Source organism: Acidobacteriota bacterium, assembly GCA_016716905.1.
Taxonomy (GTDB): domain Bacteria; phylum Acidobacteriota; class Vicinamibacteria; order Vicinamibacterales; family SCN-69-37; genus SYFT01.
The window spans coordinates 172,312-1,095,057 of record JADJUS010000004.1; the positions used below are offsets into that span (position 1 = coordinate 172,312).

821 protein-coding genes, 12 tRNA genes, 3 other RNA genes, 9 pseudogenes and 2 riboswitches (2 of these 847 cut by a window edge) are annotated in these 922,746 nt (G+C 64.7%); of the genes and pseudogenes, 484 read left to right on the plus strand and 361 right to left on the minus strand.

Annotated features, from left to right (window positions below):
- A protein-coding gene (locus IPL75_04650) for a hypothetical protein (protein MBK9239551.1) crosses the window boundary here: on the minus strand, positions 1-1,804 show its 5' portion. The gene continues 197 nt to the left of window position 1, outside the view; 1,804 of the gene's 2,001 nt are visible here — the first part of the coding sequence; it begins with the start codon at positions 1,802-1,804; its stop codon lies beyond the left edge, outside the window.
- 37 nt (positions 1,805-1,841) lie between these two features.
- Between IPL75_04650 and IPL75_04655 the strand changes: the two genes are divergently transcribed.
- The 4 genes from IPL75_04655 (at position 1,842) to IPL75_04670 (ending at position 6,675) form a co-directional block, all read left to right on the plus strand.
- A complete protein-coding gene (locus IPL75_04655) occupies positions 1,842-2,990 on the plus strand; it encodes a cysteine desulfurase (GenBank protein ID MBK9239552.1) in 1,149 nt (382 codons plus the stop codon).
- Entirely contained in the window at positions 2,987-3,814 is an 828-nt protein-coding gene (locus IPL75_04660) for an ABC transporter substrate-binding protein (GenBank protein MBK9239553.1), read from the plus strand. The genes IPL75_04655 and IPL75_04660 overlap by 4 nt, the downstream gene beginning before the upstream one ends.
- A gap of 83 nt (positions 3,815-3,897) precedes the next feature.
- On the plus strand, positions 3,898-4,236 hold the full coding sequence (locus IPL75_04665) for a helix-turn-helix transcriptional regulator (GenBank protein ID MBK9239554.1): 339 nt from the start codon (positions 3,898-3,900) through the stop codon (positions 4,234-4,236).
- Positions 4,237-5,367: 1,131 nt separating this feature from the next.
- The gene (locus IPL75_04670; GenBank protein MBK9239555.1) at positions 5,368-6,675 is read left to right on the plus strand and encodes an FtsX-like permease family protein; all 1,308 of its coding nucleotides are present in this window, start codon (positions 5,368-5,370) and stop codon (positions 6,673-6,675) included.
- A 109-nt stretch (positions 6,676-6,784) separates the two neighbouring features.
- Here the strand turns inward: IPL75_04670 and IPL75_04675 are convergent, their stop codons facing one another.
- From IPL75_04675 to IPL75_04695, 5 genes are all read right to left on the minus strand, one after another.
- Positions 6,785-7,399 (minus strand): hypothetical protein, encoded by a 615-nt coding sequence (locus IPL75_04675; GenBank protein ID MBK9239556.1) that lies wholly within the window; start codon positions 7,397-7,399, stop codon positions 6,785-6,787.
- Between the two features lie 40 nt (positions 7,400-7,439).
- Positions 7,440-8,306, minus strand: coding sequence for an ABC transporter substrate-binding protein (locus tag IPL75_04680; GenBank protein MBK9239557.1), 867 nt, complete (start codon positions 8,304-8,306; stop codon positions 7,440-7,442).
- Positions 8,303-9,229, minus strand: coding sequence for an iron ABC transporter permease (locus IPL75_04685; GenBank protein MBK9239558.1), 927 nt, complete (start codon positions 9,227-9,229; stop codon positions 8,303-8,305). The genes IPL75_04680 and IPL75_04685 overlap by 4 nt, the downstream gene beginning before the upstream one ends.
- A 68-nt stretch (positions 9,230-9,297) precedes the next feature.
- The gene (locus IPL75_04690; protein ID MBK9239559.1) at positions 9,298-10,098 is read right to left on the minus strand and encodes an ABC transporter ATP-binding protein; all 801 of its coding nucleotides are present in this window, start codon (positions 10,096-10,098) and stop codon (positions 9,298-9,300) included.
- 1 nt (position 10,099) lies between these two features.
- Positions 10,100-12,226, minus strand: a complete 2,127-nt coding sequence (locus IPL75_04695) for a TonB-dependent receptor (protein MBK9239560.1) — start codon at positions 12,224-12,226, stop codon at positions 10,100-10,102.
- Between the two features lie 130 nt (positions 12,227-12,356).
- Positions 12,357-12,620, minus strand: a riboswitch (cobalamin riboswitch).
- A 58-nt stretch (positions 12,621-12,678) separates the two neighbouring features.
- Between IPL75_04695 and IPL75_04700 the strand changes: the two genes are divergently transcribed.
- The 5 genes from IPL75_04700 to IPL75_04720 all read left to right on the plus strand — a co-directional run bounded on the left by IPL75_04700 (position 12,679) and on the right by IPL75_04720 (position 16,810).
- Positions 12,679-13,179 (plus strand): YjbQ family protein, encoded by a 501-nt coding sequence (locus tag IPL75_04700; protein ID MBK9239561.1) that lies wholly within the window; start codon positions 12,679-12,681, stop codon positions 13,177-13,179.
- 11 nt (positions 13,180-13,190) lie between these two features.
- A complete protein-coding gene (gene mqnE / locus IPL75_04705) occupies positions 13,191-14,300 on the plus strand; it encodes an aminofutalosine synthase MqnE (GenBank protein ID MBK9239562.1) in 1,110 nt (369 codons plus the stop codon).
- A 66-nt stretch (positions 14,301-14,366) separates the two neighbouring features.
- On the plus strand, positions 14,367-14,963 hold the full coding sequence (locus IPL75_04710; protein MBK9239563.1) for a superoxide dismutase: 597 nt from the start codon (positions 14,367-14,369) through the stop codon (positions 14,961-14,963).
- Between the two features lie 57 nt (positions 14,964-15,020).
- Positions 15,021-15,458 (plus strand): cytochrome c nitrite reductase small subunit, encoded by a 438-nt coding sequence (gene nrfH, locus IPL75_04715; GenBank protein ID MBK9239564.1) that lies wholly within the window; start codon positions 15,021-15,023, stop codon positions 15,456-15,458.
- Positions 15,455-16,810: an ammonia-forming cytochrome c nitrite reductase subunit c552 gene (locus IPL75_04720; GenBank protein MBK9239565.1), complete on the plus strand. Its 1,356-nt coding sequence runs from the start codon at positions 15,455-15,457 to the stop codon at positions 16,808-16,810. The genes nrfH and IPL75_04720 overlap by 4 nt, the downstream gene beginning before the upstream one ends.
- Positions 16,811-16,836: 26 nt before the next feature.
- On the opposite strand, the gene IPL75_04725 is transcribed toward IPL75_04720, so the two are convergent.
- Complete coding sequence (locus IPL75_04725; protein MBK9239566.1) at positions 16,837-18,060, minus strand: molybdopterin molybdotransferase MoeA; 1,224 nt, start codon at positions 18,058-18,060, stop codon at positions 16,837-16,839.
- Between the two features lie 22 nt (positions 18,061-18,082).
- On the opposite strand from IPL75_04725, the gene IPL75_04730 reads away from it, so the two are divergent.
- From IPL75_04730 to IPL75_04750, 5 genes are all read left to right on the plus strand, one after another.
- Complete coding sequence (locus IPL75_04730; GenBank protein MBK9239567.1) at positions 18,083-18,586, plus strand: molybdenum cofactor biosynthesis protein MoaB; 504 nt, start codon at positions 18,083-18,085, stop codon at positions 18,584-18,586.
- Entirely contained in the window at positions 18,583-20,478 is a 1,896-nt protein-coding gene (locus IPL75_04735; GenBank protein MBK9239568.1) for a hypothetical protein, read from the plus strand. Before IPL75_04730 ends, IPL75_04735 begins: the two co-directional genes overlap by 4 nt.
- A 49-nt stretch (positions 20,479-20,527) precedes the next feature.
- A tRNA-Arg gene (locus IPL75_04740) sits at positions 20,528-20,604 on the plus strand.
- Positions 20,605-20,682: 78 nt separating this feature from the next.
- Positions 20,683-21,528 (plus strand): peptidase E, encoded by an 846-nt coding sequence (locus IPL75_04745; GenBank protein MBK9239569.1) that lies wholly within the window; start codon positions 20,683-20,685, stop codon positions 21,526-21,528.
- A complete protein-coding gene (locus tag IPL75_04750; GenBank protein MBK9239570.1) occupies positions 21,528-22,160 on the plus strand; it encodes a hypothetical protein in 633 nt (210 codons plus the stop codon). The genes IPL75_04745 and IPL75_04750 overlap by 1 nt, the downstream gene beginning before the upstream one ends.
- On the opposite strand, the gene IPL75_04755 is transcribed toward IPL75_04750, so the two are convergent.
- From IPL75_04755 to IPL75_04765, 3 genes are read right to left on the minus strand one after another with little or no spacing between them, the layout of a single operon-like run.
- Entirely contained in the window at positions 22,127-22,411 is a 285-nt protein-coding gene (locus IPL75_04755) for a hypothetical protein (GenBank protein MBK9239571.1), read from the minus strand. The genes IPL75_04750 and IPL75_04755 overlap by 34 nt on opposite strands.
- Positions 22,377-22,664, minus strand: a complete 288-nt coding sequence (locus IPL75_04760) for a hypothetical protein (protein ID MBK9239572.1) — start codon at positions 22,662-22,664, stop codon at positions 22,377-22,379. The genes IPL75_04755 and IPL75_04760 overlap by 35 nt, the downstream gene beginning before the upstream one ends.
- A gap of 10 nt (positions 22,665-22,674) precedes the next feature.
- Complete coding sequence (locus tag IPL75_04765) at positions 22,675-23,013, minus strand: winged helix-turn-helix transcriptional regulator (protein MBK9239573.1); 339 nt, start codon at positions 23,011-23,013, stop codon at positions 22,675-22,677.
- A 122-nt stretch (positions 23,014-23,135) separates the two neighbouring features.
- Between IPL75_04765 and IPL75_04770 the strand changes: the two genes are divergently transcribed.
- Genes IPL75_04770 through tadA form a run of 3 tightly spaced genes read left to right on the plus strand, consistent with a single transcriptional unit; the run spans position 23,136 to position 25,780 of the window.
- Positions 23,136-24,635 carry a S8 family serine peptidase gene (locus IPL75_04770; GenBank protein MBK9239574.1) on the plus strand — a complete coding sequence of 500 codons (1,500 nt, stop codon included), beginning with the start codon at positions 23,136-23,138 and terminating at the stop codon, positions 24,633-24,635.
- 2 nt (positions 24,636-24,637) lie between these two features.
- Positions 24,638-25,294, plus strand: coding sequence for a hypothetical protein (locus tag IPL75_04775; protein ID MBK9239575.1), 657 nt, complete (start codon positions 24,638-24,640; stop codon positions 25,292-25,294).
- 15 nt (positions 25,295-25,309) lie between these two features.
- Positions 25,310-25,780, plus strand: a complete 471-nt coding sequence (tadA, locus tag IPL75_04780) for a tRNA adenosine(34) deaminase TadA (protein ID MBK9239576.1) — start codon at positions 25,310-25,312, stop codon at positions 25,778-25,780.
- Here the strand turns inward: tadA and IPL75_04785 are convergent.
- A complete protein-coding gene (locus tag IPL75_04785) occupies positions 25,761-26,186 on the minus strand; it encodes a hypothetical protein (GenBank protein MBK9239577.1) in 426 nt (141 codons plus the stop codon). The genes tadA and IPL75_04785 overlap by 20 nt on opposite strands.
- 135 nt (positions 26,187-26,321) lie before the next feature.
- On the opposite strand from IPL75_04785, the gene IPL75_04790 reads away from it, so the two are divergent.
- The 7 genes from IPL75_04790 (at position 26,322) to IPL75_04820 (ending at position 31,471) form a co-directional block, all read left to right on the plus strand.
- A tRNA-Ser gene (locus IPL75_04790) sits at positions 26,322-26,412 on the plus strand.
- Positions 26,413-26,677: 265 nt separating this feature from the next.
- Positions 26,678-26,926: a GIY-YIG nuclease family protein gene (locus IPL75_04795; GenBank protein ID MBK9239578.1), complete on the plus strand. Its 249-nt coding sequence runs from the start codon at positions 26,678-26,680 to the stop codon at positions 26,924-26,926.
- Between the two features lie 77 nt (positions 26,927-27,003).
- A complete protein-coding gene (locus tag IPL75_04800; protein MBK9239579.1) occupies positions 27,004-27,261 on the plus strand; it encodes a hypothetical protein in 258 nt (85 codons plus the stop codon).
- A 469-nt stretch (positions 27,262-27,730) separates the two neighbouring features.
- The gene (locus IPL75_04805) at positions 27,731-28,036 is read left to right on the plus strand and encodes a helix-turn-helix domain-containing protein (protein MBK9239580.1); all 306 of its coding nucleotides are present in this window, start codon (positions 27,731-27,733) and stop codon (positions 28,034-28,036) included.
- Positions 28,037-28,213: 177 nt separating this feature from the next.
- Positions 28,214-28,903, plus strand: coding sequence for a thioredoxin domain-containing protein (locus tag IPL75_04810; GenBank protein ID MBK9239581.1), 690 nt, complete (start codon positions 28,214-28,216; stop codon positions 28,901-28,903).
- A gap of 797 nt (positions 28,904-29,700) precedes the next feature.
- Entirely contained in the window at positions 29,701-30,603 is a 903-nt protein-coding gene (locus tag IPL75_04815; protein MBK9239582.1) for a carboxypeptidase regulatory-like domain-containing protein, read from the plus strand.
- Positions 30,604-30,868: 265 nt separating this feature from the next.
- A complete protein-coding gene (locus IPL75_04820) occupies positions 30,869-31,471 on the plus strand; it encodes a hypothetical protein (protein ID MBK9239583.1) in 603 nt (200 codons plus the stop codon).
- A 282-nt stretch (positions 31,472-31,753) separates the two neighbouring features.
- On the opposite strand, the gene IPL75_04825 is transcribed toward IPL75_04820, so the two are convergent.
- The 11 genes from IPL75_04825 to IPL75_04875 form a co-directional block, all read right to left on the minus strand.
- A complete protein-coding gene (locus tag IPL75_04825) occupies positions 31,754-32,074 on the minus strand; it encodes an XRE family transcriptional regulator (protein ID MBK9239584.1) in 321 nt (106 codons plus the stop codon).
- The gene (locus IPL75_04830) at positions 32,074-32,436 is read right to left on the minus strand and encodes a type II toxin-antitoxin system RelE/ParE family toxin (GenBank protein MBK9239585.1); all 363 of its coding nucleotides are present in this window, start codon (positions 32,434-32,436) and stop codon (positions 32,074-32,076) included. Before IPL75_04830 ends, IPL75_04825 begins: the two co-directional genes overlap by 1 nt.
- Positions 32,437-32,709: 273 nt before the next feature.
- Positions 32,710-35,481 (minus strand): VWA domain-containing protein, encoded by a 2,772-nt coding sequence (locus tag IPL75_04835; protein MBK9239586.1) that lies wholly within the window; start codon positions 35,479-35,481, stop codon positions 32,710-32,712.
- Position 35,482: 1 nt separating this feature from the next.
- Entirely contained in the window at positions 35,483-37,318 is a 1,836-nt protein-coding gene (locus tag IPL75_04840; protein MBK9239587.1) for a BatA and WFA domain-containing protein, read from the minus strand.
- Positions 37,315-38,160, minus strand: a complete 846-nt coding sequence (locus tag IPL75_04845) for a DUF58 domain-containing protein (protein ID MBK9239588.1) — start codon at positions 38,158-38,160, stop codon at positions 37,315-37,317. Before IPL75_04845 ends, IPL75_04840 begins: the two co-directional genes overlap by 4 nt.
- A complete protein-coding gene (locus IPL75_04850) occupies positions 38,141-39,607 on the minus strand; it encodes a hypothetical protein (GenBank protein MBK9239589.1) in 1,467 nt (488 codons plus the stop codon). The genes IPL75_04845 and IPL75_04850 overlap by 20 nt, the downstream gene beginning before the upstream one ends.
- The gene (locus IPL75_04855) at positions 39,604-40,557 is read right to left on the minus strand and encodes an ABC transporter ATP-binding protein (GenBank protein MBK9239590.1); all 954 of its coding nucleotides are present in this window, start codon (positions 40,555-40,557) and stop codon (positions 39,604-39,606) included. The genes IPL75_04850 and IPL75_04855 overlap by 4 nt, the downstream gene beginning before the upstream one ends.
- Positions 40,554-42,362 carry a hypothetical protein gene (locus IPL75_04860; protein MBK9239591.1) on the minus strand — a complete coding sequence of 603 codons (1,809 nt, stop codon included), beginning with the start codon at positions 42,360-42,362 and terminating at the stop codon, positions 40,554-40,556. The genes IPL75_04855 and IPL75_04860 overlap by 4 nt, the downstream gene beginning before the upstream one ends.
- Before the next feature lie 3 nt (positions 42,363-42,365).
- Positions 42,366-43,397 carry an AAA family ATPase gene (locus tag IPL75_04865; GenBank protein ID MBK9239592.1) on the minus strand — a complete coding sequence of 344 codons (1,032 nt, stop codon included), beginning with the start codon at positions 43,395-43,397 and terminating at the stop codon, positions 42,366-42,368.
- Positions 43,394-44,743 carry a hypothetical protein gene (locus tag IPL75_04870; protein MBK9239593.1) on the minus strand — a complete coding sequence of 450 codons (1,350 nt, stop codon included), beginning with the start codon at positions 44,741-44,743 and terminating at the stop codon, positions 43,394-43,396. The genes IPL75_04865 and IPL75_04870 overlap by 4 nt, the downstream gene beginning before the upstream one ends.
- A 157-nt stretch (positions 44,744-44,900) precedes the next feature.
- A complete protein-coding gene (locus tag IPL75_04875; GenBank protein MBK9239594.1) occupies positions 44,901-46,088 on the minus strand; it encodes a hypothetical protein in 1,188 nt (395 codons plus the stop codon).
- An 83-nt stretch (positions 46,089-46,171) separates the two neighbouring features.
- Between IPL75_04875 and IPL75_04880 the strand changes: the two genes are divergently transcribed.
- The 4 genes and pseudogenes from IPL75_04880 to IPL75_04895 all read left to right on the plus strand — a co-directional run bounded on the left by IPL75_04880 (position 46,172) and on the right by IPL75_04895 (position 51,106).
- Complete coding sequence (locus tag IPL75_04880; protein ID MBK9239595.1) at positions 46,172-47,560, plus strand: DUF3179 domain-containing protein; 1,389 nt, start codon at positions 46,172-46,174, stop codon at positions 47,558-47,560.
- Positions 47,561-47,565: 5 nt separating this feature from the next.
- A pseudogene (locus tag IPL75_04885) lies at positions 47,566-48,014 on the plus strand (hypothetical protein).
- Between the two features lie 259 nt (positions 48,015-48,273).
- Positions 48,274-48,543, plus strand: a complete 270-nt coding sequence (locus tag IPL75_04890; protein MBK9239596.1) for a hypothetical protein — start codon at positions 48,274-48,276, stop codon at positions 48,541-48,543.
- 73 nt (positions 48,544-48,616) lie between these two features.
- Positions 48,617-51,106 carry an ABC transporter permease gene (locus tag IPL75_04895; GenBank protein ID MBK9239597.1) on the plus strand — a complete coding sequence of 830 codons (2,490 nt, stop codon included), beginning with the start codon at positions 48,617-48,619 and terminating at the stop codon, positions 51,104-51,106.
- A 173-nt stretch (positions 51,107-51,279) separates the two neighbouring features.
- On the opposite strand, the gene IPL75_04900 is transcribed toward IPL75_04895, so the two are convergent.
- Positions 51,280-52,134 carry a hypothetical protein gene (locus tag IPL75_04900; GenBank protein MBK9239598.1) on the minus strand — a complete coding sequence of 285 codons (855 nt, stop codon included), beginning with the start codon at positions 52,132-52,134 and terminating at the stop codon, positions 51,280-51,282.
- A gap of 68 nt (positions 52,135-52,202) precedes the next feature.
- Between IPL75_04900 and IPL75_04905 the strand changes: the two genes are divergently transcribed.
- The 7 genes from IPL75_04905 (at position 52,203) to IPL75_04935 (ending at position 60,388) form a co-directional block, all read left to right on the plus strand.
- On the plus strand, positions 52,203-53,441 hold the full coding sequence (locus IPL75_04905; protein MBK9239599.1) for an FAD-dependent oxidoreductase: 1,239 nt from the start codon (positions 52,203-52,205) through the stop codon (positions 53,439-53,441).
- Between the two features lie 9 nt (positions 53,442-53,450).
- A complete protein-coding gene (gene folB, locus IPL75_04910; protein MBK9239600.1) occupies positions 53,451-53,810 on the plus strand; it encodes a dihydroneopterin aldolase in 360 nt (119 codons plus the stop codon).
- The gene (locus IPL75_04915; GenBank protein MBK9239601.1) at positions 53,807-54,544 is read left to right on the plus strand and encodes an SDR family oxidoreductase; all 738 of its coding nucleotides are present in this window, start codon (positions 53,807-53,809) and stop codon (positions 54,542-54,544) included. Before folB ends, IPL75_04915 begins: the two co-directional genes overlap by 4 nt.
- Positions 54,545-54,558: 14 nt before the next feature.
- A complete protein-coding gene (locus IPL75_04920; protein MBK9239602.1) occupies positions 54,559-55,713 on the plus strand; it encodes a phosphatidylserine/phosphatidylglycerophosphate/cardiolipin synthase family protein in 1,155 nt (384 codons plus the stop codon).
- Positions 55,714-55,718: 5 nt separating this feature from the next.
- Complete coding sequence (locus IPL75_04925; GenBank protein ID MBK9239603.1) at positions 55,719-56,306, plus strand: hypothetical protein; 588 nt, start codon at positions 55,719-55,721, stop codon at positions 56,304-56,306.
- Entirely contained in the window at positions 56,303-58,213 is a 1,911-nt protein-coding gene (gene glgB / locus IPL75_04930; protein ID MBK9239604.1) for a 1,4-alpha-glucan branching protein GlgB, read from the plus strand. Before IPL75_04925 ends, glgB begins: the two co-directional genes overlap by 4 nt.
- Positions 58,214-58,327: 114 nt before the next feature.
- Entirely contained in the window at positions 58,328-60,388 is a 2,061-nt protein-coding gene (locus IPL75_04935; protein MBK9239605.1) for a S9 family peptidase, read from the plus strand.
- A gap of 138 nt (positions 60,389-60,526) precedes the next feature.
- On the opposite strand, the gene IPL75_04940 is transcribed toward IPL75_04935, so the two are convergent.
- The 3 genes from IPL75_04940 to IPL75_04950 are packed head-to-tail and all read right to left on the minus strand — an operon-like array spanning position 60,527 to position 64,867.
- On the minus strand, positions 60,527-61,498 hold the full coding sequence (locus IPL75_04940; protein ID MBK9239606.1) for a VWA domain-containing protein: 972 nt from the start codon (positions 61,496-61,498) through the stop codon (positions 60,527-60,529).
- Positions 61,495-62,403 (minus strand): VWA domain-containing protein, encoded by a 909-nt coding sequence (locus IPL75_04945; protein ID MBK9239607.1) that lies wholly within the window; start codon positions 62,401-62,403, stop codon positions 61,495-61,497. Before IPL75_04945 ends, IPL75_04940 begins: the two co-directional genes overlap by 4 nt.
- Before the next feature lie 10 nt (positions 62,404-62,413).
- Positions 62,414-64,867, minus strand: a complete 2,454-nt coding sequence (locus IPL75_04950) for an ABC transporter permease (protein ID MBK9239608.1) — start codon at positions 64,865-64,867, stop codon at positions 62,414-62,416.
- A gap of 133 nt (positions 64,868-65,000) precedes the next feature.
- Between IPL75_04950 and IPL75_04955 the strand changes: the two genes are divergently transcribed.
- The 4 genes and pseudogenes from IPL75_04955 (at position 65,001) to IPL75_04970 (ending at position 68,827) form a co-directional block, all read left to right on the plus strand.
- Positions 65,001-65,447, plus strand: coding sequence for a hypothetical protein (locus IPL75_04955; protein MBK9239609.1), 447 nt, complete (start codon positions 65,001-65,003; stop codon positions 65,445-65,447).
- A 20-nt stretch (positions 65,448-65,467) separates the two neighbouring features.
- A complete protein-coding gene (locus IPL75_04960) occupies positions 65,468-65,887 on the plus strand; it encodes a hypothetical protein (GenBank protein ID MBK9239610.1) in 420 nt (139 codons plus the stop codon).
- 29 nt (positions 65,888-65,916) lie between these two features.
- Complete coding sequence (locus tag IPL75_04965) at positions 65,917-66,351, plus strand: hypothetical protein (GenBank protein ID MBK9239611.1); 435 nt, start codon at positions 65,917-65,919, stop codon at positions 66,349-66,351.
- A gap of 121 nt (positions 66,352-66,472) precedes the next feature.
- Positions 66,473-68,827, plus strand: a pseudogene (locus tag IPL75_04970) (DPP IV N-terminal domain-containing protein).
- A gap of 292 nt (positions 68,828-69,119) precedes the next feature.
- Here IPL75_04970 and IPL75_04975 read toward each other — a convergent pair.
- The gene (locus tag IPL75_04975; GenBank protein MBK9239612.1) at positions 69,120-69,458 is read right to left on the minus strand and encodes an STAS domain-containing protein; all 339 of its coding nucleotides are present in this window, start codon (positions 69,456-69,458) and stop codon (positions 69,120-69,122) included.
- Between the two features lie 25 nt (positions 69,459-69,483).
- Complete coding sequence (locus tag IPL75_04980; GenBank protein MBK9239613.1) at positions 69,484-70,344, minus strand: response regulator; 861 nt, start codon at positions 70,342-70,344, stop codon at positions 69,484-69,486.
- A gap of 44 nt (positions 70,345-70,388) precedes the next feature.
- Between IPL75_04980 and IPL75_04985 the strand changes: the two genes are divergently transcribed.
- Positions 70,389-73,256 (plus strand): response regulator, encoded by a 2,868-nt coding sequence (locus tag IPL75_04985; GenBank protein ID MBK9239614.1) that lies wholly within the window; start codon positions 70,389-70,391, stop codon positions 73,254-73,256.
- 63 nt (positions 73,257-73,319) lie between these two features.
- Here the strand turns inward: IPL75_04985 and IPL75_04990 are convergent, their stop codons facing one another.
- Both IPL75_04990 and IPL75_04995 read right to left on the minus strand, forming a co-directional pair.
- On the minus strand, positions 73,320-74,264 hold the full coding sequence (locus IPL75_04990) for a metallophosphoesterase (protein ID MBK9239615.1): 945 nt from the start codon (positions 74,262-74,264) through the stop codon (positions 73,320-73,322).
- Positions 74,265-74,412: 148 nt separating this feature from the next.
- A tRNA-Ser gene (locus IPL75_04995) sits at positions 74,413-74,500 on the minus strand.
- A 112-nt stretch (positions 74,501-74,612) separates the two neighbouring features.
- Here IPL75_04995 and ffs point away from each other — a divergent pair.
- The 4 genes and pseudogenes from ffs to recR all read left to right on the plus strand — a co-directional run bounded on the left by ffs (position 74,613) and on the right by recR (position 77,295).
- Positions 74,613-74,711, plus strand: an RNA gene (gene ffs / locus IPL75_05000) — signal recognition particle sRNA small type.
- 29 nt (positions 74,712-74,740) lie between these two features.
- Entirely contained in the window at positions 74,741-76,393 is a 1,653-nt protein-coding gene (gene dnaX / locus IPL75_05005) for a DNA polymerase III subunit gamma/tau (protein ID MBK9239616.1), read from the plus strand.
- An 11-nt stretch (positions 76,394-76,404) separates the two neighbouring features.
- Positions 76,405-76,701 (plus strand): YbaB/EbfC family nucleoid-associated protein, encoded by a 297-nt coding sequence (locus IPL75_05010; protein MBK9239617.1) that lies wholly within the window; start codon positions 76,405-76,407, stop codon positions 76,699-76,701.
- Positions 76,701-77,295: pseudogene (gene recR, locus IPL75_05015) on the plus strand (recombination protein RecR). Before IPL75_05010 ends, recR begins: the two are co-directional and overlap by 1 nt.
- A gap of 111 nt (positions 77,296-77,406) precedes the next feature.
- Here the strand turns inward: recR and IPL75_05020 are convergent.
- The 3 genes from IPL75_05020 to IPL75_05030 are packed head-to-tail and all read right to left on the minus strand — an operon-like array spanning position 77,407 to position 78,760.
- Entirely contained in the window at positions 77,407-77,751 is a 345-nt protein-coding gene (locus IPL75_05020; protein ID MBK9239618.1) for a response regulator, read from the minus strand.
- 2 nt (positions 77,752-77,753) lie between these two features.
- A complete protein-coding gene (locus IPL75_05025) occupies positions 77,754-78,026 on the minus strand; it encodes a hypothetical protein (GenBank protein MBK9239619.1) in 273 nt (90 codons plus the stop codon).
- A complete protein-coding gene (locus tag IPL75_05030; GenBank protein MBK9239620.1) occupies positions 77,957-78,760 on the minus strand; it encodes a flippase-like domain-containing protein in 804 nt (267 codons plus the stop codon). The genes IPL75_05025 and IPL75_05030 overlap by 70 nt, the downstream gene beginning before the upstream one ends.
- Positions 78,761-78,863: 103 nt before the next feature.
- Between IPL75_05030 and IPL75_05035 the strand changes: the two genes are divergently transcribed.
- The 3 genes from IPL75_05035 (at position 78,864) to IPL75_05045 (ending at position 80,138) form a co-directional block, all read left to right on the plus strand.
- Positions 78,864-79,433 (plus strand): DUF4203 domain-containing protein, encoded by a 570-nt coding sequence (locus IPL75_05035; GenBank protein ID MBK9239621.1) that lies wholly within the window; start codon positions 78,864-78,866, stop codon positions 79,431-79,433.
- Positions 79,434-79,443: 10 nt separating this feature from the next.
- The gene (locus IPL75_05040) at positions 79,444-79,881 is read left to right on the plus strand and encodes an OsmC family peroxiredoxin (GenBank protein MBK9239622.1); all 438 of its coding nucleotides are present in this window, start codon (positions 79,444-79,446) and stop codon (positions 79,879-79,881) included.
- A gap of 182 nt (positions 79,882-80,063) precedes the next feature.
- Positions 80,064-80,138 (plus strand) — tRNA-Asn (locus IPL75_05045).
- 244 nt (positions 80,139-80,382) lie between these two features.
- Here IPL75_05045 and IPL75_05050 read toward each other — a convergent pair.
- On the minus strand, positions 80,383-80,913 hold the full coding sequence (locus IPL75_05050) for a dihydrofolate reductase family protein (GenBank protein MBK9239623.1): 531 nt from the start codon (positions 80,911-80,913) through the stop codon (positions 80,383-80,385).
- Between the two features lie 99 nt (positions 80,914-81,012).
- On the opposite strand from IPL75_05050, the gene IPL75_05055 reads away from it, so the two are divergent.
- Positions 81,013-81,882 (plus strand): tetratricopeptide repeat protein, encoded by an 870-nt coding sequence (locus IPL75_05055; protein MBK9239624.1) that lies wholly within the window; start codon positions 81,013-81,015, stop codon positions 81,880-81,882.
- Positions 81,883-81,993: 111 nt separating this feature from the next.
- Positions 81,994-83,490: a PQQ-binding-like beta-propeller repeat protein gene (locus tag IPL75_05060; protein MBK9239625.1), complete on the plus strand. Its 1,497-nt coding sequence runs from the start codon at positions 81,994-81,996 to the stop codon at positions 83,488-83,490.
- Between the two features lie 125 nt (positions 83,491-83,615).
- Here the strand turns inward: IPL75_05060 and IPL75_05065 are convergent, their stop codons facing one another.
- The 5 genes and pseudogenes from IPL75_05065 to IPL75_05085 all read right to left on the minus strand — a co-directional run bounded on the left by IPL75_05065 (position 83,616) and on the right by IPL75_05085 (position 89,699).
- Positions 83,616-84,635, minus strand: a complete 1,020-nt coding sequence (locus IPL75_05065) for an aminotransferase class I/II-fold pyridoxal phosphate-dependent enzyme (GenBank protein MBK9239626.1) — start codon at positions 84,633-84,635, stop codon at positions 83,616-83,618.
- A gap of 73 nt (positions 84,636-84,708) precedes the next feature.
- A pseudogene (locus IPL75_05070) lies at positions 84,709-85,748 on the minus strand (NAD(P)-dependent alcohol dehydrogenase).
- An 84-nt stretch (positions 85,749-85,832) separates the two neighbouring features.
- Positions 85,833-86,489 (minus strand): Crp/Fnr family transcriptional regulator, encoded by a 657-nt coding sequence (locus IPL75_05075; protein ID MBK9239627.1) that lies wholly within the window; start codon positions 86,487-86,489, stop codon positions 85,833-85,835.
- Positions 86,490-86,779: 290 nt separating this feature from the next.
- A complete protein-coding gene (locus tag IPL75_05080) occupies positions 86,780-88,351 on the minus strand; it encodes an SUMF1/EgtB/PvdO family nonheme iron enzyme (protein MBK9239628.1) in 1,572 nt (523 codons plus the stop codon).
- 19 nt (positions 88,352-88,370) lie between these two features.
- Positions 88,371-89,699, minus strand: a complete 1,329-nt coding sequence (locus IPL75_05085; protein MBK9239629.1) for a serine/threonine protein kinase — start codon at positions 89,697-89,699, stop codon at positions 88,371-88,373.
- 232 nt (positions 89,700-89,931) lie between these two features.
- On the opposite strand from IPL75_05085, the gene IPL75_05090 reads away from it, so the two are divergent.
- Both IPL75_05090 and IPL75_05095 read left to right on the plus strand, forming a co-directional pair.
- Complete coding sequence (locus IPL75_05090) at positions 89,932-90,570, plus strand: hypothetical protein (GenBank protein MBK9239630.1); 639 nt, start codon at positions 89,932-89,934, stop codon at positions 90,568-90,570.
- Positions 90,571-90,626: 56 nt separating this feature from the next.
- Positions 90,627-91,259 carry a hypothetical protein gene (locus tag IPL75_05095; GenBank protein ID MBK9239631.1) on the plus strand — a complete coding sequence of 211 codons (633 nt, stop codon included), beginning with the start codon at positions 90,627-90,629 and terminating at the stop codon, positions 91,257-91,259.
- Here IPL75_05095 and IPL75_05100 read toward each other — a convergent pair.
- Positions 91,237-91,770: a hypothetical protein gene (locus IPL75_05100; GenBank protein ID MBK9239632.1), complete on the minus strand. Its 534-nt coding sequence runs from the start codon at positions 91,768-91,770 to the stop codon at positions 91,237-91,239. The genes IPL75_05095 and IPL75_05100 overlap by 23 nt on opposite strands.
- Positions 91,670-93,670, minus strand: a complete 2,001-nt coding sequence (locus IPL75_05105; protein MBK9239633.1) for a hypothetical protein — start codon at positions 93,668-93,670, stop codon at positions 91,670-91,672. The genes IPL75_05100 and IPL75_05105 overlap by 101 nt, the downstream gene beginning before the upstream one ends.
- A gap of 87 nt (positions 93,671-93,757) precedes the next feature.
- Here IPL75_05105 and trxA point away from each other — a divergent pair, with 87 nt between their 5' ends.
- Positions 93,758-94,222 carry a thioredoxin gene (gene trxA, locus IPL75_05110; GenBank protein MBK9239634.1) on the plus strand — a complete coding sequence of 155 codons (465 nt, stop codon included), beginning with the start codon at positions 93,758-93,760 and terminating at the stop codon, positions 94,220-94,222.
- Here the strand turns inward: trxA and IPL75_05115 are convergent.
- The 3 genes from IPL75_05115 to IPL75_05125 are packed head-to-tail and all read right to left on the minus strand — an operon-like array spanning position 94,211 to position 98,411.
- On the minus strand, positions 94,211-96,514 hold the full coding sequence (locus IPL75_05115) for an ATP-dependent RNA helicase (protein ID MBK9239635.1): 2,304 nt from the start codon (positions 96,512-96,514) through the stop codon (positions 94,211-94,213). The genes trxA and IPL75_05115 overlap by 12 nt on opposite strands.
- Positions 96,515-96,519: 5 nt before the next feature.
- A complete protein-coding gene (locus tag IPL75_05120) occupies positions 96,520-97,164 on the minus strand; it encodes a response regulator transcription factor (GenBank protein ID MBK9239636.1) in 645 nt (214 codons plus the stop codon).
- Positions 97,155-98,411, minus strand: coding sequence for a sensor domain-containing protein (locus IPL75_05125; protein MBK9239637.1), 1,257 nt, complete (start codon positions 98,409-98,411; stop codon positions 97,155-97,157). Before IPL75_05125 ends, IPL75_05120 begins: the two co-directional genes overlap by 10 nt.
- 235 nt (positions 98,412-98,646) lie before the next feature.
- Between IPL75_05125 and IPL75_05130 the strand changes: the two genes are divergently transcribed.
- The 5 genes and pseudogenes from IPL75_05130 (at position 98,647) to IPL75_05150 (ending at position 103,586) form a co-directional block, all read left to right on the plus strand.
- The gene (locus tag IPL75_05130) at positions 98,647-100,068 is read left to right on the plus strand and encodes a hypothetical protein (GenBank protein ID MBK9239638.1); all 1,422 of its coding nucleotides are present in this window, start codon (positions 98,647-98,649) and stop codon (positions 100,066-100,068) included.
- A 1-nt stretch (position 100,069) separates the two neighbouring features.
- Positions 100,070-101,016: pseudogene (locus IPL75_05135) on the plus strand (chitosanase).
- Between the two features lies 1 nt (position 101,017).
- Complete coding sequence (locus IPL75_05140) at positions 101,018-101,692, plus strand: class I SAM-dependent methyltransferase (protein ID MBK9239639.1); 675 nt, start codon at positions 101,018-101,020, stop codon at positions 101,690-101,692.
- Positions 101,693-101,866: 174 nt separating this feature from the next.
- Positions 101,867-102,295, plus strand: a complete 429-nt coding sequence (locus tag IPL75_05145) for a hypothetical protein (GenBank protein ID MBK9239640.1) — start codon at positions 101,867-101,869, stop codon at positions 102,293-102,295.
- Positions 102,296-102,572: 277 nt separating this feature from the next.
- Entirely contained in the window at positions 102,573-103,586 is a 1,014-nt protein-coding gene (locus IPL75_05150; protein MBK9239641.1) for an IS30 family transposase, read from the plus strand.
- 58 nt (positions 103,587-103,644) lie between these two features.
- Here the strand turns inward: IPL75_05150 and IPL75_05155 are convergent, their stop codons facing one another.
- Entirely contained in the window at positions 103,645-104,439 is a 795-nt protein-coding gene (locus tag IPL75_05155; protein MBK9239642.1) for a hypothetical protein, read from the minus strand.
- A gap of 77 nt (positions 104,440-104,516) precedes the next feature.
- Between IPL75_05155 and IPL75_05160 the strand changes: the two genes are divergently transcribed.
- From IPL75_05160 to IPL75_05170, 3 genes are read left to right on the plus strand one after another with little or no spacing between them, the layout of a single operon-like run.
- A complete protein-coding gene (locus IPL75_05160; GenBank protein ID MBK9239643.1) occupies positions 104,517-104,906 on the plus strand; it encodes a cupin domain-containing protein in 390 nt (129 codons plus the stop codon).
- Between the two features lie 2 nt (positions 104,907-104,908).
- On the plus strand, positions 104,909-105,697 hold the full coding sequence (locus tag IPL75_05165) for an SDR family oxidoreductase (GenBank protein ID MBK9239644.1): 789 nt from the start codon (positions 104,909-104,911) through the stop codon (positions 105,695-105,697).
- A 27-nt stretch (positions 105,698-105,724) separates the two neighbouring features.
- A complete protein-coding gene (locus IPL75_05170; protein MBK9239645.1) occupies positions 105,725-106,789 on the plus strand; it encodes a hypothetical protein in 1,065 nt (354 codons plus the stop codon).
- A gap of 127 nt (positions 106,790-106,916) precedes the next feature.
- Here the strand turns inward: IPL75_05170 and IPL75_05175 are convergent, their stop codons facing one another.
- The 3 genes from IPL75_05175 to ppk1 are packed head-to-tail and all read right to left on the minus strand — an operon-like array spanning position 106,917 to position 113,883.
- Positions 106,917-108,707: a glycoside hydrolase family 15 protein gene (locus tag IPL75_05175; protein MBK9239646.1), complete on the minus strand. Its 1,791-nt coding sequence runs from the start codon at positions 108,705-108,707 to the stop codon at positions 106,917-106,919.
- A gap of 5 nt (positions 108,708-108,712) precedes the next feature.
- A complete protein-coding gene (otsB, locus tag IPL75_05180; protein ID MBK9239647.1) occupies positions 108,713-109,468 on the minus strand; it encodes a trehalose-phosphatase in 756 nt (251 codons plus the stop codon).
- The gene (ppk1, locus tag IPL75_05185) at positions 109,465-113,883 is read right to left on the minus strand and encodes a polyphosphate kinase 1 (GenBank protein ID MBK9239648.1); all 4,419 of its coding nucleotides are present in this window, start codon (positions 113,881-113,883) and stop codon (positions 109,465-109,467) included. The genes otsB and ppk1 overlap by 4 nt, the downstream gene beginning before the upstream one ends.
- A gap of 213 nt (positions 113,884-114,096) precedes the next feature.
- Between ppk1 and IPL75_05190 the strand changes: the two genes are divergently transcribed.
- The 12 genes from IPL75_05190 to IPL75_05245 all read left to right on the plus strand — a co-directional run bounded on the left by IPL75_05190 (position 114,097) and on the right by IPL75_05245 (position 126,360).
- Positions 114,097-115,437, plus strand: coding sequence for a Trk family potassium uptake protein (locus IPL75_05190; GenBank protein ID MBK9239649.1), 1,341 nt, complete (start codon positions 114,097-114,099; stop codon positions 115,435-115,437).
- A 7-nt stretch (positions 115,438-115,444) separates the two neighbouring features.
- Complete coding sequence (locus tag IPL75_05195) at positions 115,445-116,128, plus strand: TrkA family potassium uptake protein (protein ID MBK9239650.1); 684 nt, start codon at positions 115,445-115,447, stop codon at positions 116,126-116,128.
- Entirely contained in the window at positions 116,125-117,558 is a 1,434-nt protein-coding gene (locus IPL75_05200) for a DUF4118 domain-containing protein (protein MBK9239651.1), read from the plus strand. Before IPL75_05195 ends, IPL75_05200 begins: the two co-directional genes overlap by 4 nt.
- Complete coding sequence (locus tag IPL75_05205) at positions 117,555-118,262, plus strand: response regulator transcription factor (protein ID MBK9239652.1); 708 nt, start codon at positions 117,555-117,557, stop codon at positions 118,260-118,262. The genes IPL75_05200 and IPL75_05205 overlap by 4 nt, the downstream gene beginning before the upstream one ends.
- Before the next feature lie 118 nt (positions 118,263-118,380).
- Positions 118,381-119,565 (plus strand): porin, encoded by a 1,185-nt coding sequence (locus IPL75_05210; protein MBK9239653.1) that lies wholly within the window; start codon positions 118,381-118,383, stop codon positions 119,563-119,565.
- The gene (gene kdpF, locus IPL75_05215) at positions 119,535-119,654 is read left to right on the plus strand and encodes a K(+)-transporting ATPase subunit F (GenBank protein ID MBK9239654.1); all 120 of its coding nucleotides are present in this window, start codon (positions 119,535-119,537) and stop codon (positions 119,652-119,654) included. The genes IPL75_05210 and kdpF overlap by 31 nt, the downstream gene beginning before the upstream one ends.
- 7 nt (positions 119,655-119,661) lie before the next feature.
- Positions 119,662-121,368 (plus strand): potassium-transporting ATPase subunit KdpA, encoded by a 1,707-nt coding sequence (gene kdpA / locus IPL75_05220; GenBank protein ID MBK9239655.1) that lies wholly within the window; start codon positions 119,662-119,664, stop codon positions 121,366-121,368.
- Positions 121,369-121,383: 15 nt separating this feature from the next.
- Positions 121,384-121,995, plus strand: coding sequence for a potassium-transporting ATPase subunit KdpC (kdpC, locus tag IPL75_05225; GenBank protein ID MBK9239656.1), 612 nt, complete (start codon positions 121,384-121,386; stop codon positions 121,993-121,995).
- A 1-nt stretch (position 121,996) separates the two neighbouring features.
- Positions 121,997-124,039: a potassium-transporting ATPase subunit KdpB gene (kdpB, locus tag IPL75_05230; protein MBK9239657.1), complete on the plus strand. Its 2,043-nt coding sequence runs from the start codon at positions 121,997-121,999 to the stop codon at positions 124,037-124,039.
- Between the two features lie 11 nt (positions 124,040-124,050).
- Positions 124,051-125,193, plus strand: a complete 1,143-nt coding sequence (locus tag IPL75_05235) for a universal stress protein (protein MBK9239658.1) — start codon at positions 124,051-124,053, stop codon at positions 125,191-125,193.
- Between the two features lies 1 nt (position 125,194).
- Positions 125,195-126,055 (plus strand): hypothetical protein, encoded by an 861-nt coding sequence (locus IPL75_05240; protein ID MBK9239659.1) that lies wholly within the window; start codon positions 125,195-125,197, stop codon positions 126,053-126,055.
- A gap of 65 nt (positions 126,056-126,120) precedes the next feature.
- Entirely contained in the window at positions 126,121-126,360 is a 240-nt protein-coding gene (locus tag IPL75_05245; protein ID MBK9239660.1) for an SEC-C domain-containing protein, read from the plus strand.
- Here IPL75_05245 and IPL75_05250 read toward each other — a convergent pair.
- On the minus strand, positions 126,354-127,520 hold the full coding sequence (locus IPL75_05250) for a beta-lactamase family protein (GenBank protein ID MBK9239661.1): 1,167 nt from the start codon (positions 127,518-127,520) through the stop codon (positions 126,354-126,356). The two genes, IPL75_05245 and IPL75_05250, sit on opposite strands and share 7 nt — an antisense overlap.
- 92 nt (positions 127,521-127,612) lie before the next feature.
- Between IPL75_05250 and IPL75_05255 the strand changes: the two genes are divergently transcribed.
- Both IPL75_05255 and IPL75_05260 read left to right on the plus strand, forming a co-directional pair.
- Entirely contained in the window at positions 127,613-127,972 is a 360-nt protein-coding gene (locus IPL75_05255; protein ID MBK9239662.1) for a winged helix-turn-helix transcriptional regulator, read from the plus strand.
- Positions 127,947-128,447 (plus strand): SRPBCC family protein, encoded by a 501-nt coding sequence (locus IPL75_05260; protein MBK9239663.1) that lies wholly within the window; start codon positions 127,947-127,949, stop codon positions 128,445-128,447. Before IPL75_05255 ends, IPL75_05260 begins: the two co-directional genes overlap by 26 nt.
- A 225-nt stretch (positions 128,448-128,672) precedes the next feature.
- On the opposite strand, the gene IPL75_05265 is transcribed toward IPL75_05260, so the two are convergent.
- The gene (locus IPL75_05265) at positions 128,673-129,785 is read right to left on the minus strand and encodes a DNA alkylation repair protein (protein MBK9239664.1); all 1,113 of its coding nucleotides are present in this window, start codon (positions 129,783-129,785) and stop codon (positions 128,673-128,675) included.
- Positions 129,786-129,809: 24 nt separating this feature from the next.
- Complete coding sequence (argG, locus tag IPL75_05270; GenBank protein ID MBK9239665.1) at positions 129,810-131,159, minus strand: argininosuccinate synthase; 1,350 nt, start codon at positions 131,157-131,159, stop codon at positions 129,810-129,812.
- Positions 131,160-131,390: 231 nt separating this feature from the next.
- On the opposite strand from argG, the gene IPL75_05275 reads away from it, so the two are divergent.
- The 4 genes from IPL75_05275 to IPL75_05290 all read left to right on the plus strand — a co-directional run bounded on the left by IPL75_05275 (position 131,391) and on the right by IPL75_05290 (position 135,087).
- A complete protein-coding gene (locus IPL75_05275) occupies positions 131,391-131,870 on the plus strand; it encodes a cupredoxin domain-containing protein (protein MBK9239666.1) in 480 nt (159 codons plus the stop codon).
- Entirely contained in the window at positions 131,867-133,504 is a 1,638-nt protein-coding gene (locus IPL75_05280) for a cbb3-type cytochrome c oxidase subunit I (GenBank protein ID MBK9239667.1), read from the plus strand. Before IPL75_05275 ends, IPL75_05280 begins: the two co-directional genes overlap by 4 nt.
- Before the next feature lie 75 nt (positions 133,505-133,579).
- On the plus strand, positions 133,580-133,939 hold the full coding sequence (locus IPL75_05285; protein MBK9239668.1) for a hypothetical protein: 360 nt from the start codon (positions 133,580-133,582) through the stop codon (positions 133,937-133,939).
- A 122-nt stretch (positions 133,940-134,061) separates the two neighbouring features.
- Positions 134,062-135,087: a bifunctional transcriptional activator/DNA repair protein Ada gene (locus IPL75_05290; GenBank protein ID MBK9239669.1), complete on the plus strand. Its 1,026-nt coding sequence runs from the start codon at positions 134,062-134,064 to the stop codon at positions 135,085-135,087.
- Between the two features lie 63 nt (positions 135,088-135,150).
- Here the strand turns inward: IPL75_05290 and IPL75_05295 are convergent.
- Positions 135,151-135,734 (minus strand): annotated as a pseudogene (locus IPL75_05295) (cupin domain-containing protein).
- Positions 135,735-135,904: 170 nt separating this feature from the next.
- On the opposite strand from IPL75_05295, the gene IPL75_05300 reads away from it, so the two are divergent.
- The 12 genes from IPL75_05300 (at position 135,905) to IPL75_05355 (ending at position 148,402) form a co-directional block, all read left to right on the plus strand.
- A complete protein-coding gene (locus IPL75_05300) occupies positions 135,905-136,408 on the plus strand; it encodes a fasciclin domain-containing protein (GenBank protein MBK9239670.1) in 504 nt (167 codons plus the stop codon).
- Between the two features lie 105 nt (positions 136,409-136,513).
- The gene (locus IPL75_05305; protein MBK9239671.1) at positions 136,514-136,735 is read left to right on the plus strand and encodes a hypothetical protein; all 222 of its coding nucleotides are present in this window, start codon (positions 136,514-136,516) and stop codon (positions 136,733-136,735) included.
- Positions 136,735-137,226 carry a VOC family protein gene (locus tag IPL75_05310; GenBank protein ID MBK9239672.1) on the plus strand — a complete coding sequence of 164 codons (492 nt, stop codon included), beginning with the start codon at positions 136,735-136,737 and terminating at the stop codon, positions 137,224-137,226. Before IPL75_05305 ends, IPL75_05310 begins: the two co-directional genes overlap by 1 nt.
- Entirely contained in the window at positions 137,223-138,395 is a 1,173-nt protein-coding gene (locus IPL75_05315) for a hypothetical protein (protein ID MBK9239673.1), read from the plus strand. The genes IPL75_05310 and IPL75_05315 overlap by 4 nt, the downstream gene beginning before the upstream one ends.
- A gap of 142 nt (positions 138,396-138,537) precedes the next feature.
- Positions 138,538-138,639: riboswitch (SAM riboswitch) on the plus strand.
- 83 nt (positions 138,640-138,722) lie between these two features.
- Positions 138,723-139,985, plus strand: coding sequence for a homoserine dehydrogenase (locus IPL75_05320; protein ID MBK9239674.1), 1,263 nt, complete (start codon positions 138,723-138,725; stop codon positions 139,983-139,985).
- Positions 139,978-140,703, plus strand: a complete 726-nt coding sequence (locus IPL75_05325; GenBank protein MBK9239675.1) for a hypothetical protein — start codon at positions 139,978-139,980, stop codon at positions 140,701-140,703. Before IPL75_05320 ends, IPL75_05325 begins: the two co-directional genes overlap by 8 nt.
- A gap of 92 nt (positions 140,704-140,795) precedes the next feature.
- The gene (locus IPL75_05330; GenBank protein ID MBK9239676.1) at positions 140,796-141,971 is read left to right on the plus strand and encodes a PLP-dependent transferase; all 1,176 of its coding nucleotides are present in this window, start codon (positions 140,796-140,798) and stop codon (positions 141,969-141,971) included.
- 56 nt (positions 141,972-142,027) lie between these two features.
- Positions 142,028-143,590: a hypothetical protein gene (locus tag IPL75_05335; protein MBK9239677.1), complete on the plus strand. Its 1,563-nt coding sequence runs from the start codon at positions 142,028-142,030 to the stop codon at positions 143,588-143,590.
- Positions 143,591-143,596: 6 nt separating this feature from the next.
- Entirely contained in the window at positions 143,597-144,121 is a 525-nt protein-coding gene (locus IPL75_05340; protein MBK9239678.1) for a peptidylprolyl isomerase, read from the plus strand.
- Positions 144,122-144,188: 67 nt separating this feature from the next.
- Positions 144,189-144,575 carry a BlaI/MecI/CopY family transcriptional regulator gene (locus tag IPL75_05345; GenBank protein ID MBK9239679.1) on the plus strand — a complete coding sequence of 129 codons (387 nt, stop codon included), beginning with the start codon at positions 144,189-144,191 and terminating at the stop codon, positions 144,573-144,575.
- Entirely contained in the window at positions 144,572-146,449 is a 1,878-nt protein-coding gene (locus tag IPL75_05350) for a polysaccharide biosynthesis/export family protein (protein MBK9239680.1), read from the plus strand. Before IPL75_05345 ends, IPL75_05350 begins: the two co-directional genes overlap by 4 nt.
- 66 nt (positions 146,450-146,515) lie before the next feature.
- On the plus strand, positions 146,516-148,402 hold the full coding sequence (locus IPL75_05355) for a carboxypeptidase regulatory-like domain-containing protein (protein MBK9239681.1): 1,887 nt from the start codon (positions 146,516-146,518) through the stop codon (positions 148,400-148,402).
- A 73-nt stretch (positions 148,403-148,475) separates the two neighbouring features.
- Here the strand turns inward: IPL75_05355 and IPL75_05360 are convergent, their stop codons facing one another.
- On the minus strand, positions 148,476-150,245 hold the full coding sequence (locus IPL75_05360) for an amidase (GenBank protein ID MBK9239682.1): 1,770 nt from the start codon (positions 150,243-150,245) through the stop codon (positions 148,476-148,478).
- Positions 150,242-151,228: a hypothetical protein gene (locus tag IPL75_05365; GenBank protein ID MBK9239683.1), complete on the minus strand. Its 987-nt coding sequence runs from the start codon at positions 151,226-151,228 to the stop codon at positions 150,242-150,244. Before IPL75_05365 ends, IPL75_05360 begins: the two co-directional genes overlap by 4 nt.
- A 43-nt stretch (positions 151,229-151,271) precedes the next feature.
- Here IPL75_05365 and IPL75_05370 point away from each other — a divergent pair, with 43 nt between their 5' ends.
- The 4 genes from IPL75_05370 to IPL75_05385 are packed head-to-tail and all read left to right on the plus strand — an operon-like array spanning position 151,272 to position 156,164.
- Positions 151,272-152,450, plus strand: coding sequence for a hypothetical protein (locus tag IPL75_05370; protein ID MBK9239684.1), 1,179 nt, complete (start codon positions 151,272-151,274; stop codon positions 152,448-152,450).
- Positions 152,447-153,811 (plus strand): MATE family efflux transporter, encoded by a 1,365-nt coding sequence (locus IPL75_05375; GenBank protein MBK9239685.1) that lies wholly within the window; start codon positions 152,447-152,449, stop codon positions 153,809-153,811. Before IPL75_05370 ends, IPL75_05375 begins: the two co-directional genes overlap by 4 nt.
- Complete coding sequence (locus IPL75_05380) at positions 153,808-155,607, plus strand: M2 family metallopeptidase (protein MBK9239686.1); 1,800 nt, start codon at positions 153,808-153,810, stop codon at positions 155,605-155,607. Before IPL75_05375 ends, IPL75_05380 begins: the two co-directional genes overlap by 4 nt.
- A gap of 26 nt (positions 155,608-155,633) precedes the next feature.
- The gene (locus IPL75_05385; protein MBK9239687.1) at positions 155,634-156,164 is read left to right on the plus strand and encodes a putative metal-dependent hydrolase; all 531 of its coding nucleotides are present in this window, start codon (positions 155,634-155,636) and stop codon (positions 156,162-156,164) included.
- On the opposite strand, the gene IPL75_05390 is transcribed toward IPL75_05385, so the two are convergent.
- Positions 156,165-159,032 (minus strand): S9 family peptidase, encoded by a 2,868-nt coding sequence (locus IPL75_05390; GenBank protein ID MBK9239688.1) that lies wholly within the window; start codon positions 159,030-159,032, stop codon positions 156,165-156,167. It abuts the gene before it with no gap.
- A gap of 43 nt (positions 159,033-159,075) precedes the next feature.
- Entirely contained in the window at positions 159,076-160,305 is a 1,230-nt protein-coding gene (gene ispG / locus IPL75_05395) for a flavodoxin-dependent (E)-4-hydroxy-3-methylbut-2-enyl-diphosphate synthase (protein ID MBK9239689.1), read from the minus strand.
- A 106-nt stretch (positions 160,306-160,411) separates the two neighbouring features.
- Here ispG and IPL75_05400 point away from each other — a divergent pair, with 106 nt between their 5' ends.
- The 3 genes from IPL75_05400 (at position 160,412) to IPL75_05410 (ending at position 163,296) form a co-directional block, all read left to right on the plus strand.
- Positions 160,412-161,254, plus strand: coding sequence for a hypothetical protein (locus IPL75_05400; GenBank protein MBK9239690.1), 843 nt, complete (start codon positions 160,412-160,414; stop codon positions 161,252-161,254).
- Between the two features lie 9 nt (positions 161,255-161,263).
- The gene (locus IPL75_05405; protein ID MBK9239691.1) at positions 161,264-161,791 is read left to right on the plus strand and encodes a DinB family protein; all 528 of its coding nucleotides are present in this window, start codon (positions 161,264-161,266) and stop codon (positions 161,789-161,791) included.
- A 92-nt stretch (positions 161,792-161,883) separates the two neighbouring features.
- Positions 161,884-163,296 carry a dipeptidase gene (locus IPL75_05410; GenBank protein MBK9239692.1) on the plus strand — a complete coding sequence of 471 codons (1,413 nt, stop codon included), beginning with the start codon at positions 161,884-161,886 and terminating at the stop codon, positions 163,294-163,296.
- Positions 163,297-163,350: 54 nt separating this feature from the next.
- Here IPL75_05410 and IPL75_05415 read toward each other — a convergent pair whose 3' ends face one another.
- The 3 genes from IPL75_05415 to IPL75_05425 all read right to left on the minus strand — a co-directional run bounded on the left by IPL75_05415 (position 163,351) and on the right by IPL75_05425 (position 170,431).
- Positions 163,351-165,462: a sigma-54-dependent Fis family transcriptional regulator gene (locus tag IPL75_05415; protein MBK9239693.1), complete on the minus strand. Its 2,112-nt coding sequence runs from the start codon at positions 165,460-165,462 to the stop codon at positions 163,351-163,353.
- A 621-nt stretch (positions 165,463-166,083) separates the two neighbouring features.
- The gene (locus IPL75_05420) at positions 166,084-167,391 is read right to left on the minus strand and encodes an HD domain-containing protein (protein MBK9239694.1); all 1,308 of its coding nucleotides are present in this window, start codon (positions 167,389-167,391) and stop codon (positions 166,084-166,086) included.
- Positions 167,392-168,598: 1,207 nt separating this feature from the next.
- Complete coding sequence (locus tag IPL75_05425) at positions 168,599-170,431, minus strand: S8 family serine peptidase (protein ID MBK9239695.1); 1,833 nt, start codon at positions 170,429-170,431, stop codon at positions 168,599-168,601.
- 324 nt (positions 170,432-170,755) lie between these two features.
- Between IPL75_05425 and IPL75_05430 the strand changes: the two genes are divergently transcribed.
- The 7 genes from IPL75_05430 to mtgA are packed head-to-tail and all read left to right on the plus strand — an operon-like array spanning position 170,756 to position 178,555.
- A complete protein-coding gene (locus IPL75_05430) occupies positions 170,756-172,486 on the plus strand; it encodes an ABC transporter substrate-binding protein (protein ID MBK9239696.1) in 1,731 nt (576 codons plus the stop codon).
- Positions 172,483-173,403: an ABC transporter permease gene (locus IPL75_05435; protein ID MBK9239697.1), complete on the plus strand. Its 921-nt coding sequence runs from the start codon at positions 172,483-172,485 to the stop codon at positions 173,401-173,403. The genes IPL75_05430 and IPL75_05435 overlap by 4 nt, the downstream gene beginning before the upstream one ends.
- Positions 173,400-174,392 (plus strand): ABC transporter permease subunit, encoded by a 993-nt coding sequence (locus tag IPL75_05440; GenBank protein MBK9239698.1) that lies wholly within the window; start codon positions 173,400-173,402, stop codon positions 174,390-174,392. The genes IPL75_05435 and IPL75_05440 overlap by 4 nt, the downstream gene beginning before the upstream one ends.
- Positions 174,393-174,417: 25 nt before the next feature.
- On the plus strand, positions 174,418-175,302 hold the full coding sequence (locus IPL75_05445; protein ID MBK9239699.1) for a dihydrodipicolinate synthase family protein: 885 nt from the start codon (positions 174,418-174,420) through the stop codon (positions 175,300-175,302).
- 22 nt (positions 175,303-175,324) lie between these two features.
- Complete coding sequence (locus IPL75_05450; protein ID MBK9239700.1) at positions 175,325-176,440, plus strand: alanine--glyoxylate aminotransferase family protein; 1,116 nt, start codon at positions 175,325-175,327, stop codon at positions 176,438-176,440.
- Between the two features lie 4 nt (positions 176,441-176,444).
- A complete protein-coding gene (locus IPL75_05455; protein MBK9239701.1) occupies positions 176,445-177,872 on the plus strand; it encodes a M48 family metalloprotease in 1,428 nt (475 codons plus the stop codon).
- A complete protein-coding gene (gene mtgA / locus IPL75_05460; GenBank protein MBK9239702.1) occupies positions 177,872-178,555 on the plus strand; it encodes a monofunctional biosynthetic peptidoglycan transglycosylase in 684 nt (227 codons plus the stop codon). The genes IPL75_05455 and mtgA overlap by 1 nt, the downstream gene beginning before the upstream one ends.
- Here mtgA and IPL75_05465 read toward each other — a convergent pair.
- Positions 178,527-179,135, minus strand: coding sequence for a C40 family peptidase (locus IPL75_05465; protein MBK9239703.1), 609 nt, complete (start codon positions 179,133-179,135; stop codon positions 178,527-178,529). The two genes, mtgA and IPL75_05465, sit on opposite strands and share 29 nt — an antisense overlap.
- Positions 179,136-179,229: 94 nt before the next feature.
- On the opposite strand from IPL75_05465, the gene IPL75_05470 reads away from it, so the two are divergent.
- A complete protein-coding gene (locus IPL75_05470) occupies positions 179,230-179,763 on the plus strand; it encodes an HNH endonuclease (protein ID MBK9239704.1) in 534 nt (177 codons plus the stop codon).
- A gap of 9 nt (positions 179,764-179,772) precedes the next feature.
- A complete protein-coding gene (locus IPL75_05475) occupies positions 179,773-180,786 on the plus strand; it encodes a hypothetical protein (protein MBK9239705.1) in 1,014 nt (337 codons plus the stop codon).
- On the opposite strand, the gene nhaC is transcribed toward IPL75_05475, so the two are convergent.
- Positions 180,775-182,229, minus strand: coding sequence for a Na+/H+ antiporter NhaC (gene nhaC / locus IPL75_05480; GenBank protein ID MBK9239706.1), 1,455 nt, complete (start codon positions 182,227-182,229; stop codon positions 180,775-180,777). The two genes, IPL75_05475 and nhaC, sit on opposite strands and share 12 nt — an antisense overlap.
- Before the next feature lie 52 nt (positions 182,230-182,281).
- Here nhaC and IPL75_05485 point away from each other — a divergent pair, with 52 nt between their 5' ends.
- The 3 genes from IPL75_05485 to IPL75_05495 all read left to right on the plus strand — a co-directional run bounded on the left by IPL75_05485 (position 182,282) and on the right by IPL75_05495 (position 187,313).
- Positions 182,282-183,388 carry a CoA transferase gene (locus IPL75_05485; protein MBK9239707.1) on the plus strand — a complete coding sequence of 369 codons (1,107 nt, stop codon included), beginning with the start codon at positions 182,282-182,284 and terminating at the stop codon, positions 183,386-183,388.
- Positions 183,389-183,398: 10 nt separating this feature from the next.
- A complete protein-coding gene (gene uvrA, locus IPL75_05490) occupies positions 183,399-186,221 on the plus strand; it encodes an excinuclease ABC subunit UvrA (GenBank protein ID MBK9239708.1) in 2,823 nt (940 codons plus the stop codon).
- Between the two features lie 192 nt (positions 186,222-186,413).
- Positions 186,414-187,313 (plus strand): UDP-3-O-acyl-N-acetylglucosamine deacetylase, encoded by a 900-nt coding sequence (locus tag IPL75_05495; protein ID MBK9239709.1) that lies wholly within the window; start codon positions 186,414-186,416, stop codon positions 187,311-187,313.
- 20 nt (positions 187,314-187,333) lie between these two features.
- Here IPL75_05495 and IPL75_05500 read toward each other — a convergent pair whose 3' ends face one another.
- From IPL75_05500 to IPL75_05510, 3 genes are read right to left on the minus strand one after another with little or no spacing between them, the layout of a single operon-like run.
- Positions 187,334-187,612, minus strand: a complete 279-nt coding sequence (locus tag IPL75_05500; GenBank protein MBK9239710.1) for a hypothetical protein — start codon at positions 187,610-187,612, stop codon at positions 187,334-187,336.
- A 1-nt stretch (position 187,613) separates the two neighbouring features.
- Positions 187,614-187,955, minus strand: a complete 342-nt coding sequence (locus IPL75_05505) for an STAS domain-containing protein (GenBank protein ID MBK9239711.1) — start codon at positions 187,953-187,955, stop codon at positions 187,614-187,616.
- Positions 187,952-188,575: a sigma-70 family RNA polymerase sigma factor gene (locus IPL75_05510; GenBank protein MBK9239712.1), complete on the minus strand. Its 624-nt coding sequence runs from the start codon at positions 188,573-188,575 to the stop codon at positions 187,952-187,954. Before IPL75_05510 ends, IPL75_05505 begins: the two co-directional genes overlap by 4 nt.
- A gap of 123 nt (positions 188,576-188,698) precedes the next feature.
- Between IPL75_05510 and lysA the strand changes: the two genes are divergently transcribed.
- Positions 188,699-189,910 carry a diaminopimelate decarboxylase gene (gene lysA, locus IPL75_05515; GenBank protein ID MBK9239713.1) on the plus strand — a complete coding sequence of 404 codons (1,212 nt, stop codon included), beginning with the start codon at positions 188,699-188,701 and terminating at the stop codon, positions 189,908-189,910.
- Positions 189,910-190,491: a dTMP kinase gene (tmk, locus tag IPL75_05520; GenBank protein ID MBK9239714.1), complete on the plus strand. Its 582-nt coding sequence runs from the start codon at positions 189,910-189,912 to the stop codon at positions 190,489-190,491. The genes lysA and tmk overlap by 1 nt, the downstream gene beginning before the upstream one ends.
- Here the strand turns inward: tmk and IPL75_05525 are convergent.
- From IPL75_05525 to IPL75_05560, 8 genes are all read right to left on the minus strand, one after another.
- Positions 190,415-191,215, minus strand: coding sequence for a ComF family protein (locus IPL75_05525; protein ID MBK9239715.1), 801 nt, complete (start codon positions 191,213-191,215; stop codon positions 190,415-190,417). The two genes, tmk and IPL75_05525, sit on opposite strands and share 77 nt — an antisense overlap.
- Positions 191,216-191,323: 108 nt before the next feature.
- Positions 191,324-191,665: a ribosome silencing factor gene (rsfS, locus tag IPL75_05530; protein ID MBK9239716.1), complete on the minus strand. Its 342-nt coding sequence runs from the start codon at positions 191,663-191,665 to the stop codon at positions 191,324-191,326.
- Between the two features lie 221 nt (positions 191,666-191,886).
- Positions 191,887-192,534, minus strand: coding sequence for a nicotinate-nucleotide adenylyltransferase (gene nadD, locus IPL75_05535; GenBank protein MBK9239717.1), 648 nt, complete (start codon positions 192,532-192,534; stop codon positions 191,887-191,889).
- Positions 192,531-193,577, minus strand: coding sequence for a GTPase ObgE (obgE, locus tag IPL75_05540; protein MBK9239718.1), 1,047 nt, complete (start codon positions 193,575-193,577; stop codon positions 192,531-192,533). The genes nadD and obgE overlap by 4 nt, the downstream gene beginning before the upstream one ends.
- The gene (gene rpmA, locus IPL75_05545) at positions 193,578-193,856 is read right to left on the minus strand and encodes a 50S ribosomal protein L27 (protein MBK9239719.1); all 279 of its coding nucleotides are present in this window, start codon (positions 193,854-193,856) and stop codon (positions 193,578-193,580) included. It abuts the gene before it with no gap.
- Between the two features lie 33 nt (positions 193,857-193,889).
- Complete coding sequence (gene rplU, locus IPL75_05550) at positions 193,890-194,240, minus strand: 50S ribosomal protein L21 (GenBank protein ID MBK9239720.1); 351 nt, start codon at positions 194,238-194,240, stop codon at positions 193,890-193,892.
- A 96-nt stretch (positions 194,241-194,336) separates the two neighbouring features.
- A complete protein-coding gene (locus IPL75_05555) occupies positions 194,337-195,116 on the minus strand; it encodes a hypothetical protein (protein ID MBK9239721.1) in 780 nt (259 codons plus the stop codon).
- Positions 195,085-195,432: a tetratricopeptide repeat protein gene (locus IPL75_05560; GenBank protein MBK9239722.1), complete on the minus strand. Its 348-nt coding sequence runs from the start codon at positions 195,430-195,432 to the stop codon at positions 195,085-195,087. The genes IPL75_05555 and IPL75_05560 overlap by 32 nt, the downstream gene beginning before the upstream one ends.
- A 173-nt stretch (positions 195,433-195,605) precedes the next feature.
- On the opposite strand from IPL75_05560, the gene dprA reads away from it, so the two are divergent.
- From dprA to IPL75_05580, 4 genes are read left to right on the plus strand one after another with little or no spacing between them, the layout of a single operon-like run.
- Positions 195,606-196,688, plus strand: a complete 1,083-nt coding sequence (gene dprA / locus IPL75_05565) for a DNA-protecting protein DprA (protein ID MBK9239723.1) — start codon at positions 195,606-195,608, stop codon at positions 196,686-196,688.
- A gap of 4 nt (positions 196,689-196,692) precedes the next feature.
- Positions 196,693-199,137 (plus strand): type I DNA topoisomerase, encoded by a 2,445-nt coding sequence (gene topA / locus IPL75_05570; GenBank protein MBK9239724.1) that lies wholly within the window; start codon positions 196,693-196,695, stop codon positions 199,135-199,137.
- 8 nt (positions 199,138-199,145) lie between these two features.
- Positions 199,146-200,555, plus strand: a complete 1,410-nt coding sequence (gene trmFO / locus IPL75_05575) for a methylenetetrahydrofolate--tRNA-(uracil(54)-C(5))-methyltransferase (FADH(2)-oxidizing) TrmFO (protein MBK9239725.1) — start codon at positions 199,146-199,148, stop codon at positions 200,553-200,555.
- An 8-nt stretch (positions 200,556-200,563) separates the two neighbouring features.
- The gene (locus IPL75_05580) at positions 200,564-201,514 is read left to right on the plus strand and encodes a tyrosine recombinase XerC (protein ID MBK9239726.1); all 951 of its coding nucleotides are present in this window, start codon (positions 200,564-200,566) and stop codon (positions 201,512-201,514) included.
- Here the strand turns inward: IPL75_05580 and IPL75_05585 are convergent, their stop codons facing one another.
- From IPL75_05585 to IPL75_05600, 4 genes are all read right to left on the minus strand, one after another.
- The gene (locus IPL75_05585; GenBank protein ID MBK9239727.1) at positions 201,515-202,915 is read right to left on the minus strand and encodes a sigma-54-dependent Fis family transcriptional regulator; all 1,401 of its coding nucleotides are present in this window, start codon (positions 202,913-202,915) and stop codon (positions 201,515-201,517) included.
- Positions 202,893-204,161 carry a PAS domain-containing protein gene (locus IPL75_05590; GenBank protein MBK9239728.1) on the minus strand — a complete coding sequence of 423 codons (1,269 nt, stop codon included), beginning with the start codon at positions 204,159-204,161 and terminating at the stop codon, positions 202,893-202,895. Before IPL75_05590 ends, IPL75_05585 begins: the two co-directional genes overlap by 23 nt.
- Positions 204,162-204,322: 161 nt before the next feature.
- Positions 204,323-206,305 (minus strand): ABC-F family ATP-binding cassette domain-containing protein, encoded by a 1,983-nt coding sequence (locus tag IPL75_05595; protein ID MBK9239729.1) that lies wholly within the window; start codon positions 206,303-206,305, stop codon positions 204,323-204,325.
- An 8-nt stretch (positions 206,306-206,313) separates the two neighbouring features.
- Complete coding sequence (locus tag IPL75_05600; GenBank protein ID MBK9239730.1) at positions 206,314-206,904, minus strand: response regulator; 591 nt, start codon at positions 206,902-206,904, stop codon at positions 206,314-206,316.
- Positions 206,905-207,035: 131 nt separating this feature from the next.
- Between IPL75_05600 and IPL75_05605 the strand changes: the two genes are divergently transcribed.
- The 7 genes from IPL75_05605 (at position 207,036) to IPL75_05635 (ending at position 212,330) form a co-directional block, all read left to right on the plus strand.
- Positions 207,036-207,257, plus strand: coding sequence for a hypothetical protein (locus IPL75_05605; protein MBK9239731.1), 222 nt, complete (start codon positions 207,036-207,038; stop codon positions 207,255-207,257).
- A 170-nt stretch (positions 207,258-207,427) separates the two neighbouring features.
- Entirely contained in the window at positions 207,428-208,162 is a 735-nt protein-coding gene (locus tag IPL75_05610) for an outer membrane beta-barrel protein (GenBank protein MBK9239732.1), read from the plus strand.
- A 194-nt stretch (positions 208,163-208,356) separates the two neighbouring features.
- Positions 208,357-208,965: a sigma-70 family RNA polymerase sigma factor gene (locus tag IPL75_05615; GenBank protein MBK9239733.1), complete on the plus strand. Its 609-nt coding sequence runs from the start codon at positions 208,357-208,359 to the stop codon at positions 208,963-208,965.
- Positions 208,966-208,982: 17 nt separating this feature from the next.
- Positions 208,983-209,684, plus strand: coding sequence for a zf-HC2 domain-containing protein (locus IPL75_05620; protein MBK9239734.1), 702 nt, complete (start codon positions 208,983-208,985; stop codon positions 209,682-209,684).
- A complete protein-coding gene (locus tag IPL75_05625) occupies positions 209,684-210,418 on the plus strand; it encodes a hypothetical protein (protein ID MBK9239735.1) in 735 nt (244 codons plus the stop codon). Before IPL75_05620 ends, IPL75_05625 begins: the two co-directional genes overlap by 1 nt.
- Before the next feature lie 17 nt (positions 210,419-210,435).
- The gene (locus tag IPL75_05630; GenBank protein ID MBK9239736.1) at positions 210,436-210,936 is read left to right on the plus strand and encodes a hypothetical protein; all 501 of its coding nucleotides are present in this window, start codon (positions 210,436-210,438) and stop codon (positions 210,934-210,936) included.
- A complete protein-coding gene (locus IPL75_05635; protein MBK9239737.1) occupies positions 210,933-212,330 on the plus strand; it encodes an amino acid permease in 1,398 nt (465 codons plus the stop codon). Before IPL75_05630 ends, IPL75_05635 begins: the two co-directional genes overlap by 4 nt.
- Here the strand turns inward: IPL75_05635 and IPL75_05640 are convergent.
- Positions 212,295-212,696, minus strand: a complete 402-nt coding sequence (locus IPL75_05640) for a hypothetical protein (GenBank protein ID MBK9239738.1) — start codon at positions 212,694-212,696, stop codon at positions 212,295-212,297. The two genes, IPL75_05635 and IPL75_05640, sit on opposite strands and share 36 nt — an antisense overlap.
- A 2-nt stretch (positions 212,697-212,698) precedes the next feature.
- Entirely contained in the window at positions 212,699-213,316 is a 618-nt protein-coding gene (locus IPL75_05645; GenBank protein ID MBK9239739.1) for a PEGA domain-containing protein, read from the minus strand.
- 10 nt (positions 213,317-213,326) lie between these two features.
- On the opposite strand from IPL75_05645, the gene IPL75_05650 reads away from it, so the two are divergent.
- The 13 genes from IPL75_05650 (at position 213,327) to IPL75_05710 (ending at position 232,485) form a co-directional block, all read left to right on the plus strand.
- The gene (locus tag IPL75_05650) at positions 213,327-213,479 is read left to right on the plus strand and encodes a hypothetical protein (protein ID MBK9239740.1); all 153 of its coding nucleotides are present in this window, start codon (positions 213,327-213,329) and stop codon (positions 213,477-213,479) included.
- 405 nt (positions 213,480-213,884) lie between these two features.
- Complete coding sequence (gene hslV / locus IPL75_05655; GenBank protein MBK9239741.1) at positions 213,885-214,418, plus strand: ATP-dependent protease subunit HslV; 534 nt, start codon at positions 213,885-213,887, stop codon at positions 214,416-214,418.
- Between the two features lie 46 nt (positions 214,419-214,464).
- Complete coding sequence (hslU, locus tag IPL75_05660) at positions 214,465-215,814, plus strand: ATP-dependent protease ATPase subunit HslU (GenBank protein MBK9239742.1); 1,350 nt, start codon at positions 214,465-214,467, stop codon at positions 215,812-215,814.
- The gene (locus IPL75_05665) at positions 215,811-217,037 is read left to right on the plus strand and encodes a hypothetical protein (protein ID MBK9239743.1); all 1,227 of its coding nucleotides are present in this window, start codon (positions 215,811-215,813) and stop codon (positions 217,035-217,037) included. Before hslU ends, IPL75_05665 begins: the two co-directional genes overlap by 4 nt.
- Positions 217,038-217,064: 27 nt before the next feature.
- Positions 217,065-217,820: a fumarylacetoacetate hydrolase family protein gene (locus IPL75_05670; GenBank protein MBK9239744.1), complete on the plus strand. Its 756-nt coding sequence runs from the start codon at positions 217,065-217,067 to the stop codon at positions 217,818-217,820.
- Entirely contained in the window at positions 217,817-218,470 is a 654-nt protein-coding gene (fsa, locus tag IPL75_05675) for a fructose-6-phosphate aldolase (protein MBK9239745.1), read from the plus strand. Before IPL75_05670 ends, fsa begins: the two co-directional genes overlap by 4 nt.
- Complete coding sequence (locus IPL75_05680) at positions 218,470-220,011, plus strand: methylmalonyl-CoA carboxyltransferase (protein MBK9239746.1); 1,542 nt, start codon at positions 218,470-218,472, stop codon at positions 220,009-220,011. Before fsa ends, IPL75_05680 begins: the two co-directional genes overlap by 1 nt.
- Complete coding sequence (locus IPL75_05685; GenBank protein MBK9239747.1) at positions 220,011-221,534, plus strand: acetyl-CoA carboxylase biotin carboxylase subunit; 1,524 nt, start codon at positions 220,011-220,013, stop codon at positions 221,532-221,534. Before IPL75_05680 ends, IPL75_05685 begins: the two co-directional genes overlap by 1 nt.
- Positions 221,531-222,037 carry an acetyl-CoA carboxylase biotin carboxyl carrier protein subunit gene (locus tag IPL75_05690; GenBank protein MBK9239748.1) on the plus strand — a complete coding sequence of 169 codons (507 nt, stop codon included), beginning with the start codon at positions 221,531-221,533 and terminating at the stop codon, positions 222,035-222,037. The genes IPL75_05685 and IPL75_05690 overlap by 4 nt, the downstream gene beginning before the upstream one ends.
- 25 nt (positions 222,038-222,062) lie before the next feature.
- Entirely contained in the window at positions 222,063-226,259 is a 4,197-nt protein-coding gene (locus IPL75_05695) for a translocation/assembly module TamB domain-containing protein (protein ID MBK9239749.1), read from the plus strand.
- Positions 226,260-226,261: 2 nt separating this feature from the next.
- On the plus strand, positions 226,262-229,228 hold the full coding sequence (locus IPL75_05700; protein MBK9239750.1) for a BamA/TamA family outer membrane protein: 2,967 nt from the start codon (positions 226,262-226,264) through the stop codon (positions 229,226-229,228).
- A gap of 1 nt (position 229,229) precedes the next feature.
- Positions 229,230-231,569 carry a DUF2723 domain-containing protein gene (locus IPL75_05705; protein ID MBK9239751.1) on the plus strand — a complete coding sequence of 780 codons (2,340 nt, stop codon included), beginning with the start codon at positions 229,230-229,232 and terminating at the stop codon, positions 231,567-231,569.
- Positions 231,570-231,582: 13 nt separating this feature from the next.
- A complete protein-coding gene (locus IPL75_05710; GenBank protein ID MBK9239752.1) occupies positions 231,583-232,485 on the plus strand; it encodes a glycosyltransferase in 903 nt (300 codons plus the stop codon).
- Positions 232,486-232,505: 20 nt separating this feature from the next.
- On the opposite strand, the gene IPL75_05715 is transcribed toward IPL75_05710, so the two are convergent.
- The 8 genes from IPL75_05715 to IPL75_05750 are packed head-to-tail and all read right to left on the minus strand — an operon-like array spanning position 232,506 to position 241,744.
- On the minus strand, positions 232,506-233,633 hold the full coding sequence (locus tag IPL75_05715; GenBank protein ID MBK9239753.1) for a glycosyltransferase family 4 protein: 1,128 nt from the start codon (positions 233,631-233,633) through the stop codon (positions 232,506-232,508).
- 7 nt (positions 233,634-233,640) lie between these two features.
- Positions 233,641-234,912: a glycosyltransferase family 4 protein gene (locus tag IPL75_05720; GenBank protein MBK9239754.1), complete on the minus strand. Its 1,272-nt coding sequence runs from the start codon at positions 234,910-234,912 to the stop codon at positions 233,641-233,643.
- Positions 234,909-236,186 (minus strand): glycosyltransferase family 4 protein, encoded by a 1,278-nt coding sequence (locus IPL75_05725; protein ID MBK9239755.1) that lies wholly within the window; start codon positions 236,184-236,186, stop codon positions 234,909-234,911. The genes IPL75_05720 and IPL75_05725 overlap by 4 nt, the downstream gene beginning before the upstream one ends.
- Entirely contained in the window at positions 236,183-237,346 is a 1,164-nt protein-coding gene (locus IPL75_05730; GenBank protein ID MBK9239756.1) for a glycosyltransferase family 4 protein, read from the minus strand. The genes IPL75_05725 and IPL75_05730 overlap by 4 nt, the downstream gene beginning before the upstream one ends.
- Before the next feature lies 1 nt (position 237,347).
- On the minus strand, positions 237,348-238,397 hold the full coding sequence (locus tag IPL75_05735; protein MBK9239757.1) for a class I SAM-dependent methyltransferase: 1,050 nt from the start codon (positions 238,395-238,397) through the stop codon (positions 237,348-237,350).
- A complete protein-coding gene (locus tag IPL75_05740; protein MBK9239758.1) occupies positions 238,394-239,587 on the minus strand; it encodes a glycosyltransferase family 4 protein in 1,194 nt (397 codons plus the stop codon). Before IPL75_05740 ends, IPL75_05735 begins: the two co-directional genes overlap by 4 nt.
- Positions 239,584-240,957 carry a hypothetical protein gene (locus IPL75_05745; protein ID MBK9239759.1) on the minus strand — a complete coding sequence of 458 codons (1,374 nt, stop codon included), beginning with the start codon at positions 240,955-240,957 and terminating at the stop codon, positions 239,584-239,586. Before IPL75_05745 ends, IPL75_05740 begins: the two co-directional genes overlap by 4 nt.
- A gap of 4 nt (positions 240,958-240,961) precedes the next feature.
- The gene (locus IPL75_05750) at positions 240,962-241,744 is read right to left on the minus strand and encodes a CPBP family intramembrane metalloprotease (GenBank protein ID MBK9239760.1); all 783 of its coding nucleotides are present in this window, start codon (positions 241,742-241,744) and stop codon (positions 240,962-240,964) included.
- Between the two features lie 428 nt (positions 241,745-242,172).
- Here IPL75_05750 and IPL75_05755 point away from each other — a divergent pair, with 428 nt between their 5' ends.
- Positions 242,173-244,959, plus strand: a complete 2,787-nt coding sequence (locus tag IPL75_05755) for a vitamin B12-dependent ribonucleotide reductase (protein ID MBK9239761.1) — start codon at positions 242,173-242,175, stop codon at positions 244,957-244,959.
- Between the two features lie 88 nt (positions 244,960-245,047).
- Here the strand turns inward: IPL75_05755 and IPL75_05760 are convergent, their stop codons facing one another.
- A complete protein-coding gene (locus IPL75_05760) occupies positions 245,048-245,419 on the minus strand; it encodes a hypothetical protein (protein ID MBK9239762.1) in 372 nt (123 codons plus the stop codon).
- A gap of 28 nt (positions 245,420-245,447) precedes the next feature.
- Between IPL75_05760 and IPL75_05765 the strand changes: the two genes are divergently transcribed.
- Positions 245,448-246,806 (plus strand): twin-arginine translocation signal domain-containing protein, encoded by a 1,359-nt coding sequence (locus IPL75_05765; protein ID MBK9239763.1) that lies wholly within the window; start codon positions 245,448-245,450, stop codon positions 246,804-246,806.
- A 119-nt stretch (positions 246,807-246,925) separates the two neighbouring features.
- Here the strand turns inward: IPL75_05765 and IPL75_05770 are convergent, their stop codons facing one another.
- On the minus strand, positions 246,926-247,579 hold the full coding sequence (locus IPL75_05770; GenBank protein MBK9239764.1) for a hypothetical protein: 654 nt from the start codon (positions 247,577-247,579) through the stop codon (positions 246,926-246,928).
- 157 nt (positions 247,580-247,736) lie between these two features.
- On the opposite strand from IPL75_05770, the gene IPL75_05775 reads away from it, so the two are divergent.
- Entirely contained in the window at positions 247,737-248,129 is a 393-nt protein-coding gene (locus IPL75_05775; protein MBK9239765.1) for a BlaI/MecI/CopY family transcriptional regulator, read from the plus strand.
- Positions 248,126-249,841, plus strand: coding sequence for a carboxypeptidase regulatory-like domain-containing protein (locus IPL75_05780; GenBank protein MBK9239766.1), 1,716 nt, complete (start codon positions 248,126-248,128; stop codon positions 249,839-249,841). Before IPL75_05775 ends, IPL75_05780 begins: the two co-directional genes overlap by 4 nt.
- 3 nt (positions 249,842-249,844) lie before the next feature.
- Here the strand turns inward: IPL75_05780 and greB are convergent, their stop codons facing one another.
- Positions 249,845-250,441, minus strand: coding sequence for a transcription elongation factor GreB (gene greB, locus IPL75_05785; GenBank protein MBK9239767.1), 597 nt, complete (start codon positions 250,439-250,441; stop codon positions 249,845-249,847).
- A gap of 74 nt (positions 250,442-250,515) precedes the next feature.
- On the opposite strand from greB, the gene IPL75_05790 reads away from it, so the two are divergent.
- Entirely contained in the window at positions 250,516-251,523 is a 1,008-nt protein-coding gene (locus IPL75_05790) for an LLM class flavin-dependent oxidoreductase (GenBank protein MBK9239768.1), read from the plus strand.
- Here the strand turns inward: IPL75_05790 and IPL75_05795 are convergent.
- Positions 251,498-252,733 carry a cation:proton antiporter gene (locus tag IPL75_05795; GenBank protein ID MBK9239769.1) on the minus strand — a complete coding sequence of 412 codons (1,236 nt, stop codon included), beginning with the start codon at positions 252,731-252,733 and terminating at the stop codon, positions 251,498-251,500. The genes IPL75_05790 and IPL75_05795 overlap by 26 nt on opposite strands.
- A gap of 34 nt (positions 252,734-252,767) precedes the next feature.
- On the opposite strand from IPL75_05795, the gene IPL75_05800 reads away from it, so the two are divergent.
- Together IPL75_05800 and IPL75_05805 are read left to right on the plus strand one after the other, a co-directional pair.
- Positions 252,768-253,340 carry a sigma-70 family RNA polymerase sigma factor gene (locus tag IPL75_05800; GenBank protein MBK9239770.1) on the plus strand — a complete coding sequence of 191 codons (573 nt, stop codon included), beginning with the start codon at positions 252,768-252,770 and terminating at the stop codon, positions 253,338-253,340.
- A 55-nt stretch (positions 253,341-253,395) separates the two neighbouring features.
- Complete coding sequence (locus IPL75_05805; protein MBK9239771.1) at positions 253,396-257,514, plus strand: putative Ig domain-containing protein; 4,119 nt, start codon at positions 253,396-253,398, stop codon at positions 257,512-257,514.
- Here IPL75_05805 and IPL75_05810 read toward each other — a convergent pair.
- The 3 genes from IPL75_05810 to IPL75_05820 form a co-directional block, all read right to left on the minus strand.
- A complete protein-coding gene (locus IPL75_05810; protein ID MBK9239772.1) occupies positions 257,478-258,326 on the minus strand; it encodes an endonuclease/exonuclease/phosphatase family protein in 849 nt (282 codons plus the stop codon). The genes IPL75_05805 and IPL75_05810 overlap by 37 nt on opposite strands.
- Positions 258,327-258,437: 111 nt before the next feature.
- Entirely contained in the window at positions 258,438-260,576 is a 2,139-nt protein-coding gene (locus tag IPL75_05815) for a hypothetical protein (GenBank protein MBK9239773.1), read from the minus strand.
- A gap of 5 nt (positions 260,577-260,581) precedes the next feature.
- A complete protein-coding gene (locus IPL75_05820) occupies positions 260,582-261,259 on the minus strand; it encodes a DUF305 domain-containing protein (protein ID MBK9239774.1) in 678 nt (225 codons plus the stop codon).
- Positions 261,260-261,346: 87 nt separating this feature from the next.
- Here IPL75_05820 and IPL75_05825 point away from each other — a divergent pair, with 87 nt between their 5' ends.
- Positions 261,347-262,420, plus strand: a complete 1,074-nt coding sequence (locus IPL75_05825; GenBank protein ID MBK9239775.1) for a SurA N-terminal domain-containing protein — start codon at positions 261,347-261,349, stop codon at positions 262,418-262,420.
- Positions 262,421-262,647: 227 nt separating this feature from the next.
- Here the strand turns inward: IPL75_05825 and IPL75_05830 are convergent, their stop codons facing one another.
- Positions 262,648-263,826, minus strand: a complete 1,179-nt coding sequence (locus IPL75_05830) for a hypothetical protein (GenBank protein ID MBK9239776.1) — start codon at positions 263,824-263,826, stop codon at positions 262,648-262,650.
- Positions 263,827-263,931: 105 nt separating this feature from the next.
- On the opposite strand from IPL75_05830, the gene IPL75_05835 reads away from it, so the two are divergent.
- The gene (locus IPL75_05835) at positions 263,932-264,117 is read left to right on the plus strand and encodes a hypothetical protein (protein ID MBK9239777.1); all 186 of its coding nucleotides are present in this window, start codon (positions 263,932-263,934) and stop codon (positions 264,115-264,117) included.
- A 9-nt stretch (positions 264,118-264,126) separates the two neighbouring features.
- Here IPL75_05835 and IPL75_05840 read toward each other — a convergent pair whose 3' ends face one another.
- The 4 genes from IPL75_05840 to IPL75_05855 all read right to left on the minus strand — a co-directional run bounded on the left by IPL75_05840 (position 264,127) and on the right by IPL75_05855 (position 267,022).
- The gene (locus tag IPL75_05840) at positions 264,127-264,879 is read right to left on the minus strand and encodes a response regulator transcription factor (GenBank protein ID MBK9239778.1); all 753 of its coding nucleotides are present in this window, start codon (positions 264,877-264,879) and stop codon (positions 264,127-264,129) included.
- Positions 264,880-264,883: 4 nt separating this feature from the next.
- Complete coding sequence (locus IPL75_05845; protein ID MBK9239779.1) at positions 264,884-265,933, minus strand: histidine kinase; 1,050 nt, start codon at positions 265,931-265,933, stop codon at positions 264,884-264,886.
- 31 nt (positions 265,934-265,964) lie between these two features.
- The gene (locus IPL75_05850) at positions 265,965-266,378 is read right to left on the minus strand and encodes a hypothetical protein (GenBank protein ID MBK9239780.1); all 414 of its coding nucleotides are present in this window, start codon (positions 266,376-266,378) and stop codon (positions 265,965-265,967) included.
- A gap of 98 nt (positions 266,379-266,476) precedes the next feature.
- Positions 266,477-267,022, minus strand: a complete 546-nt coding sequence (locus IPL75_05855) for a winged helix-turn-helix domain-containing protein (GenBank protein ID MBK9239781.1) — start codon at positions 267,020-267,022, stop codon at positions 266,477-266,479.
- 90 nt (positions 267,023-267,112) lie between these two features.
- On the opposite strand from IPL75_05855, the gene IPL75_05860 reads away from it, so the two are divergent.
- The gene (locus IPL75_05860) at positions 267,113-268,585 is read left to right on the plus strand and encodes a hypothetical protein (protein ID MBK9239782.1); all 1,473 of its coding nucleotides are present in this window, start codon (positions 267,113-267,115) and stop codon (positions 268,583-268,585) included.
- Between the two features lie 6 nt (positions 268,586-268,591).
- Here the strand turns inward: IPL75_05860 and IPL75_05865 are convergent, their stop codons facing one another.
- Genes IPL75_05865 through IPL75_05875 form a run of 3 tightly spaced genes read right to left on the minus strand, consistent with a single transcriptional unit; the run spans position 268,592 to position 271,632 of the window.
- On the minus strand, positions 268,592-269,512 hold the full coding sequence (locus tag IPL75_05865; GenBank protein MBK9239783.1) for a TIM barrel protein: 921 nt from the start codon (positions 269,510-269,512) through the stop codon (positions 268,592-268,594).
- A gap of 4 nt (positions 269,513-269,516) precedes the next feature.
- Complete coding sequence (locus tag IPL75_05870) at positions 269,517-270,833, minus strand: Gfo/Idh/MocA family oxidoreductase (protein MBK9239784.1); 1,317 nt, start codon at positions 270,831-270,833, stop codon at positions 269,517-269,519.
- A 10-nt stretch (positions 270,834-270,843) separates the two neighbouring features.
- The gene (locus IPL75_05875; protein ID MBK9239785.1) at positions 270,844-271,632 is read right to left on the minus strand and encodes a formylglycine-generating enzyme family protein; all 789 of its coding nucleotides are present in this window, start codon (positions 271,630-271,632) and stop codon (positions 270,844-270,846) included.
- A gap of 169 nt (positions 271,633-271,801) precedes the next feature.
- On the opposite strand from IPL75_05875, the gene IPL75_05880 reads away from it, so the two are divergent.
- The 10 genes from IPL75_05880 to IPL75_05925 all read left to right on the plus strand — a co-directional run bounded on the left by IPL75_05880 (position 271,802) and on the right by IPL75_05925 (position 283,014).
- Complete coding sequence (locus IPL75_05880) at positions 271,802-272,689, plus strand: FAD:protein FMN transferase (protein ID MBK9239786.1); 888 nt, start codon at positions 271,802-271,804, stop codon at positions 272,687-272,689.
- A 10-nt stretch (positions 272,690-272,699) separates the two neighbouring features.
- On the plus strand, positions 272,700-273,566 hold the full coding sequence (locus tag IPL75_05885) for a DUF1080 domain-containing protein (GenBank protein ID MBK9239787.1): 867 nt from the start codon (positions 272,700-272,702) through the stop codon (positions 273,564-273,566).
- Between the two features lie 41 nt (positions 273,567-273,607).
- A complete protein-coding gene (locus IPL75_05890; GenBank protein ID MBK9239788.1) occupies positions 273,608-274,732 on the plus strand; it encodes a Gfo/Idh/MocA family oxidoreductase in 1,125 nt (374 codons plus the stop codon).
- 19 nt (positions 274,733-274,751) lie between these two features.
- The gene (locus tag IPL75_05895; protein ID MBK9239789.1) at positions 274,752-275,684 is read left to right on the plus strand and encodes a TIM barrel protein; all 933 of its coding nucleotides are present in this window, start codon (positions 274,752-274,754) and stop codon (positions 275,682-275,684) included.
- Positions 275,677-277,002, plus strand: a complete 1,326-nt coding sequence (locus IPL75_05900; GenBank protein MBK9239790.1) for a Gfo/Idh/MocA family oxidoreductase — start codon at positions 275,677-275,679, stop codon at positions 277,000-277,002. Before IPL75_05895 ends, IPL75_05900 begins: the two co-directional genes overlap by 8 nt.
- Before the next feature lie 32 nt (positions 277,003-277,034).
- The gene (locus IPL75_05905) at positions 277,035-277,811 is read left to right on the plus strand and encodes an FAD:protein FMN transferase (protein ID MBK9239791.1); all 777 of its coding nucleotides are present in this window, start codon (positions 277,035-277,037) and stop codon (positions 277,809-277,811) included.
- Positions 277,811-279,043 carry a Gfo/Idh/MocA family oxidoreductase gene (locus IPL75_05910; protein MBK9239792.1) on the plus strand — a complete coding sequence of 411 codons (1,233 nt, stop codon included), beginning with the start codon at positions 277,811-277,813 and terminating at the stop codon, positions 279,041-279,043. The genes IPL75_05905 and IPL75_05910 overlap by 1 nt, the downstream gene beginning before the upstream one ends.
- A 56-nt stretch (positions 279,044-279,099) precedes the next feature.
- Complete coding sequence (locus IPL75_05915; GenBank protein MBK9239793.1) at positions 279,100-279,441, plus strand: PadR family transcriptional regulator; 342 nt, start codon at positions 279,100-279,102, stop codon at positions 279,439-279,441.
- Entirely contained in the window at positions 279,438-282,068 is a 2,631-nt protein-coding gene (locus tag IPL75_05920) for an ABC transporter permease (protein ID MBK9239794.1), read from the plus strand. Before IPL75_05915 ends, IPL75_05920 begins: the two co-directional genes overlap by 4 nt.
- 103 nt (positions 282,069-282,171) lie before the next feature.
- Positions 282,172-283,014 (plus strand): neutral zinc metallopeptidase, encoded by an 843-nt coding sequence (locus IPL75_05925; GenBank protein ID MBK9239795.1) that lies wholly within the window; start codon positions 282,172-282,174, stop codon positions 283,012-283,014.
- 183 nt (positions 283,015-283,197) lie between these two features.
- Here the strand turns inward: IPL75_05925 and IPL75_05930 are convergent, their stop codons facing one another.
- The gene (locus IPL75_05930; protein ID MBK9239796.1) at positions 283,198-283,983 is read right to left on the minus strand and encodes a YwiC-like family protein; all 786 of its coding nucleotides are present in this window, start codon (positions 283,981-283,983) and stop codon (positions 283,198-283,200) included.
- Between the two features lie 74 nt (positions 283,984-284,057).
- Between IPL75_05930 and IPL75_05935 the strand changes: the two genes are divergently transcribed.
- The 3 genes from IPL75_05935 (at position 284,058) to IPL75_05945 (ending at position 287,655) form a co-directional block, all read left to right on the plus strand.
- Positions 284,058-284,399 carry a helix-turn-helix transcriptional regulator gene (locus IPL75_05935; GenBank protein MBK9239797.1) on the plus strand — a complete coding sequence of 114 codons (342 nt, stop codon included), beginning with the start codon at positions 284,058-284,060 and terminating at the stop codon, positions 284,397-284,399.
- A complete protein-coding gene (locus IPL75_05940) occupies positions 284,396-287,101 on the plus strand; it encodes an ABC transporter permease (protein ID MBK9239798.1) in 2,706 nt (901 codons plus the stop codon). The genes IPL75_05935 and IPL75_05940 overlap by 4 nt, the downstream gene beginning before the upstream one ends.
- 110 nt (positions 287,102-287,211) lie before the next feature.
- Complete coding sequence (locus tag IPL75_05945) at positions 287,212-287,655, plus strand: DinB family protein (protein ID MBK9239799.1); 444 nt, start codon at positions 287,212-287,214, stop codon at positions 287,653-287,655.
- An 89-nt stretch (positions 287,656-287,744) separates the two neighbouring features.
- On the opposite strand, the gene IPL75_05950 is transcribed toward IPL75_05945, so the two are convergent.
- On the minus strand, positions 287,745-288,407 hold the full coding sequence (locus IPL75_05950; GenBank protein MBK9239800.1) for a hypothetical protein: 663 nt from the start codon (positions 288,405-288,407) through the stop codon (positions 287,745-287,747).
- Between the two features lie 101 nt (positions 288,408-288,508).
- On the opposite strand from IPL75_05950, the gene IPL75_05955 reads away from it, so the two are divergent.
- Positions 288,509-289,636: a PilT/PilU family type 4a pilus ATPase gene (locus IPL75_05955; GenBank protein MBK9239801.1), complete on the plus strand. Its 1,128-nt coding sequence runs from the start codon at positions 288,509-288,511 to the stop codon at positions 289,634-289,636.
- Here the strand turns inward: IPL75_05955 and IPL75_05960 are convergent.
- Positions 289,629-290,051, minus strand: coding sequence for an FKBP-type peptidyl-prolyl cis-trans isomerase (locus IPL75_05960; GenBank protein ID MBK9239802.1), 423 nt, complete (start codon positions 290,049-290,051; stop codon positions 289,629-289,631). The genes IPL75_05955 and IPL75_05960 overlap by 8 nt on opposite strands.
- A gap of 23 nt (positions 290,052-290,074) precedes the next feature.
- On the opposite strand from IPL75_05960, the gene IPL75_05965 reads away from it, so the two are divergent.
- The 5 genes from IPL75_05965 to IPL75_05985 all read left to right on the plus strand — a co-directional run bounded on the left by IPL75_05965 (position 290,075) and on the right by IPL75_05985 (position 296,944).
- Positions 290,075-290,896 carry an alpha/beta fold hydrolase gene (locus IPL75_05965; GenBank protein ID MBK9239803.1) on the plus strand — a complete coding sequence of 274 codons (822 nt, stop codon included), beginning with the start codon at positions 290,075-290,077 and terminating at the stop codon, positions 290,894-290,896.
- Positions 290,897-290,903: 7 nt separating this feature from the next.
- A complete protein-coding gene (locus IPL75_05970) occupies positions 290,904-291,683 on the plus strand; it encodes an SDR family oxidoreductase (protein MBK9239804.1) in 780 nt (259 codons plus the stop codon).
- A gap of 12 nt (positions 291,684-291,695) precedes the next feature.
- Positions 291,696-293,063: a sodium:alanine symporter family protein gene (locus IPL75_05975; GenBank protein ID MBK9239805.1), complete on the plus strand. Its 1,368-nt coding sequence runs from the start codon at positions 291,696-291,698 to the stop codon at positions 293,061-293,063.
- Positions 293,064-293,183: 120 nt separating this feature from the next.
- Complete coding sequence (locus tag IPL75_05980) at positions 293,184-295,628, plus strand: DEAD/DEAH box helicase (protein MBK9239806.1); 2,445 nt, start codon at positions 293,184-293,186, stop codon at positions 295,626-295,628.
- Positions 295,625-296,944, plus strand: coding sequence for a ribonuclease H-like domain-containing protein (locus tag IPL75_05985; GenBank protein MBK9239807.1), 1,320 nt, complete (start codon positions 295,625-295,627; stop codon positions 296,942-296,944). Before IPL75_05980 ends, IPL75_05985 begins: the two co-directional genes overlap by 4 nt.
- 37 nt (positions 296,945-296,981) lie before the next feature.
- Here IPL75_05985 and rpmE read toward each other — a convergent pair whose 3' ends face one another.
- Positions 296,982-297,254, minus strand: a complete 273-nt coding sequence (gene rpmE / locus IPL75_05990) for a 50S ribosomal protein L31 (GenBank protein MBK9239808.1) — start codon at positions 297,252-297,254, stop codon at positions 296,982-296,984.
- 126 nt (positions 297,255-297,380) lie between these two features.
- On the minus strand, positions 297,381-298,349 hold the full coding sequence (locus tag IPL75_05995) for an aldo/keto reductase (protein MBK9239809.1): 969 nt from the start codon (positions 298,347-298,349) through the stop codon (positions 297,381-297,383).
- Positions 298,350-298,518: 169 nt separating this feature from the next.
- Between IPL75_05995 and IPL75_06000 the strand changes: the two genes are divergently transcribed.
- The 4 genes from IPL75_06000 to IPL75_06015 all read left to right on the plus strand — a co-directional run bounded on the left by IPL75_06000 (position 298,519) and on the right by IPL75_06015 (position 301,137).
- Complete coding sequence (locus IPL75_06000; GenBank protein ID MBK9239810.1) at positions 298,519-298,848, plus strand: helix-turn-helix transcriptional regulator; 330 nt, start codon at positions 298,519-298,521, stop codon at positions 298,846-298,848.
- Positions 298,849-298,857: 9 nt separating this feature from the next.
- Positions 298,858-299,448 (plus strand): hypothetical protein, encoded by a 591-nt coding sequence (locus tag IPL75_06005; protein ID MBK9239811.1) that lies wholly within the window; start codon positions 298,858-298,860, stop codon positions 299,446-299,448.
- Positions 299,449-299,516: 68 nt separating this feature from the next.
- The gene (locus tag IPL75_06010) at positions 299,517-300,191 is read left to right on the plus strand and encodes a hypothetical protein (protein MBK9239812.1); all 675 of its coding nucleotides are present in this window, start codon (positions 299,517-299,519) and stop codon (positions 300,189-300,191) included.
- Positions 300,115-301,137, plus strand: a complete 1,023-nt coding sequence (locus IPL75_06015; GenBank protein ID MBK9239813.1) for a M20/M25/M40 family metallo-hydrolase — start codon at positions 300,115-300,117, stop codon at positions 301,135-301,137. The genes IPL75_06010 and IPL75_06015 overlap by 77 nt, the downstream gene beginning before the upstream one ends.
- A gap of 89 nt (positions 301,138-301,226) precedes the next feature.
- Here IPL75_06015 and IPL75_06020 read toward each other — a convergent pair whose 3' ends face one another.
- Entirely contained in the window at positions 301,227-304,616 is a 3,390-nt protein-coding gene (locus tag IPL75_06020; GenBank protein MBK9239814.1) for an MFS transporter, read from the minus strand.
- A 147-nt stretch (positions 304,617-304,763) separates the two neighbouring features.
- On the opposite strand from IPL75_06020, the gene IPL75_06025 reads away from it, so the two are divergent.
- On the plus strand, positions 304,764-305,396 hold the full coding sequence (locus tag IPL75_06025; protein ID MBK9239815.1) for a transposase: 633 nt from the start codon (positions 304,764-304,766) through the stop codon (positions 305,394-305,396).
- 62 nt (positions 305,397-305,458) lie between these two features.
- On the opposite strand, the gene rho is transcribed toward IPL75_06025, so the two are convergent.
- From rho to IPL75_06055, 6 genes are all read right to left on the minus strand, one after another.
- The gene (rho, locus tag IPL75_06030; GenBank protein MBK9239816.1) at positions 305,459-306,682 is read right to left on the minus strand and encodes a transcription termination factor Rho; all 1,224 of its coding nucleotides are present in this window, start codon (positions 306,680-306,682) and stop codon (positions 305,459-305,461) included.
- A gap of 81 nt (positions 306,683-306,763) precedes the next feature.
- Positions 306,764-309,136, minus strand: coding sequence for an endopeptidase La (gene lon, locus IPL75_06035; protein MBK9239817.1), 2,373 nt, complete (start codon positions 309,134-309,136; stop codon positions 306,764-306,766).
- A gap of 11 nt (positions 309,137-309,147) precedes the next feature.
- Entirely contained in the window at positions 309,148-310,392 is a 1,245-nt protein-coding gene (gene clpX / locus IPL75_06040; GenBank protein MBK9239818.1) for an ATP-dependent Clp protease ATP-binding subunit ClpX, read from the minus strand.
- 30 nt (positions 310,393-310,422) lie between these two features.
- Complete coding sequence (clpP, locus tag IPL75_06045; GenBank protein ID MBK9239819.1) at positions 310,423-311,025, minus strand: ATP-dependent Clp endopeptidase proteolytic subunit ClpP; 603 nt, start codon at positions 311,023-311,025, stop codon at positions 310,423-310,425.
- A complete protein-coding gene (gene tig, locus IPL75_06050; GenBank protein ID MBK9239820.1) occupies positions 311,026-312,300 on the minus strand; it encodes a trigger factor in 1,275 nt (424 codons plus the stop codon).
- A gap of 42 nt (positions 312,301-312,342) precedes the next feature.
- Positions 312,343-312,429 (minus strand) — tRNA-Leu (locus tag IPL75_06055).
- A gap of 66 nt (positions 312,430-312,495) precedes the next feature.
- On the opposite strand from IPL75_06055, the gene IPL75_06060 reads away from it, so the two are divergent.
- Both IPL75_06060 and IPL75_06065 read left to right on the plus strand, forming a co-directional pair.
- Positions 312,496-312,828, plus strand: coding sequence for a helix-turn-helix transcriptional regulator (locus IPL75_06060; GenBank protein ID MBK9239821.1), 333 nt, complete (start codon positions 312,496-312,498; stop codon positions 312,826-312,828).
- Positions 312,821-315,508, plus strand: coding sequence for an ABC transporter permease (locus IPL75_06065; GenBank protein ID MBK9239822.1), 2,688 nt, complete (start codon positions 312,821-312,823; stop codon positions 315,506-315,508). Before IPL75_06060 ends, IPL75_06065 begins: the two co-directional genes overlap by 8 nt.
- A 64-nt stretch (positions 315,509-315,572) precedes the next feature.
- On the opposite strand, the gene IPL75_06070 is transcribed toward IPL75_06065, so the two are convergent.
- Complete coding sequence (locus IPL75_06070) at positions 315,573-318,134, minus strand: carbohydrate binding family 9 domain-containing protein (GenBank protein MBK9239823.1); 2,562 nt, start codon at positions 318,132-318,134, stop codon at positions 315,573-315,575.
- 88 nt (positions 318,135-318,222) lie between these two features.
- On the opposite strand from IPL75_06070, the gene IPL75_06075 reads away from it, so the two are divergent.
- Entirely contained in the window at positions 318,223-321,474 is a 3,252-nt protein-coding gene (locus tag IPL75_06075) for a PD40 domain-containing protein (protein ID MBK9239824.1), read from the plus strand.
- Positions 321,475-321,730: 256 nt separating this feature from the next.
- Here the strand turns inward: IPL75_06075 and IPL75_06080 are convergent, their stop codons facing one another.
- Entirely contained in the window at positions 321,731-322,711 is a 981-nt protein-coding gene (locus IPL75_06080; GenBank protein ID MBK9239825.1) for a transcriptional regulator, read from the minus strand.
- A 3-nt stretch (positions 322,712-322,714) separates the two neighbouring features.
- Positions 322,715-323,431: a DUF1211 domain-containing protein gene (locus IPL75_06085; protein MBK9239826.1), complete on the minus strand. Its 717-nt coding sequence runs from the start codon at positions 323,429-323,431 to the stop codon at positions 322,715-322,717.
- 71 nt (positions 323,432-323,502) lie between these two features.
- Here IPL75_06085 and IPL75_06090 point away from each other — a divergent pair, with 71 nt between their 5' ends.
- Positions 323,503-323,724: a hypothetical protein gene (locus IPL75_06090; protein ID MBK9239827.1), complete on the plus strand. Its 222-nt coding sequence runs from the start codon at positions 323,503-323,505 to the stop codon at positions 323,722-323,724.
- Positions 323,725-323,735: 11 nt separating this feature from the next.
- Here IPL75_06090 and IPL75_06095 read toward each other — a convergent pair whose 3' ends face one another.
- A complete protein-coding gene (locus IPL75_06095; protein ID MBK9239828.1) occupies positions 323,736-326,207 on the minus strand; it encodes an ABC transporter permease in 2,472 nt (823 codons plus the stop codon).
- Positions 326,208-326,242: 35 nt separating this feature from the next.
- Entirely contained in the window at positions 326,243-328,936 is a 2,694-nt protein-coding gene (locus IPL75_06100; GenBank protein MBK9239829.1) for an AMP-binding protein, read from the minus strand.
- A gap of 77 nt (positions 328,937-329,013) precedes the next feature.
- On the opposite strand from IPL75_06100, the gene IPL75_06105 reads away from it, so the two are divergent.
- The 3 genes from IPL75_06105 (at position 329,014) to IPL75_06115 (ending at position 330,906) form a co-directional block, all read left to right on the plus strand.
- Positions 329,014-329,544, plus strand: a complete 531-nt coding sequence (locus IPL75_06105; GenBank protein ID MBK9239830.1) for a redoxin domain-containing protein — start codon at positions 329,014-329,016, stop codon at positions 329,542-329,544.
- A gap of 1 nt (position 329,545) precedes the next feature.
- Positions 329,546-330,133, plus strand: a complete 588-nt coding sequence (pdxH, locus tag IPL75_06110; protein MBK9239831.1) for a pyridoxamine 5'-phosphate oxidase — start codon at positions 329,546-329,548, stop codon at positions 330,131-330,133.
- Between the two features lie 62 nt (positions 330,134-330,195).
- Positions 330,196-330,906 carry a TIGR00730 family Rossman fold protein gene (locus IPL75_06115; GenBank protein ID MBK9239832.1) on the plus strand — a complete coding sequence of 237 codons (711 nt, stop codon included), beginning with the start codon at positions 330,196-330,198 and terminating at the stop codon, positions 330,904-330,906.
- On the opposite strand, the gene IPL75_06120 is transcribed toward IPL75_06115, so the two are convergent.
- The gene (locus IPL75_06120; GenBank protein MBK9239833.1) at positions 330,852-331,697 is read right to left on the minus strand and encodes a universal stress protein; all 846 of its coding nucleotides are present in this window, start codon (positions 331,695-331,697) and stop codon (positions 330,852-330,854) included. The two genes, IPL75_06115 and IPL75_06120, sit on opposite strands and share 55 nt — an antisense overlap.
- Positions 331,698-331,750: 53 nt before the next feature.
- Here IPL75_06120 and IPL75_06125 point away from each other — a divergent pair, with 53 nt between their 5' ends.
- Complete coding sequence (locus IPL75_06125; GenBank protein MBK9239834.1) at positions 331,751-334,393, plus strand: GNAT family N-acetyltransferase; 2,643 nt, start codon at positions 331,751-331,753, stop codon at positions 334,391-334,393.
- Between the two features lie 102 nt (positions 334,394-334,495).
- Here the strand turns inward: IPL75_06125 and IPL75_06130 are convergent, their stop codons facing one another.
- The gene (locus IPL75_06130; protein ID MBK9239835.1) at positions 334,496-334,951 is read right to left on the minus strand and encodes a universal stress protein; all 456 of its coding nucleotides are present in this window, start codon (positions 334,949-334,951) and stop codon (positions 334,496-334,498) included.
- A 150-nt stretch (positions 334,952-335,101) separates the two neighbouring features.
- Positions 335,102-336,202: a PAS domain S-box protein gene (locus IPL75_06135; GenBank protein MBK9239836.1), complete on the minus strand. Its 1,101-nt coding sequence runs from the start codon at positions 336,200-336,202 to the stop codon at positions 335,102-335,104.
- Positions 336,203-336,303: 101 nt separating this feature from the next.
- On the opposite strand from IPL75_06135, the gene IPL75_06140 reads away from it, so the two are divergent.
- The 4 genes from IPL75_06140 to IPL75_06155 all read left to right on the plus strand — a co-directional run bounded on the left by IPL75_06140 (position 336,304) and on the right by IPL75_06155 (position 341,352).
- Positions 336,304-336,696, plus strand: coding sequence for a response regulator (locus IPL75_06140; protein MBK9239837.1), 393 nt, complete (start codon positions 336,304-336,306; stop codon positions 336,694-336,696).
- 18 nt (positions 336,697-336,714) lie between these two features.
- A complete protein-coding gene (locus tag IPL75_06145; GenBank protein ID MBK9239838.1) occupies positions 336,715-338,082 on the plus strand; it encodes a sigma-54-dependent Fis family transcriptional regulator in 1,368 nt (455 codons plus the stop codon).
- 123 nt (positions 338,083-338,205) lie between these two features.
- Complete coding sequence (locus IPL75_06150; protein MBK9239839.1) at positions 338,206-339,153, plus strand: DmsE family decaheme c-type cytochrome; 948 nt, start codon at positions 338,206-338,208, stop codon at positions 339,151-339,153.
- A gap of 12 nt (positions 339,154-339,165) precedes the next feature.
- Entirely contained in the window at positions 339,166-341,352 is a 2,187-nt protein-coding gene (locus tag IPL75_06155) for an MtrB/PioB family outer membrane beta-barrel protein (protein MBK9239840.1), read from the plus strand.
- A 92-nt stretch (positions 341,353-341,444) separates the two neighbouring features.
- Here IPL75_06155 and truA read toward each other — a convergent pair whose 3' ends face one another.
- Positions 341,445-342,176 (minus strand): tRNA pseudouridine(38-40) synthase TruA, encoded by a 732-nt coding sequence (truA, locus tag IPL75_06160; GenBank protein MBK9239841.1) that lies wholly within the window; start codon positions 342,174-342,176, stop codon positions 341,445-341,447.
- A gap of 17 nt (positions 342,177-342,193) precedes the next feature.
- On the opposite strand from truA, the gene IPL75_06165 reads away from it, so the two are divergent.
- The 5 genes from IPL75_06165 (at position 342,194) to IPL75_06185 (ending at position 344,479) form a co-directional block, all read left to right on the plus strand.
- Positions 342,194-343,621, plus strand: a complete 1,428-nt coding sequence (locus IPL75_06165; GenBank protein ID MBK9239842.1) for an MBL fold metallo-hydrolase — start codon at positions 342,194-342,196, stop codon at positions 343,619-343,621.
- Complete coding sequence (locus IPL75_06170) at positions 343,621-344,001, plus strand: hypothetical protein (protein ID MBK9239843.1); 381 nt, start codon at positions 343,621-343,623, stop codon at positions 343,999-344,001. The genes IPL75_06165 and IPL75_06170 overlap by 1 nt, the downstream gene beginning before the upstream one ends.
- Positions 344,002-344,017: 16 nt before the next feature.
- Positions 344,018-344,094, plus strand: a tRNA-Arg gene (locus tag IPL75_06175).
- 88 nt (positions 344,095-344,182) lie between these two features.
- Positions 344,183-344,259 (plus strand) — tRNA-Arg (locus IPL75_06180).
- A gap of 147 nt (positions 344,260-344,406) precedes the next feature.
- A tRNA-Lys gene (locus IPL75_06185) sits at positions 344,407-344,479 on the plus strand.
- A gap of 123 nt (positions 344,480-344,602) precedes the next feature.
- Here IPL75_06185 and IPL75_06190 read toward each other — a convergent pair.
- The 5 genes from IPL75_06190 to IPL75_06210 all read right to left on the minus strand — a co-directional run bounded on the left by IPL75_06190 (position 344,603) and on the right by IPL75_06210 (position 348,405).
- Positions 344,603-345,394: a site-specific integrase gene (locus IPL75_06190; GenBank protein MBK9239844.1), complete on the minus strand. Its 792-nt coding sequence runs from the start codon at positions 345,392-345,394 to the stop codon at positions 344,603-344,605.
- Positions 345,391-345,795, minus strand: coding sequence for a hypothetical protein (locus IPL75_06195; protein MBK9239845.1), 405 nt, complete (start codon positions 345,793-345,795; stop codon positions 345,391-345,393). Before IPL75_06195 ends, IPL75_06190 begins: the two co-directional genes overlap by 4 nt.
- Positions 345,796-345,841: 46 nt before the next feature.
- Entirely contained in the window at positions 345,842-346,081 is a 240-nt protein-coding gene (locus IPL75_06200; GenBank protein ID MBK9239846.1) for a helix-turn-helix domain-containing protein, read from the minus strand.
- A gap of 549 nt (positions 346,082-346,630) precedes the next feature.
- Positions 346,631-347,605: a hypothetical protein gene (locus tag IPL75_06205; GenBank protein MBK9239847.1), complete on the minus strand. Its 975-nt coding sequence runs from the start codon at positions 347,603-347,605 to the stop codon at positions 346,631-346,633.
- Positions 347,606-347,619: 14 nt separating this feature from the next.
- A complete protein-coding gene (locus IPL75_06210; protein ID MBK9239848.1) occupies positions 347,620-348,405 on the minus strand; it encodes a hypothetical protein in 786 nt (261 codons plus the stop codon).
- A 629-nt stretch (positions 348,406-349,034) separates the two neighbouring features.
- Here IPL75_06210 and IPL75_06215 point away from each other — a divergent pair.
- From IPL75_06215 to IPL75_06250, 8 genes are all read left to right on the plus strand, one after another.
- Positions 349,035-349,805: a Crp/Fnr family transcriptional regulator gene (locus tag IPL75_06215; GenBank protein ID MBK9239849.1), complete on the plus strand. Its 771-nt coding sequence runs from the start codon at positions 349,035-349,037 to the stop codon at positions 349,803-349,805.
- A 761-nt stretch (positions 349,806-350,566) separates the two neighbouring features.
- On the plus strand, positions 350,567-350,836 hold the full coding sequence (locus IPL75_06220) for a hypothetical protein (GenBank protein MBK9239850.1): 270 nt from the start codon (positions 350,567-350,569) through the stop codon (positions 350,834-350,836).
- 553 nt (positions 350,837-351,389) lie between these two features.
- Entirely contained in the window at positions 351,390-351,680 is a 291-nt protein-coding gene (locus IPL75_06225) for a hypothetical protein (GenBank protein ID MBK9239851.1), read from the plus strand.
- A gap of 486 nt (positions 351,681-352,166) precedes the next feature.
- Positions 352,167-352,841: a thioredoxin domain-containing protein gene (locus IPL75_06230; protein MBK9239852.1), complete on the plus strand. Its 675-nt coding sequence runs from the start codon at positions 352,167-352,169 to the stop codon at positions 352,839-352,841.
- 270 nt (positions 352,842-353,111) lie between these two features.
- Complete coding sequence (locus tag IPL75_06235) at positions 353,112-354,017, plus strand: hypothetical protein (protein ID MBK9239853.1); 906 nt, start codon at positions 353,112-353,114, stop codon at positions 354,015-354,017.
- A 433-nt stretch (positions 354,018-354,450) separates the two neighbouring features.
- Positions 354,451-354,954, plus strand: a complete 504-nt coding sequence (locus tag IPL75_06240) for an ABC transporter permease (protein ID MBK9239854.1) — start codon at positions 354,451-354,453, stop codon at positions 354,952-354,954.
- A gap of 1,018 nt (positions 354,955-355,972) precedes the next feature.
- Positions 355,973-356,617, plus strand: coding sequence for a hypothetical protein (locus tag IPL75_06245; GenBank protein ID MBK9239855.1), 645 nt, complete (start codon positions 355,973-355,975; stop codon positions 356,615-356,617).
- Between the two features lie 386 nt (positions 356,618-357,003).
- Positions 357,004-357,333, plus strand: coding sequence for a thioredoxin domain-containing protein (locus IPL75_06250; GenBank protein ID MBK9239856.1), 330 nt, complete (start codon positions 357,004-357,006; stop codon positions 357,331-357,333).
- 393 nt (positions 357,334-357,726) lie between these two features.
- On the opposite strand, the gene IPL75_06255 is transcribed toward IPL75_06250, so the two are convergent.
- The 3 genes from IPL75_06255 to IPL75_06265 form a co-directional block, all read right to left on the minus strand.
- A complete protein-coding gene (locus IPL75_06255; GenBank protein MBK9239857.1) occupies positions 357,727-357,954 on the minus strand; it encodes a hypothetical protein in 228 nt (75 codons plus the stop codon).
- A gap of 86 nt (positions 357,955-358,040) precedes the next feature.
- Positions 358,041-358,460 carry a type II toxin-antitoxin system VapC family toxin gene (locus IPL75_06260; GenBank protein MBK9239858.1) on the minus strand — a complete coding sequence of 140 codons (420 nt, stop codon included), beginning with the start codon at positions 358,458-358,460 and terminating at the stop codon, positions 358,041-358,043.
- Complete coding sequence (locus tag IPL75_06265) at positions 358,457-358,741, minus strand: prevent-host-death family protein (protein ID MBK9239859.1); 285 nt, start codon at positions 358,739-358,741, stop codon at positions 358,457-358,459. Before IPL75_06265 ends, IPL75_06260 begins: the two co-directional genes overlap by 4 nt.
- A gap of 49 nt (positions 358,742-358,790) precedes the next feature.
- On the opposite strand from IPL75_06265, the gene IPL75_06270 reads away from it, so the two are divergent.
- Positions 358,791-360,659, plus strand: a complete 1,869-nt coding sequence (locus IPL75_06270) for a PQQ-binding-like beta-propeller repeat protein (GenBank protein ID MBK9239860.1) — start codon at positions 358,791-358,793, stop codon at positions 360,657-360,659.
- Between the two features lie 4 nt (positions 360,660-360,663).
- Here the strand turns inward: IPL75_06270 and IPL75_06275 are convergent, their stop codons facing one another.
- A complete protein-coding gene (locus tag IPL75_06275) occupies positions 360,664-362,289 on the minus strand; it encodes a sigma-70 family RNA polymerase sigma factor (protein ID MBK9239861.1) in 1,626 nt (541 codons plus the stop codon).
- Positions 362,290-362,367: 78 nt separating this feature from the next.
- On the opposite strand from IPL75_06275, the gene IPL75_06280 reads away from it, so the two are divergent.
- Positions 362,368-363,540, plus strand: coding sequence for a hypothetical protein (locus IPL75_06280; protein ID MBK9239862.1), 1,173 nt, complete (start codon positions 362,368-362,370; stop codon positions 363,538-363,540).
- On the opposite strand, the gene IPL75_06285 is transcribed toward IPL75_06280, so the two are convergent.
- Together IPL75_06285 and IPL75_06290 are read right to left on the minus strand one after the other, a co-directional pair.
- A complete protein-coding gene (locus tag IPL75_06285) occupies positions 363,524-365,029 on the minus strand; it encodes a multicopper oxidase domain-containing protein (GenBank protein ID MBK9239863.1) in 1,506 nt (501 codons plus the stop codon). The genes IPL75_06280 and IPL75_06285 overlap by 17 nt on opposite strands.
- Before the next feature lie 5 nt (positions 365,030-365,034).
- Positions 365,035-365,385: a hypothetical protein gene (locus tag IPL75_06290; protein MBK9239864.1), complete on the minus strand. Its 351-nt coding sequence runs from the start codon at positions 365,383-365,385 to the stop codon at positions 365,035-365,037.
- Between the two features lie 8 nt (positions 365,386-365,393).
- Here IPL75_06290 and IPL75_06295 point away from each other — a divergent pair, with 8 nt between their 5' ends.
- The 6 genes from IPL75_06295 to IPL75_06320 all read left to right on the plus strand — a co-directional run bounded on the left by IPL75_06295 (position 365,394) and on the right by IPL75_06320 (position 370,319).
- Positions 365,394-366,035: an RNA polymerase sigma factor gene (locus IPL75_06295; GenBank protein ID MBK9239865.1), complete on the plus strand. Its 642-nt coding sequence runs from the start codon at positions 365,394-365,396 to the stop codon at positions 366,033-366,035.
- Positions 366,032-366,667 (plus strand): hypothetical protein, encoded by a 636-nt coding sequence (locus IPL75_06300; GenBank protein MBK9239866.1) that lies wholly within the window; start codon positions 366,032-366,034, stop codon positions 366,665-366,667. Before IPL75_06295 ends, IPL75_06300 begins: the two co-directional genes overlap by 4 nt.
- A gap of 5 nt (positions 366,668-366,672) precedes the next feature.
- Positions 366,673-367,239 carry a hypothetical protein gene (locus tag IPL75_06305; GenBank protein ID MBK9239867.1) on the plus strand — a complete coding sequence of 189 codons (567 nt, stop codon included), beginning with the start codon at positions 366,673-366,675 and terminating at the stop codon, positions 367,237-367,239.
- A 103-nt stretch (positions 367,240-367,342) separates the two neighbouring features.
- A complete protein-coding gene (locus IPL75_06310; protein ID MBK9239868.1) occupies positions 367,343-368,746 on the plus strand; it encodes a PQQ-binding-like beta-propeller repeat protein in 1,404 nt (467 codons plus the stop codon).
- A complete protein-coding gene (locus tag IPL75_06315) occupies positions 368,730-369,530 on the plus strand; it encodes an acid phosphatase (protein ID MBK9239869.1) in 801 nt (266 codons plus the stop codon). Before IPL75_06310 ends, IPL75_06315 begins: the two co-directional genes overlap by 17 nt.
- A 72-nt stretch (positions 369,531-369,602) precedes the next feature.
- Positions 369,603-370,319: a hypothetical protein gene (locus IPL75_06320; GenBank protein MBK9239870.1), complete on the plus strand. Its 717-nt coding sequence runs from the start codon at positions 369,603-369,605 to the stop codon at positions 370,317-370,319.
- A gap of 6 nt (positions 370,320-370,325) precedes the next feature.
- On the opposite strand, the gene IPL75_06325 is transcribed toward IPL75_06320, so the two are convergent.
- Positions 370,326-370,739 carry a hypothetical protein gene (locus tag IPL75_06325; protein ID MBK9239871.1) on the minus strand — a complete coding sequence of 138 codons (414 nt, stop codon included), beginning with the start codon at positions 370,737-370,739 and terminating at the stop codon, positions 370,326-370,328.
- 89 nt (positions 370,740-370,828) lie between these two features.
- A complete protein-coding gene (locus tag IPL75_06330; protein ID MBK9239872.1) occupies positions 370,829-372,028 on the minus strand; it encodes a hypothetical protein in 1,200 nt (399 codons plus the stop codon).
- Positions 372,029-372,101: 73 nt separating this feature from the next.
- Between IPL75_06330 and IPL75_06335 the strand changes: the two genes are divergently transcribed.
- Positions 372,102-372,710: a sigma-70 family RNA polymerase sigma factor gene (locus IPL75_06335; GenBank protein MBK9239873.1), complete on the plus strand. Its 609-nt coding sequence runs from the start codon at positions 372,102-372,104 to the stop codon at positions 372,708-372,710.
- Complete coding sequence (locus IPL75_06340; protein MBK9239874.1) at positions 372,707-375,430, plus strand: protein kinase; 2,724 nt, start codon at positions 372,707-372,709, stop codon at positions 375,428-375,430. Before IPL75_06335 ends, IPL75_06340 begins: the two co-directional genes overlap by 4 nt.
- A gap of 160 nt (positions 375,431-375,590) precedes the next feature.
- Here the strand turns inward: IPL75_06340 and IPL75_06345 are convergent, their stop codons facing one another.
- From IPL75_06345 to IPL75_06355, 3 genes are read right to left on the minus strand one after another with little or no spacing between them, the layout of a single operon-like run.
- Positions 375,591-375,776, minus strand: a complete 186-nt coding sequence (locus IPL75_06345; protein ID MBK9239875.1) for a hypothetical protein — start codon at positions 375,774-375,776, stop codon at positions 375,591-375,593.
- An 11-nt stretch (positions 375,777-375,787) separates the two neighbouring features.
- Positions 375,788-377,488: a HEAT repeat domain-containing protein gene (locus IPL75_06350; protein ID MBK9239876.1), complete on the minus strand. Its 1,701-nt coding sequence runs from the start codon at positions 377,486-377,488 to the stop codon at positions 375,788-375,790.
- Between the two features lie 4 nt (positions 377,489-377,492).
- Positions 377,493-377,684 (minus strand): hypothetical protein, encoded by a 192-nt coding sequence (locus IPL75_06355; GenBank protein MBK9239877.1) that lies wholly within the window; start codon positions 377,682-377,684, stop codon positions 377,493-377,495.
- A gap of 113 nt (positions 377,685-377,797) precedes the next feature.
- Here IPL75_06355 and IPL75_06360 point away from each other — a divergent pair, with 113 nt between their 5' ends.
- Entirely contained in the window at positions 377,798-378,337 is a 540-nt protein-coding gene (locus tag IPL75_06360; protein MBK9239878.1) for a hypothetical protein, read from the plus strand.
- 8 nt (positions 378,338-378,345) lie between these two features.
- On the plus strand, positions 378,346-379,224 hold the full coding sequence (locus IPL75_06365; GenBank protein ID MBK9239879.1) for a hypothetical protein: 879 nt from the start codon (positions 378,346-378,348) through the stop codon (positions 379,222-379,224).
- 93 nt (positions 379,225-379,317) lie between these two features.
- Here the strand turns inward: IPL75_06365 and IPL75_06370 are convergent, their stop codons facing one another.
- Positions 379,318-379,743, minus strand: a complete 426-nt coding sequence (locus IPL75_06370; GenBank protein ID MBK9239880.1) for a hypothetical protein — start codon at positions 379,741-379,743, stop codon at positions 379,318-379,320.
- Between IPL75_06370 and IPL75_06375 the strand changes: the two genes are divergently transcribed.
- Together IPL75_06375 and IPL75_06380 are read left to right on the plus strand one after the other, a co-directional pair.
- Positions 379,715-380,218: a M20/M25/M40 family metallo-hydrolase gene (locus IPL75_06375; GenBank protein MBK9239881.1), complete on the plus strand. Its 504-nt coding sequence runs from the start codon at positions 379,715-379,717 to the stop codon at positions 380,216-380,218. The genes IPL75_06370 and IPL75_06375 overlap by 29 nt on opposite strands.
- A 491-nt stretch (positions 380,219-380,709) precedes the next feature.
- Positions 380,710-383,628 carry a hypothetical protein gene (locus IPL75_06380; protein MBK9239882.1) on the plus strand — a complete coding sequence of 973 codons (2,919 nt, stop codon included), beginning with the start codon at positions 380,710-380,712 and terminating at the stop codon, positions 383,626-383,628.
- Between the two features lie 56 nt (positions 383,629-383,684).
- Here IPL75_06380 and IPL75_06385 read toward each other — a convergent pair whose 3' ends face one another.
- Positions 383,685-384,599: a VWA domain-containing protein gene (locus IPL75_06385; GenBank protein ID MBK9239883.1), complete on the minus strand. Its 915-nt coding sequence runs from the start codon at positions 384,597-384,599 to the stop codon at positions 383,685-383,687.
- A 59-nt stretch (positions 384,600-384,658) separates the two neighbouring features.
- On the opposite strand from IPL75_06385, the gene IPL75_06390 reads away from it, so the two are divergent.
- Positions 384,659-385,609 (plus strand): hypothetical protein, encoded by a 951-nt coding sequence (locus tag IPL75_06390; protein MBK9239884.1) that lies wholly within the window; start codon positions 384,659-384,661, stop codon positions 385,607-385,609.
- Here the strand turns inward: IPL75_06390 and IPL75_06395 are convergent.
- Positions 385,597-386,910, minus strand: a complete 1,314-nt coding sequence (locus IPL75_06395; protein ID MBK9239885.1) for an FAD-binding protein — start codon at positions 386,908-386,910, stop codon at positions 385,597-385,599. The genes IPL75_06390 and IPL75_06395 overlap by 13 nt on opposite strands.
- A gap of 162 nt (positions 386,911-387,072) precedes the next feature.
- On the opposite strand from IPL75_06395, the gene IPL75_06400 reads away from it, so the two are divergent.
- On the plus strand, positions 387,073-387,471 hold the full coding sequence (locus IPL75_06400) for a hypothetical protein (GenBank protein MBK9239886.1): 399 nt from the start codon (positions 387,073-387,075) through the stop codon (positions 387,469-387,471).
- Here IPL75_06400 and IPL75_06405 read toward each other — a convergent pair.
- Complete coding sequence (locus IPL75_06405) at positions 387,449-388,702, minus strand: efflux RND transporter periplasmic adaptor subunit (protein ID MBK9239887.1); 1,254 nt, start codon at positions 388,700-388,702, stop codon at positions 387,449-387,451. The genes IPL75_06400 and IPL75_06405 overlap by 23 nt on opposite strands.
- A gap of 19 nt (positions 388,703-388,721) precedes the next feature.
- Here IPL75_06405 and IPL75_06410 point away from each other — a divergent pair, with 19 nt between their 5' ends.
- The gene (locus IPL75_06410) at positions 388,722-389,978 is read left to right on the plus strand and encodes an ABC transporter permease (protein ID MBK9239888.1); all 1,257 of its coding nucleotides are present in this window, start codon (positions 388,722-388,724) and stop codon (positions 389,976-389,978) included.
- Entirely contained in the window at positions 389,968-391,257 is a 1,290-nt protein-coding gene (locus IPL75_06415; GenBank protein ID MBK9239889.1) for an ABC transporter permease, read from the plus strand. Before IPL75_06410 ends, IPL75_06415 begins: the two co-directional genes overlap by 11 nt.
- A 47-nt stretch (positions 391,258-391,304) precedes the next feature.
- Here IPL75_06415 and IPL75_06420 read toward each other — a convergent pair whose 3' ends face one another.
- Complete coding sequence (locus IPL75_06420; GenBank protein MBK9239890.1) at positions 391,305-393,953, minus strand: TonB-dependent receptor; 2,649 nt, start codon at positions 393,951-393,953, stop codon at positions 391,305-391,307.
- Between the two features lie 93 nt (positions 393,954-394,046).
- Positions 394,047-394,523: a hypothetical protein gene (locus IPL75_06425; protein ID MBK9239891.1), complete on the minus strand. Its 477-nt coding sequence runs from the start codon at positions 394,521-394,523 to the stop codon at positions 394,047-394,049.
- A gap of 153 nt (positions 394,524-394,676) precedes the next feature.
- On the opposite strand from IPL75_06425, the gene IPL75_06430 reads away from it, so the two are divergent.
- Together IPL75_06430 and IPL75_06435 are read left to right on the plus strand one after the other, a co-directional pair.
- Positions 394,677-397,616, plus strand: coding sequence for a protein kinase (locus tag IPL75_06430; GenBank protein ID MBK9239892.1), 2,940 nt, complete (start codon positions 394,677-394,679; stop codon positions 397,614-397,616).
- A gap of 11 nt (positions 397,617-397,627) precedes the next feature.
- Positions 397,628-398,098 carry a hypothetical protein gene (locus tag IPL75_06435; GenBank protein MBK9239893.1) on the plus strand — a complete coding sequence of 157 codons (471 nt, stop codon included), beginning with the start codon at positions 397,628-397,630 and terminating at the stop codon, positions 398,096-398,098.
- Positions 398,099-398,165: 67 nt separating this feature from the next.
- On the opposite strand, the gene IPL75_06440 is transcribed toward IPL75_06435, so the two are convergent.
- The 4 genes from IPL75_06440 to IPL75_06455 form a co-directional block, all read right to left on the minus strand.
- Complete coding sequence (locus tag IPL75_06440; protein MBK9239894.1) at positions 398,166-398,564, minus strand: hypothetical protein; 399 nt, start codon at positions 398,562-398,564, stop codon at positions 398,166-398,168.
- Positions 398,565-398,667: 103 nt separating this feature from the next.
- Complete coding sequence (locus IPL75_06445; GenBank protein ID MBK9239895.1) at positions 398,668-400,974, minus strand: glycoside hydrolase family 31 protein; 2,307 nt, start codon at positions 400,972-400,974, stop codon at positions 398,668-398,670.
- 204 nt (positions 400,975-401,178) lie between these two features.
- A complete protein-coding gene (locus IPL75_06450) occupies positions 401,179-401,988 on the minus strand; it encodes a glycoside hydrolase (protein ID MBK9239896.1) in 810 nt (269 codons plus the stop codon).
- Between the two features lie 123 nt (positions 401,989-402,111).
- A complete protein-coding gene (locus IPL75_06455) occupies positions 402,112-403,647 on the minus strand; it encodes an MBL fold metallo-hydrolase (GenBank protein MBK9239897.1) in 1,536 nt (511 codons plus the stop codon).
- Positions 403,648-403,673: 26 nt separating this feature from the next.
- Here IPL75_06455 and IPL75_06460 point away from each other — a divergent pair, with 26 nt between their 5' ends.
- Positions 403,674-404,810 carry a hypothetical protein gene (locus tag IPL75_06460; protein ID MBK9239898.1) on the plus strand — a complete coding sequence of 379 codons (1,137 nt, stop codon included), beginning with the start codon at positions 403,674-403,676 and terminating at the stop codon, positions 404,808-404,810.
- 17 nt (positions 404,811-404,827) lie between these two features.
- On the opposite strand, the gene IPL75_06465 is transcribed toward IPL75_06460, so the two are convergent.
- Together IPL75_06465 and IPL75_06470 are read right to left on the minus strand one after the other, a co-directional pair.
- On the minus strand, positions 404,828-405,232 hold the full coding sequence (locus IPL75_06465; GenBank protein ID MBK9239899.1) for a PIN domain-containing protein: 405 nt from the start codon (positions 405,230-405,232) through the stop codon (positions 404,828-404,830).
- Positions 405,225-405,551 carry a hypothetical protein gene (locus IPL75_06470; protein MBK9239900.1) on the minus strand — a complete coding sequence of 109 codons (327 nt, stop codon included), beginning with the start codon at positions 405,549-405,551 and terminating at the stop codon, positions 405,225-405,227. The genes IPL75_06465 and IPL75_06470 overlap by 8 nt, the downstream gene beginning before the upstream one ends.
- A 138-nt stretch (positions 405,552-405,689) precedes the next feature.
- Here IPL75_06470 and IPL75_06475 point away from each other — a divergent pair, with 138 nt between their 5' ends.
- Positions 405,690-406,010 (plus strand): cupin domain-containing protein, encoded by a 321-nt coding sequence (locus IPL75_06475; protein MBK9239901.1) that lies wholly within the window; start codon positions 405,690-405,692, stop codon positions 406,008-406,010.
- Between the two features lie 15 nt (positions 406,011-406,025).
- Here the strand turns inward: IPL75_06475 and IPL75_06480 are convergent, their stop codons facing one another.
- From IPL75_06480 to IPL75_06490, 3 genes are all read right to left on the minus strand, one after another.
- Entirely contained in the window at positions 406,026-406,451 is a 426-nt protein-coding gene (locus IPL75_06480; GenBank protein MBK9239902.1) for a hypothetical protein, read from the minus strand.
- A gap of 45 nt (positions 406,452-406,496) precedes the next feature.
- The gene (locus tag IPL75_06485) at positions 406,497-407,909 is read right to left on the minus strand and encodes a nitronate monooxygenase (GenBank protein ID MBK9239903.1); all 1,413 of its coding nucleotides are present in this window, start codon (positions 407,907-407,909) and stop codon (positions 406,497-406,499) included.
- A 231-nt stretch (positions 407,910-408,140) separates the two neighbouring features.
- Positions 408,141-408,851, minus strand: coding sequence for a methyltransferase domain-containing protein (locus IPL75_06490; GenBank protein MBK9239904.1), 711 nt, complete (start codon positions 408,849-408,851; stop codon positions 408,141-408,143).
- Positions 408,852-408,929: 78 nt separating this feature from the next.
- On the opposite strand from IPL75_06490, the gene IPL75_06495 reads away from it, so the two are divergent.
- The 12 genes and pseudogenes from IPL75_06495 to IPL75_06550 all read left to right on the plus strand — a co-directional run bounded on the left by IPL75_06495 (position 408,930) and on the right by IPL75_06550 (position 423,575).
- Positions 408,930-410,852 carry an FAD-dependent oxidoreductase gene (locus tag IPL75_06495; protein ID MBK9239905.1) on the plus strand — a complete coding sequence of 641 codons (1,923 nt, stop codon included), beginning with the start codon at positions 408,930-408,932 and terminating at the stop codon, positions 410,850-410,852.
- Positions 410,852-411,352, plus strand: a complete 501-nt coding sequence (locus IPL75_06500; GenBank protein MBK9239906.1) for a Rieske 2Fe-2S domain-containing protein — start codon at positions 410,852-410,854, stop codon at positions 411,350-411,352. Before IPL75_06495 ends, IPL75_06500 begins: the two co-directional genes overlap by 1 nt.
- Before the next feature lie 10 nt (positions 411,353-411,362).
- Positions 411,363-412,688 carry a cytochrome b N-terminal domain-containing protein gene (locus IPL75_06505; protein ID MBK9239907.1) on the plus strand — a complete coding sequence of 442 codons (1,326 nt, stop codon included), beginning with the start codon at positions 411,363-411,365 and terminating at the stop codon, positions 412,686-412,688.
- 2 nt (positions 412,689-412,690) lie between these two features.
- Entirely contained in the window at positions 412,691-413,905 is a 1,215-nt protein-coding gene (locus IPL75_06510; protein ID MBK9239908.1) for a c-type cytochrome, read from the plus strand.
- Positions 413,902-415,776 (plus strand): Sec-dependent nitrous-oxide reductase, encoded by a 1,875-nt coding sequence (nosZ, locus tag IPL75_06515; protein MBK9239909.1) that lies wholly within the window; start codon positions 413,902-413,904, stop codon positions 415,774-415,776. The genes IPL75_06510 and nosZ (IPL75_06515) overlap by 4 nt, the downstream gene beginning before the upstream one ends.
- A gap of 101 nt (positions 415,777-415,877) precedes the next feature.
- Positions 415,878-416,531 (plus strand): hypothetical protein, encoded by a 654-nt coding sequence (locus IPL75_06520; protein ID MBK9239910.1) that lies wholly within the window; start codon positions 415,878-415,880, stop codon positions 416,529-416,531.
- Positions 416,528-417,923: pseudogene (gene nosD, locus IPL75_06525) on the plus strand (nitrous oxide reductase family maturation protein NosD). The gene IPL75_06520 and the pseudogene nosD (IPL75_06525) overlap by 4 nt, the downstream one beginning before the upstream one ends.
- Positions 417,920-418,819 (plus strand): ABC transporter ATP-binding protein, encoded by a 900-nt coding sequence (locus IPL75_06530; protein ID MBK9239911.1) that lies wholly within the window; start codon positions 417,920-417,922, stop codon positions 418,817-418,819. The pseudogene nosD (IPL75_06525) and the gene IPL75_06530 overlap by 4 nt, the downstream one beginning before the upstream one ends.
- Positions 418,816-419,277 (plus strand): nitrous oxide reductase accessory protein NosL, encoded by a 462-nt coding sequence (locus tag IPL75_06535; protein MBK9239912.1) that lies wholly within the window; start codon positions 418,816-418,818, stop codon positions 419,275-419,277. The genes IPL75_06530 and IPL75_06535 overlap by 4 nt, the downstream gene beginning before the upstream one ends.
- Positions 419,277-420,131, plus strand: coding sequence for an ABC transporter permease subunit (locus IPL75_06540; GenBank protein ID MBK9239913.1), 855 nt, complete (start codon positions 419,277-419,279; stop codon positions 420,129-420,131). Before IPL75_06535 ends, IPL75_06540 begins: the two co-directional genes overlap by 1 nt.
- Before the next feature lie 147 nt (positions 420,132-420,278).
- Positions 420,279-420,632 (plus strand): hypothetical protein, encoded by a 354-nt coding sequence (locus tag IPL75_06545; GenBank protein ID MBK9239914.1) that lies wholly within the window; start codon positions 420,279-420,281, stop codon positions 420,630-420,632.
- A gap of 96 nt (positions 420,633-420,728) precedes the next feature.
- On the plus strand, positions 420,729-423,575 hold the full coding sequence (locus IPL75_06550) for a bifunctional transaldolase/phosoglucose isomerase (GenBank protein ID MBK9239915.1): 2,847 nt from the start codon (positions 420,729-420,731) through the stop codon (positions 423,573-423,575).
- Here the strand turns inward: IPL75_06550 and IPL75_06555 are convergent.
- The 3 genes from IPL75_06555 to IPL75_06565 are packed head-to-tail and all read right to left on the minus strand — an operon-like array spanning position 423,556 to position 426,062.
- Positions 423,556-424,740: a BACON domain-containing protein gene (locus IPL75_06555; protein MBK9239916.1), complete on the minus strand. Its 1,185-nt coding sequence runs from the start codon at positions 424,738-424,740 to the stop codon at positions 423,556-423,558. The genes IPL75_06550 and IPL75_06555 overlap by 20 nt on opposite strands.
- 53 nt (positions 424,741-424,793) lie before the next feature.
- On the minus strand, positions 424,794-425,489 hold the full coding sequence (locus IPL75_06560) for a Crp/Fnr family transcriptional regulator (protein ID MBK9239917.1): 696 nt from the start codon (positions 425,487-425,489) through the stop codon (positions 424,794-424,796).
- A 12-nt stretch (positions 425,490-425,501) separates the two neighbouring features.
- Positions 425,502-426,062 carry a hemerythrin domain-containing protein gene (locus tag IPL75_06565; GenBank protein MBK9239918.1) on the minus strand — a complete coding sequence of 187 codons (561 nt, stop codon included), beginning with the start codon at positions 426,060-426,062 and terminating at the stop codon, positions 425,502-425,504.
- A gap of 197 nt (positions 426,063-426,259) precedes the next feature.
- On the opposite strand from IPL75_06565, the gene IPL75_06570 reads away from it, so the two are divergent.
- The gene (locus IPL75_06570; GenBank protein MBK9239919.1) at positions 426,260-427,042 is read left to right on the plus strand and encodes a hypothetical protein; all 783 of its coding nucleotides are present in this window, start codon (positions 426,260-426,262) and stop codon (positions 427,040-427,042) included.
- Positions 427,032-427,823 carry a hypothetical protein gene (locus IPL75_06575; GenBank protein MBK9239920.1) on the plus strand — a complete coding sequence of 264 codons (792 nt, stop codon included), beginning with the start codon at positions 427,032-427,034 and terminating at the stop codon, positions 427,821-427,823. The genes IPL75_06570 and IPL75_06575 overlap by 11 nt, the downstream gene beginning before the upstream one ends.
- Before the next feature lie 4 nt (positions 427,824-427,827).
- On the opposite strand, the gene IPL75_06580 is transcribed toward IPL75_06575, so the two are convergent.
- On the minus strand, positions 427,828-428,256 hold the full coding sequence (locus IPL75_06580; protein ID MBK9239921.1) for an ester cyclase: 429 nt from the start codon (positions 428,254-428,256) through the stop codon (positions 427,828-427,830).
- 71 nt (positions 428,257-428,327) lie between these two features.
- On the opposite strand from IPL75_06580, the gene IPL75_06585 reads away from it, so the two are divergent.
- Positions 428,328-429,851, plus strand: a complete 1,524-nt coding sequence (locus IPL75_06585; protein ID MBK9239922.1) for a TolC family protein — start codon at positions 428,328-428,330, stop codon at positions 429,849-429,851.
- Between the two features lie 38 nt (positions 429,852-429,889).
- Here IPL75_06585 and IPL75_06590 read toward each other — a convergent pair whose 3' ends face one another.
- The 3 genes from IPL75_06590 to mscL are packed head-to-tail and all read right to left on the minus strand — an operon-like array spanning position 429,890 to position 432,404.
- A complete protein-coding gene (locus tag IPL75_06590; GenBank protein ID MBK9239923.1) occupies positions 429,890-431,209 on the minus strand; it encodes a YfcC family protein in 1,320 nt (439 codons plus the stop codon).
- A complete protein-coding gene (locus IPL75_06595; GenBank protein MBK9239924.1) occupies positions 431,209-431,976 on the minus strand; it encodes a DUF1295 domain-containing protein in 768 nt (255 codons plus the stop codon). Before IPL75_06595 ends, IPL75_06590 begins: the two co-directional genes overlap by 1 nt.
- A complete protein-coding gene (mscL, locus tag IPL75_06600; protein ID MBK9239925.1) occupies positions 431,976-432,404 on the minus strand; it encodes a large conductance mechanosensitive channel protein MscL in 429 nt (142 codons plus the stop codon). The genes IPL75_06595 and mscL overlap by 1 nt, the downstream gene beginning before the upstream one ends.
- A 62-nt stretch (positions 432,405-432,466) precedes the next feature.
- Between mscL and IPL75_06605 the strand changes: the two genes are divergently transcribed.
- The 10 genes from IPL75_06605 (at position 432,467) to IPL75_06650 (ending at position 442,856) form a co-directional block, all read left to right on the plus strand.
- Positions 432,467-433,069 carry a LemA family protein gene (locus tag IPL75_06605; GenBank protein MBK9239926.1) on the plus strand — a complete coding sequence of 201 codons (603 nt, stop codon included), beginning with the start codon at positions 432,467-432,469 and terminating at the stop codon, positions 433,067-433,069.
- Between the two features lie 9 nt (positions 433,070-433,078).
- A complete protein-coding gene (locus tag IPL75_06610) occupies positions 433,079-434,203 on the plus strand; it encodes a M48 family metallopeptidase (GenBank protein MBK9239927.1) in 1,125 nt (374 codons plus the stop codon).
- A gap of 46 nt (positions 434,204-434,249) precedes the next feature.
- A complete protein-coding gene (locus tag IPL75_06615) occupies positions 434,250-434,996 on the plus strand; it encodes a hypothetical protein (GenBank protein MBK9239928.1) in 747 nt (248 codons plus the stop codon).
- A gap of 33 nt (positions 434,997-435,029) precedes the next feature.
- Positions 435,030-436,226 (plus strand): acyl-CoA dehydrogenase, encoded by a 1,197-nt coding sequence (locus tag IPL75_06620; GenBank protein ID MBK9239929.1) that lies wholly within the window; start codon positions 435,030-435,032, stop codon positions 436,224-436,226.
- A 249-nt stretch (positions 436,227-436,475) separates the two neighbouring features.
- Positions 436,476-438,035 (plus strand): hypothetical protein, encoded by a 1,560-nt coding sequence (locus IPL75_06625; protein ID MBK9239930.1) that lies wholly within the window; start codon positions 436,476-436,478, stop codon positions 438,033-438,035.
- Positions 438,036-438,113: 78 nt separating this feature from the next.
- Positions 438,114-438,581 carry a CYTH domain-containing protein gene (locus IPL75_06630; protein ID MBK9239931.1) on the plus strand — a complete coding sequence of 156 codons (468 nt, stop codon included), beginning with the start codon at positions 438,114-438,116 and terminating at the stop codon, positions 438,579-438,581.
- 7 nt (positions 438,582-438,588) lie between these two features.
- A complete protein-coding gene (locus IPL75_06635; protein MBK9239932.1) occupies positions 438,589-440,166 on the plus strand; it encodes an anion permease in 1,578 nt (525 codons plus the stop codon).
- Positions 440,163-440,900, plus strand: a complete 738-nt coding sequence (locus tag IPL75_06640; GenBank protein MBK9239933.1) for a hypothetical protein — start codon at positions 440,163-440,165, stop codon at positions 440,898-440,900. The genes IPL75_06635 and IPL75_06640 overlap by 4 nt, the downstream gene beginning before the upstream one ends.
- 13 nt (positions 440,901-440,913) lie before the next feature.
- Positions 440,914-441,558, plus strand: coding sequence for a hypothetical protein (locus tag IPL75_06645; protein ID MBK9239934.1), 645 nt, complete (start codon positions 440,914-440,916; stop codon positions 441,556-441,558).
- Positions 441,555-442,856 carry a DUF4010 domain-containing protein gene (locus tag IPL75_06650; GenBank protein ID MBK9239935.1) on the plus strand — a complete coding sequence of 434 codons (1,302 nt, stop codon included), beginning with the start codon at positions 441,555-441,557 and terminating at the stop codon, positions 442,854-442,856. Before IPL75_06645 ends, IPL75_06650 begins: the two co-directional genes overlap by 4 nt.
- A 1-nt stretch (position 442,857) precedes the next feature.
- Here the strand turns inward: IPL75_06650 and IPL75_06655 are convergent, their stop codons facing one another.
- The 9 genes from IPL75_06655 to IPL75_06695 all read right to left on the minus strand — a co-directional run bounded on the left by IPL75_06655 (position 442,858) and on the right by IPL75_06695 (position 455,030).
- On the minus strand, positions 442,858-443,775 hold the full coding sequence (locus IPL75_06655) for a M55 family metallopeptidase (GenBank protein ID MBK9239936.1): 918 nt from the start codon (positions 443,773-443,775) through the stop codon (positions 442,858-442,860).
- A complete protein-coding gene (locus IPL75_06660) occupies positions 443,762-445,240 on the minus strand; it encodes an amino acid decarboxylase (GenBank protein ID MBK9239937.1) in 1,479 nt (492 codons plus the stop codon). The genes IPL75_06655 and IPL75_06660 overlap by 14 nt, the downstream gene beginning before the upstream one ends.
- Positions 445,241-445,260: 20 nt before the next feature.
- The gene (locus IPL75_06665) at positions 445,261-445,683 is read right to left on the minus strand and encodes an ester cyclase (protein MBK9239938.1); all 423 of its coding nucleotides are present in this window, start codon (positions 445,681-445,683) and stop codon (positions 445,261-445,263) included.
- Positions 445,680-446,591 (minus strand): tRNA glutamyl-Q(34) synthetase GluQRS, encoded by a 912-nt coding sequence (locus tag IPL75_06670; GenBank protein MBK9239939.1) that lies wholly within the window; start codon positions 446,589-446,591, stop codon positions 445,680-445,682. The genes IPL75_06665 and IPL75_06670 overlap by 4 nt, the downstream gene beginning before the upstream one ends.
- Before the next feature lie 87 nt (positions 446,592-446,678).
- On the minus strand, positions 446,679-448,673 hold the full coding sequence (gene ligD, locus IPL75_06675) for a DNA ligase D (GenBank protein ID MBK9239940.1): 1,995 nt from the start codon (positions 448,671-448,673) through the stop codon (positions 446,679-446,681).
- Positions 448,674-449,080: 407 nt separating this feature from the next.
- Entirely contained in the window at positions 449,081-449,515 is a 435-nt protein-coding gene (locus tag IPL75_06680; protein ID MBK9239941.1) for a hypothetical protein, read from the minus strand.
- Positions 449,512-451,977, minus strand: a complete 2,466-nt coding sequence (locus IPL75_06685) for a hypothetical protein (protein MBK9239942.1) — start codon at positions 451,975-451,977, stop codon at positions 449,512-449,514. Before IPL75_06685 ends, IPL75_06680 begins: the two co-directional genes overlap by 4 nt.
- A gap of 34 nt (positions 451,978-452,011) precedes the next feature.
- Complete coding sequence (locus IPL75_06690; protein MBK9239943.1) at positions 452,012-454,648, minus strand: ABC transporter permease; 2,637 nt, start codon at positions 454,646-454,648, stop codon at positions 452,012-452,014.
- Between the two features lie 19 nt (positions 454,649-454,667).
- Positions 454,668-455,030 carry a helix-turn-helix transcriptional regulator gene (locus IPL75_06695; GenBank protein ID MBK9239944.1) on the minus strand — a complete coding sequence of 121 codons (363 nt, stop codon included), beginning with the start codon at positions 455,028-455,030 and terminating at the stop codon, positions 454,668-454,670.
- A gap of 240 nt (positions 455,031-455,270) precedes the next feature.
- Here IPL75_06695 and IPL75_06700 point away from each other — a divergent pair, with 240 nt between their 5' ends.
- The gene (locus IPL75_06700) at positions 455,271-456,131 is read left to right on the plus strand and encodes a Ku protein (protein MBK9239945.1); all 861 of its coding nucleotides are present in this window, start codon (positions 455,271-455,273) and stop codon (positions 456,129-456,131) included.
- 4 nt (positions 456,132-456,135) lie between these two features.
- The gene (locus tag IPL75_06705) at positions 456,136-458,541 is read left to right on the plus strand and encodes an ATP-binding protein (GenBank protein ID MBK9239946.1); all 2,406 of its coding nucleotides are present in this window, start codon (positions 456,136-456,138) and stop codon (positions 458,539-458,541) included.
- An 88-nt stretch (positions 458,542-458,629) separates the two neighbouring features.
- Here IPL75_06705 and IPL75_06710 read toward each other — a convergent pair whose 3' ends face one another.
- The 8 genes from IPL75_06710 to IPL75_06745 form a co-directional block, all read right to left on the minus strand.
- Positions 458,630-459,856, minus strand: coding sequence for an AAA family ATPase (locus IPL75_06710; GenBank protein ID MBK9239947.1), 1,227 nt, complete (start codon positions 459,854-459,856; stop codon positions 458,630-458,632).
- A 29-nt stretch (positions 459,857-459,885) separates the two neighbouring features.
- Positions 459,886-459,960, minus strand: a tRNA-His gene (locus tag IPL75_06715).
- 108 nt (positions 459,961-460,068) lie between these two features.
- Entirely contained in the window at positions 460,069-460,560 is a 492-nt protein-coding gene (locus IPL75_06720) for a hypothetical protein (GenBank protein ID MBK9239948.1), read from the minus strand.
- Entirely contained in the window at positions 460,557-460,904 is a 348-nt protein-coding gene (locus IPL75_06725) for a hypothetical protein (protein MBK9239949.1), read from the minus strand. The genes IPL75_06720 and IPL75_06725 overlap by 4 nt, the downstream gene beginning before the upstream one ends.
- A complete protein-coding gene (locus tag IPL75_06730) occupies positions 460,841-461,044 on the minus strand; it encodes a zf-HC2 domain-containing protein (GenBank protein MBK9239950.1) in 204 nt (67 codons plus the stop codon). Before IPL75_06730 ends, IPL75_06725 begins: the two co-directional genes overlap by 64 nt.
- Positions 461,037-461,582 carry a sigma-70 family RNA polymerase sigma factor gene (locus IPL75_06735; GenBank protein MBK9239951.1) on the minus strand — a complete coding sequence of 182 codons (546 nt, stop codon included), beginning with the start codon at positions 461,580-461,582 and terminating at the stop codon, positions 461,037-461,039. The genes IPL75_06730 and IPL75_06735 overlap by 8 nt, the downstream gene beginning before the upstream one ends.
- Before the next feature lie 158 nt (positions 461,583-461,740).
- Entirely contained in the window at positions 461,741-463,243 is a 1,503-nt protein-coding gene (locus IPL75_06740; GenBank protein MBK9239952.1) for a hypothetical protein, read from the minus strand.
- The gene (locus IPL75_06745; GenBank protein MBK9239953.1) at positions 463,240-464,910 is read right to left on the minus strand and encodes a hypothetical protein; all 1,671 of its coding nucleotides are present in this window, start codon (positions 464,908-464,910) and stop codon (positions 463,240-463,242) included. Before IPL75_06745 ends, IPL75_06740 begins: the two co-directional genes overlap by 4 nt.
- Before the next feature lie 121 nt (positions 464,911-465,031).
- On the opposite strand from IPL75_06745, the gene IPL75_06750 reads away from it, so the two are divergent.
- From IPL75_06750 to IPL75_06785, 8 genes are all read left to right on the plus strand, one after another.
- The gene (locus IPL75_06750) at positions 465,032-466,123 is read left to right on the plus strand and encodes an MBL fold metallo-hydrolase (protein ID MBK9239954.1); all 1,092 of its coding nucleotides are present in this window, start codon (positions 465,032-465,034) and stop codon (positions 466,121-466,123) included.
- Positions 466,124-466,135: 12 nt separating this feature from the next.
- A tRNA-Arg gene (locus IPL75_06755) sits at positions 466,136-466,212 on the plus strand.
- 191 nt (positions 466,213-466,403) lie between these two features.
- The gene (locus IPL75_06760; protein ID MBK9239955.1) at positions 466,404-466,850 is read left to right on the plus strand and encodes a PqqD family protein; all 447 of its coding nucleotides are present in this window, start codon (positions 466,404-466,406) and stop codon (positions 466,848-466,850) included.
- 42 nt (positions 466,851-466,892) lie between these two features.
- Positions 466,893-467,651: a hypothetical protein gene (locus IPL75_06765; GenBank protein ID MBK9239956.1), complete on the plus strand. Its 759-nt coding sequence runs from the start codon at positions 466,893-466,895 to the stop codon at positions 467,649-467,651.
- Positions 467,648-467,923, plus strand: a complete 276-nt coding sequence (locus IPL75_06770; GenBank protein ID MBK9239957.1) for a PqqD family protein — start codon at positions 467,648-467,650, stop codon at positions 467,921-467,923. The genes IPL75_06765 and IPL75_06770 overlap by 4 nt, the downstream gene beginning before the upstream one ends.
- Complete coding sequence (locus tag IPL75_06775; protein MBK9239958.1) at positions 467,920-469,035, plus strand: nucleotidyltransferase family protein; 1,116 nt, start codon at positions 467,920-467,922, stop codon at positions 469,033-469,035. The genes IPL75_06770 and IPL75_06775 overlap by 4 nt, the downstream gene beginning before the upstream one ends.
- Before the next feature lie 136 nt (positions 469,036-469,171).
- Complete coding sequence (locus tag IPL75_06780) at positions 469,172-469,630, plus strand: hypothetical protein (GenBank protein ID MBK9239959.1); 459 nt, start codon at positions 469,172-469,174, stop codon at positions 469,628-469,630.
- 65 nt (positions 469,631-469,695) lie between these two features.
- Entirely contained in the window at positions 469,696-470,487 is a 792-nt protein-coding gene (locus tag IPL75_06785) for a hypothetical protein (GenBank protein ID MBK9239960.1), read from the plus strand.
- A 31-nt stretch (positions 470,488-470,518) separates the two neighbouring features.
- Here IPL75_06785 and IPL75_06790 read toward each other — a convergent pair whose 3' ends face one another.
- On the minus strand, positions 470,519-471,760 hold the full coding sequence (locus IPL75_06790; protein MBK9239961.1) for a nucleotidyltransferase family protein: 1,242 nt from the start codon (positions 471,758-471,760) through the stop codon (positions 470,519-470,521).
- 138 nt (positions 471,761-471,898) lie between these two features.
- Between IPL75_06790 and IPL75_06795 the strand changes: the two genes are divergently transcribed.
- A complete protein-coding gene (locus IPL75_06795) occupies positions 471,899-472,651 on the plus strand; it encodes a class I SAM-dependent methyltransferase (GenBank protein MBK9239962.1) in 753 nt (250 codons plus the stop codon).
- Here IPL75_06795 and IPL75_06800 read toward each other — a convergent pair.
- Positions 472,648-474,381, minus strand: coding sequence for a hypothetical protein (locus tag IPL75_06800; protein MBK9239963.1), 1,734 nt, complete (start codon positions 474,379-474,381; stop codon positions 472,648-472,650). The two genes, IPL75_06795 and IPL75_06800, sit on opposite strands and share 4 nt — an antisense overlap.
- Before the next feature lie 128 nt (positions 474,382-474,509).
- On the opposite strand from IPL75_06800, the gene IPL75_06805 reads away from it, so the two are divergent.
- Positions 474,510-475,757 carry a tetratricopeptide repeat protein gene (locus IPL75_06805; protein MBK9239964.1) on the plus strand — a complete coding sequence of 416 codons (1,248 nt, stop codon included), beginning with the start codon at positions 474,510-474,512 and terminating at the stop codon, positions 475,755-475,757.
- Here IPL75_06805 and IPL75_06810 read toward each other — a convergent pair.
- Positions 475,733-476,389, minus strand: coding sequence for a 2OG-Fe(II) oxygenase (locus IPL75_06810; GenBank protein ID MBK9239965.1), 657 nt, complete (start codon positions 476,387-476,389; stop codon positions 475,733-475,735). The two genes, IPL75_06805 and IPL75_06810, sit on opposite strands and share 25 nt — an antisense overlap.
- Positions 476,390-476,438: 49 nt before the next feature.
- Here IPL75_06810 and IPL75_06815 point away from each other — a divergent pair, with 49 nt between their 5' ends.
- A complete protein-coding gene (locus tag IPL75_06815) occupies positions 476,439-476,681 on the plus strand; it encodes a hypothetical protein (GenBank protein MBK9239966.1) in 243 nt (80 codons plus the stop codon).
- Positions 476,682-476,748: 67 nt separating this feature from the next.
- Here the strand turns inward: IPL75_06815 and IPL75_06820 are convergent, their stop codons facing one another.
- Positions 476,749-477,708 (minus strand): hypothetical protein, encoded by a 960-nt coding sequence (locus IPL75_06820; protein MBK9239967.1) that lies wholly within the window; start codon positions 477,706-477,708, stop codon positions 476,749-476,751.
- Positions 477,709-477,756: 48 nt separating this feature from the next.
- A complete protein-coding gene (locus tag IPL75_06825) occupies positions 477,757-478,158 on the minus strand; it encodes a lasso peptide biosynthesis B2 protein (protein MBK9239968.1) in 402 nt (133 codons plus the stop codon).
- A 446-nt stretch (positions 478,159-478,604) separates the two neighbouring features.
- Between IPL75_06825 and IPL75_06830 the strand changes: the two genes are divergently transcribed.
- Both IPL75_06830 and IPL75_06835 read left to right on the plus strand, forming a co-directional pair.
- Positions 478,605-479,159 carry a hypothetical protein gene (locus IPL75_06830; GenBank protein ID MBK9239969.1) on the plus strand — a complete coding sequence of 185 codons (555 nt, stop codon included), beginning with the start codon at positions 478,605-478,607 and terminating at the stop codon, positions 479,157-479,159.
- Positions 479,137-479,400 (plus strand): PqqD family protein, encoded by a 264-nt coding sequence (locus IPL75_06835; protein MBK9239970.1) that lies wholly within the window; start codon positions 479,137-479,139, stop codon positions 479,398-479,400. The genes IPL75_06830 and IPL75_06835 overlap by 23 nt, the downstream gene beginning before the upstream one ends.
- Positions 479,401-479,456: 56 nt before the next feature.
- Here IPL75_06835 and IPL75_06840 read toward each other — a convergent pair whose 3' ends face one another.
- Both IPL75_06840 and IPL75_06845 read right to left on the minus strand, forming a co-directional pair.
- Positions 479,457-480,233, minus strand: a complete 777-nt coding sequence (locus IPL75_06840; GenBank protein MBK9239971.1) for a class I SAM-dependent methyltransferase — start codon at positions 480,231-480,233, stop codon at positions 479,457-479,459.
- A gap of 6 nt (positions 480,234-480,239) precedes the next feature.
- Positions 480,240-480,416, minus strand: a complete 177-nt coding sequence (locus IPL75_06845; protein ID MBK9239972.1) for a hypothetical protein — start codon at positions 480,414-480,416, stop codon at positions 480,240-480,242.
- A gap of 134 nt (positions 480,417-480,550) precedes the next feature.
- Here IPL75_06845 and IPL75_06850 point away from each other — a divergent pair, with 134 nt between their 5' ends.
- The 5 genes from IPL75_06850 (at position 480,551) to IPL75_06870 (ending at position 486,494) form a co-directional block, all read left to right on the plus strand.
- Complete coding sequence (locus IPL75_06850) at positions 480,551-481,462, plus strand: hypothetical protein (protein MBK9239973.1); 912 nt, start codon at positions 480,551-480,553, stop codon at positions 481,460-481,462.
- 95 nt (positions 481,463-481,557) lie between these two features.
- Entirely contained in the window at positions 481,558-482,880 is a 1,323-nt protein-coding gene (locus IPL75_06855) for a glycosyltransferase family 39 protein (protein ID MBK9239974.1), read from the plus strand.
- A gap of 33 nt (positions 482,881-482,913) precedes the next feature.
- Positions 482,914-483,279 carry a helix-turn-helix transcriptional regulator gene (locus IPL75_06860; GenBank protein MBK9239975.1) on the plus strand — a complete coding sequence of 122 codons (366 nt, stop codon included), beginning with the start codon at positions 482,914-482,916 and terminating at the stop codon, positions 483,277-483,279.
- Positions 483,276-485,945: an ABC transporter permease gene (locus tag IPL75_06865; protein ID MBK9239976.1), complete on the plus strand. Its 2,670-nt coding sequence runs from the start codon at positions 483,276-483,278 to the stop codon at positions 485,943-485,945. The genes IPL75_06860 and IPL75_06865 overlap by 4 nt, the downstream gene beginning before the upstream one ends.
- Before the next feature lie 96 nt (positions 485,946-486,041).
- Complete coding sequence (locus IPL75_06870) at positions 486,042-486,494, plus strand: SRPBCC family protein (GenBank protein ID MBK9239977.1); 453 nt, start codon at positions 486,042-486,044, stop codon at positions 486,492-486,494.
- A gap of 344 nt (positions 486,495-486,838) precedes the next feature.
- Here the strand turns inward: IPL75_06870 and IPL75_06875 are convergent, their stop codons facing one another.
- On the minus strand, positions 486,839-487,399 hold the full coding sequence (locus IPL75_06875; protein ID MBK9239978.1) for a nitroreductase: 561 nt from the start codon (positions 487,397-487,399) through the stop codon (positions 486,839-486,841).
- Between the two features lie 148 nt (positions 487,400-487,547).
- Here IPL75_06875 and IPL75_06880 point away from each other — a divergent pair, with 148 nt between their 5' ends.
- From IPL75_06880 to IPL75_06905, 6 genes are read left to right on the plus strand one after another with little or no spacing between them, the layout of a single operon-like run.
- Positions 487,548-487,748, plus strand: a complete 201-nt coding sequence (locus IPL75_06880) for a hypothetical protein (protein ID MBK9239979.1) — start codon at positions 487,548-487,550, stop codon at positions 487,746-487,748.
- 13 nt (positions 487,749-487,761) lie between these two features.
- Positions 487,762-488,913 carry an FAD-dependent monooxygenase gene (locus tag IPL75_06885; GenBank protein MBK9239980.1) on the plus strand — a complete coding sequence of 384 codons (1,152 nt, stop codon included), beginning with the start codon at positions 487,762-487,764 and terminating at the stop codon, positions 488,911-488,913.
- Positions 488,910-489,782 (plus strand): DUF1080 domain-containing protein, encoded by an 873-nt coding sequence (locus IPL75_06890; GenBank protein MBK9239981.1) that lies wholly within the window; start codon positions 488,910-488,912, stop codon positions 489,780-489,782. Before IPL75_06885 ends, IPL75_06890 begins: the two co-directional genes overlap by 4 nt.
- A 33-nt stretch (positions 489,783-489,815) precedes the next feature.
- Positions 489,816-490,046, plus strand: a complete 231-nt coding sequence (locus IPL75_06895; GenBank protein ID MBK9239982.1) for an antitoxin — start codon at positions 489,816-489,818, stop codon at positions 490,044-490,046.
- A complete protein-coding gene (locus IPL75_06900) occupies positions 490,043-490,474 on the plus strand; it encodes a PIN domain-containing protein (protein ID MBK9239983.1) in 432 nt (143 codons plus the stop codon). Before IPL75_06895 ends, IPL75_06900 begins: the two co-directional genes overlap by 4 nt.
- Complete coding sequence (locus IPL75_06905; GenBank protein MBK9239984.1) at positions 490,474-491,067, plus strand: DUF4112 domain-containing protein; 594 nt, start codon at positions 490,474-490,476, stop codon at positions 491,065-491,067. Before IPL75_06900 ends, IPL75_06905 begins: the two co-directional genes overlap by 1 nt.
- A 93-nt stretch (positions 491,068-491,160) precedes the next feature.
- On the opposite strand, the gene IPL75_06910 is transcribed toward IPL75_06905, so the two are convergent.
- Genes IPL75_06910 through IPL75_06925 form a run of 4 tightly spaced genes read right to left on the minus strand, consistent with a single transcriptional unit; the run spans position 491,161 to position 496,341 of the window.
- Positions 491,161-492,936, minus strand: coding sequence for a carboxypeptidase regulatory-like domain-containing protein (locus IPL75_06910; GenBank protein ID MBK9239985.1), 1,776 nt, complete (start codon positions 492,934-492,936; stop codon positions 491,161-491,163).
- Positions 492,933-494,933, minus strand: a complete 2,001-nt coding sequence (locus IPL75_06915; GenBank protein MBK9239986.1) for a carboxypeptidase regulatory-like domain-containing protein — start codon at positions 494,931-494,933, stop codon at positions 492,933-492,935. The genes IPL75_06910 and IPL75_06915 overlap by 4 nt, the downstream gene beginning before the upstream one ends.
- Positions 494,888-495,466 (minus strand): GNAT family N-acetyltransferase, encoded by a 579-nt coding sequence (locus IPL75_06920; GenBank protein MBK9239987.1) that lies wholly within the window; start codon positions 495,464-495,466, stop codon positions 494,888-494,890. The genes IPL75_06915 and IPL75_06920 overlap by 46 nt, the downstream gene beginning before the upstream one ends.
- Positions 495,467-495,471: 5 nt before the next feature.
- Positions 495,472-496,341 (minus strand): YncE family protein, encoded by an 870-nt coding sequence (locus IPL75_06925; GenBank protein ID MBK9239988.1) that lies wholly within the window; start codon positions 496,339-496,341, stop codon positions 495,472-495,474.
- Between the two features lie 25 nt (positions 496,342-496,366).
- Between IPL75_06925 and IPL75_06930 the strand changes: the two genes are divergently transcribed.
- The 7 genes from IPL75_06930 to IPL75_06960 all read left to right on the plus strand — a co-directional run bounded on the left by IPL75_06930 (position 496,367) and on the right by IPL75_06960 (position 503,748).
- On the plus strand, positions 496,367-497,908 hold the full coding sequence (locus IPL75_06930) for a peptidase S10 (protein MBK9239989.1): 1,542 nt from the start codon (positions 496,367-496,369) through the stop codon (positions 497,906-497,908).
- Position 497,909: 1 nt separating this feature from the next.
- Complete coding sequence (gene nadC, locus IPL75_06935; protein ID MBK9239990.1) at positions 497,910-498,743, plus strand: carboxylating nicotinate-nucleotide diphosphorylase; 834 nt, start codon at positions 497,910-497,912, stop codon at positions 498,741-498,743.
- Positions 498,740-499,804 carry a quinolinate synthase NadA gene (gene nadA, locus IPL75_06940; protein ID MBK9239991.1) on the plus strand — a complete coding sequence of 355 codons (1,065 nt, stop codon included), beginning with the start codon at positions 498,740-498,742 and terminating at the stop codon, positions 499,802-499,804. The genes nadC and nadA overlap by 4 nt, the downstream gene beginning before the upstream one ends.
- A 7-nt stretch (positions 499,805-499,811) precedes the next feature.
- On the plus strand, positions 499,812-501,953 hold the full coding sequence (locus tag IPL75_06945; protein ID MBK9239992.1) for a DUF2785 domain-containing protein: 2,142 nt from the start codon (positions 499,812-499,814) through the stop codon (positions 501,951-501,953).
- 90 nt (positions 501,954-502,043) lie between these two features.
- Complete coding sequence (locus tag IPL75_06950) at positions 502,044-502,595, plus strand: hypothetical protein (GenBank protein ID MBK9239993.1); 552 nt, start codon at positions 502,044-502,046, stop codon at positions 502,593-502,595.
- A gap of 32 nt (positions 502,596-502,627) precedes the next feature.
- A complete protein-coding gene (locus IPL75_06955; protein ID MBK9239994.1) occupies positions 502,628-502,981 on the plus strand; it encodes a winged helix-turn-helix transcriptional regulator in 354 nt (117 codons plus the stop codon).
- Positions 502,978-503,748, plus strand: a complete 771-nt coding sequence (locus tag IPL75_06960; GenBank protein ID MBK9239995.1) for an SRPBCC domain-containing protein — start codon at positions 502,978-502,980, stop codon at positions 503,746-503,748. Before IPL75_06955 ends, IPL75_06960 begins: the two co-directional genes overlap by 4 nt.
- A 12-nt stretch (positions 503,749-503,760) precedes the next feature.
- On the opposite strand, the gene IPL75_06965 is transcribed toward IPL75_06960, so the two are convergent.
- The 9 genes from IPL75_06965 to IPL75_07005 all read right to left on the minus strand — a co-directional run bounded on the left by IPL75_06965 (position 503,761) and on the right by IPL75_07005 (position 515,729).
- On the minus strand, positions 503,761-504,441 hold the full coding sequence (locus IPL75_06965) for a hypothetical protein (protein MBK9239996.1): 681 nt from the start codon (positions 504,439-504,441) through the stop codon (positions 503,761-503,763).
- Between the two features lie 63 nt (positions 504,442-504,504).
- Positions 504,505-505,656, minus strand: a complete 1,152-nt coding sequence (locus IPL75_06970) for a hypothetical protein (protein MBK9239997.1) — start codon at positions 505,654-505,656, stop codon at positions 504,505-504,507.
- 1 nt (position 505,657) lies between these two features.
- Positions 505,658-506,050, minus strand: coding sequence for a hypothetical protein (locus tag IPL75_06975; protein ID MBK9239998.1), 393 nt, complete (start codon positions 506,048-506,050; stop codon positions 505,658-505,660).
- Between the two features lie 29 nt (positions 506,051-506,079).
- Positions 506,080-506,568, minus strand: coding sequence for an RNA polymerase sigma factor (locus IPL75_06980; GenBank protein ID MBK9239999.1), 489 nt, complete (start codon positions 506,566-506,568; stop codon positions 506,080-506,082).
- A gap of 49 nt (positions 506,569-506,617) precedes the next feature.
- Positions 506,618-508,405: a hypothetical protein gene (locus tag IPL75_06985; GenBank protein ID MBK9240000.1), complete on the minus strand. Its 1,788-nt coding sequence runs from the start codon at positions 508,403-508,405 to the stop codon at positions 506,618-506,620.
- A gap of 21 nt (positions 508,406-508,426) precedes the next feature.
- Complete coding sequence (locus tag IPL75_06990) at positions 508,427-509,998, minus strand: glycosyltransferase family 39 protein (GenBank protein ID MBK9240001.1); 1,572 nt, start codon at positions 509,996-509,998, stop codon at positions 508,427-508,429.
- A 5-nt stretch (positions 509,999-510,003) separates the two neighbouring features.
- On the minus strand, positions 510,004-511,686 hold the full coding sequence (locus IPL75_06995) for a tetratricopeptide repeat protein (GenBank protein MBK9240002.1): 1,683 nt from the start codon (positions 511,684-511,686) through the stop codon (positions 510,004-510,006).
- 157 nt (positions 511,687-511,843) lie between these two features.
- Positions 511,844-514,021, minus strand: a complete 2,178-nt coding sequence (locus tag IPL75_07000; protein ID MBK9240003.1) for a hypothetical protein — start codon at positions 514,019-514,021, stop codon at positions 511,844-511,846.
- Positions 513,963-515,729 (minus strand): carboxypeptidase regulatory-like domain-containing protein, encoded by a 1,767-nt coding sequence (locus IPL75_07005; GenBank protein MBK9240004.1) that lies wholly within the window; start codon positions 515,727-515,729, stop codon positions 513,963-513,965. The genes IPL75_07000 and IPL75_07005 overlap by 59 nt, the downstream gene beginning before the upstream one ends.
- A 175-nt stretch (positions 515,730-515,904) precedes the next feature.
- On the opposite strand from IPL75_07005, the gene IPL75_07010 reads away from it, so the two are divergent.
- The gene (locus IPL75_07010) at positions 515,905-518,316 is read left to right on the plus strand and encodes an ABC transporter permease (GenBank protein MBK9240005.1); all 2,412 of its coding nucleotides are present in this window, start codon (positions 515,905-515,907) and stop codon (positions 518,314-518,316) included.
- A gap of 75 nt (positions 518,317-518,391) precedes the next feature.
- Here the strand turns inward: IPL75_07010 and IPL75_07015 are convergent, their stop codons facing one another.
- Entirely contained in the window at positions 518,392-520,854 is a 2,463-nt protein-coding gene (locus IPL75_07015; protein ID MBK9240006.1) for an ABC transporter permease, read from the minus strand.
- A gap of 170 nt (positions 520,855-521,024) precedes the next feature.
- Here IPL75_07015 and IPL75_07020 point away from each other — a divergent pair, with 170 nt between their 5' ends.
- Positions 521,025-522,230, plus strand: a complete 1,206-nt coding sequence (locus IPL75_07020) for a DUF481 domain-containing protein (protein ID MBK9240007.1) — start codon at positions 521,025-521,027, stop codon at positions 522,228-522,230.
- Here IPL75_07020 and IPL75_07025 read toward each other — a convergent pair.
- Positions 522,189-523,685, minus strand: coding sequence for a deoxyribodipyrimidine photolyase (locus IPL75_07025; protein MBK9240008.1), 1,497 nt, complete (start codon positions 523,683-523,685; stop codon positions 522,189-522,191). The genes IPL75_07020 and IPL75_07025 overlap by 42 nt on opposite strands.
- Positions 523,686-523,767: 82 nt before the next feature.
- Between IPL75_07025 and IPL75_07030 the strand changes: the two genes are divergently transcribed.
- Complete coding sequence (locus IPL75_07030; GenBank protein ID MBK9240009.1) at positions 523,768-525,975, plus strand: DPP IV N-terminal domain-containing protein; 2,208 nt, start codon at positions 523,768-523,770, stop codon at positions 525,973-525,975.
- Positions 525,976-525,988: 13 nt separating this feature from the next.
- On the opposite strand, the gene IPL75_07035 is transcribed toward IPL75_07030, so the two are convergent.
- From IPL75_07035 to IPL75_07055, 5 genes are all read right to left on the minus strand, one after another.
- The gene (locus IPL75_07035; GenBank protein ID MBK9240010.1) at positions 525,989-527,491 is read right to left on the minus strand and encodes a hypothetical protein; all 1,503 of its coding nucleotides are present in this window, start codon (positions 527,489-527,491) and stop codon (positions 525,989-525,991) included.
- A 246-nt stretch (positions 527,492-527,737) separates the two neighbouring features.
- Complete coding sequence (locus IPL75_07040) at positions 527,738-528,487, minus strand: hypothetical protein (protein ID MBK9240011.1); 750 nt, start codon at positions 528,485-528,487, stop codon at positions 527,738-527,740.
- 20 nt (positions 528,488-528,507) lie between these two features.
- Positions 528,508-531,696, minus strand: a complete 3,189-nt coding sequence (locus tag IPL75_07045) for a CHAT domain-containing protein (GenBank protein ID MBK9240012.1) — start codon at positions 531,694-531,696, stop codon at positions 528,508-528,510.
- A gap of 25 nt (positions 531,697-531,721) precedes the next feature.
- The gene (locus IPL75_07050) at positions 531,722-532,582 is read right to left on the minus strand and encodes a sigma-70 family RNA polymerase sigma factor (GenBank protein MBK9240013.1); all 861 of its coding nucleotides are present in this window, start codon (positions 532,580-532,582) and stop codon (positions 531,722-531,724) included.
- A gap of 124 nt (positions 532,583-532,706) precedes the next feature.
- The gene (locus IPL75_07055; protein ID MBK9240014.1) at positions 532,707-533,180 is read right to left on the minus strand and encodes a hypothetical protein; all 474 of its coding nucleotides are present in this window, start codon (positions 533,178-533,180) and stop codon (positions 532,707-532,709) included.
- Positions 533,181-533,839: 659 nt separating this feature from the next.
- Here IPL75_07055 and IPL75_07060 point away from each other — a divergent pair.
- From IPL75_07060 to IPL75_07075, 4 genes are all read left to right on the plus strand, one after another.
- Positions 533,840-534,730 (plus strand): class I SAM-dependent methyltransferase, encoded by an 891-nt coding sequence (locus IPL75_07060; protein MBK9240015.1) that lies wholly within the window; start codon positions 533,840-533,842, stop codon positions 534,728-534,730.
- A 30-nt stretch (positions 534,731-534,760) separates the two neighbouring features.
- On the plus strand, positions 534,761-535,738 hold the full coding sequence (locus tag IPL75_07065) for an acyl-ACP desaturase (protein MBK9240016.1): 978 nt from the start codon (positions 534,761-534,763) through the stop codon (positions 535,736-535,738).
- Positions 535,735-536,451, plus strand: coding sequence for a hypothetical protein (locus IPL75_07070; protein MBK9240017.1), 717 nt, complete (start codon positions 535,735-535,737; stop codon positions 536,449-536,451). The genes IPL75_07065 and IPL75_07070 overlap by 4 nt, the downstream gene beginning before the upstream one ends.
- A 62-nt stretch (positions 536,452-536,513) precedes the next feature.
- Positions 536,514-536,684 carry a hypothetical protein gene (locus IPL75_07075; protein MBK9240018.1) on the plus strand — a complete coding sequence of 57 codons (171 nt, stop codon included), beginning with the start codon at positions 536,514-536,516 and terminating at the stop codon, positions 536,682-536,684.
- A gap of 50 nt (positions 536,685-536,734) precedes the next feature.
- Here the strand turns inward: IPL75_07075 and IPL75_07080 are convergent, their stop codons facing one another.
- Together IPL75_07080 and IPL75_07085 are read right to left on the minus strand one after the other, a co-directional pair.
- Positions 536,735-537,106 carry a translation initiation factor gene (locus IPL75_07080; GenBank protein MBK9240019.1) on the minus strand — a complete coding sequence of 124 codons (372 nt, stop codon included), beginning with the start codon at positions 537,104-537,106 and terminating at the stop codon, positions 536,735-536,737.
- A gap of 41 nt (positions 537,107-537,147) precedes the next feature.
- Positions 537,148-538,584 (minus strand): glutamine synthetase, encoded by a 1,437-nt coding sequence (locus tag IPL75_07085; protein MBK9240020.1) that lies wholly within the window; start codon positions 538,582-538,584, stop codon positions 537,148-537,150.
- Positions 538,585-538,728: 144 nt separating this feature from the next.
- On the opposite strand from IPL75_07085, the gene IPL75_07090 reads away from it, so the two are divergent.
- A complete protein-coding gene (locus IPL75_07090) occupies positions 538,729-539,019 on the plus strand; it encodes a hypothetical protein (protein ID MBK9240021.1) in 291 nt (96 codons plus the stop codon).
- On the plus strand, positions 539,004-539,522 hold the full coding sequence (locus IPL75_07095) for a hypothetical protein (protein ID MBK9240022.1): 519 nt from the start codon (positions 539,004-539,006) through the stop codon (positions 539,520-539,522). The genes IPL75_07090 and IPL75_07095 overlap by 16 nt, the downstream gene beginning before the upstream one ends.
- An 86-nt stretch (positions 539,523-539,608) precedes the next feature.
- Here IPL75_07095 and IPL75_07100 read toward each other — a convergent pair whose 3' ends face one another.
- Positions 539,609-540,856 carry a hypothetical protein gene (locus IPL75_07100; protein MBK9240023.1) on the minus strand — a complete coding sequence of 416 codons (1,248 nt, stop codon included), beginning with the start codon at positions 540,854-540,856 and terminating at the stop codon, positions 539,609-539,611.
- Positions 540,857-541,032: 176 nt separating this feature from the next.
- Here IPL75_07100 and IPL75_07105 point away from each other — a divergent pair, with 176 nt between their 5' ends.
- The gene (locus IPL75_07105) at positions 541,033-542,016 is read left to right on the plus strand and encodes a metalloregulator ArsR/SmtB family transcription factor (GenBank protein MBK9240024.1); all 984 of its coding nucleotides are present in this window, start codon (positions 541,033-541,035) and stop codon (positions 542,014-542,016) included.
- 89 nt (positions 542,017-542,105) lie between these two features.
- Entirely contained in the window at positions 542,106-543,593 is a 1,488-nt protein-coding gene (locus IPL75_07110) for an adenosylhomocysteinase (GenBank protein ID MBK9240025.1), read from the plus strand.
- Positions 543,594-543,703: 110 nt separating this feature from the next.
- On the opposite strand, the gene IPL75_07115 is transcribed toward IPL75_07110, so the two are convergent.
- A complete protein-coding gene (locus IPL75_07115) occupies positions 543,704-544,054 on the minus strand; it encodes a cytochrome c (protein ID MBK9240026.1) in 351 nt (116 codons plus the stop codon).
- 49 nt (positions 544,055-544,103) lie between these two features.
- On the opposite strand from IPL75_07115, the gene IPL75_07120 reads away from it, so the two are divergent.
- Together IPL75_07120 and IPL75_07125 are read left to right on the plus strand one after the other, a co-directional pair.
- Entirely contained in the window at positions 544,104-546,470 is a 2,367-nt protein-coding gene (locus IPL75_07120; GenBank protein ID MBK9240027.1) for a BACON domain-containing protein, read from the plus strand.
- On the plus strand, positions 546,461-548,983 hold the full coding sequence (locus tag IPL75_07125; protein ID MBK9240028.1) for a TonB-dependent receptor: 2,523 nt from the start codon (positions 546,461-546,463) through the stop codon (positions 548,981-548,983). Before IPL75_07120 ends, IPL75_07125 begins: the two co-directional genes overlap by 10 nt.
- 48 nt (positions 548,984-549,031) lie before the next feature.
- Here the strand turns inward: IPL75_07125 and IPL75_07130 are convergent, their stop codons facing one another.
- Positions 549,032-549,370 (minus strand): hypothetical protein, encoded by a 339-nt coding sequence (locus IPL75_07130; GenBank protein MBK9240029.1) that lies wholly within the window; start codon positions 549,368-549,370, stop codon positions 549,032-549,034.
- Between the two features lie 29 nt (positions 549,371-549,399).
- A complete protein-coding gene (locus IPL75_07135) occupies positions 549,400-552,234 on the minus strand; it encodes a protein kinase (protein ID MBK9240030.1) in 2,835 nt (944 codons plus the stop codon).
- A 90-nt stretch (positions 552,235-552,324) separates the two neighbouring features.
- On the opposite strand from IPL75_07135, the gene IPL75_07140 reads away from it, so the two are divergent.
- The 5 genes from IPL75_07140 to IPL75_07160 all read left to right on the plus strand — a co-directional run bounded on the left by IPL75_07140 (position 552,325) and on the right by IPL75_07160 (position 557,078).
- On the plus strand, positions 552,325-552,966 hold the full coding sequence (locus IPL75_07140; GenBank protein MBK9240031.1) for a cytidylate kinase-like family protein: 642 nt from the start codon (positions 552,325-552,327) through the stop codon (positions 552,964-552,966).
- A gap of 108 nt (positions 552,967-553,074) precedes the next feature.
- On the plus strand, positions 553,075-554,592 hold the full coding sequence (locus IPL75_07145) for a hypothetical protein (GenBank protein MBK9240032.1): 1,518 nt from the start codon (positions 553,075-553,077) through the stop codon (positions 554,590-554,592).
- Complete coding sequence (locus IPL75_07150) at positions 554,589-555,542, plus strand: ABC transporter substrate-binding protein (protein MBK9240033.1); 954 nt, start codon at positions 554,589-554,591, stop codon at positions 555,540-555,542. Before IPL75_07145 ends, IPL75_07150 begins: the two co-directional genes overlap by 4 nt.
- Positions 555,539-556,297, plus strand: a complete 759-nt coding sequence (locus IPL75_07155; GenBank protein MBK9240034.1) for an ABC transporter ATP-binding protein — start codon at positions 555,539-555,541, stop codon at positions 556,295-556,297. The genes IPL75_07150 and IPL75_07155 overlap by 4 nt, the downstream gene beginning before the upstream one ends.
- A gap of 31 nt (positions 556,298-556,328) precedes the next feature.
- Complete coding sequence (locus tag IPL75_07160; GenBank protein ID MBK9240035.1) at positions 556,329-557,078, plus strand: ABC transporter permease; 750 nt, start codon at positions 556,329-556,331, stop codon at positions 557,076-557,078.
- A gap of 30 nt (positions 557,079-557,108) precedes the next feature.
- On the opposite strand, the gene IPL75_07165 is transcribed toward IPL75_07160, so the two are convergent.
- Both IPL75_07165 and IPL75_07170 read right to left on the minus strand, forming a co-directional pair.
- A complete protein-coding gene (locus IPL75_07165; GenBank protein ID MBK9240036.1) occupies positions 557,109-558,272 on the minus strand; it encodes an FAD-binding oxidoreductase in 1,164 nt (387 codons plus the stop codon).
- An 11-nt stretch (positions 558,273-558,283) separates the two neighbouring features.
- The gene (locus IPL75_07170; GenBank protein MBK9240037.1) at positions 558,284-559,450 is read right to left on the minus strand and encodes a sterol desaturase family protein; all 1,167 of its coding nucleotides are present in this window, start codon (positions 559,448-559,450) and stop codon (positions 558,284-558,286) included.
- Between the two features lie 89 nt (positions 559,451-559,539).
- Here IPL75_07170 and IPL75_07175 point away from each other — a divergent pair, with 89 nt between their 5' ends.
- The 4 genes from IPL75_07175 to IPL75_07190 are packed head-to-tail and all read left to right on the plus strand — an operon-like array spanning position 559,540 to position 563,645.
- Positions 559,540-559,953 carry a hypothetical protein gene (locus IPL75_07175; protein MBK9240038.1) on the plus strand — a complete coding sequence of 138 codons (414 nt, stop codon included), beginning with the start codon at positions 559,540-559,542 and terminating at the stop codon, positions 559,951-559,953.
- A gap of 13 nt (positions 559,954-559,966) precedes the next feature.
- Positions 559,967-561,190 (plus strand): aminodeoxychorismate synthase component I, encoded by a 1,224-nt coding sequence (pabB, locus tag IPL75_07180; protein ID MBK9240039.1) that lies wholly within the window; start codon positions 559,967-559,969, stop codon positions 561,188-561,190.
- Entirely contained in the window at positions 561,181-561,708 is a 528-nt protein-coding gene (locus tag IPL75_07185) for an aminotransferase class IV (protein ID MBK9240040.1), read from the plus strand. The genes pabB and IPL75_07185 overlap by 10 nt, the downstream gene beginning before the upstream one ends.
- 11 nt (positions 561,709-561,719) lie before the next feature.
- Complete coding sequence (locus IPL75_07190; protein ID MBK9240041.1) at positions 561,720-563,645, plus strand: hypothetical protein; 1,926 nt, start codon at positions 561,720-561,722, stop codon at positions 563,643-563,645.
- Positions 563,646-563,701: 56 nt separating this feature from the next.
- Here the strand turns inward: IPL75_07190 and IPL75_07195 are convergent, their stop codons facing one another.
- Together IPL75_07195 and IPL75_07200 are read right to left on the minus strand one after the other, a co-directional pair.
- On the minus strand, positions 563,702-564,817 hold the full coding sequence (locus tag IPL75_07195) for a zinc ribbon domain-containing protein (GenBank protein ID MBK9240042.1): 1,116 nt from the start codon (positions 564,815-564,817) through the stop codon (positions 563,702-563,704).
- A gap of 3 nt (positions 564,818-564,820) precedes the next feature.
- The gene (locus tag IPL75_07200; protein MBK9240043.1) at positions 564,821-565,894 is read right to left on the minus strand and encodes an SPFH domain-containing protein; all 1,074 of its coding nucleotides are present in this window, start codon (positions 565,892-565,894) and stop codon (positions 564,821-564,823) included.
- Positions 565,895-566,079: 185 nt separating this feature from the next.
- On the opposite strand from IPL75_07200, the gene IPL75_07205 reads away from it, so the two are divergent.
- Positions 566,080-567,501 carry a PQQ-binding-like beta-propeller repeat protein gene (locus IPL75_07205; protein MBK9240044.1) on the plus strand — a complete coding sequence of 474 codons (1,422 nt, stop codon included), beginning with the start codon at positions 566,080-566,082 and terminating at the stop codon, positions 567,499-567,501.
- Positions 567,502-567,590: 89 nt separating this feature from the next.
- Here IPL75_07205 and IPL75_07210 read toward each other — a convergent pair whose 3' ends face one another.
- The 5 genes from IPL75_07210 to IPL75_07230 all read right to left on the minus strand — a co-directional run bounded on the left by IPL75_07210 (position 567,591) and on the right by IPL75_07230 (position 573,242).
- Entirely contained in the window at positions 567,591-568,805 is a 1,215-nt protein-coding gene (locus IPL75_07210) for a thioredoxin family protein (GenBank protein ID MBK9240045.1), read from the minus strand.
- A 66-nt stretch (positions 568,806-568,871) separates the two neighbouring features.
- Positions 568,872-569,576 (minus strand): response regulator transcription factor, encoded by a 705-nt coding sequence (locus IPL75_07215; protein MBK9240046.1) that lies wholly within the window; start codon positions 569,574-569,576, stop codon positions 568,872-568,874.
- Positions 569,577-569,582: 6 nt separating this feature from the next.
- On the minus strand, positions 569,583-570,500 hold the full coding sequence (locus IPL75_07220; GenBank protein MBK9240047.1) for a HAMP domain-containing histidine kinase: 918 nt from the start codon (positions 570,498-570,500) through the stop codon (positions 569,583-569,585).
- 55 nt (positions 570,501-570,555) lie between these two features.
- Positions 570,556-571,461 carry a fatty acid desaturase gene (locus IPL75_07225; GenBank protein ID MBK9240048.1) on the minus strand — a complete coding sequence of 302 codons (906 nt, stop codon included), beginning with the start codon at positions 571,459-571,461 and terminating at the stop codon, positions 570,556-570,558.
- Between the two features lie 59 nt (positions 571,462-571,520).
- Positions 571,521-573,242: a DNA mismatch repair protein MutS gene (locus IPL75_07230; protein MBK9240049.1), complete on the minus strand. Its 1,722-nt coding sequence runs from the start codon at positions 573,240-573,242 to the stop codon at positions 571,521-571,523.
- A gap of 112 nt (positions 573,243-573,354) precedes the next feature.
- Here IPL75_07230 and IPL75_07235 point away from each other — a divergent pair, with 112 nt between their 5' ends.
- Together IPL75_07235 and IPL75_07240 are read left to right on the plus strand one after the other, a co-directional pair.
- Complete coding sequence (locus IPL75_07235) at positions 573,355-574,287, plus strand: COX15/CtaA family protein (protein MBK9240050.1); 933 nt, start codon at positions 573,355-573,357, stop codon at positions 574,285-574,287.
- 18 nt (positions 574,288-574,305) lie between these two features.
- On the plus strand, positions 574,306-575,112 hold the full coding sequence (locus IPL75_07240; GenBank protein ID MBK9240051.1) for a hypothetical protein: 807 nt from the start codon (positions 574,306-574,308) through the stop codon (positions 575,110-575,112).
- A 232-nt stretch (positions 575,113-575,344) separates the two neighbouring features.
- On the opposite strand, the gene IPL75_07245 is transcribed toward IPL75_07240, so the two are convergent.
- Both IPL75_07245 and IPL75_07250 read right to left on the minus strand, forming a co-directional pair.
- Positions 575,345-576,349 carry a creatininase family protein gene (locus IPL75_07245; GenBank protein ID MBK9240052.1) on the minus strand — a complete coding sequence of 335 codons (1,005 nt, stop codon included), beginning with the start codon at positions 576,347-576,349 and terminating at the stop codon, positions 575,345-575,347.
- Between the two features lie 30 nt (positions 576,350-576,379).
- A complete protein-coding gene (locus IPL75_07250; protein ID MBK9240053.1) occupies positions 576,380-576,781 on the minus strand; it encodes a reactive intermediate/imine deaminase in 402 nt (133 codons plus the stop codon).
- Positions 576,782-576,840: 59 nt separating this feature from the next.
- Here IPL75_07250 and IPL75_07255 point away from each other — a divergent pair, with 59 nt between their 5' ends.
- Genes IPL75_07255 through IPL75_07275 form a run of 5 tightly spaced genes read left to right on the plus strand, consistent with a single transcriptional unit; the run spans position 576,841 to position 581,950 of the window.
- The gene (locus tag IPL75_07255; protein ID MBK9240054.1) at positions 576,841-577,221 is read left to right on the plus strand and encodes a YHS domain-containing protein; all 381 of its coding nucleotides are present in this window, start codon (positions 576,841-576,843) and stop codon (positions 577,219-577,221) included.
- Entirely contained in the window at positions 577,160-579,250 is a 2,091-nt protein-coding gene (locus IPL75_07260; protein ID MBK9240055.1) for a copper-translocating P-type ATPase, read from the plus strand. The genes IPL75_07255 and IPL75_07260 overlap by 62 nt, the downstream gene beginning before the upstream one ends.
- Positions 579,251-579,307: 57 nt before the next feature.
- Positions 579,308-579,754: a GntR family transcriptional regulator gene (locus IPL75_07265; protein MBK9240056.1), complete on the plus strand. Its 447-nt coding sequence runs from the start codon at positions 579,308-579,310 to the stop codon at positions 579,752-579,754.
- Positions 579,735-580,610 (plus strand): ABC transporter ATP-binding protein, encoded by an 876-nt coding sequence (locus tag IPL75_07270; GenBank protein MBK9240057.1) that lies wholly within the window; start codon positions 579,735-579,737, stop codon positions 580,608-580,610. The genes IPL75_07265 and IPL75_07270 overlap by 20 nt, the downstream gene beginning before the upstream one ends.
- On the plus strand, positions 580,607-581,950 hold the full coding sequence (locus tag IPL75_07275; GenBank protein ID MBK9240058.1) for a hypothetical protein: 1,344 nt from the start codon (positions 580,607-580,609) through the stop codon (positions 581,948-581,950). Before IPL75_07270 ends, IPL75_07275 begins: the two co-directional genes overlap by 4 nt.
- On the opposite strand, the gene IPL75_07280 is transcribed toward IPL75_07275, so the two are convergent.
- Positions 581,926-584,226 carry a DUF885 family protein gene (locus tag IPL75_07280; protein ID MBK9240059.1) on the minus strand — a complete coding sequence of 767 codons (2,301 nt, stop codon included), beginning with the start codon at positions 584,224-584,226 and terminating at the stop codon, positions 581,926-581,928. The two genes, IPL75_07275 and IPL75_07280, sit on opposite strands and share 25 nt — an antisense overlap.
- Positions 584,227-584,270: 44 nt before the next feature.
- On the opposite strand from IPL75_07280, the gene IPL75_07285 reads away from it, so the two are divergent.
- Genes IPL75_07285 through IPL75_07300 form a run of 4 tightly spaced genes read left to right on the plus strand, consistent with a single transcriptional unit; the run spans position 584,271 to position 588,906 of the window.
- Positions 584,271-586,166, plus strand: a complete 1,896-nt coding sequence (locus IPL75_07285) for an ABC transporter ATP-binding protein (GenBank protein ID MBK9240060.1) — start codon at positions 584,271-584,273, stop codon at positions 586,164-586,166.
- On the plus strand, positions 586,167-586,886 hold the full coding sequence (locus IPL75_07290; protein MBK9240061.1) for an LCP family protein: 720 nt from the start codon (positions 586,167-586,169) through the stop codon (positions 586,884-586,886).
- Positions 586,883-588,043, plus strand: a complete 1,161-nt coding sequence (locus IPL75_07295; protein ID MBK9240062.1) for a glycosyltransferase family 2 protein — start codon at positions 586,883-586,885, stop codon at positions 588,041-588,043. The genes IPL75_07290 and IPL75_07295 overlap by 4 nt, the downstream gene beginning before the upstream one ends.
- A complete protein-coding gene (locus IPL75_07300; protein ID MBK9240063.1) occupies positions 588,040-588,906 on the plus strand; it encodes a glycosyltransferase family 2 protein in 867 nt (288 codons plus the stop codon). The genes IPL75_07295 and IPL75_07300 overlap by 4 nt, the downstream gene beginning before the upstream one ends.
- Here IPL75_07300 and IPL75_07305 read toward each other — a convergent pair.
- Genes IPL75_07305 through IPL75_07315 form a run of 3 tightly spaced genes read right to left on the minus strand, consistent with a single transcriptional unit; the run spans position 588,888 to position 590,417 of the window.
- The gene (locus tag IPL75_07305) at positions 588,888-589,313 is read right to left on the minus strand and encodes a type II toxin-antitoxin system VapC family toxin (GenBank protein ID MBK9240064.1); all 426 of its coding nucleotides are present in this window, start codon (positions 589,311-589,313) and stop codon (positions 588,888-588,890) included. The genes IPL75_07300 and IPL75_07305 overlap by 19 nt on opposite strands.
- Positions 589,310-589,618, minus strand: a complete 309-nt coding sequence (locus IPL75_07310) for a type II toxin-antitoxin system Phd/YefM family antitoxin (GenBank protein MBK9240065.1) — start codon at positions 589,616-589,618, stop codon at positions 589,310-589,312. The genes IPL75_07305 and IPL75_07310 overlap by 4 nt, the downstream gene beginning before the upstream one ends.
- Before the next feature lie 49 nt (positions 589,619-589,667).
- A complete protein-coding gene (locus IPL75_07315) occupies positions 589,668-590,417 on the minus strand; it encodes a glycosyltransferase family 2 protein (protein MBK9240066.1) in 750 nt (249 codons plus the stop codon).
- 33 nt (positions 590,418-590,450) lie between these two features.
- Between IPL75_07315 and IPL75_07320 the strand changes: the two genes are divergently transcribed.
- Positions 590,451-591,077, plus strand: coding sequence for a hypothetical protein (locus tag IPL75_07320; protein ID MBK9240067.1), 627 nt, complete (start codon positions 590,451-590,453; stop codon positions 591,075-591,077).
- A gap of 6 nt (positions 591,078-591,083) precedes the next feature.
- On the opposite strand, the gene IPL75_07325 is transcribed toward IPL75_07320, so the two are convergent.
- A complete protein-coding gene (locus IPL75_07325; GenBank protein MBK9240068.1) occupies positions 591,084-592,046 on the minus strand; it encodes an MbtH family protein in 963 nt (320 codons plus the stop codon).
- Positions 592,047-592,150: 104 nt separating this feature from the next.
- Here IPL75_07325 and IPL75_07330 point away from each other — a divergent pair, with 104 nt between their 5' ends.
- The 7 genes from IPL75_07330 (at position 592,151) to IPL75_07360 (ending at position 601,818) form a co-directional block, all read left to right on the plus strand.
- Positions 592,151-592,537 carry a hypothetical protein gene (locus IPL75_07330; protein MBK9240069.1) on the plus strand — a complete coding sequence of 129 codons (387 nt, stop codon included), beginning with the start codon at positions 592,151-592,153 and terminating at the stop codon, positions 592,535-592,537.
- 101 nt (positions 592,538-592,638) lie between these two features.
- Entirely contained in the window at positions 592,639-596,283 is a 3,645-nt protein-coding gene (locus IPL75_07335) for a CusA/CzcA family heavy metal efflux RND transporter (protein MBK9240070.1), read from the plus strand.
- The gene (locus IPL75_07340) at positions 596,280-597,581 is read left to right on the plus strand and encodes a TolC family protein (protein MBK9240071.1); all 1,302 of its coding nucleotides are present in this window, start codon (positions 596,280-596,282) and stop codon (positions 597,579-597,581) included. The genes IPL75_07335 and IPL75_07340 overlap by 4 nt, the downstream gene beginning before the upstream one ends.
- Positions 597,578-599,104, plus strand: a complete 1,527-nt coding sequence (locus IPL75_07345) for an efflux RND transporter periplasmic adaptor subunit (GenBank protein MBK9240072.1) — start codon at positions 597,578-597,580, stop codon at positions 599,102-599,104. Before IPL75_07340 ends, IPL75_07345 begins: the two co-directional genes overlap by 4 nt.
- Positions 599,105-599,138: 34 nt before the next feature.
- Entirely contained in the window at positions 599,139-600,293 is a 1,155-nt protein-coding gene (locus IPL75_07350) for a hypothetical protein (protein MBK9240073.1), read from the plus strand.
- A complete protein-coding gene (locus tag IPL75_07355) occupies positions 600,293-600,625 on the plus strand; it encodes a cupredoxin domain-containing protein (GenBank protein ID MBK9240074.1) in 333 nt (110 codons plus the stop codon). Before IPL75_07350 ends, IPL75_07355 begins: the two co-directional genes overlap by 1 nt.
- Complete coding sequence (locus tag IPL75_07360; GenBank protein MBK9240075.1) at positions 600,622-601,818, plus strand: hypothetical protein; 1,197 nt, start codon at positions 600,622-600,624, stop codon at positions 601,816-601,818. Before IPL75_07355 ends, IPL75_07360 begins: the two co-directional genes overlap by 4 nt.
- Here the strand turns inward: IPL75_07360 and IPL75_07365 are convergent.
- From IPL75_07365 to IPL75_07390, 6 genes are read right to left on the minus strand one after another with little or no spacing between them, the layout of a single operon-like run.
- A complete protein-coding gene (locus IPL75_07365; GenBank protein ID MBK9240076.1) occupies positions 601,792-602,412 on the minus strand; it encodes a hypothetical protein in 621 nt (206 codons plus the stop codon). The two genes, IPL75_07360 and IPL75_07365, sit on opposite strands and share 27 nt — an antisense overlap.
- Positions 602,409-603,107, minus strand: coding sequence for a HupE/UreJ family protein (locus IPL75_07370; protein ID MBK9240077.1), 699 nt, complete (start codon positions 603,105-603,107; stop codon positions 602,409-602,411). The genes IPL75_07365 and IPL75_07370 overlap by 4 nt, the downstream gene beginning before the upstream one ends.
- Positions 603,108-603,111: 4 nt before the next feature.
- A complete protein-coding gene (locus IPL75_07375; GenBank protein ID MBK9240078.1) occupies positions 603,112-603,432 on the minus strand; it encodes a hypothetical protein in 321 nt (106 codons plus the stop codon).
- A gap of 43 nt (positions 603,433-603,475) precedes the next feature.
- Entirely contained in the window at positions 603,476-603,901 is a 426-nt protein-coding gene (locus IPL75_07380) for a cytochrome c (protein ID MBK9240079.1), read from the minus strand.
- Between the two features lie 5 nt (positions 603,902-603,906).
- Positions 603,907-606,168 (minus strand): xanthine dehydrogenase family protein molybdopterin-binding subunit, encoded by a 2,262-nt coding sequence (locus IPL75_07385; protein MBK9240080.1) that lies wholly within the window; start codon positions 606,166-606,168, stop codon positions 603,907-603,909.
- Positions 606,165-606,659, minus strand: coding sequence for a (2Fe-2S)-binding protein (locus tag IPL75_07390; GenBank protein MBK9240081.1), 495 nt, complete (start codon positions 606,657-606,659; stop codon positions 606,165-606,167). Before IPL75_07390 ends, IPL75_07385 begins: the two co-directional genes overlap by 4 nt.
- 216 nt (positions 606,660-606,875) lie before the next feature.
- Here IPL75_07390 and IPL75_07395 point away from each other — a divergent pair, with 216 nt between their 5' ends.
- Positions 606,876-607,349: an NUDIX domain-containing protein gene (locus tag IPL75_07395; GenBank protein MBK9240082.1), complete on the plus strand. Its 474-nt coding sequence runs from the start codon at positions 606,876-606,878 to the stop codon at positions 607,347-607,349.
- Between the two features lie 62 nt (positions 607,350-607,411).
- Here the strand turns inward: IPL75_07395 and IPL75_07400 are convergent, their stop codons facing one another.
- Genes IPL75_07400 through IPL75_07410 form a run of 3 tightly spaced genes read right to left on the minus strand, consistent with a single transcriptional unit; the run spans position 607,412 to position 611,075 of the window.
- Positions 607,412-609,319: an amino acid transporter gene (locus IPL75_07400; protein MBK9240083.1), complete on the minus strand. Its 1,908-nt coding sequence runs from the start codon at positions 609,317-609,319 to the stop codon at positions 607,412-607,414.
- Positions 609,320-609,877: a class I SAM-dependent methyltransferase gene (locus IPL75_07405; GenBank protein ID MBK9240084.1), complete on the minus strand. Its 558-nt coding sequence runs from the start codon at positions 609,875-609,877 to the stop codon at positions 609,320-609,322. It abuts the gene before it with no gap.
- A gap of 43 nt (positions 609,878-609,920) precedes the next feature.
- Positions 609,921-611,075 (minus strand): SpoIIE family protein phosphatase, encoded by a 1,155-nt coding sequence (locus IPL75_07410; GenBank protein ID MBK9240085.1) that lies wholly within the window; start codon positions 611,073-611,075, stop codon positions 609,921-609,923.
- A gap of 112 nt (positions 611,076-611,187) precedes the next feature.
- Between IPL75_07410 and IPL75_07415 the strand changes: the two genes are divergently transcribed.
- Together IPL75_07415 and IPL75_07420 are read left to right on the plus strand one after the other, a co-directional pair.
- The gene (locus IPL75_07415; GenBank protein MBK9240086.1) at positions 611,188-612,567 is read left to right on the plus strand and encodes a sigma-54-dependent Fis family transcriptional regulator; all 1,380 of its coding nucleotides are present in this window, start codon (positions 611,188-611,190) and stop codon (positions 612,565-612,567) included.
- Between the two features lie 8 nt (positions 612,568-612,575).
- Complete coding sequence (locus IPL75_07420) at positions 612,576-613,922, plus strand: PAS domain S-box protein (GenBank protein ID MBK9240087.1); 1,347 nt, start codon at positions 612,576-612,578, stop codon at positions 613,920-613,922.
- Between the two features lie 124 nt (positions 613,923-614,046).
- Here IPL75_07420 and IPL75_07425 read toward each other — a convergent pair whose 3' ends face one another.
- Positions 614,047-616,560: an efflux RND transporter periplasmic adaptor subunit gene (locus tag IPL75_07425; GenBank protein MBK9240088.1), complete on the minus strand. Its 2,514-nt coding sequence runs from the start codon at positions 616,558-616,560 to the stop codon at positions 614,047-614,049.
- A gap of 171 nt (positions 616,561-616,731) precedes the next feature.
- Between IPL75_07425 and IPL75_07430 the strand changes: the two genes are divergently transcribed.
- From IPL75_07430 to IPL75_07480, 11 genes are all read left to right on the plus strand, one after another.
- Positions 616,732-617,319: a sigma-70 family RNA polymerase sigma factor gene (locus IPL75_07430; GenBank protein ID MBK9240089.1), complete on the plus strand. Its 588-nt coding sequence runs from the start codon at positions 616,732-616,734 to the stop codon at positions 617,317-617,319.
- Complete coding sequence (locus IPL75_07435) at positions 617,316-617,771, plus strand: hypothetical protein (GenBank protein MBK9240090.1); 456 nt, start codon at positions 617,316-617,318, stop codon at positions 617,769-617,771. Before IPL75_07430 ends, IPL75_07435 begins: the two co-directional genes overlap by 4 nt.
- Positions 617,768-619,501, plus strand: a complete 1,734-nt coding sequence (locus IPL75_07440) for an RDD family protein (protein ID MBK9240091.1) — start codon at positions 617,768-617,770, stop codon at positions 619,499-619,501. The genes IPL75_07435 and IPL75_07440 overlap by 4 nt, the downstream gene beginning before the upstream one ends.
- 265 nt (positions 619,502-619,766) lie before the next feature.
- Positions 619,767-620,015 carry an Arc family DNA-binding protein gene (locus IPL75_07445; protein ID MBK9240092.1) on the plus strand — a complete coding sequence of 83 codons (249 nt, stop codon included), beginning with the start codon at positions 619,767-619,769 and terminating at the stop codon, positions 620,013-620,015.
- On the plus strand, positions 620,012-620,395 hold the full coding sequence (locus IPL75_07450) for a type II toxin-antitoxin system VapC family toxin (protein MBK9240093.1): 384 nt from the start codon (positions 620,012-620,014) through the stop codon (positions 620,393-620,395). Before IPL75_07445 ends, IPL75_07450 begins: the two co-directional genes overlap by 4 nt.
- On the plus strand, positions 620,395-622,029 hold the full coding sequence (locus IPL75_07455) for a hypothetical protein (GenBank protein MBK9240094.1): 1,635 nt from the start codon (positions 620,395-620,397) through the stop codon (positions 622,027-622,029). Before IPL75_07450 ends, IPL75_07455 begins: the two co-directional genes overlap by 1 nt.
- A 40-nt stretch (positions 622,030-622,069) precedes the next feature.
- A complete protein-coding gene (locus IPL75_07460; protein MBK9240095.1) occupies positions 622,070-622,546 on the plus strand; it encodes a (2Fe-2S)-binding protein in 477 nt (158 codons plus the stop codon).
- A 101-nt stretch (positions 622,547-622,647) separates the two neighbouring features.
- Entirely contained in the window at positions 622,648-625,035 is a 2,388-nt protein-coding gene (locus IPL75_07465; protein MBK9240096.1) for a molybdopterin-dependent oxidoreductase, read from the plus strand.
- On the plus strand, positions 625,032-626,063 hold the full coding sequence (locus tag IPL75_07470) for an FAD binding domain-containing protein (protein MBK9240097.1): 1,032 nt from the start codon (positions 625,032-625,034) through the stop codon (positions 626,061-626,063). Before IPL75_07465 ends, IPL75_07470 begins: the two co-directional genes overlap by 4 nt.
- A gap of 312 nt (positions 626,064-626,375) precedes the next feature.
- Positions 626,376-627,245: an endonuclease/exonuclease/phosphatase family protein gene (locus IPL75_07475; protein MBK9240098.1), complete on the plus strand. Its 870-nt coding sequence runs from the start codon at positions 626,376-626,378 to the stop codon at positions 627,243-627,245.
- A 12-nt stretch (positions 627,246-627,257) separates the two neighbouring features.
- Positions 627,258-628,235, plus strand: a complete 978-nt coding sequence (locus IPL75_07480; protein ID MBK9240099.1) for a hypothetical protein — start codon at positions 627,258-627,260, stop codon at positions 628,233-628,235.
- A 15-nt stretch (positions 628,236-628,250) separates the two neighbouring features.
- Here the strand turns inward: IPL75_07480 and IPL75_07485 are convergent, their stop codons facing one another.
- Complete coding sequence (locus IPL75_07485) at positions 628,251-631,175, minus strand: PQQ-dependent sugar dehydrogenase (GenBank protein MBK9240100.1); 2,925 nt, start codon at positions 631,173-631,175, stop codon at positions 628,251-628,253.
- A gap of 101 nt (positions 631,176-631,276) precedes the next feature.
- On the opposite strand from IPL75_07485, the gene IPL75_07490 reads away from it, so the two are divergent.
- Positions 631,277-632,080, plus strand: a complete 804-nt coding sequence (locus tag IPL75_07490; protein MBK9240101.1) for an alpha/beta hydrolase — start codon at positions 631,277-631,279, stop codon at positions 632,078-632,080.
- An 11-nt stretch (positions 632,081-632,091) separates the two neighbouring features.
- On the opposite strand, the gene IPL75_07495 is transcribed toward IPL75_07490, so the two are convergent.
- Together IPL75_07495 and IPL75_07500 are read right to left on the minus strand one after the other, a co-directional pair.
- Positions 632,092-633,123, minus strand: coding sequence for a cytochrome c (locus tag IPL75_07495; protein ID MBK9240102.1), 1,032 nt, complete (start codon positions 633,121-633,123; stop codon positions 632,092-632,094).
- A gap of 126 nt (positions 633,124-633,249) precedes the next feature.
- Positions 633,250-634,185, minus strand: a complete 936-nt coding sequence (locus tag IPL75_07500; protein MBK9240103.1) for a GGDEF domain-containing protein — start codon at positions 634,183-634,185, stop codon at positions 633,250-633,252.
- 70 nt (positions 634,186-634,255) lie between these two features.
- On the opposite strand from IPL75_07500, the gene IPL75_07505 reads away from it, so the two are divergent.
- The 7 genes from IPL75_07505 (at position 634,256) to IPL75_07535 (ending at position 643,731) form a co-directional block, all read left to right on the plus strand.
- The gene (locus IPL75_07505; GenBank protein ID MBK9240104.1) at positions 634,256-635,149 is read left to right on the plus strand and encodes a caspase family protein; all 894 of its coding nucleotides are present in this window, start codon (positions 634,256-634,258) and stop codon (positions 635,147-635,149) included.
- 41 nt (positions 635,150-635,190) lie between these two features.
- A complete protein-coding gene (locus IPL75_07510) occupies positions 635,191-636,621 on the plus strand; it encodes a hypothetical protein (GenBank protein MBK9240105.1) in 1,431 nt (476 codons plus the stop codon).
- A 1,451-nt stretch (positions 636,622-638,072) separates the two neighbouring features.
- Positions 638,073-638,948: a hypothetical protein gene (locus IPL75_07515; protein ID MBK9240106.1), complete on the plus strand. Its 876-nt coding sequence runs from the start codon at positions 638,073-638,075 to the stop codon at positions 638,946-638,948.
- 23 nt (positions 638,949-638,971) lie between these two features.
- A complete protein-coding gene (locus tag IPL75_07520) occupies positions 638,972-640,294 on the plus strand; it encodes a radical SAM protein (GenBank protein MBK9240107.1) in 1,323 nt (440 codons plus the stop codon).
- A gap of 6 nt (positions 640,295-640,300) precedes the next feature.
- Positions 640,301-641,722: a tryptophan 7-halogenase gene (locus IPL75_07525; protein MBK9240108.1), complete on the plus strand. Its 1,422-nt coding sequence runs from the start codon at positions 640,301-640,303 to the stop codon at positions 641,720-641,722.
- Positions 641,723-641,729: 7 nt separating this feature from the next.
- Entirely contained in the window at positions 641,730-642,428 is a 699-nt protein-coding gene (locus IPL75_07530; GenBank protein ID MBK9240109.1) for a metallophosphoesterase, read from the plus strand.
- A 7-nt stretch (positions 642,429-642,435) separates the two neighbouring features.
- A complete protein-coding gene (locus IPL75_07535; GenBank protein ID MBK9240110.1) occupies positions 642,436-643,731 on the plus strand; it encodes a protein kinase in 1,296 nt (431 codons plus the stop codon).
- Between the two features lie 36 nt (positions 643,732-643,767).
- Here the strand turns inward: IPL75_07535 and IPL75_07540 are convergent, their stop codons facing one another.
- Both IPL75_07540 and IPL75_07545 read right to left on the minus strand, forming a co-directional pair.
- Complete coding sequence (locus tag IPL75_07540; GenBank protein MBK9240111.1) at positions 643,768-644,208, minus strand: nuclear transport factor 2 family protein; 441 nt, start codon at positions 644,206-644,208, stop codon at positions 643,768-643,770.
- A gap of 68 nt (positions 644,209-644,276) precedes the next feature.
- Positions 644,277-647,639 carry an AAA family ATPase gene (locus tag IPL75_07545; protein ID MBK9240112.1) on the minus strand — a complete coding sequence of 1,121 codons (3,363 nt, stop codon included), beginning with the start codon at positions 647,637-647,639 and terminating at the stop codon, positions 644,277-644,279.
- 375 nt (positions 647,640-648,014) lie between these two features.
- On the opposite strand from IPL75_07545, the gene IPL75_07550 reads away from it, so the two are divergent.
- On the plus strand, positions 648,015-648,494 hold the full coding sequence (locus IPL75_07550; protein ID MBK9240113.1) for an energy transducer TonB: 480 nt from the start codon (positions 648,015-648,017) through the stop codon (positions 648,492-648,494).
- 501 nt (positions 648,495-648,995) lie between these two features.
- On the opposite strand, the pseudogene IPL75_07555 reads toward IPL75_07550, so the two are convergent.
- Positions 648,996-650,040, minus strand: a pseudogene (locus IPL75_07555) (IS110 family transposase).
- A 208-nt stretch (positions 650,041-650,248) separates the two neighbouring features.
- Between IPL75_07555 and IPL75_07560 the strand changes: the two are divergent.
- The 5 genes from IPL75_07560 (at position 650,249) to IPL75_07580 (ending at position 652,610) form a co-directional block, all read left to right on the plus strand.
- Positions 650,249-650,584, plus strand: a complete 336-nt coding sequence (locus IPL75_07560) for a hypothetical protein (protein ID MBK9240114.1) — start codon at positions 650,249-650,251, stop codon at positions 650,582-650,584.
- 123 nt (positions 650,585-650,707) lie between these two features.
- Entirely contained in the window at positions 650,708-651,139 is a 432-nt protein-coding gene (locus tag IPL75_07565; GenBank protein MBK9240115.1) for an SRPBCC domain-containing protein, read from the plus strand.
- Between the two features lie 158 nt (positions 651,140-651,297).
- Positions 651,298-651,603: a nucleotidyltransferase family protein gene (locus tag IPL75_07570; protein MBK9240116.1), complete on the plus strand. Its 306-nt coding sequence runs from the start codon at positions 651,298-651,300 to the stop codon at positions 651,601-651,603.
- Entirely contained in the window at positions 651,584-651,919 is a 336-nt protein-coding gene (locus IPL75_07575) for a DUF86 domain-containing protein (protein MBK9240117.1), read from the plus strand. Before IPL75_07570 ends, IPL75_07575 begins: the two co-directional genes overlap by 20 nt.
- A gap of 88 nt (positions 651,920-652,007) precedes the next feature.
- Complete coding sequence (locus IPL75_07580) at positions 652,008-652,610, plus strand: hypothetical protein (protein ID MBK9240118.1); 603 nt, start codon at positions 652,008-652,010, stop codon at positions 652,608-652,610.
- Between the two features lie 62 nt (positions 652,611-652,672).
- On the opposite strand, the gene IPL75_07585 is transcribed toward IPL75_07580, so the two are convergent.
- The gene (locus IPL75_07585) at positions 652,673-653,005 is read right to left on the minus strand and encodes a helix-turn-helix transcriptional regulator (GenBank protein ID MBK9240119.1); all 333 of its coding nucleotides are present in this window, start codon (positions 653,003-653,005) and stop codon (positions 652,673-652,675) included.
- Positions 652,995-653,351: a type II toxin-antitoxin system RelE/ParE family toxin gene (locus IPL75_07590; GenBank protein MBK9240120.1), complete on the minus strand. Its 357-nt coding sequence runs from the start codon at positions 653,349-653,351 to the stop codon at positions 652,995-652,997. Before IPL75_07590 ends, IPL75_07585 begins: the two co-directional genes overlap by 11 nt.
- A 170-nt stretch (positions 653,352-653,521) precedes the next feature.
- Between IPL75_07590 and IPL75_07595 the strand changes: the two genes are divergently transcribed.
- The 15 genes from IPL75_07595 (at position 653,522) to IPL75_07665 (ending at position 663,200) form a co-directional block, all read left to right on the plus strand.
- A complete protein-coding gene (locus IPL75_07595; GenBank protein MBK9240121.1) occupies positions 653,522-653,704 on the plus strand; it encodes a hypothetical protein in 183 nt (60 codons plus the stop codon).
- Positions 653,701-653,994 (plus strand): type II toxin-antitoxin system RelE/ParE family toxin, encoded by a 294-nt coding sequence (locus tag IPL75_07600; GenBank protein ID MBK9240122.1) that lies wholly within the window; start codon positions 653,701-653,703, stop codon positions 653,992-653,994. Before IPL75_07595 ends, IPL75_07600 begins: the two co-directional genes overlap by 4 nt.
- Positions 653,995-654,075: 81 nt before the next feature.
- A complete protein-coding gene (locus tag IPL75_07605) occupies positions 654,076-655,038 on the plus strand; it encodes a TIGR03067 domain-containing protein (protein ID MBK9240123.1) in 963 nt (320 codons plus the stop codon).
- 54 nt (positions 655,039-655,092) lie between these two features.
- Positions 655,093-655,548: a hypothetical protein gene (locus tag IPL75_07610; GenBank protein MBK9240124.1), complete on the plus strand. Its 456-nt coding sequence runs from the start codon at positions 655,093-655,095 to the stop codon at positions 655,546-655,548.
- 41 nt (positions 655,549-655,589) lie between these two features.
- A complete protein-coding gene (locus IPL75_07615) occupies positions 655,590-655,910 on the plus strand; it encodes an addiction module protein (GenBank protein ID MBK9240125.1) in 321 nt (106 codons plus the stop codon).
- Between the two features lie 272 nt (positions 655,911-656,182).
- The gene (locus tag IPL75_07620; protein ID MBK9240126.1) at positions 656,183-656,380 is read left to right on the plus strand and encodes a hypothetical protein; all 198 of its coding nucleotides are present in this window, start codon (positions 656,183-656,185) and stop codon (positions 656,378-656,380) included.
- Complete coding sequence (locus IPL75_07625; GenBank protein ID MBK9240127.1) at positions 656,356-656,676, plus strand: type II toxin-antitoxin system RelE/ParE family toxin; 321 nt, start codon at positions 656,356-656,358, stop codon at positions 656,674-656,676. Before IPL75_07620 ends, IPL75_07625 begins: the two co-directional genes overlap by 25 nt.
- A 778-nt stretch (positions 656,677-657,454) precedes the next feature.
- Positions 657,455-658,285: a hypothetical protein gene (locus IPL75_07630; GenBank protein MBK9240128.1), complete on the plus strand. Its 831-nt coding sequence runs from the start codon at positions 657,455-657,457 to the stop codon at positions 658,283-658,285.
- A gap of 354 nt (positions 658,286-658,639) precedes the next feature.
- Positions 658,640-658,873 (plus strand): hypothetical protein, encoded by a 234-nt coding sequence (locus IPL75_07635; GenBank protein ID MBK9240129.1) that lies wholly within the window; start codon positions 658,640-658,642, stop codon positions 658,871-658,873.
- Positions 658,874-658,894: 21 nt separating this feature from the next.
- Positions 658,895-659,380, plus strand: coding sequence for a GNAT family N-acetyltransferase (locus IPL75_07640; GenBank protein MBK9240130.1), 486 nt, complete (start codon positions 658,895-658,897; stop codon positions 659,378-659,380).
- 171 nt (positions 659,381-659,551) lie between these two features.
- On the plus strand, positions 659,552-660,175 hold the full coding sequence (locus IPL75_07645; protein MBK9240131.1) for a hypothetical protein: 624 nt from the start codon (positions 659,552-659,554) through the stop codon (positions 660,173-660,175).
- 67 nt (positions 660,176-660,242) lie between these two features.
- Entirely contained in the window at positions 660,243-660,488 is a 246-nt protein-coding gene (locus tag IPL75_07650; protein ID MBK9240132.1) for a hypothetical protein, read from the plus strand.
- Positions 660,485-660,853, plus strand: coding sequence for a glyoxalase (locus IPL75_07655; protein ID MBK9240133.1), 369 nt, complete (start codon positions 660,485-660,487; stop codon positions 660,851-660,853). Before IPL75_07650 ends, IPL75_07655 begins: the two co-directional genes overlap by 4 nt.
- Before the next feature lie 42 nt (positions 660,854-660,895).
- Positions 660,896-662,266, plus strand: coding sequence for a TrpB-like pyridoxal phosphate-dependent enzyme (locus IPL75_07660; GenBank protein MBK9240134.1), 1,371 nt, complete (start codon positions 660,896-660,898; stop codon positions 662,264-662,266).
- 10 nt (positions 662,267-662,276) lie between these two features.
- Complete coding sequence (locus IPL75_07665; GenBank protein MBK9240135.1) at positions 662,277-663,200, plus strand: universal stress protein; 924 nt, start codon at positions 662,277-662,279, stop codon at positions 663,198-663,200.
- Positions 663,201-663,204: 4 nt separating this feature from the next.
- On the opposite strand, the gene IPL75_07670 is transcribed toward IPL75_07665, so the two are convergent.
- Together IPL75_07670 and IPL75_07675 are read right to left on the minus strand one after the other, a co-directional pair.
- On the minus strand, positions 663,205-664,188 hold the full coding sequence (locus IPL75_07670) for a sodium:calcium antiporter (GenBank protein ID MBK9240136.1): 984 nt from the start codon (positions 664,186-664,188) through the stop codon (positions 663,205-663,207).
- A gap of 7 nt (positions 664,189-664,195) precedes the next feature.
- Positions 664,196-666,871 carry a cation-translocating P-type ATPase gene (locus tag IPL75_07675; protein MBK9240137.1) on the minus strand — a complete coding sequence of 892 codons (2,676 nt, stop codon included), beginning with the start codon at positions 666,869-666,871 and terminating at the stop codon, positions 664,196-664,198.
- Between the two features lie 67 nt (positions 666,872-666,938).
- Between IPL75_07675 and IPL75_07680 the strand changes: the two genes are divergently transcribed.
- The gene (locus tag IPL75_07680) at positions 666,939-668,768 is read left to right on the plus strand and encodes a tetratricopeptide repeat protein (GenBank protein MBK9240138.1); all 1,830 of its coding nucleotides are present in this window, start codon (positions 666,939-666,941) and stop codon (positions 668,766-668,768) included.
- A 22-nt stretch (positions 668,769-668,790) separates the two neighbouring features.
- On the opposite strand, the gene IPL75_07685 is transcribed toward IPL75_07680, so the two are convergent.
- On the minus strand, positions 668,791-669,267 hold the full coding sequence (locus tag IPL75_07685) for a hypothetical protein (GenBank protein MBK9240139.1): 477 nt from the start codon (positions 669,265-669,267) through the stop codon (positions 668,791-668,793).
- Between the two features lie 188 nt (positions 669,268-669,455).
- Between IPL75_07685 and IPL75_07690 the strand changes: the two genes are divergently transcribed.
- Entirely contained in the window at positions 669,456-672,725 is a 3,270-nt protein-coding gene (locus IPL75_07690) for a sialidase (protein ID MBK9240140.1), read from the plus strand.
- 10 nt (positions 672,726-672,735) lie between these two features.
- Here the strand turns inward: IPL75_07690 and IPL75_07695 are convergent, their stop codons facing one another.
- Positions 672,736-674,646 (minus strand): winged helix-turn-helix domain-containing protein, encoded by a 1,911-nt coding sequence (locus IPL75_07695; GenBank protein MBK9240141.1) that lies wholly within the window; start codon positions 674,644-674,646, stop codon positions 672,736-672,738.
- Positions 674,647-674,768: 122 nt separating this feature from the next.
- On the opposite strand from IPL75_07695, the gene IPL75_07700 reads away from it, so the two are divergent.
- From IPL75_07700 to IPL75_07750, 11 genes are all read left to right on the plus strand, one after another.
- On the plus strand, positions 674,769-675,185 hold the full coding sequence (locus tag IPL75_07700) for a hypothetical protein (GenBank protein ID MBK9240142.1): 417 nt from the start codon (positions 674,769-674,771) through the stop codon (positions 675,183-675,185).
- Positions 675,186-675,216: 31 nt separating this feature from the next.
- Entirely contained in the window at positions 675,217-677,160 is a 1,944-nt protein-coding gene (locus tag IPL75_07705) for a molybdopterin-dependent oxidoreductase (protein ID MBK9240143.1), read from the plus strand.
- A 1-nt stretch (position 677,161) separates the two neighbouring features.
- A complete protein-coding gene (locus IPL75_07710) occupies positions 677,162-678,964 on the plus strand; it encodes an NAD(P)H-dependent oxidoreductase subunit E (GenBank protein ID MBK9240144.1) in 1,803 nt (600 codons plus the stop codon).
- Complete coding sequence (locus IPL75_07715; protein ID MBK9240145.1) at positions 678,964-679,842, plus strand: (2Fe-2S)-binding protein; 879 nt, start codon at positions 678,964-678,966, stop codon at positions 679,840-679,842. The genes IPL75_07710 and IPL75_07715 overlap by 1 nt, the downstream gene beginning before the upstream one ends.
- A 101-nt stretch (positions 679,843-679,943) precedes the next feature.
- Positions 679,944-681,698: a formate--tetrahydrofolate ligase gene (locus tag IPL75_07720; protein ID MBK9240146.1), complete on the plus strand. Its 1,755-nt coding sequence runs from the start codon at positions 679,944-679,946 to the stop codon at positions 681,696-681,698.
- Positions 681,699-681,869: 171 nt separating this feature from the next.
- A complete protein-coding gene (locus IPL75_07725; GenBank protein MBK9240147.1) occupies positions 681,870-682,181 on the plus strand; it encodes a helix-turn-helix transcriptional regulator in 312 nt (103 codons plus the stop codon).
- Positions 682,178-684,835, plus strand: coding sequence for an ABC transporter permease (locus IPL75_07730; GenBank protein ID MBK9240148.1), 2,658 nt, complete (start codon positions 682,178-682,180; stop codon positions 684,833-684,835). The genes IPL75_07725 and IPL75_07730 overlap by 4 nt, the downstream gene beginning before the upstream one ends.
- 289 nt (positions 684,836-685,124) lie before the next feature.
- A complete protein-coding gene (locus tag IPL75_07735) occupies positions 685,125-685,652 on the plus strand; it encodes a TerB family tellurite resistance protein (protein MBK9240149.1) in 528 nt (175 codons plus the stop codon).
- A 46-nt stretch (positions 685,653-685,698) separates the two neighbouring features.
- Complete coding sequence (locus tag IPL75_07740) at positions 685,699-686,370, plus strand: RluA family pseudouridine synthase (GenBank protein MBK9240150.1); 672 nt, start codon at positions 685,699-685,701, stop codon at positions 686,368-686,370.
- Between the two features lie 40 nt (positions 686,371-686,410).
- Complete coding sequence (locus IPL75_07745; GenBank protein ID MBK9240151.1) at positions 686,411-687,250, plus strand: hypothetical protein; 840 nt, start codon at positions 686,411-686,413, stop codon at positions 687,248-687,250.
- A 2-nt stretch (positions 687,251-687,252) separates the two neighbouring features.
- On the plus strand, positions 687,253-688,899 hold the full coding sequence (locus IPL75_07750) for a HAMP domain-containing protein (GenBank protein ID MBK9240152.1): 1,647 nt from the start codon (positions 687,253-687,255) through the stop codon (positions 688,897-688,899).
- Here IPL75_07750 and IPL75_07755 read toward each other — a convergent pair.
- Both IPL75_07755 and IPL75_07760 read right to left on the minus strand, forming a co-directional pair.
- The gene (locus IPL75_07755) at positions 688,896-689,582 is read right to left on the minus strand and encodes a hypothetical protein (GenBank protein MBK9240153.1); all 687 of its coding nucleotides are present in this window, start codon (positions 689,580-689,582) and stop codon (positions 688,896-688,898) included. The genes IPL75_07750 and IPL75_07755 overlap by 4 nt on opposite strands.
- A gap of 2 nt (positions 689,583-689,584) precedes the next feature.
- A complete protein-coding gene (locus IPL75_07760) occupies positions 689,585-690,913 on the minus strand; it encodes a hypothetical protein (protein ID MBK9240154.1) in 1,329 nt (442 codons plus the stop codon).
- 120 nt (positions 690,914-691,033) lie between these two features.
- On the opposite strand from IPL75_07760, the gene IPL75_07765 reads away from it, so the two are divergent.
- Entirely contained in the window at positions 691,034-693,556 is a 2,523-nt protein-coding gene (locus IPL75_07765; GenBank protein MBK9240155.1) for an ABC transporter permease, read from the plus strand.
- A 42-nt stretch (positions 693,557-693,598) separates the two neighbouring features.
- Complete coding sequence (locus tag IPL75_07770) at positions 693,599-695,362, plus strand: DUF885 domain-containing protein (protein ID MBK9240156.1); 1,764 nt, start codon at positions 693,599-693,601, stop codon at positions 695,360-695,362.
- 3 nt (positions 695,363-695,365) lie between these two features.
- Here the strand turns inward: IPL75_07770 and IPL75_07775 are convergent, their stop codons facing one another.
- On the minus strand, positions 695,366-695,836 hold the full coding sequence (locus tag IPL75_07775; protein ID MBK9240157.1) for a hypothetical protein: 471 nt from the start codon (positions 695,834-695,836) through the stop codon (positions 695,366-695,368).
- A 78-nt stretch (positions 695,837-695,914) separates the two neighbouring features.
- On the opposite strand from IPL75_07775, the gene IPL75_07780 reads away from it, so the two are divergent.
- Positions 695,915-697,294 carry a hypothetical protein gene (locus tag IPL75_07780; protein ID MBK9240158.1) on the plus strand — a complete coding sequence of 460 codons (1,380 nt, stop codon included), beginning with the start codon at positions 695,915-695,917 and terminating at the stop codon, positions 697,292-697,294.
- A 3-nt stretch (positions 697,295-697,297) separates the two neighbouring features.
- Entirely contained in the window at positions 697,298-698,971 is a 1,674-nt protein-coding gene (locus IPL75_07785; GenBank protein ID MBK9240159.1) for a TldD/PmbA family protein, read from the plus strand.
- A gap of 10 nt (positions 698,972-698,981) precedes the next feature.
- On the opposite strand, the gene IPL75_07790 is transcribed toward IPL75_07785, so the two are convergent.
- Both IPL75_07790 and IPL75_07795 read right to left on the minus strand, forming a co-directional pair.
- Positions 698,982-701,627, minus strand: coding sequence for an ABC transporter permease (locus IPL75_07790; protein MBK9240160.1), 2,646 nt, complete (start codon positions 701,625-701,627; stop codon positions 698,982-698,984).
- Positions 701,624-701,980 (minus strand): helix-turn-helix transcriptional regulator, encoded by a 357-nt coding sequence (locus IPL75_07795; protein ID MBK9240161.1) that lies wholly within the window; start codon positions 701,978-701,980, stop codon positions 701,624-701,626. Before IPL75_07795 ends, IPL75_07790 begins: the two co-directional genes overlap by 4 nt.
- 232 nt (positions 701,981-702,212) lie before the next feature.
- Between IPL75_07795 and IPL75_07800 the strand changes: the two genes are divergently transcribed.
- The 7 genes from IPL75_07800 to IPL75_07830 all read left to right on the plus strand — a co-directional run bounded on the left by IPL75_07800 (position 702,213) and on the right by IPL75_07830 (position 709,545).
- Positions 702,213-703,136, plus strand: coding sequence for a hypothetical protein (locus IPL75_07800; GenBank protein ID MBK9240162.1), 924 nt, complete (start codon positions 702,213-702,215; stop codon positions 703,134-703,136).
- The gene (locus IPL75_07805; GenBank protein MBK9240163.1) at positions 703,133-705,217 is read left to right on the plus strand and encodes a hypothetical protein; all 2,085 of its coding nucleotides are present in this window, start codon (positions 703,133-703,135) and stop codon (positions 705,215-705,217) included. The genes IPL75_07800 and IPL75_07805 overlap by 4 nt, the downstream gene beginning before the upstream one ends.
- A 99-nt stretch (positions 705,218-705,316) precedes the next feature.
- Positions 705,317-705,496 carry a hypothetical protein gene (locus IPL75_07810; protein ID MBK9240164.1) on the plus strand — a complete coding sequence of 60 codons (180 nt, stop codon included), beginning with the start codon at positions 705,317-705,319 and terminating at the stop codon, positions 705,494-705,496.
- A 157-nt stretch (positions 705,497-705,653) separates the two neighbouring features.
- The gene (locus IPL75_07815; protein MBK9240165.1) at positions 705,654-707,840 is read left to right on the plus strand and encodes a S9 family peptidase; all 2,187 of its coding nucleotides are present in this window, start codon (positions 705,654-705,656) and stop codon (positions 707,838-707,840) included.
- Entirely contained in the window at positions 707,837-708,055 is a 219-nt protein-coding gene (locus tag IPL75_07820; protein MBK9240166.1) for a hypothetical protein, read from the plus strand. The genes IPL75_07815 and IPL75_07820 overlap by 4 nt, the downstream gene beginning before the upstream one ends.
- A 161-nt stretch (positions 708,056-708,216) precedes the next feature.
- Entirely contained in the window at positions 708,217-708,543 is a 327-nt protein-coding gene (locus IPL75_07825; GenBank protein ID MBK9240167.1) for a helix-turn-helix transcriptional regulator, read from the plus strand.
- A gap of 6 nt (positions 708,544-708,549) precedes the next feature.
- Entirely contained in the window at positions 708,550-709,545 is a 996-nt protein-coding gene (locus tag IPL75_07830) for an LLM class flavin-dependent oxidoreductase (GenBank protein ID MBK9240168.1), read from the plus strand.
- Position 709,546: 1 nt separating this feature from the next.
- On the opposite strand, the gene IPL75_07835 is transcribed toward IPL75_07830, so the two are convergent.
- Genes IPL75_07835 through IPL75_07845 form a run of 3 tightly spaced genes read right to left on the minus strand, consistent with a single transcriptional unit; the run spans position 709,547 to position 711,272 of the window.
- Positions 709,547-710,539, minus strand: coding sequence for a sugar phosphate isomerase/epimerase (locus IPL75_07835; GenBank protein ID MBK9240169.1), 993 nt, complete (start codon positions 710,537-710,539; stop codon positions 709,547-709,549).
- A gap of 46 nt (positions 710,540-710,585) precedes the next feature.
- Positions 710,586-711,002 carry a type II toxin-antitoxin system VapC family toxin gene (locus IPL75_07840; protein ID MBK9240170.1) on the minus strand — a complete coding sequence of 139 codons (417 nt, stop codon included), beginning with the start codon at positions 711,000-711,002 and terminating at the stop codon, positions 710,586-710,588.
- Between the two features lie 3 nt (positions 711,003-711,005).
- Complete coding sequence (locus IPL75_07845) at positions 711,006-711,272, minus strand: type II toxin-antitoxin system Phd/YefM family antitoxin (protein MBK9240171.1); 267 nt, start codon at positions 711,270-711,272, stop codon at positions 711,006-711,008.
- Positions 711,273-711,366: 94 nt separating this feature from the next.
- On the opposite strand from IPL75_07845, the gene IPL75_07850 reads away from it, so the two are divergent.
- The 3 genes from IPL75_07850 (at position 711,367) to IPL75_07860 (ending at position 714,260) form a co-directional block, all read left to right on the plus strand.
- Positions 711,367-711,756: a BlaI/MecI/CopY family transcriptional regulator gene (locus IPL75_07850; GenBank protein ID MBK9240172.1), complete on the plus strand. Its 390-nt coding sequence runs from the start codon at positions 711,367-711,369 to the stop codon at positions 711,754-711,756.
- 11 nt (positions 711,757-711,767) lie between these two features.
- Positions 711,768-712,829, plus strand: coding sequence for a M48 family metalloprotease (locus IPL75_07855; protein ID MBK9240173.1), 1,062 nt, complete (start codon positions 711,768-711,770; stop codon positions 712,827-712,829).
- 75 nt (positions 712,830-712,904) lie between these two features.
- Complete coding sequence (locus IPL75_07860) at positions 712,905-714,260, plus strand: serine hydrolase (protein ID MBK9240174.1); 1,356 nt, start codon at positions 712,905-712,907, stop codon at positions 714,258-714,260.
- Between the two features lie 12 nt (positions 714,261-714,272).
- Here IPL75_07860 and IPL75_07865 read toward each other — a convergent pair whose 3' ends face one another.
- From IPL75_07865 to IPL75_07900, 8 genes are all read right to left on the minus strand, one after another.
- Entirely contained in the window at positions 714,273-714,683 is a 411-nt protein-coding gene (locus IPL75_07865; GenBank protein ID MBK9240175.1) for an SPASM domain-containing protein, read from the minus strand.
- 68 nt (positions 714,684-714,751) lie between these two features.
- Entirely contained in the window at positions 714,752-715,528 is a 777-nt protein-coding gene (locus IPL75_07870; GenBank protein MBK9240176.1) for a radical SAM protein, read from the minus strand.
- Positions 715,529-715,736: 208 nt separating this feature from the next.
- Positions 715,737-715,813, minus strand: a tRNA-Pro gene (locus IPL75_07875).
- A 31-nt stretch (positions 715,814-715,844) separates the two neighbouring features.
- A complete protein-coding gene (gene mtnC / locus IPL75_07880; GenBank protein ID MBK9240177.1) occupies positions 715,845-716,519 on the minus strand; it encodes an acireductone synthase in 675 nt (224 codons plus the stop codon).
- A gap of 65 nt (positions 716,520-716,584) precedes the next feature.
- Complete coding sequence (locus IPL75_07885; protein ID MBK9240178.1) at positions 716,585-717,154, minus strand: cupin domain-containing protein; 570 nt, start codon at positions 717,152-717,154, stop codon at positions 716,585-716,587.
- Between the two features lie 11 nt (positions 717,155-717,165).
- Positions 717,166-717,780 (minus strand): methylthioribulose 1-phosphate dehydratase, encoded by a 615-nt coding sequence (gene mtnB / locus IPL75_07890; protein MBK9240179.1) that lies wholly within the window; start codon positions 717,778-717,780, stop codon positions 717,166-717,168.
- A gap of 12 nt (positions 717,781-717,792) precedes the next feature.
- On the minus strand, positions 717,793-720,186 hold the full coding sequence (locus IPL75_07895) for an ABC transporter permease (GenBank protein MBK9240180.1): 2,394 nt from the start codon (positions 720,184-720,186) through the stop codon (positions 717,793-717,795).
- 109 nt (positions 720,187-720,295) lie between these two features.
- Positions 720,296-720,955 (minus strand): hypothetical protein, encoded by a 660-nt coding sequence (locus IPL75_07900; GenBank protein ID MBK9240181.1) that lies wholly within the window; start codon positions 720,953-720,955, stop codon positions 720,296-720,298.
- Positions 720,956-721,013: 58 nt separating this feature from the next.
- Between IPL75_07900 and IPL75_07905 the strand changes: the two genes are divergently transcribed.
- On the plus strand, positions 721,014-723,023 hold the full coding sequence (locus tag IPL75_07905) for a VWA domain-containing protein (GenBank protein MBK9240182.1): 2,010 nt from the start codon (positions 721,014-721,016) through the stop codon (positions 723,021-723,023).
- 13 nt (positions 723,024-723,036) lie between these two features.
- Here IPL75_07905 and IPL75_07910 read toward each other — a convergent pair whose 3' ends face one another.
- The 5 genes from IPL75_07910 to IPL75_07930 all read right to left on the minus strand — a co-directional run bounded on the left by IPL75_07910 (position 723,037) and on the right by IPL75_07930 (position 727,697).
- The gene (locus tag IPL75_07910) at positions 723,037-724,419 is read right to left on the minus strand and encodes an aspartate aminotransferase family protein (GenBank protein MBK9240183.1); all 1,383 of its coding nucleotides are present in this window, start codon (positions 724,417-724,419) and stop codon (positions 723,037-723,039) included.
- A 68-nt stretch (positions 724,420-724,487) separates the two neighbouring features.
- Positions 724,488-726,158 carry a hypothetical protein gene (locus IPL75_07915; GenBank protein ID MBK9240184.1) on the minus strand — a complete coding sequence of 557 codons (1,671 nt, stop codon included), beginning with the start codon at positions 726,156-726,158 and terminating at the stop codon, positions 724,488-724,490.
- A 5-nt stretch (positions 726,159-726,163) separates the two neighbouring features.
- The gene (locus IPL75_07920; protein ID MBK9240185.1) at positions 726,164-726,928 is read right to left on the minus strand and encodes an ABC transporter ATP-binding protein; all 765 of its coding nucleotides are present in this window, start codon (positions 726,926-726,928) and stop codon (positions 726,164-726,166) included.
- Positions 726,907-727,350 (minus strand): hypothetical protein, encoded by a 444-nt coding sequence (locus tag IPL75_07925; protein MBK9240186.1) that lies wholly within the window; start codon positions 727,348-727,350, stop codon positions 726,907-726,909. The genes IPL75_07920 and IPL75_07925 overlap by 22 nt, the downstream gene beginning before the upstream one ends.
- Positions 727,347-727,697, minus strand: coding sequence for a helix-turn-helix transcriptional regulator (locus IPL75_07930; GenBank protein MBK9240187.1), 351 nt, complete (start codon positions 727,695-727,697; stop codon positions 727,347-727,349). Before IPL75_07930 ends, IPL75_07925 begins: the two co-directional genes overlap by 4 nt.
- A 32-nt stretch (positions 727,698-727,729) precedes the next feature.
- Here IPL75_07930 and IPL75_07935 point away from each other — a divergent pair, with 32 nt between their 5' ends.
- The 4 genes from IPL75_07935 to IPL75_07950 are packed head-to-tail and all read left to right on the plus strand — an operon-like array spanning position 727,730 to position 730,712.
- Positions 727,730-727,990 (plus strand): hypothetical protein, encoded by a 261-nt coding sequence (locus tag IPL75_07935; GenBank protein ID MBK9240188.1) that lies wholly within the window; start codon positions 727,730-727,732, stop codon positions 727,988-727,990.
- On the plus strand, positions 727,947-728,255 hold the full coding sequence (locus IPL75_07940) for a hypothetical protein (protein ID MBK9240189.1): 309 nt from the start codon (positions 727,947-727,949) through the stop codon (positions 728,253-728,255). The genes IPL75_07935 and IPL75_07940 overlap by 44 nt, the downstream gene beginning before the upstream one ends.
- 10 nt (positions 728,256-728,265) lie before the next feature.
- A complete protein-coding gene (locus IPL75_07945) occupies positions 728,266-728,931 on the plus strand; it encodes a DUF305 domain-containing protein (GenBank protein ID MBK9240190.1) in 666 nt (221 codons plus the stop codon).
- The gene (locus IPL75_07950; protein MBK9240191.1) at positions 728,928-730,712 is read left to right on the plus strand and encodes a hypothetical protein; all 1,785 of its coding nucleotides are present in this window, start codon (positions 728,928-728,930) and stop codon (positions 730,710-730,712) included. The genes IPL75_07945 and IPL75_07950 overlap by 4 nt, the downstream gene beginning before the upstream one ends.
- Before the next feature lie 138 nt (positions 730,713-730,850).
- Here IPL75_07950 and IPL75_07955 read toward each other — a convergent pair whose 3' ends face one another.
- The 4 genes from IPL75_07955 to IPL75_07970 are packed head-to-tail and all read right to left on the minus strand — an operon-like array spanning position 730,851 to position 736,561.
- Positions 730,851-731,735, minus strand: coding sequence for a polyphosphate kinase 2 family protein (locus IPL75_07955; protein MBK9240192.1), 885 nt, complete (start codon positions 731,733-731,735; stop codon positions 730,851-730,853).
- Between the two features lie 9 nt (positions 731,736-731,744).
- Positions 731,745-733,889, minus strand: coding sequence for a VWA domain-containing protein (locus IPL75_07960; GenBank protein MBK9240193.1), 2,145 nt, complete (start codon positions 733,887-733,889; stop codon positions 731,745-731,747).
- A 4-nt stretch (positions 733,890-733,893) separates the two neighbouring features.
- Positions 733,894-736,149 carry a VWA domain-containing protein gene (locus IPL75_07965; GenBank protein ID MBK9240194.1) on the minus strand — a complete coding sequence of 752 codons (2,256 nt, stop codon included), beginning with the start codon at positions 736,147-736,149 and terminating at the stop codon, positions 733,894-733,896.
- Between the two features lie 7 nt (positions 736,150-736,156).
- Complete coding sequence (locus tag IPL75_07970; protein ID MBK9240195.1) at positions 736,157-736,561, minus strand: DUF192 domain-containing protein; 405 nt, start codon at positions 736,559-736,561, stop codon at positions 736,157-736,159.
- Between the two features lie 186 nt (positions 736,562-736,747).
- On the opposite strand from IPL75_07970, the gene IPL75_07975 reads away from it, so the two are divergent.
- The 17 genes from IPL75_07975 to IPL75_08055 all read left to right on the plus strand — a co-directional run bounded on the left by IPL75_07975 (position 736,748) and on the right by IPL75_08055 (position 754,437).
- Positions 736,748-736,933, plus strand: coding sequence for a Flp family type IVb pilin (locus IPL75_07975; protein MBK9240196.1), 186 nt, complete (start codon positions 736,748-736,750; stop codon positions 736,931-736,933).
- Between the two features lie 79 nt (positions 736,934-737,012).
- Positions 737,013-737,207: a hypothetical protein gene (locus IPL75_07980; protein ID MBK9240197.1), complete on the plus strand. Its 195-nt coding sequence runs from the start codon at positions 737,013-737,015 to the stop codon at positions 737,205-737,207.
- A gap of 3 nt (positions 737,208-737,210) precedes the next feature.
- Positions 737,211-737,723, plus strand: coding sequence for a prepilin peptidase (locus IPL75_07985; GenBank protein MBK9240198.1), 513 nt, complete (start codon positions 737,211-737,213; stop codon positions 737,721-737,723).
- A gap of 11 nt (positions 737,724-737,734) precedes the next feature.
- The gene (locus IPL75_07990) at positions 737,735-738,169 is read left to right on the plus strand and encodes a pilus assembly protein (protein MBK9240199.1); all 435 of its coding nucleotides are present in this window, start codon (positions 737,735-737,737) and stop codon (positions 738,167-738,169) included.
- 24 nt (positions 738,170-738,193) lie between these two features.
- Entirely contained in the window at positions 738,194-739,042 is an 849-nt protein-coding gene (cpaB, locus tag IPL75_07995; GenBank protein ID MBK9240200.1) for a Flp pilus assembly protein CpaB, read from the plus strand.
- A gap of 22 nt (positions 739,043-739,064) precedes the next feature.
- Positions 739,065-740,519: a type II and III secretion system protein family protein gene (locus IPL75_08000; protein ID MBK9240201.1), complete on the plus strand. Its 1,455-nt coding sequence runs from the start codon at positions 739,065-739,067 to the stop codon at positions 740,517-740,519.
- Positions 740,520-740,528: 9 nt separating this feature from the next.
- Positions 740,529-741,719, plus strand: a complete 1,191-nt coding sequence (locus tag IPL75_08005) for a hypothetical protein (GenBank protein ID MBK9240202.1) — start codon at positions 740,529-740,531, stop codon at positions 741,717-741,719.
- A 7-nt stretch (positions 741,720-741,726) separates the two neighbouring features.
- Entirely contained in the window at positions 741,727-742,869 is a 1,143-nt protein-coding gene (locus IPL75_08010) for a hypothetical protein (protein MBK9240203.1), read from the plus strand.
- Positions 742,866-744,182 carry a CpaF family protein gene (locus tag IPL75_08015; GenBank protein ID MBK9240204.1) on the plus strand — a complete coding sequence of 439 codons (1,317 nt, stop codon included), beginning with the start codon at positions 742,866-742,868 and terminating at the stop codon, positions 744,180-744,182. The genes IPL75_08010 and IPL75_08015 overlap by 4 nt, the downstream gene beginning before the upstream one ends.
- 9 nt (positions 744,183-744,191) lie before the next feature.
- Positions 744,192-745,118, plus strand: a complete 927-nt coding sequence (locus tag IPL75_08020; protein MBK9240205.1) for a type II secretion system F family protein — start codon at positions 744,192-744,194, stop codon at positions 745,116-745,118.
- 3 nt (positions 745,119-745,121) lie between these two features.
- Positions 745,122-746,045, plus strand: coding sequence for a type II secretion system F family protein (locus IPL75_08025; protein ID MBK9240206.1), 924 nt, complete (start codon positions 745,122-745,124; stop codon positions 746,043-746,045).
- A 129-nt stretch (positions 746,046-746,174) separates the two neighbouring features.
- Positions 746,175-747,002, plus strand: coding sequence for a hypothetical protein (locus IPL75_08030; GenBank protein MBK9240207.1), 828 nt, complete (start codon positions 746,175-746,177; stop codon positions 747,000-747,002).
- The gene (locus IPL75_08035; protein MBK9240208.1) at positions 746,999-748,348 is read left to right on the plus strand and encodes an ATP-binding protein; all 1,350 of its coding nucleotides are present in this window, start codon (positions 746,999-747,001) and stop codon (positions 748,346-748,348) included. The genes IPL75_08030 and IPL75_08035 overlap by 4 nt, the downstream gene beginning before the upstream one ends.
- A 129-nt stretch (positions 748,349-748,477) precedes the next feature.
- Positions 748,478-751,192: a DPP IV N-terminal domain-containing protein gene (locus IPL75_08040; protein ID MBK9240209.1), complete on the plus strand. Its 2,715-nt coding sequence runs from the start codon at positions 748,478-748,480 to the stop codon at positions 751,190-751,192.
- A gap of 47 nt (positions 751,193-751,239) precedes the next feature.
- The gene (locus IPL75_08045; GenBank protein MBK9240210.1) at positions 751,240-752,175 is read left to right on the plus strand and encodes a PD40 domain-containing protein; all 936 of its coding nucleotides are present in this window, start codon (positions 751,240-751,242) and stop codon (positions 752,173-752,175) included.
- Positions 752,176-752,225: 50 nt separating this feature from the next.
- A complete protein-coding gene (locus IPL75_08050) occupies positions 752,226-752,480 on the plus strand; it encodes a ferrous iron transport protein A (protein ID MBK9240211.1) in 255 nt (84 codons plus the stop codon).
- A gap of 1 nt (position 752,481) precedes the next feature.
- Positions 752,482-754,437, plus strand: a complete 1,956-nt coding sequence (locus IPL75_08055) for a ferrous iron transporter B (protein MBK9240212.1) — start codon at positions 752,482-752,484, stop codon at positions 754,435-754,437.
- A 253-nt stretch (positions 754,438-754,690) separates the two neighbouring features.
- Here the strand turns inward: IPL75_08055 and IPL75_08060 are convergent, their stop codons facing one another.
- Both IPL75_08060 and IPL75_08065 read right to left on the minus strand, forming a co-directional pair.
- On the minus strand, positions 754,691-757,711 hold the full coding sequence (locus tag IPL75_08060; protein MBK9240213.1) for a hypothetical protein: 3,021 nt from the start codon (positions 757,709-757,711) through the stop codon (positions 754,691-754,693).
- Between the two features lie 99 nt (positions 757,712-757,810).
- Complete coding sequence (locus tag IPL75_08065) at positions 757,811-758,416, minus strand: non-canonical purine NTP pyrophosphatase (protein MBK9240214.1); 606 nt, start codon at positions 758,414-758,416, stop codon at positions 757,811-757,813.
- A 60-nt stretch (positions 758,417-758,476) separates the two neighbouring features.
- On the opposite strand from IPL75_08065, the gene IPL75_08070 reads away from it, so the two are divergent.
- Positions 758,477-761,059, plus strand: a complete 2,583-nt coding sequence (locus tag IPL75_08070) for a zinc-dependent metalloprotease (GenBank protein MBK9240215.1) — start codon at positions 758,477-758,479, stop codon at positions 761,057-761,059.
- Positions 761,060-761,194: 135 nt separating this feature from the next.
- Here the strand turns inward: IPL75_08070 and rph are convergent, their stop codons facing one another.
- The 3 genes from rph to IPL75_08085 are packed head-to-tail and all read right to left on the minus strand — an operon-like array spanning position 761,195 to position 764,028.
- Positions 761,195-761,923, minus strand: coding sequence for a ribonuclease PH (rph, locus tag IPL75_08075; GenBank protein ID MBK9240216.1), 729 nt, complete (start codon positions 761,921-761,923; stop codon positions 761,195-761,197).
- A gap of 24 nt (positions 761,924-761,947) precedes the next feature.
- Entirely contained in the window at positions 761,948-762,547 is a 600-nt protein-coding gene (locus tag IPL75_08080) for a GerMN domain-containing protein (GenBank protein ID MBK9240217.1), read from the minus strand.
- On the minus strand, positions 762,544-764,028 hold the full coding sequence (locus IPL75_08085) for an N-acetylmuramoyl-L-alanine amidase (protein ID MBK9240218.1): 1,485 nt from the start codon (positions 764,026-764,028) through the stop codon (positions 762,544-762,546). Before IPL75_08085 ends, IPL75_08080 begins: the two co-directional genes overlap by 4 nt.
- 66 nt (positions 764,029-764,094) lie before the next feature.
- Here IPL75_08085 and IPL75_08090 point away from each other — a divergent pair, with 66 nt between their 5' ends.
- From IPL75_08090 to IPL75_08130, 9 genes are all read left to right on the plus strand, one after another.
- Complete coding sequence (locus tag IPL75_08090; protein ID MBK9240219.1) at positions 764,095-766,434, plus strand: PAS domain S-box protein; 2,340 nt, start codon at positions 764,095-764,097, stop codon at positions 766,432-766,434.
- 29 nt (positions 766,435-766,463) lie between these two features.
- The gene (locus tag IPL75_08095) at positions 766,464-767,051 is read left to right on the plus strand and encodes a sigma-70 family RNA polymerase sigma factor (GenBank protein ID MBK9240220.1); all 588 of its coding nucleotides are present in this window, start codon (positions 766,464-766,466) and stop codon (positions 767,049-767,051) included.
- Positions 767,048-767,869, plus strand: coding sequence for an anti-sigma factor (locus IPL75_08100; GenBank protein ID MBK9240221.1), 822 nt, complete (start codon positions 767,048-767,050; stop codon positions 767,867-767,869). Before IPL75_08095 ends, IPL75_08100 begins: the two co-directional genes overlap by 4 nt.
- Positions 767,870-767,930: 61 nt before the next feature.
- Complete coding sequence (locus tag IPL75_08105; GenBank protein MBK9240222.1) at positions 767,931-769,082, plus strand: efflux RND transporter periplasmic adaptor subunit; 1,152 nt, start codon at positions 767,931-767,933, stop codon at positions 769,080-769,082.
- Positions 769,082-772,225, plus strand: a complete 3,144-nt coding sequence (locus tag IPL75_08110; GenBank protein ID MBK9240223.1) for a multidrug efflux RND transporter permease subunit — start codon at positions 769,082-769,084, stop codon at positions 772,223-772,225. Before IPL75_08105 ends, IPL75_08110 begins: the two co-directional genes overlap by 1 nt.
- Complete coding sequence (locus IPL75_08115; GenBank protein MBK9240224.1) at positions 772,212-773,516, plus strand: TolC family protein; 1,305 nt, start codon at positions 772,212-772,214, stop codon at positions 773,514-773,516. Before IPL75_08110 ends, IPL75_08115 begins: the two co-directional genes overlap by 14 nt.
- A gap of 133 nt (positions 773,517-773,649) precedes the next feature.
- Positions 773,650-775,347, plus strand: a complete 1,698-nt coding sequence (locus IPL75_08120) for a hypothetical protein (protein ID MBK9240225.1) — start codon at positions 773,650-773,652, stop codon at positions 775,345-775,347.
- A gap of 66 nt (positions 775,348-775,413) precedes the next feature.
- The gene (locus tag IPL75_08125) at positions 775,414-775,803 is read left to right on the plus strand and encodes a BlaI/MecI/CopY family transcriptional regulator (GenBank protein MBK9240226.1); all 390 of its coding nucleotides are present in this window, start codon (positions 775,414-775,416) and stop codon (positions 775,801-775,803) included.
- A complete protein-coding gene (locus tag IPL75_08130) occupies positions 775,800-777,509 on the plus strand; it encodes a M56 family metallopeptidase (protein MBK9240227.1) in 1,710 nt (569 codons plus the stop codon). Before IPL75_08125 ends, IPL75_08130 begins: the two co-directional genes overlap by 4 nt.
- Before the next feature lie 161 nt (positions 777,510-777,670).
- Here the strand turns inward: IPL75_08130 and IPL75_08135 are convergent, their stop codons facing one another.
- The 4 genes from IPL75_08135 to IPL75_08150 form a co-directional block, all read right to left on the minus strand.
- Positions 777,671-779,008, minus strand: coding sequence for a DUF1080 domain-containing protein (locus tag IPL75_08135; protein ID MBK9240228.1), 1,338 nt, complete (start codon positions 779,006-779,008; stop codon positions 777,671-777,673).
- 158 nt (positions 779,009-779,166) lie between these two features.
- The gene (gene rlmN / locus IPL75_08140) at positions 779,167-780,189 is read right to left on the minus strand and encodes a 23S rRNA (adenine(2503)-C(2))-methyltransferase RlmN (GenBank protein ID MBK9240229.1); all 1,023 of its coding nucleotides are present in this window, start codon (positions 780,187-780,189) and stop codon (positions 779,167-779,169) included.
- Between the two features lie 45 nt (positions 780,190-780,234).
- Positions 780,235-781,161, minus strand: coding sequence for a mechanosensitive ion channel (locus tag IPL75_08145; protein ID MBK9240230.1), 927 nt, complete (start codon positions 781,159-781,161; stop codon positions 780,235-780,237).
- Positions 781,162-781,191: 30 nt separating this feature from the next.
- Positions 781,192-782,304, minus strand: coding sequence for a nucleotidyltransferase family protein (locus tag IPL75_08150; GenBank protein ID MBK9240231.1), 1,113 nt, complete (start codon positions 782,302-782,304; stop codon positions 781,192-781,194).
- 49 nt (positions 782,305-782,353) lie between these two features.
- Here IPL75_08150 and IPL75_08155 point away from each other — a divergent pair, with 49 nt between their 5' ends.
- Positions 782,354-782,722 carry a hypothetical protein gene (locus IPL75_08155; protein ID MBK9240232.1) on the plus strand — a complete coding sequence of 123 codons (369 nt, stop codon included), beginning with the start codon at positions 782,354-782,356 and terminating at the stop codon, positions 782,720-782,722.
- Positions 782,723-782,726: 4 nt separating this feature from the next.
- Here IPL75_08155 and IPL75_08160 read toward each other — a convergent pair whose 3' ends face one another.
- From IPL75_08160 to IPL75_08180, 5 genes are read right to left on the minus strand one after another with little or no spacing between them, the layout of a single operon-like run.
- Positions 782,727-783,545 carry a hypothetical protein gene (locus IPL75_08160; protein ID MBK9240233.1) on the minus strand — a complete coding sequence of 273 codons (819 nt, stop codon included), beginning with the start codon at positions 783,543-783,545 and terminating at the stop codon, positions 782,727-782,729.
- 7 nt (positions 783,546-783,552) lie between these two features.
- Positions 783,553-785,277 carry a redoxin domain-containing protein gene (locus IPL75_08165; protein ID MBK9240234.1) on the minus strand — a complete coding sequence of 575 codons (1,725 nt, stop codon included), beginning with the start codon at positions 785,275-785,277 and terminating at the stop codon, positions 783,553-783,555.
- Positions 785,278-785,287: 10 nt separating this feature from the next.
- Positions 785,288-785,725 (minus strand): hypothetical protein, encoded by a 438-nt coding sequence (locus tag IPL75_08170; GenBank protein MBK9240235.1) that lies wholly within the window; start codon positions 785,723-785,725, stop codon positions 785,288-785,290.
- Between the two features lie 54 nt (positions 785,726-785,779).
- Positions 785,780-786,544 (minus strand): MFS transporter, encoded by a 765-nt coding sequence (locus IPL75_08175; protein MBK9240236.1) that lies wholly within the window; start codon positions 786,542-786,544, stop codon positions 785,780-785,782.
- Positions 786,545-786,564: 20 nt separating this feature from the next.
- On the minus strand, positions 786,565-788,766 hold the full coding sequence (locus tag IPL75_08180) for a carbohydrate binding family 9 domain-containing protein (protein MBK9240237.1): 2,202 nt from the start codon (positions 788,764-788,766) through the stop codon (positions 786,565-786,567).
- Between the two features lie 105 nt (positions 788,767-788,871).
- Between IPL75_08180 and IPL75_08185 the strand changes: the two genes are divergently transcribed.
- From IPL75_08185 to IPL75_08195, 3 genes are all read left to right on the plus strand, one after another.
- Positions 788,872-790,002 carry a sensor histidine kinase gene (locus IPL75_08185; GenBank protein ID MBK9240238.1) on the plus strand — a complete coding sequence of 377 codons (1,131 nt, stop codon included), beginning with the start codon at positions 788,872-788,874 and terminating at the stop codon, positions 790,000-790,002.
- A complete protein-coding gene (locus IPL75_08190) occupies positions 789,999-790,649 on the plus strand; it encodes a response regulator transcription factor (GenBank protein ID MBK9240239.1) in 651 nt (216 codons plus the stop codon). The genes IPL75_08185 and IPL75_08190 overlap by 4 nt, the downstream gene beginning before the upstream one ends.
- Before the next feature lie 175 nt (positions 790,650-790,824).
- Entirely contained in the window at positions 790,825-792,384 is a 1,560-nt protein-coding gene (locus IPL75_08195; protein MBK9240240.1) for a PQQ-binding-like beta-propeller repeat protein, read from the plus strand.
- A gap of 25 nt (positions 792,385-792,409) precedes the next feature.
- Here the strand turns inward: IPL75_08195 and IPL75_08200 are convergent, their stop codons facing one another.
- The 3 genes from IPL75_08200 to IPL75_08210 form a co-directional block, all read right to left on the minus strand.
- Positions 792,410-792,814 carry a PIN domain-containing protein gene (locus IPL75_08200; GenBank protein ID MBK9240241.1) on the minus strand — a complete coding sequence of 135 codons (405 nt, stop codon included), beginning with the start codon at positions 792,812-792,814 and terminating at the stop codon, positions 792,410-792,412.
- Positions 792,815-792,817: 3 nt separating this feature from the next.
- On the minus strand, positions 792,818-793,027 hold the full coding sequence (locus IPL75_08205) for a type II toxin-antitoxin system VapB family antitoxin (protein ID MBK9240242.1): 210 nt from the start codon (positions 793,025-793,027) through the stop codon (positions 792,818-792,820).
- Positions 793,028-793,160: 133 nt separating this feature from the next.
- Positions 793,161-793,391 (minus strand): zinc ribbon domain-containing protein, encoded by a 231-nt coding sequence (locus IPL75_08210; protein MBK9240243.1) that lies wholly within the window; start codon positions 793,389-793,391, stop codon positions 793,161-793,163.
- A gap of 266 nt (positions 793,392-793,657) precedes the next feature.
- Here IPL75_08210 and IPL75_08215 point away from each other — a divergent pair, with 266 nt between their 5' ends.
- Genes IPL75_08215 through IPL75_08225 form a run of 3 tightly spaced genes read left to right on the plus strand, consistent with a single transcriptional unit; the run spans position 793,658 to position 796,249 of the window.
- Positions 793,658-794,044, plus strand: a complete 387-nt coding sequence (locus IPL75_08215) for a BlaI/MecI/CopY family transcriptional regulator (protein MBK9240244.1) — start codon at positions 793,658-793,660, stop codon at positions 794,042-794,044.
- Position 794,045: 1 nt separating this feature from the next.
- A complete protein-coding gene (locus IPL75_08220; GenBank protein MBK9240245.1) occupies positions 794,046-794,297 on the plus strand; it encodes a hypothetical protein in 252 nt (83 codons plus the stop codon).
- Positions 794,294-796,249 (plus strand): hypothetical protein, encoded by a 1,956-nt coding sequence (locus IPL75_08225; protein ID MBK9240246.1) that lies wholly within the window; start codon positions 794,294-794,296, stop codon positions 796,247-796,249. The genes IPL75_08220 and IPL75_08225 overlap by 4 nt, the downstream gene beginning before the upstream one ends.
- A 360-nt stretch (positions 796,250-796,609) precedes the next feature.
- Here IPL75_08225 and IPL75_08230 read toward each other — a convergent pair whose 3' ends face one another.
- The 5 genes from IPL75_08230 to IPL75_08250 all read right to left on the minus strand — a co-directional run bounded on the left by IPL75_08230 (position 796,610) and on the right by IPL75_08250 (position 799,756).
- The gene (locus IPL75_08230) at positions 796,610-796,891 is read right to left on the minus strand and encodes a DUF2513 domain-containing protein (GenBank protein ID MBK9240247.1); all 282 of its coding nucleotides are present in this window, start codon (positions 796,889-796,891) and stop codon (positions 796,610-796,612) included.
- Positions 796,892-796,988: 97 nt separating this feature from the next.
- Entirely contained in the window at positions 796,989-797,198 is a 210-nt protein-coding gene (locus tag IPL75_08235) for a DUF2513 domain-containing protein (protein ID MBK9240248.1), read from the minus strand.
- On the minus strand, positions 797,131-797,328 hold the full coding sequence (locus IPL75_08240; GenBank protein MBK9240249.1) for a hypothetical protein: 198 nt from the start codon (positions 797,326-797,328) through the stop codon (positions 797,131-797,133). The genes IPL75_08235 and IPL75_08240 overlap by 68 nt, the downstream gene beginning before the upstream one ends.
- A 526-nt stretch (positions 797,329-797,854) precedes the next feature.
- Entirely contained in the window at positions 797,855-798,703 is an 849-nt protein-coding gene (locus tag IPL75_08245) for a hypothetical protein (protein MBK9240250.1), read from the minus strand.
- Positions 798,704-798,988: 285 nt separating this feature from the next.
- The gene (locus IPL75_08250) at positions 798,989-799,756 is read right to left on the minus strand and encodes a DUF3800 domain-containing protein (GenBank protein MBK9240251.1); all 768 of its coding nucleotides are present in this window, start codon (positions 799,754-799,756) and stop codon (positions 798,989-798,991) included.
- Positions 799,757-800,378: 622 nt separating this feature from the next.
- Between IPL75_08250 and IPL75_08255 the strand changes: the two genes are divergently transcribed.
- The 4 genes from IPL75_08255 to IPL75_08270 all read left to right on the plus strand — a co-directional run bounded on the left by IPL75_08255 (position 800,379) and on the right by IPL75_08270 (position 802,418).
- Positions 800,379-800,585, plus strand: a complete 207-nt coding sequence (locus tag IPL75_08255) for a hypothetical protein (protein MBK9240252.1) — start codon at positions 800,379-800,381, stop codon at positions 800,583-800,585.
- A gap of 88 nt (positions 800,586-800,673) precedes the next feature.
- Positions 800,674-801,345: a hypothetical protein gene (locus tag IPL75_08260; protein ID MBK9240253.1), complete on the plus strand. Its 672-nt coding sequence runs from the start codon at positions 800,674-800,676 to the stop codon at positions 801,343-801,345.
- Positions 801,346-801,359: 14 nt separating this feature from the next.
- Positions 801,360-801,710 (plus strand): hemerythrin domain-containing protein, encoded by a 351-nt coding sequence (locus IPL75_08265; protein ID MBK9240254.1) that lies wholly within the window; start codon positions 801,360-801,362, stop codon positions 801,708-801,710.
- A gap of 12 nt (positions 801,711-801,722) precedes the next feature.
- Positions 801,723-802,418: a Crp/Fnr family transcriptional regulator gene (locus IPL75_08270; protein MBK9240255.1), complete on the plus strand. Its 696-nt coding sequence runs from the start codon at positions 801,723-801,725 to the stop codon at positions 802,416-802,418.
- Position 802,419: 1 nt separating this feature from the next.
- Here the strand turns inward: IPL75_08270 and IPL75_08275 are convergent, their stop codons facing one another.
- The 10 genes and pseudogenes from IPL75_08275 to IPL75_08320 all read right to left on the minus strand — a co-directional run bounded on the left by IPL75_08275 (position 802,420) and on the right by IPL75_08320 (position 813,512).
- On the minus strand, positions 802,420-803,247 hold the full coding sequence (locus IPL75_08275) for an ABC transporter permease subunit (protein MBK9240256.1): 828 nt from the start codon (positions 803,245-803,247) through the stop codon (positions 802,420-802,422).
- Positions 803,247-803,726: a hypothetical protein gene (locus IPL75_08280; GenBank protein MBK9240257.1), complete on the minus strand. Its 480-nt coding sequence runs from the start codon at positions 803,724-803,726 to the stop codon at positions 803,247-803,249. The genes IPL75_08275 and IPL75_08280 overlap by 1 nt, the downstream gene beginning before the upstream one ends.
- A complete protein-coding gene (locus tag IPL75_08285) occupies positions 803,719-804,621 on the minus strand; it encodes an ABC transporter ATP-binding protein (GenBank protein ID MBK9240258.1) in 903 nt (300 codons plus the stop codon). The genes IPL75_08280 and IPL75_08285 overlap by 8 nt, the downstream gene beginning before the upstream one ends.
- Positions 804,618-805,982 (minus strand): nitrous oxide reductase family maturation protein NosD, encoded by a 1,365-nt coding sequence (gene nosD / locus IPL75_08290; GenBank protein ID MBK9240259.1) that lies wholly within the window; start codon positions 805,980-805,982, stop codon positions 804,618-804,620. Before nosD (IPL75_08290) ends, IPL75_08285 begins: the two co-directional genes overlap by 4 nt.
- Positions 805,979-806,611 carry a hypothetical protein gene (locus tag IPL75_08295; protein MBK9240260.1) on the minus strand — a complete coding sequence of 211 codons (633 nt, stop codon included), beginning with the start codon at positions 806,609-806,611 and terminating at the stop codon, positions 805,979-805,981. Before IPL75_08295 ends, nosD (IPL75_08290) begins: the two co-directional genes overlap by 4 nt.
- 57 nt (positions 806,612-806,668) lie before the next feature.
- Positions 806,669-808,543, minus strand: coding sequence for a Sec-dependent nitrous-oxide reductase (gene nosZ / locus IPL75_08300; GenBank protein MBK9240261.1), 1,875 nt, complete (start codon positions 808,541-808,543; stop codon positions 806,669-806,671).
- A complete protein-coding gene (locus IPL75_08305) occupies positions 808,540-809,751 on the minus strand; it encodes a c-type cytochrome (GenBank protein ID MBK9240262.1) in 1,212 nt (403 codons plus the stop codon). Before IPL75_08305 ends, nosZ (IPL75_08300) begins: the two co-directional genes overlap by 4 nt.
- Positions 809,752-809,754: 3 nt before the next feature.
- A complete protein-coding gene (locus IPL75_08310) occupies positions 809,755-811,089 on the minus strand; it encodes a cytochrome b N-terminal domain-containing protein (GenBank protein MBK9240263.1) in 1,335 nt (444 codons plus the stop codon).
- A gap of 3 nt (positions 811,090-811,092) precedes the next feature.
- A complete protein-coding gene (locus tag IPL75_08315) occupies positions 811,093-811,590 on the minus strand; it encodes a Rieske 2Fe-2S domain-containing protein (protein MBK9240264.1) in 498 nt (165 codons plus the stop codon).
- Positions 811,587-813,512: pseudogene (locus tag IPL75_08320) on the minus strand (FAD-dependent oxidoreductase). Before IPL75_08320 ends, IPL75_08315 begins: the two are co-directional and overlap by 4 nt.
- A 79-nt stretch (positions 813,513-813,591) precedes the next feature.
- Between IPL75_08320 and IPL75_08325 the strand changes: the two are divergent.
- Positions 813,592-814,206, plus strand: a complete 615-nt coding sequence (locus IPL75_08325) for a class I SAM-dependent methyltransferase (GenBank protein ID MBK9240265.1) — start codon at positions 813,592-813,594, stop codon at positions 814,204-814,206.
- A 201-nt stretch (positions 814,207-814,407) separates the two neighbouring features.
- On the opposite strand, the gene IPL75_08330 is transcribed toward IPL75_08325, so the two are convergent.
- From IPL75_08330 to IPL75_08340, 3 genes are all read right to left on the minus strand, one after another.
- Positions 814,408-815,316: a DUF1259 domain-containing protein gene (locus IPL75_08330; protein MBK9240266.1), complete on the minus strand. Its 909-nt coding sequence runs from the start codon at positions 815,314-815,316 to the stop codon at positions 814,408-814,410.
- Positions 815,313-816,830 (minus strand): CotH kinase family protein, encoded by a 1,518-nt coding sequence (locus IPL75_08335; GenBank protein MBK9240267.1) that lies wholly within the window; start codon positions 816,828-816,830, stop codon positions 815,313-815,315. Before IPL75_08335 ends, IPL75_08330 begins: the two co-directional genes overlap by 4 nt.
- A gap of 101 nt (positions 816,831-816,931) precedes the next feature.
- Positions 816,932-817,972 (minus strand): hypothetical protein, encoded by a 1,041-nt coding sequence (locus IPL75_08340; GenBank protein MBK9240268.1) that lies wholly within the window; start codon positions 817,970-817,972, stop codon positions 816,932-816,934.
- 98 nt (positions 817,973-818,070) lie between these two features.
- Between IPL75_08340 and IPL75_08345 the strand changes: the two genes are divergently transcribed.
- The 5 genes from IPL75_08345 to IPL75_08365 all read left to right on the plus strand — a co-directional run bounded on the left by IPL75_08345 (position 818,071) and on the right by IPL75_08365 (position 820,972).
- Positions 818,071-819,327: a hypothetical protein gene (locus IPL75_08345; protein MBK9240269.1), complete on the plus strand. Its 1,257-nt coding sequence runs from the start codon at positions 818,071-818,073 to the stop codon at positions 819,325-819,327.
- Positions 819,328-819,424: 97 nt separating this feature from the next.
- Complete coding sequence (locus tag IPL75_08350) at positions 819,425-819,586, plus strand: DUF3079 domain-containing protein (protein MBK9240270.1); 162 nt, start codon at positions 819,425-819,427, stop codon at positions 819,584-819,586.
- 2 nt (positions 819,587-819,588) lie between these two features.
- Positions 819,589-820,287, plus strand: a complete 699-nt coding sequence (gene ric, locus IPL75_08355) for an iron-sulfur cluster repair di-iron protein (protein ID MBK9240271.1) — start codon at positions 819,589-819,591, stop codon at positions 820,285-820,287.
- 2 nt (positions 820,288-820,289) lie between these two features.
- Positions 820,290-820,823 (plus strand): class I SAM-dependent methyltransferase, encoded by a 534-nt coding sequence (locus IPL75_08360; GenBank protein MBK9240272.1) that lies wholly within the window; start codon positions 820,290-820,292, stop codon positions 820,821-820,823.
- Between the two features lie 11 nt (positions 820,824-820,834).
- Positions 820,835-820,972 carry a hypothetical protein gene (locus IPL75_08365; GenBank protein ID MBK9240273.1) on the plus strand — a complete coding sequence of 46 codons (138 nt, stop codon included), beginning with the start codon at positions 820,835-820,837 and terminating at the stop codon, positions 820,970-820,972.
- Positions 820,973-820,986: 14 nt separating this feature from the next.
- Here the strand turns inward: IPL75_08365 and IPL75_08370 are convergent, their stop codons facing one another.
- The gene (locus tag IPL75_08370; protein ID MBK9240274.1) at positions 820,987-822,270 is read right to left on the minus strand and encodes a hypothetical protein; all 1,284 of its coding nucleotides are present in this window, start codon (positions 822,268-822,270) and stop codon (positions 820,987-820,989) included.
- A 78-nt stretch (positions 822,271-822,348) separates the two neighbouring features.
- Here IPL75_08370 and IPL75_08375 point away from each other — a divergent pair, with 78 nt between their 5' ends.
- Complete coding sequence (locus tag IPL75_08375) at positions 822,349-823,032, plus strand: Crp/Fnr family transcriptional regulator (GenBank protein ID MBK9240275.1); 684 nt, start codon at positions 822,349-822,351, stop codon at positions 823,030-823,032.
- Positions 823,033-823,041: 9 nt separating this feature from the next.
- Here the strand turns inward: IPL75_08375 and IPL75_08380 are convergent, their stop codons facing one another.
- From IPL75_08380 to IPL75_08405, 6 genes are read right to left on the minus strand one after another with little or no spacing between them, the layout of a single operon-like run.
- Positions 823,042-823,293, minus strand: coding sequence for a hypothetical protein (locus IPL75_08380; GenBank protein ID MBK9240276.1), 252 nt, complete (start codon positions 823,291-823,293; stop codon positions 823,042-823,044).
- Positions 823,294-823,295: 2 nt separating this feature from the next.
- Positions 823,296-823,823: a Rieske 2Fe-2S domain-containing protein gene (locus IPL75_08385; GenBank protein ID MBK9240277.1), complete on the minus strand. Its 528-nt coding sequence runs from the start codon at positions 823,821-823,823 to the stop codon at positions 823,296-823,298.
- Entirely contained in the window at positions 823,820-824,410 is a 591-nt protein-coding gene (locus tag IPL75_08390; protein MBK9240278.1) for a 4Fe-4S binding protein, read from the minus strand. Before IPL75_08390 ends, IPL75_08385 begins: the two co-directional genes overlap by 4 nt.
- Entirely contained in the window at positions 824,407-826,584 is a 2,178-nt protein-coding gene (locus tag IPL75_08395) for a molybdopterin oxidoreductase family protein (GenBank protein MBK9240279.1), read from the minus strand. The genes IPL75_08390 and IPL75_08395 overlap by 4 nt, the downstream gene beginning before the upstream one ends.
- Positions 826,577-828,844: an MFS transporter gene (locus tag IPL75_08400; protein MBK9240280.1), complete on the minus strand. Its 2,268-nt coding sequence runs from the start codon at positions 828,842-828,844 to the stop codon at positions 826,577-826,579. Before IPL75_08400 ends, IPL75_08395 begins: the two co-directional genes overlap by 8 nt.
- A gap of 16 nt (positions 828,845-828,860) precedes the next feature.
- A complete protein-coding gene (locus IPL75_08405) occupies positions 828,861-829,208 on the minus strand; it encodes a cupin domain-containing protein (protein MBK9240281.1) in 348 nt (115 codons plus the stop codon).
- Positions 829,209-829,287: 79 nt separating this feature from the next.
- On the opposite strand from IPL75_08405, the gene IPL75_08410 reads away from it, so the two are divergent.
- From IPL75_08410 to IPL75_08430, 5 genes are all read left to right on the plus strand, one after another.
- Positions 829,288-829,872 (plus strand): Crp/Fnr family transcriptional regulator, encoded by a 585-nt coding sequence (locus IPL75_08410; GenBank protein ID MBK9240282.1) that lies wholly within the window; start codon positions 829,288-829,290, stop codon positions 829,870-829,872.
- Between the two features lie 79 nt (positions 829,873-829,951).
- Positions 829,952-830,398 carry a hypothetical protein gene (locus IPL75_08415; GenBank protein MBK9240283.1) on the plus strand — a complete coding sequence of 149 codons (447 nt, stop codon included), beginning with the start codon at positions 829,952-829,954 and terminating at the stop codon, positions 830,396-830,398.
- Between the two features lie 10 nt (positions 830,399-830,408).
- Positions 830,409-831,599: an efflux RND transporter periplasmic adaptor subunit gene (locus IPL75_08420; protein ID MBK9240284.1), complete on the plus strand. Its 1,191-nt coding sequence runs from the start codon at positions 830,409-830,411 to the stop codon at positions 831,597-831,599.
- Positions 831,596-832,789, plus strand: a complete 1,194-nt coding sequence (locus tag IPL75_08425; GenBank protein MBK9240285.1) for an ABC transporter permease — start codon at positions 831,596-831,598, stop codon at positions 832,787-832,789. The genes IPL75_08420 and IPL75_08425 overlap by 4 nt, the downstream gene beginning before the upstream one ends.
- 1 nt (position 832,790) lies before the next feature.
- Positions 832,791-833,489, plus strand: coding sequence for an ABC transporter ATP-binding protein (locus IPL75_08430; protein MBK9240286.1), 699 nt, complete (start codon positions 832,791-832,793; stop codon positions 833,487-833,489).
- Here IPL75_08430 and IPL75_08435 read toward each other — a convergent pair.
- Complete coding sequence (locus IPL75_08435) at positions 833,434-834,279, minus strand: alkaline phosphatase family protein (protein MBK9240287.1); 846 nt, start codon at positions 834,277-834,279, stop codon at positions 833,434-833,436. The genes IPL75_08430 and IPL75_08435 overlap by 56 nt on opposite strands.
- Positions 834,280-834,301: 22 nt before the next feature.
- Here IPL75_08435 and IPL75_08440 point away from each other — a divergent pair, with 22 nt between their 5' ends.
- Together IPL75_08440 and IPL75_08445 are read left to right on the plus strand one after the other, a co-directional pair.
- Positions 834,302-834,496, plus strand: coding sequence for a hypothetical protein (locus tag IPL75_08440; GenBank protein ID MBK9240288.1), 195 nt, complete (start codon positions 834,302-834,304; stop codon positions 834,494-834,496).
- A 514-nt stretch (positions 834,497-835,010) separates the two neighbouring features.
- Positions 835,011-835,157: a hypothetical protein gene (locus IPL75_08445; GenBank protein MBK9240289.1), complete on the plus strand. Its 147-nt coding sequence runs from the start codon at positions 835,011-835,013 to the stop codon at positions 835,155-835,157.
- A 359-nt stretch (positions 835,158-835,516) separates the two neighbouring features.
- On the opposite strand, the gene IPL75_08450 is transcribed toward IPL75_08445, so the two are convergent.
- Both IPL75_08450 and IPL75_08455 read right to left on the minus strand, forming a co-directional pair.
- Positions 835,517-835,840, minus strand: a complete 324-nt coding sequence (locus IPL75_08450; GenBank protein ID MBK9240290.1) for a helix-turn-helix transcriptional regulator — start codon at positions 835,838-835,840, stop codon at positions 835,517-835,519.
- Positions 835,837-836,196 (minus strand): type II toxin-antitoxin system RelE/ParE family toxin, encoded by a 360-nt coding sequence (locus IPL75_08455; GenBank protein ID MBK9240291.1) that lies wholly within the window; start codon positions 836,194-836,196, stop codon positions 835,837-835,839. Before IPL75_08455 ends, IPL75_08450 begins: the two co-directional genes overlap by 4 nt.
- A gap of 27 nt (positions 836,197-836,223) precedes the next feature.
- On the opposite strand from IPL75_08455, the gene IPL75_08460 reads away from it, so the two are divergent.
- Both IPL75_08460 and IPL75_08465 read left to right on the plus strand, forming a co-directional pair.
- Positions 836,224-836,568 (plus strand): helix-turn-helix domain-containing protein, encoded by a 345-nt coding sequence (locus IPL75_08460; GenBank protein MBK9240292.1) that lies wholly within the window; start codon positions 836,224-836,226, stop codon positions 836,566-836,568.
- A 162-nt stretch (positions 836,569-836,730) separates the two neighbouring features.
- On the plus strand, positions 836,731-837,696 hold the full coding sequence (locus IPL75_08465) for a site-specific integrase (GenBank protein MBK9240293.1): 966 nt from the start codon (positions 836,731-836,733) through the stop codon (positions 837,694-837,696).
- 11 nt (positions 837,697-837,707) lie between these two features.
- Here the strand turns inward: IPL75_08465 and ssrA are convergent.
- Positions 837,708-838,059, minus strand: a transfer-messenger RNA (tmRNA) gene (gene ssrA / locus IPL75_08470).
- Between the two features lie 120 nt (positions 838,060-838,179).
- On the opposite strand from ssrA, the gene IPL75_08475 reads away from it, so the two are divergent.
- On the plus strand, positions 838,180-838,953 hold the full coding sequence (locus IPL75_08475) for a hypothetical protein (GenBank protein MBK9240294.1): 774 nt from the start codon (positions 838,180-838,182) through the stop codon (positions 838,951-838,953).
- A 1-nt stretch (position 838,954) separates the two neighbouring features.
- A complete protein-coding gene (locus IPL75_08480) occupies positions 838,955-841,042 on the plus strand; it encodes a transglycosylase SLT domain-containing protein (protein MBK9240295.1) in 2,088 nt (695 codons plus the stop codon).
- Between the two features lie 52 nt (positions 841,043-841,094).
- On the opposite strand, the gene IPL75_08485 is transcribed toward IPL75_08480, so the two are convergent.
- On the minus strand, positions 841,095-842,747 hold the full coding sequence (locus IPL75_08485) for a hypothetical protein (protein MBK9240296.1): 1,653 nt from the start codon (positions 842,745-842,747) through the stop codon (positions 841,095-841,097).
- A gap of 17 nt (positions 842,748-842,764) precedes the next feature.
- On the opposite strand from IPL75_08485, the gene IPL75_08490 reads away from it, so the two are divergent.
- Entirely contained in the window at positions 842,765-845,377 is a 2,613-nt protein-coding gene (locus IPL75_08490; GenBank protein ID MBK9240297.1) for a hypothetical protein, read from the plus strand.
- A 5-nt stretch (positions 845,378-845,382) separates the two neighbouring features.
- Here the strand turns inward: IPL75_08490 and IPL75_08495 are convergent, their stop codons facing one another.
- From IPL75_08495 to IPL75_08570, 16 genes are all read right to left on the minus strand, one after another.
- A complete protein-coding gene (locus IPL75_08495) occupies positions 845,383-846,192 on the minus strand; it encodes a hypothetical protein (protein ID MBK9240298.1) in 810 nt (269 codons plus the stop codon).
- 211 nt (positions 846,193-846,403) lie between these two features.
- Complete coding sequence (locus IPL75_08500; protein ID MBK9240299.1) at positions 846,404-846,862, minus strand: 3D domain-containing protein; 459 nt, start codon at positions 846,860-846,862, stop codon at positions 846,404-846,406.
- A gap of 29 nt (positions 846,863-846,891) precedes the next feature.
- Positions 846,892-847,893, minus strand: a complete 1,002-nt coding sequence (thiL, locus tag IPL75_08505; GenBank protein MBK9240300.1) for a thiamine-phosphate kinase — start codon at positions 847,891-847,893, stop codon at positions 846,892-846,894.
- Positions 847,894-847,910: 17 nt separating this feature from the next.
- Positions 847,911-848,094: non-coding RNA, 6S RNA (gene ssrS, locus IPL75_08510), on the minus strand.
- Positions 848,095-848,102: 8 nt separating this feature from the next.
- On the minus strand, positions 848,103-848,408 hold the full coding sequence (locus tag IPL75_08515; protein MBK9240301.1) for a cell division protein ZapA: 306 nt from the start codon (positions 848,406-848,408) through the stop codon (positions 848,103-848,105).
- Between the two features lie 10 nt (positions 848,409-848,418).
- Entirely contained in the window at positions 848,419-848,685 is a 267-nt protein-coding gene (locus IPL75_08520) for a hypothetical protein (protein ID MBK9240302.1), read from the minus strand.
- A gap of 14 nt (positions 848,686-848,699) precedes the next feature.
- On the minus strand, positions 848,700-850,793 hold the full coding sequence (gene pheT / locus IPL75_08525) for a phenylalanine--tRNA ligase subunit beta (protein MBK9240303.1): 2,094 nt from the start codon (positions 850,791-850,793) through the stop codon (positions 848,700-848,702).
- Entirely contained in the window at positions 850,790-851,839 is a 1,050-nt protein-coding gene (gene pheS / locus IPL75_08530) for a phenylalanine--tRNA ligase subunit alpha (GenBank protein MBK9240304.1), read from the minus strand. The genes pheT and pheS overlap by 4 nt, the downstream gene beginning before the upstream one ends.
- 168 nt (positions 851,840-852,007) lie before the next feature.
- Complete coding sequence (gene rplT / locus IPL75_08535) at positions 852,008-852,421, minus strand: 50S ribosomal protein L20 (GenBank protein ID MBK9240305.1); 414 nt, start codon at positions 852,419-852,421, stop codon at positions 852,008-852,010.
- 16 nt (positions 852,422-852,437) lie between these two features.
- The gene (gene rpmI / locus IPL75_08540; GenBank protein MBK9240306.1) at positions 852,438-852,635 is read right to left on the minus strand and encodes a 50S ribosomal protein L35; all 198 of its coding nucleotides are present in this window, start codon (positions 852,633-852,635) and stop codon (positions 852,438-852,440) included.
- A gap of 12 nt (positions 852,636-852,647) precedes the next feature.
- Entirely contained in the window at positions 852,648-853,289 is a 642-nt protein-coding gene (locus IPL75_08545) for a translation initiation factor IF-3 (protein MBK9240307.1), read from the minus strand.
- Positions 853,290-853,324: 35 nt separating this feature from the next.
- Positions 853,325-855,325, minus strand: a complete 2,001-nt coding sequence (thrS, locus tag IPL75_08550; GenBank protein MBK9240308.1) for a threonine--tRNA ligase — start codon at positions 855,323-855,325, stop codon at positions 853,325-853,327.
- Between the two features lie 64 nt (positions 855,326-855,389).
- Positions 855,390-855,466, minus strand: a tRNA-Val gene (locus tag IPL75_08555).
- Between the two features lie 22 nt (positions 855,467-855,488).
- Positions 855,489-855,761 (minus strand): HU family DNA-binding protein, encoded by a 273-nt coding sequence (locus tag IPL75_08560; protein ID MBK9240309.1) that lies wholly within the window; start codon positions 855,759-855,761, stop codon positions 855,489-855,491.
- Positions 855,762-855,825: 64 nt separating this feature from the next.
- Positions 855,826-857,028 (minus strand): PDZ domain-containing protein, encoded by a 1,203-nt coding sequence (locus IPL75_08565; protein ID MBK9240310.1) that lies wholly within the window; start codon positions 857,026-857,028, stop codon positions 855,826-855,828.
- 52 nt (positions 857,029-857,080) lie between these two features.
- Entirely contained in the window at positions 857,081-859,171 is a 2,091-nt protein-coding gene (locus IPL75_08570) for an alkaline phosphatase family protein (protein MBK9240311.1), read from the minus strand.
- A gap of 79 nt (positions 859,172-859,250) precedes the next feature.
- Here IPL75_08570 and ruvX point away from each other — a divergent pair, with 79 nt between their 5' ends.
- Both ruvX and mltG read left to right on the plus strand, forming a co-directional pair.
- Complete coding sequence (gene ruvX, locus IPL75_08575) at positions 859,251-859,712, plus strand: Holliday junction resolvase RuvX (protein MBK9240312.1); 462 nt, start codon at positions 859,251-859,253, stop codon at positions 859,710-859,712.
- On the plus strand, positions 859,709-860,740 hold the full coding sequence (gene mltG, locus IPL75_08580; protein MBK9240313.1) for an endolytic transglycosylase MltG: 1,032 nt from the start codon (positions 859,709-859,711) through the stop codon (positions 860,738-860,740). The genes ruvX and mltG overlap by 4 nt, the downstream gene beginning before the upstream one ends.
- Positions 860,741-860,751: 11 nt before the next feature.
- Here the strand turns inward: mltG and IPL75_08585 are convergent, their stop codons facing one another.
- The 7 genes from IPL75_08585 to IPL75_08615 are packed head-to-tail and all read right to left on the minus strand — an operon-like array spanning position 860,752 to position 866,228.
- The gene (locus IPL75_08585) at positions 860,752-861,627 is read right to left on the minus strand and encodes an NAD(+)/NADH kinase (GenBank protein MBK9240314.1); all 876 of its coding nucleotides are present in this window, start codon (positions 861,625-861,627) and stop codon (positions 860,752-860,754) included.
- Positions 861,603-862,355 (minus strand): TlyA family RNA methyltransferase, encoded by a 753-nt coding sequence (locus tag IPL75_08590; GenBank protein ID MBK9240315.1) that lies wholly within the window; start codon positions 862,353-862,355, stop codon positions 861,603-861,605. Before IPL75_08590 ends, IPL75_08585 begins: the two co-directional genes overlap by 25 nt.
- Positions 862,356-862,368: 13 nt before the next feature.
- A complete protein-coding gene (locus IPL75_08595) occupies positions 862,369-863,328 on the minus strand; it encodes a polyprenyl synthetase family protein (protein ID MBK9240316.1) in 960 nt (319 codons plus the stop codon).
- A gap of 2 nt (positions 863,329-863,330) precedes the next feature.
- Complete coding sequence (xseB, locus tag IPL75_08600; GenBank protein ID MBK9240317.1) at positions 863,331-863,573, minus strand: exodeoxyribonuclease VII small subunit; 243 nt, start codon at positions 863,571-863,573, stop codon at positions 863,331-863,333.
- On the minus strand, positions 863,570-864,961 hold the full coding sequence (xseA, locus tag IPL75_08605; protein ID MBK9240318.1) for an exodeoxyribonuclease VII large subunit: 1,392 nt from the start codon (positions 864,959-864,961) through the stop codon (positions 863,570-863,572). The genes xseB and xseA overlap by 4 nt, the downstream gene beginning before the upstream one ends.
- 2 nt (positions 864,962-864,963) lie before the next feature.
- On the minus strand, positions 864,964-865,788 hold the full coding sequence (locus tag IPL75_08610; GenBank protein ID MBK9240319.1) for a TIGR00282 family metallophosphoesterase: 825 nt from the start codon (positions 865,786-865,788) through the stop codon (positions 864,964-864,966).
- Positions 865,785-866,228 carry an Hsp20/alpha crystallin family protein gene (locus IPL75_08615; GenBank protein ID MBK9240320.1) on the minus strand — a complete coding sequence of 148 codons (444 nt, stop codon included), beginning with the start codon at positions 866,226-866,228 and terminating at the stop codon, positions 865,785-865,787. The genes IPL75_08610 and IPL75_08615 overlap by 4 nt, the downstream gene beginning before the upstream one ends.
- Positions 866,229-866,410: 182 nt before the next feature.
- On the opposite strand from IPL75_08615, the gene IPL75_08620 reads away from it, so the two are divergent.
- Both IPL75_08620 and IPL75_08625 read left to right on the plus strand, forming a co-directional pair.
- Positions 866,411-866,860 carry an Hsp20/alpha crystallin family protein gene (locus tag IPL75_08620; GenBank protein MBK9240321.1) on the plus strand — a complete coding sequence of 150 codons (450 nt, stop codon included), beginning with the start codon at positions 866,411-866,413 and terminating at the stop codon, positions 866,858-866,860.
- A gap of 124 nt (positions 866,861-866,984) precedes the next feature.
- Complete coding sequence (locus IPL75_08625) at positions 866,985-867,197, plus strand: hypothetical protein (protein ID MBK9240322.1); 213 nt, start codon at positions 866,985-866,987, stop codon at positions 867,195-867,197.
- Between the two features lie 124 nt (positions 867,198-867,321).
- Here the strand turns inward: IPL75_08625 and gatA are convergent, their stop codons facing one another.
- Positions 867,322-868,731 (minus strand): Asp-tRNA(Asn)/Glu-tRNA(Gln) amidotransferase subunit GatA, encoded by a 1,410-nt coding sequence (gene gatA / locus IPL75_08630; protein ID MBK9240323.1) that lies wholly within the window; start codon positions 868,729-868,731, stop codon positions 867,322-867,324.
- The gene (gatC, locus tag IPL75_08635) at positions 868,728-869,027 is read right to left on the minus strand and encodes an Asp-tRNA(Asn)/Glu-tRNA(Gln) amidotransferase subunit GatC (GenBank protein ID MBK9240324.1); all 300 of its coding nucleotides are present in this window, start codon (positions 869,025-869,027) and stop codon (positions 868,728-868,730) included. The genes gatA and gatC overlap by 4 nt, the downstream gene beginning before the upstream one ends.
- Before the next feature lie 22 nt (positions 869,028-869,049).
- Between gatC and IPL75_08640 the strand changes: the two genes are divergently transcribed.
- Positions 869,050-869,976: a hypothetical protein gene (locus IPL75_08640; GenBank protein MBK9240325.1), complete on the plus strand. Its 927-nt coding sequence runs from the start codon at positions 869,050-869,052 to the stop codon at positions 869,974-869,976.
- 4 nt (positions 869,977-869,980) lie between these two features.
- Here IPL75_08640 and IPL75_08645 read toward each other — a convergent pair whose 3' ends face one another.
- Positions 869,981-870,301 carry a hypothetical protein gene (locus IPL75_08645; protein MBK9240326.1) on the minus strand — a complete coding sequence of 107 codons (321 nt, stop codon included), beginning with the start codon at positions 870,299-870,301 and terminating at the stop codon, positions 869,981-869,983.
- Here IPL75_08645 and IPL75_08650 point away from each other — a divergent pair.
- The 14 genes from IPL75_08650 (at position 870,293) to IPL75_08715 (ending at position 885,798) form a co-directional block, all read left to right on the plus strand.
- Positions 870,293-870,721 (plus strand): hypothetical protein, encoded by a 429-nt coding sequence (locus IPL75_08650; GenBank protein MBK9240327.1) that lies wholly within the window; start codon positions 870,293-870,295, stop codon positions 870,719-870,721. The two genes, IPL75_08645 and IPL75_08650, sit on opposite strands and share 9 nt — an antisense overlap.
- Entirely contained in the window at positions 870,718-871,707 is a 990-nt protein-coding gene (gene lpxD, locus IPL75_08655) for a UDP-3-O-(3-hydroxymyristoyl)glucosamine N-acyltransferase (GenBank protein MBK9240328.1), read from the plus strand. Before IPL75_08650 ends, lpxD begins: the two co-directional genes overlap by 4 nt.
- A 9-nt stretch (positions 871,708-871,716) precedes the next feature.
- Positions 871,717-873,093: an insulinase family protein gene (locus IPL75_08660; protein ID MBK9240329.1), complete on the plus strand. Its 1,377-nt coding sequence runs from the start codon at positions 871,717-871,719 to the stop codon at positions 873,091-873,093.
- Positions 873,090-874,604, plus strand: coding sequence for an insulinase family protein (locus IPL75_08665; protein ID MBK9240330.1), 1,515 nt, complete (start codon positions 873,090-873,092; stop codon positions 874,602-874,604). Before IPL75_08660 ends, IPL75_08665 begins: the two co-directional genes overlap by 4 nt.
- On the plus strand, positions 874,597-875,760 hold the full coding sequence (gene lpxB, locus IPL75_08670; protein MBK9240331.1) for a lipid-A-disaccharide synthase: 1,164 nt from the start codon (positions 874,597-874,599) through the stop codon (positions 875,758-875,760). Before IPL75_08665 ends, lpxB begins: the two co-directional genes overlap by 8 nt.
- A 272-nt stretch (positions 875,761-876,032) precedes the next feature.
- Positions 876,033-876,437: a BlaI/MecI/CopY family transcriptional regulator gene (locus IPL75_08675; protein MBK9240332.1), complete on the plus strand. Its 405-nt coding sequence runs from the start codon at positions 876,033-876,035 to the stop codon at positions 876,435-876,437.
- Positions 876,434-878,251: a M56 family metallopeptidase gene (locus tag IPL75_08680; protein MBK9240333.1), complete on the plus strand. Its 1,818-nt coding sequence runs from the start codon at positions 876,434-876,436 to the stop codon at positions 878,249-878,251. The genes IPL75_08675 and IPL75_08680 overlap by 4 nt, the downstream gene beginning before the upstream one ends.
- Before the next feature lie 9 nt (positions 878,252-878,260).
- Complete coding sequence (locus IPL75_08685; protein ID MBK9240334.1) at positions 878,261-878,818, plus strand: hypothetical protein; 558 nt, start codon at positions 878,261-878,263, stop codon at positions 878,816-878,818.
- Positions 878,815-879,816, plus strand: a complete 1,002-nt coding sequence (locus IPL75_08690) for a carboxypeptidase regulatory-like domain-containing protein (protein ID MBK9240335.1) — start codon at positions 878,815-878,817, stop codon at positions 879,814-879,816. The genes IPL75_08685 and IPL75_08690 overlap by 4 nt, the downstream gene beginning before the upstream one ends.
- A complete protein-coding gene (locus IPL75_08695) occupies positions 879,813-880,466 on the plus strand; it encodes a hypothetical protein (protein ID MBK9240336.1) in 654 nt (217 codons plus the stop codon). Before IPL75_08690 ends, IPL75_08695 begins: the two co-directional genes overlap by 4 nt.
- A gap of 28 nt (positions 880,467-880,494) precedes the next feature.
- Entirely contained in the window at positions 880,495-883,188 is a 2,694-nt protein-coding gene (acnA, locus tag IPL75_08700; GenBank protein MBK9240337.1) for an aconitate hydratase AcnA, read from the plus strand.
- Between the two features lie 4 nt (positions 883,189-883,192).
- Positions 883,193-884,230 carry a tRNA epoxyqueuosine(34) reductase QueG gene (gene queG / locus IPL75_08705; protein MBK9240338.1) on the plus strand — a complete coding sequence of 346 codons (1,038 nt, stop codon included), beginning with the start codon at positions 883,193-883,195 and terminating at the stop codon, positions 884,228-884,230.
- A gap of 91 nt (positions 884,231-884,321) precedes the next feature.
- Positions 884,322-884,864, plus strand: a complete 543-nt coding sequence (locus IPL75_08710) for a YqgE/AlgH family protein (protein MBK9240339.1) — start codon at positions 884,322-884,324, stop codon at positions 884,862-884,864.
- A gap of 79 nt (positions 884,865-884,943) precedes the next feature.
- A complete protein-coding gene (locus tag IPL75_08715; GenBank protein ID MBK9240340.1) occupies positions 884,944-885,798 on the plus strand; it encodes a L,D-transpeptidase in 855 nt (284 codons plus the stop codon).
- Here the strand turns inward: IPL75_08715 and IPL75_08720 are convergent.
- Entirely contained in the window at positions 885,783-886,160 is a 378-nt protein-coding gene (locus tag IPL75_08720; protein MBK9240341.1) for a four helix bundle protein, read from the minus strand. The genes IPL75_08715 and IPL75_08720 overlap by 16 nt on opposite strands.
- Before the next feature lie 68 nt (positions 886,161-886,228).
- Here IPL75_08720 and IPL75_08725 point away from each other — a divergent pair, with 68 nt between their 5' ends.
- Positions 886,229-886,573: a hypothetical protein gene (locus IPL75_08725; protein ID MBK9240342.1), complete on the plus strand. Its 345-nt coding sequence runs from the start codon at positions 886,229-886,231 to the stop codon at positions 886,571-886,573.
- On the opposite strand, the gene IPL75_08730 is transcribed toward IPL75_08725, so the two are convergent.
- Positions 886,469-889,636, minus strand: a complete 3,168-nt coding sequence (locus IPL75_08730) for a glycosyl hydrolase (protein ID MBK9240343.1) — start codon at positions 889,634-889,636, stop codon at positions 886,469-886,471. The genes IPL75_08725 and IPL75_08730 overlap by 105 nt on opposite strands.
- A gap of 62 nt (positions 889,637-889,698) precedes the next feature.
- Between IPL75_08730 and IPL75_08735 the strand changes: the two genes are divergently transcribed.
- Genes IPL75_08735 through IPL75_08745 form a run of 3 tightly spaced genes read left to right on the plus strand, consistent with a single transcriptional unit; the run spans position 889,699 to position 894,373 of the window.
- A complete protein-coding gene (locus IPL75_08735; GenBank protein ID MBK9240344.1) occupies positions 889,699-892,413 on the plus strand; it encodes a protein kinase in 2,715 nt (904 codons plus the stop codon).
- Between the two features lie 39 nt (positions 892,414-892,452).
- Entirely contained in the window at positions 892,453-893,001 is a 549-nt protein-coding gene (locus IPL75_08740) for a DUF1566 domain-containing protein (protein ID MBK9240345.1), read from the plus strand.
- Positions 892,982-894,373 carry a hypothetical protein gene (locus tag IPL75_08745; protein MBK9240346.1) on the plus strand — a complete coding sequence of 464 codons (1,392 nt, stop codon included), beginning with the start codon at positions 892,982-892,984 and terminating at the stop codon, positions 894,371-894,373. The genes IPL75_08740 and IPL75_08745 overlap by 20 nt, the downstream gene beginning before the upstream one ends.
- On the opposite strand, the gene IPL75_08750 is transcribed toward IPL75_08745, so the two are convergent.
- The 5 genes from IPL75_08750 to IPL75_08770 all read right to left on the minus strand — a co-directional run bounded on the left by IPL75_08750 (position 894,363) and on the right by IPL75_08770 (position 899,006).
- A complete protein-coding gene (locus IPL75_08750; protein MBK9240347.1) occupies positions 894,363-895,079 on the minus strand; it encodes a HEAT repeat domain-containing protein in 717 nt (238 codons plus the stop codon). The genes IPL75_08745 and IPL75_08750 overlap by 11 nt on opposite strands.
- A 93-nt stretch (positions 895,080-895,172) precedes the next feature.
- On the minus strand, positions 895,173-896,612 hold the full coding sequence (locus IPL75_08755; protein MBK9240348.1) for a hypothetical protein: 1,440 nt from the start codon (positions 896,610-896,612) through the stop codon (positions 895,173-895,175).
- Positions 896,609-897,394, minus strand: coding sequence for a hypothetical protein (locus IPL75_08760; protein MBK9240349.1), 786 nt, complete (start codon positions 897,392-897,394; stop codon positions 896,609-896,611). Before IPL75_08760 ends, IPL75_08755 begins: the two co-directional genes overlap by 4 nt.
- A 10-nt stretch (positions 897,395-897,404) precedes the next feature.
- Positions 897,405-897,953 carry an RNA polymerase sigma factor gene (locus tag IPL75_08765; protein ID MBK9240350.1) on the minus strand — a complete coding sequence of 183 codons (549 nt, stop codon included), beginning with the start codon at positions 897,951-897,953 and terminating at the stop codon, positions 897,405-897,407.
- 90 nt (positions 897,954-898,043) lie between these two features.
- Positions 898,044-899,006 (minus strand): SDR family NAD(P)-dependent oxidoreductase, encoded by a 963-nt coding sequence (locus IPL75_08770; GenBank protein ID MBK9240351.1) that lies wholly within the window; start codon positions 899,004-899,006, stop codon positions 898,044-898,046.
- A gap of 81 nt (positions 899,007-899,087) precedes the next feature.
- On the opposite strand from IPL75_08770, the gene IPL75_08775 reads away from it, so the two are divergent.
- The 3 genes from IPL75_08775 to IPL75_08785 are packed head-to-tail and all read left to right on the plus strand — an operon-like array spanning position 899,088 to position 901,348.
- Positions 899,088-899,942, plus strand: coding sequence for a rhomboid family intramembrane serine protease (locus IPL75_08775; protein ID MBK9240352.1), 855 nt, complete (start codon positions 899,088-899,090; stop codon positions 899,940-899,942).
- Between the two features lie 3 nt (positions 899,943-899,945).
- Entirely contained in the window at positions 899,946-900,971 is a 1,026-nt protein-coding gene (locus IPL75_08780) for an NAD-dependent epimerase/dehydratase family protein (GenBank protein ID MBK9240353.1), read from the plus strand.
- Between the two features lie 41 nt (positions 900,972-901,012).
- On the plus strand, positions 901,013-901,348 hold the full coding sequence (locus IPL75_08785; protein ID MBK9240354.1) for a (2Fe-2S)-binding protein: 336 nt from the start codon (positions 901,013-901,015) through the stop codon (positions 901,346-901,348).
- A 12-nt stretch (positions 901,349-901,360) separates the two neighbouring features.
- Here IPL75_08785 and IPL75_08790 read toward each other — a convergent pair whose 3' ends face one another.
- On the minus strand, positions 901,361-903,049 hold the full coding sequence (locus tag IPL75_08790; protein ID MBK9240355.1) for an STAS domain-containing protein: 1,689 nt from the start codon (positions 903,047-903,049) through the stop codon (positions 901,361-901,363).
- Between the two features lie 14 nt (positions 903,050-903,063).
- On the opposite strand from IPL75_08790, the gene IPL75_08795 reads away from it, so the two are divergent.
- The gene (locus tag IPL75_08795; GenBank protein MBK9240356.1) at positions 903,064-903,672 is read left to right on the plus strand and encodes a leucyl/phenylalanyl-tRNA--protein transferase; all 609 of its coding nucleotides are present in this window, start codon (positions 903,064-903,066) and stop codon (positions 903,670-903,672) included.
- 19 nt (positions 903,673-903,691) lie between these two features.
- Complete coding sequence (locus tag IPL75_08800; GenBank protein MBK9240357.1) at positions 903,692-904,045, plus strand: hypothetical protein; 354 nt, start codon at positions 903,692-903,694, stop codon at positions 904,043-904,045.
- A 312-nt stretch (positions 904,046-904,357) separates the two neighbouring features.
- Here the strand turns inward: IPL75_08800 and apaG are convergent, their stop codons facing one another.
- Complete coding sequence (gene apaG, locus IPL75_08805; GenBank protein ID MBK9240358.1) at positions 904,358-904,747, minus strand: Co2+/Mg2+ efflux protein ApaG; 390 nt, start codon at positions 904,745-904,747, stop codon at positions 904,358-904,360.
- 205 nt (positions 904,748-904,952) lie between these two features.
- Between apaG and IPL75_08810 the strand changes: the two genes are divergently transcribed.
- From IPL75_08810 to IPL75_08830, 5 genes are read left to right on the plus strand one after another with little or no spacing between them, the layout of a single operon-like run.
- Positions 904,953-906,995 (plus strand): hypothetical protein, encoded by a 2,043-nt coding sequence (locus tag IPL75_08810; GenBank protein MBK9240359.1) that lies wholly within the window; start codon positions 904,953-904,955, stop codon positions 906,993-906,995.
- Positions 906,996-907,015: 20 nt separating this feature from the next.
- The gene (locus IPL75_08815; GenBank protein ID MBK9240360.1) at positions 907,016-907,291 is read left to right on the plus strand and encodes a type II toxin-antitoxin system Phd/YefM family antitoxin; all 276 of its coding nucleotides are present in this window, start codon (positions 907,016-907,018) and stop codon (positions 907,289-907,291) included.
- Positions 907,291-907,707: a type II toxin-antitoxin system VapC family toxin gene (locus IPL75_08820; protein ID MBK9240361.1), complete on the plus strand. Its 417-nt coding sequence runs from the start codon at positions 907,291-907,293 to the stop codon at positions 907,705-907,707. Before IPL75_08815 ends, IPL75_08820 begins: the two co-directional genes overlap by 1 nt.
- Before the next feature lie 4 nt (positions 907,708-907,711).
- Positions 907,712-909,868 (plus strand): right-handed parallel beta-helix repeat-containing protein, encoded by a 2,157-nt coding sequence (locus tag IPL75_08825; GenBank protein ID MBK9240362.1) that lies wholly within the window; start codon positions 907,712-907,714, stop codon positions 909,866-909,868.
- A gap of 26 nt (positions 909,869-909,894) precedes the next feature.
- Positions 909,895-910,638: a TerC family protein gene (locus IPL75_08830; protein MBK9240363.1), complete on the plus strand. Its 744-nt coding sequence runs from the start codon at positions 909,895-909,897 to the stop codon at positions 910,636-910,638.
- A gap of 158 nt (positions 910,639-910,796) precedes the next feature.
- Here the strand turns inward: IPL75_08830 and cysN are convergent, their stop codons facing one another.
- From cysN to IPL75_08845, 3 genes are read right to left on the minus strand one after another with little or no spacing between them, the layout of a single operon-like run.
- Entirely contained in the window at positions 910,797-912,626 is a 1,830-nt protein-coding gene (gene cysN, locus IPL75_08835; protein MBK9240364.1) for a sulfate adenylyltransferase subunit CysN, read from the minus strand.
- Positions 912,626-913,531 carry a sulfate adenylyltransferase subunit CysD gene (gene cysD, locus IPL75_08840; protein MBK9240365.1) on the minus strand — a complete coding sequence of 302 codons (906 nt, stop codon included), beginning with the start codon at positions 913,529-913,531 and terminating at the stop codon, positions 912,626-912,628. Before cysD ends, cysN begins: the two co-directional genes overlap by 1 nt.
- A complete protein-coding gene (locus IPL75_08845) occupies positions 913,532-915,790 on the minus strand; it encodes a sodium-translocating pyrophosphatase (protein MBK9240366.1) in 2,259 nt (752 codons plus the stop codon). It abuts the gene before it with no gap.
- Positions 915,791-915,883: 93 nt separating this feature from the next.
- Between IPL75_08845 and IPL75_08850 the strand changes: the two genes are divergently transcribed.
- Positions 915,884-916,768, plus strand: a complete 885-nt coding sequence (locus tag IPL75_08850; protein ID MBK9240367.1) for a ChaN family lipoprotein — start codon at positions 915,884-915,886, stop codon at positions 916,766-916,768.
- Positions 916,769-916,909: 141 nt separating this feature from the next.
- Here the strand turns inward: IPL75_08850 and IPL75_08855 are convergent, their stop codons facing one another.
- A complete protein-coding gene (locus IPL75_08855) occupies positions 916,910-918,283 on the minus strand; it encodes a M20/M25/M40 family metallo-hydrolase (protein MBK9240368.1) in 1,374 nt (457 codons plus the stop codon).
- Between the two features lie 297 nt (positions 918,284-918,580).
- Positions 918,581-919,573, minus strand: coding sequence for a putative zinc-binding metallopeptidase (locus tag IPL75_08860; protein MBK9240369.1), 993 nt, complete (start codon positions 919,571-919,573; stop codon positions 918,581-918,583).
- A 135-nt stretch (positions 919,574-919,708) separates the two neighbouring features.
- On the opposite strand from IPL75_08860, the gene IPL75_08865 reads away from it, so the two are divergent.
- Positions 919,709-921,958 (plus strand): TonB-dependent receptor, encoded by a 2,250-nt coding sequence (locus IPL75_08865; protein ID MBK9240370.1) that lies wholly within the window; start codon positions 919,709-919,711, stop codon positions 921,956-921,958.
- Between the two features lie 201 nt (positions 921,959-922,159).
- A protein-coding gene (locus IPL75_08870) for an ABC transporter ATP-binding protein (protein ID MBK9240371.1) crosses the window boundary here: on the plus strand, positions 922,160-922,746 show its beginning. The gene runs 1,159 nt beyond the window's last position; 587 of the gene's 1,746 nt are visible here — the first part of the coding sequence; it begins with the start codon at positions 922,160-922,162; its stop codon lies beyond the right edge, outside the window.

The window sequence follows — 922,746 nt, forward strand, 5'->3', positions numbered from 1 at the left end:
ACTGGTAGCCCGCATAGATGATCGTGTTGTCGTGCGGCGAGATGATGATCGGCGCCATCCACTGCGCGCGCAGTTCCGCGTCTGGCGGATTCTCAGGCTGAATGTTCGTCACCCGTTGCGGACCCTGAGGCGCAGGCGGCTGAGCGGGTGTGGCTGCACCGGCGCCACGACCTCGCCCTCGTGCGGCGGCAGCCACGCCGAGGTCCGTGCGGCTGAAGTTGCCGTAAAAGCCGTGGGTGTAGACGATGTTCGGGTTGGTCGGGTCGATGGAGTGGTTCGAGCCTTCACCGCCGGGCGCGCCTTCCCACGCCACGGCCGGGATGGCGCCGCGGCCTTTGGATACGTCAACGAGCCCGCGACGACTGCCATGGTCCTGAATCGAGCCGTAGGCCCACGACGAGGGACGCGTGGTGTCGAGCGACACGTTGTAGAACTGCGCGCCTGCGGCCGACACGGCAAACACCCAGGTCTTGCCGCCGTCGACCGAGTGATACACGCCGCCGTCGTTGGAGTTGTAGAGCTTGAGCGGATCCTTCGGATCGATCCAGAGACCGTGGTGGTCTCCGTGCACACCGCCCGTAGAACTGCCATCAACGTTGCTGACGGAGGCGCCGGTGGCGTTGCTGAACGTCTTTCCGCCATCGATCGACCGGTTCATGCCCAGCCCCAGCGTGTAGATGGTGTTCTCGTTGACGGGATCCACCCGAATCTGGCCAAACACCCATCCGTACGTGCCTGAGTGCTGAATCATGAAGTTGTTGTTTTCACTGACCTTACGCCAGGTCGCGCCCTTGTCGTCGGTGCGGTAGATCTCGGCGGCTTTGATCCGGCCGTTCGTGATCGCGCGTCCATAGGCATCGCGCTCGTTGGCCTGCGGTCCGCGGCCTTCTTCGTAGTTGTCCACGAAGGCATAAAGGACATTGGGGTTCGATCGCGCGATGTCGATGCCGATGCGGCCGCGGAACTGCGGCGCCGGCAGACCCTGGCTCATGTCCTGCCACGTCCGGCCACCGTCAGTGGACTTGACCACGCCGCCCTCGTTGTAGCCGGGCTCCACGCGCGGGTCACTCCACTTGCGACGGATGCGCTGCCACATGGCCGCGTACAACACGTTCGGGTCAGTCGGATCCATCACCAGATCGATCGCGCCCGTGCGCGGGCTCTTGTAGTGCACCTTGGTCCAGTTGCGTCCGCCGTCGGTGGTCTTGAATACACCGCGCATCGCGTTGTCAGTCAACTCGTGGCCTGACGCCGCCACGCACACGATGTCCGGATTGGTGGGATGCACGATGATGCGCGAAATGGTCTGCGTGTCGGCCAGCCCCATGTGCGTGAACGTCTTGCCGGCATCTGTGGACTTGTAGATGCCCACGCCAGCCATGGAGGCTCGGAAGATGTTGGCTTCGCCTGTGCCGACCCAGACGATGTTCGGGTTTGAGGGGGCGACTTCGACATCGCCGATGCTCGTGGACGCCTCATGTTCAAAGACGGCGCGCCACGATTTGCCGTGATCCTCGCTCTTCCAGACGCCGCTGGTGGCGTAGGCCGCGTAAATGTGCCGCTGGCCCGCGACGTCCACCACCGCCACGTCCGTGGAGCGGCCGCTGATGTTCGTGGGGCCCAGCGACTGCCAGGTGGCGCTCCGGTACGGGGAGGCCTGGCGCATCGACTGATAGGTGCCCCAGGCCTTCAGAAGACCGTCCGCATCCATACGCGCCGGGGCCTGAGCCCATGGCGTTGCGATTCCCGCCGCGGTGACGAACGCGGCTCCAGCCAGCACACTACCAATCAGAAAACGACGCATGGGTGTCCTCACCTAAATCTCGTAATATTACCGGGCGATGTCGCGCCCGCCCGTCTACCTTGACTATCACGCCACGACGCCCGTGGACCCGCGGGTCCTCGAGGTCATGCTGCCTTACTTTACCGAAGTCTTCGGTAATCCCGCATCTTCAAGCCACCAGTGGGGCTGGAAGGCCCAGGAGGCTGTGGAAGAGGCCCGGCGGCGTGTCGCGGCCCTCATCGGGGGCACCGCGCGCGAGATTACGTTCACGAGCGGCGCGACCGAATCCAATAATTTCGCCATCAAGGGCGTGGCGGCGTCGGCTCCGGAAGGCCGCCGGCACATGGTGTGTTCCGCCATCGAGCACAAGTCTGTGCTCGAGGGCTGCAAGAGCCTCGAGAAACAGGGCTGGACGTGCACCGTGGTGCCCGTGGGACCGGACGGACGGCTCGACCTGAATGCGCTGGCCGATGCCGTGACAGATGCCACCGCGCTCGTCAGTGTCATGGCTGCCAACAACGAAGTGGGCGTGTTGCAGCCCATGGCCGAGATCGCGGCCATCACCCACGCGAAGGGCGCGCTCTTCCACACGGACGCCGCGCAGGCCGTCGGGAAAGTGCCCGTGGATGTGCAGGCGGCTCAGGTGGACTTGCTCTCGCTCACCGGGCACAAGATGTACGGCCCGAAGGGCTGTGGCGCACTCTACATCCGTCGCCGCACCGAACTGGCGCCGCTCATCATCGGGGGCGGCCAGGAGCGCGGCATGCGGTCCGGCACCCTCAACGTCCCCGGCATCGTCGGCCTGGGGTATGCCTGCCTTATCGACAAGCGGGACATGCCGGTGGAAAGCGCGAGGCTCACCGGACTGCGCAACCGCCTGCTGGACGGTTTGCGCACACAGATTGGCGGGGTCACGGTGAGCGGGTCGATGGAACATCGCCTGCCGCACAACCTGCACGTCGGGTTTGAGGGCGTGGATGGGTCGTCGCTGATGATTGGCATCTCCGACATCGCAGTCTCTTCCGGCTCGGCCTGCAGCTCGGCCTCGGCCACCCCATCACACGTGCTGCTGGCGCTGTTTGGACCTGACCATGTGCCATCGGCTACGATCAGGTTTGGGCTCGGTCGCCACACGACCGACGCCGACATCGACTACGCCATCGAAAAATTCGCGGCTGTGGTCAGGCGCTTGCGCGAGGCTGAATGAAGATCACCGTTGCACACAGTCCGGATTCCGATGACGCGTTCATGTTTTTTGGTTTGGCCAGCGGCGCCGTGCAGGTGCCGGGCATCGAGGTAGACCAGGTTCTCTCGGACATCGAAACCTTGAACCGGGCCGCGTTCGAGGGCAAATACGAAGTGACCGCCGTGTCCTTCCATGCCTACGCGCACCTGCTCGACAAATACGCGCTCCTGCCGCACGGCTCAAGCATGGGCGACAACTACGGCCCCATCCTGGTCTCCACCAGGCCGCTGCCGTCGGATTCGCTGAAGGGCGTCAAGGTGGGCGTGCCTGGACTGCTGACCACGGCGTTCCTCGCCCTGAAAATGTACGACCCCGACTTCGACTATGAGGTCATTCCCTTCGATGAAATCCAGCAGGCCGTGCTCGAGGGCCGCGTGGACGCCGGGTTGCTCATCCATGAGGGCCAGCTCACGTATCAGGCCGAAGGGTTCCGGAAGATTGTGGATCTGGGCGAGTGGTGGTTTGAACGTACGGGCGGGTTGCCTCTGCCGCTTGGCGGCAACATCATCCGTCGCGACATGGGACCCGAATTGATGCGGACCGTGTCGACGATGCTGCACGACAGCATTGCGTATGCGCTCAACAATCGAGAGGCGGGCGTGGAGTACGCGCAGCAGTTCGGTCGCGGCCTTGACCAGAAAGACACCGACACGTTCGTGGGCATGTACGTCAACGCCCTCACGCTCGACTACGGCAGCAGGGGCCGCGCGGCCCTGGAACGCTTCTTCGACGAGGCGTTCGAAAAGGGACTGATCCCGAATCGCGTGCCGGTCGAGTTCGTCTGAATCTGCCGGGTCTGAAGACCCGGCCTCCGAACATCACACTTCTTGACGAGCCAACGGATCCTCCGTTGCCTCCGTCTATACATATGCTTCACAATGTGAACCATATGCTGGGTGAATTTGAACAAGCCGTCCTGTTTGCGTTGGTCCGCCTTGGGCCCGAGGCCTACGGCGCCACCATCCGGCGCGAGATTGAGCAGCGCACCGGCCGCGCGTTGTCCATCAGCGCCACTTACGTGACCCTTGAGCGCCTCGAAGCCAAGGGCTTCCTGCGTTCGTGGGTGGGGGAGCCGACCGCAGAGCGGGGCGGACGCCGGCGCAAACACTACGCGTTAAAACCTGCCGGGCGCAAGGCTCTGGCCCAGGCGTATCGCTCATTCAAGGTCCTCGTCGAGGGCCTCGAGGACCAGTTCGAGACCTCATGACACAGCCGCCGCCGGGCCCTCGTGTGCGGCCACCCCGCGTGGCGCGCTGGCTGGCGGGGCTGCGCGTGCCGCCGGCGGAACGGGAGTTCGCGCTCGGCGATCTCGAAGAGGAGTTTGCCGGGACGGCGCTCCAACACGGCAGCCACGCCGCACGGCGGCGCTACTGGCGCGCGGCGTTTCAATCGTCGGCCGCGGCCCCCCCCCCCCCCCCCCCCCCGGCGGGGGGGGGGGGGGGGGGCGGCGCGCGCCGGGGGGGGGCCGCCCCCGGGGGCGGGGGGGCGGGGGGGGGGGGGGGGGGGGGGGGGCGCCCCGGGGGGCACAATCGTTCGAGTCCATGGCGGCCTTCTACCAGCGCACCAGCCAGCTCAATCTGACCGGCTTCGGGAGGACCGAGCAGGTGTCGTTGGCGAGCGTGACACCGGAGTTCTTTGCGCTCCTCGGAATTCGCCCCGTTCTCGGGAGCCTGCAAGCGCCGGTAGGCACCACGGCCGGCAACGTCATTATCCTGAACGAACGAACCTGGCGCACGCGGTTCGGTTCCGATCCCGCGATCATCGGCCAGACGATGAGATTCGACGGGGTGCCGTATGAGGTGCTGGGCATCGCGCCCGCGTCCGCCGGGCTCGGCACTGTGGATGCCGATGGGTGGCAGTTGCGCACCATCGATACCAGCAATCGCATGCGCGGCGCATACTTCCTGGGGATCGTGGCGCGGCTGAAGCCGCACGTCACCCTTGAGCAGGCCAACCAGGAACTGGCGGCCATCATGGCTCGCGCCGCCATCGAGTTCCCGCAGTTCAACCGGACACTGAGCGCGCGGGCAGACCTCTACCGCGATGAAGTGGCGGGCCCGGTGCGGCCCAACATGATCCTGCTGTTGGCCAGCGCGGCCATGGTCCTGCTGATTGCCACCATCAACCTGACCGGACTCCAGCGCGCACGCGATCTCGAGCGCACGCGTGAGCAGGAGGTTCGCAGGGCGCTTGGCGCATCACGCTGGCACCTGGGTCGCCATGCGTTGGCCGAGGCGCTGACGCTTGCGGCCGTCGGTGGTGTGCTGGGACGTTTATTGCCGTGGGCATTGTGGCGGCTCTGGTGGCCGTGGCGCCGTCTTTTGGCTGGCAGCAACAGTTGCCCACATCAACGGGCGTGGTGGCCGCGTTTACCGTGTTGCTCACGTGCCTGGCCGGCGCGGCGATTGGCACGTGGCCTGCGTGGCAGGCCTCTCGCCACGCATCGGGTTCGATGTGGTCGGGCCGTACGATGACGCTGAATCGGGTGCAGGCGCGCATGCGGTCGGGCGTGGTCGCGACGCAAGTGGCGCTCACCGCCGTGCTGCTGGTGGTGGCGGCACTTGTCGCCGTCAGCCAGCGCAATGTCCTGGCGCTTGAGACGGGATTCGAGCCCGGGTTCACTCGGGTGGCCGACCTGAACGTGCCCACCGGCCGCTACGGCTCGGTGCGCGAGCTGACCCAGTTCTTCGACACGCTGACCACACGCTTCAAAGCCTTGCCCGGCGTCACCGATGCCTGCGTTGCCAACGAGATTCCGCTCGATCGTCCGCCCGGCAGCATGACGTATGTCGCGGAAGGCACCGAGCGGCTGGTCTCGGCCTGGCCCAACACCATTTCGCCCGCGTGTGTGGACGTGTTGCGCCTGCGGCTCCTGGCTGGTCGCCGCGTCACCAATGACGAACCCATCCCTTCGGTGATGGTCAGCGCGAGCATGGCCAACGCGCTGTTTCCCGATGGACGCAATCCCATTGGGCAGCGGGTGCATTTTGGTGTGCCCACCGCCTACCTCCTCACCATCGTCGGCGTGCTGGCGGATATTCGTGACGGATCCCTGGAGACGTCACACGGCCGGCAGGTGTGGATGCCACAGTCACTCGGCCACTTTCCACCTGCGCGCATCCTGGTGCGTTACGCCGCACCAGGCGCGGTGGATGACGCTGCTCTTCGTGCCGTTGTGAACGATCTGGCGCCCGATCTGGCGCTGGCCAGGCCGAGGGCGCTGGCTGATGTCGTGTTGCGCGCCACGGCGAACCGCCGATTCGTGTTGTTCCTGCTGTCTGGCTTTGCCGCAGTCGCGGTCTTGTTGTGCGCGATTGGCCTCTATGGCGTCCTGGCGCACTCGGTGGGCCAACGGACCCAGGAAATTGGGATCCGCATGGCCCTGGGCGCGAGGCCGGGCCAGGTGTTGCGTCTGGTGCTCGCGCAAGTGTCTGTGGCCGCAGGTGCGGGTCTGATCGTGGGTCTGCTCGGTGCGCGAGCGTTATCCGACACCGTGCGGTCGCTGCTGTACGGAATCGCCGTCACCGAGCCGCGGGTCTACGTGGGTGTCGGCGTCGCGGTACTGATGATGGCCGCGCTTGCGGCGTGGTCGCCCACCCGCCGCGCGGTCAGAATCGATCCCAAGACCGCGATGCGGGCCGACTAGCGGAGATGCCGGGTCTGAAGACCCGGCCTCCGAAGGGCTTCCCGAAGGAGGCCGCCATCCGGAAGGAGGCCGGGTCTTCAGACCCGGCTACACGCATGTCGAAACCGCTCTACTGAGTGCGGTCGTAGACGCGCTTGATCTCGACCTTGGCCATGCGCACCATGATGTTTGAGGTCTCGACCGTCACCACGAGCTGCTTGCCGTCGGCGCTGACGGTGTAGTCCTCAACGACCTTCAGTGATTCCTTCGTCTCCATCTCGCGGCGAAGCACCTTGCCGTTCCACTTCACCTTGATGTCCACGGGGCCCGCCGGGGTCGTCATCACGGACTTCTTGTTGTCCGTCATGTACTTGAACATCTGCCCCTTGGCCGGGTCCGGATCGTAGGCGAGTATCACATCTTTGGCCGTGGCCTGGATGCCCAGCAGGGGTGGCGCCGTACGGAACATCTTCAGGTGCGCGTTGAAGCGCTGCAGTTCTTCCGGACCCAAATCGCCGCCGGGCGCCGGACCCTGGCCGGGCGAAGCAAAGTTGCCGCCGCGGCCACCGCCACGACTGCCTCGGGCGCCTGCGCCGTCGGGACCATTCGGGTTGATGCTCTCGTCCATGTTCAGCTTCCATCCGCCCGAGAGTGCGGCGGCCGGATCGGCAGCCTGGGCAAACACTGACGTGTGGTGTGCGAGCAGCGATAACGCAAGGGCGGTGATGACAAGTTTCAAACGCATGATCTGACTCCCAAAACGCGATGCTACACCGAAAGGCCGCCTATTGCCGAATGGCGTTGGAGATCGTTTGCACGGCGTGCCCCACGCGGGGGCCAGGAATGGTCAGGGAGTCGTCGGTGAGGAATCGGACGCGGCCATTTCTGGCTGCGGGCACTCGCACCGCCTGCCACGTCGCCGCCTCTCGAGCCAGTCGTTCCGCCGACCAGCCTTCCGAGGCTCGCAGTTCGATCACCACCTCCGGCGCGCGCGACAGTAACTGTTCCAGTGAAAGCTGCAAGCCTTCGCGTTTCACGTCGGCCATCACGTTCACACCGCCGGCGGCTTCGAGCATGTCGTGCAGAAAGCCCACGCCTCCGCTGACGTAAAGGCCGCGCATCGACCCTTCCTCACGTCCAAAGACGAGCAACGTCTTCGGCCGTGCGTCGCTGCCTGCGCGCATTCGAACCGTCCGGATCTGGCCATCGATCTCATCCGCCAGGCGGTTGGCCTCGCTGGCATGTCCGGTGCGTTCACCGAGCTCACGGATGGTCCGTGTGATATCCGACAGGCCCCCATGGCGGTACCTGAACATCGGTACGCGCACGCGTTCGAGACGGCCGATCAGCTCGTCCTGAGAGCCGTATACGATCGCCAGGTCAGGCCGCAGTGTCAGGATGGCTTCGAAGTTCGGGTCAAACAGCCCTCCGACCTTCGTGCGCGTTGTTGCCTCCTTCGGAAACGTATCGAACGTTGACACGCCCACCACCTGCGGTCCGGCGCCGATCGCAAACAACATCTCGGTGACCGCAGGAATCAGGCTCACGATGCGCGCCGGCTTCGTCTGCGCTGACAAGGCGGCGACCAGCGTGATGACGAGCAGCACCACTGCCGGACCCTGGACCCTGGACCCTGGACCCTGGACCGTCATGTCTTCCTCCTGATGAGCATCCACAGAAAGAACGGCCCCCCGATGAGCGCCGTGATGATGCCCACGGGCAACTCGAGCGGAGCCATGACGATGCGTGACACGACGTCACACACCACAAGAAACGCGGCGCCGAAGAAGAACGATGCCGGCAGCACCAGGCGATGGTCGGCGCCTACGACGAGCCGCACGAGGTGCGGCACGATGATGCCGACAAAGCCGATGGGCCCGCCGATGGACACGGCTGCGCCCGTGGCGAGCGAGCCGGAAAAAAAGGCCACGCGCTGCGCCCGCCGAACGTCCACGCCACGCGTGGCCGCGGCATCAGCGCCAAGGCTCAGGAGGTTGAGCGGCCGCGCGAGCCACACGAATCCGCCGAGCGCAACCAGCACCAACGGAAGGGCGCCGAGGATGGGGCCGTAGCCCGCGACGTCGAGGTCGCCCATCAGCCACCGCAACGCACGAAACGTCTCGGTGAAGTCGCTCAGGTACTGGACAAACAGAATCAACGCGGAGAAGAACGAGTTCATCGTCACGCCGGCCAGCAGGAGCACTGTGGTGGACAGGCCCGAGTGACGCGCGGTGGCCAGGGCGTAGACCACCATCACGGCGAGGACGGCGCCGGCCAGGCTCGCGCCGGTCACACCAATCACCGGCAGCATGCTGCCGAACGTAATCGCCGTCATGGCGCCAAACGACGCGCCCGCGGAGATCCCCAGCGTGTAGGGCGTGGCGAGCGGATTGCGCAGCAGGCCCTGAAACACCACACCCGCGGCAGCCAGTGTGCCTCCGACAATCGCCGCGGCGAGGGATCGGGGCAGGCGGGCCAGAAAGAATATTTGCGCGTCGACGTTATCTGCGAACGGCAGCGACATCGAGAAGACGCGGCCAAATTGGAGCGGCGTCTGGCCAATGAACGGCGCAATCGCGACCGCTATGACAGCGGCACCCGCGCTGGCCAGCACCCAGGGCACGCCGCGGCGCAGGGGGGACGTCACGCATGCACCCGGGGAAGCAGCGGACCTGCCAACTCACGCGAAATGCCATAAACCGTCGAGAGCATTTCTACGGTCAGCACTTCCACCGGCGGCCCCTGCGCCACCACCCGGCCCTCAGACAGCAGCACGACGGTATCGCACAGCGTTGAGGCGAAGTGCAGGTCGTGCGTGGATAGCACGACCGTCAGTGGAATGCCGGCAGCCAGAGATGATGCGTGTAGCCGGCCCACGAGCGCCGCCACTTCCACTTGGTACCGAAGGTCGAGGGCCGCGGTCGGTTCATCGAGAAGCAACAGCGGAGACGTGCGGTCATCCGGCGAATTGCGGCGATCGAGCTGCGACAGGGCCGAAGCGATGATGACGCGCTGTTTTTCGCCGCCGCTCAGCGTCTCGTACGTGCGGTGCGCCAGATGCAACGTGCCCGTCGCCTCGAGCGCAGCCTCGGCGGCCGCCAGGTCGGCTGGCCCCTCCACCTCGAACGAACCAAGGTGTGGGAATCGGCCCATCAGTGCCACTTCCATCACCGTGTAGTCGAAGGCCAGGTGCGTGTCTTGCGGCACCACGGCCACCCGGCGCGCCACCGCGCGCCGATCCAGGCGCGAAATGTCTTGCTCGTCCAGGGTGACTCGTCCCGACTGCGGCTTCAGCGTCCCGGCCAGCACGCGCAGCAGCGTGGTCTTGCCAGATCCGTTCGGACCGAGCACCCCGACGAGCGCCCCTTGCGGCACATCGACCGACACGCGATCGAGGACGCGTTGCGCGCCGAAGGCGACGGTGAGGTCGGAGGCCCTGAGCATCTCAGAACCGCAGGCGGACGCCCGCGTGAATGGTCCGCCGCCAGGCTGGATACCCGAGCGGCTCCATGTATGCCGCGTCGGTCAAATTCTCCACTCGCACGTAGGCCGTCGCTTCGGAGGTGACGCGAAGGTGCGCCTGCGCCCGCCACAGCCAGAGCGCGTCTGCCGTGGTCATCGCGGGTACGAGCGCCGAAAAATCGCTGTCGCTCCGCTCGCCCAGGAACGTGCCGCTCAGGTCCAGCGACACGCGACCGCGATCCCAAAACGCCTGCACCTGACCGGCGTGCCGAGGCCGTCGAAGCGCCCAGTTGCCGGCGGCCAGCACCTCGCTGAATTCAGACGACGAGTCGATGATCTCCGAGTCGGTGAACGTGTGGCTGGCCAGGACCCGCAGCCCATCCATTGGCACAATCTCAGCGATCAGCTCGGTACCGCGCGCGCGCGTCCGGCCCATATTGAAGTACTGCGCCAGGTACGGAGAGAAGCTGAGCGTGCGGGTGGAGATTTGCCGGTCAAACCGGTTGTTGAACCAGACAGCCTCAAGTTTGACGCGGTCGCCAAAGAGCCGCTGCTCGACGCCGGCATCGATCGTCCGCGAGGTTTCGGCTTCCAGTTCCTGGTTGCCGAGATCGAACGGCGAGAGGCTGAATGACTGGCGCATGGTCGGCTCCTTCACGCCTCGGCCTGCGTTGCCTTTGAGCTTCGTGGCGCCGACCACACCGTTGCCGGTGCGAAGAAATATTGCAGCCGACACCCGTGGTGCCACGGCCGTGCCGAAGTGCCCGTTCCGCTCGACCCGCACGCCGGTAGTCAGCGCAAACCAGCGACTGATGTGCTGGTGCTGCACGGTGGCGCCCACGTTGTTGCGCCGCGGCGACAAACGGCTGCCTTCAAGGCGATCGGTCAGCGTTCCGCGCTCTCCATCCCAATCAATGGCCAGCGTCAGGAACTCTGAGCCCGCCAGCGCACCGGCGTGGGCGAACCGAAGGTCGGCTTGATAACCGGCCTGATGACGCGTGAATCTGGATGCCGTGTCGAACGTGAAATCGTAGAACTCAAACGGGGACACGCGGTCGCGATACGACGGTGTGTAAGGGGCATCAAACGAGAGGTTGGTTGACCCCTGCTCGGATTGCGCCAGCGCGTAGGTCAGGCGATGCGAAAACACGGGCGTGGCCTGATGTTCAAACGAAACGCCGCCCACCAGATGTGATTGCGTAAAAGACGCGTCCAGGTCAGGACGGCCAAACGCCGTCTGTCCTGGCGTGCCCACCCGGCTGTCTTCATAACGGCCGACCAGCCGCACCGCGACCCCCGCACCCACCGTCGTCCCGGCCGTCATCGAAATGGTGGTGGAGCCGAAGTGATTATTTGGCTCGCGATTGTCCGTTTCGGATCGGCCACCGTGGAGGGAGTAATCCCATCGCGCTGTGCCGCCCGAGAGCGTCGCCGACCCGCGCAGGGTGCCAAGGCTGCCGCCGCTGAACTCACCCGAAAGCGCCGGCCGACTGCCCAGGCGTCCGCGCGCCGATACCAGGTGCAGCACGCCGGCCATGGCGTCCGATCCGAAAAGTGCTGAGTGCGCCCCGCGCACGAATTCGACGCGGTCGAGGTGGCCCGTGGAGAGTCCGCCGAAGTTGAACGTGCCGCCAGGCTCGTTGAGGGCAATGCCGTCGAGCAGCACCTTGGTGTAGTTGTTCTCGCCGCCGCGTACAAAGAGCGACGCCAGATTTCCGCGGCCGCCGTTCTGTACGACCACCGCGCCGGGCGCCTGCCGCAGCAGGTCGCCGACAAGCGCATCGCCTCGCCGTTCGATCGCGTCGCGGTCGAAGACCGTCACGCTCGCCCCGACCTGGCTGGTTGGAACCGCGCTGCGCGTGGCGGTGACCACCACCGACTCGCGGATTGGCGCAAGCGAGAGCACCAACAGGGCGTTCGTGCCGGCCTCGAGCGCGACCGTGGCCGCATTAAAGCCGGCCAGCGATGTCGTGGCTCTGCAGTTCTGGCACGGCACCGCGAACACAAACACACCGGCCGCGTCGGTGAGCGTCGTGGCCATCGTGGTGTCGTCCGCGCGCACGAGCGACACGGGCACCCTGGCCAAAGCAGCGCCAGAGGCATCCGTCACCGTCCCGCGCAGTGGAATTTGAGCTAAGGCAAGGGTCGGCCAAAGCAAAAGACAGACGAATAGAAAACGGGCCACATGGTTCCTTCTCCGGCGTGATACGCGCCGGTCTGATGCGCACAATGCGCATCAGCAAAAGGACGAGCCCGTGACCAGGTATCCTGACTTGCGGATCATCACCAGCGTTCGCGTCTTCCCAGACCGTGCAGCGCATGCTGCACGTAGCTCGACCTGTTCTTCAAGGCCGAGGTTTCCAGTGACGGTCGAGGTTCCCGTGGTGAAACGACGGGCCCTCAATCAAATAGAACGCTGACTCCCCGCTGACAGTGGCGTCACCGTGTGGGATTTGCACCCACTTCCCAGTGGTCGCCGGGCAAGCGTCGGTTGTCGGTCTCGACTATACCATGCGAAAATAATCGCTTGGCTCCATGGGAAACACGATAAGCACGATAAGCATGATGCGCAGTTCAGTTGTGACCGTCCGCTCGGAACCCGTCGCCCAGATGACTTCGGTCTCGGGGCCTCTCCATGTGCGGGCGGAAATGTTGACGGTGGCCACCGACAAGACCCTGCAGGTGCTGGACCTGACAGACTCGATCAGCGCGCGCGTCAAGGCCCTGGGAGTGCGTGAGGGAACGGCCACACTCGTCTCGCTCCACACCACCTGTTCGGTGTTTACCAACGAGAGTCAGCAGGCGCTGCGCGAAGACATGGAGCAGTTCCTGCAACACGTGGTGGACCCAGCGACACCGTGGCTGCACAACGACCCTGAGCACTCCGACTGCGACCGGATGAACGCCGGCGCGCATTTGCGCGCCCTGTTGCTGGGCCATAGCGTGACCATGCAGATCAGCGGCGGCGAACTGGTGCTGGGGCAGTGGCAGCGCGTGTTGGTGGCAGAGCTCGACGGCCCACGCTCGCGGTCATTGCGGCTGCAGGTCATGGGCGTGGCCTAGTCACAAGGCACATGGTGCAGGCACGACTCTCCACATTGGGGTTGGCGGACATCGCCGCAAAGCTCGACAGCGGCGAGCGCTTGTCGCTTGACGACGGCGTGAGGCTGTTTGCGTGTCCCGATCTCCATGCGCTTGGCTGGCTGGCCAACCGCGAACGCGAGAAGCGTCACGGCGGGCACACGTTCTACAACTACAACCTGCGACTGGAAGCCACCAACGTGTGTGTGGCCACCTGCCTGTTCTGTTCATTCTCTCGGCTGAAGCCCGGCGACGCGCAGGCCTACACACTGACGCTCGATCAGGTGCTGGACAAATTGCGCCAGCGCGCTCATCAACCGCTGACCGAAGTGCATGTCGTCAACGGCCTGCACCCCGATCTGCCGTTTGAGTACTATCTCGACCTTCTCCGTGGTCTGAAGGCCATACGGCCCGGCATTCACCTGAAGTGTTTCACCGCCGTGGAGATCGCGTTTTTCTCGGAGCTCTACAAAATGAGCGATGAGGAAGTGCTTCGGCAGTTGATGGCGGCGGGCCTCGACTCACTGCCCGGTGGTGGCGCCGAAGTGTTCTCGGAGCGTGTGCGCCGCAAGATTTGTCACGACAAGGCCGACGCCGATCGCTATCTGTCCATCCATCGCATCGCCCACGGCCTGGGCATGCGCTCGAATGTGACGATGCTCTACGGGCATATTGAGACGATGGAGGAGCGCGTGGATCACATGTTGCGCGCGCGCGCCCTCCAGGACGAAACCGGTGGGTTCCAGGCGTTTATCCCCCTGGCATTTCACCCCGACAACAACCAGATGGAAAAACTGCCCGCGCCGTCCGCAAGCGACACGCTGCGCGTACACGCGGTCTCTCGGTTGATGCTCGACAACTTCCCGCACATCAAGGCGTTCTGGATTGCCACGGGTGTGGACGTGGCGCAAATTTCGCTGTGGTACGGCGTGGACGACCTGGACGGCACCGTGCAGGAAGAGAAGATTTACCACATGGCCGGTGCTCGCACGCCTGAGATTCTGACCACGCAGCGCATTCGTGCGCTCATTCGCAACGCCGGCCGGTTGCCGGTGGAGCGCGACACGCTCTACAACGTCGTCACCCCTCCGGATGCCGCGTAGTGCACACCGGCGCGGCCCCGTGCCTTGATAGAATCCGACCACACCACTCACGAAGGAGTTTGATACATGGCTCATGAACTGGCACCACTTCCGTATGCGTTCGACGCCCTTGAACCCCACATCGATGCGCAGACGATGCAGATTCACCACGGCAAGCATCACGCTGCGTACGTCACGAACCTGAACGCAGCCGTCGACAAGCACCCGGAGCTGGCGGGCAAGAGCGCCGACGATTTGATCAAAAACCTGGCTGCGGTCCCTGAGGACATTCGCACCGCGGTGCGCAACAACGGCGGCGGCCACGTCAACCACACGATGTTCTGGCAGATCATGGGCCCCGGCGCGGGTGGCGCGCCCACGGGCAAACTCGCGGACGCGATCAACGGCGCCTTCGGCAACTTCGATACGTTCAAGGACTTGATCCAGAAAGCCGGCGCCACACGGTTCGGCAGCGGCTGGGCCTGGCTCGTGGAAGCCAACGGCAAACTGGCCGTCGAGAGCACGGCGAACCAGGACAACCCGATGATGGACGGCAAACGCGCCATCATGGGTGTGGACGTGTGGGAACACGCCTACTACCTCAAGTACCAGAACCGCCGGCCCGACTACCTCGCCGCCTGGTGGAACGTCGTTAACTGGAACGAAGTGGCCAAGCGGCTCTGACGGCGTTCACATGGAGGCGTGAAGGCATGAAGGAACGTCTCGTGTGAGCTCATAAAAATGACGCGGTGGACAATCGTCATCGGCGTGCTCGCCGGTCTCCTGATGGGGATCGGCGGGTTCACGTTTGTGTACGCGAAGGGCAGCTCGTACCTGACCAACGATCCGGCCGCGTGTGCGAACTGTCACGTGATGAACGACTACTACGTGAGGTGGCAGCGCTCGAGTCACCGAAGTGTGGCGGTGTGTAATGACTGTCACACGCCCAAGGGGTTCATCCCCAAGTACGTCACGAAGGCCCGCAACGGCTTCTGGCATTCCTTCTACTTCACGACCGGGAATTTTCCAGACAACATCCAGATCACACCCGGCAATCACAAGGTGGCAGAGGCGTCTTGCCAGAAGTGTCATGCCGCGTTGACCCAGACCATGTCGCCCGGCCATGGTGAGCCCACCGGGTGCGTCAAGTGCCACGGCAAGATAGGACATCCCCAATGAAAGCTTCCAAGCTGGTCTTTGTGACGGCGGTCGCGGCCGCGTTGGCAGCTGCCGGCGCCACCGCACTTCTGGTGTCGGTTTTTGAGCGCAAGCAGGAAGGACGCGACCCGTTCTTCCGCGTGGTTGAACTGACCGATGAGATCGACGATCCGGCCGTGTGGGGCAAGAACTTTCCGTTCCAGTACGACGGCTACCTGCGCACCGTAGACCAGATCAGGACGCGCTTCGGCGGCAGCGAAGCCGTGCAGCGTACCCCCACACAAGCCGACCCCCGCTCCATCGTGGCCCAGTCCCGGCTGGAAGAAGATCCGCGGCTCAAGACCATGTGGAGTGGATACGCCTTTGCCACCGACTTCCGCGAAGAGCGGGGCCACGCGTTCATGCTGGACGACCAGACGTTTACCGAACGGCAGCAGGTGGTGACCCAGCCCGGCACCTGCATGCATTGCCACGCGTCCGTGTACTTGCCGTACAAGCGTCTGGGCAACGGCAATCTCATCGCCGGGTTCGAGGCCATGAACAAGATGCCGTACAAGGAGGCGCGCACCAAGGTGACGCATCCTGTGGCGTGTATCGACTGCCATGATCCAAAGACGATGCAGTTGCGGGTGACACGGCCGGGCTTCCTGGAAGGGATCAAGGCCTACAAGGCGTCGCAAGGCGTGGCCGACTACGACGTGAACGCGCAGGCCACACACCAGGAGATGCGATCGTTTGTGTGCGGCCAGTGCCACGTCGAGTACTACTTCAAGGGTAGCGAGAAGCGCCTGACGTATCCGTGGACCAAGGGGCTGAAGGCCGACGAGATTCTGTCGTACTACGAAGAGAACGGGTTCAAGGATTGGACACACGCCGAGACCGGTGCGCCCGTCCTCAAAGCGCAGCATCCCGAGTTTGAGATGTGGAACCAGGGCATCCACGCCCGGTCAGGTGTGGCCTGTGCCGACTGCCACATGCCGTATATGCGGCAGGGCGGCCTGAAGGTCAGCGACCATCACGTGCGCAGCCCGCTGCTCAATATCAACAACGCCTGCCAGGTGTGCCACAACTGGCCCGAAGACGAACTGCGCCAGCGCGTCGTCACGATTCAGGAGCGCACGTACGAGATGCGCAACGTGGCGATGGACGCGCTGGTGGAACTCATTGGCGACATCAGGCTGGCGCGATCGGGTGGCGCGGGCGCTGCGGTGATCACCAACGCCCAGGCGTCACAACGCCGCGCGCAGTTCCTGCTGGACTTCATCGAAGCCGAAAACTCGATGGGCTTCCATGCGCCGCAGGAATCCATGCGCATTCTCGGGCTTTCAATCAATCACACGCGACTCGGACAGCGCGCGCTGAAGACGCAATAAATTACACGAGGCATGAAGGGGGCCCTTCATGCCTCGTGTGAAGTTTCGTACAAACTGACGACGACATCTGCTCCGGCCTCCACGACGTCGGTGTCCCCGGCGATGGTGATGTAGCCGTCGGCGTTGGCCATTGACGTAATGTCGCCCGATGCTTTGAATGCAGGTTCAGCGCGGCCGTCAACGATGCGCACCATGTAGAACTGCAGGCGGCCCGGCGTGGAGGTGATGCGTCGCGCCAGAGGGAGCGTGAGCTGGCGCGGTTGCCATGGCGGCAGGCGCGCGGTGGCGCGCAGGAGCGGAATCAGGAACACATGGGCGTTCGAGAGACACGACGTCGGATAGCCCGAGAGTCCCAGGACCGGCGCGTTGCCGATGCGGCCGAACACGGTGGGTTTGCCCGGCTTGATCGCCACGCCGTGGAAGATGACCTCGCCGTGCTGGCGCAGCGCGTCGATGACCAGATCGCGTTCGCCCACTGAACTCCCGCCGGAAAACACCAGGATGTCGCAGCCGCCGGCCGCGCCAAGTGTTTGCGTCAACGCCTCGATCGAATCGCGCGATGTTGGCAGCACCACGGGCTCGCCGCCGTGGCGTCGCACCAGCGCCTCGAGGGTGAAACGGTTGACGTTGTAAAGCTGGCCCGGGCCCAGCGGTTGTCCCGGATCCACCACTTCGTCGCCGGTACAGAGAATCGCCACGCGCGGACGCGCGTACACCTCAACTTCCGTGCAGCCCAGCGCCGCCAGAACGCCGATTCGCGCCGGTGTGAGTACCACGCCGGCGTCCAGCACCACATGGCCCGCCGCGATGTCGCCGCCGCGCGGGCCCACGTGCTGACGCGTTGTCGCCGCGCGACGAATCTGCACGGCCCCATCACCCGTCGTCGTCTGTTCCACCATCACGACCGCATCGGCGCCGTCGGGCAGCGGCGCGCCGGTGGCGATCTCGACGCAGGTGCCCGCGGTGACGCGAACGGGGGAACCGTCGCCGGTGAACACACGGCCGACCAGGCGCAGTGTCACGGGCGCATCAGGTGCGGCGCCAGCCGTGTCGGCGGCAATTACGGCGTACCCGTCCATCGCCGCGCGGTGGAACGGCGGCACATCAAACGTGGCCAAAACCCCGGAAACCAGCGCCCGGCCGTCGGCTTCCGCCAGCGAAACGTGCTCGGTCCGGCCGATCGGCCGCGGGGCAGCCAGCACATGGCGCAGCGCCTCGTCGAACGGCAACGTGTGCACAAAGGGACGCATGGGTTCAAGTATCATCCAACTTATGTCCGCCAATGCCCATCGCGCAGCTTCACCCTCGTCTGTGCCGTGCCTGGTGCTGACCGTGAGCGATACCCGCACCCGCGAGACAGATACCAGTGGTCAAACCATCGCCAGCCTGCTTGAAGGCGCAGGCCACACGGTGGTGGCCCGCGAGTTGGTGCCCGACGATCCGATCAAGGTCGCCGAGGCCATCCGCGCGCACCTTGGACGCAAGAACGTCCGGGCCGTCATCACCACCGGAGGCACGGGCGTCACGTCGCGCGACACGACGTACGAAGCCGTGACGTCGATGTTTGACAAACAGCTTGATGGGTTTGGCGAACTCTTCCGCATGCTGAGTTATCAGCAGGTTGGCGCGGCCGCCATGTTGAGCCGTGCGTGTGCGGGCGTGGTCACCGGCTGTGTCGTGTTTGTGTTGCCCGGCTCCGAGCCCGCGGTGCGACTGGGCATGGAGAAACTCATCCTGCCGGAACTGGGCCACGTGGTCAGAGAGACATCACGATGAAATTGGCGCTGGTGCTGGTCGCCGGCGCCCTCTCGGCCGCGGTCGTCACTGCCGGACAGGCACAGGCGCCCGTGCGCCGGCCGGCGGCCGTTCAAAAACCCACGCCGCTTCCGGTTCCGGCGGCTGCGCTTCCGGCTGTCCTTGACCGGGTCGCTGTGCGCTGGGTGGACGACACATTCAAGAAGATGACCCTGGACGACAAGGTGGGCCAGGTGGTCATGTCGGGGATCGATTCGATGTACCTCTCGTCGGACACCGATCAGTTCGACGCGCTCCTCGAGAAGGTGACGAACCTGAAGCTCGGTGGCTTCGTGGTGTTCGGCGGTTCGGAACGTGCGCCCGGCGTGTTGCTCAACACGGCGTACGGCACGGTCACGCTGGGTCAACCGCTGGCCGCAGCATCCACACTCAATCGGTTGCAGGCCGCATCGGCCATTCCGCTGCTGGCGTCTGCGGACTTTGAGGCCGGCGCCGGCTTTCGCATTGCCGGCGCCACCACGTTTCCGCGCGCAATGGCGTTTGGCGCAGCGATGGACGAGGAACTGGTGCGTTCGGCCGCACGCATCACCGCGCAGGAAGGCCGCGCGATTGGTGTGCACATGAACTTTGCTCCCGTCGTTGACGTGAACAACAACGCGCGCAATCCGGTGATCAACACGCGTTCACTCGGCGAATCGCCCGCCGCGGTTGGCCGCCTCGCCGCGGCCTATGTGCAGGGCCTGCAGTCGGGCGGCATGCTCGCGACCCTGAAACACTTTCCGGGTCACGGCGACACGGACGTGGACTCACACATCGGTCTGCCGATCATCAGTCATCCCCGCGATCGACTTGACGCCGTGGAACTGCCGTCGTTCAAGGCCGGCATCGCCGCCGGCGCCGATGCGGTGATGACCGCCCACATCCAGCTTCCAGCGCTCGACCCGGCGGACTTTAGTCCCGCCACGTTGAGCCGCCCGATCGTCACGGGCCTGCTCCGTGGCGACCTCAAGTTCGAGGGGCTGATCGTGACCGATTCGATGGGCATGGATGCCGTCGCCCGGCGTCTCGCGCCCGGCGACGCAGCCGTGCGCGCGATTCTTGCAGGCAACGACATCGTCCTGCACTCGCCAGACGACGTGGCGGCTGTGATCGGGATCAAGACGGCCGTGGAGAAAGGCACCATTCCACTCGCGCTGCTCGACGCGTCCGTGCGGCGCATCCTGACTGCGAAAGCGCGGCTTGGCCTGCACACGAAGAAGCTGGTCTCGCTCGATGATCTGCCGTCACTGGTTGGCGGACGGCAACGCGCCCAGGTGGCGCGGGAGGCGAGTCAGCGGTCGATCACCCTTCTGAAAGACGACCGCAACCAGGTGCCGTTGCGCGCGCCGCGCGAGGCCGCGGTGCTGTACTTGTCGGTACTCGACTATCCGTCCGGCTGGCGCATCGCCGCGCCGAGCCGGACGGTGATCCCGGAGCTTCGGCGGCGCTGGCCGTCCGTCACAGCGATCGAACTCTCGGACCGGTCCACACCATCGGAAATTGATCTCGTCCGCGCCTCGGCCCTCCGCTTCGACGCCATCGTCGTCTCCGTCTTCGTCCGCGCGTCGTCGGGCAGCGGCCGAATGGACCTGGCGCCGCCTCTGACGAAGTTGCTCGGTGACCTGGCGCGCCTGACGGCGGGCACACCCAAGCCGTTTGTGACGATGTTTTTCGGCAATCCGTACGTGCCCACATTCCTGCCCGACCTGCCGGCGGTGTTGCTGACGTACGATTTTTATGATCTGGCAGAGGCCTCGGCCGTGGCGGCCCTGGCCGGGGATAACCCCATTGGGGGGCGCCTGCCCATTTCGATGCCCGGTTCGTTCGACGTCGGCTTCGGGCTGGTCCGAGACCGCCTTGTCCGCCGCCCCTGAGCGAGCACTTGGCCTGGGGCGAGTCGAAGGGGTATGATTAACAGCTTGTGCGCCCTTAGCTCAGCTGGATAGAGCGTCTGGCTACGAACCAGGAGGTCGCAGGTTCGAATCCTGCAGGGCGCACCATCACACCGCTTTTGTCCGCCGTAGCGACGGAGTCGCGAAGGCGGACAGGGCGCATCACACACCCCACGCAAGTTCCTCATGGAGTGCCCCATGGAGCGACGCGAGTTCATCAATACCACCGTGATCGGTGCCGCGGTCGTGGCCGCGAATATGGCGACCGAAGCGGTCGGGCCGTTCACGCGTGACCACCGCGATCCGCAGGTCAGTGCCGTTCGGGCGACACGGAAGATCCTGATTGCGGGCGGGGGCTTTGGCACGAGCTTCATCAGGTACATGGCTGAGCTGACCGGCAAGCCACGCCCGAAGCTCTGCTACCTGCCAACCGCGTCGGCCGACTCACCGGCCGGCATCATCAGCTGGTTTCGCAATTGCGCCCCGCTCAACGTCGAGCCTTCAGCTCAAGAGAGTTTTATCGCCAGCACCCAGCAGAGTCGCAGTTGGGAAGAGGTCCTCCTCTCTGTGGACGGCATCGTCGTCTCTGGCGGCAATACGCTGAATCAGCAGGCCATCTGGAAGGCCCAGGGCATCGACGTTGTGCTGAGGCAGGCGTGGGACCGCGGCATCGTGCTCGGCGGCGCCAGTGCGGGATCATTGTGCTGGTTCGAAGAAGGCACCACGGATTCCCGGCCGAAGGAGCTCTCCACCGTGTTGTGCCTTGGATTTCTGAAGGGGAGTCACAGCCCGCACTACGACAGGGAGCCCGGCCGCAGGCCGCTGTATCAGAAGCTTATCGGTTCTGGTGAAATGAAGCCTGGCTACGCCTGCGACAACGACGCGGGCATCTACTTCGAAGACAACGAGGTGGCGCGCGTGGTCTCAACCAGAGCCGAAGCCAAGGTGTACTACGTGAACCGTGTCGGCAATGGGGCGGTTGAACGCGTCCTGGAACCGGAACGGATCGCCGAAGCGCCAGACGCTGACTGATGCGGCTTGCCATGTGCGCGGTCGCGCTGTTTGGCGCGTCACTTGGAGCCGGTCAATCCGCCGCACGGGGCGGCGCTGGTTTTGGGTCGAGTTCGAGCACGATGCCGGCCTCGGCGGTCACGCTTGTGACGTGGGTGCTCCACAGCACTGAGCAGGGGGCAGATCCTGGTCTGTTGGTGATCTGGCGTGGTTCGCCCGGTTGGTTCTTTGCCAATGGCAGCCCGCAACGCTCTTCCGGTGGCGGGTCGCGAGATGGGTATTCCGCCACGATGAATTATGGCGGAGTGGACCTCTCGCTTGTGTTCAAGGCCCGCCCACGCTCGGTGACCATCCAGGACAAGATTGTTAATGTCGGCACAGACACTGTCGTGCTGGTCGATGACGTCGACGGCGTCGATGGCCCGCGCGTCGTTGGCACATTGCGAGTCGATCTCAGCGGCGTGAGTGGGCGCATCGAGATGGAGCAACTTGGCCGGGTGCTCAGCCAGTCACCAGAGGCCGCGGCCTTCCTCAAGTGCGACGTTCTGTGGAAGGGCAGTGGTCCCTACGCCACTCTTACTCCCGTGTGCCGGGCCATTGCCGGCCGGCAACGGCCCGCTCAACGCCCCAGTGCGATCTCGCGTTCGAACTGACGGAACTCGGTCGCCCGGCCTTCTTTGATGCTCCACGCTCGGATGGCCTCGATGTTGACCGGCCGGCGGTTCGCGATTGCGGCGGCCACACGGAGGCTCTGTAGATCGTTCCAGTGGTAAAAAGCTGACAGGCGATCGCGACAGGAGTCTGTGGCTGACAAGGTCAGCACCTTGACTGAGCCAACCCGAATCTCCACTGGTTCCACCAGGTCATCGTCACCGATGGCGACGGGGCCTTTGGGAAACTCCACAAAAACTCCACATCGGCATGCCGTGCTCTGCTCCCGCGCGAGTGAAGCCGACGGCGCGCATGGCCTGGTCCACCTGGTTGCGCGAGACGTTGTTCCGGATGATGTAGTCCAGGTCGTGCGAGAGGTAGTCGCCTTTTGAGTGCAGGCTGGCGCACGCACCACCCGTCAGGACGGCCTGCACCCGATGCCGGCGCAACGACGAGGAGACGGCCTGAATGACGTGGCGCAGTGTGGAATGGCGTGACAGGGCCACGGCTGGGCAATCAAAGGGCCTTGGTCGAGCGGCGCGGTCTGCGGCGCAGGGCTGCGATGGCGTCCTGGAGTCCGCGGTCTGCGGCCGCGAGTTTGTCGAGCAACGCGCGGAGTTCTGAGGCGGCGAAGAATCGCGGGTTCAGTTCAAACAGGCGTGTCCGCCCTGCGGACCGTCCCGCGATGAGCCCGTCGGCTTCGAGGCTGCGGATCGCGCCTTGCACAGCGCTGAGCGCCGTGCCCGTCAAGCGGCTGAGTTCCCGGGGGTAGGACGACCCCATCAGGCGCAAGGCGAGCAGCACGCGTGTCCGGGTGACCGAGCCAAACGGCGACGGTTGTCCTGCGACCAACATTAGTGGTCATTTGACACTAAAACAAGGTCATCAGTCAATTCCCCAGTTCCCCAGTTCCCGCCTTCGCTCCTCCGGAGCTACGGCGGACAAGCCCCAGTTTCCTATGTCATAGTCATTCCCCAATGACTGTTACCACTGCGCGATTTTCTCTGGCAGCCGGGGCCTGTGCGCTGGCTGGACTCCTTTCGATCCCAGGCGCGTCGGTGAACGCGCAACAAGACCCGGCGCCGCAGTTCCTGACGACCGCGACGCAACTGGCGGCCTACACGCAGGCCGCGACACGTGACCTCAACTATCTGCCCGGTGAAGTGATCGTGAAGTTCCGCGTGGGTGTGAGCGTCAATCAGCAGGCCCGGGCGCTTTCCTCGGTGCGGTCGCGGCCCTCCACGGACCGTCTGCAGTGGATTGCCGATCGGACGGCGCGCCTGATGGTGCCTGAAGATCCAGATTCGATCGCCGTCGCGGCCAACCTCATGCGCCAACCCGAAGTGGAGTATGCGCAGCCCAACTGGCTCCGGCAGCCGTCGTCGGTGCCCAACGACACGCAGTATGCCGCGCGGCAGTGGAACATGTCGCTGCTCGATATGCCGAGGGCCTGGGACATCAACACTACTGGTGGCGCCGGCGTGACGGTGGCCGTGATTGATACCGGCCTGACCAGCGTAAACGCCACCTACCCGCTCAAGACCTGGAACGGCACGGCGATCGTCACGGCGCAGGTGCCCGTGGGCATCAATCCGGACGTGGATGCGGCGCGGATCGTGGGCAATAGGGACTTTGTGTTCTGGACGGGGCCCGTGATCGACTTCAACGGACATGGGACGCACGTGTCCGGCACGGTGGCGCAGTCCACCAACAACAACCTGGGATACGCGGGCATCGCCTTCGGCGCCAAAATCATGCCCCTCAAGGTGTGCCTGAGCTTCTGGGATATCCAGATTCTGCAGGCGGAGAGCGGCGTGACCGGATATCCGCCCATCAATGTTGGCGGATGCCCGACGTCGGCGGTCATCGCGGCCGTGCGATATGCGGCTGACAACGGTGCCAAGGTCATCAACCTCAGCCTTGGCGGTACCGATGCCTCACCCGCCGATCAGGATGCGATGAACTATGCGCTGGCGCGTGGCGTGTTTGTGGCGATGTCAGCCGGTAACGAGTTCGAGGACGGCAATCCGGTGACTTATCCCGCATCCTACGGGAAGTTGGTGGCCGGTGCGATGGCCGTCGGGGCCGTTGGCCGCACGCAAGTGCGCTCGTATTATTCGACGACTGGTGACTTTGTGGAGATTGCGGCGCCCGGTGGTGACGCGCGCGAGGGTGGCTCGAACGGCGTGGTGTATCAGGCAGGGGTTCTCTTCAGCGACTACAACCCAGCCGTAGTGATTCTGCCGCGGTTCGATCGGTATTCGGACGTCGGCTTTCAGGGCACGTCCATGGCGTCGCCGCACGTGGCGGGGATTGCTGCGCTCATCATGAGCCAGGGCGTGACGTCGCCGGCGGCAGTCGAGGCGCTCATCACCGCGACCGCCAAAGACCTTGGCACTGCCGGGCGCGACAATCTCTATGGAGCGGGTTTGATTCAACCGCGCACGGCGCTGCGGGGATTCGGGGTGTTGAGGTGATCATGTCGCGTCGATTGAGTGTTCTGGTCTGCGCCGCAGTCTTGTGGTCGGCTGCGCCGGCATGGGCGCAAGCCCCTGCGGGTGGCTCGACGCCGAGGTTTGGCGTGCGCGCGTTCGGTCATTTCGAGTGGCAGACGATGGCCGCGAAAGAGACGTTTGATGCCGTCACTGGCAAGTCCACGTTGACCGGACTGGGCGGCGGCGTGGAGGTGCAACGCATCTGGCGCGGCATCTTCGCGCGAGCGGCGATCTCACGCATGTCGCAGTCAGGACAGCGAATCTTCGTGTTCGACAACACGGTGTTCCCGCTGGGCGTTCCCCTCGACATCACGATGACGCCGATCGAATTCGCTGCGGGCTGGCGCTTCAGTCCCATCGGGTCACGCGGGATCGTCGGTTACCTCGGTGCGGGCGGCATGTCCCTGAGCTACAACGAGTCATCCCCGAGCGACGCGGCGGGTGAAGAGGTCAGCGAGAAGGTGAGCGGCTTCCTGCTGTTCGGCGGTGTGGAGGTGCCAGTGTGGCGGTTCGTCACTGCTGGTGCCGAAGTCGGGTGGCGGAAGGCCGAAGTGCTGAACCCGGGTGGGGCCATGGGTGCCTTCGACGAGAACGATTTCGGCGGCGTCACCATGCGCGTGATGGTGTCGATTCGGCGATAAGAGCCCTTCGACTCGATGCCTCTAAGCCTCGCTCAGGGCAAGCACGATGAATGGATGCGCGAGGCCCTGGCGCTGGCGCGTGAAGCGGCAGCCGCAGGAGAAGTGCCCGTCGGCGCGGTTGTCGTGCGTGACGACGTGGTTATTGGCCGAGGTCGCAATGGCCCTGTCGGTTCGCACGATCCCACGGCCCATGCCGAGATCGTGGCGCTGCGCGACGCGGCCGCGCGCGTGGGCAACTATCGCCTTCCCGGCGTCACCCTGTATGTGACGCTCGAACCCTGCATGATGTGCGTGGGCGCCCTGATGCACGCGCGCGTGCAGGCGGTGGTGTACGGCGCCACGGAGCCCAAGGCCGGTGCCATGGAATCTACGCAACGGGCGCACGAACACGCGGCGTTGAATCATCAGATCACGGTCGTGTCCGGCGTGCTTGCGGCGGAGTGCCGCGAGGTCCTGCAGGCGTTCTTCAGGGAGAGACGCGCGTAAGGCCTGTAGGGCGGGTGAGGCTAGGGGTTCCCTTGGCGCGGCCGACAAAGTGGTCAGGCACGCGGCGATAACGCAGGCAGTGGCTCTCAGGGCTTAGGCACTCTATCGCACCGGGTTCGCCGGGCGCGTCCGTGGCGGTGAGCGCGATATCAGCGCGCTTCGCCTTGAGCATGCGGGAAAACACGTCGTTGAATGCGCTGAGGTTCCCCACGCGGGCGTCTGCGGCGGCGCCCACGAGGTAGTCGCGCGCCCAGCCCAGTCGGGCCTCCCAGGACACGACTCGCAGGGCGGGCACAGCGATTGTGGGCGCGCCCAATGACTGGTTCATCGACGTGGGCTGCATCGCGGGCACAGAGGTGAACGCGAAGGCACTGGCCAACGCGAGCGCGATACCGGGGTGCTTCATGAGTCTCCTGCGTAAACGGGGCTGACACCCGAAGCATGAAGGAACGGGCGGGGCATGGATGTTCCCTTTGAAACATGAGCGCAGTTGCCCATGTGGCGCCGGATATGCGATCCTGTTGAGCCGTCCACCCTCTGCGGAGAGGTACCGAAGTGGTCGTAACGGGATCGCCTCGAAAGCGATTTGTCGGGTAACCGGCACGTGGGTTCGAATCCCACCCTCTCCGCCAACCTTCGCTAAACGCTCGCTGCGCGAGCAGCTACGGTTGGCTTCGCCAACTGTAGGTGCGACGTGTGCGCCGGAGCCGCTCACGGAGTGAGCGTTTGCGAAGGCGCATCGCGAGCGCTGTGCGAAGGTTGCCCGCCGAAGCTGCTCGCGCAGCGAGCGTTTAGCGAAGGTGGGCAGACAGTGACCCATTCGCACGAACCCTCCGGTGCACCGCGCCTACAGTCTGGTCGAACTGCTCGGCTCGCGCTGTGCAATCGCATTCCCAAGTGCGAGAAAAGCGATTCGTCTACGTCATTCGCAGCGAAGTTTCCGGGCGGCGGTACTTCGGCTTGACCTCAGACTTCGAGAAGCGCCTGGCCGGCCACAACGCCGGTCAGAACATCTCGACAGCCGGGCAGAGACCGTGGCGCCCGGTGACGGTCACCGAATTCCAGTCGGGAGCGGCCGCGGTGCAGCTTGAGAAGTACCTGAAATCCGGCTCGGGTCGTGCGTTTGTCCGAACGCACTTTTGGTGAAGATCTTCACGATCGGGTCCTGCACTTGGCGTAAGAGCTGGACTTCTCTGATAGTCTCTGCGCCTTGCGGGGGGCCGATGGCATATGAGTTGGACCTGAAGCACTTGGCGCGGCTTGGCGCAATCGTGCGCCTGAACGAACTCCTTGAGGAGCGTGCTTGCATCTTCAAGGTCTTTCCGGACTTGAAGCGGTCGGTTCTGGCGCCACGCCAATCGCCAGTGGGGCGCCGCAAAAAGGGCCCCTCCTCACCGGAGGTCAGGGAGGCCATCAGCGACGGCATGCGGAGGTACTGGGCCCGCCGGAAGGCGAAGCCATCGCCTGCCGCGACGAAGTAGTCAGTTCGGCACATCCGATCTTCGGCGCAAGACCAGAGACCATTTCCAGGGTTGAGCGAGCGGCGGTGTGCAATCCGCTGCACGGCGTGCGCAAGAACTTGCCCAACACCCTCGGACTCCTGCGTCTGGCCACAATGTCATCTGGCCCTACCCAGTGGCACGCCATTTGCGCAGTCACCTGCGTCGTGAATCGCCCACTGGACCCTTTCTGGTATTTGCAGACCCGAGTGGCATTCGTGATCTCCGACGAGCTGCCATCAGTCAGGTGTGCCACTACCGACCCCCAGGCGACGTCACTCTGCAGCACAAACATCGGAGATCTCGCAAATCAGTGGGATCGATCGGTCGCGCTGAGTGAGATCGATCGATCCCACTCTTCCGTCACCCTCAAGAAAATGCGGCCGCCTTTGAATGGTCAGCAATCTGGCGCATGTCTTGCTCTGAACACTGACCGGACGCCTGGAGAGCCATGGCCTACAACCATCAGCAAGTCACCGAGGCTGTTCGACAAGCACTGCTTGAAGACCCGCGGACATCGCTGCGCGTCCTGTCGAATCGGCTGGGAATCGAACGGCATACGATTCGGCGAGCACTCCTGAACCAGTTGGGCGTCACTTTCCGGGATGTCCAGCGGCGGTCCCTCGTGGAACGTGCCACCGCCCTTCGTGCCGGTGACCGACCGCAATCTGTAAAAGAGACAGCCTACGCCCTTGGCTACAGATCGGCAACCTCGCTATCACGATTGATCAAGCGAGCGCGGGGACACCCCGCCTAATGTTCCAAGTTCGCCAGTAATGCACCAATCGGGCAGGCGTTTCTGCTTGCTGGGTCATCTAGTCGGGAGTAGCCTCCCAATACGCTGTAAGACGCTCAGTTGGAGGCTGTGATGGAGCAGGTTCCGTCGACCGGATTGCGCAGTGGGTGGGGAGTAGTTCGAAGCAGTCTGGACGTCGTGGCGACGATCATGGTCATTGCAGTCGCAGCGGCGATTCTGTATCGAGTCTTGGTCCCCCAAACGATTCCGGTGAGGGCGGAGGTCAAGGGCGCGGCTGCGCCTGTGCGCCCGCCCGTCCCGCTTCCATCGGAGCCGCTGCCCCTCGCGAACGCCGCCATCAAAGGCGACCGCAACGCCAGGGTCGCCATCATTGTGTATTCAGATTTCCAATGTCCCTACTGCGGTGTGTTCGCCCGCGAGACGTGGCCGGCCCTTCAGAAAGAGTTTGTGGACACGGGGAAGGTCCTCTTTGCGTTCCGACATCTGCCGCTCGATAGCATTCATCCGAAGGCCAGGCGTGTAGCCGAGGCCGCAGAATGCGCCAGGCAGCAGGGGAAATTTTGGGAGTTTCACGATGCACTGTTCGCGCAGCAGAAAGACCTTGCTGGGGCCGATATGGGTCAACAAGCACTTGCACTTGGCCTTGCACCGAAGCTCTTCGGTGCTTGCTTGAGCGGGCAGGCTGCGGATCGAGTTATGGCCGACAGCCGGGGTGCTGAGGAACTGGGAATCAACGGGACTCCAACTTTTTTTATCGGAAGGTTGGAGCCTGGAGGGATCGTTCGCGTGACCGACCGACTTGTCGGGGCACAGAAGCTCTCGGCTTTCGACAAGGCCATCGCGGCGGCGATTGGGTCGAAACCGTGACGAGAGGGATGGTGGTCTGGCTCGGTTGAAAGGAGTTGTTATGCGGAGAAAGTCACTTGGTGGGAGGTATTTGGCGTTCTTGGCGATAGTGTATTTCGGTGCGGAGGTGGGCGGAGTTTCACTGGCGGCCAGCACTCCTCCAATCTGCGAGGAGGTATGCTCGGAGTCAACGGCGTGTGAAGAGTCGTGCTACGAAAACATGATGGAGTTCGAGAACGGGAACGACATCACTTGTCTTGACTATGGTGTCTATGACACCGAGGCCACCTGCTGTGGTGATTCGGTTTGTGAAGCCACGAGGGGTGAAATGGGCTACTGCAATTTCGACTGTGGTCCCATCGTCGAGGGTTGTGGTGAGTGCGATCCATACGCACAAACAGGTTGTGGGAATGACGAGGTCTGCACCAACGATGAGTGCTGCCTGGCGCAGAACAATCCCCCTCCTCCACCCGCGCCGCAGTGTTTTATCGTCGCATGCTCCCAGTACGTGCCCTGCTGTGCGAATTTCTACTGTCTGATTGACCCTGGCTGGAGTCTTGGCACAGGCACATGCTACCCTGAGCATTAGACTGGCCAGGCGGGCTGCCTGGCCCGCCCCTGCTGATTGAATCGAAATGCTTCGGCGAGACCGACACTCGGTTTGGCGCGGACCATTGAACGCCATTGTTGTGGTCGGCTTGGTGGCCTGTGCGTGCTCCGTTGTGGTGACCAGTACTTCGTCTTGCGACAGTGTCCCGACTGCGCCATGGGCTTCATCCCCAGCGGCGCAGCCGGGACTGCTTTCATTGTCAGGGAGAGTGGTCGCCCATCACAGCCAGACTCCGGTGTTTGCCTCGATTGAAGCTGGCCAGTCAACCGCGTATTCCGTCCAAACAAGTTCTGATGGAAAGTTCACGATTAACAGTCTGTCTTCGGGGCTCGTGCAGTTGTCTATTGGTGCCCCTGGTTACAATACGTACCGCTCGCGAGCGGACCTAACGGAGAAACCCTCCGACTTAACGATCCAACTGATTCCGTCTTCCGATCCATTCGACTTAACTTTCTTTCGCGCTTTTGCGAGGGGGAGTCAAGATGGCCCGCTCCAGCCAACATTCAATTGGTCGGTCAACCCATCGTTCTATCTCCGTACTGTCACCGCTGATTCTGGGCAGCCGCTGCCCGTTGCCACTCTTGATGCGATTGAGGCGCTCTTCCGGCGTGCGGTACCTGAATTATCAGGGGGGCTCCTCCGGGTTGAAAGCGTTGCGCGCGGCTCGGCCATACCGATTCCACGACAGGGAAGCGTCTCGGTGCAGTTTTATGCCGGCCTAATCGACGCGGATCCGAACCGCGGCGGCGACGCGACCGTCGGAGGTAACCAGGGACGAATGAGACTTCGATACGATCCTGCCTTAGACGATGGCGTGGTTAATCAGAGACGGCAATGTGAGTCATTTTCGGTGCTTATGGCCGATCATGAAATCGTCCACATCATGGGCTACTACCATACGGACACCACTTATATCGACTTCGACTCAGGTACGGGCTGCCCTGGGGCAGGGCGTCCGGCTCGAGTTCGTTACCACGCGTCAGTCATGTATGCCCGGCCGCCAGGCAACACGGATATTGACAACGATCCCCCGAGCTTCGCGTATCCTCTGTCCGGTGTTGGTGCGGGGCAACGGATGATCGCGTGCGAGTTTTATCGTCTGGCAAAGTAGGCGGTGAGAGTTGGTTAGAAGGTCAATCGGGATACTTGGAGTTGTCCTCGCTCTGTCCAGCCTGCCGACGGCGAAAGCTGAGCCGGCCCGAGTCTATGTCGTTGTCGTCGATGGCAACGGGCAGCCAATCACGGGCCTTTCGTCCCGTCACTTTCTCCTGCGCGTGGATGGCGTTGAGCCACCGATTTTGGGTGTACGGCCGGCCACGGACCCGCCCGCCCTTGTTGTAATCGTCGACGGTTACACTGACTTCTACACGCTTCAGATGCGTCGTGCCCTTCGCGGGGTGTTGAATGTGCTTCGCGCCGTCGCACCCGAGGCGCACGTCGGGTTCATGATGTCCGAGGGATCGACGCCGCCTGCACTGAAGCATGTCACCCGGGACGCCGCCGCGCTCGACCGCGAAGCCGCGAGTTTCATTCAGCGTGGCGCGTCGGCGCCAATGCTCGAGTCTATCGGCGTCGCCGCCCGGGTCCTGAGCGAGGCCGGGCCTCGCCGGTTGATTCTGCTGCTCACGAGTCAACGTGACAGCATTGCCAGTTCCGGCAGTGCGGAAGTGACTGGCGAAGCCGTGCGCCGCTCCGGTGCATCGCTGTGGGCCCTTCAGTCGACGTTGCCAATGACTCAGTCTGGAGTGGTTGAGAACGAGAAAGTGCTGAAGACTGTCACACGCGCCAGCGGTGGACGGCGCGAGCAACGGTTGACATGGTTGATTGAAGAGCATGCCATCGCCATGACGCGACAGATGCTTTCCCAATATGAGGTGACTTTCGAATTGGCAGAGAACGGTGGGCCGGGGTACCTGCGTGTGGGAGTGGACCGCCAGGGCGTCGAGGTATTCGCACCGGGGTGGACGACCCTTCGCTAGTGTTGGGGATCTTCGGGTGGCTCACTCGCCTGCCATGCGGGCTCGTCGATACCGGCTTGCCCTCACACGCGAGAACAACGTCGACCTGAGGCTCGAGCCAGTCCTCAAGCTACTGTGACAGGAGCGACACCAACGGCCTTGGCGGCCCATTGAGATTGATTCGATCGTGTGGAGGGGTTAGCTACGCTGCCTGAATCTCCGTCGTCGCGGCGCGGCCGGCCGGACGCCGTATGCTTGGCGCCGGCCTACCGCCAAAGGACTACAAAGATCTTCTGGGTCGCTTCACGCCACCATCACACGCGCCAGGCGTCGTGACTTGGGCCGCGCCTTTACGACAATCTCGACGTCGCTGCCCAGGAGCACGAGGAACCGCACCAGCCGATCGAGCGAGAACCCGGCCAGTCGGCCTCGCGTCAGCGCCGAGATCTTCGGTTGATCCACACGAAGCAGGACCGCGGCCTCCGCCTGTGTGAGTTGTCGCAGCTCGATGATCTCGGCGATCTTGTTGGCCAGTACCGCTTTCGCAAGCGCTTCCTCCGGCTTGGCATGACCCAGATCCGCGAACACATTGCCGCTTCCGACTACATATCCTTTGTCGGCCATTATCTTGTCTCCCGCTTCCGATGGAGGTCCTGCGCGAGCTTCAGTCGAGCCTTCATGAGATCCAGTTCCCGCCTCGGAGTTGCAATACCTTTCGCCGACTTCTTTTGAAACGCGTGCAGTACGTACACTGTGCCGGCCAACCTTACCGTGTAGACCGCCCTGAATGTGTCGCCGCGATGATCGGCCACGACCTCGACCACGCCCGACCCGAATCCCTTCAACGGCTTGGCATCGATGTGCACTCGGCCAATCTGCGCGAGGTACAACGCGTAGCCCACTTCGTCCTGCGCCGCTGCTGGAAACTCGCGCAGGGCACCCAACGAATCACCCATCCAGATCACCGGCTTGGGTGGGCTCGCCATTGGTCCCCATTGTATGCCAGATACGGCATGATTCCTGTGGGGGCATTACGGGGGTCCAGGCGGTGATTTGAGTGATTTGGGAGGTTCTGGAGGTTTGAGCGAATCCGCGTATTTCCACTAAGTATTGCAATTGAAAGACTTGCGGCAATTGCCGCGATGCTCCGAATCCCGGGCCAACGAGCGCACCGCGAAGGTTGCCCGCCGTAGCTGCTCGCGCAGCGAGCGCCCAGCGAAGGTGGGCAGTCACATCTGCAGCGTGCAAGGGGCCGCGCCTCAGCCTCCCATCCGATCCCGCGCCTTGCCTTTCGCCCGCGTGAGAGCCGACGTTGCGGGTTTGGGCGTGGTCGGGCGCGTTGGCTCGGCGACGGTGCCCGCGGGTTCTCCGACCGTCGACGTCGTTGATGATCTGGCAGTGTCACTCACGCCGGCCCGCCGCCGCGACGGCCATCGCAACGTCGGCAGTGAGACGGTTCGCAGCCACGCCTGGGCGGCGGTAAACCAGTGCAACCGTCGTCCTCCGATCTCGGTTAAGTGCAGAACGAGCAGCAGCAGCGCGAGCGGCAACACGAGTTCGCGGATCTGCCGGTGGCGCAGCTGGCCAGCGAACGCGTCGTCCCACGCCGTGCGTTCGATGCCTCCAGTGACGCGCGCCGTTTGAAGGAGCGCCTTCCGGCCTCCTTCCGGATCGACACGTGGCTCGAACTCCGGCGAATACGGCAACGTGATCGGTGCAAGCGGCAGGACGTCGCCGGTGCCCAGGCGGACCGCGCCTAGATAGATGCCCGGCTTGTGGATGGGAAACCGTGCCTCGAGCGTGTCCGCTCCCACCCACGCGAGCTCCAGACGCTGCGACGGATCGGCCGGCGACGGCGACACGATGGTGGCCGCCGCCGTGCGCACTTCGTCAGCGGGCCCGCGCGCGCGCGCTGGATCCAGCTCGACCCGCACGATCCCCTGCCCGCCCTGACGGTCAAGTGTGGCCTGGGCGGAAACCGGCGGCTCGCCGCCGAGCAGCCAACGCGCCAAACCGGCGGAGAATGCCGGGAACCCGCTCCAGGCGTTCAGGCGGCGCGAGTACTCGCCGTCGACTTCGGCGGTCAACGACGCGACCCGGCCGAGGCCGCGATGCCAGAACGCGAGGATCGGCGCCTTGTAGTCGTCCATCGTCACCGCGCCCATGGTGGCGCCGGGCCGCAGGTAGGTGAGGTTGAAGCCATCGACGCTGGGAAACGGAGACGCCGGGAGGTCGCCGAGCAGCACCATGTCCGACAGCGATCGGGCCGGCGTGGCTTCCGTGATGAAGCTCGATCGCGCTACGGTGATGGCCTCCTGTGCGAACAGACGCGGCAGGTCGTCAGCCGATGCGGTGAACTGGATGCGCCCTTTCCCCCTCAGCGCGATGTCCTTGAGGAAGGCCGCGTCCACGTCCGTCTCGCTGCCCAGACCGATGACGCTCACAGTGATACCGAGCGGTGTGATCGTGTCGAGCAGGCGCACGTAGTCGCCCGGCTCCTCGGCGTCCGCCGCGTCGGCGAACAGCACGATGTGCCGCGTACCCTTCTTCGATTCCTGCACCATCGTGGCCGCGGTGACGAGCGCGGTGTAGGTGAAGATGCCCCCGCCCATGGACTGAATGCCGCGGACCTGTTCGCAGATGCGATCCTTCTCGCTCGCGGATGTCAGTGGCTGGATGACGTGCGCCGCGCTGTCGACCGCGATCACGCCCACCTCGTCGAACGGCCCGAGCGTCTCAATTGCGGCGCAGGTGCCCTGATTTGCCAGGTCCATTTTCGTCCGCCCGTCGCCCTCGGCCACGGCCATACTGCCCGAACGGTCCAGCACCACCGCCATCGCGAGTGAGAGATTGCGATGTTCGTTCTGGATCTCCATCGACACCGGCAGGTACGGATCGAGCGCCGATTTGAAGTAGCCGCCCACGCCGAACGACGCAGGGCCGCCCGTCAACAGCAGGCCGCCGCCCAGATCCGCGACGTAGTGGCCGAGCCCCTCGAGCACCTGCGGGCCGAGCTCTCCTGCGGGCACGCCTTCCAGAATCACGGCGCGATAGGCCAGCAGGCCGGCCAGATCCCGCGGCATGGCGGCCGGCGTTGTGGTCGTCACGCGCAGCCTGGCCGCCGACAACGCGCGGCTGAAATTGTCCGGCCCACCGCTGGCGTTGACGAGCAGCGTAGCCGCCGGCGCCTGCACGCGCAGCGCCCCTTCCCCAATGTTGTTCTCCGGTACGCGGTCGGCCGCCGCGGCAAGCTCCAGGCGATAGTGCGCCACACCAGGCCGATCAATGACGTCCCGGAACGTCAGTTGGGTCACGCCGGGCGGAAAAGTCCGTTTCGTCCTCGCCAGCTCCTGCCCGTCGCGAGTCAGCACGGCCTCGGTCTCGATGGTCCGATCGGTACGAACGGACGCGGTGAACTGAAACGGTTCACGCTCGTCCACCACGCCGGGCGGATTGACCGATTCGACGGCGATGTCGGCCAGATCGCCGCGAGTGAATAGTCGAAAGTCGATAGGCAAACCGCGCGACGCGGCGTCGTAGGCCGCCGCCTCCACCGCCGTGCCGTTCGACTCGCCGTCGGACAGCACGATCAGCCGGCCCGGCCGTCCGCGTGGAATGAGGCCGGCGGCCAGGGCGATCGCACCGCCCAAGTCGCTTCCGTCCCGATCGACTTCCTGCACAAACTCTGCGGTCTCGCCAAACTCCGCCGGCAGCCGCTCGATGCGTGGCTCCCGCCCGAATGTGACGATGCCGACGCGGTCACCGGTGGCGCGCCGCGCTTCGAGCAGCTTGACGATCTCGAGCGCCCTGACGCCGCTCTCGGCGGGCATCGAACGCGACCGATCGATCACGACGATCACGTCCACACCCTTGCCGCCGATCGGCGCCAGCGGCACGGCGGCGAGGATCGCGATCCCGGAGAGGACCGTGACGCGCACGATGCCGCCAATTCCCGGCGATCGCCCGCGCCACCAGTACACAACCAGCAGCGGCACGATCAGGAGCAGGAGCCCGGGGAACAGGAACTCCACGTCAGGCCTCTAAACCAAGTCGGCCGGGGCGCGCTCCTCGGCCGGGGGCGAACAAGCACCAGTTGACCAGCAGAGCCGTGGCGCCGATCACGAGGAGCACCCAGAACAATGGGTCCGACGCCGCGCCGCTTTCGGCGCGCAGGCCGGGAGCCGATGCGAGCTCCCCGGTGTCAGCGGTGGCCAAATCGCCCAGACGCGTTTCTTCTTCGTCGAGGAAGTTCACGCCGATCTCGAACAGCACACGCTCGCCTTCGAGAATCTCCAGCAGTCCTCCCGGCGATGGCGCGATGAACTCGATCTGCCGACTCGCAGGCAGCGCGCGCACCACCGCGCCGCTCCGGAACGAGAGCGGGCCGGTTGGCTCGCGGTCCAGGCGCGCACGCACCCACTCGCCGGTCCTGTAGTTCCACCGTTCAGGACCCGGCAGGGCCTGCCTCCGCATCTCGACGATGTTTGAAATGAGGATCGGCCAGTCGGGCGATCGAATCAGGTTTGTCCGATCCAGATCCAGATTCACGAGGATCGTCGTCGGCGTCCGGCCGTCGGGCGCGAACGGCATACCCACGAGCGATCGATCTCCGGTGGAGACGAGGGGCCGGATGAGTTCCGCCGAGAGCGGCCAGGCACCTGTCCACACAACTCCGTCGAAGGTTGCACCGAGTAGCAGCGGATGACGTTTCTCCAGGACGAACGGACCGATGTAGTCCTTTGGTTCGGTACTGGCCAGCCACGCGGCAGGCGCGCGTCCGAAGCCAACGCGCCAGACATCTGCCGCACCGGCCTGATCGATCGCACCCGCATCGCTGAACACCAGGTGACCCTGCTCGGCCGCGGTGACGCCGGAAAGCGCGTCCACCGCCTGGATGAGGGCCGATCTCCCGCGACCGTCAGGCAAACGGTTCTCGATCGCCACCGTTCGTGGCCGCGGCTCGGCCAGCACCACTTCGTCGTCTCGGCGGAGGGAGTCGTCTGACAGGCGCACGCGCACGGCAGGAAGCCCGGCCGGAATTGCGAACGTGAGTGAGGACGCGCCGGATGGAACGTCCAGGTCGCGAACGACCACGTCCTGATCGCGGGCCGAGACAGTCAATTGGCGCCGCACCGGTGCGCTGGCATTACTCACCAGTGAAAGCGACACCGTGCCGCCGGTGCCGTCGGGCGCCCGCGTGCGATCAGCGGCGGTGATGCCGACATTGGTGACCGGTTCGCCCACCGATACCCAAAGTCCGCCCGCGAAGTTCGGGACGCCGCGCGCCGCGGGACCAACGTCGCTGACGATCATGAGCGTGCCGGTCTCTCCCGCCAGCTCCTGGACCAGGCGAAGCGCGGGTGCCAGGGCGTGGTGCGCCCCGTCTGGACTCCAGGCCGCAAGCGCCGTCCGCGCTTCGAAGCCGAGCACGGCCGGGCCAGCCAGGATCGACGGGCGCTCGCCGCTCTGTACGAGCGTGACGCGTGCACCAGAGGAGCGGCGTTCCAGCTCATCGTTGACGCGCCGCACCGCGCGGTCGCGCGCGCTTTCGCCGGCGGTGTTGACGGCCGCCATCGACGCGGAGGTATCCAGCAGCACCACGAGATGGTGATTGATGCCGGCAGGAGAACATCGCGCGCCGGCCAAAACGAGCGCCAGCGCCAGCGCCGCCAGGCATTCCAGTAACAGGCTCGGCGTCACCGGCAGCTTGGCAATCCGGCCGCCGCCCTCCGGGGTCTTCCGCGCGATCTGCCACAGGAACAATCCGGCGACCGGACGAACCGGGAACCGCTGCCGGAACAGATGGATGGCCACGATCGCCGGGATGGCGGCGAGTGCGAGCAGCCCCAGCGGTGACGCAAAGATCATTTCGTCTCCACCACTCCAGCGGCCGCCAGCGCCCGCGCGACTTCGCGCAGCGGCGTCCCGGCGACGATGTAGATGAAGGGCGCGCCCACACGCCGCGCGGCTTTTGACAGGCCCAGCCGCAAGCGGGCGAACCGCGCGTGATAGTCGCGAACGGCCGCCTCGTCGATCACGAGATCGAGTTCGCCTCCACCCTCCACATCAACCAGGCGTCGGCCGCCCTCGGGCACGGGCTCCGCTTCCTCGGCGGCGACGAGTTGGACCACCGCGAGCCACGCGCAGTCGCGCGCCAGCCGTGCGATAAGCGCGTCGGCGTCGTGCGGAAACAGGAAATCGCTCACGACCAGGCGCACCGATCCGCGCCTCAAGGGCAGATGGCCGCCTTCGAGCGCGGACAGGCGGGCGTCACAGGCGAAGACGCGGTCGAGATCTTCGGGCACGTGGAGCGGCCTCGGCTCTGCGCCTGACGCCGTGATGACTCGCGTATCGGCGACTGTTGATGCGCACGCGAGCGCCAGCAACCCCGACAGTTCACCGTGGGCGCGAAATTTCCCGCCCGTCACAGTCATAGACCGGCTGTTGTCGATGAGCAGGTCGACGCGTGGTGCGACCTCGTCTCGGTAGAGGCGCACGGCGAGGACCTCGGTGCGCGCGTACGCAGCCCAGTCCACATGCCGCAGATCATCACCGGGTCCGTAGGGCCGATAGTCTTCGAACTCGAGCGACGCGCCCATTCCGGCCCCGAGCCGTTCGCCGGCGCGACCGCGCAGGGGCACGCGCGGCATGGCCAGCCGCACCTGGGCGGCCGCCCGGATCGAACCCCAATCAATCGGTGAGGTCGCCATCGCCGCGGGTTCCCTCCTGAATCAGCTTCATCCAGGACAGGACCCCGATGAGCCCGATGAATGCCGGCACCACGAGCCAGCCGTTCATCTCGATCACGCTCCAATTGGCGAGGGCCCTGAAAGGATTGATGAGGTGCCGCAGCGAAAACGCGACATTCAACACGTTGTCCTGCCACAGCGCGTAATCGATGATGTCGGGCAGCACCAGCGCCGCGGCCACGGTCAGCAACACCGCAACTCGCCGACGAATCTGCGTGTCGTGGGCGGGCGCAAGCTTCCTAAACAGCAGAATCGGCACGCCCGTGAAGAAGCAGATGTAGCCGCAGGCGGCCGCGACCCAGCGCAGATGCTCCGCCGGCGGCTCAAGCAACGCCAGGGCAGCCCCGAGCGCGCACATCTGCACGAGCACGTAGGCCGCCGCGCGCCCGCCGCCCGGGCCGAACGTCGCAAGCAGCCAGCGCCAGCGCGTTGCGACGTTCATCCGGCGCCAGATGCGGCGCGCCACGGCGAAATCCTCCGTCACCGCAAAATACGCCACGACGGCCAGGTGCACGGTGCCGGCGGACATGAGCGCCCGGCCGGTGCTCAATCTGATGGCCGACGAATCGCCGATGTAAGTCAGGGCCCATCCAACGATCAGCAGAAACTGCGCCAGCAGACCCTGGCGCAGCGGCGTCACGGCGTCCCCTGTCGGCGACGACAACCGGTTCTCGGCGAGCAGCACGAGATTCACGAGGCTGGCAAGCCAGAACGTGAACATGATCGCGACCATCCGCCAGGGCACCCCGACCGGGATCAAGGCGGCGCCCGGGACAAGCCCCCGGCTCATGGCGATGAGCAGACTTCGCACGAAGGGAATGCCGAACAGTGCAACGATCGCGACGGCGCCAAAGACCATCGCCGACACGGCGCGCGATTGCGACGTCGCGGACACCAACAGAAAGAAAGCACTGACCCAGACCGACGCCATGAAGAGGACGACGAGCGACACCAGGATGGTGGCCAGATCGATGCCGCCCAGCAGGAAGCTCATCATGATGAATGGTGCGATCGCCGCGAACAGGATCATCAGCTTCACGGCCTGCGCCAGGAGCTTGCCGATCACGATGCGGCGCGGCGTCAGCGAGGTCAGCGTGATGAGGTCCAGCGTCTGCTCGAGCCGCTCCTGTCGAAGGGTGCTGAACGCGCCCAGCGGCACCACGGCAAGCCCGAGCAGCGCCAGGCCGCCCATCAGCAGCGCGAACGTCCAGCGGCCCGACGTGCTGCTGCCGCTGAGCGCCGACGCGGCGCCGAACGCCGCCACCGTGAGGCCCACCAGCAGGCTCGATCCGAACGAGAGCAGGAATTCGCGCCCGCGTACCAGCTGGCGCGCTTCCTTGACCACGAGCGGACTCAGCCGGTCGCTCATGGCTTCGAGCCAGGGGAGAAGACGGGCCTCCGCGCTCATTGCACGCGGCCCTTCGTGATCTCGATGAACAGATCCTCCAGGCCGGCGCTGTGCGCGCCGATCTCGAGCACGGGGATCCCCGCGGCAACAAGACGGGCGACGAGCTGGACCTGCGCGTCGTCGCCGCCGTCGAATTCGAACTGAAGGCACCGGCCCGCTTCGTGGACGTTCGTGACGCCGGGTTGATCGAGCAGGAACCGCTCGAGCGCGTCAAGGGGTCCGGCCGGTCCGGCGGGTCCCGCGACGCGCACGGACAACAGGCGGCGTTTCCGGACGCTCTCGAGCACGTCCTGCACCGTCCCGTTGGCCAGGATTCGGCCCTTCTCGATGATCGTGATCACATCGCACATCTCGGAGAGCTCAGTCAGGATGTGCGAGCTCAGGAGGATCGTCTTTCCGTCGGAGGCCAGTTCGCGGATCAGGGCGCGAAACTCGATGCGCGCCCGCGGATCGAGGTTCGCCGCCGGTTCATCGAGGATGAGCACCTCGGGATCGTGGATGATGGCGCGGCCGAGCGCGATGCGCTGCTTGAGCCCTTTCGACAGGCTCTCGACGTGGCGGTCGCGCAGATCCCCGATGCCCATGAAGTCGATGATGTGGGCCACCGCCTTCCGGCGATCGTCGCCCCTGAGATCGTGCCCGCGCGCGAAGAAATCCAGGTACTCCTCGACCGTGGTATTCGCGTAGACGCCGGCGTAGTCGGGCATGAAGCCTGTGATCCGCCGCACTTCTTCCGGATCGTCCACCACCGAATAGCTGCCGATGCGCGCATCCCCTCCCTGCGGTGTGTCAAGCGTCGCCAGGATCCGCATCGTCGTTGTCTTGCCCGCGCCGTTGGGACCGATGAACCCGAGCACCTGTCCGCGGTCCACGTTGAACGACACGTTGTCCACGGCGTGCACGCCGCCGAAGTGGCGGACGAGCCCGTCGATCTGCAGCATCGCGCTCATCGCTGTGCCTCCGGCCACCCGAGCACGAGGTGGACGCTGCCGCGTTCGAGCACGCCGGACGCCCCAGGCTCCCAGAAGGGCGATCGATCGAGCAGCGCCAGATAGGAACCCGCCGGTTGATGCTCGAGGAGGGGCAGGAACTTCACCGGCAGCGGCAATTGTGCGGAAGGCCCATCGGCGGCGGCAATCCGCGTCATGGTCTGCTGGCCGCCTGACGGCAGCGGACCAGTCAACACGTACAGCGTGTCGCCGTCGCGATAACGCAGCGCGACCAGCGACGTGTCGAGTCCGTTCGTCACCGTCAGCCCTGCGGCGGTCCGGCTGAAGGTCAAGCGCTCGCGCGCCGGCCGAAAGACGGCTTGCTCGAAGTTCGTCGGGGCGCGGGTCTCGAGCAGGCCCTGCGTGAACGCCTGCGTGTCCGTCAGGTCGAGGGTCATCCGCCCGCGGGAGCCGCGGCCATCGGCACCAATCGGAAACACCGCGACGTCTCGTGAAAAACGGAGGCCGCCCGAGGGCGCCAGGCCCGGGGCATAGTAGGACACCGTGGCGCGCGTCGCGGACTGCTTCCTCACCTGGTCGAGCAGCGTGAAGGTCACCGCGCGGCCCTGCACGTGTATCCCCTCGTCGGCCAGCGCGAAGCCTGCGAGCAGGATGATCGACACCAGCGAAATCAGCGGCGTCGTGAGTACGAGCAACACGAGCTGGCCCTTGCGCCGCAGGAACCAGTAGCTGGCCGGACCGATCACCACGCTGAACACCAGGAGCATCACCAGGAACGCGCGCACCGGCACGCCATCGACACCGGGAATGCTCAGCCGGAAGCCGCGACCCTCGATGGCGCCCCAATCGGGGGCGGTGTTCGCCGGCAGCGCCCAGAGCGGGTCGCGATGCGTCTCGGTGTCTGTGAGCACACCGGCGAGGCCGACGGTGGCCAGGGACGTGGACGTCAGCACGTGAATACGGCCGAAGAAATGGCGTGCGACGATTCGATCGGAATCGGCCGCGGGATCGCCGGCCACGTCGGGCAGCAGCACGTTGAGGGCGCCGTCCACGAAGATCAGGTCGCCCCCTAACGCGGTCCATGTCAGCAGCGCGTTCTTCTGTCCATCGTTCAACTGCTGCCACTCGTCGCGCCCGATCGCCACGGCTCGCACGGACGTGTATGCGAGCCAGTTGGCGGGCAGTCGCGCAGGCTCCAGTAGCGCGTCCAGCGTGGGCATACGCAGGGGCGGGGTGGGTGCGGGGATCGTGCCACCCCGAGCAACCACAAACGGCGAACCCCCGCGCGTCATCGGCCTCGCAAGCGTGGCGGCGATGGCGCCGAACGGGGAGGCCGCATCGGCCACGAGCAGGACTGAAGCGCCGGCGAGCGCCACTCCACTCTGCACACCGGCGAAGGAGAACCGCTCGAGCCTGCGGGTGCCTTCGAGGATCTCGATCACGAAGTTCTCGTTGTCGGCGAACACCGGCACCGGCATCGTCAGCCGGACGCGAGCGCCGGCCTCGAGCCGCACGACCTGGCGAACGGTCGACTGTGCCTGGCCCATCGGGGACGTTCGGAAGAGTCGTGACCCTTGCAGGACGATGTCAATGACCCGGGCATCGCCGAGGTTGGTGATGTCGATTCGGAGCGGCAGGTAGCCTGGCGCCGCCCGCGTGACCCAGTCCGCATCGATGACCACGCGGAGCGACTCGACGTCGGCAGTCCGGTACTGTCGCGCTTCATTAACAACGGGCACCGTGGCTGCGCAGAGGACCAACGCAAGGCCACACCACCACCGCATGGTCGTGGAGTGGGTTCGCATGGACTACTTCGCCTGGAGCGTGCTCGGGAGGCCTCGTTCGACCTCCGGCACGGCCTCGAGCAGCGCTGTTACCACACGACGACCGTTCCACCCTTCGAGCCGGGCGGCGTAGTCGAGCACCAGCCGATGGGCCATCGCCGGGGCGGCCACGCGGCGAACTTCGTCGAAGCCCACGTTCGGCTTCCCATTGAGCAGGGCGAGGCTGCGGGCGGCGGCGCCGATCGCGATCGCGGCGCGAGGGGAGCTGCCGTACTTCACGAAGGTCCGCACCGGATCGGGCGCGTCGGCGGAGGTCGGGTGCGACGCGGCGACCACCCGCGCGATGTAGTTGGCGACGGCCCGCGGCAGGTGCACGTTGTCCACCAGCGAAAACAAGTCGCTCAGATCTGCGGCCGTCAGGACCGGCGCCAACGGTGGTGGTTCTCCGTGGACGCGAGTGAGGAGGATCTCCTCCAGCACCGCGCGTTCGACGCCGGCGATCTCGACCTTGAACATGAAGCGGTCGAGCTGCGCTTCGGGCAGCGGGTACGTGCCTTCGAGCTCGATCGGATTCTGCGTGGCCAGCACGAAGAAGGGTGACGGCAGCGGCCGCGTTTCACCAAACGTCGTCACCCTCCGCTCCTGCATCGCCTCGAGCAGCGCCGATTGTGTTTTGGGAGAAGCGCGATTAATCTCGTCGGCCAGGAGAAGGTTCGTGAAGATCGGTCCAGGATGAAAGACGAACTGCCGTTGACCCTCCCGCTCCTGCAGGATGTGGCTGCCGATGATGTCGGTCGGCAGCAGGTCCGGCGTGAACTGGATGCGACGGACCTCGAGCGAGAGCAGCCGCGACAGCGCTTTGACGAGCTCGGTCTTTCCCAGGCCTGGCAGGCCTTCGAGCAGCACATGTCCGCCCGCGAGCAGCGCCGTGACGACCTCGTCGATGACCTGATCCTTGCCGAGGATCACGCGGCGCAGCTCGGCGACGACCCGCGCGATCTTCCGCTGGCCGTCGGCAACAGGATCGGGAGAAAGGAGTGTGGGTGTCTCGTTCATTTTTTCACGGCGGCAGCGTCGAAATATTTCTTCACGGCACTTTGATGTCGAGGCGCGAGCGAACGGCGCCACGCGCCCTGGCCATATCCTGCCGAGTACTGTCGGGCAATCGACGATCCGCCCTGGACTGGTGCTTCTTGCGGCGCACCGGGAAGCGAGACGACTGGTGCCCAGTCGTCTCGCGTCCGCGCTGCACCCGGCGGCAACGGCTTTGACTTGAATCGGTCGAAGGAGGCCGTCTCCTTGCCCATCGTAAGGTCCGCATCCGCGCGTCCTCTATTGACGCCGCCGCGTCCGGGAAGGCCGTCGCCGTCTGCGCCGTCCGAGCCCAGTGGAAACTCCGCCGGATCGAATCGGCCGAACTCCTGGCCGAGTGCTGCGACCTGGCCGAAGCGCTGGTTCGCGTCGCCGAGGTATTTGGCCAGTGAGGCGCTCAGCTGTCGCAGGGCCGCGGCATCGGTGGGCAGCTTGCCGCCCTTGAGCAACCCGAGCAGTTCCGCCGGCGCGCCGGCGAGCAGCCCGTTCGCCGCAAGTTTCTCGAGCGCGCTCATTAATTCGGCGGACTGGGCCTCGGCGCTCGAGTCGCCGGTGCCGTCGGCCGATCCCGCCGCCGCGAAACGCGCCAGGCTTTCCTGCGCCCAGTTCACGGCCGCCTGCTTTTCGGACAGGCTGGCGACCATGCGTTCGCGCAGGGCATCGGACGCCTCCCACGCCGCCGCATCCACGCGGTCTTCGGCGCCGCGGCGGACACGTTCGATCTCTTCTTCGAGGCGCTGTTCTTCCTCGGGCGTAATCAACGCCTGCTGTTTCAATTCGACGACCGCAGCCGTCAGGTCCGCAGCGATCTGCTGGGCCAGGGCGGCGGTCGTCGCCGCAGGATCGGCGCGCTGCGGAAGCACCAGCGCCACGGCCAAGAACGCCGCCGCCGACATCAGCGCGGCCAGTGTCCTCCGCAGCTCGAATCGAGGAAGGACAAACGCCGCGGCGCGTTCCGCCAGCGGCGACTGCTGCCAGCCATCATCGTTGTTCGTCTCGAACAAGGTCAGCAGCATGCCGTGGCCACCGCCGAGCGAGTCGGCCAGCGCGACTATTTCAGCAGGTCGGTAGGCCCGTCGCCAGCAGACGATCAGGGCCGGGATGGCGGCAATGAGGGGAGCGAGCCAGAGCCAGGGGAGAAACGACGCGGCGCGGACCACGAACATCCGGCACACCACCGTGATGGTGCCGGCGACGAGCAAGCTGGCGATCGCCCATCGCGGCCAGATCTCCAGAAAGAGTCCAATGCGCAGGCGACGCCGCAGTCGGCCCAGATCGGGTCCCAGATCGGATCTTAGATACGCAGGCATGTTGTCGTCATAGAGACGCGGTATCTGGGTGTTGGTCGGGTCGGGCCCGATTATCTCAGAAGATCCCGGATGGTGGCAGATCGGGCGTGCCCTATTTTGGGCGACGACGCAACGCGTCTTGCATGGCCTTGTTGCCCGTTGCCTCGCGGTTGGCGTTTTAGGGTTCCTTGCGCGGATCGACGCCGGCGTCGATCAACAGGTTGACCACGTCGACCCGCCCTGCATTAATCGCCCGGCGCATGGCCGTCTGCCCGGACTTGTCGACGATGTTCAGTGGCACACCGGCGGCGATGAACACACGGATGGTCGCGATTGGGCACGTGGGCGCCCCTTCGACGAGCGCGGTCCTTCCGATTTCGTCCACGCCCGTCGGATCCGCCTTGGCGGCGATCAGCTGGTCGGCCAGCGACTGCGCCAGTTCCGGTTTCCCGCCGTGGCATTGCTCCGCGAGTTCGATCAGTGGCGTCGACTTCGTGTCGCTGAGTGCACGGACGTCCGCGCCAGCTTGCAGCGCCAGCGCCAGGCGTTGCGGCTGCTGGCGGCGAATGGCATCCCAGAAATGATCTTGAACGGTGGTGTCAGCGCCCGGGCGGGACAGGAGCCTGGCCGCTTCGGCTTTGCCGCGAGCGGGGTAAGGCCCCACAGACTCCCAGTCGATGGTGCCGGCCGATCGACTCGGTGGCGCTGCCGATGACGGTGCGGCCGCAGGCGGCTTGGCGGGGCCGCCGAGCAGGGTATCAAGGTTCGGCAAATATTTGAATTCCTTGACGAGTGACGCGCGCCATCGTTCCACGTCGAACCCAGCTCCACGGACCAGCCGAGTGGCCTCGTCGCGTGTTTCATCGGCGGCCAGCGCGTGGTGCATCAACGTGTAGCCCCGACCATCGACTGACGACAGATTGGGACGCTTCGCCAGCATCGCGCTGAGCACAGCGGGGCAATTCACCGATGCCATCAGCGGTGTTTCCTTGTTGCCGTCTGGCGCTTTCAGCGTCGGATCCGCGCCGGCCGCGATCAGCACCGCCGTGGTCGCTGCCGCCATCGAGTTGCCGACGCACGATCGAGTCACGAGCGTCAGGGGCGAGAGCTCGTCTCCTCCAGGGCCATTCACGGGGAGGCCCAACGCCACATACGCTCGCATGACGTCGGCGCTGGCGGGATCGTCTCCCATCAGGAACGTCAGCATCGATCCTGCGTTGGCGGTGATGCCCTTGGACTTGAGCCACGCCCGTGCCTCATTGGCCGAGCGAAACTGCTGGCCTGATGCCGCTTGTGCGACACACGTCTCAACACCAGCCAGGACTGCGAGCAGGGCCGACAGCACGATCACAAGTGGTTTGGGCATGGGCCGAGTCTAGCGCACTGGCGTCTTGTATAGGATCGCCCTGGTATGTCACCTCGCGCCCTCTTGGAACGAATCCATTCCTGATGACTCTCCGGCTGATCCTCGTCGTCACATTACTCGCCGTGGTGCCGGTGGCCGGCGCGGTTCAGCGGCCGCACCCTCCGATCCAGGTATTCCTCGATGCCGGTGGAGCCAACGCGGCGGTGGCCGAGAAGGCGCTGGCCACGCTCGGGGCAGCGTGGCGCGATGGCTACGCGTCCATGCTCATCGACATGGCTCGCCTCCTGACGCCGCGGCGCGTCAATGACGAGTTGGTCCCCAACCCGGCGCGCGTGCGGCTCACGCGTTTCCTCGAGCGGCAGACCCGCCAGCGTTTCGGAGACGATGTGGGGAGGTGGCGGGAGTGGACATGGAAATTGCCGTACGACCCCCACCCCGACTACGCTGCTTTCAAAGGCGCGGTCTACTCCGTGCTCGACCCGAAGATGGCGGAGTTCTTCCGCGCCTCCAAGGCCACGATCCGGCTGGACGAAGTGGACTGGGGTGGTGTGGCCGTCAACGGCATCCCGCCGCTGGACCACCCGCGCGTCGTCTCCGCATCGACGGCCGCCTACCTGCGTGACTCACACGTAGTCTTCGGCGTGGTGGTCAACGGCCAGGCCCGTGCCTACCCGAAACGCATCCTGGCCTGGCATGAAATGGCGCTCGACCGCCTGGGCAACGAAGAACTCACACTCGTGTACTGCACCTTGTGCGGAACCGTCATTCCCTACAAGAGCGTCGTCGGCGGTGTGAAGCGCACGTTCGGCACAAGCGGTCTGCTGTATCGATCGAACAAGCTGATGTTCGATCACGAAACGATGTCGCTCTGGTCCACGCTTGAAGGCCGGCCCGTGGTGGGGCGCCTTGCCGGTGAGCCCCTCACCCTCGACATGTGGCCGGTGGTGACCACGACGTGGGCCGAGTGGAAGGCGCAGCACCCCGCCACAACGGTGTTGTCGATTGAGACGGGCCACGATCGCGACTACAGCGAAGGCGCCGCCTATCGCGAGTATTTCGAGAGCGACCGATTGATGTTCAGAGTGCCGAAGCTCGATACCCGGTTGCCTAACAAGGCCGAAGTGCTCGGCGTGCTGGTACCCGCGGTGGGAGGCGGCCGTCAGGCCGTCGCGTTTTCGGCCGACTACCTCGCCAGGCAACGCGTCCACCATCAAACGGTCGAGGGGCGCACGTTCGTGGTGCTCACCACACGTCAGGGAGCGAACCGCGTCTACGAGGCCGGGTCTACGCGCGTGGACGCCTGGGCCAACGACGAGTTGGTCCGCGATGCGGCAGGCCTCCAGTGGAAGGTGACCGAAGACGCGTTGGTGCCATCGGGAGGCGCGGCCCAACCCCTGCGCCGCGTTGCCGCCTTCCGCGCGTTCTGGTTCGGGTGGTACGCCCAGTTTCCCGATACGATTTTGGTCAAGTAACCACCATGAGCCAGGCACTTTCACGACACGCCGCCGACAGCCATGATCTGATTCGCGTCCAGGGTGCGCGCGTCAACAACTTGAAGGATGTCAGCGTCGAGATCACCAAACGCCGTCTGACGGTGTTCACCGGCGTCGGCACAGCCACCGACGCAAACGCGATGCTGCGCGTGTTGTTCAGCCGCCTCGGCAAGCCGCACATCGGCTCGTCGAACGCGTATTCGTTCAACATCCCATCCGTGAAGGCCGTCGGTTCGATTACCGTGGACAAGGCCAACGCCAAGGCTGAAAAAGTCACCTACAACGTCACTGGCGGGATGTGCCCGCGTTGCGAAGGGATGGGCTCGGTCACCGATATCGACCTGACGGAAATCTACGACGACAGCAAGTCGCTACACGAGGGCGCACTCAAGGTGCCGGGGATTCGTCTGATGGCTGGCACATCCGCGCGTACGCTCACCGGCAAACACCTGGCAGCCTACGTCGGCTAGAACGTTGGCACGATCTTCTCGTTGGACTTCCGGGTTCAGACGATGACATCGTCGTCCATAGCCGGAAGTCAGGAGGTCGCGTTTGCAGAAACTGCGATCCGGTCAGAGCCGCAAGTTGGCAAAAACGTTAAGGCTCCAGGCCGAGGCACACGTTTTCGGGATGATTCCGGGTCACGGCCCTGCGGCACGACTCCTGCGGTGGAAGAGTGCCGGAGGTAGTTGATGTTGATGTCGATTGAAGAACGGATGGCGGTGGGGGAGGCACGCTCAACCGCACAGGAGGCCGCGATGGTCAGGACCGATCAGACGATCCGCGATGTGGTGGGAGAGTTCCGGACGTCAATGCAGGCACTGGAAGGGCGCATGGACCGGCGCTTTGAGGCCGTGGACCGTCGCTTTGACACCATGGATCGGAAGTTCCATTGGCTTCTGGCCGTGCAGGTCACCACCTTGGTGACGTTGGTTGCTGCCACGTTCAGTCTGATTCGTTGACAGGTCACAGGGATCTCACACACTGCTCACTGCTCCGTGACAACTCGATTTGGCCGTCCGCGTAAGCTCACGCATGGACACGGTGATGAGCATCTGGCGCGATCTGAAACTGGCCTGTAAATCGCTGGTGAAGGCTCGGGCATTCACATTTGTGTGCGTGCTCTCGCTGGGCCTTGGGATGACACCCGTCATCGCCGTCCCGTTCGCCACGCGGGTCTTCACGATGGTCCCCCCCGGGCTGAACACGGACGGCCTGATCGAACTGGTGACGACGGCCCAGGGGTCGCGCAGCGCCACGAGCCTGTGGTCGTATCCAGACTTTGTCGAGTTCCAGAATGCCAACGTCGGCGCAGCGCTGACCGCTTGGTCGCCGGCTGGGGCGGAAGTGGCCTTCGATCCCTCACAAGGAGGGAAGGTCACGGTGGACGCGATGTTCGTGTCGCCGAACTATTTCGCCGTGACCGGCATGACGCTTGCGCAGGGGCCCGGCTTCAGCGAGACCACCGATCCCATTGTTGTCGTGGGCCACACCTTCTGGCAGAGAGCGCTGGGCTCCGATCCCAACATCGTGGGCAGACCTATCACGGTGAACAAGGTTCCGCACACAGTCGTCGGCGTCGGACCGGCTTCGTTCGGCGGCCATCGAGGCGCCCAGACGTCCGAGCTCTTCCTTCCGCTCGGGCGGCACCCGAGCGTTCTGGCCGACGCCACGATTCGATTCGACCGCGCCAAAGAGTGGGTCAGCATCCTCGGCCGGCTGTCACCAGGCACCGACATGGTCCAGGTCCGAGGTGGTGTGGCGGCTGTCACCACACAGTTGGCGAAGGATCACTCCGCCACCAACGAATCCAAGCTTGGCACCGTCGAGCCTTACCACCCGATTGGCAGTCTCGATGCGGCAGATCTCACAATCATCCAGGCCTGGGCGCAGACCATTGCAACGCTGCCGCTCCTGGTGATCTGCCTGAACATCACCGGCATGGTGCAGGTGCGTGGCTCGATGCGCGAACGCGAGCTCTCCATCCGCCAGGCGATCGGCGCCAGCCGCAAACGCCTGATGCAGCAGATGCTCGCGGAGTCCGTGGTGCTCGCGGCACTGGGCGCGATGCTGGCGTCGCTGGTCCTCTTCAACATTCCTCCCTTGCTGGCGTGGTGGGTTGGCGAGCCGCTGCCGGAGCCCTTCGCAAACGCGTTGCGTCTTGACTTCAGGATGATCGCGATCGTGACCGGCATGTGCCTCGCGACAAGTCTCGTGTTCGGATGGCTGCCGGCTGCACGTTTCAGCCGGCCCGTGATTATCACCGTGCTGAAGGACGACGCCGGCACGGGCGGTGTGAGAGCAGGCCGCCTCCAGCGTGTGGCGACGGCCCTTCAGGTGGCGATTGCCACGCCGTTGCTGATTCTGAGCGGCATGACACTCGACCGCGTGCGGGCGACTGCGACTGACCACCTCGGATTCGAATCCGAACTCCTGTACTCCGCGCCGCTGCCGCTGGACGCGATTGAAGGCGCGAACGCGGCGTTCAAAGTGCGAAGCGCCCAGGAGACCCTGGCGCAAACCAGCGGAGTCGCGTCTGTCACGGTCGCGGACGGCCTGCCGCTGGACTTCCGGTACCGGATGACCAGGGTGGCGACCATCCCGGACGAAAACGCAGCGCCGAAAATAGTCGCCATCCATGTGACGCGGGTCGGCGACGGATACCTTGAGACACTGGGTATTCCGCTCATCCGAGGACGCGAATTCAGTCGTGACGATCGCGTGGGCGCCGCAGAGGTTGCCATTGTCGCCAAGCCGCTCGCTGAGCGGCTGTTCCCTGACGCGGACCCCATTGGTAAGCGCGTCACGTTCCGCCCCGGCGAAAAATCCGAGCGGACACTTACCATCGTGGGCGTCACGGCGGACTTTCCAACTTCACAAATGAGCACCGATCGCGCGCAGTTGCTGCTGCCGCTCGCGCAACACCCGGCTGTCCTCGAAGACGCTGTCGGTGTGGACGACGACTTCGGCGGAAGCGCCACCTTGATGCTGGTGGCACGCAGCACCCCAGGGGAACAGCCGAAGGCGATAACCGCGGCTCTGGAGCGAGTGCTCCGAGCCCTTGATCCCGAGTTTGAGCCCGCCAGCATCGTCACCGGCACCTGGCTGAGGGAGAAGAGTGTGAATGATTTCCTGACGCAGTCGGCGGTGGCAGGAGTGGTGGGTGGTGTGCTCCTGCTGCTGGCCGCGCTTGGCATCTACGGTGTTGTGGGCCTGATGGTGGCGACGCGAGTTCGCGAAATTGCCGTGCGAGTTGCCCTGGGCGCGTCGCGGCGCCGCGTGATGGGCATGGTGCTGTTCGACGTGGTGAAACTGGTGCTGCCTGGCGTTGGTGTGGGTGTGCTGATCGCCGTCGCCTTCGTCAAACTGAATGGCCGGGACTTCGGCATCCCGCTGAGCGATTTTGAACCGCTGGCGTATCTCGCCGGCTCGACGGTCACCCTGCTCATTGCCGTGCTGGCCAGCATCGCGCCGGCGCGCCGCGCGGCGTCCATTGCGCCGATGCTGGCTATGCGATCGGAATAAGACAGGCTCCAAAAACAAAAACGGCCCAACGACGCATACGGTCGTGGGGCCAGAGTCGACTTCGTGGTCCTTACTAGCGGCGGTATACCCACCGGGGCGCGGTCCATCAGGTCGATCCCTCACCGCGCACGCTGAGTGTATCACAACTCGGCTGCACCCGTGTCGAATGCGCTCTAACGCACGCGCAGGCCAATGGTGAACACCAGCGCGCCCGTCTGACTGAATACCGCTGGCTGCGTCGCAATGTGCTCCTGCACGCGGGTGAGCGGCACCTCGAAGATCTGCTGATCCGCGTTGAGGATCTCCGCGACGACCGAGGTCCTGGCAGGCGACGAGAGCCATCGGACGCCGGTCGTCAGCGCCACGTGCCGTCCCATCGCGATCGCGACGTCCACTCCGGCGTTGTAGCCGGCGCGCCACTCGTCTGAAAACCGCAAGCGCGCCAGCGCTTCCTCATAAAAGAGCGTTGAGTGGCCGCCCATCCGGAACTCCACGTAGGAGGCCTTGTCGAAATGTCCACTGAGATGTGAAAACAATAGTCCGCCGGTCAGCGTCAGGTCCACGCGTTCGCCGCCGAGTCTCAGTAGCCCGTTGGCGCCAAGGCGCCACAGCGTGAGGGTGCCCTCCGTGTCCGGCCAATCGAATGACCGCTGATAGGTGAACTCACGTTCGATGTAGTCCGGAGGTTGGCGCGTCAGATAGGTCAGTCGCACCTGATTGGGCGTATTGACGCCCCCGATCGCGTGCGATACCCGGCTCCCAAACAGTTGGACGCCCAGGCGCCGGCCAGGCACCCAGTTCACGCCGGCCACAAATCCCTTTGGTCTACCGCCCGCCAGTTGCAGGGTCTGGCCAGCCCGGCCTGTGGCAGTGCCTCCGTTGATGAGCAGCGGCTCGTAGTCAGAGGTAAATGTGCCCGTCACGACCTTGGCCGGGACTGCAAACGAACCGAACAGCTCCACCCGCGACTGCGCGGCAGCCGGCGCGGCCAGCAGAACCAGCGACAGAACCGCTGCGACCCGGGTCATCACCTTCGATTTTACGCGCCCTCCGGTCATTTGGCGTCCGCAGCGTGATTGAGGCACGATGAAGGGATATGCCGGACGTCGTCGTGATCGGCGGTGGAGTGGTGGGCGTGGCGTGCGCCCGGGAGTTGGCCCAGCGGGGCGCGAAGGTCACAGTGCTCGAGCGCGATCGCATCGGGCACGGGTGCTCGTATGGCAACGCCGGCTGGCTCACGCCGTCGCTGGCCTCGCCCCTGCCGAATCCAGCGATGCTGCCCAAGGCGATGCAGTGGATGTTCAATCCGGAGAGCCCGCTCTACATCCAGCCGCGCCCTGGATCCCTCATACCTGCGATGGCTGGCCGGGTTCTTGATGTCGGCGCGAAAGGCCAGAATGAGCGTGGCACCGAGGCACTCGTCGAATTGTGCCGCGTGAGCGTGGACCTCTGGGAGGAAGTGGCGAAGCGCGCGCCCGGCTCGTTTGGCTTCGAGCGTCATGGCCTGCTGGCCGTGTACGAAAAAGCCGAATCGTTTGAGGCCGCCCGATCGTCAGTGGACTTTGTCGCGAGCCGAGGCATTCGAGCGGAGCGCTGGACCTCGGATGAAGTCCGCGAACGCGAGCCCGCCGTCGTGGGCAAACAGGTAGGCGGTTACTTCTATCCCGACGATGCGCATTGCGAACCGTATCGAGCGGTGACGACGCTTGCGGCAGAAGCCAGGGCCGCGGGCGTGACGTTTGTCGAGGGCGCTGAAGTCTTCGGTATCTCCGGTAGCGGCTCAGGTCCGCGGATGTTGAAGACCACTCGGGGTGAGGTGAAGGCAGACCGCCTTGTGGTGGCCACGGGGCCGTGGTCAGAGCAACTCGGTTCGATGCTGGGTGTGCGCTTGCCGGTGCTGGGCGCAAAGGGATACTCGCTGCTTCTGCCGCGCGCCAATCCGCATCCCACGCGGTCGATCTATCTCATCGAACGCAAAGTGGCCGTCAATCCGCACGCTGATGCGCTGCGCATTGCCGGCACCCTTGAGTTGGTTCGAAACGATTTTTCGATCAATGCCCGTCGCGTGGATGTGATCCTGCGCGGCGCGAAGGCGATGCTCAACCTGGGCGATTCGCCAGTAGTGCGCGAAACCTGGCGCGGACTGCGGCCCTGCACACCCGACGGGATGCCGCTCATCGGTCGCGCGCGTGGTGGCGGTGAGGTGTGGCTGGCCACGGGCCACCAGATGACCGGGCTCAAGACCGCCACGGGTACAGGTCTGCTGCTCGCGCAGTTGATGTCTGGCGAGACGCCTCGCTTCGACCCCGAACCCTTCCGCGCAGATCGGTACTGAGGCCTGCAGATGATCGGCACCACCGGCCTCCACAATCTCCGCGTCGACGCCATCGTCGGCATCTATCCGCACGAGCGCGACAAGGCCCAGACGCTGTTCCTGGATATCGAACTCGACTACGACTTCGGCCCGGCGGCGGAGTCTGATGTCATCTCTGACGCCGTGGACTACGACGGCGTCGCGTCGTCGGTCACCGAGTTGATTCAGACCCGCCGTTTCCAACTTCTTGAGGCGATGGCAGAAGCGACGGCGGCGATGGTGCTTGAACGCGTCCCTGTCGTACAGGAAGTGCGACTGGAGATCCGGAAGCCCGCCGCTGTGCCCGCGGCCGCCAGTTCGTTTGTGCGTGTCACGCGGAGGCGTGCGTGAGGAAGCCGCGCACCGACGGGGCGCCAGTCGCCGTTGTGACCGGCGGTGCCCGGCGGCTGGGTCGTCATTTGTGCGCGACCCTGGCTGCTCGGGGTTACCGCGTTGTAGTCATCTACCGCGCGTCGGCGGATGATGCGGAGGCATTGGCGGCCGAGATTGGCGAAGGCGGCGGCACGGCAAGGGCGCTTCAGGCGGACATCGGCGTGGCGGCGCAGGTGCACGAGGCGTTCGACAACATTGCCGAGCACGAAGGCCGCGTCGACTTGCTGATCAACAACGTCGGGAACTACAACCCGCAGGACGTCACGCTGCTGGATCCGGCGGTATGGGACGCCACACTCGCCACCAACCTGTCGGGCGCGTACTACTGCTGCTTTCACGCCATCACCCTCATGCCGAATGGCGGACAGATCATCAGCATCGGCATGGCGGGCCTGGAGGGAATTCGCGCCAACCGGCGCGGCGCCGATTACTACGTCAGCAAGACGGGCCTGCTGGTGCTGACGCGTGCGCTCGCGTCCGGCTACGCCACCCGCCAGATTCGCGTGAACATGGTCTCGCCGGGCCAACTCGACAACTCAATCGATCTGCCGCCGCCCGACCTGATCGGCCTGGAAGTGCCGCTCGGCCGCGCCGGCACGGTCCAGGACATCAGCCAGGCGGTGGAGTACTTACTCGACGCCACCTATGTCACCGGCGCGAACATCGACGTCGCCGGCGGATACCGACTGTAACGACAGCCGTCGGCATGCGAACTACAACCTCGTCGTTCGTGCCGCTGTGGGACCGGCAGGCGGAGTGGCAGCGGCGCATGGACATGGTGCGGCAGGCGCGGGAGTTCCTCTACCTGTCGCTGTTCTACATCGAGTACGACGCCTACGGGCGCGAGATGCTGGATGCGCTGCTTGAGGCGCAACGGCGCGGCGTGCGCGTGCAGCTGATCATTGACGGTTTCGGCCAGCGACTGGGCGGTGTGTTGATGACTCGCGCCGACCGCGCCGCGCTGTCTGCGGCACTTGCCGCGTTGCGCGCCGCCGGTGCGGTGGTGACGATGTATCGGCCGCCGCGATTTGTGCAACGGCGACTGGCCGGCGGGCATCACGTGAAGATTCAGGTGTCGGAAGCCGGCGAAGCCATCCTCAGCAGCGGCAATGTCACCAAGTCGTCGTTTGACGGCTGGAACGAATACGCGATGGCCGTGCGCGGAGCCGTCGTGCCCGTACTGCTTGAGAGCTGCGCACTGATCGGCGGCGTTGTGTCACCGCAACACGTGGCCCAGCTGCAGGCGATAGCGGCGACCGAACCCGGAGACATCACCCTCGACTACTGGTTCTGCAACCCCAACCTGCATCAGGGTCCAACGGGCGCGTTGGGTTGGCGTGGGCCGAACGCGCTCACCGACCGCATGATCGAGATGGTGGACGCGTCGCAGCGGTCACTCCGCATGACCAGTTTTTACTTCAAGCCCACTGAGTCGCTCATGGCTGCAGTGTTGCGTGCCGCGCGTCGTGGCGTACACGTCGAGGTGCACCATTCCCATCGCGACGCGCTGCCGGCGACCGATCTGGCCTGGATCGCGGCGGCCGTCCGCTACCGCGATCTGTTTTCGGCCGGCGTCCACATCTATGAAAACCGGCACGGCGAACATTCCAAGATCGTCCTGGTAGACGACGAGTGGGTGGCGTGCGGCAGCTACAATTTCGAGGATGCGGCTCACGATCGGTTGGCTGAGGCGATGCTGGCGAGCCGAGACGAGCGGGTAGTGGCGCCGGCTCGAGCGATCTTCGACGGACTGCGGCGGGATCCGGACAACGAGCAGGTAACGCCCGGGGTGATGGACCAATGGCCGGCGTGGGTGTGGCGGCGCGTGGCGCGCTACGGCCGGTTCAAGCGGTGGATGTAACAGCGATGACCGGACTGCGATTCAAGGAAGTGGAACATAAGTTCGTGGTGGGCGACCACTTCGACCTGGCGGGTTTTCGGCAAGCGCTCACGGCGCTCGGGCCCGTCCGGCATGTGACGCTCCGCGCACGGGATCGCTATTTCATCACCGAGTCTGGGCGGGACCGCGGCTTCGTGATCCGCCATAGGTTCGACCGCGAACTGCATGAGCTGACGATCAAGTCCGTCGCCGCTGACGCGGAGGTACGCGACGAAATCAACCTCGGCCTCAAAGCCGGCGACCAGGATGCGCAGGTGGACGCCTTTGTCGGCGCCCAGGGCATCGTGTGGCAGGGGGCGTTGTGGAAGGACCTCGAGGTGTGGCATTTCGCCGATTGCGAGGTGGTGCACTACACCGCCACGGCCGGAGACCGGGTGGTGCGATGTGTGGAGTTTGAGGCCACCGACAAACCCACGCTGGAAGCAGCGCTGGCCGTGGTCAGCCGCTATGAGGCGGCCACCGGGTTCGCAGAAACCGAGCGCAATCCGGCGTCGTTGCTTGAGTTGATGTGGCCGCACGTTCTGCGATCGGGCAGGACTACACTTACAGAATGAACCGGGTTGTCACTGACTACGAAGCCTACCTGTTTGGCGAGGGCACGTGGCTGCGCGCCTGGGAGAAGCTGGGCGCCAGGCCTGCGGTGGTGGAAGACAAGGCCGGCTATACGTTTGCGGTCTGGGCACCCACCGCCAGCCGCGTATCCGTCGTCGGCAACTTCAATGGATGGGACGCCAGCGCGCATCCGATGCGCAACCTCGGCGTGAGCGGCCTGTGGGAGACCTTTATCCCCGGCGTGGCTGAAGGCGAGCCCTACAAATTCGAATTGCAGTCGGCGCTGGGTGGACCGTCGTTCACGAAGGCCGATCCATTTGCGTTGGCGGCGGAGCATCCGCCTCGCACGGCATCGGTGACCTCCACGCTGGGCCGCCACGAATGGCACGACCACTCGTGGATGGACGCGCGCACCCTGCGCGGCGTGGCCCTTGATGCGCCGATGTCGATTTACGAAGTGCACCCAGGGTCATGGCGGCGGAAGCCCGAGGAGGGCAACCGATCGCTGAACTGGAAGGAACTCAGCAACGAGCTGATTCCGTACGTGAAGCAGCTCGGCTTCACGCACATCGAGCTGATGCCGGTGATGGAACATCCGTATGAGCCGTCGTGGGGCTATCAGGTCACCGGCTACTTCGCTCCCACCAGCCGCTTCGGATCTCCCGATGACTTCCGCGCGTTCGTGGACACGTGTCACCTGAACGGCATCGGCGTGATTCTCGACTGGGTGCCCGGCCACTTTCCCAAGGATGCGCACGGGCTGGCGCGATTCGACGGCAGCGCGCTCTACGAACACGAAGACCCGCGGCAGGGCGAGCACCAGGACTGGGGCACGCTGATCTTCAACTACGGCCGCCATGAAATTCGCAACTTCCTGCTGACCAACGCGCTCTACTGGCTTGAGTCGTTCCATGTGGATGGCCTGCGCGTGGACGCCGTGGCATCGATGCTGTACCTGGACTACTCACGCGACGCCGGCCAGTGGATTCCCAATCGCCACGGCGGTCGCGAGAACCTGGACGCCATCGACTTCTTCCGCGAGTTGAATACGATCACGCACGAACAACATCCGGGCACCGCGATCATCGCCGAGGAGTCCACCGCGTTTCCCGCCGTGAGCCGTCCCACCTGGGTGGGCGGGCTGGGCTTCACCTACAAGTGGAACATGGGCTGGATGAACGACATCCTGACCTACGTGAGCAAAGATCCGGTGTTCCGCCGGTGGGAACATCAGCATCTGACGTTCTCGATGTTGTACGCGTGGAACGAGAACTTTGTCCTGCCGTTCTCACACGACGAGGTCGTGCACGGCAAGGGCTCGCTCATGACGCGCATTCCGGGCGACGAGTGGCAGCGCGCCGCCACGCTGCGGACGCTCTTTGCGTTCATGTATGTGCACCCGGGCAAGAAGCTGATGTTCATGGGCTCGGAGTTTGGCCAATGGCACGAATGGAGCCACGAGCGATCGCTCGACTGGCACCTGCTCGCCGGTCCGGTGCACTCTGGGCTCCAGCGTTTCGTCACCGATCTCAATCATCGCTATCTCGCGGAACCCTCGCTCTATCAGGTGGACTTCGCCGAAGCCGGATTCGAGTGGATCGACTGCAACGACCACGAAGCGAGTGTGATCTCGCTCATCAGGCGCGCGACCGATCCCACCGACTGGGTGGTGGCGGTGCTCAACTGGACTCCCATCGTCAGACACGACTACCGCATCGGCGTACCCGAGGCCGGCTTCTACGAAGAACTGCTGAACAGCGACGCGGAGGTGTACGGTGGCAGCAACGTCGGCAACGAAGGCGGCCGCCAGACAGAGGATGTGCCCCGACACGGACATCAGCAGTCACTCGTGCTGACGCTTCCGCCTATGGGGGCACTCATTCTGAAACTTAGGAACTTGGGAAGTTAGGAACTGGGGAACTGGGGAACTGGGAAACCGTACGTAGCGCGGCCTGGTTCTCAAGGCCGCGGTATCTCGCGCGCTTGAGGTTCAGCGCGCGTTACGAACTGCGGAAATTGGAGAGTGCCGAATTTGGAGAGTGTTGATCCGTTCCGCTGGTTAGAAGACCCAGATAGTCCGGACACCATCGCATGGGTTGCGGAACAGAACCGGCGCTCCGAGGCGTTTCTTTCGTCGATCCCCGCTCGAGATGTAATACGCGCCCGGCTGACTGCGCTCTGGAACTACGAGCGCTGTGGCCCGCCGGAACGATACGGCGACTGGTATATTTTCTCGAAAAACGACGGCCTGCAGCCGCAGGCGGTGCTCTACAAAACGCGCACGCTCGACGGACCGGCCGAGGTGCTGCTCGATCCGAACCTGCTCTCACCCGACGGCACCATCGCGCTCGCCGCCACCAGCGTGTCTGACGATGGGCGGTGGTTGGCGTATGCGTTGTCGGCGAGCGGGTCCGACTGGATGACGTGGCGCATTCGGGACATCGCCACCGGCGTGGACCTTGCAGACGAAGTGCCGTGGTCGAAATTTTCCACTGCTTCGTGGGCCCACGACGGCAGCGGCTTCTACTACGCCGGCTACGAGCCACCAGCCGACGGCAACCTCTTCACCACGGTGAACACTGGTCACACGCTGTACTTTCACAGGATCGGGGTCCTGGGGGCCCGGAGTCCCGGGGTCGAATCGGATCGCGTGGTTTTTGCTGCTCCTGCCCACCCCGACTGGCTCTTTGCGGCCGACGTGACCGACGATGGGCGGTGGTTGGTGATTACGCAGAGCCAGGGGACGAATCGCGAGAGCCGGATTCTTCTGCAGGACCTGTCGGGCTCCGTGGCGCAGGCGACTGACGCCCCGGTTGTCCCGTTCCTGGATCGCTTTGATGCGTCGTACCAGGTGGTCGCCAATGATGCGGACGTGTTTTATGTCCTGACCGATCACAATGCGCCGCGCGGGCGGCTGGTCGCGATTCGAACTGGCCACGTGGATCCGTCGGCGTGGACCACGGTGATCGCAGAAGCGCCAGGCACCGACGTGCTCGCGTCGGTCATCCGCGTCGGAGATGCCTGGGTGGCGGTGTGGCGCACCGACGCGCACGAGCGCATCGTGGTGCACGCACTTGATGGCGCACCACAAAGAGAGGTCCCGCTGCCTGTGAAGGGCGCCATTGTCTCGATGACCGGGCGTCGTCACCAGCCCGATGTGTTCTTTTCGTTCTCGTCGTTCACGTACCCCGGCACGGTCTTCCGCCACATCGTCTCTACCGGGGAGACGAGCGTGTGGCACGAGCCGAAGGTTGATTTCGATCCGAGCGCGTTCGAGACGACGCAGGTGTTTTATCCGTCGAAGGACGGCACGCGTATTCCGATGTTCATCGTGCACAAGCGGGGGCTGGTCCTCGACGGGAGCCACCGGACGTACCTGTACGGCTATGGCGGCTTCGACATCTCACTGACGCCGGCGTTCTCCGCGTCGATCGTCGCGTGGATGGAGCGCGGCGGCGTGTTCGCGCAGGCCAACCTGCGCGGGGGCGGGGAGTACGGCAAGGCCTGGCATGATGCCGGCCGTCTCAAGAACAAGCAGAACGTGTTCGACGACTTCATCGCTGCGGCTGAGTACCTGATCTCGAACGGTTACACGACATCAGCCCGGCTGGCGATTGGCGGCGGCAGCAACGGCGGCCTGCTCGTGGGCGCGTGTATGACGCAGCGCCCCGACCTGTTTGGTGCGGCCGTGCCGGCCGTCGGCGTGCTCGACATGCTGCGGTTTCACAAGTTCACGATCGGCTGGGCGTGGACCTCTGACTACGGCAATCCCGATGAGCCCGAAGACCGTGCGGTGTTGCTGAAGTATTCGCCACTGCACAACATCAAGCCCGGCACGCACTACCCGGCCACGCTTGTCATCACCGCGGACCACGACGACCGCGTGGCGCCGGCGCATAGTCACAAGTTCACGGCCACGCTCCAGGCCGCGCAGGCAGGCCCCGCGCCCATCCTCACGCGCATCGACGTCAAGGCAGGCCACGGCGCCGGGAAGCCCACCGCAAAAGTCATCGCCGAGAAGGCGGACGTGTGGGCGTTCCTGGAGGCGGTCCTGGGTTCAGGGTCCAGAGTCCAGGGTTCCTAGAATTTCGTAGCGCGGCCTGGGCTTGCCTCGCCATAGCGCGAAGCGCGGAGGCGGGTCCTCAAGGCCGCGGTGTTCGGCGCGCTTGAGACCCAGCGCGCCCTACGAAGGCATTTAGAATTTCGTAGCGCGGCCTGGGTCTCAAGGCCGCGATTGGGCAACCAGAAACGCCGCGCGAGCGCGGACCTGGTAGCTGGCGTCGCGCGTTCGGATCGACACGGTATGAAATCGCCCGTCGGCGGGGACAGTGGCGATTGAAATGCGGTAGGCCTGTTGGAGGGCGATCACACTTGCTGTCAGCGGGCTTGGCTGGCCGGGAGTCGGCGGCGCCTTCCGCATCTCGACGGCCAGGCCACCGGTGGTGACGGATAGCCGTTCCAGGGCCAGACCTGGCCTGACGAGCGCTATCTGATCTGACGTCTGCGAAAGAAGCATCGGGCCACCCACGCTGACCGTCGAAATCGGAATGCCGAGGGCGATGGCACGGTCAGCAACCTCGCTGAGGTTCTTGTGGTTCCCGGTGGACTTGCCGTCGGTGATGAGGATGACCGCCCGGCGGCCCGGCTCGGGTTCCAGCACAGTCAACGCAGCATCAAGCGCGTCCCAGATCGGCGACGGTCCGGTGCGTTCGTTCTCGCGCGGAGCGATGGCTTCAACCAGGCCCTGACGCGCGAGGCGCCGGTTGGTCGTAAAGGCGTTCGCCATGACTACTCGTCGGGCGAACGAGGCAAAACGAACGCGATCTTCATTCCTGAACTGCGCCAGCAGCTCGTCGTTCAACGCCCTCTCAACATCCCCGCCCCTCGACACCCCCGGCCACATCGTGCTTGCCGTGATGTCGATCATCACGACTACGGTGATGGGGCTGTCGTCAACCACGCATGCCTCGATCGGGACTTCGCGGTCGTCAACGGTCACGATGAAGTCGTCGCGGGTCAATCCACCCACAAATGCCAATCCACTCACAAACTTCCCACCCACAAACGAATCGCCGATCCGTTCGACCACCGCCTCGATATGGACCCTGGACTCTGAACGCTGGACCCTGGACTCTGGACCCTGGACGAAGAGGGCTCCCGCGATTGCCGCCATCGTCGCCAGCACGCGAATCATCGCGCGGCCCCAGCCACATAACTCCGCCTGGCCCGGACGTTGAGGTCGCGATTGCGCGTCACCACTTCGATCGATCGCGTTTTTCCATCGCTCGAGCCTTGCACGATGCCGATCAGGTATTGCCGCCGCAGCTCTTCTGCCACCCGGCCAAATGTGGTCTCCAGGTCATCGTCATTCGCCAACTCGAAGTGTCCGCCTCCCGTGCGGGCCACCAGCTGCACCATCTGCCCGTCCAGGGAAGAAGTCAGCACAGTGGCTGGAGTTTTGTTGCCGCCGGCTAGTCCGATGGCATAGATCATGAAGCCGCCGGCGAGTGTCCTGCGCTCCACTTCCTGGCGTCCGACGTCAAAGCCAGGCAGGCTGCCGGCGGCGACGCCGTCAGTCAGCGTCAGCACCACGCGCCGGCCTGTTTCGGACTCGAGCGATCGCACCGCTTCATTGAGGCCGCCCCACAGCGGCGTGGAGCCGCCAGGCCAGAGCTCCTCGCCCAGGATCCGCTCCAGTCGACCTTTGTCATTGGTGAGCCACGGGCTGATCGCAATCTCCTCGCCGAACGTTCCGATACGTGCGCGATCCTCCGGACGCAGGGCGCGAATAAAGTGCAGGGCGCCCTCTCGCACCCGCAGCAGCCGGTTCGCCATGCTGCCGCTCATGTCGAGCAGCACCACAACCGTGATCGGCTGTATCTCGTTGGAGAAGACGGTGATGGGAACGGGCTTGCCGGAGTCGAACACCTCGAAATCTTCGCGCGTCAGGTCAGGCACCAGGCGCCCGTTGCGATCCTGCACGGTGGCATAAATCGGCACCGTTTGTGTACCGGCGCGGAATGTCGGGGCTTGTTGTGCAGCACCCAGCATCGGCGCCGCGGCGGCGAACACAACCAGCGAGCGAAGGATGGCTCGCACTGGCAGCCTGCTAGTCGTGACGCAGCGACACGAGCGGGTCCACGCGCGAGGCGCGGCGCGCGGGCCATGCACTCGCGAGTGCGGCCACCACCAGGGGCAGCACGGCCATCAAGGCAAACGTCACGGGGTCCGTGGCATCGATGTCGAACAACATGTGGCGCACCGTGCCGGTCAGCCACCACGCGGCCATCAGTCCCACGCCCACGCCAATGGCCGTGATCGTCAACGCCTGGCGCAGCACCAGCGTGACGAGTGTCGAAGGCGTGGCGCCCAGCGCCAGCCGGATGCCCAGTTCGCGCGTGCCCTGCGCCACCAGATACGCCATCACGCCGCCGATGCCGATACTGGCCAGCACCACGGCCACGCCGGCGAACAACGACAGCAGCACCATCGCGAACCGCCGCCGCGCCAGCGACGCTTCCATCCGCTGCTCCATCGTCTGCATCCGGTACACCGGCACAGCAGGGTCAAGCGAGCGAACCACCTGTGTGGCTTGCGTCATGAGGGCGCTCGGGTCGGCATCGGTGTGCGCCACCACAAAGAGCGACCGCGCGCCGGTCTGTGTGAGCGGCCGATACAGCGCGATGCGCGAGTCAGCATCGAGCGCGTACTGCTTCACCGTGCCGACGACGCCGACGATGGTTTCCCAGGGGGAGGTGGAGGCGGCGTCGCCGAACTTGAGGCGTTTGCCGATGGGATCGGTGTCGGGGAAGAGATCGCGGGCGAGGCGCGCGTCGATGATGACGGCGCGCGGCTGATCCGGCGTGTCGGTCGCCGTGAAGAGACGACCGCGATGGAGCGGAATCTTCATCGCTTCGAAGTAGCGGCCGGCCACCGTGCGCATGTCGGCGTTGATGAAGACTTCGCCAGACGGAGGCACGCGGCCTTCAATGGTGATCGGGCCCCAGGCAAAGAAGTTGCTCATGGGCAGCGCGGTCACGCCGCCGGAGGCCGTCACTCCTGGGATGGTGTCGAGTTGCTCCCACAGTTTGCGATACGCCTCGCGAATCGCTTCGGCGTTGGGATAGCGCGGTCCCGTGAGCGTCAGCTCAAGTGTGAGCACACCGGCGGCGGAAAATCCGGGCGAGACCTGTTGCAGGCGCGCGTAGCTGCGTACGAGGAGTCCAGCACCGATGAGCACGAGTACCGCGAGCGCGACTTCGCCGATGACCAGGAGGCGCCGCAGGTGATGGCCACGGCCCCAGAGAGTGTGGGCGCCTGATCCGCGAACACCGTCGCGCAGCACTCCCTGGACGTCGAGCCGCTGCAGGCCCAGGACGGGCGCGAGGCCGAAGAGCAGCCCTGCGGCCATCGAGACGACGAGCGTGAAGAGCAGGACGGTGCCATTGATTCCGATGTCGCCCAGACGCGGCACGTTCTGCGGCTGCAGTTCCTGAATCCAGCGAATCCCCAGTTCCGCCAGCACGATGCCGAGCACGCCACCTGCGAGAGAGAGCAGCAGGCCCTCTGTCATCAGTTGCCGCGCAATCTGCGCGCGAGTGGCTCCGAGGGCCGTGCGCACGGCCATCTCCTTGCGGCGATCCAGCGCGCGCGAGAGCAGCAGGTTGGCGACGTTGGCGCAGGCAATGAGCAACACGCAGCCCACGGCGCCCGCCAGCAGCCAGAGCGTCGAGCGCGCATCGCCCACCACTTGTTCGTCGAGCGGCACCACGCTGAACGTCAGCCCGCCGTTGGGTGGATACACGTCCGGATACGTCTGGCGGAGGCTGGCTGTGATGGTGTCCATCTCAATCTGGGCCGCCTGGGCGGTCACGCCCGGCGCCAGCGTGCCCATGATGTTGTAGTCCTCCCTCGTGCGAATGGAGGCCGCGTCGGCGGCCATCGGAAGGGGCAGGTAGAGGTCGCCATCGGCCACCACGCCCAGCGTGGGCAGCACTTCCCGCGGCAGAGAGAACCCGCGCATCAGCACGCCGGCCACCGTCACGGGTTGGCCGTTGACCAGGATCGTGCGTCCCACCACAGCCGGGTCCGCGCCGTACCGCCGGCTCCACAATCCGTGGCTCAGCACGGCAGTTGGGGGCTGCCCGGGGGTGTCGTGTTGCGGGCCGAAAAGCTGACCGTGGAGCGCGCCCGCGCCCAGCATGGGCAACAGATTCGACGAGACGCGGATGGTGCCCACACGCTCGGGCTCGCTGTCACCGGTCAGGTTTGCATTGGCCCCGATGGCGATGGCGAGCTGTTCGAAACCGCGATGCCGGGTCTTGATGTCGAAGTACTGGGCGGTGGAAAACCAGTCTTCCGTAATGTTGAGGCCGGGGGACCGGTTCCAGAGGATGACCAACCGGTCGGCGTTCGCGTACGGAAGGGGCTTGAGGAGCAGGGCATGCACCACGCTGAAGATGGCGGTGTTGGCGCCGATGCCCAGCGCCAGTGAGAGCACGGCCACGGCGGCCACCGCCCGGGACGAGCCGAACGACCTGATGGCGGATTTCAGCAGCGACATGGTGGAGTGAGGCGGGATCGTAACACCTCCGGGGGCCCGCCCAAGCGCCGGACTCCGGCGTCCAAAGCCCCTGAGTGCCTGTCGTGGCTTGACTTCCGGGGGGGCGGTTGACAGCATTCATAGGGAAACTCTTGTGACACGTGTGTTTTGTTCAACTTCATTAGTGGTGGTGGCAGGGATGCTGGCCGGCCTGTCTTCCGCAGGGTGCTCGCCGTTAGGCCCGTCATCCAACCAGACCAGCCTGCCGAATGCGGCGATCTCGGTTGAGAACTTCAGCGGCACGCTCAAGGTGGAAGGCGTGGCGTTTTACTCGTTTACGGTCGTGGAAGGCGGCACCACGTATCTGAGCCTGCTGAGCCTCAAAGAGGCCGGTGTCGACTCGGACGTGCTCGTCACCATCGGCATCGGCATCCCGCGCGGCACCGCGTGTGTGGCGACCAATGTGCTTGCGGTGGCGGCCACGGGCGCCCTTCAACTGACCGGCACCACCAACCCCGGTGTGCACTGCGCCGTCATCTTCGACTCGGGCAACCTGACCAAGGACGCCACGTTCTCGCTCAACATCGCGCGTCCAAAATGAAGATGTTTCAAATTATCCGTGTGGGGGCAGCCCTCGTGGCCCTTTCTGTGACCGCCTCGGCCTGCAGCAGTACGACGGCGCCGACAGAAGCCGACAGCACGATCACACCCCTCGAATTTACGACCCTGACGTTCGCCGGCACGCTTGAGGCGAAGGGCAGCGGCTTCTACTCATTCGCGGTGAGCCAGGCCGGCCCCGTGGGCCTGACGCTGGCCGCGGTCCAGACACCCGGTGGCGCCGCGCTTTCGACCCCGCTGGGGATCGGCATCGGCGTGCCCAGCGGCACCGGTTGCGCCCGCACCATTTCCCAGAGCACCGTGCCTGGCCTGGCCGCCCAGATGACGGTAACCCTGAATCCGGGGACGTATTGCGCTGCGGTGTTCGACACCGGAACCCTGACGGCTGCCGTAAACTTCGCCATGCGGATCAGGCATCCCTGACCGCTGTGAGAGTGAGACCACACACCGCCATGAGAGCTGCATCCTTCTTCAAGACCACCTTGGCCGTCGTTGTCCTGGCTTCCTCGCTGACGCTGGCCGGCTGCGACGAAGACACGCCAACCACGCCAACGCCCGACCCGACCACCGCCTCGGTCACGTTCGCCAGCAACCTCGCGCTGGGCGGATCCTCCACGCGTTCGTTCGACGTCACGCGCGCCGGCAACGTCAGCGTGACGCTGCTGGCCGTCGGCGGCTCCTCCACGCTGAAAGTGGGCCTCGGCGTCGGTATTCCGCTGGCCGACGGGTCCGGGTGCGTGCTGAGCCGATCGGTTGAAGCCGTGGCGGGCACCACCGCGCAACTCGAACTCGCCGTCGACACCGGCAAGTACTGCGTGCAGATCTACGACCCCGGCACGCTCACCGCGGTCGTCGCCTTCTCGATCAATCTGATCTACCCCATCTAGTCGCCTCCTGAACGTAGCGCGGCCTGGGTCTCAAGGCCGCGGAACGCCCGCGCGCTTGAAAACCCGCGCGCGCTACGAAAACCACCCTCGAACGTGAGAAACTGCGCCCGGGAGAAGGCGCATGAAACTCAGATTCGTATTCCCTGTAGCCGTCACGTTCGCCGTGGTCGCGCAGTGGTCGTTTAGTACACAAGCGCAGGGGCAGGATATAGCGGCGGCCTACGAACGGTCTGCCAGCTTTGGACGGCGCACCGACGGGCTGGTCGTCAACGTGCTCCAGACTACGGCCGTGACGTTGCCGTTCACCACATTCACGTTTGCCAATGGCATGCAGGCGATTGAGTTTTCGATCGGCGGCGGCGCTGGTCGCGCAGGCGGCGGTGGTGGCGGCGGGCGGCAAGGTGGGGGCGCTGCCGTACCGCCAGTGCCGGCATGGCGCTGCACGCTGACCGACTACACCTGCACGCGTACGGCAGCCGCGGCGGCCCCACAGGCCGCGCAGGGTGCGGGCGGCGGCGGTGGAGGTGGCCGGGCCGGCGGCGCGGCCGGCGCGCAAGCCGAGGCCGTGCGCAATTCACCCGACGGCAAGTGGCAGGCGCTGATTCAGAACTTCAACATCTTTGTCCGGCCCATGGCCGCGCCCGGCGGGCAAGGTCAGGGCCAGGGTCAGGCGGGCAACCCGGCGCAGGCTGGCTTCATGCTCAGCACCGACGGGTCCGAGGGCAACGCGTACACGTTCAATTCACTGCGGTGGTCGCCTGATGGAAAGAAGATCGCGGTGTTTCGTCGGCGGCCCGGCTACGAACGACTCGTGCACTACGTCGAGTCGTCGCCTGCCGATCAGGTGCAGCCCAAACACTCGACGATGTTCTACCGAAAGCCGGGTGACGTTGTTGATTTCGATCACCCCGTGGTGTTCAACGTCGAGACCCGGCAGCAGATGTCAGGCGACCTGCAACTCTTTCCCAATCCGTACGCAAACTCACGCCTCGAATGGCGCGCCGACAGTCGTGCGGTGACCTTTGAAATACAACCAGCGTGGACATCAGATCTACCGCGTGGTTGAAATCGACGCGTCCACAGGCCGCGCGCGCACCATCATCGAAGAGGCGCCAAAGACCTTCGTCGATGCTCCGGCAAACGGTTCCGCGAGGACGTGGGCGACGGCAAGGAAATCATCTGGGCCTCGGAGCGAGATGGATGGAACCACCTCTACCTCTACGACGGCGTGACTGGTCAGGTGAAGAACCAGATTACGAAGGGCGAGTGGGTGGTTCGTGGCGTCACCACCGTGGACGCGGCAGCGCGCCAGATCTGGTTTACGGCCAGCGGCATGCAGGCGGGCAAGGATCCCTATCTCATTCACCACTACCGCGTGAACTTCGATGGCACAAGTCTGACGCCGCTGACTGACGCCGACGGCAACCACACGGTGACGTTCTCGGCCGACAAGCAGTTCTACGTGGACTCGTGGCAGCGGGTCGATTTGCCGCAGCAGTCCGTGCTCAGGCGCACGAGTGATCAGTCCGTAGTCATGGAATTGGAAAAGGGCGACGCGTCGGCCCTGCTCGCCACCGGCTGGCGGTATCCGGAGGTGTTCACCGCGAAGGCTCGCGATGGTGTGACTGACATCTGGGGCATCATCATCCGCCCAACCAACTTTGATCCGTCACGCAAGTACCCGGTGATCGAGAACATCTATGCAGGGCCCCAGGGGTCCTTTGTCCCCAAGACCTTCAGCACTCAGGCCGGCATGAACGCCATCGCCGAACTCGGGTTCATTGTGATCCAGGTGGACGGCATGGGCACGTCGAACCGATCAAAGGCCTTCCACGACATGGCCTGGCGAAATCTCGGTGACGCGGGGTTCCCGGACCGCATCCTGTGGCACAAGGCCGTGGCCGCGAAGTATCCGGCCAACTACGACCTCACGCGCGTGGGCATCTATGGCACGTCCGCCGGTGGGCAGAATGCCGCCGGTGCGGTGCTGTTCCATCCTGAGTTCTACCACGTGGCGTATTCCAACTCGGGCTGTCACGACAACCGCATGGACAAGATCTGGTGGAACGAGCAGTGGATGGGCTGGCCCATCGCCTCGCACTATGGCGCTTCGTCCAACGTTGACAACGCGCAGAACCTGAAGGGCCGGCTCATGTTGCTGGTGCCCGAGATGGACACAAACGTGGATCCCGCGTCGACGATGCAGGTGGCGAATGCGTTGATACGGGCGAACAAGACGTTTGAGCTCGTGGTGGTGCCGGGGGCCAATCACGGCGCGGGCGGCGCGTTCAGCACGCGCAAGCGCAACGACTGGTTTGTGAAGCACCTGCTCGGGATCGATCCGCCAAACTGGAACATCACGGACCTGCCGGCGCCGGGCAACGGCGATGCGCACGAGGATGAAATCGACTACTTCGAGCTCGAGCGCGCCCCCTTTTTCCCGGACATCGATTATCCCCGCGCGGGAGGCCGCTAGAGCGCGTCAGTGCGATTTTCACCATGAAGCTCCATGAAGGTCCATGAAGACATGCATGATCTCAAGGGGCTGTCAGAAAGCGCGGCGTGAAGGGCCCGGCTACGCCGGGGCCGCAGGAGTGGAGGGAAGGCGCAAACGAACGCAGCGGTCGTTTTGCTCTCGGCTGTGTTCGTTTGTGCCTTCCCTCCACTCCTGTGTGCCGCCGAAGGCGGCACTTCACGCCGCGCCTTCATGGAGCTTCATGTTCTTCATGGTGATCGCTCTGCCCATCACAGCGGCGACGGATCCAGCACTACCCGAAGCTGCGCAGCGCTTCGTCTTCGTCGTGAAAGATCTCGAAGATCGTCTCGAGCTTGGTGATGTGCATCAGGCGGCCGGTGCGGGCCGTCAGGTTCAGCAGGTGCATGGCACCGCCGCGCCTTTTGACCGTCATGAACTTGCCGGCGAGCATGCCGATGCCGGCGCTGTCCATGCGGGTCACGTCTTTCATGTCAATCAGCAGCTGCACCCGGCCTTCGGCCACCAGGCGGTTGACATGATCCCGCAGCATGACGTCGCCTTCATCGAGTTCGAGCCGGCCCTTGAGCCGGAGGATCGTCACATCAGCGACGCGTTGCTCCACGATTGTCATGGACGCTTCCACGATCCACCTCCCGTCAATCGAGATACTTGATGAGAATCACTTCATTCCGCGCTTCGTTGTAGATCAATTCGTCCACGAGGGACCGGGTCATGGCCAGACCGAACCCGCCAGGCCTGATGCCCTTTTCCTCGCGCTCGGCAAAGTGTTTGAGTGGATCGCCGTCGGGATTCGAGATGGCCGCGTGTTTCAGCCGATCGATGTCAAAGCCCTTGCCCGGATCCGAGATGCGATACAGGAGCATCCGTCTGGCGCGAACGCATGAAATCCTGACCGTCTTCGTGGTATCGAGTTTGCCGCCCCATTCAATGGCGTTCGTCAGCAACTCACGGAAGGCCTGGGCCACAGATTCCCGGATGGCTTCGGGAAGGTCGGCTTCCAGATGCATCACGAAGGACTGGATGCGGTCGGCCATTTCGAGCGAACACGGCGCGATGACTTCAAGCCACTCCGGCCGGGCCGACACCACTTCGATCGAGAGGGCCGCGTGTGGCGCCGTGGCCATGGCGCCGGCAATGATCGACACCACCTCGTTGGGCGCGAAGGGTTTGCGCAAATAGCGATACGCCTGCCGACGCACCGCTTCGAGCAGCGTGGCCGACGTGTCGTCGGCCGTCATCACGATCACGAGGGGCGGATTGGGCAGGGCGCGGGCGTGCGCCAGCATTTCCAGGCCGTTGATGCCGGGCAGCCCGAGATCGAGCAGGACGATATCGAAACCGCCTTGTTCGAGTTGGGCCAGGGCTTCAGGGCCATCGGCGGCTGACACCAGCGTATGTCCGACGTCGGTCAGGAGAGTGGAGAGCACGTGGCGCAACCCGCGGTCGTCATCGACGAGCAGGATGCGACGGCCGGTGGCAGGGGCGGTGACGGCCATGGTGTAGTTTAATGCTGACCTGCGACAACGCGTGAGGAGAGTGCATGGATCGCGACCCGGCAGGCGCTCAGCAACAGGTGCTCTACGCAACCGCGAGGGCCCTGGCTGAATCCGAGACCCTGGAGCAGGCGGCGCCCCGCATGCTCGGGGCGATCTGCGAGGCCCTGGGCTGGCAGTACGGCGCCATCTGGGAAGTGGACCGCTCCAGGAACGTCCTGAGAAGCGTGGCCGTCTGGCACCCTCCGACGCCGACGCTCCAGTCGTTCGCTGAAGCCACCATGCAGTCGCGGTTCGCACCAGGCATCGGCCTGCCGGGCCGCGTCTGGTCTGGCGCCGAGCCCGTCTGGATTCCGGACGTGACCCGAGACCCCAACTTCCCGCGCGCGCCATTCGCCGAACGGGCCGGGCTGCATGCCGCCTTTGCGTTACCGATCCTGCAAGGGACGAACGTGCTGGGCGTGATGGAGTTCTTCGGCCGCGACATCGTCCAGCCTTCGTCAAGCCTGTTGGCGATGATGACCACCGTCTGCAGTCAGATTGCGCTCTACGTGCAGCGAAAATGGGCAGGGGACGAACTCGATCGATTCTTCCGGTTGTCACTGGATCTGTTTTGCGTCGCCACCTTCGATGGGTTCTTCGTGAGGGTCAACCCCGCATGGCAGACCGTGCTCGGTTATTCGGAAAGTGAACTGCGCGCGTCTCCATTCATGGACTTCGTGCATCCCGACGACTGGGCGTCCACCACCGCGGTGATGTCGGGCCTGCTGACCGGCACGCAATTGATCGGCTTCGAAAACCGGTACCGCGCCAAGGACGGTTCGTACAAATGGCTGCAGTGGACGGCCGCACCATTCCAGACGCAGGGACTGATCTATGCGGTGGCGCGTGATGTGACCGACCGGAAGACCGCCGAAGATCGGATGGCGCAGCTGGTGGAGGATCTGAAGGTGGCGCGGGTCAGGGCGGAACAGGCCACCGTCGCCAAGAGCGAGTTCCTGGCCAACATGAGCCATGAGATCCGCACGCCGATGAACGCCATCATCGGCATGACCGACCTGACCCTGCAATCAAAACTGACTCCCGAGCAGCGCGGGTTCCTGCGCACCACGCGGGAGTCTGCAGAGGCGTTGCTCACCATCATCAACGACATTCTCGATGTGTCGAAGATTGAAGCGCGCCGGCTGACCCTGGAACAGACGCCGTTCCGCCTCCGCGATGCGGTTGAAGACGGCGTCCGGCTTCTGGCGTCTCGAGCCAGCGAAAACGGATTGGAACTGGCATGTCGCATCGCGCCGGAAGTGCCGGATGCAGTGATTGGTGACGCCGGGCGTCTTCGCCAGGTCATCCTCAACCTGGTGGGCAACGCGATCAAGTTCACCGATCACGGTGAGGTGGTGGTGGAGGTCGTCTTAGAGCATCAGACGGAAGACCGCGTGCGGTTGCGGTTTACCGTGCGGGACACGGGCATCGGCATCGCGCACGACAAACAGTGGGAGATCTTCGGCGCCTTCGTGCAGGGCGACGCGTCCACCACGCGCCGGTACGGTGGAACAGGGCTGGGGCTGACGATTTCTGCGCAGCTCGTGGAACTGATGGAAGGCCGGCTGTGGCTCGACAGCGAGCCGGGCAAAGGCAGCCAGTTTCATTTCGTCGCGCAGTTCGGCATTCATCACGGCGCAGCCGAGGACGTGGCATTGCCGGCGGGAACCCTTCGCGACATCCGCACGCTTATCGTTGACGACAACGCCACCAACCGGCTCATCCTCACCGAGATTCTCGGGGGGTGGCAGATGCCGGTGTCTGCGGCCGAGGGCGCGGCGAGCGCGCTGGACGCGCTGCGCACCGCTGCTGATAACGGGAGGCCCTTTCACCTTGTGATCACCGACGGCCTGATGCCCGGTGTGGACGGCTTCAAACTCGCGCAGCAGATTGGCCGCGATGCGCGGCTCAGCGGCATGAAGGTGATTCTGCTGACATCAGCTGGCGCGCAGGCATCCCGCCGGTCGGGAGGCGCGGCGTTTGTCGCGAGGCTCTCGAAACCTGTCAAACATTCCGACCTGCTCGACGCCATCGTCACCGCGTTTTCCGGGCCGGTGCCGAAGCGGCGCCGGCGATCGGACCAGGCATCAGCCGAAAAGACATCCCGTCCGCTGCGGGTGCTGGTGGCCGAAGACAATGTCACCAATCAGAAACTCATCACGGCGCTGCTCAGGCAACGGGGCCACCGTGTGTCGATGGTGGCCGACGGGGCACTCGCCGTGGCGCGCGCCGGGAAGCAGCGGTTCGACATCATCCTCATGGACGTGCAGATGCCCGGGATGAGCGGGCTGGAGGCGACGGCGGCGATTCGCGAGCACGAACGGACCACCGGCCGGCGCACGCCCATTGTGGCGCTCACGGCCAGTGCCATGGCCGGCGACCGTGAGGCCTGCCTGGCCGCCGGCATGGACGCGTACGTCGCAAAGCCTCTGCGGCCCGACGATCTGTTCTCCACCATTGACGCGTTGTGCGCACCCACAGACGGGGCCAAACCCCCACCCCCGACGCCCGCACCTGAGGCGCAGATGGTTCCCATGGTCAACCTCAAGACGCTTCTGGCCGGCTTCGGGGGCAACCGGCGTCTTGTGCAGGAAGTGGTGGACGTATTTCTGGAGGACGCGCCGGCGATGCTCACGCGTCTCCGCGACGCCGCTCGCGCCAACGATGGTGCCGCCATCGCGGCCGCCGCCCACGCCATCAAGGGCTCGGCCGGACTTTTCTCACAGGGCGCCGCCTACGAAAGCGCCCGTCGCGTAGAGCAACTCGCGCGCTCGGGTGAGCTGGCGAAGGCGGAAGCCGCCTGCGCGGACATCGAAGCCGACGTATCGCAGCTCATGGCCGAACTGCGCCACCTCGATCTACACGAGGCATGAAGGACTGAAGGGCCTGGTCCTCGTAGGGCGGCCTGGGTCTCAAGGCCGCCTGGGGCGCTCTTCTCAGCGTGCGCTGATCACTTTAATCACCCTATCGTCGAGGATCTCCAGCACCTGCAACTCGCCGCCGTAGTAGCGCGAGATGCCGACGTCGATCGGCCAGACCTGCTCCTGGCATCGCGGCACGATCGTCGGGCGCACCGTGTGCGCCACCACCATGCGTCTGGCGCCGAGGATCGACAGCGATTCCTTCAGCATCGCGCAGGCCTCGTCTTCGGGGAAGGCCACGAAGTGACGACTCCACATCACCCCATCATCCGCACTCCCATCGTCGAGTCCCTGGGTGGCGAGGGGTTCGTCGGTGCGGCCCGACAGCCACGCGCGGACGTCGTCGTTGATCGCCGCGATGCCGTAGCGGGCCCACTGAGGAGTGACGCCGCCGTGCGCGAAGATGGTGTCTCCGATGCGCAGCACCGCCGGAAACGCGGAGATCTGAATGGCGTACGGGCCGCCCGGCATGAAGGCCGCGCTTCGTGCACGTTCGTTGGCCGGGATGCGCGCCAGTCGCGGGTGGCGCAGGTTGAGGCCAGGAACAGCGTCGAAGGCCGCGAACGCGTCCGGGTTCACCCAGCGGTGGTCCGGCCGCACGGCGAAGACTTCGTGATTGCCGAGCAGGACGTGCACGACGCCGCCCGCGGCCTTGGCCTTGGCGCGCACGTCGAGGACAAAGTTCAGCACGGCGAGGTCGTCACTGCCGCGCCCGATCACATCGCCCATCTGGACGACGGTGAGGTCACCGCCGATCCAGGTGCCCGCCGCATCGGTGGCGCCGGCGAGTTGGAAGGCCTTCCGCGCAGCATCGATGTCGGCATGCAGGTCGCCGATGGCCACGAGCCTGCGCACCCGCGGTGCCTGCGCACTGGTATCCGCAGGCCAAAGCGCGCCCAGCGCGACGCTGAGCGAACACGCGATGACCAGCCATCCAGGGCGTCGCCGAACGTGGAACATGCGGTGGAGGGTGATGAAGGCGATTATAGGATCAGTCCGCCTTCGCTAACCGTGCGCTACGCGCACAGCTACGGCGGGACAACCTTCGCGGAGCGCTCGTTTGGCTCGCCAGCCGTAGCTGCGAGCGTAGCGAGCGTTTGGCGAAGGCTGGCGGAGAGAGGGATTCGAACCCTCGGTAGAGTTTCCCCTACACACGCTTTCCAAGCGTGCTCCTTCAACCACTCGGACATCTCTCCGTTCGAAGTGGACCAGTCAGTTTACCGTACGCCAGCACCGAGCACCCAGCACTCCAGCACGCAGCACAGTCGTCTCTGCTAAACTCAGAAGACCCGCACGCGCCGGACCGCGGTCCGGAACCTGTGCAAGTTCAGCCGACGAACCGCGTCAGGGCCGGAAGGCAGCAGCGCTCAGTCGATCCTGTGCTGTGCCGCAGGCCCTCCGGGCCGCGGTCGGGCGCATGCGGCAGTACTTTCCCAATGTCCCACATCGCACTCGCTCGAAAATGGCGCCCTCAGCGGTTTGAGGACGTGATCGGCCAGCGCGGGGTCGTCGAGACCCTGCGCAACGCCATCGCCTCGGGCCGCCTGGCGCAGTCGTTCGTGTTTGCCGGGCCTCGTGGCGTGGGCAAAACGACCACGGCCCGCATCCTGGCCCGCGCCCTCAACTGCGTGACCGGTCCCACGGCCGACCCGTGCGGCGAGTGTGATGCCTGCCGCGAAATTGCCGAAGGCCGCGACGTGGACGTCATGGAAATCGACGGCGCCACCTACACCGGCATCGACGCCGTCCGCGAGGTCATCGTCGAACCGCTGTCCATCGCGCCGATGCGCAACCGCTACAAAATTTTCATCATCGACGAAGTGCACCGCCTGTCGAAGAGTGCGTTCGACGCGTTGCTGAAATCGATCGAAGAGCCCCCGCCCTACGTGAAGTTCATGATGGCGACTACCGAGCTGGATGCGGTGCCCGACACCATCTTGTCTCGGTCGCAGGTATTCGAACTGAAGGCGCTGCCGTTCGCGTCCATTCGCGACCAACTGCGCGGCGTGACCACCAACGAAGGCGTCACGATTGACGATGCGGCGTTGGCGCTGGTGGCGCGATCGGCGGAGGGGAGCATGCGCGATGCCCTGAGCGCGCTCGATCAGGTGCTGGCGTTCACCAGCCAGAACGTCACGGCCGCCGACGTGAGCACCGTGTTGGGCCTGGTCGGCCGCGACGTGCAGTTCGACGTGGCGGAAACCGTGGCGCGTGAAGATGCCGGCGCCGTGTTTGCGCTGGCCGGCGGCATCCTCGAGTCGGGTTTCGACCTGCGCACCGTCTGCCGCGAACTCGCGCGCCTCGTGCGCGACCTGATGGTGACGAAGATCGATCCCACGCGCCTGGCCGACCCGGAGATTGCATCGGAAGGTGAACGCGACCGCATGCAGGCCCTGGCCGAGCGGTATTCACACGCCGATCTCATGCGTGCGTTCGACCTGCTCGCCATGGCCGAGCGCGACATCCGCACGTCATCCCAGCCGCGCCACACGTTTGAGATGGCGCTGCTCAAGTGGATCCACTTGCGCAAGATGACGCCGATTGAAGAGCTGCTTGCCGGGGGCGTCGCCCCAACCCGGTCAGTTCCGTCAGTTCGGCCAGTTCGGCCAGTTCCGTCAGTTCCGTCAGTTCCGTCAGTTCAGCCAGTTCAGCCAGTTCAGCCAGTTCCGTCAGTTCCGTCAGTTCCGTCAGTTCCTCAGTCGATTAAGTCGAATCTCCTCGCGTCGATCCGCGAAGCGAACAAGTCGTTCTTCGGCATGGTCATCGCGCAGGTGCAGACGGTGGAGGTGGAGGGCGACCGCATCACGTTCAGTTTTGCGCCGGCGCACAAGAATCTGCGCGGGCAACTTGAGGCCAAGCGTGCATGGATTGAGAACCTCGCGCATAACCTGACAGGGCGGAAGATGACTGTGGCGGTCAAGGAAGCGGAAGGGTCGGCAGTCGTGCCCACGGCGAAGGCGCCGACGGCCGCGGCCGTGGATCCCGCTAAACAGGCCGACCTGCGCGCGCGCGCGAAGGCTGAACCCGCCGTGCAGAACGTGCTCGACGTGTTCGGCGGCGAGATCGAAGACGTAGAGGAGACCCAGTGAACATTCAAGACATGATGAAACAGGCGCAGCAGATGCAGGAGCGCCTGCAGAAGCAGATGGCCGAGATGCGCGTGGAAGCCACTGCGGGTGGCGGCATGGTCACGGTCACCGTCAGCGGCACCAAGCAGCTCTTGTCACTGCGGCTCGACCCCGAAGTGGTCTCGAAAGACGATGTGGAGATGCTGCAGGATTTGATTGTGGCGGCCACGAACGATGCGCATCGGAAAGTGGACGAGGCGCTGGCCAATCAGATGCAGGGTCAGCTCCAGAACCTGACGGGCGGCATGCGACTGCCTGGTCTCAATTGATGCACCACGATCCGCTGGGCGAACTCGTGACCGCGCTGCAGCGCCTGCCGGGTATCGGGGCGAAAAGCGCCCAGCGTCTGGCCTACCATCTGCTCAAAACCACGCGGGAAGACGTGGACGCGCTGTGCGCTGCCATGCTTTCGGTCAAGAATCGCGTCACCTACTGTTCCATCTGCAGCAACATCACGGATGTGGACCCGTGTCACTACTGCACAGACCCTGCGCGCGAGGGCCGCACGATGTGTGTGGTGGAGCAGCCAGAGAATGTGTGGGCGGTGGAGCGCACGCGCGGATTCCGCGGCAAAATGCCACGTGCTGATGGGCACCATCGCGCCGCTGCAGGGCATCGGGCCTGACGACCTGAAGATCAAGGGCCTGCTCAGCCGGGTGGCCGACGGCAGCGTGGAGGAAGTCATCCTCGCCACCAACCCCACGGTTGAAGGCGAAGCGACGGCGCTGTACCTGGCGAAACTCCTCAAGCCCCTGGGCGTGCGCGTCAGCCGCATCGCGATGGGCGTGCCCGTGGGCTCAGACCTGGACTACACCGACGAGTTCACCATGTCCAAGGCCATGGAAGGCCGCAGGGATATGTAGAGCGCCCTGAAAACGACCTCTGAGGGTAGTTTTTTGTGGGGCTGAGAAAAAACTACCTCAGAGGTCGTTTTCTTATCCTCGTAGGGCGGCCTGGGTCTCAAGGCCGCCGATCTACCCCGCCAACATCTTATTGACCGTCTCCACCACCATCGTCGTCCGCATCGGTTTCTGCATGAACGCGGACGGGGGCGGCGGCGCCAGGTCGGGGCTGGGCAGGTAGCCAGACATCAGGATGACGGGAAGCGTGGGCTGGCGCTCGCGGAACTTCTCCGTCAACTCGCGGCCGTTGACGTTGGGCAGCACGTAGTCCACGATCAGCAGGTCGATCGCGTCTTCCACGGCCAGCGCCGCCACCGCATCCCCACAGATGATCACCCGGTGTCCCTGGCGTTCCAGGATACGGGCGATCAACTGCCGAATCGAGGGCTCGTCGTCTACCACCAGGATTGTGGCCATGGCTAGAGGATACGCCTGATCGCCCGGCGTCCGAGTAACCCCAGTCCAACCCCCGCCCACACCAGCATGCGGGCTTTTCTGACCAGGGCCAGGGTCAGTCCAGCGGCCGAACCCAGGCCCAGCATCTCGGTAAAGCCCGACGTTGTGACCTCGTCCACGCCCACACGCAGGGGCACGGCGCGGAACGCAACGTTGATGAATCGATTCACGGTATCGAGCAGGAACGCGTTGAGCAGCGTGGCAGAGCCCGTCCGCGCGGCCGAAGGGTCAGCCACGCTTCGGCGATGCTCGCCAGATGGAACGCGGCCTCACACGCGATGACCACGCCGAGGCGCCAGGGGCTGGCAGAGAGCGCGCTGTACGTGCGCGTTTCGACGCGCTCCAACTGGTCAAGCCAGCCGGCCACGCGCGGTCCTGGGGGACGCGACAGGAACCTGCGCGCCAGCGCCGTGGACCAGGACCTCGCCACGGCAGCCAACGCCGGCCGCGAGCGCGCGAGCCACACGGCGGCCGCGAGTACGCCGCCCATCACGGCCAGCGACACCCAGAGGGCCACCCGCAGCGAGTCGGGCACCACAAACGTGGCGAGCAGGGTGATCGTTCCGCCGAGAATGACCGAGGCCACCGACACGCTGTAGAAAAAATTCTCTGCGGTTAATGCCGCGAACGCCTCTGCGGCCGGCGCATGCCGCGTCACGTAGAACGCCTTGGCGGGCTCGGAGACCAGCAGCGACAGGAATGAGAGATTGCCGAGTGCGTCGCCGCTGATCGTGGCGGCCGTGGCACTTGAAAGTGGTACCGGTCGGCCGATCAGCGTGATCCACGCCATCGAGCGTGCCGCGAAGCGAAACAGCGACAATCCGAGGATGGCCAGGAACCCCCGCCAGCCCACCGCCTTAAACCCGTCACCGATGTGGTCCAGTCCCACCAGCCGGACCTGCCACACCAGGAGGGCCAGCCCGACAATTGCGAGGAGTGTTCCCGTCAGGGATGGGCGACGAGACGACACGGTCTGAATCATCCCATACGTGTCTATAATCGGTAGATGATTCCCGCCGCCTACGCCATGCCTGTGGCGGCGATCCTCGCCATCAGCGGCGCGGTGGCGTGTTTTGCGGGCTATCGGTTGTTTCCGCATCGTGCTGGGTGTATGCGGATTCATCCTCGGCGCGATGATCACGTCGTCTGTGATGGGCACGGCGAATGTGTGGGCGCTGGTGCTGGCCGCGGGGGTGGGCGGGCTCCTCGGCGCGGGTCTGATGATTGCGGCGTACTTCGTCGGCGTGGGCCTTGTGGGCGCCGGGCTCGCGTCGCTGGTGCTGCACCTGGTGTGGCGGGCGATTGGTGGGGAGCCGCCGACGGCGCTGCTGGTGGTGATGGCGGTGCTGGGCGCGTTGGGGGCGTTGTCGATCGCGCGTCAGGTGGTGGTGTTCGGCACGGCACTGGCCGGGTCGTGGACGCTCATCGTGGGCGCGCTGGCGTTGGCGGGCGACAGGTTCAACGGGATTTCGGTGACGCCCGAGAATATCTGGGTGGTGTACGGGACCGGCCCGTTGCCGGGGAACTGGTGGGTTACTGGTGCGTGGGTGGTGCTGGCGATGGCCGGTGCGGTGGTGCAGATGACCACGACCACGCGGGGCGGCAAGTCAAAGAAGTCCGGCGGAGGTCGCCGGCAACAATAGGGGAGAGCGCATGGAGTTTTCACGTCACTGCACCATCAATTGGACCGGGTCCGTCATGGAAGGGTCGGGCGCCGTTGCGGCCGGGTCGGGCGCGTTCAGCCTGCCGGTCACGTTTCCGCGCCGCATTGGCGAGCCCGAGGGCATGACGAGTCCCGAGGAGTTGATGGCTGCCGCGCACGCGGCGTGTTTCGCGATGGCGCTTAACGGCGCCGTGGGCCGCAAGGGTGGGGCGATTGCCAAGACGCAGATCACCTGCGAGGTGACGGCGGACAAGGGTGATGCCGGGATCAAGATCACGACGTCGGCGCTCTCGCTCGTGGCCGAGGGCGTGACCGGCCTGGACGCCGCGGCGCTCACCGCCGTGGCGCACGAAGCCGAGTCCAAGTGCCCGGTGTCGAACGCGTACCGCGGCTCGATGACGGTGACGCTGGACGTCGTCGTCAAGTAGCCGCCGACGTCGGCGTCGGGGTCCTGGGGCTTGCCTCGCCGTAGCGCGAAGCGCGAAGGCGGGTAGCGCGGCCTGAACTTCAAGGCCGCGGCTCTTGCCCTCGTAGCTCGGCCTGTTCCTCAAGGCCGAGGCTCTTGTACTTGCTCCGCTTGCACGCCACGTTCTAAGATTGGGGTTCTCGTTCCTCGGTAGCTCAACGGCAGAGCATCCGGCTGTTAACCGGAGGGTTGCTGGTTCGAATCCAGCCCGAGGAGCCAAATTTCACTCCGCTCAACTTGGCACCTCGGGCCGGATTCTTGGCCACCGCCGCGCTCTCGCGCGGCTCGGCACGAATCCAGAGTGGCGGCCAAGGCACCGATCATCGAAATTTGGCGACGGTTTCGGCGCGCCGTAGCCTTGGCGAAGGCGGGCCCGAGGAGCCGCGCTCGGCACGAATCCGCGTCACCACCCCATTCCGGGCACATGGGTAACACTTCATTCCGGGCACATAGGTGACACTTACTACGCAGGAACGTAGGTCAACCTGATCACATCGTCGCCAATCCGATCACTAGTCACAAGGCGAAGCGGCGGTCTGGTCCCGGCGAAATAGGGCCTGCCGTGACCAAGCACGACAGGGTGCAGATAGATTCGATACTCATCGATCAGGCCAAGTTCGGTCAGGCTGCGCGCCAGGTCCGGCCCAGCAACTTCGATTTCCCCCTCGCGCTCGGCCTTCAGTTTGCGGATCGCGCCCTCAAGATCACCCTCAACAAGCCTGGCGTTGGGGCCGACCGACTTCAACGTGCGAGAGACCACCCATTTCGGCTGCTTCCGCCACGCCGCCGCGAAAGCGCGTTCGTCGGCACCCCAGTCAGGTTGGTCGTCGTCCCAGTAACGCATGACCTCATACATCTGGCGACCGTACACACTGCCCGCCTGGCACTGAGCCTCCTCGACGAAGTGGCGGAAAAGCGTGGGGCCTGGCGCAAACGCTGTATGGTCAACGTAGCCGTCCAGTGACTGGTTCATTCCGAATACAAGCCTGGCCATACAACTTCTCCTTCAATTGGCGCGGCCAAAGCCACGCCCTCCGTTTGCTCCATTACCGACATACTACGCGCATGTCGGAACGGCGTTAGAATCGCCGCCATGACACGCGCATCTGGCCCTGTCCTCCTCTTCGCTGCGATTGCGTTCGTCCCCGCTGTCGGCCCCGCCCTGATTGCGGACCAGAACGCCGCGACATCGGTGCAGTACACGTCGCCCGCGGGCGTCGAGTACCGCTCGCTGCCGGATAACGAGGCGGTCACGAACACCCGCGCGGCACTGGCGGCCGATCCGCGCAACGTCGCCCGAATGATCGACCTTGGTGTGGCGCAGTCGGGTGCCCGTCAGTTCCGCGAAGCGATCGCCACGTTCACGCGAGGGCTCGAGATCGAGCCCAACAACGCGCTGCTGTTGCGGTGGCGCGGGCATCGGTATCTCTCCATCCGCGAATTTGACCGCGCGCATGCCGACCTCACCCGCGGCGGCGGCATCGACCCCTCGATCTACGGCATCTGGTATCACCTGGGCATCGTGCAATTCGCGCGTGGCGATTTTGCGGCGGCGGCTGCTTCGTTCGAACGCGCGCAACCCATCGCGCCAGATCCGGGTGAACTGGCCGGCTCCACCGACTGGTTGTGGATGTCGCTCAGTCGTGCCGGCCGCGCCGCGGAAGCGAAGGCGATGCTCGACCGCAGGCCAGAGTCCCGCCTTCCACCCATCGACAACGCCTACACCCGTCGTCTGAAGCTGTATCGCGGCGAGATCGGGCCGGCCGACGTGATTGCGCCTGCGGATACCGATGAGGTGCAGATCGCCACGCTCGCCTTTGGCCTCGGCAACTGGCACCTCGTCAAGGGCAGCGCGGCTCAGGCTCGGGCGGCGTTCGAACGGTCAGTGCGAGCAAGCGGCGGATGGCCCGGCTTCGGGTTCATCCTGTCGGAAGTGGAACTCCAGCGGGTTTCAGGTACGTAGCTCGGGCTGTTCCTTAAGCCCGAGAGAGTCCTCGGCCTTGAGGAACAGGCCGAGCTACGTTAGGGAACAGGCCGAGCTACGTTTCCGGCCGTCGCGGCTATGATTCATTACATGCGACATCGCACCAAGGTCCTGCTCACAGTCGCGGCGCTCGGCGCGGTCCCGCTCGTCGGCCCGATACTCGCGCAGGCACCCGCACCGCCCGCGGTGCAATCAACCGCGCGGCCGACCGCGCAGGCAGCAGTGACGCCTGGAAACTGGCCGCGTTTTCGGGGCCCGAACTCGAATCCGGTCTCGGAGAATCCGAATCTCCCGGTCAGCTGGTCGAAGACCGAAAACGTCGAGTGGGTCACCGACGTGCCTGGGGTCGGCTGGTCCTCCCCGGTGGTGTGGGGGAATCGCGTCTTCGTCACCGCCGCCACAAGCGACAAACCAATGAAGCCACCCTCCCAAGGGGTGGACTTCAGCAACGAATACCTCGCCGAGCTGCGGAAGCAGGGGCTTACGGCTGCGGAGGCCAACAAGAAGCTGTATGAGCGCGATCGCGAGATGCCCGACGAGATCGTCATCGGCCTCACGCTGTTCTGCTACGACCTCGAGACCGGAAAGAAGCTGTGGGAACGCGAGATGTACAAAGGCCGGCCCGCCGGTGGACGCCACAGCAAGAACAGCTTCGCGTCTGAGACGCCCACGACCGACGGCGAGCGAGTCTATGTCTACCTCACCGACTACGGGCTCTTCGCATACGACTTCGAAGGGAAGCAGACGTGGACGACGCCGCTGAAGTCTCACGCGACCACTCGTGACTGGGGCACCGGCGCCTCCGCCGCGCTGCACAAGGATCGCCTGTTCGTCCTGAACGACAACGAAGAGCAGAGCTTCGTCGCGGCCTTCGATACCCGGACCGGGAAAGAGATCTGGCGCACGCCACGCACCGTGCAACCGGCGCGGAAGACAGGATGGTCCACGCCATTCGTGTGGGAGAACCGTGCGCGGACCGAACTGGTCACGCTCGGGCCAGGCGTCGCCATCAGCTACGGCTTGGACGGCGCCGAGCTCTGGCGCATGAATCGCATGGGCGGCTACGCCATTCAGAGCCCATTTGCCTGGAACGACTTCCTCTTTGTCACTTCAGGCGCAGGCGGTGAGGATAACAGGCCGATTGTCGCGATTCGCGCCGGTGGTGCCGGCGACATCACACCGCCAGCGGCAGAGACCAGCAATGATCACGTCATGTGGTACGACCGGGCTGCCGGCGGCACGTACTTGCCCACCCCGGTCATCTACAAGGATGCGTTGTATGTCCTCAACGACAAGGGCATCTTCTCGCGCCGCAACCCTGAAACCGGTGAGCGCATCTATCAGTCGCGCGTTGCGCCGGGGGCGGCGGCGTTCACGGCCTCGCCGTGGGCCTACAACGGTCACGTCTTCGTGATGAGCGAAGAAGGCGACACGTTCGTCATCGATGCGGGCCCCGAGAATAAAGAGTACCGGCTCGTGCGCACAAATTCTCTCGACGATTTCTCCATGGCGACGCCGGCGATCGTCGGCGACAGGCTTCTGATCAGGACGCAGCACCACCTGTATTCGATCCGCAATCGCAAATAGACCGTGTTGCCGGGTCTAAAGACCCGGCCTCCGAGGACCGGTCGAAGACAAATGCCTCGACTAGCCGCTCAAGCGCCTCGGTGATCGTCGCCTCACCTGCGGCAAAGCACAGCCTGATGGACCCTTCACCGGACGGCCCGAACGCGGCGCCTGGCGCGATCGCGACACCGGTTGCGCGTAACAGCTCGGCGGCGAACGTAGTCGAGTCCGTGACACCTGCGATGCGCGGGAACGCGTAGAAGGCGCCCATGGGCTCGGGTAATACGACGCCCGGCAAGGTTCCCAGGGCGGCCGTCACCTGCGCGCGCCGCGCCGCGTAATGCGTGCAGGTCGCGCACGTAGTCCTCACCACCGCGCAGTGCGACGATGCCCGCCTGTTGGACGATGGAGGCCGGATTGGATGTGATGAACTCGGCAGCTTTGTAGAGCGTCCGGATGATCGATTCGCTGGCTTGCGCCCAACCAAGGCGCCAGCCGGTCATGTTGTAGGTCTTCGAGAAGCTGTTGACGACGATGAGTCGGTCCTTGTCGTCGATCCATCGCGCCATGGATGGCGCGATGTCTGTGTCAAACGTCAGTCGTTCGTAGACTTCGTCCGAGAGCACGGTGACGCCGTGTCGCGCGGCGATGGCCGCCAGCCCACGCTGCTCGTCGGCGGTCATCATCCAGCCCGTGGGGTTCGACGGGCTGTTGACGACGAGCACTCGAGTGTGTGCGTCGATGGCGCGTTCAAGGCGATCGAGATCGAGTGAGAACCGCGCGCCGTTGGCCGCCAGCGGGACCTGTCTCGACTCGCCGCCGGACATCGCGACGCTGTTCACGTAAATCGAGTAGGCAGGCGAGACGATGACCGCGTTGTCGCCCCGGCCGACGAGCGCGCGAAGGGCGACGTGAATCGCCATTGTTCCGCCGACCGTGGCCATGACTTCCGACGGGCGATACGACACGCCCTGCAACTCGCGAATCTTGCCGGCGATCGCCTCCCGCAGCTCCGGTGCGCCTGCCGTGTGTGTGTAGAACGTGTGTCCGGCGCGCGCCGCTTCGTCGGCCGCGCGACAGATGAAGTCCGCGGTCGGCATGTCGGACTCGCCGTAACACAGCTTGATCGACCCGGGCATGGCCTCGGCGGCCGTGGCGATCTGCACCAGTGGGGATTCGACGACCGCGGAGATTTCAGGGCGCATGGCTGCGGGCCGGAGTGCCCCGAAGGAGGCGACCCTATGTCGCGTTCGGCACAAGCACTGCCCGACCGGTAATCTGACCCGCCTTCAGTTTGCCGTAGACCTCAACGGCCTGCTCCAGGGGGAAGTCCGTGGTGTCTGCGTGGATGCGTCCGGCGCGCGCCATCGCAATGACTTCCATCAACTCCACACGAGATCCCCAGTAGGGGAGGCTCATCAATGTGCCGTACGGTGTGCTGCCGTGATGGAAGTCATGATGGCCGCCACCCAGGCCCAGAATGGTCCACACGCTGTTGCGGCCCAGGAGCTTCGCGCCAAGGTCAATCGTCGGCTGCACACCGACACAGTCGAGTACCAGCGCAGCCCCGCGCGGGCCCGTGATCTTCCGGATCTGCTCGGCTGCTTCATCGGTGTTGCGGTTATTCACGATGTCGTCGGCGCCGAGTGACTTCGCCTGCTGCAGCTTCGCATCGTCCACGTCGGCGGCAATGATGTGGACGGGCGCGAGCACGCGCAGGAGTTGAATCGCCATATGTCCCAGCCCGCCCACGCCGAGGACGACAACGACGCTCTCGCCGTTCAGATGCGGCAGCGCCCGCTTGATGGCGTGATACGGCGTCAGCGCGGCGTCACTGAGGGCGCCGCCTTGGCCGGGCTCAAATCTCCGAGAGGAACCAATAGCCGGGCGGACGGCACCAACATGTAATCGGCCATTCCGCCATCCAGACCCAGGCCACCACCGAACGCACCGACCTCAGCCCAGTTCTCGCAGTAGTTTTCCATCGAGAGCTGGCAGGCATGACAGCGGCCGCACCCCCACGGACCGTACACGGCCACCGCATCGCCTTCCTTGAACGCCGTGACACCTTCCCCAAGGCTCGCCACCCAACCGGCGTTTTCATGTCCCAGCGTAAACGGGGGCGTGAATCCCAGGTCCTCCTCCATGACGTGCAAGTCCGAGTGGCACACGCCGGCGCCGCCGATTTTGATCAGGACCTGGCCAGGGTCGGGTGATGGTTTGGGAACGTCCTGGATCTGAGCGGGTTGGCCGACACCAACAAATCTGACGGCCTGCATGATCGACGTGGTTCTTGGGGGCATACTCGACCGTACCTCAACATGATTCAGGTACTCGGGATGTTCAATAGGTGACAGCAGGACTCACCATTGTGCCGTGAGTGAGTCATGTCGATCGCCCTCGTCAACCACGTGCAGCCGGGTCGCGTTGATGTGGAGGACTCGGCCGTCGTCTTCGATGAACCCAAGTTTCTTGAACTTGTTCATGAAGAGGTTTACACGTGAGCGGGTCGTCCCGACCATTTCCGCGATGAGCTCCTGCGGGAGATCCGGCAGCGTGCATTGGCCTGGACACCGCTTGTCGCAGTTGGCCAGAGCGAGCAGCACGTGCGCCAGGCGCTGTTCGCTGGCATACAAGAGCTGATCGGTCAAATCGGTTTCGAGACGGATGTTGCGCGCGATGAGGTGCGCGACGAACGGGCCCAGGAGTTCCGGTTTCGTGCGGAGCAACCGGGTCATATCCGCCTTCGCGACGACGAGGACCTCCGTGGCGGTCATTGCGACGGCGCTATGCGGTCGTTCACCGCAGCCTGTGAGCGCTTCCTCACCCAGGAACGTGCCGCTGTCCAGAAGACCGCAGATCACCTCCTTGCCGCTGCGCGCTGTGACGGCCAACCACACCCGGCCTGTTTCGATGTGCATCAGGCTGTCGCAAGCGTCACCTTGCCGGAAGATGGCGGCCCGTGGTTCGTAGTTGGCGATCGTGAAGGGTGTCGCCGTTGCCTTGAGCAGAGCGCGCACTTGCCAAGGATTAGGGTCGTTGTGGACGTTCATGGGCGAACCCCTTTCAGGCGTCGAACAGCGTCAGAAACTCCGCAGACATTTCCGAGCTTTCGTCACGGGACGGTTGTGAGCAGGACGACCGGGCGTGGAGTGGAAGAGAGCGGGGGTCGCTTCGTCTGAGCGACCGACTCGAATTCAGGACGCAAGAGTTGTGCCGCCGATCGTACGTGAAGGCGGTTGGACATCTGCGGTTCCGAGACACCAGCCGCGCGATTTTTCTCACGCCCTGCGGAAAATCCGCGCACGGCTTACTTCGGTACGCCCAGGTATTTGTCCAGCCAGTCCAGCGTGTCTTTGATGATGCGGGCGAAGGGGAACACGTGCCCGCCGTCGTAAATGCCGTGGTGTTTGTCCCCCTCGGGTGTGCCCAGCCACTTGAACATCGGTTTTTGCGAGGACTCGATGGGGAAGGTGAAGTCCTGCCGGCCGTTGAGCATCAGGACGGGCGTCTTCACGCGCGGCGCGAAGTTGATTTCGTCAATCTCCGGAACTCTCGGTCCCATCGGAAAGCCCCCTGACCACAAGACGGCCGTGCGGAACCGCGGCTCCACAGCCAGGCCGATCACGCCCAGTCGCGCGCCCAGGCTCACGCCAAAGTAGGCCAGTCGATCCGGAATGACATCGTTCCGCGTCAGGAGATAGTCCACCGACCGGCGGAGATCCTTCATGCGCGCCACCGTCAGATCGCGCCGTGCGTTGGGTCCCGAAAGCGGCTTCGATAGTTTGCGCTCGTAGCTGCCCTTGTACATCGGCAGCAGCAGCGCTCGCTTGCTCCGGACGATGAACCCGAGATAGTTCATTTCGGCAAATTCGAATGAACTGAGGTAATCGCCGCCTGAGTGCGGGAAATACACGACGGTCTGATAGGGCGGTGCGACACCCTTCGGCAGGAAGAGATACGCCGGAATGCGTTCGGCTCCATACGCAGCCGCGTAACTCACGCGTTCGATGCGCCAGTGCTCCTGCGATTCGTCCATCGATTCCACCGTCGACTTCAGATCGGACGCGTCGTAGTCATAGAGCCGCCGGTAGATCTCATACTCACGATCGGAAACCGGCACCTCGCCGCTGTAGTCGCGCGTGAGCGAGGTCACTGGACCGAGCAGCGCGGCGTTGACCGGCTCGGCGGTGCGCAGCTTCACCGTTCGGAATCCGTTGATTGGTGCGCGATCGAAGGGGCTGACCGCGTCGGCCTCCTGATAGAGATAGGGCGGCGTATTCCACGCGCCGCCGAGGTTGTAGCGGCGATCCCCGACCGGATTCCAGCACCATTCGCGGACGTTGCCGGCCATGTCGAACGTGCCATAGGGCCCGATGCCCGAGTACTCCCCGGCTTTGGCCACTCCCTTGCCGCTGAAGTTGCTGTACTCGAGGATGTTCGAAAAAATGATCGGCGGCGCCGCTTGTCGCCAGTGATGAACGGTCGGCAGGAGCTTGCCGGCCCACGCCGCAAACGCGTTCGCCTCGTACCAGCTCACGCCGCGGACGGGGAAGTCGTCCTGGCCTGCAGGGAACGCTCCAAGGTCCCAGGTCGCGGGGCCCGGACGTCCGGTTGTGTCCTTGAACTCCTGCATCGCGTCGTCAAACGACAGCGGGCGGCCTTCTTTGACGATCGGCTCGCGCCAGAACTCGGGCTTGCTGTATCCGCCCGCGTCGAGGAATGCCTTGTACTGGCGATTGGTCACCTCAAGGCGATCGATGAAGAACCCCTGGATCGGAATGGACCCCACGCCGGCGATTTGTGCGCCGCCGGCCGGTATGTAGACCATTCCGTCAGGCGTCTCGGCTTCCGGGATCAGATCGAAGTTCAGTTCCGCCATGCCGGCGTCGGCCGCGCCCTCAAACGGAACGAACCCGGCCTTGACGATGCGGTAGCGGAAGTAGCCGAGGGGCCGCGCCCGTCAATCGGCGTGGTGCCCAGCCGCAGCCACTCGCCATTCGGCTCGTTGTAGCCCCTGACAAAACTTCCGCGTTGTCGGGCGATGTGCGGATGGTGACAGGAAACAGCAAACCCGCGCGCACCTTCTCGAATGCAGCATCGCCTGCGAGAGCGCGCTCCATGTCGTGTTGCAGCCGAAAGGCCTCTTCAAAGCGCTCAGCTTCGATCATCGTTTGCAGCTCGGGCAGCCGCGCTCGAGCCTGGCGCACCGGCCACTGGTCGTACACCCACCAGGCGCCGCCTGCGGCAACGGCCAGCAGCACCGCGGCGATCACCCCGAACGACCGTCGTCGAACGGCGGCAGATGGTTGAGCCACGGAGGTTGCACGGAGCCCCGGGTCTTTAGACCCGGGGATCGTCTGGTGCGTCGGCTCGGTGTCGCGCTTGAGCCGCTGCAGGTCGGCGGCGATCTCCGAGGCATGCTGATACCGGAGCGCGCGGTCTTTTTCGAGCGCCTTGGTGATGATGCGCTCGAGATCCGCGGGGACGTGTGGATTGATTCGAACCGCCGCGGCCGGATGCGCGTGCAGGATCTCGTTGAACGTCGCGGCCACCGTGGTGCCTCTGAATGGCTGCACGCCGGTCGCCATCTCGTAGAGCACGGCGCCGAACGAAAAGATATCGGAACGCGCATCGACGCCCTGGCCCAGTGCCTGCTCCGGCGACATGTAGGCGATGGTGCCGATGGCGGCACCCGTGCCCGTCAGCGCGCCCAGGTCCTCGACGGCGACCGTGGTGGCCGTGGATGGCGTGGCCTCCTGCGTGACCTTGGCGATTCCGAAGTCCAGGATCTTCGCGTGCCCGCGTTTGGTAATGAAGATGTTCGCGGGTTTGACATCGCGGTGCACGATGCCCTGCGAGTGGGCGGCATCCAGCGCTTCGGCGATCTGGCTGCCGAAGGCAATGATTTCGTCGAGCGGCAACGCTTTTGTCCCGATGCGATGCCTGAGCGTCGTGCCTTCAAGCAGTTCCATCGCGATGAACGGCCGCCCGTCGTGCTCGCCAATTTCGTGAATCGTGCAGATGTTCGGGTGATTGAGCGCGGAGGCGGCAATCGCCTCGCGCCGGAATCGCGCCACAGCCTGCCGATCCGCAAAACTTTCATCGGGCAGGAATTTCAGCGCGACGAAGCGATGCAGGTCGGTGTCCTCGGCCTTGTAGACCACACCCATTCCGCCTTTGCCCAGCTCGCCGAGGATCTGGAAGTGACCGATCGTTGTTCCAATCACTTCCAGCTCCTCGGCTGGGCTACGGCGAGACCTCGCCGCAGCTGCGGCCGCAGGCCGCGTTGAGCAGAGGCGGGTCCGCCTTCGCCCAGCTTTTCCAGGACGCGGTAGCGGGAAACGGTGGTGCCGGTCATAGAGGAGGTCGGAGCCGTAACGTTACCATGGCGTCCGGCTGGTGTTCGGGCACAACCTGGTGCAGGATGGTGGGGTCAGGCTGCCCCGGGGAGGGATGGTCATGCAACGACTCAGACTGTCGGCCTACGTCGTCGTCATGGCCCTGGGCGCCGGTGGGTGCCGCGAGGCGATGACTGGAACGTTGAGCGTCTCCGAAACCGTGGCGGTCAGTTCCACCTCTGGTTTGCAACAGCTGCCGCCCGGCCAATACCCCGTCAAGATCACCGGCGCTGACTCGCATACGTTGACCATGCGGATCGAGCCTCGAACCGGTGACGTTATCACCGCGCGGTTGAAGTCGAAGGCGGCTCCCGATTCCGAGGGCGAAGGCCGGATCCCCTCGTCCGAGAGTGGGCAGGACTTCGATGTCACGTACCAGCTGTCGTCGTTTCGTTCTGAGGCGCCGTTGCCCACGATCACTGAGTCCTGCACGTTCGATACGACCGAGAACCGCTGCCGGATGGTGACTGACTACGACTTCCGGACAGGCCAAAGCTCGGAGCGCTGGGAGTGCGTGCAAGTGCCCGTCACACTTCGGGGCGTGCTGACCACCTCGTCTGTGAAGGTCAGGTCGGCCCGAAGGGTCGACGGTCAGGTCCTCGACCCGAAGTCTGGACGCCAACTGGCGTGGCTGCGCGCCGAGACCGATCGCGATCGCAGCTATCGAGCCTCAACCCACTGCGCCCTGCCGAACCGGTAATCAGGCTGCGTCCTTTTCCGGGGTCGTCCGTCTTTAGTGGCAGGAGACGGAAAAACATGACGACACAGACCCCGACTGAAACACGTGAGATGGTGCGCGAGCACTACGGCCAGGTGGCCAGAACAGATGGCGGCTGCGGCTGCGGCATTGATGCGTTCCTGGCTGCCAAGCAGGTCGGCACCAGTGGCAGGGTCATAGTCATCAACCTGTCGCCGGACAAGACCGCGGTTTTCCGCGAGGCCTTCCGGGTGCTGCGGCCAGGCGGCCGTCTCGCCATCTCCGACATCGTCGCCTCTGCGGCGCTACCGAAGCACATCACCGAGGACCCCGCCGCACTGGCCGATTGCATCGCCGGTGCGCCGGCGATGGACGAGCTGCGCACGCATCTTGAAGCGGCAGGATTCGCGGGCATTCACATCGAGATCAACGAGGCAAGCCGTTCACACTTTGTGGCGGCCGCTACCATCCGTGCGATGCGATCGGGCGCGCAGGCGGACGCGGCAGAAGTCGCGGGCGTCTCGTTGTCCGGGATGAAATCCCGGGTGCAGCGCGGCCGCCGGCTCATTCGCGACATGTTCGAGGAGTGCTGCTCACTCAAGGTGGACGCGCGAGGCCGCGTCGTCGAGGCTGAGCAGCACGAACAGGGCGAAAGCGCCGGCGGCTCTGCTACTTGCTCCCGATCTTGCTGACGTCGATCGCCCACACACCGCGGCCGTGCGTGCCGATGACCAGCATCCGGTCACGTGGGTGCACGATGAAGTCCATGACGGCCACTGAAGGCAGATTGCCGCCAAGCACGTCCCATCGTGCGCCACCATTGGTCGTCACGTAGACGCCGAAGTCGTTCGCCGCGTAGAGCACGTTCGGGTTCACCGGATCCTCGCGAACCATGTTGATCGGCCCGCCAGGAATGTTGCCCGCGATGCTCTTGAACGTCTTGCCGTAGTCAGTGGACTTGTAGATGCGCGGTGCAAAGTCCTCGTCGTACCGACCCTGTTGCGCGACGTAGACCGTGCCCTCGTCGTGCTGCGAGGCCACCACCTTGGCAATCCACTGCTTCTTCGGCAGGTTGGCGGTCAGTTCCCTGAACTCCTTGCCATCATCCACCGATGCCCACAACCGACCGTCGTCGGTGCCGGTATAGATGAGCCCCTTCTTCTTCGGAGATTCGGAGATCGTGATCACGAGCTGGTGCGGCACATCGCCAATCTTTGCCTTGTCGTTGTAGCTCATGTCGGCGCTGACCTTCTCCCAGGTGTCGCCGCGGTCGCGGGAGCGGGCACAAAGACTGCGCGCCGAAGTAGAGCGTGTCGGGATCGTGAGGCGAGATGAGGATCGGCGCCAGCACCTGCATGCGAAGCGGATCCTCGCCCGCGGCCACCGGCGGCTGGATGTTCTTGTCCCGCTGCGGGCCAGTCGGCGCTACCGCGCCTGCACCAGCGGCACGCCCGCCCGCGCCGCCGCCGCGAGGCGCGGCCGGGACGCTGAAGTCGGTGCGGCTCAGCTTGCCGGAATACACGATGTTCGGATTCCGCGGATCGACGGCGTGCTGCGTGTATTCGCCGCCAGGCGCACTCTCCCACGCCATCGGCTTCAGGTTGTCGCGGCCATTGCTGAGATCGATGGCGCCGCGGTAGCTGCCGTGGTCCTGCACCGATGCGTAGACCTTGAACGGCGTACCCATGTCGTAGTTCATGCTGAAGACGGTCTGCACCGGCAGGGCGGCCATGCGCCACGTCTGGCCGCCATCATTCGAGATGCGGAAGCCGCTGTCGTTGGACAGGTACAGCGTGTGCGGACTCTTGGGATCGATCCACAGACCGTGGTTGTCGCCGCCCTGGCCCCGGCCACCCGTGCCCGCCGGCGGTCCGCCCGGCCACGCGGCACCCAGGCGCGCCCACGTCTTGCCGCCGTCGCGTGACACGCTGTTGCCAAGGGCGAGCGTGTAGACGGTGTTTTCATCGGTGGGATCGACGCGGATGTTGCCGAAGACCCACGCGTACGACGCGCCCATCGCCTTGACGAACAGGCGCTGTTCCTCGTCCTGTCCGCTGACGCGCGTCCAGGTCGCGCCCTTGTCGTTCGACCGGTACACCTCGTTGCCCCTGATGTTGCATCTGGCGGCGCTTCCGCCCGGGTTCTGCGCACGTCCACCGGCGGCGACCGGCGTCGTGTCGCAGTCATAGTTGTCAATGTAGCCGTACACCACGTTGGGATTGGAAGGCGCAACAGCGATGCCGATTCGGCCCAGCACATTTGATGGCGGCAGGCCATTCGTCAGCCGGTTCCAGGTCTTGCCCGCGTCGGTGGACTTGAAGATGCCGCCCTCGCTGAATCCAACCTCAACTCGCGGGTCGTTCCACTTGCGCCGCTGCCGCTGCCACGCGCCCGCATAGAGGGTGTTCGGGTCTGAGGGGTCCATCGCGAGATCGTTTACGCCCGTCTTCGGGCTGATCTTCAGCACATGCGCCCACGTCTTGCCGCCGTCGGAGGTCTTGAACACGCCGCGCATCTCGTTCTCAACCCACTCCTGGCCCGCCGACGCCACGTACACCGTGTTTGGATCAGTCGGATGGACAACGATGCGCCCGATCGTGCCGGTGTCGATCAAACCCATGTGCTGGAACGTCTTCGCGTTGTCGGTGGACTTGTAGACACCGACGCCTGTGTAGGAACTGCGGAAGATGTTGGACTCGCCGGTGCCCACCCAGAGGATGTCGGGATTCGAGGGCGCGACGGCCAGCGCCCCGGTCGCGGTCGAGGCCTCCTTGTCGAAGACCGCCTGCCATGTCTGGCCGAGGTCGTCCGACGCCCACACGCCACCGCAGCAGCTGCCGGCATAGATTCGCCGCGCCGACCCGCGGTCCGCGACCGTGACATCAGAGAAGCGGCCGCTGATGTTGGTCATCCCGATGTAGGACCAGTTCATGGACCGGTGCGGCGACGACGCCGTCATCGTCTCGTGGGCGTCCCACGCCTTCAGGTGTGCGGCGTGATCGCCATTCTGCGGCGCTTGCGCACCAATAGCGGAAAAGCCGATGACGAACGCGGCGGCGGAGAACGTGACGAACCTGACAGGGAACGAAGTGCGACGAGCCATGGCCTGACCTCCGGAATGGCCCTGATCCTACACCCGGTAGGCGTTGACGCGTCCCGACCGCGCCCGACTGCGGCGTAACATAGAGGCATGGGCCTTCGGTCCGACTCCCGCGGCGTCATCGTCTCGTGTCCTTCGTGCCAGCAGGCCAATCGGCTGGCCTACGACCGGCTTGGCCTGACCACCCGGTGCGGCCGATGCCAAACCGACCTTCAGGCGCCAGGCGTTCCCGTGGACGTGAGTAGCAGCGCAGACTTTGATGCCGTGGTACGTGGGTCGCGCCTGCCCGTGCTCGTGGACTTCTGGGCCGAGTGGTGCGGTCCTTGCCGCATGGTGGCGCCGGAAATTGCGAAAGTCGCCGCTACCCACGCAGGTGAGTGGCTGGTGATCAAGGTCGATACAGAGGCGGTTCAGGACCTCGCGGCGCGTCTTCAGATTCAGTCCATCCCGACGATGGCGGTGTTCCATTCGGGCCTGGTCGCCGGCCGGAAGTCCGGCGCACTTCCGGCCGACCAGATCGCAGCGTTCGTCCGGCAATCGCTGCTACGGCCGTAATCGCCGGGCGCGATGCGTCGGCGTGGCTGTCCACGGATCATCGGGCCACGGGTGTTTCGGATACCGGCCGCGCAGTTCCTTGCGCACCTCCGGATAGCCGCGTGTCCAGAAGCTCCTGAGGTCACGCGTGATCTGCACGGGCCGCTGGTTGGGGGCGAGCAGCACAAACGTGATGGGCACGAGCTTCGGTCCGAACCGGGGTGTCTCAGCCAGCCCGAAGACTTCCTGCAGCTTCACCGCTACTTCGATCTGGCCATCCTCTCGGTACACGATCGCGTGTTCGCGGCCGCTGGGGACACGCAGCACGTCGGGCGCGAGTCTGGCGATTTCGGCACGCACGTGGCCGGGAAGGTGCGCATCAAGGCGCACAGCATCCAGCCGCGTCACGCCGGCACAGGCGGAAGCGGCCAGTTCGACTGGATCGATCTCGATGCCCGAGAATTGCAGGCGGCGTAACAGACGTTGATCGGCGTCATTCGGCCCCCGCCGCTGGTAAGCCTCAAGCAGCACGCGGGACGCCACCTCCGGGTCGGCCGCTACCGGCCGTTCGCGCAGGACCAACGCATCGTAGCGATCGAGTTTTGTCGCACGCACGGTGCCGGTGGCTTCGACGAACTTGTGCGTGACCTCGCTGTGCGTGGGCGTGAGCCACTCCGGCTCAACGGCACTGGCCAGACGAATGAGCGGCTCCCCGCCGGGACGTGTGGCGCCAGAGACGTCAACCGCGACCACGAACTCTGCGTGCCGCACTCCGCTCTCGCGCGCCAGAATGGCGCCGGTGCCCGATGCGAGGAGGAACGCGTCCTGCCCGGCCCCGCGACGCTGTGCGACCCGGTCGGGATACGCCGCCAGGACGGCGCGCCTCAGATCCTCGTCGCTCAGATCGCCAGCGTGCGGGTCCGTCAGTTGTTGTGCAACCTGCCGAAGGTGAAGCGGCAGTTCGTTCGCGTCGCCGAAGACATCGAGATCCGAATCGCGTGTCTCTCCCGCTGCGGCCACGCGCAAGCGGGTGCCGTCGGAGAGACACGCACACACCCGCGCTGCCCGCGCTGTTCGTCGCGCCGCCAGCAGCAGTCGAGCCAGCCTCGGATGCAGTGGCAGTCGGCGCATGGCCCGTCCGTCGGGCGTGAGCCGTCCGTCTCGATCCACCGCGCCGAGCCTGCGCAAGAGCGCGAGCGCCGCATCACTCGCCCAGCGGGGCGGCGCCTCAAACCACTCAAACGAAACGGCATCGCCACCCCATGCCACAACATCGAGCAACGGCCCGGCAAGATCCACTCGCAGGATCTCCGGCTCGCGATGGGGCCGCAGCCGGTCGCGCGCGTCCCACAGGCGATACACGACGCCGGCCTGTGCGCGCCCGGCGCGACCGGCGCGCTGATCCGCAGAGTCCTGGGTGATGCGCTCGAGCAGGAGCGAGTCCACGGCTCGACTGGCATCGTACCTGGCGACCTTCTGGAAGCCGGTATCCACCACCGCCGTCACGTCTGGCACGGTGACGGTGGTTTCAGCCAGGTTGGTGGCGAGCACGATGCGCGGACCGCCGGTGGGGGCCAGCGCCCGGTCCTGTTCATCCGCATCCAGGCCACCGTGCAGTGGGAACACCGGCCACGCGCCACCAGCCAGTGCGCGTGCTGCGTCCTGAATCTCGCGTGCGCCCGGCAGGAAACATAACACCGCGCCGCGAGTGGATGCGGCCAGTTGCCGCGCAGCATCAGCGACCGCGACACCCGGGTGATACGAGATCTCCAGCGGAAACTGGCGGCCCGGCACGTCGATCACCGGACATCCGTTGAGAAATGCCGACACGCGCGATGGATCGATCGTCGCCGACATGACAACGATGCGGAGGTCGTCGCGGGCAAGCCAGGCCTGCTTGACCAGGGCCAGCCCGAGATCCGCGTGGATGCTGCGTTCGTGAAACTCATCCAGCACCACGGTGCGAACACCGGAGAGCAGCGGGTCCTGATGCAACATCGCGGTCAGCACGCCCTCGGTGGCGATGGTCAGCCGCGTCTCGTCCGACACTCGCCGGTCGAACCGCACGTGCCACCCGATCTCGCGGCCAACCGTCCAGCCTCGCTCTTCCGCGATGCGGCGGGCGATGGAGCGCGCCGCCACTCGTCTTGGCTGCAGCACCAGCACGGCCCCGTCGCCGACCAGAGCTGGAGGCACTCGTGTCGTCTTGCCCGCTCCTGGCGCGGCCACGACGACCGCCGCACGGTGCGAGGCGAGTGCCTCATGCACGCGGTGCAGATGATCATCAATCGGCAGGGTGGGCGTGATCCGCACCACCGTTAACCTTTGAGGAACGCGAGTACGGCGAGTACGCGCCGGTGGTCCGAGTCGTCGGGCTCCAGTCCGAGTTTCGAGAAAATGTGGCTCACGTGTTTTTCCACGGCGCCTTCGCCCACCGCCAGCCTCGAGGCGATAGCCGCGTTGCTGCGGCCTTCCGCCATGCAGGCCAGCACGTCGCGCTCCCGGGGCGTGAGCGGCGCCAGCGGATCCTCACGACGACGCCGCGCCATGACCTGCGCCACCACTTCGGGGTCGAGGGCCGTGCCGCCGCGTGCCACGCGGCTGACGGCGTCGATGAACTCCGACACATCGGCCACGCGGTCTTTCAGGAGGTAGCCCACGCCGCGCGCCCCGAGTGAGAGCAACTCCTGAGCCGCAGGTTCTTCCACATACTGCGACAGCACCAGCACACCCATCTCTGGCGCCACACGCCGCAGTTCCACGGCCGCGCGCAGGCCTTCATCCGAAAACCCTGGCGGCATTCGCACGTCTACAATCGCCACGTCAGCGTGATGTTCGCGCACGGCGGCCATCAGGGCGGGCGCGTCGCCAACTGACGCCGCTACCTGCCAACCGGAGTCCACCAGCAGACGTTCGAGACCGGCACGTAACAGCACCGAGTCATCGGCAATCACTACCCGCACGGCACCTCCACATGAACGACCGTCGGACCGCCGCCGGGGCTTGAGACAGTCAGACGTCCGTCGAGCGCTTCGACGCGATCGGTCAGTCCTGCCAACCCTCCGCCAGGAGTCACGCGGGCGCCACCGATGCCGTCATCGCGCACCTCGATCGTCAGTTGATTGGCCTCGCGCCGCGCCGTCACCAGCACATTCGTCGCCTGAGAATATCGCGCGACGTTCGTCAGTGCCTCTGCCACCACAAAATACGCCGCTGATTCCACGGCAGGTATCGGTCGTGGAGACACGGCGATGTCCACGCGCGTGGGAATGGGGCACCGGGCTGCCAGCGCCGGCAAGGCAGCCTCCAGGCCGTGATCGGTCAGGATCGCGGGATGCAGGCCGCGCGCCAGGTCCCGCAGATCCTGCAACGCGCGCTTCGCCTCTTCGTGCGCCTCGGACACCAGTCGCGCACCCTGCTCGGGGTCGGTCGCGAGTTTCTGCTGGGCGAGCCCCAGGGTCATCGCGAGCGAGACCAGTCGCTGCTGCGCGCCATCATGAAGGTCGCGCTCCAGCCGCCGCCTATCCTGGTCGGCAGCACTCATTGAACGGCTCCGGCTGCTGGCCAGGTCCGTGACGCGGCGCTGCAATTCCTCGGGAGACGCGTCAAGCAGCGCACCCGCAAGGACGGCTTCCAGCGTCGCCAGCCCCTTCGTAATTCCAACGGCCAGCATCGTCAGCACGGCACCCACAACCGTGGCCAGCACCATCGCGCCGGGGCCATCAACCCTCCAAGACCCGAAATTCACCTGGAACACGCCGACCCAGTAGGCGAATGGCGAACAGAGCAGGCTGATCGCGACAGCCCAGGTCGCGACAGTGATCGTGAACGTGACGATGCCGATCGGCAGGCGCAGCATCAGATACAGGAAGTCGCGCCACGTCGCCGGGTCTTTGCCAATCGCGGCCAGCCGGGCCAGCCAGCCCGACTCCGCCGCGGTCGGACGATATGGGTCGCGAAGGTTCGTGCCAAGGAAGTTGTTCATGCGCGCGCGTTCGAGGCTACCCAGCGTTCGCACCAACCAGCCCGTGCCGATCAGGATCGGGATGCCCAGGAGGGTCACGAGCAGGCCGAGTCCCACCGACAATCCAGTGATCACGAGCACAAAATAGAAAATGCCCAGTGGCAAGTTCACCAGCATGTGCATGAGGGCGAACCAGGTGGACGACGCCCAACCAGCGTTGGCGGCGGACGAAGAGGAGGAAGTCATGACGGGCCTTGTCGTTCTATCACGCTCGGGATTGAACGCGATGGTTCACGGTAGCGTTCGGCCCGCAAATCGAAAATCCGGCACACCCTCCTGGCTACAGGGGGGTAACCCCCCGACAAGGGGATATCCCCCGGGCGCGGTTACGTCCGCCCGTAGCTCGGGCTGTTCCTCAAGCCCGAGGATCGTCACGTTGTGGCACAATTCCCGCAGGCTCACGACAACTTCAGGAGGATTCATGCGTCAACGTTCGCCGATCAACGTCATCCCTGCCGCGCTGTTGGCGCTGGTGTTTGTCGGGGCCTCGCTCCTGGCGCAAGGGGCAAAGTCAACCGGCGCGGCCACACCGCAGGAAGCGGTGGCCGTCATCAAGAAAGCTGCGGCCGCCGACGACTTCCTGGTCGCGTTGCCGGTCATCTCGCCCGCCGGCCTGAAGACTATCGCCAACGAAGGCGTGAGCGGCGTACTCATGGTGCTCGCGTTCTCGGATCCCGACGACACCATGCCCGGAGCGCCGAAGCCGCCGAAGGCCGAACTCGACGCGCAGCGCAAGAAGTACAACGAAGCCCTCAACCTGGCCAAGGCGGCCCTGAAGCCGCACGGGCTCGACACCGTGATCGGTAAACCGCCGATGGCGCCAGAGACCCAGAAGACCATCAACGCTGCGCTCGACAAAGCCGACAACTTCACGCTGGTGACTTCGCTGTTTAACGCCATGGTGAAGATGGGACCGATGCTGGGGATGAAAGAGGCGCCGAATCCACAGCCGCTCGGCAATATCGGCACCGTGACCGGCTACAAGATCACCGGCGACAAGGCGACCGCGCAGAACGGCGCAGAGACGATGGACTTTGTGCGTATCGGTGGCCGCTGGTACATCGAACCGCCGTCGGGCCCGGGCGCGCCGCCAACCGAAGCGGCCGCGAGCCGTCAGGCGCCCGCGCCGCGTGCCACCGCGACTGGAAAAGAGCCCGAGGTGGTGGTGGGCGGCATCCAGGTGGTGCGAGTTGTGGTCCCTGACAACGACTTCATGGCCAAGCCGTTCAATGAGGACAACGGCACGAAGATCGCGCTGTGGATCAAGATGCCGGCCGGACAGGGACTGATCGAGATCGATGAGGACGCCTCGCTGCTCGAAAGCGTCACCGACGACAAGGGCTCGAGCATCGGAGGCAAGTTCGACAGCTTTCCTGATGAATTCAAAGACGGCTCCGGGGGCATCATCGAGATCGAAAGCACCGGTTTTGCCGCGCCCGGCGCCACGGCCATCCTCGCTGAAGGGTCGATCGCGATCACGGCGGCCACCGGCACGCGCAAGACGCGCGTGGCCAACGTGCGCCTGACGAACGAGGCCACTTTCAGATTTGGCCAGACCCCGATTACCGTCGCCGAGGTGGAAACGCAGGGCGAGTCGCAGACCTTCACGCTCAAGTTGCCGCGCCAGGTGATGACCTCGATCAAGAACGTGGTCTTCCTCGACGCGAAAGGCCAGCCCATCGAAGGCAGCCGCACCAGCACCGGCTACATGAACGACGCGGGCGAGATGGGCATGACCGTGAAGACCGCGGCAAAAACCATCACGATCGAGTTCGAAGCCTGGACGGGACTCAAAGCCGTCAAGGTTCCTTTCAAGGTCAGGGCAGCGCTCGGGATTCAGTGACATGGCGAATACGCTGACGTCGACTCAGGCGCGCACGCTTGAGGCTATCGTCAACCTCTTTGAAACTGGCCAGGTGCTGGGTGACTACGGCCAGGTCACGGTGCTGGCCGGTGACACGGGCCACCTGACGTTTGGCCGTTCGCAGACGACGCTCGGTTCGGGGAATTTGCACACGTTACTGCAGCGCTACTGCAGCAACGGCGGGGCGCGGTTTGGTCGCCGGCTTGAGCCATTCCTGCCGCAAATCGCCCGCGTGACACCGCTCTCGATGGACATGCGCGGTTGCACAACCTGCTGCGGGCCACTGCCGACGATCCGGTCATGCGTGACGTGCAGGATCAGTTCTTCACCGATGTGTACTTTCGGCCTGCGGTACGCACGGCCGAGCGACAAGGCATCGGTTTGCCGTTGGGCATGGCCGTCGTGTACGACTCGTTCGTGCATGGCTCCTGGGGACGCATCCGGGACCGCGTCAGCGGGACGCCCGGCACCCGCGGGGAGCGGGCGTGGGTCACTGACTACGTCGCGGCACGCAGGCACTGGTTGTCCACACACCCCCGGCGCGACCTTCGAGCCACGGTGTACCGCATGGACTCCTTCCAGCGCCTGATTGATCTTGGCGCGTGGGGACTTGAATTGCCGCTCGTCATACGCGGCGCGGAAGTGTCGCTGGCGTCTCTTGCCGGCACGCCACCCGGCGCATTTGATGGTCCGCATCCAGGGACACGCCTGATCTCACTCCCCACGTCACCCTCACCCTTGCAGCGTGGGCTCGACGTACGACTCGTGCAGCTGGCATTGTCTGAACGAGGCGCGGAGATTCGCGCAGACGGCGTTTACGGCCGCGCTTCAGCCGACCGCGTCGCCGATCACCAGCGGTCCATCGGCGCCGCCGCCACCGGCGTGGTCGATCCCGAAATGGCGTTGGCGCTCGCACTGGAACTCTGAGGTGTCCGTTGTTTCACACCTTGCCGTCGCACCTGACGATTACGACAAGCGCATTCGGACACTGATCCCGCTCTACGACGAGCTGATCCCCGAAGTCGCTGGTGCGCTGGCGCATGCGGGTCGGCCCATCCGTCACATCGTCGATCTCGGTGTCGGGACGGGCGCGCTGGCGCAGGCGTGCTTGAAGGCAGTGCCGGCGGCGCGTGTCTGGGGTATCGACGCGGACGGCGCCATGATGCAGGTGGCTCGCAGGCGGCTCGGCCGGCGCATGGCACGGGTCACGTTGGTCGAGGGGAGTTTCATCGACGTGGCGTTGCCGGCCTGCGACGCCATCGTCGCCAGCTACGCGCTGCATCACATTCGCACTCTTCGACAGAAGCAGGCCTTCTATCGGCGCTGCCATGCGGCGCTGCGGCCAGGCGGCGTGCTGATCAACGGTGATTGCACGCCGGCGTCCACGCCACAGGGCTTTGCGCGGGATCTGGATGTCTGGTTCACGCACCTCGCCAGGACGTTCGGCAGCCGCCCAGGCGCCAAGCGCGTCTACGAGTCGTGGGCCGACGAAGACGTCTATGTGCCGCTGGCCACTGAGCTGAAGTTACTCCAGCGCGCGGGTTTCGACACCGACGTGCCGTGGAGGAAGTCGCCGTTCGCGGTGATCGTGGCGACCAAGTGATCTCGGGCTTGAACAGCCCGAGCTACGTACCGCTCGAGGAACAGCCCGAGCTACGGACCGGCTCGAGTCGCCAGCCCGAGCCGTCGAGTCCTCCTGAGCGTAGCTCGGCCTGGTTCTCAAGGCCGAGGCCTGCACACACTTTGAGATACTCTTGACGCTCCAGAGGAGAATCCCATGCTCGATTTTCTGTTGATCCTGCACTTCATCGGCTTGGCGCTTGGCGTCGGCACCGGCTTCGCCATGCTCACGCTCGGACTCTCGACGGCCGACATGGCGCCTGCAGACCGTGGCGCCTTCATGCGCCGCGCGTCGGTGATCACCCGCAACGGCGCCATCGGGCTCACGCTGCTGATTCTTTCCGGGGTTGGGCTCGTGATGGCGAGGGGCGTTCAGATGGTCATGGCCTGGGGTGGACCGATGTTCCACGTCAAGCTCACCCTGGTCGCAATCATGATTGGCGTGTTCGGCTATCTGCAGGTCTTGCTGCGCCAGTCACGATCGGCGGACGGCGCTGCTGCCGCCGCACGCATTCCTCTGGTCAGCCGCGTGATGCTGGTGCTCGGCGTCTCAGTGGTGGTGTTCGCGGTCTTGGCGTTTCACTAAGAAACTTAGGAGCTTAGGAACTTAGGAACTGAGGAACTGGTTCTCGTAGGGCGCGCTGGTTTTCAAGCGCGCCGGACATTCGCGGCCTTGAGACCCAGGCCGGTTCGATTCAAGCGGTCGATGCAACGATTCCACGGAGGTGGAGCGTGCAAGCATTCGACATGAGCGAAGTGCTGAAAGCAGAGATTTGGGCGCGGCGACAGCGGGGCGAAACGTACGCGGCGATGCGGGCGGCGATCGGCGCGTCGGGCCAAACAATCCATAGCGTGATTCGAGAATGGGGCGGCATCCCGCCGCGCCCCGGCGTCGCGCCACGCGGACGCTGACGGCGGCCGAGCGCGAGGAGATTTCTCGTGGGGTGGCCGCCCACGACAGCTTCGCGGCCATCGGCCGACGGCTGCACCGGCCGACGTCGACCATCAGCCGCGAAGTGCAGCGGCATGGCGGCCGCACGCGGTATCGCGCGGCCACGGCCGACCACGCGGCGTGGCGGCGCGCCCGGCGACCGAAACCCTGTCGGTTGGCGCAGCAGCCGCGGTTGCGCAGGCGGGTCGCGGCCGCGCTCGCGCGGGACTGGTCGCCGCAGCAGATTGCCGCGTGGTTGCGGCGCCGCTACCGCGATAATCCCGAAATGCAGGTCTCGCACGAGACGATTTATCGCAGTCTGTTTGTCCAGGCCCGCGGCGTCCTGAAGCGTACCCTCGTGCAGCATCTCCGGCGCGCGGGCAAGTTACGACGCCCGCGGCGCCGGCCCGCCCTGACGCACTCGCGCATTGCGGATCTGGTCTCCATTCGCGAGCGGCCGGCCGAGGCGACCGATCGCGCCGTCCCGGGGCATTGGGAAGGCGATCTGCTCCGAGGAGCGCACCATTCCCACATCGCCACGCTGGTCGAACGCCACTCGCGGTTCGTGATGCTGGTGCGCACGCCGCAGATCGATGCGCCCAGCGTCGCGCGCGCCCTCGCGCGTCACATTCGCCAGCTCCCGCCTCAGCTGCGACGCTCGCTCACCTGGGATCGGGGGTCGGAGATGGCGGCCCATCGGCAATTCACGCTGGCGACTAACGTCCAGGTGTACTTTTGCGATCCGCAGAGCCCCTGGCAGCGCGGATCCAACGAAAACACCAATGGGCTGCTCCGGCAGTACTTCCCCGAGGGCACGGACCTGCGCGCCTTCAGCCAAGCGAAACTCAACCGGATTGCGGATCGGCTCAATACGCGTCCGCGCAAAACGCTCGATTATGAAACGCCTGCGGATAGACTAGCGGCGGCCGTTGCAATCACCGCTTGAATTCACCCGCGCTACGAAAACAGTTCCCCAGTTCCCCAGTTCCTAATTTCCCAATTGACTATCTTCCGCGCGCAATGGCGACCTGGAACCAACCCGAGTTGTCGTTGAAGGTCAGGTCGTTGATGCCGAGGAACAGCTGGCCATTGGCCGGCATGCGGATGGCCTGGGGCGCGGAGCCGATTGAGAACGGCTGGCCGTTGCCCACCTTGCCGATCAGGCCTCCCACGGGAAGTGACCGCACGGGCAGGCTGCGGAAGACGGCGCTGACGCGCGCTGCGCTGTTGCCATCGGCCGTCGCCGTGTCGTTGGGCTCGGTGCCGAACTTGATCTCGCGAGAGACCGAGAAGCGCAGGTACTCGCCAGTGCTGACGGTAATCCCTGCGCTGGTCCACGGCTCGTTCGCCACGACGTTTACCGTGCCGTCGCTCTGCTGCCCGCCCTGGGCCGGCGTCGGGTTCATGGTCAGACCGACGGTGGCCGGCACGAGGTAAATTCGTGCCACCCGATCCGCCGAAATTTCACGTTCGCCTGCACCGGAGTTGAACCGGAGGACGAGCGGCGACGTCCCGCCGACGTCCGTCCAATCGGCCAGCAAAGTGTCCCCATTCTTGAACACCACCAGGTTGTTCGCCTGATTCATGCCGTTGAACCATGCCTGCTGGGGTGTGACGTTGCCGCCAAAGTCCACCATCGCGACCTGATCCTTGGCGATGAAGCGCTCTGAGCCGCCCACGCGGACTTCGAAGCCGCGGGCACCCATATCCACCAGTGAGGCCTGCAGGGTTTCACCCGAGCGCAGCGTAATAGTGACCGGCGCCTGTGCCGAGAGGACCACGCCGACGGCCACAGCCATCGCGACGATCCCTGAAAGAATTTTCCCCTGACGATTCATAGTGTCTCCTTCAATAACCTGAGTTCTACCGATATCCTATGCAATGCAAGGTGGAGGCCAATGTGCAGAATGTGACGTTTTACCGCTGGAATGACATGGAAAAGGAAAAAGTCACCGATTTACTCGATCGGCGGCTGATTACGGGCGACAGGATGATGCTGGCCCATGTGTACCTGAAGAAGGGCTGCGTGGTGCCCCGACATCAGCATGAGAACGAGCAATTGACCTACGTGCTGGATGGCGCCCTCCATTTCTGGATCGGCGAAGACGGGTCGCAGGAGATCACCATCCGGGCCGGGGAAGTGCTGCACATCCCATCCAACGTCTGGCACAAAGCCGAGGCGCTCGAAGACACATTGGACGTGGATGTGTTCAGTCCCCCGCGTGCCGACTGGCTCGCCAAGACTGACGACTACCTGCGAAAGTAGCCATGGACCTGGGGCTTCGCGACCGGGTGGCGATAGTGGCGGCCGGCAGCAAAGGGCTGGGCCGCGCCATCGCCACGACGCTGGCGGCAGAAGGCGCGCGTGTCGTGATCTGCGCGCGCGGGGCGGAGCCGCTCGAGCACACATGCCGCGCCATCACCGCATCGGGCGGCCGCTGTCACGGTGTGGTCGCCGATGTGTCGGTGCCGGCAGACATCGCGCACGTGGTGACGGAGGCGGAGCGGGTCTTCGGGCCGGCGGAAGTTCTCGTCACCAATACCGGGGGCCCGAAATCCGGTCGCTTCGAGACGCTGACGCCCGACGACTGGGACGCCGCCACACGCCAGTTGCTGCACAGTGCCGTCGGCTTTGCGCGCGCCGTGTTGCCCGGCATGCGGGCTCGGCGGTGGGGGCGCATCATCAACGTCACGTCCATCGCGGCCAAACAGCCCGTGGACGGTCTCATGTTGTCCAACAGCCTCCGGGCCGGTGTGGTGGCGTTTGCCCGCACGCTCGCCAATGAGGTGGCCGCAGAGGGCATCACCGTCAACAACCTGCTGCCCGGCTACACCCGCACGGAGCGCGTGGTGGACCTCTCAGCCCAGATGGCGGCCGCCGGCGGCACCACACCCGAAGACATCGTCAAACGGTGGGAGGCCGACATTCCCATGAAGCGGCTGGGCGAGCCCGCGGAATTCGCCGCCATGGCGGCATTTCTGGCCTCCGAACAGGCAAGCTACGTGACGGGCCAGTCGATCGCCGTGGACGGCGGTTGGATTCGCGGCCTGTTCTGATACTCTTGCCAAGGAAGTAACGGCACCGTGTCGCCTATAGAACTCGCGCTCAACATCACCCCGCGCGCCCGGCTGGACGTCGTGGATGTCCGTGCTCTCACCACACAACTTCACGGCGAAGCCCTCAGCGGTTATCGGCGCCACTTTTATGCGTCCGAGCACTCCACGGCGGGGTTTTTGCCCCAGAGCCTGGCTGCCCGGCTGACCGACCAGTTTGGCGGCGTGGAACCGTATCTGGACGTGTTCCGCACGGTCTTCCCGGAAGGCGCGGGCTACCGGCACGACCAGCTTGAGCTGCGCGACGAACTGGCCCCCGAGCAAAAGGCCATCGAGCCGACCAACGCCGATTCGCACCTCGCGTTCATGGGTGGCGGCCTTCGCGCCTGTGTGACAGACGATGCGCAGAGGCCGACGCCGGTGTACTTCGTGGACTTTGACGGCGTGTATCGCAACGTGCCGCGCAAACGCGTGGCGCGTGTGGTCGGCTTCAACCGCGAAGAGGAAGTGGCGCGCACCACCATCCGCGTGCCGGTGTCCGGGCATCCCATCGATGCGGTGAATCTGCGCGAATCGCGACTGGGCCTGTTCGATCAGGTGGCCGAACTCATCGCGCAACACGGCGTGACCAAAGGGCGCGTGCGCCTGGAACTGGCCACCGGCGAACAGTACGCGAGCCTCACGGTCAACGAGTACGAAACGCTGTTGATGAAACACGATCTGGCCGACGTCCTGAAGAATCCACTCAGGTTCGCGGCCGAAAAAGTGCGGCACGCCTGGAACGATCCCCGCGCCGTGCCGGCCAAAGCCCGTGACTATGCGCAGTACGATCTGGTGCGCGCGATGAACAAGCTGCTCGACGCGCTCGGGCTGCACACGTCACGCATCGAGCGCCTGCTCGCGCGAAGCCTCGAGGCCCCCGCCTCGCGCTTCCTGCGCATGCGCCGGTCGGTGGACCTCATGGTCTCGGACGCCAAGCTGGCCGGCCGCGGCGAGTTGGTGCAGGGCCTCTACCAGTCGCCCATCCTCGTGCAGTGGCGTCCGGCCCGCGACGAAGCGCGCCAGGTAGACGTGGCGCTCACACGCTTCGAGTAAAGAAACGACGGATCACTGGGAGACGCAGAGGCTCAGAGTAGGGCTGGCAACAACCCTTGTGAATCTCCGCGTCTCGGAGCCTCCCTGTGATCCTGCGTGGGCGCTTGATCCTGCGTGACTCGACGCGTCAGAACGCCTCGTCCCACGGTACCGACAACCGAATCGCACACCGGATGATGCCGGCCATGCTGTAGGTCTGCACAAAATTGCCCCATTGCTCGCCCGTCCGCGGATCGACGTGTTCGGCGAGCAGCCCGTGCGGGTTCCGGCATCGCAGGACATTCTCGAACAGAGCCCGCGCCTCGTCACGCCGGCCTATCGTGGCGAGCGCATCGATGTACCAGAACGTGCACGCCAGAAACGCGTTTTCAGGCGCGCCAAAATCGTCGGGTTCGATATAGCGAAAGATGAATCCCCCGCGCATCAGGTCGCGGCCGATCACGTTGACGGTGCTGATGAACCTGGGGTCGTCGGCCCGCAGGAATCCGACGTCGTTCAGGCGGAGCATGCTGGCGTCGAGGGACTGACCACCCATCGTTGACACAAAACTCCCGATCGAGGCGTTCCACGCGTGGTCGCAGATGAACTGGTGGATACGCGCGGCCTCGCCGCGCCAGAAGACGGCGCGGTCGTCCAGGCCCAGTCGCGTGGCGATGCGCGCCAGCCGGTCGCAGCCGGCCCAGCACATCAGGCTCGAGAAGGTATGGACCTCAGACCGGTCGCGCAGTTCCCAGAGTCCGGCGTCGGGTTGGTCAAACACGGCCGCGGCGCGTTCGCCGAGCAGTTCCAGCCGCCTGAACAGCGTCGCATCGCCGCCATGCACCAGCCGGCGATCGAAGAACACGTGGGTGGCCGTCAGAATCGCCGAACCGTACACGTCATGCTGCGTTTGCCGATATGCCAGGTTTCCCACGCGGACCGGGCCCATCCCGCGATACCCCGGCAACGAATCGATCTCGAGTTCGTCCAGCGAAGCGCGCCCGTTGATGCCGTAGACAGGCTGCAGCGCCCGGCCCTCGGCGGCCGCCACGACATTGAGGATGTAGCCCAGATACCGCTCCATCGTGCGAGTGGCGCCAAGGCGGTTGAGTGCGTCCACGACGAAGTACCCATCCCGCAGCCAGCAATAGCGATAGTCCCAGTTGCGAGGGCTGCCCGCGGCTTCGGGAATGGACGTGGTCATGGCCGCCACAATCGCTCCCGTGTCCTCGCACGCGTTCAATTTGAGCGTGATCGCCGATCGGATGACCGCGTCCTGCCACTCGAAAGGGATGCTCAGGTAGCGCACCCATTCGCGCCAATACGCCACGGTCTCCTCAGAGAAGTGGCGGGCGAGTTCCCCGACATTCGCGGGCACGGTCTCATCGGGCCCGAGCATCAGGGTGACCGCGTCGTTCAGATAGAAGACACGCTCGTCGAGGACGGCGGTGATCGAGGCGTTGGTGGTGAGTCTCAGCGTCAGCCCCCCACACTGATATCGAATGTGGTTGCTGCCTGACGTGGCCGTGGCCGCCCTTGATCCGTACTGCTCGGCGGGCCGAAGCCTGATGCGAATGCGAGGGCTGCCCGACGTACGTCGAATCTGTCGCACCAGCATCATCGGACTGAATACGCGCCCATGCTGAAGAAAGCGCGGCATGACGTCCGTGATCTCCACCGAGGCGCCGTCGCGGTCGAACAGGCGCGTCACGAGCACGGGCGTGTTGACCACGTACTCCTGTTCCGACCGTACCCAGTCGGACAACTCGATGGTGAAGTGCCCCGCGGCGCCGGCGTCGGCGGGCTGGTTCTGCAGCAGAGCGCAGAACACAGGGTCGCCATCGAACCCCGGCGCGCACGACCAGACGACATCGCCGTCGGCATCAATCAGGGCGCTCGTCGTGCCATTGCCGATCAGGGCAAGGTCGAGGGATGTCATGGGCGTCATCTCCTGTACCTGACGATATTGCGTTGGGGCGCAGGTGTGCCCGATGTGAGCCACGCGAGGACGGACGGCACGTCGGGCAACCGCCATCCGGCCCTTGTCCGACCGATGCCGACCTTGACCGAGTAGCCGCCGAGTTGATTCACCATCGCGAATCCGTACTCATCGGTCACATCGTCTCCAATGAACAGCGGGGACCGGCCCAGAAAGGGCGCCTCACGCATGAACGACGCGATCGCCGCGCCCTTGTCTCTGCCGGCGGGCGCGAGTTCCACCACCTGCTTGCCCTGCTGCAGGCAGTATTGGTCGCCCAGGGACATCCGCAGTTTTCGCATGACACGATGCGCGTAACTCGCCAGTTGCGGGGCGCGTCGATAGTGCAGTGCCAGTGACAGGCCCTTGTCTTCGACCAGCAAACCGGGGTGCCGGATACCGATGCCTTCAAGGACGTGCCGGGCGCCGTCGAGCGCGCGTACCGGCCCGGGATGCCGTGTCACGTCGCCGTTTGCCGCGCGTCGTTCAAGCCCGTGTTGTCCGGCGGCGGGAAGCAGCCGGGCGGGGAACAGGCGGTCGATGCTCTCGAGGGATCGCCCCGAGATGAACGCCAGCGCGCCGCCTGACGACTGATAAAGCGCCTCGACCAGGCCGGGCAGTGTGCGATCCAGCCTGACGCGCGCGGGTGCGTCGGCAAAGTCCACCAGTGTCCCGTCCACGTCCAGGAAATACGCGCACCCGGTGAGCGGCAGCCGTATCACGGGCCCTCGAGTGGCGGCTGCGATCCGCCAGAGGTGTTGCCGGTCATCAGCCGGTCCAGGAGGCGGCTGCGCCTGCGCATGCCGGCGGCGTCAATCAGCATGCGTCCGGCCCACCGGAACACGTTGAACTCTCCGATGAGGCTCCGCATCAATCGCATACGGGCCCGCTGCTCGCGCTCGGGCATTTCCAGGGCAGCCTGCAGGGCTGCCGCACACTCATCGGCGTCGTAGGGGTTGACGATGATGGCTTCGGCCAGCTCGCGCGCGGCACCGGTGAACTGGCTCAGCACCAGCACACCGCGCTCATCGTCGCGCGCCGCCACAAACTCCTTGGCCACGAGGTTCATTCCGTCATGAAGGCTGCTGACAAAACACAACTCGGCTGCGCGGTAGTACTCGTACACGCCCAGGGCTTCGTGATGCTCACTGAGCAGGATGATTGGCGGATGCGGCGCCAGCGCGAACCGGCGGTTGATGCGATCGACCAGGGCGCGCACCCGCACTTGATAGGTGTCGTATTCTTCGATTCCCGCACGTGTGGGCGCGGCGATCTGCACGAACGTGAAGCGCCCCACCCATTCCGGGTGGAGGTCCATCAACCGCTCGACGGCCCGCAGGCGTTCTTCAATGCCCTTCGTGTAGTCGAAGCGATCGACACCGATGCCGATCGCGTGGTCGCCCGGAAGGCCGTGCCGGCTTCGCACATTCGTGCGGCACTGCGCGACGGACTTCTGAACCAGGCTGGTTGAGAGCGGCCACTCGATGGAGATGGGATACCGCTTGACCGACGTGAGTTCGCGCCGGTACGACACCGTGAACATCTCGCGGTCCACGCGCGCCTCAAGTTGCCGATCGACCGTGTCCACAAAATTGTTGCAGTGGAACTGGGTATGGAATCCCAGGATGCTGCTGCCGAGCAGGCCGTCAAGCAACTGCTCGCGCCACGGGCAGATCGCGAACGCTTCGGGATTAGGCCACGGAATGTGCCAGAAGGTGATGATGGTGGCGTTGGGCAGCGCCTCGCGAATCATGCGGGGCGCCAGCGCGAAGTGGTAGTCCTGAACGAGCACGATCGGGTCGTTCGACACGGATTCCTCGACCACCGCCCGCGCGAACTTCCGGTTCACGTGGACGTACTGATCCCAATCGGTAGTCCGGAAGGTCGGTCGGACGTGCGCGATGTGGCACAACGGCCAGAGTCCTTCGTTGGAGAAGCCGTAGTAGTAGCCGACCTCCTCTTCTTCGGTGAGCCACACTCGTCGAAGCCGGTAGCTCGGATCCTCCGGGGGCACCGCGATGTGATGGTGCCGATCGACCACGTCGCGATCAGCCGATCCACTCCCGTGCGCAATCCAGGTCCCAGAACAGGTGCGCATGATCGGTTCCAGCGCCGTGACCAGTCCGCTGGCCGGCCTTCGCACCTCAATGCCATCGTCGCGGCGAATGTGGATGTACGGCTCGCGGTTGGAGAGGACGATGACCTGTTGGCCGCGCAGTTCCTGGTTGAGAACGGTGCGCAGGGCGTCGGGCGACCAGGCAAACCGGTCTTCGTCTGTGGGCCGTCGCTCAGACTCGATGTCGCGAATCAATTCGCGCAAATCGCGCGCGAGTGGCCTGAATTCTGGGGAGTCCGGCATGTTGGCCGGCCGCAGCAGGCCTTCGCCGCGAAGCAGCGCGCGCATGCCTTGCACCCAGCCGCGCCAACTGAGCTGCGCGATCACCACGGTCAGCAAGGAGACGATGACGCCGAGGCCGACGAACAGGTAGAAGAGATACAGCCGCGTCTCCTGGCTGCGTCGCGCCACGAAGCTCATGTCGTGGACAAGGATCAGTGTGCCGTTGGGAGCCTCGGGTGAACCCAGCGCATGGGTTGAGACCAGCAGCGGACCCAGGGGGCTGTCGACGATATGTCCCTCGACGCCTGAAAACGCCATCAGTTCCGCGCACCGCCCCGGCGGGGGCAGCGTGCCCGCGGCGATCGGAGTCGCTTCGGCTGATGGGCAGAAGGCCACGCCGTACACCCGTTCGTCCTGAGCCACGCGCGTCAGCACTTGCCGAACGCTCCCCTCATTCCCAAAACGGAACAGGTTGTGCACGGGGTCTTGCACGGTATTGGCGATCAGGCGCGCGCGGATCTCGATGTCCCTCTTGAACCACCGCAACGTCAGGTTGTCCACGAGCGGCAGCACGGCGTACGCAAACGCCGCCAGCACCACCAGCAACGGGATGATGAATCGTAGTGAGAGTCGCACGTGAGGTCCAGGTTCGACCCTACCACGTGGGTGCGATCTGTCAATCCACACTAAAGGACCTAGAGCGGCCAGCAGCAGATCCTGCGCGCTCTGCGTGTCACCGCCGAGCGCTTCGGGGTCGCGTTCATAGCTGCCGTTGGCCGTCAGCACCCGTCCGCGATGGTTGTCGCCGAGATACGCAGTCAGGACGACCGACCGAAGGTGATCCGCCTGCTTCGGGTCGGTCACAGGGCACAACACCTCCACCCGTCGGTCGAGATTGCGCTCCATGACGTCGGCGCTGCCGATGTACACCTTCGGGTCTCCCGCGTTCGCGAACCAGAAAATCCGCGAGTGTTCAAGGAAGCGCCCAATGATCGAGCGCACGCGGATGTGGTCGCTGACGCCAGGCACACCTGGCCGCAGCACACACACGCCTCGCACCAGCAGATCCACGTGGACGCCCGCCTGCGACGCCCGATACAGGTGCCGGACCATCTCGGGGTCGGTGATCGCGTTGATCTTTATGATGATGCCGCTCGGCTGGCCGGCTTCGGCCGCGGCAATTTCGCGACCGATCAGCTGCGCCAGGCCCGATCGCAGGCTCAGCGGCGCCACGAGCAGCGCCCGATACTGCACCTGGTTCGAGTACCCGGTCAGGTAGTTGAACAAGTCCGACGCGTCCTCGACGATCTCGTCGCGCGAGGTGAAGAGGCCGAGATCGGTGTAGATTCTCGACGTCACGACGTTGTAGTTGCCGGTGCCCAGATGCGCGTAGCGCCGAATGCCATCGGCTTCCTTGCGCACGACCAGACACAACTTGCAATGGGTCTTCAGGTTCAACAGCCCGTACACCACATGCACGCCGGCGGCTTCAAGCCGTTGCGCCCAGAGGATGTTGTTGCGCTCATCGAACCGTGCCTTCAGTTCCACCAGCACGGCCACCTGTTTGCCGCCGTCGGCGGCCCGCACGAGCAGGTCCACCAGCGGGGAGTTGGGCCCGATGCGGTACAGCGTCATTTTGATGCCGAGCACCTGCGGATCCGCGACGGCCGCGCTCAGAAAGGCTTCCACCGCACCGAAGGACTGGAAGGGGTGGTGCACCAGGCGATCGCGCTGACGCAGTTCGGTGAAGATCGCCTCGCCGTCGTCATCGTCCCAGACGGGCGCCGGAAGGAAAGGCGGGTATTTCAACTCGGCCCGATGGAGCTGGGTGAGCTCCATCCAATCGCCGAAGCCGAGGCGTTCCTTGGTGCGGAAGACGTTCTCTTCCTCTATCTCGAAGTTCTCGATCAGGGTGTCGAGCACCCGGCGCGGCACTCCGGCTTCGACCTTCAGCATCGAGAGCGCTCCGTGCCGGCGTTCGCGCAGGCTCTTGTCGATCGATTCGAGGAGATCGTCGGCTTCGTCCTCCTGGATGACGAGGTCGGCGTCGCGCACCACGCGGAAGAGATAGGCGCCCTTCACGGTGGTGCCGGGGAACAGCCGCGCCAGGTTCGCCCGGATGATGTCTTCGAGGAAGACGAATGTCTGGTGGCCGCGCGGAGCCAGCCTGTCGGGAAGGAGCACGAAGCGCGGAAGGACGTCGGGAATCTTGACGCGCGCGAACTTCGTCCGTCCCGCATGCTTCACGACCACGGCCAGATTCAGGCTCAGGTTCGAAATATACGGAAACGGGTGGCCCGGGTCGAAGGCGAGCGGTGTGAGCACCGGCCAGATTTCGCGGGCGAAATAGGTTTCAAGGTGTTGCGACACCGCCGGGGTGTAGTCAGCGGGGTCCAGGAAGTGGATGTGTGCGTCGGCGAGTTGAGGCCGCAGGTCACGTGTCCAGCACTTCGCCTGCAGCGCCAGCATCTCGGTGGCCTGGCGACGCACCTGCACCAACTGTTCCTCGGTGGACATCCCGTCGGGCGAGACATCTTCGGTGCCCGTCCGCTGTTTGCGCAGCAGCGAGGCGACCCGAATCATGAAGAACTCGTTCAGGTTGGCGGCCACGATGGCCAGGAACTTGACCCGCTCAAGCAGTGGATGAGACGGGTCAGCCGCTTGCGCCAGGACCCGCCGGTTGAATTCGAGCCAGCTCAGCTCGCGGTTCAGGTAAAACGACGGGTCGGTCAATGGCCGATCCGCAGCCGGAGTCGACGCGCTGGGAGCTGGGGCGGTGGCCTCGGGCACGCGACTCATATCTCCCATTATAGGAGGGTGATGTAAACGGGCCTCCGGCCGGCCAAACGGGTGGCCAATGGGCGCATAATGAGCAAATACGCCTAGGGCGCCAGGTGTGGCGTCGCGGGGGACCCAGAAACATGGGGCGAATCCGGTGGCCGAGCGGCCGCCGGTAGAGGACTTCCAGCCTCGAGCCCGTCAGCTAACCCCGTCGGCGATTGGAGGTGAGGTATGTCCGGTCGGCCTCTGTCACCGCCGCAGTTGCTGGCGAGTGGCATGGCGGGTGTCATTCTGGTCGGTACGCTGTTGCTGGTCACTCCGTTGGCCGCGGCAGACGGCGCCGGCGTTGGATGGTCCGCCGCTTTTTTTACATCCACATCCGCCGTGTGTGTCACCGGCCTCGTGGTCGTCGATACGCCGACCGCGTTCTCAGGATTCGGACAGGCGGTCGTCCTCCTGCTCATTCAAATCGGCGGACTCGGGTACATGACCCTCTCTACGCTGGTAGTGGTGGCGCTGGGCCGGCGTGTGTCGATGAACGAACAGCACTCGCTGCAGGAGTCGCTGAACCTGTCGTCACGCAGCGACATCCTCAGATTCGCCATGACGGTGATCAAACTCACGCTGGCGTTTGAACTTGCCGGCGCTGTCATTCTGGCCATCCGCTGGTGGGGCCATTTCGGGGTCGACGCGCTCTGGCTCGGCCTGTTTCACTCGGTGTCGGCGTTCAACAACGCCGGCTTCAGCCTGTTCTCCAACAGCCTCATGGATTGGCGGGGCGATGTGGTTGTCAACGTGACGATCATGGCGCTCATCGTGAGCGGCGGTATCGGGTACCTTGTGCTTACTGAGCTGGGACGTTACCGCAGGAACGTATCGCTTGCGCTGCACACTCGATTTGTTCTCACGTTGACCGCCGTGCTCATCGTCGGCGGCACCGTCGCCATTCTCATCACCGAGCGCGGCAACCCCGCAACGCTGGGGCCGATGGGGTGGCCCGGCGCGATTCTGGCCGCGGCGTTTCAGTCGGTCACCACACGCACGGCCGGGTTCAACACGCTCGATATGGCCGCGCTGCAGCCGGCCACGTATTTCCTGATGCTGATATTGATGTTCATTGGTGGCGCGCCCGGCGGCACCGCGGGCGGTGTGAAGATCAGCACCTTTGGTGTGACCGTGCTGGCTCTGTGGGCGACCATCCGCGGTCAAGGGGAGCCGACGGTGTTCTGGCGCCGCATTCCCGCCGATCTTGTGGCGCGCGCCTTCTTTGTCAGCCTGATCGCGTTTCTCGCCGTCAACGTCGTCACCGGCGTGCTGCTGGTGCGCGAGGGCGGGGACTTGCTGCGCACCCTGTTTGAAGCCGTGTCGGCGTTCGGCACCGTCGGCCTCTCGACAGGCGTGGCAGGCACGTTCGTGAGCCTGAGCGCCAGCTTCTCCGAGACCGGCCAGTTACTGATTTGCCTGCTGATGTTCATGGGCCGCATCGGCCCACTCACTCTTGCGTTTGCCCTCGCGTCGCGCCGGACGCCGACGCGTGTGGGCTATCCTGAAGGCCGCGTCCTCATCGGGTGATTCATACATGCTCAAACGTCAATTTGCGGTGATTGGTCTCGGTCGGTTCGGCGCGGCGATGGCCACCACGCTGCTCGGTCTGGGCCAGGATGTGCTCGGTATGGACAGCGATGAGGGACGGGTCCAGGGCTTGTCGGGCAGCGTGCCCCACTTGATGGTGGTGAACGCCAGCGACCCCAAAGCCCTGGAAGAGGCCGGCGTGGGCCAGGTGGATGTGGCGGTCATCTCCATCGGCACCAACATCGAGGCCAGCCTCCTCATCGTCATGGCCGTCAAGGAGTTGGGCGTCAAGTTCATCGTGGCCAAGGCCACGACTGAAGTGCATGGGCGCATTCTTGAACGGCTGGGCGTCGATCGCGTGATTTACCCCGAGCGTGAAGCCGCCGTCCGCATGGCGCACAGCCTGGTGGTGCCGAACGTGATCGACTACATCAGCCTGTCGCGCGACTTCAGCATCATCGAGATTCCCGCGCCGGCGATGTTTGTGGGCAAGACGCTGCGTGAAGTGGACCTGCGCGCCAAACACGGCCTCACGCTGATTGCGATCAAGCGCACCACCAATGGCATCGTCACCACGGACGTCAGTCCGTCGGCCGACGAACGCATTCAGGCTGGAGATGCCGTGGCGCTTGTTGGCAGCAACAAGTCGCTGGTCGCCCTCGAAAAGCTGGTGATCCGGCGGGCCGTGTGATCGCCAATCCCACTATCGTCGCGCTGGCGCTCCTGCTGGTGGTGCTGGTGGTGGCCGCGCGGGCGGCGAGATGGGTGGCGGTCGTCATCTCGGTGCTGGCGATGTTGGCGTTCAATTTTTTCTTCCTGCCGCCGGTGGGGACGTTCACGATTGCGGACCCGCAGAACTGGGTGGTGCTGTTCACCTTTCTCGCGGTGAGCCTGGCGGCCAGTCACCTGTCGGCGGTGGCGAGATCGCGTACCGACGAAGCCGTGGTGCGGCGTGATGAACTGGCGCGGCTGTTTGACTTGAGCCGTGACGTGCTGGTGATTACCAGCGGCGCAGAGGCGATTCCCATGCTGGCCCGGTCGATTGCGCAGCGCTTCGATCTGGAGTTTGTTGCGATCGCGTTGCCCCGAGGGCCGGAATGGGACGTCTACGAGGCCGGGGCAGCCTCGGTCGCCATCGACCGGAAACACCTGTCGGACGCGTTTGCGGCCGCCCGCGCCGTGCTGGAATTTGACGCGTACGCCCGCACGTACGCCGGCCACCGGACCATCGATGTGGATGGCCGCGCCGTTCGGTTGGTGCCGCTTCGAGTGGGGACCGCTCCCAGCGGAATACTGGCCGCTTCGGGTCGGCCGATTGAAGCCGGTACCCTGGACGCGCTCGGCGGTGTGGTGGCGCTCGCCATTGAACGTGCGACGTTTCTGGAGGAACGAAAGGCCGGGGAACTGGCGCGACAGGGGGACGCGCTGAAAACGGCTCTCCTGGCTTCGGTCGGCCACGACCTGCGCACACCGCTCACGGCGATCCAGATCGCGGCAGCCAACATCCAGAGTCCGCACCTGACCGACGCCGATCGACGGGACCAGAGCGAGTTGATTCTCGGCGAGGTCGAACGGTTGAACCGGCTGTTCCAGAACATTCTTGAGATGGCGCGTATCGACGCGGGAGCTGTGGCCGCCGAGTTTCGTCCGGTACATCCATCGGAACTGGTGGCGGCCGCGCGTGCACAGGTCGAACAGGCCTTGCGAAGCCACACGGTGCACGTCAACGTGGATCGCGACGAACCCGTCCGGTTGGATCCGCGCCTGACAGCCGCTGCGCTGGCCCAGGTGCTGGAAAACGCCGCGCGGTATACGCCCGCCGGCGCCTCGATCACAGTCCATGCCTCCGCCACTGAAGAGGGTATGAAGGTCAGCGTGAAAGACGAAGGGCTCGGGATTGCCGCTGCAGATCTGCCTCACCTCTTTGATCGGTTTTATCGAGGCGAGGCCGCGCGAGCGCGCGCGGGCGGCACGGGCATGGGACTGTGGATCGCCCGGGGGTTGCTGGCGGCCGAGCGGGGACGCGTCTGGGCCGAGAATGACCCGGGCGGCGGTGCCCGGTTTACGATCGTTGTGCCACCGGCGCAGGCCGTGGCCGAAGCGGGAGCCACGCGGTCATGACACCTCGCGATCGGATCCTCCTGGTGGATGACGAAGTCGCGATTCAGCGGTCGGTTGGCCCTCTGCTGCGATCCCACGGCTACGACGTGGACGTGGCGGGCACCGGCGCCGACGCACTGAAGCAGTTTGCCGCCGATCCGCCCGGCTTGATCGTGCTGGATCTGGGACTGCCAGACATGGACGGCACCGACGTCTGCCGTCGCATCCGCCTGGCGTCGGACGTGCCCATCATTGTCTTGTCGGCGCGTGGTGCCGAAGGCGACAAGGTGAAAGCGCTCGACCTGGGGGCCGATGACTATGTGGCGAAGCCCTTCGGTCCGGCGGAACTGCTGGCGCGCATCCGCGTGGCGCTGCGGCGAGTGGCCACGCAACCGCACGAAGATTCAGGCCAGCTCGTGGCGGGCGATCTGACGATCGACTACGACCGGCGTCGGGTGCTGCGACAGGGTGCCGAGATCCGGCTGACGCCGAAGGAGTTCGAACTGCTCACGCTGCTGGCGCGGCAGCACGATCGGGTGCTGACGCATCGCGCCATCCTGAAAGCCATCTGGGGCGGGAACGCCGTGGAACAGCCGGAACATCTCTGGACGCTCGTGGCCCAGTTGCGCAAGAAGATCGAAGTCGATCCCGCGCACCCCCGTTACCTGCGCAGCGAACCCTGGGTCGGCTACCGGTTCGCCACAGGGTCGCCCGAAGACCTCTGAGGTTAGGACCTCTGAGGTCGGACCTCAGAGGTCTTGATACTTCAGGGATTTTTCAGGGACTTCTGAGCCCGATCTCAGGCCCGGTTTCCTACGCTGTCAGCCAGGAGCTTTGACAGTCATGGACCGTGCTCGATCAGTCTTCCTTTTCGTCGCATTGCTCGCGGCGGCGACCGCAAGCCCAGCCGCAGGGCAGCCAGCGCAGCCCGCCGCGCCGGCGACGGCGTCGCCCGCACAGACCGCCCCGTCGGGCCCGCTCGGCCACCTTTCGTTCGGCGCCACCTTCGAGGGGTATTACCAGTTCAACTGGAATCGTCCTCCAGACCGCGTCATGCCATTGCGCGCATACGACACACGCTCGAACGTGTTCAGCATTCAGCAGACGGCCATCGTGATCGAAAGCGCACCGTCAGTGGCTGACGGCCGGCGGTTCGGGGCTCGGGTTGATCTCCAATTCGGCCAGGCGACCGAGACGGTGCAGGGCAACGGGGCCAACGAGCCACGGCCGGACGCGTATCGGCACCTGTGGCAGGCGTACGGGACGTATGTGTTTCCCGTGGGCCGAGGGCTGCAGGCCGACTTTGGCAAGTTCGCTTCAAACCTCGGGTACGAAACGAACTACGCCAAGGACAACAACCACTTCTCGCGTGCGTATCTCTTTAACTTCCTGCCGTTCTACCACATGGGCGTACGCCTGACGCTGCCGGTCTCAGACAAGGTGACCCTCATGTACGCCCTGACCAACGGTATTCAACAGACGGAAGATTTCAACACCTTCAAGAGCAGCCACGTTACCGCAATCATCAAGCCCGTCTCGAGTCTGGCATGGACGACGAGTTACTACGCGGGCCGCGAGCAACCCGATGGCGGGCTGCCTGACGGCCCCGACGGCGTCTTCAGGGTCATCGATAGCTACGTGACGTACACCGCAACGCCCAAACTCACGCTGGGCCTCGATGCGAACTACGTCACCAACGAAGTCCAGAAGGCTGACGAGTCGATCTCACTCCAGGGCACGGGCGCGTATGCGCGCTACCAGGTGTCTGCGCCCGCGGCAGTCTCTCTCCGGTATGAGCGGCTCGACGATGAGGGGCTGTTTGGCGGAATCGAGCAGGTACTCCAGGAATTCACGGCGACGTTTGAGCACAAGTTCGCGGACGGGTTTCTGGCCCGCGCCGAGTTCAGGCGCGACTGGTCGAACGTGCGGTTCTTCCCCGGGTCGAGGTCCGGGAACCTGCGCAGGCACCAGAACACGGCATTGGTCGGGCTTGTCTGGTGGTTCGGCAACAAGTCGGGCGCCTGGTAGGAGCTGACATGAATCTCATCGCATTGTTACTGAGCATCGCGGCTTTCGTGTACCTGGTCTACGCGATGCTGCGACCTGAAGAATTCTGAGGCGCACATGAGTACCGAGTACGTCGCCATTACATTCACCATCGTGTTCACCATCGCCACGAGCCTGCTCCTCGGGCGCTACATGTTCAAGGTGTTCACCGGCCTGCACACGTGGCTTGACCCCGTGCTTGTGCCGGTAGAACGTCTCGTCCTTCGCGTCACCGGCGTCGACGCGAACGAGCAACAAACCTGGAAGCAGTACTCGGTGTCGCTGCTGGTCTCGAACGTGGTCATGTGGATCGCGACATTCGCCATTGTCTTGCTGCAGCGCGGCCTGCCACTCAACCCCGATGGGATTGCGAACATGGAGGCGACGCTCGCGTTCAACACGAGCTCGAGTTTTGTCACCAACACCAACCTGCAGCACTACAGCGGTGAGACCGGCCTCTCGTACTTCACGCAGATGTTTGTAATCACGTTCCTGCAGTTCGTCACGGCGGCCACCGGCATGGCGGCGTGCATCGCGATCATCCGCGGCCTGGCCGGAAGTCGGCTGACGCACCTGGGCAGTTTTTACGTGGACATGACTCGTGCCGCAGTCCGCGTCCTCCTGCCGCTCGCGCTGGTGGTCGGCACTCTTCTGATCTGGCAGGGCACGCCCGTGACGTTTGACGGGGCGGTCACGGCCACGACCCTGGAAGGGGAGACGCAGACGATTGCACGCGGTGTGGTCGCGCCCGAGGTGTCAATCAAGCAACTGGGCACCAACGGCGGCGGCTACTTCGGTCCGAACTCGACCCACCCCTATGAGAACCCGACGCCGCTCTCGAACCTCGTCCAGACCTGGTCGATCAGCATCATTCCGATGGCCATGGTGTGGACGCTGGGGTACATGGTCACACGCCGTCGGCTGGCGGTGGTGGTGTTCGCGACGATGCTGGCGCTGTACATCCCGATGGTGACGTTCGCGGTGGTCCAGGAGGCCGGAGGGAATCCGGCGATTGCGGCCATGGGTGTGGATCAGGCCACCGGATCGATGGAAGGCAAGGAAGTCCGGTTCGGCGCCGGTCTCTCGGCGATGTGGGCGGTCACGACCACGGCGACGTCCAACGGGTCCGTGAACGCCATGCACGATTCGATGACGCCGCTGGGAGGGCTCATGCCGATGGCCGGGATGTGGCTCAACAACATCTTCGGCGGTGTCGGCGTGGGTTTCATCAACATGTTGATCTTCGTCATCGTGACCGTGTTTATCGCGGGCATGATGATTGGCCGCACGCCGGAGTTCCTGGGCAAGAAAGTGGAGGCCAAAGAGATGAAGCTGGCGAGTGTGGCATTGCTGTGGCACCCACTCGCGATTCTCGGAGGGACAGCCGTGGCCTGTTACGTCTGGGCGACGACCGCCGATCCGGGCACGGCGCTGGGATGGCTGAAGAACCCGGGTGCGCACGGGTTCTCGGAGATGCTCTACGAGTTCTCGTCCGCGGCCGCCAACAACGGATCCGGGTTTGAAGGTCTGGGCGACAACACGCCGTTCTGGAACATCTCGACTGGTGTCGTGATGTTGCTGTCGCGGTACATCCCCATCATCGCTCCGCTGGCGTTGGCCGGTGTTCTTGCGGCCAAGCCGGCAGCCCCAGAGACTGCCGGGTCGCTGCGGGCCGACAGCGCGATGTTTGGATTCACCCTGTGGGCCGTGGTCGTCATTCTCGGCCTGTTGATGTTCATGCCGGTGGCTGTGCTCGGGCCGATTGCCGAACACCTGGCGTTGTAAAGACGGGAACAGATCATGTTGAAACAACTGAAACAAGGCGTCTTGTTCACGCTGGCCACGATGCTGCTGTTCGGCGGCGGATATCACGTGGTGCTCTGGGCCGTCGGCAATGTGGCTTTTCCGGCGCAGGCCGAAGGCAGCCTGATCCGGCGCGCCGACGGCACGGTCGTCGGGTCGCGGCTCATCGCGCAGAAGTTCACGAAGCCGGAGTACTTCCGCGCCCGGCCGTCGGGTGTGGACTACAACGCGGCGTCAACAGGCGGCACCAACTACGGACCGTCGAATCCCGATCACCTCGCGGCTGTGCGTGAGCGGCTCGATGCCGTGACACAACAAGAAGGTGTGACGGCGGCGCAGGTGCCGTCGGAAATGGTGACCGCCAGTGGCGCGGGTATGGATCCACACATTCCACCTGCGGCCGCCGACCTGCAGGTGGCGCGAGTGGCTGCGGCACGGGGCGTGACCCCGGACCGCGTCCGCGCCCTCGTCGCGGCGCACACCGAGGCCCCCACGTTCGGATTCCTCGGCCGCGCGCGCGTGAACGTACTGGAACTGAATCTCGCTCTGGACGTCACGTTTGGCGCCCCCACCAGCAAGGAGGCCGGGTCTTCAGACCCGGCGAAATAACATGTCATCGCACACTCGCAGCAGCTCGATGTGGGATGCCGGCATCATCCGGCAGGCGATCTGGGGTTCGTTCCGGAAGCTCGACCCACGAATCCAGATCAAGAACCCCGTGATGTTCATCGTGGAGGTGGGAAGCCTCCTTACGACCATCATCTTCATTCAGGAGTTGACCGGCGGTGGCGGCACGCCGCTGTTCACCGGCCAGGTCGCCTTCTGGTTGTGGTTCACGGTGTTGTTCGCCAACTTCGCTGAAGCCATGGCCGAAGGACGTGGCAAGGCGCAGGCCGATACACTGCGAAAGACGCGGACCGAAACGGTGGCCAACCGGGTCACGTCAGGCACACAGACAGAAAAGGTTGCGGCGGCCAGTCTCCGGAAGAACGATGTGGTTATGGTGCAGGCCATGGAGTTCATTCCTGCCGACGGGGAGATCATCGAGGGTGTGGCGTCAGTGGACGAATCGGCGATCACCGGCGAGTCGGCGCCTGTCATCCGTGAATCGGGCGGCGATCGATCGGCCGTGACCGGCGGCACCCGGGTGCTGTCGGACTGGATCAAGGTGCGTGTCACCTCCGACCCCGGCCATTCGTTTCTCGACCGGATGATCGCGCTCGTGGAAGGGGCTTCGCGGCAGAAGACGCCGAACGAGATCGCGCTCAACATTCTGCTGGCGGTGCTCACCTTGATCTTCCTGCTGGTGGTGGTGACGCTCCAGCCGTTTGCGTACTACGCGGGGACGGAGATCCCGATTCCGGTGTTAATCGCGCTTCTGGTGTGCCTGATTCCGACGACAATCGGCGCGCTGATTTCCGCGATTGGCATTGCAGGGATGGATCGGCTGGTGCAGCACAACGTACTGGCGATGTCCGGCCGGGCGGTAGAGGCCGCCGGTGATGTGAATACGCTGCTGCTCGACAAGACCGGCACCATCACTCTGGGGAATCGCCAGGCATCGGCGTTTGTCCCTGTCGGCCTCGTGACCGAGGCTGAGTTGGCCGACGCAGCGCAGTTGTCTTCGCTGGCCGACGAGACACCGGAAGGCCGGTCAATCGTGATCCTGGCGAAGGAGAAGCACGGCATTCGCGGCCGCGACATGGCCGACAGGGATGCCGTGTTTGTCCCGTTCACCGCCCAGACCCGCATGTCCGGCATCAACGTGGAAGGGCGGGAAATCCGCAAGGGCGCCGCAGACGCGATTGCGAAATACGTGACCGCCAACGGCGGGAGTGTGCCGGATGAACTGCGCGCAACGGTGGAAGCCATCGCACGGGCCGGAGGCACGCCCCTTGTGGTCGCGGAGCGCACACGATGCCTCGGAGTCATTCATCTCAAGGACATCGTGAAGGGTGGAATGCGGCAACGCTTCGACGCGTTGCGCGCCATGGGCATTCGCACGGTGATGATCACAGGCGACAACCCGCTGACGGCAGCGTCGATCGCGAAGGAAGCGGGCGTTGACGATTTCCTGGCCGAAGCAACTCCTGAAGACAAGATGGCACTGATCAAACGCGAACAGGCCGATGGCAAGCTCGTGGCGATGACCGGCGACGGCACAAACGACGCGCCTGCGCTGGCGCAGGCCGATGTCGGCGTCGCCATGAATTCTGGAACGACCGCCGCGAAGGAAGCGGGCAACATGGTGGACCTCGACTCGAACCCGACGAAGCTCATCGAGATCGTCGAGATCGGGAAACAACTGCTGATGACGAGAGGCGCGCTGACGACGTTCTCCATTTCGAATGACGTCGCGAAGTACTTTGCGATCATCCCGGCGATGTTCATCCTGGCGTTTCCCCAGCTGGCGGTGCTCAACGTGATGGGATTGGCGACGCCCGAGTCGGCTATTCTCTCGGCCGTGATCTTCAACGCGGTCATCATCATCGGCCTGATCCCGCTCGCGCTGAAGGGCATCACCTACACTCCGATGGGAGCCGCGGCAATTCTCCGAAGGAACCTTCTGATCTACGGTGTTGGCGGAGTGGTGCTGCCTTTTGTCGGCATCAAGGCGATCGACATGTTGCTCGTGGCTGTTGGTCTGGCCTGAGCAGGGGAGCGATGTCCATGGCGGATCAACGTCCCACCGCCGACGCGCTGCTGGCGCGCCTGAAGGAGCGGGACCGCCCGCGCCTGCGGATCTACATTGGCGCCGCGCCTGGCGTGGGCAAAAGTTACGAGATGCTGCAGGAAGGCCACGCTCTGCGTGCGCGGGGCCTCGATGTGGTGATTGGGCTGATTGAAACCTACGACCGTCCGGATACCGCCGCGCAGGTGCGTGACCTGGAGGTGGTGCCGCGCCGAAAGGTGGAGTACCGGGGTTCAACGCTGGAGGAGATGGACGTCGAAGGGATCATCGCGCGTCGGCCGCAGGTGGTGATCGTGGACGAGCTTGCTCACACGAATGTGCCGGGCAGCCGCCATACGAAGCGCTGGGAAGACGTGCTGGAGCTGCTTGAAGCCGGCATTCACGTCATGACGGCCGTGAACATCCAGCACCTCGAGACTCTCAACGACGCGGTCGCGCGCGCTACCGGCGTGCGCGTCCGGGAGACCATTCCAGACACCTTCCTCGACCGCGCCGACGAGGTGATCAACGTCGATGTCACGGTCGAAGAACTGCGCAGCCGGCTGCGGGAAGGCAAGGTCTATCGACCCGAGAAGGTCGAGCAGGCCCTGACGAACTTCTTCCGCAAGGGCAATCTGTCCACGCTGCGCGAGTTGGCACTCCGGGCCGTGGCCGACGAGGTTGGCGAAAAGGCCGCCAGCTATCGGGCGCGTGAAGGACTGGAGCCGGCGCTGATTCCTGAGCGCGTCATGGTCTGCATGAGCTCCAACGCCCTGGCGCCGCGAGTGCTTCGGACAGGCGCCCGGATCGCCGGCCGCCTCGGCTCGAAGTGGTTTGCGGTGTACGTGGAGACGCCACAGGAGTCGGTGGGCCGCCTGAGAGACAGTCATGCGGCAACGCTCAAGGAGAACATCCGCCTTGCCGAGGGCCTGGGCGCCACGGTGGTGCGCGTGAAGGCGTCGAACGCAGCGGATGGGTTGGTCGCGTTTGCGCAGCGCGAAGGCGTGACCCATGTCATCTTTGGTCAGACGGCGCGCGGCCGCTGGGAGCTGCTCTGGCGAGGATCCACGCTCAACCGGTTCCTCAGCGCGGTGCCGGACGCCGCCGTGCAGGTTGTCCCACTTCAAGAGGTTTGACATGACGAGACTCGTCGCCGCCGTCGCCGTTCTTCTGGTTTTTGTCGCCGGCTGCAACGAGAACGCCGCATACGCGCGGGTGGCGGAAGCCCACCGGCTCGCGGTTCTCCTGGGGACGGAGTTCGCCAGGGCCACCAACGCGTCCGACCGCGCGGTCATGGCCGACACCGATGACGCGTCGGCCACGTTTGCCAGGGAAGCCCTCGCCGCCACCGAGGCGGTGCAATCGGGGATGACCCAAATGGCGCCGGTCCTCGCGAATCTGGGTTACACGGACGAGACCCGGCTGCTCGACGACTTCGGCCGGCGCTTCGCGGAGTACCGCTCCCTCGACAGCAGCATCCTGGCCCTGGCCGCCGAGGGCACCAACGTCAAGGCCCAGCGGCTCTCGTTTGGTGCTGCCCAGCAGGCGGTTGATGAGCTACGGGATGCGCTCGATCGCCTGGTGCCCGCAAACCCAGCGGCAAACGGCTGGCGCGTCAAGGCACTTGCTGCCACCGCCCTGGCCAGTGCCCGCGAGATCCAGGTCCTGCACGCACCCCACATCGCCGAGGTCCAGGAGGCAGAGATGACCCGGTTGGAGGCGCAGATGACGTCGGCCGAGGCGACCGCCAGACAGGCTCTGCTGGACCTTCAGCGCCTGGTCTCAGCCGGTTCCCGAGCGGACGTGGCCACGGCGACGGCGGCGCTCGACCGCTTGAGCAGCCTCAACTCACAGATCAGGACCCTGTCGCGCCGCAATACGAATGTGCGCGCGCTCGCGCTGTCGCTGGGGCAGAAACGCGTCCTGGCGGCGGCATGCGACTCCGCGCTTCGCGCGCTTCAGGAGGCGGTCAGCAAGCGCGGCCTGCCAACCCGGTAAGTCGGCCCGGCTTGACCGCTGCGGCCGGACGCGGGCAGGATCAGTTCGAGGAAGGGGACGCCTGAATGGCCCACACCGGAAAAATCGGCCGCAACGATCTCTGTTCGTGCGGCAGCGGGAAGAAGTTCAAGAAGTGCCACGGGCTCACGGAGCCCCGCAGCCGCGCCAACATCATGATGTTCGTGCTGATCGGAACGCTGGTGATTGCCGGACTCGCGGCCGCCGCCTCGTCATTCACCACCGACATCAGCCACACGGCCAAATCGACCGGCGTCTGGTCAGCGGAACACGGCCACTATCACTGACGGGACGGACCGCCTGCGAACAGTCGAGACAGCAGCCAGTCCCGTACCGCCGCATCCAGCGCGCGCGTATTCCGTTTCTCGCCTTCCTTCGCCGACGTCGTCTGCGTATTAAACGCAACCAGGTACGACATGCCCGACGCGGGATGCAGATAGAAGTGCGAGATGAAGCCGTTCTGGCCGCCGCTGTGCGCGATGTAGTCCTGCCCGCCGTGACGCTCCAGGAAAAACGTCAGGCCCATTGATACGCCACTCGACACCGGCACCACCGGTTTCCACATCTCTTCGAGGGAGGCGCGCCTGAGGATGGTCTCGTACCGCGCGGTCGTCGCCGCGTCGCGGCCGCCAGTCAGGAACGCGAGGTACTTCGCCATATCGTCAACGGGTGCATTCAAGCCACCGTTCGACACGGTGATGCCGCTGTCGAAGTCAAACGGCGCCTCAACCAGTCCTGAATCGGTGACGAAGTAACTGTGCGAGCGGTCGGCGCGCAGGAAGGAAGGCGCGCGGTCGAAGAACGTCCGCGTCATCCCCAGCGGTCGCAGGATTTCCTTGTCGATATATGTCTCGAACGGCTCATTGGTGACGTCTTCGATGGCCCGGCCCAGGAAGACCAGACCCGGGTTCGAGTACTGGTACTTCGAGCCCGGCGCGAACTCGACGCGCGTATACGGCATCATGCCCACGAGCTGCGACCACCCGGGCGGTTCGAACGGCTGCCAGGCGTCTCCCGTGCCCCAGGGCCACGTACCGCTGCGGAACCCGGCCGAATGTGACAGCAGGTGGCGGATCGTGATCTGCTCGACCGGGCCGAACGAATTGGAAATCGACCGCAACTCCGGTACGTATTTCACGATGGGGTCGTCCAGTGTCAGCCGGCCTTCATCCCGCAGGCGCATGATGGCGATACCGGTGAAGGTCTTGGTGATCGACGCCCAATGGAAGATGGTGTTGGCGTCCACGGGCAGCCCAGCCGACCGATCACGCATCCCTTCAACCGCCCGTTCCACCACCACACCCTGCCGCAACAGCGCGGCGCTGCTGCCGACGATGGCGTGTTGGGCGAGGGCCTGGCGATAGTACGTGCGGAACTCAGGCCAGGTCCCCTGAGCCTGGCTGGAGGCGGCAACGACGAGACACCAAAGCGCAAGTGCACGGGCCATATGGCCGCCGAGCATATCGCAAGGAGGTTGACACGGCATCCCGGTGTGTTGTATTTAACTATGTAGTTCAGTAACCGATTGGTTGAATACACATGGCTGTTGATTCCCTCAGCACGACGTTCGCCGCCCTGGCCGATCCCACCCGCCGGGCGATTCTGGCCAAGCTCGTCTCGGGTGAGTGCTCGGTCACCGAACTGGCCGAACCGTTCGAGATGAGCATGCCTGCGGTCTCGAAACACCTGCGTGTGCTCGAGCGGGCCGGCCTCATCACTCGAAGGCACGATGCGCAGTGGCGGCGGTGTCGCATTGAGGCGGCGCCGCTCAGGAACGTGGCCGCCTGGGCCGAGCGCTACCGCCATATCTGGGAAGGCCGGCTGGACCGGCTCGACGATTACTTACGCACGATGAAACCCAAGGAGACGACCCATGCTCGCAAGCCGCGCCGCAAATAGCGACACCTTCGCAGTGACGCCCACATCGGATCGTGAGATCCATTTCTCACGCCTGTTCGACGCGCCGCCAGCGATCGTGTTCGAGGCGATGACTCGACCGGAGCACGTACGCCGATGGTGGGGTTGTCTGGGCGAGGGGTATTCAGTGCCGGTGTGCGACATTGACCTGCGGGTGGGCGGCGCCTGGCGGTTCGTCAACCGGCACCCACATGGGGAAGCGGCGTTTCATGGCGAGTATCTGGAGATCGCACCACCCAGCCGCCTGGTGTTCACCGAAATTTTCGAGGAGTTTCCAGACAGCGTTTCGGTGGTGACCACCGACCTTGTGAACGAGGCAGGCAAGACCCGCATGTCAGCCACCGCGCGGTACGAGTCGCAGGCCGTGCGCGACATGGTGCTCAAGACCGGCATGGAGAAGGGCGCCGCGCTCAGCTACGACCGCCTCGAGGACCTGGTGGCCACGTTGCGGACGTAGCTCGCCGAGTTGCCGGGTCTAAAGACCCGGCCTCCGTACCGGATGGCCTCCGTACCAGGATGGAGGCCGGGTCTTTAGACCCGGCCACACCGCTCTAGCCCCGCCGGCCGCGATAGAAATACCCGCCGCCGCCGAAGATCAGGATGAGCACGATGATGATGAGGAGCGTGTTGGTGTTCATAGCACCCTCAGCTTCGCAGCCCCTGAGCCGGAATACTGTCGTGTTCAGGACAGTGTCAGGACAAACGTGCCCAGTGGGAAGGGCTTGCCGTTCACGAGCAGGTCGATGGCGTGGCGGCCGGGATGGTGCTTCCGGGTGGTGAGGTCGGCCAACTTGACGGTCACGGCGAATGGAACCGCTCCAGCGGGGCTGAGGGTCACGCGCTTGCCTTTGAACACCTTCGCGCTCGTCCCTCGGTTGGCTTTGACGTAGTGGACCTGGTAGTCGATGAGGAGGTCCTGGGCCGACTTCGCCACGCTCGTGACCGTGCATGCGCATGTGACCCGGCCACCGAGCGGCACCCGGGCCGGCCGGATCGACACCTTGTCCACCCGGACCCGCGGCGCCCGGCCAACACCCAGAAGTGCCAGGGCGCCGGAGTGGCCCTGTTTGACCAGCGATCGAAGCGCATGACTCACAATCCACGCCCGGTCGGGAGTGGCGCTCTTCATCCACCGCCGGCAGGTGTCAACCACTATCCCGGGATGGTCCTTGGCAATGTCGTTGAGACTGTTGGCGACCGAGCGCCGCACGTACAACTCGGGATCGTCCTTGAGCATCTCGAGCAGGGCCACGATCGGCGCCGGGTCCTTCTGAAAATGCCGAAGCCTCTGGGCCCAGGGCAGCCGGGGCCGCGACCCCTCCGAGACCAATCGGCGGACGTGGACATCTTCGTGCCTGGCCCACAGGCGCAGGCGCTCGTACGTCGCCTCAGGGTGGTGAATGAGGAATGCGCGAATGCTGAACTCCGCGCTGAATCGCTGCGTCAGCTCGCACTGCAGCTGCATGGACTCTTCGAAGTGCGCCAGGCCGTGCGCGGCCACATACATGGTGTGCGGCAAGTATTTGAAGGGCGCCATGCCGAACGTGTCACTGCCGGCATGCCTGGGGCCGAGCGATCGTTCGAGAATCCCGGCCGCTTCGGCGAAGTCCTGCGGCAGGTGGGTGCGCATGGCCGCCGCGATGTGCGCGGCCCGTCCGGTCAGCGACAACGGCGCCAGACCTTTGAGCGCATCGGTGACAAAACGGCGATCAGGAAACGACGGCTGCGCGCGCTTCAGATCACGCGCGATGTCGCGGATGACAGTGCCGGTGTAGAAATCGCGGAGTTCCCTCACACCCTTCACGGCTCGGTGACGAGGCTAGTCCTGATCCTTGTCCCCGGAGCCGATCTGCGGGATGGCTGATCCCGGCCCCGACGCAAGGAGACCGGTCTCCATGTAGACGCGCAGCTTGTCGCGCGTATCGGCAATGTCCAGGTTCCTCATCGTCAACTGGCCGATGCGGTCCTGCGGTGTGAACTCGCCCTGCCCGCTTTCCATGGTCAAACGTTCGGGTTTGTAGGTGAGATTGGGGCTTTCGGTGTTGAGCAGTGAGTAGTCGTTGCCGCGGCGCAGTTCGACTGTGACTTCGCCGGTGATGGCTTTGGCCACCCAGCGCTGGGCGGTTTCGCGCAGCATCATGGATTGCGGGTCAAACCATCGGCCCTGGTACAGGAGGCGACCCAGGCGGCGGCCGTTGTCGCGATACTGCTCGATGGTGTCTTCGTTGTGGATGCCGGTCAGCAGGCGCTCGTATCCGATGAAGAGCAGGGCCATGCCGGGCGCTTCGTAGATGCCGCGGCTCTTGGCCTCGATGATCCGGTTTTCGATCTGGTCGCTCATGCCGAGGCCATGGCGGCCGCCAATCGCGTTGGCGTCGAGCATGAGCTGTACAGGGTCGCCATAGGTGATCCCGTTGAGGGATACGGGCTGTCCCTCCTCGAAGCGGATGGTCACCTGCTCCGGCTTGACCGCGACGCTCTCCTTCCACGAGGCCACGCCCATGATGGGCTCGACGATCATGATGCCCGAGTCGAGGCGCTCCAGGTCTTTCGCTTCGTGCGTGGCACCCAGCAGATTGGAATCCGTCGAGTACGCCTTCTCGGTGCTCATGCGATACGCGAAGCCCGCGCGTTGCATGTACTCCGACATCTCCTTGCGTCCGCCCAGTTCGTCGATGAAGGTCTGGTCGAGCCACGGCTTGTAGATGCGCAGGCTGGGATTCGCGAGCAGCCCGTAGCGATAGAACCGCTCGATGTCGTTGCCCTTGTAGGTGCTGCCGTCACCCCAGATATTGACGTCGTCTTCCTTCATGGCGGCCACGAGCAGCGTGCCGGTGACGGCGCGGCCGAGCGGCGTGGTGTTGAAGTACGGCACGCCGGCGGTGGTGACGTGGAAGGCGCCGCACTGCAGGGCGGCAATCCCCTCAGAGACGAGTTGCCGGCGGCAGTCCACCAGGCGCGCTTTTTCGGCGCCGTACTCAAGCGCCTTGCGGGGAATCTCGTCGTAGTCGGTCTCATCAGGCTGCCCGAGGTTCGCGGTATACGCGTAGGGCACCGCACCCTTGGCGCGCATCCAATGCAGGGCCGCGCTGGTATCGAGACCGCCCGAGAATGCGATGCCGACGTTTTCGCCGACGGGAAGGGACTGGAGGATGGTGTGTCTGGTCATGATGACAACCCGACGATCATAGCGGAATGACGCCTGTTTTTTTGTCCGATCTGCGCTACGCTCCTGTGAGCGCAACATCTTGGAGGTCCTCACCATGTCCGACGAGCCCCAGTTCGAACATCCGCGCGGCACCATGGCCATCGTGATCATCTTCGGCGCGCTCTTCGCGCTCGGATGGCTGGCGATGTACATCTTCCGGTTCCTGGCGCTGGGGGCGCCGCAGCACTAATCATGAGCGTCAACGCCTACGAACGAGTGTGGATGTGGGGTGCGGGCGGATTGATCGTGCTCTTCCTCGCGGCCATCGGCATCACTGCGGTGACTCAGGCGGTGCAGCCGCCGAGCCACATTGAAACCATCAATCCGGCCACGCTGGCCGATCATCCTGAATTCGGCGACCCGCAGGTCAAGACCACCGCTGACGGGAAAGTGGTCGTGTCCATGGTGGCCGAGATGTTCCAGTTCCGGCCCGATCCCATCGAGGTGCCCGTGAACACACCCATCACGTTTCGCATCACCGCGGCTGATGTCGTGCACGGCATGATGATTGTTGGCACCAACGCCAACGCCATGGCGATACCTGGCTATGTCAGCCAGTTCACCATCACGTTTCCCAAGGCGGGCGACTACGACATTGCGTGTCACGAATTCTGCGGCCTGATGCACCACGCGATGGTGGGCAAGATCACCGTGAAGGGAGGCCGCCCATGAACGCGCCCGCTGGTTTCGCGCGTACCGCGCCTGCACGCCTGGCCGCGGCACACCTGCTCGTGGCGGTTGCGGCATTCGGTGTGGCCGCCCTCATGGGTGTGCTGCAGGGACTCTCGATCGCTGACGTGGAGTTCCCCCTCAGGAGCGAGTCGCTGTACTACATGTTCGTGACGGCGCATGGCGTGCTGATGGCACTGGTGTTCACGACGTTCTTCATCATGGGCCTGGGCTACGCGCTCTGCTACGCGCAGTTCGGCCGCATCGTCGGGATGAAGTCCGCGTGGTTCGCGTTCTGGCTGGCGCTCGCCGGAACCGTGGCCGCGGCGTTCACCATCCTCAACGGGCAGAGCACCGTGCTCTACACCTTTTATCCGCCCATGCAGGCTCACCCGGCGTTTTACATCGGCGCAACGCTGCTGGTGATTGGTTCGTGGATTTGGGGCGGCGTGACGATTGCGAGCTACCGCTCGTGGAAGAAGGACCATCCCGGTACGCCGGCGCCCATGGCGATGCACGGCATGCTCGCCACGATCGTGGTCTGGTATCTCGCCACCTCGGGCCTGGCCTGGGAAGTGTTGTTCATGTTGATCCCATGGTCGCTCGGATGGGTGGCGACCATCGATCCTGTGATTGCCCGGACACTGTTCTGGTGGTTCGGACATCCGCTCGTGTACTTCTGGCTCATGCCGGCCTACGTTCTTTGGTACACCGTCATGCCCCGCATCGCAGGGGGCCGGCTCTTCAGTGATCAACTGGCGCGGATGGTGTTCATCCTGTTCGTGATCCTCTCAACGCCGGTCGGGTTTCACCACCAGTTTGCCGACCCCGGGATCAGCGCGGGCTGGAAGTTCGTGCATACGATCACCACGTTCGCCATCCTGTTTCCCAGTTTCGTGACCGCGTTCACCGTGATCGCGTCTCTTGAAGTGGCGGGCCGTATGAAGGGGGCGAAGGGGCTGTTTGACTGGATCGGCCGCCTGCCGTGGTCAGATCCGTTTTTTGCTGCCATGGCGCTCGCCATCCTCTCGTTTGCGTTTGGCGGATTCGGCGGCGCTATCAACGCGGCGTACGGCATGAACGCCATGGTGCACAACACGGCGTGGATCATGGGCCACTTCCATGTGACGCTCGGCACCACGTCGGCGCTGACGTTCATGGGCGCGATGTACTGGCTGATGCCGCGCCTGCTGGGTCGCGAACTCAGGCTCGTTGCGCTTGCGCGCATCCAGCCGTGGTTGTGGTTCATCGGGATGGGAATCTTCAGCACCAGCTTCCACATCGCAGGCTTGCGCGGCCTGCCGCGTCGCGTCTACAGCGCGTCGCTCGCAGGAGACCAGGGCGCCGCGTGGTCGGGGCTGGCCACCATGGGCGCCATCGGAGGCGTCGTGTTGTTCCTGAGCGCCATGGCGTTCGTCGCAGTCGTGGTGGCGACGTGGACAGCCGGCCGCAAGATCGATGGGCCCGCATTCGAATTCGCAGTGCCCCTCGAACCAGTCACGTCTCTCGGCGTCTGGGACCGTCTCGGCATGTGGACCATCGTCGGCATCGTCTTCGTGATCCTGGCCTACGCGTATCCACTCGCGACGCTCATCATGACGCCACGATTCGGGTCACCCCCGTTTCAACCATTCTAGAGAATCAGCCATTGCCCCATTGGCTCATTTCGCGAGTGTCCGCACTTGGCCAGTGGGCGGTGCTAGACTCCGCCCATGCAGGCTCACCACAACGAGCGCGAACTGGCGGATTTCATCCGTCACGGAGCTGAACGGCGGCCGGATCAGGCGTTTGGCGAGTATTACTCCGGCAAGACCGCGTCATGCGCGCTGGGCGCGGCGTACGAGGCGATGTACCGCCTGCCGGCTGAGCCGGGCAAGTCTCACCCGACACGCGACCTCGACTGGTTTTTCGACTGCCTGGACCGCGTGAAGCCGTGCCCGCATGAAGGCTGCAAGAAGCGCATCTTCCTGGCGGCGCTGCTGGTGCATCTCAATGACGACCATCGGTGGTCGCGCGAGCAAATCGCGCTGTGGCTCGAGACGATTAACGGGATCTCGAAGCCGGTCGCGTAGAGCCGCCACAAATTAGGTGTCGTTTTTCCGGTGGCGGGGTCCGCCGGTGCGGACCGACAATGTCGGACATGGACGCCACAGAGTTTCCCCTGCTTGATTTGCCGTTGCCACCACGCCGCGAGATGGAGCGTGCATTTCTTCACGGCGACGCCTCGTACGACGGCGTGTTTTATACGGGCGTCCGCACCACCGGTATCTTCTGCCGTCCGTCATGCTCCGCGAAGAAGCCCCGAATCGAAAATATCGAATTCTTCGGTACGGTGAAGGAAGTGCTGTTCGCGGGGTATCGCGCGTGCCTGAAGTGCCGTCCGCTCGAGGGCGGGGACGACCATCCAGCGTGGCTGGCCGCACTGATGGCTCGGATCGAGTCTGACCCGGGAGAACGGATTCGCGAGGCGGATCTGAGGGCGATGGGACTTGACCCGGCCCGAGTCCGCCGCTACTTCGCGACCCGATACGGCCTGACGTTCCAGGCCTACTGCCGGGCAAGGAGGCTGGCGCACGCGCTCGATTCGATCAAACACGGCGGCACCGTGGATGACGCGGTGTTTGACGCGGGATACGAATCACATTCGGGATTTCGCGATGCGTTCGCGAAGGCCTTCGGGGCCACACCCGGCGATGCCACCCAGTCCGGTGTGGTGCATCTTGGATGGATCGACACACCACTGGGACCGATGATTGCCGGCGCGTCTGACGCGGGTGTCGTGCTCCTGGAATTTACCGACCGACGGATGCTCGAGGCCCAGCTGGCAACCGTCCGCCGCCGATTCGTGGCCGGGCTCGTGCCGTCCGACCACCCGCACCTGACCCTGCTGCGTACTGAACTGGCCGCGTACTTCGCCGGTACTCTCGAAATGTTCACGGTTCCGGTCGTGGCGCCAGGCACGCCGTTCGAGGAGCGCGTGTGGGCCGAGTTGCTGGAGATTCCGTACGGCGAGACTCGCTCTTACGAGGACGTCGCCGTGGCCCTGGGCAACCGGGCGGCTGTGCGCGCGGTGGGGCGGGCCAACGGACTCAACCGGATCGCCATCGTGATCCCCTGCCACCGCGTAGTCAACAAGAGTGGCGAGCTGGGCGGATATGGTGGCGGCCTGTGGCGCAAACGCCGGCTGCTGCATCTCGAGCGCGGCAAAGTGAGCGCCTAGAAAACGACCTCAGAGGTCGTTTCGCCAGTGCCCCCACGAAACGACCTCTGAGGTCGTTTTCCTTCACGCCGTGGTGACGACGACGGCGGATGTGGGTGTGCGGCCCGTGCGCCGGTAGGCGTGCGGACGTCCGGAGTCGAAATACATCGAGTCGCCCGCCTTGAGCTCGTGGTCAACGCCTTCGTACGTCACAGCCATCTGTCCCTGTAACACGTAGAGCACCTCCGCGCCGGAGTGGGAATGTGGCGGCACCGAGCCGGCCTCTACCGGTTCAAACTCCACCAAGTACGCGTTCATCTTGCGCTCCGGCGCAGGATAGTCGAGGCACTCAAACGAGTAGGACGACCGGCCTTCCGGGCGTTCGGGAAACCGGACCCGATCGGCTTTCCGGACCACGGCGATGGTGGGCTTGTCGCGAGCCTCGGTAAAGAAATACTCAAGCCCCACGCCGAAGACCAGCGGATCCTCAGCAGGGTCGGCAGCGTGGGGAACAGCCGGCCACGTTCGATCTTCGAGAGCAGCGCGGCTGACAACGCCGTGTGTTTGCCCAACTCGACCAGGCCCATCTTCTTCTTGAGGCGCAGGACGCGGAGTTTTGGACCGATCTCGTAGCGTTCCAGTCCTTCGGTCAGTGTGGCAGACAACATGGGTGCACCTTGTTTTCTCTTCAGTTACAGAACCGCGCGTAACTTTCACAGCATTCACTCGACTTCGCTCCGAGCGTCATCCGTGTCGCACGAGTTAAACGTATTTAACCTACGATGAAACGGCGATGACTGCAAGCCGCAGTCAAACGTAAGCATCAGGAGCAAAGATTATGAAGACACAGTTCGTTCGGTTGGCAGTGGCCGCAGTTGCGGCAGTGGCGTTGGTGGCGGGTTCCACGGTGGCGAAGGCGCAGCAGCCCAAGGACATCGTTGACACCGCGGTGGCGGCCGGTTCGTTCAAGACCCTGGCGGCGGCTCTTCAGGCCGCGGGCCTGATCGAGACCCTGAAAGGCACGGGACCGTTCACGGTGTTCGCGCCGACCGACGCGGCGTTCGCAAAGCTGCCGAAGGGCACGGTTGAGGACCTCCTCAAGCCCGAGAACAAGGCGAAGCTGATCGCGATTCTCACCTATCACGTGGTGCCGGGCTCGGTCATGGCCGCACAGGTGGTCACGATGAACGGCAAAGAGGCCAAGACGGTCAACGGCCAGTCGGTGAAGATTGTGGTCAAGGGCGGCACCGTGACCGTTGACGGCGCGAAAGTCGTGACCACCGACATCAAGGCGTCCAACGGCGTCATTCACGTGATCGACTCGGTCATTCTCCCGAAGTAGGAAGTAGGAACTGGGGAACTGGGGAACTGGGGAACTGGGGGCGGGCGGGGAGTTACTCCCGCCCGCCTCGTTTTTTGTCGGGGTATCATCGGGCCGGAGGCGCTCGTGGTATCGCGGATCTTCGTCATCATCCTCGCGCTTGGCGCAGCGGCGTATCGATTCAGCACGGGCGCGGTGCTCGAGTCGATTGGCCTCGCGGGGCTCGCATCCGGGCTGCTCTTTCTTCGCGCTGCCGAACGCCGGCCCCCACTCCGCCGGTACGCGTATCTCAGCTTCCTCGTGACGGCCGGCATCATGGCCTACGTCATGTACAGGAATTCCCGCTGATGGCAACTCACAACCCTCCCATCGATGCCGGCGTCAGAATCGGCCATGTGCACTTGAAAGTGGCCGACCTGGATCGGGCCCTCGCCTTTTACTGCGGGGTGCTGGGTTTCGAACTGGTGATGCGCTACGGCCCGGGTGCGGCGTTTATCGCCGCCGGTGACTATCACCATCACATCGGCCTGAATACCTGGGAGAGCCTCGGTGGCCAACCCCCGGCCCCGGGCTCCACAGGCCTGTATCACCTGGCCATTCTCTATCCGACCCGCGCGCTGCTGGCCGATGCCCTTCGCCGCCTGCAGGCGGCCGGCATTCCGCTTGATGGAGCCGCCGATCACGGCGTCAGCGAGGCACTCTATCTTCGCGATCCCGACGACAACGGCGTCGAGTTGTACTGGGACCGTCCCCGCGACAAGTGGCCCCTGGACGATCAAGGGAAGTTGACGATGTTCACGCGTGCGCTCGATGTACGCGGCCTGCAGGCGGAAGGGTGATCCACGGCGGCGCGTGGGCAGCCGCCGCGCTTGCAGGGTGTCTGCTGACCCCCGCATTCGCATTCGCCCAACACGACCACGCGACGCCCGTGGCCACCGACAGCTGGACGTGGTCGGCTCAGGGCCAGGCGTTCCTGAACCTCAATCTGCAGGACCGCAAGTTCCGCGACTTCACCCAACTCGAATCGCAGAACTGGGGCATGGTCTCTCTGACCCGTCAGTCGGGCCGCGCGCGACTGACGTTTCACACCATGCTGTCGGCCGAGCCCTGGACCCTGCGGCGCCTGGGCTCCGCCCAGGTCCTTCAGGTGGGCGAAACGCTGGACGACGCACCGTTGCTTGATTACCAGCATCCGCACGATCTGGTGATGGCACTTGAGGGACGCCTGGACTGGGCGACCACCGAACAGACCACGGTGTTTCTCAGCGGTGGTCCCGTCGGCGCGATTGCCCTGGGTCCTTTCGCTTTCATGCACCGCGCATCTTCGGGGCCGAACCCGACTGCGCCGCTGTCGCACCACATGCTCGATTCTGCTCACATCACGCACGGCGTCATCAGTGCCGGCGTCCGGCGATCGCAGTGGACGATGGACGCGTCTGTGTTCCACGGTCGCGAGCCTGATGAAGATCGACTGCGCCTCGATCTGGGACCACTTGATTCGGTCTCCGGCCGCCTGGCGTGGGAGCGGGGCGCCTGGCGAGCGCAAGTTTCATCCGCCGCGGTCAACGATCCCGAAGTGAGCGAACCGGGAGACGTTGTGCGAACGACGGCATCGCTCGAATACGATCGCGCCCGCCCCGATGGACGACGCACCGCGTGGCTGGCCGCATGGGGGCGCAACGATCGCACCGATCACACAGAGACCGGCTGGCTGCTCGAGGGCCGGCGCGACGTCACCGCGCGTGACACGGTCTACGGCCGCACAGAGATCGTGGACCGGTTCATCCTGGTCGACTTCGACTTCGCCAGGGACACCGGACTTGAGCGCCACCGACCATCGTCAGTCGCAGCTCTGACTCTTGGGTACGAACGGAGCCTCGCGAATCTGAAACGCACGAGGCTCGCGATGGGCGGAGATGTGACGCTGCACCACGTCTCGCGCAATCTCCGCGACAGCTACGGCCGTCCCGTCTCCTGGCACATCTTCCTCCGCGCCTCCGCGCGCTAGCCGGACCCGCCTCCGCGCTCCCGCGCTACGGCGAGGCAAGCCCCTGGACCCTGGACTCTGGACCCTGGACAAAATATGTCATCTACGTATTGACATTCGTAGATGTTAATAATAATCTCCTCTTGCTCACCCATGTGGTGAGCCTTTATCGCGAGTGGTTGAGGGATCAGGCCCGACGACACCACAGCAACCAGGCGCCATCGCCCAGGTGCTAATTCCTGCCCGAAACCGGGGGAGATAAAACGAGGCCGCACGCGTCCGCGTCGGCAGTCACGCTCGTTCCCAGGTTGCCTGATGAGCTTGTGATGAGAGGGGAAGGGTGTGTCCGTGAGTGTCTTGCAGAGCGTGGTCGTCAAGGAAGTGCGCATTGGTTTATTGGGGTGCGGCGGTGTTGGGCAGGCCGTCGTGCAGGCGCTGACGGCGTCTGACGACCGGCTGTCGGAAGCGGGCCTGTCGCTCACGTGTGTCGCCGCGCTTGTGCGCGACCCGAGACGCCCGAGGGCTGTGGCAGACGTACCGCTGACAAACGATCCGGACCTGTGGAGTAAGTATGAGTTCGACGTGGTCGTGGAGGTGCTTGGCGGCGTCGAGCCCGCGCGCACACTCGTGGCCCGTACGTTGTCGGCAGGCATTCCCGTTGTCACCGCGAACAAGTCCCTGATGGCCGCACACGGCGTGGAGCTGCAGGCGCTGGCGGCCGCACACGGCACGTCGCTCTACTTCGAGGCGTCGGTGCTGGCGGGCGTGCCGTGCGTGAACACCCTTGCCCGCCGACCGCTCGCATCGGGCGGGGGAGCGTGGGCCGGGATCGTCAACGGGACTTCTCATTTCATCCTGTCAGACATGGCGCGGGGTCGTTCGTTCGAGGACGCCCTTGTGGAGGCAGTGGCGCGCGGTTACGCCGAGCCGTCGAGTGACGCGGATATCAGCGGTCGCGATGCAGCCGAGAAACTCACCATCCTGCTGCATCTGGCCGGCCACACAGATGTGGCGACAAGCGATCTCCCCAGACGGGGAATCGATGGCCTTGAGACCTGGCATATCGAGTTCGCTCGTCGTCTCGGCGGGGTGATTAAGCCTGTCGCGTTGGCCGACACCGGTCAGGAGGCCGGGGGTTGGGTTGGGCCGGCGTTTGTGCCCGCGTCACACCCGTTTGCCCAGGTGGAGGGCGTGACGAACATCCTGTCCGTCGGTCGCGGCGCATCCGCTGTCTTGTTCTCAGGTCCCGGCGCCGGCCCGGCCGTCACTGCGCTCACCGTACTCGATGACGTCGTTGAAGCCGCGGCCGGTCGGGCTCCCCGTGCGTTGCCTGCGCCTGAAGCCTCAGCGCCCGTCGCACACCGACTGCGAGTTCCCCGTTCTGGTGCCTGGTATCTGGCACTCGATCACGTCACGTCAAGCGCCGGTGAACTGGCAGAGTTCCTGGCCGCGAACCACCTGCCGGCCATTGCGCTGGCCGGTGACGGCCGTCGCCATGCAGTGGTGACTGCGTCCACCACGTATGCGGCGCTGTGCGCGGCCGTTGACGCGATTGAGGCGACGGGCGTGCGCGTGGTGTGGTGGCCGGTGGTGGAGGTGGCTCGTGGCTGATGTCGCCGTACTGAAGCTGGGCGGGTCGGTCCTGAACGGTCCCGATTCCTACAAGCGTGCCGCGTTGTTCCTGCGTGACGAGGTCGCTCGCACACACGCCCGGCTCGTGGCCGTGGTCTCCGCGGAGTTCGGGCACACCGATGTGTTGTGGCGCGAGGCCCAATCGGTGACCGACCACGTGGATGACGATGCGAGGGATTTGTTGTGGTCGACGGGCGAATTGCGGTCAGTCGCGCTGTTGACCCTGGCCCTGAGGGCAACGGGATTGTCGGCCACCGGGCTCAACGTGCATGAGACCGGACTGCGAGTGGAAGGACGCGCGTCGGCTGGCGTGGATGGCCTTGTGTTCAATCCACTGCCGTTGCGCGCGGCGCTTGGACGCCACGATGTGGTGGTGGTGCCCGGGTTTCTGGCCACGTGCCGGCAGCAGGTGGTGACGCTTGGGCGAGGTGGTTCCGACTGGTCGGCGGTGGCGCTCGCGGCCGCCCTTCGCGCCTCACGATGCGAACTCATCAAGGACGTGCCCGGATATTTCACCGCCGATCCGCAGACGACGCCTGGTGCGGCGCTGATTGACGCACTCGACTACACCACCGCGCTGGAGATGGCCGATGCCGGCTGTCCCCTCGTTCAGCGGCAGGCCATCGATCACGCCCGCCGCTCCCACTTGCCGCTCATCGTTCGGAGCTTCGACAGCCTCGGGACATGGGTGGCGTAAGGCCAGCAAGAAAAAAGACGTCGGGTGTCTTTTTGAAAAGTGTTCGTTTATGCAAAAAGACACCCGACGTCTTTTCTCGAGGAGTCAGACAGATGGAATTTGGGACACGTACGATTCATGCAGGACAACCGTCAGAACCGAACACCGGGGCCATTGTGGCGCCGATTTTCCAGACGACCACGTATCAGCAACCAGGACCCGGTGAACATCTCGGGTTTGACTACACGCGCACATCGAATCCCACGAGGCAACGGCTCGAGGGCGTGCTGGCCGATCTTGAAGGGGGCACTCGTTGCGCGGTCTTCGGGTCGGGCCTCGCGGCCGAGAATGCCATCCTGCAGGCGTACCTGAAGCCGGGGGACACGATCGTCGTGCCGGTCGACGTGTATGGGGGCACGTTCAGGCTGCTCGACAAGGTGTTCGAGCCGCTCGGCGTTGTGGTGCGCCGGGTGGACTTCAGTGACCTCGCCGCCCTCGAACGTGCCGTCGCTGCGCGGCCGAAGATTGTCTGGCTCGAATCACCCACCAATCCGCGCCTGCTGGTGTACGACATCGCGGCCGTCGCGCGAATCGCCCATGCAGCCGGCGCGATCGTGGTGGTGGACAACACCTTCGCCACGCCGTACTTCCAGCAACCCTTGTCACTTGGTGCGGACCTTGTCATCCAGAGCGTGACGAAGTACCTGGCCGGGCATCTTGATGTGATCCAGGGCGCCGTCATCGCGAAGGACGCCGGCGTCTTCGAGCCTGTGAAGTTCCTGCAGAACGCACTCGGTGGAGTGCCGAGTCCGTTCGACTGCTGGCTCACGTTGCGTGGCGTCAAGACGCTGGAGCTGCGCATGGAGCGTCACGCGCAAAATGCCGCGGCCATTGCAGACGTGCTGACTGCGCATCCCAAGGTCAAACGCGTCTACTATCCGGGGCTCGCGAGTCATCCTGGGCATGAGATCGCGAAACGGCAGATGACCGGCTTTGGCGGCATGGTGTCGTTCGAGCTCGACGGCACGGTGGAGGACGCGTCCGCGTTTGTGTCGTCGCTCACGTACTTTGCGCTCGGTGAAAGCCTTGGCGGCGTTCGGTCACTGGTGTGCCTGCCGTGCAAGATGACCCATGCGTCGATTCCGGCTGAGACACGCGCCGAACTCGGCCTGTCAGACTCCCTGATTCGGCTGTCGCCTGGGGTGGAACACCCCAGGGACCTGGTGGCCGACCTGAAATCGAAGCTCGACGCGCTCGTCGAGGTCGCCGAGCTGGCCACGGTGCGCTGACCCCTGGACCCCTGGACCCCTGGACCCCGACAAGCAATTCTGGTGTCCAATACCGCATGCGCAAGTTGGGCGTCCTATTGCTGCTGGTGTCGGCCGGGTGCGCGTCGGCGCCCATCAAGAAGGCCGATGAGCTGAGTCTGGTCCAGGCCCAGACGCGTGTGCTTGAGGGTTGTTATCGATGCCTGATCGAAGCGCGAGACGTCTTCGAGCGTATCGCCGTCGGCAAGGCGCGGCCCCTGGTGGTCGCCCGGCTGTTCGAAACCTATGTGCTGATCGGCTTGCGCGAACGGGAACTGGCACTCGACAGCAGCCAGGCCTTCGGGAAGGCACGCGCGCTAGCCGCCGAGTTGCCACCGACGTACGTGGGCCTGCCATACGTGGATCTGGCAGAAATGATTCCGCCGGATCTTGGTGGCACACCCCGCACCGAACTGTCGCCGTTCATGCAGCGTGCCCCGGCATCGGCCAGGTTGAAAGAACTCAGAAGTGGGTTGACCGCCGGTGAGGCCAGCGCGCCCTTCCGCACGTACCTCTCGGCGAGCCTGGATTGTCTGGCGAACTTCGCGAACCGCCGCGACGCGATGAGCGACGAGGTTCCCGTCCCCGCGGGCACACCGCCGCTCGTGAAATACCGCATGGGCACCTGCCCGGTACCCCGGAACGCCGTGTTGGAAGAGTTGTTGACCGAAACGCCGACGTTCGTCGAGGCGGGCCTGTTCATCGGCCGCCGGCGGCCACAGGTCATCACCGCCGCCTGGGTGAAGCAGTCGCGCGAAGCGCTGGCCAATGCCTACGATGCGTTTCCCCGCTCGTCGTCTGTGACCTACGCAATGGGAGCGATGTACCAGATTGTCGGGGACTGCACCCGGGCCGTCAGGTTCTATGAAGACACCATCGCCCTGAAGGAACGGCATGAAGACGCTGCGCTGCAACGCGTCGTCTGCCTCGGACACGTGGGGCAGTTCGTTCCAGCCATTGAAGGCGCCACCCGCGTCATCGATCGCGGTTATTACAACCTGGCCGACGGCTACTACTGGCGCGCCTGGAACCACCATCGTCGCCTTGAGCTTGACCAGGCCCGCGCCGATATCGAGAAGGCGCGCTCGATGATGGTCAACGTGCAGGTGCTGACGCTGGGTGGAGTCATCAAGTACGACCAGAACGATCTGGTGCCGGCCGAACGCGACCTGAACGAAGCGCTGCGAATGGACCTGGGGCAATGCATCGCGCACTGGTACCTGGGCCTGGTCACGTTCAAGAAGGAAGCCTGGTCGGACGGAGCCGCGAGGTTCGGGGCAAGCGCGGCGTGTTATGAAAGTTCCGCCAACGACGCAGCCGCCCGGTTGGACGTCATGCGCAAGTCGGACTTCGAAGAGGAGTTCAAGGCCAGCCAGATCGCCGGGTTCGAGGCCGTCATCAAAGAGGACCGCGACCAGCAGTGGGCCGCGATTCTGAATGCGGCCAACGCGTTCGCCCGCGCCGGCCAGTCTGAAACGGCCCTCAAATGGATCGATCGCATTCCTGCCGATGCCGTCCTCGCGTCAAAAGCCGCTGAACTCCGCAAGCTCATCATTGGGAAGTTTGGGGGAAATTTTGATAGCCGGACGCAGCTACAATGACCTTCTATGTTGAAACCCGGCCTGTACGCGAAGTTTGAGACCACCCTCGGCAATTTCACCGTCGAGCTCTTTGAAGACAAAGTCCCGGCCACGGTCGGCATTTTTGCCGGACTGATCCAGGGCACCAAAGAGTGGAAACACCCCAAGACGGGGGAGACGCACAAGGACAAGCCCTACTACGACGGCATCGTCTTTCACCGCGTCATCGAAGGCTTCATGATTCAGGGCGGTGACCCGCTTGGCATGGGCTACGGAGGCCCCGGTTTCCAGTTCGCCGACGAGTTCCACCCCGACCTCCGCCACGATCAGGCCGGTGTGCTCTCGATGGCCAACGCCGGGCCCAACACCAACGGCAGCCAGTTCTTCATCACACTTGCGGCAACGCCACATCTCGATCGGCGTCACTCGGTGTTTGGCAAGGTTGTTGAAGGCCTCGACGTGATTCATGCGATCGGCCGCACAGCGACTGATGGCCAGGACAGGCCCCGCACCCCGATCGTGATGAACAAAGTCACAGTCGAAAGAATCTGAGATTCCGGAACCGGACATCTACGAAGATATTCGTTGACATCTACGAATACATTCGTATGATGTGGGCATGGCTCAACTCCGGGCGCGACCGACTGATGCGGAACTGGCGATCCTCCAGGTGCTGTGGGACCGCGGCCCTTCCACGGTCCGACAGGTCTTCGAGGCGCTGGCCGATGCGCGCGAGACCGGTTACACCACAACGCTGAAGCTCATGCAGATCATGGCCGAGAAGGGCCTGGTCTCTCGCGATGAGTCGGCACGCACACACATCTACGAAGCCAAAGCCTCGCGTGACCTGACGCAGCGGCGCCTCGTCAGTGACCTGCTTGACCGCGCGTTCGGCGGTTCTGCCGCCACACTCGTGATGCAGGCGCTCAGTTCGCACCCCACGTCTGCTGCGGAACTCAGGGACATCGAACGCCTCATCGCCGACTACAAGGGGAAGAAGCGATGAAAGACGCCCTGGCTCTCGCGCTGGTCCATTTCATCTGGCAGGGCGCGCTGCTCGGCATCACGGGTGGCCTCCTTATTCGCCTGGCGAAGACTCCCTCGATTCGGTACGCCATCGGCATAACAACGATGGTGGCGATGCTGGCGGCGCCGGCACTGACGTTCGTTGCTGTGACGACGGGTGAGCCGGTGATGGCAGACACCAGAACACGCTCCGCGGTCGCGCCGGCGCAAGAGCACAACACGGTCGCGGACCCAGGAGTTGCGATCACAACTGCGAGCGAGGTGCCCGCGCGCACGTTCCGTCTACCAACCACCTGGATTCTGGGTTTCTGGGGTCTGGGTGTGGCCGTGTTGTCGTTGCGGCTGATAGGCGGCTGGGCCGTGGCTCGCCGAATGGCCACGCAGACTCTGACGCCGGTTGGCGCCGAATTGCAACACCTGGCCGCGCAGGTGGCGTCGCGCCTGAACGTGCGCCGTGCGGTGCGCGTGTGCGTGTCGGCGTCGGTGGCGGTTCCGATCATGATCGGGTGGCTGCGTCCGGTCATCGTCCTGCCTGCGGCCGTTCTGGCCGCACTGCCGCTCGCGCAACTTGAAGCGCTGCTGGCGCACGAGTTCGCGCACATTCGGCGTCACGACTACCTCGTGAATCTCCTCCAGTCGGCCGTTGAAACGATCTGCTTTTATCACCCGGCTGTGTGGTGGATGTCGCGTGAGGTGCGCCGGCAGCGCGAACAGTGCTGCGACGACATCGCCGTGGGCGTGTGCGACCGCCTCACCTACGTGTCTGCACTCTCGGCGCTGGCATCGATGGCGCCGCCCCGGTTGGCGCTTGCCGCCACCGGAGGCTCTCTTCGCGACCGCGTTCGTCGTCTTGTTGAACCCACGTCTCACTCATCAGCCAAAGGAGGCTGGATGGCCATGTTCCCAATTCTCCTCGTTGTCTCGTTTGTTGCTCCCCAGGCCTGGGACGCTCAGGCTGTTCCACCCGTGACCGCGCCTCCGGTTGCCGTTGTTGAGCAGGCTCCCGTCGTCCCGGTCGCGCCGCCCACGGTGGCGCCAGTGGTTGTGCAGGCGCCCCGCCGGCCTTCGGTGCGTGTCGCGCCGACAGCGGTGCCTCCCGTTGGTGTTCAAAGCGAGCGACGCGTCGTCGCGCGCCAGCCCGTGGGTGTGGTGGCGCCAAGACCAACGCCAGTGATGAGGCGCAGCGTGCAGCCGGTGGGCGGGCAGGCGGGCGTGAGCACCCCGGGGCAGGCTAGCGATGCCAGACGACGTGAGCAGGTCAGCGATGCCAGACAACGTGAGATAGAAGCCAATCTCACCGAAGTGTCTCGACGTCTGCGGGAATTGCGGGCTGAGGGTGAGCGCACGGTCGCCGGCGCGGAACTCGCCTCGCTTGAACTCCGCCTGCGTCAGGAAGTGATGACTGTGGCCCGACAGAAGGAACTGGCCGACAAGGGACTTTCAACCAGGGATGCCGTTGCGGCAGCGGAACTGCGAGTGGAGGGGACGCGGCTGGAGGTTCAAGCAGCCAGGGCGCTTCACGATATCCACCAACGTGAGGTCGGGGTGTCGCGGGCGGGTGCGGACACCGAGCGCATGACCGTCGAACTCCGGGCCATGGCGACACTCGACCCGGATGCCATTGTGCAGGCTCAGGATCGCCTGACGATCGCGGTCGCGGGTGAGCCTGACCTGCCCACAGCGTTCACGGTGAGCGCCGACGGTGCCATCCGGTTTCCGTTTCTCGGCAGCATTCGAGTGCAGGGGTCCACGGCCAGTCAAGTTCAGTCGGTGATCCAGAAGTTGATCGCGGACAAGGGGCTCGCCCAGAATCCGTCGGTCACCGTCTCCGTGAGGCGCGCGCGGGGCCGCTAGCGTCTCCTGCGCACCAATCCAGGCGCTCCCCTCGTCCGTCTAACGGCTATGCTGACGAGGGGAGCGATGACGATGAGACTTCGGGTGGTCGCGGTGCTGGCCCTGATTGGGGCGGTGCCCACCTTCGGTCAGGTGGTGCCGCCGCCACAGGCCGGTCGCGATACGCAGGCCCAGGCCCAGGCGCCAGCCACTGCGTTGATCATGGGAACGGTGGTCACCGGCAGCGGTGGACAACCGGCCGATGGCGTGAGGCTCACGCTGTCAGGCGCCGAACTGCGCGGCACACGCTCTGCCTTGAGTGACGACAACGGCAAGTTTGCGTTCCTGGCACTGCCGCCAGGCACGTACACGCTTCGGGCGGCGAAGACGGGCTACGTCAGCGCCACGTTCGGCCAGAAGGCTCCAGGGCGTCCGGGCACGCCGATTGTGCTCGCCGTGGGACAGCAACTGAAGGACGTCTCGCTTGAGGTTCCAAAGGGCGGTGTCATCTCCGGCATCATCTACGACGAAAAAAGCCGACCGGCCGTCAGCACCACCGTTCGCGTGATGCAGTGGTCGATGCAGTCGGGAGAGCGGGTGTTGAATTCCGCGGGAACGTCGACCACCGATGATCGGGGCATGTACCGCGTATTCGGGTTGGCCCCTGGTGAGTACCTCGTGAACGCCGTTCCCCGCAACACCTCAACGACCATGGTGACGAGTGAGGACCTGCAGAGTCTGCAGCGGATGGAGGAACTGACCCGCATGGGACTGGCGTCTCCGGTCGACATCGAACGGTTGGCGCGCGACATGGCCACGCCGAACACCACCAACGACCCCGTTTCTGGATACGCCGCTGTCTACTATCCCGGCACTGCCCAGGCCGGCACCGCCCAGTCTGTGAAGATCGGCGTGAGTCAGGAGCTGCTCGGCATCGATTTCCAGTTGCAGCGGGTGCCCCTGTCCCGGGTGACCGGCCAGGTCACTGTGCCCAGCAACGTCAACGTGGCCAGCGTGCAGGTGCGCCTTGTTGACCGCACGTCGCCCACGCCGGGCCAGGCGCAGTTCTCGGCGCGGCCCGACCGCAATGGCACGTTCACAATCACGTCGGTGCCGCCTGGGCAATACGAGGTCAGCGCCACGGTGACTGTTCCAGTGGCGCGTCCGCCGGTGCCACCCGTGCCGCCGGGCGCTCAGTCGCTTCCACGGGAAGTGCAGATGCAGATGGACATGGACATGCAGATGTCCGGTGGCGGCCCCCGGCTGTGGGCGCTGGCCGAGGTCACGGTAGATGGCGGCTACTCGCCGAGTGTGGCGCTCTCACTGCAGGAGGGCATGACCGTGAGTGGTAGCGTGGCGTTTGACGGCACGGCGCCGTTGCCGCCACGCCTCAACCAGGTTCGTCTGACATTGTCGCCGCACGGCCTGGCGATGCAATCGAGCGGCGTGAGCACACTCAACGTCAGCGCTGACGCCAATGGACGGTTCACGCTCGCGGGCGTTGGGCCGGGGCAGTACCGCATTCGTGCGTCCAGTCTGGCGGGCTGGAGCTTGAAGTCCGTCATGGTCGATGGACGTGACACTCTCGACTTCTGGGTTGACGTGAAACCCGGAGAGAACGTCTCAAGCGTCGTCGCGACATTTGGTGACAAGGGCACCGATCTCAAGGGGATGTTGCAGAGCCAGACCGGACAGCCCACCGCCGACTTCACCGTGATCATTTTTCCGGCCGACAACCGGTACTGGGTGCCGCTCTCACGACGCGTACGTTCGGCACGGCCGTCCACCGACGGCAAATTCGGGTTCATGGGTCTTCCAGCCGGAGAGTATCGCCTGGCCGCGGTCACCGACGTGGAACCTGGTGCCTGGTACGATCCGGCGCTGCTGCAACAGTTGCAGCAGGCGTCGGTCTCGGTGCGCCTGATCGACGGGCAGCCCGTGATTCAGAATCTTCGGGTGAGCTCGGGTTCTTAACGTACGGAGGCCGGACCTTCAGGTCCGGCAATTTCGCCGGGTCTAAAGACCCGGCCTCCATCAGTGCAATCCCTTACGCCGGCAGCGTGGGGTGGCGGTCCTTCCACTCCGTCGCTTGTTCATACGCGTGCGCGATACGGCAGATGGTGGCTTCGTCGTAGAGCCGGCCGGTCACCATCAGCGGCTGCGGCAGGTTGTTGGCAAAGCCGCACTTGAGCGCGATTGCCGGATGGCCCGTCAGGTTCGTGGCCGCCAGCCCCGCGTTGTTCGATGAGATGAACGCGTCGTGTTTGTCCATGAACGTGTCCCACTCACGCATCAGGAGCGTACGGATCCGCTGTGCGCGCAGGTACTCCACGGCCGGCACGAAGCGCGCGGAGCGGAATGTCGCGCCCCACGTGCTGTTGCTGGCGGTCATCAGGTCTGTGCCGCGAGACCTGGTCAGGTCGTCAAATGCCGCGGCGGCTTCCACACTCAACACAAAGCCCAGTGCGTTGGCGGGATAGTCGGGCAGATCCACCGGTTCGAGTTTGGCGCCCAGTTTCTGAAGGGTGGCCATGGCGTCCTGGAGGTTCTTCAGTCGTTCGGCGGCCGCGGCCTGCTGCTGGGCCGCGTTCGCGCCGCCCCCTCGACCACCCCCACCGCCGGCGCCGCGCCCGGCGCCTCGTCCGGCAGCCGCTGCCTCGAAGTCGCTGCGCACATAGCCGATGCGGTACCCCGCCAGCGGTGCGTCCGCATTCCAGGTGAACGAGGCGTCCGCCACGCTCTCATCCCGGCCATCAGGACCGTAGATGGCATTCAACACCAGCACGCAGTCTTCGACGCTGCGGCACATGGGTCCGATCTTGTCCATGGTCCACGACAACTCCATCGCGCCGTAACGGCTCACGCGACCGTACGTCGGCCGAAGGCCTACGACGCCGTTGACGGACGTCGGCGAGATGATCGAGCCGCGGGTTTCGGTGCCGATGGAGAAGCCGACGCAACCGGCGGCGGTGGCTGATCCTGGCCCTGCCGACGACCCACTGGCGCCGCCCTGCGGATTCCAGGGATTGCGCGTGCGACCACCAAACCACTGGTCGCCCTGCGCCAGCGCGCCCATCGTGAGTTTTGCCACGAGCACCGCGCCCGCATCGCGCAGGCGCTCCACCACGGTGGCGTCATAGTCGGGCACCTGGTTCATGTAGGGTTCGGCACCAAAGGTGGTGGCGATGCCCTTGGTGGCCAACAGGTCCTTCGCTCCCCAGGGAATGCCGTGAAGCGGGCCCTTGTACTTGCCCGACGCGATAGCCTTGTCCGCTTCAGAGGCCTGCTGCAGGGCCAGTTCCTCGGTGATCGTGACGGCGAAGAGGAGCGTGGGCTGGTAGCGCTTCAGCCTCGCGAGGTACATCTGCGTCAACTCAGTGGACGACACCAGTTTGCGCTCGAGCAACGCGGCGAGTTTTGTGACCGGCCAGAAGGCCACATCCTCAAGGTTGGCTGGCCGCTTGATCGACCCCACCGCTGGTTTGGCGTAGCGCACGACCCGCCCAGGCGTGGCCGGCCCTTTGGGCTTTTCGCCGGGAAGGTATGGCCGAAAGGTCAGCGCCACTTCCGTGTCGTGCGGAATCTCGATCTGCCGCAACTGCTGATAGGTGGAGAGGTTGGCGTTCAGGCCGCGCGCGATCGCTTCCTCTTCAGCGGTGTGGAAATCGAGTCCGGTGATGGCCTCCGCACAATCCACCGTCTCACGTGAGATCGGTCCCACGGCGGCCTGCTGCGCAAACGTCTTTGTGGCCACGGCACCAGCCACAGCCACCGGGACCGCCTTCAGAAATGCGCGCCGAGTCTTGGTCTCGCTCATTTTTTCTCTTTCAGTCCGGTCGGCAGGGCCACATCAAGGTCGGATGCAGCGGGGTCGATTGAAAGCGTCTCGCTCGTGGAGGTATAGAGCAGGCTCCGCTGTTCGGGTTTCTTGTTGCCCATCATGCGGCGAGCCAGCGCTCCGCTCAGTCCGCCGCCGCTGGCCGGCGCCGCCGGAGCCTCGGCCATCGCTGCCGTGCTCTTCACCGTCTCGGTCTTCTGCACGAGGAGCAGCGGCGTGCCATCGAGCTTCTTCATTTGCTCTTCGGTCTGCGCCATGATCTTCTGCAAACTCGGATACATCGCGGCCATGCCGGCGAACTGCTGTGCCATCGCCCCAATGCTGTCTCCGTAGACGGCTTTGATGAACTTCGCATCAAAAAGCGCCACTTCATTCAAGGCGGGGATGCGCGGGCCCACCCAGGTTTCATTGGTCATCACCATGCCGCCGCCTTCTTCAAGCGTCTTCCCCTTCTCATGGGCTGTGATGGTGACGATCACCTGCTTGGCCGGGTGGCCCGCAATGGTACGGGTTTGGCCGGTGGCCTTCACGTCGAAACTGACTTCAACTTCTTTTCCCGGCTGATCGAGTTCGTCGCGGTTCTCGGCGGGCATGTCCTTAGCCGCCTTGGCTGCGTCGGCCTGCGCTTTCTTGATCTGCGCGCGCAGCTGGTCGAACGTCATCACACGGTATTCTTTTTTCTTGAAGTCGATGTCGTAGATCTTCTCTTCCGAGAGGTCGATGATCTGTCCGGTCTGATCGTTCAGCGTGGCCTTGCGGTTGCCCTTCACCGCCACGGTGGACGTCAGCCCATCCTTCATGGCAGATCCGCCCGCCATGCCCATCACGCGGCCCAGCATGCCCTCGAACTTCAGCACCGTCTTCTCGCGCTTCTTGACGTCGGCATGCAGCGCCGGTACAAACGCGACGGCCGACAGCAGACTCAGAACTACAAATGCGCAACTCAACTTCTTTCGTGACATGACAGTCCTCCCAACGGGGCTATTCTATGGCAGCGGGGGGCAAATGAGACACTTGGTCACAGTGGCGGTCGGGCTCGCGATGCTGGCAGGTCAGGGAGCACACACGATGGAACAGCGACGGGCGATTACGGCAGGAGCGCCCCCGATTGGGCCGTACAGCCCGGCGGTGGTCGCCGGTGGACTGGTCTATGTGTCGGGCCTGCTCGGCACCGGCGCCGACGGCCAAATGGTGGGACCCGACGTGGCGTCGCAAACCCGGCGCATCCTCGATCGGATGACCGAGATCCTCGAGGCCGCAGGCTCTTCTCTGGGCCAGACGGTCAGCGTATCAGTGTTCCTGAAGAACCCGGGCGACTTCGAGGCGCTCAACGCGACCTACCGTGACTACTTCCGCGAGAGCCCACCGGTCCGGACCACGGTCGTGGCCGACCTTCTGAACGGCGCGCTGGTGGAGATTGCGGCGATCGCAGTCCCCAAAGGAGCCACGCGTGAGGTTCTCCATCCGGCAGGGTGGATCAAATCCCCCCGCCCGTATTCCTACATCGTCCGCACCGATGACCTGGTGTTTTTGTCTGGCCTCGTTTCGCGCCGGGGCGTTGATGACGCGCTCGTGCCCGGTGCGGTCGACGTTCAGACCACGACGATCCTCGATAACGCGGCCACACTTCTGAAGACCGCGGGTGTTGGTCTGGAAGATGTCGTGCAGTCGCGCGTCTTCATTACAGACGACGTGGTGTTCGACGCGATGAATAACACCTACCGAACCTATTTTCCGAAGGAGCCGCCTGCGCGAGCGACGGCGGTGGCCCGCCTGATGGGCAATGACTTCCTGGTAGAGGTCACGCTCGTTGCCACACGAGGCGAGAAGGAAGTCCTGGGCGCCGTCGTCTCGCCGAGCCTGCCGCTTTCCACGGCCGTGCGGGCCGGCAACCGCGTGTTCCTCTCCGGTGTGCTGGGCAACACGGACGCGAACATGGGCGATCCGGCTGCGCAGACGCGGGAACTCATGACCAGGATTTCACGGACTTTGACCACGGCCGGCCTGTCGTTCGCCGATGTGGCAGACAGCACGGTGTACCTCACGGACCTCACGCAGTTTGCGACGATGAACGGGGTGTATCGCGAGTTCTTCCCGAGCGCCCCACCCGCCAGGGCCACCGTGGGGACACGCCTGGTCAGCCGCAACGCGTTGGTTGAAATCATGATGACCGCTGTGCGGTGATGCCCGTCCTGCTGTCGGAGGCCTCGCGCGTCGAGGTCCGATCGATGACGACGCTGGCGGTGCCTGTGGTGCTGGCGGAAATGGGCTGGTTCACCATGAGCCTGGTGGACACCGTCATGGTGGGACCCCTCGGCCCGGCGGCCATCGGCGCTGTCGGCACCGGCAGCATCCTCTTCATGACGCTGATGGTGTTCGGGTTCGGCACTCTGCTGGCGCTCGACACGTTTGTCTCGCAGAGCTTTGGCGCCGGCCGGATCGATGAGTGCCATCGTTGGCTGTTCGCAGGCGTGCAACTGGCCACGCTTCTGTCAGTGGCCCTGATGGCGGCATCCGTCGCGGGCCTGGCATTGCTGCCGGCTGTCGGCTTTCATCCCGAACTGCTGGGAGAACTCACGTCCTACATGACGCACCTTGTGTGGTCGGCGCCGCCGTTGCTGGCGTACGTCGTCTTCAGGAGATACCTGCAGGCGATGAATCTCGTGCGCCCCATCATGGTGGCGCTGGTCGCTGCCAACGTCATGAATGCGTTCGTGAATTGGGCGCTCATCTTCGGCAACATGGGAATGCCGGCCATGGGCGTGGCCGGCGCCGCGTACGCGACTGTGGTATCCCGCGTGGTGCTGGCGGTCAGCTTGCTGGGCATCATTTTTTACAACGAGCGCGGCACACCATCGGGCCTGCACGATGTGCCGTTCAAATGGGAAGGTCGCCGCGTGTGGCGGTTGTTTCAGCTGGGGTGGCCGGCGGCGATGCAGATCACGCTTGAGGTGGGTGTGTTTGCCGCTGCGTCGGCGCTTGCGGCCAGGATTGGGCCGCTGGCATCCGCCGCGAATCAGGTGGTGCTCAATATCGCCGGGTTCATCTTCATGATTCCCTACGGGATCGGATCGGCGGCGGCTGTGAGGGTGGGGCAGGCGGTGGGGCGTCGCGATGCGCTTGGCGTTCGGCGCGCCGGTTGGGCCGCGCTGGGTCTGGCATCCGCGGTCATGACTGGTGCCGCAGTGCTGTTTCTGACGGTCCCCGCCGCCCTCATCAGGGTCTATTCCACCGACGCCACCGTCGTCGACGTCGGCATCGTGCTGCTGTTCATTTGCTCGGTGTTTCAGTTGTTCGACGGCCTGCAGACGGTGGCCACCGGAGCCTTGCGGGGCCTCGGCGACACCCGCACCCCGATGGTGCTGAACTTGGTGGGGCACTGGGCAATCGGGCTACCCATTGGCTACGTGCTGTGTTTCAATCGCGGATGGGGCGTGGCGGGCTTGTGGGCCGGGTTGTCGGTGGGACTCATTCTCATCGGCGGATCCCTGTTGATGGTCTGGCATGTCAAGAGTCGTGCGACCACGTTCGTGGAGGCATCATGAGGCAAAGAGTCTGGATTGCACTGTGGACGGCATGTCTGTCGATCTCGGCGTGCGGCACGCCCGCGCCAACGGTGGCTGAAGCGGAGGCGTTTCTCAAGGACATGAATGAGACCATGCTGGCCCTCGGTCGCGACGCGGGGCAGGCAGGCTGGGTGTACTCCACCTACATCAACGACGACACGGAAAGCCTGAACGCCCGGGCGAATCAGAAGTACATCGAGGCGATCGCGCGGTTTGCCAAGGACGCCGTCAAGTACGACGGTGTGAACGTTTCTCCGGATGCACGGCGCCAACTGGATCTGCTGAAAGTGTCATTGGTGCTGGTCACTCCAGGCAACCCGCAGGAGGCAGCGGAACTGACCACGATTGCTGCAGGCCTGGAAGGCACGTACGGCAAAGGCCGATGGTGCCAGGACGCGGCGAAACCGTCGGAGTGCCTCGACATCGAACAGATCACCGACATCATGGCCACCTCGCGTGATGAAGCCCGACTTCGCGCCGTCTGGGAGGGCTGGCACACCATCTCGACGCCGATGCGGTCTGACTACACCCGATTTGTGGAACTGGGAAACAAGGGTGCGCGCGAACTCGGCTTCGCCGATACCGGAGCCATGTGGCGGATGAAGTACGACATGCCCGCCGATGACTTCACGAAGGAACTCGACCGCCTATGGCAGCAGGTCCGGCCGCTGTATGAGTCGCTGCACGCGTACGTGCGTCTCAAACTGCGGGAAAAATATGGCGACGTCGTTCCTGCCGACGGCCCTATCCCGGCCCACCTGTTAGGCAATATCTGGGCACAGGATTGGTCGAATGTGTATGGGCTCGTCTCGCCGGGGAGCGCGGATCCCGGGTACTCGTTGTCCGACATCCTCAAGGGCAGGAAAGCGTCGGCCGTGGACATGGTCAAGATGGGTGAGCGATTCTATTCGTCGCTCGGCCTGGCACCGATGCCCGGCACGTTCTGGACGCGGTCCTTGTTCACCAAGCCGCAGGACCGTGATGTGGTGTGCCACGCCAGCGCCTGGGACGTGGACTACGAAGACGACTTGCGCATCAAGATGTGCATCGATGCGACCGATGAAGACTTTTCGACGATCCATCACGAGCTTGGGCACAACTACTACCAGCGCGCGTACAAGGCCCTGCCGACGATTTATCGTGACAGCGCCAACGATGGGTTCCACGAAGCCATCGGCGACACGATTGCGTTGTCCATCACGCCCGAGTACCTCGTCAAGATCGGCCTGATCGACAAGGCGCCTGATGCATCGCGAGACCTCGGTCTGCTCATGGGGCGTGCGCTCGAAAAGGTGGCCTTCCTGCCCTTCAGCCTGCTGGTGGATCAGTGGAGATGGCAGGTGTTCTCCGGGCAGATCGCTCCGGCCGACTACAACAAGGCGTGGTGGGCATTGCGGCTCAAGTACCAGGGCGTCGCGCCGGCCTCGGCACGGGGCGAGGAATATTTTGATCCGGGCGCGAAGTATCACGTGCCGGGGAACACGCCCTATACCCGGTACTTCCTTGCCCACATCCTGCAGTTCCAGTTCCATCGCGAATTGTCCAAAACCGCTGGATGCACGTCGCCGCTCCACAGATGTTCGATTTACAACAGTGCAGACGCTGGCAGGCGTCTGGATGCCATGATGAAGATGGGGCTGTCAAAACCGTGGCCCGACGCGCTCGACGCCCTGGCCGGATCGCGCCAGATGGATGCCACCGCGATCGTGGACTACTTCGCGCCGCTCAAAACATGGCTTGACGCGCAACTCAAGGGCACACCGGTAGGATGGTAGGGAACTGGGGAACTGGGGAACTGATGATGACGATTGAGGAATTGAGATACCCGACGGGCAAGTGGGTGAAAGTGCCGAACCCTGACGCTGCCACACGGGAGGCCCTGATCGCGGCGGTGGCCGGTGTTCCGTCGGCGTTGAGCATCGCCCTCACCGGACTCACAGAGGCGCAGCTCGACACTCCGTATCGACCCGGTGGATGGAGCCCGCGCCAGATCGTGCACCACCTGGCCGACAGCCACATGAATGCATTCATCCGCCTCAAACTGGGCATCACGGAAACCAATCCCACGATCAAGCCCTACGAGGAGCAGACCTGGGCGGAAACGCCAGACAGTAGAGACGCGCCCATCGCGTGTTCAATGTCGATCATCGAAGGTCTGCACGCCCGCTGGGCGCAGCTGCTGCGATCACTCGACGCATCGGCGTTCGACAGGACGATTCAGCACCCTGAGCGCGGCCCGATGAGCCTGGGCGACTTGCTCGGGTTGTACGCGTGGCACGGCAATCACCACACCGTGCAGATCCTGAAGATGCGCGAACGGATGGGCTGGTAGTTAACGCAGAATCGCCGGGACGCCCGCTGTGATCCACGTCGGCGCCGGTTCGCCCTTGAGATAGTGGGCGAACCAGGCACCGATGCGGCGATGGTAGTCCACCTGGTTCTTCTTCACCCGCAGGCCGTGGTCTTCGTTGTTGTAGACCAGCATGACCACGTTCTTCTTTGCTCGCCGTGCGATGTTGTAGAGCTCCACCGACTGGTGCCAGTAGACGGTGCCGTCGTTGTCGCCGGTCATCAGCAACAGGGGCGTGGTCATCGTGGAGATGCCGAACACGGCTGAGTTCCTGATGTAGGCCTGCAAGTCTTCGTAGAGCGGCACCACCATGCGCTGCTGCCCGGTCTCGATGTGATCGGTCTCGGCGATGCCCGAACTCCAGTGGCCGTTGCCGTAGTTGCTGATGAGGTTCGAGATGCCCGCGCCCGAGATCGCCGCCGCAAAAATCTTCGAATGCGTCGCCAGATACATGGCGTCGAACCCACCCCACGAGTGGCCCATCACGCCAACCTTGGCCGCATCCACCACGCCCATGTCGATGACCTTCTTTACCGCAGCCGTGACGCACTCCACGACTGAGACGCCGGGCTCGCGTGGCTGAAACACGATGTCGGGCTGGAAGTAGAAGTAGCCCTGCTGCGTGAGGGCAGTACCGTTGTAGTAGCTGCGCTCGGACGGATTGCTGAACTGGTGCAGGCCGTCCGAAAGCTTTTCGTAGAGGTAGACCACCATCGGGTACTTCTTGCCGGGCTCGTAATTCGCCGGGTAATAGAGCGAACCCTGGAGCGTCATCTTCGGTTGGCCCTTCGGCTGCACCTCGTAGCTCACCAGTTCCGTACGGCCCCACGCGTACTTCGAGAGGAACGGATTCGTCGTGGTGACCTGGATGGCCTTTGCCAGGTCGGCGCCGCCGACGAAGAGGTCCGGCGAGTCATCAGACCCCTGAACGGTGTAGCTGAAGACGTCCGCGTTTTCGGCCTTTGCGAGGCCGGTCACGCTCTTGTCGAGCCAGACCAACTGCGTCACCGCGCCGCCGGCGCCGGAGGTGAAGCGTCCATAGCCCGATTTCTTGGTGCGCGTGCCGAACAGCGACAGGAAGCCACTCTCAAGATCCACTGGCTCGGCTGGGGCTCCGAAGCCGGCCGCATCGACGCGCAGATAGCGGTGACGCACTTGCGACGCTGCGCCCGAGGTGAGTTTCACCGCGGTCTGGCCATCCGGCGACACTTTCCACAAATCGAATGCGTCATTGATCACGACCGACGCATCGTCTTTCGTCCAGCCGGCAACGCCGAACATGGGCTTCTCGGGGGCGGTGCTGTCGGAGTCCAAATCGACGAAGGACGTCTTCGCGCCTTTCGTGATGTTCGTGACCGCCTTGGTGGTGAGGTTGATCGTCCAGTAGTGGCCGCCCTCAGAGTAGATGGCGTACTTGCCGGCAGGGCTGACCTGCAGGCCGCTCGTCGCGCGGGTCTTGAGAGGTGTGCGTATGCCGGTGGTGAGATCCACCACCTGCACGTCCGATGCCGGCCGTCCGATTGATCGGTCCATCAAGTACGGCGTGAATTCAGAGACGATTGCGAGCCTGGTGGCGCGAATGGGTGTGACCTGTTCGTCGAACGTTTTGCCGACCACCACAAGCTGGCCAGTGGCGAGATTCCAGACAGCAGGGAGGTTGCGACGCCGATCAGCGGCGACGCTCAGCTTCTGCGCGGACATGACGGTGGTGTCGTTCCAGTGCCAGACATCGACGTCCGCTTTTTCCGGGACCGCGGCCGAGCCCCGGCCGCCCCGGCCTCCTTCGGGTGCCGCCGGCTTCGGCGTCCAGTCGGCCACGCCCAGCAGGATCATCGCGCCGTCATTCGCGCCCGTTTCGAGCCAAGACGGCCGGCGGAACGTGACGAGGCGCTTCGACATCGGCAGCGCGCCCGCGGTAGGGTCCAGCGTCAGCGCTTTCTCACTCGACTGTCCCAGCGAGGTCCACGCCATCACCACCTGCGTCGGGCCGTCGTACTTCTCGTTGGTCCTGGATTTCAGCGCGACGAGGTCGGCCGAGTCGTTCCGCCAGGTCAGACCCGAGTAGTCCGCCGCGGATGCGTCGAGTGCTCTGAGGACCGACGTTGCGGGGTTGTACAGATGAATGCCGTTGCCCGCCTGGCCTTCGGCACTGATGACCATCGCCAGCAGGTGGCCGTTGTCGGAAGGCTGCCACGCGTATTCCGACACGTTGCCGAACGTCGTCGTGGCGCCCGTCTTCAGGTCGCGCACCAACAAGGTGGTGCCGATGGCTGTTGCGGGCGCGGCCTGCGCGCCTCCACGGCCGCCCGCCGGTGGCGCTGGTGCGGTAGCGGGTGCGCCGCTGGCGGCACCGGCCGGCGGAGCCGGCGCATAACGTTTCATCGCGATCGACTGGCCGGTGCGATCAAAGGCAAACGACTCGATGCCGTCGATGATGGTCTCAGTCTTTGTGGCGAGATTGAGCAGGCCCAGCTTGCGCTGAATCGGTTGCCGCGCCGTGCGCAGCCGCTCCTGCTCGGCTTCCGACTGGCCGATGCCGTAGGCCAGCCATTCCGAGCTCAACGTGAATGACGCTCCCGACCCGAAAGGCACGATGCGCGCGGTGTCTGACGCGGTGGCGCCGGTGGCCGGAATGATCCGGAGTTCGTTGTCCCCGCCGATGCGCGTAATGCCGTACGCCAGCCACTTGCCGTTTGGAGAAAGACCGCCGCGAGCGGCGCTGGGCGTCACGCTCTCGAACTGGTCGTAATCGGCGGGCGTGAGCGTGGGTTTGTTCTGGGCAGTGGGAGCGGCCGTTGAGGCCAGAACGAACGCAATAAACGAGGCGGCAATAAACCCGGACCGGCGCATGGCATTCCCCTTTGCAAGACGTGAGGGAATTCTAACGCAGGGCTCAGGGTGTGGGATACGTGCGCGCCACGTAGTCGTCCACGAGCGCCTGGAACGCCACGGCCAATTCGCTATAGGTGCCCCGCAGTGAGGTCACGTGCTGGCCGTCGATGTAAATCGGGCAGTTGGGCGACTCGCCGGTGCCGGGCAGCGAAATCCCGATGTTGGCCGCCTTTGATTCGCCCGGGCCGTTGACGACGCAGCCCATGACCGCCACCGTCATCGTCTCGACGCCGGGGTGCCGCGTCTTCCAGACGGGCATCATCTCTCGCACGTAGCCCTGGATGCGTTCGGCCAGTTCCTGGAACGTCGTAGACGTGGTGCGGCCGCAACCAGGGCAGGCGGTGATCGCAGGTGAAAACGCGCGGAGCCCCAGCGCCTGCAGGATTTCGCAGGCGGCGTAGACTTCCTCGCGCCGGTCACCATCGGGCCGCGGCGTGAGCGAGACACGGATGGTGTCGCCGATCCCTTCCGCCAGCAGCACGCCGAGCGCCGCGGCGGACCAGGCAATGCCTTTGATCCCCATGCCGGCTTCAGTGAGACCCAGGTGCAGTGGCTGATGGGTCTTGCGCGCCAGATCGCGATACACGCTGATCAAATCGCGCGGCCGCGACACTTTGCACGAGATGATGATCTGGTCGGTGCGAAGGCCGCAGTCGAGCGCCAGTTCCGTGGACTGCAGCGCCGACAGCACCATGCATTCGTTCACGATGTCCTCGGACGACTTGCCGAGATTGCGGTCTGTGTTCTCCTGCATCTTCGCCATCACGAGTTCCTGATTCAGGGACCCGCCGTTCACGCCGATGCGCACCGGTCTCTGGTGATCGACCGCGACCTGGCAGATGGTGGAGAACTGCTCGTCGCGCCGGCGACCGGTGCCGACGTTGCCGGGATTGATGCGGTATTTGTCCAGAGCCGAGGCCGCGCCGGGCTGCCGGGTCAGCAATTGGTGGCCGTTGTAGTGGAAGTCTCCAATGAGCGGCGCCGTACAGCCGGCGTCGATCATGCGCTGCTTGATCTCGGGCACCGCGGCGGCGGCTTCCGGCGTGTTGACGGTGATGCGCACCATCTCGGAGCCGGCTTCGGCCAGCTCCACACACTGGCGCGCCGTGGCCGCCGCATCGCTCGTATCGGTCATCGTCATGCTCTGCACCACGATGGGGGCGCCGCCGCCGACCTGGACGTTACCCACGCGCACGCCGAATGTCTTGTGCAGCCGAACCGGAATGGCCATGAAAATGATCATACGACGGCCAGCCCGTGTTCACCGGAGTCACAAGGGATGATGGGCTCCAGCTGAGGGGCCGATAGAATGAGTTGGGGTGGTGTGTATGGGCAGGATGAAGATTGCGCTGATTGGGTTGTTGGTGGTGGGGCTGGCCGGGTCGATGATGGCGCAGGCCGTCACGGAGGCTGACCTGGGCCGGTTGGACGTGGCCGCGGCCGAAGTAACGCGCCATGCAGCGGTCCTCAAAACGTCGGACGCGACGTTGGCGTCCGAGGTGGACAAAGCCGTGGCCCTGCTCAAGGAAGAGATTATTTATCTGCGCGTCCGCCTGCGGCGGGAGGGTACGGTGCCGCGTACCGAGTACATCGACCTGCGCGACCGTCTAGAGACACTGCGGGTGAAGGCCGTCGGCCAGAAGGTGACCGCGCATCCGGTAATTACCGATGACCCCGTCAGTGGTGGGTGGATCGTTCCTGTCGGCACCGAGATGGACGTGAGACTGCAGACCCCGCTCAGTTCGCGCACCGCCAGAGTGGAGCAGCGGTTTGAGGCGACGAGCGTGGTCGACCTGAAGATCAAAGGGGACGTGGTTCTGCCGGCCGGCACCGTCGTCCGCGGATTTGTCGGATCGGTGCAGCCTGCCGGACGTGTGGAGCGCCGCGGGAGCCTGACGTTGGCTTTTGACGAAGTGGTGCTCAGGAAGGGGCCGGTTCGTTTGAGGGCGTCGGTGACTCAGGCACTCGACGGCAAAATGAGCGAAGACGTCAGCCGGATTGGCACCGGTGCCGCGATAGGCGCGATCATCGGGGGACTGCTGGGGGGCGGGAAGGGTTTGCTGGTGGGTGTGCTGGTCGGTGGCGGCGGCACGATCGCGGCGACTGACGGGACCGATGTGGACCTGCCGGCCGGCACCCTGTTGCGGCTGCGAATCGATTCTCCGCTCGAGGTTCGATAGACTCGGCGGATGACGTCCGGGTTGGATCACGCGCGGCGAGTGGCCGCCACGGCAGATGCCTTTGAGGCGTCAATGACGCGCTTTCTGTCGCGCGTGGAGCAGACCTCCGAGGCGGATGCGGAGCGGGTGCCTCCCGATGGCGGCTGGTCGGTGGCCGGCATTGCCTGGCACGTGGCGGTGACCAACGAACAATTCGCCGCGCTGGTGGATGGCTCGGTGCCGCTTGCCATCGCGCCCGAGGCGGATTTCTCCGAAACGCCGTTTTCCGAGATTACCGCGCTGGTCCCGGACAAGCTCGAGGCGCCAGAGAAGTTTCATCCACCCGAAGGTGTGACCAAAGCCGAAGCGCTGGCCAGAGCGCGTGCTTCGCAAGAGCGCCTGGCTCGGGCTTTGCGGGAAATGCCGGAATCACGTGGCTTGTGGTCGGTCCACTCCATCCTCGGCCAGGTCACCGTGTATCAGGTGGGCGACTGGGCCACAGCCCATGTGGCACGCCACAACGCACAGGCGAAGCGCCTGATCTACAATTCCCAGTGATTCACTACCTCCGGGGGAGAGGCAAGGCCATGTCCACACACACGCTGAGTTCTGCCGCTGCCGTCGCATTGAGCGGCGCCGTTGTTGCCACGATGTTCACGATCTCGCCCGTCAGCGCGCAGGCGCCGACGGCTGAACAGGCCCTGATCACAAAAGCTCGTGGCATCCACGAGCGTGTGATCACGCTTGATACGCATGACGACATCAACGCGAACAACTTCCGCGCGGACTGCAACTACACGATGCGCCTGACGACACAGGTCAACCTGCCGAAGATGAAAGAGGGCGGGCTGGATGTGTCGTTCATGATTGTGTATGTCGGCCAGGGCGCGCTGACCGAGGAAGGGTATGCCGGCGCGTATCGACAGGCGGTGGAGAAGTTCGACGCCGTGCATCGCCTGACGAAGGAGATTGCCCCGAACGAGATCGAACTCGCGCTGACGCCTGCGGATGTGGTGCGCATCGCGAAGAGCGGCAAGAAGGTGGCCGTCATCGGGATCGAGAACGGTTACGCGATCGGCACCGACCTCGAGCGTGTGAAGGAGTTCTGGACACGCGGCGGCCGGTACATGTCATTGGCGCACAACGGCAACAGCCAGCTGGCTGATTCCAACAGCACCGAAGCGGCGAATGGCGGCATTCATGGCGGCTTGAGTCCTCTGGGCAAGCAGGTCATTGCCGAGATGAACAAGTGGGGGATCATGGTGGACATCTCCCATCCCTCCAAGCAGGCCAACATGCAGGCGATTGCGTTGTCGAAGGCGCCCGTGATTGCGTCGCATTCTTCGACGCGCGCGCTCGCCAATCACACCCGCAATATGGACGACGAGCTGTTGCTCGCGCTCAAGAAGAATGGCGGCGTGATGCAGACCGTGGCGTTTGCCACCTACGTGAAGGTTGATGACAAGGCGGCCGACCGGCAGGCCGCGACCACCGCACTGAACACCGAGTTTGGTATTGCCGCGCCCGCCGGACGGGGTGCTGGTGGCGGTGGCCGTGCAGGCGGCGCCGGCGGGGGACGTGCGGGTGGCGAAGGACGCGGGCAGGGGGCCACGCCGGCGGCACCGCCTCCCTGTTCGATCGAGGATCCGAACACGGGGACCGCACCGCAGGCGGCGCGTGGGGGCGGGGCCGGCCGTGGCGGCAATCAGGCGGCCCTTGCCGCACTGACTCCGGAACGTCGCGCGGAGTACGACACGAAGCTGGCGGCCATTCAGGCCAAGTTCCCAGCACCGGCGCGGGCGACGGTCTCGGATTTTGTGGACCACATCGACTATGCCGTGAAGCTCATCGGCGTCGATCACGTGGGCATTTCATCGGATTTTGATGGCGGGGGCGGGGTCACTGGCTGGAACAGCGCGGCGGAGACCTTCAATGTGACCCTGGAGTTGGTCCGCCGAGGCTACACCGAGGAACAGATTGGCAAGATGTGGAGCGGCAACCTGTTGCGGGTGTGGGCCGAGGTTGAAAAGGTAGCCAAACAGCTTCAGGCTGGGTCGAAATAGATCCTCGCTATTAATAAGGATACAAATCGGCGCGGGGCCAATGGCTCCGCGCCGTCACTCCATCCCCAGCTTCTTCCGCTTCAAAAACAGGCCTTTTCTCGAAATCCCGAGCAATTTCGCCGCATCTGACACCCGGCCGCCGGTGTGTTCGATCGCCCGGGCGACAAACGCCCTTTCGATATGGGCGATGGCCTGGTCGAGGGGCTGGTCCAGTCGCACGCTGACGACCGGTCCGGCCGGAGCAGACTGAGCGGCCGGCCGCCTCGACCTCCACCCCTGAGCAATTTCCGCCGACAGGTCATCCGCACCAAGCGTCGCGCCATCGTCGGCAAGGGCGACCACGCGCCGCACTTCGTTGGCGAGCTCCCGGATGTTGCCAGGCCAGTCATGGAGCAGAAGTGCGGCAATGAAGTCGTCGGCGACATTCAAGCGTTGCCGGCCGGCCTCTTCGCACGCTTTGCGGACAAAGAGCGCGGCAAGGGCGGGAATCTCGTCCTTGCGTTCGCGCAGGGGCGGCAGCCAGAGCGGCGCGACCCGCAGCCGATAGAACAGATCACTTCGGAAGCGGCCCTGGCTGACCAGTGCGTCGAGCGAGGCGTTCGTGGCCGCCACGATTCGCACGCGCGTGTGGGTGGGGCGGGGTTCGCCAACGACATGAATCTCGCCCGATTCCAGGAATCGCAGCAACTTTGGCTGGATGGCCGGATCCAGATCGCCGATCTCATCAAGAAACAACGTGCCATGTTCGGCGGCGCGAAACACCCCTCCCGATGTTTCGAAGGCGCCGGTGAACGCGCCGCGGCGATGGCCGAAGAGCTGACTCTCCACCAGGTCCTTCGGGATCGCTGACGCATTAAAAGGCACGAATGGGCCTCGCGACCATTTGCTATGGGTGTGGATGACCCTGGCCACCACTTCTTTTCCCGTTCCCGTTTCCCCCATGATCAAGACGGGCAGTTCGCTCGAGGCCAGCTTGATCGCGACGCGCAGCACCTCCTGCATGCGCGGAGACCAGAACACGGAGTCGCCGCCGCTTGGGAGTGAGACCTGCGGCCAGAGGAGGTCTTCGTCGAGCACGTGTGGATCCCCGGAGCGGCTGATCCCCGCTTTCGCGATTTCGACAAGATTGCGAATCAGCGAGACGTCTTCAAGGGCAAACACGTCACGGAAACGCAGCACTGCCCGCCGGTCGATGTCCGACAGGATGATCCGGTGCGTGCCGTCCGCAGCGGTCTCCCAGGCGACGGGGCCGCCGGTGGCCTCGTTGGCGGTTGTCTCGGTGGTCACGTCGAGCCGCGTGCGCAACGCGGTGGTGGAGACCACGGCTGCGAGGCGCTGGCTCATCACGTCAATGGAATGTCCGGCGCTGAGGGCGGTGGCGATGTCGGTCAGGATGAGATTCGTACTCTCGGTGTCGGTCTGATCCCGGCGTGCGGCGGGGAGCTCGGTCCTGTCGTGGGCCGGCAAGGCCTCGCGTTCCTTGGTGACCACCCATTCCTGAAACCGATGGGAGATGGCCTGGCACGCGCGAAGGGCCCGATCGAAGTGCCTGTTTCCGCGCGCGGCGTCGCCTCGAAGCGTGAGGCACGTGCCGGTGGCGGCTTCGACGGTGATGAGGGGATCGACGGCACCTCTGGGACACAATCGCAGCGCGGCGACCAGCGCTTTGTCGGCATCGTCGTGTTGACCGAGGAACGCCAGGGCGCGGGCTTTTGCGCTCAGGAGCGACGCGTGCCAGACGCGCAGCTGACGGCGTTCCAGTTCCGGGTGTGCGGCGTCGACGATGGTGACGATGCCTTCCCAGTCTCGAATGTGGCTGAGGTAGAGGCACCGGGTGATCTGATGGGCGAGGTCGTACCAGGATCGCGCCGGTACGTGTTGACGTCGAATGAGTGCCTCGGCTTCGTCGAGGTGAGCGACGCACTCAGGCAAGTTGCCTTCGTATAAGGCGACGTTGGCTAGGCTGTCGGCAAGGCCTAGCTGAACGAACGACATTTCGCCGCCGACTTGACCGGCCTGATTGAGGTAGTGACGCGCCTGCTTCGCGTTGCCAAGGTACAACGTGAACAGACCAATGTTGCCTAATGCTCGGGCGCGGGGGACTTGCTTGTCGTTCTGATTCGCCTCCTCAAAAGCTCTCACTGCGGCGCGACGGGCTTGATCCACGCTACCGACATCTAGGAGAGGTGATGCGGAAACAAGTTCGATTGAGCACCTGAGGTCGCTTGATCCCGATTCCACTGCAAGGCGCTTAGCGATGTCTAGGTGCAGCCGCGCGTCCGAACTTGAACCGCGAAGAGCTTCGATTCGCGCAACTGCGAGATGAAGCCCTGCGAGTGACGATGCGTCTCCGATGGCAGTAGCGAGTTGCCGAAGGGTCGCCAGGCGCGATGCGGCGTCTGCAGGAGCCTGAAATGTGGACTCCCTCACGAAGAGCGAGAACTCTGCGCCAAACCTTGCACTGTCCGGTTGGTCCCGGAGTTCCCCACATAAGTCTGAAAGCAGCCCGAGTGCCTTAACGACATCGCCGGTGTCATACAGCGCCGTGGCGTGAACCAGCCGGCCAGGGAAATCGGTTAATCCATCGCCCTCCACTGCGGCGATAGCCTCGGAGAGACGACCGTTCCGGTACAGGGACTGGGCCTGCTCCGTCGATGGCGACACACTGGCGAATGTGCGTCCGGGCATGATCGCGCGGACAATACCAGATTCGGCCCTGCTACGGGGTGCCCTCAGTGCGGCCCAAGCCGAATCATGTACAAGATTCGGTGGGGCCGGCGGCCAAGACTAGTGGACCTGTCGACCGTCCCGTCGGCCGGCCAAATGATTCGCCAGCCCGTGTTCCTGCGGCAGAACTGAGCCCGGAGCGAACAGTAGCGCCGCGGATTCAAGCATCCGGCTGTGGTTTTTGTGAAATTCTTCGCCCGCGTACAGGGCAATCACACCAACTACCTGGTCGCCATCGAAGACCGGGGTCGCCAGTGTAAAACGCAAAGGTACGGGCAGGACGCGGGCCACCGGTCCCAGGTCGAGGGCGGCGTCGGAGTTGAAGACGATCTGCCGATGGGCAAACGCCCAGCCGGAGATTCGCTCACCCACGGGAATTCTGGTTGATTCAATCGTCGACGAGCCGGAGCCGGCGCAATACACAGCCGTGAGATCGCCCTGGCCGGGCGACTGCGTATAGAAGGCCACCGCAGCGGCCGGCACCACGCGGCGCACATGACGGAAGAAGATCTCAGCCGCGGCCTCGAGCGACGGCGCCTTGGGCAACTCGCGCCGAAGTTCTCCAAACTCCCGTTCCTCGGCCGTCGCCGCGCTGATGACGTCCAGGGCCGAGTGCGCGAGGTGGCCCACCGCCGCGCCAGCGCCTGGGACGCTGCGGCCCTCCGCTTCATCGATGGCTTCAAGCCGGTCGAGGATCCGGAGGAATCCATCCACGACCCAGGGGTCATACATGGTGCCCCTGCGGTCAATCAGGATGTGCTCAGCCTGCTGTCGGCTCATCCGCGGACGATAGGGGCGGTCGGAGGTGAGTGCGTCGTAACAGTCAACCACCGATAGAATCCTGGCGCCGAGCGGGATCTCCTGTCCCTTCAATCCATCGGGATATCCCTGGCCGTTCCAGTTCTCGTGGTGATGCCTGACGATAGGTTCCACCGGGTACGGGAATTCGATGCTTTTGAGGATGTTTGCGCCGACGGCCGCGTGTTCCTTCATCTTCTCGAACTCGGCCGTGGTTAGCGGACCGGGTTTGTTGAGGATGTACTCGGGCACGGCCAGCTTTCCAGTGTCGTGCAGGAGGGCCGCCGCCTCGATAGCCTTGATCTGCCGATCATCGGTGACCCCGAGTGCGCGCGCGGTTTCCATCGTGTACTGCTGCACGCGCCGGATGTGACCGTGAGTGACCTGGTCCTTCGCATCAATGGCCATCGCGAACGCCGCGATCGTGGACATATGGACCTTCTCGATAGCGTCGATTTTTGCCTGCATTTCTTCGACCCTACTTGCGGAGTTCCGATACGTGAAGTAGAGCATCGTCATCAGCGGGAGGATGACGAGTATCCGTGCGAAGATGCCGTCTGGGGAAGCCAAGAGCGCTGCGATCGATGCGCCGGCGATATAAGTCAGAAATCCGTCTCGAATCCCCCACCAAGTGACTGCGAAGTCGCGCAACAGCCTTGTTCGGCTCTTTGATTGGGTCAGGGCAATCGCCATCGCGACGAGGCAGGAATTGACCAAGAAATACAAGATGGCAAAAATGGCCAAGCCGAAAACGAAGAGCGATGGATCGTCCTGTAGTTGCAGTGGAGGCGGTCCAGTAATCGAAAAAAGCGCCTTTGACGCCAGCCAGACAGAAAGTGGAGGCGCCGCCAAGTTAAACGGCGTTCGATTCCAGTCAAAACGGCCCTTCGAGTAGCAAATTGTGGCAGAAAGAACTACCGCGTCGAGCAATACCAGCACCGTGCCCACTGCTGGGCCGTACACCAAGGTTCCCCAGATTACGAACGTCTCGGAGATTGAGTAACGGGCGCCCACGGACTGAAACTTGACTGACAAGAACCCGCTGACCAAGGTCAGTAATGTCAACGACAGCCACTCGCTAGCGGGCGGGTCGACAATCACCTGGCGGATGTTAATCGCCGATGTCAGGAATCCACTGACGACAACAGTCACCCAGAAGGCTCGGGCTGTCGCTGAAAAAGTTGGGCTAGTTGGCTTGGTCATCGTGGAGAAGGGACCGGAGTGGCCGACGAGTCGGGGCGTGCCCGTCGATTCGTGGCTCAGTCCAAGTGATGACCGTAAGAAATCATGGTTTCAAAAAGAATCGCGCTAAGCAGAGCAATCAGTCCCAAACAACAATTGTGCAAGTCATAGTCATCCTTCGACAGGAACGAGCAAAAGGCGAGAACGTCAAGAAGGGCAACTCAGCTCCAAACGATAATTGTGCAAATCATGGCCGTCACTGCTTTCAAGCGATCAGTAGCGTTAACGAACTGTCAGCCCAAACGATAGTCGTGCGAATCATGTCGTCCTGCTTTCAGAGCTACTAGCGTTGGCGACCGTCTCAACCCCAAACGATAATTGTGCGAATCATGGTGTCCTGCTTTCAGAGCTACTGGCGTTGGCGACCGTCTCAACCCCAAACGATAATTGTGCGAATCATGGTGTCCTGTTTTCAGAGCTACTGGCGTTGGCGACCGTCTTAACCCCAAACGATGATTGTGCGAATCATGATGTCCTGCTTCCTAGAATCAAGGCCTTGAAGTGAGTCACTAACCCCAAACAATAATCGTGCGGTTCATCGCTGGCCTCCACTGGTGACGTCGGCTTGGATTGCGTTGTCCCACACCAAGGTGTTGTCCCAAACCAAAGTGTTATCCCAGACCAAGGTGTTGTCCCAGACGAGCGTGTTGTCCCAGACCAACGTCTCGCCCCAGACTCGGTTGTCCCAGACCAAGGTGTTATCCCAGACAAGCGTGTTGTCCCAGACCAAGGTGTTGTCCCAAACCAAGGTGTTGTCCCAGACCAAGGTGTTGTCCCAGACCAGGGTGTTGTCCCAGACCAAGGTGTTGTCCCAGACCAGCGTGTTATCCCAGACCAGGGTGTTGTCCCAAACGAGAGTCGTTCCCCACGTCGACTGTTGGCCGAAGGCCATTCCGCCGCCGAAGGATTGTTCGCCGCCGATCGTGTTCGACGTCTGCACCTTGTCGCCGTCCTCGCGCATGGCAAACTTCACGGCCAGGGCGACGTTGATCGACCCGGCGCCTTGCGAGATGAGTCCCTCGCCCGGGATGAACTGCGCCGTGAGCTGCAGCGCCGTCTTCACCTGACGCGGAGTCAGATCCTCATTCGCCTGCAGCAACATTGCCGCCGCGCCGCTCACCACCGCCGCAGCCATGCTCGACCCCGACAGCACCAGGTAGGCCCCGCCGTTCGCGCCGGTCACACGACGCTCCGGCAGCATCTCCCACAGCAGGCTCCGCTTCGAAATGGTCGACACAATCGCATTGCCCGGCGCCACCACGTCCGGCTTCAACAGCGTGTTCTTCGGCAGATCCTGGGGCGTGGCAGGCGCCGGCGTGCCCGGGTCCACAACGGGACCACGCGAGCTGTACGTCGCGACCTTGTCGTCACTCCGGAACACCGTGCCGTTGGTGTTCAACGCGCCCACCGTCAGCGCACCAGGCGTGAAGCCGGGCGACACAATGGCGCCGACAATCGGCACACCCGCCGCGTTCTTGCCCATGTTGCCGGCCGATGCCACCACCACAATGCCCGCGGCCACGGCGCGCTCCACCGCGAGCGCCAGCGGATCGTCGCGATACGCTTCCGATGCCGGGTGACCCAGCGAGAGGTTGATAACTCTGATGTCGAGGCGATAGCGGTATTTGATGCAGTAGTCGATCGCCTCGATCACGTCCGACACATACCCCGAACCATCGTCGCTCAGCACTTTCATGCTGATGAGCGACACGCCCGGCGCCATGCCGATATACGGCGTGCCCTCTGCACTGCGGCTGCCGGCGCCGCTGCCCGCAATCGTGCCCGCCACGTGCGTGCCGTGGCCGTAGCCGTCGCGACCGCCTTCGCGCACGCCGCCCCGCGGGTCCGTGAAGTCGTACGACACCTGCAGGCGATTATTCAGGTCCCCATGCGACGACACGCCGGAGTCCAGCACCGCGACGCCCACTCTCCGGCCGGTGATGCCGCCAAACGCCGAACCCGATTCGCCGCGCCACACCTGGTCGGCGCCTGTGGCCTGCGGCGTGATGGCCATGGTGCTGTAAATCGGCCGGTCTTCCTCGATGAACTTCACGCCAGGGTCGGAAGACAGCGAGTTGACCTCGGTCGACGTCCCGTAAAACACCGCACCCGACGCCATCCGCTTGACCCGCATTTTGTGCGTCCGCTCAAGGCGGTCCACTTCGTCCTGGGGCGCCGTCACGATGACCGGAATCTGCCTGCCGTCGTCGGGCTTTGCCAGCTTCTGCGACAACTCGCGCGACATCCGGGCTCGCTGGCCGTCAGCGGCCATCGCGATGGACGGAAGGGCAAGTCCGACGACGAGAGCGAAGCCCAGGAGGGCGACCCAGACGTGTGACAGGCGATTGGGCGTGTTGTGTGCGTTCATAAAAGCATTCATTCGAAAACGGGGCGAAGACCACCGTGGGCTTGCCGCTGAACCCCGCTCGTACGCACATACCGTACCACCGACGCGCTATAGAGATAACTAGATGGGGATGAAAAAACCGGCCGAAAAGGCCGGATCTCCGTACACTCCTTATTGGCATGCGATCCTGACGCATTACAAAATCGTCAGCCAAACCGCAAAAATGTGTAATTTGTGAGTGTAAGGTCTTCAGGGGAGGGCGACCCCTAAGTCCCATAATTGCCTCATAATACGCCCCATCTGCGTTGGCCGAATGACACTTTTGGACCCGATTTTAGGAGCGTTATGACCCCCTCCCGTATCCTGCGCCTGGCCCTGCTGATAGCACTAGGTGTGGCGGTGGTCATGTTTGCCCGGCAGTGTGGTACCCCACAATCCGGGGCCGATACGGCGCCTCAAACCGGCGGCAAATTGGTGGCCAGTTACCGCACAGAACCCACCCATTTCAACCGTCTCGTGGAGGCGCGGCCGGGGGCTCGTCTGACGGCGTTACTCACGCAGGCCACCCTGCTCCGCGTGGACCCGAACACAGCAGAGTTGGTGCCGCGCCTTGCCACAGAGTGGACCGGAACACCCGACGGATTGACGTGGACGATCACCCTTCGCAGTGGCGTACGTTTTTCCGACGGCACGGCCTTCACCGCGTCGGATGTGTTGTTCACATTCCAGGCGATCTACGACGACCGCGTGAAGAGTCCTCTGGCGCAGGACATGCGCGCCAAAGGCCAGCCCTTCCAGCTGCGCGCCATCGACGATCACCACATCGTGCTCACCTTCCCCTCCCCGTTCGGACAAGGCCTGGCCATTCTCGATAGCGTGCCTATCCTGCCTCGCCACAAACTCCAGGCAGCGTTTGATGCCGGTACGTTCCGCGACGCCTGGAGCCCGAGCTCGAATCTCTCGGAGATGGCTGGTCTGGGCCCGTTCATCCTCAAGGAGTACGTGCCTGCGCAGCACCTGCGATTTGTCAGGAACCCCAACTTCTGGCGCACGGACGCCACTGGACAGAAGCTGCCGTATCTCGACGAACTCGAGGTGCAGATTGTGCCCGAACAAAATGCCGAACTCCTGCGCCTGCAGTCGGGCACGACAGATCTCACCAACGGCGGTGCGCGCGCGGAAGACCTCGCCATGCTGCGCGATGCGGAAACCGCCGGCCGCGTCAGGCTCGTTGATGCCGGCCCCGCGATAGACGTCAGCACACTCTGGTTCAATCTCACTCCAGGTTCGAAGGCCGTCGCTGACAAACCCTGGCTGGCGCAGGAGGCATTTCGCCGTGCGATCTCACACGCGGTGAACCGGCAGGCCATCGTTGACACCGTGCATCTGGGCGCCGCGGTGGTGGTGTATGGCCCGGTGTCACCGGGCCATGGCGACTGGTTCGTGCCCGATCTTGGAGCCACGCCGTTTGACCTCGCTCGCGCGCTCACGCTCCTCACGTCGATCGGTCTGCAGGATCGCAACGGCGACGGCGTGCTTGACGACGCGTCCAATCGGCCCGTCGAGTTTTCGCTCTTCACGCAGAGTGGACACACCGAGCGCGAACGCACGAGCACACTCGTGGGCGAACAGTTGCGCCAGGTCGGCATCAAGGTGAATGTGGTCCCGATGGATCAGCGGGTCGTACAGGCGCGGTTCGGGAGTGGCGACTACGAAGCGATCTACTACGGCGCGCAGGCCAGCTCAAAAGACCCGACCAGCAACCGTGGGTTCTGGTTAAGCAATGGCCCCATGCACTTCTGGAACCCCAATCAGCTGACGCCGGGCTCGGAGTGGGAAGGCCGCATCGACGCGCTCCTGCAGCAGGTGGCCGAGACGATGGACCCTGCCGAACGAAAGCGGCTGTTCACCGAGGCGCAGCAACTCCTCGCCGACCATGTGCCGGCGCTGTGGTTTGCGGCGCCGCATGTGTCCGTGCCGATGAGTGCGCGGGTGGGCGGAGCGAGGCCAACAGTCATCCAGCCGCCGGTGTTGTGGAACGCGGAAGAACTGTTCGTCCTGGGTCCGCGTCGGTGATCCACGCCACGGCGGCGTACGTCGCACGCCGACTGGTGGCCGCGCTCGTTCTCGTGCTCTCGGTGTCAACCGCCGCGTTCGTCCTGGCGCGTCTCGCACCCGGAGATGAAACCACGGCTGACGTGATGGAAGGTGTCGACCCGAAGGTGACCGCGGACACGCGGGAACGGCTCGGACTCGACCGGCCGTTTCCTGTCCAGTTGGCGCACTTCACCTGGGACTTGCTGCGACTCGATCTGGGCGAATCCGCAAGGTACGATCGGCCCGTTGCGGCACTGGTCGGCGAACGCGGCGCCAACACCGCCCGCCTGGCGTTTGTCGCACTGTTGCTCGCCACACTCATCGGACTCCCTCTCGGCGTGGTGACCGGCGCCTACTCCGGGACGTGGTTTTCAAGGCTGCTGTCGATCGCCTCGATCGCCGTACTCGCCTGTCCGCCTCTGGTCGCGGTGTTGGTTCTGCTGTATGTCGCGGCGATCACAGGGTGGGTGTCGGTGGCGTCTGGAGATCTGCTGGTGCCGGCGCTCGCCCTCGGACTGCCTGTCGGCGCGGCACTCGAGCGCCTGCAATCGCAGGCCACACACGACGCCATGGCATCACCCGACCTGCTGGCGGCCGCCGCTCGCGGCATCCCGCCTCATCGGCTGGTCTGGGTGCATGCCGCACGCCAGTCGTTGCGACCCGTGCTGGGCGTCTACGGCATCGTGATCGGCAGCCTCTTCAGCGGTTCGATGGCCGTTGAGTTCGCCACGTCATGGCCCGGACTTGGCCGTTTAATGCTCGAGGCGGTGCAGCACGGCGACGTCCGCCTGGTGGCTGGATGTGTGTTCGCCGGTGGCATCTGCCTCGCCGTCGGCAACCTTGCGGCTGATGCCCTTCGGTCACTCGCCGACCCCAGAGTGAGGGACCTGTCGTGATTCGCCGCGCTGCAGGCGCCGTGTTGCTCGCCATCGTGCTGATGGCGACGGCCGCGCCGTGGATTTCGTCCAACCGTCCCGATCTGCCGTTTGACGATCGCGCGTACGCGCCGCCCATGCGCGTGCATCTGCGCGATGCCGCCGGGTGGCACGCGCCGTTTGTCTACCAGCAGCGTCTCGTCCATCGCATCAACCGCACGTATGTCGACGATCACACGGCCCGCGTGCCGCTGCGATGGTTTGCGAACGGTCACCTCGTGTCGATCGATCCCGGCGCCGGCCCGTTGCTCTGGTGCGGCGCAGACGCACTGGGCCGCGATCTGTGTGCCCGACTCGTGTACGGCGCCAGGTTGTCGCTTGGTGTTGCCGCGCTTGGCGCATTCGGGGCGTTGCTGCTCGGCGCGTTGCTCGGCGCCGTGGCTGGATCCTCCGGTGGCCGCCTCGACACACTCATCACAACAGTGGCCGATTTCGTGCTGGTTCTTCCCGTCGTGTACCTCGTGATCGTGCTGCGCGCCACGCGCCCCCTCGTCATCAGCCCGGCTGAAATGTTCTGGCTCATGACGATCCTGTTCGCGCTTGCGGCCTGGCCCGACGTCGCCCGAGGGGTGCGCGCGATCGTCGCCACCGAGCGTACGCGCGATTATGCCGCCGCCGCACGCGCCCTTGGCGCCGGGCCCTGGCGAGTGATGACCCACCTGTTACCGGCCGCCTACGGATTTCTGCGCATCGAGTTTGTCCTGCTCATCCCGGCACTTCTCGTGGCCGAGTCCACGCTTTCATTCGTTGGCTTTGGATTCGGAGGGGCGACGCCCAGCTGGGGCGGACTGCTGAAGGACGGCGAAGCGTTGACGGCCATGTACTCGGCGCCATGGCTCCTGCTGCCGGCCGCCGCACTCTTTGTCGTCGTGCTCGCGCTCCAAACGGTGGCAGGCGGAAGGCCCGGTTTCCCCGCATCGATCGTTGACACAACGGCCGCGCGCCGATAGCCTCCGGAAGGACGATGAAGATCCGATGAATCTCAGTGGCGTATTTCCCCCGGTGCCGACACCGTTTGATTCGGCGACCGGCGAATTCACACCGGCGGCCCTGACAGCCAACATCAACCGGTTGCTGCGCGCACCGGTGGCCGGCGTACTCGTGCTCGGCTCGAATGGCGAAGCCGGCCTGCTCGATGAGACTGAGGCCGATCGTGTCGTCGCTGCCGCCCGCGCAGTCGTGCCGGCCGGCCGCACGCTGCTGGTGGGCGCCGGGCGCGAGTCCACACGCGCCACGATCGCGGCGTGCGTCCGCGCTGCGGGCAATGGCGCGGACAGCGTGCTCGTTCGTGCGCCGTCGTTTTTTAAGGCGCAGATGACGCACGAGGCGCTCGTCACGCACTACCGCGCGGTGGCCGACGCCTCACCGGTGCCCGTGATGCTCTACAACGTGCCCGGCATGGCAGGCTTCAGCCTCACGGTGCCCATGGTGCGCACGCTGGCCGCACACGCGAACGTGATCGGGATCAAGGAAACCAGCAACGACCTGGAACGCCTCGGCCAGTTCGCGGCGATCACCGACAGCGGTTTCGACGTGCTGGTGGGCTGGGCGCCGGTGGCACACAGCGCGGCCGTGGCGGGTGCGCGCGGTGCCATCATTGCCGTGGCCAACGTGCTGCCTGACGTGTGCACGCAACTGTGGTCCCTGGCCACGGCGGGCCGGCACGCCGAGGCACTTGTGCTGCAACGCCGTATCACCACCATCGCACAGCTGGTGTCGAGCGTGCATGGTGTGGCCGGTCTCAAGTGCGCGCTCGATCTGGTGGGCGCGTATGGCGGGCCCGTGCGCGCCCCGCTCCTGCCGGTGACCGCGGCCGTGGCCGAGGACATCCGCTCGGCGCTTGCTCCATGGCAAGCGTGAGACACACGCGAAGAATGTGACCATGCCAAAATCCGCTCTGCCCACCACTCCACGGCTCCTCATGGGACCCGGTCCATCTCCCGTGTCGGATCGCGTGATGCAGGCCATGGCCGCACCTCCGCGATCACACCTCGACCCGGAGTTTGTTCTCCTGCTCGACGATGTCCGCGCCCGGCTGACGACGCTGTTTCAGGCGCCGGCGGATCACTTCTCATTCGCACTCTCGGGCACCGGCACCACGGGCATGGATGCCGCCGCCGCGAATCTGCTTGAGCCCGGCATGATGGTGCTCTGCGTCGTCAACGGCTATTTCGGCGATCGGCTGGCGCAGGTGTGCGCGCTCCATGGCGCATTTGTCGAGCGGCTCCAGGGCGAGTGGGGACAGGCGATTGATCCCGCGCAGGTTGAGCGGGCGATGAGCGACGGGCGCTTCGACGTGGTGGCCGTCGTCCATGGGGAAACATCCACTGGTGTGCTCAATCCGGTGGGGGACATCGCCGCGATCGCGCAACAACACGATGCCCTGCTGATCGTTGATGCCGTGACGTCGCTCGGGACGGTCCCGGTGGATGTGACGTCGTGGAACGCGGACGCGTGTTATTCCTGTTCGCAGAAAGGGATTGGCGCCCCGTCGGGCCTGGCGCCGATCACGTTCTCGGCGCGCGCGCGCCAGGGGCGCGCAGACACCACGCCGTTTTCACTCGATGTTCAGAAGCTTGAGGACTTCTGGGTCCGGCGCAAGTATCACCACACGATTTCCGCGCCGATGATTTATGCCCTGCACGCCGCCCTCGCCGAGGCTGCTGAAGAGGGCCTTGAGGCGCGCTGGAAGCGGCATGCGGACGCGCACGCCGCGCTGATCTCGGGACTGGACGCCATCGGCCTTCGCCTGCTTCCGGCTCCCGCCCATCGCCTCCCAAGCCTGAACACCGTTTGTGTGCCCGACGGCGTGGACGCGGCCGAGGTGAAGGACCGCATGCTGACCAAGCACCAGATCGAAATTGGTGCCGGACTCGGGCCGCTCGCGGGCAAGGTCTGGCGAATCGGGTTGATGGGAAGCGGCGCCACCATCCACAATGTGGAGAAGGTGGTGACGGCGCTCGCAAAGTCGCTTGGCCGCACACCTCCCCGGAGGTAGGCGCATGGTTCGTCGATATGGGCTCGTGGTTGTCGCCGTTGTCGCGATGGCCTGTGTCACCAATCCCGCCACCGGCCGCAGCCAGCTGAACATGCTGTCCGAAGCCCAGGAGATCGCCCTGGGACGCGAGGCCGATCAGCAAGTTCGTGCCGAGATGGGGGTCTACGACGACGCGGGTTGGCAAGCCTACGTCACGCGTGTGGGTATGGCGATGGCAAAAAAATCGCATCGCCCAAACCTGCCATGGTCGTTTGTCGTCGTGGACGCCTCGGCGGTCAATGCGTTTGCGTTGCCGGGCGGGTTCATCTACGTCACGCGTGGCATCCTGCCGTTTCTGCAGAGTGAAGCGGAACTGGCGAATGTGTTGGGGCATGAGATTGCACACGTCACGGCACTACATGGCGCCAGTGCGTACTCCAAACAACAGCTCAGCGGTATTGGGCTCGGTGTCGGGCGGATCCTTGCGCCCGAGCGGTACCAGGTGCTGTTCGGCGTGGCTGAGGCTTCGCTGAGCTTGTTGTATCTCAAACATGGCCGTGCCGCGGAGATTGAAGCCGATCGCCTCGGCGTGGGCTACGCCTCGTCCAGCGGTTGGGATCCGGCGGGGATGGTCGGTCTCCTCAGCACGCTCGGCCGACTGTCGGAGGCCTCGGGTTCGAGTCGCGGCGTGCCGAACTTCCTCACCACGCATCCGTTGCCTGCCGATCGCATCGAGTCCGTGAAAGCGCTGGTGACTGCCGCCCAGGGACCGGGCGCACAGACGATCAATGCGGCCGAGTTCAGTGGACGGTTGCCTGGCGTGGTGTGGGGTGACAGCCGCGAACAGGGAATCGTGCGCGGACGCGAGTTCGTGCATCCCATCCTGCGGATCGCCCTTCGATTCCCCGACGGCTGGGAGATCAGCAATGGGGCCTCGCAGGTTACGGCGCAGCCTGCGGGCGAGGCGCAGGCGGCAGTGGTGCTGCGAGTGGTGCCGAACGCCACCGGTGGGCCAGCACAGACGGCGCGGGCCCAGATGGCGGCCGCGAAGCTCACCGAAGTCAGTGGCGGCGAAACCACCATCAACGGCCAGCGTGCCTATGTTGGCACCTATCGCGGTGAGCAGGAGGTGGTGCGCGCGGCGTTCATCGTCGCTGGGTCAACAACGTACTTGGTGGCCGGCGTCGCCACCACCCAGGCGTTTGGCAGTGCGCAGGGCACATTCGCGAACACGATCGAATCGTTCCGGACGATGACGCAGGCAGAGGCGGATCAGATCCAGCCCTTCCGCGTCGGCCAGTACACCGTGCGATCGGGCGACACGTGGTCGTCGCTCGCCGCCGCAGCGGCGCCGCGGCCGATTGGCCCGGCCACACTCGCGATCATGAACGGCGCCACGGCCGCGTCCACGCCGCCCGTTAATGCACGCATCCGCGTCGTGGTCGGCGGCTGATGCGGCGAGCGCTGCGATTCGCGCTGGCGGCCGGCGCGATCATGTTCGCAATGCTCTCGTATACGTGGATGACACTGCCGGACGTGCGAGCGCTCGCGAAGACCCCACCGGCGTCAACGGCATTCATGCGCATGCGAGAGGCGCAGGCCGCGTCCCAGGACCGTACGGCGAGGCGGCGCCACCAGTGGGTGAGTTACGACCGCATCTCGCCGAACCTGAAGCGCGCGGTGCAGGTGGCCGAGGACGCGGCGTTCTGGCAGCACCAGGGCCTGGACTTCGACGAGATTCGCGCATCACTCGAGTCCAACTGGGAGCGCGGAGAATTCGCGCGCGGCGCCTCCACCATCACGCAGCAACTTGCGAAGAACCTGTATCTGTCACCCTCGCGGAACCCGTATCGAAAAGTGCGTGAGTTGTTCATCACGCGTCGGCTCGAAGCGGAACTGTCCAAGCGCCGCATTTTTGAGCTCTACCTGAATCTGATCGAGTGGGGCGATGGCATCTGGGGCGCCCAGGCAGCTTCGCTGATCTATTTCGGGATCCCTGCGTCGGACCTGAACCAGACGCAGGCCGCGCTGCTGGCCGGCGCGATCATCAACCCGCGCGTCTACAGCCCCGCGCGTCCCAATGCGCGGTTGCTGCGCCGTCAGCAGATCATTCTGTCGCGAATGGGCTCGGAGTAGCTGCCAGCACCCGTCGCGCGCCCACGTACCGCGATGTCCAATACGACGCTCGCATCTGGTCGATGCGCACCACACCCGATGCGGCGGGCGCGTGCACAAACTCAACGGCACTGATCGCCAATCCCACATGAGACGGCCCGGGTGCGACGGTGGAGAAGAACACCAGGTCGCCCGCACGCACGTTCCGCAGATCCACGCGGGTGCCGAGCGCATACTGCTCGGCGGCGGTGCGGGGTGCCGGCACCGAATGCTGCGCCAGCACGTATCGGACGAATCCGCTGCAATCAAATCCGCTCGCCGGGCTGTCGCCGCCCCAGAGATACGGTACGCCCTGGAATCGCAGCGCGGTCTTCAGCACGGCGCTCGCGACGGGGCTCCACGGCGCCTGATCCGCATTGGGCTTGATCGCAGTCGGCGATGGTACGTTGGGAAACGGCGACGGGTAGGCGCCGCCTTGTGTCATCGCCCGTGCGGCACAGACCGCCGACGACATTGAGAGCACCATTACCAGGCCGATCCGCCAGGCGCGGTTCGCGCGTTGCATCACCGCCATATCGGCCGTTCGGGTGCCGGCCGCCATGGCATGGCTCTAACCTGCTGATAACGTTGATGTTACCTCCCGTCACCGCTTGACACCGCGTCCCAGCTGACCGACAATGAGCGCCAGTACCGTCATGGAACAGACGCTGTTGCTCAACGCCACCTACGAACCCTTGCGGGTCGTTCACTGGCAAAAAGCGATCACGCTTTGGTGCCAGGGCAAGGTCGAGATCGTTTCGGTGTACGACCGCGAGATACGCGCGGTCACATTCAGCATGAAGTTGCCGTCGGTCATTCGCCTTCTTCGAAGGATTCGGGTGCGGCGACGGTTGGACTACGTGCCGTTTTCACGCGCCAACATCTACGCGCGGGATGATCATCGTTGTCAATATTGCGGAGCCGTGTTCCCGACGGCCGAACTGACGTTTGACCACGTCGTACCGGTCGCGCAGGGCGGTCGCAAGGACTGGGAAAATATTGTGACCTGCTGCATCACCTGCAATCGGCGCAAGGGTGGTCGCACGCCGGCTCAGGCGCACCTGCACTTGATTCGACCACCCAAACGTCCCGACAAGGCGCCGGCGATTCGCATCACGTTCGGCTTGCGGAACGCGCCCGAGAGCTGGCGCGACTACGTCTACTGGAACGTCGAATTGGACGACGTGTAGTTCGTGCCGGTGCTGACCTCTCTCCGTCCGAGCGCCGCGGTACACGGCGGACGGGTCACGTTGCTGGGTACGGATCTCCCGATTCCATCCGACGGTCCTCCGGACGTCACGATCGGCGGCGTGAAGAGTCGCGTCGTGTTTGCGTCGCGCCGGGCCATCGAGGTGCTGGTGCCCGCCGATGCGGCAGGGGGGAGATTGCCGGTGCAGGTCGCTGACGTGCCGGAAGGCGCGCTGGCGCTCGACGTCGCGACCGTGTTGGTGAGTGGCGTCCACCAGGTCGATAGCCCGCTCTGTACCGCGGACGGCGCGGTGTACTTCACCCATAGCGGCACCCGTGGCGCGAAGGCTCCAGTGCCACTCGGCCGGTTGAATCCCGACGGCACACAGGATGCGATGGCGGTCGACATCGCCAACCCCACGTCACTGGCCCTGGGACCCGATGGCACCGTCTATGTGTCCAGCCGCTTCGAGGGGCAGATCTACCAGCTCACTCGGGATGGCCGCGCCGAACTGTACGCGACCGACCTCGGCGTGGCGACCGGCCTGGCGTGCGGCGCAGACGGCACCCTGTACGTCGGCGATCGCACCGGCACCATCTTCCGGATCAGCGCGGGCAAGTCAGGCGAGTCCACGCGCCATGTGGAGCCATTCGCGACGATTCCAGCGAGCGTGGCGGCGTTCCACCTTGCGATGGGGCCCGATGGATGCCTCTATGTCACGGCGCCCACCCTTGCGGCACACGATGTGATCTACCGCGTGACGCCGCAGCGCGAAGTGCAGGTGGTGTGCGGAGGGTTCGGGCGTCCGCAGGGACTCGCCTTCGACGCGTCGGGCATGCTCTTCGTGGCCGACGCGCTGGCCGGGGCCTCGGGGCTCTATCGCGTGGACGTGTGCGACACAGCGCCCGTTGCCGAACTGGTGATTGCGGCGCCGCACCTGGTCGGCGTCGCGTTCGACGCGCAGGGCCGATGGTTGTTGTCGTCGAGCGACACCCTCTTTCGGATGCCGCCCTCAGGCGTCTGAGTCCTCGTCCAGCCTGGTGATGGTGAATCCGGTGAACCCGTAGATCGCCGACACGACCGGGTTGATCAGATTAAAGAATGCGTACGGCAGGTACGCGATGGTGGCCACGCCAAGCGTCTGCGCCATGAACGCCCCGCAGGTGTTCCATGGCACCAGCGGGGAGGTCAGGGTGCCGGCATCCTCCAGGCATCGTGAGAGATTCTGGGGCGCCAGTTGGCGACGCTTGAACTCGGCCTTGAACATGCGCCCTGGCAGCACGATCGCCATGTACTGGTCGGAGGCCAGGATGTTCATGCCGATCGAGGTGGCGAGCGTGGCGGCAATCAGGCTACCCGTGCCGCGGACGGCCCCGAGGATGGCCTCGGCGATGCGACCGAGCATGCCGGTTTTCTCCATCACGGCGCCAAACGTCATCGCCGCCAGAATCAGCCACACCGTATTGAGCATACTGGCCATGCCGCCGCGCGACAGCAAGTCGTCGAGGGCCGCATTCCCCGAGGTCAGGGCAAAACCCGTGGCCAGTGATTGCCAGCAGCCCTTGACGAGGGCAGCCCAGTGGGGAATGTCCGGCGAGGCCGCGAGTGTCGTCACCGCGCCGGGCTGAAAGATCACAGCGAAGACACACCCGATGAGCGTGCCCACCATCAGAGCGGGCGTCGCCGGCACTTTTTTCACGACCAAGATCAAAACCAGCACCACGGGCAGCAGCAGATGCGGGCCGATGGCGAAGCTGGCGCCAAGTGATGCGCGAATCGCATTGACGGCGGCGGTGTCGTGGGGCGCCGCCGTGGTGAGCCCGATCACGGTGAACAGGATCAGGGCGAGCAGGATGCTCGGCGTGGTGGTCCACAGCATGTGGCGGATGTGGGTGAACAGTTCGGTGCCGGCCATGGCAGGAGCCAGGTTGGTGGTGTCGGACAGTGGCGACATCTTGTCGCCGAAATAGGCTCCGGAGATGACGGCGCCGGCGGCCAGGCCCATGTTCAGGTTCTGCGCGGCCGCAATCCCGATGAGCGCCACTCCCACCGTGCCCGCCGTCGTCCAGGAGCTTCCGGTGGCGAGCGACACGAGGCAACACAACACGCATGCGCTTGGAAAAAACACGGCCGGTGTGAGCAGCTGCAGGCCGTAGTAGATCATCGTGGGCACCACGCCCGCGAGAATCCATGAGCCGATCAGCGCGCCCACAATCAGCAGGATCAAGACGGCGCTCATCGAGAGCGAGATCCCGTGCACAATGCCGTCCTGCAGGTCCTTCCACGAGTGGCCCAAACGCAGGCCGACGGCGGCGGCGATGGTTGCCGCGAGGATCAGCGCGATTTGATTCGGTCCTCCCGAGTTCGAGTCGCCGAACAGGGCCACCGACCCCGCCAGGAGCATGACGAGCATGGCGACGGGGAACAGCGAAAGGGCGAGCGACGGCTTTTTGATCAGTGTGCTCATATCTGTCTCAGGAATCTTCCGAGGGCCGCGATGATAGCATCCCTACTTTCCCATGGCTGCGCTGTCTGGTGTCCGTGTGCTCGACTTGTCGAGACTCCTGCCCGGTGGGTTCGCCACCCTGATGCTCGCGGAGTTGGGCGCCGAGGTCATCAAGGTCGAAGACCCGCGTGGCGGCGATCCCATGCGCCAGTTGCCGCCGTTTGTCGAAGGACGCAGCGTCTACGACCTGCTGCTCAATCGCGGCAAACGCAGCATCGTCCTTGACCTGCGCAAGCCCGAGTCCGGCACTGTGCTCGACGCACTGGTGGCGCGCGCCGACGTTGTCGTGGAGAGCTTTCGTCCGGCGACGGCGCGCCGCCTTGGAGTCTCTGGTCCTCAACTTCGGGAAAAATATCCGCGCCTGGTGCACGCGGCGATCACCGGATACGGCCAGACGGGACCGTACGCCGAACGCCCCGGTCACGACCTGAACTATGTGGCGGTCACCGGCGTGCTCGCGGCCGACCGCCCGCATCCCGCGCATTTGCCGAAGATGTTCATGGCCGATGTCGGTGGCGGCGCGATGAGCGCAGTAGTCGCCATGATCGCCGCGCTGTTTGCCCGCACGACGACCGGGCAGGGCGCGAGCCTGGACCTGTCGATGCAGGATGCGGCGTTGTTCTGGGTGATGCTGCCTGGCGCGGCGGACCTCGTCGACGGCGGCGGCGCCGCAGTCGGCGAGTTGCCGACGTTCGGCGAACACGCCTGTTACAACGTCTACGAGACGCATGATGGGCGCCAGGTCGCGCTTGGTGCGATGGAAACGAAATTCTGGACGACCTTTTGTGACGCGATCGGCAGGCCCGACCTTCGCGCCCGTCATCTGACCGGCCCCGAGGATCAAGCTGCGGTCATTCGGGATGTGCGCGAGATCTTCCGTTCGCGGACACAAGCGGAATGGCTGGCGTTTTTTGAAGGGCGAGACGTTTGCCTGTCGCCCGTCAACACACCCGCCGAGGCATTTGCCGACCCCAACATTGCCGCTCGAGGCACGATGGTGCAGGGAAATGGGCTTCGCGCGGTGCGATCGCCGTTCGGACACGCGCCCGTTGCCCTGGGCGCCGCGCCAATGTTGGGCCAGGATACGGCCGACGTTCTCGGGGCGCTCGGCATAAAATAACAAGAACCACATGGCGCACGACTGGATCGCCGTCCGCGGGGCGCGCGTACACAACCTGAAAAACGTCGATGTGGACCTGCCGCGCGACCAACTGGTCGTCATCACGGGACTCTCGGGATCGGGTAAGTCCTCGCTCGCCTTCGACACGATCTACGCGGAAGGGCAGCGGCGGTACGTCGAGTCCTTGTCCGCGTATGCGCGGCAATTCCTGGAACAGATGGAGAAGCCGGATGTCGATTTAATCGACGGTCTGTCGCCGGCCATCTCGATCGAGCAGAAGACGACCGGGTCCAATCCCCGGTCCACGGTCGGCACCGTAACCGAAATCTACGACTACCTGCGGTTGTTGTTCGCGAACATCGGCGTGCCCCATTGCCCGGTGTGTGACCACGAAATTGCCTCGCAGTCCCTCGACCGGATCGTGGACGTGGTGCTGCTCTATCCTCCTGATGCGCGCATCAACATCCTCGCGCCGGTAGTCAGGGGCCGCAAGGGCGAGTTCAAGAAAGACCTCACGGCCCTGCGCGGTCGTGGGTTTACGCGGGCGCGCATTGACGGCGAGTTCATCTCGCTCGAGGACGAGATCGTCCTCGACAAACGCAAGAACCACACGATCGAGGTGCTGGTCGATCGCGTGATCGTGAAGGACGGCATCAGGCGCCGGCTCTCCGACTCGCTCGAACTGGCGCTCACACTCGCCGACGACATCGTGATCATCAACACGTTTGAAGGCGGCGACCGGTTGTTCTCGCGCCGCATGGCGTGCCCGAATTGCGACATCAGCATTCCGGAGATGACGCCCAGGGCGTTCTCCTTCAACTCGCCGCACGGTGCCTGCCCGGATTGCCAGGGCCTGGGTGCGGTGTTCGATTTTGATCCCGCGCGGGTGGTGCCTGACGATCGGCTGTCGCTGGTGGATGGCGCCGTGGCTCCGTGGGCGAAGGGCGACAAACGTCTGCTGACCGAGATGCTCGAGGGGTTGCAGCGCGCCTTCGGCATCGATGCCGCCATGCCGTTTGGCAGGCTGCCGAAAAAATCCAGGGACATCGTGTTCATGGGGGCGCCGGGCAAACGTGGCAAGACCGCCAAGGACGTGTTCGGGGCAGACTTCGAAGGCGTCATCCCGAATCTGCGTCGCCGGTTCAGTGAAGGGTCCTGGACCGACCAGGAGGCGCTCGAGCCCTATCGCGCACTGCGCCCCTGCCTGTCGTGCCAGGGTGAGCGCCTGCGCTCCGAGAGCCGCGCCGTGCGGGTCAAGGGCCGGCGGCTGACCGACTACGTCAGCCAGCCCATCGCCGATGCCCTGCCGATGGTGGAGGCCATGGAGCTGACCGAGCGCGAGTTCCTGATCGCTGGTCGCGTCCTCAAGGAAATCCGGGACCGGTTGCGCTTCCTGTCGGATGTGGGCGTCGGTTACCTCACCCTGTCGCGCAGCGCCGCCACGCTCTCGGGTGGAGAAGGGCAGCGCATCCGGCTGGCGACGCAAATCGGCTCGCAGCTCACGGGCGTGTTGTACGTGCTCGACGAGCCCTCGATTGGCCTGCACCAGCGCGACAACCGGCGGCTGCTTGGCACCCTGAGCCGGCTCAGGAATCTGGGAAACACGGTGCTCGTGGTCGAACATGACGAGGAGACCATCCGCACGGCCGACTACGTGGTGGACCTGGGGCCGGGCGCCGGTGAACACGGAGGCCATGTGATCTTCCAGGGCCGGCCGCAGCAGTTGATGGCGTCACCGGGCGCGTCGCTCACAGGGCAGTACCTGACCGGCGCACGCGCCATTGAGGTGCCGCCGATCCGGCGCCCCGGCAACGGCGGCCGCATCGTGGTGCGCGGCGCGAGGGCCAACAACCTCAAGGACCTCGACGTCACCTTTCCGCTGGGGACATTAATTGCGGTGACCGGCGTCTCCGGCTCGGGCAAGTCCACCCTCGTCAACGAGATCCTGTACCGATCGCTCGCGCGCACGATTTATCGCGCGACCGATGAGCCGGGCGCGCACGGCAGCATTGACGGCATCGAACTCATCGACAAGATCATCCAGATCGATCAGTCACCGATCGGTCGGACCCCGCGCTCGAACCCGGCCACCTACACCGGGCTGTTCACGTTCGTGCGCGAGTTGTTCGCGATGTTGCCCGACGCCCGCGCGCGCGGATACAAAGCGGGACGGTTTTCGTTCAACGTCAAGGGCGGGCGGTGCGAAACCTGCCAGGGCGACGGCGTGATTGCCATCGAGATGCACTTCCTGCCCGACGTGTATGTCACGTGCGAGGAATGCAAGGGCCGTCGCTACAATCGCGAGACGCTCGAGATCGGGTATCGCGGCAAGTCCATCGCCGATCTGCTGGAGTTGACCGTTGATCAGGCGCTCGAACTGGTCGAACATTTTCCGCCCATCGCCACGCGCCTGAGAACCCTTCAGGAAGTGGGCCTCGGCTACATCACGCTCGGGCAGTCGGCCACGACGTTGTCGGGCGGCGAGGCTCAGCGCGTCAAGTTGTCGCGCGAGCTCGCACGCCGCGGCACGGGCCGCACCATGTACATCCTCGACGAGCCGACCACGGGCCTGCATTTCGAAGACGTGCGCAAGTTGCTGGACGTGCTCCACCGTCTGGTTGAACAAGGCAACACAGTGGTGGTGATTGAGCACAACCTGGATGTCATCAAGTGCGCGGACTGGGTGATCGATCTTGGGCCGGAGGGTGGACAGGGCGGCGGACAGGTGGTGGCCGCCGGGCCGCCAGAAGTGATTGCCCGCACCTCAGGCTCTGCCACCGGTCAGTATCTGGGACCGGCGCTCGGGGCCGGAGCGGAGGTGGCGGTTTCATGACGCTGTGTCAGGAAACACACAAGCCGAAGGGCGCCTTGTGTGGCTCATCGGCCACACAAGCGCCAGACTGGCAGAATTCGTGTTCCTGAATTGTATGGATAAGTCTTTCTATTTGAAGACTTTAGGTGGCTTCGTGCCCTGTCAACCGGAGTTGGCAGTGAGATTGCTATAGGAAGGGTGTCAGCGTTCTCGATGCCTGCTCAACGCACCCTTCGCAAAGTGGCCTCCTGCACCGGGATTGGTCTGCATTCCGGCCAGAGAGTGTCGATTTCTCTCAAGCCCGCTCCGGCCAACTTCGGGATCCGGTTCCTGCGCGCCGACCTCGGCGTGGAGATTCCGGCCGACGTCTCCTGCCTCGGGGCTGTTCAGCAACTCCAGACCGGCCTGCGGAAAGGCGACGCGTCGGTTGAGACCGTGGAGCACCTGCTGTCGGCCCTGACATCGCTCGGGGTGGACAACGTGCTGGTGGAACTGAACCAGGCCGAAGTGCCCATCATGGACGGCTCGGCTGCGCCCTGGGTGTATCTGATTCAGAGCGCCGGGACACGGGACCTGGCCGCGCCGCGGCAGACGATGGAGATTCTGTCCACGGTGGAAGTGCGTGACGGAGACAAACGCATCGCGGTGCACCCGTCAGATCGTTTCAAGGTCAGCTACACCATCAGCTTTGACCACCCCCTGCTGCGCCATCAGGAGATGACGCTCGATATCAACGAACAGACATTCGTGGATGAAATTGCGCCGGCGCGCACCTTTGGTTTCCTCAAGGAAGTGGAAATCCTGCGCCAGCGCGGACAGGCCCTTGGCGGTTCCCTCGACAACGCGGTGGTGATTGGCGAGACCGGCGTGCTGAACCCGCTGCGGTTTGATGATGAATTTGTGCGGCACAAGATGCTGGACGCGATTGGCGACCTGGCCCTGGTGGGGCACCCGATTCGCGGGCATCTGGTGGTGCAGCGGGGCGGACACGCCCTGCATACGGCGTTCGCCAAAGAACTTCTCCGCCGGCCCGACGCGTGGCGCCTGGTGGATTCGCGTGAGCACGTCCCGGCCACCGCCGTGGCCGTTCCCGTCCGTCAGTCCGCCCGCTAGGCGGCCCTTCCTTCCACTTTTCAGTCGCCGTCCGTGGCTTCGCTGGCCTTGCGGACCACCGCGATCAGCCGTTCGTTTTCGAACCGGTTGAAGCTCATGAACAGGCTTTCCTTCAGATAGACACGCAGCTCCTCGGGCGTGAGCTGGTTGATCAGATGCTGGAACTCCCGCTCCACTTCCTCGAAGCCGTAGTCGAGGTCGGCTCGCCGCGCGAGGTCGCGCGAGATGGTCTCGATCACGGCGAGTACGTCGCCATCGGTGTCCACAGGGGTGCCGGCGCTGGTGGTGATCGTGCGCATCTCAGCCTCCGAAACTGGCCAACGCCGAGGCCTGATCGGCGTAGACCTCAAGGAAGTTGTGGGCCCCGGTCATGGTCAGCATGGTCTCAACCCGCTTCTGCACGCCTGAGAGCTTCAACTGGCCCCCGGCGGTGCTGGCCTGCCGGTACAGGTCCATCAGACAGCCAATCGTGGCGCTGTCCACGTAACTGACGGTGCCCAGGTCCACCAGGATCTGTTTTTCCCCTGCGGCCACCAGGCCGGCGACCGTGGTCGCAAAGTCCGAGAGGATGGGATAAGTCAGCCGCGTTTCGGTGACGTGCGCCACCACCACGTTGCCGTGACGAGAAGTCGTGACATTCATTCGTTTCCTCCGCGCGAAGCCATGGAGCCCGGCGGCCTGTGTGATTGAAGACGGCGGATTTGACGGGCCAGTTCAAGCCGCCCTCGATTGATACGCGATTTGACGGTGCCTTCGGGAAGTCCCAGCTGATCGGCAATTTCCTGGTACGAGAACTCCTGCAGGTCACGCAGCGTCACCGCCTGACGCAGCGTGGCCGGCAGCTCCGCCAGCGCCTGGCGGATGAGGGACTTCAGATCGACCTGTTCGAGTTCTCCAAGTGGTGTGCGCTCATGGGAGACGGGCGACAGCTCCGACGCGTCCACGCCCCGCGCCATCGTGGCGCGTTCCTTGCGCACCGAGCGGTAGTGATCGATGCAGAGATTCCGGCTGATGCTGATGAGCCAGGTCTGGAAGTTGGCGCGGCGGTCGAAGGTGTGCAGCGCCTTGAAAATTTTGATGAAGACATCCTGCGTGAGGTCTTCGGCCTCGTCGTGACGGCCGACAAACTTGTACGCCAGGTTGAAGATCTTGCGGCGATGCGTGCGTACGATCTCCTCCCACGCGACCTGGTCACCTGCCAGGCAGCGTGCGATCAAGGCGTCCATGGCCTCGTTGGGCGCGGGGGAGGGATCAGATGACATCAGACGGGCCGTGACCGCAAATCATATCGTGGAAACGGCCCCGCCCTGCGCCGATCAGCGGCAGTGCGGTGGGCTACAATCAGAGGCCCTGTGCCTGGATTCCACCGCCGCCACGGCGCACTGATGTGCGATGACGTGCCGCTCACGGCCATAGCCGAGGCAGCCGGTACGCCGTTGCACGTGTACAGCCGGGCGCTGCTCAGCACGCGCGTCCGGGAACTGGACGCGGCGTTTGCGGCGTACCCGCACGACCTCCACTACGCCATCAAGGCCAACGCCACGCTGGCCGTGGTGCGCGAGATTCGGAGTCAGGGCGCGCATGCCGACGCCAATTCCGGCGGCGAGATTGACGTCGCCCTGCGTGCCGGATTTGCGCCGGACCAGATTGTGTTTACCGGCGTGGGCAAAACACACGATGAGCTGGTGCGAGCCGTCACGATGGGCCTCAAGGCCATCAACGCCGAATCGCCCGGTGAAATGGAACGCATCGACGCCATCGCCACGGCGCATGGCACTCGTGCCCGGGTCGCACTGCGGATCAACCCGGACGTGGACGCGGGCAGCCATCCCCACATTTCCACGGGCCTTCGCGCCAACAAGTTCGGCATGACTCCCGCGCAGGCACACGGCATGGCCACGGCCATGGCCGCGCGGGATCACCTGCATGTGGTGGGCCTGCATGTGCACGTGGGCTCACAAATCACCAGCGCTGATCCGCTACGCCTTGGTGCGGCTGCGATCGCCGATCTGGCGCGGGCGCTGGCTGCAGACGGCATCCCACTCGAGCACCTCGACGTGGGCGGCGGACTCGGCATTGCGTACGAACCGGGCCAGGCCGTGTTGTCGGTGGACGACTACGCGGCCGCCGTGTTGCCGGTGGTCCGCCCCACCGGCCTGCGCCTGATCCTCGAGCCCGGACGATGGATTACCGCGCCCGCCGGTGTGCTCCTCACGCGCGTCGTGGACATGAAAGAACAAGCCGGCGGGCGCTGGTTCGTGATTGTGGACGCCGGCATGACCGACCTGCTGCGCCCGGCCCTGTACGGCGCGTGGCACACCATCGAGGCCGTGACGCCGCGTGAGGGCGCGCCCATCGCGTGCGACGTGGTGGGGCCGGTGTGCGAATCCAGCGACACCCTCGGCCGCGGCCGGGAATTGCCGCCGGTCGTTGTCGGAGACTTGCTGGCGGTCCGCGACACCGGTGCGTATGGGGCGATAATGGCGTCGAATTACAACCGCCGGCCCATGGCGGCCGAGACCATGGTCGACGGCCCCAACTGGCGCCTGGTACGGCGCCGCCAGACCGTAGACGACATGTTGCAGTGGGATGAGTGATGCTGATTGCGTTTGAAGGTCTGGATCAGAGCGGCAAGGAAACCCAGGCTCGGCACCTGCGTGCGCGGATCGAACAGGACCGGAAGGTCCATCCGCTGTCGTTTCCGGACTATGAGACGCCGATTGGCCGCGAGATTGCCAAGGCGCTGGCCGGCGAGCGGGAGTTTGGCCCCGACGTGATGCAACTCCTCTACGTCGCCAATCGGTGCGAGTACCTGCCAAAAATCGAGATGTGGCTCGCGGCAGGTTCTGTGGTGATGTGCGATCGCTACCGGGCGTCGAGCATCGCGTATGGCGAGGCGCAGGGCCTCGATCCCGCGTGGCTCAACGACATTCAGCGCTATCTGCCGCCGGCCACGATCACGGTCCTGCTCGACATCGCGCCTGAGACTGCGGTTGAGCGCAAGGCGACGGGACGCGATCGGTACGAGCGCGATTTGTCGCTGCTGTCGCGCGTGCGCGAGAGCTACCGGCGCCAGGCGGAGCAGTCCGACTGGGTGCTCATCAACGGCGAGGCATCAAAAGACGACGTGTGTGCGGCGGTGGAGGCCGCCGTGCTGCCCCGGTTGCCCCAGCGGTAAGCGTGACGGCGCGCGCGGCGGTCAACGCGCCGATCCACTCCACACCTTCCGCGCGCAGCACGCGGCTGCACGCATCCAGCGTCGCCCCCGTCGTCATCACGTCGTCGACCAGGACGACCCGCCGCGGGTGGCGGGCACGAGGACCGGCCCAGAGCGGCGAGAGCGCATACGCCCCCACCACATTGGCCCGCCGATCATCGCCGCTGAGCCCTGCCTGGGGCGGGCGAAGTGACCATCGCTTCAATGGGCGCCACACCGGCTGCCCGAGGGCCATTGCCAACTCGTCGGCCTGATTGAACCCGCGGCGCAATCGCCGCCAGGGGTGCAGCGGAACGGGTACAACCGCATCGGCCTCGGCGAGCAGGCCTGCGCCTGCGTGGCGCATCAGGGCGCCCAGCGGCGCCCCCAGCGACCGAAGACCCCGGTACTTGAGGGCGTGGATGATCTGCCGCAGCGGGCCCTCGTACAGCCCGCAGGCGCGGGCCTGGTCAAATGGTGGGGGATGGGCGATGCAACGCGCGCATCGGCCGGTGGTGATGATTCGCCACGACTTCAGAGGTTCGCCGCAGGAGTCGCACCACGGCGGGCTTACTGTCCGGATGGAGTTCCAGCACAGACGGCAAACCGGTCCACGGCGGCCGGTGCCGAGTGTCAGGCCGCAGGCCGCACATGCCGGATCAAACAGCGCGGCCAGTGCGGCGTCGGCCCATTGATTGATTGCCACCGCGCTGTCCGGGTCCAAGAACCCTGCCAGCGTCTCGTGGCGCGCGGCTGGAGTTCAGCGCGGTCTAGACCCGCGCTGTGTGTAAATTTCTGCGATGTCCGCGCCCGTTCAGGGTGCAGAAACCTCGATCGGTTCGGCGCCGCCCCACAAGCGCTCAAGCGCATAAAACGTGCGCCGCGTCGGCAGGAAGATGTGGACGATGAAGTCGAAGTAGTCCATCAGGATCCACTCACCGCGCCGGTAGCCTTCAACAAGCGCCGGCTTCTGGCCGGCAACCCTGAGGGCGGCCTCGATGCCATCGGCAATCGCCTGCACTTGTCTCATATTCGTCCCGGTGCAGACGATGAAGAAGTCGGTAAAGGCTGTGGAGTTGCGCAAGTCCAGGACCGTGAGGTCCACCGCGAGTTTGTCCTGCGCAGCGGCGATGGCGGCCTTGACGTCGGCGGGCAGGCGCGGCTTGGCCACGCGTTTTTCCGGAGCGGCCTGGGCGGCGGCCTTTGCGGTCGCCGGTCTCGGCTTTGCCCCGCCCGCCGGCCTCGGCCTTGACGCAGCCGCTGGCCGTCGGGCCGGCGCGGCCTTGGCTTTGGCCTTTTTCTTCACGGGGGCTTTTTTTGCACGTGCAGCGGACGTGGTGCGGGGGGCGGCGGTGCGCGCGGGCCTGGCGGTCTTACTCATGCGACTCCTCGGTAAAGAGCGTTTCTGTCGATATATTCGGCCACCGCTGGCGGCACGAGACCCGCGAGCGATGAACCGGCAGACGCCAGTGCCCGGATCTTCGTTGAAGACACCGGCGCGGTTGGCGCGTCCACTAAGAAGATACTCGGTTGCAACCGGTCGTCGTAGTCGCCGGGGTCGCGCATGCGCGCGGCAAGAGCCGGCAGGGTCTGGCGCAGGCCAGGTGCCGGATGCCCCGGGCGTGACACGACGACGAAGTGGCAGCGGCTCAGCAACGTTTCGGCGGCTTTCCACGAGAGGATACCCGCGAACGCGTCGGCGCCGGTGATCACGTGCAAGGTATCCAGTGCCGTGCCTGCTGCCACAAGCCGGTCAAGGGTGTCCACGGTGTACGACGGCGTGTCGGCCGTCATCTCAATGTCCGAAACCCGGAGCCAGGCGGCCGACTTTGCGGCCAGAGCCACCATCGCCCGGCGGTGTGCTGCCGTCGCCTGCGGAGCCAATCGATGCGGCGGGACACGTGCCGGCACCAGGTGGACCGTCTCGAGCGACAGGGCGTCATGCGCGGCCCGTGCCACGTCAAGATGGCCGCAGTGAATCGGGTCGAACGTCCCACCAAGCCAGCCCTGACGGACGCGGCTCACTGCGGCTGCGACTCCGCGTGCGCCGCGACAGCCGTCCACATGGCTTCAAGCAGCGCCGGCAGGCCTTCTCCGGTCACCGCGGAGATGGGATAGAGAGGGACCTTGTGTTTCTTGAGGTGCTTGGTCAGTTTCTTCAGGCGCTCCGGATCGTCGAGGGCGTCGATCTTGTTGGCCACCGCGATTTGCGGCTTGGACGCCAGGGCCTCGGCCATGTCGTCGCCGCTGCCCTGGAACATCTTCAACTCGTTGCGGATGACATCGAAGTCGCTGACCGGGTCGCGTCCTGAGAATGACGACACGTCAATGAGATGCACCAGCACCTTGGTGCGTTCCAGATGCGCAAGAAATTTCATCCCGAGCCCGTGGCCCTCGTGCGCGCCTTCGATAAGGCCCGGCACGTCGGCCACCACAAAGTTCCGGTCGCCTGTGAGACTGACCACGCCCAGGTTGGGCGTGAGCGTCGTGAACGGGTAATCCGCAATCTTGGGCTTGGCCGCCGAGATGCGGGCGATGAGGGTGGACTTGCCGGCGTTGGGATATCCCACGAGACCGACATCCGCCAGCAGTTTCAAGCGGAGGCGCAGCGTGCGTCCTTCGCCGGCTTCACCGGGCTCGTGTTTGCGGGGCGCGCGGTTGGTGGCGGTCGCAAACGCGGAGTTGCCTCGTCCGCCACGTCCACCCCTGGCGACGAGGACGCGGTCTCCCACTGCGGCGAGGTCCCCGAGGGGAATCAGGTCGCCGTCTTCAGTTTTTTCGTACACGACCGTGCCTGGCGGAACCTCTAGCGTCAGGTCGTCGCCGTCGGCGCCGGTGCAATTGGAGCCTTGCCCGTGCACGCCGCGCTGGCCGTTGAACTCAGGATGGAAGCGGTAGGTAACGAGCGTGTTCTGGTGGAGTGTGGCGACGAGGTAAACCGACCCGCCATGGCCGCCATCTCCGCCGCTTGGCCCGCCGCGGGGTACAAACTTCTCGCGGCGGAAGGCCATGCAGCCGTTGCCGCCATCGCCCGCCTGAACGCGAATCTCGACTTCGTCTACGAACAACTACGCCTTGTCGGCGCTCGGCGCTGCGCTGGGGACGATGCTGATGAAGCGGCCGCGCTGGCCCTGATCACTGAACTTGACGGTGCCGGTGACCTTGGCGAAGAGCGTGTCGTCTTTACCGAGGCCCACGAACAGGCCCGGCTTGAACTTCCGGCCGCGCTGCCGCACGAGGATGGAACCACCCGGCACGAGTTTGCCGTCGTGTTCCTTGACCCCAAGGCGCTGCGCGTTACTGTCGCGACCGTTACGGGAACTTCCCTGACCTTTTTTAGTAGCCATCGTGCTGTCCTGATGTCGTAAAGCGCCTGGGCGTCAGGCGTTGATTGCCGTGACCTTCACGCGGGTGGACTGCGTGCGGTGGCCGATCGTCTTGCGCTCCGTCTTGCGGCGCTTCATTTTGAAGACGCGAATCTTTTTTCCCTGCGTCTGCTCTTCGATCACTCCGGTGACCGTGGCGCCGGCCACATAGGGAGCGCCGGTCACGATGTCGCCAGTGGCGGTCTCGAGCAGCAGCACCCGTTCAAACGTGTATTCCGCGCCGGGTTCAAGGTCCAGGCGGTCGACCACAACAACTGCGCCCGGGGTGACCTTTTCCTGCCGGCCACCGGCTTCGACAATGGCGAACATCTGCAACTCTCCCAACAATCTTCGAGGAATACCCATATGGACCCCCTGGAGGGGGCCCCGTGGAACCTCCAAGGCTACCACTTCGGCCCCATTCATTTCAAATGAGGCCAGGGGCCGGCCCATTACGGGCGTTCAGCGCAGAAGTGTCCTTGTGCCCTTGATCTTCTGCGTACTAAGCGTGCTCAGGAACCCCGGGAGGAGCCTGTCGATCAGCTCGAAATACGATGACAGCGGAGGGGTGTTGTTCGTCGCGCTGTACAGCGTCTCCTCGCGGAACGACTCGCTGTAGAGCTGCACCCCGGTCCGGCCATCAATAAAGATGAACTTCGGCACCAGCGCATACCCCCGGCGGTCTTCGAACCGGCGTACCGGCGTCACCGCCCGGCGGCCGGTCTGATCGATGGTCTCCTGGGTGGTCGAAAACATGCCGCTGGACTGCACATCGGTGAACAGCACCGAGCCGGTGATGATCAACGGAGCCTGGTACTCCTCGCCAATCTTCTTCCAGTAGTCCACGTCGGCGAAGATGGCCTCGTATTCCTGCAGGTCCTTCTCGTTCTTAATCCGCGGCTCGTCGGCAGCGGTAGCGGCGGGCGTCGTGGCCGGGATTTCTCCCGACGCGCGCCGCCGGCGGTCGACCTCGTCCACCAGCGACAACACGTCGGAGTCAATGACCTTCAGGTCCGACTTCGTGCGCAACTGGCTGCGCAGCAGGCGCACCGTCTCGGTATTGGGGTCCACGTCTTTTGACCCGCCTCCGAGGAAGCCGAGAATCAGGACGCGCTGAAACGACGAGACATCGAGCTTGGCCTGGATAGGCGTCTCGATCCCGATGTCGTAAAACCGCAGGCAACTGGACGCGCCAACGGTCAACCCGAGGCTAACGAGTGCGGCGACGGTTTTGGCGCTCATAGATCTCCATGAACATGTCGTAGTTCTGCCGGATGAAGTTGTTCTTCGGATCGAGGGTCGTGGCCTTGTCGTAGGCCTTCTTGGCTTCGGCAAATTTGCCCTGCTGCTCGTACGCAATGCCGAGGTTGTTCCACGCCGCGCTGTACGTCGGGTCCAGCTCGACGGCTTTCTCCCACCGGAACTCTGCTTCTTTCCAGAGCGCCTTCTGGGCAAGTTCAATACCGAAATCCACCTGCTCCTTGGCTTCCGAGCGGCGGTCTGCAGACAGCGGCGCAGCGAACACCAGCGCCAGCACAAGTGATAACGCGTATTTCATAGCTGTGTGCCCCACTATACCCCCGTACGTCTCCCGGGATTCACTGTTGTTGACGCGCAGATTCTGCAAGGGTCTTGCCGCTCCGAGATCGCAGTAAATGCACACCTGCCACCTCACACCGTGTCACCTTGGCCGGGAATATGTGGCACCGAGGGTGCAAGTCCTGCGAGGGCATGACCCCTGCAGACATCACCGCCGTTGCCCTGTCCTTCCTCCGGCCCGGTCCCGACACCCAGGCCTGCAAACTGATCAGGCAGGAGGCGATGGGACTCATGGAGCTGGGTTTTCGCGTCGGGTTCCCGCCCGACGAGGTCCGCGCCCGTGTGGCCGACGCGCTGCGCCGGGCCGAGGCCGCCCTCACGGACGCCGCCCGTCTGGGCCTCCGCGTTGTCGCCGCGCGTACACCGGCATATCCGTCCCGTCTGGCCGAGATCATCGACCCCCCAATTGTCTTGTGGACGAGCGGGGATGGATGTCTCGAACGGCGCAGTGTGGCCATTGTGGGATCGCGGCGAGCCACGCCCGCCGGCCTCCACGTGGCGCGCCAGTTGGGGCGTGATCTCGCAGGCGCCGGCTGGACCATCGTGAGCGGCATGGCCCTGGGTGTGGATGGCGCCGCGCACGAAGGCGCGCTCGAGGCCGGCGGGGAAACACTGGCCGTGCTCGGGTGTGGGGCCGATATCGTGTATCCCTACGCGCATCGGGCCCTGGCGGCGCGAATCGCCGGACACGGCCGGATTCTGAGCGAGTTTCCGCCCGGTACGGCGCCGCGGCCCTGGCACTTTCCGCTGCGCAACCGGATCATCAGCGGACTGGCCCGGGCGATCGTGGTGGTGGAAGCGTCGGAAAAGAGCGGGTCGCTCATCACGGCCCGGCTTGCCATGGAACAGGGCCGCGACGTGCTCGCGGTACCGGGCAGCGCTGCGTCGGGCCGCTACCGCGGCAGTCACGCGCTCATCAAAGATGGCGCCCGGCTGGTCGAGACCATGGATGATGTGCTGGACGAAATCGAAGGTGTGTCGAGAATTCGCGCCGGGCACGCAGACAAGACTTGCGTTATCAGTGAATTGGAAGGAATGATGGCGGTCGGGGAGCCCTACAGTGTTGACGAATTGGCGGCGTTGAGTCGCCTGCCGGCGCCCGATTTGCTGGCCCAGTTGGGCCGCCTGGAAGTGGAAGGCAGGATGAGCCGAACGGCCGGGGGGAATTTTGTCCGGCTTGACTCGACTGCTAGTGTTAGGGGAATCGGCTCATAAAATTATGGCAAAGGTATTGGTAGTGGTCGAGTCGCCGGCGAAGGCGAAAACGATCAACAAGTATTTGGGGCGCGACTACACGGTACTCGCGTCCATGGGGCACGTTCGGGATCTTCCCAAGAACAAGCTGGGTGTGGATGTCGAGGACGGGTTCAAACCCGACTACGTCGTCATTCCGGATCGCGCCAAAGTCATCAAGGAACTGAAGGCCGCCGCCAAGTCAGTGTCCGAGATATTCGTCGCAACCGACCCTGACCGCGAGGGCGAGGCGATCGGCTGGCATCTGGCCGAGGAACTGGGCACCAAAAAGCGGAAAGTCCGCCGCCTGATGTTCAACGAAATCACCAAGAAGGCCATCCTCGAAGCGGTGGCCAACCCGGGTGAGATCGACATGGACATGGTGGACGCCCAACAGGCGCGCCGCGTGCTCGACCGCCTCGTGGGATACAAAATCAGCCCACTGCTGTGGGACAAGGTGCGCCGTGGCCTGAGTGCCGGACGCGTCCAGTCGGTGGCGCTCAAGTTGATCTGCGACCGCGAGCGCGAGATCGAGGCGTTCATCCCCGAAGAGTACTGGCACGTCACCGCCCGCCTGGCGGCAGCGCTGCCACCCGAGTTCGATGCACGCCTGGCGCGCAAGGGCAGCGCGGCCGTGAAGATCACGAACGAGGCCGAGTCCAAGGCGGTGCTGGCCGATCTGGCCAAGGCGCCGTTTGTGGTGTCCTCGGTCCAGACAAAAGAGCGCAAGAAGAACCCGGTTCCTCCGTTCATCACGAGCAAGCTGCAGCAGGCGTCCCGCTTCCCGGTGAAGAAGACGATGATGATTGCGCAGCAGTTGTATGAGGGCATTGAGCTGCCCGGCGAAGAAGCGGCAGTAGGTCTCATCACGTACATGAGAACCGACTCGGTGCGCGTGGCCGATCAGGCCCTCGTCGACGTGCGCGAACACATCGGCAAGGCCTATGGGGCCGATTACCTGCCGGCCCAGGCCAATCAGTACCGTGTGAAGCAGACCGCGCAGGATGCCCACGAAGCCATCCGGCCGACCTCGATGGGATATCCGCCCGAGCGCGTGGCGGCCCATCTCACGCCGGATCAGTTTTACCTGTATCGCTTGATCTGGAACCGGTTCGTCGCGTCGCAGATGATGCCGGCGACGTTCGACGATACGACGGTGGAGATCACTGCACTCGACTACCTCTTCCGGGCCAAGGGATCGGTGCCGAAGTTCGCCGGCTGGCTCGCGGTGTATGGCCAGGCGAAGGACGAAGCCGAGGAAAGTGAGCGAACGGAACGTCCGGCGCCGGCCGCGGGTGCCCAGACCGACGCCGAAGAAGACAGCGGAAGCGCCGTGTTGCCGCTCGTGAAAGAAGGCCAGACGCTGGCGGTGCGAAGCCTGACGCCCGATCAGAAGTTCACGCAGCCACCGCCGCGGTTCAACGAAGGGTCGCTCGTGAAGGCGCTGGAAGAAAACGGCATCGGCCGGCCCAGCACCTACGCGTCGATCATCAACGTCCTGCAGTCGCGCGAGTACGTGAACAAAAACGAGGGCCGGTTCAAGCCCACGATTCTGGGTCGCCGGCTCGTGGACAAACTGCTGCATCCCGCGTTTGATGACATTCTCGACATCGAGTACACGGCCCGCATGGAGGACGAACTCGACCAGATCGAAAAGGGCAAGGCGAAGTACGGCGCCATCCTTTCGAAGTTCTACAAGAAGTTCGTCAAGGATCTGGCCAAGGCCGAGAAGATCATGCCCAGCTTCAAGGAAGGGCAGCCGACCGACATCGTGTGCGAGAAATGCGGCGCGCCGATGGTGGAGAAGTCGGGCAAGTTCGGCATCTTCCTGGCCTGCAGCACCTATCCGGCGTGTGACAACACGAAGGAAATTGAGGTGGCCGACACGCCAACGGAAGAACTGGAAGAGGCGTGTGAGAACTGCGGGAAGCCGATGGTGCTCAAGCGCGGCCGGTTCGGCATGTTCCTGGCGTGCACGGGATATCCCGAGTGCAAGACCACTCGCAAGGTCATCGCCACCAGACAGGGTGTGACCGCGGCGAAAGCGGATCAGATCCTGGACGAGAAGTGCCCGAACTGCGGCAAGAACCTCGTGGTGAAACAGGGGCGCTTCGGTGAATTCACCGCGTGCACCGGGTATCCCGAGTGCAAGTACGTGAAGCAGCAGTTGACGGGGATCAAGTGTCCGAAGGATGGCGGTGACGTGGCCGAGCGGAAGTCGCGGCGCGGTAAGGTGTTTTTCGGCTGCGTGAATTATCCGAAGTGCGACTTCACGCTGTGGAACAAGCCCATCATTGAGCCGTGTCCGAAGTGCCAGCGGCCGTTCCTCACCGAGAAGATCACCAAGCGTCACGGGCGCCAGTTGATCTGCAGCAACGAGGAATGCGACTACCTGCGCAGTGAGGCGCTCGAAGAGACGACGGCCGGGTAACGCGTCACATGGTGCATATCATCGGTGGCGGGCTCGCCGGTTGCGAGGCAGCCTGGCAGGCGGCCTCGATGGGCGCGGACGTCACCCTCTACGAAATGCGGCCGGTGCGGCCGACGGCCGTTCACCAGACCGACGGCCTCGCCGAACTCGTCTGCAGCAATTCGTTTCGCGGCGACAAACTCGACAACGCCGTCGGGCTCCTCAAGGAGGAGATGCGGCGGCTCGGGTCGATCATCATGCGCATCGCCGACGAGGTGCGTGTGCCGGCCGGCGCAGCACTCGCCGTGGATCGGCATCTCTTCTCGGAACGCGTGACGGCCGCCATCACGTCACACCCGCGCATTCGCGTTGACCGCCGCGAGATCACACACGTGCCGACGCCGGCCGAGATGTCGCCGGTCGTTATTGCCACCGGCCCCCTGACATCGGACGCGCTGTCGGCCTCCATCGCGACGTTCCTTGGACGCGAACACCTCGCGTTTTTTGATGCGATCAGCCCGATCGTGCTGGCCGAGACCATCGATATGTCGAAGGTCTTTCGGGCGTCGCGCTGGGATCGGTCGCTGCGAGGGCCTGCGCCGGAAACGACCTCAGAGGTCGTTTCGCCGGCGGTGACCGAAACGACCTCTGAGGTCGTTTCCGGGGGCACGTCCGAAGGTGACTACCTCAACTGTCCCTTCACGAAAGACGAATACGTCGCCTTCCACCAGGCCATCGTCTCTGCCGAAAAGGCGGAGGTGCACGACTTCGACAACACGAAGTTCTTCGAAGGGTGCCTGCCCATTGAAGTGATGGCGCACCGGGGCGTAGATACCTTGCGGTTTGGCCCGATGAAACCCGCCGGACTTGACGACCCGCGCACGGGCCGGTGGCCGTATGCCGTTGTGCAACTGCGGCAGGACACACTCGCCGGTGACCACTACAGCCTCGTGGGATTCCAGACGCAGTTGAAGTGGCCGGAACAGAAGCGGGTGTTCGGGATGATTCCGGGACTCGAGCACGCCGAGTTTGTGCGGTTCGGCATGATTCACCGGAACACCTACATCAACGGTCCGACCGTGCTGACGAGCACGTGGCAGACCCGCAGGCGTCCGGACCTGTTCTTCGCCGGGCAGGTATCGGGTGTGGAAGGGTATGTCGAGTCGGCGGCGTCCGGCCTTGTGGCGGGAAGAAATGCGGCGCGCCTGTCGCTGGGACATGACCCGGTGGCTCCACCACGCACGACCGCGATCGGGGCGTTGGCCCACTACGTGGCCCACGCTGATCCGGCGCACTACAACCCGACCAACATCACGTTCGGGATCATCCCCGCGCTCGACGCACCGCCAAAAAGCCGGCATGACCGGAGCATGGCGACAAGCGCGCGTGCCCTGGCCGATCTTGAACCCTGGAGCACGGCTACCGCCGGCGGGGTGTGATGAGCGTGATGCTGAGGGACGCCACGCGGGAGTTCCTGCAGTTCCTGAAGTTCAACAGGAACGCCTCGCCGCATACGGTGCGCGCCTACGAGACCGACCTGACCCAGTTTCTCGATTTCCTCAGCGCACGCGACGCGACCAAGCCCAGCAAGGTGCCGGTGACCGCGCTTGACGCCGACGGGGTGCGCGGGTTCCTCGAATCGCTGCACGATCGCGGCAACAGCCGCGCCTCTGCCGCCCGGCGCCTGGCTGCCTTGCGCACGTTCGCGCGGTACCTGGTGCGCGAGGGCCGGCTGGCCGACGACCCGACACAGATGGTTGGGGCACCGCGCAAGGAGCAGACCCTGCCCCAACATCTCGACCTGGCGCAGGTGGACAGCGTGATCGGCACACCCGATCTGGACCGCGCCGCAGGACGGCGAGACCGCGCGATCCTCGAGTTGTTCTACGCGTCCGGTCTGCGGCTCAGTGAGCTGGTGGGGCTCGATATCGAAGACGTGAATCTCCCCGGTCGCGTGGTCAGGGTACGGGGCAAGGGCGGCAAGGAACGGCTGGTACCGTTTAACCACTCCACAGCCGACGCGCTCAAAGTGATGCTGCAGGACGCCCGCGCGCTGAAGCCCGAAACGACCTCGCGGCGATCGCGTGGCTCGGGTCCCCACGCGCGGACGCGCCATGCGATGTTCCTCAACCTGCGTGGCGGGCGGCTCACCACGCGCAGCGTGGATCGCATTGTGCGTCAGGCGGCGCGGGCGGCGGCAGTACCTGGCGGGCTGAGTCCGCACGCACTGCGGCACACGTTTGCCACGCACCTGTTGCAGGCCGGAGCCGACCTGAGGGCGATTCAGGAGTTACTGGGTCACGAGCGCCTCAGCACGACGCAACGGTACACACATCTCGACATCGGCCGGCTGATGGAGGTGTACCGCGCGTCACACCCGCGCGCACGCAAGTCCTGACTACACTTCTTCCAGGGCCGTCAAGTGCCGACGGGATCGGGGAATCTCGATGTTCAGGATTTTGATCTTGTAGTTCATGACCCGCGGACTGATATCGAGCAGGTCCGCCGCATCCTTCTGGATCCAGTTCGACATCTTGAGCGCCTCGACCACGGCCTGGCGTTCAATTTCCTCGAGACGGATCCCGGTCGCCGGGATGTTGACCACAAGCGATTGCCCGCGCGATGTGGTCACCGCCTGATCGCCAATCTGCAAATCGCTCAGCGTCACCGTACTGCCATCGGTGAGCAGGACGGCCCGCTCCACCACATTCTCCAGTTCCCGAATGTTGCCGGGCCAGTGATGCCGCTGCAGCACCTTCATCGCGTCAGACGCCACGCTGTCGACCTTCTTCTTCAACTCCGCCGAGAAGCGGCGCACGAAGAACTCGACGAGCGCAGGAATGTCGTCCTTGCGGTCGCGCAGGGGAGGCATGTCCACCGACACCACGTTCAGGCGATAGAACAAGTCTTCGCGGAATCGCCCGTCCTGCACCATCTGCGACAGGTTTCGGTTGGTGGCCGTGATGATGCGCACATCGACGCCCACCGTGCGTGTGCCGCCCAGCCGTTCGAACTCATGCTCCTGCAACACGCGCAGGATCTTCGCCTGCGTGCTGGGACTCATGTCGCCGATTTCATCCAGGAACAACGTGCCACCGTCTGCCTGTTCGAACCGGCCAATCCGCTGCTTGTCGGCGCTCGTGAACGCGCCCTTTTCGTGACCAAACAGTTCCGACTCGAGCAGGTTCTCCTGCAGGGCTGCGCAGTTGACCTTTACGAACGCCTTGCTGGCCCGCAGCGAGTTGTGGTGAATGGCGCCGGCAATCAACTCCTTGCCCGTGCCCGTTTCGCCGCGGATGAGCACCGTGGAATTGCTCCGCGCCACTTTCGAGACGATGCTGAGCACGTGCTGGAGGGCGCCACTGGCGCCCACGATCTTGTCGAAGTTGTAGAAATCCTGCTGGGCATGCCGCAGGTATTCCACCTGATGTTTGAGATGCCGGAGCTCGATCGCTTTTTCGATCTTCAGCTCCATCTCCTCGATCTCGAATGGCTTCTGCACAAAATCCACGGCGCCGATCTTCATCGCCTCAACGGCGGTATGGATCGATCCGAAAGCCGTCATCAGGATGACCGCGGCATTGGGCTGGAGCGACCGTGCGGTCCGCAGCACGTCCATGCCGTCGGCGCCGCCCATCCGCAGGTCCGTCAGCACCACATCGTACTGGCTGGCCTGCAGCCGCTCGATGGCGCCGGTTCCGTTCGGCGCGTCCTCGACCTCGTGGCCAGCGCTGGTTAACGCTTTGACAAGGCCCTTGCGAAGCGAATCGTGATCATCAACGACGAGAATGCGTCCCATAAATACTCTTCTGCAGGAAGGGGCCGGCCTTTACCACCGGCAACGTGACCCGAAAGGTGGTGCCGCGGCCGGGTGCGGATGCGGCTTCGATAATTCCGTCGTGGGCGTCCACGACTTTTCGCACAATCGACAGACCGAGGCCGGTGCCCTTGGGTTTGGTCGTGAAAAACGGGCTGAAAATTCGTTCGAGGTCGCCTTCGGATATCCCAATGCCCTGGTCGCGGACTTCGATGGTCACTTGCGCGGGCATCGGTTGTCCGGCACTCGCCAACTCGGCGTCTTCCGCCACGTGGGACACCCGCACGTACACCGTTCCTTCCGGCTCCATCGCCTCAATCGCGTTGGTGATCAGGTTGGTCAGGAGCTGCCGCAACTGGCTGGCGTCGGCCATCAATTCCGGAACGTCTTTATCGACATCCACCTGCACCTGCGAGGCGCCCAGTTCGAGGGTGTCGATCGCATCCCGCACGACCTCGCCCACGACCACCGGCTCAACCTGGAGACGGATGGGTCGAACGAATTCCAGGACCTCCACCACGATGGAATTGGCGAGCTTGGACTCCTTGATGATCTCGCTCAGCGTTTCCATCGCCTCGGGGCGGTCTTTCAGCTGGCGCCGGAGTGTGCCTGCCATGATTTCAATGCTGGCGAGCGGATTCTTCACCTCGTGCGCGATGGTGGCCGCCATGCCGCCGAGCGTCGCCAGCCGGTCGCGGAGACGCTGCCGCTCTTCAATCTGCTCCACCCGCGTCAGGTCCTTCACAAACAGCGTCAGCCCGACTTCGGCGCGCGAGTCATCATGAATTTTCGAAATGGTGTAGCCAATCGCCCGCCCGCTCTTGCGCAGGCGCAGTTCCGCGCGGTTCGGCAGGTCCGACGTTTCGAATGCCGACTGCACGATGCGTACGACTTCGGGGCAGTCCTGAAGCACCTCAAGGTAGGACCGCCCGAGATCGGTTTGGCGGGGCTGCAGCCCCAGCACGCGATACGCGATGCTGTTCATGGCCGCGATCCGCCCATCCCGGGTGATGGCCAGCACACCGTTGCGGAGGTTGAACACCAGGTGGCGGAAGAACCGGTCCGGCAGCACGTCTGGCGCCGCAGCCCCGCTTTCGCGCGGGTCATTCTCCGCCTTGGGCTCCGCCTTGGGCTCCGCCTTGGGCTCCGCCTTGGACCCTGGACTCTGGACCCTGGACCCCGGACTATCCTCGGGTGGCGACGGATGTGGCGAGGCAGACAGCAACATATCCAGATATCTGACGTGAGCGTGGGAGCAAGGGGCGTACCGACCATGGCGCCCGGTCCAAACACAGAATTGCGCGTAAACGCTTGCGCGCTCCAGACTAAACGGGCCGGTTGGCCTGCAAAATTAGCCGAGAATTACAAATTTCGTCAAACCAGGTGTCGCTACTCGTCGGGCTGTTGCAGGGTTTCCCAGCGGTTCATCAGGTCGCCAACCTCCCACATGAGCTGCTTGTGGAGGGCCACGGCGGCTTCGGCCGCCGGCCGGTCGTCGTAGAAGCCCGGCCCGCTCATTTGGGTCTCGATGTCCCGGATCTTTCCCTCGTGCGCGGCGATACGTTGTTCGAGCTCGTTGACCTTGCCCCGGCGCTCATCATCGGCCCGGCGGCGCCGCCGGGCATCGGCGTCCGCACGTTTTTTGTGTTCGTAGGACACCGGCGCGGCCACCGGAGCGGGAGCCGCCGGCGCGGTCGGGCTGGCCTGGGCCTGACGAGCCTTCGACGGAGCAGCGGCCTTGGAGCTGGGGGCGTCAACCGCGGCCTGGCGCTGTTTCTTGCTCCACAGGTATTCCTCGTATGTGCCCGGATAGACCTCCACCTTTCCGTGGCCGACCGCGATGATCTTCGTTGCCAGACGGTCCACAAAGTAGCGGTCGTGCGACACAAAGATCAGGGTGCCGCCAAAGGCGGCGAGCGCCTCGAGCAGGACGTCTTTTGAGTCAAGGTCGAGGTGATTGGTCGGTTCGTCGAGCAGCAACGTGTTGGCCGGACGCAGGAGCATGCGCGCCACGGCCAGTCGGGTGCGTTCCCCGCCCGACAGGACGCCGGCCTTCTTGTAGATGTCGTCGCCGGCGAACAGAAACCCGCCGAGGAGATTGCGAATCATCGGCACCATGTTGATCGGGGCGTCCGATTCCAGCGTCTGGTAGACGGTCTTCACCGGGTCGAGGCGTGTGGCCTCATCCTGGGCGAAGTACTGCTTCACGACCTGGTGTCCCTCGCGGCAGGAGCCGGAGTCAGGCGCCTCGGCCCCCGACAGCATGCGCATCAGCGTGGACTTGCCCGCGCCGTTTGGCGCGACCAGCGCAATGCGATCGCCGCGTTCGATGTGCAGATTGAGGCGATCAAAAACCACCAGGTCGCCGTAAGCCTTGCGCACGTCGGTCAACTCCATCACCATGCGGCCGCTTTTGGGGCAGCTCGGGAAGGTGAAGTGCACATGCTTCCGCTCGGGTGGGACCTCGATGATCTCGACCTTGTCGAGCATCTTGATCCGGCTCTGCACCTGGGCCGCCTTGGTGGCCTGGTAGCGGAACCGATCGATGAACGCCTTCATTCGGGCGACCTCATCGTCCTGCTCCTGCTTCGCCTTGCGCAGGCGGTTCATCCGGGCGTCGTACTCGGTGAGGTAGAACGAATACGTGCCGATGTAATCGGTAATCGTGCGCAGCGACAGGTCAGCGACTTTGGTGACCACTGCGTCAAGGAAGTACCGGTCGTGCGAGACGAGGATGACCGGATGGGGATAGGCGATCAGGTAGGACTCAAGCCAGTTGCGCGCGTCCAGATCCAAATGGTTCGTCGGTTCGTCGAGCAGCAGGAGGCCGGGACGGCCCAACAGCAACGTGGCGAGCGCGATGCGCATCTGCCAGCCGCCAGAAAACGTCTCAACAGCCTTGTTCGCGTCCGAGCGTGCGAAGCCCAGACCATCCAGCACCTGCGTGACTCGGAGGTCGATGCTGTAACCCTCTTCGCGACGGAAAAATTCGCTGAGGTCGTGATACCGCTCGAGCAACCGCTCGTGTTCGCCCTCGGGGAGTGTTGGCTCGGCCAGTGCGTGTTCAATGCGCGTCAGTTCCTCGCGCGCGTCGAGCAACGGCCTGAACGCCTGCGAGACTTCGTCCACCAGAGTCCGACCGGCGTGCGCCAGCCCATCCTGTGGCAGGTAACCGACGGTGAGGCCTGTGGGTCTGACGATGGTGCCCGAGTCGGGCTCGTCGAGCCCGGCGAGCATCCGCAGGAGCGTGGTTTTGCCCGCGCCATTGGGCCCGCACAGGCCGACGCGATCGCCGTCCGAGACCTGCCAGGTGACGCGGTCGAGCAGTACACGCTCGCCGAACCGTTTCGTGAGGGCGGAAAGTTGAATCAAACGAGGCGTCAGGCTTCGGCGGCCGGTACCGGCTCGCCGAGTGCCCGCGCGGTGGCCGCAAGAATGCGGGGCAGGCGGAAGGGCTTGGTGATGTAGCCGGCGACGCCGAGGTTGATGGCCTCGATGGCGGCCGCTTCAGTGGAATAGCCCGTGATGATGATGACCGGCAGGTCCGGGGCCGTGCGCCGGGCCTCGCGAATCACCGACAGGCCGTCCATCCCGGGCATCTTCAGGTCGGTGATGAGCAGGTCGTACGCCCGTGCGCGCAACTGCTCAACAGCGGCCGCGCCGTCGATCGCCGAATCCACGTCGTAGTCGGCGCCGGCCAGCGCTTTGGCCAGCAACTCCCGCACCGAGGGTTCATCATCGACCACGAGCACCCGCGGGCGCTCGTCACCGGTATGGGTCCCGTCGCTGATCTGGGCCATCTCGCGGCTGACGTCGAGCCATGTGTCGATATCGCTTCGGCGGAACAGCCATTGCCGCCCCACCCTGACGGCCGGGATCTTGCCGGCCTTAATCAGGCGGTAGACCGTACGCAGGTTTACCTGCATGTAGTCCAGCACCTGCTCGGTGGTCAGAAATTGGTCGTTGGTCATCACCGGAAGCTGCCAAGTGTAACACCTGGCGCAAGGGGGGCGGGGTACCCCTCCCCAGGACCCGGCGCCGAAGGATGGGGGAAGGCTGGAGGGAGGGTAGCCGGGCCGACCAGGAGATTCCCATTCGAGTGGTGGCCACGGCCCTGCCCGCCGTGAAGCTCGACCCCGACACCGTCGTGAAGCTCGCCCGGCCTCAATGGGAGTACAGGGAACTACGCATTCCGACCATTCCAGGCACGACGCCCAACGCCATCGCGGCGCTGGCCAGTGCCGGCGCGGATGGATGGGAAACGACGGGCATCACATTCAGCGCGCCCGGCGCTACTGTGCTGGTGATGAAGAGAATGAGGTGAAGATCTGGTTTTCATCGCACGAGCGCCGTCGCCTACTTTGTTCGTATTAGTCAAATGACTTTCTCTATAGGTGAATCTTTGCCTGTCCAAGGCCGTCTGAGCCACTGAGAGGAGCCGATGATGACCATGGGCTCCGGACGAAACTCAGACAGAAAGGGAAAAGACTCATCATGAAGACAGCTCGAATCAGCGCCGTTTTGTGCGCGCTTACAGTGGCCGCCGCGCCGGCCTTCGCCCAGACCTCAGAGAAGCCCTGGTCGGTGTCATTCGACATCGGGGCAGAACGCGCGCTCTCCGGCGACCTGCATGGGGGAGCGAACGGCACGGTGCTCGGCCTGCCGACGCAGGTGGCCGCTCGCACCTACGACGACATTTACGGCATGGGTTTTCGCTGGACGGCCGGTCTCGGGTATGCCGTCACACCGTCGGGCGAATTGCGCGCGCAGTTCGCCTGGGCGAAGGGCACTGCGGACCGGCTGAAGGTCGGCACGGTCGCCAACTTCGATCTCCTTGGCCTGTTCGACGACGACAAGTCGATGGAATTTGACCTGGGCTACCGGCAGTACCTCGGCGGGGCCGAGAGCCGGGTGCGCCCGTACCTCGGCGTCTTCGGCGGCGTGTCACGCGTGGACGCGATCAAAGCCGAATTCACCGTACCGGCCGCCAGCGTCACGCTGCCCGGCGTGGACATGTATGAAGAGTCCACCGTTCCGGTGTTCGGCGCCAGCGCCGGCCTTCAGGCGAAGCTCACTGATGCGCTGTCGCTACAGGTGGGGGCCGACCTTCGCTGGCGCGGGGATCTCTCGCCGAAAGATGGCCTTGCCGGCACGGGCCTCGACGGCATCAACGACAAAAGCCGGCGCTGGTCGCTTCCGGTTTTCGCGGGCCTGACGGTCCGCTTCTGACCGTTTCCTCCGATGGCGGTCTGGCGCAGATTCGCGCGCCAGGCCGCCCTGATTAAGCTCCCGGCCATCCCCCGGCTGCCTACATGGAGCACCAACCGCGAGACTTGCCGGCCGGCCCCTATACTGGGTAGGCCTGTTCCCCCCGTACAGACTCTTGGCCCCTCCGGGTCGTCAGAATGGGCAAGTGCGGCACGATGACGTCAGATGAAGAACTGGTCGCACGGGCGACCGCCGGAGATCACGACGCGTTCGCCCAGCTGGTCACCCGCTGGGAACGGCCGATCTACGCGCTGGCCTACCGCACCCTCCGGCGGGAAGAAGAGGCGCGGGATGTGGTGCAGGACGCGTTCCTGCGGGCCTATCGCGGGCTGAAGGGGTTCAAGGGCGAGGCCAAGTTCTCGTCGTGGCTGTATCGAATCACCCTGAATCTCTGCCGCGACTGGATGCGCAAGGAACGGCGGGCGCCCGTCGCGCAGGTCCCCGAGGGCACCGACCCACTGGACCTGGCCGACCAGCAGGCGGCACCGACCGAGTCGGTGGAGGATTTGGTGGCGCGCCGGGAAATGTCGGCGGCCGTGCAGCTGGCCATGGCCGACCTGCCTGAAGAGCAGCGCACGGCCATCATGCTGAAGGAATACCACGGCCTGACGTTTCAGGAAATTGCCGAGATGCTTGATTGTCCCCTGAGCACCGTCAAGACGCGGCTGTATCAGGGATTGTCGGTGCTGCGGCGACGGTTGGAGCGGCAACAGGCCGAGGCCACGCGGGTGCGGCGCGCGACATGGGAACGAACACTGTTGTGAAGTTGAGGAATAGATCTATGTGTGATCAGCGTGAACGTGTGTTGGATTACATCTACGACGAGGTGACCGACGCGAGTCGCCGCGACATGGAACAACATCTGGAATCGTGCGACGACTGCCGCGACGAGCTGCGCGCGTTGCGTAGCGTGAGGACCGACTTGCTCGCGTGGTCGGTGCCGAATCCTCCGTCCGTGTGGACGCCGTTTGCCCCGGTCCCGGTGGTGCCATGGTTCCGTCAGGTGCCCGCGTGGGCGATGGCGGCCGCGGCGAGTGTGATGTTTGTCATGGGCGCCGGCGGCGGGTTTGCGGCGTATGCGTTGGGCGCACGCGGTGCGGTGCAGGCGTCGGCTGTGACGCCCTCCGCAGTGGTGGCCCAGACGCCCGGGCTTGACGCCGAGACCGTGAGCGCGTTGGTGCGGCGCGAACTGGCCAGTGCGCAAGTGACTTCCGAAAAACCGATGGCGGTGCCTGCGGCGGCGCCGGCGTATCGGTTGGACCCGGCCACCGAGAAGCGGTTTCTGGCTCGTGCGACTGAACTCGTGGGCGCGAGTGAGGAACGGCAGCTGATCCTCGTGCGGGACTATCTCTATGAAGTGGGGCGGGACGCAGAGCGGCAGCGGCGCGCAGACGGGCAGACGCTGACCGCGCTGAAGGCCCAGGTCGACCAGTTGCAGGCGGTCCTGAGCCAGCTGGTGCAACAGCAGATGAAGGTGCAGTGATGAATCGAGTTCATGTTGTCGTGATCGCGGTGGTGTTGGCCTCGGGCCAGGTGGCGGCAGGGCAGGTGCGGCCCGTCCCCAATGTGTCGCCCGAGGTGCAACTGCAGCAGCGCCGGTTCCAGTTCCAGTTGATGGAGGGCGTGCTTGAAAACGCCGTGCGCCAGGGCGCCCAGGAAGTGGCGCAGGAAGTGGCCACCCGTGCGCAGGGCGTGATGCCCATCGGCATGCTCTTTTTTGGCCGGGGCAAAGCGCGCGGATTTCCCCTGGAGCAGTACGGCGTCGTGTTCGACGTGGAGATCCCGGAAATTCGCGAGAGCGCGGTGCTGTTGAACCAGTTTCCCCGGCCGACCGTGACACCACAGGCCTCGAACCAGCCGGTGCGGAACACCGGAGCCGCCACGACACGCGCCGCCGGAGTGGTGGCGGATGACCCGATGGTGCGGTCGTCGGTGGCCGTCGATCCGTTCCTGGCTGATCCGAACCAGTTCTATCGCGACGTCATCAAGGCCAAGCTGATTGACGCCATGCTGGACTATTCGAAGTCACTGGAAATCCCGGAGAACGAGTCGCTGTCGGTGGTGGCACGCGGCGAGGAAGATCCGATTCCGACCAGTCTCTACGACGACTCCCGCGCGCTGATCCTGAAAATCAGAGGATCCGACCTGGCGTTGTTCTATAGCGGAAAAATCACGCGCGAGGAGGCCCGGAAGCGGGTCGTTGAAACGCAATTCTGATCTACAATCGGCGGGCAATGTCCCGCCGACTTCTGCTCGTGCGCGCGGCCCTGTGTGTGGCGCTGGCCGCTGCCTCCAGTTGCGGCGAAATTGATCTGAAAACGGCCGTTCAGATCGCCGACGTGTCGTCGGGCTACTATGACGCTGGCATCACGCCTGAAGGGCTCAACAAACTCGTTCCGAGCCTGACGTTCACGGTGCGCAACGGCGCGGATGCGCCGCTGTCGTCCATCGACATGGTGGTGCTGTTCTGGCAAACCGGCAAAGACGCCGAGATGGATGAACTCGTCGTCAAGGTCATTGGCGGCGAGGGGCTGGCGCCAGGCGCCAGTTCCGAACCCGTGGTGCTGCGCGCCAGCGTCGGCTACACCACTGGCGGGGCTCGGGCAGAACTCTTCGGTCACCGCGACTTTCTCGACATCACGGCGAAACTCTTCGTCAAGCGGGGCGGCCGCATCATGCCGGCCGGCGAATACAAGATCGATCGAAAGCTCCTGTTAAGCGCGCCCACAAAGTGACGCCGCCAACCGAGGCCGTTCCGGCTCACGCCCCTCCCTCGCTCGAACGCCGCCTCGGGCCGCTCGACGCGGCGGCCATCATCCTGTCGAACGTCATCGGCGGCGGCATCTTCTACGTGCCCGTCCTCGTCGCCGCGCTCGTGCCTGTCGCCGCCGGCATGCTCGGTGTGTGGGTGCTCGGCGGGGTGCTCGCCTTTGCCGGCGCCATGGCGTACGCCGAACTGGCGGCGCTCCGTCCCCGTTCAGGCGGCGAATATGTCTACCTGCGCGAGGCCTTCGGGCCCCTCGCGGCGTTCCTCACGGGATGGACGTCGTTTGTCGCCGGGTTCTCTGGTGCCATCGCAGCCTCCGCGTTGTTTCTGGCCGATGCGATCGGCCGCTTCGTGCCGGCGGCGGCGGATCGCACGCCGATTCTCCAACTCCCCCTGCCGTTCGTGCCACTGGTGGTCACGAAGCAGACGCTGGTCGCGCTCGCCGCCATCGCGCTCCTGTCGTTCATCCATATGCGCGGCCTCGGGCCAGGCCGGCTTGTCCACAATTTCCTTGCGGGGCTCAAGGTCTCGGGCATCCTGATCTTCCTGGCTCTGGGGTTGGCTCTGGGCTCGGGCTCGTGGGGCAACGTGGCTTCGAGCCACGCGGTTGCGGCGCCGGCCACGGGCTGGCTGCTCGCATTGATTCCCGTGATGTTCAGCTACTCGGGGTGGAATGCTGCGGCGTACGTCGCCGAGGAGATTCGTGACCCGGGCCGCAACGTGCCGATCGCGCTCGGGCTCGGGACTGCGGCCGTGGTCGCGATCTACGTGGCGCTGAACGTGCTCTATCTGTATGCGATGCCGCTGGCCGATCTCGCGGTGGTGGCCGATGGCCGGCTCACCGATACCGTCGCCGAGCGACTCTTCGGCTTCGTGGCCGGCAACGTCATCGCCATCTTCACCATCGTGAGCGTCGCCGCAAGCATCAGCGCGATGGTGCTCGCGGGTCCGCGCGTGTATTTCGCGATGGCGCGTGACGGCGCCTTCCTGCCGTCGGTCGCCCAGGTGCACCCGCGTTACCGCACTCCTGCGCGCGCCATCTGGGCCCAGGCCGCGTGGAGCGCTGTACTCGTGCTCTCATCGACGCTGTCGGGATTGGTGAACTACACCGGCTTCGCCATTGTGCTGTTCTCAGGCATCGCCGTCGCGTCCCTGTTTGTGCTGCGCATGCGCGAACCAGGAGCCGATCGCCCGTTCCGCGCCTGGGGATATCCCTTCGCGCCTGGACTGTTTGTGGCCGCCTCTGCGGCGATGATTCTGCACCGCCTCTGGACCGAACCGAGCCAGACGCTCTACGGCCTCATCATCATTGGGGCTGGCGTGCCGCTATACCTCGCCTTTGCGCGCAAAGTGGCTCGGTAGCGCCAGCGCTGCCAACGTCGCGAGCGCAAGCGTGCCGTCAGTTGCAGCAAATAGAAGGTACGACGAAGGCGCGTTGCCAACGACGTAGTAGCCGATGAAGACCGACGCGCCTGCAGTTTTGAGGAGCACGCCAAAGACCCACATGTACGCGCGGTGACGAACCGGGTCGCGCAGGGGGGGCAGGTAGCCCAGCCCGACGCACACAAGAAACACACCCAACAGTGTCACAAAGATGCGCGGCTCAGGGACCACCACGCCGAAGAGAGACGCGAAGCTGTCGGGCGCCGCGAGCAGCGCCAGTCCGATCACGAGATCGTAGACCAGCGAAATGCCCGCGACGACCGACAGCGCGCGTCCGGCGTGCACGCCTACTTGACGGCCTTCTTCAACGCTCCTCGCACCGTGGTGGTTTTGCCTTCCACGATCGAAAGCTGCGGCACGAACGTTTCGTACCCGTCAGCCTTGATTTCCACCAGATGCGTGCCGAGCGTGAGTTTCAGATGCCCGCCCAGGCCGTCAAAATCGTCCACGACGCCGACCAGTGCGCCGTCCACGAAGACCTTCGCGTGGGCCGGAGACACCCGCAGCCGAACCGAACCCGTCGGCTCCGATGAGGACTCATCGTTGCGACCGCCACCGCCGCCGCCCGCGCCCACCGTGTACGAATCACACGGCCAGTAGCCCGAGCCGTAGCAATAGGGATCGTAAGGGCTGTACCAGGAGCCGTATCGCCACAGCGAATACCGGGAACTGCCGTAGCGCCACGGGTCATACGAGACGTATCCGAAGCCGCCGTTATACCAGGGGTACCATCGGCCCCACGGGCTGAACGGGTTGTAGCCGGAGTAGTAGTTGTAGTCAACGGCACCGCCGCCGTATTGCCGCGCAGGCCGGTCTGCTGCCGTGCCGACCGCTTCCCGCGACCCGCGCGACCGCGAACCTGACGATCGACTGGATGCCGATCCGGTGGCCCCGCCGCGGCTCACAGACGAGCTTGTGGACCCTGACGATCCTGACGACACCGAAGATCCCCGAGACGACGCCGAACCCGAGCTGCCGCCAGACGACGAGCTCGATCCGCCTCCGCTCCGTGACGACGCCGACCCGGACGATGTCCCGGATGAAGTGGGTGTGCGCGACCCGGCCTGAGACTGCTCACGCGGCGGCTCCACCTCACGGGCCGGCATCGAAACTTCGCGCATTGGCAACGCGGGTGGAGCCTCAGATCCAGTCGAACCCGAGGATCCCGACGAGCCCGATCCAGGGGCCGGACGGGGGATGGCCTGGGCCAGGGCCGCGGCCGGCGCGGCCAGTGCCAATGCCAGGGCGGTGGCGACCAACAAGCGGGGATTTCTATCCATGTCCATGCACTCCTTCAACCGAGATGACTCGACAGCGCGGCTTCAGTCTGTGACTCTGCAACAATACTGCCATCAAACCCCGCCCAAATACTGTGACAAAGTGGGTGGTGAATGGGACGAGTGTCCTCATCACTGGCCGGCCTTGCCCTCTACGGCGGACGGCCTTACGATGCCAGTTCCGGCCTGTTTTCTTATGCCTGAAACCCACGCAACGACAGTGCTCGCCGTCCGACACCACGGAAAGGTCGTGATGGCGTCCGACGGCCAGGTCACACTGGGCCAAACCGTCGTCAAACACCGCGCCCGGAAGGTCCGCCGGCTGTACGAAAACCGGGTACTGGCCGGGTTCGCCGGCACGGCGTCCGATGGGTTCGCGTTGTTCTCGCGTTTTGAGAGCAAGCTCGAGGCCCACCGGGGCAATCTGGAGCGCGCGTCGGTCGAACTGGCCCGCGAATGGCGTACGGATCGCGCCATGCGACGCCTCGAAGCGATGCTGCTCGTGGCCGACCCCGGCGCGATGTATCTGCTGTCAGGCACCGGTGACCTCATCGAACCCGACGACGGCATCATGGGTATTGGGTCGGGCGGCGCGTTTGCCATGGCCGCCGCGCGCGCGCTCGTGGCGCATACGCCGCTTCCGCCGCGGGCCATTGTGGAACACGCCATGGCGATAGCCGCTGACCTCTGCATCTACACCAATACGTCGTTGACGCTGGAAGAACTCTGAAATGCCCACTGTCGCATTACCTGCACCCGTACTGGCCGGCGGTGCAATGACACCGCGCGAAATCGTCGCCGAGCTCGACAAGTACGTTGTCGGGCAGGCCAAGGCGAAACGCGCGGTGGCGATCGCCCTTCGCAACCGCCACCGGCGGCAGCGCCTTCCGGCCGAGATGGCCGAGGACGTCGCGCCGAAGAACATCCTGATGATTGGGCCCACCGGCGTCGGCAAGACCGAGATCGCACGGCGACTGGCCAAGCTCGCGCATTCGCCGTTCCTGAAGATCGAAGCCTCCAAGTTTACCGAGGTGGGGTACGTCGGCCGTGACGTGGAGTCGATGGTGCGGGACCTGGTGGAAATCGGCGTGAAGCTGGTGCGCGAAGAACGCGAGGCGGAAGTGCGGAGCCGTGCGACGCAGGCGGCCGAAGAGCGCGTGCTCGACCTGCTTCTGCCGCCGTCCCCGTCGGGCCCCGGATTTGGTGCAGGGTCGCACGAGGAACAACTGGCGCGCGACCAGGTGGTGTCCACGCGCGAGAAGCTGCGCGAGCAACTGCGCGCCGGCAAACTCGACGGCAAGATGGTCGAGGTTGATGTCGCGCAACGGGCGGCGATGCCGTCGTTTGAGGTCGTTTCGGGATCATCCGTCGAGGAGATCGGCGTCAACCTGCGCGACATGATGCCGGGGTTGTTTCAGGGCAAGACCCGGCGCCGGCTCCTGCCTGTGTCTGAGGCGCGTGAGCATCTGGTGCAGGAAGAGACGCAGAAACTGATCGACATGGATGGTGTGGCCCGCGCGGCCATCGAACGCGTCGAGAATTCGGGCATCATTTTTCTCGACGAGATCGACAAGATCGCCGGAAAGGACGGCGGTCATGGCCCGGATATCAGCCGCGAGGGCGTGCAACGCGATATCCTGCCCATTGTCGAAGGCACCACGGTCAGTACGAAACACGGCATGGTCAAGACCGATCACATCCTGTTCATTGCCGCCGGCGCGTTTCACGTGTCGAAGCCGTCGGACCTGATTCCCGAACTGCAGGGCCGGTTCCCCATTCGCGTGGAACTCGAGGCGCTGGGCCGCGACGAGTTCATCCGCATCCTGACCGAGCCGCGCAACGCCCTGATCAAGCAGTACATGGCGCTGATGCTGACCGAGGGGCTGCGGCTGGAGTTCACACCCGAGGCCATTGCGCGCGTCGCCGAACTGGCCACCCTCGTGAACGACCGCACAGAAAATATCGGCGCACGCCGCCTGCACACGGTACTTGAGCGCTTGCTCGACGACGTGTCATTTCATGCACCCGAACTGGACGGCCAATCGATTACGATCGACCCGGCCTATGTGGATCGCATGCTTGCCGATATAGCGAAGAGCGACGACCTGTCGCGGTACATCCTGTGACCGTTCGCGCGTGCATCATCGCGGGACTGGGCCTCGTCGCGATCATTGCGGCCGGGTGCGGGTCGAAAGGACCGCCGCTGGCGCCGTTGCGTCCCGTGCCCGAAGCCCCGGGCGGCCTGGCGGTGCGTCGCGTGGGTGATCGGATCACCCTGAACCTGAAGGTGCCGGGCGCCAGCGCCGATCCCAACGCAGAGGTGGTGATCGCCGCGGTGGAAATTTACGCCCGCACGCTGCCCCTGGGTTCAGAGACGCCAACAGTGGCCCAGCTCCTGCGTAAGGAAAACCTCGTCGGGAGGATTGAGGTCCGCCCGGATCCCGTGACGCCAGAGCCCGGGGCTGACGCCACCACGACGCCCGTGCCTGCGGCCGCGCCCGCGGGGCCGCCCGACGCGCGTCCCGCCCGCGGCGAAACCACCGTGTGGACCGAGACGATTCCGACCACCGCACCGCGCCCGTTGGAGTTGAACCGCCAGCAGCAGACAACCGCCGGGCGTCGACGGCCCGTGTGGGTTCCTCTGCGACCAACTGGGCTGACGGTGCCGATCAGCCGCGAGACCGTGCCAGGCGTTCTACCGACCAGGTATTACGTCGCTGTTGGCGTGTCCGATCGAGGCCGGCCGGGCCCGGCGTCAGTGGTTGTGGCCCTGCCCTTTGGTCCCGCGCCTGCGACTCCGGTCCTGAGCACGCCCACGTACGACGAAACAGAACTGACCGTGACGTGGACGACCGCTCTGCCCGGCACCCCCGTAACCATTGTCGAAGCGACCAGTGCGGGCGTGGAGCAACCGGTGCCGGTGCAGGTTGCGCCATTGACGCGCGGCTCCTGGTCCACACCGTTTGAGTTCGGCAAGGAGCGCTGTTTCGTGGCGCGCGGTGTCGTGCGCCGCGGAGTCTCATCCACGGAAAGTGAAACCGCCGGGCCCGTCTGCGTCACCCCGGTGGACAAATTCCCGCCGGCCGCACCTGCCGGTCTGGTGCCGGTCTCTGATCCGGGCGGCGTGACGCTGCTGTGGGATCCAGTCTCAGCTGCTGACCTGGCCGGGTACCTGGTGTTGCGCGCCGAGGGCGCCAGTGAGACCTTTCTGGAACTGACGCCGAAACCCATTACGTCGGTGCAGTACGTGGATACCACCGTGCGCGCCGGTGTGCGTTACGTGTACGTTGTGGTGGCGGTGGACGCGTCCGGGAACCGAAGCCCACGGTCCAATGCCGTCAATCGCTGATCCACTCAGACCCAAGGGAGAGAGATGATTCGACTGTATCGCATCGAGCATGAGGGCGGTCCGAGGTACGCGGCCGAAAGTGAAGGCACTTGGCGGCTGGTTGAGGGCGACATCTTCGGCGTGTGGAATGAAGGCCCCGAAATTTCGTCAGAGGGTGTGCGTCTCCTCGCGCCTGTCCAGCCCTCGAAGATTGTCTGCGTGGGCCTGAACTATCGGGATCACGCGGCCGAGCAGAACAAGGCCTTGCCGGCCGAGCCGCTGCTGTTCATCAAGCCCTCAACGTCCGTGGTGGGGCCCGATGCTGTGATTGAGGCGCCGGCGTGGGCGGGGCGAATCGATCACGAGGCTGAACTGGGCATCGTGATCGGCAAACGTGCCCATCGCGTGCCCCTGCACCAGACGCAGGACTACGTGCTCGGCCTCATCGCGGTGAATGACGTCACCGCCAGGGACCTGCAGAACAAAGATGGCCAGTACACCCGCTGCAAGGGGTTCGATACCTTCGCGCCCATCGGGCCGTGTGTCGCGATGGGGCTCGACGGCCGCGACCTGAGCGTGCGTGCCTACGTCAACGGCCAACTGCGGCAGGATTCGCGCACGCGTGAGCTGATCTTTACCATCCCGGAGCTCATCACGTTCATCACGTCGGTGATGACCCTGCTGCCCGGCGATATCATTTCGACCGGCACACCATCGGGAATCGGTCCGATTGTGCCTGGCGATTCAGTCACCGTGCATGTCGAAGGCGTGGGCGCGCTGACCAACAAGGTGGTGGCGCAGTGAAGATTTTTCTCGATACTGGCAACCTGAAGGAGATCGAAGCCCTGGTGCCCCTGGGCATTGTGGACGGTGTCACGACCAACCCGTCATTGATGGCGAAAGAAGGCGGCGACCCGCGCGCGATCATCAAGAGCATCTGCGAGCTGGTCCAGGGGCCCGTCAGCGCCGAAGTGGTGGCCACCGAGTGGCAGGCGATGGTGGCCGAGGGGCGCGAACTGGCGGCGATCGACTCGCACGTCGTGGTCAAGGTGCCGTTCACGCGCGACGGCGTTCGCGCATGCAAGGTGCTGGCCGGCGACGGGATCCGCGTCAACGTCACGCTCATTTTTTCCGCGACGCAGGCGCTCATTGCCGCGAAGGTCGGCGCGGCGTACGTGAGTCCGTTCATCGGCCGGCTCGACGACATCGCCTCAGACGGGATGGGCCTGGTGCGCCAGATCGTGGACATCTTCGACGCACACCAGTTCATGACCGAAGTGCTCGTGGCCAGCGTGCGCGGGCCCATGCACATCGTGGAAGCGGCCCGGATGGGCGCCGACGTGTGCACATGTCCCGTCTCGGTGGTTGAGGCGTGCTTTAAACATCCGCTGACCGACATCGGTCTTGAGAAGTTCCTGAAAGACTGGGAGAAGGCTCAGGCCTCCCGCCAGTGATGACACCACAGGAACACCTCGCGGACCTGGAACGCCGCGCGGAACTGGGCGGCGGCGAGGAGCGCCTGCGACGGCAGCGCGAGGGCGGCAAGTTGACCGCGCGTGAACGCGTGGACCTGCTGTTTGATTCGGGCACGTTCGAAGAGCTCGACAAACTGGTGACGCACCGGTGTCGCGACTTCGGCATGGAGAAGGAGATGGTGCCCGGTGACGGCGTAGTGGCCGGACACGGCCGCGTCGACGGCAGGCCGGTGTATGCGTTCGCCCAGGACTTCACGGTGTTCGGCGGATCCCTCTCGGAAACCAATGCCGCAAAGATCGTCAAGGTCATGGACCTGGCCATGAAAATGGGTGCGCCGGTCGTGGGACTCAACGACTCAGGTGGCGCGCGGATTCAGGAAGGCGTGGTGTCGCTCGCCGGCTACGCCGACATTTTCCTGCGCAACACCCTGGCGTCGGGCGTGGTGCCGCAGATTTCCGCGATCATGGGCCCCTGCGCGGGCGGGGCCGTGTATTCGCCGGCCATCACCGACTTCAACATCATGGTGGAAGGCACGAGCTACATGTTCGTGACCGGTCCCGATGTGATCAAAACGGTCACACATGAGGATGTCACCAAGGAAGCGCTGGGCGGTGCCATGGCGCACAACGCCACGAGCGGCGTCGCGCATTTCGCCGTGCCGTCAGACCGCGAGTGCATCCTGCTGATCCGTGAGCTGCTGGGGTACCTGCCGTCCAATAACCTGGATGGCGCGCCGCGCGTGGCCACGGCCGATCCGGTGGACCGCGAGGATGCGGCACTCGATTCACTCGTGCCCGAGCAACCGAACCAGCCCTACGACATGCACGACCTCATCCACGCGGTGGTGGACGACGGCCGGTTCCTCGAGGTGCACCAGTACTTCGCGCAGAACATCATCTGTGGCTTCGCGCACCTGGGCAGCCGCTCTGTGGGCATCGTCGCCAACCAGCCGAAGGTGCTGGCCGGGTGCCTGGATATTGATGCGTCGGTGAAGGCCGCGCGTTTTGTCCGGTTCTGCGACGCGTTCAACATTCCGATCATCACGTTTGAGGATGTGCCGGGGTTCCTCCCTGGTGTTCGCCAGGAACACGGCGGGATCATCCGCGCGGGCGCCAAGCTGCTGTATGCGTATGCGGAGGCGACCGTGCCGAAAATCACCGTCATCACGAGGAAGGCCTACGGCGGCGCGTATTGCGTGATGGCCAGCAAACACATCCGGACAGATTTCAACTTCGCGTACCCGATGGCCGAGATCGCGGTCATGGGCCCCGAAGGCGCGGTGAACATTCTCTATCGACGCGAACTGCAGCAGGCCGAAGACCCGGCGGCCAAACGCGCGGAGCTGACGCAGGAGTTCCGCGAGAAGCTGGCCAACCCGTTTGTGGCGGCGTCGCGCGGCTACGTGGATGAAGTTATCGCGCCCCGCATGACACGAGCCAAGCTCATCGCCGCGCTGGCCAGTTGTGACAACAAACGCGACAAGAACCCGCCGAGGAAACACGGCAATATTCCCCTGTGATGTCCCGCCGGAAAGTACTCATCGCCAATCGCGGCGAAATCGCCGTTCGCGTCATGCGCGCCTGCCGGGAACTCGGACTCGGCACCGTGGCCGTGTACTCGGAATGCGATCGCACCGCACTGCACGTGCGCACCGCCGACGAGGCGTATCTGATCGGCCCTGGCCCCGCGGCCGAGAGTTACCTGCGGATCGACCGTTTGATTGACGTCGCCCGGCGCAGCGGCGCTTCACTGGTGCATCCCGGTTACGGGTTCCTCGCTGAGAACGAGGATTTTGCGCAGGCCTGCCTTGACGCCGACCTCACGTTTGTCGGCCCGTCGCCCGACGCGATCACCCGCATGGGCAGCAAGACGGCGGCCCGGCATGTGGCCATCGCTGCCGGTGTGCCGGTGGTGCCCGGCACCGAGGAGCCGTTTGCCGAGGACCTGCCCGACGACGTGCTCGTGGCTGAGGCGGCGCGCATCGGGTATCCGCTGCTGGTCAAGGCCGTCGCCGGCGGCGGCGGCAAGGGGATGCGCATGGTGCAGTCGCCCGCGGATCTCCTGCCGGCGATCCGCACTGCGCGATCAGAGGCCGGGTCGGCGTTTGGTGAGCGCGCCGTGTACCTCGAACGGCGGTTGGCCAGGGCGCGCCACATCGAAATTCAGTTGCTGGGTGATCACTACGGCACGGTCGTGCCGTTTGTGGAGCGGGAATGCTCCATCCAGCGGCGACATCAGAAAGTCGTTGAGGAATCACCGTCGCTGGCGCTCACCGTGGAGACACGGCGCGCGATGGCCGCGTGTGCGGCCGCGGTGGCGCGCACGGTGGGGTACACCAATGCCGGCACGATTGAGTTCCTGCTCGATGAAGATGGAAAGTTCTATTTCCTTGAGATGAACACGCGCCTGCAGGTGGAACATCCGGTCACCGAAATTGTGACGGGTATCGATCTGGTGCACTGGCAGTTGCGGATCGCCATGGGGGAGCGCCTGACGATTGATCCGGAGCGCGCCCTGACGCCGGTGGCGCACGCGATCGAATGCCGGATTTATGCCGAGGATCCCGACCAGGGTTTCATGCCATCGCCGGGTCTCGTGCGTGCGCTCAGTGTGCCTGGAGGGCCGGGCGTGCGCGACGACCGCGGCGTGGCGGCGGGTTTTACGATCCCGCTCTTCTACGACTCCATGATCGCCAAGCTCATCGTCTGGAGCGACAACCGGCCCGATGCCATCGCGCGCCTGTCGCGGGTGCTTGATGAATATCGTGTGATCGGCGTGCGCACCACGCTGCCGTTTTTCCGGTGGCTCGTCGCACAACCGGAGTTTGCAGCCGGACAGTTCGACACCACCTATCTCGACTCGGTGCTGGCCGCGCGCAAGGGACAGGCCTTTGTCGAGGCGACGGATGGCGACGCGGACGACGCGGCCATGGTCGCGGCGCTCGCCGCGTGGTTTCGCGCGCATCAGGCGTCGGCCGGCGCCCCGGCGGCACCCGCGGCCGGACACTGGCAGCGCGCCGCGCGCCTGGAGGCGCTGCGATGAAGTTCGACGTTGAGGTCGCGGGCCGCGAGCGGTCGATCACCGTCGAGCGCATCGGCGACACCGGGAGATTCCGCATCGTGCTGAACGGCCAGGCCCATGACGTGGAGGCGAGCCCCATCGACCTCGGGCTGTCGGTCATCTTCCTGGCCGACGGCCGGTCACTGGAGGCGGCTGCAACGCCGGGGCCCGGGGGCGACTGGCTCGTGCAATTGCCGCATCTGGATGTGTCGGTTGTGGTCGACGGCCGCCGCCATGTGCGCGGCCGGCTGGGCGCTGCCGGCGGACCCGGCCTGCAACGGGTGACCGCGCCCATGCCTGGGCGTGTGCTTCGGGTGCTTGTGAAGCCCGGCGATCAGGTGGCGCATCGCCAGGGACTGGTGGTGGTCGAGGCGATGAAGATGGAAAACGAACTCACCGCGCCCAAGGCCGGCGTCGTCACCGAGGTGGCGATTACCGAGGGTACCTCGGTCGAGGCCGGACGCCTGCTCGTCGTGATTGAGTAGTGCCTGCCTCGGGTAAGCTGAAGGGGTGACCGACCGAGAGCCGCAGATGGCTGGCGAACCGGCCCCCCCGCGGCGGCGATGGCGGGCCCTACGGTGGTCGCGGCGCACGTTACTCGTCCTCGCGGCCGTCGGCGCCGCCCTGCTGGTGTCCCTCTACACCATCGACCTCGGTCCATACCTCAAGTCCCGCGCCGAGCAGGCGGCTTCAGCGTACATGGAACGCCCCGTGCGAATCGGGCGGTTGAGCGCCTCGCTCAGGCCCGGTCTGTTCATCGTGGAAGACGTCGTCATTGAAGGCCTCACGCCGGACGCGGCACCCTTCCTGAAGGCCGAACGTATTGCGCTGCGCGTGCCGCTGCAGACACTCATTCGCCGGCAGTTGATCATCGAGGCCGAGATGGATCGCTGGGCCATGACGATCGAGATGTTTGCGGGCAACCGGAACAACATTCCCAGGCTCCGGCCGCGCTCAACCGAGCCAGGACGATTCCAGACCAACATCAATTACATCTGGGCACGCGGCGGCTGGTTCCGCCTCATCGACCATGCCCAGCCTCTCGATTTCACCGCTGAACAGGTGGCGGTGAATTTCACCTACGCAGCCAATCTCGACAAACACGTGGCCACAGTCGCGTTCCGCGGCGGCGTCACGAACATTCTCAGCTACGAGCCGATGCGGCTCGACTCGATGTCTGCACGACTGAGTTTTGACAAGGGCAACCTGCTCACCGTGCAGGGGCTTGATTTGGTCACTGACGGAACACGGTCGCACATGACTGGCGTCATCAACCTGAACACGTGGCCCGAGCTGTACTTCGACATCGCAACCGCGTTTGACGTGGCGCCGCTCAAGGAGATTTTCTTTTTCGGCCAGAACTTCACGGCCACCGGCCGCGGCGAATACAAAGGGCGGTTCCAGAAGTTTCAGAACGGCAAGTACGATGTGACCGGCGGGTTCAAGGTGCCGGGATTTAATGTGAGTGGCCTGGATTTCCCCCAACTATCGGGCCATGTCGTCTGGATGCAGAACCGTCTCGAGGTCATCGGCGCCGAGAGCCCCTTCTACGGCGGGAAATTGCGCTTGTCCTATGTGCTCGACTCGCATGGCGGCGCGCGTGGTTCCATCGCGGATCTGTCGGCCACATACAAACAGGTTGACATGACGGAGTTCGGGCGCGTCATGAACTGGCAGGGCATCGAGCTCGCCAGCCGCGCAGACGGCTGGCAGACGATGCGGTGGCCGAGCGGCAGGTTTGATCAGATGTCGGGCGATGGAGAAATTCGCGCGCAGACGGCCGATGGTCGCGCGATCGCCGCGGCACAGTTGCCGTTGGCGATCGTGTACGCGCCGAAGGAACAGCCGTTCCTCAAGGACCGTCCGCTTGGTCCCGTCCCGGTGGGAGGCCGTGTGGCCTACAGCCTCACGCCCGATCGCATCGAACTGCGCGAAGGGTGGCTCGCCACGCCGGAAACGCATCTGTCGTTCACGGGCGCCACGGGGTGGAACGACAACGCGAATATCCCGTTCCGCGTGGTGAGCACAGACTGGCAGGCCAGCGACCGGCTCCTGGCCGCCGTGCTGACGACGTTCGGCTCGGCGACGAGCGCGATCGAAATCGGTGGGCGTGGCACGTTTGACGGCACCCTCACGAAGTGGTTCAGCCGTCCCCTGATAGTCGGCAAGTTCGAGGGCGAAGGGCTGCGCGCGTGGGATGTGCTCTGGGGTCGCGGCCGCGCGGATGTATCCATTGAAAACAGTTACATCAATGTGAGCAACAGCGTGTTCGGCGACGACGTGGCGCGACTGGTGGCCAATGGCAAGTATTCGTTTGGGTTTCCGCGCGCCGACGGCGGCGAAGAGATAGACGCGCGCATCACCGCAGAGCGCTGGCCATTGGTGGACTGGCGGCATTTTTTCGAGCTTGAGGATTGGCCCGTTGAGGGCACGTTGTTTGCCGACGTGCGAATTTACGGGCGGTATCTGGGGCCGGAAGGGTATGGCTCGTTGCGCGTGGTGCCGGGCACCGCCTGGGAAGAGACGTTCGAGTCCTTCACCAGCCGCTTGACGTTTGAACCCGAGGGGCTGCGGGTGGAAGGCGCCGAGATGACCAAGAGCACGGGATTCGTGCGCGGTGCGGCGTACATCGGCTGGCCTCCGACCAAGGATGGATGGGGCACGTACAGCTTCACGTTCGACGGCGAGAAGATCCCTGTAGAGTCGCTCGTCAGCTTCACGGTGCCCAATGCCAACCTGACCGGCGTGCTCAACTTCACCATGCAGGGCAGCGGGAGCCAGGAACACCCGAGATACGAGTGGGACGGGACAATCGCCGACTTGTTCTGGGGCGATGAAGGCATCGGCCAGGCGACCGCCCACATGGTGATCGAAGAGGAGATGGTCCGGATCGATCGCCTGGACGTGGCGTCGGACCGCCTCTCGGTCTCGGGGTCCGGCCAGGTGGCGATGAACGATGTCTACGACGGCGATCTCTCGTTGCGCTTCAATGAGACGTCGGTCGATCCGTTCCTCAGGTTTCTGGCCCCGCAGCTTTCACCGTATACCCAGGCCGTGGTCAGCGGCGCCGTCCGCTTTCGCGGTGAACTGGCAAACGTGTCAAAGCTCGGCGTGGACGTGACGATCGAAAAGGCGGACTTGAAACTGTTTGACTACACGCTGTCGAACCCGATTGGTGCGAATGGCGTCCGCGTGCCGCTTCGCATGTCGTTTGCCGAGGATGTGCTGAGGATTTGCGGCGTGGTGCCGGCGTCCCCGTCCGGGCCCTGCGCCGGATCGACGGGCGCGTTCACGCTGTCAGGCGAAGGCACCAGCCTCACGCTCGGTGGTGTGGTGAATCGGGCGGCGTCCACGCTGGACGTGTCGGTGAATGGCGCGAGCAACCTGGCCGTCCTGCAGGGCGTGGTTCAGGACCTGCGGAGCTCTGGCGACGCCACGATCGCGGCGCGCATCACCGGCACCTTCGAGGCTCCGGTCTACGGCGGCAGTGCGACGGTGGCGAATGGGCGGCTCAGGCATTTCTCCTTCCCGCACAGCCTGGACAACATTCATGGTGCCGTGCGATTTGACGCCGCCGGCATCCGCCTTGATGGGCTTCGCGCCCGCATGGGCACGGGCGCGAGGAATGGTGGCGGTGAGATCGCGTTTGGCGGCACGATCGGGCTCGATGGATTCATGCCGAGCGCGTTGAGCGTCACGGCGCGGGGCGACGGCCTGGACCTGCGCTTTCCCGAAGGCTTCCGCTCAATCGTGGATGCCGACCTCTCGCTGACGGGGTCGCTTGAAGCCGCATCCCTTGCCGGCAGAATTACCCTTCGCCAGGTCCGTTATACGCGGCGGCTGCAGAGCAACGCCGGGTTGCTGGGGTTCGCCAATGTCGGGGGCGACGAAGTGCTGACGGTGGGTACCGCGGTCCCGACAGAATTGCCGCTGAGTTTTGACCTCGAACTGGTGGGCCAGCGCCTGCTCGTGATCGAGGACAGCGACGCCACCGTGGTGGTGTCTCCGGATTTGAGACTCACCGGTACACTCGATCGCCCGGTGTTGTCGGGCCGTGTTGATATCGATCGTGGCGAGACGGAGTTCCTCGGCAACCGCTACACGGTGGGCGGCTACGTGGAGTTTTCGAATCCCGATCGGATCGAGCCCTTCTTCGACATCGAGGCGCGGACCCAGATCCGGCAACCCTCGCAGGAATACCGGCTCGACCTGACGTTTTCGGGAACACTGGACAAGTTCACCTACAACCTGAGTTCCGATCCGCCGTTGTCGCAAACCGACGCGTTGTACCTGATCCTCGGCCAGAACCCCAACCTGCAGCGCGCCGAACTGCGCGCCATTGAATCGCCGCAGGAAGTGCAGAACCGCCTGATGTCCTCCATGCTGGCGCAACTGGTGGCGAGTCCGATCTCCACGCAGGTGGGCCGCGTGGTGGAGAGCACCGGCCTGGTCGATACCTTCACCGTCACGCCATTGCTGGGGCAGGATGCCACCTTGCAGCAGCTCAATCCCGGTGCGCGTGTGACCGTCGGGCAGCGCATCTCGCGCAAGGTCTACCTCACGTATTCGCGGTCGCTGGACAATGCCAGCCTCGACTACGAGATTCTTCTGCTGGAGTACGCCCAGAACGACCAGATGTCGTGGGTCTTGTCGCGTAACCAGGACGGCACGTTCGCGCTCGACTTCCGTGTGAGGTACCGGTTCTGACCATGCGAAGCCGCGCGTTCTTCGCCCTGTTCGTCGTGCTGCTGCTTCTCGGCCCGATGAGGGCGGCTGCGGTCGCCGAACAGGCGCCGCCGGCCGCGTCGCAGGTGCAGAACCTGCCGGACCTCAGCCAGTGGATCGGGCGCACCGTGACGCTCGTGCACGTGGAAATTGAGGGCCAGCCCGTGGCGCAAGCGAGCCTGTTCGCGTTGCTTGAAGTGCGCCGCGGCGCGCCGTTGACCGAGGAGGCCGTGCGCGAGAGCCTGGAGCACCTGCGCAATCTGGACCGGTATGAAACGGTTACGGTGACACCTCAGGCCGATGGTGAGGGCGTCGTCGTGTTGTTTGCGTTGACGCCACGGCATCTCATCGACCGTCTCGAGTTTCGGGGAACGCTTGGTCTCGACGGACGTTCACTGGAACGAGCGGTGTTGGAGCAGACCGGGGGGCGGTTGGTCGCGGTCAAGAACGAGGCGGCCGCCGACGCGGTCCGACGGCTCCTCGCCGACGAGGGCTTCTACCGTCCGGTTGTCGAGACCACGGTGGAGCCCAGGCACGATGTGCACGCGGCCACGCTCGTGCTCACCGTGGACGCGGGTCCGAGGCAACGCATCGGGAAGATCACGGTTGGTGGCGATTCGCCGCTGTCCACTGAGGAAGTGCTTGATGCGCTGAATGTGTCCGCGCGGGCACCCTATCGGCGTCGCGCGATTGAGGATGGCCTGCGGGCGATCGCCGAGCGCCTGCGGACCCGCCGGTTCTACGAGGCATCCGCCAACCACTTTCCCACGGGTGACGGCGAGGTGGTGGACCTGACCATCTCGGTCGACTCCGGGCCCGTCTTTGACATTGTCGTGACCGGCGATCCGCTTCCTGATGGCGGCGTGGATCAGTGGATTCCCATTCGCCGCGAAAACTCGGCCGACGAGGACCTGCTGGAAGACTCGGCCTTCCGGATTCGCTCGGCCCTCCAGCGTGAAGGGTACTGGCGGGCGCGTGTGGAGGCCCGGCGGGCCGAACAGCCAGGCGGCGATCGCATGGTGATCACCGTGGACGTGAGCAGGGGCCGCCTCTATCGCCTGCGCGATGTGACGATCGGCGGCAACACATTCATCACCACCACCGACGCGCGTGCGTTGCTGGCGCTTCCGCTCGGCGAACCATTCAGGGCGGACGCGGTCGCCGGCCGCGTGCAGGCCCTGGATTCCGCGTATGCCGCCGCCGGATATGCGGTGAAGTTTGAGGTGGCCCACGAGGAGGTGCCGTCCACGCGAGCCGATCAGGATGGCGAAGTGGTGGTGCACCTCACGATCCTCGAGGGGCTGGCCCGAACCGTCGGCGACATCGTCATTGTCGGCGCCAGCCAGTTTGAAGAGTCCGAGTTGCGCAAGGCGATTGCGTCGAGGACGGGTGAGCCGCTTCGAGACGTGCAGATGAGGGCCGACCGCAACAACGTTGAAGCGCTCTACCGCAACGCGGGGTTCCAGTCGGCGACGGTCACCGTTGTGCTCAGCGGGGGGCCGCGTTACACCGCGACCTTCACCATCAACGAGGGCCGTCAGACCATCGTGGACCACGTCATCGTCGCGGGGAACTCGCGCGTCAGCACCGCAACGATTCTGGCCCAGGTCACGCTCAAACCGGGGCAGCCACTGGGGCAGGCCGCCCGAGCTGAGAGCCAGCGGCGTTTGAACGACCTGGCCATTTTCCGGCGCGTCAGCATCACCCAGGGGCCCGATACCGCCGGTGATGGCCGGGTGGACGTGATTGTGCACGTGGAAGAGTCAGCGGCCACGACGATCGGGTACGGCGGAGGCATCGAATTCGGTCGCACGCCCCGCACGGTCGAGGGGGGCGTTGAAGACCGTTTCGAGTTCGCGCCCCGGGGGTTCTTTGAGGTCGGCCGGCGCAACCTCTTTGGTGGCAACCGATCGATCAACCTGTTTTCACGCGTCAGCCTGCGTCCCAGAAACGAACCCGACGATCCCGCGCGTGATGGCAAGGGGTTTGCGCTGAGTGAGTACCGCGTGACCGGCAGCTACCGTGCGTCACGCGTCTTCCGGAGCAACACGGACATCGTGGTGAGCGCCACGGCTGAACGTGCCATCCGTACCTCGTTCACCTTTGTGCGGCGAGCCGCAAACGCCGAGGCGTTGAGGCGACTCTCCACCAAGCTCAGCATCTTCGGCCGTTATGCGCTGGATTCGACGCGGCTCTTCGACACCCGCATCTCCGAAGAGGATCAGCCCCTGATCGACCGGCTGTTTCCGCAAATTCGCCTGTCGTCCATCTCGAGCGGTGTCGTGTGGGACAATCGCGACGATTTCCTGGACCCGACCAGCGGGGGATGGCTCAGCGCCGACGCCGAAGTTGCCTCGCGGTCGTTGGGATCCCAGGTCGGCTTTGTGAAAGCGTTTCTCCAGGCCACCGGATTCCGGCGAATCACGCGCGCGAATCGTGTGGTACTCGCGGGGCGCATTCAGGTGGGCGTGGCGCGCGGCTTTGAACGGCAGGTGACCCGGCTCGACGGCAACGGTGTGCCGATTCTCGGACCCGACGGGGAGCCGCTGACCGACACAGTGGCCGACCTCCCTGCAGGGCGACGGTTTTTTGCGGGTGGCAGCACCAGTGTGCGCGGTTTCCAGCAGGACCGGCTCGGTGTGTCGGGCATTCTGAATGCGACCGGCCTCTCGAACGGCGGCAATGGCCTGGTGGTGTTGAACGGTGAGGTGCGAACGCAGGTGCTCACAAGTGTGTCGCTGGTGGGATTCATCGACGGAGGCAACGTGTTCGCCCGGGCCAGTGACATCCGGCCCGGCGATTTTCGCGGGGCGGCCGGGCTTGGCATCCGCTATCGATCGCCGCTGGGACCGTTGCGCCTGGATTTTGGTTTCAAGCTCGACCGCCGGGTGTTCAACCTCAAGCGCGAACGCGGGTGGGAGTTTCACCTGAGCATTGGTGAGGCCTTCTAGTTTGTCGTCGACGCGCCGTCTCCGGTGGATCGATCGCGCCCTTGCGTTGGGCGTGGCGCTCCTCATCTTTCAGGTGTACTTCGTCACGATCTACCCGGGCCTGTTCGGCATGGGAGACGCCGCGAAGTTTTCGTTCGTCGGGAAGGTCCTCGGCACGCCGCACGCGCCGGGCTATCCGATGTACGTCTGGGTCTCCCACCTGTTTTCGTACGTCCCCTGGGGTACCCTCGCGTTCCGGATGAATGTGCTGTCGGCCCTGCTGGGGGCACTGGCGGTGTTCTTCCTGTACTTCGCCGCGCGCGCTGTGGGCACCCGTCCTGCGGTGGCCGCGTCGGCCGCGCTCGCCTGCGGTCTTGGCCGCGCCTTCTGGGCGAAGTCGCAATACGCCAAGGGGTATACCCTCACCGCCGCGCTCGTCTGCGCGGGCCTGGTGTTGTTGTTGCGCTGGAGCCAGACCGGCCGCCGGTCCTTGTTCTATTGGGCCATCGCCGTCTTCACCTTCAGCATCGGCAATCACCTGATCATCGTTTCGATTTTGCCGGCGCTTGTGCTGCACGCGTTGATGACCAACGCGCGCCTGGCCCTGGCCCCACGCACGATCCTGCTGACTGTGGGACTGCTGGCGGTGGGGTTCTCGCAGTACTCGTTGATTCTGATTCGGACGTGGCAGCAGGCGCCGTATCTTGAAGCCAGAGCCACCACGTTCACTGAACTGGTGGAGGTGGTGACCGCGCGCCGGTACGCGAACGAAATCGGCGCGTTCGCCGCAGCCGATGTCGTCCGTACCCGCGTGCCCGTGGTGGCAGGTCTGGTGGCACGCGAGCTGACGTGGCCTGGTTTGGCGCTGGTGCTCGTGGGTGCCGTGGTCCTGCTGCGCCGGCGTGCCCGTGACGCCGTGTTGTGCGTCGGCGGTGCGGTCGGCGTGATGGCCCTGACCGTGAACATGAGCTCGAACGAAGACGAGGGGTTCATGTTGTCCGCGTTCCTCTTGTTGTGGCTCCTCGCGGCGTTTGGCCTTGAGGCGATCTGGTCGTGGCGCGGCCGGCTTGGCGCCATCGCGGCTCTCATCGTCAGCATTGGCCTGCCCGCGTCGCAGGTGGCCGGTAACTACGTCGCCAACGATCACCACCGGCGCACGTTCGAGACACGGTACTTCAACGCGCTGTTCGAGCGGTTGCCCGACAAGAGCGCCATCGTGATGGACAAGTACCCCACCAACATGATGCTGAACTACAAGCTGTTTGGTGAAGGCGCGGCAGCCGGGCGCGACATCGTGATGGTGCCGTCCGTGCCCGAGCAAGTCGTGGCGTTCCAGAAGCGTGGCTACAAAGTGTTCCTGTTCGATCAGGCCCGCGTGGAGTTGGCACAGTTTGACTACCGTGTGGAGCCTGTCCAGCTGAGCGCCGAGCCCTTCCCCGAGTACCTGCCGCAGGTTCGTGAGGGGTTCACTGTCGTGGTGGCCGCCACGCCTGTGGCGGCGGCTGGACTGATGTCGCACCCACAAGGCTGGGCGCACATTGGCGTCAGCCCCGATCGTGTGTTTCGCAAAGTGGGCACGCCGTATGGAGTCATTGGCGTGGCCGGTGCGCGCGGGACCGCCCTTGAGGCGCCTGAAGGGAACGAGGTCAATGTGTCGCTTGCGAGCGGCGCCGCTGTTGGCACAACCAACGCTCTGGCTCCGGCCGAGATTCGCGTTCAGGCCGACAGCCAGAGCGCAGCAATCTGGATCGGTGGGAAGGAGCAAGGACGCACCAGCGACGGCGCCGTGGTGGCCGTGGTCAGTCCCAGCGGGAGCGTGTTGGAGACGTTCGTCCTTCGTCCGGCCGACGAATTCCGGGTGCCATTCGACATGCGGCTTTTTCCGTTCTTCGAATTGACGTCAGCCGGCACATGTCTGAACCTCGGCAATCAGGGTTGGCGCGACATCTCGACGCTTCCGGTAGACGGCCGGGTGACGTTGCGCATCGACAACTATCGGGCGTTTGAGTCGCGAGCCACGTTTTATGTGGTTGGTGATCGGCCGGCGGCGCCCACGCTGTTCGACGCGCGTGGCACGGGAGAGCTGAAGGTCAGTGCCCAGTCCTTTCGCACCGGAGACGCGGCGGAGCGGCGCGCGATGGCCCGGGTCATGGCAGACGACAACCAGGTGCTGCCGCTGGATGCGCCGGCGGGAAGTGTTGTGTCTCGTGTGGAAGTGGCCGTGAACGACAACGGCGACTACAAGGCCGCGCTGCTTGATCTCGGTCTGCACCCCACGCGCACGCTGGTCCGGGTCACGGTTGATCTGAATAATCCCCGGCGGGCCACCGTGTGCGGCGCGGCACCAGGAATCTCACGATAGGACCGTCTTAGCGATGCCTGTGCCGCTTTCCATCGTCGTTTCGAGCCGGACGCCGTGGCCGCACATCCAGCCCACGTTGGCGGCGATCGTGCGCGAAGCGCGGACGGTGGGCGCCGAAATCATCGTTGCGGATGGATGCGGCCGTGCGCTCCCGGAACCCCTCGTGTCGCCGTACGACGAGGTCGTCTGGCTGAAGGTCCCGGGCGCCGGCGCCTTCGGTTTGCGGGCTGCGGCTGTCGCGCGCGCACGCGCGCCCGTCGTCGCCATCACTGAAGATCACACCATCGTCCGGCCGGGATGGTGCCGGCGGATCCTGCAGGTGCATGCGGAACACCCGTCAGCCGTCGCCGTCGGCGGGGCCGTGGAGAATGCCTCGACGGAGCACCTTCGGGACTGGGCGGGGTTCTTCATTGCCAACTCGCCCTTTCTGCTTCCGCTCCAGAACGGCGAGACCGAGCGGATTTCCCTGCAGGCCAACATTTCGTACAAGCGGCGCGTGCTCGAGCGTGCCGGCTCCGGCGACCTCGGCCTGATGGAGATGCTCCTCAACCGCGAATTACGAGAGCAGAACCAGACGCTCGTCGCCGACGATCGGATCGTCGTGGATCACGTGCAGGGACTCAGCCTCGGGACGTTCTGTGTGCTGCACTTCCACAACGGCCGCTCAATCGCCGGGTATCGACTGCCGCGTATGAGCGCATTCGAACGGATCGTCCGCCTGGGCGGGTGCGCCATCCTGCCGCCCGTCATGCTGGCGCGCACGCTGGGGACCGTGATGCAGAAACGCCGCCTCGTGGGCCTCGCGTTTGCGTGTGTCCCGCTCATGACGCTGATGCTCTGCTGCCACGCCGCAGGTGAGTGTGTGGGCTACATCACAGGACCGGGGGAGAGTCCCAGGTACAAGCACATCGGATAACCGGCCCAGCATTACGCCGCTCACCCGAGCGCGTCGTAGCAACTGATTGTCTGCCGCGCGGTCTCGTTCCATCGAAACCGCGCCGCGCAGGCGAGCCCCTGTGCGATCCGCATCGCGCGATGATTCTCGTCATGCAGCGAACGGTGTAACGCGGCTGCCAGGGCCTCGACATCCGTCGGATCGACGAGATCGGCGGCGCCCTCGAGGTTTTCTCCGAGCGACGAGGAGCGGGACGAGATCGTGGGGATGCCGCACGCCATCGCTTCGAGCGGCGGGAACCCGAATCCCTCCTCGAGTGATGGATAGACGAACAGCCGCGCACCGGCGATGAGCGACGGAAGATCGCTCTGCGTGACGTACCCGGTGAGGTGCACGCGTTCGGCCAGATCCGGCGCCGCCACGAGGCGGACCAACTCCTCGTAGTCCCACCCAAGCCGGCCGGCGAGGACAAGGTGTTCGGCGATGGCCCCGGTCTTCAGCAGGCGCCGGTAGCTTTCGACGAGGCGGACGAGGTTCTTGCGTGGCTCGATGGTGCCGACGAAGAGGATGTAGGAAGAGGGCAGCGGGAAATCGGGGATCCGTTGGCGCGCACCGTTCCGCGATGGGGGTTGGAACTCATCGCCGATCCCCGGGCTCACCACCCGCAGACGGTCGGCGGACGTGCCTGGCACGAGGTCGAGGATCTGCTGGCGTGTGAAAAGCGAGGGCACGGTGATGAGATCCGCGCGGCGAATGCTCGCCAGCAGCGCGCGCTTATACGGCGTGCTTCGTCGGAGCGGGATATGGCATTGCGGGTGTGTGAAGAAACTCAGGTCGTACACGGTAAGGACGTGACGCTGCCGTCCACGGTAGAGCGGCATGAGGAACGCAGGCGAATGGACGACGTCCACTCCGCGAAGTGTGGCGGCGGCTGGAAGCGCCACCTGCTGGAAGAGCAGCCGGGCCGGGCGGGACCGGAAGCACGCGGGCCTGACGCTGAAATTCGCTGGCAGGCGGCCGTCGAACAGTTGCCGGTCCTCGTAGTTGACGAAGATCGTGTAACGGCGTACCTGGTCCACCTTGCCGAGGTGTGTCACCAGGTGAATGAGGTAGTTGTCGACGCCGGTTGGGTTCGGCAGCAGCGACGTGAGATCGATCGCGACATGCACCGCACGATTATCGCCCATCCGGTTGGAGGGCGCTCCGCGCGCTGAGCGCGGCGTACGCGGTCAGATACGACTCGACAAGCACCGTCCACGAAAATTCTTCTTCGACAATCCGGCGGCTGGCTGCTCCCATTGCCTGGAGTGAGCCACGAGCCGCAGCGGCTTCCTCAATCGCGCGCGTCAGGCCGTCCACCGAATCCACATCCACCAGCCAGCCATTCACGCCGGGCCGTACCTTGTCCGGCAAGCCGCCCGCTCGAGTCGCGATGATCGCGCGCCGATGCGCCATGGCTTCGAGCGTGACCAATGAACTGCCTTCGTACCGGCTCGGATGGACGAAGACGGTGGCGGCTTCATACCACGCGTGCAAATCGGCATCAGACACGCGACCCGCGAACAGCACGTGCGGTCCGAGCCCTTCGGCCTCGACCACCGCCTGAATCGCGGCTCGATAGGGGCCTGCGCCCGCCAGCACCCAGCGCCAACCGAGGCCGGCCAGCGGCCCGCCCGGTCGCGCGGCCCGGCCCAGGGCCTGCGCCAACAGATCAAAACCCTTGTTGTGTTCCAGACGGCCGACGCTGAGCAGCACCGTGTCGTCTGCGGCAATGCCGTGGCGTTGACGCAGCAACTGGCCCTCAGCGGGTCCGGCCAACGCGCCCATGTCGACCAGATCGATGCCATTCGGGATGGTGATCAACTGGCCCGTCTTCGGGCGAAGGTGGCGTTCAGCAAACGGCACGATCGATCGATCCGTGGCGATGATGGCCGCCGCGCGCCGCGTGGTGGCGCGCACCGCCGCACGCAGCGGTGCGTAGCCCCACCGCTTCAGGCCGGGTGGCGCCGCAGACGACGCGCCGAATTCTTCCATCCCTTGCGGGTTGACCACCAGCGGCGGATCCGTTTGGCGACGGCACAGCGCGTAGCCCAGACCACTGGCGCCGAACGCGTGAACGATGTCAGCGCCTTCCGTTCGCGCAAGCTCGAGCGCGACACGACCGGCCCGCCATCCAAACAGCGGATACGCCGTGCTGCGGTCGAGAATGGTCGTACCTCGCCGATTCGCCAGGGGAAACGTTGAATACGGCACATGGCGAAGCGTGATGTGCGGCGACGCAAACGGGTCGCCCGTTCCACTGCGCCGCACGCTTGTGGGTGGCGGGGTGATGAGCGTGACCTGTACCTGCCGCGCGGCAAGGTGCCGCACCAAATCGTGGACGGACCGCTCAAGGCCCCCCTCGCCATGCAGTGGCCGCACCGCGCGCGCGATCACCACCACCCTCAATGGCGCGCTCCTGGCCCCTGTGGCCGCGCCTCGATGACCGAGGCGTACAGGGCCTCCACACGTTCGCCGACGCGCGAGGCCTCAAAGTGGGCCCGTGCGTGGGCCGCTGCGCCGGCGCTCAGGCGCGCCCGCAGCACCGGATCGCCGGCCAGCCGCGCCAGGTCGCGCGCGAAGCCCTCAGCGGTTGCCGCCAGCAGGCCTGTCTCTTCGTGCCTCACGATGTCGCTGGTGCCGCCAGTGTCCATGGCGGCGATCGGAAGTCCCAGCGCCGACGCCTCGATGAGGACACGGCTCAATGACTCTGGTCCGTAGGAGGGGAACGCGAGCATCGTTGCCGCACGCATGGCGGCCAGCACTTCGTGGCGATCGCGCCAGCCGAGCCATCGCACCTGGCGGCCCGAGCGCCGCGCCTGCGCCTCAAGCTCCGTGCGCATCGGGCCGTCGCCAATGACCACCAGCGGCCAGTCGATCCGCGCGGCATCAAGTGCCGGGAGCAGGAACTGCACGCCCTTGTTGACCGCGAGTTTCCCGGCGTACAGCACATGGGGGTCAGCCACAGGCGGCGCGACTGGAGCCAGCTCTGACATATCCACGGGATTGTGGATGATCTCAAGGCGCGTGCCCGCGAGTTCGGGTGCGCGTTCGTGCAGGTCACGCGCGATCGCGGTGCTTACGGCCACCACCGCGTCCGCCCGCGCGAGTTCACGGCGTTTGGTGGCGAGATTGCGACGCATGTAGGGAATCAGCGACCATGCGCCCTTCCCGAGCGCGCCGGCACGCGGCGGGATACACGCGCGCATGCCGCCGACGGTGCACGCCGGACACAGCGCGGCAGCTGAGGGGCTCACGATGAGGTCTGACCAGTAACAGACGGGCCAGTAGTCGCGCACGGTGGCCACCACCGGCACGCCGGTACGACGCCCCGCCCGCACCGCCGGCACCGTCGTCATCACGTGCTGCGCGTGGATGATGTCGGCGGGTTCGGCCGCCAGTCGCGTGACCAGGTACCGGCCCAGCGCCGCCCAGAGGCGTTCGTTCTTGAGGACGTTTCGCAGCACCGGCACGTTGGGAACGTGGACGCGGAATTCGGTGACAGGCACACCTTCGTACTCCGTGCGGTGGAGGCCGTTGACCGTGCCGGGTTTGGCATGCACCACCTGCACGGCATGGCCGCGATTGCGGAGCTGCCGTGCCAGTTCGAAGGTGCTCCATCCCGAGCCGCCCGCGCCAGGGGGAAAGGAATCGGTCACGAGCAGGACGCGTCGGGGTGTCATGTCCTGGTCCCCGAGCGAGCGGCGACAAGCGCGCGGAGCCGCGTGTCCAGCAGCGCGCAATGCGCCCGCCAGCTGTATTGCGCGACGGCACGAACCCGAGCGGCGCCACCCAGCCGCTCTCGCAGTTCTGTATCCGTGAGTCGGACCAGCGCGTCATCAAGCGTCCGAGGGTCAGCTGGGTCATACAACAGCCCCTCGTCGCCGTCGCTGACCAGGGCGGCGATGCGCGAAAGGCGCGGTGCCACCACCGGGAGTCCCGCAGACATGTACTCGAAGATCTTGAGCGGAGACCAGTAGAACCCCAGCGCGAGAGGTTTGTGTTTGCCTGGGTCAAACGGTGCCACGCCGATGTCGGCAGCGGCCAGGCACTGTGGCAACTGGTCGTGCGGCACAGCGCCGGTGAATGTCACGCCAGGAACGTCGCGCGTCAGCTGTTCAGCGGCCGCCCGTTCAGGGCCATCACCAATGAACACCGCGCCAAGACGATCTTCGCCCTGACGATGCAGGCGGGCGAGGGAGGCCGCCATCTGCGCGACGCCGTGCCACGATCGAAACGCGCCGGCGAAGACGCACAACACACGCGCCGGGTCGCGCGTGAACGGAAGCGGGCCCGTCACATCCGGACGGAAGGAGTCCACGTCCGCGCCCCACTCGGCCTCCAGCACCTTGGCGCGATCGAGCCACGACGGGAGGATCTGCGCGTTGGGCGTAACCAGCAACGCGGCCTGCCGGCACAACGCATCGCGCCATCGACGCATGGGCTCCACGAGCAACGCGCGATCGAGGCGTGATTTTGTCGAACCCGGGTAGTCGATCACCGGGGCGTTCACTTCGAGCACCGAGGGCACGCCCAGTTGCCGCGCGGCGGCCACGCCTTCGCCGCCGAAGTTGTAGTAGCGCTCCATCACGACATCGGCGCCAACCTGCCGGGCCAGATCGGCCACGGCCCCCGCGCGCATCCACCGCAGCTCCGGTCGCCCGAGTGGTGGCCGCATCGCATGCCAATGCACCGATCCAGCGGGCCAGGGCCCACCCTGTGCCACCGCCACATGCACCTCGTGTCCCAGCGCGGCCAGGCCTTCGGCCACCGCCCGCACGTGCACCGACCCGCCCAGCGTGCCCGGGACCTGCTGATCGAGCGCGGCGTAGAGGATGCGCATGTCAGTGCGGTGCGCGCGGCAATTTGCGCAGGCGGGCAAAAAACGGTCCTGAGGAAAAACGTCCCCAGAGCCACACGTCGAGGTACATCAAACCGGTTGCGCCACGTGTGGCCCAGTAGACGGGCCCACGCTTCCGGAGCCGCGTCTTGGCGTCTTTTCTGGCCGCCCGTACGGCCGCGCCAGCGTCGGCACCGCCGGCTCCGGCGCTTCGTGAGCGCCGCGCCATGAACTGTTCGGCCATACGCGTCAGGATGTTTTCGACAAAGGCGCCGATGATCGGCGTGTAGTAGGTGATGCGTTCCACCTCGAACCCTGCGGCGGCCGCGACGCGGCGCAGGTCGTCGTGGTCTGCGATCGGATTGAGGTGATCGGATTTGCGGAGCCGCTCGGTGCCGAGGTCGAGCAGGCCAAGACGATGGAGGAGTCCGCCGAGGCGATTGACGAGGCGCACGCCCAGCGCGAGCGGACCGTTCTTGCGCACGTGCGTGTAGACAAACATCGCCCCGCCATCCGTCAGCACGCGGTTCGCTTCCGCCAGCATGTCGTGCAGGGCCTGCGGCGAAAGATGCTCCAGCACGTCGAGCGACCAGGCTTTGTTGAAGGAGGCGTCGGCAAGCGGCAGGCGTCGCAGATCGCCCAGGAGCAGGTCGCACTGGTCGAGTGATTCGCTCGCGAAGAAGGCGCTGATGTCGATGCCGGTGAACGACGCGCCGGTGTCGCGATTCCAGATCATGGCGCGGCCGCTGCCACAGCCAAGGTCCACCACGCGATCGCCAGGCGCGAGTTCGAGAAACGCGCGTAATTGGTCATTGCGAATCTTGGACCCGAGCAACGGAGGCGCCACGGTCTCGTGCCGCGCATCCACATGCAGCGCCTCGTCGAGGTACTTCGTCTGCTCGGCAAACGCTTCGATGGGCCGGAGGTCGAGGTAGCCATGGGATCCGTCGAACACCCGCTGGCACGTGGGGCACACCGCGCCTGGCGGCTGTGGTGTCAGCGCGATGCGGCATTCCGGACAGCGCGCCACCGTGAACAGCGCGGGCGAGATCATGCGCACACCGCCGCCGCGAAGGCCTGGTCGAGCCGTTCGGCCCGGCGGTCCCATGTGTAGTCGTGTGACAACGCCCGCGCAGCCTCGCCGAGGCGACGCCGCCGGGCCGGGTCTGCGGCCAGTGCCGAGAGGGTGGCGGCCAGCGCGGCTGCGTCGCCGGACGGGACGAGCAGCGCGGTCTCGTTGTGCGTCAGCACTTCACCGAGGGCCGGCAGATCCGACGCGATGATGGCGCCGCCGCGCGCGAGGTATTCGAACAGTTTCAGTGGTGAGGTGTAGCGCTCGGAGATGGCGGTGGACGTGTTGGGCAGCATGAAGATGTCGGCGGTGGCGAGGGCGGCGGCCACCTCGTATGGCGCCAGCAATCCGGTGATGGTAAGTCGAGCGCCGAGGTTGAGCGACTGCGCCAGTGCCGTCACCCGCGCGAGGTCAGGTTCGCCTGGGTGCCCACCCACAATCAAACCATCCACGTCAGGCACGGCGGCCAGTGCGCGCACAAACACGTCAACGCCTTTCCACGGGTAAAGGTGCCCGGCGTAGGCGGCGCGGACACGCGTGTGAGCACCGGTGTGGTGTTGTGACCCGGCGGCGGCCGGCGGCACGGGGCTGGCGCCATCAGGCACCACAAAGACCCGCTCCCGCGGTCCGTATCGCTCGGCGAGATCGTCGGCCAGCGTCTGCGTGATGGTGACGTAGGCATCGGCGCGCTTCCACACCAGCGCTTCGCGACGGTCGAGACGCGCAATCTTCCGGGGAGATGGCGCCAGGTCGGGCCGTCCCAGCAGTGCGGGCATCGAGGCACTGACCACCGGCGCGATTCCATGTGACTCGTACACGAGCTTCGGCCGCCGCGAGGCGGGGATGCGTGCGAGCAATGCGGCCAGTCCCAGATCGCGCGTGAAGACCAGGTCTACGCCCCCTGACAAGGCCCGCCGCAATCCCGTCCACAGCAGACGCACTCGCCGGCCTGTGGCGCCACCAGGGGCCGATACCGCTTCGATCACGAGCGAAGAGATGGGCGCAACGCCGTAGAACTCGAATGGATCACGGGGCGGCACCGCCGTGTCTGGCCGCACCAGCAGCGTGACGTGGTGGCCCCGCGACGCCATCGCCCGGCACGTCGCCATCGTCTGGACGCCATTGGCGCGTTCGATGGGGAAGCGGGTGTCGGCAAACGAAAGAATGTTCACTGGCGTGGTTGACGATAAAACGAGTTGCGGTCGGTGAAGTACCGCCAGGCCAGCGACGGCGCGTCACGAGGCAATTCCACAAACGTCTGCCACGCATTGTCTCTCAGACTGAGGCCCATGCGATCCATCCGGTGCGTACCAAATTGCATCAACAGCCCGAGGTTCCACCACACGCAGAGCGCCGCCACTCCCCACAACAGCCGGCGCGGGCGCACCGAGGTCGCGAAGGTGCCGAGCCCCGCGAGGCCAATCACGAGCAGCGGCGTCAACTCGACAAAACGGCGGTGGCCGAACGAGCCGGCGACCGACCACGACTCCACCGCGCCGTTGATGTAGATCTGGAGCGCGGCGATCGCCAGCAGGCAGACGCCCAGCCAGCGCCCGTCTTCAATGGAGGTGCGCACCCGCCCAGCGGCGAGCGCCACAAGGCCCACGAGTGAGAGAAGCGCCAGCGGTGTCCACAGCAGCCAGCCATGCTCCAGATCGAGCAGGACGCCGAACGCATGTGGTGACGACCACGACATTTTGTTGCCGATCGACTCGTGTGGACCAAAGTGTCCATTGACCGCGCGCGACGCGAGCAGTTGCGGCGCGTAGGCCACGACAGTCGCTGCCGTGCCGGCCACCGCGAGGCGGAGCGCGCGGGCCCAGTCGCTGCGGTGGAGTGTCCACCGTGCGAAATCCAGCGCGGGGCCGATGGCGAAGAGGCCCGCCTGATCGCGCATATTGGCCATCAGTCCCACGGTGAGCCCGAGCAGCACCACGCCGCGCAGCGACCACGTCTCGCGCACCCGCAGCCACGTCCAGAGCGAAAGCGTCACGGCAAACGTGGCACACGCGTGGGAGAAGGGCGGCGCGATGTACATGTAGAAGAGCAGCGGCGTGCCCACGAGCACGGCCAGGGCCGCGCCGAGGCCGCGTCCAAACCACCGATGCGCGACGGCGGCCGAAAGAAAGATCGCGAGCCAGCCGTACACAGCGGACCCGTAGGCCACGGCCGTGATGTAGGGCTGGCTGTAGCCATCCCGCGGCGCACCCGTCGCGATGGCTGCCAGATGGCCAATGCCGTAGAACGGGGCCCAGAGCAACGCCGGACCGATCGTGGCGAAGTTGAGGCGGCGGCCCGCTCGGGTGTAGCGATCACCCAGGAACGTCTCATGGAAGCCTGGGCCACCCGCGCCGGCGTCATGGAAATACTGATATTCGTTCTGGAAGCTGAGGTCGTGATCGAACGCCAGTGAACGCAGGAAGGCGAAGTACTCCACTTCGTCCGATGCGTAGATGCGCGTGGTGACGGCGGGCAGCGTGAGCAGGGCCAGCAGCGCCAGTGCGAACAGGCGTTTGGTCAGCACCGCCGGCACGGCTCGCACACGATCACTTGCCCAGGCCCAGAGAAGCGGCGAGCACCTGTTGCAGCACCTGCACGGCGTTGAACCCGGCGTGGTTCGCGATAGACATGACAATGGACCGGCGCCTGATATAGAACGCACCCCAGGCGAGACCGAGCAGGCCGATGACGAGTGCGATGTCCCAGCCCTGGTCGAAGTGCAGCAGCCCGAAGGCGACGCCGAACACCAGATTACCCACCCACATGCCGCCCAGCCGTTGACCGAAGCGATGCAGGATGAACCCGCGCTGCAACTCTTCGCGCACCCCGCCGGCCAGGATCACGACGACCGCGAAAATCGCCGCGTCGAGCGGATTGCCCATGAACGCTTCGAGCGGACTCACTTTGACGTTGTGCAGCCACGGGGCCATCGCGCGCAGCGCTGAGACCAGACCAACGACCACCAGGAACGCCACCGGCACCAGCGCGAGTCCGCGCCAGATCTCGCCTGAAGGCCGCCGGTGTCCGAGGTACACATCCCGCGAGTTTTCACCGCTGGCCATCAGGAAGATGCGGATGAGAATGGCCACGAGCGCGGTATCGATGAAGCTGACGGTCGCCACGAACTCAAGCGACAGACCATCCGGCGTCAGAGGCGCCATGCCGGTGCCGAGGATGAGCACCGTCGCGACGACGACCTGCGTGGGAATGCCGCAGACCGCGATGGCCTGCAGCGCCGCAAACACCGTGGCCGGTGGACGATCCAGCGTGGCGACGGGGGCTGCGTCAAAGCCCGGCGACGCAGGGGCCGCGCTCAAGGATTCGTCCATCCGGCTCACTGTATCAGGTCGATCTGGTGGCTTTCGCCGGCTCGACTTTCGTGCTATCTTCGCTTTTTGGGGTCGCGAGCGTGGTTGGTCGCCCGTGACCGGCTCGAGGCGAAAAATAGGGCAGGTGAAAAAACGCCCGTACTTGTGCGGGTATCTCAAGATGTGGCGTCGTTGAACCGATAGATCCACCATATGTCGTGGGTTTCTGTCTTGACTTCGTTACGTGTGGGGCGCATATTCGTGACCCGGCATTGCAACGGCCGAATCGGGGCTTCCCAGCGTCTCGATCGTGACTTCTGCCTCCTCGCTTCACCAGGAGGAGGGCTCCTGTTGCTGACGCCGGCTGAAGAGGGTTCGTTTGGTGGGAAAAACAAGAACCGTGTCCGTGGCGGATGCGGGGCCATGTACGAAAGATAAAGGTCACATCGATGCAAACAGCGCAGAACACAACAGCCACGACGGGGGAAGCGACGCGGACATTCGAACGGGGCGCGTCAATAGAGGGGCTTGAGTTTGAGCGCTATTTCAGTACCGACGGCGTCGATCCGTTCGACGAAATCGAGTGGGAGCTGCGCGCGGCCCTGATCGCCAACGAACGCGGCGAGCTGGTGTTCGAGCAGCGTGACGTCGAGTTTCCGAAAGGCTGGTCACAGCAGGCCACGAACATCGTGGTGTCGAAATATTTCCGCGGCCAGCTCGGTGCCGCCGATCGTGAACGCTCGGTCAAACAGCTGATCGGTCGCGTGGTTGACACGATCACGCGATGGGCGCGCGAGCAGGGCTACTTCGCGTCGGAAGACGATCTCCAGGCGTTCAGCGACGACCTCAAGCACCTCCTGGTGTATCAGAAGGGCTCGTTCAACAGCCCTGTCTGGTTCAACTGCGGTTTCGAGAAGGCCCCGCAGTGCTCGGCGTGTTTCATCAACGCCGTGCAGGACACGATGGAGTCCATCCTTGGGTTGGCCAAGACCGAAGGCATGCTCTTCAAGTTCGGGTCGGGCACCGGGTCCAACCTCTCGGCGATCCGTTCATCGAAGGAAGTGCTCGCCGGTGGCGGCACGGCCTCGGGTCCGGTGTCGTTCATGAAGGGCTTCGACGCCTTTGCCGGCGTCATCAAGTCGGGCGGCAAGACGCGCCGCGCGGCCAAGATGGTGATCCTCAACGCCGAACACCCCGACATCGTCGAATTCATCAACTGCAAGGTTGAGGAAGAGAAGAAGGCGTGGGCGCTGATCGATGCCGGCTACGACGGCTCGTTCACGGGCGTGGCCTACGGGTCGGTGTTTTTCCAGAACTCGAACAATTCCGTGCGCGTCACCGACGAATTCATGCGCGCCGTGCTCGACGATGGTGAATGGCAGACGCGGAGTGTGACGACCGGCGACGTGGTGGACACGTACAAGGCGCGCGAACTCATGCGGCAGATTGCCGAAGGCACCTGGGTGTGCGGCGACCCCGGCATGCAGTTCGACACCACGGTCAACGACTGGCACACGTGCCCGAACACGTCGCGCATCAACGCGAGCAACCCGTGCTCCGAGTACATGTTCCTGGACGACTCGGCGTGTAATCTCGCGTCGATCAACCTGATGAAGTTCATTGATGCCGACGGTGAATTTGATTTCACCGCGTTCGAAGCGGCGTGCCGCACGTTCATCACGGCGCAGGAAATCCTGGTGGATAACTCGAGTTATCCGACGCCGGCGATTGCGCGCAACAGCCACGCGTATCGCCCGCTGGGTCTGGGGTACGCGAACCTGGGTGCGTTGCTCATGTCTCGCGGTCTGCCGTACGACAGCGACGCCGGTCGCGATTATTCCGCGGCGATTACCGCCATCATGCACGGCGCCGCGTTCGCCCAGAGCGCGCGCGTGGCGCGTGATCACGGCGGTGCGTTCCCCGGTTACGAGAAGAACCGCGAGCCGATGCTGCGCGTCATGCGCAAGCACAGGTCGGCCATCAAGGACATCGACAAGACCCACGTGCCGAAGCCGTTGATGAATCGCGCGAAGGAAATCTGGGAGGAATGCGTCGAACTGGGTGAGGCGCACGGCTACCGCAACGCGCAGGCGACGGTGCTGGCGCCGACCGGCACCATCGGGTTCATGATGGACTGCGACACGACCGGCGTGGAACCGGATATCGCGCTGGTCAAGTACAAGAAGTTGGTCGGCGGCGGCATGATGAAGATCGTCAACGGCACCGTGCCGATGGCGCTCAAGAAGCTGGGTTATTCGCAGCCGCAGGTGGCCGACATCCTGGCCTACATCGACGAGCAGGAAACGATTGAAGGCGCGCCCCACCTCAAGGACAAGGACGTGGCGGTGTTCGACTGCGCGTTCAAGGCCATGAAGGGCACGCGGTCCATCCACTACATGGGCCACATCAAGATGATGGGCGCCGTGCAGCCGTTCATCTCGGGCGCCATCAGCAAGACCGTCAATGTGCCGAAGGCCGCCACGGTGGAAGACATCGAACAGGCCTACATCGATTCGTGGCGCATTGGTGCGAAAGCCGTGTCCATCTATCGTGATGGCAGCAAGCGCACGCAGCCGCTCAACACGTCGAAGGCGGCCGTGATGCGCGCCGGAGTGCTCGAGCAGGCGACCGAGGCCGCGCCGATGCCGGCCCGCCACAAACTGCCCGACGAGCGCAATTCGATCACGCACAAGTTCGACATCGCCGGCCACGAGGGCTACATCACCGTGGGCCTCTACGAAGATGGGATGCCGGGCGAGTTGTTCCTCACGATGGCGAAGGAAGGGTCCACGATCTCGGGCTTTGCCGATGCGTTCGCGCAGGCCATCAGCTACGCGCTGCAGTACGGCGTGCCGCTGCAGGACCTGGTGGACAAGTTCAGCCACGTGCGCTTCGAACCGGCCGGGATGACCAAGAACCCGGACGTGCGCTTCGCGAAGTCCATCGTGGACTACATCTTCCGATGGATGGCCGCGAAGTTCCTGTCGCCCGAGGCGCAGTACCGCGCCGGCGTCAACGTGGCCGAAGTGGTCACGACGCCTGAGCAGCTGACGCTGGACGTCGCAGCGCTTGCCGCCGCACCCGCAGTGGCCAAATCTGCGTCGCTCGCGTCGAAGTTCTCGTCGATGCAGAACCAGGAAGACGCGCCGCCCTGCACCACCTGCGGCTCGATCATGGTCCGCTCAGGCGCGTGTTACAAGTGCGCGAACTGCGGAACGACGAGCGGCTGCGCGTAGAGTCCAGAGTCCAGGGTCCTGGGTCCTGGGTCCTGGGGTCAGGGAACATGTGGGGCGGGGGGAACAATCCTCCCGCCCTTTTTTTTGGTCAGCCGCGCGCGCGGACGAGCTTCAGTCGTGGCCCCATTGGCACGCCCCGGTGCTGCCAGTGCCCGAGCAGTCTCGTGCCGTCAACCGTCATGACCAGAGTCGTCGGCTCGGTGTGTTCCTGGCCCACGGACGCGATCATCGCGACCTCCAGCCGCTCACCGTCGAACGACGCGTGACGAATCATCGGCATCTCCTCACCGGTCACTCTGTTCAATACCGACCCACGGATGTTGTCTTGGTCCTGCACGAAACGCAGGTCCACTCGATGCTGTGGAATATTGACCTCATCGGCCTCCTGGCCCACCAGATGCCAGGTGCCGGAAATCGCGTCGGTCGGCCATTTCGAATCGTCCGTTCCTGATGTCGTCATCGAGAGTGATATTAGCTAGAATCCGCCCATGTCCACGACTCGTCGGGAATTCCTCTCGCGGGCGGCTCTGGCGGCCGCCATGGCCGGCGTTGGTCCGGGCATCGCCTCGGCCATGTCGGCGTTCGCGCAGTCCACGCGGCCGTATCTGGATCTCGCTACCCGCTGTGCGCTGTGGATCGACCAGAGCAGCCAGCGACACGAAAGCGGGATGGCGTGGCCTGCCGATCCGTTGAAGCCAACCACGATCGGACTCGACCTCTACAACGGCATGCCCGGCGTGGTGTCGTTCTTCGCGAACCTGTATCACGCCGGTGGCGACGCGCGGTGGCGCGAGCGGGCACAGCAGGGCGGAACCTACCTCGTTGCCGAAAGCGCGCGGCGTGGAGCCGCGGTTGGTGGCGGACTGTATACAGGCCTCGCGGGCCTGGCAACCACCTACAGAACCCTTGAAGTGACCGGAGTAGGACCGCAGTGGTCCGGCCAGGCGCGGCGAGCAGCGAAGGAACTCGCAGCAATGGCGAAGACCACGCCCGACGGCGCCGAGTGGTCGGACTCCAACGACATCATCAGCGGTACGGCGGGCATTGGACTGTTTCTTGTAGACGCCGCCTCGGCGTGGAAGGACAACAGCCTTGCCGATCTCTCGGTGCAGGCCGGCCGCAGGCTGCTGAAGAACGCGCAGGCCGCTGAAGGGGGGCTGATGTGGTTTCCATCGGCCTCGTTGCCCCGCAACTATCCCAACTTCTCGCACGGCACGGCTGGCGTCGCGTATTTCCTTGCCACGCTCTATCAGCACTCGAAGGATCGCGCGTTTCTTGAGGGCGCGCTCGCGGGTGCGCGATACCTGGACGCGGTGGCTACCAAACGTGACGGGGCTCGCGCGATTTTCCATGTCAGCGGCGGCGGGGAGGATCGGTTCTATCTGAGCTGGTGCCATGGACCCGTCGGTACCGCTCGGCTCTACCACCGCCTGCAGCAAGCCACAGGCGACAGTAAGTGGGGGCAGCTCGTGGACGAACTCACCGCGTGGCTGATCACGAGCGGCGCGCCCGAGCAGGCGTCGGCGGGCTACTGGAACAACATCTCCCAGTGCTGCGGTGGTGTGGGGATCGGACAGTACTGCATCGACCTCGCGCGGCATCATCCGACGCCGACCGCCGCGACACTTCGAGAGCGGGTTGTCGCCGTGACCCGGTCGAAAGCGACAGACGATGCGGCTGGGTTGCGATGGGTGCAGGCGGAGAACCGCTCGCAACCAGAGAATCTGGTGGCGCAGACAGGCTTCATGCAGGGCGCGGCAGGCGTGGGGACGTTCTTCCTGCAACTTGATGCATTGTCGCGAGGTGTGAAGTGGCCCACACCGCTGCCAGACACGCCGTGGGTGTAGTTGGCACGTAGCCGGGTCTTCAGACCCGGCTACAGCCACGCCGACCGCTCTTATGTTTTGACGGTTCGACCGACCTGAGCGCTGATTCGGATACCCTCGCGTCGGCTGCGGCTAGCAGGCTACCGGCCGCACTGATCGTAACCGCCGATGCCGGCGCCGAGGCGGATGTCGCGACGTGCGCTCCAGCCACCAGTGGCGGTGCGCGTGGGACGCACGATGCCGCTGCCCCCTCGACCGCGATCGTGAGCAGCGCGTTGCCGGGCTGTCAGTCGCGGATCATCCTCAAAGACCACATCGTCGATGTAGTAGGTGCAACGGCCGGGCTCGATGACGTGCAAGTGCACATGTTCCGGGATGTCGGTGTTCGGGTACCCGCCCGGCCGCACGGTGAGAAACCGATAGCGGCCTGCCGCGTCCGTCCGAGCCCATCCGCGCAGCCGTCCGTGCCGGGCGGCGGCACCGCGCAGGGAGGGCGCCGGCGGATAGAGGCCACCCGCATCCGTCTGGTACGCGTAGATGATGACTCCGCTCGCGACCGCACCCGCGGCCGTGGTCACGACACCCTCCACCACGAGCGGGCGCCCCGGTTCACCGGCCGGTGCCAGCCGGCCCTCGGTGCCGATCGTTGCCGGCATTCCCTCGAACACCGCGTCACACCCTTCGCACGGCAACCCGACCACGCGCTCGCGTTGCGCAGCACCAAGGCCGAGGCTCGCCGTCAGCAACAGTCCAAGAACCCAAGTGCGCCGGATCGATTGAAGTGTGATCGCCATACGACGGTGATAGCAGAGGCCGCTGCTCGTGTCGATGACAATGGGACGAACCCCCCGGGTCGAGTGACGACGGTCGGCCTCCGCTGCGGAGGGCCATTTGACAGCCGGCCGGCGGTGGTGTTATTTCTATCGCACAGACTGCGACAAAAATAACACTATGCCCGCGCCCCTTCACACCACACTGTCCCGTCGCGAGCGGCAGATCATGGACATCCTCTTCCGCCGGGGACGCGCCACAGCCGCCGAGGTCATGGCGGAGTTGCCGAGCGAGCCGAGTTATTCCACCGTCCGCACGCAACTCCGGGTGCTTGAGCAGAAGGGCCATGCCAGGCACGAAGACGACGGGGTGCGGTTTGTTTATATGCCAGTGGTGGCCAGGCATGCGGCGCGCAAGACCGCACTTCGGCACGTCGTCGAGACCTTCTTCGACGGGTCTCCGGAGAAAGCGGTGGCCGCACTGCTGGGTAACGAGGGCTCGAAGCTCTCAGCTGAACAACTGGACCGCATCGCGACCTTGATCAATAAAGCGCGGAAGGACGGTGGCAAATGAGTGTTCTGTTCGCAAGCCTCATCGATGCGACCGTGATACTCGCGCTCGGGCTGGCAGTGTCAGCAGTGCTGCGGCGCCAGTCCGCAGCTGTCCGCCACGGCGTCCTCACCACCGCTATCGCATGCGCGGCGCTGATGCCGGTGCTTGAATTGGCCATCCCGCAATTGCCCATGGTGCGCTGGATCGATTCAGCCGTGGTCTCGACAGGACTCAGGTTCTCATCTGAAGAACCGGCAGTGCTCGCCGCGACGCAGACGACCGCGACATCTGCGTGGCCACCAGTCACCTGGCCGATGCTGTTTGCAGGGTTGTGGGCAACGGTTGCGCTCCTCACCCTCATTGGACTCGCGAACGGCTTGTGGCGGCTGCGGACCCTGCGCGCTTCCTGCACTCCGGTTCAAGGGGGATGGCGCGCCCTGACGGACGCGCTGTCGCGCGAGTGCGGCGTGTCCGGGCGAGTGGAGCTGCTGCAGAGCAACGACCCCACGCTCCTGGTGACCTACGGCATGTTCCGGCCTGGCATCATCCTGCCCGCGGGCGCCGACGACTGGGCCGACGATCGACGTTGCATCGTCCTTCGCCACGAACTGGCGCACATCCGCCGCCGCGACGCCCCCATCCAGGTGGCCGGTGAACTGCTGCGCGTGATGCAACCGTTCAACCCTCTGGTGTGGATAGCCTGCCGGCGCCTGCGCCAGGAAAGTGAATTCGCCTGTGACGATGCCGTGCTGCGCGCGGGAGTGGAGGCCACCGACTATGCCACCCACCTCTACGACGTCGCGACGCAGTTGTCCGGCCGACAGACCGTGTGGGCCTCGGCGCCCGCCATCGCCCACCCGTCAACCCTCGAGAGGAGAATCGTCGCCATGCTGCAGCAACAGAAAAACCGTCAGCCGTTGACCCGAGGTGGCTGGTCACTCGTCGCGTTACTTGCCGTGTGTGTCAGTCTGCCGCTGGCGGCCATCGGCATCGCGCCCCAATCGACCGCCGGCGCGGACAGCTCAATCGCCGCCTCTTCCACGCCGATCAAATCGGGTGTCCCAGCCACCAAGGCCGCGCCGTCGCCGCAGGCCTCGCTGTCTGGTCACGTCCAGGACCAGACCGGCGGGAGCATGCCGGGCGTGGCGGTGACGGTCACCAATCAGCAGACCCAGGAAACACACCGCGCAGTCACCAATGCCCCAGGACGTTTTCAGTTTCCCAACCTGGCACCTGCAACGTACGAGCTGACGGCAGAACTGCCCGGCTTCCGCAAGGTCCGCCGGCCTGTGGACCTTTCAGCGGGTGCACCGACCATCCTCACCGTCACGATGCCGATAGGCGCTCTCTCTGAAGCGATCAGTGTGCAGTGTGCCTCAGCCGCGTCGTCCATCCTGCAGGTCTTCTTCCCGACACTGTCGGCACAGGAGCCACGCTCTGCGCCGATCCGCATCGGTGGCAGCATCAAGCCTCCGCGAAAGACCAGGGATGTTCGGCCCGTCTGCCCGGCTGGCGGAGTGACAGGCGAGGTGGTGGTGCTGCTCGAGGGCCGCATCGGCATGGATGGACTCATCACCGAAATCAAGCCGCTGACAAAGGCAGATGCTGTGCCGGCCGCGCTCACCGAGTCCGCCATGGACGCTGTTCGGCAATGGGAGTTCTCGCCGACCTTGCTCAACGGGCAGCCCGTGGAAGTGATCATCACCGTGTCGGTGGTGTTCAAGAGCTCGTAGCCGCTACGCTTTGCGCTCGGGAGCCGCTTCGGCGCCTGGTGGCTCGCGGAATGGCTCCATGGGAATCGCCGCGTACTCCACGTCCAGGATCTCGAGGTGCTCGGTCTTCTTCGGCGCGTGCAGGACCACCCGGTCACCCGCGCCGGCCTTCATGAGCGCTCGCGCCAGTGGCGACCTCCAGCTGATGTAATGACGGTTCACATCCACCTCGTCGATGCCGACGATGCTGACCACGTGCTCGTGGCCGGCCGCGTCCCGATAGGTGACGGTGGCGCCGAAGAACACGCGCTCGGCGGCCGACGCCGGGCGTGGTGCGGCCGGATCCACAACCTCCGCCGCATCGATGCGTTTGGAGAGAAAGCGAATCCGTGAGTCGATCTGCCGCAGCCGCCGCTTGCTGTAGAGATAGTCGGCGTTCTCGCTGCGATCGCCGTTGGACGCCGCCCACGCCACAACCTTGGTCACGGCCGGCCGTTCCCTGTTCATCAGAAACCGGTGGGCGTCCTTCAGGCGTTGCAATCCCGCCGGCGTGATGTAGTTCTTCAGCTTCGGCCCCGGCGCCTCGCGCACGGGTTCTCGCAGCGGCCGCTTGGTTCTCATCATCCGCGTGTGCGCGATCCTCACTGCGCAGTCTGGCACAACCCGCTGGTTTCCGCGCCTGTGTACGATGACGTATGGTCCCGCTCTCAGTACTGGAACTTGGCCGCGTGCGACAGGATTCGTCGCGCCGGACGGCACTTGACGAAGCCGTAGTCGTCGCGCGGCATGTCGAGGCTCTCGGCTATCACCGCATCTGGGTGGCCGAACATCACAACATGCCGATGGTGACGACGGCTGCCACCGCAGTGGTGATTGGGCACCTCGCTGCGGCCACCACCACGATTCGCGTGGGGGCCGGCGGCATCATGCTGCCGAACCATGCGCCGTACGTGATCGCTGAACAATTCGGGACGCTCGAAACGCTCTTCCCTGGCCGAGTTGATCTGGGTCTTGGTCGCGCGCCCGGCACCGACCAGGTGACCCTTCGCGCGTTACGCCGCGACCCCGCCAACGCCGAGCACTTTCCACAAGACGTGCTCGAACTTCAGGCATTCCTTGCGCCGGCTGCGCCGGGGCAACGCATTGAGGCCGTCCCTGGCTCAGGCACAAATGTCCCGCTCTGGATTCTCGGGTCGAGCCTCTTCGGTGCGCAACTGGCTGCGGAGTTTGGCCTGCCCTTCAGCTTTGCGTCCCACTTCGCGCCGAAACATCTCGACGAAGCCGTCGCACTGTATCGCGAGCGTTTCAAGGCCTCGCGTCAACTGGCCGCTCCCTACGTCATGGTCGGCGTCAACATCGTCGGAGCCGACAGTGACGATGAGGCACGGCGGCTGGCGACATCACACCGGATGTCGTTCATCGACCTCTTTCGCGGCACTACGCGGCAACTGCTGCAACCGCCGATCGACGACCTCGACACTTATCTGTTGCCACACGAGAAGGAGACGGCCGGCAAGATGTTTCGCCGCGACATTGTGGGATCCGTCGCGACCGTTCGTGCCGGCATTGATGCGCTCGTCACCCGGACAAAGGCCGATGAGCTGATCGTCGTGTCTGACGTGTACCACTTTCCGGCTCGACGCCGGTCGTTCGAGGTCATTGCCGAGGCGGCGAATCTTACCGCCATCGCTTCGACCACGTGAGCAGCGGTCCGGTCAGCGTCGTGGTCACCAGGGCCATGATCACGAGCATCGCGAAGATACGAGGCGAGAGAATGCCCAGGTCGTAGCCGATGTTGAGCGCGATGAGTTCCATGAGGCCGCGCGTATTCATCAAGGCGCCGAGCGCGAGAGCGTCCGGCCGTGTCATGCCGGTCCATCGCGCGGCGACGTAGGTGCCGCCGAGTTTGCCGGCGGTGGCCACCAGGATGATCGCGGCGCAGATACCCCAGGCCTGCAGGTCGTTGATGAGCGTGATGCTCGTGCGGAGGCCTGTCACGACGAAAAAGAGGGGCAGCAGAAAGACCGCGCTGAAATCCTCGATACGCACAATTACCTGCTGCCGCAACGTGCCGTGTCTGGGCATGACGACCCCGGCCAGGAACGCGCCGAACAGCGCATGGATGCCGATGAGCTCTGTGGTCAGCGCGCTCGCAAGCATCAGCGCCAGTGCGCCCACGAGCACGTTCGGCCCCAGGGCCGCGTCGGGCTGCACCGACGATCCCATTAACCGGGGCAGCAGGCGCCGCACCCCGACGAGCATGACGATGGCAAAGATCGCGACCCGAACCAGGGTCACGATCGATCCCGTCCAGGCTCCTTCCTGCGTGACCGCCACGATGCCCGCAAGCATGGTCCATGCCGTCACGTCGCCCACGGCGGCGCACGTCAATGCCATCGCACCCAGGGGTGTGGCCGACAGCCCTCGCTCGTCGAGAATTCTGGCGAGTACCGGAAATGCCGTGATGCTCATCGAGATGGCCATGAACACGGTGAACGATGTGAGGGTGGCGTCGGGGCCCCTCAGGGTAGGGAAGAGCCATGGTGAGAGCAACGCGCCACACAGGGCGGGAACGACAATGCTCGCGTGGCTGACGACAAGGGCCGCAGGCGCCTTTTGCCTGAGGTGGCCCACATCAACCGTCATGCCCACGACAAACAGGAAGAGACAGACGCCGATCTGACTCAGGAGTTGGAGCGTACCGAGCGATGAGGCAGGGAAGAGGGTCTGGAACACGCCCGGTGCCAGCCATCCCAGCAGCGACGGGCCGAGGAGGATGCCCGCGGCGATTTCGCCGATGACCGCCGACTGTCCGAGTCTCGCAAACAGCAATCCAGTCAGCCGCGCGGCGATGAGGACCGTGACTAGTTGGAGCAGGAGCTGGCTGAGGGGATTCACGAAGGCGAGTGACATGGTGGACGGTGTGGGCGCATGATACCTCTCACCTGTGTCTGAGAGCGTGACCGTCCTACTCAACAGCTGGGTCAACGGCGATGCGGGCGCGCTGGAACGGCTCCTGCCGCTCGTGTATCCAGACCTTCACGGCCTCGCAAAAGCGTACCTGCGCCGGGGCGCCCGGCCGGTCACCTTGCAGACGACCGCCGTGGTCAACGACCTGTTCGTGAAACTGCTGGTCAATCCGCCGAAGAAACTGGACAGTCGCCGGCACTTCTATGTGCTGGCGGCCCGGGTCATTCGCATGGCCCTGGTGGACCACTACCGCGAGAGCATTGCCGAAAAGCGCGGCGGAGAACGCGTCCGGGTGCCTCTGCACGAGGAACTCGCCTGGGTGGATGCCAACAGCGCAGACATGATCTCGTTCGACAACGCGCTCAAGGAACTGGAGCAACTGGATCGTGAACAGGCCGAGCTGTTCAGCATGCGTTTTGTCCTCGGCTGCACGTCGGATGAGACCGCGGCCCTGACCGGGCACTCAAAGTCCACGGTCGATCGCCGGGTGCGGTGGGCCCGGGCGTGGCTGTTCAAGCGGCTGAATGAAGGCGGTCCCGCGCCGGCCTGACCCATTTTTTCCTCCGCTTCCGAATGTATGAGGGATGGCCCAAGGACCTTCTCTCATGCATAGACCCCTGTTTCGTCGCATCCTGATTGGTTTGGCCCTGGTCGGCGCCGGCGTCGCCGTGCGCGCCCAACTCCCCAACGTCCAGAATCTGCTCGGGGATGCCTTTACCGGGCCGACGACACAGGCGCCGGTCACCTCCCTGACCAACTTCAACACCGCCGGCTATCCCTGCCTGACGGCCGAGGCCGTACCGCCGGTTGGGCCATCGACGATTCCCAATTGCAACCTCGCCGTGCCCGACGCCGCTGGTCAGGGCTTCCTGAGGTTTACCGACGCCGTCCAGGACCAGGCCTCCGCGATTGTGTATGACACGAACCTGCCCACGGCACAGGGCTTGACCATCACCTTCAAGCAGTATCAGTGGGGCGGTGAGGGTATCAGCGGGTGGGGCGGGGCCGACGGCATCTCATTCTTCCTTGCCGCGGCGCCGCCACAGCCCACGGTGCTCGGCCCCTCGGGCGGCGCGCTCGGCTACACGTCGTATTTCGGGGCCGACGGCCTTCCTGGCGGTTGGCTGGGGATTGGGCTTGACGCGTTTGGCAACTTCTCGAACACCGACTTCGAGTCGCCCGGCGTCTGCACCATTCCAGCCTGGGCGGGCGCCGCGCCAAACCAGATCGTGGTGCGTGGGCCGGGCTTCGGCACCGAGGGCTACTGCCTGCTTTCCAGTTCAATCGAACTCGGCGCCAACAACCCGGTGGGTGAGTTCGGTGCTCAACTCAGCGGACCCGACCGCGCATCGTCGGAGCGGTCGATCCAGGTCATCATCGATCCTGCACTCGGCACGTATACGGTCAATATTGACCCTGCCGGCGGGAGCGATTTCGTCCTCGCGACGAGCGGACCCCTTCCCTCGTCGTACTACAACCCGGAAACGGGCGCCGTGGTGGCCGGAATCCCGCCGCGCATCACATTTGGATTCGCCGCCTCCACCGGGTCGGCTACCGACATTCATGAGATCCGAAGCCTGGCGACCACGACCACCAATGGGTCGGTGCCGGTGCTCGGGCTCACGAAAACGAACTCACTGACAACGCCGCCGTTCCCGGGCGACACCTTTGATTATTTTCTGACGCCCCGAGTGGATGGCACCGTCGCCGAGGCACTGCCGCTTACCATTCGCGTCACCGACACGCTTCCCGCGGGTGTGACCCTGACCGAAGACCCGACCGGCACGGATTGGGCGTGCACGACGACGTCCACTTCGGAGTTTGAGTGCGCCTATCTTGCGTCGGCGCCAATTCCTCCAGGCACGGTGCTCCCCCAAATTCTCGTGCCCGTTGCCCTGGACAGTGGACTGGCCATGGGTGCCACGCTCATCAACACCGCGACGTTGGTCTCGGATGATGCGGCGATCTCGGTCAACGCTTCGGACACGGTGGTGTTGGCCGTGGCCCTCAGCGTGACCACGACCTCGTTGCCCAACGGCACCGTTGGCGTGGCGTACGACCAGTGGCTGGCCGCCGAAGGTGGGGCAGGGGGCAACACGTGGATACTCAACGGCGGCTCTTTGCCGGCGGGCCTCTCGCTCGCTGCAGATGGCCACATTACCGGTACGCCGACGACGACCGGCCCGTCTCCATTCACCGTTCTGGTGCAGGACAGCTCTGGCGCCAGCGCGGCGCAGCCGCTGACGATCATGATCGCGCCTCCGCCAGTGGTGGTGACCACATCTTCGTTGCCGGCCGGAGCGGTGGGCACGGCGTACAGCGCCGCTCTCGACGCCACCGGCGGCGTCGGCGGATTCACGTGGTCGCTTGACGACGGCTCGTTGCCTGGCGGCCTCTCGCTGACTCCGGCAGGCGGAATTTCCGGGACGCCCACGGCGGCGGGGACGTTCCTGTTCACCGTGCGGGCCACCGACAGCGCCGGCGCGTTTAACGCGGTGGGGCTGGCGATTGATATTTCGGCGCCGGCCGTCACCATCGACACGACGTCGCTGGGTGGTGCCACCGTGGACGCGGCGTACAGCGAGACACTCTCCGCCAGCGGCGGCACCGGCACCTTCACGTGGACAATCGAAAGCGGCACGCTTCCCGCGGGCCTCACGCTCACAGCAGCGGGCGACATTGCCGGCACGCCCACGACCGCGGGTCAGGTGAACTTCACCGTGCGGGCGACCGACGGGGCGGGGTCGTTCGACACGCAGTCGTTGATGATCGATGTCGCTGGTGCGCCGGTGACGATTGACGCGAGCGGACTTCCGGCCGGACCGAGTGGGTCGGCGGCGTTGCCGGGAGGCACCGTGGGCGTGGGCTACTCAGCGGCGCTGGCTGCGAGCGGCGGCGCGGGTGGGTTCACGTGGACGCTCGAGTCGGGATCGTTGCCTGCGGGATTGACGCTCGCGCCTGGTGGCGGCATCACGGGAACGCCGACCGCCGCAGGCCTGGCACTCTTCACCGCGCGCGCGACCGACAGTGCAGGTGCGTTCGCGACGTTGCTGTTGTCGATCAATGTCGCACCGCCGCCGGTGACGATCAACGCGAGCGGATTGCCGGCCGGCCCGAGTGGGTCGGCGGCGCTGCCCGGCGGCACCGTTGGGGTGGCGTACAGCGCGGCGTTGGCTGCGACGGGTGGCGTGGGTGGATTCACGTGGACGCTGGAGTCGGGCAACCTGCCGGCGGGGTTGACGCTTGCGCCCAACGGCAGCATCACGGGCACCCCGACGACGGCCGGCCTGGCGCTCTTCACCGTGCGCGCGACCGACAGTGCAGGTGCGTTCGCGACGTTGCTGTTGTCGATCAATGTCGCACCGCCGCCGGTGACGATCGACGCGAGCGGATTGCCGGCCGGCCCGAGTGGGTCGGCGGCGCTGCCCGGCGGCACCGTTGGGGTGGCGTACAGCGCGGCGTTGGCTGCGACGGGTGGTGCGGGTGGGTTCACGTGGACGCTCGAGTCGGGCTCGTTGCCGGCGGGATTGACGCTGGCGCCGACCGGCGGCATCACGGGCACGCCGACGACGGCCGGCCTGGCGCTCTTCACGGCGCGCGCGACGGATACGGCCGGCGCGTTCGCGACGCTGGTGCTGTCGATCAATGTCGCGTCGGCACCCGTCACCATCACGACGGCATCGCTGCCTGGTGGCACCGTGGGAACCGGTTACAACACATCTTTGGCCGCAACGGGTGGAACAGGCGGCATGACTTGGACGCTGGACAGCGGCGCGCTGCCGGCCGGCCTGACGCTTGGCTCTGGAGGGGGCATCACAGGCACGCCGACGACCGCGGGTGCATCAAGCTTCACCGTCCGCGCGACCGACAGCATCGGCGCGTTCGCGACTCGCTCTCTGTCGATCACCGTCGCGGGCGTTGCGGTGACGATCACGACGCCGGCGGCGTTGCCAGCAGGCCGAGTCGGCGTGCCGTACACCATGGCGCTGAATGCGGCCGGCGGCACCGCGCCGTACGCGTGGCGGCTGCAATCGGGTCGCCTGCCCGACGGACTCTCGCTATCCAGCGCGGGCGTGATCTCTGGCACACCAACACGGCGCGACAACGGCATCGTCGGGTTCGTCGTCCGCGTGACCGCAACGACCGGTGGCTTTGCCGAGCGCCGCTTCAGCTTGCAGGTGTCGGATCTGTCGATCCGAACCACGTCCCTGCCAGCCGCCACGGTTGGTGACTTCTTCTACCGCGGGAACCTCGACACCACCGGAGGCATCGGTGTGGCGCGTTGGACGATCGAATCCGGCGTCTTCCCGCCAGGACTCAGCCTGGGATCGTTCGGGACGATCACCGGCCGTCCGACCGCCGCCGGCACATTCACTTTTGTCGCCCGCGTGACCGATGGCGCGGTCATCCTCACACGGCAATACACCATCGTCGTTCAGCCGGCGCCATTGACCGTCACGAGTCGACTCGTGCAGGTGCTCAGGCCCGGAGTGCCTTATCGCTTCCAGCTGACGGCATCTGGAGGTGTCGGAGCCCTGACGTGGTCGATGGCCCGTGGATCGCTGCCCCCGGGGGGCACCCTGTCAGCCGACGGAGTCATCTCGGGCACTCCACCGGACATTTTTGGCAACTATATTTTTTACGTGCAGGTTACCGACTCACTTGGCCGGACCGCAGAAGGTTGGAACTACCTGATGATTTTTGGCGGCTTTATCGGCGGGTGAGCGCGCCCCAGATTGCGCAGTGTCAGCACCGCCAGCAGAGGCCGGTGGTCTGAGGCCACTGGCTCGTCGATGACCCGCACCTCATCGGCGGTCCAGGCCTGGCGCGGCGCCATGAAGATGAAGTCAATTTCTTTCACCGGCTTGGTGGACGAGAACGTCAGGCGGTTATCGCGCGGCTTGGTGGCCTCCGCCGCCCGCGTGGTAAAGAGGCCCAGCGTGCGGGATTCAGGTTCGTCGTTGAAGTCCCCGAGCAGGATGTAAGGCTGTGTCAGCGCGTCCAGAAACTCCGTGAGCTTCTGCGCCTGCGCAAACCGGAATCCATCATCGTCCACCCAGTCGAAATGGAGGTTGACGATCGTGAGGGGCCGGCCGTCAGGCAACCGGACGTCCACCGCCAGGGCCACGCGAGGCTCGTTGCCGTCGGGGAGGCGCAGTTCGCGCGCGAGCGTGATGGGGTAGCGCGACAACACCGCCAAGCCGTACGCGCCGCCCTGGAAATCCATGAACCGGCCGAAGGCGTGGTTGAGACCCAGCGATTCACCCAACACGCGGGCTTCATCCACCTTGCCGCTGCGCTCGGCGATTCGATCGACTTCCTGGAGGCCTACGATGTCAGGCGCGAGTGTGCGCAACACACCCGCAGTGCGCATGAGGTCCACCGCGTTGTCGTTCCCTCGACCGTGTTTGATGTTGTAGCTGACGACGCGGAGGGAGGTCGCAGATTGCGGCGTCAGGCCCACTCCTGCAGCGGACGCGCAGATGGCGGCCAGGACGACTCCACACGCGATGAGATGGACCGACGGGTTGTACATGCTCGCATTGTAGCGGGCGGCCCGGCATTGCCGGACCGCCCCAGTGTTGGAGGGCACGGGCTTCAGCCCGTGCCGGAATCGTCCCGGGCTAAAGCCCGGGACCTCCGTACTTCAGCGCGTTGCCGCGGCCAGGTCGTTGACCGCTTTCACCAGCATCTGCACCTTGGCTGAATCCGATGAACCGGAGACCGAGCCGCTGAGCGTGGTGCCCAGCTGCTGCAGTGCCGTGCGACGCGCCGCGCCCGAGAGGCCCTCGGCGCGCGTCAGGGCACTGCGTGTGCTTGTGATTGTGCCGGCCGCGAGGCCCTTCGAACGTTCGAGCTGATCGACAAACGCCTTCGCCATCGCGAAGCTCGGCGGCCAGACGATCTTCCGCTGGTCCTGCGCATTGGCTTCGTTGAAGGTCACGGTCTTGGCGGCATCGATCTCGTTCTGCGAGAGGTGCGGTGTGGGCACCATCTCGTAGATATCGAGACCGCGCGAGATTTCCGAGCTGTAGATCAGGCCGTTGTACCAGTAGACCGACCACGAACCGGCGCTCAGCAACCGCGTGCCGTCGAGCGGACCGCGGTCGAAGTAGGCCATTTCGAACGGCTTCTTGGGGTCGGTCCAGTCGAACACCGTGATGCCGCCCTGGTAGAAGCCCTGCACCATGATGTCGCGTCCGGGCACGGGCAGGAGCGAACCGTTGTGCGCCACGCAGTTTTCGAAGTCGGTCTGGGCGGCGGGCATTTTGTAGTAGCTGTGGAAGACCAGCTTGCCGCGTTCGATGGTGAAGATCGCGTTGGCGCCCCATTCGAGGCGATCCGTGCTGCGGCACCGCGGGCTGCTTCCGCCGCCCCACTCGTCAGAGAACAGCACCTTGGTGCCGTCGTTGCTGAACGTGGCCGAATGCCAGAACGACATGTTGATGTCGCCCGCCGCGTCGATGCGAACAGGGTGAGTCGGCTCGCGGATGTCGAGGAGCAGTCCGTAGCCGCCGCACGCACCGCCGGCAAAACCGGATTCACCGTACACGGTGATGTCGTGGCACTGGTTCGGGCCGGTCGGAGGGCCGCCGGCACGTCCACCGCGTCCGCCTGCGGGCGGGGCACCGGGCGCACCGGCTGCGGGCGGGGCACCTGCAGGGGGCGCGCCTCCGGCAACAACTGGCGGGGCACCCGCCGCGGGGGGCGCACCGGCCGCGCCTGCCGCCGGCGGACCGCCCGCGCGTCCTGGTTCCACACGACGGGGAGGCGGCGCGAGGCCGGTGAAGATGCGCGCGTAGTTGCCGACCGCCGCCTTCTCGGGCGCCGCGAGCGGTACTTTGATGACTTCCACGCGGAACTGCGCCGAGTCGGGATTGTCGGTCAGGTTGCCACCGACGCAGCCGGCCAGTTCTTCAGGCGACCGTACGCCGGCCGAACCCGAGATGTAGACGTAGACGTTTTCCTTGTCGTTGGGATCCTCAATCACCGTGTGCGTGTGCGAACCGCGGCACGTCTGCACGTTGCTGACGTACTTCGGATTCTTGATGTCCGAAATGTCGAAGATGCGGATACCGCGGATGCGTTCCTTGCTGATGGGTTCCGGCACACCCTGTGAGCCGCAGTCCAGGCGTGCATTCGTGCCTTCAGACGACACAAACAGCAGGTGCTTGAACACCGAGACGTCGTTCTGCGAGGCGGGGCAGGGGATCGTCTTCACGAGGACGGGCTTCGCGGGGTTCGACACGTCCCAGAAGATGATGCCGGCGTAGTTGCCCTGCACCACGTACTTGCCGGTGAACGCCAGGTCAGAGTTCGTGATGCCGCGGTGCCCTTCGGGCGGCGGCGTCGTGGAGACGAGGCGCATGTTCCATGCGGCCTGCGCGGCGTCCCAGTACCCGGCCTTGAGGCCGACACGCGGATCGGGCGTCGGCGCCACAGCCGAGATCGTCGGGGTGATCGGCGTCGGCATGACGGCCGGCACCGGAGGCACGGGCGGCGGCGGGTTGCCGCGCCCACCGGCGCGTCCACCCGGCGCAGCGCCGGGCGCACCCGCCTGCGGAGCGCCGCCGGCCGGTACAGCTGCGGCTGGTGCCGCAGCAGGCGCCGGTGTAGGCGCAGGCGCAGCGACCATGGGCGTCGGCGCGGGCGCCGCCACTGCAGGCGCTGGCGTAGCCGGCGCGGGCGCCGACGCCGGTGCCGGCATCCTCGAGGCGCAGGCCGCCAGTACGACGGCGCCGGCAATCGAGGTGACAAATCGAACGGTAATGGATTTCTGAGTCATGAGCGTCAACGTCCTCCTCCAAGGGTCTCAAGCAGCTGTTGCATGCGTTCTATTTCCGCTTCCTGGTCGGCCTGCACATCTGCCGCGAACAAGTACACAAAGTCGTCCTGTGCCGCGCCGTGTGACGCGAACAGTTCCTGCACCATGCCAATGGCGCCCTGGTGGTGTTTGATCATCCCCACCAGAAACAGTCGATCGAAATCCTTGCCGCGCGCTTTCTTGAGCGCGGCCATTTCGCCTTCGTTCAGCATGCCCGGCATCAGCATGTCGTGCACCATGCCGTCGTGATTCATCTTCATGTGCGTCGCGTCGGCGGCAGGCACCTCCTGTGCCCGGTCTCGCAGCCACGTACGCATGAAGGCGATTTCGTCGCGTTGGCTGATGAGCATGCGCTCACACATCAACTGGACGGTCGGGCTCGCGCCGTTCGTCGGAGCCCACCCGGCCATGACCACGGCCTGCGCGTGATGGGGAATCATGCCCTGCATGAACTTCACGTCCGCCGCGCTGTATGGCTGGCGGACCAGTTCGGGCCGGGCTTCAGGGTCCACAAGCGGGGCGAGGGGCACGGCGCCGGGCCGCGGCGCGGCCATCGCCGGGGGGCGGGCCGCGCTTTGGCACGCGGACGCCGAGGTGGCCACCAGGATTCCAGCCAAAATGGTGCGAATGGACGTCACAGTCATCGGAAATGTCTCCACGGGGATTGCCGAAGTGTAAGCGATCCCGGGCTGGATTCACATTAGACTGAAGCCCTGACCTTTTCTGGCTGAATGGAGAGAGCGTTGCTGACCCGATCGATTGTTGCTGGTGTGGTGGTGGGAGCCCTGGTGTTCACCGGGGCGTGCGGCGGGGCCAATTCGGCCGCGCCGGCGTCTGCCGACGTGTGGGCGGTCGTGAACGGCAAGGAATTGCGCCGCGATCACGTGGAGCGCCTGTATCGGACGATGCTCGATCCGGGGGCGCCCGCGCCAACCGACGAGGAGGCCCTGGGCGCAAAACTGGGCATTCTGGAAGACATGATTCAGGACGAAATCCTCCTGGCCCGGGCGGCGGCGCTGAAGGTTGAGCCGACCGCCGACGAGGTGGCCAAGGCTGTGGCCGACCAGCGCGGCGCGCTCTCCGAAGAGGCGTTTACCAAGCAACTTGGCGACCGCCGAATCACGATGGACGAGTTTCGCGAGGAAGTCCGCCGCGAGATCATGGTCCGCAAGGTCGTCGAAAAGGAAGTGACCGAAAAAATCGTCATTGCTGACGACGAAGTGACGGCGTTTTTCGACAAGAACCGCGCGCAGTTCAACATCCTCGAGCGCCAGTATCATCTTGCGCAGATCGTGGTGAACTCGCAGCCGAACGCTCAGGTGGGGAACCGCAGGAATGACGACGCCGCCACGCCCGAACAGGCGCAGCGCAAGGTGACGATGCTGACGGAACGCCTGAGAACGGGCGACAACTTCGCGGAGCTTGCGGCGGACTTCTCGGAAGACCAGCAGTCAGCCGGAAACGGCGGCGACATCGGCTTTGTGCCGCAGTCGCGCATCGATCAGGCGCCCCCGCAATTGCGTCAGGCCGTCATGGCCATGAAGCCCGGGCAGGTCAGCACGGTGACCGCCGGTCCCCAGGTCACCATCCTCGCGCTCGTCGCGGTGCAGGAGCCTGGACAGCGCGAGATCAGCGACCCTGAAGTGAAGGAAGCGATTCGCTCGGGCCTCAAAGACCGTCGCACGCAGTTGCTGCAGACCGCGTACATGAGCCGCATCCGCAACGAGGCGACCATCGTCAACCACCTTGCCAAGACGCTGGTGGACGGCGTGGGCAAGGCCCCGGACGCAGCCATTAGCAAATGAGGAACTTGGGAACTTAGGAACTGAGGAACTGGTATCCGCATGCCCAGAATGGCCAGCGGGTTGCCATCAACCCTGGGCAAATAGCGCAAATAGCTGGTATGTGAGTTGCACTCACACCGTGCATGTTAAGAATCCTTGGTTCCTACGCCCTCTCCAGACTTCTCGGGTTCGGCCTGTTTGGTGCGATTGTCATTTACGTCATCATCAGCATCCTGACCTGACGCGGCCTACGAGGGCTGCAGCATCAGCCGCATCGTCTTGCCCGGATGGGCGAAGTCGTGCCGAACCTGCGTCCAGCCGATGCAGTGAAGGTAATAGACCAGGTTCAGCACGAGTAACCCGGCGGTGATCGCCAGCGTTGAGTTGAAGCGCACGATGCCGGGGAGGATGACCGGTACGAGCAGGCCCATCGCAAGCGCCGCGCTGCGCAGCCCGCGTTTGTCGGGAATGAGCAGCACGATGAGCAGGTGCCGTGCGGTGTTCATCTTGAAACCCAGGAACAGCGCAAAGGGCACGATGCCCCAGCCGATGCGATCCTCCCAATCAAATTTCAGGCGCGTCTCCACGTACCACAGGCACAAAGCAAACGGCACCGCCAGCGCCACGGCGCCGAGGGTTTCTGCCGTACTGCCCTTGAATTCCTCGTGGAAGGAGTAGATCGAAAGGTACTCGTCCCAGATAGCCATGGGCAGCACGAACCCCGCCAGCAGAATGGCGATGACGACAAGGGCCGTGCGCCTCGGCAGGAGAAAGAGATTCTTCAGGTAGTAGGCGGGCGAGAGCTTGATCGTGATCGCCAGCGCGATCAGCGGATGCGACCATGTCGATCCACCCCGCGCCCCATGCAGGGCCACCATGACGACCGTCAGCATGATCAGATACGTCACGTCCTGGACGGCGACGAAGCGATATCCGAAGTACACGAAGTTGCCGAACAACAGCGGAAAGACATACCAGCGTGTGCGCAGGCAGTAAGTGGCGACAAGGCCCACGAAGATCACCGCCAGGATCAGGACCGCGCCATAGAAGCCGATTCCGGCGGCTTCACCCACCGCATACAGAGCCGCCTGCGAGAGCAGCGTCACCGGCGGATACGGACTTGATGCCTGCTTGGACCAGGTCTCGGCCTCAAGTGGCGTCTGATCCAGGGCCCGCGTATACATGTCGGACGGATCGTTGAGGATGACCCGGGACGCGTACATCCCGGCGATCGTGTCGGGGCCGTATTGTTCGGGCTGGTCGATGGCCGGCATCCAGGTGACCTTGGAGAAGTCCACGTACACCCTGGGCACTTCGGAAACCGCCAGCACCAGCATTCCCGCCAACGTCGCCGCGATCATGGCGTACTGAACCGTTCGCGGCCACGCAAGGAGGGCCGCGTCGATGCGACGGATGGTCTGGATCATTGGGGCCATCCTCTCCCGCAGGCGCGCTCGACGTCAAACGGAGGTGACCGCCTCACTGTGCGAAACGGCACGGACGCCGTCGGCGCCTCCGCCGTAGCATGCGGTATGTCCTGGCTCGCATGGTTCGCTCTCGCGCTCGTGATCACCGTGTTTGCCGCAGTCACCGGTATCAAGGGGAAGGGGACGCGTCACGTCGCGGGCACCCAGCTCATGGGCGTCGCCCGCGTCGTCCTGCTCCTCATCGTCGCGGTCGTTGCGTATGCGGCCTGGAACGCGTATTCGGTGCGATAGCTGCTGTCCCTAGGGGAGTGCCCGAAGCCGTTCCTCCAGTGCTTCACGGCACGTACGCGCGACCGGCACTTCCGCGCCAGAGGTCACACGCGCGACCAGTCCACCGCTGACCGTAATGGTGAGTTCCCTGACATGCCGGATGTTGACGGCGGCTGACCTGTGGACCCGGACCATGGACGCCGGGTCGATGGTCCGGAGGAACTGCTTCAACGTGCCACGCCGCAGGATACGTTCACCGGCGAGGTGCAACAGCACGCAGTAGTCCTGCGCTTCGATCCACTGGATGTCTCGCACCGCCACAAACCGGATGCGTTCACGCTCCTCGATGCGGATTCTGGAAGGGTAGGCCGGCTGCGCCGCCACCCAGACCCCCACGCGCTGACGGAACTGGCCGAGGTGCCGGCGTCCCACAAGGGCGCGCGCGCGGCCAATCGCTTCGCGCAACCGATCCTCGCGGTACGGCTTCACCAGATAGTCGAGGGCGTGCAACTCAAAGGCGCGGATGGCGTGTTCGTCGTGCGCCGTCGCAAAGATGACCAGCGGCAGTTGCGCTGGGTCAATCCCGGCGACCACGTCCAGGCCAGTCTTCTGCGGCATCTGGATGTCCAGGATGAGCACGTCCACGTCGTGCGTCCGTAACAGCTCTTCGGTGCCTTCGCCGGTCGCCGCTTCACCGACAATGGTCACGTCAGGCTCAGCGGCCAAAAGAGCTCGCAGCCCATTCCGCGACACCTCCTCGTCGTCGGCGATCAGCACGCGCATGGGTTCATGCCCGCCTGAAGGGGAGGTCGAGCGACACGAGCAGGCCGCCGCCCTCGAGCGTACGGAGGGTGAAGGTGTGGTCGGAGCCGTACAGATACCGCAATCGCTCGGATGTGTTCTTCAAGCCGACACCAGGGGAATCCCCGCTGGCTTTTGTTTCCATCCCGGGGCCGGCATCCTGCACATCGATGATGAGTCGCTGCTCTCGTATGCGAGCGGTCAGCACCAGCCGGCAGCACCCATCCGAAGCGGACACGCCGTGGCGCATCGCATTCTCCAGCAGTGGCTGCAGAATCAGGCTCGGCACAAGGGCGTCGAGTGCCTTCGGCTCGAACGTGACCTGCGCCTGCAGCCGGTCGCCAAACCGTTCGCGTTCGATTTCCAGATAACGCTCGACGATGCGCACTTCGTCTCGCAGGGGAATGACCTGGGCTCGTTCGCGAAGCACATCGCGGAGCAGATCACTGAGGGCCAGCAGCATCCGCTGCGCCGGCTCGACGTGGTGTGTGCGCAGTTGCATCACGATGTGGTTGAGCGTGTTGAAGAGAAAGTGCGGATTGAGTTGCTGCCTGAGTGCATCAAGGCGCGCCTCGGCGACTTCAGCGCGCAGCCGCTCGGCCACTTCGGTCTGCCGCCGCCGAGACTCCGCGATCATGAAGCCTCCCGCAATCGCGGTGTACAGGATCGCGTCCGGCCAGTATTGCCGCGACACTCGCGGAAGTTCACGGATCGCCATTGTGGAAACCGCGTTGACCGTGGCCTGGTAGAGAAGGCCGTGCGCCGTGGCAAAGGTCGCCCAAAGCAACACATGTTCGGCCAGAGTGCGCGCACGATCGATCAGCCGATCCGGTCGCGATCGCCGCACCCGCCAGTCGATGAACGGCGCGATGATCGTCCACGGATACCACTGGGCGATACCGTAGACGATCATCTCAAACAGCGGCTCGGCGATCTCCCCCGGCTCGGTCGACTCTCGCCTGCCCAGCACCGTGAGGACGATGGGCACGGAGGCGATCAGAATGCTGATGGCCGCGTAACGAAACCGGTGGCGCATCGCCGCAACACTATCGCGCACGTTGCCCGGTTCACAACTTCGGCGGGGCCTTCTTGAAATACAGGGTCATCGGGCCTTCGGGTGTCTTGCCTGCCATCACCAGCCACTCGCCGGATCGGGAGAAGCTGAGGACCTGCGGGTCCTTCGAGGGAACCACAGTGGTCACTTCAAGCGTGTCCCTGTTCCAGCCCGCTTTCCCTTTCACGCCCTTATCCAGCGTGGCTTCGGTTCCGTCCATCGGGAAAGTTACGGTTCGACCCGCTCCGTCGCCAAACGCCACGGACACGGCCGTCGCGGTCAGACCAATCGTGAGGGCCGGGGGCCCGTCCGCCTTGCCCGTCTTCGTCGCGTCAAACACCCAGGAACCCGCAAGGTCCCGGCTTTGAGCAAACGTCGTCATGGTGAGTACCGTCACAGCGGCAAACAAAAGTGCCAGTCGCTTCATGTCATTTCCCCTCTGGGCCGCGCGACCATCGCACGGGTTGACTAACGGTGACGTAGCGTGCCGGGGAACCGGCGCGGAATTGCAGGGAAGGGCAGCGTTTACGCAGCCGGAGAGCGGTCCGCCGCTGCAAAAAGTGGGCTCCAGAGAATGACGCCGATGATGGCGGCGGCTGACACAAGGTGCAGCGGCGAGCCATGCGCGTCAATCGCGTGCGTGCAGAGGCCCAGGACGACCACGGCACTCATCGCAAGCGCGACGCGGCCCTTGATCGAATCGAACAGCGAACCAGGCAGTATCGGCCCGGGCGACGCCCGCGGCTCGGCCACATCCTCGCGCATCACAAGCATGCGGTATCCGCGTTGGGGCACTGTTTGGACGAATTCCTGATCAGGCGCCACGGTGGCAAAGGCCTTTCGCGCCTCGCAAATGGCGCGTGCCAGGGCGTGATACCCAACGTGCGTCTCTCCCCACACCTGCTCGGTGAGTGAGGGCCTCGACACGAGTGCCGTGCCCTGCCGGGACAGGGCCACGATCACATCCATGACCCGCGGCTGCACTTGGAGTGTGGCCGCCTCGGAACTCAAGCGCAGGTGTTCGGGGTCAACGAGCACCGCTCCCAGTCGAAATTGTGTGTGCGACGTCATTTCATCTCCTCAAAGGGCCTTGACCTTCAAATCAAACGGAGATCAAGCGCCGGCAGAGTCATTTACGACAGAACCGCCGTAGAAGTGCGCATGAAGCTCATTGCCCTTTTCCTGCTGGTGCTGGTTTCGGCCGCGATCACCGTGTCAGCCAGTGACCCGTTTGGGTGGGTGTTCGGTTGTGGACTATTCGGCGTGGGGGCGGGTCTTGTCATCGGATGGGCTGCCATCGTCCGCCGGCTGATTCGGTCTCGTGGCGCTTTCGGCCGAGCACTGGGCTATTTGCTTGCAACCGCCACTGGCGTGGCCCTTCTGGTCATTGCGGTTGGGTGGGGTGACTATCGCCGAATCGCCTTTCGACGCGCCGATGCGGGGGCCTGGGCGGCTGATATCAAGACATTGCTGACTGACGTCGAACGGTTGCCGCCCGGGCTCGCGGCCACTGCCCGCCGCACGATGGCGCCTGAGCTGATCGGCCTTGAGCGGGACCTTGACGCCCTCAACGACGACCAGCGTCAAGCTCGACTCACGCGTGCGATTGCTTCGTTGCGAGACGGGCACTCGATGGCCTTCCCGTACTTCCCCAGTACGAGCTTCTCGCTGGTCCCACTTCAGCTGCGATGGTTCAGCGACGGTTTGTTCATCACCGCGGCTCCCGCCAGCCGTCGCCAGCTCGTGGGACAACGGGTGGTCCGCATCGCCGGGCTCCCTGTCGAGGAGGCGCTCAACGCGGTGCGCCCCTACGTGGCCGCCGACAATGACACCGCGATACGAACCCGGTCCACGTACTACATGTTGAGCCCGCGATTCTGGAGCGCCATCGGTCATCCGACCGATCCAGACCGGCTCCAATTCGGGCTTCAGTCGTCGGGCCAGGAGCACATCGCGGAGCTGTCCACCGTTTCGAGGTGGCGTTACTTATGGTGGGTGTTTGAGCCGCGCCGCTGGATCAGGCCGCCGCGTCTGTCTCCGAACGCCGCTCCGTCCTTTGAGTGGCGACGAGACAACTTCTGGATCACCCCGTTGCCCGAGAGGAGCGCCGTGTACGTGGCGTTTCGAGCGGTGCAGCCCAACGGCAAGGAAACGCTCACGGCGTTTGCCACGCGCATATTGACTACAGCCCGGTCGTCAGGCGCACAACGGATCGTCATAGATGTTCGTGAAAATGGCGGCGGCGACAACACCCTGTTCCGGGGGATGATCAAGACCCTTCGCGAAAGCGAGTTCAACGTGAAGGGCCGCCTGATGCTCCTGATTGGTGGAGGGACGTTTTCGGCCGCGACCAATTTTGTGTCGGCCATGGAACGAGACACCGCAGTGACGCTCGTCGGGGAGCCGACGGGGTCAGGGCCCAATCACTTCGGCGATTCGCAGCCGACACGGTTGCCTCGTACCGGCATCATGGTGTTTCTCTCGACCCGCTATCACCAATTTGGCGCGGCCGACGACGACCGAGTGGCGCACGATCCGGAGGTCGCGGTCACCACCAGCGCTGCGGACTACTTCGCCGGGCGCGACCCGGTGCTCGAAGCCGCGTTGGGGTATCAGCCGTCGAGAGGCCGGTAGGGCTGATCAGGTCCAGGCGTCGGCGGCCACGTACGCGTTGATCACGGCTCGTTCGCCGTCACGGCCGCGCGTGGCGTTGCCGTGTTCCATCCCGACAACGCCGGTGAATCCCTTGCCGTGAATGTGTTTGAACACATTGCGGTAGTTGATCTCACCCGTGCCCGGTTCGTTGCGGCCGGGGTTGTCGCCCACCTGCACGTACGCAATCTCGTCCCAGGCTGTGTCGATGTTGGGGATGAGATTCCCCTCGGTAATCTGCTGGTGGTAGATGTCGAACAGGATCTTGCACGACGGACTGTTCACGGCCTTGCAGACCAGATACGCCTGCGGGCTGGACGTCAGGAACATGCCCGGGTGATTCCGTAGCGTGTTGAGCGGCTCAAGCACCATCACCAGTCCGTGCGGTTCCAGCAACTTCGCGGCCATGCGAAGTGTCTCGACCACCTTCGCGGTTTGATAGTCGAAGTGTGGGCGCTTATCCACGTGGCCGGGAACGACGGTCATCCACTTCGCGCCGACACGTTTGGCGATGTCGATCGACTCCGTCACCTCTTTGAGGAAGGTGTCGCGATGCGCGCCCGCACCAAGCGTGAGTGTGGGTTCCGTCCAGTTGATGGTGTGCGCCACAAACACACCCATCTTCATGTTGAGCCGCGCCAGCGTCTTGCCGATCAGTTCCTGGTCGGCCACGGTGCGGCCGCGCATGCCGTTGTCTTCAAGGGCCGTGAACCCTTCGGCGGCCATGAACTCGAGCTGCGCCACGAGGTCGGCACCGGAATGCTCACGGAACATTCCGAAGTGCGGCGCATAGTTGAGCCGGAACTTGCGAGCGGGCTGCGGCAGCGCGTCGGCCCAGATCCGGGGGCCGGCGAGGGCCAGACCCGTTCCGGCCAGGAGCGTTGATGTGAGGAACTGACGCCGGAGCATGGCGCTACTCATTCCACATACGTTCGAGTTTGGTTTTGCCCGGCATCGGCACGGGCGGAACGGTTAGTGACCCGTAGTCGGTGGCGCCCACCGGAGGCGTGAGGTCCTGCTTCGCGTTGAGCACGCCCTCCCACGTCATTTCCTGACCGGTGTAGGCGGCTTCGCGTCCCATGATCGCAGTCAACGTGCTTTCCGCCACCTGCTTCAGTTCGTTGTACGGCCGGCCGGTCCTGATGCTTGCCACCAGGTCTGTGTGCTCCTGCACGTAGCCGTTCGGGCGCCGTTCGGGCACCTTGTACGTCCAGGGCGTGTCGCCAACAATTTTCGACGACGCATCCGACATGCCCTTGGTGCCGACGAACCACTCGCCGACCCGGTTTGCGGAACCGGGAATCTGACGGCACATGCTCATGATGCGTGCGCCGCTCGCATACTCATAGTCCACCGCGAAGTGATCGTAGATGTGACCGAACTTCGGATCCGTGCGGAACTGCCGGCCGCCCACGCCGGTCGCTTTCACCGGATGCGCACCGAGCACCCAGTTGGCCACGTCCAGGTTGTGGACGTGTTGTTCGACGATGTGATCGCCGGAGAGCCAGGCGAAATAGAGCCAGTTGCGGATCTGCCACTCGGCGTCGGTCCACTCGGACTTGCGATCGCGCGACCAGAGGCCGCCCTGATTCCAGAAGACCTGGCCGGACATGACCTGGCCGATCGCGCCGCCCTGAATGCGCTCGATCGTCTCGATGTAATCGGCCTGGTGACGGCGCTGTGTGCCCACGCCGATGCCGAGATTCTTCGCGCGCGCCTTCTCGTATGTCGCGAGCACGGATCGGATGCCGGCGGCATCCACCGCGACCGGCTTCTCCGAGAACACGTGTTTGCCGGCTTCAACTGCGGCGGCGAGGTGGGTGGGGCGATAGCCTGGGGGCGAGGCGAGAATCACAAGGTCCACACCCGAATTGATGACCTTCTGGTACGCATCGAATCCGGTGAAACACTTGTCGTCGGTGACCTTCATCTTGGCGGCAATGCCGGCGTTTGATGCACCGAGTTTCGCAAGCTGCGCGCGGCACTCCGAGAGGCGATCCGGTGCGAGGTCACCCAGTGCGACAAGTTCGACGCCTTCGGCGCCGCGCAGGCAGTCGCCTGCCGCGCCGGTGCCTCGTCCGCCACAACCGATGACGCCGACTCTGATGACGTCGGAGCCCCAGATGTGGAAACCGTGCGCGCTGCCCGGCCAGGCCATCGCCGCGGCCGCTGCCGCAGTGGTGTTGAGGAAGGTGCGGCGCGAAACGGGCGGAATCTTTGTGTCTGACATGGGAGCCTCGTTACTGAATCTCTCTGACCAATCGAAAGCCCACAAACGGGCCATCGGATAACCACCACCGACTCTTCGGCAACTGCGGATCGCGTTCGTTCCAGTACTCGTCCTGCACTGCGCGGCCCGCCGGGCCGATGCCGTCAGGACCATCTCGAAATGATCCGCCCCGCGTCACGAGCTGGCCATCTTTCGCCATGACCCATTCCGCAGCGTTACCAAACAAATCAAACAGGCCCAGCCGATCTGGCGCCTTTGTCCCCACCGCGTGGCTGTGTGCGGAAGCATTGTTCCGATGCCACCCCATACCGTCGAGCGCGTCCGGCGTCAGCGCTTCCGGCCCTGCGGCGAGAGCGGCCACATGTTGCCACTCGGCTTCCGTGGGTAGACGATAAACCCGTCCAGTCTTTTGCGAAAGCCATTTCGTGAAGGCCTCCGCCGCCTGTCGGGTGACGCTGATCACCGGGAATCCGGCGTGGCCCCAGCCGTAGTCGGGTGCACCGTACGGGTTGGACGGACGCGCCACACCGTCGCTGCCGGCCGGCCGGCCCCCAGGCGTATCGAGGCCGAGCGCAAAAACGTCGTACATGTCCCAGGTCACTTCGGTTCGGCCGATGTAAAAGGGACCTGCGCTGGCGCCTTTGGGCACCAGGACCATGTCGAACGTCACGGTGGTGCCGGCGATGGCCTCGCGATAGTCCTTCTCCTGGGGAGCCGCGGTCAGCGATACGATGGCCAGCGTGGCGACTCCGCAGACCAGTGCAAAACGACCTCTGAGGTCGTTTTGGCGCTGCGCCACGCCGGCGAAAGGACCTCTGAGGTCGTTTTGTCTCTGCGGTATCAAAACGACCTCAGAGGTCTCATTCGTCTGCATCATCGCGTCGCTCTTCCTTGCGGCGCCTCAGGCGTCTGTCCGGCCACAAGCTCCCCCTCGATTTGAATATGCGCAGGTCCACATGGGCATGCCTGTGCGAATCGTACTGTACGCCAGGGACGAAGCGGCGGCCATCCGAGCCGCGACCGCCGCGTTTGCGCGCATCGCGTCGCTCGACCGGGCGATGAGCGACTATCGGCCCGACAGCGAGATCCGCGACCTCTCGCGCCTCTCACCTGCGCCCGTCATCGTCTCCCAGGACGTCTTTCGCGTCGTCGCCCGCGCGATCGCGATCTCGCGGGACACCGACGGCGCCTTCGACCCCACGGTCGCGCCGCTCGTCGCGCTGTGGCGCGACGCGCGGACGACCGGGCGCCTGCCCGCACGCGCGGCGATCGACGCCGCGCGTGCGCGGACGGGCTGGCGCCGCGTCGAACTGGACGCGGCGCGGTCGTCGATCCGCCTGCCCGATCCGGGCATGCGGATCGACCTGGGCGGCATCGCGAAAGGCGACATCCTGCAGGCCGCCCTGACGACGCTGCGCGACGCCGGGGTCGGCGTCGCGCTCGTCGACGCGGGCGGCGACATCGTGGCGGGCGATGCGCCACCCGGCCAGGCCGGGTGGCGCATCGCGGTGCCCGAAACGACCTCTGAGGTCGTTTTGCCCGTGGGTACACAAAACGACCTCAGAGGTCGTTTCGTGTACATCGCCAACGCCGCGCTCGCCACCTCCGGACCCGCCGCCCAGTTCGTCCAGATCGACGGCGTGCGCTACTCGCACGTCGTCGATCCGCGCACCGGCTGGGCGCTGACGACAAGCGTCACCGCACACGTGATCGCCGCCGATGGCGCCACGGCCGACGCGCTGGCCACGGCGGCCACCGTGGCCGGGGCACGCGGCCTTGACGCCATTCGCGCCCGCTTCCCCGAGGCGCGCATTTATCTCGTCGAATCGGTAGGCGGCACCGCCGCAGTGCGATAACCTCTGCGACATGAAGAAGGTCTTGATTGCGTGTCTGCTGGCGATGGCCGCCGCCACGCCGCACGCGCAGATGGCTGGGCCGCGATTCGAGTGGATTCAGCTCTTTAATGGCAAGGACCTGACGGGGTGGACGCCCAAGTTCTCGAAGCACGAGCTTGGGGTCAATCTGCACGACACCTTCCGCGTGGAAGAGGGCCTCCTGAAAGTGCGGTACGACAAATGGACCGCCTTCGCGGGCGAGTTTGGCCACTTGTTCTACAAGGACGCGTTTTCGTACTACCTGATCGCGGCCGAGTACCGGTTTGTCGGTGAACAGCTGCCCTCGGCGGGTCCCGGACTTGGATGGGCCGTGCGCAACAACGGCCTGATGTTGCATTCGCAGGCGCCGGCCACGATGGTCAAGGACCAGGACTTTCCGATTTCTATCGAAGTGCAGCTTCTGGGCGGGCCGGGGAATGGCTCGCTGCGGTCTACCGCGAACCTCTGCACACCAGGCACACATGTCATGATGCGCGGCCAGTTGCGCACGGCGCATTGCACCAACGCCAAGTCCAAGACCTACGATGGCGATCAGTGGGTGCGCGTGGAGGTGCTGGTGCAGGGCGACGAGGTGATCCGCCACATCATCGAGAACGAGACGGTACTCGATTACGAGAAGCCCCAGATCGGCGGCGGCAACGCATCGCCTACCGACCCGGCGGTGAAAAAAGATGGCACCGTACTGACCGAAGGGTTCATTGCCATTCAGTCGGAAACCGCGCCCACCGACTTCCGGAAGATCGAACTCGTGAATCTCGAAGGCTGTGCGGATCCGAAGGCTACGAACTACCGGTCCTACATCATCAAGGCCAACACGGGAATGTGCCTCTACAAGTAACTTGGGAAATTAGGAACTGGGGAACTTAGGAACTTGGGAACTTGGGAACTGGGGAACTGATGGCGGATCGTGTGTTGGGTGTTGGGCTCGTGGGTGTGGGATGGGTGGCGGCGCAGCATCTGCAGGCGTTCAAAGGGAATTCGCGCACGCGCATCGTCGCCCTGTGTGGACGTGATGAAAGCCGGGCGCGAAAGAAGTTGGCTGATGCGGGCGTCCACGTACCAGAGGCCAGGTTTACTACCCGCTACCGCGACCTGCTGACCGCTCCAGACATCGACATCATTTCGATCGCCACGCCGAACCATCTCCATGCTGCCCAGGCCGTGGCTGCGGCGCGCGCCGGCAAGCACCTTCTGCTCGAGAAGCCGACAGGACTCGACCACGCCGAGTTGAAGCAGATTCGTCAGGCGGTCACCCGTTCGGGCGTGCGCACCATCGTGTCCTTTGAGCTCCACTACAACCCGTACCTCCGCTTCGCGAAATGGCTGCGCGAAGAAGGTTGGCTGGGTCGCCTGGTCTTTGCGAGATTCCAGTACCTGTCACGCGTGACCGACTGGTATTCCGGCTGGTCGTGGGTACGGACCAACAAAAGCGGCCGCAGCCACTTGCTGGCGGCCGGGTGCCATGCCGTGGATGCACTCAGATGGTGCACCGGCCTTGAAGTGATGGACGTCTCGGCGTTCCACACGAAGGTGACGCGGGGTTATCAGTGGCCCACATCAATTGTCGTGAACCTCACCATGGACTCGGGTCGAAAGACGGCTCCGGTATTGGCCCAATTGACCAGCTCCACCGACCTCCAGTTGCCGTACACTTTTGGGGTCGAGATGATGGGAGACCGCGCGTCGCTTCGAGACGACTTGATTCTCTGGAACGAGACACCCGTTGATCTGGCCGCCCTGCGCGCGGCCTGCCCGTTTGACGATGTGACGTTCGAAGAAGCGAAGACCCAGACCGGCGCGTCAGCCATCAGAATCAAGACAGCGATGCCGGGATCGGCCGACGTAGCGCACCATCCGTTTCAAGGCGAAATCGACGAACTCGTGGCCTGCATCTTCGAGGATCGCGAGACCCACCTGAATGTCCATGACGCAGAGTTGACGATGCGAGTGTGCCTGGCCGCAGACCGCTCTGGAGCCCTGCACGGCAGGCCCGTGCGGGTGTAGGGTGTTGAAGGAGCGTGTGATGATCACAAACTGGACCCGGCGACGATTTCTCACCTCCACTGTGGCCGGCGTAACCGCGCTGCCTGTGGCGCGCGCCCTGGCCTGGGCGCAGGCCCCGCGGCCGGCTCCGCTCTTCAAGATTTCGCTGGCGCAGTGGTCGCTGCATCGCGAACTGCAGTCGAAGCGGCTCGATCACCTGGACTTCGCAAAGACCGCAAAGCAGGACTTCGGTATCGAAGCCATCGAGTACGTGAACAGCTTCTTCAAAGACAAGGCGCGCGACGCTGCGTACCTCAAGGAGATGAACACGCGGGCCGCTGGGGAAGGCGTGACCCAGCACCTGATCATGTGCGACGGCGAAGGCCAGTTGGGTGATCCGGATGCGGCCAAGCGCGGCGTCGCTGTTGAAAATCACCGGAAGTGGGTGGAGGCTGCCAAAACACTGGGGTGCGCCACCATTCGGGTGAACGCGGCCAGCGCGGGGAGTTTCGACGAACAGCAGAAGCTGGCGGCCGATGGACTGAGGCGCTTGACGGAAATCGGCGCGTCCATGGACATCAATGTGGTGGTTGAAAACCACGGTGGCCTGTCGTCAAACGGGCAATGGCTCGCCGGTGTCATGAAGATGGTGGGCCACCCCCGGTGCGGCACCCTGCCGGACTTTGGCAATTTCTACGAATACGACCGCTACCAGGGTGTGGCAGACCTCATGCCGTTTGCCAAAGCGGTGTCGGCCAAGACCCACGACTTTGACGAGGCCGGCAACGATACAAACAAAGACTATCGGCGCCTGATGAAGACCGTGCTCGACGCCGGTTTCCACTCCTGGGTGGGCATCGAGTACGAGGGATCGAAGATCCCCGAGCGCGAAGGCATCTCCAGGACGAAGCAGCTACTTGAACGTGTGCGTGACGAGTTCGCCCGCACGAGGATGGGAGTGTTCCATGACTGAATCAAAATCGCGTCGCGACTTTCTCCGTAAGGCCGCGGCCGCCGCGGCATTGGCGTCGGCATTCGGTGAGTCCGCGCGTGGCGCCGGCGACGATCCGGCTGACGATTTCGAACCCATTCCGCAGGCGCAGGCCCGTGCGCCGATTGGCGCGGACGGCGTCGTGAACGTCGGCGTTATTGGCACCGGCGGCATGGGCACGGGCCACTGCGATGCGCTGGCGCGGTTCGCCGCGGAGTCGAAGGCGATTCGCGTCGCGGCCCTCTGCGACCTGTGCGATCCGCGGGTGCAGAACGCCAAGACGCGGGTGGACAAAGCGCAGGGCGGCGACGTGCCAACCTACCGGCGCCATGAAGATCTGCTCGCAAGGCCCGACATCCACGGCGTGTTGATTGCGTCGCCGGAACACTGGCACGCGCGGTTGGCCGAGGATGCGATCAAGGCCGGCAAGGACGTGTACGTCGAGAAGCCGATGACCATCAACCTCAAGGACGCCCTGCGCCTGAGGAAAGTGGTCAAAGCCAATCCCGGCGCCATTGTCGTCGTTGGTACGCAGTTCGTGATGACGCCCAGTTACATGGCCGCCGAGACGCTGGTGAAAGAGGGCGCCATCGGCAAGCCGGTGTGGAGCCAGACCAGCTATTGCCGGAACTCGAAGACGGGCGAGTGGAATTACTATGCGCTTGATCCGGCCTGGAAGCCGGGCGAGAACCTCGACTGGGAACGCTGGTGCAAACCACTGGGCAAGGCAAAGTGGAGTCCCGAAATCTACGCGCGCTGGCGCCGGTACAAGAAGTATTCGTCGGGCATCATCGGCGATCTGCTGGTGCATCACGTCACGCCCACCCTCAAGGCCCTGACGGAAGTGGGCTGGCCGGTGAAGGTGGTGGCCACCGGCGGCCACTACATCGACAAGGCGATGGAGAACCCCGACCAGATCAACATCAACGTGGAGTTCGAGCACGACCACTCGATGATGATTGCCGGTTCCACCTGCAATGAACTGGGCGTGGAGCGGATCATCCGCGGGCACAAGGCCAACCTGTTCGTGGGTGGGCGGAACGCGGTGATTCGTCCTGAGCGCATCTGGGCTGACGAGATCGAAGAACGCGAAATTCCACCGCCGCCCGGACCGGTACTCGACCCGCAGGAAGCACTGCGTCGTCACTGGATTGACTGCATCCGCACGCGGCAGGCGCCGCGAAGCGATGTGGAGCTGGGTACCAAGGTCATGGTGATCGTTGACCTGGCGCAGCGGTCGTTCTGGGAAGGTGGCGCGTTTGGTTTCGATCCGCGCAGCGGAAAGGTCAAGCGGCTCTGACCGATCGCATTCTGCGGCTCGCCACGGCTGCCATGGGCACGCGCTTCGAGTTGGCGATCGTGATGGACGAGGCGCAGCAGTCTGAGGCTCAGTTGCGCGCCATTGGGGAGCTTGCCCTGCGCGAAATCGACGACTGGCATCAGCGCCTCACGCGCTTCGAGGCCGACAGCTGGCTCTCGCACGTCAATCGCACTGCCGCTGACGAGGCCGTGCCGCTGGATGATGAGATGTGCGCATTGTTTGCCGACGCGATCGCGGTATGGCGCGATTCCGATGGCGCATTCGACATCGCGCGAGGTCATGGCGCCGCCATGGTGTTGGATTCAGGCACGCAGACGCTGCGATTCCTGCATGATCGGGTATCTCTCGATTTGGGCGCGATCGGCAAAGGCCACGCGCTGGATTGCGCCGCGCAGTGTTTGCGGCACCACGGAGTGACGCGCGCGCTCGTGCAGGGCGGCACCAGCAGCGGGATCGTGATGGGCGCGCCTCCTGTCGGCCGGTCGTGGCGCATCGGCCTCTCGTCCGCATCCGTTTCAGGTGAGATTGCCGATGCAATCGATCTTGCTGATTCGTCCTTCTCGGTGTCTGATGACGGAAGCCAGGTCCAGGCGCCGGGTGGCAGGCACATCGTGGACCACCGGCCGACGGGCGACGTATGTAGGCGGCACGCGTCTCGACGGGTGGTTGTCACCGGGCCGTCCGCGCGGTTGACCGACGCCTGGTCCACGGCGCTTGTCGTGTTGGGCGAAGTGCCGCCGGCGTTTCCCAGCGGATACGCTGCACGTTTTATTGGGAAGGAACGTTGATGGCCCGAACTCCTCACGATCGACGAACATTCATCACCCGCACGGTCGGCGCTCTTGGCGGTCTGGCGCTGCTGCCGTCACCGTCGCTGCTGCTGCCACGCCTGCTGGCCCAGGCGAAGTCTGTGCGGGTCGCGGTGATTGGCACTGGCCGCCAGGGTCGCGCGATCCTCACTGAACTTCAGAAGATTCCCCAGGTGGAAGTGGCGGCTCTGTGTGACCGTTCGGCGGCGCGGCTCGAGAGTGCACGTGGACGCGCGCCGAAGGCTGCGGTGTTCCAGGACCACCGTGCGCTCCTCGATGCCTCACCGGACATCACGGCCATCATCGTGGCCACACCCACCCATCTGCATCGCGCCATCGTCGAAGACGCGATTGCCGCCGGACGGCACGTGTTCTGCGAGTCTCCTCTGGCGTCAACGGTTGAAGACTGCGACGCGATGGCGGCCGCAGCCGCGTCGGTGAAGACCGTGTGCCACGCCGGGTTCCAGGGCCGGTCCAATCCCACGTATCGCCGCGCGCAGCCGCTGGTGCGATCTGAACTTCGCGATCTTGTGTCGTGGTTCGGGCAATCGCACCGAAAGACCACGTGGCGTTTTCCGGCTGGTGAGGGCGAGACCGATCAAGCCGCGAACTGGCGACTGGACCCTGCAGTGTCCACTGGCCTCGCCGGCGAAGTTGGTGCACAGCAGATGGATGTGGCCGCGTGGTGTCGCGGCAGTTACCCGAGCCGGATTACCGGCCGCGGAGGCGTGCGGCTGCACAAGGATGGGCGAACGGTGGCCGACACCATCGAGGTGGATCTCACGTGGGACGATGGAGTTGGCATGCGGTATCAGGCGACGCTTGCCAATTCACACGGCGGCGCGTTTGAACTCGTGCATGGCATCAACGGGTCAATCCGTTTCGCGTGGACCCACGCGTGGCTGTTCAAGGAGGCCGACGCACCCACGCAGGGATGGGAGGTGTATGCGACCCGCCAGCAGGTGATGGATCAGGAAGGCATTGTGCTGATTGCCAACGCCACCCAACTGGCCGAGCAGGGCCAGCTGCAAGCGGGCGCAGGGTTGCCGCATCCATCGCTGTATTACGCGCTCATGGATTTCCTGAAGAGCGTGACCGAGAGCGCTCCAGTGGCCTGTTCGTTCCAGGACGGGGCGCGGTCGTCCACCGTTGGCATCCTCGCCAACCGCGCGGTCGTCACCGGCGAAGCCCAGATCCCGGGCAACAAGTAGCCGCGAGCTAACCAACCGCGCCAGCGTTCGTCTATATGTACGGTTAAATAGTACATATGCCCCCACGCAACAGTCTTGGTGAATTGGAACTTGTGGTCCTGATGGCGCTGATGCGTGCTGACGAAGGCGCCCACGGTGCGGCCATTCGTGAAGAGATCGCCGTCACCACTGGACGGCAGGTCACACCCGGCGCAATTTATCCCACGTTGGACCGCCTTGAGCAACGCGGACTGGTCCGTTCGTACATGGGCGAGCCTGTGGCAGCGAGAGGTGGCCGCGCCAAGCGCCATTTTGTGCTCCTCAAACCGGGGTTGGCAGAAGTGCGTCGCGCCTGGCAGCAATACGCGCGGCTCGCCACAGGTCTGGAGTCGGCCCTCGGCAAAGGACGAGCGCGATGAGCGGGCGCGAGTGGCTCGTGCGTCTATTCAGCCGCGCGATTCCGGCTGCCTATCGTGAGGAGGTGGTGAGCGACGTGCAAGACCAGCACACGCGCCTCGCGCCGCTCCTTGTGGCGCTCTGCCGGAGTGGCCGCGACGCACGCAGGCAGCTCGCCCGTCCGCGCACAGCAGGCGCCGGCTGGTCTGGCGTGTGGGCCGATCTCGGTGGAGCGGTCCGGATGCATCGCGCACGTCCCGGCGCGGCGCTGGCCATCACGCTCATCCTCGCGCTGGCCATCGGACTCAACACCTCGGTGTACAGCATGGTGGAGGCCGTGCTGGTCAGGCCCTTGCCGTTCACCGACGTCGATCGCCTGGTATTCGTCTGGAATGCATCACCACACCACGAACGGGAATCGATGGCGCCGGGCCGAGCGCTGGATCTCCGAAACAGAATCGGCGCGCTTGAGGGCGCCGCGCTTATCGGCCACCTGTCGATGACGGTGACCGGCAGGGAAACCGCCGATCGATGGTTCGGCGCCAGCGTGTCCTCGAGTTTCTTCGATGTGCTGGGTGCGCCGCCTCTTGTGGGGCGGACCTTTGCGACGGCCGCACCGGATCGCGACGTGGTCGTGCTGAGTCATCGCCTCTGGGTGTCGCAGTTCGGCGCTGAACCATCGGTCGTGGGTCAGCGGCTGGTGATGAACGGCCGCCCGCGCACTGTGGTGGGAGTGATGCCCGCGGACTTCTACTGGCCGTCCATTACGCCCGAGACATCCGCCGACAACCCTCCGCTGTTCTGGACCTGCGCCCCGCTGCCGGATGTGCCCGAACGCATGCTGCCGTATGACGAAGACATCATCAGGAACAGAACGATGGGCTTCCTGCGGATGGTGGCGCGGGTGCGGTCCGACCGTACGGTTGAGGCCGCCCAGCAAGAGGCCGCAGTGGTGGCGGCGGCTCTGGGTCGCGAGTACCCGACGACCGACGGAGGCCGCGCGGTGAGCCTGGTGCCCGCGCGCGATCAACTGTTCGGCGCGGTCGCCCGGCCGATGTGGTTTGTGCTGCTGGCAAGCGCACTCGTGGTGTTGGGTGCCTGCGTGAATGTCGGGAATCTGATTCTGGTGCGCCAGGCGGGCCGCCACCGCGAGTTGGCCGTTCGCTCTGCGTTGGGGGCGGGGCGAGGCCGCCTGATGCGGCAGTTGATGATCGAAGCCGGTGTCCTCGCGATCGCGGGAGGCGTTGGCGGCGTGGCGGTGGGATTCGCGGGGTTGAAGGGGCTTGTGGCCATCGCGCCCGACAGCGTCGGCCGCCTCGACAACGCGATGATCAACGGCTCGGTGCTCGCATTCACGGCGCTTGCGACGCTCGTCAGCGCGGTGGCGCTCGGCGCGTTGTCGGCGGTGGCCTTGTGGCGCGATCGCTCTGCCGAAGACCTGCGCGCGGCGGGCACGGCCGAACGCGGACACGGCCGTCTCCGGCACGGACTGATCGCCGTCGAGGTGGCCCTGGCCGTGGCCCTTATGGTGGGCGCGGCATTGTTCGGCCAGAGCCTGCTCCGGTTACAGCGCGTGGACGTGGGCTTCGACACGCGACACCTCCTCACCTTCGACATCATGCTGACGGGCGTGCGCGCCGAACACACGGCCAAGCAGTTGGAGTTTTACAGCGGCCTCCTCGATCGCATTCGGGCGCTGCCTGGTGTGCAGGGCGCAGCGGGCGCGTTCACATTGCCCATCGGAGGCGATGACTTCGGTGCATCGGCGTTTCCGGAAGGCCGTCCACTTCCGCCGCCAGGCGCGGATCGCCGCATTGGGTTTCAGATCGTCGGCGACCGGTGGTTCCGCACGCTCGGCATGCAGGTGCTCGAAGGGCGCGAGTTCGGGCCCGAAGACGAGCGTCAGGCACCGGGGGTGGTGATCGTGAATCAGGCCCTGGTGGATCTGGAGTGGCCGGGTGAGAGCCCCATCGGCCGTCGTCTCAAGTACGCGAGGGAAGCGGACGCGCCATGGCTGACGATAGTTGGTGTGGTGAGCAACGTGCATCACCTGGGGCCCGCGGCCCCGCCTCGGCCGGAGATCTACCTTCCCTACAGCCAGATGTCACAGGCAATGATGGCGGTCGCGGTGCGCACCACCGGTGATCCCCTCCTGCTCGTGCCGGCGATTCGTGCGGCGGCGGCTGTGGTGGATCCAAGCCAGCCGATTTCGGGCGTCAGCACGATGGATGCTTATCTGCAAAAAACCTACGGTCGTGCCAACTTCCTGACCACCCTGACGCTGCTGTTTGGAGTGGTGACATGCCTGCTGACGGTGGTGGGGGTGTACGCCGTCACAAGTTTCGCCGTGACCCAGCGGACCAGGGAGTTCGGCGTCCGTGCCGCCCTCGGGGCCAGCCCCCGTCGTCTCGCGCGCGAGGTGCTGAGGAGCAGCCTCGCACCGGTCTGGATTGGTGTGGCCGTCGGCATCGGTCTGGCCATGTGGAGTGGGCAGCTCGTCTCCGCCCTGTTGTTTGCCACCGAGCCGCTTGACCCAGCAGCGTATGTGGCCGCGACATCCATATTGATCGTGACCGCCGGTCTGGCCAGTGTGGTCCCGGCTCGGCGTGCCGCGCGGCTCGATCCCGTCAAAGCCCTGCGCGATGGGTAGGGTCCAGAGTCCAGAGTCCAGGGTCCAGGGTCCAGGGGCCTGCGTGGAGTGTGCTGCCCGGCACAGATCGTGTTGGTCGGTTCCCGATTACAATCACACTGCGATGAAATGGCAGGGACGACGCGAGAGCAGCAACGTCGAGGATAGGCGGGGCGTGTCGGGTGGCATGCGCGCCGGAGGCCTCGGCATCGGCGGGCTGGTACTGTTGCTGGCGGTTTCGTACTTCACCGGGCAGAACCCTGCGGATTTGATCTCAGGGCTCGACCAGTCTGGCTTGTCGACTGGTGGTGAACAGCCGGCTGGTCCGCCAATTGACGACGAGGCCTCGAAGTTTCTGAAGGTCGTACTCGCCGATACCGAAGAAGTCTGGGCGACGCTGTTTCAGGAGCAGGGGAAGAGATACGAGCCGGCAACGCTCGTGCTGTTCACGGGCGCCACGCAAAGCGCGTGCGGCGTTGGTCAGGCCGCGATGGGCCCGTTCTATTGTCCCGCCGACCGTCAGGTGTACCTCGACACCTCGTTCTTCCAGGAATTGGACCAGCGGTTCGGCGCGCCTGGCGACTTCGCGCAGGCCTACGTGGTGGCGCACGAAGTGGGACACCACATCCAGACGTTGACCGGCGTGTCGGCGCGTGTGACCGCGGCGCAGCAGCGTGCGAGTACGACTGAGGCGAACGCGCTGTCGGTTCGTCAGGAACTGCAGGCCGACTGCTACTCCGGAGTCTGGGGTCACTACGCCGCGCGAAGAGGCCTGGTGGAGACCAACGACGTAGAAGAGGGCCTGCGTGCGGCCGCCGCGATCGGTGATGACCGGCTGCAACGTGAGTCACGAGGCCGCGTGTCACCCGAATCGTTCACGCACGGGTCATCCGCGCAGCGCGTGGAGTGGTTCCGCCGTGGGCTTGAGGGCGGCCGGATGGACGCCTGCGACACGTTCCAGCGTTAACACCCGTGCCGGTTCCGCCAGCACCGCCTCGTCCGCCCCTTCCGCCAGATCAGAAGCCTTCCGTCAATTCGCCGGTTGACGTATGTCCCGTCTGCAGTGAATCCACCAACCTTGCACTGGTCAAGGGATGCCTGCGGTGCCTCCGCTGCGGATTCAAGTGGGACTGCAACGGCTGGTAACGGCCTACCGAATTGCCACGGCCATCAACGCAAGGGTCAGCCCGCTGACGCCGATCACCGACCAGCCAATCTGCCTCAGATGAGTGCCGCGCACTGGTGCAAACACCAGTGCGACGAACGTCACCAGCGCCGGAATGGGAATGGTGAGCGCGAGATCTGGCACATGGCCGGCACGTGCGAACGACCAGACCACCAGCGGTGTCGCCATGCCCAGCAGCCATCCGAGCGCCAGCGCGCGACTGACCGGGCGCCGCGTGCTGCGCGCGATGACCAGATGCACGGCACACGTCGCCACGCCGAAGACGCCGGTCCAGATCAGCCAGATCGCCGCAGCGACGGGAAGCGACACGCCGCCGGCGAGTCCGACCGGGACGCACCAACTGCTGAGCGTGAGGGCGGCCATCAGCTCACCCAAGAGCGTGTGTTCACGTCCGAACCAGGCGAGCGCGACTGACGCGACCGACAAACCAGCGGCGACGCCGACGGCCGTCAAGGTGGCCGATGTGAGTGAGGGCGCGGCCCACGCGGCGCCCAACAGGGCGGCGCCTCCGAAGATGGCGACCGATCGCCAGGCCACGGCGTGGGCGTCGCGTTTCGCCCGAAGACCTCGGGCGCCAGCGAGGACCGAAAATCCCTCGTGGGCCAGGAAGCCGCCCACCGCCAGCAGCGACAGCCCCCAGGCCGCACGCCCTGGCCGTGCCAGGAGCAGCGCGGACATCAGGGGAAACAGCAGTTCCCCGTAGGTGCCGTGTTCACGGGGCCAGAGAATTTTCGCGCTCGTGGCAGCCACGTCTCTATGTTGCGCCAGAACCTGGCGGAACTTTAGGCAACTGATCGCCGTCTGGGCACATATCCATATTGGACATGTCCGAAATTATGGCCACCGAACCGCTGAAACCCGCCGTCTTCCATATCCTGCTCGCGCTCGCCTCCGGCGACAGTCACGGCTACGCCATCATGCAGGCCGTACGCGATCAGTCGGCAGGGCGCGTCCCGCTGCAGACCGGCTCGTTTTATCGCCACCTGAGCCGTCTGACCGACCTTGGCCTGGTGACCGAAGCGCCGACGCCGCGTCAGGTTGAAGACCCCCGGCGCGGCACCCACTACCGGCTGACTCCACGTGGCCGGCAGGCGCTGGAACTGGAGCGACAGCACCTGTCGTCGCTGGTCACCTCGATGAATGCGCTCAGGAAGGGCACGTCGTGAGCACGGAACGGTGCTACCGCGTGTTGTTGCGCGCCTACCCGCCGAAATACCGCGCACGGTTTGCGGGCGCGATGCTTGAAACCTTCGCGTGTGACTACGCCCGTGTTCGCAAACACAGCCGGTGGTCGGTTGTGTCGTTCTGGATCGTCACCATCGCGCAGGCCATGTGGTTCGGTGCGGCTGAACGCCGCGCGACTGCGGCGCCTGCAGGAGCGCCCATGCCGCCGAAACGTTTTCGTCTCTCGCTGTTGCCAGATATTCGGTACGCGCTGCGGCTGCTCGCGCGCAGTCCGTTGTTTGCCGTGACGTCCGTCGTGTCACTCGCCCTCGGCCTTGCCGCCACGACCGTCATCTTCAACCTGGCCGATGCGATGATGTTCCGGTCCAGTCCAGGCGTGCGCGAGGCGGCTCGTGTGGTGGATATTGGCCGGTCCACCAACGGGTCGGGGTTCGACAACATGTCGCACCCCACGTTCAAGTACTTGCGCGATCACGCGCGGAGTCTTGAGAGCATATCGGCCACGACATTTGATCCCACGCCGCTCAGCCTCGCCGCCGATGGCGGAAGTGAGCGGATCTTCGGTCAATTGGTCTCGGCGTCGTTCTTCGATGTGCTGAAGGTTCAGCCAGCCGCGGGCCGCTTCTTCCGTACTGATGAAGATCAGGTGGCGGAGGACCGCCCGGTGGCCGTGCTGACGCACCGGTTCTGGCAAAGTCGCTTTGGTGCGGATCCCGGAGTGGTTGGCCGCACGGTGCGTCTCAACAACCGCGACTTCACGGTGGTAGGCGTGGCCGAAGAGGGCTTCGATGGCTCAACCTTGTTGGGCACCGACGTCTGGGTGCCAATGGCCATGGTAGGTACCGTGCGCGGCAGCATTGGGGCGAACATGCTGACGAGTGTGCGAGGCGTGTGGCACACCGCTCTCGGCCGCCTCGCACCCGGCGTCACGGCAGAGCAGGCCCAGACGGAACTTCAGACGTTGTTGGCGGCCTTCAAGGCAGCCCACCCGGAAGTGCCTGAGCGTTACGGTATTGCGGTGGCGTCGTCTGGTCGGTTGCCGGCGGCGGTTCGTATGCCGTTCAGCGTGTTCTTCGGCGTGCTCATCGCGTTGACGGGCGGGCTGTTGGCCATCGCCTGCAGCAATGTGGCGGGCATGTTGCTGGCGCGTGCCACGGCGCGCCGGCGCGAGATCGCGACGCGACTGGCCATTGGCGCGAGTCGGGGCCAGCTTATCGCGCAGCTGATGACCGAGACGTTGGTGCTGTTCATCGTCGCGGCCCTTGTGGCGCTGCCGCTCGCGGTGTGGTTGTCTGCTGTGCTTCAGTCGTTCCTGCCCGCCCTTCCGCTTCCAATTGCCATCGATTGGACAATGGGCTTCCGTGCGATGAGCTTCGCCATGGGGCTCTCGTTGCTTGCGGGACTGGTGTTTGGTCTTGCCCCGGCTCGTCACGCGTTGCGCACGGACTTGTCCGCCGCCCTGCACGGCCACGCCTCCACCGCCACCCGAGAACGGCTCCGGCTGCGCCACGCGCTCGTCGTGGCCCAGGTGGCGCTCTCGCTGACGATGGTGATTACGGCGGGGTTGTTTGTCCGGACGCTGCTCGCGGCGTCGCAAATCAGCCCCGGATTCCGCATCGCGAACGTGGACGTGGTGTCGGTGGACACTACGCTTGCTGGCGCCGACGGGCAAGCCGCGGTCACGTTGGTTGGACGCGTGGTTGACGCGCTGCGCGCCGTGCCTGGCGTTGATCGCGTGGGGCACTCGCGCATGGTGCCGCTGCAGGGCGGCGGAATGGGGCTGGGTGGCGTGCGTGTGCCCGGCCTGGGCGAGGAGGCCCTCCAGCGCGTGAACGACTCGGACTGGGACGTGGTCTCGCCAGACTATTTCACGACGCTCGAGATGCCGATCGTGCAGGGGCGCGCCTTTTCGGCGGACGACCGCGAGGGACGTCCGATGGTGGCGATGGTGAACGAGACCTTCGCGCGCATCGCGTGGCCGGAACAGTCGGCCGTGGGGCAGCGGTTCTGGCAGACCGACGGTGGCGCCGACGAGGGACGGCCACTCGAGGTGGTCGGCGTGGTGCGTGACGCGAAGTACCGCTCCATTGCCGAGGCGCAGGCGCCGTTCATCTACGTGCCGTTCGCACAGCAACCGCAGACATCGGTATCGGTCTACCTCGCGCACGGCGGGGGACTGAATCTGGGCAATGAGGTTCGGCAGACGCTGGCGCGCGTTGAAGCGAGCCTGCCGGTGGTGTTGCATCAATCATTGGACGAGGCCACCACCATCAGCCTGCTCCCGCAGCGACTGGCGGCGTGGGTGGCCGGCACCGTGGGCAGTATCGGCCTTTTCCTTGCGGCGCTGGGTCTGTATGGCCTGACCGCGTTTCTGGTGGCGCAGCGGACGCGCGAGATCGCGATCCGGATGGCGCTGGGGGCGACAGACCGCCAGGTGCTCTCGATGGTGTTGCGCCAGGCGGCGAGGCTGGGTGTGGTGGGCGCGGTGATCGGACTGGTGCTTGCGGCCGGTCTGGGCCAGGTGGTGCAGAGCCTGAGCCTGCTGGTGAACGTCCAGTCCACCGACCCACTGACGTTCGGCGCAGTGGGGCTCCTGATGGCAGCGGTGTTACTGGCCGCCAGCCTGTTGCCCGCCCGACGTGCGGCCCGCACCGACCCGGCGACCGCCCTGCGCGCCGAATAAATGAGCCCGGGGCCAGAAAACGACCTCTGAGGTCGGTCTTTATTTCTCCTCTGAAAAAAAAGACCGACCTCAGAGGTCGTTTTCACCACCGGCTCATTTAGGATCCCGCCATGGCCACACTCTGGAACGACGCGGATCGACAAGCGCTGGTCACCCGGCTGCGCAACCTCACACCGGAGGCCACGGCGAAGTGGGGACGCCTGACCGCCCGCGGAGCGTTGGCGCATCTGCACGACGCGACGCGCATGGCCCTTGGCGAGCTGGTGGTGAAGCCGAAGAAACTTCCGATCCGCTACCCGCCGCTCAAGCAACTGATCATCTACGTCGTGCCGTTTCCCAAGAGCGCGCCGACCGCGCCTGAACTGGTGAGCCGCCAGGCGGATGACTGGACGGCCGAATTGGCCGCGCTTGAGGGCGCTGTCGACCGCCTCGTTGCCAAAGGCGCGTCTGCGTCGTGGCCGGACCACCCGGCATTTGGTTCACTGACCCACCGCGCGTGGGGCGTGCTGGTGTACCGCCACACCGACCACCACCTTCGGCAATTCGGTCACTGACCGGAACCGGCCAATCCAAAACGACCTCTGAGGTAGTCATTTTTTCCCCTCTCAGGAAAATAACTACCTCAGAGGTCGTTTTTTGTTCGCTATTTCTTGACTGGCACGGGTGCCAGTTTGTAGGTCACATCCAGTGTCGAGACGTGCAGGTTGAGCGACTTCCCGACTCGAAAACCCAGGGCGCCATCGGTGACCACGTCGGCGCGAGGCACGCGCGCAATCTCCTTGTCGTTCGCACTGAACACCACCTCGGTCGCCCCCACATCCACCTTCAGCACGTTCTTGGCGGTGTCGTCGCCTCCCGGATGTGGCAGCACCGCTGTATTGGCCTTCCAATCCACAAGCGCGGTGGTGGTGGCGCCCGTACGCTTCAGGATGGCCGCCTGACCGTCGCGGCGCGCGACGAACGCCGTGTAGGTGGGCGTCGCGGAGGTTTGTTCGAGCGCGCTGCCGCCGATAAACAATCCGTACTCCTCCTGGCTGTCGCCAGGGAACAGGAAAATCTGGGACTGCACCGAAAAATTGCCACGCCCTTCATGCGCCGGGTGGTACAGCAGCACGCCGGGTTTTGTTGTGATGTGCCACCCGGGCGGCATGCCCACGTAGTACCACTGGTCGGCCGCCAGCGTTCCACCGGCGTCGGTGACGGAGGCCGGCGTGTCGGTCCGCCATTTCCAGTCGGTTGGCGTCTTAAGTTGGAACCCGGTGGCCGTCGCACCCAGGGCAGCTACGGTCAGGGTCAGAGCCATCATCAGTCTTCGCATCGTCAACTCCAGGAATCGCAGGCCAGCAGGACCCGCTAGTATCTCTGTTACTCCCGGTCCAGCGCGCCCTTTATTGTCGAGTATTGTGCATGGAACCCATAAACGACCTCGACCGCCTTGCCGACGAACTTGAGCTGCTCAACCGGGAGGGCATTCCGCGGAGCACCGGGCTTGAATCGCTCCTGCGCCTGATGGCTGAGCGAAATGCGAGCGACCTCCTGCTGGTGGCGGGGGAGCCGCCCGCGTTCAGGGTGCACGGCGCGGTGCATCGTGCGGAAGCCGCGATCATGGACGGCGAAGACATCGAGCAGTTGGTGGCGCCGATGCTGCCGCCTCACGCGCAGCGCGCGTTCAGGGAAGCGGGCATCGCCGATGCGTCGATCCGCGTGCCGGGCGTGGGCCGCTTTCGCGTGAACCTGCATCGGGAGCGCGGGCGAGCGGCCGCCATCGTACGGATGCTTCCCAGGGTCGTGCCGCGCCTGGCATCGCTCGACTTGCCGGCCGGCACCGAGGCGCTGACACGGCTCAACCAGGGGCTGGTGCTCATCGGCGGAGCCACCGGGTCGGGCAAGACCACGACCATGGCCGCGCTGGTGGAGGAAATCAACCGCCGTGATGCGAAACACATCATCACCATCGAAGACCCAATCGAGTTCGAGCATACAAACCAGCGCAGCATCATCCAACAGGTGGAAGTCGGGATTGATGCGCCGGACTTCCCGACGGCCCTGCGGTCCGCATTGCGGCAGGCGCCGGATGTGATCGTGATTGGCGAGATGCGGGATCCAGAGACGATGCGCATCGCGCTGGCGGCTGGTGAGACCGGCCATCTGGTGTTCTCGACGCTCCACACGACCGATGTGGCATCGACGATCTCCAGGCTGACGGATTCATTCCCTGCCGAACGGCAGGCCACGATTCGCCAGGAGATCGCCGCGGCGCTGTCGGCGGTGTTCGTGCAGACCTTGCTGCCGCGGAGCGGAGGCGGCCGCGTGCCGGCGGCGCAGGCACTGATGATGAGTTACGGGGCGCGGCAACATGTGCGCCGCAACACGTTGCAGCACCTGCATCAGGAGATCACGATCACCCGGAAAGCCGGGTCGTTCACACTGGAAGAATGCCTGGCGGGCCTGGTCAAAGCCGGCACCGTCGAGCGCGCAGACGCGGCGGTGCGAGCGCAGCACGCCGACGACTTCGAACACGCAATGGCTACTTGAAGTCGAGCAACTCGACGTCGAACACGAGCATGCCCTGCGGCTTTTCGGGAAAGCCTTCGTACGCGAGTTTGGCGGGAATCCAGAAGCGCCGCTTCTCGCCCTTGACCATCAGTTGTATGCCCTCGACCCAGCCGGGAATGAATCCGTTCAAGGGGTACTCCACGGGTTCGCCGCGGTCCACGGAACTGTCGAACTGTTCACCGTCCATGTTCCATCCCGTGTAGTGGACGAGGACAACAGACTTGGCGTTGGGGTGATCCGTGCCGGTGCCGGCCTTGATTGACTTCCACGAAATGCCCGACGCAGTTTTCTGCGCATCAGAGGGAATCGCGAATTCGGCACTACCACCGCCACAGCCAACGAGTGCGGCGGCCAGGATCAGAACAGCACACATTCTGCGCATCATGTGTGCCATCTTAACCTGACTCGAAAGCCCCTATGGAAATGACTCCCAAGTACGCGCATCTGCTCGACCGCACAGTTCGTTATCACGAGGCCGGAAGTGGACGCGCGGTCATCCTGATCCACGCGTTTCCCCTGAGCGCCGACCAGTGGCTGCCGCAACTACATCGCGTGTTGCCAGGGTGGCGCCTGATTGCACCCGACGTGCGCGGCTTCAGGGGGATCGGACAGGCCTACCAGGACGTGGGCCTCGACACCGCCACGATGGCGACGCATGCGGCCGACGTGTTGGGTCTGATGAACCACCTGGATCTCGACCGCGCCGTAGTCGGCGGGCTGTCGATGGGGGGATACATCACGCTGGCGGTGGCGAAGGTCGCGGGCCGGCGACTGGATGGACTTGTGCTGGCCGACACCAAGGCCACAGCCGACACTGAGGCCGGTCGGGCCGCGCGTGACGCGATGATTGCGCTCGTCACCGAGAAGGGACCCGAAGCCGTGGCAGATGCCATGATGCCGAAGTTGATCGGCGAGACGACCAATCGCGAACAGCCTGAGCTTGGCGACGCGCTCAAGACGCTGATCCTGCGCAACACTACCCAGGCCATTGCGTCCGCCGTGCGTGCGATGAAACTCCGGGAGGACGCGACTACCTGGCTGGCCGCGATCACCTGCCCCACGCTGGTCATCTGCGGCGCCGAGGACGTGTTGACGCCGCCGGCAGACAGCGAGGCTCTGGCGGCCGGCATCCCAGGCGCCGAACTTGTGGTGATTCCCGGCGCCGGGCATCTGTCGAATCTTGAATCGCCGATGAAGTTCACGGAAAGCCTCCACCGGTTCCTCGGCCGGATATCATAGGGCGCCTATGGACCTGCAATTGCGCGACAAAGTCGCGATCGTTACCGGCTCGAGCAAGGGACTTGGGCTTGCGTCTGCCACGGCGTTGGTCGAAGAAGGTGCGCGGGTGACAATTTGCGCGCGCGGCGACGCCGCGTTGCAGACGGCAGCCGTCAACCTGCGCGCGCTGGCAGGTCGCGACGACGCCGTGCTGGCCGTGAATGCGGATGTGTCTACGGCCGACGGCGCTGCGGCAGTTGTGGCGCAGACGGTGGAGGCGTTCGGCCGACTCGACATTCTGGTCAACAACGTCGGCAAGGCCGGAGGCACCGACATCGTATCGACCACAGACGATGACTGGACGAGCGCGCTCGACCAGACGCTGTTCCCTGCGATTCGCCTCTCGCGTGAAGCGGTGCCGCACATGCGGCGTACGGGCGCGGGCGTCATTCTGATGATCGCGTCGATCTGGGGGCGCGAGTCGGGTGGACGGATGACCTACAACGCCGTCAAGGCCGCGCAGATCAGCCTCGCCAAAGCGATGGCGCAACAACTGGCCAAAGACAACATCCGCGTGAACAGCGTGGCGCCCGGATCAATTTCGTTTGAGGGTGGCACGTGGTGGAAACGCCAGCGCGACGAGCCAGAGACGATCGCCGCGTTCATCAAGAGCGAGTTGCCATTCGGCCGGTTTGGACGCGCCGAAGAAGTGGGGGCGCTCGTGGCGTTCCTCGCATCGCCGCGCGCAAGTTGGGTATCCGGGGCTTGCGTCACCGTGGACGGATGCCAGTCACGTTCGAATATTTGAGGCGCACATCACATGGCTGACGCGATTCAGGGGCTTGCCGATCTTCTCTTCATGCCGTACATCGTCGCCATCCTGTTGGGGACGGGGCTGTTCCTGACGATACGGTTCAACGTGGTGCAGGTGCGACGCATTCGCGAAGCGTTCCGAGCCATGGTGACCCGGCAGGTGGGCACCGGCGTGGGGGCGTTGTCGCCATTCCAGGCATTCATGACGGCGCTGGCGGCGTCGATCGGCACGGGCAACATCGCGGGGGTTGCCGCGGCGATCATCTCGGGCGGTCCCGGAGCGTTGTTCTGGATCTGGGTCTACGGCTTCCTCGCGACATCCATTAAATTTTCAGAGGCCGTGCTCGGTGTGAAGTTTCGCGAGCAGGTGGGCGACGAGGTGCGAACCGGTCCGATGTACTACCTGCGTGATGGGTTGAAGTCGCCATCGCTCGCGTGGATCTACGCGCTGGTCGCAGGCGTGGCGGCATTGACGACGACGCCGTTCACGCAGCCGAATTCAATTGCGGTGGCGATGGGGCATGTGTTCCCGAGTGGAGACATCGTGTTGCCGATGCTGGGCACGGTGAGTCGCACCGCGTTTTTCACGGGACTCGTGCTCGCGGTGATGACGTGGGCGGTGATCATCGGCGGCATCAAGTCGATCGGCAAGGCAGTGGAGAAGTTGTCGCCGCTGAAGGTCGGGCTGTACCTGCTCGGTGGGTCCGTGGTGATCATCACGTTTATCGATCGGTTGCCGTACGTGTTGTCGATGGTGGTGGACGAGGCGTTCACGATGCGATCGGCGATGGGCTTCGGGATCTTCACGGCCATGCGCTACGGCATCGCGCGTGGCATCTATGCGAATGAGGCCGGGTATGGCACGGCGGCCGTGGCGTACGGCACGGCGAGGTCGGACCGTCCGTCGCAGCAGGGGCTGCAGGCGGTGATGGAAGTGTTCATCGTGTCGTTTGTCACCGGCACGATCAGCGCGATGGCGATTCTGCTTTCCGGTGTGGCCGAGACGTCCATTGCGGCGCGTGCGGCCGGCGGCGAGTTCCTGACGAGCACGGCCGCGGTGGCCAGCGCGTTCAACATGGCGATTCCCGAGGTGGGTGGCTGGGTCGTCGCGGTGTGCGCTTTCCTGTTCGGCTATACGACGCTGATTGGGTGGGCCTACTACGGCGAGCAGTTCCTGGAGTACATCCTTGGCCGCGCGGTGACCATGCCGTATCGGTACATCTACTGCCTGTTGATTCCGTTCGGCGCGGTGATGCGGCCCGAGCTGGTGTGGGCGTGGGGCGACCTGATGAACGGCCTGCAGGTGTTCCCGAACATCATCGGCCTCATCGGCCTGAGCGGCGTCGCCGCCGTTTACGCCCGCGGCAAGACGTAGATGGAAAAACGACCTCTGAGGTCGTTTCGGCGCGGTGGGTACACGAAACGACCTCAGAGGTCGTTTTCTCGTTGTTTCGCCTATTGATCGCCCTGCGACCGGCTGGTACGATGACCCCTCATGTCCAGCCTGCCGGTTCTTCCCGTTGACGCCAGGAGCAAGGACGAGTCGCTCACTCAGGCGCTGTCGCGGATGCTCTCTGAGCACGACCGCGCGCTGAGGGCGTCTGAGGATGACCCCCACGTCACCGCCGTGCGCCGGCTGGACGCCATTGACGCGCAGTACGCACCCTTCCCCGATTCGCTCGACCCACGCCTCCTGAAGGCGATCACCAGCCGGGGAATCTCCCAGCTGTATACCCATCAGGCCGAAGCGGTCGGCCACGCGATGGCCGGCCGAAATGTGGTGACGATCACCCCGACCGCCTCAGGCAAAACGCTCTGCTACAACGTGCCGGTGATGGACGCGATCCTGAAGGACTCGTCCACGCGCGCGTTGTATCTGTTCCCGACCAAAGCCCTCGCGCAGGACCAGCTCGCGGAACTGCATCAGCTGGCCGAACTCATCGGCGCCGAAGGCGGCGGCGACATCGGCGTCTTTACCTACGACGGCGATACACCCCAGGATGCGCGCCGTGCGATCCGCGGCCGCGCGCACGTGGTGCTGAGCAATCCCGACATGGTGCATTCGGGGATCCTGCCGCACCATCCTCGCTGGGCGAAGCTGTTCGAAAATCTGAAGTACGTGATCATCGATGAACTCCACGCGTATCGAGGCGTGTTCGGGAGTCACCTGGGCAACATCCTGCGGCGTCTCGATCGCGTGTGCCGCCACTACGGGTCGTCACCCACGTTCATCTGTTCGTCGGCCACCATCGCCAATCCCCGCGATCTGGCCGAGCGGCTCACCGGTGCGCCCTTTGAGTTGGTGGAGAAGAGCGGCGCGCCGCGCGGAGAGAAGTACTTCATCTTCGTGAATCCGCCGGTGGTCAACGCGCAGCTGGGAATTCGGCGCTCGTATTTGGCCGAGACACGTCGTGTGGCGATTGAGTTCCTCAAGCGGGGCCTGCAGATCATCGTGTTCGCGCAGAGCCGGCTTTCCACGGAAATCCTGACAACCTACATGAAGGACGCATTCGCCGGCCCTCCGGGTGCCGCCGACGTGGTGCGCGGATATCGCGGCGGCTATTTACCGCTGCGTCGTCGCGAAATCGAGCGCGGCCTTCGTAGCGGCGAGGTGCGATGCGTCGTTTCGACGAGCGCGCTCGAACTGGGCATCGACATCGGAGCGCTGGACGTGGCCGTGATGGCCGGCTACCCGGGTTCCATCGCCGCCACATGGCAGCGCGCAGGACGCGCGGGCCGGCGGTCGGGCCGATCGGCGGCGGTGCTTGTGGCGTCAAGCGCGCCGATCGATCAATTCGTGGCCCGCAACCCCGACTACTTCTTCGACGCGTCTCCCGAACACGCGCTCGTCAATCCCGACAACCTGCACATCCTGCTCGATCACGTGAAGTGCGCGGCGTTCGAATTGCCGTTCACCTCCACGTCCACCTTCGGCGCGTTCAACGTGCAGGAGATGCTGTCGATTCTGAGCGAAGAGGGATTTGTCCAGAAGGCCGGCGAACAGTGGCAGTGGACCCACGAGTCGTACCCGGCCGACGCCGTGAGCCTGCGATCGGTCAGCTCCGACAATTTCATCATCGTGGACCTGACCAACGGCGAAAGGGTGATTGGCGAGACCGACTTCACCAGCGGTCCGTCGGTGCTGCACGAAAAAGCCATCTATATCGTGGAGGGGCAGCTCTATCAGGTGGAGCGGCTGGACTTTGACGGCCGCAAAGCCTTCGTGCGCGCCGTGGAGTGCGACTACTACACCGACGCCATCGACTATACGAAGGTCACGATTCTGGACGAGATGACGGGGTCGTCGGAAACGACCTCAGAGGTCGTTTCGGTCGAGCCAAGCGAAACGACCTCTGAGGTCGTTTCCGGCGCCGCTTCCCCCGTCGCCCACCACGGCGAAGTCCACGTCGTCTCGCGCGTGGTCGGGTTCAAGAAGATCAAGTTCTACACCAACGAGAACATTGGTTCTGGCGAACTCGACCTGCCGGAACAGCAGATGCACACCTCGTCGTACTGGCTCACGGTGCCGCGCGAAACGATGGACGCGCTTCCGCATGGGATCGCCGATCGGCGCGACGGCGTGCTGGGCCTGGCGTTTGCGATGCGGAACGTGGCGCCGCTCCTGCTGATGTGCGACAGTCACGATCTCGGGTTGTCGGTGGACGGCGTGACGACTGATGAAGCCGCGCGCACGGCCGGGACTGTGGAGCCGACGATCTTCATTTACGACAACTATCCCGGTGGCATCGGGTTCAGCGAGCCGCTCCACAGCATGCACAGTGACCTTGTGGCGAAGACGCGCGAGCTGATTGACGGCTGCCCGTGCCGTTCGGGGTGCCCGTCGTGCGTTGGCCCCGAAGGCAACACGGGTCCGCTCGCAAAGACCGTGGCGTCGCATCTGTTGAGGCTGTTGTCGCCGTCGGAGATGCAGAGCGCATGAAGGACCTCGCCTCGCGCCTTCGCGCGATCGTGCGCGATCAGCGGCGCGAGCCGACGATGGAGCCTGGCGAGACCGCCGGAATGGCGGTCGCGCCAGGCTCCACCGATCTCGACGCGCAGGCGGCGATCGCCGCCGCGCTCGGCGGGGCCGTCGTGCCGGCCCCGCCGGGCCAGCACGACAGCGCGTCCGCGTGCCTCGTCATCGATCGCGACTACGACGACGCCCGCTACCATGGCCGGCGGCAGGTGGACGCCTGCCGCGTCTCGCCCCAGGCGCCAGTCGCGCTCTTCGAGCCGCGACTGGCGGCCGTCAGCGACTGGGCGTCGCGCATGGTGTTTTTCGACATCGAGACCACCGGCCTCAGTGGCGGCGCCGGCACCGTCGCGTTCCTCGTCGGCTGCGGCTGGTTCGAAGCCGACGGTTTCCGTGTGCGCCAGTGGCTCATGACCGGCCCGGCGGGCGAGCGCGTCCTGCTGGACGCGCTCGCCCGCACGTTCGACGATGCCTCGCTGCTTGTGACGTTTAATGGGCGCACGTTTGATGTGCCGTTCATGGAAATGCGATGGGCATTCCATCGCCAGGACAGCCCCGTGGAGGACGTGCCGCACTTCGACATGTTGCCCGCCGCCCGGCGTTTGTGGAGCCGGCGCGAGGACGACCCGAGCTGCAGCCTCACCGCGCTCGAGCGATCGGTCCTCGGTTTTCATCGAGTGGGTGACGTGCCGGGCTTCGAAATCCCGGCGCGCTATTTTCAGTTCCTGCGTACGGGCGACCCGGCGGTGATCGAAGCCGTGCTCGAGCACAATCGCCTGGACCTTGTGTCGCTGGCTGCTGTCACCGCGCATGCGTTACGGCTGGCCGAAGACGGCCCGCAGTGGTGTCGTGAACCGAGCGAGCAGTTGGGGCTGGGGCACTTCTACGAGCGGCAAGGCGACATCGAGCGCGCGCTCGATGCGTACACGCTGGCGGGGGCCGCAGACGACCGAGACCTGCGCGGCCGCGCGCTCGAGCGCCAGGCGCTGCTGTTGAGGCGCCTCCATCGGTTTGACGAAGCAGCTGGCGCGTGGCTCCGTCTCGTTGAGGGCGCTGCGCGGCCGTTCAGCGGCATCGAGCGCCGCGCCGCAGAGGCGCTGGCGATTCATCACGAACACCGCGCCGGAGACCTCGGTGAGGCCAGACGATACGCAGAGGTCGTGCGAGGTCAGGTCACCGGCCGCCACGTGGCCGACGTCGACCATCGCCTCGGCCGCATCGCGCGAAAGCAGGAAAAACAAAAGGGCGACCCCCAGGCCGCCCCGTTGCTCGATTCCGATTAAAGAACCCTGGACGCTGGACCCAGGACTCTGGACCCGCTTACGCCGTCGCGCCGGCCTTTTTCGCTTTCGCGGCCTTGTTCGCAGCGGTCTGCGTCTTGCGGCCCTCGGCCGTCTGTGCGCCGAAGCGCTTCGTGAAGCGTTCCACACGGCCTTCGGTGTCAATCAGCTTCTGGCGGCCCGTGTAGAACGGGTGGCAGTTGTTGCAGATGTCGAGGTGCAGATCTTCCTTGGTGGAAAACGACTTCCACGTGGCGCCGCACGCGCATCGCACATCAGTTTCGGTGTACTTGGGGTGAATACCAGGCTTCACAGACAGCTCCTTTTACCCGCGAACAAACATTGATTATAGCCCAGACCGGCGAAGCTGCACCATGAACCATCGGACGCACGTACCCGACCCCCGGACTGCAGGACCCCAGGACCCCGACAAATGTCTTTATTTCTCAACAACATAGCCCCTGTCCCAGCGGTGCGCCCGGAGCAGATCCACCAGGCCTGACGGAAGGCCCTTGCCGTCGCCGGCCGCCATGTTGCCCTCCACATGCTTTAGCCTCCGCATGCCCGGAATGACCGTGCTGACCGCCGGGTGCGACAGGATGAAACGCAGGGCCATCTCGGGCAACGACATGCCCGCCGGCACCAGCTCCTTGAGCGCATCGACCCGGTCTACTGCCTCGGCCAACCGCGCCGGTGGGAAGTACTGGTTGCGGAAATCACCGTCGGGCCAGCGCGTGTCTTTGGTGAGCGTCCCGGTGAGACTCCCTTCGTCCAACGGGACTCGCGCGATGATCGCCACACCCATCTCCTGACACAACGGAAGCAGCGAATCTTCCGGCTGCTGGTCGAAAATGTTGTGCACCACCTGGACGCTGTCGATGAGCCCTGTTCGAAGGGCCTCGATGACGTTGGTTGGATCCCAGCGATTGACGCTGATGCCGAACGCCCGCACTTTGCCCGCGCGCTTCAGACGGTCTACGGCCTCCATCCACTCATCGCACTCGGCCCACGTGTCCGTCCAGACGTGGAACTGCTGAAGGTCGATGCGCTCCACGCCGAGGTTACGCAGGCTGGTATCGGTTGCCGCAATCACGTGGTCGGGCGGATACACGTCCGCGATGTCGTACTCCGGCTTGGCCGGCCACTTGCCGTTTTTCGGCGGCACCTTCGTGGCCACAACCAACGGCTTGTCGAGGTGTGCCGGAAGCACCTGAGCCAACAACCGCTCGCTCTTGCCATCGCCATAGGCCAGCGCGGTGTCGAAAAACGTGCAGCCGAGTTCGATGGCGCGATGCAGCGCCGCCACCGACTCCGCATCGTCTGACCCAGTCCAACCGCCCATGCCCCAGAGGCCGTAGCCCACTTCGGAGACGGGCCATCCCAAGCGTCCAAACGTGCGTACGTGCATGGGCACATTGTACGGTCTGTGCTGTTGTGCTGTTGTGCTCCCGAGCCGGCGTGCCCGGTGCTCCGGTGCACGTGAGCACCACCGCACGGCAGCACCCAGCACAGACAGACGATAGTTCGTATTGCGTATTACTACGCGGTGCGATATAACGTGAGAAGGACGAACGACCATGGCGAAAAAGACCGACGACTCACTCGCTTCCCTCGGCCGGTTTTCGGAGCCGGCTCTGCACATTCTCATCGCGCTGGCGGATGGGCCGAAACACGGCTATGCGATGACGCAGGACATAGAGTCCATGACGGGCAGCCGCCCGGGACCGGGCACGCTGTACGGCGCCATTGCCCGGCTGGAAGCCCGCAAGTGGATTGAGCCCCTTCCGGCTGACGACCGGCGTCGTCCTTACAAGCTCACGTCTGCGGGCGGTAAAGTGCTGCGGGCGCGGCTGGATTCCCTGAAATCGGTCACAAAAATCGCCCTGTCGCGCCTCGCAAACGCATAGGAGGTTCCGATGTCCATCGATCGCATCCTCTCCTGGTTCCCTTCGTCCTGGCGTGTGCGGTACGAGACGGAAGTCCGCGATCTGCTGAACGCCCATGCCTTCGGATGGCGCGAACGTGTGGACCTCCTTCGCGCCTGCGGAGATGCGTGGATGCGCGAGGGAGTGAGTTGGACTTGGGCGTGGCTGCGTTGGACGGCCTCGATTTCTCTCCGGCCCGCCGCAGTATTCGGCGCTGGCTGGTTGCTGGCCACCGGCGCCCAGGCGCTGATTCCTGTCGCCGGATCATTGACGCAGCGGGTGCCGTCGGCGGTGGTACCGGCGGCGGAGCTGGCCCAGATCCTGCTGGCGGCGGGTGTGATGTTCTTCATAATTTCTCCTGCTCGCACGGACGCCGCCCGGCGGCCGACCGGGCTCGTCTGGGCGGGCTGCTTGTTGCTGTTGACCATCGTCACGGTCCTCGGGGGGCCCACCGGTGGATTGGGGCGGGTCAGTGAGAGCATCTGGTTCGGGTTTTTTGCCACGATGCGCTTCCGATGGTTCTATGAGGAGTTCTGGCCTCCCGCAGTGGCTCATCGCGCGCCCGGGTTGCATCTGCGCTAGGCGCGCCGGTGCCAGGGCACGCGGTGCCCGGATGGTAGAATTCCCTCGTCCCCGGAGGGACCTCTCCCATGAAACGCACATCACTGGCGCTGCTGCTCCTGTTATCCGTCGCCGGCCTCGCCGCGCAGACATCCGAACGCGTCGATACCGCCGCAATCGAAAAGATTCGCGAACAGGGATTGAAGCAATCGAAGGTCATGGACCACCTGTTCCAGATGACCGACGTGCGCGGGCCGCGCCTCACAGGTTCGCCCGCCATTGAAAGCGCGGGCGACTGGGTGGTCGAGACGCTGAAGGCGTGGGGACTCCAGAACGCCCGCAAGGAGCGCTGGGCGTTTGGCACCGGCTGGTCCCTCAACAGATTTCACGCGACGATGACCGCGCCGCAGACCATGCCGATCATCGGACTGCCGAAGGCGTGGAGCACGGGGACGAAGGGGATGGTCAACGCCGAAGTGGTGCGGCCCGAGATCACCAACGCGCAGGAAGCCGAGCAGTGGAAGGGCAAGCTTCGCGGGAAGATCGTCCTGACGCAACCCACGCGCGAAGTCCGCATGCTCGAAGGCCGCATCGTCCTTCGCATGACGGACAAGGAGATTGAAGAGGCGTTGACGCCACCGGCGACGGCGCCGGCCGGAAGGGCTGGAGGCGCGGGCGGTCGCGCCGGTGGGGCTGGTGGGCGCGGTGGTGGGGCTGGAGGCGGGCGTGGAGCGGGTGCACCCGGGTGCGGCGCCGGCCTTTAACGTCAATCAGTTCTACGCCGACGAGGGCGTGGTCGCCCTGTTCGACCGTGGTGCGAACACCGACATGAGCGCAGGCGGCAGCGACCTGACGTGGCAGACGCAGCGCGTGGATGGCGGAACAGTGTTTGTGGGCGGCGCCACAGGCGGCGGCCGCAGCAGCGCGAACACAGGCGTGCCGCAGGTGACGCTCGCCGTTGAGCACTACAACCGCATGGTCCGGCTGCTGGATGCGAAGGTGCCGGTCATGGTGGACATCAACGTTGACGTGACGTTCCACCCGGAGACACCCGAGCGCCTCAACGGTTTTAATATCGTCGCTGAGATGCCTGGAACGGATCTGGCGAACGAGATTGTGCTGATCGGCGGCCACTTCGATTCGTGGCATGGCGCGACTGGTGCCACAGACAACGCGACCGGCAGCGCGGCGATGATGGAGGTGCTTCGCATTCTCAAGGATGCAGGCCTCAAGCCGAGGCGCACGATTCGCATTGCGCTGTGGGGCGGGGAAGAGCAGGGATTACTCGGTTCGCGCGCCTACGCGGACCAGCACCTGGGAACCCCGGACGCGCCCAAGCCTGGGCAGGCGCTGCATTCGGCGTACTTCAACCTCGACAACGGCACCGGGAAGGTCCGCGGGATCTGGATGCAGAGCAATCCGCTCGTCGCGCCGATCTTCAGCGCGTGGATTGCACCGCTCAAAGATCTGGGTGTCGAAATCCTTGGGCCGCGATCGGTGACGAGCACGGATCACACGAACATCGACCGGACGGGCGTTCCAGGGTTTCAGTTTGTGCAGGAGCGCCTGGAGTACAACTCACGGACGCACCATTCGAACATGGACTACTACGACCGGGTGCAGGCAGAGGACTTGAAGCAGACGGCCACGGTGGCCGCCGTGTTCGCGTACCACACCGCGATGCGCGACCAGAAGCTGCCGCGCAAGTGAGAAAACGACCTCTGAGAGAAAGAAAACGACCTCTGAGGTAGTTTTCTGTGGGACCGCTGAAAACTACCTCAGAGGTCGTTTTCTTTCTCTCAGAGGTCGTTTTCTTTCTCCTGCGCCAGCCGCCGCAGCCCCTGCAGATCGATCTTCCCGGTCCCCAGCGTCGGGATCGCTTCAATCTGCATGATGTGCTCCTTCTTGGGGATCCACAGCCGCGGAAGATCCGTCGCGTTGAGCTGTGTCCAGATCTCCGCTGGAGCCACATCCAGCCGCGTGTAAAACACGATCAATTTTTCCCCCTTGATGTCGCACGGCACGGATGTGACCGCTGATGCCAGCTCACCAAGGATGTCGTTGATCGTGTCTTCAATCTTGATGTGCGGCACCATCTCGCCGCCGATCTTGCTGAATCGCGACAGGCGATCCGTGATGAAGATAAACCCGTCATCGTCTATCTTTGCGATATCGCCTGTGATGTACCAGCCGTCCTTGATGACTTCGGCCGTTCGTTCGGGCTGATGGAGATAGCCCGACATCAGGTTCGGTCCCTTCACCAGTAGCAGGCCTTCCTGGTTGAAGAGGGGGCCCTCGCCTGTGTCCCGGTCCACCACCTTTGCCGCGACTCCGGGAATGGGGTGGCCAACCGATCCCGCCTTTGTGCCCACCTGGGTGCGGCCTTCCATCACAACGTCGGGGCGATTAGCCGCCACGACCGGCGCCATTTCAGTGCAGCCATAACCTTCGAGCAGTCCGATGCCGAATGCGTCCTGAAACGCCTTCGCCAGGGGCGCGCGCAGTTTCTCGGCGCCAACGATGGCATAACGCAGGTGGGCGAACTGTTCCTTCGTGCAACGACGCACGTAGGACTGGCAGAAGGTGGGCGTGCTGATCAGCATGCTGCCCTTGTAGGTCTCGGCCATTTCGCCCACCGTCTTGGCGTCCATGGGATTCGGGTGATAGGCGACGCTGCAGCCCTGCAGGAGCGGGAACCAGATCGTGCCGGTGAGCCCGAACGAATGAAAGAACGGCAATACACCGATGAAGCAGTCGTTGGGCTCCATGGGAAAGATCTGGGCGAGCGAGTCCACGTTTGCGAGCAGGTTTGCGTGTGTGAGGACCACGCCCTTGGGCTGACCGGTGCTGCCGCTGGAGAAGATGACGGCCGCTGGTGTGGACGCGGTCCAGTCGGGTCGGCCGAGACTCCTGCGAAGCCAGGCGGCTGGGAGGATGCGCGCCCGAGCCAGCGCCGCGATTTTTCGAATGGGCGTGATCTCGCTCCGAAGGTCTTCGAGAAAGACCATGTCGGGCGTCGCGTCCAGGCCCGCCTTGTCGAGGAAGCGTCGCGACGTGATCACGGTGCGAATGTCGCACTGTGCCCGCGCGTCGGCCATCGCGGCTGCACCCGCGGTGAAGTTGAGATTCACCGGAACACGTCCGGCGAAGAGCGTCGCGATGTTGGCAAGGGCGCCGCCAACAGAGGCCGGCAGAAGGAGGCCCACCATGTCCTGACCTTCGGTCCTGCTGCGAATGATGCGTGACAGCAGCAGCGCGCCAACCAGCGTTCGGCCGTAGGTCAGACGTTGCCCCGTGCTGTCGGCCATCGCCAGACCGCGCCAGCGTCGTTTCGCGGTGGAGAGAAACGACGCGTGCAACTGATCGCGCGACTGGCGTCGATGGCGCATCGCCTCGGTGCCCAGTTCGCTGATGGCCGATCGCACCAGTGTGGCCGTGACGGTGGACGGCAGCGGTGGGCCGAAAGCGACGGTGATGGGGTAGGGCAGCCGCTCGGGCAGCTTCCAGAAGAAGCGGCCTTTTTTGAAGCTGAACACACTGCCCCACACGCGGTCCAGGTACACCGGTATCACCGGCACGTCCAGTCCGGCGAGGATGCGCTCGAATCCACGTTTAAACGGGAGCAGGTTACCCGTCCGGCTGATGGAGCCTTCGGCGAAAATGCAGACGACATGCCCGGCTTGGAGTTCGGCGCGAGCGCGCTCGATGGACGCCGCAACGCCGGCTTTGTCACCGGCCGTGACTGGGATCGCATGCATCCGGCTGACCACCGGGTGAATTACCGGCAGATTGAAATACGGACCGTGCATCATGAAGCGCACGAAGCGGTCCACACATGAGCCCACGAGCAGGCCGTCCACCATTGAGACGTGATTGCAGATGAGCAGGGCGGGGCCGTCGCGAGGGACGTGCTTCCGTCCGACCACAGTGATCCGGTAGACCGTGTGGGTGAGCAGCCAGAGCGTGAACCTGATGAAGAAGGCCGGCAACGTGGCCAGCGCGTAGAAGGATCCTGCCAGTGTCAGTAGGCCGGTCACGAGGAACACCCCGGTCATCGACAGGTTCAGGTAAGTGCCCAGCAACCAGAGGAAGACCGACGCCAGCAGGATACCCACGGTCTGCAGAACATTTGCGGTCGCGAGGATGCGACCCTTTTCTTCGAGCGGCGCGCGATGCTGCAGAAGCGCGTTCAGGGGCACGACGAAGAGTCCGCCCGAAAATCCCAGGCCCGCCAAGGTCGCCGCTGACCACCAGTACGACGGTGCCGCTGCTGCCAGGAGGAGCCCGAACAGGGCCAGGCCAAACGAACCCAGCGGCACAAGGCCCAGTTCGATGTGATTGCCCGACAGCCGGCCTGCCACCAGGCTGCCCGTCGCGATGCCGATGGCCATCGCGGTATAGAGCTGCGTCGCACCCGCTTCTCCGACGAGGAGGGTGGTTTCGGCGTGGGGAAGCAGCGCCATCTGCAACAGCGCGCCGAGGAACCAGAAGAAGGAGGTGCCGATTGCGGTCATCCACAGCGTGTGGTTCGCGCGCAGCCTCCGGAACCCGATGACCACTTCGCCCCAGGGAGCCCAGAGCAGCGGCTGTTGGCTTCGACGGGCGCCCGTCTCCGGGATGCGAAAGGCCGTGAGGGTGCCGATGATGGCGATGGCCAGGAGCACCACTGCAATCGCCATGGGAGTCTCGCGAAACGCGGAGAACACCAGGCCGCCGATGGAGGTCCCAAGCACGATCGCGACGAAAGTGCTCATCTCGAGCAGGCCGTTGGCACGCGACAGGTCGGCTTCTGACCACAGCTCGGGGACGATGCCGTATTTGGCGGGGCTGAAGAACGTGGATTGCGCGGCCATGAGGAACAGCACCGCCAGAAGGGCGTCGACCCGGCCGATGAGCAAGGCGGGAATGGCCAGCGCCATCGCGACGATCTCAAGGACCTTCGTCCAGACCAGAACCTGCCGCTTGCTGTGGACGTCCGCCAAGTGTCCGGCATAGCCGGAGAACAGGAGGAACGGCAGGATGAACACCGCGCCGGTGAAGGCAACGCCGTCCACCGGCCCCAGAGCGGTCATCGCCATGAACGACACGACGATTTTGAAGATGTTGTCGTTGAACGCGCCCAGGAACTGGGTCCAGAGGAACGCGTGCGCCCCCGGTTGCGCGAGCGACTGTCGATAAGTCCGGCCCATCGTCAGCCGCGACAATACCCGAAAACGACCTCAGAGGTCGTTTCGTGTACCCAAGACTTTCGAAACGACCTCTGAGGTCGTTTTCGTCGGCACGAGGCTTGTATCAACCAGGTCATGCCATATCCCCCACGACAGACTCCGGCCGGCGTGGTGTTTCACGTTATCAACAGGGCCATTCGAAAACAGCAACTGTTTGCTCAGCCAAGCGACTACAACGCCTTCGTCAACTGCGCGGTCGAGGCACATCGGAAGGTCCCGGTTGGGGTCCTAGCCTACTGTGTGATGCCCAATCACTTCCATTTCGTGCTTCAATCTCGCGAGGATGGGCAGATTTCGAGGTTTATGGCACGAATGACCGCAACGCACAGCAAGCGTTGGCATGTCCATCGGGGTAGTGTCGGCACCGGCGCGGTGTACCAGGGGCGCTTTCGGGCGTTCCCAGTACAGACGGACGATTACTTCTACCGCGTCTGCCGGTATGTTGAAGCCAACGCGGTCAGGGCAGGACTTGTAAGAGCCGCGGAAGAATGGCCATGGTGCAGCCTGGCCGACAGGGTCGCGATGATACCCAGAATTCCAATCGATCCCTGGCCGTTACCGAGGCCGAGTGATTGGAGTACCAGGGTAAATGGCGACCCCTCACGGAACGAAAAGGCGATTCGGGAGTCAATTTCTACCGGGAGACCCTTCGGAGAGCCGTCCTGGGTTGAGCGCGTGGCGAGGGAACTGAGCCTGGAGCACACCCTTCATCCTCATGGCCGCCCCCAAAACGACCTCTGAGGTCGTTTTCTTGGATGCTCGTCAGAAAACGACCTCAGAGGTCGTTTTGGGCGCCTCCGAGATCAGCGCCCCATGGTGGACAGGAACTCGGCGTTGTCGCGGGTCTTCGTGAGGCGCGACAGCATCAACTCCATCGCCTCGGGCGGCGACAGCGGCGTCAGCACTTTGCGGAGCACCCACACCCGGCTGAGGTCCTCCTTGGGCATCAGCAGTTCTTCCTTGCGGGTGCCGCTCTTCTGCATGTCAATCGCCGGGAACACCCGCCGGTCCGCCAGTTTGCGGTCCAGGTGAATCTCCATGTTGCCGGTGCCCTTGAACTCCTCGAAGATCACGTCGTCCATACGCGAACCGGTCTCGACCAGCGCGGTCGCCACAATGGTCAGCGACCCGCCGGCCTCAATGTTCCGCGCCGCGCCAAAGAACCGCTTCGGCCGCTGCAGGGCATTGCTGTCCACGCCACCGGTGAGCACCCGGCCCGACGTCGGCACGATCGTGTTGTAGGCCCGCGCCAGGCGGGTGATCGAGTCGAGCAGGATCACCACGTCCTTGCCGTATTCCACCAACCGCTTGGCTTTTTCGATGACCATCTCGGCCACCTGCACATGGCGCTGCGCCGCCTCATCAAACGTCGACGCCACCACCTCGCCGCGCACCGACCGCCGCATGTCGGTGACCTCTTCGGGCCGCTCATCAATCAGCAGCACGATCAGGTACACCTCGGGATGATTCGTGGTGATGCTGTTCGCGAGGTTCTGCAGCAGCATCGTCTTGCCGGTCCGCGGCTGCGCCACGATCAGGCCGCGTTGCCCCTTGCCCAGCGGCGTCATCAAGTCCATCACGCGCGCTGAGGTGTTGTCGCCGGTGGTCTCGAGCCGGATGCGCCGGTCGGGATACATCGGCGTCAGGTTCTCGAACGACACCCGCTTTCGGGTGTGGTCGGGCGGTTCGAAGTTGACCGCGTCCACCTTGACCAGCGAGAAATACTTTTCGCCCTCTTTCGGCGATCGCACCTGCCCCGAGACGGTATCGCCCGTCTGCAGGTCGAACCGGCGAATCTGCGCCGGCGACACGTACACGTCGTCTGGCCCTGGCAGGTAGTTGTAATCGGGTGCGCGCAGGAACCCGTACCCGTCGGGCAGCATTTCCAGCACACCTTCCGAGAAGAGCAGGCCGCTTTTTTCCGCGCGCGCGCGAAGGATCTGGAAGATCAGGTCCTGGGTCCGCAAGCCGGTGGCATGGGGCAGGTCCAGGTCCTGGGCAATCCTGGTCAACTCGGCGACGCTCATCTCTTTGAGCAGCGCGAGATCTGTTGCGGGCGTCGGTGCGTGTTGAGTCAACGGTAGAAGCCGGTGCCGAGCGGGTCCGGCTTAGTGCCGGGTGCGAAGTTCGTGCCCGGGAATATCCGACTCTGGCGGCAGCGTCGGCAGCGGCCCCTCGAGGGCCGTCCGAAGCACGTCATCCATCGTCTCGACCAGATGCACTTCCATCGTGTCGAGCACATTCTTCGGAATTTCCGAGAGGTCCTTCTCGTTGTCCTTCGGCAGCAGGATCGTGGTGACCCCGGCGCGATGGGCCGCGAGCAGCTTTTCCTTCAGTCCACCAATCGGCAGCACCTTGCCGCGCAGCGTGATTTCACCCGTCATCGCCACGTCGCGACGCACGGGCACGCGCGACAGCGCAGAGACAATCGCCGTGGCCAGCGTGATGCCCGCCGACGGGCCGTCCTTGGGAATGGCGCCTTCGGGAATGTGCACGTGGATATCCGTCCGCCGGTTGAAGTCGCGGGGAATCCCCAGCTCTTCCGTCTTCGACCGCACCCAGCTCATGGCCGCCTGCGCCGACTCCTGCATGACATCGCCGAGTTTTCCGGTGAGCGTGAGCTTGCCGCGCCCCGGCATCAACGTGGCTTCTGCCACCAGCAATTCGCCGCCGACTTCGGTCCACGCCAGACCGGTCGCGATGCCGATTTCGTTCTTCTCTTCGGCCATCGAGGGACGGAACCGCGGCACGCCGAGATACTCGGTGACCTTGGCGCTGTCGATCAGTTCGCTGAAGTCCGCACCCTGCACCACGACCTTCCGCGCCACTTTGCGGCAGATGGCGGCCACTTCGCGTTCGAGGTTCCGCACGCCGGCTTCGCGCGTGTAGCGCTGGATGATGGTCTGATACGCCTCATCCTTGAACACGATATTGGCGGACGTGAGACCGGCACCTTCCACCGCCTTGGGCCCGAGGAAGCGCTTGCCAATCTCGAGCTTCTCCATCTCGGTGTATCCGGCCAGCTGCAGCACTTCCATGCGGTCGCGCAGTGCCTGCGGAATCGAATGCAGCACGTTGGCCGTGCAGATGAACATGACGTTCGACAGGTCGTACTCCACGTCGAGGTAGTGGTCCAGGAACGTGCCGTTCTGTTCCGGGTCCAGCACTTCGAGCAGCGCCGCCGATGGGTCGCCCCGGAAGTCCATGGACATCTTGTCCACTTCGTCGAGCAGGAACACCGGGTTCATGGTGCCCGCCTTCTTCATCATCTGGATGATCTGGCCGGGGAACGCGCCGATGTATGTGCGCCGATGTCCTCGAATTTCCGCTTCGTCGCGCACGCCACCCAGCGAGAGGCGCACGAACTTGCGGTTCATCGCGCGGGCAATCGAACGCGCCAGCGATGTCTTGCCCACTCCAGGGGGGCCCGCCAGCGTCAGAATTGTGGCCTTCGGCTTCTTGACCAGCACCCGGACGGCCAGGAACTCGATGATGCGTTCCTTGATCTTCTCGAGCCCGAAATGGTCGTCGTGCAGGATCGCTTCGGCCTTCTTCAGGTCGCGACCCTCCTTGGACTTCTTGTGCCAGGGCATCGCGATCAGCCAGTCGAGGTAGTTCCTCGACACGGTTGCTTCGGCCGACATCGGCGGCATCGCGTCGAGCCGCTTGAGCTCGTCGATGGCCTTCTTTTCAACTTCCTTCGGCATCCGGGCCTGGGCGATCTTCTTCTTCAGGTCGTCGCCTTCGTTGCCCTTGTCATCCTTGCGTCCCAGTTCGCGCTGGATGGCCTTCATCTTCTCGTTGAGGTAGTACTCCTTCTGGGCCTTCTCCATCTGCTTCTTCACGCGAGACTGGATGCGGCGGTCTACCTGGAGCTTGTCTACTTCAGCTTCGAGCACGGTCACGATGCGCCCGAGGCGCTCGAGCGGCGCGACGATCTCGAGCAGGTTCTGCTTTTCCTCGATGCCCACCTGCAGGTGCGCGGCGATCGTGTCGGCCAGGCGCGACGGGTCGTCTACGCGCACGGCGGCAATCATCGCGTCGTACTGCAGCGTGTTCGACAGCTTCACGTACTGTTCGAACAGCGTCACCACGCGGCTCATCACGCCTTCGGCATCGGCGGGTGCCTCGGCCTTTTTCGGCAGCACCTTCACCGTGACGCGGAAAAATCCCTTGTCTTCCTTCCATTCGACCGCGCGCGCGCGTTCGACACCTTCCACCAGCACCTTGATGTTGCCGTCGGGCAGTTTCAACGACTGCACGATATTCGCCACACAGCCCATCGTGTAGATGTCGGCAGGCTGCGGATCGTCAATCGCCGCATCGTGCTGCGCGGCCAGGAAAATTCGCTTGTCGGTGGTCAGCGCATGTTCAAGCGCGCGCGTCGATGACGGCCGTCCAATGACAAACGGCATCATCATGTGCGGAAACACCACGACGTCGCGCAGTGGGACGATAGGGAGAGTTTCGTACTGATCCATGGTTAGTCGGACTATCCCGCCTTTTCCATCACGGTAATTGGTTCTTTCTTCGACTCTACCACCTCGCGTGTGATGACGCACTCCCGAATCTTCTTCTGACCCGGCAGGGTGTACATCAGGTCGAGCATGATGTCTTCAATGATCATCCGCAGACCGCGCGCGCCGATCTTGCGCTGCAGCGCCCGCTCCGCGATCGCTTCCAGGGCGTCGTCTGTGAAGCGCAGCTTCACATTCTCGTAATCGAACATCCGCTGATACTGACGGGTGATCGCATTCCGCGGCTCCGTGAGGATCTGGATGAGTGCGGGCTTGTCAAGTTCGTGCAACGTGCCCACCACCGGCAGGCGGCCGACGAATTCAGGAATGAGCCCGTACTTGATCAGGTCGCCGGGTTCCACCTGTTCGATCAAGGTGACCGAGGCCTCGACGTTCGACTTCACGTCGGCCTTGAAGCCCAGCGTCTTTTTGCCGATGCGCCGCGCAATCTGTTTGTCGAGTCCGACAAACGCCCCGCCGACGATGAAGAGGATGTTGCTGGTGTCGATCTGGAAAAATTCCTGGTGCGGATGTTTACGTCCGCCCTGCGGCGGCACGTTGGCCACCGTTCCCTCCAGAATTTTCAGCAGCGCCTGCTGCACGCCTTCGCCGGAGACATCGCGCGTGATCGACGGGTTTTCATCCTTGCGGCAGATCTTGTCCACCTCATCCACATAGATGATGCCCTGTTGCGCCTTCTCGATATCGCCACCGGCTGCCTGCAGCAACTTGAGGATGATGTTCTCGACGTCTTCGCCGACGTATCCCGCTTCGGTCAGCGTGGTGGCGTCAACAATCGTGAACGGCACCGACAGAAGACGCGCCAGCGTCTGGGCGAGCAACGTCTTGCCCGTGCCGGTGGGCCCAATGAGCAGGATATTGGACTTGGTCAGTTCGACGTCGTTGCGGCCCTTGGACTGCTTGGCGATCTCAAGGCGCTTGTAATGGTTGTAGACGGCGACGGCCAGCTTCTTCTTCGTCTGGTCCTGGCCGATGACGTACTCGTCGAGGAACTTCTTGATCTCGATGGGCGTCGGCAACCCCGTGCGCGTGGTGGTCTTGTCGAACTTGTTGTCGTCCGCAATGATGTCGTTGCACACCTCGACGCATTCGTCGCAAATGAAGACCGTCGGGCCCGCAATGAGCTTGCGGACGTCGTTCTGGTCCTTGTTGCAGAACGAGCAGCGGAGGACGTCGGTGTCACCGGCTTTTTTGGTCATGAATCCTTCCGAAGTGTCGGTCCGCCAGCGCTACGCACGACGATTGAGGACATCATCGATAATACCGTAGTCTTTTGCTTCACCCGCACCCAGGATGTAGTCGCGGTCTGTGTCCTGGGCGATTTTCGACACGGGTTGCCCCGAGTGGTGGGCCAGAATCTCATTCAATTGCGCACGCATGCGCAGAATTTCCCTGGCGTGGATGTCGATGTCGCTCGCCTGGCCCCGCAGCCCCGACATTGATGGCTGGTGGATCAGGATGCGCGCGTTCGGCAGCGAAAACCGCTTCCCTTTGGCGCCGGCCGCCAGCAGGACCGCTGCCATCGATGCCGCCTGCCCGATGCAATACGTCTGCACCTGCGGCTTGATGAACTGCATCGTGTCGTAGATCGCCAGACCGGCCGTGATCGACCCGCCGGGGCTGTTGATGTAGAGCAGGATGTCGCGCTCGGGATCCTCGGCCTCAAGGAACAACATCTGCGCGATCACCAGGTTCGCAATCGCGTCGTCAATCTCCGTGCCGATGAAGATGATCCCGTCCTTCAGCAGCCGGGAGAAAATGTCGTACGCCCGTTCCCCACGGTTCGTCTGCTCGACGACCATCGGCACGAGTTGCGATTTCGGAGTCACCATCTAAGAGACCTGCGCTTTCTCAAGCAGCCACGCTACCGTTTTTTCGCGGCGGATCCCCGATTCAATCGGGCCAACGCCGCCTTCCTTTTCCAGCCGAGCCCGGACGGCCGCTGCCGTGCGCCCCGTGCGTTCCGCGAACTTCTCCACCTCGGCGGCCACATCCTCTTCGGCGGCCGCAAGGCCTTCGCGCCGCGCAATTTCGTCGAGCACCAGCGTGCTCTTGACCGTTTCTTCCGACGGCCCCTTCTGCCGCTCCCGGAACTCCTGCCAGTCGATGCCCGCCTTCATCGGGTCCATCCCCTGATCCATCAGGCGGCGCACAAATTCTTCCAGCCGCCGATCGATCTCCCGATCCACCAGCACCGCCGGCACCGGTGTGCGCATCCGCGCCGCCAGATCCTGCAGCAGATCGTGCCGCACCTTGTGTTCCGCCTCGTGTTCCGCTTCGTGCTGCAGGTCGTGCCGAATCCGGTCGCGCAGCGCCTCGATCGTCTCGACTTCGCTCACTTCCTTCGCGAATTCGTCGGTCAGCTCGGCCAGTTCCTTGCGGCGCAGTCCCTTGACCGACACCTCGTAATCCACCGTGACGCCCGCAAGCTCGGGCACTTCATACTCAGTGGGATACGTCACCGAGAACGTCCGCGTGTCACCTGCGGCAACGCCGCTCAGGTTTTCATCAAACCCCGGAGGGTTGCCTTTCGCGCCCAACTCGATCGACACGTTCTGCATCGGCTCCGGCTTCGCATCGTCCTTCTTGACCGTGCGGGTGACGTCCATCAGGACCGCGTCGCCCACACTTGCAGTGCGGTCTTCCACCGGATGCCACTTGGCCGCCCGCTGGCGCAATTGCTCCAGCACCTGGTCGACGGCGCCCACTTCAAGGATGGCCGGCGGTTTCGTCAGCGCGATGCCCGTGTATTCGCCCGGCTCGATGGGCGGCACCGTTTCAAACTCCGCGAGAAATGTGAGCGGCTGGCCCTCATCAAGCACAACATCCTTGATGTCCGGGGTCGCCACGGGCCGCAGGCCCCGCTCGCGCAACGCCTCGTCCACCAGGCGCGGGATCATCGCGTTGGCCACGTCATACAGGATCTGGTCCTTGTAGCGTTGCTTCACGACGGTCATGGGCACCTTGCCCTGGCGGAAGCCGGGCACGCGGGCGCTGCGGCTGTAGCCCTGCGCCACTTTCTGGATTTCGGCGGCCACGGCCTCGGGCGGCACTTCAAACAGCAGATGTTTCTGGGTCTCGGTGACCTCGGTCAGTTCGATCTTCATCACTTTAATTGTATAGGTGTGCGCGGGCGTTGCGGGGTGAGATGGTGCGAAAGGGGGGAGTCGAACCCCCAAGGCCTTCCGGCCACCGGATTCTAAGTCCGGCGCGTCTGCCAGTTCCGCCACTCTCGCGTCACGCCAAGATTACCAGATCGATGGAACCATTGGTCCTAATGTGGCGTAACATAACGCGTAGTTATGTCCAAGACCCTGCCCCCCATCACGCACCTCCAGTTCCTCGTCCTCGAGGCCCTGGCCGAGACTGAACAGGCAGGCCGCGACCTGCGCGACCTGCTGGCCGGATATGGCGTCCGCAACTCCGCGCCGGCCTTTTACCAGATGATGGCGCGTCTTGAAGCGTCAGCGTTGGTGGAAGGGTGGTACGACCAGAAGTTGGTGGCGGGCCAGAACGTGAAGGAGCGCCGGTATCGGCTGACCAAGGCCGGTGAGCGTTCGGTGGAGGCCACGCGCAACTTCTATGTCGCACGCCTCGCCTCAGCGCGCCTCCTGCGCAAGAGGTCGCATGCCTGAACGTTGGGTGGCCTGGTGCCGGCGGCTCGTGCCCGAGCCCCTGCGCACGGACGCATTTGATCCCACGGCGGAAGATCTCCTGCACGCCGCTTGCCTGTCTCGTCGGCCCCGCATCGCCGCGCGCGTCATTGACGGCGCGCGCCTGAGAGCACGCGTTCTGCTCGCGGCCCTCGAATGCCGTCGTCTTGCCGCCTTCACTCCACCGTCAAGCCACCAGCTCCCAGGCTGGGGCCCAGTCAGAAAGGGCACCATGTTCCGCGACCTCATGACCGTCACTCGTCGCCTCTGGCGCGAGCCCCGATTTACCGCCGCTGTCATCCTCACATTGGCCCTGGGTCTGGGCGCCAACCTCACCGTGTTTACCTTCGTCGATGCGTATCTGATCGCGCCACTTCCCGTACCGCAGCCGGGCGAGCTGCTGCGCGTGTCTCAAGATCGCGACGGGGGCAGCGCCGACCTCGCGTCGTATCCCAACTATCGCGATGGTCGCGATGCGTCACGTGCCGTGATCGATCTGGCGGCGCACACGCAGACGATGGCCCTGGTCGGGCCGCCGGATGCGGGGGAGGTGCGTGCGATTGAAGTGGTGTCGGGCAATTACTTCCGCGTCCTCCGCCTCGTACCCCAGGCGGGGCGACTCCTGAGTGACACCGATGACCTGGCGGAGCTGGCCAGTCCTGTGGTCGTCATCAGCGACGGGTTCTGGCGTGCCCGACTGGGCGCCCGTTCAGACGCGATCGGTGCGCCGCTCTACATCAACGGCGCCAAATTCGAGGTCGTCGGCGTCGCGCCCGCAGGATTTCATGGCACGTTCGCCGCGCACCGCGTGGATGTCTGGGCGCCCATCACCATGCAACAGCACGTGCGGCCCCGCGGACTGTCGATCGACCGCCGTGCGTGGGGATGGCTGTGGATGATCGGTCGGCTCACACCCGGGCATGGGCCCGCTGATGCCGAGCGGGCGCTGGCGGCTGCGGCTGACGGCATCAATCGGCAGTTTCCGCCCTCGAGACCCGCTGATGCCCTGGCGTATGTCGTTCAGCCCGTGAGCGCCCTGTCGGTGGGCGACCAGGCGCGACTGACGCCGGTGTTATTGACGGCCTTTGCGTTCACGGGACTGCTGTTCATCGCGACATGCGCGAACCTCGCCGGACTGATGCATGCGCGGGTGGCGGCACGACGCAAGGAGTTGGCGGTGCGCCAATCCCTTGGCGCGGGCCGCCTTCGCCTGATGTGGGAGTGGATGGTCGAATGCACGCTCCTGGCGCTGGGTGGTGGCGTCGCTGCGCTGGTCGTCGCCCGGCTCACCGCCCAACTGCTGGGGGCGGTCGAGCTGCCGCGCCAACTGCTGGGCGACTTGTCGTTTGACACCACGCTTCAGTGGCGCGTGGCCGTCTACACCCTCGGTGTGTCATTACTCGGTGCCGTCCTCTTCGGCGCTAGCAGCGCCTGGCGCGCGGCGCGCCAAGTACCGGTCGACGCGCTCAAAGAGGAAGGCGGCAACTCGTCCGGGGGCCGCCGGAGTGTCCGGGCTCGGCGCGCGATGGTGACCGTGCAGGTGGGTGTGTCGGTCGTGCTGCTGATGCTGGCGTCGCTCCTGACCACCAGCCTGCGTCGGCAGCAGCAGGCGTCACCGGGCTTCGACACCTCGGTGATGGGCGTCCTGTCGGTGCATCTGCAGCGTCAGCGCGTGCCCGAGGGCGAGTGGCCCGCACTCACCCAGCGGGCCCTGGACGCGGCGCGTGCCGTCCCTGGTGTCGAGGCCGCCGATTTGGGCCTGCGCGCGCCCCTGGAACAGGGCGAAGACGTGCAGACCATCCGGATACCCGGCTACGACCCGCAGCACGAGGCCGACGGACTCTCGATCGATTTCAACCAGGTGGGACCGCAGTACTTCGACACACTCGGATTGCGATTTGCGTCAGGCGGCCCCTGGGATCCGCGCAACAGCGCGCCGACCGTCGTGGTCAATCACACGATGGCGGCCCGCTATTGGCCGGGGACCGACCCGGTTGGCCGCACGGTACTCATTGGCCGGACGTCGGCGACGGTGTCCGGCGTCGTGGCCGACTCGGCGTACTACAACGTGGGCGAGTCGCCCCGACCGTTCATCTACCTGCCCGCACACGTGCAACCACCGGGGGGCTTTGTGCTGCATGTGAGGGCGGCACGTGGCACTGACCCTGCGGCTCTCATGGCCGTGGTGGCGAAATCCCTGGCGGGGTCCGACGCCCGACTCGCACCGTTTGACGTCATGGCCTTCAACGAACTACGCCAGGTTCCCCTCTTTCCCACACGGCTGCTGACGATGGCCGCCCTGGTGTTTGGCGTGGTCTCGGTCATTCTCACCGCCGTCGGTTTGTACGGCGTGATTGCGGCGTCGGTCAGCGCGCGGACGCGAGAGATCGGAGTACGCCTGGCGTTAGGAGCGCAACCGGACCGCGTGCAGCGCGGCATCATCGCCGAAGCCCTGACGCTTGCGGCGGTTGGCGGCAGTGCGGGTCTGGTGGCCGGCTACCTTGCCGCGTACCAACTGCGCGCGTGGCTGTTCGACGTCGCGCCCTTTGACCTTGCCATCACGGTTGGCGTGGTCGCAACGGTTGCGGTGCTGGCCATGGCGTCGGCGTGGATACCGGCTCGGCGCGCTGCGCGGGTGGACCCGGTCAGGGCGATGAGATGAAATCAAACGACCTCTGAGGTAGTTTTCACACCACCTCAAGAAAACTACCTCAGAGGTCGTTTGATCAGAAATTCAGCCAGCGGCTGAACTTCACCAGGAATGTGTTCGTCGATGGCGCTTCGAACAGGTCGCCGAAGTTGCGGCCGAACTGGAAGTCTCCGAGTGAGCCGAAGCTATCGCGGCCCTGCTGCCACACCACGAAGAGCGCCGACCCGGGACGATACTCCCAGCGCAATACATTGGTGGTGCGGAACGACCGGACGTTGAAATCCGGATTTCCCGAGTACGCAAATGGCTGGTATCGGCCCTCATACGACTTGGAGCGGCCGTTGGTGAGTTCCTTGAACCCTGAGTAATCCCCCGCCGACACAAACGGCTGCGCGTACACCTGCAGGGACAACGCGGGCGTGATGGTGTAGTTCACTCGCGCCGTGAGGCGCACCGTGGTCTGGTTCAGTTTGCCGAACACGTAGTGGGCGCCGCTCGCATCGGTCAGGTTGGTGATCCACTGCGACTGCGAGTGGTTCCGATTGAACCCAATGCCGGTGCTGACAAGCAGGGCTGACGACGGGCGAAAGGTGATTGTGGGTGAGAGGTCGCGCTGCCACGCCCCATGGCCGTCTTTGTACCAGGAGAAGTTCATGGAACCGAAGATGGTTTTGCGGTCGTCGGTCTGGAAGAACCCCCACTGATTCAGCGCGGCATTGGAGTAGCCGCCCGGGCCGCCGCGCGTGAGGCGATCGGCAAACCCCTGACCGTTGTAGTTGAGTCCGGTGCCGAACGACCAGTTGTTGGTAAACATCCAGTGCGCGTTCACGTTGCCGCCCCAGAAGCGACGATCGCCGTCGAAGTTCCAGCCGTTCCACTGGTTGAAGTTGATGCTGAAATCTCGCACGTATTTGCCCGGCGTGTTTTCGCGGTACTGGAACCACGCACCCTGGCTGATTTCGTCGGCGCGCTGGTGGAAGCCGAGGTCGTTGATATCAAAGCCCGGCGACTTGTAGTTGGCGTACACGTTGAACCGCGTATTGCGGCCGGCGATCTTGTTGAACGACAGCTGTCCCCCATGCCCGCCGAGCGACGTTCGGGTGGGGTCGTACTCCACATGGTCGGCGTCCGGCCGTTGATAGCTGTGCACCGTGCTGAGCTGCAGGCGCGACATCGCCTCGGGAGTGCCCGACACGCTGCTGCCGGCAAGGTAACCGTTGATGCTGAACCGCTGGCCCAGTCGCCAATCGCCGTCGATGCCGCCCGTGACGGCCGACTCGGGCAGGAACCGCAGGTCGTCGGTGAGCTGGCGCCTGGTGGCCGTGGCCATGACGCCCAGCCGCGATCGGTTGTCGAACTCGCGGGTGGCCCGCACCACCGAATAGTTCGTCAGCGGTTCCACCGGCGTGTCGGTCACAGCGAGCGACGAGCCCGACGCGACCTGCGCCCACTCCCGTCCCGTGACGGCATTCAGCGCGCCCACCGAGAATTTTCCGACGCGTCCCGTCAGTTTCGCGGCGCCCAGAATGGTGGAGTTGGTCGGTTGATAGGCATACCCGCCGTCAGGCGCGGACACAAACCGTTGCGGCGACCGGCCCACCCGGCGCGAGTAGAACAGGCCTGTGCAGCTGCCGTCGTTGCAATCCACATCGAACCTGAAGGTGCCCGACCCTTCCACGAAAAACGGCCGCCGCTCGGCGAAGAACGTTTCGAACCCTGAGAGGTTGACCACAGCCGGGTCAGCCTCGACCTGTCCGAAGTCAGGATTCACAGTGCCCGTCAGCGTCAGGCCGGGTGCCACGGCGTATTTCATGTCGAGTCCGACGGTGGCACTGGGATCGGGTGATCGCCGCAGGGGATCACTGGCGGAGACCGGGGCCGTTGTCACCTGTGAGAGCGCGTAGGGCATGACCTCGAACTTCTTCTGGCCGCCGGTGAGGTTGAGGCCGGTCAGATCGCCGAATGACGACACATAGCCGCTCGCGTTGCGCGAGAGCAGTGGCCACGTGGATGTTTCGTTGAGCCGGGCGATGGTGCGGGCCGCCGCGAAGCCGAACACGGCGTCGGTGGCAATGTTGAAGCGCACCTGCGAGAAGGGAATTCTGAACTCCGCACGCCATCCCCCCGCATGACGGCTCACGGCCACGTCCCACACGGCATCCCACCCGCGGTCGTTGCTGGTGTCGTTGAACCAGTAGCGGTCGTATTTCACGCCGGCGGCGTTGACCCCGAACTCATAGGCTGACCGCCGGTCATAAAACGAGTCGAGATGAATAGACACCCAGTCTGACGGCGACGAGTCGTCTCGACGCGTGAGGATGCCCACGATTTGCGCCGGGTCAGAATCAATCGCGTTCACCGCTACATACAACGCGGTGGCGTCGTACGCGATTCGCACTTCCGTGTCGTGTGAAGCTGGCGCGCCTTCGCTGGGCTGCCGCTGCACAAAGCCCTTGACCATCGGCGCCTTGGCCCAGGCCTCGTCGTTCAGCTCGCCGTCAACACGCAGGGCCGTGGTCTCAGGGCCGAGCGCAAGCGCCGCGATGGCGGGTACGGCGCCATTGGCGCGCGTGGCTGAACTCCACGAGCCAAACAGGAGGGCAGTCAGAGCAAGCGGCGTCAGTATCCGTCGAGTCATGTCCGGGGTTAGACGGGGGGAGTGCGCCAGAAGTTGTGATCGCGCGGATGTTCGCCTGCGAACGGCCTCGTGATGTACTGTGCGCGCCATGGGACGTCTCCTTTTTCGTGCCGCGTTATTTACCGCACTTGCATCGTCATCGGTCGTCGCGCAGGGACCGGTGCCCCGTGCGCAGGGATCAGTGCCGACGGTGATCGCATCCGAACCCGGAATTTCCCCGGACGGCGCCGAGATCGCATTCGCCTCAGGAGGCGACATCTGGTCTGTGCCTTCCGCCGGAGGAGAAGCACGGCTGCTTGTGTCACACGAAGCCACCGAGCGTCGCCCGCTGTTTTCGCCCGACGGCCGCCGCCTGGCCTTCATGTCATCGCGCACGGGCGGCGGTGACATCTATGTGCTCACCCTTGATTCGGGCGCGCTGCAGCGGCTCACTTCGGATGACGGACAGGAGACGCTGGAAGCGTGGTCGCCCGACGGCCGCTGGGTCTACCTCTCTGCCACCGGCCGCGACATTGCCGGGATGAACGACGTCTATCGCGTGTCGGCCGAGGGCGGCACGCCGATGCCCGTGAGCGATGAACGCTACGTCAACGAATTTCACGTGGCGCCGTCGCCCGACGGATCGTCCCTGGTGGTCGCTGCACGCGGAATTTCATCGTCTCAGTGGTGGCGGCGCGGCAGCAGTCACATTGATCAGTCTGAGTTGTGGTGGATGTCTGCACTTGACGGCACTCCCGTCTATCGCCAGTTGACGACGCGCGATGCGCGGCAGGTGTGGCCGATGATGACCGCAGACGCACGATCGCTGTATTACGTGTCAGACCGCGGGGGCGCCGAAAACATCTGGATGCGCGCGATGCCGGGCTCGCCGGGCACGGCGGGGCTCGACGCCGGGCGGAAGGTGACGACGTTTACGGACGGGCGCGTGTTGTTCCCATCGCTGTCGGCGAACGGAAGAGTGATGGTGTTCGAGCGGGAGTTCGGTGTGTGGACGTTTGACCCGACGACGCGGGTCGCGCGCCAGGTGCCGATTCGTTTGAAGGGCGCGTCTGCCGTGCCGGTCTCAGAGCGCCAGCGCGTCACCAACGGATTTTCGGATCTGGCATTGTCTCCCGACGGCCGGAAGGTGGCCTTCGTAGCTCGAGGCATCCTCTTTGCGGCGTCGGCGAAGGATGCCGGCGACGCCACGCGAGTGACCACGTTGCCGGGGATTGTGTCGCAACCCGTGTGGGCGCCCGACAGCCGGCGGCTGGCCTATGTCGCGGCGCGCGACGGTGCGCAGCGCCTCTACCTGTACGACTTCGTGTCGAATCAGGAGACCACGCTCACACGAGGAGCCGGCGTGGACATCTCGCCGGTGTTCTCCCCCGATGGCACCCAGATGGCGTTTCTGCGCGACCGTCGCGAGTTGCGCGTACTGACGCTCGCGACCTCTGCCGAACGGGTGCTCGCTTCGGGTGCATTTGCGGATGCGATTGATACCCCGATACCCGCGTGGTCGCCCGATGGCAAGTGGGTCGCGTTGTTTGCCATCGGATCCAAGTCATTTACAAACGTCAGCCTGGTGCCGGTCGGCGCACCCGGTGGACCGCCGCGCCCGATCAGTTTTCTCTCGAATGTCTACGCCAACTCGCTGGCCTGGTCGCCCGATGGGCGCACGATGTTCTTTGACACCCGGCAACGCACCGAGCAGGGCCAGCTGGCGCGCGTGGATCTCACACGGCGAACACCGAGATTCCGCGAGGACCTGTTCCGCGATCTCTTTTTGACGCCCGCGCGGCCTTCGGTTCCCGTCCCGCCGCCTTCCGCCTCTGCTCCTGTCGGAGCGACGACGGACAAGCCGCCCGCACCGCCGGCCCAACCCGAGCCTGTGTTCGAGGGTGTGCGTGGTCGCCTGTCGCTGCTGCCGCTTGGTCTGGACGTCCAGAGCGTTACCGTCAGCCCCGACGGAAAGCTCGCGCTCGTGGCGGCTGCGGCGGCCGGACAGACGAATCTCTACACGTATTCGCTGGACGAACTTGGCGAGCGGCCGGTCGCGCGACAACTGACGACCACCGCCGGTGCGAAATCAGATGCGCAGTTCAGCCCTGACAGCCGCGAGGTGTATTACCTCGACGCGGGGCGCATCCAGATTGCCACCGTTGAGCGGCGTGAGGCGCGCCCGCTGGCCGTCACCGCAGAGTTCACCACCGACTTCGCCACCGACAAGTTTGAGGTGTTTCGCGAGGCGTGGACACTCTTGCGCGACAACTTCTTTGATCCGGCGTTCAACGGTGTGAACTGGGAAGGGTCACGCGAGCGGTACGGGCCCCTGGTGGCTGCGTCCGCCACGCCTGATGAAATGCGGCGCGTCATGAGCCTGATGATTGGCGAATTGAATGCGTCGCATCTCGGTCTTTCGGGGCCAGGGGGTGGGGCACCTGTCGTCGGGCAGTTGGGATTGCGATTCGATCGGAAGACCTTCGAAACCAGCGGTCAATTGCGGATCACCGAGGTGGTGATGCTGGGGCCGGCCGACGTGTCGGGCCAGGTCAAGGTGGGCGACTACCTCCGTTCGGTCGGGGGGCGTCCCGTCGTCGCGGGGTTCAACCTCGACGAGGCGCTGGCACATACCGTGGACCGGCGTGTGGCGATCACGGTGTCGTCCACGCCCAGCGACACCCCTCGCGAGGTGGCGCTCAAGCCGATCGATCAAGGGACAGAGAAGTCACTGCTGTACCGGCAGTGGGTCGAACGCAATCGCGAGTACGTGCTCAAGACGAGCGGCGGAAGGCTCGGGTACGTGCACATGGTCAACATGAGCGCGGCAGCGCTCGACCAACTGCACATCGATCTGGACGTGGAGAATCACGAACGCGATGGCGTGGTGATCGATCTGCGGAACAACAACGGCGGATTCGTGAACGCCTATGCGCTTGATGTGTTCGCGCGCCAGCCGTACCTGAAGATGTCGCTCCGGGGCCTGCCTGAATCGCCCGCGCGAACGGTGCTGGGCCAGCGCGCCCTCGAACTGGCCACGGTACTGGTGGTCAACCAGCATTCGCTGTCGGATGCCGAGGACTTCACCGAAGGCTACCGCACGTTGAAGCTGGGACCGATCGTGGGTGAGCCGACGGCCGGCTGGATCATCTATACGTGGAACCAGCGGCTCGTGGACGGGTCAACACTGCGGCTGCCGCGTATGCGCATTCGCGCGGCCGACGGCTCCGACATGGAAATGCACCCGCGTGGCGTTGACGTTGACGCGACCAGGCCGCTTGGCGAGGGCGCTACCGGACGGGACAGCCAACTCGATCGCGCGATTCGCACGCTTCTGACCAGATTGGGATTCGCGGAGTAAGACCATGGACGCGATTCTTGTCATTCGTAATGGCGAAATGTCACAAATGTCCGAAATGGCGAACTGCGGACAGATCAATGCAGGGGAATGTTCGAATGTCCAGGGCGCGCAATGAACGAATGACCCTGGAGCAGCAGATTCAACCATTGACCACCAAGGACATTCGAACATTCTTCCCTGCAATGGTTTGTCCGGCATTTCGCCATTTCGGACATTTGTGACATTTCGCCATTACGCCCGGCGCCCTAGCGGCGCGTTAGCGGTAATGTTGCGCCGCGCGAGTGAGTTCATCGCGAAGCGAATGAGCGAGCGTCGTCGGCGCAATGACCCGCACGTCCGCGCCGAACCCAAGAAGCCAGGACCGCAGTGCCCAGTCGTTTGAGACGTCCAGCGTCATCCGCACCCGGCCATCCTCGAGGACGCTGACCTGCTGGGACTCGTGCCACGTCCGGCCCTGCACATAGGGTGCGGCGCGTGCGGCGAACTCGACTTCGATGCGCTCAGGTTCTGCCGAGAAGACTCCAAGCGATGCCCCGAAGATGTCGTTCGGCAACTCGCGCGTCTTCCGGAACGTGGTTTCCTGCACTGAGAGCCGTTCGATTCGCTCCACGGCAAACGTCCGGAACTCCGAATATTGCGGCACCCACGCCACCAGGTAGACGCCACCCTGCGCGAGCGCCAGCCGGTACGGCTGCACGCTGTACGCCTTCGCGCGCCGACTCGCCGCGGAGAAATACTGCATTTCGATGATGCGGCGATCACGCACGGCTTCGAAGAGCCGGCGGGTGACGTCCACCAGCTCTCGCCGCGCCCCTCCGGCGCCAGGAACGGCCTTTGTGGAGACCACCTGCGGAAGCGTTGCAAGAAACTCACGCATGCGCGGATTCAGCGCGCCTTCAATTTTTGCCAGGGCCGCGCGCAGCTCGTCGGCCAGCGGCCACGCCGACAGCGCTTCAACAATCGAGCGGCTCAGATACAGCGCAGCCACGTCCTGCACACTCAGACCGGCTTCGACCGAACGAAACGGCTGCGCGTCCAGCTTCCAGCGTTTGGTGTCGTGCTCTTCACCCTCGTCATAAATCGCAAACCCGGCTTCCTGCAACGCCTGCAGGTCGCGTCGAATCGTTCGCGTGGTGACGCCCGCCTGTTCTGCCAGATCGTGAATGGTCACACCGGTGCGTGACGACTCGACGGCGCGCAGAATCTGCCACTGACGAATGACTTCAGCGTTGCGCACCGGCTAGTCCTTCCGGTCGTCGGCGGGCCCGGCCGCCAGTTCAGGAGCGATGCTCGCCAGGCGTTCCTGTGCGCGCCCGTTCTGATAGCCATTCCAGCCGTGCAGTGGTCCCATCAGCCCGTACACCACGCCCGCGTAAAACGTCTGGTTCGGATAGAGCCACACAAGACCCAGCGACACGACAGCGAGTCCCGCGCTGTACAGATGCGCGCGCATGCTGTAGCGGAGGATGACCTGCTCGAGCGACGTGAGTTCGAGCTGGACACGCCGCCGCCACGCGTGCAGGTGCAGCAGCAGGAACAGACCGAAGATCATCAACACGCCCGCGCTATAGACCGTGAGCACCAGCGGGCCGTTCAGTTCGTCCAGCGACGGCAGACTGGCCCGGTTCATCGTGAGCGGGCCGATGAGTGTCAGCGTCAGGTACTTCAGTGGGAAGACATAAAACAGCACCACAAACAACAACATGCAGTTGAGCGCCGTCGTCCACGCATCCTGCAGACCGTACCGCCGGAAGAACACGTTGTGCTGGTACCAGATCCACGAGACCATCGCGAACGTCAGGCCAAACGGCAGGAACCCTCCCACCAGCTGCCGGAGTTCTTCCGTGTTTCTGGGCGTGTCCAGTGAAACGACGAGCAGCGTCAGCGCAAACCCGAACACGGCATCGCTGAACGCTTCCAGTCTGGAGACGTCGCGATGGCGTACCGGTACAGGCATTCGCGCGATTTTACGCTCATTTCACGGAGGTGTGACCCGTCCTGTCTCAGGCGCCCCGCAAACTCGTGCCCATGGAGGCACACATGCAGCGGTTCCACGGCACGGCGGCCAGGCAACTGGTTCTGATTGAGAACGTCCAGAGTCCAGGGTCCAGGGTCCAGAGTCCGGGGTCCAGAGTCCAGGGGCCGGCGCGGATTCGGCTGATGCAAAAGGACCTGTATGCCGAGCTGACTCGCCGGCGCCGGCGCGCGCAGATCGCCGCGCGGCACATCATCGACGCGCCGCAAGAGTAGGGCGCACAGCCCTACTCCTCGCGCAGGAGGCGCGCGAGTTCCACGCGGCCCGCGCGGACCGCGGGGCGCAGGCTGACCGCCATGGCGAGGCCCAGAATCAGGGCGCAAACACCCGCGAGCGTGGCCACGTCCAGCGGCTTCACCTGGAACAGGAACGCGCGGATGGTCTCGGCGCCAAGCCACGCGAGTCCCAGGCCCGCGATGAGTCCCACGCCAACGAGTGTGGCGGTTTCGCGCAGCACGAGAGTGCCGAGCTGCCGCCGCGTGGCGCCGAGCGCGGCCCGAATGCCCATCTCGCGTTTGCGCGCCGCCGCCATTGTCTCTGCCAGCACGTAGGTGCCGAGCACGGTCAGCAGGAGGGCGATGACGCTCAGCGCGCCAAGCACAGAGACGCCGAACTGTTGCGGCCCCATCTGCAGGCCGATGCGATCCTGCAACGTCATGAACGGGGCCGGCGTGATCTGTGGGTCAATCGCGCGAATGGACGCCATCGCTTCGCTGATGGCGAGGCCCGCATCCGACCTGGCCCGCAGGGTCACCGTCCTGCCAAGCGTCGGCGCCTTCTGCGCGAGCGAGTAGTAGATGGCCAACGGCTCCAGCACTCGGACACTGGTCACGACGTCAGGAACCACACCGACGATCCGGACGACGGCCGGCGGTTGGCCGGGTCTGCTGAAACTCTCTGCGAGGGTGTGGGTCAGCGGGTCGCCGCCGCCAGCGATCAGCCGGCCGAACGATTCGCTGACGATGACCACTGGCGGGGCATTGGGGCCATCCTCGGCCGAGAAATCACGCCCTCGGAGAATGCGCAGGCCGACCGTGGAAAAATAGTGCGTGTCCACCTCGAGGAACGGCACGAATGACGGCATCACGCGTGGTTCGCCGTCCAGCCGGAGTTTGCCTCCACCACTCATCCCGCCACTCGACTGGCTGAACGCCACGGATTGAATCGATGGATTGGCCATCAGGCGTCGGTTGAGATCAGCGAAGAAGTCATTCGCGCGCGCAGGAGAGTAGCCGTACGCGCGCAGTCCGACGCTGCCGGAGACGAGGCGCCCCGGCTCGAAGCCGTGATTGAGGTTCAACGCGGCGACGAGGCTGCGGCCGAACAGCCCGGCGCCCGCGAGCAGGACCAACGTCACCGCCACCTGCGTGCCGACCAGGACCATGCGCAGCCGGCGGCGCGTCAGCCGCGGCGTCGCACCGGCTCTGGCGCGAAGCACATCGGCGATATTCGCGGAGACACCGAATGCGCCGGCGACGAGTCCGATCAGCGCGCTGCTGACGAGCGCCGCTGCCGCCGCGGCGGCGAGCGTCGGCAAGCCAGCCGACAATTCGAGCAGCCCCAGGTCGACTCCGCCTGGCAGCTGGAACGTTGAGATGCCGGCAAACAGCCACATCGTCAGGGGCACCGACAGGAGCGCGCCTGCCAGCGTCAGCAGGGCGCCCTCGGCGACGACGCCCGCCATTAACCCACCGCGGGTCGCGCCCAACGCCAGGCACATCGCGAACTCGTCGCGCCGGGCCTCTGTGCGAATGAGGAGCAGCATCCCCACCGTCAAGCCACCGATGAGCAGCAGCAGGCCGACTGTGGTGGCCAGGAGTCTCGTGAACTGACGCATGCCATCGCGACTCGCTTCCGGAAGCGCCGAGGTATTGATGTCGGTCAAAACTGGCGTGCCGCCGCGCCGCATTTCAACGGGCAGGCCTTCTCTGTATGTCTCAACGATCTGACGGGCTTCTTCGGCTGTACCCGGCGTCTTCAGGCGGCCAAGTATGGTCAGCCACTCCGTTGGTGACGAGCGGTTCGACCCGTCCATGAAGTAGTTCATGTTGGGATCGATGAGAGTCCTCAGCGTATCCAGCGGCATGTAGATGTCGGGTGCGGTCGTCAGCGACAACCCGCGGAACTTCGGCGGCGCCACACCAACAATCGTGGTGGCCGTACCGCCGACGCTCAGGGTCTTGCCCATTATGTGAGGGTCGGCATTGAGGCGCAGACGCCAGTATCGATCCGACAGTACCGCCACCGGCGGCGCGCCGCGTTGATCGTTCTCTGGCCTGAATCCCGCGCCCATCGTCACGCTGATGCCCAGCACGTCAAAGAAGTTGCCGCTCGCAAACATCACGCTGCGGCTCATGGGCACGTCACCTTCCTTGACCATGAGCGTGTGGGAGCCGGCGGCGGCGACTTCGGCAAACGCCCCGCTGTCCCGGATCGCGGGAAACTGAGGGTAGATATGGGTGTACGAGGTGCGGCCTGGCGAGCCGTCGCGTCCGGCCGACTGCATTCCCACAACTTGCAGACTCTCAGGCGACTCCACAGGAAGCGGCGAGAGCAACACCGCCGACAGCAGCGTCCACGTCGTCGCGGCGGCCGCCAGGCCACACGCCAGCGTGATCACCGAGGCCACCGACGCACCGGGCTGTTTTACCAACCGCCGCAGCGCCAAACTGATCTCGTCCGATCGCAGTCGTGGCATCACGCTCCCCCTTCGTTTGCGCGTTAGGACGCCGGCTACCCAGTCGTTGGTTTGCGCCGAATGGCGGCGTACATCCGTTCCACGGCGGCGCGGAGTGCTGCCGTGCCCTCGGCATATTGCCCGCGCGCCACGGTGAGCGGTTCGCTGAACTGCATGACCACTCGAGCGCCCCCGCCCGGCCACAGTCGCTTCCACTGAAACGATCGGCTCCTCGGCCACAGTTCAAACAGGCCGTCCATGGCCACGGGTACGATGGGCGCGTTCAGGTGTGCAGACAAAATCGGCGCGCCCTTCTTGAAGGTCTTTAATTCGCCGTCGATCGTGCGTTCGCCCTCGGGGAACAGAATCAGCACCTTGCCCAGCCGCAACCCTGTGGCGCCTGCGCGCATCGCGCTCTCGAGGTTGGAGTCGGAGTCCACCGGAATGACATTGGTGAATCGCGCCACCCACTTCATGAACGGCGTCTGGTAATACTCGGCAGCGCCTACGGCGAAGACCTGCCGCAGGGTGCGGAAGGGCACCACGCCGAGCATCAGGAACGCATCCAGATACGACTGGTGATTGGGACTCAGGATGTAGGGTCCCGTCTGGGGGATGTGCTGCTGCCCCGACGCGCGGAGGCGGAAGAACGGCCGGATGATCCGAATCAGCACATAGAAGATCAGCGCCCGCCCGAATGTCGATCGACTCAACTGTGCGTGATGTTCGGGGTCCGGAGGCTGGTTGAGCAGCGTCTCCCACATCTGGTTGCTGTGGTCGGACTGGTCCACAGTCGCGTCAGTGGCAGCGCCAGCCGTAGGCGTTGCGACGAGCACCGCGTCCACGAGTTGCCGTACGGTGAAGATCGTCGCTCGAGCCTCCGGCGCAACCCGTCGTCCGTGCTGCTGTTCAATCAAGCTCAACAACTCCACGCGCTCCATCGAATCAAGCGCGAGGTCCAGGTCCAGATTGGCATCGGGCCGCACCTCCACTTGTGGAATGCGTGCGCTGATCGTGGCCATGGCCGCGGCATGGGCCGGAGTCTGCAGCCACGTCGTCTCCTCGGGAGACAACGGCCGCGCCTCCGCCGCTTCAGCTGTCACCGCTTCTTCACGCAACCGCTTCTCGATTTGATGCCGGCGGATCTTGCCGGTGGTGGTGCGCGGCAGGGGTTCCATCCAGATGTCGTACGTGAGGATGCGTTTGTGCGGAGGCAGGTGCACCGACCGGCCTTCCACCTCAAACCGCACCAGTTGCTGCACATTCACGACGCCGCGCTCGCGCAGCACCTGTTCATCAGGCACGATTACCGCATGCAACCGCTCTCCTGAGGCATCGTCATTGCGGTTGAAGCCGAGGACGCAGAGTTCCTTGATGACTGGCGCCTCGCGGTAGTGCGCTTCGATCTCCTCGGGATAGAGGTTCTTGCCCGAGGCCAGTACGATCATCTCCTTCTTCCGGCCCGTGATGTACAGGCGGCCGTCGGCATCAAGGCGGCCAAGGTCGCCGGTGTAGAGCCAGCCGTCGCGCAATGTCTCGGCGGTGGCATCGGGCCGGTTGAAATATTCCCGCATGATGATGGGGCCGCGGATCAGGATCTCGCCATCCTCGTGCTCACGGGCTTCCTCGCCGGATTCGCGTGGAGCGATCTTGATCTCGACACCCTTGAGCGGGTGGCCGACCGACGTCGTGTACTTGTCTCCCGGTCGCATGATGCACGCGCCGCCCGAGGTTTCCGTCAGGCCGTACGCGTTGAGCAGGTTGAAGCCCAGACCATACAGGTTGCGCCCGACGGTCGGGTCGAACTTCGAGCCCCCGGTCACCAGCACTCGCATGTTCGGTCCCAACACACGATGGATCTTTGCAAACCACCGGCGTCCGGGGTTCACCCCGGTGTGCGTGCGCAGCCAGTCGTTCGTGCGCAGCAACACGCGAAAGAGCGTGCGACGCACGGCGTTGGACTTGCCCACCTCCGACATCACGCGCTCATGGATGAGATAGAAGAACTGCGGCACGCAGGCGAGGATCGTGATGCCGCGCGTCTGCAGGGCCCCTAATAGCGAAGTCGAACTGACGGTTTCAAGGAACACCACCCGCCCGCCGACAGCCAGCGGCAACAGGAGGTTCGCCATCTGCGCCAGCGAGTGGAAGAGCGGCAGCACACCAAGAACGGCGTCACGATCGGTGACGTCCACCACCGAGAATGCCGCCAGCCGCTCAGCCTCAAGGTTCCCATGTGTGAGCACCACACCTTTCGGGTCGGCGGTGGTGCCCGAGGTGTAGAGGATCACGGCGGCGTCATTCGGACCGCGCGCGACCACTGCCGGCGGCTCGCCTGGCGGCGTGGGCTCATGGAGCAGGCTGACGAGGAACCCCTGCCACGGTTCCACCGCCTTGCGAACCGTCTCCACGTACCGCGTGGTCGTGAAGATCAGACGCGCGCCCGAATTTTCGATCACCGTGCGAACCTGCGCGGCCTTGTAGGCCGTATCCAGCGGCACAGCGATGGCGCCCAATCGCAGCACGCCAAGGTAGGCGGCGATCCATCGCGCGTCGTTGTCGCCGAGGATCGCCACCCGGTCGTTCGGCCCCACACCCTGCGTGTGCAACCACGCGGCGAAATCGGACGATTCCTTCGCCAATTGGCCGTAGGTGGTGCTCCTGAGCTGGTCGGCGGTCTGGAGTTCGATCGCCGGGAGAGCCGAGAAACGGCTCGCGGCTTCCGAGAAGCGTTCGTAGAAGTTGGCCATGCAAGGGATAAGATAGGCGCGAACAGGAGGCCCGCAACATGCGGAAAGTGACTTTGTTTGGATTGGCCGCGTCGCTCATGGTGACAGGTCTGGCTTCGGTCGGCCAGGCTCAGACTCCGGCGCCGGCCCAGACCGCGGCTCCGGCCGTGGAACTGAAGGTTGGAGACGTCGCCCCCGATTGGTCGTTGGCCGGCTCGGACGGCAAGACCTACAAGTTGTCGGGGCTCAAGGGAAAGGCGGTGGTGCTGGCCTGGTTTCCCAAGGCCTTCACCGGTGGTTGAACGGCCGAGTGCAAGTCGCTCCGTGCGAGCGGCGAGACGATTCGACAGTTTGATGTCGCCTACTTCATGGTGAGCCTCGACGACATTGAGACCAATACCCGCTTTGCGAAAGAACACGAAGCGGACTTTCCCATCCTTTCGAACCCCGAAAAAAACGTGGCGTCCGCGTATGGCGTCCTGAATCCGGCTGGTACCGCCGCGCGCCGGTGGACCTTCTACATCGGGGCCAACGGCAAGATCTTGTTCATCGACAAACAAGTCAGCACCGGCACTGCAGGCGACGACCTCGCACGCAAGCTCGGCGAGCTGGGAGTGAAGCGGAAGTGATATACGTCAAGGTGTGACTGATCCGATCGCACACTATCGAGAGTGGTTTGACGAGGCGGCTTCTCGGGGCGGATTCGACCCGAAAGCCGCCTGCCTTTCTACCGTGGGTGACGATGGCCGGCCGTCAGGCCGAATGGTCCTGATCCAGTACGCCGACCCCCGCGGCTTTACCTTCTTCACCAATCTTCGATCCCGAAAGGGTCATGAACTTGAGGCTTGCCGGCACGCCGCCTTGTGCGTGTATTGGGGGCCGCTCGATCGTCAGGTGCGCATCGAAGGCGATGTGGTGCCGGTGCCCGACGACGAGGCCGATCGGTATTTCGCGAGCCGTCCGCGCGAGAGCCAGATCGGCGCCTGGGCCTCCCGGCAGAGCGAACCGCTCGCCGATCAGGCCACCTTGTGGGCGCGGGTGGCAACCGTCGCCGCGAAATACGTGGCCCGTCCCGTGCCTCGGCCGCCGTTCTGGTCGGGCTTCCGGCTGGTGCCGCACCGCATTGAATTCTGGGCCGCACGCACCGGACGCCTGCACGAGCGCCGGTTGTTTACCCGCACCGGCGAAGATTGGACCAGTTCGTGGCTCTTCCCATAGACGACTCACAGCGGCCAGACCGGCTCCTGCTCGAAGGCCCCAACTCCCGGTGGCGTGATCTCATGCTGTTGGTGCGGGCCGTGACGGACTTCGTCCGCGGCTTTCGCCGCCTGCAGTTTGTCGGGCCCTGCATCGCGATCTTTGGCTCCGCGCGTTTTGGCGAGTCTCACCCGTACTACCCGCTGGCGCGTGAGGTGGGGCGGCGCGTGAGCGCGATGGGTTTCACCGTCATGACGGGAGGCGGTCCAGGCCTCATGGAGGCCGCCAATCGCGGCGCTCACGATCACGGCGGTCTCTCGGTGGGGTGCAACATCAAACTGCCCTTGGAGCAGGCGCCCAACAAGTACCTGGATCGTTGGGTGACGTGCCACTACTTCTTCGTCCGCAAGGTGCTGCTGTTCAAGTACTCGTATGCGTTCATCGTGCTGCCGGGCGGCCTGGGCACACTCGATGAACTGAACGAAGCGTTGACCTTGATTCAGACGAAGAAGATCGCCAATTTTCCCGTGGTGCTGATTGGGATCAAATACTGGGAGCCGTATCTCGCGCTCTTGCGCGAAATGGTGCGCGAAGGGGCGGTGGGGGCGGCAGATCTCGAATTGCTGAAGGTGACCGATGACCTCGATGAGGCGATCGCGCACCTTGAGACCTACACGGTCAGTCCATTTGGGTTACGGCGGGTGAGCAAGCCCGCGTGGTGGCTGGGGGAGCGGAAACTTCAGCGCGACGGCACGGCCAGCACCGGCGCATCCGCATCACGCAAAACCCGATAGGCCGTGGTGCCTGGGCGCTGCCCGGCTGAGCTCCCGCCCAGTCCGACGACGATGAGGGCGTCACGACCGGAGGCGGCGTCCACCAGCATCTGAGCCGCGTTCCCACTCCGGACATCGTTCGTCCATCGAGCCGGAACGCTGGCCTCGAGCTGAACCCGTGCGTCGCGTCGCGCGCGCTCCACCACCTGTGCCACGAGCGCGTTCCATCCCTCCGGGGCTGCCAGCTCGGGCACCGCATGCAGCCCCGTCACCGGAACACCGAGCAGTTGCCCCAAATCGTCGGCGACGGCTATGGCGGAACTCGCCGCATCTCCGAAATCGGTACCGACGATGATTTCGGCCACATGCAGGCCGGTTTCGGACCGCGCTGCGGCGCCACGAGGAACAGCCAACACCGGCGTGGCGGCTTCGCGCAGCAACCGGGTGGTGGTGGAGCCGAACCACAAGCGGCCCGCGTGTCCCAGGCCCTGGGTGCCCACCACGATGAGCGCCGCGCCTGACGCGAGCGCCGTCCCGTTCAGGAGTCCGGCGGGTTCGCCGGTCGCAATCTCGGCGCGCCCGCGCCGGGCATCGCCGATGGCGGCGGCCACAAACGCATCCAGTTCGGGCTGCAGGGTGGTTTCAAGGGCATCCGCGCCGTATTCGAGCTGGGCCGCGTTTGCGAGCAGCGGTTCCACGGCATGCACGATGACCAGCGGCTGGCCCAGGCGTTGTGCCATGAAGTCGGCCCAGCGCAGTGCACGTTTTGAATCGTCGGAAAAATCGACACCGCAGACGACAGGCCCCGTCATGAATACTCAGTGTCCTCCGACACACGCATACCGTCAAGGGATACGCTGTAGGAATGATTGCCGACGTCGTGCTTCGAGATGGCAGTACCCTTCACATGCGGCCCGCTACACTTTCCGATCGCGCGGGACTCCCAGTCACCTTCCTTTCACCGACCGGTTCTCACGGCCACTGGCTGAGCGCGCTCTCTGTGGAGCCGCCCGCTCGTGGGCACGTGATCGTCGGCGAGGTCGGGGGCCAGTTGCACGTGGTGGCCGGGTATCGGCGCACCGAGGCCACTGGCGAGGACCGTGCCGAGGTCGCGATGGCCGTTGCGCCAGGGTTCGAGGGGCGCGGCATTGGCACCCGCGCGCTCGAGTTGCTGGCTGCCCAGGCGCGGTCCGAGGGTGTGCGGACGTTTGAGGCCTGGGTGCCGCGCGGGGATCGCACCGTGGTCGATCTCTTCGCCTCGTCGGGGTTTGAGGTCAGCCAGCGCGATGATGCACACGCAGACGTGTTGTGCGTCTCGCTCGGTCTTGGGCCCACGCCCGCGTTTCTCGATCGGAGTGCCGCGCGCGCCCGCGAGGCTGCGTCGGCATCGATGCGATCGTTCTTCGAACCCGTGGGCGTGGCCGTCATTGGAGTGAATCGCGAACGCGGGCGCATTGGCAGCGAGGTCTTTCACAACCTGCTTGCGGCCGACTGCGCGGTGCCGGTTTATCCGGTGCATCCCGATGGCGGGGAGATCGAAGGGCGGCAAGCCTACGCGCGCGTGGGTGACATTCCCGGAGAAGTGGATCTGGCGGTGGTCGTGGTTCCGGCGACCCTCGTGCTGGACGTGGTGGAGCAGTGCATCGTCAAGGGCGTGAAGGCGCTGGTGGTCATCTCAGCCGGGTTCGGCGAGGTGGGCGCTGAGGGGCGCGCTCTTGAAGCGACGCTGCTCGATACGGTGCGGCAGGCCGGCGTCCGCATGGTGGGCCCGAACTGCATGGGCCTGCTGAATACCGATCCGGCCGTGCGGCTCAACGCCACGTTTTCTCCCGTGTATCCGCCGGTGGGCGGCGTCGCGATGTCCACACAAAGCGGCGCGCTGGGTCTGGCCATCCTCGACTATGCCCGGCAATTGGGGCTCGGCATTTCGACGTTTGTCTCTGTCGGCAACAAGGCGGATGTTTCAAGCAACGATCTGATTCAGTACTGGGCCGACGACCCGCACACCCGCGTCATCCTCCTGTATCTCGAGAGCTTCGGCAATCCGCGGAACTTCAGCCAGATCGCCCGCCGCGTGGCCCGCGTGAAGCCGATCGTGGCCGTCAAGTCTGGGCGGTCGGTGTCGGGCGCGCGCGCCGCCTCCTCGCACACCGGTGCCCTCGCGTCGAGTGACGTGGTGGTGGACGCGTTGTTTGCGCAGGCCGGCGTCATTCGCACGAATACGCTCGAAGAACTGTTCGACGTGGCGACATTGCTCGCGCATCAGCCGGTGCCGCGAGGGTCGCGCGTGGCGATTGTGACCAACGCCGGTGGCCCAGGCATTCTCGCGGCGGATGCGTGTGAGGCGCAGGGCCTGCAGTTGCCGCCGCTGTCGGATGCAACCGTGGCCGAACTGCGATCGTTTCTGCCGGCCGCGGCCTCGGTGGGAAACCCCGTGGACATGATCGCGTCCGCATCCGCCGAGAGTTATGGCCGGGCGTTGCGGGCAGTGTTGCGTGACGACCGTGTGGACGCCGTGTTGGTGATCTTTATTCCACCGCTCGTGACTCACGCGGAAGATGTGGCTCGCGCGGTTCGCGCAGCCGCGCTCACGGTGCCCGATAAACCCGTGCTCGGTATCTTCATGTCGGCCGAAAGCGCGACGGGTCTGCTGGCGCCGATTCCGCGGTTCGAATTCCCCGAAAGCGCGGCCGTGGCTCTGGCCAGGGCGGCGAAGTATGGCGCCTGGCTCAGAAGTCCGGTGGAGCCACCGCCCGAGTATGCCGACATCGATCGCGTCGCCGCCCGTCGTCTCGTCGACGCGGGCCTGGCGCGGGGAGGCGGATGGCTGACCCCGGAAGAGGCACAAGGGCTGGCCGTGGCTGCCGGCATCGCTGTGCCGCCGTCAATCCTGGCGCTGTCGGCAGATGAGGCCGTGGCTGCGGCGCGATCCATTGGTGGCACCGTGGTGCTCAAGGCCGTTGGGCCCACGATCCTGCACAAGACCGAAGTGGGAGGCGTGCGCGTGGGCCTCATCGGCGACGACGCCGTGCGCGAGGCATGGACCGAGATGGCGGATCGCCTGGGTGCGGCCGACCACGGCGGTGCGATGACGGGTGGCCTGGTGCAGGCGATGATCGGTGGTGGCGTGGAGATGCTGGTGGGCGTCACTGACGACCCGATCTTCGGTCAGGTCATGGTGTGCGCCAGCGGTGGCATCCTCGCGGAGTTGCTGCACGACGCCGACTTCCGGCTGCATCCGCTGACCGGACGGGACGCCGACGACATGATCGCGTCTCTACGCGGCGCGGCGCTGCTCAAGGGCCATCGCGGCTCCGCGCCTGCCGATGTGCCGGCGCTGCGCGACGCCCTCCTGCGCGTCTCGGCGCTGGTCAGTGTGTGTCCCGAGATTCAGGAACTCGACATCAATCCTCTGCGGGTGCTGACTCGCGGCGCACATGCACTCGACATCCGGGTGCGTGTGGGCGCCGCGCGCACCGCTGCGGCGACGCGGAGGATTACTTATTAATGAGCGAGGCGGTCAATGAGACGCGCATTTCGTAGCGCGGCGTGGGTTTCAACGCCGCGAGACAGTGGCGGCCTTGAGACCCAGGCCGCCCTACGAGGAGGCTCATTTCTTCTGTGCGCCTTTCACCGTCAGCACAGGCGCGAGTGAGCGCCGCACAATGCGCTCGGCGACGCTGCCCAGCAGCAGGTGTCCCACCGCGCCTCGGCCGTGTGTGCCGATGACCACCAGGTCGATGTGGTTCGTGTCGATGTAGTCCAGGATGCGGTCCACCGGCGTGCCGATGGCGGTGGACGTGGTCAGTCCTCCCGCGGGAGCGTGGTCAGCGGGAATGAGTTCGCCCAGCCGGGTGCTGGCCAGCGCCTCTGACTGCGTCAGCAGGTCAACCAGGGGCAGCGTGGAAATTTCCGTGCCCCACGGATACACATAGGGCTCGGGGACCACGTGAAGCAGGTGCAGGTGGCTGCCGAACTCGGTGGCCAATGCCCGCGCATAGTCGAGCGCCGCGCTGGCCGGCTCACTGAAATCTGTGGGAACAAGGATGTGGCGGATGGCGACCATAAAACCCTCCGCCATCTTTCACAGCAAGGTTCGTACCGGGCAAAACGACCTCTGAGCAAAAAACGACCTCTGAGGTAATTACCGCGGGTAACAAGAAGGTAATTACCTCAGAGGTCGTTTTTGCCCAGAGGTCGTTTTGCGCCCATTTCCTCATTTGAAATGAGGCGCCCACACAACGGCGACCGTGCCCCCATTTGGAGGGCACTCAAGATTCAACGTGCCACCGTGCGCGCCGAGGATGCGGCGGGCGATAGCCAGGCCAAGCCCCGTACCGCGATGTTTGGTGGTGAAGAAGGGCTCAAACAAGTGGTCGCGCGCTTCACGACTGATGCCGGGTCCGTCGTCGTGAATCCTGATCACACATCCGCCCTGCGACGCCTCGCAGGTGATGCGAAGCTGGCCCTGTCCCTCCATAGCCTGGGCGCCGTTGATCAGCAGATTCAACAGCACCTGGCGCAGTTGCTGCACATCGGCGGTAATCACATCGTCGTGCCCGTCAACGCCGGCAAGCGTGACGACGATGTCGGCAAAGATGGGATCCTGCCGGACGAGTGACACCGTGCTCTCGAGCAACTCACGCACAGGCACAGGCGCCAGCACCGGGGGGCGTGGCCGTGCATACGTCAGCAGGTCCTGCACGATGTCGTTCAGTCCATCCACCCGCGAAATCACTTCGCGGATGATTCCGTGTTCGGGGCTGGCTGGGTCCACGCGCCGCCCAATGACCTGGAGCGCGCCACGGATGGCCGCGAGCGGATTGCGCACTTCGTGTGCGACTACGGCCGCCATCTTGCCGACCTGCGCGAGCGCGCTCTGCTCACGCAGTGCCGCCTCCGATCGTTTCCGCTCCGTGATATCGAATCGAATGGCAACGTATTGATAGGGCTTGCCGCGGTCGTCGAGGAACGGGACGATCGTGGTATCTACCCAATAGTCGTTGCCGTCCTGGGCCCGGTTGCGCAGCTCGCCATGCCAGACCCTCCCGCGGCCGATGGTCTGATACATCTCACGAAAAAACTCGGTCGAGTGCAGGCCCGAGTTGAGAAGGCGGTGGTTCTGCCCGATCAGGGCATTGCGGGGGTACTTCGAGATCTCGCAGAACTTGTCGTTGACGTAGGTGATCGTGCCGTCCACGTCCGTGGTGGCCACGATGGCCGACTGGTCGAGCGCGAACTTGATGTCGGCCAAGTCCTTGACGGATCGCTGGAGCGCCTGCTCCATTTTCGTTGAACCGGTGGTGGCGTCAGTCATGGCCCAAGCCTTGAATATAGTGGGAATCAGGATCGCGATCGAGGCCCGATTTACCGAAGAAGTGGCGTAGCAGCCGACCAAATGTGCAGGAAATTCTTCCCATGAGCCGCCGAATAATGCCCAGAACCGTGCTCGTCGTTGACGACGAAGCGCTGATTCGCTGGTCGTTGTCGGAAGGGCTGACGGATGCCGGGTGGACCGTGCGGCAGGCGGCGTCAGGCGCCGAAGCCCGCGCGGCTGTCCGGTCGCTTGATGGTCAGCCGCTTGTCATTCTCGTGGACCTGCGCCTGCCCGATGTGTCTGACCTCTCCCTGGTGCGTGAGTTGCGCGCCCTGCGGCCCGATGCCCCGATGATTGTGATGACCGCGCACGGTACGGCCGACGACGCCACTCAGGCTCGTGAGGTGGGTGTCCACTCGTTTGTGGGCAAACCCTTCGATGTGGTCGAGATGGTGGCTCTGGTTGACGCCGCTGCGGTGCGGCTGGCGGAGTAGCTCTATACTGGCCGGTGCATGTCCGCCCGACGAGTGCTCGTTGTTGATGATGAATCCCTGATTCGATGGTCGTTGGCCGAGCGGCTCCGCGCCGACGGTCATGTCGTGACTGAGGCGGGCACGGCCGCAGAGGCCATTGACCGTGCCGAGCAGGGCGTGGACCTGGTCCTGCTCGACTACAAACTTCCGGATGAGGATGGGTTGGCCGTGTTGCGCCGGCTCCGCGACCTCGACCTGGACATCCTGGTGATCATGCTGACGGCCCACAAGGGCGTGGAAACCGTGGTCGAGGCCATGAAGGCCGGGGCGTATGACTACGCCACCAAGCCTTTCGATCTGGACGATGTGGCACTGCGCGTGACCCGGGCACTTGAGGCGACGCGCCTGCGGCGGGAGTTGCGCACACTTCGTGAGGGCATGGCGCGGCCGTATAGCCCGGCCTCCATCATTGGCGAGTCTGAACCGATGCAGCGCATCAAGGCGCTCGTCCGGAAGGTGGCCACAAGCCCCGGTTCGACGGTACTGATCACCGGCGAAAGCGGCACCGGCAAGGATCTGGTGGCCAAGGTGGTGCATTACTCCAGCCATCGTGCGGCGCGCCCCTTTCTGAACATCACCTGTTCGGCTCTGGCAGAGACGCTGCTGGAATCCGAGTTGTTCGGGCATGAGCGTGGCGCGTTTACCGACGCCAGGCAGCAGAAACGCGGTCTGCTTGAGCAGGCCGACGACGGCACCGTGTTCCTGGACGAGATCGGTGAAATGACCCCGGCCCTTCAGGCCAAGCTGCTGAGGTTTCTGGAAGAGAAGACGTTTCGGCGTGTGGGTGGGACGGCCGACGTACACGTGGACGTGCGTGTGATCGCCGCGACCCATCGCAACCTTGAGGAATCCGTGCGGGCGGGCAAGTTCCGCCAGGACCTTTATTTCCGGCTCAACGTGCTTCGCATCGAGATTCCGCCGCTGCGCGACCGCGGCAGCGATACGGCGTTGCTGGCGCAACACTTTGTGGAGACGTTCGCACGCGAGTTCAAACGCGCGGTGCCGGGGATGACTGCCGCGACCGAGCAGTTGCTGGAGGCCTACGGGTGGCCGGGCAACGTCCGCGAACTTCGGAATCTGGTGGAGCGGGCCGTGCTGATGACCGAGGACGGCGTGCTTGATCCCAGGGACTTCGAAACCATTCGGGGCGCGGCGGGTTCGTCTTCGGAAGGCGGCCAGGAGGGCTTCGCTCTGCCGCCCGGCGGCGTGAATCTCGAAGAGGTGGAACGCAGCCTGGTGGTGCAGGCGCTTGAACGCGCGGGTGGCAACCAGACGCGGGCGGCCAAATTGCTCGGCCTGCATCGCGACCAGATCCGGTATCGGATTGAGAAATTCTCGCTGAAATAGGGCAAACAACCAGCCCGTTGTCCGAACCTCGGCCCGGTTCTTGCTTTGTTGAGCCACAGAGTAAACGTCGGTCTGGAGGATGAAATGGGAGAACGTATTCGCAGGTTGGGTCCAAAGGCCTGGATGGCCAGCGCTTTTGTGGTGTGGTTGGCGGCATTCGGCACAATTCGGGCGAATATTCCCGAGAGCAGCGCACCCCCCGCCAGTGCGGAAAAATCCGCAGTTGTCGTAACTCCTGCCCAGTCGCAGGTCGCCGCCGGGGCCACGTACGTGGGCCAGGCGACGTGCCTCACGTGCCATGACGCAGCCATGGCCAAGTACACCGAGACCCCGCACAATCGCGCCGTCGATCCGCGATCGCCCGCCGCCACACAGGGCTGTGAAAGCTGCCACGGACCGGGCAGCAAACATATCGAAGACCCGGTGAGCGTCAAACCGCTCTCTTTCAAGACCATGACGGCCGAGCAGAGCAACGCGACCTGCACGACGTGCCATAGCCGCGGCGAACACGCCATGTGGGATGGCAGCCAGCACGAGTCACGCGGCGTGGCGTGCTCCACGTGCCACAGCGTGCACAATCCGATTTCGCCCAAGGGCGCGTTGAAGAAGGCCAGCCAGATGGAAGTCTGTGCGTCGTGCCACCGCGACAAGGTCTCGAAGGTTGATCGGTCGGGCCACATGCCGGTGCGCGAAGGCAAGATGGAATGTTCGACGTGCCACAACATCCACGGGTCGGCAAACGTGAAGTTGTTGCGCAAGGGCGACTCGGTGGCCGACGCGTGCACCTCGTGCCACGCCGACAAGCGCGGCCCCTTCCTGTGGGAACACGCGCCCTCGCGTGAAGGCTGCACCACCTGCCACGACGCACACGGTTCTGCCAACGACCGCATGCTGGTGTCGAAGCCGCCGGCGTTGTGCCAACGCTGCCATGTGGCCACGCGACATCCCAGCACGATTTATGACGCTGGCCTGGTGGCCACGAGTGTGCGCGTCTATGCGCGCTCCTGTGTGACCTGCCACTCCACCATCCACGGGTCCAATCACCCCGCGGGCAACATGTTCGTGCGATAGGAGACAGCTGTCATGCGCAAACTCACCAGTCTTCTGATTCTTGCGGTCGCCCTCGTTCCGGCCACCGCGCTCGCACAAACCGCGGCGGCCACTGAGGCCCCGCTGACCCGTGGCTGGGCGGACTTCGGCGTCCGCGGCACCAGCATCACCGGCGATAGCGCCCGATACGAGCGTTACCGCGACCTGGGCGACGGCCTCTTCCTGGAAGGGTTCAAGCTGCGCTCGGAGAGCAAGGGCTGGTTCTTTGATTTTGATGCCAGCCACGTCGCCCGCTCGGACCAGCGCTACATCGGCAGGTTCACGCGCCCCGGCCAGTTCAAGGGCTGGGCCACGTGGGATCAAATCCCGATGCTGCTGAGCCGGACCACACGCTCGCCCTACACGCTGGTGAACGGCAACGAGTTCCGGCTCGACGATGCGATTCAGCTGCAACTGCAGAACCTGTCGACGACCGCACGGCCGGCAGCGTTATTGGATCTGGTCAACGGGTCGCCCACGTTCGAGCTCAAGTCCAAGCGGCACAGTGGCGAAGCCGGGTTCGAGTTCCTGCCGGTCACTGAGGCGTCGCTGAAGGTCAACTTCAAACACACCACGCGCGAGGGCGCGCAGCCGTTTGGCGGGTCCTTCGGCCACGGTCAGGTGGTGGAGTTCGCCGCGCCGATCGACCACTCACTGACCGACTTTGACGGGTCGGCCGAATACGAGCGCGGCCGGATGTTGCTCCGCGCCGGCTATTCCGGGTCGTGGTTCACCAACAACGTGACCTCGGTCTTGTTCGACAACCCGCTGCGTGCCACCGATATTTCCGGCACGCCGTCGGTCGGCCGCCTGTCGCTGCCGGTCAGCAGCACGCGGCTCGGCGTGAACGGCATGATCTCGATCAAGATGCCCCGCAAGTCGCGGCTCACGGCCTACGCCTCGATGAGTACGTTGAAGGACGACAACGGCGCGGTGCTGCCGTTGACCAGCAACTCGGCGGTGCTTGCCGCCGCTGGCTCGCCCCAACGCGCCACGCTCAACGCCGAAGCGAAGACGACCGCGGCAAACATCAGCTTTGTCTCGCGCCCGTCATCGCTTGTGAGCGTGAACCTGCGCTACCGGTACTTCGATTACGACAACCAGACGCCCGAGTATGAAGCGGCCCGGCGTGTCTCGTACGACGGTAGCTTGTCCACACCCGCTACGCCCCTGCACTCCGAGCCATTCGGCATGCTGCGTCACACGCTTGATGCGGACATCAAGTTCACGCCGAAGGGACCGGTCGCGCTCACGTTCGGCGCCACCCGGCACCAGGAAGATCGCACCTTCCGCATCTATGAGTCCACCGTGGACAACTCGATGCGCATCAAGGTGGATACGCTCGGCACGGGTCTGGTCAGTGTGCGTGCGATGTATGAATACGCGCAGCGCCGTGGCAAGGGCTTCGACGTGAAGATCCTGACGGACGTGACCGAGCAGCCCGGCATGCGGCACTTCGATCTCGCCGAGCGCGATCGCAATCGGTTCACGCTGGTCGGATCGTTCATGCCCGTCACCAACTGGGCGCTCAACCTGTCGACGGCGATCGGTCGCGACGACTACCTGAACAGCGAGTTCGGCCTGCGCGACAACAACCACAACGTGTATTCGGCCGGGGTCGAAGGCAGCCCGAGCGAGCGGTTCAACGTGGGCGCATCCTACTCGTTCGAGGACTACAACAGCCTGCAGCGGTCGCGCCAGGCGAACCCGGGCGCCCAGACGCTGGACCCGTCGCGCAACTGGGCGACGGACGCCGGCGACAAGGTGCACTCGATCCTGCTCAACGCGGACGTCCTGAAGGTCGCCGAGAAGTTGGACCTGTTCTTCCGCTACGACTACAACCGCACGCGGGCCAACTACGAATACATCACCGGCGCGGTGTTGAACCGTACGCTGCCCGAAGAGGCCATCGTGCCCACGACCCTGCCGACGCCGGTGGCGTTGCCGGAAATCAAGAGCGATCTGACGCGGGCCTCGGTGGACGCGGTCTACGAGATCAACCGGCACATCTCGCTGGGCGTGACGTACTGGTACGACAAGTACGACGTGCAGGACTTCACGCTCGACACGACCGCGCAATCGCCGACAGCGATCGTGACCGGCACCAACATGCTGCTCTACTACACGTATGCGCCCTACAAGGCACACACGACGTGGGGGCGCGTCATTGTGAAATGGTGATGGTTGTGCGGCGGTGCGAAAGACGTGCTGACTGACGTCAACATCCGAGCACCGAGCACCGAGCACGAAGCACGAAGCACCGAGCACCGGTCCTAGTAGTCAACTCGTTCGAGAAAGAGCCCCGCTGCCGGCGCAGTCAGTTTCGCCGTCAGCGGGGATTCTTTTTGGAGCAGTCGCTGGACGTCGCCAGGCTTGAGCCCGCCCTTCCCGACTTCCACGAGTACCCCGACAATCCGCCGAACCATCTTCCACAAGAAGTGCGACCCCATGACGTGCACGATGATCAGGTGGTCCTGCTCGGTGAGCGTCAGTTCCTGAAGCAGGACCTGCGTGGACTTCTCCTCCGGGTCATCGTCTGTAAAGCTGCGAAAGTCGGCGAAGCCCACCAGATGGGTGGCGGCGGCGCGCATGCGGACGAGGTCAAGCGGTTCGCGGACCCACCAGACATACGGCTTTTCGAAGGCAGACCGGCGGCGTGAGAGCTGGTAGCGGTAGCGCCGCGCCACGGCGCTGTGACGCGCATGGAAGCGCGGAGGCATGCGCTCGGCCGAGAGCACGTTGATGTCGTGCGGCAACCCGTCATTGATGCGCGCCACCAGAGTGTCTGGAGGCAGCGCGTTGGGCAGGTCCACGTGAACGACCTGCCCGAGCGCGTGGACTCCCGCGTCCGTGCGGCCCGAGCCGTAGGTCTCGAACTGGCGGCCGCGCGTGGCCTCCTCAAGGGCCCGGTGGAGTTCGCCCTGGACAGTGCGGGCGTTGGTCTGAATCTGCCAGCCGGAGTACCGCGTGCCGGCATATTCCATGATGAGTTTGTAACGAGGCACCTGAGTACAATACCCCTATGTTCCTGAAACGATTCTTTGAGCCAAAAGTGGCTCAGACCAGCTACATGATCGGGTGTCCGGGGGCCGGTGCGGCGATTGTGATCGACCCGAATCGCGATATCGATCAGTACATCAAGGCGGCCGAAGCCGAAGGCGTGAAAGTCACGCACGTCACCGAGACGCACATCCATGCCGACTTTGTGTCGGGCAGCCGCGAACTTGCGGCCAGGACCGGCGCCACCTTGTATCTGTCGGATGAGGGCGATGCAGACTGGAAGTACGCGTTTGCTGCCGAGTCGGGCGCCACGCTCGTGAAGGACGGCGACCGCATCACGGTGGGCAGTGTGCTCATCGACGTGGTGCACACGCCCGGGCACACGCCGGAACACATCTCGTTTCTCGTGACGGATTCAGGCGGCGCGTCCGAACCGATTGCCGTCGCGTCGGGCGACTTCATCTTTGTAGGCGACGTGGGCCGGCCGGACCTGCTCGAGAAAGCCGCGAACATCAAGGGCACGATGGAGGTGGGCGCCCGCGCGCTCTATGCGAGCCTGCAGAAGTTCGCGTCGCAGCCCGACTGGCTGCAGGTGTGGCCGGGCCACGGCGCGGGGTCGTCTTGCGGCAAGGGCATCAGCGCCATTCCCCACAGCACGCTCGGTTACGAACGGCGCTTCAACTGGGCGTTCCAGACGAAGTCGGAGGCCGAGTTTGTGGCGGCCGTACTGGCCGGCCAGCCCGAACCGCCAAAGTACTTCGCTGAAATGAAACGCGTGAACAAGGTGGGGCCCAGAATTCTGCACGGGTTCAAGCGGCCCGAGTTGCTGCAGGTCGAGGCGCTCGACGCGCAGCTCAAGGCTGGCGCGATCGTGATCGATACGCGCTCCGCCACCGCTTACGCGGCCGGCTACGTGCCGGGCACGATCAACATCCCGCTCAACGCCAGCTTCACCACGTGGGCCGGCTGGCTGGTGCCGTACAACCAGGACTTCTACCTGATTGTTGACGACGCCTCCGCGGGGATCGATACGGCGGTGCGCGACCTCGCCATGATCGGTCTCGATCGCATCGCCGGGTATTTTGATGCCGGCGTGATTGATGCCTGGGCCGCCGGTGAGCGGCCGCTCGGCACGGTGCCGCAGGTGACCGTGCAGGACTTGCAGGCGTCACTGGGCCATCGCGCGGTGACCCTGCTCGACGTGCGTAACCAGAACGAGTGGGAGGGCGGGTTCATTTCGGGCGCCCAGCACATCAACCTCGGGTATCTCGCCGATCATCTGGCCGACATCCCCCGCGACAAACCCATCGTCATCCAGTGCGCCGCGGGAGCGCGATCGGCGATTGGTGCGAGCGTGTTGAAGGCGAATGGCTTCGACAACGTCATCAACCTGATCGGCGGCATGGGCGCGTGGCGCAAGGCCGGGCTGCCGGTGGAATCGGCACGCTGATGGGCAAAACACGGACGACGCCTGAGGCCGCTGCGGCATCGTTCGGCGTCGGCAAGCTGACCCGGCACCTGTTTGTGTGTATTGGCCCCGATTGTGTGGATGCCGAGCGTGGTCAGGAGACGTGGTCGTACGTGAAGGGCCGGATGAAGGAACTGGGATTGTCGGGCGCCGACGGTCCCGCCTACCGGACCCGCGTGGGGTGTTTTCGCATCTGCACCGGTGGCCCGATCGCGGTGGTGTATCCGGACGGCACCTGGTACCGGCGCGTGACGCCCAAAAATGCGGAGCGGATCATCCAGGAGCACATCATTGGCGGCCGGGAGGTGGCGGATTTATGTTTCGCCAGAAATCCCTTGCCCGTACCGGCGGGGTCCCTGTGATAGGCTTGATTGCTGTGCGCCCGTAGCTCAATTGGATAGAGCACCGGGCTTCGAACCCGTAGGTTGGGGGTTCAAGTCCCTCCGGGCGCACCATCCGCCTTCGCTCGCCGGAGTTCAGCGAGCTTCGGCGGGATGCATGTTGCGAAGTGTTTGTGCGCATCGGTTTTGACGGATCGTCCATGCGTCCGTAGCTCAGTTGGATAGAGCGTTGGCCTCCGAAGCCAAAGGTCGCTGGTTCGAATCCAGCCGGACGCACCATCCTCCGCGAAACGCTCGCTGCGGCTCGCCGCTACGGCTGGCGGGCCATGAGCACTGCGCGCGGAGGATGTCCCGCCGAAGCGGCGAGCGCAGCGAGCGTTCCGCGAAGGCGGACGACACGCGTAAGAGTAAGACCCCACCTTTTGTGGGCCCGTAGCTCAATTGGCAGAGCAGCAGACTCTTAATCTGTTGGTTGAAGGTTCGATTCCTTCCGGGCTCACTTCCTAACTCACGTCAATTCAGCGTGTTAGCGGCATCGTCCAAATCGGCGGTTTCCGCCGATTCGTCCGTTTGTGCGAATGGTGTGCGAATAGCGCCGCCTTCCATGCGGGCGAGCGCTTGTTCAAGGCGCACAGGCGTGCTGGCCAAATGCCCGGCTCGTCGTCGTGATGTTCGCGTGTCCCAGGAAGTCGCGGACGTCATGCTGCTGGGCGCCGGACTCGAGCAGCCGGCACGCGAACTCTCGGCGCAGGTCGTGAAAGCGCAGCCCGACGATCTGCGCCCGCTGACACGTGTTGTTCCAGGCCGTCTTGCTCGACTCGATCTGCTCGCCGCATTCGTTGCCAAAGACGTACGCCGATGGAGGGTGCTCGGTGCAGTCCGGTGCGTGTTGCCGGATGGCCAGTTCCGCGCGCAGCCTCGGCCCAATCGGGATGACTCGAGGCTCGTTGGTCTTGGTCTTCGCCGCGGGCAAGACGATCCAGCGCGCCTCTCCCTTGTCATCGCGCCGGACCTGCGACCACTGCAGAGACAGCAACTCGCCGCGCCGACAGCCTGTTGAGAGCGCGGCGACGATCAACGCCCGAAGGTGCGCGCCGGCGTGTTTGAGCAGCGCCTCTTCTTCGCCGGGTGCCAGCCGCCGCTGCCGCGCATGCTCGGCGCGCATGTCCAGTCTCACGACCGTCACGCCGCCTCTCTTGAATGGACTCTGGTCGAGCATGCCTTCCGCGATCGCCCAGTTGAGAAGGTGTCGCAGCCGGGCCAGCAGACGATTGCACCCAATAGTGCCGTGCGCAAGGCGTGCTTCGCGCACTGTCTCGACATCTGCCTTGGTGATCGCGTCGAGAGGCTTTGCCTCCAGACGGATCGTCGTCCCGTGCGGAGCCGGGATCTCGATGCGCCGCAGCGTGGTCAAGTGGCATTCTCTGCCTGCTCGGCTGTCTTCGTACGCAAGTGCCGACCTCCCCATCGCGTCTCGCCGTCCGCTCCAGTGATCTTCCCGACGTATCGCTTGAGGTACAGGTCGGCCACGTCGCCGAACGCCAGGCGCGCGTCCCCAATCTCGGGTCTCGGCGCCTTCGATCCGAGAAATGTGCCGCTACCGATCTCGGACCTGAGCCGGTCGCGCCACCTGCGCGCTTCTGTCTTGCCCTGGGGCGGTTGCTCGCCTCTCGCACGGGCGATGGTTGTGAGCGAGTATCGGTACTCGCGCTCTCCGTGATGAAAGCTGAAGTGCCACGGGTGCGCGCACTTTGGCCAGCGTCGCCGTCCACAGTTGCAGCGTTTCCGAATTCCGTCGTCAGTTCGTTTCGGCATCTTGGCGTTCCTTCCGCTGGTCCGGCCTGTGAGCAGACTCTTGCTTTCAAACCGGTCGCGTTGTGTGTTCGATCGGTGTCGTGCTCGTGTCAAGCCAGGCGTCGATCCACTCGGGTCTGAATCTCAGCGATCGCCGGCCTCCGACTCGTGCGAACCGGATCCTGCCGCGGCTGACCTCCCGCTTGATCGTCGCTTCAGACACTGCAGCTCGCGCCGCGGCGCGGCGGAGTGTCAACCACACGGTGTCGCCGAATCGATCTGCTGTCCTGGCCTGTTCGTTATTCATACCATCGTCCTCGCACTGTTTGGTACTGCCATTTGTCCGAGTCGTGATCTGCGATGTGATCCGACAGTGGTTTTGCCCGAGCACAACACCGTGACCATCACGCAACTGCCGATCCGGGCTGCGCCGAGGGTCCGTCAAGGCCGCAGCCGCGCAAGCGGGCGGCGCACTGTGCCGAGCCTTGACGGACCCTCGGTGCAGCCCGACAATCGCCCGGCGTGATGGCCACGCATCGACACCAGACGCGACACGCGTTGATCCGTTCTTGAGTTCACTGACAGTCCTCATCCTGGGCAAGGGGAGAGCGACCCCGTCGGCGATCCGTGGCCGGCGCGCATGGCGCGCTGGTCAGGGACCGCCGCGATCGAGGGGTCGCTCTCCCCGTTGCCCAGGCACCTGCACCTGTCCACTGACGCGCTGGCCCCTGCCGTTTCGCGCCGAATCTCGGGCGGTGTGGGGCATTCCAGGGGCCACCCACGTAGCCAGCGACCCCGCCACCGTCTGGAAGACACGGTGGCGGGTCATATGACTCCCGCGTAGGTGCCGAACCGGTCATGCCCGGATCGGGAGTTGATAGGCCTCGAGGACGCCGCGCCGCTCGGCGAGAGCGGCTAGGAAGCCCGGGGCGATCGGGTTCGTCAGGGCTGTCGGCCCGTCCGCCTTCCAGCGTTGAAAGAGGACTTCATATTCCGGCGCGGCGAAGCGGGGACGGGTCTCTCGGAATCGGTTGAGGTCGGCGATTGAGACGTGGTTGAGGTCGTCCCGATCGAGGCAGTCGAGGATCGTGAAGTAGAAAGTCAGCGCGTCGAGCTCCTCCGTGGCGTGCCGACGCGGGCGTTGCACATCGGCCACGACGCGCCGGAGCGCGATGTCGCAGGCAGGCAGGCCTGGAATATGCCGTGGCGCGACGGCCACGATGCGCCATCTGAGGAGGTGGTTCAGCAGGGCCAAGTGGTCCTTCAGAAACTGCTCGAAGGCCTGACCTGTTGAGTCGGTGACCAGGAAGACGAACGACGGGACCGCTGGGTCGTCCGTCAGGCCAATCGGCAACTTGTGGATGAAGTACCGGAAGGTCGGCGGCGTCTGCCTGAGGCGCGGCACGTAGATACGCTGCGGCAGATCCAAGGCCGGCACGGCAAACGGTCCGGTGAACAGGGCGACCTTGTCGGCTTCCGTCGCGCACCAGTCGACATCACGATGGGCGAGCACGTAGTCGAGGAGCATCAGCTTCCGCGCGATCAGGGCCGGGCTTGTCCGGCGGCGGTTCCGGTTGTCGTCCTGCCCGATCGCGTCGTAAATGGACGAGTTGCACAGGTGATAGACATGGCCGCGGTCACGGCGGAAGTCGAGCCTCCGCGCCAGACGGCGCGACACGAGCCGGTCCAGGAAGTCGCGCACGCCGGCGCCATACTGCAAGTCCGCGAAGGCCGTGTAGTGCCGGCGCAGACAGAACCCGCTATGTAGCGCGACCGTGACCAAGAACCGCGTCTGTCGTTCGCTGAAGCCAAGCGAGGCCAGGCCAGCCACGCGTTCATTGAAGGTCATGAGAGCCGCTCCAGATGGCGCGGATCGAAAGGGCTCCCGCCAGTTCGCGATTGACCGCCGCTGCCGCCGGTGCGGTAGCATGTAAAGCCCGCGCGCGTTTTGCCCGACACCTGTCCGCGCGAGTAGTGCTCCGTGACGAGTTCGACATCGCGGTACTCAAGTCGCCCGTCTTCCGTCTCGTACTCGATGCGAAGGTCGGGCAACTCCAGGTGTCCTTTGACCACTTTCAGGTCATGCGCTTGGGCGAACGCCAACCGGTCGTCCGAAACGTCCGCGTCGGCGGGCCGGTCCTTCCGGTTGAGGAACTGCTGGTAGTCGCGTTTCACCTCGTAGTCGATGCAGACTCTGGTTACACGCCCGCCCTCGCGCTCGATCTGCCGGCTCTCTTCCCTGAAGACGCCATACAGCCGGGCGTCGTGCGCGAGCTCGCGCGGTTTTACGACGCCGGCGTAGAAGACTTGCCGCCGGCCGCCGGAGCTGGTGGTCATGTGCGCGTCCAGCAAGTCCTTACCATCACGCGTGAGGCTGACGACGTGGTGTGCGCCCTCTCGGTCCGTGGTCGTCGTCTGCGTCACGAGTCCCGCCTCGCGGAGGTGCCGCCAGTCGCCGGCAAAGCCATTCCGGCCATGCTCGTCAACCTTGAAGTCGGCGCTATCAACGACGCGAAACGCGCCCACGGCGGCAAGTGCGCGGGTCTCCGATCCGTTGAGCGTGTAGTTCCGGTCCCGGAAGTCAACGCGCTCCCGCTCGTCGCCACGAGGTAGGGTCAGTCCATGTGTCAAGACGTTCTCGTTGGGCTCGGGCCGCTCTCGGGAGAACGACCGTTCGGGCGGAGTTCGGCCTACGTCCGTCTCGCGAACGTCCGCCCGATCATCATCTCGGCCGCCCCTGGACATGAAGTTGTCGGCTCAGCGCTGGCTGGGAGATACAGCGACGCCTTCCACGGGCGGGCGCCACACTTAGACGAACGCAAATTTTGAAAGAAACCTGACCGGAAGAGTTCTCAGAATGCGCGGACTCGACAAGACCCTCACGTCGAGCAGGGGCAGAAGTACGCGGCCATCATCCCGTCGGCAACGTCTCGGCGCTGCCGACGTACTCTTTGCGCAGCTGTGACCGATAGTCTTTTGCACGGGCTTCAAATTGTGCAGGACCACTTACAGGTGTGTCATCGTCTGAAGATATGGTGCTCGGCGACGCGGCGCAATCCAGGTGAGATCTTCTGGCGTTTCTCTTGCATCAACTTCGCGGTGCGGTCGAGGCTTTCGGTCCTTCTCACGCTACCCGTCACGTTTGTGCCACGTCGTCAAATAACGACTGGACCGAGTCAGAGTCATAGTCTTGCCAATTAGTAGTTCAGGCGGTAAGTTTATCGGTCAAGGGTCAACGGTATTTCCTAAGCATAAACGAGGTGACCGTGGCAGATCATCGCACGCACCGACCGACGGGCATGGCACCTGCGACTTTTGGAGAGCGGGGTCAGTATGCAAGCCAACCGCTCGATGAATCGCTCCTCGGGCGACCCCGGCACCACAGGGCAGGCGCCGTCCTGTATCTACAAGGCGACACCCTCAGCACCCTCCACTATATTGTTGACGGAGCGATAAAGCTGATTCGTGCCAACTCAGCCGATCGGACTGTTATCGTCGGCCTTCGCTCAAAAGGCTGGCTGCTCGGAGTAACTTCGTTTGTCCTCGGTCAGATTTCCCCAGTCACTGCGGAAGCACTCACAGATGCCATCATTCGGCCGCTTGATGCGCGAGCCCTTGCTTCGGCAAGGCAGAACGATCCCACCATCGATGGATGGCTTGCCACTCTCTTGGCGGGAGAGGTGGTCAAACACCTGGAAGCTCAAGATATGTCGTTGCTAGGTGCGCGTCAACGACTCCTGCGAATTGTCCTGAGCTTGGCGAGCGCGTGCCCACCTGTGAAGCAGCTGGACGGTTCGTACGTGATACCTGTTAGATTGAGCCATCGGGATCTAGCGGACCTCTTGAAGACAAGCCGGGAGACTGCGTCACGACTGATAAGTGAACTTGGCCGCGCCTCGCTGGTATCCATCGAGCGGACCGAGATTGTGATCCCAACCTGTAGCTACCTGGCGGGCCAGATGAATGACGTTGAAGGCTCAAAGGCCAGCTTGGCTCCAGCTGTGAAGAGTTCGACTTATTTCGAAGTGTGATCTAGATCACGCCCAGATGTGACGCCACGCCACACTGAGTCGTCCCACCGAGCCATATAGTGTGCCTCATTCGAAAAACGGGAGCACAGTCATGGACGCATCACAAGACGCGGATCGACCGATCGAACCGCAGCTCAACCTGGAAGCAGTGCGCAAGTTACATCCGCGCGTTCTAGGTGTCGCCCAGGATATCTCGCAGTGCTCCTAGTGGCAACTTCATTCGCGGTTTCCATCGGCGTCGACGATCCATTGCGGGCAGTGGGGTCAGCTTCGCGGGCGGCAGGAAAGGCCAAGACAACTCCAACTCTGGGCAGTCAGTCCCCAGAAACGCCTCAGGCGAGGTTCGCTCCAGCGACAACAGTGGGGCATCTCTGGCGGAATAGCGTGACGGCCAATGCGGACCAGAGTGCAGAAACATGCCGGACTGATTGCACGGTTGGGAAGCGGTCGGTGGTGATGCTTTCGGGAGTAGACACCACAAGAACCGGCGCGATGGTAGTCCGCGATCGGCGTGGGCGTACGCCGCAGTATCAAGTGATTTTCGCCAAGTATTGGTTTTCGATGCCAACGGGGCACTACTGGAGTCGCCCCGTCCGAGCTTTGGGCGAGTCGTCAGCCTCTTTCTTCACGCCACGGGAGCCGTGGAAGCATATGACGCCAGGGCAGGTTCACTATTGACGCTCGGTGCGAACTACCAAGAAGCGGCAAAGACGGCACTACCTCATACTCCGTCTCTGCCGCTGGGAGGCGGCAGGTTCCTAGTGGCGCAACAACTCGCCACGCCAGCACTTGTCGGGTATCCGCTGCACGTCATGTCGAAGGACGGCAGCATCGAGAGGTCATTCGGGGGAGACGGCGGTGTCTTTCATTCGGAGGACACTTACAAGAACGGACGAGCCGTCTGCCTCAATCCCGACGGCTCGATTTGGAGCATCGCGTGGGGCGGACGGCTGCTGGAGCGTTGGGACACTTCTGAGTGGACGTCGCATCGCGCAAGTCACAGTCAAGTCGACATGGTTTCGCGAGTCTAGTAGACCAGCAGAAGAGGATGAGGTGGCGAACCCGATCATCCCTCACGATTTGGCCAGACAACGATCTCGTCTGGATCTTGTACAAAGTTGCCGATCCGAAGTGGATTCCGCGGCGGACGCCGGAGAAGGATCGTGTCCCCGTCGGTGAAGACCCCTCACGTCGCTTCGATTGGGTCCTTGAGGCTGTTCGTAGCGACACGGGTCAAGTCGTCGCTATGAAGAGCTTCGACCGCATACTTCTGCGACGCAGGTTCGTTTTGGGTTGCGAGTGACGCCGCCTCTACGAAGCAAGGCAAAGAGCTGGAGTTGTGGACGCCTGTCGTGGTTAAGAAGTAGTCGGTATGTGAATCAGGCCGTAATCAAAAAGGAGAAAGAGCAGATGACGACTAAAATATCGGCGCGTATGGCCCATTGGGCAATTCGGTTTGGCTCTCTGGGTTGTGTTATCGGGTTTATCGCGTTCTCACCGTCGGCCGTGCAGGCAAGGTGCGACCAAATATATTGCCAGTCGGGCGTGAATGGCTGTGACCCAGACAGTCACTATACTATCGTAATGTCGTTCGGCACTCGGGAAGGCGCGGAACACGACTGTCAAGTTGACCCATGCTCCGCCCATGCTCAATGCGGCCTACCGATCCCAGTCGAGGAATTGGACGTGCTCGAGCACGCAGCGAAGGCCGGCGACATCTCAAAGGTTGAGGCGATGCTCGCGGAACATAGCTCGCTGACGGTCAACACCGAGAGGTCGGCTCTGCAACAGTTGGACTGCTCAGGTGAAGTTCTGGCGCATATTCCGGTGCCGTCCGCCCTACTAGGTGACCTGGCGGCCTTCGCCCTGCGCTGATCCAGACTCAGAAAGCATTCCAGAGGTGGGGGCTTGGGCGAAGGCTCAGCCCCCCACCGAAGGGAGTCGGCTCAGCCCATAATCGGCCCGTTCGTCATGGAAGGCGTTCGCGCGGCCGTCATGGGGCCTGGTCAACTGGCAAACGCGGTTTGGCGGCCGTGGCGATGTTCGTGACGCGTCCCTTGAGCGTTCGGACCGTTCCGTTCCTTCTGCCAGAAAATCGTTCCCATGTTTGATGGTGCATACCTTTTTCGCCGGTCAATGGGCTCCTCGGACTGCACACTCGCTGCTCGGAAGGAACAGATGCCGTCACTTCTCTTTCAAATTGTCTGCGCCGTTACCGTTTGCCGCGGCGGTAGGCGTCGGACGTGTTCGGGGCAGTCATTCGCCGTGGCACGGTCCGCTCGGCAGGTGGGGCGACTTGAGTCATGAAAGTGCTCAGGGGGCAATAGCGCAGGTGGCTTTCCTTCGTTCGATGGGGATCAGATGACCAGATGGATTAGGCCCCGAGCGCTATTAGAAGTCGCCGCCACCGTCGCGGTGCTGGTGGCTGCGGTCTTGGTGATTCTTCGAGGAGGTTACCTTGCGAGGAACGACGATAGTTGGAGCGAAATCGAGCCTAGTCAAGTTCCGATTGGCGCATCGCCTAGCCTTGGCGTCAGCCAAGCGGCTGACGTCGTGATGGTGTTTTCGGATTTCGAGTGCCCGTTCTGCCGAGTTGCAGCCGATGAGCTCATACCTTGGCTCCGCTCTGAATACGTCGACCGGGGCCAACTCCGGTTGGTCTTCAAACACTTCCCACTCGATCAGCTACATGCGAACGCACGTCGCCTGGCACGGCTGTCGGCATGTGCGTCACTGCAGAACGACCCTTGGAGCGTTCACAAGCTGTTGTACCGGACATCACCACCGTCGGCGGTAACTACCGAATCTCTTTCCAAGTCTCTTAACCTTGACTCCCAAAAGCTTGATCAGTGTGCTCTAGGAGTCGGACGCGAGATCGTCGACCAGGACATTGAGGACGGCCTCAGGCTTGGGGTTTCCAGCACACCGACTTTCGTCATTGGAACGGTTAGGGACGACGTCATGGAGGCAAGGGTTCGAGTGTCTGGTGCCGTGTCACAGGCAGTGTTCGCCAAGGCTCTTCGAAAGCTACATTGAGATAAGGGAGCTGGTTCTAATGGCATTGCGACCGAGGATCTAGGATTGTTGGTCGTCAGTGGCGCCGCCTGTTTTTCGAAGTCCTCTCGTTATTGGTCAACTCCCGAATAGGGCTATGACAACGAAACAATCTCGGCCTCCCAACGGGAGGCCTCTTTTCGCTACAGCGCGCGAAACCGCCGTCAAAAGGACAAGAAGCATTGAAACCTGCTGACCGATAGCGTCAATATTCCTCGCAAAGAACGGCTATAGTGCCGAGGAGGCACACTCATGATCCGATCGAGTCGCTGGCAGGCCCTGAGCGTTGCGGTGGGGGTGGCCGCATTGTGCCTTGCTCCCGTGACAAACGCCGAGCGCCTCTTTTGGAACAGCGAGACGGCCGATGCGGACCAGAGTCCGGCGGGATGTCGGGCTGACTGCGCCATTGGAAAGCAATCGATGGTGACGTTGTCGGGAGTTGATACCACCAAGACCGGCAGGTGGGTAGTCCGCGATAGCCGAGGGCGGTACGTCGCCGTATCGGACGATTTTCGACAGCTCTTGATTTTCGAGGGCACTGGAAAGCTGCTGGCTTCGCCCCGTCCCAGCGTTGGACGCATCGTGAGTCTCTTCGTTGACTCTGCGGGTGCTGTGCACGCCTATGACTCGAAGGCAGGTTCACTGTTGGCGTTTGATTCCAGCTATCGAGTAACGACGCGGACGACACTGCCTCATCCTCCAGCCCTGTCGCTGGGCGAAGGCAGGTTCCTGGTGGAGGGCCAAATTGACAAACCGGGCATGGTGGGGCATCCCCTACACGTCATGTCGAAAGACGGCAGCATCGCGAGATCATTTGGCGCGGACGCGGGCCCTTTTCGTCCGACGGACACCCTCAAGAACTCGCGGGCCGTTTGCCTCAATCCAGACGGCACTATCTGGAGCATTGCATCGGGTGGCCGGTTGCTCGAACGTTGGGACACCTCGACTGGCCGCCGCCTCGCTCAGGTCACCGTCAAGTCGACATGGTTTCGCGAGTCCAGCACTGCGTTTAACGGCCTGGCTGCGAATCCGTTCGTCGTCGCGATTTGGGCAGAAGGGGATCTCGTCTGGATCCTGTATAAGGCCCCGGATCCGAAGTGGATTCCGAGGCGGATCCCCGAAAGCGAGTGGCTTAAGGCGACGGCACGCGCGCGCTGAAATCGACGACCGTCGTTCCGATTGGGTCCTGGAGGCTGTTCGCAGCGACACGGGAAGCGTCGTCGCCCTGAGGAGGTTCGACCGCCAGCTTCTGAGACAAGAAGGCTCCGTCGCCATCACAAGCGATGTCGCATCAGCCAATCCCTCGGGAGGACTTGAGCTATGGACACCAACCCTGGTGAAGAAGAAGTAGTCCAATGATCGACTCGTTCCCTGAAGACGTGCGCGCCGCCGTTCGGGCCCTATGGAGGCGTCCAGCTACGAGCCACTGGTCTCTCCTGGGGCTCGCAGGTGCCATCGCTACCTCAACGGCGACCATGACGGTGGCCAGCATCGTTCTCCTACGGCCACTGCCATTTCCAGACGCGGACAGCCTCGTCTACATCAATTCAGTGGCGAGGATGCTTCTCCCATCCGACCACGACCGACCGGAGTGTCCTGGGCGACTTGGCAGGCGCTGCGGGACCTTCCGGCATTTCAAGATGTCGGCGCGTGGACGCGAGAAAGCGTCGTCCTCGATCGACCCAGCCGCGCGATCGTTGAAACGTGGAAAGTGTCGGCTTCGGTGCTGCCACTGTTGGGGGTGAAGCCGGTGATCGGCCGACTATTCACCGCCGACGAAGACACAACCGACCCTGACGGTGCTGCGCTAATCTCGTGGGACTTCTGGCAAGCGCGTTTTGGCGGCCGCGAGGACGTTGTAGGGCAGACATTGGGCCTCACCTACACTTACCTCGACCACCACGTTCGAACGGTCGTGGGAGTCCTGCCGCAGTCGGTCGCGATGCAGGGACAAATCCCCGAGGTGGTTCTCCCCTGGGTGTACCGCCATGGTCGAGCTTGGACCGCCCGACGCTCCGGGTGGTGGCCCGCCTTGTCTCGCCGGATGCCTTTGACGCGGCGAGATCGGGCGCTTCGGAGTTCGTGCCGCTCTTGACGAAGACGAGATGGCCACTCGAAGCGCGGGTGGTCAAAGTGGCCGACGATATTTTTTGGTGAGGGCCACCGAGACCAACCCTCTGGGTTGGGCCGCCTTGATCGTCTTGATCGTTGCTGTGGGTAGTGCGACGGCTATCGCCACATCCGATATCGTGGAGCGCCGCAGCGAATTGGCGTTACGAATCGCGATCGGGGCGACGCCCCGCCGCGTCCTTATGCAGTCGTTCGCCCGTCAGGCTGTCCTCATCTCCGCGTCCCTCGCCTTGGCCGGGCCCGTCGCATTCTGGCTGGTCCGATATGCCGTGGCTACGCTGCTCCCCTCGCTGACCTCGCTCGGCGTGAGTATCGGGGACTGGACGTCGTTTCCGCTGTCACTTCTCGGCGTTACCACCACAATCCTAACCGCGGCGGCCCTGCCATCTATCGTTGTGGCTCGCAGGCTCGCGGTCGGACCTCCCGTGTCCAGCCTTGCGCGTGCGACCTCGAGGCTCGCTGGGAGTCACCGCCTCCTGCTTGGGCGCAGCTTGCGGCGTGCCTGACATTAGTGGTCTGTGCCTGTCTGCTCGAGCAAACGATCTGGCGCCTGACATCACAGCCCTTGGGGTTCGACCCAAAGGATTTGAAGGTCGTGAATTTCACACCGACGGCATGGCCCACTGACCAAGCGGGCAATCGACTGAACCACTTCAATACCGCCGGATATGCAGACGCTTTGGTGGAATCAGTCCGTCGGCTGCCAGGTGTCAGCGCCGCCGCCGCGGTTCTTGACGCGCCCTTTGCAAGCAACGTTCGAACCATCCAGTTCCTGCTGCCGGGCAACACCGTCCCAACGCGGGTGCCAGTGCAGCATGAATCGAACGGCTATTTTCAGACGATGCGCGTTCGGCTCGTGGCCGGCCGCATGTTCGAGCCCGCGGATCGCGCCTGGTTGCCTCGCTCTGGCAGCGTCAACGTGGTCGTTTCGGAATCATTGGCCCGCCAATTGGGCGACGAGGTACTTGGCGCGAAGCTCATCTTTGCCTCACAGCCCCTACCTGGTGGTTGGGGTGGTTGGAGACGTCACACACGAGGATTACCGTGAAAACGATCTGCCGGCGGTCTACATCCCGTCGAATACCTTCGATTCGATCCAGAGCCTGCTCGTCCGGTCTTCTCCCGGCGTAACGGTCTCGGCCGCTGCGATTCGGCAGGCCGTTCAGGAGTTCGACCCGACGCTCGTCGTCACTGCGGTTCATCCAGTTGCGATGCTGTTGGAGCGCTCACTGGCGGCCGAAGCACTCCGCGCTCGCAGTGCTGAGCTGTTCGGCTCGTCGGCCGTGTTCCTGGCGGTGGCCGGACTCTACGCGATTGGTCGACGGGCCGCCGAGCAACGACGTAAAGAATGCGCCCTTCGGGTCGCGCTGGGCGCAGGCACGACTGACATTGCTCGACTCCTGGGTCGGGACGCGCTTGTCTCGGCGGTCATTGGCTTGGTTATCGGGGTGCCACTCTCGCTGGTTAGCGGGTACGGACTTCGTCATGTCTTGTTCGGTGTGTCTGCGACGCAGCCTCTCGCCTTGGCGGTCGGCGTCGGGTGTTTGTTCGGTGCAGTCGTTGTCGCGATGGCTCGGCCCATCTGGCAAATGGCGCGGATTGATCCGTCGCAAGTAATGAGGGAGTAGGCACTGGTCGGCTTTACGACGGTTCGATGAGCGTCACATGACTAAGTGGATTGGCTTAAGGGCATTAGACGTCGCCGCGACAGGAGCAGTGCTAGTAGCCGCGGTCATGGTGATCCTCCGAGGGGTTACCTTGCGAACAACGACGCCGGTTGGAGTGCAATCGACCCCATTCAGGTTGCTATCGGCGCCTCGCCCAGCCTGGGCGACAACCAAGCGGTTCACGCGGTCATGATGTTTTCTGACTTCGAATGCCAGTTCTGCCGAGTCGCCGCAGATGGGCTCATACCTTGGTCCGATCGGAATAGTCGACCGGGGCCAATTGAGGTTGGTCTTCAAACACTATCCAATCGACCGGCTGCACGCGAGCGCCCGTCGCCTAAGCTCGGCTGTCGGCGTGTGCGTCCCCTGCAGAACGATCCTGGGACGTTCACACGCTCCTATACCAGGCATCGCCAGCATCGGCGGTGACCGCCGAGTCGCTTTCCACGTCACTCAAGCTTGACTCCCAGAAACTTGATCAGTGTGCCGCAGGACTCGGACGGGACATCGTCGACCAGGACATTGAGGATGCCCGCAAGCCTGGGGTTTTCAGCACGCCGACCTTCGTCGTCGGAACAGTCAAGAACGACGTCTTGGAGGCACAGCTCCGGCTATCTGGTGCCGTGGCTCAGGCAGTCTTCGCGAAGGGCCTTCGACAACTGCCAAGAGGCAGGTGATCTGGCTCGAGGTTGTCAGATTCGTTTAACCAGACTCACCTCCGCGGCGCCCCACAAGCATCCTGTTTCGACGCGCCGGCTTTGGAGAGTGACCCTCGTGGTCCAGACGCCGCCGATCGAATTGTGCGAACTTTGTGCGAATAGAGTCGTGCGAGGCGGCGCATTCTGAGACGCCAGGTATCGAATCAGGCCCAGCAACGCTGACGTGATCCTGGGTGAACTCGTTCTCATGAGGACTCTTAATCTGTTGGTTGGTGGTTCGATTCCACCCGGGCTCACCATCCTTCGCTTCGCTCCGGATGGTTCGCCACGGCTGTCATCAGCCACACGGCTCCGGCCTTCGGCCTCGCCGTCGTGGTCGATTCCACCCGGGCTCACTTTCCTCAGCGCATCCTACCCGTTACCGTCACCCGGCTTCCGGCTGTCGGCCCGCTTGCCGTCAGCCTGTGCCATGCGGTTGCCATCCAAATCGCCGGCACGACGGTTGTCACCCTGGGTGCCACCTGCAGGTTTGCCGCCACTATCCTGATCGTCGTCGCCTGGAGTGCCCCCACCGGGGTCGCCCTCGCCCTGATTGTGAGTGTCGGCGTTCGGGACCAGGTGCTTTTTCGGGTCTGTCATGGGTTCTCCTCGTCACTACTGAGGAGAAGCGTACGGCCCCGGCTGGCCGCGTGCCTGCGCCAAACAGCACAGGACGGAAGATGACGTCACTCCAGTCGCGTCACGCCTGGATGGGCGACCGGGAGGCGCTGTGTTTTCGCCGCCTGCGCGAGCCTGGTGTCGTACGCAATGAACGCTTCGGGATCGTCGCCAAGCGACAGGGCCGTGGCCAGATGGATCGCATCCAGTGCGCGCAGGTGGGGATCGCGCAGAGCCACGGCCCGTGCCAGCACCGGTTCGTCCACCCGGATCAGCACAAGGCCGGCCAACACCGCATCGGCCCGCGTACGTTGTGATGGCGTGGCGCCCGCACGCCTCAGGGCGCGGTGAACCTCCACACGGGCCACCACCGACGTCACCCGATCGGGCCACTCCGCGAGCGCACTGATCAGCGCATCGGTTTCAGCTTCGGGCACGACGAGCTTCACGATCGCCGACGCGTCGAGATAGACCGGCCGAAAATTCACAGTCGATCCTCTCGCACGTCACGAAGGGCTTTCGACAGCGCGCTGCTCGCTTTTCCCGAGGGACGCCCCAGGGACAAGAGGTCGCGGGTGGCCGGAGTCGCCCGGCCGGTTGACACCATCCGCTCTACGGGCGTGGAGGCTGCCGGCAAGGGAATCAACAACGCTACGGCCACGCCGCGGTCCGTCACCCGAAAGACTGTGCCATCAGACAGGCGGCTAAGGTAGACACTGAGGTTCTGCCTCAACTCGCGCACGCCCACGTTGACTTCAGTGCCGGGCATTGATGCATGTAGCATGGTAGCACATGACAGTCAAGATAAGATGCGCGTCATGCTTCTCCGACGAACTCTGCTGGCGGCTGCGCTGCTGGCGCTGGCGCTGACGCCCGTGGCGCGCGCGGGCGATCAGGCGCAGGCGCCGGTGGCCACTCCGCCGAGCTGGACACAATGGGGCGGACCGTCGCGCGACTTTCACTCGCCGTCCACCGGCCTCGCGGATTCGTGGCCGGCCGAGGGGCCGCCGGTCATCTGGACCCGCCCGCTCGGCAATGGACACTCGGCCGTCGTGGTTGACGATGGCCGGTTGTTCACGATGTACCGCACGGGCAACGCGCGCGCGAAGGTTGGGCCGTGGAAGAGCGAGGAAGTGGTGGCCGCCCTCGACGCGAAGACCGGCGCCACGCTCTGGGAACACACCTATCCCTCGCGCCAGGAAGACTTCAGCTTCGGCGCCGGTCCACACGCCACGCCGCTTGTGGTCGGCGACCGCGTCTTCAGTGTCGGCACGAACCAGCAGTTGTTCGCGCTCGATAAACGCACGGGGAAGGTCCTCTGGTCGCATGACTTCATCACCGAGTTCAAATCGCCCGAGCTGCTGATTCGCCCTGTCGTGAAAGTGGGCTACGGATGCAGCCCGATCGCTTTCCGCGACACCATCATCTGCAGCGTGGGCGGGCCAGGGCAGTCGGTCATGGCCTTCCGGCAGTCCGACGGCGCGGTCGTCTGGAAAAGCGGCGACTTCCTCACCTCGGGCGCTGCGCCAATCTTGATCGAGATGGGCGGCCGGCCGCAGGTGGTGTTCCTCGCCGGCAGCACAATCACCGGCCTCGATCCGTCCACGGGCGCCATCCTCTGGTCGCATCCCCACGATCCCGGCAACGACCTGAACTGCAGCACGCCGCTCTTCGGGCCCGACCATGTGCTCTTCATGTCGTCGGCGTACCAGGCCGGAAGCCGCGCGATTCAACTCAGCCAGACGGGCGACACCACCAACACCGAAGAACTCTGGTTCACGAATCGCGTGCGATTCATGTTCCTCGGCGCCATCCGTGTCGGTGATTTTGTGTACGGCACCACTGGCGATTTTGGTCCCGCATTCCTGACGGCCCTCGATATCAAGACGGGCGTATCAGCCTGGCAAGTTCGCGGCTTCGCCCGCGCCAGCCTCCTCCACGCCGACGGTAAAACCATCGTCATGAACGAAGACGGCGACCTGGCCCTCGCGCGGCTGTCACCCACGGGCGCAGAGATCCTCGCGCGCGCGAAAGTGTTCGACACCACATCGTGGACGGCACCGACACTGGTGGGAACCACGTTGTATGCGCGCGACCGCGAGAAGGTCGTCGCGCTGGATCTGGGGGTGAAGGGGGTGAGTCAGAGCGCCGCAGGGCGTAGCGTCAGCCGCGCCCCTGCCAATCTGAACGTTGGCCGTGGTGACCTGAGCCAGTCGAAGGTCAGCCGCCCCGAGGTGACCTTCCCAGCTTCCCTCGCCGGCTCGTGGCAACTCGACACGGCCACAAGCACGATCACTGATGGGGCGGGCTTCTCAGGACTCATGGCCGCCGGCGCGCCGCGATGGATGTTCGTCACCCAGCCGCTCAACGGCGCACTCGTCGTCGAAAGCCCAATCAACACAGGTCACACGCGTTTCTACCGTCCGGGTCGCTCGACGACGACGGACACCAAAGACGGCACGATCACGATGAACACGTCCTGGATTGGCAAGACGCTCGTGGCAGAAGGGCGCGCGGTCACGGGCGGCGGCGCGACCACCGCGGTGAAGGAGACGATTTCGCGCGATGGAGATGCGCTTGTCGTCGAGATTGTGGCCGGGGACAAAACGAGCCGGCTGCGATATACGCGCCTGCTGGACGTCGGCCCGTGTGAGACCTGGCCGACGCCCTGCAAGAGAGCAAAGTGAATCGTTAACTCGACCGGCGCAGCGCCCACGCGCGCCTGGCGATCAGGCCGAGCGGTACAACAATCGCCAGCAGGATGAGCCACGGGACCATCGCGCCGAAGATCGCGGCGACCGGCGTGAACCACTGAGACCTGAACCACTCAACCGCGACGATGGTGTTGGCCTCAGCGGCGCGAGCCATGCTGCCCACCGCATAGTCGCGCGCCACGGCTGCGGCACCGGCGGCTGCCTTCCATCCAACTGCGACCGCACCGATGGCCCACCAGCCGGCCGCGACGCTGCCGAACGCCAGCATTCCGAACGCCACGCCCGCGATGCTGAGACTGAGCACTCCAACCGTGACGCCGCCGATCGCAATGGGAGCAACAGCCATTCCCCCGATCGCCAGGAGTGGGCTGAACGCCAGGTCACCAATCGCAATCCATCCGCGCGCACCGCGTGTCCGGTACGAACCGACATCAAGGCCACCGGTCGCATACGCGAACAGCGGAAGGCCGAACAATTGCCACGAGGAGGAATAGCGCTGCGGGCCGGCCGAAACGCCTCGGCTTGCGAGATGCGGGGCATACTCGGCATCGGTCGTCCCGGTTTCCACACGAACGCGATCGATCTCGCGCTGAAGGTTGTCGTTCACAAGTCCGAGCCGAACCAGCAGGATGCCGGTCCACGCGCACGTGAGGGTGATCAGCACCCACGGCGAATCCGGAAAGTACTTCAGGCTGGCGAAGATCCCGGCAAGCAGGCCGACGACCATGACGAGCGCGAACGTGACGCCTTGCTTGAACTGCCGGCCGATGACGCGCTGCTCGGCGGTCGACCGTGCGGTCAGGCGCAGAAGCTTTGACGCGAGCCAGGCTGTGGCCAGCCCGGCCGCCGGCCCAACGACGACCGCGCCGCCGCCAAGGCCGAGCGCGCCTTTGGTGGAGGACGCGGCACCGGCCGCCGCAGCCGATGCTCCCGCCGTTGCGGCGGCGCTGGCCGTGGGTGCGACCACCGTGATGGCCGCGAGTACGCCTGCGGTGAATGCACCGCTCGGGCGCGTGCGAGAGAGCGCGGACTCGACGAGCGACGCCACCTCACCACGCAGCATCGCCCGGCCTCGCGAAAGCCGCTGCTTGACGGTCTCCTGGCTCAGGTTCAGCAACGCTGCGACGTCGGCCACGGACTGTTCTTCACGGTAGAACAGGACGATGGGCTCGCGATAGGACTCGGGCAGCGCGCCGATCGCGCGCCACAGCAACACTTCTTCTTCCCGACTGACGGCCTGTGCCAGCGGGTCGTCAGCGGCGGTGGCGGGTTCGGCAATCGCATCGAGCGATGCCGGCACACCTCCGCGCCGTGTTTCCTTGCGGCGAACGTTCGCGACCAGCGTGCGCGCGATGCCGCACAACCAGCCGCGCAGCTTGGCGGGCTCCCGCAAGTCATCCATCTGCCGCCACGCGGTGACAAACGTCTCTTGCGCCAGGTCCTGTGACGCCGCAATGTTGCCCAGGCCGGAATACGCCACTGAACACACCAGCGACTGATAGCGCGTGACGATGAGGCCGAAGGCGTCGCGGTTGCCGGAACGGGCGGCCAGCCAGAGTCGGTCGTCAGACGACGTGGAGGCCGGGTGATTGGAAGTGGTCATGGTAGTCATCACCCAACAAGTGGTCACGACTGCGCAAAAGGTGACACGGGGTGCCGCAAAGGAGCGCGACAATCGAGTATGCGCCAACTTGCTGCGGCCTTGTGCGTCGTGCTGTCGGCGGCCCTGGTGGCCGGCGCGCACCAGCCGGTGCCCCAACTGCGCGTTGAGGGCCGGCAGTTCGTCGGCGAGGCTGGAGCGCGCTACATCCCGAGGTGGGTGTCGGGCCTGACGCTGCTCTCGCGTACGCCCGCACAACAGACGACGTTTCTTGATTGGGCCGCTCGTACCGGTTTCAACGGCGTGCGCGTGTTTACGGGCGCGCTGACGTGGGCGCCACAGACGCCGGACCAGGCGCGGGCGGGACTCCCGGCACTGCTTGATCGCGCGGCGGCGCGCGGACTGATGGTGGAAGTCACCGCCTTGACGGACACCACGACCGGATACGACGCTCGGGCGCACGTGCAGGCGATTGCAGACACACTGGCCGGGCGCCGTGGCGTGGTGCTGGAACTGGCAAATGAAGTAGGCAACGCGACGCAGTCGAAAGAGCTCACGCCAGACCGCCTTCGATCGTGGGGAGAAGCCATCGCCACACCGCGCCGGCTGGTGTGGGCCGTCGGGGCGGCCGACTCCGACGCGCCCTCGGGCGCATCACATCCGACGAGGGGAGGCTCGTACATCACCGCCCATCTCGATCGCGGCGGCAAAATGTGGGAACAGGTGTCGCGCGTGCGCTCGCTCTTTCAGATCGCCGAGACACACGGTGTGCCCGTGATCAACAACGAGCCCATCGGGGCGGATGAGCTTCCTGGAAGCGAGACTGGCCGGCAACGCTGGAATGACCCCACAGCCTTCTTCGCGCTGGGCGTGCTTGACCGCGCCTTCCAACTGGGGGGCGTCCACCATTCGCAGGCTGGACTGATGGCCGAGCTCCCGGGCCCGGTGCAGCAACGGTGTGCTGAGGCCTACGTCGCGGGGCATCGCGCTATTGACGCGGTGACCGGCAAGTCGGCGCTGACGTTTCACGACGCCGGTACGCCCACATCGCCGGTGGCCTCGGGTAAGACGTCTCGTCTGACCGTCGCATATGCCTTCACCGCGGGTGATCGCGGTGTCGTCGTGCTCCTGGGAGTCAGTGGTGATCCCGTGCTGCGGCTGGCCGACGGATGGCGGCGCGTACGCGTCGCGGCGTCGAGGCGCGCGGCCGACGGGACGCGGATCGACGTGGTCGAGATTACGCGCGCCCGGTGATGCGGAAGTTGCGCATCATGCCCATGTCCTCGTGTTCGAGGATGTGGCAGTGATACAGGTAGAGCCCGGGCAACTGCGAGAACGTCACCTGCAGCCGCACGGTCTGCCCCGGCAGCACCAGCACCGTGTCCGTGGGCGCGCCATCACTGAAGCCTTCATTCAGCGGATTGGTCTCGGCGCCAGACCGTGACAGGATGCGGAACTGCCGCCCATGAATATGGATGGGATGGGCCATCGCCATCCCCATCGGGTTGGTCTCGTTGACCAGTTCCCACACCTGCGTGGCACCGGCCGCCACGGTCTCGTCGGCGGCCACCGTGTCCATCTCGAACGTGCGGCCGTTCATCAGCCAGTTCATCTGGCGAAACTGCAGAGCCACACGCCGAACCGGCGCGTCCGTCCTGACCGCCCAGAGTGGCACCGGCGCCGAAAGACGCTCAGGCAACCGCACGCGCGTGCCAACGGTACCCGACACCTTCAGCGTCATGAGCGTGATTGCCGCGCCCTGCGGCAGCGGCGACGTTTCGGCCATCATCCCAGCCCGGCCGACAGCTTCAGCGGGGTAGGCGAGGCTGCGCAGTTCCACAGTGGAACCTGCGGCGTGGCCCGAGAGGTCAAGCAGCATGTCGGCGCGTTGGCCGGGCGCCAGTGTTAGTGCCTGTGCCGTGCGGGCCCGCTCCAACAGGCCGCCATCACCACCGATGATCGTGAGCGGTGTTCCGTCGCTCCACGCCAGCTTGTAGATGCGCGCATTGGACCCGTTGAGGATGCGGACGCGGCACGTCCGGCGGTCCACATCTGTCGCGGGCCGCGATCGCCCGTTGACCAGAACCGTGTCGCCGATCCAGCCGTTCATGGTCTGCATCATCGCCGCCATGCCCATGCCGCCTGCGGCGTATTCAAACTGGTTTTGTTTGTCGATGCGCCGGTCCTGCAGCACACACAGCAGCTCGCCGTTACCCGCCGGCAGTCCCAGCGCGTCTTCCTCGGCGTCCGACACCAGCAACAGTCCGGCCAGGCCCTGGTAAACCTGGGCGCCGGTGCGCATGTGCGGGTGCGGGTGATACCAGTGCATGCCGGCCCGATTGATGACCTCGAAGTCGTACACGTAATCGCGCCCGCCCTCCACCGCCAGCCGCGGATGCCCGTCGGCCACATCGGGCACGTCGAGTCCATGCCAGTGGACGATGGATGGCTCGAGCAGGCGGTTGTGGAACCTGATGCGAACCCGCTGGCCCTTGCGAAGCCGGATCACGGGGCCGAGGTACGAGCCCGGAATAGTTTCAAGCGTGGTCGCCGGACCGCGGAGTACCCGGCCCGTGAACTTCCACACGCGCGTTGGTGCTCCTGGCTGGATCGAGACTTCGCCAGGTGCGGCGGTCAGCTCGATCTCCACGTCCGGCGTGTTGGTCTGGAAGCGGGAAAGGGGTCGCAGGGCCGGCGCAAACGATGCCAGCCCCATCAGGCGCAAAAGGTCTCGACGATGCATTCAGACTAGTGTTGCAGGTTCGGTGCCACTCGGGTGACGCGATCTTTGACCTGTTCACGGGTGACGAGGCCGGGGCCGACCGGCACGGTCGCGGGAAATCGCGCAGCCCGGCAGCTGATGAGCAGCACCATGCCCGAATCGGTGTCCTCAAACCACGCGGCCACCTGGGCAAACCGCGCGAATGCCAGTGCATGGGCCACTGCGCCGTCGCGGGTAACGAACAGGAGCTGGTCTCGGCCGGACGTGGTTCGAAGGGCCCAGGGCGCAGCCTTTCGGCCAGCCTTGTGCGCGACGATCACATCGTCTTTTGCGGGCTGGTTGTGCATGGCCAACGCTGACCGTACTCGCCGGAACATGGCCTGCGATGTTTCAAACAGCACAGGTTCAGCCACCTGGCGGGGCGCGAGGCCTGTCCAACCGGCATCGGGCCGGCGGCGTCTTGCCCCTCAGGAACATGCGTGAAGCCGCCCAAGCCGTGCCACGATTCGTGACCACCGAGGTGCGCCACATCGATATCGATCAGGAGTTCGAGGCCCGGCTCAAGGATTCGTCCACGCTGGCATTCCGCGTGGCGTTCAGCGTCCTGCGGCATCACCAGGATGCGGAGGATGTGGCCCAGGACGCGTTTGCCCGGGCCCATCGGGGGTTTTCCCAGTTGCGTGACCGCGAGGCCTTCCGGGCATGGCTGGTGCGCATGACCTGGCGGCTGGCGCTGGACCATCGGCGCGGCCACCTCCGGCGCGTGGCGCGTGAACAGGTGCCGGTGGAGTGGAACGACTCGAACGCCGCGCCCTCGAGCGAGCAGCAGGTCATTGCCGCTGAACGCGCGCGGCGGCTGTGGGAGGCGATCGACCGGCTTCCGGAAGTCCTGCGTCTGACGGTGGTGCTTGCGTCAATTCAAGAACACTCGATGAAGGAAGTGGCGGTGCTGACTGGCGCGCCTGAAGGCACCGTAAAGTCTCGCGTGTTCGACGCCAAGAAGTTGTTGAAGGAGATGCTGACATGACCAACCACGATGACGAATTGGCCGAGCTGACCGCAGCTCTGGAGGTGACGCCACCGGCTTCATTCGCTGAGGGTGTGCGCGCGCGAGTGGCGCGGTCACGAGCCCGCACGCGGCAGAGGTGGTGGGGCCTTGCGGCTGCGGCGACGGTGGCGCTGGCGACGGTCGTGATGTGGCGGCCGGCAGCGCCGGTGACTGAGGTTGCGACGACGGCCATGGTAGCGCCTGTGATCCCGGCAGCTGATATTCAGCGGGCAGCGGAGCCCGCCACGGCCGAACGCGTGGCGTCAGCGGCTCCTGCTTCGAGGGCTGCCGCACGATTGGTCTCGGTGCGACCAGAGACAACGCCGGCCGAACCCGCGCTGGTGGTCATGACGAATCAGCCGGCTTTGCTGCGCGCGCTGTGGGCCGACTTCGATGGGAAGAACGTGTCTCTCGTGCAGGTGGAAGCCGTGTCCACGTCTGCCGATGGGATGACGAAGCCGATTGCTGTGGAGCCGATCGTGGTGGAGCCGATCGTGGTGGCGCCGATCGTGGTAGCGCCGATTGTTGTGGGTGATCTTGGGACTGTCGGTGGCCGCGCTGGGGCGACTCCGGCTATTCGCCGCGTGGATGCGGCAAGGGAGACGAAATGAGTGCGATGACGAGGAATCTGGGCGCGGTGGTAGTGATGACCGGATTGGTGCTCGGTGCCGGCAGTCCGGTGCGCGCGCAGCAGGGGCGGGGCGGCGGAGCTGAGGCGGCGGCGCCCGCCGCGGCCACCGTACCTCTGAAGGTGACGGTGACGATTTCACGTTTCGAGGGAGAAAAGAAGACCGCGAGCCTTCCGTTTGTGCTGTGGCTCAACACCGGCGGCGGCCAAGCCATTCTTCAGATGGGAAGCGAAGTCCCGGTTCCATCCACGTACACCAAGGACGGCGTACCCTCGCAGTCCTACAACTATCGACCCGTCGGAACAAACATCACCTGCAGCGCTGCCGCGGCGTTGGCCGACGGCCTCTACCGGCTGTCCATCGCCGTCGAGGACTCACAGGTGTTCCGGATGCCCACTTCCGGGGTGGCCCAGATCGGCCCTGGCTTCCAGAACTTCAAGGCGATCAACTCGCCCATCCTCCGCGACGGCCAGACCGTTCAGTTTGCGGTGGCCACCGACAAAACCAGCGGGGAAGTCATCAAACTCGACGTGACCCTGAACGTCGTCAAGTAACCCGGCTCGCGCGAGCCTGATGCTAGAATCCCCCTACGCACCTTGAACCAGTGATGGTCGTGTCACCGCTGTCTGGCAAGACAGGGATGAAGGGGAGATTTGTATGCGCGCAGTGCTTAGCCTGACCTCGTTGCTCACCGTCGCGGCCGGTACCGTGATGTTCGCCGACAACTGGCCACATTGGCGCGGCCCCTCCCACAACGGCGTCAGCACAGAAACCGGGCTGCCCGTGACGTGGGGGGCCACGTGCGTGGCCGACGCGGCAACTGGTGCGGTTGCCGCGGCACCCGCGGCCCCGCAAGGACGTGGCGGTGGTCGAGAAGGTAGACCGCTGACACCGTTTGCGTGTGCGAACCTCAAGACAGAAAACGTTTCGTGGAAGTTGCCGCTGCCCGCCTACAGCGGCTCCACCCCGATCATCTGGGGCGATACGATCTTTCTCAACGTGGCCACGGGCGCCAACAATGGCGCACTCGAGTTGTGGGCCGTTGATCGGCGCAAGCAGACAGTGTCCTGGAAGCGTCCGCTTGCCGACTCAAACCACATGGAGCGTAAGCAGAACATGTCGTCACCCTCGCCGGTGACTGATGGCCGCCATGTGTGGGTGATGACGGGCGTGGGCACGCTGCAAGCCTTTGACTTCGCCGGCAAGGAAATCTGGTCGCGCAACGTGCAGACCGACTACGGCCGCTTCGGGCTGAACTGGGGCTACGCGTCGTCGCCGCTGCTCAAGGACAACGCGCTGTACGTGCAGGTGCTGCATGGGATGAAAACGGATGACCCGTCGTACCTGTTGAAGATTGACGCAGCCACGGGCAAGACCATCTGGCGTGTGGAGCGGCTGACCGAGGCCGTGTCAGAATCGCCGGACTCCTACACCACGCCGGCGTGGGCCGAGATCAGCGGCCGCCCGGAGGTAATCATCACCGGCGGCGACGTGGTGTCGGGCCACAATCCTGCGACGGGTGCTGAATACTGGCGGGCCGACGTCCTGAATCCACAGCGTGGCCGTAACTACCGCATCGTGGCGTCACCCACCGTGGTCGGCGATCTCGTGATCGCGCCGACACGAGAGAATCCGATGGTGGCCATCAGGCCTGGCGGCAACGGGGACGTGGCCGGCTCGCACGTGGCGTGGACTTTTGCGCAGGGCCCGGATGTGCCTACGCCCGTCAGCGACGGAAAACTCCTCTATGTCGTGCGCGACCGGGGAGTGGCCTTCGCACTCGATGCGAAGACGGGCGCGGTGGTGTACGGGCCCGAACGGCTGCCATCAGGCACCTACAGCGCATCGCCGATTCTGGCGGACGGCAAGATCTATGTGACCACCGAAGAGGAAGGGATCACGACGGTCTATCGCGCCGGTCCCAAGTTCGAAGTGCTTGCGTCCAATCGCCTGGCCGACGACTGTTCGCCGTACTGCCTCAGCACGGTGGCGATCTCTGAAGGGCAGATCTTCATGCGCACCGCGTCGTTCCTGTGGGCGATCGGTGAGCGCCGCAAATAAGGCAGTCATCGCGCTGACCCTTGCCGCGATCGGCGCGGTTGGCTGCGGTAAAGGGGCGGAGGCGCCGCGCGCGAGCAATGCGCTCGCCGTGGCGGTGGCCTGGAAGGAAACGTCCGCTGAGTACGAGGCTCTGTATCTGCAGGGCTTTAATGTCGCAAGGATGCACGTGGACCGTGCGCTCAGAGACGGGCGCCGATCCCTGGCGGTCATCTCGGATCTTGATGACACGGTGCTGGACACGCGCGACTACTGGCGCGAAGTGCTCGAGGCCGACGCGCAGTTGTTTGAAGACGCCCGCTGGGACCTGTGGGTGGCAAAAAACAAGGTGCGCGCCAGTCCAGGCGCGTTGGACTTCCTGAACTTCTGCCGTGATTCTGGCGTCGAGGTGTTCTACATCACGAACCGCGATCAGGGGCCGAAGACGATGGAGCTGGCGCTCGGCAACATGAAGGCCGCCGGCCTGCCGTTTGCGGATGCCGAACATCTGACCGTCATCACCGACAGCTCGGACAAGGAACCGCGTCAGCGCCAGGTGGCGCAGTCCCACGACGTCGTGGTTTTCCTGGGCGACAACCTGAACGACTTTCGGCGGTCCTACTACGTCACCGACGCCCAGAGCCGACGCCAGCGGCTGACCGCGGACACGTCCGAGTTCGGGCGGCGTTTTATCCTGTTCCCGAATCCCACGGACGGCCACTGGATCCGCGCTATTCTTGGCGAATCCGAACCGTCGCCGACCCAGGAGACCCTGGATCGACTGCATCAACTGATCGGCCGGCGCTGAGGGCGCCGGTTGTCGGACACGAGTAGAATCCGCCGCACCCTGTTTCGGGTGGCAGGTGACAAGGGAGATGTTATGAAGATCACAAAGGGCGCCGGCGCGTTGATGCTGTTGCTATCGGTGGCGTGCAGTCCGAAGTACTACGTGCCCAATACGCAGAACGTGCCGATGATTTCGGCCAAAGGGCAGGCCAACGTCACCGTCGCCGCGAACGGAAACCAGGGGGAATTTCAGGCCGCGTATGGCGTCAGCAACGCCGTGGCGTTCCAGGTGAATGCGGGCATCGTGCGGCCTCGCGAGGAAGACAATGGCGATGGCGGCAAGGGCAGCCTCTTTGAAGCCGGCCTGGGGTATTACCGCAACGTCTCGCCCAACGTGTTGTTCGACATGTATGTGCTCGGTGGATTCGGCAAGATGGAGAACGACTTTCCCTCCACGCTGACCGCCAGTCCGAACACCACCGGCATAATCAAAGCCGACATCGTCCGCTTCGGTGTGCAGCCGGGCCTGAGTCTGCACCGCCAGCGCTTCTCGTTGTCAGGTTCCGCGCGGATTTCCAGCCTGCGGTACAGCAACATTCAGGGCAACCTGATTTTTGGCGGTGTAAACCAGGTGACCTACCTGACCGATCACAAGACGAGCACGCTCATTGAGCCCGCCGTGACCCTTCGCCTTGGTGGAGAGAAGTTCAAGCTTCAGATCCAGATCGCGAGGAGCATCAACCTCACGACGTCCGACTTCAAACAGGACAAGTCTCTGGCGACCGTGGGCTTCAACTACCGCTTTCGCTGAAGGTCCCTACGACGACCAGCTCTCGCGTTCGAGCTTCCAGGCGTTGCCCTCGCGGATCAGGAAGACCTGACCCGTGGTCTTTTTCTTGTCCGAGTCGAGCGCTTCGACCGACAAGGTGACGCCGGCGGCCGTCTTGGTCTCCTTGGTGACCTTGAGGTTGGTCACCGCGGCCATCATCTTGACCATTTCGAACATCATGACGGCGTCTTCCTTCGACGTCGCGTCCATCTTGGCCTGCACGGCTTTTGAGTGCCACGGCCTGATGTCGGCCACGGACTTGGCCTTGTCGAACGCCACCCGATACGCCAGGTAGAACTCGGTGGCCGTCTGGTTGGCATTCTGGGCCCAGGTCGCGGCTCCCATCGAGGCGAATACCAAGGTCAGGGCAATGGCCACGAGGCCGGCGCGATGCATTTTCATAACAATTTCCTCCGATCGTCCGGGAAGCGGACCGGGCGACATCTTACCCCGAGCCCGGTGACAACGAACACCGCGGTTCGAACGCCGCGTCACAGTCCGACGTGCCAGGCCAGATCGGCCGTCGGATAGGTCAGTTTGAGGTCCCTGAGATTCCTCATTCCCGCGCCGCCGGCCACCGCCTCGAGTTGAAGGTCGGTCAGCAGCTCGTCGGTCACCGGTTGCGCAGGCATGATGCCGGGCAGCGGAATCTGGCCCTCGGCGACGAGCTCGAGGGCGCGCTGTGCGAAGACGGCGCACGCGTGGTCGGGCGCCTGGAGCGCTCGCTCGAGCGTGTGACGATACAACTCCGTCGCGCGGGCGATATCGCCTTGCTGCAAGTGGAGGTAGGCGAGGTTCAGCGAGCAGTGCAGGTCGCCTTCAATGTCGGCGGCACTGACCACGGCCGGAAAGCCACGGTCGAGCAGCACCTTCGCCGTGGCCAGGTCGCCCCGGAACGAATGCGTCTTGGCGAGGCCCACGATGGCCCGTCCCGCGATGGACCTCAATCCCAGGTGGACCGCCATGTCGAGGCACGTTTGACGCAGGGCGATGGCTTCGTCGATCTCGCCGCGATACAAGGCCCAGTCCGCCAGGTTGTTGTAGATGATCGCCACTCGCGCTGGTGATCCAGACGCCGTGGCAAGCTCGAGTGCCTTTTCGTAGCTGGCCACGGCCTCCGGAGCTTCGCTCATGGGCAGCGTTCGCCCGAGACCGATAAGAGCCGCCATCACCCATCGGGTGTCGTCAATGGCCTCGCCGATGGCTTTGATTTCCCGGTAGACGGCGCGTGCGCGTTCGTTCTCGCCGGTCTCCTTCAGGTAGTGCGCCCGGCATCCAAGAGCGGCCGCCAGCAGGTGCTGGTCACCAAGCTCGTGCGCAATGTGTTCTGCCGCCTCAGCCGAGGCCAGCGACTTGTGCCGCTCGCCGACATGGTCGAAGGCCACGGCGAGTCCGCAGAGCGCCAGACCTTCGAGCGCGCGGTCACCGGCTTTGACTGCGCCGTCACGCGACATGGTGAACGCCTCAATGCTCTTCGTGCGCGCTGCGCCGGTCAGGAGCGCGAGATAGCCCATCCGGTGACGGAGGCGGGCGCGTTCGAGGGAGTCGGCACCCGGAAGCGTGTCCTGAATGGCCTGCATGAGCTGTTCGGCTCGGGCCCCAAGGTCGGTCGGCGGAGCGCCCGCATGGTGATCAGCCGTGGTGCCCCACAACGCCAGGGCGGCCAATTCGTCGAAGGTTGTCGTGTACATGTTTGTATTGGCGACATCGGGTTCCCGGTACAGACATGCCTGCTTTCCCCGCCTCCGGCGTCTGCAAAGCCGCGTGGTAGGATGCCCGGGCCATGGAAGCGGGCTCCATCACGCGCGGACTGGCGGACCTGCGGGCGGGAGATCCTGGTGCGCTGGAACGCGTGGTCTCACTCTTGACGACGACCTGCGCCGTCTGGCCCGGCAGCGCCTGAGGGGTGAGCGCGATGGGCACACCCTCGACACCACGGCCCTTGTGCACGAAGCGTATATGCGCCTGACCAGCCAGCGGCTGGTGTCAGCGTCTGATCGCTCCGAGTTCTTTGCGGCGGCCTCCAACACCATGCGGCGGATTCTGGTGGACTACGCGCGCGGCCGGGGCCGCCAGAAGCGGGGTGCAGGTGCCGCCAGGGTCCCGATCGAAGACGTTGAACCGTTTCTGTCGGCGAGGGCCACGGAGGAAACACTGGCGCTCGATCAGGCGCTGACTCGGCTGGCCGCCGCCAACCCACGGGCCGCCAGCGTGTTCGAGCAACGGCTGTTTGGCGGGCTCTCACTGGATGAGATCGCCACCGCACACGGCCTGTCCACCAAGACCGTTCACCGCGACTGGGAGGCGGCTCGCTCATGGCTGCGCAAGGAAGTGGGCCGCGACCTCAGTACGGCGGAGCTGCCCGGACGATGACGCAGCTGGACCCGGACGCCTGGGATCGGCTCGCCTCGCTCTTCGCCGACATCGTCGAACTGCCGGTGCACGAACGTGCGCGTGCGATCGCAACCCGAACGGTGGGCGAGCCCCAACTCGCAGCTGAACTCGCAGAGATGGTGGCCGCTCACGAATCCGGCAGCGAGCTCAGCCTTGAACGCGAACTCTTTGAGCGCAGCGATGCGGCTGAGTTGGCGCCAGGCACGCTGATTGGGACATATCGCATCGTGCGGCCCATCGGCAGAGGCGGCATGGGCGAGGTCTATCTGGCCGATCGGGCCGACGGCGCCTACGAGCATCAGGTGGCGGTGAAAATCCTTCGCGCCGGCATGTACGGCCGCGGGACGATTGCGCGCTTCGAACGCGAACGTCGAATCCTCGCACGGCTCGATCACCCGGCGGTGGTCCCCATTCTCGACGGGGGATTGCTTGCCGATGGCCGGCCGTACCTCGTCCTGCAGTATGTGGATGGCGCGCCGATCACGCACAAGGCGGATGCCGACAAGATGCCGGTGCGCGACCGGCTGAAGGTATTCGTGAGCGTGTGCCGCGCGGTGGAGTTTGCGCACGGTCGCCTTGTCGTGCATCGTGACCTGAAGCCGTCCAATATCCTCGTCGGCACAGACGGCTTGGTCCGGTTGCTGGACTTCGGCGTGGCGAAGTTACTGTCGGCCGACGAAGACGCCGACGGCCTCGATGTCACGCGGCATGGTGCCGCGCCGATGACGCCCGAGCGAGCCGCCCCGGAACAATTGCGCGGTGAGCCGCCGACCACCGCCACAGACGTGTGGGCCCTGGGGGTTTTGCTCTACGAACTGCTGGCCGGGAGCCTGCCCTTCGACGTGACCGGTCGCTCGGTGGCGACCATCGCGGCGAACGTCACAACTCGCGAACCCCAGCGGCTGACGCGTGGGCTCGCCGACCGTGGTACCGCCGAGACCGTGGCCTCGGCGCGCGCCACCACGCCGGCCCGTCTCAGGCGAGCCCTGCGCGGCGACCTCGAAGTCATTGTGGCCAAGGCGCTCCAGGCCGACCCCGAGCGCCGATATCAGAACGCCGGCCTGCTGGCCGACGATATCGAGGCCGTGATCGAGCGGCGCCCCATTTCGGCCAGACCCGACGCGTGGTCCTATCGCGCACAACGATTCGTCAGCCGCCATCGCGCGGCGTCAGCGGCCGCGCTGACCACCGCGCTCGCGCTGATCGTGCTGGCGATTGGCACGACCATGCAGAGCGCGGCGTTGCGAACTGAGCGCGACCGGGTGGCGGCGGAAGCCACCAAGACCCGCGCCACCGCAGACCTGCTCGTTGGCCTGCTCGGCGGATCCGGTCCCAGGGAAGGCGCCCCCATGGATCAGGTCTCGGTCGATGACCTGCTCAAGCGCGGCGAGACGCAGGTGGAAGCACTGTCGGAGCAACCCGACGTGCAGGCGCGGCTGTGGCAGACCATTGCCACGATTCGTGTGGACCGCAGTGAACTGGCGCAAGCGCTTCCCATCTTCGAGCGGGCTGTCGCGGCCAGTCAGGGGCGGCCTGGAACCGATCCCGACAGGGCGTCGTTGCTGCTCGACTACGCCAATCTCCTGCAACTCATGGACCGGCCAGCCGACGTGCGCAAGTGGATGCTGCCGCTTGTGGCCGAACAGGAGGCCACGGGTCAACCCGATCCAGACGTGCTGGGCCGGGCGCTGCAAACGCTGGCGAATGCGACGCCCAGTGAGGAGGGCGTCGCGCTTGCCGAGCGTTCGGTTGCCGTCCTGCGCGCCGGTGGTCCGGCGCACGAGGGGGCCCTGGCCGGAAGCCTCGGCGCGCTGGGCGGACGCGTGCTGCGGCAGCGCCTCGATCCGCAACGCGCCCGCCTGATCTTCCAGGAGGCCCTCGATCTTGCCGAACGGGTCAAGGGCCCCCTTCATATCGACACCCTGCAGTCCATGCAAAATCTGGCGGCGGCGCTCCCGCCCGCCGAGGCCATTCCCGTGTACAGGCGGCTCATCGCCTCGTACTATGAGCGGTTCGGCGGGGGCGCCAAGGCCCTGGCGTTTGCCAACAACAATCTCGGCGTCGCCCTGATTCAGACGAGGCAGTACGCGGAAGGGGAGGCGGCCCTGCGCGAAGCCCAGACGCGTTGGTTCCAGCAGTTTGGTCCGGCGCACGAACAGACGATCAACAACCTGCGAAACATCGCGCGGGCTCAGGAGATACAGGGTCTTTTTCCCGAAGCGGAAAAGACATGGGTGGACCTGCAGTCGCGACTGCGTCAGGCGGCTGCGCCCGACAGGACGCTCGCCCAGTACTTGCCGCAGCGCGCCCAGTTGCTGCGGCGCCTCGGTCGTCACGACGACGCGGCGCGCACCCTGGAGCAGGCCCGACGCATTCTTGAGCCCGGTGCACCCGCCGCGGGTCTGCCTTTGCTGGCAGACGTCTCACTGGTCGCGGGCCTGAGCGCGCTGGACCGCCGGACGTCCGCGAAAGCTGTGACCCACCTCGAAGCCGCCCTCGCAATGCGCGAGCGCGTGCTTCCGAAGAATCACCCGGCAATTGAAGAGGCGCGCGTGGCCCTCGGGCGTGCCCTCCTGGCCGGCGGCGATCCGGCCAGGGGACGCACGTTCATCGAAGCAGGCCTGCCTGCGTTCTCCGCCTGGCCCATGGCGCACCCAGACGACGTCGCGGCCGCCAAGGCGGCGCTCTCCGGTCGTTGAGTCGCACGTCCGATCCGCCCTCCCGATGTCGCATCGGCCGCGTGTTTGTCGCCCGGTTCGGACGCGAGCACGCCGCGCCGTTCGGCGACGTCGTCGTCCGGTGATGCGGAAAACGACCTCTGAGGTAATTACCTCAGAGGTCGTTTTCTCCGAAGCCGTTCTAGTCGTCGTTCGGGATCAGCCCGCCCGGTTGGACCTTGCGACCTCCCTGTGACGGCTCGGTCGCTTTCACCGAAATTTTTTCGAAGGTGAAAGAGATTCCGCCGGCCACGTGATCCAAGTCACTGTCGGCGAGAGGTGTCGGTGTTTTGTCGTTTGTCTCGATCTTCTTGTCATTCGTATCCATGATTCCTCTCCTTAGCCTCCGGTGGCTACCAGCCCGAGGAACCGGACCGACAGCCACTCGCTCTTGGTCGCCTGTCGCGCCATGGCGGTCGTACGTGGGTCTCGCGGAAAACGTGCAAGCGCGATACGCAGCACGTGCGCCTCTACTTCGGGGCCTCGGACCCGGCCAGCCGATTTGCCGTAGTCGAGGCCGATGGCTTTGCTTAGCCCCTCGATCGCCGTCGGCGTTTTCATCGACGCGAGCGAGTAGGCCGCAGCGGTGCGGACATCAGCGGAGTTGTCGTTCAGCAGGTTGACGAGAACGGGCACACTCCCCGGCTTGTCGATGATCGCGAGTGAGTACGCGACCGCGGACTTGACGTCTGACGCCGAACGGAAACGCCCGAGCGCAAGGTCCGCCGCTTTTGATCCGAGGCTCTTGTCCTGGACCATGGCGTCCAGGGCGGCGATGCCCGAGAGATCGCCGGCCTTGGCCAGCGCCTCGGCCGCGCGCAGGCGCGTCGCCAGCCATTTCTTGTTGGTCAGGCTGGCGCGCACGATCTCGATCGCGCTCTTGTCTCCCAGGCGAAGCAGGCCAATCGCCATGTAGGCGGTGATGAATTCGTCGGGCTTGCGCACCGGAACGGCGGCCTGCAATACCGGGATGGACTTGGCGCCACCGCGCTCGATGAGCACCCAGGCGATGTCGGCGAGCGCGTCCGGATCTTCCTTGTTGAAGAGTTTCGAGACGCCGCCGGCCTTCTTGGCGAGTTTCTCACGGGCCCAGGCGTATCCGGCGTCGTAGCCGCCTTCGATCAGCAGCGAGCCGGCGAACATCACGCCGTCATCGCTCTTTGTCATGCCGCCTTTGACTTCCTTCTCAAGGTCCGGCAGCACTGACGTGTCCTTGAACGTCAGCAGCAGCGCGCGCTTGGCGAGCCGCTTGACTTCGGTGGATTTGCCGAAGCCGCCGGTCAGTTTCTGCAGCGGCTCAATCGCGCGGCGATCCCGCGCGAGCATCAGGCCGTCGATGGCCGCCGGGAAGAGACTGGTGTTCATCATCCCTTCCGTCTTCGCGATGATGGCCTCCACGGCCTTGGTGCGTTTGTCCGGCGGGCAGGCTTTGTCCCCGGCCAGGAGCCCCAGCAGCCGCAGCGCGAGCTGGTTCATCTCGGTGTCGCGCCGTTCGAGTTGTCCCAGCAGGAAGGTGAACGCGCGGTTGGAATCCGCCAGGAACAGCCCGACTGCGCAGTCGCGGCGCAGCCCCTCGTAGGGGAACGTGGCCATGCAACGCTCGAAGAAGGGAATCGTGTCGGCCTTGTAGCCGGCGCGTGTCATGACCAGCGCTGCCTGCACCCAGCCGGCCCAGACCGAGGCCGCGCCGTCGGCGAGGCCTTCGCCGACCACCCCTGATGAGAAGACGCCGCCAAGCGTGGCCGCGCTCGCCATGACCTGTTCGGTGCCGGTGACGGTCATTTCCTGCCTGAAGCGTGCCACCAACTGGTCAACCGCCTGCTTGTGCTGGGCCGCCCGAAGTTTGGGCCGCCCTTCAGCAAGAAGGTACTCAAGGAGCACCGGGTTATAGGCGTTGGAAAGGCTCTGCGCCTTCAGGATGGCGTCCACGGTGGCCGGGGCCGCGTTCTGTGGCGCGGCCACCACGATCCGCTCGGCCGGCGTCAGCAGCAGGACCGCGACCAGGAATGGAATGGCAGCAAATCGAAGGGTTCGAGACATCGGGTTACCAGGTGTTGGAGTCGTTGGGTTCAAAGACCGCCTTGTTGCCGGGGCGCGTGGTCTTGGGTTTCGCGACGGAGTCGGGCGAACGCGGATCGACGATGTCGAAAATCCCTCCGGACACCGAGTCGAGATCCGCCTGTGAGAGTTCGCCGGCGGGCGCGGGGACTGGGGGCGACGAAGGCTTGTCAGGCATGGATGCTCCTTGGTTTGGGGACAACTGAAGGTCTTGGCGACGCCCGAGGCTGCAATCGGACATCCATGTCCGATCTGGGTCTCCGACGTCGCCAGTCATGCCAGGAGAAACCCATGTCCAGACTTTTCTCGCGTGTTCGTCTTGCGTCGTTGTGTGCCGGAGGCGTCCTGGTCTCATCGTTGATAGTGGCCTGCGGTGACACCGGCGCGGCCTCGGCCGAGGCCGCGCCCGCCGGCGATTCCCAGAAGGTGGCCGCCCCGCAGCCGCTCGACATTCCCACAAAGAGCGGAACGCTGACCCTGATGGCCCCCGCCGGAGCCACCGCGAAGGTCAACTCAGGGTCGACCATCGATGTCAAAGCGGGGCCGGGATTTCAGGTCGAAATCAGCGCGGGGATCGGCGTGTTGTCACGCTTCAAGCAGGACGTGCAGTCCAACACGATGAACGTGTTCAAGCGCTTCGTCCTGGACGAACCGCCGCTCGGCATGGTCTATGAGTCCGCGTTTGGAGGCAAGCCGGAATACCACCTCCTCTTCATCGTCAAAGGCGTGATGCGAGGGCTCGTGTGTCAAGACACCAAGGGGCCCGTGTACTCAGAAACACAGGCGCGCGCGATGTACGACGCGTGCAAGACGTTGGCCTTGAAGCCGTAGGAGATACCATGCGCACATCTACAACTCTGGTCCTGGCAATCGTCGTCTCGCTCCTGGCGTCGCCCGCGTCGGCGCAGATCGTGGTCACGGCGGGCAAGGTCACGCACACCGTGGAGGCGGCCACGGCGATCGCCACGCTCCCTTCCGCATGGGGGAATCCCAAGTACGGAAAGAACCCGCTGCCGAAGCCCGCGATTGAAGGCAACGTGTGGTACGTCATTCGCGGCCGCAGCGCGAATGGCGATACGCAGGTCCGCTCCCTCGACTCCGGCAGTTTCTGGATCGAGCTCGATGGCAAGAAGATCACGCCGAAGGCGGCCACATCGTTCCAGCCGGACGAAACGTCGATCATGCGTTCGGTGCAGGTGCCGCCTGGTGGTTCGCAAGCGTGGGTCGCGTTTTTTCAGGTGCCCACAGGAGCGACCGGCGTCAAATTGATGATGACGGACTTCGTCGGCGGAACCAGGAAGATTGTGGCGAGTGCGCCGCTGCCGACGGCTACTCCAGGCGCAGCTCCGGCCGCAGCGCGCGGGTCCGCAGCGGCGACCCCACCCCCTGCCAAGGCTCCGGTCGCCGCGCCGGCCCCGGCCGGAGCGCTCACGGCGCAGTCGGTGGTGGGCACGTGGAAGCTTGATGAGCCCAAGTCCAAGGCTGCCCCAGACGGCAACGGCGCGCTGCTCATGCGGACGCTCTCGATCAAGGCCGACGGCACGTTTGAGGCGCTCTACAACACCAAGGGGACGTGGAAGATTCAGGGCGGCAAGATGATCGTGACGTACGAGTGTTGCCCTGGCCAGCCTGCGGCGGTTGTGCTGGACGGCGGCCACATGAAATTCCCGGCCCCGTCGAACGTGAAGAAGTTCTGTTACATGGTGAAGGGATCGTAGGTCCGCCTTCGAACACCGGGAATGGTCTACGCTTCGGCCATGCCGAAGGTAGCCGCGTGGGTGAGTGTTTTTTGTGTTCTGAGTCTGCCCGCGTCATCCGCTGACGCGCAGCGCGGAGGAGTGGCCGAACGCATCGCCGCACACGTGGACGCGACGACCGCTGAATGGGTTGCAGTGCGGCGCGACCTGCACCAGAACCCGGAAGTTTCGGGGCAGGAGGTGCGTACCGCGAAGGTGGTGGCCGACCACTTGCGGAAGCTGGGCCTCGTCGTCAGAACCGGTGTCGGCGGCCACGGGGTCGTCGGCATCCTCACTGGCGGCCGACCGGGTCCTCTTGTCGCGTATCGCGCCGACATGGATGCGGTGCGCTCGACGGCGCCAGATCCCGTTGCGTTCCCTTCGCTCGTGCCAGGCGTGCGCCATATCTGCGGTCACGATGTGCACGTGACGATCGGGCTCGGGCTCGCCTCGGCGCTTGCGAGCGTGAAGGCTGACCTTCCAGGCCGGGTCATGGTTCATTTTCCAGCCCGCCGAAGAACGCGCGACCGGCGCGCGCGCGATGCTCGACGCCGGGCTGTTCAGCGCAGGCAAGCCCGAGGCCATTTTCGGTCTGCACTCCGCGCCCATGGACGTGGGACTCGTGTCATCGAAGCCTGGATTGATGATGCACCCCAATCAGGTCGCCCCAGGCGTCACCAACCACGACACGTTGTTTGCGTCGGCCAGGGCGGACCTGGTGGCGACGTTCGGCGCGGCTGCGTTCTCCGATTTAGGTGCGCCGCCGGACGGGTTCAGCGAGGACTTTGGAGCCTTCCAGGCCGAAGTGCCCGGCGTCTTCTTCTTCCTCGGCATGGGGAATGCGTCACAGGGGATTGCGGCGATGCCGCACTCGCCGAACTTTGTCGTGGATGAGGCGGCGATTCCGTTCGGGGTCAAGGCAATGGCCGCGATCGTTGTCGGCCGGTTGACGGCTGGAAGAGCCGGGAAGAGCTAGTGATAGTGTTCCCGTCATCGGGGGGGGGGGGGGGGGGGGGGGGGGGGGGGGGGGGGGCGGCGCCCGGGGGGGGGGGGGGGGGGGGGGGTGGGGGGTGCTCGGGGGGCGGGGGCGGGGCGGGGCGGCTGTTCACCCTTGCGGGCTGCGGGCCGCTAGGAGGGCGGGGCTGGAGGCCGGCGGAGGGGGGGCCCAACAGGCGCGTGGCGGGGGTGGGGCCGTGCGGCTCACGCCGCGCCTTTGGTGTATAGCGTCGCCGAAGGCCACCTGGGGGCGACTATCACAACATCACCTGCTCGGGGCGAACGGGGGCGCAGGGGCCCTCGGTGGGGCACAATGTTGGTGACCGACGACGCCGCCACCTTCGCGACGGCCGTCGCTCTGCTCGTCGCAGTGACGCTCGTCGCGACGTATCTTCCTGTTCGGCGGGTCCTGCAACGCAGCCCGTTGGACGCCCTTCGGTGAGTCATACTATTCCACTGGGGGAAGTGTCCATGGTCCGCTCAACATTCACATTCAAGGTGCTGCTGGCCGCCGGCCTCGGCGTGTTCGGAATCGTGTGCGTCGCCGCCAATCCGTTTGCGCAGGCGCCGACCGCGCTCACAGCTGATTCACTGTTCGGCCAACTGCGGTGGCGCAACATCGGGCCCGCCAACATGGCTGGGCGCATCTCGGACATCGAGGCGGTGGAGGCCAATCCCGCCATCGTGTATGTCGGGTCGGCGTCGGGTGGTGTGTGGAAGTCGGTGAATGCCGGCACCACGTGGGAGCCGATTTTTACGAATTATCCGGTGGCCTCGATTGGCGACATCGCCATCTACCAAAAGGATCCCAACATCATCTGGGTGGGCACCGGTGAAGATTGCGTGCGCAACAGCGTGGCCTGGGGCGACGGCGTCTACAAGTCCACCGACGCCGGCAAGACATTTGTGAACGTCGGCTTGCCCGAGTCACATCACATCGGCCGTGTGCTGACGCATCCGACCAACCCGGACATTGCATACGTGGCGGCGCAGGGGCATCTGTGGGAGCACAACCCGGATCGGGGCATCTACAAGACCATTGACGGCGGCAAGACATGGCGGCGGCTGGCGAACGGGCTGCCGACGGATGGGAAGACCGGTGCATCCGACATCCAGATGGATCCGACCAACCCGAACATCCTGTACGCCGGGATGTGGGAACGCATCCGGCGTCCGTTCATCTTCGAGAGCGGCGGCCCGAACGGCGGCATCTTCAAGTCCACCAACGGTGGCGATACGTGGACGGAGTTGACGACGGGGTTGCCGTCGGGCAACACCGGCAAGGTGACCATCACCATTCACCGCAAGAATCCGAAGATCCTCTCGGCGATCGTGGAGGCGGCTGTCACGCGCGATTTGAAGGTGCCCGGCTCGGGCATCTATCGGTCTGAGGATGCCGGCCTCACGTGGACCTACGTCAACACCAGCAACGACCGGCCGTTTTACTACAGCCACGTGCAGCTCGATCCGAACTTCCCGAACCGTTTGTATTACCTCGTGGTGCCGGCGCAGGTATCCGAAGATGGCGGGCGCACATTCTCGCGCAATCTGCCGGGCATCGAGGGTGACTTCCACGCGATGTGGATCGATCCGGCCAACAGCGATCGCTTCTACATCGGCAACGACAAGGGTGCGTCGGTGACCTATGACGGCGGCCGCACGTTCATCATGTTCGACAACATGGACATCGGCCAGTTCTACGCCATCACGGTGGATAACCGTGACCCGTATCACGTCTATGGCGGACTGCAGGACAGCGGCAACTGGGGCGGCACCACCAACAGCCGCGACTACAACGGCATCCTGGGCGAACATTGGTTCAAGTTCCACTCGGGCGACGGCTTCCACACGACGGTGGATCCCGACGACTGGACGACTGTTTACACCGAGACCCAGAACGGCAGTGTGCGCCGGCTGGATGCGGACTTCCGCCAGACGGGCAGCAGCGTATCCCCGCGGCAGCAGACCATTCTCAACTTCGACGAGGTGACCGCGGTCGAAGGCAAGGCGCCGACATTCCGGTACAACTGGAGTTCGCCGCTCACGCTCTCGCCGCACGACTCCAAGATCGTCTACCTCGGCAGCAATCGGTTGATGCGCAGCACCGACCGCGGAGAGAGCTGGAGCATCATCAGTCCCGACCTCTCCACGAACGACCCCGACTACACGACACCGGCGCCGGCGGGGTTCATGGGCGAGCGCGGTGGCGCCGAGACCCATGCCACGCTCATCTCGGTGGTGGAGTCATCGCTGCGCCCCGGCGTCATCTGGGCGGGCACCGATGACGGCAACGTGCAGGTGACGCGCGACGGCGGCGCCACATGGACGAACGTGCGCAACAACATTCCGGTCAGCCAGGTGCCCGCGCGCACGTGGGTCAGCCGTGTCGAGCCGTCGCACTTTGACGCCGGCACGGCTTATGTCTCGTTTGACGGCCATCGCACCAGCAACTTCAAGCCCTACGTGTTCAAGACCACCGACTACGGCGCCACGTGGACATCCATCTCGTCGAATCTTCCGCAGCGCGATCCGGTCTACGTCGTGAAGGAAGACCTGAAGAATCCGGCGCTGCTCTTTGTGGGAACGGAGTTTGGCGTGTACGCCTCGGTCAACGGCGGCGCCGAGTGGCACAAGATGATGACGGGCATGCCTACCGTAGCCGTGCATGACCTGGTCATTCATCCACGCGACAACGACCTGGTGGCCGCGACGCACGGGCGCAGCCTCTGGATTCTCGATGACATCACGCCGCTGCAGCAGTTGACGCCGGCCGTGCTGGCTGCCGACGCGCACGCGTTCAGCAACCGCGTGGCCACCGTGTGGAAGGCGATCAGTCGTGGCGCGACGCGAGGCCACCTGCTGTTTCAGGGCCGCAACCCTCTGACGATTGCGCAGCGTGCGCCAGCCAACTCACCGAGCGAACTGGCGAACTCCGCCACCGTATCGTTTTTCGTCGGCAAGGCTCCGGCAGGCCCGGCGAAGATCGAGATCACGAGCAACGACGGCACGCGCACGTTCACCGCCGACATTCCTGTGACCGTAGGCATCAATCGGTACTTCTGGCCGCTGAGTTTTGCCGCACCGGGTGGCGGTGGTGGGCGCGGCGGCGGGGGAGGCCGTGGCGCCGGGCGAGGTGCTGCCGGCGCGGCCGGTGACCCCGCACAGGCTGGCGCCGCGCGCGCAGGAGGCGGAGGTGGCCGCGGCGCCGGCGCTGCGGCAGCTGACCCGGATGCGCCTCCACCGATGCCACAGGGTGGTGGCCGAGGCGGCGGCGGAGCCGCGGCAACCGCCGGCCCAGGCACCTATCGCGTGAAACTCACGATTGGCGACAAGGTCCTGAATTCGACCATCGTCGTCCGGGCGGATCCGGACGCGGCGCGAGTCAGGTAGGTCCAGGGTCCAGGGTCCAGAGTCCAGGGTCCTGCGACAGTGAAACAGGACGGCAGCTACTTCACGAATTCGCGGCGGGCGCGCACGTCGAGGCCGTCGCGCTTGACCTTGACCTGAATGCTGTGCCTGCCGCTGTCGGAGGCTTCCGCCTCGAACGTCAGCAGGTACTGGCCCGACAGTTCGCTCGCGATGCGCTCGAACACCGCGTCGGCGCCCGCCCATCGGCGCATGAATGCGCCGCCGCTTGCGGCGGCCAGGCTCTCCAGGCCACTGGTGGGTTGGCCGCTGGCGGGTGCATCGGGGCGTCTGTTCTCAGCCGACATCGTCGGCGCATCGGCAGACACCACGTAGAACGTCACGCCCTGAAGCGCCGCTCTGCGCGCCGAGTCCAGCGTGCTTGCGCCGTCGTACATCCGATCGGCAAGGAACAGCACGGTCCTGCGTCCCTTGACCGTGCTCATGACGGAAATCACGCGATGCAGCGACGAGCGCGACGAGAGCTCGTCGTCTCCCATCGGCATCCGTGGATTGTAGGTGCCGAGCAGGCCTCGCAGGGCGCGCGCCACCTGCGCGCCAGGTTGACCGATCGCGACCTTGAGTCTGTCTTCTGGCAGCACAAGCAGGCCCATGGCGTGTGAGTCCGGCAGGCCTTCCACAAACGTGGCGGCGGCGTTCAGGGTTGCGCGCGACGTCTCAACGCGCAGATTCTGGCGGTCCACGGCCACGAGTATCGTGCTCGCCTGCTCGGCTGATACGGCCGTCTCATAACGCAGCGAGGCAATCCGGCGCGTCTCGCCGTCTACACGCACCTCAAAGTCGTCGGCCGTGAGGTCGGTCACGACCCGGCCGCTCCGGTCCACTACCCGCGCGTCCACCACCACCACATCTGTGACGGCGCGAAAGGTGGGCTGCTGCGCAGCGACTTGCCACGCCAGAAGACCCGCTCCGAACAGCGCTACCGATTTCAGCATACGTGGACCTTACCACCGCGGGGTCTGGCCGCGCAGGCCATCTGAAAGTACGATGCACCATGCCCGTCGCGCCAGCGTTCTCAGTGGTGCTCGCCACCGATACGTTCGCTACCATCCGTGTGGTGATCGACCACCTGCGCGCGCAGACGATGCGGGATCAGATTGAACTGGTACTGGTGGCTCCCTCCAGAGACCTGCTGCGCGAGGCCGAGGCCTTGCGCGCCGAGTTTGCCGCGGTGCAGGTGCTGGAATGCCCCCTCATCGGTCTGGGCGCCGCACGGGCCCTGGCCGTGCGCCACTGCACCGCGCCGTTTGTCTTCATTGGCGAGACCCACACATTTGCCAACGCTGAATGTGCGGAGGCGCTGACGCAGGCGTTGTCGGAGGGGTGGGCGACCGCGACGCCGTGTTTTGAGAATGCGAATCCGGACAGGCTCCTGAGTTGGGCGGCGTTTCTTTCCGACTATGGCCGGTGGGCGGCCGGCGTGCCGGTCGGCGAAATTCATCGCGCGCCTGCTCACAACACCGCGTACCGACGCGAGGTGCTGCTCGCACTGGGCGATGGGCTTGCGGCGGCCCTGACCAGGGAAGATTCCCTCTGGAGGGCGTTGCGGGCCGCCGGCGCGCGAAGCTGCCTGGTGGCACGGGCGCGCCTGGCGCATGCCAACGTGTCGCAGCCGTGGCATTGGGCGCGCGAACGGTATTGCGTCGGCCTGCACGTGGCCACCGGGCGCGCGGCTCAATGGCCGTGGTGGAAGCGGCTGGTCTACGCTGGCGGTGCGCCGCTCCTTCCGTTTGTGCTGACCGCGCGTGCCATCACACGATTCAGGCAGGCATCGGTCGTGGCGCCGATCCCGGCGATGGCCCTTCCCGCCGTTTTTGCCGGCAATGTCATTTGGGCCATTGGCGAGGCCGCCGGTTACCTTGGCCAGTCGGCGCGTCTGTCGAATCGCTGGATGTTCGAGTACGAGCTGCGGAAGGCCGCGTACACGTACCGCTACGAAAAATAATCGCGCATGAACGAGTTGAGGAAGACCCCGCCGGGATCGAAGTTCCGCCGAATCACGCGGAAGGCCTCGAGCGTGCCCGGGTACATCTCGTCGAAGTCATCGCGCGTCAGCGTGAAGTTCTTCCCCCAGTGGGGGCGGCCGCCCAGACGTGTCATCAAGGGCTCAAACCGTTCGAACACCTCCGTGGCGTTGTGCAGTGTGCTCGCGCCGATGTAGCACACGTCGCGTCCGAGCGACGGGCTGATGGGAATGTTGTCCTTGGCCAGGAACCGGACTTCCACCGGCAGAATCAGCGACATATCGCCTTCGTCCACCACCGTCCGGAATCCCTTGAGCGCGTCGGCCGTGTGCTCCACGGGAATGGCGTACTCACATTCGCGGTGAAATACCGGCAGCAGCGGAATGGTGAGGACGTCATCGTAGTCGGCCGTGAAACTGACGATCTTGCGGAAGCCGTCTGACTGGTTCGTCAACACATCGAGCGCCACACCCGGCAGGCCCATCACGTCTCGCGGGAAAGCCCGCGCGAAGAGCCCGCCTGCGAGATCCAGAAGGCTCGGAGTGGCGTTGCCGAGGATGCCCTTCGGATGACCGATGGGATTCTTCGTGATGACCACCACCTTGTTGCGTGGACCAAACGGCGGCAGCAGCCACCAGAAGAGCACGCGCTCATTCTCTGCGGTGAGCGTGTCGATTTTGTCGATGACGTGGTCGAAGGTTGTCAGATACGCCGTGTACTCAAGCTTGTAGTCGGGAACGCACTCAAGTGTGACTTCGGTGATGATCCCCAGCGCGCCCACGTTGATGCGCACCGCATTCAGCAGATCCAACTCCGTTTCGTCGATGGTGCGCACGTCGCCGGTGCCCGTGACCATCTTCACACCGACCACTTGCGTGGAGATATTCCCCAGGCGAAGGCCGGTGCCGTGTGTGCCGGTGGAGAATGCGCCGGCAATCGATTGCTCGGTGACCGACCCGATATTCCGGAATGCCAGACCCCGCTGCCGAAGCGCGGGGATCAGATCCTTGAGGCGCATCCCCCCAGGCACGGTTGCGCGCGTCCCGTTCACTGTGATGTTACCGGCGAGCTTGTCCAGGTTCACAAGCGTGTCGGCCGTGGCGAGGATCTGTGAGAACGAATGCCCCGCGCCCGTCGTGCGCACGCACTCGCCCCGGGTGGCTGCATCCTTGACGATGTCCACCACCTGCGCCTCGGTGGTGGGCTGGCAGTAGCGGCGGGGGCGGAACTTGATCGTGCGCGACCAGTTTTCGAAGGTGTGGTTCGAGTTGCAGTTCGCCATGGTCAACGTGCCTCCGTGGAAGTCCGCATTATACGGAGCCGCGCGTGGGTGAATGGCGATGGAATTGTCCCTTTCCGAACAACCGATGAATGAACTATTTGGAGGCGTGTTACCGTCAAAGGCACGGAGGTATCAGATATGCGAGCAGGAGTATTGGCAGCGGTGTTGGTCGTTGCGGGTATGGCGGGAATGTCGGCGCAGACCCCGGCGGCAGGACCGGTGTACGACGTGTCGTTTTTGGCTGGGCCGGCAGGGCAGGAGGCGGCCTACACAGGCACCACCACATTCAGCGTGGACGCCAAGGGCATGGTCACCGGCACGATGGCCATCGTCAGTCCGACCACGGTGAAGGCGAAGCTGGCCGGCCGGGTCGACAAGGGCGAATGGACGTTCGAATATCCCTACGAAATGACGGATCAGGGCTGCATGGGCATCCTGAAGGGGACGGCCAAGATTCCCGCTGACAAGAAGGTCATTTCGGGAGCGGTGACCATCGGTGGCGACTGTGCGCCCGAACCGATGAACGGCACCTTCACGTTTACTTTGCAGGCGAAGAAGTAGCGGGGGCGATCGGCCGGACGGCAGCGCCGTCGGCCAGGTCTCTCAACAACTGGAATGGACCGGCGACGATGGAGGCGCCCTCGTCGACGCCGGTCACTTCGATGGTCAGGCCACCGATGATGCCGGTGGTGACCGGAGTGAATATGGCCCGGCGGTCTTTGATGACAAAGACTCCGCTCTTGCCGTCGCGCTGCACCACCGCCTGCAGGGGAACGGCCAGCACGTTGCGGCGCTCGGCCACGAGAATTTCCGTGTCGCACGTCAGGCCTGGGCGCAGCAGTGCGACGTCTCCCTCAAGCCTCACTTTCACGCGGAACTCGCGCGCGGACGCCTGTGTGCCGATTTGCGGCAGGGCGCTGGCGCCCACCTCCGCCACTTGCCCCGTGTAGGAACGTCCCGGCAGCGCGTCCAGCGTCACAGTGGCGGCGTTGCCGGCCGCCAGGCGAAGGACGTCCGCCTCGGCCACCTTGACCTCGGCGTTGATCGCGCTGAGATCAGAAATCGTCATGAGGATCGAGCCAGGCTGATTCTGGACGCCCATCACCACCATCTCACCCTCTTCGACATCGAGGCGCGTGATGACACCGGCGATGGGGGCGGTGATTTCGGTCTTGGCCAATTGGTCCTGGACGCGGGCACCATCGGCGCGGCCCTGGGCCACACGCTGCGACGAGGCGCTACGCGCTTGCTCGGCCGTGGCAAGCGCGGCCTTCGCAGCGTTGACTTGTGCGTTGGCCGTGTCGGCCGCAGCGGCGGCCGCTTCGAATTCAGACTGCGCGACCAAGCCCGACTTGAAGAGGTCGCGGGCACGTTCGAGTGCCCGTTGCGCTTCGGTTTGCCGCGACGTGGCCACGGCGACCTCGGCTTGTGCCGCACGCACCTGGGTGCCCGAGCCCTCCGCCTCGGCCTCAAGGGCGCGAAGCGCGGCGGCCGAAGAGGCGACGGCGCTCTGTGCCTGCACCGGATCGATGCGCGCCAGCACCTGGCCGGCGGTCACGCGGTCACCTTCACGCACGCGCAGGCTGACCAACCGGCCCATCACCGATGAACCGAGGTCGGCATACCGCGTGGCCACAATTTCTCCAGAGGCCGTGACATATGCGCGAAGGGTTTCCACACGACCGACTGTGACGATATCGACGGCGATGGCATCGGTCTGGCGACCGGACCACCACCACCATCCACCAACCAGCACCAGGGCAGCAACGACAAGAAGGATGCGACGAGACATACCCGCTTATACTCACACAGTGGCAGGCTCTGCGGGGCGACAGTGGTTTTCTCTACAGGAATCTTTTCGGCAGGCGGCGCGTACTCTGGCGACAAACCGGCTGCGCGCGGGGCTTGGCGCGCTGGCGATTGCGGTCGCCGTGGCCACCCAGGTGATCGTGGTGTCGGCGCTGGACGGCGTGGCCGCATTCGCCGAGACGTCCACGGCTCGTGCCTTTGGCTCTGACACGTTTCTCCTCGCGCAGATCGCGTCACCCGGCCGGATTTCGCGCCGGGAATTGCAGGAACAGCTCCAGCGGAACCAGCCCCTGCGGCGAACGGACTGGCGTTTCCTCGATCAGCAGGCCGGAGGCCTGGTGCAATACGCCCCAAGCGTCCAGACCATCGCGGAAGTGACGGCGGGCGGACGCGTCTACGAGACCGCGGCCGTGTCGGGCACCACGTCGGTGCTGGCGGACCTTCGCGATTTGGCCGTCGCCCAAGGGCGTTTCCTGACGATCGAAGACGACCGCGGGGGGGCGGCCGTGGCGGTAATCGGCGCGGATGTCGCAGACGCGCTCTATCCCACCAGCGACCCGCTCGGGCAAGGCATTCGTGTGGCGGGCCGGCGGTTTGTGGTGGTTGGCGTGCAGACGAGGCTGGGCAGCTCCAGCGGCGCGTCGCTCGACCGTTCGGTGTGGATCCCGATCCTGGCCTGGGAGCGCGCGTTTGGCACGCCACGATCGTTGCCATTGTTTGCGAAGGCGACGCCGTCCTCAACGGCCGTCGCGGCCGAGGATCGCGCGCGGGCGTCGCTGCGTGCCCGCCGGCAACTGGCGCCGGGCACTTCCGACACCTTCGACGTGCTCACGCCCGACGCTGCGCGCGGCTTTGTCGCCAATCTCTCGCAGCGCATCGGCGTGGCTGCCGGTCCCATTTCACTCATGGCCCTCCTCGCGGCCGTCGTCGTGGTCACCAACACCGTGCTGGTGTCGGTGACGCAACGCACGCGCGAGATCGGCATACGGCGGGCGCTGGGCGCGCCGCGCTCCCAGATCATGCGCGAGGTGGTGGCCGAATCGGCGCTGACGGCGATTGTGGGCGGCGTGGCCGGCATTGGCGTGGCGGTGGCGCTGGTGGCGTCGCTGGCCGCGGTGCTGGCGCTGCCGCTGGATGTGCGCGCGACGACGGTTGGCTGGAGCCTCCTGGCGTCGGCGGCCAGCGGACTGGTTGCGGGGTGGTATCCGGCGCGGCGTGCTGTCAGGCTGACTGTGGTGGAGGCCATGCGTGTCGAATGATCTGACGCCTCCCGGCGCGGCAGAACGCTGGCGGTCGGCGGTTGTCGAAGCGGGCACGCTGGCGATTGAATCGGTCCGCGTACAGACGGCGCGATCGGTGTTGGCCGTCATCGGCCTGATCATCGGCATCGTGACGGTGGTGCTGGTGTCGTCCACGCTGGTCGGCCTGCGCAACTCCGTGGCGCAGCTGTTTCGTGAACTGGGCACCGACAACATCTTCGCGTTTCACCGGAACGGCGATCCGTATACGCCGGCATCGGACGCCGATGCCTCGCGCCGCACATTGAACAGGGCTGACGCCGATGCCATCGCGCGTCTGGCGCCCTCGGTACGCGGTGTGGCTGCGCAGCTGCTGGTGCCCGCGGTCACCAGCACGCGAGTGATCACGGCGCGGGCTGGGGGGAACGAATCAGACACGGTACTCATTGAGGGTGTCACGCCGAACTTTTTTGCCGTGACCGACACGCCGTTTGGGTCAGGGCGGCCCTTCACCGAGACCGAGGATCGCGTGGGCGCGTCAGTGGCCGTGCTTGGCGCCAACATCGCGAAGGCCCTGTTTGGCCCGGTGACACCCGTGGGGCAGTCGTTTCTGCTCGGCGGGGATCGCTACTACGTGGTGGGCGTATTGGCGCCCAGGCAGGGGACGTTTTTCGGGGAAAACCGGAACGACAACGTCGTGTCCATTCCGGTGGAGACCGCGTCGCGCCGATTTCCAGAGGCCGAACAGACCGTGCTTTACGTGCAGGCCAGGGAAGGGGTGCGCGAGACGGCGCGCTCCGAAACCGAGACGATCCTGCGGTTGACCCGCCAGGTGCCGCCTGGCGCGCCGAGTGATTTTAATCTCTCGACGGCCGACCAGATCATCGCGCAGTTCGATCGCATCGGCGCGCAGATCTTCTTTGCCACCATCGGGCTGGCCCTCGTCTCGCTGGTCATTGGTGGCATCGGGATCGCCAACGTGATGGTGATCAGCGTGACCGAACGGACGCGCGAGATCGGTTTGCGGCTGGCGATTGGGGCCAGGCGGCAGGACGTGCGGCTGCAGTTCCTGATGGAGTCGGCGATACTGGCCGGCATCGGCGGCTTGGCCGGAGTAGGCATCGCGCTGGCGCTGGGGGCGTTGGCGGCCGTGTTCGCCCCGGCGTTTCCCGCCTTGCCGCCAGTCTGGGCCGTGCTCGCCGGTGTCATCAGCGCGGTGGTGGTCGGCGTGGTCGCCGGCTACTGGCCCGCCCGCAGCGCCTCGCGCCTCGACCCCGTCGAAGCGCTCAGATACGAATAAGGTCCAGGACCCAGAACTCTGGACCCTGGACCCTGGACCCTGGACTTTTAGAATGCTCCGACGCTGAGCCCTATCGTGAAGCTTCGGCCGCGCGACGGTGCGAACTGGAAGTGGTCACGGTAGTAGCGGTTGGTGAGGTTCTCCACCGCGAAGGTCAACGCGAGCCGCTCCCGGCCGCGCGTCAGGTTGATGCCCGCGCCGGCGCGCTGCACCGTGAAACTATCGAGTGACAGCAGGTCCTGCGGGATGAGGAACGGCGAACTGAGCAGGGCCTGCGCCACGCGCGTCACTTTTCCCTGCGCACGCACCCCGTATTCCACCCACCATCGGCCGCGCACATCCGTGAACCGCGCGTTGGCCACGAGCTTCGACGGCGTGATGTTGTCGGCCGGCGTGTCGCCGAGCGACGCCTGCGTGAGCGGGTCCGTGCCGTTGGTGATGGTGCCGCGAGTGAATGCCGCAGCGCCTGACAACGTCAGGATGCCGCGGTCAAAGACCAGGGGCGCGTCGGCCGACAGTTCCACGCCGCTGATGCGCACGTCGGCGTAGTTGGTGGCCTGCGCCAAGGGGCCGGCCGGTGTGGTGGCCACCACCAGATCCTGCGCGATGAAGTCCTGGTACTGATTGAGGAACGCATACGCGCCGCCCGACAGGCGGCCGAAGCGGAATTTTGCGCCCACATCGAAGTTGTTGCCAACCTCGGGTTTCACGAGCACGTTTGGCGCGATGTTGCCGACCGTGGCGGGCCCGGCAAACAGCATCTCTTCCAGGTTCGGGTGACGGTACGTGCGGCCGAAGCGGACAAACGGGTTGATGCGTCCACCGGTGTTGGCCACCAGGCCGACATCGCCGGTCAGCGACTTCCGGCTGTAGGCTGCGCCATTGATGTCGGGCAGCGTGGCGGGGTCAATCGCAGGTGTCGCGCCGGCCACCAGGGGGTCGACGGTGTATCCCGGCGTCGCCTCGGTCGTGACGTTGTAGAAGTCGCCGCGCAGGCCGGCCACCAGCGACACGTTCGAGCGCACACGCCATTCGTCCTGCGCGAACACCGCGATGTTGCGCAGGCTGGCGTCCGGCACGCGCACCGGGTGCGCCACGGTGGGCGGGCCCAATGGTGTCGGTGTCGCAAAGACCGTGGCCGCAGGACCGCGCTGGCCCATCACCACCTGTCCGACCATCGACATCGTTGTCGTCGTGGTGCGCGCATCGCTGCTGCGATCCCGATAAAACGTCAGACCGGTCGTCAGCACATGATTTGACGCCGGCACCCACACGGCCTGCAGGTCCACACCAGGAGTCCACACGCGCTGTTCGGTCTGGGAGAGTACGTCCAGGCGCATGACACTGATGGGGAAGAAGCGGGTTGGTGTGGGCGCCGGGAACTGCACAGGCAGCTGGTTCTCGAGCAGGCGCGACGTCCGTTGATAGTAGGTGGTCAGCGAGAGATTGGCGAGCCACGGTGTGATGGCCTGGGCCTCGTAGCGCGCCGACAGGCGGTCGAGCCGGCTGTGCGGCAGTGAGGTGGCGTTGAAGAAATACGGCTGCGCGAAGTCGGGGAAGCCGACGTCTTCCATGCGGCGCTGCTGATATCGCACCTTCAGCGTGCGTTTGTCGGCAAGCTTCACCAGCGCGGCGGCATTGACGAAATACCCTTTCGCCTGCGAGTTGAGAATTTCGTTGTCGGTGCGGACGTATGCCGCATTGAAGGGGTCGGGGAACGCCTTGAATGTGAATCCGAAGGCGTCGTCAACGGTGTCGGCCCTCCGGAGGGTACCGTTGCTGAAAAAAGGCGTGGTGTCTTCAGACGTCAGTGTGCCGGCGCGGTAGTTGCCGTATTCCTCGGCGCCGCCTTGCACGCGCACGGCATAACGCGGGGCCGTGACGCCAAATGTCAGCGTGCCCCTGCGGCCCTGTTCGTTGGAACTGTAGTAGCTGTTCGCGCCGTACAGGAATTGGCGCGAGTCGGTGAACGACAGTTCGTTCGTGATGATGTTGATGGTGCCCGCGAGCGCGTCCGACCCGTAAAGCAGTGTGCCCGCGCCGTTCACAATTTCCATCCGGGTGATCGTGTCGGGCGCGATGAGCCCCACTTCGGCGCCAGTGCGGTCTGTGGCCTGGCGCGCCGTGTTGAGGCGCTCGCCATCCACCAGCACCAGCATGCGCGTGGAGTCCAGGCCGCGCAGCCGCGGCCGCACGCCGAACGGACCGTTGCCCACTTGCGTGATGTTCGCGACTGTCGCGAGCGCGTCACCGGTCGAGAGCGGATTGGTCTGTGCGACCGCCGCGCCCGACAGGGTCTCGACGTGCAGCGGGATGGTGCGATTCTCGCGTTCAGCTCTGGCCGCCGTGACGCTCACTTCCGTGTTGATCCCGCCCAGTTCCAATTGCACGGTCAGCGAGATCCGTTCTTCGGCATGCGCGATCACCACCGTGCGCGCGGCCTCCGAGAATCCCTGACGCGTGACGAGCACAAGGAACGTTCCCGCACTCGCCGCGTCAAACGCATACCGTCCATCAGCGCCCGTCGTGACCGTTCGTTCACGGCCGGTCGCCAGTTCACGCAGGACCACTTTCGCGCCAGGCACAACCGCACCAGTCGCATCCGACACCACGCCACTGACGTTGGCAGCCCACGCCGGCGTTGCCGAACACAACAACGCAAGGCACACAAATATTCCGAAGATACGCGTACGCATAAACCCCCCAGGGAAGAAACGAAAATCCAGAATCGGCAATCGGGAAGGAAATCGGGCGACTTACAGTTCCCAATTTCCCAAGTTCCTAATTTCCTAATTCGCTGGCGGGGGTCTAGGTGCGAAGGCGAGGAACGACGCAGGCGGAAGAGCGCCGGCCACAGCCGGCATCTCAATGCGTGAAATCGAGAGCAGGGCCGGACGCTGTCCTCGGAGAAGGAAGGCGAGGCCAAACAAGATCAGCGTCGCCAGCCCGGTCAGCGTTGCCGTGGTCTGGGCGAGCGTGGCCACCACTTCCGGCATGGCCGGAGCCGTCAGATCGAGATCGCGCGCAAGTGCCGGTCCGTGCAGGGTGGCGGTGAGCAACCAGACGGCGATCGCCTGTCGGCTCCGAATCACCGAGATGCCGCGGCGATGCAGGTGGAACAGGGCGGCCAGCAGTCCCGCGGCGATGGCCCAGCGCGTGACCAGCGTGAGGTCGAGGAGTTGCCCGTCCCATACCTGGCTGCCAAAGAGCCAGATGTGAAACGCGACAAGCAACGCGCCCGTCAGGGTCAGAGTCTTGCGGAGCATCGCCACACATTATTGCAAGCGCCGGGCCAGCTCTGTTTCTGGCCTGATTACTCGGGAAACGCTCATTCCGGCGTCGCCGGCGCGCGTCGGAATCGGCCTAACTGGGGAATTATCCCCACCGATCTATACTGGGCGGTCTCAGTCTGGAGGGACATGGCTCGTCCCGCTGTTGGATCACAAGTCTCCCATTACCGCCTCGAGCGCGTGCTCGGCGCCGGCGGCATGGGCGAAGTGTTTCTGGCCCGCGATCTCACGCTCGGCCGCCCCGTGGCCATTAAGTTCCTCATTGAGCCTGACGATGAGCAGGGGCGGAGGCGGTTGCTGGCCGAAGCGCGGTCGGTGGCCGCGCTCGACCACCCGTCAATTTGCACCGTCCATGAAGTGGTGACCGACGAAGTCTCAGGCGACTTCATCGTCATGGCCTATGTGGAAGGCGAGACGCTTGCGACGCGGCTGGGCCGTGGGCGGATGCAGCCCCCCGAGATGCTCGCGGTGATGACGCCGCTGTTCCAGGCGCTGGCGTCGGCACACCGGGTGGGCGTTGTTCATCGCGACATCAAGCCGCAGAACATCGTGATCACGCCATCGGGCCAGCCGAAGTTGCTCGACTTTGGGATCGCCAAGCGGATGCTCTCCGAGGATCAGCCCGCGGATGCCACGACGGCATCGCAGGTGACAGGTGATGGCAACGTCGTCGGCACGCTGGCGTACATGTCGCCCGAACAGATCCAGGGACGCCCCGTGGATGCGCGGAGCGACCTCTTCTCACTGGGCTGCGTGTTGTACGAGTGCCTGGTGGGGGTGCGACCGTTCGCGGGCGCATCACGCGCCGAGATCATCGGCCGGTTGCTGCACGTGGACCCCGCGGCGCCATCAACCGTGGTGCCTGGCCTGGCGCCCATCTACGACACGCTGTGTGCGGATCTGCTCCGGAAGGTTCCGAGCGAACGATTTCAGTCCGCTGATGAAGTGCTGGGGGCCATTCGCAGCCTGTCGCCGAACTATCGATCGGCAGAAACGACACGGGCGACGGCTGCGGAGGTGCGCGGCCCGTCACGCTTCTCGCGCCGGCACTGGCTGACGTTGGCGGTGGCTGCCGGAGTGGTGGCTGTCGCGGGCATTGGGTGGTTCTGGCGCGGAACTGCGCTACCAACGGCGTCGCCCGAGGCGATTCAGTGGTTCGACCGCGGCGTGGAGAAGCTGCGGGAAGGCAGTTATGCGGGCGCGCGATCGGCGCTGCTTGAAGCCGTGAGGTTGAGCCCGGAGTTCATCCAGGCTCACCTGCGCCTGGCAGAGGCCAAGGCGGAACTCGACGACAACACCGGTGCGCAGGAAGCGTTGCTGCAGGTCAACGCGCTGTTGCCCTCGGCGGCCAGACTGCCTCGGGAGGATCAGTGGCGTCTGGAGGCGGTGCGATCGTCGGTGCTGCGCGACCATGAGCGCGCGATTGCGGCGTACCGGCAGTTGGCCGATGTGTCGCCAACCACGGCCAGCGTCTGGTTGGATGTGGGGCGCGCGGAAGAAGCGGCAGGGCGTCGGGCTGCCGCCATGGACAACTTCGCCAAGGCCGTGAAGCTGGACGGGCAATACGCCGCCGCGCATCTGCGCCTCGGCGTGGTGCAGTCGCAGGGGGGCCAGAGTGTGGCCGCGATCGCCTCGCTTGATGAAGCCATCCGGCTGTATCAGGCGGGCGCGAATGTGGAGGGCGAGGCCGAAGCCACGTTGCGCAAAGCGGCCGCGCACAGCGCCCGGCGTGAGCTTGATGCCGCCAGGCAGGCGCTGGCCAGAGTGGCGGAGATATCGGCTGGGCCCGGATATGTGTCACTGCGGTTGCGCGCCCAGTTTGCACGGGCGCGCCTCGCGCTGGCCGAGGGCCAGTTCCAGGAATCCGAGACGCTCTCGCGCGCGGCATCCGAGGAGGCCATTCGGGCGCGCATGCTGACCATCGCCTCGGATGGGCTTCGCGACCTCGGCACGGCGCTGCTGGTGGCGGGCCGGCGCGCCGACGCGGACGTGCAGTTCACGCGCGCGATCGATCTCGCGATCGAGCAGCGGGCCGATCGCGCCGAGATGCAGGCGCGCCTGCAACAGGCCGCCCTGCGATTGCAGGACGACCGCTACGCCGACGTCATTGCGATGGTCGACGCCCCGCTCCAGTTCTTCACCACGGGCCGCTATGTGCGCAATGAGGCCGAGGCGAAGAGCATCCTCGCGCGAGCCCACGAAGGCCTGGAGCAGTATGACCAGGCCCGACAGCTGGCGAGCGAGGTCCTCGCCCTCGCCACGTCGATCGATGATCAAGTGCTGACGGGCGTGTCACTGGACAATCTGGCGGGACAGGCCGAGCGGCTCGGGCAGCTCCCGGAGGCACTGGCGCTTCGCGAACGTCTGGAGGCCCTGCACCGCGACCGGGCCGACCACACGTCACTCGGGTACGACCTGGTCAATCGTGCGGAACTGTTGATTCGACTGGGCCGCGGCGAGGAGGGTGAAGCGGCGCTCGCCGAGGTCGAACGCGCGATTGCATCGGGCAGCGAAGCCTACCGGGGGCGCGCCCGCCGGGTGGCGCTGATGCGTGCGCTTCGTGCGGCCATCGAGGGTCGTCACGCTCAGGTCGAATCACTGTCCCGGGTGGCCATCGGCCAGGCTACGCCGACTGCGCAGGATGACACGGCGCTCTTTGCGCAGATCCTGGCTGAGTACGCGCGCGCCCATGCCGGCACCAGCCGCGTGGCCGTGGCGACCATCGCGGCGTGGCCGAGCCAGGCCTCCAGGCCCTCGTTCGTCCGCGAGTGCGCCTACTGGACCGCTCGCACCCTGCTGCTCCGTCGCGAGCCGAGCCTGGCCCGCTCGCTCGTCGAAGGCGCGTGGGGCGCCGCGCCTGTCCGCAACAACCTGGAACTGCGCTGGCGGCTGGCGGCAGTGGCTGCACAGGCCTCCACTGACGGCGGCACCGGAACCGGTGCTACGATGCGCACGTCCGCTCGCGATGATCTGGCTGCGCTGCTGGGGCAGTGGGCCGCACAGGGGGCCCGATACGGCACCCGGCCCGATCTCGCGCCATTGATGAAAGAGACGAAAGGTATTTCATGAAGCCTTCTTCCGTGCGTATTGTTTCCGTGTTGTTGCTGCTGATCGTGCTGGGTCTGGTCCAGGCCACTCGCGGGTCTGCGGCTCAGGATCTGGATGAGGATCGTCCTCCCATTATTGTCAGCAGCGGTTCGGTCATCATTCAATCGACCGGTGCCTGGACCAGTGAGGGCGGCAAGCGCTTCAAGCAGCGGGACGGCAGGCGCAGGGGCGTCAGGTTGTTCATGGCCACCACCGGCTCATGCCGGGTTGAGGGCCGCAACATTGTCGTGACCTACGGCAAGAATCAGATCAGGCTTGGCCCTAGCCGCACTGCGGCATCCAATAGAGACGATGCCGAGCTGGAATTTCCGGCTGATGCGGATGTGACTGAGACCGCGCCGGGGACCCTGAGAGTGACCACGAGCGATCCGCTGGTCAGTGTGGCGAGCGGCAGGGATCGGTGCGACGTGTCGGGCAACATCACGATCCGCCAGATTCGCTGAGGCTGATACGAATGGGCGCGGCCGCAGACACTTTCGTCTGCGACCGCGCCTTTCCACGTCCGGTCGATTAACGACCGCCGCGCCGCTTCGCTTTCTGCTCGGGCGTCAGAATCGCGTCAACATCCTGTCGCGCCTTCTCGTGGATGCTCTTGACCTGCGCCTTCTGATCCTCTGTCAGGTCCAGGCCGCGCAACCCGAACCCTTGACCACCGCGGCGGCCAACGCCGGGGCCTCCGGGGCCGCCGGCACCACGGCCACGCATCGCGCCCTGCGGGCCGCGCCGGAATCCCTGACCCTGCCGCAGGCCCTGTCCCTGGATGCCCAGGGCGCGACCGGGGCCGCGCTGGGCCATGTTGACCCCAGGTCCCGCGCCACGCTGCGCTTCGGGTGCCGGCCCCTGCGCCGACACAACCGCACCCACGACCGCCAACACGGCCACGCCAACCATTGCCAATGTGCGTTTCATAACTGCTCCCTTCGCAACCGCGGAAATGTCTCTCTTTTTCCGCTTCTATGGAATGAGACTGGGCGGGTGCCCGTGGTATTCCCGGGTGTCTCCGACGGGAGCGTCAGAACGCGATGACCACGCGCACGCCGCGGTACGTCACTGCTTTGGACGACCCGTCGGGTAACGTGACCCTGAACTCGCGGGTCACGCCCGCGCCGGTTGCGCCAGCCGGAGTGCCAGGCACCAGGGTGAGTTGGCGCGCGCCATCGTTCCACGTCATGCGGATCCACTGGCCGCGTCCGGCGAGATACTCCTGGCTGATCCCGTCGTCGTCATACAACGTGAACTCGCCGTTGGCGCCGGGGTAGACCCGCAACGTCGTGGGTTCCGTCACGGGTTCGGCCGTGTATTGCCGCACCGGGTCGAATGGCACGATGGCGCCGGCACGCACGTAGATGGGCATCGTCTCGAGCGAGACCGGGCGTGACACGGTGCGTCCGCCGGCGACGCGTTCGTTCGTCCACCAGTCATACCAATCACCCGTCGGGAGGTAGACATCGCGTGTGGTGGCGCCTGGCTTGAATACCGGAGCCACCAGCAAGTCACGTCCCCACAGATATTCCGTTCCAATGCCTCGCGCGCGCACGTCGTCGGGATAGTGCAGCCAGAGCGCTCGCATGAGGGGCAGCCCCAGGTCGCGCGCCTCACGCGCCAGCGTGTAGGTGTAGGGCATCAACTGATAACGAAGCTCGGCGTACTTTTTCGCCACCGGTTCGATGGCGGGGTTATTCAGCTCAGAAGCCAGGATGTTGCGGCGATCGCCTTCCGGCGGCGCCGTGTTGTTGTTGCCGTACTCGAGGGGGCCGAGGTTATCGAGGCCCCAGCCCCAGGGCAGCCGCGTTTGCCAGACGCGACCGTGTGACCGGAACGATCCACAAAACGCCGCGAACTGGAACCAGCGCGCGTACAGTTCACCGGTGAGCTCGCGATTCGGATAGAACCCGCCGATGTCCGAGCCCCAGTAGGGACCGATGCTCAGCGAGTAGTTGAGGCCGACGGCGATCTGCGCTTCGAGCGTCTTCCAGGATGTTTCCGTATCCCCCGACCAGACCCAGCCGCCCCATCGCGCGATACCCGGAAACCCGTTGCGCTGCAGGCTCCACGGCCGCACGTTGGGTGTGGTCGAGAGGTGGCCCTGATAGTAGAGCTTGAACCTGGCGAGGCGTTCGAACAGATTGAACCAGTCGCCCTCGTCTGGCCAGAACGCATCCACGCCCGCCTTCACAAGGCCCACGTGTTGCTGCCAGTAGCTCGGAATGTTCGCGTCATTGATCGTGGGCAGTTTGTCGCGGTCCCACGGCACCATGTGCACCACCACCTTCACATTGCGTGCGTGCATGTCGGCCAGAACGGTGGCCGGGTTGCGCGTGAAGACGTCGGGGTTGAAGTCGAATGACGGTTGCCGGGTGTTCCATCCGACAGGCGCGAATCCGGTGCCCAGGTAAATCACCGCATCAAGCGGAATACGCTTCGACCGGAACGTGTCGATGATCCCCAGCATCTGCGCGTCGTCTTTCAGCGTGCGATGCGATTGCATGTAGCCGAGCGCCCACTTTGGCGGCATCACAGCCGGGCCTGTGATGACGGCAAAGTCTTTCATCGCCGCCGCCGGCTCGTGCGCATCAAAGACGAAGACGTCGTAGAGGCCGGGCACGTAGGCGTCGGCCGGTGGCAGTCCCTTGCCAAGCGCTTGCTGCTGATTCCCTTCGGTCTGCGGCGCTCGTTCGGCGTCGGTGGGCGGCCGAGGGGTGAACACGCCACGAGCGGCATCGCGCATGTCCACGTGCACCCAGGGCGTTGCCACGAACAGGCCCCACCCGCGGGTACCCATCAGCATCGCGGCCGGGTTGCGCGATCCGTACATGTCGCTCTGCCAGCGCGGCTCCATCGTGTCGAGTGCGCCTCGGCGATCGAATTGCACGGGCTGTTCACGCCACGGTGAACCCTGTGCGGGCCTCGGGCCACCCTCGCCCAACCCCAGCACCGGATGTTCATCCACTTTGAACGCCAGTGTGCCGTCTGCTTCGAAGACCAGCTCCTGCACCAGCTGACCCGCGGCATTGGTGACGGTCACGGTGAGCGGCGATGGTCGGACTGCCACCTGGAACCGGCCGACTCGTTGTTGTATCGGTTTCGCCAGGGTTCGGATGCGGATGGCTGGTGCTGGATAGGTGCGGTCCACCACGGCCGGCGTGGCAGGAAAGTTTGCCTTGAAACTGATCGGCTTGAGCGTGACGCGAAGCGAGCGGTCCCCGGCCACACGGATCTGAAGTTCAGCCGGCTGACCCGCCGTGGTCAACGTCGATTGTGCCGTCGCCGTCTGGCTCGCAAGGGCAGTGATGACAATAAGCGCCTGAAACAATCGCATGGTGTGAACCCCGGCACATTCTACGCGCGGCAGCGGAGGCGCGCATTTCGTAGCGCGGCGTGCACTTCAACGCCGCGAGACTCGGCGGCCTTGAGACCCAGGCCGCCCTACGAGGACCGAGACCGCCCTACGACACCCAGGACCCCAGGACCCCAGGACCCCGGGACTCCAGGACTCTGGACTCTGGACTCTGGACCCTGGACTCTATTGCGGGGGCCGTGCCGGCCGCAGGTTCCGGCCGTGATACACGTCGGCGGGAATGTGATGACCGGCATAGACGCGCTCGAGAATGGCGAAGAGGGCCGGGTCGTAGGCCTTCAGGTCGTCGGGTGATTGGACGCGTGCCTTCGTCGTGCCGTCGTAGAACTCGATGTTCGACCAGAACCACCACTGCGTGCCTTCCGCAAAATATTCGGCGGGCGTATTGATCGCGTACTGTTCTCGGCCTGCCGAGTCCTTGTAGAGCCCCTTCGCCTTGGCCGCGTCGTATGCCACCTGAATCTCGGCATGAAGCGCTGGGTCCGACACCCGGAGCGCGCCCATGATGTTGTGGCTGAACTCATGCACCGTGATGTGTTCGCCGTAGTACCGAGTGCCGGGCAATCCGAGCAGGTTCTCTTCGGCACACGACGTCACATTGCCGCCCATCCCGCGGGCGCGCGCATCCCAGTACTCCTTGTCCGTCTTGCTCGCGATGCCGTTGGGCCCGTGGTAGTTCGCCCGTTCGCCCGGCGTGAGGCGCCGGTCGTCGATCGCGGGCTTCTTCCAGTCGCGCCGTTCGGGCAGATCCGTTTCGCCCTCCGTCTGGTCCATCACGAGCATGCGCGACTTGCGGCCCACCAGCACCGCCCGCACGTCCGGCCGCTTCACCAGCATGTAGTTGACAATGTCGCGCGCCAGCAAGAGCGCCGCATCATCCACTTTCTCTGATGACACGATCGGAATACCGAACGCGTCGGTGTACTTCTTGTAGAACGGGTCGAGGCCCAACGCCTCAGGCGGCGCCGTGACCATCGCCGCGCCGTAGCTGGCAACGATGGGTGGTCCGGTCGCGACGCCGCCGGGCGGGCGTGGCGGCGCGGCCTGGGTCATCAGCGCGAGGCCGACCAGTGAAAGCATCAAAGTGTTCGACATCAGTTACCCTCGTCGCACTTCCGCAGGCTGCGGAAATCCAGATGAATCAAGCTCGTACGCATAGGCTTCCTTCATGGCCGTATTTCCGCTATCGGTGTAGACAAACAGCCGCTTGCCGTTGGTGCGGGTCTTCACGATCCCAAAGGCCGTCCGGCTGAACCCGAAAAAGTCGCCACGTTCTTTCTGGGCCTTGGTCTTCGGGCTGGCCAGCTTTGACCACCCCTCGACGTTGAAGAACGCCACCAACTCCGTGACAAAGATGAGTGGCTCGGGCACCCTGGACCACTTGCCAAGCGCGCCAACGAGCGTGGCGCGAGGGTGGATGTACTCCTTTTGTGCGCTTTCGTCGCCGCTCGAGATGATGCTGACCACTGGCGCCACCGCCTCGAACAGCGCGCCCGAAAATTCGTGGGAACCGTGGTGCGGCACCTTGAAGACATCGGACCTGAGGTTGACGCGCCCGGCATTGTGCTCGCGCGTCAGGAACCGGCCTGCCTCGTCGTTCAGGTCGCCAGTGAACAGATAACTGAAACCCCCATAGACAAGGCGGAACACCACCGAATGGCCGTTGATCGTGTGCGAGGCCGAGTGCCCTTTAAAGGGAGTGGTGTCCACGTTGAGCGATTCCTGCCCAATCCGAGGTCCCTTCGGAGGATTGCCCAGGAATGGGAGCGCTGGCTTCCCACCTACTTGCGTCACCAGCGGGCCAAGCACCTCGATGCGCAGATCGCCCTGATTAAAAAACGCAAACGCGTCATCGTCGCCAAACTGCAAGCGCCTGATCTCGACCGGAGACCGCGTGTCGTACTCCTTCAACGCGTCGCGCCACTTCGTGAACGGCTCATTCAGTTCGCCATCGGGAACTGTCAGGAGATTGTCTTCAAGGCCGGTCAGATACGTCCGATTGTCCACCTCGCTGGTGGCACCGAGCAGTTCCTTGTCCGGCACCCGCTTGCCGTTCTTCGAACCCGGCCGTTTGACGATGCCGTTGTGGTAGTAGCGCCTGGGCTTGATGAACAGTCGCTTGCGGTGTTCCGCGTGGGTTTCCGACTTGAGGATTTCCGGGAGGCCATCAAAGTGGTCCGCATCCCCGTGGGTGACCAATATGCAATCGACTTCCTGTGGCGAGTTCGCGGTGGTTCCGCGAAAGCGCCCGGCCAGGTATCGTGCGAACAACTGATTGTCACCACCGTCCACGAGAATGACCTTGCCGTCGGGCGACTCGATCACCGAGCCGTCGCCCTGCTGCACGTCCACGAAGTTCACCTTCAGGACATCGTTCTGGCTGATGGGCCGGACGACGTCGGCCGCCTTCAGTCCGGAACTCTTCGAGGGTTCGATGAAGCCGGTTTCGTGCTCGGGCAGGATGCTGCCGTCAGGCTGCTCGACAAAACGCACCGTCTCCACCGCCACGCGCGTGGACGTCTGTTCGGTGACCGCCACTTCGTCGCCCCACGCCAGAGTGCGGATGAGCTTCTTCCGGCCGGGCTCGCGCCACACGTCGACGAGGTCCACATTGACGACGCATCTGGTGCTCATTGGGAGGACGGTAGCATAATGCAAACATGATCAGGCTGGCTCGCACGGTGGTGACACTCGCCGCGCTTGTCGCGATGGCGCCGGGCGTCTCCACGCTGGCCGCGCAGGCCCAGACCGGCGCGCGTATCGTGGAGATCAGCGGCAACCACCGCAACGGCACCGCCACCTTTCGCATCGACGCGCCGCAGGCGCGCGACGTCCGCGTGGTGATGGAGCCCATGAATGCGGCTGACGCCAAGCCGATGGTGAAAGACGACAAGGGGATGTGGACGGCGACTCTGGGCCCGTTCGATCCCGACTACTACGCGGTCGCGTTTCTCACCGACGGAGTGTGGCGCACCGCCGGGTATGTGCATGTCACCGGGCCGGCGCCGCAGGCCTGGGACCCGCGTCCGGTGAAACACGGGACCGTGCACCAGCACTGGTACGACTCGAAGACGCTGAACATGTTCCGCAGTGTCTGGGTCTACACGCCGCCAGGCTACGAGGAAAGCAAGGAGTCTTTCCCGGTCCTGTACCTCCTGCATGGCAGCGGTGGAGACGAAGGCTCCTGGGTCAACGACGGCCTGGCGAACATCATCCTCGACAACCAGATTGCCGACGGCCGTGCCAAACCGATGATCGTCGTCATGCCCTTCGGCCACACGAATCCCAGCCCCAGGGCGGGTGTCGCGCCGTCGTATACGGGCCGCGATACCCAGGCCTTCACCCAGGAGTTGTTGAGCGAAGTCATACCCGCCGTCGAAAGGAACTATCGGGTGTCGCGCAAGGCCGACCATCGCGCGATCGCAGGGTTCTCCATGGGCGGCAATCACGCGCGCCTCATTGGCCTGCAGCGGCTGGACCTGTTTCACTCAGTCGCGACGTTCAGCGGCACGATCGGGGTGCGGGGCCCTCAGGTCACCGCCGCGACGATCGAGGAGGCGTATGGACCGGCGTTCGAGGAACCCGATTCGGTCCCGAACGGCATCAATGTGGCGCTGCGCCTGCTGTGGCTCGGAGTCGGCTCACAGGAGGAACGCCTGCTCACCCAGCACAAGCTGTTCACCGATCTGCTCAACGAGCGCCGGATCAAACACACGTTCGTGGTCGAGCCCGGCGGCCACACATGGCACGTGTGGCGGCGCAATCTGCGCGACCTCGTGGCGCTGTTGTTTCGATAGGTCGCGCCGCTCGGCCGCTACCAGATTGTCTTGACCACTCCGGCCTCGCGAATCGCGGAGTCGCGGGTGATCAGCCCCAGGCCCAGGTCCAGGGCGCTTGCGACGATGAGGCCGTCGAACGGGTCGCGGGTAAATCGCAGGTCGTCGGCGTCGAAGACCTGGCCGGCGTCAAGCGCGTGTGGTTGATAGGCCGGGTTGCTGAACAGGTCTCCAAAAAACTCGCGCACAGGACGCCGCAGGTTGATGCGGACCACGCGAGCCAGCAGGCTGACTTCCCAGATGACCGCCGCAGGCACGTAAATGATCATCTCGCGCCGCTCGGCTGCCGCGAAGGCGGCCCTGGCTTTGGGGCCAAGAACGCCTCCGCCGGCAGCGTGGAAGACCAGCGCGTGCGTGTCGGTGACCGCAGCGTTGTCAGCCACGCCGTGCCTTTCGCGGACGTCTGGCGCGTGATCCGGAAAGTGGTGGCGTCTCCCGCGCGATGAACGGCCGCTGCAGGGACGCGGCGAACACCGACTGCACGTACGCACCCGCGTGCTCAAGCGTGGGGTCGCCCGGGGCGATGTCGATGGTGCCGACCACCGACCGTGACGCGTTTGCACCGTGACCGCCCGCGCGTGCGGCGGTGATGAGCCCGTCCAGCGCCTCACTCAGGCTCCGGCGTTTGGTGGTGGCCGCCCGACCCTTTAACCAGAGCAAGTTGCCCTCTTCAAGGGTTACCGACAGCGCTCGTTTTGGCATGAACATACGATAACACGAACACAGAGCTACTGCCCACACTGTCCGTGGGTCCGCAGGTCCGTGGGTCCGCGCTGAACGGCGCGGCTCCGCGAACCCACGGACCTACGGACCAGCGGACCCACGGACTATGATCTTCATATGGTCCCTGCCTCTGAAGTCCTCTCCCTCCATTCCCTCGTCACCCCAACCCCTGACGGTATCGCCTCAAGAATTCTGGCAAAGACGCCTGGAGGAAGCGTGACGTTATTCGCGTTCGCTGAAGGGCAGGGTCTGACCGAGCACACCTCGCCGTTTGATGCGCTGGTGATGGTGCTTGAAGGTGCACTCATCCTGACCATCGGCGGAGTGGCCATGCGCACCGAGCCCGGCACGCTGGTGCGAATGCCTGCGGACATTCCACACGCCGTCGACGCGCCCGAGGCGGCGCGCATGTTGTTGACGATGCTGAAGGCGAGCTGAGGGCGGCGCAGGCGGCTATGCGGTGCCGGCGGCAGATCGGCGATTCATGTAACCGCGAAGGCCCTTGACGTTGATCGAAATGACGATCAGGCCACGTGAAGTGGCCATGATGTCGACGTCAAAGTCGTGGCCGCGTTCGGTCAGCCGGTCCACGACGTACGACAGCGTCTGCATGGCCAGCGGACTGGCGTCGTCTTTGGCGTGGCCACGTTCGGCGGCCACTGTCACCCACGTGTTGTCGGTGCGTCTGGAGTCGCGCCCGGGCCGCTCGGAGCGCTTGATGCGCTGAATGGTGACACTGATGGCGTTGACAACCTTGTTCTGCCACACCCATTCCCGCACATCGTCTGTGGTCATGGCGCCGGCCGCCACCTGCTGCCGCTTGTCGTCCCACACCGCCAGCCATCGTCGCTCTTCAGCCGTAAACGCTTCGTCAGTCACGGGCTGATCGTACACGAAAATTTCGGCAACCTGGCTGCCATGGGACTACGCCAGTTTGGAAACCGCCTGAGATTCATATTCGAGCACGGCAATCACATCTGCCGCGGTGTACTCGGTCGCGCCCGGGCTCAGGAATCGCGCCACGCCGGGGAGATCATCGCCCATGGTGATGATCCCGGGTTCAACCAGACGGCCCGCTCGCACTTGTGGGAGACCGGTCGTGGCCACGAGCGCGTTGCAGATGCACGCGCGGCCCTCGGTGGCCGCGCGGTCGCCGCCCTTCGATTCATAGACGTTGACGGGCTCAGCCGGACATCGGAATCCGACCGCGCCGTCGGTGGTCCGATACGCTTCGCGGAGGTAGCCGAGGTCGCAAATGCGCGGCCGCGCGTCCAGGACGCCTTCGTCCGACAACGTGCCAGGCACCCGGGCCACCTTGAACGGAAAGCCGGTGGGCGAGGCCTTGGGATCCGTGAAGATGTCGGTCGCGCCCGATCGCACCTGCTCCAGCAGCGTGCGCTTGAAGTCGGCGCGCAGGCCGGACTCGGCGCACATGGCGAAGGCCGTTCCCACCTGAATGCCCTCAGCGCCGCGTTCCAGCGCCTCTTGCAAACGGCCGGGCGCGCCCGAACCACCGGCCAGCCAGAACGGCAGGCCGAGCGCCTTCAACTTGTCGAGATTCACCACGTCGCGTGTGCCATACACCGGCTCGCCCCGATCGCTCAGTTGCAGCGCGCCTCGCGGCGGCGCGTTGTGGCCTCCCGCCGTGGGGCCCTCGACGATGAAGCCGTTGACGAGGCCGCTGGCGCGTCGCTGCAGGGTCAACGCCAGCACATCGGACGCGATGATGGCCAGGAACTGCGGCCGTGTGAGCGGTGGCTCCGTCACGCCCACGATCGTCTGCGGATCAAACGACAACGTCGTGGCGTCGTCGGCCGCGGCGCCGCTGACGTTGAGCGGGTAGGTGGCCGGTTGGTGATTGGCGAAGAGATCCAGCACGCCGGGAATTTTGAGCGGGATGCCGGCGCCCATCAGCACGTAGTGCACGCCGGCGAGCATCGCTCCGTAGATGGAGGGCAAGTGCGGCGTCTGGATCTTCTCCAGATAGTTGATGCCGACGGGATTGTTGTGGCCTTCGCGGGCCAGGAAGACCTCGACGAAATTGGCGACGACACAAAGCGCCTGCCAGTCAGGAGCCGGCGTGGGCGAGGCCTGCGCCCGGGTGACGAACGCGGCGTTGGGCGCTTTGCCTCCGGCGATGTAGTACGTGTCCCACACCTGGTCGGCGAGTCTGGCGACAGGGAAGTGGTCCAGGGCCCGGCGCATGTGGCCGCCGGGGTCGCCCATCTGCAGGCGCCGCGCCAGCACTTCATCGAGTGCCGTGCCGCTGACCACGCCAAGTTGGCCGAGCGTCGAGACAGCGCGCGCCAGGCGCCAGTCGGAGATCCCGACGCCCATGCCGCCCTGGATGATCATCGGATGCGTGCGCGTCACTGGCGATACCTCTGGTTCATCGTAGGCACCGTCCGGGCCGGGAGGATGTAAGGGTTGTGTAATTTGTTTGTGCTGGGTGCTGTTGTGCTGTTGTGCTGGGTGCTGTTGTGCTGGGGTGCTGCACTTCAGCACGGAGCACGGAGCACGGAGCACGGAGCACGGAGCACGGAGCACGGAGCACCGAGCACGGAGCACTTAGCACCGCTTCCGAAATGCGGCCTCGTAGATCACCGGGCCGCCACGCTGGACGGTCAAGGCCGTTGGCCGGTTGTATTCGGTGATCGGCACGGCTGGATCGGGCGTGAATCCCGCATCGGCGAGTTCCTCGATGAGTTGCGCCTCGGTCAGGAAACACTGCGGTTGTCCCGAGAACTGGGTGAACACAAAGGGTTCCCCCTCCACTGGCCGCGCATCGTCGGGCAGGGTGTGCCGCGAGAAGGTGAAGACAAACAGCGCGGCGCCGGGCCTGGCCGCGCGCGCGGCCTCGCGCACGGCCGCGCGGAACTGGGCTGCGGAGTGCGCGAGGTTCCAGATGCCGTGCGCGATGACCAGGTCCGCGCAACGGTCCGGCACCGGCAGTTGCTCCATTGGCGCGAGGCAGAACGTGAGCCGGCCGGGGGATGGGCCCGAGACCTCACGAGCGCGCGCGGCCTTCAGCATGGGCCACGACAGATCGGTGCCGATGACGTTCCAGCCCATGGCCGCCAGCGGCACGGCGTTGCGCGCCGCTCCGCACCCGATGTCGAGAGCCGTGCCCGGGCGACCAAGGCGAGCCAGTTCGCCTGCGGCGAACCGCATGAGGACCTCGTTGGGGGGTGACTGCGAAAACCCCGCCACGGTGCCCGGCGCACTCCAGGCGCTTCCGGCAAGTGGGTCATATTTCGCCATTTCGGTCATTTGTGCCATTTCGCCATTACATGAGCGCACCGAGTATGACCAACGTCATAACCGCTCGTCTGCGGGCCGGATACCTTTGCCAACGGCATGGGTATTCACGTTCGGCTCCCGGATCTCGCTCATTGGAAGTCGCAGGTCAAGTGCCAGACCGCCTGCCCGGTGCAGACCGACGCAGGCAAGTATGTGCAACTCATCGCCGATGGCCGCGACAAGGAGGCGTACCTGGTGGCCAGGGCGCCCAACCCATTTGCCTCGGTGTGCGGCAGGGTCTGCGCGGCGCCGTGTGAGGACGCCTGCCGGAGGGGCGCCATTGACGCGCCAGTCTCCATCCGGGCGCTTAAGCGATATGTCACGGAACAGTATGGCGCCGAGTCGGTAAAACCGGCGACGCAGGATGAACTGCGGCCCAACGGCGTCCACGAGGGCAATCGGTATATCGATCAGCTCCCGCTCGGGTCGCAGGTTCGCGCGGCAGGCCCAGCCCCGCGCCGGCGAGTCGCCGTGATTGGCGCCGGCCCCGCCGGGTTGGCGGCGGCGCACGACCTGGCCCTGCTCGGTCACGACGTCACCGTGTTTGAAGCCGGAAGCGAACCCGGCGGCATGATGCGGTACGGCATTCCGGAATACCGCTTGTCGCGAAGCCTGTTGCGCGCCGAAATCGACAAGATCCTTGCGCTGGGCGTCACCCTGAAACTCGAGACGCCCCTGACACCGGCTTTCGGCTTGTCGCACCTGCGTGCTGCGGGTTTTGAATCCGTGTTTCTGTCGGTTGGCGTCTCCCGCGGGCGCGATCTCCAAATTCCTGGCGTGGAGCTCGACGGCGTGGTCAAAGCCGTCGACTACCTGTTGAACGTGAACCGCGGGTTCCGCATGGATCTGGGTCGCCGAGTGGTGGTCATCGGTGGCGGCTTTGTCGCCTTCGACGCGGCTCGCACCGCTCTGCGCGTGAGCCATGAAGATGAACTCGACGCTCTGGAAGGCGCCGCCGACGCCAGGGCGAAAGAGGCCTTTGATTCGGCGCGTGCCGCCCTGCGTGGCGGTGCGGCGGAAGTCACCATGATCTCGCTCGAACACTTCGACGAGATGCCGGTCCTGCGCACGATGCAGGGACATGACGAATACGAAGAGGCCGGGAAGGAAGGCGTCAAGTTCATCACCCGGCGCGGGCCGCGCGCGTTCATCGGCGCCAACGGCCGGCTGGCGACCATCGAATTGCGCGCTGTCACATCGGTATTTGATTCCGGTGGCCGCTTCGCCCCCGTGTACGACGACGCTGACGTCATCACGCTTGACGCCGACGCGTGCATCCTGGCCATCGGTCAGCAGCCGGACCTGGGCTTTTTGACTCCAGCTGACGGTATTGAACTCAACCCTTCGGGGACCATCCGCGTCGACCCGGTCACGCTGGCCACCAGCGCGCCGGGCATGTTCTCGGGCGGAGACGTCGCGTTTGGTCCCCGAAACCTCATCCAGGCCGTCGCCAACGGCAAGTTGGCTGCGCGTTCGATTCACTCGTTCCTGACCGACCATCGCGCCCGGATTGAGACGCACCTTGAGATCGAGGTCATGCCGACCGCCACCTACCAGATGGTGAGCGGCTTCGAAAACTTCGATCGCGTCGCTGCGCCGACACTCGACATCGGGCGGCGCACGGGCATCGCCGAAGTCGAGACGGGCTACGGCCGCGAGTCCGCTGTGGAGCAGGCCGCGCGGTGCCTGGTCTGCCACATCCAGACCATCTACGACCCGGAGCTGTGTGTCCTCTGCAACCGCTGCGTGGACATCTGTCCCGAGTACTGCCTGGCGTTTGTACCGCTCGACGCCGTGTCGATGCCCGACGCCGAACGCGACGCGGTCACGGCGCGTGCGGGCGAAACAACGCTGCCGCTCACCGCCATGGTGAAAGACGACGAGCGGTGCATTCGATGCGGGCTCTGCGCGATTCGCTGCCCGACCGGTGCCATGACGATGGAGCGGTTTTCAATCACAGAGAACTGGGTGGAGGAGTGATGGCGGGAAACGATCGCCGGGAGTTTTTGATCAAGCTGGGTACGGGCTGTGGCGTGTGCGCACTTGGCGCACAAGGCGTGGCGTCGTTGCGGTCGCTGGTACCCAACGTGTCCTACGACGCGCCAACAACCGTAAAACTGGGAGCGCCTGCGGAGTTTCCGGATGGCCTGAAGTTTCTGGCCGACGAGCGGCTCTTCATCTTCCGCGACGGCAACACCTTCCACGCCGTATCGGCGGTCTGCACGCACCTGGGCTGCACGGTCAGGGCCGAGGCGTTGTCCAAACCAGAAACCGCCACGGTGGGTGGCGCGCCCCTCCGGCTCACGCACCAGTTCAGTTGCCCGTGCCACGGGTCGCATTACACCGGCGACGGCACCAACGTCTCTGGCCCGGCGCCCAAACCCCTGTCGTGGTACCGCCTGTCGGTGGCGACCGACGACGGGCAACTCGTCGTGGATTTGGCGGACGAAGTTGAGCGCGATTTCCGCCTGACGGTCTGAGGTATTCGACATGTCATTGCCCGAACAAGCACCAGGCGTACGGCCGAGGCCGTTCTGGAGTCTGCGGCCCCGGTCTGACCGGGACGCCGGCGACGCCATCACCTCGAACTTCCTGCTGCACTGGTTCCCGGCCAAGGTGTCGAAGGCGTCCATGTCCTGGACGTACTCATTCTGGCTGGGCACGATCACCGCCGCGCTCTTCCTGCTGCTGATTCTCTCTGGGCTGCCGCTCCTGTTCCTGTATGTGCCCTCGGTGGAGCGCGCGTATCAGTCGGTCAAGGACATCGAGTACGTCATCACGTTCGGGCGCTGGATTCGCGCGGTGCACCGCGTGGCCGCGCACGGCATGGTCATCACCGTGGTGCTGCACCTGGCGCGGGTGTACTTCACCGGCGCCTACAAAAACGGCATCGGACGCAACCAGAAGCGCGAGTGGAACTGGGTCATCGGCGTCGTGATGTTGCTGCTCACGTTGTTCCTCTCCTTTACCGGGTACCTGCTGCCGTGGGATCAGCTGGCGTTCTGGGCGGTCACGGTCGGCACGAACATTGCCTCGGCCATTCCGTGGATTGGCCCTGACGTGCGCGAATTGCTCATTGGCGGCCGGGCCATCGAGCAGGCGACGCTCATCCGGTTCTACGTCCTGCACATCTTCTTCCTTCCCGCCGGTGTGGGCGTGCTGTTCGCGTATCACATGTGGCGGGTGCGCAAGGATGGCGGCCTGGCGCGCGCCGACCGCGAAGAGATCGCCGAGACGTCGCGGCCTGTGGCGGTGGTGCCGACCAAGACGTACACGCTGCTGGGTGTGGCGAAGGGCACGGCGCCCACGGTGACCGCGCGCTCACTTGAAGCCGCCAACACCAGCGTGAACGCGGTGCCCGATCTGGCGCGTCGCGCGATGATCGCCACGCTGGGCACCATCGCGGTGATCAGCATCGCCTCGGTCTTTATTGCGTCGCCCCTGGAAGAACCCGCCAACGCGCTGATTACGCCCAACCCGGCCAAGGCGCCCTGGTACTTCCTGTGGCTGCAGGAGATTGTCACCGACACCACCATTCACCTCGGCAGTTTCACCATCAACGGCGCGTTCATCGGCGGCGTGGTGCTGCCGGGCCTGCTGGTCGGCCTGCTCACGGCGTGGCCATGGCTGGACCGCAGCCCGCGCGAGGTCACGGGTGAGTGGTTCCCGCGCGCGCGCCGGACGCAGAACATCGTGTTCATCGCGATCATGGTCGGCATCCTGCTGCTCACGTACATCGGTATGGAACTGCGCGGGCCCTACTGGGAGTTCTTCTGGCCGTGGGAAACGTGGCCCAGCGTGCCGGGGAGGATCTGACTATGGAGAAGCGAACCAATTCTCCGTACGCGCGCATCGACCGGCCGACCCTCGCGATCATTGGCGTGCTGCTGGTGCTGTCCTGCGCCCTGTTCTTTGCAAGCGATCGCGCGCATGACTGGCGGTACTACCAGTCGGCGTTTAAGGACCAGGTGGCGCAGAAACTGGGCGCCGATCGCGCCAACAGCGTCACGACCGGCGTGCAGCAGATCTGGGTCGCGGACCTCGGGCGCGCCGACCGGTGCATCACCTGTCATCAGGCCACGTCATGGAAGGGGTTTGAACAGGCCGAGGAGCCGTTCCGCACGCACCCGGTGGAACCGCTCAAGACCCATCCGGTGGAGAAGTTCGGCTGCACGTCGTGCCATGGCGGGCAGGGGTGGGCGGTTGATGTCGCCGAGGCGCACGGCGAAGTGGCGCACTGGGAGGAACCCCTGCTCAGCAAGACCCTGGGGCAGGAGTACTCGCTCTCGGGAAACAAGGGCGCGTTGCTGCAGATGAACTGCAACATCTGCCACCGCTACGATCGCGAGACGAAGGGCGCCGACGCGATCAATCTCGCCAAACGCCTGGTGGACGAGAAGGGTTGCCGCGCCTGTCACACCATCAACAACCGCGGCGGCCGCATCGGCCCCGATCTGACGCGCGTCGGCGAAAAAGCGCCCGAGCAGTACGACTACTCGCGGCTGTCGGGCCAGCAGACGGCCTTTGCCTGGCACGTGGCGCATTTCAAGAATCCCAAAGCGCTGACCACGGATTCGACGATGCCGAATTTCGGGTTCAACACCGAACAGGCGCAGGCCCTGGCGATGCTCGTGTTGTCGTGGCGGCCGGCGGATGTGCCTGCGGCGTACCTGGCCGGGGCCCCCCGCACCGACAAACCGACGCCAGAACAGCTCGCCGAGGAAGAACGGATGCGCACCGGCCCAGGCGCCTGGTTCGTGGAAACCGGGTGCAGTACGTGCCACTCCATCCAGGTCTACGGCGTGAAGTCGCCTGCGCAAATTGGTCCCGACCTGTCCAACGCGGTCGAAGACGTGCAGTCGAGGTTCGGACGGACCATCGACGACTTCCTCCGCGAGCCAACCGGCACGATGTCCGTGGTGCTCTCGAGGCAAATCATCCTCACGCCCGAACAGAAGGCCATCGCCATTCAGAAATTGCGTGAAGCCTTTGCGGTTTATCAGAAACAGCAAGCAGAGAAGAAGGAGCGATAGGTATGGAGAGACTGTGGAAAACACGCATGAAGTTGTCGCTGATGACCGGGGCAGGGGTGCTGCTGGTGCTGGGGTACAGCGCCTGCTCGCCGAGCGCACCGCCGGGGGCACGCAAGAGTGGCGGAGCGACGTCTGATACCGCCATTGCCGCCGAGCGAACGTACGTCGCACCCGGCGACCTGGACGAATATTACTTCTTCGCCTCGGGCGGGCACTCGGGCAACGTCTACGTCTACGGCATCCCGTCCATGCGGCACATTTCGACCATTCCCGTCTTCACACCGTATCCGGCCACCGGCTACGGGTTTGACGACGAGTCGAAGAAGATGCTCGGCGGCCTGACGTGGGGCGACGCTCATCACCCCGCGTTGTCCGAGACTGCCGGAGACTACGACGGCCGCTGGCTCTTCATCAATGAAATGAACGGCCGCGTGGCGCGCATCGATTTGCGGGACTTCAAGACGAAACAGATCTATGGACCTATCCCGAACATCTCGGGCAACCATGGGTCCTCGTTCATCACGCCCAATAGCGAATACGTGATGGTGGCCAGCCGGTTCTCCATCCCGATTCCGAAGGGCACCTACGCGCCCATCGACAAATACGCCACCGAATACAAGGGCGTGATCGGCGCACTGAAGGTGGACCCCAAGACAGGCAACATGGACCTGGGCTTCCAGATTCTGATGCCGCCCTTCGACTACGACATCGGCGACGCCGGCAAGCTCGCGTCCGACGGCTGGATGTTCCTGACGGCGTACAACGCCGAACGCGCCACCGGCAAGCTCGAGGTCACCGCCAGCCAGCGCGACCGCGACTACATCGCCGCTGTGGATTGGCGCGCGGCCGAGAAGGCGGCCGCCCAGGGGCTCGGTGACATGATCGGTGGCGTCCGCGTCCTCGACCCGGCGAAGATCCCCGGCCTCGTGTACCTGATGCCCTGCGGCAAATCGCCGCACGGTGTGGACGTGTCGCCCGACGGCAAGTACATCATCGGGTCGGGGAAACTCCAGGGCGTGACCACCGCGTTCAACTTCGAGAAGGTCCAGACCGCAATTCGCAACAAGGACTTCGACGGTGAGGAAAACGGCATCTCGGTCCTCAAGTACGAATCGATCAAGGATGCGGAAGTGGAAGTGGGTCTGGGTCCCCTGCACACGCAGTTCGGCCCCAACGGCATGGCATATACCTCGCTGTTCGTGGACAGCGCCATCGCCTCCTGGAAGATTGGCGAATGGAAAGTCATCGACAAGGTGCCCGTGTCCTACGCGGTGGGTCACCTGTCAGCGGCAGAGGGCGATACGGTCAGCCCCGACGGCAACTACCTGGTCTCACTCAACAAGCTGTCGCACGGACGCCACCTGAATGTCGGGCCCTCACAGCCGGAGTCGTCGCAGTTGATCGACATCGGCGAGGAGAAGATGAAGGTGTTGTACGACGCGTTCACCGAGCCCGAACCGCACTACGCCCAGATCGTCAAGGCCGACAAGATCAAGCCGATCGAGGTGTACCCGAAGGAAGAAAACAAACACCCGTTGGCCATCTGGGACGTGAAGGACGCCGGCGTGACCCGTGTGGGCAACAAGGTGACGATCAAGATGATCGCTGTCCGCTCCACATTCACCCCGACAAATTTTGAGGTGCAGGAGGGTGACATCGTCACGGTGGCCGTCACGAACATCGAGCAGACGACCGACGAACTGCATGGGTTCGGTCTGCTCGACTACAACATCAACCTGGTCGTGGATCCGGGAGAAACGAAGACGGTGACGTTCACCGCCAAGAAGGGCGTGTTCCCGTACTACTGCACGAACTTCTGCTCGGCGCTGCATCAGGAGATGCAGAGCTATCTCGTGGTGAAGCCCCGTTAAAAAAAGTCCAGCGCCCAGGGTCCAGGGTCCAGAGTCCTGGCCCTGGGCGCTGGGCGCTGCTCAGCGGACCCTGGACCCTGGACTCTGGACCCTGGACTGTCATGACTTCCTTCTTCTCCCGCACCGCCCGGCGTCTCCACCAGCCCGTTGGCGCATGGCCGCGGGCCTGCTTCCTGCTCGCGGCGGTGCTCATCGTCACCGCCCACTTCTTCCCGCTGTGGAACCTGACGATGTTCGCGCCGCAGTACCCGGATGCATTGCGGCTCGACATCTTCGACCACGCGCTGGTGGGTGGCAACAACGGACAGGACCTCAAGGAGATCAACCTCCTGAACCACTACATCGGGATGCGCGATTTGGCCATCGAAGACTTCACTGAATTCAAGTGGATGCCATTTGCGTTGGGTGGCCTCGCGCTGTTGCTCATCAGGGCTGTCTTCTTCGGCACCATGAAGGAATTCGTGGATGCGGCGGTGATCTCGATCTACTTCGGCGCGTTCTCGCTCTGGTCCTTCGGATACAAGATGTACCGCTACGGTCACGACCTGTTGCCCACGGCGGCCGTAAGGGTCGAGGGGTTTACGCCCCCGATGTTCGGGTACAAGAAGATCGCTAACTTTGACGTGTACTCCTACCCCCAGGCGGGAACTTACCTGATGGTCGCCGCCGGTCTGTTGGTCACCATCGCGCTCGTCGTGGCGTGGCGCGGGCAGCGGCACCGCGCGGTCGAGCCAAAGGACGCCGTCGCACTATGAAGAAGGTCCTCCTGCTAACCGCGCTGTTGGCGCTCGCGCCGACCCCCGGTGTCCGGGCCCAGGCGCCGCAGGTGGACATGGCGGCGGCGCAGGCGGCCGCGGGCATCGAGGGCCGGCCCGCGTCGGCCGACGAGTCACCGCTGCAGCGTCGCCTCGATGCCGCCCGGCCGGGCGACCGCATCGAGGTGCCGGCCGGCACTTATCCTGGCGACCTGTTCATCGACAAGGCGGTGCATCTGGTGGGCATCGGCCGCCCACGCCTGCTGGGGTCGGGCACCGGCAGCGTTGTGCGCATCCGCGCGGATCACGCGGTCGTCGAAGGCTTCGACATCGACGGTCAGCTGGGCGGAAGTCTGGCGCGCGACTCCTCCGGCATCCACATCACGGCGCGACACGTGACCGTGCGCGATTGCCGCATCGTCCGCTCCCTGTTCGGCGTGTATCTTCGGGAGGCCGACGACGCGACGGTTGAGGGGACCTCGGTGACCGGGATCGAGGGGAAAGCGGCAGGTGAACAGGGATCGGGCATCCATGTCTGGAACACGCAGGGCTTTACGTTGCGGGGCAATCTCATCCGTTACTCGCGCGACGGGTTCTACATCCAGTCGTCGGACCGCGGAGTGGTGTCCGGCAACCAGGTCAGCGATGTGCGGTACGGCCTGCACTACATGAACTCGAATGACAACCGCTTCGAAGACAACCTGTTTGAGCGCGGAGCGGCAGGCGCGGCGCTGATGTACTCACGCCGGCTGACGTTTGCCCGCAACCGGTTTGTGCATAACCGCGGCTTTGCCTCGGTCGGATTGCTCCTGAAGGACTGCGAAGACGTGGTGGCGGAAGACAACCTCGTGGCCGACAACGAGCGGGGATTCTTCATTGACGGTGCCGTGCGACACGTGTTCCGGCACAACATCGTCTCAAGTTCCGACGTGGCGGTAGTGGTCTACGACTCGTCGCAGGGCAATCGGTTCGAAGGAAATGCCTTCATCGGGAACCTCGCGCCTCTTCGCCTGGTGGGCCGGCGGACCGACACGGTGTTCGATGGCAACTACTGGTCGGAGTTCGACGAACCCGATCTGGATGGCGACGGGATCCGAGACCAGCCGTACCGGCTTTCAAACGTGTTCGATCACCTTCGGGGGGAGTCTCACAGCCGCGGACCTGTTTGCACAGGGGCTGGGTGCGGTGGTGCTGGCCCGCGCGGAACGGACGTTCCCGGTACTCAGGCCCATCGCCGTGGTTGATGCCCGTCCGTTGCTGCGGGCGCCGGCGCGTGGCGCCGTTCCCGACATGCCTCCTGAAAACGCGCGTGGCGCTCGCGCGGGCTTGATGGTGTCGAGTCTGGGCCTCTGCCTGGGCCTGGCCGTCCTGTGGGCCGGGAGACGACGATGATTGTCTATCGGGAGTTTGCGAAGTCCTTTGGCGGCGTCCAGGCCGTGAAGGATCTGAACTTCCGGGTTGAACCGGGAGAAGTGGTCGCGCTCCTGGGGCCCAACGGATCCGGCAAGACGACGTCGATCAAAGCGGCCGCAGGATTAATCAGACCCTCCCACGGCACCGTGCTGATTGGTGAACCGGGGCGGCCATCAACCGAGGCAGACGCACGGCTGGCGTGTTCGTTCCTGCCGCAGCGAGTGACGTTTCCCGAGTCGCTCACCGGCCATGAAGTGGCCGAGTTCTATTGCCGCCTCCGTGGCCGCGGGCCGGAACGCATCCAGGAAGTGATGGCGCTGACCGGCTTGAACGGATCGAGCGCGCGGGCGGTGGGGACGTACTCGGGCGGCATGACCCAGCGGCTCGGATTGGCGGTGGCGATGGCCGCGCAGGCGCCAATCTTGTTGCTGGATGAACCAACAGCCGCGCTCGACCCCGACGGCACCTGTGCCTTCTACGCGCTGGTGGAGTCGCGACGGGCTGACAAGCAGACAGTACTGTTCAGTTCGCACCAGATGGGTGACGTCGAGCGCCTGGCCGATCGTTTCGCGGTGCTGGTCGCAGGCCGCCTCGCGGCCTCGTTCACGGCACGCGAACTGACCACCTTGTTGGCGGATCGCGGCGTGATGAAGGTCACCGTTGACGCGTTGCCGGCTGGCGCGCTCGAGCGCGTTAGGCGCTTGTCGCCCAAGTCAGTGGTGGCCGCCGATCAGATCATCGTGCCGGGCGCGGCATCGGTGCGGCTGGCCGTGCTTGATGCCCTGCGTGAGCACCGGGTGACCATCCGCGGGTGGTCGGCCGAAGAAGGCCGCCTTGATGCGTTCTACCGCGAATTGGTGGGGGGCCTGCGATGAGGGTCACGAGTCGAGTATGGTGCGCACTGGCATTGGTGATGGCCGCGGCGTGTGGCGCAGGCGCGCCGGAACCGGCGGTGCTCGATGTGGGACGGGAAGCGTGCACCTTCTGCCGGATGACCGTCTCGCAAATCGACTTCGCCTCGCAGGTGGTGGTGCCTGGCGAACTGCCGAAGTTTTTTGATGACCTGGGATGTCTGGGAAATTACCTGACCTCGACGAAGGACGCGCCGGCTGCAGCGATGATCTACGTGACCGACCGCCGCACGAAAACCTGGGTGCGCGCCGATGAGGCCGTGTTCACGCGCGTGCCGGCGCTCTCGACACCCATGGGATCACACCTGGTGGCGCATGCCACGCAGGCGTCGCGAGACGCGGACCCCGACGTGGCTGCGGGTGTGCCGGTGACGCTTGCTGATGTGGTGCCTGCCGCATGGCGGGCGCAGGGAGCGAAGTGATGACCACTATCGCCGTTCCCCGGTTGACCCTCGTGCGGTTGTGCGCGATGCAGGAGTTGCGGCTGTCGGTGCGATCGCGATGGACGCAGGTGTTCGCGCTGGTGTTCGCGGTGTTGTCGCTCGCGGTGGCGGCCTCCGGGTATGTGTTGAGTGGTGGAAGCGGCCTCCAGGACTTCTCGAGGACGGCTGCGTCGCTTGTGGAACTGGTGCTGCTGCTGGTTCCGCTCACGGCGCTTATCTTCGGCGTGATGGCGCTCACTCCCGATGCGGGTGCTGCCGAGCTGTTGTACTCGCAGCCGGTGCCGAGGCCGATGATCCTGCTCGGCAAGCTCGCCGGCCTGTGCCTGGCACTGATTGCTTCACAGGCGGTGGGTTTCGGCGCCGCTGGACTGCTGCTGTTCTGGCGCGCCGGTGCGGACGGCGTCATGGGCTTTTTAGGCGTGGTGGCCGGGTCGTTTGTGCTGACCGCCGTTTTCCTCGCGATCGCCGCCGCACTGACGGCCGGCGCCACCAGCACCCGCCGCGCGCACCATCTGGCCGTGGCTCTGGTCATCTGGTTCGTGGCCATCGTGCTCTTTGATGTGGCGGCGCTCGGCGTTGCCTCGCTCCTGCGTTCCGGCACCGCTTCACGCCTGCTCATGGTCGCGGTCATCGTCAATCCGGTGGATGCGGTGAGAACAGGGACGCTGCTCTCCGTGGAAGGCACGACGGCTTTCGGGGCGGCCTCGCTCGCCTTCCTGCGCATGACCGGAGGCGCCCTTGGCGCGGGTCTCTACCTGGCAGTCTCGGTTGTGGCGTGGGTGCTGCTGCCGGTGGCCGTGGCGGTCTTTCGCGTTCGCCGCGCCGATATTTGAGCGACTGCGCGAAACTCCACTCCCGCAGCGCAATAGTCAACGCCCACAGAAGGCCCCCCTCGACGATCCGCGTGCCAGTCGGCCGTTCCAGACCAGCCATACGGCACGTGAGTTGCAGGGTGTAACCCTTCCGAGGGAGTTTTTCATATGCGCAGATTACTTTTGATTACCGCCAGCATCGTCTTCGTCTCGGCCGTCGTGACAGCGCAGCACCTGAATACCACCGAGGTCGCGGTCAAGGGCAACCTGACCGTCGTCGCCGATGTGATGGTCGGAACGTCGGTCCTGAAGGCCGGCGACTATCGGTACACCTGTGACCGCGAGCACATCACGTTCGCCAGCAAAGCCACCGGCAAAACCGTCCTCACGGTCCCGTGCAAAGGCCGCGAACTGGCCGCCCCGAGTGACCAGACCACCATGCAGACCACCACAGACGCGTCGGGCAAGAAAGTGGTCAGCAAGTTGTTGCTGAGGGGCAGCAGCATCGAACACGTCTTCTAGTTTTCGTAGCCGCCGGGTCTGACCCGGCTCCGGGGAATGGCGATGGGCGTCTCTCTGCTCTGCCGAGCTAACATTGGTGGCTCAAAGGAGCGAGAGATGCCCCATCCCGTGTACGAGGCCCGGCAGCTGGGCCAGAGCCTCTGGTTCGACAACATTCATCGCGCCATGTTCGAGTCGGGCGAACTCGCCCGCCTGATTGAGCGCGACGGCATTGTCGGCGTGACCTCGAACCCTTCGATCTTCGAGAAGGCGATCGCCGGCAGCACGGCGTACGACGCGGCGATCCAGGCGTTCCTCGCGCAATCGCCTACGGATGCGCAGGCGGTGTACGAACATCTGGCCATTGATGACATTCGTGCGGCCGCGGATCTGCTGCAACCGGTGCACGCCAGCACAAACGGCCGCGACGGGTACGTCAGCCTCGAAGTGTCGCCTTACCTCGCCCGATCCACCGAAGACACGGTGGCCGAGGCGCGTCGTCTGCATGCGACCGTCGCGCGCACGAACGTCCTCATCAAAGTACCGGCCACGCCTCAAGGCATCGCCGCCATCCAGCAACTGATCGCGATCGGCATTCCGGTGAATGTCACGCTGATTTTTTCAATCAAGGTTTATGCGGCTGTGGCCGAGGCGTACTGCTCGGGCCTGGAACAGTTCATTCGGTCGGGAGGAGACCCGCGACAGGTCTCGAGCGTCGCCAGTTTCTTCGTGAGCAGAATCGACACGGCGGTTGATGCGCGTATCGCCGCGGCACTGGAGACCTCCGCCGACCCCGATCGCCGGGCCCAACTGCAGCGTCTGGTGAGCCAGACCGCCATCGCCAACGCCCGCATGGCGTACGTGCACTACCAGGAACTGGTGGCGTCCGATCGATGGCAGCGGCTCGCCGCGAAGGGCGCACTGCCGCAGCGCCTGCTCTGGGCATCGACGGGCACCAAGGACGCCCGGTTGTCGCGGACGTACTACGTTGACGAGCTGATCGGGCCCGACACGGTGAACACCGTTCCCGCCGACACGCTGCAGGCGTTCATTGCTGACGGACACGTCCGTGCCAGCCTGGTGGAAGAACCCGACATCGCGCGCAGCAACCTGGCGGCCCTCGAACGTGCCGGCATTTCGCTGGACGCGGTGACGGATATCCTGCTCGAACAAGGGCTGGCCGCGTTCTCGTCGTCGTTCGACCGGCTCCTTGGGGCCATTGAGCGCAAGCGGCAGGACGTGCTGCGGCCCGCGCTGGCGACGCAGCAGATTGCTGCCGGTGAACTGGCCACGGCATTCGAGCGCACCCTGGATGAGTGGAGAGAGGCCGGCAAAGTGCGTCAACTGTGGCGGCGCGACGCGGCCCTGTGGACCGGCGGCGACGAAGCGCAGTGGCTGGGATGGCTCGACGCCATCGAGGTCGGCCGCCAGAACCTTGCAACATTCGCCAATCTCCGGCGCGACGCCGCAGACTTTGCCCACGTGGTCATCCTCGGTATGGGCGGCTCCAGTCTTGGCCCCTGGGTGCTGCGACAGATGTTCGGACGGGTGCCCGGGTATCCGGAACTACGCGTGATTGACTCAGTCGATCCCGCGCAGATTCTGGGCGTAGACGAAGGGCTGGACCTGTCTCGCACACTCTTCGTCGTCGCTTCAAAGTCTGGCGGCACCGCAGAGCCGGTGGCCCTTCATGCGTACTTTGACGGGCGGCTCCGCGACGCCGGCATCGCATCGCCTGGGCAGCACTTCGTGGCGATTACCGATCCCGGAACATCGCTGGCAAAGCTGGCTGCAGATCAGGGCTTCCGCCATGTGGTGACGGGGCGGCCCGATGTGGGCGGCCGGTTTTCAGCCTTGACGGTGTTCGGACTCGTGCCCGCGTCACTCATGGGTCTCGACGCCGGGGTGCTGCTCGACCGAGCCGAGGTGATGGTGCGCGCGTGCGCGCCGGCCGTTCCGCCAGACGCGAATGCCGGCGTGGCATTGGGCGTCTTCCTCGGCACGGCGGCGGCGCACGGACGGGACAAACTCACATTCGCGCTCGCGCCATCGGTGCAGGCCCTCGGCGCCTGGCTAGAGCAGTTGGTGGCTGAATCGACAGGCAAGAGCGGCCTTGGCATCGTGCCCGTTGACGGTGAACCGCTCGGGCTTCCCGAGGCGTACGGGCCCGATCGTGTGTTTGTTCATCTGAGGACGGAATCAGAGTCAGACTCGTCGCAGGAAGAGTCGCTGGCACGGCTCGAGCGCGCCGGACATCCCGTCGTACGGATCGTGCTGAACGAATCGATGGACATCGGTCAGGAGTTCTTTCGGTGGGAAGTCGCCACCGCTGTCGCCAGTGCAGTCCTCGGCGTGAATGCATTTAATCAACCGGATGTTGAAGCGGCCAAAGTCGCCACCCGGGGCTTCATGAAGGCGTATGAGCAGGGGCTGGCACCAGCGCCACCTGCGCCCACTTTTGAGCACGACGGTCTTCGGTTCTACGCCGACGGCGTCAACGCGGACACTCTGGCGCCAGCGACGTCGCCAGAGGCGCTCGTCGCCGCGCACCTCGCGCGCCTCGTTCCCGGTGACTACTTCGCCGTGAACGCGTTTCTTGCAATGTCGGACGATCACGATCGTGAACTTCAGGCCGTGCGTCACCTGGTACGCGACCACGCGCGGGTGGCAACGACTTTGGGATACGGCCCACGATTTCTCCACTCCACCGGGCAACTCCACAAGGGTGGTCCGGATACCGGCGTCTTTCTTGTGATCGTGTCAGACGATGAGCGGGATCTGGCGGTGCCGGGTACGAGTTATTCGTTTGGCGACATGAAGCGAGCGCAGGCACTGGGCGACTATCAGGTGCTGGTCGAGCGCGGCCGGCGCGTGGTGCGTGTGGAAATCGGGAAAGACACGCTCGCGGGTCTGCGCCGGCTGCGAAAGGTGTGTGAAGCTGCGCTCAGCGGCCAGCCTGCGTGATCCACACCACCTGATTGCGCACAGTGATCGTGCCGGTCCGCGGCGCGACGCCGTCGTTGGGCAACACGACAAAGCTGACTGGGTTATCGCCCTTCTGGGGCATCGGCGTTGTGACCGTGATCCAGGGCACGTTCGAAATCGCCGTCCACACGCACGCGTTCTGCAATGGGCCTCCGCAGATCTGGGGATCGCTTTGCTGCACCACGTCAAACTTCGCGGGGCCTCCGGCGACGTCCACGGCGATCGCGGAGGTGCTCACGCCGTAGTAACAGCCGGCCTGCTGCACTTGCAGGTTCTGGCCCGCAGTTTCAGTCGGCCAGCGGACCATCACCACCGCTTGCCTTGGGGCTTCCCAGTTGTCGGTCACCCGGAAGGTGATGAGACCTGGCCCGTTGCCCGACTCGCCGTCGATGACGCTGATCCACGACGCGTTGGGCGCTGCGGTCCAGGAGCAGGTCTGCTGTGTGCTCACCATGGCCGTGAGGTCGCCCGACGCCGACATGCAGGGCGTGAACGTGACCGGCGTCACCGAGTAGTCGCACTGCACCGCTTCGCCGGTCTGCGTCACGACAAATGTCCGCTCGTTCACCGCGATCGCCGCGGTGCGGGTCTCGGGTTCCCGGTTTCGATCCACCGCGTAGGACACCAGGCCGTTGCCCAAGCCTTGGGCTCCTGCCGTGACGACGAGCCACGGCGCGTTGCTCACGGCGGTCCACGCGCAGTGCGAGGGCGAGCTGACCGTCAGGCTTCCTGTGCCGCCGTTCGGGCCGTATGTCGCGCCGGCGGGCGCCAGCGTCACCGAGCACGGCGCCAGGCCGTCCTCGCGCACCGTCACGACCTGTCCGCCGATCGTGAGTGAGCCGGTCCGCACCACGGTCGTCGGGTTGGCCGATGCGGCAACGACGACCTGGCCGTTGCCTGTGCCATTGGCGCCGCTTGTGACCGTGAGCCAGTCCCGGTCGGAGGCTGCGGTCCAGGTGCAGTGAGCGGGAGCGGTGACACCAATGGTTGCCGTGCCGCCCGCCGGCAGGAACGTCAACGAGGTTGACGACAGGGTGTAGGTACAGGGGGTCGGCGGGGTGGGCCCGTTGGGAGAGCCGTTTTCGCAGGCCGCTAGTGCCAGCAGGAGAGTGACGCCGAAGATCGACTGTGCCGGGAGTCGCATGGACCCCTCCTGCGGCAGACTGTTGCAACAATGCGGCCAACAGCCGATGGGCGTCAGTAGCCCTGTTCGGCCAGGGCCTCGAGCGCGGCACTGTCGAGAATCACGAACCCATCCTTGTCCGTCAGCATCACGTTGTCTTTGCTCCACCGGCTCATGATGCGAATGCAGGTTTCAATGGTGGTGCCGGTGAGGTCTGCCAGTTCCTGCCGTGACAGGGTCATCGGCACGAACACGCCTCCTCGGTCCGGCCTGCCCATCTGGCTGCCGAGCTTCAGGAACAGTCGCGCGAACCGCGACTCAACTCGACCGCCGGTGAGCTCAGCCAGGCGAGCGGTCAGTTCCATGAGGCGAATCGACAGGCTGCCCAGCAGGCCGCGGACCAGCGACGGCCGCTCTTCCAGTAGGGCAAAAAACGCCGGCCTCGGGGTCAGGAGGCACGTGGTGGGTTCCATCGCCGCGGCGCACGCGGGGTAGGGCCGCGCTTCGTAGGCCGCCACCGCTCCCAGCAGACCACCGGGCCCGAAGATTTCAAGAATCCGATCGTGCCCATTAGGCGCGCGCTTGAACACTTTGACCCGGCCGGTGACGACGATGAAGAAGAAGTCTGACGGGTCGCCCTCGTCGAACACGAGGTCGCCGCGTTCGTACTGGCGCAGGTGCGACACGTTGGCCAGCCGCTCCCGATCCTCAGGGATGACACGGCGGAACAGCGCAATCTGCGAGAGCACCTCAGTGGACGGATGTTCCATGGGGAGTGAACTCTACGTCAATCGCTCCTCCAGATCGAGTGCCCGCGGGAACAGGATCGTGTCCTCCAGCCGAATGTGTTCGACCAGATCCGCGCCGAAGCGCGCCAGGGTCGCGAGCGTGACGGCATCACTCCTGGGCCAGTCGAACGGTGCGGCAAAGTTGTTCGTGAGCGTCCGCAGGTTCTCGAGCAGCACCAGTGCATCCTGGTGTTCGTCTTCCATCATCCGCACGGGATTGGCGACAGTCCCGAAGGGGCTGGGCGGAAATGGCCCCGTCCGGCGCTGGGCCGCCGCCAGTTCATCGATGTAGGGGAAGAGGATGTGCTCTTCCTTCTCCATGTGCGCCAGGAGATCTGCGCCCAATTGCGCAAACACCTGCCGGACCTGGTGCAGCTCAGGGTGGGCGTGGCCGTGAGCGTTGACCAGGCGGTTCAGCCCGGTGGTGATTGCCGGCACCTCCGTGCGCACGTAGTGGTGGTGCAGGTCAACGATGTGGCGGACAAGAACCCCGAGGTCGGGCCACTCGTCGCGTGTGCTGGCCCCGGCGGGATGGGAAGCCGCTGGCTCGGTCATTGGTACCTCGACCCAAGCCTACGACCCTCCCGGGTCGTGCCATATGACGGAGGTCATGGCCCGCGGGTTTTTCCAACCCACTGGGGATTCCTCGGAGGCACAGGGGCCGGAGTCTTCGCCGGAGGGGCCAAAGTGTCTCGAGGCGGACGGTTTGCGGGGCCTGACGCGGCACACTTTTCGCACTGGCACTGCGACTGATGACCCGAGTCTCCCGACCCGTTCTGGCGATGGCAGGTGTGCTGCTTCTTCACGCCACGGGGGCACTGGCCCAGTCCTCCACCTCGTGGCGGGTGGCCTTTGGGCGCGATGAAGCAGCCCTGCGCGACATTGCGCGCTGCTGTAAACCTGTGGATGCCTCACCTGTCACATTGCGGGGCACCGGCGCGGCCATGCTTGTCGAGCACCAGCGCCTTCGGGGCGCCCGGCTGCAACGCCTCGAGTTCTCGGTGGCTCGCACCGGGAAGTTTGTCTACGACTCTGGCCTTGAGAAGATCGCGAGGCCGGAAGGTGATCGATTCACCCGCCTCGACGCCAGGTACGAGTACCGCCGGTACCTGTTCTCCAACGTGATCGTTCGTGGGCTTGATCTTGGAGCGGGCCTTTCGCTCGGCGGATCGCGCTCACGTCTGACCCGGGAGATGGACGACAGCCTTGCCACGACGAAGACCCACCTGGATGTGCTGATCGCCTTTGTGACCGCGGCGCGTTTCCGTCGATCGCGATTCGGTGTGGAGGTCAATTGGGGAAACGGTGGGCGCATCAGCCGGATTGGCGAGCGCCATTCCGCGGCGGCAGACCACCCGTCGCAGTGGGGCGGCGGCTGGCTCGCCGACCTCTCGATCGGCGCCGATGTATCGGTTTCCGAACGCGTGTCGCTCACGGCGCGGTTCCTCTCGACCGGTGACACCGTGTTGTCGTCGCACAGCCAGCACACCAGTGACCGGAACTCGCTGATGGTAGGGGTGACTTATGCGAAGTAGCGTGCTGCGGCTGGTTGTGTGCGCAGTGGCGGTGCTGTCCGGGGCTGGCTGCGATCTGATCCTGAGTCCATCGCCGACGGACGACAATTGGCGCCTGTCGAGCGCAGGCCGCTTCACGTTTTATGTGCGGCCTGGTTCGTTCGCTGAGGCGAACGTCGGCACATTCGCCACCGTGCTCGAGGACCAGTTCGCGACCAGCGTGGCACGACTCGACCTCCGCTATCAAGGACATGTGACGGTGTTTCTGCACAACTCAGGCGCGGACGCCGGATTCTCCGCAGACCTGGGGAATGGCGATCACAGCGGCGTTGCGTATCCCGAGACCGAGACGGTCAAGGCCGCCTGTGTTCCGCCCCTCGACGGCAATCTCATGTCGCTGCTGTCGCACGAGGTGAATCACGTGATCATCCGTAACGGGCTGGGCCGGCCTGGGACGAGCTTTGTCAACGAGGGGCTGGCCTCCGCCGTGTTGTCTGAGCGGTATCACGCGCTTGGCAAGACGTTCTACTACCGGTGGACGGCGGAGCGCGGCTCCCAGCTGCCGCGCCTGGCCGATCTTGTGGATGACGACAAGTGGCAGTCGCGCCCGCAGAACGTGTCCTACAGCGCCAGCGCGTCGTTTCTGGCGTATGTGATCGAGACGTATGGGCTTGCGCCGCTCAAGGCCGTGTACGGAGCGAACTCGCGCGAATTCGCCGGCCGGTTCCAAAGCGCGTACGGCCGGAGCCTCGACGAGGCCGAGGCAGAGTGGCTGGCCTTTTGCCAGCGGCAGGGGCGCTGACGCGTCAGTCTTTCGCCGGCTTCCCCCGCAGCACGCCGACCTGGATCAGCAGCCCCGTGAAGTCATACATCCGGCGCTCGTGTTGCACCAGGCCATCGGCCATGGTGAAGAGGCGCACACCCTGAATCTTGAACCGCCGGTTCGATCCGGGCAACCCCATGAATGTGCCCACGTGTGTGGCGCTCGCGGTAAAGGGCTGGGCGACGCGGTCGCCATCAATCACCAACGGCTCGCCGTCGAAGTCCCAGTCGGGAAATGTGGTGAACAAGAGCTTGTAGCTCTCGGCGATGGCCGGCCGTCCCTGACGGCTGCCGAACATCGGACTGTCGATAGTACCGGTCAGGGCGTGGCCCGCGGCCAGTCCCTCGGGATCCCGGGCCGTCCACGCATGCTGCCGTTCGAGGAAAAACGCGTTGATGTCATCGCGATTCATAGGCCCTCCGTTGGTGAGTGTGGTGAGCATAGCCGGAAAAAGCCGGACCCGGCGAGGTTTAGAATGTGCCGATGAAACATGTGCTGGGCGTTCAGGCGATGGCGATGGCGGTGCTGCTCATGGCCGCCGAGGTCTCAGGTCAGGTGGTCGCAGGGGACGGACAGGCGCCGGTGGAACTGACGCTCGACCGGATGGTGGAGCTCGGGTTGCGCGACAGCTTTCGCGTCCGTCACCTGCAATTGGAGGTCGAGCGTACGCGCAGCCTGCTGACCGCCGAGCGGGCCGGCCTGAAATCCCGGGTCTCGCTCAATATCGCCGCGCCGCAGTTTCAGGCGATCTCCGACAACAAATGGAACTCTGTGCTGCAGCGCAACGAACTGGTGCGCGAAGACACGCGCAGGTTCCAGATGGACCTGTCCGTGCGTCAGCCCGTGATCCTGTTCGGCTATCCCACCAACGGCGTGTTGTCGCTGAACAACCGTGTCTACCGCTACACGCAGGTGAACGACGACGGACGCGACACCACGTTTTACAACCGGTACTTCGTCGCCTACGATCAGCCGCTCTTCCAGCCCAACCGGATGAAGAACGACCTCGAAGAGGCCGAACTGAACCTGGAAAAAGCGGAACTGCGCTACAAGAGCGATGTGATCGCGGCGATTGATGACCTGGCGACCGACTACTTCGATCTGGTCAGCGACGCCTTCCGGCGCGACCGCGCCAACGAGTTCGCACGTGACCTGACGTTGGCCATGGCCGCCGTGCGCGAAGTGGTGGCCAACGCGCCCGCGCGCGCGGGGGATTTGGATCTGCTGCAGGTGGAACTGGCCAATGCTCGCGAAGCGGAGAACCAGTCGGCGTCCAACCTGCGCACGCGCGAGCAGACCATCAAGCAGCGGCTGCAGTTGCCGGCCAACGCGCCGGTCACGGTCCGTTCAGCCCTGGATGTGGTACCCGTGAAAGTGGATGTGACCGAGGCCATTCGCCTGGCGTCCACGCTGACGCCTCGCATGCGCCAGCTCACGATCGCGACGCGCGAAAACGAAATCCGGCTGGCCGAGACCAAAGGCAACAATGCGTTCCGGATGAATCTGGAGGCCACGTACGGCCGCGAGGTGCAGGACCCGCGCTTTCAAAACCTCTGGTCAGAGCCGAGCAACAGCTACACGGTGGAAGTGAACGCCACCGTGCCCATCTGGGACTGGGGTGAGCGCAAACATCGCATTCAGGCGCAGCAGTACTCGCTCGATCGGGCTAACCTGTCGGAAGAGCAGACGCTGTCTGAGATCGAGACCGAGGTGCGCAACCTGGTGGCCAGTCTCGACGACTTCGGCCGGCGCTCCAGGACCATGCTCGACACATTGAAGCTGGCGCACGAACTGACCGAGACGACCGTGTCGCGTTACCGTTCCGGTGACGTCGGTCTCTCGGACCTGATGCAGGCGCTGTCGCGCGAGTCCACCACCGCCAGCAACCTGCTGAACGCCTTCCAGGGATACCAGCGGACATTGCGCCGTCTCAAGGAAGTGACCTTCTTCGATTTCGAAGCCGGCATGCCCCTGGTCGAACGCTTCAACATCGCGCCCGGGAGGTAAGACCTCTGAGGTAATTACCTCAGAGGTCGTTTTGATTTCTACCCCGCGAGCCAGATGCCGGCGAAGCCGACCAGCGACACGAGCAGCGCGCCGGGAATCGCAAACCGGATCCAGCGCGCGTACGACACCTGGGCCCCGAGGAGCATCGCGAGCACGGCGCCATTGGTCGGCGTGATCATGTCCATCAGGCCGGCGCCGGTCTGGTACGCGATGATTGCCGCATCGCGCGACACACCCACCAGATCCGCCAGCGGCGCCATCACCGGCATCGTCAACACCGCCTGGCCGCTGACCGACACCACCGGAATGTGGAGCAGCGCATGGAACGGCACCATCAGCGCGGCCGCAAACATGCCCGGAGCTTGTGACAAGGGCGTGGCAAGCGAATAGAGGATGGTGTCGAGGATCTGCCCATCAGTCAGCGCCACACTGATGCTGCGCGCCACACCGACGAACAGCCCGGCGGCCAGCATTGGCTCCATCGCTTTCAGGAAGGCCGTGGCGGTGTCCGAGAGCGTCCGGCCCGAGACCACACCCACAGCAAAGCCCGCGATGAGAAAGAGCCCGGACAATTCGTTGAAGCCCCAGTCGAGCTTCAGCACGCCGTAGACGTATGGCACAAACGGCGCGAGCGCGATGGCCAGGAGCAGACCGTCGCGCGCCGTGGCGCGGCCCGGCGCCGGGGCGGCGACATCCGGGCGCACGTCGTCGCGTGACGTCATGGCGAGCGTCCAGGCGATCCACACGGCCACGGCAGCGGCCAGCAGGCCGAAGCGCAGTGCAGGCTGGCTCAGCGGCGGCATCTCGGCGAATCGCAACGCGATGCCTGTCTGAAACGGGTTCGTCGGTCCGAACGCCGAGCCAACCGCCGCCGCGCCGAGGCTCATCGCAAGCGCGGTGACGGCACCAAAACCAATGCCTCGGCTCAGCACCAGGATCACCGGAATCAACGCGACGATTTCCTCGTGCATGTTTTCGAGCGCCCCAAGGGTCGCGAACACGACACTGATCGCCACCACGATCAAGCGTGGCCGTGGCGTACCTCCGACAAGTGCTCCCACCAGTCGCCCGAGCGCACCGGTGGCGTCGAGCAGGGCAAAGGCCCCGCCGACCAGCAGGATGACGACGATGACGTCGGCGCCGGCGATGATGCCGCGGGGCACCGCGAGCAATGCCGCCATCGGGCCAACGGGAGTCTGCGCCACGCGTGCGTAACTGCCGGGCACCACCAGGTCGCGGCCGGTGGCCGCATCGGCACGACGTTCGTACTGCCCAGCGGGAACGACCCACGTCATCGCCGCAGCCACGGCCACGCCTGACAGCAGCAGGATAAAGGGATGGGGAAGTTTGAAACGCATCACACGGCCCTCCGCGGCCAAAGCACCAGGCGGCTGGTGCGGCGAACGTGCGCCAGATACTCGGGGTTGTCACCCCACTTTTTCTGCGCACTCGCTTCGAGCGTCGGAATGCCGGTGACGTTCAGGAGGATCCACGTGATCGACACCGGGCCGAGCACACCGGCCCATTGCCAGCCGGTGTAGCTGCCCGCAACAAACACAAACACGCCCCACCAGCACAACAACTCACCGAAGTAGTTGGGGTGCCGGCTGTACTTCCACAGTCCGGTGGACATCCAGCGACGGTCACCGCCAGGCTGGCGCTTGGCGATGAACTTCTGCGCGTCAGCCACGGTCTCGATCAAGAGCCCCGCGGCCCAAATTGCGGCGCCCAGCGACATCCATGGTGTCCAGTCGCCTGGCGACGCGAACCAGATCGTGACCGGCAGCATGATCACCCACACAGCGATGCCCTGGCCGAGCCAGAACTTGAAGAACGGCCAGAACTGTTCGCGAATGCCGTCGAAACGCGCATCGCGCCCCATGTGGACGATCCGCACCAACAGGTAACCCGCCAACCGCACGCCCCAGACGATGACCATCGTGGCCAGCGCCAGTTGCGGAAAATGCGCCGGGTTCCCTCGTGCCAGCAGGAGGGCGGCAATCACGATGAACGTCAGACCGTACGACAGGTCGGTCACCTTGTCGGTGCGAAACGTAGCCGCGAAGGCGAAGAACACCGCCTGGATGAGGAGGCTGATACCGAGCGTCAGGAGGACGTCAGACACTAGCGGCGTGCCAGCAGGTCGCGAATTTCGGTCAGCAGCACTTCCTCACGTGAGGGCGGTGCCGGTGGCGCTGGTGCCGCGGCTTCCGCGCGCCTGGCCGAGTTCATCGCCTTGACGAGCAGGAACAGGGCAAAGGCCACGATCAGGAAGTTGACCACCGCATTGATGAGCACACCGTAGGCCAGCGCCACGCCGCCCGCGGCTTTGACGGCCGCCAGTGTGGCGTAGGGACCGGGGGGCGTGCCCTCCTTGAGCACCACGAAGTGGTTGGCGAAGTCCACGCCACCGGCCATCAGCCCGATCACCGGCATCAGGATGTCGCCGACAAAGCTGGCGACGATGGCGCCAAAGGCGACGCCGATGATGATGCCCACAGCCATGTCCATGACATTGCCTTGCATCGCGAACTTCTTGAACTCCTGCAACATGGGAACCTCCGGGTGGGGTCGTATCGTAACTCCGGTATCATGGATCACGGAGGCCTCTGCTCATGAGCACATTCGTCGTCACGGTCCTGGTCGTCGTCGGCGTCGTCGTCATCCTCGCCGCATGGCTGGCCGGGGTCTTCAACAAACTCGTGCTGCTGAAGAACCGCTACAAAAACGGGTTTGCCCAGATCGAAGTGCAGCTCAAGCGGCGGTATGACCTCATCCCGAACATGGTTGAGGTGGCCAAGGGCTACATGAAGCACGAGCGCGAAACGCTTGAAGCCGTCATCACCGCCAGGAACATGGCGGCCGGTGGGCTGCAGAAGGCGGCCCAGAACCCTGGTGATGCCGCGGCGATGCAAGGGCTGGCCTCTGCGGAAGGCGCGTTGAGCGGAACGCTCGGGCGGCTGTTTGCACTGGCAGAGGCCTACCCGGACCTCAAGGCCAACCAGAACATGATGCAGCTCAGCGAGGAGTTGCGGTCCACCGAGAACAAGGTGGCGTTCTCGCGTCAGGCGTTTAACGACGCGGTCACCGAGTACAACACGTACAAGCAGACTTTCCCTCCGGTCATTTTCGCGGGGATGTTCGGGCACGGCGCGGACGCCAGCCTGCTTGAATTCGATAGCGCGGCAATCGCGGAAGCTCCCAAGGTCGCGTTCTAAGCGGCATCGGTGGCTACAGACTTTTTCCAGCAGCAGGACGTCGCGCGGCGCAGCACCACGCGGCTGATTGTGCTGTTTGCGCTGGCGGTGCTCGCCATCATCCTGTCGATCGAGGTCCTGCTCGCGGCCACGACGGGATACCTCGGCAGGGATCCGGACACGGGAGCCATCAACTGGGCGGCGGTCACTGACCTGCGCCTGTTGCTGGTGTCAGCCGTCGGCACCCTGATCGTGGTGGGCGGTGGAAGCCTGTACAAGATCGCGGAGTTGCGAGCCGGCGGGCATGTGGTGGCCGAGCAACTGGGCGGACGGTTGCTCACCGCCGGTACGGCCGACCTGGTTGAACAGCGGCTGTTGAACGTGGTGGAGGAGATGGCGCTGGCCTCCGGGACGCCAACGCCTCCGGTCTACCTGATGGACCAGGAGGACGGCATCAATGCATTCGCCGCGGGGTTCTCGCCGCAGGATGCCGTGATCGGCGTCACGCGCGGCACGGCCACGCGACTGGATCGCGACGAGCTGCAGGGCGTGATTGCGCACGAGTTCAGCCACATCCTCAATGGCGACATGCGGCTGAATTTGCGACTGATGGGACTGCTGCACGGCATCCTGATCATCGGCATGCTCGGCTACTTCATCCTGCGGATGTCGTTCTACAGCGGGGGCGGGCGGCGTTCCAAGGACGGCAAGGACGGCCTGCCCATCCTGGCCATTGGCGCGGGCCTGGCGGTGATCGGCTTTGCCGGGACGTTTTTCGGCAACTTGATCAAGGCGGCGGTGAGCCGCCAGCGCGAATTCCTGGCGGATGCGTCGGCGGTGCAATTCACGCGGCAGCCTGACGGCATTGCGGGCGCGCTCAAGAAGATCGGCGGGTTCGTCAAGGGCGCGTCGATCCAGAATCCGAATGCACCACTGGCCAGCCACATGTTCTTCGGCGAGGCCACCTCGGGATTTACCTCGCTGTTCGCCACGCATCCACCGCTCGAAGAGCGCATCCGTCGCATCGACCCCTCGTGGAATGGCGAGTTCCCTGAGAACGTCCCGGCCGGTCGCCGTGCTCCCCAGTGCGCAGTTCCCCGGTTCCCCAGGTCCTCGTCATTCCCCAGGTGCCCCAGTTCGCCGGTGCGGCGGTGACAGCATCGGGCAGCCAGGCCCTGCTCACCTTCGTCATGCCGCGGAATTGATCGAGAGCCTCCCGCCAGACCTGGGAGCCGCTGCTCGAGGGACGTACGGCGCCAGGGCCGTCGTGTATGGCCTGCTGCTTGATTCCCAACCGGCAATCCGACAGCAGCAATTGGCGCATCTCAAGACCGACGCAGATACCGGTGTGTTCGAAGAAACGCGGAGGCTGGCCCCGCTGCTCGAACGGCTGCAGCCGAAGATGCGGCTGCCGCTGGTCGAGATTGCGCTGCCGTCGCTGCGTGCCCTCATTCCGGTGCAACGCGCCGCATTCGACCGCAACGTCGTCACCCTGATTGAGGCCGATAGCCGGATCAACCTGTTCGAATGGTCGCTGCATCGCATTCTGTTGAGGGATATCGAGACAGTCTTGGGCAGGGGCGGGCCGGCCGGCGTTTCGTACCAGTCGGTCGCGTCGGTACGCGCGCAGTGCGAACTGCTGATGTCCACGCTTGCGTACGTGGGGCAGCGCGACGAACAGGCCGCGGCCGCTGCGTTTGGCCAGGCCATGACGGTGCTGGCGATTGAGGGCGCGCACATCCTGACCAGGAAGGACTGCGGCCTGGCCGAACTCGACGGCGTGCTCGCTGAGCTTGACCAGGCGGCGCCGCAGGTCAAGCGGAAGATTCTGGAAGCCGCCGTGGCGTGTATTGCCGCCGATCGGCAGGCGACTGCCGCCGAGGCCGAGCTCCTGCGCGCCGTCTCAGCCGCCATGAGCTGCCCGATGCCGCCCATCCTGCTGGGCTGAGTCGCTTCGTGGCATCATGGCGGGAGCATCCGTATGGCCACACCCACCAAGACCAAAGCCCGCTTTGACTGGAGCGACCCGTTCCTCCTCGACCAGCAACTGACCGAGGACGAGCGGATGATCCGCGAGACCGCCCGCGCCTATTGCACCGACAAACTGGCGCCGCGTGTGCTCGAAATGTTCCGCCACGAAGGCGTTGACGAGCGCATCTTCCGCGAGTTCGGTGCCCTCGACATGCTCGGCATCGTCATTCCCGAAGAGTACGGCGGCGCCGGGCTGGGCTACGTGGCCTATGGACTTGTGGCGCGCGAGGTCGAACGCATCGACTCGGGATTCCGGTCGATGATGAGCGTGCAGGGATCACTGGTGATGGTGCCCATCAATGAGTTCGGCACCGAGGCGCAGAAGCAGAAGTTCCTGCCGAAACTCGCCACCGGCGAATGGATCGGGTGTTTCGGCCTGACCGAGCCGAACCATGGCTCCGATCCGGGCGGCATGACCACCCGCGCGACGCGCGTGGACGGCGGCTATCAGATCACCGGCACCAAGTCCTGGATCACCAACAGCCCCATCGCCGACGTCTTCATCATCTGGGCGAAAGACGATGAGGGAGAGATTCGTGGCTTTGTGCTTGAAAAGGGGATGAAGGGCCTGAGCGCTCCGCCCATTCACGGCAAGGTCGGGTTGCGCACGAGCATCACCGGCGAAATTGTGATGGACGCGGTGTTTTGTCCCGAGGAGAACGCCTTCCCGGATGTCAAAGGCCTGAAGGGGCCATTCACGTGTTTGAACAGCGCGCGATACGGCATCGCCTGGGGTGCGCTGGGCGCTGCGGAAGATTGCTGGCTGCGATCGCGCGCCTATGTGATGGAGCGCAAGCAGTTCGGTCGCCCGCTTGCCGCCAATCAGCTGATTCAGAAGAAGCTCGCTGACATGCAAACCGAGATCGCGCTTGGACTGCAGGGTTGCCTGCGGCTGGGCCGGATGAAGGAAGAGGGCATTGCGTCGGTGGAGATCACGTCGCTGCTCAAGCGCAACTCGTGCGGCAAGGCGCTCGACATCGCGCGCATGGCCCGCGACATGATGGGTGGCAACGGCATCACGGACGAATTTGGCGTCATCCGCCACCTGGTCAACCTGGAAGTGGTGAACACGTACGAGGGCACGCACGACATCCATGCCCTGATCCTCGGCCGCGCACAGACGGGCATCCCCGCGTTCGCGAACTGAGGCACAGCCGAACCAGCGCCCGACATTCGCCGCAGGCGGCGGTCAACCTCCTGTCCAGAGGGCGCGAATCCTCGTTTTCTGGGTGCGTGAAAGTTCGCAGCCGGCTGCCGACGATCGGTTATTCGCCTTCAAGACACCAGAAATAGGCCGATTTTCCCACATTTCGAATGGCATGGCTTTCTCAAGCACGTGTGGATGAGTGCCGTGTTTTCGGCGCTCGTCCGTCCTACCTACTTACGGAGGCATGTCATGAAGTCCCTGGTTACGTTCCTCGCAAGCGCCGTTGTGGTTGCGCTTTTGGCGACACCGGCGTTTGGGCAGACCGCAAACGATGCCACTGCGCGGATTGCGGCGCTTGAGCAGCAGCTGGCGGCGCTGCTGCCCGGTTCCGGCACGGCTTCGCCGGCGCTCCCAGCCGCTCAGGATCCGGCTGCCCTCGAGCGCAGGATTCGCGAACTCGAGATGAAGATCGAGCAGCTTCTCAAAGAGAAAGCCCTGCCGGCTTCGAAGCTCATGAACAACGAGGATCAGGAACGGACGCTTGACCCGGTGGCCCTCGCCGGGTTCTACGACAACGGCTATCTTGTGGCGTCGAGCGCCGATGGCGCGTTCAAGTACTGGCTCGATGGCCGCGCGAATCTTGACTTCGCGATGTACCGTGGCTCGGAGAATCGCCTGCCGACGGGGTTTGAGGTTCGCCGCGCTCGGATCGGTGTAAAGACCACACTGTTCACCGACTGGCTGGCGGAGATCGATCTCGACTTTGCCGACAACCTGATCGAAATGAAAGACGTGTGGATGGGATACGCCGGCTTCTCGAACACCCTCATCAAGGCCGGCAACCACAAATCGCCGTTCGGCCTCGAATCGCTGACCTCATCCAAGAACATCACGTTCATCGAGCGTCCGTACATCGATTCATGGGCGCCCGATCGCCTCATGGGTCTCAACGTGAGCCACTGGGGACGGCACTTCCAGGTCTCGGGCGGCGTGTACGGCGAGGCCGCTGGCGCGTTTAACGACAAGGACAGCCTCACGGGCGGCGGCGCGGGCACGAGCCAGCGATGGAGCGTGATCGGGCGTCTCACCGTGGCACCGCTCAATGAGAAGGGCAGGATCCTGCACTTCGGCGCGGCCGCGGCCTACCGTCAGGCCGAGGTCGCCAAGATTGCGACATCGGGTGCCGACCTGCCCGATCGCCTGAATGCGAGCAAGATCGTCAAGCTCGACTCGCGCGCCGAAACGCATGTCAGCCGGGCGAAGTTTGTGAGCACCGGCGACATGAAGTACGTGGACAACTTCCAGCAGTACGGTGCGGAGGTGGCAGGCGTCGCCGGCCCGATGACGTTCCAGGGCGAGTACCAGATGACGAAGGTGAACCGTGTCGCGACGACCGTGGCTGCGTATGCCGACCACGAGTTCAGCGGCTACTACGGTCAGGTCACGTTCTTCCTGACCGGTGAGCGCCGGCCCTACTCGGTCTCCGAGGGTGAATTCATGCGAATCGTGCCCACACGCAAGCGCGGCGCCGTGGAACTCGGCGTCCGCTACAGCACGATCGACCTGGACGATGTCACGACCGTGGATCCCATCAAGGGTGGCGCCGCCAAGAACATCACGGGCGGTTTGACGTGGTTCATGAACGCGAACCACAAACTGATGTTCAACGTGACACAGGTCGACAACAATGACAACGCGAAGCCCGGCAAGGACTGGGCCCCGCTGCCGACCGGCACCAGCACTTCGCAGACCTCCATCGTCGGCGACAAATTCATGACGTTCGCCGTGCGGTATCAGATCGCGTTCTGACAGCACACCTGACCCGGGCGGGCGACGACTATACCGGTCGCGCCGGCCCGGGTGTCTGTTTTTCAGGGATACCAGGCCATGGCACAGGAAATCGAACGGAAGTTTCTCGTCAGGAAAGACGCGTGGACACCCAGGGACGAGGGCACACACTTCAAGCAGGGTTATCTGAACGCGCAGAAGGAACGCGTGGTCCGCGTCCGGATCGAGGGCCACAAGGCCAAGCTGACCATCAAGGGCCAGACCACCGGCATTTCGCGGTTGGAGTTCGAGTACCCCATCCCGGTGGAGGATGCCGCCGTCCTGTTGGATCACCTGTGTGAGCAGCCCCTCATCGACAAGCACCGGTACCTCGAGCGGTTCGGCGGACACCGGTGGGAGATTGACGTTTTCCACGGCCAGAACGACGGGTTGATCGTGGCGGAAGTGGAACTGGCGTCCGAACATGAGGCGCTGACCCTGCCGCCGTGGGTGGGTGAGGACGTGTCGGCCGACCCGCGGTACTTCAATTCCAATCTGCTCAAACACCCGTTCAAGACCTGGCGATAGGCGACGTATGACGGCAGCCGCGAGCACACCAACCGCGATCGCAGCCGGCAATGAACGGCTCACCGCACTCCTCGAGATGGAGAGGATGACGCTGTCCTCCAAGGGGAGGGAAGCGCAGGGGCCGGCGGAGCGGTGGATGCGGTACCTGGGGTTCCCGGCCGGGATCGCGGCGTTCCTGGTGCTGTATTACCTGCCGGCGGAGGCCAGCCTCACAGCAGCCGGCCAGGCCGGGGCCGCCTGTTTTGTCCTGGCCCTGATCTGGTGGGTGACCGAACCGTTTCCGACCTATGTGACGTCGCTGGCCTTGATGTTCCTGCTGCTGGTGACCCGCACCTCGGCACCGAAGGCCATCATGGACGTGCTGGGCATGGAGGTCATCTGGCTGAACCTGCTGGCGTTCATCCTCAGTGCCATGCTCGTCAAGACCCGGCTGGCCCGCCGCATGGCGCTTTCGCTGGTCATGCGATTCGGCGATCGTGCGACCCGCGCGCTGCTCGCATTCCTCCTGCTGCAATTGGTGCTGGCGCCGCTGATCCCGGCCACGGCGGCCCGCGCCGTCATGACACTGCCGCTGATGCTGGTGGTGGCGGCGATCTACGGTTCGACCGAGGAGTCGCCCAACGCGTTCGGCAAGAACCTGATGCTGTTGAACCTGGCCGGCATTTCGGTGCTGTCGTCAATGACCATGACCGGCAGCTCGGCGAACCTGATTGCGGTTGGCTTCATTCAGACCATGGGTGAGCACCGGCTCTATTACATGGACTGGGTGCGCGTGGGTGCGCCCATCGCGATCGTGACGATGCTGATCATGTGGGTGGCCGGTCAGGTGGCCATTTTCAGGATCCCCGTCGCGGAACGCACGCCCAGGCTCACCGGCGGGCTCGACATGATCAAGGCCAGGCACGCCGAGATGGGGCCGCTCTCGTTTGCAGAAAAGAAGGCCCTCGCCATTTTCGGCCTGGTCCTGTTCCTCTGGATGACAGACATCTTCCACATGCGGTGGTTCGGCGTGGAGATCAGCGCACCGTTCGCGGCGTTGCTCGGGGCGATCATTGTGCTGTTTCCGCGATGGGGCGTCCTTCAGTGGTCTGAAGCCGACATTCCCTGGCACCTGTTGATCTTCAGCGCGGGCGCGTATGCAGGCGGCCTCGCTCTGGATGGCACGGGCGCGGCCGAGTGGGCGGTGCGCAAGTTGTTTGTGGGAGTGCCGCTTGAGGGCGTGCCTTTTGGCGTCACCTACACCGTGATCATCGCGGTGATGATGTACAGCCATCTACTGACGACCTCAAAGACCGTGCGCACCATGATCATGATTCCGATCATCATCACGGTCGCGAAAACGCTGGGCTGGAATCCTGTGTCACTCGCACTTCCGGCCGCGTTGTGCATCGACTGGGTGGTGGGATTGCCCATCAGCGGCAAGCCGAATGTGATCCTGTTTTCGACCAACCAGTATTCGGTCATGGAGAACTTCCGGTATGGGATGGTCACCTGCACGGTCGGCGTCATCCTGCTCGTCATTTCCGGCGCGACCTGGTTCCATTGGATCGGGTTGACGCCGTCGTTCTGGGCGGTGGCGCGATGAGGCGTCTGGCGGCGGTCGTCGTGCTGGTCTGTGCTGCGGCCGGGGTCGCGGGCGCGGAGATCCGGTCCTACAGCCTGGTGTTGCGCGTGGACTCAGCGGGAGACGGAGCCGGGACGCTGACGTTGACGCTCGCCGGCGGCGCGCCAGCCGTTCGTGTGCCTGTCGGGGTGGCCAACATCACCGATGTGGTGATCACGAACGCGCCGGCCGGGAGCACGGTCATTGCGTCGCGTGCGGGCAAGCAGTCGGCGCTGCTGGTGACAATGCCTGCGGCCACGACGGGACCCGTGACCCTGGCGATCGAGTTCCGCGCGCCCGCACTCATGCCCGCGCCCGTCGTTGCGGAGGGCGAGCGCCCGACGCTGCCCGAGGGCGTCCGCCTGTTCAAGCACACCTTCGTCAACACGGAATCCGCACCCGTTGGCCGGTACGACGTTGAAGTGCTTTTCCCCCGTGAGTTGCGCGCCCATGCCGTGTCCGAAGCCCTGCCGAAACTGCGCGCGACCGAGGCCGGTCCGCGCGTGCAACTGGGCGGCCGCGACGGCGCCCAGACGGCAAGGCTTGATGTGGCTGCGCTGGCCCAGGGCGACTCGGCGTCGATGCAGATCGAGCTGACGTCGGCGCGCAGGTCCTGGACGTGGCTCATTGTCGGCGTCCTGCTGTCGCTGGCCTATCTCTTCTCATTTCGTGACCTCGTGTCGAGCCGGGCGGCCCGCCCCGGCCCGAACGCCTGAACTGGAGTCCGCCATGTCCCAACCCGTCATGCCCAACGTCGCGACGTCTGCCGCCGAGGCCGCGCGCATCGTGCCCCGAGCGGAGTTCCGCGTCTTTGGCCAGGATGTCATTGAGGCCGTCAAGGCCAGGATGTGGAATGGAAAGACCGTGTTGTTTCAGGCGCGGAAGATGCCGCGTGAAACCTATTTCCTGTCTCGATTAACCAACGACGCCAACGTCAAGGTGCGCGACGGCCTGCTCGACATCAAAGTGAAGGTGGGAGAGACACCGGAAGGGTACGAGATCTTCCAGCCGCGCGGGAAGTTCCAGTTCCCGGTGGGCGCGGACGAACTGTCGGCCATTCTCGCGCACTTGCGCGCGGATCTGCCCGGGAGCCGCGCCTCGTGGACGATAGACGACTTCATCGGTGCCACGCGCGAGCATCCCGATCTCGCGGCCGTGGACGTTGAGAAGATGCGGTACGGCTTCACCATCGATGGGGTCATCTGCGAGTACGCCCAGGTCTGGTTCAACGGGGCCATGGTGGAGTCGGCGTGTGTGGAGAGCGACAATTACGCCGCGATGCGCGGTGTGATTGAGGGGCTGGGTCTCGCCGATCGCCCCAACGTGAACTACCTCAAGGCGGCCAAACGTGTCGTGGGCCTGGAACCGGCATGATGACCAGTGCTCTGGTGCCCCCGTTTCTGCTGACGATGGCCATCAGCTTCCTGATTGGCATCGGCCTCCGGCAGTACTACGAGAGTGAGCAGAAATTCGACACCTTCGGAACCGTGCGCACCTTCGTGTTTATCGGAATGCTCGGATTCGTGCTGTTCGAACTGCCGGTCGTCGGTGCCGAGGCCTACCTGGTGGGACTGGTGGCCCTGCTGTTGTTCCTGCTCATCTACTACGGGAACAAGGTGCTGCAGAAGAAGAGCCCGGGGCTCATCGGCGTGTTGATCGCGCTGCTGACGTACGCCACCGGCCCGATGGCCATTCACGCGCCGCGCTGGTATTCGGTGATGGTCGCGGTGTCGATCCTCTTCGTCCTGCACTCGAAGGGGCGCATCCGCCAACTGAGCGACCGCCTGGAGACCGGAGAGGTGGTGACGGCCTCGACATTCCTGGCCATTGCCGGGGTCGTGTTGCCCCTGATCACGTCGGCGTCGTTTGATGAAGGGCTGTTGGGACAGGTGTTCGCACGACTCCCCGTGACGCCTCGCCAGATCTGGCTGGCCGTTGTCGTCACCACTGCGATTTCGTACCTGGGCTACGTCATCCAGACGTATGCGTACCCGACCAAGGGCCTGCAGCTCACGGGTCTGGTTGGCGGGGTGTATTCGAGCACGGCAACGGTCATTGTGCTGGCCAGGAAGTCGAGGGTGTCGGCGGCTGCCGAGGAGCCCGCGGCCCAGGCCATCCTGCTGGCGGTGTCGATGATGTACGTGCGGCTTCTGGCGCTGGTCGCCATCTTCCTGCCCGTTGCGGCGCTTCAGGCGGCGCCGCCCCTGCTGCTGTTCGCCGCGCTCACCGCCGGCGGCGCATGGTGGCTGCGGCACCGCGGCACGTCAGCCGAACGTGTCGACGGTCACACGGTGGAGGCTGCGGCTGAACCGGAGTTGCGGCGCAACCCGCTGGAACTGAGCGCCGCGGCCTTGTTCGCCGTGTTGTTCGTCGTTGTCTCGTTCGCGACCAGGGTTGTGCTCGAGTCGTACAAGGAAGGGGGACTCCGCATGATGTCCTTCCTGGTGGGGTTCTCCGACATTACACCGTTCGTGGTCTCGGTGCTGCAGGGTGAATTGGGACTTTCGTCGTCGCAGGTCCTGCAGGCGATCGTGATTGCCAGCGCCAGCAACAACCTGCTCAAGACCACGTATACCTACGGGCTGGGGTCGAGAAAGACCACGAAGCTGGCGGCGCCCGTCCTGATCGGACTGGCCGTACTGTCGATCGCCTACGCGTTCCTGGTCCTGTAGCCTATTTCATCGCGTTGAACGCGTTCAGGATTTCGAGCAGGTCGGCGTGTTCGAAGACCGATTCCCCCGGCCGGGGGCGCACCGCGTTGCCATAGAGCGGTTTGTCCACCTTCACCTTGAGCACCATCGTGTACGGCGCGGTCAGCTTGTAGGGTTTTATTTTGGTGCGGTTGCTGAGGGCCCGCGCCACACCATCGCGAATCTGGCGTTGGGCCTCGGCCGGAGACAGGCCCGAGATGCCGCCACCACCGATTTCGGTCTTTGTCGCCACGGCCTCCACCGGACCGAGCAGTCCACGCGCCTGTTCGACGAAGGCGCGGTCGCCGGCGACGAAGACGACCGGGACGTCGTAGAGACCCGCGACCAGCGCGTTGTAGCCTGCCTCGGGCAGTGATACGCCATTGATCGACAGGTCGACGACGTTGCCATTGGAGGTATGGGCGAGCACCGCGTTCGGCGTGCCGGCCTTGGCGTGGTAACCGATGAAGATCGCCGCTGCGAAGGTCGCGTCGATCCCTTCCATCATGTTTTTGGGGCCGGTGCTGGCGCCACGAATGAGTTGCGCCAGCGGGGAGAGATCCCCGGGCAGGAGATTGGTCTTTCCGCCGTGCGAATCGCGCACGACGATCTCGGTGGCGCCGGCACGTGACGCGCCTTCAATGGCGGCATTGGTTTCGGCGGCCATGATCTTGCGGAAGTGCTCGTAGTCGCGGCCGGTGGCGTTGACGTCGGTGGACGTGGCCACGCCGGCCAGGCCCTCCATGTCCACCGAGATGAACACCTTCAGTGCCCTCGGTGGGTTCTGGGCTGACTCACTGGCAAGACCCGTGAGCCCTGGCGCAGGCGCAACGGCCATCGCGGCGATGGCGATCGGCGTGAGCCGGCGGATGTGAGCGCGCAGGCGACTAGGTGTGTTCATGAGCAGATTCTTCCTGACCCGATTCGATGGCTGCTGCTTTCCGGCGCAGCAGGTCGATTGTCAGATCGATCGTGTCCAGGTGCGTGCGGAATGCCAGCACCGCCAGTCGGATGATGAAGTGGCCATCAATCTGCGAAGACGACAGGAAGACGTGGCCGTCTTCGCGAATAGCCCGTACCAGTCGCGCGTTGAACGCGTCCGCGTCGCCCGTCTTCGGCACGTAGCGGAACGTGCAGACCGACAACTCCGGCGCCGGGCCCACTTCGAACCCGGGCACGGCCTGAATCGCGTCGTGGAAGTAGCGCGCGAGCAGCAGCTTTTCTTCAAGGGCCGCTCGAAACGGCGCCAGCCCGCACACCTTCAGGGGCATCCACACGCGCAGGCCGCGGAAGTGCTTCGACAGTTCGGGTGACAGGTCCGCCGGCGAGTCTTCATTGCGGGGGTCGAAGGTGTCCTGCATGTAGTGCGCGTCGTAGCGATGCGCGTGGAGCACGGCTTTCCGGTTCTTCACGAGCACGGCGCCGGTGCCGTACGGCAGGAACAGTCCCTTGTGGGGATCCATCACGATTGAATCCGATCGATCCATGCCCGCCAGGATGCGCCGGCCCTCGTCGCAGAGCGCGAAGAAGCCGCCGTACGCGGCGTCGAGGTGGAACCACAAGCCGTGCCGCGCGGCGATATCGGCGATGGCCGCCATGGGATCGACCGCGCCCACATCCGTGCTGCCCGCTGACGCCACCACGAGCCACGGCCGCAAGCCCGCCGCAATGTCGGCGACGACCAGGCGCTCGAGCGCGTCGGCGTCCATCCGGTAGCGCCCATCCATGGGGACATGGCGAATCGGGCATTCGTCGAGGCCCGCGATCCTGAGGGCCTTGTCGACGGAATGGTGGACGTGGCGCGTCAGGTAGATCGGGGCGCGTTCGATCATTTTCGACGAGATGCCCTGCGCGTCTCTGGCCGAGACGACGCCGATCAGGTTGCCGATGCTGCCGCCAGACGTCAGATTGCCGACCGCGGTTGAGGGATAGCCGACGAGGTCGCCCATCCATCGCAGCAGCCGGTTCTCCATGCGCACCGCGCCGGGCGACGCGAAGAAGACACCGGAGTACCGATTCGTGACGGCGGCGAGGAAATCGCCCAGTGCCGAGTGGAACAAGCCGCCGCCGGGAATGTACCCGAGATGGCCGGCGCTGGCGGGATTGAGGCCAGGGGTATCGACCTCCGTGTCAACGATGTGCAGCAGGTCGCCGATCGCGGACGGGCCTTCGAGAAATGGCGCGTCGAGTGCCGAGGTGGCTCCCGTGGCCGGTTCAACAAACATCGGGCGCGTGGCAATGCCATCGAGAAAACGGTTCCCGTAGTCCACCACTGGTTGCAGGAGCGCCGCGCGTTCAGCATCCTGGGGATCGAGGCGGCGCGCCACGGCCTCGAGCGAGCGGATTCTTGCGGTGAGAGGATTCACGAGGCGTGTCGCAGACGCGGCTAAGCGGGTTTGACCTTGAGAACGCCGGCAAGCACCAGCGCGCCGGTGAAATCGAACTGATGCCGCGCACTGACAATGCCTTCCGGGGACACGACGTACTCGGCGGCGCCGTCAAACTGCACTCGCGTGCCGGGATGAACGTCGCCGAAAAATTGTCCGGCGACCGTGCCGGAGAAATGCCAGAACAGCGCCACGCGCGTGCCTTCGACGATGGGCGCGGACCAGGTGAAGTCCATGTCTGGAAACGCCGCGAGCCAGTACTCGTAGACGCGCTGAACCTCCGCGCGACCCGTCACGGTGCCGGCCGCCGGGCTGGAGAACGTGCCGTGCTCGGTGTGATCGCCCGCCAACGTCTCCGCCGAGCGGCTCCGAAACGACTGTTGGTGCCTGTCGAGCAACGCATCGACGTCCGACCGGTTCATGGCAAGGTGTCCTCCGTAGCAGGGCCAATCATACGGCACGCGTCAATCACCCGCTGCCGGGTCCAACCGGCGGCGCGCAGGTCGCGGACGCCCGTGTCGCCATCCGACTTGCTGAGCTTCTGGGTGGGCGACTTCATGATGAGCGCGTGGTGCGCAAACGCGGCCGGGGCGGGGCGGCCGATGAGGCGGCCCAGCAACACCTGCCGGCCCGTGGAGGCGAGCAAGTCGACGCCGCGAATGACGTCTGTGACCCCCTGCAGGTGGTCGTCCACAGTGACCACGAACTGATAGGTCCAGTTGCCGCGGCGGTCGCGAATCAGCATGTCGCCACACTGGTCCACGGGGGTCTGCACCTGGGGCCCGCACCACCGGTCGTGAAACGTGACCGTGTCAGGCGGCATCCGCACCCGCCACCCAACATCGAGCGCGTCGAACGGCAGGCCCAGATCGCGGCACGTGCCAGGGTAGGCGGTTTCGGACTCAGGACTCTGGACCCTGGACTCTGGACCCTCCTCCGCCATCCGCGCTACGGCGGGCAAGCCCTGGACTCCAAGACCCCGGGACCCCGCTACGTCCGCCCTGCTGCACCGGCAGGCGTAGAGCAGGCCCTGGGCCTGAAGGGCGGCTGCGGCGGCCGCGTAGGTGTCGTGGCGGTCGCTTTGGCGCGACGCGCACGGGCCGGCGCGGAATGCGTCGGTGGGATACAGGTCCGGCGCGAACCCCAGCCAGTCGAGGTCGTCAAGCAGCGCCGCTTCATACTCCGGACGGCACCGGTCCCGGTCGTGATCCTCGATGCGCAGCAGGACTTGACCGCCGCGCGCCCGCGCCTCGCCCCAGACGTGCAGCGCATTGGCCACGTGACCCAGGTGCAGGTAGCCGGTCGGCGCCGGCGCAAACCGCGTCAACATTGGCGTCCAAAAAAGACCTCGGGTAGTCTTTTTCGTCAAAAGACACCCGACGCAAAATTCGCCCGCCGGAGCCGTTCCTTCATACCTTCATGCCTTGTGTGACAGCACGGACCTTAGGTCTACGGCCCGACCTGTGCGAATCGGTTCCCACAGATCGCCAACGTCGCGAAAGCGGGCGGGCGCCGTGCGGATGGTGAAATCACGCGGGTCCACACCCTCAGCCACTTCCGCCCACGTCAGCGGTGTTGACACGCCGGCATAGTCGCTGGCTCTGGCCGAATAGGCCGCTGCGATCGACTTGCCAAGGATGTTCTGCAGATAGTCCACGTACACCGTGCCCTTCGGACGGTTCTTCACCATGCGCTCGATCGTGGCCACCTTCGGGTGCTTCGATGACACGAGTGTCGCGATGACGTGACACAACAATTGGCCGGTCTGATACGTCGTCTTCTTCGGCAGCCTGATGTAGATGTGCATGCCGCTGGCGCCGGACGTTTTTGCCGCCGCGGGAATCTTCAGCCGGTCCAGTTCTTCCTTCACCCAGCGCGCCACATCAAGCACGCGTGCGAACGACGTGCCCTCGCCTGGGTCGAGGTCGATAGCAGCAAAGTCCTGGTGCAGCGGGTCGCTGACGCGCGAGAACCATGGGTCCAGCGAGATGGATGCGAGCTGCGCCATGTACAGCAGCGTGACCAGCGAACCGCCGATTAGCCGCTCGCGTCCACCTTCGTCAGGCTCAATGGGGTCGACATCATCGTCGAGCACCTCGCGCCTGACCCCGGCCGGCGTCACCTCAGGATGGCGCTGCTGATAAAACGCGTGCTGCTCGATGCCGTTGGGGAACCGCCGCATGATCATCGGCCGGTCCGCAATCACCGGCAGGGCGAACGGCGAGACCTCGACGTAGTACCGAAGCAGGTCGCCCTTCGTGAGCTTCAATGCCGGCCAGAAGACCTTGGCCAGGTTCGTCACCCGCAGCGAGTGGCCGCCCGGCAATTGCAGTTCGCCATCCTTGCGAGCGTCTTCCAGCGCATGCAGTCGGGCCACGAGCGCCATCAGCGGGTCGTCAGGCAGGCTTTCCGCCTTCGTGGCTTTCACGCGAATGTCGTCGCGCTCACCGAGGTAGACGGGATGCCGCACCATGCCTTCTTCCGTCAACTCGGTGAACTCCACCTCCACGGCCATCGTCGGCCGTACCCAATGCGCTTTGGCGATCGCGCGCGACGGATCGGCGAAGGGAGATGTCTTGGCTGCAAGCGAGGTCAGCCGTCCGAACACGCGCGTCAACTCCGCTTCGTCGAACCCTGTTCCGACGTTGCCGACCCATCGCAGCCGTCCCGCCTCCGGCCGTCCGAGCACGAGCGATCCGAAGTGGTGGCGGCTGTTCTGTGGATCTGTCCAGCCGCCCACGATAAAGGTTTCGCTCTTGAGCAGCTTCAGCTTTCGCCACGCCGGAGACCGCCGGCCCGAGTGATACACCGACTGGCCTTCCTTGCCGATCAGCCCTTCCCACCCCTCGCGTTTGGCGCGCTCCAGCATCTCGCGTCCGTCGTCGGCCACAATTTCGCTGAGACGGACAAGTGCCTTGCCGCCGGTCTTGACCGGCAGCGCGTCGTGCAGACGAAGGCGGCGCGCAGCCAGCGACAGCCCGCGCACATCACGGTCATCGTCTCTGAGCAGATCAAAGACGATGAGCGCGGCAGGCTGGGCCTTCTCGGCACGCACGATATCGGTGGCGGCGGTCAGGTGGATGCGCCCCTGCAACCGCCCGAACGGCAGCGGCCGTCCCCCCGCATCGGTGGCCACAATCTCGCCGTCGAGCAGCAACGGCCCCTTCAGCTTGCCGGCAATCTTCTGGAGTGCAGTGACGATGGCGGGGAACTGGTGGGCCTTGGCGTTGCCGTTACGCGAGTAGATCGCGACGTGGGCCGGCTGCCGGCCTGAGCCCGGCTGGATGTCGATGATGGCGCGGATGCCGTCGTACTTTGGCTCGTACACCATCCCCGTCCTGACCACAGGAGGCGGATCGAGCGATGCCAGCATCGGCCGGACTTTCGAGGGGTCGTCACGCCACTTCGGCACGCGTCAGATCTTACAGTCACGACGGATCACAGGGAGACGCAGAGGCGGGGAGGTTCTTCTTTGAAGTGCCTCGTGTCACGCCGCATCCATGACTCCAGGACCCCGGGACCCCAAAACCGATCACGACGGATCACAGGGAGGCGCAGAGACACGGAGGTTCTTCTTCAAGAGCATCCATGTCACGCAGCCCTTCGGCCCCCAGGACCCCAGGCCCCAGGACTCCGACGGGCAAAGCCGATCACGACGGATCAGAGGAGGCGCAGAGACACGGAGGTTCTTCTTCAAGAGCTTCCATGTCACGCAGCCTTCCGGACCCCAGGACCCCAGGACCCCAGGACCCCAGGACTCTGGACCCTGGACTCTGGACCCTGGACCCTGGACCCCAGGACTCCGACGAGCGATGAGGATCACCGCGTGAAGGTGAACTGCTGATTGGTGGCCCACTGGCAGAGCCCTGCAGGCGTCAACGCGCCGAGCGTGAATTGCACTCGTGACGAGGAGGCCGTCCCGGTGAGGGTTGTCGACGCGGTGCAGTTCACCCCGCTGAGGAGCGTCTGGCTGATCGACACCGTGCCGGTGATGGTCGGCCCAACCTCAAGCGTGAGTTGTCCGCCAGGCCCGGCTGCCGCCGACCAGAGCCCGCCGGCGGAGGTGCCGGACTGCGTGAGCGTCACGGACACGGTATCGGTGACGGTCACCCCGGCCGCGACGAACGTCCATGTCCCGTTCCACGCGCCCCCGATGTTGACCGCCACTGGCGCTGGCGCGGCGGGCGAATCGCTACAGGCGGCGACCAGGGTGCCGCACAACATCGCGCCGATCACGCGTTGCCGAAAGGTCATCGACTGAACCTGCCGGAGATCGCCCAGATGCCGCGACCGTACGTGGCCGCCAGCAATTGGCGCGTGGTGAGGTTGTAGGCCAGGCGATTCACCACCACCGGAGGCAGCCCCGTGCCGAACGGTTGCCAGTTCGTGGTGCCATCAAGCGTCACTCGAAAGACGCCGATGTCGGTGCCTGCATAGAGCACGCGCGGGCCGGAGCCGACTGAATCCGGATCGATGAGCAGCGTATTCACCGGCACGTCCGGCAGGTTCCCGGTGATGTCCACCCACGTGCGGCCCCCGTCGGTGCTGCGGAAGACGTGACCGCGGCCAGAGCCTCCAGAGGCGAAGCCTGAATAGGCGGCGTACACGGTCTGCGCATTCAGTGGGTCCACGACGATGTCGGTCACGGCCCGCACTGGAAGGGGGCCGGCCTCGGTCCCGGCCACACTCGTCCATGTGAGGCCGCGGTCGGTGGTCAGCCGCACATCGCCATTCAGCGTGCCGGCGTACACCGTCTGGGGAGCGGTGGTCGCCACGGCCGCGGCAGTGAAGTACCGTGCGCGCGCGCATGTGCGGCCTGAGACTTCGTCCTGCCAGCAGCGAAGGTCGTTGCCCACTGAGGGTGAGGCGGCCACCCAACTGTCCCCGCGGTTGTCGGTCCTGAAGAGCTTCTCCGCAGTGATCCAGATGGACGCAGGGTTCGATGGGTCCATGGCCATGCGCGGGATGAACGGCCCCTCGAGCGAGAGGTCGATGCCCGACCGCTTCGCGAGACATCCCCCGACCTCGCACCGGTAAAACTGGAAGACGTTGTTGTTGCCGCTGACAATCCACTCGATCTCCGCGTACAACGTGGTGGTGCCCGGTCGCGGATCCCACACCGTGTCACCACCGTCGCCGCCGGTGATGAGCGACCATCCCATGTTTCCCTGGAAGACCAGCGTGCCGTTATCCTGCGTCCCGCCGGCCAGGAGTAGCGGGTTGGTCGGATGGGCCGACACGGAATAGAACTCCGTGATCGGAAGGGCATGATGCAACACGGTGAGCGAAGTGCCGGTCGTGCCTTTGTACACCCCGCCGTCGCTGACGATGATCAGGCTGCGGTCGGCGGTGAACGTGATGGCGATGTTGTCCGCATGCGTCGGCGACATCGTCGACCAGTTCTGGCCGGCGTTGGTGGTGCGATAGACGGCGTTGCTGCCGACGTACATCGTGTTGGCATCGGTCGGTGAAAACGCGAGCGCCAACGGCCATGTCAGCGAGGTTGCGGGCGGCGCCGTTTCCGTCCATGACTCTCCGGCGTCTGTCGTGCGGAATACGCGCGGACGGTTCAACAGCAGGTCGCGCACGGCCACGGCCATTGTGTCTGGCGCCGAGGGCGCGATGGCCACCCGCGCGCGAGGCACGTAGACCGCGCCTGGATCCGAATAGCGCACCGCCAGATCCGCCGTCAGGTCGTACGTGCCCAGCGTCGTCAGCACCCGTGACGTCCAGCGGGCGCCGGCATCGAACGACTGATACGCGGCCACGCTGCTTTCCATGCGAGTGCAGTCGCCGACGAGGCATCGGGGTTGCGCCACCACCGCCAGCAGGCGATCCGGCCGCGTGGGGTCGAGCGTGGCGTCTCGCAGGAACGGCGCTTCGGGGTTCAGCGTGGGCGCTGCGGCGCCCGCAAAGTCGAGATCCACAGGCAGCGTCAGCACCGCCCGGAATGTGCGCCCGCTGTCGTCTGACCTGAGCAGGTGGCTGGCGCCGACGTAATACAGCGTGCTCGTGTTCGGCGATCCGGCGCGCCGTGGGTCGATGAGGATGCGTCCCGATGAAGGAGGGATACACGCCTTGAACACGTTGACTGAGCACAATGCCGGCGAGAGCGTGCGTCCATCGGTGGTGGTGATCGACGAGACCGTCCACGTGGCACCGCCGTTGGTGGACGACAGCCATCGCGTGGCATAGGTCCGCTGAATCGTGGTCGCATAGATCAATTGCGGGTTCACTGGATCGATCACAATCGACTGAATGGCCGGCACAGGCAGGCCGTCGGTGAGCGACGCCCAGGTGACGCCTCCGTCTGTGGTGCGCCAGATGCCGCCCCCGTCTCCGCCGATGTAGATCGTGCCTGGCGCGGTGGGATGCGTGGCGACCGCCGTGACGCGTCCTGCGTAGGGCAGTGTGTTGTTGACGAAGATCGGACTGGGTCCGATAGAGACCCATCGGTCAGAGGGAAGAGCGAGCGCGGGGCGCGTGCCTGGCTCTGGCCGCAACGCACCCATCGCAACTTCCAATGCCTCCGGTGACGGCCTGCGGCCCGACGGATACCCTCGCTGAATAGTGAACCAGTGGTCGGCGTCGGCGGCACCTTCAAGCGCGCCGGCGGGTGGCGTCACGTGATCAATTGCCCGTTCAACGAACCCAATGCTGCCCACAGCAGACATGAGCGCAACCGCCAGTAGTGCCGGTATGAATCGCGGTGACATGAAAGGCCCCAGAGGATCTGGGCCAGTCTACTCCTTAGTCGCGCAGCGTCGTGATTGGATCGATGCGCGAGGCCCTTCGTGCCGGAATCAGACACGCCACAATCGCGAACAAACCGAGGATCACCGCGCCGGCGGCGAATGTGGCGGGGTCAAGTGCATCGATTCCGAACAGCATCGAGTCCAGCAATTGCACCACGTTGGCGGCAATGACGACGCCGACGACCAGGCCGGCGGCGACTGGACGCAGGCCCTGCGCCAGCACCAGCCGGCGAATGCCAGATGCCGATGCGCCCAGGGCCAGGCGCACGCCAATCTCGCGCCGGCGTTGCGCCACCATCACTCCGACGCTGCCGTAGAGCCCGACCACGGCAAGGACGAGTGTGGTCGCGGCAAAGACCGCGAGCAGCATCGCCGCAAACCGCCGTGTCCCGGTGGACGCCGCCACAATGTCGGCGTACGGCCTGACGGCGGTGACAGGTTGCGCAGGGTCTACCGCGCGGACGATATCGCGCATGGGGCCGGCCAGCGCAGAGGCGTCGCCCGTTGTTCGCACCAGCACCCGGAGAAACGTCTCCGCCCAGGCCCACTGCGCCTGGGGCACGTAGACCTGCAGGCCAACCGGGGTATCCAGGCCGTGGTGTCTGACGTCGCCGACGATGCCGACGATGGTGCGTGGCAGGGCGGTGGGCGGACCGAGGCTGACACGTTGGCCAATGGGGTCGTCGCCTCCAAACATCGTCGCGGCCGTGGTGGCGCCCACCACCGCCACCGGCTCGGCCGATTGGGAGTCGCGTGCATCAAGCACACGGCCGCGGATTAGCGGGATGCGCAACGTATCGAAGTAGCCGGGCGTGACGACAAACCGATCCGCACTGGGCGCGGCCTCCGGACGCGCAGCCGGCCGGCCCTGGACGTGGAAGCCGAATCCATCCACATCGCCACCGAGCGGCAGTGTAGTGACGGCCGCAGCATGAGTCACGCCAGGCCACTGCCGTGCGCGCTCGAGCACGTCGTCGTAGAACCTGACCCCAGCCGCAATCTGATCGGCCGTTTCGCCTTGCCGGAAGCGATCGCCCGTGGCCCACACCTGCATCGTGAGCACACCGGACGGGTCGAAGCCTGGGGAGATGGAGAGCAATCCGCTGAGGCTGCGGACCAGCAGTCCGGCGCCCACCAGCAGGAGCACGGCCATCGCAACGTTGGCGGTGACCAGCATTGCGCGGGCCCGCCATGTCGTCGCCGACTCTGTGCCACGCGAGCCTGAACGCAGCGTCGAGCCTTCGGTGTGGCGCATCACGTGACGAAGAGGGATCAGGCCGAAGAACAACCCGCTGAGGAGCGCGAGGACTCCGGCGGCCAGCACGGCTTCGCCGCTTACGGTCACATCGGCCAATCGCGGAATTTGCGCCGGACCTTCGCTCGCAATCACCCGTATCGCGCCCCACGCGAGGATCAATCCGGTAAGGCCACCCGCGCTTGCGAGAAGGATGGCCTCGGTCATGAACTGGCGCACCAGCCTGGCGCGCGTCACTCCGAGCGCCGTCCTGACGGCAATTTCCTGGGCACGCTCGCTGCCCCGGAGCAGCAGCACGTGTGCCACATTGCCACAGGCGACCAGGAGCAGCGCGATCACGCCGGCCCACAAGGCGAGCAATACCGGCCGCACGGGGCCCAGAAATACATCGCCCAGCCGTGTCACTTTGCTTCCGGCTTGGTGGTATTCCTCGGGATGCTGCTGTTCGATTCCCGCGATCAAGCCGCTGAGCTCGTCTGATGCACTTTCGGGCGTGCGCCCGGGAGCGAGGCGTCCGAATACCCGGAGGTGACGACAACTCCGGCAGGCGAACGACGCGGCAGGATCGTAGCCGAGGGGGTACCAGAGTTCGGCACCTTGATACATGCGCGCAGCCACCAGGTCTTTGAAGCCCCTGGGCAGCACACCCACGATGCGGAAGGGTATACCGCTGATATCGATGACGCGGTCAATCACCGCCGGGTCGGCGTTGAAGCGCCGCTGCCACAACGCATCGCTGAGTATGACGACGCGCCGGGCGGCGCCCGGTAGATCTTCAGCAGCCGTGAACGTGCGGCCCAACGCGGGCGTGATGCCCAGCAGGTCGAAGTACTCGCGAGACACGCGCATCGCGTTGACACGTTCGGCATCGCGCCCGCCTCCAGCGAGCGTGGCCGTGGACTGTGCTGCTGCAACCAGAGTGGTCAGACTGCGCGACTGGTTCTTCAGATCCACGAACGTCAGATACCCGAGGTTGCTCGGGTCCGCGCCAGCCTCGGTTTCAGAGACCGTCACGATGTCGTCGGCGCCTCGATAGGGGAAGGGTGACAGGAGCACGGTGTTGATGACGGCGTACATCGCCACGTTTGCGCCCAGTGCGATCGCGAGCGTGATGACAGCGGCGGCGGTGGCGAGTGGCCGGGCCGCCAGCGTCCGGAAGGCCAGACGAGTGTCGCGCTGCAGGATGTCGGCGTGTTCCGTCGGCGCGTGCCGCAGAATGTCGCCCAGCGTGGCGGCCCACAGCCTCAGGACCTGACGCCGATGGCCGCCGGCCATCCGCCGTTCAGATCTGAACGTGGTCTCCATGTCGCGCGCGTAGGCAGACCGGAACTCCTCTGGCAACAACTTCAACAAGAGACGAAACAGCCGGTCCGCCATGGGGGCTCCTATGCGAGGGTTAGTGGGCTTTTCTGCGCGGCATCGCCAGCTTCATGCGGGCCTGCGCCACCGTCTCAGTCAGGCGCTCAGCCTCGGCGTGGGCCACGGCCCTTCCCTGGTCGGTGAGCCGGTAATAGCGCCGCCGCTCGTCGTCGAGCGAGGGGTCGGGGCGCTCGTCACTCTCTGCCACGAGGCCGTCATTCACGAATCGCTTGATGGCCGTGTAGAGCGTGCCGGCCCGCAGGATGACCTTGCCCCCCGTGCGCCGCGAGACCTCCTTGATGATGGCGTAGCCGTGTTTCTCGCCGTCGGCGAGAGCCACAAGCACCTGGAACATCGCAGGCGTGAGCGGTAGAAAGGGAGCCGGGTCAAATCGTGCCATGACAGATAGACTATACCTACGATAGATATAGTTACAAGTTCCCGCCGGTGTCGGGGTCCTGGAGTCCAGGGGTCCAGGGGTCAGAAGTGCAGCGTGACGTGAAGCTCTTCGAAAAGAACCTCCGTACCTCCCCATCTCCTGTGATCCGTCGTGGACGCGTGCACTTCTGTGCAACGTGCACTCCGACCCCGAACCGACCGATAATTCCAGCCTCGGCATTTTCAGTCGACAGGGGGCAGCATGGCCGCAAGACCGACGTGGAAGGGGTACCTCAAAATCAGCCTGGTCAACATCCCCGTGCGGGTGTTTCCGGCCACCGACTCGGCGGCGACCGTCAGCTTCAACCAGCTGCATCGCGAATGCCGCTCGCGTATCAACCAGAAGAAGTGGTGCGCCACCTGCCAGACCGAGGTCGCCAACACCGACATCGTCAAGGGCTACGAGTTCGAGAAGGGCAAGTACGTGGTGATGGAGGAGGAGGACCTGGCCAAGGTCAAGACCGAGTCCACGCGCGTCATCAACATCGTGCAGTTTGCCGAAGCGAAGGTGATCGACCCGGTGTATGTGGAACGGCCGTATTTTCTGGCGCCCGATGGACAGGTGGCGGCTGATGCATTTGCCGTGATGCGCGAGGGGATGCAGGGCAAGGCCGCCGTGGGAAAAGTGGCACTGTACGGCCGCGAGTACCTGGTCGCCATCATGCCGCGCGAGAACGGACTGGTGATGTACACCCTTCGCCACGCGAGCGAAGTGCGAGCGATGAGCGAGATCGACGAACTGAAGTCCGTGCCCTCGAAGATCAAACCCGACGAACTGAAGCTGGCCCGTCAGGTCATCGGCAATTTCGAAGTAGGCGGTGACCTGACGCAGTACAAAGACGGCTATCAGGAAGAACTGCGGCGGATCATCGACGCGAAGATCGCGGGCGAAGAGATCGTGGCGCCCATCGACGAGGCGCCACCCAAGGTGGTCAACCTCATGGAGGCGCTGCGTCAGAGCCTTGAACGCGTGTCGGCCAACAAGAAGAAGGCCGCGAAGGCGGTCTCAGGAAAGCCGGCGATCAAGGCAGTGGCGGCCCCGCGCAAGCGCGCCCGCGGATGAACCCATGAACGACTTCGAGAAGCTCGGCCTGTTCTACCTCGGACGGCCGGTAGACCCGGCCACCGGCACCACCGTGCCCGAACCCTTCCTGCTGGACTCACGCGACCTGACCACCCACGCCGTCTGCGTCGGCATGACGGGCAGTGGCAAGACCGGGTTGTGCCTCGCGATGCTTGAAGAGGCGGCCATCGATGGCATCCCCGTCATTGCGATCGACCCGAAAGGTGATGTCGGCAATTTGCTCCTGTCGTTCCCGTCACTCGACGCGGCGTCCTTTGCACCGTGGGTGAGCGCCGATGAAGCGGCCCGCGCAGGTGTGACCGTAGAAGCGCATGCCGAGCGCGAAGCCACCAAGTGGCGCGAGGGATTGGCCAACTGGGGGCAGGACGGAGCCCGCATCGCGAAGATGCGTGCCGCTGCAGACTTCGTGGTCTACACGCCCGGGTCGAAGGCCGGCACCCCACTGTCAGTGCTGAGTTCGCTCGCGGCGCCGCCACCGGCGGTGCGCGACGATGCCGAGGTGGTGGGCGACAAGGTGTCGAGTGTCGTGGCCGCGCTCCTGAGTCTGCTGGGCATCGACGCCGACCCGCTGACCAGCCGCGATCACATCCTCCTCTCCACCATCGTCAACGCCGCGTGGGCGGACGGGCGCGATCTGAGTCTCAGTGATCTGATCCAGCAGATTCAACAGCCGCCGATGACCCGCGTCGGCGTGATGGAGCTGGAGTCGTTTTATCCGCAAAACGATCGCTTCGCGTTCGCCACGCGCCTGAACAACCTGCTGGCGGCTCCCGGTTTCGCGGCTTGGCTTGAAGGCGAGCCCCTCGACATCGGTAGCCTCCTCTACAACGCTCAGGGCAAGCCCAAGGTCAGCATCATCTCTGTCGCGCATCTCGACGATGCGGAGCGGATGTTTGTGGTGTCGCTGATCCTGGGTGAAATCGTCGCGTGGATGCGCACACAACCGGGAACCACAAGCCTGCGTGCGTTGGTCTACATGGACGAGGTCTTCGGCTTCCTGCCGCCGGTGGCCAACCCGCCATCAAAGCGTCCATTGTTGACGTTGTTCAAACAGGCCCGCGCGTTTGGAGTGGGTGTGTGCTTGGCTACGCAAAATCCCGTGGACCTCGATTACAAGGCGCTGTCGAACGCCGGCACGTGGCTCATCGGCCGGCTGCAGACTGATCGTGATCGGGCGCGACTGCTTGATGGCCTGGAGGGCGCAGCTGGTGGCGCATTGGATCGCGCGGAGGCGGAAAGCGCGATTACGGGACTCGGCAAGCGGCGCTTCCTGGTGCACAACGTCCATGCGAAGGCGCCGGTCGTCATCGAGAGCCGCTGGTGCATGTCGTATCTGCGCGGCCCGCTCACGCGCGACGACTTCAAGCGCTTGTCCCGTCCTGCCGGTGTGACCGCCGGCCAGCCCGAGTCCGTTCCGGCGCGAGCCGCCACGGCGACGGCGAGCCCTGGGGAGCCGACCGCGCTGTCGGGCGCGCGGCCCCTGTTGCCGCCCGACATCCCGCAGTTGTTTGATGGCGCCGGTGCGGCTGGTGCCACGTGGTCGCCAGCACTCTACGGTGCGGCGCAGATCACGTTCGCCGATGCGAAGCGCGGCGTTGACGAAACACAGACGGTGGCGATCGCCGTACCCCTGCAGTCCGGCATGCCGGTCATTGATTGGGAGGCCGGCGTCGAAACGGACGTGCTGCCGCGGCAACTGGTGGCAGACGCGCCTGCGGGTGGCTCGTTTGCGCCGCTGCCCACTCAGGCGCAGCAGGTGAAAGCGTTCGCAAAGCTCGCGGCGGATCTGGACCGATGGCTCGGCCGCACCAGGCGCTTGACGCTGCTGCGCCACGCGGGCCTGGGCGTGGTGTCACGCGCCGGTGAGAGCGAGCGCGACTTCCGGATTCGCCTCGCGGCCGCCGCGCGGGAATCGCGCGACGCGGTTGTGGACAAGCTGCGCACGAAGTACGCGTCGAAGCTGAATACCGCCACCGAGAAAGTGCGTCGTGCCGAAATGGCGTTCGGCAAGGAACAGCAGGACGTGGCGCAGCACAAAGTGCAGACGGGCCTGTCGGTGGCAAGCACGCTGGGCGCTGCCGTGCTCGGCGCCGTCTTCGGCCGTCGTGGCGGGATCACCGCCGGCACGATCGGCAAGGCGTCCACCACGGCCAAGGGCTGGATGCGCGGATCGAAGGAACAGGAAGACGTCTCGCGCGCGCAGCAGAATCTGGACGCCGCCCGTCAGGCGCTCGCTGACCTGGAGGCCGAAGTGGCGTCGGCGATCGAGGCCGCGGCCGCCGGCAGCGCAGCCGGGTCGGTTGAGGACGCGCTCGAAACCATCACCATTGCGCCAAAGCGTGGCGGCATCCACGTGCAGGTGGTGGCCATCCTCTGGACGACGGGGTAGGGACGCCAAAACGACCTCTGAGGTAGTTTTTTTCTCCCTCTGAAGAAAAAACTACCTCAGAGGTCGTTTTGCAGAGGTCGTTTTGCTGTTACCGCGCGCGATCGGCGCGCGCGATTTCCTGCATCACGTACCGCACATCGTCGTCGGTCGGCAGTGGACGCTTGTCTGGGACGCGGGCCATCGCGCGAGGTGGCGCGGCCGGCAAGTCCGGCCGGCTGGTCGCCATGCCCTCCACCGTGGTCCAACCGAAGTAGGCCAGCGCCAGCGCGAGCACCGCGCCGCCAATCGGAACGAACCACCGACGGGGCTCAGGCTCAGGCAGGAGGAGATCAGACGTCTCTTCCACCGCCAGCCCGTGGTCCAGGGCCGCATTCATGCCCTCGTCGGCCACCACCGGCGTGTGGTCGAACACCACTGGAGCTTCCACTTCGCCTGGTTCGGCCTCGGCGCCCGAAAGCAGTCGCGCCGCGCGACGCACCACGGCCGGGCTGATCACGCTCGTGCCGGCCACGCGTCCCTCTTCGAGCGCGCGATCGCACAGCAGGTTGATACGGCGGGGCACACCGTCGGTGAGTTCGGCCACGGCCCGGGCACTCTCGGCGGGGAAGGTCACGGTTTCACGCCCGCCCGCCACGCTGAGCCGGTGCTGGATGTAGCCTTCCACCTCGGCCGGCGACAACGCGCCCAGCACGGCGCGGCGCGACACGCGGCCGTCCACGGCGCGCATGGCATCCGTGCGTAACGTGTCGTTGAGCGCCGGTTGTCCGGCCAGGATGATTTGCATCAGCCGCTGGCCATCCTGCTCGTAGGCCCCGAGCTGGCGAATCTGGTCGATGACCCGCGCCGGCAGACTCTGAGCTTCGTCGATGATCACCACGGCATACGAGTTGAGTGGGATCAGCGATTGCAGGAACTGCTCCAGCGTGTCCAGCAGTTGCGGCATGTCCGCGTTCGCGAACGCCCCTTGCGGATATCGTCCCGCGTCACCCAGGCCGAAGTCGCGCAGGATCACCCGCACCACTTCCGCGTCAGTCATATAGGGATTCAGGATGAGTGCGGAAAACGTGCGTGCACCGAGCGCATCAATCACCGCGCGGCACAACGTGGTCTTGCCCATCCCGGTGTCGGCCGTCAGCAGCAGGAGCCCCTCGCGGCGCCGCAGCCCCGTGAGCAGTTCCTGATATGCGCGTTTGTGAGACTCGCTGAGATAGATGAAACGCGGGTCGCTCGTCAGCGCGAATGGCTGCTCACGCAAGCCGAAGAACTGCTCGTACAGCGGTTGGTCTGGCGCCGACGGGATGGAAGGTGGCCGCACGGGGAGATTATAGCGGCCGAAAAGGAAGTTGGGGTGGATGACGGGAATCGAACCCGCAACCACCGGCGCCACAGGCCGGTGCTCTGCCGTTGAGCTACACCCACCACTAGGTGAACGAGCAGTTTATCAAAAACCTCCTGCTGCTCGTTGGTGTAATGGCGAAATGCGGGAAATGTCCGAAATGGCGAAATGTCAGAAATGGCGAAATGCCGTCATCGCCCGCCTCTGCCACGGCCGGTCCTGGTCGTCACCCATTTTCGGAACGTCTCGGCCTGTGCGGGTGAGAGCACGGCGGCGATCTTGTCGTGCAGGCCCTCCTGCTCCTGAATAAACACCTTCCGCGCGTCGTCCTGCATGGTTCTCAGCCGGGTTTCCTGAGCCTGCAGCAGTGTCAGGACCTCCGCGCGCTGCGCGTCGGTCAGGGTCACTTCCCGCGAGAGGTCATCCACATACTGCTGCGAGGGCGCGCCGAACATCGAGCCTCCCCGGCCCGGCCCGCCGCGCCCCTGTCCACTTCCCGGGCCTCCGCGGCTCGGTCCGCCTGGGCTTCCGGGCCCGCCTGGTCCGCCACCGAATCTTCCCTGGAAACTGGACCCCGCGCGGCGCAGCCAGGTGCGCTCGACGACGATGCCGGTGAGGAGGCCGATGGTGAAGACGAGTCCGACAAAGGTCGCGATCCAGACTCGAGGTGTGGGAGTGATCATGGCTGGTCCTTTCGGTAAGTCCCCAGCGTGTCATCGACGTTGGCGCTGAGCATCAACGACAGCAGCGACGATTCAGAGATGTCTTCCGAAAACAGCGCCGACGAGACCGGGAGCGTGTCGGTGTCTACGGCGCCGACAACAGTACTGGTCTGGGACACCACCGCGGTGACCAGGGCGAGCGCTGCCGCCACCGGCACCAGACGCCAGGTCCATCGGCGGAAGTCGAGGCTGTCGAGCCACGTGCGGGCCCGGCCCTCGGCCTCGGCGCGAATCGCCGCCATCACGCGGCGGTCGAACCCGAGCGACGCGCCCCCGACGGGTTCGGCCAGTAGCCGCGCGCGCACCGCGCGCTGATCGGCCAGTCCTCGCGGCAGGCCGGGCAGTCGAGAAGGTGGGTGTCAAGGCGAGCCCGGTCTTCGGCCGGCAGCACGTCTTCGGCTGCCCGCACCAGCAATGCCGTGAATGCCGCGCAATGTTCAGTCATGATGTGGCTCCTGAAGCGCGGCTTTCAGCCGCTGCCGTCCCCTGAAAATTCTCGACTCCACTGTGCCCATCGGAATACCCAGCACGTCAGCGATCTCTCGGTATTCCAGTCCTTCAATGTCGCGCAAAATCACGGCTTCGCGCCAGTCGTCTGGCAACTCGGCCAGCGCCCGCCGCAACTGGTCGTGCGCAATGACCCGGCGCTCCACGTTTTCGCCGCTCGGCAGGTCGGGCCGCGTTTCGGGCTCCTGATCTTCCTTCCGATCCCGGCGTCGTGACACCTGGGTGCGCGCGACGTTGGTGGCAATCTGGTAAAGCCACGTCTTGAACGTGCTCTGCCCGCGAAATTGCCCGAGTGAACGGAAGGCGCGCAGGAACGCCTCTTGTGCCACGTCTTCTGCGGCTTCCCGATCGGCGGCGCTCGACATCATCATTCGCAAAAAATGCACAAGCCGGTGCTGGTGCCGGCTCACCAGGTCGCCGAACGCGTCCAGGTCGCCTTCACGGGCCTTGCCGACCAATTGGAGGTCAAGATCCATGGGAGGCCTCCGGGCCACGTCGAACCGCTCCTGTGGATTGGACCATGTGAACCGCCGTGTTATTCCCGAACCACACGGTAGAGGCGATGCCCGGCACGATCTGCGGCCAGCAGGCGCAGATGTGCCTGCTGTTCCAGGGCCCGAATGACCCCGGAACCTCATGGGGGGGCGAATCGTTCCAGATGGACCATCGCGTGAGTGGCCCCAAGGGCCAGCAGCGTATCCACGGCCCTCTGCTCAGGGAAATACCACAGTGTTTCCGAGCGCTCGCGGTAGGACAGGGGTGTGACGCCGCTGTAACCGTTGGCGATGGGCCGCCAGTGCCCGGTGGCGTTGAGGACGTATTCCCCGTTTTCGTGCATGACGTCCGGCGGGAAGAACGGGAACTCCACCAGAAGGGCTGGGTCCGCAGCCTCAGCCACGAGGGTATAGACCGGCGGCAGCCCGCTGTAGGCCCGGGTCATGATGGGTGCCATGAGATTCTCAGCCGTGACCCCTGCCACGATCAGGGTGACAAGCCAGGGCACCGCGGCGGGACGCACCTTCCGTTCGAGCCAGGCCACCGCCATGCCGGCGAGCACCGCCACGGCCAGCAGATACCACATGCTGAAACGCGCGGCGGCGCGAATGCCCTGCAGCGGGGGCAGCACCTCGTAGAGCCATCCATAAAGCGGGGTGCCGGTGCCGAGTGAGAGCACCACGCCCGCGGCGGCCAGGATGACGAGCCAAACCACTCGCGACGGGGCCCGTCGTGCCACTTCGCTGCGCCCCGCAGTGGCGATGCCGACCGCTGCGAGCACCAGCGCAATCACGCCGGGGAAAAACACATCGATGTCTGTGGTGAAAAACGGCGCGGTCCACCCCGCATGCAAGCGGCTCAGTGAAGTGAGATAGCCGCCGAGCGTGGCAGAGAAGTCGGTCACCTGCTCGAGCGGACGCCTGACGCCATTCGTCAGGTGGGGCCACAACACGGGCAACGCGAGCACCGCTCCGCCGATGGTCGGGACTGCGAGCCTCACCACGCCCGAAAGTTTCCGCGTCTCCACTACCGTGACCATCGTCAACAGGATGACTGCGCCGGCAGAGAAGAGCAGCCAGTGCAGCGACGTGGCCGCCACCAGTGGCCAAATGATCAGCAGTGGCCACCAGTGGCCTCTGCCGCGAAGCGCCTGGTCTGCGAAGTAACACGCAAGGATCAGGCCCCAGGCGTGGGCGGCCTGCAGGTGGGGCAGCCGTGTCAGGAGGTGCGGGTTGAAGGCGAGCAGCGCTCCGGCCACGAGCCCCGCGCGCGGCGATCCCGTCCATCGCGTCACCACCCACCAGCCGGCAAACGCCGTGCCCGCGAGTCCGACGATGAGCATGATGTTGAACATCAGGACCGGCGACCCGCCGAGCCACAAAATTGGGGCGCCGGCAATCGCTGGTACCACCAGCGGCTCGGAGAATCTCAGCGCCTGTTCGCCAGGTTGGAAGATGTTGCCCTGCCAGAATGCGGCCGGATTCGTCGGCAGCGTGTGTGCAATCCAGCTGATGATCCAGGTGTTCAGTTGCGCGTCGGCGTTGAAGTTGAGTGAGAGCCGATGCGGTGCGGATGCCAACGGCCAGGTGTGAAGGACAGCCAGCGCAATAAAGATGGTGGCCGCACGAAGGCGGTCGGTCACCCGCCCACCTTCCGCAGCGTACGCGTCACTCGTCCGATCTCCACACCGTTGAGCGTGATGATGGCTCTGACGAGATGGTCGCCCACGGGGAGGGTCGCCAGGTCGAGTGTGCCGAGCGCAGCTCTGCGCGTGCTATCGCCAGTCGTTCGGACAGAGCCCGCAACGCTCCCGACGGGTTCGCCCTCGAGTGAGCGCGCCACTTCGAATCGCACACCGAGCGTGTCTGCCGCGGCAAGCGCGCCGTAGATTTCGGTGTAGGCCATGATGGCAGCCGCATTCGCCGCCGGCTGCAACACCGGGACGAACACCGCGCTGTCGGCCGCGTTCATGCCGCCGAACATCAACGGCCCGAGTTCAAACGCTCCCGCCGGCGTGAAGCCGGCGTCGAACTCGTAGTCCACCGCACCGCGTCGGCCCGACAACTCAGAGGCTGCCATTCGAAGCCGATAGGGTCCGGCCGGGGCAAGGGCCCTGGTCCGCATCGGCCTCGTCGCCGCATCCGCGCCTTCGGCTTTCCAGTGGGCGACGATGGTGCCTGATGGGGAGATGAGGGCGAACTCCGCCCACGCCAGAGACCGCGACGGATTTTCGGACTCGGCGAGAATCAACAGCTGCGGACGAGTCCGGTCGCCGTCGAGCACGGGATACGCCACGAGCCGGAGGGGAAGATCGCCGTAGGCGCGCGATTCGCGCAGCATGTCGGTGAGCGCGGGCATGGGCTCAGCGGCTGTGGTGTTGCCGATCAACACAGACGACGGCGCCGCGATGCGGACGTCTTGTCGAAGGCTCACCACCATGACGCGGTGCGGTTTATTGTTGCGCTGTTCCGCGGTGGGCGTGAACTGCAGTTCGTAGCGTGTGGTCGCCAGGGCGGCGGCGGCCGATGGAACGAGCACTCCGCCGGTGACGGTGGCCAGTGCGGCGAGGCCGCCGGCCGGGTCCGCGGCTGTGGCGCCCGGATCCGCGGCTGTGCCGCCTGAATCAATGACGAACAACTGCACGCGGTGGCGGCCCGTCGTTTCGGCAAGGGACTGGAGGGCGCGCCTCACGTCCGTGGATGTGGCGAACGGCGGCGCCATGAAGACCACGGTTTTGGGTCCCGGTTCGGTGCCGATGCTCGTGCAGAGACGATCGAGCAGTGCGATGGACGCCAGGGCGGCGGCCTCTTCGGCCTCGGCGCCTGCCGACACGGCCGGGGCGCCTCCCTTCAACGCTGCCGATGCCGTCACGACAAGCTCGTGCCTGGTGGTGAAGTCAACGGCGGAGCCGTCGGACGCGAGCGCGATGAGGCCCAGTCGATCGCGTGCTCCCAGCGCGGGAAGCAGCGCGCGAATCCCCTCCTTCACCGATGTCATTTGCGATGTTTGCAACCGGGTGGCGTCCACGGCCAAAACAATCGTGCGGCCCTGCGCGATTTGATTCGTGCCATACGGCGCCTTGAGGAGCGCTTCCACACGTTCGTATGGCACGAACCGCAGTGTGTCGATCGGATGCGGCCGGTTGTCGATGCGCAGCGCCAGGTCCGCTGCCCGAAGCGTAGTCAGTGGCGCCCCGCCGAGGTCTGCAGCTGAAAGATCGATGGTGATGGCGGTCGCGGGCGCCTGGGCGCGCGGTGTTCCCGTCACGCACGCGGCGAGCACGAGCACGGTCAGGAGGCGCGGACCCATCGAGGGAATTGTATAGGACCGGTGCCGGATTGATCGCGCCAACGCGGCGGTTCGCCCCAGGCCACGCGCCGGCCGTACCGCCGCGCGGGTATTCTGCGACGCGATGACGTCTACTGAGGGCATGAAACGTTGGTGCCTGGTGATAGTGGCTGCGAGTGTGATGGGTGTGTCCGGGGCGCAGGCCCCGGCCCGTCCCACGCCGGTGAAAGTGGAAGTGGCAGACAACGTGTACCTCTTCCGCACCGAGCCATACGGTGAAGTGGGGCTCGACGGCAACGTCGTCGCCATCGTGTCGAGTGATGGGGTGCTGGTGTTTGACACCAACGGCACGCCCGCCGCCGCAGAGGCCGTGTTGCGCGAGATTCGCGCCATGACTTCCCAGCCTGTCCGTTACGTCGTCAACTCGCATTGGCACTGGGACCACTGGTACGGGACCGAGGTGTATAAACGCGCGTTCCCGGATGTGCGCGTGGTGGCTCACGAGAAGACGCGCCAGATGATGATGGGTCCGGCGCTCGCGTTCAATCAGCCGGGAATTGATTCACAGTTGCCCGACTACATCGCGAGCCTCCGAAAGCGGCTGGCGTCATTGCCTGCGTCAGCAGAAGCCACGGCGCTCCGCGACCGGATCGCGGGGCACGAATGGTTCCTCGAGCAGAAGCGCTCGGTGAAGCACACGTTTCCCGATCAGACATTCACCGACCAGTTGACGTTGAACCTGGGTGGCCGCGAGATCCAGGTGCGTCATCACAATCGTGCGGTGACGCCGGGCGATGCGTTTCTGTACCTGCCGAAAGAGCAGGTGCTGGTGACGGGAGACCTGTTGGTCAATCCCATCTCGTTTGCGCTGAGCGTGTATCCGTCGGGTTGGGTGAAGACGCTTGAGTGGATGGATGCGCTTGATGCGAAGGTGATCGTGCCTGGGCACGGGGGCGTGTTGCGTGACGAAGTGCTTCTGCACGCGACGACCGAGATCTTCCGGCGGCTGATCGCCCACGGGAAAGACGCCAGGGCGCGAGGCCTGACGGCGTTTCAGGCATCAGACGAGGTCTATCCGCGCCTGAAAGACTTGATGGTGGTCCTGACTGGCGATGACCCGGGCCGCAACGGCGCCTTCCGCGGGCAGCTGGTGGAGTGGTTCATGCATCGCGTGTACGACGAACTGAGCGGGCCGCTCACGGACGCGATCTCGCCGATTCCGTCGCGGCGGTAGAATGAAGCCTGCGCGCCCGTAGCTCAGGTGGATAGAGCACCGGCCTTCTAAGCCGGTGGTCGCTGGTTCGAGTCCAGCCGGGCGCACCAGCCTTCGCCGATCGCTCGCTTCGCTCGCGGCTATGGCTGGGCTACGCCCGCCAAACGCGCTTCGCTCGCAGCGACGGCTGGCTGCGCCCAGTCACTGCACCGCCGGTCCGATCCACGTTCTGCGATCCACGTTCCGCTTGACCCGCCGTCCGCTGCGGGCTAGCCTCGTCCCAGGTTCGATCTCTCCTCCAATGCCAACCAGCCGATCTTCTGAATGCGACGACCGCTTCGTTCCCGTCCAGTCGCCCGCAACCCGCTTCGTCACCGTCGACCGCGAGGGTGTCTTGCTCGACGGGCATGGGCGTGTGCACCGGCTCAATCCGACGGGCGCAATCCTGTGGGCCTGCTTCGACGGCACGGGCAGCCTCGCGGAAATCGCGCAGGACGTCAGCGACGAACTGGGAGTGCCCTACCCCCGCGTCCTCGACGAGGTTGTTGATCTGGCGCGCCGGCTCGGCGCGGCGGGCCTGCTGGCTAATCTCGAACCGTCGGCCGGCGCGTCCGACGACGACCGGGGCGGCGGGGTCGACCCGCGGCCGTCCGCGTCCGCCGATACGTGTCCCGAGGAACCGGCGCACGCCCTCGAAACCCCCGGCCCAGGCGGCCGGCGGTTTCTGTTGGAACCACCCAATACGTGACTCGACACGGCATTCCGCCTCGGGAAGGCAGGAACGATCACGGTGCGCGCAGGAGATCGACTGATCGGCCTGCGCACCAACGACGCGGCCCTCGCCGCCCGGTTGCGCGCGGCGCTCGGGGCGCTTGTGGAGCCGGACTACGAGGCGCCGCCCAACCTGTCTCTGAAACTGGGAACGTCGAAAGGGAGCGTACAGGATTTCCATCTCCTGTACCGCGGCGGGCGACAGGTACTGAGGACACGCTCGGTGCGGCGCCTGATCCAGGTCGCACTCATGTACGTGGATTCACTCGCCGAAGCCCCGACCGCACGTCTCAACGCGCGCCTGCTCGAGATAGGGGGAATCGCGGTGCTGGTGGACGACTGGCTGACGCCGGCGTTCGATAGCGTGGAGCGCCGCGTGGAACGCCTCGGCTATCGCGTGGTCGACACGGCCGGGGTTCCGATCGATCCCGAACGTGGCTGCGTCATCTCCACGCCGCCGACCCTGGCGATCGACGGGCCGGCGTGGGCAGAAATCGAAGAGGCGTACCCGCCAGACGGACACGACGCGAGCGGCCCCGTGTCGGCGTCACTGGCGGACATTGTCGTGTTGGATCGACAGCTGGAGGACGCCGCCTCGCCGGCGGCACGGGTGATCGCCCTGGCTCGCATCGCCGCGCCCCCCGGCCGCGCACTCCAAGAGCGCGACCTCGATCTCGCGGCTCGCATCGAGAGTCGGTGCGCGGTACATGCCTGCGCGGCAGAGGGAGCGGCGCTTCTCGACACGCTGGCACGGCTGGCGGCCCGCGAGACGCGATGACCGGGCGATTCGTCCGATCGCCGCGTGTCGTGTGGCGGACGACGCTCGACGGCGTACTGCTCCGTCCGATCGGCACCGCCGACATCCGCCCGGTGTTGCTCAATGGGAGCGGCGGGCTCCTCTGGAACGCGCTCGCGAGCCCCATGTCCGTCCAGGCCTTGTGCGAACACCTCGCCGCAGCGACGGGCAGCGATCCCGTCGTCATTTCTGCAGACCTGCGGCCCTTGCTCGACCAACTCGTCCAGGTCGGCGCAATCGTGACGGTCCCATGACCGACCTGCACCCCATCACGTTGTCGGTGCTCACCTACGGTCTGCTAGAAGGCCCCGCGGCCGGGAGCCTCCGAGCGCCTGACCCGAACGAATGGGCGGCCGTGCGCGACGAGGTTGCGCGGAACGGACTTATCGGTCTGCTCGCGTCCGCTTGCCAGGACGGCGCGGTCGCGCTCGCGCCCGGGCAGTTGGACGATCTCAGAGCGCTCCAACAGTCGGCGGCGGCGTCCGCCCTCCGGATCGAGGCCGTCGCTCTCAGAGTGATCGAGCGGCTCGAGACGGAAGGGATTCCGGTACAGCTGCTCAAGGGGCTCGCCAGCGCGCACCTCGATTATCCGGATCCCGGGTGGCGGGAGTTCGGCGATGCGGACCTGCTCGTGCAGGCCGCGGACTTCGACCGCGCGGTGGCGGTGCTCGTGGCAGACGGGCACCGTCGCGACCTGGTTGAGCGCCGGCCGGGTTTCGACCGCCGGTTCGGCAAAGGGGTCACGATCTACGGGCCAGACCAGGTCGAGCTCGATCTCCACCGCACATTTACGAGCGGCGCGCTCGGCCTTCGCCAGTGTTGCGACGACCTGTGGCGCGCCCCGGCCTCGTTTATGCTCGGCGGCCGCACCGTCCATGCGCTCGTGCCGGCGGACCGATTCCTCCACGCCTGCTTTGCGGCCGTGCTCGGAAACACGACCCCTCGCGTGGCGCTGCTGCGCGACATCGTGCAGCTCCTCCTGCGAGACGACCTGGACGTGCCGGCCGTGGCGGAGCGGGCGACGCGCTGGGGTTGCGTGCCGGTGGTGGATGCCGCCATTGCGGCCGCCGCGCGGGTGTTCGGGACGCTTCCCGATTCGCCGGTCCTGGCGTGGGTGGCTGCTGCGCGACCGCGCTGGCGCGACCGCGCCCTGCTCGCGACATACCCCGCGTTTGGCGGATCGCATACCGCCGCCCTCGTCGCAGGGGTGTTCGTCGTGCGGAGCCTTTCCGGGAAACTGGCGTACGCTCGCGCTCTGGTCCGGCCCACCCGTGAATACCTCCTGGCGCGCCGCAGAGTCGGCCGCCGCCCGGTCCGGCCGCTGGTCGTCGACGCGCTGGCCCGACTGATGCGCCGGGTCGAATGACGCGCCGGATCGAGTGAAATTGACGGCCTCGGGCAGGTACCGCTATTGTCTAATGCCCGCGTTAGACTGAGCGGGTATCGCAGGAGGTATCGTGGCTGACGTTTCCGGAAAATCCAAGGTTTCCCGCAGGGAGTTATTGAAAGCATCGGTCGCCGCCGGCGGGCTGGCGTGGGTCGCACCACAGCTGCTCAGTCAGCCGGTGTCGGCCCAGACTGGGACCTGCGCGAATTGCCCATCCGGATCTTTCTTCCGCCTCAAGAGCACCGACCAGTGCGGATGCGACAGCGGTGTCGGCGCGAATGACTGTCTGACGACGGGCATCAACAGTTGTTGTCTCTTTAACAACGGCGTGACGCTCAGTTGCCCCGACGCCGACACCCACGTCTGGACCCTTGCCCCCGGCATCGAGTTCTGCGCGGGCGCCGCGAAGTCGGGCACTGAATGTAATGCGGGCAACTACTCGATCACCGTCGTGAACAACCCCGACGGATCGACGACGGTCACGATCAACGATCCGTCGCCGCAGTCGCTGTCGCACAGCGAGATCCAGGTCTGCGTCCGCGGGTCGCTGCCGGGCCCCTGCGTCGCGGGGTGACGAGCCCGGCCGAAGGCGCGTCCTGGGCGGCCGATTATGTGGTCGGCCCGCTGCTCGGATGGTGTGTGCGTATCCGCTCGACCGACTACCGGGCGGGCGAGTACATGCGCGCCATCCTCGGCGGTGAACGCGGCTCACCCGCGTCCGGGGCGCGCCACCTCGACCTGCGGCTGACTGCCGCGTCGCTCGATCGTTTCGATCTCTGGATCGGCGATACCCTCGCCGCCGCAGACGTGCCGGCGTCGGAAGCGCCCGCCCGCGCGCTTGCCGCGCTGAACCGTTGGATCTGTTTCACGCCGGGACCGCTGCTCGTGCTGCACGCGGCCGCGGCGGCCCGATCCGGCGGAGCCGTTGCGCTCATCGGTGACAGCGGCGCGGGGAAGAGCAGCCTTGTGGCTGCCTTGGTCTGCGCCGGCTGGACGTATTTGAGCGACGAGGCGATCGGCGTCGATGCCGACGCCAACTTCCATCCCTATCTTCGTCCGATCACCCTCCGGCGCGGCTCGTGGAGCGCGCTGGCGCAACTGGAAGCGCGCCTGCCCGCGGATCGGCAGCGCTTTGCGGCCACCGAGTGGCACGTGCCCGCGTTGTCGCTGGACGCGGTTGCCGCCGCGCCGATGCCGCCGCGCGCTGTGGTGCTGGTGCGGCACGAGGCCGGCGCGCGGGCCGACCTCCGGCCCATCACGCGCGGCGCGGCGATCGAGCAACTCGTGCGGCAGTCCTGCAACCTCTCCCATTTCGGGCAGGAAGGTCTCGATCGGCTCGCGGCGGTCGTGCGCCAGTCGTCGTGTTTCGACTTCATCAGCGGGTCGGTCGGCGAGGGCGTGGGTGTAATCGAGCGCGGCCTGTGTTGCTGACCGTCCGGCGCCGACGTGACGCCGCCGAATGTCAGGGCGATGACGAGCCCGCCTTGCGCAACGCGCGAGCGCGGCGAGCAATCATGAGCGCGGGTCTGAGCGGGTAGTACAGGCCGAACCAGCGATCCGGAAGCCTCAGCAGCCGCAGGTCGTTGGGCGACAAGAGGTAGCGCCACGACTGGTACGCCACCGACCGAGGGCTGCTCGTCAAGAGCGCGTTGAAGGCGGACTCGCGCAGCACCTGGGGTGCGGCCTGCGCCAGCGGCATCTCGTTGCCTGGCACGGGCGCGTCCCAGCTGCTGCGCATCAGGCGCAGCGCGAGTGGCAGCCTCCACGAGCGGGCGATCGCCGTGCCCACCTCGGCCGGCGGATGCCATGCGAACAAGTCGCGGCACAGTGCGAGTCCCAACAGCAGGGACGGGTGGCAGCCGAGCTGACGCGCGCGACCCAGGACCTGCAGCCAGTCCCAGGTGCGGCTCGCCAGCACCCTGGGCAGGTCGGCCAGCCACTTGAGCCTGCTCCAGCCATGGCGCGCTCCGTGGTTGCACAAGTACAACAACAGGTCCACGTCACCCATGACCGGCAGGCTTGCGCCGCCCAGCTGGAGCCTGTCGGCGTTGGCGAGGATCTGATCCGCCGGCAACTGGAACTGGAATGGATCGTCGGCCAGTCGCCAGTGGAGTTCCAGCTTGCCGAACTCGGGGTTGTATTGCTGTTCTTCGTGATAGTGCGCAGCAAGGTACGCCGCGTGCTTCTTGCCGCGCGCCGCGAGATCGCCGTGAATGTGGGCGCCCAGTTCGCGGAAGCCGTGTTCGTGCAAGACGGCACGTGCCTGGTCAAGCTGGCCGGCAGGCACCCAGATGTCCAGATCGTTGGCGTGCCTCGCCGACGGAGCCACGTAGTAGCGCACAGCCAGCGTGATCCCCTTGAACGGCAACCAGTCGACTCCGGCTTCGGCGAACCAGCGCGCCAACAGGGCGTGCGCGCGCATGGCCTGCATCACCTTCACCGCGTTCAGTGTGGCGGCCTCCGACAGCGGGGCCATCAAGCCCGGCGGCAGATCCTGAGCTGGCAGTCCGCTCAGGACGCTTTGCACAAGGGAACCGATACGATGGCGCGTGATCACGAGTGCCACGAACGCAGGCACGTCGACTTCGCCCAGCAGGCGCCGAATCTCCGTCTGGTTTTCGGCGGTCGGTTCGACCCTGCAGCACAAGCAGGCGAGTTGAAACTCAGGAGAAAATCGGCTCAGGTGGCAGGGCGAGACGCTCATGCGCGGTGGTGGTCCTGCCGAGATGGTGTCGGCATCGTGGAGAAAGTATAGCCGCGTGACACAGGAGCGGGCTGCTCCTGTCCCTGTATGATGCGGTGCTGTGATGACGCGAGCCTCTGTCGGAATCCCGGTGGTGCCGTGGCGCTAGTCGGATGGGTGCGGCGAGGGCGCAAGGTCGTGAAACACATCCCTGGCGCCGCGCGATGCCGCGAGTGCTTCCTGCGGTGGTTTCACCCGCAGTACCGCAGTATCAGGCGACTCGAACGATTGAACGTGCCCGGGCTCCTGCAGCCATGGGCCAACACCAAGCGCAATCGGTATCCATCGATGTTCCAATTTGTCGGCTGGCAACTGGCCGCCCGACCTGCCCCCAGGATCCTGTCGTTTGGCTGCTCAACGGGAGAAGAAGTATTTTCACTTGCGCGCTACCTGCCGAATGCCGAACTCATCGGTATCGACATCAACCCGTACAACATCCGTCGGTGCCTGGCACAACTGGCAAAGGCCCCACACCCGGGAATGCAGTTCCTGTGCTCGGGTTCCGCTACGGACCTGGAGAGTGAGTCGTTTGACGCGATCTTCTGCATGGCAGTCACCCGGCACGGGACGCTCGAGGCACGTGAGCCTGATCGGTGTGACGACGTCTTGCCATTCGCTCGTTTCGATTCGCTGGTGACGCAATTGGCGCGGTGTCTGAAGCCCGGCGGCTACCTCGTGATCTGGAACAGCCACTTTCGTTTTTCTGACACACACAGCGCGGCGGGATTCGACGTGGTCATGAACGGTCCGTCGCACCGAACGAAGACGGGGCCGTTTTACGGAACCGACAATCGCCGCATCGATGGCCCGGCCTATCTTGAGGCGGTGTTCAGGAAACACGGTGGACGTTAGGCGCTGCCAACCTGCGGCTGGAGCCACCAGGCAAAAAAGGCCGCGGTCATGGCAGTGATCTGGACCTGATTGCTGAAGGCGATGTCGCCCGCCTCTCGTTGCGATGTATGCGCCAAGGCCCTGTCTAACCAGCGGAGGTCGACCCAGTCACCCACTCCGGCTGCACGCCATTGTCCGATGAGTTCGCGGGTTATCGGCGCAAAGGCGCGCAGGCGAACCAGGTGATCAGGAGACGCGGGACGTCCGTTCTTGCGAAAACGAATGGCATCTGGCAGGTGCCCTCCGAGCAGGTGGCGGCCAAATTCGCGATCGCCGTCCTCGGCCTGCAGAAAGCTTCGCGGAAAGCTTGCAAACAGGCGCAGCAACCTGAGGTCGCGGAAGGGATATTCCATGCGGATCGCTCCCGGCGCATATTCGTTTGGCTGGGAGAAGGCGTTTAATGCTGTTCGGCTATAGCCGAACAGCCCGTCGCCTGCGGGAACCACCGGCGGCAGCGCGGGTGGTGCAGCAAAGCTGTCGGGCAGGCTGGCCAACAGGTCAGGGGCCAGCCTCGCGTGAAAACCTGTCCCTTGCGGTTGCGGCGGCCTGAGCTGGCGCAGCACCTGGCGCACCAACGCCCGCATTCGCCGGCCCACGTCGCGGGGGAGCGGTGCAGGCATGTCGCCACGCGCAGTGACGCTGCCTTCGCCGAAGGTGCCATTCACCAGCAAGGTAGCGCCAAAGTCGCGGGCCACACCGTGCATGGCGTCGGTCAACGCGTGGCGGTTGCTGAGCAACGGTCCGTTCCGCCCCAGGAACAGCTCCGCGCGAGGAATGTATGGGTTGGCCTCTGGTGTCGGCCAGCACAGGTGCAGCTCCAGTTTCAACACCTGCGCAACCAGAGTGGCTTCGGCCCGTTCATCGACCAGTTCGGCGCCCGGCGGTGCGACCGAAGTGATTGCCCCCACTCGCTGTCCGGACGCCCTGGCCCGAGCGAGGAACGTTGCCAGCACTGTTGAATCCAGCCCACCGCTCAGCAGGATGGCGGGACGGGCGTCGCGGGCCAGGCGCTCGCGAGCGATCCGCGTCAGCAGGTTCTCCACCGCCACCAGGGCGTCGGCGCGACTTCCTTGAAAGGGGGCGATGTGAGGAAGCACGTCGGCGGTGCTGCGTGTCATTTGGCCATCAGGAGCGATGCGTATGGATTCGCCCGGGAGCACCTCGTAAACACCTTGCAGGATCGTGCGGTTGTCGCGCAAATGACGCGTGCGGACTCGGCCCAGTGACGCGGCCAGGCCGGTCGAGTCGAGCCGGCGCCCCACCCACTCCAGGCGGGCGAGGGCAAACACCGAAGGACTGATCGCCAGGCAACCGGCCCTGACGGCATAGAGCAGTGGGTCGCGCAGTGCGGCAGATTGGATCAGGGTGACATACCCCTGGTGGTCCACGCTGACGCACGTATATTCGCCGACCATCCGCGCGGGTAATTGGGGACCGAATCTGGCCAACGCCGCCTGGGCTATGGCAGCAGGGTTGGCGGTCGCAGCCAAACCCAGGGATCGGGCAAGGTCGCCTCCTTCTTCCACGTCGCCAACCAGGATCATCAACCCGGTTTCGTTTTCGACCCGGCTGACTGCAGCGGACTGCCTGTCAACCCCTTCGCACAGGCGTGTGGCCAAGCCCGGAGGCACGGCCAGGTTCAAAGCCCTGGCATCGGCAGGATTGATCGGGCTACCAGCAAGGCCAACCAATCCGTAAATTCCGCTCTTCCTTACCAATAGCCGTGCTCCACTATTCGTTGTAACCGGGATTGTATAATCTTGCACCGGGACGCGAGCAAGCGCGTGGCGTTCATCTTTTGCTGAGGGCGGTTTCCCCAATGATCAACAAATTGACCTCTGGCGAACTGGCGGCGCAGGCTCGCGTACAACGGTCACCGTTGCGTCTGGTCACCGAGCAACGCCGGGTGATGACCGCTGCGCAAGAACTTGCCTTCCTGCAACAAGCTCATGCCACCAAACCGACCCCCGCCAGCCGCCAGAAGCTGGCCAAGCTGCTGATCTTCGAAGAGCGGCTGACTGAAGCGCACCAGCTATTGACCAACGTCGCCGACCTTCATGCGAACGAGTGTTTGATGCTGGCCAGTTGCTGCCTCCAGTTGGATCGGCCGGACCTGGACCGGGAAGCGGCGGAAGTGGCCCAGCGCGTGTTCAGCCTGACAGAAGACGGCAAATTCCATTCCGCCGCCCTGGCCTTTACGGGCAAGGTGCTGATCCGGCAGGGTGACCTGGCAGCCGCGCAGCAGGTGCTGCGGCGGGCGTTGGAGCTTGATCCGGCGAATTTGGATGCCTGCAAGCGCTTGGCCTTTGTGCACATGAAGAACGGTGACGATCGCGGTTTTGCCGCAACGGCAGACCTTCTGGCTCGCAAGGGGGTAAAGCACTGTCGCCTTTTCGCGGCGCAGGTTCTTTCACTCGCGCGAAATGGTCAGCGGGAAGAGGCTCAGGACCTTTGGGGCTTTGATCGCTTCGCGAAGCAGGACACGATCGCGCCGCCCGCGGGCTGGTCCGACCTGGAGGCATTCAATTCCGATCTTGCCGAGGAATTGCTGACTCATCCCGGCATGCGATTTGACCGCATCGGCAGTGCATCGAACCAGACATGGCGCGTGGAGCACCCTTTACGCGAAGACCGACCAGCGATCGCCGCTCTGGCCGACCTGTTGATTGACCGGATCGTGGCGCGCAGCACAGCGCTTGACGCCATGAACCACCCCTGGATCAAGGCTCGACCCAACAGTGCCTTTCTCCGGATGTGGAGCGTCACTACGGATTCCGACGGCTTCGAGGATTGGCACGTGCATCAGTTCGGCTGGATGAGCGGGGTTTACTATGTCCGGGTTCCGCAATCGATTTCGGCGGGTGACTCCGACGGCGGCTGCCTCAAGTTCGGCCTGCCTGACGACCTGGCCGGCTCAGCCATCGCCGCCGACTTCGGACACAGGCTGTTGCGTCCGCGCGATGGGTTGATGACGACCTTTCCATCGCACGTCTATCACCGCACCTTCCCTCACGCCACGGGCGAAAAGCGGATTTGCATGGGCTATGACGTCCGGCCGATAGACTGAGCCAGCGAGAGGCCGCCCGATTCTGGCCGGTCGAGGAACCATCCGGCATAGACGCGTCGCGGATTGGTGCCCGTCACCGGCAGCACCCGGTGCTCCAGTTCCGGCCGCACAGCGAATAAAAGGGCCGAGCCCGGTTCCACGTGGTCAAATGCCAGCAACAAGCCATCCGAGCCCTTGCGGCGCAGCTGGAACTGCCCGCCCTGAAACGGGCGGCCGGACAGGTTGATCACGATGGCCAACTTCCGAGCGCGATCGTTCATGTCGTCGTGCCAGTGCAGAGCATCCGCGCTATTCGGACCGTGTTGCGCCACGAGTCCAGTCACGGCGCGTAAGGGGACGCAACCTGTTACAACCTCCAGCCAGTCAAGCAGCGGCCGCCCGTGCAGAGCCAACGATAAAATGCGCCCGACGCGTTGCGGACGTTCCACGTGGCGGGTCCCGATTCGGCCCACAACATCCTCGCCAAAGGTGCTCTGGTCCACTCGCTCCAGCAGCACTGTCAGGAACGGCTGCGCCAGGATTTGGGGCAAAGCGAGCACACCGTCGGCAGCAAAGCGACGCCGCCAATCAAGCGGATCGGCAAAATCGCGAGCGCCGTGCTGGTCGACCCGAAATGGCGCATCTGCGGTCATAACGCTTGCTCCCTTCGCGCTCGTTTCAGCTCATACCGGATGGAATTTAATGCTGGCGGAAGTTCAGCCTGCTGTGCCATATTACGCTCTCGACCAGTCACGTGATTTTGAGGAATCTAATATGACGGCCAAATCGATGACTCCGGCTCCCAATGGTTTGGTTGAGTCCAGCGCAGGGAAGCTGTGGGTGGAACCGGAAATTCGCGAATTGAATGTGCGCGAAACCATGGCCTTCCCGGGTGAAGGGGCCGACGTGGGAGGTAATCCCTTCCCCGATTGCCAGCTATCCTGAGCCGTCCGATCGGCGATTGGCTTTGTTCGGCCCCGGTTTACGGGCCGGTCTTCTCTGAGATGAGCTTTCATCTTTGGGCACGATGCGCCAGCATCGGTACCTGGGCGATTGCGATGGCGTCCGCCGGGCCAGACGGCAGTTCGTGCCGCACAATCACGCGCTTGGCGTGGTCAAGAATCGCCACTTCACCCTTCAGAGCATCGCGGTTTTGACGCGGGCCAAAGCTGGATAAGCCCACCAGCAGATGCCTGCCGGCAAAAGCCATGGCGCGCGAAAACAGGCCGTCGGTCAGCCTGATGCGTCGCCCGTCTGCTGCGATGATTTCACCTGATTCCGAAGCACTGTGCCACATAGTGCCCTGATCGTCCTGGACGATGTCATGGCACATGAAACCCTCCAGGGTGCTGCGCTGAGCGACAGCCCAATCCTCGTCCAGCCACGCGAGTTCGCTCTTGCGCCGTTCCAGTGACTTGCCATTCTGCAACATCACCACCACTCGGCCATGCACCTTGGCAATGCCATTCATGTGCACATAAGCACCGCTGGTATCGCTATCGGGGGCGGGCGGGAACGGGGTCTTGATGTCGTGCAGACGGCCACTGGGGTCAAAGCGCAGGATACGCTGGTTGGCTGTATCCACCAGGCAAAGCAGACCGTCGATCATCTTCAGTTGATGGCCGTTGCCATGCAAGCCGGTGACGAGAATATGCGGATCGGTGAGCTGGCAATTGCGCCAGGCAAATTGGATGATCCGCCCGAGATTGGCGCCTTGCAGTCGCTCGCCGCAGTTCTCGAACAGGTAAATGTGCTCACCTTCGCAGTGCAGTCCGAAGAACCAGCCCTGCGCCACCTGGGTGACTTGGGTTAGCGACACGGCAAACAGACCGCGATGGGTAGAAACCAGCCAGGTATAGCCGGTCAGATCCGCCACAACCTGCCGGACCACGCCGTCTTGGTAGGCCTGCCGCGCCAGAACGGTCCTGATGGCCCTGCGAACATCTGTCTCGAAGGTGAAGCCGCCATTCATGGGTCCGGATGCCATAATGGCGCTCAACTGCGCACAAGGTCCCTGATGTTAGAACTTGGCCACCACGCCATAGTGCACCGATTCGGGCTGACCGCAAACAAACATATCACCGCTCTTCAGCCAGGCATGAGCAGCCAAAGCGCTGCCGTCGTCTTGCACCCCCAAATACAGGACACTGGCATACCCGCAGGCGGACAAAATCACGCGGCCCGTCAGCGACTGCGGCAGGCACGGCGGACGCCACGGCAGCCAGCGCGCTCCTAGCGATATTTTGCGCCGCAGCGACCGCACAAAGGCCATGGGGGCAGCGGGACCGGACACCGGCCGACGCAGCAGTCTGACATAGGAACGGAATGGCACGAGCCGGATCAGCAACTGGGTCAGCGACAGCAGCACCAGGATGATCAGCAACAGCATTGCCGCGCAAAACTTACGGTAGGTCCATAACATGGTCTTGTGCATTAGACTGTGCCGGCCCATTGTTACCGCGGCGGGAGCGCCTCAACCCACAGCTTTGCCTGATTCCCTCGATCATGCCAACGCCACAGGCAATGCAACCGTCCACCGCGCCATCGTCTGCCTCCGCTCTGGTCCTGGGCTGGGGTTTGCGGATTGCCAGTGTGATCCCAATCCCTGGCGCCATTCCCTGGCCAGGTCTTAACGCCGATGCGGATGTGACTATCTCCTGGGGCGGTTGCTGCGATTTGGAGCCCTGGCCGGACCTTTATTGTTGGGACGGAACCACGCTGGCTTTCGCGCCGCCCGACGTTGCCAGGTTCCAGATCACTCGCGACGCGATCACCGTCCACCCGCACCCATTGGCCAGCCACATGGCCGTCAGCGGGCTGTTGGTCGCAACTGCAATCCCAGCGTTGTTATGGCTAAGGGGCCTCTTTGTGTTGCATGCGGCTGGGCTGGCCCTGACACCCGACGGGCTCGCCGTGGCCATCACGGGGCCATCGGGCTCGGGCAAGTCCTCACTTGTTCTCCGCTTCATTCAGCAGGGCGCCCAGTTGGTGGGTGACGATACGCTGGCGATCGACTTGATGAAGGAGAGGACTCTTTGCCAGGGATTGTCTGGCGGCTTGTTTCAAGGTCCCCACGATAGGAGGCGCTTTGAGGCCACATCGTCTACGCACTCCAGCAAAGGTCAGGCCAGAAGGCTTGCGGCCATCGTGGTACTGACACCCGGTGAGGATCTCGCAATGCGTCCCCTGCGCGGCATCGAGGCCTTCCTCACTATAATGCAGAATCGCCATCGACCCAGGGTGCCTTCACTGGTGGGCAGGCAGCAGGCAAGCATGGATATGGCGAGCGTCTTGAGTGGCACAACGCCGATCTGGGAACTGCGGTTTGACAAGCGAAAGCACCCGCTGCAGGAACTGGGCGCATGGATCACCAACGTATCCGAGAAGGGCTGGCTCGTAGATGACCCGATACCAACGGACTGACACCTGGGTAGGCTCACAGGTGGATGAGAGCTTCGTGTTGCTCCACATTGATGACGGCAACTATGTGGCCTTGAATGCCACAGCCACGGCGATCTGGGATCGCCTTGCCGCGCCGCAGACTGCGGCTGAAATCGTCGATGGCCTGGCGGTGGAGTTCGTGGTGGAACGGTCCGTCTGCGAAGCGAGCGTGGCCAAGTGCCTTGAACAGATGGTGCACATGCGGCTGGTCGCGCCAGTGTGATCGCAGAGGGGGAGAAATCCTGAGCCGTCCGATGTCGCGTGAAAACACACCGCCCGTCAGCCTGATGCGTTGCCCGTCCGGGTCCCTGCATTTTCTCCCTCTTCCCGATCCGGCTTGAACCAGTAGGCATTGCCTGCCTTCACCGCGATTTCCCCGGCTATCGCGTGGCGTTTGCGGAATTCCTCGACTGCGAAGCGACAGCCGATCAGGTGCCAATCGTCAATGATCAAGACTCCGCCTGGCGTGAGCAGAGGATAGAGCTGTTCGAGTGATGTCATGATCGAATCGTGCGCGTCCGAATCCAGCCGAACCATGGCGAAGCGCTTGTTCGCCAGTGCGCCCAGACTGTCAGCAAAATAGCCCGGCACGAATTCGACTCGCTCATCCAGCAGATTGAACCGCGCGATGTTGGCCTTCACTTCCTCGATCGAGGCAACCCAACGGTTCGACCAGCTATCAACGGGATCATGGCGGAATGTCTCGTTCGGCGGAATCCCGCAGAATGAATCCGCAGCGTAGATGCATCGCCCTTCGATTTCATAGGCATTGAGCAATGCGCGCATGAAGATGATTGCACCACCGCGCCATACACCAGCTTCGATCAGGTCCCCTGGAACTTTGCGCTGCTCGAGTTCAAGCAAGAGCACTTCGATAAGATCCAGCTGCCCTTTTGATAGAAAAGTCAACGGACGGGCCACTGGCTCAATCAGCCAATCGCCCCGTTTGGGGTCGCAATAGCGAATCGCATGGAACGTTTCAAACGAATCGGCCCCCCCGAGGTTCGTGAAATTCGTAAGGGTGCGTTTGAGCAGTTCGAGATATTCGACGCGCACGGGCGGCTATCCGAGCATGCGGCTACCCGCCGCCGATCGGTCAGTGCCTGCCTGCCGAGCCTTCGCACGTTGCTGGATGCGGACGAACAGTTGCGGCACGCAGGAATCCCACAACCGATATGGCTCGGTCTCGGGCTTCACCGCCTCGACGACGTCGGGGAACAGCTCCCTCGAAAGCTTCATGGTGGCCTCGCAACGGCAGCGCAACAGCAAACGATGTCATTCTGCGACGATTCGCGATGTTCCGCAATAATGTAGGTAATTGAAGTGTCTGAGCGCATGGATCAATGGACTGAAGCCTGGGTAGGCTCACCGGCGTGACCGCACTGGGGTGCTTTGGCGGGCGCTGCTTTGGCACCGATTGGCAGGCCGATCTGGAGTTGGACCTCTTTGATACGGCACCGCCATGCAAGGGCAGCGGGACCATTCACGTACGGCTTGTCCCCTTTTTGGGCGAACGCAGGCTGCGCCGGGTCAGCCCGCGGATGGAGCTGGCAGACGATGGCTTTCGTCTGCGCTGGGAGGACGAAGCGGTATTTGACGCCTTCACAAACGGGGTGATCAATGTTCTGCCGGGCAGTCAATGGTGCGGCACGCTTCCGGCAACGTTTTACAGCACCGTGGCAGCCACCATGCTGGCTTGGCGGGGACTGCTGCCTCTGCACATGTCCAGTGTGGTCTTGGATGGCCGTGCCGTGTTGATCGGTGGCGCCTCCGGCGCCGGCAAGTCTACCCTGGCCGCCGAACTGGTCGGCGCAGGGGCGCAACTCCTGGCTGATGACCTGACAGTGCTGCGCTGGCAAGCGGGGCTGCCGCTGGCCACGCGGGGACGGCCCGCCATGCGCCTCTATCCGCAAGTCGCCGGGATGATCGACCACCACTGCACGCGGCCAATCCCCGAAGATGTCCGTGGCAAGCTCTTGGTTCGGCCGCGTAACCGTGCCGCTGACGAAAGCTATCCAATTGGCGGAATCATAATCCTTGACCAGGAGTCTCAGAGGCTGCTGAGCGGAGCGGAGAAGTCGCGGCTGCTGGCGCGGTCCGTTTTCCGGCCCAGGATAATCGGTCAGACACCAGCAGCCGCGATGATCCACCGGCACGTGCTGGATCTGGCAAGCACGCAAAGGCTTATGGTCATGCCGATTGTCGAACAGCACGAAACATCTCACCGAGAGGCCAGACTGGCGCGGCTTCTTGCCTGGATGGCTGAAACAGCGAGACCGGCCTGAGTCTGAAGTGCTACGAGGCAGGGACTTTTCGGGAAGCCGTAGGTGGCGCGCCCGACCGGGGCCGGCCCGCGAGATGCCGTAAACTCTGCGAGCCAATGCCGCTGCCAGAGCCCCGTCATGCCGTCTCTGTAGCGCGAGCCCTCGTGCTGCTGACGGTCATTGGAGTGACGGTCAGGGCCGGGATGTTCCTCGTGTATCAGCCGGTGGTGTACCCGGACACCAACATGTATTTCACTCTGGCGTCGCAGCTCCGTCATTTCGATCTGAGCGATTACAGCGGAGTACGGACGCCGGGTTATTCACTTCTTCTGCTGTTGGCGGGTCAGGACGTGTTTGCCGTATGGCTCATGCAGTCTGCGATGGGCGTTCTGATTTCACTTCTCCTGTTCTGGATTTGCTTTATTCACACCGGTAGCGCGTCCTGGTCACTTGCCGCCGGGCTGTTGCACTCGCTCGCGCTGAACCAGTTGTTCTTTGAGGCGAACATCCTGAGCGAAACGTTCAGCACCTTGCTTGTGGTGCTGTCAGTCGCGTGTCTGGTCAGCGCCCTGAAGAATGGTCCACGGCCTGCGTACGGTGTCGCCGCAGGCGTCGTCTCGGCCGTGGTGACGCTGACCCGGGTTGTCTATGTCTACGTCGGCCCGCTGTTTGCCCTGCTCGTGTGGCTTTTCGAACGGGACGCCAGGCGTGTTGCGGTCAGTCTTGGCGTGGCGTTTCTGATTCCGGTCCTGGGTTGGGCGGCATTCAACAAGGTCACGATCGATCATTTCGGCCTGTCGACCATGACGGGGTACAACCTGACGAATCACAGCGGCGCCTTTATGGAGAGAGCCGGCGACCAGCATGCGACGATCCGGGATATCTACCTGAAATATCGGGAGCAGCAGATCGCAAAGACGGGCAGCCATTCCATGACGATCTTCAGCGCGCGGGGTGAAATGCTGAAAAAGACAGGGCTGGACAACGTCCACCTGTCGCGGCAATTGACGAAGCTCTCGCTGGAGTTGTTCGTGAACAATCCGGCCGTGTACCTCAGGAGCGTCGCCGAATCCTGGGCGCGTTTCTGGGCGGCCCCGCTCTATACGCGCTCCAATCAGTTCTCGGTGCCCGGCGCTGCGAGAGCTGTTGAATCCGTGTGGCGGGTTGAACGGGTGCTCGTTCTGACGATGAATGCGCTCGCGATTCTTGCGAGTGCCTGGGTGTTGATCAGTGCAGTCGCGCGGCGACTCAAGGGCATAGCCGGCCTACCCATTCCCGTGATCGTAGCCTGCGTCGTGATGGGCGCTTCAGTGCTGCAGGCCCTTGCTGAGTTTGGAGAAAACGCCCGCTACGGAATTCCGACGCAATCACTTGCGGCGACACTTGTCGTGCTGGTGGCGTGGGATATTCGTTCAGCCCTGGCGCGTCGCCCCATTTGACGTTCGCCGTCACACGGTATACCGTCTGACGGCATGAAGTATCGCCAGACCGGGGACGGCCATCCCGCACCACTCTCGCCGCAGGTCTTCCAGATTCTGGTGTCATTAGTGCGAGAACCGCGGCACGGGTATGCAGTGATTCAGGACATTCGTGAACGCACGAACAATGAGATTCACCTGACCGCGAGCACGCTCTACGACGCTCTGGCGCGTCTGGTAGACAAGAACTGGATCGAAGAAATCGACGGACCCGACGATGCGGCGCCAGCTGGCGGGGCGCGACGTTATTACCAGCTGACGGCGGGCGGACGAAAGGCGGCCCAGCTCGAAGCGGATCGCCTCGAGCGGCTGCTCAGGACCGTACGAGGGACATCACTCGCGACCAGGAAACGGTCATGACCTGGCTGCACCGCATGCTGCTGCGGCTGATGCCGCGTGGTCATCGCGCTCGGTACGGCGCGGACATCTCGCGTGTCTTCGCCGAGCAGCGCGCATCCGCATCGTTCGCCGGCCGCATCAGTCTCTGGGTGAAGGAGGTCGCGGCGATTCTGATCGTCGCCATCCGTGAGCACTGGCCGCGGCGTGACCGCGCTCATGGATCTGTTGTCGGCGGTGGATGGGCCGCAGATGCGGGAAGTGTGCTCCGCCAGCTCCGACGATCCCCCGGCCACATCGTCACCACCATCTTGTGCCTGGGGGTGGGGATCGCGGCCACGTTGTCTGTGTACTCCCTCCTCAACACACTGCTGTTTGGTCCACTCCCTGGCATCGATGACCGCAGCAGCGTCTCGCGTGTGTTCATCCGCGCAATGGTCAGTGCCGAACCTGGCGGGCCGGGTGGAAGGTCTTCCGGCGGCCCGATCTACATGAACGCGGTTCGCCCGCAATACTTCGACTTCCTGCGCGCCCATGGACCAGCCATTGCGTCGGTTGCGGGCCACATCGATCAGACGTTCCCCGTGCGTGTCGGCGACGAGGTCATCAACGCCAGCGGCGCCTTCGTCTCGGGCGACTACTTCAAGACGCTAGGCACGCAGCCCGTCGCCGGCAGACTGCTGACGTCAGGTGACGAGGAGAGACAGACGCCGGCAGCGGTGGTGGGCGAGCGGTTCTGGCGACTGCATCTCGGGGGCTCACCTGATGCGCTTGGACGTGTGGTCACCATCGCCGGCCACGATCTGCGGATCGTCGGCGTGGCGCCGTCGGGGTTTCCAGGCACGGACATCTCGAATCTGTCGGAGGGGTGGACGCCGCTCGAACTGTGGCTGCCGCTGTCTCTGGCGCGCGGTTGGCCTGGGATGAAAGACGAGGCCTTTGTTGGCGTCGCCGTCCGACACGCCGCCGGGGCCACGCGCGCGCAGGTCGAGAAAGACCTGGCGGTGTCCCTTGCGCAGATGGAGGCGGCCGGACCCTACAAAGACCTGGCCCCGATGGCGACACCACTGGGCCATGGGATTCAGGACACGGCCGACATCGCCGCAGGGCTGGCAATGCTGCTGGCAGGCCCGCTCGCGTTGCTCGCCATCGGGTGCGCGAACGTCGCGAACCTGCAACTCGCGCGATCGCTGGAGCGGACGCGGGAACTGTCGGTGCGCCTGTCACTGGGTGCCACGCGGGGCCGTATCGTCCGGCTCTTAGCGTTTGAGTCGGCCCTGATCGCCATCGGCGCCGTCGGTGCGGCGTGGCTGGGCACGCACGTGCTCTTGAGATATGTCTCCGGTCTGTTCCCGCTTCCGGTTCAGACCGATTGGCGCGTACTCGGTGTGGCTGCCGTGCTGGCACTGGTGGCGTGTCTTGTCTCGGGTGTGGCTCCGGCCTGGCGTGTGGCATCGCGGCTGCAACTCGCGGGTCTGAAGCAGACACCTCAATCAGGCGCCCGCCCGCACACACGACTGCGTCACACGCTGGTCGCGGTCCAGGTTGCGCTCTCGCTCACGCTGCTTGTGGTGAGCGCGCTGCTCGGACGGACATTCCTGCGAATGGCGGAGCTCATACCCGCCCACGCCAGCGAAGTGCTGCTGGCCACCGTCAATCTCCAGCAGTCTCAACTCGACGAACCGGCGAGCAAGCGACTGGCCGAACAGCTGATCGATCGGATGGGAGCGGATCCACGCGTTCGAGCGGTTGCGGCATCAAGCAACGCAGACATCTTTGCGCGAGAGGAGTGGCGGTATCAGAACGTGGGCGACACGCCTGAGGTCAGGCAGTTTGCGCGCGTACAGCGAGTCTCACCGGACTATTTCAACGCGGTGGGCGCGTTGGCCATTGCCGGGCGCACCCTGACAGCTGCCGATGCCGGCACAGCCGCGATTGTCGTGAATGCGGAACTTGCGCGCCTGCTCGAAGCGGACGGCCGTCCGGCTGTAGGCCGGATGCTGACGCTCAAGCGCCTGGTCGTTCAGCGCGGGCAAGTCGATATCCCTCCGGTGGACGCCCAGATCGTCGGCGTGGTTCCGAACGGGTTCCAGCGACCCGATCGGCCGGATCCCGATCGGGATATCTACATCCCGCTTGGCGCCACACTCCCATTTGAGTTCACGATGTATCTGCGGGCCGACGACGCGGCGGCTCTCGGTGCACCCCTGCGCCAGGCTCTCTCGTCGCTGGAACCGCGCGGCGCGTCATTGGAGTCCACCACGGTGCTCGATCGTCTGCGGCGCGAGTCCAGTCCCATTCGCTACATGGGCCTGGCAGCCGGAGGGCTTGGCGTCGTGGCACTGCTCCTCGCCATGGCGGGTCTGTACGCCGTCGTGGCGTACGTCGTGTCACTGCGCACGAGGGAAATCGGCGTGCGCATGGCCATCGGCGCGTCGCGGGCAGACATCGCGAGGCTGGTAGTCCGCCAGGCCGCGCGGTTGGTGATGGTGGGCGCGCTGGCCGGGCTCGCGATCACATTGCCGCTGACCTACGCGCTACGGTCGCTGTTCATCGGCATTTCGCCCTTCGACCCCCTGGCCTTCATTCCGATGATGTTGGCCCTCGTTGTCGTCTCGGCCCTTGCCAGCTTCGTCCCCGCGCGCCGGGCCGCGAGCATCGATCCCGTCTCGGCGATCCGCGCGGACTGACCCACAGGGCGGCTTGATGTCGGGCCCGCGACGAATGACGTCAGGTGGTATCCTGATCCAAGTATCCTTCCGTCTTCCCGAAGGAAAGGTGGCACCATGGTTGCGATCCGCGTCACCAATGAGATTGCGGCACCGGTAGACCGCGTCTTCTCCCTCTTCACCGACCTCGATCACTGCGCCGGGCTGGTCACCGGGATCAAGAAAATCGAAATGCTGACCGCTGGGCCGTTCGGCCTTCGCTCGCGGTGGCTGGAAACACGCGAAGTGCTCGGGCGTGACGTCACCGAGGAACTCGAAGTCACGGCGTTCGAGCTGAATCGCTCCTACACCATCACGAACGACGTGCACGGCACCCGGATGGACACGCACTTCGAATTCGCATCAGCCGGCGCCGGCACCTGCGTGACGATCGCGTTCAGTCTGGCGCCGCACACGTTCACGTCCATGCTCGCGTCGCCGCTCGGGTGGACGATGGCCGGGAAGATCAGGAAGGCGATCGAGCACGACGTGCTGGACTTCAAGCAGCTCGCGGAGCGGAAGACGCGTTAGTTCGCACACCGACGAGGTGGACGTAGCCGATGCTTGACTTTGAGATGGCAGAGGTCTAATTTCGAGGTAGACCCAGCGTTCGTCTGCCGACGGAAAGAGGCTCGCGGGTCGGCCTCGGAAACAGGAGGTGAGCAGGGAATGGCAACCTCAGCGGAAGGTGCACCACCGAAGGACGAAAGACGTCACTGCTCATGACCCCTGCTCCTGCCGCCTTCTGGCGGTCGTCGCTCAGCGACCCACTGACGCAGGGGTGAGCGCCTGAAGACGTCGCGAAAAGGACATCCTTATTCACGTAAGGATGTCCTTTCGTTTTTCTGGCAGGGCTTTCAGGCCAGCGCGCGGGCTCAATCCAGCCAGGTCGTCAGTGCCGGCGCGGCGGTGCGAGGTTTTGCCGCCGGCACCTCCGCCGGCGCTCCCAGGTTGAGAATGGCGACGATGCGTTCGCCGTCGCGGACACCAGCCGCGGCCCGTGCCGCAGGGTCGGCCATGATCGCGCCTGTCTTGATGTGTGTGCCGAGGCCCAGTTCCACGGCCGCGAGGGCAAGGTTCTCCACGGCCATCATGACCGCGGCATAGTCCTCTTCGCGAATCTCGGGGTTCTCGTTGTCCACGACCGCGACGGCAATCATCGACGGAAGGCGCCGGTGCTCCTCCGCGACCGTGTCGCGCATCGCTTGCGCGGCGATGGGGTCTTCAATTTTTTTGGCTTTCCGCCCGCCGAGGACGAGGCCGTACGCGTGACGGGCTTGTGGACCCAGGACGTAGAAGCGCCACGGCTGCGTCAGCCTGTGGTTGGGCGCGAGCACCGCCGCCGCGAGGACCGTCTCGACTTCCTCTCGTGACACTGGGCGATCGGAATAACGTTTGATGGATCGGCGCTGGGTGATGGCTTCAGAAATTTGCATAGAGGTCCTCCATCCTACCCTGTCGTTGACGCGTGTGCTGCCAGCTCGCGGGCGATTGCGGGTGTCGGTTGGCCAAAACTGGCGTTATGCTAACTGCCTCGCGGCCCCAGCGTTCGGTGCCAGCACGGTCGAGTGATCGGAGGGTCCAATGAGTGAGAACGAGACCAAGAAGGACGACCAGCAGGAATTGCCGGAAGACCAATTGGACACGGTGGTGGGTGGGACCCGCGGGGTTGCTTCGGTCGGGCTGAACATCGTGGCGCCGAAGTCGCCCGGCCGCGCGTCCGGGTTTGGCGACACGCCAGGGCTCAACGGCGGCGACATGATGAGCAAGATCTCGGACGACTAGACACGCCTCGGCCGTGGCTCGCACCGCACTCATCGTCGGCGCCGGCATTGGCGGACTTGCGGCAGGTGTCGCCCTGCGCCGCGCCGGCTGGCACGTGCGGATCTTCGAACGCGCAGACAGCCCACGCGAACTGGGGTTTGGTGTCCTCCTCGCGGCCAACGCGCTGGCCGCGCTTCGCGAACTTGGTGTGGCCGAGGCCGTCACCAGCCGTGCGGCACCCACGGCACACGTCGAAATTCGCCGCACGGACGGCCGCGTCCTTCGCCGACTCAATGTTCAGGTGGGCGGCCCTTCAGTCGTGGCCCTGCGGCCTGATCTTCACGGCGCACTGTTGTCCGCTGTCGGTCCCGAGTCCTTGAGATTGGGCAGCGAGGCCGTATCGTTCACGCAAACCCAGGATGGTGTGGTGCTGACGCTCAGCGATGGCACCACGGAGGCCGGCGCCGTACTGATTGGCGCCGATGGTGTGCACTCATCTGTCCGGCGCCAGCTTCATCCTGCTGAGCAGCCGCCACGCGCCAGTGGCTTCGCCGCCGTCCGTGGTGTGGCGTACGGCGTGACGAGCCAACTGGGTGACCTTTCCGGTGTCGGGTACTTTGACGATGGACTTGAGGTGGCAACGGTGCGTGCCGGCAGCGATGCCGTGTACTGGTACATGTCGCTGCTGACACGGGACGCAGGCCCGGCACCCACAGCGGATAGCGTGGTGCACGCGCGAACGGCAGCCTTTGAGCCGCCGCTGCGAGCGATTCTGACGGCCACAGGACCTGAAGACATGAGGTACGACGAGTTATTCGAACGCGATCCGCTGCCGACCTGGGGTGTCGGTCACGTGACGCTCCTGGGTGATGCCGCGCATCCGGTGTTGCCGCACACGGGACAGGGCGCGGCGCAGGCCCTGGAGGATGCCGTGGCGCTTGGTCTGGCCTTGGCGGGCCGGCAGCCCATCGATCACGCGCTCCGCCAGTACGAAGCCGTGCGATCCCAGCGAACACGAGCCTTCATCAAATTGGGCCCGCGCCTGGCGCGGGTCACCACCACGCATAGCATGATGATTACGACGATGCGGAATTTGGCGGTGCGACTTCTGCCAGAGTCCGTGTTTGCGCGATCGACTGTCAGCCTTTCCCGCGACCCGCACCTCGAGCTCAGGAGTACCCCATGATCACCACCACCCGTCGTCACTTCCTTCGGCCGAGTGTGGCCGTCGCTATTGTCTCAATCGCGATCGGCGGACTTGTCGTCGTGGCGCAACGAGGCGTGCCACCGCGCACTGCGGCCGACGACGGATTTACGGACACGCCGATGCTGCCCGGACAGCCGTGGCGTGTGCACGACCCGGCGCGACCGAATCCACCGGTGGTGACACCGGGCGCCACACCTGGCGCGGCACCGTCTGACGCGACGGTTCTCTTCGACGGCAAAGACCTCTCCCAGTGGGCGCAGCGCGGCACTGGTGCGAATGCAGGCCAGTTGTTGGAGCCGAAGTGGCCGGTGCGTGATGGGTACTTCGAGACTGGCGCCCGATCGGGATCGCTGCACAGCCGCGCGAGTTTCGGCGACGTGCAACTGCACGTGGAGTGGGCCGCGCCAACCGTGGTGGTCGGCAACAGCCAGGGTCGCGGCAACAGCGGGATCTACCTGATGAGCTTGTACGAAATCCAGGTGCTGGATTCTTTCGAGAATCGGTCGTACGCCGACGGACAGGCTGGCTCAATCTACGGCCAGTGGCCGCCGCTGGCCAACGTGGCCCGAAAGCCCGGCGAGTGGCAGACCTACGACATCATCTTCGAGGCGCCGACGTTCGAGAATGGGAAGCTCGTGAAGCCCGCCTACCAGACCGTGTTCTGGAATGGGGTGATTGTGCACAACCGCAAGGAAGTGATGGGCGCCACGGTGTATCGCAACGTGGCGACCTACGCGCCGCATGAAGCGCAGAGGCCGTTGATGCTGCAGGACCACAACAATCCCGTGCGGTATCGCAACATCTGGGTGCGACCGTTGCGAGCCTACGACCAGGCCGTGGCCAGGTAGTGTGATACGTATGAATGTGATACATTCATACGTATGCACAAACTCACCCTCAGCGTGGACGCCGGGGTTGTGGCCAACGCGAAGCGCTACGCGGAGGCGCGGGGGACGTCGGTGTCGCGCCTCGTTGAAACGATGCTCGACATGGTGTCGGCCAGGTCGGCGGACGAGGGATCAGCGCCGCCGGTGCTGACGCGTTTGCGTGGCAGCCTGGCGCGAGGATCCAAAGCCGACTACCGGAAGTACCTCGCCAAGAAGTACAAGTGACGCGCGTTCTGATCGACGTCAACCTCGTATTGGACGTGTTACTCGATCGGCGCCCTCATGTGGCCTCGGCTTCAGCCGTATGGGCGGCGATCGAAGAGGGGCGGGCGGAAGGGCTCCTTTCCGCACACGCGGTGACGACCATCCACTACTTGAATGCCAAAGCGGTTGCGCCGCGTATGGCCCGCGAGACCACCGATGCTCTTTTATCCGTGTTCGGTGTGGCCACCGTGGACGACAGCGTGATTCGAGCGGCCAATGCGCTGGGCTGGCCAGACTTTGAAGACGCGGTCACCGCCGCGGCCGCCCAGCGCGCCAAGTGCGCGGCCATCATCACCCGCAACACGCGCGACTTCGCCGGGTCGCCCGTTCGGGTCCTGGCCCCGGTCGAGGCCGCAGCCTGGCTTGGCCTGAGGCTGGAAGCATCCTGATGTCCGAATCCCTCCTGTTGTACCTGCTGGGGGGCCTGCTTCTGTTTGTGGCCCTTGTGGCCATCGCCTACCTTGTTGTCCGGTTCGCGTTCATTCGAATTGCGGAACGCGTGTCAGCCCAGATGGCCGTGCACATCGAAAGCGCGGTCACGCGGGCGGTGACTCAGCCGCATATTGCCCGCGCCGGCAAGGCCAGTGCGGCCGCCGGCCGGAAAATTCAGGACCTCGCAGCAGCGCGAGGCATCAATGTGGACCAGGCCAAGGCCGTTCTGTTGGCGCGGCTTGAGCGGACGGCGCGGCTGATGGATTCAGAAGTCCGCCTGCCGGTTGTCGGCGGCATCGGGCTGGACCCGCTCCTCGGCCTTATCCCGTACGCCGGTGACGTCGTCTCGGCCACCGTCGCCGGCGCGATCATCCTTAACAGCCTGCAATACGGACTGCCGAAAGCCATGGTGGCCCAGATGGTGGCCAACATGTTTGTAGACCTCCTCTTCGGCGCAATCCCCATCGTCGGCGACCTGTTCGACATCGCGTTCAAAGCCAACACCCGCAACCTCGCGCTCTTGCGCGAGCACCTGGAACGGCGGCCTTGAGATTCAGGGCCGCCCTACGAGGAGGGAGTGGTCGCCCTACGAGGAGTGCTGGCGCGCATTTCGTAGCGCGGCGTGGGTTTCAACGCCGCGGCCCTACTTCTCCGGCGTGCGGATGTTGACGACGCGGCGTTCGCCGAAGGCGATGGTGGCCGGGATCGATTGGGCGGCGAGCTGTGCGATGACGTTCATCTCCTGAAGGTCGCGCGCCACAAGGTCTGTGGTGACGGCGATGCGGTACTCGCCGCCGGGAAGGCCGCGAAAGACATAGCGGCCCTTCGCGTCCGGACGCGTGCTTACGATGCGGCGGGAGCCGGGCATCCAGTAGTCACGATTGGCCGGGATCGCGATCACGAAGTAGTCGGTCTCGGGCGCACCAGACTGCGTGGTCAGCGCGCCGGAGAGTTCCGACACCTGGCTAGTGAACGTGACGATGAGGTCGTTCAGGCCGCCGTCGGTGATGTCGAATCCCACGTCGGTGACGTCGCGGCCTCCGGTTGTGACTGAACGCACGGTCCATGCGGGTCCCGAGGCGGGCACTGCGCCGGGAACGGCGGCCCTCACCATGTAGCGCCCCGGCACCACACCGGCGGCGGTCAGCAATCCAGCGGCATCGAGCGTCGCGCTTGTAGAGTTCCCGGCGGCGGGTCCGACATCCACCAGCCTCACGGTCACGCGAGACAAGTCTGGCGGCTGCGCCAGATCGATACCTTCGAAGACCACCCGGCCCGCGACGGTGGCTGCGGGCAGCAGCGTCAGGGTTACTGCCGTGGGTTCGCCGCCGACCAGTGAGACGTCGGCCACCGCCCACATCACCGCCCCCGAGCCCCCGGGGCGCGTCTTTGCGGTCACCGTGTAGAGTCCCGGACTCAGGCTGTTGAACCTGAACTTGTCGTCGATGTGACCGGGACCGGATTGCGTGTTGTTCAACGCTTTCACGGCACTCCGCCGCGTCAGGCTCAGTTGCACGTCGATTGGCACCCCGCGAGGATCGACGATCGTGCCTTCGATTCGCGACGTCGGCTGGAACTGCATACGGAGCTCGACACCGGTGCGCTCCTCACCTGCTTTGAGCGTGAACGTGTCCGCCGACAGTGGGTCCAGCACGCCTGGCGAGAACACCGGGGCGTAGTTGTACCGCGTTGGCTCGGGCGCCGGCGGCGTTGGAGGCGGCGTCAGGATCGGGCGCAGCGACTGGGCTGGCGAGAACGCCGCGCGCAGTTCCGCAGGAGTCGGCGTGCGCACGTCGAAGAACTGCGCACCGAAGTACCACGAGGTGCCGAAGGTGTAGGTTCCGGGCGCCAGCCCGTACACCCGATAGGCGCCGCGATCGTCAGTGACATACGTGACGGGTTCAGGGCTGGCATAGTCGAGCGTTCGCTCCCCGCCCAGCGAGGTGCGCACTTCCCAGGCCATCACCGGCACACCGGGCATTGGCGCTCCATCCTCGTCATAGATCGTGCCGGTCAGCACGGCACCTCTCGCCAGCACCAGCGCAATGTCGGCCGCGTGTTCTCCCTCCTGAAGGAAGATCCCTGCGCCCGGCCGGAACGGCCGCTTGGCTCCGTAGGACACCGGCGGGTAGCCGGCCTTGTTCGCAGTCACGGAAAACCGGCCACTTGGAAGGTCGGACAACGCGAATCGACCCTGCTCATCGGTCATCGTCATCCGGTCGAGTCGCATATCGCCGCTGATCTTCACATTGGCGCGTCGCACGGGTTCACCGGCTTGGTCTCTGACGATGCCACTGATTCGAGCCTTGCCGGTGGGTGGCGGCACCGGCTTAGCCACATCGCGAACCTGGGCGGCGACGACGGTGAGGCAGGGCAGCGCCAACAGCAGGCAGGCAATGGGAAGGAGGAAGCGCTTCATTGATTCCTCCGCAACCGGAGCGACAGCGCGGTTGGTCCATCGCCTTGCATACGGAAACGATCGGCCAGCGCAGCGAGTTTTGCGAGCGTGGCCGGGTTTTGCCAGTCGTCCGACTCTGCCTCGGGGATGGCCACAAGGAAATATTCACCGTCGGGCGGCGCCGCGAGCGAGAATGCTCCGGTCTCTTCCACTCTGGCGCTTGCCACGCGCCGGTTGGTGCGTCCGTAGTCGATCCATTCGGCCTGATCGACGGGGAACATCAGCACCACCGTATCGCTGGCGCGCATGCCAGCCTGGACCTGCACGGCGCCCATCACGCGCCGCACCCGGTTTGTCAGCGTGATGACCACGCCATCGATGTCTGTCGTGACGTCGATCGCATGCGCCGAAATGTCACGGCCCTGAAGGGCGGCGCCAAGCAAGGTCCAGCCTTGCGGCGGGTTCACGCGCAAGAGGTATTTGCCTGGCCACAGGCTTGGAGTGGCGAATGGTCCCGCAGCAGAAAACGGGCTCGGAAAGGAAGCGCTGTCCTCGCGGCCATTCGCGGCGACGGCCGAAATACTTGCGCCTCGCCATTGGTCGGCCGTTGGTGGCGAACCGGTGCCCTCCAGCAGAATGCGGCCCCGCACGCGCGGTCCTTCGCTCAGGGTGAGCGCGATGCCAGTCACGGCGCGGTCGGCCACGATCACGGACTGGCTCGCGTGCAGGAGTGGTTCGGCGGGCGCAGCAGGCGGCCCGCCGCTTGGCCCGCGACCAAATGCCGAGATGTAAGGGATGGCGCCGGTTCCGCCCACCACGCCAAGCTCAAGCCCTTGGCCGGGCCACGGCACGCGGATAACGCGAGCGATGTATTGCCCCGGCGGAACGCCATAAAAAGTGAAGGCCCCCTCGCCATCAGTCACAGCGGTGCCGACGTCCACGAGCGGCACATCGCCTGTGTCTGCCGGCACCAGATGCACGGCGTGCCACGGCGCGGGCCCCTCGGGTCCCGTCAGCACGCCCGACACCTGCTGTGTCGGCACCATGCGCACAGTCACATCGACCGCGGTCAGTGGCTCACCGGAGATCGCGCGGACGATGGTGGCCGCGCTGTGTGTCATGGCTGACGGATGGTAGGTGGTGGGATAGGCCAGCCACGCATCTTCCGTTGTGGGCACACCCGAAAGGCCCGAGAGCGAATCGACCAGTGCGCGGCCGCCCGCTGCAACACCAGTCGCTCGATCGAACACGATCGGCGCCGCGCCCGTCGCCGTCATCGTCTGGTAATACGCGCGCGGCGTCGCGTTGGCCGCGCGAATGGCGCCCGCAAATCCGGGGGGCTCCGACAACACGCTGGTGAGCACGGCTACGAGATACTCACCGGGCATCAGATCCGAAAACCGATAGGCGCCGCGGTCGTCGGTGATCTGGCGCGCCAGCGTTTGAGGGCGTTGCGGGATGTTCATTTGCCGACGGCCGGCGATGTGCACCATCTGGATCGCGCGCACCTCGACGCCCACGAGCGGATCGCCATTGTCGGCCATCACCCTGCCGGCAATGATCGCGGGGCGCCACATGGTGATGATCAAGTCGTTGCGGGGTTGTCCGTCGGCAATGGCCACAGCGAGGCCGGGGCCGCCCGGACGCCGGCGGCCCAGCAGGCCCGGGAGCCATCCTGCCCGGGTGACATCCAGCTGATAGTTGCCTGCAGGCACCTCAGTGAACACGAACCTGCCTTCGGCATTCGTGCGGACTGGCACCGTGCGGCCGACAGGCGCAGGGCGCGGCCCTGGAGCCACGCTGTCGTTGCGCACAGCGACCACCGCACCCGCGATCGCTTCACCCTTCGCGTCGACCACTCGGCCCGCAAGCAGCCCAGTCGCGCGAGGGGTCTGCGACGGCTGGCCGCTTTGCGCGACCAACGTCCCGGCCGACAGAGCGAGCGCAATGAGCCATGTCAATGCTCGGTGGTTCACGCGAAACTCCCTCCAGTAGGTGGTTGCCGTTCGGCGAGCCATGCGTCAGCTTCTCGCTCGAACCACGCCAACGGTCCGCCAGCGGCGTACGCCGGATGGGGGAACGAGCGTTCACCGCGACGCTCGAGGCCGATCTTCTCCAGCACGCGTTGCGACGCCACGTTCGGCAGACTCGCCATGCCCGCGATGCGCGGCAGTTTGAGATCTTCGAAGGCATACCGCATCAGCGCAGACGCCATCTCGGTCGCATACCCGCGGCCCCACGCGGACTTCGCCAATCCGTATCCGATCTGGATGATCGTTTCTCCCTGGATGTTGTTGATCAGGTGGAATCCGACACCCTGTCCGCTCGCGCGTTCGACCGTCATCCACATGCCGAGTCCTGGATGGGTGTCGTAGTACTCGATGACCCTCGTGCGCAGCATGTCCTCGACCTGGTCGCGCGTCTTCAGGCCGCCGAGATACCGCGTGACCTCTTCGTCGCTGTAGAGCGTGGCGAGCCAGTCGAGGTCGTCATGCGTCATCCGTCGGAGGGCGAGCCGTTCGGTGACGAGCCAACAGTCGTCGGGAAGCATGCGCGCTAGTCTACTGGAATGGCCCACGCCGTTTGGACGTCGTGCGCAGAGATCCAGACGTGGCGGCCGGCCACGCGCACCGCGCCGCTGCCTGCGGGCGGTCCGAACTGTTCGGTGACGGCGTTGGTGGCCGGGTCAACCACCGATAGCAGCGTCTTTGTCGCGCGCACCCAGACGCGGCCGGCGCCAACCGCGATATCGCCGCCGTCGCCATCAGCGCCCGGCACCATGATCGTGGCGACGACCGTGTTTGTGGCCGGGTCGATCCGGCTCACCGACCCGTCGCCCTGATTGAGCGTCCACACGCCACCCTCGCCGGCGTCGAGGAACCGGGGCGTTGGGCCCACGGCAATGGTCGAGACCACTTGGTTCGTACGCGGATCGATTCGTTGCACGGTGCCTGCGCGAGACGATGCCGGGTCACCGGTGTTGGTGATCCATACCGAGCCGAAGCCGAAAGCCGCGGCGTAGGAGAGAGGAGCCACGGCGATGCGGGCCGATACTTCATTGGTGGCGGGGTCAATGCGCGAGAGCACGCCTGCCCGATCAGAAAGCACCCACACCGACCCAGCCCCGGCGGCCAGACTCAGTTCGCCCTCGGAGTCGGCCAGGCCCGTGGGAATCACGGCGGTCACTGACAGGGTCAGTAAATCCACACGATAGATGGACGCGTCGCGACAGTTCGCCACCCACACGGAGCCGAATCCAAGGGCCATCACGCCACACGGCGAGGGAATGGCCACGGTGGCCACGGGGCCGTCATGGTCGATATCGAGTTTCTCGATCCGGCCCCTGTTGGTGACCCACACCGCGGCCCCGTCGGCCACGAAGAAGTCTGCTGACCCCGGCAACACGATCGTGCGCGCTGCCCGCACCGAAATTTCTAGTAACCTTGCCGACATGAGACATCTCCTGCTTGCCGCCATTTTCGTCTTTGCCGCCGGCGTGGCGGCACCCGTTCAGCCTGTCGCCGCTCAAGCGCCACCACCGGCGCAGCCCGCGCCGCCGGCCCAAGGTAGCGAGGCTTCAGAATCCTGGTCCGTCACCGACCACACCATTCGCGTCGGCGGACAGACCATTCCCTACAAGGCGTCGGCCGGCACCACCATGCTGACCACCCCAGAGGGCGAGTCTACCGGACTGTTGTATTCGGTGGCCTACACACGGTCGGACGTGAAAGACCTCAGCACGCGTCCGGTGTCGTTCGTCTATAACGGCGGACCCGGCTCGGCGTCCATGTGGCTCCATATGGGCGCCTTTGGTCCGCGGCGCGTCGTCACCGTAAACGGCGAGTTTACGCCGCCTGCACCATACGGCATCGTCGACAACACCGAGACGTTGCTCGACAAGACCGACCTCGTGTTCATCGATGCGATGGGCACCGGTTACAGCCGCGCGGCCGGCAAAGGAAAGGAAGCCGATTTCTTTGGCGTCGATGAAGACGCCGCCGCCTTCGCGCAATTCATCGTCACGTACCTCAGCCGGAATGGTCGATGGAACTCGCCGAAGTTCCTGATTGGTGAAAGCTACGGCACGTTCCGATCGGCGGTGCTCGCCAACCTGTTGCAGCAGCGGCACAACGTGCATCTGAATGGCGTCAACCTGATCTCGTCGGTGCTGGACCTGTCCACCATCACGTTCGCCGATGGTGACGATCGGGTGTACGTGCACTATCTGCCCAGTTATGCGGCCGTGGCGTATTACTTCAAGGTCCTTGCGAACCGGCCTGCGTCGCTCGAGGTGTTGCTGGAGGATGCTCGCCGCTTTGCCGCCACCGAGTACGCCGCTGCGCTGTTCAAAGGCGACGAACTGACGCCGGCAGAAAAGGCGGCCGTGGCAAAGAAGCTCTCGGCGTTCACCGGTCTGGGCGAAGACTACTTGATGCGGGCGAACCTGCGCGTCAAGCTCGGCCAGTTCAACGCAGAGCTCATGCGCAGCCGCGGCCTGACGGCGGGCCGTATCGATGCGCGCTTTACGTCGTCGACCTTCAACCTGCTGACTGAGAACGCCGAGTCCGATCCGTTCAACGCTGCCGTCGGCGGGGCGTACACCGCGGCCGTCAACCACTACAACCACGAGGAGCTGAAGTTCGGTCGCGACCGCGTCTACCGAAACACCCGCCTTGGTGGTGGCTGGAACTGGACGCGCGCGGCGGCTGGCGGTGGGTTCCCGCCAGCACCTAATGTCCAGCGGGACCTGGCCCAGGCGATGATCACCAATCCGAAGTTGCTCGTGCAGGTGGAGAACGGCTACTACGACATGGCTACGCCGTTTGCGCCCACTGAGTTCACCTTCCGGCACCTCGGCGTGTCAGAGGATATTCAGAAACGAATCACGATGAAGTACTACCCGTCGGGCCACATGATGTATCTGCAGGATGCAGACCGGGTGGCGCTTCACAAGAACGTGGCTGAGTTTATCGACCGCGCAACGAAGAAATAGGATGTTCACTGCTCCTGATGTGGCCGGCATCGTCCGTCTGGCGCTGGCTGAAGACGTCGGCTCCGGCGACGTGACGAGCCTGAGTACTCTTCCGCCTGAGTTGACGATCCGTGCGCGTCTGGTGGCGAAGGCGCCGGGCGTGATTGCGGGACTCTCGGTGATGTCCGAGGTGTTCGCGCAACTGGACCCGGCTGTGCTGGTGGAGCCGCGTGTGTCCGATGGCGACCGGCTCGAGTCCGGTCAGCTCGTGGCCGACATCAGCGGACCGGCGCTCGCGGTGTTGGCCGGTGAGCGTACGGCCCTCAATTTTCTGCAACGGATGTCGGGCATTGCCACGCTGACCCGCGCGCACGTGGACCGCGTCCAGGGCACCGGCGTGGTCATCCTCGACACCCGAAAGACTGCGCCAGGGCTGCGCTTGCTCGACAAGCTGGCTGTTCGGGCCGGCGGAGGGCACAATCATCGGATGGGTTTGTTCGACATGGTCCTGATCAAGGACAACCACATCGACGCGTGTGGCTCGATCACAGAGGCATTGGCGCGTGTCAGCCGTGGTGCGCACGCCGGCTTACCTCGAGAAGTCGAGTGCCGCACAGAGTCCGATGTGCGTGAGGCCCTCGCTCTTTCGCCAGACCGCATCCTGCTGGACAACATGACCGTGTCGCAGGTTCGCCAGTGCGTCGCCCTTGTCGCCGGACGGGTGCCTCTGGAGGTGTCGGGCAGTGTGTCGCTCGACAACATCCGCGACTACGCTGATACGGGCGTCGCTTTTATTTCCGTCGGCGCGTTGACGCACTCCGTGCGCGCGCTCGATCTCAGTCTTCAGGTGTTATGAACGCAACGTTGACTCCGTCCGCCGCCCTGTCGGCGAACGACATTTATCACTACCTTCGCGAGCGACTTCGCGATGTGGTGCCCGATGTGGAACTGCGGTACAAGGCGGGCATTGCCGCGCAGATCAACGCGCTGAAGCGCGAGCGCAACGCCCTCATCCTCGGCCACAACTACATGGAACCGGCGCTGTTCCACTCCATCACCGACGTCGGTGGCGATTCGCTCGAACTCAGCCGGCAAGCCGCCATGACCGACAAGGACATCATCGTGTTCTGCGGCGTGCGGTTCATGGCCGAAACCGCGAAGATCCTCAATCCCAGCCGCACGGTGCTTCTGCCATCGGCCCACGGGGGCTGCTCGCTGGCGGATGGCATCACCGCCGCAGATGTCCGTGCGCTCAAAGCGCAGTACCCGGGTGTGCCGGTGGTGACTTACATCAACACCTCTGCAGAGGTGAAGGCCGAGTCCGACATCATCTGCACGTCTGGCAACGCCGCAAAGGTCGTCGAGTCGCTCAACGCCGACGCCGTGATCTTCCTCCCCGACGAATACCTGGCCGCGAACGTGGCAAGGGCCACCGGGCGCCAGATCATCTTTCCAACCCGTGCACGGCCGGCGACAAACGAGCCGAACCTCACTCACACCCTCATCGGCTGGACCGCGCGTTGCGAAGTGCACGAAAAGTTCACCGTGCAGGATGTGCAGGACGTGCGCCGCCAGTTCCCCGATACCGTCATTCTCGCGCACCCGGAGTGCAGTCCCGCCGTGGTGGACGCCGTGGACTTCACCGGCAGCACCGCCGCGATGATCAAGTACGTGGAAGAGACGCAGGCTCCCCGCTACCTGCTGCTGACGGAGTGCTCGATGGGCGACAATGTGGCCGCCTCCAACCCGGACAAAGAGATGCTGCGGATGTGCTCGGTTCGGTGTCCTCACATGAATGAGATCACGCTCGAAGATACGCTTGAGGCCCTGCAGAAGACGCAATACGTCATTGAGGTGCCCGAGGCGATTCAGGCGCGCGCGCGACTGGCACTCGAGCGGATGCTCGCGATTTCCTGAGGACACCATGACTGGTCGAACACGCCTTCTCTTCGCCGTCCTCCTGGCCCTTGGTGCCACCGGGGTTTCCACGCCGGCGCAGACCCCTACCGACATCGTCACGGTATTCAGCAATGCTCGTCTGATTCAGCTCGGCGCCACTCCAGGGGTCTCCGACGCCGCCATCATGGTGCGTAACGGCCGAGTGGCTGCGGTAGGGCCGGTCGCATCGATTGCCGTGCCCACGGGCGCACGGCGCGTGGACCTTGGTGGACGCTTCGTGCTGCCGGGCCTGATTTCTACTCATGTGCACGTCTCGGATGTGACCGGGCCCGAAGCGCGTGCCTACACCGACGAAAACACGAAGCGCCAGCTGAGCGTGTTCGCCAGGTACGGCATCACCAGCGTATTGAGCCTGGGCGGGGAACAGGCGCCTGCATTCACGGCGCGCCTGGGCCAGGCTTCCGTTCCACTGGATCGCTCGCGCATCTTCCTCTCAGGCGACATCGTCACCGCCGCCACGCCCGACGCCGCCCGCGGGCAGGTGGCGCGCGTTGCCGCCCTCAAGCCGGACATGATCAAAATTCGCGTGGACGACAACCTCGGCACGGCGCGGAAGATGCCGCCCGAGGTGTTTCAGGCGGTGATCGACGAAGCCCACAAGCGCGGCCTGCGGGTTTCCGCGCACATCTTTTATCTGGACGATGCGAAGGCGTTGCTGAGGGCGGGCGTGGACATGATTGCGCACTCCGTTCGCGACAAAGACATTGACGCGGAGTTCATCGCGCTGATGAAAGCGGCCAATGTGCCGTATTGCCCGACACTGACGCGGGAGCTGTCGACGTTTGTGTACGAATCGACGCCCGCCTTCTTCGACGAGCCGTTTTTCCTGACCGAGGCAGACCCAGCGATGGTGGCCCGGCTCAAGGAGCCGGCGCGCCAGCGCGTGATGGAGCAGTCGAAGAGCGCGCAGGCCTACAAGGCCGCACTCGTCGTAGCAGAGCGCAACCTGAAAGCCGCCGCTGATGCGGGCCTGCTCGTGGTGATGGGGACAGATTCGGGTCCGTTTCCAGAGCGGTTCCAGGGCTACTTCGAACACGTCGAGATGGCGATGATGGCGGCGACGGGGTTGACGCCGGCTCAGGTCCTGCGATCGGCGACCAGTGACGCCGCGCGCGCGCTGCGGGTCAGCGACGTGGGGACCATAACGCCAGGGGCGTGGGCGGACTTTGTGGTGCTGGATCGCAATCCCCTCGAGGACATCCGAAATACCCGGTCGATTGCGTCAGTGTGGATCGCCGGGAATCAGGTGCCGGCACGGGCGGCCGCAGCCAGTGCAGCGACGCCCGGCCATGACAAAGCGTTCTGGCGGCAGATTGCCACCGACAAATTCGCCGTGCCCGCGGGCGCCGCGTTGCCTGTGTTGCTCGGTGAGCTCACCGCGATGCTCGGTTCGCCCGACCCGGAAGTGCGCGATGACATCGCGTACACCACGTTGACCCAGTGGCTGTACCGCCAGCGCCTTGTGCCGGTCGAGGAGCGCCGGCGCTTGTTGCGTGAGTGGACGATGGCTCTTCGGGGCGGCATCGGAGAGCAGGGAACGCCAACCGTGTTGCGCCGATCGTTTTCAGCGTTGTCGCTTGGCGTGTTGGCCATTCTCGACAACGAAGCCGCTTATCTGGAGCGCGACGAGTTCGACGGGCTCCTGACCGCGGCGCTCGAGTATTTGAAGAACGAGAAAGACGTTCGTGGCTTTGACGGCACCATGGGGTGGCTGCACTCGGTGGCCCACACCGCGGACCTCCTCAAGTTCCTGGCGCGCAGCCGGCACTTGCGGGTGGAGCAGCAGGCGATGATCCTCTCGGCGCTGACCGCCAAACTCCGGGCGGTAGAGACGGTGCTGGTGGATGGCGAAGATGAGCGGCTGGCCAGGGCGGTCCTGTCGATTACGGCCCGGCCCGACTTCGACGAGGCTGCCTTCACCGCCTGGTTGAAGGCGCTCTCTCCGCCGCCCAGAACCACGCCGCCGTCTGCTGCCGAGCGCGCGGCCGACCAGAATGTGCGCCACCTTCTGGTTTCCACATTCGCCGTCGTCTCAGCCGACACGAGGGAACTGCCCTCGCTCACACGCGCCCGAGCGCTATTGCTGGCACGCCTTCAAGGGCGCTGAAGGGCAGTTGGATTGCGTGCATTCCCGCGTTTCGTAGCGCGCCCTGGGTCTCAAGGGCGCGGCTTTGTCCTGGCTCTGTGTGCCGGTCTGTTGGCCGCCGCCTGTGCCGGCCCGGCGGTGCAGATGCCTGGCGCGATCGATTTCGCCGCCGCCTCGGCGGATGTGATGTCGGACGCGTTCGCGTGGTCTCCGGCGCGCGTGGTTGATTGGTCCGACTTTCGCGGCAAGCCCAACATGGCGAGCACTGCGGCCGCGATGACGGCCTATTCCATCACCTCTGAGGCCCGGTGCGACGAGGGACGATTCACGTTTCGTGTGCAGTCGTATTTCCTGCCGGCGCGGTCGTGGGTGAAGTCGGCGCACTTGTTGGAGCGAGCCTCCGACCGCACCCTGCAGCACGAACGCACCCACTTCGATTTGAGCGAGGTGCAGGCGCGACGCGCGCGGCAGGGCCTGGCGGCGCTGAAGTCACCCTGCGAATTGCCCAACGAGGTGCGCGACCGTCTGGTGGCGCCATATCTGGTGGGTGATGCGGCGGTGCAGGCGCAGTACGACCGCGAGACCATACACGGCACGCACAGGTCCCGGCAGGCCGAGTGGGAGGAGCGAGTGCGCGGCTGGCTGCGCGAGCTGCCCCGTTGACTTCTCATTTTAGTTTGATCTAAAGTCACGGCGTGAGGCTGTCCGCGCCCGTCCTGTCCGCCCTGGCCTCGCCCCGGCGCCAGGAAATCCTGCGCCTGACGTGGCGGCGGGAACTGGCATCCGGGGACATTCACCAGGCACTTGGCGACGTCACCTTCGGCGCCGTGTCGCTGCAATTGCGCACGCTGGTGTCGGCCGGGCTGCTCGACAGCCGGGTGGATGGCCGGTACCGGCGGTATCGCGCCAACCGGAAGGCCTGCGGGCCCATGGCGCCGCTCCTGGAACGCATGTGGAGCGACAGCCTCTGGAAACTCAAACTGCTGGCGGAACTCGAACACTCGCGCCGGGGGCCACGCGCCGCCTCGCGCAAAAGGACACGCTCATGACTGCTGCCCCGTTGCCATTCGCCCTTGACCGGTCGATTCTCATTGGCGCCCCGCGCGCCACGGTGTTTTCGTTTTTCACGGATTCATCTCGCTGGGCCACCTGGTGGGGCGCCGGTTCGACCATCGACCCGGTCGTCGGCGGCCAGGTGTACATCCGGCATCCCAACGGCATCGAGGCTGGCGGCACCGTGCTCGAGATCGAGGCGCCACGGCGCATTGTGTTTTCGTACGGCTTCGCCAGCGGCGTGCCGATGCCCCTTGGCGCATCACGCGTGACGATCTCCTGCGAGAGCGAAGCGGGCGCCACACGAGTGACGCTGCATCATGCGCTGGCCACCGAGGCGGCGCGTGATGAACACATTCAGGGCTGGCGGTATCAGCTTTCCCTGTTCGCCAATGTGGTGGCCGGCGTGGTGCACAGTGGTGCCGCCGACAAGGTCGATACGTGGTTCGCGGCCTGGGCCGAGCCGGATGCCGCCGCGCGCGAAGCGATGTTGTCAGACGTGGCCGTGTCCGAAGTGCAGTTTCGCGATCAGTACAGTTGCGTGGATGGCCTGGCCGAACTCCTGCCGCACATTGCGGCGGCGCAGCGATTCATGCCGGGCCTGCGCCTGAAACGCGACGGCGACGTCCGCCACTGTCAGGGCACGGTCGTCGCGAACTGGACCGCAGTGGCCAGCGACGGAACCCCACGGGGCCGGGGCACGAACGTGTTTCAGATGAGTCCCGACGGCCGCATCTCTGCCGCCGTCGGGCTGTGGGGGTAGTGAATCTCGTAGCTACTTGCGTTTGTAGTACGTCTTCGACGCTGTTTCGCGCACGAGCGCATCGCCCTCGATGGACCACGACGTGCGGTTCACCACCGGACCATTGGCCGTGTCCATCGTCGTTTCAATCACGAGCTTGTCGCCGGCCCATGAGGCGTGTGCCCGGCCTTCGGCGCCGCGCATCTGCACCACCACATCTGAACCGTTGAGTGGATAGGCGGTCCGCACTCCGCCGATTTCGATCGAGAACGTGGATGAGTCCAGCGCAATGATCGTCTCGGCGTTCGCCGGCGTCCCGCCGACGCTTGCGATCACGCCACCGCGGCCTCCACCACCACCGCCACCACCGGCGACAGCAACGCCGCCCCCACCGCCGCTGGCCACCATCGTGCCCCCACCAGCACCGCCACCGCGTGCGACGACTGCGCCGCCGCCACCACCACTGGCCACCATCGTGCCGCCCCCAGCGCCGCCGCCGCTCGACACCACGGCGCCACCCCGGCCGCCGCCTCCGCCGCCGGCCACCATGACACCGGTCGGAGAACTGCTCATCGCCTCGCGACGCGCCTCCATCGTCTTTTCCGCGTCAACGACCCAGGTGCCTGAAAAGCTCCGTCCCTGTCCCGCCGCCGTCATTCCACTCACGCTCACGCACACGATCACTGCCGTCACGCCCATACACAGATTGCGCATGTTGTGCTCCCTTCGCGTCTAAAGAACCCCTGGGAGCGCCGATCGTCGCAGAAGGGAAGCGCGCTACTTCGAGTCGAGCAGGCGGAGGCGCAGCGAAAGACTATGGCCGTCGAGGACATTTGGCCCGCGCGGCACCGCCGTGACAGCGCCGCCGCCCGCACCAGCGGTGCCTCCGCCAGATCCGCGAGCCACCACAGTGGCGGTCGATCCACTGCTCACGGCACCCGCAGCGCCGCTGCTCATCACACCACCACCGACGCGCCCGCCGGCACCGCCGCCGCCCGCACCACCGCCCCGGCCCAGATACGCGCCGGCCGCCACGTACGGATCGGGCATGTCGAATGACACCAACTGGCCGGGCGACACCCAATCCACGGTCTTGCCTGGCGCACTGCCTGAAGAGACGAGACGCCCCGTGGGCTCGTGCGTCACCAGTCGCTGCAGACCCGCCCACAGCGCTCGTGTGCCATCGGCTCGGCGAACCGCTTTCAGCTTGCCCGATACCTCGATGATCATCGGTCCGTCGGTGGTGTCAACGGCGCGGCCCCGGAACGTGAAGCCGATGGTGCCCGCGATCAATCGCACCACCTGATGCTCCACAGTTTCTGTACCGTTGGGAGCCTTGTGCACCATCCACAACTCGGCATCCACGGCACCATCGATCACCGCTTCGGGATCGGTCGACACCAGCATCGGCATCGTTGCGCCCACTCGTAACTCCAGTCCCTTCACCGTTGCGGCGCAGGTGCTCTGCGACGGGCGCGTGATCTGATCGAGGCCGATGCGATCTCCCCGCTGGAGGGTGAGTTCGTTTGTGCCACCGGACCCGGTGGCCACCGCCCGGCCGCGTTCCCACAGGCGCAACCATGTGACGCCCACTGAGACCTGGGTGGTCGTTCGCGACCGTTCTGTGACCGTGACCCGCCATCCATCAGTGGCATCCGTCGGCGGCGTGCCCCGGGTGATCACTGACTGGCACAAGCTGCCACGGCTATACACGAACCACGGGTCGCTGCCTGGGGCGCCTGCCACACCAGAGACCGACGTGCCGATCTGACGGCCGTCCGGCAGCTGGACAGGTGAGGCCAGTGTGAGCTCGAACGGATCCGTCCGGTTCGCCATGGCGATGACGCCACCGCGCCCTCCGCCTCCCTGCGGTGGGGCAACCGCGGCCTGGCCGACCGTCAGCAGCGCGACCAGCGCAGCGCTCCACATCTCAGTTGCCTCCGATCGTCTCGCGCCAGTCCACGCCCTCTTCGAGTCGAATGACCCGCGTCGGCTGCGGCGCAGATGTAGGCACTGTCACCACGACAGGCGTCACCTCGGCGGCGGGGGCGGGCGCGAAAGGCGTCACCAGTCGGCCCGCAGCGAATCCTCCGGCCATGAACGCGACAGCCGCCGCAGCCGCCGCGGCCACACGCCATCGGCGCGGTCGCACCACTGTCTGCGCCTCATCCTGCGGCATCGTTGCGCCCACGAGCCGGCGCAGGGCCATCAGGTCCACCACGTACGCGCGGCCCTCAGCGGTTTCCAGTGCGCGCATGACGTCGCCATGCTGCACGGGCTCTGCGTCCACCCACGCGGCCAGCGTTTCCAAATGTGTGTCCATCGGACTCTCCTTCAACACGTTACTCCTGATCACGGCGTGCGCCGCAGGGCCGGCGCCAGGGTCGCCCGCAGCTCCTGGCGTGCCCGATGCAGACGGGACCGTACCGCAGCCGGCGTCAAGTCACACGCCACGGCAATTTCGTCGTAGTTCAGGCCGCCGACCTCACGCATCAGGAACACATCACGATCGAGGTCTGCCAGCGCCTCAAGGGCCTGATTGAGGGCCACCGCCAGTTCCTGGGTCGGGGCCGCCGCGCGCTCCACCATCGGACCTGTCGCGGGCCGCCTCGCGCCATCGCGCAGGAAATTGAGGCCGAGGTTCCTGGCCACGCTGAACACCCAGGCACGTTCGCCGCCGGCATCGGTGTCGGGCACACCGGCCCGGGTCACGCGCAGAAACACCTCCTGCGTCAGGTCGCGGGCGGGCTCAGACTGGCCGACCAGCCGGCACAAGTAGCGGAACACGCCCTGCCGGTGTTCGGAGAACAGGCGATCGGTCTTTGTCACCGTTGGGTTCACGCGCTCGGGCTCGTTCCTTAGAACCCCATGTCACGGCGTTTGTTGCAGGCTATTTTTTTCGAATGGCCCTGAGGACACGGCCCCCTGGCTGATCCTGGGCGGCGACAATGGCGCGCACCACGTAGTCACCCGACGTCAGTGCCCCGACAGGCACTGCGGCCGTTACCACAAAGCGATCCGGCTCACTTGTGGCAGCGAACGTTCCCTTGATCGTGACCAGAGCCGGACCGTTGGCAGTCCGCGCCACTTCAAAGACCGCTCCGACGGCTGCCCCCTGGCGGGCGCCATAAATTTCCAGGTAAGCCATCGCCGATGCCTCGCGGCCAAAATCCAGACGCGGCTGGAACCGGCCCTCGCGCGACAGCCCCACCACAAGCGCGCTCATCGTGAGCGGGCCTGCGCTGGCCAACTCGGCGTTGATCTCCGCGTCCGCGGCTCCCCCGCGGCCCGAGCTTTCCGTGGCCGCGACGCGAAGGCGATAGTGGCCTGCCGGCACAATCAGCGATGACGCGACCGGTGACGCCGTGAGCTCGGCGGGGCCAAGCTGCGTGCTCGCCACCAGCTTCCCTTCATCGTTGAAAAGGCCCACGATGGCCGACGATGGGGCGGCTGATTCATCGGGCGAATCGAAGAGTGCCACGACGCGAATCATCTGCCCGCCAGGTTCGCGCGAACTGAACCCCGTGATGCGCAAGGGGAGGTCGCGAAAGACCCGAGCGTCTTTCATCATGTCCAGTGGTGTCGGTGCGCCGGTGTTCACAAACCGCGCGGCTGTGCGCATCACACTGAGCTGAGGACGCTGACGCACGGTCGTGCCAGCCCGCGTCACTGCCAATGAGAATCCCCGGACCGTTCCGGTGGTTTCAGAAGGCTCCGGCTCCACGCGCGCGATGTAGTAGCCCGACGTCTCGCGCGCCACGCGAGACAGGGCCGAATTTGCCGCATCGCCCAGGTGCAGCAACGGACCACCCGTGGCGCCGGTCAAGTGCTCGAGGCCGGCCCTGCCGCCATCGGTCACCGCCAACTCAGGCTGGACCACGTAGAACTGGGCGCGTGCGGAGGCGGCTGCGGCCCCGACCTGCTTGAACTGGTCGGTTCGGAGTTGGCAGGGCGGAAGTATCCGCATCGCCGGCGTGGGCGCGGGCGCGGCGGTCGGGCCTGTGGGCACAGAAAGCTGTGCCGAGAAGAACACGATGGCGACCGGTGCTTCACCGCCGCGGAGGTCATCGAGGGTTCCGCGCAACGCCGCGAGTGTGGCAGTCGTGCGGCACGTGGCGTCTTCGGCGCCCTCGTTTGGCGGGGCCTGCCCGCCAATGCGGGTCAGGGCCTGGCTGATGCGGTGATGCTCGGTCGTCAGGTCAACAGTGAGTCCGCCATACGGCATGGTCATCAACGCCACACGGTCGCGGGGGCCGAGGAGGCGCAGAAACTGGATGATCTGTTCCTTGACGCCGGCATCGCGGCCAGGACGGACGGTGTACTGGTCAAGAATCAGCACGACGCTTCGGCCGCCGTCACCGGTGGCGTTGGTGCCGTACGGAGCAAGCGGAGCGTCCGCACCGGCGCCCGCGTCCCCTGCGGGGGCCGATGCGAGCGACACATATTCGAGCGAACGGATCGGCCGTGCGCGGCCGTCGATCTTGAGGGTGACTTCGTCCGCGCGCAGGTCAGCCACCGGCTGGCCATCTGCGCCGACCACCGCAAAATCCACCGCGATGAGCCGTGCGCGGTCTTGTGATGACAACACGAATTGCTGGGCGGCGGGTTGCACCGTGGCCAGCGCGAGGAGCCCGAGAGACGCGGCCATCAGCCGCAGCGACGCAAAGCGAAAGGGCATCCCCTTGAGGATACTCCGCGCTCAGTCGATGTAGTAGACGAAGATGGAATGGCCGATTCGCGCGACAGGCGTGTATTTGTCCAGCCATCGGAACATCGTCTGTGGCTCGAGATACACACCCTGGAGGTTGGTCACGCTGATGGCGACGTAGCTCTTTCGCTGGATGTTGATGCTGGTCGCCGCCGGATTCGGGTTTCTGAGCTGGTAACTCGGCAGCCAGTCGTACTTGATGCCGTAGCGATCGGGCGAATCGGTGCCGAAGTAGCTGAGATAGACACGGTCGATCCCGCGGCTGTCCATGAATTGCTTCAGGCCTTTGAGGTCTTGTCCCCAGTCGAGATTTGAGTCAACCAGGTAGCGGTAGCCGTGTGCTGGACCGCCGGCGAACTCGTTGAAGTACGCCAGATGATGCGGCCATGTCGTCCACGCCGTGACGGGGTACCACAGCAACGGCAGGATCAACAGGAATTTGAACCGGCTGCTGAGGTGCATGAGTGCGCCCGCCGCCACCACAAAGATGAACGGGTAAACGGGCAGCACGTAGCGCAGACCGATCGAGCGCAGCTCAACGCTGAAGAAGGCGAAGAACGCGACGATGGGGAGCCACAGGATGAGGTCGTCCAGGGTGATCGTGCGCCGGAACAGCTTCGCCATGACCAGAAAGAGCGCGCCGCCGAAGCAGAGCAGGAGGGGTATCGGCGTCTTGAGTAAAAACGCCACGAAGATGTAATACCACCAGCCCTCGCTTGAGAGCTGGCCCATGAGGTACGACCAGTGACCGGCTGCGCTGCTCTGAATGGTGAGTCCCTGCAGGTACGGTTGTGGGTTCAGGCCATAGCCGACCAGGAACACCGCGATCGTGCACGCCGCCGAGAGCAGCAGGCCTTTGATCGGCAGTCGACGGCCGCCGAACGCCATGAAGCCCAGGATGATTGCTTCGACCGGCAGCAGCAGCAGCGCCGGAAATTTCGAGAGCAGGGCCAGGCCGAGCGAGATCCCGGATAACACGTGGTACCGCCTGGTGTCGTGGACCAGGGCCTGTCGAAACAGCGCCATCGTGGTGAAACAGAAGACGGTCAGCGTCATGTCCGGTGTGATGAGCGCGCCGTGGGCCAGCATGTTGGGACAGAGGGCGAAAAACGCGAGCGCGATGAGGCCGGCGGCGAGGCCGTAGAGGGCGGCGGCCACGCGATACACGACATAGCCCAGCAAGAGCGCCTGCAGTATGACCATGAACCGCGCCCGGTTCAGAAGCCGGTCGTCACGGTTGGCCTCTGACGACAACAACGCCTGCCCGCGGGCGATGTCTGCCGCCCCGAGAAACGCGAGGTCTTTCGATGGCTCGGCAGAGTAGTTCCACACACGCCTGTCCAGGTCCTCCCAGAGCAGGGGCAGGCTGTCGAGGTAGTACGCAAGCGGCGGATGAATCGGAGCCGAGGGCACATCCCACTGCTGGTGACTGAGCAGGTAGTCGCCCATGCCGAAGTAGTTCGTTTCGTCCCACGTGGCAGACTTGGTGCTGACGGCGGTCGCGGCCTGGGCCGCGAACAGGGCGAGCAGGACAGGTACGAGCAGCCGCGCGCGTGTGGGCATCGCCGCTATGGTTCCTGGCGCGATGCGAGAGTGGCGGCCAGGCGGCGCCAGTCGTCGTTCGTGGGATCGAGCCGGAGGGCTTCCTGGCACTCGCGAAGCGCTTCAGCCACTCGGCCCTCCCTGGCGAGTGCGAGCGCGAGGTTGCCGTGCGCGAGTGCGTTGTCGGGCGCCAGGCGAATGGCTTCGGTGTAGGCCGCGATGGCGGCCTTCGGCTGGCCCGCTCGCGCGTGCATCGCCCCGAGGTTATTGTGCGCCTCGGCGAAGTCCGGCCGGACTTTTGTAGCAATCGCGAACTGGCCCATGGCCTCGGCCACTTTGTTCTGGAGGGTGAACAGCAGACCCAGGTTGTTGCGCCACTCTGCCTGATCGGGCACGATGCGAAGCGCCTGCCGGTATTGATCGATCGCCTCGTCGTTGCGGCCGACCTTGGCAAACACTTCAGCCAGACCCGCGTGCGCCCGGTGATTACCGGTGGTCACGGCGAGGGCTCGCCTCCATAACGTCTCGCTGTTGCGCCAATGCTGGACCTGCTGTCGTGCCGCAAACGCGCAGGCGCCAACGACGAGCAGGGCCGCCACGGCCGCCGCGGGTTGTAGCTGCGGTCGGCGTGCGATCAACTCGGCGCCGCCCCACGCAATGATCACGAAGAGGCCGACGAGCGGGATGTAGGTAAAGCGGTCCGCCATCAACTGGTCGCCGGCCTGAAACAGGCCAATCACCGGCAGGAGCGTGAGCAGGTACCAGAGCCAACCGACCAGCACGTACGGCCGTCGGTCTCTCTGCCGCACGGCGACGGTCGTGACCAGCGCCAGCGCCGCGCCCGCGCTGAGCACCTGCCACCACGGCGGCAACACGGGCGGATAGGGATAAAACACCGCGAGGCCAGACGGCCAGAACATCTGGCCGATGTACTTCACGTACGACAGCACGGCGTTGAACACGCGGAAGTCGAGCGACAGTTGCGCCAGTGTGCCCACCGCGCCGACTTGAGACTGCACAGTCAGCGTCGCGATGCTGACGATGGCGGCGAGCGCAAACAGCGGCACTTTCTCGCGAAGCAGCGACATCGTCGGCGGGCGGCGAAGCGGCCAGATGTCGAGGAGCAGCAGCACCACCGGCAGCGTGACGAGCATGGGTTTCGCCATCAACCCCATAGCAAAGAGGGCGACGACGACGAGATACCGGCGCGTCGTGCGCGCCTGCGCCCATGCGATGTACGCCCAGAGCGTCAGAAAAAAGAACAGCGTGCTGAGCACATCCTTGCGCTCGGCGACCCAGGCGACCGATTCCACGTGAAGGGGATGCACGGCGAACAGCGCTGCGACCAGCGCGCTGCGCCACTCAGCGCCTGTGGCTCGCCGCAGGAATCCGAACAACGCCAGCGTGCCCGCAATGTGCAGCACCAGATTCGTGACATGGTGCCCGCCGGCGTTCAGGCCGAACATCTCCACGTCGGCCATATGCGATAGCCACGTCGCCGGCTGCCAGTAAAACAGGTAGCCCGACGTCAGCGCCCACCAGACTCCCTGCCACGAAAGTCCGGCCGCCACGTTCGGATTGTTCGTGATGTACCAGGTGTCGTCGTAGGAGACGAACGCAAAGTCCCGCACGTCCGCGAACACAGCCAGAGTGATCGCCGCCAGTCCGGCCGCAATTATCCAGGCTCTGCGAGGGGAGGATTCGGTCACGACGAGATTGTACGCAATTCCCATCAGCAATCAGAGATCAGCAATCCGTCCCATCCCGATCCTCGATCGCTCCATCCTCAACCCTCAATAACGCAGTACAAAAAAAACGCCCGGCCGGGATTGCTCCCGGCCGGGCGGTCTGACAAGAGACGAGTTGTTACCAGTTGATGCGGAAGACGATCTGGCCGACACGTCCACCCGGGTCACCCGAGGTGTTGATGTCGGTGGCCGCCGAGGTCACCTGGAACGTGCCCGCGCCGGAGCCCGGCGTCAGGTTGTGGTTGAAGTTGATGTTCGCGAACGCGTTGAGGGCTTCGACGTTGACTTCGATGCTGCCCTTGCTCAGGAACGGGAACAACTTCTTGATGCGCAGGTCCACCTTCGTGTAGAGCGGACCGTTGATCTCGATGTCGGGCGCGTTGCAGTCGCCGCGGTAGACGGCCACGCAGCTCGCGTCGCTCGAGGGCTTCAGGTAACGGCCGGTCGGCACGCCGAGCGCCGCACTGTAGCCAGTGGCGGTCGTCGGGTCGGTGCTGTACGCGGCACGCGTGTTGGCAATGATGTCCGCCGGCATGCTGTACACCGTCGTGGAACCCGTCACTGCATCCTTGTAGATGCGGATCTTGAATTCGCGCGACAGTTCCTCTGCCGTCATGCCCACCAGCTTGGTGTTGGTCAGGCGGAAACGGTTGGTCTGGAAGCGGGCGTTGCCCGAGAATTCCCAGTTGCCGAGGATGCCATTGAGAATCGGGTTCATGTCCGAGCCGAAACGACGGCCGCGACCCACAGGAACTTCATAGGTGAAGTTGGTCTTGAACTCGTGCGGAACACCTGTCGAGTTGACCTCGATGTAGTCCATCCGGATGGACTGGAGCGACAGATTGTGGCGCACGGCGTACGTGTAGTTGGCGCTGACGAGCAGGCCCTTCGAGAGCCGACGGCGCAGTTCCAACTGCAGGCTGTTGTAACGCGTGCCTTCGCGATCCTGCACGATGAACGCGCCACCCGTGGCGGGGTTCATCACCCAGAAGTTGGAGGGCAGGCCGGCGGTCAGCGCGTTTGCGCGGAAGGCCGTGGTGTCGAGCGCGCCGGCGGCGCCGCCGAGCGCGGGGTTCAGCGTGCTGAAGCGGTTGTAGAACGCGCTGTTCGCATACTGCGTTGCGGTGTAGCGCGCTGGGTTGGTCACGTCCGCGCCCGACCGGCCGCTCAGGTAGGCCTGGTGGATCGGCAGGGGCGAGGTGCCCGGCGCGCCTGTGTAGGCGAACGTGTTCCCGCGGCCGGCCGCGATGTTGGCGGCCAGGTTGGCTCGCGCCAGCAGGAATTCGTCGTAGAAGCCGTTCTCGAAGAGCACGCGCTCGTTCCAGTTCTCTTCCGCCCACGCGTACTTGTTCTTGTTGCCGACGTAGCGCACTTCAAGCGCCATGTCGTCACCAAGCGACCGCTGGATACCCAGCGAGTACGAGTGCACGCGCGGTGTCTTGAGGTTCGGCTGGAACATGTTGAGGCTGTTCGCCGTGGTCGCCACGATCGGATAGACCGGCGACTCCGGGAACGCCGGCGCGCCGAGGCGGTCCTTCTGGCTGTAGAGCACCGGCCAGCTTTCGCCCGGGCACACGAGGCAGAATCCCGTGGTCGCGTTCCGGTCGGCCGACGTCGTGCCGCCGGGGTTGCTGCCCGCGTTGACCGTGAAGCGGTCGAAGCGCTCGACGTTATACGTCATCGAGTAGCCGGCGCGGACCGTGGCCTGGTCGGGGTTGCCGAGGACCGAGCGCAGGAAACCGTCCTGCACATTCGGCCGCCAGGCGAAGCCCACGTTGTAGCCCAGGTTCGTCCAGTTGGTCTTGTACGACTCATTGCCCACTTCGTAGGGAATGTAGGTCGGCACGGCTTTGCCGCTCTTGGCCGTGGGGTCGAACATGTTGCAGGCGCGTCCATCCGGACCCGCCCCGACACCCGAGATGCCGCAGAGGTCATCAATGGTGATCGTCGAGAACGTCTTGGTGACGGGCACGAAGGGCAACTGCACATCCCAGCGGATGCCGCCATTGATGGTCAGGGTCGGCGACACGCGCCATGAGTCCGACGCGTAACCAGCGAAGGCGTACGCCTTGGCCAGCTGCTTCAGGTCGCCGAGGTAAACGTACTTGCCTGTGGCCGCGTCCAGACGTGCCGTGCCGTTGACTGAACTCACGCGACCCGTCAACAGGGCATACAGCGCACGGGCGTCGGTCAGGTTCTGCGCCGTCGCGCCTGGGAACGCACCGCCGGTGGCTGAACTAAACAGGCCGGCCGCCGGGTCGAACGTCTCGTTGAACCCGATGTTCACTGTGGGCACCGTTGTCGTACCCGTTCAGGCGGTTGTGCACGCCCGAGAACGAACCGCCGAACGTGATGCTGTGCGAACCCTTCAGCCAGCTCAGGTCGTCGCTCACGCTCCACGTCGTGGTGTTACGCGGCGCAGCGTCGTTGCGAGTCGTCGCACCCGTGATGAGCGGCAGGCCGAGGCTGTAGCCACCCTGGTCTTCGAACATGGCCGGGGTGATGTTGGAGAAGAAGTCGTTCGGCGACCACTGCCAGCCGCCCTTGAACTCGTTCACCATGTTTGACGTCAGCGTGGAACGCACACCCAGCGAACCCGTGGTGCGATAGGAGTTCTGCGTGCCGTAGTTCGCGAAGCCGGGGAACCGCACTTCCGCGCTGTTGAGCAGGTCAGGATTGCTCTTGAACCGCTGCCAGTAGTACGTGGCGCTGATGCGGTGCTTGTCCGTCAGGTTGTAGTCGATGCGTCCGGTCGGCGCGTACTGATCGCCGCGGCCGCCCGGCTGGAACCGGTAGTTGTCCACGTTCCGGTTGGTGGTCTGGCTGACGACGCCTTCGATCTGTGTGGCCGCCTTGATCCTCGAGAGAATCGACTGAATGGTGGGGTCGAGCGTGGCGATCTGACCGTTGGCCCGCGCCAGCGCCAGAATGTCTACGGTCTGCTGCGTCGTGACGCCGCCAACCACGCGGTCATACGTGAAGATGCCCGCTGCGGCCGAGTCCTTCAGAATCGTACGGTCCCTTGTGGCTGACGAGGGCTGCCGCTGGTGTTCCATGTTGAAGAAGAAAAACGCCTTGCCCCGGCCGTTGTAGCCCGGCAGGACGATGGGGCCGCCGATGCGGCCGCCGTACGTGTACAGCTTGACGTCGTTCTTCGGAAGGCCGTTCGGGTTGGCCGCCGAGACCGCCACTTCATTGAAGTAGTAGTTCGAGTTGAACTTCGGATCGCGCCAGTAGAGGTACGCGCTCGACTCGAACTGGTTCGAGCCCGAGCGGGTGGTGAACGCCACCTGCACGGAACCCGCGCCGGCACCCACGCCGGGCACGGCGCCCGTGACCGTCACTTCTTCCACCGCGTCCATGCGGGGCGTGACCATCGAGAAGAAGCCGTCACCCGACTGCAGCGCGTTGCCGGTGCCGATGCCATCAATCGTGATGTTGACCGTGTTGTTCGGCAGGCCGTTGATGATCGAGCTGCGCAGGTTGTTGCCGACCGAGGACACGCCAGGGAGCATGGCCAGGGAGTACAACGCGTTGCGCGACGCCAGCGGAAGCTGGCTCAACTGCTCGGTGAGCAGCGTGGACGAAACCGTGGGCGACTGCGTCTGCACCATCTCGGTGCCGCCTTTGACTTCAATCGTCTCCGTCAGCGCGCCGATTTCGAGCTTGGCGGTGATCGCCGCGGGGGTTCCCGCAATCAGACGAACCTCGTTGGCGACGAACGTCTTGAAGCCCGACAGCGAGACCGTCACCGTATAGGTGCCGGCATTCAGACCGGGGATCGAGAACTGGCCGGTCGAGTTGCTGACCGCCTCGATGACGACGCCGGTAGCGTTATTTTTCACAACGACGGTGGCGCCGGGAATGGCACCGCCGTCGGTATCCAGGACCACGCCCGAGAGGGCTGAGCCTGAGGTAGCCTGCGCGAATGCAGGCGTGCTGGTGACGACCAGCAGCAGGGCGAGCATGACGAATCGAATACAACTGACGTAACGGTCTTTCATAGACTCCATCCTCCAAGCCGGGCCTAATCGTGCGCTTCATACAGACGATCGCTTTCGAACGGACCCGAACTGATCGACTGTAGGAGCCTACGACTCAGGAAGTCAACGTCGGCAGTGGTAGGGGGGGAGTATATTTTCCAAGAACGGACAACAGGCCAGTCCGTATACCTTCGCGATGCTCGCCCAAGACCTGCGCTACGCGCTCCGAACCCTCGTCACTCAGAAGGCTTTTGCCGCCGTCGTGGTGGTGTGTCTCGGTCTCGGAATTGGGGTGAACGCCACGATTTTTTCCGTGGCTGACGGGGTGCTGATTCAGCCGTTCCCCTATGCCGAGCCCCACCGCCTGGTGGTCATGAACGCGACCAACCGTGAGGCGGACGTCGATTGGGCCGGGTTGTCCTATCTCGACGTTCGAGACTGGCGGGCTCAAAGCACTCGGCTTTCTTCAATAGCGACCACTTCCGGACGAAGCTTGACGCTGTCTGATGGTGGCGAGCCCGTGCGCTACCGCGGTGAGGCCGTATCGTGGGACCTATTCCCAATGTTGGGCATTACCCCGATTGTCGGTCGTCCATTTGGGCCTGGTGACGATGCCGTGGGGGCACCCGATGTGGTGCTGCTGAGTGAAGAGGTATGGAGGTTGAGGTATCAGAGCGACCCGGCCGCCATCGGCCGCCGCGTGCTCATCAACAGCAAGCCGCACGAAATTATCGGGGTGATGCCAAAGGGCTTCAAGTTCCCCGAGATCGCGCAGCTGTGGGTGCCCGCCACGCCTTTGGTCCACGCCCAGCCCAGAGACAACCGCAGCCTGGAGGTCTATGCCCGTCTGGCCGACGGCGCGACGGTGGCACAGGCCGATGAGGAGGCCCGTGCGATCGCCGCGCGCCTCGCCGAGGCGTTTCCCGGCACGCACAAGGGATGGAGTGCCTGGGTGCACGACCTTCGGGACGAGTTGATTCCGACGGATGTATCGCTGGTGATCTGGCTGATGATGGGCGCCGCCACGCTGGTGCTGATCATCGCGTGTTCGAACGTCGCGAATCTGCTGCTGGCGCGCGCGACGGTGCGGCGCCGCGAAATTTCCGTGCGAGCGGCGCTGGGCGCAGGGCGCGGCCGGATCATCCGCCAGTTGCTCACAGAGAGTGTGGTGTTCGGCGTCATCAGCGTGCCCCTTGGGCTCGCGCTGGCCTATGCGGGGACGCAGTTGCTGACTGCCGCCATGCCGCCCGATCAGATTCCGTACTACATCCAGTGGCGCATCGACTGGCGCTCGGTCTCCTACGCCGTGGTGGTCGCCGTGGTCACCGCCGTCGTGTTTGGTTTGGTGCCGGCGTTTCAGGCCACCGGCGGCACATTGCACGACGAGTTGAAGGAAGGCACCCGCGGCAATAGCGGCACGCGCTCCCTGGCGCGCAACGCGCTGGTGGTGGTGCAGGTGGCGCTGGCAATTGTCTCGCTCGTCGGTGCGGCGCTGTTCGTGCGGACGTTTGTGAATCTCGACGACTACGAGGTGGGATTCGACCCGGCGCCACTGATGACCTTCCGGACCTACCTGCCCGCTGACGTCTATTCGGGCCCGGATGCCGTGACCAACCGGGTGCGCGATCTGGTGGAACGGCTCGAAGGCCTCCCCGGCGTGGAGGCGGTGTTTGCGTCCGCGATGGTGCCACTCGGTGGCGGCGGCGGGGGTGGCTCGTTGCACATCGACGGTGTGTCGTTTGAGAGCGGCCGGGAGCCGTATACGGACCTGTATGGCGTGACTCCAGGTTTTCTGAAGACCCTTGGACTGGCTGTGACAGACGGCGAAGACTTCACGGCCGCGCAGGGCTGGTCGCGCACGCCGGTGGCGCTCGTAAATCGCACGCTGGTCAATCGATACTTCGCCGCGAGCAGCCCGATCGGGCGGAGGGTGCGGGTGACCGAGTCGGGGAACAGCGACGAATGGCTGACCATCATCGGCGTCATCGAGGACATCAAACACGACGAGATCGATCCCGACGATGAGACGTACCCGGCGATTTATGTGCCTTACCCATATCAGGAATCGTTCGGGACGGGGGTGACGATGAGGGTGGCGGGAGAGCCGAGCGCGGTGATGCCGGCCGTCAGAGCCCAGGTGCGGGCCGCCGATGCGGACCTGCCGATCTACAGCGTGTTGACGATGGATGCGCGGCGGCGGCTGAGCTTCTGGCAGTTTGCGATTTTCGGGTGGGTGTTTTCGATCATCGGCGTGATCGCGCTGTTGCTCTCGGCAGTTGGTGTCTACGGTGTGCTGTCGTACTCGGTGTCACAACGCACACGGGAAATCGGCGTGCGGGTGGCGCTGGGGGCCAGTGCCGCAAGCGTGCAGACGCTGATCGTCCGCCAGGGGGTGATCCTCGCCGGCGTGGGGGTGGTGCTGGGGCTGGCCGCCTCGGCCGCACTCACGCAGAAGGCCGTGTCGCTGCTCTACAACGTGGCGCCCACCGATCCGCTCAGCTACACCGTCGTCGCCGTGTTCCTATTGTTGGTCGCCGGCCTGGCGAGTTGGGTGCCCGCCCGCCGTGCGATGCGCGTGGACCCGATCGAAGCTCTGCGGGGCGAATGACCAACAAAAACGACCTCTGAGGTCGGTCTCTTTCTTCAGAGGAGGAAAGAGAACCGACCTCAGAGGTCGTTTTTTTTAGTCCCCGCGCAGCACGGTCAGCGGGTCTGTCCGCGTCGCCCGGAGCGCTGGAATCAGGCACGCCACAAACGCGGTCAGCAGGATCACGCCGGTGACCATGCCAAGCGTCAGCGGGTCTGTGGGCGAAATCCCGAACAGCAGCGTCTGGAGGTATCGGCCCACGGCCACGGCGCCCGCCACTCCGGCGGCCAGGCCGATGCCCGCCAGCCACAGGCCCTGACGCAGCACCAGCCAGAGCACACTGCCGCGCGCCGCGCCCAGCGCCATCCGGATGCCGATCTCCTGCTGTCGCTCGGTCACCAGATACGACAGGATGCCGTACGTGCCGACGGCCGCCAGCACGAGCGCGAGGACGGCAAACACGCCAAGCAACACCGTGAGAAACCGCGGCCGCGCCACCGCCGTGCCAAACACGTCATCCATCGTCTGCAACCGAACGATTGGGAGCGTCCCATCCAGGGCGCGCACCGCTGCCCGTATCTGCGATGCCACGCTGTCGAGCGGCAACGTCGATCGCATCACCAGGTTCATGTTCGTCGGAGCAAAGCCGGCGAGTCGCGGCTGCTGGTCCGCAAGGGCGTACAGCTCCGTGCCCGTATCCTGATCAACCCCGCCCTGCTTCACGTCCTTGACGACACCCACCACGGTGAACCACGGGAGGGCCGGACCACCTGGCCGGAGACGCTGTCCGATCGGGTCGCGGTCGCTGTAGAACCTCCGTGCGAGCGCTTCATTGATGAGCACCACCGGTCCGCCGGCCACATCACCGCGTTCAAACCCGCGGCCTTTGACGATCGGGATGCCCATGGTCTCGATGTATCCCGGTGAGACCGTCTGGTAGTAGTCGACGTTTTCGGGCGGCTGGCCCGTTGTTGCCGGATCGACGCCAGGGGGCGGCGGTGTGATGTGCTCGAAGTCCGTATCGTTCGCGTTGACGGCGCGATTGGGCGGCAGCCCCGTCATGGCCCCCACCGATTGCACGCCGGGGATTGCGCCGAGTCGCTCCTGCAGGTCAGAGAAAAACGCCACTCGACGCTCAGGCGGATAACTGGGCGCCGGCAACACGACGCCGAATGTGATGAGTTGCGCCCGGTCGAACCCGGTGTCCACGCGCGTCAGATTGATGAAGCTGCGAACAAGCAGCGCGGCGCCAACCACGAGCACCACGGCGAGTGTGACCTGCGCCACCACCAGGGTGCCGCGCAGCGCCTTCCGGAATCCGCTCGCGGTGGTGCCACGGCTGCCATCGCGTAACGCGATCGACAGTCGCGTCGTCAGGTGCAGCAGTGGGGCCATACCAAAGATCACGCCGGTCACAGCGGCTGTGACGACTGTGAATCCGAGGACACTCGCGTCCAGCGTCACCGAGGCGGAGCGGGGGATGGCATCGGGATTCACCGACAACATCGCGTTGATGCCGAGCCAGGCGAGGCCAGTGCCAACGACCGATGCGATGGCCGTGAGCAGCAGTCCTTCGGTGATGAACTGGCGCAGCAACCGGCCCCGGCCGGCGCCAAGCGCGGACCGGACGGCAAACTCGCGCTGCCGAGCCTCGGCTCGTGCGAGCAGCAGGTTCGCCAGATTGGCACAGGCGATGAGCAGTACAAACACGACAGCGGTCTGCAGGATCAGCAGCGCCTTCTGAATCGATCCCACAATGTCGTCCTTCAGCGGATCGAGCCGGATCTGGTGCCTTGGCACACTCGGCACATGCCCCTGCGGCACCATCGTCCGCCACTGGGCCACAAGGCGCGACGTGTCGGCGCGGGCCTGGTCAATCGTGAGGTTGTCCTTCAGACGCCCAACGAGGTAGAGGAAGTGGCCGCCGCGGCTGTTCTGAAAGGTCGCGGGATCGATCGTGAGCGGCTGCCACAGCTCCACTTTTTGATCGTGCACATCGAAACCACCCGGCATGACCCCGACGATCTCCGTGGAGGTGCCATTGATGAGCAGAGACCGGCCGACGATGCCCGCATCACCCCCATACGAGCGTTGCCACAACTCCCACGACAGCAGGGCCACCGGTGCGGCGCCCGGGCGTGAATCCTCGGCGCTGAACCATCGGCCGTGCGCGGGATTGACCCCCAGTGTCGGCAGCAGTTCAGGCGTGACCTGCGCCCTGACGGGCCGGCTCGGGGGATCTGTTCCCAGGTTCACTGCGTTGATCGTGTAGCCGCCGATGGACGAAAACGCCTGCGTGTTGTCGCGGAACTCCGAGAACTCAGGCATCGACACCCAGAACTGATCGAAGCCGAGCGTTGGAAACTGGCTGGTGACGAAGACGAGTCGATCCGGCCGGGGGTAGTCGAGTGGGCGAAGCAACACGCCATTCACGACCGAGAAGATTGCGGTGTTGGCGCCGATGCCCAGGGCGAGCGTCAGGATTGTGACGACCGCAAAGCCGGGCTGCCGCAGCAGCGACCGGATAGCGAACCTCAGGTCGTGGCGGAATGTGTCCATGCCCGGACTTAGACGAGAGTCACGCGCGAACGGTTGAGTGGTCGCGCCCTCAGGAACGCGGAAAAAAGGGAGGAAGGCCCCCGCCCCCCGCGGTTGGGGGGCGGTTGTCGTCGCCCCGCCGCCCCGGGGGAAAGGGGGGGGGCGCAAAAAACACCAAAAGACCGGCGACGGTGACAGCCGCGCCCCAGGCGGCCTCCGGTGCGCCGCGCCGGCTTCGCGTGTATCTCGACTGCGACTCGTGCTTCTCGGAGTATCTGAGGAGCGAGATTGACTGGGTGGATTTCGTCCGCCAGCCGCAGGATGCCGACGTCCACCTGCTGGCGAGTTCGCGCGAAACGGGCAGCGGGGGCCGTGAGTACGTGTTGCGGTTCGTGGGAGCCGGCCGCTTCCAGGGCAACGACAAGGACCTGCGGGCGGTCTCGATGACCGGCGATCCCGAAGAGCTGCGCCGCACGGGCGTCCTCGGCGCCGTGACCGTCGGCTTTCTCAGCTACATGGCGATCGACGGGCTGCCACCGGGATGGGAGTTGTCGATGAAGTCGAAATCTGCCGAACCCGATGACGCACCGCCCGCAGGCGATCCGTGGAATCTCTGGGTCTTCCGCCTCAGCGGCGGGGGGTCGTTCGAAGCGCAGGAGACGACCCGCCAGACCGAATGGCGGGGGAGCGCGTCGGCCGATCGCGTAACCGACGCGTGGAAGATCAGCTTCGGCGCCAGTATCGAGGAGAGCACGGAGCGCTTCGACCTGGACGAAGATGCGCCGCTCAAGGTCAGTCGCGGCAATCGGGAACTCGAGGGCTTCGTAGCGAAAAGCCTGGGCCCGCACTGGTCGTTGGGGCTCGGCGGCCGCGTCAACGCGTCGGAATTCGGCAACACCCGGCTGTCAACGACCCTGACCCCCGCCGTCGAGTACAGCGTATTTCCGTACCGCGAATATGCCTCACGGCAGTTGCTGGTGAAGTATCAGCTTGGGTTGCAGCGCGCCAGCTACAAAGAGATCACCCTCTTTGACAAGCTGCGCGAAACGTTGTGGCAGCACGAGCTGTCGGCAGACTTCGACCAGAAGCAACCGTGGGGTTCGGTGGAGTTCGGCCTCGAATGGCGGCAGTACCTGCACGACCTGTCCAAGTACCGGCTCGAGGCGCAAGCCGACGTCTCGTTCCGTATCACCCGGGGGCTTTCTGTCACCGCCGAGGCGCAGGCCTCGCGGATTCGCGATCAGATCTCCTTGCCTCGCCGTGACGCGACATCCGAGGAAGTGCTGCTGCGTCTGCGGGAACTTCAGAGCGGGTATGAGGTCCAGTTCTCGTTCGGCATCACCTACAGCTTCGGCTCACTCTTCAACAACGTCGTAAATCCGCGGTTCGGCGGATGAGCCCCACTTCTTCATGTATTGCTTCATTCGAAGTTTCCGAACCGTGTTAGCCGAACTCATATAGCGGATCTTGCCGAAGATGGGCCGCTCGGGGCCCCAGGCGCGATCGTATCGGCCGAGTATCCAGCAATAGCCGCTATAGGAATTGGGATTGCGGCCGTCCAGCGCGAAGCGATTCATGATTTCAATCATGGTGTGCAGCGCTTCTTCCGGCGTCCGTGTCCACTCCAGGATCTTCTTTCCCCACAACATGCGCATGTAGTTGTGGCACGTGCCCGTCGCGGCCAGTTCGCGCTGCGCGGCGTTCCAGATCTCATCGTGCGTCCGGGCGGCCGCAAACTCCTCGATCGAATACACAATCGGCCGCGGGTCTGTTGCGTGTTGGGCCAGTGTGGCGCGCGCCCACGCCGGGAGTGAGCTGTACTGGTCGTAGTCATCCGGTCGCAGGGCACACATGTTGAAGCCCAGTTCGCGCCAGGTGATGAGTTGGTCGAGGAATCCCTCGGCAGACGCAGACGTGCCCCACCAGCCCTCTCGATTTCCTCGCCGCCCGCTGCCGAGTTTCCGGCTCGTCCAGCCTTCAGCCGTCATCACGGCCTCAAACACCTCGTGTGAGGAAATGTGGCCAAAGTGCAGATACGGCGACAACCCGCTCGTCCCCTCATCGTCTGGATCGGAGTTGTGATCGGCGTAGCGGGCCAGGCGCTGTTCGATGAATCGCCGTAACCTGCCGCGCGCCGCGGTGGTTCCGCCACGTGTGTCTACGGCCGGCACTGAGTGGTCGATCGGTAGTGATGCGATGAGGGCGTCGGGTGCTTCAAGCACATCCAACGGCACGGTGGGCCAGCGGGCGCTGATGTTCGCAGCCAGCGGCGGGCATTTTGGCAGGTCGCGAAATGTGATTGGAGCGGGCCACTGCCCGAGGTGGTCGCGCAGCGTCCCCTGCATGTGCGAACGGAACGAATGCGCGGTGAGGAACACCTTGCTGGTGCCGCGCACAGGCATCACGCCGTTCGAGTCCACCGATTCCAGTCGCGCGTCGATGCCGCGTCCGGCCGCTGCCACCATGCGCGGCAGGAAGAATGACGGAAAGTCGTCGGTCACCACCACACATGCATCAGCGGCCAGCTGAGCGAGCAGGCCCTTGCCGGCGCCGCGGGTCGGCTCCACGTACGGAAAGTACAGAACGGGGGAGCCCGCCAACGCCCGAGCGTGATCGGCCATGCCGTCGATGACGAAGCGGTGGAGCCGGTCGCTGGCCCAGGGGTAGTCGGACCGGAGGGCTTCGAGAATGACCAGGGGCTTTCCCCATTCACGGGCTTGTTCCACCGCATGCTGCAGCGCGAAGTTCGACGACAACCGCCGGTACGCCGTCATCCAATACAGGACGTACGTCCGGTCGGGGCGGGCGGGGAGATCGTTGATCGCACGGACGCGCGTGGAAGGAAGGGGCAAGTTAGGAAATTAGGAACTGGGGAACTGGGGAGCTGGGGAACTGCTGAACTGAGTATAAACTCTGGCCTTCAGGAGTGCTTCGATGAGATTACTCACCCGTGTGCTTGCGTTGTCCGTGGTCGGCGCGGTGTCGTTTGGCTTGCAGTTCAGCCCAGTGTCCGCGCAGGACCGGCTGGCGAAAATGCCGGGCGTGGACCAGTTCCGCAAGATGCAGCCGTTGCTCGGCGGTGCCATGGTGTCTGGCGCGATCACGCCGGCATGGACCGACGACTCCAAGGCGTTCACCTACAATTTTGCCGGCAGCCGTTATCGCTTCGATGTGATGACCATGGCGGCGGTGAATGAGGGGGCGGCGCCGGCGGGCGCGGGCGCCGGAAGAGGCGGGCGCGCCGGTGGGCCTCCCGCGGGTGGTGGCAGAGGCGGGCGCGGCGGGGCGCCGTTGGGCGGTTGTCCCGCGGCGCAGGTGGAGCGAGGCCGTCAGGCCGAGTGTGTGGGATCGCCAAACAGCGCGATGCGTGCGTACCACAAAGACCGCAACATCTGGATTGCCAACGCGGATGGGACGGGTGAAAAAGCCCTCACCACCGACGGCAGCGAAGAGAAGCGCATCAAGTACGGCACGGCAAGCTGGGTGTATGGCGAGGAACTCGGACAGACGTCGGCCATCTGGTGGTCGCCCGATTCCACGAAGGTGGCGTTTTACCGGTTCGATGAAAGCAAGGTGAAGGATTTCTACCTGCAGATGACGCAGACGGACATCCAGAGCTCGCTCGACATCGAGGCCTACCCGAAGGCCGGCGCGCCAAATCCGGTAGCCGACATCTTCATCTACGACACCAAGGCAGGGACGACGACGAAGGTGGATGTGCGTGATGGCCGTCCCTTCACCGACATTCCGGCGGATGGGACAGCGTTCGCCAATGACAACGTCGGGCACTACGTGTATCGGATCAACTGGTCGCAGGACGGCAGCGAACTGCTGATGAACCGCACCAATCGCCGGCAGAACAAGCTGGAGTTTGCCGGGTGTGCGCCTGCGTCAGGCGAGTGCCGTGTGATTCTTTCTGAAGAGTGGCCCACCGGATGGGTGGTGAACTCGCCGCCGATTCAGTACCTGAGCGACAACAAACGGTTCATCTGGACGTCGGAGCGGAATGGCTGGCGCAACCTGTATCTGTACAGCACGTCGGGCAAACTCATCGCGCCGCTGACGCAGCACTCGAACTTTGAAGTGGTAGGCGTGACGAAGGTGGATGAGGCTGCCGGTGTGGTGTATTACACGGCGCGCTCCGGCGACAACTGGATGAAGGTGCAGTTGCACCGCGTCGGCCTGGACGGCAAGGGTGATGTGCGCCTGACCGATCCGAAGTTCACGCATACGGTATCGCTCTCGCCCGACAACAAGTTCATCGTGGACGTCATCCAGACGCACAAGGATCCGCCGGCGTCGCGTCTGCTTGACGCGTCAGGCAAGGTGCTCAAGGAACTGGCGGCGAGCGATCTGACGAAGTTCAATGAGCTGGGGCTGAAGAAGAGCGAGCAGTTCACGTATCTGGCGGCCGATGGCAAGACGCAGCTCCACGGGATGATCAGCTTCCCGTCGAATTTTGATCCGTCGAAGAAGTACCCCGCGCTGGCGTCGGTGTACGGCGGTCCCGGGTCAGGTGTGACGACCGAGAACTATTCCGCACCCAACGCGACGGCCGAGTACGGGTTCCTGATGTTGCAGCTGAGTTCGCGATCCGCGCCTGGCATGGGCAAGCGGACGCTTGATGCCGCGTATCTCAACCTGGGTGTGACCGAGATGGACGACATGGCGCTGGGCGTGAAGGCGTTGTGGAGCCGGCCGTATTTCGACAAGGATCGCGTCGGCATCTTCGGCACGTCGTACGGAGGCTATTCGTCGGCGCTGTCGATACTCAAACATCCCGACGTCTGGGCAGCCGCGTCCGGGTCGTCGTCGGTGACGTCGTGGTATCACTACGATTCGATCTACACCGAGCGGTACATGTGGATTCCGCAGGAGAACAAGGCGGGGTACGAGGCGGGCAACGCGATGAACCTGGCGAAGAACCTGCAGGGCCGGTTGCTCCTGTACTACGGCACGGCGGACAACAACGTGCACCCGAACAACTCCATGCAGCTCATCAAGGCGCTGCAGGCGGCGGGCAAGAACTTCGAAGTGCAGGTGGGCCCTGACGCCGGTCATACGGGCGTCAACAACGGCCGCATGATGGAGTTCTTCATCGAGAACCTCGTCATGCGGCCGGAGCGGTTGAAGGGCGGGTAGGTCCCCCGGCGCATCACTTCTTCGTCTGCAACAGGTCGACGCTGAGCAGCAGATAGCCGCCAGGCTTGTACTCTTTGCCGTCGTCTTTAATGTCTGTCCACGACAGGCCGCCGCCGAGTTGAAATAGATCTGCGACTTTTACGGACAGGCCGAGATAGAAGTCGAGGCCCGTCGACTTTGGCGAAAGGCCGACGTTCAAAGCGGGAACCAGCATGCGGGAGTTCTCCGGCCGTATCGCGAAATTGACCACGGCGGCGAGTGTCTGTCCTGATGCGCCTGGCTGGTTCTTGACCCACGAATAAATGTAGGCTGGCGCGATTGAAACCTCGTACCGGGAGTAGGGGTCGATCGTGAGTGAATACGTGCCTTCGGACGTGGTTTCCTTGTTCGGGTTGCCCTTCGTCTTGGCAATCACGACTGTCGCAGTTTGTGACTGCGTCGCGGAATAGGGAACCGTGCCCAACGTGACGGGCACGCCGATCTTCTGCGCGTCGGCTTGGAATGTCGTCAGTATCTCGATGGTTTTCCGGGCATCGGGCTCAACTGTTCGCAGTAGGGCCACGTAGGCCGCGATAGTCGCGTCAGCAGTCCCGTCGCCGATGGCCGCCAACACAGACTTGAGCGCCTTGCCTGCGGCTGCATATCCTTGATCGACGGCGTTGCGATGTTGCTCGAGTTTGGCGGTCAGAAGTGCGGCGGCCACCTTCGCTCCTTGTGGGTCATTGGCGGCCTGCTTCAGGATTGCGGGGACCCCTTCGGCTATGGCGGAAACCTCTGACATAGCGGTGGCCAGGGCGCTCAGCCACTCGTCATCGCGACCCGCTGCGGTCAGTGCGGCGACCGCAGCCGTGCGGCGCGAAGCACCCTCCTTCTTGATGCTCTCTACTGCCATCCGGCGGAATTCTGCAGCAATCTCGTTCAGGAGTGTTTGCTTCTCCGATTCTCTTGCTCTTAGAGCCAGATTCGCTTGATCCAGCTCCTGCCTACGGAGTTTGGCAGCAGCTCCGGTTGAGAAAGTCAAGATCTGCTGCTTCGATGCCGCCAGCGCATCCAGTTCGGCCACCTTCTGCTCAGTGGTCCTGAGGGTCTCGAGTTTCTGCGCAATCGCGTCGAATGTCGCGATGTCGCCTGTTTCTGTTTGGCCCCCCTTGAGGTTGTCGACCTTCCCCGCCAGCCCCCCGACGTCCTTCAGCAGCTTTGCTAGGGCCAACACGGCCGTGTAGTCCTTGCTGTCCTCGGCCTTGACGTCTTTCCAGGTGTAGGTGAAGAGCAGAGGGTTCGGGTCGAGAATGACGACGCTGGTGGCGGTGCCGAGCGTGGCCGGCACGGTGATTGACTTCGTTGTGGCACCGGATGTGATTTCTCCTTTGTGGTTTCTGACAACGATCTCGGATTCGGCTTGCTTGATCTCAACGCGTTGAGTGGCTGGCGTGGTTCTCTGGGCGATAGCCGGCACTGCCGTCGTAGAGGAGATGACAAGAGCGATAGAGAATGTGCGCAACAGGTAGTGGTTCATGGTGGCCTCGAAAAGTGGTTTAGCGCTGTAGACGGACGCGTTGTGCAGTTTCCGCCCCTTGTCCAGATGGCGACCACACCGCCCGGTGACGTGGCGATACGGGCGGGTCAGCCGAGCGGTCAGAGGCAGGGGCCTCGCAGTGCGGTGACAAATTCGGGAATAAACAGCCGCATGATAGAGGCGCTCATCATGCGGCCGGGGCAGTTGAAGGAGGCGCAGGCCAGAGGTGGCACCTAACTAACGTCACTACGGCAGGCGAACATTCGGTACGCAGTTGCCTCCGCCAACACTCATTGTGTGAACGTGCCCACCGCCTGCGGCACCTCCATGCGGCGCCGACGTCTGACCAGCGGTAAGCGCAAGTTGTTCGTTCGCCGGCACGCCGATCGTTGTGTAGTACCCGGCAAAATGACCAAGGCCCCCATGCCCTGGGCCGAACGTCGGGGCCGCGTTTGTTAGCGTGACTGTGGCGTCTTTCCTGAAGGTGATTCTGTCGCCTGATTTCTTGGCGATCACCAAGTCTGCTGATTGCCACTGAATGATCTCAATGTAGGTACGCGCTGTGACATTTTGCGTCCTGGAGCGAAGTTCCAGCTGGTTCGGGTACGCGATGTGCTCGCTCAGGGTTCCACCCTTGAGTAGTATGGAAGCACCGGACTTCAAATGGGCCGCCGGCACGCCTGGGTGAAGTTGGCTCAGATCGATGAGCCTATGCATCGGGACCCAGTTGGTGACGGTCCCGCCACCTGAGCTCAATTCCAAACCCGACAGGTCCCACTTGCCCCACTGGCCCCCGTCCGGGGTGTTCAGTAGTTCGTCAGGCATCCAGGTTGTCTTTGTGTTATCAAGAACTTCGTTGTCGACTTTCGCTACCAGTACGGCCCGATGCACCGGCACCCCCATTCCGTTGCCGGCTGCATCTGGCATCAGGACCAATTCTTCGCCGGTCTCTTGTCTAGTGAATCCGCACAAACCATGGAACGTAATCGTCAACATTTACTTCTCCCCTTGTTGTCTCATCGAGTTGCGTCGTAGTTGATTTCGCCGAAAGCGCCCAAGGTTGCCCAGTGCTTGGGTTGATTGAGTGCTGGATCACCAGACCGCAGGAGAGCCAGTTGAGCGCGCCTGAGAGCCGCGGCCGGGTTCTCCGTCTCGCGAAAGTGACCATAGAATCGGCGAAAGAGCTCCAGCGAGGCTCGGTCGTCGACAGCCAAATAGCCCGCCACCACCAAGTGAGCACCGGCCCTCAAGAATGCATTAGCCAACCCCAATGGACCGCTTCGAGTGAGGCGGCCCTTCGCCGACTCACAGGCCGCCAGCACAACGAGTTGGGTACCGACGAGACTGGTGGCGGCGATCTCGTCGGCCGTGATCGTAGAGTCACCCGCCAGCACGAGCGCCGACTGGCCTGGCTCAACACGGTTGACTAATGCGTGGCTCGCGAAATGAATGACACGTGCGTTAGCCAGCGCTGGCATCACGCGTTCAGCTGTGGCTTCGCTGCCTGTCAGCAGCTGGCTCTCCGCACCAAAAGCGTCCGCGACCATACGCGCTTCGAGATTGGCTCCAGGCAGGTCAGGCAGGAATGGGTATGCCGTGCGGGCATTGTCTGGGTTGCCGATCGCTAAGACTGTTTCGGCTCGGCGAATAGCCGTTCGCCGACGGAGTGCCACTGCGACGTTCGGTGCAACCAATACCGAGTGTTCCTCGATTAGAAATCTGCTGTGCCCTCCAGGCAGCGCCGCAAATGGAAGCAAGTGCAGCGGCCCGTCTGGTACCACGACCAAATCATCGACTCCGTCAAGCGAACTGCTGACAGGCTCCATGAGCCGATGCCAGAGCTCACGGCCAACAGATTCCGAACCGGTCGAGATGGTGAATGCTTCGACGAGACGGCCGACCTCGGTCCGGGAGATGCGGATCGATGCGAAACTCAGAGTGGTCTTGCGCAGAACCCACACAAACGTCTCTTCATCCGCAACCGCGAAATACAGTGTAGCCGCTCGGGGTGGAAGCTGCCCCTGAACCTCTGTGATTTGCAGCCGTGCTGCCGTCCGTTGAGAGGCAGTGTTCGCCCGCCAGGCCCGGGATTGCTCAGCCGCCTCCCATGCCCGATCGTAGCGTCCGGCTTTGACCTCCAGAAGGATGGTCTCGTCTCCAAATCGTGCCAATAGGTTCTGGAACGTCGCGCGCAGTTGGGGCTCTGTGACAGTCTCCAGTTGTTCGTCGAGCAGGGCGATTCCGCGATCGAGTTCGATCCGTGCCGCCTGAACGTCGCCCGACATCTGAAGCAACCTGGCTTTTGCGAGGTGGACTTCCGGCAGGCGGCCTACGGCGTCCGCGTTGAAAAAGTACTGCAGTGAACGTTTACTGGCCTCTAGTCCCTCCTGAAAATGGGCCGCATCGGTGGACCACGCGATCGCGAGGTCAACCTCCGCTCTCATCCGATTCCAACTCGGATCGTCGGACGCAAGAATCGAAGCCGCTTCCCGCAACCGGCTTCGAGACTCATCGTGGCGTCCGGCCACGGCCAAGCTCATGGCCAGTTGCCGGAGTGCATCCGCCAAGTCCAGAGGCTTGCTCGCAGAGCGGGCTCGGTCGGCGGCCCCGGTCTCCAGCATCAACGCGGTCCTGATGAAGCCTGACGCGCGGGCAGCTCGCGCCGCCTCAAGAAGTGCGCCACTCCGACGCGTAATTGGGAGGGCCTGTATCCGCTTTTCCCAGGCTCGAGTTACGTCACCCGCTCGATCGAAGCGCTCGCCCAGCAACACTTGCATGAACGCCCAATTGTCGATTTCGCCGACCCCCTCGAAAAACCCAGCGGCTTGCTCGTAGTACGACTCGGAACTGCGGTAGTCGCCCCCAATCAGTGCGATGACTCCAAGCATCCAGTCCACTTTGCCCAGCAGGCTGGGATAGCCGCGATCTTGAAGCTGACCTCGGATGATCTTGAGCCGGTACTCCGCCTCCGCCACGCGTCCACTTAGGTACTGAGCGACCGCAATCGACGTATTGGCCGCGTGGGCAAGTGGGCTATCTGCTGCACTCAGGGCTTGGGAGGCAACACTGAACTCCTTAGCCGCGTCGCCATACCGGTTCGCAAGGTAGTATTTCCTGGCTCTCGCGTAAGCGGTGTGTCCCGCTCGAAGCCGATCGACCGCCGTGGGCGAAGCGCCAGTCACTGTTCGAACAACCTCCCTGGCGAGGGCGTCTGGGTATGTTGCCAGGGAAGCCACAATGTCATTCGCCTCAGCGAGTGCCGTCGTCCTGGCCTTGGAGTCGGGAGCCGCAGCCCAACTTGGCATGACGCTGTCGAAGAGCTTGTCGCGAATGGCCGAGGGGCCGGGGGCATCACTCACCTTGTCGGCTCTTCGCGCAAGTGCCTCTATGTGCTTGGACGCCTCGGCCGCCCACGGAGAACTACTATCCACGGCAAGGTAAACGCGCCACGCCTGGAGCGCCTCTTCGAGCAGGCCCAACCGCTCAAGGATCAGCGCACGATTGAATCTTGCTTCGGCCAGATCAGGTGCTTGAACGAGGGCCAATTCAACCGCTTCCTGCGATTCAGGCAGATCGAGCGGGTCCCCAGACAATTGATAGCGGGCGAAGTGCACTGCGGCGAGGTCCGACCAATACGATCCGTTGCTTGGCGCAAGAGCCGTAGCTTCTTTGAGAGCCCGGATGGCCTCATCGAGCGATTGCGGCGAAGCCAGCACCGCTTGCCCGCTAGCGAAGGCCGCCAGGGTCTTCGCTGTCCGACTCCGCTCCAGTTTTTGCTGCAACTCGCCCGCAGCAATCTGTACAGCAGAGGCAGGCTGAGCTTGGGCGCCCGAGCGTGTGACCGATGGCACCGGTCCCCAGGCAAAGCCGCCGCTGAGCCGAGCTTCAATCGGACGAGCTGTCGCGACTGCGACAACGAGCGATGCTATTTCGGGGCGTTGTCCCCTTGGCCAAAAGGTGTATGCCGTCAAGGCCAACAACGCCACGGCTGCGGCTACGGCTCCTGCCCTTGCCGCCCGGGCAGAAAACCCTACCGGACGAGGCGCTTGAACGGGGGCGGGAGTCCCCAGTGTTGCACTCAGCTGAACCCCGTCCATCCACACCTCGTAGCAGTCCGCGCACTCGGCCAGATGCGCCTCGACCGCCGCGCGCTCGCGCGGCTCCAGTCGGCCGTCGATGAGGGCGGCCAGCGTCTCGGCGTCCACGCAACCCGGCGTCGGGTGACGACCGTCACTCACGGTGTCCTCCAGTCAGGGCCGACGCGTGGCCGCTTCGATCGAAGGGACGGACGTCGTTCCGGGTTTCCCCGGCTTCGAGGAAATGGAATCCCCGATCGGCCATAGCACCCGCAATGGCGGCGGCCGTTATGCCTTCGGCCTCCAATGAAGTCCGCAGTGCGGTTAATACCTTTTCAATGCGGCGATACAAGGGCTTGGCCTCCAGCCGAAGGGCACGGGCAATATCGGCAATAGGGCAATCATCTTCGAACCGCATCTTGAGGATCAGACGGTCCTGAGCCGGGAGTTTCCGGACCTCGGTGGTCAGCACACCTGACACATGGTGGGCCATGACCGCCGCTTCCCGGCCAGCGACATCGTCATCAGGGGGTGGTATGGGCGTCGGCAATGTGTTGATTACGGTATCGTCCACAAACGACCGCTTGTGTCGGATCGGAAAGCGCACGGCCAGCGCCTCAACCTCCGCGCGCGACTCCGTGACTTCATATTTGGACCGCAGGAGTTCGTAGGCTTCGTCAAGAGAAAGGCGATCTCGTACTGTGAGAGTCTCTAGACGCACCGCGGTCGGTCCCAGGCGCTTGGCTTCAGCCGATGGCCGCCACTTGCCCCACTTGGCGTTGCGCCAGTCCTGGAACTGTCTGGTGATGACGACAGTCAGGTACGTCGGCAGGGAACTGCGCCCCTCGAACCGCCTCAGCACGGCATAGTCATCCTCAATCAGATGCAGGCGCGCTGTACTTGAGAAGTCTTCGGCGTCGGCACCAAACACGCTGTTCCGCCGGCACACCGTCGCTAAGGCACGCTCAATCAGGTCCGCGTGGGCAAGATAGATCTCGTGTGACGCCGATGACATCGGTAGGAGCCAGCCTGCCTGTTGACCTGTGAACGAAACCCGGTGGATTCTGCGTGGGTTTCGCTCGCAAGTCAATCAGGGCAGCTGGCCCCGGTCCCGGCTGGTGCGGTCGCGCTCAGGTTCGCTACTTCTTGCCGTCGTCCTTCGCCAACTGCTTCAGGTCCTTGTCGAATCCAAGTTTGATGCTGATGGGGAACGTCACGCCCACGAAGAAGTGCGCGTTCCAGCTGTCGGTGATCGTGCGGCCAGCATAGGCAATGTCCTTGATTGGCAGCCCATCGTAGGCTGTCGGCCTCTCGAGTCCCTGCCCGTCACTCCTGGCAGAGATCGCCGGAAACTTGGCCGCATTCGCACTGACATGAGCGGCCGCCGCGCGCTCAAATCCCGCGCTGAGTTCTCGGCCCTTCGCCCGCGAGATGCCGAAGACCAGCGACGCGTCGCTGCCCATTCGGTAAGAGATGCCCGCGGTAAAGGCATCCACCAGTGCCGACGTGCCAGCCGTGTATTCCAGGCCCACCAACAGCCCCACCTTCTTGCCGACTTCGAAGCCGATGCCCGTTAAGGCGGTGGCCCGCCACTGGCTGTCGTTCTTGATCACCCAGAATATCGTCTTCAATGTCGAAGTCCGTGTAGTCATCGCGAAGAAAGCTGAAACCTCCTCCGACGAGCGTGGACCATCTGGGCGTCGGGGCGGCAGCTGCGACGGGGCCCTCAATGGCCCCAGCGACGTCGGCGGTCAAGCCACTGTGCCGACCGGTCCAATTGACGACTCCGGCGGTGACCTGGGACAACAAGGCCTCGGCTCGAACCCTGAGCACGACGGATCCGCTGGAAGCCCCACGGCGAGTAAACGTTGGGGCGCCCGTTGCCGATGCCGTGACCAGCCACTGGTCTCTGTCTTCGAGGACGCTGAGGACGACCGCAGGCCTTACGTCGATCACAACCTGCGCGACGGCGCCTTCCCCACAGGTCGGACACAGTCCGCTGAATGTGTATGTGATGTCCCAGCGCCCCTTCGCGCTGGTGGTTCCTGGGGCAACTGTTGAGTATGCAGAGGTCGCGGTCACGGTTGACTGCGCCTGCGCGAGCGATGAGGCCGGCACAACGGCCAGCGCGACGACCGACGTGATGATTCGAACGAGTAGTGTCATGGAAGTCTCCTTGCTCCAAGGTGACGGACACCGGAAGCAATTTCCCATGAGGTGACGACGCGTCGGGGGTTCGGGGAAACTGCGGCCCACGTCCGTCACCCTGTGCATGGACACAGCCCTCCACCTCATTCAGTCCGGACGCGCACATGAAGGCACGGATCGACTCGTGCGAATGCTGGCCGGGCAGTGGCTTAGGCTCGGAGCCTATGATTGGAAGCGATTTGCCAGTCAGGCCCTGGCACATCCCATCCGCGAATACATGCATGCCGACCCATTCACGTTCCGCGCGTTCTCGAAACCGCGCGGATATGCCGGCGACGCCGTGATGATGGACTACATCTATGGTCACCAGCAGGAACAGCTGGAGACGCCGGCTGATGAGGTGTTTCGCTACACCACACAGCACGCGCCGGCACCGGAGGGTGTCCGGGAGCGTCGTCGCGTCCTCGCCAGGACCATCGACGCGGTGGCCGACACTGCCGGGCGGCCGATCGAGGTTGCCGCCATCGCGGCAGGGCACCTCAGAGAGATGGAACTCTCGGTCGCCGCCGCGCAGGGAAGGGCGCGCGTGACGGCGATTGATGCCGACGAACAGAGCCTTGATGTGGTCAGTCTCGCCTATGCTCACCTGGGAGCCGCGACCGTTCACGGCTCGGTGCGCCAGATTCTCAGCGGGAAGCTGCAACTCGAACCAGTTGACCTGGTCTATTCCGCCGGCCTCTACGACTACCTGTCGAAGCCGGTCGCCGAACGCCTCACGTCAACCATGTTTGCCGCACTCCGTCCACACGGAACCCTGCTGCTGGCAAACTTCCTCCCAGACATCCCTGATGTCGGTTACATGGAGAGTTTCATGGACTGGCACCTGATCTACCGGACCGATCAGGACATGCTCGACCTGATCGATGCGCTGCCGAGGGCCGATGTCGCTTGTGTGCGGCAGTTCCGTGATTCGCAGAACACCATCACATTCCTCGAAGTGACCAAGCGCCCGTAGGAAACTCGGCGCCGCGTCCGTCTTCAGGGCATGGCTGCCACGCTGATTACCCCGCCGGTCCCTTCCAGGGCCGCGTCCGACGTGCTGAAGGACATCGAAGAACCCGTCGCTCAACTGCTGGCGCAGCACACAAACAAAACAGAGCAGTGGTGGCCCAGCGCGATGTTGCCGCGGCCGTATCGCCCCGATGACGCACCGCGCCTGGCGCAGATGCAGGCCGAGGCCGCGGGCATTCCCACCGCCGCGCGCGCCTGCCTGGCGCTGAATCTCGTGACCGAGGAAGGACTCCCGCTGTTTCACCAGGCGCTGGGCGAGCTGTTGCCCAAGGGCGCGCACTTCTGGACGTGGCTGCATCAGTGGACGGCCGAAGAGGATCGCCACGCCCAGGTGATCGGCGCGTACGTCGGTCTCACCGGAATCCTGGACGAAATCGAGCTGGACCGTATGCGCTTCACCTACGTCCGCCATGGCTGGGAGTCCGGCTGGGACGGTGATCCCTATCGCGTGTTTGTCTACACCTCGCTGCAGGAACGCGCGACGCAGATGGCGCACGCCAAAACCGCCGCCATCACCGGGCAATACGAAGAGACGATCGGAGGCTTCCTCAAAGTCGTGGCCCGGGATGAAGCGCGCCACTACGCCTTCTACCGCACCGTATTTGCAGAAATTCTGGCGCGCGACGTGGAGGAAGCACTGGTGTCGGCCGCTGCCGTGATGCCGCTCATGGCGATGCCCGGAGGCTCAATGCCCCAGTTTCGTGAGCTTGCCGAAGTGGCGTCGCGGGCCGGCATCTACACGCTCCGCGACTACCGCGGCATCGTCCAGGAGTTGCTCAAGTACTGGCGGATTGAGTCGCTGGCCCCGCGGACCGAGCGCGGCAAACGAAGCCAGGCATTACTGCTCGCCATTCCCGATCGGCTCAACCGCATCGCCGATCGCATGGAAGCCGTGCGCACCACCCGATCGTTTTCGTTCGACGTCGCGTTTAACAGGGAGTTCGTCCTATGAATCCACACTCACTCTCCGAATCGCTGTTGCAGGCTGATGCTGCGACGGTCCCGGCCTGGGATCACTGGGCCGGCTTGTTTGCCGCCGGCAACATCACACAGGCCATGGAAGCAACCGGGCTGGGCCTGCATTCGCTCAAGGCCCGAACCGGCGTTGACGAGTGGCGGGAGGCGAGTGCCAGCGCCCACGCGCGCGAGCTGCGGCAGATTGCCCACGAGTGCCCCTACTCGCGGCGTGGGTTCGACAAGCCGCGAGGCTACGCGGGTGACGCCGTACTGCTCGACTACATCTATGGCAGTGCGCCCGTGCCTGAAGGGACGACCGATCGCGGCCGCGCCATCCTGTCGTGGATGCGCCGCGAAAGCACAGGCTTTGCGAGCGTGCGCTGGCGCCGAGATTTTTTCGCCTCGCGTCTGGACGCGCTTGCGGCCACCGTCTCTCGACCCAGGGTTGCCGTCATTGCCGGCGGCCACTTTCGTGAAGGCCAACGCTCACTCGCGGTGCGCTCACGGGCGTTCGACACCCTCCAGTTGATCGACCAGGATCCGGCGAGCCTCGATGTGGTGGCGCACGAACAAGCACACGACGGTGTCACGCCAGTGGAAGCATCGGTTCGCGACATCATTACCGGCCGGCACACGCTCGATGGCATGGACTTCATCTACTCTGCGGGGCTCTACGACTACCTCGCGCCCCGGTTTGCCCACGACTGACGGCTCAACTCTTTGACGCGCTCCGGCCAGGGGGGACGCTGATCGTTGCGAACTTCGTTCGCATGATGGAAGACGGATGGATGGAGGCCCTGATGGACTGGTGGCTCCTGTACCGGACGCCGGACGAGGTGCGCGAGTTCTCGTCAGAGATCCCCCACGCGTCGATCGCGTCCCAGCGCGTCTTCATGGACTTGTTCGAGAACGTGGCGTACCTGGAAATGGTCAAGCGATAGGGCGTGCGCCGGGTCTGAAGACCCGGCCTCCGAAGAGGGCAACACGCGTGTCAGCCGATGATGACCTTGCGAACCCCTCGCGCAGTCAGCACGGCAGGGAGGCGTTTGCGGTGATCGCCCTGCAGCATCAGGGCGTCGCCTTCAACGCTGCCGCCGCACCCGAGCGCCGCCTTGAGGGCCTTGAGCCACTCGTCGAGTTCAGTGGCCGAGAGACCGAGTTGCTCGACGACCGTGGCTTCCTTCCCTCCACGTCCGGCGCGTTCCATGCGGACGACGGCTCGGATTGGTCCTGCGTCCAGAGTCCTGGGTCCAGTGTCCGCCGCTGGAACGCTGGGCGCCGACCGCCCAGCGCTTGAATCCGGCCCCACCACCTCAGGCAGCCCCAGCTGTCCGCGAAGCCCCGCAAACGGATTGTTCTTCATGCCCTCAGGACCCTGGACTCTGGACCCTGGACCCTGGACCTCTAAAACTGCGACCAGAGGTACTGGTTCGTGACCTCGTGGTGGAACTGGACTTCCGCCGTCTTGATGCGTGAGCCCAGCGCCTTCGGGCAGCGGTCTGCCTGGGCGGCTTTGACGTCGATATAACGACCGTGCACTTCGTCGCCCAGCAGTTCGGCCATGAACTTGCTGCCTTTGAAAAGGCGGATGGCGTCGTAGATGTTGTCGGGCAGGAACTTCGTGCGCGACCGCCGCGTTTCGGCATCCTCGTCGCCGAGCGGGCCTTCGAGGCCGGTGCGTAGAAGGGCGTAGAGCGCGAGGTACGGGTTGGCGTCGGGCGCAATGGACCGCACTTCGACGCGGGCTGATTTCTCGTTGCCAATCGGAATGCGGACCATCGCCCCGCGATTCACGGCCGACGCCTTGATCTGGTTGGGCGCTTCGTAGTGCGGGTCCAGCCGGCGATAGGCGTTGACGCTCGGGTTGAGCGCCAGGCAGATCTCCTGGCCACTGGCCAGGATGCGATCGATGAAGTTCCAGGCGCCCTTCGAAATCTGGTCCTGACCCTTCGCGTCGAAGAACGTGTTTTTGCCGTTCTTCGAAATCGAAAGGTTCGTGTGCATACCGTTGCCGTTGACGCCGGTCATCGGCTTCGGCAGGAAGCTCGCCGTCAGATCCATGCGCGCGGCCACCTGCCGGCACAGCAACTTGTAGAGCAGCACCTGGTCGGCCGCAATGTTCACTTCGGTGTACGAGTAGTTCATCTCGAACTGCGACGGCGCCACCTCCGGGTGGTCTTTTTCATTTTCGAACCCCATCGCGCGCTGCACTTCAGCGGCGCTGTCGATGAAGAGCCGCAGCGCGTCACCCGGCAGTGAGTGGTAGTAGCCACCGGTGCTGATCAGGTCGAATGCGCCCGTCTCGTGGTAGTGCCGCTCGGCGTCACGCCCCTTGAACAGGAAGCCTTCGATTTCCATGGCGGCGTTGAACACCGACGCGTCCTTGGCGAACCGCTTCTCGGTGTAGGCCTTGAGCTGCGACCGCAGGTCCGCCACGTACGGCGTGCCGTCCTTTTCCATGACATCGGCAAACACCAGCGTCTTGCCCGGGCCAAACACGTCGGACGGCAGCATGTAGAACGCCGGCCAGTCGATGGAGAGCCGCAGATCCGACTCGGCCTGCTGCGAGAATCCTCGAATGGAGGATCCGTCAAACGTCAGGTTGTCGGCGCTCTTGAGCAGGAACTTCTTGTCGTAGTCGAGGGCGTGCATCCGGCCCTCGAGGTCCGAGAAACACACGGTGACGGCCTTGATGCGCTTTTCGTCCGTCAGGTACTTCATCTGGCGTTCGCGCGCCTTGTGGGCGGGCGTGCGCTTGCGCCGGGCCTCTTTGGTGGCCAGGTTCATCTCTTCAAGCTTGTCGTAGGGGATTTCGAGAAAGTCGCGAAGGGCGGTGGGCATGGAAAGGCTCCTTAGAAATTAATGAGCCTGATTATAAGCTAAAAGTTGTATTAATAAGCACTAAACCATCAGGATATATTTTATCCAGCGGGTCAGATGATTCTCCAAGGGCACGACGCACCGGCTGGTCGCTATAATTGCCCCGTGGACGCCCGCACACTCACGGCACTTCCGGGAGCCGACCTCGTGCTCAAGGGGCTGCGTGATCTCGAGGACGGGACCGAGTCCATTGAGGCGCTGCTCGTCCGGATTGGTGCGTCGAAGTTGCGGTCCTTCGGATTGACGGTGCCGGCCAGCCCATCAGCCGTGGCGCCCGAACATCAGCTCTACGCACGGCTGGAAGACACGCACGGCCTGGCGGCGCACAGCCGCCACAACGCGCTCGTCCGCCGCCTTGTCAGCTTTGAACGGGCCCTGGCATGCGTGCGGCCGTAGACGCGGAGCGCCTGCGTGCGTTCATGACCGCCCTGGCGAAGGCCGCACGCGGTCCCCTGCAGGTCTATCTCGTCGGCGGCGCCACGGCGGTGACCGAAGGGTGGCGCGACTCCACCATCGATATCGATCTGGCGTTTGGTCCAGGCGCCGACGCCCTGCTGCGCGCCATTCCTGCGATCAAGGAATCACTCAACGTCAATGTGGAGTTGGCGTCGCCGGCCGACTTCATTCCCGTGAAGCCGGGGTGGGAAGATCGCAGCCCGTTCATTGCGCAAGAAGGCACGGTGACCTTTCGCCATTACGACCTCTATGCGCAGGCCCTCGCCAAGATCGAACGCGGCCATGAGACAGACCGGAGGGATGTGGCTGCGCTAATCGAACGCGGCCTGGTGGAGCGGGGCCGCCTGCGTGAGTACTTTGACGCCATCGAGCCAGAGCTCTTCCGCTTTCCGGCCATTGATCCACCCTCATTCCGCCGCGCGGTCGAGCTGATCACCGGCTGAGCGGACGGCGAGACGCGGATGGTATGGCAGCCGGCGCTGTTGCGTCACCGCGTCGCGGGCCGAGCGACCTGCGTGACGTGCCGTAGTCAGCGTCCAGCGATCCGCCGGGCGGCAAACTCTGGCTTGGTTGCATCGAGAATCTCACGAATGGCCACCCGGTCTGCCGTGGACAAATGGGCGAAGTCCTGGTCCCGGTCCTGCCCGGACAGGACGGCGTCGAGTCGCGCATAGAACAGGTGCCGCACGTTGTCAGGCAGCGCGTCGAACGCAGCCGAATAGATCAGGAAACTCAACGGGTACCGGAACAGCCGGCGGTCCAGCTCCAGATCACGCAGCGAACGGCCCTGCTTGTCTTCCGGTCCGCGCGCAGCAAACTCCCGCGCGTAGTCGGTGGTGCCCCGCACGGGCCCACTCAGCGGGGCCTCACCCACAAAAAGCATTTCGCTGAGCAACCGGTCCACGGCGCCCTCCAGCAGGGACGGCACGGTGGACGTCGAGTGGCCGGCCCGGTGCGCCTGGATGATCAGGTTGTGCACCTGCGCCTGATGTGTCAGCACCAGCAACGCGACAATGTCGCTGTGGGGAGTGAGGTACCGCCCGGTATTGACCCGTCGTGACAGATCGGTGACGTTGTCCGCTTTGGCGTCGGTGAACGATCGCACGTACGCGTCGCGCCCGGTCACTTCGTGGGCCAGCAACGGCGAGATCGTGTTCCCCGCATGACCCGGCGCACCGTGGGTGCCGGTCACGTAGTAGCCTCCGAATCGTCGTACAAACGGCGTGCTGTCGGTGACCGACCCTTCCTGCCGCGACCCAATTGTGTAGCCGAGCCGGTCGGCCAAGACCGAGAGCACGATCACTCCCGGTACCCCGCCGGTGACGGCCTTTGAATCGTGGCACATCAGGCAAAGCGTGGTCTCACGCTGGAAGACCGGGCGGTGCCCGCCGTCCTGGTTCACGGTGTAGAAACGCGCGCCCTCGTCAGGATCGATCGACGCCACCTCAAGGAAGGGGCTGCCCTGGACCGCGCCAACGTAGACGTCGTCGTTGAAGTAGAGCGCGCGCGGCGCCCGGGGGCTGATCCGATCCGTCTGCAGGCTGGTGCGCGAGAAGACCAGCCCCTGAGAGGTCAGGGGGATGTCGAGAGCCTCGAGCAGCCCTTCCAGGTACCCGTGGACTCCGCGCGAGGTGACGGTCAATTCGCCGGCCGCGATGCGGGCATCAAGTACGGCGATGGGGTCATTTCCGGAAAGGCCGTTCTGGCCGCGGAGCCCTGACGATGACAACACCGCCACAACACAGGCCAGCGTGGGACCAAGGGCGCGGGTTCCCATACTCAACGCGTTGAGTATAGCGACTCGCCGGTACTCTTGACGTGTCCCAGCGGACAGTGCCACCGCGGCCGTACGCAAGAAGTGTGCTCGGTCCGGACCGAGAGACCCGCCATCGCCCGACGCCTTGACAGCAGCACGACCAGTGTATATCCTTAAATCCGGATTTACGGATTTATATGGCCACCGCCACGCCACTCCTCGACTCGCTCTCAGCTCTGGCCGACGCCACCCGGTGCCGGATGCTGACCATGCTCGAGGCTCATGAGCTGACCGTGTCGGAACTCTGCACGGTGCTGCAGTTGCCCCAATCCACCGTCAGCCGCCAGCTGAAGATCCTGGCCGACGCAGGCTGGCTGGCCTCACGCCGCGACGGCACCAGCCGCTACTACGCGCTGGCGCTCGACGATGAGTCGCGGTCGCAGGTGTGGCGGATTACGCGTGACGAGGTGGCCGATCGGCCGAGTGCCGCGCAGGATACCCGTCGTCTGGAGCGAGTGCTCAAACTGCGCGCCGCCGCCTCGCAGAAGTTCTTCGCATCTGCCGCCGGTCAGTGGGACCTGGTCCGCGATGATCTCTTCGGCCGCGACTTCCTCTCATCGTCTCTCCTGAGCCTGCTTGATGACACATGGGTGGTGGGCGACCTCGGGTGCGGCACGGGCCTGGCCACGGCCGCCCTGGCACCACACGTGGGCAACGTGATTGGCGTTGACGCGTCTGAAGAGATGCTGGGTGCGGCTCGGTCCAGGCTGGCTGCGCTCAAGAACGTGGAGTGGCGGACGGGCGCGCTCGAGGCGCTGCCGATCAAAGACCGCACACTCGACGCAGCTGTGCTCCTGCTTGTGCTGCATCACGTGCCGTCACCTGCCGCGGCTCTGGCGGAGGCCTTTCGCGTGCTGAAGCCCAGCGGCCGCGTGTTGATCGTGGATATGGCCGCACACCATCGCGAGGACTACCGCCAGCAGATGGGGCACGTGTGGCTGGGCTTCGGCGACGACCAGATGCGCAAGTTTCTGACGCAGGCGGGTTTCGAAAAAACTCGAGTGACGAATCTGCCCGAAGACCCCGGTGCCCGCGGGCCGGGGCTGTTCGTGGCAACCGGAAGACGTAAAGGGAGAGTTGGAGACGTCGGATTACAGGGAGACGCTGAGACACAGAGTTAAGGCTCTTGAAAGACCTGGAAACTCTGCGACTCCGTGCCTCCTGTGATCCGTCGTGAGCTGAGTGTTTGTTGACTGACAAGGAGAGAGTGATGACGACCGCAACGATGACTGCACACGCGTTTGACCTGGCGAAGGCCGCCGGCAAACTTCCGTTCAAGGTGGCCGACCTGAGTCTGGCTGAGTGGGGCCGCAAGGAGATTCGCCTTGCCGAACACGAAATGCCGGGCCTGATGGCGATCCGCGCCGAGTACAAAGGGCAGCTGCCGCTGCAGGGCGCGAAGATCATTGGCTCGCTGCACATGACCATCCAGACGGCAGTGCTCATGGAGACCCTCGACATCCTTGGCGCTGATGTGCGCTGGGTGTCGTGCAACATCTTCTCGACGCAGGATCACGCGGCCGCCGGTGTGGCCGTGGGGCGCGATGGCTCGGTGGAAAACCCGCGCGGCATCCCGGTGTTCGCATGGAAGGGTGAGACGCTGGACGAATACTGGTGGTGCACCGAGCAGGCGCTGATGTGGCCTGACGGCTCCGGCCCCAACATGATCCTCGACGACGGCGGGGACGTCACGATGCTGGTGCACAAGGGGGTGGAGTTCGAGAAGGCCGGTAAAGTGCCGGCGTTTGATGCAGACAAGGAGCCCGAAGAGTGGGGCGTCATCCTGGAGTTGTTGCGCACGCAGCTCAAGGCGAACCCCGGCCGCTTCACGCAGGTGGCGAAGGACATCAAGGGCGTCACCGAAGAGACCACCACGGGCGTCCACCGCCTCTACGAGATGATGAACGCGGGCACGCTCCTGTTCCCCGCGATCAACGTCAACGACTCGGTGACGAAGTCGAAGTTCGACAACCTCTATGGTTGCCGGCACTCACTGACGGACGGCATCCTGCGCGCGAGCGACGTGATGCTGGCCGGCAAGGTGGCCGTGGTGCTCGGCTACGGCGACGTGGGCAAGGGCTGCGCGCAGGCATTCAAGGGCCAGGGCGCACGCGTGGTGATTACCGAAATCGATCCGATTTGCGCCTTGCAGGCGGCAATGGAAGGGTACCAGGTGACCACGCTCGACGACGTGGTGAAGACGGCGGACATCTTCATTACGGCGACCGGCAACCACAACATCATCACTGTCGATCACATGGCCCAGATGAAAGACAAGGCCATCGTGGGCAACATCGGCCACTTCGACAACGAGATCGACATGGCCGGGTTGAAGAAGCAGGGCGTGGAGCGCATCAACATCAAACCGCAGTTCGATGAGTTCGTGTTCCCGGATGGCCACAGCGTGCTGGTGCTGGCCGAAGGCCGGTTGCTCAACCTCGGTTGCGCCACGGGGCACCCGAGCTTCGTGATGTCGGCGAGCTTCAGCAACCAGGTGATCGCGCAGATCGAACTCTTCACGCACACGTCGAATTACGAGAAGAAGGTCTACGTGCTGCCGAAGCACCTGGACGAAAAGGTGGCGCGGCTGCACCTCGACAAGCTGGGTGTGAAGCTGACGAAGCTCTCGCCCGAGCAGGCGAAGTACATCGGCGTGCCGGTGGACGGGCCGTACAAGCCGGATCACTACCGGTACTAGTCCAGGGTCCAGAGTCCAGAGTCCTGGTTTTCGGAGGCCGGGTCTTCAGACCCGGCGAAGCTACAAGGGCGGCGAGGAGGAGACTCCTCGCCGCCCTATTTGTTTCGCGCCTACTTCTGGCTCATCAGAAACGCGACGAGCGCGTCCACGTCGGTGGGGGTCAGTTTGCGCGTCTTCATGTACGACGTCATTGACGCTTTCGGCTTCGGCGTGACCTTCGCCTCCATCGCAGCCGTGTCCGTGAGCCACTTCTTCATGTCGGCTTCCGTCAGCTTCGCGCCGACGCCGCCCAGCGCGCTGGCCATCTTGCCGCCGGTGTTTTTGATCGCATGGCACGTGGAGCACTTCTGCGCCACGTAGACTTTCTGACCCGCTTCGACCTTCTTGGGATCGAGCGTCTGGGCGCCGGCGGTGCCGGCCATGACCGCCACGCCGATGAGTGCTGCAATGAGTGTTCGCATGCCATCATGATGTGGGATGACCGGCTGCTGCGTACGTTCCAGAGTGCACATGGCCATCGGGTTGGTCGTCGCCTTGGCGGGCCCTGTTTCTGCCGCCCGCGCGCAGAATCTCGTCGCCGACCCCGTGGTGCTGCATCTGCGCGCCATCCAGTCGCCTGACGGTCGCTGGCAGGCCACACCCCCTCGGACCATCCGTCTCGATCGCACAGACACAGCGGCTGTGCCTTGGCGCGCCGAAGCAACGGTCCCGTGGTTGACGATCACGCCGGCCAGCGGAGCGGGCCCAGGCCGCCTCAAGGTGCAGCTTGAGGCCTCACGTCTGGTCGGGAGCCCGGCCGTCGGCGAAGTCATCATCGCGGTCAACGGGGCTCCCAGTCAGCGTGTCACCGTGCATGCGTCCCTGGCCGCCACCGACAACCCGCCGATGGGGTTCATCGACGCGCCCGCTGACGGCGACGTGCCTGCCGGGCCGGTGCGGCTCTTTGGCTGGGCGCTCGACGATGTGGGCCTGAGCAGTATTGAAGTGTGCCGGGTGGGCGACGCCATTCCGGGCGAGGAGCGGTGCGCGGACGGCAAAGGCGCTCGTGTCGCGCAGGCCGATCTGCACGTCAACGCCAGACCCGACGTGGCCGCCGCCGTTCCCGGATTTGATCACGAAGGAGACACCGGTTGGACGGCGGTCGTGTCAGTGCCGACCGGCGCTCGATCCCCGGACGGCGTCCTGTCGTACTACGCGCTGGCTCGCGACGTCACCGGGCAGGTCGCATCGCTTGGCACAAAGCACTACCGCCCGACGAGCGCTCCGGTGCAGTGGGCCAAGGTGCTCAAGCTGCCGGCCCTGCTGCTTCTGGCGTTTGCGGTCTTCGCGGTCTTCCATCTGTGGGCGCGCCGCTGGTTGCCCGTTCATCAATCCCCGTCGCCCGCCGAGGAGCAGGTACCGCAGCCCGGACCACGGTGGATGGAGCTGACGGCGCTCGCCGGCATCATGGCGGCGTTTGCGTGGATGGTGATTCCCGGTCTCAGCCGTTCGCTCGAATACGACGAGATGTACTCCGCGTCCCAATTCATCGTCGACCGGTCGTGGTGGGAGTCGGCGACGCGTGTGCAGACGTCCAACAATCACTTTGGAAACTCGATTCTGGCCTCGGCGGCCGTCCGTGTGTTCGGGCCCTACGAATGGGCGATTCGCCTTCCCGCGTTTCTGCTCGCGCTCGGCGCGATCGTGGTCACGTGGCGGTTTGGCCGTCGCCTTGCGGGCCCGGCCGTCGGCCTGTGTGCTGCGGCATTGCTGGCTGCGGCGCCGGCATTCATGGTCTGGGCGCAAACCGCCAGGGGTTACTCCGGTCTGGCCTGCATGGCCTGGTTGTCTGTTGATGCATTTTTCAGAGTGCTTCGAACCGGAGATTCTCGCCAGGTGCGCGTGCACACGATCTCCACGGCCGTCCTGCCGTTGTTCCACCTTTTTGGGTTCTGGATTCTCGCGATTCAGTACCTCGCTTTCTGGGCGTGGAGTCTCGCCGCCCGCCGCACGCCATCAACGGACGGTTCCGCCAACGGCACTCGCCGGCTGCATCGCTCATTCCTGGCAATCGGCGCCATCACGCTCGTGATGTTCCTGCCGAGCGTCACCGATCTGGTGTCGGACCTTCCCGTCTTCGCCGTGTCTCACGAGCCGGCCGCTGCCAACGCCGGCGCCACCGCTGCCGCCACGGCCGGCACCGTCGCAAGGACCACGCGAATGACGGTTGGCGTGCAATGGTCGGGCTTCGCCGACGAACTCCTGTCCATCCGATCCTGGAATCTGATGGCCATCGCCGGAGTCCTGCTGCTGATTGGCCTTCTCACGTTGCCCAGGGGAGAGGCTGCTTTCGGCCTCGCGACCCTCGGCCTTCCGCTCTTGACCTTGTGGCTGGCCGGCGAAGCGGTCACCGTGTATCCCCGGTTCTTCTCGTTCTGGCTGCCGATGCTGGCGATCTTCCTGGCTGCGGGAATCCTCGCGCCGTTTCAGTGGCAGCGACGCTCGACCAATCGGGTGCAAAAGGCCGTCGGCATGGTCACAGGTATCGCCACGGTGACCGGCGGTCTCTGGGTGGCGCAGACGTGGCTCGATTGGGACCCACCAGTGAGCCCGGCCGACTATCGCACGTGGCTCACGCCTTCTGCAGACTGGGCCGACAGCCCTGTGGCTGCGGTTGGACAGGATGCCTTCATGTTCGACTTCTACCTGGGCAAGCCGCTGCCGCTGGTTGTTGATCCCGCGCAGATGGACGGCCTCCTCCGCCAGCATGACCGGCTGCTGGTGGCGTATCACGCGCTGCCGCGAATGCGACCCGCCGATGTCCTTGTGCGCAACCTGCTCGCGCGCAGGTGCCTGGACCGCGCCAACGTCAACATCGTGCTGTTCGAATGCCGCTAGCCCTGTCGCGTCTGGCGGGCATCGCCCTGTTCCTGAGTGGGTTGTGCCCTGGGCTCGTGGCGGCACAGACAACAGGCACGCTCGCGGGAACGGTGGCGGCCGAAGGGGGCATTACGCTTCCGGGCGCGTTTGTCACCGTGATTGGAACGACGCCCGCACTGAGGCGCGAAACCACCACCGACGAGCAGGGCAGCTTCCTCGTCGCAGATCTGCCAGCGGCCCGCTACTCGATCACGGCGCTCGCAACGGGATTCACAATCACCAAGGCCATTGAGGTCACCCTTGTCGCGGGGCAGACCCGCCGGGTTGTCATCGACATGCGCGTAACCGGTGTCACCGAAACGGTGACGGTCAGCGCGGATCGTGGGCGTGCGTCAACGGCGCCGTCCATGCTGGCGCTGACGCCGGCTGAGGTGTCCACCGTGGCGGGCGCTGCCGAGAACGTCTTCAAAGTGCTGCACACGCTACCGGGCATCACGGCCGTCAATGACTTCGACAGCCGGCTCTCGGTGCGCGGCGGCGGACCAGACCAGAACCTGACGGTGATGGATGGCGTGGAGATCCACAACCCGTACCGTTTGTTTGGGCTCACGAGTGCATTCAACCCCGAAACGGTTGAGGCGTTTGAACTCACTGCGGGCGCGTTTCCCGCGAGATACGGCGACCGCTTGTCGTCCATCCTGACTATCGACAATCGCGCCGGGAATTCGGCGCGTCGCGCAATGGGCAGCGTCACCCTGGCCCTGACCGATGCCAACATCATTGCCGAAGGGCGCCTGCCGGGCACGTCACAGGGATCGTGGCTCTTGAGTGGCCGCAGGACGTACTACGACGTTGTCGCAGAGCGATTTGTCGACGCCGACTTGCCGTCGTTTTCGGACTTGCAGGCCAAAGCGGTCTGGCGCGTGGCGGGCGGAGGGCAACTCTCGGTGTTTGGCTTGAAGAGTCGTGAGAGCACCGACGCGGAGTTTGGAGAGCCCGAGCGTGAGTCTGCGGTGATTCGCACCAAGGCCCGCAATGATCTGGTGGCGGTCTCGTGGCAGCGGGCGTTTGGTTCTCGCGTGTCCAGCCGCACTGTGGCGTCGTGGTACCTCAACCGCGATGACATCGACTTCGACGGCCGGTTCGAAACAGGCGCGCGGCGGACGAATGCGCCGGTCAGCAATAACTCGGAGTCGTTGTCCAATATCATTTTCACCCGCCAGCTTTCCGTGCGGGACACGGCCCTTCGGCAGGACACCACCATCAGGGTCGGGCGGTCACACTTGCTGGATGCCGGCGTTGAGGCGCATGTGCTGGCCACGCAGTGGGGATGGCGCATTGACGGCGAGCGAAATCCCGGCGTGGCAAACGGCTCAAGCATCCAGGGTGGGGCCGGGCTGCCGGCGTTGTTGGACTCGTCGCGTGACTCATGGCGCTTTGGCGCGTGGCTGTCCGATGTCTGGATGGTGACGCCATGGCTTCGTGTGGAGCCTGGCGTTCGCCTCGACAAGACCAGCGTGACCGGTGTCGCATCACTCTCGCCGCGCGCGTCGCTGCTGGCTGACCTGACCGCCCGCACGCGCCTGCGCGTGGCCGGTGGCGCGTTCACCCAGAGCCCCGGCTACGAAAAACTGCTGCAGTCCGACTACTTCGTCAATCTCACCAGTGAAAACGATGCAAGGGTCGGGACCGAACGGGCGAGGCACGCGGTGGTTGGTCTGGAACACACGTTGGCGCCAGGTGTAGTGGCGCGGGTTGAGGGCTACTACAAGCAGTTCCGCGATCTGGTCATTGGCAGGCTCGAAACCCCGGAAGAGGTTGACGCGCGCACGTCGGTCTACGACTTTCCGTCGAGCCTGGTCGGGGAAGTGCCGCGTGAGGCGCAGATTCTGAGCGCGCCCGTGAACGGCGGGCGAGGGAAGGCGGCCGGTATTGAGGTGTACCTCGCGCGGCAGTCCGTGTCTCCCGCCGGCCGGGCGTTGACCGGGTGGATCTCATACACCCGCAGCCGCGCAGAGAAGACGATGTACGGCATCACGATGCCGGCCGACTACGACCGGCCACATGCGTTCAGCATGGTGGCGAATCTGCGCCTCAACACGACCATCGAAGTCGCGACGACCGTACGCGTGCAGTCCGGGTTCCCGTATTCGCCGCCGGTGGGCGTGCGGGTGGCGGCGGTGCAGGATTTGGCGGATGCCGATCGCGACGGTAACCGCAGCGAGTTGATACCCCAGGTCTCCAGACGTCTCCTGGTGTGGACGTTTGACCATGGTGGCGCGTCGAACCTCAATTCAGCCCGGCTGCCGAGGTTCTCGCGTGTGGATGTCCGTGTCACGTTCCGGCCAGGGTGGAAGAATCGCCGCTGGCAGTTCTACCTGGACGTGATCAATCTGCTCAATGCCAACAACGCGTCGGGCTTCGACGCGCAGTTATCGTATGACCCTGCCGCTGATCGGCCGCAGGTGACGTACGAGCGGCGCAACAGCCTGCCGCTGCTGCCGTCGCTCGGGATTCGCTACAAGTTTTAGCCTCGGCCTTGAAAACCAGGCCGGTCCTCAAGCCCGAGGCCTCCCGTCTTACCGGCGCTTGCGCGTCTTCGCGGCGCTGACCGCAGACTGCATCTCGTCGTCGCACATCGGCGCGCAGAGCCCGTCGCGGCAGAGGATGTAGCCGTCCGGGCAATCTCCGGCGGCGAGGGTCGGCCGCCCGATCTGCTGCAGGAGTTGCACCTGTGCGCGCAATGCGTTTTCAACGACAGTAAATTTGCTGGGACTGGTCACGAGAATCTCGATGCCGAGTTGCTCGATCTTCATGACCAGCCATCGCACCGCGGCCATCCGTGCCGCGTCACCGCCACGGTGCCGGCCGCCTCCGTGCGATCGTGTTGTGGTTTTCTTGCCTTGTGCCTTGGCCATCGGGTCAGCTCCTGTAGGTGAGAGGGAATCTAGTTCCGGCCTCCGGCCGGGGTCTCCGGTTGGGTTTCGATCAACCAGATGTCACGCGCGCGCTGGTTCCTGACGGCAATCAGGGAACGTCCCGCGCGCCTGACACCAGAAAAACTGACGCCAGGCAACGCATTATCCGTCACCTGCGTCAGGCGACCGGATGCGATCGAAAAACCGTAGACATTATGCACGCCGCCTTCGGCGCGGGTGAGGTAAAGGGTGCCGAATGTCGGGTCGAGCCTGGCCGTAATCAAAATCGCGTTCGAAATGGTGCCGGCCGTGGTGGTGGCACCGTCGGCCCCTACGAGCAGCACCTCCATGGTCGAGGTCGAGTCCTGGTTGACCTCGACGGATCGCACGATGACCATCCGGCGGTCCGCCAACCACCCCCTGCCGTAGACGCTGGTAAAGGAGCCTGTCAGCGACGCGACTTCACGTTGCTGCCCGCTCACCAGGTCACGGACCCACACGCCGAACCGCCCAGCGGCGCGCGTGAGAAACGCCAACTGTCGACCATCGATGGAGACGAACAGGTCGCGCACAAACGAGTTCGCCGCCGCCGTGAAGATGGGGCCCTCGTTTTTTCTGGCGGTCGAACGATATTTGACGATGGTCTGCACGGTGCCATGATCAACGAAATAGAGCACGTCGCTGCCGGGTTGCCACGCCATCAGCTGTTCGCCCCACTCCACCGGGTACTGCTGGAGGATGGCGAGCCGCGTGGTGCCCAGCACTCGGGATGTTTCTTCGGTGGCGAGATCGGCGACAGACAGCGATGTCAGTCCCGGTTTGTCTCCGCGCTGCATGAACGCGAGCCGCGCGCCGTCCGGCGACAACTGACCGGCGAATCCAGCCGTCACCGGTCGTGCCGCCGCCGTGAGGCCGTTGTTGCCCAGGCCGGCGACAAACAACTGCGAGTCGAGGATGCGGTATCCCTGAGACGGGCTCGGCTCGCTGCGCTGGAAGACAAGTGTCTGGCCATCGGCCGACACGGCCGGAGCAAAATCACTCAGCGCGTCGGACGCCAGCTGCCGGCCGACCCGTGTGGCAGGGTCGATCAGCCACAACTTGGCTTCGTCGGAGCCCTGCTGGAAACTCACAATCGAGCCGTCCGCCGAGGTGCCTTCCGGCGTCTCTTCGGTCTGGCTCGATGTCAACGGCCTCAGCCGGCCACTGCTGTCACGTTCCCAGAGGTCACTTTGTCCCCCGCGGTTTGTCTGGAAGATGACAGCCTCGCCTGTGCCGCTCCAGATCGGCATCCGCTCGTAGAACGCATCGTTGGTCAGCCGCCGCGGTGACGCGCCCGCCAGATCCGTTTCCCACAGGTCTTCCTGATCACCCGATCGCAGTGCCACCACCACGCGGCGTCCGTCTGGATGCACGTCCAGGTTGTTCACGACGCCGGCGAGAGACCACGAGGCGCTCAGGTCGGTCACGGTGCCAGCGTCGAGGTCCGCCACACTCAGCGACCGGGCGGAGTTGCTCGTGAGTTGCAGGAAGATCCGCCGGCCGATCCAGCGGAGCACCCGCACCTCATTCGGGCCAGGATTCAGGACGAGACTCTGGGAGGCGACGCCGCCAAAGAACGCAGGGACGACCTGCAAGACGGTGTTGTCGCGCCGGCCGAGGGCCACGGCGAGCTGGTCGCCTCCGGGTGACCAGGCGTGGCTCAGGATGCGCCCCGCAGACAACGTCACGGGGCGGGCCTCTGTGCCCGCGACCGGTTGCACAAACAACTGGGGCGCGCCATCGCGCGTTGAAACGAACGACAGCCACTTGCCGTCGGCCGACAACCGGCTGGCGGTTTCTTCGCTCGACCACATGACCACGGGCCGTGAGCGCCGGAGCGGGTCGGCGTCCGGCGTCCGGCCGCTCCACTGCCAGGCGGCGACCGCCAGGCCGCCAACGGCGACGGCCGCGGCGATCCATTGCCAGCGCCGTTTCGATTGCTCAGCGCCCACCGTGTTGAACGTGCCGCCGGCGGCGGTCAACCCGCCGGAGATGTGCCGTAACTCGGCGAGCACCGCTGCGGCCGACTCAGGTCGATCGGCCGGGTTCTTCTCGAGGCAACGTTCCACGAGATCGACCAGGCCAGCGGGTGCACCCTGCGCCAACCTGTCGAGACGCCGCGGTGCATCGGTCAGGAGGTGCCGGACATAGTCGTAGGACGACAGCCCCATGAACGGCAGCTGTCCGGTAAGGCACTCGAACATCACGACGCCCATGGAAAACAGATCCGCGCGGAACGTCACCGGATGTCCGGCGGCCTGCTCGGGCGACATGTATTGCGGTGTGCCGGCGGCCTGATCGGTGCGATCCGAAGGAGAGGTGCGCGTCTGATCCGACGGCTTCGCGACGGCATCTTCGCGTGCGAGTCCGAAGTCGAGCAGCTTCACGTGACCGTCGGTGGTGACGATGACGTTGGAGGGCTTTACGTCACGATGCACCAGGCCGCGGCTGTGCGCGGCGGCCAGACCTTCGGCGATTTCGCTGGCGAGTTGCACCGCCTGAGTGAGAGGCGGCCGGCCGCGCCGCAGGATCGCCGCAAGCGTTTCGCCTTCGACGAACTCCATCACGAGGTACGCTTCGGTGCCCTCCTCGATCAGTTCGTAGACCTTGCAGATATACGGATGGTCGATTGACGCGGCGGCAAGTGCCTCGGTGCGAAGGGGGTCTCCACCCTGGCGGAACCGGCCGTCATGAATCGCCTTGATGGCGACGGATCGGTTCAGCCGGGTGTCGGTGGCCTTGTAGACCACGCCCATGCCCCCGGAGCCAATCTGGCCTTCGACCCGGTAGCGCCGAACGATCGCCTCGGGCAGTGGGTGGTCCACAGCCGAGAAGAGTACCCGAGTTTTGCCGAGCCGGGTCGAAATGGTGAGGCCGCAGATGATAGATTGGCGCTCACTTTGAAGGAGCGCGACATGACGGCAGGTACGACCATTGTGGCCATTTCGAGGCAAAAGGGGAGCGGTGGCGCCCACATCGGACAGGTCGTCGCAGAGCGGCGGGGCATGCGCTTTGTGGACGGCGGCCTCCTGCGCGACGCCTCGGAATACCTGCTGGTGCACGACCCGAATCTCGAGAAGGTCAAGGAACGGATCGGCACGTGGTGGGACACGATGGCCGGGGCGCTCGCCATGGGCGGCATGAGCGGCCTGGGCATGTTGCCGGTGGACACGATGCAGGAAGCCGAGTCGGCCCGCCTCGAGCGCCGCATTATCGAGGAAATGGCTGGACACCACTCAGCCGTGATCGTCGGTCGAGGTGCCGGCCATGTGCTCAAGGGGCGTCCAGGTGTGCTCCGGGTGTTTGTGCACGCACCAGAGGCGTGGCGCATCGATCGCGTGGCCGAGCGCAGCGGCGTGGATCAGGCCAAGGCGCGCGACGTCGTGCGCGAGTCGGATCGCGATCGCGCCGGCTTCATGCGTGCGCTGACCGGCACCGATTGGACGGACGCACGCCAATACGATCTGGCGATTGATGCGGCCTCAACCGGTCTCGAAGTGGCCACGGACATTGTGCTGCAGTTGGTGCCGCTGGCCCAGGCCACGCCGCCGCGCTAGCCGACGCGCCGGGACGATTGCATGGTGCCTCACCGCGATGACCGAGCCGCGGAGCTCACGGCGTTTGCTCGGTTCCTGGCCGGACTTCCACGACTCATACGTCTACGCATGACGCTCGCGGAAGCGCTCGAGATTGTGCAGGCCCGCTTGCGCAATCGGGATCGCCACTTCCTGGCCGTCATCGAGCGTGGTGTGTACGCCAGCCCGACCAGTCCGTATCTCGCGCTACTCAAGTCTGCCGGCTACGAGCTCCCCGGCATCCGCGACCTGGTGCTGCGCCAGGGGCTGGAGCCCACGCTTTCACAACTTCGGCGCGACGGCGTCTATGTGAGTTTTGAGGAATTCAAGGGCGTGCAGCCTATCGTGCGAGGCAGCACCACCATTCACACCACGCCGGCTGACTTCGACAACCCAGCCGCGGGTCGGTTTTATTCCACCACCACCGGCGGCAGCACGGGGATGGGCAGGCGGGTGAAGCTTGACCTCGCACACATGGAAGCGCAACTGCCGGGCCGCATCATGGTGCGCCATGTCCAGGGGGTGCGTGGAATCCCGGCGGCCTCGTGGTCGGACCTGCCGCCAGCCGGCGGACTGATGGGCGTGTTGCTGCATGCGGCCTCCGGCGAAGATGCCACGCACTGGTATTGCGCGCGGGGAGGCGGGGCAAGCACGGTGCCGCTGCGCTTCCGGATGGCAACGACCGCAGCGCTGTCGGTGGCCAGGCTCTCGGGCGGACGCGTGCGTTGGCCGAAACTTCTGCCCTTCGATCAGGCGGTCGAACTGGCCCGGTGGGCGCGCGACCAGGTGCAACGGACAGGACGCTGCACGGTGCATGCATCCGTCAGCCGCATCCTGCGGATCGCCGTGGCCGCTCAAGAGCACGGGATCGATCTCACGGGGACTGTGCTTCGTGGAGGGGCCGAACCACCGACGCTGGCGAAGGTCGCGCAGATACGGCGCACCGGCGCCACGTTTTATTCCAGCTACGCGTTCAGCGAAGTGGGCACTGTGGGCTCGGCGTGCCTGAACGCCACTGGGCCGAACGATCAACATTTCATGCAGGACCATCTGGCGATGATTCAGGCGACGCGTCCCGTGCCCGGTTTTGCGCTCGAGGTTCCGGCCTTTTGTTTCACTACGCTCCTGGCGACGGCGCCAAAACTCATGCTCAACGTGGAGTCGGATGACTACGGCACGGTCGACACCACGCCCTGCGGCTGCCCCTGGGAGGCGCTGGGGTTTACCACGCACCTTCGCGACATCCGGTCGTTCCGCAAACTCACGGGCGAAGGCGTGACGATGGTGGGGAGTGAGATGGAGCGGATTCTCGACGAGGTGCTGCCGTCCCGCTACGGTGGGAGCGCCCTCGACTATCAGTTCGCCGAGGAAGAAGACGCTCAGGGGTTCACGCGTTTGATCCTGCGGGTCGCGCCATCCGTCGCACTGGGCGACGAGGCCGCGGCCATTGCCTGCGTCCTTCAGGCGCTCGAGGACACCGGCTCGGCCGGCGGCATCGTCAGTGCCACCTGGAAGGCGGCCGGCTCCCTTCGCATTCGACGGGAAGCACCCACGATGACGGGCCGTGGCAAGTTGCTGCCGCTCGACATCAGGAAACGAGCGTCATGAGACGCCTCCATCGGCTGGTCGTCGCGCTGGTGCTCGCCACGGGTGTTGCGGCAGGCTGCGGGCGCGGCCAGAACGAGGGACTGCGGCGGCTTCGCGTGTCCTTCAGCGAACACATCAGTTTCGCGCCGCTGATGATCGCGCAGGCGGAAGGGTTCTTTCGCGACGAAGGTCTCGACGTGGAATTTGTGGCGACCATGCGCCCGGAAGAAGCGCTGGTGGCGTTGATCACCGGGGACGTCGATGTGCGCCCCGGTGCCCTGCATGCCGGATTCCTGTCGGCCATCGCGCAGGGCGCTCCCATTCGCATTGCGGCCGGCCTGGGTGTGCTGGCCCGCGAGGGCTGCACGTATTTCGGCATCGCGTTGCGGCCGGGTCTGGACCCGGCAGGCACGCCCGTCATTCGCCGGGTGCGCGCGAGCCAGGACGGCGTGACGCGGTACGTCGTGAGCAAGATGCTTGAGACCCGTGGCGTGGTGCTGAACACGGTGGAAACCGTTCGCCTGCCCGAGCCGGTGATGGTGTCGGCGCTTGAGTCTGGCGCGATCGATGCCGGGGCGGCGTCCGAGCCCGTGCTATCACGGATGGCGGAAGTGGGAAGCCTGTGGCTTTCGGGCCAGCATGCCGTGCCCGACTTTCAGTGGGGCGTGATCATGTTCGGCGAGCGCCTGCTGGTGCGCGAACGCGAGACGGCACACGCCTTCATTCGGGCGTACCAGCGGGGCGTGGTGCAGTACCGGCTCGGGAAGACTGACCGCAACGTGGCGATCATCGCCGAAGGTACCGGCGAGACCGTGGATCGCACGCGGGCCGCATGCTGGATTGAGTTCACTGCGGACTCGCGCATTGACTGGACCAGCGTCGAAGGGTTCCAGGCCTGGGCCAACGCACAAAAATTCATGGACCGGAGCGTGACCCGCGATCAGGCGGTTGACTCCGGGTTTGTGAAGTGACGGTCACCACGCGGCACTTTGTCTGCGAAAGCGTCGGTCATACGTTTGCCGGCGACCGCGGGCGTGTCGAGGCCCTGCGCGACGTGTCTTTTGAAGTGGAACAGCATGAATTCATCTGCGTGGTCGGACCCAGCGGCTGCGGCAAGTCGACCTTGCTGCGAATCATCGCCGGGCTTGAGCCGCCGACGACTGGCCGCCTGACGTTTGACGTGCCCACCCGGGGGCCGGCGTCCCGCGGATGCCTGGTCGTGCAGGAGCATGGGACATTCCCGTGGCTCACCGCTGCGGAGAACGTGGCCTTTGGCTTGGCGATTGAGGGCACGCCTCGCGAGGAACGGCACACGCGCGCTGCGGCGTTTCTCGAGCGCGTCGGCCTGTCGGCCTTCGCAGGTCACTATCCGTACGAGCTGTCGGTGGGGATGCGGCAGCGTCTCGGACTCGGCCGCGCCATGGTCACGGATGCGTCGTTGTTACTCATGGACGAGCCGTTCGCCGCGCTCGACGCGCAATCACGGCGGCACATGCAGAGCGAATTGCTTGGCATCTGGGCCGCAGACCGCCGCACCGTGGTGTTTGTCACGCACGACATCGATGAGGCGGTGGTGCTGGCCGACCGCGTCCTCGTGATGTCGGGCCGCCCCGGACACGTGCTGGCCGATATCCGGGTGCCGCTGTCCCGCCCTCGCGACAGGCACCGCGACTATGCCGACGCGCGAGACCTTGTCGCGCAGATCTGGGACCTTCTTGGCGACTAATTCTGCTGCCGTGCCGCCTGTGCGCTGGTCGATGCGTTTCCTGCTTGTCTGGGCAGTGCTGCTGGTTGCCTGGGAAGTGCTGGTGCGCTCCGGCGTGTGGACGGGCCTTTTCACTCCGGCGCCCTCGGCGATCGGCGCCGCGCTGGCGGCCATGATTGCCGAGGGCACGTTGCCGACGCATGTCGGCTACACGTTTGTCCGCATTCTCACCGGGCTGTTGGTGGGCGCCACTGCGGGAGTCACCCTGGGGTTGGCCATGGGGGTGTCAGCGCGACTACGCCGGCTTGTGGATCCCCTGGTAGCCGCCGTGCATCCCATCCCGCGCCTGGCCTTTTTCCCGTTGCTCATCGTGGTGCTCGGCGTTGGCGAGACATCCAAGCTGGCGGCCGTCTCGATTGGCGCCTTCTTCCCGATGCTGCTCAACACGGTGGCCGGCGTTCACAGCATGAATCCCGTGCATCTCGAGCTCGCGCGGAACTTCGGCGCCACCAGATGGCAGATGTTTCAGCGCGTGCTGGTGCCAGGCAGCTTGCCGCTGATGCTCACCGGGTTGCGGCTGTCGTCCAATGTGGCGTTCCACGGCACTATTGGCGTTGAAATGGTCGGTTCGCAGACCGGTATCGGGTCGTTGCTGTGGCTCTCGTGGCAGACGTTCCGCATCGACCACATGTACGCCATTCTGGTTGTGATCGCGACCATCGGCATCGGGCTGGCCGTGTGCATCCGCTGGGTCACCGTGCGTGCCGCCCCGTGGCTGGCCGAGCGGCCGGCCGACGGTTGACGCTTCCATGAGATGTGACGGCGGCCCGATCTACACCACGTAGTGTTCGCCCCCGGCGCTGCGGTTTTCGAATCGCTCGAGGGCAAACGGCGTGAGGTCCATCCCGGGGTCGCGCTCAACAATCAGGTCGGCCAGGATGCGACCCGCGGCGGGGGAGTGCTGGAAGCCGTGCCCGCTGAAGCCGTTGATCAGGAAGAAGCCCGGCAGGTCGCGCGCGGCGCCGATGATGGGGTTGGCGTCAGGCGTCACTTCATAGAGACCGGCCCACGCGTGGGCGATGGGCGCATCAGCCAGTGCCGGCAGTCGCCGAGCCGCCACAGGTGAGATCTGCTCAAGGAAGTCCCACTGCACGGTGAGGTCGAAGCTCGGCTTTTCATGTGGGTCGCCCATGCCGAACAGGACGCCAGCGCCTTCTCGATGAAAGTAAAACGTGGATTCGAAGTCGATCACCATGATCCGGGAGTCGGGCACGTTCCAGTTGCCGCCTGACGCCGGAGGCTGCGCGATGAAGATGTGCCGCCGGTACGCCTCCACCGGCACGTCAACGCCGGCCATGCGCCCGACCGCTCGTGCGTACGGGCCAGCCGCATTCACCACTACTGGCGCATCGATTGCGCCGCCAGTGGTTTCGACGCCGGCCACACGACCGCCGACGACCCGCACCCCTGTCACTTCCGTTTCCCGCAGGATCGAGACGCCTGCGGCCTGGGCACTCTTGGCGAAGCCCATCGTGACGCCGTTGGGATCAGCAATGCCATCGCGTTGGCAGAACGTGGCGCCGATGACGTGCTCTGTCACAAGCCCGGGAGCCAGGGCGGCCGCCGCGTCCGCGTCCAGCCAGTCCACCGCGATGCCGAGGCGCCGTTGTCGCTCGACGTTGGCGGTAAAGACCTCCACACTTGCCGGCGACGAGAGCAGGAACAGATATCCGTCCTGGTGGAAGTCGATGTCCGCGCCGACTTCTTCCTTGAATCGCTCGAGTACACCAATCGACTCAATCGACAGGCGGATGTTCGCGTCGTGTGAAAATTGATGCCGCACACCACCCGCGTTCCGACCGGTGGAACCGGTGCCCAGCAACTGTTCGCGCTCAACAAGCACCACATTCGTGACACCGCGCCGCGCCAGATGGAACGCCACGCTCGCGCCCATGCACCCGCCACCCACGATCACGACATCAGCTGTCCGCGTCATTTCCCCAGTTCCTAACTTCCTAATTTCCTAATTTTCTTAAATGGTCCAACAAGGTGCTGCCAGTAGCCGTCAGGAATCCGCGTGTCGCTCAGTCCGTATCGCTCGGGCCAGCGGTCGCCGGGACAATAGTAGGTGCCAAACAGTCGATCGATCCACGGCAGGTGCACCGCGAAGTTCTTGTCCAGCGCCTCCGTCTCGGAGCTGTGGTGCCAGTGGTGGAAACGCGGAGTCACGATGAAGCCTTCGGCGCGGCCGAAGCGGAAGCGCACGTTGGCGTGAATAAAGACGGCGTGGAACGACACAAACACCAGGTAGGCGTAGACCGGCCCGTCGGCGAATCCCAGCAGCGCGATGGGGACAAACGTGAAGCCGCGCGTAAGCACGACGTCCACCAGATGCAGGCGCGATCCAGCGAGCCAGTCGATCGCTTCGCTTGAATGGTGAATGGCGTGGAACCGCCACAACCACGGCACGCGATGGAACAGCCGATGCATCGTGTATTCACCGAGATCGGCGAGCAGCACAATCAGCAGGAACTGCACCACCCATGGCAGGGCAGACACGGAGTCCTGCAGCTGCGGAGCCACCACCAGGCGCGTGGCCGCGGCTGCCGGCGCGAGCGTGAGCCACGCTGACACCTGCACCAGCAGGTGACTGGCGAAGAAGTGGGCGACGTCGGTGGTCCAGCCCGGCCTGAACGTTGACTGCGATGGCCGCTGGGCGAACACACGCTCCAGTGGAACGAAGATCAACGCGAGCAGGAACAGGTTGAGCAGGAACCAGTCCAGTCCCAGGCCGATCCCACCCGCGCCCACGTCGGCCACCGGCACCGACGCGCCACCCAGGAGCGACGCGACGAGCGCCAGGCCCATGCCCGTGAAGCCCAGCACTTTACGTCGCCGAAGCAGCGCGCTCAGCAGCCCGAGGAAGAACGCGCCGCCGATCACCGTGGCCACGAGCGGCCGGATCCAGCTCAGTGCGTAGACGGCCCGGACGCCGGGAAACGTCAGGGCCTCCGGCAGGTGGAAACACGCGACTCCACCGACGGCCAGAACCCCCAGAAAGACCGCGATCGTGCCGCTCGCCCAACCGCTCCCGAACGTCGTCTTCTCATCGTCGTCAAAGAGTCGCGCCAGCCAACGGTCGAGGGCCGGGCGGTCGTGGGGAGTGGTGGACATGACCGCAGCGAATCATACGGCGAGTTGGACCCGCCCCGGCAAATGGGACATAATCCGGCGCCCATCCAGGGCGCCCGAGGGGAGACCTCATGCAATCTCAGAAATTTGTCGTCACGTCAGTGCTCGCCGCGGTCCTGCTTTTCACAATCGGCGGTTTGGTGTACGGATCGGTGCTCGCGAATTTTTTCGCTGCGAACATGGGTTCGGCGACGGGCATCACCAAAGAACCCGCTGATTTCTGGGCGATTGTCGTCGGTGAGCTGGCTGGCGGCACGTTGTTGACGCTGGTCATCGCGGGCTGGGCCAGGGTGGGTACCGCAGCCGGAGGCGCCAAGGTCGGCGCCGTCATGGCGTTGATGATGACCATCAACTTCGACTTTGTGCTGTACGGCACATCGAACGTGGCGAATCTCACCGCGGCATGTGTGGACGTGTTGGTTAATACAGTCCGCTACGCGATTGTCGGCGCGTTTGTCGGTTGGATGACCGGCCGCGGCAGATGAGTACACTTATCGCGTGCAGGCGCGTTTCGATTTCAGCCCAGCCCATCGCTCGCCGCTGTTGTTCCGGTCGCCCGACCGGATCGTAGTTGCGCGGACACTCGACGAAGTGCCGGCGGCGATGGCGGCCGTCGATGAGGGATTGCGCGATGGTCTGTATGCGGCCGGTTACGTGGCGTACGAGACCGCTTCGGCGTTTGATCGAGCACTGACGACCCACGCTCACGCCCCGCCGGGTGCCCCGCTTGTGTATTTCGGGTTGTTTCCGGCTGTGGAAACGGCGTCGCCGCTGGCTGACACAGAGCTGCCGGCTTCAATCGACTGGACGCCAGAGTTGTCTGCGGCCGATCACGCGCGCGGTGTGGCCGCCATTCGGGAGGCCATCGCCGAGGGCGAGACGTACCAGATCAACTACACATTCCGTCTGCGGGCGGCCTTGGATCCGTCGGGCCTGGAATCGCTGTATCTCCACCTCGCCGGCGTCGAGCGCGTTCCCTACGCCGCGTTTCTCGACTTTGGCGACTGGCAGGTCCTGTCGCTGTCGCCGGAATTGTTCTTTCAACTTGAGAATGGGCGCCTTGTCACGCGGCCGATCAAGGGCACAGCGCCGCGGGGACGTTGGGCCGAAGAGGACGCGGCGCTTGGCGACGGGTTGCGGGCGTCGGCGAAGAACCGCGCGGAGAACGTCATGATCGTGGACCTGTGCCGCAACGACCTGAGTCGCGTCTGCGACGTTGGGTCTGTGCGGGCATCCGCGTTGTGCGAGGTGGAACCGTACCAGACCGTGTGGCAAATGGTGTCTACCGTTGAGGGCCAGGCCCGTCCTGGCATCGGACTCGGCGATGTGTTTGGCGCGTTGTTTCCGGCCGGCTCAATTACAGGTGCACCCAAGTCCAGCAGCATGCGCCTCATCGCGTCACTCGAACACAGCCCTCGCGGTGTGTATTGCGGCGCCATCGGTTTCGCGTCGCCTGATGGACGCGCTGAGTTCAACGTGGCCATTCGGACCCTGACGGTGAACCGTGTGAGTGGCGCGGCGGAATATGGCGTGGGAGGCGGCATCACGTGGGATTCGACGCCGGCTGACGAACATGCCGAGGCACTCAGCAAAGCCGCGTGCCTGGAAGTCAGGCCGCCATTTGGGCTGATAGAGACCATGCGACTTCGAGCACGGCTCGTTGGTGAGAAGCGAACGGCACCTGGCTCGGCTTTCAGATTCTGCGAGCTACTTTGGCTTTAACTGCGATCTGGCTTCAGTTCGGGCCACCCTCGACGCGCACATCGCATCCGGTGGGCCAGGGACCGGCGCGTGTCCGCCTGGTGCTGGACGCCAGTGGCCAGGTCCAGGTTGAGAGCCATCCTCTCGATGCCCCGGCGGCCGGTCCCGTGCCGTTTGCGTTGGCCTCAACCCCCATCGATGGGCGGGATCGCTTCGTATGCCACAAGACGACGAGGCGGAACATGTACGACCACCACAAGACGACGCATCCCGATGTGTTTGATGTGTTGCTCTGGAACGACCGGCGGGAACTGACCGAGTTCACCCGGGGAAATGTGGTGGTCGAATATGAGGGCGCGATGTGGACGCCCCCGCGGTCGAGTGGCCTCCTGGCCGGTGTCTTCCGAGGCGAACTGCTCGACGCCGGCACCATTCACGAACGGGTGCTGACCCTTGATGACCTGCAGAGGTGCACCCGGATCTGGTTTATCAACAGCCTCAGGGAATGGGTGCCGATGGACCAGGCCAAAGAACGATAAACTCTGCACCCATGACACGCGTCCGTTGGGTCTGGCTCGTACTTTTCGCGGTGGTGCTCTTTCGCACGGCCTGGCTCGGCGACGATGCGTTGATTTCGTTGCGGACCGTGCTGAACGTCACCCACGGCTATGGGTTGACCTACAACCTGCACGAGCGGGTGCAGACGTTCACGCATCCTCTATGGCTCGCGTTGATCACATCCGCCTACTGGGTGGTGGGCAACATCTTCCATGCGGCGTTCGCCGTCTCGATCGTCACTTCTCTGGTGGTCTTCGGCCTGGTGCTGCGCGCGGCCCGAAGTGCGACGCAGTTGTGGATCGCAGGCGGTGTCCTGTTGGCGTCGCGCGCCTTTGTGGACTACTCGACGTCGGGACTTGAGAATCCGCTGACCGCGCTGGTGGCCATCGCCACGCTCGCGTGGGCGTCGCGCGAGGCGCGTGGGGGCCGATGGCTGACCGGGATGTGGGTGGGCGTGAGCGCCGCCTATCTCACCCGGCCGGATGCCGTGCTTCTGGTGCTGCCGGTGGCGCTCTGGGCCGTCCTGCAGGTGCGTCCCCGAATGACGGCGGCACTCGCCGTGGTGGCGGGCCTGGTGCCGGCTGCCCTCTGGACGTTGTTCTCGCTGGTGTACTACGGGTTTGCCTTCCCCAATACGGCATACGCCAAGCTGGCCGCAGACATCCATGTGAACGAGCGGTTGTGGCAGGGGCTGATCTACCTGCTCGATTCCATCAATCGCGATCCCATCACGCTGACGGCCATTGGCGTGACGCTTATCGTCGCGACGATTGAGCGATCGAAGGAGGCGTGGCTCAGCGCGGCCGGCATCGTCGCCACGCTGGCGTACGTGGTGTGGATTGGCGGCGACTTCATGAGCGGGCGGTTCCTGGCTGCGCCGGTGCTGGTGGCGGTGTGGATGTTGGTGCGGATGCAGCGACTGACGCAGGCCGAGTGGTGGCCTGTGCTGGCCGTGCTTGCGGTGGCCGCCATCGCTTCACCCCAGTTGCCCGTGCGTAGCGACCGGACGTTTGATATCTCCGGGACGCACAGCGGCATCGTGGACGAGCGTGGGATCTATTTTCAGACGTGGAGTCTCATGAAAGCCGACCGGCTGTCATTCGCAGAGCCCGAATGGCCACGCTGGGATGGGCGCGCCCAACCCGAACATGTGCTGGACACATGCGGTCTGATGGGGGCGGACGGACTGTCGTGGGGACCACGCACGTACATGCTCGATGAATGCGCATTGGCCGACCCGCTGATGGCGCGCCTGCCGGCCGTGTGGAAGGAAGAGTGGCGGCCGGGCCACTACCGCCGCATGGTTCCTGATGGCTATCGCGAGAGCGTTCAGCAGGATCGCAATCTGCTGCGCGATCCGGGGCTGGCCGAGTACTACACCGCGTTGCGCACTGTCGTGCGCGACCCGTCGCTCTGGTCACGCGACCGCCTGCGTACGATCTGGCGTATGAATCTTGGTCAACTGGACTCGCGAATCAATCGCCAGTTCTACAAGTTTGACGGTGCGGACACGACGCTCGAGAGCCTGTCGCACGTCCAGCCCGACGGCACACCGTGGGACGCACCGGGGTCGCGCACGTTCCAGACCGTGCTGGCCGTGACCGTGCCGGATCAGTTGAAACGCCGGGTGCTTGATATCTCGCTTGATTCGGACGACCGGTATCGACTGACGTTCCTCAAGAAGAATCGAATCGTCTCCGCTGTGGTCGTGGATGTGGTGCCCAGGGATCGCCGCGTGCCCGGACTGGCCAGCCATCTGGTGACGATTCCCGAACGTGCCCGCAAGCATGGGTTCGACACGATCGCCATCGTCAGCATCGCCGGCGATGCGCGCAAGGCCGTGGGGCACCTGCTGCTGGATGGCGACCCCGCCACGGCCATCGAGCTCGGCCGCCGCTTCGGCGCCGCGGGACGGTAGCTGCGGGTTCTTTCCGTACGTAGCGCGGCCTGGGTCTCAAGGCCGCGGCTCTTGACCTACTGCTGCGCCGCGATAAAGATCAGCAACACCACGAGCGCGGCCAGCACGAGGAGCGCAATCTTCCAGAAACTCTTCGGATACTGGCCCGCGATGTCTCCGGTGTATCCGTTCGCCACCACCTGAAACGTTTTGGCGCCGTACGTGTAGGAGAGCACCCAGATGGGCAGCAGCGTGTGTTTGAAGGTCTGCTTGGAAAACGTGGGCTGGATCACGAGGTTGCGATAGGTATCGCCGGGCACCTGCTGTCCGCAGAGACTCTGGAGAGTGGCGTGCATCTGAGCTACTGACGCTGCAGCCGCAGTCTCAAGGTTGATCTGATATCGCTCCACGACGAAGCCGGAGAGGAACGCCGTGTCGTAGGGCACGAGTTCCTTGGTGGGAAATGGTTCCACTTGTCGCAGCAGCGACGCATCCACCCCCTTGGTGGCCGGCACCGGCTCATCATCGAAGAAATGATCGATGGCGCCCGCCGCCGGCGTCCAGCGTACATGACGCACCTGCCGGGTCCGGGTGTGGCCCTTGTTGTCTCGATACGTTTCCGTCGTGTAGTAGTAGGTGCCGGACTCGGCCTGCCACTCGCAATGCGACTGCGCGTCGAACGTCCAGTACGGCACGTAGAGGCCGTGCAGCTGATCGATGAGCGACTTGTGCTTGAACGCGTTGGGCGCGAACCAGCGGCCGGCGTACCAACGCTTCATCCGGTCGCGCACGTCGCTCTGTGAAATCTTGAACGGCAGCAGGCTTTGCGGCCGGATCGGCGCCTGCAACTCCTCGTAGTCCACAAGCGCAGGCGATCCGCAGAAATCGCAGTTCTTGCCGACCTTCGCCGGGTCGAACACCATCACGGCCCTGCAGCTCTGGCACTGGACGCTGCGACGCGCCGTATCCCAACCCCGTTGCTCCGCCGGCAAGTCGCGGAGCATCGCGACCAGATCGAGTTCGGCCACCGCGCCGCCGGCCTTGTGCCCGGTGTACGGCGATTCCTCGCCGCAGAACGCGCATACCAGCAGCTGCTTGCCTGGATGCCACTCCGCCTGCGCGCCACACGCCGGGCAGGCGTGTTTCTCCCGGGCCGAGACCTGGTCAGGCCCGGTTGGTTCGGGTGTGTCCATTGCCTATTGGGCGAGGTAGGCGTCGAGCGCCGCGCGCGTCACGCGGTAGCTCGTGCCGATCTTCTTGGCCTTGAGTTCGCCCGCCTCGATCACCGACATCACATCCGTCTCTGACACGCCGATCGCCTTCGCGACGTCGGCCGGCGACAACAGATCGAGCGTCGGCGCCGCGGCGGCAACCGGAGCGCCGCCACCCGTGACCGGCGTCGTGGCCGGGGCGTTCGGGTTCATGAAGCCCTGCTGCATCATCTGCTGGGCAATGCCGAAGCCGACAGCGAGTTCAGCCGCCGTGCCGCCGACGCCGCCTCCACCCGTCGCCATGCCCTGGCCCATCTGGTACTTCACGTAGTCGTTCAGATTGCCGATGGCCGCCATGCTCGACCGCTTGTCGATGGCGGTTTCCACTTCCGGCGGCACCGACACGTTTTCGATGATGAAGCTGCCGATCTCCAGGCCGTACTTGGCGCCTACTACCGGATTGATCACCGGCAGCAGGGCTTCGCCCAGTTCCGAATATCGCGTGGCGATATCGAGGACCGGGACTTTTGCCGAAGCGAGGGCCTCGCTGAAGACGCTGACCATGCGTGAGCGCATCGTGTCGGCGAATTCATCAAGCCGGAAGTGGTGGTCCGAGCCGGCCACTTCCTTGATGAACAGCGGCGGATTCACGATCTTGAAGTCGAATGTGCCGAACGCCCTCAGCCGCACAATACCGAAGTCATCGTCGCGCACCATCACCGGGTTGGCGGTGCCCCACTTGTTGCCGGTGAAGAGCCGGGTGGTGACGTAGAACACATCCGCCTTGAAGGGCGAATTGAACAGGTACTTCCACGACTTCAGCTTCGTGAGGACCGGGATGTTGTCGGTGGTCAGCGTATGTTTGCCCGGGGCAAACGTGTCGCCGAACTGGCCGAGGTACATGAACTGCACCGCCTGCGATTCACGGACGATGAGCTGGGCGCCGTTTTTGATGGCCTTGTCTTCGTCGGGAAAACGGTACGAAAGCGTGTCGCGCGAGTCATCAGTCCATTCGATGACGTCAATAAACTCGCCCTTGATGTAGTCCATCAAACCCATTGCTGCTCCTTAAAGAAAGGGGACGGGTGTCGACCTGTGGAAAACTCGGTTGACTGGGGCGAGTTTTCCACAGGTCGACACCCGTCCCCCTGATCCCAGTCAACCGAGTTTCCCACAGGTCGACACCCGTCCCCGTATTTTTATCTACGCTTGCGCGGATTGCCATGTTCAGCCACGATGCCTGCATGCGAAAACACCCTTGGGTTGGTGCGGTGGGCGTGGCGGCTGCGTTGGCGGCGAGCCTGGTGCCGGTGGCCGGCAGAGGCCCAAGCGATTGGCCGCAGTTCCGCGGGCCAGGGTCGGCGGGTGTGGCAGACGGATCGACGCTCCCTCTGACGTGGTCCACGACTCAGAACGTGGCCTGGGTCACAGAGATTCCCGGCCGTGGATGGTCATCGCCGGTTATCTGGGGGCCGCGCGTGTTCGTGACGGCGGCGATCAACGCCGGCGCATTCAAGGCGCCGTCCACCGGGATCTACGGCAACGACTTGGCGGGTGAGCTGGCCAAACAGGGCCTGTCGATGGAGGAGATCATCAAGCGCGTCAGCGCTCGTGACATCGAGGTGAGTGCCGAGGCCACCGAGGTTCGCTACATGGTCTACGCCCTGGATGTGGCGACCGGCAAGGTCGCGTGGCAGCAGGAGGCGCACAAGGGCCTGCCGGTGGGTGGCCGGCACCGCAAAAACACCTACGCGTCAGAAACACCCACCACCGACGGCGAGCGTATCTATGCGTCGTTCGGCGGTAACGTCGGGCTGTTCGCCTACAGCCTCACCGGCGACCTTGTCTGGAAGAAGACCTGGCCGCCACAGCCCGTTTATCTCGACTTCGGCACCGCGTCGTCTCCAGTGGTGCACGGCGGGCGGGTGTATCAGATGTTCGACAACGAAGCGGAGTCGTTCCTGGCCGCGCTTGACGCGAAGACCGGAGCCGAGGTGTGGACGGTTCGGCGGAACGGATTCAAGACGCAGGCGCAGTCGGGTTGGGCCACGCCATTTATCTGGCAGAACGGACAGCGTACCGAGATTGTGACGATCGGGAAGGGAACCGTCGTGTCCTACGGCCTCGACGGCACCGAACTGTGGCGGCTGGGCGGCATGACCCAGGCCACCCCATCTCCCGTGGCAGGCAACGGGCTGCTCTATGTCGGATCCGGGTCGCAGGGCGAGACCGGCCGGCCGCTGTTTGCGATCAAGCCGGGAGCGAGCGGCAACATCTCACTCACGCCCAACCAGACGACCAACGACTTTGTCGCCTGGTTCCAGCCGCGCTTTTCAGGCTACACACCGTCGCCGCTGCTGTATCGCAACCGCGTTTACGTGATCAACGACAACGGGATCATGCAGGTGGCGGATGCCACAACGGGTAAGGAACTCTACAAGGCGCGCGTGGGCGGCGGCGGGATGACGTTCTCGAGTTCGCCGCTCGCGAGCAACGGCCGCATCTACGCCGTCAGCGAGGACGGTGACGTGGTGGTCTTCGAGGCCGGCGACGAGTACAAGGAGTTGGCGAAAAACAGCCTGGGCGAGATGAGCCTCGCCACGCCCGCTGCGGACGCCAATAGCTTGTATATCCGCACAGCGACCAAGCTGTATAAGTTGAGATGAGAAGGGGACGGGTGTCGATCTGTGGAAAACTCGCAACACTCAGTCGAGTTTTCCACAGATCGACACCCGTCCCCCTATGAGCCCCGATCTCATTTAATGAATGTCAGCACCTGCGCCGACGACTGATACCCGCTGACCTTCTTCACGATAGTGTCCTTGGCCGGATCAAAGACCACCATCGTCGGATAGCCAGTCACGCCGAAACGCTTGACGTGCGCCTTCTCAATGTCGCCATCGAGTTTCAGCCCGACGTAGCCGGCGTTCAGCGCGGCGGCGACTTCCGCGTCGTTCCAGATCCACTCATCCATCGTCTTGCAGGGGCCGCACCAGGTGGTCTCGAAGTCGATAAACACCCGCTTGCCTGAGGCGCGCGCCTGCTTCACGGCCGAATCGAAGTCGTGCGACCACGCGAACGCGGCTTTCGTGCGGGGCCGCGGCCGTTCGTCCGCGAGCATGTCGTCGGGCAGACGGTCTTCGGCTTTGGTGACCGGGCGATCGACCACCGTAAACTCAATGGCCGACCCGTCTTTCTTGAACGACTTGAACTCAAGCACGAGGTCTTTGGCGCCGCTCCGTTCCAGGAACATGAGGCGCGAGGTGTCGCGAGCCTCTTTGATTGACAGAACCGCCGCTGTCGCATCCTTCGCCGTCGCGGGAATCACGCTCCAGGAATCGCCCGGGCCGTAGAGCGCGTCGTTGTTGCCGTCCATCGCGGCCACCAGGGCGGGCACGCCATTCACCGTGACGGTGCCCGATCGCCAGGACCCGCGCGAATACCGGATCACGTCGGGCGCCGGCGCGGCATCCTCGCGCACCACCCAGAAATTCACGAAGTACGGTTCGGTGCGCTCAGGTTCCGGAAAAGCCACGCGCAACTCAATGGCGTTGAACGAACTCCACCAGGCCTTGGTCTTGGCGTTCTGGGTGGGCACAGCCACAGCCGCGGGCCCATCGTCTCCGAAGTTCCCGTTCCGGTTGCGGTCCACGAACAACTGATTCAGGTCCGCCGGGTGCGCGGCGCTCGCCGTGGCGAGCACGGGAATCCACGAGCCCCGAGCCGGACCCACCTGCAGGAGGCCTCGTTTGGCCGGACGGACGGCACCGGGCGGCAGTGCCTGGCCGGCGGGCACTTCTGCGAGCGTGACTTGCGTGCCCTTGGGGCTGAAGTTGGGTTTCGGCCCCGTTCCTGGCGCGTGGTACGTCAGCGGGACGGTGATGACCGCGCCCTGCGCGGCCAGATCCGGCTGGCCCGCCGCAGACAAGGCGACCATGCCGAGCGCCAGGAGAGATCGTTTGATCAACATGCGGAGGAGTCTAACAAAACGACCTCTGAGGTCGTTTATTTTCTCAGAGGGGAAAAATAAACGACCTCAGAGGTCGTTTTTTGACTCGAACCTGTACCCGACGCCACGCACCGTCAGCAGGTGTTTGGGTAGCGATGGTTGCGCTTCGATGTACTTGCGCAGGCGGGACATGAAGTGGTCGATCGCGCGCGTGTCCGTGTCTTCGTGGAGGTTCCAGACCTCTTCCAGCATCTGTTTGCGCGACACCGTCTGGCCGTCGTGGCGCACCAGGTAGCGCAGCAGGTTCGTTTCCATCAACGTCAGCGGATACACCTTGGCGCCCACGCGAAGCTCCTGCGCCGAAAAATCCACGGTGCGTCCGGCGAACGTGAACTGGTCGGGCGGTGGGGGAGCCGCTTTCCACGCCTGCCGGCGCAACAAGGCGTGCAGGCGCGCCACAAGAATCGTCAGTTCAAACGGCTTCGGCAGATAGTCGTCGGCACCGGCCTCAAACCCCCGCAGCACATCTTCCGCTCGTCCTCTGGCGGTCAGCATCAGGATGGGGTGCAGCCAGGCCCGTGCCCGCAACGCCGCGGCGACGGCAAATCCGTCCATCCCGGGCAGCATGACGTCGAGCACCATGGCATCAATGCTCTGCGGCCGCTCGGTAATCACCTGCAGGGCACGTTCGCCGTCCTCAACAATTTCCACCTCGTGCCCCTCGGCTTCAAGGTTGAACCGCAGGCCCGACGCGATATGGGGTTCGTCTTCGACAATCAGCAGATGAGACATGGAGGGTTATTGCGCCGCTGCAGGCACCGCGGGCAGTTCGAGTGTAAACACTGATCCACGGCCCACGCCCGCACTCTCGGCGTACGCCCGTCCGCCATGGTGTTTTGCGGTGCTGTAGACGATGAACAGGCCGAGGCCGGTGCCTTTGATGCGTTGGGTCAGCGAGCCGGGTGTGCGATAGAAGCGCTTGAAGATCCGTTTGGCCTCACCCGCGGCGAGTCCCGCGCCACGGTCGGACACGCGAATCACCGACCAGTCACCCACGAGCACCGCATACACCTCCACATGCACATCGTCGCCCGAGTATTTCACGGCATTGTCGAGAAGGTTCAGGATGGCGCCGCGCAGTTCTGTGGGGTCGCCCATCACTTCAGGCTGCCGGTCATCGGGACCGAGCGGCAGCAGGCATAACTGCGCCTCGGTCAGGTGCCGGCGCGTGCGCGTCAGCGCCACACACTCGTCTGCCAGGGTGCGCAGGTTCACGCGCTCCCGATGGGTGGACGGCCGGCCGGCCTGTCCCGTGCGCAACACCTGTTCGATGGTCTGCATGAGGCGGTCGCTGTCGTCGAGCATGACGTCGTAGAACTCGCGCCGCTTGGCGTCCGGAATCGTGTCCTCATGGGCCTTGAGGGTTTCCAGATGCAGACGGATGGACGTCACCGGCGTCTTCAACTCGTGCGTGACCGCGTTGACGAACGCGTCCTGCTGGTCGTTGCGGCGAATTTCCCGCACGAGGAAGATCGTATTGAGGATCAGGCCGGTGATGATGGCGATGAAGACCGGCACGCCGAACAGCAACGCCACGGCCTGGCGCCGGTTCTGCACGATCCAGCCGACGTTGAGCGCCACGGCGAGTGCCACCAGGCACACGCAGAAGATCACGAAAAAGGCGATCGCGCCCCGGCGGCCTGTAGACACAGACATCGAGGCATTGTACCTGCGGCCCCGGACTCCGGGACCCCAGGACCCCGACTTCTAACTAGGCCGCTTCTTCAATCGCGTCGTCCACCTTCACGCGGCGGACGTCGGTGGCGAGACCGACCAGTTCGAGGGCGCGAATGTGCAGGTAGGTGAGGTCCACTTCGTACCACGCCAGGCCGTGCGCGGCCGACGTCGGGTGCGCATGGTGATTGTTGTGCCAGCCTTCGCCGAACGTGAGCGCCGCCACCCACCAGTTGTTGCGTGAGTCATCCCGCGTCAGGAACCGGCGCTGGCCCCAGAGGTGCGTGGCTGAGTTGACGAGCCACGTGGCATGCAGGCCAAGCGTCACGCGCAGGAACACACCCCACAGCACCCAGTTCCACCCGCCGAGCGCCCACAGCACGAGGCCCTGGATGGTCAGCGGCACCCAGTGATACTTGCTCAGCCACACGTGAAAGCCGTCGCGGCTCAGGTCGGGCGCGTACTTCGACGTCATGGTGACGTTGTTGTGCTGCGCCTCGCCGAAGATGATCCAGCCCATGTGCGCCCAGAATCCGCCGTGACGCGGCGTGTGGGGATCCATGTCTGAGTCTGAATGCTGGTGATGCCGCCGATGCGTGGCCACCCAGAAGAGCGCCCCGCCCTCCAGGGCGGTGGTGGCGCAAATCGTCAGAAAGTATTCGACGAACTTCGGCGTCTTGTAGGCCCGGTGGGTCAGCAGCCGGTGATACGACATGCCGATGCCCCACCCCAGCGCGATGTAGTACGTGACGAGCATTACGACCACGCCAGACCAGGTGAAATCGATCAGCGCCCAGACCGCGCCGATGTGGAACAGCGTCATGAAAAAGGCGGTCGTCCATGAGACGCCCGCAAATCGGTCAGGATTGGCGCCGGCCAGGCTACCCGTGCCGCCGGACTTGCGGGGCACATGTTTGGTCGAAACAGTGGTCGTCAGACTCATGCTGCAACGATAACAAGCCTCGCGCCGGCCGACTGTAAGAGTTCCGTAAGTGGCTCACATCAGGCCGGATCGACGTCGAGCCCAATCGACCGCATCAGGGCCAGGGCGTTGCTGGTCTTGACCGGCCCTTCGCGCAGCACGTAGTCAAACGCCAGGGACCCTCCATCAAACTTGTCCGCGAAGTGCACGTTCGAGGCCTGCGGTGACCACCCGGCCGCGATGTCACCGAGCGCCAGATCGTGGGTGGTGGCCAGGCCCACCGCGCCGAACCCAATCAGTCCCCGCAGCAGGCCCTCGGCGCCCTGCCGCCGGTCGTGCGAGTTCGTGCCGCTGAGCACCTCGTCGAGCAGGAACATCGTGGCCCCGCCATTCGCGCGGGCCAGATCCACAATGTGCTTCAGCCGGAGGATCTCGGCGTAGAACCGCGAGTGCCCTTCCTGCAGGGAATCGAGCACCCGAATCGATGCGCCCACCGACATCGGCGACAACGAAAATGACGCGGCCCTGACCGGGGCGCCCATTTGTGCCAGCACCACGTTGAGGCCAATGGCGCGCAGAAACGTGCTCTTGCCAGACATGTTCGAGCCGCTGACGATGAGCAGGGACGGTGCAGTGCCACCGAGCCGCACCGTATTGGCGACGGCGCTGTCGCCGAGCAGTGGGTGCGCAAGGTCGGTGGCCTCCAGCCGTGACGGGGGCGGTGTCACCACAGGGAAGACGTGGGCCGGATGTTCGGCGGCGTACCCCGCAAGCGCGCACAGCGCGTCGAACTCCGCCACGGCGTCCAGCCACTGCGGCACCTGCGCGCCGTGAAGGGCGCGCCATCGCTCGATGGAAAACGCCAATTGCGTGGTCCACATCAGCAGGCCGGCAATGGGTGCGAAGAGCACATTGCTGCGCGAGGCGAGCATTGTCGCCAGTTGCGACAGCCGTGCGATGGATGAAGACGCGGCGCCTGAATCGGTTGCGAGTCGCCCGCGCAGCGCCTGGAGCAGGGAACTGGTGTCGCGGCGTCGTTCGAGCAGGCGTGCCACTTCGACGAACACATCGAGGTCTCGTGACGCCGAATCAACTGCCTCGGTCACGCGCAGCACCCGTGGCCGAAGGGCGAGCGCCACCAGTCCTTGCAACGCCAGCAGCACCAGGAAGGGCGCCACTGGTCCACCTTGCCGCCACCAGATCAGCGCACCGAGGCACGACAGCGTGACCAGTCGAACCAGCACTTCGATGCCACGTCCAGGGAGCGTGCCTGCCATCACGGCCCAAGTGCCGATCACTGCCGGGTCCACGGCGGCCCGCATCTGGTCGCCTTCAACGGCGAGCTGTTCCCGCAGGTCCAGATCGGGCGCCAGTTCCCGCACGGCGGCCTGCCGGGCCACGAGCACTTCCGGCGTCGCGGGCGCCAGCATCCAGCGCGCAAGCGTGGCGCGTCCCGCTTCCGTCCGGCACGTGGCCATCAGTTCAAACAGGCTGCCTCGGCCAAACACGTCCAGGTCTGCCGCGTACAGGTGGTCGGCCGGCACGAAGCGGTCGCCCGCGTCGCCTTTGCCAGGCCAGTCATGCCGCAGGCGTGCCAGGCCCCGCTCGTAGTACTGGACGGCGGACCGCGCCCGGTCGCGCGCGTTGATCAGCCGGCCATGGCCGACAGCCACCACCGCGAAGAGGGCGACCAGCGCGGCCAGGGTTTTCCAGGGTGCGAGGCCGAGCCAGATCAGCAGGCCGACGCCGGTGAGGCCCAGCACGAGCCGAACGCCGGCCACGCGTGTATTGCGCCGCTCCATGCGGGCAAGCGTTTCGCGCCGCGCAGACAGGCGCGAGCGGAATTCATCCGCAATGGGCGATGGCGTCACCCTCGTAGATTACCTTCTGTATGATCGATTCGGAGTTCGTCGCATGACTTCCGACCCAATTCGCGCATTTGTCCGGTACGGCTGGCTGACCCTCGGGGTGACGATCCTCGTCATCGTCTGGGGCGCCGTGGTGCGCGCCACCGGGTCTGGCGCGGGGTGTGGAAGCCACTGGCCGCTGTGCAACGGGGAAGTCGTGCCACTGGCGCCGGCGGTGGGCACGGTCATCGAATTTGTGCACCGGGTGACCAGCGGACTGGTGATGGTGATGGCGCTGGGGCTGGTGGTGCTCGCCCGCCGCACGTTTCCCGCCGGCCATGCCGCGCGCAAGTGGGCGGCCATCACGCTGGTCTTCATGGTCATCGAAGCGGCGGTCGGCGCAGGCATCGTCCTGCTCAGGCTGGTGGAAGACAACGCTTCCGCGTTGCGTGCGGGTTACGTGGGCGGGCATCTGGTGAACACGCTGCTGCTTGTGGCCGCCATGACCACCACGATTTGGGCGGCGCGGCCTCCGGCCTCCAACCGCGACGCATCACCGGTCTCTGCGGGCGGGGCCGGCGCTGGGTTCACCATCGCGATGGTGGCCATGCTCGCGGTGGCCGCCACGGGGGCGATCGTGGCGCTGGGCGACACCTTGTTTCCACACGCATCACTGGCTGAAGGCATTGCGGCCGATCTCGACCCCACGGCGCATTTCCTGATCCGGCTCCGCATCTGGCATCCCATCCTCGCGGTCACCATCGCGGGCTACTTGTTCTGGCTCGCCTGGCGCAGCCCCGTGTTTGCCGGTGAAACGCAGGCCACACCCCGCCAACTGGTCATGATGCTCATCGTTGGTCAATGCGCACTGGGCGTCATCAATCTCCTGTTACTTGCGCCGCTAACACTGCAGATGGCGCACCTGCTTGTGTCCAACCTGCTGTGGATTCCGCTCGTGTGGGGGTGGTTGAATTGGCAATCTGGAATCGCGAATCGGTAATCGTCTATCGTTACCCCCATGTCTGACGCGCGCTTTCTTCCACTTCACCAGCCTGTTCACGAGTTTTGTTTTGCGCAGATTGCGGCAGCGTCTCGGCGGCCGCTGGTGATTGGTCTTCAGGCTCCGCAAGGTGCGGGCAAGACGACCCTGGTCACGCATTTCCTGCAAGGGCTTCCGGCGATGGGTCTGCGCGGGGCAGGCGTGTCCGTGGACGATTTTTATCTCACGCGTGAAGACCAGCTGCGACTCGCGGCGGCGAATCCCGGCAATCCGTACCTGGAGCATCGCGGGTACCCGGGCACCCACGATGTGGCGCTGGGCGAGCGCACCCTTCGCGCGCTCAAGGCATTGAAGGAAGGCGAGACCACGCGTGTGCCGGTGTACGACAAGTCCGCGCATGGTGGACGAGGCGATCGCGCGCCGGAAGACACCTGGCGAGAGGTGAGCGGTCCGCTTGATGTGATCGTGTTGGAAGGGTGGATGCTCGGCTTTGCGCCGGTGGAAGCCGACGCGCTGCCCGATCCCCGCCTGACCCCGGCCAATGAAGCGCTTGCCGAATACACCAGGTGGACCGACCAGGCAGACGTGTGGGTGGTGCTCCGCGCGCAGGATCCCGAATACGTGCTGACCTGGCGCGTGGAAGCCGAGGAAGCGATGAAGGCCTCAGGCAAGCCAGGACTGAGCCGCGAAGCGATCACGGATTACATCAGCCGCTTTCTTCCTGCGTATCGGACGTATGCAACGCCCGACCGGATTCCCGGGCGGGCAGCGGGGCTCACGTTGACACTCGACGCGGCCAGACGACCCATTGCGCTTCGCTCGTAATGGCGAAATGTCACAAATGACCGAAATGGCGAAATGTCGGACAGAGCGATTGTAGGGAAGAATGCCGGAATGTCTTTGGTGTCCAGTGGTTGAATCTGCAGCTCCAAGGTCATTCGTTCATTGCGCGCCCTGGACATTCGCACATTCTTCCCTACATTGGTTTATCCGCATTTCGCCATTTCGGTCATTTGTGACATTTCGCCATTACGAATGACAAGGGACAGGCGACGGTCTACTTGCCTCGCACCTTCCTGATGGCATCAGCTGTCACCGTCGCTCTGAAGTCTACGATCTGTTTCCCTGCTGCAATGGCCTTGTCCTTGTCGGCGATTGAGACGCCGTCGATGGAGGCCTTGCCGGCCTTCACGCGCTCCGCCCATCGCACCGAGTACGGATCGGTCACCATCATGTTCAGCGTGATGACCGGGTCATCATGCAGGCCGTCGCTCTTGGTGTCTGCGGGGATGAGCTTGTTCTCGATCGCGAACTTCGTCACCGCGCTGTAGGTGTAGTGCTCGGACACGTGCGCCACGATGGGCTTGCCCGCCCATTCCTTCGTGTACTTCTCGGCGACGGCCGTCATGCCGCGTCCGTTGCCGCCGCTGTCACCAATCATGATGATGTGCTCGAAGCCGTGCTGCCGCATGCTCATCACGATGTCGCTCAAGAGCGCATTAAACGTCTCCTCGCGCATGCTGATGGTGCCCATCGTGGCCATGTGGCTCGATCTCGTATCCAGGTTGCCTTCGGGCACAAACGGCACGATGGGTGCGCAGAGCGCGTCGCCGAGTTTGCGTGCAATCGCGTCGCAGTTCGCCTTGAGCACGTAGTTGTGTTTGCCAAGCGCAAGCCACGGCCCGTTCGGTTCAATGCCGCCGGTGGCAATAATGACCGTGGTTTTGCCGGCCTTCATCGCATCGCGCACATCCATCCACGTCATCTCTTCCAGCCACACGGTGTCGGCCTTCGGCAGTGGATTGGGTGCGTCGGGGCAGTTGTACGGACTGTTCTCACACGCGCCGCCACCCATCGCGGGTAGCCTCGGGGCGCCGCCGCGGCCCTGACGGCCACCAGCGGGAGGCTGCCCGCCGACTCTGCCACCGATGGTCGTCGGAGGCTGTTGTGTCGGAGGCGGTGGCGGTGCGGTCTGCGCCGCCGCCAGCACACCGGCGCTGACGGCCGCGCCTGCGACGAGCAGAGACGCGGTCATGACAGTGAAAGACAGGGGCTTCGTCATTCCAGAACTCCTCGAAACACTCACAAGCGGTTAACGGGATGAATCAGGGACGTACGCAATGCAGTCAATTTCGACGCGCAGGCCCACGCCAGGCAACGCGGCGGCCTGAATGGTGGTGCGTGCGGGGCGGTGGTCACCAAACATGCGCGAGTACACGGCGTTCATCGCCTGAAACTCGCCCATGTCGAGCAGGAAGACGCCACACCGCAGCACGTACTGCAGGTCGGATCCCGCAGCCTGCAGAATCGCCTGCAGGTTTTTCAAACACTGCTCGGTCTGGAGGGTGGCGTCGGCGCCCGCCAGCTTGCCGGTGGATGGGTCGGTGGCACCCTGGCCGGACACAAAGACGAGACGTTCAAACCCCATCCCCGGCGAATACGGCCCAACAGGGGCGGGCAGGTTGGGGGCATGGACAGGACGATGATCGGGCATGGGCTCAGAAGGCTCCTTAAAAACGGTGCCCCATTCTAGCCCCTGAAAGCGGGCCTGCTATGCTGCATTTGGTGGCCACGCACATCGATCCCGTCTGCGGCATGACCGTGGACCCTGCAAAGAACAAGGGCGGTTCGTTCGAGTTCGAGGGGACGACGTACTACTTTTGCGGACAGGGTTGCCGGCTGAAGTTCGAAGCCGACCCCACAGGCTGGCTCAAGAGCGGGCCGAAGGGCATGGGCAAGCCTACGGCGGGGCAAGCCGTTCCAGTCACTCTGACCTTGAAGCGTCCCGCCTCCGCAACACAGGACTCCGGGACTTCAAGACCCCTGGACTCCAGGACCCCAGGCCCCGGGTTCCCAAGTCTGGATCTGCCCCATGGACCCGGAAATCCGGGAGTCGAAGCCGGGCGACTGTCCGAAGTGCGGCATGGCGCTTGAGCTGGAAATCACGTCGCTTTCTGCGGAGGAGCCCGAGAACCACGAACTCAAGGACATGACGCGCCGGTTCTGGATTTCGGCCGCGTTGAGTGTGCCCGTGATGGCGGTGGCGATGGTCGAGATGTTCGGGCTTGCACCACTCTCGATGCGGTCAGCCGCGTGGATCCAGTTCGCGCTGGCCACACCTGTGTGCCTTTGGGCCGCGTGGCCGTTTTACCTGCGCGCCGTGAACTCGGTGCGAACCGGCAACCTGAACATGTTCACGTTGATTGGCCTGGGTGTCGGCGTCGCCTTCGGCTACAGCGTGGTGGCCACACTTGCACCGGGAGTCTTCCCGCACCAGTTCAGCCACAACGGCGCCGTGGCTGTGTACTTCGAGGCGGCAGCCGTCATCGTGACCTTGATCCTGCTCGGCCAGGTGCTCGAACTGCGCGCCCGCAGCCAGACTGGGTCGGCCATTCGCAAACTGCTGGGTCTGTCGCCGGCCACCGCGCGCCAGGTGAAGGAAGACGGCAGCGAACACGAGGTGCCACTCGCCTACGTGCACGCGGGTGATCGCCTTCGCGTCCGCCCCGGCGAGAAAATACCCGTGGATGGCGTCGTGCTCGAAGGCTCGAGCCGCGTGGACGAATCGATGATCAGCGGCGAACCCGTTCCCGTCAAGAAGGAGCCGAACGACAAGGTTGTCGGCGCCACGATCAACGGGACGGGCTCGTTCATCATGCGCGCCGAACGCGTCGGCGGCGACACCCTCCTCGCCCGCATTGTCGCGATGGTGGCCGAAGCGCAGCGCAGCCGCGCACCGATTCAGAAGCTGGCCGATCGCGTATCCGGCATCTTTGTGCCGACGGTGATCCTGATTGCCATCGTGACATTCATCGCCTGGAGCCTGGTGGGGCCCGAGCCGCGTTTGGCGCATGCGTTGATCAACGCGGTGGCGGTGCTGATCATCGCGTGTCCCTGCGCGCTGGGCCTCGCGACGCCCATGTCCATCATGGTGGCGACGGGCCGCGGTGCCACGATGGGCGTGCTGTTCCGGAACGCCGAGGCGATTGAAGTGCTGCGTGACGTGGACACCCTGGTGTTCGACAAGACGGGCACACTGACCGAAGGCAAACCAGCGCTCGTGAGTGTCGAGCCGGTCACGGCTGGCGACACGTCGTGGCTGCCACTCGCCGCGGGCATCGAGATTGGCAGTGAACATCCCCTCGCCGATGCCATCGTAAAGGGCCTCGTCAAGGAAATCGAAGCGAAGGGCTTGCGCCCAGCGGTGACCGAGACGTTTGAGTCGATTACCGGGCAGGGCGTCCGGGGCCGGGTGGGTGGCCGTGACGTGGCGGTTGGCAATCGCGATCTCATGCAGTCGGTGGGTGTGGATGTGACGCCCCTGGCCGCGCGGGCAGAAGCCTTGCGCGCGCTGGGGCAGACCGTGATGTTTGTGTCGGTTGATCGGGTGTTCGCTGGGTTGCTGGGAGTAGCTGATCCCATCAAGGCCAGCACTCCTGAGGCGATTGCGTCGCTCAGGAAAGAAGGTCTGCGTCTGGTGATGATGACCGGCGACAACGTGACCACCGCGCAGGCGGTGGCGAAACAGCTGGGGCTCGACGAGGTGATCGCCGACGTGAAGCCAGAAGGCAAGGCTGCAGCCATCAAGAAACTGCAGTCCGAGGGACGCATCGTCGCCATGGCCGGCGACGGTATCAACGATGCGCCGGCGCTGGCGCAGGCGCAGGTCGGCATCGCGATGGGCACCGGCACCGATGTGGCCATGGAGAGCGCGGGTGTGACGCTGGTGCAAGGCGACCTCCGCGGCGTCGCGCGCGCCACGCATCTCTCGCGCCAGACGATGGCGAATATCAAACAGAATCTGTTCTTTGCGTTTGTCTACAACACGGTGGGCGTGCCGGTGGCCGCTGGCGTGTTGTATCCGTTCTTCGGGTTGTTGTTGAGCCCGATGATTGCCGCGGGCGCAATGAGCCTCAGTTCGGTGTCGGTGATCGCGAACGCCTTGCGGCTGCGCAAGTCGTAACTGTCAGGGCAGGTCGTCCGCTTGACACAGTGTATATAGACACTATATACAGTAACCGTGGTTCAGGAACGTACCCTGCTCATCGGACCGCTGTCGGCCTCGGCGCAAGGGCCGTTGTACCTGCAGATCGTCAACGCGCTCAAGCGTGAAGTCAGTGAAGGCCGCCTCCCAGGCGGAACTCCGCTCCCGTCATTCCGCGGCTTGGCTGCAGACCTGCTGGTCAGCGTGATCACGGTCAAACGCGCGTACGAAGATCTCGAACGCGAGGGAATCATCTATCGCCGCCAGGGGCTTGGCACGTTTGTCTCAGAGGTCGCGCCCGATCGCAGCCGCGAGGTGAAAACGGCGCGGGCTCGTGAGCTGTTCCGCGAGGGCGCGCGCGAGGCTTCCGAAGCCGGACTGTCCCCACGCGCGATCAGCCAGCTCGCCCAGTCCGTGCTCAAGGAACACGCCGAGGAACACCTCGCATCAGGAGAGCCGAAACATGTCCGCAAACGCGCTTGAGATTCGCGGCCTGAAGAAGTCGTACGGTGCCTTCACCCTCGGCCCTCTGGATCTGACCGTGCCGATGGGCGCCATCTACGGTTTCGTCGGCCCCAACGGCTCGGGCAAGACGACGACGATCGACTTGATATTCGGTTTGGGAAAGGAAGACGCGGGAACCATCACCGCCCTCGGGCTGGACCATCGTCGCGACGAGAAGGCGATGAAATTGCGGACCGGATACGTGGGGCCGGAACTCACGCACTCGTCGTGGGGACGCGTCGGGCGAATCATCGCGTTCGTCAAGGGGTTTTATCCCACATGGGACGACCAGTACTGCCAGCAGCTGATGGAGACGTTCGGACTGCATCCGGACGCCAGAGTGCTGACCCTGTCGTTCGGCGCCCGCATCAAACTGTCGCTGATGCTTGCCCTCTCGTGGCGCCCGCAGTTGCTGGTCCTCGACGAGCCCACGGTGGGACTTGACGCGATCTCGAAGCGACAGGTCTTCGCCGAACTGCTTTCGGCGGTGCAAGGTGAAGATCGCGCGGTCTTCATTTCCTCGCACGGCATCACCGACCTTGAGCGCTTTGCCGACCATGTCGGGATGATTCGTCAAGGACAACTGGTCTTCGAGGGCCCCATGGCGGATATCCTCGAACGGTTCCGCTTGATCGACTTGCCTGCCGAACAGGCGGCGCGCATCGAGCATCAGCCAGGCGTGCTCGTGCAGCAGAAGGCCGGCACGCGGTGGCGTCTGCTGGTGGACCAACAGACGTTCCCCAGCGCACAACTCGCTCAGCAGGGACTAACGCCGCTTTCTGATGCCACTCTGTCTCTCGAGGATCTGTTCGTGGCGCTGGGCCAGTCCGCATGATGTGGCATCTGATCCGCGCGCAGTTGTGGCGGGTGCGCTGGCCCATGGTGAACTTGTTCTTCATGGGCTTCATGAGCGCCGCCACGTCGAGTGGCCCGAGCCTCCGCCTCATGAACGCAATGGCCCTGATGACGGCTGGGGGTTCACTGCTGACCATCGGCATCTTCTGGTCGAGGGAACTGCGGGTATTGCCCCTGGCTGCGGATACGGCGCTCCGCTCGGCGTGGTGCACCGTGATGGTGTTTCCGGTTGCGATCATGGCCGGCCGACTGCTGGTGGTGCTCGGCGCACCACTGGCAGGCGGCTCGCCTGGCATGACGGTGGAAGCCGTGTTGCTGCTCGCGAGCTTCGATGCCATCTACATCGGCGTGTCGGTGTGGGAACACCAGCGCGCCGATACCCCGTGGACAGGGCTGCGGCAATTGCTGGATCCCCGTGAGGCGCTTGGGATGTTCGGAATAGCCGTCTGGATGTTCATTCCCTTCGCGACTCCGGAGCTGGTGCCCCGTTCTGTCGCCGGCGTGACGTGGCTGCACGTTGTCATCGCACTCGCCGGTCTCGTGGTGGCGACGTGGCCGGTGCTCGTGACCAAGAACGAATGGCCCTCATTGGGGATACTTCACGAACGGCAGCATCTGGCTCCGACGGCGCGCGTACCACCGAAGTCCACTGACCGCTGGATCGATCGGCTCCGGGGAATCAGTCGTCTTTTGCCGGGCCAACTGGCGAGCGCAGTGGTGGTGTCGTTGCTCTCGTTGGCGGCGTTCATCGCGTTTGCGGTCGGTGTGCGCGGCGACATCCGGAGTCCGTTCGACACGGGAGTGAGCGACCTCGAGTTCCTGTTTGTCGGTGGTCCCGTGGTGCTGATGCTGCTCGGCCCCGTTGGCATCGGCGCCGGACTCTCGCCATTCCTGCGCCGCCTGAAAGCGATGCCGATCAGCGCGACTCGATTGATCTTCACGATGACGGTACTACCCCTGGCCACTCCGATGCTGTATTGGCTCTGCGCTGGAGTCGCTCACCTGGTTCTGGTCGGACCAGTCTCAGGTGATTGGCGGCCAGGTGTCCTGCTGTTCCTGAGCGGCATCCTGGCGCTAGGCAGTGCGCTTGTGACGCGATTCAACTCAGCCGGCGGTCCGCTCGCGGCAGCATTCCTTCCGTTTGGCCTCCTGCTGACCACGATGAGGATGTTCGACAAGAACGAAATCGATTCGGTGTTCGCGCTCCTTCTACCCGGCGTCGGCCTTTCCTGCCTGGTTGCAGCATTTCTACTGAACCATCACGTGGTCACCCGTTTGTCTTCACACGCGGCCGTCTACCGCGTGCCCAGTTCCCCGTAAAATTTCCAATCGAGGTTCATGTCGCGCGTGAGCGGCATCTTCGAGATGGCCAGCCGCGTCAGCGGGAAGGGCATCGAGCCCTGCAGCACAACCGCGTCGTGGAACTCCTTCAGCGTCATCTGGCCCGAGTCCACAAGGTCGGCCTTGAGGCCGCGCAGCTGCAAGCCGCCCAGCAGGTAGGCCGCCTGGTAGAGCGGACCGTAGTTGCCCTGGAACGAGCGGCGCACTTCGGCGGTGGCGTTCTCGCGTTCGTGACCGACTTCGTTCACCAGGAAGTCGATCGCTTCCTGCGGTGACCAGCGGCCCATGTGAAAGTTCAATGAAAAGACGATGCGCGCGGCGCGGTGCATGCGCCAGAAAAGTGCGCCGACCTTCTTCTCCGGTGTGTCGTGGAAGCCGATCTCGTAGAACAGCGTTTCCCAGTACAGCGGCCAGCCTTCGCCGTAAAACGGCGTGCTGACGCCCAGGTTGGCGCGATGGCCAGCCAGGCGCTGGCCCATGTAACCCGTGTAGTTGTGGCCGGGGATGAGTTCATGCCCGGCCGTGGCGTTGGAGAAGCCGGGGTTGTTGCCGCGCATGCTCTGCAGGCGCAGGTCGTACTCCATGGTGTTGGTCGGGTACGACACGGTGATCTGCGACCCGCCAAGGAAAAATGGGTTCACGAGCTGGCGCTCTGGCGACATCATGCCCATGCGCAGGGCTTCCCGATTCACCGGCGTCACCGTGATCAGGTCGTTGGCGACCAGGTAGTCAGCCGCGTAGTACACGAGGTCGCGAATCATCTCGGGCTGTTTGCCCGGAGGCACGGCCGTGTTCTTCGTGTGCTCGAGGGCCTTCATCCAGTCGCCGCCAAAACCCAGCTGGGCCGCGGCCTTCTCCATCTCCTTGACCGTCCACGCGAACTCCCGATTGCCCAGTTCGATGAGTTGCTCGGGTGAGTAGGGAATCATTTCGTCGGCGAGGTCCAGAATCAGGCCATCGCGCCCGCGCGCGGGTCCCGGGATGCCGCTGTTGTCGGTCTTGCGCGGGATGTTGGTGGGCGGTACGAAGCTCGCCCGGGCAATCTGCTGTTCGCACATGCGTTTGATGGCCAGGTAGTTGACCTGCGCGTTGCGCGAAAGCCGGTCGAAGTCGAGCGTCTTGAGGGCCTCGAGCCACGCCTGATGGAACGCGGCATCGCGCACGGGCGCCGGGGCCGCGCCGGGCGCTGCACCACGGCCGCCTCCACGACCACCACCGCCACCACCACCTGCTGCGCCGCGGAAGGCCGTGACGATGTCGATGGATTCGTCCTGGGGCAGAGCCATCAGCTTCTGGAGGTCGGGGACCGAGGGACGCAGTGGTGCCGCTGCCGGAGCGATGACGGCGCTCGCGGGCGTGTGTCCGGAGTTTTGCTGATTGGCCGTCGCGATCTTGTCGCGCAGTAGTGCCGCGTATTCACCGAGGCCACGGTTGACGTGGGCGTAGGGCAGGTTCATCCACCACGTGAACAGCGGGTCGTATTCGTTGTAGAACCCGAACCACTCGGCCATGGACGACCTGAGGCCATCCACGGCAGCGGCCGCCTGTCGTGCCAGATCCGGCGCGATTTGAATGGCACCCGATTCCACCTTCGCGCGAATGGCGGCAATGTCTTTCTGAACCTTGGTGACACGGCCGGCCGTGGCCTGCGCATCCATGTTGTCGACGCGGACGCGGGCTTCATAGATTTCGGTGAGGTCCCGGGCGAACGGCACCACCGGCGTCAGCGCGGCAATGACCTTGGCGTCGGCGTCGAGCGCGGCCATGTTGTTCGCGATCGTGGTTTTGAGCTGCGTGAGGTCGGCCTGGGCGGCTGGCGACAATCGCGCTGCGTCAATTCGCGTCAGCGCCAGCTGCCAGTCCATATCCAGGCGTTTGAGGCGTGCGATGCGGTTCGCAGAAAGTGACGGCACAACGATCGCCGGTGCTGCGGGAGCTGCGAGCGCAGCATCGGGCGCGCCACCTGCGCGACCGCCGCCTCGTCCACCGCCACCCCCGCGACCCCCACCGCCACCACCGACACCCGGCAGATAGTTTTGCGCGAGCACCTGGCGATCGGCGTTGTACCACTGCACGGGAATTCGCATTTCGCTCTGGCGTGCGAGCAGGAGCGGCTTCAGATCCCTGGGCACCGTGGACGCCGCTGAGGGCGCCGCAGGTGTCTGCTGAGCCAGAGGAGACGAGGTGAGCGGCCACACCATCGCGGCCAGAAGCAGGGTGCTGACGCCAAGACGTCGGGCAAGTGGGTTGTGCATGGTGCGCACAGTCTACCTGATAGGATCGACGTGCGCACTCATTGATGACAGCCCCAACCGCCTCCCGGGGCCACCGCACTGCGATCGGCTCGGACACCACACCACCCACATGGCGCGATCGTGTGCGCGCACTGGGGTACCTGCGCGGGTTGGTGCGGCTGGTCTGGGAGACACACCGCGGCTATGCGCTCGCCATGGGACTGCTGCGCATCGTGCGCGGCCTGGTGCCCATTGCCGCGCTCTGGGTGGGAAAGCTGATCATCGACGGCGTCATCGCCGCGCAGCAGTCGGGCTCCGGATGGGATTCGATTCTGCCGCTCGTGCTCCTGGAAGTGGCGATTGTCGTGGCGGGCGACCTGCTGTCACGTGCCTCCATGGTGGTGGACGGCCTGTTGTCCGATCTCTTCACCATTCGCATCAGCGTGCGCCTCATGGAGCACGCCGCCACACTCGACCTGGCGAAGTTCGAGGATCCCACACTCTACGACCATCTCGAGCGTGCCCGTCGGCAGACGATTGGTCGCATCGGCCTGCTCTCGAACCTGCTCGGTGTGGGGCAGAGTTTCATCACATTGCTGACGTTGAGCGCGGCGCTGCTCGCGTTTAATCCGTGGCTGGTGGTCCTGCTCGTCGTGGCGATTTTGCCCGGATTTCTGGCAGAGACACGGTTCGCCGCACTCCAGTATTCATTGATGTTCCGATGGACGCAGCCGAGACGACAGCTTGATTACCTGCGCTACGTTGGAGCCAGCGACGCCACCGCCAAGGAGGTGCAGCTTTTCGGCCTGGCGCCCTGGTTGGTCGGGCGATTTCAGCGGCTGTCGCAGATGTGGTTCCGCGAGAATCGCCAACTGGGAATTCGTCGCGCCGGGGTCAGCGCCGCCCTGTCGCTGGTCAGCACGGCCGGGTATTACGCGGCCTACCTGATCATCATTTCGCAGACAGTGGCGGGCGCCATCACTGTCGGGTCTCTGACGTTTCTTGCCGCGTCGTTTGCTCGTGGGCGCGACCTCGTCCAGAGCCTCCTCTCCACCGCCACTTCAATCTACGAAGAAAGCCTCTACCTGCACGACCTGTTTGCATTCTTCGAAATGAAGCCGACCATCGCGTCCAAGCCGGGTGCGCCACCTGTGCCAACCCCGATCCGCGAGGGCTTCGTATTCGAGGACGTCGGATTCCAATACGCCGGCAGCGATCGATGGGCCGTGCGCCACGTGAACCTCACGATTGGGCCCGGCGAGCGGATTGCGCTTGTGGGCGAAAATGGCGCCGGCAAGACCACGCTGGCGAAGTTGCTGGCGCGGCTGTACGAACCCACCGAAGGGCGGATTCTCCTCGACGGCATCGACGTGCGCGACTACGACCTGGCCTCCTTGCGGCGGGCGATCGGTGTGATCTTCCAGGACTTCGTTCGTTACGATTTCCGGTTCGACGAAAACATCGGCGTGGGGGCGATCGACGAGACAGCGCCGTATCTTGACGCGGAGCGTCCATCCGACGGGGACCGTGCCGTGCCGCAGGTGATTCGCGACGCGGCGGACAATGCCCTGGCCTCGTCACTGTTGCCGCGGCTTCCCGGGCGATGGGGACAGATGCTGGGCCGGCGCTTCGACGGCGGCCTTGAGCTCTCGGGCGGTGAGTGGCAGAAGATCGCGCTGGCGCGTGCCTACGCCCGCGACGCCCAGGCGCTGATTCTCGACGAACCGACCGCGGCGCTTGATGCCCGCGCTGAATACGACGTCTTCCTCCGGTTCTCGGAGTTGATGGCGGGTCGCACCGCGGTGATCATCTCCCATCGATTCTCAACCGTTCGCATGGCCGATCGCATCGTCGTGCTGCGCCAGGGCGAGGTCCTGGAAGTGGGGACCCACGACGTACTCGTGGCCGCGGGCGGACTGTATGCGGAATTGTTCGGCATGCAGGCGCAGGGGTATCGCTGAGTGGCGCAGCAGGCGTCGCCGCGCATCACTGCCGTGTGCGTCATGGACAGCGACAGCTGGACGGCAAATACCGACAACATCATCGTGGTCGATGCAGAGCGACAACGATTGGTGTGGATCCCACGAGACCTTTGGACCGACGTGGTTGGCGATCGGATCAACACGGCGTACCAGCGTGGCGGGCACGAGTTGTTGTGCGCGGCGCTGGGCGAGTGGGGATGGCCCGTCGAATCGAGTGTGGTGGTGCAACGTTCAGCGGTCGAACGGGCACTCAGCACCCTTCGGATTACAGTTCCCGTGGACCGGACGCGACGTTATTGGTATCCGATGTTGCCAAGGCTCAGGCTGCAGGACGGCCGCAAGCTCGTGCAGTTTGATCCCCCGGAGGAGACGCTCGAAGGCGAGCGCATCCACCAGTGGCTTGGGGCCAGGCGCAGCGCAGATACACTACCCCCGAAGTTCCCGGACATGGACCGAATCGAGCGGCAGCAAACATTCATTCGACGCCTGCTGCAGGAGGGGTTCGACTTTTCAAAATTACTCGACGATCTTGCATTGGTCAGGCTCTCGGACGCCGGTGCGCTTGGGCCCGTCTCGGCTGTGCGGGTGGACTGGGAGTTGCATACGTTCAGCCAGTTCGAGCCGGAGACCCGGGACGGCAAGATGATTCTCATCCGCCGCCGATCCCTTCTCCGCCGTATCTGGGGAAACCGAGGATGAGCCTGGTATTCGAAGCGGCCGTGATCGCGGCCGTGGTGATGTTGTCCCTTCGACGAGGTGTCTTCCTCGTCGCGGCGCTGCTGCGGTCGCGGCCGATGCCGACCCTGAGCGACCATCCGTCGATAACCGTACTGGTGCCAGCGTGGAACGAGGCCGAGGCTGCCGAGCGACTTCTCTCCGGGCTGGCCAGGCTCGATTACCCACACGGTGAACTTTCGTTCGTCCTGGTGTGCGACGGGTGCACCGACAACACGCCCGCGCTCTTTCATACATGGGCCAACGGCCGGTCCGATGCCCGAGTGGTGGAGTTGCCGCAGCGCGCGGGCAAGCCCGCGGCGCTCAACGCAGGGCTTGATGAGACGCATACGGACCTGGTGGTTGTGCTCGACGCCGACCTGGCGCCCCGGCCGAACTTCCTGGTGGAACTGGTCAGGCCCTTCGCCGACGGACGGGTGGTGGCCGCAGCGGCGTACCTGCGGCCCGCGAACGCGGATCGCAACATCGTCACCCGCTATGCCGCAGTGACCACCTGGGTGCATCAACTCGTCACCTCGGCCGGAACAGATCGGCTGGGGCTCAACCCGCCCACCCTGGGAGCCGCCGCCTATTGCATGACCGCCCTGAGGAGGATCGGCGGATTCCCGATGGTTCCCATCGGCGAGGATGTGGCGACCAGCGCCGCCCTCATCAGCAGGGGAGGCCGCACCAGATTTGTGGCGACGGCCGTCGCCGACAACATCGTGGTGTCGGACGTGGACGACTACCTGCGGCAGCACGTGCGGTGGTCGCGCGGCGTTTTCGGGAGCTGGCGGCCGGGTGTAAGGGGGCCATGGGCGCAGCGGCTGGAATCGGCTGTCTCGACGATTGGCTATGGCGACCGCCTCGTGTTCGCAGCTGCCGTCGCCGGAGCCATTGCAGGCGCGGTGCCCATCTGGGTGCCATTCCTGTATCTCGCCATTCCTGGCCTGGAGATTGTCGCCGCGCTGCTCAAGGCCGGCGTGTACTGGAAGATACCGTCGTTTCTTTTTTCGACCGCCATTGTGTTTGGCCTTGATGTGCTGGGCGCGGTCGCGGCGGTTGTCCTGCACCTCGCGCGCAGACCCTCCCTGTGGCACAGCCCGCGGACGCGCACGGTGGATGTGAACGCGAACCGATGACCGCAGAGTTGGCGTGCGCCGTGCTGAGCTATCAGGACGAGCCCTTTCTGGTGGAGGCCGTTCGCTCGGTGCTCGATCAGGAGATCCCGGTCGAAGTGGTGGTGGTCAATTCAGGCGGCGGTGATCCAGCCGGGCGCCTTGCGGCGGCCGGGCTCAGCGTGCCGGTGCATTCCGTTCCCCATCGTCTGTTTCCGGGAGCGGTGCGGAACATCGGAATCGATCTCACGCGTGCGCCGTACGTCGCGTTCCTGGCGGCCGATTGTGTGGCAACGCCCGGATGGGCCGCCGCGCGGCTGCGCGCGCATCGTGCCGGCGCGGGTGCCGTGGCCAGTGTCCTGACCAACGCGTTCCCGTACTCATCCACAGCCTGGGCGTCGCTGCTGCTCGTGCACAATCGACGGCTTTCTGTCACACGGCCCGGCCAGCAACTGCTCTACAGCCTGTCGTACGACCGCGGGTTGTTCGATCGGCATGGCCGTTTTGAAGAGAGCTTGCGCGCCGGGGAAGATACCGAGTTCAATGCCCGGTTCCAGGCACGCGATCGCGCTGTCCTGGCGATCGACGCCATCACGGCTCATCGGTATCCCACCAACTGGCGCGAGATGCTGCGCGATGCGTTCCGCCGCGGCCGGTTGCAGGCCAGGATGCAGGGCGCGCTTGAAGGCCGCGGACCCAGGAACGTCAGGGTGGCGCTTCGAGGGCCGCTCGGCGTGCTGAGTGCGATTGATGTGTCGGTTCGCAGTCCCTCGGCTCAGCGTCGTGTGTTGATGCGATCCTGGCCGCTCATGATGGTTGGCGCAGTGGCCTATACGATGGGCGCTTTGACCACGCCGCCAGGTACGCCTCAGGGCACCCTGACCTGAAATCCCTCAAGGCGCGCGGCGCCGGCCAGCGTCTGGTCGCGGGTGACGAAATCGATCCGCTGAGGCTGATCTTCACAGGCGACAAGGGCCGCGGCCAGTTGGAATGCGTCCCCGGCCTTGAGCGGGTGGACATTCACCAGTCGCTGCGCGCGGAGCGACGCCTTGGCGAGGTCTGCCACGCGCGACCACGATACCCATCGCTGCAGGATTTCGTGACGCACACTGGGCCACAGGTCGTCGAAGCCGGAGGAGTGACGACGGTAGCGGGAGAGAGCCGAGAGCAATTCAACGCTCGTGCCTTCCCATACGATCACGCTGGGGTCCGACGACAGTAACGCCGCGCAGGATTCGGTGGCCGGCTCGTCCACAAACAACGGGAGCAGCGCCGAGGTATCCCAGAACTTCACCAGGGTTCCTCGCCGCGCATCTGCAGGAACACATCCGACAGTGCCGGGCTGCCCGCAGCGGGGTGGGCCGGCGTCCGGGTTTTGAGCCATGCCGCCGTGTCCGCCGGGTTGCCACGGTGCGTGATCGAGCCACGCTGAACCATCGCTTCGAGCGGGTCGGTCCCCTCTGACTCAGCCGCTTGCCGGAAAGGCACAATTCGCGCAATCGGCTGCTGTCGATCGAGCACCACCACTTCCTGGCCTGCCTGCACTGACTTGAGGTAGCGGGAGAGGCTGTTCTTTAAAGTGGCTATATTGGCATTCATGATATAGCTATCATAGCTATATTCAATGTCGGTGGCAAGCCTGCTGCGGTCAGCCGACGAACCCGCGCCTGGCGCTCACCCGCGTGAGCTCGAGGCCTGTAGGGTCCGTGAGGTACTCGTAACCGATTTCCTGCCAGCGGCGCCCAGGGTCGGCATGTTCGTAGCGGCGGCGGCGGTTCTGCCGATCGTCGGAATGCAACATGCCCAGGTGGTAGATCAGGAGATCCGCATTCGGAAAGCGGCCGCGGACGCGGGCTTGCAGCGGCGCTTTCACGCCATGCAACGGTGAAGGGTCGAATTCGTGGTCGCTCCGCGCCCGAAACAGCCGGACCACTCTTTTACGTCCCCAGATTCCATCCGCTCTGTATTGGTCGGGGGCGTCCCACAACTCCCGGAGTCGCATGGCGTACGCGGACAAACCGAGCCACGATCCGCGCGTGATCACTCGTTCAGCCCTCGGGCGAAACTCATGCTCGAGGCGCTCGTCGGCGTCCACACACACGATCCATTCCGCCCCATGCCGCAAGGCTGCGGCAACAAGCGCGCGATGGTTTCCGACTTCGTCCCACGTGGGCCGGTCGGCTGGTCTGTGGATGATCTCGATCACCGCGCTGTGGCCCGCGAGCAGTTCAGCCGAACCGTCTGACGACCCGTCGTCGAGTGCGATGATTCCGTCCACCTGCGGGGCCACGTTGCGCAGGTAGCCAGGGAGGTGGCGGATGCCGTTCCTGACCGCGAGGAGCGCGATGAGCCGCGAGCGCCTGGTGCCGGGCCCCGGCAGTCCCCACGATGGAATCATCACGGGAAGTATATGGTCGCGTAATATCTCGATATGCCTATTCCTTCAAAGTTCAGATCGCTGTTGTTGGCCGTGCCATGTGTGTTGGTCGTGTCGCTGGGCCTCGCGGCGCAGAATCCTCCCGCAGCGCAGGTGCCACCGGCCGCGCCAATGCAACACAAGCCAGGGATGCAGCACACACCAGACATGCAGCATGACGCCGGCCCGAAGCCCACGCAGGGTGGGCAAGCCGCGTTTGCGGCCATCAGCGAGATCGTGAAGCTGCTGGAAGCCGATCCGAAAACCGATTGGTCAAAGGTCAATCTTGAGGCGCTGCGACAGCACCTGGCCGACATGGACATGGTCACCCTGCGCTCGCGCGTGAAGTCGCGAGAGGTGCCGAACGGGTTGGCCATGGACGTGACCGGCGACACTGGTGTGGCCGCCGCCATCAAGCGGATGGTGGTGTCGCACGCGTCGATGCTCGACGAGATGCCCGCGTGGAGCGCCACGACTGCGGCGATCGCCGGTGGGGTCCGACTCACGGTGACGGCAAAGGCCGCCGGTGATGCCGGCGTGGTCGCGCGCATCCGCGGTCTCGGGTTCGCCGGCCTGCTCGTGCAGGGCGACCATCACACCGAGCACCACCTGGCGCTGGCGAAGGGCGCCCACGTGCATTAGAGCGAGCTAGCCGCCGTCCACGATACCGCCGCCGGGCCCGCCGCCCCCTGGACCGCCGCCGGGGAATCCGCCGCCCAGATCCGGCGTCTGACCTGGGTTATTGCCGCTGCACGCGCACGCCCACAGCGGGCTATTGGAGCTGACCCCACCGCAGCCTTCAACAAAGGGGATGTCGGCCAACCCGGCGTAGGTGAAGACCGCCTTGCACTTCTTCTCGTTCGTCTCGACCTTCGCGAGTTCGACCGGTTGCACCGGTCCGCCGGCGATGCCGACGAACGCCGTCCCAACGACCTCAAGCCGAGCGGCCTTCTCGTCCTTGTACTTCCCGTTGTTGTTCTTCTTGAAGTGATCCACTCTGACCGACCCGTACGAGACGAGGATGGCCCAGAAACGCGTGGTGTTGAGCTTGATGCGGAATGCGCCGCTGTCGGCGTGGATCGCTGGGCCGCACTTGACCGGGCCGCCAAGTGTAACGGGGAGGCTTTGCAAAGCGAGGTCTACACCGGCCGCCGCTTGTTCCGCTTCCCAAGCTTCCGAGTAGCGCTCCATTTCAGCAGCCACGTGACGAGCCAGTGCCTCTGGCGCCACACCACGGCGGGCCTGAGCCCAGAGGCTCGCCAGGATCTTCGGTGCGGCGGTTGGGCCGACCTCGCCGGCGATGTTGGGGAATCGCTCAATGCGGAATGGCGGCCGCAGGAATTCGCGGACACGCGCGATCGGGGCGTCTGGCGCATAGCGCGCGAGGGCGGTTACCAGTTCAGGTTCCGTGAGCTCGAAGAGCAGGTTCGGGGCCGCGACAGGCCGCGTCGGCCGAGGCAGGGTCTTGATGTGCGCCAGGCAGTCAAGGTCCGTCCCCTGTTTGCCGATGAACTTCCATCCGGGAAGCACTGGGCGATTGAGGGGCCAGATCGAGTACTGCTCTTCGTGGTTGATCACTCCGAAGGCCGTGGGCAGCTGGGGTGCTTTCATGGCCCAGTAGTCTACGCCTGCCGACGGCAGAGAAAAAGGTCTCTGTTTCGGCAAATTGATCTGGCCACCGGGCCTCGCGGCCATGTACCCTGCAAAGAGTCAGGATGATGCCCCCGAGCCGATTTCGCCTGTTAGCCGCCGCAGTGACGCTGTGTGCGCTCCTCGTCACAGGCGTGTCGCCGGCGGTCGCGCGTGTGATGGCCCAGGCGCCGGCCGACAGTCACGCGTGTTGTCCCGAGACCATTCGCGAGACCGCCGCCGAAGGGCACCAGGACGGCGCACCGATGCCGTGTTGCGCTGTCGGCAACACACGTCAGCCCGCGCCGGTCAGGGGTTCAACACCTGTCCGTGGCGCGGTATCGATAACTCCCGCGGCGCCCGATCACTTTTACACTCCGCCGCTCCGTCTGGTGGCGCCACTCGTGGCACCCTCCACGATTCCGCTGGGGCAGATCCCCCCGCTCCTGCGCACGTCCGTCCTTCTCATCTGACACAACCACCGTCGTGAACGACCCGTGCGGGCACTTCTGCCTGCGCGGTGATGTCGCGCGTTCTCTGCTCGGGGAACGCGTTCGCGAGTGGAAGGCACGTCATGGTGAACAAGCTGATCGAATTGTCGTTGCGATATCGCGGTGTGGTCCTCACCGTGTACGTCCTGCTGGGCGCGTGGGGCTATTGGGCCATGCGCACCGGCGCGGTGGACGCCATTCCCGACCTGTCCGACCACCAGGTGATCGTCTTCACTGACTGGGCGGGACATAGCGCGCAGGAAGTGGAGGACCAGGTGACCTACCCGGTCGTGACGAATCTGCAGGGCCTGCCAGGCGTGCGCGTCGTCCGGTCTCAATCGGCGTTCGGCTTCTCGATGGTCTACGCCATTTTCGATGACGACGTGGAGTTGTACTTCGCGCGCACGCGGGTGCTCGAGCGCCTGAGCCTGGTCACCAAACTCCTGCCCGACGGCGTGGTGCCCACGCTGGGTCCAGACGCGACCGGCGTCGGCCACGTGTTCTGGTACACCGTCGAGAGCGACCGTCATTCACTGACCGAGTTGCGCAGCCTGCAGGATTGGTTCATCCGGTATCAGCTCAACGCCGTGCCGGGCGTGGCCGAAGTGGCTTCGGTGGGCGGCACCGTGCGGCAGTATCAGGTCAATCTCGATCCGGAGCGCCTGCGGGGATACGGCTTGTCGGTGGGCGACGTCGTGCGGGCTGTGACGGCCAGCAACTCCAATGTGGGCGGCAACGTGCTCGAAGCCAATGGCGCATGGTCGATCGTGCGAGGCGTAGGGCTTATCGCATCCCTGAAGGACGTCGAAGACATCGTCGTCAAATCGAACGACGGTGTGCCGGTGTTTGTGGGGGAGGTCGCCGATGTGACTGTCGGCGAGGCGTTCCGCAACGCCGCGCTGATCAAGGGCGACAAGGAAGCGGTCGGCGGCGTCATTGTGATGCGCGCTGAGGCGAACGCGCGCGATGTGATCGCCGGCGTGAAAGCGCGCCTGACGCAAATAGCGCCGGGGTTGCCGGCAGGTGTGCGCGTGGTGCCTTTTTACGATCGGTCGGGACTCATCGACCGCGCGATTGGCACGTTGCGCATCGCCCTGCTCGAAGAGGTCGCGCTTGTGACCTTGGCCCATGTGCTGTTCCTGATGCACGTGCGGTCGATCTTGATCGTCACGTTGCCGCTGCCGCTGGCCGTGCTGATGTCGTTCCTGGCGATGCGGGTGACGGGCATGTCGTCCAACCTGATGAGCCTGGCGGGAATCGCCATTGCCATCGGCGTGCTGGTGGACGCGGGAATTGTGGTGACCGAGAACGCCTTTCGCGCGCTCGAGCAAAAGGGCATCAATCCCAAACATCGAGTCGCCGTGTTCGCGGCTGTGCAGGAATCCACACGACTGGTGGGCCGGCCCGTATTCTTCTCAATGGCCATCATCGTGCTCGCGTTTGTGCCCGTGTTTGCGCTGACCGGCCAGGAAGGGAAGTTGTTCCATCCGCTCGCGTTCACGAAAACGTTTGCGATGATTGCGGCCACGCTCATGGCTGTGACCCTGGTGCCGGTGTTGTGCACGCTGTTGCTGAGTGGCAAGGTGCACGCCGAAGACCACAACCCGGTGATGCGGGTCTTGCGACGGGTGTATGAGCCGGCCCTGCGCACGGCCCTGACGCATCGGGTCGCCACACTGCTTGCGGCTGCCGTACTGTTCGTCTCGGCCCTGGCTGTTTCGACGCGCATCGGCACAGAGTTCATGCCGGCCCTGGATGAGGGCGACCTGATGTTCATGCCGATCAGCGACCCGAGCATTTCGCTGGCCGAGGCGTCGCGGATTGCTGCAGCGCAGAATGCCGCGATCGCGGCCCTGCCCGAGGTGCATGGGGTGGTGGCGAAAGTGGGGCGCGCCGATACCTCCACTGATCCGTCGCCGGTAAACATGACCGAGACGATCGTGCAATTGAAGCCGCGCGAACAGTGGCGCCCAGGCGTCACCACCGAATCGCTGCGTGCCGAGATGAGCCGCGCCGTCCAATTGCCGGGGGTGACCAGCATCTGGACCATGCCGATCATCAATCGTATCGACATGTTGTCCACCGGTATCCGGTCGGAGATCGGCGTCAAGGTGTTTGGCGCGGACCTCGATGTACTCGACGGCCTCGCGCGCGAGATCGCCGCCGTGCTGAATACAGTTCCCGGCGCGGCCAATGTCTATCCGGAACCGGTGGCCAGCGGCCAGTATCTGAACATCCGCGTGGACCGCGCGGCGGCTGCCCGCTACGGCCTGTCGGTGGCCGATGTGCAGGAAGTGATCGAGTATGCGATTGGCGAAACGCTGGTCGGCATGACGATTGAGGGCCGGGAGCGCTACCCGATTCGGGTGAGGCTCGCGGAAAAATTCAGGGCAGATTCCACCGGTGTGGGGCAGACGCCGGTGATGACACCCACCGGCCAGCAGGTACCGCTGGCGGCAGTGGCGACCATTGAGTCTGCGCGTGGGCCGTCGATGATTGCGGCCGAGAACGGGCTGGTGCTCGCGACGGTCCTCCTCAATGTGCAGGGAAGGGATGTTGGCAGCTTTGTGGCTGAGGCGAGGCGCCTGGTCGCGGAACGTGTCGCGATGCCGGCGGGATACTTCGTCGGCTGGAGCGGCCGGTACGAAAACCAGGAGCGCGCGCGTGCACGGTTGCTGATCGTGTTGCCGATCGTCCTGATCGTCATCTTTGTGTTGCTCTATTTCACCTACAACTCGGTGGCTGAAGCGGCGCACGTGTTGCTGGCCGTGCCGTTTGCGCTGACGGGAGGCGTCTTCCTGGTGTGGGCGCTCGGCTACAACTTCTCGGTGGCCGTGTGGGTGGGCTTCATCGCGCTCTTCGGCACTGCCGTGCAGACCGGCATGGTGATGGTGATTTACCTGGAAGACGCGGTGGCCCGGGCGACGTCAGCCGGCCACGGTGTGTTGACCCGCGAGACGCTGCGCGCGGCGGTCATGGAGGGCGCACTCCTGCGGTTGCGGCCAAAGCTCATGACCGTTTCGACCGTGGTCGCCGGCCTGATCCCGATCATGTGGAGCACGCGCCCGGGCGCGGAAGTGATGAAGCCGCTGGCCGCCCCAGTGCTGGGCGGCATGGTGTCGTCGCTGCTGCACGTGTTGATCGTGACGCCCGTGATCTTTTACTGGCTGCGCTCCCGCGGGTTGCCGCCAGAGCACCCGGAAAAGACGTCGGGTGTCTTTTTAGAGGACAGTGAGGAAACCGGCCTGAAAGCAGGCAAAAGAAAGACGTCGGGTGTCTTTTTCGCCGAAAAAGACACCCGACGTCTTTTTGTGGGTGGGGCGGTGCTCGTCGCCGTCCTGGCTGCGGCTGCGTGGTGGACCTTTGGTCGCCCAACCGTCGCGCCAGCCAACCTCACGGTCCTTCACACCCAAACCGTCGGTGATACCGAGGTCCGCCTGCTTGCCGAAGACGGCCAGACCGGACTGACGCAGGGCCGCAGCCCGTTCTGGCTCGAATTCCGAACAGCATCGACCGGCGAACCCGCAGACGTCACTGACGTCCGCGTATCCGCCTCGATGGCGATGCCGGGAATGGTGATGGCTGCACCGGTGGCGGTTGAGGCCGCGGGGGCCGGGCGCTTCCATGGCTCGGCAGAGTTCAGCATGGCGGGCACCTGGCGGTGGTCGGTTGAATGGCAGGGGCCAGGCGGGCGACGGTCCGCCAGTTTTGATGGAGAAGTCCGATGACGCAAGTGATCGTTCGGCGCGCCTCGTTTGTGATCTGCGCTGCACTGTTGACTGGCATGGCTGGCGCTGTCCACGCGCAGGCACCGCCTCCGCCGAATCGCGCCGCGCAGTACCTGGACCCGAAGGAGGGGCTGACCATCGACGCCCTCGTGGCCATGGCCATTGAGCGCGCGCCGGCGCTTGCGGCCGCGCGTGCGCGCATCGATGCCGCCGCGGGCGATCGGCAGCAGGCGGGATTGCGGCCGAACCCGAGCGCCTCTGTCGAACGCCGCGAGCAGTTCGGCGGTATCGAAACGCAGACGCTGCTGGGCATCTCGTGGCCACTCGATTTGTTCCGGCGCGATGCTCGAGTCACCGCCGCCGACCATCTTGTGCACCAGGCCGAGTCGAAGGTGCAGGACGAGGTGCGCGAATGGGCCGCCGTTGTGCGCGAACGCGCGGCCGGTGTACTCGCCGCGGTGCGCCAATTGGAGATCGCCGACAGCCGCGCGCGTTTCGCGAAGACGCGGTTCGAGCTGCTGGCAGCTCGAACGGAAGCCGGCGCCGCGAGGCCGCTCGATCGCGATCTTGCCGATGTCGAATGGCGGCGCGCGCAAGCCGAGGTGCTCGCGTGGCAGTCGACCGTTGACCAGGGCATGGCTGGTCTCAAGTCCGCCATCGGAATGCCGGCAGATGTGCCCCTGCGACTGGCGCTCCCCATCGAGGTCGTGGCCGCCACCCTGCCGGCCGTGGCCGTGCGCCAAACTCCGGAGGCCCTGGAGGCCCGTCCCGACATCCGTGTCCTGGAGTTCGATGTCATTCACGCGCAGGCCGAGGGCGCGCGCGCCGCGAGTGAGGCGCGATTCGACCTCGGCGTGTATGCGGCCTACATGACGCGCCAACTCGATCTGGCGGCCGATCGCAGCCGCATGCACGAGGCGATGCTCGGCGTCACCGTCTCACTGCCGTGGCGCAACCGGCAGCAAGGTGCGATTGCGGCCGCAGGCGCGTTGAAGCGCGCGGCCGAGTCGAGTGTCGCCGCCCGCCGGCTCGATGCGAGTGCTGAAATCGACGCCGCGCGCATTCGTGAGAGCGCGGCGGCTGCCGCAGTGGCCCTGTATCGCGGCGGTTTGATGGAACTGGCGGGGCGCAATCTGTCGGTGGTGCGAGAGTCGTTCGATCTGGGGCGCGGCACGTTGTTCGATGTGATCGAGGAAGAACGCCGGTATCTGGAACTGGAGTCGGCCTTCACCGCGGCCTTGCGGGAAGTGATTGATGCGCGGACGGCCCTGCTGCGCGCGTTGGGGGTGGCATCATGATGGCGAGAATCACAGTAGGGTTGGCCCTGGTACTGGCTGGCGCCGCGGGCATGTATCTGTTCCTCGACAGGTCGTCTCACCCGCCGGATGCCACCGCTTCACCGCAGGCACCGCCCGCAGCCACCGCCGAGTCACCCGCCGGCAGCCAGACGCTTGTTCTCACCGCCGAGGCGGTAAACCGCGCCGGCATCAGCGTGTCGCCAGTGACCACATCCACCGAAGGCAGTGCCTTGCGCGTGCCAGGTGTGGTGGAGCCCGACGCCTACCGCACTGTCGAAGTCACGCCCATCGTCAGCGGCACGGTCGTCAGCGTGTCCGCACTGCTGGGCGACGCTGTCGTCTCGGGTGCGCCGGTCGCGCGATTGCGAAGTCCCGAGCTCACTGATGAAGCGCGCCGCTGGCTGACTGGGCGGGCGGCTCTTGATGCCGTCAGCCGGCGGCAGCAACGCACGCAGCAACTGGCGAAGATCGGCGCGGCCAGCCAGGAAGAAGTGGAAGGCGTGCAGGCCGAGTTCGTGCAGGCTTCCACTGAAGTGGACACGGCACGCGCCAGGCTCGTGCGCCTTGGGTTGGATGACGCGCGCCTCGCGGCCATCGCGGCCGGAGAGGCGGCGCCGGAAGTGATCGACGTGCGTGCACCCGCCAGCGGCGTGGTCGTTCGGCGCGCTGCGAATCCGGGTCAGAACGTCGCAGAGGCCGATTCTCTTCTTACGCTGGCCGACGTGCGCCACGTCTGGGTGATGGCCGATGTGTTTGAGCGCGATCTCGGTCCCGTGCGAATCGGCCAGGCGGTAACCGTCACCAGCGAGGCGTTCAGTGGCCGCACCTGGACGGGCCGCGTGGCGTACATCGACCCGGAACTGGCGCGAGACACACGGACGGCACGCGTGCGCATCGAGGTGGGCAACCCCGACGCCGCGCTACGTTTCGGGATGTTTGCCGTCGCCACCATTTCGGGGTCGGCGACGGTTCCGCGCGCACGAGTGCCCAAGACCGCCGTTCAAACGCTCGGCGCCGTCTCGGTGGTGTACGTCGAAGTGCCTGGGCAGCCCCACACGTTTGTCGAGCGCCCGGTTGTGCTCGGTGACCCTTCCGGCGATCACGTGGAGGTTCGATCGGGCGTGTCCCCGGGGGATCGCGTGGTCGGCACCGGCAGCTTCTTCCTTCGCGCCGAACGAGACCGCCTGGGCTGGCCGCAGCCTGTCGTGCCGGCGCCGGCCCGTGAACTCGACACACCCGAGTCCGCAGTGGCTCGCCGCGTCATCGAGGTCACCTCAACTGGATTGAGTCCGGCGCGGCTGACCGTGCCCGCGCATCAGCCCGTTGACCTGGTGTTCATTCGCCGCGTCGAGGACACCTGCGGCACTGATGTGCTGATTCCGGCCCTCGGCATTCGACGCGCGTTGCCGCTGAACCAACGGGTCACCATTCGCATTCCCGCGCGGACCCCGGGCGAGCTCGCCTTCACTTGCGGTATGGACATGTTGCGCGGAGTCATCGTGGTGACGGACGGCGGTGGTTGACAATCAGCGATTTTGAAGGTTCAATGTTCATGTTTTGATTACTCAAAAACGCAAATATCTCCGAATTGTCGCCGGATTCGCGCTCGCCGCTGGCCTCGCCGGCCCGGCGCGAGCCCAGACCCCACCGCCGGCGCCGCCCCCGCAAGAGCCCCGGACCCTGCTGTCGGGCTACATGGAAGCGCACTACAACAAGACCCAGTTTCTTGACGGTGAGCTGGACTTCCATCGATTTGTCCTGCTGGTCACGCATCGCTACAGCGACCGCATCCGTTTCGTCGGTGAACTCGAGGTCGCGCATGCCTTCGTCGAAGGGTTCGAGGAAGCGGGCGAACTGGAACTCGAACAGGCCTACATCGACTTCCTGCTCTCGCGTTCCTTCAACATTCGCGCCGGCATGATGCTGGTGCCGGTGGGCATCATCAACGAGCGCCATGAGCCGCCTGTGTTCTACGGCGTCGAGCGTCCGCTGCTCGACACCGCCATCATTCCCACCACCTGGTTTGATGTGGGTGTGGGCGCGCACGGTGAACTGGGCCGCGGCTGGCGGTACCGCGCGTTTCTCATGGCTCCGCTCAATGCCGCGCGATTTACGGCTGAAGAAGGACTGCGCGACGGACGGCAGAAGGGGAGCCGCGCCAACCTCGGCAAAGTCGCGGCGACCGGCCGTGTCGAATACGTCGGCACGCGTGGCCTCACTGTAGGCACAAGCTTCTGGACCGGGAAGTCCGGCTTCGAGTTCCGGCCGCGGTTTGATGTGCCGGTCCATGTGCTCGAAGCCGACGCCAGGTACTCGCGTGGACGCCTTGACCTTCGCGCCCAGGCCGCGCAGGTGTCGGCGAGCAACACGCCAGAACTCAACGACGCGGTTGGTCGCACGATCGGTATCGATCCGAACGTGGCCAAGACCATGCGCGGGGCGTATGTGGAGGCTGGGTATCGCGTAGTCTCTGGCGCCAGGTTTGGCGACATCGGCGCGTTCGTGCGCTACGAAGACGTCGATACGCAGTTCCGCATGGCGTCAGGTTACCTGCCCCTGAAGGAGTTCGACCGAACCGCGTGGGTGCTGGGCGCCACCTACTGGCCCGACGCCGACATCGCCGTCAAACTCGACTACACCGTGCTGCGCAATCGAAGCGCGTCGATCGGCGCACCCAATACATTTGCCGTTGGCCTGGGATGGTGGTTCTGATGCGTATCGCCCTGTTTCTCCTGCTCGCCGTTGCCGGGTCGCAGTCACCTGCGAAAGTCATCGATATCAGCGCGGAGCGCTTCGCGTTTACGCCGTCGGAGATTCGCACCACCGTTGGCACCCGCCTCGAAATGCGCGTGACCAGTGACGACACCACCCATGGGGTCCGCATTGTGGGCACTGACATCAACGTGGAAGTGCCCAAGCGTGGCAAAGGGAAGGCGACGGTCGTCTTCACGCCGAATGCGCCCGGCAAATACACCTTCGAGTGTTCCCACACGTGCGGTGCGGGCCACTCGTTCATGCGCGGCGTGATCGTGGTGACCAAGTGAGGGGCCTCGTGTTCAGCCGGTTTGGCAGCCTTGTCGCTCTCTGCGCCATCGTCTTCGGCGCGGCGTGGGTCACAGCAGTCCAGCGCGTCACGCAACCCGGCGATCCCCTGCCCGGAGTCACGGCTGCAGAGTTCGAGCTCTTCCGGATGGGACTCGACGACTTCCTGGAGGTGGAATCGGCTGAAGAAGGCCTGGGTCCGGCCTTCAACGGGACGAGCTGCGCGGTGTGCCACAACGTGCCGGCGATTGGCGGCATCTCACCGATCGCTGAAGTGCGCGCAGCGAAGACCGGGCCGGCGGGTGAGTTCGTGCCGCTCGATCCTTCAGGCGAGACGCTTTTTCATTTGTTCTCGATTCCGAACCACGGGTGCCAGGCCGTACTACCGGCCGACGCCACTGTTGTGGCGCGCAGGATGCCAATTCCGCTGTTTGGCGCCGGCCTCGTCGAAGCCATTCCCGACGACACGATTCTCGCGCTCGCCGATCCGTTTGATCGCAATCGTGATGGCGTCAGCGGCCGGGCGGCAGTTGTCCGCGACATCGGCACCAGTCAGACCCGTGTCGGGCGTTTCGGATGGAAGGCGCAACACGCCACGCTCCTCACGTTCGGCGCCGATGCCTACCGCAACGAAATGGGCATCACGAACGACTTGTTCCCGCAGGAACTGTCCGTGGGCGTGAGCGCAGCCCAGATGCGTCTGTGTGATCCCATTCCCGATCCCGAAGACATTCGCGACCCGCGCACGCGCCGCCGCGGCGTAGACAACTTCGAGAGCTTCATGAAATTGCTCGCGCCCGTGGCGCGCGAGGCCGGTGACGCCGATGCCGTGCTGGGAGAGACGCTGTTCACGTCCATCGGGTGCGCCAACTGCCACACGCCGGTGCTGATGACGGGACCGAACGTAAATCCGCTGTTCGATCGCAAGCCCGTGGCCCTGTTTTCAGATCTGCTCTTGCATGATGTGGGCACCGGCGACGGCATCGTGCAGGGCGCCGCAGAGGCCGGAGAGATTCGAACGCCGTCATTGTGGGGACTGCGGATGCGGCGCCCGTTCCTGCATGACGGATCGGCATCGACCATCGAAGACGCCATTCGTCGCCATGCCGGCGAGGCCGCGCTCGCGCGCCGCGGTGCGGAGCAGATGTCCCGGCGCGAGTTCCAGGCGCTACTCGCGTTCCTGCGGTCGCTGTAGGCCGGAAGCGACGGCGCCGAACTTCCGCTCACGCACTTCTCCGTCCCGGTACTCCGTTGACGCCGTGTAGAAGCCCGATGTGGTGAGTGTGACGGTCACGCGGCCTGCGCCGGGGTTCTCCCAGAACCACCCGTGGATGCCAGGCTTCGGGGCGACGAACACCCCCTGGGCCGTCGGTGCGGTGCCCTTGCCGTAACTCTCCGAATAGCGCGCGGGCGCTCCATCGGGTTCTCCATGGAAATCGAAGGTGACGGCCGTGGATGCGGTCCACGTGTAGACCAGGCTCGCGCCTTGTTCCATCCGATACTTGTATTCAACGCCTTCGAACGGCCGCAACTCCACGGTGAACACGTCCTGCGCCAACACGCCCGACTGCGGTGTGTTCACACCGAGGACCTGGGTCGGGTTCGCAGTCGCCGCCCCCGCCTCTTCATCGGTGCCGGCCAACGCCGTCAACCCAAGCGCTCGCCCGGTGCCCAGCGGGTCGATGCCGTATTCAGCCGGCAGCACCGCCACGACCAGAACGACCAGCGCGACGAGCAGCGCCACCGCTGCGGCCGTGAGGATCCGACGCGTGGAAGGTGGCGCAGTCATCGACTCACCACGTATCCCGCCAACTGGTGCCCCATCAACATGAAACCCCCGGCCATCAACACTGTGTTGGTCGCGAACGCGTGTCGCAGGAAACCGCTGCGCGTGCGCCAGTATGTGAGCGCAATCAGAATTCCCATGAGGGCCAGACCCTGGCCGATCTCCACACCGACGTTGAACGCCAGAAGGTTCGGGACCAGGCCATTGGCCGGCAGCGACAGTTCCTGCAGCTTCGTGGCGAGCCCAAACCCGTGGAACAGGCCGAACACGAGCACGGCCACGCGCGCATCGGGGCGGTATCCGATCACACGTTCGAAGCCCCCGATGTTCTCGAATCCCTTGTAGACCACCGACAGGCCAATCACCGCGTCAATGAGGTACGCGTTGGCCGGCACCTGCGCGAGCACGCCCAGGAGCAGCGTCAGGCTGTGGCCCAGCGTGAACAAACTCACGTATTTAACGACGTCCCCGGTGCGGTAGAGGAAGAAGATCACGCCCACCAGGAACAGCAAGTGGTCGTAGCCCGTGACCATGTGCTTGGCGCCCAGATACATGAACGGCGCGGGCACGGCGCCGGTGACGCTGCGTACAAACGCGGCATCCCGGTTCGACACGCCGTGCGCCCACAGGGGCTCGGGCGCGATCATCGCCACCAGGCCCAGAGCCAGCAGCACTCCGAGCCAGGCACGCGGGCGCATCGACTTACTTCGTCTTGCCCAGGCGAATCACCTGAGCCAGTTCCTCATCGAGGTCATGGTCCACGGTGACCGAGATGGGTTCGCCCTTCTGGATCTTCGCATTCGCAAACGTCACCACCACATCGTCTCGCAGGACCTTGGTCTCTTCATCCACGTCGAAGACCATCGGCGTGACTTTCTTCGTCTTGGCATCGACGACATTCACTTTCACGCTGGCCTTGTCCGCCTCAAGCGCCGTGCCCTTGAACGTGATGTTGTGCGCAACAAGCGTCGCGGCGGCCATGACGACGATGACTGAGCAGACGACGGAGGTGATGATTCTCATAATTTGGACTCTGGACCCTGGACTCTGGACTCTGGACCCTGGACTACTTCTTCTTGGGCCGTTCAATGACCGCCGCCGCGCCTTCTTTATTCAACGCGGATTTGCCAGGCGCGAAGCCGTTCTCCTGAAGAATATACGCCAGCAAGTTCAGGGCCTCATCGTCGTTCACGACCGCCGACCCATCATTGGGCATCGTCGTGACAATCAGCGTGAGGAGTTCGTCGAGCGCACGGCCTTCCCACTTTTTGAGAAACGGCTCGTCACCCAGGGGCAGGTCTTTGGGCTGCTTGAGGGCTGCCACCGTAAAGGCGTGGCACTCGCTGCAGAGCTTCACGTACGGCGCCTTGGCGGCATCCGCCTGGGCCTTGGTGTAGATCCCGTCGTTGGTGGTCTTCTGCCCCGCTAGAGCTATCGCAGACCACACGACCACGGCCCCTGTGATGAGGGCGCTCGTCTTGCCGAACGTCAAGTGCCTTACCTCCAGCTGAATCCGTGTTTGGTCAGCGGCAAGGAACGCACGCGCGTGCCCGTGGCACTGAAGATCGCGTTGGTGACCGCCGGGATGATTGGCGGCAGCGCTGGTTCACCCAGTCCCGTCGGGTTGTTCTCGGAGATCAGCCAGTGCGTTTCGATCACCGGCGGCGCCTGCCGCATCCGGAGAACCGGATAGGTGTCGAAGTTGCTCTGCACAACCTTGCCGCCATCCACCGTGATCTCCAGCATGAGCTGGCTCAGACCGTCGATGACCGCGCTGTGCACCTGACTCTCGGCATTGAGCGGATTGATGATGTGACGGCCAATATCACCAGCCACCCAGACCTTGTTGACCTTGATCCGCTTGTTTGCGTCCACGCTGACCTCGGCCACTTCGGCAAAGTGGCCCTGGTGACTGAAGTGGAACGCCACACCCATCGCGGTGCCCTTCGGCAACGTCCGTTTGCCCCAGCCTGACTTCTCAGCCACCAGTTTGAGCACACCGGCCATGCTCTCTGCGCTGAAGGCGCGACCGCCTCCGCCACCGCCGCCGCCCTGCTGGGCAAGTGCGATGGGGGTACGGGCCAGCAGGTCGAGCCGGAACTGCACCGGGTCTTTGCCGGCCTCATGTGCCAACTCGTCCAGGAACGACTGCATGACAAACGAAAGTGAACACGCGCCCGGCGCTCGGTGTGCCCCAGTCGTCACACCCAGCGGCATCATCGACGCATGAGTCGCGAAGTTCGGGACAAACCGCGCGGGGAACTCCGTGGCGCCCAGTGTGGACGACGGTGCCGGACGCACGGCCGGCCCCTGCTGAGCCGGCGCGCCTGCAGGCGGAGGCGGCGCCTCGTTGCTGAACGAGATGAAGTGGTTGCGCCAGGCGATGAGTGAGCCCGACGCGTCCAGGCCGCCCTTCAAGTGGTGATAACCCGCGGGCCGGAACACTTCCTGCTTCATTTCGTCTTCGCGCGACCAGCGGATCTGCACCGGTACGCCAATGGTCTTGGCGATAACCGCGGTTTCGATCACGTAGTCGTTGTAGAGACGTCGTCCGAAACTGCCGCCCATGCGCGGCAGATGCACGGTGATGTCGGCCGGCGTAATTGCGAGCGCCGCGGCGATCGTGTTGACCACGCCACCGGGCTGCTGCGTGCCTGCCCACATCTCGAGCTTGCCATTGGCGAAGACCGCCGTGGCATTTGGCGGCTCCATCGGCGCGTGCGCGAGGAACGGATACGAATACGCGGCCTCTACGGTCTTGGCTGCGCCTGCGAGCGCGGCGTCAACGTCGCCGTCTGCGCGCGTGGTGCTCTGTGGCGCCATCGGCGCCATGGCCGCAGCCTTCGTGGCGAAGCCGGCGGTGCTGTCAGCGGCCGTCTTCCCCTCGTCCCACACCACCTTCAGCTGCTTCCGCGCGTTTTCGGCGTACCACCAACTGTCGGCCACGATGGCAACGCCGCTCATCGAACCGCCGCCCACGCTGTCCGGAATGATGAAGGCGTGACGGATGCCGGGCAGGGCTTTGATGGCATCAAGGTTTGCGCTGATCGCCTTGCCGCCGATCACAGGGCACCGCTGATACACGCCGTGCAACATGCCTGGCAGTTTGACGTCGCTGCCAAACAACGGCTGGCCTGTCACGATCTTGTGGTTGTCCACACCGGGCATCGGCTTGCCGATGAACCGGTAGGCCTTGGGATCCTTGAGCACCACCGACGCGAGCGCCGGCGGCGTCATCCGCGCCGCAGCCGCGGCGAACTGGCCGTAGCCCGCAGACCGGTTCGACGACGCGTGCACAAGACGGCCGGGGGTTGTGGTGATCTCAGTCGCCGGCACACCCCACTGCTCGGCCGCGGCCGCAATCAGCATGTGGCGCGCGGCGCCGCCCATCTGGCGCATGGGGATCCAGTTGTTCGGCGTGGCCGTGCTGCCGCCCGCTGACTGATTGCCATACTTCGCAGGGTTGAGGTCGCCCTGCACGATACGGACGTCCTTCCAGTCCGCATCCAGCTCTTCGGCGATGAGCATCGGCAACATCATCTTCACGCCCTGCCCGATCTCGGGGTTCTTGGCCGTGATGGTGACGATGCCATTGGCGTCGATCGACACAAACGCGTTGGGATCGAGCGGCGCCGCGTTGCCGCGGCCCTGCGCAAAGATCTCCAGCGGTTCGAAGTACGTGGCGATCATGAAGCCGCCACCGGCCAGTGCCGTGACGCGCAGGAAATCTCGGCGGTCAAGCGTCATCGTCGGGCTCATTTGGCGTCCTTCATGATCGGCGCCGCTTCCGCGGCGCCTTGGGTGCGAACAGCTTCGTGGATGCCCTGGCGGATGCGAATGTATGTGCCGCACCGGCAGAGATTGGTGTTCATGGCCGCGTCGATTTCGGCGTCGGTCGGTTTTGGTCGTGTGGCCAGGAGCGCGGCAGCGGCCATGATCTGGCCGGTCTGGCAATAGCCGCATTCCGGGACGTCGAGTTTCTCCCACGCCTTCTGAAGCGGATGTGAGCCGTCCGGTGAGAGGCCTTCAATAGTGACGACCGCCGCGCCGGCGACATTGGCCAACGGCGTCTGGCAGGAGCGCACCGCGCGACCGCGCAGGTGCACGGTGCAGGCGCCGCACTGGCCGGTGCCACAGCCATACTTCGCGCCGCTGAGGTTCAGGACATCCCGCAGGACCCACAGCAATGGCATGTCGGTGGGGGCATCCACGGTGGTCGATTTCCCGTTAAGGGTGAAGGTGGTCGGCATGAGGCGAATTATATGGGAGGACGCGGTAATTGAGGATGGAGGATTGAGGGATTGAGGATCGGGATTGCAGGATGGCGGGTTGGGGATTGCGGATGGGAATTGCCGAGCGGGGGATTGCGAAATTGGGGGATTGCGAGATTGGGCGATTTTGGGCATTGCGGCATTGCCCCCATTGCCCCATTGGCTCATTGGCTCATTGCCAAATAGACTGTTTTCATGCGCCATCGCGAAAGCGCCGGCTTGCTGCTCTATCGTCGAGGCCTGGCGACGTCTGTCCGCCTCGAAGTGCTGCTGGCGCATCCTGGTGGGCCGTACTGGGCCGAGAGGCACGAGGGCGCCTGGACGATTCCCAAAGGGGGCGTAGATCGCGGGGAAACGGCACTCGAGGCTGCCATTCGCGAGTTCCGCGAAGAAACAGGGTTCGACTCCAGTGCGCCGTATCTCACCCTGGGCAGCGTGGTTCAGCGCAGCGGAAAAACCGTACACGCATGGGCGTTCGAGGGCGATTGCGATCCGGCAGTGGCTTCCAGCAACCTGACGTCCACCGAATGGCCGCCGCGCTCGGGGCGCCTGATCGAAATACCCGAGATCGACCGCGTCTCGTTCTTTACGATCGACGACGCACGCCGCGCCATCAACGCACGGCAAATGACGCTGCTCGACAGACTCCTGGAGAAATTGGGAACTTAGAAACTGGGGAACTGGGGCTTGTCCGCCGTAGCTCCGGAGGAGCGAAGGCGGAAACTGGGGACTTAGCCGACGTGAATCCGGGGCCGTAGTGCGGGGTCGTGTTCGGCCTGGCGCAGCACTTCACGACACACGGGCGCGGTGTCGCCTTCGCCGAACGCCAGGAACCTCAGCAGGTACGTGAACGGATTGCCTTCCGTCCAGCCAAAGTAGGCATGCGGGATTGTGCCCGTGCGATCGCGCAAGTTGAGCAGCAGACCGGCGATGGCATTGGGGATCGCCGGGCTGGTACAGCGCAGGACGTAAAACCCGCCGACGTCCGCTCCAGAGACTTTCAGCCGATTTGAGAAGTCCGACGTGTCGCCCGGCCGCACCTCCAGAAACAGAATCAGCGCATCCGACGGCAAGTGGTGCGAACTCAAGGCTTCGTCCAACTTGCGCGCGTACTCGTCATGGTTCCCGGTATCGGGACGGTTGGCGATGATGCGCAGCGACTGGCGCCGCGCGGCTTCAGTCACCAGTTCCTCGGCCAACGCGTCGTACTCAATGCCTTCGATCCGCAGTTCCGTCGACCGCGCCACCCTCGACACCAGCGACGCGCCAATGATGGTGACGATGAACCAGGTGGCGATCTGGAGGCCCTCGGGCCGCTCAATGATGTTGACGATCGTTGTATAGACAAAAACGACCGCGATGGGCACATACCGCGCGCGACGGTGGGGGAGCGCAATGGCCACGGCCACTGCCGCCGATGTCATCAACATCAGAACACCGGTGGCATACGCGCCACCCTGTGCCGTGACGTCCGCCTTAAACACCATGGTCACCACCAGTGCCATGAAGGTGATGATGAGCACCAGCGGGCGCGTGGCGCGCGCCCAGTCGGGCGCCATGCCGTAACGCGGCAGGTATTGCGGCACGAGATTGAGCAGGCCGGCCATGGCCGACGCGCCGGCGAACCACAGGGTGCCGATCGTGGCCACGTCGTAGATGGTGCCGAACACATCGCCCAGGTCCCGATGCGCCAGAAACGCGAGGGCCCGCCCGCTGGCTTCGCCGCCCGCGCTCATGGCTTCGGCCGGCACCCGCAGTGTGGTGACGAGGGAACTGCCGGTGAGCAGGATGCTCATGATGACTGCGGCCGAGGTCAGGAGCTTGCGCGTGTTGCGCACGCGCGAGGCGAGGATCTCTTCGTCAGTGTCGCCGGTGCCGGCCACGAGCGGCATCACAGCCACGCCGGTCTCGAAACCCGACAGGCCGAGCGCCAGCTTCGGAAACAGCACCACCGCCAGCAGGACCATCATGAGCGGATTGCCATGCTGCGCGAACAGCGTCTGCCGCCAATTGGTGATGACCTCCGGATGCTGGACCACCTGCCACAGTTCGTATCCGATCACGATGACGTTGACGGTGAGATAAGCCACCACCAGCAGCACCGCAAGCCAGATGGCCTCTTTGAACCCGCGCAGGAAGACGGCACCCAGCGCGATGAGCAGCAGGAGCGTCACGCCCACCTGGTGGTTGGCCCAGTCGGGCACAAACGGGTTCTCGATGATGTGCGCCGAGGCGTCGGCGGCTGACAGCGTCATCGTGATGATGAAACTGGTGGCGGCAAATCCAAGGAGGACGAGCACCGCCCCTTTGCCCTTCCAGCGCGGCAGGCGTTCTTCCAGTACCGAGAGGCTGCCCTGACCGTGCGGGCTCAGCGCCGCAATGCGGTGATACACAGGCAGCGCGCCAAAAAGCGTGAGCAGCACAAGCACGAGCGTGGCGATCGGCGCCAGAGCGCCGGCGGCCAGGAACGCAATTGACGGTTGGTAGCCGAGCGTCGAAAAATAATCGACCCCGGTCAGGCACATGACCTGCCACCACGGCGCCGCATGCGGGAGGCGTGGTTGTCCCTGGCTCTCGGTCAGTTCCTTGGTAAACCAGTGCCGAAGGCCGCTGGCCGGTTGCGCAGGCGGTGCCACCAACTAGGACTTCGGGATCGTCCAGAAGTAGATCGTGCGTCCATCCACTTCGATCGTCTGCTCGGCCTGCCACTCACCCATGTCGAAGCTGTTGGACACGATGCGCGTGCCGGGTTTGAGCTCCTTCATGAGTTTCGGAATCAGCCTCACGTTCAGCGAAGGCAACAGGTAGAGCGTGACCACCGTGGCCTCGCTCAGATTGGTGCTGTCGGCGAACAGATCCGCGTTGATGAACTTCACCCGGTCGGTTACGCCCGCGGTGACCGCGTTGGCGTTCGAGTCCTTGATTTTCGCTGGGTCGATATCGATGCCCACGCCACGCGCGCCGAACTGTTTCGCGGCGGTGATGACGATGCGGCCGTCGCCGCACCCGAGGTCGTACACCACGTCGTTCTTGCCGACTTTCGCCAGCTTTAACATCGCGTCCACCACCGACTGCGGCGTGGGCACAAAGATGACATCCGGATCACGCAGGGCAGGCCGTGTCTGCGCGGCAGGAACCACCTGCGTCAGAACAACAGCCACCAACGCCGCGACGAGTACGAGGCTCTTGCGCATCATGTGGATTCTCCCTGGGGGCCATTATACGAAAAACGACCGAGCCTCAGTGTGCGCGTTCGATCACAATCAGCGTGGCATCGTCCTGCGCCGGACCGGCGGTCCACGCGATGACGGCGGCATTCAGGGCATCTACCAGCGCTTCGGCGCTTCCCGCCGGCGTGTGTAAGGCGAGCTCTGCGAGCCGGTCTTCGCCGAATTCTTCGTCGGCGGCGGATCGGGCTTCCGTCATGCCGTCGGTATAGCAGATGAGCCGGTCTCCTGGTCCAAATGTGGCGGTGCCGGTGGTGTAGGTCCAGTCGCTCGACACGCCCAGGACCAGGCCGGTGGTGGCCAGTTGATCGATACGGCCGTCGGCCCGCACAAGGATGGGCGGATTGTGACCGGCGTTGGCGTACGAAATCACGCCGCCCTCGAGATCGACCACGGCGTAGCAGAAGGTCACGAACTTGCCCGACGCGATGTTGCGGCAGAGCAGCCGGTTCACTGATCCGCAAACTTCGTGCGGCTCGGCCGAGGCACTCGCGAACGCGCGCACCGCGGCTTGCAGATTGGACATGAGCAGGGCGGCCGGCAGGCCCTTGCCGACGACGTCGGCGATCGAGAGCGCCACGCGGGTGTCGCTGAAACGCAACACGTCGTAGCAGTCGCCACCAATCCCGGCGGCCGGTGTCCACCGGGCCGCAATCTGGCAACCGTCCAAAACGGGCATCACGCTGGGCAGCAGCGCCCGCTGAATCTGGCGCGCTTCTTCGTGGTCTCGGGCGAAACGCGCGTCGCGACGACGGGCGGCCTGGCCCTCGGCCACTTCGCGATTCACCACGTCCACAAGCGTGGTGTCGTCCCACGGCTTCTGCACGAAACTGCGCGCGCCGCGGCGCATTGCCTCGACTGCGGTCTCGATCGAACCCCAGCCGGTCATCACGACCACGGGAAGCGCCGGGTCCTGCGTCCGGACTTTCTCCAGCAACTCCAGCCCTTCCCGGCCCGAGGTGGTGTCGCGGGTGTAGTTGAGGTCCATGAGCAGGAGGTCGTAGCGCTGCGCGCCCATCCGGTCGATGACGTCGCCGACCGAACTGACCAGGTCGGCTTCATGTCCGGCGTCAATCAGCAGGAGCCGCAGGGCCTGCAGGATGTCGAGTTGGTCGTCGGCCACGAGGATTCTGGCTGGGTCCACGGCCGGTCCATCTACAAGGCTCATGCCAGCCGGAAAGTTGGCACGGCTTTTCCTTCTACTAGGGACGAGGAGCGCGACAGCCCGGGGTAGACGGGCCATAATCCCGATAGTGGGACTGGGGGCGTCCCGATTACCGATGTCAGATTCCAGATTGCCGATTACGTCCGGGCGGGTGCTGGTCGCCGATGACCAGTCCGACGTCCTTAATGCGCTGAAGCTGTTGCTTGGCGGGGAGGGGTATGACGTCACGACGGCCCCGTCGCCCCGCGACCTGGTCACGGCGCTTGAGCGGGCGGATTTTGACGTGGCCCTCATCGACCTCAATTACACGCGCGATACGACATCGGGCCAGGAGGGCTTTGCCTTGCTTGACCGCATGAAGGCCATCGACCCCACGCTGCCCGTGTTGGTGATGACCGGGTGGAGCAGTGTGGCCGGGGCGGTGGAAGCCATGCGGCGCGGAGCGCGCGACTACATCGAGAAGCCGTGGGACGACGAGAAGCTGCTCGTGGCCGTCCAGACCCAGCTGGAATTGCGCCGCGCCCTGCGCCGGAGCCGCCGGCTGCAGGAAGAAAACGAGCGTCTGCACAAGCGCGACCTGCCGACGTTTATCGCGCTGGCCCCGGCGATGCGCGCAGTGCGAGACACGATCGAGCGGGTGGCGCCGTCCGATGCCAGTGTGCTCATCACCGGCGAACATGGCACGGGAAAAGAGGTGGTGGCGAGCCTGCTGCACCGCCTGTCGCATCGCTCGTCCAAGCCGCTGGTCACCATGAATGCCGGCGGGTTGTCAGAGGGCGTGGCCGAGAGCGAATTGTTCGGCCACGTCAAAGGGGCCTTTACCGACGCGCGCACGGACCGCATCGGCTGTTTCGAGCTGGCGGACGAGGGCACGTTGTTCCTCGACGAAATTGCGAACATGCCGTCGCGCCTCCAGCCGAAGTTGTTGCGGGTGCTGCAGACGGGTGAGGTGCAGAAGGTGGGGTCGTCGCGGGTCATCTTCGTGAACGTGCGCGTGATTTCTGCCACCAATGCCGACCTGCCTGGTGAGATTGCGGCCGGGCGGTTTCGCGAGGATCTGCTGTACCGCCTCAACACCGTGGTGATCCACCTGCCGCCCCTGCGCGATCGCCCCGAGGACATCGTGCCGCTCGCGGAACACTACCTGGCCCGCTACTCGGATCGGTACAAGCGTTCGTTCGAGGGTTTTGATCGGTCCGCGCGCCAGGCGCTCGAGACGCATCTGTGGCCCGGGAACGTGCGCGAACTGGGGCACGCAATTGAACGCGCCGTGCTGATGGCCCGGTCGGGCGCCATCACGGCGCAGGACCTGGGTGTGCAGGCGGTGCCCGGCGCCGCGCCGACGGCCGGGGACGACATGACGCTGGAGCAGTCCGAAAAAGTCTTCATCCAGAAAGTGCTGGCGAAACACGCCGGCGACGTCCGCAAGGCCGCCGAACAACTGGGCGTCAGCCGTAGCGCGCTGTACCGCCGGCTGCAGTACTTCGGATTGTAGGGATTCCCATGGACCAGCAGGGTAAGAGAGGCGCGCCACAGGCGCGCAACCTGGAACTGGCGATCGCGCTGCTGGTGGTGGGCGGCGCGTTGCCGGCCGTCGGTGTGTCGCTGTGGTTCCTGTGGCAGCAGGGGGGGCCGCCCGAGGTCAAATGGACACTGTCGATCGTGATTCTGGTGGTCTGGATCGCCTCAGGATCGGCAGCGAGGCAGATGGCGACGCGGTCGCTCAACGTCATCGCCAACCTTCTGGCGGCACTCCGGGAGGGCGACTATTCCATCCGCGGGCTGAGTGCGCGGTCCGGCAGTTCCATGGCGATGGTGATGCGCGAGGTCAACGACCTCGGCTCCACCCTGCAGCGCCAGCGCACCGAGGCCGTGGAGTCCACCGTGCTGCTGACGCACGTGATGGAGGAAATCGCGGTGGCGGTGTTCGCCTTCGACCCCATGCACCAGCTTCTCCTCGTCAACAAGGCGGGCGAACGTCTGTTCGGCAAGAGCCAGGCGGATCTGCTCGGCACGCCAGCCACCGGCATGGGGATGGACGAATACCTCACGGGCGAGCCGCGGCGGTTGATTGATCGGGCGATCGGCGGCCGGAAGGGCCGCTACGAGGTGCGGCGCGCGGCCTTCTACCGCGACGGTCGCCCGCATCACCTCATCGTCATCGCCGACCTCAGCCAGGCGCTGCGTGAAGAAGAGCAGGCCGCCTGGCAGCGCATCGTGCGCGTGCTCTCGCACGAAATCAACAACTCACTCACGCCGATCAAGTCGATCGCGCACTCGCTGCGCCGCATCGTTGATCGAGCGGCGACGGGCTTCGAGCGCAGCGACGAGGTCTCGCAGGGACTGTCGCTCATCGAGGAACGATCGGGTGCGTTGGGACGATTCCTGCGCGCTTACGCGCAACTGGCGCGTCTGCCGAAACCCCAACCCAAGCCGCTTTCGGTGACCGAACTGATGATGCGCATTGTCGAGCTCGAGAAGCGCTTGCCCGTGCGCGTCACGTCTTCACCCGAGATTCGACTGGTGGCTGACTCGGATCAACTCGAACAGGCGCTCATTAATCTCGTGCGCAATGCCGTCGACGCCTCGCTCGAGACCAACGGCGGCGTGGCCGTGCGGTGGTCCGTGCAGGGCGACTGGGCCGAGATCGCGATTGATGACGACGGCAAGGGGCTGCCGGATACGTCCAACCTCTTTGTCCCATTCTTCACCACCAAGCCCAACGGATCAGGCATCGGCCTTGCGCTCAGCCGGCAGATCGCGGAAGCGCATGGCGGCACGATTACCCTCGAGAATCGCGTGGGAGCCATTGGGTGCCGGGCGCAGCTGAGGCTGCCGATGAAAACTTAGGAACTTAGGAACTTAGGAACTGGGGAAGTGGGTGCGCTTGGATTTCGTAGCGCGGCCTGGGTCTCAAGGCCGCGGAACTCGGCGCGCTTGAGGCCCAGCGCGCCCTACGTTCGGAGGCCGTGGCTCATTGACCCGAGCCCTTGTTGAATGACACGAGATCCCCCTCGTTGATTTCCGTGAGCGCTGACGTGATGATGAACTCGCCAACAGTGAGGCCGGCCAGAATCTGCGTGAGCTGAGGCGTCGTCAGGCCGACGCGCACGTCGCGGCGCATCACCCGGTTGTCGGTACCGGCCACCATGACATACGACACGCCGCTGACCTTCAGCACCGCATCGGTGGGGACCACCAGCGCTTCGGGCACCGACGCAATGAGGATTTCTGCGAGCACGGCCGTGCCGGCTGGGGGACTTGTGATGCCTGGGGCCAGGGTCAACGTGACCGAGGCGGTGCCCGCGTCAGGTGAGGATGGAGCCGTCACACGCGTCACCGAGGCCGCCATCGGCATTTCGCCCATCGGTGTGACCGTGGCGGTCTGGCCGTTCACGATCTGGCCGAGGTCCTGAACGAGAACGTCCACGGTGATCTGCACGCGAGTGGGGTCGATGATCCGGATCACTGGATCGGTGCCGGTGCCAAGCACGGTGTCGCCCGCGTAGTGCCAGCGGGTCGCAACGACGCCGTCAAACTTCGCGCGAATCGTGGCGCGTTCCTCGGCAACGCGCTCGGACGCCAGAATCTGGCGAGCGGCCGCCAGTTCAGTCTGGGCTCTGGCCAGGTCGCCCTGTGCGGTGTCGAGATCGACACGCGCGGCCAACCCCTGTGCCACAAGCGAGGTGAGCTGGGTGACGCGCGCCCGGGCGGCGTCTGCTCGCGTCAGGACGAGGGCAATTTCCAGTTCAGCGGCATGAATCGCCGCCACGCGGCTTGGGACTTCGAACCGCGCAATGATGTCGCCCACCTTGACAGGGCTGCCCTCGGCCAGCGGCAGTTCCACCACTGTCGACGTCTCCGTTGCGTGCACCGTGAAGTCGCCGTCGGGCATCGGCGTGACGGCCCCGCGCGCACTCACGATGCGGCGCAGCACATTCAGGCGTGCGGGCTCCACCGTCACCTGGATGGCGCCGGTAAGCGCAGCTTCGGGTTCGGGATCGCTGCCGCAGCCTGCTGCGCCCAGCAGCGCGAACCCAACCACAAGCAGCGCGGCCAGCTGACGCCGCGCCGGCCACACCATCGTTGACGCCAGCGACAGCAGCACCGTGATTGACGCACCCGTCACCGCATACCAAGGCCACGCCACGGCCGTGAATGCCCACACCGACCAGACGGTGACCCACGCGACGAGCATCGACAGCGCCACGGGCCAGGCTTCCACGCGACGGCGCATCACGGCCACCAGGAACGCCCCCAGCACCGGACCGGCACCGAGCCCCAGCACCGCAAGACCCGCGTCGAGCACCGACTGGTTGAGCTGCGTGGCCAGCAACGCAATGCCGATTTGCACCATGCCCCAGCCTACCGTAGCCCGATGCGCCACGCGCAACATGTCAGCGTCGCTGGCTTTCGGCTTCCAGTACTTCAGATAGAAGTCATTAACGGTCGTCGCCGCAAGCGAGTTGATCGACGGAGACAACGCCGCTGCCACGATCGCCGCGACGACGAATCCTGCAAAGCCCGCTGGCACGTAGTCGCGCACGAACGCCGGAATCAGCATGTCGGGCCGTCCCAGCGTGGGTGCAGCCACGTGCTGGTAAAACGTGGCGAGCGTGACCCCGATGAACAGGAACAAGCCAAATTGCAGGAATACCAGGATGCCGCTGAGCGAGAGTCCGACTTGTGCCTGTTGACGAGATCGCGCGGTCAGCAACCGCTGCACCAGGAACTGGTCCGTGCCGTGCGTGGCGAGCGTGAGCGCGACGCCGCCGACCAGGCCCGCCCAGAATGTGTACGCGCGGAAGAAATCGAGCCGCAGATCGAACATCACGAATCGCCCGCTGGCCGCACCGAAGTCGAGCACCTCGCGCAGGCCACCAGGCACTCCTGCCAGAGCGAACCAGAACACGATCAGCGCGCCGGCCAGGTACACAAACATCTGGATCACGTCGGTCCAGATGACGGCCGATGCGCCGCCATAAAAGGTGTAGACGATCATCGCGATGCCCAGCACCAGGATGGCGCCCCAGACGGGCACGCCCACGAGTGTGGCCACCACTGCCGATGTGGCAAAGAGGCGGATGCCGTCGGCTGCACTGCGGGTCAGCAGGAACATGGCGGACCCGAGGTTTCGCACCGGGGCACCGAACCGTTCGTGCAACACCTCGTACGACGTCATCAGTTCACGCGCGAAGTACTTCGGAATGAAGATGGCAGAGACGATGAACCGGCCGGCGATGTAGCCGAGCGCGAGTTGCAGGAACGTGAAGTTGCCCCCGGCCGCGTAGGTCTGCGCGGGGATGCCGATGAACGTGAGCGTGCTGGTCTCGGTTGCTACCACGGTGAAACATACCGCCCACCAGGGCACCGAACGGCCGATCAGGAAGTACTCGGACGCCGACGTCTGGCGCTTCGCAAAGCTCGCGCCCAGCCAGACGATCAGGCAGAGATACAGTCCGATGATCCCGTAGTCGAGGCTCGCCACTACGGCCTAAACCACGAGCGCTGTGACCATTTCTTCAACATTTACCGTCAATCTCCGCAGAAGGTACCGAGCAGGTAGTCTACCGTCTGCTCCGGAAATACGACCAGTGCTGAAACTTTCTAACACCTCCTGTGTTTGTCAGGTAATGACCGCTCGCCCGCTGGGCCAGGCATGACCGACGCCCGGGTCTTTGAGGCGTTCCTTCTGGAATACCAGGACATGGTCTATGCCACGGCCTTTCGGCTGTTGGGCAACGCGATGGAGGCGGAAGACGTGGCGCAAACGGTGTTCATGAAGGCGTTTGAGCAGTTCGACCAGGTCGGCACCAGTCCATCGGCGCCCGGCTGGCTCAAGACCGTCACGACCAACGCGTGCCTCAACCACCTCTCGCGCTACCGCAACCGCTGGCGCTTCTTCAGTGAACTGACCAGCGCCGAGGCCCACTCCGTGGACTCCAGGACCTCGGGACCCCAGGACTCCGGAGCCCAGGACCCTGGACCCTGGACCCTGGACCCAGGACCCAAAGACTCCGGGACCCCAGGACTCCTGGACTCCGATAGTTCGCTTGACCTCGCCCTCCGCCGCCTGCCGGCGCACCAACGCGTCCCCATCGTCCTCTTCCATTTTGATGACCTCACTTATCAGCAGATCGCCGAGCGGCTGAACATTTCGCTGGGCAAGGTCAAGACAGACATTCACCGCGGTCGCGAAGCCCTGCGCGCGGCGCTGGCGGCGGCCAACGAAGGAGCGCTTCGATGACTCCCCGTGGAGTCGATTTCGATCCGCAGGATCCGCTGACACGCGCGCTTCGGGCGTTGCCCGAGCCGCGTGCGCCACGCACCCTTGCGCCCCGCGTGATGGCGGCGGTGCATGCGCGGCTCGCCCAACCCGCACCGCGCACCTGGTTTGACTGGCCGCTCGGATGGCGCGTCAGCTCGGCCGCATGCGCCGTGGCCGTGATGGTCGCGCTTGTGCTGGTCTGGCCGATGGCCCTCGCGTGGCTGCAGCCCGCCGCGGACGCGCTCGGCGCTCGCGCTGCCGTCGTCTGGCACAAGGCCGACGTGGTGCTGAGTGTCGCCGGTGTGTTCTTTCGCTCGGTCTGGTATCCGCTTGTATTGCCATTTTTGGTTTTTGTCACGGTGATGACCATCGCGTGCGCCACGCTTGGCGCGATGCTCGGCCGTGTCGCTCTGGGAGGAGCGTCTCGATGAACGTTCGAAAACTCGTCACGATGGCGGTGCTGATTGTGACCGCGGCCGTAACCACAGGGGCGGCGAGCCCGCAGGCGACACGGTCACCGCGTGAGAATCCGCCCACCCAGCGTGGTCAGGACCCCACCAACCCGACGACCCGCCCGCAGCCGGATGGGGCGGCCAACGATCGCTTCGAGCGGGAATTCGGATTCCGGCGCCGTTATTGGCGACCTGTGCTGCGCATCGGACAGGACTATGCGCTCCGGGCCAACGAAGTGGTGCGTGATGTCACGGTCGTCTTCGGCAGCGCCAAAATTGATGGACGAGTCGAAGGTGACCTGGTGGTCATCTTCGGGCCCGTGACTCTCTCAAACACGGCGGTGGTCGAAGGGTCGTTTGTCGTGGTCGGCGGCAACGCCACTGTGCAGGCCGGCGCCATCGTGCGCGACGAGGTCATGGTGATTGGCGCGGGACTGGATGTGCCCGAGAACTTCATCTTCGGCAGCGGACACTTCGTCATTGGCACCCGCGCGCTCGGCGCCTGGATGGAGTCTGTGGTGCCCTGGGTGACCTACGGATTTTTGTGGGGCCGGCCGATTGTCGCCAGCATCGGCTGGGTCTGGAACATCGTCGGTCTCTTCCTGCTTGTCTACCTTCTGATTAACCTGGTGGCGCACGAGCCGGTGACGGCCACGGCGTCTGTGCTTGCCACGCGCCCGCTCGGCAGTTTCATGACCGGGCTTCTCGTGCTGCTGCTGGCCGGACCGGTATCAGCGCTGCTCGCGGTATCAATTATCGGCATTGCCGTGATTCCGTTTGCGTTGGCGGCGCTCGTGGTGGCGGGTCTGGTGGGCCGGGTGGGCGTGTTGCGCGCGATCGGCAACACCGTGATGAGACCCGACGAGCCGGCCAGCCGTTCGCAGGGGCTGCGGTCGTTTGTTATCGGCTTCGCGCTCGTGACGCTCACCTATATGGTGCCGTTGCTGGGGTTTGTGGCGTGGGCGCTGTTCGGCGTCCTGGGTCTTGGCGCAGCCGTCCTCGCATTCCTGACGGCGTGGCGGCGCGAGCATCCGAAGGTTGAAAAGGCGCCGCGGTTCCGCAAGAGTGCGCCTCTTCCCACGCCGCCGGCTGAACCGGCGCCATCGGGTGGGTTCGCATTCGCCGCTCCCGCTGCACCGGTGGTGACTCAAGCGCCGGCCTTTGATGCCGGCCCCACCTCAATGGGCGACGAGCCGGCCGACTCTGGAGGTTGGCAACCGACGATGGATGCCGGAAGCGGTCCCGCAGCTGCCGCCACCATGGCGGGTGCGGCGTTCGCGTCAAACCTGGCGTCGTTCCCCCGTGCGGCGTTCCTCGACCGCGCCGCAGCGTTTGTGGTCGACGTGGTGTTGCTGTTGTTTGTGAGTGAAATATTCGATCGACAGTCCATGTATCGCGATGACGACTTCCTCCTCCCGTTGATGCTGCTGTACTTCATCGGGTTCTGGGTGTGGAAGGGAACAACGATCGGCGGCATCGTCGCCAACCTGCGCGTGGTCAAGACCAATGGGGGCGAACTTTCGTTCCTTGAGGGACTCGTCCGCGGCCTGACGAGCGTGCTGTCGTTTGGTGCCCTCGGCATCGGCGTGTTGTGGATCCTGCGCAGTGACCTGGTCGCCGCCGACGGTCAGCCCGCCCGGCAGGCATGGCACGACCTGGCCGCCGGCACCTATGTGGTGAAGGTGCCCAAGGGGTATCCATTGCCTTGACGGCCGGCTTAGTGGCGAAATGTCACAAATGTCCGAAATGGCGAAATGTCTGCAATGCGCGAATGGCCAAGTGCTCGAATGTCTAATGTGCGCAATGAGCGAATGACCTTGGAGCGGCAGATTTAACCATTGGAGGGCAAAGACATTCCAACATTCTTCCCTGCAATGGTCTTTCCGCATTTCGCCACTTCGGACATTTGTGACATTTCGCCATTACAGCCGCTGCGGCGTCATAATGGCGCCGTAGCGGTGCTAATATGGTTCCATGGCAGCTTCAGTCAGCCTTTCAATCAAGGACGTGCCCTCTGACATGGCCGTGGCTCTCCGCGAGCGGGCGGCGCAGAACCACCGGTCGATTCAGGGAGAGCTCATGGCGATTCTTGAGGAGGCCGTCCGGCCTTCCCGAAATCGTGGCTTCGATCCGGACCGCTTGATTCGGATGGCAGCGGCGTTGGGTCTCAAATCGTCTGAGAGCTCGGTTGACCTCATCCGCGAGATGCGAGACTCGCGGTGAATCGGGTCGTGGCCGACGCCTCGGCGCTGGCGGCGCTCACGTTTCAAGAGCCCGGTGTTGACGAGGTGAAGCTGCGGCTGATGGGCGCACAGGTCTTTGCGCCTCGACTCCTCCAGTTCGAAATGGCCAACGTGGCGTGGAAGCGAATTCGGCGCGAGCCTGAAGACGCCCTGGCCACCATGACCCTCCTGCAAGCGGCACTTGGCGAGGGAAGCGGCATCGAGTGGATGGACGTGAACGTCACGGACGTCGTCCTCATCGCACAGGCCACCGGGCTCACGGCATACGACGCGAGTTATCTCTGGTTGGCGGCCTCACTGGGGGCGGACCTGGTCACGCTCGACAAGCGGCTGGCGGCCGCAAGTACCATGGATATCTGATGTCGCGAGCGCGCCTGGCCATCGTCGCTGGCCTTTACACCGTTCTCACGCTGATCATGATGTACCCGGTCAGCGTGAACCCGTCGGGTCTGAAACTGGGAGGTGGGGCCGATCCCAGTCTTTACGTGTGGACCATTGGATGGGGCGCGCACGCGCTGACGCACGCCCCGTGGGCGGCGTTCGACGCCAACATCTTTTTTCCCTACAAACACACGCTGGCGTTTTCTGAGAACGCCCTGGGAAGTGCGGCCCTCGCCATTCCCGTCATGTGGCTGACCGGCGACCCGCTCACATCCACAAACGTGGTTGCCATCGTTGCCGTGATGTTGTGTGCGTTCGGCGGCTATTTCCTGGGCCGCACACTCGGGCTCTCTCCAGCCGCGGCGTTTATTACCGGGCTGATCTTTGCGTTCGCACCGCCCCGATTTGCGCGCCTGGCCCAGATTCACCTGGCGGTGCACTGGGTGCCGTTTTGTCTCGCTTTCCTGCATCGGTATCTCAACGACGGCAGGCCCCGGCATCTGCACGCGGCGCTCGCCCTGTTTTCCCTGCAAGCGCTGACGAGTGGCCATGGTGCGGCGCTGCTGATTCTGGGCTCAGCGCTGATCATCGGATTTCGCCTGGCGTGGGGCATGCCCCTGGCTGTGGTCACCCGCGTGCGGGATGTCGGTCTGACCGGACTTCTTGTCCTCGTGCCGGCAGCCCTCATGTTCATCCCGTATTGGTTCGCGCGCCGGGAGGTGGGTCTTGAACGCGTGCTGGACGATGTGGGAGTGACCTGGTCGAGTTATCTCAGTTCACCTTCGCACGTGCACAAATGGCTGGTGTCGAACCTGCCCGATTGGACCTGGCTGCGGCAGGAGCCAGACGCCTTCCTGTTTCCGGGCGTGGTGCCCGTCATTCTGGCGGCGCTGGCCCTTTCGCGCCTCGTGTCTCGCGAGCGCTGGACGTACCTGGCCATGATCGTTGTCACCGCGTGGATGACCATCGGCCCTCCGTTCTCGATCTGGCGATGGATCTATTGGCTGCCTGGGCTGAACTTCATCCGCGTGCCGTCACGTTTCACCCTGCTGGGCATTCTCGCCTTGGCGGTGCTCGCGGGCCTTGGGTTTGATCGCGTGTCCAAGTCGTGGCCCCAGACGCGCCGCCGGTTCGCGGCCGGCGGCATTGCCGCGCTGTTGCTGATCGAGTGCGCGTTCATGCCGATTGACGCGCGGCCGTTCAAGATTGATTCGACCGCCGTTGACCGCTGGCTCGACACTCAGCCGAAGCCGTTCGCCGTTGCGGAGTTTCCCCTGTCGGAGTCGCGTGCCGACTCGCGCCGGGCCGATATGGCCACAAACTTCATGTTGCATTCGCTGGCCCACCACCAGCCAACCGTGTTCGGCTACAGCGGCGTGGAACCGCCGGGGTACAAGGACATGTATAACGACCTCATCCGGTTCCCGTCAGACCAGAGCATTGCGCGTCTGACCGGTCTCGGTGTCACGTATGCCGTGGTTCACCTCGAGTACTACGCCCCGGAGTTCCGCGCGGAGTATGAGGCCCGCCTGACGTCCTTTGGCGACCGTTTGCGGCTGGTGCATCAGGACGGGCTGGGTCGCGTGTATCGCCTGCAGACCAGGTCACAGTGACCGTGGTTGCTGCGCTGCGGGTACAATCTCTCTTGCGTTCATGAAGCTCCGACTCAATTTTTCCGTCAATGGTGAACCGGCCGAAGCGCTGGTGGACCCCGACAAGACCCTGCTCGAGGTGCTGCGCGAAGACCTGCAGCTGACCGGCACCAAACACGGCTGCGAACTGGGGGAGTGCGGGGCGTGCGCCGTACTCCTGGACGACCAGCCCGTGCTGTCATGCCTGGTCGTGTCTCACGAGTGTGAAGGGCGATCGGTGGTGACGGTGGAAGGGCTGACGGTTGATGGCCGCCTGCACCCGCTCCAGGAGTGTTTTGCGGACCTCGGTGCGTCGCAGTGTGGCTACTGCACGCCCGGCATCCTCATCGCGGCCAAAGCGTTGCTCGACCGCGAGCCGAATCCCTCGCGGGACCTGATTCGCGAAGCGCTGTCCGGGAATCTGTGCCGGTGCACGGGATACCAGCAGATTCTGGATGCGGTCGAGGCGGCCATCGTTCGCGGGGAGACGCCGAAGTGACGCGGCCGCGCAATGTCATCGGCAAGCCACGCCGGCGGGTGGACGGCCGCGCGAAGGTCACCGGTCAGACGAAGTTTGCCGACGACATCATCTTGCCGCGCATGCTGCACTGCAAGCTGCTGCGGTCCACCGTGCCCCACGCGAAGATCGTGCGCATCGATACGTCGAAGGCCGCGGCGGTTGATGGCGTCGCGCTCGTCCTGACCGGCGAGTCGTTTCCGATTCCCTACGGCATTCTTCCCGTCAGCCACGACGAACATGCGCTGTGCCCGGATGTGGTGCGTTTTGTTGGCGACCCGGTCGCGGCGGTTGTGGCGCGCGACGAGGCCACCGCTGACCGCGCCGTACGTTTGATCGAAGTCGAGTACGAGACCCTGCGAACGTTCGCGTCGCCGGCAGACAGCCTGGCGTACCCCGAGCCGCGCATTCACGACTACGGCGATTTTGGCAACGTGCACAAGGCTGTGGCGCTCCAGTTCGGCGACGTCGATGCGGCGATCGCCGGCGCAGACCACGTGTTCGACGACACGTTCTTCTTCGAGGGCAACACGCACCTCCCGATCGAGCAACATGCGACCGTCGCGACCAAGGATCCCGACGGCAAGCTGGTGGTCTACTCGAGCACGCAGACCCCGCACTATCTGCATCGGGCGTTATCGAAAGCCCTGGCGATCCCCGCCGCGCACATCCGCGTTGTGGCGACGCCCAACGGGGGTGGTTTCGGCGGCAAAAGCGATCCGTTCAACCATGAAGTGGTGGTGGCTCATGCGGCCATGCGCCTCGACAGGCCGGTGAAGATCGCGCTGACGCGCGAAGAAGTCTTTTATTGCCACCGCGGACGGCATCCCGTGTTGATGCGCTTTCGCGCGGGCGTGACCAACGACGGCCGCGTCACCGGCCTCGATCTGCAGACGCTGCTGGATGGCGGAGCCTACGGGTCTTATGGCGTGGCCAGCACGTTTTATACCGGCGCGCTTCAGACCGTGACCTACGACATCCCGACCTATCGCTTCCGCGGATGCCGGGTCTTTACGAACAAGCCACCGTGCGGCCCCAAACGCGGCCATGGCACGCCGCAGTCGCGTTTCGGCCAGGAAGTGCAGCTCGACAAGATCGCCGAGAAGCTCGTCATCGATCCTGCCGACCTGCGCCTCAACATTGTGCAGCCGCCCGACAGCCTCACGGCAAACTTCCTTCGGGTCGGCACGATTGGCCTGGCCGACTGCATCAAGAAGGTGGTCGAGCGATCGGGCTGGCGCGACAAGTACCGGAAGTTGCCCCATGGCCGCGGCGTAGGTCTGGCGTGTTCGTCATACCTCTCGGGCGCAGGACTCCCCATCAACTGGAACGACCTGCCGCATTCGGGCGTGCAACTCAAGCTCGATCGCAGCGGCGGCGTCACGGTGTTCTGCGGCGCCACCGAAATCGGCCAGGGATCAGACGATGTGCTGGTGGGGATCGTGGCTGAGGTGCTCGGCATCGAACCGTTTGATGTGCGCGCGGTGACGGGTGATACGGACCTGACACCGGTGGATCTTGGCTCGTACTCCAGTCGCGTGACGCTCATGATGGGCAACGCTGCCATTCAGGCCGCTGAACGTGCGCGCGAGTTGATCGCCGAGGGTGTCAGCGCGAAGCTCGATATTCCGAAGTCGCGACTGGTGTTTGCGGACCGCCGGGTATTCGACAGTGAAGACCCCGACAAGGGGACCTCATTCCGGGAAGCCGTCTGTATGGCCGAAGCGAAGTTCGGCACGCTCGGCACCACGGGTTCGTACACACCGCCGAAGTCGCCCGCGAAGTTCAAGGGCGGAGGTGTCGGTCCGTCTCCCACGTACTCATACACCGCCTGCGTGGTCGAAGTGGATGTGGATCCTGAGACGGGCTGGGTGACCGTGCCGCGTGTGTGGATTGCCCATGACATCGGCTGTGCACTCAACCCGGTGCTTGTGCGTGGGCAGGTTGAGGGCGGCGTCTACATGGGCATTGGCGAAGCGCTGATGGAAGAGCAGGTCTTCCGTCGCTTGCCGGCGAAGCTCTCACACGCCCTCGTGCACAAGTTCCCGTCGATTCTGGAATACAAGAGCCCGACGTTCATGGACATGCCCGAGGTGTTCACCGACCTGATCGAACATCCCGACCCCGCCGGGCCGTTCGGTGCGAAGGAAGTGGGGCAGGGGCCCTTGCTGCCGATCATGCCGGCCGTGGCCAATGCCGTCTATGACGCGGTGGGTGTGCGCATCGACTCCATTCCCGTCACGCCCGAGAAGATCCTACGGGCACTCGAGGCGAAAGCGGCCGGCAAGGCGCCTCGCTCGGGGCCAGGGGCATTTCCCGAGATCCCCTGGCCTGAGACGCTGCACGTCACGCCACCGTGGGCGGGAGGCGACGGCCGGGCAGACAACGATCCGAAACGTCCCACCCATCGGAAAGTGGATGCCGGGATTGAAGCCAAGGCGGCCGGCATCACGAAGGAGGCCAGGTCATGATGCGCCTCCCCTCGTACCGGTATCGCGCGCCGAAGACGGTGCAGGACGCGGCCGCCTGGCTGGCTGAGGCGCCCGGCGACACAATGCTCCTGGCGGGCGGAACCGATCTGATTCCCAACATGAAGCGGCGCCAGCAGGTGCCGTCCACTGTGGTGGGACTTCGCGGCGTCACCGAACTCCTGCGTGTGGACGACCGCGATGGACTGGAGATCGGCGCCGGCGTCACGCTGACCTCGCTTGTGCACGACGAGCGTGTGCACACGCGATACACCGGCTTGTGGCAGGCGGTGGGGCAGATTGCCACGCCGCTGCTGCGCAACATGGGCACCATCGGCGGCAACATCTGCCTCGACACGCGATGCACCTACTACGACCAGAGTTTCGAATGGCGGCAGGCCATCAACTTCTGCATGAAGAAGGACGGCGACACGTGCTGGGTCGCAACGTCGAGCGACAAGTGCCTGGCGGTCTCATCCACCGATGCCGCTCCCGCGCTCATTGCGCTGGGTGCGACTGTGCGTCTGGTGTCGGCAGCGGGCACCAGGGATGTGGCGCTGACCAACCTCTACGCGAACGACGGGATGCACTACCTGACGCGCCGCGCGGATGAAATCCTCACGACCGTCACGTTGCCGAAGGCCGATGGCTGGCGCAGCACCTACTGGAAGCTCCGTCGTCGGGGGTCATTCGACTTTCCAGTCGCGGCGGTCGCTGCCGCGGCTCGTTTTGACGGCGATCGCATTGTGGAGGCGCGTATCGTGCTGGGCGCCGTCGCCTCCCGCCCGCTCGAGGTGCCAGCCGCAGCCGCGCGCCTGGCCGGACAGCCACTCACCGACGACCTGATCGCGTCGGTGGCCGACGATGCGTACACGTTGGCGAAGCCGATGGACAACACAGACTTCGAACTGGTGTGGCGCAAGAAGACGGTGAGGTCGCTGGTCACCTCGGCCCTGCGCGAACTGCGGGGCGACGACATGCGCGCCGCGCGCACAAAACTCGCACGCCATCCACTGCTTGTCATCAGTTAAGTCTCACCATGAAGGGCCATGAAGATCCATGAAGGGTCTTCGTTTTGCAGAGGCACGCGTGTCATCGAGAGGTGCGCGTTTGGGGGCCCGGCTACGCCTGGGCCGCGCGATCGGAGGGAAGGCGCGAACGAACGCCGCAGTTTTGTTTTTCTGCGGCGTTCGTTCGCGCCTTCCCTCCGATCGTGGGTGCCGCCGAAGGCGGCACCCAAACGCGCACCCTTCATGGAGCTTCATGCCCTTCATGGTGAAAGACCTGTCGTCAGAGACTCGGCGTAACGCCCGCCCAGTCGAGTTGGGTTAAGCTGGGCCGGCTTGGCCCATCGCGTCGCTCTCATCGCCGCTGTCCTGATGCTGGTGTCTCCTGTTGGCGCGCGCCAGGCGCCGCCGGCCGACCCGCTGACGGTCATGTCCTTCAATATCCGTTATGGGACGGCGAATGACGGCGAGAACCGCTGGGAGAACCGGCGCGAGGCGTTGTTTGCCCTGATGCGTGCCGAGAATGCTGACCTGGTAGGCCTGCAGGAGGCGTTGTACGGGCAGATCCAGGAAATTCTGGCGGCCGTACCCGGGTACGCGGTTGCCGGTGTCGGGCGGGACGACGGCCGGACGAAGGGTGAGTTCTCGGCCATCCTGTTTCGGGCGAACCGCTTCACCTTGTCGGATGCGGGCACCTTCTGGTTCTCGGACACACCCGAGGTGGTGGCGTCCACGTCCTGGGGCAACACGATCACGCGCATCTGTTCGTGGGCGCGGTTCATCGATCGAGACGGGCGCGCGTTCTGGCACTACAACGTGCACCTCGATCATCAGTCGCAGCCGTCGCGGGAGCGAAGCACCGAGTTGCTCGCCAGGCGCATCGCGGCGCGCGCTGAGCGCGGTGAACCGGCGATCGTGACGGGCGACCTGAATGTGGGCGAGTCCAATCCGGCCTTGACCGCGCTGGTCGGCAGCGCTTCGGCGCCGGGGCCGTTCGTCGATTCGTTCCGCGTGCTGCATCCTGATGTGAAAGAGGCCGGCACGTTTACCGGGTTTGACGCCACCCGTATCGCCGGCGACAAAATCGATTACGTGTTCGTGCCTCGCGGCACCGAGGTCCTGTCGGCCGCCATCGTCCGCACTGCCGCGAATGGACGATCGCCATCGGATCACTTTCCGGTGACCGCGCGCGTGCGCCTCAAGTAGAAGGGTCATGTCATGAAGCGAGTGCTGTCCATCGTGGTGTGCTTTGTCCTTGCCGGCGGAGCCTGGGTCTCCGCAGCGCAGAATCCACCTCAGGGTGCCGTCCCGCCCCAGGGGCCACCGGCCCCAGCGGTGAACGCCCCTCCGGCCCCCAGGGTGAACGCCCCGCCTCCGCCGATTGTGGTCGGCCCGCCGGCCCCGGTGCCGCCTGAAGTGGCCATCCCGCGTCCCACACCAGAAGAACTGGCGCTGGTCAACGACGCGGTGCAGAAGTTTGTCGATTCGTCTGAACCGTCCGTGAGGCCCGTGCTGAAGAAATTCGAGTCGCTGCTGTTGCTCGCGCCGCCACTCCGGAACGTGGCCGCGACGTTCACGCAGACCGCGCAGCGCCGTGGGGCCCGGCATCAGGGGTTCGTCGAGATCGCGAAGCAGGGGAACATCGACCTGCTCTTGCACGGCGACTCGATCACGGATTGGTGGGTGCAGGGCGCCGAGAACACGGCGATGTTCGACAAGTACTTCGCCGGCATCCGCACCGCGAACTTCGCGATTGCAGGTGACACCACACAGGGCGTGTTGTGGGGACTCAGAAACGGCGAGGGCCAGGGGTTCCAGCCCAAGGCCGTGATGTTGATGATTGGCACCAACAACAACGCGGCGAACACTGCACCGGAAATCGCCGAAGGCATCGGCGCTGTCGTCCTCGAGTTGCGCACGAACTTCCCGGACGCGAAGATTCTTCTGCTGGCGGTCTTTCCCCGCAGCGTTCCCGGGGATCCCATCCGCGACAAGATCGCGGAGGTGAATCGCATCATCGCCAGGCTGGACGATCAGAAACACGTGTTCTACCTGGACATCGGTGCCGCGTTTCTCGACGACAAGGGGTTCTTTCTCCCCGAGACGTTCCGGCCCGACAATCTGCACCCGATCGCCAAGGGGTACGAAATCTGGGGTGAAGCGATCAAGGCCAAACTCGCGGAACTGCTGAAGTAGCCGCCGCGGCCGTCGTCACCGGATGACGAGTGTCACGGTTCGCCCGTCTTCCCAGCGCCCGGTGCGTTCGAGCCACACGTATGCGGTGATGGCGTAGTGTCCCGGTGGCAACGAGACCGTTGACCTGAGTGCGAACTGATTGCCGGGCAGGTCGAGATCGGCGGCCCCCAGGAAGACCGGTCCACGCGCGCTGTCGGCCCAGACGTGCACCGCGCCCACGCCACTGCCGATTGACGCGTCAGGATCAAACGCCCACCCTTCGACTCGCGCAAAGCGCTCGCTCAGGGCTGGCCAGCGCCCGCGCACAGGCGGCTCGCTCAGGGCGGAATCCAGGCTCATGCGCACCTGCGACTCGCCAGCCGTAGCCGTGCGTGACGGTGCGATGGTCACCTGGATTCCCGTTCGAGTGTCTCCGTGGCGGAACGCCAGCGTATAGGTGCCCACGTAGCCCGGCCCCGGAGCCCATGTGAACCGCTGGCCTTCGAGCACAGAGCCCACCGGCAGGTCCCTCAACGTCCCGTTCGCGACGAGGAAACCGGCGTCTGGCGCATCCTGAAACCACAACTCCAGCCGCCCCATCTCCGGAAGCCTGACGAGCCGCGCGTCGCGCGAGTTAGGTCGCATCCGTTGCCACGCACCCGCCCGACTGAAGCCGGTGCGACCCCACACGGTTCCACTCGAGGGCGCAGCCTCGGTCAGCGCTGATGCCGCCCCAAGGGCCATCGCCGGCTGATCCGCGCGCGGCGTGAAGGCGCCACCATTCTGGACGATGAAGAACCGCGAGCCGATGCCTTCACTTCGACCGGCAGAGTCCTCCACGCCCCACGCGATGGTGTGCAGACCGTTTGACAGGGTGGCCGTGTTCAGCAGGTAGGCGCCGATCGCACCGCGACCCGCGTCCAGGTTCCTGTGCCGCGTCGGGTTCGACGAGCGGGATGTGAGCGGCGGTTGGCTGACGACGTTGCCGAACAAGTTCGAGATATCGTCGTTGCAGTACACGCCGCCTGGTACCGGATTTCCCACGGTGCCGCGGCACTGGTCGTACGCGACCGTCGAAACTGGAACACCATCAATGTAGACCACCATGGTTGAGCCGTTGACGGGCATCACGATATCGACAGGACCGTCCACGGTGGTGTTGGCGTCCGGTGTAAGCACCCATCCGAAGTTCGCGACTGAACCGCTGACTGTTGAACCCGGCGTGGGCGTGTCGAGCGTGCCGAAGGGTTTCGCAATCGTGTCGTTGGCCATCGTGATCGACGTCGGCGTCGAGTAGGTCGGGGACCCCGCCACGTACGATCGTCCCAGCAGTGTGAGTTGACCGTTCAGATCGGTTGCCACGGCAAACAGAGTCATCGGGCCCTGGCCGCCGGTGGTCTGGCCATTGGGCACGTGCGGCAGCATGAGCGTGAGGACCTGCATGCCCCAGCCCGCGCGATTCGCATTGGGAAACGAGGGGAACGCCGCCTCCACGTCGGGGCGTGCGCCTGGCAGGAATGCTGCTTCACCGACAAATACCATCGAGGTGCCTAGCACGGGCTGACAGCTTGCCGGGTTATCCACGCCGGTGAGGCAGTTCCGGTAGACCCTCACGTTCGCCACACCCGTGTCGTCCAGCGCCCAGCCGGTGACACCGATGGCGCCCACCACACCGGCCGCATTCTGCAGCGGCGTGTCCACCTGGCCGAACGGCGACAGCGAGCCGCCGATCGGTCCCGAGGCCGACGGGTCATGCGCAATCCTGATGATGGAACCGTTGAATGAGACGAGATACAACTCGCCTGCGCTATCCCTGCCGAACGCGGCGATGTTGCCAGTGACGCCCGTGCCGCCCAGTTCCGCAGTGTGCTCCACACGATCGGTCACGCTGGCTTCACCCGCTCCGTCAAGCGCGAGCCCAACCGACCAGACGCGGCCGCTCACGAAGTCCGCGTAGAAGTATCGTCCCCGAAACCCGCTGACCAGCCCGCTGCCCCGATAGACAAAGCCACCAGTGACGGACCGTCCTTCGGTGCGGGGGTAGTCGAGAATCGGATCGGTGAGCGGCAGGAAGGCCGGGGGCGTGTTCGGCAGGTAGGGCGCGAACCCCTCGCGCAACCGCCAGCCATAGTTGCGTCCCCCTTCGCCGGCGGGTTCGTAGTTGATTTCCTCACGCGCGCCCTGTCCGACATCGCCCAGCACCATGGCGTTTGTGCCTGCACTGCCGGAACCGGTGGCGTCGAACGTGAACTTCCAGGGATTACGGAGGCCAAACGACCAGATCTCGGGCAGTGCGCTCCCGTCGGCAAACGGATTGCCTGCGGGCACCACGTAGCCTTCCGGATGCGAGTCTGCCACGTCGATGTCGATCCTCAGCATCTTGCCCAGCAGCGTGGTGGGGTCCTGCGCGCGATTGCCGGGGTCGCCGCCCGACCCGCCATCGCCCATGCCGATGTACAGATAGCCGTCGGGGCCAAACTCCAGGTGACCGCCATTGTGATTCGCAAAGGGTTGCGCGATGAACCGGCTTCCGGCCGGTCCACCCCAGCGCAGATCGAAGCGCGATGCCGGCTCGGCCCGCAGGGGATCAGAGGCCATGCGTGTGTAGCGCGCCACGACGGTGTGACCTGAGAGATTGGTGAAGTTGATGAACACCCGGCCGCTCGAGGCGTGGTCGGGTGCGAATGCGAGGCCGAGCAGGCCCTGCTCGCTCCCCGTGGACACGAGTGTCGACACGTCAAGAAATGGCTGCGCGATAACCACGCCGTTCTGCACGACCCGCACGATGCCGCCCTGCTGTACGACGAACTGCACGCCCGGCAGTGTGGGATGCTGCACAAATTCAAGCGGTGAATTCAGGCCTGAGACAAAAACGACCGATTTGACCTGGGCGGCCGCTGGCGACGCTGTGGCGGCCCACAGGCACAAGGCCATCACCATCATCTTCGTGTGCGTGCGCATGCTGTCTCCGTTTCGGGGCGGACACTTCAGTGTATCGGCCAATGGACCAGGCGCGTCAGTGCCGAACAGCACACAAGACTGCCCCCGGTATACTCGTGGCCATGAAACGCGCTGTCCTTGCCCTCATTGCCACCGCGCTGATGTCGCCGGCGCAGTCCGCGCCGCTCACCATCGGAGAGACGTTCACGCTGGCGTCTGCGACGCTCGGAGAGACCAGGCGCATCAATGTGTATTTGCCGCCGGCGTATACAGCGCCCGCAGACGCGCGCCTGCCGGTGCTGTACATGCCCGACGGCGGTGTGGCCGAGGACTTCCTGCACATCGCCGGCCTCGTGCAGGTGCTGACCGGCAACGGCACGATGCGGCCGTTCATCCTGGTGGGGATTGAGAACACCCAGCGCCGGCGCGACTTGTCTGGTCCCACCCAGAATGCCGACGATCTGAAGATGGCGCCGCGTGTGGGTGAGTCGCAGGCGTTCCGCACGTTCATTCGCAGGGAACTCATGCCGGCCGTGCGCGCACGATACCGCACCACCGATGAAACGGCGATCGTCGGTGAATCCCTGGCGGGACTTTTTGTGGTCGAGACGTTGCTGAAGGAGCCGGATCTCTTCAACACCTACATCGCGTTTGATCCCAGCCTCTGGTGGAACAGCGGCGGCCTGGTGAAGGCCGCGCCCGCGGATTTGCGCGTGAGCCGGGATCGCCGGCGGACCATTTACCTGGCGACCAGCAGCGAAGGCGACGTGGATGCCACCGTGTCGCAATTGGCCGCCACACTTGCGGCCGACGGCAGCCCGCAGCTCACATCGACCTACGTGAAATACCCGTCAGAGCGCCACGCCACGATCTTCCACCCCGCGGCACTTGTTGCATTCCGCGCGCTTTTCGCACCGCCCAAATAGAAGGCGCCAGTCTATTGCTTCACGTTCCTGTCGCCGAGGCCGTGCGACTGGTTGCACAGGGGGCAGGCGGTTGGCGGGTCAGTGTTGCTGACGCGGTGTTTCACGGGTGCCACCGTCTTCAGGAACGAGTAGATATCGTTGATGTCCTCGTCGGTCATGTTGCGAAATGCCGAGAACGGCATGATGTGACTGAGCATGCGGCCGGGGATTTGTCCCGTGCGAATGGTTTCGCGAAACAGCCCCTCGTCGTAGTGCGCAATGCCTGATGGATCAGGTGTGATGTTTGCGGTGAACACGCGTTTGCCCGGCTGATCGGGCAGATCGAAGTAGCCGCCGCCGGCAAAACCCAGTCCCGGAAGGGGCCCGCCCTCGGCGTCAGTGGGCGTGTGGCACGCGCCGCACCCTGCGAGCGTGACCAGGTACTTTCCGCGCTCGGCCGGTGTCGAAGACGGGTGCGAGGGCTGCGGTGTGGTCAGCGCCTTCGGCATGGTCTTGACGATGTATTCGAGCGGGCCTGGGAGCGAGCGCACAGGCACCGCATTCTTCACGGCGGGGAGCGTTCTCAGGTACACCACAATCGACTTCACGTCTTCGTCGTCGAGCGTCGCGAAGTCCATGTAAGGCATGATCGGGAACAGCGCCGACCCATCCTTGCGCACTCCCTCGCGGATGGCCCTGGCGATTTCGTCATCGGACCAGTCGCCGAGTCCCGTTTCCCGATCGGGCGTGATGTTCTTCGACGCGATGTTGTTCAGCTCAGGCACAGGCATGACCCAGCCCGCACCTTTTTTCGAATCCACCAGCGGGTAATCCGGCTTCGTCATGTCGTGTTCCGTGTGACAGAAGAAGCAGTGGGTGGGGCCCTCGGCGAGGTATTTGCCTCGCGCCAGGCGGGCCTCAGTGACCTCGAATGGAGTGTTGGTCACAGGCCGGGCGTCGGGACCCAGAACCACCTGCCACCCGATGGCGGTGATGCCACCCAGAACCACTACGACCAGAAGGGCCAACAGACTGAGAAATACCGTCTTCACACGCACTGCCATGGCTCTCTCCCGCACGCCGCCCCCATGGGCTGATGAAATTGACGCGCGATGCTACCACAGCCGAAAAAGACGTCGGGAGTCTTTTTGCCGGGGGCCAGCAAAAGTAGTCGTTCGGAGGTCCCGGGCCTACGCCGGCGCGACGGTCACGCGGTTCCGGCCGGTTCGTTTGCTCTCGTACAGGGCCTGGTCGGCCTCGCGGTACAAGTCGGCGGCGCGGTGCAATGCCTTTCGGACACTGGAGACGCCGACACTCACAGTGATCGGAATTCGTGCGCCCTCGTGCCGGCAGTCAATCTGCTCGATGGTCCGGCGGATATTTTCGGCCACTGCGGTTGCGTCCTCGACGCCGGCGCTGGTCAGCACCACCATGAACTCATCGCCGCCGTAACGCCCCGCCATGTCCCGTTCCCCGAGCCCGCACCTTCTCAGCGCGTCGCCCACTGCGGTAAGCACACGGTCGCCGCAGTCATGCCCATGCGTGTCGTTGATCGTCTTGAAGTCGTCGATGTCGAAGAAAACGATGGACATCTCCGACCCCAGCGCCTTCGCGCGTTTGAATTCGACGTCGAGGACCTCGGAGATGTACTTGTGGCTGAACGCCCTCGTGAGCCTGTCCAGATGCGCCGCGTCAGTGATGTTGACGTGATACAGCGTCTCGAACTGACCGGCCGGCAGGTACTTGAGGATCGTGCTGCCGAGCTTGATCATGTCTTCCTTGCCCAGTTCAACGCGGTCGTCGCCGACCGGCTCGTCGTTCAGGAAGGTGCCGTTCCGCGATTTCAAGTCGGTGATAAACGCCTGCTCGCCTTCCAGGCTGATCTCCAGATGTTGCCGACTCACATTCGCATCGTCGAACCGGATGTCTGCGGTGGTATCGCGGCCGAGGACGAAGGAGTTCCGGCCCTCAAGCGGGTATTTCTTGCCCTGGATCGTGCCTCGAATCACGATCAGCACCGGCGTGGTGGAACACGCCAGCTCGCGCCTGATCCTCATGGTTTCGCTCGGGATGTCGAGCGCCCTCGTCGCGTCGGCGTCGAACTCGTCGGAATCGGGCCGGGTCATACTTTTCCAGTCTAGCCCAGCCCCGCCACGCGGAAGGACAGAACGATGGCGTATGATGCGCCAGCCTGTTATGTCGCGAGTCTCCGATACTGGTCCGGTGGACCGGGCCGTTATTGTCGGCATCAACGCGTACCCGGTACGAACCTCGGGGCCGCTGAAGGACTTCACTCCCCTCGACGGCTGCGTCAATGATGCGCGCGCGATCGCGGACTTCGTGGTCCGCAAGCGCGGGTTCAATCGCTCGCAGGTGCGCCTCCTGACCGATGCGGCCGCCACCAGGAAGGCGATGGTTGCCGCCTTGCGATGGCTGGTGAAGGGGGCGCGCCCCGGCGACCGGCTCCTGTTTTATTACAGCGGCCACGGCACACCGTTTCCAATGCCCGGCCCGCACGCCCATCGCCACAAGTTGCACGACGCGATCTGCCCGGTGGACTTTGACTGGACGGGCCCGCGACTGATTACCGACCTCGACTTCGAGCAGATCTTCGAGCCGCTCCCGGAGGGCGTGGAGTTCCTCTGGATCTGCGACTCCTGTTTTTCCGGCGGACTGGCGCGCGATTTCCGTACGGCGCGGGCGCTCGGGCGGGGCATACGCACCGTCGCGTTGCACCACACCGTGGTCAAGGCGCTTCGGGCCGCCCGTGCCCGGCGGCGTGGCAAGCCGGCCGGATTGCGCCGCGTGGTCCACCGGCTCAACGGGGCGCTGATCGCGGCAGCGACCGTGGAGGAGTATTCGTGGGATTGGGCGTTTGGGCGGCCCAAGAGGTCGCACGGTGTGTTGACCCATTACCTGCTGAAGGCACTCAACGCGCCTGGGGGCCGCACCGCTCCGCTTGACGAGGTTGTGGCCCGTGTGGCCAGGACCATCCGCAAGAGCACCGCCGAATACCGCACCCAGCACCCCGAGGCGATGGGCGCACCCGCAGTGCTCGCACGCCCGTTTCTTGCTCGGCCCAGCCGGTGAGTTTATAGTCAACGCCGGATTCAGCACAGGAGCCCACCACCATGCCCGCCACGCCTCGCAGTAGCAGTAAGCAACTGCATATTCACGAGCATCCGCTTCCTCCGAAGCCTCCGGAGATGGCGTGGCGCGACTACCTCATCATGCTGCTCAAGATCGCGGCTGAGCTCGAGCAGGCGTTGATGGTCCAGTACCTCTATGCCGCCTATTCACTCGGCGGCGACGATGCGCGCGAGCACGAGCGCAAGGTGCACGAGTGGCGCGACGCGATCCTCACGATCGCCCGTGAAGAAATGGGGCATCTGCTGACCGTGCAGAACTGCATCTGCCTGCTGGGAGGCCCGCTCAGTTTTGAACGCGAAGACTATCCGTGGGATACCCCCTACTATCCCTTTGAGTTCTGCCTGGAACCGCTGACACGCCGATCGCTGGCCAAGTACGTCTTTGCGGAAATGCCGGCGGTGTTCAGCGAGGACGAGAAGAAGTACTACGAAGTGGCGAAAGCGGCCAAGCGTGAGCTGGGACTGCACGTGGGACACCCGGTGGGTGAGGTCTACGACGCGATCATCGAAATCGTCAGCGACCCGAAGAAGATCCTGGATTCAGACTTCGACGCGAACACCTACGGCATCCAGGCGTCGTTCGACGATTGGGGACGCGGCTATCGGCCGGGTCCGTTCCCGCCGCACGCCGTGCCGGGTGATGCGCCGCCGCCCCACGAGCGCAAAACGCGCGTGATCATCACCCAGATGGCGACGCGCACAGAAGCGGTCGCGGCGCTCAAGGATGTCGCCGGTCAGGGCGAATCGCCGCACCATCGCGCAGCGGTGAAGGATGAGCCGTCGCACTTCGTCAGGTTCGCGACGATCTTCCATGAGCTGCAGCAGATCCAGAAGAAACACAAGAAGTGGTCTCCCTCTCGTCGTGTGGCCACGAATCCGGTGGTCGTCGAGCCCGGTCAAGTCCTCAAGGGCTCGACGCCCATTACCGCCGAGCCTTCCCGCACATGGGCTGCGTTGTTCAACGTGCGCTACCGCATGTTGCTGAGCTACCTGACGCACACATTCCAGCTGCGGCGAATCAACCTGGGCAAGCCCGACGACCTGCGCCCCGCGATCATGTCCAAGGTCTTTGGTGAGATGTACAACATCAAGGCCATCGCCGGCATCCTCGTCAGGTTGCCGATCGGCGGCGCCAGGAACTCTGAAAGGGCCGGACCACCCTTCCAGATGCCGTACACGCTGGTCTTGCCGGCGTCGGAAACCGACATCTGGCGGCAGCATCGGGATTTGGTCACCAGTTCTCAGGAACTCGTTTCCACACTCCTGGACCCGAACATGAAGCATCACAAAGATGAGACCGCTGACGGACGGCAGTACCTCGCGGTGCTGCGCGACCTCGACCTCCAGTCCATCGCGTTCATTGACGAAGTGCTGGCCGGCCTGCGGCCCGCCGTTCGAGGAGGCCGGAAATGATTCGCGAACTCCGCATCCTTCCACCGCTGGCTATCGGCCGCCTTGGCTCGGCGCCAGAGCCGCTCGACAACTTCACGATGGTGGAGAACGACGAGCATCCGTTGGACTACCGGCGCATCGTGCCGCAGGAAACCCTGAGGGTGGACCCGAAGACCGGCGCGATTTCAGGTAGCCACACCCCGAAGGACATCACATTCAAAGACAATGGGCGCATCCGTCCGGTGGCGCCGTTCCTTGAATTGTTCGCGCGCGTCGATCGCTCCAAGACCTGGCAGCCACTGACGGTCGGGCTGCTGAAGCAGCACGGCTGCACCGTCAAAGATCTGTCGTGGCAGGTGAGCGTGGCCAATCGGAAGGTCGAGCGCCGGACCTCGAACCCTAACGATGCCGTGCTGGCTGAAACAGGCTGGTTTTCCAGCCACGCGCCGCAGCACCTGAAAGGGCACTGCGCCAATTTTATTTCGCCGAAGCGATTCATCGACTTCGGCAGTGTCCGGTTCATCAAGCCGACGCGCCAGTATCCGGAGATCCGCTTCCGGTTCTCGCCGGCGCAGGGTCTGATTTACGGCTCAAACCTCACTGATGCCGAGCTCGCGGAGCTGCGAGCCGACAATCCCGGCATCTACGAAGTGCCGAAGAGCCGTCGCATCTACAACCGGAAAAAAGGCTGGTACAAGTTTGAACCGCCTGCCGGCATTGACGACGCCATTCCCAACTATCACGGCAAGTTCGTGAGCGAGACCCTGCCGCCGTCGCTTTATTCGATCATTCCGCCGGCGCCCTGCTGGCTGAACAACAACATCGCGATCTCGCGCGGGTATCTCGACGACGCGTGTGACGGCATCGTGGAAGTGAAGCTCAAGGGCAGGAAGGGCGCGACGGCCCTGTCGGCCGTTGCACGCATCACGGCCGGGCCCCCGATGCTGGTGCCCGATTCACTGTTCGTGCGGAATCTTTGCGATGACCTCGACCAGGTCATCTTCGGACCCCGGATCGAGCATGAGTCGTTTGAAGAGACGCGCGCGCGCGCCGAAGACATCATTCGCCGCGCCTTTGAAACGGTGCGCTTCCTCAACGTCGCCGTGATGAACGGCAACCCGGTGGATGCGCGCGATCCGCTCGACTTCGACACCATGCCTGCCGAAGAGGCCTTCGACGTGTTGCGCCCCATGCGGCCTGTGTTCAGCGAAAAGACCGCCGACACACTCGCCATCATGCGTCTGCACCAGCAGGTGTACGCAGCGTTGAAGGCCGGGGCGGCGCCCTGGTTCCCATCCCTGCTTCGGAAGCCGGAACAAGTGGCCGACTTCACCGACAACGGGCGCCGCAAGATGCCGGCGCTCATGTGTGGCGCGGACGGCAACTACCTCGCGCTCACGCATCGACAGATCAACACCATCTATCGCGCGGCGGGACAGCCGATCGATGTGGGCGGTGCCGATCCGGCGACCATCGAAGCGGACCAGCCCAAGGCCGTGTTGACCGCGCGCAATCTCTCTGCGCAACGGCACCTCGATATCAACTTTGTCGCCAGAGGCAATCCGGTCAGCACGCGCCCCGTCAGCGCGATCGCCAACTGCACCCCGGGGCTTGAGGTGGACCTGCGAGCGGTGTGGCGGCGCGTGTTCGAGGGCATCGTGATCCGCGAATACGACAACCTCGTAACCGATGTCACCGATCCGGCGCTGAAGCACCTCAAGGGGTGCCGGTTGCTGCGCATCTCATACGGCACGGAGAAACCGTTCTTGACGATGGCGCAGGCGATTGGCCCGTCGCCGGCCGACACCGTGAATCAATCGGTGGTGTATTCCACGGATGCCAATCCGTGGGGGCTCGCGCCACTGGAGTGGTCCAACGCGCTGGCCAAGATGCTGCACGCGCGTGTGGGCCAGACGGTCACGTGTGACTTCACGCGCACCCCCGCGTGGTTCGGTCAACAGCCATGGAGCGATGACAAGACCACGTATGTCACCCACGAACTCAAGGTGCGTCCGTTCTTCGAAGACGACACCGCGGTGATTTCGCGTGTGCTGGCCGAAGCGGGAGAGCTGACGCAGGGATTGTGCTCGCCGTGGCAGAACGACTATCGCGAGTGCTCGTGTTACTACTGGGCCGCCGCGCGGCCAGACTTCGTCAACGTCGAGCCCACATCGACAGGCGCAAGTGCCGGCGACAACTGGCTGCAGAAGGACCGGACCGGCACATACATTCCCGACGACTACGTGGACTCGCGCCTGGTGCTGTACGACGACCTGTTCAAGGGTTGGGAAAAGTGGCTGCGCTTCGCGATCGGCGGCAAGGACAACGACGGGAAAGGTAACGGGTGAGTCGCGCCGATGCGCGTCACTTCATGTCGGCGTCGGCGCCGCGGTCACGCGACGTTCACCTGATTGAGAGTGCGCTCGGCCGGCACGTGTTTGTCCCCGATGGCAGCCGGCTGTTCGATGCCGACTCCGAGCTCTTCGGCCAGTTCAGCGACGCGATGGGTGATGGACGCGTCGGCGAGTTGCTCGATCGTGTTGGCCTGGGCGGTACCCCCTACATCGATGACACCCCGCTGACCGCACCGCCGGTGCATGCGCTCTCGCTCGCCATCGCGCAGAAGTGCAATCTCGGCTGCACCTATTGCTACGCGCAGCAAGGGGAGTTCGGCGGCCCGGCCAAGAACATGTCGGCCGACCTCGCCAATCAGGCGGCCGATCTCCTGGTGGACGGAGCCGCGCCGGGGGCTCGCCTGAATCTCGCGTTTCTCGGTGGTGAACCTCTGGTCAACAGACCGGTGCTGCAGGCCACGACCCGACGGGCCGCCGAACGCGCCGCCGCGCGTGGTGTCACGCTGAACTTCTCGATCACCACCAACGGCACGCTGCTCACGGAAGCCGACGCAGCGTTTTTTGAGGAGTTCGGGTTCGCCGTCACGATCAGCCTGGATGGCCCGCGCGACACGCACGATGCCAATCGCCCCTTCAAGAGTGGGAAGGGCAGCTTCGACCGGATCATGGAGAATCTGAAGCCACTGTTCGCGCGCCAGCGCCAGATGCAGGTGACCGCGCGCGTGACAGTAACGCCGGCGAACATCGAGTTGCGCGAGACACTCGATCAGTTTGTGGACGCCGGGTTTCACAGCGTCGGCTTTTCGCCCATGCTGGCCGCTCCGACGGGGAGGGGCGAAATGCAGCCCGCCGATCTCGAGATCATGCTCGGCGAGATGATTGCGTGCGGCCGTGAGTTCGAACGCCGCATGCTGGCCGGTCAGCGTTACCCGTTCGCAAACATGGTGAATGCGTTGCGCGAAATTCAGCGCGGCACCCATCGTCCCTACCCGTGTGGCGCGGGCGCCGGCTATCTCGGTGTATCCGCCGACGGCGATCTCGCCGCATGCCACCGGTTCGTGGGCGATGCCGAGGGCGCAATGGGCTCACTCGGCGCTGGTGTGGATGAGGTGCGCCGATCGGCGTGGCTGGCCGATCGCCACGTCCACACCCAGGAACCGTGTCGGAACTGCTGGGCGCGCTACATGTGCGGAGGCGGGTGCCACCATGAGGTCATCAGCCGTGGGCGGCCCGCGTGCGACTACATCCGCGGGTGGCTGCACTATTGCCTCGACGCGTATTTGCGCCTCTCGCCCGCAGGCCTCGGGGAAGATCGGCGGACCCCGGCCGAGGTGTCGTAGGGCCCTATGACGCCGCTCTCCGCCGACGTATGTGTCATGGGCGCCGGTCCGGCCGGCTGCGTGATGGCCGCGCGACTCGCACAACTCGGTCTGGCCGTCTGCCTCGTCGAACGCGAGACGTTTCCCCGGCATCATCTGGGCGAGTCACTCAGTCCGGGCGTGCTTCCGTTGCTTGCGACCATCGGCGCACGCGACACGGTTGAAGCCGCCGGTTTCACGCCCGTGCGGCGCGTGTTGTCGAATTGGGACGGCCCACTCGCCGAACGCGTCGATGCGAGTGAGCAAGGCCTGCTCGTCGATCGCGGAAGGTTCGACGCGCTACTGGCAGACCGTGCGCGCGCGCTCGGTGTGGAGGTGATGCAACCGGCGGTGGTTCGCGAGTTCGCGAAGGACGATGACGGCTGGCGGCTAGGCGTTGAGGCCGCTGGGTCTCTCCGCCACCTACGCGTCCGATATCTCGTTGATGCCACAGGACGTGCCGCCGCTCTCGCGGGCCGCCGACGTCGAACGGGCCCGAAGACCGTTGCCGTGTACGCCTACTGGGAAGGGAAGCGCCTGCCGGCACAGCCGCGGATCGGCGCGGGCGCGAACGAGTGGTACTGGGGAGTGCCGCTCCCGGACGGCCTCTACAACACGCTTGTCTTTGTGGATGGCTCCAGCCTCGGCGGCCGGGGCCGACTGGCGCGTGAAACGCGCTTTCACGAACTGCTGGGCCGCGCCGGCTTGATGGACGGTTGTGACGAGCCCCGAATGGTGGGCCGGGTCCTGTTGGCGGACGCCACGCCGTATCTTGATGACGAGTGTGTGACGCGCACACAGATCAAGATCGGCGATTCCGCGCTCGCGCTCGATCCGCTCTCCTCGAGCGGCGTCCAGAAGGCGATTCAATCGGCCCTCTCCGGTGCGGTCGTCGTCAACACGCTGCTCCGCAAACCTGAGAACAGTGACGCCGCCGTCCGGTTTTATCGCGAGAGTCTTGCGCAGGCGTCGCATCGGCACCGTGCCTGGGCTGCGGGCCACTATGCCAGCGTGGCAGCGCGCGAGCACTCACCCTTCTGGACGGACCGGTCCATCCCTGTGGGCAGTCCACAGCCGTACGTTCCCCCTGCGCCTCCCGAAGAAATGACCGCGCGAATCGCGTCGGGCGCGCCGGTCCAGGTGTCGCCGGACGCCGAACTGATTGAAGTGCCACGGCTCGGCTCCGATTTCGTTGCGCTGGGGCCCGCGCTCCACCACCCGGCGCTGGATGGGCCAGTGGCGTACCTCGGCGGCTGGGAGCTGGCCCCCCTGCTTCGCGAGGTGCGTCCCGGTATGACGCCCCTGCAAGTGGTCCAGTCGTGGGCGCCGGGGGTTCCTGCGGAATCTGGACTGGCGATTGCCGGATGGATGCTCGGTCGTGGCATTCTGATACCGCAATGCGAATCGTGAGCCGTCCATGAGGATTGTGGCCCTGAGCGATCAGCACGGGCACCTGCCTGAGATTCCACCCTGCGACCTGCTGCTGGTGGCCGGGGATGTGTGTCCGGATCGCGTTGGAGCGGAGGTTGCGTCCGACCATCCCGATCGGCAGAAAGACTGGTTCGACGCGTACGCCAGGCCCTGGTTGGCCAAGGCGCCAGCCAGACACAAGATCCTCACGTGGGGCAATCACGACTGGTGCGGGCAGGCATGTCACTTCGAGAGCGGTTCGCCCGAGGCGGCTGAGGGCCAGATTCTTGTGGATGCCGGCACGACCGTTCCTCGCACCGGCGCCGGCGGGGGCTCGATTTCAATCTGGGCCTCGCCTTGGACGCGCGAGTTTGCCTCATGGGCGTTCATGAAGTCGCCGCGCGAGCTCGCTGACGTCTACGCGGCGATTCCGGAAGGCACCGACATCCTGGTCACGCACCAACCGCCCTACCGGCATGGCGACCGGTTTGACCATCCCGGCTCCGCAGGGATGGAGCACCTCGGCAGTACCGAGCTGCTTGAGGCCATCGCGCGCATCAGGCCGAAGCTGGTGGTGTGCGGCCACCTGCACGGCGGCCACGGCCGCTACGTGTATGAAGGCGTACCCATCTTCAACGTCAGCGTGGTGAACGACGACTACCAGATGGTGCGGCCGCCCACTGTGATCGATATTCCGGAGTGGTGACGACCAGATGGACCCGCTGACCTGGAATCTGTTTCGCCGTTGCCGGCCGCTCTCGGGCCTGTCGGACCTCGCCATGCGCGAGATGTTTGCGGCAGCCGAAGAACGCGCGTATCAGCCCGAAGCGCTGATGATGCGGCAAGGGGACCCCGCCGACGGTCTCCTGATTCTGCTTGAAGGCACCGCGCATGCGCAGCTCCAGGACCAGTCCGGCGGCCACTTGCTCGGCCGCTTCAGGGGCGGCGACATCGTGGGTGAGATGGCGCTGGTCACGCGCGAGGCGCGGACCGCGGATGTGATTGCGGATTCACCCGTCAGGGCGCTCCTTGTTCCCACGGCCTCGTTTGATGCACTGGCCGTACGGCACCTTGAGCTGGGCCTGGTGCTGACGAAGCTCGTTGCGGATCGCCTCGGCCGCAGCTTTCATGACGGGTTCGGCGACAAGCGCATCGAGGGCTTCCGCATCCTGCAGAGCATCGGCCGCGGCGGCATGTCGGTGGTCTATCAGGCTGAAGAGGTGGCCACCGGCGACATCGTCGCGCTCAAGATGATGAGCTACCGGCTCATCTATGATGCGGCCGCATTGGCGCGCTTTCACCAGGAGTCCGCGCTTCATCAGAGCCTGGATCACGAGAACATCGCGAAACTCAAGCGGTTGTTCCCCGCCTACCGTACGTATTTCCTGGTGATGGAATTGTGCGATGGGATGGACCTGCGCCGCATGGTCAAACTGCGCGGGCGGCTGCCTGAGCCGCAGGTGAGGGCGATCCTTGGCCAACTCGCCTGCGCGCTCGAGTATGTGCACGGTCGCGGCTTGGTGCATCGCGACCTCAAGCCCGCCAACGTGATGATCACGCGCGAGGGCCGCGTGAAACTCACAGACTTCGGACTCGCCGTGCCGATCGCGTTGCCCGGTGATGACGAGACGGGAGCGGCCGAGGAATTTGTGATGGGGACGCCGGCGTTCATGGCGCCCGAGCAGCTCGATCGCGGCCGCCTCGATCGACGCACCGATGTGTATGCGCTCGGGTGCCTGGCGTTTGAACTGCTGACGGGCCGGCACCTGTTCAACGCGAAGAACCTGTTTGGCCTGGTGCAGGAGAAGGCGGAACTGCACCTGCCGCCCGCGGCCGACATCGGTGACGGCGTCAGCGACGAGCTCTACGACTTCATGTCACGCGCGCTGCGGGTGAATCCCGACGAGCGGCCCGACACACTCAGTGCGCTCGTGCCGTGGGCAGCGACGTGCGATCCGCCACCCTCGACCGTCGCCGACGAAGGCGCCGGCGACGACCCCACGGTGTGATTTGAGCAGCCGGGTCTGAAGACCCGGCTACACCGCTCAGCCTTTGGGCGCGACGTTGTTGTTCCAGATGTCGCGGTACACCTTGTACTCGCCGTTGCTCTGGCGCTTGTAGACCAGGATGCCCTTGACGTTCTGCTTGATCGGCTTGCCGTAGCCGATGATCTTGCCGGCCTTGTTACGCTTGATCGGCTTGTCCACGGCCGTGTCGTGGCCCTGGTCGAAGCCGTAGTCGCCGGCCATCCACATCACCTTCGAGATCTTCACCCAGTGGGTCTTGTAGCCGTAGAAGTAGTCGGCCACCCATTTCCGCAGGGGGCCGTGCCCTTTGACGAGCGGGCCATCCGGCTGCATCACCACGGCGTCTTTGTCGTAGTTGGCCATCACGCGGTCGATATCGTTGGAGTTGATCGCATTGACGTAGTTCTTGTGTGCCCTGACGATGGCGGGCGGAAACTTGCTGGCGGCTTTTTTGCTCATGGCTGAAGGGCTCCGGTAAGAGAGGGGTGGGGTAAGCGTCGCTATTCTGGTGCGAACGCGGCCGCCGGTCAACTATTCAATGTGTCGAGCAGCGCTTTCGCGTCCCTGAGGTCCCGTGTCTCGAAACCTTCCGTGAACCACCCGAAGACGGGGGCCAGCAGCGCGCGCGCGTCCTCGCGTTGCCCGCGCCGCGCCAGCAGGGTCGCCAGCGTCGTGGCGCCGCGCAGTTCCCACGACTTCGCCTGTTGCTCGATGGCGGTCTCAATCGACCCACGCAGCGCGACTTCCGCCTCATCGTCGCGGCCCTGGCGCATCAGCATCCAGCCCTTGAGACGGAGGATTTCCGGCAGCCAGAGGCGCTCGTGCCAGGCGGGCCGTTCGATCTGATCGATACACTCGTCGATGAGGTTGAGCGCCGTATCGAGATCCCCCTGCAGCGCCAGCGCTTCAGCGAGCGCCGACCTGAGAAACGGGACGCGTGCGTGACCACCGCGGCTCGTCCAGCTTTCGATGCCCGTGCGGAGCAGGCGGGCCGCGTCCGCCGGCCGTCCTGACTGCAGGTGCGCCAGGCCCGTGGCTTGCGGCGCAGACACCTGATAGATGAACGCGATGCCCTGTTCGCGGGCCAGGCGATCAACTTCGTCGAGTCTGTCGAGGAGCCGATCGGGCTCGCGCCGATAGACGAAGGTGTAGGCGCTGAATGTGAGGGCCCAGGCCAGGTTGAAGGCGTGGCCGACCGAGCGGGCGTGCGCGCCGCTGCGGTCGCTCATCTGCATGGCCTGGTCCGGGTAGCCCTGCATCCAGAGGAGCTGGCAGCCATACACTTCCACAAACGTCCGCAGGTCGTGGCCGGTCAGCTCAATCCATTGCTCGGCGCGTTGCGGGTCGTACAGCTCCAGCACGCGGTCCAGGTGCCGACGCGCCTCGGCAAGCTGCCCCTTGAAGAATCGGGGCACCATCACGGTGGCGTGTCCGAAGATCTGCAAATCCAGGTCGCCGGTGTCGCGGCCTTCATCGAGCAGGCGTTGGGCCCATGGCAGTGAATCGGCGATGCGGCCCTGCGTGATCGTACTCGTCCAGATCCACCAGAGGCCCAGCAGCAGGCTTCGTGTGTTGTGCTGGCTGGTTGCCAGCCTGAGAATCGCTGCGGAATTGGCATCGATCTCTGAGGCGGCCCATCCGCGCAGTCCGGCCCAGGCCGCGTTCAACTTCTCGCGGATGGTGAGTTCGATCGCGTCGCGGTCTCCTGATGGTGGCAGCTGGTTGAGCAGCGCCAGCCCTTTCTGGAAGTGGGCGACCGCTTCCACCAGGGCCACACGTTTGATGGCGAGTTCGCCGGCGTCGCGCCAGAGGGGGACGGCCGCCGCCACATCGCCGGCTTGTGTGTAGTGGTGCGCGAGCCATTCCGGCTCGTGGGCCACGCGGCTCGCAAAGTCCGTCGCGAGGACGCGCGCAATCATCGCGTGCAGCTGGCTGCGCCGGCTCTTGAGCAGTGAATCGTAGGCGGCGTCCTGCATCAACGCGTGTTTGAAGGTGTAATTGGCGTCCGGCGGAGTGCCGCGGCGAATGACCAGGCCGGCTTCGGCGAGTCGTTCGAGCGCCGCTTCGAGGCGTTCACCGGTGAGCGTTGAGACGCGTGAGATCAGGTCGTAGGAAAACTCTCGTCCGATGCACGCGCCAATTTGCGCAATTTCCTTGACGGGCGCCAGTCGATCCAAGCGGGCGGCCAGCGAGTCGCGCAACGAAGTGGGAATCGCGAGCGCACCCAGGGGCGCAAGCAGGGTGTACTGGCCGTCGTGTTCTGACAGCAGACCTGATTCCAGCACCGACTTGGTGAGCTCTTCCACAAACAGCGGCACGCCATCGGTGTGCGACAGGATTTCGGCGAGCACTTCGGGCGGCAGTGCGCGGCCTTCGGTGACCTTGTCTACCAACTGCGCCACCTGCGGCCGGCCCAGTCGATTGAGCGTGAGCGTGGTGACGCCGCGCTGGCCTGCCCACGGCGGCGCATGCTCGGGCCGGTACGTGGTGACGAGCAGCAGTGGGAAGTTCTGGATCTTCGGCACCAGGACCTCAAGCAGTTCCTGGCTGGTGGGGTCCACCCAATGCACGTCTTCAAACAACATCAGGACCGGCACGCGTCTCGCCCGCGCTTCCAGCTGGCTCGACAGGGCGTCAAGGATTTTCTCCTTTTGCTTCTGCGGCGAGAGCTTCAGGGCGGGGTATCGCGTCGTCGGTAGTGACAGCACTTCTGCTACGAGAGGGGCTGCTTCGGCTATCTCCTCCGCAGTGCCCACCAGTGCGGCTTCCATCTTGTCGAGTTTCTGGTCGGCGCTGTCGTCGCGCGAGAAGCCCGCCAGGAACTCGAACTGTTCGATGAACGGGTAGAGCGCCGAGTTCAGGTGATAGGGCGAGCACTGGTAGCGGATCACGGTGTGCGGCCCCGTGATGCGTTTGCGCAACGCCTGGCTGAGTCGCGACTTGCCGATGCCGGCCTCTCCGCCAATCAGCACCACCTGCCCGTCGCCGTGGGCCGCCTCCTGCCATCGGCGCAACAGGAGCGCGATTTCTTCGTCGCGGCCGATCAGTGGCGACAGTTCAGTGCCACCGTGCGCAGCCTCGAAGCGCCCTTTCGTTCGATGCACGGCATCCACGCGCCAGGCCTGTATCGGTTCGGCGAAGCCCTTGATCGTGCGCGTCCCGAGATCGGTGAGCGCAAATCCGTCGCGGATCAGCCGCCGGGTCGCCGGCGCGATGACCACTTCATGAGCCGCGGCAAGTCCCTGCAGGCGCGCCGCCAGGTTCGGTGTTTCACCCACGGCAAGGTTGGCCTCGGTATGGCCTTCACGAGACGCCTCGCCCACGACCACCGGGCCGGTGGCCAGGCCGATGCGCACGGCCAGTGGCTGCACGGCGGCAATGTCCTTCACCGCCTGGACCATTTCCAGAGCGGCGTGCACACCGCGCTGGGCGTCGTCTTCATGTGCCAACGGCCAGCCGAAATAGACCATCAGCCCGTCGCCCAGGTACTGGGCGACGTGTCCTTCGTACCGCGCGGCCACGTCGCCGCAGGCCTTGCGGTAGGTCTGCATCAACTCGCGCAGTTCCTCGGGGTCCATCCGTTCGGCCAGGGATGTCGATCCCACAAGGTCGCAGAACATCACGGTGAGTTGGCGGCGCTCGGCCCCACGTGAGACGGCCGGAGACACATCGACCGCTGCCGGAGCCTCCACGACCGCCGGTTGCCCCGCCGCGGCCAACGCCTGGATCTCGACCATCAGCCGCCGCCGCGGCCCGGTGGGAAGACCGAGCTGGTCGATATCGGATTGCGTGAGGTGGGGCAGGACGTCGAACGTGATCTCGTGTTCGGCGAAGAGTGGGGCGTATTTCTCGAGGCCGACGTGCTTCAGCCACTCCGCGGTGCGGGTCACTCGGCGGATTTTACTCTAGTGCGTTTGGTTTCACACGAGGCGTGAAGGGGCTGAAGGGGCGTCGATTCGGCGCGGCAAGGGACAGAAGATCGCGTGATCATGCTGCCGGGTGCGGCGAGGGAGTTGCTGGGGCGTGGCGACTCAACCTTGGCGGGCTTGGGGTGAAGAGTCCACAGGATCGGCTGCGACTCGCCTCGCGGGCTGCAGCCATGCGCGGGCGTTGCAGCCATGCATCTGTTGAGGTCTGAGGGCCTGACGGATATCATGCATCGGGTCAACGAGTTAAGGAGAGGCGACCTCCCACAGCGCCTTGCATGGCTGCAGGGGTTCGTTTGGCGGTCTACTCCAAGAGTAGTTAGCCGGACTGAATTCAGGATGCGGACTTCAAGTCAACTCCAGTTCTGGTGCTGCATCCTGATGGGAGTGGCCACACTCTCCGCATGCCGACAAGCGGATGAAGTCCCAACGATTGCGCAAGCGTCAGGCGCTGGTCAGTCGGGCATCGACGCGCAAAGGTGCGTCTACCGCGGGAATGGGTTTCGGTCTGGCGTGCACCCACCGCGCGAGGTCCATCGAGTGGAGCCAGACTTATCCGACTTGCCGCCGCTCGCCGGAGAACACGTCGCCATCATCGAGGTTCGAATCGATGCGGCCGGACTGGTCACGGAGAGTTGTATGCTGCGTGGGGTTCGCGAAGACGTGGATCGCAAGGCAGTGGAAGCCGTCAAGGCTTGGCGGTTTGAGCCAGCCCGTTTGCTAGTCGCTACAAATGACATGGGGAGTGGCGGGCGACTTGAAGCCGGGACGGCGGTACCCGTGTTCGCGACGGTCACGATGGAGCTTGGCCACCGGTGATGAGCGACGGCCGGCTAACACCTATCAGCCCTCCGGTTGTCAAGACGACAGACCCGTATCGTCACCGGGTGCGTCGCGTGTCCCAGTGAAGTAGGTCGTTACGGTCGCGGCCGTCCGTCGTCGCGGTCTTCGTTTCTCACACTGGTGCGTCAGATTGCGACGGCACCCAACACCTATTGAGGCTCAGCCTCCGCGTGGCGGAGTGCGAGCGCGTGCGCGCTCGCGGCCTAGAAACTCAGTCGTGCCCTTGTACCGGCCTCCTCATGACGGGCGACGTCACCGTGCGGTGCGTCCGTTATCTCCAGGCTCGGGGAAGGGGCCGCGGCAATCGGGGCCGCGCGATGCAGCGAGGCGAAGGTGAGCGTCTCATCATCGGCGGGGCTGCCGGACTTGGGGTCCATGATCATGCGGCGGCGCTCGGGGACGCACGAGTGCACGATCCTGGGGACTCAGTCCCGAGTGGCTCCACTTAGACGTCTGGTTCGTCCCACCCTCGCCTCGCTACGCCGCGAGGAACTTCTCCATCGAGAAGACGGTGTGGCGCGCGAGCATGTAGTAGACCGCGCGTCCGATCTTGTGCGCGAGGATCGAGAGCGCTTTCCCCTTGCCGTGGCGCCGTTCGAGCCGCGCCTTGAGCCGTTGGCCCTCCCGGTTCTGACGCAGAAACGTGACGGCCGCTTCTGAAAACGCCCACTTGAGATGGACATTGCCCTGCTTCGCGCCTCCACCCCCGACGACTTTGCCCGCCGATTCGTGGCGGCCCTTCACCAAGCGGGCATACGAGGCGAACTCCTGCACGCGGTCGAAGCGCGTGATGTCATGAATCTCGTAGAGGATGGTCAGCGCGAGGATCTTGCCGATGCCCGGCACGGACCGCAACCGGTGAAACGCGTCGGCATCGTGCCGCTTCGCTTCGCGGACGATGGTCAGTTCCAGATCCGTGATGAGTTCATCGTAATGATCGATCAGCGACAGGTCGACCTCGACACTCTTGCGCACGCTGGGATCCGGGAAGTGGTCCGGGACTCCGTCGCGATTGGCCGCGTAGGCCAGGCGCTTCTCGAACACGGGCAGATTGTATTGGGCGCGGGTGTTCTGAATGTGCGCGAGGAGCTCGCCTCGCTTCCGCACGAGGTGGAGCCGCCGGCGAAGCAGGTCGCGGGTCGATCGCATCGTGGCGGGGTAGACGTACGCTTGCGGCAGCAGGCCGCCTCGCAGCAGGACGGCAATCTTGTGGGAATCGATCTTGTCGTTCTTGGCCTTGCCGCCGTGGATGGCCTTCATCGCCAGGGGCGTGCCCCAGCACGAACGCGATGCCGTCGTCCGCACAGACATCGGCCAGCCAGTACCACGTGAACATGCACTCGACCGCGACGACCAGGCCCTGGCGATAGGGCGCGACGACGTCGCGGAACGCCTCCGGCGTCGATGGCATGTTCCGGTGCACCAAGACCTTGCCGGCCGCATCGAGGATGCACACGTACATGGTCTTCACGTGGAGATCGATCCCGCAATAGTGCTCGTGTGTCTGGTTGTAGAATCGCATTTGGTCCTCCTTCTGCGCGCTCTGCGCATTCACCCTGCTACGAGCCTACCGTCACGGTGGAGCAGGAGGAGGGCTGTATGAGAATCATCGGCTTGCAGCCGACGGCGGACGGTGCAAGCATTTGATTCCGCCGCGGCTGAAGCCGGGCGTTAGACCGTCGGAGGCCTATCGGCCATCAGATGTCCGGAATGCCAGCCCTTTGATTCACATGACACCCTCGGTCGCTCTTCGAGCGGTTCGCTGGATTCACACCATCGTGTGGGCGTTCTTTGCCAGCGCCGTGTTGGCGGTGCCGGTCGCGGCATGGCAGCGCAGGTTTCATCTCTGGTTCTGGCTGTCCGCTATCGTCCTTGTTGAGGTCGGTGTCCTAGTTGTCAACCGATTCAGGTGCCCGTTGACGGCCGTGGCCGCTCGCTATACGACCGATCGTCAGCCCAACTTCGACATCTACTTACCGGTGTGGCTCGCCCAGTACAACAAGGAAATCTTCGGCTCTATCTTTGTGCTGGGCTTGGTCCTAGGGTTGATCCGGTGGTTGACGTGAGCAAACGCTCTTGCCGTTCACACAGGCGGTCTAACACGGCTTGCAGCCGACGGCGGATGGTGCAAGCATTCAGTTCCGCCGCGGCTGAAGCCGGGCGTTAGGCCGAGTCAGATTGGACGACCAGTGGCAGACATTCTTCAGGACTTCCCGATTCAGGTACCACCGCACCGAGTATTCGAGGGCGTCAGCCAGCCCGCCATGCTCGATCAGTGGTGGACCCTTCGATCAAGCGGGCAGCCCTTAGTCGGATCGGTGTATGAGCTCGACTTCGGGCCGAACTATCTCTGGCATGCGGTCGTGACCGTTGCTCAACCGGGTGCCGCCTTTGAATTACGGCTGGTCGACGCCGACCGCGACTGGACCAACACCATCGTCGGATTCGATCTGACGGCATCTGGAACCGGCACGATAGTGCGGTTCCGCCATCTCGGCTGGCCCGAACCCAACGAACACTACCGGACCTCATGCCACTGCTGGGCCCTGTACCTTCGAATACTGCGGCGCCATTTGGAGGTCGGCGAAGCTGTCCCATACGACAGGCGTCTCGATGTTTGAGTTACGGGCGCAACGGGGGCCGGCCTAACTCGGCTTGCAGCCGACGGCGGCGTATGAAATCGTTTGGTTCCGCCGCGGCTGAAGCCGGGCGTTAGGCCTCTCGGCCAGCGTTTGGCTCAGATTGATTGAACGACTACAGTAGACCTGTGACTACGACCGTGCTGACACGTCATGAAACCGAAGCGCGGCTGACCGCCGTGGCGCCGGAGATTCGTGCGCTCGGGGTGGTCCGGTTGGCGCTCTTCGGATCCGTCCTACGCGATCAGGCGCGGCCCGACAGTGATGTCGACTTCCTTGTCCAGTTCGCGCCCGGCCAGAAGACCTTCAACCATTTCGAAGCCCTGGCAGACCTGCTTGAGCGGCAGCTCGGACATCGGGTTGAACTCGTGACGACAGAAGCGTTGTCGCCCTACCTGGGGCCGCGCATTCTCGCCGAGGCCAGAGATGTCCTTCGAGCCGCGTGACTATCTCCGGCATATCCAAGTCGAGATCGACTACCTGATCACGAAGAGCGACGGCGTCGTACTGGACCGTTTTCTCGACGACCCCACGCTGCAGCGCGCCTTCGTTCGCAGTCTTGAAATCATTGGCGAGGCGGCCAAGCGTGTTCCAGAGACATTTCGTGCCGAGCATCCGCAGGTCGCCTGGCGCGGCATTGCCGGCATGCGCGACCGCTTGATTCACGGGTATTTCGGCGTGGACTACACCCTGGTCTGGGACGTGGTCACCACAAGGATCCCGGAATTGCGGGATCAGATCTCATCGATACTCAAGGCCTAACCCGCGTTGCACCAGACGGCGGCCGGTGCAATGATGGGCCGCCGCTGGTGAACGCTAGCGTTAGCCGGACAAAATCGAGGTGCAGCCTATGTTCCGTTCACTTCTCGTGATTGGCGCCGGTTTGATGGCCAGTTGGGTATCAGCCAACGACCAACAGTCGTCGTCATCAACGTACTTGCGGGGCTCCACCGAGCGAGAGATCGTGGCCGCAGCCGAGCAAGACGCTGGGGTCTATCCGACCGGCACTCGTCCTCCCCAGCGCTTGAAAGCTCTGTTCTCATCCCCAGAGACCTCGGGCACGACCGAACGTAGGTGTGTCGTCGGCCGCGGAAGCGGGCCACTCCGGTCTGGCGAATTTGTGGTTGGCGGGGAGCTCTCTGGAACAGATTCGCCCGATCCACGAAAGCGGGCCGCGCCAAAGATCTGGTGGTCGCCGCTACATCATCAACCGAAGATGGACCTCCTGGTCCGGGCTCGACGCGTTGGCACCGACGGCGAGTACCGCTTTGTGGGCGTTACCGTCGCGCACGCAGTACCGGGGCCAGGCGCGGTCATCCCTGAAGCCGAACGTGAGTACTTCTTTCCCTCGGGCATTGCGTTCTTACATTCAGGTACCTGGATCCTCGTTGCGACTCAGGGACCTGACTGGGGATGCTTCGTCTTGACCATGCCTTCAGTGTCGGCCGGCTAACTTGGCATGCAGCCGACAGCGGCGCGTGGCAGAATGAGCGCCGCTGCGGCTGATGCCCAGCGTTAGGCTGCGTGAACCGGGGTCTTCGCGGCAAGAAGGCGGGCCACATCCGTGGGACTAGCACCCAGTCGAAACAGCGAACGCAACAAGAGGTCGGTGCTGACCGTTCGGTGAGCCGCCTCCATTTTCGCCACACGGGACTGACTGGATCCCAATCGTTCCGCGAGCGCAGACTGCGTCAATCCGAGTCGTTCCCGACGACGCCGGAGTCCGTCTGCGAGGGCCAGTTTCGCATCAATGAATCGGCGCTCCTCGGCCGACAATCCGAGAAAATCTCCGGCGTCGCCGACGACCCAACCGGCGCGTTCCAATTGCCGTTTCTTCTCAGTGCGCATCTCGTGTTCCTTTCGTGGCCTTGTGGCACTTCGCCAGTCGCTGGCGGCAGGCGTCCAGCACCGCCTTCGGCGTCGTATCCGTCTTCTTGGCGAAAATATCAAGCACCACGACCGCGTCGTTAGCCAGGTGGTACATCACTCGCCAGTTCGCCTCGCCGTCACGGATCCGAAGTTCGTGGCAGCCGCTGCCAATCGTTGGCATCGGTCTCGACGCCGGCAATCCGAGCAGTTCGCCCCGCTGCAATCGCCGCAGGAGAAACCCAGCCTCAACCCGAGCGGCGTCGCTCAGGGGTGGCGTCTTGACCTCCCCCTTGAGCCACACCAACGGCTTGTCGTGCGGACTCATGACGTGTCATTATATGTCGCATCTGACATGTACGCAACGCAGCCTAACTCGGCATGCAGCCGACAGCGGCGCGTGTCATGATGGGCGCCGCTGCGGCTGATGCCGAAGCGTTGGGCTGACCGGGACCAGCCGAACGATCAGGTCAGGAAAGGATCCGTTAGGATTGGGGTATGCCTGAAACCACAACACGGGATCAGATTCGAGAGGCGATCGACCACTTGCCGCCGGATGCGACGTTCGAAGATGCCATCGAGCGGCTCGTGTTCCTGGCGAAGATCGAGGCCGGGCTCGCGGAACTCGACGCCGGCAAAGGTGTTCCACACGATGAGGTGAAGCGGCGCCTCGGACTGTGACGCCGATCATCTGGTCGCCCCAAGCGGCAGACGATATTGTCGGGATTCAAACGTACATCGGTGCGGATTCGTTTCAGTACGCCGAGTTGGTGGTGCGCCGCATCATGGCTCGGGTCGAACAACTGGCGAGCTTTCCAGAGTCAGGGCGTGTTGTCCCTGAGCGTCATGACGCTGCCATTCGCGAATTGATCGTCAGGCCATACCGCATCGTCTATCGGTTTCAGGGTTCGGCCGTTGAAATCGTCACCGTGTTTAGGGGCACGCGGGAGTTCCCGGCCGACGTCAAATAGGCAGCCCAACATCGCGTTGCACCAGACGGCGTCCGGTGCAATCAAGTGGCCGCCGCTGGTGAACGCTAGCGTTAGGCCGACATGAAGCCACGTCTCGTCACGGCCAGAGGAGATCACATGCGTCGCTTTGCAGTAATCACCGGTACTGTCTTGCTGGGTGTCCTTGGGGCCGTGCAGTTGTCTGTCTTGGCGCTGGACCAGGCTCCTCCCCAGACCCAGATGCGTACCGACAAGGGCCTCTACCTCCACACGGTGGTGGAGCCCGGCTACGACGTCACGGTGACCGAGATCGAGCGCGGGGTGAACTACTCCGTCCTGGACATGAAGGGTTTCGTGCCGACCGTTACTGCGGGAGGTGTCGTCCTGTTTCGCGCGGTGTACGACATCGCGCGAGAGCGCGGGTTCAGCCATGCATTCCTTGTGCCTCCGCGACAGCCACAGCGCCCCCCAGTGGGTCGCACCGACAAAGGGCGGGACGTGTCAGGTGTGACGAAGGTGTTCATGATCAAGGATCCACAAACAGATCCGAAGGACCTCTTGGGCGGCGACTATTCTGTCGAGGCCCAGCAACTCTACGACAAGCTCGGGTACACGTCGATCGCCCAACTGGCGGCCCTGTTCGTCGGGCCGGGGCGGACGCGCGAACCAGACAACGTAGCGATCGCGCTGCCTAACCGCGGGCAGGCCGGCTCGCTGCAACTGGTCGGCGAATGGAAGGCCGTGCGCGGTGAATTTGGGGGCACTCCGTTGCCGGCGTCTCAGCTTCCCAAGATCGCAATGAAATTCGAGAAAGACGGGCGTTGGACCGCAGAGGGCGGGGAAGCGATCTGGACCGCCGACGAGTCAACGGTACCTAAAACGCTGGATATCACGCACACCGCGGGCCGGAGTAAGGGCAAGACACAGCTGTGTATCTATGAGGTTACCGACGACAGCCTCACGATCCTATTTGGGACATTGGGTGAAGGAATTCGCCCCACCATGTTGACCGCGACCAGCGAGACTCCCAGTGCCGTTCTTTTCGTCTTTGCTCGCGTCAAGTAGCGTGGTCAGTCCTGGTCGAGGGCGTGACACCGCCTGCGGGCTTGGGAGGAGACGATGAAGTCGAGAGTTGTTGTATCTCTGTGGGCCATGGCTGTTTTTGTGCCCGTACTCTGCGTGTTCGCTGGTGACTGGCTGTTCTGGAACGTGACCGCGCGCCCCGGTCGATTCATGGGAGAGCCCGGCGTCACCATCATGCAGGGAATCATCGCCGCATTGCCGTTCGTTGTGCTCGCAGCCATCGCGCCGGCCAGGATGCGAGCGACCACTGGGGCAGTGACCACAGCACTCGTCTCGGCAGCGGCGATCGGCTTTGCTGTCACGGTGGTGGTGTGGGGAGCAAACTACTACGATGGATACGAGTACTGGAAGAATAACGGCAAGGGTGGCGCCAACATTGGCGCGGGAATGCTCATACTGGCTTCGCCCTTTCTGACGGGCGTTCTCATGACGGTCGCGTTCCGAGTGTCAATGACCGTCACCGGGCGACATCGTAAAGAGAGGCAGGCCTGACCGGCTGCCGCCGCCGACAAGAGGCGCGTCTGCTGGTCGATTTGGGTCTGGGCCGTAACCGTCAGCGAAACGCGGCGCCCGATCAATCGAGCCGCCGCGGCTCATGCCCCAGCGTCCAGGTGGATGTGACGCCCACCTATCCAGAAGTGATGGCTGCGTTGCTGAAGCTCCCGGAAGACGAACGGGTTGATTTGGCCATGGCCCTGTGGGCGAGCCTTGGCGACTCCAGCCGAGCGGCTGCCTTGGAGCTCACACCTGAACAGTCGGAAGAACTCGACCGACGCCTGCAGGAGCACGTGGCAGATCCGGCGACCGCCGTGCCCTGGGAAGCAGTTCGAAAGAGGCTCTACGCCGGACGATGAGCTTCCCGGTTGTCTTTCGGCCGCAAGCCGAGCGCGAACTGCTTGAAGCCGAACAGTGGTACGAAGATCGGAGCCCCGGCCTCGGACGCAAGTTTCGCACTTTCCCTATGGCCTGTTCTTCGCGTTGGTCGACGATTGTGTCGTGGTCGTAGGCGTGTTGCACGCGCGCCGGGACCCCGCAGAGTGGAAATCGAGGCGTTGAGGTCTAACTTGCGTTGCACCGGACGGCGTGACGTCGAAGGTGAGGCGTATACTCAGAACGGGGAGGTTCGATGACGACAAAAGAAACCGTCTTGGCCGTTCTTGAGCGCCTTCCGGACGACTGCACGATTGAAGACGTGCAGTATCAGCTGTACGTGACCCAAGCCATCGCGGCTGGCCAAGCCGACGCCGAAGCGGGTCGGGTTGTTCCCCACGAACTCGTTGAAGCCGAATTGCGACGCAAGTGGTTGGTCGGGTCCGACAAGTAGCGTGGGCTGCGTCGGCGTCAGCGTCGCTCGACGAAGTCGTCGCGTACATTCACAAAACGTCTCCACAGAACGCCCAGCTGGTACTTTCAGATACCCTGGCAGCCGCCGAGCGCTTGTCGCACCTCGCCGAACGCGGCCGACTGGTGCCCGAGCAATCCCATCCGCCGACCCGAGAACTGTTTGTTCGAGGATTTCGGTTGATGTACCAGCTGACCGAGACCCAGGTAACCATCGTCGCATTCGTCCGAGGCCGGCGGAGCTTTGCGTCCGCAGAGGGTGCCGGGGACGCGGGCTAACTCGGCATGCAGCCGACAGCGGCGCGTGTCAGAATGAGCGCCGCTGCGGCTGATGCCCAGCGTTAGGCTGCATCAGCGAACCAATGGCACTTCGTCCGAACCCTTCCCTCGAGACTGCGATCCGCAGCCGTGTCGCCCGAGTTGCGGTAGGGCCCTCTACCGTTCGCGGTAATCCGCAGGGAACGGCTGAGGCGGCGCGACGGGCTCTTCGCGCGCTCCCTCTCAGGACCTTCTCGGTCCGCAATGCCGGCGCGTTTGCAGGAGCACTCGACCGCGCAACAGCTCGGATCCGGTCCGAGTTGCCCGCTGGAGGGCAACGTTGGGGCGTAGCGCGGAAGGTGTTGAACATTTACCTCCGCGATTGCGTGTACAGTGCGCACCTGCGCTCTGTTTACAATCTTGGCCGCGTCGAGGCCTACTGCGAGGTGCCGCTGGACTCAATCACCGCGAAGCGATTACGCGCGGCCAAGCAGGGTGCTGAATTGCCGCTGTGGCCAGGCGTCAGGAACCTTACGCCTCAGGTGAGCGCTCAATATCAAGCAGTGGCTGCGGAAATCGGTAAGGCCTCCAGAGTGAAGCGGGTTCATCTAGACGTCTTTTGGTGGTCCAAGGAGCGAGACACCTAAATCGATGCCGCCTAACAAGCGGCTGCACTTGACGGCGGCCGCGGTAGTATCCGGGCAATTCGCAATCAGGTCGGGCGGCCGCCGCAAGTGAGCCGCGAACGTTAGGCTCGTAACGACGTACTGTAGAGCGACGGCACACATGGGGCTTCGACATGAACAGGCACGTTCTCTTCCTCGCCCTCCTTAGCCCGGCTCTGCTTGCGATGGACCTCTCTGCCAGCGTGCAAGCTCTTCCCGCCGGCGCGCAGACAGAATGGATTGTAGCGGGGCCTGAAGAACTCGTGCTCTATCTCGCGTTTGACCCCGCAACGGTCCAGGAGCGGTTGCCCTCACATCTTCGATTCACCACCATCGCGGAGCTCGCTTCCGGCGACGTCGTGTGGGCAAGGGACTTTCTCGGGCGACACCCAACGAAGCAACTGTGGGGAGTCTCCTTCCTCGAACTTGTCCGGGCGCGCACCTTCACCATCGATGGCCGCGCGCCAAGCTGGCCAGCCGATGGGGCCTTCGCTCTATGGTTTGCTCGTGTGGCCCCATCCGACCCCTCCACCGACCTCGGCCCAGGTCGGCCACTCCTCGCCCTCGACTTCTGGCTGCCCGACCATGCCTATGTCAGCTACATGAGCAGAAAGGGTTACTACGCCTCATATGGCGCTGGCCGCCTCAGTCCTGGCCCTCGAGGGCAATGGTCTGGCTCCCTTGTGGTCGACGGTCTCACTATCTCCGCTGAATGTACGCCAGCCGGCCCTGTCACCGGCGGTCCAGGCTCGGCCGGTATGCAGACCATCTTCCCTCCTGCTTCATCAGCGGTAACTGACCTCGTCCGGATCGCTTTCGCAGGTCACCGGGAACAGGCGTGCGAGGAGACCGCCCCATCCTGGATCTTCCGCGGCTCACACCCGCTCGCCAGCGCCGTCGCCCTTGAATCCCCAACCTTCCAGTTCGGCTACCACCTCCGCGGAGGCACCTATCGACACCCGTAGCGTGAGCCTCACTTGCCGTGCAGCCGACGGCGGCGCGTGCCATGATGAGCGCCGCTGCGGCTGACGGCTGGCGTTATGCGGCTTGAATGTCCACGCCGAGCCGATCGAGGCAACCCATGGCGCTACTGAATCGCACCAAAGAAAACCCCTGGCAGCTCAAGACACCGCCGGGAACATCAGAGTTCACGATGCATGTCGACGAAAGGGATGGCAAGAAAGTCTTGGCGTGTACTGTTGGGAAAACCGGCCTCACATCGGCGCGCAGCCGACAGCGGCGCGTGTAAGAACGGGCGTCGCTGCGGCTGATGCCAAGCGTTGGAGGGATGGGGGCTCACCTTGGTGAAAAGGCCACGAATGACAAAACTCAAAGTGACCGGCGGCATCCTGGTTGGATTCGGAACTGTGCTCGCGGGAGTCGCGACCTTGGCCATCTTCGGGGTCGTTCCGCTGACTGTCAATTTTTTCGGCCTCAATATAGATACGCAGGGCGAGCGCCTGGCCTGGATCGCATCTTGGGCTGCCGTGGCTGTCGTAGGATTGTTGTTTCTCTATCTCGCTCGGACTGGTCGGCGGGGTGAATCCGACTAGCGAGCGCTTGAATTGTGGTCAATGATGAACACGGATCCACTTGAAACTCGACGACTGCGACTGGTGCCCAAGACCCTGGCGGATGTTCGTGCGCAGATCGACGCGATGGACGCGGGCCAACGGGCGGAGTTGTCACCAGCCTGGCTTGCTCAGCTCAATTCGACACGCGTGGATCTCTGGACACTTGGATTTGACATCCTCGATCGGGGCACGGACGCGGTTGTGGGGACGTGTGGTTTCAAGGGGCCTCCGGGAGCCGATGGGGTCGTGGAGATCGCCTACGGCGTGACGCCGGACCAGCAGGGCAAGGGCTATGCGACTGAAGCCGCGGAGGCGCTCGTGGCATACGCCTTCGGTGGAAAACACGTTCGCCTGGTCCGGGCCCACACCCTTGCGGCGACAAATGCGTCCACGCGAGTGTTGACCAAATGTCGCTTCAGATTCGCGGGCGAGGTCGACGATCCAGACGACGGGTTGGTCTGGAGATGGGAACGGCAACCCGATTGACGGCGTCGTACACACCGTTCACCAAGTCGGTGGATGCGCCGAACGGCTATCGATTTCACCTTGAGGTAGCTCCATCCGATCTGGGAGAAGGTCGGGTGGGGCTTCGGGGCAAGGTGGAAACTCGTGAAGGGGGGGCGGGTGGCGCGGGCAGACCGGACACCCGGAGCCGACGTGAAGCGTCCTGACTTCTCGAATGAGACCTCAGGCTTCAATCTGATTCCGTTCGCCAGTATGGCTGGCGGGTGGCTGAGCCCGCTTCTGATGTTTTGGCTCTACGTGTGGGGGCCGCTCCGGCCGTTTCATTATCCGGATGGCGAGTTGTTGCCGCCGCTGCCGCTGCTGCTCGCGGGTTTCGGTCTTGGCCTTGCGGTATGGTGGCTTCCGGCGTCTTACTATCAGGTTCGCGCGTTTGAGCGGAACGGCCGCCTCTACGAGAACCTCGGCGTGCGACACTTTCGTTGGTTCGTTCCGGATGGAGACGCGGCCAATCGTTGGCGCCGTCGGAGCGATCCGGCCTTTCGCATCATCCGCAACCGGCACTATGCACAGGCGTTCCGCTACAGAACGGAATTGAGTGAAAAGAGCCATCTCGTCATGCTGGTGTTTGGCGCCATGTCAGCCAGCTTCGCAATGGCGATCGGCTGGTCCGGCTGGGCTATTTACCTGACCGTCGGCAATGTGCTCGTCAATCTCTACCCAATCCTTCTGCAGCGTTATACTCGCGCCCGCCTCAGTGCACTGCTGAGCCGTCACCATCTGGCATCAAGAGACCACCATGCCCGCCTCCAAAACTGACAAGAGTTCCATGCCCGCTGCCCGGAAGCCCGCCAAGCGCACGGCGGCACAAGGTAAATCTGCCTCGATGTTGCCGGAGAGCATGATCACCGGCAAAGCAAGCCCCGCGAGGGTGGCGGACGGCGACAAGCCGGTCTTTGCCTACATCGCCGGTACGGCCCTCAAACCGGTTCCGCCGGTGGCGATGGGCAAGTCTACGCGGGGCGTGGAACTCACATCCGTGGAAGACCTCGACGAACGCCAGGTCGCGACGTGGATGAAACAAGTGGCGGCCGTGCCCGGTGTCGGGGGGAAGAAGGGGCAGGCACAGTGATTGCCCGACCCTTCCTTCCGGCGAAAGACTTTGATCTATCCAAACGTTTCTATGAAGCCCTCGGCTTCACCAAGGTGCTGGATGGCGAAGTGGCCATCTTCCGGGTTGGGGCAAGCAGTTTTCTCCTCCAAAACTATTTCCAGAAGGAATGGGCAGAGAACTTCATGATGCAACTCATGGTGGACGACCTGGATTCCTGGTGGGCGCATGTATCGTCACTCGCACTGCCCGAAAAATTCGGCGTGCCTGCACCAAAGCCACCGGCGATGCAGCCCTGGGGCCTGCGGATCGCCTACGTGGTCGATCCGTCCGGAGTGCTGTGGCATGTTGCGCAACGACGCCCGGGCATCTCGCATGACGAATAGTTGTGGTACCGTTTGGCGCGCATCTATCTGAAGGAGACACACGTGGGCGAGCGACACCAGTTCTTGCTGGATGAGAGCAAGCTTCCCAAAGCCTGGTACAACATCAACGCGGACATGCCGGTGCCGCTGCCGCCATTCCTGCACCCCGGCACCATGGAGCCGCTCACGCCCGATTTCCTGAGCGTCCTGTTCCCGATGAGCCTGATCCTTCAGGAGGTCAGCGCCGAGCGATACATCGAGATCCCCGAGCCAGTGCGTGAGATCTATAAGCTCTGGCGGCCGACGCCGCTGCTCCGTGCCGTGCGGCTTGAACGCATGCTCGATACGCCCGCACACATCTACTACAAGTACGAAGGTGTGTCGCCGGTGGGGTCGCACAAACCCAACACGGCCGTGCCGCAGGCGTTCTTTAACAAAGAAGCCGGCACGAAGGCCATGACCACCGAGACCGGCGCCGGCCAGTGGGGCGCGGCCATGGCGATGGCCTGCAACTTCTTCAACATGGACCTGGAAGTGTTCATGGTGAAGCTCAGCTACGGCCAGAAGCCGTATCGCCGCATCATCATGGAAAACTTCGGCGCCCAGGTGTACGGCAGCCCGAGTGACCGCACTCATGCCGGCCGTGCCGTGCTGGCCCAGGAACCCGATAGCCCGGGCACGCTTGGCCTCGCGTTGTCCGAGGCGGTGGAAGCAGCCGCCACAAGCGGAGGCGCCAAGAAGTACTCTCCGGGCTCAGTGCTCGGCCACGTGCTGATGCACCAGACGGTGATTGGCCTGGAAGCCCTGCAACAGATGGAAATGGCGGGCGAGTACCCCGACATCGTCATCGGATGCGCAGGTGGAGGCTCCAACTTTGCGGGTTTCGCCTACCCGTTCCTGCACCAGAACCTGACGGCAGGAAAGACGAGCCGGATCATTGCCGCCGAGCCGGCGTCGTGCCCGAGCATGACCCGCGGCCGGTACACCTACGACTGGAGCGACATGGCGGCTTCTGCTCCCATCGTCAAAATGCATACGCTGGGACATACCTTCGTCCCTCCGAGCATTCATGCCGGAGGCCTGCGGTATCACGGCATGTCTCCCAGTGTGAGCGCGCTGGTGGAGCACGGCGACATCGAAGCGCGCGCGGTGGGGCAACTCGACACGTTTGCTGCAGCCGTGCAGTTTTCCAAGGCCGAGGGCATCATCCCGGCTCCCGAAAGCGCGCACGCCATTCGGGCCGCCATCGACGAGGCGCTTGTCTGCAAACAGACCGGCCAGAAGAAGGTCATCGCCTTCAACCTCTCCGGCCACGGGCACTTCGACATGATGGCCTACGAGGCCTACCACCGCGGGCAGTTGCAGGACTACGAGTACCCGGCGGAGAAAGTGGCCGAGGCGATGGCGCACCTGCCGAACGTGCCGGGTCGCTGAAGGGCCTGCCATGGCCAAGCCTGCAACCTTCCTGCCCAAACGGATCCTCGTGCATCTGGACACGACGTCCGACCGGCGGCCTGCGCTCACGCGGGCGCTTCACCTGGCGCAGCACTCGGGTGGATCTCTGCGGATCGTCGATGTGCTCGCGCCGTTGCCCCGGCATACGCCAAACCTGTCGGGCCTTGAACGTCTGCTGCGCACAACGATAAAGGGCCGCTTGTCGGAGGCCGCAGCCTTCGCCAGGCGCATGGGGGTGTCGGCCACGGTGACACTCCTTGAAGGCGACGTTGCGGCGATGCTCGTGGAAGCGTCTGTCGCGTGGCGCGCCGACGTCGTGTTGCGGTCGCACGGCGTCCGCCACGAAAAGCCGGGTCCCATCGGCCCCATTGACAGCCAGTTGCTGCGCGCCAGCCCGAGCCCGGTGTGGTTCGTGACGCCTCGACAGGCTGACGGAGAGACCATGGTGGTGGCTGCGGTTGATCCCGACCCGGGCGATTCGCCGCGCCACGACCTGAGCGTTCGCGTGGCACGCACCGCACTGGCGGTTTCGGCGGACACAGGCGCCACGCTGCACATCGTGCACGCCTGGACGGCCTACGGCCATCAGGTGCTGGCCTCGCACACCAGCAGAGCTGGGCTCGTGGAATATGTCGACGCCTGCCGGAAGGGCGCCCGTCAGCGGTTCGATGCACTGATCCAGGACGCACAGGTGCCGGCTTCCGTCCAGACTCACCTGATCGAAGGTGAAAGCGACGGTGTCTTGACGCAGTTCATTGAGCGCCGCCGAACGTCGCTCGTCGTGATCGGCACGGTGGGCCGTACCGGGCTGGCCGGCCTCGTGGTGGGTAACACGGCCGAGCGCGTGCTTCGAGGCGTTCGGTGTTCGGTCTTGGCCCTGAAGCCGGCTGCGGCGCGCACGGCGTCCCGTTAAGTCGCTACAGCGCGAGCCACGTGGCCGTCAGGTAGATCGCCGTTAACCCAACCAGCGTCCACGACACGCGCCCGAAGAGTCGCGGCGGGCGTGCCGTCAGTCCGACAATGACAATCGCCGACATGGTGGCCGCTGCGATCGCGGTGATGGCATGGCCCTGTGACACCGCGGCGAAGATCGGCCCGTCCGTGAAAAACACGTCGTCAACAGCGAAGATGGCAACGTTGAACATGTTGCTGCCCAGCACGTTGGCCACAGCCATGTCCCACGCGCCAAGACGCATTGCCGCTAGCGACACCACCACCTCCGGCAGCGACGTCGACAATGCCACGAAGGCGGTTCCCACAAATCCCTGAGCCAGGCCGGTGGCATCGGCGAATCGGACCGCCAGGCCAGGCAAGTTGGCGGCAGCGCCCACCAGCACCACTGCCGTGCCGGCATAACGCCAGAGGGCGCCCTTGAGTGAGAGGTGCGCGTAGCGTGCGCCGAGGCCTTCGCTCTCGGCCACCTGATCATGCGTGTGTTCGTAGTTGTAGATCGAACGCACGGCCATCATGTAGCCGCCGAACAAGACGATGCTCGGTGCGCCGACCCAGCCGATCGAGGGCCAGCGGGACGCGGTCAGGATTGAGGCGGCCAGCGCCAGCAGGAGTATCGCGCCCAGCGCCGCCGACAGAGTGTGCACGGGACGGAGCCGATGGAACAGAGGCTTTGGTGACAGCAGATCGAGCACGCCGAGGATCAGCAGATTGAACAGGCAACTGCCGACCACATCTCCGGCAGCAATCTCGGGAGCGCCAATGATCGATGCGCTGACGCCCGTCACCAGTTCCGGCAACGACGTCACCGACGCCATCGCGATCACGCCGACCCACGCCTGCCCGAGGCCGGACCGCTCGGCAATGACGTCGCCGTAGTACGACAGCCGCGCGCCGCTCACGACAATCACTATCGCGCAGAGCGCGAACAGCGTGACGATCATCAGCATTGACACATCAGGACTCCTGTCGCGAATGCAGGTGACGCAGGCCTTGCCCAATCACTGCGGGAATGGCCGCCAGGCCTGTCACCGTCATCCAGTCGCGCCATGACATCGGCGTGGTGTGAAGAATATCGCGCAGCGGCTCCACGCTGACCGCCAGCACCTGCAGCCCAACCACGAGCGCCACGGCCGCCAGCGCCCATGGATTCGCGATTATTCGTCGTGGCGCGGTGACCGGAGCATGACTTCGTGCGGTACCCAGGTGAAAGAGTTGCGCCAGCGCCAGCGTCATAAACGCCATCGTCTTGGCCCCCGCAGGCGTTGAAGGCTCAGTCCACCAGAAGGCGACCAGCGTGACTGCGGCAATGGTGGTGCCGTGGAACGTGATAGCCCGCAGGAACGGCGCCGACAGCATTGCAGCGCGTGGATCGCGGGGCGGTCGCGACATCACGCCGGGCTCGGCGGGTTCCATGGCGAGCGCCAGCGCCGGGAACGTGTCTGTCACCAGGTTCAGCCACAGGATTTGAATCGGCAAAAGAGGCAGGGGGCCGCCGGCAAGTCCAGCCACCAACAGCACGATGATCTCGGCGAGGTTGCAGGAGAAGAGATAAAAGACGAATTTCCGGATGTTGTCGTAGATCACCCGGCCTTCCTCGATGGCCGCACCGATGGTGGGGAACCAGTCGTCCTGCAACACCACGTCGGCCGCTTCGCGCGCCACATCGGTGCCCCGGCGTCCCATCGCCACGCCCACATCCGACTGCTTGAGCGCTGCGGCGTCGTTGACGCCGTCGCCCAGGAACGCCACGATCTCGCCTCGGCCCTGCAGCGCGGCGACGATGCGAAGCTTGGCCTCGGGACTGACGCGTGAAAAGGCGCCGATGCCGGGCAGCGCCTCGCCCAGCGCGTCGTCGCTCCAGTCGTCAACCGTCTGGCCCGCAACCACATCGTCTTGCTCTTCCAGCAGGCCCAGGTCACGCCCGACCGCCCGAGCCGTCAATCGCTGGTCTCCCGTGATCATCACCGTACGAATGCCGGCGCTCTTGAACTGTTCGATCGTCTCGCTGACGCCGCTGGCCGGAGGATCGATCAGGCCGACGAGCCCCAGAAACGTCAACTCGGTGAGCGCCTCCACGTTGTGTGCGGTCACTGTGGCCGATGCGAGTGCGATGACCCGCAGGCCATCGGCGGCGAGCCGGCTATTGACGGCTTCGATCGCTGAGCGCGCCGGTGCGTCAAGCGGCTGCTCTTGACCGTCCGCGTCGAGCCAGCGGCGAGACCGATCGAGGAGCGCTGCCGGCGCGCCCTTCACGCAGGCGATCAAGGTGGCGTCGGGCCGGCGATGGAACGTGGCCATCAAGCGGAGGTCACTTGAGAACGGCACCTCACCAACCTCAGGCCATTCCGTCAGCAGGCTCTCACGAACGTGGCCGGTCTTCTGCCCCAGGACGATCAGCGCGACGTCGGTGGGGTCGCCCTTGGCGACCCACGCATCGCCTTCGCGTACGGCCGCGCCCCGCCCAGCAAGCACGGCCACGCGAATCGCCAGGTCGAACGGTGGGTCAATCGATGGGCTGACGTCGCCCTCGGGCGCGTAGCCACTGCCGCTGACCACGTGATCGTGCCCGGCGATCCACACGTGAGTGGCGGTCATCTCGCCTGCAGTCAATGTGCCGGTCTTGTCGGTGCAGACCACGGTCACTGAACCCAGCGACTCGACGGACGGCAGGCGCCGAACGAGCGCGTGCCGACGCGACATGCGGCGCACGCCCACCGCCAATGCGATGGTGGCCACAGCCGGAAGTCCCTCGGGCACCGCTGCCACCGCCAGCGCGATGGCCGTGGTGATGATGTCGGGCCATGCCATGCCCTGGAGCCATCCGAGCGCGGCCACGACGGCGGCCACGGCCAGCGCCAGCCAGACCAGTCGGCCACCGAGCGCATCCAGGCGAAGTTCGAGCGGCGTGCGGCCTTCCTTCACGGCAGACACCATCACGCCAATGCGACCGATCTCTGTCTGCATGCCGGTGGCCGTCACGACGGCGGTTGCGCGCCCGTCCACCACCACCGTGCCGCTGTAAAGCATGCAGGAACGCTCGGCGAGGGGAGCCGCCGCAGGCGCCACACCGATCGTCTTGCCCACCGGCACTGACTCACCGGTGAGCGCGGCCTCGTTCAGCCGTAGTCCGGTCGCGATGATCACCCTCGCATCGGCGGGCACGGCGCCGCCGGCTTCGACGACGATGATGTCGCCGGGGACGAGAGCGGCCGCCTTGATCTCTGCGAGCCCGTCTGCCTGTCCGGGCCCGGGGGGCTGGCGCCGCACCATGGCGCGCCGGGGCGTGAGCGATGAAAGTGCCTCAATCGCGCGGCGAGCGCGGAGCTCTGTCACGAATCCCAGTGCCGCGTTGAGCACCAGGACGGCGCCAATGGCAGCCGCGTCCATGGCATCGGCGGTGAACCAGGCCACGACCGCAGCGCCGGCGAGCAAGCCCACGACCACGCCACGGAACTGTTCGATGAGGATTTTGAATGCGGACTTCGGTGGCGCCAGTGTCAGCACGTTGCGGCCGTGCCTGGCACGCCGCTGCTCAACGTCAGCAGCGGTCAGTCCCTGAGGCGTGGCCTCAAGTGCCGCTAAAACGTCTTCCACTGGTTGGGCGTGCCAGACTGGAACAGTGGACGCCATCCGCCCACTGTAGCAATCTACGAGATTCGCCGCTCGTTTCGGGTCTCAAGGTAGGATCTCGCTCAGCATGCGCGCGACGCCACGGGCCCCAAAGCGAGGCGCCAGACAATCAGCACCATCTCAGTCGTCCAACCGGACGTGGCTTGTGTTCGTCGTGCTCGTCGCCATCACCGTGCTGGCCTACGCGCCGGTCTGGAACGGCGGGATGTTGTGGGATGACGATGCGCATGTGACACGGAGTGCGCTGCGATCGGTCGAAGGGTTATGGCGCATCTGGTTTGAGGTGGGCGCCACCCAGCAGTACTACCCCGTGCTGCACTCCACATTCTGGGCCCTGCATCGCGTCTTCGGAGACCAGACGCTTGGCTATCACCTGGTGAATGCCACGCTTCACGGGTTGTCCGCAGGTCTCTTCGTCGTGCTCCTGCGCCGGCTTCAGGTGCCAGGCGCCATTCTGGCGGGCGTGGTCTTCGCCCTGCACCCGGTGCATGTGGAATCAGTCGCGTGGATCACCGAACTGAAGAACACGCTGTCGGGATTCTGGTATCTCGGCGCGGCACTCGTGTATCTGCGTTTCGATACGGAACGCCGAGGGGCGCTGTACGCCGGTGCGCTGTTGCTGTTTGTGCTCGCGGTGCTGACGAAGTCGGTGACGGTGACGCTGCCGGCCGCGATTCTTGTGGTGCTGTGGTGGCAACGCGGCTCACTCCGGTGGCGGGAGGATGTCGCCCCGCTCGTGCCTTTCTTTGTGATCGGCATTGCCGCAGGCTTTGGGACGATCTGGGTCGAGCGCGAGTACATCGGGGCTTCGGGTCCAGCCTTCGATTTCAGTTTCATTGAACGTGGTTTGATCGCGGGTCGCGCCCTTGTGTTTTATGTCGCGACGCTGCTGTGGCCAGTGAACCTGACGTTTGTATACCCGCGCTGGGATGTCAGCCAGTCTGTGTGGTGGCAGTACCTCTTTCCGTTGGCTGTGCTGATTGTGCTGGCGTGGTGCTGGAGTGTGCGAACGCGCACACGGGCGCCGCTCGTCGTCGCGCTCCTGTTCGCGGGCACCTTGTTTCCGGCGCTGGGCTTCTTCAACGTCTACCCGTTCATCTTTTCGTTTGTGGCCGATCACTTTCAGTACCTCGCCAGCCTGAGCCTGATCGCCGGCGCGGCCGCGGGACTGGCCACGTTGTCTGGAGGGTGGAGGTCCGGCCAGCCATGGCGAGGGCCCGCCTGCATCGTGGCAATCGCAGCAGTGCTCGCGACAATGACGTGGCGTCAGAGCCGCGAGTACGTCGGCGCCGAGGTTCTGTATGCCGCAACCATCGAGAAGAATCCCGATGCCTGGATGGCGCACCTGAACCTGGGATGGTTGCGGCTTCAGCGAGGGGAACTTGAGGCCGCTGTCCGCGACACCGAGACCGCGCTTCGCCTCGAGCCGAACCTTCCGCAGGGCCACAACAATCTCGGCAGTGCGCTTCGAAGCCTCGCGCGGTTTGATGCGGCTGAGCGTGCGTACCGCGAGGCGCTGCGCCTGAAGCCCGACGACCTGGACACGCGCTATAACCTCGGCCTGGTCCTGATCGATCTCGGCCGGCCCGGTGAGGCCACCGGTCACATCCAGGCCTATCTTCTTCAGCATCCCGAAGATGCCGCGGCCTATGGCCAGCTTGGAGACGCCCATCAGTCGATGAACCGTCTCGGTGATGCGATTGTGGCGTATCGCGCATCGATCAAGATCAATCCGCGCGACGCCCGCGTGCGCACCAACCTTGGAAGCGCACTGGGCCGGGAGGGGCGCCTGCCCGAAGCGATCGCTGAATTCACCGAAGCGTTGAGGCTGGATCCGACCTACGAGCCCGCCGCAAGAAACCTCGCCCTCGCCCGCTCACGCCTTGGCGGGGGATAACGCGTTCCGGAGGGCATGGGCTTCAGCCCGTGCCGCACGCCGCGCGCAGGTCCTCGATATCCGCGTCACTCAACTCGGGCGAAAAGTGACGCACGCGTTCGATGATGTCCGGGGTCTCCAGGTAGCTCTGGACGCATCCCGCGTGGATGTACCCCGACGGCACAAACCGCCCATCGTCGTAAAAGACCAGAGCAATGCGCCATGTGTCTTTCGCGATCAGCTCCTTGCAGGCGCGGCACGTCGCACGGCCTGACGACGCGCGGCCGGCGGTGCTGACGCGGGGGAGCCGCCGATGGGTGACGCCCAACTGCGCCTGATCGCGCAGGTGGTCGGCGCCCGCGATGGGGTCCGTGGCCGCGGCCAGCGTCTCGAGAAACGCCTCGGGCCGCCGGTAGGCGGCGCACACCAGATGGAACCAGTGCGTCATCTCACCTTCGCCCTCGGCAAACGGGTTGGGAAGGCGCTCCCCGAAGCGAAGCTCGCCCTTGGGGATCTTCACGCCGCAGCCGCGACAGGCGGCACGGCCACTTGGGGATAGCTCAAAAACGTGCGGCATGGGTACTGTGGCGCAGTGTATCGCGAGGGTGCCCTCAGCCATCCTGATTCGCACACATTCCGGTAAACTGTCGCCCGAGGTTCCCCATGTCTGCTCGATCCAGCCGTCTCCTTCTTACTCTCTGCGCACTGGTGACCATGTCCGTCGCCATGTTCGCGATCCCGATTACGTCGTCATTCGATACGGCCCCGGCTGTGAATGCCGCCGCACCTGAAGACGGTGAGATGTTTCAAGGACGCGGTGGCGGAGGCGGCGGCGCGCAGATTCAGGCGGTGGACCCGCTGAAGTTCCGCTACATGGGACCGGCGCCGGCAGGCCGCATTGCCTCAGTCGTGGGTGTGCCGGGTGACCCCACCACGTACTATCTTGGCAACGCGTCAGGTGGCATCTGGAAGTCCACAGACAGCGGCGCCACCTTCGTGCCTGTGTTCGACGACATGCCGGTGCAGGCCATCGGCGCACTGGCACTGTCATCCTCCGATCACAATCAGGTGTGGGCCGGCACGGGCGAAGGCTGGGTGATTCGTCCCAGTGACGTCATGGGCGACGGCGTCTACAAGTCGATTGACGCGGGTGCGACGTGGACGCACATGGGACTGAAAGATACGGGGCGCATTGGCCGTGTCATCGTGCACCCCACGGATCCCAACATCGTGTACGTCTGCGCGGTGGGGCGCGCGACCGGCCCACAGCAGGAGCGGGGCGTCTTCAAGACGGTTGATGGCGGCAAGTCCTGGACGCATTCATTGTTCGTGAACCAGGACACGGGATGCTCCGGCCTGTCCATGGATGCGAAGAACCCGAACATCCTCATTGCGGGAAGCTGGCAGCTGGTGCAGCGCACCTGGCAGCAGTACAGCGGCGGGCCCGGCAGCGCGGTCTACATCACCAAAGATGCTGGCGCCACCTGGAAGAAGGTTGAGAACGGCATGCCGCGCTCGCCGGTGGGCAAGATCGACGTCGCGATTGCGCCGTCGGATTCCAATCGCATGTATGCCCTGATCCAGACGGCCGACCAGGGTTCGCTCTGGCGGTCTGACGACGGAGGCACGTCGTTCAAGGTGGTGAGCTGGGACCGGTCGCTCATCGGCCGCGCGGGCTATTACATCCGCCTTGGCGTGAATCCACAGAATCCAGACGATGTCATCGTCATGAACAGCGGGTTTCACCGGTCGAGTGACGGTGGAAAGCTGTTCCCCGGCAGCGGTGGCTGCGGCGACTGCCACGATGTCTGGTTCGATCCCACTGACGGCACACGCTATGTGCTGACCGACGATGGCGGGGCCACGATCTTCACGTCCGCCGGCTCTCGCGGCGTGCGATTGCCAAATGGCCAGATGTATCACGTGGCCGTAGACAACCGCGTGCCCTACTGGATCTACAGCAACCGGCAGGACGACGGCACCATGCGTGGGCCGAGCACGAGTCCGGAGCAGACGGGCAATGGCCGACTCGGCGGTCCGGAGCCTGTGGCACCGGCAGCGGCACCGGGTCGCGGCGGTGGTGGTGGCGGGGGGCGTGGCGGTCGCGCGGGAGGACCGGCGTGGGACACGTATCTGGGTGGATGCGAGTCTGGCTTCACGCAACCGCAGCCCGACAACGCCGACATCGTCTGGGGTTCCTGCTACGGCAACAAGCTGACGCGGTTTGATGCGCGTCAGGGCACGGCGCGATCGGTCTCGCCGAGCATGATCACGTTCGACTCGGCGCCGAACCTCTCGAAGCATCGGTGCCACTGGACGGCCCCGGTCGCGTTCGACCAGTTTGAGCCGACCACGGTGTACTACGGGTGCGAAGTCATCTTCAAGACCAGCAACGAAGGGCAGAGCTGGGTGGAAATCAGCCCCGACTTGTCCACACGCGATCCGCGGCTGATCGTCGCGTCCGGCGGTGTGGTGCAGGACAACCTTGGGCAGTACGCCGGCGCCACGGTGTATGCCATCGCGTCATCGCCTCGTGAGCGCGGCCTGCTCTGGGCCGGTACCAATGACGGCAAGGTCTGGTACACGCGCAACGGTGGCGGCAACTGGGTCGATGTGAGCGCGAACCTGAAAGGGATGCCGGACCTCGGCACGATCACGCAGATCTGGCCCTCCACGTTTGATGCGGCCACGGCGATTGTGACGGTGGACGGACACGTCAATGACAACCGTCGCCCCTACATCTTCAAGACCACCGACTACGGTGCCACGTGGTCTTCGGTCGTGGGCGATCTGCCCACGGGGCATCCGCTCGACTACGTGTTGTCCACGATCGAAAACTCGAACCGCCCCGGGATGCTTTTTGCCGGCACCGGTCGCGCGTTTTATTACTCGATGGACAACGGCGCGCATTGGACGCGGTTCAAGGAAGGCCTGCCGGCATCGCCTGTGACCTGGGTGGTGTATGAGCCGAGGTACCACGATGTGGTGCTTTCCACGTATGGCCGGGGCCTGTACATCCTGCCGGACATCACCGTGCTTGAGCAGACGGGCCAGCCCACCGCGCCCCCGGCCACAAAGCTCTTCACGCCGCGCGCCGGGTTCCGCCAGGCGCGGGCGGGATCGGCAGACTTCACCTTCTCGCTGGCTGCGGCCCCGACAGGGCCGGTCAAAATGGAGATTCTCAACAGCGTCGGTGAAGTCATCCGGACGCAGTCCATTGCCGGTGGCCGCGCGGGGCTGAACCGCGTGTCGTGGAACCTGCAGTACGAGCCCGCGAAAATGGTGGAGATCCGCACCACGCCGCGAGAGAACCAGTACATCTGGGAAGAGCCCGACTTCTCTGGCAAGGAAGTGCGCATGGTCATGCACTGGGGAATCAGTGCCACCACCGGCACGCCCATCGCTGCACCTGGAAAGTACTCCGTGCGGTTGACGCTGAACGGCCAGTCGTTTACCGAGCCTTTTGAAGTGTTGAAGGACCCCGCGATCAAGGCGTCGAATGCCGATCTGGTGGAATCCACCGCCATGCAGATTCGCATCCGCGACGCGATCTCCACTACGTCGGGTGTGGTGAATCAGCTCGAGATCACGCGAAAGCAGATTGAAGATCTGCTCAAACAGAATCGCGGCAAGGACGAGATCGAGAAGCCCCTGATGGATCTCGATACCGTGCTCTTCGGCACCGAGCTTCGCCTGGTGACCCGCCAGGACCTTCGCAGCGACGACAAATACTTCGCCGACGCGTACAAGGTCTACATGAACTTGCTCTGGCTCGGTGGGGCTGTTGGCCTCGGCGCCGGCGACGAGGCGGGCGCGGCAGACTACAAACCGCGTGATGTGGCGTACGACATCCTGGCCGATCAACTGCAGCAACTGGCCGATGCGCAGGCTGCGTTCGACAAGCACATCGCGGTGGACGTGCCGGCGTTTAACAAGACGATGGCGGGCAAGATCCCCGCGATTCGGATTTCGAAGTAGCGGCCGGCGCTCACCGCCGAGGATCGAGGCCCATCCGTGCCACCAGTGCGGTGAAGCGCGGATCGGGCCGTGCGCAGTCGAGGATCGGATCCACGGCCATGAAGATGACCCGTGAATCGCGTTCCTCGATCGCGCGCTCAAGCCGGGCGATCGCGTCGTCCATACGTCCGCCGCACGCCAGGGCGCCGGCGATGATGGTGTGGGCCGGGCGCACGGGATCGGTGCCGGTCAGTTGCGCCAGCAACGGCTCCGCCTCCGCCCGGCGGTTGGCCATCGAGAGGATATAGACACGGTACGCGGCAGCTTGAATGGCGGTCTGTGTTCGTCCTGTGCCTCGGTCCAGCGTCGTCAGCGCCTGGTCAAAGCGCCCCTTGCGGGCCTGTGCGAGCGCCATGGCCAGATACACCTGCTGGCTCGTCACACCCATCTCAATCGGCGACTTACGCAACTGCGCGATGGCATCGTCGTACCGCCGCGCCATGAGCAGCAACATACCGTAGTAGAGGTTCAGGCGTGGAGACGACGGGTCCACCTCAAGGGCGAACCGAATCTCCGAGATGGCGGCATCGTGCCGGCCGTTGGCGCTGAGCAACAGCGAGTACCAGAAGTGCGGCTCGGCATCGTACGGCGCGCGGGTGATGGCCGCTTTGAACTCGCGCTCGGCGGCCGGCCAGTCCCAACTGCGGACGACCGCGACACGGCCAAGCACCGTGTGGGGTTCAGCCAGCGTGTCGTTGAGCGCGAGCGCGCGATGGGCGGCCGCTTCGCCACGAGCGTACTTCTCGGCGGTGCCGGCGATGTTGAGCGGCAGCGTGAGGTACGCCGAAAGACCGGCAAAGGCATCGGCATAGTCGGGTGAGAGGTCGGTGGCCCGCGTGAAGTCCACCACCGCCTGCTCCACATCACGGGCCGTCATCTGGCTGGCCGAACTGCGCGCACGCAGATACGCGGCGTAGGCCTCGGGCGTCGCCGCGGGAGTGCGCGTCACGGCCGCTCGCTCGGCTTCTGTCGCGGTGGGTTCCAGGATGCGCGCCACATTGTCGGCAATCACGCCTTGGGCCAGAGCCATTTCGGGCAGGGTCGTGGTGGAGGACCAGTCCCACAGCCGCGTGCCGTCCGCCACCCTCACGAGGGTGGCGCCGATCTGGATGCTGTCGCCCGTGCGCCGCAGTGTGCCATGCAGCACCGCGTCCACCTGGAGCGCGCGCCCCGCCTCGAGCGGGTCTTGGGTGATATCGCCGTACTTCACGGTCGAAGACAAGGGGCGGACGATGACCTGTTGGAGGTAGAGAAGGCGACCCGCGACCGCGGCGGCAAGTCCCGGTCCGAGGTATTCGTCTCCGGCCTCGGCGCCAGGCGATGCGAAAGGCAGGACGGCCAGAGCCTGTGCTTCTCCAGGAACCACCACGGTTCCGTAGCGCGTGGTTGGCACGTACGACAACGTCAGAAGTCCAAGCACAACAGCGAGGAGCGCTCCTGCCATCGGGCTGATGGGCCGGGCGCGCCTGACAGCTGGCAGAGTGTGTGCGGGCGGCGGGCTCGGAGTCTGAGCAACCTGAGCGGGAACTGATGCGGCGGCTGGGACCTGGACTGCGCCGGTCGTCACCTCGGCCACAAAGGTGTAGCCGCGACGCGGGACAGTCCGGATGTATTCGCCCTCATCGTCGGCCGCGCCCAGCGCTTTGCGCAACGTGAAGATGTTGACGGCGAGGTTGCCCTCTTCGACGAAGGTGTCGGGCCACACTCGCGCCAGCAACTCGCTCTTTTCCACGAGCTGGCCCGCCGACTCGACCAGCACCAGCAGGACCTCAACGGCCTTGGGTGGCAGCGGCACCATCGCGCCCTCACGCAGGAGCACCCGCTTGACGGCATCAAGCCGGTAGGGGCCGAAATCGTATAAACCGTGGCCGGGCAAGGACATAGCTGGCTAAATAAATCCTTAATATCAATCCAACGCCAGCCTAAGGACTTGCCGGCGGAGTGTGCAGCATTCTAGCGCCCGATCAGGCCGAATGAGTCATCGGTCTTCAAAGGGGCACAGGCATGCGGAAGCGACAGTTGATGGCAGTGGTGGTGGTGATGGCCGGCGTTCTCGTCGGTGCGTGCGCGACGTACGCGCAAGGGGGACGAGGGCCGAACTGGGTGTTGTTGGGCGAGCGGGTGGTCACCGACAGAGCCGACCGGGACACGATCAGGGTGACTGGCGACCGGGGGTCGTTCACGGCGGTGAAGTTCGAAGTCCGTCGTCGCGCCGTGGACTTCCACCGGGTGGTGATTCACTTTGCCAACGGCGAGGACCAGAATGTCGAACTCCGCAACTCCATCCGAGCCGGCGGTGAGACGCGGGTGATCGACATTGACGGCGGCAGCCGGATCATCACGTCGATCGATTTCTGGTACGACGCCAAGACGCTTGGCCGCGGGAACTCAGCCACGGTGCGGTCGCTCGGGCGGCACTGAGACGGCGGGGCGCCCATGTTAAGCTCCCCGAATGGGAGCAAAATACACGCGACTGACGCAGCCGCTCGTGCGTGAGCACGGCAAGTTGCGCGAAGCCTCATGGGACGAAGCGCTGGACCGCGCGGCGGATGGATTCCGCCGTGTCACCAGTGCGCACGGACCGTGGAGCTTCGGGATGTTCAGTTGTTCCAAGGCCTCAAACGAAGTGAACTATCTGGCGCAGAAGTTCACCCGCGGGGTCCTGGGCAGCAACAACATCGACAGTTGCAACAGAACTTGACACGCCCCCAGCGTCGTCGGTCTGACGACGGTGTTCGGGGCGGGTGGCGGCACGAGCGCATACCGGGAGATCGAGGAGACAGACCTCATCGTGCTCTGGGGATCCAACGCTCGTGAGACGCACCCGATCTTCTTCCACCATCTCTTGAAGGGGAAGCAGGGCGGGGCGCGGATGTTCGCCATCGATCCGCGACGGACCAGTTCCGTCGCGTGGGCCGACGTGTGGATGGGCCTTGAAGTGGGATCGGACGTGGCACTGGCGAATACGATCGGGCGCGAAATCATCGCAGCCGGGTTGTGCAACACCGCGTTCATCGAGCGGGCGACGTCAGGGTTCGAGGCCTACAAGGCCGCCGTCGAGATCTACACGCTGGAGCACGGCGAGAAGGTGACCGGCGTGAAGGCGGAAGACATTCGTGATCTGGCCCATTCGTATGCGCGGGCGGATCGCGCCCAGATTTGCTGGACGCTGGGGATTACCGAACATCACAACGCCGTGGACAACGTGTTTGCCATCATCAACCTGTCGCTCCTGACCGGCCACGTCGGCCGGTGGGGGTCGGGACTTGTCCCCCTGCGCGGCCAGAACAATGTGCAGGGCGGCGGCGACATGGGCGCCATCCCGAACAAGTTCGTCGGCGGTCAGGACGTGGAAGACCCGGTGCTGCGCGCGATGTTCGAGAAGGAATACGGCAGCACGATCCCCGACAAGAAGGGCTGGCACCTGAGCCAGATGTTCGAGGCGATGGAGCACGGCGAGCTGAAGACGGTGTTCGTGCTGGGTGAAAACCCGATGCAGTCGGAGGCCGACGCGAAGCGGACGCGACGGCTGCTCGAAGGCCTGGAGCACCTGGTGGTGCAGGACATTTTCCTGACGAAAACCGCCGAGGTGGCGGATGTCGTGTTGCCGGCGGCCGCGTCGTGGTGCGAGTCGGAAGGCACGGTCACCAGTAGCGAGCGTCGCGTGCAGCGGGTGCGCAAGGCCCTTGAGCCACCGGGGCAGGCGAAGGACGACATCGACATCCTGACGGCGCTGGCGAAGCGGCTCGGGAGGGATTGGGGCGCGCCGACGGCTGCCGAGGTGTGGGAAGAAGTTCGACGGCTGTCGCCTTGGCACGGAGGCATGAGTTACGAACGCCTTGAGCAGCTCAACGGGCTGCAGTGGCCCTGCCCGACTGACGATCACCCCGGCAGCCCGACGTTGCACATGCGGTTATGGGACGAGCCGCTCTCCGGTCCTCGCGCGCCCTTCCAGGTGGTGCATCACTCGCCGCCCGTGGACGTGCTCACCGAAGAGTTCCCGCTGCGGCTGACCACCGGGCGCAGGCTGGAGTCATTCAATACGGGCGTGATGACGGGCGGCTACACATCGCCGCTGCGGCACGGCGAACGCATAGAGCTTTCGCCCGAAGACGCCGAGCGCCTGCAGATGACCGCAGGGGAAGTGGTGCGGATTGTCTCTCGACGTGGCTCTGTGGAAGCACAGGTAAAGATCGATCCGGGTCTGCGGCCGGGGCTGACGTTCATGACGCTGCACTTCCCGGACGAGGTGGAAACGAACATCCTCACCATTGACGCGGTGGATCCGAAGTCGGGCACCGCCGAGTTCAAAGCGGCGGCCGTGCGGGTGGAGAAGATCGTGCCCGTGCAGGCGCCCGAGCCAGTCGGCGCCGGCGCCGCCGGAGGGAAACGCTGACGTGGATTTGCACCTGATTCCTGGGGCCGTCGCGTCGATTGGCGAACGGGAGGCGATTGACGCGGCCATAGGGTCGGCGGCTGCGGCCAGGCATCTGCTGCTGCCGGCCCTGCACGCAACCCAGGCCCGCGTGGGCTGGATCAGCCCGGGCGCACTCAATCACATCTGCTCTCGACTTTCGGTGCCGCCGGCCGAAGCGTTCGGCGTCGCGTCGTTCTACGCGATGTTCGCGACGAAGCGGCGCGCGCCGCGGACGGTGCATGTGTGCGACGACATCGCGTGCCGCATCAAAGGCGCCGAGGGTCTCTGCCGATCGCTTGAACAGAAGTTCGGCGCGCCGGGACAGGATGCCAACGGCCTGAATGGAGCCGCCACCTGGGTGCGCAGCCCCTGTCTCGGTCTTTGCGAACAGGCCCCCGCCGCGCTGGTGCAACGCGCGGGTGATGCGCGGGGCGACGAGGCGATGGCGCACGTGACTTTTGAGGATGTGGTGTGGGCCGTCGAGACCGGCGCCGCCCGGGCGGCGCAACAGACCATCGCGCCGCAGACCGAGGAGCCGCGCGACCCCGCGTTGCGCCTGCTTCGACGCGTCGGCGTAGCTGACCCATCAAGCCTCGACGACTACCGCGCGCACGGAGGGTATGTCGCGCTGCGGAAGGCGCTGGCCCTTGGGCCCGAGCGCGTCTTGCGGGAAGTGAACGATTCGAAACTGCTGGGCCGTGGCGGCGCGGCGTTTCCCACGGGTCGCAAGTGGGAAGCGGTCGCGCGCAATCCCGCGCGGCCGCACTACCTGGTCTGCAACGCCGACGAATCGGAGCCGGGCACGTTCAAGGACCGCGTGATCATGGAGGAAGACCCATTTGCGTTGGTCGAAGCCATGACCATCGCGGGATACGCCACCGGCTGCGAGCAGGGCTACCTCTACATTCGCGGTGAGTATCCGAAGGCCACCGCACGGCTGCAACATGCGATCACGCAGGCCCGGGCCCGGGGGTGGCTCGGCGACAACATCATGGGCGAAGGCGTGCGGTTCGACATCGAACTGCGCCGCGGTGCCGGCGCCTACATCTGCGGCGAGGAAACGTCGCTGTTCAATTCCCTGGAAGGCCTGCGCGGCGAGCCACGTAACAAGCCGCCCTTCCCTGTGAACGTCGGCCTCTTCGGCAAACCGACTGTGGTCAACAACGTCGAGACGTTTGCGAACGTGCTCGACGTGCTGGCGTATGGCGGGCCCACGTTTGCTGCGTCGGGCACGCCGGGCTCCGCGGGCACCAAGCTGTTCTGTGTCTCCGGGTGCGTCACCCGCCCAGGCCTCTACGAAGCGCCGTTCGGCATGTCGCTGCGCGACGTCATCGCGCTCGCCGGCGGTGTCGCCGACGGGCGCGCCCTCAAGGCCGTGTTGCTCGGCGGCGCCGCGGGTGTGTTTGTCACGCCGGACGAACTGGACATGCCGCTGACGTTCGAGGGCACGCGCGCGGCCAACGCCACATTGGGGTCTGGCGTCATCATGCTGTTCGACGACCGCGTGGACCTGGGAGACATTCTCATCCGCATCGCCTCGTTCTTCCGCGACGAATCGTGCGGCCAATGTGTGCCGTGCCGCATCGGCACCATTCGCCAGGAAGAAGCGCTGCATCGTCTCGTGGCTGCGCGCACGAAGGGCGCAGATGCCGCGGGCCGCGAAGTCGGCCTCATCAATGACCTGGCGATGGTCATGCGCGATGCGTCCATCTGCGGCCTCGGGCAAACAGCCGCCAGCGCCGTGCAGAGTGCGCTGCAGAAATTCGATGTGGGAGCCCACTGATGGAAGCCGTTCCTCTGACATTCGTGCGCGCCGTTGATCTGAAGATCGATGGCAAAGACGTGCGGGTGCCCGAAGGCACCACGCTCCTGCAGGCATGCAAGTCGGTGGGCATCGATACCCCGACGCTCTGTTACCTCGAAAACCTCACGCCGGTGAATGTGTGCCGCGTGTGTGTCGTCGAAGTGGAGAACTCGCGCGTGCTCGTGCCCGCCTGTTCGCGCGCGGCCGAGCCCGGGATGGTGGTGCACACCGACTCCGAACGCGTGCGCCACAGCCGCAAGCTGGTATTCGAACTGCTCGGCTCGTCGGTCGATCTCTCGACGGCCGACCCGAAGTTTCTCGCAGACCTGGAGCGATACGCGGCCGAGCCGGATCGGTTCGACACGGGTGACGCGCAAGGGCATGGCGCCAAAGCGACCGTGAAGCAGCCGGTCAAGATCGATAACGACCTGTACGTGCGCGACTATTCAAAGTGCGTGCTCTGCTACAAGTGCGTGGAGGCCTGCGGCACCGATGCGCAAAACACCTTCGCGATTGCCGTCGCCGGCCGCGGCTTCAACGCGACCATTGCCACCGAGTTCGATACGCCGCTGCCTGATTCCGCATGTGTCTACTGCGGCAATTGCATCGGCGTGTGCCCGACCGGCGCGCTCATGTTCAAGTCTGAGCACGACATGCGCGAAGCCGGCACCTGGGACGAGTCCAAACAGGCCGTCACCGACACCATCTGCCCCTACTGCGGTGTCGGCTGCACGCTGCAACTACACGTGCAGGACAACTCCATCGTGCGCGTCACCTCGCCCCACGATCACGACGTCACCGACGGCCACTTGTGCATCAAGGGCCGCTTCGGGTGGCAGTTCGTCCAGAACCGATAGTCCACGCCGGACTACAGGAGACGCTGAGACACGGAGGTTTCGGTCAAGGCGTCAAACTGCTGCCTGGCGCCGTCAGCGCCAGGCGGATCCATGCAGACTGCATGAAGGATTACACTCATAGGGTTGTAACTCTGCGCCTCTGCGCCTCCTGTAATCCGTCGTCGTTCAAGGAGCTCCCCGTGCCGCCCAGTGATATCGAGATTGCCCAGAAGGCCACCATGAAACGCGTAACCGAGGTGGCCGCCGGCCTCGGTATCCCCGAAGAGAGCCTGGAGCCCTACGGGCACTTCAAGGCGAAGGTCTCCCTCGATTTTGTCGACAGCCTGAAAGACCGGCCCAATGGCCGGCTGATTCTGGTCACGGCTATCAGTCCGACGCCGGCGGGCGAAGGCAAGACCACCACGACCGTGGGCCTCGGTGATGCGCTGAACCGCATTGGCAAAAAGGCGATCATCTGCCTGCGTGAGCCGAGCCTGGGCCCGGTGTTCGGGATGAAGGGTGGCGCGGCCGGAGGCGGGCACGCGCAAATCGTGCCGATGGAGGACATCAACCTTCACTTCACGGGAGACTTCTCGGCCATCGCGCTTGCCAACAACCTGCTGGCGGCGATGCTCGACAACCACATCCACCACGGCAACGCGCTGGGGATCGACGTGCGGCGCATCCAGTGGAAGCGCGTTGTAGACATGAACGATCGCGCGCTCCGCCAGATCGTGGCGTCGCTCGGCGGGCCCGGCAACGGCTTCCCCCGCGAAGACGGCTTCGACATCGTCGTCGCTTCTGAAGTCATGGCCATCTTCTGCCTGGCCACGTCACTGAAGGACCTGAAGACCCGTCTCGGCAAGATCGTGGTCGGCTACACGCGAGACCAGAAACCTGTGCTCGCCAGCGACCTGAAGGCGCATGGCGCCATGACCGTGTTGCTGCGCGACGCCCTCAAGCCCAATCTTGTGCAGACACTCGAGAACAACCCCGCGTTCGTGCATGGCGGGCCGTTCGCCAACATCGCGCATGGGTGCAACTCGGTGGTGGCCACCACTACGGCCCTGAAGCTGGCCGACTACGTGGTGACCGAGGCCGGGTTCGGCGCGGATCTTGGCGCGGAAAAGTTCATCGACATCAAATGCCGCAAGTCGGGTCTGCGGCCCGATGCCTGCGTGATCGTCGCCACCATTCGGGCGCTGAAGTACCACGGCGGTGTGGAGCGTGCGGCGCTCGGCCAGGAAGACCTCGGCGCACTCGAACGTGGCCTGGCAAACCTCGAGCGCCATATTGACAATGTGCGCACGCACTTCGGGCTGTTGTGTATCGTGGCCATCAATCGGTTCCCGGACGACACCGACGCTGAGATCGCGAAGCTGCAGGACATCACGGCGTCCAGCGGTGTGCCAGTGGTGCTGGCCACGCACTGGGCCGATGGCGGGGCCGGGGCCGAGAATCTGGCCAAGGCCGTTGTGGCTGTGATCGACAGCACGCCGTCCGCATTCCACTTCGTCTACGAAGACGACCTGCCGCTGTGGGAGAAGATGAAGGCCATTGCGACGAAGATCTATGGCGCCGCTGACGTGTCGGCCGACGCCAAGGTGCGCGGGCAGATTCGCAAGTTGCAGGAGGACGGTTACGGGCACTACCCCGTGTGCGTGGCCAAGACCCAATATTCGTTCTCCACCGACCCCGCCCTTCGCGGAGCGCCATCGGGTCACACGGTCAACATTCGCGAAGTGCGCCTGGCCGCCGGCGCCGAATTCATCGTGATGGTCTGCGGCGACATCATGACCATGCCCGGCCTGCCCAAAGTCCCGTCGGCCGAACACATCGACCTCGACGACAACGGCAAGGTCGTCGGCTTGTTCTGACACGGTAGCGACAATGAGCCATTCTTCCATTCGCTCAATGTAGACATTTCGCCACTTCGGACATTTCTGTCATTTCGCCATTGCAGGCGATGGTCCGGCAGACCCCTATGTTGCCATTCGATATATAATGGCAACATTAATAGGACAGCCATCGTCCAAAGGGTGGAACGCATGAAACTGAGCATGGGAGTGGTCACGGTGTTGCACGCGGTGGCCGACGGCAAACGGTTCGGGTTCGAGATCATGGACGCCACTGGGTTCACGAGCGGCACCGTGTATCCGGCGCTGGACCGCCTTGAGGAGGAGCGCTGCCTGAAGTCGTCCTGGGAGGACGCGAAGGTGGCGCACCGGGAAGGCCGTCCGCCGCGGCGATATTTTTCCCTCACGCCCACCGGCGCCGCCGTCCTGGGCGAGGCGATGCTGCGGTTCAAGAGCCTGCGCCCGGTGCCGTTGACCGTGACGCCAGGGAAGGCGCGTCGGTGACCACCGTCAGCCTGCGGCTTTCCCTGCTGTGTGTGGCGCTTGCGGCTCCGATGGTGCCGGCGTCACACCGCGCCGCCTGGCGACGGCAGTGGGAAGCCGATTTGCGCCACCAATCGGCGTTCCTGCGTGAGCACGGCCGGGGATGGAAGGGGCTGGACCTGTGGTCCCGCGCGCTGGGCACAGTGCCGCATGCGTGCGTTCTCAGAATACGGAGTTGGAGCATGCCGACAGTGTTTGCGGATATCCGGTACGGGACGCGTAGCCTGCTCAAGCAGCCGGGCTTTGCACTGGTGGCGATCTTGTTGCTCGGACTGGGCATCGGCGCCACCACCACCATCTTCAGCTGGGTCGAAGGCTTCGTGCTTCGCCCGCTACCCGGCGCGGCGAATGCGGATCGTGTGGTGGCGGTGCTCGGCACCACGCGGACACGCCGCGACATCAGCGTGTCGTACCCGAACTTCGCCGACATGCGCGATCAGAAGCCCGACAGCATTGCGGCCATGTTTGCCGGCCGGCTGGTGGCCCTCACGATTCGCGACGACCGCGACGCCTCGCGTGCCTGGGGCGAGCTGGTCAGCGGCGAGTTCTTTGACGTGCTCGGCGTCAGTCCCGCCCAGGGCCGCGTACTGTCGAGAGAGGACGACCGCGTGCCGGGCGGCCATCCGGTGGTGGTGCTCAGTCACGCGTTCTGGCAGCGCCAGTTCGCCGGCCGGGCCGACATTATCGGCCGTCCGTTGACCATCAACGGCAAGATCTTCAGCGTCATCGGTGTGACGCCGCCTGACTTCAGCGGATCGTCGGCCGGGATGCGCATCGATTTGTGGCTGCCGATGATGATGCAGGCGACGGTCTTGTCGGGCGACCGGCTCAATGCCCGTGGTGATGCATGGTTACAAGTGCGGGCGCGTCTGGCTCCGGAGGCCACCATCGAACAGGCGCAGGCCGGCCTGTCGGCAGTCGCGGCGCGCCTGGCTGCGTCGTACCCGGGCCCCAACACCGATCGCGGCGTGGCCCTGTATCCGCTCTGGTCTGCTCCAGGCACCGCCGCCAGCATTCTTGGGCCAATCCTCGGCGTGCTGTTCGCCCTGGTCGCCATCGTGCTGTTGATTGTCTGCGCCAATTTGGCCAGTCTGATGCTGGCTCGGGCCGCGGGTCGCGAGCGTGAAATTGCCGTCCGTCTGGCTCTCGGCGCCAGCCGTGTCCGCATCGTCCGTCAACTTCTTACTGAGAGTGTGGTGCTCGCCGTGGCAGGAGGTGCCGTCGGCCTCTTGCTGGCCGTGTGGGCGAGCCAGTTGTTTGGCGCGTTCATACCACCGACGCCGCAACCCATTACCGGCGAGGTGATCCTGGGCGCGCGCGTGCCGATGTTCGGTCTGGCGCTTGCGCTCGTCACCACCGTGTTTTTCGGATTGGCGCCGGCGCTGCAATCGACGCGACCGCGACTGGTCCCCGCCCTCAAGGACACCAAGGGGTCGATCGGCGGGCCACGGCGCACACGTCTGCGCAGTTCACTTGTCGTGGCGCAGGTGGCCATGTCGATGGTGCTGCTCATCGGCGCCGGTCTGTTCGTGCGCACTCTTCAGCAGTCGCAACGCGCCGATGTGGGTTTCGACCTCGAACAGGGTCTGTTTGCCTCCCTCGATCTGCTGCCTGCCGGATACGAGGCCACCACTGGAACCGCGTTTTACAAGAAGCTGATCGATCAGGTCCTGACCGTTCCCGGCGTCACCGCGGCAGGGCTGGCGAGAGACATCCCGCTCAAGCTCGGTGGGGGTAGTGATACATCCGGGGACATCGAAGGCTACGTGCCCGCCAAGGATGAGGAGATCACTCTTTACTACGATCGCGTGAGCCCGGGTTTCCTGCCTGCGCTTGGCGTTCCACTGGTCGAGGGACGAGGATTCACCGACCAGGATGACGCGGCTCATCCCAATGTCGTGATGATCAACGAGACGATGGCAAAGCGGTACTGGAAGACGCGTCCGGCCGTGGGCGGGCGCCTGCATCTGGGCGAGTGGTACACCGTGGTCGGCATCGTCAAGGACGTGAAATACACCACGCTCAACGCCGACCCTGTGGCATTTGTGTACCTTCCGCTGTACGCCGCGTATCGACCCGATACGACGTTGCTCGTGCGGACAGCTGGTGAGCCGGCGGCGGTGATCGGTGCGCTGCGCTCGGCCGTGAGCGGACTGGACGCTGACCTGCCACTGTTCGACGTGCGGACGGCAGCCGAGCAGCGGCAGGTGGTGACGTTCATTCCGGCGCTCGCAGCGTCGTTGCTTGGCGCATTCGGTGTGGTGGCGCTCCTGCTGGCGACAGTGGGTCTTTACGGGCTGCTGGCGTATTCAGTGAGCCAGCGGACGTCTGAGATCGGTGTGCGCATGGCGCTCGGTGCCCAGCAGGGAGACATCCTCCGCCTGGTGGGCCGCCATGGAATTGTGCTGACGGTCATCGGTGGTGCGATCGGACTCGTCCTGGCGCTGATTGTGATGCCACTCGCGAGCAGCCAGCTCGTCGGCGTAGGCGCCCGCGACGGTCTGACGTATCTCATCGCCGCGGTTTGCCTCACAGTGGGCGCCGCGGCGGCCAGCTACTTCCCGGCTCGCCGTGCGGCGCAGACCGACCCCCTGCGCGCGCTGCACTACGACTAAGGCTTTCTACCATGAAGAGCATGAAGCTCCATGAAGGGCGCGGGGTTGGGTGCCGCCTGCGGCGGCATGCACGAGTGGAGGGCCGTCACAAATGAACGCACCGGCCGTTGCTTGCGGTGTGTTCATTTGTGACGGCCCTCCACTCGAGCAGCCCGGCGGAGCCGGGCCCCCAACCCCGCGCCTTCTGACAGCCCCTTCAACCTTCCTTCATGGATCTTCATGGCCCTTCATGGTGAATAGAGATGAGAGAGGGTTGCTCATCGGCGTCCGCAGGTGACACGCTGTAGGGATGCGTATCATTCGAGACTTGCTGGGGATGTCGTCTGAGGGCGAACGGAGTGGCGGCGACACGATCCGGCGTATCGCCGACGAACTTGATCGCCTTGAGCCCGACCACGCCAAGTACCTCGCCTCGTTCGCGTTCATCCTGTCGCGCGTGGCCAATGCCGATCATGAAGTGACCGCCGATGAAGTGGCCGCCATGGAAGACTTGGTGATCAAAAAGGGCGGCGTGACCGACGGCCAGGCGGCATTGGTCGTCCAGATGGCGCGCTCCCAGCAGAAGCTGTTCGGCGCGACGGACGATTTTCTGGTGACCCGCGAACTCGAGCGGGTGGCGACCTACGAGCAGAAGACGTCGCTGATCGATTGTCTCTACGCGGTGGCCGCCGTGGACGAGCGCATCTTTAACGCCGAGGCCAACGAAATCTCGCGGATTGGCCGCGAGCTGAAGGTGGACCAGGCGGACTTGTCCAACCTGCGCAGCAAGTACCGTGACTTCCTCGAAGCGCGCAAAGGCCTGACGCCTGGAGACTGACGCGCCGCTGTTCCCCGTCATTCACGAAGACGAGCATCTGCTCGTTGTGAACAAGCCGGCAGGGCTGGTGTGTCATCCGACCAAGGACGGGCCTCTCTCAAGCCTCATCGGCCGCGTCCGTCTGCATCTGGGAGATACCGAAGGCCGCCTCGTGAATCGCCTCGATCGCGAGACCAGCGGCATCGTGCTTATCGCCAAAGGCGCGGTCGTGGCCGCCGAGCTGGGCCGACTCGTCGCTGGGTCAGGCCCCGGCGCGGCCGACAAGGCCTACTCGGCCATCGTCGAAGGCCACGTCTCGCCGGACGAGTGGCTCATCGACGCGCCCCTCGGCAAGGACGAAAACAGTCCGGTGGCCATCAAAGACTGTGTGCGTGCCGACGGCGCGGCCGCCCAGACTCGTGTCCGGCTCATCCGAACCTTTGTGCGCGACGAGGCGCCATTTTCGCTGCTCGACGTCTCGCCACTCACGGGACGCAAGCACCAGATTCGCATCCACCTTGCGCATGCCGGGTATCCAATCGTCGGCGACAAACTCTACGGCGCCGACGAACAGCGTTATCTGCGCCTGGTCGAGGGGCGTCTGACAGACGATGACCGGCGCGCGCTGCGAATGACGTGTCACGCGTTGCACGCCAGGGCGCTCGCGTTCGAGTGGCGAGGGCAGACGTGGCGGTTCGAGGCCGAGGCAGGCGCGGAGTTTCTGGCGTTCGTTCAATGATCTACGATGGAGGCCGCGCTGGCTGTTACGAGGAGGTCTGATGAAACGTAGTTGGGTTTGGATTGTGGTCGCTTCAATCGCGATGGGAGTGTTCGTGCCGGCGACGGCCGCGGCACAGGCGGTGGCGGCTACCGACGATCCCGATCGGGACCTTCAGGTGGTGGTGGGTGAGCCCGACTTCACGCTGGGTGCGTTGCCCACGACGTTGCGGCTGCCCAAAGGCAAGATGGCCTTCCGCATCACGCACAGGTTCACCTACAAAATCAACGATGGGTCGTTCGGGCAGTTTCTTGAAAACGGCCTGGGCTTCGATAGCTCGGCCACGTCGGGGTTCGAACTGCGCTTCGGCCTGGCGGCCGGAACCCAGCTGACCGTTCATCGCACCGGGTCACGAAACATCCAGTTCTTGGCGCAGCGCCAGATGGTGGCGCAGGGTGACGGCCGCGGTCTCTCATTCGACGTCGTCGGCGCCATCGAGGGGCAGAACAACTTCCGCGAGGAGTACTCCTTTGTCGGTGGAGCCGTGTTGTCGCACCGCATGGGCGATCGCGGGGCCATTTACCTTGAACCTATTTTCGTGGCCAATGCGACGCCGGAGTTTCCGGACTCGGACCAGAACACCCTCGTCCTCGGCGTGGGCACACGAATTCGACTCGGCAATTCTCGGGCGTACCTGGTGGCTGAAGTGGCGCCTCGTGTGTCCGGGTATGACGGCGGCAGCTCGCTGATGACGTTTGGCATTGAGAAGCGGGCCGGCGGCCACATGTTCCAGCTCAACGTGTCGAACGCGTTCGGCACCACGCTGACCCAGGTGGGCCACGGCGGCCCCGCAACCAAACACTGGCATCTCGGGTTCAACCTGACACGCAAGTTCTACTGATCATGCGCTTTCGATCGCTCCGCGCTCGCCTTCTTGGCGTTCAAAGTGTCCTGGTCGTTGGCCTGACCGTGGCGACCCTCACCGTCGTCAGCGTACTGGCCAACCGGGCGGTGGGGGACCGCATCTCGTCCGACCTCGAGCGGAGCCGCAACACCGTGGTGGCGGCAGAAGGCGAGCGCGCGGGCCAGCTTCGACTCGTGGCAGAGTTGGTCGCGTCCTTTCCGGATTTGCGTGCGTTGTTTGGCACCGACGAAGCCACCATCCGGGATTTTCTTGCGAGCTACCTCCAGACGCACGGCCGCCGGGAACTGCTGCTGGCGCTCGATACGTCGGGCAGGGTCGTTGCGCGCACCGATACGTTCGCGCCGCTCGCACTTCCGGACATCGCGGCGACCTGGATTGAACCGACGCTGCGAGGCCAGCCCGCGGGCGGCTATTTCACCGTGGACGGCCGGCCCTTCCAGGGACAGTTGGCAGCAGCGGTTGCAGGGGGCACCGTCTTCGGATTCGTGATGGCCGCCGCTCCGGTGGACGACGACTGGGCGTCGGCGCTGAAGAAGGCGAGTGAGCAGGAGATCGTGATCCTGTCCACCCAGGGCGTGGCCGGCAGCACCTTGCCGCGCGCCCAGCTTCCCTGGCGCACGTCGGCGGATTTCGGGGCAGATACGGGTTCGGCGAGCCCGCTCCAGGTGTCGATCGACGGCGAACGATACCAGGCCGTTGGCGTCGCCAGCGAGGGTGCCAGTCCCATTCGCGTCGTCAGTCTCAGGTCGATTGACCGGGCGCTCGCGCCGTATCGGAGCATCCAACTCGGTCTGCTCCTCATGGGACTCGTGGCGGCCGCCGCGGGCATCGCCGGTAGCGCGGTTTTTGCGCGCTCACTGACGGCCCCGATCGGACAACTTGTCCAGGCCACCGAACGAGTCACGGCCGGCCACTACGACGTGACGCTGCCAGTGACACGGCAGGACGAGCTTGGGGCGCTCGCCGGTTCGTTCAACACGATGACGGCCGGATTGCGGGAGCGCGCCGACATGGAGAAGTTCATGTCGCATTCGACCGTGGAAATGATTCATCGCGGAGCCACGCCCGCCGAACGACATCGCGGCGAGCGCTGCGCGATGACGGTGCTCTTCAGCGACATCCGCGGTTTCACCTCGTTTGCCGAGCAACGCGCGCCCGAAGACACGGTGACCTTGCTCAACGAATACCTGCATCTGCAGGCCGACATCGTGAAGCGGTTCGGCGGCGACATCGACAAGTTCATGGGCGACGCCGTCTTCGCCCAGTTCACCGGCCCCGACATGGCGCTCAACGCGATTCGCTCAGCGGTGGAGATTCAGCGCGCGGTGGCGAACGCCACGGCCGCCGACCCTACGCGTCCGCCGCTGGCCGTCGGCATCGGTATCGCCACAGGCGATGTGGTCGTCGGCAGCATCGGCAGCGACGACCGGCTCGATCACACGGCCATCGGCGCCCCGGTGAATCTGGGCTCGCGGCTGTGCTCGGCCGCCGAACCGCACGAGGTGCTGATGAGTGAGGCCACATACCAACTCGTCCGGGATCTCGTGGCCGCCGAGCCTGTGCCACCGATGTCGGTCAAGGGCATCAGCGCGGCCGTCCAGGCGTACCGAATGAAGCGGAGCTAGTCGCCGCCTTTATACGCTGACGCCGGATACGGTTTGCCGAATTTGTCGGTGCGTGGCGCCTGCACAAACGCAGACTCGTCGAGTGTGATTCGCACAGGATTCGTGGCGTTGCCCGCAACCTGCACTTCCACCGAGACGGGGGCGGCTCGTTCTGAAACCGCAGTGACCCGGTAGCGGCCCGCCGGCACATCCAGTCGCCACGCGCCGTCCGCGGCCGTCGTTGTCACCCACGGTGTCGGCGCCACCACCACAAACGCCACCATCTGCGGATGGATGTTGCAGAAAACGTTGTAGACCGACGGCTGCGAGAAGACCCGATCTTTCGAGGCGCCGCCGCGATAGAGACCGAGGTCGAACGGTTGCGGACCAGACAACGAAAAGGCGTTGTGGAAGATGGCGTCCTCATTGGGAAAGGTCACCGTGGTCCCGACAGGAATGCCCATCACCCTTGGCGCGAACGACTTGTTCTTCTGCGCCATTGTCGCGGTCGTCGGTCGCACGCGTGGTGCGGCGCCGCCGATCGGCTCCGCATACACCACACTTGTGGCTGGCGAGGCACCGTCACGGGTCTTCGTCGTCACCTGCCCGGCGAGCCCGACCTGTACGGCCGCAGGCTGCGCCAGCCCCACAGTGAGAGTCGCGGCGGTTAGAACAACGACCAATGCGACGTTGCGGGCCCGCATGTTCAGAACCTCACCGCGAACGCCGCGTTCACATGGTGGTTCCTTCTATTGACCGGCTGGAGTCCACCCCGCGTCTCGAGCCATCGATACTCGATCGACGCCGCGAGCTCTGGGCTGATCGCGAACATCACGTTGCCGAACATCGTGCGATTCCTGACGCGAGCCAGGACGCCGGCCGCGGCGTCCGGTGTGTCGATGCCGGCACCGGCGTTGAGGGAGGCACGCTGGCTCAGCGCGAGTTGCCCTTCAATCCATCCGCCCGACGCCTTTCCGGGCTGCGACAATGCGCCGCCAAACGCCTCGGCATTTTCCGCGATGAACCATTCGCCCGCCGCGCCGATGCGACCCGTGCGCACACGGAAATCCACTGCGGCTGCCCACGACGTCGATGTGGTTCCGGCGGATCGTCGTTTGCCGACGTGACCCGACACCGCGAACGCGGCCTCTGACGCCGCGTCGGGGTTGTCGCGGCCCACCCCAAGCCTGGCCTGGAAGGCAGGCGTCTTCGACCGTTCGCCCGCCCCGGCCTCAGGAGCAAACTGATACGCGTTGGCGGCATCGCCCGCGATCGGCGCCACGATACCGATGGCGCTGTGCCAGCCACGGCCCAGGTCTTGTTCGACACGCACCTGGGGCGCGCGCAGATACAGGTTGCCCGAGCGGAACAACATCGGGAACGACAAGGCCGCGAGCGAGGACGGATCGCGTGGCGCGAGCAGCACGTGGTCCTGGCCGATCTGAATCGCCGTGCCCTCGCGCTCGAGCCGGCCGAAGGCGTACACAAGGCGCGGCAGGCCCATCGCCGTGCCGGTCTGGAATCCCGGGGTGCCGCCGAAGAAGTCGGCCAGCACCGCGCCTGTAGCCGTCCACTCGCCGACCGCCACGCCGGTCATCGCCAGCCCAATTCGACTCTGTCGGACCGTGCCCGACATTGATCCCGTGGGGGACCCGGCCGCGGACGCGTCCACCAAGTTGGGGTTCTCAAGCCAGTTCGCGGTACCGGAATTGAAGAACGTGTTGGACAGAATGGTGCCCGACAGTTTCACGGGCTGTCGCGACGCCGACTCGACCTTGGTCTGCGCCAGGTCCGCCACTTGCGACTGGAGCATCTCGAGTTGAGCGGGCGTGACTTGAGCCGCCGGCGCCGCCTGGGGTCCGCTGCGCCGGTCGCCGATCGCGGTGCGAAGGTCGGCGAGAAGCGCTCGAAGCGCGCTCACCTCGTCGCGAAGTTCGTTCACCTCCGCACGCAGGGCTACGATGTCGGGAGAGGTGGATGGACGCGTGGCGCCGTCGGGGACCTGAGCGGCGGACGGATGCGCCGCGACCAGCACAGTGGCGAAAAAAAGGCCGTCGGCCAGTGACGGGTGCGCAGGAATTGAGTGACCATGGGCAGCATTGTAGGCCCTCCCAACCCGGCACCGAAGCGTGTCGTCTAAGCCCCGAGGACGTCTATGTTTGGACAGTGGTTCACCGGCATCGGACTCGATGCCAAACAGGTTGCACGTGGATTGATGGCCAGCCGGGCGTTCACCGTGGTGGCGGTGCTGTCGCTGGCGATTGGCATCGGCGCCAATGCCGCGATCTACAGTGTGATTCGCACCGTGCTGCTCGATCCCATGGCCGTGCGCACGCCTGATGAACTCGCGCTGGTCTATTGGCACCAGCCGGGAACGCTCTCGGTCAGCCAGATGAACTCGAGCGGCCACCAGGACGCCGGCAGCGGCCTCTCGTTCCGCAGCAACTACAGCTATCCGATGTATCGCGCGATCCAGCAGGTCGCGCCGGCCGGAGTCAGTGTGGCCGGGTTCAATTTTCTGCGCGACGTCACGGTTGCGGTGGGTGACGAGCCCGCGGTGCTGGCCGGTGGCCTCGTCGCCGACGGACGGTACTTCGGCGTCGTCGGCCCCCGGATGCATCTCGGCCGGCCATTCGGAGACGCCGACGATCAAGAAGGCGCCCCGCTCGTGGCTGTCCTCGGCCATTCGTTCTGGATGCGCACGTTCGGCGGAGACCCATTGGTCGTGGGCCGTCAGGTGCGGGTGAATGGTGTGTCTGTCGAGGTCATTGGAGTGACCGCGGCCGAGTTCCGCGGATTGTCGAAGGGCGGCTTTTTTCCGCAGACCGAGATCACCCTGCCGATGGCGGCCGTCAATCTCCTGCAACCCCAGTGGGGCGACGGCGTTCCGCTCATGACGAGCCCCCGCCATCTCTGGGTGCGGCTGATTACCCGCGTCGCACCCGGCACTTCGCAGGCGACGATGACAGGCGCATTGGCGTCGGTGATACCCGCACACGTGGCTGGCCTTGTGGAACCCAACGCAGCGCCCGCGTTCGTGCTGATGGTGCCTGGCGCCCGCGGCCTCGATCAGACCCGGCCTGAGTTGCGCCAACTCCTGTACGTCCTCATGGGCGTGGTTGGCGTGGTGCTGCTGATCGCGTGCGTGAACCTGGCGGGATTGATGCTCGCACGAGGCATCGCGCGCCAGCGGGAGATGGCAGTGCGCCGAGCGCTCGGCGCCGGTCGCGCACGGCTGGTACGAGGCTTGTTGCTCGAAGGCCTGATGATCGCTGTCGCCGGCGGAACGCTCGGCATCTTTCTGACGTTCCTGAGCCGCGGCCTCCTCACATCCGCACTCAACGCCGGTCTCGGATCCGGACCGTTTGTGCGCCAACCACTCGACGTCTCGATCGACTTGCCGCTGGTGGCTGCCACGTTCGGCCTCTCCCTGGTCGCCGCGCTGGTTTTCAGCCTGCTGCCCGCCGCGCGCCTCACGCGAGTGGAGCAAACCTCGCACTTCAAACCCCAGGCCGCCGGCTCCGGCACTCCCAGGCTCACCCTGGGCCGGGCGCTTGTCGCATTACAGATCGGCATCTCTGTGCCGCTGCTCGTGTGCGCGCTGCTCCTGCTGCGTACCGTCTCGAATCTCGGCGCGGTGGACCTGGGCTTTAATGCGCAGGGCCTCGCGTTCTTCCGGCTCGAACTGGCCGCGGCCCGCCTCCCCGACGCCGATCAGCGCACGCTGTATCAACGAGTGCTCAACGCGGTGGAACGTGTGCCCGGTGTGGAATCGGCAAGTTCGATTGAGAACGTGCTGATGAGTGGCGTCACATCCAACACCAACGTGGTGATCAACGGCCAGCAGCACTCGCTCTACACCAACGCCGTGGGGCCGGGCTTTCTCGGCACCATGGGAATGCGCCTGTTGGCAGGTCGAGCACCCGGTGTGCAGGACGTGGCGGGTGGGCCGCCGGTGGGCGTGCTCAACGAGACCGCCGCCCGGTTGTTTTTTGGCGACGGTCCGGCCATCGGGCAGACGATCCGTGCAGGCCGACGCACTGTGGAAGTGATTGGCGTGGTCAGCGACACCCGCTACGACTCGCAGCGAGCGGCGGTGAGGCCGACGATGTTTGACTCGGCGTTGCAGCGGGCGGGCTTCACGACAAATATCGTGGTGCGATCCGCGATGCCGGTGGAGCAATTGGCGCCGGAACTGCGTCGCGCCGTCGCCGGCGTCAGCGCGGCACTGCCGGTGCCCGACGTCCGTTCGCAGGTGGCGCAGGTGGACGAACGAGTGGCGCGCGAACGCGTCTTCGCCAGGCTCCTCGCGATCTTCGGCGGCTTCGCGCTGCTTCTGGCCAGCATCGGCCTGCATGGTGTGACGGCGTACTCGGTCAGTCGCCGCACCAATGAAATTGGTGTGCGCATGGCGTTGGGGGCGTTGCCCCGGCAGGTCCTGTGGATGGTGCAGAAGCAGGTGGCCTGGCTCGGCGTCGCCGGCCTCGTGCTTGGTGTGCCGCTCGCGTACGCCGCAGCGCCACTCGTTGGCGCACTCTTGTTTGGCGTTGCGCCCGCAGACGGGCGGGCGATGGCCGGGGCCGCCGCCGTGATGCTGGCGGTGGCGCTGCTCGCGGGATACCTGCCGGCTCGCCGGGCCTCGCGGCTGAATCCGTTGGCCGCGCTCCGCCGCGAGTGATACCAGGCGCTGGAGCAGCGTCGAGGCTGCTACCATGCGCACATGGTTCGCGCCCGTCTCTCCCTTCTCGTCTTCCTCACTGCGATCATCGTCGCGTTCCCCACACAGCCGAGCGCACAGGCGTCGGACGCATTCACGCGCCTGCTGTCCGAGGTATCCGCCTATCGCGGACGCGGGTTTACATTGCCGCTGCCCGCTGGCGTGCCGGCCCGGTATTCGCGGCGCATGGAAGACGTCTCGGAGGCGAGATACACGGCTGAGGCCACGGCGCTGGCGGGGTTTGCCGCGCGGCTCGAGGCCATCGATCGCACCACACTGCCGGCAGAGACGCAGCTTGACGCAGAGATCCTGAGCCGGCAACTCCGCGACCGGCGGCAGGAACTGCGCTTCCGCGCGTTCGAGATTCCGATCGGCAGTCGCGAGGGATTTCATTTCGAATTGCCCGCGGTGCCCGATCGCTACAGCTTCGACACCGTTGGCCAGTACGACAACTACATCGCGACGCTCCAATCGTTCGGCGAGCACTCGTCGCAGCGCATCGCGATGCTCCGCGCGGGGTTGAGGTCGGGTCGCACGGTGCCGCGTGACGTGCTCGCCGGCTATGACGAGCCGGTGGCGGCGCAGATTGTGGCGGACGTCACCCAGAGTCCGCTCTACGCCCCCTTCGCGCGAGTGCCGGCCGCGTTGCCCGCGGCCGATCGCGAGCGCATTGTCGCCGACGGTGCAGCGGCCTTGCGCGATTCGGTGATGCCCGGCCTGCGGACGTTCCTGGAGTTTCTGCGCCGCGAGTACATCCCCGGCGCGCGCGCAACGCTCGGTCTGTTGAGCCTGCCCGACGGCGCGGCCTTTTATCAGCATCGCATCCGGATGCACACCACGCTGGAACTGTCGCCTGAAGAGGTGCACGAGATCGGCCGTCGCGAAGTGGCGCGACTTCGCGTGGAGATGGAGCAGGTCAAAACCCGTGCGGGCTTCAAAGGGTCGCTCGCGGAGTTCATGACATTCCTGCAGACAGACCCGAGGTTTACTGTTGAGACCGAGGAGCAGTACCTGCAGGCCGTCGCGCTCGCATCGAAGCGGATGGACGGTGAGCTGCCACGGCTGTTTTCGCTTGTGCCGCGCGCTCCGTATGGCATCAGACCGATGCCCGAACGTATTGCCATCCGTCAGTCGGCCGGCTACTACGACGCCGGCGCCGCGAATGGCAGCCGCGCGGGCTGGGTCAACATCAATACGTCTGATATTCGTGCGCGTCCGCTGTACGTGGTTGAGGCCCTGGCCTTCCACGAGGGCGTGCCCGGGCATCACCTGCAAATCATGCGCACGCAGGAAAACACTGCGCTCAGCGCTTTCCGCCGTGGCCTGGGCATCACCGTGTTCACCGAAGGATGGGGCTTGTACGCCGAACGCCTCGGCCGTGAAGTGGGGTTCTTCAAAGACCCGTACAGCGACTTCGGCCGGCTGACGTATGAAATCTGGCGCGCGGTGAGGTTGGTCGTGGACAGCGGCGTGCACGCGTTGGGATGGACGCGCGCGCAGGGCATCGCTTACATGGCAGAGAACACAGGATTCAAGTCCGGTCCTTCCATCGCTGAAACCGATCGGCACATCACCGAGGCCGGCCAGGGACTGGCCTACACGTTCGGCATGCTCAAGATTCTTGAGCTGCGCGCGAAGGCCGAAGCGCGACTGGGCGCGCGATTCGACATCAAGGCGTTCCACGAGGCCATCCTCAGGAACGGTCCCCTGCCGCTCGACCTGCTCGACCGCGAAGTCACCGCCTGGATCGAGGCGACGGCAAAGTAGCTACTACTGCCGGTCGAACGGCACGCCGATGTGCGCCGGCAGATGGTCCACACGGACGATCAGCTGGGTATACATGAACGTGATGACCATGCGGCCGTCGGCGAGACGGGTGACCGGCACTTGCAGGTTCTGCTTGATGTGCCAGTCGTACAGGTCGTAGAAAACGTCCATGCCGATTTCGCAGAACTCGGGGAACTTCCCGTTCGTGCGCCAGTAGAGCGTGTAGGCCTCACGGAGCTTGGGGATGAACCCGTAGGCCAGCGAGTTTGAGCGGAAACTGCTGTTGAGCCCGTTGAGGGCCCCGGCGGCTTGCGCGGAATTGTCGGCGATGCGTCGGAGGGCGACGTTGTCGATCTCCTGCGGCGCATCCAGGGGCGGGGTATCCGGTGGTGCAGCCGTGGTGCCTGCCGCGGCGGTGGCCGTCGCCATTGCACCGAACGCACTGCCTGTCACGAGTTCTCGGCGTGTGATCATAGGGTCTCCTGTTCCGGCCATTATGACGTCGCAGATCGCTTGACGGATGGCGGTGCCGCCACCTACGCTCTCACCACGATGTACTCACGAGACGAAGTCAAGGCCATCACCGACAAGATTTTCAACATGGCGCAGGGCCACGACGTGGAAGTGGACCTCACGGGCTCGGAACGCTCCGGCACCCGGTGGGCGAACTCGACGATCACGACCAACCTCATCCAATACGACCGCAGCCTGACGCTGACGGTACGTGTGGGAGAGAAGGTCGCGAGTGCCACCACCCGTGACTTCAGTGACAACGGGCTGAAAGAAGCCGTCGCCGAAGCCATCACCACGGCCAAAGGCAACCCCGACTCGCCGAATCTGCCGGCGCTGCTCGGCGCGCAGACCTACATCCCCGTGGACGCCACGCTCTCGAGCGGCGTGAACTTCGGCCCGCGCGAACGCGCGATGATGGTCAAGGCCAGCAGCGACATCTGCGAAAAGCGCGGTGTGCTGGGCTCGGGCTACATTCCGAAGACCCACCAGACCAACTGCACGGCCAACACCAAGGGCCTTTTTGCGTACTACGCGTTTGCCGAGACGGGTTTCGTGCTGACGTGCCGCATGCCCGACGGCAGCGGATCCGGCTGGGCCGGTACGACGGGCATCAAGGACCCTGCGATGATCGATCCGGTGGCCCTGACCGACGTGGCTGCGGGCAAAGCACTCCGCAGCCGCAATGCCCGCGCGCTTGAGCCGGGTCGCTACACCGTGATCCTCGAACCGCGCGCCAACGCGCGATTCCTCTCGCTCCTGACCGGCATCTTCAACCAGGGCGGCGGTCCCGGTGGTCCCGGTGGTCCCGGCGGTCCCGGCGGCCCCGGCGGCGGGGGCGGGTTCCCGGGCGGCGGAGGCGGTGGACTCGCCTTCATGCGCGACAAGAAGCCCGGCGACAAGATCCTGAGCGACCTCGTGACCCTGCGCAGCGATGTGGGCAACCCCATCCTCCGTCAAACCACAATGCTCGCGAACAACACACCTGCCGCTCCGGCCACCTGGGTGGAGAAAGGCGTGCTGCGAAACCTCGCGGGTGGGCCCGACGGTCCGAAGGCCACCACCAACATGAGCCTCGTGATGGACGGCTCCGACCTGTCGGTGGACGACATGGTCAAGCAGACCAAGCGCGGACTCCTCGTGACGTTCTTCTGGTACATCCGCGGCGTGGACAACGCGACCCTGCTGAACACCGGCATGACCCGCGACGGACTCTTCCTGATCGAAAACGGCGAAATCACACGGCCCGTCCAGAACTTCCGTTGGAACATGTCGCCGCTCGTGGGCTACAACAACGTCTCGCTGGTCGGCAAACCCGTGCCCATGCACATGGGCGAGTCGTATGACGGCGGGGGCACCGCGTTCATCCCGCCCGCGCGACTCGAAGATTTCTACATGACGTCCATTTCCCCGGCGGTTTGATTTATGGCAACTACACGACGAGATTTCATCAAGGTCGCCGCGGCCTCCGGCATTGTCCTCGCCTCGAGCGACCTCATCGGCGACTTGCTCGCGCAGTCTCCAGGACGCGTGCTGCAGTCGAAGTTCAAGGGCCTGGCCGACATCGCGCTGGCTGAGTGCAAGACGGCCGGCTGTTCCTACTACGACATCCGGTTCACACGCACCATGACGCTGCCGGGCGTGTTCGCCTCAGCAGGCGCACCTGGCGCCGGGGGCGGACGTGGCGGCGGCCGGGGTGGTGGCGGCGGAGGTGGTGGCCGCGGTGGCGGTGGCGGACGAGGTGGCGGTGGCCAGGCGGGACCGCCCAACGATCCGGACGGCACGCCGCGTGCAGCCGGCTTCGGTGTGCGCGTGATCCATGGCGGCGTCTGGGGTTTCGCGAGCAGCCCGATTGTCACCGAAGACGAGATTCGCCGCATCGCGCGGTTGGCCGTTGAAGTGGCGCGCGCCAGCGCGATTGCCAGAAAGACGGACGTGCGCCTGGCGCCAGTGCCGCCGTACCAGGTCTATTGGCGCACCGAGATGACGATGGACCCGATGACCATGTCGGCCACCGCGCAGCAGTCGGCGCTGCAGGCCGTGGTGGATGCCGCCATCACGCACAAGGACATCATTGCGGCCAACGCCTCGGCCACCTTCAACACCGAGTGGAAGTACCTCGCGACCTCCGAAGGCTCCTACATCGAGCAGGATCTGTTCGGCACGTCCGCCAACTTCACAGTGACCGCCAAGCGCGGAGATGCCACGGCCTCGCGGTCGCTCGGTATTCCTGGTGGGATGGGCGGCTGGGAACTCGTGGAAGCGGATCGCATGCGCGCGCATGTGGATCGGCTCGCCGACGAGGCGCATGAACTGGCGGCCGCCACGCCGATCACTCCCGGCGTGCGCGATCTTGTGCTGGCACCCTCACACCTCGCGCTCACCATCCACGAAATCATCGCCCACGCCACCGAACTCGACCGCATCGTCGGCTACGAAGCCAACTATGCCGGCACGAGCTTTGTGAAGGTGGCCGACATCGGCAAACTCAAGTACGGATCGAAGTTGCTCAACGTAACTGGCGACAAGGTGCGGCCCGGCGGTCGCGCCACCGTTGGGTACGACGATGACGGCGTGAAGACGACGCAGTTTCCGATTGTGCGGGATGGCATTCTGGTGGGGGTGTCGAGCAATCGCGAGACCGCGCATTACATCGGCGACAAAGAGAGTCGTGGCTGCACACAGGCCAGTTCGTGGCGCGACTACCCGTTCCTGCGGATGCCGAATGTGCACATCGATGCCGGGCCGAAGGGGTCGCCGACGCCAGAGGAGATCATCGCCGACACCAAAGACGGCGTGCTCATCGAAGGGTCGGGCAGTTTCTCGATCGACCAGCAGCGCTACAACGGCCAGTTCGGCGGCCAGGCGTTCTGGGAAATCAAGAACGGCAAGAAGACACGTGCAGTGACGAACGTGACCTACAACGCCATCACCACGGACTTCTGGGCCAACCTCAATGCCATCTCGGGTCCAGAGTCGTGGCAGCAGTTCGGCGTGGGCGGCGACGCCAAGGGCCAGCCGACGCAGGGGCAGGCGGTGTCGCACGGGTCGCCGTGGATGCGCATTGGACGCATCATGGTGGGCGCGGCGTACCAATAGACCCGTCGCTTCACTCCGCGCGCAACGCGTTGAGCGGATCGGTCGAAGCGGCGCGCCGCGCGGGAAGGTAGCTCGCCAGGCCCGCAACCACGAACAGAATCACGGCGACGGCCGCGAAGGTCGGGATGTCGAACGCGCGCGCACCGAGCAGGTACGCCGACGCCACCCGGGTGGCGGCCGCAGCGCCGGCCAGTCCGATGACCACGCCGATGCCGGCCATGCGCAGGCCGTCGCGCACCACCATCTGCAGCACGTCCGAAGGCCTGGCACCCAGCGCCATGCGCACACCGATCTCCCTCGATCGGGTGCTGACGACAAACGCCAGTACACCGTAGAGCCCGGCACTAGCCAGCAGCAGTCCACTTGCGCCGAGCACGCCCGTGACGATCGCGGCTACACGCTGGGGAAACACGGCGAAGGTCGTTTCGTCTGCCAGCGTCGTGACGGTCGGCACCGGCACATGGGGCGCCGCTTCGCGAACCGCCGCACGAATGGCTTCCGCGGCACCAGTGGATCCGGGCGTCGTGCGCACGAAGACCGTCTGGCCCGACTGCCATCGCTGCGACATCGGGAAGTACGCAAATGGCCCGTCGGCTTCGTCCAGCGTGGAGTGTTTGATGCTGCGAACAACGCCGACAACGGTCACGCGATCCTCTCCCATGGCGAAGGAGTTGCCAACCGCGGACCCATTGGGCCAGACCTCGGCCGCAAATGTGTCGTTGACCACCGCCACCTTGGGTGCGGTGACGGTGTCGTAGGTCGCGAAGTCGCGACCGGCGAGGAGTGGAACGCCGAGCGTGGTGAAATAGCCCGTGTCGGTGATGGCGGAGCGCACAGAGGTGCGTGCGCCGTTAACCGTGATCGTCGTGCCGCTGGCCGTGGCGCCGAGCGGAATGAAGTTGCTGAAGGAGACGTGTGTCACGCCAGGCCCGCTCTCAAGGCGCCTCCGCAGGTCGGTGAAGAAGCGCTTCCCCTGCGGCTCATCGAATCCGTAGCTTTCTGTGGTGAAGGCGGCGGTGGACACGTTGTCCACAGAGAACCCGATGTCGACGGTTGAGCCGTGCGACAGCGCCCGGATGAACACGCCGGCGACGGCGAGCAGCACCAGGGAGCCGGCGAGTTGTCCGACGATCAGTGTCTTCGTGAGACGTGACCGCCGGCCGCTGCTGCCGCGCGATGATGCCCGCAGAAGGCCGCCGGGGCTGTGACTCGCGCCGCGGAGCGCCGGGCCCAGGCCGAAGGCGAGCCCCGCGACGAGTGACACCATCACTGCGAATGCGCAGACGCGCAGGTCAGGAGACAGTTCAAGGAACAGTCCCGTGTCACCCGGAATCGGCAGGCGCTCAAGCGCCGACGTGGCGGCCCACGCAACCAGCACACCGCCGCAGGCGCCAAGCCCGAACACCGTCAGGCTCTCGGTGAGCAGTTGCCTCACAAGTCTGCCGCGGCGAGCGCCCAGGGCCGTGCGCAGTCCCATCTCGCGTTGTTTGGACGTGGCGCGCGCAGCGAAGAGCGACGACACGTTGGCGCCGGCAATCATCAGCACCAGCACGGCCGCTCCCAGCAGCATCCCGCCAAATCCGAGAATGGCCTTCCGCGCATCGTCTGGCAGCCCCGTCAACGGTACGAGACGGATATCGCTGTAACGCGGGAACGTGTCCGACCCGCCGGGCGCGGCCCATGCCGCGGTCAGTCCCGCCAGTTCGGTACGTGCTCGATCCGAATTGGTGCCGCCGGCAAGGCGGCCGAACATCCACAGCCAGGGTGCGTCCGCGAGGTCGCGGCTGGGTTTGATGTGCGGTTGAGCAGATGACGTCACCCAGGCGTCCACACGCAGTGGTGTGAAGACCCCACTGAACCCCTCAGCCGCCACACCGATCAGCCTGTACGGTCGCCCGTTGAGTGTGACTGTTTGCCCGACGGCGTCCGGATTTGCGGCGAGCCGTGATTGCCAGAACCGATGTGACACGACGACGACGGGTTCAGGGTGGGAGGTGTCGGTGGCAAAGAAGCGGCCGGCTGCCGGCCTGACACCAAGCACATCGAAGTAGTTGGGACTGACGATATTGCCGCCGACGGCCAGATTCTGGTCGCCGGCCGCAATGGTGAGCGGCACGCGGCTCCATACGGCGACGTCCTCGAGCGACTTCGCGCGGTCGCTCATGTAGCGGTAGAAGTTGTAGGACGCCGAGACGCCCTCGGACCAGTCGGGTGTTCGGCGATCGATGCCTACCAGGCGCGAGCCGTCGGTGGTGCCCGGCAGCGGGCGCAACACGATGGCGTTCATCGAGCTGAAGATCGTGGCGACCGCGCCGACGCCGAGTGAGAGCGCGCCAACCGCGACCACCGTAAACAGCGGGCTGTGCAACAGGCTGCGACGGGTCAGCCGCAGGTCGGTCACGAGGTCATCGAAGAGAGGCAGGCGCCCTCGGCGTGTGGCACGGGCGGCGCGGCGCTCACTCATGGCAGCGGCGGTCATGCGCAGCGAAGTTCGGAGCCAGAGCCGCATGACACCGGCGCGGCCGCTGCGGGCCCGAGTGGCGCGCAGTTGATCGACGAACACGTCGGACATGTCCGCGCCGTAGACCTCCCGAAAGGCCTTGGGAAACAGTGCGAGCAGCCAGTGGAACGCTCGCGGTGCGGACGTGCGCGTCATGGTGCCAGCCGCCGTGCCACGGCGCGTGTGGCGGTGGCATTCACGAGACGACGCAGACGATCGAGTTCGGCGGCTAGCACGCGTCCTCCCAGCGGAGTCAGCCGGTAGTACCGCCGCCGTTCGCCGGCGGCATCTTCGGACGGGTTCTTGCCGGCCTCGGCCACCAGGTTGGTCTCGAGCAGGCGTTTGATCACGCGATAGAGATTGCCCGGGTCGAGCACGATGAGGTTGTTGGTGTGCTCGCTGACGGCCTGGACGAGTCCATAGCCGTGGCGATCCTCGTCGGCTAGCGCGAGCAATATCTCGAGATCGACGGGTTTGAGCGGCAGGTGGTCGTGGATATCCGTGGGCATGGCGTGTATATGGTTATTTTAACTATACGCGCCTCGGTCGGCGCCGGTTCCACACGCAAAACGACCCCTGCGAAACGACTTCTGCAAAACGACCTCTGAGGTCGTTACCGTCGCAACTGGTCGGTAACGACCTCAGAGGTCGTTTTGGTGTCTGATCCCGGTCACCACTCACTCCTCGCGCCTACTCGCGATAAACTCTCGCGTCATGCGCGTTCTCCGTTCTGTACTCTTTATGACCGCAGCCTTAGGGTGGTTGCCACTGACCGCGTTGCCCGCGTTTGCGCAGGCGCCGCCGACTGGTCCTCTGGTGCTGCACATTCCTTCCAGTGCACGCACTGCTGCGCTCGCCAACGCGTGGGTGGCTGGGCGCGACCAGGATGTGATCTTCCACAATCCGGCGCAGTTGATTGGCGCGCGGTCGGGGTTTGATTTGTCCCTGGCGCGCCTCGGGCCGGCGTCCACGATGGTGTCCATGGGGTCGATCTACACCGGCGGAAAGTGGTCCGCGACGTTTGGGTGGGGCGCGCAACTTGTCGGGTTTAATGCTGACGCCGCCGCGTATCCGTATTCGCCGGATGTCACGCGGGCCGAAGGGGATCGAAGCGGCACGAGCGCGCTGTTCACCGTTGGCGGCGCGATTGTCTACAAGGGATTCCGCGTCGGTGCAGCCGCGAAGTACGTGTCGGACATCGCCTCGCCGGCGCCGACCGTGCTGAATCCGGTGCGCATCAACCAGCACATGCTGCTGGCCGATGTGGGTGTGGCGCGGAATCTGTTCGGCGGCGCGGCGGCGATTGCGTTCCAGAACATCGGCCGCCATTCACGTGATGGCGGCGTCACGCTTCCCATTCCGCGGCAGGTTGCGCTCGGGTGGTCCATGGTGAGAGGCGCGGGCCCGTTTGATCTGGGCGTGTTCACACAAGTGGCGCACCGGAAGGGATGGACGGCCCCGGCCGCGGGTGTGGAGCTGGGCTACGGCTGGATCGAAGGCTATTCGGTGATGTTCCGCGCCGGCGTCCGCAGGCCCGAGACGAATGCGGAGAAGCCCGTGTCGCTGGGCGCTGCGTTCACGATGGACCGGCTCACGGTGGAATATGCCCTGCGGTTGTTTGATGGTGGCCGGTCGGCCAATGGAGTGACACTTCGATGGCGATGATGCACCTTCGCGCTTCGCGATCCGGCGGGCGAGCGCTTGTCTTGTTGCTGGCGGCCGGCGTGGCCGCTGCCGGGTGCACGCAGGCCCTGAAGTTCATGAAAGACGATTCGGCAGAGGTCCTGTCGAAGCAGACGGTCCTGGCGGCGAACCCCGCGGAGCGTGGGCCGTTCACCGTCAAGACGCTCTTCTACGGTTCCGGCACCGACAAACAGCGCGCGGAGTTCCGCACGGGTGTCGCAATTAAAACCAAAGCCGTGGACGTCACGCCGTTTGCCACCGTGACGGGTGACGCCGCGAAGCAGCGGTTGAAGTTCTTCGGCTTCGACCTGAAGAAGGCTCCCCTCAACGGCCGTGTCTGGTATCCGGATGGGCCCGGGCCTTTTCCCCTGGTGCTCATCGTTCATGGCAATCACAGCTACCAGGAGTTTTCGGATCCTGGGTATGGATACCTCGGTGAGTTGCTGGCGTCGCGCGGATTCATCATGGTGTCGGTGGATGAAAACTTCATCAACGGCCTGAGCGCGGAGAACGACGGTCGCGCGTGGCTGCTGCTGAAACATCTGGAAGTGTGGAAGACATTTAACGAGACGGCCGACGGGCCGTTCTTCGGGCGAGTCGATATGAGCCGGATCGCCCTCATGGGGCATTCGCGCGGCGGGGAAGCGGCGGCCACGGCCGCTGCCTTCAACCGGCTGAAGTACTACCCGGATGACTTCAAGCAGGAGTTCAAGTTCAACTTCGACATCAAGGCGGTGGTGGCCATTGCTCCAGTGGACGGGCAGTACAAACCGTCCAGCGTGTTCACGCCGCTCGAAAACGTCAACTACCTGATCATCCACGGCTCCCACGACGGTGACGTGTCCACGGCCGTCGGCGCGCGGCAGTATGAACGGCTGCAGTTCACGGACGGCCAACCGTGGTTCAAGTCGATGGTGTTCATGTATCGCGCCAACCACGGGCAGTGGAACACCGTGTGGCAGAACAAGGACAACGGTCCGCGCAGCGGCCGGTCGCTGGATCTGCGGACGCTCATCGATGGCGAGGCCCAGCGTCAGATGGGCAAGGTGTTCATCTCGGGATTCCTCGAGGCGACACTCCATCAGAAGCGCGACTACGTGCCGATGTTCCGCGACCATCGCACGGTTGGCTCGTGGCTGCCGAAGACTCTGTACACAACGAAGTTCCAGGAAAACGGTTTCAAGACCCTCGCGTCGTTCGACAAGGACGTGGACCTCACCACTGGGTCCGTGCCCGGTGTGGTGCTCGCGGGCGAGGGGCTATCGGCGTGGAAGGAAGAAGCGGTGCCGTTCAGAGGGCGCGGCGGCGACAACCAGAACCACAACGCCGTCACACTCGGATGGAACAACTACTTCCCGGCGGACGACAAGGCCAAGGACGCCCACGCCATCGAGTACGCGAAGTTGTCTGTCGAGGCGCGCAGGCTGAAGAAGCCGGTACCGCCGTGGTCCGATGCGAAGGGCGCGCCCGCGCCGCCCGCGTCGTTCACGGTGTCTGTGCCCGATAACGTGCGTAGTTCGTGGGGCGTGAGCGATCAGAGCGCGGTGTACATCTCCCTGGCCGCGACCAACACCAAGCCCGGGCCGCGCGCGCTGCCGAAAGACCCGAACAAGAAGGAAGAGCCGGAAGAGAAGACCGGCGAGAAGCCCGCGGTCAAGAAGCCTGCGGTGAAGCCGCCCCCCAGGCCCAAAGAACCGAAGCGGCCCACGCCGGAACCGGATCAGACGCCGGTCGATCTGACGGTTGAACTCGTGGACACGGCCGGCCACGTCGTACGGTTGCCGCTCAGCCAGTTTGGGATCGCGCGGAAGCCCCTGGACACTCGCCTCTATCGCCGGGCGGGACGCGACGCGCAGCGCTTCAGCACAATCTTCGAATTGATCCCGCAGACGTTTGTGATGCCGATCGCGGAATTCGCCCGAACATCACCCGAGTTCGACCCGCGGCAGATTGCCACCATTCGGCTCCTGTTCGACAAGACCGAAGCTGGGACGATCGTGCTGGAGCATGTGGGCCTGTCAACCCCGACCGATGCCGCGTTCCTCGCAGCGCCTGTGCGTTAAGGCGTCGCCGATTGCCTCATTGGCCCATTGGTTGAGCTCTTGCCCCTCGTCGCCAACTGCGCATAAACTCCCAGCCGTTACCCCTGAGAGGAGCGCATTGTGAGCGACGAAACCGGGAAGCCGAGTGAAGACGTTGAGGTCAAGACGGGCGAATTGGCGGACGACCAGCTTGAAACCGTGGCTGGAGGCGCGTTGAGGGACACGCAGGTCACAAGCGGCGTACAGAAGAAGAGCTTCCGGCCTTCTCCCGACGGCGACGGAACGACCCAACACTTCTAGCGCCCGCAGTGGCTGTTGGCGCCGCTAAAGCGACGCCCTACACCGTTGCCGTCCTCGGAGGCCGGGTCTTCAGACCCGGCGTGTATGCCGGACCTGAAGGTCCGGCCTCCGAAGACCTCAGGGTAGAATCCTCCCACCCATTCCCTGGAGGATTGTCATGATGTCACTTCGCACCGCCGCCCTGTCGCTCTGTGTCGTGCTCGCTGCCGGTGTGGCCTCCCAGGCGCAATCTTCCGCTGTCCGCCCGCGGCTGATGAACGTGCGCGACACCCAGAACTTCGTGAGCGTCGGCGGCACGGCCATTTCGCCCGACGACCAATGGGTGCTCTACACCCGCACCGTGCGCGACTGGGATGATGCGCAGTGGCGGACGAAGACGCATCTGTGGCGCGTGAAGATCGACGGCACCGGCGCACGCCAACTGACGTTCGGCGACGCGAACACCACGGCGCCCGTGTGGTTCCCGGCTGGAGACAAGATCGCGTTCCTCTCGTCGCGCGGCGCGGCGCCGGCCACCGCAGACAGCGACGGCGGCGGCAGCCAGGTGTTCTTCATGCACATCGATGGCGGGGAAGCGTGGGCCGCCACCAAACATCCCGGCGGCGTCGCCTCGTTCTCCATTTCCCCCGACGGTAAGACGCTGCTGCTCACCGCGCAGGATCCCCTCTCTGCCGAAGACCGTCGCCGGCGTCGCGATCGAGACGATGCGGTGGTGGTGGATGAGACGTTCCGCTGGTCGCACCTGTGGACGTTTGATATCGCCAGCGGCACCGAGAAGCGGCTGACCGAGGGGCAGTTCGTGGTGAGCGATCCGCAGTGGTCACCCGACTCGAAGAAGGTGGCATACGTCACGCGTCCCAACACGAAGGTGGACGATGCGGCGTGGTCGGATGTGTGGATGGTGGAGTTGGGTGGCGTGCCGCGCAAGTTCTTCGAGAATGCCGGACCCGATACCAGTCCGCGGTGGTCGCCCGACGGTTCCATTCTGGCGGTGGCCTCGAAGCCACAGTCGGGAAATACGCAGTGGTACGACAAGCTGCACTTGTTTCCAGTGGCCGGTGGCGCGCCGAAAGTGCTGCTGAAAGATTTCGACCTCGATTTTGGTGCGCCGATCTGGTCGCGGGACGGGAAGCTCATTTTTTGGTCCACAGGGAAGGGGACGCGGTCTGAACTCTTCGGCGTGGATGTGGCCACCGGGGAGCTTTCCACCACGCGCGCGCCCATGGCCGGCGTGAGCGGCGCATTCGAACTCTCGCACGACAACAACACCTGGGTCTTCTCTCACAGCGCCGGCACGTCGTCTGGCGATTTGTGGGCCGTGCGACGGCAGGGCGCCGGGTACAGCGCGCCGGTGCGGCTGACGAATGCCAATCCGTGGATTGCGAGTGAGCAGGTCCAGCTCGGGCAGGTCGAGACGATCAAATGGACCAACTCCGACGGTGGCGCTATCGAAGGCGTGCTCACTCGACCTGTGGGATATCAGGCCGGCACGCGGTATCCCCTGATCGTGAATCCGCACGGTGGGCCGAGTTCGGCGTCGACTGAAGGGTTCAGTTCGTTCAACCAGGTGCTGGCCGCGAATGGCTTCCTCGTGCTGCAGGTGAACTTCCGCGGCAGCACGGGCTACGGCCAGAAACACGTGAACGCCAACCAGAACACCTGGGGCATGGGCGACTACGACGACATCATGAAGGGCGTGGACTACGTCATCGCGCAGGGCTGGGCTGATTCCAATCGCATGGTGGCGTATGGCTGGAGCTACGGCGGCTACATGACGTTCTGGATGTCCACGCAGACAGACCGCTTCAAGCTCATCTCTCCTGGCGCCGGCCTGACCAATCTCTATTCGATGTATTCGACGACGGATATTCCGGCGTATCTCGGGTGGTTCTTTGGCACGCCGTGGGACAACCAGGGGCTCTACGACAAGCTGTCGCCCATCCGGCATGTGAAGAACGTGAAGTCGAAGATGCTCATCATGCATGGCGCGTCTGACGAGCGCGTGCCGCCGACGCAGGCCGACGAGTTCTACAAGGCGTTGAAGGACCTGGGCAAGGATGTCACGTACGTGCGTTATCCGCGTCAGGGCCATGGCATCACGGAGACACGGCTGGCCATCGATCGCAACCGCCGGTACGTGTGCGCGTTCACGGCCGCGGTCGGACTGACGTCTGCCACGGAAAGTTGCAAGGACGGCCTGCCCGTGGTGGACGCGCCGGCAACGAAGCCGACTGGCGCTGGCGGTGGTGTCGTTGACGTGGACCTGCCGTGGAGCGGCGCGGCCAATGCCTCTGACGGCCGGCTCATCGACCGCGGCGTGTTCGAGGTGATTCGCCGCCGATGACGGCACTCCTCGGGTGGGTGCCGGTGCTGACGTCCTTCGTGCTGGGCATCTTGTATCTTCACGATGGTGAAGGTGTGTCAATCACGAAGGCTGTCGGCGTGGCCATCTTTCTGATGGCCGTCTACCTTCAGTTCTTTTCTCCGTATATGACAGCCGGGGTCCTGTTGCAGGTCGCGTTGGCATTCACATTGGAGATGTGGAGGCGGCTGCAGTGACCCGCCGCGCCCCATGGTTGGAGGGCATGGCCGACCTGGCGCCTGGTCGCTACAACATTCGCATTGAGGCTTTTCGGGAAGAGGCCATCGTTCAGGCACCGTACGTGTGGCCTTTGCATATCTTCCAGCCACTGGAAGATATCTGATTTCGGAGCCCCGGAATGCCCTCGCTCACCAACGTGGAAATCGCGGTGCTCATCGCGGTCGTTCGACTCGAACACGACGCCTACGGCGTCGCGATTCGTGACGACCTCGAGGGCTTCCTCGGGAAGCCCGTCTCCCTCGCCGCGGTCTATGCGGCCCTGACGCGGCTTGAGCGACGCATCCTGCTGCGAACACGCCGCTCAGCGCCTCTCGCCATACCGGGAGGGCGCTCGAAGCGCCTGTACGAACTCACCCCTTCCGGCCGCACGCTCCTGAGGCACGAACAAACCGAATCCACCCGCCTCTGGCAGGCGCTGCCGGCGAGTGCTCGCAGAGTATTCTGAGACGTCATGTCTTATGCCATCGAACTCGGTCTTGATACCTTCGGCGACGTCACCGTTTCTCCTGACGGCTCGCTGATCTCACAGGCGCAAGCCCTGCGCCACGTCGTGGAGGAAGCCGTGCTGGCCGAATCGGTCGGCGTGGACTGCTTCGGCGTGGGTGAGCATCATCGCGCGGACTTCGCGATCTCAGCGCCGGAGGTGGTGCTGGCGGCGATCGCGGGGAAGACGACGAAGATGACGCTGGGATCGGCGGTGACCGTGCTCAGCACCGACGATCCCGTGCGTGTGTTCCAGAGGTTCTCCACACTCAACGCGCTGTCCAACGGCCGCGCCGAAGTGATCCTCGGACGAGGATCGTTCACCGAGTCGTATTCGCTGTTTGGCTACGACCTCTCGCAGTACGAGGAACTGTTCGAAACCAAGTTGGCGCGCTTCGCCGGTTTGCTGAAGGGAGCCCAGGTCGTGTATCCACCGATCGAAGCGGGGACCCTGCGAACGTGGGTGGGTGTGGGCGGCAGCCCCGAATCCGTGGTCAGGGCCGCGCGTCACGGTTTGCCGCTGACGCTCGCCATCATTGGCGGCAGCGCACAGCGGTTCCGTCCGTTCGTGGATCTGTATCACCAGTCACTCGCGAAGTTTGGCAAGCCGACCCAACCCGTGGCCGTGCACTCACCGGGGCACATCGCCGCCACGGACGACCAGGCCAAAGAGGAGTTGTGGCCGCACTACCAGGCGATGATGACGCGTATCGGCGCCGAACGCGGATGGCCTCCGGTGGCACGCGCAAATTTTGAACGTGAAGCGGGACCGGACGGCGCCTTGTATGTCGGCTCGCCCGAGACCGTGGCCGCCAAAATCGCGCGCACGATCCAGGCACTGGGCCTGGCGCGCTTCGACATGAAATACAGCGCCGGCACGTTGCCGCACGCGCAGGCCATGTCGAGTATCGAACTCTACGGCACCAAGGTGGCGCCGCTGGTGCGCGACCGCCTCGCGGGCTAGGCTACTTCAGCGCGTCGGCGCAGTACTGGACACACTTCTTTGTCTCGGCCACCGGATCGGATCCTTCAGGGATCCGGTACTCAAGCTCGACCGTCGCCGGAAACTTCCACGCCCGCGCCTTCATCGTCTGCAGGATGTCCTTGAGCGGCGTGTCTCCGGTGCCCCAAGGCACGTTCTCACCGCCGTTGGCTTTGGACTTCCTGTCCTTGATGTGCACGCTCGAAATCCTGGCGTGGTGTTTCTCCAGGAATTCGATCGGCGTTCCGCCGATGTTGCCGGCCGCCACGTAGTGCCCCAGATCCACATTCGCCATGTTGCCGGGCGACAGGGCGAACGCCTGGTCGAAGGCCGTCATCGAGCCCTGCAGGTGCGTGTGATACGCCGCGTAGACCTTGCGCTTCATCGCGAAATCGCCGATGCGCTTGAGCTGCGCCTCATCGTTCGGCAATTCCAGCGTCGTGTGCGTGCAGCCGAGTGCTTCGGCCACGTTGAACACGTATTCGTACTCCTCGTCCGACATGTTCGGGCTCAGGATCTTCACGGCGTAGATCGAGACGCCCGCGTCGTTGTACATCTTGCGCAGCGCCTTGTACTTGTCCATGGATACGGAGGTGCGCCAGGCTTTTAGCGCTCCCTGCGCTGCCGCCTGAGCGGCGCGCTGTTCGGCCTGCTGTTCGGGCGTCAATTGGACGCCTCGTCCGCCGCGGCCACCCCCTCGCCCCGAGGCCGGTCGGCCCGCAAACGCCTCGGCCGGTCCATCCATCAACTCGATCGCGCTGATGCCTGAGTCAATCACGTAACGCAGCGTGGCCTCCGCGCTCTGGTCGGGCAGGCTCCGGAAGCTGTAGGTAATGGCCCCGATCTGGACGCCGCTGAACAGGGAGTTCGGCCGGCTCTGGCCGAACCATGCCCCTGCCACTGGTTCGCCGAGCAGCCCAACGGCCGGTGCCGCCGTCAGAGCCAACTTCGTGAATTCACGTCGTGTGTACGTCATAGCGGGCTGATTGTATCCCGCGCGGCCCTCTGCGGCGTCCGGTCGCTCAGGCCGACGCGTCGATGACCCGGACCATGCCCGACTGCCTGGCGTAGTCCAGAATGCGTCGGTCGCACGTAACCAGCGGCACTCCGTACTCGCGGGCCGTCGCCACCAGACACCGGTCAAACGGGTCGAGCAGGGCCGTCGCCGGAATCATCCCGGCGTCGACGGCGATGTCCCGCTCGATGTCAATCACTTTGAAGCCGGCGCGCTCGATCGAGTTCCGGATCCACCGGTCCGCGGGCTGGGAAAAATGCAGCCGACCTGCCGTGTGCAACGCCGCAATCTCAAAGACCGACGCGCTTGAGACTGACGCCGCTCGAATGCCAGTGGCCTTACCGAGTTGCCGCCGTGTCCGCGGTCCGAGCTTCCGCGGCTCGTCATTCACCAGCCAGATCCAGACGTGCGTATCCAGCAGCACTCGTCACTCCTCGTCGTCTGGATTTTCGATGCTCCAGGTGGCCGGCACCGAATCAAAGGGCCGCTCGTACTTCAGCACCGTACCCTTCATGCTGCCGAGAGGAGATCCCTGTTGCGCGGCTTCCACCGGCACAAGTCTCGCGACGGGCGTGCCGTGACGCGTGACGATGTACTCGGCGCGCGATTCCTTGACGTGGTCGATGAGCTCCAGGCACCGTGCCTTGAAAGCGGCCGAGCCGACAGAGGAACGAACGGGTGGGGCCTTCGCCATGACCACAATTTTATGGCCATCTATTGCAAGGTGCAAGGGTGGTTGATTCCGGTCAGGTTGACACGATCCCGGGTGATCGTTTACACCTGTAAAGGTGAAGCGCCCCTACGACCTCACCGACCAGCAACTCGCCATCATGGGTGTGGTCTGGGAACGCGGCGAGGCCACCGCGCACGAGATCCACCAGGCCCTCGAAGACCGTGCCGGTCTGGCTCGCGGCACTATCGGCACCATGCTCCATCGGCTGGAGCGCCAGCGCATTCTCGCGCATCGAGCTGAGGGTCGTGAGTTCTGGTACCGCGCCCTCGTCAGCCGAGAGGACGTCATGGCCGCACGAGTGGACGGACTCGTCGGCGGGCTCTTCAGCGGCGACCTTACCGCGATGGTCAGCTTCGCAGTTTCCAAGCCCGCCGTCAGCAAGGGCGACATCAGCAAACTGCGAAAGATGCTGGACGCGCATGACGCGAAGCGGACCAGGCGATGATTCCGACGCCGATGGCCGAAGTCCTTTTTGTGGTCGGCGCCGCGTTCCTGGCCGCTTGGGTCCTGTCGTACCTCCTCCACAGTACGGTCGTGTGCCTTGGCGCAATCGCCATCACGCGCACCTGGAGCGTTGGGGCGGGGGATCGCGCCACGATGTGGCGGTTTGTCCTGATCGCGCCTGTTGTGAGCGCGTCGATTACGGCGGTCGGATTGAGCGAGGCCATGCCCTTGACCTGGGACCTGTCGCGCCTGGCCCCGCAGGCGCTGGTGGATTGGCGCGCCGGCGTGTTCGTCCTGATGCCGTTGCTGGTGGTGCCCTTCGTTCTTTTCGCGGGGCTAAAGGCTGGCCACACGCTGCTCAGGCAGGTCTTCGGCAAGCGTCGTCGGGCACCCGCAGTCCTGCAGGACGAGGCTGCCTTGCTTGCGTCCGCGGTGGGCTGCCGCGTACCTCGAGTGACGCTCTCGGAGGCTGCCGGCGTGCCGGCAGCCATTGGCCTGTCCGAGATCTGCATGCCGGCAGCGCTGTACGCCTCAGCGCCGGCTGACGAGCGGCGCGCTCTCATCGCCCACGAGATGGGCCACTTGAAGCGCCGCGATCCACTCTGGTTCATGGTCGCCGGAAGCCTGGTGCGGTTGACGGCATTCCAGCCGTTGAATCGCATCGCGATGTCGCGGCTGCGCGAGGCGTCCGAGGACGCAGCAGACGACGTCGCGGTGGAGGCCACAGGCAATCCAGTCGCGCTCGCGCGCGGGCTCGCGCGGCTGGCGACGGCCATCGTCGCGCTTTCGGGCGGGGCCGCGGCGTCGGGTTCGCCGGTGGTGGCGCGGGTCAGCCGGTTGCTCGACGGGCACCGAGGACCGACGCCGCCACGCCGCCGATCGACCGGCGTCGCACTGGCGACATTGGCGCTGACAATCGTCGTGTGGTTCGGCCCCGGCGTGTCGGCCAACCCGGAGTTGGTGGCGGATCGGCTGCCGTGGCTGGCCTCGAGCAAGGAAGAACCCAACCCGCGGATGCTCGAGGTGCGGCGCATCTTGCGCGCGTGGCGCGACGCGATCAATCGCGCGTTCTGACGATTCCCTGAAAGGACATTGGCAATGAGTGGCGAACGGATTCGAACGGCTCTATCTTTTACTATTGTAAACGTCATGTTCGTGCTGGCGGGCGCGATGGCCACGGCGGAGCAGCCGTGGATGGCCTATGCCGATGCGTCGGAGGCCGGCTTCTCAACGGCCGCCCTCGAAGAGGCACGCGTCTTTGCAGATTCGAACCGTGCTGCGGCCGTGATGGCGCTCTATCGCGGTCGTGTTGTGGCCGCCTGGGGTGCGGTTGATCGACCGTTGATGGCGCACTCGGTGCGCAAGAGCCTGGCCGGCGCCTTGTACGGCATCGCCGTTGATGAAAAGGTGCTGTCGCTATCCGACACGTTGTCTGAACTGGGCATCGACGATGAACCGGCGCTGAATGCGGAAGAGAAGCGCGCGACGTTCAGGGATCTGATTGCGTCCAGGTCCGGCGTCTATCACGGTGCCGCGTACGCGGATGCCGATCAGGAGAAGCAGCGTCCCGCGCGCGGCAGCCATCCGCCGGGGACGTTCTGGTTCTACAACAACTGGGACTTCAACACGGCCGAGAGCGTCTATCAGCAGAAGGCCGGCGAGGACATCTATGCGGCCTTCCACCGGCGGATCGGCCGTGTGATTGGGATGGAGGACTTCGAGCCCGCGCGTCAACTCCGCGTGCTGGAACCGTCGCGGTCGCGGTTCCCCGCGCACACCTTCCGGATCTCGACGCGCGACCTTGCAAGATTCGGCCAGCTGTACCTGCAGGAAGGCCGTTGGGGCAGCCAGCAGGTGGTGCCTGCGGCGTGGGTACGCGAGAGCTTTCGTGTGCATTCAATGACCGGAGAGAAGACCGGCTACGGCTACCTGTGGTGGATCTACGAAGCCGGGTCGCTCGGCGCAAATTACCCGACGCTCGACAAGATGGCCGTCTACCTCGCGCGCGGCACCGGCGGCCAGACCGTGTTTGTCATTCCGCAGGCCGAGATGGTGGTCGTGCATCGCGGCGACACGGACAATGGCCGGTCGGTAGCGGGTCCGTCCATCTGGCAACTGGTCGAGCGCCTCGTGGCCGCGCGGCAGGGCGTTGCAGTGGCCGCGCCACGCCTGATGCCGATGGTGGTGCAACCGTTGGCGTCCAATCTGCCCGCACCTTCCGAGCCGGTGGTCATCCCGACCGACTCGGCCACCCGTCGCCGCTTCTCCGGCGAGTACGTTGTTGCCCCCGGCGCGGTCGCGCGTGTCTTCGAGTACAACGATCGGCTCTTCATGTCCATTCCCGGTCAGGGCGAGGCAGAGTTGTTCGCGACGGCTCCATCCATCTTCACGCTCAAGGTGGAGCGCGGTGTCACGGTGGTCTTTCAGTCGGGCGGCGACGGTGTCGTCACTGGAGTTGAGGTCACGATCGGCCGCCAGAAGATTGTGGCCGTCAGAAAGTCCTGACCGGTCGCCGGTCTACTTCCCGGTCTGGGGACCGTCCTTGTGAGAGAGGTAACGCTCGCGCCAAATCGGGTCCGTCAACTCGCCAAGCTCCCGTCCGAATGTCTCAAGCCCCGCCGCGTAGTCAGGATCGTCGAGCGCCGCCGCCGCGTCCGCATCGATCGGTTTGGCCGGATGACATTTCAGCATGGCCCGGAATTCCGCATGGTGGTCGCGAATCGGGCAGGGCATCAGCCAATTGCCGTTGCCGGTGTAGGTTTGGCCCTCCTCGCGGTAGCCGTATTCATGCTGCCAGTTGCGGAATGCCCCGAACAGCGGCTCGGACCACACATCGTCGAGCGTGCCGCCCCTCGCAAAGACGTCCTTGATGTTCACCGGCGAATACGGCACGAAGACACATGGGCACACGTCACCGTTCCAGTTCATGTAGAGATAGCCACCCGCGCGCCCGCCCGCGATGCACCCGTTGCTGGCGGTGGCGCTGTTCCAGAAGTCTAGAAGACTTCTTCGCGACGCAGCCGCTCCATGGCGAGCAGCACTTTGTCGAATACACCAGTCCCGCGGCGCGCATCCGTCTTCTCGCGCAGGCCTTCCACCGACAGGCTGGGACTGAGGTTGCCCAGTTCACCGAGCCGTCTGGCCACCTTGTCGGTGATCAGTGTGCCGTTGGTGTAGGAGATGAAGAAGCAATCCGGATGTGCCTCGGCCAGGTCGAGGATGCCCTTGCCGCCGTCGTGATACGCGAAGGGCTCGCCGCCAGAGATCACGAAGAAGCGCGTGCCCCACTGGTTTCGCGCGTCGGTAACGATGCGGTCCAGCGTGGCCCAGTCGAGTTTTTCCGCGGTGGGGCCGGCGTCGGCATAACAGCCGATGCAGCGCAGGTTGCAGGTCTTGCCTGGGCTGAGGGTGAGAAAGTCCGGCGGGCTGCTGCCGTGTTTCTCACGGAAAAGGTCCTTCGCGTGATTGTCTCCGCGCCGGACGATGACGTCGTAGACGAGTCGGTCGAGGACACCCCGGATCGACTCACTGCCGAGCAGGCCCTGTTCGAGCGCACGGTCCGCAATGTTCAGCAGGGCCAGGCCCATGGCCAGCTTGTCGTCCCGGACACCTGGGGGATGGCGGCCGTCCGGGACCGCGGCGTTTCGGCGGAGGCGATGTTCGACGGCGGCCATAAGCGCATGCCGCAGGGGCGGTACATGGCCGATGCTCCGTGCGGTCCAGGTCAGAGTGGAGTAGGCCGCCCGATTAAATAGGCCGCTGGTGCGTTGCATGTCCGCCTCCCAAGTTGCATTGAGGCGCTGCAAGACTGACGCCAGATGTCTGGAGGCGTCCAGGGGAGGCCATCCCTCCGTTACGACTGGGGAGTGCTGAGAATTCCGCTGAAATTGGTCGGGGCGAGAGGATTCGTGCCTGGCGCGGCGAGAGCCGCGCGCCGCCTGAAACCATCGCCCGGACCATGACCGAGCAAGTGCGAGGGATTGGTCGGGGCGAGAGGATTCGAACCTCCGACCCCCTGCGCCCAAGGCAGGTGCGCTACCAGGCTGCGCTACGCCCCGACCGAACAGCCAGTGTACCCCGTTCGCGGCCTTATTGCAGCGCGTCGAATGTCGTGACTTGTTCGTAAGCCCCTGGATTTGGGGCGAAGTGGTCGGGGCGCACCGTCAGGATGACCTGCCATCCGGCCGCACGGGCCGCCTCCAGCTCGGCGGCGACATCTGACAAGAAGAGAATGTGTGCCGGGTCCAGGGCCAACGCCGACGCGATGCGCGCGTAGCTATTGGCCGACCGCTTCGGGCCCACCATGGTGTCGAAGAAGTGACTGACGAGCGGCGTCAAATCCCCGTCGTCGGTCATTGAAAAAATCAGCCGCTGCGCCAGGACGCTGCCCGAGGAGTAGATGGCCAGTGTGAGGCCCGCAGCGTGCCAGCGCTTCAGTGCCGACGGCACGTCGGCAAACGTCGCGCCGCGAAGCTGGCCGGCGCGGTAGCCGATCTCCCAGATGTATCCCTGCAACGCCTTCAAGGCCGGCGACTTCCGATCGCGATCCATCAGCCACAGGGCGTACGTGATGACCGAGTCGAGCAGTTCGTCACGGGTGCCTGACCGCCAGGGCCCCGCGCCCATCACCTGAGCTTCGGCGGCGTGTTCTGTCGCGAATTGCACGGCCAGCTCACTGACCAGGTCTGTGTTCGCCGGGTCCAGGACAAACGCCTCAAGATGCCTGCGTGCGTACGCAAACAGCACCTCGTGCACGAACGCCATCGGCGTGGTGGTGCCTTCGATGTCGAGCACCACGGCCCGCACGCCTCGTTCACGAAGTGAGCGCGTCACAAGCCCGGTGGGGGAACGGGGAAGTAGACGCTACCGAAGCAGAGCGGCTGGAAGCGGGCGTCCGCGCCGCTGTTTGTGTAGTGCGGCGTCCAGCCAGACGGATCCTGGAAGAGCCGAATGGCCCGAATGCGACGGTCGGAACAGAGGTCGAACCAGTGGTGCGTGCCGCGTGGCACCCGAATCAGGTCACCGGCCTCGACCTCGATCGCAAACACCGGGTCTTTCGTCGTCGGATGGATGTGGAACACGCCGCGGCCTTCGATGATGAACCGCACCTCGTCTTCGTCATGCCAATGTTCACTGCTGAACTTCTTCAGCATCGCGTCCAGGTTCGGCGTGTCGGGGAACACATCAATGACGTCGGCGGTCACATACCCGCCCTTGGCGTTCAGTTCCTGGATCTTCGTTTGATACGCCGCGAGCACATCTGACGCGGGCGCACCGGGCGGGAAATCGACGTCGGGCACCGCGCGCTCGTATTCGATGCCGGCTGCGGCCAGGAATGCCGCCACGCCAGCGGTATCTTGAATCGTCCGACCTTCATCTGGAATGCGGATCAGGGCCATGCGCGATCTCCTTACATCTGCGAACGACGTCCGACGGTTTCGAGCAGGAACTCCAGCGCTTCCACGTGCCGCTCGGCCTCGGCCACGGTGCGGCCCCAGGTGTAGAGCCCGTGTCCCCGCAGCAGGAACGCGTGCGCATCGGCGTGTTCTGCCAGAGCCCCCGCAACCCCGTCTGCCAACCGGGCCATGTCCTGATCGTTCTCCACGATCGGCACCCACTCACGGTGGGTGTGCGTTGTCACGCCCTCAAGGGCCTTCAGCATCTCGAAGCCCTGAAGCGCGAGGCCGCCGTCAGCCGCGTGATGTTCAGACAGCATCGTGCTCCAAACAGAGTGGGTGTGCAACACAGCGCCGGCCTTCCTGGCCCGCACGATCTCCAGGTGGAGCCTGGCCTCGGCCGAAGGCCGAGCGCTGGTCCGGCCGACCGGCCTGGCCGACCCGTCTATTGTCAGGAAATCTCGAGGCGTCAGTGTGCCCTTGTGCGCGCCGCTTCGGGTGATGCAGAGTCGCAAGGGCGATGGCGAGACGACGGCGGAGAAGTTGCCGCTCGTGGCCAGCACCCAGTTGCGGCCGTAAAACCGGCGGCCGGCCTCGATGAGCGACTTCACGGGAGACGTGCTCGACATTCGCGCCTGGTGTCAGTCTGCACGCAGGCTCGATGCGGGGTCGATTCGTGCCGCGCGCATGGCGGGCACGAGCGCCGCGATGGAACCGGTCGCGGCAATGATCATGGCCACGGCTCCGAGCGTGAGCGGGTCCGTCGGCGCGGTATCAAACAAAAAGCTCTTGATGACGCGCGTCGCGAAGAAGGCGCCACCCACACCCAGCATCGTTCCGATCGCAATCGGGATCGCGGAGTCGCGGAGCATGGTGCGCACCACCTGGCCCGGCCGCGCGCCAAACGCCAGGCGCACACCAATTTCAGACGTTCGGCGGGTGACTGAATACGCCGTCATCCCGAACACGCCGACCAGCGCCAGCGCCATGCCAAGGCCGCCGAGCAGGCCGAGCAGCACCGTCCGGCGCCGCGGCGTCACCACGCGCTCGCCGAACAATTCTTCGCTAGTGCGAATGCGTTCCACCAGCACACGCGGACCGATGCCCTGCGCGACCTTCCGTAGCTGATCCGGCAGGCCGGGGATGGCGCCTGACGGGCGCATCACGACCATCATTGCGGTATTGAGATCGTATTCAGAGATTTGGAGCGGCAAAAAGATCTGCGACTCCTGCCGCGTTGACAGTGGCCCGCCGTGCTTGAGGTCGGCAATGACTCCAATGACGGTCCACGGTGCCTTGTCGGGTCCGCTGCGCGTGAACTCGCGTCCGATCGCCAAGCCATCAAAGAATGTCTTGGCGGCGGTCTCATTGATAACCGCGCCGCGAAGACCCGCGGCGAAGTCCGCGTCCGTCGGCAACCTTCCCGATTTCAACGCGGCGCCAATCGTCTCGAAATAGCCTGGGGTGACCTCAAACGTGGTCGAACCATCAGCCTTTGCGCCAGCGGTGTAGAACGAGAACGATGTGCCGCCGCCGAGCTGGAAGTTGTCCACGATGCCGACCGAAGTCATTCCAGGCAGTGTTCGAAGCTGTTGCAGCAGGGTCGCGTAGTACTGCTGATGGGCGCCGGGATTTCGATCCAGGGGCAGTGCCTCCATCACCACGAGGCCGCGCGCGTTGAAGCCGAGGTCCACGGCCGAGATTCGCATGAAGCTGCGAATCATCAGGCCCGCTCCGGCTACCAGGATGACTGCCAGCGCCACTTCGGCGGCAATCAGCATTTGGCCGCCACGCCGTGACAGCGCTGACCCGCGCTGCCTGCCCCCACGCGCCAGCACCGATCCCAGTTGTACGCGCGACAGGCGAATGGCTGGCGCAAGCCCGAACAGCATCGCCGTCGGTACCAGCAACGCGGCGGTGGCGGCCAGTACCTTGAGGTTCAGCGTCACCGGCGAGTTGGACGAAATGGACAACGGCACGTTGGCGACGATGGCGTCGAGCGAGAGCCAGGCGAGCAAGATGCCAAGGGCGCCGCCAGGGATGGCCAGCACCACACTTTCAGTGAGCAGCTGCCGAATCAGGCGCCCGCGTCCCGCACCCATCGATGCGCGCACTGCAAGTTCAGACTGTCGCGCCGCGCCGCGGGCCAGCAAGAGGCCCGCCACGTTCACGCAGGCGATCAGAAGAATGAGCGCCACAGCGCCCGCCAGCACATTGATCGTGGTCCGCGCCTGCGAAAGCGCGGAGTCGAGCCTCGATTGGATCGTGACGGTGGACGTGGTCTGCTTGCCATCCGGCAAGGTGCGCCGCTCCATGCGCGCCGATATGCGCTCACGCGCCTGCTCGATGGTGATACCGGGACGCAGGCGGGCATAGACGCTGCCGGTCAGGCTGCCCGTGCCCCTCCGCGAATACATGTCAAGCGGGACGCGCGTCGGTACCGAGACGGGTGTGGTGGCGTTGAACCATGGAGGCAACACCCCAATGATGGTGGCCACCTCGGTATCGAAGCGGACCGTCTCGCCAATCACGTTCTCCCGCCCGGCATAACGGCGCTGCCAGTATCCGTAGCCCAGCAACGCCACGAGCGGGGCTCCAGGGGCTGTCTCTTCGCGTGAAAAGTTCCGGCCGATGAGGGGCGTGATGCCGTGCATCGGCAGATAGTCCTCGGTGAAGTGCGACACCTGAATCCGTTCGGGTTCCGCCCCTTCGACGATGCGTCCGCGGAAGGCGCTGCCCAGGGTTGCCACGTGCTGGAACACGTCATCCGACTTCTGCCACAGCCGCATGTCCGCCATCGACGGCGTCCCTCGCGAGACTTTGCCGTCGGGCATCAGTTCCTCGGGATTCAGTGACACCAGCTGCTCGGGGTCGGGAAAGGGCAGTGGCCGCAGCATCGTGGCGTCGATGACCGAGAAGATGGCGGTGGAGACTCCGATGCCGAGCGCGAGAGTCACTATCGCGATGAGGGACGAACCGCCCTGGCGGAGCAGCTGACGGAAGCCGTAGCGAAGGTCCTGGGTCAATGCATCCATGGTGGGAAGTCTGACGCCAGGCACCACCTGGCGGACGGTGCGAGTTGCAGTGCCGATCGGCCGGAAAGCCCTGGCGGGCTTTCCGACCGTCGTGGATCGATCTGGTCTCTTACTTGGTCATCGTGAACGGCTGCCCGGTGAATCCAGAGCCCTGCAGGGTTCCGGAAATCGAGCGGCCGGTGGTGGCCATCGTGCCGGTCATGGTGAAGTCGGTGAATGCGCCAATCTTGACGCGCATCGTCAGGTTCCCGTTCACCAGAATCTGACCCGGCTGCGCGGGGTCTGTGTTGCCACTGCCGATACCGGGCAGGAAGAACGTGCCGGTCACGAATCCGGACGTGTTCTGGGCCAGCGAGAAGGTGGAACCCGCAAGCTGTCCTACGGTGACGGTCCAGTTGCCGGCCGCGCTGCCGACAATGAAGTCCACGCCACTGCTGGCCGTCAGGCCTCGGCCGTCGGAGACCGTGACCGTGCCGCGGCCATTTCCGCCGGGGCTGACAAACACCACCTGCGCGGTGCTGCCGGTGCGGGCGTTGCCCGCCAGATCCCAGTTGTACGAGACGGGGTCGCCGTCGGGATCCGACGCCGTGGCGACGAAATTGAAGACCTGCAAGTCGGCGATGCCGAACGTCGGATTGACGGTGACGCTCGCGATGACAGGAGCGCGATTCGTAGGCGTCGGTGTCGTGGGCGTTCCGCCGTCGCCGCCGCTGGACTTGCACGCGACGAGAACGATGAGGAGACTGCAGCTAACCAAGTGCTTGAACATCAGGACTGCCTCCCAGCAGCGCCGGGAGTATACCCCAATATCACGATAGAATCCGGTCGTGCGCCTGTGGACAGCCGTCGCGATCTGGGGCCTCGTCCTGGCGACCGCCCAGCAGACTCCTCCCGTGTTCCGGGCCGGGGTCGATCTTGTTGTGGTGGACGTGGTCGTCCTCGACAAGGATGGCCAGCCAGTCACCAACCTGACCGCGGCGGACTTTGAGGTCTCGGCCGGTCGCCGGCCACGCCGAATTGTCTCCAGTGAGTTCGTTGGCGTTACCCGCTCGCGCCGCACGATCACCGCAGAGTCAACTGCGCTCCCTGCGCCTTCGAGCAACCGGCAGGCGGCCTCGGGGCGGTCGATCATCTTCGCCGTGGACGTGGAAGAGATTCGCGCCGGCGAGGGGCGCAGCGCGATGCGGGCGATCGGCGAGTACCTTGATCAGTTGGGGCCTGATGACCGCGTGGGCCTGGTCTCGTTGCCATACGGCACTCCCCGTGTGGAATTGACCACCAACCGGCAGATTGTGCGAGACGCCGTAGGGCAAATCGCTGGTGCGTCGAACAGAGTGCGCGACCAGCGGATGACACCCGGCGAAGCCGCCGGCGTCGCGCTCGGCGATACCGATGCGCTGATGGCGCACTGGGAGCGTACGGCGGGGCTGCAGGCGTCGAATTTGCCGGGCCCCCTGTCCGGCGCGTGTGGTCCGCCAGGCTCGCGCCCTTTCGAAATGCCGGCGACTGTTCCGGAAGGGTGTAAGGACGCGGCCCAGCGGGCGCAGGACGTCCATCTGCGTCATACCCGCAACATCCTCGACTCGTTGCGCGCCCTGGCCGAGGTCATGGCGCCGATCGAGGGGTCGAAGGCACTGGTCCTTGTGTCGGAAGGCATCACCAACGACATGCAGGTACGCGACTCCTTGCGCAAGTTCTCCGACGCCGCCGAACGTGCGCGCGTGGCGTTGTACGCGCTGCACCTGGATGCGCCGCTCGCCGAGGCCGCCGCGGGTGGGGGCAATGCGACAGGCACACGAATCCTCGACGATCGTCTGGGCTTCGACAGCATGGCCGAGATGTCCTACACGGCGCGCGGCACGGCGTTTCGTGTGGTCGGCAGTGCGACAACTGCGCTCCAGCGGATTGATACGGAACTGTCGGGTTACTACCTGATCACATTCGAGCGGAGCCCCGAGGATCGCGATCGGGATCGTCTGGGTATTGACGTGCGCGTGACGCGGCCGGGCCTCGACGTGCGGGCACGCAAGGAAGTGGTGCTCGAGTCTTCGTCCAAGGGGACGGTGGTCGCGACCAAGGCGCCTACGGATGCGAAGGGTGCGATGGGAGCCTTGCTGAAATCGCCGGCGTCCGCCCGCGAGATCGGCATCGACCTCGACACATTTGTGTTTCCCGTGGATGGCTCGTCCACCGACGCGCGCATCACGATTGCCGCTGAGATTGCGGCTGATGGAAAGCCGGTGGATGTTGGGTTCGAGGTCAAGGACACGACCGGGCGTGTGGTTGCCGACACATTTGACCCCCGGGCGGAGATTCGCCTGCTGCCGGATGGGCGTGGACTGTACCCGGTGTCCGTGGTCGTGCCGCCGGGTTCGTATGCCTTGACGCTGGGTGTCATCGATGCCGATGGGCGGCGCGGCAGCGTGACGCACACGATGGAAGTGCGCGCCTGGCCCATCGACACACTCCGCATGGGCAGCGTGGTGTTCGGCGAAATCTCCGGCGGCGCCTTCCGTCCAGTGGCGCGCGTGGGTGCCGGCGCGATCAGCCTGGCCGTTCGTGTGGAAGCGCATGCGGCAACCGCGGGGATGTTTGAGAATGCCACGGTGCGTGTTGAGACGCTGCGCCTCGGCGAAACAGCCGTGATCTCGTCTCAGGCCGCACAGTTGGTCAGCAGCGCGGACCCACTGCGACGCGCCGCGACGAGTGTGCTGGAGTTGGTGCGTCTCCCGCCAGACGACTACGTCATTCGCGTGACCATCGAAGGCGCGGATGGCCGCGTGCTGGGGCAGCAGGCACGCGTCTTGTCGTGGGCCGGCGCTCGGTTGCGACCTTGAGACCCAGGCCGCGCTACGAGGTGGCGCAGCGAACAATCGCCGCGCCCGTCCGGTCGATGTCCGCCTCAGTCGTGGACCAGTTGCTGAGGGCCACACGCAGCGCGGCCATCCCGTGCCAGGTGGTGCCGCTGGCCCAACACGTGCCGTCGCGCTGCAGGCGGTCGATCATGGCGCGTGTGGCGGCATCGGGATCAGGTCCGGAAGTGACCCGCACGAGCACCTGGTTCAGCACCACGTCATTGATGACCGCGAGACCCGAATGAGCTCGTAGCTGATTGGCCAGGCGCGTTGCGAGCCGGCAGCATCGTTCCACCAGATCGGCCACGCCCTGGCGGCCCATCGAACGAAGTGCCGCGTAGACGGGAATCGCCCGGCCCCGGCGCGATTCCTCGGGCACGAAGTCACGCGGGTCTCGTTCAGCCGCCGTCTCCACAATGTACGCCGCCGCCATCGTCATCGCCGCGCGATGTGAGGCGGTGTGGGCGGTAAAGACGAGGCCGCAGTCATAGGGGACGTTGAGCCACTTGTGGGCGTCCGTGGCCACCGAGTCGGCCCTGTTGATTCCGCGCACAAGGTGCGCCAGCACCGGACTCGCTGCGGCCCACAGGCCAAACGCGCCATCCACGTGCAGCCATGCGCCCCGGGCGTTCGCGGCGTCGGCAATCTCTTCGATCGGGTCAAACGCTCCCGAATTCACATTGCCGGCTTGCGCGCAGACGATGCAGGGGCCGGAGCCGATGGAGAGGGCCTCGCGCAACGCGTCGGCCCGCATCCGGCCCTGGTCGTCGGTAGGGACGCGCCGCACGCGGCTCGCGCCCAGGCCCAGCATGCGAAGCGCGTTGAAGATGGTGTAGTGCGATTCGTCCGAGACCACCACGTCGATGGGCGGCGCACCGAAGAGACCCTGCGCTTCCACATCCCAGCCGGCCGCCGCCAGCACATGATGACGAGCGGCTGCGAGCGCCGTGAAGTTCGCCCCCTGGCACCCGGTGACAAACCCGGTGCTCCAGTGTGCCGGGAGTCCCGCAAGCTCTTTCAGCCATCCGGCCGTGATGTCTTCGACTACCGCCACCAGCGGCGAGAGCACATGCACGCCCGCGTTCTGATCCCACGCGGAGACCAGCCAATCGGCTGCCGTGGCCGCCGGCAAGGAGCCACCGACGACGAAGCCGTGATAGCGCGGGCCCTGTGTGGCGACGGTGCCTCGCTCAGCGGCATGCGCGAGCGCGTCGATGATGGCGCCCTCTGGATCGCCTGTCTCAGGCAGGACACCGCCCAGCGCAGCGCGAAGCTCATCGGCGGTCGCCGTGGCGCCGACGTGGCGGTCGGCAATGGTCTCCAGGTACTGCGTAGCGTGCGAAGCGGCGCGATTCAGAAGATCAGTACGGTCGGACATAAGCCAATTGTCGGGGTCCGGGAGTCCCGGAGTCCAGGGGGCAAGCTCGAAGACTGCAGGCTACCGATTCAACGCAACCCCAGCACCTGAATGCGAAACGGTTCGTCTTCGAATTGCAGCGGCTGCGTCAACCAGGCTCGTTGGCGGCGATCGCGGGCGATGGCCGTGACGATGAGCAGGGTGCCCGATAGCGAGAGGAACAACGGCCACGAGAACAGGCTCAGCTGAAACAACGAAGCCAGCAGGCTGGTGACAAGCACGTAGATGATGAGCGCGCCGATGAGGGTGAAGACCAGCGGCCGCTTTCCCGGAATCCAGGTGCAGGTGAACGGCACGCGACGCCAGTCGAGCAACATCACTTCAGCCATCGCCAATCCCGCGAGAGCCGAGAGCAGTACCGTGCGCCAGGCGTCGATGCCGATCACCCAGAATTGCAGCGGCACCGCGATCGCCAACACGGGCACGACGACCAGACGCAGGCATGCCCGATCGACAGCGGCCAGATGTTGGGCGCGCGGTTCCGGGCCGTCGGTGACGCGGAAGATCCAGTTGGCGCGAGACTGGACTGGGAGCAGGAATGACGTCCTGAGTCCGGTCAAGCCGGTGAGCATCAGGACCAGAGGGAAGCCAACCGCCGCGGCCAGAAGCGCGGGAGGCGCCGGTTCATCCCACCGGAAGGTGCTGGTCAGAAAGCCGTCGAGCAGCGCCTTGGTCACCACGCCGCCGCCAATCGCCGCAAACACCAGGAACAGCAGCAACGGGAGACGATTGCGCCACAGCGTGGCCCGAGTGAATGGCCACACGCCCATCTGTGGCAGGGGAGGGCGCGCTGACGTTGTCCCGGTTCGAGTGTCGCGCGGGGGCGGCAGCACGAGGCGTTCGAAGCGCCGGTACAGCAAGGCGTAGGCGCAGATGCCGGCCACGATCACCGCGCTCGTGCCGAGCACACCCGTCCACGCCATGCGCTGCCAGTATGGGTTCGCAACGCCGAGAAGCACGCGTTCCATTCCCACGAACCATGCCGGAGGGAAAAATGCGAGCACGGCGGGCTCGCTCGCCACCCACATCCGCTGTGCCGGCAATTGCAGAACAAAGGGCAACGCGAGGATGGCGCCGGTGATGACCGCGCTCGGCACAATGACTCCCAGGCGCTGAAGCCATTGCCGCGGCGCCCACATGGATCCCAATCCCTGAATCGCCAACACACAGCCGAAGCCCAGCACGCCTGACGACATCGCCGCCAGTCCATGCGCGAGGATGCGGCCCGTGATCGTCCCTTCGGCCCAGCGCTGGTGCGTGAACATCGGGAATGCAATGGCGGCGAACGCGGCGAGTGACAGCAGCAGCGCCCCGACAAACAGCGCCAGCGCCGCCAACTTGGCCGCGAAGATGCGCCGCCGCGTGATGGGGAGCGGCACAAGCGTGAGGTAGTCCACCTCGTCGGGGAACATCGACGGCGCAACAAGCGCTGCGACCACCATCGCCACGAGGAACGGCAGCGTCAACATGAACATGCTGTCAGTGACCATCGCCCGCCTGAACGGTTCGGGGTCGGGCAGGTAGCCCAGTTCCAGGTAGATCCGCGAGAACTGACGCGGCAGCATGAATCCCACGCTGACCAGTCCGGCGACGACGCCGAACAGCAATCCGCGCACGGCCTCCACGCCATCGTCCTGCAGCACGCCGCGGCCGATGAGGCTGCCCAGGAAGTGGCGGACCAACGGTCTCAGACTGCGCAAGGGGTTCACCGTCCTCGCACGGTGTTGACGATGTCGGTGGCGATGGCGGAGTAGTCTTCCTGCTGCGTGACCTCGGCGAAGACGCCTTCGAGAGTCGGCGTGCGGTCGCTGCGCAGGTCGGCGATGCGGCCGTCGGCCACCACTTTGCCTCGATGCAGGATCACCACGCGCTCGCAGACTTTCTCCACCACATCCAGGCGGTGCGAAGAGAAAAGAATGGTGCGGCCTTCGCGCGCGAGTGCCTGCAGAAAGGTACGGAACAGGAGGTCGGCCGAGACGTCGAGTCCGGAGAAGGGCTCGTCGAGGATCAGGAGTTCTGGGTCGTGGAGGAGCGCGGCGGCCAGTAGCACACGTTGGCGCATGCCCTTGGAGAACGTGGCCATCGTTCCGTAACGCGCGTCGTGCAGGCCGAACAGTTCCAGGAGGCGTTCGCCGGTGTGCCGGCACGTGTTCGGGTCCAGTTCCCGCAGCGCACCTACCAGCAGGAGGTATTCGATCGCCGAGAGGTGGGTGTAGAGCTGCGGTTCCTCTGGCACGTAGCCGATGCGGCGCTTGAAGGCGATGGGATCGTCTTCGAGGGAGGAGCCGTCGAGCGTGATCGTGCCGTTGTCGGGTTCGAGCAAGCCGACGAGCATGCGGATGGTGGTGCTTTTGCCTGATCCGTTCGGGCCGAGGTATCCGAGAATCTCGCCTGGCGCGCACGAGAAGCTGACGTTGTCGACGGCCAGCAGGCCGCCGTAGCGCCGCGTCAGGCCGCGGACGTCAAGCACGGCGTTTTCGAGCGGCGGTGCCGGAGTTGGGGCACCAGGAACCAGAGCGTGAACGTGATGGCCGAGACGAGCGGCAGGAGCATGACCACACGCGACCATTGAAAGGCGCTGCCGACGAGCGTGGCCGCGAGGCCCTCACAAATGCCGACAAGCGCCGTGGCGTAGGCCGCGGTCAGCCACGGCACGCTCGTGCGCATCCACTGGACGGTGATGGACCAGATGAGGTCTGCCGCGACCGCTGCGAGCAGGACGAGGACGCCTCGCGTCCGGCCGGTGTGCCGGGCATCGCGGAGGGCATCGTTGAAGTCGGCCGCCATGCTGTCGGCAAACGTCGAGTGGAAGGCGGGGGGATAGACCGCTGTCATCCAGCGATACGCCCGGACTGGCCAGGGATAGATGACGGCGGCGCGTGGAGACGTCATGCGCGTCTGGGCCTCAAGTGCACGCGCGCGGCCTTCACCAGGTCTTCCATGCGCTGGACATCGGCCTGAATCGCCGTGCGGCCTTCACGATTGAGCCGGTAATACCGCCGCCGCGCATCCGCCTCATCGTCGGGGGGATCGATTTCGTCCACCCAGCCGAGGTCGAGCAGGCGCTGCAGCGTGCCATACAGCGTGCCGGCCTGCATGGTCATGCGGCCATCGGTGCGCTGCCGGATGTCCTTGAGGATGGCGTAGCCGTGGCGGTCGCCGCCCGTGAGTGCGAGCAGCACGTGAAACACCGCCGGTGTGAGCGGGGGAATATCGTCGGGCATATCAGCGTGCGACATGTATACCTGCTACGTGTATAGTTGTCAACGTCATGGTGAGGATCGCGATGATGACGGGCGTCGCGCTGCTCATGGCCGGAGTGGCTGCAGGCTGCTGGCCCCGCGAAAATGTTTTGGCGCGCAGCCGCGCGCTGGTGGTCACGCGCACCTACGACCAGCGGGGGCCGCGGGTGTTTGTGGAGACGCGGGCCGGTCGCGTGCGTGACGCCGTGGGGCAAGTGCTGTCGGTCCCGATGCTGCTGGGTGCCGATGGGGTACTGGGCGCGGTCGGGGCCGGAGTACATCACGCGTGAACGGCTGCAGGATACGAGGGTGCTGGTGATCGATCGACTGCCTGAACAACTGGGCAACCGGCGCACAATCACGCTGGTGTCGCGGTGGATCGAGTCCGGCGGCTCAATGATGGTGCTGATGGCCGGCCAGGGGCCGGAGGTACGAACGGAGCGTGGCCTGGGACGAGTGGCGGTAATCGACCCTTCGGCGTTTGCCGCGCCGGACTTTGTTGCGCGTCTGCAGGCGGCCATGCATTGGCTCGCCAGATTCACTGATTCCCGATAAAATCAGTCGGATGAAGAGGACGAACACGGTCAAGGTCTGCCTGATCGCGGCCGGCGTTGCGGTCGTGGTCGGATGCGCCGGTCAGGTATCGGCGCAGGTGCCGCCGGCACCGCCGGTACAGGTCGTGCAGCCTGGCGCGCCCGGGAAGCCGAGCCGCGAACTGAGCGAGTCTGAGCGGCCCAAAGCGGTGGCCTCAAAACACTCGCCCGCGGATACCAAGTTCATGCAGGGAATGATCGGTCACCACGCACAGGCGGTGGAGATGGTGGACTTGCTCAAGACGCGCACCGATCGCGAGGACATGCGCATGTTAGGGAAGCGCATCGAGGTGTCGCAGAACGACGAGATCAAGATGATGCGGCTGTGGCTGCAGACGCGCGGCGAGTCCATCCCGAGCGAACACGCGCATCACATGCCAGGCGGGATGATGCCGGGGATGTTGACGCCGGAGGAAATGGAAAAACTTCGCGCGGCGAAGGGCGCGGAGTTCGATCGGTTGTTTCTTGAAGGCATGATCAGGCATCACGGCGGTGCCCTGGTCATGGTGCAGGAACTGCAGTCGTCTCCGGGCGCGATGCAGGAAGCCGAGATTCATGATTTTGCAACACACGTGGACGCTGACCAGCGGATGGAAATTCTCCGCATGAACACCATGCTGAAGGGCATCAAGAAATGAAGAAGCAGTCGATCTGGATTGGATGTGTGGTGGCGGGCCTGTTTGTGTGGGCCGCCGAGGGTGGAGCGCAGCAGGTGCAGCAACCGGGGCAGGACCCGCGCGTGGGCCTGAAGGCCGGTGCGACCGATGCGGGCGTGGCGGCGCGCAACATGGAATTGGTGGCGACTCTGCCCAAGCCTCCGGGCTTTGGTGACGCGACCGGCACAGGTGGCCTGGCCTTCGCGAACTCGGACATCGCCTTCAAGGGCGGCAACATGTTCATCGGCAGCTTTGCCGGGTTCAATTTTTACGACATCGAAGACCCGCGCAAGATTCGGCTGCGGACGTCGGTGCCGTGCCCGGGTGGCCAGGGTGACCTGTCGGTGTTTGGCAACCTGCTCTTCATGTCGGTTGAGCAGGGCAACGGCCGCGTGGATTGCGGCACGCAGGGCGTGACCGGCGCGCCGAATGCCCCGAGCCCGGAGCGCTTCCGCGGCGTGCGCATCTTCGACATCACTGACCTCAACAAGCCCGTGCAGGTGGCCGCCGTGCAGACGTGCCGCGGCTCACACACGCACTCGCTGGTGCCGAATCCGAAAGACCCGTCGATGATTTACGTATACGGGTCGGGCACCGGCGGCGTGCGGTCGGACAAGGAACTGGAGGGGTGCTCGTCTGGCGATCCGAACGCCGACCCGAATACGGCGCTCTTCAGCATCGATGTCATCGCGGTGCCGGTCAAGAACCCCTCGGCGGCGAAAATCGTCAACCGTCCCCGCATATTTGCCGACACGCAGACGGGCGCGATCGCCGGACTGTGGCCGGGCGGCGCGCACGGCGAAGGCACGCAGCGTACGTCCACCACGAACCAGTGCCACGACATCACGGTGTATCCCGAACTGGGTCTGGCCGCCGGCGCGTGCTCGGGTAACGGCATCCTGCTCGACATTTCGGACCCCGTGAATCCGAAGCGCCTCAGCGAAGTTTCGGACATCAACTTCGCCTACTGGCACTCGGCCACGTTCAACAACGACGGCACCAAGGTCATCTTCACCGACGAGTGGGGCGGCGGCACATCACCCCGTTGCCGCGAGACCGACCTGCCGAGCTGGGGCGCCAACGCCATCTTCGAAATTCGCGACAAGAAGATGATCTTCCGCAGCTACTACAAGCTGCCCGCGGCGCAGACGGACTTTGAGAACTGCGTGGCGCACAACGGCTCGCTCATCCCGGTGCCCGGCCGCGACATCAAAGCGCAGGCCTGGTACCAGGGCGGCGTGTCGGTGTTTGACTTCACCGACGCCACCCGCCCAGTCGAGATTGCGTTCTTCGACCGCGGTCCCGTCTTCGCCGACAAACTCGTGACGGCCGGCTATTGGTCCACGTATTGGTACAACGGTTTCATCTACGGGTCGGAAATCGCGCGTGGCGTGGACGTGTTTGAACTCAAGCCGAGCGAATTCCTCTCCGAGAATGAGATTGCCGCGGCGAAGCTCATGCAGATGAACGAGTTCAATGCGCAGTCACAGCCCAAGATGGGCTGGCCGCAGGTGCCGGTGGTGGCGCGCGCCTACATGGATCAGCTGACGCGCAGCAAGAGCCTGAAGGCCGAACAGGCCACCGCGCTCAACACTGCGCTGACAGCTGTCGAGCGCGCCAGCGCGGCCGACCGCGCCGCCGCGGTTGCCGCACTTGAAGCGCTGCTGCCTGCGCTCGAAAAGCAGGGTGGCTCCGCGAACCCCATCGACGCCGCGAGATATCGCGCGATGGTGGCCACACTTCGCGGCATCGCCGCGAAGTAGGGAAAGGGGACGGGTCTCGATCTGTGGAAAACTCCGACGGCGAAAACGACCTCTGAGGTCACCTACCTCAGAGGTCGTTTTCGGCCCCGGAGTTTTCCACAGATCGAGACCCGTCCCCCTATTGTCCCGAATGCTCGACTAGTCTTCCGACATCAACTCCCGCTTCGCGGCGGCGAGTTCCTTTTTCTGCGCCGCGCTCAGCATCGGATAGTCCAGCGTCAGCCCCTCCATCGTCTCCGTGATGATCGAGGCGACGACCGCGCGCATGAACCATTTGTTGTCGGCCGGGATGATGTGCCACGGCGCCCAGACGGTGCTCGTGTGCCTGAAGACGTCTTCATACGCCTTCATGTAGTCCTTCCAGAAGCCGCGCTCGTGCACGTCGCCCGCTGAGAACTTCCAGTTCTTGGCCGGGTCTTCGATGCGATCCAGGAAGCGCTGTTTCTGCTCCTTGCGCGACACGTTCAGGAAGAACTTCAGCACCACCGTGCCGTTTTCGACGAGGTAGCGTTCGAAGTCGTTGATGTGCGCGAATCGCTCCTGCCAGATGTTTTTGTCCTGCTCCATGTGTTCGGGCATCTGCTGCCCCTGCAGGATTGCCGGGTGAACACGCGCGATCACCACTTCTTCGTAGTGCGAGCGATTGTGAATGCCAATGCGACCGCGCTCGGGCACGGCTTTCATGGATCGCCAGAGATACGCATGGTCGCGTTCCTCCGCTGAGGGCGCCTTGAAGCTGAAGACCTGACAGCCCTGCGGATTGATCCCAGACATCACGTGGCGGATTGTGCCGTCCTTGCCGGCCGCATCCATCGCCTGAAAGATGATGAGGATGGAGTACGTGTTCTGCGCGTACAGGCGGTCCTGCATTTTCGAGAGCTGACGCACGCCTTCTTTAAGCAGTTCCTGGGCATGCCCCTCGTCCTTGAGGCCGCCGGTCCAGTCCGCAGGATGGTCTTTGAGGCGAAAGCCCTTGCCGTTGGCAATCGTGAGTCGCTTGGTGATCTTGCGCAGGTTCTTCATCCAGCTATCTTACGGCCGGATGATGAGGGCCACTTCGCGCATCGCCTTGTTCGTGCCGTCGGTGACCGCCACCTGCAGGCGGTAGGCGCCGGGTGCCAACTGGTTGAGCGGCAGAGAGATGTCGAGTGACGGCTGGGTGCCCGCGTCGAGCAGGCGATCGAATGTCACCTTCACCGTGCCAACAGGAGCCAGGGCCGAGATGGTGGCGGTCAGCGGTGAAGCGGTGCGCTGCACGGCTTTGAAGTACAGGCGCAACGTATCTTTGGAGACAAACGTCCGGTCGAGCGTGGGATCGAAGGGCAGGAGGGGAGCAGGCGGCTGCAACTGCGCCGCCGGCACGGCTCGTCCGGTCGCTGCGACGGTCGGTTTCTTCGGCGCATCGCGCGCGATGGGCACGTGAGGGCCGTCGGCGTAAGCAATGACGAGATCCGTCAATGACAACGCCGCCTTCGAGAAGTCCGGGACCTCGAATGACAGATAGACCGAGCCGCCGGCCGCGAGTTTGTCGCTGGTGGCTGAGGCGCGCAGCTGGTACTGGCCAGGCGGCAGCTGAAGTTCCGAGATGATCTCGTACGTCACCTTGTCCGGGACGACCGCCAGCCCTGGACGTGGGCGCAGCGCAACCTTGGCGCCAGATCCCGTCCGTTCGCGGATCTTTGCCCCCTTGAGGTCCACGGCGTAGAGGCCGTACCGGATGTCGTCGAGGAGCCGGTCGGTGTCGGCCATCCGCATCGACTGGGTCGGCGCCGTCAGCTCGAGCGCGACGATGACCTTCGCCACTCTCGATGCGGCCGGGCCGGTGTTCGGAGCCGGCAGGGGAATGGCGTGCAGGCGCAGCGGCAAGTCGTTTTTGGGGAGCGCGCCGCCAACGAGACGCGACAGTTCGTCAGTCGGTTTGGGCGGTGCCGGCGCTCCGTCCACCTGATAGCCCTGCCGATAGCGCAGCGTCAGGTCCGGCCGGCCCTTCACCTCGATCTCGATCGGCCGGTACCCCTTGCGCTGCATCTCGACCGGATAGAAGCCGAGCAGGTAGTAGTTGTCGAGGTCGCCGATGATCTGCGAGATGCCACCGGTGAAATCGTCGGTGTTGACCACCGCGAAGCCACCGGTTTCCTCCGAGAAGGTGGCCAGCCCACGCTGCCCCTGTCGAACAAAGGCCTTCCACGCCGGCAGCGATCCACCCAGACAGGGGTCGTCACCAAAGCCAGCCCCCACTCCAACTCCAAGGCATTCCTGCATGAGTTCCTGCGAGGTCACCTCACCACGCGGGTCGATGGCGTACGTGGCCACGTTACCGCGCCGCATGGCATTCATAGTGTTCAGCAACTGGTAGTCGAAATCCGGTGCGGCTTTGTTTGTGTATTCGTTGTTGCCGCTGTAGTAGCCACCCGAGTCGACGATGTCCGGAATCTGTTCGCCGCCATCGAAGATCCCGGTGATGTCCTTTGCCAGGCTCTCGGAGATCAGGATGAAGGCTTTGCGGCGTTTGTCGCCGCCGCCGAGAATGCGGGCGGCATCTTCCATCGACCGGAACAAACTGCGATGGGCGTTCAGATCCTGGATATCGCAGTCTCGCTGGCGTGGCTCGCACACCTCAGACGGACGTCTTGCGGGTCGGCGCCCATGAAATCTGTCGATCGCCGTCAGGAGCCGCGACCGGTCGTCTGTCACTTCAACCCCGTGTTCACCGCCGGTCTGAATCAGCGCCATCGCCGACTCGGGCCCCAAGTCGTTGACCACCTTCCGCGCGATGTCCTTCACCGTATCCGTGCGGCCGCGCCACACGTGCAGGTCGTCGAGCACCATCACGACCAGCCGACCAGCCTTCGCGCTCGTGTTGCTCGCCACGTCCACGCGAGTCTCTGGCGGCAGGCGAGGCAGTTCACTGGTGCGCTCAATCTCACGCTGCACTTCGGTGAACGTCTCAATCGCCTGCGGCTTTTTCCGGTCCTTGAGAATGAAGTCGTCTTTCGTCAGGCCGTGAACACGCTGACCCGCCTTGTCCACCACCACCACGTCGATCTCGACGAGCTCGGTCGCCGTGCGGAAGACCGGCGGCCGCTGGCCGGGCTGCTGGTGGCCATGGACCACCGGGGCGGGGGCCGTGACTGCAGCCGCCAGCAACAGTGCCACGAGCGTGCGCACGTCGGCCACCTGGCTACCCGCCCTGTGGTTTCACGACGAGCGCCACTTCGCGCATCGCCTCGTTGGTGCCGTCGCTCACGACCACCTGCAGCCGGTAGGGCCCGGGTGTCAGTTGCGACAACGGCAGCGAAACGTCGAGCGAGGGCTGGGTGCCCGTTTCGAGGACGCGGTCAAACGTCACCACCACCGTGCCGTCGGGCGCCAGGGCCGAGATCGTGGCAGTCAGCGGTCTGGCGTTGCGCTGGACAGCCTTGAAGTACAAACGCAGAGTGTCACGCGCGACAAACGCCCGGTCGAGCGTCGGGTCGAAGGGAATCGTCAGCGCCGGCACTGGCAGCGTCGGAGGCACGACAGGCGACGGCCGTGATGTCCCCGGCAGCGCGCCTCGCGACACCACTTCCACGCTCGTCGTCTGAATCGTGACCGGCGGCAGGTCGCGCGCGATCGGGACGTGCGGCCCGTCGGCGTACGCAATCGCCAGATCCGTCACCTGCAGCTCGTCCTTCGAAAAGTCAGGCACATCGAAGGACAGGTAGACCGACCCACCTGCATTCAGCTTCTTGCTGGTGGCCGATGCGCGCAACTGGTATTGGCCCGGCGGCAGCGGCATCTCAGAAATGATTTCGTACGTGACCTTATCGGGGACGACGACCAGTCCGGGCCGGGGCCGCAGCGTCACCTTGGCGCCTGAGCTTTGCCGTTCGCGCACCTTGGCGCCCTTCATATCAATCGCGTACATCCCGTATTCGATGTCGTCGAGCAGTCGATCCGAGTCGACCTCCTTCATCGAGGTCGTCGGGACGGTGAGTTCCAGCGCGATGACGACACGCGCGTTTTTGCCGGCCGCAGGCCCCGGCGGCATGGGAATCGCCTGCAGGCGAAGCGGGAGGTCGTTCTTGGGAAGCGCGCCGCCGACCAGGCGATTGAGTTCGCTCGTCGGCTTGGGCGGGTCAGGCGCGCCTTCGAGCTGATATCCGCGGCGATACCGAAGCGTCAACTCAGGCCGGCCCTTCACTTCAACATCGATCGGCCGGTAGCCCTTGCCGTTCATGTCGGACGGGTAGAAGCCGAGCAGGTAGTAGTTGTCGAGGTCGGCGATGATCTGCGAGATGCCGCCGGTGAAGTCGTCAGTGTTGACCACCGCGAAGCCGCCGGTTTCTTCAGACACGATCTCAAGTCCGTGCTGGGCCAGTCGCACCCAGGATTTCCAGTCTGACGGGGACCGGCTGACGCCGGTGGGGTCCCCGGCTTCATCGCGAATCGATGCTTCATCTCCGGTACACGGGTCAGCACCAATACCCTTCGCGCCACGGGGCGGCGGAAAGCACTCCTCCATTAATTTCTGGGGGGTGATCTTTCCTCGCGGATCGATCGAATACGTCGCAACGTTGCCGCGCCGCATGGCGTTCATGGTGTTGAGTAGCTGATATTCGAACGCGGGAGCGGCCTGCCACACCGAGTTGCTGACGATCGTGGCGACCTGCTCACCACCGTCAAACAGCCCGCTGATGTCCTTCGCGACGTTCTCCGAGACCAGGATGAACGCCTTGCGGCGCTTGTCGTCGCGCCCAAGGATTTTCGCTGCATCCTCCAGGGCGCGGTAGAGAGAGCGGTTGGCGTTGAGTTCCTGTATTTCGCACCCCGGGTCCAGGTTCGATGCGTCTGCCGTCTCGATTTCACGGGGCTTGCCGATCGGATCGCACACCTCGAGCGGCCGCCGCGTCGGCCGCCGCCCCTTGAACTTGTCGATGGACCCGAGAAGCCGCGACCGGTCATCGGTCACCTCGACTCCGTATTCGCCGCCGGTCTGGATCAGTGACATCGCCGACTCGGGTCCCAGGTCGTTCACGATATTGCGTGCGATGCCTTTCACCGTGTCGGTCCGGCCACGGTAGGTGTGCAGGTCGTCGAGTACCATCACGACCAGTCGGCCTGACTTCGCGCTCGTGTTGCTCGCCACGTCCACGCGCGTCTCTGGGGGCAGCGGAGGCAGTTCCGTGGCGCGCTCAATGGAGCGCTGAACTTCAGTAAACGTTTCGATGGCCTGCGGCTTGTTCCGATCCTTCAGGATGAAGTCGTCTTTCGTCAGGCCGTGAACACGTTGCCCAGCTTTATCGACGACCACCACGTCGATCTCGACCAGTTCGGTCGCCGTTCGAAACACGGGTGGCCGCTGGCTGGGCTGCTGCTGGCCACTGACGGCCACTGCGGCGCCCGCGAGCGCAGCGCCGATCACCAACGTGGCAAGGCCGCGAAGAGAAGTCATCATCTATTAATTAATGTGAGGCCGACACGATTGTAAGCCGGTCTCCGGGGATCAGCTTGTGCCGGTCGGCCGTGCCCGCCGCCAGTTCAATGGCGGCGAAGGCCCTCCAGCTGACCGCAATACGCCAGGGCTTGACGTGCTGCCGGATTTTCACCACCCGACCGTCGCGCCGGGCAAACACGATGTCAATCGGGAAGCGCATGAACCACGTGTGGATGGCATTGCTCGGCGCGATGATCATCGCGAGGCCCTCGGGCATGATGCTCCGGCCGAGCAACCCACGGTTGCGGGTGGCCGAGTCAAAGGCGCCCTCGACGGTTGTCGCGATCGGCGTGCCCAGGCGCTCCACGACGACCGCGTACGCATCGGTGTACGGCCCTTTGAGCAGCGGCTCGAGGAAGTGCGGTCTCCCCACGGAATCAGTCTAGTGGACTTTTCAACAGTGCATTGCGAAAAGTCCACACCAGATTCGGACAGATCTGTACGCGCCATTCCACAGTGTCATTGGTCATGTGCACCAATGTGGCTTCGTACTTGCACAAGTGGAGGGTGACGCAATCGCCTTCCGGCGAAAGCGTCATCGCACAAAAGGAGAACGATCATGACTGCCTTCCTCAAACGTCTGATGACTGACCAGAAGGGCCAGGATCTGATCGAATACGCACTGCTCGGCGGATTCGTCAGTCTGGCGGCGATCGCAGGCGCCACGGCGCTGGGCGTGTCGCTGAATGACTGGTACAACGCTGTCGCCACCACGGTTGACGGCGTCTCGCCCGGCGGCGCGTAAGTCCCATGACTGCCGGGCGGGTCCGCAAGGCCCCGCCCGGCAGGCAGCAGTTCGGTCCTTCCGAATGTGAGTGTTCCCCATGCGTACCTTCGCAGTGCGCTTCTTCAAACAAGACGACGGACAGGATTTGGTTGAGTATGCGCTGCTCACCGCGTTCGTCGGATTGGCGAGTATCGCGGCATTCGACGTGATCGGCAGCGCGCTTCGCGCGACCTACGTCGCCTGGGATTCCGGCATCAACGCGCTGTGGGAGCCCCCGGCGCCCCAAGGGTGACTTATGGGTACCATCGAAGTCGCTGCAATCGTCACCGCACTCCTTGGCTGCGTCACCGATCTGACCTCCCGCCGTATCCCGAATCTGCTCACGCTTGGCGCAGCCGCAGCCGCCCTGGCGTTCCACCTCTTCAGCAACGGCGCCGGCGGGCTCCTGCTTTCACTGTCAGGCTGGATCGTGGCGCTGCTCATCTTCCTGCCGTTCTTCTGGCTGGGCGGGATGGGCGGCGGCGACGTCAAGTTGCTGGCGGCTCTGGGGGCCTGGCTCGGGCCTGGGGCAGCGGTGGTCATCGCCCTGTGGACGGCGCTTGTGGGCGGCGCCATGGCCCTGATCCTCGCCGTCGCGACGGGCTACCTCCTTCACGCGTGGTTGAACCTGCGGACCCTGGCGGGCCACTGGCTCCATACCGGCTTCCGTCCGCATCCGGCAATGACGCTGGACTCGTCCGGTGGGCCCCGCCTGCCTTATGCCTTGCCGATCGCGGCCGGCCTCATGGTGACGTTATGGCTTCGCTGATTCGTCGATTGATGCGATCTGACGCGCGCGGGTCCGAACTGATCGAACTGGCGCTGACGTTGCCCATCCTGCTCTTCATCCTCGCTGGCATTGTGGACTTCGGCCTGCTGTTCCAGCGGTACGAGGTGGTGACCAATGCCGCCCGTGAAGGGGCGCGCGTGGCCGTGTTGCCCAACTACACGGCCGCCGACGCACAGGCGCGGGTCCAGAGTTACCTGACCGCCAGCGGACTCACGGCGCCGGCGGCGGCGCCGACCGTGGTCTACAGCACTGAAGCGCTCACCGGCGGCCGCTCGATTCGGCTTGTGACGGTCAGCGTGACCTATCCCAACGAGTTCCTCTACATCGGGCCGTTTGCCGCGCTGGTCGGCGGCAGCGGGTACGGCACGGTGCACCTGCGGGCGGCATCGTCGATGCGCCTTGAGGCTTCGGCAGGTGGTTCCTGAAGACAACACGTGTGAGGTATCGCCATGAATCGCAGAACTCGGACCTTTCTGGTTGTTGGAATAGCCGGCGCGCTGGCATTGCTGGCGAGTGTCGGTGTCTATCGTGCGGTGCTGCGCGCGTCGGCGCCGACGGCGGCGTCGGGACGCCACCCGGTGACGGTGGCCGCCACCGCCTTGCCTCTGGGCACGATGCTCAAGGCCGGCGACCTGCGGGTGGTGCAGTGGCCCGATGACGTGCCCGTCGCCGGGAGCGTCGCCACCATCGAGAGCATTATTGGACGCGGCGTCGTGGCGCCCTTTGTGGAGGGCGAACCCATCGTCGCCGGGAAGCTGGCGCCGGCCGAGGCGGGCGCGGGCCTGCCCGCGGCCATTCCGCCCGGGATGCGTGCGATGGCAGTCAAGGTCAATGACGTGATTGGCGTTGCGGGTTTCACGGTGCCGGGCACGCACGTTGATGTGGTGGCCACGGTCAACTCCGGCAAAGAAGAAGTGTCGCGCGTTGTCCTGAGCGACGTCCAGGTGCTGACCGCCGGCACGAACCAGGATCAGAGCAAGGCCAACGATCCGATCCGGACCACCGTCGTGACGTTGCTCGTCACTCCCGAGGATTCCGAGCGCCTGGCCCTCGCGATGAACGAAGGGCGGATCTCTCTGGCGTTGCGCAACCCCCTTGATCTGGTTCAGTCCCAGACGCCCGGCGCGCGCATGTCCAATCTCGTGACGATGGCGGCCGCGCCTGCGCCGGCTGTCAGGACCATGGCGAATCGGCCGACAGTTGTGGCGCCTCCGCCGCCACCTCCGCCGCCACCACCCAAGCCCTACACGGTGGAAGTGATCCGCGGGGCGAAGCGCACCGAAGAAATCATCAAGTGACGCGTTCAGTGAGGACACAGCAATGACCACCCACACGAAGTCTCTGCCCCTGCAGGGTTCGCCACGCCGGATCGGCAGTTGGGTTGGCGCGATTGTCGCGCTCGGCCTGGCTTCCACGCTCCAGGCGGCCACCCTTACCTCGACCCCATCATTCGACCCGGCTGAGCGCGTCGTGCTGACCGCGGGCCGGTCCACCGTGCTGACCACGGATTTCGACATCACACGCGTGGCGCTGACCGATCCGTCCGTCGCCGACGTGTCTGTCGTTACGCCACGCGAACTGCTCATCGACGGCAAGAAGCCCGGAACGATCAGCCTTTTCATCTGGGGTGAGGGGCGCCGCGAGGACCGGGAAATCGTGATCGAAGCCGGTGTGAGTGTGCTGCAGCAGCGGATGCGTGATCTCTTTCCTGGAGAGAACATCCAGGTGAGTGTGGCCGACGAAGCGATTGTCCTGTCGGGCACGGCGTCGACCAACGTCGTGACGGCCCGCGCGGTGGAGATCGCCGAAGCCAGCGCGCCGAAGTCGAAAGTCATCAATATGCTGCAACTGCCCGGCGGGGCCGGCAGCCAGCAGGTGATGCTGCAGGTCCGATTCGCGGAAGTGAACAGCAAGGCGATGACGGAACTGGGCGCCAGCCTCTTCGCCGCGCGCAGCAAGTTTGCCGCGCGGACGTCGACACAGCAGTTCGCGGCGCCGGAGTACGACGACAAGGAAGGCGGCGCGGACGAAATGACGTTCAGCGACTTCCTCAACCTCTTCTACTTCCAGCGCAATGAGGGCATCGGCGCGGTCGTGAAGGCGCTGAAGCAGAACGGCAACTTCCAGAGTCTGGCGGAGCCCAACCTGATCGCATACAGCGGCCAGGAGGCCAGCTTCCTGGCGGGCGGCGAGTTCCCGGTGCCGGTGGTCCAGGGGGCGACGGGCACGGTGTCGATCATGTTCAAGGAGTTCGGCGTACGGCTGCGGTTCAAGCCGACGATCACCGGCGATGTCATCCGGCTCCATGTGCGGCCGGAGGTGAGTTCCCTCGACTTCAGCAACGGAGTCACGCTGCAGGGATTCCGGATTCCGTCGCTGTCCACGAGGTACGCCGAGACCGAGGTCGAACTGCGCGACGGCCAGTCGTTTGCGATCGCCGGCCTGCTCGACAACCTCGAGCAAGCCGATCGGAGCGGCATCCCCATCCTCAGCCAGATTCCGATCATCGGCAACCTGTTCAAGAGCAAGGCGACCAGGAGCGAGCGGACCGAACTGATGGTGCTCATTACGCCGCGGCTCGTGCGGCCGCTCAATCCCGATCAGGTGCCGCCGTTGCCGACGACGTTCAAGGAAAAGGGCGGCGGGGGAGCCGGCCTTGGCGCGTTACTGGAAGGCGCGGGGCTGGTCGATTCGCCGCTGCCGCAGTCCAAGCCGGCAGCCGGACCGGTCCAGCCCGCGGCGTCGAAGAAGCAGGTCCAGAAGTCGTCTCGCTGAGGTGACACCATGACTACGCGGCAACCAACCCCGGCAGCGAACGAGCGTGGAGCGATCCTCGTTCATGTCGCCTTCGCGCTGCTGGCAGTGATGGCCCTGTCGGCGGTTGTGACGGATTTCGGCGTCCTCTGGGTTGGCAGGCGGCAGGCCCAGAACTCGGCGGACGCCGGCGCGCTAGCGGGTGTGATTGCGCTCGCGTTCGACAGTCCGTCCAGCGTGACCGACACGGCGGCGGCCCGGCAGAGCGCGGCGACCGTGGCACAGCGTAATTTTGTCTGGGGGCAGGCCCCGAGCGTGGTGCCCGAAACCGACATCACGTTTGGGCCGTGCCCGGACGGCGTGAATACCTGCGTCCGGGTGGACGTGTTCCGCGATCAGGCGCGCGGCAACCCGCTGCCGATGTACTTCGGGCGGCTGATCGGCCTTGAGGCGCAGGGAGTACGCGCAACCGCGACCGGGATGGTCCAGCCGGCAAACGCCACCAGGTGCCTGAAGCCCTGGGGTCTGCCGGACAAGTGGATTGAGAACCATCCCACTCCGGGCCCATGGTTGCCGACTTCGACTTTTGATGCCTACGACAAGAAGGGCAAGCCGTTGGCGAACCCGGATGTGTACATCCCGCCAAGCGCGTCCGGTCCAGGTTCTGGATTCACGGTGGAAGCGGACTTCGGCCTGCGGCTGACGCTGAAGCCTTCGAGCGATCCGATTTCGCCCGGGTTCTACAACGCCCTGCAACTGACCGGGACCGGGGGCAGTGACTACCGCTACAACATCAGCCACTGCACCGAAACCGTGTGGGGCATTGGCGATTCGATTCCAATTGAACCGGGCAACATGACCGGGCCGACCGGGCAAGGGGCGCGTGACCTGATCGACCTGGACCCGGGTGCGACCTGGGTGGGTGGCGCGTCTCCGATCGCCGGCAGCTGTGTGACGACCGGCGGGTGTCCTGCCTTTACGGTGAGTCCGCGGGTGGTGGCGATTCCTGTGTACGACGTGAACGTGTTCGTGAGCGAGGGAAAAGACCACGGCCGACACACCACCGTGCTGGTGAGGAACATCCTGGGATTTTTCGTTGCTGGCGTGCAGGGGAGCGAACCGTACGGGTACCTGATGACCGGACCGGGAATCTACGAACCCGGTGGGGGCAGTGTGCCTCCGGAATCAGCCTTTTTGCGGACCGTCACGCTGGTGCGTTGAGGGAGCCATGCTCGCGAATGTGATTCTCGTGAATCCGACGGACCCCGACCTGGCCCGGATGGCGGCTGCGGCTGACCTGAATGTCGTCGGCACGTGGCCGACAGCCGGCCTGGCGCGGTTGGAGCCCTGGCAGGGGCCGTCACCCGAGCTGGTGCTGGTGGACGTGCGCGCCGCCACGGGCCTGCCGGCCGACCTCGAGGAGTTCAAGCGGCGTCATCCATCGACGGTGGTCATTGTCATTGCGTCATCGTTGAGCGTGGACCTGATGCGCGCCGCCATGCGTATTGGCGTGGCCGAGTGCCTGGCCGAGCCGTTCACGGTAGATGATCTGCGGGCCGCGGTCATACGGCCGATGGGCGGCAAAAACGGATTGACCTCGCAGGCCAAGGTCTTCGCGTTCGCGGGCGGCAAGTGTGGCGGGCTCGGCACCACCACGATCGCCGTCAACGTGGCGGCGGCGCTCTCGGCGGGCGAGGACCCGTCGGTCGTGTTTGTGGATCTGCACACCCAGGATGGCGGCGACGCCGCGCTGGCGTTTGGTGTGGAGCCGCGTTACACCGTCATCGATGCGCTCAATAATCTGCACCGGCTCGACGGTCCGTTCCTGCGGGGTCTGGCCGTTCACGCGGCCTGCGGCGTGGACGTGATCGCCGCGCCGATGCAGCCCCCCGCGCAGCCGCCCACCGCGGCTGCGGTGCACACGCTGCTGCGCTGGCTCGCGATGCACTACCGCTACGTCGTCATCGACATGCCGCGGTTGAGTCTCGAGGTACTCGATGCCCTGGAGCCCATGACCATCGCCACGCTGGTGGTGACGCAGGAACTGTCGGCGCTGCACAGCGGCACGGCCATCGCCGCGCTGCTGCGCCAGCGATACTCGAAGTCGCGCGTGCACGTGGTGATCAACCGGTACAGCAGTTCGGCTGAAATCCGCCGTGAAGACGTCGAGCGCATGCTGGGGTTGCCGGTGGCGGCCGTCCTCCCGAGCGACTACGCCAGCGCACTGGTGGCCGCAAACATCGGGCAGCCCCTGGTCACCAACCGCCGCAACCGGCTCGGCAAGGCCCTCGCCCTGCTCGCAGACCGTCTCGATCACGATTCGAGAGTTCTTCCAGGTGTCCAGTCTGATCATTCTGAGGTTCCATCATGACCACCACACTCGCGCCTCCACAGGACGTCGGCCAACGTCAGTACCAGGACATCAAGAGCCGCATCCACCAGACGCTGCTCAACCGGTTGAACCTGGAACGGCTCAGCCAGATTCAACGGGGTGAGGCGGAGCCGGAATTGCGGACGCTCATCACGTCCCTGCTCGAGAAAGAAGCCGAGACGACGCCGCTCAACCTGCAGGAGCGCGAACACCTGGTGGTCGACGTCCTCAACGAGCTCTTCGGCCTGGGGCCGCTGGAAGCCCTCATGGCGGACCCGGCCATTTCGGACATTCTGGTGAACCGCTTCAACCAGGTGTACGTCGAGCGCGAAGGCATTCTTGCCCCGGTAGATATCGTGTTCAAGGACGACCGGCATCTGATGCGCATCATCGAGCGCATTGTGAGCTCGGTGGGCCGGCGCATTGACGAGTCCACGCCGATGGTTGATGCCCGCCTCAAGGACGGGTCGCGTGTGAATGCGATCATCCCGCCGCTGGCGGTGGACGGGCCGGTGCTCTCAATCCGGCGGTTCCGCACGGATCGGTTGGCCGCCAACGATCTCATTGCACGCGAGTCGCTGACCGAGCCCATGCTCACGTTCCTGAACGCCGCCGTGGCGTGCCGGCTCAACATCATTGTCTCGGGCGGCACCGGCAGCGGAAAAACCACGTTGCTGAACATCCTGTCGGGGTTCATTTCCGATCGCGAGCGGGTCATCACCATTGAGGATGCCGCGGAGCTGGCGTTGCGGCAGCGCCACGTCGTACGGCTGGAAACGCGTCAGTCCAACATCGAAGGCAAGGGCGGCATCAGGCAGCGGCAACTGGTGATCAACGCGCTGCGCATGCGGCCCGACCGGATCATCGTTGGCGAGGTGCGCGGCGAAGAAGCCGTGGACATGCTCCAGGCGATGAACACCGGCCACGACGGCAGCCTGACCACCATTCACGCGAACAGCCCGCGCGACGCGTTGTACAGGCTGGACACGATGGTGGCGATGGCCAGCCTGAACCTGCCCGACAAGGGCGTGCGGCAGCAGGTGGCGTCGGCCATCAACCTCGTCGTGCACCTCGCGCGTATGTCCGACGGCACCCGCAAGGTGGTGTGCGTGTCCGAGATTACCGGGATGGAAGGCGACATGGTGTCGATGCAGGACATCTTCCTGTTCGAGAAACTCGGCGTTGACCCGAATGGGAAGGTCAAAGGCCGATTCGTGGCCACCGGGATCAGGCCGAAGTCGGCCGACCGCCTGGCGGTCTCCGGCGTGCCGCTGCCGGCGCGGCTCTTCGAGCACGTGCAACAGGTTGGTTAGGAGGCGCACATGGCGATCGCCGGAGCAGTCTTCATCGGTGTGCTGGGTATCATCCTTGGTGCGTATGCACTGTTCGTCGTGCGTCCGGAGCGTGTGTTGCTGCGCCGGTTGCAGCCGGCCACGGGCCTGACCCGCAGCGACGTCGGGAGCGGGCACGGCCTGGTCTCCGCTGGCGCGGGGCACACCACGCCATTCCTGATGCCGCTCAAGCGGTTCCTGGAGCAGGCGCACGTGCCGATCACGGTGCCGATGTTCCTGGTGATCACGGGCGGTGCGATGGTGGGGGCGTACGTCCTCGTGCTGGTGGCCACAAAGCTGGTGTGGGTGGCGATCATGGCGGGACTCGGCGCCGGCGCAGTGCTGCCGCTGTATACGCAACACGCGCGGTCTCGGCGGCTCCTGCGCTTCGAGGAGCAACTGCCCGACGCCGTCGATCTCATCGCGCGCGCCCTGCGTGCCGGGCACGGGCTCACCACCGGGCTCGAGATGGTGGCGCTCGAACTGGAAGACCCGATCAGCACGGAGTTCCGCGTGCTGTACGACGAGCAGAACTTCGGCCTGACCCTGCAGCAGGCGATGCGCAACTTCGCCGAGCGTGTGCCGCTGCTCGACGCGCGGTTCTTTGTGACCGCCGTCCTGACGCAGCGGGAAGCCGGCGGCAATCTGGCCGAAGTGCTGGATAACCTCGCCAGGGTGATTCGCGAACGCTTCAGGGTCAAGCGGCAGATCCGGGTCATTTCGACGCACGGCCGGTTGACCGGGTGGGTGTTGGTGCTGCTGCCGCCCACGCTGGCACTCGGCATGTTCCTCATCAGCCCCAATCACCTGCAAACGCTGGTGCGCGATCCCATTGGCGTGCGGATGATCATTGCCGCGGTCGTGCTGCAGATCACCGGCACATTAATCATCAGGCGCATCGTCAACGTGGAGTACTGAGCCATGACCCTCGAACTCTTTCTCACGCTCGCCGCCGTCTTCGCGTGCGTGGCCTGGCTGTCGGGCGTGCTCCTCTGGCGCCTGTTCAGCCGCACATCGCCGGAACGTCGCCGTCTCGAAGCGACGGAGCGGTCGCTGACGTCTGGGATCCTGCTGAACGCGCCGCTGGTCGACCACGGCCCGGACCCCCTGATGGCACGGCTCTCGAGCCTGGTGCCGCGCAGCCCCAGGGACGTGTCCCGGCTGCGCCGGCGGATGATCCGGGCGGGCCACCATTCAAACAGCGCGATTGCGGTGTACACCGCCGCGCAGGTCGTGTGCGTCGCGCTGGGCGTCGCCATCCCGGCCCTGCTGCTGCCGATGCGATCGGCATGGCCGCTGGCGTTGGCCGGCGCGGTCATGGGATTCCAGCTGCCGAGCATGATCCTGCAACACCAGATCACCAAGCGCCAGACCGTGATCAGAAACGGGCTGCCGGACGCGCTTGATCTGATGATTGTCTGCCTCGAATCGGGTTCGGCGCTCGATCAGTCGATCGTCAAGGTCAGCGACGAACTCCAGATCGCCTATCCCGCGCTCGCCGAGGAACTCGCCATGCTCGTCACCGAGACGCGTGCCGGCAAGCCGCGTCTCGAGGCCTTCAGGAACCTGGCCGACCGCACGGGCCTTGAGGATGTTCGCGCCCTCGTCGCCCTGCTGGTGCAGACCGACCGATTCGGCACGAGCGTGGCGCAGGCCCTGCGCACGCATGCCGAGACCTCACGGACGAAGCGGCGTCAACGCGCCGAAGAGGCCGCCGCGAAGATCGGCGTGAAGCTGGCCTTCCCGCTGGTCCTCTGCCTCTTTCCGGCATTTTTTATCGTCACCCTCGGCCCGGCCGTGATCCAGTTCGCCCGGGTGTTCTACGGCCAGATGTTGTCGCAGTAGTCGGCTCGTTCACAAGGAGGCAGTATGTCGCTCGAGACCATTGTCCTGTTCGCGCTGTCAGGCGTCTTTCTCGTTCTCTATCTGATGCGCCGTCGGAGCCGCCTGAACCGGGAACAGAGGGGCGGGTAGATGACGGGGCTCCGCGCGTCGCAGGTGCTCGTGGTGCTCTGCGCACTGGCGGGTGCCTGCGGCGTCAGGCACGATGTCGCGACGGTGGCGCGCACGGACATCGCCGCGCTCGAGCGCCACGACGCCGCACTCGCGGGCGCCCTGGCCGGGGTGCGGGAGCACCCGACGGCGGATGCCCATCGCCGGGCCGCGCTGGAATTGATCCGGCTCAACGTGCCCGACCAGGCGTTTGATCACTTGACAGCGGCCATCAGCAGGAACTCGGACGACGCGGTCGCCTACGACGCACGGGCGCGGATCTGGCGCGACTGGCAGATGCCGGAACGCGCATTCGAGGATGCCCGGCGCGCGCTGCAACTGGCGCCGCGGTCGGCAGAGGTGCACAACACGATGGGCACCATCTTCTTCGCCCTGGAACAGCCTGGCGAGGCACGTCGGGAGTTCACGACAGCGATATCCATTGACCCCGCCGCGGCCTATGCGGCGAACAACCTGTGCTATCTCGCGTTCCTGAGCGGTGACACCGCGGATGCCGAGGCGCAGTGCCAGCGCGCCATCGCCCTCGAGCCGGACCTGGCGGCCGCGCGCCAGAATCTTGCGCTGGTGGTGGCCGGCACCGATATCGCCCGGGCCGAGCGCGAACTGATGGTGGGGGCAAATGTGGCCCGCGCGCAGTACAACCTGGGCATCCTGCATCTGGCCCGGGGAGAATTTCCGCAGGCCTCGGTGGCCTTTGATCTGGCCTGCGGTGCGCCGACTCCAGTACGCGACGCGTGCGCACGGGCGCGTCAGGCGAAGGCCGAGTCGGCAAAGGTGCGCCTGCCTTGACTGCACACGAACTCGTGCCCCCCGCCCCCACCACCCTGGAGCAGACGGGCCTTGCCGCCGAGTTCGTCACGCAACTCGTGCTCAAGACCCTGGATGCCCGTACAGAACTGCAGGCCACGCAGGTGGTGGAAGAAACGGGCCTCGAACTGTCGGTCATCGAGCCCATTCTCGAGGCGTTGAAACTGCAGCACCTGTGCGAGATTGTCGCCAGCGCCGGCGCGGCGCTGTGCTTCCGGTACCGCATTACTCCACGGGGCCGCGAACGCGCAGACGAATACCTGAGCCGCAGCCGGTACGTCGGCGTGGCTCCGGTGACGCTCGAACAGTACCGGTCCTACATGGAGGGGTTCTGGGTCCGCACGCGGGTTCGGCGCATCTCGCCCGAGCGGGTCCGGGAGGCGCTGGCCCACCTTGTGCTGCGCGAGTCGGTGATCGATCAACTCGGCGCCGCCATGAATTCGAGCCGCGCGTTGTTCGTCTACGGGCCTCCCGGCAATGGGAAGACCGTCACGTCTCAGGCGCTGGGCCGCCTGCTCGATGAGGACATCTGGATCCCGCACGCGATCGAGGTGCGGGGCAGCCTGATTCAGGTCTTCGATCCCATCAACCACCATGTTCGCCCGCTCGACGACGTCTCCCGTGGGATGGATCAGGTGTTTCGCCACGACCGGCGCTGGGTGCGGTGCCGGCGGCCCGCGGTGACGGTCGGCGGCGAGCTGACACTCGAGGCGCTGGACCTGTCACCGGCTGGGTCGGGTGGATTTTATCGGGCACCTGTCCAGCTCGTGGCCAACGGCGGGCTGCTCGTGATCGACGACTTCGGTCGCCAGCGAGACGGGCCGGCGGCCTTCCTCAACCGGTGGATCGCGCCACTCGAGTCGCGTGTCGATCACCTGACGCTCCAGTCGGGCCAGACCGCGGAGGTGCCGTTCATGGTCCTGCCGGTGTTCGCGACAAACCTCAGGCCGGCCGAGCTGCTTGATGAGGCGTTCCTCCGGCGCATTCACTACAAAGTGTTCCTGCCGAATCCCACCCCTGACGAGCTGGCGGCCATCTTCAGCCACTGCTGCGCCGAGCAGGGCATCGCATACGAGCCGCAGCTGGTGGACTACCTGCTGGAGCACATCTACCTGCCGCGCCAAATCGTGATGCGCTGCTGCCAGCCGCGCGACCTGATCGATCACGCACTGGCGATGGCCCAGTACCTCGATGAACCCCGGGCCCTGACACGACGCCTGCTCGAGTTCGCGTGCGCGGGGTACTTCATCGACGAACCCGGCGGTGAGCGAGCCATCGGCGGCGTGGCGCCGCCCACGGGCCGGACCGCCATCGTCCAACACGCCTGAACACCCAGCACTCCTGCGGCGCGCGAAAACGACCTCTGAGGTAGTTTTCTGTACACACCACCTCGAAAACTACCTCAGAGGTCGTTTTGGCTCCTTTGCGCTATAGTTCGCTTGCCCAAGGAGCCCGCTATGAAATACCTGTTCCGTCTCGTCCCGATTCTCGTGTTTGCGGCGTTTGCCGCGCCCCTGTCCATGGAGGCCCAGCAGGCCCCGTCGGCATCAATGTCCACCACGGCGACCGCCGGCCGTGAACTTCCCAAGCCCAACTACGACCTCGCCTTTCGCTGGACGTCCACCAAGGTGGGCAAGTACGTCTTCAGCACTGCGGTGACGCCGAACTGGCTCGAGTTCAGCGATCGCTTCTGGTACCAGTACGAGACACCGGCCGGCATGAAGTGGTGGATGGTGGACCCGGTCAAGAAGACGAAGACGCCGGTATTCGAGAACGCCAAGCTGGCCGCACAGCTCACGCGCATCCTGCGCACGCCGTATGACTCGGAGCATCTGCCTGTGACGCAGTTGCGGTTCTTCGACAACGACACGAAGATCCGGTTCAGCGTGTCGCTGCCGCGCGAATCGCGCGTCGTGACGTCCTCGGGTGCCGAAATGAACGGCATGACGCTGACCGAGGCGGAGATTCGGCAGCAGCAGCAGGGCGGGCGTGGAGGCCGTGGCGGTGGCCGCGGTGGCGACCAGGGTGGCCGCGCGGGAGGCGCCGGTGCGACGACACCGACCGGCAACAAGACATGGTGGCTTGAGTACGACATCGCCACGGGTAACGTGGTGCTCAACGAGAAGTACGAGCCCGAGCCAGCCACGCCGGCATGGGCGCAGGTGTCGCCCGACAAGCAGACCATCCTTTTCGCTCGCGGCCAGAACCTCTTCATGATGGACGCGGCCAACTACGCCGTCGCGCAGAAGACACCGAACGCGCCCACGGTCACCGAAGTGCAACTCACCACCGACGGTGAAGAAAACTATGGCTACGCGCCCACGCAGCAGGGTGGCCAGGACGAAGACGAGCAGGACCAGGGCGGCGGTGGCCGAGGCGGCCAGACCACGCAGGGCGCCGCTGCGGCGGGCCACGAAAACGACAAGAAGTTCGGCCCGCGTCGTCGCTCCGTCGGCATCTCATGGTCGCAGGACCACAAGAAGTTTTCCCTGCAGCGCACCGACTCGCGCAAGGTGGGGGACCTGTGGGTGATCAATTCGCTCGCGAATCCGCGCCCGCGCCTCGAGACCTACAAGTACGGCATGCCGGGCGAAGCCAACCAGCCCCAGTCTGAACTCCAGGTATTCGACATCGCGTCACGCAAGCCGCTCAAGCTCATGACCGAGGCGTTCAAGGACCAGAACCTCGGGTCGTCTTCAATGGCGCTCACCAACCTGCAGCGCCTGAAGAATGACACCGCCACGCGCTGGATCACACCAGCCGGCGACAAGATGCTCTACACGCGGCTGAGCCGCGACCAGAAGCGGTTCGATGTGGTGGAAGCCGATACGACGACCGGCGAAGCGCGCGTGGTGGTGGCCGAACGGCTCAACACCTACATCGAGAGCCAGCCCATTCGCCTCATCACCAACGCAACGGGTGGAAAGGAACTCATTCACTGGTCCGAGCGTGACGGATGGGGACAGTACTACCTCTATGACTACAAGGGAACGCTGATTCGGCAGCTCACCCAGGGCGAATTCGTCAACACCGGCATCGTCGGCGTGGACGAAAAGAGCCGCCTCATGTTTGTGCATGCCGTGGGCCGCGAAAAGGGTGAAGACCCCTACTTCCAGCACCTCTATCGCGTGAACCTCGACACGGGCGACATGAAACTCGTGACGCCCGGCAATGGGTCGCACTCGGCGACGATGAACGACAAGGCGACGTTTGCGGTGGACAACTGGTCGCGCATCGACATGGCGCCTGAGTCGGTGCTGTATGACTCGCTCGGCAACAAGGTGATGGACCTTGAGAAGACCGACGTCTCCTCGCTGCTCGCCGCCGGCTTCAAATATCCCGAGGCGTTCACCGTCAAGGCCGACGATGGCGTGACGGATTTGTATGGCGTGATGTACAAGCCGTTCGACTTCGACCCGGCGAAGCGGTACCCGATCATCGAATATGTCTACCCTGGTCCGCAGACCGAGAGCGTGACCAAGACGTTTTCGCCGCGCCAGGCCAACGTGATGCTGGCGCAGTTCGGGTTCATCGTCATTGAAGTCGGAAACCGCGGCGGCAATCCGCAGCGGTCGAAGTGGTACCACAACTTCGGCTACGGCAACCTGCGCGACTACGGATTGGCCGACAAGAAGGCGGCCGTGGAGCAGTTGGCCAAGCGGCATCCCTGGATCGATCCGAACCTGGTTGGCATCTACGGCCACTCGGGCGGCGGGTTCATGTCCACGGCGGCGATGTTCGTCTATCCCGACTTCTTCAAGGTGGCCGTGTCCACCTCAGGCAACCACGACAACAGCGTGTACAACCGCGCGTGGAGTGAAAAACACGATGGCGTGAAGGAAATCGAGAAGGACGGTCAGGTCACGTTCGAATACGACATCGACAAGAACCAGGACCTGGCCAAGAATCTGAAGGGCAAGTTGCTGCTGATGACCGGCGACATCGACAACAACGTGCACCCGGCGGGCACCTATCGCGTGGTGGACGCGCTCATCAGGGCCAACAAGCGGTTCGACTTCCACATCATTCCCGGTAAGCGGCACGGGTACGCGGACGCAGGCGACTGGTCCGCGGCGATGCGGGCCGACTACTTCTGCCGCTATCTCCTTGGGTGGGCGCCGACAGATGCCGACATCATGGAGTTGCAGCGAGAGGTGGCAATCCGCCGGTGAGTGTCCGGATGCAGAAACGACCTCAGAGGTCGTTTCCAGAGCCGGCAGTGGGGAAACGATCTCTGAGGTCGTTTCTGACGTCGTTCCTCCCCGCGGCCGGCGCGGTCATCCTTGTGGTCGCCGCCCTGATCTACTGGGGCGGCGGCGCCAGTCCGACTGCGCCGGCGACCATCCGTGACGGGGCGCCCGCGTGGTCGCCCGACGGCAAACAGCTCGCGTTTTACTCAGAGGTCGGCGGTAAACCCGCCGACCTCTTCGTGATGGACGCGACCGGCCTCAATGTCCGGCAACTGACCGACACCCCCGAGTCCGAAGGCTACCCGGCCTGGTCGCCCGATGGCCGACAGATCGCCTTCGAATCACACACGGCCGACGGCAACTTCGACGTGTACGTGATGAACGCCGACGGCTCCAATGTGCGCCGCCTGACTCGCGAGGCGAGGCGCGACGTTGGGCCTGCGTGGTCGCCTGATGGCACGAAGATCGCCTTCATGTCGGATCGCGATGGCAAGGAATTCAACCTCTATTGGATGAACGCCGACGGTTCCGGTGTGGAGCTCTTGACCTCGGGCGAAACCGACTGGTTTCCTCAGTTCTCACCGGACGGCCGCCGGATCGCTTTTCACCGCTGGAGTGACGTCCACGTCATCGACCTTGACGACCGGAAGCCGGTGCGGCTGACCGTGGATCCCGACAACGGGATGTACCCGTCCTGGTCGCCAGATGGCACGCGACTCACGTTCATGAGCCGGCGGGGAGGCCCAACCTCCATTTTCACCATGAATGCCGACGGCACGAACCAGCAGGAACTGGTGCGTCTGGCCACCGGGAGCGCCATCGACCCCCGCTGGTCGCCGGACGGCAAGACGATTGCCTTTGTGAGCGTCCCCGAGCAGGCGGCCTCCGAGGCACAAGCGGCGGCCCAGAGCCGATTGCTCTACACCGTCAATGTTGAGACAAAGACCATCGCCCGCCTGAGATAGATAATGAGACTTGTCTCATCTTAGTGATAGGATCCTCGGCGGAGCCGATCGTGACCGCCGCGCCTGCCACCCCCATTTCTCTCTGTGACCTCGCCGTCGGCGATATCGCGCGGTTGCATGAGGCGCGGCTCGATCCTGAAGCCTGCCACCAGTTGCGCTCGCTCGGCTTGACCGAATCGTGCCAGCTCCGCCTCTGCAAAACTGGGGAACCCTGCATCGTCCAGGTCCGGTCCACGCGGATTGGCATTTCCGGCTCTGTGGCCCGACACATCTTTGTGGTGCCGCTGCCTGCCGGCGCGAGTTGAGATGAGTGCGTCCTCGGTGGCGCTGCTCGGGAATCCCAACACCGGCAAAACCACACTTTTTAATCGTCTCTGCGGCGCCCGCGCCAAAACCTCGAACTTCCCGGGAACGACCACGGCCATGCGTGTGGGCCGCAGCCAGGTGGGCTCTGATTCCATCGAGGTCATCGATCTTCCAGGCCTGTACTCGTTGCAGGGTGAGTCGCCCGAGGCCGCCATTGTCCGCGGCGTCCTGCGCGGCGCCGCCGATTCGCGGCCGTCCGCGGTGATCGCGCTCGTTGACGCATCCAACCTCTTCCGCAATCTCGTACTCGTCGGCGAACTTCTCACGTTTGATGAGCCGGTCGTTGTGGCGCTCAACATGGTGGACATCGCCGAGCGCACGGGACTGCGCCTTGACGTGCCGACGCTTTCGCGGCGCCTCGGGGTGCCGGTTGTGCCAATGGTGGCGTCGAAGGGCATCGGCCTTGATGGCCTGCGTACCATCATCGCGTCGCTGGCTACGGGCGCAACTGCGCGGGTGCGGCCGCCCGACCTGCCGCCTTCCGGCGCCACCCTTGAGCAGTTCACAGCGTGGACAGACGATGTGCTGAATGATGCGTATCCGGGCGGCGCACCGGCCGCCGCGCTGGACGCGCGGACCGAACGCATCGATCGGGTCCTGACGCATCCGTTGTCCGGCACTCTGGTGTTCCTGGCCGTGATGGGCGCGTTGTTCTGGACGCTGTTTGAACTCGCCACGGTGCCGATGGACCTGATCGAGCTCACGTTCGGCTACCTGGGCGCCGGTGTGAGTTCGGTGTTGCCTGCCGGCGCGATTCGAGACCTCCTCATTGACGGCGTGATTGGCGGCATTGCCGGCACGGTGGTGTTCCTGCCGCAGATCTGCCTGCTGTTCTTCATGATCAGCCTGCTCGAAGACACAGGCTACCTGGCGCGCGCGGCGTTCGTGAACGATCGGATTTTTCGCCGGTTCGGACTACCTGGGCAGGCGTTTGTGCCCCTGCTCACCGCACACGCGTGCGCGTTGCCGGCCATCATGAGTACGCGGCTGATTCCCGATCGGCGCGATCGCCTGGCGACGATCATGGTGGCGCCGTTCATGAGTTGTTCGGCGCGTCTGCCTGTCTACATCCTGCTGACCGGATTGTTGTTTGCCGACCGTCCCGCGCTGGCCGGCCTCGCGTTTGCGGGCTGCTACCTGCTCGGTTCGGCGGCTGCGTTTTTCAGCGCGTGGCTGTTCGGCAAGACCGCGCTCAAGGGCACCCCGCGGCCGATGGTGCTGGAACTACCCAGCTACAAGCGGCCGTCATTCACCAACGCGCTGCTCACGGCCAGGGATCAAGGTCAGGCGTTCCTCCAGACCGCGGGCACGGTCATCGTCGCCATTTGCGTGGTGATGTGGTGGCTGAGTGCGTATCCCAAGGTGGATGCGCCTGTCGAAGCGGTCGAGTTGCGCCAGGCCGCCGAAACCGCGGCGGCCCCTGCGGTGGCCGACGAACTTCGGACGCGCGCTGACGTGATTCAGGCCAAGGCAGAGCAGTCGGGCAGCTTCGCCGGCATCATGGGCCGGACGATTCAGCCTGTGTTCCAGCCGCTCGGCTATGACTGGCAGCTGACGGTGGGTGTGCTCACCAGTTTCCTGGCGCGCGAAGTGTTTGTGTCCACCATGTCGGTGATTGTGGGCGGCGGGGCAGAGGCGGAACCCGATGAAGGCGTGCGTCGGCGCATTCGGACCATGACGAGAGATGACGGGTCGCTGGTGTTCACGCGCGCGACTGCCGCGTCCGCGCTCATCTTCTTTGTGCTCGCGATGCAGTGCCTGCCCACGCTTGCGGTGACCCGCAAGGAGACCGGCAAGGCGAAGTACGCGGTGGTGCAACTCGCCTACATGTCGGGCCTGGCGTATGTGACCGCGCTCGTGGTGTATCAGTCGATGCGGGCGATGGGGATCAGCTGATGGGCTGGCAGGACTGGCTCGTCACTGCCGTGGCCGGCCTGGCCGCAGCCATCGTCTTCTGGCGGACGATTGGGTCGTGGAGAGACTCGAAGCCCGGGTCGCCAGTCTCACCCGCATGTGACGGGTGCGCGGTCGCGGAGGCCGCGAGATCGAGTAGTGGCCGAACTGACGGAAGTGCCGGAACTGAGGAACTGCCGAGATCTCGGTGAGTTCAGTTCCGCCAGTCCCGCCAGTTCCGCCACTACCCCAATGACTAGCGGAGCTCCGCCAGCATCGGATCCGCCCGCACGGTGATTGAGCTCGTGTAGGCCTGACCGTTTGCCGTCATCGTGACGCGATAGGTGCCCGGCGTCACGGCACCGGCGCCACCGCCGCCGCCGCGACCACCACCGCCGCCGCCACCACCTCGTCCGCCAGCGGCGGGCGCAGGATTGGGCGCCAGGAGGCAGGCGCCGACGGCACCGCCGCCGCCTCGTCCCCCGCCACCGCCGCCGAAGCCACCACCACCGCCGGCCGGCGGCGCAGGTGCACCCGCGGGCGGCGCAGGCGTGTTCCACCGCATCGCCCACTCCACCTTCTGGACGCCGGCTTTGGCTGGGAACGATGCCGAGCAGGTATTGCGGCCCGCCGCGTCGCTGATCTCGAACTTGACGTCGCCGGTCACGCGGTCACTCAGGTAGTAGTTGATCGCCGCGTTCCGGCTCGGGTTCGTTCCGATGAACGAGATCTCACCGCCGTTGTGCTGCGGCTGGATGTTGAGCCACTGCGTCGCGACGCGGTTGTCGAACAAGTGAGCGGCCGCGCCGCGCACGGCTGGCGTCATCTGCTGGAGCGGCGTGATGTCGTCCATGATCCAGATGCCGCGGCCGTGTGTGCCGGCAATGAGATCGCCGTCGCGCGGGTGAATGAGCAGGTCGTGCACGGCCACCGTCGGCAGGTTGTTGTTCAGCCGCTGCCACGCCTGGCCGCCGTTCAGCGAGTAGAACGCCGCGAACTCCGATCCCGCGAAGAGCAGGTCGGGGTTCTTCGGGTCCTGCTTCACCACGTACATCGGGTGACCGTCGGGGATGTTGCTCGTGATGTTCGTCCACGTCTTGCCGAAGTCCGTCGTCTTGTAGACGAATGGCTTGTAGATGGCGAACCGGTGTCCGGTGATCGTGGCGAACGCCGTGCCGTTGGTGTGCTTGGACGCTTCGACACGGCTCACCCAGATGTCCGGACGCGGGTTGCCCGGCATCCCGGCGGTGCCGACCTTCGCCCAGGTCTTGCCGTAATCGCGCGTCACCTGAATGTTGCCGTCGTCGGTGCCGATCCAGACCTGACCGGGCTCAACGGTTGATTCCGAAATCGTGATGATCGTCGCGTGGTACTCGGCGCCGCCACCGGGGTTTTCGTCGGGCGTCATACCGCCAGAGAGACGGCTGGTGCGCTCGGGATCGTTCTGCGTCAGGTCAGGGCTGATGAGCCGGTACGTGGCGCCACCGTCGAGCGACATGATCAGGTGGTTGGACCCAATCATGATGGCCTTCGGATTGTGCGGCGACAGGATGAACGGCGTGGACCAGTTGTAACGGAGCGGTCCCATCTGCTGCGGCTGCACGCCCCAGTTCATGGCTTCCGCCTTCTTCTCCATCTCGGGCGTGATGTATTCGTCCCAGTTCGAGATGTTCGCCTTGCTCGGGCGAATGCTGGTGCGCGACCGCGTCTCGGCGTCCGACCGCCCGATGTTGCCGCCTTGTCGATCCGGTTGCGACTCGGAATAGATGTTTCGATAGTTTGTCGGGTCTTGTTGTGTGTGGTACCCGTCACCGCCCGAGATGTTGAACCAATCACTCAGGTAAATGCCCTGCGCGCGCGTGGCCGACGGGCCGCACGAGCTGCCGGCATCCTGCAGGCCGCCGCACAGGTAGTAGGGTTCGCGCATGTCGGCCGACACCGAGTAGTACTGCGTCACATTCAGGTTCTCGAAGCGCAGATCGTTCACGCCGTCGTCGTGCGTGAGATTCAGGCCGCCGTCGCTGCCGATGTAGTAGCGGTTCTTGTTGTGCGGGTCGAGCCACATCGCGTGCCAGCAGTGGCCGCCGTTGCCGCCACCCCCGCCGACGAACGTCTTGCCGCCATCACGCGAGCGGCGGTAGGCGATGTTGTAGCTGAAGATGTACTTGTCGTCGAGCGGGCTGATGCCGATGTGGTTGTAGTAGAACGGCCGCGTGAGATAGCGGTCGAGGAACGTCCATGTATCGCCGCCATTCTCGGTGCGGTAGATGCCCGCGCCCAGTTTGGTCATGTCCGCGTACTCGGGGTTCGGCGTGCCGCCACCACCGCCGCGTCCACCACCACCGCCGCCACCGCCTGCCTGCGCGGGCTGGCCCGGGGTGGGTAGCGTGGCCGGCGGCTGGAAGCCGTGCTCGATGTGCGCCATCAGCACCTTCGGGTTCGAGCGCGCGATCGCCAGGCCGATCTTGCCCATGTCGCCGGTCGGCAGCGTGTTGGTCAGTTTGCGCCAACTGCGTCCGCCATTGGTGCTCTTGAAGATACCGCTGTTGGGACCGCCGCTGTTCAGGCGCCACGGATACCGGATGCGCTGCCAGAAGGAGACATACAGGATTTCGGGGTTGCTCGGATCCATCACCATGTCGATGGCGCCCGTCTGCGGGTCGTTCGGCAGGCCTTCGGTCTGCTTCACCCAGGTCGTGCCGCCATCGGTGGTCTTGAAGACACCGCGGCTGCCGATGGGGCCGTAGATGTTGCCGATGGCCGCCACGTACACCGTGTTCGGATCTTTCGGATGGAGGATGATCTTGCCGATGTTGAACGAGTCTTTGAGGCCCACGTTCGTGAACGTGGTGCCGCCGTCGGTGGACTTGTAGACGCCGTCGCCCCAGGCGGCAGAGTTGCGGCCGCATTCTTCGCCGGTGCCGACCCAGATGATGTTCGGGTTGGTCTGATTGATCTTCACGTCACCGATGGATGCGGCGCCGTACTTGTCGAAGATGGGCGTCCAGGCCGCGCCGGCGCTGGTGGACTTGAACACACCACCCGACGCCGATCCGACGATGACATGCGCGAAGTCGTTTTCGAGCGCGTCAATCGACGAGATGCGACCGACGAGGTTGGCGTTGCCAACGTTGCGCCACCGCAGATCCTGAATCATCGGATCGGCGGCTGCGGCCGGCTGCGCCGACAGTGTGGCACCGGAGGACGCGAGCGCGGCCGCTGCAGCCAACAGGCCTGCGGCAGCGACACGTATCCGGGACGAGGGGGAAACTGGCATAAGTCTCTTTCTCCTTCGGCGAGAGGCCGACCGACAGTTGGAATAGGGAACCGCGCGGATTGTGCCAAAAACGAACGGAAACGTCCAGTCCAACGGGCGTCAGGAAACGCTCTTGAGGCCCCCGCGCTCAACCCATTCGCGAAACACCGCGATCGCCTGGCCACGATGTGCGACGGCCAACTTCTCCTGATCGCTGACTTCGCCAAACGTTCGTTCGTACGGCGGGTGGTAGAAGATCGGGTCGTAGCCGAATCCGTGCGAGCCGCGCGCCTCGGGCCAGATTTCCCCTTCCACGGTCGCGACGGTCTCAAAGAGCACCCGTCCAGTACCGCCGTTAACCACCGCGACTGCACACACATATCGGCAGGTCCACGGCCGTTCGTGGATGGAGAGCTCCGCCCAGAGGTTGGCGAACTTGTCGGGATACGTCGCGCCGGGGTAGCGGGCGCTGTGAACGCCGGGCCGCCCTCCGAGCGCATCAATCGCCAGGCCTGAATCTTCGGCGAGCGTCACCAGGCCGCTCGCGGCGGCATAGGCGTGCGCCTTGATTCGGGCGTTCTCAGGGAAGGTGGTGCCGGTTTCATCAGGTTCAGGTGACGGCGGAACGTCGTTGAGCGAACAGAGGGGCAGCGGAAGGCCGTCCAGCACGAGCCGGATTTCCCGTAGTTTCCCTTCGTTCGTACTGGCAATGAGCAGCGGCATCATCGTGCGACTGCAGGTATAATCCCGCAGTTCCCTCGGCGGTTCCTTCGGGAGGAGTGTCTCATGGTCAGGAAAGTCAATCTTGTGTCTTCGTCAATGGTCGTCGTGATCGGCGCTGCGGTGTTTGTGGCCGCGGTCACCGCACAGACGCCGAATCTTGACGATCGAAGCCTTCAATCAGCGCAACAAACTGTGGCGCAGGATCCGCCGACGCAGGATCCGCCTGCGAACCCTGGCCGCGGGGGCGGACAGGGGCAGGCCGCCCGTCCTCAGCCCTACGCCACCGTGATTACGTCGGCAGCAGTCACCGACGATGGCATCTTCAAGGTGCATCGCGTGGGTGACCGCCTCTACTACGAAATTCCCAAGGCGGAACTCGGCAAGGACTACCTGCTCGTCACCACCATCAAGAAGACCACCATCGGCGTGGGCTACGGTGGTCAGGCGGCCGGCACACGCGTCATCCGATGGGTTCCGCGAGGCGATCGCATCCTGATCCTCGACATCGACTACAGCGTGATTGCCGACGACAACAACCCGATCGCGCAGGCCGTGGACGATTCCAACAACCCGTCCATCATCCGCACGCTCAACGTGGCCGCGTACAGCCCCACCGGTGATCCGGTGGTCGAAGTGACGCCGCTCTTCACGACCGATGTGCCCGAGTTCTCCGTGCGGTCGCGCGTGGGCGGCCGCGGCCTTGCGGCCGACCGCACGTTCCTTGAGAAGGCCGTGTCCTTCCCCGAGAACATCAACGTGGAAGCCACGCAGACGTTCACGGGCGCGGAGCCGGCGGCCGGCGCAGGACGCGCGGCCGGTGCCGCACGTGGCATGCGTGGGACGAGCGCGACGGTGGTGACCAGCTACAGCATGGTGAAGCTGCCCGAGACGCCGATGATGCCGCGCCTGTTCGATGAGCGCGTGGGGTACTTCACGCAGGGGCTGATCGACTACGGCACCGACGAGCATCGGTCGGTGGCCAAGCGCTACATCACGCGTTACCGCCTGGAGAAGAAGGATCCGACCGCGGCCATCTCAGAGCCGATCAAGCCCATCGTCTACTGGGTGGACCCGGCCACGCCGAAGAAGTGGGTGCCATTTATCAAGCAGGGCATCGAAGACTGGAAGATCGCGTTTGAAGCCGCGGGTTTCCGCAACGCGATCATCGCGAAAGAAGCGCCGGCCAACGATCCCGACTGGAGTCCGGAAGACGCGCGGTATTCGGTGATTCGCTGGTTGCCGTCCACCACGGAAAACGCGTCAGGCCCGCACGTGCACGACCCGCGCAGCGGCGAAATTCTTGAAGCGGACATCCAGTATTACCACAACGTCCAGAACCTGGCGAAGAACTGGTATTTCGTGCAGGTCGGTCCCCTGGACCCGCGCGCACAGAACCTGCCGCTGCCCGATGATCTGATGGGCGAACTCATGCGGTACGTCGTGGCGCACGAAGTGGGCCACACCCTTGGTTTCCAGCACAACATGAAGGCGAGTTCGACGTACACCATCGAGCAGGTGCGCGATCCGAAGTGGGTCAAGGAAAATGGCCACACGCCCACACTGATGGACTACTCGCGCTTCAACTACGTGGCGCAGCCGGAAGACAAGATCGACCCGGCCGACCTCATCCCGAAAATTGGTCCCTATGACAAGTGGGCCGCGATGTGGGGCTACAAGCCGATTCCGACGGCGAAGACCGCCGATGAAGAAAAGCCGACGCTCGACTTGTGGGCGCGCGAACAGGACGCCAAGCCGTACCTGCGATTCACGACCGAAGGCCAGGCCGGCACCGACCCGGGCGATCAGACCGAAGCTGTCGGCGACGCCGATGCCGTGCGTGCCACCGCGCTGGGCATGAAGAACCTGGCGCGCGTGTCCGAGATGTTGCTCGGCGCCACCAGCTCGCGCAAAGGCGACCCCTACACGGAGCTCGAGGAAGTCTACGGTCGCATGGTCAGTCAGTGGACCACCGAGATGAACCACGTCACCCGTATGGTCGGCGGCTTCAACTCGCAGCAGAAGCACATCGGCCAGAATGGCGTGCGCTTTGAAATCCTGGCGCGCGCCAAGCAGCAGGAAGCCGTGCAGTACCTCGTCGCCAACGCGTTCCAGACGCCGACGATGATGGTGCGGCCCGAGATTCTGCGGCGCATTGAGCCGGCGGGCATCATCGACCGCGTGCGCAACGCGCAGTCGTCAGTCATGAACAGTCTCCTGCAGACCGCGCGGCTCGATCGCATGGTGGAACAGGTGGCGATTGATGGACCAGCGGCGTACGCCCCGGTCGACTTCCTCACCGAACTGCGCACCGGTGTGTGGGCCGAAATTCCCAAGCCCGGCGCGAACATCGACATCTTCCGCCGCAATCTGCAGCGGACCTACCTGACGATCCTGGACAACCGCCTCAACGGACCGACGGCGCCGAGCGCCGAAGTGCGGTCGTTGCTCAAGGGCGAACTGCGTGCCGTTGGTGAGATGGTGGATGCCGCTCTCCAGCGCGGCGGAACGCGCGACGAAGCCACCGCGCGGCACCTGCGCGATGTCATCGATGAGATCGCGACCATCCTCGACCCGAGGGCGATGCGCGACCGCACACCCGCAGCCGCCGGCGCGGCCGGTGGACGTGGAGGCGGGGCGGGAAGATAAGACACTCGTCGGGGTCCGGGAGTCCCGGAGTCCCGAGGTCGTAAGAACAAAAGGGTCCGAGGTGCGGTACGCCGCTCCCTCGGACCCTTTCCTTTTTTGGTTGGACCCCAGGACCCCAGGACCCCAGGACTCCGACTACGCCAGCATCCCGCCGACAATTTCCTTCTGTTTCGCGATGAGCTCGTCGATGCCTTTGTCTGCGAGCGAGAGCAGCGCGTCGAGCTGGGCGCGGTCGAACGGCTCCGTCTCCGCCGTGCCCTGCAGCTCGATGAACTTTCCGCCGGACGTCTTGACCACGTTCATGTCCACTTCGGCGGCCGAGTCTTCCTCGTAGGCGAGGTCGAGGAGCGCCGTCTGCTGGACGATGCCCACGCTGGTAGCGGCCACGTAGTCGGTGACCGGGATGGTCTTGATCGCGCCCTGGGTGCGCAGGCGATCGAGCGCGAGCACCAGGGCGACGAAGCCGCCCGTGATCGAGGCCGTGCGCGTGCCGCCATCCGCCTGGATGACGTCGCAGTCGATCCACACCGTCCGTTCGCCCAGTGACTTCAGCGCCATCACCGACCGCAGTGATCGGCCGATCAGCCGCTGGATCTCCTGCGTGCGGCCACCGACCTTGCCGGCCGTGGATTCGCGTTGGGTGCGCGTGGACGTGGCCCGCGGCAACATGCCGTATTCAGCCGTCACCCACCCCTTGCCGGTGCCCCGCATGAACGGCGGCACGCGGTCTTCGATGGACGCGGTACAGATCACGCGCGTCTGGCCCACCTCGATCAGGACAGACCCCTCGGCATGCACCAGCACGTTCGGGGTAATGGTCGTGGGACGCAGCGCATCGGCCGCGCGTCCATTCAGTCGTGTCATGAAGCTCCTATCCGTATTTGGCAATCAGGGCGTGCGTTGCACCCAGCGCGTCCCGCGCCGCAGCGGGTGCCGCAGGTCGAGGTGACCCACCAGCGTATCAACTTCGTGGCCGTCCACCAGAATCTGCACGGCCGTGATCTCAGGCAGGTTCACCGTCACCGCATTCACGATGGCGTACACCGTGAGTACCTCGTGCAGCGATCCGCCCGGGTGGCCCGTGACAATTTCGCGGCTGACGTCCACGTACGCTTCGCCGCGGCTGGTGAGGAACAACGCGCGCAGTGTCACGCCTGGCGGAACCGCCGAGGCGTGTCCCGGCGGCGCCGCCGCCAACTGGCGTTCAACGATGCGGCGGGCCTGCTCGGCGGGCGACCCGGCGTAGAGCACCTCTTGATCGACGGCGATGAGGCCATCGCCGCCTGGTGCGACGTAGAACAGCGTGGCCGAGATGCGGCGCGCATCACCGGGGGCACCGTCGGCGGCGTTGCCCGTGGCCGCCGCACCGTCACGCGTGCGCTTGTCCACCAGCCAGCCCGGCAGCCATAACGTCACCAGCCACACGCCAAGCGCAGCGCCGGCCACCGCGAGCGCGATGTAACCCCAGAGCCGCCGGGTCAGCGTCATCGGTCCCCTCCACCGGGAGCGGGCCATCCGCCGCGCAATTCGCTGATGATGCTGACCAGGACCTCGGCGACCGCGCCCTGAAATGCGCTGCTGCCGAGCAACTCGGCGTCGGCGGGATTGGTGAGGAAGCCCATCTCCACGAGGATGGCGGGCATGTTGGCGCCCACGAGTACGCGGAGCGGCGCCTGAAGAAACGGAGCGGCTTGCGGCGGCAAGCCCGCCTCGCTCAGCCGCGCCGCCAGCATGCCGCCCAGTTGCGACGATCGATCCGCATGCGGGATTTGCGCCAGCCGCCATGGCACCGTGCCGATCACCCGCAGGCCACCGCCCACCACAGGCACCGACTCGTCCGAGTCGGCCCCGCCAAGCTGGGCCCCGCCTCCCGTCCCATACTCTCCCGGGTCAAGCGACTGCACCTGCCAGCCTCGCATCGCCGGTATCGGCGAGCCGTTGGCGTGCAGGCTGATGAACAGGTCGGCCTTGTTGTTGTTCGCGAGCGCGGCGCGGCGATCGATCGCCACGTCGGTGTCCGAGTCGCGGGTCAGGGTGACGCGCAGGCCGAACCGCGATTCCAGCATGCCCTTGAGCCGCTGGGCCACGGCCAGCGTCACCTGCTTCTCCTCAAGGCCAGACGCACTGCGGCTGCCGACGTCGGCTCCGCCATGGCCCGGGTCAATCACCACCGTGCGCATCGTGCCTGGCCGATCGATGGCCGGGGCGGGCGCCACCGGATCCGGTCGCACGGGTACCACGGGGTTGGCGCTGAGCAAATCGAGCGTAATGCGCCCGGCATCCTGCGTGTCGGCTTGCCGCACATTGCTCACGGTTGTGCCGAGTTCCACATACAGCGCCGGCCCATCGGCCCGCACGTTTGCCAGCCACTCCGCGGGCACCTGCGCGATCGGCGTCAGGTCCAGTGCGTCGGCCTGGAATCGCACGGTCACCAGATTCCCGTCGCGGGTAATCCGCGACGTCGCGCCCGGTTCCACGGTGATGACCAGCCGTCCGCCGCTGGCGGTGCGCTCGAACTGCAGCCCGACCCTGGGGACAACCGCCGTGCCCATCACGATCAGGCGGGATCCCCGCCGAATGTCGATCCGGCGGTCGAGCAGGAAGTCCAGGACCCGCAGAAAATCGATCGGCACGATCCAGGCCGCACCGTCCCTGGTCACCGGTGCTGACAGCGACACCAGGCGCCCGCCCGCCGAGACGGTGGCCTGGCCTTCGGTCAGCGCCACTCGTTGCGCGCCGACCGCCAGCACCACGGCGCCCGTGCGTGCATCTTCCCGCATCGCCACATTGAAGAAGCGGGCCAGCGTATCAAGGGCGACGAAATCGGTCGTGCCCGACCCGCGCACCACCGGCAGGGTGCGCGCGCCGTCGGAACCGATCACCCGGTACGGCTGCGGTGCCTGAGCAGAGGCACTCGCCAGCAGGAGACTGGACAGGATGACGACGATGGCCGTGCTGCGGGAGCGCAAGTATGCATGATAACAAGCGTGCCGCCACCGCTCGGGCCATAATCAGCCCATAATCGGCAACCACGTATGACGTCCTGGGTGACATTCGGCTTGCTGGCCGCGGCCGTCGGGCTGCTGGTGCTGACCTTGCGGTGGTCAGGGACGCTTCGGCGGACCCTGGCGGCCCGCCAGGAGGATCGTGTGCGCCTGCTGGCGCTCTTTGAAGGCAGTCCGCTCGCGACCTGGGTCTTTGAGAACGAAACATTGCGGTTCATTGAAGCCAATGAGGCCGCTCTTCAGCAGTACGGCTACACGCACGATGAGTTCACCAAACTCACCGTCCGGGACCTTCGAGTACCCGAGGAATGGCCGATGGTCGATTGGCTCATGACACTGGGCCAGTCCGAAATTCCCGTGCAGCGCGCCACCCACCGGCGCAAGGATGGCACGCGGCTTGAGGTGGCCATTCACTCGCGCTCGGTGACCTATCTCAATCGGCCCGCCCGTCTCGCCATTGTCCAGGACATCACGAGCCGCCTGGGTGTGGAGCGCGCACTGCGCGAGAGCGAAGCGCAGTTTCGCGCGATGTCGGAAGCCTCGCCCGCGGGCGTCACGATGATGACGGCCGATGGTGGCATGCGATACGCCAATCACGCCGCGCTGCGCATGCTGGGCATGCCCCTGGACAAGGCGCTGGGTGATGGCTGGATGGCCGGCGTGCATCCCGAGGATCGTGATCGCCTGCAGGCCGAGTGGCGTGCCGCCGCCGGCGCGCGCGAAGCGTATACGGGCGCCGGGCGTTTCCTGCGGGCCGACTTCTGGTGGCGCATCAGGACGTCTCCGATCTGGTCGGGTGGTACCTGTCTCGGCCACGTCGCGGTCATCGTGGACGAAACCGAGCAGCGCAGCGCGGACGAGGCGTTGCGTGAGAGTGAAGAGCGGTTCCGCCAGCTCGCCGAACACACGCCGGCCGTGGTGTACCTGGCCGAGCCGCGGACCGGCAGCATGTTGTTCATCAGCCCGGCCTACGACCGGATCTGGGGGCGGAGCAGTGCCTCGTTGTATGCGAGCCCCTGGTCGTTCCTTGACGCCGTGCATGAGGAGGACCGCGAACGGGTGAGGCAGGCGTATCACCATCGCCTGACGCGGTTGTCAATCCAGTACCGCATTATCCGGCCCGACGGCGAAGTGGTCTGGATCGACGACATGCAGTTTCCCATCCGCCGCGCCGACGGCCGCATCTATCTGGTGGCCGGACTCGCGTTTGACGTGACGCGCCGCATCCGGCTGGAGGCGCAGCTCATTGAGTCGCAGAAGATGGAGAGCCTGGGCCGGCTCGCCGGCGGTGTGGCGCACGATTTCAACAATCTGCTCACCGTCATCCTGTCGTACGCGGAACTGCTGAAAGAACCCGCTGAGGGCAACAGTGAGATTCTGGCGGGGCTCAATGAGATCGACACGGCCGGTCAGCGCGCGTCTGCGCTCACGCGCCAGTTGCTGACGTTTGCGCAACGACAAGTGGTGGATACGCGGGTCGTCGATCTCAATCACGTCCTCGTCACCCTCGAGCCGTTGCTGCGGCATCTGGCCGGCGATGACATCAAAGTAGAAGTGCGGCCTGACGCCACGGTGCCGACTGCACGTCTGGATCCGAACCAGATCGATCAGGTGGTGATGGACCTGGTGTCCAATGCCCGCGATGCGATGCCCCATGGTGGAACGCTGCGCGTGGGCACTGCGACGGTGCAGGGGCCAATCGAGGGGACGAGTGTGCCTGCCGGCCAGTTTGTCGCTCTGTCGGTGGCCGACACCGGCACCGGCATTCCTCCTGAGATTCGGGCGCAGGTGTTCGAGCCCTTTTTCACGACGAAGCCCAAGGGCCAAGGCACCGGACTGGGGCTGTCCACTGCATTTGGGATCGTCACGCAGTTTCAGGGCTTTCTGGAACTCTCCTCTCAAGTCGGACTTGGAACGGAGTTCACTTGTTACTTTCCCACCGTAGGAGCCATCCTCGAGGAGGAACCCGCGGGGGCGCCGCCCGTGCCGTCGGCGGGCGGTCACGAAGTGGTGCTGGTTGTGGAAGACGAGCCGGCCGTGCGCGATGTGGCGAAGGCGACACTTGAGCGCGAGGGGTATCGTGTGCTGACGGCCGCCAACGGCATCGAAGGACTCGCGGTGGCCGAAGCCGCCGGCGGCGATCTCGACATCGTCGTCACCGATATCGTGATGCCCGAGATGAGCGGGTGGGAGATGGCCGAGCGCCTGCGTGAGGGACGGCCCGTGCTCAAGATTCTCTTCACGTCAGGCTACAACGAGGAGATCGCCAGCCCTGACGGCCGGGTGGGACAGGGTGTGCACTTCCTGCCGAAACCGTATTTGCCGGCGTTCCTGACGCAGCGTGTGCGGCAGATCCTCGACGGTCCGTAACCCCGGCCTGATAAGCTTCGGTCAGTTTGATGGTGCCGGATGGCGATCTCGATGTTGTTCGGCGGCTGGCCCAAGGCGATGGCAGCGCGCTCGCCGACCTGTACGACCGGCACGGGCGTACGGTGTTCGCCTTGGCGGTGCGCATCCTGGGCGACCACGGCGAGGCCGAAGACCTGACCCAGGACGTGTTCACCCTGGCGTGGCGCAACGCGGCAAAATACGACGCGTCGCGCGGCGCGGTGGCCGCCTGGCTGCTTGTGACCACCCGCACGCGCGCCATCGACCGGCTTCGGAGCCGGCGTGTGCGACCCCGCGCCGCCGGCGAGGACGAGATGCGCCGGATGGATGCCATCCCGGATGGTGCGGCGTCCGTAGAGATGAATGTGGCCAGTGAACAAATGGCTGGGCGGGTGCGAGCGGCGCTGGAGACATTGCCGCCGGAATACCGCGAGCCGCTGTGTCTGGCCTACTTCGAGGGGCTGAGCCACAGTGAAGTGGCGGAGCGGACAGGCACACCCCTGGGCACGATCAAGACGCGTGTACGTTCAGGGTTGCTGCGGCTCCGCGAGGCGATGATCGTCGGCGATGACCGCCGGAAAGGAGAGCTGACGAAATGACCCACGAAGACGTGCAGGCGTCGGCTCCCGAGTACCTCCTCGGTTCGCTCGACGAGGTGACCCGCGCGCGTGTGGCCGCCCACCTGGTGGATTGCGCCGAATGCCGTCACGAACTGAGCGACGTGGCGCGCACGCTGGATGCGCTGGCGCGATCGGTGCCCGATGTGGATCCGCCGGCCTCGCTGCGCGATCGCATCACGGCCATTCCACTGACGGTGGCGCAGGCCGCGGCGCCCCAGGCGCCGGCACGCGTGCCACAGCGCCCGGCGCCCCGAATGGCGCCGTGGTTCGCCGCCGTTGCCGCCGGACTCGTGGCGGTGATTGCCGTGTGGCAAGCCGTCAGCGCGCGCGCCGAAATCGATCAATTGCGACAGGAACTGGCTGATGCCCGCGCCGTGTCTGCCGACACCTTGATCGCCAACGCCTCACTCACGCAACAGGTGGATGAGTTCACACGGCAGACCAACGTGCTGCGAGCGGCCGACGTGGTCTTCTATGCATTGACCAGCCAACCAGGCGCACCCGACGGGGTCGTGGGTGCTCGCGCCTATGTGACGCAGCAGCGAGGCCTGGTATTCACGGCTGAGAGCCTGCCGGCGCTGCCGGCCGGCAAGATCTACCAGCTTTGGGTCATCGTGGATGCCAAGGCGGTCAGCGCCGGCCTGTTCTCTCCCGATGCCGCAGGGCGCGTGCACACTGTTCTGTCCACACCCACCATCGCGGCCATGCCGGGCGCGGTCGCGGTGACCATCGAACCCGCAGGCGGAATGCTCCAGCCAAGCACGGCGCCGATCCTAGTCGGAACCGCACAACAATAAGTCATATCGACTTCACACCAGCCAGTCTCACTTTCGCCCGATTTTTGGGTAGAATCACGGGATGTCTACCTCTTCCTTTTCCCGACTGATCTGTCTCACTGTCCTGACGCCGCTTGTGGTCGTCGGTTGCGGTGGTGCTCCCGCTGAAGGGCCGCCTGGCGCAGGCGCGGGCGGACGCGGCGGCGGTCCGGGCGTGCCCGTGGAGATGGTGACGCTTGCGCCGGTGCCGGTCGAGGATGCGAGCGAGTTTGTCGGCACGGTGAAGTCGCGTCGGTCCACGGTGGTGCAGTCGCAAGTGGAAGGGTTCCTCACGCGCATCGCGGTGACGTCTGGCGCACGGGTGACGCCCGGCACCGTCTTGTTTGAGATCGACTCGACCAGCCAGCAGGCGGCGGTGGCCGCGCTCGAGTCCACCAAGGCCGCGCGCGAAGCGGACGCGGCGTTTGCGCGCCAGCAGGCCGCGCGTGCGAAAGCGCTGTTTGACGTCGGCGCAGGCAGCCAGCAGGAGATGGAACAGGCCGCGACGAGTGTGAAAACCACCGAGGCGCAGTTGCAGGCCATCAACGAACAGATTCGGCAGCAGCGCAACGAACTGGCGTACTACCGCGTCACTGCATCCACCTCGGGCATTGTGGGCGACGTGCCGGTGCGCATGGGGGATCGGGTTACGCGCTCCACGCCCCTGACGACGATCGAAGACAACTCGGGCATGGAGATCTATGTGAATGTGCCCGTGCAGGACGCCATACGGCTGCGTCCCGGACTGGCCATGAGGGTGCTGGGTCCCCAACGCGAAGTGCTGGCCACCGAGCAGATTAATTTCGTGGCAAGCGCGGTGGACCCGACACAGACCATCCTCGCGAAGGCCGCACTGCGATCGCCGGCCCGCTTCCGCGCCGACCAGTTTGTGTCGGTGGCCGTGGTGTGGTCTGAAGCGCCGACGCTCGTGGTGCCGCTTGCAGCGGTGACCCGTGTGGGCGGCCAGTTCTTCGTGTTTGTGGCTGAGGCCGCCGACGGGGGGGGGCGCGTGGCGCGGATGCGGCCCGTCAAACTCGGTGCTGTGGTGGGCAACAACTATGTGGTGCTTGAAGGGTTGAAGGCGGGTGAGCAGCTCATCGCGTCGGGGATCCAGAAGATTGCCGACGGCGCTCCCGTGTCGGCTGCGCCACCCGCAGCCGCCGGCGCCGGGCGCCAGGGCGGGGAGGCGAAGTAGTGTTCAGCGCCCTCTTCATCAAGCGGCCGATCCTCGCCACGGTCTGCTCGCTCATCATCATGCTGGCCGGCGCGGTGGCGATTCCCTCGCTGCCCATCGCCCGGTACCCTGAACTGACGCCGCCGGCCGTGTCGGTGTCGGCGTTTTACACCGGTGCCAACGCGCAGGCTGTTGAAAGCGCCGTCACGACGCCGCTCGAACAGGTGATCAACGGTGTGGAGGGCATGCTCTACATGACCTCGTCGAGCACCAACACCGGGTTCGCGTCGATCAACGTGGTGTTCGAGATTGGCCGCGACGCGGACCTGGCGGCGGTGGACGTGCAGAACCGCGTGAACCAGGCGCTGGGCCGCATGCCGGCCGACGTGCGCACGAATGGCATCGCGGTCACGAAGAACACCACGGGGTTCCTCGGCGCCTACGGCTTCTTTGCGCGCGACAACCGGTATGACTCGCTGTTTATCAGCAACTACCTCGACCGATTCGTTCGTGACGCGCTCAAACGCGTGCCGGGTGTGGGCAACGTCATCATCTTTGGTGAACGCAAATTCGCGATGCGCCTGTGGCTGGATCCCAACGCGCTGGCCGGCCGGGGCCTGACGTCGGGCGACGTCGTGAATGCGCTCCGCGAACAAAACGTCCAGGTGGCGGCCGGCTCGGTCGGCGACGCGCCGGCCGCGCCCGATCAGATGTTCCAGATCAGCGTGCGTGTGCAGGGCCGCCTCGTGGAAGTCTCCGAGTTCGAGAACGTCGTCGTCCGCGCCGGCGAGGGCGGCGCCCTGGTGCGCGTCCGCGATGTTGGCCGCGTCGAACTGGGCGCCGAGAGCTACAGTTCGGTGCTGCGTTTCGCGGGGTTCGAGGCGTCGGGCCTCGGCATCCAGCTGCTGCCGTCGGCCAATGCCCTCGAGACATTCCAGGGCGTGCAGGAGACCATGGCGCGCCTTGAGAAGAACTTCCCGCCTGGCCTGGAGGCCCGGCTGGCGTTCGACAACGTGGGCGTGGTGCGTGAGTCGATTGTCGAGGTGCTGAAGACGCTCGCAGAAGCCATAGTGCTGGTCGTGCTCGTGTTGTTCCTGTTCCTGCAGAACTGGCGCAGCACTCTGATTCCTGCCCTGACCATTCCGGTGTCGCTCATCGGTACCTTCGCGTTTGTGAAGCTGTTCGGATTTTCGATCAACACCTTGACGCTCTTTGGCATCGTGCTCGCCACCGGCACCGTGGTGGACGACGCGATCGTGGTGATCGAGAACATCGAGCGGCACATGCGCGAGTACGGCAAGTCCGCGTATCGCGCGTCGGTCGATGCCATGCGCGAGGTCTTCTCTGCCGTCATTGTCATCGGTATCGTGCTGGTTGCGGTCTTTGTGCCGGTGGCATTTTTTCCGGGCACGACCGGCCGCATGTATCAGCAGTTCTCTCTGACCATCGCGTTTGCCGTCGTGTTGTCGGTGTTCAATGCGGTGACACTCACGCCGGCACTGTCGGCACTCCTGCTCGACAAGGAGCAACACACCCACGGGCGGTTCTTCACGTTCGTCAATCGGGTGATTGACGCCGGCACGCGGTTCTACGTCCGGTCGGTCCGATTCACGTTGAACTGGCGGCTGGTCTTCATCCTGCTGTTCGGCCTGTCGATGTACGGCACGTGGTGGGTCTACAAGGCCGTGCCCGGCGCGTTTGTGCCTGCCGAGGATGAAGGCTACTTCATCACGATCGTGCAGGCGCCCGCCGGTTCGTCGCTGGAGTACACGACGGAGATTATGAAGAAGGCGGAGGCGATTTACGCCGCCACGCCTGAAATTCTGGCCGTGTTCTCTGTGGCGGGTTTCAGCTTTAGCGGATCGGCGCCGAACCAGGGCTTGATGTTTGCGCGTCTTGCGCCGTTTGAGGAGCGCACGCGGGCGGATCAGTCGCTCCAGGCTGTGCTGGGACGGCTGGGGGGCCAACTCTTCGCCATTCCTGGCGGCAATGTGTTCCCCGTCGCGCCACCTTCCATTCAGGGACTGTCGGCGTTTGGGGGATTCCAGTACGAACTGCTCGATCGCCCCGGCGGCGACATTACTGAACTGGCCGCACTGACGCAGCAGGTGATCGCGCGCGGATATCAGTCGGGCAAGGTCACAGGACTGTTCTCGAGTTTCACGGCCGACGACCCGCAGTTCATTGTGAATGTGGACCGTGACAAGGCCCGTGCGCTGGGCCTGCCCATGCGCGAGGTGACCGAGGCGCTGCAGGTGCTGCTGGGGTCGAGCTACGTCAACGATTTCGATTTCAACAATCGCGCGTATCGCGTGTATGTGCAGGCCGACCAGGCGTTTCGCGCAAAACCCGACGACCTGAAGCGGTACTACGCCCGCGCGTCAAACGGCCGGATGGTTTCCCTTGACTCGGTCGTGACCATGCGCGAGACCACCGCGCCCGCCGTCATCAGCCACTTCAACTTGTTCCGCTCCACCGAAATCAGCGGCGCGACACTTCCCGGCGTCTCGTCCGGAGAGGGCCTGGCCACGATGGAAGCCATTTCCCGCGAGGTGCTGCCTGCCGGGTATGACTTCGCCTGGGCGGGGCAGTCGCTCGAGGAAATCAAAGCCGGGTCACAGGCGGTGTATATCTTCGCGTTGAGTCTGCTGCTGGTGTATCTGGTGCTGGCGGCTCAGTACGAAAGCTGGGTGCTGCCGTTCATCATCCTGCTGGCCGTTCCACTCGCGGTGTTCGGGGCCTTGTGGGCGCAGATGCTCAGGGGGTTTGCCAACGACGTGTTCTGTCAGGTGGGCCTTGTGATGCTCATTGGCCTGGCGGCGAAAAACTCAATCCTCATCGTGGAGTTCGCCGAGCAGTTGCGTGACAAGGGCATGTCGATTGCGGACGCTGCGGTTGAAGCCGCGCGCATCCGCCTGCGGCCCATTCTGATGACGTCGCTGACGTTCATTCTGGGTGTGATGCCGCTGATGCTGGCGACCGGCGCCGGCGCCGGCGCAAGAAACTCCGTGGGCACGACGGTGGTCGGCGGCATGGTGGCCTCGACGTTCCTGTCGGTGCTGTTCATCCCGCTGCTGTACGTGCTCATCCGGACGATGGCGCCCGGACGACGAGCGCCCGAAGACGGTGACGAAGTGGAAGGAGGGGCTCGTGTTGAGGCGTAACCTCGTGGCAGCGGCGGTCATCCTGGCGGTGTGTGTGTCGGTCGTCCCCGCGGCGGCTCAGGATCCGGTGTTGCCCAAAGTGGAGTTCGACGAGGCGATCGCGCAGGCGCTGTCGAAGAATCCGTCGGTCGCCACGGCGGCCACGGGCATCGTCCGAGCCGAGGCACTGCTCCAGCAAGCGCGCACGGTGTACCGCCCGACGGTGGGTGCCGGCGTGACCAATACCACGCTCGACCGCGAACGGGGCTTCAGCGGGCAGGTCTCCCAGCCGCAGAACCAGATGACGTTTTCCCTCAACGCCACGATGAACGTGCTGGCGCCCGCCCGGTGGGCGGCAGCGAACCAGGCGCGCGATCAGATCGAAGTGGCGCGGATGGCAACCGATGAGGTGCGCCAGCAAGTGGCGGTTGCCGCAGCGCAGACGTTTCTGGCGGTCATCGCCCAGCGCCGGTTCCTGGACGTCACCATCCGGTCGCTCGAAAGCGCGCGGGCGCATCTGAAGTACGCGCAGAATCGACTGGAGGCCGGGGCCGGCTCACGGCTCAATGAGCTGCGCGCCAACCAGAGCGTCTCGAGCGACGAGGTGCGCGTGGAGAGCGCGCGGCTGGCCCTGCGCCGCGCACAGGAAGCGCTGGGCGTGATCCTCGCGGCCGAGGGGCCCGTGGACGCCGGCGCCGAGCCGCCGCTGGACGTGACGGCTGCAGTGCGCGAGGCCGGCCTCGATCAGAACCCTGCTGCGACGGCATGGATGGCGCTGCGCCCCGACGTGAAACGCCAGACGCTGCAGATTGACGCCGCGCAGCGCGTGGTGAGCGACAGCCGTAAGGACTGGTACCCCACCGGCGTCCTTTCGCTCGATCCGCAGTACCTGACTCCGGCCGGGTTGTTCCAGCCCGCTCGCAGCTGGCGGCTGACGGTGTCATTTGCGCAGCCGATCTTCGATGGTGGGGAGCGTCGTGCCACACGGGCGCTGCGGCAGGTGTCGGTGGATGCGCTCGCGCTTGGGCTGACATCGACCCAGATTGCCGCGCGTGCCGAGGTACGAGTGGCCCAGGCAGCCGTCGACAGCGCCCAGCGCGCGCTGATTGCCGCCAGGCGCGCGGCCGAACAGGCGAACGAAGTGCTGCGAATCACGACGGCCGTCTTCGAAGTGGGCGCCACCACCAACATCGAGGTGATCGACGCACAGAGGTCCGCGCTCGACGCCGAGACGGTGGCGACCCAGACCGAGGACACCTGGCGTCAGGCGCGCCTCGAACTGCTCGTGGCGCTCGGCCGTTTCCCACGCTGAAACAAACTGCGATCACGCCGGATCACAGGAGGCGCTGAGGTTTTGAGAATCATTGGGCTTGGGCCCTTTGCCTGGTTTTCTCTGAGTCTCTGCGTCTCCTTGTGATCCGACGTGTGCGACACTGGGCGGCGTCATGAAAACCGCCACTGTCTTCGTCCTCCTTCTGGCCGCGTCGGGCCAGCAAGCCCCCAACGTTGGTCGGCCCGCGGCCGCTCCTGGCAGCGCGGAGGGCGCCAAGGTGGAACAACGGGCGCAGGGCGACGGCCCGGCGCCTGAACTCGTGGCCAGTTTTGATGGCCTCGGTGTCGGTTTCGAGGGGCCGCACGGCACATCAACCGGCCGGAATCCTTCCGACAACAGCCTGGCCGTTGGTCCGGATCACATCGTGCAAATCGTGAATTCCAAGTTCGCCATCTTCTCGAAGAAGGGCGCGAAGTTCGAGACCACCGGCCGGATCCTGTACGGTGCCGTCAACACCAACACGCTGTTTGCCGGATTCGGTGGAACGTGTGACGCCCGCAACAACGGGGACGCGGTCGTGCGATACGACCAGCTCGCCAATCGGTGGCTGTTCGTGATGCCGATCTTCCGCCGCGCGGCCGAGCGCCCCGATCAGCCCACCGTGCCGAAGCCGGGCGGGCCGGCGCTGGTGAGTGTGCCCGGTGTGGCGGGTCAGCCGGGTCCGGCCGCGAAACTGATCACACCACCGCCTGCAGTCGCGGCGCCACCAGCGCCTGCCCAGGCGCCGCCCGCTGGGGCCGCTCGTGGCGCGGGCGCGCCCGCCACGCCGCAACCGACCGGCCCGTACTCCATCTGCTACGCGATTAGCACCACCGATGATCCGACGGGCGAGTACTACCGGTACGAGTTCCTTCGCCCGCTGTTTCCCGACTATCCCCGGCCTGCGGTGTGGTCCGACGGTTACTACGTGCCGACCAGCACCGGCGATGACGTGATCGAGAAACACGCGTGCGTGGTGGAGCGGGCGAAGATGCTCAAGGGCGAGCCGGCCTCGGAACAGTGCCTGATCATCGGTGACGTCAACTTCCTGAACAACGCGGACCTGGACGGCCCGCGCCTGCCGCCCGCGGGCTCACCCAACATGATGCTGGCCACCGGCGGGTCGCAACTCAAGACCGACGTGGATGACGACGGGGTGTATGTGTGGAACTTCACGGTGAATTGGGATGACCCGTCGAAGACGACGTTGTCACCGGTCCAGAAGATTCCCGTGGCGCCGTACACCTATTTGTGCGGGGGACAGCTCACAAGCTGTGTGCCGCAGCCCGGCAGCGAGCGGCGGCTCGACGCTCAGGGCGACAAGCTGATGGCGCGCGTGGTGTATCGGCGCGTCACGCAGGGCAGGACGTCGTATGAGTCGGTGGTCGCGGTTCACTCGGTGGACACGGAAGCGGCTGGTGGCGGTGTCCGCTGGTATGAGTTCCGCGTAAATCCCGATCGATCGCTGCGCCTGCACCAGCAGGGAACGTATGCGCCCGATGGGAACTATCGCTGGATGGGGAGCCCGGCGATCGACAAGGTGGGCAACATTGGAATTGGGTATTCCTTCGGTGGTCCCACGGTGTTCACAGGGCAGCGATTTGCGGCGCGGCGGGCCACCGATCCGCGGGGCCAGTTGACACTGCGGGAAGTGACGCTGGTGGAAGGCCAGGCCGCGCAGACCAACACCCTGCGCTGGGAAGATTATTCGCAGACGGCGGTGGACCCGTCAGACGACTGCACCATCTGGTACGTGGGCGACTACTACAAGGCGGGCGCCACGAACTATTCCACGCGCATCGGCGGCTTCAAACTGCCGGGGTGCCAGTAAGGTCAGGCGGACTTGCTAAATTATTAGCATGGTGCTAGCTTCTTAGCCTTCAGGCCTAAGAAGACAATGACTCGACCCCAATCGCACTCGCTGTCGCGGCGCGAACGCCAAATCATGGACGTCCTGCACCGGTTGCAGAATGCCACTGCGGCCACGGTGCGCGAGGAACTGCCGGCGCCCCCGAGTTATTCGGCCGTGCGGGCCCTCCTGCGCATTCTCGAGGACAAGGGCCACGTGCGGCACGTCGTGGACGGCCCTCGATACGTGTATGAGCCGGTGGCCGCGCGCGAGGTGGAGCGTGAGTCGGCAGTCCGCCATCTTGTTCGGACATTTTTTGACGGGTCCACTGAAGATGCCGTCGTGGCGTTGCTGGATTCGGCCGACCAGAAACTCAGCCGCAAGCAGTTGGATGAACTGACAAAGCGCATCGCTGCGGCGCGCAAGGAGGGGCGATGATGTTGCTCGATCTCGCGCTGAAGGCGACGATGCTGCTCGCGCTCGGGTCGGCGCTGGCCTGGATGATGCGCCACACATCGGCCGCCTCGAGGCATGCCGTGTGGACCACGATTTTTGTCGCACTGCTGTTGTTGCCATGGGCGCGAATGGTTGTGCCCGAGTGGTCGATCGCGTTCCTGCCCAGCGGATTCATGCAGGCCGATGACGTAACGTCGACGGTACCTCTCATCAACGCGGATGCCGGCGCCGGCATCGTCCAGCCTGCCGTTCGATCGACGTGGGCGACCTGGCTGCCTGGTTGGAGCCTGGTGGCCATCCTCGTGGCAGTGTGGGCCGCCGGCATTGTTGTCCGGTTGACGTGGATCGCTGCAGGCCTGGTGGGCACACTTCGCCTGGACGACCGGGCGAAGCCGATCGACGACCCGCGCCTGCGCGAGAGCGCCGAGCGGGCGGCCCGCAGCCTTGGAGTGGCGCGGCCCATCCGCCTGCTCTCGGTGTCCAACGATTCCATGCCGGTCACCTGGGGCCTGCGGTCGCCTCGAGTCCTCTTGCCGGCCGTGGCGAAGACCTGGACAGACGATCAGTTGGCCGCAGTGCTGACCCACGAGTTATCGCATGTCGTGCGCAAGGACACGGTGTCGCATTTGCTGGCGCGGCTGGCGACGGCGTTGTGGTGGTGGCATCCCATGGTCTGGATTGCCGCGAGGCAGGCACGGTTCGAGCGCGAGCGTGCGTGTGACGATTTGGTGTTGGCGATGGGGACGCGCGCGTCGGACTACGCGGCGGACCTGGTGACGTTTGTCGCGTCTTTGCGGCCGCCTGTGGCGGCATCCGCGACAATGGCAATGGCTCGGCGTTCACAGTTGGAGGGACGAGTGATGGCAATTCTCGAGAGCGGCGTGAATCGGCGTGGCGTGTCGCAGGCAGGAATACTGGCGGCAATGTTGGTGATGGTACTGGTGTGGCCGCTGGCCGCGGCGCGGCCAGCCGCGACGGCGCAGGAGCCGCAGCAACCCATTCGCGTGGGCGGCAACGTCAAGGTGCCCATGAAGACCAAGGACGTTCGTCCCGAGTATCCGGCGTCGGCGGTGGCCGAAGGCCGACGCGGCGTGGTCATTATCGAGGCCCTTGTGGGGGCCGACGGGACGGTCATCCAAACCAAGGTGGTTCGGGGTATCGGCGACGACCTTGATGCAGCGGCTGTGGAGGCTGTGCGCCAGTGGGAGTACGAGCCCACCACGCTCAATGGCATCGCCGTGCCAGTGCTCATGACCGTGACGGTGAATTTTGCGTTGGCCGACGCGTCGGCACCACCGCCGCCCCCTCCGCCACCCCCGCCTGCCAAGGCGCCGGTCGGTAAGGTTGCCCCGCCGCCACCGCCGCCCCCGCCACCGGCACCCGCATGGGCGCCCGGAGATCCACCCGTGCGAATTGGTGGCACGGTGCTGCCGCCGAAGAAGGTCAAGCATGTGGATCCGGTGTATCCGCAGGACGCGCAGGACGCCAAGGTCTCGGGCATCGTGATTATCGAGGCCCGGATCGACCAGGATGGCCGGGTGACTGACGCCCGGGTGATTCGGAACGTGGCACTGCTCTCCGATGCCGCACGTGACGCCGTGATGCAGTGGGAATTCACGCCGACGTACCTGGAAGGCAAGCCGGTGCCCGTCATCATGACGGTGACGGTGAACTTCACGTACAAATGAGGAAAGAGCCGCGGCGTTGAAGTGCACGCCGCGCTACGAAATGCGCGTCACGCTCCTCCGTAGCGCCGCCTGGGTGTCGGTGTCCTCGTAGAGCGGCCTGGCGTCCTCGTAGGGCGGCGTGTTGTCCTCGTAGGGCGGCCTGGGTCTCAAGGCCGCCGAACTTAGCGGCGCTTGATCTGCACGCGGCGGAACATCACCGGGTCGTTGTGGCCGGCGAAGCCGAAAAATCCTGAGGTGCGCGTGACGCCGGGATGGGCGCGGCCCGCCATGTAGGTGGCTGGGTCCACCTTCGAGAGGTCTGTGTTGAGGATGACGGTGCCGTTGAGTTCGACGCGAATGGTCGAGCCTTCGACCGACACGTCCTGCACATTCCAGTCGCCGATCGGGCGCTGGTAGCCGCGCGCGGCCGCCACCATGCCGTAGGCAGACCCATGCGCCTGCCGAGGATCGATCGGCCCGCGCACCTTTTCGTAGTTGTCGTCGAGCACCTGCAACTCGGTCATCCCGACGTACGCGGTGTCGCCTTCACCGGGATACCGGATGGCCAGCCCGTTGTTGCCGCCGGCCGGCAGCTTGAACTCCAGGCGTGCCTGGAAGTCGGTGAGCGCCTGATTCCAGTAGATGGTGCCGCCCTTATCTGGCTTGCACACGATTGCGCCGTCCCTGATGTCGTAGTTTTCGAGCGGGCCGGCCCAGCCATCAAACGTGCGTCCGTTGAAGATGTCAGTGAAGCCATCGCCGCCCTTGGCCCGCAGGATGTCGTTGGCTTCCGTCGTGGCGATTTCTCGGATGAAGACGTTCCGCCACCGGATTTCGCCGCCATGCGTCTGCAACTGGATGGGGCCACGGGCCGGCACCGGCGTCGCGCGGTCGTAGTAGTTCTCCATGATGGCGTGGTCCACGACGTGAGCGCCGTTCAGCCACACGCTGACGCGCGAGCCGACCATGACGATGCGCAGGGCGTTCCATTGGCCGAACGGTTTGTCGGCCAAGACGAGCGGGTCTTTGCCTGGCGCACCGGCGCGGTTATTCCACAGGCCGCCTGAGCCCTTGTTCGCACCCAGATTAAACTTGGCCTCTTCGGTGTAATCCCAAATCTGCACCTGGGGCACGCCACGCAGATAGATACCGGAGTCGGCTTTCGGTACGGTCTTGAAGTCCACGAGCAGTTCGAAGTCACCGTAGTCCTGCTCGGTGGTCGCGTAGGCGCCCTGGCCGTCGTTCACGAGTTCTTCACCCTGTGCGGTCCAGTGCGCCCGCATCGTGGTGTTCCACTTGGCGATCTGCGCGGCCCGCTCGGTCTCACTCATGGCGAGCAACTTGCGATGGTCGAAGGTGTCGCCGCCCCTCCACCCGGTCAGGTCCTTGCCGTTGTAGAGCGCCACGAACCCAGGGGGCGGCTGTGAAGAGGAGGGACGCGCCTGACCGCCAACGACCGCCGTGATGATCATGACAAGTGACACCAATGCCGCAGCACGGCGAAAGAGAGAGAAACCCATGATGAAGGGATGATACCCCTACGACGGACACCCCTCACGACGGATTACCCCTCACGACGGATTACAGGAGACACAGAGACACAGAGACTTCTTTTCAACAAGCAATCCCCAATCAGCAATCAGCGATCCGGAACATCCCGATCCTCAACCCTCAATCCTCAACCCTCAATGGGGGACTTGATTGATGGGCTTGTGCAGCTGGCGAGCTGTCCGCAGCCCGCAGCGATGTCGATGCCGCGCCGCTGGCGGATGGTACTCGGGAGGTCGTACTCCGCGAGGACAGCCTGGAAGGCTTTCGCGGCGCGGTGGTGCGTCGGCAAGCCGTCGTAGCCGTCTGTCGGATTCAGCGGGATCAAGTTGACATGTGCCCGCTGCGAAGAGAGCAGCCGGCCCAGGGCATGCGCGGCGTCGGGACCATCGTTCGTGCCCGCGATCAGGGTCCACTCGTAAAAGATGTGCCGATCCATTGTGTCGCAGTAGTACCGGCAGGCGTCCATGAGCGCGTCGAGCGGCCAGGCCTTTGCCACCGGGATCATCGCTGCCCGTTCGTCCTGCGTCGCCGCATGAAGCGAGACCGCCAGGCTCACCGGTTCGCGATCGTCGGCGAGGCGGAGGATGCCGGGAACGACGCCTACTGTGCTCAACGTCATGCGCGACGGACTGAGCGCCAGCCCCGCTGTGTCACACAGGATGTGCGTGGCGGCGATGGTGGCGTCGTAGTTGTGCAGCGGCTCGCCCATGCCCATCAACACGACGTTGCGCAGTCGTTCGCCGGTGCCGGCGAGCACTCGTGAGACATGCATGGCCTGGCCGACGATTTCGGCCGTCGTGAGGTGGCGCTCGAATCCCATCTGGCCGGTGGCACAAAAAGCGCAGCCCATCGCGCAGCCGGCCTGCGTACTGATACACGCCGTGGCGCGACCGGCGTACCGCATCAACACGGTTTCCACCTGCCGCCCATCGCCCAGCCGCAGCAGGTACTTGCGCGTGAATCCGTCGCTGGACGCGGTGTCGCGTGCCACAGGGAGCCACGTGGTGGTGGTGTGCGCCGCGAGTGTTGCCGCCAGCCCCGCAGGAAGGCGGTCGATGGCCGAGAAGTCATCACGGCCGTGCGCGTGCAGGTGTCGCCACACCCGTTGGCCGTGCATGGGCTTGAAGCCCCACTGCGCCACCGCATCCATCAGGGCCGCGCGGGACACCCCCAGCAACTCGGTCACGTCAGCCGATCACGTTCTGATGCCGCGCAGCCGCACTTCGTCGGCCACCAGCAGTTCCAGCGGGGTCTGGTTCTCGACGTTGATCGTCGCGACGGCAATTCTGACGCGGCCCTGTGTCGTGTCGATCTCCTCGAGGATGCGGGTGAACAGGCGGTCTTTGATCGCCCGCCGCTGCTTGCAGTCCACGATGTAACGCAGCGTCAATTCGATCCAGCGCTCGTTGGCTTGCATCAGCACGACCGGCTTCACCGGAGTTTTTTCGATCAGCAGCTTCCGCACCGCGTCGTGCCACACGCCTTCGGCATCCCGGGCGTACTCCCCGACGACCTCTTCCGCCACACGGTCCATCAGTTCACGCGCCAGACGGTAGTCGGTGCCGTGTTTGATCGGCACCACAATCTCGTCCCAGAGAAACGGAAACTCGGAGGAGTAGTTGTACACCGGCGCCTTGAACACGAAACTGTTGGCCACGCGGACGATGCGGCCGTTGTACTGGTCGCCGCCGACCCAATCGCCGCATTCCATCATTGTGGTGCGCAGAATTCCGACGTCGATCACGTCGCCCGTCACACCGCCCAACTGGATCCGATCGCCGGGCTTGAAGTGGCCGCCAAACGACACCGCGAGCCAACCGGCCACGCTGACAATGACTTCCTGGAGCGCGAACGCGATGCCGGCCCCGGCCACGCCAAATGCCACGGTGAACCCGCCCAGACGGTCGCTGAAGACCATGCCCACGAAAAACAGGGCGATCGCATAGGACGCAATGTCCATGCCCTTGTTCGCGCGGTACCGCACCGCGGGATCCTGGATCCGCCGGGTCAGGGCGCGCTGCGCCAGGCTGACCGCCGCGCGAATCGCGACCAGGCCGATGGCCAGGAGCACCAATTGACCGACGGTGGGGTCAAACAGCAGGCGGGAGAGGGCCTCATCCATCGCCTGAAGAATAGTCGAAAAGTGCCCTGATCACGCCGCACGATTTCTTCCGCGCCAGCGCACCCACGTGACGGCGCGCCGGGCGAACCACCACGCCATGCGCGTGGGGTGACCGATCCACAGGTACCAGAGAAACGACGGCGTGCTGCGTGCTCCGTAGTAGAACCGCACCCACCATTCGCCAGGCGCGAGAAGCTCACGTAGCACCGCACCGGCGGGCCGGTCTGATCGCACAATCTCGGCGAGCGGCCGGAAGGCTGTCCCCGCTCCAGCGATGCCAGGACGAGGCATCGGAACCTCTGCGAGCACCTCGGGTGGCAGCGGCGTGACCAGGTGCAGCAACGACAGCGCATTGATGACAAACGGGTCGCGCTGCCGAAGTGCAGGCCAGTCGATCTCGGCGTGGAACCGCGTGGCGTACGCCACGATGTCGGTCACCCAGATCAACCGAAAGAGTGACGCCCGTTCCGCGGCATGCCTCGTGAGGTGATGCAACATCTCCTCATGGCCAAAGGCGTACGCCGTTCGTCCGCCGATCGTGAAGGCCTGCCTTCGGGCGTAACTCTGCTCGTTGAGCGTGAGCGATCCCGGGGTGTCTGCTGACAGCGCATCGCGGTGGATCTCGACCTGGATAAATACGCCGTCCTGCACAAGCAGCGCGGGCGGCAGATGATGGTGGCCCACGAAGCGCCGATCGGGCGGCCGTGGGTCAGCCGCGAACCCCAGGCTGGCGAGCACCCCCTGGGCGTGTTCCGCCTGCCTGGGCTCAACAAGGAGGTCGATGTCACTCAGGGGACGGAGTGCTGTTGATGGATACAGGAGGTGAGCCAGCGCGGCGCCTTTGAGGGCGAGGACGCGGATGGATGCGGCCTCGAAGGCGTCGAGAACCCTGACAAGGGCGGCGAATCGCACCGCGTTGGCGGTGCGATGCCGCGTCGCGAGGCCGAAGAGCTGCTGCTGGACATCGACCGGCAGCGACGCTCCGGCGCGGGTGAGGTGTGCGTGCGCGAGCGGCGCCAATCCGTGTGCTTCGGCGGCGGCAGGGAAGGCCGGCCATTGCACATCTGTCACCAGCTGACGAATTTGGTCCAACCGTGCGTCCTCCGGGAGACGGGCGCACGCACGAAGAAGATCAGTCAGCACCAGGGGATTATCCTTGACTCCACACGACTCGGCTCCTACCATACTGCCCATGACTAGCCAGAGCCGCCGCGACCTGCTGAAGAAGACACTTGCCATTGGCACTGCCGCATACGTGGCGCCGAAGCTCGTCGGTCAGGTGACGACGGTGCATGCGCAGACGCTCTCGGGCAACATCTGCACACAGCTCGATAGCTGTGAGTCCTTCAGCTGCGGACAAGGCTCATGTGCGTGTGTGACGGTTGTCAACGGCCCCTCGGTGTGCGTCTCGCCAAGTTGTGGTGCCGCCTGCGCGACGACGTCCGATTGCCCGTCCGGGTGGGTGTGCTTTACGCGGGGTTGTTGCGGAGACGGTACTTTCTGTGTGCCGCTGTGCTTCGGCGCCCCTTCCGTTGCGCCTCAGGATCGCTGGAAACACTAACCGGCTACCGCGCGAGCCCCTCGACGATCGCCAACGACTCCGGCCAGCCCCCGTGCTGGAATCGGTAGCACTCTGTCTGTGACGCCAGTCTGGCTGCCGCAGCCAGTCCGACGCGGGACGCCTGCTTCAGGTTCAGCGATTGTTCCAGCACTGCCACGGCTGCATCAGCCGGCGTCAATCGGGTCAACGACGGTGTCTGGTCCGGCCTCAGCTCCAGCAGCAGCAGCCACCGCACCGGCTCCGGGGCGCGCGCCCACTCGGGCGGATGGAAAAAGCCCGGCGGCGCATCGCCTCCTGAGGACACCGGCTTTCCGGTGAATGACTCCACCAATCGCAGGCTTGGGTCACTGACGTGAAACGCGCGACGCAGTGACTGCACGTCGAGCGTAACCGGATCAATGAGCGCGACATCGTCTGCAAATGGCAGGAACCCCCGCTGCATCAGGGCGAGAGTCAACGTGGATTTTCCGCTTCCGGAATTGCCGACCAGTGCCACCGCGCCACCGCCCCCCGGGACTGCCAGGGTGGCCCCGTGCAGGTGGAACAGGTGATGGTGGCGCTCGAGGGCGCCGGTCATCACATGCCACTCGAGCATCCCGAGCGCCCCGATCAGATCGCGGTCGGAATGGACCGGCCCCTGATCGGTGTGAACGAACCAGACGTCTTCTCGCCGGACCAGTTCATAGCGAGGCCAATCGCCCGTGGCTGCCGGCGAGGGACCGAATCCCCGCAAGAGTTGCTGAAGCGTGGTTCTGGCCTCAGGGACACGGCTCCCCACCAGCACCCGGCGTCCGAGCACGTCGTACTCGTCGAATCCTTCCACCGGCTGACTAATTGGCCGGACGTGGCTCGATCAGCCCCGTCTGCAGAAATGAATCCAGCATGGTCCGCACGTCAACGTCGGGTCGTGGAGCGGACGGAAAGACCCCAGCGATTTCGTCGATGATCGCCTCGACGTCGTGTTCGCCGTCACAGTATTCCCAGACAAGGGCCGCGGTCGGGTTGAGCGTCAGTACCTGTTGGCGGCAGCCGTTGTACAGCACGAGGCTTCCATCCGCGAGCATCTCGTCGTGGACGCAGTTGCGTTGCAGGGGTCTGGCGCCCGTCGGCAACGTTGCCTGGGCCGACGCGTCCGAGTCCATTTCTTTCACAGCCGAAGTGGCCGACGACAGCGACAAAAGGTCCGGCTGTCCGATGAGCTTCAGGATCGCCATGCCGCCTACGGCCACGGCGCTCGCGAGCCGCCCATCCTCGTCAACCAATACAGCCGATGGCGTCCCGGTCACCCCGTATTGGGTTCCCACTGCGAACTCATGATCCAGGACCACAGGAGCGCTGAAACCCTGGGTTGCATTGACCGCGCTGTCGCCCTTGGAGATGACCAGCAACTGTGGGCGTTCGCTGGCCGATCGCGCTTCCCAGAATCGAACTTGACCCAGCAGCTGCTCGCAGAACCCGCACCCGGGGTCCCAGAAGAGCAGTACGGTAGACCGGCCGCGAAACTGCGCGAGCGTCAGTACTCGTCCATCGAGGTCAGGCAACGAGAAGTCAGGCGCGGGTGCACCCAGTTCGAATCCACCGACACCTCCGGAGGCGGCGACGTCCGCCATCATCTTGCGCACGGCGCTGTCGCCCGGCATCGGCAGGTTGCCCATCGTGCCGTCGGCGCGCACCAGGACGGCACCTGGCGTGAACGGCACGCCAAACGCTTTCGCGACTTCGCGGTCCGTCTGCAGGAGGACACGATCGATGGCGTGACCGGCCATCTTGGCGCGATTCGCCTCCGGCGTGTCGCGGCTGATGACCGCGAGGGTCGCGCTTTCCGCGTGCTCGCGCTGCCATTGGGCAATATCGGGCAGCAGCGCCATGCAGGAGCCGCAGTGCGGGTCGGTGAAGATCAGGAGGACAGATTTCCCGGGCGCTCGTAACATCGACAGGCTCACGACATTGCCGTCGAGGTCCGGCAGCGAGAACTCCGGCGCCGCCTGGCCCACCGGCAGCCCAAACGACGTCCAGTCTCCAACCAGCGGAGCGTCCCGCTTCGCCTGCGCCCGCCTGATCGCCTGAATCGCGTACGCCGTGACGCCGATCAACACGCCCGCCACCACCACTCGCCACGCTGAGGTGAGCGACAGAAACCAGTCACCCGCGCCTGCGCCTGCGCCTGGCCAGCCGCGCACGATGACAAACCCGGCGGCAAATAACAGGACGGCGTTGCGTGCCAGCACCTGCCAGCCAACCGGCTCTGAGTGCAACTGGCCGAAACAATGGCAGTCGGGCCTGCGGCCGCGAAGAAGGCTGACCCCCACCGCCCCGATGAACAATGCCAGTAGCGCTGCGGCACCAATCGCGCCGTAAAGGGCGGTCGCCTGCGGCAGCAACGCCAGCGCGGTCAGCAGTTCTGCGAGGGGCAGTGCGGTCGCGAGCGCTGGAATCAGCCACTCAGGCACACCGAAGTCCTGCAACGATCGGCGCGAACCCGCAGGATCAAGGAGTTTAGTGACGCCGGCGAGAGCAAAAACACCGGCAAGGACCAACCGCAGGACGGGTAACACGAACGCGATCTTAGCACCGGCGTGCTGACGTCAGCGCGTACCAGCCAGTGCCTGCGAGGCCGATGGCCCCTCCCAGGAGGAATGTCACGTCGGGCCCGACTGCCGACCACAACACACCCGCCACCAGAGGCGCGGGGCAGAACGCGAACGACCGGAGGCCCCAGTACAGCCCGACGGCTCTTGCGCGAACGGGCGCAGGAAACCCCGTCGAGATCAGCGCCTTGCGCGCCGGTTCGCCCAGTTCACGCAGTCCGTTGATGACAAAGGCGACCACAAGTCCGGCCGTGATGGGCAAGTCGAAGTACGCGCACGCTTTCGGCAACAGCACGAGGGCGATCGGGAAGATCGAGAAGAGAAAAAATGTCGTTCCGATGAATGGTCGAGGCGACGCTGAGCGATCCACCCACTTCGCCATCGGGACATAGGTTGCCAGCGCCGTGACGCCCATCAACGCGAGCAGCCAGCCGGCAGTGGCGGCCGCGGCCGGGTCCGTCCAGCCCCACTAACGCGTGAGCAGGGACACCACGTAGAGCACGGCAAAGTCACGCGCGAACCAGTCGCCCCACCGAATGAAAATTTCGGCCGTCAGCAAGTGCTTTAAATCCGGCGGCATCGTCTGCAGGATGGTCTTGAGCGGCACATCTTCGGGCGCGGCCTTCGGCCGCAGGTGGGAGGTGAGGGCCAGTTGCAGGACCACGGCGAGTCCCACCAGGCCAATTGCGATCGTGAGGTTGAGCCAATAGCCGGCCAGGCCAAACGCCACGCCGGCGATGGCCGGTCCGACAATCTTTGGAACGCGCTTCTGGATGCTCTGCAGCGCAAACGCAATTGTTCGCCGCTCCTTGCGCACGTGACTGCCGATGACGTCGAACGTGGCCGGTACCGAGAGCGGTTCCCAGTTCGTCATCAGCAGCGCGCCGGCCACAATCGGCCAGGGCCCCGACCCCAACAGCATCAGCAGGAAGCCTGCGGCCATCGGGAGCGCCGACACGGCCAGCGCGATACGCGGACCCAGGCGGTGCGCGATTGTGCCGCCGGCGATGTAGCCAAATCCTTCCAGCAGGTTCTTGGCGAAGCCGATGATGCCGATGAACGTGGCCGCGCTGAAGGCCGATCCGGCCAGGGCCGCCTGATCGCGCAGGTGCAGTGACAGGAACGAGGACCAGATCTCCTCACTCAGGCCGAGGCAGCCAATGACGACGAGTATGGCTGCAGAGGCGCGGTTGAAGCCGAACCAGTCTGCCGCGCGATCCGCCAGGCGAGCCATTCATCGAACAGCCTACGTCCTTACGACCCGAACGTGCGGCTGTATTTGAGGATGAACGCACGTGACAACGATCGCGGGACGTCCTGGCCGACAAAATCAGGCCGTTCTGCCGTGTCCACACCTTCGTTGTAGACGAACCACAGGTCAGTGCCCTCACGAACGTTGTACCGGAACCGCAGGTTCAAGTCGAGCCGTTCGGTTGTGGAGTTGTATTGGAGCAGCGATGTGCCCGACAGGCGCACGTTGAGCGCGGTGCCGATGCGCAGACCGGCCAGATGGATGTCCACCTGTTGGTTGCGCACTGGAAATCGAAGCGCGGTGAATTGATACGTGCCGCCCACTTCCAGGTGCTTCGAGGCGTTCCAGGTGGGCGTGAGAATCACTTGAGTTCGACGGCCGTCGAAGTACGTCCCGGCCCGAAAGTCCACATTCGTGCGCACTCTCTTCCCGCCGGGCATCGTCCAGGCCAACTGGAGATCAGCAAAGTCGTAGTTGCCCACTGGGATGTCGACTTTTCCACCGATGCGGAATGGCGCCTTCACATCCTCACGGAACCACTTCGGTTCCACCCAGCCACCACCGCCGGCCTTGGTATCCCACTGCACCCAGAAGGCGTACGTGCCTGACTCCAGCACGCCGTCGCTGTTGCGGAAGGTCGAGAAGGCGAGTGCGCCGGGATAGATGCGCCTGAAGAACCGGTGCTTGTCGGTGAAGATGTAGTAGTTGCCGATCGCATTCATGCTGGTCACGTCCCGCCGGGGCAGGAAGCCGAGGTCTGGCTGGAAGTCTCTGCCCACCCGCGAATATTGCAGCGTGTATCCGAGGCCGCGCCCTGTGCGCCGTTCCCACTGCGAGTGGAACAGGCTGCGTGTGGTGGCCGATGTGTCATCCGGCATCTGGTCGTCGAAGGTGGACGCCCACTTCAGCGTCAGGTAGTTGTCGCCGTGCACGCGCAGCGACGAGTCGGCCCCCACAGCGAGGTTGTGTGCGCCGCCACCGGCCACCGATGTGACGAAGAGCCCGGCATTGGAGAACGGGTTGAGCACCGCGCGCCTGAGGCGCAGCACCCCGAAGTGTTCACGAGGCGCGTCGCTGTGCGTGTCGGTGACCACCGACAACGCGCCCACATCCCATGCGCCCGCCCGACCAACCAACCGCGCGCCCGCCAGGATAGGCACGGGTGTCTGATCAGCCGCCAGGCCGATCCGCCGTGAGTGGAACAGCCGCGTGCCTCCGGCACCGACAAATTCGAAGAGCCCAGAGTTTTCCTGGAAGAATCGGCGCCGCTCGGGATAGAAGAGTGGGAACCGGTCGAGCGCCACCTGCTGATCGTCGGCCTCCACCTGGGCGAAGTCCGTATTCACCGTCACGTCCAGATTGAGTTTCCCGGTGATCGGCACCTTGACGTCCAAGCCCACCTCCGTCGGGGTCTGCCGGTCTTCCTGCCCGCGACGCTCAGAGCCTGCCAGGGCGAAGGGCGTGACATACACCGGCCGCCGGCTCCTGATGCCCGACACCGACACGTCCTGTGCGAGTGACGGGCGACGGAAGCTGAACGCCGGATCGATGTCGGGGAAGGTCACGCGTTCACCAAGCCGCGAGATCAGCCGCGTGACCGTCAGCCCCATGACCGCCTCGCCCATATCAGAGGCTTGCCCTGAACCTGCCGAATGGGACAGGAATCCGAGTGTGGAGAAGGGAATCCGCACCTCCACGAACCACCCGTCGGGCGTCACCGATGCGCGCGCGTCCCAGAAGCCGTCCCAGTTGCTGTTGCTCGAATTGCCATCCTCAGACACCAGCACATCGAATCGCATCCCGGCCGGTGTGATACCAAACCACTTGGCGTTTTCGTTGTCGTTGAAGGCATCGACATAGATGGCCAACGTGTCGTCGTTGGCGAACCGATCGCGATACAGCGAGTTGATGCGGATGCCCGAGGGGTCGGTGTCGTAGAACCACCCCCCGAAATACATATGCTCATCGTCGTACGCCACACGCAGTTCGGTCTTCTGCGTGGGGGTGCCCCTGAACACCGGCAGGTGCATGGTCACCGGCAGCACCGGGACGCCTTTCCACCCCTCATCATCCATCTGGCCGTCGAGCACGATAGGAGCGACCAGTCGCGGCAGCGGCATCACATCGCGGATGGTTGCAGGCTGTGCGATAGCGGTCACAGGAAGGAGCAAGAGTGCGACCGCGACAGGGATGGAGAAGCGCATGGCTGTCATCGTGTGTGAGTCCGGTATCGGCACGCATGTGCCGAAGGTCACGAATTGGTCATGGCCGCTTGCAGCGGGGCGATTTGTGTGTCGATACTGACCACTGTGAATACGCATTCCGCGCCCGTGCCGCAGATCGCCGGTTACCGCACGTTCCTGGCGGTGGTGGCGACCAGTTACTTCACGATGATCGCGCTGCTGCCGTATCGCTGGGGACCACCCGACATGCGGCTGTTGATCCCGGCAAGCCTCGCGTATCTCGTGATGGGCATCTGGGGTTTCGACTACGCCACCCGCGTGCGCCGCCTGCCCGTCTCGATCGCATACCTGTTGATCGAATTTGCGATTGGTATCTACGTCAATCGCATCGCACTCGACGGCACACTGCCCGTGATCCTGTTGCCCATCGCCGCGCAGGCCGTGTGGCTGCTGCCGCGCTGGTGGGCCATCGCAATGTGTGTGCTGGTGATCATTGGTGTGAGTGGCTACCTGAGCTGGGTGCCGACGTGGCCCGACTGGTTCCGAAATCTTGCGATTGCCACTGCGGGCGTCTCCTTCGTCGTGGTGTACGTCAGCGTTGCCGTGCGCGAGCGCGCGGCTCGGGAGCGCATTGAGCTCCTGTCGTCACAAGTCGCTGATCTTGCGGCGGCGAATGAACGCAACCGGCTTGCGCGCGAGATCCACGACACGCTGGGGCACTACCTGACAGTGATCCACATTCAGCTTGAAGCCGCCAAGGCTGTGGCGCCGTCCGATGCCGACAAGGCGACCATGGCGATCAATCGCGCGCAGACACTGGCCAAGGACGGCCTGGCCGCCGTGCGTCAGTCCGTCAAGGCGCTGCGTGACAACACGCCGGTCCAGTCAGTGGCCGATCAGTTGCGTTCGCTCGTGGAAGCCGTGCGGGACGAGTCGTTTGCTGTGACGCTATCAGTGACTGGGGCCGAACGGGCCGTGCGGCCGGCGGTCGCATTAGCCCTGCATCGCGCTGCGCTTGAAGCGATCACCAACGTGCGACGCCATGCACAGGCCAGGCGCGCCGACGTGACCTTGGCGTTTGACGATGACGGACGCGTGTCGCTGACCGTGAAAGACGATGGGATCGGGGCCGAGAAAGCGGAAGGGGGATTCGGCCTGGTGGGACTCCGGGAGCGCGCCGAAGACCTTGGGGGGAGGCTCCTCTGGAAGACCTCGCCCGGCAAAGGGTTTACGTTGACTGTTGAGTTACAGGCATGACGTCGGTTCGCGTCGTCCTCGTGGACGATCAGGCGCTCTTTCGCGAGGGCCTGCGGACATTGCTGTCAACGCGCGCGGACATCGAGGTGGTGGGTGAAGCGGCCGACGGCGCACAGGCCGTGGTGATGGTGGGGCAGACACAGCCCGCCGTGGTGCTGATGGACCTGCAGATGCCGGTGATGGACGGCGTGCAGGCCACCGCGAAGCTGCGTGAACGCTACCCCGAGGTTCGGGTCCTGGTGCTCACGACGTTTGATGACGAGGGCAATGTGTTCGGGGCGCTGCGCGCCGGGGCGGCCGGCTACTTACTCAAGGATGTGTCGCTCGACACGCTGGTCAGCGCGATTCACGCGGCCGCGCGCGGCGAGTGTTTTCTTCAGAGCACGGTGACCGGGACTGTTGTTGATGCGGTCACGCGGATGATGACGGCGGGTCCGACGGCCACCGCCCTTGTGCTGCCACTTTCGCCGCGCGAGCGTGAGATTCTGGCACTCGTATCCACGGGCGCGTCCAACAAGGAGATCGCCGATCGGCTGTGCCTTGCCGAGGGCACGGTCAAGAACCACGTGACGAACATCCTGGTGAAGCTCGACGTGCGCGACCGCACGCAGGCGGCGCTACGGGCGCGGTCCCTCGGCCTGGCCTAGGCCGGCTGAGGTAACCTCTGACCATGAAACACGCCATACGGCTCGTCTCGGCCGCGCTTCTGTGTTCAGCGATCGTGGTCGCACAGGCACCAGCACTTCCCTCCACGCCGCTCGCGTACGGTTTCCTCTCCGCGACGTTCGCGGCCGATGGCACCTTTACCTTGGGTGGGCCAGGTTGGGGAAGTTGGCGGGTGGGTGGAAGGCCGCAAACGGTGAGGCGGAGTTCGCCCTGACCACGCCGCCGAACGGATGCGCTGAGCCTGGCAAGTATCGATACCGCATCGACGGAAAGCAGGTGGCGTTCACGCTGATCAGCGATGCGTGCATGCCGCGCCGCATGATGCTGACCGACAGCCTGTGGCTGCCGGTGGGCGAGAAGGCGACGATTCCGGAACGCCGCATTGTACGAACGGTCGCACCCAAGCTGCCCGTACTGCCAAAGCCCACTTCGGCGGCAGGCAGCCGGCCCTCGTTTCGGGGCGCGCAGGCGATGGGGATTGCCGAAGGCCAGAACCTGCCCGACACCTGGGATGTGAAGGGCGGCCAGAACATCCTGTGGCGAACGCCGGTGGCCGGGCTCGCGCACTCAAGCCCCATCGTGTGGGGCAATACCGTGTTCGTCACGACGGCCGTGAGCAGCAAGGGCGGTGCGACGTTTCGGCCTGGTCTGTATGGCGATGGCGATGCCTCCGACGACCGCTCGCCACAACAGTGGAAGCTGATCGCGATCGACAAGAAGACCGGGGCCATCCGTTGGGAGAAGGTCGCCATCGAGGCGCCGCCCGTCGACAAGCGCCACATCAAGTCCACCTACGCGAGCGGCACCCCGGCGACCGACGGCCGGATCGTGGCCGCGTCGTTTGGATCGATGGGCGTCTTTGCGTTCGACATGGCCGGGAACCTTCGCTGGAAGGTGGACTACGGAAAGATCCATCTGGGTGCCTACGACCTGCCGTCATGGGAATGGGGGCCGGCAAGTTCGCCCATCATCTGGAACGACCTGGTCATCCTGCAGGTGGACACCCACGCCGATTCATTCCTGCTCGCGCTCAAGGCGGACACAGGCGAGACGGTATGGAAAAGCGAGCGCGAGGAACTTCCGTCGTGGGGCACACCGACGGTCGCGACGACGCCGGCGGGACCCGTGCTCGTGACGAACGCGTCAAATTTTGTCCGAGGCTACGATCCGCGGACAGGCAAGGAACTATGGCGCCTCGGCAAGAGTTCAAAAATCACCGCGCCGACACCGATTTTCGCCGACGGCTTGTGGGTGATTGCCAGCGGTCGCGCACCCGAGCGGCCGATCTTTGTCGTCAAACCTGACGCGGCTGGTGATTTGACGTTGCCGGCCGGCGAGACGTCCAACGCGGGCGTGGCGTGGAGCAAAAATGCTCGCGGCCCCTATATGCCAACACCCCTGGCGTACCAGGGCGTGTTGTACGTGCTGGCCAACAACGGCTTGTTCGACGCCATCGACTTGCAGACCGGGAAGGACATTTACCGCCAGCGTCTGCCCAACGTCGGCAACGGCTTCAGCGCGTCACCCGTGGCCGCCGATGGAAAGATCTACCTCTCCAACGAAGACGGCGAGATGCTGGTGGTGGGCGCGGGCCAGACGTTTTCGCATATTGCGACCAACTCCATGGGCGACCTGCTAATGGCCACGCCGGCACTGTCGGAGAGCGTGATGTACGTGCGCACGGCCACGGGCCTGGTCGCGATTGGCCGGAAGTAGGGGGCATGTGCCGGAGACGACGGCGTCACCCCGCACCAGGGCGGACCACCTGCAAACCCAGGTGGGCCTCGAACGGGTCGAAGTCACGGTCGCAGTGGAGCAGTTGATGCCCGCCGCGGATGCAGAACGCGGCGATCAGGCAGTCTACGGTTGAGCGCACCGTCCGACCGCGGGTGCGCAGCGCACGGTACGCCGCCGCCGCGTCGACCGCGAGTTCGACACCGCCACTGCTGAAGAGTTCGAATCGCTTCAGGTGGCCCAGTACCCGCGCGGCCTGCAGGTCGGTTGAGAGTCCCTGCAGGATTTCGCACACCATCAAATCGAGCAGGCCAAATCGCTCGACCGAGAGGCGGGCATCAAACCACTCGGCTTCTGGTGTACTCGTGCCGTTCAGGTAGTCGATCCACACCGTGCTGTCGACGATGACCACGGCTTACCGCGAGGCCACGGCGCGCGCCTGCCGGCTCTTGGCCAGATCCCCCTGCCACTGCACCTTTCCGCGCAACTGGCGCACGGATGCCTGACCGTGGGTCTCAATCAACAGTCGCAACGCGCGCTCCACCACCGCGCGCTTGGTCGGCTCGCCGCTGATTCTGATGGCGTCATCCATCAAGGCGTCGTCAATGTCGATATTGGTTCGCATGGATCCTCGATGTGTAAGGATCGCATTATTGTGTGTAAGCGTCAACTGGTGCATCATGACGACGACGTTGCCATCGTCTGTCGGCAGAATCAATGCCGTGGGTACATCAAAATGACGGGGCCTCGCGCAGGCGTCAGTTCATGCTGCAGGAGCCAGGGCCGCGAGGGTCGCCGCAGGAGCCACAGGCCGACGGCGCACTGGTCGCGCGTGACCGCACCGGCGCTCCGTGCGATACCGCGAACACCGACAGTTGCTTGTCCAGGGCCTCGGACTGACACTCCGGGCACTTCGCCTGACGTGACGCGCTGACGATGGCCTCGAACGGATGCTGGCAGTCTCGGCAGACGTATTCAAAGATGGGCATGGTGTGACCTGTTCACATTGTAGCGTCACCGTTTGCGCGCCGTCCTGGGGCGGTCTTCCAGAGGATCGTGTCGAGGTGCTCTCCAAGAACGCTCGCAGGTTCCGGCTCGAGAACCGTGATCGTGCGGACCGTGGGCACTTGAGCCGCGACCGCGTAAACAGGCGCGTTCTGTCGGAAGCCTCGGACTGTTGGGTTTTCAACAGAGTGTTGCTTTTTCAACATCTTGTCTGTTATGGTCGGGGAACACGACGCAAGTGGGAGGTCCTATGGCCCGTGCACGACCCAAGCTCAGCCGCCGCGAGCAGGAAACGCTCGACATCGTTTATGCCAGTGGCCATGCCACGGCCGTCGAAGTGCGCGAAGCCATGCATGAAGCGCCCACTGATGCTGCGGTGCGCACGACGCTCAGAATTCTGGTGGCGAAGGGGCACCTGCGCATCGAGCAGGATGGTCCGCGGTACGACTACTGGCCCACCGTCGCTCGCGAGGCCGCGCAGCGATCCGAGTTGCAGCATGTGCTGCGGACATTTTTCGGTGGCTCCACTGAAAGCGCCCTGGCGACACTGCTCGACATTCAGCCCGGCGACCTGAGCGACGATGCGCGGCGGCGGATGAAGCGGCTCATTGACAAGGCCGCGAAGGAGGGACGCTGAGATGGGGCTCCTGCTTCTCCTGAAAGTCAGCGTGATCTTGACAGTGACGCTGGTGGCGGCACGACTGCTGCATCGCGCTCCGGCGAGGGCTCGGCACGGACTGTGGAGCCTCGCTTTCGGCAGCCTGTTGCTGTTGGCGCCGCTGGCGGCTCTCCTGCCCGCCCTCTATGTGCCGATGCCGGCCGGCTGGGAATTGGCGCCGCCGGCACCCCACCACATCCACTCTGGTGTCGAGTTCGGTGACGCAGCTTGACGCTCCGGCAAGCGGCTCCGTCTCAACTCAACGGGGTCGTCAACGCTGTTGAACCGTCGAGCGCCCCGCAACCTGCGGTGCGCGCGGGTGGTTGGCCGAGCGTGTCGACGATCCTGTTCGGCGCGTGGCTGGCCGGCATGGTGGCCGCTGCGGCGACGGTGCTCATTGCGTTGTATGGCGTTCGCCGGCTGATTCGCTCGGCACAGACGGTAAGTGATCCGGCGTGGGAAGACGCTGCCATCACGATCGGGACGCAACTCGGCCTGCGACATCCAGTTCCGCTGCTGCTGAGCCCGCGCGTGGGCACACCGATGGCGGGTGGTGCGTGGCGCCCGGCCATCTTCCTGCCGATGGGCGCGGTCTCCTGGAGCACTGAACACCGCGACCTGGTGCTCGCCCATGAACTTGCGCATTTGGCCGGACACGACCCGTTGCGTCATCTGATGACGCGTGCTGCGCTGGCCTGCTATTGGTTCCACCCACTGGCATGGCTGGCTGCGCGCGAAGCGGCCATCGCGCGCGAGCAGGCGTGCGATGAAACCGTGATCGCTCTCGGCGTGCGTCCCTCCGCGTACGCACGCGTATTGCTCGACCTCGCGGAATCCTTATCGGTGCGGCCCGCTGCACGTTTTCTTGGCGCACTGCCGATGGTCCACCCGTCCCATCTGGAGAAACGACTCATGGCGATCTTGAATGTTGACGCTCGTCGATCGGCCAGGCGCTTCCTTGTGGGGCCGGCAGTGGGTGTGGTGCTACTCACGCTTTCAGTGGCCGCCGCGCAACCGTTCGCCACGGTTCAGGAGAGCGCCTTCGACCAGGGTCAGGGAAGGCCCGTTGGCGTCGTCGCAGGTACGCCTCTCGGCGTTGTCGGAGGCGTTCCCTCCGGCATTGTCGAAGGTGTCCCCGTCGGCGTTGTTGGAGGTGTCCCCGTTGGCGTTGTCGAAGGTCTCCCCGTTGGCGTCGTCGCAGGGTTGCCCCTCGGTATGGTTGCAGACGCGCTCGCCGGCGTTACTGAAAGCACCCCCGTCGCCGGCACCCTGGGCGGCCAAGACTCCGCTTGTGCGTCGGAGTCGGGCAGCGGCGGTTTTGTTGGAACCCGATCCTCAGCGGACATTGGCGGCCGGACGGTGGTGACAGACCAGGTGGGCTGGCGCGATGGCGACCGCATCATTCAGCGGTCGTTCGGCGATCTCAGGGTGTGCATGCTGGCCGAGGGCGTGGGAGTCCGCAACACCGCAGAACGGCCCAGCCAGTGGCTGGGCCGCGCGCGCCGGGTCGTGATGGAAGCCCATCGCGGAAGCGCCGTGCAGCGCCTCGAACTCACGGGCTCGCGCACGTCATGGCAGGTGGATGGCTCAACGCGTGATTTCAACCCGGCGGCACAAACGTGGCGTGACCGCATGCTCGCAGTGCTCGACATTACGTGGGAAGTCTCAAGCCTGCGCGGCGAAGATAGCGACCTGCGCGGACAAATTTCAACATTGCAGGGACAGCGCAGTTCTTTGCAGGGCGAGATTTCAGCGTTGGAAGGCGCTGCCAGCACGATGCAGGGTCGCGTTTCTTCGGCCTCCGGTGAGGAAAGCCGTCTGAGCGGCGAGATTTCAGCGATTCGAGCCCACGTCAGCGCGCTCCAGATGAAAATCTACGCCGAGCAGAGCGCGATTTCGAGACTGCGGGTTCGCCCGTACAGAAATCCATTCCAGCCGATCTATTCCGCAGGTGGGGTGAACGAAACGTTGATCGACCAGGTCGATCGGAACCGCCTCGACACGCAGATCGGCAAGGTCGCCGCCGTTCGACAACGCATCGCCGCGCTTGACGTCGATACCCGCGTGGCCGGGATTGAACGTCAAATCCAGCAACTCGACGCCGACCGGCGCGCCAGCCAACTCGAAGGCCGGCTCGATGCCGAACTGGCGCGTCTGACATCAGCGATGTCGGCGATTCGGTAGGGACAGCGCTTTCTTAGGCAGGCGGCGGGAGTCGTGCCCGAAGACCGAGGCGAGAAGCGCCGTCGGTCGAGTGCCTGACACCGCCGCCGACATTTCGACGTAGCGGTGCGAGGAGAAATGGAGGCGGCGGGAGTCGAACCCTAACAACGCGTTTCTTTAACTTGATGATGGCGAAGGACTTCTGGCGACAAGTCTTTGTCCTGCATCACCTTCCACCGACCTGGCTTTCCACCGCCGTCACCGCGAGTCCACCCGAATCGACCTCAGTCTTGGCAACATATTGGCAACGAGGACAGTCATCGCCTCGCTTTGTCACTGCCCGTAGAGGGCTGTTAGGGTGCCATCTCTTTGCTAGTTGAATTACTCAAGTCCCAGCTTTTTCTTCAGGTACGTATTTGCCAGTTGTTTCACAATTTCGATCGGTATGGAACCGCCGTCAGCCTTCACCTTTTGTCTGATGAATTTCCACACGGTATCCGAACGAATCGAATCAATGAACTCGTGGCCACTCCACGTAAGCAGCGGGTCCACATAGCGCGGATAAGCTTGGCCGTGCGGATAGCTCACGCTCGCTTGGACATAGCCAGCACCACAAAGAAGCTGCATGTGAAAGGCCACCAGCGCCGGACTTTCATCCGGCATCTCGAAATCGCCCGTCGTCGGAGGCAGGGGGACTCCTCGACGGCCATCAGCATTCGCCGCACGAGTTCCATGTCGCGTTTCACGGCTCCCTCCGGACCTACTTGTCGAGCCCAAACTTCTGTTTCAGGTAGCCGTCGGCCAACTGCTTGAGAAGCTCAAATGGTGCCGAGCCCCCGTGCTCAGCGACTTTGGCCTTGACCTGGGCCCAGACTGTATCGTTGCGCGTTGCCTCGAGGAATTCATGCCCTCTCCATGTGAGCCGCTGGGGGCAGGATCTTGCGGTAACCGATGCCCATCGTGGTGACATCGGTCCCCTCTACGTAACCGGCATTGACCAGCATTTGCACGTGACCGTAGACCGTGGCCTCGTCAACACCGTCGATGGCGACCTCTTCGAAGTTGAATTCGTCCGTCTTGTCTTCGACCCAAAGGAGCACGTTCCGAATCAAGTCCATGTCGCGTTTCATGGGGCAGCAGTCCTTTTGTAAAACGGTGGCGATCGCCACCTCTAGGGAATACTACTCTCGCGAGTCGAGGTAGCGTGGAAAGTCCGCACCGCGCCTCCCGTTCATTGGGCCAACCAATGAGACTCGTCGTCGGCTGTCGCTGGACGCGATCCAATGATGCTGCCAGAGTCTGTGCTCCCTGACCTTCTCGGCCAACTGGGGACCATTTGAGGGTTCGCACCGCGTTTCGAGAGTGTCGGGCCACCCCGGTCAGTAGCGCGTTCGGGAGTGTTGAGCGATTGGAGGTGAAGTCGGCGGTGAGCGATGTCCGCATAGCGAAGGTCATCACGAAGATTTCTCTTTGCGAGCGGCTGCACTGGGCACGCCTGCTGTACCCGTGCCGTTCCAAGAGCTTGGGCGGAACAGACCGCCGATGACGTCGTACGCGACGTGACTGCTTCCTCCGCATTTGACTGGAAGCGAACGTTGGTGCTTCGATCCGCTCAGAGATCGAATCTCAGAGTTTCTCAGACGCTGAAGCAGTCGCTTCCCGTCGACACGCGTCTTCGGCCCTGAGCCGATCCCTCATTTCCTGTGTCACAGGATAAGGCGTGTCGGCCGGCCATGTGCCCTTGATGTGTATGGCTTCCTCGACCAGGCCAGCAAGAATGTCCGTACTCGCCAGCCACGATCGTAGGGCCTCGCCAACCAAGTCCAGACCCGTTGCGAGAGCGTTAACCGCCAATGTCATTGCGCCGTGTTCTCTGTCTTCGTTGCGCTCTGTGAAGTGAGCAACGGCCGCGTGATGTCGCTCGGTGTAAAGCAGCATCATCCCGTGGCTGTTGGGATGGCAGAACTCCGACAGGCGATCATAGAAACCCATGAACATCTCGCCGTCTTTTATCTTGGAAGAAAGCTGCTTGATAATGGTCAGCACGTTTACAGATTCGATCTCGGGGAAGATACGCAGGTCCTTCGACTTTGAACCGTAGAGAGTCCGTCCAATGAACGTGTGGAGATCGGCAAATGCTTCCAGATCGTTGGCGTTGACCGCCACCTCCACTCGGCGCATCGACTCGTAAAGCAAACAGCCGGTCTCGAAAACGCCACGGACCAACAGACAACTGCTTACAACGCTTCGGCTGTTCATCTCGCGTATTGAAGATTCACCCAGTTCAACGGCTCGATATACCCCACAGTGCATGATCTCCCCAAGTTGGCTTGGTAGCTGAGACACCGGAGAGAGGAGGTAGCCGTCCATCTCTTTCGCTCGAGCCTTTGCCAGCCGGTCGAGTGATTCCTCCACTGATGAACAAGGGCTGCTATCGCCGTGTCGCGCTTTGAACTCTTCCGCGAACAATTCCATGATTCATAATATCGGCCCAAGGCCGGAGGGAAACGACGTCGTATTCTTGTCAAGCATGGCCGGACCCCCAGAGAAGGATCGCTATCACTTCACGCCAATTCATTACCTCAAGAAGCTCACTGGCCCCGATGGCGTCTTGCACGTTCTCTCCATGGCGAAGGCAAGTTGGTAGGAAGGAGCGGAAGGTGAGGCGTTCGAACAGAAAACCGATCAAACCGCTGAAGAATGCAAAGCCAACCCATGGCTATTGCCCCGTCTTGTCCCATCTCCGACGGTGACAACAGTTCAGGTCTTCTTGAGATGTGGAAATCTGTCCACGAGTTCCTTGAGGACCGTGTAAGGACGCATTTCTCCCGGACCAACCCCTGATTCTGCGATTCGCCTCGCACGGCACAAGCTTTTCATCACGTCGCCCTTTGCCTGCGCCTTGAAATCCCAGTTCTGCCGACTCACCAGCAAGTCCGCAGCCTGAAGCCCGACCGACACCGCGTCGGTGCTCGTCACTATTGTCCCCAGCATCGCTTTCTGCGCGGATGACAGATCCGGCCGGATTTCTTGATCGAGTATCTCGATGGATTCCGCGACCTCGCGGTCCTCACCATCGAATACGAGGTTCACTGGACCCGGCAATCCCCGCTCGTTGCGGTCCTGCATCACGGCCTGAGCGAGTGCGTGAAAGCACGTGTAAAAAGGCTTGTTCAGAAGTCGCCTGCCCTGTTCTTTCGTTAGCGTGATGTTCTTGAAGATGTTCCGGAAACTCTGGTGATGGAGGTGTACAAAGTACCCGTCGATGTCGTGGGTTTCTATGACACCGATCAGGTCATCAAGCATCGCAGCTCGCGATTCTGCTGATAGAACGTCGTACGGTGTGGCGAGTGCCATCACGTCGGAATGGTGAAAGCTTGCCACTCCATATTTCGCAAGAACGGCGTTCCACGCGGTTGTGAAGCTGGTCCAGGTCTCGTCACTTGCGACCCAGCCACCTAATACAAAGGCTGGTCCGTGATTCGCTTCTTTCGCCGCTTCGTCGAAGTATCCGGTACACCGCACCATTTTATCTGCGTGTGAGATACGTGTATTTCAGGCGAGGTTTCGGTCGCTTTTGTCGGGACTACCCGGCGTGTCGGCCAAGCCCGCACCTGCACATCGGTCGAGGCCCCAGCCGCCAATTCCGCTAGTGCCCTGGTTGTGTTCAGCGCAATAGTCCCCAGCACCTGACCAACAATCGTCGAAGTTCTGGCGGTAGTGTCCGGTGGTCTAGGCACCGGCGGCCCGCATTCTCGCTTTGTGCTAGACCCAAGCCGATCCGTGAAACGTGCGGTTCTTCGGCGCGCCGCCGCGTTCGGAGTGTCCGGGCCACGCTCCGGGCCGAGTTGGCCATGCGGACGATGGGACTTGATGGGCAGATCCATCCATCAACGGCTTTCGTCTTCCGCAACGACTCCGGCGAGCGCGTCGTCTCGATCAGAACCGCGTGCGCAGCGCAGCCGCGGTCAGCGGCCGCGCCACGTGATCGGAGAGAGGCGTCGAAGCGCCGAACGAGTGCGCGTGTAGGGAGCCTGAGGGCGAAGCCCTCAGACCAATGTTGGTGCGGAAGGGGGGACTCGAACCCCCACGATGTTGCTACCGCCAGCCCCTCAAGCTGTCAGCAACGCGGATCGGAACAGATCCTGACGTGATTCCACGGGCGCAACCGGATCTTGGCAAGCCGGCTGAGCGCGCGTCGGACGGAACTATTGGCACAAAGTGGCACACCGTGGGGGCAGCCGATCGTAGGCAGCAAGCGCATCGCGTGCCGCGGGTGCAGGGAACCGTGCGGTTCCTGCCGCCTGATGCCACCAGCTATAGCGTGCGGGATGTGGTGCGGACGCTGCTGGCGTAAACGAGGGCAACAGCGTTCAGCCCGCACGGCCGCCCAAACATTGCGCTGGCGCAAAGACGCGGCGTCCCCCAAGAGAGAGACTTCGGTCATGACAATCCGCGGGCTCTCCGTCGCTCTGCCCACCATCGTCGCGGCCTGCGCCGTCGTCGTGTCGGCACAGGTGCCGCGCGTCATCAACCTCACGGGGAACGACTCGTTGCATTACTCGCCGACCACCATCACTGCCACACCCGGCGAAACCATCACCGTGGTCCTGCGGACGATCAGCATGCAGCCCGCCGCGCAGATGGCGCACAACTTCGTGATTCTCAAGCCCGGGGCCAACGTGGATCAGTTCACCATGTTGGCCGGGATGGCGCGCGACCACGACTTCATTCCGCCAAAGCTGAAGGACCAGATCCTGGTCGCCACACCCATGGCGGCCGCCAATGAAGTGGCCAAAGCGACGTTCACCGCGCCCACTACGCCAGGTACCTACGTGTACTTCTGCACCTACCCTGCTCACTACAGTGGTGGGATGAAGGGCACGCTGGTCGTGAAGTATGACCGCCGTCATACGGGCTGCTCGAACACAGGCGTAACCTCACCGCCGAGGTGTCCCATGAGTCACGCGGATTCCGAGCGGTTACTGGTCCTGATGGACCACATCATCACCACCCATCATGACCACGTGAGACGGGCGATTCCCGACATAACGCGCCGGCTGCGGTCCCTGTCGGCGGCGGCCGGTCCGGAGCGAGCGGAACTGCCGGTGGCCTGAAGACGTTTGAGCACTTGGCCCTGCCACTGCTTTCTCACCTCGACAAGGAGGAACACCTCTTGTTTCCGTACATCAAGGAAATGGTTGTCGCTGCAGCGGAAGGTCGGCAGATGCCGACAGGACCGTTCGGCTCCGTCGTTCACCCGCTTCGGATGATGGAGGAGGAACATGAGTCGGCTTCGGAAGACTTGCTGATTCTGGATGAGTTGACCCGCCACTACACACCACCCCCGTCACCGGTTCCTGGGCTAGCGGACGCGTATGCCGCGTTGAAACGTTTTGATGCTGACCTCCGTGAGCACATCAGGAAAGAGGACCACGATCTCTTTCCTGCGACGCTCGACCTTGAAGGCCGTTTCATGTAGAGTTCGACTCCCATGGAGAGACCAACCTTGGAGGGTATGGCGACGATTCCGCTGTTCAAGCGGGTGACGCCTGCCGATTTGTCCCAACTGGCGGCGGTCTCGTTTTTGTCGCACTACGACCGGGGCAAACCGATTTTTGAGGAAGGGGATCCTTCCGACTACTTCTACGTCGTGGTGTCGGGGCGGGCGAAGGTGTTCAAACGGGCGCCAAACGGCCAGCTCAGGATTCTCGAAATTTTTGGTCCCGGGGGGCTGCTTGGCGCGGTGGCTGCATACGAGTTGCGCCCGTACCCTGCTGCCGCCGCGGCGATGGAGCAGACCACCTGCCTGTTGCTGCCTCGTCCGGAGTTTTTTGCCTTGCTTGAAGCACGTCCAACACTCGTGCGTGGGCTGCTTGGCAGTCTGTCGATTCGACTCATGGAACTGACCGCCCGACTCTCCGAACTGACTGGCGGGCGGGTGGAGTCCCGATTCGCGCGGCTGTTTTTGAAACTCGCCGAACAGATGGGGCGGCCCGATCGGGGAGGTCTTTTTGTGCCCATGGTGCTGTCACGCCAGGAGCTCGCCGATCTCACCGGCACCACCGTCGAAACCTGCATCCGCATCATGAGCCGCTGGAGCAAGGACCAGATTCTGCAGACCGACAAGGACGGCTTCGTCATTCTCGACCGCCCGGCACTGGGCGCCCTCGCCGAACAAAGCTATTGAGTCACAGGTCCGCGCGCCGGAGCCGAGCTGCGGCGATGCCGAGTGGGAGGACCGTCCAGGCTACGAGCGAGGCCACCAGGGTGAGGGCCGCACCCGTCGTCCCGCCCGTCATCCGCAGGAAGGCGAGCGACGCGGCACCAAAAGCGGTCGTGCCTTCGACGGTGAGCAGAGTGCCCGTCCTGACGGCATCCACAGGGTTCACGATCGCCGTGACCATCAGCAGCCTCGACGCCGTGCCTGATCGCAGCAACGACGCGGCCCCCAGCGCCGCCACGTCAAACAGGATCACGGCGACGAACCAGAACACCAACGCGACAGCGAGGTGATGGGCGCGGCGCAGACTCGTCGACCCGGCTGTGATGGCGGCCGCGACGGCGAGGAACACCACGGTCAGCACACACGAACCTGCCACCACACCGAGGAATCCAAACACGCCGTCACTGCCTGCGCGCTGGAAGATCAGCAGCCCTGCGGCGCCGAAGCCAACGATCTGCGCGGCCAACAGTGCCAGACACAGTCCCGCAAGTTGGCCGAACAACACGACCGTGCGCGGAACCGGCTGGGAATACAGCAGCTGCGCGGCGCCCGGCTCCGGCGTCAGCGCCATCACGCCGAGCACAAGAGCCGTGAGCGGCACCAGCAGCAGGACCAACTCGACCAACGACGCCGCCGTTCGGGAAAAGTCCTGCGTTCCGCTGCCGCCACTCAACACATACCCGGATGTCGCCACTGTAAACGCCAGCGCGGCAAAGACCACCGTGAATGTCTGGGTCCACCGCGACCGGACCGCGATGCGCAGTTCCTGCTGGGCGCACAACGTAAAGGCCATCACCGCTCCTGCCTGCTGCGCCAGGTGGCCGGCACCACGTCGTTGATTGGCACTGGCGTGGCGCCTGTCAGCACGCCGTCCGCGTCCTTCGAGTTCGTCGTCGCATGCGCAACCAGATGCGACGCCATCGGTGTGGCCACCTCGGGTGGACGGGTGTAGACCGCCGCGTCGGCCCGGACCCACGCTCGCGTGTGATGGTCCATCACAAAGATGACGCCACCCTCAGGCCCCGGAGTTGTGGATGTGAGATACGAATGCAGACATCCGAGGTCGTCGAAGAACTTGGGCAGCTCGCCCGGCACCAGGAGCTGCGATGCAAACTCCGGCTGCGACACGGTCATCCGGCAGAACGCGCAGGACGCCTGCCCCACCGCGAGCGGCTCCGGCTTCACCTCACTGCGAGCGCACCCAGCACCCAGCACGAAAGCACCCAGCACCAGCACCGAGCACCGCGCACGCAAGCATCCTGCACTACTCATGATGTTCCCCCACCAGTTCCCGATAGAACGCATCGAGCCGCCCCTCTTCGGCGGACCACCCACGAATGGTCACGCCGCAGTTCCGCAACGCGTCAAGCACCGCCAGCCGGACATCAGCGGTGCCGGGCACGATGACCTGGTCGGCCGAGGTCACAACGCCCGGTGCGAGCGCTCGCACTCGCGCCAGCACCTCATCGTCGATCGCGCCCACAGTCACCTTCATCACGCCGCGATCGGCCAGCTCGGTGGTCAGTTCACGTGCCGTCAGCGACGCCACCAGGCGTCCACGGACCATGACCAGAAAACGATCGGCCAGTCGTTCGACATCGCCCATCTGATGTGAGCTGAAGAACACGGTCTGCCCGTCGCTGCGGCGCGCCTCGATGACGGCATAAAACGCGCTGGTGCCGTCTGGATCGAGCGCAGCCGTCGGTTCATCGAGCAAGAGGATGGGTGCCTGCGCAGCCATCGCGACCGCGAGGCCGAGCCGCTGCGTCATCCCACCGGAGTACGTGCCGACCGCGCGGTTGCTTGACCCGTTCAGGCCAGTGAGCGCCAGCACGTCCTGCAGACGATCGGCACCGCGGCCCCGAAGCTTGCAGTAGAACTCGGCCACTTCGCGGCCCGTCAGTGACTCGGGAAAGTTCACGCGCTGCGGCAGGAAGGAACAGACCCGCCGCGCCTCGGCCTCGAGCGACGATCGCCCAGGGTCCCCGAGCAGGACGCGGCCTGAGGTCGGACGTATGAGTCCGGCCGCGGCCTTGATGCTCGTGGTTTTGCCCGACCCGTTTGGCCCGAGCAGCGCGACCACCTCGCCGGCCGCGATCGTGACGCTGAACTCGCGCACCGCCGTGACAGCGCCATAGGTCTTGGCGAATCCTTCGTACGTGATCACCGGCGCCTCCCGACGTGAAACACCGCCAGCCCGGCGATCACGCCGAGGGCCGAGACCGCGAGTCCCGCCAACGTCGTAGCCCGATCGGGTTCCGGCATCGCCGGGATCGCGCCGCGGCCGGGCGCATACCTGAGCGGACGGGCGTCTGACACATCGATTTGCCTCAGCACCGGAAACGTGGTCTCCGCCCTGGCCAGCACTCGCGCCCCAATCCCCTGTGCAAACAGGTCGGCGGCCACCAGATTTCCGCGAAGATGATCAAACACGTTCGACAGGCGATAGGGCCGATCGCGCACGCCGTCGCCGTCCAAATCCGGTTCGTCGAACTCCGACCAGTAGTTGCCGTCGAAGACCGTGTCTGTGCGCCGCCCGACCAGGCGCAACGGGGCGAGGTTACCGACGAACGTGTTGTCTTCGAACCGGCTGCCCTGCGACGACGCGTAGACGACGACGGCGACATCGGAAGCGGCGACGAGATTGCGACGAAAGACGTGCCGTACCGCACCGTCGATGAAGAATCCACGTTCGTTGTCTGCCACCAGATTGTCCTCAGCGACCACGTCTTCGCAGTCCTTGAGCAGCAGGCCGACGGACGCAAATCCGCGGTTGTGCAGGAAGCGGTTTCTTGCGAATGACACCCGACGCGAGTACATCAGCGCGGCGCCGGCCGCGCCATGGGCAAAAGTGTTGTCCTCGAACCGGTTGTCGTTCGAGTTCATATAGTGCAACCCGTACCGGACATCCCGGACCTCGTTGCCCGTGATCACGCCGTGGTGGGACGACTGGATATAGAAGCCGTCACGGGAAAACCGCACGCGGATGTTCTCCAGCGTGAAGCGCTGGGTGTTCCAGACGTGCACGCCCGAGCCTTGCTCCCCGGGCAACCGGCCCTCGATGCCCGTAATCTCGCACCCGTCCACCCGCGCATCGTCGGCCTCGCGCAGGTAGATGCCGAACAGGGACCGGACGATCGTGCAGTCGCGGATCACGACATGTTTGGCGGCGACATGAATGCCCGAGGTGTCCCGCGCCAGGTTACCGCCCAGCCGGCCGTCGATGGCAAATCCCTCGATCGTCACGTGATCCGCCCGGACCCGGATCACGCTGCCGTTCCCCGAACCGACCAGACGCGGCCGACCATGGCCGACGAGGTGGACGGAAGTGTGGATGAACAGATCTCCCGCGTAGGTGCCGGCCTCAACATCGATGCGGTCACCGGCCCGCGCCGCGTCGATTCGGTCCTGCAATGGCGACCGGTCGGCCGGCGACGGCTGTCCCTCCAGCGTGCCGACCGCCACCGTCATGTCCGGAACGGCCGGCTGCTGGATCGCCAATGCCACCACGAGGAGCAGGGGCGTCATGTCACCGACTCAGGCTCAGGCCGGCTGCGCCAGGCGAGGACCAGGGCCATGAGCACCAGCAGGCCGGCTGCAGCCATCAGGTAGGTTCCGGCCTGCGGATACGAATACACGTCGAAGTTCGCGATCGTCTTGTGCCCGAACATCGGAGGCGTGAAGCCCGGTACTTTGACCGCGGCCGTCGGCGCAAGATCGTGACCGTACCGGTAGAGCTTGTAGCCGAACGACCAGATCGAGAAGCCACCGAAGTAGAAGAACATCACTGCGCCGTCCACCAATTCCTTCACCGTGCCAAACACCACCGCGCGGAGGAACAGCAGCGCCAACCCCCCGATCGCGAAGGGCATCCACTTGAACTCGGTGAAGTCCTCGACGGCCAGATCACGCATGCCGATGTAGTGGTTGAGGAGGTTAATCTCCTTCAAGTCCTGCCCGTTGTTGCCCCCCACGAGGGCGTTGGCGTGGATGTCGAGTCGCAGCGCATCCGGATACTGCGGCGCAAACATCGTCAAATTCCAGAGCGGAAACATCAGAGCGACGACGACGCATACGGCGGCAAGGAGGAAGCAGGCGCGCGGCGCCGCGCCGACGGGTTGATGGAGACGACGGGCGGTGCGTTCAAGACGGGTCATGGTTTACCCAACGAGCTCGGAGGCGATTTTTCACAGAATCGCCTCCGAGCTCATCTATTAGCGAGGTTTCACGATCAGGTAGCTCTGCATCTCCTGATGCAGGGCCGAACAGAAGTTCGTGCAGTAATACGGGAACACGCCCTTCTTCGCCGTGAAGGTCACGGTCTTGGTTTCGCCGGGATCGACCACGATATTGATGTTGTAGTCGAGCAGCCCGAAACCGTGGAGTTCGTCCGTGGTCTGCTCGATGTTCGTGAGCGCCACGGTGACGATGTCGCCCTCCTGCACTTCGAAGTTCATCGGCGTGAACGTCGACCGGACGGCCACCATCTTGATGGTCACACGGTTGCCCTGGCGGGTGACGCCGGTGTCCTTGACGTCCCAGATCGCCAGCGGGTGTTTGTTCTCTTCCTTCGGATACACCTCGATGGGCTTGACCTTGTCGGCCTTGATCATCTGCGCGTAGTGCGGCTCCGGCTCGGTGAAGGCGTCATACAGCAGCTTCATTTTTTCCTCGCCGATATCGATGAGCTGCGACGATTCGGGCTGTGACGGCCCGACATTGAGGTGTCGTCCGTGGGACAACTTGTTCAGGGACACGAGATACCCGCCGTCCGGGCTCACCGTGTCGCCTTCCGCCGCTGAGAGGTGGCCCACCGCGTAGGACACGGGCACCTTGTCGATGACTTTCCATTCGCCGATGCGCCATGAGGCGATCGCGCTGTCCACGAACAATGACGTATACGCCATGCCGTCGGGACCAAACTGTGTGTGGAGCGGGCCGAGACCGACCTCGACTTCGGCGTCCATGATCGATTCGTACTTGAGGACCGGAATGCCGTCTTCCTCACCCTCGAAGTCCTTGTTGCGAATCGCCGTCTGCACCTTCTCGAAGTTGAAGGCCGTGGTCACGCCCTGGAGCTTGCCCGAGCCGATGATGTACTTGCCGTCGGGTGAGACGTCGACGCCGTGGGGTGACTTGCCGCAGGGCAGCAGATACACTAAGCCGGGAACCTTCTTGGGATCCAGCACGCGGACGCCGCCGATCATGTCGCCCTGGCCGGCCGCCGCGGCCTTGGCCGCCGCGCGCCAGTCCACCGCGGCGATGTAGTCCCGGTCGCGCTGACTCGCAACGACCTCGAGATTGCCGGTCGCCCGTTCCGCGTTGTAGGCCGTCAGGAACATCCAGCCGTCGGAGGCCAGCTTGCCGGCGTCACCGATGTCATAGTCAAAGGGCGGCATCATGATCTGGAAGCCCATGTCCATGTTGCCGGTCTTCGGGTCCACGGCCAACGCACCAATCACACCCTTGTAGTCGCTGGCGTATTTGTCGATGGGCGCGTACGTCCCCTTCGGAATGGGCACCGAAAACCTCGAGGCATACATCACGTACTCGCTGTTGGGTGTGATGAACGACGACCCGTGGTTACCAGACACGTTCGGGATCGGTCCGTAGATCTGCTTGGTCTTGAAGTCGCGCAGGTCGATCCGCGCGACACGGCCGTTCATCTCGTTGATGAACAGCCAGCGGCCGTCGTAGTCGCCATTGGTCTCCGACAACGCAGGGTGGTGCGCATCGCCCCAGGTGAGCCCCCCCAGCATCGCCTTCGACTCATCGTCGAACCCGTACCCGGTCGCCGGGTACGGCGTGAAGACGGGAATGGTCGACAGGTGGCGCATCGAGGGCACGCCATAGACATACACGTTGCCGGAATGGCCTCCAGAGGCAAAGAAGTAGTACTCATCGAGATCGCCGGGAGCGACGTACGTCTTCTCCGCGGCAATCGCCGCGTCGGACGTGCCGGCGCCGCCGCGACGGCTGGTGGGCGGTTCACTGGGGGAACACGCCGTGTATCCGATCAACAGCAAAGTGATAACGCCCAGCGCTAACCCTCTGCCTGCCTGCCTGACTCGTAGCTTCCACATACTCATCGCTCCTTCTCCGCCTGTTGCTTCTGATAGAGGGCAAACGCTTCACGCAATTTCTGAACCGCGATGGCTTTCTGTTCCGGGGTGAGAATGATCTGGCGCGACAACACGACCGACATCGTGCCGGTGGGTTCACGCAGGAAGTCGTCGATGGTGCGGCCGAACCGCGACTGCACGTCCTCAACCGCGTTCGACAGGTCGGGACCAATCTGGGCCGGTGCCCTCACGCCGTAGACCTGAATCGAATGGCAGGTCGCGCAGCCGGTTTCGACAAACCACGCGCCGGGCCCTGTGCGCATCCGTTCCTCTTCTGCCGCCTGCTCGGGCGTCGGGACGTCGGAACGCGGCGCGCCCGCCAGATACGCCGCCGGAATGTGCGACGGCTTCCACGACAGCACCAACATCGCAAGCGCCTGTGCTTGCGCGGTGTTGAAGCCGAAGGTCGGCATGGTCGAGTCGGTGGACACGGCTTTGGGATCCTTGAAGTGCGCCACATGCCACGCGAACGCGGTCTTCTGACCGGACAGGCGCGAGTAGTCGTACTGCTCAGGCGCCTTCTCGCCGACGCGCGTCAGGTCCGGACCGATACGGCCCCCACGGTTGTTGATCACGTGACAGGCGCGGCACCCTTTTTCATCCACAAGCCGCTTGGCCATGTTGATGGCATCAGCGCCCTTCGTCTCGCGGTCATACCGGTGACAACTGTTGCAATTCATCTGGATGAGCGCGCCCTTGTTGCCCGAGAGCGAGTAGTCCTCTCCGAGTGCGCGGCTGAGCAACGGCTCCTCCCAGTGCGCAATCTCGCCATGGGCTTCGAGCACGTCCACGGCCCACCCCTGCCCGCCGTGACACGCCGTGCATCCGAACTTCTCGATCGGATGCCCTTTCAGGGGTTCGAGTGGATGGGTACGGAACGGTTCCTCGGCCGTCTCGAACCCCTTCCACGACACCGCCTGATGGCAGGTGATGCAACGATCAGCGCGGCCCAGGTCGGCCACCCAGATTTGCTGCAGCCCGGTCGTCACTGCGGCGGCCCGCTCCTCGCCGAACTTCTGCGCGACCTGGTCCTTGAAGGCCGACTGGTAATAGCGCCAGTCGTGGTCCCGGTCGCTCGCAAAGAAGAGCGCGCAGGAAAGAACGAGCAACACACCGATGATGGCCAGCGTGAGGCGATCGATGCGGGGAAACGGAGAATTCGTGCGTTGTTCCATGGCTCAAATCCTCGACGGCAGGCTCGGCCAGGTTTCCCACGGCCAGAAGAACTCCCAATACGGTCCGCGCATCTCCATGCCGATGTAGGTCAGCAGCAGAATCGCCACCATCACTGCAATAAACACGAGGTTCTGCGTACGACGCGCGGGCGGGAACCATTCGCCCGTGGCCTGACGCGGACTCCGGTCGAGCCACGGCCACACCGTCAAGAGGCCGACAAGCAGGCCCGGGAGAATCACGCCGCCGATGAACGCGCCGTTGATGGTGAAACTGCCGAGATGGATCGTCGTGTCGGTGACGATTTCCTGCAGCCAGAGGAAGTACCAGGGCGCCTTCGCGGGATTCGGCGTGATGAGGGGGTTCGCCGGTTCTTCGAGAGGCGACGCAATGAACACCGACAGGATGCTGATCAGCGCGATCGTGCCGAGCGTGGCAATCATCGCCCGCCGCGCAAGGTCAGGCACCGCGTTCACGGTGGTGTCGGCGGCGGTGAGCGTCTTCGCGGTGACCGTCGGCGCAGTGCCCCGCGCCACCCCCAGCAGCGTGTAGGTCTTGGTCGGCGTCGGTGCGACGTCCCTGGGCGTCTCCAGCAGTTCCTCACGATCCGCCCGCGCCAGACCACCGTCTTTGCGCACCCGCCACATGTGGTACCCGAACAGCGCGGCCACAGCGCCAGGCAACACCACGATGTGCAGGACGTAAAACCGAATCAGCGTGGCTTGTTCGATCTCGCGGCCGCCGATCAACAACTCGCGCATAGAGGGCCCCACCCACGGAATCGCCGACGCGATGTTGGTGCCGACCGTCACGGCCCAGAACGCCAACTGGTCCCACGGCAGCAAATATCCGGTAAAGGACAGGAACAACGTCAGAAGCAGCAGGACGACGCCGATCACCCAGTTCCATTCGCGATGCTGGTTGCGGCCCACGCCGTTTTTGTACGCGCCGGTGAAGAACACTCGCGCCAGGTGCAGCATCACCGTGATCACCATGCCGTGCGCGGCCACGCGGTGCACGGACCGGAGCCACCGGCCGTACGAGACCACGTACTCAATGTCCTTGACGGACTGATACGCCCGCTCCACCGACGGCACATACAGGAACAGGAGCGGCAAGCCCGACAGGGTCAACAGCAGGAACAACGCCGCCGTGATCGTGCCGAGCCAGAACGAATACGTCCACGCCATCGAGGCCTTCGACACTTTCGCCGGCATCGCGTGCAGGAGGAAGTTTGACGTGATCGCGTCACCGGCATCGCGATCGGAGCGGGGACGGATGCTCCAGAACCGGCGAGGCCGCACGCCGGGGGCTTCAGGATGTTGCAAGGGTGTCGCCATGGATCACACCGTCAAGCGAAAATCACGGCCGACTTCCTCGGCCAGGTCGACCACGAGTTGCCCGTCGTCAGCCGCGACCGACAGCCGGTACCACGACAGTGGTTTCGGCGCGGGCCCTGATGTGTTGGTGCCATCACCGGTGTAGTGGGACCCGTGACACGGACAACTGAACTGGTGCGTCAGGCGCAGCGGTGATCCCCCCACCTCTACCGTCTCCGGTTTGGGCAACGCCTCGGCCCGCACCGTGCATCCCAGATGTGTGCAGACCGCCGACACGGCGTGGAATGTGTTGCCGTTGCGGAAGATAAACAGTCGCTCGTCTGCGAGGAACTTCAGCCCATCGGGAAACTCGGCCGGCGGACCAAGCTTCACCGTCGTCGGCGCGTCGTACGACACGTTGGGCGCCAGTGACCGTAACGAGGCCACGCCCTGCGCCCCGAGCGCACAGACTCCGGCGCCAGTGCCGAGTGTGATCAGGAAATCGCGACGATTCGTACTCATGAAACCTCCGCCCAACTGTCAGTGATCGAAAAACGTTCCATCGTCATCGCCCCGGTGGGGCACCGGATGGCGCACAACCCGCACCGAATGCACCGGTCGTCATCCTTGACCAGCGCTGTGAGCGGCAGTGGCGTCTCGCCCACGCGGGCGGCGACGGCCTCGCGCTCGCCCTCCGGCAGCGCGACCTCCTCCAGCGGCACAAAGGCCAGGCAGTACTCCGGACAGATATCCACGCAGCGATTGCAGAGGACGCATAGTTCGGGGTCGTAGATGGTCTGCACGTGACAGACCAGGCACCGGGCGGCCTGCTCCCTGGCAGCCTCAGGACCGTAGCCGGTCTCCACCTCGGCAATACCCGTGCGACGACCGATGTCGAGGGTTGGGGCGGCGGCGCGGTCGAGGTGCTCAAAGCCGGCCGCCATCTGATAGGTCGACGTCGGCAACGCCTCGATGGCCAGATGTGTTTCGATGCGCGCCTGCTGATGCGTCAGGAACTGGTGCATCGATCGCGCGGCCAGTTTGCCGTTGGCGACCGCCTGGATGAGATTTCGGGGACCAAACGCGACATCGCCGCCCGCGAATATGCCGGGAGCACTGGTGGCCAGTGTGACCGGATCGACGCGAATGGTCCCCGAAGGTTGAAGGTCAACACCGTCGGCCTGCGCCAGGAATGCGAGGTCAGGTTGTTGCCCAATCGCCAGAATGCAGGCGTCGGTATTCACGACGACGACATCGTCGTCGTCATACACCGGCGCAAAGCGGCCAGTGTCGTCAAAGACCGAGTGGACCGCGCGAAGTTCGACGGCCGTGAGTCGGCCGTCGGTGCCGACGAAGCGGCGCGGTCCGCGACGGGTGAGAAAGCGGACGCCTTCCTTCTGCGCCTCCTCGAACTCGTCGTGGCCCTGCATCGTGCGCAGCACCGGCATTTCATCGAAGTGCTCAAGCGACACCATCGTGACTTCGCCTGCGCCACCGCGCAGCGCAGCGCGGGCCGAGTCGATAGCCTCCTTGGCCCGGGCATCGGCCGCGCCCTCGAGGGCGTCGAGATCGGCCTCATGGCTCACACGCAATGCCGTGCGGGCGGCGTCAAACGCCACAAAGCCGCCACCGATGACCACGACCCGGCGGCCGAGGTCCATCCGGAAACCGCGATTCACATTCAACAGGTAGTCCACGGCCTTGACCACGCCGTCCAGTTCGACGCCCGGCGCCTGCAGGTCGCGACCGCGCGAGACGCCGACTGAGAGGAAGACGGAAACGAACCCTTCCGCCTTGAGATGCGAGAGGCCAAAATCGGCCGACAACGGAGTGCGGAGTTTGAGCGTGACGCCGAGGGCGAGAATTTTGTCGATCTCCGCGCGAAGCAAGCTGCGGGAGAGCCGGTATTCGGGGATGCCGTACCGCATCATGCCGCCGGGCTCATCTCCTGCCTCGAACACGGTGACCTGATGGCCGAGCAGCGCCAGGTCGTGGGCGGCGGAAAGACCTGCGGGCCCAGCACCGATTACGGCCACCTTCCGGCCTGGGGCAGGTCCGGCTGATTAGATCTGTGACCCCAGTGGCAACTGGTCGATGTAGCGATTGCCGTCATGCACGCCGTACGGCCGCAGTTCGTCCTGGGTATCCGGACGCACGGACTCGGCACCGTACTGTTCCGTCACGTACCGCTTCAGCGCACGAATTGACACCGGCGCGTCAATCGCCCCCCGCCGGCACGCGTCTTCACACGGCGCAGCGCACACGCGCCCGCAGACCGACGCAAACGGGTTCGGGGCACGGGCGACAAGGAAGGCCTCCTTGTCGTGCCCGTCGGCGATCAGCTGGACGTAGCGGCCGGCATCGGTCTGCACAGGGCACGCCGTCTGGCATTTGACTTGTCCCTTCCAGTGCGCGAGGTCGGGGAAACGGGCGTGGATGGCCATGACTCGTGCAACTTACGGGGTGGCTGAGTGGCCCCGTTATGACGCCGGTCATACGCACGTTTCGGCGTAGGATTTGGGCATGGATCGGGCGCAGCACTGGGAAGTGGTGTACACCACAAAAGGCGAACGCGAGGTCAGCTGGTTTCAGGATGTGCCTGACGTCTCGCTCCGTCTGATGCGGGACGCGGGGCTCACCGCTGATTCCTGCGTGATCGACGTCGGCGGAGGCGACTCCCATCTGGTGGATGCGCTGATTGGCCTCGGGCTTGAGTGCCTGGCGGTGCTGGATGTGTCGCAGGCCGCGCTCGACAGGGCGAGGGCCCGGCTGGGTGCAGCGCCGGCCTCCCCGACGTGGATCCAGGCCGATGTCACCGGCGACTGGTCCCTGAAGCCTATGGATATCTGGCACGACCGCGCCGTCTTTCACTTTCTGACCGACGCGCACGATCGTGCGCTGTACCTGAAACACCTGCGAGAGACCGTCAAGATGACGGGCACGGCGATTATTGCCACGTTCGCCCCGGATGGCCCGGAGAAATGCAGCGGACTTCCGGTGGCACGGTATTCCCCACAGGCGTTGGCCGCTGTCCTCGGCAGTGACTTCACGCTTGTTGACGCCGTACCGCAGATCCACACCACGCCGTGGGGCGCCACGCAATCGTTCCAGTACTCACGGTTCGCGCGCACGCACTGACCCTGGACCTCGTGCGTACGCGAACCTGACTCGAGGGGGATCAGAATCAGAAGACGGTCGTCGCTTCAGAAACAGCGTATGTCCCTGGTCCGACCGCTGCCCCAAGGCGGCAGTGCCGCGCTGATAGACGAGTTGCAGGGTTCCGAACGGCGGCAGGTAGCGATGGACAAAGGCGGCCTGCAGATTCTGCGGGCCGCGCCATTACCTGGCCGGTGCGCCCTTCCCCAGCAGGTCCAGCGCCGCGCGGATACCCTGCGCCAGTCGAACGGCCGGCCCGGTGCCGTAATAGTGCAGGAAGATCACCACGGGACGCGTGTCAGTCATGTGGTGGTGGATCGCCACGATGTCGAGCCCGTTGGCCCGCAGGGCCGCGAGCACTGGCGTCACCTCGTGTTCGAGCATGGCCACATCGCCCGCGACCATCGCGTCGGCATCACGGCCGGTGAATGCGGCCCAGGTGTTCAGTCCCATCCGGCTGTTCACCAGGGCGCCGTGTTCACGCATCTCAATGTCCGGCCGGCCGATTGTGATCTTGTAAACCGCACCGTTCTGATCACCCGCCGCGCCGATGATCTTCGCGAGGGCCGCCGTGTCCAGTGCCGGCGTGGCCGCGGCCGGCGTCGCAGCTGCGACGGGCGTCGGGCGCTTCGCCCCAAATCCATTGATGAGATCGACGGCCGGCCTGAGCTGCTTCGCGATTGCCGCCGCCGTGCCATGGCCGTGCACGTGCATGTAGAACATACGCGGCTGATCCCAGAAGAAGTGATTGTGCAGCGCGGTGACCTGCAGGCCGTTGGCGAGAATCGCAGACATCACCGGGTTCACTTCATCCTCGGTGAGCACGAGGTCGCCCATCATCACGTCCATGTCGTCGTCGCCCTTCGCAAATGCGACCCATCCGCCGAAGCCGAACGGCGTCGGCGCGGGGCGACCCGCAATCGTGACCGTCACATCGCCGCGCGGGATGTTGACCTTGAGGACGTCGTCCTTGAAGTCTCCGGACTTGCCGAGCGTCGTGAGGACCGTTTGGTACGGTTCGGGCACGACTTGCGCCGCGGCTACGATCGGCGTGAATACAACAAGGGCGAGTGCGGTGAGAGAGAACTTCATTTGGCGCGAGCTCCTTTAACGTCCGGGTGATTGAGAAGAAACGCCTGCCGCTGCCCGGCGAACCCCTTGATCGTGGTCGCCGCAGCCGCCGTTTTGCCGTCGCCGTGCACGCCAGTCGTGAATGCTTCCGTCGTGTCCAGCTTTCGGGTGTCACTGGCCACGTCTGCAGCGATGAGCGTCTGGTACCGCTCCACCATCGGTCCCAGCCGGCTCCAATCGAGCCACTTCCCGGCGATGTCTCCCACGTAGGCGAGGTACCGGGTCCGCAGCGCAGGCACCGCCAGCAGCCTGTGGCGCAGCGCCTTGTTCGAATCGTCGAGTGCGGTCAATGGATCGAGCACCGGGCCGCCACGGCCGCCGCCGCGGAATCCCTCGTTCGCGTCGTGCGGCGTCAGATGCAGCCGGCCTTTCGCATCGAAGTACAGGTTGAAATCGCTCCCGTCGTTCCAGTAACCGTCGCCATTGATCAAGGCCACATCGAGCGCCAGGAACTTCAGGACGCCATCCACATCCATGATCGGCGCCAGCGCCCGCTCCAGCTGCTCCGCCGGCGTGTCGTTCAAGACCTTGGTGACGTGCATCAACGCGGTCCACGCCGCCGGGTCGTCCTTGCCCTTCATTTCATACCAGCGCCGATACAAGGCCACGTCGTCGCCTAGATACGACAGGCCGCCGCCGACCGAGTTGTTGGGCGACTTCCACTGCTTGCCCGAGGAGTCCTTGTAGACGTCCCTCAGGTAGTCTTTGTTGAACGCCTGCTGGTTCGGATACACACCCCAGCTTTCGCCGTTGATGACGACGCGCATGAAGTTGGCTCTGAGCGTCGGGATGTATTCCCGTGCAACGTCGAGGTAGAGGACGCTACGAAGATACGTCGGGTCCTGATTCGAGTTGAGCAGGTGGAGTGTGCGGTATCCCAGCAGGTGCTGATCGGCATGCACCGAGTCGAACGAGAGCGTCAGCGGGCGCTTCAGGCTTTCGGGCACCGCCGTGTACGAGTTGTTGCCGCGAAAACCGACGCCCACATCCCGATAGGTCTTGCCATCGACGATGACGGTGGCCGGGACCTCGACATCGGTATGGTAAAACGCGGCCAGTTCCTGCTCCCAGTCGTCGCGCTCGAACTGCAGGAAGAGAGTCCGCAGTGTGCTCGCGTCGTAGAGCGACACGGCGGATTGAACGGCCCGAACGCCGTTCGGTGCGAGCCTGGGGCCGGGGGTGCCGCGTCGTGTCATCGCCGGCGGCCGGACAGTCCGGCGAAGTTCGGGGTGCGCGGCAAGATATTCACGGGCAGCGGTGCGCTCCAGGTAGTCGAGTCGCTTGTTCCCATCCTTGTCGAAGCGATCAACGAGCACGATGTCCGGCTCGGCCCCCTGGACGGGAACGCCGCCCCGCCCGCGACCGGCCGGCGGCCCCTGTGTGGCCGGCGCCTGCTGGGGTGTCATGGACTGGCCAAGTGGAACCGCAACAGCGACGATCAGAGACAGTGTGAGCAGGGAAAGCAGTCGGGGCATGGCTGGGCTGGTTGACTCTACGCTGAAACAGGTGTCGTCGGGACATACGACGGCCCCGCCGGACGATGAACGGGTGACCGGCCGACAGAAAGGCCCGCTGACTACGCGTCACGCATCCCCACGACACTGGCGCGGCTGGTGTCGAAACTGGGCAGATGAATTACTGCGGTCGTCCCACCGCAGGGCGGGTACTCAAAGGTGAGTGTCCCTCCGTATGGCGCCAGAAGGCGGCGGGCGGTCGCGATGCCGAGACCCGGCCCTTGTGCCTTGGTGGTGAAGAATGCCTCGCCAACCCTCGCGCGCTGCTCGGGTGGAATGCCGGGGCCGCTGTCCGCAATGCGTATTGTGCACGTCTCGTGCTCGCTCTTCACCCGCACGGCGATGTGGCCGCCGCCGGGCATGACCTGTGCGGCGTTGCGCAGCAGGCTCGCCAGCACCAGCGCGATCTGCGCTGGATCAACAATCACAATGGTGTCGTCGCACTCTCGCGTGAACTCGATACCCACAAACTCGGCGTCGCGCTCCGCCAGATCACACGCATCGTCCACCAGGTCGCTGACGCGAACAGGCGCCCGTCGAGGCTCAACGGGTTGTGCGTAACGGAGCAGGCTCTCGACGATCTGGCCGAGACGATCGAGTCTGGCGATCATCTCGGCGACGACCGTCGCATTGGGTGAGTCGGCGACGCGACGGCTCAACACCTGGAGGCCCGCGCGCACACCGGCCAGCGGATTGCGAATCTCATGGGCCATCACACCGGCCATCCGACCCACATGGGCCATCGCCGCCTCCGCACGCCACTCGACCTCCAGCGCACGGTGTCGCCGGACACCCCACACCGCCAGCCAGATCGCCGCCAGCACGAGTCCCCGATTAAACAGGCCGGCCTTCAGGTCGCCTCCCTCAGCGAACACCGCGACCTCCACCACGGTCCACACCGTGGCCGCGACTGCCACGGCCGTCACGAGATCGCGCGAAGGAGTCTGCTGCTGTCTACCAGCGGCGAGGAAGACCAGGGGAATGAACAGGAGTGGGACCGCAAACCCGGGCGGGAACCAGAGGTCCAGCGCGGCCACGCCAACCACACCAGTCCAGATAAGCGCGGCAAGGGCTCGATCCCGTGGGCGTATGGTGGGGGACACTCGGCGTGAGAGTACACAATTCTGATGCCGACAGCGCTATGACGACGGTCATAGTCCCGGCGAGGCGCCGACGATAGGGTTACCTGGGAGTTCCCGCCATGTTGTCCCTGTCCGCAGTTCGAGATCGGCCATCCCTCCTCAAGCTCGACCTGTACTGCCGGGGGCTCCTCGTCGACGACTCGTGCCTGGTCGGTGATGACGGTGGCCGTCAAATCATGCGCACACGCGCCGGCCTGGGGAGTGGGCTCGAACTGATTCTGCCTGGCGGTCTCTGGACCAACGTGCCCGTGCTCGAGTCGTTCGCGGCCACATCGCCGTATCGACTCGTGCGCCAGGAGGGGACCTATCGGCTCATTCGCGAGGGAGAGGTGGTCGGGCCGGTCAGCCTGTCCCCTCGGCCGTCGTGGTACGACTCCCGCACGTCGGGCGGCACGCCGATGACTCGCGTCGGCACGCTGCAGGGCACGTACCTCGGCATCTACCCGGCCCGCGTGTGCGACTTCTGGGTGCCACAGCCCGAGCGCAGCAACTGCGGCTTCTGCTCGGTGGGCCTCAATCTTGGCGTCGACGAAGCGACCGAGAAGTCACTCGACGACGTCATGGATGTGGTGGCAGCGGCGCGTCGACTGTCGGGCATCACCTACATCGACTTCAACACCGGCCATTACGCCGGTGACACCTACCTCGACATTGTCGAACCGTACGTCCGCGCGGTCAAGGAACGCTTCGGTCTTCTGGTCGGCGTGCAGACGCCACCGCACCACGATTTGTCTCGGTATGACGCACTGCGCGCCATGGGAGTCAACCGTGTGTCGTTCTGCTTCGAGGTCTGGGACCAGGAGCGGTTTGTGGAGGTCTGCCCCGGCAAGGCGGCGACCTACGGACACGGCCGGTATCTTGACGCGATCCGATACTGCGCCCAGCTCGGCGCACGAGGGCCCCGAACCGAACCGTGGGTCACCAACGGCGAAATCATTGCTGGGCTGGAGCCGCCCGAGTCGTCCATCGCCGCGATCGACTGGATGACGTCGGTCGGCGCTATTCCCACCGTGTGTGTCTTCCGGCCGCTGCGGGGTACCGACTACGAACACCTTCTGCCGCCGGACGCCGAGCCGCTGGTGCCGGTGTTTCGCCGACTCTACGAAGCGTGCATGGAGCAGGGTCTGCCAATTGGGTGCGCGCCGAACGTCCACGTCTCGTTGGTGCTCCTGCCCGAGGAATGCCACGACCTGTCAGACCGCTCTTTTCACTGGCAGCGCGCCAAACTCGCGGTGCAGAAGCAGATATTCGCGTCGGTGTTTTCACGGCGGCTGCGTCGCATGAGGCAGACGCCATTCCAGGCCGCGCATGCGTGAGACGGTGGTGACATTGCGCTGGCGCAAAGACACGCCAGCCATGGTTCCGTAGGATGTGATTGTGCGTCACGCCCAAGGCCTCGTCTCGTCGCCTGCGATCACCCGGCCCGCCCACCCCGAGCGTGTCTGTTGGGGCTGCGACCACTACTGCCCGTCTGACGATCTGCGCTGCGGCAACGAGGTCGTCAGAGCGATGCATCCCATCGAAATCTTCGGGCCCGACTGGTGCCACGAATCGGAACAGCGCAAGGAGGATTGATCATGGAATTTACGAAAGACATGCATGTCTCGGAGGCCGCGTCGGCGTCGCCGGCAACCATCAAGGTATTTCAACAGCACGGTATCGACTTCTGCTGTGGAGGACATCGGCCCATCGCGGAGGCGTGCGCGGAGCACGGTCTTGATGTTGACCGAGTCCTGACGGAGCTGGCGCGGTCTACAGCCGAGAGGACCGACGAACAAAATTGGCAGCAGGCGCCAATGAGCGACCTCGTGGCCCACATTCAAGCGCGGTTCCACCAACCCCTCAGAGAAGAACTGCCACGTTTGTCAGCGATGATCGACAAAGTGGTGGAGCGGCATGGCGAGCACTACCCGGCGATGCTCGGGCCCCTCCAGCGGGAGTTCCGGGGTTTGATGTCTGAATTGCTCGATCACATGAGCAAGGAAGACCAGGTCCTGTTTCCTGCCATTGTCGCCATCGACCGCGGCCAGGCGGCAGATGGTGGCAGCTGGATTGCCGGCCCTGTCGAGGTGATGGAACACGAACACGTGCAGGCGGGCGCGGCGCTGGCGGCCATGCGGCAGGTCACCGGAGACTATCAGTTGCCTGCTGGCGCATGCCCCACATTCCAGGGATTGTTCTATGGTCTCGAACAACTCGAACGAGACATGCACGTGCATATTCATCTCGAGAACAACATCCTGTTTCCACGAGCGATCGAAAGAGGGCGAGCCTGACCATGGATCCCCTGGCCGGCACCCCGTGGAGCGCACCTGGCACCGTGTCCGGCTTTTCGACGGCGTCGCCCAACGAGGTCCTGATGGCCTTCGCGCGCGCTGAGCTGGATCGGATCGGTGGCCAGGGCACTGCCGTGGACATCGGCTGCGGTGCCGCACGGAATGCGGTGCCGCTGGCCGAGATGGGGTGGTCGGTCATCGGAACCGATCTCTCGCAACCGATGTTGGACGCCGCCATCGAGCGTGTCGAAAATTCGGGCGTGTCAGCGCGTGTGCAATGCATGTTGGCGCCGATGGAGGGGCTGCCGGTCGGCGACGCGAGCGCAGACCTGGTCATCGCGCACGGCATCTGGAACCTCGCCACATCAAGTGCACAGTTTCGTCAATCCGTCCGCGAGGCGCCCGTGTGGCGAAGCCCAGCGCCGCGCTCTTTGTCTTTACCTTCTCGCGCCACACGCTGCCTGATTCGGCGCCACCGGTGGCCGGAGAGTCCTTCGTCTTCACACAGTTCTCCGGACGGCCGCAGTGTTTCCTGACAGAGGAGCAATTGCTGACGGAAATGGCGGTCGGCGGATTCGATCCGGATCCGGGCGTGCCGCTGCGGGAGTACAACCGACCCACGGCGGCCACCGCCCAGCGCGGCGGGCCCGTGATCTACGAGGCGGCGTTCCGGCGGCGCGCGTGACGCACGGCTGACGATCAGCGCAGGCGGCGCATCATTGACAGCAGATACGCCGCATTGGTGAGCACGCCACACAGGAGCAGCCCCGCGCCCGCGTTGGTGGCGGCGGAGTTGTGTGACGCGAACCCCCATGTGAGCGTCGGCACGGCGGCCACCCAGATGACAAACAACGGCCGTGCCCAGGCGGCCGATGGCAAGGCGTTCGCAGCCACGGCAGGCGGCGCCCCAGGGTGAAGAGCCCACGCCCGATACCAGAGGTACATCGGCACAAGTCGGCCCTGCATGCCGACCACGATTTGTGTAAGAAACCCCACCAGACCCGCAGTGCCGTACACCCACATGAGCGGGATGGTCGACGAAGACACGGGCTTCATCGTCAGGATCAGGCCAGACACAATCGCGACGCCAAGCCATAGAAGTGCCGTGTGTGTCTGCCACGTGGACCAGTCACGCGCCGGCAACGCCGGTGGCCTGGGCATCCGATGCGCGAGGGCGCCTCGAATCTTCCGGACAAACATGACGAGGCCCGCCACTATCAGCAACGCGCCGGCCGCCACCGCCGGATGGCCACCAGGCAACGCCAGCACCAATACGATGAGTCCCGCCTCGATCAGCACCGCACTCCAGGCGAGTGACGCGCCGGTAGGCATGGCCGCCGGAAGGAACATCGGAATCAGCCGGTACGACAGTCCCACCACCATCATCAGCGCAAAACCAATCGCCGCCAGATGGGCATGCGCAAAGGCCAACAACATCGGGGAATACGCCAGCGTGCCACGGGCCTTGTCCCACCCGATGATCCCGCCGTACCCGATGGCCGCGATGAGGTTCACGAATGCCAACGCGATGTGCAGTTTCACCGGCCATGGCACCACCGCGGTCATGAGCCCACGCCACGCCCGCAACGCCACCCACAGACACGCCAGGCCCACTGGAAGCGCGTACAGAACGAAGGCGTCATACCGCGCGGCCCAGGCCTGCAACACCATGCCCGCGAGTCCTGCGCCAGATCCAAGAGCCAATATCCAGTCGACGCGAGTCACGGGGAACGGCATCCGCAGCGCGAGTGGAGCGACGATGTAGAACGCGCCGAGGATGGACCCGGTCAACCACCCCACCGTCAGCAGGTGGATCAGCGCCACCATCTTTGGATGAAAAAAGAAGGGCCCGGGCAACCCGGGCCACGCCACGAGCGCGACACACGCGAGCGCGAGACTGACGTGTGCGACCCCAAAGTACAGCAGCGGCAGGTTGGACGAGGGCGACATCAGCCGCCCTGGGACGCCCCCGGTGATATCCATGTGTCCACCGTACCGACCAGCGCGCGCCTCGTCTTTGCGCAAGCGCAAGGTTCGCCCACAATCAGTACAATTGCCCGGATGGATACCCGCCGCGACGCGTCCCACTCCCGGGTCTTTGACGGCCTGAGCGATGAGGCACGTCACGCCTGTCTGGCCTGCGCCCAGAGCATCTCGGTTCGGAGCGGACACTGGGTTGCCCGCCAAGGTGAACCCGCCACTCAGTTTTGCCTCGTGGATCAGGGCGCACTGAAAATCCTGCAGGACACGGCTCAGGGCACCGAGCTCATCGTACGGTTTGTGGGCCCCGGTGAGCCGTTTGGGGGCGTTGTCGCGCTCGAACACGCGCCGTATCCGGTGAGCGCACTGGCGGTCGAACCGACCCGTCTCCTCACCTGGAAGGCCGACACACTCAGGGCGATGCTGGAGACTCACCCCATGGTGCGCTCCAACATCATGCGGGAGATGACGGCCCACATGACTGATGCCTTGACCCGTGTGCGTGAGATGACGACACTGCGCGTTGGGGCGCGGCTTGCGATTACGCTGATGCGACTCGTGCGGCAGTGCGGACGTCAGACAGCGGAGGGGGTGCTCATCACTCATCCCCTGACCAGGCAGGAACTGGCCGACCTGGTCGGCACCACGCTGTACACCGTGAGCCGGACGCTCTCACAGTGGGAGACGGACGGCGTCCTTGAGTCGCGCAAGCGGCACCTGCTGATTCGTGCGCCGAAGGTCCTGGCGGCCCTCGCCTCGACCTGAGCGCCCAGCCTACTGGTGGCTTCGAAGTCTGGCGCGCCTCACCTCATGGTCGATGCGCCGGACAAACGCATAGAGTGCCAGGCAGGCGGCCATGAGCAGCGCCGAGACGCCCAGCCCCGGCATCACCACATCGACATGCCCGGCAAGGTACGACTCCAGGGTCGCGGTCAGCAGCCACATCTGGACGATCAGCAGGACCACGATCATGGTGAGTGCGGCGTCAAGGGCCGTCAGTCCTTTCTTGCTGGGTCTGGACTCCATACCTACCCTTCCGCGTGATTGTCCACGCCTACAGCGAGAATCGTTTCGCCGTCCCGGCGCAGCAGGATGCGCGGCAGGGGCCGGGGCGGCGGGCCCTGCAGCACCCGGCCAGTATCCACGGCGAAGTACCCCTCGTGACACGGGCACTCCAGCCGCTTGCGCTCGGGCGCATAAAACACCGCGCACGACAGATGGGTGCACTTCTGGCTGTAGGCCACGAAGGTCTCCGCGTCGGTGCGCACCATGATGGCGGTGTCATGTTCGGCCGGGTACCGGAACAACTTCACGCCCTGCACAGGAATGTCGGCCACGTTGGCGATGGCCACCACGGGGTAGGTGGGGTTCGGCGTCATCCACGCCTTGGCGAGAATCCAGACCTGCCCGACGAACATGCCGACACTGGTGAGCGTCAGAAATTTCGCAAACTGGCGGCGGCTGACGTAACGCTCCTCGGCCGCGTACACCGAGAACTCGTCGCGCCAGAGCGGGTCGCCCTCAGGCGGCGGGGGAGGCAAGGTCGGCGGGGTCATTGCGGTACTCCTTTGTGCGAAACCCACAGGTGGTCGAGCACATCAAGACTGATCGTGCTGGTGCCGGCCGGCACCAGCATGTGCACCTTTGTCCTGACCGTCTGCCGGCCAAAGATGAACTCGTTGACGGGCACCTCCCGGCGTTCGCTTTTGATGGTGGACCGGAGCGTAAACGCGAGCGCGCCGCTCGGGCACACCGTGGCGCACATCGGCTTCTTGCCCACCGACGTTCTGTCGTAACACATGTCGCATTTCATCATCTGCTCGAGGCGCGAGGGCATCTTTGGAATGCCGAAGGGGCACGCAACGACACAGTTTGAACAGGCGACACACCGCGGTTTGAGCGACGACTGGACGACGCCGTCTTCGGTCTGCTTGATCGCATCGGCCGGACACACCTGCGCGCAGGTCGGATTTTCGCAGTGCATACACACAAACGGGACCGTCGCCGTGCTCTCCTCCCGATCAAGGAAGTCCACGTGGATCATCGCGTGGCCACGATGGGTGTCGCACTCCGCGCACGCATTGACGCAGGACATACATCCGATACAGCGCGACGGATCCACAAAAAATTCGAGATCACTCATGCGGTGGCTTTCTCCAGCCGGCACGCAGACACCTTGAACTCCGGAATCTTGCTGCGCGGGTCGAGGGTCCGATGCGTCAATTGATTGGCACTCTGGCGATCAGGCCAGTGGTAGGCGATAAACACCGTGTCAGGGCGAATAGTCTTGACAATGTGGACGGCGAGTGTGATGGCGCGCCGGCGTGTGGTGACGGTCACGTTGTCGCCGTTCTGCAGTCCGTGGACCGCCGCCAGCGTGGGGTGCATCTCGACGCGAGGCGCCGGGCATTGATCGACGAGCGGCCCGATGCGACGGGTCTGCGTTCCGGAGAGGTACTGGCTCACCACTCGTCCGGTGGTCAGATACACCGGGAAGGATGAATCCACCGGGTCGCCGCTCTCGCGGTACTCGGTCGGGAGAATGCGCGCACGTCCATCCGGAAAGTGGAAATGGCCACCTTCAAAAAGTCGCGGGGTGCCGGGATGATCCTCCGCCGGGCACGGCCAGAACACGCCCATCTCCTTGTCCAGACGGTCGTAGGTAATGCCGTAGTAGTCGGCCGTGCCTCCGCGGGACGCGTGCCGGAGTTCCTCGAAGATGTCTTTGGGCTCGGTGTAGGGAAACAGATCCGCTTTGCCAAGGCGCGCCGCCAGGTCGACGTAAATTTTCCAGTCTTCGCGCGCCTGCCCCGGCGGGTCAACGGCCTTGCGGATGTGCACCACGCGGCCTTCGGCGGTGCACACCACACCCTCGTGTTCCTCCTGCAGGCTGCCGGCCAGCACCACGTCGGCAAAATGCGCGGTCTCCGAGAGAAAGAAGTCCACCACGCCGAAAAACTCGAGGCGCTCCAGCGCTTCCTGGGTGAAAGCGGCATCAGGCAACGAGACCAGCGGGTTGAAACAGATCGACAGCAGCGCCTTGATCTCGCCGCGATGGATCGCTTCCATGATCTCGACGGCCGAGTAACCGGCCTGTGGAATCTCGTCAGGCGACACACCCCAGACGCCGGCCACATGCGCGCGGGCCTCGGGATCGCTGATGGACCGTGCACCGGGGAGCTGGTCGCACTTCTGCCCGTGCTCACGTCCGCCCTGCCCGTTGCCCTGTCCCGTGATCATCACGCACCCGGCGCCCTCGCGACCGAAGTTGCCCGTGGCCAGGCACAGATTCAGGAGCGAGAGACAGTTCTCCACGCCCTTGCTGTGATGTTCAACGCCGCGCGCGTGCAGCACCATGGCGCGATCCGCTTCCGCAAACCAGTGCGCGGCCGTCTCGATTGACTGCGGCGGCACGCCGGTGACTTCGGCCGCGGTCAGGGGATCCCACCGCTGGGAGGAGGCCACGGCCTGCTCAAACCCGGTGGTGTGTGCGTCGATGAACGCGCGGTCTTCAAGGCCGTCGCGCAGGATGACGTGCAGCATCGAGAGATATAACGGCAGGTCGGTGCCGGGTCGCACCGGCAGGTACAAGTCCGCGTTGCGCGTAATCGGCGTCATCCGCGGATCGGCCACGATCAAGCGGCCGCCGTTGTCGCGGCATCGCCAGATGTAATCGGTCGTAATGGGCGCACACTCGGCGACATTCGCACCGGCCACCAGCAGCACCTGCGCCCTCGGAATATCCGCCCAGTTGTTGGGCGCACGATCGATCCCGAGCGCCAGTTTGTACGCGGTGCCGGCAGACACCATGCAGAGCCGCCCGTTGTAGTCGATGTGACGGGTGCCCACCGCGAGCCGGGCAAACTTGCCGAGCAGATACGCCTTCTCGGTCGTCAGCGATGCGCCGCCATAAATCGCGACGGAGTCGGGGCCGTGTTCCGCGCGAATCTCCTGAATCCGGCGCGCGGTGAAGGCCATGGCATCTTCCCACGAGGCGGGACGAAACCCTTCCCCGGGCGCCTTCATCAACGGCTCGAGCAACCGATCGGGACTGGCACCCTGCAGATAGCGCTTCACACCTTTGGGACAGAGCTTCCCCTTGTTGAAGGGGAACTCCTCCCACGGCTCAAAGCCCACCACCGTGTTGTCGCGCACTTTCAGCTGGATGCCACACTGCTGCCCGCAAAAGCAGCAGTGGGTCTTCACCAGGGTTTCCGAGGTGTGATCCCCGCGCGACTCCCATCCGCCCGGCGGGACCGATGCGGTGTGGGGACCGTATTTCTCAATCAACTCTTGTAATGGCGGGCGCTCAGACACGGGCAGCCTCCTTGATTCTCAGCTGCGCGAAGGCGACAGTGCGCCGCTTGCACGCCGGACACAGATCCTGCCAGTGGCCCAGGGGCTCGTTCGAAGAGGCCGCGACCGGTGCCGGCATTGCATAGTCAAACCCCACCTGCGGCAGCACCTGCTTGAGATCGCCCAGATGCAGCGCCGATGTGTACCGTTCGCCACACCGCGCGCAGTGCGCGCCGGGACCTGCCGCGCCGGCATCCTGATACAGCTTCACGCCCAACTGCGCAGGCCGCTGAAAGATGTGGAAGAATTTTCCGAACGGCGCGTACAGCAGGCCGGCAATCACCGTGATGGCGTGCGTGATCGCCAGGAACCCGTAAAAACTGCCGCGCAAATACATTGCCGAGACAGTCAGGGCCAACCCCGTGACCGAGATCGCAAACAACATCAGCAGCGGCACAAAATCCATCGCAAACGTCTGGACCGCAAACGCGCCCCGATCACGCATGCGCCGCCACAACGACAGCGAGATCCCGGCCAGCACCATCACGGCCGCGATGTCGAGACCGTGAAAGAGCAACCATGACGTCACCGTCCGCACCGCAAACGACATCGTCGGGAACCCGAAGACGTAGGTGACATAGGTCATCTGATCGTTGGGCAACGATTCAAAGTGAATCCACCCGAACACCAGGGGAAAGGTGATGGCGACGGCCAGCATGGTGCCCCACGAGAGCAGCAAGTGCATCCACCAGCGCAGGCGCGAGCGCTCACGGATGAACGTCTGGCCCACGATGTGTGTCGCGGTCAGCGGTACCAAGCGCCGCAGTGCGCCGATGGGACCCAGTTGGCGCGCCAGTTCAAACCCGCGACGCCAGTAGACCTCGGTCGGCGGCTTTTGCACCCACACCGTGTAGTGAAAGACCACGCCCCACGTCGCCACGATGACCGCGAACGTGTAGACCACGAGCGCCGCGTCGAAGTTCTGCAGGTTGCGCGATCCCACAATAATCGAGGCGCACACGCCGAGCGTCCACATCGTGGCCCAGGTTGCGGCCCGAATCTGGTCGCTCTTGGCCCTGGTGAGACTGGGAAGTGCCAACCGCCACGTGCGCTCGCCGCTGGCAAAGACGCGACGGTTCGCCACACCGAGCACGACGGCCACTAGCGACAGCAGCGCGAATCCCGGCCAGGCCACGCCGAACGCGTCACGGAAGACCCCGAGCAGGAGCGGAGGAAAAAATCCACCGAGGCCCCCAAGGGCCGCGACGAGTCCAGTCACGGTGCCGGTTTCTTTCGGAAAGTGTTGAGGCACCAGCTTGAAGACAGCGCCGTTGCCCAGACCCATCAACGTGGCGCATGCAAGGGCGCCCACCGTAAAGGGCACCATCTCCGGCCACGCGAGAAACAGCGCGAAGGGGGCAATCCCGCCGAAGACCCAGGACAACACCTGCGCACCACCGACCCGATCGGCGAGCCATCCGCCCACGGGACGCATGGCGGTGGCCAGGACAACAAACCCTGCCGCACGAAAGCCAGCGTCAGCCGGTGCCAACCCAAACTGATCGCGCAGGAGTGTCGGCAGATAAATGGAGAAGGCGACGAAGCCGCCAAACGTCAGAAAGTAAAACGCGCCCAACAGCCACGCGACGGGCTCCCGCGTCAGCACCCGAATCATCGGCGCCAGTCCTGACGGACGCACGACGCCAGGTGGATTGCGGGCGAAGACAGCAAAAACCACCGCAAAGACGAGCAGCAACACGCTGGTGCTGTAAAACACCGTCGTCCATCCGGCCGCTCCTGCCAGGAGAGGACCACCGAACACCGCGAAGGACTGTCCCAGGTTGCCGAGGCCATATACGCCGAGTGCCGTGCCCTGCCGTTCCGGAGGCGTCCAGCGGGACACAAAGGCCGCGCCGACGGCGAATGACGACCCGGCTATCCCCAGCAAAAATGCGGCGCCGATCAACTGGCGGTAGCTCGTCGTCTGTGGCACCAACCACGCCGCGGCGGCACCGCAGAGCAGGACCGCCGAAAAGGTGATCCGGCCGCCAAACCGGTCGGTCAGCATGCCGACGGGCAGCCGAGCGATCGAGCCGAGCAAGACGGGCACGGCCACCAAGAATGCCGTCGCCGACGCATTCAGGTTGTATAGCGCGGCAAACTGCGGGGCCAGGCCGCCAATCAGCGCCCAGCCGAGAAACGACACCATCATGGCGCCCGTCGCAAGGATGAGCGCCCGTGTATTTCCGGATTCCAGCGTGGACGCGGATCCTGAGCTCATGTGCTCAAACCTTAGCTCACTTCACCATCATCAGCAGCATCCGCGAGCGCACCGGCGCGTGTGGCACATTCGCCGGAAGTCGAACGATGGTCCCCTGCGGCGCGCGATACTCCACGCCGCCGATGACCAGGACAAATTCACCCTCAAGCACGAGGACCAACGCGTCGTACGGCGACGTGTGTTCGGTACGACGGCGGGCACGCTCCCGCGCGAGGAGCTCAACGCCCTGATTCGGATGGGCGTCAACGGCATCCTGACCGACGTGCCCGAGGTGCTTGCGCCGCTCCTCGCCGACCTCAGGTGACGGCTTGCGCCGCCCCGTGGCAAGATGGGGATCCGTGTCGAGTACTGTCGTCTGTCTCAAGGCGCAGCCGCTTTTTGCTGCTCTGGATCAGGCTGAGCTGTTGTCCCTGGCTGGCCGGGCACACGTCCGCCGATACGCGATGGGCGAGGTTCTGTTCGCAGAAGGCGATGCCTGTCAGGGGCTTTACGTCCTCGTCTCCGGCAGGGTCAGGATCTTCAAGACCTCGGCCTCCGGGCGAGAGCAAGTCCTGGCCGTGGAAGAACCGGGGAGTTCCTTTGCCGAACTGCCGGTGTTCGACGGCGGCCCGTATCCGGCGTCGGCCTCCGCGATATCCGACACCGAGGCGCTGTTCATCTCGCGCGCCGATGTCCGCGCGCTGTGTCTGGAACGCCCGGAGGTCACGCTGAAAATCCTACAGGTCGTCGCGGCACGTCAGCGGAGGGTGGTGGCCGTGATCGAGGAGTTGTCCTTCACGACGGTTCGCCAACGAGTTGTCTCCTGGCTGCTGCGACAGGCCGCCACCAACGGCCGACCGTCCGAGCGCGGCACGACGATCACGCTGCCAGCCAGTCATCAGGAACTTGCCGCGCATGTCGGCACCGTGCGTGAGCTCGTGTCGCGCAACCTCACCAGACTCCAGGCACGGGGATTCATCGCTGTTGACGCGCGAGAGCTCACCATCCTCGATCCCGAAGGCCTGGAAGCCGACCTCGAGTCCGAGTAGACCGGCACCCCGTGTCGAGTGACTAAAGTCACTGCGCTGGCCTGACGGGGGGCGTCATACTGAACCCGGAGGCGGCTGTATGGGTAGTCACTCGTTCATCACAGGTGTCGCGGTGTCGGTCGCGGTGGTGCTCGGCGCGGGTCTGACGTCCGCCGCCGATTCGCACGCCCCTGCGAGCCTCACCACACAAGACGTTGCCATCAGAAAGGACCCCATGACCGTCATCCCCTTGCTGATCGATATCGCGCCTGGACCGGACAAGCAGGTCGTGTCGTTGTTCACCGGACCGGGGCGCAAGCTGGTCCAGATCACCCTGCGCAACGGCGGCACACTCGCCGCGCACAACGCGCCCGTGCCAATCACGATTCAGTGCGTCGCAGGCAGCGGGACACTCACGGTCTCCGGCCAGGGGCAACCGGTGCCACTCACGCCCGGCGTGCTGGTGACCATCGAGCCCGGCGTCGTGCATGAAATCGTGGGGACGCCGGCCGTCTCCGTCCTGTTGACCCAGTTCACGGAACGCTGAAGGACACGGTATGACATGGCGCTTCAGAGTTCCCCGCCAAGTCTGGGTTGTGGTGGTGGCACTCGGGCTGCTTCTGGCACTCGGGTGGGTGGCCACCCAGAGCGGCCCGCTCGCGCCGATTCCAGTGACGGTGGCGCAAGTGGTGCGGGCGGATGTGGCCCCTACGCTCTTCGGTATTGGCACCGTCGAGGCCCGCCGCGCCTACGTGATCGGACCCACGGCGGCCGGCCGCGTCCGGCGTGTGCTCGCCGACGTTGGTGATTCTGTCGCTGCGGGACAGTTGCTGGCTGAGATGGAACCTGTGGATCTCGATACCCGGGTGGCCGCCACAACTGCAGCCGCCGATCGCGGCCGGAGCGCCGTCGCCGCAGCCGATGCGCAGGTGCAGGACGTCAGGAGCCGTCACACCTGGGCTGCGACCGAGGCGCGGCGAGCCGAAGCCCTGGGAGCCGCTGGCGCGGCCAGCCAGAGCTCAGTGGACGCCGCGCGACAGGCCGAGCAGTCTGCCCAGGCGCAGCTCGCCGCCGCGGAGGCGTCACTGACGGCGGCCCGACGGGACCTCTCCCGCCTGCAGGCCGACACCGGAGGCGCGCAACAGCAGCGCGGCAACCTTCGCCTTGTTGCCCCTGTGGACGGTGTCGTCACGGCGCGAGACGCCGAACCCGGGTCAACTGTCGTGGCCGGTCAGGCCGTCCTCAAGCTGGAGGATCCTGGCAGCCTCTGGATCAGCGTGCGTCTGGACCAGGCACGGTCTGCGGGATTGCAGGCCGGTTTGCCCGCTCGGATCACACGTCGCGCGGATCCACTTGCCCCGCTGGCGGGCACGGTTGTGCGCGTGGAGCCCATCAGCGATGCGGTCACCGAGGAACGCATTGCGAAGGTCGCGTTTGACCGCGCGCCCACGGACGTATCGAGCGGCGAGATGGCCGAGGTTACCCTCACCCTGCCCGTGATCAGGAATGCCGTCGTCGTCCCCAACGCCAGCCTCCGGCATCGGGGTTCTGAACAGGGCGTATGGCGGTACGTGGACGGTCAACTCGGGTTCGTCCCGGTGATCACCGGAGTGGAGGGGGCCGAAGGGACCGTTCAGATTCTTGACGGGCTGCAGGTGGGCGACCAGGTGGTCGTCTACAGCGAGCGCGACCTCGGCGACCGCAGCCGCGTCACGGTTGTGCCGGCGTTGCGAGGAGCGGTGCCATGATCAGCCTCGCAGGCCGGGACATCCTGCACTCGTGGAGCAAGTTCGTATTCACCGGTGTGGGACTCGGGTTGCTGATCGGTGTGACGTTCACCATGGCGGGCGTTTATCGCGGCATGGTGGATGACGCCAAGGTACTGCTCAACAACAGCGGCGCAGACCTCTGGGTCGTGCAGAAGGACACGCTTGGCCCCTACGCCGAGCCGTCCAGCGTGCACGACGATGTGTACCGCACGATCCTGGGGATGCCGGGCGTCGCGCGGGCCGCCAACGTCACGTACCTCACGATGCAAGTGCGCCAGGGCGAGACGGACGTCCGCGCCATGGTCGTCGGGTTCGTCCCGGGGGAGCCGGGCGAGCCGCGCTACCTCATCGCCGGACGGCGCGTGACGCGTAGTCACTACGAAGCCGTCGTCGATGTGAGCGCCGGATTCGCGGTTGGCGATCAGATTCGCATTCGTCGGCACGACTACACCGTGGTGGGCGTGACGCGGCGCATGGTGTCCTCCGGAGGCGACCCGATGGTCTTCATCCCGCTCAAGGATGCGCAGGAGGCGCAATTCCTGAAGGACAACGATGCGATCGTCAACGAGCGCGCGCGTACGGCAGACAACCCCGCGCTCAATCGTCCCGGCGTCCCGGGACTGCTGGACGCGATCGAGGCCTCGCAGACCAGCGGCCACACCGTCAACGCCGTGCTGGTCCGTGTGGCCAGCGGCCACGCCCCCGATCGTGTGGCGGCGGACCTGCGCCGGTGGAAACACGTCGAAGCCTTTACGCGCGTGGAGATGGAGGACATTCTGATCGCCAAACTGATCGCCACGGCAGCAAAACAAATCGGCATGTTCCTGGTGATTCTGACGATCGTGAGCGCTGCTATCGTGGCCTTCATCATCTACACGATGACCCTGGGCAAGATCCGGGAGATCGCCGTGCTGAAGCTGATCGGTACCCACAACTCGACCATCGCCGGCATGATCCTGCAGCAGGCACTGTGGCTGGGCGTGATCGGGTTTGCGGTTGGCAAGATCGCAGCCACACTCTGGGGGCCGGCGTTCCCGCGATACGTGCTGCTCGAACCCCGGGACGCGGTGATCGGCTTCGTCATCGTCATGCTCGTCTGCGTCCTCGCCAGCACGCTGGCCATTCGCGCGGCTTTGCGCGTGGACCCGGCGGCCGCGATTGGGGGCTGACATGACGAGCGTCGACGGGATCCAGATAGAAGGATTGAGCAAACGCTACGGCGAAGGGCCGACCGCCGTCGATGCGCTCAAGGACGTCAACATGTCTGTGGCGCCAGGCGAGGTCGTCGGGCTGATCGGGCCGAGCGGCTCGGGCAAGACCACGCTGCTCAAGTGCCTCGGCGCGGTCATTGAGCCGACGCGCGGCCGCATGACGCTGGGTGGCCAGGTGATCTACGACGGCGGCTGGAAGATCGCCGATCTGCGTGTCTTGCGCCGCGACCGGATCGGATTCATCTTTCAGGCGCCGTACTTGATTCCGTTTCTCGATGCCACCGACAACGTGGCCCTGCTCCCGATGCTGGCCGGCCAATCAAACGCGGTTGCGAGGGCCCGTGCACGAGAGCTGTTGGAGGCCCTCGACATGGCACATCGCGCCAGCGCACTGCCTGCGGAGCTGTCGGGCGGCGAGCAGCAGCGCGTCTCCATTGCCCGGGCACTGGCCAACCGGCCGCCTGTCATTCTGGCCGACGAGCCAACGGCGCCACTCGACAGCGAGCGGGGCCTCGCCGTCATGCGCATCCTCCACCAATTGGCGAGCCAGTACGCGACGGCGATCGTCGTCGTGACGCACGACGAGAAGATCATCCCGACCTTCAAACGCACCTACCACATCCGCGATGGGCGGACCGTCGAGGAGGCGCTGCGCTGAACGCGCGCTGTCGGATGGCCTCGCGCAGCACGAGTCCCTCGACGCCGCGCATCTCCAGACCGAGCAGCGCGGCAATCGTCGGCGGCTCGTCGATATTCCGGACGTGGCCCAGCCGCGCGCCCCGGGCAATCCCCGATCCCGACAGCACGAGCACTGGATACATCTCTGGATAATCCGGCAGAAAGCCGTGGCCGTGATACGGCTCGTCCATCAGGCGCCGCGCGGTGGACGAATTCTTCGGGTCGAGCGTCAGATGGGTCTCGATATCAGCGGTGAGCGCACCCCACGACAGATAGTGGGACGGGCCGAACTCGTGCTGGGCCTTGTCTGTGACGAGCAGGTGGATGGCGGTGAAGGCCGGCTTCCGTCGTTCGAAGACGTGGGCGGCGGCCTGGGTCAGCGCCAGGTCGCCCGCGCCTTGCGCGTACGGGTTGTCGTAGAACGCGTAGTACGCATCGATCGGCACGTCGGCGCTGCGCAGCTCGTCTGGCAGCCCGGGCGTCACCTCGCGCGGGTCGGGCCCGCCCTCGACCCTGAAGACCTCCGCCACGTTGTCGTCAATGGCTGCATCACTTCGCGTTTCGGGCCGGAAGAACGCGGCGGTGCGTCGCCCGCTCGCCTTGACGACATCGAAGATCGTCGCGGCCTTCACCGACTCACGTCTGGTGAGGTTCGTGAAGAGCAGCCGCTCGCCCGTGCGCCGTACGGTGACGCGGTTGCCGACAACCCCGTGCAGGCGTGGCCTGACCCCGGTGATGAGCGTGGTGTGCGACAGATGAGTCAGGCACAAGCTGCGGTACCTATATGCGACCGTGCGTCGAGCACAGGGCATGGATCTGGCTGACGTTCAGGAGTTGATGGGGCACAAGTGGGCGCCGACCACGCAGTGGTACGCGATGGTGGCAGCGAAAAAGCTGGCCGCGGCAGCGCGGCTGCTCCACGAGGCTTGGCATCCGCTATGTTCGACATCGGACGGTAAGGTCGGCGGGAGGTCGGGAACAGATTGACTTCTAGTCGCTCACGACCTGCGTTTGATGGGGCCACCGTATCGCCAATCCGATGGCTCGCGGTGTGGCTCAGGGGCTGGCTCGTCATCTGACCCCCACGGTGGCCATCACGTCTGCCCTCGAAGCCACGAGCAACTCATTTACTGATACCGACTTGTGAACTCCACGCGGTTGCCTCGAAACGAGTGCTTGGGCCAGCGCCTCGGTCGCGAATTGGGTTGCGGATGGGGTCGAGAGCGAAGGGGGAGCGACCCCCCGCTTCGCGCTGGCCCCTGACCCAGCGCCTGTCGGCGCCGGGCCAAGCCGGGGGTCGCTCCCCCTTCGCCTGCATGAGCCGCAACCGTGTCTGGCCTCGGACACGGCCGAGGCCCGTCTGTCAGCCGCCGCCGTGTCACCGTCGTGGCCGGTTCGGCGACCAGAAGTGCATCCATGCCGCTTATCAAACCCCGACCGAAGCGCGTCCACGTCGTGCGCTACATGTGTCGCCTGAAGGAGTCCAAGCGAAACACGCCTCGTGCTCTACTTTGTCAGCCTCGTGCTCCGCCTTGATCGCCGACGCGACACACGCGTGGTCGACGAACTGATCGCCGTTGGGCGGTACGAATCAGGCCGCGATCGGTGCGACACCGATGGGTTGCATTGCGCGCAGAACCGCGTGTGAAATTGCGTTCGTACTGACGGGGACCTGAGCGCCGGGCCAACGAAACGTGATTGTCAGGCTCGACGCTGACGCCGTCAAGACTCCTCGCAAGGCTCGGCCCCGGCTACGCCGGGCTCGCGGTCTTGACCGCGTCAGCGTCGAGCCCGTCTTGGCACCTATCGATGGCCCGGAGAGTCTGCTGGACCAGTCAGAGAAGACGCCTGGGCACACGCTCGATCGCATCTGGCAACATTGTCACGATTGGGCAGTAGCGTCGCCTCTATCGCGCGTGCGCCACTGCGGCCACCTGCCGGCTCCCGCTCGTGCTGGCGACACGAGGACAGGCTCACATGCTGGGCTAGCGGGATCGGCGGACGAGGTCAGGCCGCGTCCTCTTCCTCAGCTAGGCGAATCGGCACCTCGACTCCGTCAGCGAAGCGCGCCGCGATGACCAGCTCGCCGTTCATCGCTTCGATGAACTTCCGCAGCGTGCCGACGTAAAGCTCCGTCCGCCGCTCCATCTTGGACACCTCTGCTTGGCTCACGCCGAGCAGTTCGGCCATCGTCTCCTGCGTCAGGCCTCGGGCCTTCCGAAGCTGCGACAAGTGCAAATCGTCGGACAGACGCTGCGCCTCCGCCTCCATCCGATTGCGGGTCTCCGGCTTCGTGCGAGTCTTGATGTCAGACCACTTGTGTCGCTTCATATCAACCCTTCCCGTTTCAGTTCCTGGAGGTAATCGTCGCACAGGGTGTCGGCAAGCGGGACCTGCTCGTCGTACCAACGGTCGTTTCCGCTCTTATCGCCACCCAACAGAAGAATCGCCGCCCGTCGCGGATCGAACGCATACAGCACCCGATACGGACTCCCCTCGTGCTGAATCCGCAACTCACGCATGTGGCGGTGCCGCGACGTGGCGATACCGGATGAATACGGGAACGGCAACGCTGGTCCATGTTCGACCAGCAACTCGACGACGCGACCGACGCTGACCTGTTCTTCGTCGTTGAGGTCACCGAACCAGCCGGCGAATTCGTTGGTGCCCTCAACTTCCCACGCCACGGCTTAAAGTATGCCATATAAGGAATAATGTGTCGAGGGTTATACTTCGCCGGCCACCTGCTCGGGCGCGCCACCATGTGCCTCGGTGCCGCGGTCAGGATGGCCTGTCAGATCGCGTTCGTACCAGTAATGGACTCGGCTGGCATCGGATCAACCACCACTCGACGCGATCCAGAAACGCGCAAACTTCCCGTCCTCCTGACTAGCGGCGAGGTCGCGCAGTTGCTGCGAACGACGAGGAAGGCCGTGTACGCCATGGTCGAGCGAGGGCAGCTCCCTGGAGTGGTCCGGCTCGGCCGCCGTGTCCTCGTCCAGGAGAGGGCTTTGGTAGACTGGCTCGGCCAGAAGTCCACGTCATCGTTGGAAAGGTAGACAGCGATGAGCGTAGTAGTCAGACCGTACAAACGGGGTGGTTGGCATGTCGACATCCGCCTCAAATTGCCAGACGGAAAGGAGGTTCGCGAGCGAAAGTTGCTCAAGACGGTGTCGAAGTCAACGGCCCAGCGATGGGGGCAGGACAGGGAGAGGCACTTTGTGCTCCATGGCCTCCCGAAACCCACGAAGGAGGTTCCAACGCTTGAAGAATTTGCGCAGAGGTTCCTGGATGGCTACGCGCGGGCCAATCGTCAGAAGCCGAGCGGGATTGCCGCCAAGGAGACGATCCTGAATCGGCACCTGATTCCGATGTTAGGAAGTCGACGACTCGACACGATCACCACGGAATCGGTGCAGGATCTGAAGCGCGAACTGCGGATGAAGTCACCCAAGACCGTGAACAACGTGCTCACAGTGTTGGGCGTGCTGACCAAGAAGGCGGTCGAATGGGGCGTCATTGAGAAGGTGCCCTGCACGATTCGATTGCTGGCCGTTCCGACGCCGTCGATGGCGTTCCATGACTTCGACGACTACGAGCGACTGGTTGAGGCAGCCGACGGGCTGGGACCTGACACATCCCTTATCGTGCTCCTCGGTGGAGACGCTGGGCTGAGGTTGGGGGAAATCCTGGCGCTCGAATGGACGGATGTCGACTTCCACAAGGGTCAACTCTGCGTGGAGCACTCGCAATGGAAAGGGCATCTCACCACGACGAAAGGAGGCCGGTTGCGACACGTGCCGATGACGGAGCGCCTGGCGATCGCCATGAAAGCGCATCGTCACCTGCGTGGCAAACAGGTATTGGTCCAGGCGAGTGGGGAACCCCTCACGATGAAGATCGTGCAGAGTTGGGTAGCCCGCGCGGCCCGAATAGCGGGGGTGCGGCCTGGGGTGCATATCCTCCGACACACGTTCTGTTCTCGTCTAGCGATGTTGGGCGCCCCGGCGAGGGCAATTCAAGAACTCGCGGGGCATCAGGATCTGAAGACGACACAGCGTTACATGCACCTGAGCCCGGCCGCGGTTGAAGGAGCGATTCGGCTTCTCGATGCACCGAGAACCGGCTCGGCCTTTGGCAACATGTTGGCAACGGGTTCTACCGAGTCCGCTAACATCACTCGGTAGAACAGGTTAGATGGTGGAGGCGGCGGGAGTCGAACCCGCGTCCGAAAGGCCTGTCACCGTAGGCGTCTACATGCGTAGTCGAACTTAAAGGTTCGCGACCGTCATCGAAGTTCGACGAACGTGCCGGCCGCTAGTCCGTGAAGTCTCGTCCTCAGGCGCCGGACGCGCTAGAGAACCAGCCTGCTAAATGGCGTGCACTCCCCACCCGCAGGCTGGTGAGGGTGCACGTCGCGGGGATTAGGCCGCGAGTGCGAGCTGCGTGTCCGCAGTTGCATTGTGTTTCCGCCGGTTTAACGAGTCGGGTGGAAATGGCTCGGCATGCATCCCACGATCCCTTGCCCCCGTCGAAGCCGTGTCGCCCCCACAAGGTCAGTGTCGCTCCACCATCTTAACAGTTCCCCAGTTCCCCAGTTCCCCAGTTCCCCAGTTCCCCAGTTCCCCAGTTGTACAGCCCCGCCCTTTGGTTCATAATTGACAGACCACATGACAAACGAGCAGCGCGTGCGCGAGGTGGTTGACGCTTATCTGGACCGGACGATCCATGACCTGGAGGCGCGGGTGCAGGCCCTGACCAAAGACCTGATCGGGCTCATCATCGACCAGGAAGCCAGGCACGCCCGCGAACTCGAGCAGCTCCGCCAGCAAGTCACGTCCGCGGCGCCGGTTGGTGAACCGGTTCCTGAACAGGTGGTGGCCCCGGTCCTGTCGGCCGTGCCCGCCAGCGCAACGCGCGAAGCGCGTGTGGAAACCATGGAACGGCTGCTGGGGTCGGTGCGACGAATCGACCAGTCCAATGGCCTCAACGCCATCCTCGGAGCCCTGGCCCGCGGCGCGGCCGCTGAAACGTCGCGCGTCGCCATCCTGCTCGTGGACGGCTACATGTTCCGCACCTGGGGCCACTTCGGGTTTGCCGAAGGCACCGGCCCCACTGAAATGCCTATTGGCGCATCGGGAACGCTCGCCGCAGCCGTGGCGCTCAAACAGACGTGTTTCGTACCGCCGGTCATTGATGGCCGTGACGGCGAAGGGCCTGCCTTCATGCGCGTGCCTGCGGGACACACCGGCTTGGTCGTGCCGCTCACCGTCGGCGGGGAAGTGGTGGCGGTGCTGTACGCAGACGACATGTCGCGCTCGGTGGAGCACGAAGACGCGCCGCTCTGGACTGAGGAACTGGAACTCCTCGCACGTCATGCGGCGATTCGCCTTGAGAACGTCACGTCGGCCCGCACGGTGGAAGTGCTGGCCCGGGCCGACTGACATGCGATTCCTCCCACTGGCGTTCGGTCTCTCGCTGGTGGCGGCGCTTGGTGCGCAGGACCGACTCTGGCTGGCACCAACGCCGGCAGACGCCCGGCCCAATGCGATTGCCACGGCGCTCGCACACCTCGAAGACGGCAAACCCGCCCTCGCACTACCCGCACTGCGACGCTCTATCGGCCAACCGGTCGTCGGGCGCTACGTTCGGCTGCAACTGGGACGAGCCGAACTGGCCGACAAACAATTCGACAACGCGGCCGCCTCCGCTGCGGCCGTTCTCGCCACCAAACCAGAAGGCTATTTGCTCGAACAGGCGCTGTGGCTGGCGGCCGACGCGGCCGAAGCACGACTGGCCTGGACTGACGCGACCAAAGCGCTGGCGACGCTCACCACCCAACCACTCGTCGCATCGTCAATGGCGAAGGCGTTGTACCGCCTGGGCCTGGCAGCACGGGAAGCGGGGCAGCTCGACAGTGCCGTGAAGGCGTTGACGCGCATCCACGACGAATTCCCCTCGTCTCCAGAAGCGTCTGACGCGACCAAAGCGCTCCTGAGCCTGGCGCCGTCATTCCAGGCGGCCACCGCCGAACGTCTGACCGTTGCCATGAGCCGCGCACACCAGTTGTATGCGGCGCGGCAGTATCCCGAGGCGCGCATCGCGTATGAAGGCGTGCGGCCGCTGGCCGGCAAGATCGATCGCGACCTCGTGGACCTGCGATTGGCGCAGTGCGACGCGCGCCTGAAGCGGTATCCCGCGGCACTCGCGGCGCTCGACGCCTACATTGCCGGCGGCGGCACCAATCGCGACGAAGCCGAGTACTTCAGAGTGGGTGTGCTCCGCGATATGGGACGCCACGCAGAGTACCTGCGCGACGTCCGCGCGTTTGTCGATCGCGGCCGCGACCCGGTCTTCGTCGAATCCGCCCTCAACGATCTGGGCACGCACTTCATCCTGGCCGATGACGATGGGAAGGCCGCGGCGGTGTTTACGGAGCAGTACGATCGCTTCCCCACGGGCGCGTTTGCCGGTCGTGCAGCCTGGAAGGCCGGGTGGTGGGCGTTCTCGAGCGGGAACTACGCCCAGACCGTGCGCCTCTTCGAAAGCGCCGCGCAGGGGCTGCGTCGCGCCGACTATCGTTCTGGCTGGGTCTACTGGGCGGCACGCGCGAATGAGCGCCTTGGCCACCGTGAGCGCGCGGTGGCCGGCTACCAGCAGACGATGGCCGATTACGGCAATTCGTATTACGGCCGTGAAGCCGAACGCGTCCTCGGTCAGATGCTCGCGGCATCGCGCCCCACGGCCGCAGGGGCGGTGAAGCCGGTGCGCCGCGAATCACGAGTGGCGTTTGCCCCAGGCGCGCCGCCAAGCAATGTTCCGCTCATCCAGGCGCTCCTGACGTCGCAACTCTATGCCGATGCTGCCGGCGAACTGCAGCGAGTCCAGCGGCTCGAGGGCAACTCGCCGCTGATTGAGGCCACCCTTGCGTATGCCTTGAACCGCGACGGGGAATTGCGCCTCGGCATCAGCGCCATGAAGCGCGCCTACCCGCAATACATGGCGGATGGCGGGGAAACGCTGCCGCGCGAATTACTCACGGTCCTGTTCCCGGTGGCCTATTGGGATCTCATTCAGAAGCACTCCGCGCTCCACAAACTGGATCCGTATCTGGTGGCGGCGCTCGTCGCGCAGGAATCCACGTTCGACCCCGAGATCCGGTCGGCCGCTGACGCGTGGGGCCTGATGCAGATTCTGCCCTCCACCGGCCGGCAGTATGCCCGCTCGTTGAAGATCCGGCCGTTCAACACCGCCAGCCTGACCAAGCCCGAAATCAACGTGCGCATCGGCACCACGTACTTCGCTGACCTGGTCAAACGTTTCGGCGGCGTCGCGCCGGCGCTGGCGTCGTACAACGCCGGAGAAAGCCGCGTGTCGCGCTGGCTGGCCGAACGACCGGGCGTCGATCGCGACGAGTTCATCGACGGCATTCCGTTCCCCGAAACACAGGGCTACGTGAAGAAAATCCTCGGCACCGCCGAGGACTACCGGCTGCTGTATCGCCGCACGCCGGCCGCCACTCCCCGGCGCTAGACATCGGCATAGCCGGGTCTGAAGACCCGGCCTCCGAAGACAGTCGTCCCTCCTATGGAGGCCGGGTCTTTAGACCCGGCGTGGGCCAGATCACTTCGTACAGCGACACCGGGTGTTCGTCCACGACGAGCCTCAGCTGATTTGGCATGTTCTGCAGTTGCAGGCGCAAGGCCGGGCCCACGTCGGCAGGGTAGTCGTTGAAATGCACGACGACCCATCGCACCCCGCGCGCGCGCAGCACCGCCCACGCCTCAGGTGAAGGAAAACTGGCCAGCGCCGCGGCGTCCTCCGGGAAGCCGGCCGGGGTGTGGTCGCTATAGCCATTGATCAGCGGCTGCCAGTGGAACGTGGACATCAGCATGTATTCGGTGTGCCGGTGCCGGTCAGACGCGTCCTTGAAGAATGGAAACTCGGCCACCGGCGCTCGCGGCATCACGGCGAGCCGGCGATACGCCGGCGCCACCGCCGGTGCGTCTGCCAGTTGCAGGGGACCCACCCACGACTCGGCCAATGCGATGACGACGAGCGCGGAGGCCAGCCATGGGCCCAGCTTCACCTGGCGTCGTTCGAGCCACGTGATCGCAAACGCGGCCAGCACTGCGGCCGAAAGCCCGACGAGCAGGCCGAATCGTACCGGTGCGCGCAGGAACGAAAACGCCGGCACCACCTGGTAGAGCAGTGAATACAGGCCGGCATCCGGGCCTGCCGAAATCCACAGCGCCAGGAGCGCCACCGCCACGTAAAACACCATCGTCTGTCGATGTGGCGCCTTCGCTCGAAGGGCGAGACCGGCGCCCACGGTGGCGAGCAGCACTGAGAGGAATCCCGGAAACAGCACCTCCCTGAAGTCACCGAGGTAGGGCAGCATCCAGCGGTGCACCCAGGCGGCCGAGGCCAGATACTCGGGCCCGCGCGTGGAGTAGAGTCGGGCTTCGGCGAGCGACCGCGCGAAGCCCGCTTCGCGCACTCCGATGTAGGGCACAAAAAACGGACCCACCATGACCACCACGACGCCCGCCGCCATCAGCGCGCCAAGCCAGAAGCGCGACTGGCGGAGCCGGCGCTGCGCAATGGCGTTCCACAGAAGGCCGAACCCGGTCGCAAGCCCGGCAAAGATGCCGTAGTACGCACAGGCCAGCCCGGTGACGCTCAGGGCGGCGCCAAGGAGTGCGCCGCGTCGCATTGACGGCGCCTTGGTGAAGTGGTGCATCGCCGCAAGTGATAACGGTGGGCCAAACGTCATCAGGAGTTGGATGTGCGGCACGTGCGCGAACATGTAGGGGCTGAAGCCGTACATGAGCCCGGCGATGCTTGCGCTCAATTGGCTGCCGCCAAGCACCCGGACCAGGAGAAAAGCCGAGAGCGCGGCTCCGGCGAATGCCAGCAGAACGACGGTGTTGTAGCTGGCGTACGGATTCTTCGTGGCGACCCAGACGGGCGCCGCGACGATGCCGGCAATGATGTTGGCTTCTGAGTAGGCCAACGTCTGCTTGTGGGGGTAGAAAATATTGGCGTCAAAAAGCGATGCCGGATTCGTGGTCAGGGCGTGCGCCACCCACGCCACATTCCACACACCATGCCTGCCGTCGCCGCTGTCCACCCGTCCGGCAGACCCGAGGCGGGCGGCGATGGGCCACGTCAGGATCGCCGCCACGACAATCGCAATCAGGGAGGCGACGCATGCGTCGCGGAGTCGTGAAGGCATGAAAGAATGACGGCCGGATGCGGGAATTCTATCGCAGTGTGCGCGCGGGTGTGGGACCCGCCATCATCGGCATTTCAGCATGGTGCGCGGCCGGCACGGTCGGTGTGATCTCCAGCGACTCCGGAGCCGGTCGCCTGCTCGCATTTGCTCCATGGTGGGCCGGCCTTCTCGCGTTCGCACTCGCTGCGTGTGTGCCCACCTGGCGCGCACGCCCGATCACAGCTGTTCCCGCATTGTTGAGCACGATGCCGTGGTGGCCAATCCCCCTTCCCGCGGCGGCCCTGGTGTGGACGGGAGCGCTCGCCTGGGTGCCCATCGGCGCATCGCTGCTGGCGGCAGAAGGCAGCCGGACGCTCGGGTGGCTCAATAGCGCGATTGGCGCGCAGACGCCTGACCGGGCGACCCGTGTGGCGGCGCTGGGATCGCTCGTCATCGCGCTCGGCGCCGCATGGGCGGCCGACCCGCGCGTGCCAGGCGGCGACGAGCCGCACTACCTGGTCATCACGCAGAGCCTGCTCAAGGACGGCGATTTGTTCATCGAGAACAATCACACGGCCCGCGACTACGCGTCGTATTTCGGGGGCTCGATCGCCCCAGACTACCTGGTGCGAGGCAAGGATGGGCGCATCCCTTCGATCCATGCGCCAGGCGTGTCGGCCCTGGTGCTGCCGGGGTTCGCCCTCTTCGGGTTTCGAGGCGCGCAGGCGACTCTCATTCTGCTGTTCGCGGTCACCGGCGCCTTGCTCTGGCAATCGGCGTGGCGCCTCACAGGAGACGCATCAGCCGCGTGGTTTGCCTGGGCGGCCGTGGCCGGGTCCACCACCATGGCCGTGTTGAGCTTCATGGTGTTTCCAGACGCGCCGGGCGCCTGTGCGGTGGCCGCCGGTGTCTGGCTGCTGGTGGCACTGCCACACGCGCCCGGTCGCGCTGTGGTCTCGGTGTCCGCGGCTCTTGCAGCGTTGCCGTGGCTCCACACGCGGTTCAGCGTCCTGGCCGGCGCGCTCGGCCTGGCCTTGCTCGTGCTGATGCTCCGCGACAAAGCTCGCCCAATGGCCGGCCGTCTGCGGCGAGTCGCGCTCTTTAGCGCGCTTCCGGCGATCAGCGCCCTGGCGTGGCTCACCACGTTTTATGTGCTCTACGGTTCGTTCGACCCCCGCGTCCCGTACGGGCCCAATCCAGAAATCCGGTCGTGGATTTGGGGTGCGGTGACCGGATTGTTCGTCGACCAGCAGTTCGGCCTGATGACGTTTGCACCCGTTCTGCTCGCCGCAGGCCTTGGTGTGATGGTGAACGCCCCGCGCCGGTTGCGCCTGCTGAGCGCGCTGTCGATCGGCATCGTGATGGTGTACGCGATGGCGGTGGCCAGTTACTGGATGTGGTGGGCGGGCGTGCCTGGGCTGCCCTCGCGCTTCATGACCGCGGCCCTGCCCTTGCTCGTACTTCCGCTCGCCGTGGCGTGGTCGCGGTCTGGCGTCGCGAACCGCCGGTTGCTGCTCGCCGGGCTGCTGGTGTCGCTCGCGATCACTGCCCTGGTGTTATCGGTCGATCGAGGCGCGATGGCCTGGAACGATCGCCGAGCGGCCCAGGCGGCCTGGCTCGAGTGGCTGAACCCGCTTGTGAACCTCCCAGGGGCGTGGCCGAGTTTCTTCTGGGACACGGAAGTCGCATTTCTTCGGCATGCCGCAGCCTCGCTCGCGGTGCTCGCCGTGTGGTGGCTTGCGCTCCGCACATTTGCCACCTCGCGCACCATCGTCGCCACCGGGATGTTGGTGGGTTTCATGCTGCTCACCCAGGTGGGCTGGTGGGTGACAGGCAGTGCGCCTCTGGACGCGGCTCGGGCCCAACTTGTCATCCACGCGGCCGCAGGGGCGCACGCGTCTGTTTGGCGGGTGGGCAGCGGGATGCGCCGGTGGGACGCGCTGGCCGAACCGCTTCGCTTTGAGCGCTTCCGGCCGCCGATCTCGGACCGTCAGTCTGCGGCGGTGATCTCGCTCGCGAATGTCCCCGGCGGCCTCTATCGCCTCGACGTTACGTCGGGAAGTCTCGCCGGTACCCTGACCGTTCGCATCGCGCGGCCACCCGCGCCGGCTTTGTACCGCTTCGACGTACCGGCGTCATCGTCACACTCCTTCCAGGTGACCCTGCCCGCCGGTGCCGCTGCGCTGGTTGTGGAAGGTGGGGCCCCCGAGTTCGCCCGGCAGGTGCACGCCAGTCTCGCGCCGGCGTCAGTCGCTCAGGCGCCAGGCGCTTTCGCGCGTCAGTTCGCCGCCTACGGCGACGCGGGTGTGTTCTTCCTTGATGGCAATGTGTTTCCCGAGACGCAGGGATTCTGGGTGCGGGGCGGACGTTCAACCAGCTTCGTGCTGGCTCGCGGCGGTGCTGCTGCGAATCGAGGGCACGTGCTGCAGGTGCAGAACGGCGGCGCCGCGAACACGGTGACGATTCAGGTCGGCGGATGGCAGGAGGTCCTGACGATGGCTGCCGGCGAAGTGCGCCCGGTGACGCTGCCGGCCGCCGACGCGTTAGGCAGCTGGCCGATCACCATCACCTCATCGTCCGGCTTCCGGCCATCAGACACGGCGGGGCAGGACGCCAGATTCCTTGGCGTGTGGATCCCACTCAACCGTTAATCGATCTAGTACCGAAGCGCTCCGCCGAACCAGAGTCCGTTGAAGCGGAAGTCGCCTTGGTCTGTCTTCACGCGCAGGAATGTGTTCATGCGCCTCCAGCCCACCTGGACGCCGAGGTGCCGTGAGAAGTTCATGGTCCCGTAGATGTCGATGTCCACGTAATTGGCCTGGTAGTTCTCATCGATATCCGGCAACTGGAAACCGCTGACTTCGGCGGTGATCGAGATGTTCTTCAACGGGTACGCGCGGCCGACCAGGCCGAAGGCCGGCAGAGGGGCTTTGGCCACGGTGGCTTCGTCGTTGATCGGCGACTTGAGGCTCGCACTCATCTGCGTGTACCGTCCTTCGATGAGGAAGCCGACATAACCGCGGTCGGTGTAGAAGAAGTCGAACTCATATCCGACGCGCCAGACCTTCCAGTCGAACGTCGATTTGATCGGCACGTTCACCGGATAGAGGATGCCGTTGAAGATGATCTGCCGCTTCAACGTCGAGTCGGCAGTGTAGCTGACCGGCGTGTACTGGAAGCGGAACTTGCTCTTCTTGCTGGGGCGCAGGACGAGACGGCCGTCCATGAACTGCGTTTTTTTGAATCCCAGGTCGGACACGAAGTCGATTTGGGTGCCGACGATCCCGAACTGTTCGGACGCAATGAGGCCGAACAGGCCCGGGCGCCAGATGGCGCCGCCCACTTCGATGTGATACTCCTCGCCGATCGCCCGGGTGGACGGCGGGCGGTCGTCGGCCTGCGCCAGTGCCGTGGACGGCAGCGCCACAGCGGCCATGAGCCCAGCGCCAAAGAGTAGTGCCCGCAACGTACAACCTCGCATGGAAACCTCCGTTTCGGGGGGTATCGGCCGCTCAGCTGTCAGGGAATAGACCTCGCGGCCACGAAAATCCACGACGGAGCACAGGGAAGGACCCACGACGGATCACAGGGAGGCGCAGAGGCTCAGAGGTCAGATCTGCTTAAACCTAAAGAAAAGAGCCTCAAAGACTCGGAGTCTCCCTGTGATCCGACGTGATCTAGTGAACCGAGGCTTTCGGGTCCCAGCCCATGCGGAGGACGGTGACGGCGGCCTTGCGGCGGCCGAAATCGAGTGCCTCGAAGCAGCTCCAGATGTAGATGTCCAGTTCCCGCCCCTGCACCTCTGGGCCTGTGTCGAGCACGGTGTAGATGCCTTCGTAGGCCTCCGGCACCCCCTCGATCCGGATGATTGACCCGGCCGGGAGCAAGGCGGGGTCGGATGCGGCGATGCCTGGCCTGACCTTGACGCCGGATGCGGTCGTTTCGCCCTTGCAGTAGGCGGTCACGTCAAACCGCAACAGGCGGCCGGGGGATGGTGCCGCAGTTTCGCTGGCCGTCTCGACGAGGGCCGTGCGCGAATCCATCATCACGCCCTCGTAGATGGCGAGAAACAGGACGCCGGCGGCGCCGGTGGCCAGCAGCTTCATCCGCAGAGACCGGGACAGGCGGAACGACATGTGCTGCCGAACACTCTAGCTGGAATCGATCAGAAATGTGAGAAGCCGGTCGGCAGGTCGGCGCGCGCGCCACCGGCCACCACGCACGTCGCCCGTTCCTTTGTACACACGCCGATTTCGGTGACGCTGGTTTCGCCGGCCTGTCGAATTGCGGCCAGAAACAATCGTGTGCGGCGCCTGGGGACGGCGAACAGCAGCTCGTAGTCTTCGCCACCAGAGAGCGCCAGTCCTGGGGCATCGGCGCCCGTGGCTGCGGCCCAGGCGAGGGCACCCGGGTGCAGGGGCAGCGCGTCGCCCAATACTTCCACGCCGCAGGCGCTCGCTTCGGCAACCTGGGTGAGCGCGTCTGCGAGGCCGTCCGACAGATCCATGCAGGCCGACGCCGCGCGGTTATGCGCCACAATCTGACCCGTGCGCAGGCGCGCGTCAGGCCGGTCGTACTTCGACACGCAGGCGCGCCCGTCGTCATCGAGCCCGGCGAGGTCGGCTCCGGATTCACGCAGGGCGAGGCCCGTCGCGGCCGCGCCGAGACGCCCCGTGACATAGAGTCGGTCGCCCGGGCGAGCGCCCGAGCGGCGCAGGATGCGCCGGGGCCGCGCCACGCCGATGGCCGTCACGTTAATCACGACTGGGCCCGGCGACCGGGTGATGTTGCCACCCACCAGCGGCACCCGTGCCTGAGCGGCGAGCGCCAGGAATCCGTCCAGGATGCGATCGAAGTCATCGAGCGGCAGCGTTTCGGGCAACGCGAGTGACAGCAGGAGTGCGCGCGGTGCGGCGCCCATGGCTGCGAGGTCGCTCAGATTGACGGCCAATGCCTTGTGTCCGATGTCCTCAGGTGCCGACCAGGCCCGGCGGAAGTGGATGTCTTCCACCATCGCGTCGGTAGTGACGACATCCACCATGCCGCGTTCAGGCTGCAGCACGGCCGCATCATCGCCAATGCCTGTGACCACCCAGTCGGGCGGGGAAGGCATGCGGGCCCGAAGCCGCGCGATCAGGGCGCGTTCTCCCAGTTCAGTGATGGTCACGATAGCCAATGGTGGAAGGAGCCCCGCTTTGCCGTGTGGGAAGGTCGAATGAACCTGTTAGACAGGTGGAACCGCTTGTACCGCGCTTCAGGCTTCCTCCTCGCGGGAGGCATGCACACCACGCGGCGTTTGCAGCTCACTTGGAAGAAAAGCATCGGCTCAAACGACGCTTCTAAACCATCACGAACAAAGCAGGAGCTGGTCCCATCCTACACCGCAATGCGGCGTTGCGCACCCAGAACCGTATCTACGAGGCGCTCGATCTCAACAGTTTTTTCCAGCACGCGGCTGTCGGCTTCGCCGCTGGCGGCGCGGGCGCGATACAGTTCGTCTGCCAGATTCAACGCCGCGATGATCGCCACGCGCAACGTGTCGGCGCTGGCCAACTCGTCGGCGGCCATACGCATCTTCCGGTCGAGGTACGTCGCCAATTCGGCGATGTAGGCCTGATCCAGATCGCTCTTCACAGCGTACCGCTGGCCGTGAATCTCGACGGTGACGACGCGTGTGCCCATGAGTGTGGGGCTAGAGCTTCAGCATGTCGATGTGCGAGATCATGTCCACGACACGATGGCGAATCTTCTCCCGCTCCTCGCGCAGCGCGGCGGTCTCGGCCGTGTGGGCCTCGAGTTCCGTGATGCGTGTGGTGGCGGCGTCAAGGTCGCGCTCGAGCCGCGCGGCCGCGTCGAGCGCCTTGGTGCGATCGGTGCGGAGTGATTCAATCATGCCGACCAGCTGTTTGACTTTCTCTTCCAGCCGGTCAATCGGTTGCAGTTCTGTCGTGGTCGCCATCCGGTCGTCCTTTGTCAGTTGCCGCGCAGGGTCGTTCCATGTGTCCGGGCCAGGGCCTCGATGATGGCCTCAACCGCCTGTTGCACTTCAGCGTCGGTCAGCGTGCGGTCCCGATCGCGAAATGTCAGCCGCAGCGACAGGCTGACTTGACCGGTGGGCACACCCTTGCCGTGATACCGATCGAACTCGCGCACATCCACCAGCGTGGCGGGTGCGCTGGCTCGAATCGTGCCACGAACCGCCGCAGCAGGCAAGCCGGCGTCGATGAGGATCGACAAGTCGCGTTGCACCGATGGGTGGCGCGGCAGGGGAGTCACGCGCCGCGGCGCGGCGTCTGCCCCCTGGAGGGCAACCAGTTGGTCCAGATCCAACTCACCGGCCACCACCGTGACTCCGGCCGGCAGACCGCGCGCAGAGGTGAGGCTCTGCAGCAACTGACCGACGACACCCACACGCCGGGATGTGCCCGCAACATCCACAAGCAGCGATGCGGCCCGCCCCGGTACACACCACGGCACGTCTGCGGCTGGTTCCGATCGACAGGTGACACCGAAGGCGTCGGTCAACAACTCGGCAACGCCGAGTGCATCAAACAGATCGACCTCCGCCGCCGGCTGGCTCCAATGCACCTGCCGCGCGCCCGCGAGCACCCAGCCCACGCGTTGCCGTTCGCCCTGCGTCGAGAACACGGAGCCGGCTTCGAACAGCCGCACGTCGGCGATATCGCGACGCCGGTTGTAGCTGAGCGCGTCGAGCAGGCCGGGCAGCATCGACGGTCGAAGCACCGCGAATTTTTCCGACAGCGGGTTCGCGATGGTGACAAGCGATGCAGGGCCGGCGACAAACGGTTCGGCGGCAACCTGCTCGATGAATGTGAAGGTCACGGCCTCCTGCAGGCCCGCGCCGCAGAGCAACCGCCGGATGCGCCTTGCGCGCAGTACCGCGGCGTCCGCGCGGTGCGGAGGTGTTCGAAGTGCGGGGAACGTCGCAGGCACGCGATTGACGCCCCAGTGGCGGCCGACTTCTTCGATCAAGTCCGCTTCGCGGGCCACGTCCACACGCCAACTCGGCACGCGCACGAGCCAGTCGGTGTTCGCGGGCGTGACGCCAAATCCCAGGCTCGTGAGAATGCGCATCACGTCTGCATCCGGGACCTGGTCGCCGAGCAAGCGGTCCAGACGCGAGCGCAGAAGGACGAGATCGCGATCAGCGGCCGGCGATGGGTAACGGTCTGTAATCCCGCCGACGCGACGCCCCGCGCCGATGCGCTCGAGCAGGTCCAACGCGCAGGCCAGGCCGGCAGTGGCCGCCTCAAGGTCGGCGCCGCGTTCGAACCTGGCGGACGCTTCGGTCTTCAACCCCAGCCGCTTGCTGGTGGTGCGGACGGATGCCGGCTGGAACCACGCGCTTTCCAACGCGATGCGGGTGGTGGACGCGGAGACTTCCGACGTGGCGCCGCCCATGACTCCGGCGATGGCTACCGCGCGCGCGCCGTCAGCGATGACGAGCATTGACGCATCAAGTGTGCGGGACTGCCGATCGAGTGTGGTGAGGGTTTCTCCGACGCGCGCCATTCGCACGCGAATCTCCGGCCCCGCGAGGCGTGCCACGTCGAACGCGTGCATCGGCTGGCCCATCTCAAGCAGCACGTAGTTGGTGACGTCCACCACGTTGTTGATCGGCCGAATCCCGCACGCGGTCAGCCGATCCGCCAGCCACGCCGGCGATGGGCCGACCGTGACGTCGGCAATCGCCAGCGCATACCGTCCGCACAGTTCCGATTCTATGTTTACGGGGACGAATGGGTTTTCGGAGGCCGGCTCTTTAGAGCCGGCGGCTCCGTCGGGTCTAAAGACCCGACCTCCGAGGTCTGGCCCCTGGACCTTGGACCCTGGACTCTGGACCGCGAAGGCGGTGGCCGCCTCGCGCGCCAGCCCGCGAACACTGAGGCAGTCCGGGCGGTTGGCGGTGATCTCGAAGTCGATCACGTCGCCTTCGATGCCGGCCACCTCGAATCCGACGCCGGCCACTGCGGCCGCGATGTCGTTCACGCTTGCCGACGCTGGGAGGTCGGCGAATTCACGCATCCAGCTGACAGGGGCCTTCATAGTGCGATCTGCTCAAGGAATCGGAGGTCGTTTTCGTAGAACATCCGGATGTCATCCACGCCGTACAGGCGCAGCGCGAGACGCTCGATGCCCATGCCGAAGGCGAACCCGGTGTAGCGGTTGGCGTCGTATCCGACGGCCTCGAACACGGCCGGGTGCACCATGCCGCAGCCGAGGATTTCAATCCACCCGGTGTGTTTGCACAACCCGCAGCCGCGCCCGCTGCAGCCCTGGCACTCGACGTCGAGTTCGGCGGACGGCTCGGTGTACGGAAAGAAGCTCGGCCGGAATCGTGTGGCCACTCTGGCGTCGAAGAATTCTTCTGCGAATGCGTTCAGCGTGCCCTTGAGGTCTCCCAGGCTGATGTGTGTATCCACCACGAGGCCTTCGACCTGTGTGAACATCGGGGTGTGGGTGGCGTCGAAGTTGTCGCGCCGGTACACGCGCCCTGGCGCGATGATCCGCACCGGCGGGTCATGAGATTCCATGTATCGAATCTGCATGCCTGACGTGTGTGTGCGCAGCAGCGTGGCCGCGCGGCCGTTGTCTGGTACCGGCACCGGTGACGACAGATACAACGTGTCCTGCATGTCGCGCGCCGGATGCGCGGCGGGCATGTTGAGCGCCTCGAAGTTGTGCCAGTCGTCTTCGATCTCCGGGCCCGCAATGACCTGATAGCCCATGGCCATGAAGATGTCTTCCACCCGCTCGCGCACCTGCGTGAGCGGATGCCGGCGGCCCACCCACGGGCGCCTGGCCGGCAGCGAGACGTCCACGGCATCTTTCGGGCGCGCGGTGGCCAGCACCGCGGCATCGCGCGCGTCGAGCGCCTGCTCAATTTCCTGCTTCAGGGCGTTGGCCATCGATCCCAGGGATCGCCGCTCTTCGGGCGGCGCGGTTGCGATCGACTTGACGAGCGCGGTGACGCGCCCCTGTTTGCGGCTCAGGAAGTCGTCGCGCAGTGCTTTGAGATCGGCGGGAGACGACGCCGCGTCGAGCGCGGCGCGAAATTGACGGGAGAGATCTTCGATGGACGAGGCAGCCATGGTGGTCAGGGCATTGTACGCGGCAGACGCGCGTCAGCAGCAGGGCAGACAATCAAAGGGCCGAGACGGAACGCCTCGGCCCTCACGAAATTCACGACCCCGGGACCCCAGGACTCCGGGACCCCGACCCACCTTCGCGCTGCGCGCTACGGCGGGCAGGCTCTGGACTCAGGACGCGGCGACGGACCGCGGCGCGCGTGTGCCCTTGTTGGACTTGGTCGCGGTCGCCGGCTGGTTGGCCTTGGCCTGTGCCGCCACCTTGGCGAAGGCCGCCGGGTGGTTGACCGCCAGTTCGGCCAGGCTCTTGCGATCCAGCGCGATCGTGGCGGCCTTCAGGCCGTTGATCAGCTGTCCGTAGGTCAGCCCGTTTTCGCGAGCGGCGGCGTTGATGCGCACCACCCACAGCTGGCGGTAGTCGCGCTTCTTGCGGCGACGGCCCACGAAGGCGTAGTTGAGGGCCTTATCAACAGACTCCTTGGCGGAGCGGTACAACTTGCTCTTATTGAGGAAGTAGCCCTTGGCGCGCTTCAGCAGCTTCTTGCGCTTGGCGACGCGGACGGTTCCTCTCTTAACGCGCGGCATGACAGTCCTTTCAGTCTCAGTCGTACGGCAGCATGCGCTTCAGACGGGGGGCATCTGTCTTGTCGACAACGTGCGACCCGCGCATCTGGCGCTTGCTCTTGGTGGTTTTGCTCGTGAGGATGTGGCGCTTGAACGCCTTGGACCTCGTGAACTTACCGGTGGCAGTTTTTTTGAAGCGCTTTGCGGCGCCCCGATGACTCTTCAACTTCGGCATAGTCGTTCCTACTCACTCCGATCGCACATCCCCTGATGTGCCTTCCACGGGCCGGGCTTCCCTGGCCTCTTTCACGTCCTTCGAGTCTTTCGAATCCGTCGCCGGCTTCGCCTTTTTCATGCCGGGCCGGGGCGCCAGAATGGTGTGCATCTGGTTGCCTTCCTTCAACGGCATCGACTCAATCACCACCATGTCGCCCAGTTCACCGGTCAGGCGTTCCAGGATGCGGCGGCCAATCTCCGGGTGGGCCATTTCGCGGCCACGAAAAAATACCGTCGCCTTGACCTTGTCGCCGTCCTCAAGAAACCGCTCGATGTGCTTCTTCTTGAACTGGTAGTCGTGTTCGTCCACCTTCGGCCTGAACTTGATCTCCTTGACCTCGATGACCTTCTGGTGCTTCTTGGCCGCCCGCGTACGCTTCTGTTGCTCGTACTGGTACTTGCCGAAGTCCATGATGCGACACACCGGAGGCACCGCCGTTGGTGAAATTTCCACCAAATCCAGCCCCTTGGCCCGCGCGATTGCGACGGCCTGTGGCGGCGGCATGATCCCCAGCTGTTCGCCGTTATCGTCGATCACCCGAATTTCACGAACCCGGATTCGTTCATTGGTCCGTACGCGGTCGTCGCGTCGGGGACCTCGGTCGTAGGCTATAACGTGCTCCTTTGTGCCAAACGCAAACCCCTATCTTACCGCCGACTGAGCACTTCGTCACGTGCCGCGGTCAGGAAATCTTCCAACGCCCTCGCGCCCTGGTCTCCGCCCGTCCGGCTCCGCACCGCAACCGTCTGTTCGGCCGCCTCCCGGTCGCCCAGGACCAGCATATACGGCACTTTTTGCAGCTGCGCCTCACGAATCTTATAGCCAATCTTCTCGACGCGCCCGTCCACCTGCACCCGGAAACCCGCCTCGGACAGTCGCGTCCGGACGGTTTCCGCCCATTCGAGGTGCCGGTCGGCCAGCGGCAACACGGCCATCTGGACCGGGGCCAGCCACAACGGGAAGGCCCCCGCGTAGTGCTCGATCAGCATCGCGATGAACCGCTCGAAGCTGCCAAAAATCGCACGGTGGATCACCACCGGCTGGTGTTCCTGGTTGTCGGGGCCCACGTACTTCAGCCCAAAACGCTGCGGCATCTGGTAGTCGAGCTGGATGGTGGCGCACTGCCACTTCCGGCCGATGGCGTCGGTGACGTCGAAGTCGATCTTCGGCCCGTAAAACGCGCCGTCGCCTTCGTCCACCCGATAGGCCGTGCCGGTGGACTGCAGGGCGCGCGTCAACTCCGCCTCAGCGTGGTCCCACGTCGCCTTCTCACCCAGAAACTCCGCGGGGCGTGTGGACAGCTTCACTTCGTACGACAGGCCGAAGTCGCCGTACACGCGCTGCACCAGACGCAGCAACCGCTCGACTTCCTCGCCGATCTGCGACTCCATCACAAAACAATGCGCATCGTCCTGCGAGAACTGGCGCACGCGCGTGAGGCCGGCGAGCACACCTGAAGCCTCGTTGCGGTGAAGCGGCGTCTGTTCATGCAGGCGCAACGGCAGATCGCGATACGACCGGGTCTCGCTGCCGAACACCAGCATGTGGCCGGGGCAGTTCATGGCTTTGACACCCATCGCCGTTGCATCGGAAGGACCTCTGAGGTCGTTTCCTTTGGCTCCAGGGGAAACGACCTCAGAGGTCTTATCGCTCGTCTCGCTCCGGCCCTCAACCAGGAACATGTTTTCGCGGTAGTGCTGCCAGTGGCCGGAGGTTTCCCAGAGCGCCTTGTTGAAGATGAGCGGCGTCTTCACTTCGCTGTAGCCGGCCGGGAACAACACGTCGCGCATGTAGTTGGCCAGCGTGTTGTACAGCGTGGTGCCCTTGCCCAGCCAGAACGCCGCGCCGGGCGCCCACGTGTGGAACGTGAACAGGCCCAGGTCTTTTCCGAGACGACGATGGTCGCGTTTTTTGGCTTCTTCGAAACGCAGAAGGTGCTGCTTGAGGTCGTCTTCCTTGAAGAAGGCGGTGCCGTAGATGCGCTGCATCGGCGTACCTTGCGCATCGCCCTTCCAGTACGCGTTGGACGCGTTCAGCACTTTGAACGCCTTCAGCTTGCTGGTGCTGGGCACGTGCGGACCAAGACAGAAGTCCACAAAGGTCTCGCGGTCCTTGATGGTGTAGCAGGACACGTGACTCTGGCCTTCGGTCTTTTCCCGGATGAGCTGCACCTTGAGGGGCTCGCCGCGCTTCGTGAAGAAGTCGATTGCCTCGTTCCGATCCCACGATTGCCGTTCGTAGGGCAGGTCCTGCGCGGCCAGCTCCTTCATCCGTGCTTCGATGCGCTCAAGATCTTCAGGCACAAACGGCCGGTCCACGACGAAGTCGTAGAAGAACCCCTCGTCGGTGGCGGGGCCGATCCCGCACTGCGCGTTCGGAAAGAGCTGCGTGACGGCAGCGGCCAGCAAGTGCGCTGTGGAATGCCGGTACAAGGCGAGCGCGTCAGGCCCGTCGGGCGTCACGATGCGCAGCCGGGCATTGGCCGTGAGCGGGAAGCTCAGGTCCACCAACGTGTCATCGACATACGCGGCCAACGCACGGCGAACGACACCGCCTGGCAGCGCCTCTTTGGCAAAGTCGGTCACGGGTGTGCCGGCTGGCACACTACGTTCGGATCCGTCGGGCAGGGTAATGGTGACGTGAGACATGATGTAACAACCTTCGCGGCCTGCCAGCCGTAGCGGTGAGCGAAGGCGGCGCTTCCGCGAAGGTTGGTAGGCACGGGCGGACTCGAACCGCCGACCTCCTGCATGTCAAGCAGGCGCTCTAACCAGCTGAGCTACGCGCCTAGGCGAACAGATAGTATACCGCTTAATTCAACAGGTCCTTGAGGGCTTTGCCTGCGGTGAAGCGCGCGACTTTCCGTTTGGGAATTTTCACGGCGGCGCCCGTCTGGGGGTTGCGGCCCATGCGGGCCTTGCGGGCGGAGGTCTTGAATGTGCCGAATCCAACGAGGGTGACCGAGCCACCTTTCTTGAGGGCCTTGGCGACACCGTCCAGAAACGATTCCACGGCTGCCGCTGCACTCGACTTGGTCAACCCTGCGTCATTCGCGATTTTTGCGATCAGATCCTGCTTGTTCATGCTTCCTCCGCCACGCGGTTATACGCTCCGCTTCCAATCACTGTCAAGGATGTGCAGGGCGCGACTACCGCGGCGTCTTGTTCGCACTCAGGCGTTCGATGGCCTTCGCGAGCATGTCGTCGGTGGCGGGGGGCACGGCGTCGAACGCCACACTCGGCGATTCCACCGCGACCGTCGGCCGGAGTCCTCGCTCGTGAATAGACTCGCCGTCCATGGCCAGGTACCGCGCATAGGTCATCCACAGGCCGCTGCCTTCAGACAACGGCACCAGCCGCTGCGCGCCCGCAAGGCCTGCGGTGGGTTCGCCCACCAGGTCCGCGCGCTTGTTGCCGTTGAGGGCCGCGGCAAATACTTCGGCCGCCCCGGCCGTCCCGTTGGAGACCAGCAGCACCACCGGCATCGTCACTCGTCCGTCACCCGCGACGGCGGAGGTCGTGACGCGCGGCTGCGTTCGCTCAGCCCGAATCGCCAGCGTGCCTGTCTTGACAAAGAGCCGCGCTGCGGCGATGCCTTCCTCAATCGGGCCATCCGCCGTGGATCGCAGATCGATGACCATGCCGGAAGCACCGGACTTCTGCAGGCCGTCAATCGCCGTTCCCAGTGCCGTGGCCGTGCCTTCGCTGAAGCTCGTTACGCGGACGACGGCCACGCCCGAGGGCATCTTGACGGTGGTGACGTTCGCGCCCGCCGGCACTTCGCGCACCAGTGTCACCACATGCGGGTCCACTGCATTGCCGCGCAGCACCGTCAGTTCAACTTTGGAGCCCGGCGCGCCGCGCAACAGGCGGGCACCGGTGAACGCCGACACTTCGCGCGTCGGTTTATTGTCGATCCCGCGGATGTAATCGTTCGTCCGCAATCCGGCCCGGGCGGCTGGCGAGCCGTCGCGCACGCCAACGATGCGCAGATAAAATTGGCGCGAGACGACCAGCCCGACGTCACCCGCCGGCAGGGTCGCCTGGTTCTTCGCGAGCAAAACTTCTTCAGGTGTGAGGTACGCGCTCATTGGGTCCAGGCTGTCAGCCAGGCCGCGCATGGCGCCGTCCATCACCTTGTCGGCATTGGCGTCTTCCACGTAGCTCGACATGATGAGCGACACCACGTCTTCAAAGACGCGCAGATGCGGGAAGGCCTGCTCGTTCGCGTTCGCGTTCGCGTTCGGCGCGGTCCTGGGCGCGGCCTTGGCGCTGAGCAGACCGCCGATGGCGATCAGCGCGACCAGAGGCGTCGAGACCAGAAACACGAGCCAGCGTGACTTGGATGTCATGCGTTTAATAATACGACCTCTGAGGTAGTTTCCGCCTGAGTTGCGACGGAAACTACCTCAGAGGTCCTGGCGCCAGAGGTCTTCCGTCCATGCCGGCTGGAATCGTTACCCCGAAATGCTGCAGCACGGTGGGCGCGATGTCGATAATGTTGGCGCGCCCCTGGCTGTTGACCGTGATCGGACGGCTGGAGATCAGCATGCCGGCCGTGGTCGCGAAGTCGTATCCGCCGTGGTCGCCCGACCACTTCCTCATATTGGGGTAGACGATCCCTTTCGGCGATCCGCCCAACGTCGTCTGCCAGGACACGCGATAGCCATCGGCCAACCCCACCTGCAGGTCCGATGCGTTGTGCAGGTATTCGCCCGTATACACGTCGTCTCGTTTGTAGACGTTGGTGACGATCGGTGCGCCCGTGTCGGGGTCCACAAGCGAGGCGATCAGGCGCTTACTGAGATCGTCGGCCAGGGTCCGGTACTCCTCACCCGTCGAGACGATACCCTGACCCTCTCGGCCGCGGAGGTTGAAGTAGATCTGGCCCAGGCCCATCGCGTAGGCGCGCGTGCGCGACCAGTCCACGTCTTCGAAGTACTCGCCGCCACCGCCAAACAAATCGGCCAGCGTCTTGTCGGCGGATGTGGTCTGTCCCTTGAGCACCATGAAGCCCTGTTCGACGAGCCAGGTGTTCAGGTTGACGGCTTTGCGCCACGAGTGGAAGCCGTGGTCGGACACGATCATGAGTGTGGTGTCGGCGCCCGTCTGGTCAAGGACCTCGCCGATGAATTGATCCGCGCGCCGGTAGACGCGCAGGATCTCGTCACCAAACTGCGCAGCGCCCTCCGCGGTGTAGGAGGGATGCGTGGTGTCGCGGTGCCGCCACATCATGTGCTGCACGCGGTCGGTGGCCTCAATCACACCAACCAGCAAGTCCCACGATCCGGACGTGAGCCGGTTGAGGATGACCTGGGCGCGGTCGTCGAATGCGCGATACAGGTCGTCCATGAATGTGGTTTCGGTCATCCGGTTTTCGTCGAGCGGCCAGGTGGCTTCAGCCCATCCGAGCGTGCGGAAGGGACCGACGCTCTTGTAGAGGTCACGCGCCAGCCTCGCAGGTGATGAGATGGGCAACGGCGGCGCATCCGGCTTCCAGTTCACCGGCGCGATGTAGATCTGCAGGTCGTCATCAGCCTTCCGGACGTGTACCTGCGTCATCCCTTCGATCGACACAAACAGATTGACCCTGAACTTCAGGTTGATCCACTTGCTCCACTCACCGGCCTTCAGCGTCATCTTCTGGCCACCCAGATCGATGTCTGCGGCGGCACGTCCCTTCGTCCACGTGACGGTCAGCGGGAGCGTGACATCCTGTTTCGCCTCAAGCTCTGCCTGCGCCGTGCGGTCGGCATCGGTGAGCGGGGCTTTTTCTGCCAGCTCCGCAAGTTGCGCACGCACGATGGGATTCGGGGGGCCGTAGAAGGTGGCACGCGCCGTATCGCCCTCAAAGGGCAGGCGCCGCACGATACCACCCATTTCGGTGGGGTCTTCCTCGAAGCGGCTCACGTCGGTGCCGTAATAGTGGTACGTGCCCATCGTGCCGCGGATGTCGGGCAGCGGCAACCCGGCCAGCAATTCGCCATTCGGCACGTCCTCAGGTGGAAACGTCACCGGCACTGTGAGGATGCTGCTGCGCACGCCCGCCTGCCCGGCGGTAACCCAGAACGACGTGCCGCCGCGCATCGTGTGAATCTGCGGCCGGGACCTGGGAATCCAGTTCCACAGGAAGGTGGGCGGCGTGCGCGTCACCATGCCCAGGTCCGGTCTGTAGATCGCCGCATCGCGCACGAGGAAGTCGTAGATGTTGTGTTTGCCCGGATTCACACCCGTCGCAAACGACGCCCACGCCGTCGGCGACTCCGGCGACACCGTCGTTTCCAGGTCGTACAGACCGCCGGTCTTCATGACCTTGGCGAAGTTCGGCAACTGTCCCGCCGCCATGAACTCACGCACGAGGTCTGGGTCCATACCGTCGAAGCCGATGATCACCAGTTTTTGCCGACCAGCATCGGGCGCAGGAGGCGGGCCGCCACAGGCCCATGCGGCGCCGACGACCGCGACCACACCAACAAGACAAACGCGCTTGACCACACCGGATTGTAACTGACGGAACTGACGGAACTGACGGAACTGGCGGAACTGGCGGAACTGGGAGTGTAAGCTTTCTCTCGTGCGGTTCCTTGGCGTGGATTACGGGGCGAAGCGAATTGGGCTTGCGCTGTCTGACCACACGGCGACGATGGCGCGACCGTGGCAGATGGTCACGTCGGCTGCTGGGCCGCGACGGGCGGCGTCGGTGATCGCGGACGTCGTGTCACGATTGCGTGGGTCCGCCGACCCGGATCTTGACGGCATTGTCGTCGGTTTGCCCCGGCGGCTCAACGGCGAGGACACCGATCAGACGCCGGTGGTGAGGCAGTTCGTGACGGCACTGGCCGAACTCACCGGCATTCCCGTGGACACTCAGGACGAACGGCTGACCAGCGTGGAGGCCGAGGCGCGGTTGGCCACTCGCGAGCGCGACTGGCGCAAGCGGAAGGCGCTGATCGACGCCGAGTCGGCGTCGATCGTGTTGCAGGATTTCCTGGATGCTCGCGCGCGGGTCGCCCTATCGGAGAAAGAGCACGCATGAAGAAGTTCCTCTCGGCCGTGTTTCTCCTCGTCATCATTGCTGCCGGTGCAGCGTGGTGGGGGCAACAGCTGTTGCGCACGCCGTACAAGTCGTTTGCCGAACCAGAAATCTTTGTGGAAATTCCGGGTGGCACCGGCGTTGCCGCGATTGCCTCGCGCCTCTCCGATGCCGGCGTGGTGCCGCATCCGCTGATCTTCCGCGCGGCCGTGCGCCTCGCCGGCGTGGACAAGCGCCTGCAGGCGGGTGAGTACCGCTTTGCCGATGCCGCTACGCCAGGCGAAGTCGCGGATCGCCTCGCCAGGGGCGACGTCTATACCAGAGCTGTGACCTTTCGCGAAGGGTTGACGATCTGGGAGATGGCTGACGTCTTCGTCGAGGGCGGCCTTGGCACGAAGGAGGAATTCCTTCGCGAGGCGCGCGACGTGTCGCGCATCGCCACGATTGATCCCGAGGCCTCGTCCCTGGAAGGCTACCTGTTTCCTGACACGTATCAACTGCCTCGGTCTGCCGGCGCCAAGGGCATTGTCGATGCGATGGTGGCCGGCTTCCTGCGCGCGTTTGATGCGGACCTGCGCGCAGCCGCGACCGCTCGAGGCCTCAGTGCGCGCGAGGTAGTGACGATCGCGTCACTCGTGGAGAAAGAAACCGCAGCCGCGCCGGAGCGGCCGGTCGTTTCGGCGGTGTATCAGAATCGGTTGCGTATCGGTATGGGTCTGCAGTGTGACCCCACTGTCATTTACGCATTGCAGCTCGCCGGCAGGTGGAACGGCAACCTCACGCGAGAAAACCTGCGCGTGGATTCGCCTTACAACACTTACCGCTACGCGGGATTGCCGCCTGGCCCCATTGCCTCGCCTGGTCGCGCGTCGCTTGAAGCCGCAGTGCGGCCCGCCGATGCGCCGTACCTATATTTCGTGAGCCGCAACGACGGCACCCACGCCTTCGCCGCCACGTTGGCCGAACACAATCGCAACGTTCAGCAGTGGCAGATACGGTATTTCAGGAATCGGCCATCAACCCAGCGGTAGTCGGTAGTCGGTTATCGATTCCAATTGAGCTTTTCCCGCAGCATGTCGAAGTGCGTGCGGGTGGTGGTGCGTAGCAGCTGTAGGACGCGGTCGGCGCGGCGGATGATGACCGCGTCGCCGCTTTGCAGCGGCGCGCCGAACTGGCCATCGAACGTGGCCACGACGTCGGTGGGCGCGCCTTCAAGTTGCGGCCGCAGCACAATTTCAGCCGATGCTGGCAGCACGATCGGCCGGTTCGTCAGCGTGTGTGGCGCGATCGGCGTCAGGATGACCGCGTCCACCGACGGATGCACCACGGGCCCGCCCGCCGACAAGTTGTACGCCGTTGACCCGGTCGCCGTGGCGACGATGAGCCCGTCGGCGCGCACGTGACTCACGTGTTCGCCGTTGACCGAGACGTCGAGTTCCAGCATCCGTGACAGCGTTCCGCGCGTGATGACGATGTCGTTGAGCGCGAAGCGTGATGCGGCCACGGTGTCGCCGCGCTCGATGCGTCCTTCAAGCAGCAGCCGCGTTTCCGTCCACGTCCGTCCCTCGAGGATGGACGCGAGCGCGTCGGTGAGTTCAGCGCGACGAACTTCCGTGAGGAAACCCAGATGCCCCAGGTGCACGCCCAGCACCGGCACCCCGGCATTTGAATGCACCACGGCACTCGCGGCCGACAGCAGTGTGCCGTCGCCGCCGAACGCAATGACCACGTCCACGTCTTTCGCAATGCCTTCTCGTGGTGCGGTCGGCCAGCGCGTGCCGGTGGCGGCGGCCTCAGCTTCTTCCTGAGCGACCACGACGGACGCGCCACGCGCGGTCAGCCACTCGGCGGCATCCACCATCGCGGCAAGTGCCGAGGCGTGAGGCCGTGCGATCAGGCCGAAGCGGGTGAAGGACATAGGTGGAGCAGGAACTCGCGGTTGCCCTCCGCGCCGGTAATCGGCGACGGTTCAAGACCGCATCGCGACAATCCTACCTGACGCGCGGCTTCGACGACTTCCTCCACCACCCGGGCATGGATGCGTTCGTCGCGCACAATACCGCCTTTGCCGACGTCCGATTTGCCCGCCTCAAACTGCGGCTTGACGAGTGCAATCACGTGACCGCCAGGCGCGAGCAGTGGCGGCACCACCGGCAGGATGTGACGCAGGGAGATGAACGACACGTCGATCGTCACCAGTCCGAATTGCCGCGCGTCCTCGGGCAGGTCTTCCGGCTTCAGGTAGCGGGCGTTGGCGCCTTCGATGACCTGCACACGGGCGTCGGTCCGGATCTTCCAGTCCAACTGGTTGTGGCCCACATCCAGGGCGACGACGCGTGCGGCGCCGCGCTGGAGGAGGACATCGGTGAACCCGCCGGTTGAGGCGCCGATGTCGAGCGCGACCATGCCCGCGGGGTCGATCGCAAAGATTTCGAGTGCGCGGACGAGTTTGAGTCCGCCGCGACTGACCCAGGGGTGGTCGGGAGTACGCAGAGTGACGAGCGAGGCGTCTGAGGTGGCGGTGCCGGCCTTGGCGGCGGGTTGGCCGTCCACGTTGACGTCGCCGGCGAGGATCAGCGCCCGCGCGCGTTCACGCGAGGGCGCCAGGCCGCGGTCGACCAGCAGTTGATCCAGGCGGACCTTCACGTGTGGCCGGCCTTCACTTCGTTCGTGTGAGGCTCCAGTCGGCCAGTTCGGTCAGCCGACCGTCGAGCCCGGCGGCCTTCAGAGTGTCCTTCGCGCGCGCGACACAGTCCGTGGCCAGCCGCCGCGATTCTTCCACCCCATACAGCGCGGGATAGGTGGGTTTGCCGGCGGCCGCATCCTTGCCGGCGGTTTTGCCCAGCCCGGCCGCGGAGCCTTCAACGTCCAGCACGTCATCGATGATCTGGAACGCGAGGCCCACTTCCTGCGCGTAAAAATCGACAGCGGCAACCACGGCGTCATCGACGCCGACGATCATCGCGCCCGACACGGCGGCGGCGCGGAACAGCGCGCCGGTCTTGCGCGCGTGCATGTCGCGGAGTTCGCGCTCGCCCATCGGCTGGGGCGGGTGTGACGGCACGCGGCCGGCGGCACGCAGGTCCACGGCTTGTCCTCCGACCATGCCGATTGCGCCGGCGGCCGTGGCCAGCACACTCATCACCCGCAGCCGCCTTTCAGCCGGGGCTTCGGGCGCGCCCGGAGGCGAGACGGGAGAGGGGGACTCGGCGATCACGCCAAACGCCTCGGTCAGCAGGCCGTCGCCCGCGAGGATTGCGAGGCCATCGCCGTACACGATGTGCGTCGTCGGCCGTCCGCGCCGCAACGCATCGTTGTCCATGGCGGGCAGGTCGTCGTGCACGAGCGAGTAACAGTGAATCATCTCGACCGCGCACGCGCCGGGCAGAGCCAGCAGTCGCGCGCGGGGCGTGGTCACGCCCGCCAGCGGGGCCACGGCTTCCGCGGTCATGAGCGTGAGACAGGGCCGCAGCCGCTTGCCGCCGCCCATCAGGCCGTGTTGCATGGCATCAATCAGGAGCGTGGGGGCCGCGCCTTCGGGCAGGGCCTGGCCCAGCGCCGCGTCCACGGTCGCGCGCAGTTCGGTGAGATAGGCAGCGAGGTCCTGGGTCGCGCTCACAATCAACTCGCCGAGTCGTCTGTCGAGAGAAGTCCGCTGCCGTCTTTCAGGTCGCCGCGTTCGGTCAGCAGTTCGATGCGCTTCTGCGCTGCGCCGAGCTGGTCGTGACAGTACCGCGACAGTTCGACGCCGCGTTCGAAGAGTTTCAGTGATGTGTCGAGGGGCAGGTCGCCGTCCTCGAGCTGTTTGACGAGGGTCTCGAGTTCCGCGATGGCGGATTCGAAGTCTTTGATGGCAGTGCTCATGAATCTGTCCGTCCTGTAACCGTGCAGCGCAGCTCGCCGTCCGCGACGGTGACGCGAACCGCCTCACCGGGGCTCACGCTTGCGGCCGATCGAATGATACTCGTGCGGGTGTCGTCCCAGCACACCGCATATCCGCGACCGAGCACGGCGAGCGGGCTGAGGGCGTGCAGGCGAGCGGCCAGCTCGCGCGACCGCGCGGACGCCTGCTGAACGCCGGTACGCGCTGTCTGTCCCAGGCGGCCGTCCACTTTTGCCAATCGCAGTTGCCAGTCGGCCGTGACCCGCCTGATGTCGCGGGCTTCGAGGCGCCGCCGCAGCCGTTCGAACACCTGGCGGGCGCGCGCGATCCGGTTGGCCTGCGCATGACGCAGCCGCAACATGCATTCCTGAATGTCGCGCTGCTGCAGCACGATGCGCGTCGGGTAGCCGTCCAGGCGGGATGCGGTTCGCAGGATCCGCTGGCGCCGGCCATCCAGAGCCCGTCGCGTGGCGGCGGCCAGGCGTTCGGCCGCGCGATCGATCCGGTGACGGAACGTATCGGCGCGTTCCACCACCAACTCGGCCGCGTTCGAAGGTGTGGCGGCCCTGAGGTCCGCCACGAAGTCGGCGATGGTGAAATCCACCTCATGGCCCACGGCCGAGATGACCGGCACCGGGCTCGCGGCGATGGCGCGCGCGAGGCCTTCGTGATTAAAGGCCCACAAGTCTTCGGCCGACCCGCCGCCCCGGCCGATGATCACGACGTCCACGCCCGCGACTCCGGTGATGGCCCGCATCGCCCGCGCCAAATCCTCCCCCGCACCATCGCCCTGCACGCGCGCATCGCGTACCACCACGTGCGCGGAAGGGTAGCGCGCGATGAGCACGCGCAGGATGTCTTGCAGCGCCGCGCCGGAGCGCGACGTCACCACGCCGATCTTGCGTGGCAGGATTGGGAGCGGGCGTTTGCGCGCCGTGTCGAACAGGCCGTCGGCGGCCAGGCGCCGCTTCAGCTGTTCGAAGGCGAGCTGCAGTGCACCCTGGCCATGCGGCTCGAGGCGGTCGCAGATGATCTGATATTCGCCGCGGACTTCATAGACGCTGATGCGGCCACGCGCCACGATGTGCTGGCCGTCTTCGAGCCGGAATGTCAGCTTGCGCGCGTCGGTCCGGAACATCACCGCGCGAATCTGCGAGCGGTCGTCCTTCAACGTGAAATACAGATGGCCCGACGAGTGGGGCCGATGCCCGCTGACCTGGCCTTCAACTTCCACCCGGGAGAACCCGGACTCGACCAGCGACTTGAGTCGAGCGGTCAGGTCGCCGACGCTGAGCGGAGGCTCGGGGAGCGGCGGCGCCTTGGCCACCTCCGGGACATCATCAAACGGCAGGCCCCACGAATCTGCCATGGTCAGCGCGCGGCGACCGGAGTGACGGACATGACGTCCAGTTCCTGCAACGAAAGATTCAGGCGCGTGATGCTCTGTGCCCGTCCCGTGGTTTCATCGACCTGGATGACCACGCCGTTGAGCCGCGGGTTTTCCGTGGCCGTCTCAAAGCGCTGAGGCAAGCCGGTCAGGAATCGGTGAATGATGGCGGCGCGATCGACGCCGATCACCGAGTCGTGCGGACCGGTCATCCCGACGTCGGTAATGTACGCGGTGCCCTTGGGCAGTACACGGTCGTCGGCCGTCTGCACATGTGTGTGCGTACCAACCATCGCTGCCACGCGGCCGTCGAGATGCCAGCCCATCGCCACTTTTTCCGATGTGGCTTCGGCATGGAAATCCACAAAGATGATCTTCGCCTGTTCCTGCACGGCCTGAATCTGCTCGAGTACCACCCGGAACGGGTCATCGAGGGGATTCATGAAGATGCGGCCCATGATGTTGATCACGCCTACCTGGACGCCATTGGCCGCGCGCGCCACGTGCCGGCCCAGGCCGGGCGTGCCCTCGGGAAAATTCGCCGGGCGAATCATCCGGGGTTCTTTCGCGAAGTACGGAATGATCTCCTTTTTGTCCCACGTGTGATTGCCGCCGGTCATGACGTTCACGCCGTACTCGAACAACTCGTGTGCGATGTCCGGTGTCACCCCAAAACCCGCCGCCGAGTTCTCCACGTTGGCAATCACCAGATCGATGTTGTGGTGCGACGAGATCGCGGCAAGGCCGCGGCGAAGCAAATCCCGGCCGGGCCGGCCGATGATGTCGCCGATAAACAGCAGATTGGTCATGGGGTCTCGATCGGGATCTGGATCAGCTGCCCGCGGCGTTCCACAAGGCGGGGCAGCACCACCCGCAATTGGCCGGCAGACACAAACGCCCTGGCCGCCCCGGTGTCCACGGCCGCCGACAAACGAACGCCGCGCGCGAACCGCCCCGAGCTGCGTTCGGCCACGTGATACCGGGCGTCGGCCGGCCCGGTCGCGCCAAGCTTGGCGCCGACCACCAGCACCGTGTTCTGCCGCACCCACACACGCACGGCGGAGATCGGCACTCCGGGGATGTCCATGAGCACTTCAACGCCGGAGGCGGTGTCGACCACATCAAGCGCCGGCCGGCATTCACCCGTGGCCATGGCCGCGCCCGGAACGCTCCGGTCGAGTTCCATCAGCAATTGCCGCGCGTCTTCCGCCAGTTCTTCTGCATCCCGCCCGCGCCGTGAATCTGCCATTTCATCTTCGATTCTACGGGCGATCGACCTGCGACAACCTTTATCGGCTCCGCCTTTTGGGTGGCTATAGTCCTATGAAGGCGTATATGAGTATTCAACACTAAGAAAATATGCCTTTACAACAAACATATATTCGGTATTATTGATTCAGTTCGTTTCTTCTTTAAGGAGGCAGATTGACCATGACCCTGACTCGTTGGAGCCCTGCGCACAACCTTGCAGCGCTCGAAATCGATCGTCTGAATCGGATGTTTGGCAGTGTGTTTGGCGAAGAGGCCCGCGACGCCGACTCGACCGTCAGCGCGTGGCTGCCGCCGGTGGACATCTTCGAGACGCCCACCCGTGACCTGGTGGTGAAGCTGGAAGTGCCCGGCATGAAGCGCGAAGACATCACGGTGACGTTTGAGAACAACGTCCTCACCGTGGCCGGCGAACGCAAGTTGTCGGACGACGTGAAGCGCGAGGAATATCACCGCCGCGAACGCGTCTACGGCACGTTCCGCCGTGGCTTCACGCTGCCGTCCTCGGTGGATGGCGGCCGGGTGCACGCCGCGTATGCCGACGGCGTGTTGACCATCACCTTGCCGCAGCGCGCGGAAGCGAAGCCGCGCCAGATCGCCGTCGAGGGGTAGTCGTCCAGGGTCCAGGGTCCAGGGTCCAGAGTCCAGGGGCCTGGCACACGGAGGCGCCGGGTTGCGATCAGCCCGGCGCCTTTCTTTTTTTGAACCCCGCCGCAGGCCGTTCGTCGAATTGCATATGACTGGATTGCTGACGCTCGGGGGAGTGCTGCTGGCGGGCTTCGCGTTTTTCTCGTTGATGCTCGCCTTTGTGGTCGTCTTCGTGAAGGCGGCCTTCTGGCTCGTCCTGCTGCCGTTCCGCCTGCTGTTCTGGGGCCTGGGCGCGGTGGCGATGCTCGTGGGGACCGCAGTGGCCATCGGCGTCGGACTGGTCGTGGGGCGCGCCCCCTGATGTGGCGCGCTGATCCTTTCGCGCCCTGCGGTGCGTGCCGCTCGTGAGCCTTCTCGGCGGCCCTTCCGGAACGACCTCGCCTCTGTCCGGATGGAGGCCGGGTCTTTAGACCCGGCAATTTCCGTCATTTCGCCATTGCGGGCGGCACCCGCTCGCCCCACGCCGTCGCCTGCTCGTAGGCATCCGCTGTGCGAAGCATCGTGGCTTCGTCCCACGGACGCGCGATGAACTGCAGGCCGATGGGCAGGCCTTCGGCCGTGAATCCACACGGCACGCTGACACCTGGCAGGCCGGCCAGGTTCGCGCCCACCGTATAGACATCCGCCAGATACATCTGGAGCGGGTTGTCCACGCGTTCACCGAGGGCGAACGCGGCACACGGCGAGGTGGGCAGTGCCACCACATCCACCGTCTCAAACGCGCGCGCGAAGTCGCGGGCAATGAGCGTGCGCACCTGCTGGGCCTTCAGGTAATACGCGTCGTAATAGCCCGCACTCAGCACGTAGGTGCCGAGCATGATGCGGCGCTTCACTTCTGCGCCGAATCCGTCGTGCCGCGACCGTTCGTACAGATCGGCCAGTGACGTGACGTCCGAGGCACGATAGCCGTAGCGCACGCCGTCATACCGCGCCAGATTGGCGCTCGCCTCGGCTGTGGCAATCAGGTAATAGACCGGGATTCCCTGATCGGCGTTTGGCAGTTCAATGTCCCGCACGTCGGCGCCAAGTGATCGCGCGACGGCCAGAGCCGCCTCAAACGCCGCCCGCACATCCTCATCCACATCGTCGGTAATCAGGTGCCGGGGCACGCCGATGCGGACGTTCCGCACATCGCCGGTGAGCGCGTTCACGAACGCCGGCACTGGCTGCTGGGCGGATGTTGAATCACGCGCGTCATGTCCGCTGATGACCTCGAGCACGGCCGCCGCTTCACGCGTCGTGCGCGTCAAGGGGCCGATCTGGTCGAGCGACGAGGCGAAGGCCATCAGGCCGTAGCGCGATACGCGGCCATAGGTGGGCTTCACGCCAACCACGCCGCAGAGCGAGGCCGGCTGCCTGATCGAGCCGCCGGTATCCGACCCGAGCGCGATCGGCACAAGCGCCGCGGCCACTGCTGCCGCGGATCCACCACTGGATCCTCCAGGCGTGCGCGCCAGGTCCCATGGATTGTGCGCCGGCCCGTACGCGCAGTTGTCGGTGGATGACCCCATGGCGAATTCGTCGCATCGCGTGGTCCCGACAATCACCGCGCCTGCGGCCTCGAGGCGTTCGACCACCGCCGCGTCGTACGGCGACTGGTACCCTTCCAGAATTTTCGACCCGGCCGTTGTCGGAATGCCCCGGGCGACGATGTTGTCTTTGATGGCGAGGGGCAGTCCGTGGAGCGGCCCTGCAGGTGCGTCTGCACGGTCGAGAGCGTCGGCGCGGGCTAACGCGCGATCCGCCGCGACGTGCTGGAACGCCTGAAGCGCGGGCTGGGCGGCGGCGATGCGGGCGAGAGCGCTTTCGACCCCGGCTTTGATGCTGCCGCTCATCCGATCACCTTCGGCACGCGGAAGAGGCCGGCCTCACGGTTGGCATCTGGCGCGTTGGCCAGCGCGTCCGCGTTCGGCAGCGAAGTGTGCGGCACGTCTTCGCGCCAGGCGGCGTCGGCTGGAAGCGGGTGGGACGTGGCGGCGATGCCCGTGGTGTCAACCTGGCGGATCTGCTCCACGAACCGGAGCACGTCGTTTAACTGCCGGGCGAACTGCAGGCGTTCGTCCGGCGTCAGGGTCAGTCGCGCCAGTGTCGCGATTCGGTCCACATCTTTCGGCTCAAGCGTCGACGCCATCCGGGGATGCTAGCATGGGCGCATGAGAGTGCCTGGGCGAGTGATGACGCGTCTTCTCTGGACCGCGTGTGTAACAGCGGGTGTGCTCGTGTCCACGGCCGGTACGGGCGCGTGGGGCATGGACGTGCACCGGTGGATCACCGAGCGTGCGATCGACGGATTGCCGGAACCGATCAAGCCGTTCTTTGTGGCCGAGCGCGCGTTTATTTCTGAACATTCGGTGGACCCGGATCTCTGGCGCACCGTCGATCTGCGCGGCGACCGTGGTGAAGAACCACCCAACCACTTCCTCGATATGGATTTCGAGGAAGGGTCGAAGGCGCCCTTCCTCAATATTCCGCGTGAGTACGACGCCTATGTGGCGAAGTATGGCGTCGGCCCGGCGAATCGCTACGGGCGCCTGCCCTGGCGGGCCGAAGAGATTTACACGAAGCTTGTCGGGGCGTTCAAGGAGATCGGGCAACCCAATGCGCCGTATGCGGCCGACAATGCCCGCTACTATGTCGCGGTCCTTGCGCACTACATCGAAGACGCGCATCAGCCGTTCCACGCGGTGATCAGTTACGACGGCCAGGCCACCAATCAGCGCGGCATCCATTCGCGCTTCGAGACCGAACTGGTCCTGCGGAACCAGAAGACGCTGAAGCTGGAGCCTGTGAAGATCACGGCGATTCCCGTCTTCCGCGACTACATGTTCCAAACACTCCTCGATAGCCAGGCGCTGGCGGAAGGTGTGCTGGCGGCGGACCGGAAGGCCACCGAGGGGCGCGAGTTTTACGACGATGCGTACTTTGATGTGTTGCTCACTGGCGTCAAGCCCGTGCTTGAGCGGCGCCTGAGCGAGGCGGCGTCGGGCGTCGCGAGCGCCGTGTTCTCGGCGTGGGCCGAGGCCGGCCGGCCGGTGCTGCCGGCGGGGGGCGTCCGTGCTCCCGCCCGCATCAGGCGGTAGATCGTTACGTGGCGTACCGCTGATGGATGTATTTCTCCTGCCGGTTGGACCGGCGAAGCCCGGCGGCGAACCCGGGTTCCAGATGTACTGTGAACCGCCTCCTGAGCCTGTTCCCGATGACGTAGAGGGCCAGACTCAGGGGCGCTCGTTCTTCGGGCGACTGGCGGACGGCTTTCGCCGCGCCCTGGCCGAAGGTGAAGCCGAAGAGCGGCGTCAGGAAGAGGGCCACGCGCCGAGTGAGTCCGGCAGTCGCTTCACCCGTTTCATCAAACGGAAACTGGCTGCGGCCGTCGCCGAGCAACGCCTCCTCTGGCACTTGCGTCACGCCACCGCGGCCAGGCTGCACCACCCAACCACGATGACCTCGGCGCAGGCGCTGGAGATGGCGATCGCCGAGTTCAAGAAGGACTTCGCCAAGCACCGGCTCTGGTGCATCATCGACACCGTGATCGTCGTGGCCCAGACACCGCTCGCATTTGTGCCCGGTCCGAACTTTGTTGCCTACTACTTCATCTTCCGTGCCGTCGGGCATTTCTTCTCGATGCGGGGCACACAGAAGGGCATGGACCCCGCCTTGTGGACGACCCACCCCTCCGAGCCGCTCGCTGATCTTCAACAGGCGCTGACGCTTGAGCCGGCGGCCCGCACCGAACGCATCGCGGCCGTGGCCGCCGCGCTGGGCCTCTCTCGATTGGCGGCGTTCATGCGGCGCGTGGTCGAGCGCGGTGTTATTCTTCGCGCGTGACCCTCGCTGAACTCGCGACACATCTGGGATGCCGCATCGAAAACGCTACCGCGGCTGATGAGTCGCGGCCCATCCTCCGCGTCAACAATCTGCATGATTCCGGTCCTGGCGATCTCACGTTCCTGACCAATCCGAAGTTCACCTCGAAGGTGGCGGGCACGCGTGCGACGGCAATTCTTGCGGATGACGCCCTCACTGCCGCGCCCTGCCCAATCCTGCGTACGCCGACGCCGGCCGTGGCATGCGCCGCGGCGATTGCGCTGCTCACGCCCGTGGTGGTGGCCGTTGCGCCGGGGATCCACCCGCTGGCGTCGATCGATCCGACAGCGGATGTGGGGGCCGGCGTGGCGATCGGTCCCTTCGCCGTTGTTGGTGCCGGCGCCACGATTGGCGCCCACACGGTGCTGCATCCGCACGCGTCCGTCGGGACGCAGGCGCGTATCGGCGAACACTGTGTGATTCACGCCCACGTCTCGGTGCGCGATCGGGTGGTCGTCGGCAACCGCGTGACACTTCAGGACGGCGCCGTCATCGGCAGCGAGGGCTTCGGCTACGCGACGCGGCCCGATGGCACCCACACCAAAATCCCCCAGGTCGGCATCGTCGTCATCGAAGACGATGTGGAGATTGGCGCGAACTCCACTGTGGACCGGCCCGCGATCGGCGAGACGCGCATTGGCGCGGGAACAAAAATCGACAACCTCGTCCATGTCGGGCATGGCGTGAAGATCGGGAAGAATGTCCGGCTCGCCGCTCTGGTCGGCATCGCCGGCAGTTCAGTGCTGGAAGACGACGTGGTGCTGGCTGGTCAGGTGGGCGTGATCAATCACGTCCGCGTGGGACAAGGCGCACAAGTGGCGTCCAAATCCGCGGTCATGAGTGACCTGGCCGGCGGGCAGACGTACGCAGGCATTCCCGCCATTCCCATCGGGCAGTGGCGACGATGGGCCGTGCAGTATCGCAAGGGCACCAAGGGACCGCTATAATCAGCGGTAATGCTGCGAAACCAAACGAGTCGCGCGCTGGCCGTGGCCGGCGCTCTGTTGTTGTCATTGGCCGCGACGCCCCAGGACACCATCGTCCGGCCGCCCAAGTTTGATTACACGATGACCACGCTGCCCAACGGGCTGCAGGTCGTGTTCCTTGAAGATCACTCGACGCCCATCATTCACTTGTCGGTGTGGTATCACGTCGGGTCCAAGGACGAGAAGGCCGGCCGCACAGGTTTTGCGCACCTGTTTGAACACCTCATGTTCAAGGGATCCAAGAACGTCCGGGCCGACCAGCATCCGTCGTGGATCACAAGTATTGGCGGGCAGGCAAACGCGTCCACCGACGAAGATGCCACCATTTTTTGGCAGACCGTACCTGCGCAGTACCTGCCGTTGGTGTTGTGGCTTGAGGCGGATCGGCTGGGGTCGCTCGAGGTGAGCGAAGACAAGTTCCTCAGCGAGCGTGAGGTGGTCAAGGAAGAGCGCCGGATGCGCGTGGACAACGTGCCGTATGGCGGTTTGTCCGAAGTGATCTTCGACAAGGCGTTCACCACGCACCCCTACAAGCATCAGACCATCGGCAGCATGAAGGACCTTGAATCGGCCTCGATCGCCGATGTGCGGGGGTTTTACGAGACCTACTACGTGCCCAACAACGCCACGCTGACGCTGGTCGGCGACTTTGACTCCAAGCAGGCGCTCACGCTGGTGCAGCAGTACTTTGGCCGCATCCCGCAGGGCAAGCCCGTGCCGCGCGACATTCCGAAAGAACCGAAGCCGACGGCCGAGCGCCGCTTCACGGTGGAGCAGCCGTGGCCGTTGCCGGCGGTGGTGGTGGGATATCCGATTACCAACGACGGCCACCCGGATGCGTATCCGCTGCACATCCTGGCCAAGGTTCTGTCTGACGGCCAGAGTTCACGCATTTATCGTTCGATGGTGTACGAGAAGCAGCTTGCGCTTGCGGCGTTCGGCGATGCGAAGCTGATTGAACATCCCAATTTGTTTTACGCCGTGGCGGTGATTCCCCAGGGGCGTTCTACGGAAACCGCGCTCAAGGAACTGACAGCCCAGGTGGATGCCATGAAGACGACGCCGATTACGGCCGAGGAGTTGAATCGGGCCAAGCGGCAGTTCGCGCGTGATTACATCCTGGGCCGCGAAACCATTCAGCAGAAGGCGCTGCATCTGGCGCACGCGGTGGTGATTCACGACGACATCAAGACCGCCGATGGAGAGTTCGACCTCTTCCAGAAGGTGACGGTTGAAGACGTGCAGCGTGTGGCACGGACCTACTTCACGCCTGAGTCGCGGTTCCTCATCACCATCAACCCAGGCGCAGCGCGCACGCCCGCCCAGGCCGCGGGAGGTGTCCGATGAGCCTGCGTGGCTGGCGAGCGTTGTCGATGCGTCTAGCGGTGGCGCTGCTGGTGGCAGGCGCCGGCGCATCGGTCGTTACTCATGGGGCTCAGGGGGCTCAGGTTCGTCAGTGGCCCACCGAGACCCCGCCGCGCCCGTTCCAGGCGCCGCGTGTGAACTTTCCCGACTACAAGCTCAAGACCTTGCCCAACGGCCTGCAGGTGCTGGCGGTGTCGCAGAACGAGCAGCCGTCGGTGAGCTTCCGTCTGCTGATCAGGGCGGGCGCTGCGCAGGACGCACCGGCGAAGCCGGGTGTTGCGTCATTCGTGGCGGCGTTGCTGGACCAGGGCACGGCGACGCGCTCAGCGGAAGTCATTGCGAACACGATCGAATCTGCGGGCGGCATCCTCGCGGTGGGTGCGGCCAACGAGGTGACGTTCATCAACGGCGCCATCGTCAAAGACAAGGTGGAACTGGCGCTGGATGTGGCGTCGGAAGTGGCGCGGCGCCCGGCGTTTGCGGCGGCCGAGATTCGGCGCCAGATGGACCAGGCGATTCAAGGACTGCAGGTCAGTGCCGAGGATCCCGAGTACGTCGCCAACGCGTTGATTGACCGGCTCGTGTTCGGCTTCCATCCATACGGACGCCCGGGGCCGAATAGCGTGGAACAGATCCAGCGCATCACCCGTGATGACCTTGTGGCGTTTCACCGCAGTTGGTTTGTGCCCAACAACTCCCTGCTCGCCATCGTCGGCGACCTGACGCACGAAGAGGCGTTTGCGGCGGCAGAGAAGGCCTTCGGGAGCTGGGCGAAGGCTGATGTTCCCGTGATGGCCTTTGACGAGCCACCGCCACCGACACGGCGACTCGTGGTCGTGGACCGGCCAGGCGCCGTGCAGACGGAAGTGCGTGTGGGACAGATCGCCGTCAGCCGTACGCACAAGGAATACGTGCCGATCGACATGGCGCTGCGCATCCTCGGCGGCGAGGGCGCCAACCGGTTGTTCGGCGTGCTTCGGAGCGACAGGGGGCTCACGTACGGCGCGTCGGCCAACTTCCGGGCCTTCAAGTTTGGTGGCAGCTTCATCGCAGAAACGGATACGCGGTCTGAAACGACCGGAGAGGTTCTGCGCCTGACCGTGGACGAGTTCTTCAAGCTTCAGAAGGAGCTGGTGGATCCGCGCGAGTTGCGCGGCGCGCAGGACTACATGTCGGGCAACTTCCCGTTGGCCATTGAGACGCCGTCTGCGATTGCGATGCAGGTGCTCAACCAGCTGTTCTTCGGCCTGAGCCTGGATGAACTCGAAACGTATCGCGAGCAGGTGACCACGGTTTCTGTGGCCGACATTCAGCGGGTGGCCAAACAGTTTCTGTTTCCCGATCGCCTCTCGATCGTCCTGGTGGGTGATGCCTCGACGTTTGTCGGCCAGCTCAAGGCGATGGGCTTCGAACAGTTCGAACGCATTCCGATCGCGCAACTGGACCTGAGTGCGCCGAACCTCCGTAAGGCCGGCGGCGACAGGCGTGACTGAGCCTGTGTCTGCCGCGCCCGCCCGCCGCGTGATGATTTCGTGCGGCGAACCCTCCGGCGATTTGTACGCCGGCGCGTTGGTCCGTGCACTCCAGCAGCAGGCGCCCGGCGCCACCGCGTTCGGTTTTGGCGGTTCGCACCTCGCCGATGCCGGTGCTGAACTCATCGGTGACTATCACGGCTTCAGCGTCACCGGACTGACCGAGGCGCTGTCTGTGGTGCGCCGATCCTGGAAGATGCTCGGGACTCTGAGTGACGCTGCACGCGACCGGCGCCCGGACGTGTTCGTGGCGATTGATTTTCCGGACTTCAATTTTCGACTGCTGCCGCGCGTCCACAAGCTCGGCATCCCCATCGTGTACTACATCAGCCCACAGCTCTGGGCGTGGCGCGCCGGGCGCGTGAAGACACTCAAGAAATATGTGTCGAAGATGCTGGTCATCTTTCCGTTCGAGAAGGCGATTTACGAACGTGTGGGCCTGCCCGTCGAGTTCGTCGGGCATCCCCTGATCGATCTGGCGGTCGCCACCCGTTCGCGGGAAGAGACATGCCGTGCGGCCGGACTCGATCCGGCGCGGCCGATTGTGGCCCTCCTGCCCGGCAGCCGGCCTAACGAAGTGCGGTTGTTGTTGTCCGTGCTGGTGGAAGCCGCGATGCGGGTCACGCGCGATGTGCCGGGCGTGCAGTTCCTGGTCGCGCGCGCTCCCGCCCTCGACGATGTGTTCTTCGGGCCACTCGACCAGTTGCGCGCTGCGGGTGTGCCGCTGGCCATGATGGCCGAAGCGACCGATGACGTGCTGGCGGCATCTGATGTCGTGATTACCGCATCAGGCACTGCGACGGTCCAGACGGCGTTGCACCAACGCCCGATGGTGATTGTTTACCGCGTGTCGCCGGTCACCTATGCGATCGGCAAACGTGTGGTCCGTGTGGCGAACTACGGCATGGTCAACCTCGTGGCCGGACGGCAGGTCGTGCGGGAATTCATCCAGGACGGCTGCACGCCAGAGGCTGTGGCCGACGAAGCGCGCACGTTGCTGGTTGACGCGGCCCGCGCCGATCAGATGCGTCTGGACCTGGCCGAGGTCGTGCAAAAACTCGGCGGTTCCGGTGCGTCCGACCGCGCGGCGGCCGCCATTCTCGCCGCCTGCCGGTAGCTGTGACGCGCATTTCGTAGCGCGGCGTGCACCTCAACGCCGCGAGACGTGGCGGCCTTGAGACCCAGGCCGCCCTACGAGGAGCGGGGCGCGTATTTCGTAGCGCGGCGTGCACCTCAACGCCGCGAGACGTGGCGGCCTTGAGACCCAGGCCGCCCTACGAGGAGTGTGACGCGCATTTCGTAGCGCGGCGTGCACCTCAACGCCGCGGGACGTGGCGGCTCAGTTGACACCCGCCTCCGCGTACTGCTACAAGATGTAGCATTACAGCGATGAACACTCGAACCCAGCCTCGTCCCCTTGGCAACGTGGAGCAGCGCGTGATGGACCACGTGTGGTCGAACGGCCCCGTGACGGCCGATGCGTGCCGGCAGGCGCTGGCCTCGGTGTGGCCCATGAAGGAGTCCACCGTCCGCACCGTCCTGCGCCGGCTTGAGGCCAAGGGCTACGTGACGCACACCACCGAGGGGCGGACATACGTCTATCGCGCGGCCGAACGACCGGCGTCGGTGGCCACACGGGCGGTGCAGCATCTCATCGATCGATTCTGGGGCGGCTCGGCCGAGGCATTGGTGGCCGGGCTTGTGGATCACGCGGTGCTCAGTCCCAAACAGCTTGAACGCCTCACGCGTCGTATCTCCGAGGCGAAGGCGCAGCCGGGGGAGAAGAAGCGATGACGTTCACGACGTTCGCGGCGGAGTACGCGCTCAGGCTGATCGCTCTTGTCGCGGTCGTCGGCATCGGCCTGGCAGTGGTCCGGCCCGCATTGGCGCGCACGAGACTCTACGTCTGGACCCTGGTGCTTTCTGTCGCCTGGCTCATGCCGCTCGCCGTAGCCTTCATGCCCGAGGTCACGATTCCCTTGCTCGCGGCGTTTTCAGCTCCCGAGTTTGTCGTGACCGGGGCCGACAACCCGCTCGACGAGGTGACGACGCTCGGCACATCACTCTCCACCGCGCCATCGTCGTGGACCGTCGAGCAACTCGTCAGGCTCGGCGGCGTCGTGTACCTGCTCGGCGTGGCCTTCCTTCTGTTGCGCATGGCATGGGGTTGGCGGTTGACCCATCGATTGATCAGCAGTGCCCGTGACGTACCCGATGCCGATCTGCGGAACCGAGTGAGTCAGTTGGGCCCCGAGCTGGGAATTCCCGTCGCGCCGCGAGTCTTGGAAAGTGAACTCGTGCGTGTGCCGTTTGCGTGCGGCATCTGGCGTCCGCGTCTGGTTTTGCCCGCAGCGTGGCGAACCTGGGATGAAGCGACCCTGAACGCGGTCCTCGTGCATGAGCTTGCCCACATCGCGCGCCGCGATGTGACGACGATGAGGGCGGCGGCGCTGTATCGCGCGCTCACGTGGGTGAATCCGGCAAGTTGGTGGCTGCGGCGGCGGCTTGAATCGTTGGCCGAGGCGGCGAGTGACGAAGCCGTGCTCGCCACTGGGGCCGATCGTGCGACCTACGCGGAGATGTTGCTCGGGTTCATGGCAACTGGGCCGAGGGCAACAGGGCGTGCCGCGTGGCATCTGGCGATGGCACGGCCGGGCGCCGCCGACGCCGAACGGCGAATTGCGCAAGTGCTTGAATGGAGAGGCGGGGGACACATGGGACTGACGTTCAGAAAGAAGTGCGCGATTGCGGCGGTCGTGGTTGTGGCCGGCCTTCCGACGATGGTGCTGACGGCAGGGCAGAAAGGTACGCCGGTTGAGATCTCGGCGCCCGACATCACACCGGCCTCGGAGCAACAGCAACAGCAGCCGCGGCAGCAGCAGTCCGCTGCGCCGGGACGGGGAGAGGTCAGTTTTGACTTCATGATGCCGGTCGCTGGCGCTCCTGTCTCGATAGTCGGTATGACGATGTCGGTGGAGCCCGGCGAGTTCGTTCGAGTGAAGGTGCAGAACAGCGGGGCCAGACCCATTCGTCGCGTGACCTTGCAGGCGCGCGTCGCCTCGGTCGAGGAGCCAACGGCAAAGCCCAGGGTCTTCAACAGCGCGCCCCTGCCGACGTTGATTGCTCCCGGCGACACTGTCGAACTCAACAGTGGGCTGCTGGACACCAGAAGTGCATCAAGGTTGGCGACCGGTGGGCCCGTGCGCGCCACTTTCAGTGTCCTGCACGTTGAGTTCACAGACGGCGAAGTGTGGCCGCCGGTCCGAGATCCGGTCGTGACGCCGCGCACAGACGACGAGGCCGCTCAACAGCCGTATGAAATCGACTCGCCAGGAGTGGTGGCGCCGAGGCTGGTGCGCCAGTCCCATCCGAAGTACACACCTGAAGGCCTGCGCGCCAAGATCGAAGGGGTCGTGGAGTTGCGCGTCGTGGTGGGGGCTGATGGGACCGTCAGGGACGCCCAGGTTACCAGGTCGCTCGACACGGCCCATGGCCTGGACCAACAGGCCATCGCCGCCGCTCGCGAATGGGTGTTTTCGCCCGCCACGCTCAACGGCAAGGCCGTGCCGATGACGGTCGTGCTCCAGATGGAGTTCCGGGTGCACTAAACTGGACGCATGCATCGCATGCTCCTGGTCGTCGTCATTGGCGTGGGGCTCGTTCTCACGCAGGGGGCGCTCGGGGCGTCCACGTTTCTATCCGCTGAGTTTCGAGAGGTTGTGTCCGAAGCGGCCACGGTTGTCCGCGGCCGTGTGACAGATGTTCGCGCCATGCGAACGGCGGCCGGCGAAGTCGAGTCGGTCGTGACCATCGGTGTGGACGCCGTCTTGAAAGGCTCAGCCGACGCGTTTGTCTCGATGCGCATTCCCGGCGGCGTCATCGGCCGCTACCGCACCGTGATGACCGCTGCGCCAGTCATGCGCGTGGGCCAGCAAGCGGTGTTTTTCCTCAAGCGTGCGTCGGGTAACGCCTACTGGCCGGTCGGGCTCTCCCAGGGCATCTACCGGGTGACGATGTCGACTACGGGCGCACCCACAGTCGCTTCGCCTGTGTTGGCCGGCTCCACCACCAACACCACGGGTGTCGTCGTGAGGGGTGACCCCCGACGCAAGGCGCTGCCTCTTGGCGAATTCGAATCGCTCGTGCGGTTTGTGGTCGCCGGAGGTGCACGTTGAGCCGCCGCCTCACCGGAGTGCTCCTTCTCTGTGCGTTGAGTGTCACGGCAGTCGCCACCACTCAGGCGTACCTGAAACTTGGTGTGCTGACTCCCAGCGGCGTGGTCGGCATCCGCTGGACACGTCCCATTCAATATTTCGTCACTAACCGTGACGTGGACGGCGTCACGGCTCCCCAATTGCAGGCGACCGTCGCGCGTGTCTTTGGCACCTGGGGCTCCGTGCCTGGGGTGGCGCTGACGCATAGCTTCACGGGCTTTACCGTGTCGGAGCCGTTTGTGGCTGACGGCATCAACGTGGTCGGCTTTCGCGCACGACCAGACCTTGAGCGCACGCTCGCGGCGGCCACGTTCGAGATCGATGAGCAAACCGGCCAGATCATCGAGTCGGACATTTTTTTCAACACCGCATTTGCGTGGTCCGTCTCTGCCGGTGGACAGGCCCCGCGATACGACCTGGAGTCTGTCGGGCTGCATGAGGTAGGACACCTGCTGGGACTCGGTCATTCAGGCCTGGGTGAGACCGAGATTCGTCCGGAGGGCGGCCGGCGCGTTCTGGGCAAACGCGCGGTGATGTTTCCCATCGCGTTTCCGCCAGGAAATGTCGAGGACCGCACGCTGGAGGCCGACGACCGCGCGGGCATCGGTGACATCTATTCGAGCGGAGCCGTGTCGGCGGGCCTGGGGTCGATCGGGGGCCGGGTCACGCTCGGTGGCGTAGGCTTCTTCGGCGCGCACGTGACCGCGCTGAACACCAGGACCGGTGACCTTGTCGGTGGCTTTACGCTCAACAACAACGGCGACTTCGCCATCGGTCACCTGGCGCCGGGCGTGTACGTCGTGCGAGCCGAACCACTCGACGACGCGGATCTTACGAGCTACTTTGACGAGGAGACGACGGTGAATATCAATTTCAAGCCGGCGTACTATTCGTCGCTGGTGGCCGTGCCCCGCGGTGGGTCGGGACCGAGGATTGAGATCAAAGTGGTGTCGAAGTGAGGGCGTTCGTCGGAGCGGTCCTCTTGTCAGCCGGCCTGGTCACTCCGGCCGCGGCGCAGACGCCTCGATGGGAGTTCGGGATCGGAGCCCTGTTGACCGGCCGCGAATCGGCGGGCACCACGAACGCCAGTCTTCTCAGCCCTGGCGGTGACACCGTCACGCTGTTCCGCACCACCAACCGCATCACGTCGGGCCTGGGCGTGGAGAGCCAGTTGTCGTGGCGGTTGCGTGAACGGCTGCGGGCAGAGATCGCCTTTGGGTGGGTGAGGGCCGACCTGGAGAGCCGAGTATCCGGAGACTTCGAAGACGTGGTCGACGTGTCGCTGACGCAGGGCCTGCAGCAGTTTCGTGGTGAAGTGGCTGTGGCGTACCGGCTGTTGCAGCGTGGGCGGTGGTCGGCGTTTGTGCGGGGAGGGGCCGGGGGCTTTCGGGAGATCACCACCGACAAGGCTCTGGTGGGCAACGGCACGAGCGCGAGCCTGGGCGGCGTGGCGCATTTTCTGGTGCGGCAGGCCCCTTCGGGATTGTTCGGGCGCATCGCGCTGCGGTTCGAGGCGCGTGCGGTTGTGCGCCAGGGCGGGGTGAAGTTTGGCAATGACGGCGCGCGTGTATCGCCGGCGTTCGTCGCAGGTTTAGTTATTGGTCGCTAGTTGATAGTCGTAGAAGGACGCATACATCATGTCGCTCGATTCGTTTCACACTCGTCAAACGCTCACTGTTGGTGAGGACTCCGTTGATTTCTTCAGTCTTCCTGCGCTTGAGGCGGCTGGGTTTCCAGGCGTATCGCGCCTCCCGTTTTCACTGAAGATCCTCCTTGAGAATCTGTTGCGCCGCGAAGATAACGGCTTCGTCAAGGCCGACGACATCCGGGCGCTCGCGGCATGGGACCTGAAGGCGCCATCCGAGAAGGAAATTTCCTTCATGCCGGCGCGGGTCCTCCTCCAGGACTTTACCGGCGTGCCGTGTGTGGTGGATCTGGCGGCCATGCGCGACGGCGTCGTAGCGCTGGGCGGCAGACCGGAGCAGGTCAATCCACTGCAGCCGGTGGAACTGGTCATCGACCATTCAGTGCAGGTGGATCACTTCGGCCGGGCTGACGCATTGCAATTGAACTCGGAGCTCGAGTACCAGCGCAATCGCGAGCGCTACATTTTCCTTCGCTGGGGACAGGATGCGCTCCGGAATTTCCGCGTGGTGCCGCCCGAGACCGGCATCGTCCATCAGGTGAACATCGAATACCTGGCGCGGGTCGTGTGCCGCGACACCCAGGGTGGCCGGTCACTGGCGTATCCCGACACGGTGTTTGGTACCGATTCCCACACCACGATGGTGAACGGACTTGGCGTCGTGGGATGGGGCGTGGGAGGTATTGAAGCCGAGGCGGCCATGTTGGGCCAGCCAAGTTCCATGCTCATCCCTCCGGTCATCGGGTGCTACCTCACCGGTGAACTTCGTGAGGGCATGACGGCCACCGACCTGGTGCTCACGATCACGGAAGCACTTCGCAAGAAGAAGGTGGTGGGCACCTTCGTGGAGTTCTACGGGCCGGGCCTCAAGCACCTGACCATTGCCGACCGCGCCACGCTGGGCAACATGTGTCCCGAGTATGGCGCCACCGTCGCGATCTTCCCCATCGACGACATGACCCTGGATTACCTCCGCTTTACAGCCCGCGATCCGGAACAGGTGAAGCTCGTGGAGGCGTATGCACGCGCCCAGGGCCTGTTCCGGACCGACACGATGCCGGACGCGATCTACAGCGACACGCTCGAAGTGAACCTGTCGACGGTGGTACCAAGCCTGGCAGGACCGCGGCGACCCCAGGACCGCGTCTCGCTGTCTGCGGCGCCTGAATCGTTCGCGGCCGTGCTTGACGACCTGAAGAAGGGCGTGAAGGCCGTGCCTGCGATGCCCGGCGCTTCGGTCGCAACGGTCACGCAGCTTGAGCACGGGTCGGTGGTGATTGCGGCCATCACCAGTTGCACCAACACATCGAATCCGAGCGTGATGATTGCCGCCGGGTTGCTCGCGAAGAAGGCCGTGGAGCGTGGCCTCAAGAGCCAGCCGTGGGTGAAGACAAGCCTGGCGCCCGGCTCCAAAGTGGTGAGCGATTATCTGGAGCGTGCCAATCTGCAGGCGCCACTCGATGCCCTCGGCTTCAACGTCGTCGGCTATGGATGTACGACCTGCATCGGCAACAGCGGCCCGCTGCCCGAAGAGGTGGCGGACGAAATCCGGGAACAGGGTCTCGTGGTCTGCTCGGTGTTATCGGGCAACCGCAACTTCGAGGGTCGCATTCAGCAGGATGTGCGGGCCAACTATCTGGCATCCCCTCCACTCGTGGTGGCCTATGCCATTGCCGGAACGATGAACCTGAATGTGACGACCGATCCGCTCGGGCTTGGGTCGGATGGCGCGCCGGTCTACCTCAAGGACATCTGGCCCACGCAGGCGGAAATTCAGCAGACGATGCTGTCGTCGCTGTCGGCCGAGATGTTCCGCGAGCAGTACAGCAAGGTCTTTGAGGGCGATGTGCGATGGAGGACGTTGCCGGTGCCGACCGGTGACCGGTTTGCGTGGGATGCCGATTCCACGTATATCAGGCGCCCACCCTTCCTCGAGAACCTCACGTTGGAGCCGGCAGCGCCGGTCGAGATTACCGGCGCCCGGGTGCTGGCGCTTCTAGGCGACAGCATCACCACCGATCACATCTCACCAGCGGGATCGATCAAGAAGGACACGCCGGCTGGCGCCTACCTCATCGCACAGGGCGTGGAGCCGCGTGATTTCAACTCGTACGGCGCGCGACGCGGCAATCACGAGGTCATGATGCGCGGCACGTTTGCCAATGTGCGGTTGCGCAACCAGCTGGCGCCAGGCACTGAGGGAGGCTGGACGACCTGCCTCATCGGCGACACACCGGCGGTGATGTCCATTTTTGAGGCGTCCGAGAAGTATCGCGCGGCCGACGTACCGCTCGTCGTGCTCGCGGGCAAGGAATACGGATCGGGATCATCGCGCGACTGGGCGGCGAAGGGCACGATGCTGCTCGGCGTGAAGGCGGTCATCGCCGAAAGTTATGAACGGATTCACCGCAGCAATCTGGTCAACATGGGTGTGCTGCCGCTCGAGTTCCGCAATGGGGATTCGGCGGCCTCGCTGCGCTTGTCCGGGCAGGAAGTCTTCACGCTGATTGGCTCGGGTGCCACCATGTTGCCCCGCGGCACCCTGGTGGTGCGCGCCACCGAACTCGACGGCGCCGTGACCGAATTTCTCGTGACCGTGCGGGTGGATACGCCGGAAGAGCTCGTGGCCTTCAGGCACGGAGGCATTCTTCCGTACGTGCTGCGTCGCCTGGCACGTACGAAATGAGCCAATGGGCGTTGCCGGCGCTGACATAAAGGCCCGGGCCGCAGAGATGGGGTTTGACCTCTGCGGCATTGCACGCGCCGACCGGCATCCGAAGCTGGCGCGATTGGCGGAGTGGATCACGCAGGGGCGGGCGGGTGAGATGCAATACCTCGCCGAGTCGCTCGACGAACGTCGCGACGTGCGTCAGGCCCTGACGACCGCACGGTCCGTCATCTCGGTCGCGGTTCTGTACAACACCGATCAGCCGTATTCCACGGAACAGCTGGGCCATGGCAGCGTCTCAATCGCGCGATATGCCTGGGGTGACGACTATCACGTGGTGGTCCGCACCAGGATTCGGCAGTTGTTAGTGTGGCTCGCCGAGCACGCAGGTCCCGGACTCGAAGCGTTCTCGTGCGTAGACGATGGCCCCGTGCAGGAGCGGGTGTATGCCGAGGCTGCGGGTCTTGGGTGGATCGGCAAGAACACGTGCCTGATCAATCCGTCGCTCGGGTCGTGGCTCTTCCTGGGAGAAATCGTCACCAACCTCGACCTGGAGCCCGACACCCCTGGCGTGGATCAGTGCGGCACCTGCACGAAGTGCCTCGACGCCTGCCCAACCGGCGCCATCGTCGCCCCCTATGACCTTGATGCCACACGCTGCCTGTCGTACCTGACGATTGAAGTGCGTGGAGCGGTGGATGAGGCGCTCCGTCCCGCGATGAAGGAACAGGTGTACGGCTGCGACATCTGCCAGGACGTGTGCCCGTGGAATCGTCGCGCCGGCGTCTCCGCCGACCCCGCGTGGCAACCCCGGGATGTATTCAAGTCCCCGCGCCTGATCGACCTCTGCCGGATGTCAGACGATGCGTGGGTTGCGGCGTTGAAGGGTAGCGCGATGAAGCGCGCCGGCCTGCACCGCATCCGCCGGTCACTCGCGTATGCCGCCTCGGGACTCCCGCCGATCGATCGTGGTCAGGCTCTTGCCGCACTAGGCGAGCACCCGAGTGCGAGCGCGGCAGTAGTGTCGGAAGCCATAGAGTGGGCGACCATTCGCCCATAGACATTTACCCATTCGATCATTTGGCCATTGCAGACATTTCGCCATTTCGGTCATTTGTGCCATTTCGCCATTACGCGCGTAAGATCCGTGTATGTCCTTAGCGCCAACGCTCCTGATCTCCATGCCCCAGCTGACCGACCCGAATTTTGCGCGGACGGTGGTGCTGCTGTGTGAGCACAGTTCCGAGGGCGCGCTCGGTCTTGTTGTGAACCGGCCGTCGGACATCAAGGCGGCCGAGGCGGTCCAGATGGAGCCGCCGGTGCAGAGTCCAAATGATCTGCCACTGCTCATCGGCGGTCCCGTTGAACCGGGCCGCGGCTGGATTCTCACGACGAAAGAACCCTCGGTGGAGCACAAGTCGCTTGGCAGCAGCCTGTACCTGACCGCATCGCCGTCTTTGCTGCGCGAGGCCCTTGAGTCGAGGCCTGCACCACGGCGGACGCTCGTCCTCGCGGGATACGCCGGATGGGACGCCGGCCAACTGGATGAGGAACTGTCGAACTCCGCGTGGCTCATCGCGCCACTCGAACTCGATCTGATCTTCGAGATCCCTCCCGCCGTGTCGTGGGAGATGGCCATTCGCCGCCTGGGCGCCGACCCGCACCTGCTCCAGATGGGGCATGGGGTTCATTAACTTAGGAACTGGCGGAACTGGCGGAACTGGCGGAACTGGCGGAATTGGCGGAATTGGCGGAATTGGGGAATTGGGTGACGTGGTTGAAGTGAATCCGCAGTTCCGGCAGTTCAGACACTTCCGCCAGTTCCTAATTGTCGCCGTTGTCGCAGCCGCCGCTCCCGTGATCGCGCAGGCGCCCACGCCGGTGGCCGCGGTACTGGTCACGTATCACGTGGAGCCCCTGGTTGCGGGGGAGTTGCCGAAGCGGTTTTCGCCGAGTCAGCTCGCTGTCCTCGAGAAGATCAATCGGCGGGATATTGAACACCTCGCCCGATTAACGGAGTTGATCGTTCCTGATACGTGGCCTGACGAAGAGCTGGCCTACAGTCCGTTGCCGGCTGTGTGGCCGTGGGCCGAGATGCACCCGAAGGCCATCGTCGTGCATCAGCCGGCGCAGGTGTTTGGCGCGTATGAGTACGGCCGACTGGTGCGTTGGGGGCCCGTCAGTACCGGCCGCAAGGAAACCGCCACTCCCGCCGGCTCCTACAACCTCACATGGAAGTCAAAGAGCCGCAGGAGTACCGACAATGATGCGTGGCTGCTGAAGTGGTACTTCAATTTCATCAACAGTCGCGGCGTCTCGTTTCACGAATTCGACCTGCCCGGCCACCCCGCCAGCCATGCCTGCGTGCGGCTGCTCACGCGCGACGCCATGTGGCTGTACGAATGGGGCGAGCAGTGGGTGCTCTCGCCCGACCGCCGCACGGTGACGACGCCAGGGACGCCGATAGTCGTGCAGGGCGAGGTGGACTTCTCCAACCCCTCGCCCTGGACGTCGATTGACTGGTGGAATCGGCATCTGACGCTATTCACTGGCGGAACTGGCGGAACTGGCGGAACTGGCGGAACTGGCGGAACTGCCGGAACTGGCGGTGGTCACTTGGAGAAGTAACGCCGGCGGGTTGTGGCTCGGGCGTGGCCGAAGATATTACGAAGTTGCGTGGCCTCGTTGAGCAGCGCGGCGATGCCGCCCGCTGCGGCCGGGTCGTCGGCACAGTCTCGCAGTAGCGTCAACCAGTGCGCCGATTCGTCGGCCTCTTCGTGAACGATGTGCAGCTTTGCTGCGAACTCCCTGGTTGAACGGGCCCGGCTCATGGCTCGGTGATTCGCCGCGATGCTGCATGCCGACCGCGTGAGCTGCCTGAGCAGATCCTGAAGGTCGTGCTTATTCCTCAAGGTACGACCAAGGCGAATCGCCGCGATCGCGAACGCCCGGGTGCGCTCCTCCAATTCTCTGACAGTCGCGTCGTCCACCCATTGGGCACTCGCAAAGCCCGTTCCGCGTCACCGAGCTGGGCAAACTGCACATTCCGAGAAGACCCTTGCAGAAACTGCGCGGGGGCACCCCCTTGACATCGCAGTTTCCGCAACACAATCAGAGCCAGTTCCGCCAGTTCCGCCAGTTCCGCCAGTTCCGCCAGTTCCGCCAGTTCCGCCAGTTCCGCCAGTTCCGCCAGTTCCGCCAGTTCCGCCAGTTCCGCCAGTTCCGCCAGTTCCGCCAGTTCCGCCAGTTCCGCCAGTTCCGCCAGTTCCGCCAGTTCCGCCAGTTCCGCCAGTTCCGCCTAGCGGCCCTTCACCGGCTCCAGCTTCAGGCGCGCAGCTTCCGCATTAAACGCCGCGAGGTCTTTCGTGAGGATGCGATCGAGATTGTCGGTCAGCACCTTTAATTCAGCACTGAGCGCTGCCAGGATTGGAGCCGCATTTCCGATCGGCTTGCCATCGCCGCTGTTGACCATCGACCCCAACGATGCCAGCCGGTTGTTCACCTTGATGGGGAAGTTGAGCGGGTCCTGGCCGGCCTGGTTCTTCACCTGGTAAATCTCGCCTTCCACTTCGCTCAGGCCGGAGACCAGAGCGTCGGCCGCCGCCTTCAGTTTCGGATCGGGTGACTTCGTCAAGCGGTCCGCCACGTCCGCCTTGACCCGGCGGATATCGATGACCGCCTGATTGGCCTCACTGGTCTTGTCGCGAATACGAATGGCCAGGTCGAACTGCTCCTGCAGATCCGCATCGGTTTCGTCGATGTGGAGGGGATGCCGCTTGACCAGGAACGGCTGCGTTTGCGTCACGCCATTCACGGTCATCCGCACCTGATACGCACCCGGCGCCGCTGCGGGCCCCTGCACCCCGCCGCCCCAGAGAATCATCCCCGGGAAGCTGGTGGCTGGCGGATACCGCAGATCCCACGTCACGCTCTGTATGCCTTGCGCCATCGGTGCGTTGACCGCACCACCGCCGCCGCGACCGCCGCCGCGGCCTGCCGCTGGCGCGGCAGCGGCCGCTCCGCCTGCGGCGCCTGCAAACGTCCGCACCACCGCACCGGTCTTATCGAGCACCTCAAGCGTGAGGCTCGTGACCGGACCATTGACCCAGTACTTGATCTGCGCGCCGTTCGTGGATCGGATGGCATCCTCGGGTGCAAACAGATAGGCCGGAGAGGCGGACGGCACGGCTGGACTGAACTGACGAATCGGCGCGATGTCATCCAGGACATAGAACCCGCGCCCGTGTGTGGAGATCACCAGATCGCGAGCCTCCACGATCAAGTCCGACACCGGCAGGCTCGGCAGGTTCAGCGAGAGCGACTGCCATGTGGCGCCATCGTCATAGGACAGGTAGACGCCCTTGAACGTGGCCGCATAGAGCAGGCCTTTGCGTTTTGGATCCTCGCGGACGGCGTTGACATACTCGGAATCCGTGATGCCGTTGACGATCTTCGTCCACGTGCGGCCGAAGTCATGCGTGCGGAAAATGTACGGCTTGAAGTCGTCGAGCAGGGGCCGCTTCACTGCGGCGTAGGCCGTGCCAGGTGCGAATGACGAGGCGTCGATGAGGCTGACGCGGCCAAAGTCCGGCATGTCCTTCGGGGTGACGTTTGTCCAGGTCTTGCCGCCATCACGTGTGACATGAATCAACCCGTCGTCTGATCCGGCCCAGAGAATGTTCGCGTCCGTCTTGCCGGGTGCCAGGGTAAACACCGTGGCATAGACCTCGGGACCGTTCATGTCTCCGGTAATCGGACCGCCAGAGTGTCCCATCGTCTTGGGATCGTGGCGCGTCAGGTCCTCGCTGATGCGGTCCCACTTCTGGCCATTGTTCGTGGTGCGCCAGACGTGCTGCGTCGCCGTGTAGAGGACACGCGTATCCACCGGCGAAAAGATGATCGGGAACGTCCACTGGATGCGTTCCACCAGCGCGCTGGATGGTTCACCAGAGAACATGCGCGGATAGGGGTGCACCTCGCGCTGCTGGCCTGTGCGTCGATTCGTGTACTGAAGCCAGCTGCCGTTCACCGCGCCGGCAAAAAACGCGTCGGGGTCCTTGGGATCCGGGGCGATGTACCCCGGTTCAAAGCCGCCGGGGTTGTACGTCGTATCCACCGGCGCGCCGCCCGCACGGCCACCACGCCCGCCTCCGCCTCCAGCCTCATTGGGCAGGCAGACGGTATTGCCGTCCTGCTGTGCGCCGCAGACGTGATACGGAAAGTGTTTTGTGGTGACCACGTGGTAATACTGCGGCGTCGGATAGTCACGCGCGGTGAAAGGGTTGCCACCCGTGTAGGTCACCGCGCCACCGCTGTCGCTTGCGTGCAGGATGTGTTTCGGATCGGCGGGATCGATCCAGAGGTCGTGCGAGTCACCGCCCGCAAAACTCGTCATCGTCTTGCCGCCGTCGGTGGACTTGAACGTGCCGACGTTCAGCAGATAGACGGTATTGGCATCGGCCACATCGGCCGTGACGTGTGTGTAATAGAACGCGCGCTGGCGGATGTTGCGGCTGCTGTTGACGAGCGTCCACGAGGCACCCGCGTCGCTCGAACTGAACAGGCCGCCGTTGGCGTTTTCAACGAGGGCGTAGATGCGGTTGGAATCCGCGCCGGACACCGACACGCCAACGCGGCCGATCAGCCCAGTGGGCATGCCCGGTGCGCGCGTGATTTCCGTCCAGGTCTCGCCGCCATCGATGGACTTGAACAGGCCGCTGCCGGGGCCGCCACTCGACATCGTGTACTCGAGCCGGAAGGCCTCCCACATCGCGGCGAAGATGACATTCGGATTCTTCGGATCCATCGAGAGGTCGATGGCCGCCGTCTTGTTGTCGCGGAAGAGCGTGCGCTTCCACGTCTTGCCGCCATCCGTGCTCTTGTAGACGCCGCGTTCTTCGTTCGGCCCCCCATGGTGACCAAAGGCCGCTACGTAAACGATGTCAGGGTTCTTCGGGTGGATACGAATCTTGGAGATGTTCCTCGCGTCGCGGAAGCCGATGTGCGTCCAAGTCTTGCCGGCATCGGTGGACTTGTAGACGCCGTCGCCCGACATGATGTTGCCGCGGATGCACGTCTCGCCCATGCCGAGATAGACGATGTCGGGATTCGACTCCGACACGGCCACGGCACCGACGGACGAGGTGCCCACCTGGCCGTCGGTCACCGGAGCCCAGGTCTCACCGCGGTCGGTGGTCTTCCATAAGCCACCTCCCACCGCACCAAAGTAGCCTTCGTTCGGCCGGCCTACCACACCGGACACGGCCAGTGATCGCCCGCCACGATCAGGTCCGATGCCTCGCCACTGAAACAGGTTCAGATATGGGGGAAGGCCGGACGCAGCCTGCGCGGCCATCACTCGCGCCGCTCCACCGACCGAAACCGGCAGCGACCACACACCAGCCAGGACCAACGCCAGCGTGACACCGGCAACAACAGAATGGGGACGACGGATAACCAGAGCCATGTGCTCCTCCAACAGAGAAGCATAGCGGAAAACGTGTGAAACCGATCTACGATTGGCGGCTCATGGGACTCCCTCCGGGAACGCGCATCGGTAGCTACGAAGTGGTCGGCCCCCTGGGCGCCGGGGGCATGGGTGAGGTGTATCGCGCGCGCGATGCGCGGCTGGGCCGCGACGCCGCGATCAAGATTCTGCCCGAGGCGTTCCTCACTGACGCCGACCGGGTGGCGCGCTTCGAACGCGAGGCCCGCACGCTCGCCTCGTTGAATCATCCGAACATCGCCGGCATTTACGGAATTGAAGGCAGCGCCATCGTCATGGAACTCGTGGAGGGTGAGGACCTCTCTGAGTTGCTCGCGCGCGGCCCGGTGCCGCTGGTTGACGCGCTGAAGACCGCGCGCCAGATTGCGAGTGCTCTCGAAGCTGCGCACGAACAGGGCATCGTGCATCGCGACCTGAAACCGGCCAACGTGAAAGTGCGGCCGGACGGAACGGTCAAGGTGCTCGACTTCGGATTGGCCCGCCCGGGCGGCTCAGGTGACGCCTCCGGTTCAATCGCAAATTCGCCGACGATGACGAGTCCGGCCACGGCCTTTGGGATGATCATCGGCACGGCGGCGTACATGAGCCCGGAGCAGGCGCGCGGGAAAGCCGTCGACAGGCGAGCCGACGTGTGGGCCTTCGGCGTCGTCCTCTACGAAATGTTGTCGGGCCGTCGCGCGTATCCCGGCAGCGAGGTGTCGGATGTGCTGGCGTCGGTACTGAAAGACACCTTGCCGCTCGACGGAGTGCCCCCTGAGACACCGGCGGCGATTCGCCGATTGCTGCGGCGATGCCTGGAGAAGGACCGTGCCGATCGCCTGGACTCCATGGCCACGGCGAGACTTGAAATCGCCGACGCGATGGCGCCGGGCAGCGATGATGCGCCGGCAGCGACTGCCGCCGTTGCGCCGAACCGGTCGCGCACGATGCTGATCGCGGCTGTCGCCGTGATCGCCGCGTCCGCCCTTACCGGATTTGTCGTCTGGCGCGTACGGACGCCTGCGCCGGCACAGCCGATCGCTTTCGCCCTGGCGCCGCCGCTAGGGGAAGTGTTGCAGGTCAACGTCAACCAACCCGCTCTGGCGATCTCGAATGACGGCCGTCGGATTGTGTACGCCATTGGGGTCGTCGGAAAAACGCTCGTGGTCAGGTCGCTTGACCAGTTCGCCGACCTGCCGCTCACGAACCTCGGGACCCAGCCACGGTCGCCGTTTTTTTCCCCCGATGACCAGTGGCTGGGATACTTTGCGGCGTCCAGCAGCGGCGGGGGCGCCCGCCTGATGAAAGTGGCGCCGACGGGCGGGGCGCCGCTCGAGATCGCGACAGTCCAGGGCAATCTTCGCGGCGCCTCGTGGGGCCGCGACAACACCATCGTGTTCGCAAGCACGGCCTGGGAGAGTGGTCTGCTGCGGGTGTCTGCCGAGGGCGGGGACCCGGAGGTACTGACAAAACCAGATACAGCGGCCGGCGAGGTCGATCACCAGTGGCCGGCGATGATGCCGGATGGCAGGCACGTGGTGTTCACCGTCTCCCGAGTTTCAACGCAAGGGGCCCTCGAGCTTCAGCGAGACATCGCCGTCCTGGACCTGGCCACCCGCAACGTGCGTGTGATCAAGCAGGGTGCGTCCTACCCGCGACTGGCCGCGACAACTCACCTGCTCTTCGTGACCGACCGTGGGGTGTTCGCCGCACCATTCGATCCGGTCGCTTGCGAGTTTCGCGGCGAGGCTGTGCGAGTGATTGAGGACACGGTCGTCAAGCCCTCGTCAGGAGGCGCCGACGTTGAGGTGTCGAACGCCGGGGTGCTGACGTACATCGCCGGAGGATCGGTCACAGTGAGGTCGCTCGCCTGGATTGATCAGCACGGCGTCGAGACGCCGATGTCCGCGCCTGAGCGTGGATACCAGGACTTCAAGTTGTCGCCCGACGGCACTCGCGCTGTCGTGACCCTGACTGACGGTGGGGAGTCGAGCATCCATGTGTACGACTTGACGCGCGGAACGCTCAGCCGCCTCACGCCGCCCGACGAGTTCGGCTCGGCGCCTGTGTGGAGCAGCGATAGCCGCTTCGTCTATTACCGTAGCTATTCCCGAGGGGGCCGCGGCTTCGGGCTGTCCCGCGTCTCGGCCGCAGGCGGGGGTTCGCCCGAGCTGATACTGGTCGAGAAGGACAATGTCACCTTGACCCCGACAGGCGCGACGCCTGACGGACGATCGCTGCTTTTACGGACCAACGCCGGCGTAAGAACCGAGGTTCAGATCCTGAATCTCGACGGGACACCGTCACCGAAACGCCTGGTCGCTGATCCAGACGGGTCGGAGGACGGGCGGGTCTCTCCAGACGGCCGTTGGCTCGCCTACACGGTGAGGGTCGGGTCCGGTGGGGGGGGCCAGGTGTTCCTGCGCCCGTTCCCCAACGTGACTGACAGCCGCGTGCAAGTATCCATCAACGGGGGCGCCCGGCCCGTATGGGCCGCCAACAGTCGCACGATCTTCTACTCCGGCACCCGCGAGAGCGGCGGCATCTGGAGGGTCGATCTTGCCGCCAACGGCCAACTTGGGAAGCCGGTGCTGATGCTGGCCCCTGACACCGACGTTAGCCAGGTGATCGACATCGCCACAGGTGGCGACCGGTTCGTCAGGATTCGGCCCGTCATTGACAAGACGAAGACCAACGAGCTGCGCGTGGTGCTCAACTGGTTCGAGTTCCTGAAACAGAAGATGGCCGGCGGGAAGTAGCGCGGCTCCCATCGTGATGACTGGCAGCCGCCTGTGCCGATGACCACCCTGATCACACTTGCGCTCGGGCTGATGCTCGTCAGCCCGCAGTCTGCCGCAACTGGTGCGCTGAAGGTGGGGCAGCCCCATCAAGGAGGCATCATCGGCTACATCTTTGCGCCTGGAGACCCCGGTTACGTCGAGGGGGTTACCCACGGGTTGATCGTCGCGCCGAGCGATCAAGCCACGGCCGTTCCCTGGTACAACGGACGCTATGTAGTGACGGGCGCCACGGGTACGGCCCTGGGCACCGGCAAGGCCAACACAGCAGCCATTGTGGCCGTGCAGGGCCCGGGGAACTATGCGGCCAGACTGTGTGCCGATCTGGAGATCGGCGGATACAGGGACTGGTACCTGCCAAGCAAAGATGAACTGGACCGCATCTACGACAACAAGCGCGCGATCACCGGGTTTGCCGAGCAGCGCTACTGGACGTCCAGCGAGGCGGACGTGAACAATGCCTGGCCCCAGAACTTCGCCAATGGTTTTCAGTACACTCTCTACGACAAGTTCTATGAGATTCGCGTGCGTGCCGTCCGGACCTTCTAACCGCCTCGCCTGGGGCGTTGCGCTCGGCTGCGCCATCCTCCTGATGCCGGCTGCCGGCCAGACGACCCAGGTCCAGCCAGAGACGGCCCCCGGCATCCAGCCGCCTTCCCGGGTCGAGGTGATTGCCCCGAAGCGAAAGGACTCCTTCAACGATCGCGGGACGTGCCCCGAGAAGAAGCAGGGCGGCAACCCCCGGCTGGTCTCTGGTTATCTGGTCTTCGACGGCGCGACGGACGGTAACCGCCAGGTCGATCCGCAACTGGCCGTCGGCGGCGGCTACGTGCTCACGGGGACCAACACCGGGCTCATCATCTACACAAAGCAGGGTGAGTTCGTGCAGGGTGCCTCGCAGGCCTGCTTCAACGGCGGGATCGATCCCAAGATGTTCTACGATCCCCACAACAAGGTCTTCGGTTTCGACCTCTGGTACTACTGGGACAAGCCGCAGGTAAAGCCCATTAACCTGTCCATCTCGGAGACCAGCGATCCGCGCGGTGCCTGGAATACCTATCCCATTCCGTCGCCCAACGAAGTGGACGGCGGGGGGATTGGATTCAGCCGGAAGTGGATTGGCTACACGTTCCCTGGCGGTGACGAGAACACCCTGGTTGTCCGCACCGCCGAGGCGAAGGCGGGAAAACCGGCGACGGTCTTCCACTTCAAAGGGAGTCTCGGCCAGCCCGTGTTCTCACAGGACCCGGTTGACGACCTCTACTTCTTCAGGATCGAGCGAGGCGACTTCGTGATCAGCCGGATCACCGAGGGCCAGGACGGCACGCCGGTCATCATGCCGGCGGCGCGGAAGGCGCACAACCTGACGAATATCTCCTCCCCGCCTCAGGCCCCGCAGAAGGGCACGGCGGTGAAGACGGCGTCTGGCGATCGCAACCCGAAGAATGTTGTGCTCCAGGGCGGGTTCCTCTGGTTCTCACAGACGATCAATGACGAGGGCCGCGCGGCGGTCCAATGGCACCAGCTCACGCTCGACGGGACCATCGTCCAGACAGGCCTCATCCGGGGCAGCACGACGAACTACATCCAGACCTCGATTGCGGTGAACAAGAGTCACGACGTGCTGATCGGCTTTCAGGAAACCCATGCGGACATGTTCATCAGCCCGCGCCTGGCCTATCGGTTCGCCGACGATCCGCGGGGCACCGTCCGCGACATCGTCCGGCTCGGCGAAGGCCTTGGCGCCACCGACGGCACTTCCTGGGGCGACTATAGCGGCAGCGTCGTCGACGGCGACAACCTTGAGGACCTCTGGACGATCCAGAGCATCACGAGCGTGCAGGGCAAGGGGTTGACCGTGATCGCCCGGCTGCCCTACCGAAACGCCCGTACGAACCGTTCGCGCGCGCCTACTTCGTAATGACCGACTGAAGGAACTGCAGGGCGCGCGGGTCTCGCGACTGGCCCAAGCCGTTCATCGCCTCGCGCCGCACGCTTGTGGCGGTGGGCGTGAGCGGGGTCGAGCGGGCAAATTCGATGAGCGTTGCCACAGCACTTGGGTCGCGGTGCAGTGTGATGGCCCTCACGGCCGCGCTCGCGATTCGGCTCTTCACGTCCACCTCCATCGTTTCGTCAACGGCACGAGCCTTCAGCCACGCCACGCTGTCGGCACCAGAGACGCCCGTCAGCCAGTGAAGTGACAGGCCGCCGGCGTCCACCGGGCAATCATCCGTCAGCGCGCGCATGCGTTCGATGCGTTTCTCCACCAATCGCACGAAGATCGTCACCTGCGTGCCCGCCTCAAGGCGCACAGGCCCGGTGGGCGCGGGGAACTGGGGAGGGGTGGGCGGCGCGTCGGTGGCCTGCGGCTCGATGCGACAGCCGCGGACCCCGCTCGACATGGCGTCATCGGAGTAGAAGCAGCACAAATTCCGCTCTCCGTCCGACATGGGCACCTGCCAGGCCACCCACTGCGGCGTGGTGGCCTGTGCGGCGAGCGCGGCCACGTCGCGCGACAGCGACGTGACCGCCTGCGTTTTCACCTGGGCGTTTTGAATCTGGGGCGTCTGCGCCGCAACGACGGCAGCAACCACGACCAGTGAGCCCGTCATCAACATTTTGTGCATTAGTGACTCCTGGACTCCTGGACTCCTGGACTCCTGGACCCCGGGCCGGGGGGCGCCCCGGGGGCGCGGGGGGGGGGGCGGGCAAGCCCTGGACTATTTGATGATTTCCAGCATGTAGTCCATGGCCGCCTTGTTGCGGCTCATGGTCGAGAGCTTGGACACGATGTCGCGTTTGAGCGTCATGTTCGTTTCCTTGCGTGCGATCGTGACCAGCGCCTCGCCGTTGTTCTGACTCATCAGGGCCGAGACAATGGTCTTCTTGTTTTCCACGTCCTCTTCGCGGCTGTAAAGGTCCGCGAGGATGGCGCCCGACTTGTCAGCGCGCATGCTGCCGAGGCTGCGAAGGGCGCGTCGGCGCAGTTCCACATCACGTTCACCCCGGGCGACTTCGCTGAGACGGTCGGCGGCGCCAAGCGAGCCCAGGCGCGAGAGGATGCTCATCTTCAGGTCGCGGTTCTGTTCCTTCTGGTAGACCGTCCACAGGTCCTGCGCGGCGCCGGCGTTGGTCATCTGGCCGACCGCCGACTGACGCAGGTCAATCACGCCTGGGCCGCTGGCCACCTCCATCAGCGCCACCATGTTTCCAGACTGTCCCCACGCCTGAAGCACGGCCTTCTTGATCTCGACGTCCTGGGTCGTGTCGTAGATCTCACGCAACTCGGCGCTGGTGGCGCCGCGTTTGCCGCCGGTGGCGACATAGCGGATCGCGTACTTCTGCAGGTCGGGGTTGGCGCCGCCCTTGGCAATGTCCATGAGGATCTGGCGTGCCCGGGGCTGCGAACTCTGTGCGAGCACGAAGATCGCCCGCTGTTTCAGCTGCAGGGAGTTGGCGCCAGTCAGCACGCCCTCGATCAGCGGAAGCGCGCGCTCGGGATCCGAGTGCTGCAGGGCGTTCAGCGCCAGCATCTTCAACTCTTCATCGGCGGCTTGTTCGGGGCGTTCGGCCTGGCCAGCCGACTGGCGCACGGCCGCTTCAAGCACACCGGCATCCTTCAGATAGGCGCTCTTCGCGTGGTCCTTCTTGAGCGTTGACAGCGCCGCCGTGGCATCGCTGCTGCGGCCGAGCCGATACAGCGCGTAGGCCTTGTGGTACAGCGCGGCATCGGTCCTGGCCGCCTTCTGTGTGATGACCTGGTCGAATCGCCCGATGGCGCGTTCGTAGTCGCGGCGCAGCAAGAGACTGATGCCCGAGTCGTAGGCACTGCCCCCGGCTGTGGTCAACGACCACGCCTCCTGCATCTCGAAGTTGCGCGCCATGTCCATGTCGAACCGCATGCCGTCGAGGCTGAGCCGATGTTCGTCGAGCGACAGACGCTGCTGATCAAACGCTGTGCGGGCGTGAGCCAGGGCGTCCTGGGCGATGAGCATCTCGTCGCCCAACAAGCCGGCCATGGGTGGCAGCGGCGCAATGGCCGGCGCCGTTGGCGGGGCAGGGGGGGCAGCCGGCACCGGAGGCACGGGCGGCCTGGCCACCTGCGCAAATCCGGACGCCGGAATCACCAACACCGCAGCAATCATCAGTAGTCGTTTCATAGGTCTCCCTCAGTAGCAGTCACAATGGTTTTCTGGCGTTCGCGCACTTCGTCGGTCACGACACGCACCTTGAAGATCAAGTCGTCCTGTTCAATTCGAGCGCGCAGGGCGTCCAGGTCCGCCCGTTTCAGTTCACCGGGTGCACGGGCAATTTCCACCAGCACACCCTCGAGGTCTTCCAACATGGCCGCCAGTTGCGCGTTGCCGGTGTGCGTGGCGGTCTGGCGATACAGCCGGCTGGACCAGAGCAGGTCGTCGGCGGTGCCACGTTCAAAGCCCGGCCGGAGCACCTCATCGGCCGGCGCATTCATCACTTCCACCAGCAGCAGCTCGCTTCGTTCGAGGTGGTCATCCATGGCCACAAGCAACGCGCGCTCGGGCTGGCTGGTGGCCGCTTCGGCCGTGGTCGGCGCCGTGGACTCTCCGCCTGGGCCGGGCCAGTTGCGGTTCGCGATGAGCAGCGCCACCACGATTGCGGCCATCGCCCCGGCGGGGATCCAGCGGCGCACCAGGTACCACGGGGTGTACGGGACGACGAGGTCGTCGAGTTCGCGCTGGACGCGTGCCCACATCACCCGTTCGAAGTCGGCGGGCGGCTCGGGAACAGCCGCGGCATCCACGGCACGGAGCGTGATCCGGATTTCCTGCCAGAGCGGCTGGCACACGGCGCACGCGTCCACATGAGCGGTGAGCGCCTTCTCTTCGGCCGGCTCGGTGTCGCCGTAAAACAGCAGAACGAGGTCGTCTTCGCTCGGGTGGTCCTGGTGTGTGTCGTGTGTCATGTCGTCCATCTCAAAACCCCTGCATCGCCACCCGCATTTTTCGCACGGCGCGGAAAATCGAATGCTTGGTGGCGTTTGTCTTCAGACCGAGCGTGTCGCCAATTTCCTCGATCGAACAGCCGTGGTAGTGCCGCATCAGGAACGCCGCCCGCTCTTGTCCCGACAGGCCGCCCAGTGCCAGTTGCAGCTGGTCGCCGATCTGTCCCGCGTATACCAGGTCATCCATGCTCGGGGCGTTTGGTGACGCCGTCAGCCCTTCCAGCACGTGGTCGTCTGCCACCACCTGCCGCTTCGGCCTCGCCCGGAGAAAATCCACCGAGCAGTTAAACGCGATGCGGTAGAGCCACGTGGACACGTTGGCCCGAGCCTCAAAGCGGCTGAGCTGCTTGTAGGCCTTGATGAACGTCTCCTGCACGATGTCTTCGGCGTCTTCGGCTCTGCCCGTCATTCGGAACGCCAGTCGATACAGGCTTCGGCTGTGCCGCTCGACCAGCACTCTGAAGGCGTCCTGATCGCCTTCCCTGGCCCGTACGACTGCGGCCGCATCATCCAGCTGCATCTGCTCCGTTATGACGGGAATGGAGGGCAAACAGTTAGTTCGGGTCCGTGGGTCCGCCAGTTCCGTCAGTTTCGTCAGTTCCGCCAGTTCCTAACTACTGAGCATTTGCCCAATGCCCTTAGCGAGGTCCTTTTGTCGGTAACCAAGGTCGCGCTCGGCGGCGGAACTGTCCAGGGGCCAGTCGTGGCGGAAGATCTGAAGGGTCGGGCGGGTGAGTTGAGGAGGGCGGCCCGTCATCCTCGCGCGGGTTTCGTCCAGCCAGGCGGCGGGTGTGCCGGCCCAAAGGGGCAGCCGGCGGGGCAGGGCCGTGCCGCGCAGATCGCGCAGGAGCTCAAACGGGCGCTGTTGGGGGAGGTTGGGGCCTCCGACCTGATACCCAGGTTCGGGATTCGGGTGATCGAGGGCCGAGACGTGGGCGTTGGCGACTTCATCGACCCAGGCGAAGGACCAGAGCCGATCGGCCCCGAGCAGGCCCGGCAGCCGGCCGGCCATGTGGTCGGCGAACATCCGGCCGATCAGGTTGCCTTCCGACAGCAGCCCCGGCCCATAGATCACCCCGGGGTACATGGAGACGATGGGGATGCCGTCGCGGCGCGCCTGGCCTGCGACCAGGCGCGCCGCGGCTTTGGTGCGCTGGTAGTCGTTGGCCACCAGCGGGACGTTCCGTCCCGCCGGTGGCAACGCCAGAAACGACGAGGTGTAGACGAGGCGGCGGAGGCCGTGCGTCCGCACGGCCTCCACCGCGTGGTGCAGGCCGCCGACGTTGATGTCGTCGAAGTCGCGCGGGTTCGGGCGCCAGACGCTGACGAGGGCGGCGGTGTGGATGAGGGCGTCGCAGCCGCGTGCGGCTGCGACGACCGCGTCGCGGTCGCGCACATCGCCGGAGATGAAAACGACCTCTGAGGTCGTTTCCGTAGGCCGGCGATCGGAAACGACCTCAGAGGTCGTTTTCACACCACGCGCGAACACCACCGCCTCATGTCCGCGCCCCACCAGCGCGCGCACAATCGCCTGCCCCAGGTACCCCGTGCCGCCCGTGACCAACACCCGCATCGACAGCAGTCTACTCAGTTCCCCAGTTCCTCAGTTCCTCAGTTCCTCAGTTCCTCAGGACCCCATGTACAATCGTGCGGAATGTTTGGTCGCCAAACCACCGGGTCCGTTGTCTGTGTGTCATGCGGGTATCTGGTGGGCGTCAACGACGACCGCTGCTACAACTGTGGCCGCCGCAATCCCGGGTTGTGGGGATTCGCCTCGGCCGTCCGGCGGCTCGGCAGTGATCTGGGATTCATCCCGTTCGTGATCGGCTTGTCGGTGCTGATGTTTGTCATCACCCTGGTCGCGTCGCGGGGCGAGATTGGCCTGGCGGGATTTTCGTTCCTGTCGCCCAACAGCTATAGCCTGCTGCTGTTTGGCGCGAGCGGCTCCATTCCGGTCTTCAGGTTCGACCGATGGTGGACGGTGCTGAGCGCCACGTGGCTGCATGGCAGCCTGATTCACATCCTGTTCAACCTGTACTGGGTGCGGCAGCTGGGGCCGGCCGTGGCGGATCTGTACGGGCCGGGCCGCATGGTGATTATCTACACGGTGGGTGGCATCGCCGGGTTCACGCTCACGTCATTCGCGGGCCACTACCTCAATTTCCTGCCGCTGCCGATCCTGCATGGCGCGCCGTTTACGGTTGGCGCTTCGGCGTCCATTTTCGGGTTGCTGGGCGCGCTTGTGCACTATGGCCGGCGCAGTGGTTCAAGCGATATCTACCGCCAGGCGGTGTACTACGCGGTGTTCATGTTCGTCATGGGACTTGTCATGTCGAGCATCGATAACTACGCCCACGCCGGCGGATTCATCGGCGGGTATCTGGCGAGTCGGGTGCTGGATCCCCTGGAACCCGAGCGCATCAACCATATGGTGTGGGCTCTGGTCTGTATCGTACTCTCTGTCCTCTCCATCGTCGTCTCGGTGGTGCACGGATTGTGGCTGGGATGACTCATGCGTAAACCTGTCGTCGTAATCACCGGGGCGGGTGGCGAAATTGGCCATGGCCTCATCGAACAACTGGCCGCCGATGGCACGCGGCCGATCGTGACGCTGGATGTGGCGCCGCTCGAGGGGGCACTCGCGAAACATGTGGCGCGCGAGTTCACCGGGTCGATTCTCGACCGCGGCCTGCTGGAGCGGATTCACTCCGAGTTCGAAGTGGACATGGTGTTCCACCTGGCCGCGTTGCTCTCGACGCGATCGGAGTTTTCACCCGTCATGGCCCACGAGGTGAACGTGGAGGGCACACTCAACCTGCTGGAGTTTGCGCAACACGAAGCTGAGTCGCACGGGCGTCCGGTCACATTCCTGTATCCATCCTCGATTGCCGCGTATGGGATGCCGTCGCTTGACGCCAAGCGCGAGGCCGGCCGCGTCAAAGAGCACGAGTGGACCCATCCCACCACGATGTATGGCTGCAACAAGCTGTACTGCGAACAGTTGGGCGAGTACTACGCCCGGCACTACAAACAGCTGTCGGCTGAATCCATGGCCGGTCGTGTGGACTTTCGCGCGGTCCGGTTTCCGGGACTCATTTCGGCGATCACGGTGCCGTCTGGCGGCACCTCTGATTACGCGCCCGAGATGATCCACGCCGCCGCCAAGGGTGAACCGTACGCGTGTTTCGTACGCCCCGATGCGCAGATTCCCTTCATGGCGATGCCCGATGGCGTGGAGGCGCTGCTGAAACTGGCGGCGGCGCCCAAAGCCACGCTGACCCAGACCACGTACAACCTCGGCGCCTTCGCGCCGACCGCCGAGCAGGTGCACCGCGAGGTGCTGCAGGCCTTCCCCGACGCCCAGGTATCGTTTGTGGTCGACACCAAGCGCCAGGGCATCATCGATTCGTGGCCGTCGGACGTCGATGACGAAGCCGCCCGAACAGACTGGGGCTTCGCGCCGAAATTCGACTTCGAACGTGCATTCCGGGACTATCTCATTCCCACAATTCGCGGACGATACGATCGGAATCGATAAGCGACCCCCGATTCCGATTCCAGAGTGGAGATTGACCCGAGATGCCGTTATTGACCGTTGAAGGTGAAGGTACGTTCGAGGTGCCGATGGGCAAGCGCCTGGTGCTGGCGCTCGAACAGGACGCACATATTGACCAACTGCACGCCTGCGGTGGAAAGGCGCGGTGCACCACGTGCCGTGTGGAATTCATCTCCGGTGAACCCGAGACGAGGACCGACGCCGAAACTGCGGCGCTCTCGTCCAGAGGCCTGACCGGTGTGAGACTGTCGTGTCAGATTCTCATGAACCACGACATGACCGTGCGGGCCATCAGCCGCCTGGCCGGCTCCGGCCGCGCAGATGCAGGGCGGACACCCGCGGACGTTATTGAACCTTAGGGACTTAGGAACTTAGGAACTGGTCTCTTCCTTCCCAATTTCCTCAGTTCCTAACTCGCGAGCGCGCGTGAGCGCCGCTTCCACGTTGGGGCAGAAGTTTTCCTCGCCCACGCGCTGCGGGAATCCTGACGACCGCATGATCGCGCGCGGCTGTTCGAGGGCGCCGCAGAACAGGGCCGTGCGGCCGGAGGTGCGCAGCCGTGCCGACACTTCTTCCAAGGCGCGCAGGCCCGTGGCGTCAATCGCCGTCATGTTGCGCAGCCGGAAGATGACCACCGGCGGCAGATCGTCGATCCGGTCGAGCACGCTGGTGATCTTGTCGGTGGCGCCGAACAGGAACGGTCCGTGGATGCGGAAGATGGCCACATAGGGCGGAATGGGTTTGTCCTGCAGGACGTGGACCTTTCCTGCGTCGACGTAGTCATCGGTCACGCGCGAGACAGTGGTGGTGTGTGACACACGCCGGATGAACAGCAGCGCCGCCAGCACCATGCCCACTTCGACGGCCACAGTCAGGTCGGCCAGCACGGTCAGCAGGAAGGTGGCGGCCCAGACGCCGACATCGGCTTTGGACTGCTTGAGCAGACCTGGAATTTCGTGCCACTCGCCCATGTTCCAGGCCACCACGAACAGGATGGCGGCCAGCACCGCCATCGGCACCAGACCCGCAAGCTCGGCACCGGCGAGCAGCACCACCAGCAGCGTCAGCGCGTGGATCATGCCGGCCACCGGCGTCCTGGCTCCCGATCGGATATTGGTGGCCGTGCGCGCGATGGCGCCGGTGGCGGGCAGGCCGCCGACCATGGGTGACACCACGTTGGCCACGCCCTGGGCGATGAGCTCGACGTTGGGATTGTGCCGGTCGCCGCTCATCCGATCGGCGACGACCGCCGACATCAGCGACTCGATGGCACCAAGCATCGCCACCGTGACGGCCGGGGAGATGAGTTTCGTGATGAGGGTGGGGTCAAAGGCCGGAATGTGAAACTCAGGCAGGCCCGCCGGGATACTGCCGAATCGCGATCCGATGGTCTCCACCGGCAGTTCAAGCGCCCACGCCGCGAACGTCCCAGCCACCAACGCGACCACCGTGCCTGGCACGCCCCGGACGAAACGGTTGACCAGCAGAATTACCGCGAGGGCACCGCTCCCCACCGCCACCGAGTACATCGACAGCGTGTCCATATGCCGCCAGACCGCAGCCATGCGATCGAGGAATTCGCCGACGTTTTCAGTGACGCTGACGCCCAGAAATTCGCTGATCTGCGTGCTCGCGATCAGCACCGCGATGCCGTTGGTAAAGCCGATGATGACCGGTCGTGGAATGAACTTCACCGCTGATCCGGTGCCGGTGACCCCAAGCAGGATCAGCATCACCCCCGCCATCATCGTGCACATGAACAGGCCCTGTACCCCGTGCTCGGCAATGATGCCTGCGATGACCACGACAAACGCGCCCGTCGGCCCGCCGATCTGCGTGCGCGATCCGCCCAGCGCAGAGATCAGAAAGCCGGTGACGATGGCGCAGTAGATGCCGGATTGCGGGGGCAGGCCCGAGGCGATCGCAAACGCCATCCCGAGCGGAAGGGCAACCAGTCCAACCGTGACGCCGGCAATCAGGTCGTGCCGGAACGTCGCCAGGTTGTATTCACGGAACGAAAGAACCGATGCAGGAAGCCAGGGTGAAACGGAACGAGGCATGCGCCTGAACCCAGATGGTAAGCTCTGAAAGCAGAAAAGGGAAATGTGTGATCGAACCGCCCTTCCTCTTACAAGCCTATCGGCAGGGCTACTTTCCCATGGCGATGGAGGACGGCGATATTGGCTGGTTCTCGCCCGACCCGCGTGCGATCCTGCCGCTTGAGTCGATGCGCGTGTCGCGCCGGCTCGCGCGGGTGGTGCGGTCGTCGCGCTTCGACGTGGTGATCGACGGCGACTTCGAGGGCGTCATGCGTGCGTGCGCGGCCGGTCGCGATGAGGGCACCTGGATCTCCGAAGATATTCTCGAATCGTATGTGGCGCTCCACCGCCTCGGCGTGGCCCACTCGGTGGAGGCGTGGCGTGACGGACGCCTCGCCGGTGGGCTCTACGGCGTCCACCTGGGCGGCGCGTTTTTTGGCGAGTCGATGTTCCACCATGAAACGGACGCGTCAAAGGTGGCACTGGTCGCCCTGGTGTTGCACATGCGCGCGCGGCACATGACCCTGCTCGACATCCAGTGGGTCACGCCGCATCTGGCGCAGTTCGGCGCCGTGGAAATCGCGAAGGCCGACTACATGCGTCGGCTCACGCAGGCGATCGACATTCCGTGTACGTTTGTGTGAGGAGGATGCCTTGGCGAATGTGAGTCGAAGCGTAGGATTGCTGCTGATGATCGTGGGCGTGGGCGGTTATGTCATGACCGGCATGGCGAGTCCAACGGCGCTCATTCCCGCGGCGTTCGGCCTGGTGATTTCCATGCTGGGGTTTTATGCCCGCCATGAAGACAATCGCCGGACGGCGATGCACCTGGCGATGGGCATTGCGATGGTGGGCGTGCTGGGGTCCATCTCGGGGTTGCTGTCGATTCCGGCCCTCATCTCGGGCGAGGCGGCCATGCCTGCGGCCGTCGTGTCACGCAGCGCGATGGCGGTGATCCTGCTGGTGTACCTCGCGATGGGGTTCAACAGCTTCCGGGAGGCCCGCCAGCGCCGTTAGGGAGGATCAGGATTTTCACCATGAAGAGCATGGAGGTCCATGAAGGGCGCGGGGTTGGGGGCCGGGCTTTGCCCGGGCCGCACGGACGAAGGGAAGTCAGGAACGAACACAGACGAACCAAAACGACCTCTGAGACAAATTACCGGTAAGCGCCGACGGTAATTACCTCAGAGGTCGTTTCGATCCGTGTCTGCGTTCGTTCCTGACTTCCCTTCGTCCGCGCGTGCCGCCGAAGGCGGCACCCAACCCCGCGCCTTCTGACTGCATTTCTTCATGGATCTTCATGGCCTTCATGGTGAAAGCCCTAAGGCTCTAGTGCACCGTGTACGGTTCGCTGAGGGTGAAGGGGGCGATCGTGGCGTCGAACTGCTCACCGTCCTTGGTGGTCATCTGATACGTGCCCTGCATTAGACCGAAGGGCGTGGAGAGCGGGCACCCCGACGTATAGGTGAACGTCTCGCCCGGCCCCAGCGTGGGTTGCTGGCCCACCACGCCTGGGCCGCGCACTTCTTCGACATGGCCCGCGCCATCGGTAATGATCCAGTGCCGGGTCAGCAACTGCACCGAATCCGCGCCTTCGTTGGCGATCGTGATCGTGTACATGAAAAACCACTGCGTCTCGGACGGCTTCGACCGCTCGGGCGAATACTCGGCCGTCACCGACACGCGGACGTGACGTGTGACGGCTTCAGATGTGAACATAGGCCCTCTGGAGCATGATCTGATGATGAACCATGGGGAGGCCGGTCGGCAAGCCGCACGCGCCGGTCTGTGTGGCGCCTGCCGTCATGCGCGGTGGATCCAGAACGATCGCGGCTCCAGCTTCCTGCGATGCGGCTGGTCGGATATCGACCCGCATTTCCCGAAGTTCCCCGTGCTGCCTGTGCGCCACTGTAAAATAGCCGCAATGCATACCATTTCGCCCGCGCGCCTCAAGCCAGGCGTGTCTTCTGCCGACATTCCTGCCCCCGCTCCACAGGCGGCCGGTTCCACCACGCTCATTCGCGGCCGCGCACTGATCATCTGGGATCCCAAGGCGCCGGTGGGCACCAAGAAGCTCGACGCCATCGACACCGACCAGATCACGCCCGCCACCGACTGCGTGTCAGAGAGCCTGGAGACCCTGGACGAACGGTGGAAAGCCGGCTCGTTCCGCCACCTGATGCCCGACTTCCGGGCGCGCGTGCATCGGGGCGAGACGTTTCTCATCGCCGGCGATCGCTTCGCCATTGGCTCCTCGCGCGAAATGAGCCCTGCCGGACTCAAGGGGGTCGCCGAAGAGGTGGGGCTTGAGCTGGTCATCATCGCCGGCAACAACATGGGCGACATCTTCCGCCGCAACGCCTTCAACCTCGGCCTGCACGTGGTGCAGTGTCCCGAGGCCGTGGCCGAAGCGAAGGATGGCGACGAGTTCACGTTTGACCCCGTGTCGCGAGCGATCGCGAACGTCACCCAGGGCAAGGGCTACGTGCCGGTGCCGCTGTCGGTGAAGGAAGAGGAAATCCGTCGAGGCGGCGGCATCTTCGCCGTCGGACGCCGCGAGTTTCGGCGCTCGGTGGAGACTCCACCCTCGCTGGACTGGGCAGACGAGGCGATGGCCCGTGGCATGACCACTACGGAGCAGATCATCTGGGCCCATCGCGTCGATCGCGATCTGACGCGTGCCGACTTCAAGCCTGGTGCCACGCTCCGGGCCTATGCAGACCTGCTGCCGGCCTCCGATGGCACCGCGCCATTCTCCATTCACACGTTCAACCAGATTACGGGCGGCCGGACGATTGACCCGCGACAAGCGGCGGTAGCGAACGACCACTTCGTTTTCACGGGCAAAGACGAGGACGATAAGCAGACGTCCATCGGCCGGGCGTTCGCGAAGTTCCACGGCATGGAAAAGCCGTACTACGCCACGCCCGGCGATGGCATCTTCCACTTCTATTTCCCCGAGCAGGGGCTCGTAATGCCCGGGCAATTCATTCCGGGCGCCGACTCGCACAGCCGCGCGTACGGGGCCTACGGTGCGGTGGGCATCGGCGTGGGATCAACAACCCTGGGCTTCGGCTGGTCCACCGGCTACATCTACTTCACCCTGGCGAAACAGCGCCGCGTCTCGTTTGTGGGCCGCCTGAACCCGTGGGTCGGCGGCAAGGATGTGGTGCTTGAACTGTTGCGGCGGTGGGGCGCCAAACAGTCGCAGGGCATGTCGGTGGAGTTCGTGGATGCCGCGCGCCAACTGCCGATGGTGTCGCGCAACACCATTGCGAACATGATGGCCGAGGCTGAGGCGCTCAACGGGATTTTCGCCCCGGACGAAACCACGCGTGAGTGGTATCGCGCCAAGGGCATTACGGATCTGCCGTACCCGATGATTACGCCTGGCGCCGACGCGGTGTACGAGATCGACGAGGTGTTCGATTTGTCGGAGGTCGCTCCGATGATCGCCAAGCCGTTCAGCCCCGGCAATGCCTTTCACGCCGGCGACGTGGCGCGTGAGCGCCTCACCTTCGACAAGGCCATGATCGGGTCGTGCACCAACGGCAGCTACGACGACCTGCTGCAGGCCGCGCTGGTCCTGCGCGCAGCGCGTGGCCTCGGCCGGGTCAAGGCCGCCACCGAGTTCAAGGTGTTCCCGGGCAGCAGCGGCGTGGGCAGGCAGATCGAAACGCCGGACGCGCGCCTGGCCGGCGAGTCGATCGCCGACGTGTTCCGCTCAGTTGGCGCAGTCATTCGGCAGTCCTGGTGTGGCCCCTGCTTCGGTCAGGGCGAAGACGCGCTGTCGCCAGGCCAGCGCGCCATCACCTCCTTCAACCGCAACTGGCAAAATCGCATGGGTTTTGGCGGCGAGGGCTTCCTCGCATCGCCTTCGGTCGTCGCCGCGTCTGCGATGCTCGGCTATATGGGAGGGCCGGAGGAGCTCGGGATTTCCTGGAATCCGCACACGTTCGCGATTTAATGTAGTAACATATCTACATTATGACGAAGCCCGGGAGGCGCACGGCGATCACCACGCTGTCCAGTCGGGATTTCAACCAGCGCGCCAGTGAGGCCAAGAAGGCGGCCGACAAGGGGCCGGTCTTTATTACCGACCGTGGTCGTCCGGCCCATGTTCTCCTGAGCATCGAAGACTATCGCAGGTTGGCCGGAGGGCGAGTCACTTTGGCCCAGGCGGTGGCGCAGCCAGGCGCGGCGGACGTCGATTTTGATCCGCCGAGGTTGGCAGACCTCCATCGCCTTCCCGACCTGTCCTGATGTTTCTGCTCGACACCAACGTTGTGTCGGAATTGCGGCGGCCCGACAAGGCGGACGCGCGCGTTTTAGGATGGGCCGCCGCATCGCCGGTAGCCGACTTCTTTCTCTCGGTCATTTCCGTGCTCGAACTGGAACTCGGCGTGCTGATGTTGGAGCGACGGGATCCGGCTCAGGGCCTGGTGCTTCGCGCCTGGCTGGACGGCCAGATTCTGCCGCAGTTCGAGGGGCGGATCCTCCCGGTAGATACGGCGGTCGCCCTGCAGTGTGCCGGCCTGTACGTGCCCGATCCCCGGTCGCATCGTGATGCGATGATTGCCGCCACAGCCCTGGTGCACAAAATGACGGTGGCCACCAGGAACGTGTCAGACTTCGCGCCGACAGGCGTGCGAACGTTCAACCCGTGGACTGAAGGCTGAAAAAATGATCCGACTTGTCCTGATTGGCATCCTCGCTGTCACATCTCTGTCGGCCGCGGCAGGGCAGTCAGAAACTGTCCTGACACCCGGTCTGGTGATCAGTTCGAACACCAAAGTGAAGCCTGGCGTGTATCGCTTGCCTGGCGCCGACGGAAAATCTGCGGTCGTCGTGCGCGGCACCAATGTGACCCTCGACCTCACAGGGGTCGTCATCGAAGGCGGCGAACCGTTCGCCGATCCGGACGGTTACGTCGGCACCGGTATCGAGGTCGACGGCGGGAGTCGCGTCACGATAAAGGGTGGGGCCATTCGCGGATACAAGGTCGCCGTGCTCGCGCGCAAGTCGCCGTTCCTGCATTTGACGGGTCTGGATCTCAGTTACAACTGGAAGCAGCGTCTCTGGTCGGGCATCGAAAAAGAAAGCCTCGTGGACTGGATGTCGTACCACAACAACGAGAAGGACGAATGGTTGCGCTTCGGCGCTGCCATCTACCTCAGCGAGTGTGATGACGCAGAGATCGATCACAGCCGGGCGACCCAGGGTCAGAACGGCCTGATGGTCACGCGATCGGCGCGGCTCAAGATCTGGAACAACGATTTTTCGTACCTGTCATCGATCGGCCTCGGCATGTATCGCACCACCGACAGCGTGGTGGCGCACAACAAGTTCGACTACGCGGTGCGCGGCTACAGTCACGGCTTCTACTTCCGCGGCCAGGACTCCACCGGCATCCTGATGTACGAACAGTCCAGCCGCAATACGTTCCACCACAACTCTGCCACGCACGGCGGCGACGGCCTGTTCATGTGGGCGGGCCAGACCACGATGGACACCGGACAGGGCGGCGCAAACGACAACGTCTTCTTCGAGAACGACTTCAGTCACGCCGTGGCCAACGGCATTGAGGTCACCTTCAGCCGCAACCGCTTCATCGGCAACCGTGTGGACGATTGCTGGCATGGGGTCTGGGGCGGCTACAGCTACGACACCGAGTTCCTGAACAACTCGTTCGCCGGGAACGATGAAGCCATCGCCATCGAGCACGGCCAGAACATCGCCATCGCCGGCAACACCTTCAAAGGCGACAAGGTCGCCCTGCGTCTGTGGGCCAACGCCACGCAGGATCCCAATTGGGGGTATGCCAAGTTCCGCGACACCCGCAGTCGCGACTACCGCATCACGGGCAACACGTTCGAGAATCACGGCACACTCCTCGACGCGATCAGGACCAGTGGTCTGCACCTCTCAAAAAATGCCGTGCGCGGCACCATGGGCGCGCTCATGAAAGGCGGCTCCGACGTCGACGGGCTGCAGTGGGACGCCGCGCCGGCCTCCACGACGGTTCAGCGTGAAGTGGTGCCAACCCCGGCCACGTGGTTGCCGCTGGCTGGCGGCATGAACGCCCTCCTGCCTGAAGGCGCGCGCCGCGGCCGATCCACCATCATCGTGGACGAATGGGGACCGTACGACTACCGCCATCCCAAGCTGTGGCCGGTGGGGAAGGCGACCGACCGGCCTTTGAAGCTGCGCGTACTCGGCCCGGCGGGGCAGTGGAAGCTGGTCTCAGCTCGCGGTGGCGCGGTCGATACCAGCGCCGGCGCCATGGGCGCTGAAGTCGTGGTGACGCCGACGGGTGAGGGCCTCGACCTGCGCCTGGAGTTCGAATACCTCGGTGCGGAAGTCGTGGACCCGCGTGGCCGGAAGACGCCTGCCGGGCAGCCTCACCGTTTCGTCTACGAGCAGTTCGAGCCCGCCATCGCCTGGAATACCCGCTGGTGGACCTGGGACGAGAAGGCCGACCCGCTCAAGGCACCCCAGGCGTTTGCAGCCCGGCTCAATGAGCCTCCCACGAAGACCGAGGTGGTGCCCCGCTTTGACCTCATCAGCGGCCGCCTGATGATGCCCGATCTGCCCGCCGATCGGCTCGCCATGCGCGCAGAAGGGACCGTGACTCTTCCGGCCGGCAACTACGAACTCGTGACCATCACCGATGACGGCATTCGGGTCTGGATCGACGACAAGATGGTGCTGGAGCGTTGGGACATCCATGGGTCGGAGGTCGATCGGGTACCATTACCGGCCGGGCGTCATCGGATCCGCCTTGAGTACTTCGAAGCGACCGGCTGGGCCGAACTGAAAGTCATGATCAAGCGCCGGTAGGCGTTTCGCACCCGAGCACACAACCTATGGAAATGTTCACGTCGCCAGAACTGTTGATTGCCCTCGTCACCCTGACGTTCCTCGAGATTGTCCTGGGAGTCGACAACGTCATCTTTATCTCGATTCTCTCGGGCAAGTTGCCGAAGGACCAGCAGAAACGCGCGCGTCGTGTCGGTCTGATGGCCGCCATGGTCATGCGCATCGCGCTGTTGTTTTCGCTCTCGTGGATGGCGCGCCTGACCGCGCCGTTATTCACGATTCTTGAGCAGAGCTTTTCGGGCCGCGACCTGATCCTTGTTGGCGGCGGTTTGTTCCTGTTGGCGAAGGCCACCTACGAGATTCACGACAAACTCGAAGGGGAAGAAGGCCATGCCTCCGGCAAGGCCGCAGCGACGTTCGCCAGCGTGATCACCCAGGTGATGCTCCTCGACATCGTGTTTTCACTCGATTCGGTTATCACCGCGATCGGCATGTCCGAGAACCTGATGGTGATGGTGACGGCCGTGGTGCTGGCGGTCCTGGTGATGCTGGTCGCTGCCGAACCTATTTCGGATTTCGTTGAACTCCATCCCACGGTCAAGATTCTCGCCCTGTCATTCCTCTTGTTGATTGGGCTGTCGCTCGTGGCCGATGGATTCGGGCAGCACATCTCGAAGGGCTACATCTACTTTGCGATGGGCTTCTCGGTGTTCGTCGAGTTCATCAACATCCGCATCAAGAGCCGGCGCAAGGTGAAGCCGGTGGAACTCCGGCACAACTACCCGGACTAAAGCCTCGGCCTTGAAGAGCAGGCCGAGCTACGAAATGCCGGCCAGAGCCGCGGCCTTGAGACCCAGGCCGCGCTACGAGATGCCGACGCGCTTGAAACCAACGCGCGCCACGAGAGTCGGGTACTCGTAGCGCGGCCTGGGTCTCAAGGCCGCGGCTCTTACAAGTGCAGGTACCGGATCACCATCTCCGCGGCGTCGTCGGCGGAGGTTACCCGGGTGTCGATGGTGAGCTCAGGGGCGCCCGGCGCCTCGTACGGGGCCGTGACGCCGGTGAACTGGTCGAGCCGGCCGTCGGCGGAGCGCGCATAGAGGCCCTTCGGGTCGCGCGCGCGGCACGTCTCGACGTCGGCCTGCACAAACACTTCAACGAAGCGTCCGGCGGGCACGAGTCCCCTGACCCGCGCCCGGTCTGCAGCATACGGCGACACAAACGCGCAGAGGACGATGGCGCCCTGTTCAAAGAAGAGGCGGGCGACTTCGCCGGCGCGCCGGATGTTTTCGGCCCGGTCGGCAGGCGAGAACCCGAGATCGCCGCACAAGCCGTGACGCAGTTGGTCGCCATCGAGGAGCATGGTGCGCCGGCCCGCTTCAAATAGCCGGCGCTCTACGGCTCGGGCGATGGTGGTCTTGCCGGCGCCCGACATGCCCGTGAGCCACACGACTGCGGCCCGGTGGCCCTGCTGGCCCTCCCGTTCCTCGCGCGCAATGTTCCATCCCTCCCAGGTCACCCCAGCCGACACCTGTGTGTCGACCTGCGTCTCGCCGCGGATCATGCCCGCCGCCACGGTGGCGTTGGTCGCCGGGTCAATCAGGATGAATGAACCGGTCGCGGAGTTGAGGCGATAGGAGTCAAAGAAGATCGGGTCGGCGGTCGTGATCTCCACGCGGCCAATTTCGTTCATCGAGAGCGTCTGCGCGGCGTCGCGATGCAGAGTGTCCACGTTGACGCGGTACTCCACGAGGTCAATCACCGCCTGCACCCGGCGGGTCGTGTGCGCCAGGATGTAAGGGCGCCCGGGCACCAGCGGCGTGGCGTCCATCCAGCACAGGTACGCGTCCACGCGGCGCGCCACGGTCGGCAGATTCTTCCGGCGCACGATCATGTCACCGCGCGAGATGTCGATTTCCTCGGTCGTGGTCAGCACCACGGCATCGCCGGCTGCGGCCATCGGCTGCGGGCCGTCCAGCGTTTCCACAGACTTGATACGGGTGGTCAGCCCCGAGGGCAACACCACGACCTCGTCTCCGGCGGAAACCGACCCCGACACCGCCGTTCCAGCGAAGCCGCGGAATTCCTGATGCGGCCGAATCACACACTGCACGGGAAACCGGAAATCGATCGCGTTGCGCCTGGCATTCCCCGTCACCGTCTCGAGCTTGGTCAACAAGGGGCCACCCCGGTACCACGGCATGCGGGTAGACGGTTCGACGACGTTGTCGCCTTCGAGGGCGGAGAGGGGAATGTAGGTGATGTCCTTGACGGTCAGCTTGGCCGCGAACACGCCGAAGTCCCTGACGATGTCGTCGTAGACCGACTCGGCGAAGCCCACCAGATCCATCTTGTTGACCGCCACCACCATGTGCGGGATGCCGAGCAGCGACGTGATAAACGCGTGGCGCCTCGACTGGGTCTGCACCCCGCGACTCGCGTCCACAAGTACCACCGCCAGGTCGGCCGTGGATGCGCCAGTGATCATGTTGCGCGTGTACTGCACGTGGCCGGGCGTGTCGGCGATGATGAATTTGCGTCGCGGCGTGGCGAAGTAGCGGTAGGCGACGTCAATGGTGATCTTCTGTTCCCGCTCGGCTCGCAGCCCGTCGGTGAGCAGCGCGAGGTTCATCCGATCCTCGCCGAGCCGGCGGCTGGCGCCTGCCACGGCTTCGAGTTGGTCTTCGAAGATGGATTTCGTGTCGTAAAGCAGCCGCCCGATCAGGGTGCTCTTGCCGTCGTCCACGCTGCCGGCGGTGGTGAAGCGAAGCAGGTCCATCAGAAATAACCCTGCCGTTTCCGGTCTTCCATGGCGGTGTCGGAGCGCTGGTCGTCAGCCCGGCCACCGCGTTCGGTCAGGCGTGCCGCAGCCGTCTCCAGGATGATGTCGGCCACACTCGCTGCCGTGGATTCCACGGCGCCCGTGCAGGTGGCATCACCCACCGTGCGGAAACGGACCGTACGCATCGACACACGTTCGTCAGACTGGACCTGGATGTGCGGTGTCTTTGCGAGCAACGTGCCGGCTCGTTCCAGCACTTCGCGCTCGTGGGCGAAGTACAGATCCGGCAAGGGAATGCGCTCGGCCTCGATGTATTTCCAGATATCGAGCTCGGTCCAGTTGGAAAGCGGGAAGACACGGAAATGCTCGCCCGGGTTCTTGCGCCCGTTGTACAGGTTCCACAATTCCGGGCGCTGGTTCTTGGGGTCCCACTGGCCGAAGGCGTCACGATGTGAGAAGAAGCGCTCTTTCGCGCGTGCCTTCTCCTCATCGCGCCGTGCTCCGCCCACGGCGGCATCCAGGCCCAGTTCCTTGATGGCATCCAGCAACGTGGTGGTCTGGAGCGCGTTCCGGCTGGCGGCGGGCCCGGTCTCTTCCTGCACCCGGCCTTGATCGATTGAGTCCTGGACGCGCCGCACCACAAGCGTGCAGCCCATCTGCGCCACGAACCGGTCGCGGAAGGTCAGGGTCTCAGGGAAGTTGTGTCCCGTGTCGATGTGGAGCAGCGGGAACGGCACCGGGCCCGGCGCAAAGGCCTTGCGGGCGAGCCACGTAGCCACGACCGAGTCTTTGCCGCCTGAAAACAGGAGGGCAGGCCGCTCAAATTGCGCCGCCACTTCCCGGAGGACGTGGACAGCTTCGCTTTCGAGCAGCGGCAGATGTCCGCGGTCTGACCCCGACATTTACTTGAGCAGCATTTCCATCAACACGCGCACCACGCCCTCGCCGTTGTTGACGGCCATCGTGATGCCGATCGTGGCCACCGACACCATGCTGATGAGCTTGATCAGGATGTTGAGGGAAGGACCCGACGTGTCCTTGAACGGATCGCCGACCGTGTCGCCGATGACGGCTGCGCCGTGACGCGGATTCTTCGAATCCTCCTTGCGCGCCACCGTGTGACCCGCGGAGTTCACGTATTCGCCGGCCGCGTTCTTCAGGTATTTGCCGCCGAGTTCGCCCGACTCGATCCACTTCTTGGCGTTATCCCAACTGCCGCCGGCGTTTGCCATGAAGATGGCCATGGCGAAACCCGTCGCCAGGCCGCCGGCCAACATGCCGATGACCCCGCCCACGCCAAACAGGATGCCGACAAACACGGGCACGATGACGGCCATCATCGACGGCACCACCATCTTCTTCAGGGCGCCGTCGGTGGAGATATCCACGCATCGCGCGTAGTCGGGCGTCGCCGTGCCTTCCATGATTCCGGGAATCTCGCGGAACTGGCGCCGCACTTCTTCCACCATCACGAGCGCCGCGCGGCCGACCGCCGTCATGGTCATGGCCGAGAACACAAACACCAGCAGCGTGCCGATGAACATGCCGCTGATGACCATCGGGTCCACGAGCGAAATGGTCGCGAGGAAATCCGCCTGGCTTCGCGTGCCTTGCGCCAGGGTGGCAAACGTCGCGATGAGCGCCAACGCGGTCAGCGCGGCCGACCCAATTGCGAAGCCCTTGCCAATCGCCGCAGTGGTGTTGCCGAGGCTGTCGAGCGCATCGGTGCGCTTGCGCACTTCGTCGCCCAGATGGCTCATTTCCGCGTTACCACCGGCGTTGTCGGCAATCGGCCCGTAGGCGTCGGTCGCCAGCGTGACGCCCAGCGTGGACAGCATGCCAACCGCCGCGAGTGCGATGCCATACAGCCCTAACGAGGGGTCAGCGAAGCCGCCCGCGAGGCCATAGGCCAGCGCCGTCGCGACCGCAATCGTGACGATCGGAATCCAGGTGGACATCATGCCTACGGCCAGGCCGCTGATGATGACCGTGGCCGGGCCGGTGGCGCTCGACTGGGCCACTTCCTGAGTGGGCCGGAAGTCGTAGGCCGTGTAGTGTTCGGAACCCTGGCCGATGATGAGGCCAGAAACCAGGCCCACGACGGTGGCGAGCCACACGCCCCACCACGTGGCGCCCGGGATGAGGTTGTAGACATCCGCAAAGCAGATGTAGCAGATGACACCCGACAGTACGCCGACGCCGATCGACGCAACGTTGACGCCGCGGTGAAGCGCGCCGAGCAACTGTTTGAGCGAGGCGTTTTCCTGCGTGCGCACCAACTGGCTGCCGATGACCGAAAGGAAGATCCCCACCGCCGCAATCGCCACGGGCGCGATGATCATGGTCCACGCGGCTTCGGCGTGTCCCAGGCTGACCGCAGCGGCCGCCGCGAGGGCAATCGCCGCGAGAATCGATCCCTTGTACGACTCGTACAGGTCCGCGCCCATGCCGGCCACGTCGCCGACGTTGTCACCCACGTTGTCGGCAATCGTGGCGGGGTTGCGCGGGTCGTCTTCAGGAATGCCGGCCTCTACCTTGCCCACCAGGTCCGCGCCGACGTCGGCGGCCTTCGTGTAGATGCCGCCGCCCACCCGGGCGAACAGCGCCACCATCGACGCGCCCATTCCGAAACTCACCATCACCTGGCCCACAAGCGCGGGCTGGTCGGGCGCAATGACGGCGAACAGACCGAGCCACGCCACAATAAAGAGCAGGCCGATACCCACGACCGACAGGCCCATGACCGACCCGGCCTTGAAGGCAATCTGCAGGCCGGCGTTGAGGCCGTTCTTTTCATCCGTGCAGGCCCACGCAGTGCGGCTCGACGCATGCGTCGCGATGTTCATGCCGGTCCAGCCCGTCCAGAAGCTGCCGAGGCCACCGGTGACAAATCCCACGAGGATCCACACGGTCATCATCGGGCCGCCGGGCTGCTGGAAGAGCTGGTAGTTCGCGCCGAACGCGACCAGCACGCCAACGACCACGAGGACCGGGACCACCACCTTGAACTGGCGGCGCAGATAGGCCGTGGCGCCGTCCCGGACGTACCCGGCGATTTCCTGCATGCGCGGGTTCCCGGGGTCAGCTTTCATGACGTCGCTGCGGTACTTTGCGGCCATGATCATGGCCGTCAGACCGCCCAGCAGGCCCAGCGCGAGCATTATCCAGAACGTATCGGTCACAGCGGCAACGGAATTCGGAATCATCGCCAAGGGTTATATCATCCGGCCGTAGTCCGCGGCTACAATCCGAGGATGACCCGCATCCGTGTGATGGTACTCCTACTGGTCGCCACGACGGCGGCCGGTGTCTCGGCCCAGTCCTATGTGCCTCAACGGGTCTTCGACTCCGCACGAGGCCAGTTTTCCGACTTTGAGTCGATGCTGGCGGCCCTGGCCAAGGCCGACATCGTGTTTGTCGGTGAGCAACACGATGACCCCAACACCCACCGGCTGGAGCGAGCCATTCTCGAGGGGCTGGCTCGCCGCAGGGGCGATGTCATCCTGTCGCTCGAGATGTTCGAGCGCGACGTCCAGGGCCGCCTGGACCAGTTCCGTCTCGGCCAACTGCCCGAAGCGGACTTCCTCGCCGCCTCCCGCCCCTGGCCGCGGTATGCGACCGACTACAAACCTCTGGTCGACTTCGCCGTGGCCCACCAGTGGCCGGTGATTGCGGCCAATATCCCGCGGCCGTTCGCGTCGGAAATCTCGAAGGCCGGCCTTGACGTCCTCGGCAGCAAGCCGGCGGCCGAAAAGGCGTGGTTCGCCGCCGACTGGCAGTGCCCGACCGACGACGAGTACTACCGGCGTTTCAAGGAGGCCATGGGGACGCATGCCGGCGCCGCAGAAGCGGATCGGTTCTATGCGGCGCAGTGCCTGAAGGACGAGACGATGGCCGAGTCGATCAGCCTTGGCTGGTCCGCCGCGGCGGCGGCCAAACCGGGTACCCGGCCGGTGGTGGTGCACTACAACGGCGCGTTTCACTCCGACTACGGTCTTGGTACTGCGTCACGCGTCCGCCGCCGCCTGCCGGCCGCGCACACAGTGGTCGTGTCAGTGGTGCCGCTCGCGAACCTCGATGCGATCGCCCTCGGAGAAGAGCCTAAGAAAGGCGACTTCATTGTGTTTACCGTCAAGTGATCGTCGTCACAACGGATCACGACGGATCACAAGGAGACGCGGAGACACTGAGAAATCTGATCTGATTAGATAGGCCCGCAGCCCTCGGCGTCTCTGCGCCTCCTGTAATCCGGCGTCTACACGAGTGTTTGTCAGCGGGCGCTACTTCTCGCTTCCCAGGCGCCAGGGGAGGTCCGCGATCGCGTAGGTCATGACGGCGATGGCGGCGGCGTTGTCGGACATTTGCTTCGGCGTGATGCGGTCCATCGTGTCAGCCGGCGTGTGGTGAATCAGGAAGTAGTTGCCGCCCACGAGGTGTGACATCGAAGGGATGTTGCCCGCCGTGACGCTCGGCCCGATGTCGGCGCCGCCACCCGCGGCCTCAATTTTGTTGGCGCCGAGCGTCGCGAGGAGGCTCGCGATCGCGGAGACCGTTCGGCGGGCGCCGTCAGGGCCGCTGAACCCGAACCCGGCCGGGTCAAACACGCCGCCGTCGGACTCAAGCATCATGACGTGGTTCTTGAGGTCGGCCATGTGTTGATCGCGGTATGCGTTTCCTCCGCGCATGCCGTTTTCTTCGTTGGTCCAGAGCACCACACGAACCGTGCGGCGCGGCCGCAGGCCCAGGGTCTTCATCAGGCGCACGGCCTCCCACGTCACAATGCACCCGCCCGCATCGTCAGTCGCGCCGACGCCGACGTCCCACGAGTCGAAGTGACCGCCCATCACAACGAGTTCGTCGGGTAGCTCGCGGCCGCGCAGCTCGCCGACGACGTTGAAGGATTCCACGTCGGCCTCAAAGTGCGCTTCCATCGTGAGCGTCACGCGAATGCGCACGCCGCGATTCTGCAGGCGCTGGAAACGTTCTGCATCTTCAACGGGAATGGCGGCGGCCGGGATCTTCGGCGCGTCAGGTGCGTAAGTGGTGGAGCCGGTGTGGGGCGTGCGCAGCCCCGTGGGGCCCACGGCGCGAACCAGCATGGCGAGCGCGCCATGTTGGGCGGCCCGCGACGGACCGGCGGACCGGTACTGCACGGTTTCCCCATACGTTGTGAACGGCACATTAAAGAGCACGATCTTGCCCTTGACCTGTGCCGCCTTTGCCTCGAGATCATCGAAGTTCTTCAGCACGATCACTTCGCCGGTGACGCCGTCGGGGCCGGTGCCCACGGAGTTGCCCAGGCCGAGCATCACGAGCGGTTGCGGTACGGGATCGAGCAACTGCAGGCTCTCTCGGCCGCGCACCCACTTGGGCACCATCACGCGTTCCTTGCGGACGTTCTCAAGGCCGTCCTTTTTCATGGTCTCGACGGCCCAATCAATCGCGCGTTCGAGGCCGACCGACCCCGACAGGCGCGGACCGTAAAGGTCAGTCACTTCGGCGAGGCGCTGCCACGCGAAGTCCGAGGCCTGCGATGCCTCGACTAGGCGCTTCGCTGGGGCTCGATACGCTTCGAGCCAATTGGTGGGCTGCGCCGACAGAGAAAGGGAAGCGGACAGGAGCAACAGTGCGGACAGCACGATTCTTACAGGCATGGGGGATTCTCGCATTTCTCGACGCGTGTCGCCTCGGCGTAATGGCGAAATGCCACAAATGTCCGAAATGGCGAAATGCCGGACAAACCGAATAGAGGAAGAATGGTCGAATGTCCAAGGCGCGCAATGATCGAATGACCTTGGAGCAGCAGATTCAACCATTGATCAGCAAGGACATTCGGTCATTCTCCCTGCAATAGGTTTGTCCGACATTTCGCCATTTCGGACATTTGTGACATTTCGCCATTACGAATGACGGCGGCAGCGCGTCCGGGCGCGAGCGCGTCGCAGTTAACGTCACAGGGCGACGCGATGGCGCCCGGAATGTAGGTAGTTCATCGTCTGCACCGTGAGCATGAGCATGAAGTCGAGGCGGGTTTGTTCCTCGGGGTGCATCAGGCGGAGGTCGAGTTCGTCGGCGCGGCGGATCATGTTCACGATCACCTGATCGATCGTGTATTGGTACGACCCAGCCCAGGCGGCCACATGTCGCCGCACGTCCCGCTGGATGCGCTTGATGAAGCGAGCGGCCTTCAGGTTCTGGTGGTACTCCGGCGCGCTGGAGAACAGCCGCCGGAGATCGCGGTCGTAGAAGTTCGGATGCTCCAGGCCGTACTGCTCGCGCTTCTTGGCGTAGTGACGGCGCAGCGTGCCGCGGGCGCGGTCGATTGGTTCCACCCGGCGGCGCGAGGTCACCACCGGTGGCTGTCCCGCCACTCCGCGCATCAACTGATCCATGTACTCGAGTTTTTTCAGCGCCGGCCAGTCGTTGAAACGCACCCGCCAGTCACTGTCGGGCGTCAGCCAGACGGCGAACGTCTCGGCGAAGTCTTCGTCGGGGTGGCTCTGGGCGTACCAGGAGTCCAGGTGCAGGACAAAGCTCTTGGAATACGGCTTGGGGAGGTAGACCTCGGGATACTCCACGGAGGGTTTGCCAAACAGGTTGACCCGCCGCCGGCGTCGCCGCAGGTTGTAGGCATTGTCGATGGCGTGGCCGGCTTCGTGCCGCAGAATCTGCATGAACCACTCGGGCGTGCCGCCTTCCACCTCCAGCATCTGCGCCTTCTCGAGCTTCATGAGCCGCGGATGCGCCAGGTAGAACGGAACGGCGATTCCCGGCACCCCATCGGGGCAGAACCATTCGGTCGAGAGCCAGTAGTGCGGTCGGAACGTGATGCCCTTGGCGGCCAGTTCCTCGTGCAACTGGTTGATTCTGGGTTCCAGGGCCGAGCCCTCGATACTCAGGCCCAGGTCGCGGAACGCGACATCGAGCAGCGCTTCATCCCCCAGGTCCGGCCACTCGGGTCGGGGGGGCGGGCCGGGGTCAACCGGGGCGGCGGGCGGAGTGTCTGAGGGAAGGGTCACAGCCGTGTAAGGAAAGGCTTATGATAGTCGCCGAATCGGACTACCCCCAAGGGAGAAACCATGAACGCGTTTCGTACGGCTGTACTCTTCGTCGCCATCGTCGGCCTCACTGCAGGCCCGGCGCTCGCCCAGACTCCGCCTCCGCCTCCGCCCACACAGCCCCCCCCGACCCAGCAGCCACCGCCGAAGCCGACGCCCCCGCCAGCCGCCTTGCCAGGGGCCGAGCCGGGTTACGTCGAAACGGTGACCGTGGTGTCCGCCACCAAGGCGGAGCAGAAGCTTGTGGATGCGCCGGCCACGATGTCGGTCATCGGCCCACGGGCCTTGGAAGTGGCGCCGTCCAACAACTACGCGGACTTGCTGCGGGCCGTGCCCGGCGTCAACATCACGCAACTCTCTGCCCGTGACATCAACATCACGAGCCGCGCCGCCACCAGTTCCCTGGCGACGTCGCAACTGGCGATCCTTGATGGACGCACGCTGTATCAGGACTTCTTCGGGTTCGTCATGTGGGACTTCATGCCTTCGAACACCGCCGAGATCAAGCAGATCGAAATTATCCGCGGACCGGCGTCGGCCGTCTGGGGCGCCAACGCGCTCAGCGGCGTGATTAACGTGATCACGAAGACGCCGCGCGAAATGGAGGGCACGAGCCTCCTCATGGGCGCCGGCAGCTTCGGCAGGGAGTATTGCGGCCCCAATCCCCTGGCGGGCGGGCCGTGTGTGGTGACCAACAGGGGCGTGAACAATGGCTCCCTCATCTACGGCAACATCACCCACGCGCAGGCCATCAATGACAAGTGGGCGTACAAGCTCTCGGTGGGCACATACCAGTCAGACGCCTTCACGCGCCCAACGGGCCTGATTCGCGGCAACACCACCGGCACCCCGTATCCCACGTACAAGAACACCGGCACGTCACAGCCGAAAGTGGACCTGCGCATGGACTACGACGGCGCCGAAGGCCAGCGATGGTCGTTCTCGGGCGGCCATGCCGGCACCGACGGCATCATGCACAGCGGCATCGGCCCATTCGACATCAAGCCGGGCACCACGTTCAGCTACGGCAAGATCAACTACTCCAAGGGCGCGCTGCGCATTCAGGCGTTCCTGAACGCCCTCAACGGCGACGCGACGAACCTGGTGGCAGTGGATACGGCCGGCGCCCCGGTTACCCTGGACTTCAACACGAAGACCTTTGACCTCGAGTTGAGCAACACCAAGGCCATCGCCGGCAGACACGTGATCACCTACGGCGGCAACCTCCGCTACAACCAGTTCAAGCTGTCACTGGCCACCCTGGAGGATCAGCGCAAGGAAGGCGGCATCTACGTCCAGGACGAAATTTTCATGGGCGAGAAAGTACGGCTCGTCCTCGGCGGGCGTGTGGACAAGTTCACGTCGATTGAGAACCCGGTGGTGTCACCCCGTGCGGCGCTGCTCCTGAAGCCGACCGCGAAATCGACCATCCGCCTGTCGTACAACCGGGCGTTCCGCGCGCCTTCGGCAATCAACAACAACCTCAATACCATTGTCACCAATGCGATTCCGCTCGGATTGTTCAACCCGGCGTTCGGTGCCACGATCTACCGTGTGCCGACGGAGGCGGTCGGCAATCCGGACCTGAAGGAAGAGCGCATGGATGCCTTCGAGCTCGGCTACTCGGCCTCGCTCGTCGACAATCGCGTGATTCTGTCAGCCGCGTATTACTACACCAAGCTGACCGACGAGATCTTCTTCACCCAGACAGGCGAGTACGGTCCGTTGTCGCCGCCCCCCGGCTGGCCCGCGGTGCTCAATCCGGCATGGGCGGCGCTCTACACGGGGCTCGCCACCGGCAAACCCACGCGGTTCCCGACACAGTTCACCTACCTGAATCTGGGCGTGGTCAAGAACCAGGGCGTGGAACTGGGCGTGGACGCGGCCCTGACCCCCACGACGTCGATTTACGCCAACTACTCCTACCAGCGTGACCCCGATCCGAACTTCGCGCTGAGCGAGCTCAATCTCGCCCCGAACAACCGCTTCAGCATGGGCATGAACTACTCCGGCCCCCGCGTGTTCGGCTCGGCGTCACTGGCCTACGCTGGCGAAGCCTTCTGGCAGGACGTGCTTGACGCGCGCTACACAGGCACGACCCCGGCGCAGACCACCGTCAATGGCAGCTTCGGCGCCAAATGGTCGGGCGGCAGGTACACCACCACCATCAAAGTGGTGAACCTGACCAATCGCCAGGTCATGCAGCACGTGTTCGCCGACGTGTCACGCCGCCAGGTCATGGCGGAACTGCGCGTCAACCTGACGAAGTAGCCCAAAGGACCTCTGAGGTCGGTTCGCCCGACACCACACGAACCGACCTCAGAGGTCTTCACTCCCGGCGCCGGCCGGTTTCGGCGATAATTGATCTGATTGTCGACTCCAAAGAAAAAGATCCGCTGGTCCGCCGCCTGGTCTGAAGCGCGCGACCTCATCTGGGCGCGCCGACGCCGCCTGCTGCTGGGACTGGCCCTCATGCTCGTCAGCCGGGTGGCGGGCATGGTCTTGCCCTACCTTTCGAAACACCTGATTGATGACCTGATACTGGGGCGCGTCGACAGGCTGACGACGTTCGCGTGGATTGTGGGTGGCGCCACGGTTGTTCAGGCCATCACGTCGTTTGCCCTGTCGCAGGTGCTCGGCGTGGCCGCCCAGCGCGCCATCACCGACATGCGTCGGCGCGTCGAAGAACACGTGATGCGCCTGCCCGTCAGTTACTTCGACAAAAACCAGACCGGGCAGCTCATCTCGCGCGTGATGAACGACGCGGAAGGCATCCGTAACCTCGTCGGCACAGGACTCGCACAACTGGCGGGCAGCATGGTGACCGCCGTGCTGGCGCTTGGCTATCTGTTCTGGGTCAACTGGTTGCTGACGGCCGTAACGCTCACGGTGCTTGCGGCGTTCGGCGGCGCGCTTGCCTATGCCTTCAAGCGGCTCAGGCCCTTGTTTCGCGAGAGGGGCAAGATTCAAGCCGACGTGACGGGACGGTTGAACGAGGCGCTGGGTGGCATTCGTGTGGTCAAGACCTACACGGCGGAGCGGCGCGAAGATTTGGTCTT

What these genes read in the sequence shown, in the direction of transcription:
- IPL75_08750 (MBK9240347.1), bottom strand. Translation starts at nt 895,079, where the DNA reads ATGCACAAAATGTTGATGACGGGCTCACTGGTCGTGGTTGCTGCCGTC.
- IPL75_04720 (MBK9239565.1), top strand. Translation starts at nt 15,455, where the DNA reads ATGAAAGCTTCCAAGCTGGTCTTTGTGACGGCGGTCGCGGCCGCGTTG.
- IPL75_05145 (MBK9239640.1), top strand. Translation starts at nt 101,867, where the DNA reads ATGCTCGATTTTCTGTTGATCCTGCACTTCATCGGCTTGGCGCTTGGC.
- IPL75_07550 (MBK9240113.1), top strand. Translation starts at nt 648,015, where the DNA reads ATGCGGACTTCAAGTCAACTCCAGTTCTGGTGCTGCATCCTGATGGGA.
- IPL75_07630 (MBK9240128.1), top strand. Translation starts at nt 657,455, where the DNA reads ATGAACAGGCACGTTCTCTTCCTCGCCCTCCTTAGCCCGGCTCTGCTT.
- IPL75_04895 (MBK9239597.1), top strand. Translation starts at nt 48,617, where the DNA reads ATGGACACGGTGATGAGCATCTGGCGCGATCTGAAACTGGCCTGTAAA.
- IPL75_08625 (MBK9240322.1), top strand. Translation starts at nt 866,985, where the DNA reads ATGACTGGATTGCTGACGCTCGGGGGAGTGCTGCTGGCGGGCTTCGCG.
- IPL75_07175 (MBK9240038.1), top strand. Translation starts at nt 559,540, where the DNA reads ATGCAATCTCAGAAATTTGTCGTCACGTCAGTGCTCGCCGCGGTCCTG.
- IPL75_08865 (MBK9240370.1), top strand. Translation starts at nt 919,709, where the DNA reads ATGAACGCGTTTCGTACGGCTGTACTCTTCGTCGCCATCGTCGGCCTC.
- IPL75_06390 (MBK9239884.1), top strand. Translation starts at nt 384,659, where the DNA reads ATGCCCGTCGCGCCAGCGTTCTCAGTGGTGCTCGCCACCGATACGTTC.
- IPL75_06450 (MBK9239896.1), bottom strand. Translation starts at nt 401,988, where the DNA reads ATGGTCACGGCGCCGCCTGAGGCGTTGGGCCTCGACCCGTTCTACAAG.
- IPL75_08810 (MBK9240359.1), top strand. Translation starts at nt 904,953, where the DNA reads ATGCATACCATTTCGCCCGCGCGCCTCAAGCCAGGCGTGTCTTCTGCC.
- IPL75_06645 (MBK9239934.1), top strand. Translation starts at nt 440,914, where the DNA reads ATGTCCCAACCCGTCATGCCCAACGTCGCGACGTCTGCCGCCGAGGCC.
- IPL75_05560 (MBK9239722.1), bottom strand. Translation starts at nt 195,432, where the DNA reads ATGAAATACGCGTTATCACTTGTGCTGGCGCTGGTGTTCGCTGCGCCG.
- IPL75_05080 (MBK9239628.1), bottom strand. Translation starts at nt 88,351, where the DNA reads ATGGCGGAACTGAACTTCGATCTGATCCCGGAAGCCGAGACGCCTGAC.
- IPL75_06270 (MBK9239860.1), top strand. Translation starts at nt 358,791, where the DNA reads ATGCTTCTCCGACGAACTCTGCTGGCGGCTGCGCTGCTGGCGCTGGCG.
- IPL75_08815 (MBK9240360.1), top strand. Translation starts at nt 907,016, where the DNA reads ATGACGAAGCCCGGGAGGCGCACGGCGATCACCACGCTGTCCAGTCGG.
- IPL75_07530 (MBK9240109.1), top strand. Translation starts at nt 641,730, where the DNA reads ATGAGGATTGTGGCCCTGAGCGATCAGCACGGGCACCTGCCTGAGATT.
- queG (MBK9240338.1), top strand. Translation starts at nt 883,193, where the DNA reads ATGGGCGTTGCCGGCGCTGACATAAAGGCCCGGGCCGCAGAGATGGGG.
- IPL75_05430 (MBK9239696.1), top strand. Translation starts at nt 170,756, where the DNA reads ATGACCCCCTCCCGTATCCTGCGCCTGGCCCTGCTGATAGCACTAGGT.
- IPL75_05240 (MBK9239659.1), top strand. Translation starts at nt 125,195, where the DNA reads ATGACGAGACTCGTCGCCGCCGTCGCCGTTCTTCTGGTTTTTGTCGCC.
- IPL75_06005 (MBK9239811.1), top strand. Translation starts at nt 298,858, where the DNA reads ATGTCCATCGATCGCATCCTCTCCTGGTTCCCTTCGTCCTGGCGTGTG.
- IPL75_04675 (MBK9239556.1), bottom strand. Translation starts at nt 7,399, where the DNA reads ATGCGTTTGAAACTTGTCATCACCGCCCTTGCGTTATCGCTGCTCGCA.
- IPL75_07800 (MBK9240162.1), top strand. Translation starts at nt 702,213, where the DNA reads ATGACCGCAGCCTTAGGGTGGTTGCCACTGACCGCGTTGCCCGCGTTT.
- IPL75_05250 (MBK9239661.1), bottom strand. Translation starts at nt 127,520, where the DNA reads ATGGCCCGTGCACTTGCGCTTTGGTGTCTCGTCGTTGCCGCCTCCAGC.
- IPL75_05755 (MBK9239761.1), top strand. Translation starts at nt 242,173, where the DNA reads ATGCAAACAGCGCAGAACACAACAGCCACGACGGGGGAAGCGACGCGG.
- IPL75_05690 (MBK9239748.1), top strand. Translation starts at nt 221,531, where the DNA reads ATGAAGTTCGACGTTGAGGTCGCGGGCCGCGAGCGGTCGATCACCGTC.
- IPL75_04825 (MBK9239584.1), bottom strand. Translation starts at nt 32,074, where the DNA reads ATGGCCGACAAAGGATATGTAGTCGGAAGCGGCAATGTGTTCGCGGAT.
- IPL75_07320 (MBK9240067.1), top strand. Translation starts at nt 590,451, where the DNA reads ATGCCTATTCCTTCAAAGTTCAGATCGCTGTTGTTGGCCGTGCCATGT.
- IPL75_06060 (MBK9239821.1), top strand. Translation starts at nt 312,496, where the DNA reads ATGTCCAAGACCCTGCCCCCCATCACGCACCTCCAGTTCCTCGTCCTC.
- IPL75_06890 (MBK9239981.1), top strand. Translation starts at nt 488,910, where the DNA reads ATGATCACCACCACCCGTCGTCACTTCCTTCGGCCGAGTGTGGCCGTC.
- IPL75_06635 (MBK9239932.1), top strand. Translation starts at nt 438,589, where the DNA reads ATGACGGCAGCCGCGAGCACACCAACCGCGATCGCAGCCGGCAATGAA.
- IPL75_07820 (MBK9240166.1), top strand. Translation starts at nt 707,837, where the DNA reads ATGACGGCACTCCTCGGGTGGGTGCCGGTGCTGACGTCCTTCGTGCTG.
- IPL75_07900 (MBK9240181.1), bottom strand. Translation starts at nt 720,955, where the DNA reads ATGTTCAAGCACTTGGTTAGCTGCAGTCTCCTCATCGTTCTCGTCGCG.
- IPL75_06320 (MBK9239870.1), top strand. Translation starts at nt 369,603, where the DNA reads ATGAAGATCACAAAGGGCGCCGGCGCGTTGATGCTGTTGCTATCGGTG.
- IPL75_05020 (MBK9239618.1), bottom strand. Translation starts at nt 77,751, where the DNA reads ATGGCCACAATCCTGGTGGTAGACGACGAGCCCTCGATTCGGCAGTTG.
- IPL75_07395 (MBK9240082.1), top strand. Translation starts at nt 606,876, where the DNA reads ATGCGCCATCGCGAAAGCGCCGGCTTGCTGCTCTATCGTCGAGGCCTG.
- IPL75_07030 (MBK9240009.1), top strand. Translation starts at nt 523,768, where the DNA reads ATGAGATTACTCACCCGTGTGCTTGCGTTGTCCGTGGTCGGCGCGGTG.
- IPL75_08305 (MBK9240262.1), bottom strand. Translation starts at nt 809,751, where the DNA reads ATGGAACAACGCACGAATTCTCCGTTTCCCCGCATCGATCGCCTCACG.
- IPL75_05730 (MBK9239756.1), bottom strand. Translation starts at nt 237,346, where the DNA reads ATGCGCATCCTCTACGCCGCGCTCGATCAGCAGGTCCCGGGCACGCTG.
- IPL75_04925 (MBK9239603.1), top strand. Translation starts at nt 55,719, where the DNA reads ATGACCGGACTGCGATTCAAGGAAGTGGAACATAAGTTCGTGGTGGGC.
- IPL75_08260 (MBK9240253.1), top strand. Translation starts at nt 800,674, where the DNA reads ATGACAATCCGCGGGCTCTCCGTCGCTCTGCCCACCATCGTCGCGGCC.
- IPL75_05390 (MBK9239688.1), bottom strand. Translation starts at nt 159,032, where the DNA reads ATGCGCCGGTCCGGGTTTATTGCCGCCTCGTTTATTGCGTTCGTTCTG.
- IPL75_08000 (MBK9240201.1), top strand. Translation starts at nt 739,065, where the DNA reads ATGACCACCCACACGAAGTCTCTGCCCCTGCAGGGTTCGCCACGCCGG.
- IPL75_06810 (MBK9239965.1), bottom strand. Translation starts at nt 476,389, where the DNA reads ATGACCGCAGATGCGCCATTTCGGGTCGACCAGCACGGCGCTCGCGAT.
- IPL75_07060 (MBK9240015.1), top strand. Translation starts at nt 533,840, where the DNA reads ATGGACACAGCCCTCCACCTCATTCAGTCCGGACGCGCACATGAAGGC.
- IPL75_08280 (MBK9240257.1), bottom strand. Translation starts at nt 803,726, where the DNA reads ATGAGTAGTGCAGGATGCTTGCGTGCGCGGTGCTCGGTGCTGGTGCTG.
- kdpC (MBK9239656.1), top strand. Translation starts at nt 121,384, where the DNA reads ATGTTGAAACAACTGAAACAAGGCGTCTTGTTCACGCTGGCCACGATG.
- IPL75_06905 (MBK9239984.1), top strand. Translation starts at nt 490,474, where the DNA reads ATGTCCGAATCCCTCCTGTTGTACCTGCTGGGGGGCCTGCTTCTGTTT.
- IPL75_07695 (MBK9240141.1), bottom strand. Translation starts at nt 674,646, where the DNA reads ATGTCCTTGCCCGGCCACGGTTTATACGATTTCGGCCCCTACCGGCTT.
- pheT (MBK9240303.1), bottom strand. Translation starts at nt 850,793, where the DNA reads ATGAAGGCCCCTGTCAGCTGGATGCGTGAATTCGCCGACCTCCCAGCG.
- mltG (MBK9240313.1), top strand. Translation starts at nt 859,709, where the DNA reads ATGAAGAAGTTCCTCTCGGCCGTGTTTCTCCTCGTCATCATTGCTGCC.
- IPL75_07215 (MBK9240046.1), bottom strand. Translation starts at nt 569,576, where the DNA reads ATGTCTCATCTGCTGATTGTCGAAGACGAACCCCATATCGCGTCGGGC.
- IPL75_08090 (MBK9240219.1), top strand. Translation starts at nt 764,095, where the DNA reads ATGACGTCCTGGGTGACATTCGGCTTGCTGGCCGCGGCCGTCGGGCTG.
- IPL75_04870 (MBK9239593.1), bottom strand. Translation starts at nt 44,743, where the DNA reads ATGCCTGCGTATCTAAGATCCGATCTGGGACCCGATCTGGGCCGACTG.
- IPL75_06455 (MBK9239897.1), bottom strand. Translation starts at nt 403,647, where the DNA reads ATGAGCACCAGATGCGTCGTCAATGTGGACCTCGTCGACGTGTGGCGC.
- IPL75_08360 (MBK9240272.1), top strand. Translation starts at nt 820,290, where the DNA reads ATGGATCCCCTGGCCGGCACCCCGTGGAGCGCACCTGGCACCGTGTCC.
- IPL75_07725 (MBK9240147.1), top strand. Translation starts at nt 681,870, where the DNA reads ATGAAACTGAGCATGGGAGTGGTCACGGTGTTGCACGCGGTGGCCGAC.
- IPL75_08785 (MBK9240354.1), top strand. Translation starts at nt 901,013, where the DNA reads ATGCCGTTATTGACCGTTGAAGGTGAAGGTACGTTCGAGGTGCCGATG.
- IPL75_08180 (MBK9240237.1), bottom strand. Translation starts at nt 788,766, where the DNA reads ATGCGCTTCTCCATCCCTGTCGCGGTCGCACTCTTGCTCCTTCCTGTG.
- IPL75_08850 (MBK9240367.1), top strand. Translation starts at nt 915,884, where the DNA reads ATGACCCGCATCCGTGTGATGGTACTCCTACTGGTCGCCACGACGGCG.
- IPL75_08775 (MBK9240352.1), top strand. Translation starts at nt 899,088, where the DNA reads ATGTTTGGTCGCCAAACCACCGGGTCCGTTGTCTGTGTGTCATGCGGG.
- IPL75_06690 (MBK9239943.1), bottom strand. Translation starts at nt 454,648, where the DNA reads ATGGCGGACCGGCTGTTTCGTCTCTTGTTGAAGTTGTTGCCAGAGGAG.
- IPL75_06510 (MBK9239908.1), top strand. Translation starts at nt 412,691, where the DNA reads ATGGAGAAGCGAACCAATTCTCCGTACGCGCGCATCGACCGGCCGACC.
- IPL75_07940 (MBK9240189.1), top strand. Translation starts at nt 727,947, where the DNA reads ATGGGGTACTGGGCGCGGTCGGGGCCGGAGTACATCACGCGTGAACGG.
- IPL75_06560 (MBK9239917.1), bottom strand. Translation starts at nt 425,489, where the DNA reads ATGGAACATCCGTCCACTGAGGTGCTCTCGCAGATTGCGCTGTTCCGC.
- IPL75_05760 (MBK9239762.1), bottom strand. Translation starts at nt 245,419, where the DNA reads ATGACGACATCAGGAACGGACGATTCGAAATGGCCGACCGACGCGATT.
- IPL75_04785 (MBK9239577.1), bottom strand. Translation starts at nt 26,186, where the DNA reads ATGAAGCACCCCGGTATCGCGCTCGCGTTGGCCAGTGCCTTCGCGTTC.
- IPL75_05055 (MBK9239624.1), top strand. Translation starts at nt 81,013, where the DNA reads ATGACACGCGCATCTGGCCCTGTCCTCCTCTTCGCTGCGATTGCGTTC.
- IPL75_06090 (MBK9239827.1), top strand. Translation starts at nt 323,503, where the DNA reads ATGGAGGCACACATGCAGCGGTTCCACGGCACGGCGGCCAGGCAACTG.
- IPL75_07200 (MBK9240043.1), bottom strand. Translation starts at nt 565,894, where the DNA reads ATGGGTTTGATGGACTACATCAAGGGCGAGTTTATTGACGTCATCGAA.
- IPL75_04830 (MBK9239585.1), bottom strand. Translation starts at nt 32,436, where the DNA reads ATGGCGAGCCCACCCAAGCCGGTGATCTGGATGGGTGATTCGTTGGGT.
- IPL75_08120 (MBK9240225.1), top strand. Translation starts at nt 773,650, where the DNA reads ATGAAAACCGCCACTGTCTTCGTCCTCCTTCTGGCCGCGTCGGGCCAG.
- IPL75_05710 (MBK9239752.1), top strand. Translation starts at nt 231,583, where the DNA reads ATGCCTGTGCCGCTTTCCATCGTCGTTTCGAGCCGGACGCCGTGGCCG.
- IPL75_07975 (MBK9240196.1), top strand. Translation starts at nt 736,748, where the DNA reads ATGACTGCCTTCCTCAAACGTCTGATGACTGACCAGAAGGGCCAGGAT.
- IPL75_06545 (MBK9239914.1), top strand. Translation starts at nt 420,279, where the DNA reads ATGCGCAGATTACTTTTGATTACCGCCAGCATCGTCTTCGTCTCGGCC.
- IPL75_06735 (MBK9239951.1), bottom strand. Translation starts at nt 461,582, where the DNA reads ATGGATCTTGACCTCCAATTGGTCGGCAAGGCCCGTGAAGGCGACCTG.
- IPL75_06345 (MBK9239875.1), bottom strand. Translation starts at nt 375,776, where the DNA reads ATGGATACGAATGACAAGAAGATCGAGACAAACGACAAAACACCGACA.
- IPL75_07255 (MBK9240054.1), top strand. Translation starts at nt 576,841, where the DNA reads ATGCTGCATTTGGTGGCCACGCACATCGATCCCGTCTGCGGCATGACC.
- IPL75_05860 (MBK9239782.1), top strand. Translation starts at nt 267,113, where the DNA reads ATGAAGCTCATTGCCCTTTTCCTGCTGGTGCTGGTTTCGGCCGCGATC.
- IPL75_06440 (MBK9239894.1), bottom strand. Translation starts at nt 398,564, where the DNA reads ATGAAACGCACATTGGCAATGGTTGGCGTGGCCGTGTTGGCGGTCGTG.
- IPL75_07390 (MBK9240081.1), bottom strand. Translation starts at nt 606,659, where the DNA reads ATGCCGACCACCTTCACCCTTAACGGGAAATCGACCACCGTGGATGCC.
- IPL75_07575 (MBK9240117.1), top strand. Translation starts at nt 651,584, where the DNA reads ATGTCCTTCGAGCCGCGTGACTATCTCCGGCATATCCAAGTCGAGATC.
- IPL75_08770 (MBK9240351.1), bottom strand. Translation starts at nt 899,006, where the DNA reads ATGCGGGTGTTGGTCACGGGCGGCACGGGGTACCTGGGGCAGGCGATT.
- IPL75_05255 (MBK9239662.1), top strand. Translation starts at nt 127,613, where the DNA reads ATGGCTGTTGATTCCCTCAGCACGACGTTCGCCGCCCTGGCCGATCCC.
- IPL75_06820 (MBK9239967.1), bottom strand. Translation starts at nt 477,708, where the DNA reads ATGAATGGCGGCTTCACCTTCGAGACAGATGTTCGCAGGGCCATCAGG.
- IPL75_07465 (MBK9240096.1), top strand. Translation starts at nt 622,648, where the DNA reads ATGCTGCACTGCAAGCTGCTGCGGTCCACCGTGCCCCACGCGAAGATC.
- IPL75_07895 (MBK9240180.1), bottom strand. Translation starts at nt 720,186, where the DNA reads ATGGATGCATTGACCCAGGACCTTCGCTACGGCTTCCGTCAGCTGCTC.
- IPL75_07165 (MBK9240036.1), bottom strand. Translation starts at nt 558,272, where the DNA reads ATGACGCGGACAGCTGATGTCGTGATCGTGGGTGGCGGGTGCATGGGC.
- IPL75_05310 (MBK9239672.1), top strand. Translation starts at nt 136,735, where the DNA reads ATGGCAACTCACAACCCTCCCATCGATGCCGGCGTCAGAATCGGCCAT.
- IPL75_06140 (MBK9239837.1), top strand. Translation starts at nt 336,304, where the DNA reads ATGAGCCGCCGAATAATGCCCAGAACCGTGCTCGTCGTTGACGACGAA.
- IPL75_05485 (MBK9239707.1), top strand. Translation starts at nt 182,282, where the DNA reads ATGGCTGCGCTGTCTGGTGTCCGTGTGCTCGACTTGTCGAGACTCCTG.
- IPL75_07670 (MBK9240136.1), bottom strand. Translation starts at nt 664,188, where the DNA reads ATGCTGATGATCGTCACGCTGTTCGCGCTCTGCGCGATAGTGATTGTC.
- IPL75_06550 (MBK9239915.1), top strand. Translation starts at nt 420,729, where the DNA reads ATGCCCCATCCCGTGTACGAGGCCCGGCAGCTGGGCCAGAGCCTCTGG.
- IPL75_04880 (MBK9239595.1), top strand. Translation starts at nt 46,172, where the DNA reads ATGACTCTCCGGCTGATCCTCGTCGTCACATTACTCGCCGTGGTGCCG.
- IPL75_06880 (MBK9239979.1), top strand. Translation starts at nt 487,548, where the DNA reads ATGAGTGAGAACGAGACCAAGAAGGACGACCAGCAGGAATTGCCGGAA.
- IPL75_08155 (MBK9240232.1), top strand. Translation starts at nt 782,354, where the DNA reads ATGACTAGCCAGAGCCGCCGCGACCTGCTGAAGAAGACACTTGCCATT.
- IPL75_04805 (MBK9239580.1), top strand. Translation starts at nt 27,731, where the DNA reads ATGGCCTACAACCATCAGCAAGTCACCGAGGCTGTTCGACAAGCACTG.
- IPL75_07070 (MBK9240017.1), top strand. Translation starts at nt 535,735, where the DNA reads ATGAATCCACACTCACTCTCCGAATCGCTGTTGCAGGCTGATGCTGCG.
- IPL75_08565 (MBK9240310.1), bottom strand. Translation starts at nt 857,028, where the DNA reads ATGACATCCAAGTCACGCTGGCTCGTGTTTCTGGTCTCGACGCCTCTG.
- trxA (MBK9239634.1), top strand. Translation starts at nt 93,758, where the DNA reads ATGGGCCTTCGGTCCGACTCCCGCGGCGTCATCGTCTCGTGTCCTTCG.
- IPL75_07005 (MBK9240004.1), bottom strand. Translation starts at nt 515,729, where the DNA reads ATGAAAGACCGTTACGTCAGTTGTATTCGATTCGTCATGCTCGCCCTG.
- IPL75_07775 (MBK9240157.1), bottom strand. Translation starts at nt 695,836, where the DNA reads ATGATCACACGCCGAGAACTCGTGACAGGCAGTGCGTTCGGTGCAATG.
- IPL75_06700 (MBK9239945.1), top strand. Translation starts at nt 455,271, where the DNA reads ATGGCCGCAAGACCGACGTGGAAGGGGTACCTCAAAATCAGCCTGGTC.
- IPL75_07010 (MBK9240005.1), top strand. Translation starts at nt 515,905, where the DNA reads ATGCTCGCCCAAGACCTGCGCTACGCGCTCCGAACCCTCGTCACTCAG.
- IPL75_04710 (MBK9239563.1), top strand. Translation starts at nt 14,367, where the DNA reads ATGGCTCATGAACTGGCACCACTTCCGTATGCGTTCGACGCCCTTGAA.
- IPL75_08025 (MBK9240206.1), top strand. Translation starts at nt 745,122, where the DNA reads ATGACCCTCGAACTCTTTCTCACGCTCGCCGCCGTCTTCGCGTGCGTG.
- IPL75_06665 (MBK9239938.1), bottom strand. Translation starts at nt 445,683, where the DNA reads ATGAACCGGTCGGACGTCGATGCGTTGCTCGACAGGCACCAACAGTCG.
- xseA (MBK9240318.1), bottom strand. Translation starts at nt 864,961, where the DNA reads ATGGCAGATTCGTGGGGCCTGCCGTTTGATGATGTCCCGGAGGTGGCC.
- IPL75_05855 (MBK9239781.1), bottom strand. Translation starts at nt 267,022, where the DNA reads ATGACGTCGCACACACAATTTCGACTGGGAGCGGTGCTCGTTGACCCC.
- IPL75_06075 (MBK9239824.1), top strand. Translation starts at nt 318,223, where the DNA reads ATGGGACGTCTCCTTTTTCGTGCCGCGTTATTTACCGCACTTGCATCG.
- IPL75_06895 (MBK9239982.1), top strand. Translation starts at nt 489,816, where the DNA reads ATGCACAAACTCACCCTCAGCGTGGACGCCGGGGTTGTGGCCAACGCG.
- IPL75_05155 (MBK9239642.1), bottom strand. Translation starts at nt 104,439, where the DNA reads ATGGCTGTGGCCGTCGGCGTGGTCCTCTCGGCACAGGCGCCGGTCACT.
- IPL75_05950 (MBK9239800.1), bottom strand. Translation starts at nt 288,407, where the DNA reads ATGATGGCTCTGACCCTGACCGTAGCTGCCCTGGGTGCGACGGCCACC.
- IPL75_07750 (MBK9240152.1), top strand. Translation starts at nt 687,253, where the DNA reads ATGCGCTTTCGATCGCTCCGCGCTCGCCTTCTTGGCGTTCAAAGTGTC.
- IPL75_07285 (MBK9240060.1), top strand. Translation starts at nt 584,271, where the DNA reads ATGACAGCCCCAACCGCCTCCCGGGGCCACCGCACTGCGATCGGCTCG.
- IPL75_07445 (MBK9240092.1), top strand. Translation starts at nt 619,767, where the DNA reads ATGGCAGCTTCAGTCAGCCTTTCAATCAAGGACGTGCCCTCTGACATG.
- IPL75_07330 (MBK9240069.1), top strand. Translation starts at nt 592,151, where the DNA reads ATGATGCCCCCGAGCCGATTTCGCCTGTTAGCCGCCGCAGTGACGCTG.
- IPL75_05795 (MBK9239769.1), bottom strand. Translation starts at nt 252,733, where the DNA reads ATGTCACTCGCCTTCGTGAATCCCCTCAGCCAGCTCCTGCTCCAACTA.
- IPL75_05210 (MBK9239653.1), top strand. Translation starts at nt 118,381, where the DNA reads ATGGACCGTGCTCGATCAGTCTTCCTTTTCGTCGCATTGCTCGCGGCG.
- acnA (MBK9240337.1), top strand. Translation starts at nt 880,495, where the DNA reads ATGTCGCTCGATTCGTTTCACACTCGTCAAACGCTCACTGTTGGTGAG.
- IPL75_08125 (MBK9240226.1), top strand. Translation starts at nt 775,414, where the DNA reads ATGACTCGACCCCAATCGCACTCGCTGTCGCGGCGCGAACGCCAAATC.
- tmk (MBK9239714.1), top strand. Translation starts at nt 189,910, where the DNA reads ATGCTGATTGCGTTTGAAGGTCTGGATCAGAGCGGCAAGGAAACCCAG.
- IPL75_05960 (MBK9239802.1), bottom strand. Translation starts at nt 290,051, where the DNA reads ATGGCACACATGATGCGCAGAATGTGTGCTGTTCTGATCCTGGCCGCC.
- IPL75_05260 (MBK9239663.1), top strand. Translation starts at nt 127,947, where the DNA reads ATGCTCGCAAGCCGCGCCGCAAATAGCGACACCTTCGCAGTGACGCCC.
- IPL75_06135 (MBK9239836.1), bottom strand. Translation starts at nt 336,202, where the DNA reads ATGACTGACGCCACCACCGGTTCAACGAAAATGGAGCAGGCGCTCCAG.
- IPL75_08205 (MBK9240242.1), bottom strand. Translation starts at nt 793,027, where the DNA reads ATGCGAACCAATATCGACATTGACGACGCCTTGATGGATGACGCCATC.
- IPL75_07460 (MBK9240095.1), top strand. Translation starts at nt 622,070, where the DNA reads ATGAAGCTCCGACTCAATTTTTCCGTCAATGGTGAACCGGCCGAAGCG.
- mtnB (MBK9240179.1), bottom strand. Translation starts at nt 717,780, where the DNA reads ATGTCGAGCACGTCTCCCGTGAAGTCGCTCATCGAGGCCGGCCGCCGG.
- IPL75_06145 (MBK9239838.1), top strand. Translation starts at nt 336,715, where the DNA reads ATGTCCGCCCGACGAGTGCTCGTTGTTGATGATGAATCCCTGATTCGA.
- IPL75_06640 (MBK9239933.1), top strand. Translation starts at nt 440,163, where the DNA reads ATGAGGCGTCTGGCGGCGGTCGTCGTGCTGGTCTGTGCTGCGGCCGGG.
- rho (MBK9239816.1), bottom strand. Translation starts at nt 306,682, where the DNA reads ATGAGCGTCGCCGAGTTGACCAGGATTGCCCAGGACCTGGACCTGCCC.
- nadA (MBK9239991.1), top strand. Translation starts at nt 498,740, where the DNA reads ATGAACGCAACGTTGACTCCGTCCGCCGCCCTGTCGGCGAACGACATT.
- IPL75_08190 (MBK9240239.1), top strand. Translation starts at nt 789,999, where the DNA reads ATGACGTCGGTTCGCGTCGTCCTCGTGGACGATCAGGCGCTCTTTCGC.
- IPL75_06195 (MBK9239845.1), bottom strand. Translation starts at nt 345,795, where the DNA reads ATGCCGAAACGAACTGACGACGGAATTCGGAAACGCTGCAACTGTGGA.
- IPL75_07230 (MBK9240049.1), bottom strand. Translation starts at nt 573,242, where the DNA reads ATGGAGCGGCGCAATACACGCGTGGCCGGCGTTCGGCTCGTGCTGGGC.
- IPL75_07830 (MBK9240168.1), top strand. Translation starts at nt 708,550, where the DNA reads ATGTCTTATGCCATCGAACTCGGTCTTGATACCTTCGGCGACGTCACC.
- IPL75_08100 (MBK9240221.1), top strand. Translation starts at nt 767,048, where the DNA reads ATGACCCACGAAGACGTGCAGGCGTCGGCTCCCGAGTACCTCCTCGGT.
- cpaB (MBK9240200.1), top strand. Translation starts at nt 738,194, where the DNA reads ATGAATCGCAGAACTCGGACCTTTCTGGTTGTTGGAATAGCCGGCGCG.
- IPL75_07910 (MBK9240183.1), bottom strand. Translation starts at nt 724,419, where the DNA reads ATGTCCGACCGTACTGATCTTCTGAATCGCGCCGCTTCGCACGCTACG.
- IPL75_06650 (MBK9239935.1), top strand. Translation starts at nt 441,555, where the DNA reads ATGATGACCAGTGCTCTGGTGCCCCCGTTTCTGCTGACGATGGCCATC.
- IPL75_06730 (MBK9239950.1), bottom strand. Translation starts at nt 461,044, where the DNA reads ATGACTGAACATTGCGCGGCATTCACGGCATTGCTGGTGCGGGCAGCC.
- IPL75_05995 (MBK9239809.1), bottom strand. Translation starts at nt 298,349, where the DNA reads ATGCACGTACGCACGTTTGGACGCTTGGGATGGCCCGTCTCCGAAGTG.
- IPL75_07595 (MBK9240121.1), top strand. Translation starts at nt 653,522, where the DNA reads ATGCCTGAAACCACAACACGGGATCAGATTCGAGAGGCGATCGACCAC.
- IPL75_08310 (MBK9240263.1), bottom strand. Translation starts at nt 811,089, where the DNA reads ATGGCGACACCCTTGCAACATCCTGAAGCCCCCGGCGTGCGGCCTCGC.
- IPL75_05920 (MBK9239794.1), top strand. Translation starts at nt 279,438, where the DNA reads ATGAGCGGGCGCGAGTGGCTCGTGCGTCTATTCAGCCGCGCGATTCCG.
- IPL75_05820 (MBK9239774.1), bottom strand. Translation starts at nt 261,259, where the DNA reads ATGACTGTGACGTCCATTCGCACCATTTTGGCTGGAATCCTGGTGGCC.
- IPL75_08500 (MBK9240299.1), bottom strand. Translation starts at nt 846,862, where the DNA reads ATGTCGTTCCGCCTGTCCCGGTCTCTGCGGATGAAGCTGCTGGCCACC.
- IPL75_07095 (MBK9240022.1), top strand. Translation starts at nt 539,004, where the DNA reads ATGCGTGCGGCCGTAGACGCGGAGCGCCTGCGTGCGTTCATGACCGCC.
- IPL75_07370 (MBK9240077.1), bottom strand. Translation starts at nt 603,107, where the DNA reads ATGCGCCCGCGTGCCTGGCTCGGAGTGCTGCTGGCTCTGGGCCTGGTG.
- IPL75_06365 (MBK9239879.1), top strand. Translation starts at nt 378,346, where the DNA reads ATGCGCACATCTACAACTCTGGTCCTGGCAATCGTCGTCTCGCTCCTG.
- IPL75_05245 (MBK9239660.1), top strand. Translation starts at nt 126,121, where the DNA reads ATGGCCCACACCGGAAAAATCGGCCGCAACGATCTCTGTTCGTGCGGC.
- IPL75_05680 (MBK9239746.1), top strand. Translation starts at nt 218,470, where the DNA reads ATGACACCACAGGAACACCTCGCGGACCTGGAACGCCGCGCGGAACTG.
- IPL75_07795 (MBK9240161.1), bottom strand. Translation starts at nt 701,980, where the DNA reads ATGCCCACGGATATCCACGACCACCTGCCGCTCAAACCCGTCGATCTC.
- IPL75_06445 (MBK9239895.1), bottom strand. Translation starts at nt 400,974, where the DNA reads ATGCGATTGTTTCAGGCGCTTATTGTCATCACTGCCCTTGCGAGCCAG.
- IPL75_07490 (MBK9240101.1), top strand. Translation starts at nt 631,277, where the DNA reads ATGAAACGCGCTGTCCTTGCCCTCATTGCCACCGCGCTGATGTCGCCG.
- IPL75_07105 (MBK9240024.1), top strand. Translation starts at nt 541,033, where the DNA reads ATGGCCACCGCCACGCCACTCCTCGACTCGCTCTCAGCTCTGGCCGAC.
- IPL75_05865 (MBK9239783.1), bottom strand. Translation starts at nt 269,512, where the DNA reads ATGCTCCGGCGTCAGTTCCTCACATCAACGCTCCTGGCCGGAACGGGT.
- topA (MBK9239724.1), top strand. Translation starts at nt 196,693, where the DNA reads ATGGCAAAGGTATTGGTAGTGGTCGAGTCGCCGGCGAAGGCGAAAACG.
- IPL75_06405 (MBK9239887.1), bottom strand. Translation starts at nt 388,702, where the DNA reads ATGTCTCGTCGCATCCTTCTTGTCGTTGCTGCCCTGGTGCTGGTTGGT.
- nadC (MBK9239990.1), top strand. Translation starts at nt 497,910, where the DNA reads ATGTTCACTGCTCCTGATGTGGCCGGCATCGTCCGTCTGGCGCTGGCT.
- IPL75_05455 (MBK9239701.1), top strand. Translation starts at nt 176,445, where the DNA reads ATGGTTCGTCGATATGGGCTCGTGGTTGTCGCCGTTGTCGCGATGGCC.
- IPL75_07845 (MBK9240171.1), bottom strand. Translation starts at nt 711,272, where the DNA reads ATGGCGAAGGCCCCACCCGTTCGTTCCTCTGTCGGCTCGGCCGCTTTC.
- IPL75_05700 (MBK9239750.1), top strand. Translation starts at nt 226,262, where the DNA reads ATGCGAAGCCGCGCGTTCTTCGCCCTGTTCGTCGTGCTGCTGCTTCTC.
- IPL75_05685 (MBK9239747.1), top strand. Translation starts at nt 220,011, where the DNA reads ATGTCCCGCCGGAAAGTACTCATCGCCAATCGCGGCGAAATCGCCGTT.
- IPL75_07540 (MBK9240111.1), bottom strand. Translation starts at nt 644,208, where the DNA reads ATGAGCAAAAAAGCCGCCAGCAAGTTTCCGCCCGCCATCGTCAGGGCA.
- IPL75_05615 (MBK9239733.1), top strand. Translation starts at nt 208,357, where the DNA reads ATGACGTCAGATGAAGAACTGGTCGCACGGGCGACCGCCGGAGATCAC.
- IPL75_08730 (MBK9240343.1), bottom strand. Translation starts at nt 889,636, where the DNA reads ATGGCTCTGGTTATCCGTCGTCCCCATTCTGTTGTTGCCGGTGTCACG.
- IPL75_07945 (MBK9240190.1), top strand. Translation starts at nt 728,266, where the DNA reads ATGAAGAGGACGAACACGGTCAAGGTCTGCCTGATCGCGGCCGGCGTT.
- IPL75_08385 (MBK9240277.1), bottom strand. Translation starts at nt 823,823, where the DNA reads ATGACCCCGCCGACCTTGCCTCCCCCGCCGCCTGAGGGCGACCCGCTC.
- IPL75_04905 (MBK9239599.1), top strand. Translation starts at nt 52,203, where the DNA reads ATGCCGGACGTCGTCGTGATCGGCGGTGGAGTGGTGGGCGTGGCGTGC.
- IPL75_05290 (MBK9239669.1), top strand. Translation starts at nt 134,062, where the DNA reads ATGGAGCGTGCATTTCTTCACGGCGACGCCTCGTACGACGGCGTGTTT.
- IPL75_06835 (MBK9239970.1), top strand. Translation starts at nt 479,137, where the DNA reads ATGACCCGATACCAACGGACTGACACCTGGGTAGGCTCACAGGTGGAT.
- IPL75_05285 (MBK9239668.1), top strand. Translation starts at nt 133,580, where the DNA reads ATGCAGGCTCACCACAACGAGCGCGAACTGGCGGATTTCATCCGTCAC.
- IPL75_06745 (MBK9239953.1), bottom strand. Translation starts at nt 464,910, where the DNA reads ATGGGTCCGCGCCTCCTGACCGTGCTCGTGCTCGCCGCGTGCGTGACG.
- IPL75_06095 (MBK9239828.1), bottom strand. Translation starts at nt 326,207, where the DNA reads ATGCCACGACTGCGATCGGACGAGATCAGTTTGGCGCTGCGGCGGTTG.
- lysA (MBK9239713.1), top strand. Translation starts at nt 188,699, where the DNA reads ATGTGCGATGACGTGCCGCTCACGGCCATAGCCGAGGCAGCCGGTACG.
- IPL75_07470 (MBK9240097.1), top strand. Translation starts at nt 625,032, where the DNA reads ATGATGCGCCTCCCCTCGTACCGGTATCGCGCGCCGAAGACGGTGCAG.
- IPL75_07720 (MBK9240146.1), top strand. Translation starts at nt 679,944, where the DNA reads ATGAAGGATTACACTCATAGGGTTGTAACTCTGCGCCTCTGCGCCTCC.
- IPL75_07735 (MBK9240149.1), top strand. Translation starts at nt 685,125, where the DNA reads ATGCGTATCATTCGAGACTTGCTGGGGATGTCGTCTGAGGGCGAACGG.
- rpmI (MBK9240306.1), bottom strand. Translation starts at nt 852,635, where the DNA reads ATGCCGAAGTTGAAGAGTCATCGGGGCGCCGCAAAGCGCTTCAAAAAA.
- IPL75_06120 (MBK9239833.1), bottom strand. Translation starts at nt 331,697, where the DNA reads ATGACGGGGCCTGTCGTCTGCGGTGTCGATTTTTCCGACGATTCAAAA.
- IPL75_07310 (MBK9240065.1), bottom strand. Translation starts at nt 589,618, where the DNA reads ATGAATGCCAATATAGCCACTTTAAAGAACAGCCTCTCCCGCTACCTC.
- IPL75_05330 (MBK9239676.1), top strand. Translation starts at nt 140,796, where the DNA reads ATGGAATTTGGGACACGTACGATTCATGCAGGACAACCGTCAGAACCG.
- IPL75_08010 (MBK9240203.1), top strand. Translation starts at nt 741,727, where the DNA reads ATGCTCGCGAATGTGATTCTCGTGAATCCGACGGACCCCGACCTGGCC.
- IPL75_04965 (MBK9239611.1), top strand. Translation starts at nt 65,917, where the DNA reads ATGAGAGCTGCATCCTTCTTCAAGACCACCTTGGCCGTCGTTGTCCTG.
- IPL75_08130 (MBK9240227.1), top strand. Translation starts at nt 775,800, where the DNA reads ATGATGTTGCTCGATCTCGCGCTGAAGGCGACGATGCTGCTCGCGCTC.
- IPL75_05040 (MBK9239622.1), top strand. Translation starts at nt 79,444, where the DNA reads ATGGAGTTTTCACGTCACTGCACCATCAATTGGACCGGGTCCGTCATG.
- IPL75_04730 (MBK9239567.1), top strand. Translation starts at nt 18,083, where the DNA reads ATGTCCGCCAATGCCCATCGCGCAGCTTCACCCTCGTCTGTGCCGTGC.
- IPL75_06300 (MBK9239866.1), top strand. Translation starts at nt 366,032, where the DNA reads ATGACCAACCACGATGACGAATTGGCCGAGCTGACCGCAGCTCTGGAG.
- IPL75_08245 (MBK9240250.1), bottom strand. Translation starts at nt 798,703, where the DNA reads ATGGAATTGTTCGCGGAAGAGTTCAAAGCGCGACACGGCGATAGCAGC.
- IPL75_08040 (MBK9240209.1), top strand. Translation starts at nt 748,478, where the DNA reads ATGAAATACCTGTTCCGTCTCGTCCCGATTCTCGTGTTTGCGGCGTTT.
- IPL75_07125 (MBK9240028.1), top strand. Translation starts at nt 546,461, where the DNA reads ATGCCGCTAGCCCTGTCGCGTCTGGCGGGCATCGCCCTGTTCCTGAGT.
- IPL75_08780 (MBK9240353.1), top strand. Translation starts at nt 899,946, where the DNA reads ATGCGTAAACCTGTCGTCGTAATCACCGGGGCGGGTGGCGAAATTGGC.
- clpP (MBK9239819.1), bottom strand. Translation starts at nt 311,025, where the DNA reads ATGGTGACTCCGAAATCGCAACTCGTGCCGATGGTCGTCGAGCAGACG.
- IPL75_07780 (MBK9240158.1), top strand. Translation starts at nt 695,915, where the DNA reads ATGTACTCACGAGACGAAGTCAAGGCCATCACCGACAAGATTTTCAAC.
- IPL75_08430 (MBK9240286.1), top strand. Translation starts at nt 832,791, where the DNA reads ATGACGAGCGTCGACGGGATCCAGATAGAAGGATTGAGCAAACGCTAC.
- nosD (MBK9240259.1), bottom strand. Translation starts at nt 805,982, where the DNA reads ATGACGCCCCTGCTCCTCGTGGTGGCATTGGCGATCCAGCAGCCGGCC.
- IPL75_08710 (MBK9240339.1), top strand. Translation starts at nt 884,322, where the DNA reads ATGTCCTTAGCGCCAACGCTCCTGATCTCCATGCCCCAGCTGACCGAC.
- IPL75_08610 (MBK9240319.1), bottom strand. Translation starts at nt 865,788, where the DNA reads ATGACCAATCTGCTGTTTATCGGCGACATCATCGGCCGGCCCGGCCGG.
- IPL75_05815 (MBK9239773.1), bottom strand. Translation starts at nt 260,576, where the DNA reads ATGACTCAGAAATCCATTACCGTTCGATTTGTCACCTCGATTGCCGGC.
- IPL75_05165 (MBK9239644.1), top strand. Translation starts at nt 104,909, where the DNA reads ATGGACCTGGGGCTTCGCGACCGGGTGGCGATAGTGGCGGCCGGCAGC.
- IPL75_07190 (MBK9240041.1), top strand. Translation starts at nt 561,720, where the DNA reads ATGACACGCGTCCGTTGGGTCTGGCTCGTACTTTTCGCGGTGGTGCTC.
- IPL75_07965 (MBK9240194.1), bottom strand. Translation starts at nt 736,149, where the DNA reads ATGATGACTTCTCTTCGCGGCCTTGCCACGTTGGTGATCGGCGCTGCG.
- IPL75_06115 (MBK9239832.1), top strand. Translation starts at nt 330,196, where the DNA reads ATGCTGTTGGTGCGGGCCGTGACGGACTTCGTCCGCGGCTTTCGCCGC.
- IPL75_05050 (MBK9239623.1), bottom strand. Translation starts at nt 80,913, where the DNA reads ATGGCCAGGCTTGTATTCGGAATGAACCAGTCACTGGACGGCTACGTT.
- IPL75_07755 (MBK9240153.1), bottom strand. Translation starts at nt 689,582, where the DNA reads ATGCGGGCCCGCAACGTCGCATTGGTCGTTGTTCTAACCGCCGCGACT.
- IPL75_05335 (MBK9239677.1), top strand. Translation starts at nt 142,028, where the DNA reads ATGCGCAAGTTGGGCGTCCTATTGCTGCTGGTGTCGGCCGGGTGCGCG.
- IPL75_05955 (MBK9239801.1), top strand. Translation starts at nt 288,509, where the DNA reads ATGGAACCCATAAACGACCTCGACCGCCTTGCCGACGAACTTGAGCTG.
- IPL75_05850 (MBK9239780.1), bottom strand. Translation starts at nt 266,378, where the DNA reads ATGAAGCGACTGGCACTTTTGTTTGCCGCTGTGACGGTACTCACCATG.
- IPL75_05445 (MBK9239699.1), top strand. Translation starts at nt 174,418, where the DNA reads ATGAATCTCAGTGGCGTATTTCCCCCGGTGCCGACACCGTTTGATTCG.
- IPL75_05970 (MBK9239804.1), top strand. Translation starts at nt 290,904, where the DNA reads ATGGACCTGCAATTGCGCGACAAAGTCGCGATCGTTACCGGCTCGAGC.
- IPL75_06265 (MBK9239859.1), bottom strand. Translation starts at nt 358,741, where the DNA reads ATGCCCGGCACTGAAGTCAACGTGGGCGTGCGCGAGTTGAGGCAGAAC.
- IPL75_05965 (MBK9239803.1), top strand. Translation starts at nt 290,075, where the DNA reads ATGGAAATGACTCCCAAGTACGCGCATCTGCTCGACCGCACAGTTCGT.
- IPL75_05365 (MBK9239683.1), bottom strand. Translation starts at nt 151,228, where the DNA reads ATGTCACGAAAGAAGTTGAGTTGCGCATTTGTAGTTCTGAGTCTGCTG.
- nosZ (MBK9240261.1), bottom strand. Translation starts at nt 808,543, where the DNA reads ATGAGTATGTGGAAGCTACGAGTCAGGCAGGCAGGCAGAGGGTTAGCG.
- IPL75_04820 (MBK9239583.1), top strand. Translation starts at nt 30,869, where the DNA reads ATGCGTCGTGCCCTTCGCGGGGTGTTGAATGTGCTTCGCGCCGTCGCA.
- IPL75_06845 (MBK9239972.1), bottom strand. Translation starts at nt 480,416, where the DNA reads ATGAAGCTTTCGAGGGAGCTGTTCCCCGACGTCGTCGAGGCGGTGAAG.
- IPL75_07015 (MBK9240006.1), bottom strand. Translation starts at nt 520,854, where the DNA reads ATGGACACATTCCGCCACGACCTGAGGTTCGCTATCCGGTCGCTGCTG.
- IPL75_04860 (MBK9239591.1), bottom strand. Translation starts at nt 42,362, where the DNA reads ATGCGAACCCACTCCACGACCATGCGGTGGTGGTGTGGCCTTGCGTTG.
- IPL75_07120 (MBK9240027.1), top strand. Translation starts at nt 544,104, where the DNA reads ATGGCCATCGGGTTGGTCGTCGCCTTGGCGGGCCCTGTTTCTGCCGCC.
- IPL75_07665 (MBK9240135.1), top strand. Translation starts at nt 662,277, where the DNA reads ATGGCCAAGCCTGCAACCTTCCTGCCCAAACGGATCCTCGTGCATCTG.
- IPL75_07205 (MBK9240044.1), top strand. Translation starts at nt 566,080, where the DNA reads ATGCGAAAACACCCTTGGGTTGGTGCGGTGGGCGTGGCGGCTGCGTTG.
- cysD (MBK9240365.1), bottom strand. Translation starts at nt 913,531, where the DNA reads ATGTCGGGGTCAGACCGCGGACATCTGCCGCTGCTCGAAAGCGAAGCT.
- IPL75_08845 (MBK9240366.1), bottom strand. Translation starts at nt 915,790, where the DNA reads ATGCTCGCGCTGGGCCTGCTGGGCGGTCTGACGGCCATGATCATGGCC.
- IPL75_07640 (MBK9240130.1), top strand. Translation starts at nt 658,895, where the DNA reads ATGATGAACACGGATCCACTTGAAACTCGACGACTGCGACTGGTGCCC.
- IPL75_07235 (MBK9240050.1), top strand. Translation starts at nt 573,355, where the DNA reads ATGACTTCCGACCCAATTCGCGCATTTGTCCGGTACGGCTGGCTGACC.
- IPL75_06770 (MBK9239957.1), top strand. Translation starts at nt 467,648, where the DNA reads ATGACCGGGCGATTCGTCCGATCGCCGCGTGTCGTGTGGCGGACGACG.
- IPL75_05465 (MBK9239703.1), bottom strand. Translation starts at nt 179,135, where the DNA reads ATGGCGGCCGGCACCCGAACGGCCGATATGGCGGTGATGCAACGCGCG.
- IPL75_06535 (MBK9239912.1), top strand. Translation starts at nt 418,816, where the DNA reads ATGAGGGTCACGAGTCGAGTATGGTGCGCACTGGCATTGGTGATGGCC.
- xseB (MBK9240317.1), bottom strand. Translation starts at nt 863,573, where the DNA reads ATGAGCACTGCCATCAAAGACTTCGAATCCGCCATCGCGGAACTCGAG.
- IPL75_08755 (MBK9240348.1), bottom strand. Translation starts at nt 896,612, where the DNA reads ATGAAACGACTACTGATGATTGCTGCGGTGTTGGTGATTCCGGCGTCC.
- IPL75_04655 (MBK9239552.1), top strand. Translation starts at nt 1,842, where the DNA reads ATGTCGCGCCCGCCCGTCTACCTTGACTATCACGCCACGACGCCCGTG.
- kdpA (MBK9239655.1), top strand. Translation starts at nt 119,662, where the DNA reads ATGAGTACCGAGTACGTCGCCATTACATTCACCATCGTGTTCACCATC.
- IPL75_06280 (MBK9239862.1), top strand. Translation starts at nt 362,368, where the DNA reads ATGCGCCAACTTGCTGCGGCCTTGTGCGTCGTGCTGTCGGCGGCCCTG.
- IPL75_08685 (MBK9240334.1), top strand. Translation starts at nt 878,261, where the DNA reads ATGCATCGCATGCTCCTGGTCGTCGTCATTGGCGTGGGGCTCGTTCTC.
- ispG (MBK9239689.1), bottom strand. Translation starts at nt 160,305, where the DNA reads ATGGCCATTCCGGTTCGGCTGCACAAGACATTCGGCGTGCGCGTGGGT.
- IPL75_05830 (MBK9239776.1), bottom strand. Translation starts at nt 263,826, where the DNA reads ATGATCCAGACCATCCGTCGCATCGACGCGGCCCTCCTTGCGTGGCCG.
- IPL75_07935 (MBK9240188.1), top strand. Translation starts at nt 727,730, where the DNA reads ATGGTGAGGATCGCGATGATGACGGGCGTCGCGCTGCTCATGGCCGGA.
- IPL75_05235 (MBK9239658.1), top strand. Translation starts at nt 124,051, where the DNA reads ATGTCCATGGCGGATCAACGTCCCACCGCCGACGCGCTGCTGGCGCGC.
- IPL75_07345 (MBK9240072.1), top strand. Translation starts at nt 597,578, where the DNA reads ATGATGGCGAGAATCACAGTAGGGTTGGCCCTGGTACTGGCTGGCGCC.
- IPL75_05280 (MBK9239667.1), top strand. Translation starts at nt 131,867, where the DNA reads ATGAACGCGCCCGCTGGTTTCGCGCGTACCGCGCCTGCACGCCTGGCC.
- IPL75_06360 (MBK9239878.1), top strand. Translation starts at nt 377,798, where the DNA reads ATGTCCAGACTTTTCTCGCGTGTTCGTCTTGCGTCGTTGTGTGCCGGA.
- IPL75_08375 (MBK9240275.1), top strand. Translation starts at nt 822,349, where the DNA reads ATGGATACCCGCCGCGACGCGTCCCACTCCCGGGTCTTTGACGGCCTG.
- IPL75_05735 (MBK9239757.1), bottom strand. Translation starts at nt 238,397, where the DNA reads ATGATCTCGCCCGCGCTGTTCACGGTGGCGCGCTGTCCGGAATGCCGC.
- IPL75_06495 (MBK9239905.1), top strand. Translation starts at nt 408,930, where the DNA reads ATGGGTATTCACGTTCGGCTCCCGGATCTCGCTCATTGGAAGTCGCAG.
- nhaC (MBK9239706.1), bottom strand. Translation starts at nt 182,229, where the DNA reads ATGAGCACACTGATCAAAAAGCCGTCGCTCGCCCTTTCGCTGTTCCCC.
- IPL75_08825 (MBK9240362.1), top strand. Translation starts at nt 907,712, where the DNA reads ATGATCCGACTTGTCCTGATTGGCATCCTCGCTGTCACATCTCTGTCG.
- IPL75_06790 (MBK9239961.1), bottom strand. Translation starts at nt 471,760, where the DNA reads ATGAGCGTCTCGCCCTGCCACCTGAGCCGATTTTCTCCTGAGTTTCAA.
- IPL75_07585 (MBK9240119.1), bottom strand. Translation starts at nt 653,005, where the DNA reads ATGCGCACTGAGAAGAAACGGCAATTGGAACGCGCCGGTTGGGTCGTC.
- IPL75_08345 (MBK9240269.1), top strand. Translation starts at nt 818,071, where the DNA reads ATGTTGTCCCTGTCCGCAGTTCGAGATCGGCCATCCCTCCTCAAGCTC.
- IPL75_06485 (MBK9239903.1), bottom strand. Translation starts at nt 407,909, where the DNA reads ATGGGCGTCGGGATCTCCGACTGGCGCCTGGCGCGCGCTGTCTCGACG.
- IPL75_08415 (MBK9240283.1), top strand. Translation starts at nt 829,952, where the DNA reads ATGGGTAGTCACTCGTTCATCACAGGTGTCGCGGTGTCGGTCGCGGTG.
- IPL75_08065 (MBK9240214.1), bottom strand. Translation starts at nt 758,416, where the DNA reads ATGATGCCGCTGCTCATTGCCAGTACGAACGAAGGGAAACTACGGGAA.
- mtnC (MBK9240177.1), bottom strand. Translation starts at nt 716,519, where the DNA reads ATGGCGTTCGTGCACGAGGTGCTGTTTGCGTACGCACGCAGGCATCTT.
- IPL75_06395 (MBK9239885.1), bottom strand. Translation starts at nt 386,910, where the DNA reads ATGGCGAACTGCAACTCGAACCACACCTTCGAAAACTGGTCGCGCACG.
- IPL75_08425 (MBK9240285.1), top strand. Translation starts at nt 831,596, where the DNA reads ATGATCAGCCTCGCAGGCCGGGACATCCTGCACTCGTGGAGCAAGTTC.
- IPL75_06870 (MBK9239977.1), top strand. Translation starts at nt 486,042, where the DNA reads ATGGTTGCGATCCGCGTCACCAATGAGATTGCGGCACCGGTAGACCGC.
- IPL75_07210 (MBK9240045.1), bottom strand. Translation starts at nt 568,805, where the DNA reads ATGTTGATCAAACGATCTCTCCTGGCGCTCGGCATGGTCGCCTTGTCT.
- IPL75_07050 (MBK9240013.1), bottom strand. Translation starts at nt 532,582, where the DNA reads ATGTCATCGGCGTCACACGAGATCTATCTTGCCCACGCGGACCTGATT.
- IPL75_05885 (MBK9239787.1), top strand. Translation starts at nt 272,700, where the DNA reads ATGAAGAAGGTCTTGATTGCGTGTCTGCTGGCGATGGCCGCCGCCACG.
- IPL75_08665 (MBK9240330.1), top strand. Translation starts at nt 873,090, where the DNA reads ATGAGCCTGCGTGGCTGGCGAGCGTTGTCGATGCGTCTAGCGGTGGCG.
- IPL75_05585 (MBK9239727.1), bottom strand. Translation starts at nt 202,915, where the DNA reads ATGGGACGCATTCTCGTCGTTGATGATCACGATTCGCTTCGCAAGGGC.
- IPL75_06350 (MBK9239876.1), bottom strand. Translation starts at nt 377,488, where the DNA reads ATGTCTCGAACCCTTCGATTTGCTGCCATTCCATTCCTGGTCGCGGTC.
- IPL75_05350 (MBK9239680.1), top strand. Translation starts at nt 144,572, where the DNA reads ATGAAAGACGCCCTGGCTCTCGCGCTGGTCCATTTCATCTGGCAGGGC.
- IPL75_06385 (MBK9239883.1), bottom strand. Translation starts at nt 384,599, where the DNA reads ATGCTGAAATCGGTAGCGCTGTTCGGAGCGGGTCTTCTGGCGTGGCAA.
- IPL75_06290 (MBK9239864.1), bottom strand. Translation starts at nt 365,385, where the DNA reads ATGTTCCGGCGAGTACGGTCAGCGTTGGCCATGCACAACCAGCCCGCA.
- IPL75_06235 (MBK9239853.1), top strand. Translation starts at nt 353,112, where the DNA reads ATGATCCGATCGAGTCGCTGGCAGGCCCTGAGCGTTGCGGTGGGGGTG.
- IPL75_07415 (MBK9240086.1), top strand. Translation starts at nt 611,188, where the DNA reads ATGTCAGATTCCAGATTGCCGATTACGTCCGGGCGGGTGCTGGTCGCC.
- IPL75_04890 (MBK9239596.1), top strand. Translation starts at nt 48,274, where the DNA reads ATGTTGATGTCGATTGAAGAACGGATGGCGGTGGGGGAGGCACGCTCA.
- IPL75_08515 (MBK9240301.1), bottom strand. Translation starts at nt 848,408, where the DNA reads ATGGGCACACGCGTCGTCACCGTCGAGATTCACGGCCAGCGGTACGCT.
- IPL75_06000 (MBK9239810.1), top strand. Translation starts at nt 298,519, where the DNA reads ATGGCGAAAAAGACCGACGACTCACTCGCTTCCCTCGGCCGGTTTTCG.
- folB (MBK9239600.1), top strand. Translation starts at nt 53,451, where the DNA reads ATGATCGGCACCACCGGCCTCCACAATCTCCGCGTCGACGCCATCGTC.
- IPL75_04900 (MBK9239598.1), bottom strand. Translation starts at nt 52,134, where the DNA reads ATGACCCGGGTCGCAGCGGTTCTGTCGCTGGTTCTGCTGGCCGCGCCG.
- IPL75_08135 (MBK9240228.1), bottom strand. Translation starts at nt 779,008, where the DNA reads ATGGGTTTCTCTCTCTTTCGCCGTGCTGCGGCATTGGTGTCACTTGTC.
- IPL75_04750 (MBK9239570.1), top strand. Translation starts at nt 21,528, where the DNA reads ATGCGGCTTGCCATGTGCGCGGTCGCGCTGTTTGGCGCGTCACTTGGA.
- IPL75_04800 (MBK9239579.1), top strand. Translation starts at nt 27,004, where the DNA reads ATGGCATATGAGTTGGACCTGAAGCACTTGGCGCGGCTTGGCGCAATC.
- rplT (MBK9240305.1), bottom strand. Translation starts at nt 852,421, where the DNA reads ATGCCGCGCGTTAAGAGAGGAACCGTCCGCGTCGCCAAGCGCAAGAAG.
- IPL75_07225 (MBK9240048.1), bottom strand. Translation starts at nt 571,461, where the DNA reads ATGAGTCTGACGACCACTGTTTCGACCAAACATGTGCCCCGCAAGTCC.
- IPL75_06985 (MBK9240000.1), bottom strand. Translation starts at nt 508,405, where the DNA reads ATGCCCTTTCGCTTTGCGTCGCTGCGGCTGATGGCCGCGTCTCTCGGG.
- mscL (MBK9239925.1), bottom strand. Translation starts at nt 432,404, where the DNA reads ATGTTGCAGGAGTTCAAGAAGTTCGCGATGCAAGGCAATGTCATGGAC.
- IPL75_06815 (MBK9239966.1), top strand. Translation starts at nt 476,439, where the DNA reads ATGCTGGCGGAAGTTCAGCCTGCTGTGCCATATTACGCTCTCGACCAG.
- IPL75_06170 (MBK9239843.1), top strand. Translation starts at nt 343,621, where the DNA reads ATGGGCAAAACACGGACGACGCCTGAGGCCGCTGCGGCATCGTTCGGC.
- IPL75_04990 (MBK9239615.1), bottom strand. Translation starts at nt 74,264, where the DNA reads ATGTTCCACGTTCGGCGACGCCCTGGATGGCTGGTCATCGCGTGTTCG.
- IPL75_04735 (MBK9239568.1), top strand. Translation starts at nt 18,583, where the DNA reads ATGAAATTGGCGCTGGTGCTGGTCGCCGGCGCCCTCTCGGCCGCGGTC.
- IPL75_07525 (MBK9240108.1), top strand. Translation starts at nt 640,301, where the DNA reads ATGACGCCGCTCTCCGCCGACGTATGTGTCATGGGCGCCGGTCCGGCC.
- IPL75_04840 (MBK9239587.1), bottom strand. Translation starts at nt 37,318, where the DNA reads ATGATCTTTGCGTCACCGCTGGGGCTGCTCGCACTCGCCGCCATCCCG.
- IPL75_08250 (MBK9240251.1), bottom strand. Translation starts at nt 799,756, where the DNA reads ATGGTGCGGTGTACCGGATACTTCGACGAAGCGGCGAAAGAAGCGAAT.
- clpX (MBK9239818.1), bottom strand. Translation starts at nt 310,392, where the DNA reads ATGACCAAAAAAGCCGGTGACACCGACGTCCTCCGCTGCTCGTTCTGC.
- IPL75_05095 (MBK9239631.1), top strand. Translation starts at nt 90,627, where the DNA reads ATGACGACACAGACCCCGACTGAAACACGTGAGATGGTGCGCGAGCAC.
- ppk1 (MBK9239648.1), bottom strand. Translation starts at nt 113,883, where the DNA reads ATGAGTCGCGTGCCCGAGGCCACCGCCCCAGCTCCCAGCGCGTCGACT.
- IPL75_07675 (MBK9240137.1), bottom strand. Translation starts at nt 666,871, where the DNA reads ATGGCGTCCACTGTTCCAGTCTGGCACGCCCAACCAGTGGAAGACGTT.
- IPL75_06630 (MBK9239931.1), top strand. Translation starts at nt 438,114, where the DNA reads ATGGCACAGGAAATCGAACGGAAGTTTCTCGTCAGGAAAGACGCGTGG.
- IPL75_08220 (MBK9240245.1), top strand. Translation starts at nt 794,046, where the DNA reads ATGGGGCTCCTGCTTCTCCTGAAAGTCAGCGTGATCTTGACAGTGACG.
- IPL75_06130 (MBK9239835.1), bottom strand. Translation starts at nt 334,951, where the DNA reads ATGGTCGCCATCCGCCACATCCTTGTTCCCACAGATTTCAGTGAGCCG.
- IPL75_07065 (MBK9240016.1), top strand. Translation starts at nt 534,761, where the DNA reads ATGGCTGCCACGCTGATTACCCCGCCGGTCCCTTCCAGGGCCGCGTCC.
- IPL75_07650 (MBK9240132.1), top strand. Translation starts at nt 660,243, where the DNA reads ATGTTGCCGGAGAGCATGATCACCGGCAAAGCAAGCCCCGCGAGGGTG.
- IPL75_08005 (MBK9240202.1), top strand. Translation starts at nt 740,529, where the DNA reads ATGACTACGCGGCAACCAACCCCGGCAGCGAACGAGCGTGGAGCGATC.
- IPL75_07560 (MBK9240114.1), top strand. Translation starts at nt 650,249, where the DNA reads ATGACACCCTCGGTCGCTCTTCGAGCGGTTCGCTGGATTCACACCATC.
- IPL75_05175 (MBK9239646.1), bottom strand. Translation starts at nt 108,707, where the DNA reads ATGACATCCCTCGACCTTGCCCTGATCGGCAATGGCACGACGAGCGCC.
- IPL75_06760 (MBK9239955.1), top strand. Translation starts at nt 466,404, where the DNA reads ATGCCAACCAGCCGATCTTCTGAATGCGACGACCGCTTCGTTCCCGTC.
- IPL75_06580 (MBK9239921.1), bottom strand. Translation starts at nt 428,256, where the DNA reads ATGAATCGCGATGACATCAACGCGTTTTTCCTCGAACGGCAGCATGCG.
- IPL75_04845 (MBK9239588.1), bottom strand. Translation starts at nt 38,160, where the DNA reads ATGGCGACCTCACCGATTGATTGGGGTTCGATCCGGGCGGCCGCCCAG.
- IPL75_08380 (MBK9240276.1), bottom strand. Translation starts at nt 823,293, where the DNA reads ATGGAGTCCAGACCCAGCAAGAAAGGACTGACGGCCCTTGACGCCGCA.
- IPL75_07505 (MBK9240104.1), top strand. Translation starts at nt 634,256, where the DNA reads ATGTCGCGAGTCTCCGATACTGGTCCGGTGGACCGGGCCGTTATTGTC.
- IPL75_07150 (MBK9240033.1), top strand. Translation starts at nt 554,589, where the DNA reads ATGAGACGCCTCCATCGGCTGGTCGTCGCGCTGGTGCTCGCCACGGGT.
- IPL75_04940 (MBK9239606.1), bottom strand. Translation starts at nt 61,498, where the DNA reads ATGATTCGCGTGCTGGCGACGATGGCGGCAATCGCGGGAGCCCTCTTC.
- IPL75_08675 (MBK9240332.1), top strand. Translation starts at nt 876,033, where the DNA reads ATGAACACTCGAACCCAGCCTCGTCCCCTTGGCAACGTGGAGCAGCGC.
- IPL75_06585 (MBK9239922.1), top strand. Translation starts at nt 428,328, where the DNA reads ATGAAACATGTGCTGGGCGTTCAGGCGATGGCGATGGCGGTGCTGCTC.
- IPL75_05870 (MBK9239784.1), bottom strand. Translation starts at nt 270,833, where the DNA reads ATGTCAGACACAAAGATTCCGCCCGTTTCGCGCCGCACCTTCCTCAAC.
- IPL75_05925 (MBK9239795.1), top strand. Translation starts at nt 282,172, where the DNA reads ATGAAATGGCAGGGACGACGCGAGAGCAGCAACGTCGAGGATAGGCGG.
- IPL75_06910 (MBK9239985.1), bottom strand. Translation starts at nt 492,936, where the DNA reads ATGAAGCGCTTCCTCCTTCCCATTGCCTGCCTGCTGTTGGCGCTGCCC.
- IPL75_07985 (MBK9240198.1), top strand. Translation starts at nt 737,211, where the DNA reads ATGGGTACCATCGAAGTCGCTGCAATCGTCACCGCACTCCTTGGCTGC.
- IPL75_05980 (MBK9239806.1), top strand. Translation starts at nt 293,184, where the DNA reads ATGTCCAGCCTGCCGGTTCTTCCCGTTGACGCCAGGAGCAAGGACGAG.
- IPL75_06310 (MBK9239868.1), top strand. Translation starts at nt 367,343, where the DNA reads ATGCGCGCAGTGCTTAGCCTGACCTCGTTGCTCACCGTCGCGGCCGGT.
- IPL75_06065 (MBK9239822.1), top strand. Translation starts at nt 312,821, where the DNA reads ATGCCTGAACGTTGGGTGGCCTGGTGCCGGCGGCTCGTGCCCGAGCCC.
- IPL75_08735 (MBK9240344.1), top strand. Translation starts at nt 889,699, where the DNA reads ATGGGACTCCCTCCGGGAACGCGCATCGGTAGCTACGAAGTGGTCGGC.
- rlmN (MBK9240229.1), bottom strand. Translation starts at nt 780,189, where the DNA reads ATGGATGCGGTGGCGCAGTGGGGCTTCAAGCCCATGCACGGCCAACGG.
- IPL75_07855 (MBK9240173.1), top strand. Translation starts at nt 711,768, where the DNA reads ATGGCCGAAGTCCTTTTTGTGGTCGGCGCCGCGTTCCTGGCCGCTTGG.
- IPL75_07195 (MBK9240042.1), bottom strand. Translation starts at nt 564,817, where the DNA reads ATGGACACACCCGAACCAACCGGGCCTGACCAGGTCTCGGCCCGGGAG.
- IPL75_06100 (MBK9239829.1), bottom strand. Translation starts at nt 328,936, where the DNA reads ATGGCCAACTTCTACGAACGCTTCTCGGAAGCCGCGAGCCGTTTCTCG.
- IPL75_05410 (MBK9239692.1), top strand. Translation starts at nt 161,884, where the DNA reads ATGTTCACGATCTCGCCCGTCAGCGCGCAGGCGCCGACGGCTGAACAG.
- IPL75_07580 (MBK9240118.1), top strand. Translation starts at nt 652,008, where the DNA reads ATGTTCCGTTCACTTCTCGTGATTGGCGCCGGTTTGATGGCCAGTTGG.
- IPL75_07115 (MBK9240026.1), bottom strand. Translation starts at nt 544,054, where the DNA reads ATGCGAACACTCATTGCAGCACTCATCGGCGTGGCGGTCATGGCCGGC.
- IPL75_07040 (MBK9240011.1), bottom strand. Translation starts at nt 528,487, where the DNA reads ATGTTGACGATTACGTTCCATGGTTTGTGCGGATTCACTAGACAAGAG.
- rpmA (MBK9239719.1), bottom strand. Translation starts at nt 193,856, where the DNA reads ATGGCTACTAAAAAAGGTCAGGGAAGTTCCCGTAACGGTCGCGACAGT.
- IPL75_06150 (MBK9239839.1), top strand. Translation starts at nt 338,206, where the DNA reads ATGGCCAGCGCTTTTGTGGTGTGGTTGGCGGCATTCGGCACAATTCGG.
- IPL75_04865 (MBK9239592.1), bottom strand. Translation starts at nt 43,397, where the DNA reads ATGAACGAGACACCCACACTCCTTTCTCCCGATCCTGTTGCCGACGGC.
- IPL75_07510 (MBK9240105.1), top strand. Translation starts at nt 635,191, where the DNA reads ATGCCCGCCACGCCTCGCAGTAGCAGTAAGCAACTGCATATTCACGAG.
- IPL75_08420 (MBK9240284.1), top strand. Translation starts at nt 830,409, where the DNA reads ATGACATGGCGCTTCAGAGTTCCCCGCCAAGTCTGGGTTGTGGTGGTG.
- IPL75_08095 (MBK9240220.1), top strand. Translation starts at nt 766,464, where the DNA reads ATGGTGCCGGATGGCGATCTCGATGTTGTTCGGCGGCTGGCCCAAGGC.
- IPL75_05845 (MBK9239779.1), bottom strand. Translation starts at nt 265,933, where the DNA reads ATGCGCCACCGGTTTCGTTACGCGGCCATCAGCATTCTGATCGCCTCC.
- IPL75_07865 (MBK9240175.1), bottom strand. Translation starts at nt 714,683, where the DNA reads ATGAACTGGAACGGTGACGTGTGCCCATGTGTCTTCGTGCCGTATTCG.
- IPL75_05060 (MBK9239625.1), top strand. Translation starts at nt 81,994, where the DNA reads ATGCGACATCGCACCAAGGTCCTGCTCACAGTCGCGGCGCTCGGCGCG.
- IPL75_07635 (MBK9240129.1), top strand. Translation starts at nt 658,640, where the DNA reads ATGACAAAACTCAAAGTGACCGGCGGCATCCTGGTTGGATTCGGAACT.
- IPL75_06340 (MBK9239874.1), top strand. Translation starts at nt 372,707, where the DNA reads ATGACGCAGCTGGACCCGGACGCCTGGGATCGGCTCGCCTCGCTCTTC.
- IPL75_05505 (MBK9239711.1), bottom strand. Translation starts at nt 187,955, where the DNA reads ATGAATGTCACGACTTCTCGTCACGGCAACGTGGTGGTGGCGCACGTC.
- IPL75_05275 (MBK9239666.1), top strand. Translation starts at nt 131,391, where the DNA reads ATGAGCGTCAACGCCTACGAACGAGTGTGGATGTGGGGTGCGGGCGGA.
- IPL75_08055 (MBK9240212.1), top strand. Translation starts at nt 752,482, where the DNA reads ATGAGTGCGTCCTCGGTGGCGCTGCTCGGGAATCCCAACACCGGCAAA.
- IPL75_07275 (MBK9240058.1), top strand. Translation starts at nt 580,607, where the DNA reads ATGATGTGGCATCTGATCCGCGCGCAGTTGTGGCGGGTGCGCTGGCCC.
- IPL75_05500 (MBK9239710.1), bottom strand. Translation starts at nt 187,612, where the DNA reads ATGCGCACGATCACCACCAGCGCCGGCACCCCTGTGGACACCGATGGC.
- IPL75_06285 (MBK9239863.1), bottom strand. Translation starts at nt 365,029, where the DNA reads ATGCATCGTCGAGACCTTTTGCGCCTGATGGGGCTGGCATCGTTTGCG.
- IPL75_08105 (MBK9240222.1), top strand. Translation starts at nt 767,931, where the DNA reads ATGTCTACCTCTTCCTTTTCCCGACTGATCTGTCTCACTGTCCTGACG.
- IPL75_07790 (MBK9240160.1), bottom strand. Translation starts at nt 701,627, where the DNA reads ATGACGCGCACGTCCGCACCGCGAGCGTTCCACTGGCTGCTCGCACTG.
- IPL75_05915 (MBK9239793.1), top strand. Translation starts at nt 279,100, where the DNA reads ATGCCCCCACGCAACAGTCTTGGTGAATTGGAACTTGTGGTCCTGATG.
- mqnE (MBK9239562.1), top strand. Translation starts at nt 13,191, where the DNA reads ATGGTGCAGGCACGACTCTCCACATTGGGGTTGGCGGACATCGCCGCA.
- IPL75_08215 (MBK9240244.1), top strand. Translation starts at nt 793,658, where the DNA reads ATGGCCCGTGCACGACCCAAGCTCAGCCGCCGCGAGCAGGAAACGCTC.
- IPL75_06325 (MBK9239871.1), bottom strand. Translation starts at nt 370,739, where the DNA reads ATGAAAATGCATCGCGCCGGCCTCGTGGCCATTGCCCTGACCTTGGTA.
- IPL75_07825 (MBK9240167.1), top strand. Translation starts at nt 708,217, where the DNA reads ATGCCCTCGCTCACCAACGTGGAAATCGCGGTGCTCATCGCGGTCGTT.
- IPL75_07315 (MBK9240066.1), bottom strand. Translation starts at nt 590,417, where the DNA reads ATGATTCCATCGTGGGGACTGCCGGGGCCCGGCACCAGGCGCTCGCGG.
- IPL75_07605 (MBK9240123.1), top strand. Translation starts at nt 654,076, where the DNA reads ATGAAGCCACGTCTCGTCACGGCCAGAGGAGATCACATGCGTCGCTTT.
- IPL75_06990 (MBK9240001.1), bottom strand. Translation starts at nt 509,998, where the DNA reads ATGCCCACACGCGCGCGGCTGCTCGTACCTGTCCTGCTCGCCCTGTTC.
- IPL75_07405 (MBK9240084.1), bottom strand. Translation starts at nt 609,877, where the DNA reads ATGATGCGCAAGAGCCTCGTACTCGTCGCGGCGTTGGTGGCTGTTGTT.
- IPL75_04775 (MBK9239575.1), top strand. Translation starts at nt 24,638, where the DNA reads ATGTCGCGTCGATTGAGTGTTCTGGTCTGCGCCGCAGTCTTGTGGTCG.
- IPL75_07300 (MBK9240063.1), top strand. Translation starts at nt 588,040, where the DNA reads ATGACCGCAGAGTTGGCGTGCGCCGTGCTGAGCTATCAGGACGAGCCC.
- IPL75_07770 (MBK9240156.1), top strand. Translation starts at nt 693,599, where the DNA reads ATGGTTCGCGCCCGTCTCTCCCTTCTCGTCTTCCTCACTGCGATCATC.
- IPL75_06805 (MBK9239964.1), top strand. Translation starts at nt 474,510, where the DNA reads ATGATCAACAAATTGACCTCTGGCGAACTGGCGGCGCAGGCTCGCGTA.
- IPL75_08795 (MBK9240356.1), top strand. Translation starts at nt 903,064, where the DNA reads ATGGTAAGCTCTGAAAGCAGAAAAGGGAAATGTGTGATCGAACCGCCC.
- IPL75_06685 (MBK9239942.1), bottom strand. Translation starts at nt 451,977, where the DNA reads ATGTCACCGCGATTCATACCGGCACTACTGGCGGTTGCGCTCATGTCT.
- IPL75_06680 (MBK9239941.1), bottom strand. Translation starts at nt 449,515, where the DNA reads ATGACCTTTCGGCAACGCGTGATCGGCGCGATGTTGTGCGGCACCCTG.
- IPL75_05750 (MBK9239760.1), bottom strand. Translation starts at nt 241,744, where the DNA reads ATGGACGAATCCTTGAGCGCGGCCCCTGCGTCGCCGGGCTTTGACGCA.
- IPL75_07110 (MBK9240025.1), top strand. Translation starts at nt 542,106, where the DNA reads ATGACGACCGCAACGATGACTGCACACGCGTTTGACCTGGCGAAGGCC.
- IPL75_06860 (MBK9239975.1), top strand. Translation starts at nt 482,914, where the DNA reads ATGAAGTATCGCCAGACCGGGGACGGCCATCCCGCACCACTCTCGCCG.
- IPL75_06230 (MBK9239852.1), top strand. Translation starts at nt 352,167, where the DNA reads ATGACCAGATGGATTAGGCCCCGAGCGCTATTAGAAGTCGCCGCCACC.
- IPL75_07080 (MBK9240019.1), bottom strand. Translation starts at nt 537,106, where the DNA reads ATGAAGAACAATCCGTTTGCGGGGCTTCGCGGACAGCTGGGGCTGCCT.
- IPL75_08400 (MBK9240280.1), bottom strand. Translation starts at nt 828,844, where the DNA reads ATGAGCTCAGGATCCGCGTCCACGCTGGAATCCGGAAATACACGGGCG.
- IPL75_05895 (MBK9239789.1), top strand. Translation starts at nt 274,752, where the DNA reads ATGATCACAAACTGGACCCGGCGACGATTTCTCACCTCCACTGTGGCC.
- IPL75_06975 (MBK9239998.1), bottom strand. Translation starts at nt 506,050, where the DNA reads ATGGACACACATTTGGAAACGCTGGCCGCGTGGGTGGACGCAGAGCCC.
- IPL75_06960 (MBK9239995.1), top strand. Translation starts at nt 502,978, where the DNA reads ATGACTGCTGCCCCGTTGCCATTCGCCCTTGACCGGTCGATTCTCATT.
- IPL75_05425 (MBK9239695.1), bottom strand. Translation starts at nt 170,431, where the DNA reads ATGAACGCACACAACACGCCCAATCGCCTGTCACACGTCTGGGTCGCC.
- IPL75_06295 (MBK9239865.1), top strand. Translation starts at nt 365,394, where the DNA reads ATGTTTCAAACAGCACAGGTTCAGCCACCTGGCGGGGCGCGAGGCCTG.
- IPL75_05945 (MBK9239799.1), top strand. Translation starts at nt 287,212, where the DNA reads ATGGCCACACTCTGGAACGACGCGGATCGACAAGCGCTGGTCACCCGG.
- IPL75_04980 (MBK9239613.1), bottom strand. Translation starts at nt 70,344, where the DNA reads ATGGCCGTCACCGCCCCTGCCACCGGCCGTCGCATCCTGCTCGTCGAT.
- IPL75_04680 (MBK9239557.1), bottom strand. Translation starts at nt 8,306, where the DNA reads ATGACGGTCCAGGGTCCAGGGTCCAGGGTCCAGGGTCCGGCAGTGGTG.
- IPL75_06930 (MBK9239989.1), top strand. Translation starts at nt 496,367, where the DNA reads ATGAGACATCTCCTGCTTGCCGCCATTTTCGTCTTTGCCGCCGGCGTG.
- IPL75_07785 (MBK9240159.1), top strand. Translation starts at nt 697,298, where the DNA reads ATGGCAACTACACGACGAGATTTCATCAAGGTCGCCGCGGCCTCCGGC.
- IPL75_06970 (MBK9239997.1), bottom strand. Translation starts at nt 505,656, where the DNA reads ATGTGGAGCGCTGCGCTGGTCGCGCTGCTGACGGTCGGCCAGGCCGCG.
- IPL75_06670 (MBK9239939.1), bottom strand. Translation starts at nt 446,591, where the DNA reads ATGTTGACGCGGTTTGCGCCGGCGCCGACCGGCTACCTGCACCTGGGT.
- IPL75_07440 (MBK9240091.1), top strand. Translation starts at nt 617,768, where the DNA reads ATGAACGTTCGAAAACTCGTCACGATGGCGGTGCTGATTGTGACCGCG.
- IPL75_08520 (MBK9240302.1), bottom strand. Translation starts at nt 848,685, where the DNA reads ATGGCGACCACGACAGAACTGCAACCGATTGACCGGCTGGAAGAGAAA.
- IPL75_08615 (MBK9240320.1), bottom strand. Translation starts at nt 866,228, where the DNA reads ATGGCAGATTCACGGCGCGGGCGGGATGCAGAAGAACTGGCGGAAGAC.
- IPL75_05150 (MBK9239641.1), top strand. Translation starts at nt 102,573, where the DNA reads ATGGGGCGGCATCCCGCCGCGCCCCGGCGTCGCGCCACGCGGACGCTG.
- IPL75_06720 (MBK9239948.1), bottom strand. Translation starts at nt 460,560, where the DNA reads ATGATCACTCCCACACCTCGAGTCTGGATCGCGACCTTTGTCGGACTC.
- IPL75_05470 (MBK9239704.1), top strand. Translation starts at nt 179,230, where the DNA reads ATGGAACAGACGCTGTTGCTCAACGCCACCTACGAACCCTTGCGGGTC.
- IPL75_07160 (MBK9240035.1), top strand. Translation starts at nt 556,329, where the DNA reads ATGCGTTTCCTGCTTGTCTGGGCAGTGCTGCTGGTTGCCTGGGAAGTG.
- IPL75_08335 (MBK9240267.1), bottom strand. Translation starts at nt 816,830, where the DNA reads ATGCCCCGACTGCTTTCCCTGCTCACACTGTCTCTGATCGTCGCTGTT.
- IPL75_06555 (MBK9239916.1), bottom strand. Translation starts at nt 424,740, where the DNA reads ATGCGACTCCCGGCACAGTCGATCTTCGGCGTCACTCTCCTGCTGGCA.
- IPL75_06590 (MBK9239923.1), bottom strand. Translation starts at nt 431,209, where the DNA reads ATGCGTTTCAAACTTCCCCATCCCTTTATCCTGCTGCTGTCAGGCGTG.
- IPL75_07610 (MBK9240124.1), top strand. Translation starts at nt 655,093, where the DNA reads ATGAAGTCGAGAGTTGTTGTATCTCTGTGGGCCATGGCTGTTTTTGTG.
- IPL75_05400 (MBK9239690.1), top strand. Translation starts at nt 160,412, where the DNA reads ATGAAGATTGCGCTGATTGGGTTGTTGGTGGTGGGGCTGGCCGGGTCG.
- IPL75_07860 (MBK9240174.1), top strand. Translation starts at nt 712,905, where the DNA reads ATGTTCGTGCTGGCGGGCGCGATGGCCACGGCGGAGCAGCCGTGGATG.
- IPL75_06460 (MBK9239898.1), top strand. Translation starts at nt 403,674, where the DNA reads ATGATCAGGCTGGCTCGCACGGTGGTGACACTCGCCGCGCTTGTCGCG.
- IPL75_08210 (MBK9240243.1), bottom strand. Translation starts at nt 793,391, where the DNA reads ATGCCCATCTTTGAATACGTCTGCCGAGACTGCCAGCATCCGTTCGAG.
- IPL75_05555 (MBK9239721.1), bottom strand. Translation starts at nt 195,116, where the DNA reads ATGAGCGCCAAAACCGTCGCCGCACTCGTTAGCCTCGGGTTGACCGTT.
- IPL75_05935 (MBK9239797.1), top strand. Translation starts at nt 284,058, where the DNA reads ATGTCCGAAATTATGGCCACCGAACCGCTGAAACCCGCCGTCTTCCAT.
- IPL75_07680 (MBK9240138.1), top strand. Translation starts at nt 666,939, where the DNA reads ATGCGCGCGACGCCACGGGCCCCAAAGCGAGGCGCCAGACAATCAGCA.
- IPL75_07220 (MBK9240047.1), bottom strand. Translation starts at nt 570,500, where the DNA reads ATGTCTGTGTCTACAGGCCGCCGGGGCGCGATCGCCTTTTTCGTGATC.
- kdpB (MBK9239657.1), top strand. Translation starts at nt 121,997, where the DNA reads ATGTCATCGCACACTCGCAGCAGCTCGATGTGGGATGCCGGCATCATC.
- ric (MBK9240271.1), top strand. Translation starts at nt 819,589, where the DNA reads ATGGAATTTACGAAAGACATGCATGTCTCGGAGGCCGCGTCGGCGTCG.
- IPL75_05840 (MBK9239778.1), bottom strand. Translation starts at nt 264,879, where the DNA reads ATGCGCGTGCTGATCGCCGACGACGAGGAGGTGTCGCGGAATGGGCTG.
- rplU (MBK9239720.1), bottom strand. Translation starts at nt 194,240, where the DNA reads ATGGGTATTCCTCGAAGATTGTTGGGAGAGTTGCAGATGTTCGCCATT.
- IPL75_08390 (MBK9240278.1), bottom strand. Translation starts at nt 824,410, where the DNA reads ATGAGTGATCTCGAATTTTTTGTGGATCCGTCGCGCTGTATCGGATGT.
- IPL75_05380 (MBK9239686.1), top strand. Translation starts at nt 153,808, where the DNA reads ATGAGGCAAAGAGTCTGGATTGCACTGTGGACGGCATGTCTGTCGATC.
- IPL75_07805 (MBK9240163.1), top strand. Translation starts at nt 703,133, where the DNA reads ATGATGCACCTTCGCGCTTCGCGATCCGGCGGGCGAGCGCTTGTCTTG.
- IPL75_08145 (MBK9240230.1), bottom strand. Translation starts at nt 781,161, where the DNA reads ATGGATGAGGCCCTCTCCCGCCTGCTGTTTGACCCCACCGTCGGTCAA.
- IPL75_07990 (MBK9240199.1), top strand. Translation starts at nt 737,735, where the DNA reads ATGCGATCTGACGCGCGCGGGTCCGAACTGATCGAACTGGCGCTGACG.
- IPL75_07885 (MBK9240178.1), bottom strand. Translation starts at nt 717,154, where the DNA reads ATGGCCCTGATCCGCATTCCAGATGAAGGTCGGACGATTCAAGATACC.
- IPL75_08175 (MBK9240236.1), bottom strand. Translation starts at nt 786,544, where the DNA reads ATGGCTCGCCTGGCGGATCGCGCGGCAGACTGGTTCGGCTTCAACCGC.
- IPL75_04850 (MBK9239589.1), bottom strand. Translation starts at nt 39,607, where the DNA reads ATGAGCGCGGAGGCCCGTCTTCTCCCCTGGCTCGAAGCCATGAGCGAC.
- IPL75_08410 (MBK9240282.1), top strand. Translation starts at nt 829,288, where the DNA reads ATGGGCGAGGTTCTGTTCGCAGAAGGCGATGCCTGTCAGGGGCTTTAC.
- rph (MBK9240216.1), bottom strand. Translation starts at nt 761,923, where the DNA reads ATGACACGACTGAATGGACGCGCGGCCGATGCGCTGCGTCCCACGACC.
- IPL75_05790 (MBK9239768.1), top strand. Translation starts at nt 250,516, where the DNA reads ATGGTCCCGCTCTCAGTACTGGAACTTGGCCGCGTGCGACAGGATTCG.
- IPL75_06330 (MBK9239872.1), bottom strand. Translation starts at nt 372,028, where the DNA reads ATGTACACGACAACCTTCGACGAATTGGCCGCCCTGGCGTTGTGGGGC.
- lon (MBK9239817.1), bottom strand. Translation starts at nt 309,136, where the DNA reads ATGGATCAGTACGAAACTCTCCCTATCGTCCCACTGCGCGACGTCGTG.
- IPL75_04765 (MBK9239573.1), bottom strand. Translation starts at nt 23,013, where the DNA reads ATGTTGGTCGCAGGACAACCGTCGCCGTTTGGCTCGGTCACCCGGACA.
- IPL75_06695 (MBK9239944.1), bottom strand. Translation starts at nt 455,030, where the DNA reads ATGGCACGATTTGACCCGGCTCCCTTTCTACCGCTCACGCCTGCGATG.
- IPL75_07430 (MBK9240089.1), top strand. Translation starts at nt 616,732, where the DNA reads ATGACCGACGCCCGGGTCTTTGAGGCGTTCCTTCTGGAATACCAGGAC.
- IPL75_06920 (MBK9239987.1), bottom strand. Translation starts at nt 495,466, where the DNA reads ATGCTTCCCGACGACTGTTGGCTCGTCACCGAACGGCTCGCCCTCCGA.
- IPL75_04975 (MBK9239612.1), bottom strand. Translation starts at nt 69,458, where the DNA reads ATGACAATCGTGGAGCAACGCGTCGCTGATGTGACGATCCTCCGGCTC.
- IPL75_06945 (MBK9239992.1), top strand. Translation starts at nt 499,812, where the DNA reads ATGACTGGTCGAACACGCCTTCTCTTCGCCGTCCTCCTGGCCCTTGGT.
- IPL75_07500 (MBK9240103.1), bottom strand. Translation starts at nt 634,185, where the DNA reads ATGACCCGGCCCGATTCCGACGAGTTCGACGCCGACGCGACGAGGGCG.
- IPL75_05620 (MBK9239734.1), top strand. Translation starts at nt 208,983, where the DNA reads ATGTGTGATCAGCGTGAACGTGTGTTGGATTACATCTACGACGAGGTG.
- IPL75_05600 (MBK9239730.1), bottom strand. Translation starts at nt 206,904, where the DNA reads ATGACCAACGACCAATTTCTGACCACCGAGCAGGTGCTGGACTACATG.
- IPL75_05370 (MBK9239684.1), top strand. Translation starts at nt 151,272, where the DNA reads ATGAGACACTTGGTCACAGTGGCGGTCGGGCTCGCGATGCTGGCAGGT.
- IPL75_06355 (MBK9239877.1), bottom strand. Translation starts at nt 377,684, where the DNA reads ATGCCTGACAAGCCTTCGTCGCCCCCAGTCCCCGCGCCCGCCGGCGAA.
- IPL75_07075 (MBK9240018.1), top strand. Translation starts at nt 536,514, where the DNA reads ATGATGGAAGACGGATGGATGGAGGCCCTGATGGACTGGTGGCTCCTG.
- IPL75_08315 (MBK9240264.1), bottom strand. Translation starts at nt 811,590, where the DNA reads ATGAGTACGAATCGTCGCGATTTCCTGATCACACTCGGCACTGGCGCC.
- IPL75_05835 (MBK9239777.1), top strand. Translation starts at nt 263,932, where the DNA reads ATGTCCTGGCTCGCATGGTTCGCTCTCGCGCTCGTGATCACCGTGTTT.
- IPL75_08585 (MBK9240314.1), bottom strand. Translation starts at nt 861,627, where the DNA reads ATGTCCTTCACCCGCTTCGGCCTGATCGCACGGCCTCACGCCTCGGCA.
- IPL75_07480 (MBK9240099.1), top strand. Translation starts at nt 627,258, where the DNA reads ATGAAGCGAGTGCTGTCCATCGTGGTGTGCTTTGTCCTTGCCGGCGGA.
- IPL75_07745 (MBK9240151.1), top strand. Translation starts at nt 686,411, where the DNA reads ATGAAACGTAGTTGGGTTTGGATTGTGGTCGCTTCAATCGCGATGGGA.
- IPL75_06775 (MBK9239958.1), top strand. Translation starts at nt 467,920, where the DNA reads ATGACCGACCTGCACCCCATCACGTTGTCGGTGCTCACCTACGGTCTG.
- hslU (MBK9239742.1), top strand. Translation starts at nt 214,465, where the DNA reads ATGACACCGCGCGAAATCGTCGCCGAGCTCGACAAGTACGTTGTCGGG.
- IPL75_07140 (MBK9240031.1), top strand. Translation starts at nt 552,325, where the DNA reads ATGACGGCAGGTACGACCATTGTGGCCATTTCGAGGCAAAAGGGGAGC.
- IPL75_05160 (MBK9239643.1), top strand. Translation starts at nt 104,517, where the DNA reads ATGCAATGCAAGGTGGAGGCCAATGTGCAGAATGTGACGTTTTACCGC.
- IPL75_07715 (MBK9240145.1), top strand. Translation starts at nt 678,964, where the DNA reads ATGGAAGCCGTTCCTCTGACATTCGTGCGCGCCGTTGATCTGAAGATC.
- IPL75_07245 (MBK9240052.1), bottom strand. Translation starts at nt 576,349, where the DNA reads ATGACGAAGCCCCTGTCTTTCACTGTCATGACCGCGTCTCTGCTCGTC.
- IPL75_08560 (MBK9240309.1), bottom strand. Translation starts at nt 855,761, where the DNA reads ATGAACAAGCAGGATCTGATCGCAAAAATCGCGAATGACGCAGGGTTG.
- IPL75_07385 (MBK9240080.1), bottom strand. Translation starts at nt 606,168, where the DNA reads ATGAGCCCGACGATGACGCTTGACCGCCGAGATTTCCTGCGCGTCACG.
- IPL75_08235 (MBK9240248.1), bottom strand. Translation starts at nt 797,198, where the DNA reads ATGTCACCACGATGGGCATCGGTTACCGCAAGATCCTGCCCCCAGCGG.
- IPL75_05770 (MBK9239764.1), bottom strand. Translation starts at nt 247,579, where the DNA reads ATGGCGATCACACTTCAATCGATCCGGCGCACTTGGGTTCTTGGACTG.
- IPL75_08060 (MBK9240213.1), bottom strand. Translation starts at nt 757,711, where the DNA reads ATGCCAGTTTCCCCCTCGTCCCGGATACGTGTCGCTGCCGCAGGCCTG.
- IPL75_04725 (MBK9239566.1), bottom strand. Translation starts at nt 18,060, where the DNA reads ATGCGTCCCTTTGTGCACACGTTGCCGTTCGACGAGGCGCTGCGCCAT.
- IPL75_07365 (MBK9240076.1), bottom strand. Translation starts at nt 602,412, where the DNA reads ATGACTGCGCCACCTTCCACGCGTCGGATCCTCACGGCCGCAGCGGTG.
- IPL75_07260 (MBK9240055.1), top strand. Translation starts at nt 577,160, where the DNA reads ATGGACCCGGAAATCCGGGAGTCGAAGCCGGGCGACTGTCCGAAGTGC.
- IPL75_05205 (MBK9239652.1), top strand. Translation starts at nt 117,555, where the DNA reads ATGACACCTCGCGATCGGATCCTCCTGGTGGATGACGAAGTCGCGATT.
- IPL75_07355 (MBK9240074.1), top strand. Translation starts at nt 600,293, where the DNA reads ATGCGTATCGCCCTGTTTCTCCTGCTCGCCGTTGCCGGGTCGCAGTCA.
- IPL75_08475 (MBK9240294.1), top strand. Translation starts at nt 838,180, where the DNA reads ATGACAAACGAGCAGCGCGTGCGCGAGGTGGTTGACGCTTATCTGGAC.
- IPL75_07250 (MBK9240053.1), bottom strand. Translation starts at nt 576,781, where the DNA reads ATGCCCGATCATCGTCCTGTCCATGCCCCCAACCTGCCCGCCCCTGTT.
- IPL75_06520 (MBK9239910.1), top strand. Translation starts at nt 415,878, where the DNA reads ATGACTTCCTTCTTCTCCCGCACCGCCCGGCGTCTCCACCAGCCCGTT.
- IPL75_06575 (MBK9239920.1), top strand. Translation starts at nt 427,032, where the DNA reads ATGCGAAGTAGCGTGCTGCGGCTGGTTGTGTGCGCAGTGGCGGTGCTG.
- IPL75_07420 (MBK9240087.1), top strand. Translation starts at nt 612,576, where the DNA reads ATGGACCAGCAGGGTAAGAGAGGCGCGCCACAGGCGCGCAACCTGGAA.
- IPL75_05610 (MBK9239732.1), top strand. Translation starts at nt 207,428, where the DNA reads ATGAAGACAGCTCGAATCAGCGCCGTTTTGTGCGCGCTTACAGTGGCC.
- apaG (MBK9240358.1), bottom strand. Translation starts at nt 904,747, where the DNA reads ATGTTCACATCTGAAGCCGTCACACGTCACGTCCGCGTGTCGGTGACG.
- IPL75_04950 (MBK9239608.1), bottom strand. Translation starts at nt 64,867, where the DNA reads ATGTCGCTGCTGAAATCCGCCATCAGGTCGTTCGGCTCGTCCCGGGCG.
- IPL75_05360 (MBK9239682.1), bottom strand. Translation starts at nt 150,245, where the DNA reads ATGAGCGAGACCAAGACTCGGCGCGCATTTCTGAAGGCGGTCCCGGTG.
- IPL75_05105 (MBK9239633.1), bottom strand. Translation starts at nt 93,670, where the DNA reads ATGGCTCGTCGCACTTCGTTCCCTGTCAGGTTCGTCACGTTCTCCGCC.
- IPL75_06085 (MBK9239826.1), bottom strand. Translation starts at nt 323,431, where the DNA reads ATGCCTGTACCGGTACGCCATCGCGACGTCTCCAGACTGGAAGCGTTC.
- IPL75_07980 (MBK9240197.1), top strand. Translation starts at nt 737,013, where the DNA reads ATGCGTACCTTCGCAGTGCGCTTCTTCAAACAAGACGACGGACAGGAT.
- IPL75_07870 (MBK9240176.1), bottom strand. Translation starts at nt 715,528, where the DNA reads ATGCAACGCACCAGCGGCCTATTTAATCGGGCGGCCTACTCCACTCTG.
- IPL75_08760 (MBK9240349.1), bottom strand. Translation starts at nt 897,394, where the DNA reads ATGACACACGACACACACCAGGACCACCCGAGCGAAGACGACCTCGTT.
- IPL75_06475 (MBK9239901.1), top strand. Translation starts at nt 405,690, where the DNA reads ATGGTCCCTGCCTCTGAAGTCCTCTCCCTCCATTCCCTCGTCACCCCA.
- IPL75_06490 (MBK9239904.1), bottom strand. Translation starts at nt 408,851, where the DNA reads ATGGCACAAATGACCGAAATGGCGAAATATGACCCACTTGCCGGAAGC.
- IPL75_08450 (MBK9240290.1), bottom strand. Translation starts at nt 835,840, where the DNA reads ATGAAGCGACACAAGTGGTCTGACATCAAGACTCGCACGAAGCCGGAG.
- IPL75_08370 (MBK9240274.1), bottom strand. Translation starts at nt 822,270, where the DNA reads ATGGATATCACCGGGGGCGTCCCAGGGCGGCTGATGTCGCCCTCGTCC.
- uvrA (MBK9239708.1), top strand. Translation starts at nt 183,399, where the DNA reads ATGGCGCACGACTGGATCGCCGTCCGCGGGGCGCGCGTACACAACCTG.
- IPL75_07535 (MBK9240110.1), top strand. Translation starts at nt 642,436, where the DNA reads ATGGACCCGCTGACCTGGAATCTGTTTCGCCGTTGCCGGCCGCTCTCG.
- IPL75_05355 (MBK9239681.1), top strand. Translation starts at nt 146,516, where the DNA reads ATGACGATGAGACTTCGGGTGGTCGCGGTGCTGGCCCTGATTGGGGCG.
- IPL75_06865 (MBK9239976.1), top strand. Translation starts at nt 483,276, where the DNA reads ATGACCTGGCTGCACCGCATGCTGCTGCGGCTGATGCCGCGTGGTCAT.
- IPL75_05630 (MBK9239736.1), top strand. Translation starts at nt 210,436, where the DNA reads ATGTCCCGCCGACTTCTGCTCGTGCGCGCGGCCCTGTGTGTGGCGCTG.
- IPL75_06010 (MBK9239812.1), top strand. Translation starts at nt 299,517, where the DNA reads ATGAAACGCACATCACTGGCGCTGCTGCTCCTGTTATCCGTCGCCGGC.
- IPL75_05190 (MBK9239649.1), top strand. Translation starts at nt 114,097, where the DNA reads ATGTCCGGTCGGCCTCTGTCACCGCCGCAGTTGCTGGCGAGTGGCATG.
- IPL75_05725 (MBK9239755.1), bottom strand. Translation starts at nt 236,186, where the DNA reads ATGACACCCCGACGCGTCCTGCTCGTGACCGATTCCTTTCCCCCTGGC.
- hslV (MBK9239741.1), top strand. Translation starts at nt 213,885, where the DNA reads ATGCCTGAAACCCACGCAACGACAGTGCTCGCCGTCCGACACCACGGA.
- IPL75_04690 (MBK9239559.1), bottom strand. Translation starts at nt 10,098, where the DNA reads ATGCTCAGGGCCTCCGACCTCACCGTCGCCTTCGGCGCGCAACGCGTC.
- IPL75_07835 (MBK9240169.1), bottom strand. Translation starts at nt 710,539, where the DNA reads ATGACGTACACACGACGTGAATTCACGAAGTTGGCTCTGACGGCGGCA.
- IPL75_06125 (MBK9239834.1), top strand. Translation starts at nt 331,751, where the DNA reads ATGATTGCCGACGTCGTGCTTCGAGATGGCAGTACCCTTCACATGCGG.
- IPL75_05985 (MBK9239807.1), top strand. Translation starts at nt 295,625, where the DNA reads ATGAAGGACCTCGCCTCGCGCCTTCGCGCGATCGTGCGCGATCAGCGG.
- IPL75_08325 (MBK9240265.1), top strand. Translation starts at nt 813,592, where the DNA reads ATGGATCGGGCGCAGCACTGGGAAGTGGTGTACACCACAAAAGGCGAA.
- IPL75_04660 (MBK9239553.1), top strand. Translation starts at nt 2,987, where the DNA reads ATGAAGATCACCGTTGCACACAGTCCGGATTCCGATGACGCGTTCATG.
- IPL75_06425 (MBK9239891.1), bottom strand. Translation starts at nt 394,523, where the DNA reads ATGCTCCGCAAGACTCTGACCCTGACGGGCGCGTTGCTTGTCGCGTTT.
- trmFO (MBK9239725.1), top strand. Translation starts at nt 199,146, where the DNA reads ATGGTGCATATCATCGGTGGCGGGCTCGCCGGTTGCGAGGCAGCCTGG.
- IPL75_08295 (MBK9240260.1), bottom strand. Translation starts at nt 806,611, where the DNA reads ATGACCCGTCTTGAACGCACCGCCCGTCGTCTCCATCAACCCGTCGGC.
- IPL75_06505 (MBK9239907.1), top strand. Translation starts at nt 411,363, where the DNA reads ATGTCATTGCCCGAACAAGCACCAGGCGTACGGCCGAGGCCGTTCTGG.
- IPL75_07930 (MBK9240187.1), bottom strand. Translation starts at nt 727,697, where the DNA reads ATGTCGCACGCTGATATGCCCGACGATATTCCCCCGCTCACACCGGCG.
- mtgA (MBK9239702.1), top strand. Translation starts at nt 177,872, where the DNA reads ATGCGGCGAGCGCTGCGATTCGCGCTGGCGGCCGGCGCGATCATGTTC.
- IPL75_07240 (MBK9240051.1), top strand. Translation starts at nt 574,306, where the DNA reads ATGTCTGACGCGCGCTTTCTTCCACTTCACCAGCCTGTTCACGAGTTT.
- IPL75_07925 (MBK9240186.1), bottom strand. Translation starts at nt 727,350, where the DNA reads ATGACGTCTCCACGCGCCGCCGTCATCTATCCCTGGCCAGTCCGGGCG.
- IPL75_06225 (MBK9239851.1), top strand. Translation starts at nt 351,390, where the DNA reads ATGTCGTTCGGCACTCGGGAAGGCGCGGAACACGACTGTCAAGTTGAC.
- IPL75_05805 (MBK9239771.1), top strand. Translation starts at nt 253,396, where the DNA reads ATGCATAGACCCCTGTTTCGTCGCATCCTGATTGGTTTGGCCCTGGTC.
- IPL75_05810 (MBK9239772.1), bottom strand. Translation starts at nt 258,326, where the DNA reads ATGTACAACCCGTCGGTCCATCTCATCGCGTGTGGAGTCGTCCTGGCC.
- IPL75_06655 (MBK9239936.1), bottom strand. Translation starts at nt 443,775, where the DNA reads ATGAACACACCTAGTCGCCTGCGCGCTCACATCCGCCGGCTCACGCCG.
- IPL75_06370 (MBK9239880.1), bottom strand. Translation starts at nt 379,743, where the DNA reads ATGAACCATGACCCGGCCTGGAAGGTCAGCCTTCACGCTCGCAAGCGC.
- IPL75_06570 (MBK9239919.1), top strand. Translation starts at nt 426,260, where the DNA reads ATGACCCGAGTCTCCCGACCCGTTCTGGCGATGGCAGGTGTGCTGCTT.
- dprA (MBK9239723.1), top strand. Translation starts at nt 195,606, where the DNA reads ATGACCCCTGCAGACATCACCGCCGTTGCCCTGTCCTTCCTCCGGCCC.
- IPL75_04875 (MBK9239594.1), bottom strand. Translation starts at nt 46,088, where the DNA reads ATGCCCAAACCACTTGTGATCGTGCTGTCGGCCCTGCTCGCAGTCCTG.
- IPL75_06255 (MBK9239857.1), bottom strand. Translation starts at nt 357,954, where the DNA reads ATGACAGACCCGAAAAAGCACCTGGTCCCGAACGCCGACACTCACAAT.
- IPL75_08620 (MBK9240321.1), top strand. Translation starts at nt 866,411, where the DNA reads ATGACCCTGACTCGTTGGAGCCCTGCGCACAACCTTGCAGCGCTCGAA.
- IPL75_05345 (MBK9239679.1), top strand. Translation starts at nt 144,189, where the DNA reads ATGGCTCAACTCCGGGCGCGACCGACTGATGCGGAACTGGCGATCCTC.
- IPL75_06275 (MBK9239861.1), bottom strand. Translation starts at nt 362,289, where the DNA reads ATGACCACTTCCAATCACCCGGCCTCCACGTCGTCTGACGACCGACTC.
- IPL75_08740 (MBK9240345.1), top strand. Translation starts at nt 892,453, where the DNA reads ATGACCACCCTGATCACACTTGCGCTCGGGCTGATGCTCGTCAGCCCG.
- IPL75_07955 (MBK9240192.1), bottom strand. Translation starts at nt 731,735, where the DNA reads ATGAAGAACCTGCGCAAGATCACCAAGCGACTCACGATTGCCAACGGC.
- IPL75_07100 (MBK9240023.1), bottom strand. Translation starts at nt 540,856, where the DNA reads ATGGGAACCCGCGCCCTTGGTCCCACGCTGGCCTGTGTTGTGGCGGTG.
- IPL75_08830 (MBK9240363.1), top strand. Translation starts at nt 909,895, where the DNA reads ATGGAAATGTTCACGTCGCCAGAACTGTTGATTGCCCTCGTCACCCTG.
- IPL75_07295 (MBK9240062.1), top strand. Translation starts at nt 586,883, where the DNA reads ATGAGCCTGGTATTCGAAGCGGCCGTGATCGCGGCCGTGGTGATGTTG.
- IPL75_06500 (MBK9239906.1), top strand. Translation starts at nt 410,852, where the DNA reads ATGGCGGGAAACGATCGCCGGGAGTTTTTGATCAAGCTGGGTACGGGC.
- IPL75_05825 (MBK9239775.1), top strand. Translation starts at nt 261,347, where the DNA reads ATGGAGAGAGCGTTGCTGACCCGATCGATTGTTGCTGGTGTGGTGGTG.
- IPL75_05910 (MBK9239792.1), top strand. Translation starts at nt 277,811, where the DNA reads ATGGCCCGAACTCCTCACGATCGACGAACATTCATCACCCGCACGGTC.
- IPL75_05590 (MBK9239728.1), bottom strand. Translation starts at nt 204,161, where the DNA reads ATGTTGCTGTCTGCCTCGCCACATCCGTCGCCACCCGAGGATAGTCCG.
- IPL75_06965 (MBK9239996.1), bottom strand. Translation starts at nt 504,441, where the DNA reads ATGCGCAATCTGTGTATGGGCGTGACGGCAGTGATCGTGTGCGTGAGC.
- IPL75_05900 (MBK9239790.1), top strand. Translation starts at nt 275,677, where the DNA reads ATGACTGAATCAAAATCGCGTCGCGACTTTCTCCGTAAGGCCGCGGCC.
- IPL75_05125 (MBK9239637.1), bottom strand. Translation starts at nt 98,411, where the DNA reads ATGACTTCCTCCTCTTCGTCCGCCGCCAACGCTGGTTGGGCGTCGTCC.
- IPL75_08020 (MBK9240205.1), top strand. Translation starts at nt 744,192, where the DNA reads ATGGCGATCGCCGGAGCAGTCTTCATCGGTGTGCTGGGTATCATCCTT.
- IPL75_06165 (MBK9239842.1), top strand. Translation starts at nt 342,194, where the DNA reads ATGTTCCTGAAACGATTCTTTGAGCCAAAAGTGGCTCAGACCAGCTAC.
- IPL75_07815 (MBK9240165.1), top strand. Translation starts at nt 705,654, where the DNA reads ATGATGTCACTTCGCACCGCCGCCCTGTCGCTCTGTGTCGTGCTCGCT.
- IPL75_06620 (MBK9239929.1), top strand. Translation starts at nt 435,030, where the DNA reads ATGGCCACACCCACCAAGACCAAAGCCCGCTTTGACTGGAGCGACCCG.
- IPL75_06530 (MBK9239911.1), top strand. Translation starts at nt 417,920, where the DNA reads ATGATTGTCTATCGGGAGTTTGCGAAGTCCTTTGGCGGCGTCCAGGCC.
- cysN (MBK9240364.1), bottom strand. Translation starts at nt 912,626, where the DNA reads ATGGACCTGCTTCGCTTCACCACCGCCGGCAGCGTGGACGACGGCAAG.
- IPL75_08765 (MBK9240350.1), bottom strand. Translation starts at nt 897,953, where the DNA reads ATGCAGCTGGATGATGCGGCCGCAGTCGTACGGGCCAGGGAAGGCGAT.
- IPL75_07435 (MBK9240090.1), top strand. Translation starts at nt 617,316, where the DNA reads ATGACTCCCCGTGGAGTCGATTTCGATCCGCAGGATCCGCTGACACGC.
- IPL75_05130 (MBK9239638.1), top strand. Translation starts at nt 98,647, where the DNA reads ATGCGTCAACGTTCGCCGATCAACGTCATCCCTGCCGCGCTGTTGGCG.
- IPL75_04770 (MBK9239574.1), top strand. Translation starts at nt 23,136, where the DNA reads ATGACTGTTACCACTGCGCGATTTTCTCTGGCAGCCGGGGCCTGTGCG.
- IPL75_07085 (MBK9240020.1), bottom strand. Translation starts at nt 538,584, where the DNA reads ATGCCCACCGCCCTTCGCGACTTTCTCGAAATCCCCTACGACAAGCTT.
- IPL75_06070 (MBK9239823.1), bottom strand. Translation starts at nt 318,134, where the DNA reads ATGACTCGACGGATACTGACGCCGCTTGCTCTGACTGCCCTCCTGTTT.
- IPL75_04665 (MBK9239554.1), top strand. Translation starts at nt 3,898, where the DNA reads ATGCTTCACAATGTGAACCATATGCTGGGTGAATTTGAACAAGCCGTC.
- dnaX (MBK9239616.1), top strand. Translation starts at nt 74,741, where the DNA reads ATGTCCCACATCGCACTCGCTCGAAAATGGCGCCCTCAGCGGTTTGAG.
- IPL75_04700 (MBK9239561.1), top strand. Translation starts at nt 12,679, where the DNA reads ATGATGCGCAGTTCAGTTGTGACCGTCCGCTCGGAACCCGTCGCCCAG.
- IPL75_08660 (MBK9240329.1), top strand. Translation starts at nt 871,717, where the DNA reads ATGCTGCGAAACCAAACGAGTCGCGCGCTGGCCGTGGCCGGCGCTCTG.
- IPL75_06380 (MBK9239882.1), top strand. Translation starts at nt 380,710, where the DNA reads ATGGTCCGCTCAACATTCACATTCAAGGTGCTGCTGGCCGCCGGCCTC.
- tig (MBK9239820.1), bottom strand. Translation starts at nt 312,300, where the DNA reads ATGAAGATCGAACTGACCGAGGTCACCGAGACCCAGAAACATCTGCTG.
- IPL75_08490 (MBK9240297.1), top strand. Translation starts at nt 842,765, where the DNA reads ATGCGGGAATTCTATCGCAGTGTGCGCGCGGGTGTGGGACCCGCCATC.
- IPL75_05340 (MBK9239678.1), top strand. Translation starts at nt 143,597, where the DNA reads ATGTTGAAACCCGGCCTGTACGCGAAGTTTGAGACCACCCTCGGCAAT.
- IPL75_07700 (MBK9240142.1), top strand. Translation starts at nt 674,769, where the DNA reads ATGCGGAAGCGACAGTTGATGGCAGTGGTGGTGGTGATGGCCGGCGTT.
- gatC (MBK9240324.1), bottom strand. Translation starts at nt 869,027, where the DNA reads ATGGCGTCGACGCTTGAGCCGAAAGATGTGGACCGAATCGCGACACTG.
- IPL75_08080 (MBK9240217.1), bottom strand. Translation starts at nt 762,547, where the DNA reads ATGACGCTGACCCGGCGGCTCTGGGGTTACATCGCGCTCGCGGTGGCC.
- IPL75_07170 (MBK9240037.1), bottom strand. Translation starts at nt 559,450, where the DNA reads ATGTCCACCACTCCCCACGACCGCCCGGCCCTCGACCGTTGGCTGGCG.
- IPL75_05765 (MBK9239763.1), top strand. Translation starts at nt 245,448, where the DNA reads ATGTCCACGACTCGTCGGGAATTCCTCTCGCGGGCGGCTCTGGCGGCC.
- IPL75_06305 (MBK9239867.1), top strand. Translation starts at nt 366,673, where the DNA reads ATGACGAGGAATCTGGGCGCGGTGGTAGTGATGACCGGATTGGTGCTC.
- IPL75_07590 (MBK9240120.1), bottom strand. Translation starts at nt 653,351, where the DNA reads ATGAGTCCGCACGACAAGCCGTTGGTGTGGCTCAAGGGGGAGGTCAAG.
- pheS (MBK9240304.1), bottom strand. Translation starts at nt 851,839, where the DNA reads ATGGCTGCCTCGTCCATCGAAGATCTCTCCCGTCAATTTCGCGCCGCG.
- IPL75_06155 (MBK9239840.1), top strand. Translation starts at nt 339,166, where the DNA reads ATGCGCAAACTCACCAGTCTTCTGATTCTTGCGGTCGCCCTCGTTCCG.
- IPL75_07035 (MBK9240010.1), bottom strand. Translation starts at nt 527,491, where the DNA reads ATGAACCACTACCTGTTGCGCACATTCTCTATCGCTCTTGTCATCTCC.
- IPL75_06470 (MBK9239900.1), bottom strand. Translation starts at nt 405,551, where the DNA reads ATGCCAAAACGAGCGCTGTCGGTAACCCTTGAAGAGGGCAACTTGCTC.
- IPL75_06020 (MBK9239814.1), bottom strand. Translation starts at nt 304,616, where the DNA reads ATGGGCCGGACTTATCGACAGTCGCTCGCGCAACCGGGGGCGCACGCG.
- IPL75_05580 (MBK9239726.1), top strand. Translation starts at nt 200,564, where the DNA reads ATGCTGAGGGACGCCACGCGGGAGTTCCTGCAGTTCCTGAAGTTCAAC.
- IPL75_05975 (MBK9239805.1), top strand. Translation starts at nt 291,696, where the DNA reads ATGGCTGACGCGATTCAGGGGCTTGCCGATCTTCTCTTCATGCCGTAC.
- IPL75_07455 (MBK9240094.1), top strand. Translation starts at nt 620,395, where the DNA reads ATGTCGCGAGCGCGCCTGGCCATCGTCGCTGGCCTTTACACCGTTCTC.
- IPL75_05300 (MBK9239670.1), top strand. Translation starts at nt 135,905, where the DNA reads ATGAAGACACAGTTCGTTCGGTTGGCAGTGGCCGCAGTTGCGGCAGTG.
- IPL75_05010 (MBK9239617.1), top strand. Translation starts at nt 76,405, where the DNA reads ATGATGAAACAGGCGCAGCAGATGCAGGAGCGCCTGCAGAAGCAGATG.
- IPL75_08855 (MBK9240368.1), bottom strand. Translation starts at nt 918,283, where the DNA reads ATGCCTGTAAGAATCGTGCTGTCCGCACTGTTGCTCCTGTCCGCTTCC.
- IPL75_04985 (MBK9239614.1), top strand. Translation starts at nt 70,389, where the DNA reads ATGGATCGCGACCCGGCAGGCGCTCAGCAACAGGTGCTCTACGCAACC.
- IPL75_07520 (MBK9240107.1), top strand. Translation starts at nt 638,972, where the DNA reads ATGTCGGCGTCGGCGCCGCGGTCACGCGACGTTCACCTGATTGAGAGT.
- nrfH (MBK9239564.1), top strand. Translation starts at nt 15,021, where the DNA reads ATGACGCGGTGGACAATCGTCATCGGCGTGCTCGCCGGTCTCCTGATG.
- IPL75_08460 (MBK9240292.1), top strand. Translation starts at nt 836,224, where the DNA reads ATGTGTCGAGGGTTATACTTCGCCGGCCACCTGCTCGGGCGCGCCACC.
- IPL75_08790 (MBK9240355.1), bottom strand. Translation starts at nt 903,049, where the DNA reads ATGCCTCGTTCCGTTTCACCCTGGCTTCCTGCATCGGTTCTTTCGTTC.
- IPL75_08030 (MBK9240207.1), top strand. Translation starts at nt 746,175, where the DNA reads ATGACGGGGCTCCGCGCGTCGCAGGTGCTCGTGGTGCTCTGCGCACTG.
- IPL75_07145 (MBK9240032.1), top strand. Translation starts at nt 553,075, where the DNA reads ATGACGCTCGCGGAAGCGCTCGAGATTGTGCAGGCCCGCTTGCGCAAT.
- IPL75_08070 (MBK9240215.1), top strand. Translation starts at nt 758,477, where the DNA reads ATGGTCAGGAAAGTCAATCTTGTGTCTTCGTCAATGGTCGTCGTGATC.
- IPL75_07325 (MBK9240068.1), bottom strand. Translation starts at nt 592,046, where the DNA reads ATGAAAGCACCCCAGCTGCCCACGGCCTTCGGAGTGATCAACCACGAA.
- IPL75_05510 (MBK9239712.1), bottom strand. Translation starts at nt 188,575, where the DNA reads ATGTCATCTGATCCCTCCCCCGCGCCCAACGAGGCCATGGACGCCTTG.
- tadA (MBK9239576.1), top strand. Translation starts at nt 25,310, where the DNA reads ATGCCTCTAAGCCTCGCTCAGGGCAAGCACGATGAATGGATGCGCGAG.
- IPL75_07410 (MBK9240085.1), bottom strand. Translation starts at nt 611,075, where the DNA reads ATGAGCCTTGTAGATGGACCGGCCGTGGACCCAGCCAGAATCCTCGTG.
- IPL75_07485 (MBK9240100.1), bottom strand. Translation starts at nt 631,175, where the DNA reads ATGCGCACGCACACGAAGATGATGGTGATGGCCTTGTGCCTGTGGGCC.
- IPL75_07280 (MBK9240059.1), bottom strand. Translation starts at nt 584,226, where the DNA reads ATGCACAACCCACTTGCCCGACGTCTTGGCGTCAGCACCCTGCTTCTG.
- IPL75_06825 (MBK9239968.1), bottom strand. Translation starts at nt 478,158, where the DNA reads ATGTTATGGACCTACCGTAAGTTTTGCGCGGCAATGCTGTTGCTGATC.
- gatA (MBK9240323.1), bottom strand. Translation starts at nt 868,731, where the DNA reads ATGAGCGGCAGCATCAAAGCCGGGGTCGAAAGCGCTCTCGCCCGCATC.
- IPL75_07950 (MBK9240191.1), top strand. Translation starts at nt 728,928, where the DNA reads ATGAAGAAGCAGTCGATCTGGATTGGATGTGTGGTGGCGGGCCTGTTT.
- IPL75_06605 (MBK9239926.1), top strand. Translation starts at nt 432,467, where the DNA reads ATGAGCACATTCGTCGTCACGGTCCTGGTCGTCGTCGGCGTCGTCGTC.
- IPL75_07765 (MBK9240155.1), top strand. Translation starts at nt 691,034, where the DNA reads ATGTTTGGACAGTGGTTCACCGGCATCGGACTCGATGCCAAACAGGTT.
- IPL75_06540 (MBK9239913.1), top strand. Translation starts at nt 419,277, where the DNA reads ATGACCACTATCGCCGTTCCCCGGTTGACCCTCGTGCGGTTGTGCGCG.
- IPL75_07340 (MBK9240071.1), top strand. Translation starts at nt 596,280, where the DNA reads ATGACGCAAGTGATCGTTCGGCGCGCCTCGTTTGTGATCTGCGCTGCA.
- IPL75_07335 (MBK9240070.1), top strand. Translation starts at nt 592,639, where the DNA reads ATGGTGAACAAGCTGATCGAATTGTCGTTGCGATATCGCGGTGTGGTC.
- IPL75_06625 (MBK9239930.1), top strand. Translation starts at nt 436,476, where the DNA reads ATGAAGTCCCTGGTTACGTTCCTCGCAAGCGCCGTTGTGGTTGCGCTT.
- IPL75_08640 (MBK9240325.1), top strand. Translation starts at nt 869,050, where the DNA reads ATGAGAGTGCCTGGGCGAGTGATGACGCGTCTTCTCTGGACCGCGTGT.
- IPL75_08015 (MBK9240204.1), top strand. Translation starts at nt 742,866, where the DNA reads ATGACCACCACACTCGCGCCTCCACAGGACGTCGGCCAACGTCAGTAC.
- IPL75_04920 (MBK9239602.1), top strand. Translation starts at nt 54,559, where the DNA reads ATGCGAACTACAACCTCGTCGTTCGTGCCGCTGTGGGACCGGCAGGCG.
- IPL75_08230 (MBK9240247.1), bottom strand. Translation starts at nt 796,891, where the DNA reads ATGCCGGATGAAAGTCCGGCGCTGGTGGCCTTTCACATGCAGCTTCTT.
- IPL75_06565 (MBK9239918.1), bottom strand. Translation starts at nt 426,062, where the DNA reads ATGACCGAGCCAGCGGCTTCCCATCCCGCCGGGGCCAGCACACGCGAC.
- IPL75_08485 (MBK9240296.1), bottom strand. Translation starts at nt 842,747, where the DNA reads ATGCCTTCACGACTCCGCGACGCATGCGTCGCCTCCCTGATTGCGATT.
- IPL75_05195 (MBK9239650.1), top strand. Translation starts at nt 115,445, where the DNA reads ATGCTCAAACGTCAATTTGCGGTGATTGGTCTCGGTCGGTTCGGCGCG.
- IPL75_08275 (MBK9240256.1), bottom strand. Translation starts at nt 803,247, where the DNA reads ATGGCCTTTACGTTGTGCGCCCAGCAGGAACTGCGCATCGCGGTCCGG.
- IPL75_05385 (MBK9239687.1), top strand. Translation starts at nt 155,634, where the DNA reads ATGACGATTGAGGAATTGAGATACCCGACGGGCAAGTGGGTGAAAGTG.
- thrS (MBK9240308.1), bottom strand. Translation starts at nt 855,325, where the DNA reads ATGTCTCACGTCACCATTACCCTGCCCGACGGATCCGAACGTAGTGTG.
- IPL75_06200 (MBK9239846.1), bottom strand. Translation starts at nt 346,081, where the DNA reads ATGAATAACGAACAGGCCAGGACAGCAGATCGATTCGGCGACACCGTG.
- IPL75_04855 (MBK9239590.1), bottom strand. Translation starts at nt 40,557, where the DNA reads ATGAGCGCGATGCTGCAGATCGACGGGCTCGTCCGCCACTTCGGCGGC.
- IPL75_06430 (MBK9239892.1), top strand. Translation starts at nt 394,677, where the DNA reads ATGGCTCGTCCCGCTGTTGGATCACAAGTCTCCCATTACCGCCTCGAG.
- IPL75_05775 (MBK9239765.1), top strand. Translation starts at nt 247,737, where the DNA reads ATGCCCGCGCCCCTTCACACCACACTGTCCCGTCGCGAGCGGCAGATC.
- IPL75_06855 (MBK9239974.1), top strand. Translation starts at nt 481,558, where the DNA reads ATGCCGCTGCCAGAGCCCCGTCATGCCGTCTCTGTAGCGCGAGCCCTC.
- IPL75_08170 (MBK9240235.1), bottom strand. Translation starts at nt 785,725, where the DNA reads ATGGGCGTCACGGCGCTGGCAACCTATGTCCCGATGGCGAAGTGGGTG.
- IPL75_06420 (MBK9239890.1), bottom strand. Translation starts at nt 393,953, where the DNA reads ATGCGTACGCGTATCTTCGGAATATTTGTGTGCCTTGCGTTGTTGTGT.
- IPL75_05780 (MBK9239766.1), top strand. Translation starts at nt 248,126, where the DNA reads ATGAGTGTTCTGTTCGCAAGCCTCATCGATGCGACCGTGATACTCGCG.
- IPL75_05450 (MBK9239700.1), top strand. Translation starts at nt 175,325, where the DNA reads ATGCCAAAATCCGCTCTGCCCACCACTCCACGGCTCCTCATGGGACCC.
- IPL75_08270 (MBK9240255.1), top strand. Translation starts at nt 801,723, where the DNA reads ATGGAGAGACCAACCTTGGAGGGTATGGCGACGATTCCGCTGTTCAAG.
- IPL75_05625 (MBK9239735.1), top strand. Translation starts at nt 209,684, where the DNA reads ATGAATCGAGTTCATGTTGTCGTGATCGCGGTGGTGTTGGCCTCGGGC.
- greB (MBK9239767.1), bottom strand. Translation starts at nt 250,441, where the DNA reads ATGAGAACCAAGCGGCCGCTGCGAGAACCCGTGCGCGAGGCGCCGGGG.
- argG (MBK9239665.1), bottom strand. Translation starts at nt 131,159, where the DNA reads ATGACCAGACACACCATCCTCCAGTCCCTTCCCGTCGGCGAAAACGTC.
- IPL75_07270 (MBK9240057.1), top strand. Translation starts at nt 579,735, where the DNA reads ATGTCCGCAAACGCGCTTGAGATTCGCGGCCTGAAGAAGTCGTACGGT.
- IPL75_06875 (MBK9239978.1), bottom strand. Translation starts at nt 487,399, where the DNA reads ATGCAAATTTCTGAAGCCATCACCCAGCGCCGATCCATCAAACGTTAT.
- IPL75_07495 (MBK9240102.1), bottom strand. Translation starts at nt 633,123, where the DNA reads ATGGCAGTGCGTGTGAAGACGGTATTTCTCAGTCTGTTGGCCCTTCTG.
- IPL75_05090 (MBK9239630.1), top strand. Translation starts at nt 89,932, where the DNA reads ATGCAACGACTCAGACTGTCGGCCTACGTCGTCGTCATGGCCCTGGGC.
- IPL75_07375 (MBK9240078.1), bottom strand. Translation starts at nt 603,432, where the DNA reads ATGAGAATCATCACCTCCGTCGTCTGCTCAGTCATCGTCGTCATGGCC.
- IPL75_08480 (MBK9240295.1), top strand. Translation starts at nt 838,955, where the DNA reads ATGCGATTCCTCCCACTGGCGTTCGGTCTCTCGCTGGTGGCGGCGCTT.
- IPL75_08330 (MBK9240266.1), bottom strand. Translation starts at nt 815,316, where the DNA reads ATGAAGTTCTCTCTCACCGCACTCGCCCTTGTTGTATTCACGCCGATC.
- IPL75_07130 (MBK9240029.1), bottom strand. Translation starts at nt 549,370, where the DNA reads ATGGCCAAGGCACAAGGCAAGAAAACCACAACACGATCGCACGGAGGC.
- IPL75_05405 (MBK9239691.1), top strand. Translation starts at nt 161,264, where the DNA reads ATGACGTCCGGGTTGGATCACGCGCGGCGAGTGGCCGCCACGGCAGAT.
- IPL75_06750 (MBK9239954.1), top strand. Translation starts at nt 465,032, where the DNA reads ATGAAACGTTGGTGCCTGGTGATAGTGGCTGCGAGTGTGATGGGTGTG.
- glgB (MBK9239604.1), top strand. Translation starts at nt 56,303, where the DNA reads ATGAACCGGGTTGTCACTGACTACGAAGCCTACCTGTTTGGCGAGGGC.
- IPL75_07620 (MBK9240126.1), top strand. Translation starts at nt 656,183, where the DNA reads ATGACGACAAAAGAAACCGTCTTGGCCGTTCTTGAGCGCCTTCCGGAC.
- IPL75_06705 (MBK9239946.1), top strand. Translation starts at nt 456,136, where the DNA reads ATGAACGACTTCGAGAAGCTCGGCCTGTTCTACCTCGGACGGCCGGTA.
- IPL75_05495 (MBK9239709.1), top strand. Translation starts at nt 186,414, where the DNA reads ATGCCTGCTCAACGCACCCTTCGCAAAGTGGCCTCCTGCACCGGGATT.
- IPL75_08680 (MBK9240333.1), top strand. Translation starts at nt 876,434, where the DNA reads ATGACGTTCACGACGTTCGCGGCGGAGTACGCGCTCAGGCTGATCGCT.
- IPL75_06915 (MBK9239986.1), bottom strand. Translation starts at nt 494,933, where the DNA reads ATGGCTCGCCGAACGGCAACCACCTACTGGAGGGAGTTTCGCGTGAAC.
- IPL75_05905 (MBK9239791.1), top strand. Translation starts at nt 277,035, where the DNA reads ATGGGCACGCGCTTCGAGTTGGCGATCGTGATGGACGAGGCGCAGCAG.
- IPL75_04745 (MBK9239569.1), top strand. Translation starts at nt 20,683, where the DNA reads ATGGAGTGCCCCATGGAGCGACGCGAGTTCATCAATACCACCGTGATC.
- IPL75_08820 (MBK9240361.1), top strand. Translation starts at nt 907,291, where the DNA reads ATGTTTCTGCTCGACACCAACGTTGTGTCGGAATTGCGGCGGCCCGAC.